Origin of the sequence: Rhizobium sp. CG4 (assembly GCF_023701965.1) — a bacterium.
Taxonomy (GTDB): Bacteria; Pseudomonadota; Alphaproteobacteria; order Rhizobiales; family Rhizobiaceae; genus Agrobacterium.
In genome coordinates this window covers 111,066-1,027,691 of record NZ_JABAEG010000002.1, presented here as the reverse complement: position 1 = coordinate 1,027,691, position 916,626 = coordinate 111,066, and the positions used below count along the sequence as shown (strand labels likewise).

Below are 916,626 nucleotides of genomic sequence, written 5' to 3'. Positions count from 1 at the left end.
TTCGATTGCGCTTCTGCACCGGCCCGTGGTGGGTCAAACACAACGGCATCAAAGGTTTTGAGCTCGCTTGACATCAATGGCCGACGGAACAGGTCACGTTTTTCGGCTTTGACGGGTTTCAAACCTTGGGTTTTGCGAGCACCGGCATCCAGTGCCTTGATGGCCTTGTCATCGCCCTCAACCGCGAGCACCTGTGATTTTTCCGCCAGGCGCAATGAGAACGTGCCGCAACCCGCAAACATGTCAACCACACGTTTGGCCTTGCCAAAATGGTCAACCACGATGTCCGCCATCGCATTCTCAGCAGCAATGGTTGCCTGCGTGAAGTTGCCGGGCGGTGGATTGACCTCAGCCTTGCCAAATTTTAGCGCCGGTTTTTGCGGTTCGATGAGGATTTCACCATTCAACGAAACGCGGGCAATGCCTCTCATCGCCAAAACGGTCTGGGTCAGCACATGGCGCTGTTTGTCATTGACGGATTTTATTCCCTCGACCGCGACATCAAGACCCGACAAGCTTTCCAGCACCGTCATGCGAAATGGTTCGGCACTCTGAACCATGGCTGTACCAATGGCCCGAAGATCGTTCAGTCGGCTGACAATACCATCCGAAGTGACGGGACATTCGGCAATATCGACAATGTGGTGGCTGCCTGCCTGGCTGAAACCGAGAAGCATGCTTTTTTCGGTTTTGCGCAGGGCAAAGACCGCGCGCCGACGCTGTTTGGGCTGACAGGTCACCAGAGCATCCACTTCAGGTGCCAGGCCCTTGGCTTTCAGGGCAGAAACGACGAGATCGCGTTTGAATTCGTGATAGGCCTCATCACCCATGTGCTGCAGCGAACAGCCGCCACAGGTGCCGCCCTGACCATCCGGTCCGAAGTGGCGACAGAGTGGTTCGCGTCGCTGCGCAGAGGCTTCCGAAATCGACATGATCGTGCCTTGGTCCTTAACCCGCGCAATGGCAACCGTTTCGCCGGGAAGGCTGAACGGGACATAGACGGTGCCATCGGGACAGTGTGCAATGCCATCGCCCTGCGCGCCCATGCTCTGGATTTTCACGGTTTGCGTTGTCATGGCTTTTGGCCTCCGAGCAAAAATTCGATGTTTCCGTCTCCTCCGGCAATAGGCGAGGGAATGAGGCCAAGGCTTCGCCAGCCCATGTCCTCAACCAGCCATCGCTCCAGTTCGCGTGCAACATCAGGCGCGGTTTCTGGTGCCTTGAGCAGTCCGGCTTTGCTGATGGCATCTCTGCCCGCTTCAAATTGCGGTTTGATCAGCAGCACTGCGTGGGCGCCAGCTTCGGCAAGCTCCAGCGCAGGCGCAAGCGCCAGCTTTAGCGAGATAAAGGAAACGTCCGAGACAATAAACGTCACCGGCCGGTCGAAAATATCTTCCGCTGTCAGGTAACGCGCATTGAGCCCTTCGATGTTGGTCACCGAAGGGTTCTGTTCAATGCGGGCGTGCATCTGGCCATGGCCGACATCGATTGACGTTACATGGGATGCACCGCGCTCAAGAAGGACTTCGGTAAAGCCGCCGGTCGACGCACCGACATCGAGGCATTCCTGGCCACGCGGATCGAGTTTGAAATGGTCGAGTGCAGCCACGAGTTTCAGCGCTGCTCGCGAGACATAGTCCTGCGCAGGGTCTGCGGTTCTGATGGCCACGTTGGCTGCAAACATCGCAGCCGGTTTGGTGACCACCTGCAAGTTGACGCTGACCGTGCCACGTTCAATGGCATCGCGTGCCCGCGAACGGCTGCTGAACAAACCAAGTGCCACCAGCAACTGGTCTAGGCGTTGTGTTTCTGTTGAGTGAGACATGGGAAGTGTCAATGACTGCGGTCTGCCCTGAACGCAAGCCTTTTGTCGAGGCGAGCACCGATCTGACAACCATATGGCGGTGATGGGCATCATCTTTGCAACGCAAATGGTTTGTTCTGACCTATAATTTTGCTGCACACGCGAAATCCGGGCGCTTTTGCGCGGCCGATTAAGTGATTTTAAACGCGCTATCTGCAAGGTGCGATTGGCTGGCTGCCTTTAATCCCGCCGATTTGCCATGAGGGCATTTTCTAAAAATCCATGTTGCGACACCGGGGTTCTTGAGCGTCGGGCATGGTGCTGTTGATACATCAACTGTTCCGGAAAGAGCATTCAATGTCCTTGAAGAATTTCTCGATCAATTTGAAACTGATCATAACCTTCGTCGCCTTGATGGGGGTCTGTCTCGTGGCGTCTGCCGTGGTTTTCTGGCAGACACTTGATACGAAGCGTATTTCCGAAGAACAGTTCAGAACTGACAAGATCGTCGAGTCGGTGGATGCGGCGCTCGCAGCAATGCTTGAGCAGGCCGTCAACCAGCGCGGATTCCTGCTGTTCCGCAGCGACAGCACATACAATGACGTATTCGCCAACCGCGAATTGATGCTGAACAAGCTCAATGAAGCCCGCACTTATGCAGCCGGCATGCCAGAGATCATTAAATCGATCGATGCGATGGAAGCATCGGCGACGGTGTTCCACACGCAGCTTGCCGAGCCACAGATTGCTGCGCGCAAGACGACGGAAGCGCCGATTTCCGAGATCATTGAAATTGGCCGTAACCAGGCCAAGGGTCAGCTGGATGGCTTCCGCACCAATGCGACGACCATCAAATCGCAGCTTGCTGAATTATCTGCATCACACTATGCGGCACAGGACGCCGCACAGTTTAACCTGCAGATGGCGCTTCTTGGCGGCGGTGCAGTTGCTGGCGTGATTGCCATTGCCCTGATCCTGCTTCTGGCACGCGCTATTGCAACGCCAATCGTGCAGATGACGGAATCGATGAGCCGCCTTGCACAGGGTGACAACACTGTCGAAGTGCCGGCTCTCGACCACAAGGACGAAGTCGGTAAAATGGCGCAGGCCGTTCTGGTCTTCAAACAGGCGGGTATCGAAAAGCTGCGTCTCGCCGACGAGACGGAAAGAATGCGTCTTTCGTCGGACGATGAACGTCGCCGCAACGAAGCTGAAAAGGCCCGCGAGGACGCTGAGAACAACGTCGCAGTTGAAGAACTGGCAAATGGCCTGACGGCTCTTTCCAACGGCAATGTCGCCTATCGTATTGAAAAGCAGTTCGCCCCGCGCCTGGACTCGCTTAGAAACGATTTCAACAATTCGCTTGAAAAGCTGCAGCAGACGCTGCGCTCGGTTGGCGAAAATGCATCCGCCATCAACGCTGGCGCTGCTGAAATGTTGTCCTCTGCCGATGACCTTTCCCGACGTACTGAACAACAGGCTGCATCGATCGAACAGACGGCCGCTGCTCTGGAAGAAGTTACAACGACAGTTCGCGATTCTGCCCGTGGTGCGGAAGAAGCAGGCAACCTCGTACAGCGTACCCGTGAAGGTGCCGAAAAGTCTGGCGTGGTGGTGCGTAATGCCGTCAAAGCCATGAAGGAAATTGAAAAGTCTTCGGGTGAAATAGGCAACATCATCGGTGTTATCGATGACATTGCCTTCCAGACCAACCTTCTGGCGCTGAACGCCGGTGTTGAAGCGGCGCGTGCTGGTGAAGCAGGCAAGGGCTTTGCGGTTGTTGCGCAGGAAGTTCGTGAACTGGCGCAGCGTTCCGCCAATGCTGCAAAGGAAATCAAGTCGCTGATCACCGCTTCGAGCCAGCAGGTCGAAAACGGTGTGAACCTCGTTGATGAAACTGGCAAGGCGCTGGAAAAGATCGTCTCCGACGTCGCTGAAATCAGCACGCATGTCAGCGCCATTGTCGTTGCCGCTCGCGAGCAGTCCACTGGCCTTCAGGAAATCAACACGGCCGTCAATGCCATGGACCAGGGCACGCAGCAGAATGCTGCCATGGTCGAACAGCAGACGGCAGCCAGCCATTCACTGGCCCGTGAAGCCGAAGGCCTGAACACGTTGCTTGGCCAGTTCAATATCGGTGCGGTCAACCGCGTTGCTGCGATGGGAACATCATCCCACCGCCAGTCGTCTTCGGCGCGTCCATCGGTTCAACCGGCTGTCAGAAAAACAGTGACGAGCCGTGGCCCGATTGCCGCGACTGAAACGTCGCGTCCGGCTGCGTCACCAGCCCGTTCCCTGGGACAGACACTGGCACGTGCCTTTAATGCCAAACCGGCAGAAAGCACAGCCAAAGCCGCTGAGCAGGATTGGACAGAATTCTGATAAGCGGTTCCTAAAAGCGCTGTAGGCAATCACTTACAGCCTCATGGTTTCCATACGAAGATCCGAAAACGTCGTGCGTCCAACTGGAGGCACGGCGTATATGCTTTCAAGCAGCTGTGCCAAACCCCCGCTCGGTGTTGCGCACTGCCTGCCTGGAGATGGGAACATGTCTGCAACACCGGGTGTGACGTCCCGTTTGCTGCGAAATCAACTTATCAAATCAGGAGGGTTGATCTTTGCGCTAAAGCACGTTGCGGGGGCATTCTGCCCCTCGCAAACGATGTGCCTCCATGTCATCCATGCGATGATGGAGGGATAGGACGCCTGAGTTAACCGGCGTAACCCGTACCCGGCTGTGCCTGGCCCAGTGCCTTGAACACAGTGTTGACGATGCCAGCGCGGTCAAGCCCGGCATTGGCATACATGGTTTCCGGCTTGGCCTGTTCAACCCACTGGTCTGGCAATGTTAGAGTGCGAACCTTGAGGCCCGTATCCAGGAGACCGGCACTGGCCATGAAATGCAGCACATGGGCACCGAACCCACCCGCAGAACCTTCTTCAATGGTAAGCAGGACTTCATGATGGCTGGCAAGTTGGCGGATAAGGTCGAGATCCAGCGGCTTGGCAAATCGTGCATCGGCAACCGTTGTCGAAAGTCCGGCGGCGTCAAGATCTTCCGCCGCCATCAGGCATTCGGCAAGCCGTGTCCCAAATGACAGGATGGCAACCTTACTGCCCTGCTTGATGACACGGCCTTTGCCAATTTCAAGGATTTCACCACGGGCAGGCATTTCAATGCCAACACCTTCACCACGCGGATAACGAAAGGAAATAGGACCGCCGTCATAGGCGGCAGCTGTGCGCACCATATGTTTGAGTTCGGCTTCATCAGCGGCTGCCATGACCACCATGCCGGGCAGGGTAGCCAGGAATGTGGTGTCGAAAGAACCGGCATGGGTTGGGCCATCGGCACCAACAAACCCGGCGCGGTCGATGGGGAAGCGCACAGGCAAGCCCTGAATGGCAACGTCATGGACGACTTGGTCGTAACCACGCTGCAGGAATGTCGAATAAAGCGCGCAGAACGGCTTGTAACCATCCGCAGCAAGTCCGGCTGCAAATGTAACGGCGTGCTGTTCGGCAATACCGACATCAAAGGTCCGCGACGGAAAGAGATCGGACAGCTTGTCGAGGCCAGTGCCGTTTGGCATGGCCGCGGTAACGCCAACGATCTTTTCGTCAAGCGTCGCTTCCTGCACCAGCGCTTCAGCAAATACGCTGGTGTAGCTCGGTGCATTGGGCTTGGCCTTGGCCTGCGCACCAGTAATGACGTCGAACTTGTTGACGCCGTGGTATTTGTCGGCCGCAGCTTCGGCAGGGGCGTAGCCCTTGCCCTTTTGTGTCACCACGTGAATGAGTACAGGCCCTTGCTGGTTGTCGCGCACATTGCGCAGCACTGGCAGCAGATGGTCAAAGGAATGACCGTCAATCGGGCCGATATGGTAGAAACCAAGCTCTTCAAACAGCGTGCCGCCAGTTACATAACCGCGGGCATGAGTGACGGCGCGTGTAATGGCGCGGTCGATGGTCTTGCCCAGATAGGCGGTCAGCTTCTTGCCGAAATCACGGATGCCCATATAGGTGCGGCCAGACGCCAGACGCGCCAGATAGGCGCTCATCGCACCGGTTGGCGGTGCAATAGACATGTCGTTGTCGTTCAGAATAACGATAAGGCGCGCATCGAGTGCACCGGCATTGTTCAGCGCCTCAAAGGCCATGCCGGCAGACATTGAGCCGTCACCGATGACAGCAATGACCTTGCGGTCGCTTTTGTCGAGTTCGGCTGCCACAGCCATGCCCAGACCGGCAGAAATCGACGTGGACGAGTGACCTGCACCAAAGTCGTCATATTGGCTTTCGGCCCGACGGGTAAAACCAGAAAGACCGTCTTCCTGACGCAGCGTGCGAATACGGTCACGACGTCCGGTCAGGATCTTGTGCGGATAACACTGGTGCCCGACGTCGAAGATAAGCCGATCTTCAGGCGTGTTGAAAACCTTATGGATAGCGATGGTCAGCTCAACCACACCAAGGCCAGCACCGAGGTGGCCACCGGTACGGGAGACAGCATCGATCATTTCATCGCGAAGTTCCCGTGCCAGTTGGGGCAGGTCGCGGTCTTCAATCGTTTTCAGATCGGATGGAAACTGCACCCGGTCAAGCAATGGTGTTTCTGGCAATACGGTCAATCGTCCGGCCTTTATTCAGATGGCTCCAGCAGCAGATAAATTATCGCAAATCCATGTATTGCGAAATTCTGTCTGAGCAATTGGTCCACTTCTACAAAATGTCAACCTTGCGGCAAAGGAACAAACTCTTCTTCATCACCCGGAACAATGTCAAACCGGGCGGTTCTCCACTCTTCCTTGGCCTGTTCAATACGTTCTTTTGATGAAGAAACGAAATTCCACCATATATATCGTTTGGAATTGAGGGCAGCCCCGCCAAACAGCATGATATGACAGCCTGTCTGTCCGCCCTTCAGCGTTATATTGTCGCCGGGGCGAAACACCAGCAACTGATCAGCGGCAAAAATATCGCCAGCGACATCCAGAGAGCCGGAAAGAATGTAGATTGCCCGCTCTTCATGCATCGCGTCGAACGGGAATGTGACGCCGGGCTCGAGGCTGATATCAGCGTAGAGTGTATCGGAATAGGTTGTAACCGGCGAAACTAGCCCACCCATCGAACCAACCACTACACGGCCGCGTACACCTTTGACATCAATATCAGGCATATGTTCACGCCCGGTATGGGCAAAGGCCGGTGCCATTTCTTCCAGATGGTCGGGCAGGGCCAGCCAGGTTTGCAGGCCGGACATCGAAAGCGGATGCCCGCGCAGGTTCTCCGGTGTGCGCTCCGAATGAACAATGCCACGACCGGCCGTCATCAGATTGATATCGCCGGGGCGAATGACAAGTTCGGTCCCCAAGCTATCGCGATGTTTGATCTCGCCGTCAAACAGATAGGTGACAGTCGAGAGGCCGATATGCGGGTGTGGCTTCACATCCAGCGCTTCACCGGCTTTCAAAATGGCAGGGCCCATACGGTCAAAAAAGATGAATGGCCCGACAAGGCGTCTCTGGCGGGTGGGCAGTGCCCGGCGCACTGCAAAACCGCCAATATCACTCGAGCGTGGAATGATCAGGTTTTCGATCGCGTCGCAACTGAATGCATCACCGGCGGCAGGATCGTTCCCGGGAAAAAAGGACATCGTGTATTTTCCTTCTTATTCGCCGGCAAACTAGCACAGATGAACGAAATTGGCAGAGCACGTCTTGTGAACAGCGTGTACTGTTTTTGAACGGATCAACTTAAAGCGGAAATCCACCTGAACGACTTATTCGCCGTCGAGCGGCTCAACACCCTGTGGTGCACCATTCCGATCAAGGCGGATTTTTTCGATGCGCTTTTCTGCGGCGGTCAGCAGGTTTTCGCAATGCTTTTTCAGGGCTTCGCCGCGTTCGTAAATCTTGATGGAATCATCAAGTGCAACATCACCACGTTCAAGACGGGCCACGATGCTTTCCAGTTCCGCGACAGCTTTCTCGAAAGAGTAGCTGCTAACATCGGTTGCGCTGGTCGTGTCCGTCATATTCAACCCTTCATCATTCTCAAAATATGCATGGCCGCCGATTCCGCCAGCCCTTCCAGATCATAACCACCTTCAAGCAGGCTGACGACCCGGTTCTGACAATATTTGTCCGCCATCTCCAGAAGTCGGCCCGTTGCCCAGTCGAAGTCATCACCAACCAGATTGATATGCGCCAGCGGATCGCGGTAATGGGCATCAAAGCCGGCAGAGATGATAATCAGGTCCGGCGAAAAATCGGAGATCGCTGGCAAGATGCGGGATTTGAACGCCTCACGGAAATGATCGCTGCCGGTGTTGGGAGACAGAGGCGCATTGACCACGTTGTTCTTCACGCCGGTTTCGTTCTTGTCACCGCTCCACGGATAAAGTGGCATCTGGTGCGTGGAGCAGAACAGCACGGAGGTATCTTCCCAAAAGATATCCTGTGTGCCGTTGCCATGGTGAACGTCCCAATCGACAATGGCCACGCGTTCAGCACCATGCACTTTCTGTGCGTGGCGTGCGGCGATAGCGGCATTGTTGAACAGGCAAAAGCCCATGGCTTTTGACGTCTCGGCATGATGGCCGGGAGGGCGCGATGCCACAAACACGTTATCGGCGGCGCCGGAAAATACATCATCCACCGCCGCCATAGCCGCGCCAATGCCGGTTAAGGCAGCCTGCAGGCTTTTCGGCGAAGCATAGGTGTCGGCCTCGAGACGGTTGATACGGCCTTCCTCTTCCGGAATTTCCCGCATCACGCTCAGAAGATGTTCTTCCGGATGTGCCAGAAGCACTGCATCCTCATTGGCCTGCGGCGCCTGCTTGCGCTCGAGGCCGCCGAAATTCGGGTGCTCCAGCGCAATATTGAGCGACCGTAACCGATCGGGGCGCTCAGGGTGCCCCTCCGGTGTCAGGTGTTCAAGAAAAATGGGATGCTCATAAAGACGTGTGGCCATGGTCTATCCAGGTGTCTTTTCGAAAAAAAAGGATCGGATGTGGGGATTACGGTCAGGCGCGATGCGGCAAAAGCGGATAACCCGCCAGAACTGCACGCCCTGCAAGTGCCGCCAGAACAGCCTTGAGAACGTCACCTGGAATGAAGGCCAGCGAACCAAGGAAAGCTTTTTCCAGACCCGTGCCGGCCGCGTAACCCAGATAAGGCACACCGAAAGCATAAAGCACCACAACACCGCCGGTGACGCTGGCAATGAAGAAACCAACGCCTTGGACCAGACCGGACTGCTGACGATTGACCAGTTTCTCCGAGAGGTAACCGGTGACGAAGGCAGCAAAAATCCAGCCGATCAGATAACCGGTTGTCGGCGTGTTGAAAATCGACAGACCTCCGCGACCGCCCGACAGCACCGGCAGGCCGATGGCGGCAATCAGGATCGTCAACAACACGGCCAGCGTGCCACGTTTTGCGCCAAGCACGACACCGGCCAGCATCACACCGAGAGACTGCGCCGTAATTGGAACGGGGATAATGGCGACCGGAATTGGCGGCAGCAATCCAAGCGCAATAATGATCGCTGAAAACAACGCAATAAGAACGAGGTCACGGGTCTTCATGGGTTTAGTCTCCCCTCAAAATATCAGGAGATGAGGTTTGGCCTCTGAAACCGCGCGCGTCAATGGCGTCGGCAATCGCATCCGCATCCTTCAACGTCATAATAATCAGCGGAACAAGGATTGTGTGCAATTTCGCCCGTATCCCGCGTGCCCGATGGGCGTCCTGCAACAACTCATAGCGGTGAACGACGTCTGGTACGAAACGAATAACCAGCCCAACCGCAAGGCCGATGTCGGCAGCCTTGGCCAGTCCCAGTTTTTCCAGGGGACGGATGGCTAGCGTGATTTCGTCCATGAACTGCGAGATACTGACACTTGCCGTTATCGCGGTTGCCAAGAGCGTTAGCGCAGTTAGACGAAAAAGGGCAATGGTGGCTTCCAGCGGTGAGGCAAACACGAAGCTAAACAAGGCGATTACCGTAATCGTCAGCATGACCGGCCGCAGACGCGATAGGGTTTCTTTCAAGCCCAGATGTGCCTGCCACAATACGCCACCACCGACCATTAGCCCGACGGCCAAGAGAAAGGGATGGCGCGTCATGAAAAGTGCAATGCTGAACAGGGCAAGCGAAATCAGTTTGACGCGTGGCGACAAACGGTAAAGCCAGCCGGTTCCCTCAACGTGCAGGCTTCTCATGACAAAGCCAATTCGCGGTAGAGGCTGATGGCATTAGCGGGTGACGTATCGCCGTGCAGACTACCCTGATTGAATACCAGCACACGATCGAAAGTTTCCAGCAGGGCAAGGTCATGGGTGATGACAATCAAGTCCTGCTCCAGCCCAGCCATTGTTTTTTCCACGAGCGCACGGTTCTTCAGATCAAGCTGGTTGGTCGGTTCATCCATGATCAGGATTCGTGGGCCGGTTACCGTCAATGCGGCCAGAGCCACCAGCTGCAACTCGCCACCGGAAATCTCATGGGCGCGACGGTTTGCCAGATGTTCGATGCCAAGACGTTGCAAAACGGCTTCAACTGCGGCATCCAACGCCGCCTTGCTCAGTCCGCGGTTTTTCAACCCGAAAGCAATGTCATCGCGAATAACGGGCAGAATGATCTGGTTTTGCGGGTTCTGGAAGATAAAGCCGACCTGCCGCAAAACGGCGACATCATCCTTGACGGTGTCAAGCCCATTGACCGTGACCGTGCCGCTGGTTGGTTTGGTCAATCCGTTGATCATGCGGGCAAAGGTGGTTTTGCCGGAACCATTCAACCCGATAATACCGATACGGTGTTCGTTTAGCGTCAGGCTCAGAGGGTGAAGGGCAGTGCGGTTTTCAAACCGTGCGCCCGCCTGGTTAAAGCAGATGTCCAACCGCCACGTCTCCTGAAATACGATCATTCTTGTTCAAGCTTACGCGGAACGTTTGGAGCATCAGAACGGACCTGTAAAGGGTTCAGCAGTGGCGATCATTAAGAACAAAAAAAGAACATTGATTTTCAGATTTTATCGCACTAACGTTTCGACCATGGCGATTGAGATTGAAAATCAGATGGCACGACGGTTGTTTCTGGCAAAGCAGGGGCTTTGTGCCGCACCTGCACGTGCCATGGACAAACAGGGCCTGTTGCAGCTTGTCGATAATATCGGCTTCGTTCAGGTGGACAGTATCGCCACCGTCGAGCGCGCGCATCATCAGATCATCTTTTCACGCAACCGCACCTACAAACCCAAACATCTGACCGAACTTCTGGAAAAGGATCGGTTGCTGTTTGAGCACTGGACGCATGATGCCTCCATTCTGCCGTCTCGATTTTTTCCCTACTGGAAGCACCGTTTCCGCCGCCGCGAACCGGGTATGATTGAGCGTTGGACCAGATGGCAGGGCGAGGGGTTCCGTCAGGCTGTTGACGAAACCTATGCACGGATTGTGGAAAACGGTCCGGTCATGTCACGTGACGTGAAGGCCGAGGATCATAAGTCGGGCGGTTGGTGGAACTGGCATCCTTCCAAAACCGCCTTGGAGTTTCTGTGGCATACCGGCAAACTGTCGATTTCTCGCCGGGTGAACTTCCAGAAGGTTTATGATTTGACGGAACGGGTATTGCACCCTGATCACCACCAATTGGATGTCGAACACGAGGCGTTTCTTGACTGGGCCTGCCGCGAGGCACTGAAACGGCTTGGTTTTGCAACCACGGGAGAAATCGCTGCCTTCTGGGATATCGTAACACCGCAGGAAGCTAAGGCCTGGGTTGACAGCCACCGCGATGAATTGACCGATGTGACACTCGCATCAGCCGATGGCAAAAAACTGCGCGCCTGCGTCGCCTTCCGTGACATTGAGGATGATTTGCAGGCAGTGCCTGAGCCGCCAAGTGGCATTCGTGTCCTCAGCCCCTTCGACCCGTTGCTGCGCGACCGCGCTCGGGCGGAACGACTGTTTGGCTTTTTCTATCGTATCGAAGTGTTCGTTCCCGAACCCAAACGGCAATACGGTTATTACGTGTTTCCGTTGCTGGAAAAGGACCAGATGATCGGCCGCATCGATATGAAGGCGGATCGCAAGCGCGGAACGCTGGACGTAAAGCGCTTGTGGCTGGAGCCGGGTGTACGCGGTTCTGCCGGGCGTTTTGACAGGCTGGATGCCGAACTTAAACGGCTGGCGCGGTTTACCGGTGTCGAGAGCGTCAATTATCTGGAGGGCTGGAAAGGGGAATGATCCCCTTTCACCGGTAATCTAAAACTCTGCAATCAGCAGATTTCGGTCTCTGTGATATTGATACCAAAACCCTCAAGGCCGACATAGTGACGCTCGCGGCTGGCCAAGAGCTTGATCGAACTAATGCCGAGGTCTTTAAGGATTTGTGCGCCGAGACCAATTTCTAGCCACTCATGTTCGCGTGACCGCGCCTGTGCATGATCCTCGTCAATGGCTGTCTTTTTGCGGTTGCGGCTTGGGTCACTTGCCTGACCAACGCCGACAGAGCCTTCGCGCAGGTAAACGATCACGCCGCGGCCCTGTTCAGCAATTTTTTGCATATAGTGCTGCACCGGCTGCTTGTTGCCGAAAATGTCGTCAGCAACATTTTCAGGATGCAAGCGTACGGGAATATCGACGCCGTCACGGATATCACCAAAGATAATCGCCATGTGCTGCATCGGATCCCATGGCAGCGAATAGGTCTGCGCCTTGGCAGGACCATAGGGCGTGTCGATGGTAAATTCAGACTCCATATCCACCAGCGTTTCCTTGCGCTGGCGATAAGCGATGAGATCGGCAACAGACACCTGCTTCATGCCATGGGTCTCGGCAAAAGCTGAAACCTGCGGGCCACGCATAACGGTGCCGTCATCATTGACCAGCTCGCTGATCACGCCAATCAATGGCAGACCTGCCAGCTTGCACAGATCAACGGCTGCTTCGGTATGGCCGGAGCGCATCAAAACGCCGCCTTCACGCGACACCAGCGGGAATATGTGGCCGGGGCGGGTAAAGTCGGCCGCGCCGACATTGGGATTGGCAAGGTTGCGAACCGTCAATGTACGGTCATCGGCAGAAATACCGGTCGTGGTGCCGTGCTTGAAGTCGACGGAAACGGTAAAGGCCGTGGTGTGGGCGCTGTCATTTTCAGCCACCATCGCATTCAGGTTCAGGCGTTTCGCCTCCTCACGCGGCATGGGCGCACAAACAATGCCGGAAGTGTGGCGCACGATGAAGGCCATTTTTTCCGCCGTGCAATGCACGGCAGCAACGATCAGGTCACCTTCGTTTTCACGATCGTCATCATCCATGACAACAACGATCTCACCGGCTTCGAAGGCGCGGATTGCTTCAACGACACGCTTTTGATCATAGGCCATGTTCAGTTCCCTACTTCAGACGGCCGGTCTGGCCACGATCCCGCAGATAATGATCAGCAACAGTGCACGCCACCATCGCCTCGCCAATCGGTACGGCGCGAATACCCACGCATGGGTCGTGACGACCCTTGGTGCGAAGATCGACGTTCTTACCGTCAGCATCAATCGACTGACGCTCGGTCAAAATGGAGGAAGTTGGCTTGATGGCAAATCGCGCGACGATCGGTTCACCGGTTGAGATGCCGCCGAGAATACCGCCAGCATGGTTGGACAGGAATATCGGCTTACCGTCATTGCCCATGCGCATCTGGTCGGCATTTTCTTCACCGGTCAGTTCGGCAGAGGCAAAACCTTCACCGATCTCGACACCCTTTACGGCATTGATCGACATCAGATTGCTGGTGATATCTTGATCGAGCTTGGCATAGATAGGCGCGCCCAGTCCGGCCGGCACATTTTCAGCGACCACTTCGACAACCGCACCAATCGACGAACCGGCTTTGCGGATCCCGTCGAGATAGTCTTCCCAAACCGGAACCATCTCTGCGTCAGGGCAGAAAAACGGGTTCTGGTCGATCTGGTTCCAGTCCCAGTTATCTCTGTTGATCTTGTGTTTGCCGATCTGCACCAATGCGCCACGCACAGTGACCTGTGGCAGAATTTTTCGCGCCAGGCCGCCGGCCGCCACACGGGCTGCTGTTTCACGCGCCGAAGAGCGGCCACCACCACGGTAATCACGAATGCCGTATTTCAGATCATAAGTGTAATCGGCGTGCCCCGGCCGATATTGGCGGGCAATTTCGCCGTAATCCTTAGAGCGCTGATCGGTATTTTCGATCAGCATGGAAATTGGAGTGCCGGTGGAAATGAATGTTTCGCCATCCTCATCCAGCATCACGCCGGAGAGTATCTTGACGATATCGTCTTCACGACGCTGCGTCACAAAACGGCTTTGGCCGGGTTTGCGCTTGTCGAGATAATCCTGAATGTCACGCTGGGTAAAACGGACGCCGGGAGGGCAGCCGTCAACGACACATCCCAAGGCTGGACCGTGGCTCTCGCCCCAGGTGGTAACGCGGAAAAGATGACCGAAAGTATTGTGCGACATGTATTCAGACCAAGGCAATCGCGACCGTTTGTGAAGGGCGCATTGTTGATGAAAGCAAAGCTGTCATAGTGGAAAAAGGAAAGAAGGCAAAAGCCTTTCTTCCCGTGCGGCAAGAGAAACGGCAATCAAGCCTCAGGAGGCCATCGACCAGACGCCGGATTTCGCCTGTGCGGAAAAGTCTTCTGCGCTCAGCGGTTTGGCAAAGGCGTAGCCCTGCAACAGATCACATCCCATCTGTGCCAACATGGTAGCGTGATCCTTGCTTTCCACGCCTTCCGCCACGGTTTCAATGCCGAGCGAGCGGGCAATATCGATAATCGAGCGAACAAGCGCGCGTTCCTGCGATGCCTCAAGAATCGGCATGACCAACTGACGGTCGATCTTAAGACGCTTCGGCTTCAGTCGCAGCAGACTGACGATCGAGGTGTGACCTGTACCGAAGTCATCGACCTCGATGTCGATACCCAATGCTTTGATGCTTTCAATATTCGATGAAACGAGATGTTCGCTCTCATCGAGAAAGATCGACTCCACCAGCTCAAACGCCACTTCACCGGGCATGATGTTCAAATCAGCCAGGCTTTCAATCAGATTTTCGTTGTTGAGGCGCCGCAGCGACACGTTGACAGAAACGCGGGGCAGGGTAACGCCCTTCAGGTTCCACAAACGTTTGTCGGTGAGCGCCGTTTCCAGCATCTGCCGATCAAGCGATGCCATAACGTTAAGGTCTTCGGCGATTTTCAGGAACTTGTCTGGCGTGACGATACCACGTGTCGGATGGCGCCAGCGTATCAGGGCTTCAGCGCCGACAATCTGCCTGGTCCTGGCGCAGAACTGTGGCTGGTACCAGGTCTCAAACTCGCCGTTTTCGATGCCGACCAGAATCTCATCGGCGATACGTTTGGTGTTAATAACCTCAGCCTGCAGGTTCTGCGTGAAGAACTCATAGCGGTTACGGCCCATGCTTTTGGCACGATAAAGGGCAAGGTCAGCATTTATCAGCGTCTTGCGGGCATCTGCATGGATGCCCTCACCAAATGCGATGCCGATGGAAACACCGCAACGGCAGGAGAAGCCCTCAAAATCCAAAGGTTGGCGGAAAGCATCGATGATATTGAGCGACAGTTCCTTCAGAGTGTCGCGGTCGCAATTGTTCTGCACGACAATCACAAATTCGTCGCCGCCGATACGCGCCACCAGATCATCCTGGTGCACATATTGTTTGAGGATTTTGGCAGCATGAATAAGCATGGCGTCGCCGGCCGCGTGGCCAAGCGTGTCGTTGATCTGTTTGAAGCGATCAAGATCCAGATGGATGATCGCAAAACGGTTGCGGCTTTTGACCTCCCGTTGCGGCAGCGCATCCAGTTCAAGGTCCAGCTTGCGGCGGTTGAACAGGCCGGTCAAAGGATCATGTAACGAGTTGTGCTCGATGCGGTTCTTGGCAATTTCCAGCTCGGCATTTTTGGCTTCCGCATCTTCCTTGGCGGTTTGCAACTGCTGGGCCAGCAGCATGTCGGCGGTAATATCGAAGGCAATACCGACGATTTTTCCCTCGCCACTACGTCCTTTGTAAATTTGTCCCACCGACCGCACGTAGCGCACCTCACCATTGGGTAGGCGCACACGTTGGATATCAGACAATTGCGTGTTGTTGGCGGTAGACGTGTCAGCGCGTCCAGCCGCAGTCTCTCGGTCTTCCGGCACAAGGCACTGCAACCAGCGCTCACGGGTCACGTGACCGTCGCCAACATAGTCCAGCTCGTAAAGCTGGTGCATGCGTCTGTCCCAAATTGCCCCACTTTGGTTGAGACGGGATTCCCATGTGCCGCACTGGTAGGATGCAAGAGCAAGGTCCAGACGACCAGAAAGCTGCTCCAGATCCTGTTCGCGGCTGAATAGCTCCTGCAGGGCAAGTTCAAGTTCCGCGTTTTTGATCTCACTGGTCGACATCGCATCGCGCAGATTTTGCGCCATCATGCTGTCGGCAGACACATCCCAGGCAATGCCGGTCGTGCGTCGCGTACCATCCGGTCTGGTATAGTTGGCACCGGCTGAGCGAATATAACGGATGGAGTTGTCCGCCAGTTTCAACCGGTAGATTTGCGAGAAGGTCTTGGTGCCGAGCATACAGTTAAAGACGTAGGCTTCCGTGGCCGCGCGGTCCTCCGGAACAATCATGCTTAACCAGCTCTGCAGAGAAACATCCTGTTCCAGCATGGCCAGACCATGCAGGCCGGAGGCACGTTCGTCCCAGAAGCAGCGCTCTCCATGTTCATCCAGTTCCCAGATGCCGATGTTGGAGGATTCCATCGCCAGCTTGAAGCGTTGGGAGATTTCCTGCAATCGGCTTTCACGGGCGCGAAGCACAGCAATGTTGCGGTTGCGTTCGGAAATCAGGAAGCTCGCGATAAAAATCGGCAGGATCATCGCAATTGCAGCCGACGATAGCATAAGCCGGAAGGTGCCTTTGCCTTCAGGCAAGGCATCCCAACCCTTTTTGGGGCTGGCCATGATGTCCCAGGAACCGCCGGGAATATTCAGCTGTCTGATCGCAGGCTGCGAATTGACGATATGATGTGCGCCGATGAAGGCCGTGGATGTGTTGCTGTTTTTCAGCGCGACCTGCAACCCGTCCATTTCGCGGGCAATATCATTGTCGGGATGGGCGTTCGCCGCATCCAGAAACTTGTCCTGATCGATAACAAGGACCACGGCGCCATGGGCGTTAGCCTGGTCTGTTTCGCTGTCCATGATCGGAACGACGAGAATAAGGGCACCATTCTCTGCATTGCTCATGATCGGTTCAGTCAGCTTGGTATCGGCAGATGTTCCCTGACGAATTTCCTCAAGTCGCTTTTCCATCATCTGCCTGATTTTCTCTTTCGGAAAATCTGAGACCCATTGGGCGGGGTAGATGTTCTGCAACTGGTAGCCGGGTGCAAGCCCGATACTGATGAAATGACCGCTAGAATTGAGGTTATGTTCGGCGAGACTGCCAAACCGCTCAACCGGATCGTTGGAAACATTGATCGTGGAATGGGCCAGCGAGCGGATCAGGCTGACGTCATGATCAATGCGTGCAGATAATCTGTTGTGCAAAAGCTGTGACAAGTTATGCGCCGTGGTCCGCAATTCGGTGCGGAAATTCTCAGTATGGCGCATGTCCACGACAAGAACGGCGATAATCACGACGCAGGAAAGCAACACCGATGCGACAATTGAACCGCGATAAGTACGTGAAATGCCTGTATATTTTTGCTGGAAAAAGGATGCCGCACTCAAATCGGGAAAACTCTCCTCGCCAAAAAGTGTGCCGTGTTACGGAAATACTGCGCAATACAGCACAGATTTCACAGGCATTCTCATTTTACCCAGGCTCGCACTATAGTCGACGCGAGTTAATTTAGACTTGAAATTCTACTTGGCACGGGATGGTGGGGAAATCTCTTTGCGGCCGCTTGATTGCACTAAAAATTCAGGTCATCAATTGCGCCAAAATGTCATTGTTACGGGCGAATTCCGCCACAATCAGGAGGCAAATCTTGTCACAGGTTTTGATGGCGAATGCGCTTGGGAAGGTTAAGTCGATGCGTTTGATGATTGCAGCACTGTTGGCGACGGCAAGCTTCTTGTCTCCGATCAACGGCTTCGCTCAGAGTGCGGATGTCGAATCCACCATCAGCAAGGTCGACGAAAATGGCCTGACCATTACCCTGAGTGATGGCAAGAACTACAAGGTACCGGAGGAGTTTAACTTCGAAGGGCTGAAGGCTGGCGTAAAGGTCGTCGTGTTCTACACCGAAGTTGATGGCAAGCGCGTCGTTGACGATCTGGAAGTCGTCCAGTAACGCCGCAATCATCGACCTGTTTTGAAGAATAAGGACTGGCTGATCACAGCCAGTCAGCCGTTTTATCGGCAAGCGAAATTTTCAGGATTCGATCCTGCGGAATTTCCGTGTTGGCCGCAACTGAAGTATCCATTCCCGTGACCAGCCTGAAAATCGAGCGGATAACGCCGCCGTGGCAAACGCAGACCGTTGGCTTGTCGACAGACGACAGCCATGCCCCGATGCGCCATGAGAGAATCTCATAACTTTCGGCATGTTTGCCTGGTGGGATAAAGTCCCATTTAGCCCGGTTTCGGGCCTTAACGCGGTCAGGCACTTCCAGTTTCAGCTCGGGTAGCGTGCGGCCTTCCCAGTCTCCGAAGGAAATCTCGACCAGTCTATCGTCGGTTCTATAGTCGAGTGCAGGCAGCTGCATCGCAGCGCGAATAAGCTGCATTGTCTCGCGTGTACGGCCAAGCGGGCTGGCCACGAAATCAAACTGCGAGACAGTATCACCAAGCAGGTCGCCCAGCGCCTTTCCGTTCGCAACCGCCTGGCTGCGCCCGAAGTCATTCAGCGGTATGTCTTTTTGCCCTTGAAGGCGGCGTTCGGCATTCCAGTCGGTCTGTCCATGTCTGATTACATAGATAAGCACGCGTATCCTTTCGCCGCCTTCCGGCGTATTTCAATCAGTCTTTCACTACGGAGATGTCTGGCGCATCCACGGCCTTCATGCCGATGGTGTGGTAACCCGAATCGACGTGATGAATTTCGCCGGTAACGCCGGTCGAAAGATCAGACAGCAGGTAAAGCGCAGACTTGCCAACTTCTTCGATGGACACGGTACGCTTCAGCGGCGCGTTATATTCGTTCCATTTCAGGATGTAACGGAAGTCACCGATGCCGGATGCAGCAAGCGTCTTGATCGGGCCGGCCGAAACAGCGTTAACGCGAATGCCGCGGTTGCCGAGATCAACCGCCAGGTAACGAACGCTGGCTTCGAGAGCAGCCTTTGCAACGCCCATGACGTTGTAATTCGGCATGACCTTTTCCGCACCGTAATAGGTGAGGGTGATGATCGAGCCGCCATCATTCATGATAGGCTCTGCGCGCTTGGCAACAGCCGCCAACGAGAACACCGAAATGTCCATCGTGCGGTTGAAGTTGTCACGGCTTGTATCGAGGTAACGGCCCGTCAGCTCGTCCTTATCGGAAAACGCGATGGCGTGAACAACGAAGTCGATCTTGCCCCAATGCTTTTCCAGCGCAGCAAAAACCTCATCGATTGTTCCGAGGTCCGTCACGTCGCAGTGGCCGGCCATGAACGCGCCCAGTTCTTGTGCCAGCGGTTCAACGCGCTTTTTCAAAGCGTCGCCCTGCCAGGTCAATGCAAGCTCGGCACCTGCATCGGCGCAAGCCTTGGCAATGCCCCAAGCGATTGAGCGGTTGTTTGCAACGCCCATGATGAGGCCGCGTTTGCCAGCCATAAGGCCGGATGTCTGAGCCATGTTATGCTCCCTGATACCTACAGCGTCCTTGTGCGTTTGAGAAAACGCACAAGGACGCTGTAATATTTTAAGTTGCTGCAAGATTTTCACCGCAAATCGATTCCGATTTAGGGTGATGCAGTGGATTGACCTGCCTATGGCATAGCCTGCTTGCCGGTTCAAGCAGGCAGAGGATCATCTCCTGTTAGGGAGTGTCACAAAGGGTGCTTGACCAACAGGTTTCGTGAAAATGTCACAAATAAAGGCCCTGACGCATATGGCGCATCAGGTCTGTTACCTTTTCGTCGGGCTTTTCCAGAAGCACGATGCGGATTTCCATTACCAGATCACCACGTTCGCCCTTGTCGTCGTAGAGACCTTTACCAGGAATGCGGATCGTCTGGTCGGAACCGGACCATGCCGGCACGGTGACGGAAATTTCGCCTTCGGGAGCCTGCAATGTAGTCTCACAACCGAGCACGGCATCCTGCAGCGACACCGAAAGAGGAGTGTGGATATCGTAGCCATTGATCCTGAAATTGTCGCTGCGTGCGGCAAGCAGGGTAATGGTTAGATCGCCGCGCTGCATGCCGGGGATCTTCAGGCCCTGACCCTTAAGCCGTACGATATGACCGTCGGTCATGCCAGGCTCAATCTGGAACCGGACCTCGCGTTCGTCGCTCAGCGTCAAGCTGACAGATTTCTTTTCCAGGAAATCGCTGACAGTCACAGTTGCTTCTGCGGTGATATCAGGCGCTTTTTCAATCACCTGGCTTGTGCCCGTCAGGCGCTTGAAAAGGGATGTGATGAAGGATCCGGCAGCAGCAATAGCCGCCGGTGTCTTGTCACCGGATCCATCGGTTTCGGAATAGGCCTGAGCCTCGTCTGATGTTGTGCCGTTGCCAGACGTGCCAGCCGTACCGGAAGCGCTGCTGTCGCTTGCAGAGGTTTTTGCCTGCTGCTGGCGCGCCTGCGCACCAAAAATCCGCTCCAGCATATCTTCCGGGGCTTCGGGTGCTGTCGCATCGGCAGGCTTGCCGGAGGCAGTGCCCTGCGGTTTGCGGGCTTCGGCCTTTGCCAATTCTTCCATCAGCTTTTCGGCAGCCTTTGCGCGTTCGGCGGCCTCACGGGCGGCTTCGCGCTGCTGCATGATGGTCTGCTCGCGGTGTTTTTGTGCCGCTGCCTTGCGCGCCTGATCATAGCGGTCACGCTTTTTGGGATCTTTCAGAACGTCATAGGCCTGCCCAACCTCGGCAAAACGCTGCGATGCATTGGGGTCATCCCGGTTCTGGTCGGGATGGATTGACTTGGCTTTGGAGCGCCACGCCGCCTTGATCTCGTCGGCGGGAGCATCACGTTTGACGCCAAGCACGGAATAAGGATCACGCATATGAACCACCGGTAACGCTTTTCCCTGTTCTTCTCATCATGAGAACGAGGGTGAAAATACACTTGCGGTAAGCTGGTCGCGATCATTCGCGCCCTCTTCCTGCTTAAACTGCACAAGACTTTGGCGACAAGTTGCTAATCAGACCTTTACGCGGGCGGTTCAGCCGGGTTCCCGGCGGGTTTTCGCGTGGATAAGGTAAATAGATTATTTCTGGTTGAAGCGGGTCATCAACCATTCGCCTGCTTCTGAAAGGCACGTTTGGCCCGAATAGCTGGCGATACCCTCATAGGAATGACGGGTGGTGTCGAAGTTGCGGCAAAGGAAGCCGGTGGAGTTGTCTTCGCGAATGGCGGTAATCACGCCAGCACTGCCGGTTGTGGTATTGGCCCAGGGAAGGGGAGAATTGGATAGTTTTGAAAGATCGGCTGACGTTACGGCATTGCGCACGGTAACATCGTCTGTCTGAACAGTGGGGCGGTTGCCACCGGACACGGAGGCCGTGGAAAGGCTGGTATCAGCCTTGTCGCCACCAAACAAGTTGAGGCTGCTGACACAGGATGTAAGCATCAAAACAGCCGACATGCTCAGGAAAACACCTGCGCCTGTTTGCAAGCTGCTCTTTGTTCGCCTGTTCGACTTTGCTATGACGTTCACCATCTTCATGCCGGAGATCATCTCCGGGTTTGCCAATCAGTTCAGGAGCTTTTTATTCAATATGTCTGAAAGTGGGTTAACAACCGGTGACTTCACCGAGGAAAACGAACCCTTTGCTCTTTTCGGGCAATGGCTGAACGACGCAACCGCGTCCGAGATCAACGATCCGAATGCGGTCGCATTGGCAACTGTCGATGAATACGGCATGCCGAGCGTCCGCATGGTTCTCCTCAAGGATTTTGATGAGCGAGGGTTCGTATTCTATACGAACTTCGAGAGCCGCAAGGGACTGGAAATTCTTGGCCAGAAAAAGGCAGCCATGTGTTTTCACTGGAAATCCTTGCGCCGACAGGTCCGTATCCGTGGCGACGTGGAAACTGTCAGCGACGAAGAAGCCGATGCGTACTACGCGTCCCGCCCACGTGGCAGCCGCATCGGCGCATGGGCGTCCAAGCAGTCGCGCCCGCTGGAAAGCCGGTTTGCGCTGGAAAAGGCCGTTGCCGAATATACCGTACGTTATGCGGTTGGAGACATTCCGCGCCCGCCGCATTGGTCCGGTTTCCGTATCCGCCCCGTTACCATCGAGTTTTGGCACGATCGTAATTTCCGCCTGCATGACCGGGTGGAATTCAGACGCGACACGGCAGAAGGTGACTGGAGCAAGGTACGCATGTACCCGTGAGCATCTGTCCGGTGCGTGGCGGATTGGTACCGCGCACCGGACACACAGTGTATCTTGATGATGAGTATTTGCGTGTTGTCCAAGACGAAATCGTTTCAGTCCGGGCTGTTTGCCCGTGTAATAAAAGCCGCCCGTATTCCGGCCCTGGCATTGTGTTCCGTGGTGGCTTTGACACTCAGTGGTTCTGCGCATGCCATGGACGACGTGGCCTTGAAAGCGGCGATGGCGTCGTTTGGCGAAGCGGCGCAAGCGCAGCGGCTGGAGAATGAGATTGCCGGTTACGTAAAATCAGGTGACCTCGAAAAGCTCACGCAATTGGCTGAAGACATTCAGGCCAAGGATGGAGAATTTCTCAATATTCTGACGCTGATCGTCGAACAGCAGGAACAGGATGTCAGCGAAGAGCTGGCGCTGATGGCGGTTGATCCACACCAGGTTGCTTTGCAAATGGGGCCATGTCACCACGCCAATATTGCCATCCGCTCCTTGGCGCTGATGATCGCTGATGGCGCCGAACCCACCATCAGAAATGATGTCGTCATGGTTGATGGCACGCAGCTCGATAATGTCTTTGCTGAAACCATCAATCGCTGTGAGCGTATCAAGGGATTGCCGCAGCGTGTGCCGCAGATCGGCTCATTATGTATGATGACCGGTAACTGCTCCGATGATCCGGACCTCTCACCGCAGCCCTGATACATCTGCCTTGGCATTATCTTTTACAAATCGCGCACAGCTGCGTCGATGATTGTGTTGATGAAGTCGGTCTTGGCGCGCGTATAGGCATCGCCGTCATATTCATACCGCTGTACCAGTTGCAGTTTTAACCGCTGGTACTGCAGAGCTAGATCACTGTTCTCGCGCAGCCTGTCCCTGAACAGAACACGGCGGGTATGGGTCAAACTATCAGGCGGACATACATAAAGACGCTGATGGGGCAGGGCGCCGCGACGCAAGAAGGCCCAGACGCCGTCGCCATAACGGCTGCCGCGCGGTTCATAACCAGCATCTTCCAGAGCGGCTCGGCAAAAATCCATCTCAGTGAGGTCACCAAGGATGATGTCTACATCGATACAGGGCTTGGCAGACAGGCCAACAACGGCGGTGCTGCCAATATGCTCGATATCAAGGGATTTGCCCGGCAGAAGGAGCTGTAGGTCCTGCCGGATTTTTTCAAATTCGAGTGGCCATGAGGCATCATAGGAAACGATTTCAACCTTCGTTCCCATGAGGGTTTAAGCCTGTGTGCCGCCGACGGTGACCTGATCCATGCGCAGGTGCGGCTGGCCAACCCCAACCGGCACCCACTGGCCTGCCTTGCCACAGTTGCCAATGCCGGTGTCGAGTTTCATGTCGTTACCAACCATAGAGATGCGCTTCATGGCATCCGGGCCGTTGCCGATCAGCATTGCGCCCTTTACCGGCGCACCGATCTTGCCGTTTTCGATCAGATAGGCTTCGGTGCAGCCGAACACGAACTTGCCGGAGGTGATGTCCACCTGACCACCACCGAAGGATACGGCATAAATGCCTTTCTTGACCGAAGCGATAATTTCTTCCGGCGTCTTGTTGCCGCCCAGCATGTAGGTGTTGGTCATGCGGGGCATTGGTACATGTGAATAACCCTGCCGTCTGCCGTTGCCCGTCGGCGTCATGCCCATCAGGCGGGCATTCTGGCGGTCCTGCATGTAGCCGACCAGTTTGCCATTTTCGATCAGGACATTGTAAGCAGACGGTGTGCCTTCATCATCGATGGTGATGGAGCCGCGACGGTTATCGATGGTGCCATCGTCAACCACGGTCACATCAGGTGCCGCAACCATCTCGCCCAGCAAACCTGCAAAGGCTGAGGTTTTTTTGCGGTTGAAGTCACCCTCAAGGCCGTGACCAACCGCCTCATGCAACATCACACCCGGCCAGCCGGAACCCAACACGACATCCATGGTGCCGGCGGGCGCATCGATGGCGCTCAGATTAACCAGTGCCTGACGCAACGCCTCGTCGGCGCCGCGTTGCCAGTTGTCTGTCGCGATAAAATCACCAAAGCCGACACGTCCGCCCGACCCGAAGGAGCCGCTTTCCTGACGGTCGCCGTCTCCGGCAATAACGGAGATGTTGATACGGGTCATCGGGCGAATGTCGCTGACACGGTGACCGTCTGCACGCAAAATATCAACGATCTGCCAGCTTGCCGAAACCGATGCCGTCACCTGACGGACTTTCGGATCCTTGTCGCGAAGATAGGTGTCGATATCCTGCAGCAGCTTCACTTTTTCTTCGAAACTTGGTGAACCGATCGGGTTCTCGTCACCGTAAAGCTTGCGGTTTGTTCCCTGTGGAGCGGCAGCGTAAGAACCGGAATAACCCTTCGTTACGGCAGAAACAGCATCCGCCGCACGTTTGAATGCGCCTTCAGACAACTCACCGGCATGGGCGTAACCGACAGTCTCGCCGGCCACGGCGCGCAGGCCAAATCCCTGGTCGGTGTTGAAGCTGCCGCCCTTCAGGCGACCATTGTCGAAGGTCAGTGATTCCGCCTGCGCATGTTCGATAAACAGTTCACCGTCATCCGCTCCCGAAAGAGCATCTGCCACAAGCGCGCGCATCTTTGCTTCGTCGCAATCAAACAGGGACAGAAGATCTTTCGTCATCACATGCTCCATCGGTTTGCCGTGGTTTCTGTCACTAGCGGACCTAATCCCTGATAGTGCAGACCATAGCGTAAAATTATGAAGGGCGTCCGCCGGGTCTGCGAACGCCCTCAAGGTATGATGTAGGCTCTGGTGGTCGCTGGCGCAAGCAGGCCAGCGGTCAGGCAATCTGGTTAGGGGAGTGCGTCGTACCCTTCGGAAAAGCCGGAAAGTTCGATCGGAATACCAACGCGATCCTGATCAACCGATTCCCGCAGCGCAAAAACGGCTGCCTTACCGGCACGCAACACCTTCATCAGCTCGTCGTCAATGTCCACTTCCACGTAGCAACCTTCAGAGAAACAACGTGTGAAATAAGCGCGGCCGATATTGTTGTTGTCGACATAAAGTTCCATCCCGTCCTTCAGCAGCACGCCAAGCGGCGCCAGAATGCGCAGGATGCGGGATTTACGGTCAGCGGTCTTTAGCACGACAACGGAGAGACCAACTTCGGGCCTGTCATCCGCGATCACGTTTTGCATCAGCGCACACTGCTCTTCAGACGCACCAGCCGGCTTGTCGCAAATCACCGACCACGATCCATGGTTGGAACGCGCCATGCCCGGAGCGGGTGGCTGGCCGGGTGCAGGCTGCGGTTGCTGTGCCATGACCGATGCTGTCGGCATGATGATCGCTAGTACCGCGGCTGCAAGCACAGTGCGGGCAAACGGGGTGAAACCCATGAGTACCTCTGGAATTCGAATCAATGCGGCTATTTTGCCCTTCGCTCAAGGAAATGAAAGCCTTAATCCTTCAATTCCAGTTGAGTGCGGCGGAAATTGGACTTCCCCGTGAAATCTTCAAACAAGCCTGATATGCCAGCTAGTTCATGTTTTTTAGATATAAACGATGAAAAACATTCTGAAATTGATGAATGCCAAAAAGCCGCACCCGCTTTCGATTGCGGATATTGCGGCGGCGTGCAAACTATGGTTTGAGTTTATTCTATAGCATGGATTCTGCGTTTGAGTTTGAGATGGATCAAACGCGTGAGGGAGAGATACCGTGATTAACAGAATTTACGTGGCGCTGGGGGCATTTTTCTGTCTGCTCACGGCTGGCGGCGCCCATGCCGACCAGCCGGTACATTGGCAAATGGGGATGCAGGAAGCTGCCACAATTATTATGCACGACATTCGTGCGTTTGAGCAGTACACCCTGTGGTTCATTGTGCCGGTTACGCTTTTTGTGCTTGCGCTGCTGATCCTGGTGGCAATCAAGTTTCGTGCAGCCGCCAATCCGGTTGCATCCAAGACCAGCCATAACACGGCAATTGAGGTCGTCTGGACACTGGCGCCAGTTCTGATCCTGCTGTTCTTGGCTTTCCCGTCTTTCAAGCTGTTGAATGCACAGCTTATTCAGCCGGAAAATCCGGACCTGACATTGAAGGCGACTGCGACGCAGTGGCTGTGGAGCTATGAATATGCGGCGGCTGAGGGGGCCGAACCCGTGTCTTTCGATAGCTACATGCTCAAGGAAGAAGATAGAGACGCCGCCGGCAAGACCGACAAGGCTGTTTATCCGCGCCTTCTGGCTGTCGATAATGAACTGGTCGTTCCGGTTGGCAAGACCGTTCGCCTTCTGGTGACGGCTGCTCCGACAGATGTTATCCATTCTTTTGCAATGCCAGCCTTCGGTATCAAGATCGATGCCGTACCGGGCCGTCTGAACGAAACATGGTTCAAGGCTGACCGTGAAGGTCTTTATTATGGTCAATGTTCCGAGCTTTGCGGCAAGGATCATGCTTTCATGCCAATCGCCATACGAGTGGTTTCCGAAGATCAGTACAATAGCTGGCATGCCGCCGCAGGCTCTGACCTGGGCGCAGCCAACAAGGCACTGACTGCTTCTGTCGAGGGTGGGGTAAGCACCGTCGAAGTGGCTGGAAACGAAACCAAGTAAAGGTAGGGTGAGGCAAATGGCTGGACATTCCGCACACGACGACCATCACTCTCATGGTCATTCCGCTCACAACGAGCACGTGCATGACGAACATCATGCACATACACCGGGCTTTTTCGCCCGCTGGTTCTTGTCGACGAACCACAAGGACATCGGCACTCTCTACCTGATTTTCGCGATCATCGCGGGTATCGTCGGTGGCGGCCTTTCGGTTGTCATGCGTATGGAGTTGCAGGAGCCTGGCATTCAGATTTTCCACGGTCTTGCGGCCATGGTTTATGGTTTTGAAGGCGATGCCGCTATCGATGGCGGCAAGCACATGTTCAACGTGTTCACCACTGCACACGCCCTCATCATGATCTTCTTCATGGTGATGCCGGCGTTGATCGGTGGTTTTGCCAACTGGATGGTGCCGATCATGATCGGTGCGCCTGACATGGCTTTCCCGCGTCTGAACAATATTTCGTTCTGGCTCATCGTTCCGGCATTCATTCTGCTTATCCTGTCGCTTTTCGTGGAAGGACCAGCAGGTGCTTATGGTGTCGGTGGCGGCTGGACGCTTTATCCGCCACTGTCGACAACCGGCATGCCGGGACCGGCGGTTGACCTTGCGATCTTTGCGCTTCACGTTTCAGGCGCGTCTTCGATCCTGGGTGCGATCAACTTCATCACCACCATTCTCAACATGCGTGCGCCGGGCATGACCCTGCACAAAATGCCGCTGTTTGCATGGTCGGTTCTGGTAACTGCGTTCCTGCTCTTGCTCTCCATGCCTGTTCTGGCTGGTGGCATCACAATGCTGCTGACTGACCGTAACTTCGGCACTGCATTCTTTTCGCCGGAAGGCGGCGGTGACCCGATTCTCTACCAGCACCTGTTCTGGTTCTTCGGTCATCCGGAAGTGTACATTCTGATCCTGCCTGCTTTCGGCATCGTCAGCCACATCGTTTCCACGTTCTCGAAGAAGCCGGTATTCGGTTACCTTGGCATGGCTTACGCTATGGTCGCCATCGGCGCCGTCGGCTTCATCGTTTGGGCCCACCACATGTATACGGTTGGCCTGTCGCTGGAAGCACAGCGTTACTTCGTGTTCGCCACGATGGTTATCGCTGTTCCGACCGGTATCAAGATATTCTCGTGGATTGCAACGATGTGGGGTGGCTCACTCAGCTTCCGCACACCGATGATCTGGGCTATAGGCTTCATCTTCCTGTTCACGGTTGGTGGCGTCACGGGCGTACAGCTCGCCAATGCCGGTCTCGACCGTTCGCTGCATGACACCTATTACGTGGTTGCACACTTCCACTACGTGCTGTCACTGGGTGCGGTGTTTGCGATCTTTGCAGGCTGGTACTATTGGTTCCCGAAGATCACCGGTTATATGTACAGCGAAACCATTGGTAACATTCACTTCTGGGTCATGTTCGTGGGCGTGAACCTGGTGTTCTTCCCGCAGCACTTCCTCGGTCTTGCAGGCATGCCACGTCGTTACATCGACTATCCGGATGCCTATGCCGGCTGGAACATGGTGTCGTCCTACGGTTCTTATATTTCCGCAGTGGCTGTTCTCATCTTCCTTTACGGTGTATGGGAAGCGTTGGCGAGGAAGCGTGTTGCGGGTGATAATCCGTGGGGCGAGGGTGCAACCACCCTTGAATGGCAGCTTTCGTCTCCGCCTCCATACCACCAGTGGGAACAGCTTCCGCGCATTCGCTAAGGCGAAATGACGTTGGTACAAGGATATCGCGCCGATGCGCGCGGTATCCTGATTGAATCAGGATTAAGTTTGAAATGACTGTTATCGACAATCACGACGTATTGGATGCGAAAGGCTCTGGTCTGTCAGAAGCCGGTGCGCGTGATTATTTCGAATTGCTCAAGCCACGCGTTATGTCGCTTGTCGTATTCACAGCATTTGCCGGTCTTATCGTGGCGCCAGGCAGCCTTAACCCGGTACTCGGCTTCATTGCCATTCTGTGTATTGCGGTTGGCGCAGGTGCCTCCGGCGCGCTGAACATGTGGTATGATGCTGATATTGATGCGGTGATGACCCGTACGGCAAATCGTCCGGTGCCTTCCGGTCGCGTTGCGCCCGGCGAAGCGCTGGCATTCGGCCTTACGCTATCGGCATTCTCGGTGATGATCCTCGGGCTGGCGCTGAACTGGCTTGCTGCAGGCATCCTTGCCTTCACCATTTTCTTCTACGCCGTGGTTTACACCATGTGGCTGAAGCGCTCGACACCGCAGAACATCGTGATCGGTGGGGCGGCCGGTGCTTTCCCGCCAATGATCGGTTGGGCCTGTGTAACCGGCGACGTGACGCTGAACAGCGTTCTCCTGTTCCTTATCATCTTCCTCTGGACGCCTGCGCATTTCTGGGCGCTGGCCCTTTTCAAGATGAAAGATTACGGTTCCGTCGGTATCCCGATGATGCCGAATGTAGCGGGCGAAGCTTCCACCAAGAACCAGATGCTGGCCTATACTTTGCTGACCTCTGCGGTCGCTGTCGCGCCATCATTTACCGGTCTTGCGGGCGTTGGTTACGGCATTTTCGCGGCCGTACTCAGTGTGATCTTCATCTACTTCTCTCTAACCGTGCTGCGTATGCCGGAAGGAGATGAAAAGATGGTTCCTGCGAAAAAGATGTTCGCCTACTCGATCTTTTACCTGTTCGCGATCTTCTCTGGACTTCTGGCCGATCACTTCGTGCCATCATTCCAGACGTTAAGGGCGGGGTGGGCCTAATGGAAACAGTAAAACCAAGCGAAGCAGAAAAGAAATCCAGACGTGGAAGAAACATCGCGCTTGGCCTTGTATTGGCGGCGTTGGTGGTCCTTTTCTACGTCATTACGATCATCAAGATCGGATCGCACTAGAGCATGTCGCGCAATACTGCGTTGCAGTCACCTCTGACGCGACAATGCGGAGAGAAATGGCGGGGAGTGCAGAGATTGCATCTTAAAGGTCGTTACAAGCCCGGAATTTTTCGAAGCGCGTAACGAAAAAAGGGAGGAGGAGCGAAATGACAACGGCAAATGTAGGACCTGCAAAACGCACAGGGAACGGCACAATTCTGGTGCTGTGCCTGGTATTCGTGTGTGGCATGGTCGGCATGGCCTATGCCGCCGTCCCTCTCTATCGCCTTTTTTGTCAGGTCACCGGTTATAACGGCACCACGCAACGCGTAGAGCAGTACTCCGAGACCATTCTTGATCGCACCGTAAAGGTGACGTTCGATTCCAACACATCCAATGGCCTGAACTGGGACTTCCGTCCGGTACAACGCTCAATCGATCCTAAGATCGGTGAGACGGTCGAGGTTCGCTTCAAGGCGACCAACCGGTCTACGGTCCCGACCACGGGCACAGCTGTCTTTAACGTGACGCCGATGGAAGCGGGCGCCTATTTCAACAAGGTTGAATGTTTCTGCTTTACGGAAACCACCTTGCAGCCGGGCGAAACGCTGGAAATGCCTGTGGTGTTTTTTGTCGATCCGGATATCGTCAAGACGCGCGAAACAAAAGACATACACACAATGACTTTGTCCTATACTTTCTATCCGTCAAAGACGGACAAGCCGGTGGCAGCGCTGCCGGTGAAAACAGAAGGTCAGGAACAGAAACTTTGAGAGAGGGAATCGCACGCTCTGATCGGGAGGGTGTGATTTTGGGAAAGCAGTCAATTCGGGGAATTGTCGGATATGGCAGACACGCACGAAAAGAAACATGACTACCACATTATAGATCCAAGCCCCTGGCCACTTCTGGCTGCTGTTGGTGCATTTGTGCTGACCTTTGGTGGCGTCTGTTATATGCGCTACCTCTCGGGTAGCTCGATGAAGCTGTTTGGTCTGGAAATGGCCAATCCTTGGCTGTTCTACATCGGCCTCGCGCTGGTGCTGTACGTCATGTACGCCTGGTGGGCAGACACCGTGAAAGAAGCGCATGAAGGGCACCACACCCGTGTTGTGTCGCTGCATCTTCGTTACGGCATGATCATGTTCATTGCCTCGGAAGTCATGTTCTTCGTGGCATGGTTCTGGGCTTACTTCGACGCCAGCCTTTACCCGCATGAGGCAATTCAGGCTTCGCGCCTTGAATATACCGGCGGTCAATGGCCACCCAAGGGCATCGAGGTGATCGATCCATGGCATCTGCCACTGTACAACACCGTTATCCTGCTGTTGTCGGGTACCTGTGTAACCTGGGCACACCATGCGATCCTGCACAATGATCGCAAGGGGCTGATCAACGGTCTGGCGCTCACGGTTGCGCTTGGCGTATTGTTCTCGTCCGTGCAGATCTATGAGTACATGCACGCGCCGTTCGACTTCAAGAATTCTATCTACGGCGCCACCTTCTTTATGGCGACCGGCTTCCACGGCTTCCACGTTTTCGTCGGTACCGTGTTCCTGCTGGTCTGCATGTTCCGTGCTATAGCCGGGGACTTTACGGCGAAACAACACTTTGGTCTCGAAGCGGCCGCCTGGTACTGGCACTTCGTTGACGTGGTTTGGCTGTTCCTGTTCTTCGCAATCTATATCTGGGGCGGTTGGGGCGCACCGGTTCACGGTTGATCGCCAAACAACAGACAATGTCGGGCGGCAGCAATGCCGCCCTTTCTTTTTGCCTGCCCTGAAGCATGTTGCCGTTAAACATGCTTTAGTGCGGGAATACGTGGAGACAGAGGAAAAGCCATGCAGGATGACAGCGCCCTTTATCCACCGGTTGATCCGGTTAAGTGTGGCTTGAAGGGGCATTGCCCGCGCTGCGGGCAGGGGAAACTGTTTGATGGTCTTCTCAAGGTAAAACCAGAGTGTTCAGCCTGCGGGCTTGATTATTCTTTTGCCGATGCGGGTGATGGGCCGGCCGTGTTTGTCATGCTGATCGTCGGTTTTCTGATTGTCGGTCTGGCGCTTTGGCTTGAGACGACCTTTGAACCACCCGTCTGGGTTCACGCCCTGATATGGTTGCCACTGACGGTCATTGTGTCCCTTACCCTGTTGCGCGTTCTGAAAGGCATCATGATTGCCCTGCAATATAGAAACAACGCCAGTGAAGGCCGCATAGATCGTGGCTGACATCAACATGACAACAGTTGGAAGAACACGGAAATTGGTCGCTGGCTTGAGCGCCTTGGTCGCTCTGGCAATCCTGTTGGGGCTTGGTACATGGCAGGTACAACGCCTGCACTGGAAAGAGGCGCTGCTGCAGGACATCGATACCCGCCGCACCGCCGCACCGCTGACGCTTGCACAAGCCGAGCAGATGCTCGGCAAACAACCGCTGGAATATCGCCGGGTGAAGGTGCAGGGTTTGTTTGACCACACCCGTGAACGTCACTTCTTTGCCACCCATCGTGGGCAGACCGGGTATTACATCTACACGCCGTTGCGACTGGAGGATGATCGCTTCATTTTCATCAACCGCGGTTTCGTGCCCTATGAGTTGAAGGAACCGGCAACACGGCTCGCCGGAGAAATAATGAGCGGCCCTGTCGTTATTGAAGGACTGCTGCGCGAGAAGCTGACGGAAAAGCCTTCCTCGATGGTTCCGGAAAACGATCTCGCCAAGAATATCTTCTACTGGAAAGATTTTGACGCAATGGTGAACAGTGCCGGTCTTGATCCGGCCACGGTCGTGGGCTTTTTTGTCGACGCCAACGATGCGCCGAACCCAGGTGGCTGGCCGCAAGGTGGCGTAACGCTCATCGATTTGCCAAACAATCATCTGCAATATGCGATAACATGGTACGGACTGGCCGCTGCCCTTGTCATCGTCGCCGGATTTGCCTATTTCCGGGGAACTAAAGGTAAACCCGGGTAGCAACTTTACCGGCTCGCCAAGGAGAAGGAATGAACACCATCGTTTCCAAGTCGCCCCTGACGATTCGGCTCTGTGGGCCGCGCGGTTTTTGTGCAGGCGTGGACCGGGCCATTCAGATCGTCGTTCTGGCGCTGAAAGCCTATGGTGCTCCCGTTTATGTCCGCCACGAAATCGTTCACAACCGCTACGTGGTTGAGGGGCTTGAGGCCAAGGGCGCGATCTTCGTCGAGGAACTGAACGAGATTCCACCTGAACACCGTGAGCAGCCGGTGGTGTTTTCGGCCCATGGTGTGCCGAAGTCGGTGCCTGAAGATGCGCAGGCCCGTAACCTGTTTTATCTCGATGCAACATGCCCGCTGGTTTCCAAGGTGCACAAGCAGGCCATGCGCCACCAGCGTTTGGGTCGCCACGTCGTGTTGATTGGCCATGCCGGTCACCCGGAGGTCATCGGTACCATGGGTCAATTGCCTGATGGGACCGTGTCGCTTGTCGAAACCATTGAGGATGCAGCAGTCTATGAACCGGCCGATTCCGAAAATCTCGGTTTCGTCACGCAGACCACGCTTTCTGTGGATGATACGGCCGGCGTTATTGCCAAGCTGCAGGAACGTTTCCCGTCCATCCAATCGCCTGCGGCTGACAGTATTTGTTACGCAACGACCAATCGCCAGGAAGCGGTCAAGCAGGCTGCTCCCGGTTGTGATCTGTTCATCGTGGTCGGTGCACCCAACTCTTCCAATTCCAAGCGCCTCGTCGAAGTGGCCTTGAGGGCAGGTGCAACGCGCTCCGTTCTGGTGCAGCGCGCCTCGGAAATCGATTGGGACGTGATTGGCGATATCCGCACGGTTGGCCTGTCGGCGGGTGCCTCCGCCCCGGAAGTGATCGTTGACGAGATTATCAGCGCATTCCGCGAGCGTTACGACACGACACTGGATCTGGCTGTGACTGTTGAAGAAACCGAGCATTTCCTTGTCAACAGAGAGCTGCGCAGCATTGAATTGACCACTGCCGATATGGCATTCGTAAATGGCGATTCACGCGACATCATGCCTGCAAAATCCATCTTTGCTGCAAACCTCTGATATTTAAGAGACTTCAAATTGGCAGTTTACACCGATATCACCGAAGACGACCTCAAGAGCTTTCTGGAAGCCTATGATGCGGGGGAATTGACCTCCTACAAAGGCATTGCCGAAGGTGTAGAGAACACCAATTTTCTGCTTCACACCACCAAGTCGCCGCTGATCCTGACGTTATATGAAAAGCGGGTGGAAAAGTCGGACCTGCCGTTTTTCCTTGGCCTCATGCACCATCTGGCAGACAAGGGACTTTCCTGCCCGCTGCCGCTGCCCCGCAAGGATGGCGAGTTGCTGGGCGAACTTTCGGGCCGTCCGGCCGCCCTGATATCCTTCCTGGAAGGCATGTGGCTGCGCAAACCGGAAGCCAAGCATTGCCGCGAAGTCGGCAAGGCTCTGGCGGCCATGCACCTCGCGGGCGAAGGTTTCGAGATCAAGCGACCAAACGCGCTGTCCGTTGAAGGCTGGAAAGTTCTCTGGGAAAAATCCCGTGAACGCGCTGACGAAGTTGAAAAAGGCCTGCAGCAGGAAATCCAGCCGGAAATCGATTTTCTGGCAGCCAACTGGCCGAAGGATTTGCCGGCCGGCGTCATTCACGCCGATCTGTTTCAGGATAACGTGTTTTTCCTGGGCGACGAACTGTCTGGCCTGATCGATTTCTATTTCGCCTGCAATGACTTCCTCGCTTATGACGTTTCCATCTGCCTCAACGCTTGGTGCTTTGAAAAGGATGGCGCTTATAACGTCACCAAGGGCAAGGCGTTGCTGGAAGGTTACCAGTCCGTGCGTCCACTGAACGCTGAAGAGCTGAACGCACTGCCGTTGCTGGCGCGTGGTTCTGCACTTCGCTTCTTCCTGACCCGCCTCTACGACTGGCTGACAACGCCGGAAGGGGCTTTGGTGGTCAAGAAAGACCCGATTGAATATCTGCGAAAGCTGCGCTTCCACCGGTCCATCAACGACGTGGCCGAGTATGGATTGGCCAGCGAATGAAACACGTCGATATTTTTACTGATGGCGCCTGTTCGGGAAATCCAGGACCGGGTGGCTGGGGCGCTGTTTTGCGTTACGGCGAAATCGAAAAGGACATGTGCGGCGGCGAGGCGGAAACGACCAACAACCGTATGGAGCTGATGGCGGCAATTCAGGCGCTTAACGCCCTGAAATCGCCCTGCGAAGTGGATCTCTATACCGACAGCTCGTATGTTAAGGACGGTATTACCAAATGGATTTTCGGCTGGAAGAAAAAAGGCTGGAAAACCGCCGATAATAAGCCGGTGAAAAACGTCGAGCTATGGCAGGCACTGGAAGAAGCGCGTGACCGGCACAAGGTGACGCTGCACTGGGTCAAAGGTCATGCCGGACACCCGGAAAACGAACGTGCCGACGAACTGGCGCGCAAGGGCATGGAGCCATTCAAGACACGGTGACGCCAAACGGCGTCTGATTTAACCTTGCCAAAGCCTCATCTCTACCTATCTTGTCGTCAAATAACAGGAGAGGTCATTTATGATTCAACATTGCGTATTTCTGCGTTTGAAAGCCTCGACCACGGCTGATCAAAAGCAGGCAATTTATGATGCCATTGCGGCCTTGAAAGATGTTGTCCCCGGTATTCTCGATATCAAGTTCGGACAAAATGTATCGCCGGAAGGCTTGAACGGCGGCTTTCTGGACGGGTTTATCGTGACACTGGAAAGCATCGAAGCCCGTGATGCCTACCTCACCCACCCGCAACATGTTGAAGTCGGCGATGAAATCATCGCATTGACCGACGGCGGACTGGCGGGAGTTCTCGTCTACGACATGCTGATCTGAGCGACACGCGCGCCTGCTGCGCGATATCGCATCGTATAACAAAAAGGGCACATTCCAGCTGGAATGTGCCCTGATTTTTTGTCTGATTGTTCAGATCAAAGCTGTTCAATCATCGTTGCCGCGGAGGAAACCGTGGCCTGGCCTGGGTTTTCCTCGACGTTCAGAGACTTCACGACGCCATCATCGACCAGCATGGAGTAGCGCTTGGAGCGAACGCCAAGGCCGCCACCAGACAGATCTGCATCCAGACCAAGTGCCTTTGTGAAAGAAGCATCCCAGTCAGCCAGGAAGTGGATCTTGCCGAGGCCACCGGAAGACTGCGCCCACGCACCCATGACATGCCAGTCATTAACCGCAACGACAGCAATATCGTCAACGCCGCGTGCGAGAATGGCATCGCGATTTTCAAGATAGCCAGGAAGGTGGTTGAGAGAGCAGGTCGGCGTAAACGCGCCCGGAACGGCGAAAACAACAACCTTCTTACCCTTGAAAAGGTCTTCTGTGGTGGTTTCTACCGCGCCATCCGCTGTTTTTTCCTTGAAGGTGGCCGAAGGCAGCTTGTCACCAATTGCAATGGTCATTGAATGCTCCTGTTGAATAAATGGAAATGACTGAAAGATTTTCCGCGGGCACCGTAGAGGCTAAATCGGTCCGTGAAAAATGAATTTTGTTAAAACTGAAGCGGGCTTTCGATTGCCTTGCCACCGGCCTTTATCAGAACACGCCAATTGCTACCCGGCATGCGGAAGCGTTTGGGCAGTCCGCTCACATCCATATCGAAAACGGCGTGTCGTCCCGTCTTCTTGATATTGGAGGGGCTGGAGAATGCGTAGCCATTCGGCCCTGTCAGATAGACCTCGAATGTCTCGCCAGCTCCCTCGGGTAGCCGGACGTCGAAAGTGACCGTATTGTCGCGTTTGTGGGCGTAGGATGCGACCTTGAAGTTGTCGTCGGGTTGCTGAGGCAGTTTTTTGTATGCGGTTTCAATGATCTGGCGTTCATCCAAGGTTGCTTTGGAAGACCTGCCTACGTTGATTTCGAACTCGGCCTGAAACGGTATGCAGATATTCTGGCAGACGCCGATAAAAGCAGATAGCTTGGCAGAGATTTCTTTCGAGGGGTCGAACGCGCCAAGTTTGAAGGGCAACAACACGGACTGATCATAGCCGATATCGCGCATCTCGCCGTTCATGATGAGTTTCGGAACCGGAAAAACAAGCGATTGAACGGTGACGCCACTGTCCGGTGAACTGGCTTCAATATGCGGCGGAATACCTGCTTCGCCCGGCTCACGCCAATAGGTGATCCATCCCGGCTTGAGTTCGATTTCCAGTCCGGCTTGAAGCATGCCATGTTGGTCGACATCCAGTGTCACCACACGCATGCGGCCGCCTTCGCTTTCCGCCCATTCGGTCACAGTTGCGTTGCCGGAAGTTGCTGTTCCAAAGACGCTGAGGCTGGCAAATATGGACAGGGCTTGAAGTGATCTGGAAATACGCATGGGTTCTTATTTACTCCAGCTGCCAGCGCTCTGCCACTTCATATCAAAAAAATTCAATCATTTTCAGTTGATTGATTGGCCACAATACCGCATCCTTAATGAATTGGGCAAAGGGCAGGGCCGACAGTTTCCAACGATCCGGAGGTGAATATGAAGTTTTCAACTCTCATGGACAAGCGAGAACGGGGCTTTCTGGATGGGCAATTTCTCATTGCCATGCCAGCGATGAACGACGGGAATTTTGCCCGTTCAGTGATTTACATTTTTGCGCATTCCTCAGCTGGTGCAATGGGTTTCATCATTAACCGGCCACAGCAGATAACCTTTACCGACGTGTTGCTGCATTTGAACCTTATGGACAGCAACGACGCTATCATGCTGCCAAACCACACGCGGGAATTCCCGATCCAATGCGGTGGTCCGGTAGAAAGCGGCCGCGGCTTTGTTTTGCATTCCGATGACTATTCCAGTGAGTCCAGCATTCCGGTGAGCGACGAAATTTCCCTGACGGCAACGCTGGATATCGTGCGTGCCATTTCCAATGGCCGTGGACCGGATCGTGCGACGATGCTGCTTGGATATGCTGGTTGGGGGCCGGGCCAACTGGAGGAAGAAATCGTCCAGAATGGTTGGCTGAACTGCGAGGCGAATGAAGGTATGATTTTTGACCGCTCGCTCGATAACAAGTACCAGCGTGCGCTTTCATTGATGGGCATTGAGCTTTCTGCATTGTCGACTACGGCCGGGCACGCCTGATGACTCAAAATAATTCAACAGCGTTTGGAACCAGCCTGCGTCGCTGACGTTTTCTCCACGCTGCCGCTACAGACGGCAGAAAAGTTTAAAGGAGAAGTCCAATGGGTAGCATGTCTGATAAGGTTGCTGGCAAGGCAAACGAAGTCGCTGGCAAGGTGAAGCAGGGCGTTGGCAAGGCAACTGGCAACGACCAGATGCGCGCTGAAGGTGCTGTTCAGGAAACCAAAGGTAAGGTCCAGACAGCAACCGGCAAAGCAAAAGATACCGTGAAGAATGTTGTCGACCGCATGTAAACACCCCATGCTTGGCTTGCCGTGTGATCGGCAAAGCAACGTTAAGTGCAGGTAACCTTTTACCTGCACTTTTCTTTTGTTTCATTGATGCGACTGCGGGGTTGAAATGAGACTTTTTACATGCGCGACGTGCGGCCAATCCATTCATTTCGATAATAGATATTGCGTGAAATGCGGAAGCCGTCTGGCTTTCATTCCAGACATGGTTGCGCTGGAAGCTTTGCAGCCAGCTGGTGAACCGCTTTGGAGCTTGGTGTCATCTCCTGAGCGACAAGTTCGTTTCTGCGCCAATGAGGTTCACGACATCTGTAACTGGACGATCCCTGCCGAGCAGGACGGTGAGTTTTGTGAAGTCTGTAAACACAACAGACTGGTGCCCGATGCTTCGACCGCGGTTGGTCTTGAGCGCTGGAGACGTATTAGCCAAGCGCAGCGCCACCTATTCTATTCGCTTTTACGGTTGAGATTGCCTGTGCCTGACCGACTACAAGACCCGCAGAGCGGGCTGGTGTTTGATTTCCTGGTGGACGAAGTAACGCCGGATGGCAATATCATTCCCGCCATGACCGGCCATGAGGAAGGGTTGATCGCCATCCGTGCCGCTGAAGCGGATGACGCGACACGTGAGCAAGTTCGCAGCAACATGAATGAGCCCTATCGCACCATGCTCGGGCACTTCAGGCACGAGACAGGGCACTTCATTTGGAACAAGCTGGTACGTGATGCAAATCGGTTCGAAGCATTCCGCGCCGTGTTTGGCGACGAAACGCAAGACTACGCCGAAGCGCTCGAGCGCAATTACCAGAGTGGACCGCCGGAAGGTTGGCAGGAAAATTACATCAGTACCTATGCCGCCAGCCATCCCTGGGAAGACTTTGCCGAATGTTTTGCCCATTACCTGCATATCATCGACACACTGGAGACGGCTGGGTCTTTCGGCATGGCGATCGAACCTGAAGGTCACAAGGAGATGGCCGCAGAAGTTGAGTTTGATCCGTATAATGCCCGCAGTGCAGAACAGCTCGTATCCGTCTGGGTGCCGCTCAGCGTGGCGATGAACTCCATTCACCGCAGCATGGGGCAGGGAGATCTCTATCCATTTGTCGTTACACCGGTTGTTACCGCCAAGCTCCAGTTCATTCACGAACTGGTGCATGGCAATATTTCAACGGATCAGGCGCGTTTGGCTGGCTGAAAACGCTCGCGCAACAGCTTGAGTGAAGCGTCTGCATTTTCCGGTGTGCCGAAAATGAAGCTTTGGCCGTAATGGCAGTTCATGCGTGCCAGTTCGGCTGCGTCTTCTGGCGTTTCGATGCCTTCGGCCACCACATGCATTTCCAAGGCACGGGCCATCGCGATCACCGACATAAGCAGGATATTGCGCTTCTCTGTAGAATTGGCGACCAGCGCCTTGTCCAGCTTGATCGTATCGAATGGAAAGCGGGTCAGATAGGCAAGCGATGAATAACCGGTCCCGAAGTCATCAAGGGCAAGGCTCAAACCTGTGTCCTTGAGCTTGTTGAGGACAAGCCGTGCCTGCTCGGGGTTTTCCATCACGATGGATTCGGTCAGTTCCAGCTTCAACTGCTTGGGATTGCAGTGTGTGCGTGCCAGCATGCTGCGAACATCGTTGTAAAGTTCGTTGTTTAGCAACTGGGCGCTGGAGATGTTGACGGAAACAAAGATCGGCAATTTGTCGATCGCCTGTTGCCATTCCACGAGGTTGGTCGCAGCGCGCTCAAGTGCAAACATCCCGAGCTGTTCGATCAGGCCTGAGGCCTCTGCAATAGGAATGAACTCACTGGGTGGAATATTGCCGCGCTTGGGATGCTCCCAGCGCATGAGAGCCTCGAAGCCTGCAATGTCGCCATTATCCAGCCGGATGATGGGCTGATAGGCGAGGTAAAGCTCCTTTCGCTCCAATGCTCGGCGCAGGTCGCTTTCCAGCTGCAAACGGTCTGTACCGGAACTGCGGAACGCCGGACGGAACGGTTCGACACGGTTGCCGCCAGACCGTTTTGCACGGTACATGGCAAGTTCGGCGTCGCTGAGCAGTCCGGCTGCACTGTCCTGCTGATCTATCCAGGAAACCAGACCAACCGATGCCGTCAGGATGATTTCACGTCCGGCAAAGTTGATCGGCACCATGATCGCCTTGTTCACCGCATCGGCAAAATCAGCAATACGGGCCGGATCTCGTTCGGAAACGAGGATAAGGCCAAATTCATCACCACCAAGGCGGGCGAGCGTATCCTGCGGTTTAAGCAGACGGCGCAGGCGGCGGGTCAGCGCGATCAGAATATTGTCACCAGCGGCAATGCCCAGCGTATCATTGACCAGCTTGTAGCGGTCGATATCAATGGCAAGAACCGTCGGGCGGACACTGTCGCCGTCAGCGGTCAGGTTGAGGATCGATTGCAAGCGATCAAGGAAAACCTGACGGTTCGGTAGGCCGGTCAGATTATCGGTGAGTGCATCCTGCAAGAGGCGCTCCACCGAGTTTTTCTGCTCGGTAATGTCAGTAATCGTTCCCACGCAGCGAATGATTTCACCGTTGGAACCGAGAACCGGCCGAGCCCGAATCTGCAGCCAATGGAAATGACCATCTTCGGCGCGAATGCGGAATTCATGGTTGAAACGACCCTTACGGTGGTCGAGTAGCACGTCTAGCGTTGCCTTGAACCGGTCGCGGTCGTCGGGATGAAGGCGTGGCAACCAGTTGCGCGCTGCGCCATGCATGCTGCCGGGATGAAGACCCAGCTTGAGGGAAATGTCTGGCGTGGTCACGATGCGGTCACGGGTAACATCCCAGTCCCAAACGGTGTCGCCGCTGCCGGTTAGGGCAAGTGACTGGCGCTCGAGGTCTGAAAACAGGCCTTGCTGGTAGGCGCTGCCGGCAAAGGCATGCTGGATGACTGTAAAGCCGATCAACAGCACGATCAGGACAAGACCACCACCCAGCGCCGGCTGGATAATGTCATTGTCCAGTTGACCGGTAACGGTCAGCCAGCTGCCGAAAAGCCATGCAAGGATCAACGCCCATGAAGGCACCAGCAAAATGGCGCGGTCATAGCGGTTGAAGCCGAGATAAATGATCAGGGCAATACCGACGACACCGGTCAGGGCAAAGGAAATACGGGCGATACCCGACGCCACCGACGGGTCATAGATCGCAACGCCGAACAGAAGTGCCAGACCGACAACCCAAGCGAATGTCGCATAACCAAGATGGGCGTGCCACCGGTTGAGGTTGAGGTAGGTAAACAGGAAGATCACAAGGCTGGATGCGAGAGCGACCTCCGCCCCCGCGCGCCATATTCGCTGATCGCTTGAGGTCACGCTGATCAGCTTCTCAAGGAAACCGAAATCCACGCAGATATAGGCAAGAACAGCCCAGGCAAGGGCAGCCGAAGCTGGCAAAACCGATGTGCCCTTGACCACGAACAGAATGGTCAGCAGCACCGCCAACAGGCCGGCAATGCCAAGCACGATACCGCGGTAGAGTGTAAAGGCGTTGACGGTGTCCTTGTAGGCTTCCGGTTCCCACAGATAAATCTGTGGCAGTTGCGGCGTGGAAAGCTCGGCAACGAAGGTAATGACAGAACCGGGGTTCAGGGTGATGCGGAAAACGTCGGCATCCGGGCTTGGCTGACGGTCCAGCGCAAAACCTTCACTGGGGGTGATAGCGATGATGCGCTGAGAACCAAGATCCGGCCAGAATACCTTGGAATTCACCAGACGGAAATGCGGGGCAACGATAACGCGCTCAAGCTGCTCTTCGGACACGTTGGCGAGCGCAAAAACTGCCCAGTCACCCTGGTGGGCAGGAGAGCTGGCACGCACCTCGATACGGCGGCGAATACCATCGGGTCCCGGTGCGGTGGATACCTGAAAGGCTTCACCCTGATTGACATGAATATCGGTCGTGGCGGTCAGGTCCAGCGCGGTGGCATCGCGCGAAATCTTCACCGGCTCAAAGGCAGCAGCAGTCGTTGCGAAACCGGCCAGCGCCAGTAGGGCCGAAAAAAAGATGGCGATTGCTGCGATCAGCCGTGAAACTCGAAATTTTGAATACATGCCAGCCATAATCAGTCCGGTTTCCTACTGTCATGGCGACCATCAGCGATTAAGGAGAACATGGCATGATCGCGCCACTCACCATTGATCTTGAGATATTCTCGCAAGAGACCTTCCCGCTGAAAGCCGGCATTTTCGAGCAACCGGATGCTTTTGAAGTTATCTGGAATACAGGCTGCCTCAATTCGGTGCAACTGTAGCCCATTGAAGATGTAGGGTATTACCAGTCTTAATGCGGCAGACATATGACCTTGTGCCGCATATCGTTCGCCCATCCAGTATCCGATCATGCAGCTTTGCGCTGCACCTCTGCGTATGTAGCCGATTGTAAGACCGCCGAGAAGTAACATTTCGGGCTGTTTGAAAACTAGGAGCGCTACAGCGGTGCCGGAGGAGAATTCCTGGCCGTTGCGGATTACCCGCGTTCTGAAAGAACCTTCTGTTAACTCATCTGGCCGCCAAGTCGGTTCCCACGGTTGCAGAAACCGACGACTTTCAGAGCGTAGCCCGTGCCATTGCCGAAAATCCGAATATTGCGGCAGGCGCAGCAAATAGGACGAATCGCGAATTTCCGGTTTGTCGCCGTTTCGTGAGAAAAAACGCAACATGGCTCGGCTCATTCAATTCCCCGTTACGACCATCGCCTCCTGATCGTTGTCAGGGGCGTCAACCTAGGCATTTGCTTTTTTCTGTAAGTGCTGCGGTGCTGAGAGGGCAGCGGAGATATCGTCCATGGACGCGAGATTTTCCAACGGGCCGATGGCAGACAGTGTCGGAGCCTTGTCGAAGAACAGGCGTCCGGCAAGATCCGTCAATCGCTCGGTGGTGATGTCACGCAGGCGCTGCATCATCTCGTCATTGGGGATGGGCCGACCATAAAGCATCATCTGCCGTGCAATCTGTCCGGCACGGGCGGCAGGGCTTTCCTGACCCATCAGCAACTGCGCACGAATCTGGGCCCGGGCACGCTCGATTTCCTGATTGTGGATTTTATCAGAAGACTTGCGAAGCTCCTCCAGAATAACTGGAACCAGTTCCGGCAGATCGTTTGCGCCTGTTGCTGCGTGGATGCCGAAAATGCCGGTATCGGAAAAGCCCCAGTGGAACGCATAAACCGAATAACACAGACCGCGATATTCGCGCACTTCCTGAAACAGTCGCGAAGACATTCCGCCGCCCAGAATATTGGCGAGAATTTGCGAGCAGTAGAAATCACGGGCGTGGTAGGCTTTGCCTTCAAAACCGAGCAACACCTGCGCATCCATCAGGTCGCGCGTTTCGCGGATTTCACCGCCGGTGTAGATCGCCTTCTGCATGACAGGCAGCGCATTCGGTGTCTGCGGCAGGCTGGAGAAGCGCTGCTCGACCTGCTTGACAAATGTTTCGTGGTCAACGCCACCGGCAGCAACGACGAAAATACGGTCCGTCGTGTAGTTGCGGGAAAGATATGCGCGAATTTGTGAGGTGGTAAACGACTGGACCGTCTCAGGTGTGCCAAGAATTGGCCGGCCGATGGTCTGATCTTTATAGGCAACGCCGGAAAAATTATCGAAGATCACGTCATCGGGAGTGTCGGTGGCAGCGCCGATTTCCTGCAGAATGACGTTTTTCTCGCGCTCCAGCTCGTCTTCCTCAAACGAGGATTCTGTCAGGATATCAGCCAGAATGTCCACTGCGAGCGGGACATCGTCCTTCAGGACGCGGGCGTAATAGGAGGTGGTCTCTGTCGATGTTGCGGCGTTGACTTCACCGCCTACGTTTTCAATCTCTTCCGCAATCTGGCGGGCTGTGCGTCTCGCCGTGCCCTTGAATGCCATGTGCTCAAGAAGGTGAGCAATGCCATGCTCATTATCGGTTTCATTGCGTGAACCCGATTTGATCCAAACCCCGAGGGCCACACTCTCAATGTGTGGCATGCGCTCGGTTACGACCGTCAACCCGGACGCAAGCCGGGTTACTTGAACATTCATTTTAACGTCTTTCCGCGTCTCTATTCCTTGGCGCGCGCATGTTTGCCGATAAAGGTTTCAACGGCTTTAAGGTCGGCCTCAAGAATTTCGAAACGCTCCTCCCGGTTCATAAGATCAGCGAGCCATGATGGAAGGGCCGGATCGATTGCGCAAGCGGATTTTACAGCCGCCGGAAATTTTGCTGGATGAGCAGTGGCCAGCGTAACCATCGGGCTGCGTGGCTTTTCATGCTTTTTCGCCACAAAAACGCCGGTTGCTGTGTGCGGATCCAGCAAATAGCCAGTTTCCTGCAGGGTGTCGCGAATGGTTGCTGCAACCTGCTTTTCGGTTGCACGGCCTGCGCGGAAGTCGCGACGAATAAACTTCATAGTTTCTTCTGGAATTTCAAAAGAGCCGGACTGCTTGAGACCATCCATGGAATTGCGCACGGCACGCGCATCGCGGTCATAGGCTTCAAACAGCAGGCGCTCGAAGTTCGAGGAAATCTGGATATCCATCGAAGGCGAGGTGGTCGCCTTCACGCCACGCATTTCATAACGGCCAGTCTTCAGCGTGCGCGCCAGAATGTCGTTGTCGTTTGTGGCGATGACCAGACGATCGATTGGCAGGCCCATTTTCTTGGCGACGTAGCCTGCGAAAATGTCACCGAAGTTGCCTGTTGGTACGGTGAAGGACACTTTGCGATCCGGAGAGCCCAGCGTCAGTGCCGAAGTGAAATAATAAACCACCTGCGCCATGATGCGCGCCCAGTTAATGGAATTGACGCCGGACAGTTTGACGGTGTCGCGGAACTTGGCGTCATTGAACATTTCTTTGACGAGATTCTGGCAGTCGTCGAAATTGCCGTGAACGGCAATGGCGTGCACGTTCGATGCGGTCGAACTGGTCATCTGGCGCTGCTGCACTGGCGAAACCTTGCCGTGCGGGAAGAGGATGAAGATGTCTGTACGTTCGCGGCCGGCAAACGCGTCGATTGCGGCGCCACCAGTGTCGCCGGATGTGGCGCCAACAATAGTCGCTCTTTGATCGCGCTGCGTAAGGGCGTAATCCATCAGGCGACCGATCAGCTGCATGGCGACGTCCTTGAACGCCAGCGTCGTGCCGTGGAAAAGTTCAAGCACGTAGGAGTTGGGACCGGTCTGCACCAGCGGAGCAACGGCTGGATGTTTGAACGTGGCGTAGGCCTCGTCTATCATCGCGCGGAAATCATCAGCCGGAATTTCGCCGCCTGTAAAACGGTAAAGCACTTCAAAGGCGATTTCCTGATAGGACTTTCCGCGCAGCGCACGAATTTCCTTTTTGCTCATCGACGGCCATTTACGCGGCACATACAGCCCGCCGTCGCGTGCCAGACCGGCAAGCAATACATCGCAAAAACCCAGCGAAGGGGCTTCGCCCCTGGTCGAAACATATTCCACGAGATGGTCCCTTGTCGTAAGCAGTCAGGTCGCCGAAGCAAAACAGATATGGTGGTATTCAGTGATGCTGAGGAAAATTCAAGCAAATCCGAACAGGCCAATCGATTTTTTCCGACGTCGCTGCTATAGACCATCGCCAACTGGCGTGAAAGGCCGTTAAACAGGTTCTCCGGTACACCTCGGAGGCAGTGTAGAGGATTGAACAGAGTGTCAGGTCATATTTTGCGTTTATCCGCCGCCATGTCGCTGCTGGCTATCGTTGCCGGATGCAACTCTTCCAGCCCATCGGAAGCGCTCGGCATCGGCGAAACCGGCGGCAGTGCAACCCCGGCAGCCGCAGCTGTTACGCCGGTTGTGCAGGCAAACTGCCCCAAGGTAACGGTTCTCGATAGCAATGCCGTGCATCGCGTTTATGCGCGCGGCGCCAAGGATAATCCGGAACAACTGGTTTATCAGGCGTCATTGGCTGACAGCACCCGCGCCTGCACGATGAACATGGACACATTGACTGTGAATGTTTTGGTGCAGGGCCGAATCGTTCCCGGTCCACAGGCAAAGCCAGGTGCGGTGACATTGCCAATTCGCGTCTCTGTAAAAGATGGCGACGGTGAAATTTTCTCCGAGGTAACGCAGTTCCCGGTCAATATTGCGGCTGATGGTGGCGCACAGTTCATCTTCAACAATGACCATGTTGCCATTCCAAATGGCCCTGGCGGCGCACCAAAGACTGTAAACGTCTTCGTCGGCTTCGATGATGGTGTGAAAAAGAAGAAGTAACGACTGGCTGGCCCGTCAGCGTAAATCTGCTTTAGTCGGGTGGCAAGGTTTTGAAAAATGGGCGGAAGAACAACGTGTTCCTCCGCCCATTTTCTTTATCAGGAAATGCCGCCCCAATCGGACAGCGCTGCAACGACAGCCGGCAGGTCCATCATGCGGGCGATGACGGTTTCTGCGCCCGCATCGGTCAGCTTGTCAGCGTGGCTTGGGTAGGTGTGCGAGGCGCCGGTAAAGCCGATAACACGCATGCCAGCCGCTTTTGCCGCATGAACGCCGTGAACGGAATCCTCGACAACAACGGTCTTGGATGGCGAGACATTAAACTGGCTGGCGCCGTGCAGGAAAATATCCGGTTTCGGTTTTACCCTGTCCGGACCAAGGTCTTTGGCCGAATAGATATGCGGATCGAAATAAGGCTTCAGGCCGACTTTGGTCAGCATCATGTCCAGACGCTTGCTGCTGGAATTGGAGCAAATGCAGCGCTGCAGCGTCAGGCGCGCCAGCGCAAACTTGACGCCTTCGATGACTTTGACGTCGCGCTGTAGGCGGGCATCCAGCAGCTTTTCCGATTTGTCGAGCAGCGATGCCGACAGCGGTATGCTTGCTTCACGCTCAACAGCCAGCAGAATATTGTGCCATGTCATGCCGGCAAAACGTTCGCCCATCTCTTCCACGGTAATCGGATAGCCTGCATCTGTCAGAAGTGCGGATTCGACCTGCGCGGCAATGATTTCGGAATCGACCAGCACGCCGTCACAGTCAAAAATGATAAGGTCGAAGGCGCTCATCTGCGCTCCTTTCAGAATAACAAATCGCGGCGCTTTTAGACCATGCGGCGGTTAAGCTCAACCTGCTTGCTTTTGTTGCTCGACAAGCTCTGCACCGCATTCTATGGGAAAGCATGGCTCCTAAAGAACCCCGCAAGCCGGATGATACAATCGCGGCGCGTATCGCACGCAGTCTCGGCGACCGGATCGTTCGTGGTGAATTGTCGCCGGGTGAGCGGCTGCGGCAGGATCATATTGCTGAAGAGTTCGGTGCCAGTCACGTCCCTGTGCGTGAGGCTTTTCGGAGGCTTGAAGCGCAAGGGCTTGCCATCAGCCTGCCGCGACGCGGCGTAAGGGTTGCAGATTTCGGTCTGAACGAAGTCCGCGAAGTTGCTGAAATGCGCGCGGCTCTCGAGGTTCTGGCCTTGCGACACGCCATTCCGCACATGACTGCCGCCATTCTTGATGAGGCTGAGGCCGCAACGGCCGAAGGCGACAGCGCGGCGGATGTGCGAAGCTGGGAGGCGGCAAACCGGCGCTTTCACCGGTTGATCATAACGCCTTGCGGCATGCCGCGATTGCTTGAAACGATCGACGGGCTGCATGCGGCGAGCGCGCGTTTCCTGTTTTCCGCTTGGCGTGCCGGATGGGAGCGCCGTACAGACCATGACCATCGCGCTATCCTGAATGCCTTGCGTTCTGGCAGGGGAGAGGAAGCTGTGCGTATTCTCGATGGTCACGTGCAATGGATTGGCCGAACCGCAATACGCACACCAGCCGGCTCCACGAAGGATGCCTTTGCTATCGTCGGATAAAATTATAGATAATTTTATTTCCGCGTAATTCACTGTAAATAAAGCCATTTATTGAAATATCTCCACAGCCTCCTGGTGAAGGTGCGTGCTATTTTTCAAGTTTTGAAGATTCCATTTGGTTCTTGGACGGTTTGATCCTTATAAATTCAGAATTATCTATAATTTTGAAAAGGAAAGATAATGTCAGGAAAGGTATCTGCTTTGAACGGTCGACTTATCGATAATCTCGAAAAGACTCTGTTTGGGAAAGTCGTCCTCGTGGTTGCCGGCACGCTGGTGTTGGCAATCGCATCACAGATTTCGGTGCCCATGGTCCCTGTGCCAATCACCATGCAGACATTTGCTGTGACGATGATTGGAGCGCTTTATGGATGGCGATTGGGCGGGCTGACAGTTTTGGCATGGCTCGCTGAGGCGATGGTCGGTTTTCCCGTTCTTGCCGAGTTCAAGTCGGGCATTGCACCCTTCATGGGGCCGACCGCAGGATACCTCGTGGCATTTCCGCTAATGGCGATATTTGTCGGTTTCCTCACTGAAAAGGGCATATCGGCCAATCGGTTGTTTGCCGGCTTTTCATTGCACCTTGCCGCGAACCTGCTTTGCCTGCTCTTGGGATGGATGTGGCTGGCACAGGTGATCGGCGCTGAAAAAGCCTGGATCGCCGGTGTTGTACCATTCCTGATCGGCGCGGTCCTTAAATCTGCTCTGGCAGCAACGCTGCTCAAGGCAACCATAGGCCGGGTAAAGACATCTTGAGTATACGTCTGCGCGGGCATCATCTGCTCTGCATGTTGACCTTTGTCGGTGAGGGCTACACAGTGGCCTTCACCGATAATTATCGCAAAATCGCCAAACGGCTGTCTTCCGGTGAGACAATCGAGCTTGTCGATGGGCCAGACGATATATGCCAACCCTTGCTCTGCAGTCAGGGCGCGCATTGTTACAAGGAAAGTGTCGTGCAGCGCGATATTGCTGCACTGGGCGCGGTCGGGCGGTTGCTTGGGAAAACACTGGTGATTGGTGATACGCTCGAACCCGACCACGTGTTTCTGTCACGTTTGCGGTTGGCATTTTCACACAATTCGATTCGCAAAGCCTGCCATGATTGCGAATGGAGTTCGCTTTGCGACAAGGTTGCCGCCTCCGGTTTCAAGGGCGTGAAAATCATCTCTGAAACCGTCGAACCCGCTGCGTGCCATGGTTAATGGCACGCTCGCTTCTTCTATTTGTCACACTGCGATGACCAACTGAATACAAATGAAATAATGCTTTTTTGTCAGATATTTGCGTTTTTCTGCGCCGCATTCAGTCTTTGATAACCATCTTCGGTAACCATAGGCATCAGTTCAGTTCGAGTAAGCGTATGGAGCGAGTACCGATGGCATCAGTTTATCCGCTGGCCGATTTTCGGCGTGCCGGTTTTGATCGTGCAGGGCAGGAGGATGCCTGGAAAGACAGCATCATAAAGGGCGATTGCGTAGCAGCTCTTGAAGCATTGCCGAGCCAGTCGGTCGATGCGATTTTTGCCGATCCACCCTATAATCTTCAGCTTGGCGGCACACTGCATCGTCCGGATCAGTCTGTTGTCGACGCCGTTGACAATGACTGGGACCAGTTCGCTTCGTTTGAGGCTTATGATGCTTTTACACGTGCATGGCTTCTCGCCTGCCGCCGTGTTTTGAAGCCCAATGGCACGATCTGGGTTATTGGCTCCTACCACAATATTTTCCGCGTCGGTGCGATGTTGCAGGATCTCAACTTCTGGCTCCTCAACGATATCGTCTGGCGCAAAACCAACCCGATGCCGAACTTCAAGGGTCGCCGGTTCCAGAACGCACATGAAACCATGATCTGGGCCAGCCGCGATTCCAAGGCCAAAGGCTATACCTTCAACTACGAAGCGCTGAAGGCATCTAACGATGACGTGCAGATGCGTTCCGATTGGCTGTTCCCGATCTGCAGCGGGCATGAGCGCCTGAAAGGCGAAGACGGCAAGAAGGTTCATCCGACGCAGAAGCCGGAAGCATTGCTGGCGCGTGTCATCATGTCCTCGACCAAGCCGGGCGATATCATTCTCGATCCATTCTTCGGTTCTGGTACCACCGGTGCCGTTGCCAAGCGTTTGGGACGCCATTTCGTCGGCATTGAGCGTGAACAGGATTACATTGATGCAGCTTCCGCTCGCATCGCTTCGGTAGAGCCGCTGGGTAAAGCCGAATTGACGGTTATGACTGGCAAGCGTGCTGAACCACGTGTCGCGTTCAATACGCTGCTTGAAAGTGGACTTGTTCGTCCAGGCCAGGTTCTGACCGATGTGAAGCGCCGTTATAGCGCCATTATTCGTGCGGATGGTACGATTGCTTCAGGCGGTGATGCGGGCTCAATTCACCGGCTTGGAGCCAAGGTGCAAGGGCTGGATGCCTGCAATGGTTGGATGTTCTGGCACTTTGAAGATGGTGCTGACCTCAAGCCTATCGATGAATTGAGAAGTGTCATTCGTTCTGAACTGGCAAAGGTAGAATAAACGATCCACCGCCGCGCCTGTCTGCCAGTTTCTCTTTCCGGTGTAAGTACCTCTAGTCCCGGAAGGAGATGAACGGCCCCCGAAGCGAAAGCCTCGGGGGCCGCTCTGTTTATAAGCTATTTCTGTATAGTGCTGAAATGTCGGTCATATAAGTATTGCTTTAGATAACAAAACCATGACAGTTTCACACAAGCCTGTGTCTTTATCTATGTTTTCAGAGGAGACATGGCGAGTTGCGAAAGCATAAACGTCTCACGCATGAATTCTGAAATCCTGCCGTTTACGGCTGGACTGACGCAGGTGGGAGACCGCCATTTCCTGCCTGCGTCAGATATTCGCTCACAGCACGCCGTGCGCTTTCAAATCTACTCTCAGCTTTTCAATGCCGGTAAAATGCACTGCCTGCCATCCGGCCTTGCGTGCGCCTTCGACGTTTGGATAGGAATCGTCGATAAACAATGTGGCCGAAGGCTCCAGATTAAAAGCCTTGTGATGTGTTTCGTAAATCGCGACATCGGGCTTTATCAATCCAACATCGCCGGAAACGGTGACCCCACGTGGCCGTTTCAAAAATGGGTAAATTTCCTGCGCCTGCCGGAATGTGTCCGACGCAAAGTTGGTCAGCATCGTCACGTCACGACCGTCCTCGATCAGTCCAAGCATGATCGCAACGGAATCGTCATAGGCGTGCGATACCATATCATGCCAGTTTTCGCGAAACGCACGGATATGTGCTTCTTTTTCCGGATGCTCTGCAATCAGCAACGCTTCAGCATCCTGCCAGGTACGACCTCTGTCCTGCTCCAGATTCCAATCATGCGTACATACATTCTCGAAAAACCACTGGCGCTCTTCCTTGTTGGGAATGATGCGGCTGTAGGGAATGTCAGGATCGTAGTGGATGAGTACTTTGCCAATATCGAAAACAATATGCCGAATAGTCTGGGTCATGCAGAGGTCCTGTTATGATCGAAAGCAAACGGAATAGCCTGTTTGATCGCTTTTTTCATGACTGTTGGCAGTGCTTGTGCATCAAGATTTGTGACTGGCTCCCACCATCCGTCATTGACATGATTTTCGCTGTCGGGAGGAATTTTTGCCCGGTAGATCGAAAGTCTCAATTCAAAATGGGTAAAGACATGCACGATTGCGCCTGCGGCCTCCCAGTCCGCTGGCAACGGTGCTTCTTCGGTGCCGGTCGTGCCGTCGATCCGCGCAGTCCAACCCGTTGTTGGCACTTCTGTCATGCCACCCAGCAAGCCGCTTTCAATCCGCCGCCGCAACAGGATTTCGCCGTTGTCATTGACAGCAATAAAGGCCGCACCTAGCCGCACCGGTTTTTGTTTTTTGGGTGCCTTGACCGGAAAACGCTCCGGATTGTCAGTGGCAAGCGCCAGACAGTGCTCGTTGAACGGACAGAGTGCACAGGCCGGACGCTTCGGCGTACAGATAGTAGCACCCAGATCCATCATCGCTTGCGCAAAATCGCCGGGACGGCCGGCCGGCGTCAGCGCAACGACCTTCGCTTTCATGGCCGGTTTTGAAGATGGCAATGGCGCGTCGATGACAAAGAGCCGCGAGATAACACGCTCGACGTTACCGTCCATCACGGCAGCCTGCCGATTAAAGGCAATCGCTGCGACGGCGGCAGCGGTATAATCACCAATACCGGGCAGGGCTCTCAAGCCATCTTCAGTGTCCGGAAATATACCGGCATGGTCACGGGCAACGGTTTCGGCGCATTTCCGCAAATTACGCGCACGTGCGTAGTAACCGAGCCCGGCCCAAGCGGCCATCACATCGTCAACCGGTGCATCAGCCAGATCGGTAACGGTTGGCCAGGCGGCCAGGAATTTTGCGAAATAGGGTTTTACCGCCTGCACGGTTGTCTGCTGCAACATCACCTCAGACAGCCAAACGTGATAAGGGTTAGCGGTGACACCTTTTGCTGCCATGGCAGGGGATGTCCGCCAGGGGAGTTCCCTGTGATGCCTGTCATACCATCGCAATAGCAGGTCGGATAATGCTGGACGGTCGTTCGTGAGGAGCATTGCACCTTTTCCGCGATATTTATGTCACGCGACACCCCCGGTGGAAACTATTTTCAACGGAAAAGCATGGGTATGTCACTGGTAATGGCGCATTCTTTAAACTATGCCAACCATCTCATATAGGGCCATGCAAACCTTAGTCAATGAAAGTGGAATTGATGAAGCCTCTGTCAATGAATGCAAACAACCATGTGTTCATTTTTGCCGTGGCGGCCTTGGCAGGTGTCGGCGGCTCGGTCACGACGATCCTGTTGATCGCCTCCATTGTCTGGGCGATTGTTTCTCTTTCTCTGAAACGTTTTCCGCCAGCCTTTTCCAGCCAGGATCTTTTCCTGATTATACCGGCCATCGTCTACGTTTTGGTGCAGCTACTCGCCATGCTCATCAATTCGGATACCGGTTTGATGCCTGTATTGCGCAAGCTGGCACCATTGCTGCCGTTCTTGCTGTTCTGGCTGATGCTGCCGCGTCTGCGCATTACGTCAGGAAGGACCCTTTTTGAGAGTTTTGTCCTGGGTGCTGCGATCTGTGGCATCATCGCTTTGCCCATTGCCATGTGGCAGGGCGTTATTCTGCGGACTCGTGCAGAGGGCGGAGCGGGTAACGCGCTGCCATTTGCCCTGATTTGCGCCCTGTTTTCAGTGCTTGCATTGTTGAACCTGCTGTCTGAGGTCAAATGGCGCAAGATTGTTGGTTTCATTGGCTTTGTGGCTGGCTTCGTCTGTCTGCTGCTGTCTCAGTCACGCGGCATGTTGCCGGCAACCGTCCTTGCTATCGCTTTGTTCGCAATGTTTTTCCCGGCCACTATCAAGCCGTGGCTGAATATCAAGGGTGCGCTTATTCTGGCTGTTGTTGCCGTGATCATCGTTTGCTTCGGCATCAGCAGTGCCGACAGAATTCGCGATACCATTGCCTACATGACCAGTGAAAATGCCACTGCAACCGACACATCATACAGTGTCCGGATGGACTTATGGAAATATGGCCTTGAGCTGGTTCAGCAGAACCCGGTTTTTGGTTATGGTGTTCAAAACAGACGTGTGCTGATTGAACAGACCGGACTGCAGTTCACCCACTTCCACAATGGTTTTCTGACGGCGATGGTTGATTCAGGTATCGTCGGTTTCCTGTCTTTGGTTGCGTTGCTCTGCGCACCGCTTCTGGCCGCGATCAATGCCGCTCGTGATGATTTTTATCGCCAGCGCCTGTTTGTCGCTATCGTTTTGACTGCTACATATGTGGTTGGCGGCATGACGAACTTCATCTTCGGCCACGATATCTACGACAGTATTTTCCTGTGGTCGGCGCTGGTTATTTTTGTCACTCTGCCAGTCACAACTGAAGAGAACACGAAGGGAAATGTGCGTGGCACCGTTTAAGGGACGCAGACCATCTGTTGTCCAGATATCGGAAGTAGCCAACGGTATCATCGACCCGGTGCTGGCGCGCCGGGCAGGGATCAGCACCGCCCTGCTTGGTTCCTGGGATGAAATTGCCGGTGAAGATTTTGCCGACTGCACCCGTCCTGAAAAAATTGCCTGGCCGCAACGCGACGATGCATCCGACGGCAGCGGTTATCAACCCGGTGTTCTGACGATTGCCTGCGAAGGCGCACGTGCGCTTTTCCTGACCCATGCGCAAGGTGAACTGATTGCCCGTATCAACGGATTTTTCGGTTATCCCGCCGTGCGCCAGATCCGTATTGTGCAAAAGCCCGTTTCGCAGGCGATACTGCGCAAGAAAAAACCGCAGCCATTAAAGGGAGACGCCGCGAAGCGTCTTCACGACATGATGGAAGGTATTGAAAGCGAACAGCTTCGCAAGGCGGTGGAGCGATTGGGCACCGCAGTGTTGCAGAAACCTGCGCGCGGACGTTCTTGATCAACGGCAATAGTGTCGGAAAATACTTCCGAATGTGCACTGATATTTTAGCGAAACGAGCTTTGGTCACAATTCTTTGACAATAAGAATGAGAATGGCTGCTTGTTATGAACAGGCCGCCGCGATATCGGAAATACAGACATATCGAGTCTTCACACGAACAGGTGCTTCAATGCCTTCTTCCGAACTTACCATGACCCGCCGTAATCTTCTTGGCAGCGTTGCTTTGGCAGCGGTTTGCGTAACCTTGCCGATTTCGCTGGTTGCGGATTACGCAAGCGCGCAGGAACTGCCGCAATCCATTGGCGATGTGGACATGACGGAAGTGCTCAAGCCTGGCCCTCTGCCAGACAAGGCGCTTGGTGATGCCAACGCACCAGTCAAGATCGTGGAATACATGTCCATGACTTGCCCGCATTGCGCAAACTTCCACAACAACACCTTCGACAAGATCAAGGAAAAGTACATCGACTCCGGTAAGGTGTACTTCGTTATCCGCGAATTCCCGTTCGATCCGCGTGCTGCTGCGGCCTTTATGCTGGCCCGTTGCGCTCCTGAAAACCAGTATTACCCATTCGTCTCCATGCTGTTTAAGCAGCAGCAGACATGGGCGACAGCACAGGATGCACGCGCCGCATTGCTGCAAATGTCGAAACTTGCCGGTTTTTCACAGGAGAGCTTCGAAGCCTGCTTGACGAACCAGAAGCTTCTGGATGATGTGAACGCAACGATGCAGCGTGGTGCTGGCGAGTTTGGTGTAAACTCTACGCCAACCTTCATCATCAACGGCAAGAAGTATGCTGGAGACATGTCGCTTGAATCCATGTCGGCCCTTATCGACAGCCTTAGCTAAACGACGTTCCATTCAAATGACGGGCGGCGGATCATTCCGTTCGCCCGTTTTTTATTGCTTATGCGCTGCCGGGGATAACGATCAATGAAGTTCAACAAGCTACGCCTTGTCGGCTTCAAGTCGTTTGTCGAACCATCCGAGTTCATCATCGAGCCGGGACTGACTGGTGTTGTCGGTCCGAACGGCTGCGGAAAATCCAACCTTGTTGAAGCGCTACGCTGGGTGATGGGGGAAAACTCCTACAAGAACATGCGCGCCTCCGGAATGGATGACGTCATCTTTTCAGGCTCTGGAAATCGTCCGGCCCGCAACACCGCCGAAGTTGGCCTTTATCTCGACAACGCTGATCGTACCGCACCCGCGGCGTTTAATGACGCAGATGAAATTCAGGTGACGCGGCGCATTGAGCGCGAAAATGGCTCGGTCTATCGCATCAATGGCAAGGAAGCCCGCGCCAAGGATGTACAACTGCTGTTTGCCGATGCATCAACCGGTGCCCGCTCGCCATCGATGGTCGGGCAGGGGCGCATTGGCGAGTTGATCAACGCCAAACCGCAGGCCCGCCGTCAGTTGCTGGAAGAGGCAGCCGGCATTTCGGGTCTGCATTCCAGACGTCATGAGGCGGAACTGCGCCTGCGCGCTGCGGAAACCAATCTTGAACGTTTGGAAGATGTAACGGCGCAGCTGGAAAGCCAGATTGAGAGCCTGAAACGTCAGGCCCGTCAGGCAAACCGGTTCAAGAGCCTGTCTGCCGATATTCGTGCCCGCGAGGCCATGTTGCTGCACATCCGTTGGGTGGAAGCCAAGCAGGCGGAAGGCGAGGCCGAAAGCGCACTCAATCAGGCCACTGTTCTGGTTGCTGAAAAAGCCCAGAAGCAAATGGAGGCGGCCAAGGAACAAGGCATTGCCAGCCTGAAGCTGCCGGAATTACGCGAGAATGAAGCGCGTGCCGCAGCCGCCTTGCAGCGCCTGCAGATTGCCCGAACCCAGCTTGATGAGGAAGCAGGCCGCCTGCTCAGACGTCGCGATGAACTGACCAGACGCTTGGCACAACTGGGAGAAGACATCGCCCGCGAAGAGCGGCTGGTTGCCGACAATGCCCAGATCCTGACACGGCTGGATGCCGAAGAGGCCGAGCTGGTCGAGACACTGGCCGATAGCGGGCGTTATGCCGAGGAAACGCGCGAAGCCTTTGAGGCTGCCGCAGCAAAGCTCAGCGAAAGCGAAAATGCCGCAACGGCACTGACGGCCCAGCGCGCGGAAGCGGCTGCTGCCCGTACCCAGCTTGAACGCGCCATTCGTGATCTCGCCGATCGCAAGATGCGCTTGGAAAAACAGGCGCAGGACGCGTCGTCCGAACTGGATGCCATCTCCGAAAAACTGTCTTTACTGCCGGACCCCGCTGAAAAGCGCTCGGTGGTCGAGGCTGCGGAAGATGCGGTCAGTGACGCGCAGATTGCGGTTGAAGATGCCGAAACGGCACTGACGGAAGCGCGCAGTGGTGAGGCCATGGCGCGTGCCCCGGTGGATGCCGCGCGGGCGCGGGTAAACGGCCTTGAAACCGAAGCCCGTACCATTTCACGCATGCTGGCGGCCGGCGCAAGTTCTGGTACATTCACGCCGATCGCTGAAGAATTGACGGTTGGCAAGGGTTTTGAGGTAGCTCTTGGCGCTGCCCTTGGCGATGATCTTGAAAGCTCACTTGATCCGGCAGCTCCGACCTATTGGAGCGTCAGCGGTGACGCGAGTGCTGATCCTGCGCTGCCAACCGGACTTGCCTCTCTGGCCGAACATGTGAAAGGCCCGGTGGCACTGTCGCGTGCGCTCAAGCAAATCGGCATTGTCGCGAACATTGAAGACGCCTTTCGCTTGATGCCGAAGCTGCAAACCGGCCAACGGCTTGTGACGCGTGAAGGTGCAGTGTTCCGTTGGGACGGCCATGTCACCGGTGCAGATGCTCCGGGAACGGCCGCCCTGCGGCTTGCGCAGAAAAACCGTCTAGCTGAGCTGGAAGGCGAGATGGAAGAAGCGCGTTTTGCGCTCTCAGAAGCAGAAGAACAGCTTGCGGCGACGGCGGATGAAATTCGCCTTGCCGATATTCGCCTGAATGAAGCGCGCGAAATGAGCCGCCTTGCCGTGCGGCATCTGGCGGAATCACGTGACGCGCTGTCCAGTGCAGAGCGCGCCTCCGGTGACCTGATGCGTCGTCGCGATATCGTCAGCGAAGCCCTCAACCAGATACGGTCGCAGATCGAAGAGGTTGTCATTCAGGAAGAAAATGCGCGTATCGAAATGGATGATGCGCCTGATCTGACGCAGATCGATACCCGTTTGCGCGAAGTCCAGATGGAGGTTGCTACCGATCGTGGCCTGCTTGCCGAAGCCCGCGCCCGTCACGAAGGTCTGAACAGGGAAGCCGAAGCCCGTCAGCGCCGTATCAACGCCATCGCGCAGGAGCGCAGTACCTGGCAGGCACGTGTTGCCAGCGCTTCCGATCATATTTCGACCTTGCGTGAACGTGAGGAAGAAGCCCGCGAAGAAATGCTCGATCTCGAGGTCGCGCCAGAAGAGTTCGATGAAAAACGCCGAGCGCTTTTGACGGAACTTCAAAAGACTGAAGAGGCCCGCCGTCTGGCCGCTGACCAGCTGGTGCATGCGGAAAATCTGCAACGTGAAGCAGACCGCACGGCTGCAACGGCACTGTCAGAACTGGCGGAGGCCCGCGAGCGTCGCGGTAGAACCGAAGAACGTCTGGTATCTGCGCGCGAAAGACGCCAGGAAACCGAACATCGCATCCAAGAGACGCTCAATGTCGGTCCACATCAGGCCTACCGCCTGACGGGCCTTGCCGCTGATGCAGCGCTGCCTGATTTGCGCGAAGTGGAGCGTGAACTTGATCGCCTCAAGATAGAACGCGAAAGACTAGGCGCGGTTAACCTGCGTGCCGACGAAGAACAAGCAGAGCTTTCGGAAAAATTGACCGCTCTGGTCAAGGAACGCGATGACATTATCGATGCCATCAAGAAACTGCGCGCCGGTATCCAGAGCCTGAACCGCGAAGGACGCGAGCGTTTGATCGCTGCCTTTGACGTGGTCAATGGCCAATTCCAGCGGCTGTTCACGCACCTGTTCGGCGGTGGCACTGCGGAACTGCAATTGATTGAATCGGAAGACCCGCTGGAAGCCGGTTTGGAAATTCTTGCCCGCCCACCCGGCAAAAAGCCGCAGACGATGACGCTTTTGTCCGGTGGCGAGCAGGCATTGACGGCAATGGCGCTGATCTTTGCTGTGTTCCTGACCAACCCGGCACCCATTTGTGTGTTGGACGAGGTGGACGCACCGCTGGATGACCACAACGTCGAGCGTTACTGCAACCTTATGGATGAAATGGTGGCGTCAACCGCAACGCGGTTCGTCATCATCACCCATAACCCGATCACCATGGCCCGCATGAACAGGTTGTTCGGTGTGACCATGGCAGAGCAGGGTGTGTCGCAGCTCGTGTCTGTCGATCTTCAGGCCGCAGAGCGGCTTGTCGAGGTTGCGTGATCAGGCTTTTTGCAGTCTAAGGCCGGTTCCCCAGGGATCGACAGCTTCAACATCGCCATTCTCAAGCTGGGAAACCTTGTAACCTGCCGCCTCAAGACGATCCCGCTGCTGCTTGATGTCTGCCGCGTCGGTGATCTTCAGCGAGAACCAGGCAAGCCCGGTCTGCTTGTCATCGCGCAATTCGGCGCCCCGGCTGTTCCAGGTGTTGATAGCGACATGGTGATGATACCGCCCGGAAGACAGGAAGGCAGCGTCCTCACGGTTGCCGCGTGTCGAGGCGAGGCCCACTGCATTTTCATAAAACGCACGTCCCTTAGCGATATCGCCGACCCGCAAATGCATGTGCCCGATACGCAGATTATCCGGCGCGATCGTATAGTCGTCCTTTGTTGTATCGGTCAGCGCGACGATGTCGTCGATATCAAGTTCCTTGGTGCCCATCGTCACCACATCGCCATCCCACTGCCAGCTGTCCTTCTGACGGTCACTGTAGACTTCGATGCCGTTGCCTTCGGGGTCGTTCAGATAGACGGCTTCACTGACATTGTGGTCGGCAAAACCGGTAACCGGTGCCTGCATTCTTGCGACATGCACAAGCCAGCGGGCAAGATCCTTGCGGGTGGGCATCAGGTAGGCGATGTGGAATAGGCCCGCAGCACTCTGGCTCTCAAATTCCGCCTGCGGCAGGTGAATGAGATGCAGCAGTGGTATGCCACCGGCACCAACAATGACGGTGTTGCCGTTGCGCGCAATCTCGGTGAAGCCCATCACCTGCCGGTAATAGGCAAGCATGTTATCAAGGTTTTTTACCCGGATTGCGGCCTCGCGGACATGCATTGGCGTGGTCAGAGCAAACGGCAGGGCATCGGTGGAAAGGGTCAGGTTGGTCATGCCTTCGGCTTTGACAGCACCGGCCAGGGCAGCGCTGGCAGATGTCACGCCAGCAAGTTTCAGAATATGTCTGCGAGAATGGTTCATGGAAAAAATCCGGGAGTGAGATTGATTTCCCTTACGCCGCGTTTTGTGCTCTTGCATCTCACGAATGCGTCAACCGTTTACGGAAAATTCGTGATCCTGAGAGGCAAAGCATGCAATCGCCTCATTTCTGTTGCACTGCGCCGAAGCAGTTATACGGTATCGATTTTAAATAGCCGGATGATGCTATAAAGATTTGAAAAACAAGACCGCTTCTGGGTGGAGAGCGTTGATGAAAAAATGGGTCTACACCTTTGGCAACGGGGCAGCCGAAGGCAGGGCGAGTGACGTCGAGATCCTTGGCGGCAAAGGGGCGAATCTTGCCGAAATGGCAAGTCTTGGTCTGCCTGTGCCACCTGGCCTGACCATCATCAGCGAAGCATGTGGCTGGTACCACGTCAACGGCCGCGATCTGCCTGACGATCTGAAACAACAAGTCATGACAGGTATTGCCGACATGGAGGCCATGTCGGGTCGTAAATTCGGCTGCGGTTCGCAACCCTTGCTGCTTTCAGTTCGGTCCGGCGCAAAAGTCTCGATGCCCGGCATGATGGACACTGTCCTCAATCTCGGCCTCAATGATCAAACCGTGGAGGCGCTGGGCCACGATGCTGGCGACGCACGTTTTGCCTGGGACAGCTATCGCCGCTTTATCCAGATGTATGCCGATGTGGTCATGGGCCTCGACCACGAGGTTTTCGAGGAGGTGCTGGAAGATGAAAAGGCACGCCTCGGTTATGAATATGACACCGAGCTTTCCGCCGTCGAATGGCAGCACATCGTCACGCTCTACAAACAGATCATTGAAGATGAACTGGACGAGGTATTCCCGCAGAACACTGAAGTGCAGTTATGGGGCGCCATCAAGGCTGTTTTTGCCAGCTGGATGAACCCGCGTGCCGTCACCTACCGACAGCTTCACAACATTCCGGCAGCTTGGGGAACCGCGGTCAACGTCCAGGCGATGGTGTTCGGCAACCTTGGCTCTACCTCGGCAACCGGCGTTGCTTTCACGCGCAATCCATCAACCGGAGAAAAAGCCCTTTACGGCGAGTTTCTGGTCAATGCGCAGGGCGAAGATGTCGTGTCCGGCATTCGCACACCGCAATCAATTACCGAAGAAGGCCGTATTGCATCCGGCTCGGACAAGCCGTCCATGGAAAAACTGATGCCGGAAGCGTTCGAAGAATTCGCCGGCATCTGCGGCGACCTCGAGCGGCATTACTGCGATTTGCAGGACATGGAGTTTACCATTGAGCGTGGCAAGCTTTGGATGCTGCAGACCCGCGCCGGCAAACGGACAACACGCGCAGCGCTCAAAATTGCGGTCGATATGGTGGATGAAGGGCTGATCTCCCGTCATGAAGCAGTATCCCGCATTGAGCCCTCGTCGTTGGACCAGCTTTTACACCCGACGATTGACCCGCGCTCGCAGCGTCCTGTCATCGGCTCCGGTCTACCTGCCTCCCCTGGAGCTGCCACCGGTGAAATCGTCTTTACCGCAGAGGCAGCCGTTGCTGCGGATGCGGAAGGTCGCAGCGTCATTCTCGTGCGTATGGAAACCAGTCCTGAAGATATTCACGGCATGCATGCCGCAGGTGGTATCCTGACGACACGCGGCGGCATGACCAGCCACGCGGCCGTTGTTGCACGCGGTATGGGGATTCCCTGTGTTTCCGGTGCCGGTTCCATGCGTGTTGATTTGCGCAACAACACGCTGGTCGGGCTGGGCTGTGTGCTCAAAAAGGGTGACATCATCACCATTGACGGTTCCTCCGGGCAGGTATTGCGCGGTGAGGTGCCGATGGTACAGCCTGAGTTGTCGGGTGATTTTGCCCGCCTGATGTCCTGGGCGGATGAAGCACGCCGCATGACCGTTCGTACCAATGCCGATACGCCGCAGGATGCACGTGCTGCCCGCGCCTTCGGTGCCGAGGGCATTGGCCTTTGTCGTACCGAGCACATGTTCTTTGAGGAAGACCGCATTCATTCCATGCGGGAAATGATCCTCGCCGACAGTGAAGAGGGCAGGCGGGTCGCACTTGACCGGCTGTTGCCCATGCAGCGGTCCGACTTCACCGAAATCTTTAAGATCATGCATGGCCTACCGGTGACCATCCGCCTGCTGGACCCGCCCTTGCATGAGTTCCTGCCGAAGACCGATGGCGAAATCGTTGAGGTTGCGGCGGCCATGGGTATGCCGCAAACCGTATTCCGTCAGCGGCTGGATGCTTTGCACGAATTTAACCCGATGCTCGGCCATCGCGGGTGCCGCCTTGCCATTTCCTATCCTGAGATCGCCGAGATGCAGGCCCGGGCGATTTTTGAGGCAGCGGTTGCCGCCGCCAAGGAAACTGGCGCGCCTGTGGTGCCGGAAATCATGGTGCCACTGGTTGGCTTGCGCTCAGAACTTGATTACGTGCGTGCCTGCATCGACCGCGTTGCTGCCTGCGTGGCCGAAGAAACCGGTGTGAAGATCGATTATCTCACCGGCACGATGATCGAATTGCCGCGTGCTGCCTTGCGCGCCCACATCATTGCCGAAGCGGCCGAGTTTTTCTCGTTCGGTACCAATGACTTGACGCAGACGACCTTCGGTATTTCGCGTGACGATGCAGCGCGGTTCATCACGACCTATCAACGCAAGGGTATCATTGAGCGTGATCCGTTCATTTCGCTCGATTTTGACGGGGTTGGTGAGTTGATCCGCATAGCCGCTGAGCGCGGCAGGCAGACCAAAAGCGACCTCAAGCTCGGCATCTGTGGCGAGCATGGTGGCGACCCGGCATCGATCCATTTCTGCGAAGATGCGGGTCTGGATTATGTGTCCTGTTCACCGTTCCGTGTGCCGATTGCACGGCTGGCCGCGGCGCAGGCTACTATAGCGGCGAGGGCATTGTCCGGCTGACTGGCGTTTCCCTTAAGAGGATTTCTGCACGATCACCCGACGTTCAATAACCACCGGCTGGCGGAAGAACATGTCGTTCTGCCGTTGTTGCCAGCTGCGTGCTTCTGCACGGCGGTCCAGATCGATATCGAGCAGGCATCGGGCCATGGCATCTGTTCCAACCTTGAAACCATAACCGCGGCAGGTCGCCTCGTCGGCAGCACGCCGCTCTTCCGGTGTCATCGTTTGGCAGGACGCCAACGTCACTGCCGCGCAAAACAAGCCGATGAGAGAGAAAATACGCATCTGAACACCTCCAATGCCGAATGGCCGTGATGCACATTTTCTACAACGAATAGAATGGCATCTGGTTCGACTGATACGCCCGTTTGATCGCTTTCGGAAGAATTTCTTTTGTCGTCACGTTTGCCGCAAGGCGAATCCGGTCTATTTACTGGCAGATGGTGATTCTTGGGCCATTGGTCTAACCATCCGTCGCCGGATGGTAGGCTTCATATAACGACTGAAAAATATCCGGGTGGCTGTTTCCATGGCTGTGCGCTTCGTTCGACCTGTTTCCCGTGCTGCCGCTGCCTCGCGTTATTTCGGCCTTGTCGCACTGTGCCTATTTGTATTTGCCGTGCCGCTGTTTCGGTTCGGGCCACTCACCATGCCAGACTTTGTCAGCCTCGTGCTGATTTCGGCAGGCCTGGCGCTTGTCGCAGTACTTCTGGCATTTTTTGGTCTTTATCGGCTGTGGATGACAGGGGCAAAGGGCGGTCGATCTGCCTTCAAAGCCATCCTGCTATCAGCTCTGCCTTTGGGCGTCGCGATTTGGGCAGGTTTTCTCTATTGGCAAAACCCTGTTCTTTACGATGTCTCGACCGATACCACTGATATCCCTGAATGGATCGAGGTGCCCACGGCCAACCAGCAATGGTTTACTCGTCCGCCAATCACAGCCGAAACGAGGGCGGAACAGGCTGAAGCCTATCCCGGTTTGACCGGGCGGCGTTATGAAGGCGCGGTGGACCGTATCTATCAGGCGGCACGTAAAGTCGCGACGGCGCAAGGCATCCGTATCACCGAGACACGCGGGCTTGCAGGCGCCATTCCTGACCAGCCGGAAGCGTTACCCGCGCCGGAAGAAAACCCATCGGGTGAGACCTTGAATGACGAGCCACCGGCAAATGTGCCGGTACCGCTGTCGAGACCGGCGGATGCACCGCGACCAATGTTTGGGACGGGCGGCGATGTGCTGGTGCAGGGCGCGACACGCTCCTTCATCCTCGGTGCGCGTTTTGATGTCCTGTTGCGGCTGCGGGAAGAAACGGAAACGACGCTGGTCGATATTCGCGTTGCCTCACGTTTCGGGCCGCATGATCTCGGGACAAGCGCCAGTCTGGCGGAAGCCTATTTGCTGGCGTTGGATGCTGAGATGCTCGGCATAGGGGACTGATCCCTTAGCCTTACGTCGGGAAATAATGCCCTGACAACGATGGCGGGCCATCGGTTTGAACGCGCCCCTTTTCAAGCAGGTCTTCCAGATGCGCCAGAACCGAAAGTGCTGCAGCGCCGTGCAGACGCGGATCGGTGCTTTGGTAGATAACCTTGACCATGTCGGGTATCCTGCGGTCGCCAGCTTTTATCCGCTCCAGAACGGCCCGTTCGCGCATACGGCGATGGGTCCTCAATCCGCGCATAAAAGAGGAGGGGTCTTTCACCGGGCCGCCATGACCGGGCAGGAACAGCCTGTCGTCTCGCTCCAGCAGCTTTTCCAGTGAAGCCATATAGTCGCTCATCGCGCCATCCGGTGGTGCCACAATGGTGGTTGCCCATGCCATGACATGGTCGGCGGAAAATACGATGCCGGTACCGTCAAGCGCGAAGGACGCATGGTTTGCGGTATGGCCGGGTGTGTGCAGCGCCGTCAACGTCCAGCCATCACCTGCTATGCTCTCATTGTCGCCAATGGCGATATCCGGCGCGAAGGCGTAGTCGGAGCTTTCTGAAAACGGGTTGCGTTCATCGGCATGCAGCGGACGTGCGGACCGGTGTGGACCTTCAGCCACGACGATGGCACCGGTGGCATCTTTCAACCGGGCAGCAAGCGGCGAGTGATCGCGATGTGTATGGCTGACAAAAATATGGCTGACTTCCCGACCTTTCAGGGCGTCCATCAGAGCTTGGAAATGCGCGTCATCTTCCGGGCCGGGATCAATGACGGCCACTGAGCGGTTACCAACGATGTAACTGTTGGTGCCGTGAAAGGTGAACGGCGAAGGGTTGTTGACGGTAATCCGCTGGACATGATCGCTGACCGGAACGGCTGTACCATAGGCGGGCAGAAATTCGCGGCTGAATTCCGGGTCTGACATCTGTCTGGCTAACGCCCTTATTTGTATTCGATTTCGATAAATGACATCGGCTCGTCACCGGCATTGACGACATTGTGCGAAACGCCTGCCTCCCGCCGGTAAGGCATGCCGCGCGGTGTGTCGACACGTCGACTGCCATTTTCATCCTCGATCAGGAAATGGCAATCGGTCATCGGCACAACAACGTAACCAAGCCCATGGGTATGGTGGCCGGTATCGGCACCGGGCTCAAAGTCCCAACGGATGATCCGCACGACATCGTCATCAAGCAGTGTGGTTGGCGTGGCTGGGGGACGTGCGCTGTATTTGCTCATGTGCACTTTCAAGCAAAATGATCGGCAATATCGGTTGCTTTATGAACTACCATGAAGATGGTCCGGTCCTAACAAGAAATATTGCAGTTCTGCAAACTTAATGATTGCCGCTGCCCTTATGCTTTGCTAATCAGGCGCCACTCGAATAGCAGCGCTTCGCCCTGCTGTTTTGTTGGGGCGTCGCCAAGCGGTAAGGCACCGGTTTTTGGTACCGGCATTCCCAGGTTCGAATCCTGGCGCCCCAGCCACATTTTTCCAAGATGATTTTGAGTTTGAAGTCTGCTGATCAATCGGTCTGGCAGCGTCAATAACATTACGGCCCCGATGTTACTGCGGGGCCGTATTGGTCGTTGGATATATCACTCAGCAGTCAGGAATTCTGCGCAGTAGCTTGGTCCGTTCACGCCCGGGCGGTCGGCAACCGGGCGGATCGAGCGGATTGAGTAATCTTCTGAAGCTGTGATCTGCACTGTACAAGACAGGTAGAGCGTGCGGGCTGGTGCTGTCTGCTTGCCGCGCTTGCCGTCCTTGGTCTGCTCAAATTGCGCAGGAACGCGTGTGTTCTTGTATCCGCCGCGCCATGTGTAAAGTGTTTCGCTGCCAGATGCCGTGTCGCTGATCGGCGGGCCGTACTTTGCGAAAAATACGCCTGCGGACTGTCCCTTCCAGCGGCTTTCGATTGGGTTAGTTGCTGGCAGTGACGTTGTGGTGCAGGCGGTGAGGGCAACAGCCAGCCCTGCCAGCATTACGCTGCGAAATCGCATGGTCGAGATCCTTTTGAATTTTGTCCGGCTGATTGCCGTTTATGTGCGTCGCCTATCAGATTTGTTGCGTCGAATGGAGTGTTTTGCGAGTGCTAATGTGCGATTTATTGACGGAATTGCTTTTTTGTAACGTTTGCATCAGGCTGAAAATTGCGGATGCGCAAGCCCAAACGAAATGAGCAAAGAACCATCATAAAATTTACACAAAAGCTGCGTTGTCCGCTTGTGGAACTTTTTAGGCTGGTCTATAGAGTGCCGCAGGTAACGGAGTGTAGCGCAGTCTGGTAGCGCATCTGGTTTGGGACCAGAGGGTCGGGAGTTCGAATCTCTCCACTCCGACCATATTATCCCATAAATCAAATATTTTGACCTGCGACTTCAGTGGGTTAGCTTGTTCTATGTCGCCTCTGCGCACAGTTTGCAAACGCGCTTTTTGCTCTCCCCAGATTATAACTCATGGCTTGATGCCCGACTGGTGTCGGTCGGGTCGCGCTCTTCTTCATCATTGTCGTTGATGTCGCCAATAGCGCAAAAATTATCACCATTTTAACCTCTTGGCGCCTTGGTTAACGAGTTGTTAACCATGATCGGTTGTATTGCATACAACCTCTCATAGCTCATGACGAGCATCTCACAATTTCCATGAGCTATTATGACCAGCATTCTTACGAACGTTGGAGCGATGTCTGCACTCCAGACGTTGCGCGCCATCGATTCCAGTCTTCGGCAAGCACAGAACGAGACCTCTTCAGGGCTGCGTATTTCGTCTGCGTCGGACAATGCTGCCTACTGGTCGATTGCGACCACCATGCGATCGGACAACATGGCGCTGTCTGCCGTCAGCGATGCTCTGGGTCTTGGCGCTGCGAAGGTTGATACGGCCTATGCTGGAACCAGTTCGGTTGTTGATGTGCTCAAACAGTTCAAGGCCCGTCTGGTGGCTGCGAAGGAGGAGGGCCTAGACCGCTCCAAGATCCAGGAAGAGCTGACGCAGTTGAATGCGCAGGCCGAGAGCATTGTGTCGTCTTCAAGCTTCAGCGGTGCTAACTGGCTGAACACCGACGCGACAACCCATCTGATGGAAACGGACAGCCTGACATCCTCAGTGGTTTCCACTTTTGTCAGATCAAGCGACGGTTCGGTTGCCGTCAAGACGACAGAGGTCGATCTGAAAAGCATCAGTATGCTTAATGCCGGCGGCGGCGGCATTCTGCAGAAAGATCTCGGCGGCGTGAGCGACATGGGCGGTTTTGCCAATGCCAACATGAATGCCTCTGCCCATAACGGCCATGAAACCCACGAATTTACAGGACCTGCCACGTTTGATGTCGGCGACTTCATCGAGTTCTCGGTGTTGATCGATGCGTTCGACACCGACGCCGGTGTAACGGTCAACAATTTGAGAATAGACAAGAGCGTGATTGATAACGCCCTTGGTACGACCACCGGCACGATCAACAATGCCTACGACATGACACGTGTGTTGCAGCAGGTGTTCGATGATAACAGCGTTCCCTTGTGGGCTGTAAGGCCGTCGACTTATACGTCCTTCGGTAACTCTGCCACCCGCTTCGAAATTGGTTCGCTTGAGACTTCGGGGCATAATGGTTCCAGCGTGGACATCGTCGGGGTAAGCTCAAGTTTTGCGGTGGGACATCCAGCAGGTTTTGCGCTGGGGCTCGAGGATGCGCCGTCCAACAATCATGACAACATGTTCCCCAAGGGCACTCTAAGCTTCACCGAAGGGTTCACGGTTTCGGCAACTGCTGAAATCCGCTTTGACGTTGAGGTCAATGGCGGTGGCGTGCAGACAATGCTCATCAACAAGGCAGTCGTTGATGCGGCCCTTGGCACAACAGATGGATATATTGGCGACCGCCACGAACTGGCGACTGTGCTTGCCTATGTGACGGCAGGTACCGGCGTCACGGTCATATCCAATGATCTGGAATATCCAGGCGTTGTCGTCTTCATGGCAGATCCGGCGATGTATCCCGAAGCCGGAAACCGGGCAGCAAGGTTCAACGTTTCAAACGTGCGCACCAACCTGCCATTCTCGCTGGATTTTGACCTCGCCGAGATCGATGTCACCTCCACCCGTTTCAAGATCGATAAATACATTGAGGGTGTCGAGCACATGCTGCGCGAGGCGATTAACAGCGCCGCGGCACTTGGAGCGCTTTCCATGCGTATCGACATGCAGAGCGAATTCGCTAACCGGCTTTCCCAGTCTATCAGTCAGGGCGTCGGCCGGCTTGTCGATGCCGACATGAACGAAGTCTCGACGCGCCTCAAAGCGCTCCAGACACAACAGCAGCTGGCAATCCAGGCGCTGTCGATTGCCAACTCCAACTCCGAAAATATCGCGCAACTGTTCCTCTGATCAACCGGCAAACTGAGATCTTGGAGGCCAAACCGTCATGCCATTCGATGACGCTTGAGGAAGTCCGTGACAGCTTGCCGAAACAGCGGGTGGGATGGAGCGTTGCCGTGAGTGGCGCCATCAATTTCCACATGCTCGATTTGCGGGATGCGGCTCTTGAGTTCCCGCATGGCTTCCGCCTGCCAGTCCAGTGAACCGATAATGCCGAGAACCGGTAGCGACGTCCGTTCGATACTCGCCTTCATCTCCTCAAGGGTCACGGTATGGTCAGGCATCGAGCGTTTGATGGCCGAAAGCGACAGTGCATCCTTGCCCGCGAGCCTCTGGCGCGAAATCTCAATAACCTCCTCTGGGCCGGGTTTGGGCGAACCAGTCCACATGCGCAATATGTGCTTTGTCATTGCACCATTGGCCAGTTCATCCGCCTCGTCAGAGATAGCCTGAAGTTCTGCGGCCGTAAAATTCCAGCGTCCGACCCCGCCGCCGAGTGTCAGGCTTGCCATGCGCTCGGGCGCGATAGTCAGTGTTTGAGCGGCGATATGCGCACCAAGCGAATAGGCTAGAATATGCGCGCGTTCCAGCTTCAGATGATCCATCAGGCGCAACACATCCAGCGCCATTTCCCGGCCGTAGTCTTCGCGGCGGTGCAGGCTTTGGCTGTTGCCATGGCCGCGATTATCGAGTGCGATGACGCGAAACTGGCTCGGCAACGCGTCTAAAACGCCATCTTTGCCCCACTGGGTAGCGGTGCTGGAGGTGTAGCCATGGGCCAGAATAACCGGTTCGCCTTCTCCAGCTTCACCAAAAGCAAGGCGGGCATTGCCGGATTGAAAAAAATGATCTGTGGTCATCATGTGCGTGTTCATTTCCGTAAAATTGTTTGCGAATACTCTACGATATTTTGAAGGGACGAAAACGAGTTTCCATCACTTGCGAGCAATACAGTGTTTGGGTTGGTTTATGATGATTTAATACTGTACCCCCATTTATGGGGGTGTGGCACATAATGCGTTTTCTTTTAAATATTATGAACAGAAGCGATTCAAGTTCCGGCCGATAATATTCCATCTACAACGTTGCAGTTAGAAGATGCGGTTGAAATAGGGTAATTACACCGGGATCGTTCTCCAGAGGTGCATGATTGACATTACGCAACAAACGCACGGCGCGTGAAAAGATTACCTTGCAGCACGTCGCAGAAAAAGCAGGTGTCAGTGCAATAACCGTTTCAAGAGCATTGCGGGAGCCGGACAAGGTTTCCGAGACATTGCGTGAGATGATTCTGCAAATTGTAGCGGAGATGGGTTACGTTCCCGATCTTGCAGCGCGGGCCCTTGCGCGTGGCAGCAGTGGTTTCATTGGCGTGCTTGTTCCATCCCTGTCACATGCTGCCGTACTAAGTGTGGTGCGTGGTATCGAGGAGCGGGTGAGGGGCAGTGATTACAGCATCCAATATGCCAATACCCATTATGATCTGGCCGAAGAAATTGCCAAGATCCGCCTGTTTGCCGCGCAGCGTCCGGCAGGTATCATTCTGGCCGGGGTGGAAGATCACGGCAGTATGGAAGCGCTCATGCGTGAGGCCGCATGCCCCATCGTGCAAACTGTTGATGTCAGTTTTCCATTGTCGGAATTTGCGGTGGCGATTGACCACCGAAGCGCGGCACGAGCCGCAACACGGCACATGCTGACGCAGGGCTATCGTCGTTTCGCACTGATCGGTGGCGGCAATGATTTCCGGGTCCGACAGCGCCAGATGGGCTATTGCGAGGCGATGCGCGATGCTGGCCTATACGACGAAAAACTGGTGATCTGGGAGGATACGCCGCCAAGCCCAAGGCTGGGCTCTCGCCTTGCGCGCGCTTTCATTGAGGCCGTGCCAGACGCTGATGGTGTATTATGTCACAGCGATGATGTGGCGCTGGGTGTTATTTTTGAGGCTCAACGTCTCGGCATCCGTATCCCCGAGGATTTCGGAATCTGTGGTTTTAACGATCTGGATTTTGCGAGCGTTACTGAACCGCCGCTGACGACGGTGCGTATTCCGCGTTTCGAGATGGGTTACCGCGCTGCCGACATGCTGCTGACGCTGGCGGCTGGAAAGAAGGTTGAAGAGAAGATCGTCAGCCTCGACTATCAGTTTGTCGAGCGGCAAACCACGCGGCGACTGCGCAGCCCTGTATCAATCTGAAATAAGTCTCTGAACTGCTTTGGAACCTTTTCCATCGCCTTGTCGTTATTTATTCGAACAAGCAAGGAGGTAGAAACATGTTACGAGCAATGCTTCTGTGGGCGATGGGCGTACCGTTTGTTGTTGTGCTTTTGATCTGGATGTTCTTCCTGCACTAGTAGGAATACTTGAAGATCTCCAAACCAAATGCGGTATGCCGTAACAGGCAAAAATCAAAAAGCCACCTTCCGAGGAAGGTGGCTTTTGTATTGGCTGAACGCGGAACCTCAGCTCAGATCATTGATGATCCGGTTGGCTGTGGTTGCATTCGTCCGGCGAACATCAATGTCATCACGGCGGTCCGCAAACAGCTCGCTCGACAGCAACTTTTCAGCCAGATCTGCAGGCAGTGATAGGATCACCCGTTCATTGCTACCCAATGCGCTAACATCGCTGCGCTTGGACACGATCATGCCACCCGCAACCGTGTTGTTGGTGTCCGGGTCGATCAGGATGAACGAGCCGGTCGCACGGTTCAGTTCATAGGGATCAAAGATCGCTGTCTCATCAAAGGCCAGATGCACCTTGCCGATGGCATTCATCGCCAGTGCGGTCGAATGCTCTTGCCATTTGCCGTTCTTGAGGTCGAGTTGTGAGACCGGCTCAACTGTTACACGTTGGCGGCGACTGCCGCTTTTCAGCCAGTAACGTTTATTGGGTTCAATGCCACCGGGTTGCAAGGCAACCAGTTGCGCATCAAAGGCAAGCCCGGCATGCGGCTGGCCGTCAATTGAGCTGATGACGTCACCACGGGAAATGTCGACCTGCCGGTCAAGCACCAGTGTCACTGCATCACCAGCCACGGCGGCGTTGCGCACCAGATCGAACGTCACGATCTGCTTGACGTTGGCAACCGTACCGGACGGCAGAATGACGACGGAATCGCCCGGCTTGACTGAGCCACCGGCAATCGTGCCCTGATAACCACGGAAGCTTTCGCCCGGACGCGATACGCGCTGGACCGGCATACGGAAACCAACAGTTTGCGAGGAACGGACAGTTGCCAGTTCCAGTGTTTCGACCAAAGTCGGGCCATCATACCATGGCATGGCGGCATGACCGCTCAGCACCACGTTTTCGCCCTTCAGCGCAGACATAGGAATGGCGGTAATCTGTTTCACACCCAGCGACAGCGCAAATTCGCGGAAGTCATGGGCAATAAGCTCAAAGCCGGCCTTATCGTAATTGGTCAGGTCGATCTTGTTGATCGCCAATACAAACTGCTTGATGCCCATCAGGGCAGCAATCGTCGCGTGACGACGGGTTTGCTCAAGGATGCCGACGCGGGCGTCGATCAGCAGAATGGCAAGGTCGGCGGTCGAAGCGCCGGTTGCCATGTTGCGCGTATACTGCTCGTGGCCGGGCGTGTCTGCGACGATGAAGGCGCGTTTTTCGGTCGAGAAATAACGATAGGCGACATCGATAGTGATGCCTTGTTCGCGCTCGGCTTGAAGGCCATCCAGCAACAATGCAAAGTCCGGCAGACCAAGGTCGTTCTGCTTGCCGCTGTCACGACGTAGCGTTGCAGCCTGATCTTCCTTCACAGCCTTGGTGTCCCATAGCAGGCGGCCGATCAGGGTCGATTTTCCGTCATCCACGCTGCCGCAGGTAATCAGGCGCAAAGGGCGCGTGTCACGCACTGCCTTGACCGGTTCTGCAAACGGCAGAATTGTTGCGGAGGTGGTTTCGTTATGGGAGGCCATATCAGAAATATCCTTCGCGTTTCTTCTTTTCCATGGAGCCGGACTGGTCACGGTCAATGGCGCGGCCTTGCCGTTCGGAAACGGTCGCAATTTCCAGCTCGTCGATAACTTCTGTCAGCGTCGTCGCTGTGGAGCGGATGGCGCCGGTCAGCGGGAAGCAGCCGAGCGTGCGGAAGCGGATCATGCCTTCCTGCTTCACTTCGCCGGGCAGCAGTTCCAGACGCTCATCTTCCGCCAGGATCATCATGCCATCGCGCTCAACATAGGGGCGCTTCTTGGCGTAATAGAGTGGCACCAGCGGAATGTTTTCCGCCTGAATGTAACGCCAGATATCGACTTCCGTCCAGTTGGACAGCGGGAAGGCGCGTACGCTTTCGCCACGCTTGATCATGCCGTTATAGATGTTCCACAGTTCCGGGCGCTGGTTGCGCGGGTCCCAGCGATGATCCGGCGTGCGGAACGAGTAGATACGTTCCTTTGCGCGGCTTGCTTCTTCGTCGCGGCGTGCGCCACCGAATGCAGCATCGAATTTGCCGGCATCCAGCGCCTGCTTCAGCGCTTCGGTTTTCATGATGTCGGTGTAAAGCGAACCATGGGTAAACGGCGAAATCTTCTCTGCATCACCACGCGGGTTGGTGTGGGAAATCAGGTCCAGATCATATTCCTTGACCATGCGGTCACGGAACTCGATCATTTCCTTGAACTTCCAACCGGTGTTGACGTGCAACAACGGAAACGGCACGCGGCCAGGGAAAAATGCCTTGCGCGCCAGATGCAGCAGGACGGACGAGTCCTTGCCGATGGAATACAGCATCACAGGATTTTCGAACTCGGCTGCAACTTCACGGAAAATGTGAATGGCTTCGTTTTCAAGGGCTTTCAGGTGGGGATCAAGAGGCGGCTTGGGTGCAAGCGGGCTTTTGCTTTCCGTTTCCGGAAGGGCACTGGACATGTAAAAACTCCGGGATTTCTGAATTCTGAGAAAAGGTTACTGCTGGGATGATGAGGGGAGGAGAGAGGCTTGAGGTGCTTCCGCAACATGGAGGCCGCACTCGCGCTTTTCGTCGTTTTCCCACCACCAGCGTCCGGCGCGCTCAGGCTCACCGGGCTTGATGGCGCGTGTACACGGTTCGCAGCCGATCGAGGGATAACCACGTCCGTGCAACGGGTTCACAGGAATGCTCTCCTTCGTCACATGGGCGTGGATCGCATCAATGTCCCAGTCTGCAAGGGCGTTGATTTTGATGAGGTTTCTGTCCGCATCATATTCGGCAAAGGGCGTGGACGCCCGGTTGCCGGACTGACCACGGCGCAGGCCGGTAATCCAGAAAGAAGCACCTTCCAGCGCTCTGGCCAGCGGCTTCAGCTTTCTGACATGACAGCAGGCATGGCGGGCTTCAACGCTCTCGTAAAAGCCGTTCAGGCCATACTTGGCGGCATAGGCGTCGATGTCGTCCTGTTCGGGATAAAAGCGACGGATGGCGATATCGTAGCGTTCTTCGGTTTCCGAAATCAGCGTAACGGTTTCGGCAAACAGACGGCCGGTTTCAAGCGTTGCCACTTCGATTGGCAGCCGGTGGGTGCCGATGGCAGCGGTGATAACCTGGTCTTCAATGCCAAGGCTGGTGGTAAACACCGCACGACCGCCAAGCCCTGCCACAAGCGATAGCCTCCCGGCTAAATCCAGTGAGGCAAGGGCTTCATCCAACGACATAATGTCGAGAGGTTTATCGGTCTGCAAAGGCTTAGGCATCGTCATCATCGGCATCCATCTGCGATTTTGGCGATTATCGGTCTTCAGGTCGCTCTTTGTAAGAAATGTGAGTCTTTGGCCTTTGCTTTAGGGAGCAAATATCTCTCACACATGCCAATTCTTAAGCAAAACGTGCCCACGCGTTGGAAGGGCAGTCATCGGTTTGAATTCTTTCGGAAATTGCGCTAATGCGGGGGAACATTTGTTTGCGTGGCGTGTTTTTGGTTTTGTTATGATTTCCCAGAAGGCGAAATATGCGTTGAGGGCGCTGGCCGCATTGGCACAAAGCGATGACGCATGTCCTGTGCAGATTTCCGATATAGCCAAGAAACGAGCCATTCCGAAAAAGTTTCTGGAGCAAATACTTCTTGAGCTGAAACGCGAAGGTTACGTCGAAAGCCGGCGTGGCAAGCAGGGTGGTTATCTTCTGCTGCGCCCAGCCAACGATATTACTTTTGGCGAAATCCTACGTCTGATCGATGGTCCCGTTGCGCCGCTGCCCTGTCTGTCGCAGACGGCGTACCGGCAATGTGAGGACTGTGATGGCGAAAGCCAGTGCGAAATTCGCCACGTATTTGCCCGCGTTGCCGACAGCACCCGCAACATCCTGTTCAACACCACCATCGAGGATTCGGTCAGCGGTGTGATGGTTCCGGAGTTGCTCAAGGCCTGACGCTCGACGCGATTTGTCGGGGAACAATATTCCGCCTGAATGAATTATCCTGCCTGTAGTGCCCCGTTTTTGCATAAAAACGTGAATTCGTTTTGCCTGTGTGTTTAAGTTCAAAGGGCCATATTGCGCAATTTTGCCGTTGTGCACTGTGTTTATTGCCCGCCGGAAAGCCGGGGGGAAACACTTTTGCAATCACAATTCCTGCGATTGACCAAGACGACTGAACCAGTAGAGTTAAGAGGCATCCAATAGGAGGAAAACCTATGTCAAAGCTTCTCTCCGGCTTGAGCGTTCTGGCTCTGAGCCTTTCACTGACGGTTGGCTCGTTTAGCGCCGCCTCGGCCGATACTAAACTGTTGAACGTTTCCTACGACCCGACCCGTGAGCTTTACAAGGATTTCAACGACGCCTTCGCCAAGAAGTGGAAGGCTGATACGGGTGAAGACATTACTATTCAGCAGTCGCATGGCGGCTCCGGCAAACAGGCCCGTTCGGTTATCGATGGTCTTGAAGCCGATGTAGTTACGCTCGCCCTGCAGAGCGACATTGATGCCATCGTGAAGAATGGTGGCAAGATCAACGCCGACTGGCGCACACGCCTGCCGCACAATTCATCTCCTTATACATCGACAATCGTTTTCTTGGTCCGCAAGGGCAACCCAAAGGGCATCCATAACTGGGGTGACCTCGTAAAGGGCGATATCCAGATCGTAACGCCAAACCCGAAGACCTCAGGTGGTGCACGCTGGAACTATCTTGCCGCCTGGGCATGGGCCAATGAAGAGTACAAGGGCGACCAGGACAAGATCAAAGCCTATGTGGCTGAACTTTACAAACGCGCTCCGGTGCTGGACACGGGCGCCCGTGGTTCAACGGTAACTTTCGCACAGCGTCAGATCGGTGACGTGCTGCTGGCTTGGGAGAACGAAGCCTATCTCGCCGGTGAGGAATTCGGCAAGGACGCTTTCGATATCGTTGTGCCGCCAATCTCCATTCTCGCAGAGCCACCAGTCGCTGTGGTTGACAAGAACGTTGATGCCAAGGGTACCCGCAAGGTCGCAGAAGCTTACCTGCAGTATCTTTATTCTGACGAAGGTCAGAACATTGCTGCCAAGCACTTCTACCGTCCATCCAACCCGTCTGTCGTCGCACCTGACCTGTTGAAGCAGCTGCCAGACATCAAGCTGGTCACCATCGACGACCCGCTGTTTGGCGGATGGGCCAAGGCGCAGCCGGAACATTTTGGTGACGGCGGCATCTTCGACCAGATTTACAAGCCCGGCAAGTAAGCGGATGATGTGAACATTCTGGATTGGCAGCAAACCATTCCAGACCGGATAAAATATCGACCGGCCACAAGCCGGTCGATGGCGCGTAAAGTGCCGGCGTGGATTTTGCCTGACAGCGTGTCCTGACGCCTGGTGCCTGAACAACAGCTGAGAGTGGCGGGATCAGTCCAGTTTTCCCGGCGTTCTGAAAAGGGTGGCTTTTGCCACCAGAGTTTACCCGGAGCATTGATGAGCAATACCCCATCGCCAAGCAGGTGGAAGTGGCGTCAGTCGAGTGTCCTGCCAGGATTTGGCCTGACGCTCGGCTACACGATAACTTACCTTTTTCTTATAATTCTCATTCCACTTGGCGGCTTGGTATGGTCCACCGCAAAACTCGGTCTGGCAGACTTCATTGCCATCGCCACAGATAGCAGAACACTGAACGCCCTGCGCGTCAGCTTTGGCACGGCCTTCGTAGCCGCCCTGGTCAACGCCGTGTTCGGCGTCATAATCGCATGGGTACTGGTGCGTTATCGTTTCCCCGGCCGCCGCTTTGTTGACGCCATCGTCGATCTGCCGTTTGCTTTGCCCACCGCCGTTGCCGGTATCGCGCTCACTGCACTTTATTCCAATCGTGGTTGGGTGGGGTCATGGTTTGAGCCCTTCGGCATCAAGATCGCCTTCACACCAACCGGTATTGTCATCGCGCTGATCTTCATCGGTCTGCCATTTGTGGTGCGCACCGTGCAGCCGGTCATGGAAGAAATTGACCGTCAGGTGGAAGAGGTTGCCGCGACTTTGGGCGCCAATCGTTTTCAGACGATCACTCGTATTCTGTTGCCCGGTCTGGTCCCTGCCATTCTGACAGGTTTTGCACTGGCCTTCGCGCGTGGTGTGGGTGAATACGGTTCGGTCATCTTTATTGCCGGCAATATCCCTTATGTGTCGGAAATCGCGCCGCTGTTGATTGTCATCCGTCTGGAGGAATTCAATTACGCAGGCGCGACAGGCATTGCGACGATCATGTTGATCATTTCCTTTGCAATGCTTTTTGTCATCAATCTCATTCAGGCTTGGAGCCGCAAGAGGTACGGATATGCCTGATAACGCGCGCACCATCCAATCCAGACCATTCCGTGATCCGGCAACTGAAGGCCCGCTTGCAAAGTTGGCGCTGTTTGCTCTGGCTTTCCTCTTCCTGGCCCTGTTTCTGGTGCTTCCGCTGGTTTCGGTGTTTTTTGAAGCTTTCCGCAAGGGCGGTGAAGCCTTCTGGGAAGCGATTGTCGAGCCAGATGCTCTGTCGGCCATTCGCCTGACATTGCTAGTTGCGGCCATCTCGGTTCCGCTAAACCTGATCTTCGGTGTCGCAGCGGCCTGGGCCATTGCGAAGTTCGAATTCAAGGGCAAGGCGTTCCTGATCACGTTGATTGACCTGCCGTTCTCGATTTCACCTGTGATTTCGGGGCTTGTTTATGTCATCCTGTTTTCGTCCCACAGCGTGCTCGGTCCATGGCTGAAAAGCTACGGTATCGAAATCCTGTTTGCCGTGCCCGGCATCGTATTGGCCACGGTATTTGTGACCTTTCCGTTCGTGGCACGCGAACTGATTCCGCTGATGCAAGAGCAGGGAACGGGTGACGAAGAAGCGGCCATTTCGCTCGGGGCGTCCGGCTGGCAGACCTTCTGGTACGTGACCCTTCCCAACATCAAATGGGGCCTGCTTTACGGCGTGTTGCTGTGTAACGCGCGCGCTATGGGTGAGTTCGGCGCTGTGTCGGTGGTATCAGGTCACATTCGCGGTGAAACCAACACCATGCCGTTGCATGTCGAGATTCTCTATAATGAGTATAATATCGGCGCTTCATTTGCTGTCGCAACGCTGCTGGCAGGTCTGGCACTGGTTACGCTCGTTCTGAAAACTATTCTTGAAATTCGCTTTGGCGCGGGCAACGCTGCCGGCAAGCATTGAAGGGCATTTTTATGGAAGTCAAAGTTTCCGGCATTACCAAGCAGTTTGATCGTTTTCCGGCTTTGAACGATGTGTCGCTGGACATTCGTTCTGGAGAACTGATCGCGCTTCTTGGACCTTCCGGTTCGGGCAAAACCACGCTGTTGCGTTTGATCGCCGGTTTGGAGCAACCCACGCAAGGGCAGATCTTTTTCGGTGATGAGGATGCCTCGCACCGCAGTGTTCAGGAACGTAACGTTGGTTTCGTGTTTCAGCACTATGCGCTTTTCCGCCACATGACGGTGGCCGAAAATATTGCCTTTGGCTTGAAGGTACGCCCCTCGGACACACGTCCGGCCAAAAGCGAGATCAAGCGCCGCGTGTCGGAACTGCTTGATATGGTGCATCTGAGCGGCCTTGAAAAACGGTATCCGAACCAGCTGTCAGGCGGTCAGCGCCAGCGTGTTGCTTTGGCACGTGCCGTGGCAATCGAACCAAAGGTCCTGCTACTCGACGAACCATTCGGCGCGCTTGACGCCAAGGTGCGCAAGGAACTGCGCCGCTGGCTGCGTGAATTCCATGACCGTACTGGGCACACCACCGTCTTCGTAACACATGATCAGGAAGAGGCGCTCGAACTGGCCGACCGTGTGGTGGTGATGAGCCAGGGTAAGATCGAGCAGGTTGGAACGGCCGATGACGTGTACGATCGTCCCAACTCACCTTTCGTGTTTTCCTTTATCGGTGAATCTTCCAGCCTGCCGGTGTCGATCAAGGACGGCCATGTTCTGTTCCAGGGTGAGCAGATCGGCGTTTCCGATGAAGGCAAGGGTGAGGGCGAGTTGTTCTTCCGTCCGGAAGATGTCGAACTGACTATCGATCAGGGGGCGCTTTACGGCAAGGTTACCACCTGTCGTCGTCTGGCCGGAACACGCATTGCGGAAATCGACATCGCCAATAACGGCCATGATCCCTACCATCTGGAAATCGAAGTGCCGCTGCATGCGTCCATCGCGGTTGGGCAAGAACTGCGTTTCCGCCCAACGCGCTGGAAGATTTTTCAGAAGTAATGTTAGGGGCTCGGTGTGCTGGCCGGAGCATCGTGACGTTGCGTCGCGCGTTTGTCACGAATGCTCTGTGCCAGGAAAACTCGGGAGAGGCCATGATAAAGTGGTTCATGCGAAATGAACCGCGACGTCAGATAGCCCAACATGGCGGCTGCCATGATGGGTAGAACGCCTTCGTGGTTGCCGGTCATTTCCAGAATGATCACGAAGGCTGTCATGGGCGCGTGAACGACACCGGCAAAATACCCCGCCATGCCGACAATCGCACCAAGGCCGATGCTGGCGCCGAGCATCGAGGCAACCGTGCTGCCAAAACCTGCTCCAACCGACAGCGATGGAGCAAAAATTCCACCGGGAATACCGGACAGCATGGCAAGCAATGTTGCGGCAAGTTTTTCGACGAAGAACAACTGACCGGTTCCATGTCCTTCAATGGCCGCACGCGCCTGTTCATAGCCGGTGCCGAATGTTGCGCCACCGGTCATGACGCCGAGCAGTGCGGAACCCAAACCGCATATCAGGGCAATGATGAGCACTTTTCGCAGCGGTGTATAGCGGTTCCATCGACGTATACGCTGCGAAATCTTCAAGGCGAGTGCGCTGAACAAGGCACCGAAAACGCCACCGCCAACACCGCAAACCAGAACCAGTGCCCAGTCTTTTGCCGTGGTGGCCAAGACAGTGCTTGCACCGAAATAAGTGTAGCTGCCGACCAGCGCAAGCGAGGCAAGACCGGAAAGAATGACGGCCATGAGCACCAGGCCGTTGGCACGGGATTCGTACGCTCTGCTCATTTCCTCAATGGCAAAAACGATGCCGGCAAGCGGCGTGTTGAAGGCCGCCGCGATGCCCGCAGCAGAGCCAGCGAGAATGAGGCCGCGGGCTTGCGCTATACCGCCCCAGCGGGCGGCTTGCAGCATGATGGATGCGCCCACTTGGACGGTCGGGCCTTCACGTCCGATTGACGCGCCGCACAGCAGACCAGTGATCGTGAGAATGATTTTTCCCGTGGCGACTTTCAGATTTAAGAGCCGTGAGCGATCTTCGACATCACGCAAATGGCGCGCAGCAATAGCCTGCGGAATGCCACTGCCCTGAGAGTTGGGAAAAATGGTTGCTGCAATCCATGCACAAAGCATGAAGCCGACAGGTGTAATGATCAATGGCAGCAGGAAGGTGTATTCGCCTGCAGATGTCATGGCAAAAAACAGGTGCTGCGCGGCATCCGCCATTTTTGCAAAGGCAACGCTGATGACGCCGACTGCTATTGCACCCAGCCAGAAAATTCCTCTGGGTTTCCACACACGCCAAGATCCCCACATCACGCGTGAGCGACGCAGCATTTTCAGCTTCTTATAATTCATGGGCATCGGAAACGATCTTTAGTCAGTCAACGATCAGGCTGCCCTCTTATCTGCCTCGTGTAATACCATTGCAAATAAAAATCCCCGCATATCTGGCGGGGATTTTCGATTTTGACGGTAGCACTCGTTTATCTGTCACTGACGGCAGCGCGTGGATTGGTCCATGGCTGCTGGTTGGAGCGCGGCAACGGCTGGCGTCCAAGAATATGGTCAGAGGCCTTTTCGCCAGTCATGATCGATGGGCCGTTCAGGTTACCATAGGTGACATGCGGGAAGATCGAGCTGTCGGCGACACGCAATCCTTCCACACCAATCACCCGGCATTCCGGATCGACGACCGCCAGAGGGTCATCACGGTCGCCCATCTTGCAGGTGCCGCAAGGGTGATAGGCGCTTTCGAGATGTTCGCGAAGGAAAGCATCGATATCATCATCGGACTGTACGGCATTTCCTGGCTGAATTTCAGGGCCGCGATAATCGTCAAATGCCTTCTGGCCAAAAATCTCGCGCGTCAGGCGAACGCAGTGCCGGAACTTCTCCCAGTCTTCCTCATGGCTCATATAATTGAATTGGATAACCGGATCGGCCTTCGGGTCGGCAGAGCGCAAGGTCACGTTGCCACGCGACTTTGACAGATTGTAGCCAACGTGAACCTGGAAACCGTGGCTCTTGGCGGCAGCACGGCCGTCATAAGAAATGGCCACCGGCAGGAAATGGTACTGGATATCAGGCTGTTTGAGGCCTGGCTCTGAGCGCAGGAATGCACAGGCCTCGAATTGGTTGGAAGCCCCAAGGCCCCCCTTCGATAACAGCCACTGTGCGCCCGCCACACCCTGCCAGAACCATGGCAGCCAAGAATAAAGCGATACTGGCTTAGTGGATATCTGCTGGAAATAGAATTCCATATGGTCCTGCAGGTTGGCGCCGACACCCGGTCGATCTACCTTCACCTCAATGCCCATATCCTGCAAATGCTGAGCCGGGCCAATGCCAGACAACATCAGCAATTTTGGCGAGTTGAACGAGGAGGCCGACACGATCACTTCGCGGCCTGCCTTGATGACCTCGACACGGCCTTTTCGCTCGATCTCTACGCCGGTCGCACGACCGTTTTCAATGACGATCTTGCGGGCAAAACCATGCACCAGCGATACGTTGGGGCGCTTGAGCGCAGGGCGGAGATAAGCATTGGCGGCGGACCAGCGCCGACCATCATGGATGGTCTGCTCCATCAGGCCAAAACCTTCCTGCTTGGAGCCGTTATAGTCCTCGGTCATTTCAAAACCGGCCTGCTGGCCGGCCTGAATAAAGGCGTGGAACAGCGGGTTTTTGACCGGACCGCGCTGCACATGCAGCGGACCATCGGTGCCGCGCCAGCCTTCTTCCCCGCCATGGCTGTGCTCCATGCGCTTGAAGTAGGGCAGTACGTCGGCATAGGCCCAGCCTCGTGCACCAAGATCTTCCCAGCGGTTGAAGTCTTCCGCATGGCCGCGCACGTAGACAAGGCCATTGATCGAGGATGAACCGCCAATCACCTTGCCGCGGGGTGCGGTGATCCGGCGATTGTTAAGGTTGGGTTCCGGCTCGGACAGGTAACCCCAGTTGTAGCGTTTCATGCTCATCGGCCAAGCAAGGGCTGCCGGCATCTGGATGAAGGGGCCAAAATCACTGCCGCCAGCCTCGATCACGATGACGGAATATTTGCCGTCTTCCGACAAACGATAGGCCATGGCTGAACCGGCCGAACCCGAGCCGACGATAACGAAATCTGCTTGCTGCATTGGTATCAATCCCAAATATCAATCGCTCAAGGGTAAATTACGGTCCAGAGTCTTTTCCACGCAGCAGACGCTGCGTGGCTGGATTCCTGTGACAAGCACAGGAATGAGGGGGAGAAGACGTTCCTACAACGAGTAGGGATCGCTTCAGTACGGCGCGTCCACCTTGCCCATGCCGACATAGACCGTCTTCAATTCGCTGTAGTGGTCCAGTGCCGCAACCGAATTTTCACGGCCAAAACCGGACTGTTTGGAACCACCGAACGGAATTTCGACCGGGCAAAGATTGTAGGTGTTGATCCACAATGTACCGGCCTGGATCTGGTCGACAACGCGGTGGGCGCGCGACAGATCGCTGGTGAAGACGCCACCGGCAAGACCAAGCTCGGTCGCATTGGCACGTGCGATCACATCTTCTTCGCTGTCGAAATCCAGCACGCACATCACAGGCCCGAAGATTTCCTCGCGGGCAATCGTCATATCGTCTGTGACATCGGCAAATACGGTTGGCTGAACATAATATCCGGTGCCGGAGACCGTGTTGGGAATGCCACCGCCGGTCACCAGCGTTGCGCCTTCGGCCTTGCCTTTTTCAATGTAAGCCAGAACCTTTTCACGTTGAGCGAGCGAAACGAGCGGGCCAAGCTGAGTTTCTTCATTCATCGGATCGCCAACCGACATGGCCTCGGTACGCACCTTCAGCTTGGCAAGGAACGTATCCTTGATCTTGCGATGGACGAACACACGCGTACCATTGGAGCAGACCTGACCACTCGAATAGAAATTGCCAAGCATCGCGCCGCCAATGGCGCTGTCGATATCGGCATCATCGAATACGATCAGCGGCGACTTGCCGCCAAGTTCCATGGTGACGTGTTTGAGGTGGCTGGCAGCCGCAGCGGCTACCTTGCGTCCAGTCGGAACGGAGCCGGTCAGCGAGACCTTGGCAACGTCGGGGTGGTTGACAAGAAGCGGGCCGGTATCGCGGTCGCCCTGAATGACGTTGAAAACGCCCTTGGGCACACCGGCTTCTGCCAGAATTTCTGCAATCTTGAGGGCGCCAAGCGGTGTGTTTTCCGAAGGTTTAAACACCATGGTGTTACCGGCTGCAAGAGCAGGTGCACCTTTCCAGCAGGCAATCTGCTGTGGATAGTTCCAGGCGCCGATACCCACGCAGACGCCAAGCGGCACGCGCTTGGTATAGGCAAAATCGGAGCCTAGCGGAATGTAGTCGCCATTGAGCGCAGCCGGTGCAATGCCGCCGAAAAACTCGAAGGCATCGGCGCCCGATGTCGGGTCGGCAACAATGGTCTCCTGAATGGGCTTGCCGGTATCGTATGTTTCCAGTTCCGACAGTTCGCGGTTGCGCTCGCGGATAAGGTCTGCAGCGCGCTTGAGAATACGGCCACGCGCTGTCGGGCTCATCGCCGCCCATTCCGGTTGCGCACGCTTGGCCGCAGCAATCGCCTTTTCGACGATAGCAGGGGTTGCGGCGTGCAGCTTCGCAATCACGTCACCGGTCGCAGGATAAATGCTTTCGAAAGCAGTACCCTGCTGGTCTTCCACATATTCGCCGTCAATGAAATGCGAGGCAGTTGGTTGGGTTTTCATATATAGAACTCCGGAAAAGAAATTCGTTTAGTGTTTAGGGGCAAGGGCACCGGTGAAGGGGACGAGTTTTGCGTCCAGATAATCCTCCACGAGGGCGATTGCCGATTTGATGTCAAAGCGCGCGGCGCGCAGGCTGTGACGGATGTAGAGACCATCGATCATCGCAGCGGCACCTTCGGCGATGCGCGCCGCATCATCCAGCGGGCAGAGCCGCTTGAGGTCCGCCAACAAGTTTGAGCGCAGCCGGTGTGTATAGAGAGACAATAGCCGTCTGGTTTCCTCCGAACGCTGTGCCTCAACGTAAAATGCAAGCCACGCGGCAATCGTTTCGCTGGTGAACTGGTCTTGCTGAAACGAAACACGGATAATAGCAGAAAGCCGCTCGCGTGGACCACAGGCACTGTTGAGTGCCGCAATCGCATCTACGCGCAAATCCCGCAGCATGCTGCGGATGCTTTCCAGCAGAAGCTGTTGTTTGCTGCCAAAATAATGGTGTGCCAATGCCGCAGACACACCGGCTTCGCGGGCAATCTCGTTCATTGTGACATTGAGCGAACCGTGATGGCCGATTGCCCGCAACGTGGCATCCACCAAAGCCTTTCGGCGCAACGGCTCCATTCCAATCTTTGGCATAACTGTCTCCTGGATATCAGTCAAAATTACATTTGATTGATTGATCAATCAATAAAAATAAATGGCACCTTTAAAGGCGCTTATTTGATGTTGCGCTAAATCAATTGCAGTCACCTATTAGGTGTATATGATGAAATCATACCGTGTGGATGGAGTGTCAAAAATGTCCGATTTCCAGCCTTTGAAAATGTCCGGTATTCACGCCAAATGGGGGTGGTTTGTCGCTCTCGGGGTTGCTCTTCTTGTTTTTGGTATCATCGCCTTTGCGAACCTGATGGTCGCGACCGCCGCCTCAGTCTTTTATGTCGGCCTGCTGATGCTGATGGGTGGTGTCATCCATCTTATCCATGCCTTCCAGGTCAAAGGTTGGGAAAGCATCCTGTTCTGGACGTTAAGCGGTGTCCTTTATCTGCTGGCAGGCATCATTGCGTTTCAGAACCCGAACCTGACAGCTGCCGTGCTGACTTTGGTGATGGCCGTCGCCCTGGTCATTGCCGGGGTGTCGCGCATATGGCTTGGCCTGAAACTGCGTCCGCTGAAAAGCTGGGGTTGGGTGGTTGTCGCGGGTGTCGTCACCGCACTGGCGGGCTTCATCATCGCGCTTGGCTGGCCGGTCAACAGCATCTGGGTGCTGGGCCTTTTCCTGTCGATTGATTTGATGATGCAAGGCTGGGCGCTGATTGCGCTTGGGCTTGCGCTAAAATCCTGAACATCAAAATGCAGGTAAAGTAACAAGGGCGGCGGAACCTGCAGCGTATCGTCTGCATTACTGCTCGGCTGAACGGGGTGCGGCTTACGTCGAACATTCATCCCGAATGAGTTTTGTAAGTTGCGGTAGTTTGTGCTAATATAATGTCTTCGGATTACCAATGTCCGGTGCCACGGTCAGGCTTAAAATAATAAGACCGCAATCAATCCAATGTTGGCCCCTTTTATCGGCGACTCAGCCAAGGGGCAGGATTTGAGGAAAAGGGAGAAACAATATGCCTATGGTCACTGTGTCAGTTTCCCCGGAGCAGGCGGCGAGAATGCGCCATGCTGTTGAATGTGGTGCATATGCATCCGGAAGCGAGGTTGTGCGTGCCGCATTACGGTTGTGGGTCGCATCGTCGCAGGCGAACGACTTGGACGTTGCTGCTAAAGGTCAGCAAAATCATGAAGATGAGCGAGTGAATGTTGCAGAGCTTTTTGCAGCTCACGCAGACAAGAAGCGGTGCGGCTGATGCTGCGTCTTGTCTGACAATATTGGCAGGCTGATATGTGACAGTTATGTCATAAAACTTTCATCCAACATTCACATACAGTCAATCTTTTATTGACCAGTTTTCAGGATGCTTCTCCGTAAAAAGCGGTGTTGTCGCCGTGCCCAAAAGGCCGCGTAAACCCGTATAATTATGGTGCGGAGAATAATCATGACAACGGCTATGGCGTTGGATCACCCTTCGATACGTCGTTTTGCCAGCGGACAGATGATGTCCATGTCTAAATTGGTTCTGGAAACGGCATTTCAGCCGATTGTGGAAACCACGACAGGAACGGTTTTCGGTTACGAAACCCTGATGCGCGGTCACGAAAAGCTTGGCTTTTCATCTCCCTTAGCGCTGCTTGATCAGGCGGAAAGTGACGGCCAACTTGTCGCGCTGGAAAACCTGCTGGCCAGCAGGGCACTGGCCAAGTTTTCGACCTTACCTGATTTCACCTCTGCCACGCTGTTTCTCAATCTTGATGTTCGATTGATACGCCATGGGGATGCCATCCTCGACAAGCTTGTTTCGCATCTTTCGGGCGCCGGTATCGCGCCGTCTTCAATCTGTTTTGAACTGTCTGAACGCTTCGACAATACCAGCGTGCCGGAATTTTCTTCGCTGATCGCCAGAATGCGCAAGGAAGGTTTCAAGATTGCCATCGACGATTTCGGCGTGGGTCATGGCGAAATGAAACTTCTCAGCGACTATCAGGTGGATTATCTCAAGATTGATCGCCACTTCATCGATGGTGTCGACAGCAATGCACGCAAACGCCATCTGGTGCGCCATATCGTCAACATTGCGCATGTTTTGGGTGTGCGGGTTATCGCTGAAGGCATTGAAACCGAAGCGGAATTCCTTGTATGCCGCGAATATGGCGTTGATCTGGTACAGGGCTGGTTCATTGCCCGGCCGACAACCTTTACCACTGAATTGCAGCCGGCCTTCCCACATCTCCAACATTTGGGCGAGAACCGTCGCAGCAGCCAGTCACTCGATGAAATCCTCATTCGCAAACAGATTGAACGTCTGCCGACCGTCTATGAGAACGACAGCATCGACAGCGTGTTTGAACTGTTTCGCAGAAACCCTGCCCAAGGCTTTTTCCCGGTACTCAATGCAAATGGCGAGCCGCGCGGTGTTATTAACGAGCACCACCTGAAAGAATATATCTATCAGCCCTTTGGTCGCGACCTGCTGAAGAACAAGGTCTATGAGCGCACCATATCGCACTTTGTCGACGCCGCGCCGATCGTCGGTCTCGACGCTGATGCAGACCAGTTGATGTCGATGTTTGCCAGCATGGACGGCAGCGCCTGCGTGATCTTGACGGAAAATCTGCGTTACGTTGGTGTTGTCTCTGCGGCCTCGCTCATCAAGGTCGTCAATGAGAAAAAGCTGAAAATGGCGCAGGACCAGAACCCGTTGACGGCACTGCCTGGCAACCGCGCCATCAGCAGCTTCATTGAAGAAGGCTGCCGCGACGACGACGATACCCGTTTCCTGTGTTACTGCGACTTTGACAACTTCAAGCCCTTTAACGACAAATACGGTTTTCACATTGGCGACCACGCCATTTCGTTATTCGCCGCACTGATGCGGCGTTACTTTTTTGCTGGCGGCTGTTTCCTCGGCCATATTGGCGGCGATGATTTCTTCATTGGCGTTCGTGGCTGGTCGCGTGAGGAAATCCTGGAGATTCTTGAAAGACTGCTCAGCGATTTTCACGGCGACGTCATCGAACTCTACTCTGAAGATGACCGGGAAGCAGGCCGTATCGTTGGTCACGACCGCTTCGGAACAGAGCGTTTCTTTGCGCTGCTGCGTTGTTCTATTGCCGTTCTGGAGCTGCCGAAAGGTCTGATGATTGGCGACAGCGAGCGTATCGGAAGTGAAATCGCTGCTATCAAGAAAGCAGCCAAGGACAGCAAGGACGGCCTGACGGTCCGGGTATTTAACGGGACAAAATGACGCCAGTGGCAAAGCGTCTTCTTTTCTTCGCCATGCCATTCCTCTAAGCCTTTCCCCCTGCATTGTTTCAGGAGGATTGTTCTATGGCATTGCCGCATGAAATGAACTTTGTCGATCTGCCCTCTTTTGGCGGCGCCGAGGTTATGGTCTTGGCCAAGGGGCCTGTACCTCAACCGAAGACGGGCGAAATTCTGGTCCGGGTTGAAGCGGCAGGAATCAACAGGCCAGATGTGGCGCAGCGCCAGGGAACCTATCCGCCTCCCAAGGACGCCAATCCGATTCTGGGCCTGGAAATCGCCGGCGAAATTGTTGCGCTGGGCGAAGGCGTAAACGGTTTTTCCATCGGACAGAAGGTCTGCGCGCTCGCCAATGGTGGCGGTTATGCCGAATTTTGCGCCGTTCCGGCTAGCCAGACATTGCCGTTTCCCAAGGGATATGATGCAGAACGTGCAGCTGCATTGCCGGAAACCTTCTTCACCGTCTGGGCAAACCTGTTCCAGATGGCAGGTCTTGGCGAAGGCGAGAGCGTTCTTATTCATGGCGGAACAAGCGGCATTGGTACCACGGCCATCCAGCTTGCCAAGGCGTTTGGTGCCAAGGTCTATGTCACGGCGGGATCCGCGGAGAAATGCGAAGCCTGCCTCAAGATCGGGGCCGATGTCGCCATCAATTACAAGACAGATGATTTTGTTGCCATCATCAAGGAAACCACGGGCGGAAAGGGCGTCAACGTTGTTCTGGATATGATCGGCGCTGATTACTTCGAGCGCAATCTGGCAAGTCTTGCCAAGGATGGTTGCCTGTCTATCATCGCGTTTCTCGGAGGCGCGGTTGCCGAAAAGATCAACCTGACACCAATCATGGTCAAGCGGCTGACGGTAACCGGCTCTACCATGCGGCCGCGCACCGCGGCTGAAAAGCAGGTTATCCGGGACGAATTGTTACAACAGGTCTGGCCGCTCATCGAAAACGGAACCATTGCGCCTTGCATTCACAAGGTCATTCCGTTCAGCGATGTGGTTGAAGGACACAGGCTGATGGAAAGCAGTCAGCACATCGGCAAAATCGTACTTAAGTTGAATACGTAAGAAAGCCCTTGAAATCGCCCATGGATGGATTACCTTTCTCTCATGTTCAACGTAGCGAAAGGAAGGTGATCCAATGTCTAATGAGATTTCGATCTTTGTACTGGGCTTGGGAAAGGAGAAGGTTTTGACGGGGCAGCCCTCGGCCTGACCAACCTTCCTTCGGACTGCCATCTTGAATGACAGTTCGGGTCCTCTATCAGGATCAAACTCATGGAAGGGTCGCGTGAGCGGCCCTTTTCCTGTTTTTACGGCCTATTAAATCGCGATATTGCCAGTGCGTTGCATACCAAACCAGCCAAGGCCGGGGATCTTTATGCCGGGATTGACCACATCGATACCGGCGACAAGCCCAAGCAGATGGACTTCAAATCCGCTGCGCACGCCAGCGGCAACCCCGATCAGACCTCTCCAGGACACATGCACATCTTTCCAGTCGTCATCGACATGGAACAAGGCGGCATTCGGCACATAATCCCGCCCGACCGCATCTGGCGGCAAGGCTACACCCAGTTCCGGTACCGAGCGCAGCACATGCGCAACAAATGTATTGGAGTTGGGGCCGGGGTAGATCTGATAACCACCCTGTTTGGCGTACGGGTACGCGGCAATCGCCTTTTCGATTTTCGGGATCAGGCGCTCAGCTTCATCACCCTTGATTGCAATGACCTGGCGTGGTGGATTGGAATACCAGAAAGCGTCAGGCGGATAGTTGTTCACCCTGATAGGATTGCCCCAGCCAACCTTGTCATAGCGGTTGTAGCGCGCCGCGTTTCTTTCCTTGGTAACGATCCATGCATGGCTGGCCAGCGCGCCCTTAAAACCGCCAGTCATCGCGGAAAACACATAAACCGCAGCGTCCTTCTGGTCATCGGCTTTCGGCAATAGCCCAGATGATGACCACTTTGCCTCACGCCAGTTGGAGGGCTTGTCGCGAATGGCCCATAACCCGGCAGATGCGATGGCCGGTAAAAGGAAGATGACAAAAACCAGAACGAAGAAACGTTTGACGTATCTCATATTGCCCCGTGCGTTGTATCCACTGCCTTTCAAAGCGCAACGCCTTCTGTACACTGCGCAAGGGAAGCTGGAATGGCTGCATGATCCATGCCTTGAATCAGGTGCGATTTAAGGCGTCATGCAGTAGAAGCGTATATTATCTGGAGTTTTTTGAGGCCGTTATGAACAATCCTGTTACTGTTGAAGTTACCCGCGGAAATTTGGTCGAAAGCCGTCATCATGGAATGGCAGTGGTGGTCGATGGTGACGGCAAGATCCTGTTTTCCGCCGGCGATATTGAAAGCGGTGTTTTCCCGCGTTCGGCCTGCAAAGCCATGCAGGCTCTGCCACTGGTGGAAAGTGGTGCCGCAGACGCCTATGGCTTCGGTAACCGGGAACTAGCGCTGGCCTGCTCGTCGCACAATGGCGAAGATGCCCATGTCGAGCTGGCGGCCTCGATGCTGGCAAAAGCAGGTCGAGACGTGAATGTGCTGGAGTGCGGCGCCCATTGGTCGTCCGATCAGGCAACACTCATTCATCAGGCCCGTACCTTGGAAAAACCGACAGCCCTGCACAACAACTGCTCCGGTAAACATTCCGGTTTTGTCTGCGCCTGCTGCCACATGGACGTCGATCCGCAAGGTTACGTCGGTTACGACCACCCTTTGCAGCAGGAAATCCGTACAACCATGCAGGCGCTGACTGGCGCCGTGCTGTCCCATGAAACTTGCGGCACCGATGGCTGTTCCATTCCCACCTATGCGGTTCCGTTGAAGGGGCTTGCACATGGCTTTGCGAAAATGGCAACCGGCACCGGGCTTGAGCCTTTGCGGGCGAAATCGGCGAAACGCCTGATCGACGCCTGCATGGCTGAACCATTTTATGTCGCCGGGACGGGCAGAACCTGCACGCGCCTGATGCAGGTTTCACCCGGTCGTATCTTTGCCAAGACCGGAGCGGAAGGTGTGTTCGTCGCGGCGCTGCCCGAGAGCGGAATTGCCATGGCGGTGAAATGCGAAGACGGAACAACGCGTGCGGCAGAAGCCATGATTGCGGCGCTGTTGGCGCGTTACTCTGAAAAGGGAACTCAGCAACAGGCCGACCTGCTGGCCATGTCGAACCGTGGCATGAAAAACTGGAACAAGATCCACGTCGGCGACGTCAGGGTCGCTGCCGGTTTTTCGCAGTGAGGTCGCGAAACTTCGTCCTTGAGTGAAATTAAAGGAAATCGAAAATGTTTACGCTGTTTTCCATGCCGGGCACCTGCTCGCGGGCCAGCCATATTACGCTTGAAGAATCCGGTTTGCCCTACAAGGTCAAGCGGGTGGATTTCAGCAAGCAGGAGCAACTTTCGCAGGCGTTTTTGGCCGTTAATCCGAAGGGCAGGGTGCCAGCGCTGGTGACATCCAGCGGTGTTTTGACGGAAACACCTGCCATTCTGTCGTTCATTGCGCAAATGGCACCGGCCGCCAAACTGGCGCCGCTGGATGACGCCTTTGAATTTGCGCGCATGCAATCCTTCAACGCTTATATTTCATCCACCGTGCACGTTGCGCATGCCCATGGCCGTCGTGGCAGTCGGTGGGCGGATGAGGCGTCATCGCTGGAAGACATGAAACGCAAGGTGCCGCAGGTCATGAGCGACTGTTTCGAGATTATCGAGCAAGGTTTTCACGGCGGCCCATGGGTGCTGGGCAGCCAGTATTCAGTGTCCGATCCCTATCTGTTCGTGATGTCGGGATGGCTGGAAAGCGACGGTGTCGACATCGCCCGTTTTCCAAAAGTGCATGACCATTACCAGCGCATGTTGGCGCGCGCTGCCGTCATCAGGGTGCTTGAGGCTGAAAAGCAGGCTTGAAACATCAAGCCACCCCGGTCAACATTCGGGGTGGCTTGTTTTATCATTGGCGTGTCATGCGGCTTCAGCGCCACGTGCATCCCACATCGCCTTGAAAGCCGGGCGGGACTGGCAGCGTTCCAGCCAGGCTTTAAGTGCAGGATATGTGTCGATCAGTGCCGTATGGGCCTGCGCATAACGGACCACCTCAGCAACATTGATGTCGGCAACGGTAAAACGATCACCGATCAGGTAGTCGTGTGACGAAAGATGCTGCTCGAGAACACGCAACGGCCGTTGCAGCAGGCGGGCTGCGACATCAATCACCGCCTTGCCAGCAGCCGTTTCGGCCAGATCCTCAGCAAAGGTGGTGGATATTTTCAGTGACTGCGTTTCAATTTCGGTCGCAGCGAAGAATGACCACTGCATCACTGCGCCATCTTCGGACAGGTCTTTAGGCGCAAGCGCGCCACCATATTTGCGCGCAAGGTAAAGATTGATCGCCATCGATTCGTATAGAACTATGCCGTCATCTTCGATGCAGGGTATCGTCCCCATAGGATTGATTGTCAGAAAAGACGGGGAAAGCGTGTTCAGAGGTGCTGTGTCGGCAAGAGGGTTGTCGAGACGTCGGGCTTGAATGACCGGCACATGTTTGTAGGCGATACCAAGTTCTCCAGCCAACCAGAGAGTGCGCGTGGCGCGGGAGCGGTAAACACCGTAAATAGTCAGCATGAGGGTCCCCTGTGTGCAGTCGCGTCTCGCAACTGCGAAAGAAAGCAAATTATCTCAAAACCTTAAGGCCATGTAGGCGGCACTTTTGTGCTCTACAGCGGCCAGTTTTCGCGGTGAGCCTATTGGCGCTTTTGTCTAAACGAAAGGAAATTTAGACCGTTTATCATGAATTTTTCTGAACCTGCTATCCGGATCAGATTGCTACCTTTTCCGTTAATTTGTAATATTTTCTAACAAATCGGTTGCATGGTTGGTTTTTCCGGGAATCTTTAATCAAGCATAAGCAAATATTCGCTATGTCCTATAGAATAACGACGCAGATCAAATGAATTACCTGTTTTAAACGTGCATTTGAGGATGCGCAGAAAAATTTAAGGCAAGTTTGGATGGGTATTTCCTGAAACAGGCCGTGAAGAGATGGCGAAGCCCATGACAAAAGTTGTTGATGTATCTTTTCTCAGGAGTAACGGCGGCTTTACCGAAGCAGATCAACTTCTTGGCTTGGTCAATCTTTTGCCTGACATGGTGTTTGTCAAGGATGCCGCAGGTCGATTTATCTTTGCCAATGCAGCACTTCGCAAGTATCTCGGGCTGAGGTCTGACGAACCGCTGAACGATTTTCACGAAAGTCATTTCCTGCCCGAAAAGTCAGTCAGCAATATTCTTAGCGCCGAAGCTCGAATTCTGGAGACAGGCGAGTCGACTTCCGACGTGGAAGAGTGCTTTTCTTTTAGCGGCAGGCCTGTTTGTTGGCTTTCGACGACGAAAATTCCACTGCGAGACGAGCAGGGTCGCATCAACGGTCTGGTTGCCATTTGGCGCGACATTACCGAAAATAAAAGACAGGATACGATACGACGCGGCAGTGCAGCATTGTTCGAATTGATAGCGCGCAATCAGCCGCTGGACATGATCCTGCATGCACTGACTTTGCTGGTCGAGAGCATGGTTGAGGGCATTTGCGCGTCGGTTTTGCTATTTGATCAGGAAACCGGAAAGCTGCGTCACGGTGCTGCCCCCAGTTTGCCGGAAGCCTATTGCCGCGTGATCGATGGAATTACATTCGGCCCGAAGGTTGGTTCTTGCGGGACGGCTGCCTGGCGTAGTGAGCCGGTTATCGTCGAAGACATAGAAAATAGTCCGCTATGGGAGGACTATGTCGATATCGCAAGGCCGTTTAAGCTTCGCTCATGCTGGTCTACGCCGATCATGAACGCCAACAGGCAGGTGCTCGGCACCTTTGCGCTTTATTCCGGTGAGGTGCGCAAACCTTCCGCTCACGAAAAAGAGCTGATCGATATGGCGACCAGCATTGCCAGTATCGCGATTGATCGTTGGCACAATGAAGAGCGGGTGCGTTTCATGGCGCATCATGACCCGTTAACAGGCCTGTCCAACCGCACGCTGTTCTGGACGCAGTTCAATCGTGCGCTGCACGAGGCCAAGCGCGAGAACCGCATGGTGGCAATCACCTATCTCGATCTCGATGACTTCAAGCAGGTGAACGATCTGTTTGGCCACGCCGCCGGTGATGAGGTGCTGTGCAGGGTGGCGGACCGGCTCGTCTCCTGCATCCGTGCTGCCGATATTGCCGTACGTCTTGGCGGAGATGAGTTTGCGCTGGTGTTCAGCAATCCCAAGCATGATGAAGAGGGCGTGCGTCGACGTCTCGCGCAGATCAGGGAAAAGGTCGGCATGCCGATTGATGTTGAGAGCGCTCGACTCAAAGTCGATTGTTCGATCGGCGTTGCGTTTTACCCCGGCGATGGCCAAACGGCCGAAGACCTGCTCGCCGCAGCCGATGCCGATATGTACCGTGCCAAGAAGGCAGGTCGTAACCGATTGACGGTGGTGCAGGTCGAAGAATGATCTGCAAAAACGGACTTCAACGGTAAATCGCAGCCTGCGGCATTATGTGTCAGTCGCATGTGCAGTTTTCTCGCCATTGATTTTGTTGATGTATTTTTGATTTTGAGTCCGGGCGGAATGCTTGGACTGCGCGCGCATTTGATCTCGCTCAAATTCAGACAAAGCCGCCAGGCCTATAGTTTTCGTAAAGCATATCATTCGCTTTAGAGCTTTACGGAGATAATAAAATGTCACGCACAGATGCCGTAATCGATGCTTTCGCAGGTCCGGTTCTGGCCGGTTTCGCGATTGTTCGTCTTCTGTCTGCCCGTCATGCAGAGGCCTGGAAGCCGAGAAAAGGCTACCGCCAGATCCCGCACCACGCGCCACCGGCCGCCATTGCACAGCAGGGACCTGTCAGGCCGACAAGTCATGTGCGTTTCGCCCGTTTTGAGGGCTGACTCCCTTTGGCAAACCTGTCGTAAACGCTGATCACACCAGCTTCGCGCCAGCCGAAAGGTTCATCATGAGGGCAACGATATCTGTGTGAAGCGGTTCAATGACAGACAAATTCAAGAAAACCTGCCGTCGCTCGCTGTCCGTAGCGGCCTTGATGGTTCTGCCTTTTTTGGGGGGGTGCCTGTTCGTGACGGACACCAGCCGCATGAATGCGGATGTTTTCGTGCGCGAAACGGCACCGGTGTTCCAATATAATGATGTGAACTCCAACCGACAGCCGCCACGGGAGCGTCTGCCCGGCCAATTGTCGCCGCAGCCGCCAGATCTATTCCGCACACGCTTCCATCAGCAATATGGCTTACCTGTTCCGGGCCAGCCGTTGTCTTATGGCTTGCCAGTATCCAATCCGCTACACCGCGCCATGTATGGCGTGGTCAATGATGATGGCCACACGCTTCCAGCCATTCCCTACAGCCGCATCGATCAGCGTTTCCTACGGCAGGAAGTCAGTTATCAGACGAACGAACCGCCGGGCACGATCGTTGTCGATACCAACCAACATTTCCTTTATCTGGTGCAGGATGGCGGCAAGGCCGTCCGTTATGGCGTTGGGCTTGGAAAAGACGGATACGCCTGGTCTGGCCGTGGCAAAATTCAGTGGAAGGCCAAATGGCCACGTTGGACACCACCGGATGAAATGGTTCAGCGCCAGCCTGAACTCGCTTCCGTCTCTGCCCGCAATGGCGGGATGGTGCCCGGTTTGAACAACCCGCTCGGTGCGCGTGCGCTTTACATTTTCAAGGACGGCAAGGATACGCTGTACCGCGTTCATGGAACGCCTGACTGGCAGTCCGTTGGCAAGGCAACATCATCCGGCTGCGTGCGCCTGCTCAATCAGGACGTGATCGATCTCTATGAACGCGTGCCGCAGGGTGCGCCAATTGTGGTTATTTGAGCACGGTCGCCATTTGATCGTATCGCCGTGACTGCGGTTTAAAGCACCGGTTGCTGGAATTTAGGGATGCCTTAACTAATGTGGGAATAAATCCTTGACTGCGAAATGAGTACCGCACGTCAGTATGTGATGTCCCGCTTATGAAAGAATTCCGGCCTTCATGATGAACCCCGACCAACCAGATTTTTCCAAAAGATCCTTCCTGTCTTTGCTTGGCCTGTCTTCCGCGGCCCTGCTCACGGGCTGTGCATCTTCCGGCAACTACAATCCTTCCGCAGTCGCCAACAATATATCCGGTGGCGTTCGCCAGTTTTTTGGCGGTCGTTTGAGTGACGAAGAACTGAATGTCATGTACGGCTCGATTGAGGATGGCGGTTATGTCATCCCAGCCGTGCCTTTCAGGCAGATCGACTCGCGTTTTTACCGCCAGCGGGTTGTCGACCCGACCGGCGAACGGCCCGGCACCGTGGTTGTGGATACGCGGTCGCGCTTCCTCTACCTTGTTGAGCAGGGTGGTTCGGCCATGCGCTACGGCGTTGGCATCGGCCGCCAGGGTTTTGCATGGCAGGGTGAGGGCGTTATCCAGTGGCGTCAGAAATGGCCAAAGTGGACCCCGCCAGATGAAATGGTTGCCCGTCAGCCAGAACTCGCCAAATATTCTTCCAAGAATGGCGGCATGCAGCCTGGTTTGAAGAATCCGCTTGGCGCGCGTGCGCTCTACATTTTCCAGAACGGGCAGGATACGCTTTACCGCCTGCACGGTTCTCCCGAGTGGAATTCCATTGGCAAGGCCGTTTCCTCAGGCTGTGTACGCCTGATGAACCAGGACATCATTGACCTCTATGAGCGCGTTCCCAACAAGGCGCGTATCGTCGTCTGGCAGTAATTGTCCTGATATTAATATATGATTTCAAAACGCCGTATGCAGTTCGCATGCGGCGTTTTAGTTTTGGGTGTCGTTGAGCCGTGCGCTGAGGTTCTTGAGCGTGTCGCGTATGGCTGCCAATTCGTCAAATCCGCAACCGGTTGCCTGGCCAATCGCCTGCATCACGCCAACCGCATCTTTCTTCAAGTCCCGTCCACGATCGGTCAGCGTAATCAATACCTGACGCTCGTCTTCAAGGCTGCGCTTGCGACTGATCAGCCCTGCTTGCTCAAGCCGCTTGAGGAGGGGGGAGAGGGTGCCTGAATCTAGGCCCAACATTTCGCCGAGCGCCTTGACGGTGGCGGTCTCTTTTTCCCAAAGGGCCATCATGGCAATATACTGCGGGTAAGTCAGGCCAAGCGGATCCAAAAGAGGTTTATAGGCCCGCGTAAATGCGTGGGCCGCACCGTAAAGGGCAAAGCAAATCTGATGTTCCAGTTGTAGATGCTTCTCAAGTTCATCCCTGTCCATGGCGTCTCCTGCAAATCCCTCGCGTAATGGAACAATCGGCGGGGCTGTAAGTTCCTTGGTCATGTCGCCAAAGATTATTTCTGACGTTGTTCTGCTTTTCACAGATAATATTTTTGATGGCAATGTGCAAAATTATATTGCGCGCAATTAAATTGAGTGATAGGTAATGCTTATTAAATCAACCGAAGGGAGTTAATGCCATGCCAATTCTGTACAAGACAAAAGCAAGTGCAACCGGTGGCCGCGCTGGCCGCGCCGTTTCGGAAAATGGTGTTCTGGATGTAACACTGACAGTTCCTAAAGAACTCGGCGGCGACGGCGCAACCGGGACGAACCCAGAGCAGCTTTTTGCAGCTGGCTACTCGGCCTGCTTCCTCGGCGCGCTTAAGGTTGTTGCTGGCAAGGAAAAGGTAAAGATTTCTGAAGACACCACTGTGACAGCAACCGTGGGTATTGGTCCGCGCGAGGATGGCGGTGGTTTCGGAATTGATGTTGCTCTCAGCGTCCATATTCCAGGCGTCGAGCGCGAAGTGGCTGAAAAACTGGCTGCTGCAGCACACATCGTGTGCCCATACAGCCACGCCTTGCGCACCTCGACGGAAGTGCCTGTCACTGTTGAGTAATTGCAGTAATACGAACATAAAGCCGGCGGTTCATCCCGCCGGTTTTTCATGGGTTTGTATGAAGGATGTTATCTGGAGATGTCGAGCAGGTCCTGCCGCAGACGGCTTGGGTCACCGCTGACGATACCCCGTTCAACATCCGCATGGACACTTTCCCAGATCGGAAAGGCGCTGACCAGCAGTTGCATGCCCGCTTCGGTCAACCGCAGTCTTTTTCCCCGCTTGTCTCTGGGGTCGGGCTCAATGCTGACGAGGCCTTTTTTCTGAAGAGGTTTGAGGGCGGCCGTCAGTGTGGTCCTGTCCATGGCGAGCAGTTGCGCCACTGGTCCCATCGGCGGCGGTTCCGGTCTGTTGAGCGACATCAGCAGTGAGAACTGGCCATTGGTCATGCCCAAGGGCTTCAATGCATTGTCGAAACGCCGCGCCAGCGCACGCGCTGCCCTTTGTGCGTGAAGGCAAAGGCAACTATCGCGCACTAGAAGCGTTGTTGAAAAAGGAATCGCTGTAACATTTGACATGACTAATATATGTTGATATCAACGTAAATAGTCAAGCAAAAGCTGATCGAAGGAGGATTGATCATGTCTCATGCTGTCGTTTCCCAAAAGGAATGGCTGGAAGCCCGTAAAAACCTTCTCGTGCTGGAGAAGGAAGCCACACGTGCGCGAGACCGGCTGAATGAAGCGCGACGAGAACTGCCATGGGAGAAGGTCAGCAAGGACTACATTTTCGACGCACCGTCTGGTCCCAAAAATCTTTCCGAATTGTTTGATGGCCGCAGCCAGCTCATCATCTATCATTTCATGCTGGCACCGGACTGGGAGGAGGGCTGTGTCGGCTGTTCTTTCTTCGCCGATCACGTCGATGGCTCTGTCATACACATGCAGCATGCCGATGCCACATTCGTTGCCGTGTCTCGTGCGCCACTGGCAAAGATTGAGGCCTACAAGACACGTATGGGCTGGAAGTTTCCTTGGGTCTCGGCCGGGGACAGCGATTTCAATTACGACTATCAGGCGTCTTTCCGGGATGAAGAACTTTCAGACGGAGGGATCACTTATAACTACCGCGAGATACCGCCCATGGGCGACCTCAAGGATTTGCATGGTATCAGCGTGTTTGCAAAAGACGAAAATGGCGAGGTTTTCCATACCTATTCCACCTATGCCCGCGGCTGCGAACAGACCATCGGTACTTTGATGCTGCTGGATCTGGTGCCCAAGGGACGAAACGAGGACGGCGTGATGAACTGGGTGCGACGCCACGATCAGTACGAAGATGTACCGAAGGCCGCAAGCTGCTGCCATTGAAACATCATCTGGAAAGGCTGCAACACCGCCAACCGGATCATGCGTCAACAAAAGGATTTGGAGTGCTTAACACCCTAACGTAATCTCCGGAGGAAAAGATTATGGAAAGTGCCAAGCCGCAAAAACAGCATGAGTTCCTGCAACGGATCGTGGGTGACTGGGTTATGGTGTCCACGTCAGGCCATGAAAGCTATAATCCCGATGATCCCGAGCAGGTGTTTACCGAAACTGTTAAATCCATCGGCGGTCTTTGGATCGTTGGCGAAGGCAAGGGAAAGATGCCGGATGGCAGCCCGATGACCGCGCTTATTACGGTTGGCTATGACCCTGATAAAGGTGATTTTGTCGGCACCTGGGTCGGGTCTATGATGACCAATCTCTGGGTCTACAAGGGCCGGCTGGAAGCAGACGGCAAGACACTGACGCTGGAAGCCGAAGGTCCCGCCATGGATGGCACTGGCGGCACTGCCGTTTATCACGATGTCCTGACATTGCATGACGACAATAACAGAACATTTTCCGGCAGCGTCAGGCAGCCGGATGGTAGTTTCAAACAATTCATGTCTTCTGAATTTCGCCGGAAATGACAGCGGTTACGTTTGTGCCGCTTAACATGTGACCAATGGGAGAGTGCAATGTCTGATACGCATGGCAAGTTCATCTGGTATGAACTGATGACGCCCGAACCCGAAGCTGCAGCACGGTTTTACGGTTTTGTTGTTGGATGGACGGCGGCGCCATTCGAAAATGCCGCCATGCCCTACACCATTTTCGAGACCAATGGTCGGGGTGTCGGCGGAATGATGGAGCTGACCGACGAGTTTGCGAGAAGTGGCATACCACCGAACTGGACCGGTTATGTCGCCGTCGACAATGTAGATGAGACTGTGCGCAAGATCGACGCCGAAGGCGGAAGCATCATGCGCCCTGCGGAAGACATTCCGGAAGTCGGCAGGTTCGCCGTGGTGAAAGATCCTGACGGGGCGGTTCTGTGCATCATGACGCCTCTGCCTATGGATAACCAGCCACCGGAAGCAGCTCCGGATGCGCCCGGCCATGTCGGCTGGAGCGAGCTTTTCACTGACGACGTCGAACGGGCGAGTGTCTTTTATAACAGCGTCTTTGGTTGGACGAAGGACCATGATATGGACATGGGTGAAATGGGGCCATACCGCATTTTTGCCTATAAGGGCAAAGCCATTGGCGGCATGATGAAACGCTTGCCGCAGGTTCCCGTTTGTCACTGGGGTTACTACTTCAATGTCGACGCCATCAATGAGGCCGTTACCCGTGTCAGCACCGGCGGCGGCCAAGTGATAAACGGTCCCATGGAAGTGCCCGGCGGCAGCTGGATCGTCAATTGCCTCGACCCACATGGGGCCTATTTCTCGCTGGTCGCACCACGCAAGTAAACGTAGTGCTCGCGCGTGTCAGATATGTCCCCTTTGCCCTGACCAGGCAAAGGGGACATTTTTTATCCGAAGGACGCAAAGAAAACTTCGGGGTCATCGACCTCAATCAGTTTGCGTTTTTCGATTAGCCAGAAGCGGTTGGCAACATCCCTGATAAAGCTGCGGTCATGGGATACCAGAACGCAACTGGTAGTCTTGCCGGTCAGCTCTTCGCCAAGCGTTTCTTGGCCCTCGATGTCGAGATGGTTGGTTGGTTCATCCAGCAGGTAGAAATTGGGTGCCGTCAACCGCAGCACCAGCATACTGAGCCGTGCCTTTTGCCCGCCTGACAACAGGCTCGTGGCGCGCTGTTGCATGACGATGCTGATGCCGGCCCCTGCCAGCAGGGTGTGGGCCTGCTGGTCGGAGATATCAAAACGCCGGGTTATTGCGGCAAGCGGCGTTTCCTCTGGTGACAACACATTCAGCGCCTGATCAGCGTAGCCAAGCACCAGCGACGGTGTTGCGCGGATACTGCCGGTAGCCAACGGCTGTTCAATCGCGGCCTTCAACATCCGTATCAGGCAGGATTTTCCAACACCATTGCGACCCAGCAGGACGATGCGGTCGCCCTGGCGAATGTATTGTTTGCCGGTCCTGAACAACAGCGTTCCGTCCGGTGTCGTCACGTCGGCGTCCTCAAGGCTAAGCAACACCTTGGCGTGTGTACGGCGGCTGGCCAATGCAATGTTGCCGCTCGACTGTTCGCGGTACGCAGGACGTGAAGCATCCTCCAGCTTTTCTGCGCGCTCCTTCAGTTGTTTTGTTTTGACGACAAGCAGGTCGCTGCCGGAATTGATGCCGATGTTCTTCAGCTTGGCGGCCTGCTGGCGCAGTTGCTGCGCCACCTTGATGTTGCGCTGATAGAGGCGTTCTTCCGAGGCATCCACTTCATCAAGTGCAATACGTGCCTTGCTGTAGGGCAGGGCAAAGGATTGTGAACGTTCCGGCCGAAGGAACAGGGTGCTGCGTGTTGTTGCATCCAGAAACGCCCGATCGTGGCTGGCAATGACGATTGCCGTTTCTCGGGGCAGCCCGGCCAGCCAGTTCTCAAGGACAGCTATTCGCTCCAGATCGAGGTGATTGGTCGGTTCGTCCAGCAGCAACACGTCGGGCTCGCGTATCCAGACCCTGGCCAGAAGGGCCTGTCGTTGCCAGCCGCCACTCAATTCAGAAAGTGGCCGGTCCCTCCTCTCAGCTGGTACCTCGAGCATATCCAGCAGCATGTCGACACGCCAGCTTTCCATGGTCGCCTGCTCGTCAGGCAGGCCACCGGAGACCATGTCGCGAAAAGAAAGCTTCGCCAGCGCCGGTGTTATATGCTGGGTAACATGGCCGATGGTGACGCCGCGCGCTGAGGTGAGCTGGCCTTCGGTTGTGTCTATTTCTCCTGCCATTGCCCGCAACAGGGTCGACTTGCCCCGCCCATTGGCGGCAACAAGGCCGATGCGGTCACCGGCCGAAATGCTCAGGTTAACGTGCGTAAAAAGGGGTGTGGTGAGTGTGACGCCAAGGTCACGAATATTGATCAAAGTCATTGAAATTCTCGGGTCTGCCAAGCCGGAACCCATGGGAATTACCCATGAGAATATGCTGACGGTGCCTTCGGCAACACGACAGCAAAATCCGGCGATCAAGAACGTGCAGGCACAACGCAAAGGTCGTGCTGCGTCTAACCGCTACGGTAGGCAAACCAGAGTGATATGTGTCCGGTCAGCCCCGCAAACGCATTTGCAGGGCAGAAAGGTGCGTGATCTGGCAAAAACGCCAGAAGCATGAAATGTCCATGCGAAGCCTCCTTTCAAAACCGGTTTTAGATGCCAATTCATAACACAGGCTGTTTTCTGAAACAATCAGCCGACATTGGCCACTTGGCGGTCAACTGCGCCGTGGCAGCCGGACGTGGTCAATGAAGGCCCGAAGTTTGGGTGCCAGATTACGACGGTTTGGGTAATAGAGATAAAACCCCGCAAAGCTCGGGCAATAACCATCCAGTATCGACACCAATTGCCCACGTTCGATGTATGGGCGAAATGTCTCTTCCATACCGAAGGTAATGCCAGCACCGGCACAGGCCAGCTTGATCATCAGTTGCATATCATTGGTGGTAAATTCCGGTTCCACCGCCACGGCAAATTCACGGTCTTTTTCCGCAAACTCCCATCGATAGGGGGCAACGCCGGGACGGGCACGCCAACCGATGCATCTGTGGTCGATCAGCTCTGCAGGGTGTGAGGGTAGGCCATGGCGATCTCTGTAAGCTGGTGCGCAGACCGCAAGCTGACGCTGCTCGACCGAAACAGGCACCGCGATCATGTCTTGGGCAATCAACTCACCCAGTCGTACGCCCGCATCATATTGTTCGGCAACAATGTCGAACTCCTCATCGGTCACGACAATATCCAGCTGAACCTCCGGATAGGTCTCGGCAAAACTGGCCAGCAGTGGCCCGGACAGAAAGCGTTCGGCGATCGACGACACCGCCAGCCGCAATTGCCCGCGCACCGCACCGCTGAACGACGATGTGGTGAGGGTGGCCTGTACGAGATTGGCGATTGATGGTGACACATCGGCATAAAGCTGTTGCCCTGCTTCGGTCAGGCTGACGCTGCGTGTCGTGCGCTGGACGAGCGCAATGCCCATCGTTTCCTCCAGCTTGCGAATGGTCTGGCTGACCGCCGAGCGCGTGACACCAAGACGGTCGGCTGCGGCGCGGAAATTACGCTCCTCGGCGACCAGGCAAAAAGCTGACAATGCATTGAGATCGATATTCATTGGTTAGAAAATCTACCTACTGAGTTCACGATTGAGGCGGTTATCACGACAATGCCTGTGAATTATCTTCCTTGCAACAGCAGAGGCCGGAAAGGTCGGGCTGGCAAACCAAGGAGATGAAACATGGCAATGAACAAAGTCGTTCTCATTACAGGCGCATCCAGTGGTATCGGTGCAGGCATTGCACGCGAACTTGCTGCCGCTGGCGCAAAGCTGGTTCTGGGTGCTCGTCGCATGGATCGCTTGGAGGCATTGGCAGACGAGTTACGTCTGGCTGGTGCCGATGTGGTCGCCCATCCGTTGAATGTGACACACCGGGAAAGCGTCGCAGACTTCGTCGAGGCTGGTCGTAAGGCTTTCGGACAGGTCGACGTTATCGTCAATAATGCCGGTATCATGCCCTTGTCGCTGATGTCGTCGCTGAAGGTTGCCGAGTGGGACCGCATGATCGACGTCAACATCAAGGGTGTGCTCTACGGTGTTGCAGCCGTCCTGCCGGAAATGATCAACCGTAAGTCCGGTCAGATCATCAACATCGCCTCAATCGGTGCACTTGCAGTGTCTCCGACGGCAGCGGTCTATTGTGCGACCAAATTTGCGGTACGCGCCATTTCCGATGGTCTGCGCCAGGAGCACAAGGATATCAGGGTGACCTGCATCCATCCCGGCGTGGTGGAAAGCGAACTGGCCGACACCATCACCGATCCGGCAGCCGCCGAACTGATGAAAACCTACCGCGCCATTGCGTTGAAGCCGGATGCCATTGGCCGCGCCGTGCGGTTTGCCATCGAACAACCTGATGGCGTTGACGTTAATGAAATCGTCGTGCGCCCGACGGCTGCGTGACGCGAGGAGGTCCAGCAAATGAAAATGGTTTCAACATCAATTGCGATGGCGCTCGCATCTGTCGTTGCAGATGCCGGCCCGTCCAGAGCGAACTCCATGATGAAAACAGAAAACACCGAGCAGACATCGCAAGCGGTTACAAATCCTTACATTGGCATGTGGGTGACGGGCGACGGTCAGATCCGCCAGGAACTGTTGGCAAACGGCCGCTATGACGAAGCGCGCGGCCAACGCAAAAGCGCCTATCAGGGGCGTTATGAAGTCACCGGCAATCATATCGATTATTGGGATGACACCGGCTTTACTGCGGACGGCAAGTTTGTTGACGATGTGCTCTATCATGGCGGCATGATTTTTTACCGCGAGAAATAAGCCGTCGCCAGAACGTCAATAGATGCCACCGCCCGTGCCTTTTTGGCCGGGCGGTGGCATAATTCTATCGCTTCAGGCTTCCGAGAATGCCGCGCACAATCGCCCGACCGACCGATGTCGCGACCGAACGGGCGGCACTTTTCATTGCGGCTTCAATCACCGTCTCGCGCTGGTAACCACCGGTACGGCGTGGCGCAGAACCGCTCGAACCGGTTGTTGAGGCTTCTTTCGGTGCATCGCCAAATCCAGGCAGGGTCCAGCGCCCTGCAGCGCTGTCCGGCTGCGCGGACTGCTCTTCGGCGGCACGCTTGGCGGCTTCGGCCTCAGCTGCTTTTTGAGCGCGGGCAGTCAGAATTTCAAACGCGGATTCACGGTCGAGGTCGGTGTCGTACTGTCCGGCAACCGGGCTGACATTCATCACGCTTTTGCGTTCCGCATCGGTCAAAGGACCGGCGCGACCAGAGGGTGGGCGAATGAGCGTGCGTTCCACGATTGAAGGCGCACCCTTCTCCTGCAGGGTGGAAACCAGCGCCTCACCGGTGCCGAGCGTGGTGATGACCTCCGCCGTGTTGAAGGCAGGGTTTTGGCGGAAGGTGTCGGCAGCGGTCTTGACCGCCTTCTGTTCGCGTGGGGTATAGGCGCGCAAGGCATGCTGCACACGGTTACCAAGCTGCGCCAATACTGTCTCTGGCACATCGAGCGGGTTCTGGGTCACGAAGTAGACGCCAACGCCTTTGGAGCGGATCAGGCGGACAACCTGTTCCACGCGCTCGATCAGCACCTTTGGTGCGTCGTTGAACAGCAGGTGCGCTTCGTCGAAGAAGAAGACCAGTTTTGGTTTGTCCGGATCACCCACTTCAGGCAGTTCTTCAAACAGTTCTGACAGCAGCCACAACAGGAAGGTGCCGTAAAGGCGTGGGTTCATCATCAGCTTTTCAGCCGACAGAACGGAAACAGCGCCACGTCCATCATTGGTAACACGCATGATGTCGCTGATTTTCAGGGCAGGCTCACCGAAGAAATGTTCGGCACCCTGTTGCTCCAGCACCAGCAGACCACGCTGCAACGAACCGACCGATGACTTGGAAATCAGGCCAAACTGGCCGGAAAGCTCGGAGGCATTTTCCGCCATGTAGTTGAGCAGGGATTGCAGGTCTTTCAGGTCGAGAAGCGGCAGGCCACCCTTGTCGGCAATCTTGAAGGCAATGTTAAGCACGCCTTCCTGCGCCTCCGAGGCGTCCATCAACCGGGCCAGCAGCAGCGGTCCCATTTCAGCGATAGTTGCGCGCACCCGGTGGCCTTTTTCACCATAGAGATCCCAGAAAATGACCGGGAATTCCTGGAAAGCGAAATCAGAAAAACCGATCTGTTCGGCGCGTTTGCTGACCCAGTCTTTTGCCTCGCCAATGGCGGCAATGCCGGAGAGGTCGCCTTTGATATCGGCGCAGAATACCGGCACGCCGGCATTGGAAAAGCTTTCTGCCAGAACCTGCAAAGTCACGGTTTTACCGGTACCGGTCGCACCGGTAATCAAGCCGTGCCTGTTGCCAAATTTAAGCTCCAGATATTCGCCCTTGTTGAGAGTGTCGTCCGGATTGCGGCTTGTGCCGATGTAGAGTTTTCCATCCTGCAACATGTGGGCATCTCTCCTGTTAGGCGTCTGACTGTAAACTGGTACACTCGCAAAAACACGAGGCACGCTTCGTTGTTTATCAATCTATTGCAATGTTCTTGTAAGGCTGCAAGCAATGTCCAACAACAAGTTGCCGTGTGCCATGCTAATCACTGCATAGTTTGCCACAGTGGCTTGAGTCGGCAAGATATTTGTTTTACCTTGACGTTAACGTCAAAATAATCAGGAGGTGACGATATGAACCAACTCGTAACGCAGGTGGCCGACAAGGTCGGTATCAGCCCGGAGGTGGCTGAAAAGGCCGTTGGCATGATGCTGGGTTTTCTGCAGCGCGAAGCCGATGACGGTGCAATCGCCCGCATGATCGAAGCTATTCCCGGTGCGACCGAGCTGGTTGCGCGCTTTAACGGTGAAGGCGCCGGTGGCGGCGGCGGTCTGCTGGGTGGCTTGATGAGCGCCATCGGTGGTGGCGGCATCATGGGGCTTGGCCAGCAGTTGATGAGCCAGGGCCTTGGCATGGGCGAGATTACCGCTCTTGCAAAGGAAACCATCGCAGTTGCCCGCCAGCACGCTGGTGATGAAGTTGTCGATCAGGTTATCGCCTCGGTTCCAGGACTCAGCCAGTTCACCTGATCAGAAATTGATCGCCTGAAGTTTCAAAGGGTGCATCTGCGGTTCGAACGCAGATGCACCTTTTTTTTGGAGGCTGGTCAAGGGACAGGGCAGGGCTCAGCCGGACGCTGCAGCAAAATTGCGCCGCGCCTTTTCAATTTCGGCATGATGGGTTTCCGCCCAGATCCATACTCCGCAAAATGCACCGCCCAGACTGCGGCCAAGATTGGTCAGGCTATAATCGACATGCGGTGGAATAACTGGATGCACGGTGCGTTTCACCAGCCCGTCACTCTCCATCTGCCGAAGTGTCTTGGTCAGCATCTTCTGGCTGATGCCGCCCACCAACTTGCCCAGTTGTGTAAACCGCACGGTGCCGTGTTCTTCCAGAACCTCCAGAATGAGCATCGTCCATTTGTCTGCCACCTTGGCGATGATGTCCTGCACCAGCGCTTCAATCACTGGGTCAACATTATCAGGTATCTCATCATGCAGGCGTTTTTCGATGATTGGATCGACGGAATGCCTTTTCATGCAGACACTCTCCTTTTGGTAAGTATAAATCTTTTGGGTGCCTTCTTTCGATTGGAGAGGATGATAGCTAATCTTTGTCCAGACAACAAGGAAAGGTCATCGCCATGAAAACCACAGGTAACACCATTCTTATCACTGGCGGCGGTTCCGGCATTGGTCGTGCATTGGCGGAAGCATTTCATGCCCTCGGCAATCAGGTCATCATCAGCGGTAGACGCGCCAACGTGCTGGACGAGGTCACCAAGGCAAATCCCGGCATGGCATCCTTTGTGATGGACGCAACCGATTCTGCTGATATCAGCGCATTCGCCGACAAAGTGATAGCGGCCTATCCCGCATTGAATGCGGTTATCAACAATGCCGGTATTATGAAAAACGAAGCCATTCCATCAGCGCCTGACTACCTTGCGATTGCGGAAGAAACCATCGCCACCAATCTTCTGGCGCCCATTCGCCTGACGGCGGCATTGCTTCCGCATTTCCTGAAACAGAAGAACGCGACCGTGTTGACCGTATCGTCAGGTCTTGCCTTTGTGCCGATGGTTGCAACCCCGACCTACAGCGCCACCAAGTCGGCCATCCATGCCTATTCCGTGACGCTGCGCGAGCAGTTGAAGGCAACGCCGGTCGAGGTTATCGAGATTGTTCCACCTTACGTGCAGACCACCCTGCAGGGTGAACATCAGGCAACCGACGAGCGCGCCATGCCGCTGGAAGCCTTCATCACGGAAGTCATGGATATCCTGACAAATCGTCCGGATGAAAAGGAAGTGGTGGTCGAGCGCTGCAAGCCGCTGCGCTTCTCCGCTGAAAACGGTGCTTTCGACAAGGTCTTCCAGATGGTCAATTCCATCCACGCATAAACAGGCGCGATCCAGACAGACAACATCCGGCAACCATCACCCGTTGCCGGATGTGCTTTTATCCAAAACCTCCTGCAGCGCTGATATGAATACGCTGACCTTGGCTGGCAGCAGCTTGCGGGTGGGATAAACCGCCCAGATAGCGATTGTCTGAGGCGCCGCATCCTCAAGCTTGACCTCAACCAGTCGCCCGGACTGCAAGTCCTTTTCGACATTCCAGTTGGCAAGCAGGGCAATGCCGCCACCGGCAATACTGACCGCATGGCATCCCTCGATGCTGGTCGCGGAAAAGCGCGGGTTCAGCCGCATATGTCGTTCATGTCCATCGGCGACGAAGTTCCACTGCTGGATGTTGGCAATTGGCAGGCAGTCATGCTGTTGCAGTTCTTCGAGCGTGCGCGGCGTACCGTATTTTCTAAGGTATTCGGGCGACGCCACAAGAACACGCGGATTGTCTGCCAATTTGCGGGCAATCAGATTGCTGTCCTTTAACCTGGCAATACGAATGGCCAGATCCATACCGCTAGACACCAGATCGGGCAGGGCATCGTTGAGATCAAGGGAAATGCGCAAGGAGGGATGGGCCTCTAGCAGTTGTGGCACGAGAGGTGCCACAAATTGGATGCCAAAAGCCACAGGAACGGACACGCGCAGCAAGCCGCTTGCCTTTTGTGTGCCAGAATTAAACTGGGCGAGTGCTTCTTCGGTATTTTCCACCAGTGCCTGCGCGTAAGGTAGAAATGTCTCGCCCTCCGCTGTTAGCGAAAGCGAGCGGGTGGTACGGTGCATCAGGCGCACCCCAACCGTTGCCTCCAGTGCAGCCAGGCGACGTGTGGCCGTCATGGACGGCATGCCAAGCCGTCTTGCCGCCTCGGACAGGCTACCAGCAGCAACAGCCGTGGTGAAAACCAACACGTCTTGGATATTCATTATATCAATTTCCGTTATACGGGTTGAACTATATGGGGCACTAAATCTTATTTTGATTAAATTGTATATCTGCGCCAACTCTTCGGCCAGAAAGGCGTGAAACATGAACACGACAAAGACCAGTGCACCGCAGGCACATGCCAGCTTGAGCAAGTGGAGCTTGCTGGCAATGGCGGTTGCCAGCGGCATTGCCGCTGCAAATATCTATTACAGCCAGCCGATGCTCGGCATCATAAAGGCAGGTTTCCCGCATGATGCGATCACCAGCTTTGTACCGACCGCCACACAGCTCGGATTTGCATTCGGCCTGCTGCTGCTTCTGCCGCTCGGGGACATCGTAAATCGCCGATATCTCATCATCGGGCAATTTGTGGCTCTGTCTGTCGCGCTGGCGGCAACGGCCGTCGCACCAACCGCATGGATCTTGGTCATCGCCTCATTTGCCGTCGGCGTCGGGTCCGCGGTCGCTCAACAGATTGTACCCTTTGCAGCCTCGCTGGCAGCACCGGAAAAACGTGGCGCCACCATCGGTACCGTTATGGCCGGTCTCCTGTCAGGCATTCTGTTAAGCCGCACCCTGTCCGGTTTTGTCGGCCAGCATGCCGGCTGGCGGGAAATGTTCTGGATCGGCGTGCCGATGGCACTTTTTGCCGCCGCATTGATGTTCGTTGCCCTTCCAAACCACAAGCCATCGTCGCGCATGGCTTATCGTCAGGCGATGGTGTCCTTGGTGCACATCTGGAAGCGTGAACCGGATTTGCGTATCGCTGCATTGGTGCAGGCGGCGCTGTTCGGCTCCTTCTCGGCATTCTGGACCATCCTTGCGCTTTACCTGCAAGGTCCTGACTTCCATCTGGGTGCAGATGTCGCTGGTCTGTTCGGTGTGGTGGGTGCTGTCGGCATCTTCGCAGCACCGCTGGCAGGCCGTATCGCTGACAGTCGTGGACCACACTTCGTGGTATGGTCAGGCGCGGTTCTGGCTCTTGTCTCCTGGATTGTCTTCGGCGCATGGGCGTCGTTGGCAGCACTGGTTATTGGCGTCATCATCCTCGACTTCGGGGTGCAGAGTGCCCTCGTGTCCAACCAGCACATCATCTATGCGCTGGATCAGGAAGCCCGTAGCCGCATCAACACCATCTTTATGACCAGTATGTTTCTGGGAGGTGCTAGCGGTTCTGCTCTCGCAACCGCCGCCTGGGGCTATGATGGATGGACTGCCGTCAGTGTTCTGGGCGCGGTGCTTGCCATTGCTGCTCTCGGCGTTCGGGTGTTCGACCATCGAACCCGCACCGCAATGGCTCGGTAAGATAGGCCCGATAGGCAGGGAAAGGACGGCTTCGGTCGTCCTTTCCCTATGCGGAAGGAACATTTCAGGCGACACTGCGTTTGGGGCAAAGGTGCAACCTGACATGAGGTGTCCGGAGCATTCTGTTTGCGTGTATCAGAAGCTCGTTAATTAGCATTCCCTTTAAAGTTGAAGCATGTCAAAAACATTGTCGCAACCGGTGCCTGAAATGTCGTTCAGCTACGACACCGGATTGTGGTCTTTGAAGAATGACGCCCGGCAAGATGGGCTCATCCGCTGAAGCCACCCTGAGAAAAGAGCGCGCTTCACCTCTGCTGATGCTGATGTCGAAAGCCCTTTCCGGCACCGGTGATTTTTTCAGATCTGCGAAAGGAGAACACATGTTTGTTCTCATTATTGGGGTTGTTGCAGCCATACTGGCTCTGGCGATACTGTATCCCGGTGTTCAACTCGCAATGGCTGGCGGAAGCGTCTTTTATGTCGTTATCGGCATTGGTCTGTTGCTGGCGTCCATCCAGCTCATTCGCCGTCGACAATCCGGCTATTTTCTCTACGCATTGCTTTTGATCGCCACCTTCGTGTGGACCATCTGGGAAGTGGGTTTCGACAAGTGGCAATGGATACCGCGCGGCGCATTGCTGACCTTCCTCGGATTATTGCTCAGCCTGCCGCTGGTACCCTATGGCCTTAAAACCAAAGGCAAAAGCGTTGCTTTGTTGCGCATGACCGTGTTTGTCATCGCTGTATTGGGTGTCGTGTCATGGTTTGTCGACCCGAGGCTGATCGATGGCGAGCTTCAGCCGCAAACCGCCCAGGCCGAGCCCGCTGCTACTGGCACGCCGGCTTACCCGGCAGATGACTGGATTGCCTATGGCGGCAACAATCTTGGTCAACGTTATTCCTCCCTCAGTGATATCAACGTCGATACTGTCAAGGGGCTGACCGTTGCCTGGGAACACCATACCGGCGATTTGAAAACTGCCAATGACAGCAAGGAGTTTACCTTTGAGGTGGCGCCTTTGAAGGTCAACGGACTGCTATATCTCTGCACGCCGCACAACATTGTCGAGGCACTGGTCCCGGAAACGGGCGAGGTGAAATGGAAGTTTGACCCTGAGCTGAAACCCAGCACATTCTTCCAGCACCAGACATGCCGGGGTGTGTCCTATAATGACAGCAGCGATTTTATCGCCGCCTCCGCAGCACCTGCTGCCACGTCAGTTCCCGCCGCATCCGCAGCTCCTGCAACCGATGGCACGACACAGCCACAGCCACAAACACAGGCTCAAACCCAAACACCGCAAGTGGTCGCGCCGGCTCCGGCTACATTGACCTGCCCACGCCGTATCATTTCCACCACGGTTGATGGTCGCCTTTATGCGCTGAATGCCGATAACGGTGCACTTTGCACCGAGTTTGGCGAAAATGGTTATGTCAATCTTCTGGCGCAAATGCCGATGTTGCATGAATCCTCTTACATGCAGACCTCAGCACCTCTGGTGACGAAAAACCTCATCATCATCGGCGGTTCGGTGTCTGACAATTATTACGAGGACAATACCTCGGGCGTGATCCGCGCCTATGATGTGCGCACGGGCAAAATCGTCTGGAAATTCGATGCCGGAAAACCGGATGACACAGCGCCTCTCGCCGCCGGTGAAACCTATGAGGCCAACTCTCCCACCGCATGGACAACCTTCAGTGCCGATGAAGCGCTGGGTCTTGTCTATGTGCCTTTCGGCAACAAGTCTCCTGACCAGTTCGGTATGAACCGCACTGAAGAGGACACACAATTTGTCGATGCGCTGGCAGCACTCGATATTGAAACCGGCAAGTTGCGCTGGAAATTCCAGACCTCCTATCACGATCTTTGGGACCGTGATAATCCGTCTCAGCCGACACTTCTCGACCTTCCCAAGGACGGCAAGAATGTACCGGCGGTGATCATGCCGACCAAGGGCGGCAACTTGTGGGTTCTCAACCGTCAGGACGGCACGCCTATCTTGCCGGTCAGTGAACAGAAGGTCAGCACGGAAACCGATGTGCCCAATGAAAAACCGTCACCGGTACAACCTGTCTCGTCGCTGAACTTCACACCGGCACCGCTGCGTGAAGTCGACATGTGGGGTGTCTCACCGATCGACCAGGCGATGTGCCGTCTGGCATTCAAGCAGGCACGATATGATGGAAATCCGTTTACACCTCCCGGCATCGGCAAACCGTCGCTTGTCTGGCCGGGTAATATTGGTGTGTTCAACTGGGGGTCGATCGCGGTTGATCCGGTCAACAAATGGCTGATCGGTACACCGCAATATCTGCCCTATCTCTATCAGGCCTATCCACGCAAACCGGATGATTTGAATGCCCGTCTCTTCACCAAGGAGGGCACCAACCCCGGCAATGAAAATCTTGGTGGGCCATTTGGCATAAGCATCCTTAACTTCCGGTCCGGCATCGGGCTGCCATGCAATACACCGCCATGGGGTGAAATGGTTGGCGTCGACCTGACAACGGGCAAAACCGCGTGGAAACGCCGCAACGGCACGGTGCAGGACCAGAAGATATTGGGATACTCATGGCCAATCCCGCTGCCGATGGGCATCCTCGCCCATGGCGGCACCTTGACCACGGCAGGCGGTGTGTCCTTCACCGCTGCCACGCTCGACAACTATCTGCGAGCTTACAACATGAAGTCAGGTGAAAAACTGTGGCAGGCCCGTCTGCCGGCGGGCGGGCAGGCAACACCCGTCACCTATCGCGGAGCAGATGGCAAACAGTATGTCGTCATTGCCGCCGGTGGTCATGGCTCAATCGGCACGACACTGGGTGACAGTGTTATTGCCTATCGGCTGAACTGATTGAAAAATGAAAGACCCCACCCATGCATATGGGCGGGGTCTTTGTCTGTTTTGCTCGGGGCTACCGCTCGGCCGGCCGGATCACTTCTTGACAGCAACAACGAAAAGGCGCGGGAAGCGTAGCAGGACACGGCCGTTCGCCATCGGCGCGTAAGCCTTGGCGATGCGCGCCGTATAGTCAGCCAGAAACGCTTCCTGATGTTCAGCACCTGCGGCATTCAGATAGGGGCGCAGTCCAGTACCTTTCACCCATTCGACGATCGCGCTGGCATCCGCCATCGGGTGATTATAGATCGTGTGCCAGACATCGACCCGTGCCGATTTCGGACCAAGCCGGTCGAGATAGGCGGTTGGGGAGGGCAGTGGTTTACGACGCAACGATCCGTCGGCAAAGGCCGGGGCCCAAGGTCCGACAGACGCGGTTTCTCCCATCGAGACATGGGTCGGTTCAGACAGATTGTCCGGCATCTGTACCGCCAGCACGCCGCCCGGTTTCAGATGATCCATCAGCTTTTCCAGCACGCTGAGATGGTCCGGTATCCACTGGAAAACTGCATTGGCATATAAAAGGTCGGCAGGGGTATCGGGTTGCCATGTGGAAAGGCCGGCTTTGCGAAACTCGGTATTCGGCAGGCGATCTCTGGCCTTTTCCAGCATGTCGTCGTCGCTGTCCACGCCGGTGATCACATTCAAACCGTAGCGGTTTGTCAGCAGCTCTGTGGAGTTGCCGGGACCGCAGCCGAGGTCATAACCCGCCATGACCGTTTCCAGCGGAACCTGCGCCAGCAGATCGCGGGCAGGGCGTGTTCTTTCATCTTCAAACCGGAGGTATTGTGCGGCGGACCATGCCATATCTGTGAGTCTCCCATGCTGACACCTTCGGTCAGGTGTCCCGTTTCAATTACACAGTTTTTACCCGCTCCATCATTTATCGTTATGCGTCCATTTATCAAGTTGTTGGTTCGATGGAAGATTCTTGCTCAGATACCGCAGGTGGATATTGTTTTGCGTCGTTTTGTGTTTTTGCGGAAAAATTATCTTGACCTGATGCAGGTCGAGGCATTCACTCCGGCCACTTATCTATAGGAGACTTTGAGAATGGCCGTCGATACTTCACCGAAATCAAACACCTGGACCTATGTTGACGGTGAATGGCTGCCCGGCAATCCGCCGTTGATTGGCCCCACCTCGCATGCCATGTGGCTGGCTTCGACAGTGTTTGATGGCGCGCGCTGGTTTGACGGTCTGGCACCGGATCTGGATCTGCACTGCCAGCGCGTCAATCGCTCGGCTACCAACATGGGCATGATCCCGACCAAAACCCCTGAAGAAATCGAGGCGCTGGCGCTCGAAGGCGTCAAGAAGTTTGATGGCAAGACCGCCATCTACATCAAGCCGATGTACTGGGCTGAACATGGCTCGGTTGGCAGCGTTGTTGCACCGGATGGTGCCTCCACCCGTTTTGCTCTTTGCCTGTTTGAAGCACCTATGGATGCGGGCAAGTCGCTGACGCTCACCGTTTCTCCGCTGCGTCGCCCTTCGCCGGAAACTGCGATGACCGATGCCAAGGCAGGCAGCCTTTATCCGAATAGCGGCCGTGCGATCATTGAGGCCCGTTCGCGTGGTTTCGACAATGCCCTGATGCGCGATATGAACGGCAATGTTGCTGAAACGGCAGCCTCCAACATTTTCATGGTCAAGGATGGCGTTGTCCTGACCCCGGTTCCAAACCGCACCTTCCTTGCCGGTATCACCCGCTCGCGCGTTATGGGTCTGCTTCGTCAGGCGGGTTTCGAGGTTCGCGAAGCAACGCTTTCGGTGGAAGACTTCAAGAACGCCGACGAGATTTTCTGCTCCGGCAACTATTCCAAGGTTTCTCCGGTCACAAAGCTGGACGAGAAGGAATTGCAGGCTGGCCCGGTCGCCCGCAAGGCGCTGGAGCTTTATCTCGAATGGGCCAAGTCAGGCACTGACGCCTAATTACATATCTACCAAACGGTCGGGTTCCCCGGCCGTTTTTTTATCCTGTCACACATATTCCGGATGACGGCAAATGGCCGAAAAATCTTCGCTTAACATCATTATTCGTCAGAGCCATACAGACGATATCCCAGCGATAACCGAAATTTACCGTGATGCTGTCCTGCACGGCAAAGCGAGTTTCGAAATCGATCCGCCCTCCGCTGATGAAATGCTCAAGCGTCGCGACGCTTTGGTCTCCGGCGGGTTTTCTTATCTGGTGGCAGAGGTTGAAGGCCGTATCGCTGGTTACGCCTATGCCGGTGCCTACCGTGCGCGCCCGGCCTATGGCGCAACGGTTGAGGATTCGGTCTATGTCAGCCCCGATGCCAAAGGCATGGGCATTGGCCGAAAATTGCTGGATGCGCTGATTGTCGACGCGACGGCCAAGGGCTTTCGGCAAATGGTGGCGGTGATCGGTGATTCCGCCAATGCCGCCTCGGTCGGCGTGCACCGCGCGGCAGGTTTTGAAATGGTCGGCACATTGAAGTCAATCGGCTGGAAGCATGGCCAGTGGCTTGATACTGTGCTGATGCAACGCCCGCTTGGTGACGCCGATACGACGCCGCGCTTCCAGCCCTGATATGATTGGGGCAGTTTTGCCTTATGGCTTGGCCTGATCGGGAATATCGATCTTGACGGTGTCCGTTGTCATTTCACCGCCGATTTCCACGGTCTTTGCCTGCTTGTCGTAAACGCAGATATGGCTGATCGTCGCGTCGGCCCCCTTGGCTTTACCGCTGACGATCGCAAGGCCGTAGCTTTCGCTACCAAACGGATCGACGACGATCTTGGCGTTCTCGATCATGCCTTCCGTGGCGGCGAGGCATTTCGCCTGGACGTCGGCAGTAAACTCCTGCCATGCTTCATCCGATGAGGCGGCAGCAGGGAGTGAAATCAGGCTTGCCAGAATTGCAGTGCAGAGGGTTTTCCTCATCTTGTCGCTTTCCTTGTCAGTAATGCCGAACCGAAGTTCTTGAATCGGTACGCAACCATCGAATGCGATTGTGAATTTCTGATGTTGGTAGTGGAATTTTCTCTTTTGCCGGAACATTTTGATATTTCGCAGGTTGCCTCAATTGAGTTCCGCTCCTATGTTCCGCGCACAAGGTTTCAAGGAGCGGGTCACCGCTGCAACAAGGAGTACCACCATGGCCTTCGAACTTCCCGAACTTCCATACGACTACGACGCTCTCGCACCATACATGTCGCGCGAAACGCTCGAATTCCACCACGACAAGCACCACAAGGCATACGTAGACAACGGCAACAAGCTTGCTGCTGAAACTGGCCTTGCTGACCTGTCGCTGGAAGAAGTCGTCAAGAAGTCTTTCGGCACCAATGCTGGCCTGTTCAACAATGCTGCCCAGCACTACAACCACGTTCATTTCTGGAAGTGGATGAAGAAGGACGGCGGCGGCAACAAGCTGCCTGGCAAGCTGGAAGCTGCAATCAACTCCGACCTCGGCGGTTTTGACAAGTTCAAGGCAGACTTCATCGCTGCTGGTACCACACAGTTCGGCTCCGGCTGGGCATGGCTGTCGGTCAAGAACGGCAAGCTCGAAATCTCCAAGACCCCGAACGGCGAAAACCCGCTGGTTCACGGTGCTGAGCCGATCCTCGGCGTCGACGTTTGGGAACACTCCTACTACATCGACTACCGCAACCTGCGTCCAAAGTACCTCGAAGCCTTCGTTGATAACCTCATCAACTGGGACTACGTTCTGGAGCGCTTCGAAGCCGCTTCCAAGTAAGGTTTTCAACCTTCGATTTTACGAGACACCCGGCCTTCGTGCCGGGTGTTTTGCTATGTGGCCGCGATGTCATATCGCTGTCATGTGCAGGGCATAAAGCCGCCGCCATGACACATCTTGCTGCACCGCTATTTTCCTTCGGCATCATCGCCGACCCCAATATGCCGACATCGAACCGAAGCCTGATATGGGGCGCTATTACGCCAATAGCCCACGCAAGCTCGATGCGGCGATTGAAACGATGAATGGCGAGGATCTGGCCTTCGTCGTAACGCTGGGTGATCTGGTCGATCGTGACTGGAACAGCTACGATGTAATTCTTGCATGTTATGACAAGCTGCGGCACCGTTCCGTTCTGTTGCCGGGCAATCACGACTTTGCCGTCGATGCTGAGAAATTGCCAGACGTCTATCAGCGACTGGGCATGCCATCGCCCTGGCATGATTTTGCCGAGCAGGGTGTGCGTTTCATTGTTCTTGATGGATCCGACGTCAGCATGTTTGCACCGGAAAGACATGACCCGAAGCGCGAGATCGCGGCTACGCGGCTTGAAACTCTGCAGGCAGTTGGCGCCATCAATGCGCAGACCTGGAATGGTTCATTGAGTGACGAGCAGTTTACCTGGCTGGAAAACACGCTGGAAGACGCAGCACGTCTCAATCAGAAGGTCGTGATCTTCTGCCACTATCCTGTCTTCCCTGATAATGCCCATAACCTGTGGGATACGCCGAGCATTCTGTCGCTACTGGCCGACCATGATTGTTTCGTGGCGTGGTTCTGCGGCCATAACCATGTCGGTAATTACGGCGAAATAGACGGCAAGCATTTTCTCAATTTCAAGGGCATGGTGGACACGCCTGACGAAAACACCTTTGCCATTGCCGATGTCTATGCTGACCGTATCGAGGTTCGCGGTTTCGGTCGTGAAGACAGCCGCACGCTAGCGCTTTGATCGCTCAAGGATTGGTCTTCGGCGTTTGACTATATTGCCAGTTGGCCATCCATGGCTGGCGCAAAGCCTCACCTTGCTGTTTGAAGAAGTCCTGCGTTTCGATGCAGCTTTTGACACGGTCCGCACGGAAGTTGCGGATCGCCTGCCGCAACTCGCACCAGGCGACGATATTGGCGGTTTCGGAATAATAGATCACGGCGATTGGCCGTATCCGCCGTTCGGTCAGCGAACCGGCTTCATCCTGATAGGTGATATCAAGCTTTTCCTCGTTGCGAACGGCGCGCCGGATCATCGACAGGTCCACGCCATCAGGTGCATTGGCAATAATGCCCCAGGCATGTAGCGCAGTGGTGGACAGAATGCGGGAGAGGGGTTCGGGGACCGATGAGGCAATCTTGTCGCTGACCCGCTTGGCTGCCTGGCGTAACTCCGTGTCGCCGGTTCTGCTGACAAGTGCCAGTGCGAGCACGATGGCTTCCGTTTCCTCGATCGAAAACATCAGCGGTGGCAGGTTGAAGCCAGGCCGCATGATGTAACCCACACCACGTTCCCCTTCGACCGGCACACGCATGGCCTGCAAGGCGGCAATGTCGCGGTACACCGACCGAGGTGTCACCTCCAGCGTGTCGGCAATCTGCTGTGCGGTCACCGGCTGGCGTGCCACCCGCAATATCTGGATGATTTCGAAAAGCCGTGATGCTTTGCGCATTTCTGTCCCCGTGCGAAGGCTACTGACAGAACGCTGTCAGTAGCACGAGATTATAAACAACAGAAACGGGTTGAAAACCTTGGGATAGCGCGCAGTTTGCAGCAAATAGTGCGGGGGAGATACTGACATGGCCTATAGCGAAAACCTCTGGCTGTTTTTCCTGCTTTTGTTTGGCATCATCATTGTGCCGGGCATGGACATGCTGTTTGTGCTGGCAAGCTCTTTGACCGGCGGAAAACGTACCGGCTTTTTCGCCATTCTCGGTATCGTGGCCGGTGGTGTCGTCCACTCGCTGTATGGTGCGGCCGGTGTCGGGCTGCTGGCTGCCTGGATGCCCAGCCTGTTCACACCGCTTCTGGTGCTGGGCGCCGGTTACATGATCTGGATCGGCATCAGCCTGATGCGCAGTTCAATCACCGTGCAGGGAGATGAGGCATCGTCCAGCAAATCTGCATGGCGTGCCTTCCGGCGCGGCATCCTGACCTGCCTTGCCAACCCCAAGGCCTACCTGTTCATGCTGGCGGTTTATCCGCAGTTTCTGAAACCCGCCTATGGCCCGGTGTGGACACAAGGGTTGATCATGGGGGCTATGGTGGCTGCGACCCAGTTCAGCGTCTATGGCGCATTGGCGTTGACGGCGGATAAAAGTCGCAGGTTTCTGGTTTCATCACCTGCAGCAACGGTTTTTGTCGGACGTGCGGCGGGTCTGGTGCTGGTTGTTGTATCGGCGCTAACCCTGTGGGCGGAATTGACAAAAGCCTCTTAGATGACTGTTTTAGCAGCGAAAATCACCAAACCTCACCTTATTGTGACTTCTCTCGAAACGTCAAACGGGGCATGTTCGGGCGTCCCTAAATGTTGAATCGTCCCTTTGGCCGGTATCAAGGAGAGAAGCATATGAAATTGAAGACCATTGCGGCTGCCATGTTGTTCGGCTGTCTTTGCGCCGGGGCGGTTTCCGCTGCTGGCGAAATTGAAAAGCGCGAAGGCATGATGAAGCAAATCGGCGGCGCAATGGGCGCGCTGAATGCCATCGCCAAGGGCCAGAAGCCTTACGATGCTGAAGCGGTGAAGGCTGCTGTCACGACCATCAGCACCAATGCCAAGGCATTCCCTGATCAGTTCCCGGCCGGTACGGAAACCGGAAGTGCAGCCTCTCCAGCCATCTGGCAGAATTTTGATGACTTCAAGGCCAAGTCCGAAAAGCTCGGCGCAGACGCTGATGCCGTTCTGGCGCAGCTGCCTGCCGATCAGGCTGGCGTTGCAACCGCCATGCAGTCGCTCGGCGCTGATTGTGGTGTCTGCCACCAGACCTACCGCTTGAAGCGTTAAGCTTTAAGCCTGCTGAGAATGTGCGGCTGTTCAGCATGAGCCGCACATTCTGCTGACGATATCCATGGTCTGTCATCCCGATCGCTGGGGGTACGCGCAGACCGGCATTTTTTAGACTGTTTTTCAGACTGTGCATTTCGGGAGAATGATATGGCTTCGAAGCTTGTAAAGCTTGGTGCCGCCGCGGCTCTGGCTGCTGTTGCAGGTGCAGGCATTTTCTTCGTCGTTACGGCGCCGGACAGGCAGGCGCCAAGCCATTGGGCCAATGCCGGAACTCCAGATCTCGTCAATGGCGAAAACCTGTTCTGGGCCGGTGGTTGCGCAAGCTGTCATGCAGCGCCTGATGCTACGGGGGATGCCCTGTTACAACTCTCTGGTGGCGCGCCATTGCACAGTCCATTTGGCACATTCTATGCGCCAAATATCTCGCCGGATCCAAAGGCCGGTATTGGTGAGTGGACCCTTGCAGAATTTGGCGATGCCATGACCCGAGGCACCGGCCGCAATGGTGAGCACCTCTATCCGTCCTTCCCTTATGCTTCCTACGCGCGGATGCCCGCCAAGGATATCAGCGATCTGTTTGCCTATATGAAGACATTGCCTGCCAGCGATCACGTCGCACCGAACCATGACTTGCCATTCCCGTTCAACATCCGGCTTGCTCTGGGTGGCTGGAAGTTCCTGTATTTTGACGAAGGTGCGCCACGCGTCCAGCTGGCAAATGCCGATGCCGCACTGGTGCGCGGCCAGTATCTGGTCGAAGGGCCGGGCCATTGTGGTGAGTGTCATACACCCCGCAACCTGTTGGGTGGTTTCCTCAAAGACAAGTGGCTGGCCGGTGGCCCCAATCCGGAAGGCGAGGGCAGCATTCCCAATATCACCCCTGGTTCCAGCGATATGGAAAACTGGGCTGATGCAGATATCGCGAGCTATCTGGAAACCGGCTTCACGCCAGAGTTCGACAGTGTTGGCGGCTCAATGGTGAAGGTGCAGCAAAACATGGCGCGCCTGCCAGCCGAAGACCGTGATGCGATTGCCGCCTACCTCAAGGCCATCCCGGCACGGTAATATCCTGTCTGAAAACTGATGTGGACGAATGGTGTGGCAAAAGCACCGTCGTCAACAGTCGGTTCTAAGCGGCTGCCAACGTAGGTTGACGGCAGGTAATGTCAGCGCATCCAGACATTTCGAACAGCCATGCCGATGATGAAAAGCGGTATGGACGCGTTACTCACGATATGCAGCATTCGTATTCGCGCGGCCAATCGGTCGCCTTTCTGTGCGCGTTGTTTCAGGATAGTATTGATCTTCGAAACATTCCTCCATCCGCCGAACCATGTTGGCTTCTGGTCATCCATCCCATCTTCTGGCGATCTTGCGGGCGTAGAAATATGTTGTGTAACCACACACCATGCTCACTACGAGTACGGCCACTATCCACTGGTGCATTTGTTTTCTTCAACAACTAAAAATCACAAAAAACGCTCTTAACGTGCAAGCCCTTAGTGGTTGATAATGCAGCGTTGAAGATGGATCGACTTCGTTAACCACGCCTTTGAGAACCCTGCGGATTTAATCATCTCGTAAGCTGTTGCCTTCAGTAATGCCCGGCCTAGACGGGCGCTACCATTGCTTATTTCAGGCATGTGACGTCTCTGCATATTCGGGGTATGAAATGAATTCGATACTGACGTGCTTGGTGTATGAGCACGATATGCGACTGGTAGTGCTTGCGGGAATATTGTGCCTTCTTTCCGCGACGGTAGCGATGTTGCTGCTGCGGCGCGCTGTAAAAAGCAGTGGCTTACCTCGTGTGATCTGGATTGCTGCGACCGGCGGGGCAAGCGGGTTTGGCATCTGGACCACCCATTTCGTGGCAATGCTTGCCTATGATCCCGGTTTTGTGTTCGGTTATGAAATTAATGGAACGCTGATTTCGCTGGCGGTTGCCATCGGAACGACCGTGGCGGCTGCGGCCTGCGCGACCTACGATACCGGTCGGCACGGTACTGTTGCTGCAGGTGTATTGTTCGGCATCGGCGTCACCAGCATGCACTTCATCGGCATGACGGCAATTGAACTGCCTGGCACCATTGTCTGGGATCGCTCCCTGGTCATTGCGGCTTCCATTTTGGCGGTTGTGCTATCTGTGCCAGCATTCGCGGTACGTCGCGCTGAAAAGACCAGCGGTTCACCTGTCATCCTGCCTGCCGCACTTTTGACGCTGGCAATCGTTGGCATGCACTTCACCGCCATGGGCGCGATCACTGTCGTACCGGATTACTCCGCGCCAGCCAGCAACGTCATCTCTGCGGGCGTGATGGTTCTCATCATCACCTGCGTGACACTGTCCTTCCTGTTTGCCGGGCTGACGGCAGCAATGTTTGCCATGCGGGCAGAAATGGCAACGGTAGCTGGTGAAACCAATTTCCGACGCCTCGTGCAGGGCGTTACCGACTACGCAATCTATATGCTGGATACTGAGGGACGGGTCAGCAACTGGAATGCGGGCGCCGAGCGTGCCAAGGGTTACACGGCAGATGAAATTGTCGGCCAGCATTTTTCACAATTCTATTCACAGGAAGACAGGGCCGCAGGACTTCCTGAAAAGGCGCTTGAGACAGCCCGGACGAAAGGCAAGTTTGAATCTGAAGGATTGCGTTACCGCAAGGACGGTTCGTCCTTCTGGGCAGCTGTGGTAATTGATGCAATCTACGCTGAAGACGGCACCTTGGCCGGGTTTGCCAAGATCACGCGGGATTGCACCGAGCAGAAACGTGCTGCCAACCGCATTCAGGAAGCTTCCGACAATCTGGCGCTTGCTCTGGACAACATGGCCAATGGCATCATGTTGTTCGACAAGGACGAGCGTCTGGTTCTGCAGAATACACGCCTCAATGAAATTGTTGGTATTCCCGATAACGCGGATCTGGTTGGTAAGACCTTCCGGGAAATCTGCGAACTGCCCTATGGCCATGATGCCGGCAGCAAGATCGACGCCTCTGATTTTTATCACGGCCATATCGACCTGATCCGCGCGCCGGAAGGTGGCGAAACCATTCGCACGATCCAGAATGAACGCACGGTGCGTGTCATTCATCGCCCGGCGGTGCAAGGTGCATGGGTGACAACCGTCGAGGATATTACCGAACGCGTTAAATCTGAAAACCGCATTGCCCATCTTGCTCGCCATGACGTTCTGACCGGCCTGCCAAACCGCCGCCAATTTGTTGAAACGCTGGATGCCGCTATTCGAGACGCCGACACACTGACTTCAAAGGTCGCCGTTATCGCAGTCGATCTCGATAATTTCAAAGAGGTCAATGACACGCTTGGCCATGCCGCAGGTGACAGCGTTCTGGTGACATTGGCAAAGCGTCTGCGTGAACGACTGCTAACTGGTGAAACGGTTGGCCGCCTGGGTGGCGACGAATTTGTTGCCATAAAAAGCTTTACCGATCAGACGGAGCTGGACGAATTCATCCGCCGCATGAACCGCTTGCTGACCACCAAAATCGAACTCTCTCACACCGAGATTGTGCCGGGTGCCAGCCTTGGCGTGGCGATTTATCCGCAGGATGCCACTGACCGGGAAAAGTTGCTCAGCAATGCCGATATGGCTATGTACCGTTCCAAGGCCAGCATCGAACAGAAGATCAGCTTCTATGAAGCCGCGATGGACGAAGCGGCCAGGGAACGGCGGGCCATGGGCCGCGATATCTGGACTGCACTTGAACAGAAGCAGTTCTACTTGACCTATCAGGTGCAGCGTTCGGTAAAGACCGATGAGGTCACCGGCTACGAAGTGCTGCTGCGCTGGCTGCATCCGGAGAGAGGTTTGGTCTCCCCGGTCGACTTCATTCCGATTGCAGAAGAATGTGGTGCGATCTCGGCGATTGGCGAATGGGTGCTGCATCAGGCCTGCCGTGAGGCCGCAGATTGGGACATCCCGCACAAGATTGCGGTCAATCTGTCTCCATTGCAGTTGAACAATGTCATTCTGGTCGAGAAGGTCCGCGAGATTCTGCTGGACACCGGCCTGCCTGCTGCGCGTCTTGAGCTTGAAGTCACCGAAAGCGCCATCATTGGCGACAAGGCGCGTGCACTGCATATCCTGCGTCAGATCAAGGCGATGGGCGTAACGATTGCGATTGATGACTTCGGCACCGGTTATTCGTCGCTTGAAACACTGCGGTCCTTCCCGTTCGACAAGATCAAGCTCGACAAGAGCTTCGTACATGAGCTGGAAAGCCGACAGTCCAAGGCTTTCGTCCGGGCAATTGTTGCACTCGGCAAAAGCCTCGATGTGGCGGTGCTGGCTGAAGGTGTCGAGACACGCGAGCAATTGCAGGTGCTGTTGTCGGAAGGATGCGACGAGGTTCAAGGCTTCCTGTTTGGTCGCCCGGCAACGCGCGAACAGCTGTCAGCTTCCACACCTCTGCTTTTTGGTATCGGCAAAGCTGTCTGAGTTGATACAAAAAATTACTGCCCGTCTCGTGAAAAACGGGCAGGTTAAAAATTCGACGGTTTCAGTGACGTGTAGACGGATGAACAACAGGCAAGGAGCAATCCTTGCCTTTGCTGTTATGACGCCTTGGCCAATCCCTTGATGGCGGATTTTGGCTGGTAAATGGTGTTTTTGCCGTAACCGCGATCTTCGGGTCCAAGTTTGGAGGCATCCGAGCCCGGCTCACGCTGCCATTTGCGGCGGTTAAGCTTGAAGCGCTTGACGAGATGTTCAAGTTCACCAGCACCTTCGGCCAATGCTTCAGAAATGGCGCTCATGCTGCTGACCATTGCGGCATTCTGCTGGGTCATCTGATCGAGCGAGCCGATTGCCGAATTGATCTCTGACAGCTTCGTGGATTGTTCAGAAGAGCCAATCGCGATGGCCTCGACATTGCTTTCGATGCTCTGCACAAAGCCTTGAATGTTCTTGAGTGCATCACCCGTCTTGCCAACCAGTCTGACGCCTTCATTGACCTCATTGGTCGAGTTCTTGATCAGGCCGGAGATTTCCTTGGCGGCGGAGGCTGAACGCTGGGCAAGCTCACGCACCTCCTGCGCGACGACCGCAAAACCTTTGCCCGCTTCACCGGCGCGGGCAGCCTCAACACCGGCGTTGAGGGCAAGCAAATTGGTCTGGAAGGCGATTTCATCGATGACGCCGATGATCTTGGAAATCTCGCGTGATGCGGTTTCAATGCGCGCCATGGCATCAACCGTTGCATCAACAACCTGCACGGAATCGACAGCTGCAATGCGGGCGTCCTGAACCAGCTTACGGGCCTCGGCCGTGCGACCGGTGGATTCGCGAACCGTCTCGGTAATCTGTTCAAGTGCTGCGGAAGTTTCCTCGAGAGCCGCCGCCTGTTGCTCCGAGCGGGTGGCAATGCCACTGGCACTGGCGCGCATCTCGCCGCTTTTACTGGACAGCATCGCCGTTTCGGTCAGCACCTGCTCAAGGGTTTCCTGGAACTTTGCCAGCGACTGGTTGAAGTCGTGGCGCAGGTGGTCGAATTCAGGAACGAAGGGGTCGTCGATTGTCAGACGAATATTGCATTCCGCCAGACGTTCAAGACCAGCGCCCACTTCCTGAAGTGCCCGTACGCGACCAGAGACATCGGTGGCAAACTTCACAACCTTGATGACCTTGCCTTCATCATTGAGGATTGGGTTGTAGGTCGCCTGAATGAAGATGGCACTGCCATCCTTGGTAATGCGCTTGAACTCGTCGGCATAAAATTCACCGGCAGCCAGACGTGGCCAGAACCCGGCATATTCATTGGAGGCAACATAGTCGGCCTCACAGAACATCTTGTGGTGGCGTCCCTTGATCTCTTCGAGGCTGTAACCCAGCGCCGAGCAGAAGTTTTCATTGGCGGTCAGGATCGTGCCATCCGGCTTGAACTCGATGACGGCCTGTGCGCGCGACAGCGCGGAAATCTTGCCCTTGCTTTCCACGCTTTCCTGCTTGGCGGCAGTAATGTCGGTGGCGATCTTCACCACCTTGACAACCTTGCCGCGGCGGATAATCGGGTTATAGCTGGCCTGGATCCAGATTTCTTCACCGCTCTTGGTCAGGCGGCGGAACTGGCGTTGCTCATACTGGCCGGAAGCGAGGCCCTTCCAGAACGTCGTGTAGTCAGCTGCGGCAGCGTCTTCTGCGCGCATGAACATTCTATGGTGACGGCCCTTGATCTCATCGAGCCGGTAACCGAGCGTCGCGCAGAAATTTTCGTTGGCGTCGATCACCATGCCGTCGGGTGTAAAAGATATGATGGCCTGCGATCGGCTGAATGCAGACAGGATAGCCGCGGCTTCCGTGCTGAAAATGCGATCAAACCCCATAACTCCACCTGTCAAACTTGGTTAATGTCTATAACTATTCACTGGCAAATTTTAGTTAAAACTTTGATTAGATTTCCGCATTCTCAGCTCTAACGGTACAATGACCTTGTCACGCAGCGACACTGATTGCCCGATTGAAACGTCGCCCATTGACTCAAACCGTGCCGCGCCGGATAACAAAGATGTGATGGTTCCTTGCCGGGTTTTCCGGCGGGATGAAAAGGGAACACGATAGGGAACTGTCCTCATTCGTGGCTGCCCCCGCAACTGTGAACGGAGAGCCTGAAAACAAAGAGCCACTGGTCTGGCGCATCGATGCGAAATCATAGTGATTTTGCACTGTCGATGCGAAAAACAGACAGACCGGGAAGGTGTTTTCAGGTTACGACCCGTGAGCCAGGAGACCTGCCATCGCGAGAGTGTCCATGCCGGCGGGGTGTCCGGAATTTGCGCGGTTTTGCGGAAATGCTTCGGCGGTTTCCTCTTTCTTCGTGTGCTTCCCCGTGGTGACGGATGTCGATTGCGGATCCGCGTGTCCATTGCATACGCTGCCGGTTCCGTTTTTGAGACTGCGTATGCATTGAGCGAGAGGGTTCACCATGTCTGTCCAAAACAACGCCGCCACGCAGGTGGTATCTGTCAAATCTGCCAGCGCAGTCCAGTCGCTTCTGGCCGTGTTCTTCGGCCTGTTCATCATCGGTTTTGTCGGCTTTTCGCATATCGAGGCCGTGCATGATGCCGCGCATGATACGCGCCATGCCAACGCCTTTCCCTGCCACTGAGGGAGAGCGGCATGTCGTCTTTTCGTAATATCGTTTTTACATCCGTTCTGGTGGGGCTGATCTGCGGACTTGCCGTCAGTTTCATGCAATATGTCGGCACCACACCGTTGATCCTGCATGCCGAGACATTCGAATCGGCTGGCGGTGAGGCCGGGCATAACCATGACGCAGCACCGGCAACCGGTGAAGCGGCTGCGCCTGCTGGCCACGCTCATGACGAAGAAGCCTGGGGACCGGCGGATGGTTTTGAGCGGAATGCCTACACGGCTGCTGCCAATATTCTGATGGCAATCGGTTATGCACTGGTTCTGACCGGCCTCATCTCACTGCGGGGCAGCAATATTGGCTGGCGTGAAGGTCTGTTCTGGGGGCTTGGCGGCTTTGCGGCCGTGGCTCTGGCGCCGATGGTCGGTCTGCCGCCTGAATTGCCGGGAAGCCCGGCTGGTGAACTGGCCGCGCGTCAGGCCTGGTGGATTGGCACTGCGGTAGCAACAGCAGGTGGTTTAGCGCTTTTGGCTTTCCGTCGTGAGCCATGGGCTGCGGTTCTCGCCATCGTGCTGATTGCTGCGCCGCATGTCATTGGTGCGCCGTTGCCGCCAGAAGGCGAACATGCTTTGGCACCACTGCCACTGGAGCGCCGTTTCATCATCCTTGCCACACTCACCAGCTTTGTCTTCTGGGTGTTGCTGGGTGCCTTGAGCGGCACGTTCCTCAAGCGATTTGAAGCGGCCAAGTGAACAACGGTTCTGCCGAATGGAGCGTGGCGCTTGATGCGCTGCGCTTTTCTGTTCCCGGGCATGGCGCGCCTTGCGCCGTGCACCGCCTTGCTTTCAAGGCACTGCTTGGTGCATCACCGGATAGCGAGGCCTGCCTTGCCTGTTTTACCGAGCATCAGGCTGCGTTTGAAGCTGCCGCCCTCGACAAGATCAAGCGACAAAACCTACCAATCGACAAAAGCCTTCATCTGAACAGTCGGGATATTCGTCGCGCATTGGGTAACGATATCGCCTCGGGTCCACAGCGTGTCTGCCGGGTTCTCGACCGCGATGTTGCCAGCTGAGTTATCTCAGCGGTGCTCGGCTGCAAACGCCTTGATTTCTGCTTCTGCTTCCGGTCCCCACAGGTTAAGCGCCTTGAGGATCTCGGTGGTAAAACTGACCGGCGCGGTTCCCGCTGCCGTGATAACGCCTTGGTCGCGCACCGCCTGTGGCTGGTCGCGATAATAATCGGCGCCCGTATAGGCTGGATAGGCGCGGTGTGAGGCAAGTGAGTTGCCGGTATGGGCAACGTCATTCAAAATGCCGGTGCTCCCGAGCATGCTGGCGGCTGCGCAAATGCCGGCGACCACACGTCCCTCCCGCCGGAACCGCTGCACCATTTCCGTAAAGTCCGGCGCGCTGCCACGCTCCCAACTCAGGCCGCCTGGAACAATCAGCGCATCGATCAAGGCCGGATCAAGTGCACCATAGGCCACATCGGGCATGACTTTCAGGCCACCCATTGATGTGACCGGCGAACCATCCGGTGACGCAATGATGATCTCGGCACCCAGATAGCTGCGCGCCACCGCACTGAACAGGGCGCTTTCCCAATCGGCGAACTCGGGCGTCAATGCAATTGCAATACGGGTCATTGTCTTTGTCCTTGCTGACAGCAATCCAACGTTACGCAATAGCCTGCATGTAGCGCATGCCGGTGACCGGACGCGGTGTGAAGTCCATGTTTTCGTAGAAACGATGTGCAGCAACATTACCGGTGGCGGCACTGACAGAAAGGTAGTCGCAGCCGCAACGCTTTGCGACATCGCGTGCACGCGATACCAGATGCTGGCCAGTACCGTGACCGCGGTGACCGTCGCGGACGTAGAGGTGGTGCAGTTCCATGCCGCGCCGCGCTTCCTGCGCTCTGTAGAGCGGAACGAGAATGGCGTAGCCGATCAACTCATCACCAGCTTCGGCAACAAGTGCGGTAATCCATGGGATAGGGCTGAACAGGTCGAGTTCCAGCTTTTCCGGCGTCATCACCGATGCGTCGCCATGATGTTTGGCAAGCAGAGCAATCATTTCGTTGAGCTGTGGCAGGTCAGCCTTGCGTGCGCCACGAATGGTTACAACGGCGGGGCGTGGAAGGGTAATGGCACTGTCTTCGGTCATTTTTCGGTCCTTCGGGTTTTTTGAGGTGCCATCAGGACGTTTGAAAAACAACAAAGCCGCCTGACGGCGGCTTGTTGACATGATGATCTGTCGAGCCGCCCTTTACAGGTAGGCCCAAAAATACGTGCAGGAGATTGGTGCGCGATTGTTGATCATGGGCGACTAGATGCTCCTGAATCACAAGATTGTCAATCGGGATTTTTGCAGATGTTTCGTTTCAGTAAGGCCGACTGAAATTAATGCTCACTTTCGCACAGCTTATGGTCCGAAAGCGCCCGAATGACATAGCAATCTTCTATGGAATGTCCGTCGCAATGCGAGACGATCCGCTCCAGTTCCTGCTCCAGTTTTTTCAGCTTGGCAATTTTCTCGCGCACCGCCACCAGATGATCAGCTGCGATCCTGTCAGCACCCTCGCAGGGCTGCTGCCGGTGGTGGCTGAGGCGGATCAACTCACGGATGGCATCAATGTTGAGACCGAGATCGCGTGCATGACGAATAAAGGCCAGCCGTTCCAGATCGGCCTTTTCATACCGGCGCTGATTGCCTTCGGATCGCTCCGCCGCCTCAATCAGCCCCATCTGTTCATAATAACGGATGGTCGGCACCTTGACGCCCGTTCGCTTGGAAAGATCACCGATGGAAAGCATGTCCCGCTCCTCAAACCTATAGCTCTAGAAAACTTAAGGTTTTTCGCGGGATATTTCAATGTCAAACAGCGTCAACCTCAAGCGACTGTTCAGCATCGCTGTTGCCGGATTGGGTATTATCGACATCAAGCGATTGCTTGATTGCCTCTTTGATCTTTTCCTCAACGGCCAGACGTTCGTCTGCTGGCAGAGCGGCAAATTCTTCTTCGGAAAGACCCAGTTGTTCCAGTAGTTTGGCGCGGATCATTTCGCCCGGCGTCAATTGTGACCATTCCTGCAATTCGGCCAAAAGACGATCACTGGATGATGTATCAACTGCATCGCCTGACATGGTGGTGGCTTCAGACTTGAGTTGTTCGATGTCCCAAAGGGAAGAGGCGAGAGACGCGTAGCTATTGACGCTGCTTGCGGCATCCTCGCGGCCACGCGAACCGGATTTTTCCTCGTCTGGTGTGAATGTTGCTCCCGATGTAACCGGCGAGAAGCTGTCTTCGGTTTTCGCGTCCCGTATTCTCGAACGCATCGGATAATAACTTTCCATATTTGAAATGGTCGTCATTGTGATTCTTCCTTCAGGAACCGTGATGACCAACATCTACGAGCCGAAACATTCGCGAGGGCTGCGTCGGCATGGTTCTGCACTTCGAAGTGCGCCTTTTTAGTTTCACAGAGTTATAGTATACCCCCCTATATTATATTTAGGAGAACCTCATGTCTCACACCGTTCGTGACAAGGAAAAGCTGCTGGCTCGTGTTCGTCGTCTCAAGGGACAGATGGAGGCTGTCGAGCGCGGGCTGGAGGTAGAAAAGCCCTGTGGCGAAATCTTGCAACTGTTGGCCTCAGTGCGCGGCGCACTGTCCGGACTGACGGGCGAGATCATGCACGACCACCTGCATGAACATGTTGTGCATGCGGAAAGCGATGCTGAGCGTGAAAAGGCCGCCGATGAACTGGCGCAGGTCCTCAAAACCTATATTCGATGAGCGAAAGGTAACGGCCATGGCTGTTGATGGAAAATTTGCGGACAATGCACGACATGAGCACGTGTTTCTGGGCCGCGACCACGAGCGGAACGAGCGCCGTGTGTGGATGGTAATCGCGCTGACAAGTGTAATGATGGTAGCGGAAATTGCCGCCGGTACGATTTACGGATCGATGGCGCTCACAGCCGATGGCTGGCACATGTCCACTCATGCCGGCGCAATGCTGATTTCGGCACTGGCTTACATGTTTGCCCGCAAATATGCCCGCGACCCCCGGTACTCCTTCGGCACCGGCAAGTTCGGTGATCTCGCAGGATTTGCCAGTGCTGTCATCCTGGCGCTGGTGGCGCTGCTGATTGCCTGGGAAAGTGTGGTCCGCCTGGTGGCGCCGGTCGAGATTGATTTCAACCAGGCTATTCTCGTCGCCGTGCTGGGGCTTGGTGTTAATCTTGTCAGTGCCTGGTTGTTGAAGGACGATCATTCGCACCATGGTCATGACCACGGACATGATGATCATCATGATCACGCCGGTCACGACCATCACGCTCACGCGCCGCACGCGTCTCGTGGTTCTCATGGCAGTCATGGAGAGCACGACAACAATCTGCGCGCCGCCTATCTGCATGTGCTGGCGGATGCCTTGACCTCGGTTCTGGCCATCGTTGCGCTCATACTTGGTAAATGGCAGGGCTGGGTCGTGCTGGACCCATTGATGGGTGTTGTTGGTGGTCTTGTTATTGCGCGTTGGTCCTGGGGGCTAATTCGCGCCACGTCGGGTGTGTTGCTTGATGCGACACCTGCCGATAAGGGGCTGCCCAAAACAATCCGCGATATCGTCGAGAAAGACGGTGATGTGGTGACCGATCTTCATGTCTGGCAGGTTGGGCCGGGGCATTACGCAACCATTGTTGCTTTGGTGTCTCCGGCTGGAAAAAGTCCTGAGCTTTATAAAAAGGAATTAAGTAAAGTTCCGAAACTGGCGCATGTTACCGTGGAAGTCTCCGCTGCCGCGTAATGCGGCACGGTACGTCAGAACTCTTCATATTCCTGATAGGCGCCCTGAACCCATTCCATCTTGGCGGCAACTTTTTCTTCTGCCGAGATGGGCTTGGAGCCATCCTGGTCAACAGGTGCACGCGCCCCGCCGACAGCCCACAAAACGTTGGCCAACGAACTGGACAGCACCGTGCTGCTGACGGTCGGCAAACCACTTCGTCTGCTCTGCTCCTGTTCCTGCTGAACAGGCTCGGCGTTCTTCTTGTCCAAGTCATGTATGCGACCCTGATAGGGGTTGCCACTAACGCTGCTTTCAATCTGCATGGCACTTATCCTGCGTTGAAAAATATGACGATTATCTATCGTCCAGAACTTGCGTCAGGCTGTTTTTTGCCGGTTTTCCGGGCTTGACAGGGGTAAAGGTGCTGCTTCGCGACACTAAAACCACACATTCCGAGAAGAAATAACCGGTCATTACTTGGGGTGCGCAACCAATTTGCGCGCCAATGACTGTTTCAGCCAAGAATCGCCGGGGTCTTTATTTGGTTGTTGAGTCGGGGGGAGAGAATCGGTTGCTACACGGCCACTGAAATGCCGGTAGCAGGTTGTCCATCAAGACAGAGATCTTCAGAAATGGAGATCGTCAAAAGCAACTGCCCCGGCATTGCGTTTGCAGTGCCGGGGCAGGGAATGTTGTATCAGGCCTTTGGCTTACGCTTGGCGAAGGGCTTGTCCTTCTTGGCTTGCGGCTTGCCAGCATTGTCGCCGGTCTTTTCAAACTTCGGCTTGCTGTCTTTTTTCTTCCAAGGCTTGTCGCTGGTCTTGGCTGCGAAGTCAGGCTTGCCGCCAAACTTCTTCGGCCCGGAGGAGGAGGGGCGGTCATCACGACGCTCGCCACGCTTCTCGTCGCGACGCTCAAAGCTGCGGTCGTCACGGCGCTCAGTCGACATATCCGGCTTGCCCTCAAGAGCCTTGACGCGGATGCCCTTTTCAAGGGCCATGTCTTTGCCGATCGACGAAACAAAACGGTCAACGGCATCAGCCGCCAGTTCCACATAGGTTTCGTTCTGCTGCATGCGGATCGCGCCAATGTCTTGGCGGGTCAGCTTGCCGAAGCGGCACAGCATAGGAATGAGCCAACGTGGCTCGGCACTCTGCTTGCGGCCAACCGAAAGCGAGAACCATGCGCTATCGGAAAACTCGTTGCGATCACGGCGTGGTGCCGTGTTGGTGTCGCCCTCAGCGTTTTCACGACGTGGCTTACGGGTGTTATCAACCGAAACCTCAGTTAACTCTTCCGGAGCGGAACGGCCGGAGTGGTAGAGGCGGATAAAGGCCGCTGCCACCTGTTCTGCGCCGTGCGTTTCAAGCAGCGTTTTTACAAAGCCGCTTTCGTCGTCGCTGATTGCTTGCGAAAGCGAGGCATCGGCCAAAAGGCGCTCGGCGTCACGCTCGATGATCTCGTCGGCAGATGGGGGACGTACCCACTGTGGCTGTACGCGTGCACCCTCGAGCAGACGCTCGGCCTTGCGACGCTGGTTGACGGGCACGATTAGAGCGCTGACGCCCTTGTTGCCAGCGCGACCAGTACGGCCACTGCGGTGCAGCAATGTTTCCGAGTTGGTCGGCAGGTCGGCATGGATAACCAGTTCCAGACCGGGAAGGTCGATACCGCGTGCGGCAACGTCGGTTGCGATGCAGACGCGGGCACGTCCGTCACGCATGGCCTGCAGCGCATGTGTGCGTTCGTTCTGTGTCAGTTCGCCAGACAGCGCTACAACAGAAAAACCACGGTTGTTGAAGCGCGCTGTCAGGTGATTAACGGCTGCACGGGTTGAGCAGAACACGATGGCATTGCGTGCTTCGTAGAAACGCAGCGCATTGATAATGGCGTTCTCGCGGTCGGCAGGTGCCGTCAGCATCGCGCGGTATTCAATGTCACCGTGCTGCTTCTGTTCGGAAGCGGCCGCGATACGAATGGCGTTTTTCTGGTAGCTTTCAGCCAGCTTGGCGATGCTGCGCGGCACTGTTGCCGAGAACATCAGTGTGCGGCGATCCTTAGGAGAAGATTCCAGAATGAATTCGAGGTCTTCACGGAAGCCAAGGTCGAGCATTTCGTCGGCTTCATCCAGCACGACGGCGCGCAACGACGAAAGGTCGAGCCCACCGCGATTGATGTGGTCGCAGAGGCGGCCAGGTGTGCCGACAACAATGTGCGCGCCGCGTTCAAGCACGCGACGTTCGGTGCGAACATCCATGCCGCCGACGCAGGACGCAATCGATGCGCCAGACATTTCGTAGAGCCACTCGAGTTCGCGTTTTACCTGAAGGGCAAGTTCGCGGGTTGGCGCAATTACCAGCGCCAGAGGTGCGGCCGCAGGGCCGAAGGTTTTGCGGTCTTCCAGCAGGGTGGAAGCAAGTGCAAGACCGAAGGCTACGGTCTTGCCGGAGCCGGTTTGGGCGGAAACAAGCGCATCGGCGCCTTCCAGCTCAGGTGCAAGCATGGCCTGCTGCACAGGGGTCAAATCAGTATAGCCACGTTTTTGCAACGCCTGAGCGAGCGCCGGGGCAAGGCCCTGGATTTCTGTCATCTATCGTCTTTCGGAATTGGAGAGCGTCCGCCTGCACAGGTCTTGGAAACAGTGCTGGTGGACCATTCAGCCCCGGAAATACCGGTTCATTGGCCGCGCTTCTACTTGGAATACGCGGCTTTGTACAGTCCAGCAGTCGAAAATGCCTGAATTCAACGCTTCAAGCGCACTAACATGGTGAATATTGCCGGGAAAAAGTCACAGGCCTTACCCCAATGCAGGATGGATTTACCCAAGAAATTGAGATTGCTTGATCGGCAGCTGCTGTATCTCTGCTTCGCACCTATCAAACAAAGGAGCGCTCGCGATCAAGAATGCGATTGAGTGCCGCGACCTTTTGCTATTTGCAACTGCATTTACTCCGCCGTGTGACCAATCAGGTTTTTGGCCGGGCGAACCGATCTGCGAAAAACCGGCATTGCGCGTGCTTGACCTTTTCGGTAATAGACGCGCAACTTGAGGCTCAAGGTCATATTGAGCTGGTATGAGGTGCCGTATCCGCCGTGCGGACGGCGTAACGGGTGGTACTGGTCAAGACTATGGCTCGCATTGTCATGAAATTCGGCGGAACGTCCGTCGCCAATCTCGAACGCATCCATAACGTGGCGCGCCATGTGAAACGTGAAGTAGATGCCGGTCACGAAGTGGCCGTTGTTGTGTCTGCCATGTCGGGCAAGACCAATGAACTGGTTGACTGGGTGCAGAACATGCCCAAGGTCGCCGGTGCGGATTCACCGTTTTATGACGCGCGCGAGTATGATGCCATTGTTGCATCCGGTGAGCAGGTAACGTCTGGTCTTCTGGCCATTGCCTTGCAGTCTTTGGGTGTCAATGCCCGTTCCTGGCAGGGCTGGCAGATCGCGATCCGCACGGATAACGCTCACGGTGCTGCCCGTATTCAGGAAATCGATGGTTCGGACATCATCCGTCGAATGGGCGAGGGGCAGGTTGCCGTTGTCGCCGGTTTCCAGGGCATTGGTCCTGACAACCGCATTGCAACGCTTGGCCGTGGCGGCTCCGACACCTCTGCTGTTGCTATTGCCGCTGCCGTCAAGGCAGATCGCTGCGATATCTACACCGACGTCGATGGCGTTTACACCACTGACCCGCGCATCGAGCCAAAAGCGCGTCGCATGAAGAAGATCGCGTTCGAGGAAATGCTTGAAATGGCATCGCTCGGCGCCAAGGTCTTGCAGGTCCGTTCCGTTGAGCTGGCCATGGTGCACAAGGTTCGTACCTTCGTGCGTTCAAGTTTCGAGGATCCCGATGCACCGGGCATGGGTGACCTTATCAATCCGCCCGGTACGTTGATTTGTGACGAGGATGAGATCGTGGAACAGGAAGTAGTCACCGGCATCGCTTACGCCAAGGATGAGGCTCAAATCTCCCTGCGCCGTCTGGCAGACCGCCCGGGCGTATCGGCAGCCATCTTTGGCCCGCTGGCAGAAGCACATATCAACGTCGACATGATCGTGCAGAACATCTCTGAAGATGGTTCGCGCACCGACATGACCTTCACCGTGCCGGCTGGCGACATGGACAAGGCGCTCAAGATCCTGGAAGAAAACAAGGCCCATATCGGCTTTGACGTTGTCCAGAGCGAGCCTGGCCTTGCCAAGGTTTCCGTCATTGGTATCGGTATGCGCAGCCATGCAGGTGTTGCTGCCAGCGCGTTCAAGGCGCTCGCAGCCAAGAACATCAACATCAGCGCCATCACCACGTCGGAAATCAAGATTTCTATCCTGATTGACGGTGCATATGCGGAACTTGCAGTTCGCACTTTGCATTCCGCTTACGGTCTGGATAAAAGTTGATTCGATAGCGGTGGTTCGCATTGCTTCGGTTTGCCGAAGCACTGTCCTCCGTTTGGAGCGTGCTTTGTATGATGCCTTGAGGAGTGGGCGTCGTACGAAGCACGCTCCAACTTGTTTGATGTGTGCATCACTCAAAACGTGAACCGTTTTCGTGCGGATGCTGTAGCGAATGAAGGAGCATCGCGATGAGAGACCTTGCAGCCGGTCCGCGCGTCCTCCTCAAGAAGCTTCGCGAAATGATGGCGGAGCAACTTGAGCCTCAGGAGCGCTTGGACCAGATTGTGCGGCAGATTGCCGGGAACATGGTCGCGGAGGTGTGTTCCGTTTACGTGCTGCGTTCTGATGGCGTCCTCGAACTTTACGCCACAGAGGGTCTGAACAAAGGTGCTGTCCACCTAGCCCAGCTTAAAATGGGGCAGGGCCTTGTCGGTACCATTGCCGCATCGGCGCAACCGCTCAACCTTTCCGATGCCCAATCGCATCCCGCTTTCCGCTATCTGCCGGAAACCGGCGAAGAAATTTATCACTCTTTCCTCGGTGTGCCGATTTTGAGATCTGGCCGCACTTTGGGCGTTCTCGTTGTGCAGAACAAGGTCAGCCGCAATTACCGCGAAGATGAGGTAGAGGCGCTGGAAACGACTGCCATGTTGATTGCCGAAATCGTTGCGAGTGGTGAACTAAAGAAGATAACCAAGCCCGGCGTGGAGCTTGACCTGACGCGCGCAGTCAGCGTCGATGGCGATGGCTATAGTGAAGGCATCGGCCTTGGCCACGTCGTGCTGCATGATCCGCGTGTCGTGGTCACCAATCTTCTAAACGAGGATGCCGATACTGAAATCCGTCGTCTGGCTGAGGCGATCGGTTCCCTGCGCCTGTCGATCGACGACATGCTGCAGCGCCGTGACGTACCGACCGAAGGTGAACACCGTGAGGTTTTGGAAACCTACCGCATGTTTGCTCATGATCAGGGCTGGGTGCGGCGCATGGAGGAAGCCATCCGCAACGGCCTGACGGCTGAGGCGGCGGTCGAAAAAGTGCAGAGCGATACCAAGGCGCGCATGATGCGCCTGACCGATCCCTATCTGCGCGAGCGCATGCATGATTTCGACGATCTTGCCAACCGCTTGCTGCGCCAGCTTACCGGCTTTAGCGGGCGTGGCCCGGGCGAGGATTTCCCGAGCGACGCCATCATTCTGGCACGTGCCATGGGCGCTGCCGAACTGCTGGACTATCCGCGGGAAAAACTGCGCGGTCTTGTGCTGGAGGACGGCGCGGTTACCAGCCACGTTGTAATCGTGGCGCGTGCCATGGGTATTCCTGTTATCGGGCAAGCCGCAGGCATCGTCGCGCTGGCCGAAAACAATGACGCCATCATCATTGATGGTGATGATGGGCAGGTGCATCTGCGTCCAATCATGGACCTGCAGCGCGCTTACGAAGAAAAAGTACGGCTGCGCGCGCGTCGTCAGGAACAGTTCCGCGCTTTGCGCTCTGTCGATCCAATCACCAAGGATGGCCAGTTCATTAATCTCAAGATGAATGCTGGCCTGCTCGTGGACCTGCCGCAACTGGCCGAATCCGGCGCTGATGGCATCGGCCTGTTCCGCACCGAACTGCAGTTCATGATTGCCTCAACCATGCCGAAAGGCGAGGAGCAGGAAGCCTTCTATCGCAGTGTTCTGCGCAATGCGAAAGGCAAGCCTGTTACCTTCCGTACGCTAGACATTGGCGGTGACAAGGTCGTGTCCTATATGCGCGGACAGGAAGAGGAAAACCCGGCGCTTGGCTGGCGTGCGATCCGCCTGTCGCTGGACCGTCCCGGTCTGTTGCGTACTCAGATGCGTGCTCTGTTGCGCGCCGCCTCCGGTGCCGAATTGAAGATGATGCTGCCGATGATTACGGAAGTGTCTGAAATTCACGCGGTGCGCGAACTGATGCAGAAGGAAATTCAGCATCTGTCCAAGTTCGGCCATGCCCTGCCGCGCAAGCTGCAATTTGGTGCCATGCTGGAAGTGCCTGCCTTGTTGTGGCAGTTGGACGAACTGATGCAGGAAGTCGACTTCGTGTCGGTTGGCTCGAACGATCTGTTCCAGTTCTCCATGGCGGTAGACCGTGGTAATGCCCGCGTTTCGGACCGTTTCGATATTCTGGGCAAACCGTTCCTGCGGATCCTGCGTGATATCGTGCGGGCTGGAGAACGTAACAACAAGCCGGTGACGTTGTGCGGTGAAATGGCCGGCAGGCCGCTTTCAGCCATGGCACTGATCGGTCTTGGCTTCCGCTCGGTCTCCATGTCGCCCACATCAATTGGTCCGGTAAAGGCCATGCTACTGGGGCTGGATGTTGGTGCGCTGTCGGTCGAGTTGAATGCGGCGCTCGATGACCATAAATCTCTGGAAAGTCCGCGCGTCCTGTTGCAAAGGTTCGCCGCGGAACATTCCATTCCAGTCTGACGCACAAGGGATTTCCCTCGTTTTTAAGCGCAATGTGTTTCAGGTCGTTTTGAATTCAAATACCGGAGCGAAGGTTGGCAAAGCTACCCGTCGAAAAAATGCGCGAGCTTTCAAGGCGTTTCGAGGAAATCGAAGCGCGGATGTCGGCTGGCCCTGCTGCTGATGTCTATGTGAAGCTGGCGTCTGAATATTCCGAGCTTCAGCCTGTGGTGAAGAAGATCCAGGAATATGAAAAGGCATTGGCCGAACAGGCCGACCTGCAGGCGCTGCTGGCTGACAAGACGACGGACCGCGACATGCGTGATCTGGCCGAAGCTGAATTACCTGATCTTTCCGAGCGCATCGAGCAGCTCGAAAAAGAGATGCAAATTCTGCTGCTACCCAAGGATGCCGCCGACGAAAAGAGCGCTATTCTGGAAATTCGTGCTGGTACTGGTGGCTCGGAAGCCGCTCTTTTTGCAGGCGACCTTTTCCGCATGTATGAACGATTTGCCAGCACCAAGGGCTGGAAGGTCGAGGTGCTGTCATCAAGCGAAGGTGACGCAGGCGGTTTCAAGGAAATCATCGCCACTATTACCGGGCGCGGCGTGTTTTCCAAGCTGAAATTCGAATCCGGTGTCCACCGCGTTCAGCGCGTGCCGGATACCGAAGCGAGCGGCCGTATTCACACGTCGGCCGCAACCGTTGCGGTGCTTCCCGAGGCCGAAGAAATCGATATTGAAATTCGCCCGGAAGACATTCGCATCGATACGATGCGGGCCTCCGGTGCCGGTGGTCAGCACGTTAACACCACGGACTCTGCGGTGCGCATCACTCACTTGCCGACCGGTCTCATTGTGACCAGTTCAGAGAAGTCGCAGCACCAGAACCGCGCCAAGGCCATGCAGGTGTTGCGTTCGCGCCTCTACGATATCGAACGACAGAAGGTCGACAGCGAACGGTCCGCCGATCGTAAAAGCCAGGTTGGTTCGGGCGATCGTTCTGAGCGTATCCGCACCTACAATTTCCCGCAGGGTCGTGTAACCGACCACCGTATCAACCTCACGCTCTACAAGCTCGACCGGATGATCGAGGGCGAAATTGACGAGATGGTGGACGCGTTGATTGCCGATTATCAGGCCGGACAACTCGCACAGTTGGGTGAACAGCGCGGATGACGGTCGCACCGCGCACCATTGCCGACCTGTTGGCTGAGGCCCGCAAACGTTTCGACGCGGCCGGTGTGGCTGATCCGGTCTTTGATGCACGCCTTCTGGTGAGCGGCATTCTCGGGCTGTCTCTGACCAATATTTTGCTCAAGGGCAGCGATAGTGTTGCCGATGATGTGGCGCAAGGGCTACTGGGTGCCATTGCACGGCGAGAAACCGGCGAACCTGTTCACCGCATTCTCGGCAAGCGTGAGTTTTACGGGTTGGAATTTTTCCTCTCGTCCGGCACGCTGGAGCCACGCCCGGATACCGAAATACTTGTTGATACCGTTCTACCATATCTGCGCTCCGCAGTTGCCGCCAAGGGATCGGCGCAAGTGCTGGATATGGGAACCGGGACGGGCGCAATCTGTCTTTCGTTGATTCACGAATGTCCGGGCGCAGAAGGTATCGGCAGCGATATTTCCGAGGATGCCTTGGCAACCGCTTGGCGTAATGCGGTGGCAAATGGTGTGTCTGACCGCTTTAAAACAGTGGAAAGTCACTGGTTTGACAAAATCGAGGGCAGTTTCGACATAATCGTGTCAAACCCGCCTTATATACGAAGCGCTGTCATTGAAACGCTGGACCGCGATGTGCGGGAGTTCGATCCCATGGCTGCGCTGGATGGCGGGCCGGATGGTCTGGAACCCTACAGGGCAATTGCCCGTGGTGCCGGCGGATTTTTAACAGAAAATGGCATCATCGGGGTCGAGATCGGGTTTGATCAGAGACAAGATGTTGAAACGATCTTCAAGTCAGCCGGTTTTCCTTGCATCGCAGGGGTGAAAGATTACGGTGGAAACGATCGCGTTCTAGTATTTCGAAAGTAAGGGAGCCGCTGCGCTTCCCTCCTGTTTTAAGGATATTTTGCAAAGCAAAAGAAAAGACTTGGTTTTCCGCATGAAGCGGGATAGTTTGCAGCCACATGCAGGGTGACTGAGGGCGAACTAGATTCGCCCGGGTTTGGTCAGTCCCTAGGGGAGTTCCTTGAAGAACTCTGAAAGGCTGGGCGTTTCCGGCATGTGAATCATAAACTTCATTTCGCAAGCAACCCGGTAAAGCCATGGGGGCAACCGGACGCGAAGGCGAGGTCTTGATCCGGCCTGTCCGGCAAGCCGCGTGGTTAATTCGTGAGCACAACAGAATTCAGGTGAGCAATTGATGAGGCCAGGACAGCAAAATAAGCGCGGCCGTGGGCGTGGAAATAACAACAACAATAACAACAATAATGGCGGTGGTGGTAATAACAACTTCAACCGCAAGGGCGGGAATCCGCTCACTCGGACCTATGACAGCTCCGGTCCGGATGTAAAAATCCGCGGTACTGCCCAGCATATTGCTGAAAAATATTCCGCTCTGGCCCGTGATGCGCAAAGCTCCGGCGACCGGGTTATGGCTGAAAACTACCTGCAGCACGCAGAACACTATAACCGTATCATTGCTGCCGCACAGGCGCATATGCAGGAACGTGTCCAGCGTGACGAACGTAATGCTGACTACAACAATGAACGCGATGGCGACGACGTTGACGGCAACGACAACGACAGCGATAGCGACGACACAATCGGTTCCGCTGCTCCGCAGGTGCAGCAGTCTGGTGATGACGATGAACAGCCTTCCTACGATGACGGTAGCGGTCCGCAGCCAGTAATCGAAGGCACGCCACTCGAGGTCGCCGTGGAAGAAGAAGCTCAGGCCGCTGAGGCTCCTCGTGAGCGCCAGCCGCGCCGCCGCAGCACTGGCCCGCGTCCGCGTCGTCCACGTCGCACCGCTGAAAATGCGGAAGGTGGTGAAGAGGCCGCCGGTGGTGAGGCTGCTGCTGAGCCAGCCGCACTTGAAGGCGCCGCTGAATAAGCGACATACTTCCTATAAAGATCTTTCAAAAACCCCGGCTTGCCGGGGTTTTCTGTTTTGTGCAGATGCGGTCGCAACGACGAATCGTGCCGCAGCAAATTTGAGGATTGTCATGCCCTCATGTTTTTCTGCGTTGCGTTGTCTGCAACCTCTTTAAACCGCGAAAATCGCTTACCATATCAAGCACAACGGAAGCGCCGGTCGGCTGCTTCCAAAGCATGTTTCTATCCAGGACATGCGAAACGAAGAGGCGACGGTGCGGATATGTCCGTTGACGTCGTAGCGGGGCTTGCCGTTATCGGGAGCCTTTACCCTAACATCCGGGTCTGTGCCGCTTGAGGGCAGGCCGGTTCAAGGAGGCATATATGAATATCGAGAAATACTCCGAGCGGGTGCGCGGCTTTTTGCAATCTGCACAAACCCATGCGCTTGCTGAGGACCATCAGCAGTTTGCGCCGGAACACGTTCTGAAAGTGTTGCTGGATGACGACCAGGGCATGGCGTCTTCGCTGATTGAACGTGCTGGCGGTAATGCCAAGGAAGCACGGCTCGCGAATGATATTGCGCTTTCTAAGCTGCCTAAGGTCTCCGGTGGCAATGGCGGACTGTCACTGACGGCACCGCTTGCCAAGGTATTTGCAACGGCCGAAGACGCCGCCAAGAAATCCGGCGACAGCTTTGTCACGGTCGAACGCCTTTTGCTGGCTCTGTCCATTGAAGGTAGCGCTTCGACGTCAGCGACACTGAAAAAGGCTGGTGTTACTGCGCAAGGCCTGAACCAGGTTATCAACGACCTTCGCAAGGGTCGCACGGCAGATACTGCCAATGCAGAGCAGGGCTTTGATGCGCTGAAGAAATTTGCACGCGACCTGACTGCGGAAGCTCGCGAAGGCAGGCTTGATCCTGTGATTGGCCGCGACGATGAAATTCGCCGCACCATGCAGGTCCTGTCGCGCCGCACGAAAAACAATCCGGTTCTGATCGGTGAACCCGGTGTTGGTAAAACAGCGATTGCCGAAGGTCTGGCATTGCGCATCATCAATGGTGACGTGCCGGAAAGCCTCAAGGACAAAAAGCTGATGGCGCTCGATATGGGCGCGTTGATTGCCGGTGCAAAATATCGTGGTGAATTTGAGGAGCGCCTGAAGGCTGTTCTGAACGAGGTCCAGTCAGAAGACGGCGGCATCATCCTGTTCATCGACGAAATGCACACGCTGGTGGGTGCGGGCAAGGCAGATGGCGCAATGGATGCGTCCAACCTGCTGAAGCCGGCTCTGGCGCGTGGTGAGTTGCACTGCGTTGGCGCGACCACTTTGGATGAGTACCGCAAGCACGTTGAAAAAGATCCGGCTCTCGCCCGTCGTTTCCAGCCAGTTTTGGTTGATGAACCGACCGTGGAAGACACGATTTCCATTCTGCGCGGCTTGAAGGAAAAATACGAGCAGCACCACAAGGTCCGTATTTCGGATTCGGCACTGGTGGCGTCTGCGACTTTGTCCAACCGTTATATTACTGATCGCTTCCTGCCGGATAAGGCGATTGACCTTATGGATGAGGCCGCATCGCGTCTTCGTATGCAAGTTGATTCCAAGCCGGAAGAACTGGATGAACTGGATCGTCGTATCATTCAGCTGAAGATTGAGCGTGAAGCCTTGAAGCAGGAGACCGATGTGTCCTCTGCCGACCGGTTGAAAAAGCTGGAAGATGAACTGGTTGACACAGAAGAGAAGGCGGATGCGCTGACGGCACGCTGGCAGGCGGAGAAGCAGAAACTCGGCCATGCTGCGGACCTGAAAAAGCAGATTGACGATGCACGCAACGAATTGGCGATTGCCCAGCGCAGTGGCCAGTTCCAGCGGGCAGGTGAGTTGACCTACGGTATTATTCCGGGCCTTGAAAAAGCACTGGCTGCGGCGGAAGAACGCGACGCAAGTGGTGCTGGTTCAATGGTGCAGGAAGTGGTGACGGCGGACAACATCGCCCAGGTAATCTCGCGCTGGACAGGCATTCCGGTAGACCGGATGTTGGAAGGCCAGCGTGAAAAGCTGCTGCGTATGGAAGACGAACTGGCCAAATCAGTGGTCGGTCAGGGTGAAGCCGTTCAGGCGGTTTCCAAGGCGGTGCGCCGTTCGCGTGCCGGTTTGCAGGACCCCAACCGTCCAATCGGTTCGTTCATCTTCCTCGGCCCGACCGGCGTTGGTAAAACCGAGCTGACAAAGGCGCTGGCGCGCTTCCTGTTCGACGACGAAACCGCGATGGTTCGCTTGGATATGTCGGAATACATGGAGAAGCATTCCGTGGCTCGCTTGATCGGTGCGCCTCCCGGTTATGTCGGTTACGAGGAAGGTGGTGCACTGACGGAAGCCGTGCGTCGCCGCCCATATCAGGTCGTGCTGTTCGACGAGATTGAAAAAGCACATCCAGATGTGTTCAACGTGTTGTTGCAGGTTCTTGATGATGGCCGCCTGACCGATGGTCAGGGTCGTACCGTCGATTTCAAGAACACCATCATCATCATGACCTCGAACCTCGGTTCTGAATTCATGACGCAGATGGGCGACAATGACGATGTGGAATCGGTGCGGGAACTGGTCATGGAAAGGGTGCGTAGCCACTTCCGTCCAGAGTTCCTCAACCGTATCGATGACATCATCCTGTTCCACCGCCTGCGGCGTGAAGAAATGGGCGCGATTGTCGATATCCAGTTGAAGAGACTGGTGGCCCTGTTGTCCGAGCGCAAGATCACGCTTGATCTGGATGAAGATGCCCGTGTCTGGCTTGCCAATAAGGGTTACGATCCGGCCTATGGTGCACGTCCGCTGAAGCGCGTTATTCAGAAGACGGTACAGGACAAGCTGGCTGAAATGATCCTTGGTGGCGAAGTGCCTGATGGCTCTCGCGTCAAGGTGACATCCGGCACCGACCGGCTGCACTTCAAGGCAAAAGCCGGCAAGGGCAGTACGGAAACCGAAGCAGCTGCCGACGCTGCTTAAGGACTAAATCAGGGCACCCGATTGGGTGCCCTTTTTGTTTGTGCGTTCGCTCTGAGTGCCTGACGGCTTGATGCACCGCCATTCTGTCCGCTTGGGCGACAATCTTTCCCGCTCAGTCCGTCTTTGGATGCGGCTTTCCATTCGCCAACAAGCGCGCAATCACAGCAATTCAGATGCTCAGCCCGAGGTCTGGGAACAATCTTGCCTCAAATAACGTTGACGTAGTCTGTTGCAAGTAATTCGCAATTGCATTTCAAAAATAAACATGCCACCTTGTTGCAAATGGTTCTTAATAGCGTAGTGTTGGTGTGAGCAAGGAGTGACTTATGTTTGATATTGTCAGGCGCGGGCTTTTGGGCGGATTGGCTGCCGTGGTGGCGTTGGGTGTTACCGGTGGCGTGGCGTTTGCGCAGGAAAAGTTCAAAGCCGTTACGACTTTCACGGTCATTGCTGACATCGCCAGAAATGTCGCCGGCGACGCTGCCATCGTCGAGAGCATCACCAAGCCTGGCGCTGAAATTCACAACTACCAGCCGACGCCGGGCGATATTCGCAAGGCGCAGGGCGCGCAGCTCGTGTTGTGGAACGGCCTTAACCTCGAATTGTGGTTTGAGAAGTTTTTCGTAAAACTCAGAGATGTGCCAAGCGCTGTTGTATCCGATGGTATTGAGCCGATGGGCATTTCCGAAGGTCCCTATGAAGGCAAACCCAATCCGCATGCCTGGATGTCGCCCAATGCAGCACTGATCTATGTCGACAATATCCGTGATGCTTTCGTGAAATATGATCCGGCCAATGCCGAGACCTACAAGGCCAATGCAGAAAGCTACAAACAGCAGATCAAGGACGCCATCGAACCAATTCGTCAGGAGCTGGCAGCCCTACCTGAAAACAAGCGCTGGCTTGTGTCGAGCGAAGGCGCATTTTCTTATCTGGCACGCGATTTCGACCTGAAAGAACTGTACCTGTGGCCCATCAATGCCGACCAGCAGGGCACACCACAGCAGGTGCGTAAGGTCATTGATGCCGTTCGTGAAAACAAGATTGGCGTCGTCTTCTCGGAGAGCACCATTTCTGCGGCACCGGCAGAGCAGGTGGCCCGCGAGACCGGCGCAAAATACGGTGGCGTTCTCTATGTCGATTCCCTGACTGAAGCTGACGGTCCGGTGCCAACCTATATCGACCTGTTGAAGGTCACCTCCGATACCATTGCCAAGGGACTTGCATCGTCCTCCTGACATGATGCGAACTTTTACGGCCTGCAGTTTTTGCAGGCCGTTTGTTTTTGTAACCGCTGAAAAGGAATGCTTTTCATGAATGCGCACACCGGCTGGCAAACGGGAACGGAGGGTTCCGGTATTTCCGTAAACAACGCCACCGTGACCTATCGCAACGGCCATACGGCCTTGAAGAATGCAAGTTTCCAGATACCAACAGGCACGATCGCGGCGCTGGTGGGGGTAAATGGCGCGGGCAAGTCGACGCTGTTCAAGGCCGTGATGGGCTTTGTGCGTATTGCCCAAGGCTCGATTTCAATATTGGGCAAAACGGTCCCCGAAGCCCTTCGGCAAAATCTGGTGGCCTATGTGCCACAGAGCGAGGAAGTGGACTGGAACTTCCCGGTGCTGGTGGAAGATGTGGTCATGATGGGCCGCTACGGCCATATGGGTTTCATGCGCATCCCCAAGGCTGCCGACCGTGATGCAGTGACCGCAGCTCTCGCCCGCGTTAACATGAGCGAGTTTCGTGGCCGCCAGATTGGCGAGCTTTCCGGTGGTCAGAAAAAGCGCGTGTTTCTGGCGCGTGCGCTGGCGCAGGATGCCAAGGTCATTCTGCTGGATGAACCCTTTACCGGTGTTGATGTAAAAACCGAGGAGCAGATCGTTCACCTTCTTCGCGCCCTCAGGGATGAAGGCAAGGTCATGCTGGTGTCGACCCACAATCTCGGCAGCGTGCCGGAATTCTGTGACCGTACCATTCTGATCAAGGGCACGGTGCTGGCCTATGGGCCGACCGAAGAAACCTTCACCAAGGACAATCTGGAAAAGACCTTTGGTGGCGTGTTGCGCCATTTTGTTCTGAATGGTTCGGATGGCGGAAAGCCATGGCCGGTTGGTGTCATGACCGATGATGAACGGCCGCTGGTTTTGCGCGACGGACGTCCAGTCTCGGGCCAAAGCGTGACATCGGAAGGGGCAGACAATGATGAACGCCCTCGTTGAACCCTTCACCTATGACTACATGCTCAACGCCATGTGGGTGTCCGCTCTGGTTGGCGGTGTCTGTGCATTCCTATCCTGCTACCTGATGCTGAAAGGTTGGTCATTGATTGGCGATGCGCTTTCGCATTCCATCGTGCCCGGTGTGGCCGGCGCCTATATGCTGGGCCTGCCATTTTCCATCGGGGCGTTTTTCTCAGGCGGCTTGGCGGCGGTGACCATGCTGTTTCTCAACCAGCGCACCAAGCTCAAGGAAGATGCAATCATCGGGCTGATCTTTTCGTCCTTCTTCGGACTTGGACTGTTCATGATGTCGATCAACCCGACGGCTGTGAACATCCAGACCATTGTTCTTGGCAATATTCTTGCCATCACGCCTGCCGATACATTGCAGCTTGCCATTATCGGTTTTGTGTCGCTGGCCATTCTGCTGCTGAAGTGGAAGGACCTGATGGTGACGTTTTTTGACGAAAGCCATGCCCGCTCCATCGGTCTGCGACCAACGTTTCTGAAGGCCGTGTTCTTCACACTGCTGGCAGCATCGACAGTTGCAGCCATGCAGACCGTCGGCGCGTTTCTTGTCATCTGCATGGTGGTCACACCGGGCGCAACGGCCTATCTGCTGACAGACCGTTTTCCGCGTCTGTTGGGCATTGCTGTTGCCATTGGTTCGATCACCAGCTTCACCGGTGCCTATGCCAGCTATTTCCTGGATGGTGCGACCGGTGGCATCATCGTCGTGTTGCAGACGCTGATCTTCCTCATCGCCTTCTTTTTCGCCCCTAAACATGGGCTGGTGGCATCTCGCCGCCGTGCAGCGCTGGCGCAGGAGGTGGCGCTATGAACGTCCTCGAACCCTTCGAATTTGACTTCATGGTCAACGCGCTGGTCATAGCAGCGCTGGTTGCCGTGCCAACCGCCGTTCTGTCCTGTTTCATGGTGCTCAAAGGCTGGTCACTGATGGGCGATGCCATCAGCCATGCGGTGTTCCCGGGTGTCGTCATTGCCTACATCGTTGGCTTGCCATTTGCGGTTGGCGCCTTTGTTGCCGGTATGGTCTGTGCGCTTGCCACCGGTTATCTCAAGGATAACAGCCGTATCAAACAGGATACGGTGATGGGTGTGGTGTTTTCCGGCATGTTCGGGCTGGGACTGGTGCTCTACGTCAAAATCCAGTCGGATGTGCATCTCGATCACATCCTGTTTGGCGACATGCTGGGCGTGAGCGGGCAGGATATTGCCGAGACGGCGATAATTGCGGTCATCACCACTGGTATTATCAGTCTGAAATGGAAAGACCTCCTGCTGCATGCCTTTGACCCTGCTCAGGCAAAGGCGGTGGGCCTCAGGGTAAACCTGCTGCATTATGGTTTGTTGTGCCTGATTTCGCTGACCATCGTCGGCGCACTGAAAGCCGTCGGCATCATTCTCGCCATTGCCATGCTGATTGCGCCGGGCGCGATTGCATTTCTGCTCACAAGCAAGTTTTCCACCATGCTGATGCTTGCAGTGGTCATTGCACTCACCGCCTCGCTTCTCGGCGTCTACCTGTCGTTCTTTATCGACAGCGCCCCGGCACCGACCATCGTGTTGTTGCTGTCGGCGATGTTTGTCGCGGCATTTGTCCGGGCCAGTATTGTCACGGCGAATACCGAGGCCAATAACGGCTAAAACAAAACGGCCCCGCCTGTTGCGGAAAACAGGTGGGGCCGTGTAATTCAAACTTTACATTTTGCCCGCAACCTTGATGGCAAACGAATATTCAAAGGCGATTTCCTCCAGTCGCTGGAAGCGTCCGGATTTGCCGCCATGGCCGGCTGCCATGTTGGTTTTCAACAGAATTGGCGCGTCGCCTGTGCTGTACTCGCGCAATTTTGCCACCCACTTCGTTGGTTCCCAATAGGTTACGCGCGGATCGGTAAGTCCGGAAATCGCCAGCAGTGGCGGGTAAGGCTTTGCACCGACATTGTCGTAAGGGCTGTAGGCCGCAATCCAGTGATATTCCTCCTCTGAATCGATCGGGTTGCCCCATTCCGGCCATTCCGGTGGTGTCAGCGGCAGCGTGTCGTCCAGCATCGTTGTCAGCACGTCCACGAACGGAACGGCAGCAATAATGCCAGCGAATTTCTCGGGTGCCATATTGGCCACGGCACCCATCAGCATGCCGCCGGCCGATCCGCCTTCGGCAATGATCTTGTCGTAGGAGGTGAAACCCTCCGTAACCAGATGGTCGGCCGCGGCGATGAAGTCCTTGAAGGTGTTTTGCTTGTGCTCCATCTTGCCGGTTTCATACCACTCGAAACCCTTGTCCTTGCCGCCACGAACATGGGCGATAGCGTAGACAAAACCACGATCTGCCAGTGACAGATTGTTGGTGCTGAATGAGGCGGGAATGCTGATGCCGTAAGCGCCGTAGCCATAGAGAAGGCAAGGGGCCGAACCGTCCAGCTTGGTATCCTTGTGGTAGAGCAGAGATACAGGCACCAATGCTCCATCATGCGATGTCGCCATGACGCGGCGGGTTACGTAGTCATCGATAGTGTGGCCGGATGGAACTTCCTGGGTCTTCAACAATACGCGTTCACGCGTCACCATGTTGTAATCGAACAACTGGCTTGGGGTGGTCATCGACGAATAGGAGAAACGTATGGTGTCGGTGTCATATTCGGCTGCACCCTGCAGGCCGAGAGAGTAGGCTTCCTCGGCAAAGGCAATGGCGTGTTCTTCACCGGTCGCGCGGTCACGAATGACGATGCGCGGCAGGCCATCCCGGCGCTCCAGCCACAGCAGGTGGCGGGCATGCGCAAGGTGCGACAGGATAAGGCGGCCCGGTTCATGCGGCACCACTTCCTTCCAGTTTTCCTTGCCCGGTGCCGTCACCGGCGCTTCCATGATCTTGAAGTCCTTGGCATCACCGTCATTGGTCAGGATGTAAAAAACATCATCGCCCTCTGTCATGGAATATTCCACACCTTCCTCACGTTTCGCCACGATGACAGGCTCGGCAGTCAGGTCGGCGGTGGACAGCAGGCGATATTCGCTGGTCTCATGGTCATGAATGTCGATGAAGATCCAGTCTTCAAGCAATGAGCCGCCAACGCCCATAAAGAAGCCAGGGTCTTTTTCCTCATAAACGAGGCGGTCTGTCGATTGCGGTTGGCCGATGATGTGATGGAAGACCTTGGACGGCCGATGGTTTTCGTCCTGCAAGGTGTAGAAAAAGCTTTTACCGTCAGGCGCCCATGCGCCGCCGCCACCAGTGTTTTCGATCACGTCATCAAGGTCTTCACTGGTCGCGAGATTACGAACCCGCAGTGTGAAATATTCAGAGCCCTTGTCGTCATAGCCCCAAATGCCATGAGTGTGGTCGGACGAGTTGTCGATGCCAGCGAGGCGGAAATAGTCCTTACCTTCAGCTTCCTTATCGCCATCAAGCAGGACCTGCTTTTCACCACCGTCGCGTGGGGTGCGAAAATAGTGTGGTTGCTCACCACCGGTTACAAACAACGTGCCGTAGGCGTAAGGACCATCTTTCATAGGCACGGACGAATCGTCCTGCTTGATGCGGCCCTTCATCTCTTCAAACAGCTTTTCCTGCAGTGGTTTGGTGTCGCTGAGGGCAGCTTCCATATAAGTGTTTTCCGCTTCCAGATGGCTACGGATTGCCGGATCGAGCAGGGTCGGGTCCTTGAACATTGCCTGCCAGTTGTCTGCCCGAAACCACGCATAGTCATCGGTGCGGCTGATGCCGTGACGCGTATCCGTTACCGGCTTTTTTTCTGCGACAGGAGCGGCGGGGAGGTTCTTGAATATCGACAAAACAAACTCGCTTTCATCGGAAATGAATGGCAGCGCCAGTGGCCGTTTTCAGGCCGTGGCACCAGTGGAAGAAGATGTAGAGAGGGGCGGGGGAAGGATCAAGGTTGAATATCCACAGGCATCTCTGCTGGCCCCTTGAGATTTACCCTGTTTCGGGCACAATTCGACGATACAGCCTTAGGTACGTGGAAAAGAGCGGTTGCTGTTTTTATTTTCCAGGGAATCGAAATCACCAGGTCAGGATAATATGCGTCACCTTCTCCCGGCAGTTGTTCTCGTTGTCGTGTCAGCTGTTCCATCCCTTGCACTGGATAGTTCCGTCAAAAGACAGTTGAACGCGCTCGCACCGGAAGAACGTCTTGAGCAGCGTTGTGATATCGAGGCGATGGAGCGCATCGCCGCCGAACAGAAGGGCATGAGGCCGGACAAGGTCATCGCCTACACGTTCGGTGAGCCGCAGGTCACGGAAAACTCCATCAAGGCGGCAGGCGCCGTGTTTCGCAGCAGTGGCGAATGGTACAAGCTGAAATATAAGTGCCGGACCAGCGAACAGAACCTTGCCATCCAATCCTTTGATTACCGTGTGGGCGAAAAAGTCCCGGAATCGCAATGGGGCCAGTATTACCTTTACAACTGAAGCAGCTTTGCTGTTGACCCAGCCATAATTCAGGCGTTTATCCGGCGCATCCGCTTTTGATATTCTCCCGTTGAGCTGTGTCTGCCATGCGCCGTTATCTTCTTTCCAGCCTCGCCAGCGTTTGTTTTGTTGCGCTGTTTTCAGTGCCCGCCTTTGCGTCATCAGGGTTGGTTGAGCCGACGCTTAAAATGCGCCCGCAGGCAAGTGGCGTAACGCGGGTTGCCATCACGCTGGATGCCTGCATGGGCAAGACCGACTTTCGAATTCTCGATGCGCTGGTCAAAGAGCGCATTCCCGCGACCGTGTTCGTGACCGCACGCTGGATCAGGCACAATCGAGATGCGCTTGCCATCATGCTGGCCAATCCTGATCTGTTTGAGATTGAGAACCACGGACAAGACCATATCCCGGCCATAGACCGTCAGGTCTCGGTCTATGGTATTGCCGCTGCCGGCAGCATGGAAAGTGTCATGCGGGAGGTCAATGGTGGGCGTGAGGCCATCATTGCGGCCACTGGCAAGGAGCCCAGCTGGTTCCGTGGGGCAACCGCCAAATACACCCATTCGTCGATGGCTGAGATCAATGGTATCGGCGAACGCATTGCCGGTTATTCCATCAACGGCGACGGTGGTTCTCTGCTCGGTGCCGGCGTTGCGCAAAAACGCATTGCTGCCGCTAAGGATGGTGATGTGGTGATTGCCCATATCAACCAGCCAACCCATCAGGCAGGTGAGGGCGTTGCCAAAGGTCTGCTCAACTTGAAAAAACGCGGGGTCACCTTCGTCCGTCTGGATGATCCGGGATTTGATCCCGAAACCAACTAAAGCTTAGTCGGGAAGGTTCGGCACCACTTTGCGCGACGGGAAAAGCTCCTGCGCGATTGTCATGCCAATCAATGACAGAGGGAGCGCCAGCATGGCGCCTGCTGCACCCCACATCCATGTCCAGAAGATAATCGCAACAAACACGATAAACGGGTTGATTTCGAGGTTGCGGCCGATCACGGCCGGAAACACCAGATTTTCCATCAACAGGTGGATGGTGAAAAACACAAAGGCGGGCAGCAGGCCAAGCAGCAACGTATCATGGGTCAACATGCCAGCAATCGTCAGGGATATGGTCATCACGGCAATGCCGATAAACGGGATGAAGCTGGAGAGGAAGGCAAACAGCCCCCATAGCAATGGCATGGCCAGACCGCCGAGATAGGCAATAAGAACCATGGTAACACCAAGCCCGGCATAAATAAGACTGGCGGTAGCGAAATAGGTGCCAAGCACATGTTCCACCGATCCGATGGTACGGATGGTCCGTAGTCTTTGGTGGCGGGCTGGAAAGGCCATGATGATGCCCTTGCGCAACCGCAAGCGGCTGTAGAGGAACATCAAAAGTCCTGCAAAGAAGATCAAGCCTTGCACAATCGCGGGTGTCAGGCTGGACGTGACTACGGACAGGATACCGGTGCTGCGGTCCAGCAGCGATTCCATCGACATTGTGCCGAAGCTGAAGGTCGCCGCAGAAATATTGAGCCATCTCACACGCTCAAGATAGGGCAGGAAACGTTCTGCGGTCTGATTCAGAAGTTGCGGCCCCTGAGACGCGAGCATGGAAAGTGGATCGATCAGCGAATTGATGACGAAAATGAACACCAGTGCCACAAGGCCTGACAGAATGAGCGCCACGCCAAAGCCCGGAATACCGTAACCAGCCAGCTTTTCCGCTGCCATCCCAAGGATCATCCCGACAACGATTGCCATGACGATGGGGATCAGCACTACGGACAGCAGGTGTACGCAGGCAAGAAAGGCAATGGTGAACAGACCGACGATCGACCACTTGGCCGCAACTTCCAGCGCTTCGCGACCCAATGGCTGCTGGCTGCGCGCATCGTCATCCGGTGAATTTTTTCTTGATACGTGTCTGTGCTGCGGCGCCTCTACGATCGGTGTCACCGGAACTTTTTCATCGATTTTTATGGTGCCGTTCATGATTTCATATCCCCGTCCGGGACAGTAACGTTCAACAACAGTTACGGTTCCCGAAGGGGGAGGGTGACCAGCAGAGATTTTAGGCTGCGAGCCTTAGACCAATGCCCCATGGATCTTTCAGAACGATGCCGTCGCTTTGACGCTCAGTTGATATACCCAACCGGTCCAGTGCGGCGACCGCGCTGTCCAACGCACCCTTTTCGTTGAAACGCAGCGAGTAACCGGCAAGGCCCGTCATGTTGTCGCGTCGTGCCTGGGCACCACGGCTGTTCCAGATATTGGCGGCAACATGGTGATGGTAGGAGCCGGTGGCAAAGAAGCTGGCGCCGGGATAGCGCGCCATGATCTTCAGGCCGAGCACGTCCTGATAAAACTCGTCTGCCTGCGGAATGTTGCCGACCTGCAAATGAATGTGGCCGATGGCGGTACCATCAGGCGCACCTTGCCAGGGCGTCTTCGGGGCAGAGTCGTAGAGTTCCTGCAGGTTGAGGCGCAGCGTGTTCATCTCCACCGTGCCGTCCTGCTGGTAGGTCCATTCCAGAGGCGAGCGATCCCGGTAAACCTCGATGCCGTTTCCTTCCGGGTCAGACAGATAGATCGCCTCGCTGACCAGATGGTCGGATGCGCCGTCAAGCTGAATATTGTTGTGCGCAACATGGGTCAGCCAATGCGCCAGCTCCTTGCGGCTTGGCAGCAGGAAGGCGGTATGGAACAGGCCTGCCGCGTTGCGTGGTGCACGTTCGGCATTGCTGGATGTGGACAGGGTCAGCAAGGGTTGGCCGTTGACGCCAAGTATCTCTCCGCTTGGCTGTTTTTCAATAACCGACAGGCCAATGACCTTCTGGTAGTAGTCAGAAACGCGCGCCAGGTCGTTCACGACAAGATGTGCCTGCCCAACATAGGCCGGCCGTGTCAGTGCGAATTGCGATGTTTCAGTCATGATGTCACGAACTCCATCTGCGCTGGCGTGCTTGATCAGCAGGCGGCCGTGCGCTGCGGCGCCGTTCCGGCGACGCTTTATTTGACGTGAATATGGTCTCTCGGGAACGTTCAGGAAAGAGGGGCGTTTGGTGATTGAGCGTGCACTATTTGTTGACAATGAAGTTGTCTGCGCTTGACCTTAATCAAGGCAGAGCACCGCAAATTTGGGAAACTGCATGTATCGGTGTGGAACCGTTTTATAATTCTCGCGGCCAATGGCTTTGCGCTGCGTCGGGGTTTGGGAACTGGGGCTGTCATCGCGCTCAAATAGCCGCAGCCTTAACGTGGAAGGAGAAGCATATGTACAAGAAGATCGTTGTACCTGTTGACATGAGTGCCATTGAAAAGGGTGAAAAGATCATCCGCAAGGCATCGGGTTTGCTGGATGCTGGTGGCGAGATCGTTTTGCTGAATGTGGTCGAGCAGCTACCGGGCTATATCGCCATAGACCTTCCAGTCGACCTGATTGAAAATGCGATCAAGGATGGCAAGGCAAAACTTGTGGAACTGAAAGAGCGGACAGGCATTCAGGCAACAGTTGAAATCCGCAGTGGCCCTCCGGCACGCGAAATTCTTGCCTGCGCGGAGGAACATCATGCCGATCTCATCATCGTCGCTTCGCATACGCCTGATTTCACCAACTATTTCATCGGTGCGACAGCGGACCGCGTTGTACGCCATGCAAAATGCTCGGTGCTGATCGACCGTTAAAAGCAAGGCTGCACGACATCTTTGAATTGGCGCGGCGGTCTCTCGATGGGTGGCCGCCGCGCTGAAATCGACCATTAGAGGACATGGGTTATGGATACGTCTGGCTATGAAAAAATCCTGCGCGACAGGCAACGTGAACTGAACAAGCGGCTGCGCAAGATCGAGGATGACTTTGAGCAGCCGGTAAACCCTGACAATGAAGACCGTGCCGTTGAACGCAGCAATGACGAAGTTCTGGATGAGCTTGGCCAAGTCGGACAGGATGAGTTGAAGGCAATTGATGCTGCTCTGGTGCGCATTTCCGATGGCAAATTCGGCACCTGCGTCAGATGTGGCAAGACCATTTCCGCTGAGCGCCTCGCAGCCGTGCCCTACACGCCGTTTTGCCAGGAATGTGCGGCAGAACAGCAAGCTGAACAGGTGTGAGATGAGGCTGTGGCCTGCCGCTTCGCTGGCCACATCTTCATGAGAGGCTGCAACATATCCGAACGCAATGTGATCGTCAGTTTCGAGACACCACTTGCTGTTGGCGCGTGTTGTCGGCATTCTATACGCCGGACAGCAGGAACGGGCCATGAGTGAACTTTGGCGTTTAGGCCGCAAATATGATTTTCACGAAATCGTCGCCGACGGCATCGTGCATGGCGTCGGCATCGTGCTGGCCTTGATCGGCGCAACCGCGCTGATTTTCTACGCTACAGTATGGAGCACATTCAGCGGCATGGCCGCCGCCTGGGTCTATGGGCTGGGGCTGGTTTTGTGCCTGTCCATTTCCTTTACCTATAATATCTGGCCACATTCGCGCACCAAATGGTATCTGCGGCGGCTCGATCATTCTGCGATCTTTTTGCTGATTGCCGCCACTTACACCCCATTCCTGCAACGCGGTGCAGACGAACCGCTGATCGTGTTTATGTTGGCTTTCATCTGGCTGGCAGCCATCGGTGGCATTGCTCTGAAATGCCTGTTTCCCGGTCGTTATGACCGTCTGGCCATCCTGCTTTATCTTGGCATGGGCTGGAGCGGTGTTCTGATCGCCGCGCCGCTTTCACAATATCTTTCGACAGTAACCATCTGGCTGATCGTGGCGGGCGGCATGATCTATTCGCTGGGCGTGATCTTTCACGTCTGGGAAAAACTGCGCTTTCAGAACGCCATCTGGCATGGCTTCGTGGTGGCTGCCGCTGCCGTGCATTATTCTGCGGTTATCACCTGTTTCAGCCTTTCGCCTGTCACCGGCCTGTGAGACATAACAGCCATATTCCGGCTTTACATCTGATGGACATACCCAATGACACTTATTGTGCGTGACGCGACGGAAGCAGATCTGTCTGCGATCATGGATATTTATAACGACGCCGTTCTCAACACCACGGCGATCTGGAATGACACGGTGGTTGATCTGGAAAACCGCTTGAACTGGTTCAAGGCACGCAAGGACAAGGGATATCCTGTTCTTGCAGCTGAACTGGACGGCAAATGTGTCGGTTATGCTTCTTACGGTGACTGGCGTGCTTTCGACGGTTTTCGCCGGAGCATGGAACATTCGGTTTATGTGCATAAAGACACGCGTGGCACTGGTGCCGGCAAATCACTGATGCAGGAACTGATTATCCGCGCCAAGCAAAATGGTGTGCATGTGTTGATCGGAGCAATCGAGGCGGAAAATGCCGCGTCCATTCGTCTGCATGAAAAAATGGGCTTTCGCCATGTCGGCCGGTTTGAGCAGGTTGGCATCAAGTTTGGTCGCTGGCTCGACCTGGCCTGCATGGAACTACGCCTCGGCGAAGCGGATCCGACGTGAGCAACATCCATTTTATCACCCACCCTGAAGTCGTGGTCGATCCGGCAAAACCGGTGCCGCGCTGGTGCCTGTCCGATAAGGGCATTGCCCGTATGCGGTTGTTTGCGGCCTCTGCGGCCATGGCCGAGGTTCGGAACGTCTGGGCAAGTGATGAAACAAAGGCCATTGAAGCGGCGGGCATTCTGGCCGGGTTCCATGGTCTTCCGGTTCAGGTGCAGCATGCGCTCCATGAAAACGATCGCAGCGCGACCGGTTTTTTGCCGCCCTCTGAATTCGAAGCCATGGCGGACCGGTTTTTCTCCGAACCCAATGAAAGCGTGCGCGGTTGGGAAAGAGCAGTTGATGCGCAGGCCCGTGTTCTACAGGCTTTTCAGTTGATTGCAGCAGAGGCAGACGGGGTGGGTGATATGGCGATTGTCGCCCATGGCGGCGTTGGCACGCTGCTACTCTGCGCCCTGCAAGCCGTAAAAATTGACCGCGCCTATGATCAGCCATTTCAAGGGCATTACTGGACATGGTCGCGTGAGGAGCAGCGCGTTCTTGGCGGATGGCAATCCATCACGCCGGAGTAAGCCTCTGTCGCGGTGAAAGCCGAAGGCCTTCCACGTAAGGGTGACGTCCCGAAAGACGAAGGGCAAGTTTATGTGATCATGCCCTTCATCAATTTCATGAATACGCGTTTTGTTATTGCGGCTCAAACACCATGGAATGGCCGTTAATGCAGTAGCGCAATCCCGTCGGTTTGGGCCCATCAGGGAATACGTGGCCGAGATGGCCACCGCAATTGGCGCAACGGATCTCAGTGCGGACCATGCCGTATTTTGTATCGCTGTGCTCGGTTACCGCATCAGCCTTGACCGGCTCGAAGTAACTTGGCCAGCCGCACCCCGCGTCGAATTTGGTGTCTGAATAAAACAGCGGCTCATCGCAGGCAGCACAACGGTAGAGACCCTTTTCATTGCTGTCCCAATACGGGCCGGTAAACGCGCGTTCGGTACCGTGTTCCCGCAGGATATGGTACTGTTCCGGGGTCAGTTGTTCTCTCCACTCCGCATCGGTTTTGACGAGTTTAGATGTCTTGATGTCGTTCATGGCGCTGATCCTTTCTGTTGTCCCTTTAGATAAGGTGCGTTACGTCAAGAAAAAAGCCCGCAAGTGCCAGTTCCCCGCATTTGGTGGAGAACTTTGTGTATGGCCCGATTCTCGCTGAAAATGGTTGAGGCACGACCCATGTTACCCTATTGAAAAGAGGGTGTTGTCGAGGGGGATTCTTGACAGTTCCACAGGGGGTGAGATGTCTGAAAATGTCACGTTGATGACATTCATTGTGCTGTTTCTGCCATTTGCAGGCGCGCTAGTTGCACCGTTTCTGGTTCGCAGATTCAGTCACAACGCCGCCTGGATACTTGCCCTCATTCCGGCCGTTGCTTTTGCCCAGTTCGCCTCTTTTCTGCCGCTTGTCGCAGCAGGGGAAGCCGTCACAGGCGGTTATATCTGGGTGCCGAGCTTCAATCTTAGTTTCTCGTGGTTTCTTGATGGCCTTTCGCTGACCTTCGCGTTGTTGATTACCGGTATTGGAGCTCTCATCGTTCTCTATGCGGGCGGCTACCTCAAGGGCCATCCGCAGCAGGGTCGCTTCCTGTCCTTTCTGCTGCTGTTCATGGGGGCGATGCTTGGCGTTGTGGTCTCCGACAGTTTCTTGATGCTGTTCGTCTATTGGGAACTGACCTCGATCACATCATTCCTGCTCATTGGTTTTGACCATGAGCGCGCGGCATCACGCCGCGCGGCGTTACAGGCGCTGCTGGTCACCGGTGGTGGTGGCTTGGCTCTGCTGGCAGGCCTGATCCTTATCTGGAACATCAGTGGCGTCACCCAACTTTCCCAATTGATGCAGGGCGGCGATATCTTGCGTGCTAGCCCGCTCTATCTGGTCACGCTGGTGCTGGTTCTTGGCGGTGCTTTTACCAAATCCGCGCAGTTCCCATTCCATTTCTGGCTGCCCAACGCCATGGAAGCACCAACACCTGTTTCGGCCTACCTGCACTCAGCGACCATGGTCAAAGCTGGCGTCTACCTGCTGATGCGCCTTAATCCGGTATTGGGCGATACGCCCGCCTGGGAAATCCTGCTGCCGCTCTTTGGCGGCATTACCATGCTTGTCGGCGCGTTTCTCGCGGTACGGCAGACCGACCTCAAACTGATGCTGGCCTATACAACGGTGTCTTCTCTTGGTCTTCTGGTCATGCTGACCGGCTTTGGGTCGCCACATGCCATCGAGGCGGCCGTGCTCTATCTCATCGCGCATTCGCTGTTCAAAGGCGCACTTTTCATGGTCGCCGGAGTTATCGATCATGAGGCAGGCACCCGTGATGTGACGAAGCTTGGCGGACTGCGCAAGGCCATGCCGATAACCTTTACCGCGGCGCTGGTCTCTGCGATTTCCATGGGCGGCCTGCCGCCGATGTTTGGATTTTTGGCCAAGGAAGAAATCTACTATGCGCTGGCGCATAATGACCCGCGCGCCGTGTTGTTTCTCGGTGTCGCGATCATCGGCAATGCACTGATGTTTGCCATTGCCTTTGCCGTGGCGCTGAAACCGTTCCTTGGTGGGCCGGTCAAAACACCGAAACATGCGCATGAAGGGCCGGTATTGTTGTGGCTTGGCCCGACCGTCCTGGCCGCATGCGGCTTGCTGCTGGCACTGTTGTCCGGTGTTGCCCACCGTTTCCTGTCGACGCCAATGGCCAGTGCCGTTGCCGGAGAGGTGAGGGCGGTGGAAATCTCCCTGCTGCCACATATCGGCATTCCGCTGGCGCTATCGCTGCTGACAGTCGTGCTTGGAATTGTCGCATACAAAAGCATTGCGAAGCTGCGCATCCTTATTGCGTCGACGCTGCAGGCAATTGGCGGCGGACCCGACAAGGGCTTTGACGGTTTCGTGGCCCTGATGGTCAAGATGGCATTTTATGTTACCCGCTTCATTCAGCCGGGCCGCATGGAGTTTTATGTCACAGCGACCTTTGCGGTGCTGGCCTTTGCACTGCTCGTACCCTTGTTCGTTTACGATGAATTGCCTGACATGCCGGTCTGGCCGCAGGACATTCTGCTGCATGAATTGACCTTCATCGTCATTGCATTGATCGGCCTCGTGGCGATCCTGATGTCGAAGACCCGCCTCAATGCCATTGTTGCTCTTGGTATACAGGGCTTTTCGGTTGCCGTTTTGTTTCTGCTGTTCGGCGCACCAGACCTGTCCTTCACCCAGTTCATGGTAGAAACCCTGTCGGTGGTCATTCTAACCCTTGTCATGACCCGGTTGCGCCTGTCTGCGGTCGATCACCGCTCCTGGGGGCAGATCATACTTGACAGCACCATTGCTATTGCATGCGGTACCGGTTTTGCGTTGATGCTGCTCAAATCCACGCAAGTGCCATTCGACAACAATCTGACGGACTTCTTCAATCAGTGGTCCAAGGTGATTGCCCACGGCGCCAACGTGGTGAACGTCATTATTGTCGATTTCCGTGGCACGGATACGCTGGGCGAAATCTCTGTTGTGATGATCACCGGCCTTGCCATTCTGGCGCTGATCCGGCTGCGGGCAGGTGTGCGTATTCACCCGCTGGATGATGACCAGGGCGGGCAGGAGAAACGCGCATGAATACGATCATCCTGCGGACCATTGCGCCGGTGATTACCAGTCTGATGGTGCTGTTTTCTATCTTCGTGCTGCTGCGCGGCCATAATGAGCCGGGTGGCGGTTTTATCGGTGGACTGATCGCCGTTTCCGCGCTGGCCATTTATGGCATTGCCTTTGGGGTCAACGCCGTTCGCCGCGCCATCCGTTTCCATCCGCTGGCCATTGCAGGCGCAGGTTTGCTGCTGGCAACCGTATCCGGTTTGGTATCTGTCATTGCCGGTGTGCCTTTCATGACTGGCCTGTGGATCTATCCCAGCCTGTTCGGTGTCGAGGTTCCGCTTGCTACCGTCATGTCCTTCGATGTCGGCGTCTACCTTGTCGTTGTTGGGGCCATAACCTCCATTGCTCTGGCGCTGGAAGAAAGGGACGTTGACTGATGGAAGCCGTTCTTTCTATTGTGGTCGGTATCTTCTTTTCCGTCGCCATCTATCTCATGTTGTCGCGTTACAGCATCCGCATACTGCTGGGCGTTGCGGTGCTGGGCAATGCCGTCAACCTTCTGCTATTTACCTCCGGCCGTTTGACGCGAGAGGTGCCGCCAATCATCGGGGCGGGTATGGATACGTTGCCTGCAGACACGGCCAATCCTTTGCCACAGGCACTGATCCTGACAGCCATCGTGATCTCATTTTCGTTTTTCTGCTTCCTGCTGGTGCTGACATGGCGTGCCTTTCAGGAACTGAAAACCGATGACACGGACGAAATGCGTAAAGCCGAACCGGCGCATGAACCCTTGCCGCCGCTTGGCTACTGACGTTTCAGCATAGAAAGAAAAAATGGCCGCTCCTTCTTCTACAGTGCCAGATTACGCCGCCGCCATGGTCATGCAGCCTGTGGCTGCCTCCGAGTGGCTGATCATTTTGCCGGTCGCCGTCTGCATTGCCTTTGGCGCCATTTTGATGATGGTGCGCCACTCCACATGGCTGCATGCGCGTATTGCACTGACTGGTCTTGCGGTGCTCGTGGTTCTGGATGCAGCCCTGTTGTGGAAGGTCGCAACACAAGGGCCGTTCACCATGGTCATGGGGCGTTGGCTGCCGCCATTTGGCATTGCATTTACCGCTGATTTGACGGGTGCACTGTTGGCCTTTGTCGCGGCGCTGTCGGCGTTTGCCTGCGGCCTTTATTCCCTGTCGGATATGGATGAAAACCGTAAGCGGTACGGTTTCTATCCATTTTTGATGTTGCTGATGGCCGGTGTAAGCGGCGCGTTCCTCACCGGTGATATCTTCAACCTCTATGTTTGGTTTGAAGTGCTGCTGATTTCGTCCTTTGGCCTGCTGGTGCTGGGGTCGGAAAGAGAGCAGATCGACGGTGCGTTGAAATATGCGGTTCTCAACCTGATCGGCACAACCCTGTTTCTGATTACCGTCGGTTACCTCTATGCCATTTTCGGCACGCTCAATATGGCTGACATTGTGCTGAAGGCCGGTGATCTACGGGGTACTGCTCCGATGATGACGCTGGCCTGCCTGTTTACCTTGGCCTTTGCAATGAAGGCGGCAGCGTTCCCGGTCAATTTCTGGCTGCCTGCATCCTACCACACGCCCAAGATCGTGGTTGCGGCATTGTTCGGCGGTCTGCTGACCAAGGTCGGTGTCTATTCTCTGCTGCGCGTCATGGTCATGCTGTTTCCGGTCGAGCGAGAAGAGTTGAGCTTCGTGATCGCCGTCGTCGCAGCCCTGACCATGATCCTCGGTGCACTTGGCGCTCTGGCGCAAAACGATATCAGGCGCATGCTGGGCTACGTTGTGGTGTCCGGTATTGGTTACATCATGGCAGGTGTCGCCATCGGCACTACAGCCGGTATCAGCGGCGCAATTTTTTATGCTGTCCAATCCGTGTTGCTGATGACCGCTCTCTACCTTGTGGCAGGTGTTGCCGCACGCATTGGCGGTGGCTGGTCGCTCTCTGAACTTGGCGGCCTCTACAAAACCGCACCTCTGTTCTCCGGCATGGCGTTGGCACTGTTCTTTGCCGGGGCAGGGCTACCGCCCTTCATTGGCTTCTGGCCAAAGGCTATGTTGGTCAAGGCGGCGATTGATATCGGCGCGTGGTGGCTGGCAGCTTCGCTGCTGGTGGCCGGTTTCATCATCACGCTGACCTTTGGTCGTGTCTATCTTCTGGCCTTCTGGCGCCCGCAAGTGAAGCAGGTCGGCACACAGACTGCTGTCACCGTCCAGCCAGGTTCTTCGATTGCCGTTACTGCTATCGCTGGCCTGGCGTTGCTTGTGACCGTTGGCGGCGTCTTTCCAGAAACCGTCTTTAATCTCAGTCAGCGGGCATCAGAAGGTCTGGTGGATCCATCGGCCTATATACGATCTGTCTTTCCAGAGGGGAGCGTAAGATGACCCTGCTTATCGTCAATGTTCTCTTTGTCGTCGTCTGGGTTGCTATCACCGGCAGCGCGACGCTTCTCAATATCGGTTTCGGCTTTCTTCTGTCAGCATTTGCGCTTTGGTTGATCCGTGATCAGGTGGGCGGACGCAGTTACTGGATCCGTATTGGCCGTATAGCGTCGCTGATCGGACTGTTCTTCAAGGAATTGATGCTGTCGGCATGGACTGTCGCTGTGATGGTGGTGAAACCACGCCTGGACCTTCAGCCCGGCATTTTTGCCTTTCCCCTGACTGTGACCAGTGACTTTGAGATAACCTTGCTCGCCAACCTTATTACGCTGACACCGGGTACGCTGTCGGTGGATGTGTCGGAAGACAGGCGTTTCCTTTACGTGCACGCCGTGGATTGCTCGAATATCGAGGCAACGAAGCGGGATATTGCCAATGGCTTTGAGCGCAAGATCATGGAGGCGTTTCGATGAGTGCCGTATCCCTGATCGTATCATGGGCAACTGTTGCTGCCCTTGTCATCCTCTCGCTGTCATTTCTGCTGACCGTTTACCGCGTCATAAAGGGGCCGACACTTCCGGACCGGATTGTCGCCCTTGATATGCTGGTCGGTATTGTGATCGGCTTTATCGCGGTCATCGCCATCAAAACGGGTTTCACGCTCTACATCGATATCGCGATAGCCCTTGGTCTTGTCGGGTTCCTGGCAACCGTTGCTTTTGCCCGCTTCGTGTTGTCGCGCGCGCCGACCAACAACGGCGTTACCGTCAAAGCGACACGACCGCAGGAAAAACCACAGCGTAAAAAAGCATCGAAAAGGAAGAAATGATGGAGTTGATCGTCGCGCTCATAACCGCGTTTCTGATGCTCTCCGGTGCGCTGTTTGCGCTGGTGGCAGCCATCGGCGTCAACCGCTTCCCAGACCTCTATACGCGCATGCACGCCGCCTCAAAGGCAGGTACGATCGGCTCTGGTTTGCTGCTATTGGCGGTAGGAATTCATTCTGCCGATATTTCAATTTTGGCGCGAACCATAGCCGGTTTCTTTTTCTTTATATTGACGGCGCCGATTTCTGCGCATTTGCTTGCCAGAGCGGCACATATCGCAGGTTACAAGCTTTGTGATGTGTCTGTTATTGATGAATTGAAGATAACCGAAAGTTGAAAATCTGAATATTATCCAGATCTCCAGCTATATATTACCAAATCATAAGGTTCTCTAACGTCAAGATAGAATTTTCTTGAGGAATACGTAAATTATAAGAAATCAGTAGCTTAAATTAGTATGAAATTATAATTGGACTTTTTTTGAAACGGTGTTATTCGATTTCCCATTAAGTTTCTGATGCTGGTTTTCCTGCCGCGCAACATGCTTTGTGATCATTGAGACTACGTGATCAGTGCTCTCCTTAATGAGCATATGCTTTGTGCGGCGTCGTTGAATGGCCAGTAACAGACGATGTTTGCTTTGTCTGCTGGAAGCCATTTGGGGGTGGTTTCGTAACATGTTCATAAACATGGAAGGGCAGGATCAAACGTTGCCGTACCGGAACGAATTGATAGGAGATACTTATATGACTGAAACCGCATACGGTAGTGCACATGATCTGCTGGTTGAACTAACCGCTGACATTGTTGCCGCCTATGTCAGCAATCATGTTGTTCCGGTTGCAGAACTGCCAAGCCTCATTTCTGATGTGCATTCCGCCTTGAGTGGTACAACAGCCCCAGCCCCTTCTGTAATTGCTGCCGAGAAACAGAAACCTGCCATCTCGGTCAGAAAGTCGGTTCAGGACGATCAGATCATCTGCCTCGAATGCGGCGGTTCCTTCAAGTCGCTGAAGCGACACCTGACAACCCATCACAACATGACGCCGGAAGACTACCGTGAAAAGTGGGAACTGCCGGTTGATTATCCGATGGTTGCCCCAGCCTATGCCGAAGCACGTTCGCGCCTCGCCAAGGAAATGGGTCTTGGCCAGCGTCGCAAGGCTTCGCGCTAATCGCTTTCAAGTTTGCAGTGCCTCGGCCAAGTTCGAGGTAGCGGCTTTAAACTGGCAACAATGAGTAGTTTTGAAAACCGGCCCTTAGAGGCCGGTTTTCTTTTGCGTGGATTTTTTGTGTATAAAGAGGAAAAAAATCACATTTATTTCATTACTCGATACGCAGCCTGCGCGACGATGTCTCGTTTTCGAAAAGCTGAAATTATGTGAAGATGCTGTTTTATAATGATTAAATGATGTTTCTCCCCGGTTCTTTTCGCGGACACTCGGCAAGGTTGCTGCGAGGATGTACAAAAGTGTTACGATAATTTCCTCTTGCATACAGCACATGACATGAATTAATTCCTATTCATGAAGGGAGTTCGTTCATGCCAGGGGATACACAAAGGAAAGATATCCAGTCACAACAAGGCCAGAAGAACCCGGCCGCACCGATGGTGATGTGCGGCGGATTGCCGTTTCCCACCCGCCGCGTCTGCCGTATCGTCAGGCAGTTGACCAGCGAAATGGTGGTACTTGCGGGGGAGCGTACACTGGTGCGCAGTGACCGGCGCCGAGCGGCCTGCCACATCAGGCAGATTGCGATGTATGTATGCCATGTTGTGCTTGGCATATCTCTCAGTGACATCGGCATATCCTTTGGCAAGGACAGGACAACAGTCGGTTATGCCTGCAATGTTGTAGAGGACAGGCGCGACGACCCCGGTTTCGACGAGTTCGTTTCTGTCCTTGAGCGTATTACAGCCTCAGTCTTCAGCAAGGCCGACATCTGAAACGGTTCGCCATGTCGCGGTGAACGAAGATAGACGACACAAAAAAGGCGCGACCACAATCGCGCCTTTGAAGGAAGAGCGGGCGAACCATTTCCAGGATGAAACCAATCCGAAGGACTTGCTCGCCAACTGGATTATTATTGCAGGCGCAGCCGTGCCTCTTCCCTGATGCGATTGATCATCGAGCTCAGGCCATTGGCGCGCTGGGAAGACAGGTGCTCCACCAGACCGATTTTGTCGAAGACTTGGATGGCATCCAGCTGCGTGATTTCGGAGGCATGTTTGCCCGAATAGACGGCAAGCACAATAGCCACCAGCCCGCGCACGATATGGGCGTCAGAATCGCCCTCAAACGTCATCACAGGGTTTTTGTCGGCATCTGCATGTGTCACGAGCCAAACCTGGCTGGCGCAGCCCTGAACCTTGTTCTGGGCGTTCTTATGCTCGTCGGCCAAGTCAGGCAGTTCCTTGCCCAACTCGATCACGTAACGATAGCGATCCTCCCAATCATCGAGAAAGGCAAAGTCGTCCATCATTTTGTCGAGAGAGGTCATCACACTATCCATTTAATTGCTTGCCGCCATATAGGTGAAAATCTTGCTGATTTGAACCGCCAAGCAAAGAAAAAGCCCTGCCGGATTTTCACCGGGCAGGGCGTGACCAAATTCTCAGTCCAGTTCAGGCAGTCCGGCGGCAGACGATGGCTATCAACTGTCCGCAAGGTGTATGTGCCGAAGGAGTGGTCATCTTCGGCAGGAATTTCAGATGGCGAGGGCAGCGCCGAATTCAGAGGATATTAAAGGGCAGGGCGCTTTTGCGGAACGGGCACGAAACCCTCAGATGTCGCCTTGTCGCCATTCTGAGGGAATTCAACGCTGATGCTTGGCGTACCGGTCGAGGCGGTCGTCAACTCAGCCGTGGTCTTGTCTTCGTTGACACCAATCTGGGTGTCGAGAAATTCATAGGCAACCTTGGCGCCGTCACGGGCACGCCCGGCAAGAGCATGGAATGTCTCTGCACCCTGTTCACAAACTTCAGGTTTCTCCGTGCAGATTGCGCTGACATAACGGTAGGCTTCACTGGCAGCCGAAACTGCACCTGCGACATTCATCGGTGTCGAGGTCTGCGATTCGTTCTGCGCGGCGCCAAAATAGGATAGCGCCACCAGCACCAGCGAAAACCAGAATGTTCCTTTAATAAGAAACCACATTGTCAACTACCCTGTTTGTTGGCTTGCCTTTCAGGCCTGCCTTGTTTTGCAACGGTATTCCCGTTTGCGAATGCCCTGTTTTTCGGGCTTGAGCAGAACCTACACACAACAGACCAACAGCCGTTTGAAATTTCCGGCGGTATTTTCATCAAATTTGATTCAAATTTTATCTTTTTTCCTTTTCCGGCATGCCGTCCTAAGCAATTGGATCTAATTTAAACGATCATGTTAAGCATAATTGCGGCAGCGCGGCCCTAATGCACCGCAAACCTTGGGTTCTCTTCGCCACAATGATTAACAGCATTTGGAAAATTGAGCAAAATCCGTCGCTTACCCGTCATTAACCATGATTGGCAAAGTCGCTGTGAAATGTTCCGAAATGAGATTTCAGGCCCTTTTGCTGCCCCATCTGACCCATGTCTTTATCCTTTCTTTAAGTGCCAAGACCTATTCTCCGGCCTCGAGAAGACCGTTTTAGGGTTTTGGTGTGCAGGTATTGAGTAACATTGCTGATAGAGCGGTTGCAGGCATTGATCATGTCGCAAGCACGTGGCTTGCGCGCATGGAAGAAGATGCCGTGCAGCGGACCGCCAGAGTGCCGGTGCTGCGCCGGTTCATGGCTTTCAGCCTGTGTGCACTGTTTGTCGTGCCGACCATTTTGAGCCTGTTTGTCAGTCCAGCAATTGCGCTTCCGGCAGGGGCAGCCATCGTGCTGGCAAGCTTCCTTATTGTCATTGCCGTATATCTGGGTGTGCGCCGTCCGGTATCCTCCGCTGCAACTGTGGCAAACCAGCCGGTCAAGCTGGATGCGCTCGCTGCCTATGTTCCTGGCGTGGTTATCTTTTTTGACGAGCTGGGCATGGTGCAAAATGTTGCCGGTCGCGACATCGACGCCTTTCCAAAGAGCGTCAAGGATTGCGCCGGTTATATGTTTGCCGAGCGTATTCATGTGACGGACCGTATTGCCTTTGCACAGGCGCTGGATTGCCTGCGCCAGGGTGCGGAGCAGTCGTCTGTCGAGCTGCGTTTCGAACAATCGTCTCTTAGCCGTGGTGCCGATCAGTTCCTGCATACCCGCATGGATATGACGGCGGTTCGCGAGCCGAGTGGTGAACTTCTGCGGGTCATTGGCCAGCTGCGTGATACGACCGAAAAGGAAGTTTTGCGCGGTGAAGTGGCACGCAAGGTCGCCGAGGCCGAATCGGCTAATGACGCCAAGTCGCGTTTTCTGGCCGCCGTCAGCCATGAGCTGCGCACGCCGCTCAATGCCGTCCTTGGTTTTTCGGATATCCTTGCAGGTGAATATTTCGGCAAGTTCGAAAATGATCGCCAGCGCGAATATGTTGCGCTGATCCGCCAGTCCGGTGCGCATCTCCTGTCTGTGGTCAATACCATGCTGGACATGAGCAAGCTGGAAGCCGGTCGTTACGAGCTGCTGATGGAGCCGTTCAATATAGGCGAATCGATTTCGACCTGCGAAGCCATGCTTGGTCTGCAGGCCAAGGAAAAGGGCGTCACTCTGACCAGCCGCGTCCAGCGCGATCTTGGTGATGTGGTTGCAGACCAGCGTGCCATTCAGCAGGTTCTCATCAACCTGACAGGCAACGCACTCAAATTCACCGATGCCGGTGGCGTCGTCAGCATGGATGCGGCCCGCGAGGGCAACACGCTGAAAATCTCTGTCAGCGATACCGGCATCGGTATTGCCGCTGACAAGATCGATTTGCTGGGCCAGCCTTTCATGCAGGTTCAGAACGAATATACCCGTCGCTATGAGGGCACGGGGCTTGGTCTTTCGCTGGTCAAGGGACTGGTTGGTCTGCATGGCGGTCGTTTTGCTATTGCCAGCCGTCCGGGTGAAGGAACAATTGTAACGGTTACATTGCCAATTGACGGTTCAGGCGCAATTGGCTGTGCACAGAACGATGAAACCGAACGCATGGTCGAATTTCCGCCACGTCTTCGGCAGATCGCTTCTGTGGAAGTTATGAAAGAGGGAAGTGTAAATGGCACCGCGAAAGCGAAAATCGCCTGAGAGGAAACCAGCCCGCCGTGAGCCGGGTGTCGTTTCTCTGGCTATTGGCGCTGTGGGGCGCCAGGTGGGGTATCAGCTCGGTCAACATCCGCGCCTTGTCGCCGGTGTCGCCGCCTTTACGATTGTCTTCGGTTTCGTGTCCGCAAACGCGCTCTGGTACCAGCCGGGTGTGCATCCGTCGCCGTTTCTCAGAACCCGTGACGAAGTCAATCCCAACGGCATTGCCGGCTATCGCGTTGCACAGCCACTCGATGCCACGGGCGATGTAACGACATTCCGTATTGAGCGCGCGCCGGGTGACGCAGGAGATCAGCAGGACGGCAGCCAGCCGCCGGACGGCGCATCGCAGGCCTCGACACAGGTGTCCGATGGTCAGCCATCCCAGGTGCCTTCGCAACTCGTAGCCGAGATCCAGCAGGAACTGGCCCGCCGGGGTCTCTATGATGGCAAAGCTGACGGCAAGATCGGTCCACGTACCACTGCGGCAATCTTGTTCTTTGAAGAAACCGTTGGCATGACGCAAACCGGTGAGCCGACCACGCGCGTTCTCGCTGCACTGAAAATCGATGGTTCGACCGTATCGGCAATTCCCAGAGATCGCCCGAACGAGAGCGCCGGCAATCAGGGCGTCGCGATTGACCCCGTCGCAGCGGCAATCCGCAAATCGGAAAATGCCAAGCCGTCACCGGTCAATGCGACGGCGCAGAATGCCGCCATCAAGCCTGTCAATAATGAGCTCGTCGCCAAGATCCAGCAGGGTCTGGTCAACATCGCCTATGCCAATGTGACCGTGGACGGCATGCTTGGGCAGCAGACCCGCACGGCGATCCGCCACTTTGAAAAACATTACCGCCTGCCTGAAACAGGCGAACCAAGCGAGGCGGTATTGAAGAAGCTGAAGGATATCGGCGCCCTGTAACAGGGCCGCCTCTCCATTCAAGCAGGACACCCTAAATGCGGTTGAAATCGGATATCTTTGTCGCCGCGCTCATTCGGCGGGTATTTGCCACTGGTGATTTCGCAGCCGTTGAAAAACGCGGCGCGGAAGAGGCGGGCGCGATCTTTATCCGCCAGCGATTTCGTGATGGCTCCGAAACGCTCTTTGGCCCGGCGCCACAGGTGTTCTCTGACAGTGAGGAAAGCGACGCAGGGCGCCGCTTCGAGGTACGTCTGCGGCGGCAGGATGCAGCGGCGGTTGCCGCTGTCATCGAGAAGGAGAGTCGCTTTGACAGCGATCTCTGGCTGGTGGAAATTGAAACGGAAAACGCCAGTGACCTGTTTACAGTCGTGAACGGCGATATCTGAGAAACATGCTGACTGGTCGTGTCAGCCAAACCGCTTCTGCTTGTCCGCATCCTTGGGCTGGAACGTATAGCTGTCGGCACGGCGCCAGCTTTCGATACGTTGTTCACAGGCAATCGCGTCAAGCTTGTACAAGATGCCTTCAGCCCGGCTGATGTCACCAGTCTTCTGGCTAAGATGCGGATAGAAGCCCTGTAGTACGAATATCGCGTCTGACGCGTTCATACCCAGCCCCTTGAGGGTTGTTGCCAACTGCACGCCGGAAATATCCAGCATGATGCGCTCTGCAAGCCAGTGGCTGGCCGAAAGTGTGTTTGCAAGGGCGGCAGAAAACTGCCGGGCATCCCGCTCACGGGCAAAGCGCACCAGCAAGGCTTCCTGAATGTCGCTCAGGCGGCGAAGACCCAGCACATCGTCGGATGGACGGCTGACCTGCCGAGCCATGGTCTTGATCTGCTGGCGAAGTTCTTCCTCACGCGACGGATTGCTTGGCGGTACATCGATGATTTCGGAAGGCACAGGTGCGGCCTGAACGGCCTGCGCGTCCGCTGCCTTTGCCGTTTCCACGGGCTGCGAGGCGGACTGCGAATGGCCAATGCCGACCAGGGCATCTATGACGGTTGGCGAGAGAGATTCTCTGCGCACAATGGCGCGCGCGTGGGCACGCCCTTGCGTCCGGGCAATGGTGATCAGCGTTTCGTCATTGAGAGATTTCGAAGAAATCAGAAACGGTGCGGAAATCGAAATCGGCTGGCTGGCAATAAAAAATGCCACCGGTGCCGGAATGTCGGGATGTTGAGACAGGGCTGCAATGGCCTGGCGCCGTGCCTCATCGGTCGAAGCGGCAAACAAAGGCATGAAAAGCTCTGCAAACTGGCGCAATTCCGACTTCGATGGATGTGCAAGTGTCTCGAAGCTTGTGACCGTAGCCATCAGCACGACATCTTTCTTCCGCATGGCCGTAGGCCTTTCAAGTTCTCGAAACCGGTCGTCCAAAGCGCACCCAATACAACTTACGCAAACGCAATATTGTGTAGATTTAGAACAAATGCGTTGACGTCCTGTTAACTATGGGGGGCTGCGTGCCAAGTTTTTCAGCGAGCATGAAAGTTGCTGTGGAAAATTGCGGAAAAATCAGGGAGGGCAGGAAATGGCGAACAAAGCGCAGCATCTGAAAATGCGGAACCCGCACCATAGTTTTGCTATGAAATGCGGGCCCTAACCGTCGTCATGACGGCTGAATCCTATAGAGAACACTGAACCTTATTCCGTCAAACGCTGATAAACGGATTTCGCCCCCAAATTTTGGGGTGTCAAAAAATGGCGTGAGAAAAAACTATTTCATTACAACGGCATAAATCGCCTAAATCTTGGGTTGTTCAAATTAGGGCCCGTGGTTGTAAGATTAATAAAATCTTGTTGATCTACTACGAGATTTTAGGGGCCGGCCTGTGGATATCCGCACAGTTGCGTCCAAATTAGCATTAACTATCTGTTAACCATAATGTGGCTTGATCGCATACTATGCAGTGGTTCGAATACCGAGTGTAGAAGGCGTTTTAGAATGTCAGTGTGACCGCAGATAATGAGCCTGACTTACCGCCTTCTTCATAATGTTGACTCAAGTGCCCATGAGTGTGCCAAAGGTCAATGAATGATGCAGCGAAGGAGAGGAGCATGGCAGACATTATCAAACTGGACAGTGCGAATGATCGCTCTTTCCATGGTGTAAAAGCGAAAAACAGCCCAGCCATCAACGGCCCGGCGCAAATCCTGTTTTTCACTGGCGTGCGTTATGAACGCCGCACGACGGAACCGGAAACGCCGGCACCCACAACGACCAACGGTCGCCCTGTCCAGCCAGGAAAAGCCGCCAAATCCTGATGGGCCGCATCAGTTAACATGCAGGTAGCGGGTCAATATCCGCTAGGTGCCATTATTGCCATTGAAATGGCTCGCATTTCGCCTGATCCAGAAATGTCTCGGCTTCCTGAACGAAGCTGCTCTGCGGTGTCATTGTCCGCAAAACCGCATATCCCTCTGTTTGAACAGATGATGTCAGAATGGCCTGTGCCAGTGCTGCAGGCTGCGCTTTGCGAATTGTTGAAAGCTGCACCGGTGTCGCCACCAGAATATCCATCACACCTTCGGCCGATGTGCGGTCATTCATGCTGAACACTTCGTTGGATGCGCTGTCGTAAATGGCTATAGACCAGAACGGGACATTGCCGAAGGCGGTCAACCGCAAGGGCATCTCTTCAATGTCAAAGGTGCAGACGGCCACCTTCATGAACGGGTCGCCACTGCCAAATGCTGCCTTGTCACGCGTATCCTTCAACAGATGAAACGCGTTGGCGGGCCCTTCGGCCAATGAGCGCGTGTAGGCATCACGATTGCTAAAATGCGGAACAGCCAGCACGATGATGAGGTGCAGCAGGGCCGCACCGATCAGGCCGGTAAAGATTGCCAGTGCGATCCTAAGCATTGCCACACCCCGTCCGGATAATGCTTGGCATGGTCAGATCGATAAGACCGGAACTGCCCGCCGCCGGTGTGTCGAGCAGTGTCAACACCAGCTTGAACTCGCCGTTTGCGGGAATGGCCAGCCAGTTGAATGTCTGGGCGGTCGAGGCGACAGCGATATCGATATCACCTTCAGGACCGCGCAAAAGTGTCCGTGAATTCAGCGCCGCTGGCCGTCCGCTGCCGTCGTCCAGCAGATTGCCCTGCATATCGGCAGCGTAAAGCGTCCAGAAGCGGGCAGGTGGTGTCACGCCCTCGATATTGTATCGGCAGCCACCGACCAGTCTGTTGCCTTGATTGTCGACTGTCGCGGTGAAGGCCAGGCCCTCGGCGGTGCCGTACAGCAACTTGCCAGCGTCTGCGCGGTGAGATTTGGCATAGGGATCGGCATTGACTGTCTGGGCTTCCGGGAAAGCGTCCCATTGGCCGATCCGGATGGAACCGAAACCGGAGGTCGCTTCCAGCGCCGCTAATGTCGAGACAATGCCGCCACCAAAAGCGATGACCAGCATGATGGCGACAAGAAAGGGAACCCTTAGCACTTGTATATTTCCTGTTCCGAACCGCGCCATGGTTTACCGCGAGTATAAAGTCAGTCTACGGAGGCTGGGAGCCTGTCTGGTTTACCTGCCTCAGACCGGCTCCAGCCTGTTGTGTCGTTTGCTTCCCGGGCAAAACCGGTGCCGGTATGCCCCTGCAAATGTTAGAGCGCCGCCGTGTTTTCAAAACACATCAAGGGCATTCTAATCTATTGAATCTGCATATCGTGCTTGCCGAGCATCGTGCTCGTCCCCGCTCCGATGCATTAGAGGGGTATCACTGATTCCCGATTTGGGAAATGCAGAGTTTGTGTCATGCCCCGCTTTGGTTCAATTCTGCTCTTTGGTTGAAGTGGATGGAGTGTCGATACCCGCGACCTTTTGCACCGATAGCGACAGTGCAGGTGCATCCTTGAAGCGCTTGCTCATGTCACGAATGATGCGAGTTGCTTCGGTCGAAAGCGAACGGGGACGCACGAATACCGGCATGTTTTCTGTCGCACTGGCCACATTGGCAGCCCCTGCCGCCGGTTCCGGACGCGAGCCGGATGGAAGCGGGTTCTGAATGCCGGGTATGGGGCGGAGCTCCATGCCCTGATGGGCATAATCCATCAGGCGCTTGAATGTCATCGCAGGCAAGGCACCGCCGGTCATGTTGTTCATCGGAGAGAAATCGTCATTACCAAACCATACGGCGGTGGTGTAGTTGCCGGTAAAGCCTACATACCAGGCGTCGCGGTAAGACTGCGATGTGCCGGTCTTGCCGCCGCTGACAATGCCGTTGTCCAGTGCGCCACGGCGGGCTGTACCATTGACCGGAATAGTCACCAGCATGCGGTTCATTTTGGAATTGGCTTCTTCGCTCAAGACACGGCGGGCAGGTGGTTCGTCGCGTTCGAAATCGTAGAGCACATTGCCTTCGTAATCGAGCACCTGTTCGATGCCATGGCGACGCGACTGCATGCCGTCTGCCGGGAAAACTGCGTAACCGGTGGCCTGGTCAAGAACGGTCACTTCCGACGTGCCAAGCGGAATGGTCTTGTCTTCGCGCAGCGGGGTCATCACACCCATCGCCTTTGCCGTATCGACAATGACCTTGGTGCCGAGCACGTCCTTGGCGAGGCGTACCGGTACGGTGTTGTAGGACTTGGCCAGAGCGGTTTCCAGCGTCACCTTGCCGGCGTAAGAGCGGCCATAATTCTGTGGCGACCAGCCGCGCCAGGTCACAGGCGCATCGGAAATCAACGTCTCCGGCTTGTAACCCTTTTCCATTGTGGCGGCATAGGTATAGACCTTGAAGGACGAACCGGGCTGGCGAAGCGCATTGGTGGCCCGGTTGAACTGGCTTTCGCCATAGTCACGACCGCCGACCATGGCACGCACGGCGCCACCGTTTTCGATCATCACCATTGCACCCTGTTTGACACGGTAGCCTTCGCCATATTCGCGAAGACTGGATTCCATCGACTGCTCGGCGACACTTTGCAATCCGGTATCAACCGTGGTGCGTACCACGACAGTGTGATCCTTGAATTTGCCGGATGCCGAAAGTTTCTGCACCTCGTCGAAGGCCCAGTCGAGGAAGTAGTCGGGGGTCTTGACCTCGGCACGGTCGATTACCGTTGCCGGGTTGCGGCGCGCACCAATAACCTGACCTTCAGTCATCAGGCCGCCTTGAACAAGGTTGGACAGAACCTGGTTGGCACGCGCGCGTGCCGCAGGCAGGTTGGCATGCGGGGCGTATTTCGCCGGTGCCTTGAACAGGCCGGCCAGCATGGCGGATTCCGCCAGTGTGACGTCGCTCAGGTTCTTCCCGAAGTAGAACTGCGAGGCCGCTGCCGCACCAAAGGTGCCGCCGCCCATATAGGCGCGGTCAAGATAGAGGCTGAGGATTTCTTTTTTCGACATGTTGGCTTCAAGCCAAAGGGCGAGGAAAGCTTCCTTGACCTTGCGTTCCAGCGACCGCTCATTGGTCAAAAACAGGTTCTTGGCCAACTGCTGGGTCAGCGTTGAACCGCCTTGGACAACGCCGCCTGCGCGGGCGTTTTCGCTCATGGCACGGGCAAGACCTATAAAGTCGATACCGAAATGTTCAAAGAAGCGACGGTCTTCCGTTGCCAGAACCGCCTTGATGAAATGGTCGGGCAGTTCATCAATTGGCACTGAGTCTTCATGGATAATGCCACGATGGCCAATTGTATTGCCGTAACGGTCCAAAAATGTAACGGCGAAGTCGCCACGATATCGCCAGTCTTTTTTGGTTTCTTCAAAGGCAGGCATGGCAAGCGTCAGCAACAGCACGGAACCGGCGGCTCCAAGCGTCAGCGCATTGCCTGTGAGGTTGATAAGATGTTTTTTCCAACCCTCGACATGGAATTTCCGCGAAAAGATTGTTACTTCTTCCCAGAGGTCAACGAGGCGGAACCCGGCGGTCCACAAGCTGGAATCGATCCATGAATCGATTCGCAAGAGAATGTGGCGCTTGCGTTTGAGCGGTTTATTTATGTTCTTGTCTTCCTGCACGTCGCGACCATGTCCTGTTCGGGTCTGAAAGGAATGCTTGACGCATTGAGCTTGCGCGGGTCATTCCTCTGCATCGGCCCCTGTAGATAAGAAATACCGCATATCTCGATGCTTGACGAGGTGGCAAAATCCGGCGATGGCGCGCGATGATGAAATGGAATGATGAATAATGAGTGACCTTCCGTTCTGGAAAACGAAATCGCTGGAGGAAATGACGACACAGGAGTGGGAAAGCCTCTGTGACGGCTGCGGCCTGTGCTGTCTTAACAAGCTGGAAGACTGGGACACCGGCGACGTGGTATTCACCTCCGTGCGATGTCAGTTGCTGGATGGCCATTCCTGCCAGTGCAGCGATTACCCCAATCGTCGCGCAACGGTGCCAGAATGCATCCAGCTGACCCCGGAACTGGTAGATGAAATCGGTTGGCTGCCTCCGACCTGCGGTTACCGGCTGGTGCGTGACGGTGACGACCTCTACTGGTGGCATCCGCTGGTGTCTGGAGACAAGGAAACTGTTCACATTGCCGGTATTTCGGCACGTGACCGCACCGTGAGCGAACTTGACGTCGACGTGGATGATTTCGAGGACCACGTGGTCGACTGGCCGCTTCGGGTGGGAGAAAACGCGCCTGAGCGCCCCTGACACCAAAAACAACGGCAAGGAGATCAGTGAAACCGTCATTGATCTCTACCGTGCACACGCCGCGGAGTTTGATCAGTCGCGTGGCAAAGACATGCGGGAAGCGCCGTGGTTTGATCGCTTCCTGTCTCTCACGCCTGCCTCATCGCATATTCTTGATATCGGCTGTGGTTCGGGCGAACCTATAGCGCGCTATTGCATCGAGCGCGGTTGCGCTCTGACCGGTATTGATGCGTCCGAAGAATTGATTGCGTTGTGCCGCTCGCGTTTTCCAAAGCACTGCTGGCACGTAGAAGATATGCGTCAGCTTGATATAGAGAAGCAATTTGATGGCCTGATTGCCTGGCACAGCTTTTTCCACCTGACGCCGGATGACCAGCGCTTTATGTTTCCGCGTTTTGCCAGCCACGCAAAATCCGGCGCCGCACTGATCTTTACCTCGGGGCCGACCGCTGGCGAGGTGATAGGTGCGTGGCAGGGCAGGCCGCTTTATCACGCCAGCCTTTCTGCAGAAGAGTATCGCCAGCTACTACATGACAACGGATTTCGAGTACTGCACCACAGGGTGGAAGATCCGCAATGCGGTGGCGCAACAGTGTGGCTGGCACAGAAAAACTGATACGCACCATCCTCTCTCACAACACCCTTCGACAGCTGAGCACGGCAAGCGCATCCACTAAGCGGCTATTTTTATTGAGATTTACGCGAGTGCTGGCAGTGTTTTGCCACGCTTCAATAAAAAACAACACCGTCCCTTGACCTTACCATGATGGGAAGCCCTACATAGGGTTCAGCGAAAGACGGTTGCGCTGACATGCGCCGTTTTGATTACGAGATCCATCTGACATCCGGGGGATTTCAAAAAGGGGTTCCCATGAACGAGACCATTAAACACATCCACTCCGCTGAGCCGGTTTCCGTTCCCGTTGAAGGTATGACATGCGCCTCCTGCGTGCGCCGGGTGGAAACAGCCGCCGCGAAGGTGCCAGGCGTTGCAGCCAGTTCCGTCAACTTTGCCACCAAGAAACTGACCGTTGAACCTGGCGACGGTTTTTCGGCCAAGGCACTGGCCGCTGCCGTGAAAAAAATGGGTTATGAGGTAACCCCGAACCATCTTGAGCTGAATTTCGAAGGATTGAACAATCCTCAGGAAGCCGAACGTCTTAAATCGGTGCTGGAAGCTGTTGCGACCGTGGTCAATGTTCACGTCGATGCTGAACAGGGCGCTGCCCATATCGAGACGATTGGCGGGCGTCACGAGCGCGACACTCTGTTGCAAACGGCCAATGCGGCCGGTTTCAAAACGAAGGTTGTATCGGGTACGGCACATCATGCCCATGCGGGCCACGCACATGCTGGCCATACCAGTGATACGGCGGGTGATCATCCCTCCCATGGTGGCCATGACCACATGCACCATGTTGGCAGCGAGGCGTCCTTAAAGCGTGACCTGTTGATTGGTGGCGCGCTGACTTTGCCGCTGTTTATTCTCGAAATGACTGGCCATATCTACGAGCCATTCCATCACTGGCTGATGGGCGTCATTGAAACACAGACACTCTATTACATCTATTTCGCGCTGGCGACCGTGGTCATCTTTGGCCCTGGCTGGCGTTTCCTGAAGGCGGGCATTCCGGCATTGTTGCATGGCGCACCGGAGATGAACTCGTTGGTGTCGCTGGGTGTCCTGGCTGCCTACGCCTATTCGGTGTTTGTGACCTTTGCGCCTGATCTGCTGCCCTACGAGGCGCAGTTCGTTTATTACGAGGCGGCCACCGTTATCGTGGTGCTCATTCTGACGGGGCGCTTGCTGGAGGCACGTGCCAGCGGCAAAACCGGCGATGCCATTCGTAAACTTGCCAGCCTGCAAGCCAAAACCGCACGTGTTGAACGTGAAGGTCAGGAAATTGAGATTTCTCCTGATGACGTGGTGCTGGGTGATGTCATCATCATTCGCCCTGGCGAGCGTATTGCCGTTGATGGTGAGGTGGTTGAGGGCACTTCCTTCGTGGACGAATCGATGATTTCGGGCGAACCGGTGCCGGTTGAAAAAACAGTCGGCGCAGCGGTGATCGGCGGCACGATCAACAAGACAGGCGGTTTCAAGTTCAAGGCGACCAAGGTTGGCGGCGATACCATGCTGGCGCAAATCATCCGCATGGTTGAAGAGGCCCAGGGTTCCAAACTGCCAATCCAGTTGCTGGTCGACCGGGTCACGGCCTTGTTCGTGCCAGTGATCATCGCCATTGCCATCATCACCTTCTTTGTCTGGCTGACCTTTGGTCCGTCACCGGCCTACACCTACGCTCTGGTCAATGCCGTGGCGGTGCTGATCATTGCTTGCCCATGCGCCATGGGCCTGGCAACCCCGACATCCATCATGGTTGGAACCGGCAGGGCAGCTGAGCTTGGTGTGCTGTTCCGCAAGGGGGATGCCCTGCAAGCCTTGCGTTCTGCCGAAATCGTCGTTGTCGACAAGACCGGTACCGTGACCAAGGGAAGCCCGGAACTGACCGATCTTGTCGTCGCGGAAGGGTTTGCCGATAACGAGGTGCTGGCTTTGGTTGCCGCCGTAGAGGCGCGCTCCGAGCATCCGATTGCAGAGGCGATCGTCAAGGCTGCCAAAGACCGGGATTTGGGTGTCGTAGAAGCTGCACAGAGTTTTGAGAGCGTAACGGGTTACGGCATTGCGGCAACAGTCTCCGGCCGCAAGGTTGAGGTCGGTGCTGATCGTTTCATGAAAAAGCTCGGGCTTGCCGTTGACGTCTTTACGGAGGTTGCCAACCGTCTGGGCGACGAGGGCAAGAGCCCGCTTTACGCGGCAGTCGATGGCCAATTGGCTGCGATCATTGCTGTTGCCGATCCGCTGAAGCCAACCAGTGTCACTGCCATCAGGGCGCTGCAGGATATGGGCGTTGAGGTTGTCATGGTGACCGGCGACAATGAGCGCACCGCCAAGGCGATTGCCCGCCAGGTTGGCATTACCCGTGTCGTGGCGGAAGTGTTGCCAGAGGGCAAGGTCAAGGCCATCCATGATCTGCGTCAGGGCGGTAAGACGCTTGCCTTTGTTGGTGATGGCATCAATGACGCTCCAGCCCTTGCCGAAGCCGACATCGGCCTTGCCATTGGTACCGGTACAGACGTTGCAATCGAAAGTGCCGATGTGGTGTTGGTGGGTGGCGACCTGACCGGCGTGGTCAATGCCATTGAAATGAGCCGCGCGACCATTCGCAACATCAAGGAAAACCTGTTCTGGGCCTTTGGGTACAACGTTGCGCTGGTGCCGGTGGCGGCAGGCGTGCTTTACCCGTCCTTTGGCATTCTATTGTCACCAATGCTGGGTGCGGGTGCCATGGCGCTCTCCAGTGTCTTTGTGGTGGTCAATGCGTTGCGACTGAAAACAGTCAGGGTTTCGCACCATGACATGTCTCAACAGGGAACCCATGCCGCATGAATATCGGACAAGCTTCATTAGCCTCCGGCGTCTCTGCCAAGATGATCCGTTATTATGAGCAGATCGGCCTCATCCATCCGGCAGAGCGAACAGGCAATAATTACCGCGTGTATGGCGAGCAGGATATTCACAACCTGCGCTTCATCAAGCGGTCGAGAACGCTCGGCTTTTCACTGGAGGAGACCGAAACGCTGCTAAAACTCTGGCAGGACAAGAGCCGCGAAAGCAGTGCCGTGAAGGAAATTGCGCTCTCGCATATCGCCGATCTTGAACACAAGATCGCAGAAATGAAAAGCATGGTGACGACCCTGTCACACCTTGCCCATTGCTGCGGTGGCGACCACAGGCCCGATTGCCCGATCCTCGATGATCTCGCCGGGTTTGATGTGCTGCCATCCAACCCATCTCACCGTCATAAAAACTGAAACAGCATGAAAGGAAATATCATGAGCGATACGGTAACATTCCATGTGCCGGACATGACCTGCGGCCACTGTGAAAAGACCGTGCGTGGCGCGCTGGCAGATGTGCTGCCGGATGCAGTGGTCAGCGTCGATCTTTCGACACACAGCGTGTCTGTCACAGGAAATGCGCAGGCCGCAGAAGAGGCCATTCGCGAGGCTGGCTACAGCCCTGAAAAGGCAGCGTGACAGCCGCCAGATCTTTCACGTCGCCATCAATGGCCTGTTGAAGACCAGACATTGATGGTGATGACGCCAGCCATGATGAGCGCAATACCGATAATCGCCGGCAGATCCAGCTTCTGGCCCATCAGAACCCAACCGATAATGGAGATCAGCACAATGCCGGTGCCGGACCAGATGGCATAGGCCACGCCGACAGGGATGGTTTTCAGTGTGATCGACAGGAAATAAAACGCGGCACCATAACCGACCACCACAATGAGTGACGGTACCAATTGGCTAAAGCCATGCGACGCCTTTAGGGCAGCCGTGGCGATGACTTCCGAGACGATGGCAATGCCAAGTGCGAGATATGCGTTCATGCACACGCATCAAGCAGAAAAGCGAAATCTCGTCACGTGAATTTTCGATGATTTGAGGTCCATAAACGAGCCAACGCCGGTAATGTCGACCCGATCAGCTGTCATTGCGGTATGCCGAGGAATTTGAAGGCAGGGCTTTCCTTGAATTCACCGCTGGTTTCGCCAGAATAGGTATGGTCCTGATCCGGTCCCAGATCGAGCTTCAGGACTTTGCCGGTGTTTTCCGCAAAATCTAGTTTCTTCAAATCGACCCAAAAAGTATTTGGAGTCAGTGCCGATTCGAAGAAATAAAGCTTGCGTTTGTGATCTGTCACCACCCGCCAACGGGTGGAGGAAATATTGGGTTCTTCCGGCGTGTTGATGCCAAACGGCACCGAGGCATTGCGGATCACACTGAATACGCTGGCAAGTGCCCGGTTGGGATCTTCTTCCTTCGGAATGGCGTTTACGTAAAACGAGGCGCGGGCAAAACGGTCCGCCGCACGGTTGGTGCCTGGCAGCATCGTGGTGCCACCAATGCTCTTCCAATAGGCGTTGAGTGCCAGCTGTTGCTCGAATTGAGGAGAATTCGTCATGACCTGGTAATCACGGTTGTGATGAATGACCTGCTTGCCCTTGATATATTCGACAATGGCGCTGTCGCCGCTGGCGTCGGATATCGACAGGTGAAGCGTGGTCAGCCGGTTTTCGCCAGGCACGTTGTCGGTCACAACGGTGAAGGGTTCTTTTTCCAGTGCTTCGACAGCTTCGGCAACGGTGGCAAAGTTATCCAGCACATATTGCGCCCAGGCGGCGATTGTCAGCCCGGGCTTTTTTTTGTCGAGCACCGGGTATTCCGATTCCGCAAGCCACAGCAGGTTGGCGTTCAGACCCATTTCATTGATGCCATCGGTCGTGGAGACATCGTAGCCCGTGGCGACCACGCTGCCATATTTGGCTTTCCATTTTATGGAGTTGGGGCCGGTTTCACCTGTTCGTTCTATGCCGCGCGGCAGTACCCAAAGATTGGTCGCAACGTCATTTTTCCAGTCCATGGAGCGGGCAGTGATGATGTTGTCATTTGGACCGAGATAGACAACGCGTGTGCAGGCTTCGGCAGTGGTCTGAAGTGTGAAAACGCTGGCGAAGGCAAGGGCGACCAATGATTTTGAAACGTTAAGGCGTCTGGCTTTCATGGGAGATTTCCTCTGCTTGGAGCCTGGTATCAGGACATTCAAAAGCGCATGGAAAAACCGACGACAGGCCCGTGCTGCGTTACGTTCCAGCGGAACTTGTTGGCACCGGTAAAGTCGTCGTTTTCATAGTCCTGATGCAGCACGCGATATCCGGCCCGCAGGATCGTCGGTTTACCAAACAATGTGGTGCGATAACCGAGATAGGATTGTGCGTTGATGGTGAATTTCGATCCGACATCAAACCCGCCAACATCCACCGAGCTAAACAGGTTCCAGCGATCGGTAAGGTCGGCATTGACGCGCAGACCGATGAAGGGATCAACCCAGTCGGCACTTTTTTTGGCGCTCAGACCCAGAAAATGCACAGTACCTTCCAGCTTGGTCCAGCGAATGCCAGCGGTCGGTTCAATCGAAATGGTGCGTGGGCGGTTGAAAACAGTCTGACCACCCAGCTCAGCTTCATAGGCCTTGAAAAAGGCACCGGCACTCAAGGAAGTGGTCTTGATACCAAGATCGAGTTCGTTGGCCAGCAACTGCTCGTCCTGACTGGTACGCACATGTTGCGCATCGAAATAGACGCCCCAAAGGCCATTGGTGATTTCGACATTGCCCATAACGACGAAGTCGAGATGTTTGAGAACATCCGAGAAGGGCACGTCAACATCAGTGTCGAAGCCGGCCAGTGAACCGTCACCGTTCAGACTGGCCGCCCAAGCATAAGGGCTGACTATCACGGCCCATTCGCGTTCAGGGGCCATGCGCTCTGCGTTGAAATCAGCGCCGAAAGCTGGAAAAGCAAGGGCTGATAGAGCCGCGACCGATATCAACGAACGAATGGAATGATACAAACTAGCGCCCCCGCCATTTACGCATCTGGCGAGGATAATAATCAGAAGTTATTGTCGCGCAATCTAATTCAATGCAGGGTGGATGAAATTTAGAAGACTACGGTTTGAGTGCCCAAACGGTTGCATGTTGTACAGAACCAGTAGGCGCGTGTAGCAATGCGGAACTGACGGGGGCAAAGCCGTCGATCCGTTTTGTGCCGACCCAGCGTCCTCTGTCGGCGAACACTTCAATCGAGCCGAAATCGAGGAAAATACGAAAGCGGGATGGTCTCGCATCCCGTGCCAAATAATGTGGGGATGGAGCACCATTTTTATCCTCATGGCGGATCCACAGACCGGTGTCATCGCACACGACGCCGAGGCGCAAGGTGGGGTGTTCAAGTTCCAGATCGAAGTGGCTACCGGCTTCCGATGTTTCGAAAAGCAGTTCGATGGCGCCGCTGAGAAATGTCACGCGTTCACCAGCCGCCAAACGGGTGCGGTCAAGGATATGACTGCGCAAGCTTTCAGCCGCACCAATCGGTGGGGTTAACAAGGCATCACCGGCAAGATGCAGTCGCCTTGGCAATGTCATGGCGGTGGGGAAATCGATTTCCGGGCTTGCATCACACCAGTTGGCCAACCAGCCGATACCAACGGCGATATCGCCATCCAGAAAGGCCTGAAACGCATAATTGTCGGTGCCAAAATCCAGTTCCTGACCGAAGGACTTGATGAAGGTTTTTCCGTCGAACCAGCCGACATCGGCCATGGTCAGGTTCTTGCGACCGGTCTGCGCATCCTCGCTGTGCATCAGGCCATAAATCAGTACCCAGCGCGTGGCACGCCCGGTCACCGGCCCATCCAGTGGCAACAGGCATGGACACTCGATGGCCGTTGTCTTGTAGCGGGTCTCGATCAGCAATTTACCGACATAGGTCCAGTCGGAGGCGGCGGTCGGATCCTGCGTTTCATAAAGCAGGATAACGCCGCCCTGATCGCTCTGGCTACCAAGCAGCATTTTCCAGATGCCATCCGGTCCCCTGAACACATATGGGTCTCGAAAGTCGGGCGTCAGACCTTCATTGGCGGGGCGAGTGGCGAGAATAACGTCGGCCTGTCCGGCCATGATCAGATCATGTGAGGTGGCAGTCAGCTGGATCTGCTGTTCAGGCTCGCGCCCCAGCTCCTGCTCGGTGAAAAACACACGAATGCCCGGTCCTTCGGCAAGCGGAATGGTGGTGCCGGAAAAGGCCCCGCCACGCTTGTCGGGTTTCGCGGCCAGCTCCTCGGATGGGAACAGGAAGATCGGCAGATGCCGCCAGCGGAGGTAATCGGATGAAACCGCGTGGCCCCAATGCATGGTATTCCAGTGAAGCCCGTGTGAATAATGCTGATAAAACAGGTGCGGTCGCCCTTCAAAACGACCAAAACCGTTGGGGTCGTTCATCCAGCCGAACGGTGGGCGGAAATGATAGCTGCCTGATATGTCGGGTGCAGCATTGTCCGGCTTGGTGTGAACCACGGTAATGCCGGTTTCCAGTACGTCGGAGGCAGTAAACCAGTAGATAACCGAAACGGCCGTTAGCGCCGTGTCATAGTTCAGTTCCACATGGCCGCCGCCGAAAATCTGGTAGATACGAAATGAATATTCGTCGGTATTGGAACTGGAAACTTCCGCAAATTTCCCATTGGCATTGGAAAACGCAACGGCACCTGCCTCATCTTCTTTTTTGGCCTTCAGCCATATGTGGAATGTCGTGTTGACAGGAAGATCGAGGTGGATGGTGCGAATGGCGCTCTCTGCTTCGATGGGCAAGGATGTGTCGTTCATTCGGCGTCCTTTCTCGTCTGTGTCTAACCTTTGACAACGAAACTAAGGCGCAAAAGTTCAGCAAGAAAAAGGCCACGTGGTTTCAGCGCGCGCATATTGCCGCAACCACGACGCTATGTTTGCGGCACATAATAGATGTTTCATTAACTTAGAAGTTGAACTTATCGTGGAGATACAAGGGTTTACATTTGTTTAGATAGTCATGGACTATAAAGGTGCCGAAATTTCACTTTTATCCGGTAGAACAAATGTCTGTCATTACTAATAAAACCTCTGAAGTGCATGCCGAGTTACGTGCGCTTAATCAGGTTTTTGCTACGGTTCGGTACTCACCGGATGGCAGGATCAAGGCTGCAAATCACAGGTTTTTGCGCATCACCGGATATGAATTACCTGACCTGATTGGTCAGCAGGAAACCATGTTCCTGTCCAAAAGTTACGAGCGCACAGAACAGAACGCGATCTGGGAAGATCTGCGCGCTGGCAAGTTCGTTGAAAAGCGTTCGCTCTGCATCACAAATGGCGGGCATGAAATCTGGCTACATTCGCGTTATGTGCCCCTGCAGAACGACGGTGGCCATATCACTGAAATCGTGCAGATCGTTGAGGATGTGACTGAGCAGCAGACCCGCGAAGCGGACGAGCGTAGCCAGATCATCGCAATTAACAAGACGCAAGCCGTTGCCCATTTCTCGCTGAACGGCGTTATTCTCAGTGCCAATGAAATCTTCCTCAATGCCATGGGTTATGAGGAACAGGAGATACTTGGCCAGCACCACTCAATTTTCATCCAAGAGGAAGAGCGAGAAAGTACAGAATACAAAGCCTTCTGGAAGGAACTGTCCAGCGGCGCACACCGCGTGGGGGAATGCCGCTGGATCAACAAGGATGGCAAGGAAGTCTGGCTGCAGGCGGTTTACAGCCCGGTACTAGACCCTGCTGGACGTCCGACAAAGGTGGTTAAATACGCCACAGACATTACCCAGCAAAAGCTGCGTCAAGCCGATTACAGCTGGCAGATTACCGCCATCCACAAGTCGAACCTTGTCATAACCTTTGATATGTACGGCACCATTCTGGATGCCAACGACCTGTTTCTGGAAGCCACCGGCTATACTGAAAACGAAATTTGCGGACGTCACCACCGCATCTTCGTTGAGCCGTCTTATGCGCATAGCGGCGAATATGCCGCCTTTTGGCAGGACCTTCGCAAGGGGCACCATCGCTCCGGCCAGTACCGCCGTATCGGCAAGGACGGCAAGGAGGTCTGGTTGCAGGCGACCTACAATCCGATTTTCGACACCAATGGCCAGCCGGTCAAGGTGGTGAAATACGCCTCTGTGGTCACTGATGAACGTTTGTTGCAGGCCGATAATCAGGGCCAGATTGCTGCGATCCACAACGCGCAATGTGTGATTTCCTTCGAGCTCGACGGCACGATCATCGATGCCAACGAAAACTTCCTCGATGCCACCGGTTACCGCTATTCCGACGTGCGCGGCATGCACCACAGCATGTTTGTCGAAGAAGAGTATGCCAAAACCGAGGACTACCAGTCCTTCTGGAAAAAGCTGTCAGAGGGCAATCATTGCGCGGGTGAGTATCGCCGCATCTGCAAGGATGGTCGCGAGATCTGGCTGCAGGCAACCTACAATCCCATTCTCGACATGAACGGTAAGCCGTTTAAAATCGTCAAATATGCGACCGATGTCACCGCTGACAAAATGATGCATGCCGATCATGTCGGTCAGATCAATGCGATCCATAGATCTCAGGGCGTTGTCGTATTCAACCTTGATGGCACGGTTGCCGAGGCCAATGAAAACTTCCTGTCGATGTTTGGTTATGAGGCCAATGAACTGGACGGCAAACATCACGCGACGCTTGTTGAAAAAGAATTTGCTGCCAGCCGAGAATATGTTGAGTTCTGGGATCTGCTGCGCACAGGTGCTTATCATTCGGGCATGTATAAGCGTCTAGGCAAGGACGGTCGTGAAATCTGGATTCAGGCCTCTTATAACCCCGTTCTCGATCTCGACGGCAAGCCGGTAAAGGTCATCAAATACGCCACCGATGTCAGCTCGAATGTTGCCCTGGCCGAAGCCTTTGAGGATGCTCGCCGTCAGGCCAACCATGATGCGGCAACGTCGCTGCCCAACCGCGCCAAGCTTTCGAGCTTCATGAATGCCTGCCTTGGTGGCCCGGAAGCCAGCATGGTGGTGTTCTACATCGACCTCGACCGCTTCAAGCCGGTCAACGACACCTATGGCCACCATGTCGGCGACCGGGTGTTGGGCGAGGTGGCAGACCGTATGCGCCGCGCGCTGAAAGACGACCAGCTTGTTGCCCGTATCGGAGGCGACGAATTTGTTATTGCCGCACCTGGTATGACGATGGATGAGATCGAGCCATTCTGCAAAAATCTCTACAAGTCTGTCACTCAGCCGATCCGTCACGATGGTGGTGAGGTGAGCATTGGCATGTCAATCGGTATTGCGATCGCGCCAACCGATGCGACGACACCGGATGAGTTGTTGCGGATGGCCGACACCGCCCTGTACCGCTCCAAGGAAAATGGTCGCGGGCATTACAGCTTTTTCGCATCCGACATGAATGAGAAGATCAGTACCCAGCGTCAGCTGGCCGAAGACATGCGCCACAGCCTGACGGCGGGCGACTTCTATCTCGAATACCAGCCACGATTTGATACACGCCAGAGAACGATCCGCAGCGTGGAAGCGCTGGTTCGCTGGGCACACCCGGAACATGGTCGCATCAACCCGATGGACTTCATTTCCATTGCCGAACAGAACGGTCTGATCGTTCCGCTGGGTGAATGGATATTGCGCACCGCCTGCAATGCCGCTGCACAATGGGACAGCATCGGCGTTTCCGTCAACGTATCGCCCATTCAGTTCCGAGATGCCGGGCTGGTGGACAAGGTCAAATCCTGCCTGCTGGAAAGCGGTTTGCCTGGCCATCTGCTGGAACTTGAAATCACCGAAGGTGTGCTGCTGGAGGATGCCGAGCGCGCCAATGAAGTGCTGCGGGATTTGAAGGCGCTGGGCATAAAGCTCGCAATGGACGATTTCGGAACCGGATATTCCTCACTGAGCTACCTGCGCAACTTCCCATTTGATGTGATCAAGATCGACCGCAGCTTTATCTCCGACATCGATTCCAGCGATAGTGCACGTTCGATCATTCAGGCCATCCTCGGTCTCGGCAAGGCACTTGGCCTGTCCGTCACGGCTGAAGGTGTTGAAACCAACGAACAGCTTGTCATGCTGACTGCTGATCAGTGTAACGAGGTTCAGGGCTTCCTGATGGCGCGACCTTTGACGAAAAATCAGGTCAGCGAACTGCTCAACGAAATCCCGCAACTGAAAAACAAACCGTCCCTGGACGTTCTTCCAAAGGCGTCCTGATAAATCCTTTGCCGGCCTTCATCCCGGCGATGGAACAAAATTTTTCCTTTGCTGTTCTTCATGCGTGAAATCTCATCATGTGTGGAGAACAGATATGAATTGGCTGTCGATAAGTCTTGCGGCAATCACCCTCACAGCCACTTCACTTCCCGCTTTGTCTCAATCCATAAAAGCTGTCAGCCCACCGGCCCAGAAAAACCAAGCTGTGACCGCCGCTTCGGGTGAGGTCCATTACATCACCGATGTTGCAGGCAAGCGCGTTCGTCTTGTCGGCCCGCGTTTTTACACGGATCCAGCAAATGCCATGCAGTTTCCCGGCAGGGAAAACCCGACGCTGGAACGAAATGATCTGGCTGACGCAGCAGTGCAATAAACGACAGGCGGTATGCGGGGGCACATCATGAAAAAGACACAGGCGAAAGAGCCAGCAAAAGCTGGGCTTTTGAAACGTGATGATCAGGAAAGCGGCAAGGCGACATTCCCTGAATTGTTCTTTGATCTGGTGTTTGTATTTGCACTTATTCAGTTATCGCACACGCTAGCCGAAGATTTCGGCACGACCGCCCTCATTGAGGCGGCAATCCTTATCTTTGCTTTATGGTGGCTGTGGATCAACACCACCTGGCTGACCAACCTGCTGAACACTGAAAAGGAAGTGGTCAGGCTGTTGCTGTTTGCCATGATGTTTGGTGGCATACTGCTGGCCATTGCCATCCCAGAAGCCTTTGCCGAACAGGGCATGGTGTTTGCAGCCATCTACAGCGCCATTCAGATTGGCAGAACATGTTTTGCACTGTATGTGTTCAAAGGCGTTGATGACGAGAATTATCGCATCTTTGCGCGTATTGCGGTGTGGCTGGTGTTTTCAAGCCTGTTCTGGTTTGCTGGGGGACTAGCCGAACTACACCTGCGCATAGTGCTGTGGACGCTTGCCATTGTGGTAGAATATGCAGGACCACTGGTAAAATATTACGTACCGGGTCTTCAAACCGGTGGTGAAGAAAAGCTCGGGCTGTCGGGCGAACATCTGGCTGAACGCTGCGCCCTTTTCGTCATCATCTGCCTCGGCGAAACCATCCTGACGACCGGGCGCACCGCATCGGAGCATATGAATTCCAGTCTGACATTCCTGGTATTCTTCTGCGCCTTTTCCAGCACGGTGCTGATGTGGTGGATCTATTTTGATTATGCGCAGCAGCGGGTGTCCGAAAAGGTGGATGGCGCTGCCGAACCGGAAAAGATCGCCCAAAGCCTGTTTAATTACGGTCATTTGCCAATTGTCGCCGGCATCATATTGACGGCTGTGGGTGAAGATTTCAGCCTGTCGCATAGCCATGACGAAGCAACGTTGCGCCAAACACTGGCCATCATCGGTGGGCCGGTCCTGTTTCTGGCCGGAGCGATCGGCGTGAAAATAGCCTCGGCCCATATGCGCCCAGTGTCGCATTTTGTCGGCATTGCCATTTTGGTCGGATTGCTCTTTCTGCCGGGCCTGCCGCTTTATCTGTTGCAGATTGCCAGTGCCGCCGTGCTTTTGATGGTCGCCATATGGGAGTATCTGGTTGTTCGCCGGCGTGCAGTCACCGTTTCCGCTGCGTGACGCTGTGTGGATGAGATCCTCTCGCATCTTTGCCTGACAAGCCCCATATAGAGGCAAACGCAGGGAGTGAAACCTTGACCCAATTTGATAATTCATATGCCCGTTTGCCGGAACGGTTTACCGCAGCGGTCATGCCAACGCAGGTGAAAGCGCCGCAGCTTATTGCTTTCAACAAGCCACTCGCTGAGGAGCTGGGGCTTGATCTGGCCGATGCCGATGATGCCCGCCTGGCGCAGATTTTTTCCGGCAACACCATTCTACAAGGCTCCGAGCCTCTGGCCATGGCCTATGCTGGTCACCAGTTCGGCGGCTTCGTGCCGCAGCTTGGGGATGGTCGTGCAATCCTGTTGGGTGAGGTGGTCGACACCTCAGGCAAACGCCGCGACATCCAGCTGAAAGGGTCGGGTCGTACGCCGTTCTCTCGGCGAGGGGACGGGCGCGCGGCGCTCGGACCGGTGTTGCGAGAGTATATCGTATCAGAGGCCATGTATGCGCTTGGCATTCCCGCCACACGCGCACTTGCCGCTGTGACGACAGGCGAGCGGGTGCAGCGTGAAACAGGTCTGCCGGGCGGTGTCTTTACCCGCGTTGCCGCAAGCCATATCCGCGTCGGCACATTCCAGTTTTTTGCCGCCAGAGAAGACAATGAGGCCATCAAGGCATTGGCCGATCACGTTATCGATCGCCACTATCCAGACGCCAGACAGGCCGAAAACCCGTATCTTGCCATGCTGCAGGGCATTGCCGCACGCCAGCTTGAACTGATTGCACGCTGGCTGATGGTCGGTTTCATTCACGGCGTGATGAACACTGACAATATGGCAGTGTCAGGCGAAACCATCGACTTTGGCCCCTGTGCCTTTCTCGATGAATACCAGCCACTGAAGGTGTTTTCTTCCATCGATGCGCAGGGGCGTTACGCCTACAACAACCAGCCCGGCATCGCCCAGTGGAACATTGCCCGGCTGGCGGAGTGCCTGTTGCCGCTGTTGGATGAGAATGTCGAGAAAGCGGCCGAGATGGCCAATGGCGTGCTGGCAGATTTTGCCCAAACCTTCCCGCAGCGCTGGCTCAGCGGTTTCCGCCAGAAGGTTGGGTTGGACAATCAAGAGGATGATGACGAAGCGCTGGTGCAGGATTTGCTGGAGCAGATGAAGCTGGGCGAGGTTGATTTCACGCTCGCCTTTCGTCGGCTGTGCGATGCCGCCGAAGGTAATGTCGAACCATTCCGCAGCATGTTTATTGATCTGCATTCGATTGATACGTGGCTTGCGAGGTGGAAAGAGCGGGCAGGGCGCGAAGTTACGTCACCGCAAGAACGGGTGATCAATATGCGCGCCACCAACCCGGCAATCATTCCGCGCAACCATCGCATTGAGGAGCTGATTGCGGTGGCGGTTGAAGATGGTGACTTTGAACCCTTCCACGACATGCTGAAGGCAATTGCCAAGCCGTTTGAAGAACTGCCGGAATTTTCCGTCTACATGCAGCCCCCAATGGGACATGAGCGGGTGTTCAGGACATTCTGCGGGACTTAAGCCCAGCGCAAGCAGGCTGGGGGCGAGACGTGATCGCCCCCGAGTGTGGAGCTTTAGCCGACCTTCGCCAAACCGTCATGCGGCGCATAATAATGGCCGAAGCGATTGTTGAGGAATTTGGGCAGAGCAACTTCCTCCTGCTTCACGAAACCCTTCTGTGGCAGGGTGCCATCGGCCAGAAGGTCGAGCACCGTGCAGATGCCAGCGGCTGTGGTGACCTGGATCGCGCTCATCATGCGGCCGGATACGGCGCCAGCATAGACCTTGTTGGCATAGGTTTCCTGAAGGAAGCGGCCACCGCGCGTGCCGCAAACAGTCACGAACACAATCACAACATCCTGCATGGTGGCAGGCAGGGCATTTTCAAACAGGTCCTTCAGCACTTCGCGGCGGTTGCGTAGGTTCAGGTCGTTTAGCAGCGCCTTCATGATCGACACATGGCCGGGGTAACGGATGGTGCGGTAGTTCATGGTGCGCACCTTGCCTTCCAGCGTCGCCGCCAGTGTGCCAAGGCCACCCGAGGTATTGAACGCCTCATAGGTCACGCCATCCAGCGAAAACTCTTCGCGCTCTTCCAAAGCAGGAACGGCGGTCAAGCGACCTTCGACAATCGCTTCACACTGTTCGATATATTCGTTGATCAGGCCGTCGGTGCTCCAGGTCAGGTTATAGTTGAGCGCATTGGACGGATATTGCGGAAGGGCACCAACCCGCATGCGCACGCTATCCAGCTTGTCGAAGCGTGACGCGAGATCGGCAGCCACGATGGAGATGAAACCGGGTGCCAGCCCGCATTGCGGGATGAGCGCGGTGTTGGCGGTTTCCGCCAGTGCCTTGACCCGTCGGGTGGATTCAACGTCTTCAGTCAGATCGAGATAATGTGTGCCAACTGCAACCGCCGCTTCGGCGATACCTGAGGTCAGGTGAAACGGTGCGGCAGACAGCACCGCGAACTGGCCTTTGAGCAAGGCCTCAAGTTCCGGACGGTTGGTAATATCGACGACTTTGGTTTCAACCAGCTCATGAGCCGGCACATTGGCCAACTGTTCTGTAGAACGATCCGCAACGATAATCCGGTAATCACCTGTGGCTGCCAGCATCCATGAAATGGCAGAGCCAATATTTCCAGCGCCAACGACGACAATGTTTTTCATTTTTATTTCCCCACAGGATGATGCAATTTTTTAACAGAATGACGATTTTTCTTGTCGATTCGTAGCTGCATATGTTTCATATAGACCAAATAAATAACTCATAATGCCCATAGGATTGCGCAATATGACGGTGAGCGACAAGGATCGCGCTTTGCTGGCGCTGTTGAGTGAAAATGCCCGCATGCCGGTGACGGAACTAGCGCGCAAACTCGGCCTGTCACGCACCACGGTACAGGCCCGGATCGAGCGTCTGGAAGCAGATGGGGTGATTGCCGGTTACGGCCTTCGGCTGTCGGATGCCTATCGCAGCGGGCTGGTGCGGGCGCATGTGCTGATTACCATCGCGCCCAAATCCCTGCCGGCGGTGACGGCGGCACTCGCCGCGATCAGCGAAGTCACGACACTACACTCTGTCAGCGGCACCTTTGATCTGATTGCTATTCTGGCAGCGCCATCCATTGCCGACCTCGACAGCCTGATTGATCGCATCGGCGCAATCGATGGGGTCGAGCGAACTCTGTCGTCGATTATTCTGTCGACCCGTATTTCGCGCTGAACCGCTCAGTTTTTCTCGGCAGCATTTTCATCATAGGCTTTTTGCGCCGCAAGCACCGCTTCTATATTGCCCTCCGCCCAATGGGTCAGCGCCGCAACGGTTTCATTTAATGTCAGCCCAAGCGGTGTCAGTGAATATTCCACGGTCACCGGGACGGTGGGGAAGACCTCGCGGTTGATGAGGCCGTCACGCTCCAGCTTTTTCAATGTCTGTGACAGAACCTTCTGCGAAATGCCTTTGATGTCGCGTCGCAGATGGTTGAAGCGCACGGTCTTGGAGCGCAGCCGGTCCAGGATCAACAGCGCCCATTTGTCGGCCAGCCTGTCCAGCACCATCCGGGTGGGGCAGCGATCCTCGTAGACATCATAGACATGTTCCATCTCAACCCCGCTTTGGCATGGTCACCGGTTTCCTGACGGAAACCATGTGACTTTAAAGTGCTCTCTTTCGCTACCTTCGTGATGAAAGTATGTATCTCGAGCATACATAGTTTCTAACAGATACTAAGGGGTTTTGAAATGGCAGGCAAGGTTCTCGTATTGGGGGCAAATGGAAACGTCGGCAAACCGCTGGTCAAGCTGTTGCTCGAAAAGGGCGAAAGCGTGAAGGCCGCGTCCCGCTCCGGTAACGCTATTGATGGTGCGGAAGGCTTGCGGTTTGATTACGATGACGCGGCGACCTTCGGCCCGGCTTTCGAGGGCGTCGATCGCGCCTACATCATGCTGGCTGGCGGTTACGTCGATGCCAAGGGCAAGTTGCTGCCGGTGATTGAGGCTGCTATCAGCCGCAATGTCAAAATCGTCTTCCAGAGCGTGCTGGGTGTCGATGCCGATGACAGCATCCCTTACCGCCAAGTGGAACTGGTAATCATCAATTCAGGCGTGCCTTATGTCATCCTGCGGCCCAATTGGTTCTCGGACAATTTCCACACTTACTGGAAGGCAGGCATCGATCACGGTCAGGTCTCGGTTCCCGCTGATGATGGCAAGTCCAGTTTCATCGATGTGCGGGACATTGCCGCCAGTGCAGCCGCAGCACTCACAACAAGCAATTTTGATGGCAAGGCATTTAGCCTGACAGGGCCTAAAGCATTGGGGTACGCGGAAGCGATCGCGTTGATCTCCACGGCAACCGGCAAGCCTGTGACCTATTCGACCTTGAGTGACGAGGCCTTTATCAGCCTTTTGACCGGTGTTGGTGTACCGGAGGATTACGCAACATTCCTCACCTCGATCTTCTACCCGGTCCGTCAGGGTTGGACGTCAGGTGTGACCGGTGATGTTGAAACGCTGACCGGTAAACCCGCACGTTCGCTGGAAACCTACATCGCCGACAATCTTGCGACACTCAAGGCGTAAGTGAAGACCCTAGATAGGGCAGAGCTGTTTCTGCCCTATTCCGTCAGACTGCGCCGCTGGATGAAAAACGCCTTCAGCCGCTCCGTCTCTTCCGCGCTCCAGCCTTGTGGCTGCGTCACCTGTATCCAGGCGTCAATATAATGCTCCGGCGCATAAACGTGGCCATAACCCATCGGTGCCGTTGTTGCAGAGGCGACATCAAGTCCCAATTGCAGAAGTGTCACGACAGGGAACCAGCGCAGCGACAGCGACACATCCGGCCCTCGCGGCGTGTCCATCCATGCCGGACGGCGATAAAGCGCCGATGGCTCGAAGAAGGTAATCGGGTCGCTGGCATATTGCAGGTAGACAATGCGCATGGGTCCCCACGGCTTGTCTGGCATTTCCGCCGTGGTGGTCTGGTTGGCAAAGCGGATGACCGACGAATCCCGAAAGCGTGGCAACCATGCCGGCGAACCTGGTTCGCGGCCATTGGTCGCCATGCGCCATGTTGTGCTGGAAAAGGGTGGTCCGCTCCACAGGGCGCCGTCAAACGGATCGGCCAAAACATCATAAAGATCCGAAGACTTCTGGGAGTTCAGCGAACCAAGGCTCAACCCATGCAGGTAGAGTTTGGGGCGCTGGTCTTTTGGCAGCGTGGTCCAGTAACCATAGACCTCCTGAAACAGTGCCCGGCCGGTTTCGATGCCGTAATCCGGCTCTGTCAGCAGCGCCAGCCAGCTGGAGAGATAAGAGTATTGCACGGCGATGCTGGCCGTATCGCCATGGTGCAGATATTCCAGCGTGTCGACTGCCTCAGGGTCGATCCAGCCGGTGCCGGTCGGCACGATGATAGCGAGCATCGAGCGTTCAAAGCCGCCTTGGCGCTTCAATTCCTCCAGCGCCAGTTTTGCTCGCTCCTGCGGTGTCTCGGCTGAGTTCAGGCCGGTATAGACCCGGATGGGTTCCATCGCCGGTTTGGTGGTGAACGCTTCGATTTCTGCCTTCGAAGGGCCGGTTGCCACATATTCACGCCCGCGTCGGCCAAGCCCCTCCCAACTGACCAGCGATGCGCTGCTGCCGGTTTTGCTGGCATCGGTCGGCCGTGCAACATCTGGTTCCATCATCGAGTCGAACTGTTTGAGGGACGAGTCCATCGCTCTCAGGCCAATGTCGAAAATGATGCCGTTGACCACCATCCATGACAGCGACACGGCAACTGCGATGCCGACAACATTCGCCACCCGACGTGGCAAGAAACGGCCACTGCGTTGTGACGTAAACCGCAGGATGAACTGGAAAAGGCGACCGGCTGCAATCAGCACAATGCTGATCGCCGCAGCGATCAGGCCGGTTTTGGTTGGATGTGCGCTGTCAACGGGGTGTAGCTGCATCAATATACGAATGGAGTTCTGCCATTCGGCTGCCTGCCACAGGAAAAAGATCGCGGTGACCAGGCTCGCAAAAGAAATGAGGAACCGTATGCCGCGCGCCTGATGGCGGTTCGGTTCCGGCAATTGCAGGTAGGCCCACACCCAGTGCAGGAAGACACCGATCATGTAACCGGTGCTGAAGGCAAATCCACACAGTGCGCCCTGCATGACATAGGTCCGGGGCAGCAGGCTTGGCGTCAGCGACACGCAGAAAAACAGCGTGCCAATCAGAATGCCGGTGATTGAAAGAGAACGGAGACTATTCCTAAGGAATTGAAAATTCATGAGGGTTTCAAAATCCTGTTGGTCATTCCCGCAAGTCTATTACGGGTGTTTGGCTAAAGCCAACAGATAACTGTAATAATCAATAGCGGGCAGGAATGTGGTCCGGTGATTAAAGTCCTCACGTTCATACGCGCTTATGGTAAGACGGTTTTTCTGTTGAACTAGAGGAAACCGGTAATGGCCAAACGAACGTCACCTTGGGGTGGAAGTTATTCACACAAGATAAAGACCAACAAGCCGAAGAACGTCGGCGAGGCCGCTAACAATCGTCTGATGGCTATTGAGGCGATCGACCGCGGCATGTGTTTGTCGCTGACATATGAAGGCCTTCCCAGGGTTGTCGAAGTTCACACTGTCGGAACGACAACGGCGTTTCGGCCAGCGATGAGCGCTTGGCAAATAGATGGTGAAAGCAACACGCCACCCATTCCTGATTGGCGTTTATTTAGCTTCGATGAATGCTTTAACGTCGCGCTGACGAGCACCCCTTCAGAAGGCCCGCGCACCGGTTTTAGAAACGGTGCCAAACAATTCCGGAAAATCGACAGAGAGATTTGAAGTGTCGGTCCAACGTAACATGTTGCGTCACATGGGACAGGCACCCCAATAAAGTAAGGGGCACTACGTGCCCCCTACGAAAACTAAGAAAATATTACTTTTTGCTCGACGTTGCCGGCTTTTGCTTCGATCCCAGATCGCGCATCTGACGCCATTCATCTTCTAGACGCTGTGCAACATCATGGGGAATTGTCGATGTCATTGGCATTCCTCCTATTGGTCATGGCGGGGTGATGAACGTGAGGATTACTGTGATTGTTCCCGGCTTCAAGCAAAAAAATACTCCCGATCAGGCTTTGAGACATTAAAATCGATTAAGATTTTTTCAAATCGATTAGCATTTGATGAACGGCAATAATTGGCGTGCCGCTGAAAGGTGACGCCCTGTGTCATTGCGGGTCTTTCGAGGCAGGCCGTCCTTTTTCAGGACAGAAAATGCATTAAATCCTGAACTAAGAATCTGCCCCCAAATCTGCTGCGAGATTATTTCAGCCGAACCACGCGGATTGAACATACAACGCGCAGGTGATATCGCCGGGGCAGTTCAGACGAATATAAAGCAAGGTGCAGCCGTGATCCGTCACATCGTTTTTTTCACAGCCACAAAAGCAAATCGCGAAGCGGTCAGGGCAGGTCTGTCGATCCTCACGGCGATCCCGCACGCGTCCAAGCTGGAGATCGGCGAGAATGTGAAAAACGATCAGTGGGACAATGAGGTTGATTTTGTCGTCTACGGTGAGTTCGAAGACGAAGCAGCTCTTGCCGCCTACAAGGCCCACCCGGAATACAATCGCTCGACCTCCACGGTAAAGCCGCTGCGCGAAATCCGCATCGCTGCCGACTATGATAACGCCAAGGCTGTGACCAGCCCGATCGTCGATTGAGCTACTACCTATTAAAATGACAGGATTTGCAAACCGCCCGATAGAGATTTTAGGGCGGTTTTTTTACTCGCTGGCCATCATTCTAGGTGGCGGGATCGAAACCATTCATCAGGATGAAGGTACCTTCCTGCCGCTGGTGCTGATTGATCAGCGGCACCAGACGGGTGAAATGTTCGGTTGCACAATGTGCATCGAGTGCTGCCAGGTCTGGCCATTCCTCAACAAAAATGAAGTGGCCGGGATCTTTCCGATCAACAAAAAGTCCATAGGCGATGCAGAGTTTTTCCTGTTTGGTTTTCTCAACCAGGTCACGGTACAGCGGCATAACGATATCGACCGCCTCTGGCCTGATGAAATCCTGCGCAATGACTTTGAGCATAACCAATACCTCACGAAAACAAACCGCTAAGACCTTTTGCGGAATCAAATTCCGCCAAAGTTGAATCAGTGTGTGAAGTACCGGACTCATTGTGTGAAGGACAGCGCGCAAGAGATTCAAATGAATCATCAAATCAGATTTGATAAAGCGCAAAACACGGTCTTTCAGGCCAAGACTGGTGGTCCTGCCAGTAATGCCAATCTTAATTCGAAGAAATGAAATATGTCTGAACTTCCCGATCGAACCCGGCAACTGCAAGGGCGGCATCGATTGGTGGGATAGTAACAGTTTTCATCCGCAAAGGGGCTCGCCAACTCGCTCTTGTAGAATCACACTGTGGATATCCGCAGACAGCGTCTCCATGTACTTGGTAGTACGACTTCGTTTTACGGCAAAGTTTTTGCCATCAAGTCTTTGAAATGACAAAGCAGGGAAGGGCACTGTAAACCTTGTTTTCTTGAATTATGGCGTCATTCATTTGCCATTCAGACGTATTGCGCTACATATTCTCTACCGTGTTTTGTATTTGGAAGTTTGTGGAATGGCATCACCTCTGATCATAGCGACGCTTGCAGCCGGACTATCCGGCTTCATAGCGCCGGAGGCTGATATGCAGGACCGGGTGATATTGGCCGCTGTAGATTGCAGTGCTGCCGTCTCCCGTGTCATCCGCGAAACCGGCGGCCAGCTTCTTTCCGCCCAGCCGTCGGGGGACGGCCAGAGTTGCGTTGTGACTGTGCTGGTGCAGGGCGGCGGCGAGCGACCAAGAAAAGTCACGATGAGAGTTCCCATGTAACTGGAGTTGCTGGCGGCGGGGGTATATCCTCGCCAGCAACCGGGCGGTGGGTGAATTAGAGGGTTAAGGGCGGACATGCGCATTCTTGTGGTCGAGGACGACACAAATCTCAACCGACAGCTGACAGACGCGTTGAAGGAAGCAGGATACGTGGTCGACCAAGCCTTTGATGGCGAGGAAGGGCACTACCTCGGCGATACCGAGCCCTATGATGCTGTCGTGCTGGATATCGGCTTGCCACAGATGGATGGCATTACCGTTGTTGAAAAATGGCGTGGCAGTGGCAAGGGCATGCCGGTATTGATGCTGACGGCGCGTGATCGCTGGAGCGACAAGGTGGCCGGTATTGATGCCGGTGCCGACGACTACGTCACCAAGCCATTCCATGTCGAGGAAGTTCTTGCCCGTGTGCGCGCACTCATTCGCCGCGCCGCTGGCCATGCCTCTTCTGAAATCATCTGTGGTCCGGTTCGCCTCGATACCAAGACCTCCAAGGCTACTGTTAACGGCATCACGCTCAAGCTGACCTCACACGAATTCCGCTTGCTGTCCTACCTCATGCATCACATGGGTGAGGTCGTGTCCCGCACCGAACTGGTCGAACATATGTATGATCAGGATTTCGACCGTGACTCCAACACGATCGAAGTGTTTGTCGGTCGCTTGCGAAAGAAGATCGGCATCGATCTTATCGAGACCATTCGCGGTCTGGGTTACCGCATGCAAGCGCCTGAAAATGCAAAATAGCTCGCTAACTGCCCGCGTTCTGCTGCTAGCCTCTTTATGGTCAGCACTGGCGCTGGTGGTGATTGCTGTGACAATTTCCACATTGTACCGGCAGGGTGCTGAGCGCAGCTTCAGCGACCTTCTGCGTGCCCAGCTTTATAACGTCATCAACTCGGTCTCGATCAGCAATGAAAATACGCTGACCGGCAGCCCGCAGCTAGGCGACCTGCGCTTTGCCCAGCCTGATACCGGTTGGTACTGGGTGGTGGAACCGCTTGGAAACTTTACCGCCGCTCCCTTGGTGTCGTCATCGCTCGGTGTGGCAAGCCTGCCAGTTCCCGGCATTCTCGACGCTCCGTTCGACAGCCGTTATGAGCGGTTTTATCCCGTGGTCGATGAGGCCGGTAACCGTGTACTGGTTGCGGAAACGGAAGTGGTGTTGGATGGCGAGGGACGTGCTGCGCGGTTTCGCGTGACCGGCAACCTTGATGTCGTCGAAGATGATATCGCCAGCTTTTCCAACAGCCTTTACATCGCACTGGCCATTTTTGGTGTCGGTAGTCTTGCAGTGAATGGCTTTGCCATTCTGTTCGGCCTTCGTCCACTCGACCGGGCAAAGGTTGCGCTTGGAAAAGTGCGAAGTGGTGATGCCGAACGTCTCGAAGGAACCTTTCCGCGTGAAATTCAGCCGCTTGCCACGGAAATCAATGCGCTGATCGATAGCAACCGCAGACTTGTCGAGCGTGCACGTATGCAGGTGGGGAATCTGGCCCATTCGCTGAAAACCCCGATTGCCGTCCTGTTGAATGAAGCGCGGCTGCTGGATCATCAGCAGGGAGAACTTGTTCGCACACAGGCCGAGGCGATGCAGGCGCAGGTTCAATCCTATCTCAGCCGAGCGCGTATCGCTGCGCAGCGGGGTTCCATTCTGGCACGTGTCGAGGCAGAGCCTGCACTGGAGCGGCTGGTGCGTGTCATGCGCCGCCTCAACAGTGACAAGAATTTTACGCTGCAAGTTGCGCCATCCGGTCTGGTGCTGGCCATGGAGCAGCAGGATCTCGAAGAGGTGGTTGGCAACCTGCTGGAAAATGCGGCACGGTTTGCCGCCTCTAACGTCAATCTGACGCTGGAAGTTTCCACGCAGGCCCCGTCAGATCCCGAAGATGCCCGCCGAACCTGGGTGAACCTTGTTGTTGAGGATGATGGCCCGGGTCTGGAGCCTGAGCAGATCAGTGAAGCGCTGAAACGTGGCAAACGTCTGGATGAAAGCAAGCCCGGAACGGGCCTTGGCCTGTCCATCGTCAGCGAGGTTGCCTCGGAATATCATGGCACATTCAAGCTGTCGCGCAGCGCACTCGGCGGCCTCAAGGCTGAGCTGTTGTTGCCGGGCCTTTCGAAAGAACATGGATGACAGTGCAGGCTATTCAAAAAACGACATCGGAAAACCGTGCAGCTTTCGTGGAGCGTGATGGAACGGCTGACGGCAAAGAGTCACTAAAACGCACCATGTCTTTGTTTTTACGTGTATCCCGAAGTAAAACTGCTTCACTCTTTTTCTGGAAGTGTTCTAGAATAGCGACAAGCGTATTCGTGGCCGGTGAAAACAGAAAAACAAGATTTGGTAAGATGATCAATCTCGCAATGCGTTCGGCAGTCGTATCGGCTGTATCCCTGTCTGTTTTGAGTGCCTGCACAACGACCAACCGTGCAGCGGGCACCGGTGGTTTGCTGTCGCGCAGCTCCACCACCTCGACATCTTATATCGCCAGCCTGCAGGGGGGCATCATCGCGCGCAGCGGTTTGAAGTTTGAACGCAATGACCTGCAGCGCGCATTGGAAGCCGAATACAAGGCACTTGAGGCAGCCCCCGGTGGCCAGCCCGTGACCTGGAGCGGCGACGACGGCAAAGGTCAGGTTGTTGCTGCAGCCCCTTATCAGGTCGGCGGACAGAATTGCCGCCAGTATACCCACACCATCACTGCGGATAGCCGCGAAACGAAAGTGCGCGGAACAGCGTGCCGAAATGCGGACGGATCCTGGACGCCTTTGACATAAGTCATGGCAAGAGGGTGTTTTTAGCCCCATGAAAGATACGCAAGGTTGCGGCACATTGCCTCAAATTTGCGTTATTGCGGGCCTGCTTGTTTCAAAAGGGACCGCCTTCGAGTAATGGGCATTATGTTCTGGATTATCGTCGCCATACTGACGGCAGCCGTGGCTGTTGTCCTCATGTACCCCCTGATGCGCAAGGCCGAAGTGCTGGAGGCAACAGAGAGCGGTGAAGTTGCCGTTTACAAGGACCAAATCGCGGAACTTGAACGCGAGCGTAAAGGCGGCCTGATAAGCGATTCCGAAGCGGAATATGCGCGTGCGGAAATCGGCCGGCGGCTTCTGGCTGCTGATGCAAAAAGTTCCACGGAAGCGAACAAGCCTGCCCGCGTGCAAAGCAGCCACAAGTTTGCGTCTGCATTTGTCACTGTGCTGCTGCCTGCCTTTGGTCTCTGTCTTTACTTGCTGACCGGCAGTCCGGAAAAACCGGACATGCCGCTAGAGGCACGTCTTGCAAACCCAGGCAATAACATGTCGCTGCTGATCGCCAAGGCCGAACGTCATCTGGCGGAAAACCCTGAGGATGGCGCAGGTTGGGACATTCTGGCACCGATCTACTTCCGCACCATGCGTTTGGGTGATGCCGAGCTTGCCTACCGCAACGCCATCCGTATCCAGGGGCCAAGCTCAGACCGCCTGATTGGTCTTGGAGAAACGCTGGTGGCGGCAAATGACGGTATCGTCACCGAAGATGCACGCTCAGCCTTTGAAGAAGGCCTTCGCCTTGACGCCACCAATCCGCGCGCCCGTTTTTATGTTGGCCTTGCCTATGAGCAGGCGGGCAGAAAAGAGGAGGCACTGGCCGCCTTTGAGGGACTGGTGAAGGATTCCAAATCGGATTCGCCGTGGCTGCCACTGGTCAATGAGCATATCGCAGCATTGAAACAGGAAAACGGACCGACTGTCGACAGGGCGCAAACCCAGACACAAGGTCAGGCACAATCACAGGGTAGTAAGCAGCTTGGCAATCCGAGCGCTGAAGATATCGCCAATGCGCAAGGCATGAATACCGAAGACCGTCAGGCGATGATCCTCGGTATGGTGGAAAGCCTTGATGCACGCCTGCAGGAAAATCCTGACAACTTTGAGGGCTGGATGCGTCTGGTCCGTTCCTATGCCATGCTCAAGAACGAGACCAAGGCACAGGAAGCTCTGAAAACCGGCCTGAAATCATTCCCCGCACAGGGCGAACAGGGAAAACAGCTGGTTGCTTTGGCAAAAGAGCTGGGACTGTCGCTTGAAGGAGTTTCGCAATGACACGCAAGCAGAAACGCCTGACGATCATTGGCGGTGGGGTCAGTTTTATCATTGCCGCAGTTCTGCTGGTCATGTTCGCCTTCGGGCAGGCCGTTGCCTATTTTTACATGCCGTCTGATCTGGCCAAGACCACCGTTGAGCCGGGCACTCGCATTCGTCTCGGCGGGCTGGTGGGTGAAAACTCCGTCAAGCGCGGCGAGGGCACGACGATCAGCTTCAACGTTACCGATGGCTCGGCAACCGTACCGGTAACCTATACCGGTATTCTTCCAGATCTTTTCCGCGAGGGACAAGGCGTTGTCACCGAAGGCTCGTTTGATGCGGCAAGCCACATGTTCGTGGCCGATAGTGTTTTGGCCAAACATGATGAAAACTACATGCCCAAGGAAGTTGCCGACGGTCTGAAAAAACAGGGTCTGTGGCAGCATGGTGAGGAAGAAGCCGCAAGTGGAGCAAAGCAATGATTACCGAGGTCGGCCACTATTCGCTGGTGCTTGCATTGGCTGTTGCCTTGATCGTGTCGATCCTGCCGGTGATTGGCGCGCGTCGTAACGACGTGGCACTGATGGATATCGGAAGCCTCGGCTCCATCATGTTGTTCCTGCTGGTCAGCCTTTCTTTTGCAGCGCTCACCAGAGCCTATGCGGTGTCCGACTTCTCGGTCGCCAATGTCTACCAGAACTCGCATTCGATGATGCCAATGCTCTACAAGCTCACTGGCGTTTGGGGCAACCATGAAGGCTCGATGATGCTGTGGTTGCTGATTATCACCTTCTTCAGCGCGCTGGTCGCCATTTACGGCCGCAATCTGCCGGATACGCTCAAGGCCAACGTGCTGGCAGTTCAGGCGTGGATTACTCTCGCTTTCCTGCTGTTCATTCTGCTGACTTCGAACCCGTTCGAACGGCTTGATCCGGCGCCAGCCGAGGGACAGGACCTCAATCCGATCCTGCAGGATTTCGGTCTGGCGATCCATCCGCCGCTTCTCTATCTCGGGTATGTCGGCTTTTCCGTCTGTTTCTCCTTTGCTGTAGCTGCCTTGTTGGACGGTCGCATCGACGCCGCCTGGGCGCGCTGGGTGCGTCCATGGACGCTGGCCGCATGGACCTTTCTGACGGCAGGTATTTCCATGGGCTCTTACTGGGCCTATTACGAGCTCGGATGGGGCGGCTGGTGGTTCTGGGACCCGGTTGAAAACGCGTCCTTCATGCCATGGCTTGCGGGTACGGCACTGCTGCATTCTGCAATCGTCATGGAGAAACGCGAAGCGTTGAAAATCTGGACGGTGCTCCTTGCCATCATGACCTTCTCGCTATCGCTGCTGGGGACCTTCCTGGTGCGTTCCGGCGTGTTGACCTCGGTCCACGCCTTCGCGACCGATCCAAGCCGCGGTATCTTCATCTTGGGCATTCTGACCGTGTTTATCGGTGGTGCGTTTGCACTGTTTGCCTGGCGGGCACCGATGCTGAAGGCGGGTGGCATGTTCGCGCCGATTTCGCGCGAAGGTGCGCTTGTCCTCAACAACCTTGTCCTGACGGTTGCCACCGCAACGGTTTTGACCGGCACGCTTTATCCGCTGGTTCTGGAAACCTTGACCGGCGAAAAGATTTCGGTCGGTGCTCCATTCTTCAATCTGACCTTCGGCCTTCTGATGGTGCCGATCCTCATCATCACACCATTTGGGCCGTTGCTGGCCTGGAAACGTGGTGATGCGCTGGGTGCCCTGCAGCGGCTCTATGTTGCAGCCTCACTTGCTTTCTTGGCCGGTCTTGTTCTGTGGTACGTGGAAAATGGCGGCCCAGTCATGGCGGCGCTGGGTATTGCCGCCGGTTTCTTCCTGATCATCGGTGCGTTTACCGACCTCTGGTACCGGGCCAACTTTGGCAAGCTGGCTTTCGGCATTGCTTTCCGCCGTCTGAAAGGTTTGCCACGCTCCGCATTCGGTACGGCTCTTGCCCATATGGGCCTCGGCATCACGGTTCTCGGCATCGTCATCGTGACCACCTACGAAACCGAACATGTGCTGGAAATGAAACCTGGCATGGTCACCGAAGCGGGTGGGTACACGCTGGTATTTGATGGCATGCGCAGTGCTGCCGGCCCGAACTTTACAGAGGATCGTGGCCACTTCAACATTTTGAAGGGCGGTGTGATGGTTGCCGATGTCTGGTCGTCCAAGCGGCTTTACACCGCACGGCGTATGCCAACCACTGAAGCGGGCATTCTGACCTTCGGCCTCAGCCAGCTTTACGTCTCGCTTGGTGATCTCACCGAAAATGGTGGCATTGTCGTGCGTGTCTGGTGGAAACCATTCATTCTGTGCATCTGGGGCGGTACGCTGTTCATGATGGCTGGCGGCTTCATGTCTCTGAGCGATCGCAGGCTGCGGGTGGGGGCGCCTACGCGCAAGGTCAAACCAGTCAAGACACCAGCACTGGAGGCGGCTGAATGATCCGCAGTCTCGTCGTCGCCGTGCTTCTTCTGTTTTCGACAGTCCCTGCCATGGCGGTTCTGCCGGATGAGATCTTGAGCGATCCTGTTCTGGAAGAGCGCGCACGAAATCTGTCGGCGCAATTGCGCTGTATGGTGTGCCAGAATCAGTCTATCGATGATTCCAACGCAGAACTGGCCCGCGATCTGCGCGTGCTGGTGCGGGAACGTCTGGTCAGCGGCGACAGCGATCAGGACGTGATCGCTTATGTTGTGTCCCGTTACGGCGAATTCGTGCTTCTCAAGCCACGTTTCAGCGCTCGTACCGTGTTGTTGTGGGGCGCACCTATCCTGTTGACGCTGGCTGGCGTCACATCGCTGCTGGTTTTTGCCAGACGGCGTAACACACTGCCCACACAGCAGAAATTGTCTTCTGACGAGGAAGCGAAAATCCGCTCACTGCTGGAAAAACAGGACTGACCCTTTTCCTGAAAGACCGGCCAGCACCAACATTACCGATTTTTCATGCAGCAGACACCTGATTGTAAGGTGAGAGCTCCTATATCTTCATCATCCACCGCTTCCCGCTAACGGGCTCCAGTTTGAATGATGAAAGAAGGTACCTCCATGCTGAAGAATTTAACCGGACGCATTTCCGTAAACACCGCGCTCAAGACATCAACTGTTGCGGGTCTGGCTGCCGTGATGCTGGCCACCGGTCTCCCACTCCATGTTGGTCAGTCCTTGGCTGCCCCTGTCGAGGTTAACGCGCCGCAGGTTGCAAGCTTTGCAAACGTGGTTGATGCCGTTTCCCCGGCCGTTGTTTCGGTGCGTGTACAGACCAATGTCCAGCCAGCCTCTGACGACAACAGCAACTTTTCCTTCAACTTTGGCGGTCGTGGCCTCGACCAGCTTCCGGACGACCACCCGTTGAAGCGTTTCTTCCGTGAATTCGGCGGCCCGACACCCGGTGATCGCGATCATGCAGACCGCGCGCCGAACCGCCGCGGACCTGGCAAGGGTGCACTTCGCCCAACATCGCAGGGCTCCGGCTTCTTCATCTCTGAGGATGGTTACATCGTCACCAACAACCACGTTGTCGATGATGGCGCTGCCTTCACCGTCGTAATGAACGATGGCACCGAATATGATGCCAAGCTGGTCGGCAAGGACAGCCGTACCGATCTGGCCGTGCTGAAGGTCGATGTGAACCGCAAGTTCACCTATGTACAGTTTGCCGATGACAGCAAGGTGCGCGTTGGTGACTGGGTTGTCGCCGTTGGTAACCCGTTCGGCCTCGGCGGTACGGTCACCTCGGGCATCATCTCTGCCCGCGGCCGTGACATCGGTTCTGGCCCATACGACGACTACCTGCAGATCGACGCTGCGGTTAACCGCGGTAACTCCGGTGGTCCTGCCTTCAACCTCAATGGTCAAGTTGTCGGTATCAACACCGCGATCTTTTCGCCATCCGGCGGTAACGTCGGTATTGCCTTCGCTATTCCGGCAGCCGTCGCCAAAGACGTCGTTGCTGACCTGATGAAGGACGGCAAGGTAGAGCGCGGTTGGCTCGGCGTTCAGATCCAGCCGGTCAGCAAAGACATTGCGGAATCGCTTGGTCTGTCCGAAGCAAGTGGTGCTCTGGTCGTTGCACCACAGGCCGGCTCGCCTGGCGACAAGGCTGGCATCAAGCAGGGTGACATCATCACTGCCGTCAATGGCGACACCATCAAGGACGCCCGTGATCTCTCCCGCAAGATTGGTGCATTGGCGCCAAACACCAAGGTTGAAATCTCCCTGTGGCGCGACGGCAAGTCTCAGCCCGTCACCGTAACACTGGGTGACCTTTCCAGCGATGAGGCTTCCCCGACAACGCCAAGCACCTCGCAGGGCAATGAACAGCAGCCATCCAGCGAAAAGGCGCTTGCAAGTCTTGGTGTGACGGTCGCTCCGGCTGAAGATGGCAAGGGACTGAGCATCACGGACGTTGATCCGGATTCCGATGCCGCAACCCGTGGCCTCAAGACCGGTGAAACGATCACCTCCGTCAACAACCAGCAGGTCAACTCTGCGGCTGATGTGGAAAAAATCCTTGAACAGGCCAAAAAAGACGGCCGTTCCAAGGCTCTGTTCCAGATCCAGACCGAAAACGGCAGCCGTTTCGTCGCTCTCGATATCGATGCTGGCTAAGCCCGTTTGAACATGTGCCGGGGCGTTCATGCCCCGGCATTTCCTTTTCAGGAGGTTTCTTATGGATATCAAGCTTCAGGATGCCACTGCCTCAACTGTTTCCAGTTGTGCGGAAAAGGCGGACGGCGCTAATGTGCCGCACATGAAGATTCTTGTTATTGAAGACGACCTTGAAGCTGCGGCCTACATGACCAAGGCGTTCCGCGAAGCCGGGATTGTGGCCGACCATGCCAGTGATGGCGAAAGCGGCCTGTTCATGGGCTGCGAGAATACCTATGACGTTATGGTCATTGACCGTATGTTGCCGCGCCGTGATGGCCTGTCGGTTATCAGCGAGCTGCGCCGTCGGGGCATTGAAACACCGGTTCTTATTCTTTCGGCTCTCGGCCAGGTCGATGACCGTGTCACGGGCCTGCGTGCCGGCGGCGACGACTACCTGCCAAAGCCTTATGCATTTAGCGAATTATTGGCCCGTATCGAAGTGCTTGGGCGCCGCAAGGGCAAGCCAGAACAGGATATGGTATATCGTGTCGGTGATCTGGAACTCGATCGCCTGTCCCATGACGTACGCCGCAACGGCAAGGAAATCCTGTTGCAGCCCCGTGAATTCCGGCTGCTTGAATATCTGATGAAGAATGCCGGTCAGGTCGTCACCAGAACCATGCTTCTGGAAAACGTCTGGGACTATCATTTCGACCCGCAGACCAATGTGATCGATGTGCACGTATCCCGCCTGCGCTCCAAGATCGAAAAGGACTTCGAGAAGCCTCTGCTGAAAACCATTCGCGGTGCGGGTTACATGATTAAAGACGAAGGGTAAGCCCGCATTATGGCTGGTTTCTGGCTTCTTCAGAGATCGACGGCGGTTCGTCTTTCTGCGCTTTACATTCTTCTTGTTGCCCTGTGCGCGGCATTTCTTGTTTTCTACGTTACGGCCTTATCCGAACGTCTGCTGAACCAGCAGACGCGCGATTCACTGGTGCAGGAAGTGCTTGAGGTCCAGCGCGCCTATGAGCGCGGTGGTATCAACCCCATGCTGCGCATGCTAGAACGGCGTGCGCGCCAACCGGGCGCCAATCTCTACGTGATCGCCGGCCCCAATGGCGAAATCCTCGCAGGCAACGTTGCCTCTGTACAGCCTGGTATCTTCGACAAGGAAGGCTGGACCGGATTTCCGTTTCGCTACCAGCGTTATTCGGAAACTGGCGATAGCGTAAAACATCTGGCCGCTGGCCACGTATTTTTCCTTGATAACAGCATGCGGATCCTGATCGGCCGCGATCTGGGTGAACCCACCAAGCTGCGTCTGCTGGTTCGCAACGCACTAATGGTGGCACTTGCCATCATGGGTATTGGTGCTCTGGTCATCTGGTTTGCCATCGGGCGCAACGCGTTGAAGCGTATCGACCGCATGTCCGCCGCCAGCAAGAAGATCATGGCGGGTGATCTGTCACAGCGCCTGCCGGAGGGGCGCTCCGGTGATGAATTTGACCGGCTGTCCAGTTCGCTCAACGCCATGCTTGGACGCATTGAAAAGCTCAATGAAGGCCTGCGCCAGGTCTCTGACAATATCGCCCATGACCTGAAGACACCGCTGACGCGCCTGCGCAACAAGGCGGCTGACGCGCTCGGCAGCCCGGATGACGATAGTCGCAAGATTGCGCTGGAAGGTATTATCGGGGAGTCCGATCAGCTGATCCGCACCTTCAATGCACTGCTGATGATCTCTCGTGTTGAAGCTGGCTCAATCGCCGCCGAAATGACGGAAGTGGATATTTCCGCCATCGCCGCTGATAGCGCCGAACTCTATGAGCCTGTTGCGGAAGAGGTCGGGCTGACGTTGATTGCAGAGGTAGAGCAGGGCATCTCGCTGAATGGCAATCGCGAACTCATCGGGCAGGCTTTGACTAACCTGATAGACAACGCCATCAAATATTCCTCGGAAAGCGATGGCGAAAAACGCATTCGTGTCAGCCTAGCCAGAAAAGACCAGAAGATTGTTCTCTCCGTCAGCGACGACGGGCCCGGTGTTCCCGCCGACAAGCGTGGTGAGGTGAAAAAGCGCTTCGTACGTCTGGATGAAAGCCGTTCCAAGCCCGGCACTGGCCTTGGCCTCTCGCTGGTGGAAGCGGTAATGGAACTGCATGGCGGCACGTTGGAACTGTCCGATACCAATCCTCTCGGTGCGGCATGTCCGGGGCTGACTGTTTCGATGGTCTTTCCCGTTTCAAATCCCTAAACTCCCGCCATTGAACGATACGAAGCCGATTCCATTTGCGTGGGACCGGCCGCAGAAAAGTATCGACAAGGGAGAGAGACATTGCTGCAGGACAAGACAACGCAGAACCGGCTGGATGCTGTCGCGGCGGATATCATCCGTCCCTACACGCAGACGGAGCTGAAATCCGTTTTTTCCATTTTAAAGGACATCGCCAAAAACGAACCGGCCGTTGCCAGCCTTCTGGCGACTGAGATGCCTTTAAAAGACTTTATTGCCAATGCCTTCACGCTCTCGCCCTACCTGCGCGATATGGCGACCATGGATGACGGATTGCTGACTTTGGCAATCAGTGAGCCGGTGGACGCCACGCTACAAAAGCTTGTCGATGATGCACGCAATTGCTGGCGTGCCGATGCAGAAGGCGCTTTCCCGAGTGAAAGCGATGTGATGACACGGCTGCGCATTGCCAAACGTCGATTGTCCTTTATCGTTGCCCTTGCCGATCTCGCCCGTATTTATACCGCCCGTGACACGGTCCGCTGGTTAAGCGACATGGCAGATGCTGCCCTATCTGCCGCGATCGACTTTCTGCTGCTGTCGGCCCATCAGGCGGGCAAGTTGCAACTCAGCAATCCCGATGCGCCATCGGAAAAATCCGGCCTTGTCGTGCTTGGCATGGGTAAACTCGGTGCGCGAGAGCTTAACTACTCCTCCGATATCGATGCGGTGATCTTCTTTGAACCATCGGCCGGTATCGTGGCGGATCCTCTTGAGGCAACCGAGACCTTCGGGCGTCTGATGCGCCGCCTTATCCGCATCATGCAGGAACGTACCGGTGACGGTTATGTCTTCCGCACGGACCTGCGTCTGCGTCCTGATCCAGGCTCAACGCCGCTTGCCATTCCGGTTGAGGCAGCTCTTCTTTATTACGAGGGCAGGGGACAGAACTGGGAACGTGCCGCCTATATCAAGGCACGGCCGGTGGCGGGCGACATCAAGGCAGGTGAGAACTTCCTGCGTGAACTGACACCCTTCGTGTTCCGTAAATATCTCGATTACGCCGCGATCGCCGATATTCACTCCATCAAGCGGCAGATCCATGCCCATAAGGGCCACGGCGCTATCGCCGTCAAAGGCCATAATGTCAAACTTGGTCGCGGTGGTATTCGCGAGATCGAGTTTTTTGCCCAGACCCAGCAATTGATCGCCGGCGGCCGCATGCCGGCCCTTCGCGTTCGTGCCACCGAACCGGCGTTGAATGAGCTGACCACGGCGAAATGGATTGATGCTGATACCCGCGACGAGCTGATCGATGCCTACTGGTTCCTGAGAGAAATCGAACACCGCATCCAGATGGTCCGCGATGAGCAGCTTCATACACTGCCGGACAGCGAGGCTGAACTGAAGCGCATTGCCTTCATGTTTGGTTTTGCCGACACCAAAACATTTTCCAGCCGATTGGAAGAGGTGCTGCGTCGGGTCGAAAAACAGTATTCCGAACTGTTCGAGCAGGAGACTCGTCTTTCCATCGGTTCGGGCAATCTTGTGTTCACCGGCCAAAAGGACGACCCAGACACATTGCAGACCCTCAGCAAACTGGGCTTTGAACGGCCACAGGACATTTCGCGTGTCATCCGCACATGGCACAATGGCCGCTATCGCTCCACGCAGTCGGTTGAGGCACGCGAGCGATTGACAGAACTGACACCGCAATTGCTGAAAGCCTTTGGCGAAAGCAAACGCGCCGATGAGGCTTTGCTGCGGTTTGACAACTTCCTGTCCGGCCTGCCAGCCGGCATCCAGCTGTTTTCGCTGCTCGGTAACAATCCCGCCCTGTTGTCACTGTTGGTCACTATCATGTCGTCCGCGCCGCGACTGGCAGATATCATTGCCTCGCGTCCGCATGTGTTTGATGGCATGCTCGATCCCGGCCTGATGAACGATATTCCGACACGTGAATATCTGGCAGGCCGTATGGCTGGCTTCCTGGCGCCTGCCCAGCATTATGAGGACATTCTTGACCGGTTGCGTATCTTTGCCGCCGAGCAGCGTTTCCTGATCGGTGTGCGGCTTCTGACAGGTGCGATCCGTGGAGAGATGGCGGCACGCGCCTTTACTCACCTTGCGGACCTCGTGATTGAATCAGCCCTCAATGCTGTTCTGGAGCAGATAGAGCAGGCGTATGGCCGTTTCCCCGGTGGTCGCGTGGCTGTGCTCGGTATGGGGAAACTCGGTAGCTTCGAGCTGACTGCAGGCTCGGACGTCGACCTGATCCTGCTCTATGACTACGATGACAGTGCAACCGCATCTGACGGCGAAAAACCGCTGGATGCTGTGCGTTATTTCACCCGCATCACCCAGCGGCTTATCGCTGCGCTGTCTGCGCCGACGGCAGAGGGTGTCCTTTATGAAGTCGACATGCGCCTGCGCCCGTCCGGCAACAAGGGGCCGGTGGCAACGCGTCTTTCCGCTTTCGAAAAGTACCAGCGCGAGGAAGCCTGGACCTGGGAACACATGGCACTGTCACGCGCCCGTCCTCTCTGCGGTGACCCCAGCCTGAGACTGGATGCAGCAACCATCATTCGTTCGATCCTGTCGCAGAAGCGCGAAATCAGCAAAATTGCCGCCGATGTAAAGGAAATGCGCACGCTGATCGAACAGGAAAAGCCACCGGCTGACATTTGGGATATCAAGCTGATCCCTGGTGGTCAAATCGATCTGGAGTTCATGGCGCAATTCCTGCTGCTCGTCACCGTCACCAAGGGGCAGGAATTGCCGCTGCTTGGCCAAAGCACCTATGACGTGCTGGACGCGCAGGCAGTTGGGGCGATGGAGCCGTCAGCCTTTGACGATTGCCTGAAAGCCATGCGGCTATGGACGGCGTTGTCGCAGATCATCCGCCTGTGCATCGATAGCCGTTTTGAACCGAAGGAGGCCCCGGCGGGGCTGATCGATCTGGTCTGCCGTGCAGGCGAATGCCCAGACATTGCAACGCTTGAAGGTGAAGTGAAGCGCCTGTCGAAAACTGTTCGGAAAACCTTCAATGCGTTGGTCAAGAACGGTGGATGACAGTCTGTATCCGGGTCAATGCAGCCTGCATCCACGTGGCTGGACGTGAGGGATAATCAGGGTAACGACAGTGCCCTTGCCCTCGCAGGAGCGGATCTTCATCGTGCCGCCATGCAGGTGGACAAGCGAGCGTGAGATTGCCAGGCCGAGACCTGAGCCGCCCTTGCTTTTGGCGTATTGGCTTTGCACCTGTTCAAACGGCTGGCCGATCTTGTGCAACGACTTGGTGGGAATACCGATGCCCGTATCGGCAATCGTCAGCATCAATGCACCCTGATGGACATGGGTGCGTAGGGCAATTCGGCCACCTTCTTCCGTAAACTTCACCGCATTCGAGAGAAGATTGAGGAAAATCTGCTTCATGGCGCGGCGATCACCCGTCATTGTCAGGCCGGTGCAGATGCGCTGTTCAATTGAGATGCTCTTCTGTTCGGCCTGAATGGAGGTCAGGCGCAGAGCTTCATCAATTAGTGGCGCAAGGTCGATATTTTCCGGGTTGATACGCATATGCCCGGCTTCGATCTTCGACATGTCGAGAATGTCGTTGATGACATTCAGCAGATGTTTGCCGCTGTCGTAGATGTCATGAGAATATTCCTGGTATTTCGGCGATCCGACCGGACCGAACATCTCGTTCACCAGAATTTCCGAGAAGCCGAGAATAGCATTCAACGGTGTGCGCAACTCATGGCTCATATTGGCAAGGAATTCCGACTTGGCCTTGTTGGCCGCTTCGGCGCGGTCTTTTTCCGCCTGGTAGTTGGCGTTTGCCAGAGACAATTCCGACTTCTGTCGTTCAAGCGTGTGGCGTGAGGCTGAGAGGTCGCCAATCGTCGCCATCAACCGCTTTTCAGAATCACGCAACCGTTCCTGATGGCGCTTGAGAAGTGTAATATCGGTACCAACCGACACGAGGCCACCGTCACGGGTCCGGCGCTCATTGATCTGCAGCCAGCGCTCATCGGCAAGCTGTACTTCTGTTGTACGGGAAAGACCGGACTGGTCGCCATCGGCGATACGTCGTTCGACAACAGGGCGCGCCGCCGCAGCGTTTACAGCGGAACGTTCGGTGCCGGGAATAAGGACGCTGTCCGGCAGACCATAGGCCTGCTGGAAGTGGGCGTTACACATCACCAGGCGGTCATTTTTATCCCAGAGAACAAAGGCTTCAGAGGTACATTCAATCGCATCTGCAAGGCGCTGGTCAGCTTCCGCATAACGTTGCGCCAGACGATGCTGCTCAGTCACATCCATCACAATGCCGATGACATGGGTACGGCCGGTCACGGTGCGAATGACCTGCGCGCGGGCGCGCATCCAAACATAGTGACCTTTTGCGTGTTTGATCCGGAAAATCTGGTCGATCTGGTTCAGTTCGTGCCCGGCAACTGCACGGGCAAGTGCGTAGAGATTGCCATCCTGAGGGTGCATCATGCGGGCAACGTCGCTGAACGACAGCGGCTTGTTGCGCGGCGGCAGTCCGAGCATCTCATAAAGCGAACTGGACCAGAACATGCGGCGGTTGGCGAGATCGAAATCCCACAGACCACAGCGGCCGCGCGACAGCGCCGTATCAACGCGCAGATTGGATTCCAGGAAGATCTCGTCGGCTTCACGCGCCCGTTTGACCTGCATGTAATAGGCATACAGGATCACAATGAGGATCGAGGAAATGCCGGCGAACAACGTGACGTTCATGGCAATTTCCTGCCGCCAGAACGAGCGGATGGACTCCAGTGACTGCGCTGCAATCACCATGCCGCCCTCGGTGCCGATTGGCATCATCGTGGCGTAATGTGGCGTGCCGTCAATATTGGTCTCGATCGTGCCAGGTGCGCCGGCAAAACGGCGCACAATTGCAATTTCCGGCAGGAGATTTGTCAGGCTGGTGCCGATATAGATCGAAGAGGCCACGCTGGAAGTTGCAAAGACTTTGCCTGAGGCATCAGACAGCAAAACGAAGGTATCGCCACCCATGCTGCCTTCGGGAAATGCGGCAGAGAGTTTCTGTTCAGCTTGCAGGCGGTTCTGAAATGAAAGCGGGGCGGCATTTTCAGACAATACGGAGCGGGAGGTTATGGCGATTAGAGCCGTGGACTGCCGGGCGGCATCGTCCATTCGGTTATACTCTGCCATGATGCCAAGCGTGCGTGACGCAGCGACCACAACGAGGAAGGCTGTGATGAGTATTGGAATGAGACGCTTGAGCGTCGTCTCCACCTGCGGCAGCTGACGCGGAGATCCGTGAACCAGCCCTATCAAATTGCTTGATAGCTGCTCGCTCCAGACTGAAAAATCAGAAAATTTGGCATACGGTCGCTCATCGCCCGCAGTCGCCCGCCGCACGTTCGTCATTGTCCCGCCTTGATGTCCCTCGATTCAGCGCCGCGCCATTCATGTCGCAAATCAGGACGCTGTCACAATTTGAAAAGCCGCATAGCCCACTCTCAAGATCTGTTCAGATCCCCAAGACCAATGCGCTGATCCAAAGCACCGCCGCTCGAATCTACCCTAATGAATCAAAGGCTTTGTGTGTTGTCCAGAGGCTTTGGTTAAAAGATTATTAACCCCTTGAACCGACTCAAGGTTTTTTACTCTTGTCTGCGGTCGGTTGCGAAATGCTGTTTTAAAACAAAAAAGGCCGGAGAAGCTCCAGCCTTTTTTGCAAAAGAAACTCTCAATCAGCCTTTGAGAGTCCTCTCAACGATGTCACGCACATCAGTGGAAAGCGCTGGTGCGTGCTCAATTTTCATCAGGGCAGAACGTGCCTTGTCAGCCCGGCCGGCCTCGAGAGACCGCCATGAGCGCATGCATGTCAGAATACGCGCAGCAAGCTGCGGGTTTTTCTTATCGATTTCAATGATCTGCTCGGCAATGAAAGCGTAAGCTTCACCATCCGGGCGATTGAAACCGGTGGCGTTTGCAAAGGCAAAGTTGCCGACAAGCGAGCGAACGCGGTTCGGGTTGCCTGCGATGAAGTGCTTCGACTGCATCAACTTCTTTACGCGGTCCAGCGCGTCGTGGCCGGGAATGGTGGCCTGAATGGCAAACCACTTGTCGATAACAAGTGCGTTGTTGGCAAAGCGTGTTTCAAACGATGCCAGCGCTTCTGCGGTCTCGGTCGCCGCAGGAAAGCGGTGCGCAAGGACGGTCAGGGCATGGGCAAGGTCAGTCATGTTGCTGGCAGTGCGGAAGGCTTCTGCTGCCCGTGCCGGATCTTTTTCGGCGTAAGACAGGTAGAGCAACGCACTGTTGCGCAGGGCACGGCGTCCAGCACTGGCTGCATCTGGCGTAAATTCGCCTTCGGTGCGCATGTCTTCCGCCAAGCGGACAAAGGTCTCCTGGCCACCCTGTGCGATGATCGCCAGAACCTCGCCACGTGCTTTGTGGATGGCGTCGGGATCATTGTCCCGGCCAAGTTCACGGGCAATGTCGGATTCACTTGGCAGCGCCAGCGCCTGCGCTCTGAAGGCAGGTTCCAGACTGTCGTCGGATGCGATTTCCAACAGCGCGGTAATCAGGTCCGGTGCAAAGCTGACAGCCTTGCCCTGTTTGACCGATGCCACGGCTTCAATCAGGTTTGGCAGTGCAAGGTCGGTAATCGCCTGCCAGCGCGAGAACAGGTCTGCGTCATTGCGAGCAATATGCACGAGGTCGGCAGGTGTCTGGTCGAAATGCAGGTTGATCGGTGCTGAGAAGCTGCGGTTAAGCGAAACAACCGGGCGAGACGAAATGCCGGAGAACACGAACGTCTGCGAGCGCTCGGTCAGGTGGATCACGCCGTTGGAAAACTCGCCACCCTCGACCTGTGTCGGCTCGGCAATCTGGCCATTGTCCAGCAGCAGCGCGGTGCTGAGCGGAATATGCATCGGCTCTTTGTTCTGCTGACCGGGTGTTGGCGGAATTGTCTGCTCAAGAGACAGGGTAAAGGTATTCGCTGCCGCGTCGTAAGCAGTGGATACGCTGACAAGCGGCGTGCCGGCCTGACGGTACCACAGCGAAAACTGTGTCAGGTCACGACCGCTGGCATCTTCGAAACATTTCACGAAGTCTTCGACGGTGGCGGCATCGCCGTCATGACGTTCGAAATACAGGTCCATACCCTTCTTGAAACCATCCTGACCAAGCAGGGTGGCAATCATCCGGGTAACTTCGGAGCCCTTTTCATACACCGTCGTCGTGTAGAAATTGTTGATTTCGCGGTATTTCTCTGGACGAACGGCGTGTGCGAGCGGTCCGCCATCTTCCGGAAACTGCTCCGCTTTCAGGTGACGCACTTCTGCAATACGCTTCACGGCGCGCGAGCGCATGTCGGCCGAGAACTCATGATCGCGATAAACGGTCAGGCCTTCTTTCAGGCACAGCTGGAACCAGTCGCGGCAGGTAATACGGTTGCCCGTCCAGTTGTGAAAATATTCGTGGGCGATGATCGCTTCGATATTGGCGTAGTCCGCATCGGTGGCGGTCTCAGGATCGGCCAGAACGTATTTGTCGTTGAATACGTTGAGACCCTTGTTCTCCATCGCGCCCATGTTGAAGTCAGACACGGCAACGATCATAAAAATATCGAGATCGTATTCGCGGCCGAAACGGTCTTCATCCCACTTCATCGAGCGCTTCAGCGCATCCATGGCGTAGGTGGCGCGCGGCTCCTTGCCGTGCTCGACGTAGATCTTCAGGGCAACTTCACGGCCAGACATGGTTGTGAATGTATCTTCCACAACGCCGAGATCGCCTGCGACAAGCGCAAACAGATAGCTTGGCTTCGGGTGTGGGTCGAACCAAGCTGCGAAATGACGGCTTTCGTCGTAATTGCCACCACCGAGAAAGTTGCCGTTCGACAGCAGTAGGGGATTGCCCTCTTTCTGCGAGATGATGGTGATCGTGTAAGGTGCCAATACATCCGGACGATCCGGAAAATAGGTGATGCGACGGAAGCCTTCTGCTTCACACTGCGTGCAATAAATGCCGCCAGTGCGGTAAAGGCCCATCAACTGGGTATTGGATGTCGGGTTGATATAGTTGGTGACGCAAATCTCGAACGGTTCGCTTTCCGGCAGATCACGGATTGTCAGGCTTTCCGGAGTTGCGTCATATTGTGCAGCAGGAACATCGATCTGATCCAGAAGCAGACCGGACAGAACAAGCTCGTCACCATCCAGTACCAGCGGCGCTTTTGCATCGACGCCTTCGCGCCGGTGAAAAATCAGACGCGCTTCGACTTTGGTGTTTTCAGGGTCGAGTTCAAAGGTGAGATCCACCCGTTCCAAAACAAAATCTGTTGGGCGGTAATCTGCCAGGTGAACGATCTGGCCCGTGTCTGTTCGCATGACTATTCCTGAATGAACTTATGTCTGCCGCTACCGGACATCATGGAACATGCCGCCCGAATGTAAAATTAATTTTGAGATTCACAATCATGTGAAAGGCGAAAAACATAATGTCCTTCGTAGTAGCTGCCAGACAATCTGTTCACGGAAAACCAGTGAATGTGCCTCGCATTGGCACATATTCACATCAAATGTTGAACGATTACTGAAATTATGTCTATGCCCGAATAATAATTTGGCAAATCTATATGGAAGAGTAAGTCGAAGCAGACTTGACCTCTCAGGTAGCAAGTTCTTCGCGAAGCTTACTTCGTTTTCGCTGTGTTGGCGCAGACAATATCCTGGCCATAGCATCGAAGGTATGTCGCGCTGGAAAATGCCTTGAAAGCGATGATCAAAACACGCGCCACAACAGTTGCCGTAAATTTCCAAGCCTATTTATGGTTCGATAACACGTTTTGATGAAAGTGCGATCAAATATGGGTTATAGGTAAAATCCATTTCCGTGCGCCGCCGTCTCTGCTTGCTTCGATAGCGCGTTTTTTCCAGATGTCCTGAGTGCAATTCCGATGAGCGTGGCAGCAATAAATCCAATTCGCGGTATCAGTTTCAAGGTGCTGTCGGTGATGCTGTTTTTGATGATGCAGACCTGCATCAAATCGGCAGGCGCGGATATTCCGGCCGGACAGATTACCTTTTTTCGCTCGGCCTTCGCGCTGGTCCCCATTCTTATCTATCTTGCCTGGCTGAAGGATCTGCCAGGTGCCTTTTATACCCGTCATCCCTTCGGTCATTTTAAACGTGGCGTTCTCGGCATCCTGTCAATGGCCTGTGGTTTTTATGGCCTTGTGCATCTGCCAATGCCGGATGCCATCGCGCTTGGTTATGCCTCCCCGCTGATGGCAGTCATTTTTGCCGCCGTGTTGCTGCGTGAACAGGTGAGGGTCTATCGCTGGACGGCCGTTTTCGTCGGCATGATCGGCGTTATTGTTATTCTGTTTCCCAAGCTGACTTTGCTGCGGGAAGGTGGCTTTGGCAGCAGCGAAGGCATGGGCGCTCTCTCGGTCATGGCGGCGGCAGTGCTGGCAGGCATGGCGATGATCCAGGTGCGTCAGTTGGTCGTCAGCGAAAAGACCGCCACCATCGTTGTCTATTTCTCGATAACCGGAGCTGTGCTGTCGCTGTTCACCCTGCCATTCGGTTGGGTGTCACTCAGCGCCACGGATACGACGCTGCTCATCGCCTGTGGTATATTTGGTGGCGTGGCGCAGTTGTTCCTGACTGAGAGCTACCGCCATGCCGAGGTTTCGACCATTGCGCCGTTTGAATACAGTTCCATCATCATCGGGATCGGGATTTCCTATGTGATGTTCGGTGATATCCCGACATTCACCATGCTGGTGGGGACAGCTATCGTCATCTCGGCCGGTATCTTCATTATTTACCGCGAACATCGTCTCGGCCTGAGCCGCAAGGCAAGCAAAAAAGCCTCAACCCCACAGGGCTGATTTTCTTCACATAAATGCGTGGAGTTGTAACATAACTGTCTATTGCACCTGTTACCCGTTGTCCTGGTTGTTAAAATTTAGTTAAAAGATAATTCTAGGGTAATGCAATTTTGCTAATGCTTGTGTTCCAGGCTGGCAAAAGCGGGAAATGGGGTTGAGCGTGGTGAAGTGCACGCCTGCTTTTGCAGGCGGTGTAGTATCCTGTACGCTCATGATTGCGATGCATGCTTCGATCAGTGATTACGGTGAAACTGCCAGGTTCGTTCATGCCGGGAGGATATCTTGAAAAGATATACGCCCGCTGAACTTGTAGAGCATCCGGCATTCGTTAGCGGCTTGAGTGATCTGGCGCAGGTTTTGCGTACCGTCTTCGCGGAAGGTCCACGGATGGCCAAGATGCTGGCCGCCCACCAACGGTGGTTGTTAAGCCAGGCCGGAATGGCGTTGCATCTGGAAAACGGCGAGGCGGGCCTGACGATTGCCTCCCTGCGCGATCTGATCACGCCCCATGGCATTGCCAGCCGTAACACCGTTCAGAACTTTCTCGAGCAGTTGGAAATCTACCGCTTCATCGAAGTCGTCGGTAAAAATGGCCGCTATTATCCGCGTCGTTACCGCGCGACGGAAACCACCGAAGGCGCGATGTTCCGCTGGTACGCCAGCAATCTGATGGTGGTGGATGGCATGGATGGCGGCATGCGTGCGGCGCGGCTGATCAGCCAACCGCAATTGTTCCGGCTTGCTCATCCACGCGCCATTCGCAGTTGCATCGAATCCAAGGAATGGCGCGAACCGCCCGAAAACGTCGCAATGTTCATGTGGACGGAAGGCGGCGGTCTGGTGGTCGATGATTTTATCGCCCGCATCAAGAATGCCGATATAACCCAGAAACGCATCGATATCGGCTACGTCAACATTCCCGAACTGGCGACCGAGTTCATGATGTCGCGCACCCATTTCCAGCGCATGATGCGCAAGGCCATGGATATGGAGCTGGTCGGCTGGTCAGACGATGCGCCGCGTTCCGGTATGTGGATATCGAAGCAGTTTCTGCATGACTATGCCGGCTGGCAGGCTGTGAAGATCGCCCATGTCAACAATGCATTCGTAACGGTCGTGGAAAGCCACGGTGATGAGATGACTCTGCCGCAAGTAAATCGTGATTGACTGTGCGTCTTGCTGGCCGTCGACGGTGCCAGTGCGCCAATGGCGCTTTATTCCTCAAAAAAGCCCATAAAAACCAAAAGAGCGTCTTTCTGTCGAAAAACGCTCACGGTAACACAATTTTTAAAACATGACGCCTTTAGATCAGCGCGCACGAAAATCCGCAAAAACTTGCGAAGGGCGCGTTACACCATGCTGAACAGCATAGGCACGTGCGGTGATTTGTTCGTTCGTTGCCGAACCGAAACGGTGGTAACCCTGACTGGAGCGGGGACCAACCCCTGCGAGCCTGAGTGTTTCAAAACCGGAGTGAACCGGACGAAAGCGAGTTGTCATAGCCTTGGTTCCTTAAACCTATTTCCTCCCAAGACATGAGGTGCTTATGACAGCGGTCGTCGGATTCGACAATCAGGGTAAATGCGGCGCTGTTATGCGTTAACCGCATGGCTATTTTCATAAAACGTTTACAATGGTCAAAAACCAAGCATTTACATTTGAGCGAGACGGGATTTGAAAGACAATAAATCCTGCCAAGCCAATGCTTTACTGGCTGGAGCATTGAGCAATTCTTGCGGATGCAGGCTGGCAAGTGCTGGAATAATCGCGCCGCCAACGGGCACTTCACGCCACTGACCGCGCATTGTGTGGATGGTGCCGGTGCCGCCAAAGAAGAATCGCGCGGTAACGTTGCCCAAAAGCAACAGCAATTTCGGCTCAAAAAGCGCGATCTGCCGCTCAATGAAGGGGCGGCAAATGTTCATTTCCGGCCCGGAAGGGGCGCGGTTGCCCGGCGGGCGCCATGGCACGGTGTTGGCAAGTGCGATCTGATTGCGGTCGAGATCGATCGCTGCCAGCATACGGTCGAGCAGCATGCCTGCCTTGCCAGAGAAAGGCAGACCATCGCGGTCGTCATCCGCATCCGGCATCGGGCCAATGATCATGACCTTGGAGCCCGGGGTACCCGTCGCAAACACGGTATTGCGCGCCCCGTTTTTAAGATTGCATCCGTTGAAGCTTTCAAGGGCAGTTTTCAACTCTTCCAGGGAACGGGCACTTTCGGCCGCAAATCGGGCCGCAGCCACCGCCTGTTCGTCTGGCACCGCCATATTAGGCACGGAGGGTGCCGCCGCTGCCGGACGTCCACCGGTCGTGGCAGATGGTTTGCCGGCATCGCTCCGTCCTGCCGTTTGGCCGGAGCGTGCGTTGTCCGTCTGCCGTACCTGCTGTTTGGCACGGCTTGCCTCAAACTCCGCAAACCGGTCAATGGCTTTATCCTCCAGTAACCAGTCAACGCCCGCATCTGCATGAAAATGCAGAAGCGCGGCGAGTTCGGCAGGGGATAGGTCATTTGCGGATATCATGAGGTCAACATAATGATCTGGCGGCGTAGATCAAAGTAAAAAGCGTCTTTGGTTACGCCGTCCAACGCTCAATGTCGCCACTCTCGCCAATCATGGCCAGACCGTGCGCAATCGACAGCAATTCTCCGCCGCTTTCAATCTTATCGGCGTCGAAACGCTGCGTGAAGATTTTACGTACCGCAGGAACGAAGGATGTGCCGCCTGTCAGAAAGACCTTGTCGATGCTGGATGCATCGGTGTTGGTCTTGGTCAGGACTTCGTCGAGCGCATCTTCGATCTTGGCGAGATCGTCGCTGATCCAGGTGTCGAAATCGGCGCGGCGCACGGTCTTGCGGCCGGACTTTCCGAGCGGCGAGAAATTGAACTCCGCCTCTTCATGCTGCGACAGTGCCATCTTGGTGGCCGAAATGGCCTGATAGAGCGGATAACCTTCGTCATGTTCAACGAGATCAATGAACATTTCCAGCTTTTCCGGCTCCAGAGCAGCACGCACCAGTGATTTCAGATCGGTGAATTCTTTTGACGTTTTGAAGATCGACAGCTGGTTCCAGCGGCCGAAATTGACGTAGTAGCCGGCCGGTACATCGAGAACCTTGTCAAAGCTCTTGAACTGGCTGCCTTTGCCGATCTCTGGCGAGACCAGATTGTCAATCATGCGAAAATCGAAATGGTCGCCGGCAACACCGACACCGGAGTGACCGATCGGTTTTGCCGAAAGCTGGCCGCCATTGGTTTCAAAACGAATGAGTGAATAGTCGGTTGTACCGCCGCCGAAGTCGGCGACCAGAACATTCGCATCTTTCTTGAGGCTCTGGGCAAAATAGTAGGCGGCTGCCACCGGCTCGTAAACATAGTGGATGTTTGGGAAACCCATGCGAGTCAAGGCTTCATTATAGCGCTGCAGGGCAAGGTCTTCATTTGGGTTGGAGCCGGCAAACCGCACGGGACGACCAGCTACAACGGTGCCGATATCACCGTTCCAGTTATCGCCTGCATAGGTCTTCAGCTTGCGTAGGAAAACCTCCATCAAATCTTCGAAGGTCTGGCGCTTGGCGTAGATCAACGTGCCCTGGAAAAGCGAGGAGGCGGCAAATGTTTTGATCGACTGCAGGAAACGGCAATCACCGGCGTGATCGATGAATTGGCGAATGGCGGCCTGACCGGCTTCCACGTGCAATGCCGCAGCACCAAGCGACGGATCTTTCATAAAGGAAAGTGCGGTTCGCATGCTGTCTGTGTCACCGGCCATGCTGCTGAATTGCATGGAACGGCTCTGCGTGCCGTTTTCAGAGAGAGCCATGACCGTGTTGGTCGTGCCGAAGTCGAGGCCGAGCGCCCGTGCCATTGCGGTATCCTTTGTCGATAAAATAGCTGGCCGGACTGAACGATGTCAGTCCCGCAAATAAAAAGGCGTCAATTGACACCTGTGATTTTTGAAGAGGGCGGGTGATCGCATAGGAGATTGTGAATGGCAAGCATGGCGCATGCGTTTTCTTAAGTCATGCCGCAATAAAGCCACGGGGGTTGGCGCAATACGAAGATGGGGATGGACATGATTTGATGAAACGCACGGCGCTAGTTGTTTTGAGTAAAGCGCATCAGGAGGGCGACGTATGACGCAAACACTTTATCGTTCGGCATTGTTTTTTGGTTTGGTATCAGGCGTTTGTCTGAGTTTTGGTGCGGCCGGTGCAGCAGAACCGGTTCACTGCACGGTCATTCTGGATGTGGCGAGCCGGCAGGCTCTGCACCGCGAGGGGGATTGCGACAAGGCCTATGCACCTCAATCGACTTTCAAATTTCCTCTGGCGATCATGGGTTATGATACCGGCATTCTGAAGGACGCCACAACGCCGCGATGGGACTATAAGGCGGAATGGAAAAGGCCGAAGCGCGAACAGCAATCGGTCGATCCGACGATTTGGGAAAAGGATTCCATCGTCTGGTATTCGCAGGAAATTACCCGAAAGCTCGGCAAGCAGAAGTTTGCCGAATACGTCAAGGAATTCGAGTATGGCAATGCCGATGTCAAAGGCGTACCCGGTCATACGGATGGGCTGACGGAATCCTGGCTAATGTCGTCGCTGAAGATTTCTCCTGATCAGCAGGTCGATTTCATGCGCCGCTTCGTGAGTGGAAAAATACCGGCCTCCAAGCAAGCTTACGACAATACAAAGGCGATCATCCCGCAATTTACTGCCGCCGATGGCTGGTTGATCCACGGTAAAACCGGTTCCGGTCGTATTCGCAACAAGGTCGGCAAGACGGATGGTAATAACTGGCTTGGCTGGTTTGTCGGCTGGGCAGAAAAGGGCGATCAGCGGGTGGTCTTTGCCACGCTGAATGTCCGGGAATGGACAACCAAGGAACCGATCAGCTTTGCGACCCGTGACGCGCTGATTGCCGATCTGCCAAAGCTGGTGAAATAATTTAGCGGATAAAGCGCCGTGCCACGAAGATCATGGCCAGCCCGGCAATCGCCAAAAGTGCGCCGCGCAACATCCATGGGCTTTGATTGATCATGAAGCTGGAGGCGGGGTAGGGGAAATAACCGCTACCCTGCCCAATCCAGATTGCGCCGATAAGCGTTAGAAGAACCCCAAGGACGGTCAGTGAAATTCGAAGCACCTGCATGATAAACCCCGAAAGAGACAAGGTCTCTATCATAACCTGAAGCGGTCTATCGCGCCATGGTCACAATCTCCCGTCGTTTACGCTTCAGCGTAATAACGAACGATCAGATTTGTCTCGTCTTCAGTGTCGGTATCCTGCGAAGCCTTTAACGCCGTTCCTTCAAACGTACTTTTTTCGATCGCGTCCAAAACACCACGAATGATCTGGTCTGTTTGGGCGGCGATTGCACGATTGCGCAAGGCTGTGAATGCGGCGTCATTAACCGCTCTGAAACTGCGCTCCAGCGCGGCGTCATTTTTCAAAACCAGTGTGTGAGAGGTGGGCGCTGACACAGACGAAACGGCTGTTGGTCTTGACTGAACCGGCGCGGCTTGCTGTTGCGGATTAGGGCCCGCTGCGGCAGGTGCCGTGGTGGCACTGTCAGCCTTGCTATCATTCTGCGCGCTATCGGTCTCGACAGTCGACGAGGGCGCTGCGTTGACCTGTTCACTGGGCTGAGATGCATCGGTCGGTTCCGGCGCTGAACCGGCGCTATCACCGTCTTCCGATATGTCGTTATCATCGACGGCGGAAGGCGGTTCCCCAGCCGCAGCTCCAGCTTCTGCCTCTGTATCGCCATCAGGCTGAGTAGGCGCCGCAGAATAGGTGCCATCATCATCTTGTGCTGCGGTCTCTAGTGCCGTGTTTTCACCGGTTTGTGCATGTGTGCCCGGCGGCGTTTGCGAAACCTGATTGCCGGAAGAAGAATTTGTGTTGCCGCTGTTGCCAAGAGACGTTTGCCCACTTGAAGAGGTGGGCGGCAGAAGTGTTTCGAGCATGAAAGGGGTACCAGAACTATCAATGCCCCTCGTCTAACCTTCCACCCCCCAAAATTTAGTGGAATTGGGTAGCGTGATTTTATTAAAATACTGAGGTAATTGCGTTTTCCACAGCACAAAACAAAAGCGCGCCACAACCATGCCGTGGCGCAATCCAAAGGACTTTGAACGAATTGATCGTTAGATGGAGCTTGCCGCACCGCCATCGACCCGCAACATGGTGCCGGTGATGTAGCTTGCTCCCTGCGAGCACAGAAACGCACCTGCTGCACCAAATTCATCGACAGTGCCGAGACGTGCAGCCGGAATGGTCTTGACGGACGATGAGCGGATTTCCTCAAGGCTCTTGCCGGTGCGTTTGGCATTGGCGCCATCTAGTTCATCGATACGATCGGTGTGAATACGGCCGGGCAGCAGCATGTTGGATGTGATGCCGAAACCTGCCACTTCGCTCGACAATGTCTTGCTCCAGCCAACCAGCGCGCCGCGCAATGTGTTGGACAGCGCCAGATTGGGGATCGGTTCAAAAACGCCTGACGAGGCGACGGTGACAATACGGCCCCAGCGTTGTTCCTTCATCTGCGGCAGGAAAGCGCCGGTCAGTGTGATGACGCGCAGCACCATCGACTGGAAGAAGGTTTCGAGCTTTTCGGCTGTGATTTCTTCGGCAGTGCCGGGTGTCGGGCCACCGGTATTGTTGATCAGGATGTCGATGCCGCCGAGTTTCTGTTTAACGGCGTCAACCATCTCGGCCACAAAATTTGCCTCGGAAATGTCACCACGAACCCAATCGGCCTTGCCTTTGCCAAGCGCGTTGAGAGCCTGGCAATTGGCCTCCAGCTTTTCACTGGTGCGGCCAACCAGCAATACATTAACGCCTTCCTTGATCAGCGCAGTGGCAATGCCAAGGCCAAGACCGCGTGAGGAAGCGAGAACCAGTGCGCGTTTGCCGGAAATACCGAAATCCATGTGTCATTCCTTATGAAATCGAGACGTCATTATTTGTATAGGCTGCGCAGGTCACGATTTGAAGGTCGAGACACGCATTGATGCATTTAGGCAAATGGCACTTTGCCGGGATTGAACAAACCATCGGGATCGAGAGCCTGCTTGATCTGTTTTGCGAGACTGCGTTTTACCGGGTCGGCATAATTTTCGTAACCATACCGTTTCTCAAAACCCACGCCATGTTCGGCCGAGAAGCTGCCGCCAATTTCGCGCACACCGGTATAGATCGCATCCTGAATGCGAATGAGTTCCGCTTCGTCTGGCTCATCACATTTGACCGTCAGATGCAGGTTGCCATCGGCAATATGGCCATAGACATAAAGTTGGTAATCCGGATTCAGCACCTGAAACCGAGCATGTAGATCCGCGACATAGGCATCCAGCAGGGCAGGCGGTAAGGATACGTCGAAGGAGGGTGGATTGTTGTAGAACTGGTAATAGAAACCGGATTCCTCGCGCAGCGCCCAGATTTGTTTGGCTTGGGTGCTGGACTGCGCGACAATGCCATCGAGAATACCGATGTCCTCCCAGATATCGGCAAGGGCCGCTTCCAGATTGCCGCGAGCCGTTTCTTCATCTGTGGACGAAATCTCAACGATAAAGGCGCAGGCGCTTTCCGGCAGCCAGGAAAGGTCAAAATTGCGCAAGGCGGCATGGTCACGGATAAACAGCGGCCACATCATTTCTGCCGCTTCCAGCTTGAGGCCGGTCATGTCAGTGAGATGTTCGGCAATGGCCAGCGCGCTTTTGGCATTATTGACTGCCAGCATGGCGGTGGCGCGGTATGGCCGCAAAGTTTCAAGTTTCAGTACGAGGCGTGTGATGATACCGAACGCGCCTTCGCTTCCGATCAGCAACTGCTTGATGTCAGGCCCGGCACTGACTTTGACTACGCGGGTCAGGTCACTGAATATCGTACCATCAGGCATGACGGCCTCGATGCCGAGTATCTGATGGCGCATGACGCCGTTACGAAACGCCAGCAAGCCGCCTGCATTGGTGGCCGCCATGCCGCCAATTGTTGCCGTTCCGCGCGAAGGAAGGTCAATGCCGGTGGTAAGGCCGTATGCCGCTGCCGCTTCCTGAAGGGCTTGCAACGTCATGCCCGCCTGCACTGTGACGGTCTTTTCTTCGATATTTATGCTATCAACGGCGTTCAGCCGTGATGTCGAGATGATGATCTGCCCTTCATGGCTGACGCAACCACCAGCAAGACTGGTGCGCCCACCATGAGGCACAATGTTGACGCCCTGTTCGCGACACCATGTCACAAGCGCAGCGACGTCCACTGCACTAGAGGGAGACACCAGAATTCCAGCGCCAAAATTGTCCGGGTGTTCTCCGGGGTCGCGTCCCTGCAAGTCGGCATGTCCGGACACATGCATGTCGGGGAAGGCAAATTTCAGCTTCGCTTCAAGGGTGAGGGCGGAGTTGTCTGACATTGGCGGTTCGTTTCGCGGCGTGAATTCAGTTGGCAAATCAATAGCAGCCTGCCGTCGGGCGTCCAATGCACTTTGAAGAATCCACCGATTTTGATGGCGGGAAAGCTAATAGGCTGGCGTGTTCATTTGCTTAAACGCGCCTTGACCGACGCTAAAACCGACCTTATTTGTATATTACGTGAACGTAAAAGTAATTTAATCGTCAGGTTGTCTGACAATAATGTGTGAATCGACATGACTTGCCGCATTCAGCGCTCGACAAGTGCCGTTTGCTTTGCCAAGAAAGAACCGAAAGACAGGGACGGGGTGGTCAACCCGGCGGGATTGAGAGGCTGATATGACAGAGCAACATGAACTTCCTGAACGCGAGTCGATGGAATTCGACGTTGTGATTGTGGGTGCAGGTCCTGCGGGTCTGTCGGCAGCAATTCGTTTGAAGCAGGTTAATCCGGACCTGTCAGTGGTTGTTCTGGAAAAGGGTGCCGAAGTTGGAGCCCATATCCTGTCCGGCGCGGTGGTTGATCCTATTGGTATCGACCGCCTGTTGCCCGGCTGGCGTGAGGAAGAGGGCCATCCGTTCAAGACCGAGGTGAAGGACGACCAGTTCCTGTTCTTGGGGCCTGCTGGTTCAATTCGTCTGCCAAACTTCATGATGCCACCGCTGATGAGCAACCACGGCAATTACATCGTGTCGCTTGGTCTGGTCTGTCGTTGGCTGGCGGAAAAGGCGGAAGCTCTCGGCGTCGAGATCTATCCCGGTTTTGCTGCCAGCGAGGTTATTTACGGTGACGACGGCGCTGTCATTGGCGTTGCAACCGGTGACATGGGCGTTGAAAGAAACGGCGAACCTGGCCCCAACTTCACGCGCGGCATGGCCCTGATGGGTAAATATGTGCTGATCGGTGAGGGTGTGCGTGGTTCTCTGGCCAAGCAGCTTATCTCGAAATTCGACCTGCAGAAGGATCGTGATGTCCAGAAGTTCGGTATTGGCATCAAGGAACTGTGGCAGGTAAAGCCTGAAAAGCACAAACAGGGTCTGGTACAGCACTCGTTCGGTTGGCCACTGGGCTTTAAAACCGGTGGCGGATCTTTCCTGTATCATCTGGAAGACAATCTGGTGGCCGTTGGTTTCGTGGTACACCTCAACTACAAGAACCCGTATCTCTATCCGTTTGAAGAGTTCCAGCGGTTCAAGACCCATCCGGCAATCAGCGAAACCTTCGAGGGCGGTAAGCGCCTGTCCTATGGCGCCCGCGCCATCACCGAAGGCGGCTACCAGTCGGTGCCAAAACTTTCCTTCCCCGGTGGCGCACTGATCGGTTGCTCAGCCGGTCTGGTCAACGTGCCGCGCATCAAGGGCAGCCACAATGCCGTGCTGTCTGGCATGCTGGCGGCAGAAAAGATCGCCGACGTGATTGCCGCAGGTCGCGCCAATGATGAAGTTGTCGAGATCGAAAATGAATGGCGCCTGGGCGATATTGGCAAGGACCTGAAGCGGGTTCGCAACGTCAAACCACTGTGGTCCAGGTTCGGCACGTTGCTGGGCATTGGCCTGGGTGGTCTCGATATGTGGATCAACCAGATTTTCGGCTTGTCAATCTTCGGCACCCTGAAGCACGGAAAGACCGATGCGGAAAGCCTTGAGCCTGCTGCGAAACACAAGCCGATTGCCTATCCGCGACCAGATGGCGTGTTGACCTTTGATCGCCTGTCATCGGTGTTCCTGTCTTCCACCAATCATGAGGAAGACCAGCCGGTGCATCTGCATGTCAAGGACATGGATTTGCAGAAGCGCTCCGAGCATGATGTCTATGCTGGTCCTTCGACACGTTACTGTCCGGCAGGCGTCTATGAATGGGTCGAGAAGGATGGCGAAGAAGTCTACGTCATCAACGCGCAGAACTGCGTGCACTGCAAGACCTGTGACATCAAAGACCCGAACCAGAATATCAACTGGGTTCCGCCACAAGGCGGCGAAGGGCCGGTTTACGCCAATATGTAAAGATGGCCCGGCTCGCACGGACCGCCGCCAGCAAAGATGTTCGGCGAAGGGCCGGTCTACGCCAATATGTAAAGATGGCCCGGCTCGCACGGACCGCCGCCAGCAAAGATGTTCGGCGAAGGGCCGGTCTACGCCAATATGTAAAGATGGCCCAGCCTGCACGGACCGCCGCTCAAATGAATATAAGGTCAGGTTGTGAAAATGGATGATCTTGTCTCGTTTTCCATCCGGCCTGCGCGATGCGATGAAATAGAGGCATTGAGACAGATTGAGCTCGATGCCTTTTTTGCGCTTCGCGATGCTGGCGGTATTCCGGGTGAACCAAGCGCCACATCGGCTGACAGTCTTTTCGTCATGCTTGAAAATGGTCTTCTTGTCGTGGCCGCAAACAGTGAAGATCGCCCCTTGGGTTTTCTTGGCGCAACACAGATCGGCGATGAACTCTACATCAATGAAATCGATGTCTTGAGGGCAGTGCAAGGCAAGGGGCTGGGCAAGGCTCTGATTGTCTGGGCTGTCGAAGAGATGGGGCGACGCCGACTGCGACGTGCGACGCTGACCACCGACCGGTTTGTGCCGTTCAACGCGCCGTTTTATGCCCGCAACGGTTTCCGTGTATTGGCGGATGATGAACTGTCGTCTCATCTGCGGCAAACACTGGATCACCAGATTAAATGTGGTCTTGATCCTGCCCGCCGGGTCGCCATGGCTTGGGATAACCACTAAATCCACAACCGCGTGCAACGGCCTGTTGAATTCCCTGCGTTTAACCATGACATGTGGGGAGGTGCTGATATAATGCTGTGGCGCATATCGCGTCCTGGGGTGGTGTTATGGACTTTGGTGTTAAATGCGGCGTTATCTCCTCTGGCCTTAAAAGCAGATGGCTATGGTCTGCTGTTGCGGCATGCGGTTTTCTATCGGTTATGACCTCAGCGCATTTCACTGCCGCAGCCGATTGCCGGTCTGATCCTGCCCCCGGCGTGGACTGGAGCCAATGCAACAAGCGACTGCTGATGCTCGGTGGAAGCAATTTCGAAGGTGCCAACCTGCAGGGCACTGATTTCACCTATACAGACCTGCGTGAGTCGATTGTGAAATCGGTGAACTTCACCAAGGCGAAGCTGGTCAGAACTTCACTCGCAAATACCGATCTTGCAGGCGCAACACTCAACAAGATTGAAGCCTACCGCAGCGATTTCACCAACGTGAAGGCCGACAAGGTGCCATTCGTGAACGCGGAAATGCAAAGAGCCGATTTTACCGGCGCACATCTTGCTGGCGCGGATTTTTCAAAGGCCGAACTCGGCCGGGCAAATTTTGAGAACGCGGTGCTGGATGACGTGCATTTCAGCATGGCAAACTTGTCTCGAGCGCGCTTCATCGGTGCAAAGCTTGGCGGCGCGGTGGATTTGCAGAACGCATTTCTTTTCTTGGCACGTTTTGAAGGCGTCGACCTGTCGAAGGTCTCTGGATTATCTCAAGGCCAGCTTGATCTCGCCTGTGGTGATGCAAACACCAAGCTACCGGAAGGCCTTACGGCATCTAAAGAGTGGCCCTGCCATCCAGACGAAGACCCTTCATGATGGAAAAATCCCCCTGACCAAAGGCTAGGGGGATTCAAGATCATCAGAAGCCGGACAGGACAATCTTGCCCTTGGCCGTGCCGCTTTCAATCAGCGCATGGGCTTTTTTCAGGTTGGCGGCATTGATGCTGCCATAGGTTTCCGTCAGCGTTGTCTTGATTTTTCCGGCATCGACAAGTTCTGCGACATGGCTCAACAGCTTGTGCTGTTCGATCATGTCAGGTGTCTGGAAGACGGCGCGTGCGAACATCATTTCCCAGTGCACCGACAGGCATTTACGCTTGAATGGCATGACGTCGAACCCGCCTTTGGGATCATCAATCAACGCAAAACGGCCCTGTGGTGCCAGCAAGGTCACGCTTTCGCCGCCATGGAGATCGCTCTGTGTGGTGGAAAACACAAAGGAAGGCGCGCCTATTCCAAGTGCCTCGACCTGCGTAGCTATCGGCTGGCTATGGTCGATGACATGGTGAGCGCCAAGTTCTTTTGCCCATTCTTTCGTTTCCGGACGTGACGCCGTTGCGATGACCGTCAGATCGGTCAACTGCCGCACCAGTTGGATGGCAATCGAGCCAACACCGCCGGCGCCACCAATGATGACTATGGCATTAGCGCCACCGGAAACCGGCTCATTGATATCAAGGCGATCAAACAGGGTTTCATAGGCGGTGATGGCTGTCAGGGGCAGGGCAGCCGCTTCTTCAAAGCTCAGGCTTTTAGGCTTTGCGCCGACAATGCGCTCATCCACCAACTGGAATTCACTGTTGGAGCCCGGCCGGTTAATGACGCCAGCGTAATAGACCTCGTCTCCGGGCTTGAACAGGCTGACCTTGTCGCCGACCGCCTTGACCACACCCGCCGCATCGAAGCCGAGCACGCGATGCTGGCCATCTTCAGGAACAGCACTTTTGCGTACCTTGGTATCAACGGGGTTCACCGATACCGCCTTGATCTCGACAAGCAGGTCGTGATCGGTGGCGACAGGAACTGGCAATTCAATGTCCAGAAGGGACGTTTCGGCAGTGATGGGTTGAGGGTTCAGATAACCGACGGCACGCATGTAAAGCCTCCTTGCTTGTTTGCATGCAAGGTAATTGATACATATGAAATGAAACCGCAAGAATGCACAAATTCTGTATATACGCACAAAAAGGATACTGTGATGTCTCGTCCTCGTGCAAAATTGACTGGCAACTTTCCCGGCTGTCCCGTTGAATCCACGCTGAGTTTTCTCGATGGCAAGTGGAAGGGCGTCATCCTCTATCACCTGCTGAATGGTGGCACGCTTCGCTTCAACGAACTGCGTCGCCACATTCCAAGCGTCACCCAGCGCATGCTGACCAAGCAGTTGCGTGAGCTGGAAGAAGCAGGTCTGATTTCGCGCAAGGTTTTTCCCGTCGTGCCGCCTCGGGTGGACTATGCGCTGACGCCACTGGGCCTTAGCATGCAGCCGGTTATCGCCGTTCTGAAAACCTGGGGTGATAGCCACGTCGTTTGCGAGAACGGCACGAAATACGTCCGCACACCGGATGGCAGGAAGGAACTGGCAGCCTGAGCTGCCAGTCTTTTGATCAGAGCAGGGTGCCGCTGAGGATCAGCAGCGCGACACTGAAGTAGATGACCAGACCCGTGACATCGACAAGGGTTGCCACAAAGGGTGCCGAGGCGCTTGCTGGATCCAGACGCAGTTTCTGCAGGATGAATGGCAGCATGGAACCACAGATCGAACCGAAGCTGACGATGCCGACCAGTGCGGAAAATACCGTGAAGCCAACCAGCAGCCAGTGTTCGCCGTAATCGTAAAAACCTGCCTTCTGCCATACGGTCAGCCGCAGGAAACCGATTGCTCCGAGTATGGTGCCCAGCATCAGGCCGGTTGGCAGTTCACGCAGCAGAACACGCCACCAGTCGGAAAGCTTTAGCTCTCCCAGCGCCAATGCACGAATGATCAGTGACGTTGCCTGCGAACCGGAATTGCCGCCGGAGCTCATGATCAACGGAATGAACAGTGTCAGCACGACAGCCTTTTCCAGTTCACCCTCAAAATGCTGCATGGCGCTTGCTGTCAGCATTTCACCGATAAACAGCGCAGCCAGCCATCCGGCACGTTTGCGGATCATCTCTGGAAAGCCGATTTTCATATAGGGCTTTCCAAGCGCCTCCATGCCACCGAATTTCTGTGCATCTTCGGTCGTGTCGGCAATCATCGTGTCGATCACATCATCGACGGTCACAATGCCAAGAACATGTCCGTGCTCATCAACGACGGGCAGGGCCAGCAGGTTGTGCTTGCGGATCAGCTTGGCTACCAATTCCTGCGAGGCCAAGGGATCGATGAAAACAACACTTTCTGCCTGGGCGACCGACAGGATCGAGGCTTCTGGCTGACCGGTCAGCAGGCGGCGTAGTGTCACGACATTTGTCAAAACGCCGTCATGGCTCAGCACATAGATGGCGTAGACCGTTTCGCGCGAACGACCGACTGTGCGGATATGATCAAGCGTCTGCTCAACGGTCCAGTCATCAGGGACGCTGACAAACTCCGTGGTCATGATGCTGCCCGCAGTGCGGGGCGGATAGTTCATCAGATGCTGTATGGCGAGTGCCGTTGTGCGGTCCAGCCGTGAAGACAGCCGGGCGCGCTCACCGTCTTGCATTTCCTGCAAAAGGTCTGCGACACGATCGTTTGCCATGGTGTTCAGCAGGCGAACGGCAACGTCGACTGGCATCGCGTTGATGATGGCGGCGGCGTGATGCAGCTCTGGCCGAGCCAGAATGGCCACGGCTTTTGGCTGTGCCATGGTGGAAAGGGCAGATGCAGCCTGTGCCACGTCAAGCGTGTTCAGCTGGTCTACACGTTCTGCAATGGTGAGGCCTGTTGCATGGGTGCCACGAAAGAGGCGTGCAGCCTTGCTGGCTCTCTGGGAGAGGGTGTGAAAGTTCATGATTGCTCACCTTTCTATCGATCCGCCGATTGCGGCAGATCGTGGTGAGCCGACAGGAGTCAGATCAGTGCACGAACGCCGTTCTCGGCAAAGGCAATCGACTACTACTGTCGCTAGACATCTAATGATGCTCCGGTTGAAATCCGCGCGATGAAAAACAATGCGCGTAAGGCATGTGTTGCGCCTGAAACGGCCAATAGTCAAGAAGAGAATAATTACGTTTTTGCAAGGCTGCTTTGCTTTGGCACGCGTGTCGAAAAACGATGCCAAAGCAATGCGCTAAGGGTCAGTTCAGGCCGCTTTTGCGCGTTTGTCGATGGAGACGGAAATCGCAAAAACCACAAGGCCAGCGGCTGAGAGTGCAGCGCCGACATAACCGGTTGCAGCGTAGCCGTAGCCCCACGCAATCACCAGACCACCGAGCCACGCGCCAAGCGCATTGGCGATGTTGAAGGCGGAGTGATTGGAGGCGGCGGCCAGCGTCTGTGCATCCGCTGCAACGTCCATCAGGCGGGTCTGAGCAGCCGGGCCAGCTGCAAAGCTACAGCCAACAAGGAACACGCAAAGGCAAAGCATGAACCAGTTATCAGCTGTTAGCGAGAACAGTGTCATGACCAGAATGTTAAACACCAGCATGCCACCAATCGTGCCGGTCAGCGAAATATCGGCAAGGCGTGAACCGATGATGTTACCGACATTCATGCCGATGCCGAACAGCGCCAGAACGATGGAAACCGAAGCAAGAGGCATCATCGCAACATCGGTCGTTGTTTTGGAGATGTAGCTGAAAATCGAGAACATGCCGCCGAACCCGACCGAAACGATCAGCAGGGTCAGCCAGACCTGAACGCGTTTGAATGCACCAAGCTCACGTGCAATGCTGGCGCCTTCGGCGACCGTGTCGCGGGGCTGGAACAACCACACCAGGCCAACCGTCAAAAGCCCGATACCACCCACCAGCATGAAGGCTGCGCGCCAGCTCATCAACTGGCCGATAAATGTCGCCAGAGGTGTGCCAAGCAGTGTTGCAATGGTCAATCCCAGCATTACGCGCCCGACAGCTCGGGTTCGTTTGTGAACGGGTGCCATGGAGGCGGCGACCAGAGCGGCAACACCGAAATAGGCGCCATGTGGCAAACCGGTTATGAATCGCAGTGCGGTGAAGGAGGCAAAGTCCGGGGCTACGGCACTCAGGATGTTGCCGATGGTAAATAGTCCCATCAGACACAGCAGCAACGTACGACGGCTGAGGCGTGCCGACAGAACCGCAATGATCGGAGCACCGACCACAACACCCAGTGCGTAAGCGGTAATCACATATCCGGCCTGCGGAATGCTGACCCCATAGGTGCTGGCCACTTCCGGCAGCAGACCCATAATGGCGAATTCACCGGTACCGATACCAAAGCCGCCGGCAGCCAACGCAATTTCGATGAGCGCGATTGCAAGGGGCGATAACTTGGCCGCGTCACTCGCGGAACCGGATGATTGCGCACGTGTATCGTGCATGACGGACTCGGTCATGAGGAAACCTGATATGTGAACTGTATTCGGTGCGGGAGCTGCAACGGATCTGCAGGGACTGACAGCTGGTCACCAAAATGACCTGATCTGACGTTTATCATTTGATTGTGCGGTGCGGTAGAGGCTTCGCATCAAAAATGACGTCGAGTGATTTTATCTGGAACAGAAATTCAAATTATGAGTTTTCTCGCCGCGGCAACGGGCGGCCCGTCTGTGGGGAACAGAGATGAAGTTGATTGCTATATTCAACCGCGACGGCGGTACGTTCAAAACAACTGACATGACTGAATATTGCTCTCTGGTACAGACAACGTTCCGTGGCGCAGGGCATGATATTGAATGCCGCCTTGTCGAAGGCCCCAATATTGTCGAGGAAATGGAAAAGGCAGCGGCAACACCAGGGCTCGATGGCCTGATTGCCGGTGGCGGCGATGGCACCATCTCCGCTGCTGCCGGTATTGCATGGAAAAATGGCCTTGCACTCGGTGTCGTTCCCGCCGGTACCATGAACCTGTTTGCCCGTTCGCTAAAGCTGCCGCTTGATATAAGGGCGGTCGTTGACGTGCTGGCGGAAGGTAATGTGCGTGACGTGGATATTGCCAGCGTCAACGGACGCCCTTTTGTACACCAGTTTTCCGCTGGTCTGCATGCCCGCATGGTGCGTTATCGCAACAACATGGCCTTTGCCTCAAGGCTCGGCAAAATACAGGCGAGTGCCCGTGCGGCGCTGGGTGTCGTGCTCAATCCACCGGTCTTCGATGTCGAATATATGGTCGATGGCGTGACGCGCCACCGGGAGGTCTGCGCCATTTCTGTCTCCAACAATGAGTTTGGCGAACATCCCTTTCTGGTGCCGGATGATGTTGCCGGTGGTCATCTGGGTTTTTATCTGGCCGACGTCATGACGCCACCGGGCGTGGTGCGGCTGGCCTTTGATATCTTGCGAGGCAAGCTGAAGGAAAATGCTGCGGTCACCTCAATGACCACGCCGGAACTGGAGCTGCATTTTCCCAAAAGCCGCCGCGATGTGCGCTGCGTTATCGATGGCGAGTTGCTGCCGATGGAACGGGATGTGCTAATCAAGCTGCATCCCGGGGAATTGAAAGTGTTCACGTCCCCGGTTATCCAGCAGGCTGCTGCCTGACGATCATAGTCTCGGCAGGTAAGTGCGGTAATCGAAGTCCGACACCGTCTGCAGATATGTGATGGCTTCCTTGCGTTTGGTATCGGCAAACAGCTTTTGATAGGCCGCGCCAAACGTATCGGCGATAAAAGCCGACGCCGCAAAATCCTCGACGGCTGTCAGAAAATCATGGGTCAGCCTGCTCTGGGATTGTGATGCGCCGCCGGGTTCGGTTGCCGGACCGGGATCAAGATCATTTTCGATGCCGCGTAACATTCCCCCTAGAATGGCCGTCAGTAGCAGATGCGGATTGGCGTCTGCACCGGCAACCCGGTGTTCAATGCGCGCTGCCGGACCGTGCGTATCGGGGATACGAACAGAGGTACCACGATGGGCAAAGCCCCAGTCAATATCGACCGGTGCGAATGAGCCGGGCTGGAAACGCCGGTAGGAATTGGCAAAAGGTGCAAAGATCAGTTGCGCATCCCGCATGGTTTCCAACATACCGGCACAGACGGATTTCAGCCGTGTTGGCTCACCGCCTTTCGCGTCGAGTATGTTGTTTCCTTCTCCATCAAGAATGCTGATGTGGACATGCAGCCCTGATCCGGCCTGATCCGAATAGGGCTTGGCCATACATGTCGACTTCAGGCCATGGTGTTTGGCAGCCTGTTCGGCAATCCGCTTCAGATAAATGCAGTCGTCGGCGGCCGCCAATGCATCCGGCCTGTGCAGCAGGTTTACTTCAAACTGGCCAGGGCCGAATTCTGCTGTTGTTGCATCAGCGGGCAGTCCTTGTATTTTGGCCCAGGCATTCAGCGTTTGCAGATAATCGTCCATGATGTCTGTGGCGCCCATATCGTAGAGCTGCGCACCGGTCGCTTCGCCCTTGTAGGCAAGCCGGGCAGGCGGGCGCGGTTTGCCGGTTGCACGCCAGTCATCCTCAACGAGATAAAATTCAAGCTCGGTCGCGACAACCGGTGTGAGGTCAAGCTGCGCGTAACGTTCCAGCATGCGTGACAGGATGGCGCGCGGGTCCATGAAGCTTGGTCCACTATCCATGTCGTGCATGGTGGCCAACACCTGCGCTGAACCCTCTGGTGCCCAAGGCATCGGCGCCAGGCTGCGCTTGTCTGGCACACACACGCCATCAGGATCACCCAGCGTTAGCGACAGGCCAGTAAATTCGTCATTGTCATCACCCCAGATATCCAGCGACTGCGTGGAGGCGGGAAGTCGGACGGAGCTTTCCCATATTTTTTTCTCGGCTTTGAGCGGAATGCGTTTGCCTCTGAGATCACCATTCATGCCAACAAGCAGCAGCTCTATGCGTGGCTGCATTTCAACAAAATGGCTAGGGAGTACGGTTTCTCTGCGGGTCATTTTGGTATTTCGGCTTTCTCGTCTGATCGTAGAACGTGCAACGATAAGCTTAAACACACCGCCTTGCCAAACGCATTTCATAACGCCATGCTCGCTCCAGCAACATGACTGGGAAAATCGGTGGTAACTGGCATGAATGAAATGAGCAAAACCCTTTCCAATCTCGCAGCTATAGATGCTGCTCACCATCTTCATCCTTTTTCAGACATGGGTAAGCTCAACGAGGCCGGAACTCGGATTATCGAGCGTGCCGAAGGCGTTTATATCTTTGACAGCAACGGCAAAAAATATCTCGATGCCTTTGCCGGCCTGTGGTGCGTAAACATCGGTTACGGACGCAAGGAAATGGCGGAAGCGGTTTCTCGCCAGATGAACGAGTTACCCTACTACAACAGCTTTTTCGGTACCACGACCCCGCCAACCACCTTGCTCGCACAGAAGATTGCGTCCCACACCGGCGGTCACATGAACCATGTGTTCTTCACCAATTCCGGCTCGGAAGCCACCGATACCTGGTTCCGCATGGCACGTGTTTACTGGAAGGCACTGGGCCATCCACAAAAGACCAAGATCATCGCGCGCCGCAATGGTTATCACGGTTCCACCGTGGCCGGTGCCTCGCTTGGCGGCATGAAGTGGATGCACGAGCAGGGCAACCTTCCGATTGAGGGCATCGCCCATATCGGCCAGCCCTACTGGTATTCTGAAGGCGGTGATCTATCTCCCGCCGAGTTTGGCTTGAAAATGGCCAGCGAACTTGAAGCGAAGCTCGATGAGCTGGGCGAAGACAATGTCGCAGCTTTCGTTGCTGAACCCATTCAGGGCGCGGGCGGTGTTATTGTGCCGCCAGATACCTATTGGCCGGAAATTGCCCGCATCTGCAAGGCGCGCAACATTCTGCTGGTATCCGACGAGGTCATCTGCGGTTTCGGCCGGCTCGGTTCATGGTTCGGTTTCCAGCATTTCGGTTACCAACCGGACCTCGCGCCGGTCGCCAAGGGACTGTCTTCTGGCTACCTGCCGATTGGCGGTGTGTTGGTGTCGGACCGTGTGGCGGAAGTGATGATCAAAGAAGTCGGTGACTTCAATCACGGCTTTACCTATTCCGGTCATCCGACATGCGCGGCGGCTGCGTTGGAAAATATCCGCATTCTGGAAGATGAGGGTCTGGTTGAGCGCGTCAGAGACGACATTGGGCCTTATTTTACCAAGGCATGGCAGAGCCTAGCCGATCATGAAATCGTCGGTGAGGCGGTCAATGTCGGTTTGATGGGCGGTTTACAGCTTGCTGTCGATAAAACCACGCGCCAGCGTTTTGCCAAACCGGACGATGTCGGCATTGTCGTGCGCAATCACTGCCTTGAAAACGGGTTGGTCATGCGTGCCACCGGCGACCGCATGCTGGCCTCACCAGCATTGACAATCAGCCATTCGGAAGTGGACCGCATTATCGAAACACTGCGCAAGGGGCTGGACCACCTTCGCGATACCGTCAAGGAATAAGACATTCCTTCTGGCGCTTAAGGAAAACCCCGCTTCATTGAAGCGGGGTTTTGTCTTTCTGGAATTATTGGAAGGCCGTTTCATAGAAACTGCGCAGCTTGCGGGAGTGCAGTTTTTCCGGCGGCATGGCCGCCAGCTTCTGCACCGCACGAATGCCGATCTGAAGATGTTGGGCAACCTGCGTTTTATAAAATGCGGTTGCCATGCCCGGCAGTTTCAACTCGCCATGCAGCGGTTTGTCTGAAACGCACAGCAAGGTGCCGTAGGGCACACGGAAACGGAAACCATTGGCGGCAATGGTTGCCGATTCCATATCCAGTGCGATGGCGCGCGATTGCGAAAGCCGTTTGACTGGACCAGCCTGATCGCGCAGTTCCCAGTTACGATTGTCAATCGTGGCAACGGTGCCGGTCCGCATGATGCGCTTCAGCTCAAAACCTTCGTAACCGGTAACTTCGGCCACAGCTGCCTCGAGTGCAACCTGCACTTCCGCCAATGCCGGAATTGGCACCCACACTGGGATATCATCATCCAGAACATGGTCTTCGCGCACATAGGCATGGGCCAGCACATAGTCGCCGAGGCGCTGGCTGTTGCGCAGGCCAGCGCAGTGACCAACCATCAGCCATGCATGCGGACGAAGGACGGCAATATGGTCGGTAATCGTCTTGGCGTTGGATGGTCCAACCCCAATATTGACCAGCGTGATACCAGCATGCCCCTTCTTTTTCAGATGGTAGGCAGGCATCTGTGGCAACCGCGACAGGGTCATGTCGGTTTCCGGGCGGTCTGAACCGGCATGGGTGATGATGTTGCCGGGTTCGACGAACTCCGTATAACCTTCACCGCCCTTGGCCATCAGGTCGCGCGCCCAGTTGGCAAACTCATCAATGTAGAATTGGTAGTTGGTGAACAGAACGAAGTTCTGGAAATGGTTTGCGCTCGTGGCCGTATAATGACTCAGACGCGCCAGCGAATAATCGACACGCTGTGCGGTGAACGGCGCCAGCGGCGCAGGCTCGCCGGATACCTGATCATATTCACCATTGGCGATCAGGTCGTCTGTATTGTTGAGATCCGGCGTATCGAACAGATCGCGCAGCGGCACATCGGAAAGAGACGATGTGGCGGAGGCCTCGACATGGGCGCCTTCGCCAAATGCGAAATGCAGCGGAATGGGCGTGGCCGATTCCGATACTGTAATCGGAACATTGTGGTTGCGCATCAACAGCTCAAGCTGCTCTTTCAGATAATGCCTGAACAGATGCGGACGGGTGATTGTTGTGGTGTAAATGCCGGGCGAAGTGACATGGCCGTAGGACAGGCGGGAATCCGCATGGCCAAAGCTGGTCGTTTCCATGCTGACCTGCGGATAGCAGGCGCGGTAACGGCCGGTTATCGGCGCACCCGCCGCAAGTGCGGTAAACGCATCAATCAAAAATTTGGTGTTGCGTTCGTAAAGCGCGGTCAGGGCCTCGACCGCCTCTTTGTGATCTGTAAAGACCTGCGGCGCATAGGGCTCAGGGCTTATGAAAGTAAGGGCTGATATAGAAGGGATTCGTGTGCTCATGAGGCATTATAGATACGCTATTGAGACACGCAAGCGACAGCACGCAGCAATGAAGTACAACGAGACTGTTATTTTTTATCTGTGAGTGCGGCGATTTCCATGGCCTGCAAACCCTGATGTTTTAGCCTAGCGCGCCGCGCTGCAAGCTCATCAACAGAACAAAGCCTGCACCCTTGTTCATCGCGCTACGTTCATTTTCTTTCATGGCGGCCAGCCCGGCAATAGGGCCGAGAAACATGGTGGCGATGAGAGCCAGACGAACACTGCTGTAAACCGTGCTGGAGAAGGTCTTGGTCATGGTCTTTCGTCCTTCTTACAGAATGGTCGTGCAGTTGGTCTGGATGGACTGGCTGCAAGGCGTAATGGTGCCAATTTGCATACGCTGGAAATTACGGTGCGGATTGATGGCAAGTGCCGCAAACGACATCGCAAAAATGGCCATCAGCAAAGTAATGATCGTTAAACGCCGTATCAGAATTGCCATTGTCCGCTCCCCTTTGCGAATGTGATGCTATGGTTTTGCCACATTCGGTCTGAACCATTGCTGAGAGCCAAATTCATCTCGCGTTCAGAAGCATTAACAGGGCTGGGACGTGCAGATCAGCGCTGAACCATAAGCGGTGCGCGGGCAATTTTCGGGGACCTTAAGTAAGTGAGCCAGAATGGCAGGCGGTGCCATCCTGGCTCTTTCCCGTTATTGAACAGAAAACGTTCTAAAGCCTTGTCCAGGTCTGCGACTTGCACAGAACCTTTAGAACGCATCCTTTCATTTTCAGGGAATTGCCGGAAACACTGCCTGAACCACTATAGGTCTTGTCATTTGCAGGATCGGTGATTTCGCCGGAATACTCATTGCCGCTGCCGCTCATACGGCCAATCTGCTTGCCCGCATGTTTTCCAGTTTTCAGCGTTACGCAGAAAGCAGAGCCGCAAGAAGCGATCGTTGCCGTTTCACCGCTTTGGGTTTTCCAGTTTCCTTCGATATTTTCAGCCGCTAATGCCTGACCTGAAATCAGCAGTGCAGCAAGAAGTGCAATCCGTTTCATAAATCCTCCTCCGGTGTTTGACGGCCAAGCGCGCGCACGTGCCATCAACATCGTGTTCCTCCACACGAGTGGGCAATTTATAGTTTACGTTCACGTAAAAGGAAAGAAGGTTTGCTGCCGCTGACAGTGGTTTTCCACCCAGATAAACGCGGTGATTTATGCAAACGAAAAAATGGATGCTGTTTTTAAAGTTAGCAAAGGGTTGAAATCGGCCGGTAAAGTTTTCGTAAAATTTTCGCGAAATCCCTTAATTCTCAGGCATAGCCATATTTAACAAAAACTCAAATTTACCAACTGTTTGGACTTTGTTTGTCTCAAATTAATCATGCATTTTAAGCGTCCGTTGAAGCGGCTTTGGCATAGTAAGCCCATCAAACGAGCAGGGAATAACCCGCCAAACCGGAAGGATACGCAAAGCCGCAGAAGACGGCGCGATCCTTTCGGAAGCCCGGATAAGGGGCAGCACAACGACTGAACCAAAACAGGCTTTAACAGGGATAGAAAAACAATGGCACGCTTTGAAATTCGCGATATCGAAACAGCAGCAATGGGCGGTGAAGCCCGCGCCGATGTGTTCTGCAATCTGGGTCTTATCTACGCCACAGGGCGCGGATGTGACGTTGATGTGGTTGCAGCCCACAAGTGGCTGAACATTGCAGCAATCAAAGGATCCGAGCGCGCGGCAAGCCTGCGTGCCGACCTGGCCCGCAACATGAGCAAGGCCGACCTGGCTGCGGCACTGCGTGCTGCACGTGAATGGATGACCATTCACTAATTGATCAGGCCAGAAAGGCCAAAACGAGATACCCAAGGGAGGGTAGAACGAAGATAACTCGCAAGAGGAACGCGGCGGGGAATTGGGGACGGACTGACAACACGCAAATGCTGAAGGGCAAATCCATTTGCGAAAATGTTGCAGAAAACCGAAGCTTGCGCTGACACATCAAACCGCGACTGGCAGGAACAAGGCCAGCGCGGTTTTTTCTTGTTCAATGTTGCGTATGGAGCTGGCCGTATCAGGCCAGCTTTTCCAGCACTTTCGGCAGTGCTTCTTCGAAGAGATCAAGCGACGATTGAATGCCAGCGCTGACGCGAATGCAGCGGTTAAGCGGTGCAACTCCCGGCATGCGGATGAACACGCCGTGTTCCATCAGGCCATCAACGATAGCCTTGGCATAAACGCCGTCGCGACCACAATCGATGGTGACAAAATTGGTGGCGGAGGCCAGCGGCGAGAGGCCATTGGCCTTGGCAATTGCCGAGATACGCGTGCGAGCCTCGTCGATCTTCTGTACGACCTCATGCAGATAGGCCTGGTCGTTCAGCGCGGCCAGTGCTGCGGCGACGGAAACCCGTGCCATGCCGAAGTGGTTGCGAATCTTGTCAAATGCCTGCACGTTTCCAAATGTGCCGATCGCATAACCGACCCGGGCACCTGCCAGGCCATAGGCCTTTGAAAACGTGCGCATTCTCAAGATATTGGGCAGGCCGATAAGTGCGTTGACGTCGGGCGTTGCGCCCTTGGGCGCGGTTTCACAATAGGCTTCATCTAGAATGAGAAGACAATTGTCCGGCAAGGACTTCGCGAAATTCTCGACTTCGTTTGCGTTCCACCAGCTGCCCATCGGGTTATCTGGGTTGGCGAAGTAGACCAGCGGTGCGTTTTCACGCTTCACGGTATCAAGCAGACCATTTAGATCTTCGCGGTCATCCACATAAGGTGTTGTGACCAGGCGTCCGCCAAAACCATTGACGTGGTAATTGAAGGTTGGGTACCCGCCAAATGACGTGACGACAGGGGTGCCGGGCTCAACGATAAGCCGGGCAATTTCACCCAACATACCATCCACGCCGCTGCCGACCGCAATATTGTCTCGCGATACGCCATGGTGGATGGCCAGTGCTTCCTTCAGTTCAAAATTTTCCGGGTCGGCATACATCCACGTTTCGGTTGCCGCATTGCGCATGGCGTCAAGAACAGACGGCGCCGGGCCGAAGCTGCTTTCATTTGCTCCGATACGGGCTTTGACGGCCAAGTGGCGATTACGCTCTATGGCTTCAGGTCCAACGAAGGGAACGGTTGATGGCAGGCTGGCGGCGAGGGGCGTAAAGCGGGAAAATGCGGACATTACAGACTATTCCGGTATCGATTTGAAATCGACGACACAATAGGTTGAAAACCATCCCGTGCAAGCCAAGTTTTTGCTGAAACTGTACGGACGCCAATGACTTTTGCGTCATGCGACGCCGCACAAATTTGCTCAAAATGCAAAAAGCGAAGGTCATCAGGAATGACCTCCGCCTTGATCTTTTCAATGTGTCTGCACTTACAGGCTGGCGTCGAAACTCAGTCTCTGCACGTGGTGCAGGAATTCAGGATCGATCAGCATATTGAAACCGATAACCGCTTTTTCTTCTTCGCGGCGGATCAGGGTGCAGCCAATTTCATCACGAATTCCGAGCAATTCGAGGAAGAAGTTATTGGGAATTTCCACCTCAGGGCTGACTTCGAGTTCAGCGCCGTAGAGTGAAATCGTCTTGACCAGGCAACGTACACTGTCCTTGGTGCTCAGGTGGCGGCCAAGTACCACGATCTTGCCGGGGCGGTCGATCGTGAACTTCTCGTACATCTCATCCTGAGGAACCGACTGCCGTGGATCAATTGTTACGTTCAATGGCATGACAACCTCCCATGATTGCCCATTATTTATATATGAAGGTACGCCTCAAGCATTGCTCCAAGCTTAATCGAATTTCTAAAATACAAAACAATGTGCATGATTTTGCCACACAACGACGCTCAGAATTGCTTCTGCGCAGTTGTTCTGTGTGGTTGGCTCCACGGGAGTTGACGCAAGCCGTACGCAGCGTTACGCCTTTGTCATGTAAACAAGCATGCGATTGTGTTGAGGCGAATCGTGATGTGGGGGAGTTGGTGTTGTGAGTGGCAGATTGGTCATTGTGGGGGCAGGGCAGGCGGCCTTCGCACTTGCTTCTAAACTGAGAGGGTTAAAGGATGATCGGCCCATCACAATCCTCGGCTCAGAAGATGTCCTGCCTTACCAACGTCCACCCTTATCCAAGAAATATCTTCTCGGTGACATGACCTTCGATCGGCTGCTATTTCGCCCTGAGCATTGGTACGCCGACCATAATGTTGAAATCAGAACGTCGGCGTGGGTTGAGGAAATCGACCGCACTGCAAAGACCGTTCGTCTGCAGGATGGCAGCACCGTAGTTTATGAAACACTGGTTTTGGCAACCGGGGCCGAACCGCGCAGTCTGCCACCTGGCATCGGTGGTGATTTGCAAGGCATTTTTACGGTTCGCGACAAGCGCGACGCGGATCGCCTGATGAAAGAGATGCGTCCCGGCCGCCGCCTGCTGATTGTTGGAGGCGGTTACATCGGACTTGAGGCTGCGGCTGTTGCCCGCCATCTCGGCCTTGACGTCACATTGATTGAAATGGCGGATCGTATCCTTCAACGCGTTGCGGCGCGTGAAACTGCCGATGCCATCAGGGGAATCCACGTCTCGCATGGTGTTTCCATCAGGGAAAAAACCGGTTTGGTTCGTCTGAATGGCGACAACGGTCACGTGAAAACCGCGGAACTGTCAGACGGTTCTGTCATTGATGTGGATTTTGTGATTGCCGGTATCGGCGTGACGCCCAATGACCGCCTGGCGCGCGAAGCCGGGCTGGATGTCGCCAATGGCGTGGTTGTGGATGCCTTTACCCGCACATCGGACAGTTCAATTCATGCATTGGGCGATTGCGCAGTCTTGCCTTGGCAGGGCACGCAGATCCGGCTTGAATCCGTACAGAACGCAGTCGAGCAGGCGGAAGCCGCTGCTATCGTCTTGACCGGTGAGGATCGTCCCTATGATCCTAAACCGTGGTTCTGGTCCGATCAGTATGATGTAAAGCTTCAGATCGCCGGATTTAATGCTGGTTATGACGAAACTCTGGTGCGTGCCGGCACACGCGAGGGAAGTCTTTCCATTTGGTATTTCCGCCAGGGTCTGTTCGTCGCCGTCGATGCGATCAATGATGCCAAAGCCTATGTCACCGGTAAAAAGATGCTCGAAAGCGGCATCAATCCGGACCGTATGATTCTTGCCGATACCTCAGCTGATCTCAAGCAGCTTCTTGTTTAAAGGAAAGTGCATGCCCGTCTCTGAAAATCGTTTCAAAACAGCCATTAAATCCGGAAAACCACAGATCGGTCTGTGGCTGGACATGGGTGAGGCAATCGCTGCCGAGATTGCCGGAACCTCAGGATTTGACTGGCTTGTCATTGATGGTGAGCACGGTCCGAATGACCTGCGCAGCATTATCGAACAGTTAAGGGCGCTCTCCAGTTCTCCAGCAGAGCCCGTCGTACGTGTTCCCGTCGGTGACACCTGGATCATCAAGCAGATGCTCGACGCGGGCGCTCGTACACTTCTCGTGCCGATGGTGGATTCGGCCGAACAGGCGAGAGAGCTAGTGCGTGCAATTCATTACCCCCCGCACGGCATTCGTGGGGTGGGAGCGGCGGTTGCGCGTGCATCAGCGTTCAACACGATTGATGACTACGCTGAAACGGCGGCTGAAGGTCTGTGTCTGCTGGTGCAGGTTGAAACCCGCGCAGCGATTGCCGATCTCGATAATATCCTCGCTGTTGAAGGTGTCGACGGTGTGTTCATCGGTCCGGCTGACCTTGCGGCTGATCTTGGATATCTTGGTCGGATGGACGCACCGGAAGTGCAAGAGGTGATTGAAAACGCCATCACCAAGATTGTTTCAGCAGGTAAGGCCGCTGGAATCCTGACCTTCAATGAGACCTTCAACCGTCGTTACCTTGAACTCGGCGCGACTTTTGTTGCTGTTGGCGCGGATGTGTTCGAGTTTGCTACTGCGCTTAGGAACCTGTCTGCTCGCTATAAGGTGGGCTCTTCATCGACCAATAGCCCGGCCAAGGGATATTGAAGGACGAGGCGGAGTATCAACATACTCCGTCGTGTGGCCCCGATAGTGGTTTCCGCTTCAGTCATCGTTGCTGGCGTTCAGTTTTTCCGGTGGAATGCCCTGATCGCCAGAATGCAAATAGCCCTCATTTAACAGCCAGTTGCGCAGGATCTGCCGTATAGCGTCATCTCGCTGCATCTGCCTCGATGTCGCAAAGGACATCAATGCTTCCTCGAGTTCTGGCTCGAATACTTTCGTTCTGTCCATTTGCATGATTACTATTCCTCCCCGCTTTCAAAATGCCAACGACAAAAAGGGGCGGTAAACGCCCCTTTGAGATAGTGTCTTGCTGTCTTACGGCAGACGCCAGCGCGATGGAGGCTGGTTCGAGCTGCTGTTGGCGATAAAATAGCCAAGCGCAAATCCGATAACGCCAACCGTCGTCAAAAGCGACGTCGCAGTGCCAGGGTTTTCCTTGACGGCTTCGACGACATTGTAGCCTTGTTCACGTACGTTATGGGCTGCTTTGCGCACCCGACTGCTGGCATCGTCAACGACTTCAGCAGCGCTTTCCGAAAAACTTCCGGCTCTTGCCGACACTGACTTAGTCAGTGAATCAATCTGCGACCGCAGTTCTGCAATCTGCGTTTCAATCGTGTCTTCCACGACATTGAGTTTGGTTTGTGCCATTACCAATCACCTCATATGGTTACGGGTAAAGAACGGCCTGAACTAACATTTGGTTCCAATGTCGGGTCGTATTTTGGTTTGAAATGAAAGCATTCGACCTGCCGCGCGCCAACGCGGGCAGGGCAGGTCGAATATATCTGGCGCATACAGCCTCGAAACTACGAGGCATGATTTATTTGACGTGCCGTTCCAACACGGGCAGGCACATATCGAGATCGTGTGACGCCAGATGTGCGTAACGCATTGTCATCTGTAGTGTCTGATGACCGAGCCACATTTGCACACGCCTGATATCAATGCCGCCCTGAACAAGCCGCGACGCGCATGTATGTCGCAAGATGTGCGGAACTACATCGTCATCACTTCCAAGCCCGACCGTGTGGCGAGCCGCGTGCCAGCTTGTCCGGAACCGTTGCTGATCAATGCCAGCAAACGGACCTTTTCCGCGCTTCTCAGATGCAAAAACCGCATCATAGGCACGTGCGGTCAACGGTACTGATCGGCTACGGCCGGATTTGGTCACCCAGAATGTTGCACGTCTTTCGACGATATCACCCCATTGCAGCCCAAGACCCTCTCCAAGACGTGCGCCGGTATCGACGAGAAAAATACAAAGTCGTTGATAGACGTCTGATTCTTTACCTATGGCCTCAAAAAGGCGCCGCTCTTCTTCATGATCAAGAAAGCGAATACGTCCGGCCTTTTCCTTCTCTCGCCGGAATTCCGGCAAGCTGTGGATATCCCCCATTTTATGCGCCTTGCGCAGCAACTTTCGGAGTGCAGCCATCTTTCTGTTGATGGTGGCATTGCTGTTGCCGCGATTACGCAGCTTGCCAATCAGGCTATCCAGCATATCCTGAGAAAACACAGTAAATAACGGATTTTCTAAAATTTCATGCAATTCGCCAATGAAATTATTGACGTTGTATTTATGGCTTCCCGGCTGCCACAAAATGTCGCCGTAGCGTTCGAGCAAGCCCTTTAATGAAATTTCTCTGACCAGCTTTGCTGCTGTCGTTAAATTATACCGATATGGAAAATCATAGGACCCGTAGTCCCTCAAAATTCCCGTATCGTCGCCCACGCATAATTGCTGCATCTAGTATGCTCCTTTGCCCCCTTTCCGCCATTGATCATGGCCGGTTAAAATTTCATAAAATGCAAACTATCGTTGCATCTTAGAATGTTTCAATTTCTATGTGTCCGCGAGAAAAACGGACCCATAAAGCGGCCGACATAATACCCGTGTCCCCAAGCATATCGGCCTCTGTGAGCGAAGATGAATAATCCGTAATAAAAAATTCACCACGCTTATGAATTGAGCAGCCCTAATGCTCAAAATGAAGAAGCCCGGCATTTCTGCCGGGCTTCACTGACATCAGTCAGATTAGAACGAACGGGTCAGGCGAACCCAACCAGAAACGTTGTCGTCTTCGTTGTCTACGTCAACGTAGTCAACAGTCGCGCCGACCTTCAGGCCCTTAGCGAGCTGGTATTCAGCCAGAAGGCCAACGCCCCAAGCGTCTACGTTGTCCTGCGTGCTCCAGTAAGAAGCAGAAGGAGTGATCGTCAGCTTGTCTGTAGCCTTGAGAGCGTAGGAAGCTGCAACAGTCCACTCGTAGTCGTTGCTAACGTATACAGTTGTGCCGGAAGCCCAACCAACAGCAACGTTCAGTTCGCCTGGGCCAACTGGAGCAACGAGAGTTGCGTACAAAGCGCCTTCTTCGGTTTCGAGGTCGTAAACGCCGCGCAGAGCGAGGTTCGACGCACCGAAGTCAACCTGTGCGTAGCCCTCAAGGCCAAGCTCAGAACCAGGAACAGCAGAGTATTCGCCGGACAGGTCGTCTACACCGAGACCGATGCGGAACGAGCCAGCATCGTACAGGTAGCTGATGGTGTTGAAGTTGGAGGCGTCAGCAAAATCGTCGAGTTCGCCGTTGATGCCGGTGTCATCCCACCATGTCAGAGCCTTACCAGCCTTCAGGCCGCCTACAGTGATGTAAGCCTGCTCGAGCGCTACGCTGGAGTTGCCGATGTTTGCAGCCGAAGTATTACCTGTGCGGTAGTTGCCTTCGAGACGGATGTAGGTGCCGATTGTGCCGAGCTCGGAGTCGGTCTTCGTGTCGAAAAATACGCGACCACGAGTAGCGGAGTACCAGTCGCTAGTGCCCTGCGAACCAACGTCTTCACCGAAACCAACGGTGAAACGAACTTCGCCACCGATGCGCAGGCAGGTTTCAGTGCCTGGGATGTAGAAGTAGCCAGCGCCGAAAGCGTCGCAAACGCGAACGTATTCCAGGGGCTCTGGCTCAGCAGCGACGATAGCGTCAGCGGCCTGTGCGCCAGAAACTGCTGCGAGTGCTGCAGCGGAGCCGATGAGAAGGCTCTTGATGTTCATATTGACCTCCAGTCAAGTTTCACAAGGGTCTGGGTTCTTAGCTGAAGGACAGCATTCCCTGCCCCATTCCCGTCGATTTAAGAAACGGACGATCCACCGCCGCGCTTCCTGATGTTGAAAATACAAAACGAACCCGCGCATGCAATCACCATCTTCACGTAAACGCACTTTCCTGTGTTGCTTCATCCCACGCTGTTGCGCAAAGGACACAAAACACGGTGCCGACAGTGGAAAAGGTTTACAACTTCTTAATAAAAACCTTTTGAATCCGTCACTTAACGAGACGACATTTCGAGGTTTCGTATTCTTTCAGCACAATTTCAAGGGATTTTAGGGCTAAAAGCCTGGTGTTTTCGGCTGGCGGGCCGTCTTGGGCAGGTTATCGCATGCAGCTGGTTCACCCGTCCCAACAGCTGTCCCATCACGAAATTTGGAGAATCGTCCACGATTCTGTTGCTGAAGTGTTGGGTGATTCTTTTCAGAATCCCTCCTACAAACGCGCCATCCTATATATGGCGCGTGCATGAGGCGTCTCCCTGTGAAGAAAGCGCAGTGTTTTTCGTTGATAATGATAAAAGGCCTTGCATTCAAAAAAGTTACGCAATAATCAGGCCGCACCGGAGAGGTGGCCGAGTGGTCGAAGGCGCTCCCCTGCTAAGGGAGTATACGTCAAAAGCGTATCGTGGGTTCGAATCCCATCCTCTCCGCCATCATTTTGATTTCCCAAAATAATTCCCCCTCATTAAACGCGATGCGACTTCGCATTCATCTCCTGTTTTTCTTCGGGCACATTTCTCTCGCTGAAATCTCCAAGCAAAGAACTCTGCAAAAACCGGCGTTTTTCTGCAATTTTTGGTGATTTTTGACACCTCTAGTCAAACTTGACTGGAGGTCAATATGAACATCAAGAGCCTTCTCATCGGCTCCGCTGCAGCACTCGCAGCAGTTTCTGGCGCACAGGCCGCTGACGCTATCGTCGCTGCTGAGCCAGAGCCCCTGGAATACGTTCGCGTTTGCGACGCTTTCGGCGCTGGCTACTTCTACATCCCAGGCACTGAAACCTGCCTGCGCATCGGTGGTGAAGTTCGTTTCACCGTTGGTTTCGGTGAAGACGTTGGTGCAGACGAAACTAGCGACTGGTACTCCGCTACTCGTGGCCGCGTATTCTTCGACACGAAGTCTGACTCCGAACTCGGCACCATCGGCACCTACATCCGTCTGCAGGGCAACTACAGCTCTGAAGGTGGCGTTCCTTCCTCTGGCGTTTCGCTCGAGCAGGCTTACATCACTGTTGGCGGCCTGAAGGCTGGTAAGGCTCTCACATGGTGGGATGACATCGGTATCAACGGCGAACTCGACGCTTTCGATAACGCAACCAACTTCAACACTGTTAGCTACCTGTACGACGCTGGCGCGTTCCGCATCGGTCTCGGTGTAGACGACATCTCCAACGTTTGGGTTGGCGCTCCTGGCAACGAAATCGGCTTCCAGGCTTATGCCCAGGTTGACTTCGGCGCTTCGAACCTCGCTCTGCGCGGCGTTTACGACACTGAAGCTGAAGAAGGCGCATTGTACGCAACTCTCGTTGCTCCAATCGGCCCAGGCGAACTGAACATCGGCGCTGGTTGGTCTTCTGGCGTTAACGCCTACGTTGGTTCTTACCGCGACCTCGGCCTCACTTCTGGCTGGTCTTACGAGTGGACTGTTTCCGCCTCTTACGCCCTCAAGGCTACAGACAAGCTGACGATCACTCCATCGGCTGCTTACTGGGAAACCGAAAACAACGACGACATCTGGGGCGTTGGCTTGCTGGCTGAATACCAGCTCGCAACTGGCCTGAAGGTCGGCGCGACTGTCGACTACAAGGACTCCGACCTGCTCGGCGACAACACTTCTGGTTGGGTTCGTCTGACCCGTTCGTTCTAATCTGACGTTAAGTCAATTAGTGAAAGCCCGGCAGCAATGCCGGGCTTTTATGTTTTGGAAGATATTTCGTTCGTAAAGTTTAGGTCGTCGGTATGCCTATGGCAGTACCCTGTACTTGCTGGCTTCAATATAAAGACAGCCACACCATATATTGCTGCGCCACAACTTCTCTATGATGCTTGCTGAATTTCAAATCGAATGCGCTCAGTAGCGCCCGACATTAAAGAAGCTGAATCGTGGCAGGCCAAAAATCGCGCAAGAGCATTTGGCAACGTTTTGTTTCGTTGCGAGATGACTGTGCTTAACGACCGTTTCTCAGATCATAGACAATGTCGGACTTCTGCCCCAGCCGCGTTTTGTAGACCTGATAATTCTCCATCACCCGCTGCACGTAATTGCGGGTTTCAGGGAAGGGGATACGTTCAATCCAGTCAACAACCTCATCGATCGGCTTGCCACGCGGGTCGCCGTAGCGCGTAATCCATTCAGGTACGCGTTTTGGACCTGCGTTGTAAGCGATGAAGGTCAGGATGTAGGACCCGCCAAACGCATCGATTTGCTCGCCCAGGTAATGAGCGCCGAGCGTCGCATTATATCCTGCGTCACTGGTCAGCTTGGCTGGCGTGAACGTCAGACCATGGCGGTTTGCAACGCCTTTGGCTGTTCCTGGCAGAAGCTGCAGCAGGCCGCGGGCGTTGGCGGGCGAAATTGCGGCCGGATTGAACGCACTTTCCTGTCTGGCAATCGCATAGGCCAAAGCCTTGCCGGAGCCGGCAATATTGGCGCTGTCAGGAATGACACCAAGCGGATAGGCAAGCGCTGCGGCGTCGATACCGCGCGAAAAGGCAGTTTTGCCAATCTGCAGCGATACCTGATGGTTACCGTTCCGCTCGGCACGTGCCGCCAGAATTGCAAGTTCGCCGGCACTGTCCAATTGTTGAGAAAGCGCCCGGTACAGGCTGTCAGCTCTCCAGTTGTATCCGGCGGCCTCGAGACGGTCTATTGCCCGCACCGCTTCGTGAGAGGCAAATACCTGTCTGTCAGTATTACTAGGGGTTGGGTAAGTGACATTGAGCGTCTTCACGCCGATTCGTGCCGCCGCTAACTGACCATAAAACGTGCCGGGATGGTTCGCCGCTCTCGCAAAATAGTCGAGTGCATTTCCTGGCGCGCCAGCTTCTGCTGCACGGCCAAGCCAGTAATAGGCACGGGATGCGGAGAGAGGGCGATTGGACGTATCAAGCAGCTTCTGGAAATGTTTTTCGGCGGTCTTGGGATCATTCAGCGCACGCAGCGCGTACCAACCGGCATGAAACTCTGCGTCCGCAACATCGGTTGGAGATGTGGCGGCGTGGTTTGCAACGATACGATAGGCCTGCCTGAAATCCCCAAGATCAGTCAGGCCGCGAGCGATGATCCGCTGCTCATTCCACCATTCACCTGGGTTGACGAGTTTTGCCCTATCCTGCGGCATCTGCTCGAGAAGCTTGGCAGCTTCAGGATATTTCTGCTGGCTGCGCAAATATTCGACACGGGCAAACAGATAGGCCGGATCGCCCGTCCATGACTTGTCAACGGCGCTGAGCAGTGATGGCGCATTGCTGGAGCGCTGTAAAACGGCAGCCCAAGCCTTGTAAAGCGACTGCGCCCTGCCGAGATCTCCGAATCGCTTTGCCTGACTAATCCGGCTGCGATACATCAGGTAATCCATGCGGGCCTTGTGATCACTGCTGGTCAGCAGAGACGAGAACTCGCTTAAGACCTGATCCTCAAGATCCTTGTCCATACCTTCGCGCAGCCAGATACGGCGAATGTTGGCCGCGGCTTCACTCGCCTTGCCTGTTGTCATCAAGGCGCGCGAAAAAATAATGGCGCCTTCGGCTGTCTCTGGCTGGCTTTTCCCGAATGATGCCAGAACCTGAGCTGCCGGTGGATTTTCGCGCAGCAGCGCCCGTTCCGAATTGGAGCGGAATACTGCAACACCCGGCCAGCCTTTCAGCTCGCGTTGTGCTGTAGCGATTTCAGAGGAAGGTACTTCTTTCATGCCGGAAACGGCAATCGCCCAAGTCAGAATGTGCCGGTCCAGACTGTCTGCTGCCAAACCGTTGCGAATCGCGATGGCGCGAGCCGCATCACGAGATGATAGGGCATCCAGTCCGCTTTTCAGGTCTGACACATCACCGGGTCGGCTCGTGCGGGGAATAGCACCGGTAATAATTTCAGGATTGGGGGCTGTAAACGGGGCAGGGGCATTGGGACGAACGTAAGGCAATGGCGCCGATGTCGGCAGGGTAGCGGCTTCCGGCACGGGTGATGCAAAGGCATGCCACACACCTGCGCTCAAACTCGCCGCCAGAAAGGTTATCGCCGTCTTCTTCATTCCGTCACTCGCAACTTTGGAAATTCACCTTCCATTAACCGCCTGCTGCATTAACGAAACCTTACTCCACTGCTTGAAATTCGATCAAATATCTTTGAGCGAACCGTGCAGGCGTAATCAGACCAGTTTGAGAAATAAAACTGTCACATGATTTTGTTTTTAGCAGAAAATAGCGCCCTTGCATGCTTGTCGGTTGATAAGACCGGAACTAATGTGTGGCGGTTTTAACCATGGAAATGCGGCTGAAGCGTGGATAGCCAGTCGCAAGGAGCTTTGTATGTTCAAGGGATCCATTCCCGCCCTCATTACTCCGTTTACCGCCTCAGGCGCGGTAGATGAAACGGCTTTCGCCGCTCACGTCGAGTGGCAGATTGCGGAAGGCAGCAGCGGCCTTGTGCCGGTTGGCACGACGGGAGAGTCGCCAACCCTTTCCCATGACGAGCACAAACGTGTCGTCGAGCTGTGTGTGGAGGTCGCGGATAAACGGGTTCCAGTGATCGCAGGTGCCGGTTCTAACAACACCAGCGAAGCCATCGAGCTTGCAAAGCACGCGCAGGACGTTGGTGCTGACGCACTGCTGGTGGTGACACCTTATTATAACAAACCAACGCAGAAGGGGCTCGTCGCTCACTTCTCGGCGATTGCCGAAGCTGTGAGCCTGCCTATCGTCATTTACAACATTCCGCCGCGCTCAGTCATCGACATGAGCCCGGAGACGATGGGTGCGCTTGCCAAGGCACACAAAAACATTGTCGGCGTTAAAGACGCTACTGGTAAGATTGAACGTGTATCAGAGCAGCGCATTTGCTGCGGCAAGGACTTTGTTCAGCTATCTGGTGAAGATGCCACAGCGCTTGGCTTTAACGCCCATGGTGGTGTTGGCTGCATTTCCGTTACCGCAAACGTTGCTCCCCGCTTGAGCGCAGAGTTCCAGGCCGCCATGCTGGCTGGCAACTATGCTCTCGCACTGGATTATCAGGATCGTCTGATGCCGCTGCACAAGGCAATCTTCATGGAGCCAGGCGTTTGTGGTGCAAAATATGCACTTTCGAGAATTCGTGGTATCAACCGCACCGTTCGCTCTCCGCTGATGAGTTCGCTGGAGCCAGCGACCGAAAGCGCTATTGACGCTGCGCTGAAACACGCAGGACTCATCAACTGATATCAACTGGTGGAGGCGCGTTGTGTTGCGCGCCTTCACATTCCGACATGCCTGCACTAAATAAGGCGTATAAAGCCGTTTGCGCATACAACGCGACGACATAACAAAAAAACGACAAAAGGCGGATCGGATTCCATGGCTCCCAAAGGCAGTCAGCGCACGGTAAAGAAGATTGTCGCGGAAAACCGCAAGGCACGCTTCAATTACGAGATTATTGATACCTACGAAGTCGGCTTGGTACTCACGGGCACCGAGGTCAAATCGTTGCGTGAAGGCAAGGCAAACATCGCTGAATCCTATGCGTCGGATGAAGGTGATGAAATTTGGCTGATCAACTCGCATTTGCCGGAATATCTGCAGGCCAATCGGTTCAATCATGAGCCGCGCCGCCGTCGCAAGCTGCTGCTGACCAAGCGTGAAATCAATCGCCTGCGTTCTGCCATCAATCGTGATGGCATGACACTTATTCCGCTCAAGATTTATTTTAATGATCGTGGCCGCGCCAAGATGGAGCTTGCGCTAGGGAAGGGCAAGAAGTTGCACGACAAGCGCGAGACGGAGAAGGAACGCGATTGGAATCGCCAGAAGTCCAGACTACTCAAGGGTGAATCCCGCTAAGGCTTCGTATCCTGAAGGATGCCATCAAAAGCAGGCTTAAGAAAAAAAAAGGGCTCCAAAACCAACGTTTTGGAGCCCTTCTTGTTTTGTTGTACCTTAAGCTGCGCGGTAAACCGGTTGTTCGAAGCTCATCTGGGTAGAGACCTTGAAGCGGGAAACAAGATCCGCAAGGCTGCTGCTGATATCGCTGAGGCCATGTGTTGCTGCATTGGTTTCTTCAACCATCGCAGCATTCTGCTGCGTCAACTGGTCCATGCTTGCAACGGCGGTGTGAATTTCCTGAATGCCAGCCGCCTGTTCCTGGGCAGCTGTCGAAATCGCACCGATGTGCTCCTGAATGCTGTCGACTTTTTCACCAATGGAATGCAGGGCTTCACCGGTCTTGTTCACGAGCGAAACACCGTGCAACACATCCGCGAAGGACTTGTCGATCAAGGTCTTGATCTCCCTGGCAGCAGACGCGGAGCGTTGTGCCAGTTCACGGACTTCCTGGGCAACCACGGCAAATCCCTTGCCGGCTTCGCCAGCACGCGCCGCTTCAACACCGGCATTGAGTGCCAAAAGGTTTGTCTGGAAAGAAATTTCGTCGATCACGCTGATGATCTGGGTGATCTTTTGCGATGAATCTTCAATTGCGCCCATTGCCTGAACGGTTTCGGCGACAATATCTCGTGACTTGTTGGCTTGCTGGGCGGAACTGCGCACAATGTCTTCGGCCTCGCGCGTACGCTGGGCAGACTGGCGTGAAATTGTGGTGATCTGCTCGATCGCGGTCGAGGTTTCCTCAAGCGCCGCCGCCTGTTGTTCTGTTCTGCGCGCCATATCGTCCGTCGATGTTGTCAATTCGCGCGTATTGGCAGAAATCTTGTGTGTCTCGACGACGATGTTGGAAAAGGCTTTGGAAAGATTGCTGATCGCCTGGTTGTAGTTATCGCGCAACGATTCAAACTGCGGCGCAAGGGTTGCATCAATCTTGGTGGCGAGATCGCCACCGGCCAATTTATTCAGGGCCTGGTTGAGAACTGCCAGAGCATTTTCCTGCTCAGCTTTCATCTGCTGCTGCTGAACTTCCGCTTTTTCACGTTCTTCGGCCAGCGCATCAAGGTATACAGTGATGGAGTAATCCATGTCGAGCAGGGCGGCTTTGAGCACAACGGAAATATCCCGCGTCAGCGCCTTGGCCTTGCTGTCGTAGAGAAAGCCTCTCAGCTGGTTTTCGATCAGCGCCTTAACAATTCCTTCGACAACAAGCGCATAGGCGCCGATATACCAGCGTGGTTCAAGTCCCAGCTTGGCATGGGTGTGGCCAATAGCACTGACGGCCTTGACGTAATCTTCGTCGAAACGACCGCTGGCAATGCGCGACCAGTGTTTGACCTGCATGCTCTTCGCGTGTGCAATATGCGCATCATTGGCGAAGAACTTTGCGGTATGGGGAACCGTCTTTGCCTTGTTGTAGAATGTATCCAGAGAGTTGCTCAGCGAATCTGTGATAACAGGCATGATGTTGTGAAGATCACGCTTTTGGTTTGCGGCGATTCCCAAAAAGGAAAGTCGTTCTTCCAGTGCCTGATAACTGTTCTGCTTGCCACTCATGAATTTAACTCGTTCATTTGCCCGAGGAGAAGAGTCTCCTGGTCCCGTGGCGTGACAAGGCCACAATTAGGTTTAATCAATTCCTAACAAAGGTTTTGATGAAATAGGCAGTGTGGAGGAGATAGTGCCAAGTATCCTCGGTTGCATCGCATATTTCTCATGCATCCAAGCGCAGTGGTTATCTTGCCCAAGTGTCCAGCAAGAATATAGATGGTTAGGTTAAGTTAAAAAAAATTTTTGCAGCAATTTGACTTTGAACAAATTGAATGTGTGCTTAGTTTTATTCTGTTATTGTTTTGATTGCAGAAAATAATGCGGATTAAACAAAAACTATAAAATCCATTATGTGGAGATGCAGAGAATGTAAAAATGATACCGCACTGTCAAAGCACTAGGCTGTTCGACAGTGCGGTCTTGTGAAGATGAAGTATAAATTCCAGAACAAGATTTTATTCCTGAATTGCGCCTTCGGTAACACGCTGTGGTTTTTCCGACGGGTCACGGCCAATCTCTGCTTTCAAGGATACGAGATCGATGAAGTGATCTGCTTGGCGACGCAGGTCGTCAGCAATCATTGGTGGCTGTGTTGCCATGGTGGAAACGACGGAAACCTTGCGGCCTCTACGCTGCAGGGCATCGACGAGTGTGGTGAAATCACCATCACCAGAAAATATGACAAGATGGTCGACAGTGCTGGATTGCTCCATGGCATCGACAGCCAGTTCAATGTCCATATTGCCTTTGATTTTACGGCGGCCCATGGAATCGGTGAATTCCTTGGCAGGTTTGGTCACAACTTTGTAGCCGTTGTAATCAAGCCAGTCGATCAATGGTCGGATGGATGAATATTCCTGATCTTCAATAAGGGCCGTGTAATAATACGCACGCAGAAGGTAACCTCGTTTCTGGAAAGCTTTTAGCAGCTTGCGGTAGTCAATATCAAAGCCGAGATTTTTAGAAGCTGCGTAGAGATTTGCGCCGTCGATGAAGAGAGCAATTTTCTCTCGGGGATCGAACATGTATGGTTGGTCCTTCCTCATAAATGCGGGCCAGAAATGCTGACCAGGATTTCAAAACCGGTAGTAGCAAATCACTTTAGTTACTCATCATACATTATGAGCACGTCATATAAAGTTCATTATTCGAGGTTTAGCTGTATTCCAAGTCAATTATGGCTGATAATTCACCTAAAAGCGCAAACAATGCGCAAATCCTACTAAAGTTACGCCCATTCACGAAAAACTTGAATTTTGTGCCCAATCACTGTATCGGGCAAGCATACAAGCGATATAACGACCGCAAAGGACAGGCAATGGCCCGTGTCACAGTAGAAGATTGCATTGATAAGGTAGACAACCGTTTTGAGCTGGTGCTTCTCGCAAGCCACCGCGCACGGCAGATCTCTCAGGGCTCGCAGATCACGATTGATCGCGACAACGACAAGAACCCGGTCGTGGCTCTGCGCGAAATTGCTGACGAAACCCTGTCTCCTGACGACCTGAAGGAAGACCTCATCCATTCGCTGCAGAAGCATGTTGAAGTGGATGAGCCAGAGCCCGATCCAGCTGCTGTTGCGGCAAATGCTGCATCTTCCGACAGCGAAGAGGATGACCAGCCAGAAGCGATCACATTCGACCAGATGTCGGAAGAGGATCTGCTGGCCGGTATCGAAGGCCTCGTTCCGCCGGAAAAAAGCGACGATTATTGATTCTCTTATGTCGGCCAGGGCAGGCGGTTACCGTCTGTAAATCTTTGCTGTCATAATTTGATCCCATATGATGCAGAATTGTGCGCCAATCGAATAGATTGGCGCGCTTTCTTTTTAATGGCGGTTGGTTTCCAATGATGAGGCAATACGAACTCGTTGAGCGGGTTCAAAAATACAAGCCGGATGCAAACGAGGCGCTGCTGAACAAAGCCTATGTTTATGCGATGCAAAAACATGGCCAGCAGAAACGCGCCAACGGTGACCCCTACATTTCGCATCCGCTTGAAGTTGCCGCCATTCTCACAGAAATGCACCTCGATGAATCAACCATCGCTGTTGCTCTCCTGCATGACACAATTGAAGATACCTCTGCCACCCGTCAGGAAATCGACGAGCTGTTCGGCGAGGATATCGGCCGCCTTGTTGAAGGTCTGACAAAGCTCAAGAAGCTGGATCTGGTCAGCAAGAAGGCCAAGCAGGCGGAAAACCTGCGCAAGCTGTTGCTGGCCATCTCCGACGACGTGCGGGTGTTGCTGGTCAAGCTGGCCGACCGTCTGCACAACATGCGTACCATGGAATATATGCCTGCCGACAAACGCAGCCGTATTTCCGAAGAAACCATGGAAATCTATGCGCCGCTTGCCGGGCGCATGGGTATGCAGGACATGCGTGACGAGCTGGAGGACTTGTCCTTCCGCTATCTCAATCCTGAGGCCTACGAGACCGTGACAAAGCGGCTCAGTGAACTTGAGGAGCGCAATCAGGGTCTCGTCAAGAAGATTGAGGACGAACTGCGTGATCTGCTGGTAGCGAACGGAATAATCGGTGCCATGGTCAAGGGGCGGCAGAAAAAGCCCTATTCGGTTTTCCGCAAGATGCAGTCGAAATCACTGTCGTTCGAGCAGCTTTCTGACGTTTACGGCTTCCGTCTTCTGGTTGGTGATATCCCGTCCTGTTACCGTGCTTTGGGCATTGTGCATACGCGCTGGCGTGTGGTGCCTGGCCGCTTCAAGGATTATATCTCGACGCCGAAGCAGAACGACTACCGCTCTATACACACCACCATTGTTGGTCCGTCGCGTCAGCGTATCGAGCTGCAGATCAGAACCAAGCGCATGCACGAGATTGCCGAGTTCGGCATCGCTGCGCATTCATTGTACAAGGATGGCGAAAACGGCGAGGGGGATTTGCTCTCTCCGGAATCCAACGCCTATTCCTGGCTGCGTCACACAATCGAGGCGCTGGCCGAAGGCGACAATCCGGAAGAGTTTCTGGAGCACACCAAGCTCGAACTTTTCCAGGATCAGGTGTTCTGCTTCACGCCGAAGGGCAAGCTAATTGCGCTGCCGCGTGGTGCAACGCCCATCGACTTCGCTTATGCGGTTCACACCAACATCGGTGACACGACCGTAGGTGCGAAGATCAACGGCCGTATCATGCCTTTGGTAACGCGCCTTAATAACGGTGATGAAGTCGAGATCATTCGCTCCGGCGTGCAGGTGCCTCCTGCCGCTTGGGAAGAGATCGTGGTGACTGGTAAAGCGCGTGCCGCCATTCGCCGTGCAACCCGTATGGCCATCCGCAAACAATATGCAGGCCTTGGCTACCGTATCCTGGAGCGCACCTTTGAGCGCGCAGGCAAGGCCTTCTCGCGTGATGCGCTGAAACCAGCCCTGCATCGTTTGGCGCAGAAGGACGTTGAAGACGCGATCGCGCTTGTTGGTCGTGGTGAAATGTCGTCGCTCGACGTGTTGCGTGCGGTTTATCCTGATTATCAGGACGAGCGCGTCACCGTGAAGCTGAATGGCGATGACGGCTGGTTTAACATGCGCAGCGCATCCGGCATGGTCTTCAAGATCCCCGGCAAGTCGCGGTCTGTTTTGGAAGACGATGGTGCGGCAGAGATTGCCGAAGGACCTGATCCTTTGCCGATCCGCGGTCTGTCCGGAAATGTTGACGTACATTTCGGTTCGGCTGGTGCCGTGCCGGGTGATCGTATCGTCGGCATCATGGAAAAGGGCAAGGGTATTACCATCTACCCCATCCAGTCGCCGGCCTTGCAGCGCTTCGATGATGAGCCGGAACGCTGGATTGATGTGCGCTGGGATCTGGACGAGGCCAACAAGTCGCGCTTCATGGCGCGTCTGATGATCAATGCCTTGAATGAGCCCGGCACGCTTGCCTCTGTTGCGCAATCCATCGCCACGCTTGACGTCAACATTCGCAGCCTGAACATGATCCGCATCGGTACGGACTTTTCGGAACTGTCGCTGGATGTCGAAGTCTGGGATTTGCGTCAGTTGAATCAGCTTCAGTCCCAGCTGAAGGACCTCGATTGCGTCTCAACCGTGACACGTGCCTTCGATTGAGGCAGAAATTGCACTCAAAGTAGACATTAATGCCGCTGCTATGCATTGAGTGCATATCAGCGGCCTTTTCATGTCTGTAGTCAAGTTGCTCGTGCAGGACTATCTTCCAGATCAGAAAACAGGAACAAAGTTTCCGACGCCTTGGTGAAAACTCAATTCAGGGCCGGTTTGGAAGAAAAGGAAAAGATCATGTTTAGTCCTATTCGTAAGATTGCTCGTGCTGTTCGTGGTAAGACTGTCCAGGAACGCGAGTTTGACTACCTCAATGCTTCGATGTCGCAGGTTGATCTTGAGTTTCGTCAGCGCGAAATCGATCGCGGCCTGTTCCGCCGTTAATCTAGTCAGGTTTAACGGCAAGGCCTCTATGGATTGCATTTTGTAACAAACGCCGCTTGGCGGTTTTGAAACGATGCAATAAGCTAATCAGATGCCATTTCGCCGGAAAAAACCTGCTGGATTTGTGGAAAGATTGCGCGCGCTGATTTGGCCGCGCAAAGGGTTTAAGCGTTCGTTTCGCTATCTGGCGCTGCGACTTTCACGCCTCTCGGCGTCGCCGCATTCAATTGCGGCAGGCTTTGCCATCGGTGTTGCCGTTGCGTGGACGCCATTTCTGGGTGTCCACATTATTCTGGCATTGGCTGTGGGCTTCATATTGCGTGTCAGTCTTGTGGCTGCGGCACTGGGAACGGCGGTTGCCAATCCTTTGACACTTCCCTTCATCTGGGCATCCACATGGGAAATCGGTCGCCTGCTTTTGCGTAGGGACGAAACGGCTGCCACAAATAATCTCGATCTGGGTTCGCTTATCCACCATGTGAGTTTCCGCGAACTCTGGCGGCCCGTGCTGGAGCCGATGATTGTCGGATCGGCGCTTCCTGCACTGTTAAGCGCGTTCATTGCCTATTTTGGTGTCTTTTTTCTGCTGCGCGCCATGCGCCGGCAGCGTCAGCAAGCACTTTCTTTCTCCAATAACGATACAGGAATTTCTGCATGATAATCGGCATCGGCAGTGATCTCATCGACATTCGCCGGGTCGAGAAGTCTATTGAACGTTTTGGCGAACGTTTCACCCACCGCTGTTTTACGCCCATTGAAAGGGCCAAATCCGACGGACGGAAAAACCGGGCTGCGTCCTATGCCAAACGTTTTGCAGCCAAGGAGGCCTGTTCCAAGGCTTTAGGCACCGGGCTTTCGCATGGCGTGTTCTGGACCGACATGGGTGTTATCAATCTGCCGGGTGGAAAACCGACCATGGCCCTGACTGGCGGGGCAGGTGAACATCTGGCAAAATTGCTGCCGGCAGGCCACGAAGCATTCATCCATCTAACGATCACAGATGAATTTCCTTACGCTCAAGCATTCGTGATTATTGAGGCGAGGCCCGTCAGCGCTTGAGCAATTTCCGCCAGGCAGTGGTGAAATTGCCGCCACGGTCTGGCATTGAAACAGAATACTTTCCTTTACGCTGGAAAGGTTCTAGAGAAGTCTTCGATTTTAGGAACGAGCAGGCAGGTCTTTAAGTGTCCGATAAAGCTGAAAAGAAGCAGAGCGCCCTTTGGGAAAACATCAAGGTCATCGTGCAGGCACTGCTGCTTGCGATGGTTATTCGTACGGTTCTGTTTCAGCCTTTCACCATTCCGTCCGGCTCGATGATGCCGACGCTGCTGGTTGGCGACTATTTGTTCGTGAACAAGTTCTCCTATGGCTATTCGAAATATTCGCTGCCATTTTCGCCAAACCTGTTTTCGGGCCGCATTTTTGCAAGCGAGCCGGAGCGTGGTGACATCATCGTATTCCGTCTGCCGCCAAACCCGGAAGTGGATTACATTAAGCGTCTCGTCGGCCTGCCGGGTGACCGTATTCAGGTGACCAATGGCGTGCTGTTCATCAATGGCAAGCCGGTTCCAAAGCAGCCTGATGGTACCTTCACCTCTGATTACCGCCTTGATCCAGGCTCTGACGTTCCGGTATTCCGCGAAACGCTCGATAACGGCGTGACCTATGATACGCTGGATCAGGTGCAGGATTCGCGCGGCGATAACACCCGTGAATTTGTCGTGCCGGAAGGCCACTACTTCTTCATGGGCGATAACCGTGACAACTCTCTCGACAGCCGTTTTGACGTCGGATTCGTTCCAGCGGAAAACCTGATCGGCCGCGCCAGCATCATCTTCTTCTCGCTGGGCAATGACACATCCTTCCGTGAATTCTGGAAATGGCCTGCCAACATGCGTTGGGACAGACTGTTCAAGGCCGTGGAATGAGCAAGGCAAAACCTCTTTCGCCGGAGGAAATTGGCCGTATCGAAGCTCTCATCGGTCACGTATTCACAGAAAAGGCGCGGCTTGACCGCGCCTTGACGCATGCAAGTGCCCGTTCTGCTTCCGCCGGAAATTATGAGAGACTGGAATTTCTGGGCGACCGCGTTCTGGGCCTGTGTGTTGCAGAACTTCTGTTTTCCACTTTCCGCTCTGCTGCGGAAGGTGAGCTGTCCGTTCGTTTGAACCAGCTGGTCAGCGCAGAATCCTGCGCCGCCATTGCCGATGAAATGGGCCTGCATCAATTCATTCGTACCGGCGCAGACGTCAAGAAACTGACCGGCAAGAGCATGCTGAATGTTCGCGCCGACGTTGTGGAAAGCCTGATTGCCGCGATCTATCTCGACGGCGGACTGGATGCCTCGCGACGCTTCATTCTCAAGTTTTGGCAGAAGCGTGCCACCCGCATTGATGCCGGTCGCCGTGACGCCAAAACCGAACTTCAGGAATGGGCGCACGCCCGTTTTGCCGTCACCCCATCTTACAGGGTTGACGATCGCAGCGGACCGGATCACGATCCACGCTTTACAGTGACTGTGGAAATTCCCGGCGTCGCACCGGAAACGGGTGTTGAACGCTCGAAACGCGCAGCAGAACAGGTTGCCGCCACCAAATTACTCGAACGAGAAGGCGTCTGGCACAAAACGCCCGCCGCAGACTGATTGGACATTATGACCGAACATGAAAACACTGAAGGCCTGGGCGACGAAACCGTTGCCGCCGGTCCAACCCATTCCGGGTTTGTTGCGCTTATCGGCCCGACCAACGCCGGCAAATCGACGCTGGTAAACCGGCTGGTCGGCGCAAAGGTGTCCATCGTCAGCCACAAGGTGCAGACGACACGCGCCGTGATGCGTGGCATCGCCATTCATAACAATGCCCAGATCGTGTTCATGGACACGCCTGGCATTTTCAAACCACGCCGTAAGCTGGACCGCGCCATGGTGACGTCGGCCTGGGGTGGTGCCAAGGATGCGGATGTCATTCTGTTGCTGATCGACAGTGAGCGCGGTCTTAAAGGCGATGCGGAAGCCATTCTCACCGGCCTCAAAGATGTGCCACAGCCAAAGATCCTGTGCCTCAACAAGATCGACCAGGTGCAACGCGAAGATCTTCTGAAGCTGGCGGCCGCTGCCAATGCCGAAGTGAATTTCGAGCGCACCTTCATGATTTCGGCCACCAATGGTTCCGGCTGTGATGACCTGATGGATTATCTGGCGGAAAAGCTGCCGGAAGGCCCTTGGTATTATCCTGAAGACCAGATTTCCGATTTGCCGATGCGCCAGCTGGCTGCTGAAATCACCCGTGAAAAGCTGTTCCTGCGTCTGCATCAGGAGCTTCCTTATGCATCGCATGTCGAAACCGAAAAGTGGGAAGAGCGCAAGGATGGTTCTGTTCGCATCGAACAGGTGATCTATGTCGAGCGCGACAGCCAGAAAAAAATCGCCCTTGGCAAAAACGGCGATGCGATCAAGGCAATTTCAACCGCGTCCCGTAAGGAACTGTCTGAGATCCTCGAGCAGACGGTGCATCTCTTCCTATTCGTGAAGGTGCGCGAGAACTGGGGCAATGACCCGGAACGCTTCCGCGAAATGGGTCTGGAATTCCCAAGGGGATAAGGCTGATTTTCAATGGGACGGTTGGAACAATTTTTAAGTGTACGAGTTGGTAATCGCATAACTTAATTGTTCACAACCGTTCTGAGGATCAATGGCCCCTCGAAGTCCAGCTGGATCGTCAACCACCCCATGTGAAAAGTGTCCCTTGCGGCACATGCCGCATTTTCGAGATTTTTCTGGTAGTGAACTCGCATTTGTATCCCGTTTCAAAACCGGTGAACTGACCGTTGAACCGGGCGCGCTGATCCTGATGGAAGGATCGCACAGCGCCCACCTTTATACCGTGCTCGACGGTTGGGGATTTCGCTACAAGACGCTGGAGGATGGGCGCCGGCAAATCCTCAATTACCTCATGCCTGGCGATCTTGTCGGTCTTCAGGGCACGGTTATGGGAGAGATGCAGCATTCTGTCGAAGCGCTCTCTCCGGTCACCCTGTGCGTTTTTGAACGTGGCAGGCTGAACAACCTTTTCACCGATCATCCGACGCTTGCCTATGACCTGACCTGGATTGCCGCCAGTGAGGAGAGAATGCTGGACAGTCACTTGCTCAGCATCGGTCGACGCACTGCGCTGGAGCGTGCCGCCTACCTGATTGCATTTCTTTACAGCAAGGCGCGTGCGGTCAATCTGCTTGGTAAGGAAGATACTCTGCCGGTCACCCAGCAACATGTGGCCGATACGCTGGGCCTGTCGATCGTGCATACCAACAAGACCCTGCGCAAGCTCTCCGATCGCAATCTGTTGCGCTGGACGGACAAAGGCTGTCTCGTGCTGGATGAGGCAGGTCTGGCGGCGGTTGCCGGTTGGGACGGTGACGACAAACAGAGTCGGCCGTTTATCTGAGCTAACGCCCAGGAACATGTCTTTTTTAAATGACGTCGTGGTCCGTATTTGCGATTCCATAATACGGGTCGCAGTGTTGCGAGGGCCGGGCAGACGGGTGAGGATAGAGAAAAGATATGGTGCGGCAACGAGCTCTCGTGCTGGAAGATGAATATCTCGTCGCGCTGGATATCGAGACAACCTTGCTTGGTATGGGGTTCGATACGGTTGACATCGCGACATCTATTGCAGGCGCAGTTACGGCTCTGGAAACGCACATTTATGATTGCGTGTTTCTGGACGTCAACATCGCAGGAGAAAACAGCTTTGATCTGGCACGTGCGCTGGGCGAGCGGCAAATTCCCTTCGGCTTTATCAGCGGTTATAACGATACCAGTGGCTTCCCTGAGGATTTGAAGCAGGCGGTAGTGCTGGGCAAACCGTTTGATGACGGCGAATTTGCGACCTTTGTGTCCGGCATTCTCGGCAAACATGAAAAACGCGCCTCGTCTGAGGCACGCTAGGCTGTAAAGCAATTTCGCTTCACGGGCCGATGCTGTAGAGTGATTTGAATCAGCATAGCGGCAGTTTATTCCATGCAGTGGCAGGACGAGGCAATCATTCTTGGCGTGAGGCGCCACGGCGAAACGAGTGTTATCGCCGAGGTGATGAGTCGTTCGCGTGGCCGCCATTTGGGCATGGTTCGGTCCGGTCGTTCCCGTAGCATGCAGCCGGTGTTGCAGCCGGGCAATCTGGTTGATGTGACTTGGCGTGCGCGTCTGCATGACCATCTTGGTGAATACCGCATGGAGCCGGTGCGCTTACGCGCCGCCCAGCTTATGGAAACCGCAACGGCGGTCTATGGTGTGCAGGCCATGGGTGCGCTTCTCAGATTGTTGCCCGAACGTGATCCGCATCCGCATCTGTTTGAAGCGATGAATGTGATTCTTGAAAACATGACCAATCCCGCCGATGCCGGGGAACTGTTCGTGCGGTTTGAGCTCGCCGTGCTGAACGATCTCGGTTTTGGACTGGATTTGAGTGAGTGTGCCGCAACCGGCACGCGCGACGAACTTGTCTATGTCTCACCCAAAACCGGGCGTGCTGTGTGTCGTGCTGCCGGTCACCCCTATGCAGACCGAATGTTGATGTTGCCGCCGTTCCTTGGGCGTCAGGGCAGAGCTGCCGCCACCTGTGAGAGCCTGACCGCCGCTTCCCGACTGACCGGTCATTTCCTCAACCGCCATGTTTATGAGCCGCGTGGCCTAAACGACAATGCCGCCCGAGACGGTTTCGTCCAGGCGGCATTAAAAGCGTTGATGGCTGTCCAGCAGCCAGTGCTGGATTAGGCGATCGCTGGTCGCTCAACCGCCTGCTCGCGGATTGGCCAGTGAACAATGGCTGCAAAGATACCCATTCCGACACCCAGCCACCATACGAGATCGTAAGACCCGAGAATATCGTAGAGGTAGCCGCCCATCCAGACGCCAAGGAATGAGCCGATCTGGTGCGAGAGAAACACCACGCCACCGAGCATGCCCAAATGACGCGTGCCGAACATAATGGCGACCAGTGCATTGGTTGGCGGAACGGTGGACAGCCACAACAGACCCATCACGGCAGCGAAAATGACAACTGAAAGCGGCGTCTGCGGCAGCAGCAGAAAGGCCGTCACGGCAATCGAGCGGCCAATATAGATATAGGCAAGGAAATAAGGCTTGGAGTAACGCTGGCTGATGTAACCTGCCGCCAGCGAGCCGATGACGTTGAAGAAACCGATCAGTGCCATGGCAATGACAGCGTAACGTGGTTCAATGCCGATATCACCGAGATAGGCCGGGAAGTGGGCGGTGATAAAGGCCACCTGAAAACCGCAGACAAAAAAGCCGGTTGTCAGCAACAAATAACTTTTGTGGCCAAGAGCTTCCCGCAGGGCCTCGCCAGCCGTTTGCTTAAACTGCGCCTGTGACTGCGTGCCGGATGTCGCGTTGCCGCGCAGCGGCCATGCCAGTAATGGCACGATCAGCATCATCGCTCCGATATAGACAAGGCTGTCGGACCAGCCATAGGCCGAAATCAGGCCTTGGCTGATAGGCGCAAACAGAAACATGCCGGCAGAGCCGGCGGCCGTTCCAATGCCAAACGCCATGGTGCGCTGCTGCGGCGTCACATTGCGGGCAAAGGCCGACAGGATGACGCTGAACGAACCGGCGGCAATGCCAAGGCCGACCAGTACGCCGCCGCCAAAATGCAGCCAGAAGGGTGATGTGCCAAAAGACATGCACACCAGACCCGCAGCGTAAAGAATGCCGGACAGAATAAGCACACGGCCTGTTCCATATTTATCGGCAAGCGCACCGAAAAACGGCTGGCCGATGCCCCAGAACAGGTTCTGCAACGCCATGGCAAGCCCAAAGGTCGAGCGATCCCAGCCAGTGTCCTGCAACATTGGCAGCTGGAAAAAGCCCATGGCCGAGCGCGGGCCAAAGGTCATGACGGCAATCAGCGATCCGGCAATGATGATGAGCCAGGGCATCGGCTGGCGGATAGAATCGGGCATTCAGTAATCTCCTGATAGGCGCCCATATTAGCTTTCATCATATTTTCGCGCCAATCAGTTTTGTTGAGGTTGTGCATAATGCGCGTTGATGGAAACTGCATTTGGTGTCAAAAGCATCGCCACCATTCTATGTTGTATTTAAAAGGAAAATCTCAGCCAATGATATGTGTTCGCCGTGCCCGCTCTGCTGATGTCGACGCCATTTTTGATATCCGGACGAGTGTAACGCAGAACCATCTGACGCATGAACAACTGCTGGAGATGGGCATCTCGCAGGATGTGGTGACCGAAACGCTGGAGAGTGCAGAATGCGGCTGGATTGCCGAGGTGGACGGGCAGCCGGCTGCCTTCGCCATCGTGGACTTTGAAGACGCCTCGGTATTTGCGTTGTTCGTGAAACCGTCATTTGAAGGCCGTGGCCTTGGCCATCTGCTGATGGATAAAGCCGAGAAAGCCCTGTTTGCCAGCCATGAAACCATCTGGCTGGAGACGGACGCATCCCCGGATATTCGCGCCAATGGCTTTTACCAGAAACGCAACTGGATTGCCGTTGGCGTCGATGACAAGGGTGATGTTCGTTACGAGAAAAAGCGCGGTTGAGGGTTAACCGCGCTTCTTGATTGCCCAGCCGTCATTGCGGCTTTCGATAATGATTGCCGTGTCACCCACGGCAATCTGGCCTTCACCACGCGGTGTGACGTTCCAACCGAAAAGCGGGCCGGGCACACGGCGGTCGGCCGACATGCGTAACCGCCCCATCGCCTTCATTGGCGACGCACCCTCGCGCGAACCAGTCAACTGGTCCTGAGTGGTCATGATGCAGCGGGCACAGGGTTTGACCAGATCAAAACGGATGCCGTTGATGTCCAATGCTGCCCAGCGGTCTTCCGCCCATGGCTCATCCGTATCCAGCACGATGTTGGGACGGAAACGATCCATGCCAATACCATCTTCGCCATTGGCGGCCATGTTTTCATTGAGTGCAGCCAACGACGCAGTTGTCGTGACGAGGATCTGATAGCCGTCGGCAAAGGTGACGGGCGTTTCATCGCCAGCCCATTCTTCAGAGGCGATACGCGTGGACGCCTCATCAAAAAACACCAGCTTGAGTTCGGTGCCCATCCATCCTGACAGCACGGTGTTGATCTCGTCCGGCGCCACGGCCGCATTGACTGTCGATTTCCACACCACAACATCCATGCGCTCTGTCGAAGGCAGGGCGAGAATCTCGCCATCCGTGTCGGTCGACAGGCGCAGTCCGCTGCCGGACTGCAAGGCGGTAATCCGCGCGATGGATGGCAATTCGCGCTGGGTAATGAACTGACCGGAAGCATGCACAAACATGGCGCGGCGATCGCCGGGCAAACCCTCCCAGGTGATAGGGCTCTGCGAAAGCGGAATGCCGCGCGCACTTTTCAGCGGGTAGATATTCAGCGCAGATATGCGCATGCAAACCTCCTCAGATTTCATCCAGAAACAGATCCAGCACCTGCTGTAATCTGTCATGCCGTTCCTTGGCCAGCGCCCTTCCGGTTTCTGTCTTGAAACCGTCGGCCAGCTTGAACAACTTCGTCTGGAAGTGGTCTATTGCAAATGTCCTGTCGTCAAGGGGGCGTTCTCTGGCGAGTGGGTCTTCCGGGTCATAAAGTGCTGAACCCAACCGACCAGCAATATAGAAACACCGGGCTGCCCCCACCATGCCAATGGCGTCCAGCCTGTCCGCATCCTGCAGGATTTTTGCTTCCAGCGTCTGCGGCTCCAGATTGGCGGAAAAACTGTGCGTGGTAATGGCGTGTTTTACCGCCTCGATATCTGCGGTCTGCCAATTTAGCGCCAGCAATATGCCTTCGGCCTTTTCCGCCGCCAGCCGTGAGGCCTGTGCCCGCAGCGGTGAGTTCTTCTCAACCGCCACGCAATCATGCAGCAACACACTTGCCGCCAGAACAGGTCCATTGCCGCCTTCGGTCGCATGAATACGCATTGCGTTGCGAAACACCCGGTGGATATGGGCCAGATCATGCGAGCCATCATCGCCCTCGGTTGCGTGAGGAATCAACTGCTCGGCAAGCGAAGCGAAGGGGGCGAAGGATTGGGCCTGCATATGTTCTTTCCTTGGAATTTTTCCGCTGTTTAGAACCAAGTGCAGGCCATGGCAATCTGCATCACGTCTTGCTTTCGGCGAGAACTGTCGCCGCTGATTTTCCGGTCAGTATCTTCTGGTAGAACAGGCCAATTCCGATCAGCACCACGCCCAGACCAATGAAGGAGAGGGCGCGCAGCACACCTTCAAGGTTGCTCATGTCAATGAGGAAGGCTTTGGCAACCGCCAGCAGCACCAGCCCTGCGGAAGCAAGACGCAAGCTCTTGGCATCAAATTTCGAGCCGAGCGCCAGCAGCAGAACGCCGATTGCCAGCCATACTACCGAATAGGTGTAGGTTTCGCTCTGCAGGAAGCCTTTCCAGCTGGCGATATTTTCGCCCTGCCAGAAACGGCGCACCGACAGCGTTGCCCAGGCAAACAGAAGTGCTGCACCAGACAGTGCCAGCATCACCACATAGGCAAACGGGCGTTTGCCGCGCGCGTAGTAGGCAAGTCCGCCATAGGCGATCCCGGGCAACAGATAACCGATCAGCAGCAGGTTGAGGAACGGCCATGGTCCGGTATTTTCACCGCTGAAATACGGGTTGAGTGCGCCGAAATGCATGGTCAGAACATTGACCATGGCAATGGCACCGGCAATCATCGAGCCAACACGGAAGATCGGGCTTGGTGATTTCAGGTCGAGCGTCATCAACACGCCGGACATGCCAATGGTCAAAAGCGTATAGATCGACTGTTCACCAAGTGTCGGAACCGCGTCGTTCAGTATGCCGCCATTCATGGCGTGTCGAACGAGGATGGCAATCGCCAGCAGGCCCATGAGGCTGGCAATGGCCTGCAGGAAGTTCTTGATGCGATTTTCCGGCCAGTTGCGCAGCAGGTAAGCGGCAGCGATGGCCAGCACCGCCGGAATTCCATAACCGGGCAGCAGCGCGTTGAACACCGGCGTCAGCCCAAGGTTTTGTGGTCCGACGATTGTCGGTTCCCAGGCGATGCGGCCAAGAACGCCGACGCTGGCGATGGCCATGATCCATGGCAGGGCGTCCCATGTGCGCCAACGTGTGGCCAGAACATAGACAAAGCCCAGCACGGAAAGCAGTACGGTTGTTGCCAAACCATCGGTCAGCGTATGCAGGGTAAAGACGAAGGCGATAAATGAGCCTGTCACCAGCAGGTTGAGCGGCATCCGATAAGCAGCATCCATGTCCTGCCTGTGCAGCCACTCCGCCCCGGCAATCAGGATAAGGCCAAGTGCCAGACCATAGGCTGCGTGCAGCCAGTCGCGGGTCAGGTTACCATATTCAACAAAGCTAATTGTGCCGAGCCATACGGGAATGATGGCTGCAATGCCGGCCCAAAGCAACGCAAAGTCAGGATCTTGCTCGCCCTTACGCTTGAGGAAGGCAAAGCTGCACAGCAGGAAAATGGCGCCAAGGCCAAGTGCGATGGCAATATCGGTACCATTGCCCTGTGCGACTGCCGGCAGGGCAATGTCGGTGCCGGTAATCATTCCCGAGAAATAGAATACGCTACGGGTGGTTAGTGTGACGATGGCAAGGGCGCCAAGTGCGGAAAATACCGCAGGCCATACGGCAAAATGGCGGCTGGCACCGAGCGCCGCGAGGGCAGCGATCACGCTTGCCATGGCAAAGCTTGGATGAATATTTGTCGACGCGGCTGTCAGGACCATGGCCATGGCAGGCAGGATCGCCGCCAGCGATGCGGTCAGGCTGATAGCGATCGGGTGGCGCGCTGCCAGTTTCAGCATGCGCACGGACAATCTGGCAGGTGCGGTGTTCTGCGGCGGATCCGTCTCTGCGACGCTTTCCTGTTGTTGCAGTTGTCCATCAAACGCCTTGCCCGGCCAGAGGAAGATGGTTCCAGCCAGCATTGCTAGCAAGGCAAGTGTCGGTGGTGTCAGGTCAACGATATCGCTGGCGCCGATATAACCAAGCGCCCAGAGACCAAGGCCGGCATTGGCAAGTGCCGGGACAATTTTCCAGTTCTGGCTGCGGCAGGCGAATGCGGTGGCGGCCCAGGAAATGGTGAGGAAAATGAACAGCGCCCAGATGTTGGGTGTCTCGGTCGAAACCAGTGCTGGCGTTAACATGGAGCCAAACAGACCAAGCCCGGCCAGTGCCTGCCCATGCAGCAGCGAAAGTCCAAGAGTGGCAAAGGCCACCAGACCAAGCGTTATAAAGGCTGTTGCCGGGCTGATATACTCGTAGATTCCATAGGCGGCATAGACCACGCCAAACAAGGTGAGTGAGCCTGCAGCCGTCAGAACGCCGGGAATCATAGCGTTTGAATAGGCGGCAGTTACGCTGGGGACAGCTTTGCGGCGAATGGCTTCACCGGCGGCCCACAACAGAAGGCCGAAGATACCGGCCAGAGCAAGGCGTACGGCAGGGCTGAGCAGTCCGCTTTCAATGGAATATTTGACAAGGAATATGCCCCCCAAGGCCAGCGCAATGCCACCGGCCCAAACCGCCCAGCGCGCGCCTAGACGGTTTTCAAAGCTTTCGCGCGGCGGCAAGGTTGCTGCTGCTGGCGGCTGTTCTGGTAGTGTCTCTGTGACAACATCCTGGTCCTGTGCCACGTCCTGCGCGACGAGATCGGTGGGGCGTGAGGGTTGCTGCTCTTGTGATCCAAGGGCGGGGTCGGAGGCGGTAATATCGTTTGCTGGCACGCCTGCGCCAAGGAAAGCGTCCTGCTGTTCTGCCTCGGCCTGCAGGCTCTCTTGCGTTGCCACGGGCGACTGGCCAGTTGCCAGCATTCTTTTCAGCGCCTTGACTTCTCGTTCAAGGACATTGATGCGGCTGGCACTGCGGAAACTGGAAACGAGCGTGTAGATAAAGGCGGCCACATAGGCTACGGCCAGCAGAACGAGCATTTCCAATAGTCACTCTCCCGATTATAGCGGTTCAGAAACACGAGCGCGTGGCCATGTCTGCTAAACAGCGCATAAACAGGAATGAGGGGCGTTTCCGTGACAAAACATGTCCGGAAGCACTGTTCATTCCTGTGCCTCATCCGGTTTTATACGTGTGTGCGAATTTATTGTGCAAGCCATGATTTAGCCAGCTCAATATCGGATGCACCGATATCGTGTCCCTGAGGCACGGTTTCCAGCCGGATTTCTGCGCCTGCGCCTGACAATATCTCGGAAAGACGCACAGTCTGATCGCGGTATCTGTCGGTCTCTCCGGCTGAGAGCAGGATTTTGCGGCCGCTCAAATCCGCCGCCGGCCAATGTTCCAACACCGGCATGGCCCGCAGTAGAAGTGTCTCGGCCGCAAACTGTGGGTGAAGCGCAAAAAATGCCGCCAGGAAGTTGGCACCGTTGGAGTGACCGATGAAACGCAGTTTTTTGACATCAATGCCGTAGGCGGCAATCGCGCCCTCGACAAAGGCGGCAAAGGCTTCGGCTTCGCGGGCAATATCGTTCTGGTCAAAGGATGAATTGCCAAACCGTCGGAACCAGCGGGCAATGCCCTCTTCCGTGCTGCGACCGCGCACCCCAAGCAGGGTGGCGTTTGGTGCCGCTTTTGCGGCGAGAGGCATCAGGCTCGTTTCGCTGCCGCCAGAACCGTGCAGCAATATCAATACGCTGCCATCCGGCTGCTGCGGCGTATAGAAGCGGTGCACGAATGGCAATTCGCGGTAAATCACCCGCTCATCGCCCGGCATTGCAAATTGCGGCAGGGAAACTCGGGCAGCCTCAGCATCGGCCTCAAAATCAGGTGGAATGAACAGCGCTTCACCGAGTCTGTCAGGCGCTTCGTCAATGGTCATGCCGGGACCATCGGTCGCCATTTCGATCAGCACGCCGCCGGGTTCGCGAACATAGAGTGAGGCAAAATATTTGCGGTCGTGGGCATTGGTGACGCTGGAGTTCAGCTTTTTCAACTCAGCATGCACGCTGTTCAACTCGTCGTCGTTGCGGGCGCGAAAGGCAATGTGGTCAACCGTGCCGGTGCCGGGTGCACTCGACCAGAAACCAGTAGCATCGCGCACATCGATAATGTCGCCGGAAGCAGAAATCATGCGGCGGATGGCGCCTTGCTGTTGTGTGAAGACGTAACCGAAATAGCGGGATAGAAAGCTCTGGGTTTCATCCTGCGCTTCGCTGAGCATCGTCGCGCCACGAATGCGGCGGATGGCATGCTCACGCGGAATGCCCGGCGCGTCATGCGGGTCGGCCTCGGCAAATGCGGTCGTACCACACAGCTTGACGATGATGCCGTCAGGATCTTTCAGTCGGATGACTGGTTCGCCAAATTCCTCCATCGGGCCTTCGGTGCGAATGCCCGCCGTCAGTGCGCGGGTCAACCAGAAGCCAATGCTGGCGGGATCAATTGCTAGGGATACTTCGAGGGTTTGCCCGTGCCCGACGCGGCCTTGGCCACCATCTTCCCAGATCAGGAACGTTACGAGGGAACCGGGGCTTGCGGAGTGATCGCCATAGATCAGGTGCAGCTGCATCGCATCTTCAAAACCTGCAGTGCGTTTGACGAGGCGTAGGCCAAGAAATCCGGCATAGAAGTCGACATTGGCCTGTACCTTCCGGGCAATCATGGTGATGTGATGAATGCCTGCATCCGCGATCATGCTCAAACGACCTTTCTTCAATCCTTGTCAGCTCTGCACCATATGGTCGCGTCACCTGACATTACGCAAGGGCAGGAGTGTGGATATCACTAGGAGGTGAAAGTTTTGCGCAAAAAGCGTGCGTTGTGCTTTTTGTATTGTCTGCAAATGATTAAAAAATAAACAGAATTAAATATAGCATATTTTATGTGCATTTTTTACTTGCGCCTTGGGTTTGAATTGGATTTGATAAGCCTAATTCAATCAAAAACTTCCAGGGGGAAGAACAATGTTAACGCGCAGGTTGTTTTCGAAAATCGCGACATTTACGGCTCTTGGCCTTTCGGTCGGATTCGCTGCACCGGCTTTTGCCGAAACGCCAATCAAGTTCACGCTCGATTGGAAGTTTGAAGGTCCGGCTGCCGGCTTCCTGCTGGCGGTAGACAAGGGTTACTTCAAGGCCGAGGGACTGGATGTCACCATCGATAGCGGTAACGGTTCGGTGGAGGCCATTCCGCGTGTTGCCACCGGTGCCTATCAGATGGGTTTTGGCGACATCAATTCGGTGATGAAATTCCTGGATGAAGACCCAAGCCAGAAGGTGAAGGCGGTCTACATGGTTTATGAGCGCCCGACATTTGCGGTTGTTGGCCGCAAGTCGCTCGGCATCACCACGGACCCGAAGTCGCTGGAAGGCAAGAAGCTTGGTGCGCCACCGCCAGATGGTGCGTTTGCCCAGTGGAAGGCCTTCAAGGAAGTGGCTGCTCTTGATGACAGCAAGATCACCATCGAATCAATCGGCTTCCCAGTACGTGAGCCGATGCTGGCCAAGGGTGATGTCGATGCGGTCTTCGGTTTTGCATTCTCGGTCATTTTGAACCTGAAGGCACAGGGCATTTCCGACGATGATATCGCCACCATTCTGATGGCTGAAAACGGCTTGAATCTTTATGGCAACGCCGTGCTGGTAAACACTGATTTTGCCGAGAAAAATCCAGAAGCCGTCAAGGGTTTCCTCAAGGCTCTCGCCAAGGGGTTTGCTGATGCTGTGGCCAAGCCGGAAGAGGGTGTCGCAGCCGTTCTTGCGCGCAATGAAACCCTCAACAGCGAGATCGAACTTGAGCGCCTCAACATGGCCAATGCCATGAACATCAAGACACCTTACGTCGTTGAAAACGGCATGGGCGGTATTGATCAGGAGCGTCTGGCTGCCTCAATCGAAACACTGAAGATTTCGCTTGGCCTCAAAGGCAACGTCAAGGCTGAACAGGTTTTTGACGCGAGCTATCTGCCAGCCAAGGAAGACCGCATGCTGCCTTGATTGGCCGCAAACTCGCATCGTTATGCCCGGGCTGTTCCCGGGCATCTACCAACGCTCATAAACTTGCATGGGGACTGGACCGGGAGGGGCAACAATCGCCCGGTCCGCCCATGCAGGTGAGCGTCAGAATTACAGGGACTGGGAACATGGCTCATCTGGTTGAAATCGATAACGTTGACATGCGTTATGGTGGCGCGGCGGGAACGCTTGCCGTGTCAGGTCTGAACCTCACCGTGGACAAGGGGCAATTCACTGCGGTCGTCGGGCCTTCGGGGTGTGGAAAATCAACGCTGATGAAGCTGGTGACCGGCCTGCACATTCCGCAGGTTGGTCATGTGATTGTTGCCGGAAAACAGGTGACACAGCCTGTGTCGATTGTTGGCATGGCGTTCCAGAATCCGACTATGCTGCCATGGCGCACGACGTTGGAAAACATCCTGTTGCCGCTGGAAATCGTCGAAAAGCACCGTCACCGCCTGCGTGCGCATAAGGCCGAATATGTTGCCAAGGCAGAACGCCTGCTGGAAATTGTCGGGTTGAAAGGATTTGGCTCGAAGTTTCCATGGCAGCTATCAGGCGGTATGCAGCAGCGCGCCAATCTGTGCCGCGCACTGATCCATGAGCCGGAACTGCTGATGCTGGACGAACCGTTTGGTGCGTTGGATGCATTCACCCGTGAAGAACTGTGGTGTGTGATCCGCGATCTTCACGCAGCCCAGAACGTCACCATTATTCTCGTCACGCATGATCTGCGTGAAGCGGTATTTCTGGCGGACAAGATTTTTGTGATGACGGCCCGACCGGGCCGTATCCTGAAAGAACATACGGTGCCGTTTGCCCGGCCCCGACAACTGGACCTGATGTATGAGCATGGTTTTAACGACATGGTGCACGAACTGCATGGTGAAATTGCAAAGGCGAGGGTAGCCGCATGAGTGCGTTCGTCGAAACCGGGATCGCCACGGAACGTCCAAAACCTCTGATCGCCCGCGTCAACTGGGTCAAGGCGGCGCCGTGGCTTTATACGCTGGCACTATTTCTTTCGTGGGAACTGCTGGTCAAGGCGCTGGATATGCCGCCGACCATCCTGCCGTCGCCGACACGGGTGTTTCAGGCCATTGCCCAATATTGGTCACCCATCTGGAAAAACTCGCTGCAGACGCTTTACACGACGACGCTCGGTTTCATTCTGGCGGTTGTCGCAGGTCTGGCTATCGGCCTGTTCATTGGTTGGTCAAAGACCATTTATGCCGGGCTTTATCCGCTGATGATCGGTTTTAACGCCATTCCGAAAGTCGCCTTGGTGCCAATTCTTGTCATTTGGTTCGGTATCGGCACGGTACCGGCTGTGCTGACGGCGTTTCTGATTTCATTCTTCCCGATCGTGGTCAATGTCGCCACCGGTCTTGCGACCATCGAGCCGGAAACCGAGGATGTGCTGAGGGCGCTCGGCGCGAAGAAAATGGATATCATGCTGAAGGTGGGTATCCCGCGCTCCATGCCCTATTTCTTTGGATCGCTGAAAATCGCCATCACGCTTGCCTTCGTGGGGTCTGTCGTCTCAGAAACGGTGGCTTCCAATTACGGTCTGGGCAATATGATGAGTTCCGCGCAGAGCCAGTTCAACGTGCCCCTGGTGTTTGCTGGCCTGCTGATGCTGGCGATAGAAGGCATCGTCATGTACGCGGTCATGGCCTGGCTTGAAAGACGCATGACCGGTTGGGCGCATCGCTCCACCATGGGACAATAACCCAAACAAAAAGGCCGATTGTGAAATCGGCCTTTTTGTTATCTCGTTTGTTATTCTGCCGGTTGCGATGCCGTCACTTCTGACCGTTCGTCAAAGGCCAGTTTCATCGCTTTTGTCATGTCGCGGGTTGTTGCCCACCAGCCTTCGCTGCGCGCCCAGTAGCGTAGCTTCACGGTGGCGGTGTCACCACTGACGGTATCAATGAAGGTCATCGGGGCCGGATCGAGCAGCACGCGACTGTTGGAGCGTGCGACATTCATCAGCATATCTTGCGCCTCTGCCAGGCTTTCGCCTTTGGGTACCGTCACGCTTAACTCATGGCGACGCGACGGAAATCGGCTGTAATTGGTAATCGGTACATTCCACAGCGTCGAGTTTGGTGCCAGTCGATACAATCCATCACTGGTTTTAAGCTCGGTGGCAAACAGGCCAATTTCGATCACGGTTCCGCTGACAGCGCTGGTTTCAATATATTCGCCAACCCGGAACGGGCGCAGCACCAGCAGCATGATGCCGGCGGCAATGTTCTGCAGCGTGCCTTGCAAGGCAAGACCGATGGCCAAACCTGCAGCACCAAGAGCGGCCAGAATAGAGGCGGTCTGCACGCCAAACTGGCCAAGCACCATGACGATGACCAGAATGAGGATCACATAGCGGATGGCACCGGAGAAAAACCGCGCCAGCGTTTCGTCAAAACCGCGAATGCGTGACAGGCCTTCAAACGCCCAGCGCTGCACGAACGATGCCGCCAACCAGCCGATACACAAGAGCAACAAAGCGCCCACGATCGAGAAGGAATATTGCACAAGCAGCGCGCTTGCCTGACCAAGAGCCGCCTGCGAAGCGACAAAAAATTCCGTAGCTTGTTGTTCCATGAAACTATTCTGAAGCCCTGTTTCCTGAATGTTCAAATTGCCAACGACAAAGATTGGAAATGGTTCCGCCAAAAATGCTGTGCATTTTATATAGCGCGCAACGCGTGCTTCGAACCAATCAAACCTGCCGTTGGGTGTCGTCAGCCGTTCAATGGCAGTACAAACGGAACATTTCCATCTGTATCGGCGCCCCGGCCAATAGCCTTGAAGGCGGCAACCAATCGGCCATCACGGTTCAGCAGGCGGTCGCCAATTTCGATGATCCGTGAGTTTGGTGTTGCATAGGGTGAAGCCTGCCGCAAACGTTTGGCCAGATCCTGTTCGTTCTGTTCCGGGTAAAGTGCTAGCGAAACAAGGACAGCAGCAGCCGGAGACCGGGAAACCCCCATCCAGCAGTGGACCAGCAGAGGAGCCGACTGATCCCAACTCTTCGCAAAATCGATCAGGTTCTGGATATGACCATCCTGCGGGGCGATCAAATTACCGGTGCCGGCAAAACTGATGTCATTCATGGCAAGCGTCAGGTGACGCTCAGCAAGAATGACCGCAGGGCGATGGAAATCCTGTTTCTCGGCCAGCAGGCTGACCATTTCCCGAGACTTGTGGCGCACCGCCATTTCGGCAATTCGCCCCAGTGGCGAAACAACAATCGCTGTCATGCAGCACCGCTTTTCTGTTGGCTGCGCAAGGCCTCGATGGCGTTGAAACGCGCGATGAACTGGTGCTGGGCCTCAAGGGCCGGCAAAGGGTCAATCAACAGCATGTCGCAGGTAATACCACGCGGTTGGCCAAAGAACTTCTTGGCTTCGGTCATCGAAAAGCCGGCAAGCTCGGTCGCCTCGAAATAGGCCGCAACCGTATCGGCCTTCTTGATGCGGTCCTTGAGTTCGCTGGATGGGTGCGGCGCCAACGAGAAGCGCAGATGAATGGCCGCCTCTAGCCGTTTCTCCACCGACTTGTAACCGCCTCCGACGACCGACTTGAACGGGGAAATCATGTCGCCGATCACATATTCCGGTGCATCATGCAGCAAGGCCATCAGCATTTCGTCTGGCGTGGCGTCATTGCTGCGGCTGAAAATCGTCTCAACGATCAGGCTGTGCTGTGCAACCGAAAATGCGTGATTGCCGTGCGTCTGGCCGTTCCAGCGCGCAACGCGAGCAAGGCCATGGGCAATATCGGCAATTTCAACATCAAGCGGTGAGGGGTCCAGCAGGTCGAGGCGGCGGCCGGACAACATCCGTTGCCATGCGCGGGTGTTGAGCTTTGCGGCCAACCTTATTCCTCCGCGCTGGCTGTGGGTTCCGCGGCCGGGAAGCTCAAACCGCTCCACGCAGGCAATGTGAGTTTGACGGGCGTCTCGCCAGCGAGGATAGGTGTCTCGGTGGCCAGAGCATCTGCCACGCGGTCAACGCGCACAATCGCCACGCCGTTATTGCCGGACACACTGCCGAGTGTGCCAATCGTTTTGCCATTGGCCGTCAAATCGGTGCCACCAGCCGGAAGGTGAGCATCGGCCTCCACGATCACCACACGTCTACGGGCAGTGCCACGATGCTTCATGCGCGACACGACTTCCTGTCCGACGAAGCAGCCCTTCTTGAAGGATACACCATCATTGACGTCCATCAGCACGTCATGCGGAAAGGCATCCTGCAGGGCGTAGTCTGCGCCCGAATGAACAATTCCAGCAGAAATCCGCAATGCATCATAGGGCTCAATTGCGCCGCTGGCCGAGGCACCGGCTGCGCGATAGAGTTCAATGCCGGCCTTGGCAAAGCGGCTGTCCAGTTTCGCACCTTCAGGTTTGTCGCCATCCCAGAAAATACTGACACCTTCCTGCGCGTGTGGTTTGATCTCAACGGCCGCTCGCAGCTTGTACATGGTCAGGCGGCGGATCAGTGCATCCAGCTGGCTATTATCGGTTTCGAGAATAAGACCGTCCGCCTCACGCGACACCAGAAAATCAAACAGGATTTTGCCTTGTGGTGTCAGAAGGGCACCAGCGCGCACCTCATTCTCCGGCAGGTTCTCAACGTCAGTGGTGATGAGATTGTTCAGGAATTCCTGTGCGTCTTTGCCCGTAATCTCGATCTGGCGCTGCTGCGGTAAAAAGGCGGAGGACATGGATGTGTTCCTGTTGAAGTGTCAGGTGTGATGGATCTCGATATCCCGTCGCGTTGACAACAGCCGGCGAAAAGATATCAGTCAACACAGGGGAAGACTGTATGTCAGGGATTTAGGCATTGAACGTTCATGCGGCAAGCCATGCTTGCCACATTATCGAATGCATCGGCTTTCTGTTCAGTCGCCTGCGGTAAAAAACTTCCACTGGCCATCCGGCGTGATGCCGATGCGGTAAAAGCTGTAGGTGCCGTATTCCTGCATGTCGGCAAGATCACCCGCGGTGATGATGCGCAGCAACTCGACCTTTTCAGGTGCGGTCAACTCATTCAGTGATTTGCCCACAAAGTAAGGCCAGACATACATTTCTTCCGGGGTGCCGGCATCCATATGGGCATAGCCGGTGGACAGCAGATCAAGAAGAATGGCCAGAACTTCCAGCCCGTCAGGATCGCCGGAGAAGCTTTTCAGCGCAGCAATAGGGTCATCCCCGTCGTCGCCGGTAATCTGAGCCTGGTTCGGGCCGGGATTGACCAGCGGACGCAGCTTTTCGATGTCGCCTGTGGCCGACGCTTCAACAATTAGCTGACGCAGGCGCTGCACGGCGGCAGGGGCCTTGGTATTGTCGTGCTGAATATCGGAAACAACTGGCTGATCTTCGTCCGGTTCACCGGCCGTCTGGTCATTGGTGCCAGCAGATTTATCGATCAATGGGCTCGGCATGGGAATGCCGCCGTCCGAATCACCCTCTACGGTATTCGGCTCAGTCACCTGCGGTGCGCTCTGTGCACTCTCGCCAGTAGCCTGATCAGGCATGTTCTTGAGTTCTGAAAGCGCAAATACTGGCTGGGCTGTCACCAAAACCGCAGCAAAAATAGCTGCCGACAGGGCCAGTTCTTCCCTCACACGAAACGTCATGATGCTACCCTCCGGTTTTACTGGATGGTACGGGTCGGGGAAAATTCGCCTGCCAGCATTCTTTGGCGCAGTGATTCGAGCATGGCTTCTGCTCCAGCCTCACCATGCAGACGAATCGTTTCGCGCATGGCCAGTGCAATGGCAGCGTCGGCAATGATTTCCGGTTCGATGCCGTCGGCCATACCGTCGGCCCAGGCTTCGTTCTGGTGTTCCAGAGCGACCTGCATCTTCTCGTGAACAATCATTTCGGCGATGTCGTTGCGGCTTTCTTGCATACTTTCTTCCTCGTCGAGACGGTTGAAGTCTTACCACCTCGTTAACAACTCTAACAGCCTTTTATCAAAACGGCACGGGTTGCGGTAAAAACAGGTTAATTATTTCCTAATTTCCGAAGCGAGAAGCAATTTCTGACGCAAGTGTTGCACCTTCGTTACGGTATTGCTCTTCGGCCACCACGGCAGCCTGTGTGCATTCGGTGTAAACAGCAGCAAATGAGCGGTATCCACGGTTAAAGGCGGCGGTCAATTTCTGCCGTCTTTCCGGTTCGTTGGCCGTTTCTGCGGCCAACAGATCGCTCATCGCCTTGCGCCAGTCTTCCTTGACATCCTTCTGACAAAGGTTGCGCAGGTAATGCACGGCACCTGTGACTTCGGCCAGACGTGACAGCTTTTGATCATAAGCTGTCGAGGCTGAACTGGCAGGCGCAGAACCTGATGGAGCAGAGCTCGACGGGGCTGACGGTTGCGCAAACGCACCCATGGCAACAAACAGCGTTGCGCAAAATGCAGACGATGCTGAAAGTCGTGACCGTGGTTTGCTCATTGTGGTTTCATGCCGCGATTCTGTAATGAGTGCAATTGCTTGGCCACGCGTTCACAGCATTCCAGAACGCTTGGCGGAACCGGCAGATCGCGCACTTCCTCCACCGTGTACCAGCCGGGATCTGCCGCATCATCATTGGCAACCGCTTCTGCCGTATGGTCTGCTTCCACCAGAAATACCGACAGGAAATAGTGGCTAGAGGCGGCGCCGCTTGCCGTTTCAGGCTTCAGATCATAGGTGGCAAAAAGCTGTGGATTGCGCGCCTCGATGCCGGTCTCTTCCAACAATTCACGCAGTGCCGCGTCTTCCGGTCTCTCACCCGGCTCTGCCTTGCCACCGGGAAAGGCGAACATGTCGGCCGATGGCGGGTTCTTGCGCCTGACCAGCAACATGCGGTCACCGCGAGTGACGATTGCGGAAGAGGCGGGACGAGGCTGCGGCATGGAAAAGTACCTGTGCGTATGATGGCTGCGATACATGCTTAGTCGTTCAGGAAGCGCTTTGGAATGTCTTCATGGAAGGGAAACATTGCAAAACAGGGGCGTGCTTCGGCGATGACACGTTTTATCGACGGGCGGTGCATCAGCCGTTCGAAGTAACGATCCAGTGCCGGTTTGCCCGGCCCGATAGGATGGACGATAGACGAATAGAACAAGGCAGGGGCACCAGAACAATCTGCCAGTGTGAATTCTTCCCCGCATATCCAGATTTTGCCGGTGAGTTGTCGTTCCAGCATTTCATAGGCGGTATTCAGCGTCTGCCGCGCTTCGTTCACCCCAAAGGCATCCTGATTGCCTTCCGGCCTTATTTTGTCCGTGACAATTTTCTGCATGGGAACGCTGATATAGAGGTCAAAGAACCGGTCCCATAACCGCGTTTCCAGCTGTGCATCCGGGGCGCTCGGCAATAGCCTTGTGTCGCCAGGGTAGTGCTGCTGCAAATATTCGATGATGATGCTGGTTTCACCCAACACCTGATGACGCCGCTGGTCCTCCATCACCGGTATTTTGCCGACCGGCCAATGGTAGATAAGTTTTTGCGTGGACTGCGCGTCGGAAAAATCGATCAGTGATTTTTCAAACTCGGTGTCGTTCTCATAAAGTGCAATCAGCACCTTGTGACAGAACGAGGCAAGCGGATGCATGTGCAAGGTGAGTGTCATCGCTCGGGTTTCCCAAGATTGCACCTAGACTGGTGTGTTTTAGCAGCAGCCCCAAACCGCTATCATAAGCGGGGAATCACTATGTCTTTCGTGTGACGCAACATCTCATCCGGGCCGAAAACCGAACCAATGAAGATTTATCTGATCTATGCCGCCGCCGCATTGGCCGAAATTGCCGGATGTTTTACCTTCTGGGCATGGCTGCGGCTGGAAAAATCGGCGCTATGGCTGGTGCCGGGCATGGTCGCTTTGGCCGCCTTTGCGTGGTTGCTGACACTGGTGCCGTCTGAAGTGGCGGGGCGGGCTTATGCCGCTTATGGCGGCATGTATATTGTTGCCTCACTTTTCTGGTTATGGGGTGTCGAAGGCCACTCACCTGACAGATGGGATTTCGCGGGCGGCGCCATCTGCCTTGCTGGTGCAAGTCTCATTTTGTTTGGGCCGCGTGCCTGAGATCATTTTGCCGATGCCGTGACACTGGTTGCCGGAGGAAAATAACATGTGCGGACGATTTGTATTGCTGGCAACGCCCGACGAACTCGCTGAGTTTCTAAGCCTCATCGAGCTTGATGACTTTCCCGCGCGTTACAACATCGCCCCCACCCAGCCGATCCTTGTCGTGGTGGAATCAGAAACCTCGCAGCCCGGCAGCAACCTGCCTAGACGGCAGGCGGTGCTGGCGCGTTGGGGGCTGTTGCCCGGCTGGCTGAAAGATCCCAGTGATTTTCCCTTGCTGATCAATGCTCGAGCCGAAACCGCAATAGGCAAGGCGTCGTTTCGTGCGGCCATGCGCCACCGTCGTGTGCTTGTTCCGGCCAGTGGATTTTACGAATGGAGACGTCCTGACAAGGATGAAGGCGGCAAACCGCAGGCCTATTTCATCAAACCGAAACGCGGTGGTGTTGTTGCCTTTGCGGGTCTGCTCGAAACATGGTCTTCGGCCGATGGTTCCGAGGTCGACACGGCGGCCATTCTCACCACTTCCGCGAATCGGTCGATCAGCCGTATTCATGATCGGATGCCTGTGGTTATTGCACCTGAAGATTTCAGCCGCTGGCTGGACTGCAAGACGCAGGAGCCACGTGAGGTGGCGGACCTGATGGTGCCAGCGGATGAGGATTTTTTTGAAGCTATTCCGGTATCCGACAAGGTGAACAAGGTCGGCAATGTCGGCCCTGATCTTCTTGAACCGGTGGAGGAAACGCTTCCGCAGAAGGAAAAGAAAACGGGGCCGGACTCTGGCCAGATGTCACTGTTTTAAACAGCGACATAGCCTAGTGCGCTTTGGTAAGCTCCGTGAAGCCGCTGAGAATGTCGAGATCGGCAAATACCCGGTTTCTGCCATTGCTCTTGGCCATGTAGAGCAGTTGGTCTGCGGCATTCAACTGGTTGTCGAAAGGTTCACCCTTTTCGATTTCGACTACGCCCAGTGAAATCGTTACAGCAATCTCGGTACCCGTCAGTTTTACGCCAGCGGTCTCAACGGCATGCCGCAGGTTTTCGCAAAATGTGCGGGCCTGTATTGCATCGAAACCCCTTAGGAAAATTGCAAATTCTTCGCCGCCAATACGGGCGGGAAGATGTTTGTTTGTCTCGCAGCTTTCAGCCAGCAGGGCAGCAATATTTCTCAACGTGCGGTCGCCTGCATCATGGCCATAGGTGTCATTGATCTTCTTGAAATGATCGATGTCGAGAATGGCAAGCGCACCTTTGCCATTGTTCTTTTGCAAATCCGCCATCATCAACTTGGTCTTCTCAAAGAAGGAGCGGCGGTTCGGCAGGTTGGTCAGGTGGTCACGTTCGGCTAGATGCCGCAGGCGCTTTAACTGCTTCAGCGTCTCAATGTTGTTGTCGATACGGCATTGCAGTTCTTCCAGCACAAACGGCCGGTAGATGAAGTCCGATGCGCCAGCTTTCAAAAAGCTTGCTGACAGCAGGCGGTCCGTCGAGGATGACACGCCGATAATGCGCAGGTCTTCCGAACTGCGATATTCCCGAACCTTACGGGTCAACTGATAACCGTCCATGTCTGGCATATGGTAATCGGTAATAACCAGCTCGATTGTCTCATCTTCTTGCAGAATATCGAGTGCCTGTTTGCCGCTGAGAGCTTCTATAACGCGGAAGTTCTGTCGTTCGAGTATTTCAACCAGCCCTGAGCGGGCAGAGCGAGCATCATCCACAACGAGAACGGAAAACAGCCGGTTGGTGATAATCCGCTCAACTGTTTTGATGACAGCATCCACCGTCCGATGGCCGTCCTTGATGATGTAGTCGATGATCTTCTTTTCGGTGTAACGCTTGCGCGCTTGCTCATCGAATGTCGCGGTAAACACGATTGTTGGAATTCTGGAGGCCGAAAGCAGCCCGAGAATCTCGCCATCAGGTGCGTCAGGCAAGTTCAAACCGGTCAAGGCAAGGGTAAATTCATGTTCGGCAATCAGAGCCGCGGCCGCGCTCATCGTATCGCAATGAATGACCTCGGCGCTGGTTTCGCCTTCCAGCCGTTGCTTCAGCAACATCGACAGCGCAATGGAATCTTCGACAAGCAAGATCTTGTGGGGCAGGGCGTTCACGTCAGTGTAGTGCGCATCCCGGTTATCCCGTACGTAAGACATTGCATTCCCCTTGGCCGTTACTCTTCACGAGTCAGATAATGAAGGTGGATTACCAATATCTTAGGATAACTTAACACGGACGAAAGGTCGCAGCACTTTCCAATTCCTATGTGTGGTTTCTCAGAAACCCTCGACGCGGGGCTTGATAATACTTGCGGGAAGCCAGTAGTAAATTTGTCATTGTCCAATGACGCAGAGCCCGCCTCGCGGATGGCTGAGAGCCCCGCATGAATTTCAGGAAAACAGAGATATGCCGCCTTTAATGTCTGCCAGCCTTGCCGGTTTTCTGCTGGGGGGCTCCCTGATCGTCGCAATCGGCGCCCAGAATGCCTTCATTCTGCGACAGGGGCTTATCCGCAATCATGTCTTCCTGCTGTGCCTGATCTGCGCGCTGTCCGACGCCTTGCTGATTGCCGCAGGTGTTGCCGGCCTTGGAACGCTAGTGTCGCAGTCACCCATTTTGATTGCGGTGGTGACGCTGGGTGGTGCGCTCTTTCTGGCATGTTACGGTTTTCTGGCTTTCCGCCGTGCCTTGAAGCCCGGCGTCATGCAGGCCGATAATTCACGAGGGCTAGGCCTGCGCGCTGCGGTCATGACCTGCCTGGCGTTCACCTTCCTTAACCCGCATGTCTATCTGGATACTGTGGTTTTGCTGGGCAGCCTGTCGGCGGCCTATGAAGGAAGTGCGCGTGTCGCCTATGCTGCAGGTGCCGTCGTCGCATCATTCGTGTGGTTTTTTGCGTTGGGATACGGCGCCCGTTATCTGGCGCCGTTATTTGCCCGTCCATCCGCCTGGCGTGTGCTGGATGCCATTATCGGCGTGGTCATGAGCCTCTTGGCTCTCAGCCTTCTGGTCCGGTTTGTAAAGCAATTCGTGCTGTAGAAGCAGTGGCGGCAGTAGAAGATGCTGGCTCACAAGAGTGAGCCGGTCTTCCTGCGGATCAATCAGGCCTTTTTGGCCGGTGCTTGGGCTGGCTTGCTCTTCTGCATCATCGATGCGGCGGCGACAGCTTTCAGACCCAGTGGCTTGTAGTGGCTGTTCAGATCAGGTTTCGGCGTCGGGTTGGCAGTCTTGTTTTCACTCATTGTCTCTCTCCTCGAATAGTCCATGGTCTTGATATTTGGCAGATTCGTTGCCGTGTTGTTTCATGACCAATCATGACAAATTCGAGGCGATTACAAATCAATTGAAGATTGCAGCCTGCGACAAATCGTGCGCGGATGCTGCCAATCTTCAATCAGAGGTACCTGTTTTCTCTCAGATACCGCGGTCTAGGCCGTCACCGCTATCGCCGTGACTGTCCTCTTCGATTGTCAGGGTGCCATAGCGTTTGTGCCAGACGCGGGCGCTGAACGGCAGGAAGAGGAGATAGGCTGCAACGGTCACCGCCAGCACTTCCCAGGTAAAGCTCATCAACAATGCAACATAGAGCACGACGATCAGCATTAGCGGCAGAACGATGTCGCGGCGAATACGGGTTTCGGATTTGCCAGACCATACCGGCAGGCGGCTGATCAGCAGATAACCAATCAAAACTGTGTAAGCGCTGGCGACATAGGAAAAGGGGGCCGTTGGCGGCATGCCGAGAAAACCGAGATAGACCGGCAGCAATACCAAAAGCGCGCCCATCGGGGCTGGGACACCGACAAAGAATTCATTCTGCCAGGGTGCCTTGATTTCACGTTCAATCATCACGTTGAAACGTGCCAGTCTAAGGCCAGCGGCGATGACGTAGATCAGGGCGGCAATCCAGCCGAAGCTGCGGGCCTGATCCAGCATGAAGGCGTAGAGTACAAGCGCCGGCGCAACACCAAAATTGACGATATCGGCCAGCGAATCCATCTGTGCGCCGAATTTGGAGGTCGCCTTCATCATGCGGGCCACACGTCCGTCGATACCATCGAGGAACGCAGCCAGCAGAACCATGCCGACTGCCAATTCGAAGCGGTTTTCGAAGGCAAGCCTGACACCGCTAAGCCCCGCACAAATCGCCAATACCGTGATCAGATTGGGGATGACCAGCCGCATGGGGATTTCCCGCAGGCGTGGCCCACGGGCATTGTCCTGCCCATTTTCATGTTTGCCGTTCGGTGCCGGTTCTACGGGGGTAGGGGTTTGCATGAAGGCGTCCTTGCGGTTATCCGTCAGTTGCGGCGGCTGATGACCGGACCCTTGGTCGCGGCAAATTCAGCGAGAACCGTTTCACCGGCAATGGCGGTCTGGCCGACAGAGACGCGCGGCTCGGTGCCGGCTGGCAGGAAAACGTCAAGACGCGAACCAAAGCGGATAAGGCCAAAACGCTCACCGGCATCTACAGGCTCGTTTGGCTTGACCCAGCAGACGATACGACGGGCAACCATGCCAGCAACCTGAACGACGCCGATCTGGCCGTGACGGGTTTCGATAACCAGACCGTTGCGCTCGTTGTCTTCGCTGGCCTTGTCGGCTTCAGCGTTGAGGAACAGGCCCGGACGGTAGGCAATGTTGACGATACGGCCACGAACCGGTGCACGGTTCACGTGGCAGTTAAAGACGTTCATGAACACCGAGATTCGCAGCATCGGCTCTTTGCCAAGCTCCAGCTCATGCGGTGGAACAACCATCTGGATTGCGGAAACCTTGCCGTCTGCCGGGCTGATGACGAGGTCATCATCCTGCGGTGTGACGCGCTCAGGGTCGCGGAAGAAGTAGGCGCACCACAGGGTCAAAACCAGACCAACCCAGAACAGCGGCTCGGCAATCCAGCCTAGCACCAGCGACGCCACGAAAAAGGCAGCGACGAAAACGTAACCTTCCTTATGGATCGGTACGATGGTGTTACGAATGGTATCGAACAGGTTCATAGGTATTTTTCTCCGATTTTTATATTTCTTGCATGCCGCCCGGAAGCATCGATTGTTTCCAACGTGCGCGCCAAACCAGACCTATGCTGACTACAGGCAAAAGGCCGGATGGGCAATGCGTCAGACCAAAGCATCAACGGTTTGTGTGCGCTCTGCCTGCGATAATAAGGGGATAATAGGGATTATCTCCCGATGTCGCAAATTACCGCATGTCTCCCAAAAGTGGTTTCCCGGTTTTGGGGTAAAGACATGCGCCAGACAAGAGCGCGGAGCCGTATGTCTCCCAAAAGTGGTTTCCCGGTTTTGGGATAAAGACATGCGGCAGCTTCGGCATAGGCCATATTGCTGTCGCAAGGTGGTTCAGTGTGCCGGTGTTCCCCGGTCGACAATGCCGAGATCGTCGGTCTCGCGCACCTGACGCAAGCGCTCTTCGGCGCGGCTTGCTTCGCGCTGGCGATCCCACATCGATGCATAAAGGCCATGGGCCGCGATAAGGTGGGGATGTGTTCCGCGCTCAACGATGCAACCATCCTTCAGCACGATGATCTCATCGGCATGAATGACGGTCGACAGGCGGTGCGCAATGACAAGTGTCGTGCGGTTTTTCGAGACGATATCCAGTGCACTCTGGATTTCCTGTTCGGTATTGGTGTCGAGCGCCGATGTTGCCTCGTCAAGAATGAGGACAGGTGGAGCCTTGAGTATGGTTCTGGCAATGGCAACACGCTGCTTTTCACCGCCTGACAGTTTCAGGCCGCGTTCGCCCACCATTGTCTCGTAACCCTGTGGCAAGCGTTCGATAAAGCCGCTGATCTGCGCGGCGTCAGAAGCAGCCTTCACATCGCTGTCAGCGGCAGACGTGCGGCCGTAACGGATGTTGTAGGCAATTGTATCGTTAAACAACACGGTGTCCTGCGGTACGATACCAATGACAGAGCGCAGGCTCTTCTGCGTCACGTCACGTATTTCCTGCCCATCAATGGTGATCGTGCCATCCTGAACATCATAGAAGCGATAAAGAAGCCGCGAAATGGTCGATTTGCCGGCCCCTGAGGGGCCAACAATTGCAATAGTCTTGCCAGCCGGCACGTCAAACGAAATGCCCTTGAGGATCGGACGGTCAGGGTCGTAGGCAAAATGGACGTCCTTGAAGGAAATCGCGCCGCTGCCGATAATCAGTTCCTTGGCATGTGGGGCATCGGTAACTTCTGCTTCCACTTCCAGCAAATCAAACATCTGCTCGATGTCGGTCAGGCCTTGACGGATTTCGCGGTAGACGAAGCCGATGAAGTTCAACGGCACGGAAAGCTGCAACAATAGCGCGTTGATAAACACGAAGTCACCAATGCTCTGCTCGCCACGCTGTACGGCCAGTGCCGACATGACCATCATCACCATCGAGCCGATGCCGAAGATGACGCCCTGGCCGAAGTTCAGCCAGCCAAGCGACGTCCAGATGGCGGTCGCGGATTTTTCATACCGCGCCATCGCACCGTCGAAACGGTTGGCTTCCATGTCTTCATTGCCGAAATATTTGACGGTCTCAAAATTGAGAAGTGAATCGATGGCCTTTGTGTTGGCGTCCGTATCGCTGTCATTCATCGAACGACGAATACCGATGCGCCAGTCGCTGGCCTTCACCGTGAACCACACATAGGTCCAGACCGTGATGACTGTTACCAGCACATAGGTAAAGCCATAGGTCCACCACAGGATGACGGCGGTCAGCAGAAATTCGATAAAGGTTGGGGCGGTGTTGAGGATCGTGAACCGGACAATGGTTTCAATGCCCTTGGTGCCGCGCTCGATGATACGCGACAGGCCACCTGTCTTGCGCTCCAGATGGAAGCGCAGGGATAACTGGTGCATGTGCACGAAGGTCTTGTAGGCAAGTTGGCGCACCGCGTGCTGGCCAACGCTGGCAAACAGCGTATCGCGCAACTGGTTGAGGCCAACCTGTAACAGACGGGTAAAATTATAGGCGATGACGAGAGCGACCGCCCCTAGCAGAAATACCGGCAATAGGCTGGTCGCATCCTGTTTGCCATTCAGCGCATCTGTTGCCCATTTGAAGAAATAGGGAACAAGGATCAAAACCAGCTTGGCAGCAACAAGAAACAACGTGGCCCAGACCACTCGCATCTTGAGATCAGTTCTGCCATGCGGCCACATATAGGGCCACAGGTTCACCAGTGTGTTCAGCGGATTGCTGGAATCCGCGGAGATGGTTTTTTTCTTGTCTTGCTGCATGTTCTGGCTCCGACCACTGCCGAAAGGCCGACAGCATAACGGCGGCTGTGATAGCCGCCGTTGATTGCGAAATAAGTGCTGAACTTGACGATTGCAATCCTACCGGAGGATTTTACCGCCCTTAGCCGCCGGTCAAACGCTTGCGGTGCAGTTCTTCTGCATTCGGCAGTGCCTTGTCAGGCAGGCCGAAAATCTGGCCGGGCTCAATCAGGTCGGGGTTTTTGATCTGGTCCTGGTTGGCAAGGTAGATCGTGGTGTAACGAACGCCCTGTCCGTAAACGCGGCGGGAAATCTGCCACAGCGTATCACCACGGCGAATGATGACGGCATTTTCATTATGGGCAAGCGGTGCCTGCTCAAATGTCTTGGGGCCTTCATTGCTCTGTGGAACCGGCTCGGAGGTCAGTTCGGCAATGCGGGCGGCAAGGCCTTCAAGAGCATTGCCGACGGCTCTTACGTCATTCGGCAGCTTGTCGAGAACAGCAGCAATCTCGCTGGCGCGGTTTGCCGTTGTGCCAACAAAGGCTGCAAAACCTGCTTCTGCAGAGGCGGCCGCACGGAACTCCGACAGGGACTTCAGTGCAAACGAGGTGGCGGAACGTGCCGCAACCATCTGTTCCATCTGCGGTGTCTTGCCGTCAGCATATAGCGCCTGCAACAGACCGAATGCCTTGGCGACTTCTTCGCGCAGGTTCTTGAACACCGAAACATCGCTGAGTGGGCTTTCGGCGGCGGCTGTGCTGGTGGCCGCAGCAGCGCCGGGCTGTACCGTTACGGCAACCTGTTCGCCTGCCGGGCGTGCAAATGGAACATTGACGCGCACCAAAACCTTGCCGGTGCTGTCAAGCATTTCGGTGCTGACGGTGTGGTTGCCTACGCTGAGATCAATCGTGCCTTCAACGACAAAGCTGCCAGACGCCAGCGTGGTTGTGGTGCCAATTTCCTTGTCATCCACCAGGGCGCGGATGGTAGAACCGGCAGGAGCCGAACCGGCAACGAAAATCTTGTCGCCTTCGAATTCAACTGCGGTGACCTGAATGGCTGCCTTCTCGCTTGTGCCTGCATCGGTTGGCGCTGTTGCGTTAATTGCAGGTGGCTGTGCTGCAACTTCGTCGGAGCCGGCAGGAAGGCCGGGCCGGGCCGCGGTTTCAGCTGGTGTTGCCGCTTCGCCCGTGGCAGGGGTGGCCGGTACGTTTGCTGCGGGTGTCTGCTCCGGCAGTGTCAGCAAGCGGCTTGCTTCGCCTGGCTTGGTGACCATGGCCAGCAGGTTACCTGCCTTGTCTTTCGGAACAGAGACCGTGGCGATTTCATCAGACTGCAGAACCTTTCCGTCCTTGTCTGTGCTGCGCAGGATCAGTTGATGGTCGCCAGGAGGCAGCGGATTGTCGAGAACGGCCGCAAAGTCTCCGCTCTGGCCGATGTCGGCCTTGGAGATGACCTGACCATTGTTGAGAATTTCGAGTACCGAACCGACCTTGGCCTTGCCGGCGATAACGGCAGAGCCATCCGGCTCAACGCGCAGCACGTCAAACACCGGAAGGTCATTGGAAGACTGCTGGTTATCTGCCGGTGTCGCAGCAGGGGCAGATGCCGGCGCGACAGGTGCGCCATCATCGGTACCTGCAAAAATACCAGCCAGACGGCCGATCTGCGCGGCAGCATCCTTGGCGCTGACTGGCAGCTGACGCAGGAACGTGCCAGCACGCTCGGCTGCTGCACGCGCCGTGGTGATCAGTTTGGATGTCGTGTCATCCAGCGTCTCGGGAATATCGACGTCAGACAACTCCTTGAGAGCAGCCTCGACCTTGGTGCGGGCTGTGGCGTAGTCGGCATCAGACGGGATGGCGCCATTGGCAAACAGGCCGGTCATCTGATTGATAGAATCCGTTGCAGAGGCCGCAAGGCGTGCAACCTTGTCGGCAACCTTGGAGGTTTCTTCCGCCGCATCGTTAAGAATATCGGACGCACTCTGGCCGCCCAATTCGACGGCATCCTTGACGGCAGTACCCGCATTGTTGATGGCATCGCCAATCGGCTTGCCGTCCTGCGATATCCGTGGAAGCACAAAGAACACCATGAGCAACGTCGCTACCGTGAGCACGATAAGCGCCAGTAGGCCGGCCCGTTTGTTTTTCATCCTTTGAGTCTCCGGATATGTCTCTTTTCTATCAATCGGAATTGCTAGCTTTTTCCACCCCTATACACAAGCGTTTGCAAGGGAAAACAGCGTTTTCGGGCAATTCATTCACCCATATTTTCTTGACGGATGACGAAAGGCATTGTTCCTTCGGTCCATGACCAGTGAAAAACATTCGATTCGATCCATCTGCGTATATTGCGGCTCTCAACCCGGTCGTGATCCGGCCTATATGGAAGCCGGTCGCGCGCTTGGAAAAGCTATAGCCGACAACGGTCTTCGCCTCGTTTATGGCGGCGGCACAAAGGGCATCATGGGCGCCGTTGCAAGCGGCGTACTCTCCAATGGTGGCGAAGTGACCGGTATCATACCGGAGTTTCTTGTCGACATGGAGGCGACCCGCCATTCTCTCGGACAATTGAACGAGTTGATCGTCACCAAGGACATGCATGAACGCAAACACAAGATGTTTGAACGTTCAGACGCGTTCGTCACCTTGCCGGGCGGTGTTGGCACTTTGGAAGAGATCGTGGAGATCATGACCTGGGCGCAACTTGGCCGTCACGCCAAACCGATGGTCTTTGCTAATATCAACGGTTTCTGGAATCCGATGCTGGAGCTTATTCGCCACATGCGCGACGAAGGGTTCATTCACCGGGCCCATATGCTGAACCCGCTGGTGATTGACGAAATCAAGGATATCGTTCCGGCTATCATTGAACGGGCAACGGCACAGGCCAATCCGGATGGCGATAGCTCGGTTATCTCCCAGCTATAACAAGCACTGTACAAAAATGACTTTCCTGCCTCGTGGAAGACAGGAAAGTCATGCTTTAGCGGCCTTTGAGCTGGCGCAGCATGGCGAATGTATAAATCACCAATGCAGTCCAGATCAGGCAGAACGACACCAGTTTGGCCGTGCTGAAATGTTCGTTGAACAGGAACACCGCAATCAGAAAGACGATGGTCGGCGCGATATATTGCATAATGCCGATGGTCGAAAGCTGCAGCAGCTTGGCGCCATTGCCGTAAAGCATCAGCGGTATGGCCGTCACGGCACCAGCAACCAGAAGCAGTATGGTGTCACTGGAGCTATCGGCCAGGAAATGGCCGCCGCCTGTCACGCCAAGATAGATCATGTAGCCAATGGCAGCCGGGCTGAGCAGCAGAACCTCGAGCAAAAAGCCCTGATTGGCGCCAACCGGCAGGGTCTTGCGGAAGAAGCCGTAAAAACCCCAAGAACATGTCAGGCCAAGCGCGACCCACGGCATGGTGCCAGCATCCCAGGTCAGGATGACGACGGCGACCGCGGCAAGAGAAATGGCCGCGATTTGCAGGGGAAGCAGACGTTCTTTCAGCAGCACCGCACCGAGAAAGATGCTGAACAGCGGATTGATGAAGTAACCAAGGGCCGCATCGATCGCGTGGCCGGCACCAATCGCCCAGACATAAATGCCCCAGTTTATGGTGATCAGCGTTGCCGTCATGCAGGCAAGCAGAATGGTGCGCGGCGACCGAAAGGCCGCCTTGAGGTCCTTGGTCTGGCCCAGCACAATCAGCACGACGGCCGCAATGGGAATGGACCAGAGAACCCGGTGGGCCAGCACTTCTGCTGGTGAGATATGCGCCACTGCCTTGATGTAGAGCGGCAAAATACCCCACAGAAGATAGGCGCTCAGCGCAAGGCTGAATCCGCGCGTGCTTTCGCTGCGTGGTGCAGCGGGGGTGATGCGTTCGATTTCCATTGGGGTTTCCTGCCGGATTTTTTTATTGAGAACGCAATAGTCCAGTCCGGCAGAATAAGCCAATTCATTTCAGTGAACCATCGATCAGCAAAGCTTCACCGTGCTGACGGACGCTCAGGCCGTTATTTGCCGGCAAATTGGTCAAGGGCGCGGATGGTGCGATCCAGAATGCCCGGTTCTGACAGGGCGTGTCCCGCACCTTCGATGACATGAAGCTCCGCCTTCGGCCATGCCTTTGCCAGTTGCCAGGCATATTTCAGCGGGCAGGGCATGTCGTAACGGCCATGTGCGATGACGCCCGGAATGTCTTTGAGCCTGTGGGCATTCCGCAACAGCTGCTCTTCTTCAAGCCAGCAGTTGTTGACGAAATAGTGGTTCTCCAGGCGCGCAAAGGCGATCGCAAATGTATCGTCACCATGTTTGGCCAGAAGATCGTCGCTGGGCAGCAGGCATATGGTGGCACCTTCCCACTGGCTCCAGGCCTTGGCGCATTCCAGCTTCTTGGCCTCGTCGTCGCCAGTCAGGTAACGATGATAGGCCAGCATCAGGTCGTCACGTTCATGTTCTGGAATGGGCGCAATGAATTTTTCCCAGCGATCGGGATACATTTCCGAGACGCCGAACTGATAATACCAATCCATCTCCGGCTTGGTTACAGTGTAGATGCCACGCAGGACCAATTCACTAACGCGGTCTGGATGGGTTTCGGCATAGGCAAGCGCCAGTGTTGACCCCCATGAGCCACCGACCACCAGCCATGTATCGACACCGACCATCGCACGCAGACGCTCGATGTCATTAACAAGGTGCCAGGTCGTATTGGCTTCCAGATGGGCGTGTGGCGTGGAGCGGCCACAGCCGCGCTGGTCAAACAGAACGACATCGTAGAGCGCCGGGTCGAAGATACGCCACTGCATGGCGTTGACGCCGCCGCCTGGGCCGCCATGCAGGAACACCGCCGGTTTCGCGCCCGGTGTGCCGACCCGTTCCCAGTAGATCGTATGCCCGTCACCGACATCCAGCATGCCCGTCGCATAGGGCTCGATCTCGGGATAGAGGGTACGAAGGTCATTGCTCATGCTTGGTCCTCTGGCGGCCAGACTGCTGTGTCATGGTCGGGGTGCTGGAAAGAAATGATGGTGGCTTCATCCACGCTCTGCTGGATCGACGGTTTTCCAAAAAGATGGTCGATCCATGGCATGCGATGTTCAAAATTGACCTGAACCTGCGGCTCCAGCACCTCTGGCGTGTCGAACGCGCCGATGGCCAGTTCTACACCGCCGGGGTAATGATAGGTCAGGGGCGTGCCGCATTTTTCGCAGAAGCCACGGTGGATTTTGGCAGAAGACCTGAACAGCTTTGGCTGCCCACGTGTCCATGTCAGATGGGCCTGATCGGCGCTGACAAGCGCACCGAAAAAATTGCCAAACTGTTTCTGACACATGCGGCAATGGCAGATCGATGGTCGTCCGATCTTGCCCGCATGAAACCGCACTGCGCCGCACTGGCAGCCACCGGAAAATCCGCTTTCTTGCATGATGCGCCTTTGCTTACTTCAGGACTACATAGGTCATGACCGCACCAATCACGATCACAATCAAAGCGCCCTTGGCAATTAACCCATAGAGCAGCCATGTGGGCATTTTCATGCGTGGATCTTGCGTGGTCATGCTTTTGTGTCTGGCCAATTTGTCGTGTCGTGATCAGGGTGTTGGTAAGAGGTCAGATTGACTAGATAATCCACAGAGGTCAAATCTTCCTCGGTCGCAACGGCAGGCAGGCGGTGCAGATCGTCCACAAAGCCAACCTTGTTTTCGACACCCCACTGGATAACAGGCGGCAGCAGGGACGGATTATCGAAGGCACCGGCGGCAATGGCCATGCCATCAGGCGCTTCATAGGTTAGGGGTGTGCCGCAGTCGGCACAAAATCCGCGTTTCACCACATCGGATGACTGGAACCGTTTCGGTTCACCTCGCGTCCAGGTGAAGTTCGCTTTTCGCACCGACACCAGCGGCGCATAATAAGCGCCAAATGCCTTCTGGCACATGCGGCAATGGCAGATGGAGCTGTCTTTCAGGTCACCCTCGGCACGAAAACGTATCGCGCCACACTGGCATCCACCGGTGTAAATCGTCATGACTGGCTTCCTTCTATCATCCGCAAAGCACGAAGACTAACATTGTCGATATCTTGCAGGACATCGTTGTTCCAGAAACGCAGGACGGTCGATCCGTGTTGCAGTTTAAGTTTCCTATATTACTGATCATCGCCCCTCAGAGCGATGATCTATTGAAGATAGAGCCGGACAGGGAAGGCGCTGTTACCGCTTCAATTCCCAAGTCGTCACCCGTTCGCCGGTTTCCTTGTCCTTGCCGTCCTTGAGCTGAATGCCCTTTTCAGCAAGCTCGTCACGAATGCGATCCGCTTCAGTAAAGTTCTTGGCTTTCAGCATTTCAAGGCGCAGTTCCACCAGCGAATCGATAGCTGCGGCAACGGCTTCATCCACTTCCGCCTTCTTTGGTAAGACACCGAGAAGGGCCGCACTGGCAGCAAAGACCGCCATCTTGGACGGGTCGGCGTTGGCGGCCTGCGCCAGCGCATGCAAAGCCTGTACGGCAGCAACCGTATTCAGGTCATCGGCAAGTGCATCCAGAACCGTTGTGTCAGGTGTGGCATCGCCTGGCTCAGCTGCCGGCCACTTCGCCAGCAAACGCTCGGCCTCTTCCAGTCTCTTGACCGAGAAGTCGATTGGTTCGCGGTAATGGGTCATCAGCATGGCGAGACGCAGAACCTCACCTGGCCACTGGCGCTCGCCAAACCGGTCCGTATGCAGCAATTCATAGATGGTGAAGAAGTTGCCGTCCGACTTGGACATCTTGCGGCCTTCAACCTGCACAAAACCATTATGCATCCACAAATTGGCCATCACATGCGTTCCGTGTGCGCAACGCGACTGGGCAATTTCGTTTTCATGGTGCGGGAAAATCAGGTCGAGACCGCCACCGTGAATATCGAAAACCTCGCCGAGGTAACGACCGGACATTGCCGAGCACTCGATGTGCCAGCCCGGACGACCACGACCCCACGGGCTTTCCCAGCCGGGTTCGTTATCGCTGGACAGCTTCCACAAAACAAAATCGGACGGATGTTTTTTGTGAGCATCGACGGCGACGCGGGCGCCAGCCTGCTGCTCATCCAGTGGTCGCTTGGACAACTGGCCGTAATCGCTCATCGAATGGGTGTCGAAAAGTACTTCACCGCCAGCATTGTAGGCATGACCGCGGGCAATCAGCTTTTCGATGATATCGATCATGTGGGCGATATTGTCGGTGGCACGCGGCTCGATGGTGGGCTCGAGATTGCCAAGTGCAGCAACATCCTGATGGAACTGCTCTGCGGTCTTCTGGGTCACCGCATGAATGGCGTCATTGAGCGGCAGGTGCGGGTAGTCACGCAGTGCACGCGCATTGATCTTGTCGTCGACGTCGGTGATATTGCGGGCATAGGTGACATGCTTCTCACCATAGACATGGCGCAACACACGGAAGAGCACGTCAAACACGATTACTGGCCGCGCATTGCCGATATGGGCGAAGTCATACACGGTTGGGCCGCAGACATACATGCGCACGTTCTGTTCATCGATAGGCGCAAATGCAGCCTTTTCGCGGGTCAGGGTATTGTAAAATTTCAGGTTCATTTCAATTTCTCCCGAACAGAACCGTAACGGGCGCGGGTGCGTTTGTCATCTTGCCGTTGAGAAGATGCGAAACAGCCGGGCCGGTTTGGAGACTAGATAACGTGCTTTGAGTGACGTGACTGTGCAGGTGCCTGCACAAAATGCGCTTAGCGGTCTGAACAGGAACATCGTGCGCCGCGAACATCAAGAATGATCTTCGCGTCAATGTCACAAACCGTATCAAAACCATGGTTGAAGGGCGCCATTTTCATGGTCAGCCTTATGGCGCGCCCGATAGATTTGGTCAAGAGCCTGCAACCTTGCTGCGGTGTCATGCCTCCCAGAACAGGTGTCTACTTGGGAGGCATGTTTTGGCAGGTCTTATTCCGGCAGATGGTAGTCCAGGAACTTGTTGTCACGCACAGAAAACAGCTTGCCGGTTTCGGTCTGTTCAGGTGCCAGCAATGGCAGCAGGGCCTTTGCAACATCGGACGGTGTCGGCAGCGTCGACGGATCTTCGCCGGGAACCGCCTGCGCACGCATGGCAGTGCGTGTTGCACCGGGATTGACGCAGTTGATGCGCAGCGCAGTCTTTTGCGTTTCTGCAGCCCATGTGCGGCCGAGCGCTTCCACGGCAGCCTTGGAGGCGGAGTAGGCGCTCCAGAACGGGCGACAGGAATGGGCAACGCCCGACGACAGCAGGATGGCGCGACCAGCATCAGATTTGATGAGCAGCGGCTCCACCGAACGGATCAGACGCCAGGTCGAGGTGACGTTGATGTTCATGACCTTTTCGAAGACTTTCGCCTCGATATGGCCGATGGGGGAAATCACACCTAGCACACCGGCATTGGCCACCAGAATATCAAGCTTGCCCCAGCGTTCGTTAATGGAGGCGCCAAGACCATCGATTGCATTCATGTCGGCGAGATCGAACGGCACCAGCGTGGCCGAGCCGCCTGCGGCCTGGATGGCATCGTCCAACTCCTCAAGACCGCCAACCGTACGCGCGCAGGCGATGACGTGTGCGCCAGCTTTTGCCAGTTCCAGTGCGGTGAAGTAGCCGATGCCGCGTGAAGCACCAGTTACCAGTGCGATCCGGCCAGTAAGGTCGATGGTCATGTGTCTCCCCCGAAGAGTAAATCAGTCTGTGACTGCCGTCTTATGAGGAAGCGACATGGGCGGCAATAGGCCAGAAGGTCGCAAAGCAACTGCCACAAACAAAAAGCCCGCGCAGTGGGCGCGGGCTAAAGCTTGGTTTATCAGCCGTTGCTGGCCAGCATAGATATCTTACTGCCCATGGCCTCGCCATTCTGGTCGAGAAGGCGGGTCGGGTAATCACCCGTGAAGTAATGATCGGTGAATTGCGGACGCGCATTGTTGCGATCCTCTCCACCAACGGCGCGGTACAGGCCGTTGATCGACAGGAAGGCCAGCGAATCCACACCGATGAACTTCGCCATGTCCTCGACATTGGCGTACTGATTTGCCAGCAGCTTGTCAGCGTCAGGCGTGTCGATGCCGTAGAAGTCCGGGTGGAAGATCATCGGGCTGGCAACGCGGATGTGAACTTCCTTGGCGCCGGCTTCGCGGATCATCTGGACGATCTTTACAGAGGTCGTGCCACGAACGATGGAATCGTCGACCAGCACAACGCGCTTGCCTTCAATCATTGCACGGTTGGCAGAGTGCTTCAGTTTGACGCCGAAAGCGCGGATCTGCTGGGTAGGCTCGATGAAGGTGCGACCAACATAGTGGTTACGGATAATGCCGTATTCGAACGGAATGCCACTCTGCTGCGCAAAACCAAGCGCTGCAGGCGTGCCGCCATCCGGCACAGGCACAACGACGTCACCTTCGACCGGGGCTTCCTTGGCTAGGTTCATACCCATGTTCTTGCGGGTGGTGTAAACGTTGCGGCCGCCAACCACGGAGTCAGGGCGTGCAAAATATACATATTCGAACAGGCACAGGCGTTCTGGCTGCGGTTTGCTTGGCTTGCGGGCGTCGATAGTGACCGAACCATCCGGCTGCACTTCGCAAATGATCACTTCGCCGTTTTCAACATCGCGCACGAACTTGGCGCCGATAATGTCGAGCGCACAGGTTTCCGAACAGAAGATCGGCTTGCCGTCCAGTTCACCCATGACCAGCGGGCGGATGCCGGTGGGGTCGCGTGCGGCAATCAGCTTGGTGCGTGTCATGGCCAGCATCGAATAACCGCCTTCCATCTGACGGATTGCGTCGATGAAGCGGTCGGATGTTGAACTGTGGCGCGAACGGGCGATCAGGTGCAGCACAACTTCGGTATCGGAGGTCGACTGGCAGATTGCGCCAGTAGCGATGATCTGGCGACGCAGGGTCAGGCCGTTGGTGAAGTTGCCGTTATGGGCAATCGAAATACCGCCTTCTTCCAGTTCGGCAAACAGCGGCTGCACGTTGCGCATCGCCACTTCGCCGGTCGTGGAATAACGAGTGTGACCAATGGCGATATGGCCGGGCAGGCGGGCGAGGGTTGCAGGGTCGGTATAATGATCACCGACCAGACCCATATGACGTTCCTGATGGAAGCGCTTGCCGTCGAAGGAAACGATACCGGCGGCTTCCTGTCCACGATGCTGCAAGGCATGCAGGCCAAGAGCAGTCAGCGTAGCTGCGTCCTCATGCCCCAAAATGCCAAACACGCCACACTCTTCATGCAGCGTGTCGCCATCGATAACATCTTTGATCGTGGAATGCGAAAGCGGCTGGTTCATGCGTCTTGCCTTTGCTCCCTACAGTACCGTGCTTCATGTCATCAAGCGTTCGAGGTACTGTAATATTTTGATCTTCGCCCAACCTTCAAATAGTCGTGGATTTGAAAATCATGCGCCCAAAAAACAAAGACCTGACCGGTGAAATCTTTCTCCGGGAAGGTCCGTTACTGCTCTGTTGAAAAACCATACCACATGTAAGGCGTCTTGCGTATCACGCAAGACGCAACACAGTGTCAATTGTTTGTTGCCGGTGCGTTGGTTGCAGGGGCCTCTTCAGAAGGCGCCTGTTCCGTTGTCGCATCCTGATTGCGGCCCATGATACGATCAAGAACTTCAGGCTCGATGTTGCTTGGCAGCACAGCTTCCAGCTTTTGCACCAGCATGTCGAGGAATGGCTTGGACTTGGCCTGGGTCATCCATGTCGGCTGGATCTTGACGTCAACCAACCAGTTCCAGAATGCCAGTGCAACGACCAGCAGCAGAAGGCCGCGGGCTACACCGAACAGGAAGCCAAGCGTGCGGTCCAGCGCGCCGATGCGGCTGTCGATGATGAAGTCGGCAATCTTCGACGTGATGAACGAAATAACGATCAGCGCAACAAGAAAGACCACACCCGCCGAACCGGCAATCGCGATGCGGTGGTCATTGGTGTAGTTGTTGGCGTAAGGCACCAGAACCGGGTAGAGATAGTAGGCGGCAGCAGCCGAACCAACCCAGCTTGCTATGGACAGAACTTCGCGGGAAAAACCGCGCACCATGGCCAGAACGGCTGAGAAAAGTACAACGGCGAGAACAATACCGTCGAAAATCGTGATGGGCATATACCAGCTCCAAAGGTCGCGGGGCTTTATCAAAGCACCGTCTTGCCTGTTTGCGATCCTCTTACACCACAGGCTTAGCCAGCGAAAGGATCAATATTCATCTTCCTCAACCTGTTTGAAGCGGTTGGCGGAACCTGCGATGCGCGCAACGAGATCCGGCAGGCTTTCAATTTCTGCCCATCGGCCATTGCCGGTTTTAGGCAATTCCGCCGATGCTGTTGGAAGCAGCGCCTGGGTAAAGCCCAGTTTTTCCGCTTCCTTTAACCGCTGCACCGTGTGCGAAACGGGTCTTACCGCTCCTGACAGGCTGACTTCGCCGAAATAAACACAATCGGCCGGAAGGGCAAGACCGGCAAGCGACGAAACCAGTGCGGAAGCCACAGCCATGTCGGCGGCCGGTTCCGAGATGCGGTAACCGCCAGCGACATTGAGGTACACATCGTGCTGGCCAAGTCGCACCCCGCAATGGGCTTCCAGCACCGCCAATATCATCGCAAGGCGTGACGAATCCCAACCGACAACGGCGCGGCGCGGGGTGCCGAGAGAGGTGGCTGCCACCAGCGCCTGCACTTCAACCAGCACAGGGCGGGTGCCTTCCATGCCGGCAAAAACCGCAGCGCCCGGGGCTTTTGCGTTGCGTTCACCCAGAAAAAGCTCGGATGGATTGGAAACTTCCCGCAGCCCCTTGTCGGACATTTCGAACACGCCGATTTCATCCGTTGGTCCGAAACGGTTCTTCACCGTCCGCAGGATTCGGTAGTGGTGACCGCGGTCGCCCTCAAAATAAAGCACCGCATCCACCATGTGTTCAACAACACGCGGACCGGCAATCTGGCCTTCCTTGGTCACATGGCCAACAAGCACCATGGCGGCACCGGTCTGTTTGGCAAAACGGATCATCGCCTGTACGCCGGTACGCACTTGGGTGACTGTACCGGGTGCCGAATCGGCCGTGTCGCTCCACAGGGTTTGGATAGAATCGATAATCACCAGATCCGGGCGCTTGCCTTCGGAAATGGTTGCCAGAATATCTTCGACATTTGTTTCTGCCGCCAGCAGCACGTCGGTTTGTGCCGCGCCCAGACGCTGCGCACGCAGACGAACCTGTGCCACGGCCTCTTCACCCGAGACATAAATAATACGCTGGCCGCGTCGCGACAGGGCTGCGGCGGCCTGCATCAGCAGCGTCGATTTGCCGATACCGGGATCGCCACCGATCAACACTGCCGAGCCACGGACGAAACCGCCACCGGTTGCGCGGTCCAACTCGTCCATGCCGGTTGCAATACGCGGTGCTTCTTCCGATTCCCCTGATAGTGCCGTCAAAGCGACCGGGCGACCTTTCTTGGGTGTTTTGCCAGGCCCTGAGCCGATGCCACCCATCAGGTCATCTTCAATGATGGTGTTCCACTCACCGCAACCTTCACACTTGCCAACCCAGCGGGTGTGCACCGTGCCACAGTTCTGGCACACGAATTGGGTTTTGGTCTTGGCCATGCGGTTGTGGCTCCCGGCAGTATCTTGAATGAGAACAAATAAAGAACTTAATGCCGGGATAAACGCCTGCCGTCGGCTTTGCAAGCCTGTTGTTTAAAGGCGGTGCGGTTTTAATTATTCGCCGTCGAACAAATACTGCCGCTCATAACGCAGACCAAGGCCGGTCAGCATTTCATAGCCGATGGTTCCTGCCGCACGCGCGACCTCATCCACCGGTACATTGGGGCCGAACAGTTCAATGTAATCTCCAGCGCGCACGGCATTTTCGGGCACATCGGTGACATCGAAAATGGTGAGGTCCATGGTCACGCGACCGGCAACCGGGACCCGGTGGCCGTTGATAAAACCATAGGCGCCGCCATAACCCATTTCCCTCAAAGGAATGCCGGAACCGGAAAGCGAACGCTGATAACCGTCGGCATAACCGACTGATGCTATGGCAAGGCGGCTGGCGCGCTTGAGCAGGAAAGTGCCACCGTAGCTGACGGTCTGTCCTTCACCGGCTTCACGCACCTGAATGATGCGCGCTTCCGCCTTGGCGACCGGGCGCATCGGATTATCCACGTCATTGACGGCTTCGCCGCCGTAAAGCGCGATGCCGGGACGGGTCAGATCGAAGTGATAGTCTGGACCCAAAAATATTCCAGCAGAAGCTGAAAGGCTTGATTCGACACCTTCGAAAGCAGCGCTAACCTTACGGAATGATTCAAGCTGTGCCTTGTTCATGGCGGAAGAGGGGGTGTCAGCCGATGCGAGGTGCGATAGAACGAGAACCGGGTCGAAACTGGCTGGCCGAGAGATATCTTCGGCCAGAAACAGTGCCTCATCCAGCGGCAATCCAAGACGGTTGAAGCCGGTATCGACATGAAGGGCGAAGGGATGATCACCCCGTTCGGCAAGCGTCGACATCCAGAAGGCCAGCTGCTCTTCCGACGCGACGACAGGCACAAGATCATTGTTGAAGAAATGGGCTTCCTGTCCTGGCCAGATGCCTGACAGCACAAAGATACGGGCCTCGGGAGCGTGCGGACGCAGTGTTACACCTTCGGCAACGGTTGCCACGAAAAAGTCCCGTGCCCCGGCATGGTACAGCGTGGTGCCGCAATCTTCGATACCCATGCCATAGGCGTCAGCCTTGACCACGGCGGCGGTCCGCGCCTTGCCGGAGCGTTTTTTCATGTCGCGCCAGTTATCCGCCAGTGCACCGAGATCAACGGTCAGCCGCAGCGGCGCATGCTCGAATTCGTCATAATCGGAAAGGCTTTCGTCGAAATCGGTCATGCTGTCTCGCAATGCTGCTCAAAAACTATTTGAGCCAAAGCCTATCACTTTTGTTCAAGACGGTAATGACGGATTGCTTTATTCTTTCACTATGCACAGCGTTTCGCAGAAACAGGCCCTTGACGATATGCCGCTTGCCACGACGGAAACCACACGTTTCTGGCGCGACAGGCGGTTCCGGCATATGGAGTGCCTGAGCGCGACTTTCCTGACGCATGAATATTCCCCGCACGCGCATGAGACCTTCAGCATTGGTGCTATCGAATCCGGTTCGCAGATATCGACGATCAATGGCAGCAGAGAGCAGACTGGTCCCGGCAATCTTTACCTGATCAATCCCGGCCAGATCCATGATGGTGCACCGGGAGGTGAAGGTTATCGCTACCGGATGATCTATCCCGACATGGAGTTGTTGCAGGAGGTGATTGAGGACGTGACGGGCAGGGCGTTTCATGGCACGCCGTCTTTCCCGCGCTTTTTGCCAAAAGACCCGCAAATGGCTGCCGCGTTCCAGATTGCCCATCAGCGACTCGAGCAGAAGTCCGGTGCGCTGGAGGCCGATGAAGGTATGTTCAGCGTACTGGCAGAACTATTTCGTCGCCACGGCAGCACGATCATCCTGCCGGTGGAAACGCGCGAACGCACCGCAGTTTACCGGGTAAGGGATTATCTCACCGACAATTGCGAGATCGACATCGGGTTGGAACAGCTGGCGGCCATTGCCGGGCTCAGCCGCGCCCATTTGATCCGGGCGTTTCGCAAGGAATTCTACATCACGCCGCACGCCTATCTGACGGATGTGCGTATTCGCAAGGCGCGTCGTTTGCTGCGGCTTGGCGATAATCCCGCCTCTGTGGCACTGGAATGCGGATTTGCCGATCAGGCGCATTTCACTCGCCACTTTAAGGCGCGCACCGGCATTACACCGGGTCAGTTCCGCGCTGCCTGAGACCAAGTCGTCCGGCAACGGTTCCGGGCTGTTCTCTGTCCCCATCACTTTTGTTCAAGACGCACCCATCATCCTTCTCTACCTGCCATCTCCCAGGATATCGGAGATGGTGATGGCAAAGATAGTGAAGTCGGGTGACGTGCTGGCGGGGTTGCGGGCCGCAGCGCCGCTTTTGGTGGCGATGGTACCGATTGGCGTGGTGTTTGGTGCGGTCGCGGTTTCAAAGGGTCTGTCGGCACTCGAGGCCTGCCTGATGTCGCTGTTTGTCTTTGCCGGCGGCTCGCAGTTCGTTGCCATGGATTTATGGATCCATCCGGCAAGCTGGGTGGCGCTCGGTTTTGCCGCTCTGTTGGTCAATCTGCGCCACGTGCTGATGAGTGCGTCCATCGCCTCGAAGCTGGATGGGTTCAACGGCTGGCGTAAATATGCCGCCATGCTGGTACTGACGGACGAATCCTGGGCGTTGTCCGAATTCCGTGCGATGAAGGCTAGGCTGACACCGGCTTTTTTTGCCAGTGCTGCGCTATCGATCTACGCCGTCTGGAATGTCTCGACCATGGCTGGCGCCTTGCTTGGCTCGGTCATGGGCGACATGACGGTGATCGGGCTCGACTTTGCCTTTCCCGCCGTATTCATTGTGTTGCTGATGGGGTTCTGGAAGGGCACCGAAACCGGACTTGTCCTGCTGGCCAGTGCACTGACCTCATGGGTGACACACCTCTACATTCCCGGTGCCTGGTACATTGCCACGGGCGCACTTGCCGGGCTGGCCATGGCAGCCTTTGGGCGGACGGAATGTTTGCCGGATGAGAACAAGGCTGATGCGGAGCAACCGGCATGAGCCTTGATACATCAACATTTTTTGCCATCCTTGCGATGATGGTGGCGACGGTAAGCACCCGTATGGGCGGTTTGCTGCTGGTCCGCTACACCAATCCCGGCCCACGCATGAAAAAGGCGCTGTCATCGGTGCCACCAGCGGTGCTGATGGCCGTGGTGACGCCCACCGCCTTGTCAACCGGTACGGCGGAAAGCATTGCCTGTCTGGTAACGGCCGTTGCCGCACTTCGCCTGTCGCTTCTGCCGGCGGCTTTTACCGGCGTGGCAACGGTCGCAGTCCTGCGTTCGATCGGTTTTTGAAAATCCCGCCTGGGGCCTGCGGGTTGAAATACCCGCCCGCGACCTTTACTGCGGTTATTCACCTTGAGTTGTCTCAACCTGGGGAGTGCCGTTTATGCGGAATAATTACAGGGCTGCAATCGGGCCGCTTCTTCGCATTTATGCTGACTACTGGAAGAATGCCCGGCTGTCGATTTCCCTTCTTGTCGTGACCATCCTTGCCGGATCGATACTGGCTGTCACAGGCCCTTATGTCTTTTCCCGGCTGGTGGACGATCTGCCGGATACGCCGGCCCGCTGGATGCTGGCCTTTACCTTTTATGCGCTGCTGACAGCCGGTGCCATGGGCGTGCAGCGCTGCACGCAATATATGGCCGTCATTCATTCTGAACGGCTGGATTACATCGCTGCGACCGGTTTCTTCGAGCGTATCATCAACAAACCGCCATCGTTTTTTACCGATCACAATCCGGCCGAAATCCAGGCGGCGCAAACGCAAGGCGCATCGGCAACATCCATCTTCATGCAGATGATGTTCATTTCGTTTCTGCCTGGGATTTCGGCTTTCCTGTTTGCGACCCTGATGCTGGGCGCGGTCATCAGTTTTGATGTGCTGCTGATCGTATGTCTCTACGGTGCGATCTTTATCGGCCTAACAATGGTTTCCAACCGCATCACCGGTCCTTATCTCGAAAAGGCCATTGATGCCGGACAGCAGAATGCCGGTTTTGTCGGTAATGCCATCAGCATGATCGAACCTTTGCGGCACACCGCCAGTACGGAATGGATGAAGGCGCGCTTTGCCGAGAGTGCAGGTTCGATCTACGACAATTGGCGGCTCTATTCACTGCGCCGTATCGTGTTCGTGGCAATGATTTCGCTGGCGCTGGCTCTGCAATTCATCATCACCTTCTACCTGCTTTTGCCACGCTATGAACAAGGGCAACTGTCCGTGGGTGACATTGTGCTGTTCAACATGCTGTTGTTGCAGCTGAATGTGCCGTTTGAGCTGATTGGCCAGTCGATCAATGAAACAGTTAGGGCGCTTGCCCGTTTTGCGCCCTTTGCCCGCATGTGGAATGCACCGGAAGAGCAAAGGGCGGGCGGGGAGGCCGGACTGGTTCTGTCGCAGGGCGTAATCGAATTTGAGGATGTCGGTTTCCGCTATGAAAATGGACGCGGCGTTGAAAATGTCTCGTTCCGTGCTTCGCCCGGACGGCTCACCTTTATCACCGGCGAAACCGGTTCGGGAAAATCGACCCTGTTCAAGCTGCTGCAAAAAACCATGCTGCCGCAAAAGGGGCATATCCGTATCGATGGCCGCGATATTGGAACGATCGACCGAGATGACTGGTTTTCTGCGGTTGGTATCGTGCCACAGGAGGTGCAACTGCTCAATGACACTCTTACCGCTAACATTGTTCTGGGACGACCCTATGACGAGGCGCGGCTTCGCCGTTCAACCGAGCGTGCGGCGATCATTGAGCGTATCGAGGCCATGCCACAAAAGTTCGAAACCAGGGTGGGTGAGCGTGGCTTGAAGCTGTCGGGAGGGGAGCGCCAGCGCATTGCCATTGCCCGGGCGCTTTATGCAGAGCCGGTCATTCTGTTGCTGGATGAGGCAAGCTCCGCGCTTGATGATGAAACCGAACGCGAGATCATGGACCAGTTGCGCAGGGTCGATGCCGACATGACCATCATTGCGATCACTCATCGCCAAAGCAGTATCCGGCCACAGGATCAGGTCATCGCTTTGCCCTCAGGCGTTAAAGCAGAATGAGAGCGTGTCCCCCGATATTCGGAATCAGTTTCTGAGAGCGCCAGCTCAAGACATTGAAAACAAAACGCCCCGCTGAACAGCGGGGCGTTTCGTATCAGTGTTCTTCGTACTGGCTGAAGGATGGGTCGGCCAAATCCGCAAAGCGGGTGAATTCCGACTGGAAGGCGAGTTTAACAGTGCCGGTCGGTCCGTGACGCTGCTTGGCGATAATCACGTCTGCTGTGCCCTTCACCTTGTCGAACAGTGCTTCCCACTCCGCATATTTCGGATCATCCGGATCACGCGGTTCCATGTTCTTAACGTAATATTCCTCACGGAACACGAACAGCACAACGTCGGCGTCCTGCTCGATCGAACCAGATTCACGAAGGTCAGAGAGCTGTGGGCGTTTGTCTTCGCGGCTTTCCACCTGACGGGACAGCTGTGACAGCGCGATGATCGGAACGTTCAGTTCCTTGCCCAGCGCCTTCAGGCCCGTGGTGATCTGGGTGATTTCCTGCACGCGGTTTTCACCGCTTTTGCCGGAGCCGGTCATCAGCTGAATATAGTCGACTACCAGGCAATCAAGGCCGCGCTGGCGCTTGAGACGACGCGCACGTGCCGACAACTGGGCAATGGAAATACCACCGGTCTGGTCGATATAAAGCGGAACCTTCTGCATCATCTGGCTGCAGGCAACCAGCTTTTCGAAATCGGCTTCGGTGATTTCACCACGGCGGATTTTCGAGGATGACACTTCCGTCTGCTCGGAAATGATACGGGTTGCCAGCTGTTCGGACGACATTTCGAGTGAGTAGAAACCGACGACGCCGCCGTTCTTGGCCTTGAAGGAGCCATCCGGCTGGATTTCCTGCTCGTAGGCAGCTGCGATATTGTAGGCAATGTTGGTGGCAAGCGAGGTCTTGCCCATACCCGGACGACCCGCAAGCACGATAAGGTCAGAACGCTGCAAACCGCCCATACGGCCATCCAGAGAGTGGATGCCGGTGGAAATGCCCGACAGGTTGCCGTCACGTTCAAACGCCTGGCCCGCCATGTCGATGGCCAGCGATACCGCGTCATTGAATGACTGGAAGCCACCGTCATAACGGCCGGTTTCCGCCAGCTCGAACAGGCGGCGCTCGGTGTCTTCAATCTGAGTCTGCGGTGGCATGTCGAGCGGCGCGTCATAGGCAATGTTGACGACATCCTCACCAATCTGGATCAGCGCGCGGCGCAGCGCCAGATCATAGATCGCGCGGCCATAGTCTTCCGCGTTGATGATGGTCACGGCTTCGGCAGCAAGACGTGCGAGGTACTGCGCAACGGTCAGATCACCCACCTTGTCATCAGACGGTAGAAAGGTCTTGATCGTGACCGGGTTGGCAGTCTTGCCCATGCGAATGATGTCGCCGGCGACTTCGAAGATCTTGCGGTGCAGCGGTTCATACAGATGAACCGGCTTCAGAAAGTCCGAAACGCGATAATAGGCGTCATTATTGACGAGAATAGCACCCAGAAGGGCCTGTTCGGCTTCAATGTTGTTTGGCGCTTCGCGGTAATGCGGTTCGGCCGGGGAGACCGGGGCGATCTTTCGTGCTGCATCATTCATTGTCTAATGGTCTCCCTGTATCTGCGTCTCATGTGCGCTAACACAGCCGTCCGAAAACCGGGGTGCGGGTTTCGGAAAGCAGCAGACGCAAATGCATTAATTATCGCGTTGGTACATCCAGCTTGGCACACACGCTCACTTAACGATGTGGCGGTACCGGCCGGGACAGTCAATGACATAGTTGCAACACTGCCAAACAGCCGCATTTCGGGGGGATTTGGGCGATCACATTTTATGTTGTCCCCATCAATCCACAGCCCTTTCGGCGTTGAGTGCAAAACCCAAAACGAATCAAACCGCGTCAGCCTTGAATTTATGGCATGGCTGCCACGTCAGCAAAGCATCTTGAAAATCGTCAGTACCACGTATAAATAGGCAATAAATAAGTAGTATGCTAATTATAAGGAAGTCATATCGTGTCGCGACAAACCGACAAGGAGCAACTGCTGGATGAAATGTCATCCTTCAATCGCAAGCTCAGGACGTTTTTCGATGCGCGGGTAGGCGAGCAGGGGCTGACACTGGCGCGGACGCGGGTGCTTTTTGCTCTGTCGCGCCGCGGATCATTGACCCAGAAGCAGCTTGCCGAAGAGCTTGAAATTGAAACGCCTACTCTGGTGCGCGTTCTCGATGGTATGGAAAAACAGAACCTCATCGAGCGCCGTGAAGAAGCCGGCGACAGGCGCGCCAAGCGCATTCACATGACACCGGAAGGCGAGGCGACTGCCGCCACGGTCAATGCAACGGCTGCGGATCTGCGCAAGCGAATTACCACTGACATTTCTTCTGAAGATATTGCCACCACGCTTAAAGTCGTGCGTAGTCTTATCAGCAATATTCAGGCTCTTTCTTCAGGTGAGGAAGACAGATGAGCACGCGCGGTACATTGTCTGCACAGGCTGAGGATGAGGCATCGCCCGCAATTGCGGATCAACAGGTCGTGGTCGAAGAGCCACCACCTGCAGCACCCGCTCAACCACCTGAGAAATCCCTACCGGAAAAATTGATCTATATCGCCGCTGGCCTGCTGTTTTTCGTTACGCAGGGTCTGGGCATGAATATCGTCACGGCCAACATGTATCAGCTGCAGGGCGAGTTTTCAGCTACGGTTGCCGAAGTCGTCTGGCTGTCTGCTGCCTATATGGCGCCCTATGCCAGCCTGTCGATCGCGCTGTTCAAGATTAGGGCACAATATGGTCTGCGTCCCTTTGCCGAACTGAGCATTATTCTGTTCGTCGTGGCCTCCTGTCTCAACCTGTTTGTCACAGACCTGCACTCGGCAATTGTTGTTCGTTTCGTGAGCGGCATGGCGGCAGCACCGCTATCTTCGCTCGGCTTTCTCTATATTCTTGAAGCCTATCCGGCGCACCGAAAATTGTCTTTCGGTCTCTGCACGGCGCTCACTGGCACGCTGTTGTCTGCCCCTATTGCCCGCATCATCTCTCCCTCACTGATGGAGATCGATGGCTGGCGATCGCTTTATACGATGGAACTCGGCGTGGCGCTGATTGCGCTGCCAGCCATCTACCTCCTGCCTCTAACAGCACCACCGCGCGCCAAGATTCTCGAGCGTGTCGACGTGTTGAGCTATCTCTTTCTGGCTACAGGCCTTGGCTGTCTGGCCTTCTTCTTCTCGCTTGGCCGGTTTTACTGGTGGCTGGAAGCAAGCTGGCTGGGTCTGTTGCTTGCGGCTGCCGTCGTCTGCCTGACCTGCATGGCCTTCATCGAATTGCACCGCAAGAATCCAATGATTGACTTGCGCTGGATATTCTCGCGCCAGAACCTGCATATTGCCGCTGTTCTGATCATCTTTCGTGCCGTGACCTCAGAACAGTCGACCACGGCCGTCAGCTTCTACCAGCAGCTGGGCATCATGAATGACCAGACGGTGACCCTCTATGGCATCATTCTGCTGGCAACGATCCTTGGTGGCGCGTTCTGTGCCTTTCTGATGGTAACGAAATATGTTGATACAGCCCACGTCATTGCGCTCAGCTTGATTGCGATTGGTGCTTTTCTGGATAGCCAGGCGACCAACCTGACCCGGCCGGAACAGATGTATTTCAGCCAGGCGATGATTGCGGGAGGTGCTGCGATGTTCTTGCCGCCTGTCATGGCCAAGGGATTTGCCAGCGCCATGGCCAAGGGCTTGCCCTATCTCGTCAACTTCATCGCCATCTTCCTGTTCACGCAGATCAGTGGCTCTTTGATGATGACGGCGGCACTCGGCAGCTTCGTGACGATCCGTGAGAAATTCCATTCAAATATTCTGTCGGAACATATCGTCCTGACTGATCCGAATGTTGCGCTGAGAATATCGCAGCTTGCCTCGTCATACGGCAAAGTCATTACCGACAAGACCCTGCTCAACGCCGAAGGCGTATCGATGCTGGCACAGCAGGTAACGCGCGAGGCCTATGTGCTGGCCTATGCCGATACCTTCCTGCTCATTTCCATGGTGACCGCCGCTGCGCTGGTCATGCTTCTCATCCACCTGGCGTGGAACAGGATCAAGCCCACGCTGATGCCTGCTGAACCCGCCACGGCACCCCAGAACTCATAACGCCAGAATTCATAACGAACGAGTCAGAAAATGCTCAAGAAAATATTCACCCCGGTTTCCCTTATCGTCCTCATGGCTGGTCTGACTGGTCTCGGCATGGTGCTTTATGCATGGCGCCTGCCACCTTTTTCCAGCTCGGTGGAAATGACTGACAATGCCTATGTCCGTGGTTATGTCACGCTGCTCAGCCCGCAGGTCAGCGGTTACATCGTTGATGTGCCCGTGAAGGACTATCAGGACGTCAAGCAGGGCGACATTCTGGCCCGCGTCGATGACCGCAGCTACGTGCAGAAACTGGCGCAGGCAAAGGCGACACTGGACGGCCAGAAGGCATCCCTTGCCAATTCCGACCAGAAGGAAAATGCCGCTCGCGCCAATATCTCTTCCAGCGAAGCGTCGATTGAAAGTGCGCAGGCCGCGCTCAAGCAGGCACAGCTGGCTTCCGACCGGCAGGACAATCTGACCAAGAGCGGTGTTGGCACATCCAGCACGCAGGAAGAGGCGCATGCCACGCTTGAAAAGGCCAAGGCGGCGTTGTTGCAGGCCAAGGCAGCACTCGAGGTTTCCAATCAGGATCTGCAGACCATCATCGTCAACAGGGGATCGCTTGAAGCGGCTGTTGCAAGCGCCGAAGCCAGTGTCCAGCTGGCAGAGATCGATCTCGGCAACACTGTCATTCGCGCGCCGCGTGACGGCAAGGTCGGTGAAGTTGGCGCACGGCTTGGCCAGTATGTCACGGCAGGCACACAGTTGATGGCGGTCGTGCCAACCGACGTCTGGGTCATCGCCAACTTCAAGGAAACCCAGCTTGCCGGCATGCAGGTGGGGCAACCGGTTTCGATTTCCGTTGATGCCATGCAGCGCAGGGAAATTCGTGGGCATGTCGAGCGTTTCTCGCCCGCTGCCGGTTCGGAATTCTCTGTTATCAAGCCTGATAATGCGACGGGTAACTTCGTGAAGATTGCCCAACGCATCGGTGTGCGTGTGGCGATTGATCCCGGCCAGGATATGACTTCTGAGCTGTCACCGGGCATGTCTGTCGTGGTGCGAGTGGACAAGAGCAAGGCTCCGGAAGCCGTTCACAGCGTCTCCAATTAAGGGGAGGGACTGCTGCGATCGTCACGCCGACGGTCGCACAATCTATACCCAAGTAATGATCGGTTACCGCAGGTACCCAAGAACGACAAAACCCCGGATGTTGCCATCCGGGGGTTCTTTTTCAGCCCTGGGGCTGAAATTCTTATTCGTTGTCGAAGTCGCCTTCGGCTTCTGGATCGAAGAAGTCTTCTGGACGCAGAGCATCTTCGTCAACGCCGTAGATAGCGTCAGCAGAGGTGAGGCTTTCGCCCTTTGCCTGACGTTCAGCTTCTTCAGCAGAACGAGCAACGTTCAGCTCAACCGAGATTTCAACTTCGGAATGCAGGTGCAGGAGAACGTTGTGAATGCCGATGGTCTTGATCGGTGTGTTCAGCTCAACCTGGTTACGGCCAACGGTGAAGCCTTCTGCAGACAGGATTTCAGCAACGTCGCGAGCAGCAACAGAACCGTACAGCTGGCCGGTTTCGCCTGCGGAGCGAACGACGATGAAGGACTTGCCTTCGAGTGCTGCTGCAACCTTGTCGGCTTCAGACTTGCGCTCGAGGTTACGAGCTTCGAGCGTTGCACGCTCAGAGTCGAAACGGGTCTTGTTGGCAGCGTTGGCGCGCAGAGCCTTGCCCTGTGGCAGCAGGAAGTTACGTGCGTAACCGTCGCGAACCTTGACGATTTCGCCCATCTGGCCGAGCTTGTTGATGCGTTCGAGAAGAATGACTTCCATCTTCTGGATCCTTTCTTGTTTTAATTGTTGGTTTCGTTCGTTGTGTCTGTTTTCCGCATCGGCGTGAGAGAAATCGTGCTGCGCACGTCGCTCATGCCGATAACGAGAATGATGAGCAGCGGCAACATGAATACCGCCGAGAGATAAGCAAGCAGTAGAACCGGCAGACGCCAGTCCTTGCCGCGTGTCCGGTAATGCAGCGACGCATAACCCGACATCAGGAAACCTGCGCCGAATGTTCCTGCGATAACAGCACCACACATGGCGATGACACCGCCAAGGAAGGTTGCGACAATACCGGCAAGGAACACGAATACCGCATTGCGATGCATACGAAGTGCTGCCGGAATGTCCTCACGTGGGCGAAGGCCCTTGCCGAAAGAACCAACCAGGCGGCTGGCAAAATAATAGGCCGCAAACAGCAGGATAACCCAGAGAGCACCCTGCATGATTGGCAGCATCAGCACCATCAGAGACTTCGTCTGGGCAAGCGCCAACTGGTCAGGGGAGAAGGATGGTTCCTGCGCCGTGACCGACGACATCATCAGGTCAACCATCTGCGACACCAGTTCCGGGCCGTAACCGATGATCGAGCCGAGAATGATAACGGCAATGCTGATGGCGATGCACAGATGCAGGATGATGCCGGACAGTGGGTACCAGGCAAGCAGGTCTTCAGGACCGCCGATTTCCGAAGCTGGACGCGCCAGATTGGCGTGATGCGAAATCCAGGCAGCAGGTACCAGCGTGAAAATTGCCAAACTCAGCACAGCTAACATCGGAGCCATCATTGACCCAACAACGCAAGCGGTAATAACGGCGATAATGGCTGCGCGATTGCCCCAGCCGAGGCCGGCAATGAAAACAGGCATGGCGGATGCGGCGTAAAGCAGGAACGCTAAAGACGGCTGTCTGCTTGCGCCCAGTGTCAGAAACACGGCGGCAATACCGGCAAGAATACCGGAAATCAGCACTGTCTGGTTCAACTTTATCACGTCGCTGTCCTGCTTCTATAGCAGTTAGAGGACCGTCTTTAAAAACGTCGTCCCCAACATGGGTTTTATGTCTGGTATCGATCCGCGCCCAACGCGGAAGGAATTCGAAGCTGCGACCGACTGATTAAAAGTCAGCTGCTCTGTAGAAAAACGAGGCCGCACGGGGTGCAGCCTCGTCTTGAGTTCATTACGCTACAACGTATGGCAGCAGGCCGAGGAAGCGTGCACGCTTGATCGCCTGAGCGAGTTCGCGCTGCTTCTTCTGGGAAACGGCTGTAATACGGGAAGGAACGATCTTGCCGCGCTCGGAAATGTAGCGCTGCAGAAGACGGATGTCCTTGTAGTCGATCTTCGGAGCGTTAGCGCCGGAGAATGGGCACGTCTTGCGACGGCGGTGGAACGGGCGGCGTGCCTGAGAAGATGATGCGTCAGCCATTGTTTTTCTCCTTAACGCTTATGCACGGTCTGTGCGCGGACGGGGAGCGCGTTCGAAGCCGCCTTCACGCGGGCCACGATCAGAACGCTCTGGACGGTCGCCATCACGACGTGGACGGTCGTCACGGTCGCGCTTCTGCATCATAGCAGACGGGCCTTCCTCGTGAGCTTCAACAGCGATGGTCATGTAACGAAGAACGTCTTCGTTGATGCGCATCTGACGCTCTACTTCGTGGATAGCTGCTGCTGGTGCATCGATGTCCATCAGGGCGTAGTGAGCCTTGCGGTTCTTCTTGATGCGGTATGTCAGGGACTTGAGGCCCCAGTTCTCGACACGGCCAATCTTGCCGCCGAACGATTCGATAACGCCCTTGTACTGTTCTACGAGTGCGTCAACCTGCTGGGCGGAAATGTCCTGCCGAGCAAGGAAGATGTGTTCATAAAGAGCCATAATAGCTTGCCTTTCTTGCGTTTTGTTCTCACCCGGTTACGGCGCTAAGCCTCAACGACTGGTCTTGATCGGGAAAACCCGGCGCAAGAAAAGTGTTGTTCGAGACGGTCGAGAGCGGAGACACGGGAGGCCGGAAAAACCTTATGGTTCCTGCTGTTTCGAAAACGAAACCAGCCCTCCGTTCAGCCACCAGCCAGTAAGACCGGATGTTGCGAACAGCGCGCTTATACGCATTTCTGGCCGTATTGCAAGACTTCGCAGCAAAAAGGCGGTGCGGAAGTGCCTTTAAGACGGTGGGTTCAACGTGAGGTCTTCAATTTTCTATGCTTGAAGTCTTCTTTTATGAACGTGGTGACCTCTGCTTTTTCCATTTGCGCAGGCGACCGCGGGCGTTGGCGTAGGGTGACGCCGTATTGAACTGGATCATGCGACCCATGCTCCATTTGCCGTACCATGGGCGACCATACAAGGCGTCATCATCCAACGAGTTAACGAGAGACATCAACTCTTGATGTGTGGTTTCAAAGCGCAGCAGCAATTGCACATAGGATAGAGAATTATAGTCGCGGTAGAACTTGGCTGCGAGTTTGCCGAGTTCATTCCATTTATATCCGGTTTCCGGAAAATCGGGTTCTTCACCGGCAGCACGTAACCTGTTCCATTTGAGAACCAGCTCACCCCAGCCGGTCAGGTAGGCCACCAGATCTTTCACGCTCATGGTCGTGCCCTTGGCGTGGCCTTCCATATCGGCCGTGGTCGCCAAGGTCTCAGGTATAGAAGCAAGCTCGAACAGCAGTTTTGCAAAACCGCTCTCCATGGCGTTTAAAAGCTCTGCCTTGGTCTGCGGTACTGCCATGCCTGATGCCTTCGGCGAATTAAAAAGCGCGGTAACTCGGGTGAGCTACCGCGCTTTTATGGGATCAGATCGGCATCGGGTACAGGCGGTGTATTGCCGCAATGCCCTTCAGCACGTCGTCGGAAAGTGTCACATCCTTGGCAGCGATATCGATTTTCAACTGTTCCATCGTCGTCGCGCCAATAATGCAAGACGCCATGAACGGACGTGTTAGTGTAAATGCGATCGCCAACTGTGCTGCATCCAGTCCGTGCTGGGCAGCGAGATCGAGATAGGCTTTGACAGGTGCCTCCTGAAGAGGCTGAAGACGGCCACCGATGTCGGTGTTGATGGTGCCGCGCGAACCGGCTGGCCGTGCGCCGTTCTGGTACTTGCCGGTCAAAATGCCGCCAGCCAGTGGCGAATAGGCCAAAAGGCCGACATTTTCATGGTGGGCAACTTCAGCCAGGTCGAGATCGAATGAACGATACAGTAAGTTATATTCGTTCTGGATGCTGGCGACGCGCGGCAGGCCCTTGGCCTCTGCCAGATCGATATACTTCTGCGTGCCCCAGGCACTTTCATTGGACAGGCCGATAGCACGGATTTTTCCGGCCTTCACCAGTTCACCCAGCGTGTCGAGCTTTTCATCGATCTCGGCAAGTGTGCGGGCTGTGTCCTGTCCCGAAGCATCAAAACCCCACGCACCGCGGAAGTGGTAGGTGCCGCGGTTCGGCCAATGGACCTGATAAAGGTCGATATAGTCTGTACGCAGGCGCTTCAGGCTGGTGTCGACGGCCTCGCGAATGCCATCGGCATCGATATCACGACCGTTACGGATATAAGGACGGCCGGAACCGGCAACTTTGGTGGCCAGAACGACATCCTTGCGTTTGCCGGTTTTCTGGAACCATGTGCCGATATAGTCTTCGGTAAGGCCCTGCGTTTCGGCTGAAACCGGTGTCGTCGGATACAATTCGGCGGTGTCGAAGAAGTTCACACCGTTTTCCACGGCATAATCCATCTGTTCGTGCGCTTGCGCTTCCGTATTCTGCGTGCCCCATGTCATGGTGCCAAGGCAGATTTCCGACACTGAAATGCCCGTGCGCCCGAGGGTGTTGTATTTCATGAATGAAATTCCTGACGTGATGAAAGAAAAGGGAGGGGCCTTGGAATTTAGGAAGGAATTGCTCTGGCGCAAGTCAAAAATATTGGTTCTGGTAACCGGGTATAAAACCGCAAGGACTTGTGAATCCGCAGTTTCTAAGCGGCATCGCACTTGACTCCGTACGCCATTGCGTGAATTGGAAAGCAAAAAATAACCGGAAAAACAGGAAATACCTCATGAAAATCGCTTTCACCTTTCCCGGACAGGGCAGCCAGTCCGTTGGCATGGGCAAGGATCTTGCCGAGAATTTCGCTGAAGCTCGTGCGGTTTTTGAAGAAGTTGACGAGGCTCTGGGGCAGAAGCTTTCCGACATCATGTGGAATGGCCCGGAAGAATCCTTGACGCTGACGGCAAATGCCCAGCCTGCGTTGATGGCTGTTTCCGTTGCGGTCATGCGTGTTCTGGAAGCAAAGGGCCTGAACCTTGCCGACAAGGTTTCCTTTGTTGCCGGTCATTCACTCGGTGAATATTCTGCGCTGTGCGCTGCCGGTACATTCTCGCTGGGCGACACAGCCCGTTTGCTGCGAGTTCGTGGCAATGCCATGCAGGCTGCGGTTCCAGTTGGTCAGGGCGCAATGGCGGCTATCATCGGTCTCGAGCACGGTGATGTCGAAGCGATCTGCAAGGAAGCGGCCGCTGCCGGCATCTGCCAGATTGCCAATGACAATGGCGGTGGCCAGCTGGTTATCTCCGGCTCAAAGGCTCCTGTTGAACAGGCGGCCGCACTAGCCTCCGAAAAGGGCGCAAAGCGCGCCATCATGTTGCCAGTCTCCGCACCTTTCCATTCTGCACTGATGGCACCGGCTGCTGACGCCATGCGCGAAGCGCTTGCCAAGGTGACAAAACATAACCCGGTCGTGCCGGTTGTTGCCAATGTGCGCGCAGCCCCGGTGACAGATGCGGAAGAAATCGCCAGACTGCTGGTCGAGCAGGTGACGGGTCAGGTTCGCTGGCGCGAAACCGTTGAGTGGTTCGCCGCCAATGATGTGACTCAATTGTATGAGATTGGCTCCGGCAAGGTGCTAACCGGTCTGGCAAAGCGTATCGACAAGACGGTTTCTGGCACTGCTGTGAATACTGCAGCCGATATTGACGCCGCCATTGCAACGCTTCTTGGCTGAATGCAGCGCGCATTTTGAGATAAGGATAAAAACATGTTTGATCTGACTGGCCGCAAAGCACTCGTTACCGGCGCAACCGGCGGCATCGGCGAAGAAATCGCCCGTATGCTGCATGCGCAGGGCGCAACCGTTGGCCTGCATGGCACCCGCGTCGAAAAGCTTGAAGCGCTGGCTGCTGAACTTGGCGACCGCGTGAAGATTTTCCCGGCTAACCTTTCCGACCGCGACGAAGTCAAGGCGCTGGGCGAAAAGGCTGAAGCTGAGCTGGGTGGCGTCGACATTCTGGTCAACAATGCCGGCATCACCAAGGACGGCCTGTTCGTGCGCATGAGCGACGAGGACTGGGACAATGTTCTCGAAGTGAACCTGACGGCCATGTTCCGCCTGACGCGCGAGCTGACCCATCCGATGATGCGTCGCCGTTTTGGCCGTATCATCAACATCACCTCGATTGTTGGCGTGACCGGCAACCCGGGCCAGGCAAACTATTGTGCTTCCAAGGCCGGTATGATCGGCTTTTCGAAGTCGCTGGCGCAGGAAATTGCAACCCGCAACGTCACCGTCAACTGTGTTGCTCCAGGCTTCATCGAATCGGCCATGACCGGCAAGTTGAACGAAAAGCAGAAAGAAGCCATCATGGGTGCTATTCCCATGAAGCGCATGGGCACTGGCGCCGAAGTCGCGTCTGCTGTTCTGTACCTTGCTTCGAATGAGGCTGCGTACATGACTGGACAGACGTTGCACGTCAACGGCGGCATGGCGATGATCTAAAGCTTTGTTTCTTCGCATGTTGTTTGCAAATGTCTTTGTGCGACATGCGTTATGCCCACAGGCATTGTCAGGCTCAAATAGTCTGTAGAGTGCAGTGTGCGGCGCGATTTTCAGTCTTTTCGCCCGAATGAAACCGTGTTAATCGGGCGAAGACTGTGAACAGTTGTCCCGTCGGGAACAGGCGATGGTTGCTCTTTTTTGTGACTATGGCTAGCCTTAGGCGGGGTGAAAGGGTTTGCCCTCGGTGCTGGATTTGAACAGCGCATGCGGGTGTTAACAGGGCAGGGTGTCGCAAGGCAGCCCTTCAAGGATAAAGGTCGAGGAAACCGACATGAGCGATATCGCAGAACGCGTAAAGAAAATTGTAATTGATCATCTTGGCGTTGACGCCGAAAAGGTTGTTGAAGGCGCAAGCTTCATCGACGATCTGGGCGCTGACTCGCTCGACACGGTCGAACTGGTTATGGCCTTCGAAGAAGAATTCGGCGTTGAAATCCCGGACGACGCTGCTGACTCCATCCTGACGGTTGGCGACGCTGTAAAGTTCATCGAAAAGGCTCAGGCCTAATCGATCAGAATGAGGGAGGGTGAGAGCCTTCCCGCCTTGGCCCGGCTAAGTTCCGGGCCAAAGTTTTATCATGGACATGTGAATTCTATATAGGTGGAGCGTTGGCGATGAGGCGTGTCGTTATCACCGGTACCGGCATGGTATCTCCTCTTGGATGCGGAACTGAAGTAACGTGGGAACGGCTATTGGCCGGCCAAAACGGTGCCCGTCTCGTAACTGAATTCGAAGTCGAAGATCTTCCGGCAAAAATTGCCTGCCGCATTCCTGTTGGAGATGGCTCCAACGGAACGTTCAATCCAGATGACTGGATGGAACCGAAAGAGCAGCGCAAGGTCGATCCTTTCATTATTTACGGCATGGCAGCCGCCGATATGGCGCTGAGCGATGCTGGCTGGCATCCGGAAACTGACGAAGACCAGATCATGACTGGTGTTTTGATCGGTTCTGGCATTGGTGGCCTCGATGGTATTGTTGAAGCGGGCTATACACTGCGCGACAAGGGGCCGCGGCGTGTTTCACCATTCTTCATTCCAGGGCGACTTATCAATCTTGTTTCTGGCCAGGTTTCCATTCGCCACAAGCTGCGCGGTCCGAACCACTCCGTAGTAACGGCGTGCTCCACCGGCGCGCATGCCATAGGCGACGCTGCCCGTCTAATCGCGCTTGGCGACGCGGATGTAATGGTGGCCGGTGGTGCTGAATCACCTGTTTGCCGCATTTCGCTGGCCGGTTTTGCAGCCTGCAAAGCCTTGTCCACGCAGCATAATGACGACCCGCAAAAGGCGTCTCGCCCCTATGATCGTGACCGCGATGGTTTCGTGATGGGTGAGGGTGCCGGTATCGTTGTTCTGGAAGAGTTGGAACATGCCAAGGCACGTGGCGCAAAGATTTACGCCGAAGTGGTTGGCTACGGCCTGTCCGGTGATGCTTTCCACATCACCGCGCCATCAGAAGACGGTGACGGCGCATATCGCTGCATGTCCATGGCACTCAAGCGTGCCGACCTGACGGCTGCCGATATCGACTACATCAATGCCCATGGCACATCGACCATGGCTGATACCATTGAACTGGGTGCGGTTGAGCGCCTGGTTGGTGATGCGGCGTCGAAAATCTCCATGTCGTCCACCAAGTCAGCCACCGGCCACTTGCTGGGTGCGGCCGGTGCAATCGAGGCGATTTTTGCAACGCTGGCAATCCGCGATAATATCGTGCCGCCAACGCTGAACCTCGACAATCCCGATGTCGAGACGAAAATTGATCTCGTGCCACACAAGGCGCGCAAGCGTGACGTGAACGTTGCCCTTTCGAACTCCTTCGGGTTCGGTGGTACCAACGCCTCGCTGGTGCTGCGTCGTTACGAAGACTAATCAAATCTTTCGTGACTTGCCGTTTGTAGCGGAATCAATCAAAAAGCGATGAACATCGCGGGCCGGAAACCAGATGCTTTCCGGCCCGTTGTTTATTCCCATGGCATGTTATTACAGTTTTTACGCGTAACGACCTCGAAACATGGGCAAATTTGTGCAGACTGCCTGCCGAACCTGTTTTTGCCGCATTGGATGGTCACATAGGCCATTTTGGAATGCAGAACTGAAAAGGACCGCCGGTGAGCGATACGAACCAGAACAATCAGTCGCCTTACGGACGTGATGCCTCAGGCGAAAACAAGACTGGCCCGATCATTCCCAAATCGCCGACCGAAGCTTTGCGCCCGGAAAAGGTTCCAGCCCCACCAAAGCGTTCGCGCAAGGCACACGGACAGTTCATCGTTTTCCTGAACTTCCTGATGAGCCTGGCGGTTATCGGCTGTATCGTCACTGTTGGCGGTTTCTATTACATGATCAACACGTTCCAGTCGCCGGGCCCCTTGGCCACCAACACGCACTTCATCGTGCGCAATGGCGCAAGCCTGTTTGACATCGCCAACAATCTTGAGCGCAGCGGCATTATCGATAACAGCCGCGTGTTCCGTTACATGACCGATAGTATGGGCAAGGGCCAGCGCCTAAAGGCTGGTGAATATGAGATCAAGGCCAATGCCTCGATGAAGGAGATCATGACCCTTCTCGAATCCGGCAAGTCCATTCTCTATTCCGTGTCGCTGCCGGAAGGCCTGACCAGCAAGCAGATGTTTGATCGCCTGTTGAATGATCCGGTTCTGGAAGGTGATCTGCCTGCAGAAATTCCGGCTGAAGGAAGCCTGCGGCCTGACACATACCGTTTCTCGCGCGGCACCAAGCGTCAGGAAATCGTGTCGCAGATGCAGGCGGCCCAGAAGGGGTTGATTGAACAGGTATGGGCGAAGCGGGATGCCGATCTGCCGATCAAGACAGTTGAAGAATTCGTCACGATGGCCTCCATCGTCGAGAAGGAAACAGGCAAGGATGACGAGCGCGCCCATGTCGCCTCGGTATTCATGAACCGCCTACAGAAGGGCATGCGCATCCAGTCTGATCCGACCATCATTTATGGTCTGTTCGGGGGTGACGGCAAGCCGGCTGATCGTCCGATCTACCAGTCGGATCTAAAGAAGGAAACGCCTTACAATACCTATATCATTCGCGGCCTGCCGCCGGGCCCCATTGCCAACCCTGGCAAGGCCGCACTGGAAGCCGTTGCCAACCCGTGGCGTACCGAAGACCTGTATTTTGTTGCCGACGGCACGGGTGGTCACGTGTTTGCCAAGACCCTGGATGAGCACAATGCCAATGTGCGCCGCTGGCGCAAGATTGAGGCGGAACGTGCTGCCGCCGGTGGCACCGCGGAAACCGCCGTTGACGGTCAACCGGGTGGCGCTGAGGCGGAAAAGCCAGCCAACTGATCGTTTGTTACGGGCGCCTGCATGAAAACTGCAGGTGCCTTTCCTTTTGAGTACGCCAAACAAGAGATAGGGCATTTCCGGTGAGCTCCATTCGCCTGAAATGCCTTAGCCATGAGGGCAAGATGACATTGCAATCCATGACCGGTTTTTCCCGCAGCGAAGGCACCAGTGGTCGCCACCGCTGGGTGTGGGAACTTCGTTCCGTAAACGGCAAGGGGCTGGATATGCGTCTGCGTCTACCGCCCGGCATGGAGGTTCTGGAGGTCGAGGTAAGACGGCTTGCCGGTGAAAGCCTGGTGCGTGGCAACATACAGGCTTCACTGTCAGTGTCCGTGACCGATAATCGCCTTGAGGCCGTCGTCAACCGCGAAACGCTGGATGCGGTGATGACGTTGAAAAAGGAGCTTGGTGGCATCATTGCTGATGGGCCAATGAGCTTTGATACACTTCTGTCGATCCGGGGGCTTGTCGACTTTCGTGAGGCGGAAGACGACGAAGACACACGTACCAAGCGCGAGCAGGAATTGCTGGCTGGTTTTGGTGATGCTCTGGCGAAACTGAAGGATATGCGCGAGCGCGAAGGTGCGGCTCTGTTTACGGTCCTGAGCGGGCACATTGACCGTATCGCCGAACTGGCGACAACAGTAGAAAACGATCCTTCCCGGCAGCCGGACAAGATTGCCGCGCGGCTTTCCGCGCAACTGGCACAGCTTGGCGATGGTGTACACGGGCTGGACCGCGACCGTCTGCACGCCGAGGCAGCGCTGCTGGCCACCAAGGCGGATCTGCGCGAAGAAATCGATCGTCTCGGCGCCCATGTGGTTGCCTCACGCGAATTGTTGAAAAAAGGCGGCCCTGTTGGTCGCAAGCTCGATTTTATTGCACAGGAATTTAACCGGGAATCGAATACCATCTGTTCCAAATCGAACGCCGTTGCCGTAACGGAAGCGGGTATCGAATTGAAAGTGGTTATCGACCAGTTCCGTGAACAGGTTCAGAATCTGGAGTAGACATATGGCACCGGTGAGCAACTCTCCCGACAAGATCGCCCGCAGAGGGCTTATGCTGGTGATCTCGTCTCCTTCGGGGGCAGGCAAGTCGACGATTGCCCATCATCTTCTGGAAGATGATCCAACGCTTGGCATCTCCATCAGCGTCACAACGCGGCCCAAGCGTCCAAGCGAGATCGCCGGCAAGCACTATCACTTTGTAACCATCCCGCAGTTTGAGCGCATGCGCGAATCCGACCAGTTGCTGGAATGGGCCGAGGTTCACGGTAATTTTTACGGCACGCCACGCGAACCTGTCGAAACGGCGATGGCCGAGGGCCGCGACATGCTGTTCGATATCGACTGGCAGGGCGCCGAGCAGTTGCAGGATAAGATGTCGGCCGATGTCGTATCGATTTTCATCCTGCCGCCAACCATGACGGAATTGCAGTCGCGTCTTCATCGCCGCGCCGAAGACACCGAAGAGGTCATCCGCACCCGCTTGTTGAATTCCCGCTCTGAAATCGAACACTGGCGCGACTACAACTACGTCATCGTCAATGATGACCTCGATAACGCCTTCCGTTCGGTCAAAAGCATTGTCTACGCAGAACGCCTGCGCCGCGATCGTCGCCACGGCATGTTCGAATTCGTCACCAAGCTGCTGGAAGAAGAACCTAAGCTGTAAAGGTGTCGCAGGAAGGCGACACATTTGCTCACCTTTCTGATCCAGATCACTTCAGTATGATTTTTGCGATGTATTCTCCTGGCTGTGAAATCACAGCATACAGGAGAATACCATGAAAGCTGCGCGCTGGCACAAAGCCAGAGATATTCGCATTGAAGACGTGCCGACACCTGTGCCCGGTCCGGGCCAGGTCAAAATCAAGGTCAAATGGACCGGGATTTGCGGTAGCGACCTTCATGAATATGTCGCAGGCCCGATTTTCGTGCCGGTTGATAAACCCCACGCCCTCAGCCACGAGGTCGCCCCCATTGTGATGGGCCATGAATTCTCTGGTGAAGTTGCTGAAGTCGGCGAGGGTGTCACCAAGGTCAAGCCAGGCGACCGTGTGGTCGTTGAACCGATCCTGTCCTGCGGCAAGTGCCCCGCTTGCCAGCACGGCAAATACAATCTTTGCGAAGACCTCGGCTTCCACGGCCTTTCTGGCGGTGGCGGCGGTTTTTCGGCCTACACGGTCGTTGGTGAGCGCTGGACACACAAGATGCCCGATGGCCTGTCCTTCGAGCAGGGCGCGCTTGTAGAGCCCGCTGCGGTGGCATTGCATGCCGTCCGTCTCTCCAGCCTCAAAGCAGGCGGTACAGCCGCCGTATTCGGTGCCGGCCCAATCGGTCTTCTGGTCATCGAGGCACTGCGCGTTGCCGGTGCAACATCGATCTATGTTGTCGAACTGTCCGAGCAGCGTGGCGCCAAGGCCAAGGAGCTTGGAGCAACGGCAGTGATCGATCCGTCCAAGGAAGATGCAGCAGTCCGTATCAAGGAACTGTCCGGTGGCGGTGTCGACGTGGCGTTTGAAGTGACCGGCGTTCCGGCCGTGCTGCAGCAATGCATTGATGCCACCCGTTATGAAGGTGAAACGGTCATCGTTTCGATCTGGGAAAAGGAAGCCAGCTTCCAGCCTAATACGGTTGTTCTGAAAGAAAAGTCCCTTAAGGGCATCATCGCGTACCGCGATATTTTCCCCGCAGTCATGGACCTGATGGTGCAGGGATACTTCTCTGCCGAGCGTCTGGTCACCAAGCGTATTGCACTGGATGATATCGTTGCCGAGGGTTTTGAAACGCTGGTAAAGGAAAAGACCCAGATCAAGATTCTGGTTGAGGCACCAGCCTGATATCACGCAAACTTCCGGCATGGCTTTTTGCCGGACTACAGAAGTTCAAGCCTGCGGCATGGTTTCTTGCCGCGGGTGACAACCCCATAGCAGGGAGCTGATGACAGGTTTTGATTAGAGGGCGTTGGCGATCGCCACGAACTCTTCAACCGATAGCGTTTCTGCACGGCGCGTGGCGTCGATACCAACTTTTGCGAGCAGTGTTTCACCGCCCAGCGGCTTCAGGCTTTGGCGCAACATCTTGCGGCGCTGACCGAAGGCAGCTTCTGTTACTTTTTCCAGCCTGGCCGCGTCACATGGCAAAGGGTTGGTCTTGGGCAGAAGGTGCACCACTGTCGAGTTGACCTTCGGTGGTGGTGAGAAGGCCTGTGGCGGCACGTCAAATGCCATTTCTGATACAGTTCTCCATCCGGTCAGGACACCGAGACGGCCGTAATGATTGTCACCTTCTTCGGCGACAATACGCTGGCCGACTTCCTTCTGGAACATCAGCGTCATCGACAGCCAGTAGGGCGGCCACACAGGTGGCAGCAGCCAGTTGAGCAGCAGTTGCGTTCCCACATTGTAGGGAAGGTTTGCAATGATGCGCACCGGCTCACCCGCTGGTACCAGCGAGGCGAAATCGGTCTTCAGTGCATCACCTTCGATCACTTCAAGACAACCGGGATAATGGTCTGAAATTTCCTCGAGAACCGGCAGGCAGCGCGCGTCGCGCTCCACTGCAATTACTTTCTTGGCACCAAGCGACAGGATAGCGCGGGTCAGGCCGCCGGGGCCGGGACCAACCTCAAACACCGTGACGCCTTCGAGAGGGCCAGCGGTGCGGGCAATCTTCTGGGTCAGGTTGAGGTCGAACAGGAAGTTCTGTCCCAGCGCCTTGCGCGCATCAAGGCCATGTCGCTGTATGACGTCACGCAGTGGCGGAAGTTCGTCAATGCCCGCCATTATACCGTTGCCGCCTTCTGGCGTTCCACAAGCTCGGAAGCGAGGTTTAGTGCGGCAACAAGGCTGCCTTCGCTGGCCATGCCCTGACCGGCAATGCCGAATGCTGTGCCATGGTCCGGCGAGGTGCGAATGAACGGCAGGCCCAGCGTGACATTGACCGAATCGTCAAAACCTAGCGCCTTGGCAGGAATAAGCGCCTGGTCGTGATACATGCAGACCGCAACGTCATAGCGTTTGCGCGCGGAATCATGGAACATGGTGTCGGCGGGCAGGGGGCCAATGGCCTCGATACCTTCATCACGCAGCTGCATGGTGGCCGGATGCACGATGTCGCGATCCTCGTGGCCAATTGCGCCATCTTCGCCCGCATGCGGGTTAAGACCGGCAACAGCAAGCCGTGGCGACGCGATGCCAAAACGCTCCTTCAAATCCTTGGCGACAACCCGGCAGGTGTCGACAATCAACTGCTGCGTCAACTGTGTAGCAATGTCCTTGACAGGAATATGGATGGTAACAGGCACGACCTTGAGCTTAGGTCCGGCAATCATCATCACGGGGAAGACCTGCTTGCCAGCAATCTGCAATGAAAGATCGGCCAGAAATTCCGTATGACCCGGGAAACCGAAACCAGCCTTGTAGAGGATCGACTTTGCAACCGGGTTTGTCACGATCGCAGCCGCCCGTCCCTCAAGGCACAGCTTGACGGCGGTCTCAATGCATTTGATCGTCGCAAGAGCGGATGCTTCGTGCGGCTCACCGGCCTGCACGGCAAAACCTGCGGGAATATCGAGAACGGGAATGGCCTTGTCGAAAACGCTTGCTGCATCTTCTGGTGTCGCATCCTGCACTGCGACACTGACGCCGATCACCGCTGCCCTGCTTTCCAGCACGGAGCGGTCACCGACATAGATGAATGGCTTTATGCCGTTCTGCGAACGGTTTTTCCATGCTGCAATTGCAATATCAGGACCAATCCCGGCGGGGTCGCCCTGCGTCAGGGCAAGCGGAAGTTCAAGAGCAGCCACGTATATTCCTCAGACTCAGTTATTGACGATCTGAGCCTTTTTCCGCAACTCATCAAGATATTTCTTTTCGTTGGGATTGTCGCCATTCTGCTCTTTGGTCAGGTCTTCAGCACGGAAAACGACTTCTGCGGCGAAGTCATCCGACACCTGGCGTTGTTTGCAGATCGCGAGGTATTCGACGCCCTTTTCTGTGACGCGGGTAGCGGTGGTGCCGCCTTCCTTGGTCTTTTCAATCAGCGGCTTCCAGTCTGGTGGCAGCTCAGGCGCCAGAATGCGGCCGAGATCGCGAATGGACACATCCATCATCGTGGCTGCAAAGGTCTTGGCCTGTTCGCAACCCGGGTATTTGGAACGGGATGCTTCGGCTTCCGACTTGCGCTTGCCGGTAATCGACTGACGTTTTGCCTCAGGTACGACGAAGATGATCTGCTGCAGAAAATATTCCGTGGTAACCGGCTTTTCCTTGCGTTCCATCATGCGTGTGACCAGGTCCTGGTTGGACATGCGGCCAGAGCTGCCATAACGAGCATTGACCAGACGAGGCCAGCTCATCTGCACGGCGATAAATGCCTTGAAGTGTTCAGCGGTTACGCCAGACTGCGACAGGATCTGCGTCAGCTGGGTCGGGTTCATCTTGTTGCTGGCAGCAAACCGGGCAAAGGAAGCATCCACGGCTTCCGTGCTGACCGACATGCGCATGCGCGCGATTTCTTCGCGCTTCAATGCCTCGTCGATCATCTGCTCTCGTGCCAGCTTATTAAGGTCACCCTTCTGGCGCTGCAGCTTAAGGAAGGCGACGCGTTTGGCAATGTCGCTGCTGGTAATCGGGTTCTTGTTGACAACCACTGCCACGGAGCTTGCGGCAGCATTTGCATCAAATGAATGAGGTGCAAGGAACAGGGGCAGGGCCAAGAGAGCCGTTCCGAGTGCCACAGTACGTAATGTGGCCTTGCCGAAATTCATCATGTCCTTCTCCTTATCCCCGAAGCGGATGATCTTCGCCCCTGAATATCACGATTTATGCTGCCTGTTATTGTAAGGCGCCCGTATATATCACCGCTTATGCTGAAACAGCAACGGTTGCAAAGCGTTATTCCTGCCCGCAGGATTTGGCAAAAGCGTGGCGTTGCCGTGCTCGCATTCAATAATCGAGCAAAAACCGGCATCGACAGGGCGATACCGGTTTAAAATGTTGTCATCAGTCGGTCGAGCCGATGTTGATGTCGCCCAGCGTACGGAAGCTGAGCCGTGCGCCGATCGACCAGTCATTCGCGGCCTGGCGCTGCGAATTGATTGTGCCGACGTCGGTATAGGCAACGGTCAGGATCGTGCATTCGTCCTGATAGGTGATGCCGATCTTGCGCTCACTGGAGAACTTGTTGTTCAGATCGTAGTTGATCGAACCGAACAGCGACCAGTTGTCGTTGACCTTCACGCTACCTGCGGCCTGAACAATGTCACGGTCAAACACGTAGCCATAGTCAGGCTGCGCCTTGACCTGCGTGTAGCTGACCTTGGCGCTGAAACGACGGTCAGTGTAACCGACGCCGGTTTCAGAACGCTCGATCTCCAGATCATCCTTGTCGAAGCGAAGGCTGGTCGACAGAGTGAGGCCGATTGGGGCGTCGATTGCCGCCATTGCCACATAGTCGGAGCGATCTGTTTCGAGGCCGGAATTGGCACCTACGTTAAGCAGGTCCGGACTTGCAAACGAGTTTTCGCCAGCCAGAAGGAACGACTGTCCAGCCACGGCGCGGATGCCATAACCATTATCAAACGTACCGTTGTAGCGAATGCCGAGGTTGGCACGGGTGCCGCCTTCGATGCGGTCGAAACCGCTGAACTTGTCGCGTTCGAACAGGTTGGTCGCGTCAAACACGAATGCCTGGGCATCTTCGTTCGGCAGGCCGCCACCATATTGTTCATTTGGACGAACAAACAGCTGCGCAATCGGCTCAATGACGTGGCTGCTGCTCGTACCCGAGATCAGCACGGGATAACGAACTTCAAGACCACCGGTGACCATTCCGCGCAGCGTCGCATCAGAACGGAAATCGCCGTCATAGGTCGAAGGTGCTGTCATGTCGTTCCAGCTTGCATCACCGCGTGCGGCGAGAAGTGGAGTGACCTGCAGGCCGCTGTCGAAGGTAAATGTCCGCTTCCACTCAGTTTCGGTGGTGAAGCGCGAATACGTACCTTCAAGTCCGTTACGGCGCTGGCTACCGTCGAGTGTGTAGATGTCCTGCTCAAGTCGTGTCAGGCTGGTGAAGTTTGTCGTAACCGACAATTCGCCGCCGTAAACATCATCAGGGGCATACCATTTGTAATCAAGCGACGGATGAATGATCGCCTGCTTGCGCTCTTCTGTCTCAGCCTCGTCGCGGTCCTGAACGTTGAAATAGTAGCCATTCAGATCGAACGAGTTACGCTTACCTTCCCCGGTCAGGTAGATGCGGTTGGTCTGGGTAGAACCGCTATATCCAGACAGTTCGTACGTACGCGAGAAGTTGTTGTCGGTCTGGACCATCACGTCCCAGCCGAATGACCAGCGCGGATTGATTTTGAAATCGCCCTTGGAGGCGATCATGCCGCGGGTGTCATTTTCCGCGTCACTGGTGCCCAGCGTAAAGGCATCAGAATTTTTCTGGTTGATGCCAGCCATGTTAACGGTGTGACTGCCATTTTCGAATCGCTGGCGGATTTCTGCCTGAAGCAGGAGGCCCTGGTTCGTATAGTAATACGGCGTAATCGTCGCATCAGCTGTATCGGACAGAACCTGGAAATACGGAACGCCAATACCAAAGCCAAGATTGTCCGTCACGCTCATGCGCGGGAACAAAAAGCCTGACTTACGCTTTACCGTATTATCGGGAACGACCATGAAGGGGAGGTAGGCAATCGGTTTGCCGAACAGTTCAAAACGGGCCTTTTCCAGACGCACGGTGTGGGTCTTGCCGTCCTGAACCACGCGTTCTGCCTTGACCTGCCACAGCGGTGCCTTGTCAGGGCGCTGGGCGCACGGAAGACAGGCTGTGTAGACACCATTGTTCAACACGGTGGTGTTTTCGTCGATACGCTCGGCGCTTTCGCCAGCAATACGGGTATTGTCGGTTGTCTCAACACGCAGGGAATTCAGGAAGCCTTGCGAGAAGTCATCCGTGACATCAAGTTCATCGGCGTAGATCTTGTTACCGTCAGGTTCGATCAACTCGATGTTGCCACGTGCAATAACGCGGCCAGTCTTCTGGTCGTATTCAACTTGCTGGGCCACCATGCGGTAACCCGTATAATGCATACGTACGCCACCCGTCGCGATAACGCGCTCGGAGTCACGATTGTAGGTCAGTTGATTTGCTGTAAGCAGGAGTTTCGAATCATCTGTGTTTTCCGTTGTGACAATGCCGTCTTGGGCAAAGGCCACCGGAGCAGATGATATGTACGCGCACACAGCGGCACCCGTCAGAAGGGCCGCCCATAGCCGTCTGATATTCCCGCGGTCATATACCGCCACTAGCCGTCCTCCTGATGAAGCAGCACTGTTGCCCCTAACGCGACCGCCACGATGACTGGTACCCAGACCGCGACGAAAGGCGGGATCACGCCACTACTTCCGAATGCCCTTACGAGCACGGTTATTACATAAAGCACGAAGCCGGAAACTATTCCACCCAGAATCACCGAGCGGGATTGAGCGAACCGGCTGAATTTTAACGATACTGTTGCTGCAATCAAGGTCATGGCGACCAGCAGTAACGGCATCGAAAGCATGAAATGATATTGTGTCTCGAGCGCCTTTGACGACAGACCAAACGAACGCGCAATCTCGATTTTTCGGGAAATGTCAAAGAAAGCAACGGTTTCCGGCTGCGACATACGCTCTTGCACGAACTCCTGTCTCAAATTGGTGCTGATTTTTGCGGTTTGAAGAAAGCTCGGAATTTGTCCTGGCTGTGTCTGATACACATCAGTAAGATTCCAGTAACCATCCTCCAACTTTGCTGTGCGTGCGTCCTGCCGCATGGTGATGTTGCCGTCCGTATCAAAATGGATCAGCACGGCATCATTGAGCAGGGTGCCACCGTCCTCGAAGCTCTTCGAGCCGATGATTGTGTCCTGTCCGGCGCTGGTTTGACGCAGCCACGGGATCATGTCGGATTGGTGTACGCTGCCCCCGCTGTTGCGCCATCCGGCTTCCATCGTCAGGGACTGACGTTGGCCCCAGGCTGCAAGCGGGTTGACGATGGTCATCGTGGCAACACCCATCAGGGCAGCGCCGATGATGAACGGCATCATGAACTGCCAGACGGAAATACCGGCGGCCCGGGTAACAACCAGCTCATAACGCCGGTTCAGCGAAATCAGCGTCGTCATACCAACAAACAGCGCGATGAACGGAATGGTCTGTTGCAAGATCAATGGCAGACGCAGTGCTGTCAGACCGAGCGCCGCAGGCACCGAGTATCCCGGGAGGCCGGAAAGGCGTCTTGCCGTTTCACTGAAATCGGCAAGGAAAATAATGCCGGAAACGCCAAGCAGAAACCACACCATGGTGATGAGGTAACGGCTAAGGAAATAGCGCGACAGCGTGTTGAAGATCATGCGCTGGCACCTCCCTTGTCAGAGGTAAAGCGCTTGACGACAGAGCGGCGCAGCTTACCCAGACCGTCGGCGAGGGCAGAAGGCAGGCGCAACTTGCGGCCGGTCGCCAACAGGTACATGGCAATAGCGCCACTCAGCACCGGAATGGCGTAAACGAATGGAATGAAGGCCGCATTCTGTTTCACCTGATTGGTGAAATAGAAGCCGAGCCAACGCAGCATGAAGGCGGTGATCAGCGCTGCGACCATCGGATGCATGCGGGCTTCACGGTGCGAACGCGCGTCGGCTGCAATGACCAGCGAGATCAACGCAAAGACGAGTGGGAACATCCAGTCGGAAAGTCTGCGGTGCAATTCGGAACGGAAGTTTCCAGGCGATTTCTTGTAGGAATCAGACTCGACATCGGGAGAAAGAAGGAATGCCAGACTGCTGTCGCTTGCGGCAAATGTCTGCTCGGTCTTGCTGCTTTCCGACATGGTCGACAGGTCGAAGGCGTAGGACATGAACTTGACGATCGATACTTTGCCGTCGGGCGTCTTCTGCTGCACTTCACCGTCACGCATGGTGAGCGAGGTGCCACCGGCGTCGATAGCGCCTTCCTTGGCGTAGTAGATCAGGTCAAAATTCGGGTCGCGCCGGTCGGCAACGAACAGACCACGCAAAACACGGCCCTGTCGTGCATCGATCTGCACATAAAGACCGTCCTGAATGGTGCGAAAGGTCTTTTCCTCGATGACCGAGGACAGAAGGTCGGCGTAAGCGGTTGCCACCATCTGTCGCGCCGTGCTGCGGGCAGGCGGCTCGATGAAATTGGTGACCACGAAAGAAAATGCGCCGAGCACAACCGCCAGAATAAGAACCGGCCGAAACAGGATGCTGCGCGGCGAACCGGCGGCGTCGATGATGGCCAGCTCGGAGTCATTGTTCATGGCTGTCATGGTCTGCGTGATGCCAATCACCAGCGCAAACGGCAAAACAACCGGAATAAGTGTCGGCAGAAGCATGGTTGCCAGCGTGGCAAACGAACCCATGGACTGGCCAGTGTCCGTCACGAGGTTGATCCGCTGAAGAACCTGTATCGTCCAGATAATTGCCAGGACCGGAAGCAATGCGGCCAGAAACATCTGGCTGGTGCGTTGCATTATGTATTTTTCAAGTAGCGTCATTCCGGTCCCTGAAGACGTTTTGGCTTCATTCCCTTAAGGGAAGTTCGGCTTATCTAATCGCATCGAACGGCGTTGGCGACTCCATGCCAGTCACAAATCCGTTTTATAAAACCTTTTTTTACGGACACTGTGTCTTTTCGTCCGCCGCTTATGGCGCGTTTTTGCTTGCCGCAACTTTATGTGGATAATTCATATAGGTTGAGCGCAATGAAACATCAAAATGACCGTTTCGAGATGGATTGAACACTTGCGCTGGTCAATTAAAAGACGATGATCGGCCACCCGGTTTGATCTTCTGGTTGCGCCACCCATATGGTGCCTGAACACAAACCGATCCTTAAACGATTACGTACGAGCAGGAAAATCATGTCCGCCAAGTTCAATATCTCTTTCGCCAAATCTGCTGCCCCTGAAGATGCCGTTGCCGTATTGCTGCAAGCGGCAGGGGAAGATGCGCCCGCCGGTGCCCAGCAGGCTGATCCCGGTGGTGTGATTCCGAAGGCGGCGAAGATTGCAGGCTTTTCGGCCAAGTCGATGAGCGTGCTCGATGTGATCGCGCCGCATAATTCCGATGCCGACCGCATTGTGGTGCTGGGTCTCGGTAAGGCCGGAAAGCTGACCGCCCATGACTGGCTGCGCGCCGGTGGCGTTGCTGCCGCCAACTTTAAGAAGGCCAGCAAGGTCGTGATCTATGCAGATGCACCGGGCGTGGATGTGGATGGTGAAGCTGCAAGCGGCATCGCGCTTGGCCTGCTTCTGCGCGCCTATTCGTTTGACGCATACAAGACCAAGAAGAAGTCAGACGATGAAAAGACACCGAAGACGGTTGAAATCACCATTGTAACGACAGCGCATGACGCTGCCGAAAAGGCGTTCAAGACGGCGCAAGCTGTCGCCGAAGGTGTCAATCTCGCCCGCGAACTGGTCAACCTCCCACCAAACGTGCTTGGCCCAGAAGAATTCGCCGACAAGGCTGTTGAACTGCAGAAGCTCGGCGTCGAAGTCGAAATCCTTGGCGAAAAGGAAATGAAGAAGCTCGGCATGGGCGCACTGCTCGGCGTGGCTCAAGGTTCGGTTCGCCCCCCACGTCTCGCAGTCATGCAGTGGAAGGGTGGCTCGAAGAAGGATGAGCCGATTGCCTTCGTCGGTAAGGGCGTGGTGTTCGATACCGGCGGTATCTCGCTGAAGCCAGGTGCTGGCATGGAAGACATGAAGGGCGACATGGGTGGCGCTGCGGCCGTGACCGGCCTCATGCATGTGCTGGCGGCTCGCAAGGCCAAGGTCAATGTGGTTGGCGTCATCGGTCTGGTTGAGAACATGCCTGACGGCAATGCCCAGCGTCCGGGTGACATCGTCACCTCGATGTCCGGTCAGACAATCGAAATCATCAATACCGATGCCGAAGGTCGCCTCGTGCTGGCCGACGCGCTGTGGTACACCAATGACCGCTTCAAGCCAAAATTCATGATCAACCTTGCCACTCTGACCGGTGCCGTTACGGTTGCACTCGGCAATCTGCAGGCTGGCCTGTTCTCCAATGATGATGAACTGTCGGCCCGTTTGAGCACTGCCGGTGATGTAACCGAAGAAAAACTGTGGCGTCTGCCACTCGGCAAGGACTATGACAAGATCATTGATTCCAAATTTGCCGACATGAAGAACAGTGCAGGACGTCTGGCCGGTTCGATCACCGCAGCGCAGTTCCTGAAGCGTTTTGTGGGCGACACGCCTTGGGCGCATCTCGACATTGCCGGCACCGCAATGGGTTCGCCGCTGACCGAGATCAACCAGTCCTGGGGTTCCGGCTACGGTGTGCGTCTGCTGAATGAGCTGGTTCGCGCCCACTACGAAGATTGATCATCATCGTACCGCCCAAGGGCAATACCCCTTGGGCGGTGTGTTATACAGTGATTTGAAGCATAACGAATAAAGGCATGGGCATTCCGATGACGGAAGTTCTTTTCTACCATCTGACGGAATCGAAGCTGGAGGATGCCCTGCCGCCTTTGCTTGAAAAAAGCCTGGAGCGCGGATGGAAAGTTGTGGTCCAGACCGCAGCTGATGATCGGCGTGATGTACTCGACACGCATCTGTGGACATTTCGCGATGACAGTTTTCTGCCGCATGCCACCGAAGCGTCGGATGAGGCTGCAAACCAGCCGGTTCTGCTGACGTCATCTCCCGACAACATCAATCAGGCCAGTGTGCGGTTTATCGTTGATGGTGCCGAACCACCGTCGATTGATTCCTATGAACGTATCGTCTTCATGTTCGACGGGTATGATGCAACCCAGCTTGAGGGCGCACGCGCCCAGTGGAAAAAACTGAAAGGCGAGGGGCATAACCTCACCTACTGGCAGCAATCGCCAGAAGGCCGCTGGCAGAAAAAAGCCTAACGCTTGCGCCATATCTGCCCGACAAGGGCAGTTTCATCGGCAGCGGTACGGTGCCGACCCAACATATCAATGGAAATAATTACGGGTTGTTTCTCGGGTGGAACGAGACCCTAGTCTGCTGATAAATCTCTGTTTAATTTTGTAGTCACGGCTAATGTTTGCTGGTCGTGAGCCTTGCTGAAGGACGTCATCTCCTCAAGCAGGGCGTGAGAGGAGACACGATGGGTCTGAACGTGCCAGCGCCGGACAACGAAGCGGAACGATTGCTCGCCGTACGGTCGATAATGCCGTTTGGTGTTGAACCTACTCCAGAACTGTCCGCCCTGACGGAACTTGCACAAAACGTGTTTTCCACCCTGCGCGCCGCCATTCACATCATCGATGAAGACTGGATGCATATTGCCTATCAGGCCGGTATGCAGCTTTCTGCCTGCTCGCGCGATATCTCGATCTGCTCTCGGGTTATATCGACACAAAAGGCCGTTATTATTCCCGATCTTGCTCTGCATCCTGATTTGAAAGTGATGCCCTATGTGCAGGGCGGACCTCGTCTGCGCTTTTATGCCGGCGTGCCGATTGAGCTTGATACCGGTCTGGTGGTTGGCGCCTTCTGTATCGTCGATACATTTCCGCGTGACCTGTCGCCCAATGAAATTGAAAGTCTGCACCGTTTCGCGGTGCTGGCGGCGGCGCTGCTGCGTTTGCAACGCGCCAACTTCACCATGAGCCTTGCCGAACAGGATTTGAAAACGGCTGCCATGACCGATCCGTTGACAGGGTTCTTTAACCGCAAGGCGCTTGACCACCTCGTGACCCTGCAGCTCAATGCCGCACTGCGGGACGACCAGTTTTTTGGTGCGCTCTACCTCGATATGGATGGCTTCAAGTCGATCAATGACACGCTCGGCCACAGCGCTGGTGACACGGTGTTGCAGGAAGCTGCCATGCGTATACGCGAGACGGTTCGCGCCGAGGATGTGGTGATCCGTGTTGGTGGCGACGAGTTTGCAATTTTTATTCCAAGGCCGGTTGGTCCGGAGAAGCTGGGCGAACTTGCAGATCGGTTGCTGGTGGCATTCCGCGAACCCTTCGATGCAGATGGAGAACATCTCGTCCATGCCCGATTGAGCATTGGCGGCGCCATTGCACCAGAGGCGGGACGTGATCTGGGAACCCTGCTGCGCACCGTCGACAAGGCGCTGTATCAGGCCAAGGCCGAAGGCCGCGATCGTTTCGTCTGCCGCACCAACTGATCAAACTCAGTCGGGGTCTTCCGCGCCACGACAGATCGCGGCGCGGAAAACACATATCAATCGTAGAAGGAATCCACGAACTTGTGACGTCCGAGCAGGAATGCATCGGCAACATGGGTCAGTGGCGCCAGATCGACATCCGACTGCTTCGCCTTGATGATCTCGGCAAAACGTTCGTAAAGCGCCGGATATTCCCGTTCCGGTTCGGCAAACTTCAACTCGCCGTTGATCGACAATTTCGCGCCGCCTTCAGACAACACCATCTGGCCAGCGTCGGTTTCGGCAACAATGTCCCAGCTCTGCTTACCGGTCTGGCGCCAGTCAAACTCGGCGTGCACATCAAGGCCGGTCACGTCGGCAAAATGGATGTCGGCGGCAATTGGCGCATCACGGTTTTCCGGAAACTCGAGCGTAGCCTTGGTGATGAACAAGGCGCGCGGCAGGATATGGGTGATGATCGACAGGGCATTGATGCCGGGGTCAAACACACCTAGGCCGCCAGCCTGCCAGATCCATGCCTGATTGGGGTGCCAGTGGCGCACGTCTTCTTTCCAGATTACATGAACGCTGTTGAGCTTGGTGGAGGCGAGGAAGGACTTGGCAGCCTCTACAGCGGGGGCATAACGCGAATGCCAGCTCGCAAACAGTGAAAGACCCTTGGAATCGGCAATGCGCACGAGATCCTGCACTTCCGACAGGGTGGCGCCCGGTGGCTTTTCAAGGAAGACATGTTTGCCAGCCATCAACGCCTTGTGTGCGGCTTCGTAACGGTACTGCGGCGGCATGCACAGCGATACGGCCTCAAGCTCAGGCACGGCTTCCAGCAATGCGTCGATTGTGCCGTAGGAGGGAATGCCTTCAACAGTGCCGTGACGGCTTGCTGTCGCGATCAGATTGAAATCCGGGTTGCTGGCAATAGCCGGGAGATGCTGGTCCCGGACGATTTTACCGACGCCAACGATGGCGAGCTTTGTACTTGGCATGATTGCTATAATCCGTCTGACTGTTCACGCTATAAATATTATTTTACAAGGTTGTAGCAGAAAGATGAAGGTGAGCAAGATGGCCTGAGCCAATCCACGTGCAAGTTTTGAATTGGCCGTAATTTGCCGGTAAAATAACGGGTTTTCAGATGATTCCTGCCATCAGCATCGGTTTTGCGTCTGGCTTCTTGTAGCGCAAATGTACGACTTTATAGCCTTCGGCCTTCAGCTGTGTCAGCAAGGCTGGCAGCATGCTGGCGGTGCGCTTGTGAATGTCATGCATCAGGATAATGCCGCTGCCACGGTGGCGCAATGCATCCATTGTACGCGAAGCAACAATGGCTGGTGAATCCTTGAAGTAATCCTTCGAATCGACCTGTACGTCCATGATGACCATGCCCCGGCTGTCGAGTGCATGGCGCAGACGACCGGTGTCGGCCAGATAAGGAAAGCGGAAGAAGGCAGCGTCTGTGTCTGTCGCTGTTGCAACGGCATTGGCGCCGCGGGAGATTTCCGACATTGCCTGATCAAACGACAGGCTGCGCAGATTGGGGTGGCGAAAGGTGTGGCTGCCGATACTGTGACCGTCGGCGACAACCTTCTTGGCAATGTCAGGATGGCTTTTGGCCATTTCGCCAACCATCAGGAAAGTGGCTTTCACGCCAAACTCGTCCAGCGTCGCCAGAATGCTTTCCGTTTTGCCAGGCACCGGGCCGTCGTCAAAACTCAATACCACTTCCTTATTGGCAAGGCTGATATCCGAGAAGGATGAAACGACGATATCGCGTCCGGCCAAGCCAAATGGGCTTCCGGGACGCATCCACGCAACAGGCGACATCGCAACTGGGTCATTGGCATGAACAGGGCCATGGACTGGCATGGTCGCGGCAAAAGAGGTCTTCAGCGAGGCGCCATTAAGATTGGGTTTTCCGGCGCAACCGGACAGGCAGACAGAAACAAGTGCGGCGGCGGAAATGGCGCGTAACAGCATGAAGATTCTCGAAAAAAGAGCAGGCTTAAGTGCCTGCGACTTTCTCCGATTATGGTTAATGACTGGTTACTTCACTGCGCGCTTTTTAACGGTCGCGTAAGATTTTAACCGGCCATTGCCTCTTCATATTCGCTGGAAAGCAGCAGCCATTGCTCTTCCGCATCGGAAAGCTTGGCGGCGGCCTCGCCACGTTCCTTCACCTTCTGCGCAGCTTTGGCTGGCGCCTTTTCGTAAAGGGCAGGGTCTGCGAGTTCCGCATCGAGAGACTGAATCAGCTTCTCAAGTTTTGCTGTCAGCGATTCGATTTCATTGATCTTTTTCTTCAGTGGCGCCAGCGTGGCACGTTTTTCAGCATTCGCCTTGCGCTGATCCGCCTTTGAAGCCGCATCTACTGCGACTTCAACTTTTTCTTCTTTTTTTTTACCCGAGGAAACGATGAGGTCACGGTATTCATCCATGTCGCCTTCAAAGGTCGTCACGGTGCCGTTGTTTACCAGCCACAACCGGTCAACGGTTGCCTCGATCAGGTGGCGATCGTGCGAGATCAGGATGACTGCACCATCATAGTCGTTCAGTGCCTCAATCAAGGCGCGGCGGCTGTCGATATCCAGATGGTTGGTCGGTTCGTCGAGGATCAGCAGGTTTGGCGCGTGGAACGCGGCCAGGCCCATCAGCAGGCGGGCTTTTTCACCACCGGACAGATCCTTGGCAGCCGTTGCCATCTTTTCCGTGGCCAGACCCATCTGGGCAACGCGGGCGCGCACCTTGGCTTCCGGTGCCTGCGGCATCAGCTTGCGCACATGTTCCACCGGCGTTTCATCCGGGATCAGATCATCCAACTGATGTTGCGCGAAAAAGCCGATCTTGAGGGACGGCGCCAGTCGCAGGTCACCGCTTTCAGGAGCCAGCTTGCCAGAGATAAACTTGGCAAATGTCGATTTGCCGTTACCGTTGGAACCCAGAAGCGCAATACGGTCGTCATTGTCGATGCGTAGGTTCAATCCCTTGAGAATGGGGTTGCCCGGCGTATAACCAACTGCGCCGCCATTGATCGCAACGATGGGCGAGGCGGGCTGCTTTTCCGGTTCCGGGAAGGTGATCGGCTGGACGTGATCTTCGATCACAGACGCGACGGTACCCATGCGCTCCAGAGCCTTGACGCGGCTCTGCGCCTGTTTTGCCTTGGAGGCCTTGGCCTTGAAACGGTCGATGAAGCTTTGCAGGTGTTTGCGCGCGGCATCGTTCTTTGCCTTGGCCTTCATCTGCAATTCGTCGTTTTCGGCCTTCTGGCGCTCAAACTGGTCGTAACCGCCGCGATAGAAGGTCAGCTTTTTTTGGTCCAGATGCACAATGGCATTGACCGCATTGTTCAACAGGTCACGGTCGTGGCTGATGATGATAACCGTGTAGGGATAACGACGGATATAATCTTCCAGCCACAGCGTACCTTCAAGGTCGAGATAGTTGGTCGGTTCGTCGAGCAGCAACAGGTCCGGTTGCGCAAACAGCACGGATGCTAGCGCCACACGCATGCGCCAGCCGCCGGAAAATGACGATGCCGGGCGAAGCTGTGCTTCTTGGTTGAAGCCGAGACCGGCCAGAATGCTGGAGGCGCGCGCCTCCGCCGAATGGGCGTCGATATCGACAAGCCGCATCTGGATTTCCGCAATGCGATGCGGATCCGTTGCGGTTTCAGATTCCAGCAGCAGTGAAGCACGTTCCTTGTCGGCCGCCAGAACAATCTCGATCAGACTGTCCTCGGTGCCAGGCGCTTCCTGGGCCACCTGGCCAATACGTGCGTTTTTAGGAATGGTGACGGCGCCGCTTTCAGCGCCCATATCGCCGGTAATCACCCGAAACAGGGTGGATTTTCCAGCACCATTGCGTCCCACCAGACCGGCTTTGGTGCCGGACGGCAGTGTCACGCTGGCGTGGTCAAGAAGAAGGCGTCCGGCAATGCGGGCTGAAAGGTCGCTAATCGTAATCATGGCGCCGTTTTGGCTGAACTCTTGGCTTAAGGCAAGAGCGTGAAAGCCACAGTTTACGTCAGGAATTTGAGGGCTTTTGAATTCAGGCGCCGATTTGCAGCAGATAGCTGTTGCGCGAACGTTTGGCGACGTCCCGCGAATAGGGAACCACACAGTTGCCTTCACGGCTGCGCGCCGCCAGCAACGAAATTTCGGCATTGCCATAAAACTCGGCGGCTGAGGTCAGTCCATCGACAACAGCGACACCGATCGACACGGTCAGTTTGTCGTCTTGTCCGGTCTTGTTGATAAAACGCAGCGATTCAACGGTGCGACGCAGACGCTCCGCGATGTTTTCGGCTGCGTTGAGTGGAACTTCCGAAAACAGGAACGCGAACTCGTTGCCAGCTGTGCGGGCGACAAAATCCTGCTTCTTGATCGATTTGCGGAACAGGGCTGCCAGACGTCGCAGGGCACGGTTGCCGGCTGTTGCGCCATAACGCTCATTCACATGACGGAAATTGTCGATATTGACCAGCAGCATGGCAAAGTGGGTCTGCGGTTGCTTGTCAATGAACAGGGCGGAGAGTTTTTCAGCAAAGGCGATGCGATTGGGCAGCATCGTCAAGTGGTCGCGCAAGGAAATATGGCGAGCCTTTTCAATGCTGGCCTCACACTCCTGCATGGTTTCCAGGCCTTTGGTCACGAAATGCAGCAGGCTGGATTGTTCCTCATGAAGCGAGGCGGCGAAATGCAATAGCTCTTCCTGCGTGCCGATATGGTCTGCATCGAGGCCCGAGGAAGCGAGAAGCGAGGTGGAGCGGTGCAGCGCAACAGTCAGACGCTGCGAAATCTGTTCAATGGTACGGCTGATCTCGGAGGCAGCTTTGCCGGCGGTAATGCCGCAATGCCCCGGCAAATTGTATTTCAGGCCAATCTCGTCTAGGTCGTGCTGCTGCGGTGCATTGCCAAGCGCGAGTATATCGCGTCCCATTTCAGGGTTGTGGCCAGACAAGACTTCATAAAACAGTTCATAGTTGCGAGGGATCGGGGCAACATGCATCTTCGCCATGAACTGGATGATCTTGGAAGCAACGAGGTTATTTCTGGCAACACTCTTTGTCGCCTTTTTAGCCAGTTCTGCGCCCATATCCGTCTTGGTCCCCTTGTCGAACGAAATGATGCCCAAGCAATTACGTATATTTGCGATTACTTGTATTTTTGATGGTTATTGCAGCAATTCCATCGTCTTATGACAAACTCTCCTTAAAATTGAATAAAGGCCTCACTACAGAATTCTGTATTTAGGGAACGATGCTTCGTTATTGTTATTATTGATAGGCGCTATGATAATTGCTGATTTGATCATGGTCAGAAGATGAGATTTGATAGGGCGAATAGCAGCCAGGAGAACACTGAATGTCGAGAACGCTTTATTCCCTTTGTGGCAAGGATACGGCCCGGCCTTTTTCACCACATTGCTGGAAAACAGTTCTCTCACTGGGGCACAAAGGGCTGGATTTTGAAGAAAGACCACTGCCTTTCAGCGCCATTCCCGATGTAGAGGGCGGCTTTTCAAAAACCGTTCCTATCCTGCGTGACGGCGACTATCTGGTGAATGACAGTTTCCAGATTGCTCTCTATCTCGATGAAGCCTACCCGGAACGGCCCTCGCTGTTTAATGGCGAAGGCGGCAAGGCCATGGCACGGATGATCGAGAGCTGGTCGCAAACCACATTGCACCCGGCAATTGTTCGCATTGCGGTTGTGGATATCCATGACATGCTGGAACAGAAGGATCAGGTCTATTTCCGCGAAAGCCGGACACGGGCTCTCGGCAAATCGTTGGAAGAAGCCAGTGCGGAGCGGGATGCAGAAATTGCGGCCTTCCCGCAGAAACTGGAACCGTTGCGCCGCACCTTGGGCTATCAGCCCTTTATCGGTGGCGACGGCCCGCTGTTTGCCGACTACATCGTGTTTGGTGCCTTGCAATGGGCACGGATTGTTTCCGGCGTCGATCTTTTTGGCGCTGATGACCCGGTGCGAGAGTGGTTCGAGCGTTGCCTTGATCTCTATGGTGCGAGGGGTCGGAGTGTGACACCCGCATGAAACTTGGGCGATCCCCCTTGTTTTCGGGCCTTTGGGCGGGTAAACACCGCCCACTTTCTTTAAAGGACAAGGAAACGGACACATGGCGATTGAACGCACATTTTCGATGATCAAGCCGGACGCAACCAAGCGTAACCTCACTGGCGCCATCACCAAGGTATTTGAAGACAACGGCCTGCGCATCATCGCGTCCAAGCGCGTCTGGATGAGCAAGCGCGAAGCTGAAGGCTTCTACGCTGTTCACAAAGAGCGTCCTTTCTTCGGTGAACTGGTTGAAGGCATGACTTCTGGTCCGACCATCGTTCAGGTTCTGGAAGGCGAAAACGCTATCCTCAAGAACCGCGAAATCATGGGCGCTACCAACCCGGCAAACGCTGACGAAGGCACCATCCGCAAGCAGTTCGCTCTGTCGATCGGCGAAAACTCCGTTCACGGTTCCGATGCTCCGGAAACAGCTGTTCAGGAAATCGCTTACTGGTTCGCAGAAACAGAAATCGTTGGCTGAATCAGTTTGTGAGCAACCTGAATCACCTTTTCAGGGAAACGGTTCAAACAACTGAAATACATTGAAGAACGGAGCCGAAAGGCTCCGTTTTTTATTGGTGTTTAGGGTTTTGGAGGTGTTGGCTTTATGTCGGGCAACCCTGAACAGGGCTCATGTCCGTCGTGCCATCGCTCCGAAACACATCCGGGTTCGGTGTATAAAGCGGCCCGACGACCAGCGGCTTGGCCGGCAGCAGTGACTGATCGGTGTTCGAGCTTATGCTGGTTTCGATTGTTTGCCGTAACAACCCATCGGCATCTTTCAGCCGGATCGTCACCTTGTAAGGCCGACCTTTTTTGACGCATTCAATTGGCGGGCTTTGCAACACAATTTTTTCCGTTTTGGGAAACAGCTTCTCGACGGTCGAGAGAGGAGCACCGCCGCGTGGATTTTCAAACTCCGCCTCTGCCGTGCTGCCAGCCGTGATCGGTGCCAACGGTTGCAGCGTGACCAGATAATTGGCGCTTGCCACCCGGTAATTGAACACAAACATGCGGCCGGACAGTTTGGCGATGTCGCCATGGTCTTCGCGCTGGCAACTGGCCATCGACACCGCAGCCAGAAGGAGCAATGCAAGGCTGAACCTCTTCATGCCGTTTCCTCCTTTGTGCGATGATAGTGGCGGGCAGCTTTTTGCCTGTTGCCGCACACGGCCATGTCACACCAGACGCGGCTGCGGTTCTTGCTACGGTCAATGAACAGCCAGCCGCAATTGCCACAAATCCTGATGCGTTGCCGCTCGGTGCCGGCAATCAGCTGCAGCGCTGATCTGGCGGTTGCGGCTTCCAGCGATTGATCGTGCGGCGCATGACGAAGCGCTGCCGCAGCCGTCTCCAGCAACCGCGCCAATAACAGGCGGTCATCAATTCCCGAGACCGCCATTCGAAAGTAGCTGTCAGTTGCCTCACGCAGCGAAAGCAGAATGGGACGATTGCGTGCCTCTGTCGGCACCAACGCAGCACCGTGTTTTTGGTCACCGCTCAGCGCACTTGCGGCGGCCGAAAAACTGTCGATCTGCGCGGGGACGGCAAACCGGTCGAGAGATTTTTCGGGAGAAAATCGCAAAATCACACTGTTTGCCACATCAAGGGCAAGCGCGCCGCCAGAAAATCGGTGTGGTGTCCACGAAAAATCCATGCCAAATTATAACTATTAAAATGACTTTTACCAGTTATAATAATACAACGGTTGAGGGCGGCGTGATGGCGTATTTCGTGCAGCAGCTTTTGAATGCCATCCCCATTGCAGCGCTTTATGCCGTGCTGGCCTTTGGTTACACGATCGTTTTTTCCCTGACCCGGCGTGCCGATGTGACCTATGGCGCAATCTTCGCTTTTGCCGGCCAGACCTATCTGTTGTTTGCGGATTTCGGCTGGAACCAGCTATGGCTTATTCTGCCAGCCACCTTGGCTTTTGGCGCAGCCTTCGCGCTGTTGGCTGGGCTGTGGACGGGCGTGGTCGCCGGACGCACGATCATTCGCCCCTTGGTGATGGCCTCACCCAATGCGGTCATGGTGGCAGGTCTTGGCGTGCTGATTGCCCTGATGGAGGGCGCGCGGCTTGCAGCAAATACGCGGGTCTTATGGTTGCCGCCTCTGTTTCAGGGACCGATTGTGCTGTTCTCCTATCAGGGCTTTTCCCTGACGGTGACGGCCGTGCAGCTTTTCAACACGGCGGTTTTCGTGTGCCTGATTGCACTGATCAATTATTACCTGCGCGTGTCGACTTTTGGGCGGCAATGGAAAGCTGTGGCGAATGATGCCTTTGCAGCCGAGCTATGTGGTGTCAATTCCGGCCGTATCCTGTTGCTGTCCTATTGTCTGGCCGCCTGCCTTGCCGCCATCGCCGCGATTTTTGCGACCAGCTATTATGGCAATATGGACTTTGGCGCTGGGCTGACATTCGGGTTGAAGATCGTGCTGATCTCGGCGGCTGGCGGTTATTCCAGTCCGCTTTCCTCTGCCTATGGCGCGGCAAGCATCGGAGTGGCAGAGACGCTGTGGGGCGGCTATGGTCCGGTCATGTGGCGCGACGCAGCCGTGCTGCTGGGGCTTGTGGTCTGGTTGGTGATCCGCAGAAGCGAAACTCAAAGACCATAGGGATGGTGGTGCTTAGCGCCACTTGTCCTTGGCCGTTTCATCGGCGTTTTTGGCATTGATCCATTCACCAGCGCTGCCATCCTTGCCATGTTCCTTTTTCCAGAACGGCGCGGATGTTTTCAGATAGTCCATCACGAAGTTTGCGCCATCAAAGGCTGACTGCCGATGACGCGAGGCGGCAATAACCAGAACGATGTTGTCGCCGGTTGGGATTTTGCCAAAACGGTGGATGGCCGTCAGACCAAGAAGGTCAAAACGTTCAATGGCAAGCGCGGCTATGCGGTTCAGTTCCGCTTCCGCCATGCCGGGATAATGCTCAAGCTCCAGTGCAGACAATGTGCCGCCGTCATCACGGCAAAGACCGGTAAAAGTAACGACTGCGCCAATGCTGCGGTCATTGTCGGTCAGCTTTTTTGCTTCAGCGGCTGCATCGAAGTCATCGGACTGCACACAAATGGTCGGCTTGATCGTCATGGTGTACTCGTAACAGCTCTTAGTGAGTTGGCCGGGGTGTAACTACGGACACCCTCATTCTGTGAAAAGCACAGAATTGAGGGAAGGGGTGTTGCGCCCTTCCATCCCAATCAGCCGCCGGTCATCGGTGGAAAAATGCCGATTTCGCGTGCGCCCTCGATGCTTTCATCGTGGTCGATATGTTCCTGATTGACCGCAACTCGAATGGCGTGCGGAAATTCAAACGCCGCCTCGTAATTCTCGCCAAGCGTCGTCAGATAGGCCAGCAGATCACCTGCTGTTTTGACCGAAGCGGGGATATCCAACTCCTCTTCGGCCGTGCCAATCTTCTCCCGAACCCAGGCGAAATAAACGAGACGTGTCATTATTCGGCGTCCACGATGTGCTTGAGGCCAGCCCTGAAGTAGTCATAGCCAGTGTAAATCGTCAGCGCGGCGGCAAGCCACAGCAGGCCGATACCGGTTTCGGTGGTGTAAGGCAGAACCTTGTCGCCGGCAGGGCCGGCCAGCAGGAAGGCAATGGCCACCATCTGGATGGTGGTCTTCCACTTGGCGATCTGCGTGACCGGAACGGACACCTTCAATGCAGCGAGATATTCGCGCAGGCCGGAAACAAGGATTTCACGGCACAGAATAGTAATGGCGGCCCATACCGACCAACCGGCAATCGTGCCATCTGCTGCCATCAGCAAAAGAACAGAGGCAATCAGCAGCTTGTCGGCAATCGGGTCCAGCATGCGGCCGATGTTGGATGTCTGGTTCCAGATACGTGCCAGATAGCCATCGAGAAAGTCGGTGATAGAGGCGACGATAAAAATCCACAGCGCTGTCCAGCGCGCAAAATCCGAGCTTGCCAGCTGTCCTTCCACAAAGAAGCACAGCACAATGACCGGTACGGCCAGAATACGGGCATAGGTAAGAAGATTCGGAATATTGTACGCGCGAGAAGCCATTGAGAACCTGCCTTACGGAATTTCAGCTTTAGATGAAGCCGCACGCTGTCAGCGTCAACATCTGTTTGTGTTTTTTTTAGCAAGCAGATGACGAGGAGATCGTCATTCTGCGCCATTTTCGTGAAAATGATTATAAACCTGCCGGGCAACCGCCTCGGAAATGCCGGTTACATTCATCAGGTCGTTGAGACCAGCCCGTGAAACGGCTTTTGCCGTACCGAAATGCTGCAAAAGCGCGCGTTTGCGGCCGGGCCCAATACCACTGATTTCATCCAGCGGATTCTTGATCATTTCTTTCTTGCGGCGTGCCCGGTGGGAGCCGATGGCAAAACGGTGCGCTTCATCGCGCATGCGCTGGATGAAATAGAGAACCGGATCGCGTGGTGGCAGGGAAAAGTCGCTGCGACCGTCGGCGAAGAAACGCTCTCGGCCGGCATCACGGTCGACACCCTTGGCAACACCGATGGCTGTGACGCAATCGCGAATATCAAGTTCATCCAGAATACCACGAACCGCGGACATCTGGCCTTGGCCACCATCGATCAGGATAACGTCCGGCCATGCGGGGAAAGGCATGTCAGCGGCATCCTCGGTTGACGTAACCTGGTTGCGATCGGGTTTGCCTTCCTCTTTCAACAGGCGTGAAAACCGGCGGGTCATCACCTCGCGCATCATGCCAAAGTCATCGCCGGGCGTGATGTCCGTCGATTTGATGTTGAACTTGCGATACTGGTTCTTCACGAAACCTTCCGGTCCCGCCACCACCATGCCGCCAACAGCATTGGTGCCCATGATATGGGAGTTATCGTAGATTTCGATACGGCGTGGCACATAAGACAGGTTGAAGGTGTCTGCAAAACCTTTCAGCAAGCGTTCCTGAGAGGACGTTTCCGCCAGCTTGCGTCCATGCGCTTCGCGCGCATTGCCCAATACGTGGTCAACGATATCCTTTTTCTCACTGCGTTGCGGCACCGAGATCGTGACCTTGTGGTTGGCCTTTTCGCCAAGTGCTGCCGCCAGCAGTTCCTGTTCTTCTACTGTCTCGGAAAGCAGAATTTGCTTTGGCACCGGTTTGTCGTCGTAAAACTGCGCCAGAAACGCGTTGAGGACTTCCGAAGGCGGCAAAGAAGGATCGGCTTTCGGAAAATAGGCGCGGTTACCCCAGTTCTGTCCGGTGCGGAAGAAGAATACCTGGATACAGGAAATGCCACCTTCGTGATGAATGGCAAACACGTCAGCTTCATCAATTCCAGCGGGATTGATGCCCTGATGGCTCTGCACATGGCTTAGGGCTGCTAGCCTGTCGCGGTAGACGGCAGCGCGCTCGAAATCCAGATCTTCCGCCGCCTCGTTCATCTGCCGGGCAATCGCGGTCTTTACGCTTTGGCTTTTGCCCGAAAGGAAGTCTTTGGCTTCCTGAACAAGTTCTGCATACCCCGCATCGCTGACTTCATGCGTGCAGGGGCCGGAACATCGTTTGATTTGGTAAAGCAGACAGGGGCGGGTGCGCGTTTCAAACACACTGTCCGTGCAGGTGCGGATAAGAAACGCCCGTTGCAACGAGTTGATGGTGCGTCCGACCGCACCGGCCGACGCAAAAGGCCCGAAATAATCGCCCTTACGGGCGCGCGCGCCACGATGTTTGAAGATCGCAGGGGCGCGATTGTCAGCCGTAATAAGAATGTAGGGAAACGACTTGTCGTCACGCAGCAGCACGTTGAACCGGGGGCGCAGACGTTTGATGAGGTTTGCTTCCAGCAGCAGAGCCTCGGTTTCCGTGCGGGTGGTGACAAACTCCATATTCACCGTCAGCCGCACCATTTGGCCAATTCGGTTGGAGTGGAAGCGGCCCTGGGCGTAATTGCCGACACGCTTTTTCAGCGAACGTGCCTTGCCGACGTAGAGCACGTCGCCTGCGTCGTTGAACATGCGATAAACGCCCGGCCGGTTCGGCAGGTGTTTCACAAACTCGGCAATCAGGTCCATGCCCTTCAGGCCAGTTTCATTTTTCCATCCGGCAGACCAGTCAATGGATGCGCCAACGCTTGCGACTTCGTTCTCAGGGGACGAAGCAATGGCGTCATCTTCATCATCGTCGGTTTCATCGAAGAGAATGCCGCCCTCGGGCAGCTTCTGTCCGTTCATTCAGGTATCTCCGCCACGTCAGGGGTTTCCCAAGCGAGGTGTTGCCCGCCATCAAGGGCGATCATCTGCCCGGTGATAGACGGTGTGTCAAAAAGAAAACGAACCGTGCGGCCGAATTCATCCGGCTGCGGTCCTCTCTTTAATATAAGGCCGTCGATCTGCGCCTGAAAGTCCTGTGGTCGCTGTCTTTCACTTCTAAATGACGGACCGGGGCCAATGGCATTCACCCGCACGCGAGGTGCAAAGGCCTGCGCCATGGTCTGCGTTGCCGTCCAAAGTGCGGATTTAGACAAGGTATAAGAATAAAAGCGTGGATTGGGTGCCCAGACGCGCTGGTCTATAATGTTGACGATCAGCCCGTTCATGTCCTGCGGCAACTGGTGCATCAATCCGGCTGCCAGAATGGACGGCGCACGGACATGAACGGCAAAATGTGCGTCAAATGTCGCCGAATCGAATGTATCAGCCGAGTCGCTTCGGAAAATCGAGGCGTTATTGATGAGAATTCCGATAGGACCAAACGCATTACTGGCCTTTTCCATCAAATCGGATGTCGAGGCGATATCGGCGAGGTCTGCCGCAAAAGCCTGCGCTTTGCCACCGTTGCGCCTTATTGTATTAGCGAACTCTTCTGCTTCGAGTATGGAAGAGCGTGCATGGACAGCAATAGCGAAGCCGTGAGCAGCCATATCCTCGGCAATTGCCCGCCCAAGTCGTCTGGAAGCACCGGTGATCAAGACTGTTTTGGGTATTTTTTCCATCGAAACCGGCTTTATATCTGCATCTAAGTATATAGGAAGACGATATAAATCAAATTTCGAAGCCCTGTACAGCGTCGTTTCGGGTTATACAGGAATAGGGTTTTAAGTATATTTGGCGTTTATTTTAAATAAATACATGTAAAAATCGACTGCTCTGAATTTAATGAAGTGTTATCCTTAACAAAATTTCGTTGTATTTTAGCAACGTCAAACTTCAGTCACTGCCGCGCCACAAAGAATTCACAGTTTGGCTTTTTGATCTCCTCATTCACCCATCATTTTCAATTTCCAGAAGGGCAGGGAACCTAACTGTTTTTAACCGCGTTGAGACTTTGGTTTAGCGCACAATGCGGTGGTGAAAAGGAGAATGACATGCGTATTTTTGTTGCAACTCTTATGGCTTCCACGATGGCAGCAGGAGCTTTCTCGGCAGCCAAGGCGGCTGACGCGGTCAACGAAGTTCCACAGGCACCAGTTGCTTATGAGCAGCCAGCACCGGTTTCCGATTGGTCCGGCGCTTACGTTGGTGGTACCGTAAACTATGATTGGGGCCGCTTTAGCAGCAGCAACGACGGTCGCGATGCCAAGGGCTTCGGCGGCGGTCTGTACGGCGGTTACAACTGGCAGAATGGCCAGATCGTCTACGGTGCAGAAGCAGACATCGGCCTCGGCGATGAAAGCGGTTCTGCTGGTGCAGTTGGCACCGGTCTTTCCGGCAAGCAGGGCGTAAACGGCTCGCTGCGTGCTCGCGTTGGTTACGACATGAACCCATTCCTGATCTACGGTACGGGTGGTCTCGCAATCTCCGAGAACAAGCTGCGTGACGCAACGTCCAGCGACAGCGCGACAGCACTCGGCTACACTGTTGGTGCAGGTGTTGAAGCTCTCGTAACCGACAACATCACAGCTCGTCTTGAGTACCGTTACTCTGACTACGCTAAGAAGGACTACACACTTGACTCTGGTTCCTTCTCCCGTGGTTACGACGACCACAGCGTTAAGGTCGGTATCGGCGTGAAGTTCTAATCTGCGGAAACGCGATTAAAAGAAAACCGGGGCCAACAGCCCCGGTTTTTTTATGCGCTTTTTTGATGTAAGGCGTGCAATAAAAAGAGCAGAGAGGCGGGCCTCTCTGCTCTTCTTGTATGTCGGTGGTTGAAGAGTCCGATTACGCCGGTGTCTTCATCTCGGCATATTCCTTGAAGCGCTTGCCGAATTTTTCTGGCCAGGCGGCCAGGTCTTCGCGGCCGGTCGCCCATTCGCCAGCAAAACGCAGGTCGAGATAACCGATCATCGCGGCAAGCGCGAAATGGCCGCCATTCAGTTTTTTACCTGTTTTGGGCAGGTTACCGTTGAGGTAGTCCAGTGCACGCGCAACCTTGCTCCACTGCTTGTCGATCCATGGCTGGTGGATTTTTTCTTCCGGACGGAAACGGCGCTCGTAAACAATGGCGAGCAGACAATCCATTACGCCGTCACACAGCGCTTCGAGGATTTCCGCATCGGCGCGTTTTTGATGTTTTTTTGGATAGAGTTTTCCAAGCGAAAGCCGGTCGAGATAATGCATGATGGCGACGCTGTCATAAACCGAATTACCGTCATCCAACAGCAAGGTCGGAATCTTGCCAAGCGGATTATTGTCGATCAGCGTCGCCGGTTCGGCATTGGTATCGACGCTGACGTCCTTGATGCCGAGATTAAGATAGCGGGCAGCCATACGCACCTTGGCGGAATAGGGAGAGGCAGGGGAATAAAGCAGTTCCATGGATGTTTCCTATCGGATGGGGGGAATGGTCATTTGTTTTGTTTGGCAGCCCTGCCTGTCGACTTGCTGACAGGTGCGGAACTGCAAATCCTGGGTGAGGCAGATGCGGACCTCTTCAAAACGTCCGCCGTCGCAGCTGATTGAGATACCCTGTTGGCTCATGCGCGGATTGGCGGCAATGAACGCCTTCTCCAGCCCGTCGGCAGAGATTGTTTGATTGTTCTGGCCTTGTGAAATCGTCTGCGGCAACTTTACCGCGTCGAAGGCAGCCCGTGTGGCAGCAAAATAGTCCTTTTGCGAAAGCCCGGAGCAGGAACCGTGTTTACGCCACTGGTGACCGATCAGCCCCATTGACGGCATGATGTCGAACATCGATCTGCCCAGCGCATCGGGAACGCGTTCTGGCTCGCTGCTTGAACAAAACTGCGGGTAGCCATTTTCATTTTGTGGCCACAGGCCATGCACCACAAAACCATAACGGCGGTTGGTGCCGCATTGCTGACGGTTGCCCGCGCCTTCGGAACTCGCGCAGTAACTGGGCGACCATGACAGGGACAGCACGTAAAAATCAAAACTTGTGGACTTTGGCAGGGTACTTGTCGGCGTACCAACTGGTGCGGTGCCGGTTGTCTGCGTGTTGTTACCAGACTGAATTTGGGGTGAAGGCACTACCGGTTTCTGAGGAGCAGGTGCTTCCTCACGAAACAAAACTGCCGCGGCCACAGCCATCACGCCAAGCGCAATTATGCCTGCATATTGTTTCATGGGCAGCAAGGACGTTCGTAGGCATGAGGCATAGGGCAATTACCTGAATGGATAACTGAAATGTGTTTCAACTTTATATCAGCTTTACACCCCAGAAAAACGGGGCCATCGCGCATTTTCTGGAGGGATTTCAACTATTGTTTGATACGATAAACGCGATGGTAAAGGTTGAAAGTTTATTCAGATAACGACTAAAGTTGGACGAATCTTTTAATTCGTTGGCGTGCGCAAAGATGAAAAGGCTGTGCAGCCTTTTGTCGTCTCGTCGCGTTATTCATCAGTGATCACGCTGATGGATAGGATGGAGTGTGAACAAGGCAGAGACGCTGCCGGGAGGAACAAGCGGGCATGTGCGTATGAAAGTGAAGAAATATCTATGGCCGGTCGTCGGCCTCGCGACGATAGGGTTCTCGATATGGCTGCTTTACCATGAAGTACGCGGATTATCGCTTGATGATGTCTGGGACAGCCTGACAGCGATTTCGTGGAAAGGCTGGTCGCTTTCTGCACTTTCAACACTTCTGGCCTACGCGGCCCTTGCCGGATATGACCGGATCGCCTTGCAGCATCTTGGCCGCAAGGTGAACCTTCTTTTTATTACACTGACCTCGTTCACCACTTACGCCTTGTCGCACAATGTCGGTGCGTCGGTGTTCTCAGGCGCTGTGGTGCGTTACCGCGCTTATACGTCGAAAGGTCTCAGTGGCACGGAAGTGGGTATTCTGGTGGCCATGTGCTCCTTTACCTTTTTCTTCGGCACAATGTTCCTGACCGGTCTGGTGCTGGTTTATGAACCAGACATCACCGAACGCTTCGGTGACCTGCTGCCGGTTGGTGCTTCAAGGACAACTGGCTGCATATTGCTGGTGCTTTGCGGCATCTATGTCGCCGGAAGTCTGCTGAGACCACGCCCTCTGAAAATTGGAAGCCGTGTGTTTCCCTATCCGGCCCCGCCCTTGGTCGCACAACAGCTTATCATCGGTCCGCTGGAGTTGATCGGTGCGGCTGGCATTATCTATTTTGCGCTGCCGGAAGCCGGTAACCCCGGCTACATGGTTATTCTCGGCATCTTCCTGGTGTCTTTTTCTGCGGCCTTGATTTCCCATGCCCCGGGTGGCCTTGGCGTGCTCGAACTGTTGTTCGTCACCGGCCTGCCGGATATGAACCCGGCAGATGTCATTGCGGCTCTTCTGGTGTTCCGCCTGTTTTACCTGATCATCCCCTTGGTCATGGGGCTGATCGTCATTCTGCTGTTTGAACGGGCAAAATTGTCCGAGCCGGACGAACCGTCTACGAGTGGCTGACACCACGCGGCCGGCGAGGTTTCAGGCCTCGCCGCGCAACCAGAAGGCCCGCTGGGACGCATAACGATCCTGCGCCATGATGGTTTTCAGTACTGGCAAGAGCGTGTGCAACTCATCCTTCAGCGTGAAGGGTGGGTTGACGATGATCAGGCCGGAACCGCTCAATCCCTCTTCGCGGTCGCTGCGCACCGAAAGTTCGGCACACAGCATCTTGGGGATTTCGAGCGCTTGCAATTGCTCGTGAAAGCCCTTGATCGGTGCGCCTTTTTTGATGGGATACCACAGGCAATAGGTGCCTGTTGCAAAACGTCGGTAAGCCTTGGCAAGTCCATCGACCAGACGCTCATATTCGCCGGCGATCTCAAAGGGTGGATCTACGAGAATCAGGCCGCGTTTTTCCTTAGGCGGCAGGTGGGCGCCCAACGCCAGCCAGCCGTCCAGTTCGGTAACACGAACCTGAAAATCCCCTTCGAACTGGCGCGATAATGCTCGAGCGTCGTCCGGATGCAGTTCCATGGCGGACAACCGGTCCTGAGGGCGCAACAACAGGCGGGTCAGCTTGGGTGAGCCGGGATAAAGCTTGACGCCACCATCGGGGTTCAGTTCCCGTACGGCGGAGAGGTAAGGTTCCAAGAGATCGGCGACAGGGGCGGCAAGCTCCGCCTGCATGAGCTTGCCAATGCCGGTCTGCCATTCGCCTGTCTTCTGCGCCTCTTCGGAGGACAGGTCATAAAGCCCGATACCGGCATGGGTATCCAGAACCCGGAAAGCCTTGTCCTTGTTCTGCTGGTAACGAACCAGCCGCGCCAGAACCGCGTGTTTGAGAACATCCGCAAAATTGCCTGCGTGATAGATATGGCGGTAATTCATGCGTGCCGATGCCTTTTATGAATAATCTTGATGATGGTCAGTTGGCACTTTTGGCCGCCTCACACTTGCAATATAGAAAACTGATGAACGTTGCGACCCAGATTTCACCCAAATCCACCACCGGACACACTGTTTGTCCGCATGACTGTCCCTCCGCTTGCGCTCTTGAGGTGGATATCACCTCTGAAGGGCGTATTGGCCGTGTGCGCGGAGCCAATAGCAATACCTATACCGCAGGTGTCATCTGCGCAAAAGTGGCCCGCTATTCCGAACGGATTTATCATCCCGACCGACTGTTGACCCCCAAGCGCCGCAAGGGTGCGAAAGGGGCTGGTGACTGGCAGGAAATCAGCTGGGATGACGCACTGGATGAAATTGCCAATGCTTTTGTAAAGGCAGAAGCCGTACATGGTTCGGAAGCCGTCTGGCCGTATTTTTATGCCGGCACCATGGGGCAGGTGCAGCGAGACAGTATTGAGCGACTGCGCCATGCCAAACGGTATTCCGGATTTTTCGGCACAATCTGCACCAATACCGCCTGGACCGGTTATGTGATGGGCACCGGCGCATTGCGTGGGCCGGACCCACGCGAGATGGCCAAGGCCGATGTCGTGGTGATCTGGGGCACCAATGCAGTCGCGACACAGATCAATGTCATGACCCATGCGGTCAAGGCACGCAAGGAACGTGGTGCCAAGATTGTCGTCGTCGATATCTACGACAACCCGACCATGAAACAGGCCGATCTGGGGCTGGTGCTGAAACCCGGCACTGATGCGGCGCTCGCCTGTGCTGTCATGCATATCGCATTTCGCGACGGGTATGCCGACCGTGCCTATATGGCCAAATTTGCCGATGATCCCGCCGGGCTCGAAGCCCACTTGCAAAGCAAAACACCACAATGGGCCTCGCAGATCACTGGCCTGTCGGTCGAGGAGATCGAGGCCTTTGCGCGGCTGGTCGGCACGACCAAAAAGAGCTTCTTCCGTCTCGGTTACGGTTTTTCCCGCCAGCGCAATGGCGCAGTTGCAATGCACGCGGCGCTGTCCATCGCAACTGTGCTCGGCTCCTGGCAATATGAAGGCGGTGGTGCATTTCACAACAATGGCGAAATCTTCCGCCTCGACAAATCCGAATTGATGGGCACTGCCTATGCTGATGCGGATATTCGCCAGCTTGACCAGTCGCAGATTGGCCGTGTGCTGACCGGTGATGCCGCAGCGCTTCGCAATGGTGGGCCTGTGACGGCAATGCTGATCCAGAACACCAATCCGATTAATGTCACGCCGGAACAGCGGCTTGTGAAGCAGGGCTTCATGCGGAACGACCTGTTTGTTGCCGTGCATGAGCAGTTCATGACGGAAACGGCAGAGGTCGCCGATATCGTGCTGCCCGCCACCATGTTCCTGGAACATGACGATATCTACCGCGCTGGGGGACAGAACCACATCACCCTTGGTCCCAAGCTGGTGGAGCCGCCTGAAACGGTGCGCGCCAACCTGTTTGTTATCGAGGAACTGGCCAAGCGCCTCGGTGTCAGCCATATGCCGGGTTTTGGCCTGACGGCACGTGAACATGTTGACCGCATCCTGTCGGCCAGTGGCTGGCCGGGTTTTGACGCTCTGTTGGAAGACAAGTGGATTGATGCCCAGCCACCCTTTGAGGTCGCCCATTATCTGCAGGGCTTTGGTCATGCGGATGGAAAATTCCGTTTCAGCCCTGATTGGCGCAACGGTCCGTCACCGGACAAGCCACCAGAGAATGTTGGCCTGATGGGGCCTGTGGACCAGTTGCCACTGTTTCCCGATCAGGTCGATGTGATCGAGACGGCCGATGCCGAACACCCGTTCCGGCTTGCCACGTCGCCAGCGCGTAACTTCCTCAACTCGACCTTCAGCGAAACCAAGACATCGCTGCAAAAGGAAGGTCGTCCGGAAGTGATGATCTGTCCAGAGGATGCCGAGACCTTTGCTGTTGCTGATGGCGATGTGGTGCGCATTGGCAATACACGCGGCGAAGTCAGGCTTCACGCCAAGATCGTCGCCGGTGCGCGCGTGGGCGTGCTGATCGCTGAAGGGCTGTGGCCAAACAAGGCACATCTCGACGGCGAGGGCATCAATGTTCTGACAGGCGCGGATTCGCCAGCCCCCTATGGCGGTGCTGCATTCCACGACAACAAGGTCTGGCTTCGCAAGGCGTAAGGCTTAGCTTGTCTTGCGGACGCCATGAAGATGGTAAAAACGGTATTAGGCGTCGTACCTCGTGGCGCGACGATACATGCTGATTGTCTTGTGTCGTGACGTGACGAGCGGAATTAGAAATGGAGATGAGTGTGGATAATCGGGTGAATAGCGGCTCTCTGGCAGCCAATGATGATGGCCGGATTACGCTGGTTGAAAAACAAACCGTCTGGAAACGCTTCGTGCATATGCAAACACTGGTGTTTGACCAGAAAATGCCTGATGGCCGCGTCATCCGCATTGACCGAGAAGTGCATGATCACGGCAGTGCTGCCGCCATTCTTCTGTATGATCCGGCACGCAACATGGTTGTGTTTGTGCGCCAATTCCGTCCGGCGGTGTTCATGAATGGTGAACCCGCCTTCTTGCTGGAAGTGCCAGCAGGCCTGCTGGATGACGACAATGCCGAAGATGCCATTCGCCGCGAGGCAATGGAAGAAAGCGGTTATGCGGTCGAGAGCGTCAAATATCTGTTCGACATGTATGCCAGCCCCGGCACGCTGACGGAAAAGGTCAGCCTGTTTTTCGGCAGGATCGATCTGGATATCAAGGCAGGTGAGGGCGGTGGGCTCGACAGCGAAGGCGAAGACTTGGAAGTCATCGCCCTGTCGCTCGACGATGCCTTTGCGATGATTTCCACGGGCGAAATCACCGACGCAAAGACAATCATCCTGCTGCAATGGGCAATGCTGAACCGGCAGACGCTGTAAAGGCGAATAGCCTAAACCTCGGCGGCTCGCGGCTTCAAGCGGAAATGATAAAGGAGGTGGCGTCTGTGGCGCCGCTTTCGCAGATTGCCTTGCCGCCTTCCATGCGCACCTTGCCTTCGGCGAGACGCTTCAGCGCAAGCGGATAAAGCTGGTGTTCAACAGTCAGCACTCGGGTTGCAAGGCTTTCGGCGGTATCATCCGCCAGAACGGGAACCGCAGCCTGGCCGATCACCGGACCTTCATCCATACCCTCGGTCACAAAATGCACAGTGCAGCCGGTAATCTTTGCACCGGATGCGATTGCACGATCATGGGTGTGCAGGCCGGGGAAAAGCGGCAGCAGCGATGGATGGATATTGATGATGCGGCCTTCATAGGGCGCGATAAAGTCACCCGAAATCAGGCGCATGTAGCCGGCAAGGCAGATGATATCAGGATTGATGTCAGCAAGTGCCGCCAAAATGGCGCTCTCATGCTCTGCCTTGCTGGCAAAGGATTTGCGCTCGAAGGCAAGGGTGGCAATGCCAAGTGCCCCGGCTTTTTCCAGACCGCCAGCCGACGCCTTGTCGGAGATGACGCATGCAATCTCCGCTGGAAAAGATGGATCCTCGCATGCCTTAACCAGCGCCAGCATATTGGAACCGCCGCCGGAAATAAAAACCACAACCCGTTTTTTGCGGGCAGGCGAGGACTGGTTAATCATAGACCAAGCGTACCCTTGTAAACCGTGCCATGATCACCCTCGTTACGGGCAATCATACGGCCAAGCGGGAATACGGTTTCGCCTTCTGCGGTCAGCGCGTCGGTCACCTTCTGGGCGTTTTCAGCCGAGACGACAACAATCATGCCGACGCCGCAGTTGAAGGTGCGCAGCATTTCATTGGCGGCAACGCCGCCGGTCTTGGCAAGCCATGAGAAGACCTGGGGTACCTTGATCGAACCGAGATCGATTTCTGCGGCGAGGTGCTTTGGCAGAACGCGCGGAATGTTCTCCGGAAAGCCACCGCCGGTGATGTGTGCCAGTGCCTTCAATGCGCCGGTTTCGCGGATCGCCTTGAGAAGTGGCTTCACATAGATGCGGGTTGGGGTCAGCAGGGCTTCACCCAGCTTCTTGTCTTCTGCGAATGGTGCAGGTGCACTCCACTCAAGACCAGACAGCGACACGATCTTGCGCACCAGCGAAAAACCATTGGAGTGAACGCCAGAGGAGGAGAGGCCCAGAATAACGTCGCCTTCGGCAATGTCGCCGGCTGGCAGCAGCTGGCCACGCTCGGCTGCACCAACTGCAAAACCGGCCAGATCGTAATCACCATCGGAATACATGCCAGGCATTTCAGCGGTTTCACCACCGATCAGCGCACAGCCGGATTCGCGGCAACCGGCCGCAATGCCGGATACGATGGCAGCGCCCTGATCCGGGTCCAGCTTGCCTGTTGCGAAGTAGTCGAGGAAGAACAGTGGCTCGGCGCCCTGTACGACCAGATCGTTGACGCACATGGCAACCAAGTCGATACCAACCGTGTCATGATAATCTGCGTCGATAGCAATCTTCAGCTTGGTGCCGACGCCGTCATTGGCCGCAACCAGAACCGGATCCTTGAAGCCTGCGGCCTTGAGATCGAAGAGACCGCCGAAGCCGCCAATTTCACCATCAGCGCCGGGGCGGCGCGTCGAGCGAACAGCAGGCTTGATTTTCTCGACCATCAGGTTTCCGGCGTCGATATCCACGCCTGCATCGCTGTAGGTAAGACCGTTCTTGCCGGACTGGCTCATGGCTGTTGTCTCCGCTATCGCCTTTTGGCGTGCCCTTCGCATGAGCGAGGGTGTTATGCAAGAGTAACCAGGGCCTCTGTCCCGCTTTTTCACGGGTTTGACCACGTTTTCCTCACTTCTGCCTGTTCGCTGTGGCCTTAAACCCGATCAAGTCTTGACCGTTCCGGTAGGTGCATCCTATCTCCTGATGAAATGCAAAGGCGATTGCGCCACAAGGAACCGACGATGCAACCTCATATCAGTGGCACAAATTTGCGACGCCAGGTGTTTTTCTGGATCGGCGCGCTTGCGATCTTTGTGATCTTTTTGACGGTGTTCAGTTCCATCCTTCTGCCATTCGTTGCAGGCATGGCGCTGGCCTATTTTCTTGATCCGGTTGCCGACTGGCTGGAGCGTCGCGGTTTGAGCCGCATGATGGCGACAGTGGTCATTCTGATTACCTTTGTGCTGTTGTTTGCCCTGTCGCTAATCATCATCATTCCGGTGGTCGTGGCGCAGGCTTCTGATTTCATCACCCGTATTCCCGGCTATATCTCGTCTCTGCAGCAGCTTGTTGCTGGCACCGGTTCGACAATCCTGCCGGACTGGGTGGCCGCACAGGTCGAATCCATCCGTGAAAACTTCTCCAAGCTGCTGGCAGAGGGCGCCGGTTTTATTGGCACGCTGCTGACGCAGATCTGGAACTCCGGCAAATCTCTGTTGGATGTCGTGTCGCTGCTGGTGGTGACACCTGTTGTTGCCTTCTATCTGCTGCTGGACTGGGATCGCATGATCAAGAAGGTCGACAGCTGGATACCACGCGATCATGTGCAGACCGTACGCCAGATCGCCAGCGACATGGACACCACCATTGCCGGTTTCGTACGCGGGCAGGGCTCCATGTGCCTGATCCTGGCCATCTATTATGCCGTAGGCCTTTCTCTGGCCGGCCTGAATTTCGGCCTGCTGATCGGTTTTGCAACGGGCATGCTCAGCTTCATTCCTTATGTTGGTGCGACGCTGTGCCTGCTGATTGCCGGCGGCGTGGCCCTCGTACAGTTCGGTGCGGATTACGTGTCGATTGCCATTGTTCTGGGCGTGTATTTCACTGGCCAGTTCATGGAAGGCAATGTTCTCCAGCCTAAACTGGTGGGTGGCAGCGTGGGCCTTCATCCGGTATGGTTGATGTTCGCACTTTTTGCTTTCGGTGCGATGTTTGGTTTCGTCGGTCTGCTGATTGCGGTGCCGGCGGCAGCGGCGGTGGGCGTACTCGTGCGGTTTGCCCTGTCGCGATATCTTGAAAGCGATTTATACCACGGACGTGCGCAAGCTTTGCCTTGGGAGGGGCAAAAGGATGAAGCAGCCGTCAAGACGATCACACAGAGCCAGAAATGAACGACCCACAAAATCCTGACCGGGCCCGGCCAAAAGCCGAGCAGCTTCCACTCGTCTTTTCTCATGTCACGGCGTCCAGCCGCGATGACTTGCTGGTGTCTGCGCCCTTGAATGCTGCCGTATCAATTGTCGATGCATGGCCGAACTGGCCGTCGCCGGTGGTGATTTTGGCCGGCCCTATCGGTTCTGGAAAATCGCACCTTGCCAATATCTGGCGGGAAAAGAGCGGTGCCACCGACATTCATCCCATTGCAGGTAGCCAAGCCGCCCGCAAGGCCGAAACCGGTCCGGTAATATTTGAAGATGCTGATCGCAACGGTTTTGATGACACGGAACTGTTCCATGTCATCAACAGTGTCCGGGAAAACGGTACATCACTGTTGATCACCACCCGGCTTTGGCCATCTGCCTGGCCGGTCACGCTGCCAGATCTGCGCTCGCGCCTCAAGGCGGCGACCGTGGTGGAAATCGGTGAGCCGGACGAGGACCTTCTCGCACAGGTTTTGATGAAGCTTTTTGCTGATCGTCAGCTTTACATGGATGACAAAATCATCAGCTATATCGTGGCGCGAATGGAGCGTTCACTGGATGCGGCGCAGACGGTGGTGGAGAAGCTGGACAGGCTGGCGCTTGCCCGTGGTATCCGCATCACTCGAGCCCTGGCCGCAGAGGTTTTGAACGAACCAGGCAATGACATGGATGATGATTGACTGTCACAGTTCCGTCGTCAAACTGTTATAATGGCAGAACAATGTTTTACGGGTGGAGTTGTTGATGGATTCGGCAGTACAGGACAGTCACGAACAGGGCATTACAGAAGCTCCTCAGCGTAGCCCTTTGTGGGACAGCCCTGAGCGGTTTATCAACCGCGAATTTTCCTGGTTGCAGTTCAACCGCCGCGTTCTCGAGGAGACGCTGAACGTCGCGCATCCGCTGCTGGAGCGTTTGCGTTTTCTCTCGATTTCCGCCGCCAATCTCGATGAATTTTTCATGGTGCGCGTCGCCGGCCTTGAGGCACAGGTGCGCCAGTCGATCACTGTCAGGACGCCGGATGGAAAGACACCAGCTGAACAGCTCGAAGACATCCTGAAAGAAATCGACAACCTGCAGATGGAGCAGCAGGCGTCGCTTGCTGTTCTGCAGCAGTATCTTGCCAAGGAAGATATCTACATTGTGCGCCCTGCCGCACTGGCTGATGAGGATCGCCTCTGGCTTGAGACAGAGTTCGAGGAAAGAATCTTTGCGGTTCTGACACCGCTGTGTATCGACCCTGCGCACCCGTTCCCGTTCATTCCAAACCTTGGTTTCTCCATGGTTCTGCAGCTGGAAAGCCTGCATGGTCGTGAGCCGATGACCGGCCTTCTGCGCCTGCCGCCAGCACTCGACCGCTTCATCCGTCTGCCGGATGAAGGTAACACCATTCGCTACATCACGCTGGAAGATGTGGTTGGGCTGTTCATAAACAGGCTTTACCCCGGTTATGCCGTCAAGGGTTTTGGTACCTTCCGCCTGATCCGTGACAGCGATCTTGAAGTTGAAGAAGAAGCGGAAGATCTGGTTCGCTATTTCGAAAGCGCTCTGAAGCGCCGTCGTCGCGGCTCGGTTATCCGTATCGAGACCGACAGCGAAATGCCGCAATACCTGCGTCAGTTCGTGGTCCACGAACTCGGTGTGCCGGAAAATCGCGTCGCCGTTCTGCCCGGCCTTCTGGCGTTGAATACGATTTCCGAAATCGTCAAGGCACCGCGCGACGAGCTGAAGTTCGAGGCTTACAATGCCCGCTTCCCGGAGCGTGTGCGTGAACATGCCGGTGATTGCCTGGCCGCGATCCGCGAAAAGGACATGGTTGTTCACCACCCCTACGAATCCTTCGACGTCGTGGCGCAGTTCCTGTTGCAGGCCGCCCGCGACCCGGATGTTCTGGCTATCAAGCAGACACTGTACCGTACCTCCAATGACAGCCCGATCGTTCGTGCACTGATTGATGCTGCCGAAGCCGGCAAGTCGGTGACGGCGCTTGTCGAGTTGAAGGCGCGCTTCGATGAAGAGGCAAACATACGTTGGGCCCGCGATCTTGAGCGCGCTGGCGTTCAGGTGGTGTTTGGCTTTATCGAACTGAAAACGCATGCCAAGATGTCGATGGTCGTTCGCCGTGAAGACGGCAAGCTGCGCACCTATTGCCACCTTGGAACGGGCAACTACCACCCGATTACCGCCAAGATCTACACCGATCTTTCCTTCTTCACCTGCAACCCGAAGATCGCCCACGACATGGCGAATATCTTCAACTTCATCACGGGGTATGGTGAGCCGGAAGAGGGCATGAAGCTGGCGGTTTCGCCCTACACGCTACGCCCACGCATCATCAAGCACATCAATGATGAAATCCAGCACGCCAAGAATGGCGCGCCGGCCGCCATCTGGATGAAGATGAATTCGCTCGTTGATCCTGAAATCATCGATGCGCTGTACCGTGCAAGTGAAGCAGGCGTTGAAGTTGATCTGGTGATCCGTGGCATCTGCTGCCTGCGTCCGCAGGTTGCCGGCCTTTCGGAAAACATCCGCGTCAAATCGATCGTTGGACGCTTCCTGGAACACAGCCGTATTTTCTGCTTTGGCAACGGATATGGCCTGCCTTCGGAAAAGTCGCTGGTCTATATCGGCTCCGCCGATATGATGCCGCGCAATCTTGACAGACGTGTTGAAACGCTGGTGCCGTTGGTTAACCCAACGGTGCATGAGCAAGTTCTTTCACAGATCATGCTGGGTAACCTGATTGACAACCAGCAAAGCTACGAGATACTTGCCGACGGAACGTCTAGGCGCATTGAGGTGCGCAAGGGCGAGGAACCGTTCAACGCGCAGCACTACTTCATGACCAATCCCAGCCTTTCCGGACGTGGTGAAGCCTTGAAATCCAGTGCGCCAAAACTGATTGCGGGTCTTATCTCGGCTCGCAAGAAACAGGCTGAATGACAAGATCAGAAGCACAGGGGCGGCTTACCGGCATCGCCCCCGTTTCCGTCATCGATATTGGTTCGAACTCTGTTCGTCTCGTCGTTTATGAAGGTTTGTCCCGTGCACCGGCAGTACTTTTTAACGAAAAAGTACTGTGCGGTCTGGGTAAGGGGCTGGCGCTTACCGGTCGTATGGACGACGAAGGGGTAAGCCGCGCGCTTGCGTCACTACGTCGTTTCCGTGCCCTGTCAGAACAGGCCCAAGCCCACAAACTCTATGTGCTGGCAACCGCTGCCGCGCGTGAAGCCAGCAACGGACCTGATTTTATCCGTGAAGCCGAAGAGATTCTGGGCTGCGAAATCGAAGTCCTCTCCGGCGAAAAAGAAGCGCTCTATTCGGCATACGGCATCATCAGCGGTTTTTATGACCCCGATGGCATTGCCGGTGACCTTGGCGGCGGTTCGCTTGAACTGATCGATATCAAGGGCAAATCCTGCGGGCAGGGCATTACCTTGCCGCTCGGTGGTATCAGGTTGTCCGAGACATCTGGAAGCTCGCTTGAAAAGGCCGCTACCTTTGCCAAGAAACAGATCAAGACCGCCAAGCTGCTCGCCAAGGGCGAGGGCCGTACCTTCTACGCGGTTGGCGGGACATGGCGCAGTATTGCCAAGCTGCACATGGAAATTCGCCAGTACCCGCTGCACATGATGCAGGGTTACGAAGTGCCGTTGCAGGAAATGCTGGCATTCCTCGATGACGTCATCACGGCCAAGGATTCGAAAGATCCGGCATGGCAGGCGGTCTCAAAAAGCCGCCGTTCGCTTTTGCCCTACGGCGCCATCGCCATGCGTGAAGTGCTGGAAGCGATGAAACCTTCCAAAGTGGTGTTTTCTGCTCAGGGCGTGCGCGAAGGTTATCTCTATTCGCTGCTTAGCGAAGAGGATCAGGATACCGATCCGCTGCTGGTCTCTGCCGATGAGCTTGCCATTCTGCGTGCACGTTCGCCCGAACATGCCCGTGAGCTGGAAGACTGGAGTGGTCGGACTATACCGGTCTTCGGCATTGAGGAAACGGTGGAAGAAAGCCGCTACCGGCGTGCCGCCTGCCTTCTGGCCGATATCAGCTGGCGCGCACATCCGGATTATCGCGGTTTGCAGGCCGTCAACATCATCGCCCACTCCTCCTTTGTTGGCATCAGCCATCCCGGCCGCGCCTATATCGCACTTGCCAACTACTACCGCTTCGAAGGCCTCAATGATGACGGCACGACCAAGCCGTTGACGGCGATTGCCGGTGACCGCCTGTCGGAACTGGCCAAGCTGGTGGGTGGCATGTTGCGTGTAGTCTACTTGTTCTCTGCCTCCATGCCCGGTGTGATTGATCACCTGCGTTTCCGCGTTTCGGAAAACCCGGATGTCGATCTGGAGTTCGTGGTGCCGCATGACTATTGCGATTTTGCCGGTGAACGGCTTGAAGGCCGTTTGCAGCAGCTGGCAAAACTAACCGGCAAGAAGCTGGCTTTCGTTTTCGAATAAAATCAGAAGCGCTGCCGATATCCCGGCAGCGCTTCTGTTTGTCTTAGTTACTTGGCATCCAGCAGGTCTTTGACCTCAAGCAGAACGAATTCATTGTCGTCTGCCTTGTCGAGTGCACGACCGGCCGAGAAGGGCAGGTTGTTGTCATTGCCAACGATGATGTGTGTCGCGTCAACGCGGTCAACATTCTCGATGGTAACGAACGGCATGTCATAGAAACCTTCGCCGCCACCCTGACGCTTCTTGTTGTCCGGGTCGGAAATCTTCAGCAGGTCGATGTAACCGATCTTGCGGGCAGCCTTGCCAACATTGGTATCGTTGAACTCGATTTTGTAGATGCGCTTGACCTTTGACGGAACGGCAAAGCAGTTGGTCTCAGGCTTCTTCGGGTCGGCGCAGGCCTTGTCGGCAGTACCGGCACCATTGTCACGTTCGATGACCAAAGCGGTGGTTTCGTCGAGCATGTTGAAGTCGCCGATCGCTTCGCCACCTTCGGCCAGCGGGTAAAGCCATGTGCGGCCTGTCCAGGACTTCGAGGCAACATCCAACTCGATGATACGAAGGCCGGTTGCTCCGTCTTCGGTTTTTTCCACCTGGCCATCAGCGGTGTAGAGTGGGCCTTCCAGCATGCCGTATAGCTTGGAACCGTCCTTGGACATGGCCATGCCTTCATAACCGCCTGAACGCTTCAGGTTGAAAGCAGGCATTTTCTGTGTCGGGTTGCCCGGCATGGTCAGGGTGGGATGATCAGGCGACTTCACATCGATGTCGCTAGCCTTGGTGGCGATGACATCGGTCAGCTTGCCGTCACGGGTGAATTTCTGGATATAAGGTCCGAATTCTTCACCAATCCAGAAACCGTCTGCAACAGGCTGGATGGACTCAATGTCAAAATCAGCGCCGGTCAGGTAACGCTTGTCGGAACCTTCCATGACGATTGGGAAGGGAGTCTTTCTGTCCGGGTCGGACAGGAACACGGTTCCAAGCGCATTCACCTTGCCTGCATCCCAATCGAAGGAAAGGTGGTGCAACATAAGCATGGAATCGCTGGAGTTGATCTTCGAACCGAAACCATTGTCGGAAAGGCTCCAGAAGGTGCCATCTTCCATCGCCTTGATGCCGGAAAAACCCTGCATGGCCTGACCGTTGAACGGCATGGAAAGGCCGGTTGGCCGCACGCCGTCCATGCCCGGAACCGTGCCAAGACCTTCAGCGCGCTTGCGATCTGCTGTCGTGAACTTGGCAGATGTCTTGAGATGTTCAGGCGCATCTGCCGGTGCTGGGATAATGGTGTTGGCAGGCAGAATGGCATGCGAAACGAGCTTGGCAGGGAATTCTTTTTCGGCGGCAATTGCCGAGAAACCGGAGATCGCAAAAATAGCAACAGAAGCAAGAAGTGTTTTGGTCATTAAATTCACCTGTCGGTTTGCACTAAAACTATGCTGTGTCGGGTACGCAGAGTTTGTGAAACTGAGGTGATGGGTGATTGAAGCTTTGGTGAAAGTTTTATGATGGCTACGTTATCATCGCCAAATCGGGCACTTTTAGTAAGCTGCTGGTTCTTTTAATAAATTTATGACTTCACCAACGAGCAGACACCCAGTGTCTGGCCACGACCCTTCACGGCATGTTCGCCCAGATACTCGCTTTTGATGCCCTTGGGCAGCAAAAGGCGGTGAATGAGATCGGACGAGATCAGGATCGGGTGGCCAAGCATCTTGCTGAGGGATTCAAGGCGGGCGGTGGTATTCACCGTGTCTCCGAAATAGGTGATCTTGTGATGGTCGACACCGATTTCAGCCGTGATGACAGGACCGCCATGCAGGGCAAAGCGCAGCTTTGGCATGACGCCGAAGGTCTTCATCCAGAAGTCCTGCCGTTTTTCGATAGCGGCCAGAATGTCGAAGACACATTTGATGCAGGCTGACTTCTTGATGGCATCCTGAAACGGCCATGTGATGATGGCGGCATCGCCGATGTAGTCATCAATCGCCCCGTTATGACGGCGCACGGGTGCGGCATAGGTGGCGAAGATCTCGCGTAGGAATTCCTGCGCTTTCATATCGCCATGGGTTTCGGCAAATGTCGTGGAGCCAACAAGGTCGATAAAGATGAAAACGCGCTCTTCACGCACTGGACGGCGATAACGGCCCAATAGCAGATCCGTAAAAATGTCGCGGCCGAGCAGTTCTCTCACCCGCATCACGAAGACGATGATGCTGCAAACGATGCCTGTGAAAATCAACGTCTGCGGTTCGGCATGAACCGCGCGTTGCCAGTCAACTTTCAAAATGCCGGTTGCCCAAAGCAATGTTCCTCCCACGGCAAATCCGCAGAAAACCAGAACCGCGTAGACGATCAGGCCTATTGCTATGTATGCCGGCGTTGGCAGGAAACTGATGCGGTGCGAAAGCCGGGGCAGGATGTAGCCGCGCTCAAAGGCAAGAATAGGCGCACAGGCAAAGAGTGCATAGGTCGCGCCGATGAACGGACCGCCACCATATTCCAGAAAGGCATATGCGACGCCGCTGCCGGCAACTGCCAAAAACAGCAGCAGGTAGTCCAGCATTAAAAGGAGCTTTCGCATATGGTTCCGATACTTTCGATGAATTGCAGCCGCCGTCGAGGTCGGCGCGTTGGCTGCCTAGACTGCAACCGAGACTTTAATGTGGAAATCGATTTGCCAAAAGTGACGATTTGGAAAGGTGTTTCAAACGCTTTTTCACTGTTGCCGGATTGCACGTTTAGCTGGCCATCTTGGCCGGTTGGGCAATGACGACAAGACGTTTAACCCGTTTACTGGAAATGGCTCGCGCCTTTAAATCCGGTCTCCTCAGAGGCCGGATGGCAAAAGGGCGACGAGGAGACAGTCTATATTATTCAGTCGGCAGTTCGACTGCCTCAACCTTCTTGCCTGCAAAACGCAGGGCAACACCGCCATTGATGAGCTTCAATGCCACATCACCGAACAGTTCCTTGCGCCAGCCCGAGAGAGCGGCAACCTGGGCCTTTTCACCTTCTGAGGCAATCCTGTCGAGGTCATCGCTGTTGGCGATGATCTTGGCAGCGACGCCGTGCTTGTCTGCCGTCAGTTTCAACAGAACCTTGAGGAGTTCAACGGCGGCTCCTGAGCCTTCCGGAGAGTGGCTGTGACGTGGCGCTTGTGGCATCTCGGTCTTCGGCAGGGCAAGAGCGGCGTTAACGGTTTCGATGATGGCGGTGCCCGACGACGAGCGCTCCCAACCCTTTGGAATGGTGCGCAGGCGCGACAATGCCTCGCTATCCTTGGGCTGTTGCTGGGCAATCTCGAAAATCGCATCGTCTTTCAGAACGCGCGAACGCGGCACATTGCGGCTGCGCGCTTCACGCTCACGCCATGCGGCCACAAATTTGAGAATGGCAAGTTCAGTTGGCTTGCGCAGGCGCGACTTCAGACGCAACCATGCATCGTCAGGATGCAACTCATAGGTATCGCGCGACTCGAGGATGTTCATTTCCTCGGTCAGCCACAGCGAGCGGCCTTCGCGCTCAAGCTTGGCTTTCAGCGCCAGATAGACGTCGCGCAGATGGGTCACGTCGGCCAGCGCATAGTCCAGCTGCTTTTCGGACAGCGGACGACGGCTCCAGTCGGTGAAGCGCGACGACTTGTCGATCTGAACGGATTTGATCTTCTGAACAAGCTGGTCGTAGGAGATCGAATCGCCGAAACCGCACACCATAGCGGCAACCTGCGTGTCGAAGATCGGGTGTGGAATAAGGCCACCAAGGTGGTGGATGATTTCGATGTCCTGGCGGGCGGCATGGAAAACCTTCACCACATCAGGGTTTGCCATCAGTTCGAACAGCGGCGAAAGGTCGATGTCTTTCGCCATCGGGTCGACCAGCACTTCCAGTGTTGGGCTCGCCATTTGAACAAGACACAATTCAGGCCAGAATGTCGTCTCTCGCAGAAATTCCGTATCGATTGTGATGAAGTCCGATTTTGCAAGTTCCTTGCAGGCGTCGGCAAGTGCTGCTGTCGTTTCGATCATGTTCTTCTGGCCAGTACTGTAACGTATGCGTCTTACTTTCCCTTTGAGCACCGTATGTCAATACAAACTCGCCATTTCCCAGCCTTTGAGGGGCTGTTTTCCAGCACTCAGACGGCATCCTTGTCGTTTTTGTCACGACTTTTCGGTGGCTGTGCCGCCAGTTTGCTGAAATAGGCCGAGGTCCGCAAAAGGGCCCGAAAACGCCAGTTGCGCTCTTCAACAGGCACGCCTGGACGCATCTGAAGGCGGTAGATGGTGTAGATAATGAATACGATCTGCACCGCGGCCGTATAGATAAATAGAGCCTTAGGCCCATAGATGTCGATCAGCACCGAGGCAAGCAACGGTCCGACGGTTGCGCCTAAGGACCAGAAGAACAACAGCCCGGATGCGACCATGGCATGTTCGCCTTCCTTGGCGTGGTCATTGCCGTGTGCCGAGCTCAGCGAATAGAGCGGCAGGGCAAAGGCACCAAAAACGAAGACGCCGATAATATTGGTCCATTCGTCCGTTCCACCGAAAAACACCAGGAACAGGCCGGTGATGACAGACCCGGCCGTGGTGGCGAGAATGACGATGCGGCGGTCATAACGGTCGGAATAGGCACCCAGCGGATATTGCAGCACCACGCCGCCAATAATGCCGGCACTCATGAAGGTCGCGATGGCTGTGACCGACATGCCGATCTGTTCGGCATAGATCGGACCGATATTTCGAAATGCTGCCATGCTGAGACCGACGGCCACGCAACCAACCACCGCCAAAGGCGAGATACGCCAGACGGCGGCCGGGTTGAACTTCATGGCATTGGGCGGGGCAGGGTTGGACTTGTCGGCCAGTGAAATCGGCACAAGCGACAATGTCAGTGCCATGCCGATCAGCGAAAATACCGTCGGTCCTTCAACGCCGGCCATCGGAATAATGTACTGCGCCAGCGTGACGGAGCCGAGGTCGACCAACCTGTAAATGGACAGGGCCCGTGCGCGGTTGGAATTGGTGACCTGTGCGTTGATCCAGCTTTCAATGATGGCAAACAGACCAGCAACCGCAATGCCGATCAGAAAACGCATGGCAAGCCAGAAAAGCGGATGCGTGACCAATGCCATAGAAATGGAGGCCGCCGATGAAATCGCAGCAAGGGCCGCGAAGGCCCTGATATGGCCAATTTTTCGCAACAGGCTGGTGACGTAAATGCAGCCGATTGCAAAGCCTAAGCTGTAACCGGCGCTGATCAGGCCGATGGTGCTGGGTGAAAAGCCCTCAGAGAGACCGCGCAACGCAATAAATGTGCCTTGCAGACCATTGCCACCGATCAGAATGCCGGCAGTTGCGAGAAGGGGAATCAGCGGGCGGATCTGGCTCATGGGGACGAATCATCGCAGGAGAATGAAAAAAGCGTCTAACGTTCCACAGTCTTAGTGGCATGTCGGCTTGAAGGACAGACGAGAACACGACATTCTTGTGCTTTGCCTTGACAAATCGGGCGAGCCATGCGCTTTTCCGGCCAAATTTGATCGTGCGGCAACAAGGCCGCAGCATGTTTCAGGATAACAAAATGCATCGTTACCGCAGCCACACCTGTGCCGCTCTTCGCAAGTCCGACGTTGGCGCGACTGTCCGCCTTTCCGGTTGGGTTCATCGCGTGCGAGATCATGGCGGCGTCTTGTTCATCGACCTTCGTGACCATTACGGCATCACGCAGGTTGTTGCCGATCCAGACAGCCCGGCGTTCAAAGCCGCTGAAACCGTGCGTGGCGAATGGGTCATCCGTATCGATGGTCTGGTTAAGGCCCGTTCGGAAGACACCGTCAATAAGGGCATGGCCACTGGCGAAATCGAACTCTACGCGCAGGAAATCGAAGTTCTTGGCGTTGCCAAGGAACTGCCGCTGCCGGTGTTTGGTGAACCTGAATATCCGGAAGACGTGCGCCTGAAGTACCGCTTCATTGATCTTCGTCGTGAAACACTGCACAAGAGCATCGTCAAGCGCACGCAGATCATCTCCTCCATGCGCAATGGCATGGCTGAGGCTGGTTTTGCCGAATACACCACACCAATCCTCACGGCATCGTCGCCGGAAGGTGCACGCGACTTCCTCGTGCCAAGCCGTATCCATGAAGGCAAGTTCTTCGCGCTGCCGCAGGCACCGCAGCAGTACAAGCAGCTTCTGATGGTTGCCGGTTTCGACCGCTACTTCCAGATCGCGCCTTGCTTCCGTGATGAAGATCCACGCGCTGACCGTCTGCCGGGCGAGTTCTACCAGCTCGACGTGGAAATGAGCTTCGTGACCCAGGAAGATGTCTGGGAAACCATGGAGCCGATGATGACGTCGGTGTTTGAACAGTTTGCCGAAGGCAAGCCAGTTACCAAGCAGTGGCCACGCATTCCTTACGATGAATCGATCCGCAAATATGGCTCCGACAAGCCGGACCTGCGTAACCCGATCGTCATGGAAGCCGTGACCGAGCACTTCGATGGCTCCGGCTTCAAGGTCTTCGCAAACATGATCGCCTCGAACCCGAAGGTTCAGGTATGGGCTATCCCGGCAAAGACCGGCGGCTCCAGAGCATTCTGCGACCGTATGAATGCATGGGCACAGTCTCAGGGTCAGCCAGGCCTCGGCTACATCTTCTGGAAGGAAGAAGACGGCAAGGTTGGTGGTTCCGGCCCGCTCGCCAAGAACATTGGTGAAGAACGCACCGAAGCGCTGCGCGTACAGCTCGGCCTAGAAGCTGGTGATGCCTGCTTCTTCGTGGCAGGTGATCCGGCCAAGTTCTACAAGTTCGCTGGTGAAGCACGTACGCGTGCTGCTGAAGAACTGAACCTGATCGACCGCGACCGCTTTGAAATGTGCTGGATCGTTGACTTCCCGTTCTTCGAATACAACGAAGAAGAAAAGAAGATCGACTTCGCGCACAACCCGTTCTCCATGCCACAGGGTGGTCTGGAAGCATTGGAAGGCCAGGACCCGCTGTCCATCAAGGCTTATCAGTATGACGCAGTCTGCAACGGCTTCGAAATCGCCTCCGGCTCCATCCGTAACCAGTCGCCTGAACTGATGGTCAAGGCGTTTGAAAAGGTTGGCCTGAGTCAGGCAGACGTTGAAGACCGCTTCGGTGGCCTTTACCGCGCGTTCCAGTACGGTGCACCTCCACACGGCGGTTGCGCATTCGGTATCGACCGCGTTGTCATGCTGCTCGTTGGCGCAAAGAACCTGCGTGAAATCACGCTGTTCCCGATGAACCAGCAGGCACAGGATCTTTTGATGAACGCACCGGCTCCTGCAACGCCAACACAGTTGCGCGAATTGGCACTGCGTGTTGTTCCAACACAGAAAAAAGACTGATTAAGTCTAAGATGTGCGGACCGTCACCCGGTTCGCACCGATCATTTGCAACGGCAGCCCTCGGGCTGCCGTTTTGCGTTTCAGCCTGTCTCAGGTCCGAATAGTCACTGAAATACTATGATGGGTTGATCGCTTAAAATTCGATTCAACTGCCTTTTGTGCGTCGCAAAAAATTCACGGGATTGTCACGCTGATTTCGGCATTTCTTAAGTTTTGCAGGGGATTCCGTAGGGTAACGAAAGGGTCCCCTATGCCAGCTTTTTTTCCTGTTGCCTTGCGCATATCGCACCGTATTTCTCTTCTGGTCCTCGTGGCGCTGCTTGGGTTGGCGGTTGTGGTCGGCACGTTTCTGTTCCAGCGTCACCTTGAGGCCGGTTATAAGCAATCAGCAGAGCGGGTGGAGGAGCGGCAGATCGTCGTTTCCGAGATCGTCTCGGACCTGCACGTCGCACAGCTTGAGGAAAAGGATTTCCTGCTGGCAAAACAGATGGCCGCTATCGAGCGTTTTGATAGAGTGGTGAAGGACACCGGCTCGCGGATCGAGACGCTGCGCGCTGACAACGATACCGGCGCGACCTCGAAGTTGGAAAGCCTGACCAATGCGCTTGGTATCTATTCCACCGCAGTTGCAAGTCTGGTTGCCAAAAACAACGAGCTGGGGCTGGTTCCGTCTGATGGTCTTGAAGGCGCAATGCGCCGCGCCGTACACAATATCGAAAACCTAGTGTCAGGACTGGAAAACTCCAACATCCGCGCCAGCATGTTGATGATGCGTCGTCACGAGAAGGATTTTATCCTGCGCCAAGACCCTGCCTATGTGGCGAAGCACCGTGACGAGGTCGAAACCTTCAAGGCGGAAGTGAAGAAGGAGTTCCGCCCCGGTGCCGAGCGTCAACGCATCATGGACGCGCTGGATATCTACACGGCATCTTTCCGCTTTTACGCCGAAGCAACGATTGTGGAGCAGGGGCTGCGCAAGGACGTCGATAACGCTTACGTCGCCATGCAACCTTTCGTCAGCGATGTCATGGCCTATTACACGGCTGAAAAGTCCCGCAATGCCAGCGACAATGCTGCGGCAGAACAATGGACGATCCGCATGGTGACGGGGCTGATTGCGCTAACCGTGTTCAGCCTGCTGGTCAGCGTCTATTTTATCGGACGGTCGATCAGCCGCCCCGTCGCTGTCATGACCGATGCGATGCGCAATCTGGCCGATGGTCAAACCTCGCTGCCCGTGCCGGGGCTAAGCCGCCGCGATGAATTCGGCGCCATGGCCAAGGCACTGGAGGTTTTCCGTCTGGCGGCGATCAGCAAACAGAAGCTGGAAGAAGAAGCGGCTCATGCACGCGCCCGTTCAGAGGCAGAACGCAAGCGCCTGCAGGAAGAGGCTGAAAGCCATGCACAGGCACGGCTGATGGAAGCGACGCAGGGGCTGGCATCGGCGCTGCAGCGTCTTGCCAAGGGTGATCTGTCCTTCCAGTTGACGGTTCCATTCTCGCAGGATTTCGAGGCGCTGCGTCATGATCTCAACCAGACCCTTTCACAGCTGAATGGTGCCATGGGCGGCATCGCCGAAGCTGGTTATTCGATTGACGGCGGCGCCCGTGAAATCAGCCAGAGCACCGACGATCTGGCGCGTCGGACAGAACAGCAGGCAGCCTCGCTGGAACAGACGGCCGCCGCACTGGATGAGTTGACCGCCAATGTGCGCCTGTCTGCGCAGCGTGCCGCACAGGCGCAGGACATCGCCACACAGGCTGGCAGTGAAGCCGAACAGACTAACCGCCTTCTCGAAGATACAATTAAGGCGGTTTCCCGCATCGAGCGGTCCTCCGAGCAGATTGGCAGCATTATCTCTGTCATCGACGAGATTGCCTTCCAGACCAACCTTCTGGCGCTTAATGCCGGTATTGAGGCGGCGCGTGCCGGCGAGGCAGGACGCGGTTTTGCTGTCGTGGCGCAGGAAGTGCGCGAACTGGCGCAACGCTCCGGCAAGGCGGCCGGTGAGATCAAGGCGCTCATCAACAACTCCGGCAGCGAGGTGCGCGAAGGCGGGCGTTTCGTGCGCGAAACCGGCGAAGCCCTGTCACGTATCGGCGGTTCGATTGTCGATATCCGTGAACACGTCAACGCCATTGCTGCGGCATCGCGCGAGCAGGCGATCGGTCTTGGTGAAATCAACAGCGCCATCAACCATCTTGATCAGGCAACGCAGAGCAACGCCGCCATGGTGGAAGAAAACAATGCAGCCGGTGCGGTTCTGTCACGTGAAGCTGGCCGCCTGAATGAACTGCTGCAAATGTTCCAGTTGCAAGAACAGACACCACATCAGCATGAGCGTCCGGTACCTCGTCGCGTCGCCTGATGACGCTTGGATCGGCATAAGTTTAGATCTAAAAAAAGCCCCGGCAAAACCGGGGCTTTTTGATGCTTGTCTTCAGAGGGACTTGCCGCTTCTGGAGGCGAGGGCACGTTGGCAAGATTGAACTGCGCAACGTGCCGTGCAGTCAAACTTAGTCGTTTGCAGAAACCGTCACGCCAAGAACGGTTGGCAGCGTGTTTGGCGCACCCATGGCCGCACCGATAATCATCGGGAACGGAACCGGGTTCTCTGGAGCCGCAGAAATCGTGAATTTCTTGGGGTCGTCGACATAGGCGTTGACTGCGGCTGATACTGCGTTCTGCAGCTCAGGCAGGTTCAACTGTGCCATCATCAACGGCGCCATGCCCTTGATGGTCTGGGCAAGCTGGTCGCTTGTCATGCCCTGCTTTTCGGCCGCAAAATCAAGTGCACGCTTGCTGATGCTGTCGTCGGTGAAGCTGATTTCCGCGTTGACGAAGCTAAGCTGCTGGGCAAGGCCGAGCATCGCAAGGCCAGCGGCCTGATCTGCCTGTTCCTTGTTCGGGTTTTCAGCTTGCGCCTTGACGGTTTCCTGCATCGACTTGATGAAATCGAGTGTGTAGCCGGAGAAGCCAAACGCAAGGCTCAGGCTGCCGATATCATCCAGCTCAAGGGTGTAGTCGCTGATGTCGACTTTGCCGGACGCAACTTCCCAGGTGCCTTCCATGCTCATCTGGCCGGCAAGAGACTTGATGGCGAGCTTGTCCAGCGCTTCCTTGCTGGCAGGGTCCTTGACGTCGCTCAGGTCGGCCTGGAAGCCGGTTGCACTCATGTCAAAGCTGATTTCGTTCTTGTCTTCGCTGATGTTCATGGTTGCGGTCGTCTCTTCGAGAGTGACCACGTCCTTGCCGTCAACCTTGACCTTGACTTCACCGCTGTGGGCTTCGTCATAGAACAACAGGCCATCAATCGAGCCGGCGTTGGCCGCAGCAGGAATGGTGATGCCCTTCATATACATGTCGGTGACGGTAATCGTCGTTTGTTTTTCGGTGAAGTTGATGTCGTCGAATTTTGCGGTGCCGACGTGGTACCCGCCATTGTTCTCTTCAACATCTTCGAACGTGATGTCGCCCAGCGGGAACTTCTGCTCTCCAACAGTTGTCGCGCTGAACGCGGCGCCCTTGAAAACAACCGTCGAGCCGTTTGTTTCGACTGCATCGGCGGTGAGGCCAGCACCCTGCGTCTTATAGGACTCGTTGATCTTCTTCAGAAGGTCGTTACCGTCGAGCGCGAAAGCCGTACCGGAAAATGCCAGAACCGTTGAACTGGCAAGCAAAAGCGCCCGGAAATTGGTCTTCATGGTTGTTTCTTCCCTTTTGTGGTCTGCTTTGAATCTAACGTTCGTCGCATTTATAGGTGCTTGCGGAATGCTGTCCACTCCCCAAACTCTTGGCGGACGGAGGGCAGCAATGTCATTTCTCAATCAGCCTTAATGAATTGTTCAGATTTGGGCATCGCGCTTCAACGATTTTAACGCGGACTGTGTTCCATGTGCCGAATATCGATTGTTCTTCCCGTCATCCACAGGCGAAAGCCCCTGGATTCCTTGCTGGGAATCAGCATTTCGGCTAGTCAAGCAGCATGGGAAAAAATCTTGTTCCTCCGTCTGGCGGAGATGATAACATTCATCCGGTCGATCTCAAGGCTGCGCTCGAAGAGCGTTACCTCGCCTATGCGCTGTCGACCATCATGCACCGCGCCCTGCCGGATGTGCGCGATGGCCTGAAACCGGTGCACCGTCGCATCGTGCATGCCATGAGCGAAATGGGCATCCGCCCGAACTCGGCGTTCAAGAAGTGCGCACGTATCGTTGGTGACGTGATGGGTAAATTCCATCCGCACGGCGACGCCTCGATCTATGATGCGCTGGTTCGCCTGTCGCAGGATTTTGCGATCCGTTATCCGCTGGTCGATGGTCAGGGTAACTTCGGCAACATCGATGGCGATGGTGCAGCGGCGATGCGTTACACCGAAGCGCGCATGACCGAAGTCACGGCGCTGTTGCTCGAAGGTATCGACCAGGACGCGGTTGATTTTCGTCCGACCTATAATGAGGAAGACGAAGAGCCGATCGTTATGCCCGGCGCGTTTCCCAACCTTCTGGCAAATGGTGCGTCCGGTATTGCCGTGGGCATGGCAACGTCCATCCCGCCGCACAATGCCCATGAGATTTGTGATGCTGCCCTGCATCTGATCAAGCATCCCGATGCGCCCGTTGAAAAGCTTCTGGAATTTATGCCAGGTCCGGATTTGCCGACCGGTGGCATTATCGTGGAAAGCCGCGAAAACATTCTCGACGCCTACAAGACAGGTCGTGGTGGTTTCCGCGTTCGCGCAAAGTGGGAAGTCGAAGATCTTGGCCGTGGCGGCTACCAGATCGTCATCACCGAAATTCCCTATCAGGTGCAGAAATCGCGCCTGATTGAAAAGATCGCAGAACTGTTGATTGCCCGCAGACTTCCATTGCTGGAAGACATCCGCGACGAATCGGCGGAAGACGTGCGTGTCGTGCTGGTTCCAAAGAACCGCACCGTTGACGCAACACTGCTGATGGAATCGCTGTTCAAGCTCACCGATCTTGAAAACCGCATTCCACTCAACATGAACGTGTTGTCGCTCGGCAAAATCCCGAAGGTGATGGCACTGAATGAAGTGCTGTTGGAATGGCTGAGCCACCGCAAGGACGTGCTGGTCCGTCGTTCGCGCTTCCGTCTGGCTGCCATTGATCGCCGTCTGGAAATTCTCGGCGGCTTGCTGATCGCCTATCTCAATATTGATGAGATTATCCGCATCATCCGCGAGGAGGATGAACCGAAGCCGATCATGATGAAGCGCTTCGGGCTGACGGATATCCAGGCCGAAGCCATTCTCAACATGCGTTTGCGCTCCTTGCGCAAATTGGAAGAATTCGAAATTCGTACGGAATTCGATGCTCTGAGCAAGGAAAAGGCCGAGATCGAAGCGCTGCTGGCATCTGACGACAAACAGTGGCAGGTCGTTTCTTTTGAAATTGGCGAAGTGAAGAAGAAGTACGCCAAGGCAACCGAACTCGGTCGCCGCCGCACGCAGTTCGCCGATGCACCGGATGCCGACCTCGAAGCCATCCATCAGTCCATGATCGAGAAAGAACCTGTCACGGTTGTTATCTCCGAGAAGGGCTGGATCAGGGCGCTGAAGGGACACATTTCCGACACGTCGTCCCTGACCTTCAAGGAAGGCGATGGTTTGAAGCTGGCATTCCCGGCACAAACCACCGACAAGTTGTTGCTGGTCACCACCGGCGGCAAAGCCTACACGCTGGGCGCTGACAAGCTGCCGGGTGGTCGTGGTCACGGTGAACCGGTTCGCATCATGGTCGATATGGAGAATGATCAGGACATCCTGACCGCCTTCGTACACGACCCGGCGCGCAAGTTGCTGCTGGCATCCACCGCGGGCAATGGCTTCATCATCGCTGAATCGGAAATGATCGCCAATACCCGTAAGGGCAAGCAGATCATGAATGTGTCGATGCCGGATGAAACAAAGCTGGTCGTGCCGGTTCCAGCCAACAGCGACTATGTTGCAGTTGTGGGCGAGAACCGCAAACTTCTGGCCTTCCCATTGGCACAGATGCCGGAAATGTCACGTGGTAAGGGCGTTCGCCTGCAGCGTTACAAGGACGGTGGCATTTCCGATGCGAAATGTTTTGTCTTTGCCGAAGGTCTGGCATGGGAAGACAGCGCAGGGCGCAGCTTCAGCAAGGTTGGCGACGAGCTTACCGAATGGATGGGCGACCGCGCAACCGCCGGCCGCACCGTGCCGAAGGGTTTCCCACGCAGCGGCAAGTTCAGCGGCTAAGTCGGAATTGAAAAACAACAAAAGCGGCGAAACAGACATCTGTTTCGCCGCTTTTTTATATCCGGACTTTGCTGTAAAAACTGACGGAGGCCTTAAGGTTTTTCCGCACCTTCGTCCTGCTTGTGATCATAAATCTCCCAGCCGCGCGGTGTCAGATGTTCCTGCGGTTGGTAGCGCGTCTTATAACCCATTTTCTGCGAGCCATTGACCCAGTAACCGAGATAGACATGCGGTAGGCCAAGATTGCGGGTGCGGGCAATATGATCAAGGATCATGAAAGTGCCCAGCGACCGGCGCTCCATCTCGGGATTAAAGAACGAATAGACCATGGACAGGCCGTCGCTCATGACGTCGCTCAGCGCTACGGCCAACAATTCCCCGCGCTTGGTACTGTCAATGCCGGAACCCGGAACACGCACGCGATACTCAATGACGCAGGTGTTAACATGAGTGTCTTCCACCATGACTGCGTAATCCAGCGCCGACATGTCCGACATGCCGCCATCATGGTGGCGGCTGTCGAGGTAACGGCGAAACAGCGCAAACTGTTCGGTCGACGGTTCCGTCGTGTGGATGCTGGAGACAATATCGCTGTTGGTGGATAGAACCCGGCGCATCGAACGCGTCGGGGTAAAATGTTCGGCCAGAATGCGAACGGACACGCAGGCGCGGCAGGTTTCACAGGCCGGGCGATAGGCAATGTTTTGCGAACGGCGAAAACCACCCTGGGTCAACAGGTCATTCATTTCAGCAGCACGCGGCCCGACAAGGTGTGTGAACACTTTGCGTTCAAGTTCGCCAGAAAGATAGGGACAAGTGGCCGGTGCCGTCAGGTAGAACTGCGGGGAAGGCGTTGTCTGGGTATTCATCGAACCTTGGTTGCTCCCTTCGCCTGTCGCATATTGTGACAGAATGGCAAAAACCGGAAAAACGTCAACTGGCCGATTATACTACCGTGTCATTTACTACTGAACTGTTTGCAACCGAACCTCGATTATGAGGTACGGATTGCAACAGTGCCGAGCAACAGGTCGTGGATCAGGCGTGAGCGATCGGTAAACAGGCCCACCAGAAGAATGAGTGGCGTCAGGACCGAGTTCAGTACCCAGAACAGCACGATGTGCGCAGTCGCAATCAGGAAGTCAATTTGACGGCCATCGGTGCGTGCCATGGCAATCCCCATGGCTTTCATGCCCGGAGATGCCTGCGATGAACCGCCAAGCGTTATGCCGAAATAGAGCAGTGCGACAATAATATAGAGGGCAGGGTAGAGGAACCACGCTAAGCCGAGTGTGATGACGCCAAGGAAAAACACCAGAACCGCTGCTGGCACCCACAACACGGCAATCAGCAGGTAGTCGATGCAGAACGCAAAAACACGACGGCTCAACACGCCGCTATAAGCGCGCCAGTCCTGCGGCACTGCATAGGTGTTGTTTGGCTCAATACTCATCGCGTTTCTCCTGTTTGCTTTTGATATGGTGAGAAACGCGCGAGTTTCAATCTGTTTCCCTGGCGTTTCGCGTCATTTCCCTTTGGCGAGCGCGCGGGCTACTTCAACGGCGAAGTAGGTCAGGATGCCATCGCAGCCGGCGCGTTTGAAACACAGAAGCGTTTCCATCATCACCCGGTCGCCATCGATCCAACCCTGCATGGCGGCAGCCTTGATCTGGGTATATTCGCCAGACACCTGATACGCGAAAGTCGGCAGACCAAAGGCCTCCTTCAGACGCCAGCAAATATCGAGATAGGGCAGGCCCGGCTTGACCATCAGCATATCGGCACCTTCCTCGACATCGAGGGCTGCATCACGCACCGCTTCTGTGCCGTTGGCCGGGTTAATGTAATAGCTGTTCTTGTCGCCCTTCAGCAGACCGCCGGTGCTGATCGCTTCGCGGTAGGGGCCGTAAAAGCCCGAGGAGAATTTGGTAGCGTAAGACATGATGCCTACATTCTGATGACCGGCGGCATCAAGGCCGCGCCTGATAGCGCCAATACGTCCGTCCATCATTTCCGATGGGGCAATAATGTCGGAGCCGGCATCGGCCTGCAGAATGGCAGCCTTGACGACATGGTCGACTGTCTCGTCATTGACAATATCATTACCGCGCAAAATGCCGTCATGGCCGTGGCTGGTGAACGGATCAAGCGCCACGTCGGTAATCATGCCAATGTTTGGCACGGCTTTCTTGACGGCGGCGGTTGCAAGATTAATGAGGTTATTGGCCTCAAGAACCTGCGAGCCCGTTTCGTCACGCAGGTTCATTTCTATATTGGGGAAGGTGGCAATTGCCGGAATGCCGAGATCGGCCGCTTCACGTGCCGCCTCGACAAGACGGTCCACACTCATGCGGTTGACACCGGGCATGGCAGGGATCGGATCGGTAATGCCGGTGCCCGGAACCACAAAAACCGGCCAGATGAGGTCATCAACGGTCAGTCTCGATTCCTGAACCAGGCGTCGTGTCCAATCTGCCTTGCGGTTGCGCCGCATGCGGCGGTGTCCGGTTACATCATCAACGAGGTGTGTCTTGTCATTCATAATAATCGTCCTTCCTGCCTGCCATCAGCGGATGGCAGGTATGATGAGAGCCTCATTAACATGCTTGCCCAGACTTGACGAATGTACGCTTCGCGGCACCCTCGAAAAATATGCGATAAAATTCTTGGATAGGACCAGTGACCGGAAACAAGCCGCTGGTCGCTTGCAACGGTTCGACGTATCGTCCCGCCATGGAACATGATTCTTCGCCCGTGCTGAAAAGATCGCTGACGGAAATCCTTTTCGTGGGTTTCCTGCGGCTGGTCGCCATCTCCTGTTTCTGGTTCGGTTTGCAATATTGGGCGATGTTGACTGGCTATTCGCTGGGTGGGCGCGGGCGCTTTGATATGCTCAACCTGCCGTGGCGTGTTGCCGGCAGTGGTCTGGCCGTACTTTTCCCTGTTGCCGCACTTGGATTATGGGTTGGTGCATCCTGGGGCGCCGTCATCTGGGTTATCGGCGCCGGTGCGCAGGTTGCCATGTACCGGATTTGGCCAGATATCTTCGGACACAACACAATTGTCCCAATTATGCACGGGCTTGTTGCGGCCGTTTATGCCCTGTTTCGGGCCTCTTTCTGGTTCGATAACCGCCAGAACGAGGATCGGGTAAGGTCTGATTTACCATGATAATAAAGCTTTCAAGGCCGAAATCGTTCAAATTTTAATGTTTAGTGCATTGATTTAATTGAACTATTTTTGGATGCCCTGCTATTGGTCAAAAGACCGCCCACAATGGGAAATGTACGGTAAGGATTTGTTAAGCCTGCATTTTAAGTAGAATTTTATGCGCATTCGATAGGTTCTCACTCAAGGCGGAACACAAAACAAAAACCGCCAAACAAAAACAGTGAGGCAGTCATGATCAATAGCAAAGTAAAGCCACAGGCAGCAGTTTCGGATGTACAGGAAGAATCAATCCGTTCGCTCTACATGGAATCGCTGCACCTCGTAGAACGTCTTCACCGTCGTCTTCTTGATGTGATCAAGGACGAATTCGACCGTCAGGGTCGTGATGACGTCAATGCCGTTCAGGCACTTCTGCTCTTTAACATCGGCAACTCTGAACTGACCGCCGGCGAGCTGCGTTCGCGTGGTTACTACCTCGGTTCGAACGTTTCCTACAACGTCAAGAAGCTGGTTGACCTTGGCTTCATCAACCACCAGCGCTCGCGCATCGACCGTCGTTCGGTTCGCATCAGCCTGACGGACAAGGGCCAGCAGATCGCTGAAACCGTTGCCCGCCTCTATGAGCGCCACATCGGTTCGATTGAAAAGGTCGGCGGCATCGGCACCGGCGAGTTCTCTGAAATGAACCGTCTGCTGCAGCGTCTGGACCGTTTCTGGAACGACTCGATCGCTTACCGCCTGTAATGTTCTAAGTTATAGAAATTACTGTATTTTTGCGGTCATATGGTGGCATGAGACGGCGCTAGGTGGCATGGAGATGCCCACCGTGGCGCCTGCTCTCGTTACAGTACCGTATTACTTGTTTCAGGCGGCACGCGACGCCGGAGAGTAACCTTGCGCGCCTGTGAACTGCCGTAGTCGGCCACCGTTGCCACGAGCAACACTTTGGTGGAGTACGATAGGGCCGACCGGTCGACGGGCGCTAGAATGGGGGGGCGTCGTCCATATCAACCCAGCGCCTCTTGGGTCTGACCGCGAATGAACATGCGGCCCGCTTCCCTGATGGGGCGATAAGGTTCACCCTGTGGCCGATGGTGGGGTGAAGGAGATTCATATTAACTCTCCATCTTAACATTCCAATGAACCCTCTACTAAGGGCGCGCGTCTCGGATCTGAATTCAAGGTATTCTAGGAGGTCTACCCCAACAACTTGGGTAGGGCCAAGGCTCTTGCTTTTTGGAACCGTCTGAAACCGACGCTGTGACCGTCATGGATGGCCTTGCGACGCAGGAAGGGCGCTGACCAGAGGATGAAAGACGGCGGCCGGTACATCCCGCACCCCACTACCTTGCTGAACCGTGAGGGCTGAAATTACTGCGTGCCGAGAGAGAAAACGACCTTATCGCCTGAACAGGCAAAGGCGGCCGCTGACCGCTTTGAGCAGTCAAAACGCGAACACGATGAGTATATGCAGAGCCTTGTAGATGCGCGGAGCCGTAGCCTTTGGGTGAATGTGTAGTGTACGACCCAATACACGAGCAGCGTCTAATAGACGAGTATTGCGGTGACGCGGCGCTCTTGCTTAAGTTGTGCCAAGAATACTCTAGGATGTTTAGCGATATTGCTGATTCGGAGGCGACATGGAGCGGAATTTGTGGCGACCATACTATGGGTCATTCGCCCGGATGACGTGTCCAAGGTGCCGTAAAGGCACATTGAGAATGGACACAAAGTCATTTCAACGAGAAGAGCCTGCCCATGCTCGGTTTCGCGATGATAACGAGAGTGCTCGCTATGATGTAGGTCGCTTTAAAGGGTTTCTTCGCTGTAGTGGCAAACTGTGTGGTGAAATTGTCGTGGTCGCGGGTAACTTTACAACAGAGTACCACGACGACTACGACTATGACACTGATACACCTATTACGCATAAGGTTACGAGTTATCGTCCTCACGTAATGAGCCCCGCGCCGGAAATTATTCAGTATCCAATCAGACTGAACGACGATTCCAAAGAACACCTCCTGCGTTCATTCGTGTTGTTCTGGGTGGACTCTGCCGCCTGCGCGAACCGGCTTCGCATCGTTACCGAGTATCTGCTTGACCAGCTCAAAATACCTCGGAAGGGCCCCAAGGGCGACGACAAGAACGCGCGCCTCGATCTGTTTGACCGAATTGAACTACTGAAGGCAGCGAAGCCCGGTCATGAAGATGCACTAAACGCGCTCCGATCAGTCGGTAACGTCGGAAGCCACGACGGCATTGTCGATTTTGACGATCTCCTCACTTGCTATGAAGCCATCGAAGACACGATGTCAGAACTGATTGACGAGACGAAGGCTAAGCTCGCGCAGAGAATACAGGACATAAATACGCGGAATGGAAAGCCAAAAGGTAAGAACGCTTGAAGCCTCATTACATTCCGAAATTTTACCTCAAACCATGGGAGGGAGTGGACGGCAAGATCGAGGTGTTCCAACGTCGGTCCGACGGAATCATAGTCAGCAAGCGCTTGAATCGTAAGGCGACAGGTTACGCTGTCGATTTATACAAGCTTCCCGGAGTTGATCCCGAAGACGAGCATAAAATGGAAAGCGCTTTCATGGCGCCCATCGATGATGAGGCTGTCCACGCTCGCGATCTGCTCCTTGGAGATATTACACCGGCCGGCATCAGAACCCGCAATGCGTGGGCGCGGTTCGTTTTGTCTCTTGTGTTGCGCAATCCGGAAGAGGTCGCCCAGTTCAAGACGAGTTACGCCGATCTAATTATGACGCCACAGGCGGAGTTTCAGGCAAAATACGCCGCGATCAGGCGGGAAGATGACCCTGCAAAGTTTGAAGCGTGGATGGTGATGTATGATGCCACCCACGTAGAGCGGTCAGCGATGTTTGCTATCACGACGTTTATTGAGCATCCGAGGGTGCTGAAGCTCTTCTTAGGTATGCACTGGATGATTATTGACACGAGTTCTGTCGAACGAAAGCTGATGACGTCCGACAGGCCAGTGATGCTAACACAAGGCATGTTACAATATGCCGGGCACTACGCTTTACCGTTGAGTCCGACGCGGCTATTTCTTGCGACCACGACGGTCGATTTCGCCGAGCGATTTGCCTCCCTTCCGGCTGGGAGAATTGTTCGAGAGGTGAACAGGATGGTGGTTGGGCAGGCGAGGAAATACGTTTATGCCGTTGACGGCTTGCATCTCGCATTCGTTCGACGTGAGATGGGTAAGCAGCCGCCTCCTACGATTCTGGGGGCTATGCTTAAAGCTGCGGAGGCCCGAAAGATGTTCGAAGAGTAGCCTTCCTCCTACGGACTTTTCCGGGGACAAAACGTACCGGCCATTTTGCCTGTGTGCCCGAACTGATTTGTGTCGTTGCGGGAAAATGTGATCGCGAGTACGGCGGTCGCTTCACCTGTCATTATACCATCGGCGAGGAATGGCTACAAAACGAGCCAAGAAGCGCCAGGTGATTGCGTTATCCGCTTTGCGAAAATCGCTACCAGCATTCGCGCAACGCCATCCACCAGTCGGTGGCATCGGCACCGGCGAGTTCTCTGAAATGAACCGTCTGCTCCAGCGTCTGGACCGTTTCTGGAACGACTCGATCGCTTACCGCCTGTAACAGGCGCCAAAATTCTGCACTCAAAACCGGATGCGGCTGACGTCGCGTCCGGTTTTCTCGTTATTGGCGTGTTGCGGCAATGCCTCGTCACAATTTTTGCTTGTCACACAGCTTCGTGAGCAAAGGGTTGGTGACACGAATTGGCCATATTGATATGAGACCGCAAATTCACACTAAACCGGTGGTTTGTCTGGCGTTGCGGCCCTTTTGGTCCAGCGATTTCGGTGAGCGTATTTGCCGACCGGTTCACGCTGTGAGCGTGTTTGTTAAACATATGGCTTTAGGCATTGTTCATAGTGCCTCTAGAATGGCTGGTAGGGTAAATATGACAAAGAAGATCGGAACTGAAGTTCTCTCCCGCCGTACGCTGCTGCGTTCGGCTGTTTCTGTCGGGGCGGCGGCTTTATCAGCGCCAGCTCTGGCGCAGACCGCAATCGATGATCTGATCGGTGCACCGCGTCGCGGCAATTGGGATGATCAGTTCGACGCACAGGCATCGCGTGCGTCAGTTGGTGTCGTGTCCAACAGCCCGGTCCTCGGTCTTGATGCGCCGATGAACATCCAGCAGGCCATTCTTGTCCACCAGAACATCGTTTCCAACGGTGGCTGGCCGCAGGTCAATGCGGGCCAGCAGCGCCTTCAGCTTGGCGTTACCGACGGTGCGGTGCAGGATCTGCGTCGCCGTCTGGTGATCTCTGGCGACCTTGACCAGTCTGCCGGCATGTCCAGCTCCTTCGATAGCTATGTTGACGGTTCTGTGAAGCGTTTTCAGGCTCGCCATGGTCTGCCTGCCGATGGTGTGATCGGCGAATTTACGCTTAAGGCGATGAACGTACCCGCCCAGACGCGTCTTTCGCAGTTGCAGACCAACCTGGTGCGCATTCAGTCCAGATCGGGTGATCTTGGCCAGCGTTACGTGATGGTCAATATTCCGGCTGCCTATATTGAAGCGGTTGAAAATGACCGCGTTGTTCTGCGCAACACGGCCGTTGTGGGTCGTGCAAGCCGCCCGACGCACGTCATCAACTCCAAGATCTATGAGGTTATCCTCAACCCTTACTGGACCTCGCCACGCTCCATCATCGAAAAGGACATCGTTCCTTTGATGCAGAAGGATCCGACCTATCTTGAGCGGAACAATATCCGCCTCATCGATGGCAAGGGCCAAGAAGTTTCGCCGACCACCGTTGACTGGTTTGCGCCAAAGGCACCGAACCTGATGTTCCGTCAGGATCCGGGCAAGAACAACGCCATGTCCTCGACGAAGATCAACTTCCATAACCCGAACAATGAATACATGCACGACACGCCGCAGCAGGGGCTTTTCAACAAGCTGATGCGCTTCGAATCGTCAGGCTGTGTTCGCGTTCAGAACGTTCGCGATCTGACGAGCTGGATGCTGCGTGATACGCCCGGCTGGTCGCGTCAGGAGATCGAGCGGGTTATTTCCACCCGCCAGAACACGCCGATCAAGCTGGCGCAGGAACTGCCTGTTTACTTCGTTTACATCACAGCCTGGTCCGCAAAGGACGGCGTTGTGCAGTTCCGTGATGATATCTACGGCAATGATGGCAATGCGGAACTGGCACTGAACACCACCAGCGGCATGGAACAGCCATCCGGCTCGATCGATGACGACCTCGTGCCGCGTAACTGATCGGTACTGAAAGCCTTAAATGAAAGCCGCGTTCTTCATGGACGCGGCTTTTTTGTTTTCCAAAGAATGTCTCCTCAAAACAGCCGCCGATTTTGAATGAAAAACGCATCATGCAGCAAAGATTTGAAGCGCATTGTATGAGGGTGATTAAGCGCGACGTATTTTAATGGCAGTACGTGACGATTTTTTCGTCAAACGTCGCAGTTTGACGGGCAAATCTCGTTGCCTGTATTGCTCTTGAAAGGGCAGGGCGTTAAGACGCCATCGCATTACTGTTTCAGGAGCTTCCATCATGTCGAACACAGATGCCTTCTTCTCTCGCCCACTAGCCGAAGTCGATCCGGATATTTTCGGTGCGATCGAGAAGGAGCTTGGTCGCCAACGTCACGAAATCGAATTGATCGCCTCGGAAAACATTGTTTCCCGCGCTGTACTTGAAGCGCAGGGCTCGATCATGACCAACAAATATGCCGAGGGATATCCGGGCAAGCGCTACTACGGTGGCTGCCAGTTCGTGGATATCGCTGAAGACCTGGCCATCGAGCGTGCCAAGAAGCTGTTCGGCGTCAATTTCGCCAACGTTCAGCCAAACTCCGGTTCGCAGATGAACCAGGCCGTGTTCCTGGCGCTCTTGCAGCCGGGCGATACCTTCATGGGTCTTGACCTGAACTCGGGAGGTCACTTGACCCACGGTTCGCCGGTCAACATGTCCGGCAAGTGGTTCAACGTTGTGTCCTATGGTGTTCGCGAAGGCGACAACCTGCTGGATATGGACGAAGTTGAGCGCAAGGCCAAGGAAACCAAGCCGAAGCTCATTCTGGCTGGCGGCACGGCTTACTCCCGCATCTGGGACTGGAAGCGTTTCCGCGAGATTGCTGACGAAGTTGGCGCTTACCTCATGGTCGACATGGCGCACATTGCCGGTCTCGTTGCCGGTGGTCAGCACCCATCGCCATTCCCGCATTGCCACGTTGCCACCACCACCACGCACAAGTCGCTGCGCGGCCCACGTGGCGGCATGATCCTCACCAATGACGAGGATCTGGCCAAGAAGTTCAACTCGGCTGTATTCCCTGGTCTCCAGGGCGGCCCGCTGATGCACGTCATCGCCGCCAAGGCGGTTGCCTTCGGTGAAGCCCTGCAGCCTGAGTTCAAGGATTATGCAGCGCAGGTCGTCAAGAACGCCAAGGCTCTGTCCGAAACGCTGATCGAAGGCGGTCTGGATGTTGTTTCCGGCGGTACCGACAACCACCTGATGCTGGTTGACCTTCGCAAGAAGAACGCCACCGGCAAGCGTGCAGAGGCTGCTCTCGGCCGTGCTTACATCACCTGCAACAAGAACGGCATTCCATTCGACCCAGAAAAGCCTTTTGTCACCTCCGGCGTGCGCCTCGGCACACCAGCCGGCACGACGCGCGGCTTCAAGGAAGCGGAATTCCGTGAAATCGGCAAGCTGATCGTTGAGACGCTGGATGGCCTGAAGGTCGCCAACTCCGACGAAGGCAATGCTGCCGTCGAAGCTGCAGTTCGTGAAAAGGTCGTCGCACTGACCGGCCGTTTCCCGATGTACCCGTATATGTAAGGAAGAATAGCTGATGCGTTGCCCTTTTTGCGGTTCGGAAGACACGCAGGTCAAGGACTCTCGACCTGCGGAGGATAATACCTCCATCCGCCGGCGGCGCATCTGCCCTGATTGCGGCGGTCGCTTTACCACCTATGAACGCGTGCAGTTGCGCGAGTTGATGGTGCTGAAAAAGAGCGGCCGCAAGCTGCCGTTCGACCGGGACAAGCTGGTGCGGTCTTTCGAGATCGCGCTGCGCAAGCGCCCGGTTGATCGTGACCGGATTGAACGCGCCGTTTCCGGCATCGTTCGCAGGCTGGAAAGTTCTGGCGAGACGGAAATTCCGTCGGAAGAAATTGGTCTGCAGGTTCTTGAGGCTTTGAAGAGCCTCGATGACGTGGCCTTCGTGCGTTACGCATCGGTCTATCGTGATTTCTCCCATGCGGAGGACTTCGAGAACGTTATTGCCGAGATCAACGCCAAGATTGCCCGTGATACGGATGCGGGGGCCTGAGCGTGACCAGCCCTGCCTATGATGAAAAATTCATGGCGCGGGCAATTGAGGTTGCGCGCCGCCATCTCGGTCTAACCGATACAAATCCCTCCGTTGGCTGTGTTATCGTCAAGGACGGCAACATCATTGCCGAAGCATCGACATCGGTGAGCGGTCGCCCGCATGCCGAGCGCAACGCGCTGGCGCTGGCCGGCGAAGCTGCCCTCGGCGCAACCGCCTATGTGACGCTGGAACCCTGTTCCCATTACGGAAAGACACCGCCTTGCGCCAATGCATTGGTTGAAGCCGGTGTGGCACGCGTGGTGGTGGCGGTAAATGATCCCGATGAACGTGTGTCGGGTCGTGGGTACCAGATTCTGCGCGATGCTGGCATCCAGGTGGAAACCGGATTGCTGCGTGACGAGGCACAGCGCGGGCTTGCCGGATACCTCATCCGCAAAACGAAGAACCGCCCGCAGGTGATTCTGAAACTTGCCGTTTCCTCGGATGGCAAGATAGGCAGGGAAGGTGAGGGGCAGATTGCCATCACCGGACCAGAGGCACGTCAGGCCGTGCAGACCCTGCGCGCTGAATGTGATGCCATCCTTGTCGGTATTGGCACCGTTCTGGCCGATGACCCTGAATTGACCGTGCGCATTCCAGGCATGGAAGACCGTTCTCCTGTTCGCATCGTGCTGGACCGCAATTTGCAAATCCCCATGTCGTCGAAGCTGGTTCGCACGGCACGTGACGTGCCCGTCATTGTGGTGACGAGCAACCAGACCGCACGGGCGGATGAAGCATGGCACCTGATGCAGGGCGGGCTTTTGGCCGGTGTCGGTGTTGAACTTCTCGATGCTGTTGGCCTTGCCAGCCTTTTGCACTCGCTGGGTGAGCGCGGCATGTCCAACCTTCTGGTGGAAGGTGGTGCGGCTGTTGCTCGCTCATTCCTGGAAGCCGGACTGGTCGATCGCATCCTGCTGTTTGAAGGGCCAGACGCGATTGGTGCCGGTGGGGTTGAAACACCGCTTGCGCGCAACGATATGCCCAAGGAATTTACGTTCGTCGGTGAGACGGCCTTTGGGGCCGACCGCTGCTTTGAATATGAAAGGCCGCTTTGATGTTTACCGGAATTGTCACCGACGTTGGAACTGTTGCTGAACTCTCGGAACTGCCGGAAGGCGTGCGTCTGCGGGTCTCGACCAATTATGACCCCAAGACAATCGACATGGGTGCATCCATTTCCCACGGTGGCATCTGCCTGACCGTCACCAAACTGCCGGATGAAGGCAGCAATGAACGCTGGTACGAGGTGGAAGCCTGGGAAGAAGCCCTGCGCCTGACCACCATTGCAAGCTGGCAGAAGGGCGCGAAGGTCAATCTGGAGCGCGCCTTGAAGATTGGTGATGAGCTCGGCGGCCACATCGTGTCCGGCCATGTCGATGGCAAGGCTGAAATCCTGTCGGTTGAGTCCGAAGGCGAAGCGGTTCGCATTCGCCTGCGGGCACCGGAAAACCTCGCACGTTTTGTTGCGCCAAAGGGCTCCGTGGCGCTGGATGGAACGTCGCTCACCGTCAATGCCGTTGAAGGTACCGATTTCGACGTTCTGCTCATCCGTCACACGCTGGCCGTCACCACATGGGGTGAACGCAAGGCTGGTGACTTCGTGAATTTCGAAGTCGACACCATGGCCCGTTATGCTGCTAGGCTGGCTGAGTTCCCGGCCGCGACAGCACAATAACCTCTCCGTGGTATTCACTCCGGGCAAATTCCTGAAAGCCCAGCTTTGCCGCCAATTTTAGGGAAGGCTGGTTTTCAGGGTTTATGATCGCCGTCATGGTCATGGCGGGAAAACTCTGCTCGCCCCAGGCGATCAAGGCTTGCAGTGCTTCAAGCGCATAGCCCTTGCCATGTTGGTCGGGCGACAACAGCCAACCTGTTTCCAATGTGCCTTCAATGGACGGTTTCATGTCACGCTTGGCTTCATGGAAACCGGCTTCACCAATGACCCTGCCACTCTGCTTTTCTTCAATGATCAGAAAACCGTAGCCGAAATGGTGCCAGTGACCGGCAGCACGCAGCAGGCGTGCCCATGTCTGTTCCGGCGTTGAGGGTGAGCCGCCAATATAACGCACGACATCTTCATTTCCCCAAAGCGCAGCATAGGTCTCGAAATCCTCAAGCCGGTGCGCGCGCAAAGTCAAGCGTGGTGTTTCCAGTGTTGGGATAGGGATCATGGTGTCTGCGCCTGCAAATTTGGTTTTATGGGACGTGCTCTTTAAAGCCGGTTCTATGAGCGCTGACAAAATAAAACGCTTGCCCCTTTTGCCAAACGGGTATTTTTGTTTCGGCTACAAAATGAATTCTGCTGCACCTACGGTCAAAAGGAAAAATCATGCCGTCTTATGAACTGCTGATCACCTTTTTCATAACGACTGTTGTGTTTGCCTATATTCCGGGGCCTGCCATGCTTTATGCGGCGGCTCAAACCATGGCGCGGGGACGTGCCTCTGGCCTGATGTCGGTTCTCGGTATTCATGTCGGTTGTTATGTGCACATCATCGCCGCTGCTGCCGGCATGTCCGTGATGTTTCAAGCTGTTCCCTGGCTTTATATGGTCGTCAAACTTTGCGGCGCTGCCTATCTGATCTGGCTTGGTTTTTCGATGCTGCGCACAAAGGTTGCCGGTGGCGAGGTTAATCTGGCGATTGCGCCAAAATCTGCCAAGCGCGCCTTTTTCGACAGCATTATCGTGGATGTGCTGAACCCGAAGACGGCTCTGTTCTTCCTGGCATTCCTGCCACAGTTCGTGGATCCGGCGGCTGCCTTTCCTGTATGGCTACAGTTCCTGATCCTCGGCGTTCTGGTCAATGTCATTTTTTCGTCTGCCGATCTGGTCTGCGTGCTTCTGGCCGGTGCAATGTTGGGCAGGTTGCAGCGTTCTGGTTCCATGCAGCGGCTTGCTCGAGGTGCCGCCGGCACGGTGCTGATGGGACTTGGTGTGCATCTGGCCTTGCAAAGAAGCTGATTTGAATTTGCATTTTTGCAGATAAGATAGAGCACCGCTGAGGCGGCTAGTTAGAGTTTCGCATACGAAAATGCTTGCTAAACCACGCAAGCCATGGTTTGACCGCGCAAAAAGCCGGAATGTTTTCGGCAAAACCTTTTCAGGAAATCTCCCATGTCCAACCCACACCTTCTGATCGTCGAAGCCCGTTTTTACGACGATATGGCCGATGCGCTTCTCGAAGGCGCGAAGTTCGCACTCGACGAAGCCGGTGCGACCTACGATATCATCACCGTTCCAGGCGCACTCGAAATCCCGGCGGCAATTGCCATGGCGCTGGATGGTGCAGACAATGACGGCACTGAATATGACGGTTTCGTTGCTCTTGGTATGGTGATCCGTGGTGAAACCTACCACTTCGATATCGTTTCCAACGAATCTTCGCGCGCGCTGATGGACCTTGCCGTCAGTGAATCGCTGCCAATCGGCAATGGTATCATGACCGTCGAGAACGAAGAGCAAGCCTGGGCACGCGTGCGTCGCTCGGACAAGGACAAGGGCGGTTTTGCTGCCCGTGCAGCCCTGACCATGATCGAACTTAAAAAGAAACTGGGTGGCTGAGGCATGTCGAATACTGAAAACAGCTCCGAGCCTCGTCAGCCATCCAGCAAGCCTGTGAACCAGCGTGGCGCTGCGCGCCTTGCTGCCGTTCAGGCACTGTACCAGATGGATGTCGGTGGCACAGGCGTGATGGAAGTTGTTGCCGAATATGAGGCACATCGTCTTGGTCAGGAAGTGGACGGCGACACCTACCTCAAGGCTGACCCATCGTGGTTCCGCTCCATCGTATCGGGCGTTGTGCGTGATCAGACCAAGATCGACCCGCTGGTTCGCTCTGCGCTACAGGAAGACTGGCCGCTGTCGCGCCTCGACGCCACTGTCCGCGCCATTTTGCGTGCAGGCACGTTCGAAGTGCTGGAGCGCAAGGATGTTCCAACGGCAGTTATCGTTACCGAATATGTCGAGATCGCCCGCGCTTTCTTCGAGCACGATGAGCCAAAGCTGGTGAATGCGGTATTAGACCGCATTGCCAAACAGGTACGCGGCGAGACAAAGCGTAGCTGATGATGTGAATTGGGGTGAAAGACATGAGTGGCGCAGTTGTTCCGGGGCTTGAAAGTCAACTCAGCCAGGCAAAGCGCAATGTCTTTCTCCTCACCATGGCGCAAGCCGTTCTTGCGTCCGCACCGCCGATTGTCTTTTCGGTTGGTGCATTGGCTGGCTACCAGTTGCTGGGAGCGGACAAATCTCTGGCAACGGCACCACTGACCGGCTTTAACGTCGGCGTCGCATTTGGTGCCATTGCCGTGGCCATGGCCTCGCGTTTCCTTGGTCGCAAAGCCAGCTTCATGCTTGGTGCCTTGCTCTGCTCGATCGGTGGCGGTATTGCCGCAATTGGGCTTTTCCGCATTGATTTCTGGCTGTTTGTCACTGGCTTCCTGCTAATTGGTCTGGCTGGCGGCTTTACCCAGAAAATCCGCTTTGCTGCGGCAGATGCATCGCCATCCTTTTACAAGCCGCGTGCCATTTCCTGGATTCTTGCCGGTGGCATCATCTCGGCAGTGCTTGGGCCGCAAATTGCCATCTTCACCAAGGACATGTTCTTCCCGGTGCTATTTGCCGGTGCTTTCATCGCCATCATCCCGCTTGGGCTTGTGGCGGTGGCGATCTTTGCATTTCTTGACCTGCCGGAAGTCAATACGAGGCAGGCGACGGATGAGCCGGCCCGCCCGCTGATGGACATCGTGGCGACACCACGTTTTGCAACCGGCATGATCTGCGGCATCGGTTCCTACGCGCTGATGACCTTCATGATGACCGGTGCACCGCTGGCCATGGTGATTGGCTGCGGTTTCCCCTCGGAAATGGCGACGCTTGGCATCCAGTGGCATGTGCTGGCAATGTTTGCGCCGAGTTTCTTCACCGGCATTCTGATTGCCCGCTACGGCGCAGAAACAATCGTCGCTGCCGGTCTGGTCATCCTGATGGCCTGCGGTGTAGTTGCCCATATGGGTATCGAGCTGTGGAACTTCTGGGGTGCGCTCATTCTGCTTGGCGTCGGCTGGAATTTCGGATTTATCGGCGCGACAGCCATCGTCACCTCCAGTTACCGCCCGCATGAAGCGGACAAGGTGCAGGGTTTCCACGATATCATCCTGTTCAGCACCGTTGCACTGGCATCCTTTGCTTCCGGTCAGGTGTTTACCGCCTGGGGCTGGAATGTCATGAACCTGATGATCTGGCCGATTGCAGGCCTCTGCCTCATTATGGTTCTGTTTCTCATAGTGAAAAACCGTAAGACCGTAGCCGCCCAAGGCTAAACAGTAACCGTCACTGTTCGTCATTTTAGCAGAATCGACCTAACGTAAGGTATGGGGCTTGACGCGAAGCCATCCGGCAACGCAATCTTGACGCAGATGGCTTTTGCCCTTGGGAGGGGGCGAGGAAGCCAATGCGAAATCGCCAGTAAAGCGATTATACCCCGCTCATCGGTCGAGCGGGCAAGGGACTGTACTGCATGACTCCTTAAATCGTACCCGATTTAAGGCAACGATTATGCAGCAATTTAAAATGTTAAAGCGTCCTTTGTGCGCTTTCTAAAACGCACGGCACTTTAAGACAGATCTTTTGTTCTTCTCACAAGGGCCAGCAGGTCTGTTGCTATACATGAAACGCAATTCCTTTCGGAAAAGCCGTTCAGAACTTTTCCGGGAATCGCTCGAAGCCACGTTGAAACGGGTCATGCCCGCCAGGCGTGTTTTCTCTTGGTTTTGTCGCATGTCTTGTTCCCAAAACTCTTTGCCACTTTCGGGAGACATGCTCTAGGGGAGGTAAGTGTGAATGACTGTAATTCCCGTTGTAATAGCATGCGGACTGCTTTCTATCATTTATGCCATCTGGGCCACCAGAAGCGTTCTCGCTGCCGATCAGGGCACGGAGCGCATGCGCGAAATTGCCGGTTACATTAGAGAGGGTGCCCAGGCCTATCTGGCACGACAGTACCTGACGATCTTTATTGTCGGCCTTATCGTGGCGGTTCTCACATGGCTGCTTCTGTCCACTGCGGCGGCCATTGGTTTTATCATTGGTGCCGTTCTGTCAGGCGTTGCAGGCTTCATCGGCATGCATGTCTCGGTTCGCGCCAATGTGCGCACCGCACAGGCTGCCTCGCATAGCCTTTCTGCCGGTCTGGATATTGCTTTCAAATCCGGTGCAATAACGGGAATGCTGGTTGCTGGCCTCGCACTGCTGGGTGTGTCGCTTTATTATTTCATTCTCACTGCTGGCCTTGGCCATGAAAGTGGTTCCCGCGAGGTCATCGATGCGCTGGTCGCGCTCGGTTTTGGCGCTTCGCTGATTTCGATCTTCGCGCGTCTCGGCGGCGGCATCTTCACCAAGGGCGCAGACGTTGGCGGCGACCTCGTCGGCAAGGTGGAGGCGGGTATTCCGGAAGATGATCCCCGCAATCCGGCAACCATTGCCGATAACGTCGGTGACAATGTCGGGGACTGCGCCGGCATGGCGGCCGACCTATTTGAAACCTACGCCGTATCCGTCGTGGCAACCATGGTGCTTGCCGCGATTTTCTTTGCCGGGACACCCATCCTGTCTGACGTCATGGTTTATCCTCTGGCGATTTGTGCGGTATGTATCGTGACCTCGATTGCCGGTACCTTTTTCGTCAAACTTGGCTCAAACAACTCCATTATGGGTGCGCTCTATAAGGGCCTGATTGCAACGGGTGTGCTGTCAATCGCCGGCCTTGCCCTTGCCACCTCCATGACCATTGGTTGGGGCTCTATCGGCACCGTTGCAGGTATGGATATCACCGGTACCAACCTGTTCATCTGCGGGTTGATCGGTCTCGTCGTCACCGCGTTGATCGTGGTGATTACCGAATATTACACCGGCACCAACAAGCGTCCGGTCAATTCCATCGCTCAGGCCTCGGTAACCGGCCACGGCACCAACGTTATCCAGGGTCTGGCTGTTTCGCTGGAATCAACCGCGCTGCCCGCCATCGTCATCGTTGGCGGTATTATCGGTACTTACCAGTTCGCTGGTCTTTTTGGCACGGGCATTGCCGTAACCGCCATGCTTGGCCTGGCGGGTATGATCGTGGCACTCGATGCATTTGGTCCCGTTACCGACAATGCCGGTGGCATTGCCGAGATGGCGGGCCTTGACCCAGAGGTCAGAAAAGCCACCGACGCGCTGGATGCAGTAGGCAACACCACCAAGGCCGTGACCAAGGGTTACGCGATCGGTTCTGCCGGTCTCGGCGCTCTGGTGTTGTTTGCCGCCTATTCGAACGATCTGGCCTATTTCGCAAGCAATGGCGACAAATATCCTTACTTCGCCGATGTCGGCGAGATTTCCTTCAGTCTTGCTAACCCCTATGTCGTGGCAGGCCTGCTGTTTGGTGGTCTCATTCCATATCTGTTCGGTGGTATCGCCATGACGGCGGTTGGCCGCGCTGCTGGCGCAATTGTGGAAGAGGTCCGTCGCCAGTTCCGCGAAAAGCCCGGTATCATGGCAGGCACCGAAAAGCCCGATTACGGCAGGGCGGTCGATCTGCTGACCAAGGCCGCCATTCGTGAGATGATCATTCCGTCGCTTCTGCCTGTGTTGGCACCGGTGGTGGTCTATTTCGGCGTACTGCTGTTGTCCGGTTCCAAGGCATCAGCATTCGCCGCACTGGGTGCCTCGCTGCTGGGCGTGATCATCAACGGTTTGTTCGTGGCCATTTCCATGACGTCAGGTGGCGGTGCATGGGACAATGCCAAGAAGAGCTTTGAAGATGGTTTCGTTGATAAGGATGGCCAACGCCATATGAAGGGTTCCGATGCGCACAAGGCATCTGTCACCGGCGATACGGTTGGCGATCCCTACAAGGATACAGCTGGCCCGGCGGTAAACCCGGCCATCAAGATCACCAACATCGTTGCGCTGTTGCTCCTGGCCGTTCTTGCAGCCTGATACGCAAAGTGCCGAAACCAAAAAAGCCCGCGGACATCTCCGCGGGCTTTTTCTTTGGATGTTTCGAAAGCTCTTAGAAGCCGAGTGGATCGCTGCCACCACCAAGCAGGTTGCGGGCTGCGTTCGCGCCGCTGGCGCCACCGGTAAGAAGCTGCTGCAAGAAGGTGAGGTCGCGGCCACCGGTCGGTGTCGTACGCGAGATCGTGTCGAAGACCTTGCCATCCTGCATGGTGTAGTTGGCTTTTTTGTCGACCACGCCATCCTTGCTGAAATAGATCGCCAGAATGTTCTGCTCAACCAGCTTCGGCTTCATGAAGGCGGCTTTGCGCTCGCGCTTCTGGGAAATGTAATAGAACACTTCGTTGTCGAAGGTCGCAGTTGTCGAAGGGGTGCCCATGGTCAGCAAGACCTGTTCACGGCTGGAACCAACCGGAATCAGCTGCAACGATTGCTCATCGACCACGTAACCATTGTGGAAAATGTCCGTTGTGCTGGAGCAAGCCGAAAGCAGGCTGGACGCGATGACGATGGCAATAGCAGTTTTGCCGAGAAATTTGACCCTCTTGGTGGATTCCTGGTTGCTCAACGATGTTTCCCCGACTGCAATCATAAGGCACCTTCCGGCATAGCATGCTGCACAGCTTCTGTGCACACGATTATGTCTTTCCGGGGACAACCGCCCACGGATGTCGCGATATTTACATACTATTACGGGAACTCATTCCGGGAAACATATGCTGACATGTGTTTCACACCGAGACTGAACGTGACCGCAACGGCATTGCAATTCGCGACTGCTTCGGTAAACCAGCTTTCATAATCATGCAACAAGGGCAACGGGATCAAGGCGATTTACTTCGCTCATATCCGGGAAAATTCATGATCTTCCGACTGTTCAAAAAGAAAAACAGCAATCAGGCCATTGTCGACCGGCAATATGCGGCCTTGACCTCCGCCGCACGCCAGCCAGGTTTTTATCTGCATATGGGCGTGCCGGACACCGTCATGGGCCGTTTCGAGATGTTGTCGGCGGTCATGATCCTTTATTTCCGTCGCACCCGCACGTCGGACACCAGCGGGCAGGAAATCGCCCAGGAAATTGTCGATGCGTTTTTTCAGGATCTGGATCATTCTATCCGCGAACTGGGCATTGGCGATCAGGGCGTGCCAAAACGCATGAAGAAGCTTGCCGGCATGTTTTACGGACGGCTGGAATCCTATGCGGCGGCTCTCGATGGGGATGATGCGCAGGCACTTGCGGCGGCCCTCAAGCGCAATATATATCCGCAGGCAGATGCAGACACTCCTGACATGGAGATGCTTGCAAAGTGGATGATTATGGCTTCGGCATCGCTTGTTGATCAGTCCGAAGAAATTGTGGCGACCGGCACTGTCACCCTGCCGTCTCCTGCCGAATAGAGGTTCTCATGAGCGACTACAGACCTGACAACGACGACGCGCCATTTTCCTACCCGGTCAAGGTTGGCCATATTTCTGCCAATCCGGTCAGGATTGCTCTGGAGGCGGACAAGGATGAGCTGAAGGCGCTTGCCAAGTCGTGGAACGTATTGTCTGTGGAAGCGCTGAAGGCCGAGTTGCAGGTTTCTCGTTGGAAGAAGGACGGAATAAAAATATTCGGTTCTGTTCAGGCGACCATCACACAGGCTTGCATTGTTACGCTGGAGCCGATCACCAGCCGCATCGATGAACAGGTCGAGCAGATCTTCGTTCCCGAAGGTTCCAAACTGGCCCGGATCATCACCAATGACCAAGGTGAAATGGTTCTGGACCCGGATGGACCTGACATTCCCGAGCAGTTTACCGGTGATACGGTGGATGCAGGCGAGGTCGTGGCCGAGTTTGTTGCGCTTGCAATCGATCCCTATCCCCGCAAGGAGGGCGCAGAGTTTGCCGGTTTCGGTGAGAAGGAAACGCAGGAAGATCGCAAACCTTCGCCATTTGCCGTGTTGAAAGACTGGAAAAAGGACTAGGCGAGCCGCCACGTGAAAGAAATTGGTTGTAACGGAAGGCGGAAACGGTATTTTCCCCGGCAATCCCGCCGCAGCGGCGGCCAGAAGGATCAGTGACGAGTGATCAGAATTTCAATTGACGTCATGGGTGGTGATTTCGGCCCTGATGTTGCCATTCCAGGTGCCGCAAAAGCACTGGAGCGGCACAATGACGTGACATTTATATTGTATGGCCAGAAGGAACGGTGCGAACCGATTTTGGCGCAATATCCCAAACTGCGCGAGCGGTCTGTTTTCCATCATTGCGAAGTTTCCGTCGCTATGGATGAGAAGCCAAGTCAGGCCTTGCGGCGCGGACGTTACGTCTCCAGCATGTGGCAGTCCATTGAAGCGGTGAAGGCAGGCGAGGCGGATGTTGTCGTTTCTGCCGGCAATACCGGTGCACTGATGGCCATGGCGAAATTCTGCCTGCGGACCATGGCGCGTATTGAGCGGCCTGCGATTGCTGGCATCTGGCCTACCTTGAAAGGCGAAAGCATCGTTCTGGACGTTGGTGCAACGATTGGTGCGGATTCGCAGCAGTTGCTCGATTTTGCCCTGATGGGCGGCGCCATGGCGCGCGCGCTGTTTGATATTGACCGTCCGACCGTTGGTCTTCTCAATGTTGGCGTTGAAGAGGTCAAAGGTCAGGACGAGGTGCGCGAAGCAGGACGCCTTATTCGCGAAGCAGACCTCGGTACAATCGATTATCGTGGTTTCGTTGAAGGCAATGACATCGGCAAGGGTACCGTCGACGTGGTGGTGACCGAAGGTTTCACTGGCAATATTGCCCTGAAGACCGCTGAGGGAACCGCACGCCAGATTTCGACATTGTTGAAGGAAGCGATTTCCCGCAGTTTCATCGCCAAGATTGGCTATGTGCTGGCAAAGAGCGCTTTTGATGTGCTGCGTGAGAAGATGGATCCGCGCAAGGTCAATGGCGGCGTGTTTCTTGGCCTGAACGGCATTGTCATTAAAAGCCACGGGAGTACCGACGCTCTCGGTTTCGCGTCTGCTATCGATGTCGGTTATGACATGGTCCATAACGGACTGAACGCCAAGATAGAAAACGATCTCAAGATTTACCACGCAAGACGCTTGCCGCCACCTGGCCCCGAAGCGACCGTGGATGATGAGGAATAATAAAATGATCCGTTCAATCGTTCGCGGTTTCGGGGCGGCACTTCCAAAACGTGTCATGACCAACCAGGAAATCGAAGGCGTTGTCGAAACCACCGACGAGTGGATCGTACAGCGCACCGGCATCCGCCAGCGCTACATTGCAGGCGAGGGTGAAACCACCGCATCGCTGGGCGAAGCAGCTGCCCGTGCAGCGCTTGCCAATGCCGGCATTGAAGCCGACCAGATCGACATGATCATCGTGGCGACCTCTACGCCCGACAACACGTTTCCGGCCACTGCCGTCAACATCCAGAACCGCCTGGGCATATCAGGCGGTTTTGCCTTTGACGTGCAGGCTGTCTGTTCCGGCTTCGTCTATGCGATGACCACGGCGGATGCCTATATCCGCGGCGGCATGGCAACGCGCGTTCTGGTGATCGGCGCGGAAACCTTCTCGCGTATTCTCGACTGGAAAGACCGCACCACCTGCGTTTTGTTCGGTGATGGCGCCGGTGCCGTTGTGCTGGAAGCAGGCGAGGGCGAGGGTAAAACCTCCGATCGCGGAATTCTTGCATCGCAGCTTCGTTCCGACGGCACACACAAGGACAAGCTCTATGTGGATGGTGGCCCGTCTTCGACAGGTACAGTCGGCCATCTGCGCATGGAAGGCCGTGAAGTCTTCAAGCACGCCGTTGGCATGATTACTGATGTTATCGAGGCTGCATTCGATGCCACTGGCACGACGGCTGACGATCTCGATTGGCTGGTGCCACACCAGGCCAACAAGCGCATTATCGACGGATCCGCCAAGAAGCTGGGTATTCCGCTGGAGAAGGTGGTCATCACCGTTGACCAGCACGGCAACACCTCTGCGGCGTCCATTCCGCTGGCACTAGCCGTTGCTGCCGGTGACGGACGTATCAAGAAGGGCGACCTCGTCATGCTCGAAGCCATGGGTGGCGGTTTCACCTGGGGCGCGGTATTGCTGCGCTGGTAAGATGCTTGCAAGGCGTTGTATTTTCTTCGCCTTGCAATTATACCCTTAGACGTCGTTTCGAAGAGATAAAACAGATTCAAAAACAACCGCTTGACCGGTCGTCTTTAGAGAAATAATCTCTGGCGGCTTCATTGAGACCATATAAATTTTTGTGCGGGGAAAAATGGCCGGGAAGACAGTTACGCGTGCAGATCTTGCAGAGTCGGTTTTTCGAAAGGTCGGGTTATCCCGTACGGAATCCGCAGAGCTGGTCGAAACGGTTATCGATGAAATTTGTAATGCGATCACCCGCGGGGAAGTCGTAAAACTTTCGTCCTTCGCCACGTTCCAGATCCGTGAAAAGAACGAACGTATCGGTCGCAATCCAAAGACCGGTGAAGAAGTTCCAATCTCTCCGCGTCGCGTGATGACCTTCAAGGCGTCCAACGTTTTGAAGCAGCGCATTCTCAAGGCACATGCCTCCAGAAAAGCAAAACAGAAGCCGCAAAATCCCGGTAACTGAAGATTTTTGTGACAACATAAATGGGAGCTTGGCTCCCATTGCGCGTTCTTATTGTGAAAACGCATGAATTATGCGCTTCAAGCCATTGAAATAAGTACGACTCACATCATAATCCCACACATGTTTTCAACATGCTGCTCTATTGCTGATTCTGTTGTCGGCAATCTGTGAGCTTGGCTCAGGCACTCGCCATTCTGTTGAGCGTTGTGAGCCCTGTATATGCCGTTTGGGCGGTTTGGATGGAGTGAAGTTTGGACAAGAGCCCTGACGCCTTTAGAACCATTAGTGAGGTGGCTGACGACCTTGATCTGCCGCAGCACGTATTGCGTTTCTGGGAGACACGGTTTCCACAAATCAAGCCAATGAAACGCGGCGGTGGCCGCCGTTATTATCGGCCTGATGATGTGGACCTGCTCAAGGGCATCCGCCATCTGCTTTACGATCATGGCTACACCATCAAGGGCGTTCAGAAGCTTCTGAAAGCCAATGGCAACCGTTTTGTTGCTGCCATCGCTTCCGGCGATATGGCGACGATGGAAGCTATCATGGCGGCAAGCGGCGAGAAGGAAACTGCCGAACCGCGCGTTGCACATCCTGACGATGATGAAGTCGTCGGCCGTCCCAAGGCAAAGCCAAGTGGCCGTTTTTTTGGCTTTGGCGGTGGTTCGACCAACAGCGATACGCCGGAAATCTCGATCGGCAAGTCCAGCATCACCAAGGATGACCAGGCGCTGCTGCAGGAGGCGCTCTTTGACCTTCTGGAATGCAAGCGCTTGCTGGATCAGGTTCGCTGACACCAGTTTCCATTCTGTTCTCAACAGAAAAAAGCAGCTGAAATCAGCAACTCGGTTGGCATAATAACATTTGCCAACCTTTTGGAAACCCCTTTTGCCGACAATGCGAATCGGACAAAAAGGGGTGTTTCGCGTGAGCAGCACAAAAAGCAGAACCCGCCGTAAGCCGGCAAAAAAGCAATCCGGACAGAGCCTGTGGCCTTTGCTCGGTGTCTGCGCGCTCGTTGTGGGCGGAATTCAGGTTTACGAACATCGTGACAATCTTCTGCCGTTGTCAACCCGCACGACAAAGGCCAGCAGCAGCCAGACCGCCGCTGCACCGAAAAAAGATGTCTCTTCTTTCAAAACAGCGGCTATTCCGCCAAAGCCCGTGAGGCCGGAAAGCCCTGTTGCCAAGGTACAAAAGCAGGCTGCCAATGAGGTGCCTGTGCCACCGCGCGCCGTTCCGATGCCGGTTGCCCTTAATGCGACCGTGCCGGCGTCTCGGCCAGCCGAGGTTAAGTCTGAAGACAGCAAGGACATCCAGAAAGCCGCGAAGGCATCCTTCGCATTTTGTGGCATGTCAGGTCTCAACAACTGTGTGGCCAGCGGCGATACATTCTGGTTGAAGGGCACCAAGGTGCGAATCGCTGGTATCGTCGTGCCGCAGACTGACAATGCCCGCTGCCTGAATGAGCGCCAGCGGGGCTTTGCTGCCAAGGTTAGGCTGCGCGACATGCTGAACCACGGCGCATTCGATGTTGCCCCAGGGGCGGCGGATGGCAAGGTTATCAGCCGTTCCGGCGCCTCCTTCGGAGAGCAACTGATCCGGGAAGGGCTGGCACGTCCGGCCAATGCAAAAAATCAGTCATGGTGCTGATAAGCAGGAGTTGACCAGAATGCTTGTCGCTGTGTAGATGAAGCCGCAAGCAGACGTGGCGAAATCGGTATACGCAGCAGACTTAAAATCTGCCGACCTCGGTCTTGCGGGTTCAAGTCCCGCCGTCTGCACCAAACACCGCTTGATGTCGGTCATAACGTTCCCCGTGTATTTTACTGTTCGTCGACGTGTCTTGCTACCAGCCGGAAGTCACTGGTCGTTGCCGAGATCTTTGAAATCAGGGAACTTGTAGTAAGCGCAACCACCTATCGAGTAATAAGCCAGCGACTCACCCAAATCTTGGCGAGATAGTTCCCACTCAAAGCTGTCGTGGCCTTCAAGCCCATATAAAAGTGCCATCATAGCCAGTTCTTTAAATGGCCCGGGTGAAAAGCTTGTGCCGTAAACAACGACTGCTTTTTGTTCAAGACTGCCTTTTATAACGCGTTCTATTTCAAATTTGGCTTTTACGGCTTGTATTGGAAGTTTGTCTTCATCCAGCAAACCTGATGGACTTATTGAAAGTGACCTAATGCGGGCCTCAACAATCGTTTTTGCGTAAGCTTTAAGTTCGTCTTGTGGAGGGCAGGGCGAAAGCGCGAATGACGAACTTGCGTTCACTGCCAACCAAACAAGGCTTGTGACGCAGAGTGTGAGACGAGACGACATCAATAACAGCCTCTGGAAACGAATTGGTTGAGCTTATGCGTGAAAGCCAACTCTTGCGCGAGGCTGAGTTTCTCAAAGCCAGTGTTGGGCGGATGCCGTCCGTCAGTTCTTCCAGAAAATCGGCATCATGATCACCAGCACTGTCAGGATTTCCAGACGGCCCATCAGCATCATGGCTGACAGCACGTAAAGGGCAGGGTCGGTGATGGTCGAGAAGTTACCAACCGGACCGATGATCGGGCCGATACCGGGGCCGACATTGGCGAGTGATGTGGCAACGGCAGAGGTTGCGGTCAGGAAGTCATAGCCCATGGCGCTGAGCGCCAGGCTGCCACCGATCCAAAGAGCGATGAAGCAACTGAGGAAGAGGAACACGGTGCGAATGGTTTCAGGGTCAACCACCTGATCGCCATACCGCACCGAGTAGACCGCATTGGGGTAGATCAGCTTTTTCAGGCCGGTCTTGGCAACGTTAAAGATGATGACGAATCGATAGGCCTTGATGCCGCCAGCGGTCGAGCCGGAGCAGCCACCCATGAAGGTGGCAAAGAATGCCACAACCACAACGAACGGTCCCCACAGCGTGTAGTCGTCGCTGGCAAAGCCGCCGGTGGAGAGGATCGAGGTTACGTTGAAGAAGGAGTGGCTGAGCGCCGAATCCAGCGGCACACCGTTGCGCAGGTGGTGATAAACGCCAACCGCGATGGAAATGACCGTGAGGTAACCGAGAAACACCGCAATCTGCGGATCGCGCACAATGTTCAGACGTCGTTTGACGGCCAGCAAAATCATGATCGAGAATGGCAGGCTGCCGAGAACGAGAAAGATCGTTGCGATCCACAACAGCGCGATACTGTCGAAATAGGCAAAGGACGCGTCATGTGTCGAGAAACCACCGGTTGCCACTGTCGACATGGCGTGGTTCAGCGCATCGAAATGGCTCATGCCGGCCATGTCATAGGCAATCGTGCACGTTAGTGTCATCAGCATGTAGATGCCGACAAACGCCCGCGTGAAATGCGCGAGGCGCGCAAAGGGACGGTCATTGCCGGTATCGGATGATTCCATGCGAAAGAAGGTCATGCCACCGACCCGCAGCAGCGGCAGGATGAACAGCCCAAGCGCCACGATACCGATACCACCGAGCCAGCACAGCAGCGAACGCCACATCAAGATGCCCTGTGGTGCTGTGTCCAGACCGGAAATGACGGTGGAGCCAGTGGTGGTGATGGCAGAAACGGATTCAAAAACCGCCTGAGCAAAGGTCAGGTCCAGTTCGGAGAGATAAAAAGGGATCGCACCGACCAGGGAGAAAACCAACCACAACACGTTAACCAGCAGAAAGCCGAAACGTTTGTTGAATTGTGGTGTCTGTCCACGGGTTGCCAGCGCGCAGGCGAGGAAGAAGCCGCCGCACATGAAGCCGGACAGGGCAAACACCGACCAGTCGTTATTTTTATAATAGAGATCCGCCATGGCCGGAATGAACATGGCAGTGGCCATGTAAAGCCCGAAAATGGACGCGACATACATCACCGAGCGCAGCAGATTTGTATTCAAAAAAGTCGCCTCGGTTGGTTGTTTTGCAAAGAGTCTTTGTCTCTGACGTTCGCATATGGCATAGCGGGTGCCATCGTGAATTTCAATGGAACGATAATCGTGGATAAGAAGCATGTCGAGGAAGCACGGCAGGCGGTAAGGGCACTATTTCCTGAAACGCCGCTGCAACTGAATGAATATCTTAGCAACCGCTACGGCGCCCGAATTTGGCTCAAGCGTGAAGACCTGACGCCTGTTCGCTCCTACAAGATTAGAGGCGCGTTCAACTTTCTGCGTAAGGCCATGCAGAATGATGACGCGGGGAACAACAAGATATTCGTTTGCGCTTCTGCGGGTAACCACGCGCAAGGCTTTGCTTTTGCCTGCCGCCATTTCGGCGTTCAGGGCGTGGTGTTCATGCCGGTTACCACACCGCAACAGAAAATCGACAAGACCCGCGCCTTTGGTGGCGAGTTCATCACCATTCGTCTGATCGGCGATATCTTTGACCAGTGCTATGCGGCCGCCCGTGAGCATGTCGAAGTGATCGGTGGCTGCATGGTGCCGCCATTCGACCATGAAGACATCATCGAAGGGCAGGCGACTGTTGCCGATGAAATCCTTCAGCAGCTGCCTGAGGGCACCGTGCCGGATCTGGTTGTGCTGCCGGTTGGCGGCGGTGGCCTTGCTGCCGGAATCACCGGTTATTTCGCTGACCTGATCCCACAGAGCGGCTTCCTGTTTACCGAGCCGGAAGGTGCGCCAAGCCTCAAGAAAAGCCTTGAGGCAGGCCAGCCGATTACGCTCAACAAGGTCGACAACTTTGTGGATGGTGCAGCCGTTGCCCGTATCGGCGACCTCAACTTCGAAGCATTGAAGCATTTTCCGTCCGAGCAGGTTCACCTGATGCCGGAAAACGCCATCTGCGTCACCATCTCCGAAATGTTGAACGTTGAAGGTGTGGTTCTCGAGCCTGCCGGCGCGCTCTCCATTACGGCACTGGAAACGCTGGGTCGTGAAAAGCTGGAAGGCAAGACAGTGGTTGCTGTCGTGTCCGGTGGCAACTTTGACTTCGAGCGCCTGCCTGACGTCAAGGAACGCGCCATGCGCTATCGTGGTGTGAAGAAGTATTTCATTCTTCGCCTGCCACAGCGCCCAGGTGCCCTGCGTGACTTCCTGGATTTGCTGGGACCGGACGACGACGTTGCCCGTTTCGAATACCTCAAGAAGTCGGCGCGTAACTTCGGTTCGATCCTGATTGGTATCGAAACCAGTTCGCGTGAAAACTTCACTGGCCTGCTTGAGCGCTTTGAGAAAGCGGGCCTAGGCTATGAGGATATCACTGAAAACGATATACTCGCGAACCTGATTATCTGACGAAACATCTGTGCAGGCGACGAAGGCTCGCCGTTTGCACAATTGCTGCGAAAGTGAAAGACATATGGCTGGCTTCTTCTCGAAACTCTTTTCGGCGTTTGGTTCGGGCAATTCGGATGCTGCAGCACCTGCTGCATCTACTGCTGAACCGGAAATCTATGGCGACTTCGCCATCTATCCGACACCGTTGAAGGAAGGCGCACAGTTTCGCCTTGCAGGCCGTATCGAGAAAACCGTCAATGGTGAAGTTTTGAGCCACAAATTCGTGCGCGCCGATGTTTTCACATCGCTTGATGATGCCAACGAATTTACCATTCGCAAGGCCAAGGTAATTATCGACCAGAGCGGTGCCACGCTGTTTTCAAACAACTAGGCATCTCAAAGCGTAAATGCCCTCAAATTCCATCTTAATAATCCGTTTGCCATCCTGCGTTAGGCTGCGCGGGCGCGATGTTTGCGTAACACGAACTGGCTGAACAGTTCTCAGGATGGCTGGCGATGGAATTCATTAATCTGGCGCTTTTCCTCGTCGAGGCCGTCTTTTATTTTTCCGTCATGACCTGCTTCCTGCATTTTCGCAACAAGCTGGGGCTTGGGGTGTTTTTGACAGCGCTTGGTGTCATGCATTTCATGGAAACCTATCTGGCAGCGGTGTTTTACATCCAGCTGCCGTTTGGCGTGGCATCTCCAGGGTCTTCCATCCTGTTTGCCGGCAAGCTGATGATGATCCTCATGCTGTACATGAAGGAAGATGCCGCCATTGTCCGTCAGCCGATCTATGGCCTGTTTCTCGGTAACCTGCTGACCGTTGCCATCGCCCAGCTCGTAAAATTCCATCATGTTTCCACCCTGACACCGGGTCAGCCGATCAACACCGGTTTTCTCGATGAAATGGGCATCCTGATGGTTTGGGGAACAGCATTCCTCTACCTCGATTCCATTGGCATCATTCTGCTTTACGAAAAGCTTGGTACCTTTCTGCGCCGTCGCATTGTGTTGCGCTTTGCTATCTGTGGTGCCGTTATCCTGACGTTCGATCAGGCCGGTTTTTACGCCGGTTTATACTATCTCTATGATGCTCCGGCGCAGGTGTTCTTTGACGGATGGCAGGCCAAGCTGCTGGCAGTCTGCCTCTATACGATGATGTTTGCGGTCTATCAGAATGTCACGACCACCAGGGCCTTTGCCAGCAACAACCGCAATGTCGGCGACGTGTTCAACGACCTGACCTTTCGCGAACGGTATGAAGATCTGCTGTCGCGGTCCGGCGTGGATGTGCTGACAGGTGTGCCCGACCGGGCCCGCATGGAAGCGGAAATTCCAAAGGCGCTGGATACCAGCCTGCGCGACGATACCCCTGCCAGCCTGCTGATCATTGATATCGACCGGTTCAAATCGATCAATGACAGTTTTGGTCACCTGAAAGGCGACGAGGTGTTGAAGGCCGTCGCCGCCGTTCTGTCACGCAAGACGGAGGCATTCGGCCGGCTGTACCGGTTTGGCGGGGAGGAGTTCGTTATCTTCCTGCCATCGACCAATCACGACAAGGCCATGGCCTTTGCCCGTTCCGTCCAAAGCAGTTTTTATGAAGGGGTCAGGCGCCCCGATGGCACCTTGCTGACACTCAGTATTGGTGTTGCCACCTCGCAGGAAGATGGCTTGAGCTTCAACACGCTGCTCGCCCAGGCTGACGTGCGTCTCTATGAGGCAAAAAATAACGGCCGCGATCAGGTTCGCGGCCGTTATGAAGTCTTGCAGGACTGAATATCTTTCAAAAAGAAAGATTTGGAGCGCTCCGCTGAATCAATCAGGCAAGCAAGCGCTCACAAAATTATCAGGCAGCCTTTGCCAGTTCTTCAACCTTTGCGTGAGCAGAGGAGAGTGCCTTTTCAACGGCTTCAGGGCCGAAAGCCAAGCCTTCAACGTAAACAACTTCAACGTCGGTCATGCCCATGAAACCAAGAACGGTCTTCAGGTAGGGAACAGCGTGGTTCATGGAAACGGCTGGGCCTTCGGAGTAAACGCCAGCAGCGGCGAGAACGACATAAATCTTCTTGCCGGTTGCCAGGCCAACTGGGCCGCTTTCTGTGTAACGGAAGGTCTGGCCAGCGCGTGCAACGTTATCGATCCAGGACTTCAGGCCGGAATAGATGTTGAAGTTGATCAGGCCGGTGCCGATAACCACGGTGTCAGCAGCCATCAGTTCTGCAACCAGCTTGTCGGAGAAATCGGCAGCAACAGCCTCTTCCTGCGAACGGGCTTCAGCAGGCTTGCGGATAGCGTTGGTGGTCACAGTATCAAGATGCGGGATTGGCTCAGCTGCCAAGTCGCGGCGCACAATGTTGCTGCCGGACTGTGCCTTCAGCTTTTCAGCCAGGTCTGTCGCAACCTTGTTGGAAACGGAATCTTCGCCACGTGGGCTCGATGTGATCAGCAGAATATTAGACATGTCATTTCCTTCGAATAAGCCTTGGGAGGTCAGAGCGGGCAGGGAGAACCGTTCTGTTTGAGCCATATATTGTTGAATGGAGCCATCGAAAAAACTGTGATAATATAGATTTGAATTATCGATGAAATGGATAAGACATGGACGCCAATCCAACACTCGACCAATTGCAGGTGTTTTTGACGGTGGCAGAAACCGGAAGCTTTTCAGCAGCTTCGCGTGCCCTGAACCGCGCCCAGTCGGTTATCAGCTACACCATTGCCAATCTTGAAGCGCAACTGGAGGTCAACCTGTTCGAACGCAATGGCGTTCGCCAGCCAAAACTGACCGATGCGGGCAAGGCGATGATCGAGGACGCCCGGCGTATCGTCTCCGATCTTCAGGTCATGCGGGCCCGCGCCAAAGGCTTGCGTCAGGGCTTGGAGGCCGAAGTTTCGGTTGCCATCAGCACCATGGTACCGAATCGTGCGGTTGTCGAAGTCTTGCGTGAGTTTCGGGATGAATACCCCTCCGTTTCGCTGCGCCTCAATGTCGGCGAACTGGGAATGGTCACCGACATGGTGGCCAGCGGGCAGGCGACGATCGGCCTTGGTGGAGCGGCAATCAAACCGCAGGACGATATCTTCTCGGAAAAGGTCGGCCATTCCTTCATGTTGCCGGTGGCCGCGCCGAACCACCCGCTTGTGTTGCTGGGCCGTCCACTGACCTTGGCGGATGTGCGCGACGAGGTGCAGTTGGTGGTCACTGATGCGTCGGGCCTGACAGGTAGCCGCCAGTTCAATGTGCTGTCCTACAAGATATGGCGTGTCAGCGACATTGCCACCAAACACAACCTCATTCTTGGTGGTCTGGGCTGGGGTGGCTTGCCGGCCTCCGTTTTGCAGGATGATCTGGCCGCCGGTCGTTTGGTCCACCTGCAGCTTGAAGCCTATGAGCAGGGCGAGTACCCGCTTTATGCCATGCGCAAGGTCTCGACCCCTCTTGGGCCTGCCTCAAGTTGGATGGTGGAAGCGTTCCGCCAGCGGCTTGGAATGTGCCTCAACCATCAGGATTTCACCAAGATGATCAGCCGCACAAAACCGGCGGTCAGGGTGGTGGCTGCCGAATAGGCGCTGCCCCCAAGGATAAGCGTTTCTTCAGGAAACCGCGCAAATAAAAAGGCAGAGCAACATCAATTGCTCTGCCTCTTTTGTTTTATGCAGTCACCTTGATCAGAGGATCAGGCGGAACTTTGCAAAACCTTCTGCACCGTCTCCGGCTTCCTCGATCTTTGCGCCTTTCACGTGGTCCGCATACTGACGGCCCTTCGGGCCGGTTTCGAACGTTGCGGTGGTGTTGGCAACAGGCGCAAACGACCAGTTGGCATCAGCCTCTGGGTTGATTGTTCCCTGATCAACGATGTAACGCACGATCACATCGCGGTTGGTATCCGGTGCCTCGAAGATGATCTTGTCAGTGGCGATGTCAGGGAACTTGCCGCCGCCGCTGGCGCGGTAGTTGTTGGTCGCAACCACGAACTTCTGCTCGGGATCGATGGGCTTGCCGTTGAACTGCAGGTTGACGATACGATTGCTTTCAGGCGTTACCGCCTTGCCATCCTTGTCGTATTTTGCGGGTTTCGAGACATCGATCTGGTAGGTCACGCCGTCAATGACGTCGTAATTATAGGACGGGAATTCCGGGTTGAGCAGCGGAGCGTCCTTGGAACCCACTTCAACCGTGTTGAACATGCCCGCAGACATTTCCAGCCAGTTCTTGACCTGCGCACCGGTAATCAGCACGGCCTGCACCGTATTAGGATAGAGGTAGAGATCGGCCACATTTTTGATGGCGATATCACCCGCTGCGACATCCGTATAATATTCTGCACCACCACGACCGCCAGCCTTGAACGGCGCGGCTGCGGAAAGAACCGGATAATCCTTGTATTCCGTCTCTTTCAGCATGTCTTTGATGTACCAGGTCTGCGCATTGGAAACGATCTGTACAGATGGATCATCCGCAACCAGTGCGAAATAGGAGTAGAGCGGAGCAGAGGTCTTGCCAACCGGACGGCGCACATAATCAAGTGTCGCTTCATGGTCGGCCTTTACGGCTTCCAGAACCGCCTGTTTGCTTTCGACATCCGCAACGATCTTGCGCTTGTCATCGCGATGGTAGATCGGGCGCGCTTCCGTTGTGAAGTCGACGATCTTCCACGCCTTGCCGTCTTTTTCGAGCAGCAGGTCGATCAGGCCCAAATGCGACCCCCAGAAGCCGCCCATGACGGTTGGCTTGCCCATCAGCGTTCCCTTGACGGGATCAACGCCCTCAATGCCGTCCCAGGTCTTGGGGCCGGGGAAGACCAGATGCTGGTGACCGGTGAAGATGGCATCAATACCTTCAACGCCAGCCAGATAGAGCGACGCATTTTCCATGCGCTCGGTCTGGCCCTTACCGTCAATGCCGGAGTGCGACAGCGCGATGATGATGTCGGCGCCTTCTTCCTTCATGGCAGGCACCCAGGCCTTGGCAGCTTCCACGATATCGCGGGTCTGCGCCTTGCCTTCAAGGTTCTTGGCATCCCACTGCATGATCTGTGGTGGAACGAAACCGATAATGCCAATCTTGATCGGGCTTTCCTTGCCAGCACCATCCTTGATCTTCTTTTCAAGAATGACATAGGGCTTGAAGAACAGATCATCCTGCTTCGGGTCGCTGGCCAGCTGACCTTTGGTCACGTTGGCACAGACATAAGGGAAATTGGCACCCGCCAGTGTGTTGGACATGTAGTCCAGGCCGTAGTTGAACTCGTGGTTGCCCAGCGTGCCACAATCGTAACCCAGAACATTCATGGCGTTGATGACAGGGTGCTTGTCGCCGGCCTTCATACCACGCTCATAGGCGATGAAGTCGCCAAGCGGGTTGCCCTGCAGGAAGTCACCATTGTCAACCAGCATGGAGTTGCCAGCTTCGGCACGGATCGAATCCATGATCGTGGCCGTACGTGCAAGACCCATCGTGTCATTCGGCTTGTCGGCATAATAGTCATACGGGAACACATGGACGTGAATATCTGTGGTTTCCATAATGCGCAGATGAGCCTGATTACCCTGCGCACGCGCTGCAAACGGGTGCAGCATGACGAGCGCGGAGGAGGCAGCTATACCTCCCAGTAGCGACCTCCGTGTGATGGGATGAAGCGCGAACAGCGACGAAGACATGGGAACTCCTTGATGTGATCTTGGGCTGACCTGAAACCAGCCTAAGGCCATTCTCAGATGAGTGCATCAGGAAAATGACGAAACGTCTTTTTCCCGAAATTTTTAAATGTGCATAATGTCTTTGTGCAACTAACGGGCGAGGGTCGGCTTGACCTCCTGATGGAAGAACCGGAAATAAGACGAAACCTGCGCCAGCGTGTTGGTGGACATTTTTAATTGAACACCCAGCCGGTTCATGTGATGCCACTGTACTTCACCCTCGATGAAACCAAGATCGTCACTCTGGATTTTCACCCGGCTGCCTTTGGATGCCGTAAATGGCCCCTGCAATTCAATGGCGATACCCGTTGCCGACAGGTCGACGACGCGCCCGGCAACGGATTGGTTGAAATAATGCACCGTGGCATAGATGCGGGTTTGCTCGCGCTTTGCACTGCGCGTCTGCATCGTCATGTTACCTGTCATAGTGTCTACCCGACCCAGTTTAAGCTACGGGTATCATTGCAGATAATTCTTACATGCCATTTAGAACGATGCGTAAAATTAAACCTAACCGCGATCTATTCGGCACTGGTAACAATTGTTGCGGGCCGAACGGACATGCACATAGGCAATCTCCGGCCGTTCAAACAGGCTGGCGGCACGTTGTGAAATCTCCGGTGTCGGTGTCACTGCACCGGTGCCGTACACGATGCGGTCATCAGGGCCATAACCGCGCACGATATAGTCAGCACTTTCAAGCATCGGCGGCAAAACCTCGCTTGCCTCGTAGCGAGGGCATGACCGCTCGTGGATAAAGATCGGCCCGGTCTCGGCATAGGGTTGCAGGTCGTTAAACGGCCGGTAGGCGAGGAGGAGCATCGCTTCTCCCTCAGCAATTTCACCAAGGCAATGGCGGCAGGGCATGCCGCCTGATGAGACCGAGCGTTCGGCGGGGTTGCCATAGGCATCATTGCGCCCGGCCCGAAATGCATCAGCCTCTTCAGTCGGCATGGCGGTAAACAGAATTGTGTTCATGTCAGTGGCTCCAAATGCGTTGCTGCTTTGTCGCTATGCGCCGCAAAGCATCGCCCGGCCACCCGATTCTTGTGTGTGACCGGGAAAAGCCCATTGTCAGACTCATGTGCTTTGATGCTCTATTTGCGAAACTTTCATGCACGGCCCGGAGCGCCTTATGCCGCACAGTATTTTTGCGTTTTTTATTTCTGCGTTGGTGGCTGTATTTCCCGCATGGAACGTTTCGGCACAGGATAGTCCCGACTTCGAAAAGCTGACGGATCAGCAGATCGAGGAAATGGTACAGTTCGTTGTCGGCAACGGTATCTTTATTCTCTACCACGAAGCCGGCCACATGCTGGTTTCCGAGTTTGACCTGCCTGTGCTGGGTCGAGAGGAAGACGCGGTTGATAATCTGTCGTCGATCCTGATGCTGGAGGCTGATGATGACCTGCTCGATCAGGCCATTATCGATGCAGCCGATGGCTGGTTCCTGTCGAGCGAAGCGGCAGCGGACGCAGAAGAGGAACAGGCCTTCTGGGGCGCCCACGGTTTGGACGAACAGCGTGGCTGGGCCATTGCCTGCTCGATGGCCGGCCACGACTACAAGAACTTCAAGGAATTTATTGATTCTCTGGAGTTTCCTGAGGACCGCCGCGAGGAGTGCATCTCGGAATATCCGCAGAAAGTGCGCAGCTGGAATACGCTTCTGAAGCCGCATGAGGCGACAGCCAATGCCAGCACGAAGTTTGAAATTACCTACGAGCCGATCACCGACCCAAGCCTTGAGTTGTTTCAAACCATCGTCAAGGAATCGAAACTGCTGGAATTGATCGGTAACTCCTTTTCCGGCCTCTATAATATCAAGGACGGTATCAAGTTGACCGCGAAACAATGCGGTCAGGCGAATGCCTTCTGGTCGGCAAAAGACCGCGAGATCACCTTTTGTTATGAGTTCGCCAAGTTCCACGGCGAACTGGTCGCCAATTACTTCTTGAACAATGCCGCTGACGAAACCCAGCCGCAAAGTGAAACCGAAAGCGATGATGCGACTGTTGTTGGTCTCACCAGACAATAAAACAATGCGTCACGCATATGAGGCATGCCCATATGCGTGACGCTCATCCTGATCGGATTAGCGCAGGAATTCGTCGATACGACGCAGCGTAACGCGACGGTTGCGCCACTCTTCAAACTGCGTGTTAACAAGCAGATAGCTTTCGCCATAACCCACGGTTTCCAGCGCCCGTGGCGGTACACGGAATTCCTGCACCAGCAGCCATTTTAGTGATTCTGCGCGACGTTCCGACAGGACCTGGTTGGAAGCCTCAGAACCAACCGCGTCTGTGTGACCCTCAATAAGGAAACGTGCTCCGCGACGGCGGCGAAGGATCTGTTCCAGCGCAACGCCGATCTCGCGTACTTTACGATATTCCGAACGGGGAATTTCAGCCGAACCGAAGGCGAAATTGATGGACTGAATGTCGATGGAAGGGGCGCTGCGGCGCAGTTCCGGCCGGCGTTTGAATTCCTGGATGGTCACGCGCTCTTCGGGACGCATTCGGCGCGACGGTGCTGCCTCAAGACGGCGCATGATGGTGCCGGAAGATGGAGTTTCCTGCGCACTGGCAACTGCCGGAACAAACGCTGTGGCAGCAAGTGCAGTCAGGAAAGATCGACGGTTCATGGCTGGTTTCCTTTAACTCGTTATTGTCGCGGGCAAACTGCCACGCACAACCTGAAGGAAACCTGAACCGGCGGTTGCCGCCGGTTCAAACTGGTTAATAGTGCAATCCGCCGTCAGTGATCAGTTCTGAACGGCGATATTGAGCAATTCCGCCTCGCTCAGCGGCTGAACCCAGGCCTGATAGGTGCCGACAGGCGAGAAGCCCATCATCTGGTAAAGCTGCAGCGCACGCGGGTGGTCGAGCGTGTTGGTGGTAACGGTGACTTTTTTCGGATTGTCCTGCCAGGCGGCATAGAGTGCCTGCAACAGGAACCATTTGCCGATGCCAGCGCCAATCGCTTCTTCGAACAGGCCGAAATAGGAAAGCTGGGTCACGTCATCGTCGCGCTTGTATAGCTCGAAGAAACCGGCAGGCGAGCCGTTCATATACAGCACGCAGACGCTGTTTTTCGGGTCGCTCAAAATGGCGCCAAGTTCCGCGTCGCTCATGCGCATGCGTTTTTGCCAGTGCCAGCGTTTGCCGACCCGCCAGTACAGGTAGCGGTAAAAATGCAGCGGGATGTTCGGGGCACGCATGATCGCGGTCTGGATGTTGACCGGAACCGCAATGCTGATCTTTGGCGCAGCCGTCATTTCAAGCTGCGTGACATGGGCTTTCAGCGGATCACTTTCTCGGGCTGCGATCGGCTCGGCAGGGCCGGTGACCACTGGCGTGTCATCAAGGCTACCCCACTGCGACCAGGAGCCATCGAAAAGGCTGTTGGTCTTGTGGCCAAGCGATTCAAGCGCCAGCGTGATAACCGCTGCCGTCACGCCGGAACCACAGCTGGTGACAACCGGCTTGGAAAGATCGATGCCGGCTTCCGTCACCATCTTGCGCAGCGTCGCCAGATCCTTGAAGTGACCATTTTCCGAAAACGCCGTGGCAGGCAGGCTGCGGGCGCCCGGCATATGGCCGGAGCGCATGCCAGCACGCGGTTCGGCCTCGTCGCCGGTAAAGCGGCCAGCGCCACGCGCGTCGGCAATCTGCTTGCTACCGGCGTCGACAACACTACGCATTTCGTCCAGTGACGTGACACGATTTTTCTGGAAGTGCGGGATAAAGCTGACGACTGGCGGTTCTGGCAGGTCGGTTTCAAGCGGCAGGTTTTGCGCTTTCCAGCCGTCGAGGCCACCATCCAGCACGTAAACGCTTTCGGCACCCATCACACGCAGCATCCACCATACACGCGGTGCAGAGAAGAATCCGGGGCCATCGTAAACGACGATCGTATCGGTTTCCTGGATGCCAAGTTTGCCAACCTGCTCGGCAAAATATTCCGGCGAGGGCAGGGAATGCGGCAGGCCAGTGGTGTGATCCGCAATCACGTCCTGATCAAAAAACACGGCACCGGGAATATGGCCCTTGGCATATTCGTCGGCACCATTGCGCTTGTGGGCTGGAAGATACCAGGATGCGTCGACGACACGGAACTCAGGTGCCCCAAGCTGTTTGTTCACCCAGTCCGCCGACACGACGAAACGACTTTTTTCGTTGCTCACGATCTAGTCTCCCTGCTGTTCAGGCTGCGGAATCGGGCGCACCGAAACGGATGCGAAAACGCCGGTTTTCCTTGCCCTTCTTTTCTATCTTGGCGATGTGTATCTCACCGACTTCATGTGTCTTGGAGACATGTGTTCCACCGCAGGGCTGGCTGTCAATTGCCGAGTTCTCACCTATGCACACAAGACTGACACGGCCGAGACCAACGGGTGGGCGCACATTCTTGGATTTGACGATGCCGGGATTGGCCTGCAATTCCTCGTCGGTGATCCACTGCAGGAAAACCGGATGGTCGGCATTGACCAGTTCCATTAGCTTGGCCGATACCTCGTCCTTGTCGATGGTTTCCGACATGTCGAAGTCAACACGCGATTCGTCTTCGCCAACTGCGGCACCAGTAATCGGCCATTGGCAGACAACGGACAGAAGATGACAGGCGGTATGCATCCGCATCAGCTTGTATCGGCGCTCCCAGTCCACATGCAGCACGACCTTTTCACCGGGTGCCACACTTTCCTGTCCTTCAAGCGGAACGTGGATAATAATGCTCTTGTCCTGACCGTGTTTGGTTTGCCCAAGCTGAATTCTGGAGCCGTCAGCACGCTCCAGAAAACCGGTGTCGCCAGGTTGACCGCCAGAGGTGGCGTAAAAGCAGGTCTGGTCCAGCTCAATGCCCCCGTCTTCGTGAATGTCTGTTACCGTTGCCTCGCAGGTGGAAAGGTAAAAATCATCACGAAAGAGGGCATTCACTGGCATAGTCTAGGCACCTTATGTGGTTTCATACGGGACAGATATATCGCTTTTCCCTGTGAGCCAGGCCGGAACAGGAAGCCCCTTGGACCGCAGGAATGCGGGATTGTAGAGCTTCGACTGGTAACGGTTACCGTAGTCACACAGAATGGTGACGATTGTATGCCCCGGACCGAGGTCTCGGGCAAGGCGAATTGCACCGGCAATGTTAATGCCGGTTGAACCACCAAGGCATAGGCCTTCCTTGGTGACGAGATCAAACAAAACGGGCAGGGCTTCCGCATCAGAAATTCGGTAGGCGAAATCCGGTGTGAAGTCTTGCAAGTTGGCGGTGATGCGGCCCTGACCGATACCTTCGGTAATGGAGTTACCTTCGGATTTCAGTGTGCCATTTTTGTAATATTCATAAAGTGCCGCACCATCGGGGTCGGCAATGCCGATCTTGATGTCAGGGTTGAAATCACGAAGACCATCGGCAACGCCAGCCAGCGTGCCGCCGGAGCCAACAGCGCAGATAAAGCCATCAACCTTACCATCCGTCTGGTCCCAGATTTCAGGCGCGGTAGTTTCGATATGGGCCTGACGGTTGGCAATGTTGTCGAACTGGTTTGCCCACACGGCGCCGTTCGGATCGGTTTCAGCAAGCTGCTTGGCCAGACGTCCGGACACCTTCACATAATTGTTCGGGTTGGAGTAGGGGGCAGCTGGCACTTCCACCAGTTCCGCACCCAGCAGCTTCAGCGCGTCCTTCTTTTCCTGGCTCTGTGTTTCAGGAATGACGATAACGGTGCGGTATCCAAGCGCTCTGGCAACAAGCGTCAGGCCAATGCCGGTATTGCCGGCCGTGCCCTCAACAATCGTACCACCGGGGCGCAGCAGGCCGCGTTTTTCAGCATCGCGAATAATGTACAGCGCAGCACGGTCCTTGACGGACTGACCGGGGTTGAGAAACTCCGCCTTGCCAAGAATTTCGCACCCTGTTGCCTCGGATGCAGCATTCAGGCGAATGAGTGGCGTGTTTCCAATGGCAGTCAAAACAGAGGTATGTATCGTCATGGGTCGACCTTCTTTCGGACGCGTATGATTACCGTTGCTTTGAGCGGATTGACCCCTGTTGTGGCAAGAAATTCTGTTTCTGTGAATGCCTCAAACGGGCAAAATTCATCTTATGGGCGAGGTTTTCATCCTGTCGGCTCCATCAGCGGTAGGCGGATCGACGCTTAACGGAACAGTGAGAGCAGGCTCTCGCTATTGGAGTTGGAGATGGAGAGAGCCTGTACGGCAAGCTGCTGCTGTGTCTGCTGCGCTTTCAGGCGTGTCGAAGCTTCATTCATGTCGGCATCAACCAGACGGCCAATGCCGCTGTCGATGGAATCGCCAAGTTTGGAGGCAAAATCCAGCTGCAGATCGATGCGCGTCTGAATTGATCCGAGAAGCGAGGCGGCACTGACAACCTTTTTCGTCATGCCTTCGATCACTCTTATATAGCGGTCGAGATCGACCGACGGCGTGGTGATGTCCATGTCGACGAGGTTCACATCCGGCGGGTTGCCGATATTGTCCCAGACACCGGAAATCTTTATGGATGAGCGATACCCCATGTCCGGATACATGCTCTGGTCAATGTCGAGTGTGATACGCGAGCCGCTTGAGGTGACGCTGGATATGCCCTTGCCGGTCAGCACATGCTGAAGCACGGTTGCCATATCGGCCGCATTGTTCACTTCGCCTGTCGTGATACCCAGTGCCGTATCGACGTCATCCTTGGTCACCTTTATCATCTGCGGTGTTCCACGGTTCAGTGAAAGGTCGAAATAGAATTCGACATCGGTTTTCATTTGAAAGCTGTCGCCGAAATTGAAACCGAAATCCGCGTATTCGCCGTCGGTAACACCGGTGGGGGCATTCAGACCGAATGCGTAACCGCCCGCCAACGTCGACGTGACATTGCTCATTCTGACCGAAGAGCCGGGCAGACCTTCCATTTCTCCAGAAAAGAAACCGTAGGTTTGCATAACGCCACCGATATTATGGGCCTGTCCGAAGCCACTGCCGCGGCTCGGATCGGAAGGCGGAGGTGAGCTCCATGTCGCTCTTGAAATAACCACCATCCAGTCGCGCACCGTGCCGATATAACCATTGGCGCCTGCACCCAATGCGTCATTGACGGTGCTTCGGTCGATTGTCAGCGTATAGGTCGTTCCGGCTCCGAGCGCGCTACCATCTGCCGTGTAATCGAATGTTATGACGTCTGCGGCGCCAAAGGTGGCGCTGTGCGGAAAGTTGAAATATTGCCAGCCGGACATTTCATAGCTTTCCCAGTCCACATCGCGCAGACCGCCGATATCCCCAATGGCGCGTGAGTCGACTTGCAGCAAGCCGTCACCAGTCGTGTTGAACAAGGTGAGTTTGGACACGTCGACATCGGTTGTTTTTACGCTGACGCCGCCATTGCTGTTTCGGACAAAGGACGAAACGACGGAGTCCATTGACTGGGCTTTGTCAAAGATGTCGTCGAAATCCGTATTCAGCCAGTTTTGGCCGCTGAAGCTCGCCGATTCGGAGACGCTTTTGGCCTGATCGATAAGCTGCGCCAGCTCTTCCTGAACCTTGGTTCGGTCGACGCTGTCTTCTTTTGCCGTGACGAGTTTTGCCTTGAACTGTTTGAGAATGTCGACGGTCGATTCCAGACCCTCATAGGCCGTATCGACCTTGGCTGCCCCAAGGTTCAACGCATCGGTCACGGCGTCAATGGCCATGGTGTCGGAACGCATGGTGGTGGAAATGGACCAGTAAGCCGCATTGTCTGCTGCTGTCTGTACACGAAGGCCGGAACTGACTTGATTTTGCGTTCGGTTCAGATTTGAGCCGATCGTACGCAGGGTCTGAAGCGCAGAAGTCGCTCCAGCGTTCGTGAGAATGCTGGTCATAGGTATGCTCTGTTGGGGAATTCAGACGCTCATCATGAGCATGAAAATGTAGCCCACATAGAGCCCCAGTTATGGTTAATAGATGGTTTATTACAATTGTCAGAAATAACGATCTTCCGATTTTTCGCGATGGAAAAACAAGGGATTATCGACTGTACGGAGAGTCGCGGGCAGAACGCTGCACTGTCATCTAAAAAATGAAAACAGCAGGAACCAATCAGCACTGACATCGTTATGTCATCAAGCTACGCTAATGGTAGTACCAGTTGACGTCTTTGACCGCGGATGTACCGGCACTGACAGGATCAACGGACGAGAAGGTCGGCACTCCGTGTCCGGCCTTTTTTGTTGGCTTTGCAAGTATGCTTGTTTTCGCCAGGGATCGGGCAGGGCAACCCCGACCGGGAATATTGGCTGGAGGTGGCATCAGGCGGAGATCTCCGCCTGCAAGCACTAAGCAGCCTATAGGGGCTTAGTGAACAGACGGCTCTTCTTCGCCATCCAGGAAGCTGCGAATGCCATCCTTTTCACAGGTCGCCAAAAACTCTTCCCAGGCGTCCTTGTCGGTCGCAAACGGCTCGTCCCAAGTCGTGACGTCGTCCTGCTCGCTGATGACCTCGAGTGTCCAGTCCCCCTGTGTGCCTTCAGGGCGGAAGATATCGACCAGGACGGTGATGCCGTCGTCTTCAAACTCACCGGCAAACTCGGAGTGTTCCATTTTTTGTTTTTTTGTCATTCCGCGATTCTCCGCTTCTGATGTGATGAACCCGCCACTCGGGCCGCTTGCAGCGTTTTACGCTCTGTCGTTGGTGTTTAGCCAGCCAGCGACTCAAACGCAAAAATCGCCTGCCGATAATAATGACAAAGCGTGTCAGTTACCGTTGCAAGATTTTCACAAAAGGAAAATAAGTTTTCCAGAATGCGGATATGAAGGTGAGGTAGTTTTCAGCGATATTGTGTTCTATAAAGAACAACCATTTAAGAGATAAATGGCTCCCCGGGCCGGGGTGGTTTCGAACTCACACGGTTATGCCAGCATGAGTAAAATCAGTATGTTGTGTTAGTTTCAGCTATAGGCAAAATTGAAAAGTAGTCGGTTTTGTATCCGAAATGTAGCCTATTTGGCTCCTATCAATTTGCGTATTCTGTCTGACTGTGAGCCTTGTTGTTGCGCGGCAACAGCTTGCAGGTATTCGCTTTCGATGCGATCGAGCAGCGGCTGCGCGATCGGTCCCTTAATGTCGACGACCTTCGCAATGAAGATCAACATTTCTTCGAGTCGCTTAAGCGGGACACCCTTCCAGACAAAATCGGCCATCACTGACCTTTCCAACGATAGAATGCCTGCTTAAGGCTGATCCAGCGTTTCCCCGCGTCCTGGTCCTTGTCGAGCTCAGCGCGCGACTGGACGTTGAGAATGTTGCGCACGCGGGTGTTCACCCGTTCGTCGTCGCCAGAGTCGATAAGCTCGTGATGCTCGATCAGGAAGCGGCGAAAATCCTGTCTGCCGCAATGGATCGCGCAGTCCTGCGCCAGTTTGTTGGCTTTCTGTTTTGGCTTTAGCCGCTCGATCTCGTTGAACGATTCCCGCAGCAGGAAAAGCAGGGCGCGCATGATCTGCGGCGCGCGGGTCATCAGCCGGCGATCGTCGTAACTGCATTCCGGCTTGATAATGGCGATCGGGAATATCTCGCCAGTGAGATTGTCCCGCAGGCAGAGCTCGGCTTGTTGTGTCTCGGTGTTGAATGTGTCCTGCCACTCGTCGGACGCCAGACCAGCGAGTTGCTTGGCCTCGATGTAGAGCGGTGTTGCTGTCTGTCGGTTCATGATGTCTGTCATCAATTCACCTCGGACTTTGGCCGCATCAGCCCGTCTTTCGATGAGTGTTCCCGATACTCGGACATGTCGTAACCGCTACGCTGGAAATCGAGGATCTGCTGCGCGCGCTCCAGATTGTCTTCGCATCCCCACTCGTCGAGCGCGTCAAGAAAATCAGCAAGATTTTGTGCGAAGGCGTCGGTCAATTGCGACGCTCCAGCTTGACCAGCGCAGCCTCAATGTGACCGCGAAAGTCGTTGATCATATGAGATGCGACACCAGCAGCCTTTGTTTCAGCGGTTGCGCCAAGATCGCCGTTCCACTCACCAGTCAGGTGACCAACGAATTTCTCGGCTTCGTCAGCAAGCTCCTGCAAAACCTCGATTGCGTTCGCGTAGGTGGTTGCGGTGGCGGTGTGGACGGCTTGTTTTGCTGCGATCTCCGCCTCAATCATCGCCTGCCACTTCATGAATCCGTCGAACTTACGGGTCTCGCGTGGGCTTTCGCCTTTGAACGGTTGATCCAACACTTCGAAGAGCCAGCGCATGGTCGCGCGCACGTCGGCAACTTCCTCCATCAGCTGTGTGCGGTTGGGTTTGTCAGTCGATGGATCGTATTCCTCAAAGCCTTGGATCATGCAGCGCGTGGCGATCTTGGCCAGCTCGTTGCACTCCTCGGCTAACTTGCCCAGCGCCTGGTGAAGGACCACGTCGCGCTCAGGCATCCAAAGGGTTATGTTGCTCATTGGCCACCCTCCAGCTTTCGAGCTTCTGCGCGATCGAGACGCTCAATTTCAGCAATCAAAAGGGAGGCGGCCTTCACAAAGTCGCGGCGCGGGGTGGTGGGTTTCCACCATTTCAGATCCCATGGCCACCAGTGCGGCGCGCTCCAGTAAATGCGTTTGTACTTTTGATGGGCGTAGCACATAGCTGCATCGGCCAGCTGGCCATTGGTTGCCATGTCATCGTGGCTGGCGTCAAAGCCCTCGACTTCGACCTGTCGTTTACGCTCAGCAATTACATCGTTCACTGCATCTGATGTCATCACTGCTAAGACATTCGCATGGTCGAGCAGTGCTTTGGCAACCGCTGTCCGGGCATAGTCTTTCACTAAGTCCTGATGCGCTTGCGCAGACATTGCTGGGTAGTGTTCGTAAAGCTCGTCGAGCATCGGTGGAAGTTTGAATTTCCCGCCGTCTGTGGCCTTATTGCTTTGCATCGCTGGCTCCTTGTTTACGTTCCAGCTCGTCAATGTTGTGAGGATGGACAGTGAAGGTGTATGCGACGACCCACGGATTGGCGTCCCACGATCCGGGGCCGTTGATCTCATTCCAAAGCCTGTGATACCAGGCGACCGGTGAAATGCGCGTCCAAGCGTTCACGCGCACCATGTGCGGATTGCTGTCGTCCTGCGTTGCGTCGCGGTGATCAGGATCTAGAGGCGCGCCTTCTGCAACGGCGTCGGCCTCGCTGATATCCTGCAGGCGCTCTACGCGAACGTCCGTGACTGAGAGGGTCAGGCGCGAGGCCCATCGCGGCATGTGGATGCCGGGGCGTCCGCGAGAACCTGATGGCGAGTATTTGTCGTCGGCAAGATAAAAGACTGTGCTTTCGGGCATATTTCTGGGCGAAAGATGATCGAATGTGCTGTGAGGTTTCCAACTCTCGCGTACCCAAAGACGGTCGCCAGCGGCGATTCTAATGTGGCCGCTCTGTCTGATCTGCCACTCGGCGGCATTGATCACGGCGTCGCCGAGGGGCACAAGGCCGTAGGCAGTTGGTTGCGGCTTGATGATGCGCCGGGTTTGCGACTTGGTGCCGTTGAGCAGCGCGCGGACCATTGGGGCGGAAAACAGGATCGGACGATCAGTCATGCCACACCTGCTTTCGACTGCACGTCAGGGCGGGCAAGATGTTCAACGCCGTCGAGCTTCCGGCCTGTGAGTTTTTTGCCAATGCGGTAGGTGTCAGGCTCGTCCATCCAGCCATCTTCCGGGTCGCGCATATTGGTCGACCCGATATCCCACTCGCCTGCCCAGTAGTGAGCGGACGGCCTGCGTCCGCGAACGGTATGCGGAACGTTTTCGCCGGGTGTCCACTCGCCCCACTGCTTGAAGTGGAAAGCAACACCAGCTTCTGCGCACTGGTCGCGCAAGTTGCGCAGCCAATCCGGGTGCGTAGGGCGCGCCTTATGTTCGCCCTGGTCAGTTTCGCCGCCAGCGATTACCCACTGAACGCTGTGGTGCAAACCAACGTAGTCTCGACCGTCCTTTACGTGGCTGGTGCCGGGAACGTTGTTTTTGTCCGGATCCATCCAGACTTTGCCGCGCAGCGCGTCGACGTGGTATTCGGATCCCGGATATTCCTTGAATGCCGTGAGATCGATAGGGCCGATCATCGGCTCGCAGGACAAAAACAGGAACAACGGACGGGTTTTGGTGCTCCAAAGATCAATGCTGGCCTGCAGCAACGCCGGGACATTGATATCGGCGCGTTGCTGGTCTTCGACGGTGGAGCCTATCGCCGCATTTGGCGGAAGCCCGCCTGCTGTTTCGGCCATCTTTGAGATGTTCTGCGGGCGCTTTGTGAGTAAAAGCCAGACCAGATGCGGTGTCGCGCGAATGAGTTCAAACAAGTCCTGTCGCCAAGCCGGGGGCACCACGTTGTCAAAGACGTCGGCGAGTGATGAGCAAAATACAAACGGCCGTGTTCCGTCCTTCTCAGCAGCGGCATTCCACGCGAGCGGTTTTTTCCAGTTTGCTTCGCTGGTGCGGGCTCTAGTGCCGTTACCTTTGCCCGGTCCGCCCCATACGGCGCGGCCCATGCGGCTTTCCATGAGGTGCGCGGCGTAACAGCCATCGCAAGCCGGGGAAATGCGGGTGCATCCAATCCACGGATTGAATGTCATGTCCGCCCACGAAATGTTGGTGGTGTCGCCCATTACGCGTATTTCTCCATGTCGGAAATCATCGAGACGCGGGGCAGGGTTACAGGCCTGCCTTCAACGTAAAGCGTCATGATGGGGGTTGGTGATTGCGCGTTCGGATCCCGGCTGCGCGGTGCGATGATGCCGCATTCCTTGAGGATTTTGCGGGCGTGATCGAGCGAGACGTCATACATGGCCGCGATCTGGTTACGTCCGTAACCCTGATTGACCAGTTCCTGCAGTTTAGGTGCGGGCGGCAGTTTGGTGTTGTTGGGTGAGGCGCGCACGATCATTGCAGGGTTTCTCCTGCTGGCCGTGGGCTGTTGTCTCGTGCGGGGTCGTCCTGGCGGTGGCGGAAATAGTCCAGCACCGCCTCGGAGACTGCGCATTCCGCGAGAACGTGAACGTCGCGGGCCATTTCTTCAGACACCTTGCGCAGTCTGGCCTCGGTTTTCTCGTCGATGTGGATTGTGAGCGCCGTCATGGGCATGGCTCCGATTTTCGCGGCAAGACCGCTGGATTTAGTTGAAATCACCACGCTTGATGGCGGCTATTTGGGATGGGTCTGTGGTGCGCATAGCAACCGCCTGATCGTGCTCACACTCTGCGCACCAATGATCAGGGCGGGGGCAGTCAGATTTTCCGTATTGTCGGCAACGAGCCTTGCAAGCCTTAGCCAATTCTCTTTGCTCTTGATCCTCTGTACCGAACCAGTAGACTTCCTCGCTCATTTCCTATCCCTCTTAGCCTTGGCTATTGCTGCGCTTGTGGTTAGACGCGCGCCGCAGCGGCGTGCATGCGTTCGATTTCGGTGATGCGGGTTGCGCAAAGTGCGATGCCGCCAAACAGGCCAAGCAACAGCGTGGCGGTGACGCAGGCCAGAAAGAACCGGCCATAGGGCTGCGGCTGCTTCTTGAAGGTGCCGAGCTGCTGGCGGTTGAGTGGGTACATCGGGGAAAGCTGGTACATGGGAACCTCCATCCGTTTCGGATGCCGCCTCGGGCAGAGGCGGTCACCGAAAGGGATGCTGGGTCACCAGACCGAAAGAGCATCCTCGTCGAACCAGCCATCAGTCTGGCGTCCGTCGGCCGTCACGTACTCGACGAGGAATGATGGTCGACCACGAGAGTACTGTGCGACGCCAATTACTTGGCCTTCTTCTTGCGAGCGGCGCAGTTTCACATTGTCATTCAGGCTGTAGGCGGTTTCTTTTTTGCTCGAAGCTTCCATGATTGTCTCCATCAGATGAGAAACGGCGATCCGTTTCGGATGCCGCCTCGGGCAGAGGCGGTCACCGAAAGGGATGCGGGGTCATGCGGCTTCGCGCTGCGACAGCCGGTTGGCGATCGTGCGGGCTTCTTCGCTGTAGGTGTTGATTTGCGCCTGGGTGAATTTCAGGAGCATCTGGCGTTCTGTGCAGCCTTCACCAAGGCGCAGCATCTCGTCTGCCATTTCCTTGATGATCTTGCGTTCTGCCGGTGTGCGTTCGTTCATGGCTTCTCTCCATCCTTGAAGGGAGACCGGACAGCGCAGGGAAAGGGGGAACACGCTGCCCGGTCTATTCGCCAAGCCGTGTAGTTAGGCTTGACTGAATATGGAAAATAATTCCAACTCAAAATTAGTCAAGATAGAAAATGGAAATAAATTCCATATTGTGGAATCGACTCGACAACGCCTGGAAAACAAAGATAACGTGAACGCAAAGAGAACAAACGCTGTGTGGGGTGTGAACGTGCTGGCGGATTGCGGTGTTTTTCGGACTTACGAATTGTCGATTCGTTGTGAAAACTGCTATCGAGAGACCGCAAAGAGCGTAGAGGTGCCGCGTGTCGACGATGCGCCAGCAGACGTCGACGAGTTCCTAGAAAGTGCAGTGTTAGGAAATCTGCATTTCAAGTGCGCGTACTGTGAGAGCCGCATCGGAATGCTGACTCATGTCAGGTGTATTACGCGAGAAGACGCGTATTAGATGGGGAGGTCGTTAACGATGCGACGCACCACGGCTATAACAGAGACCTCGGATCCGTCGTCTTGCCAGAAATTTTGGTCAACCACGATTGGTTTGTGTTTCGAGGAAGTGGAGCGCGGGTGGAACTCTGTGCGGTCTTGATACAGCTCTATTTGCTTGACTGACCACTCCCGAATATGCCCCCCGAGTGTTGTTCGTTCAACGACAACTACCATGCCATCCCTTAGTGGGACTTCGTGCGCAACGTCTTCAAATGCCACGCAAATGATCCGGTCTCCCGGAAAAATAGGCCGTGGACTTAAATTGTTCATCGAGTCTCCCGATACATCAAAAGCCATAAGCCGAGCATTTGGGAAGCGTGTATCGCGAGGCATGGAAAGCGTGTGCGCTTCCGACTGATCTAACTCGTCTACCTGACGAAACGCCCCAGCCTCTACCTTGCCAACCACAGGCACTGGAACCAGGTCGAGCGGATAAAGTGTTGTGACTTTTACGCCATCGTCTGCGCCATCCCGCAGCCACTGCTCGGTCCGGCCAATAGCCAGAGCCAACCGCTCAAGCGTGTCACCTCTCGGCTGGTCAACGTCGCCGCCAAGGTACTTGTTGATGTTGTCGTATGATATCTCAGAACGGCGCGACAACTCAGCTTTGCTCCAGCCAAGCGCCTTAATTTCTTCCGCTAAACGTTCCCACCACTTCATTGCTGCATCATACTTTCGGAAAAAAATTCAGGTATGGAATTCATGCACCTTGAAAATGGAATTTAATTCCAGTATCGGTATGTGCATGGAACCTGTGATTTGCATTGCTGAGATCATAAAAGACGCTGGAGGAGCGACAGCTCTTGGGCGTGCATTTCATGCTGCGGGTGTGAAGCTAGGCCGGGATGCCGTTTATAAGTGGGTTTCCACTGGGATACCCGATAGACACTGGCCCACGATTATCGCCCTGAGTGGACATTCTGCGGAAGTGATCTATCGCGCAAACTGCCATGCTCGCGGCGTTGATGCTTCTCTTATTGCGGAGGCGGCAGAATGATCGCTCTCCAAAAATTCCATGCTGTGCTCGCCTCGTGCGGCGTGGATTGTGGCCGGAAAAGGCGATTGCGCGCGCCTGCGGACCTTTCCGGCCACTCACTGTTTCCCGTTGCGCGGCGGTTCGTTCCCTTGCCTCTGCGCACCCGCCGTGACGCTTCTCCTCCAAGATCCGGCGGTCTTTTCTTGCGTGCATCTGCTGGCTCCTCTGCGGCGTGTCCGCGCTGGCGCGGCTCCGGTTGATGTGATGGCAGAGGTTTAGCTCGCGCCCGTTGGCGCTTCACCGAATCCTTTTCCGATTTTGTTTCCTTGACGCGTTTTCAGGGGTGTTTCCGTGCGCACTATTTCCGATGAAGAGATCCGCAGCCTGAAAGGCGCAACCGATGCCAGCTACAAACTGGGCGGTGGCGTGACTGATTTTCCGCTGCTGACGCGGGTGAATGTTTCGACGCTGTCGAAATATGCCAGCTTCAATGATGAGAACGGTGATTCCCTGATCCCGATCGATGTCGCGATCGAGGCGGACCGTCGTGCGAAAAGCCCCGTGATCGTGGCTGCCATGGCGCGCAAGCTCGGTTTCAAGCTGGTTGTTGACGATGAGCTGCAGGTTGAGGCGCGGCCGATCAATGATGCCGATCTGCTCGATCTGATGTCCGAAATGAATGACATATTCAGTGTCGTGAGAGAGGCGAAAGCCAACGGCACGCTGGGCACTGCCGCCGTGACCAAGCGCATCACCAAGGAAGCGCACGAGGCAATTCGAGAATTGAAAGAGCTGATGGTCAATGCGCCGCAAAGGCCGGACCGATGACGCTGTGCATTGCCGAAACCAGCCGCTCCAAACTTGTGCATGAAGCCCGCGCCGCGCGGGTGCTGGAAGCGTGGCGCGCTGGCCAATCCACCCATGAAATCGCAGCAACGCTTGGCATTGAGGAAAGCGAAGTCTGCCGGATTATCGAGGAGAACGAAGCATGACGACTGCTGTCGAGTTCAAGAAAATAAGCCCCGGCGCGACGGCCTTATTGCGCCGGGTTCGTATTGCCGGTGGCTCGCTCGATACGCGCGGAAGCGACGAGTTTGGCGACAGTGTGCAGGAGCTGAAGAAAGCCGGTTATGTGCAGATCAAGGAGGATTATTACACCATCCGCCTGACTGGTCACGGCCAAGCGCATCTTGACCGGCTGATGAGGGCACACTGATGGAGCGGTTTGACAGGCTCCCGGCGCAGGTGCGCAGCGCCATCAACTTCGCTGGTTTCGAATTTGCGGTTCGCTTTGCCGAGCGGTTGCTCGGTCGCGGCGCTTCGCCTGACGTTGCGGCCAAGATCATTCGCGACACGGATCTGCGCCTGACGATGAAGCGACAAGGCGGTGCAGTATGATCAACCTTGGTGAACGCCAACAGGCGGTGATTTACGAAGCGCTCAAAACCGGCATTTTCGTTGCGCAGAGCGAAGCGGAGCGTCGATCTGCCGTCACGCTGCATACGCAAGGTTATCTGGCGCGCGACCCGAAAGCGTCCGGCCACTTTTACCCGACAGCCATGGCGCGGGCAGAGCTTAGCGGCGGGCAGTACGTGACTAGCGCGATCGTCGAGGAAGAGCGTGTACCGCTTGCCGATGGTCCGTACCAACTGCTGCCACCGTTGACCAGGTCCGAGTTTGAGGCGCTTGAGGCTGATATTCTGGCCAATGGTGTGCTGGTGCCGGTTGAGTATGACGAGGATGGCGCAATTCTGGACGGGCACCACCGCGTGGCGATTTGCGAGAAGCACGGCATAAAGGACTGGCCGCGCTTTGTGCGCAAAGGGCTATCAGAAGATCGCAAGCGCTCGCTGGCACGCTCGCTGAACTGCAACCGGCGTCACCTGTCGATTTCCCAGAAGCGCGAGATTATCGAGGCGCAGTTGCGTGAAACGCCTGCAGCATCATCCCGCAAGATTGCCGAGCAGCTGAACGTTGACCACAAGACGGTATCGGCGGCGCGCAAACGTCTGTCTGATGGTGGGGAAATTCCCCACCAGACTCAGATTGTCGGGCGTGATGGCGTGGCGCAACCGGCCTTCAAGCCAATCCGCACCATGTTTCTGCCGGAGCCTGCCAATTTTCGCGAAATGAAAACGGTGGTTAAGGCCAAGCGGGCGGAAGATCAGAAGATACGCCACGCGGTGCGCACCGATTTGGCTGTACAGATCGCCTCACGCCAGAATGCGACGCCGTGGTGGCAGGGCGTGGGGCAAGGTGAGGGTATGGCGTACCCTGTGATCTATGTCGACCCGCCATGGCGTTTCAAAACGTTCTCTGATGTGACGGGCGGTGAAAAAAGTGCCGAAAACCATTATCCAGTGATGGATCTGGATGACATCATGTCGCTTGGTTGCCCTGGTGCGGCGAGCTCCGGACTGTTCATGTGGGTGACGGATCTTGCCAACGGCATAAAGGCTCTTGAGCGTTGGGGTTATACCTACAAGAGCTTCTGGGGCTGGAAGAAAATCTATCCCGGTGAGCAAGCCGGAACCGGTTACTGGAGCTTTGATAATCTTGAGCTGCTGCTGATTGGCACGCGCGGGGACTTTCCAGCACCCATTCCCGGCACGCAGCCCATCAAATGCACCGACCATGATGTTGGTCGCCACAGCGAAAAGCCTGTGTGGTTTGCAGAGCAGATCGACCGGCTTTACCCCACAATGCCAAAGCTCGAAATGTTTCAGCGTGAGGAAAGCCTTGCCGCTGACGACATTCGTTTGCGCGGCAAGTGGGATTTCTGGGGCAATCAGGCCGGAACGCCGGAAGGCGGTGCGGGATGACACTACTCTTTGCGTTGCCCGATCAAATCAACAAAATTTGGTGGCTCAACGTTATCTTGTCCTTGGCCTGGCAACGGCCGGAAGAGTGCGTTCAGCATGAGCCCACGCTCTTTCGCGGTGACTTTATTGTTTTCCACCAGATGGAAATAGGTGTCCATTGTGGTTTGCCGTTGATGGGCATCGTCCATGAGCGCCAAAGATCGCATATTGAAGCGCACAAGCAGTTTGATCGACCAGAAATACAAAGCAAGTGGTGCAGATATAATGACCAAGCGGCTGATCGCGGAAGCTGCGTTTTGAACTATTCCGCTACCGTTAGGCAGCGCCGTTGTTGCTGCCTCGCTAACATGGGCCAAGATAAGCAACACTGTGTCAAGGTTCTTGAAGACCCAAAATGGTGGGTAAATTATTGCAAAGGCGATCAAGCCCGCAGAAACCCAAAAGGAGCGAGCGCTGTCTGTAGCGCGATGGTTCCAGAGTTTTTTGGTTGCGTCGACCTTGAGCTCTTCACGGACAGCTTTTGCGAACGCCTTTACGTGGTCTTCCGCAGTAGAAACTCCGGCAACAATTTTCTCGAACAATTCGTCTTGCTGCTTCAGCCTAGCGCTCTGCGCCTCAATGTCCGTGTTCATTCCTTTAATAGTCTTAGTAGTGTCACCGTAAATCTTGGCTATTGCTTCGCGATGTTCGTGGAGAAGGCTGTCTACTTCGGACGATCTTGCTTGGGCATACTGTATGGTTGTGTCGATGCGGCGAACCTGCTCTTCCGTGAATTCTTCTATGGATTTTCGGGTGTCTGGCCAGTTCAAGTCCTCCTTGAACTTACTCTCCATACCCTTCCAAAACCCGTAACTTTCAAGCTCGATTGTAAAGTTCAGAGGAAAATGAAGTCCGCCAGACCTTTGAAGGTTTTGGTCACTAACCCAGAGAGCTTTTGTCTCGTAAGCAAATGCTGCCAACGCCATCACGACGATCTCTTCTCCGACGGTTTCCGCAAAGGAAAAACTAAATTCGGCACGGAGACGTTTCATCCATTTCGCCACACCTTCATCAGTGAGCGCAGGTATGGATGGTTTCTGAACATGTCCAGGTTGAACGGCGTGCTTCAAGTGCGCTTGGGCACTTTCTTCTATCTTGTCAACGAGCACAATATAACTTGGAGAGGCATTTCGATCCGCAATCAGTTGTCGAAGTTGGTTGGACATAGCCGAATACGCTGCAGCAACCGTTTCAATACCGAACGAACTGAGCCTATCGTATGCAAACTCCTCCTCGAACGGTCTCTTCAAACTCTGAAAAATCTCAAGCTGCATGTTCTTCGTCCCCCGACTAGCTCGCTTCGCATGTCTTTGTACGCCATTCATGGTTGTGTCAAATATGCTGGGGGTGCGGCATGAATTTCCTCATTCCTCACATGGAAAGGCTGGATGCTGCGCAGAGCCGTGAAGAGCGCGCGGCGTGGCTGTTGTCTTGCCCGCTCGACATTCTGCTTTCCTGCGAAATGACCATCCGCAACCGGCTGCTGAACGCGCGGTTTCGTGAAGGGCTTGATTACCTCGACGCCGAGCTGGCGGACCTGCGGCGTGAGCGCCCTGCGGACGGCGGACGATTTTGCAACATGGCTGTTGGGGCTGCGCGCGGGCGTATGGAACGCATCGCTTGCGGTCTGCCGCCAGGTTTATTTGAAAGGGGGCAGGGCGATGAATGAGCCCAGACTATCGATCATTCCCGGCTGGATCATCGCGGATCCGCGCCTCAAGGGCAAAGACCTGCAAGTGCTGTGCATGCTTGGCCAGAATGCCAACACGCGTCACGGCTGGTGCCGTCGCAGCCAGGTGAAGCTGGCGCAAGCGCTGAACTGCTCACGTTCAACCGTTCAATCCGCCATTTCCCGGCTGGTTGAGATCGGCGCTGTTGAGCGTCGTGAGGTGGTCAGCGCGAACGGTCGCGACAGCGCGCACTGGTACCGCGTGATCTATGATTCCAATGTTCCAAGCTCTGCATTTGATGCATGGGATGAGGATGACCAGAAGGAATTTGATCCTAACTTTGAGGGTGATGTATCTGCACCCCCTGCCGATATATCGGCACCCCCTGCCTGCCCAGAGCAGGCACCCCCTGCCGGTTCTGGGCAGGCACCTATTAACGCCTCTACTTTAACGCCTGCCTTTGAACGGAATGAGAGAGACGCCGCTGCGGGCGATGTTTTGAAGATTGAGGAAGAAAGTCCGAAATCGATCGAGATGGCGTTCAAGCGGTTCTTTCTGGGTTGGAAAACGGCGATTAGCGACAGCGAGCCGGATGCGCGCCGGGAATGGCTGGCATTGCCGCCACAGGAGCGTGCAGAGGCATTGCAGCACTCTGAGGCCTATCAGGCTGCGGCGCTATCCACCGGTCGCAAGCACCTTTGCTCTGCTGCGAAGTACCTCAAGGAACAGCGCTGGACGAAACTGGTTGAGCAGCGTCCAGCCTCGCCACAGGCTGAATCAACCGAAAGCTACTCGGTGTTCTCTCGGGCTGGTCGGGCAATGCTGATATCGAAGCTGTTGCAGCCGGTGCGCCCATTGACGCTTTCTCCGATCGAGCAGCGCATTGTCGACACCAGCCCGGGAAAGTCGGACCTGATCTGGCGCGACAAAAAGGAAAAGCAGGGATGGCCTGATGCCGTCCAGCTGATCGAGCGTCGCCGGTTCAAGGTTTCCAACCGCATTGTTGATCTCAGCAAGGATTTCGAAAGGGTCGCCGTGGGTGGCGAGATCTGGGACGCCTGGAAGCGCGCCTATGCGGACCGGTGCTGGCCGTGGCCGGTTGCTCCTGATGTTTTGGAGTTCGCCCAGTTCCCACCACTGCCTGCTGGCGTGGTCGATCTGGATAAGGCGGTCTCGATCGCAATTGTCGATTTCGCGGAAAAGCTAAATGAGGGACGGGCAGATGATGCAGCATAAGTTCGACGACATATCGAAACACGTCTCGCTCAAAGGCATGCTCAAGCTGGATCGCATTGCCGAGGAGGCTGCCAAGGTCGCCAGATGGCGAGAATCAGCAAGCCTGACCACTGCGGAATGCAGCAGCGATTCGGCGTGGGTGATCGTCCAGGTGGCGTATGGACGAGAATTGGCTGTGGAAAGTGCGATGATGGCGGCCGGTGTTTGTGCGTGTGTCATCATGAGAATGGGGCCAGAGCGTCGTCGCAACCATAAGCTTTTGCCAGCGACAAGCATGCCGGTGTTCACCGGTCTAGTGTTCGTTTACTGCCTTCCATCGCCTGAAGCGGTCGAAGGTATTCGCTCGTTTGATCATGTGAAAAACGTCATGATGCATGGTGAGCGGGCACTCAAGGTTAGCGCTGCAACTATCTGTGATTTCAGGCAAAAGGCAGAGAACGGCGACTATGACTGGAAGCAGAAATCCCAGAACTTCCAGAAGGGTGAAAAGGTCAAGGTGATATCGGGTCCGCTTATGGATCTGACCGCGACGGTTGAGGCATTTGGTACGGCTGGGCAGGGCGATGCTGTTGTCTCGATCGATATCTTTGGGAAGCCCACACCGGTCAACATTCCTCTTGCCATGCTCCAGAAAGTGTGAGTACAAATCCGTCAATGGTCGATCTGGTTCTTAGTGACGTTCAATCGCGCGCCCAGACCCCACCCTGACAGTCTCCCTTCGATTGAGACACCGATTCAGGGCCAGTGCTACAGCTATGAGATTACGGCGGACTTGATGAGGCGACCTTAACCGGTCGCCTTTTTGCATTGAGAGTATGGGCAGACTTACAACCATAAAGCCACGTATCGGCACGCTACCTCCAAGGCTTGGGCCTGCGACTGGTGAGGTTGAGCGTAACCGCCATCGTGATGCCAGTCTCGAATACCGAGGATGGTACAAGACGGCGCGCTGGCAGAAGCTGCGCATGAGCGTGTTGATACGCGACAGGTTCACTTGCCAGATGGTGGGATGCGGTCGCGTCGACGGCAACACATCGAGACTGGTTGCTGACCACAAGACACCGCATCGTGGTGATGAGCGTCTGTTCTGGGATGAGAACAACCTGCAGTGCCTGTGCAAGACCTGCCACGACAAGCTGAAGCAGAAAGAGGAGCGCGCTCAGTCGCGTTGGTGACCTGATGCAGATAGCCATGATCGAAGGTGCAACACGCATCATCGGAAAGAGCCAAGGTTATCTTGGCCTGCCGTTGCGAGATGAGGTCGTTGAGTGCACGGTCAATGGTCAGGGGACGCCAGCTATGGTGACGGCTTGGTCTCCGACCCCTGACGAGTTGGCGCGGCTTAATGCAGGTGCCTCGGTGCATCTGCGAATACTCGGATCATCTCACCCGCCCGTCATGCTCGACGTCGGCGACCCGCCCACCGAGGGCTGAGATTGGGCGATCGAGCCGGGAGAGGGGGGGGGCGTCAAAAGTTCAAAAGACCCCAAACCTCTAGACCCGCGCCCCCCTCATTCGGAGATTTTTTTCGTCATGAGTGAGAATTTTGACCTGTTCGGCAACCCTTGGGTTGATAGGCCGAGCAAGCGCGGTCGACCTCAACACGAGGTGACGCAGAGAAGTCGCAATAGAGTCAGCATGTTAGTGGCTCTCGGTTGGGCAAATCCCAGAATTTGCAGCGCGCTTGGCATCACTTTGCCCACTCTGCACAAGCATTATTTTTATGAGATCCGGCAACGCGACGGTGCGCGCGACAAGCTGGAGATCAGACGGCTGGAGCTTGCCTGGGAGCTTGCCGAGAAAGGTAACGTTGGTGCGTTGCGTGAATTCGGCAAACTCCTTGAACGCAGCGACCGGATGGAGATTGAGCGAGAGCTCTCATCTGAGCCGAAGCATGAAGAGCCAAAGGTGAAGGCCGAAAAGGTCGGCAAGAAGATTGCCGATGAACGGCGCGCCATTGATGCAGACGCCGATTTGATGGCGGAACTGGAGCGGGAAGCCTCGCACAATGCACACCACTGAGGATTTACCTCGTTTCGCATGCCCTGATTGGTGGGATCGTCTTCAGTCTGGTCAAACACCCATGGCTGACGTGCCGATCAACAAGGAAAAAGCGGCCAAGGCTCTGGCGTTTTTCAATCGGCTGAAACTGCCGGATGTGACTGACAATCCTTCGCTTGCGGAAGCGTGCGGAGATTGGTTCCGGGATATCCTTTGCGCCTTCCTCGCAAGTGAGGATCCGGAAACAAAACGTCGCCTGGTTTGGGAACTGCTTTGCATGGTCCCAAAGAAAAACTCGAAGACCACGTATGTTGCGGCCTTGGGTCTCACAGCGCTTTTTATGGAGGAAGCGCCGAACCGCCAGATGCTGATCGTTGCGCCTAGCCAGAACATTTCCGAGCGCTGCTTCAGCCAAGCGCAGCTGATGATCCAGAACGATCCGAAGCTCAGTGAAGTATTCAAGGTGCAGGAGCATCTCAAGTGCATCACTCGTGTCAAAACAGGCACGAAGCTGGACGTGAAAACCTTCGATACGTCGATTGTCACCGGCGAAATCCCGGTCATGACTATCATCGACGAGCTGCACGAACTGGGCAAAGTATCCAAGGCAACCCGCGTAATGCAGCAGATCCGGGGCGGCGGCATCACCAAACAGCGTGGTCAGGTTCTCATGATCACGACACAATCGGATGAATCGCCAGCTGGTATCTGGCGAACGGAACTGGACAAGGCTCGGGCGATCCGAGACGGCAAGGGCGGCGCTTCGCCGATCATGCTGCCAATCTTGTACGAGTTTCCTCGCGAACAGCAGGTTAATCAGGATTACTGGCGAAACCAGAAGAACTGGCCGCACCTCCTGCCAAACCTTGGCCGGTCAATCGATCCGCAGGCGCTGGTCGATGACTACGAAAACAACGGCAAGGTGAACAAGGAAACAGAGCAGGTCTGGGCTAGCCAGCATCTCAACATCGAGATCGGCGTGGGGCTTGGTGGCGACGGATGGTCTGGCGCGCTTCATTGGGCCGGTTGTATCGACACCAAGTTGACCGGTCTGGAGGCGCTGTTGTCTCGCTCTGAGGTTTGTACGATCGGTATCGACTGGGGTGGGGCTGACGATTTGGCTGCACTCTATGTCATCGGTCGCGAAAAGCGAACAAAACGCTGGCTCGGCTGGGGCAGGGCATGGGCAAGACCCACCGTCTTTGAGCAGCGAAAAAGCATCGCCCCGAGGCTTCGGCAATTCGAAGAAGCGGGCGATCTAATCGTTTCCCAGTCCGGTGAAGAACAGGCTGAGTCAGCTGCTGCGATCTGTAAGCAGGTGCTTGATAGTGGATTGCTGCCGGAGGCTTCGGGCATTGGTCTTGATAGTGCGGGCATCGCACTCCTGCTCGATGCGCTTGAGGGGCTCAATATTGAGCAGCCTCTTGTCCAGGCCGTGGCGCAGGGGTGGAAATTGCAAACAGCGATCTCTTCTGTGCCGCTGAAACTCGAAGATGCTCGTTTTCTGCATGGTGACCAGCCGATGATGGCGTGGGCTGTGGGCAACGCAAAGCAGACTTTGAAGGGCAGTAATTACGTGGTGACGAAGGAAGTTTCCGGCGCAGCCAAGATCGACATGCTTATGGCCTTGTTCAACGCGGCAATGCTCATGTTTCAAAATCCTGAAGCGGCGAGTCCTATCGATATGGGCGATGTAATCTCTAACGCGGTGTTTGTCTGATGGGCCTATGGAACCGACTTTTCGGGAAAAAGCTGACTGCCCGCGACAGCGAGCTGTATGAAATGTGGGATGGAGGCGAGACCTGGGCAGGGGAGCATGTTTCGACGCAGGGCGCGTTGAACCTGTCCGCATTCTGGGCCTGCACCAGGGTGACCTCTCAGACTATCGCCAGCTTCTCGCTGGAGCTCATGGAGAAGAGGTCTGACGGAACGCGCGTCAGAGTCACTGATCATCCCTTGCAGGAGCTTTTGGACGAGAGCCCAAACGCTGACCAGACCTCGATCGAGTTTTGGGAAGGTCGGGTGCTCGGGCTCTGCACAACCGGAAACGGGTTTGCTGAAAAGGTGTATTCCGGAAAGCGGCTTGTTTCGCTTGATCGCATGCCAGCAGATACCTCTGTCGAGCGCAAACAGGACGGATCTTTGCGTTATCGCTTTAACGATAGAGGCATGCTGGTCGACCTTCCGGAAGACAAGGTCTTTCACCTCAAGGCCTTTGGTGATGGAGACGTAGGAATGTCTCCGGTGGCGCATGCCCGTCAAACGCTCGGCATAGCGATCGCGTCAGAGCGAGCAGCGGGCCAAATGTTCGGCAAGGGAATGCGTGCCAAGGGTTTCTTCACATTCCCTAACCAGCTCACCCCTGAGCAGCGCGAACAGGCCCGTAAGAATTTCGCTGATCGTTATAGTGGGCCGAATGCTCCAGGCGTCGGTATCCTTGAGGCTGGTGTCGACTTCAAGGCTGTGAACATCACGCCGCGTGATGCCGAGATGATCTTGAACCGACGTTTCAACGTCGAAGAGATCTGCCGTTGGCTTGGGGTTCCGCCAATTATCATAGGACATTCGAGCGACGGACAGACGATGTGGGGCTCCGGCGTTTCCGCGATCATGCAGAGCTGGTTAAATCTCAGCTTGCGATCGCAACTCCGCCGCATCGAAAAAGCGATATCTAAACGCATCATGACACCTGAGGAGCGGAGGCGCTTCAAAGTCAGGTTCAATTATGAAGATCTTTTGCGTGGCGACAGTCAGGCTCGCGCAGCGTTCTACACCGCCTTGTTGAATGCTGGGGTCATGACCATCAACGAGGTTCGCCGACTGGAGGGGCTAGCGCCTGTCGATGGTGGAGATGTCCCCCGCATGCAGTCGCAGAACATCCCAATCACTGAAAGTGCTGTTGGTCATAACGGCGGACCACCGATAGGAGAAAACGAATGAGCCTGCGTGCGTTGCCAGAGTTACACTGCCCGGACGGCGTAACGGGTTCGGTACATCTCACAGAAAAGGCTCTCCAGATGTATCGCCCCGTGGAGGCGCCACGGGCAGCTGCGGTTGATGGAGCCGACGTGATCACAATCCTTGATGTCATCGGTTATGATTGGTGGACTGGCGAAGGCGTTACAGCCAAACGCATCTCTGCAGCGCTGCGCCAAATTGGCGACAAACCAGTGACGGTCCTGATCAATTCTCCGGGTGGCGATTTCTTTGAAGGTGTCACCATCTACAACCTGCTTCGCGCGCATCCATCAAAAGTGACTGTGCGGATTCTTGGAATTGCTGCATCTGCCGCATCGGTAATTGCAATGGCTGGCGATGAAATACAAATCGCCAAACTTGGCTTTGTGATGATCCACAACACGCAGTGGGTTGCTGCGGGTGACCGCCATGTCATGTACGAGACCGGCGACATCATGAAAGTTTTCGACGCAACTTGCGCCGAAATGTACTCCGAAAGAACCGGGCTGGAGATTTCCGAAGTCGAGAAAATGCTCGACGCGGAGACCTGGCTTGGAGGCCAAGGTGCAGTCGACAAAGGTTTTGCAGATGAGGTTGCGGATTTCGATGTATCGACCTCGGATGTCTCCAATTCAAAACCGGCTTTGTATCGCCTGGAAGCGGCTCTCGCTTCGGGAAAGCCGCTGCCTCGCTCTGAGCGTAGGCGATTAATAAAAGAGATTTCGGAGGGTATGCCGAGCGCTGCGCCTTCGAATGTCATGCCGAGCGCTGACAATGATGCAATCGACCGCCTGCGCCTTGCGGCGGCCCGACTTAGTCTTACACGGGCCTGAGCGCCCTTCCCAAATAGGAGATCAGCAATGGCTGACGAGATCCGAGACCTGCTCAAGCAGGTAACGAACGACCTTTCGCGCGTGAATGATGAATTCAGCAAGAAAGCGGAAGAATGCCTCACTGAGGTAAAGAACAGCGGCAAGCTTTCCGAACAGACCAAGCAGGAAGTTGATAAGCTTGCGCTTTCTCAGACTGAGCTTTCCGGCAAGCTGGAAGATCTCCATGCTCGTCTGGGTGAGGTTGAGCAGAAGGGTGCTCGACGCGGTGGAGCGGGCGGAGACGAGAACAAATCTATCGGCTCACAGCTTGTTGAAAACCAGCTGACCAAAGACTTTTCTCAAGGCGTCCAAGCCGGTCGCCGCGTCAGCGTTCCCGTCAAAAACGTGACGCTGTCTCCAGATATCGCGACGGGCGTTGTCGAGCCTATGCGGCTTCCTGGCATCGACACGATGCCCAAGCAGCGCCTCTTTATCCGTGATCTTATCGCTCCTGGTCGTACTACGTCCCCGGCCATCTTCTGGGTACAGCAGACAGGCTTCACCAATGCGGCACGGGTGATTGCCACGGAAGGCACGGCAAAGCCTTACTCGGATATCGAGTTCGATACAAAGATCACCCCTGTCGCTACCGTCGCGCACATGTTCAAGGCCTCCAAGCAGATCATGGACGACTTCGCGCAGCTTCAGTCCACAGTCGATGCGGAAATGCGTTACGGCTTGAAATATGCAGAAGAGCAGGAAATTCTGTTCGGATCCGGCGCTAGCGGACACCTTGAAGGTATCGTGCCGCAAGCCTCGGAGTTTGCCCCTGCCTTTGCTCCAGACGCCCGTACTCCGATTGATGATCTTCGTCTCGCGATATTGCAGGCCCAGCTGGCGCGCCTGCCAATCGATGGCTTTGTTATCCATTTCGTTGATTGGGCAAAAATCGAACTCACCAAAGACGCTGGCGGCAATTACATCTTGGCCAATCCGCTGCGCATTGCCGGTCCAACATTGTGGGGTCGTCCGGTTGTTGAAACCGAGATTCCGGCATTCGAAGGTGAGTTTCTGGCGGGCGCGTTCAAGACTGGGGCCCAGATCTTCGACCGCGAAGATGCCAATGTCGTTATCTCGACAGAGAATGCCGATGACTTCGAAAAGAACCTCATCTCAATCCGTTGCGAAGAGCGATTGGCGCTCGCGGTGAAACGGCCAGAGGCTTTTGTTACCGGTCCTTTCGGTAAGGCGGTCGCACCGTAACTTGTTGCTCGCCGGTTGATCAAGGCGGGCAGAGAAGTCTGCCCGCTCTATGAACCGATGGAGAAAATCATGAAACTCACTGCATTGAAAACATTCAGGCATGGCGCTGACCTCTACCGTCGTGGAACCGTCATTGAGATGAGTGAGGCGAAGTTCAAGCCGCTTATCGAGCGGAAGCTTGTTGGCAAGCCTCCTGAAGATGAGAACAAAGCAGGCAAGGCAAAAGGCAAGGGATAGCAACATGCATCGTCCAGTCCTCGTTACCGCCCCTTCTGCGCTCCCGGTCACGCTCAATGAAATGAAGATCGCGCTTCGTATCGCTGAGCGTGATGGCGACAATAATATTCTGGAGCATGAAGACGATGGCCTGATCACTGACGAGATCCGATCGGCGGTCGAGCACTACGAGGGCTGGACAGGTATTCTTGGAATTGTCCTTTCGGAGCAAACTTGGCGTCAGTCATTTGACGGATTCGCTGGATGTCTCGATCTCCCGTTAGGGCCTGTATCGAGTATCTCTGCGGCGCGATACCGAAATGCTGCTGGGCAGGTAGCAACGATTGCAGCGAATGAATATGCGTTAGATGTCAGCTCGTCCGGTGAGGCGTCAATCCGCTTTCGGAATGCATACGAACGTCCTAGCGATCTCTACGAGCGAGCGTCTTTGCAAGTTGACTATTTGGCCGGATGGCCTGTCGTTAACGACAAAAGCACCGTGCCTGCTGACATCAAAACCGCAATAAAGATCCGTGTGCAGCTTTCTTATGATGAGAGCGCACGCGCTGGGGCTGATATTCTCTCACGGGTCGAGGAAGCTCTGATCGGCAAATATCGCAGGCTTTCCCTATGACGACAGCCCAAGATCTCGATCGATCAATTACGTTTGAGCGGTCTCAGGATGTTGCTAACCAGTTCAATGAACTTATCCCCACATGGTTGCCTGTGCTGAAGGTGCGGGCAAAGCGTCGTGACGCCAGCGATGGCGAGAAGGATGCGGCAGGGCAGATTGGCGCAACGCTGATGACGCGGTTTGTTGTGCGTTCAAGCTCTAACACCCGTGCAGTTCTACCGACAGACCGGATATCGCATGACGGCCTGATCTGGAACATCAAGGGCATCAAACAGGCGGATGAGGGGCGTAACAGGTTCCTCGAGATCACGGCCATCGCGAGCGTAAACCATGGCGAAACAGACGGTCAGGATTGACGGACTGAAAGAACTGGAAACGGCGCTGTCGTCGCTTCCTCGCGCGACTGGCAAAAAGGTGGCGCGTGACGTTCTGAAGGATGCTGCGGAGCCCATGGCAAGATCTGCGCGCCAGCTGGCTCCGAAAGATGAATATCACCTGTATGAGAGTATCGACGTTTCGACGCGGCTGAATTCGCGACAGAGATCGCTGCACCGGCAGGAAAACAGCCAAAGTTTTCAGGAAATGTTTGTCGGGACGAATAACCCTGCCGGTGTTCAGCAGGAGTTCGGCAATGAACGCCATCCGGCGCAGCCTTTCATGCGGCCTGCCTGGGATAGTGAAAAGATGCCGACGCTTTATCGCATCGCCAATTCACTCTGGTTTCATATCGAAAAAGCAGCGCGCCGTTTGGCTCGCAAGAGGTAGGGCAAGCCATGGAAGAGTTGTTGACCGGCCTGCTGGCTTCGGTCGCTGGTGGCCAGCGCTACTGGCTGCGCGCCCCGCAAAAAGTGAAGCGGCCCTATGTGTTGCTGCAGCTCGTCGGCGATGATGCGAATTACCATATGCGCGGCGCATCCGGATTTTCATCCAGCCGCGTGCAGATCGATGTTTATGCCGACACAAAAGCGGAAGAAACGGTGATTTCCAGATCGATCAAAGGGCTGCTGTCTGGATATAGCGCCGGTCAGATCCAAGGCATCTTCATCGAAAGCGAACGTAATCTACCTGCTGCGGATGCGGGTGAGGTGAACAATGTTTTCCGCAATTCAATCGATATCACCATCCACCACGGAGAGTTACCATGACCGACGCCCGCATTGGCTACGGCACGATCTACGAAATCTGGGACGCTACACTTACGACACCTGCGTTTGTCGAGGTGGCCGAAGTCATCAACGTGACGCCTGGCGAAGCGACGGCTGATCGCATCGACGCGACGCATATGCAGAGCCCGAACCGCCGCAGGGAATATATCTCTGGCCTTATCGACAACGGCGAAGCGTCGTTCGAAATCAACTGGGTGCCTGGAAGTGATACGGATGTGCTGTTGCGCGAGCAGTTCGAGTCGGGCGAAACGCAGCAGCATCGCATTACCTTTCCCGGCGCAACGCCCCGCGTAACCGTCACTTACGAGGCGAGTATCATCGGCTTCTCCAAGGCTATCCCAATTGATGACCGGATGACTGCGACCATTACGGTTGCTGTCTCTGGTGCTGAGACGTGGGGGACTGCCGCGTAATGGCAAACGATATCAAAGGTGAGGTCGGCTTTACCGCGCTCGGTAAAGACTGGACCATGAAACTCGGCAATGGCGCGGTGCGTCATATCGAGAACGAAACGGGCAAAACATTCCCGCAGATTGGCCGTGAACTTTCTGGTGATGATACGGCGTCAATCAGCCTTCTGACCGAGGTTTTTCGTGCTTCTCTTATCCGTCACCACCCTGATGTCACGATCGAGGATTGCGACGATATCCTCGACGAGATCGGCCACGAAAAAGCTGGAGAGCTCATTGCAGAGGCATTTCAGCTCATGCAGCCGAAAGCGCAGAAGGGCGGTGCAAGCCACCCCAGGAAAGCGACGACTGGATCGACTGGCCGTCGCTGATCTCGGCTTGGATTGAGGCGGGTCAGCCTTACGAACTGTTCTGGGAGCTGACTTTGTACGAGGTCAGCCTCATCATCGAAGGTGCCACAAATGCGCGGAAACGTGAGCGTGACAACCTTCTGTTTCAGGCTTGGCATACTGCCTACCTATCAGCCTATGCCCCCGAGAAGTCGAGCAAGTTTCCTCGGCTTGAGAAGCTGATCGGGGAGCCGGCTATGCCGACCGGGCGTCGTATGTCTGCGGAGCAGATCGAGGCGGTTACCCGGTCTTGGCTTGGATCTCGTCATCGTAAAACACAGGCAGGGCAATGACAAACGCTGTTATCGGCGCGCTTCGCGTTAATCTCGGACTGAATACTGCTGAGTTTGAGAGTGATACGAAGCGGTCGCTCGCGTCGGCCAACAAGTTTGGCGCTGCGCTCAAGACAGCGTTTGTTGCTGCTGCTGCGGCGGCTGCCGGTGCTCTGACCGGTCTTGCTGTCAGTTTGCGCAGCACGCTCGGAGCGGTTGATGAGATCGCCAAACGCGCGCAGATTTCCAACACCTCTTTCGAAAGCTTTCAGCGGCTTGAATATGCGGCGCGTTCTGTTGGTATCGAGGGCGATAAGCTTGCTGATATCTTCAAAGATGTGAATGACCGCATCGGCGACTTCAATCAGACCGGTGGTGGTCCGATGAAGGATTTTTTTGAAAATATCGCGCCAAAGATCGGTCTCACTGCCGAAGCATTCAAGAACCTCTCGGGCCCGCAGGCGCTGCAGCTTTATTATGACAGCTTGAAAAAGGCTGGCGCAAATCAACAGCAGATGACGTTTTATCTAGAGGCGATGGCCTCGGATGCGACTGCGCTCATTCCTCTGCTTGAGAAGGGCGGCGAAGGATTCCGAAATCTTGGCGAGAATGCGTCGGTCATTTCGGAAGAGGCGGGCAACAAGCTTCGTGGCTTCAACCAGTCAATGCGCGATCTCGGGCAGGCGATCAGTGATGTGGCGTTGGCAGGCGTCGCTGCACTTGCTCCGGCGCTGGAGGTTCTCGGTGCGGGTATCGACGCTTTTGCGGCGGCGCTTCGTTCGCTCATCCAGTATCTGCCGACTATTGCCGAATATGCTGCGGTTGCTGGCGGCGCGCTGCTGGTCATGTTTTCTCCGGCGATCCTGTCGGCCGTGGGTGCACTTGTTGTTGCAATCGGATCCGGGCTTGTTGGTGCGGTGACCATGTTGACGGCTGCCATTCTGGCAAACCCGCTTGGCGCGCTCGTCGTCGGTATTACTGCCGCTGTCGTGGCGATTTATCACTTCCGTGATGAAATCCAGAAGGTAATCGGCGTCGATGTTGTTCAGATTGCCAAGGATGGCGGCAATCTCGTCATAGGATCCTTTGTTGCGGCCTTCGAGGATATCACGTTCGTCTGGCAGAACTTTCCGAACATTATTGGCGCCGCGGTGATTGGTGCGGCCAATCTGGTTATCAATGTTGTAAACCAGATGGTGACCAACGCAAAAGCGACGGTGAATGATCTCATTTCAGCGGTCAACAATATCCCCGGTGTCAGTATCGGAGCGTTGGACGCCAATGCAAAGACGGTTGGTGAAATCACCAATCCGTTTTCCGATGCGTTGTCTGGCGCCGTTGATCAGCGCAATGCTGCTGTCAGCGCTGCGCTGAACCATGATTATATTGGCCAGCTTGGCAAGGCGTTCGAGGGCGCAACGCCAGCTGCGGTGAATTTTGGCAATGCAATCGGCGGCGTCAATAAAGAGCTTGCAGCAGGTTCTGGTGATGGTGGTGGCAAAAAGGGCGGCAAGACAGAGGCTGAGAAGTATTCTGACATCATCGACAAAGCCAATCGGCGCATATCGACGCTGAAGGCAGAACAGCAGGCGATCGGTCTTACCGAGCAGGCAGCCGCCGCCCTTCGTTATGAGACGGATCTTCTCAACCAAGCGCAGCAACGCGGCATTACGCTTTCCGCTGCCCAAAAGACAGAGATATCCGGTCTCGCTCAAGCTATGGCGTCGATCGAGATCGCAACTGAGAAAATGCGCTCGGCGTTCGATTTCGCAAAGGATTCCACAAACGGCTTCCTTTCGGATTTTCGCCAAGGCCTTGCCAGTGGCGAAGGTGTCTGGAAGTCGTTCGGAAATGCTGCGCTCAACGTGTTGAACAAGATCATCGACAAGGTGCAGACGCAGCTGGTGGATGCACTGTTCTCGGCTAACAGCATCCTTGGTGGTGGCGCATCTGGCGGCGGGTTTCTCAGCAGCATCTTCGGCGGTATCGGAAAGCTGTTCGGATTTGCGCGCGGCGGAACGATCATGCCTGGTGGCGCTGGTGGCATCGACAGCCAGCTCGTGATGTTCCGGAAATCTCCTAACGAGCGGGTCGATATCACCAAGCCGGGGCAGACGCTGTCTGCGGGCGCTGGTGGCGCAGCACGCATCATAGTTGGTGTAGATCCGAAGAATGGCAGCATCAAGCCGTATGTGGACACCAGCATCCAGCAGGCCGCACCCGGCATCCAGTCATCGGCTGTTGGGCAGGCCAACAGAATGGCTCCGGCTGCGCTTGCGCAATACAACGCCACGAAGGCAGGAGGCGATTATCGTAATGGCTGATATTCTGGTCTGGCCGAAAGATCTTCTTACGCCTTTGATGTGTGATCCACGCGTTGTGCCGTTCTCAAGATCCGGCGGGCGTTCGCTCGGCGGGTTTGATCCTGCCGTCCGGACGGATCGTGGTTTCTGGTCGATCGAACTTTCCGATGTTCCAGTGTCTTCCGTTGCGCAGCGTCGTACCTGGTTGGCGATCCGTGCTGCGCTGGGCGGACGATCGGGTTTGATTGCCGTTCCTGCCTGGTCGCAGGACGTCGCGCCGTATGCTTCAGGGATGTTTGAGGAACCAGTGTTTGTGCCTCATGACGATGACACAGCCTTCTCTGATGGAACTCTATATCAACAGAGTTCGATATCGATTCAGACTGTAGGTGAAACAAATATTGGCGCGACCGTCATCAAACTTCGCGTCTTGCAAGCCGAGGCCGACTTGGTCGGTGTGCGGTTTTCGTTTGAGCACGCGCTATACGAGACTGGTCCTGTTGTCGAGGTTGATGGTGACATCTGGACGGTATCGCTTTCGACGACCGTCAGGGCCACAATACCCGATGGCGCTGATCTAGATTTCGATAACCCGACATGCCTATGCCATCTCGCATCTGATGATCAGATGGGGGCGTTGGTTGATCCGGTACCTTTTGAGCGCCGTTCAGTCTCTTTTATTGAGGCGAATGATTACTGGAACCAGCTGGCTTTGGGATTGATCTGATGGCGCTCAAATCGCTGCGGGTTTTATGTCAGGTGGATTTGCCATCTGGCCCGATACGCATGTGGGATGGTTCGGGCGGAGCTTTTCTGGATGCTGACGGTAATATCTGGCGCGCTTGTGTGCTGACTGAAGATGCGCTCGATACGATTGAGATGGCAATCAATGCGGAGGCGTTCACGCTGTCCTTGGTGATTTCAGGCATTGACGAGAAAACATCGAACAGTATCTGGACTGATTATCAGGAGGGCAACATCAAGGGCTCTCGCATGCGCATCATGATGCAGAAATGTGATGAGTTTGATCAGCCTTTCGGTGCGCCGCAGGTGAAATTCACAGGAAGGCTCGACAACCTGGTCTTTGCAGATGCGGCAACCAGTGAGGGGATCCGCTCCAGCATCACAGTTGAGATAACCAACCGCTTCACGATGCGGACGCTGACAAGTGGCGCCGTACTTTCGGATACCGACCAGAAGGCGCGTTCTGCGGCATTAAACCCCGGAGCGCCATCTGACAGGTTCTGTGAGCGAGTGCCACTGATGCGCGATAAAACCGTCCGCTGGCCTAACTGGTAGATCATGGAAAACACGCTGGCTGATTTCTTCCGCGCCTATGAGCGAAAGCCATGGCAGCCGGGGCAGGTAGATTGCTGCTTGTTTGTGGCCTCCTGGTTAATCTGGTTGGGGCACCCAGACCCTGCTCAGGATTGGCGCGGCTCTTACGATAGCGATGAGGGCTTCAGGGCGATTATCGGCAAGGCTGGTGGCCTGGTACCGTTGTTCGAACAGTGTGCGGTGAAAATACGAGCAAAACGCGTTCAGTGCCCTTCTGTGGGCGATGTCGGCGTGATTGGCAGTCAGGCTAACATTGATCGGCAGTTCGGCGCGATCTTCGACGGCGAACGCTGGCGAGTTCGGTTCATCAACAGCATTAGCCCTATGATGGCTACGCCTTTGGCGATTTGGAGTATCTAATTTGCCTGGTGTTCTTGAGACTGTGGCGCTGATCGTATCATCGATCGCGACAACAACACTTGCTGCCAATGCGCTTTATCTGGGCACGCTTGCGCTTGGGTATGCTGGTCTAGCGCTGGGCGCATCATTGCTTCAAGGGTTGCTGGTCAGTAAGCCATCTGTGCCTAAACCTGAGGACGGCAGCTACAACCTAAAGCAAAATGTCCCACCTCTGACTTATGTTCTGGGTCGTGTCAAAAAAGGCGGCGACTATGTATTCCTGGAAGAGGGAAACGGCACTGCTTATCATGTGACTGTGATGGCCGCACATCCTGTTTCAGGTTACTTGCAGCACTATTTACACGACGAAAAGGTGGCAATCACGCCTTTCGGTGCTGATACCGGCGGATGGGTGACGAGCCCTGATCACTTTGTAATCGACGGCTATCAAAAAGTGCTCATAAGGTGGCGGGTAGGGCAATCTTCCGGCATCCCGTATGGTGATGTGGTTGCGGCGTTCCCATCCATTTGGGATGCAAATCACCGAGGTGATGGTCTTTCGACTGTGTTGATGGCTTGCGCTACGGTTGAGTCCAAGAATTATCTCTCTGTGTACCCAAACCAGATGCCGCAACACAGCGCCGTCGTTGCTGGACATTCGGGGATCTATGATCCTCGATCTGGAACCAATGTGTACAGTGAGAACATCGCTTTGCACCGTCTATGGCATCTGACGAGCCCTGTTGGCGGCAGGATGACTATTGAGGACATGCATCTTCCTGATTGGATTGCCGCGGCCGACGTGTGCGATGAGCTTGTTCTCAATCGTGCAGGCGTTAGTGAGCCTCGATATCACGGTGGGTTCTGGTTCCGGGCCAACAATGAACCGACAGAAGTCGGACGCGTCATGGATCAAGCTGCTGAGCTTGTGGTGTTTGAGCGACCAGATGGAAAAATCGGGGTGCATGCAGGTCGTTTTGTCGAGCCAGATGTCAGGCTTACACGCAACGATATCATCAGCGCGCAGCTGGATGGCAATACGCGTGATTCATCCACTGTCTTGGCGGTCAGGGGAAGATTCGTAGATACTACTGCTGATTACGTGACTGCGGATGCGGCAATCTATGGCAACCCATACCAGGCAGATGATGATAGCGAACGTACCAAGACGCTGGATAACGCAGCTCTTCAGCGGCACAACCATGTGCAGCGCCTGCAGAAGATCGCTTACATCCGCGCGAATGCAAAGAAGGTTGCGATACTTGCTCACTACGAGGCGGCGGAGAATGTGCCTTACCGTCGATTTGTGAGAGTTCACCTTCCTCCGAAAATGGAAGAAGTAATCGTAGAAATAACTGCAACACCGAGGGTATCTCTCCGAAGTCTCACCGTCGAGTTTTCAGGCATAATTGTGCCGTCGTCCCTGTATGGGTTTGTCGCTTCCGTTGAGGAAGGTGCGCCTCCATCTCAGCCTGACAAGGTTGATCCGTCTGGCGTCCCTACACCTACCGGGTTCACGGTTTTACTTAAAACGGAAGTTGTCTCTGGTGGAGCGACAGCAGCGTATGCCTTGGCTTCGTGGTCTCCTGTTTCTGAGGTTCTGACCCATGAATTGGAGTTGGAGCGAACGGATGTTCCAGAGCCTATTCGGAGCACCACTTCAACCGCTGGCCAGTCTGAGGTCAGGTCTCAATATCTCGTGGATGGTGGCAGATACCGGTTCAGGCTTCGTGCTTGGGGTGGTGGAACGCCGTCGCAATGGACCGGCTATATTCTGGTAACGGCGACCGCAGATCCAGTAGCGCCAGATGTGGTTTCTGCGGTGTCCGCTACAGGCGGCACTGGGCAAATTACATTTACATGGAATGCGCCGAACTCTGGGAATTACTTCGCCAGCCGCCTGTATCTGAACACGTCAAATTCTTTTACAGGCGCTACGCTGGTGGGGACTGAATACGGCTCACCGTCCGCCTCTGATAGCCGCGTTATCGCCGGGCTAACAGCCGGTGTAAGGTACGGTTTCGTCGTGGCGATCAACGCCTCTGGTGTGCCAGCCGTACCGGTCGCTACCGGCGCAGCGACAGTCATCTAAATCAGACATGTCAATAAAATCATAGCTTCCACATTACCTCGTGGGGGCGTCTTCCTTATGGAGTTCAGCATGGCACCGAGTGCAAGAGAAGTCTGGCGTGATTATGAAGTTGATGGAGTCCCTTCGTCGGGCCTGCACAACGTGCTGAAATCAGACGCTCGGACTTGGGGTACTGACCTCGAGGGGCGTGTCATCGATGCAGAGACCGCAATGCAGGCTGCTGAAGAAGCCACTGCAGCTGCAGAGGCAGCATCCGCGGCAGCTGAACTGGCAACCCAAAAAGCAGACCAGGCGGCGGAGATAGTAGATACCCTAGTTTTCGCTGTGGTAGCCACGAGATCGGAACTCAAGGCAGTCGACACTACCCAATTTAATACAGCATATCTCCAGGAGGCCGGTCGTGAAGGATGGTTTGACTTCCGAAACGGGAACTACGCGGCCAGAGTTGCGGCGGACTCACAAGAGGGCGTTGTAATCAAGGCCAATGCAATAGCCGCAATTTCAGGTGCTTGGGTTAGGAGTAAATTCTTCGATTACGATACTCGGCAATTTGGAGGTGCTGGTACGGCCGGTATTCAGGCCATCGAAACCATTGGTGGGGGCGTCTATCGCGTTGGTGGGGGGGTAGCTGGTCCAATACTGCCAGCCACCTTCCTTGGTACCGTTGTCGATTACGACGGGCCACTTGTCGATATAAACTTCTTTGCCGAAAGCGGTCCGGAAATCCGCAAGGCTAAGCGTGCATGGAAAATGCAGCACGGTGGCCCGCATGCTGGAGAAACTCTGTCCGGTTTCCATATCCAGTCAACGATCACAGGAAGCGGACGCAACGGACCGAACAATGCCAGCATTGGCCAGTCTATCTCATCTGTGAAGAAAAATGCACCTTCTGGCGCGGCCTTCGGTGAGGTTGACGGTCTTTATATCGTAATCAGGCAGGGTGGACCTACGCCAACCAGTTTTAACAACTCGTCGGACCATTCCGGCATTTTGATTGATAGCTCCAGCTATGAAAACTGCGGGCATGGATTTGCCATTGAAACTGCCCTTCGTAATCTCGATAGCGCTGGAAATGTCCTATATCAAGTTCAGACGCAGATGGGCGGCATCCAGACGAACTGGGCAGCCTTCAACCCTGATGGGTCGTTAAACGGTACGCCATTGGGGACCAGATTTTCATTTGGTTTTAACTCACAGATGCTCACCGGCATGGGGGATGTGGCCTACCTTGTAGAGGGCGTAGCTCAGTGGGATAGGGCGTTTTCTGTCGGCTCGGTGAAGGCCTCGGCATCGATGTACATCGGCGGCGATGGCACGATCGCCATGGGGACCAGTGCTAATCGCTTCTTCTTGCGGAACCAATCTGGCACACTTGCCATGCGAAACGCGGCGGACACTGCCGACATTTTCCGCGTTGACCAAACAAGCAAGCTTTATCTGGGGAGTTCCCAGGTGATTACGACCAGGCGTACAGGATGGGCAGCTTCCGCTGGCACACCCTCTCGCGCCACATTCAATGCGGACACCGCTGTGACGTTCGCTACTGCGTCTGCATCGTATAACCAGACCGAAATTCAAAACTTGCGCAATGTCTTGGTTCTGGCGCTTCAGAACATCCATGCAATTCGCGCGGACTTGACAACCCACGGACTAATTGGAGCTTAGCATGGTTGAAGAAACACAAGAGAAGTCTGTTTATCGGCTTATCAAAACTGATGAAGACACCTACCGGATCGAGCGCCTGTTTAACGATGAGTATGAGCCGATCGTTGCAGTGACAGAACCTGCAGGTTCTACTTACTGGTGGCGACCAACCCCAACTGGGCGCGTTAACGGTAAGGTTTTCATGTCGGGCCCTTTGGAGGATTGCCGATCGCATGTCGATCTCCTGAGGCAATATGACAGTGACGTAGGAGAGCCGCCAGAAGGCCCTAGCGAAGAAAATATCATTTATCTTTGATTGGAGACCCGTAATGAAAATGGTGAATGGCAAAATTGTACCTGAGTACCATCCGCAGATGATCGTGAATACACGCGCGTTTCTTGACCGCGTGCAGACGCAAGGGGTATCGGAGGCGAAGGAACTAGCGAGGTGCGCTGAACTCCTTGAGGCCGTCATTGAAGGCAATTATCACGTCGTAGGCATACCAAATGGGGAGCCACTTCAAGCCTCAAGACCAGAAGGTAGCGGTGACAGCGCACGCGATAAAACCACCAACAAATGAAAGCGACCCGATTAACTTGATGTGTTCTGGTAGTCGATCAGCTTTCGCCTTGAGTTTTTCGTAAGCAAACAAATCCAGTTCTCCGACAGCCACCCCCACGGCGACGGACAGAACAACGGCCGCGACGAAAGCGTGGGCTGGGTTCTGGAAATCAGAGACGTGCAGCACAGTTCGGATGACTGGGACGTGAACCAAATACAGAGCGTATGTGTATCCCCCCAGTCTGTCCCCGATCTTGTCGATTATTTCTTTACCGGGGTAGGGTGACAGGATGGGGTGACGAGCAAGGCTGAGTACAAACAAGCCAGATGCTACCCCTATGGCAAACCTTCCTGTGAAAATACCGTTGCTCACACCAAGCAAGAACAATCCCACTGCAATGATTGCCGAAAGAATAGGGTGCGGCACATCGAACCGCTTTAGCAAAGGCAATAACATCCCCGCCGCAAAGGCAACATTGAGCGCCGTAAACGGCAGGTGCGATGGCTTAAAGAAGTTCGTTGTCGGATCCTCTGGCCAACGGAAGCTCATTATGAAGATAAGAACAAGCCAGCCAACCAAAAACGACGCCGCATGCTCCTGCCTCTTGAAGAGGATCAGGAAGAAAACAAACACGTAGAACGCGATTTCGAAAACCAGCGTCCATTCGACTCCAAGCGGATAGAGAATACCTGTGCCTAACGGCATAAGCATAAGCGCTCGGATGTCGATTGGTGGCGTCAAGCCTGAGAACGTTCCGACAAGCAAAAAGACCGCGATGACAAAAAAGTATGTGGGATATATTCGTATAATGCGGTGTAACAGGAAAGAGCCAGCAGAAACCTTGTTCATCATCCTGGCCATGAGATAGCCGGACAGAGCAAAAAAAAGAGATACGCCAACAGCACCAAACCAGCTTGGCACTATTTCCAAACCCCACGAACTTCCATTCATGCGGCTTAAGTAGATGCTGGCATGGTAGACGACCACCATCAGGGCGGCAACGCCTCTTAGCCACTGCAAGCTTATTGTTTTTGTGTGTTTAGTGTCGCGCTGGACCGCCAGCTTTTCATCAGTAGCCTGCAGCATAGTTTCCCGTCCTAAGTCTTTCGAATACCTTTGCACCAACTTCAGGTGGAATGGCAAGGCGGTGTATATCCATCCTTAATATCTGCATTTGATGGCTTGTGATTAACCGCGAGAAAATCTTGCGGCTGATGTTGAGCTTGCGTCTAGCAGTTAGAAGTTAAATGAAAGGATCCATCATGGACAGAACCGTTCCCACGGGCGCGGCGCTGCTGCTTGTCTTTATCTACGAGACAGAGACGAAAATGAAAGCGCCTGATTGCTATGACGTGATTTTTGGTCACCGTCAAAAAGCACTGCCCAAGCCGCTTACCTCGATGACGTTGGGTGAAGTGCAGACTGCGCAGCGCACATGGAAAACCAAAGCCTGGGCGGCAAAGTTCAACTCAACTGTCGCGTCCTCGGCTGCTGGTGCGCCGCAGTTCATGGAAAAGACGCTAGCGGATCTGATTGTCGAACTGCGGCTCCGTCTGGCGCAAGTCTTCGACGGCGATCTTCAGGACAGGCTTGGTTACCACCTGCTGAAGCGTCGCGGTTATGAAGAATTCATGGCTGGCCGTTTGAGCCGGACGGCGTTTGGCAAGCAACTGGCGCAGGAATGGGCCAGCTTCCCGGTGCTTGAGGCCACCAAGGGCGCACACCGCAGCGTGACGCGCGGGCAAAGCTATTATGCCGGTGACAATGTCAACAAGGCACTGGTTGCGCCGCAGCTCGTCGAGGCGGTGCTCGATCGGGTGCGCCAGCTGGGCAATGATGTTGCGCCGGAAGAAACGGTTGCGCCGATCATCGTTGAGACGCCAGTCGTTGCAGATCCCGGCGAACTGGAGAAATCGCCCGCCAAGAGCAAGACCGTATGGACGTGGGCGCTGACGGCTATCGGTACCGGTGTTACCGCAGCCGGGAGCTTCCTTGGTGGTCTCGACTGGCGTGTGCAGTTGTTCATTTCCGCCGCGATCGTGGGCTTCGCAGTCTACGGCATCAAGCGCCGGTTTGACCTCGCCAAAGCCGTGCGTGATCTCAATGCGGAGTTCGGCACATGATCGCCACCCTACGGGACGTAGCCGTTGCGGCTGGCGGCATCGCTATCGGCGTTATCGTCGCTTCGCCCGCCGCCTACCTGTTCGGCAAGAGTGTGGAACGCGCGGATCTCGTTGTCGAGGCGACCACTGAAGCCATTTCCAAGATCCAGACCATGGAGGAAAACAATGCGGCCTTTCGCGATCTTACGCCTCGCCACCGTTGCCTTGTGCTTATGCGCGACAGCAAGCTGCCAGACAGCGCCTGCGATTGACGGGGCAGGGTATCAGCGCGTGGCATTTTCCAACGCCCAGGCCGCGCGCCTGGCTGCGGAAGATGCGACCGCCGGTCCTGCGATCAACTCCAATAATCGCCAATGCGCCAAAGATGCGGCGTGCAGGAAATGATGGCGATGGAGGCGACACCACACTCAGGCGTCGGGATCTGGATCCGTGTACGCCATCGCTTCGGGCCTCGCATGACGGAATGGTTCATGGGTTTTCATACTGCCGTGTGGGGTGCTGTTCTGCTGTGCTCGGACCGGCTGTTTGATCAACCCGCGTGGGCTGGTTTCCGTGCGATCTTAGGAAACGAAATCCTGCTTGGCTGGGCCATGCTGCTGCTTGGTATTCTCCGGACAATTGGCCTCATCATCAATGGAGCTCGAAAGGACGTGACGCCGGTCATTCGGCAGGTGTCCGCTGGCATAGGCTGTCTCATCTGGGTCGGCATTTCGTGTTGCTATGCATCCTCTGGTGTCGTGAGCACCTGGTTCGCCATCTATCCGCTGTTTGTGGTTGGCGAGCTGGTCAATATTCATCGCGCGGCGCACGACCAGGGGGAAACGAGATATGGAAAAACTGGCTGATCTGCCGCCCACTGCACTCATTGCTCTTGGGGTTACGCTTGCCTTCATCTTTGTTGTTCGGCACTTCGGTCTAGCCTCCGGAGAAAAGACCGGGCCGGAAAACAAAGCGCCGATCGCGGCCGTCATCGTCGACCCCACAGCGCTGAACAAGGCCACCGCTGCACTGGAAGAGCATACTACCGCGATCAAGCGTCACACAGACGTAGTTGAGGATGTTGCTAAGCACGTCGACTTCCTTGGAAACGAGATGAGCAGGATCCGCGAAGAGCTGCGGATCCGGCGAGAGATCGAGCGCAGCGCGCGCTGAAACAATTTCATATCACAAAGGATACCGCGATGGCTGATACCGCCACGAGAAAAAGACGCACGGCCAGTTACATCGGCGCGGGCGTAAGTGACCCTGTCGGCTGGACGAGGGTTGCGCCGGTCGCACCCGCTCCAAATGGCAAGGCCTACATCACCGATGGCGGCACGCCGCTGCGCTACAGGCTGAACGATGCAGGCGGTTACGCCCTGCGCGACGTGTAAGGAGAACGATATGGTTTCTACAGCAACCAGAAAACGGCGCGTCGCCAGTTATATCGGCGCAGGCATCATTCCAGGTGAGGGCGGTGGGGTTACGCCGCTCGGCCCGACGACGGCGACATTCACTGCGGGTACAGCACCGGGTTCGCTGATCGCGCTTATCACCGGCCTGCAGGATGGCGAGACCGTCACCGGTGTCACGCCGAACGACGGTCGCCTGACGATCGCTGGTAGCGGTACGCAGTTGGTCACTGGCCTCTCTGCGTCGAGTGCTGGCAACATTGCAGCGGTTCTGACCAGCAGCATGGGTCGCACGCTGAATATGGCGATTACGGTCGAGCCTGCCGCGACAGTCATCCCAACCAACGATTGGCGTCTGCCGATAACGATTGCCGATACAGGTGACGCAACCTGGAACGCAGCGCTAGTTGCCTCTGGGGCCGCGAAAACAGTACCGCTGAAATCTGCCGCTATTGCCGCAAATTCAACGCACGTGACGACGCTGGTGCATCAGCAAGTCGCTGCGCCTGGCGCATTGTTGTTTCTGGATTGGATCCCTTCAGGGTCGACGGTCCCGACGTTCACTTACGAATACAGCCTCGACACCACAACGGGCGCTGATGGCACTTGGGTATCATCCCCGTTCACACCCTGGAAGCCTGCAGGGCATACGCTGGCTACGCAATACTCCACAGTTGGCCAGCTCATCAATATTCCTGCTGGTGCAAGAGGTTCACGCCTCACTATTCAGACTGGCGCTAGTGTAACTTGCCGCCCGTATCTCGCTGCCTATCAGCTTATTGGAGATGGTTCCGAGCCTATCATCGCTGGGCCCAGCATGTCGATTGGCTATCAAAATCAGTCTTCATTGGTGATGCGTGCCCAGATTATGGAAGATGTTCCCGGATCTGACCCCATCTGGATAAATATGGCTCGTGCTGGAGCAAACAGCGCGGCGATAAAAACAGAGCAGATCGATGTTCTTGTTGCTGGTGGTCCGAATGGCCAGCTTGCTCATGTCAATTTCGTGGTGCTGGCCAACGGCCCGAATGATCGTGCGGCCTTTTTTGAAGGTGGCGGCACCTACGGTAGCGATAGTAATACCGCAGTCGTGGGAACGTTGTTTCAGGATAACATTGATGCGCTCGTTGCGAAGTTTGGCGCTTCCAACGTTTATGCTGCCAACATCAGTTTTGGTCGTTACAGCACTGACGTGCTGTCGCCGGATTACTTTCTTCGCTACAATAACGTCATCATTGATCCACGGATCAAGACGACTTTGCCGCGGAGCTGGTCGACTAAATACGACAGCCCGACGCTCGATGACTACATTGGTCAGGCCTCGGATAATGAGAAGACCGTCACCGACAACCTTCACAACAACTCCTTTGGTGCTCTTTCTTGGCGCAAGCGCCGCACCATCATATTCAGGATGATCTACGGCCTGTCGCGTGGCGATGAGGTTTTGGACGTGTTGTTGAAGCAGGTTGGTGTCGGGGCTAAGGCTTCTATGAAAGCCCGACTACAGGCGCTGCTTGACGGGCTTTCTGCCACGGTGGATGCGACGGCATTAGCCAACCGCGCCGCGTTTCAGGCAAGCATAAATGCGATTGCCACCACCTACACGCAAAACGCTGTTACAGGTGGCGCAAAGCTGCCTGATGACCCAAGCATAAGTGGCGCGCTGTTAGCAAACTTCGATGCCGACGACTTCGCACGGATCGATCGGTACTGGACAGGACAATTGCAGAGCTATGTGGACCGAAAATCAGGTTTCACTATGGCGCAGGCAAGTGCTGATCCCGTCAATTATCCTGTGCTTACACCAACGCAACACGATGGCCCGAGAGCAAAACTGTACCTCGGTGGGCCATCCAAGATCGTATCGCTTTCTTCTTCAGATGCGGGCTTGATTGGGTTCCTTGATCCAGCAAACAAGGCCTACACTGTTATTATGGTCTTTGCTGTTGAAGCTCTCCTGGCTAACGGCCATGACATGTTCAGCATTGGTAACGCCTCGGTCAACTTCTTGATCATGGCTATCTCTCCGAATTCTACGGTGCCTCGTATCTTCCTCGGTGATGGTGGCGGATCAGGCTTCTATGCGCCGGGCGATAGCGGGGTGTTGTTGGGGCAGCACACGGTGATTGCATTCCGGAATGATGGCACCGGCGGCGCAAACGGTGTGAAATATTTCCGAGGTTCGTTCACCCATCAGGGTGCCAATGCTCGCGTGGCAGCGAAAGTTGGTACTGCAGCTCACATTGGGCGGCGCGTGCAGGGATCAAGTGCATATTTCCAAGGCAGCCAACCCAAGCTCAACCTCTATAACGGGGCATTGAGTGACGCTGACATTCTTAGTGTTATGGCCGGCTACCAGCAGAATGGGGCCGCCTAAGAAGCGTAAGTCTTTGCGAGGCGCAGAACCTCTTTGTCGTTGAGAGGTTCTGCAGAACGTGCCGCAATAGGGTGTGGCCAAATACATGTCAAACGAGGTGCGATATCATCTGGGATTTTTAAGCCCCAGTTGATCGCGACGTAAAACACTGCTTGCCCCAATATAACAGTCAGCGAAAATCTTGAGCGCAGCATAGGAAAGGTTTCGTCTCTGAACCCTTCCTCAACTACCATTCCATGTCGCCAAGATAGGCCGTTAAGTTCAGGCGAACCGTTGTATTTAGCTATTAGAAACAACCACCCTGGCGGCGGAAGTTTATCGTCTTTGAATTGCTTTAGCTCTTGAGGCGGTGACGTTTTGTGAGCCGAAATCTGCTCTTTGATGAAAGCAAACATCGCCAGCCAAGTGGAAAGTGCCTCTCTCTTTTCATAGTCATCCAACTGAAAATCAGCGCCTGCTTTAAGGTCTAGAATTATAGGCTTTGCGCGCGTTTGTAGTTCGCTCATCCACTCATTGTTGCATTCCCTGCAGACCACTCTCGCACGATGGGAAAAAACATTGCCTGGACGCTCAACCTTGCCCTTGATTTCAGTCCATTCAAGTTTGGATGGATCGAAGTTTCTGACGATGTGTTTGGTTTCAGGTGCTACATCTCCGACAAAGGCTTTCAACCATTTGGGCCAAATGTGCTCCTGAGTAAGAGGGCCACCGCCGCAGAATATGCATTTGCCCGCGATTTGGACTTTCTCTCCCAAGGCTTCCTCGTGTTCTTGGATGCGGTTGAAAAGATTTGTTTCATCGTTTGACGTTGAAGACAATGGGGTGCTCCCATCACCCACCATCATCACTGTCGTGCGCGTCGCCAGCCTGCGGCGCGCGCTTCTCCTTCGGAGCAAAACCATCGCTCCCCGTACCTGTAGCTTATAACGGTCGGTTCATAGTACTCTTGGCCTTTGACGTGATAGATTTTCTCGCCTGAGACGATCGAGATATTTCCCTTAATGTCGCAGGCTGGGTCGTAGAGTGAGCGAGGCAACAAGGTGTATCCACCAGCGCCTAAAAAAGACGCGGCGGAAGACAGCAACACTATGACCGTAAATTTGCTCATTCGGCTTTTTAAAGCCTGAGTCGTGCAACTTCCGTTTGCGGGAATTGTAAAATTCTATCGACCCGCAATCTCAACGTCGTTTTATAGTGAAGAACCCTCTGCCTATAACTTAGGTAGAGGGTTTTGTAGTTTATCTGCCGCAGCCCGCGTGATGAACCTGTCTCGGCTATCTGCTGCAGCGTCTCGTCTTTAGACCCTGGCCAATGAGTATCTGACCGTTGGGTAATTCGACTCATCAACGCCCGATGCTGTGTCGATCAAGATCCAACCCTGCTTTAAGAGGTCGTTTACGGTCTGCTTAGAATTGGTTTCGGTTACTTCTTTCACTTCACTCAAATCGACTTTGGGCATTCTTTTGTTTCTCCATACACGTCTGGCGGTCGGCCAGATAGGGCTGCAGTTGCTGCGCGAAAACGCGGCTGAGCGAATACACTATAAAGTTGCTCAGGGCAATTTGTGTTCGCCTGTTTTGATTTTGTGAGGTTCAAAGGTTACTAATCACCGCCTCATCTCACCCAGCACCCCATCATCAAATGGTGGGGTGATCAAGAAGCCGATCGTGGTGATCCTGGCGGCTTTGGTTTCGTGTGGATCAACGAATAATTAAGTTGCGCCGCCATATGAATAGCATCCCTAAGTAGAGAGGGAGATCCTATGACTTCAGCACCAATAGGCCAGCGCTCATGCGATGATCTCCGGGCAGAGTTAGTGAAACACCAAGACGCTTTGGATCAAGGCAAACAAATGCTTGGCCCCCAGTATAGCCCAAACGCCCGCAAAGCGCTTAAGGCCATAGAGGACGCGATTGATGCCATTAAATCAGAAATCGCCGACCGCTGCTGAATAGCACCTCAACGCCGTGCCATTAAATGGTGGTGTCAGTAAAAAGCCGCTCGGGGAGATCCGGGCGGCTTTTTTATTTTTTATGCATATCCCAGTACGGATAATGCTCTGCGCACCACCAATTGACAGGCTCGGCTGCCGTGCGTGCGTAACCCATTCCGCCCCACTTTTTGCATTCAGGCACGCAGCAATAATGCTGGTCGATTACCCCGTCACCGGCTTTTCTTTTTTCATCGCTCATCTTGATTCCTTCGTTGTGGGCTCAACGCCCTCTAGGCAGGGAAAGCGCATACCGCACCGATCGCCTTCGATATGAAAAAAGCGGTCACATCCCAAAGCCAACCGTCGTCTCAATCGCGAAAAGCTTGCGTCAGCGCCGAGTTTTCTCACAATTGCTTTTCGTTCAAGAAGGTCGCGGTGCTGACACGGGACACATACGACTTCAATGGTAGAAAGGTTGATGTCTTTAAGTGTCGGGCCATCATCATTGATTGCCTTTTGACCGCGCCTTCGCATCTAATTCCCTGTGTGAGATTTCAATTTGTCGGTCGTTTGCGGCCATCCTGCAGCCAGCCTCTCTAGCTCGTAGTGCTCTTCTACCAGGCGCGCTGCCTCGCGGGCGTCGCTAGCATATCCACCTTGAGGCATCACTGTTACTTTAAGGCGCTTTGAATGCCCCGCGTCCCATTTGTAAGTGTTACGCATGGTACCCGCTTCTTGGACTGAGATCCGCCCGACAATTTCTCCCTCGACGATGCAGACAAAATCATCCAGCAGCTTTCCATTCAGCCCGCATTCGCCCGGCCATGTCCTCACCCACATGTGTTTGGGTTGATATGTGCGATCGGTCATTTAGCTCAATCACTCCTGATTGTTCTCTAAATGTTCTCATTGTGGACTGAAGTCAATATTCTGTTTTTGACGCTGGACACTTTTTTAAAAAGCGTAACAAAACGTCACTAAAAGCCGGTGTCCAGAAAGTTGGTAAGCGATTGTAAAAGCTAAATTGATGTGGACCGGCAAGGAATAGAACGGCTTTAAAGTCGTGGTGGCTGGATTTTACGTTCGTGATGGTTGTAGTTTCTGGTTTCACCTTCAATCCCGTTTCTCTTATGGAAACCGACTGGTATGGCTCTCGCTTCCTTATACAGCAACCAAAAGCTGAATAAAATATTCTCTCACTACACCAGCTTAGACGGATTTCTCAACATCATCCGAGAATCGCAGATCCGTGCTTCAAATATTCTGTTCCTCAATGACAAGGAGGAGATGGAATACGGTATCAAAATCGCAAAAGAGGTCTTAGCCGAATTTGATAAAGAAGAGGGGCGTAAGCGGTCTTCCCGTAGCCTGAAGGTGCAAATGGAAATACCGGACGTTTATGCGTGCTGCTTTTGTGAAGAGCAGGACATGTTGAGTCAGTGGAGGGGCTATGGAGCAGCAAGTCAGGGCGTATCAATTCAGTTTGATGCCGACGCGCTAGCTACATTGGCCAAGAGCCACAACTTCCAACTCGTCACTGTTAAGTATGGTAAGAAGGACGCGATGTCTGTCCTACGCGAACGTTTGCAAGGAGCTGAGACTACTGCATCAATAATTCGATCGTTGATAGAGTTAAAAAATGAGGAAGATTATACCGCAGACGATGTTAGACGAAATATGGTTCTCAATCTTGCTCCAGAGTTCAAGAATGACGCCTTCAAAGAAGAGTGCGAGTGGAGGATCGTCGCCACTGCAAATGTTGTAAAACAGGTTCACTACCGGACTCGTGACAACGTGATTATACCTTATGTAAATATTGGAAACTCAAATGCGCGGCTTCCAATAACTAGGGTCACGGTAGGGCCAGGCAAGGACTCTAATCTCACTCGGAAAAGCATCGAGAAATTTTTGTCCAGTAATCTTTTTTACAACAATGTAGATGTTGGCGTTTCTAGTATCCCATTCAGAACGTGATCTTAATCCCCGGATCTCAAGACGACGAGCATCTGGCAATCAGGAAATTTTGATTTTCTCCAGAAGATCTAGACGGCGCTGCATTTCAGCGCCATCGCCATATGTCGGCCTGCCAAATTCATGCCCCATGAGATCCGCCTGCATGCGATCGGACGCGCCAGCATTTTCTATGCGGTCCTGGAAGGTGTGTCTTAGCGAATAGGCTGTGTGCCGCTTCGTTGGACGAAGTCCGGCGTTCATCAGGTACTTGTTGATGTTGGCTGACGCGCCATCTGACTTGTCGTGATAGAGCGGCAAGCCGTTTGGATGGCGCTTCATCGCCTCCAGCGCGACGCCTACGAGCGGAATGCGCCTAACTGAGTATTCTGTCTTGTTTCGACGGTCATCGCGCTCAGCGACCTCTACGTGAGGTATTTCGTCATCAAGGCGGATATCCTCTGGTCGCAGATTGCAGACCTCTGTCAACCGCATGCCGGTTTCCGCCATCACTTGGATGATGGCCTGGCCTTCCGGGTTGAGACCGTCCAAGGCTCCTGGTGCCAAGATCTTGTCTCGCACCCATGCGACGGGGAAGGGCGGGCGCTTTTCCAGCTTGGTTGCGTTCGTTTCTTTGATTCGCAGTTTTTCCCAAGCTTTGTGGAATTCTGTCTGCAACGCATCGTCGATCACGGACAGCATGCCCGCAAGATCCGTAAAGCTTCTGTTGGCGCTATAGGCCTTGAGCTTTTCGTCCTTGATCTTGCGAACCCACCAATCCCGAAAGCGTATCGTGTCCGCTCTAGTGATGTCCTGCAGGTCCACATCGCCCAGAACGTCCTTGACGTAGCGAATGGCTCTTTCGCGAGAGACCTGGTGCTTTCGCATCTGGTTCCGCGACAGTCCGGTCAGTCCGGCCTCGTTGTGCTGAGTGTAAAGAGTCCAGATGTCGCTGATCTTTGGTCTGGGTTGTCTCGCTGTACCAAGTGACGCGTCGACGATCGTCGGCGATACGTCCATGTTCTGCTGCGCCAGGCGCAGCCTGCGCTCGAGCTCGGCCAGATCGAGCAGGGCAGCTTCTGTCGCTGGTCTGTAGGTGAAGCCAAGGCTCTGCGCCGCTTTTACGGCGGCCTGGTACTCCTCGACCGCGCCCACGGCATTCTTGCCCTCCAGCAGCGCCTTCCAATAACTCTCCGAGGCTTTGTGCAGCGTTTCGGCTCGCTCAAGTGCCTCTTTGTGATTCTTTGTCTTGAGGCTTTTCTTGACGTGCACGCGGCTATCGAGGTGCGCGACTTCTGTCGGCACTCGCCTGTAATAGCGATAGATGCCGTTCGTGGGGTCTTTCACCACGTACTTGGAAAGGTCTTCGGATTTCATATTTGCTCGCCTGATGTAGGCGAAAATGTACCCAAAATGTATCTGGAAAAGCAAGTCGTGGACTTAGTCCTACCGTCGACGCATTTGCGTCGAGGTCGTAACCATTTGATTTTGTTTTTGTTTATTTGCGGTAGCCAACTTTTCTGTTTTAGAAAAATGGCTCCCCGGGCCGGATTCGAACCGGCGACCTGTCGATTAACAGTCGAATGCTCTACCGCTGAGCTACCAGGGAATGTCCACCGCTTGTCGTGGTGTGAGCGGGGTAATACAAATGCTTTTCCCATTTGCCAAGTGCTTTTTTCAAAAAAAATGCATTCGTCTTGTTTTATTCACAAAAGGTCCCATTTTGCAGGGGATGTTGAGCGAAAATAATTTTGGATGTTTTGGCCAAATGAGGCTGAGAGAAGTGATACGTCGATGAAATTTGGAATCGATTCCAGAAATGGCAAACTGAATCTCGGAAAAATCAGCATCTCAATGCCAAGATCCCGTTATGGGCGCATCACGGCGGGCTCTCTGCTCATCGTCGGCGGTGTGTTGGGGTTTTTGCCAATATTGGGATTCTGGATGTTGCCGCTTGGCGTAATCGTGTTGTCGCATGATTTGCACATCGTGCGCAGAGGCAGGCGCCGCGTCACCATATGGTGGGCGCGGCGCAAAGGTTCACCAGTGCCTGTAAAAGATCTGCAGCCTATTCAGCCAAAAGACCACCAAGCCCCTGGCCAGCAATAAACGCCAGATAAGCGAGAACAGAAAAATAGACGACGGTCAGCACGAGGAAGGCATAACCGCCGACCACGAAGAATCCGTCACGCTGGATCATGCCCGCCGAAAACAGCAGGATCGCCACAGCTGGCAGTGTATTGGAGAATGGAATGAGGCCGAGCGGCAACATCAGCAGGATGCCGGCCGCCATGATGGCAAGACCATTGATGCGGTTGGCAAACAGGCTGCCGGTCAGGGCAGGTAGGCGAGGGCGGATATAATTATCCAGCTTCGAGACGATCGAAATTCCCTTTTCCAGCGCAGGCAGCAGTTTTGACGTCTGCATCTGCTTGTCCAGAATGCGGGCAGGCAGCCAGGGCATGCGATTGAGTGTGATGGCAACGCTGATCATGATGATTGCCGCACCAAACACGGTGCTGACGCCCGGGATGGATACCGGAATGAGAAACGGCAGCGACGCAATGGCGCAAACCAGCAGCAATCCCTGTTCGCCGATACAAGCCATCAATTCTCTGAGCGTAATCGTCTGGCCATCGAGTTTGCCGATCAGTTTTCTAAGCGTTGCGCTCAACTTCTCGGACGTATCGGTGAAGGTGAAATCGTTTGCCGTCATGTTTTATCCCGTAAATTAAAATCAGGGATTGATAACAGGTATGGCACGAATTGCCTACGAGAAAGCAGGCGCAACAAAGCTCCCGCCATTCACATGGCCGCGATTTTACCGGATGTCTGCCTCAAACTGTTCGCGATTTAATGCGAAACCCATTTGGTATAGGCGCCCGCTACCAAAACAATCATCAGCACGCCAATGATGAATGGATTAAGCGATGTGAACAGACCTAAGATGTCCATGACATTTCCTCCTCAGTTCTCCCACTGACAACTATATGACAATTTTGGAATATATGCCAGAAAAACAATGTTTTGGTTGCGATGCAGCATTGACTTTTCTAAAAGGTTCGCGGTTTTGCGCTTGCGCATGTCTGGATGCGTAAAGGGGCCTGCGCTAAATGGCGCATGGCATGACGAATGAATATTTGAGTGTTTTGGGCCGGTGAAAACGCCCGGTTTCATCTTTTGATTTTCAGGAAGGTATGGAAAATGCTGCGTGGTTTGTATGACTGGACCATGGCTCTTGCGCGTCGCAAGACCGCCGTATGGTGGCTGGCAATCGTCGCCTTCGTGGAAAGCTCAGTGTTTCTGGTTCCCGCCGACGTGCTGTTCCTGCCAATGGTTCTGGCAAAGCCACACCGCGCCATGCACTACGCATTTGTGGCCACGCTGTTTTCGGTGCTCGGTGGTATCGCAGGGTGGTTTCTTGGCCATTACGCCTTTGAAAGCATCGCCCGTCCGGTGCTGGAGTTTTACGGTAAACTGCATGCATTTGAAGAGCTGCAGGCGACCGTCACCTACGAAACCATTGTACTATTGCTGATCACATCGGGTCTGGCGCATCTGCCGCCGATCAAGGTCGTCACGATCCTGTCAGGTGCGGCCAATATCAGCCTTAGCCTGTTTATCATCTCTGCGGTCATCACCCGTGGCGCACGCTTCTTCATTCTGGCCGGCCTGCTGCGGAAATATGGCGAGGACATTCGCCATTTCATCGAAAAGCGCCTTGGCCTGATCAGCGCTGTAGCTGCAGCCGCACTCATTGCCGTTTATGCGGCTTACGTTTTTCTGAGGTGAGGTTTTGTGAGGAAAATCAATCACATCAATGGGGGTGTGATTGAGGAAATGGTCGGAGCGACAGGATTTGAACCTGCGACCCCTTGCCCCCCAGGCAAGTGCGCTACCGAGCTGCGCTACGCTCCGAACTGCCTAAAAAGGCTTGGTTCGATTAATCTTTTTAAAATACCGATGCAAGCTTAAAATCATTCGGTGAATATAAAAGTGCGGGGCGGGCGGCACCTCGCACGCTGCAAATCAGATGCTCATCCGGGCTCTAGCCATTCACCCATTCCCCACCATGCAATCGACCAGTTTTTCCTTGGAGACACTGCCGACAGGGCGTCCCTGCGAGCAGACGATATTGACGACCGATGCGCCAGCCTTGGTCAGTTCCCGCAGCGACTGTTCAACAGTCAGATCTTCCGACAGTTGCAGGGAAGGGCCGACAGACCTGGTCTGCTCGGCAACCGCGCTCAGGCGGATCACGCGCCCACGGTTCACCTCCTTGACGAAGGATTCAATATAGGCGTCGGCCGGGTTGAGCACGATGTCTGCCGGCGTACCCTGTTGAATAACCTCGCCGTCGCGCAGGATGGCAATCTTGTCGCCCAGTCGAAGTGCCTCATCCAGATCATGGGTGATAAAGACGACAGTCTTTTTGAGTTCCTTTTGCAGTTCCAGCAGCACGCCCTGCATGTCGACGCGGATCAGCGGATCAAGCGCTGAATAGGCTTCGTCCATCAACAGGATTTCAGCATTGTGGGTTAGCGCGCGGGCAAGACCGACACGTTGTTGCATGCCACCGGACAGCTGATTGGGGTAGTGGTTGGCAAAACCATCAAGTCCCACACGCTTTATCCAGATCTGTGCGCGTTCTTCGCGCTCTTCTTTTTCCGTTCCCTGAATTTCAAGGCCGTAGACGGTGTTTTGCAACACGTTACGGTGGGGCAGAAGGGCAAATTTCTGGAACACCATTGCCGTCTTGTGGCGGCGAAACTCCCGCAACTCGTCCTGGCTCATGCGACAGACATCATCGCCGCCATACAGAACTTCGCCAGCGGTTGGTTCGATAAGGCGGTTGATGTGGCGAATGAGCGTTGATTTGCCAGAGCCGGACAGGCCCATTATTACGGTAATGCCGCCGCCGGGAATGGTGATGTTGATGTCGCGCAAACCCAGGACATGGCCATGCTTCTGGTTCAGTTCGGTTTTTGTCATGCCATTGGCGACGGATTCAACAAAGTTTGCAGGCCGGGGTCCGAAAATCTTGTAAAGGTTCCGGATCTCAATCGATTGACTAGTCATGCGTGATTTCCCGGTGCTTTTGCAGGCGCAGGCCATAGGCTTGGCTGATACGGTCAAAAATGATGGCGATGCCAACAATGGCCAGCCCGTTAAAAATGCCGAGGGTAAAATACTGGTTGGCAATGGCTTTCAGCACCGGTTGCCCCAGACCCTGCACGCCAATCATCGAAGCAATCACCACCATGGCCAGTGCCATCATGATGGTCTGGTTTATACCGGCCATGATGGTGGGCAGGGCAAGCGGCAGCTGCACGTTCTTCAGCTTCTGCCAGCCGGATGACCCAAAGGCGTCTGCGGCCTCCAGCACGTCACGGTCGACCATGCGGATGCCAAGATTGGTCAGGCGGATCATGGGCGGAATGGCGTAGATGACAACCGCAATCACCCCGGGCACACGCCCGATGCCAAGCAACATCACCACCGGGATGAGGTAGACGAAACTCGGCATGGTCTGCATGACGTCAAGCACCGGGTTGACGACGTTCTGCAGCCGGTTTGAACGCGACATGGCAATGCCGATCGGCAGGCCGATGAGGATCGATACGACAGTACAGACAAGGATCATCGACACCGTCTTCATCGTATCGGCCCACATGTCGAAATAACCGATGAGGAAGAGGGTGAACACGCAGCCGATGACGATGGGCAGACTGCGGCTGGCAAGCCAGGCAATGGCGGCGATAACCATAATGATAATCGGCCATGGTGTGCCGGTCAGCAGCCGCTCTGACCAGATCAGGAAACTTTGCAGGGGACTGAACAGCGCTTCGATGTCGCTGCCATACGCCCGCGTAAATCCGCGAAATCCTTCGTCGATGCTTTTTTTGACACCGCGAAGGGTTTCGGCATCCATTGTCGGAAACTTCCAGAACCAATCCATATGAACGTCCCCATGACGATAAGGGCGATGAGAGCCAGGTTGGATCCCCCTTTTATTGCGGGTGTGTCTCCAGTCCCGGCCGCCTCGGTGTTGGAAATGCCGGTGCCTCAGGTCACCTGCGGTTTCCGATGGCGTTTAAAAATCAGAGCGATGCCTTGATCTTTTCTGCCACGTCAGGGGAAACCCATGCCGTCCACAGAGCTTCGTTATTTTTCAGGAAGTATTTGGCACCTTCTTCACCGGTTGCCTGGTTGTCGCTCATCCACGCAATCAGCTTGTTGACGGTGTCGTTGGTCCAGGCGCGTTTGTTGAGGTAATCCATGACCGGACCGGCGCGGTCGGCAAAGCTCTTGGCAACAACGGTTTCAACCGTGTCTGTCTGCCAGGCATTCAGCTTCGGATCGGCGCAATCGGCAACCGAAGTGCAGCGTTTCCATTCGGCTGCGTCATAGGTGGTGTCGAAGTCGAGCTTGACCATCTCGTATTTGCCGAGCAGGGCGGTTGGTGCCCAGTAATAAGCGGCCACGGGCTGTTTGGCCTCATAGGCCTTGGCGATCGCGCCATCGAGGCCGGCAGCCGATCCGGTGTCGACCAGCGTAAATCCGGCCTTTTCGCCGTCATAGGCTTTAAACAACTGGGCTGTCACCACGGTGCCACCCCAACCCTGCGGACCGTTGTAGACGGCGCCCTTGCTGCTGTCTTCCGGTGCCGGGAAAAGCTGCGGGTTTTTAAACAGGTCACCCACGGTCTTTATGGTCGGGTTAGCTTCGGCCACGTATTTCGGGATCCACCAGCCCTGTACCGCACCGTCAGAGAGAATTTTGGCGGCGCTGACGAATTTCCCTTCGGAGATGCCACGGTTTACGATTTCCGGCTGCAGGCTGACCCATGCCTCGGGCGCAATGTCTGGCTGGCCCTTTTCGGCCATCGAGGTGAGTGTCGGTACGGTGTCACCGGCAACCAGTTCTGCCGTACAGCCGTAACCGGCTTCGAGAATGAGTTTGTCGACATTGGCGGCCACTTCAGCGGACTGCCAGTTCATGTTGGCAATGGTAACTGTGCCGCAATCTGCTGCGGAGGCCGTTGTTGCAAGACCGGCAAGGCTTGCGGCAAGAACGGTGGAGGCCAAAAGCATTTTCATTTTTTTGTTCCCTCTGGTCGCGGTGTTACGTGAACCCGGGCGTCTGCGGCACCGCGTCCACAGACGTGCCTATTGAGCCTTCATTTACCAAGAGGGGGCATTCCGATTGCGTCAGATCATGCCGCATTGATGTATATTTTCAATTTTTTTGAAGTTGCAAAAACGCAAAAGCCCGGAAAACAGCCAAGCTTTCCGGGCATTCTTTTGGTTGAGGAACATGCTGTGCCGCTTGCTGAAGTTGGTGTCGCAACACGCCGATGGGAGGCGTGTATATAGCGCCGATATTCAGCTGTTAATTCGTGTCGCTGGATCCTGAAGACGAAACTGTCTTGTCTGTCCCGCTTGCCAGCGTGTTAGCGTTGGCGGCTGGCCATGACAGGTAATAATATTTACTGCCGACAGTGCCGAAATAGGCGTTCTCGCCAGTGGTCTTGTCGATATAGCTGCCGTCGCTTGATTTGGCGTAAGAGACATCCTCACCGCGTGTCAGACGCTCTTTCAGGAAGTCACTCCAGTTGTTGGTGGCAATGGTGGTTGCCGCACCTGAGGTGGTGTCCTTGTGCTTTTCATCATCAACATCCCAGGCGGCAATCTTCTGGCCGCTGACCGGGTCGGTCACCGTTAGTGTGCCAGCCTTCAGGGCGGCGAGCATCGCATCTGCCTGCTTCTTGCCCGCGGCAGTATCGGCCATTTCTTCAAGGCTGTCTTTCAGACTGCGCATGAAGGACGCGGTCGTTACGTCCGCCGAGACGGTTGTTGGTGTGGTGTTCGGCGTCGTGTTGACGGTTGAGTCGGGGTTTTTGGTGGCCAGTGTCGTCAGCAGCCGCGTCAACGTGTCGTTGGATGAGCTGGTCGACGTGTCCAGGCCATATTGCTGCAAAAGCGAGCTGGATGCGGAGCTGGTCGAGGTTGTCGTTTCCTCCTGCTCCTTCAGGGCTTTAAGGGCGATTTGCGTCGTCATCAGCCGGATGGATTGAATCGAAGAAACCATGAACTGCGCCTGTATGCTTCGCGGAAATGGCTTCCGCGCGGTTATCGGACAAGCGATAGCGTTCTATCGCCTGTCCTCAAACTATAGCGATATGCCTGCGCGAGGCTTGAGTGGAGGCAAGCCTTGGCTGAAATCAGTTTTCTTGAATTTTTACGCCGTTTGGACCGATCTGCATCTCAATGCCTGCAGGCTTGCTTTCCTGATGCCAAACATAGGCACCAAGACCTGCAGCGAGGATCACCAGTGCGCCGATGATGAAATAAAGATTGTTGGTTCTCGTCATTCATGTCTCCCGTCATATTTTCGGGAGTGAAATGCGCAGGAATGCCAACGGGTTCCATCAGCAACACCATGTCAGCGAAAAATTATTGCCGCTGCTGACGCTGCCATTTCAGTTCCAGCGCCATGCAGCCCCAGATGATGCCGAGCAACAGGAAGAAATGCCGCCAGTGGTCGGTGTCGATGACATTGCCAATGATCAGGTGACCGACAAAACTGACCCAGGCAATCATCAGGAAAGGTTGCCATGGACGATCCCGCAGCAGGTATCTGAAACCTTCCGCCACCGTCCAGCACATCAGGGAGACATAGCTGACAAAACCGAGCCAGCCATGAGTCGTCAGGCTTTTCAGCCAGATATTGTGTTCCGCTTCCGGGAAAATGGTGGCAAACACCATGGGACCGATCCCAAGCGGATTTTCCATGGCCATCATGAAGCCAATGCGATGTCGCGCAAATCGCCCGAGATGGCCGCCATCATAATCCTGCACGGCCTTTGTTCGGCTCAGGAACAGGTTGGACACCTGTTCGAACTGCAAGGCGACCATCAATGCGATAACCAGAAACACCACGGCCAGCAGTGTCAGCACAAGTATTTTAAGCCTAAAGGCGGTGGAACGCTCTTTCAGCAACATCAGCAGAACGAGCATGACGGTTGCGATAAGAAACAAGCCCCAGGCCGCACGGGAAAACGACAGGAAGATACCGAGCGCCAGAATGAGTAGGCCGAGAATCTTAAGCGGCATGCTGCTGACCCGCCCGGTCAACAGACCATAAACCAGAAACAGCGACGGCGTGACGAGAAACGGGCCAAAGACGTTCGGGTCCTGGAATGCGCCCTTGGCACGGTCATAGAGCGTGAACACCTGAAAGCCCGGAATGGCATTGAAGTAACCGAGAATGCCCAGCATCGAGGTGATCAGGGCGGCAAAAACCCAGGCTTTGAAAATCAGCGATAGCCGCCGGTGATCATCTTCGGTGACAGCGGCGTAAAAAACCGATGTCAGCGCCAGAAAGGTCGAGACGGCGAGATACATCGGCCCTTCGCCGAGATCCGACATGACCAACAGAGAGAGAAAACCACCGGCATTGAACACCAGCAGAAAAGCCAACAGCACGATGACGCGTTTGGACAGGCGAAGCCCGAGCAGAAACCAGATGGCGACCTGCGCCACCATCATCAGCTCGTAAGGTGCCGGTTCGGAAATAACAAAACCGGACAGGAACACACCAAAGGCAAGCGCAAACGCGCCAATCATCCGCATGGCGGCTAATGGCGCGTTGAAATCAGGCGTATCTGTCAGGCTGACGTTGCTCAATAGGCGTTTTCCGCTTTGAGCAGCCTGATCGGTGTCAGGAACAGGATCTTGAGGTCGAACATCAGCGACCAGTTTTCGATGTAATGCAGATCGAAAGCGGTGCGGAACTTGATCTTGTCGCTGTTGTCGATCTCGCCGCGCCAGCCATTGATCTGCGCCCATCCGGTCACGCCGGGTTTGACCTTGTGGCGGGCAAAATAATGCTCAACCACATCGGCATATTTCAGGTCGCCGGTCTGGGCCATGACCGCATGCGGGCGAGGGCCAACCAGTGACAGGCTGCCATTCAGCACGTTGAACAGCTGCGGCAACTCGTCAATTGAGGATTTGCGCAGGAAACGGCCGACAGGCGTTACGCGTGGGTCGTTCTTGGTCACTGCCTTTTTGGCTGTCGGGTCGCTAAGCTCGGTATACATCGAGCGAAATTTCCAGACATTGATCGTCTCGTTGTTAAAGCCGTGGCGTTTCTGCTTGAAGAAAACCGGACCCTTTGAAGTTGTTTTCACGGCAATGGCCGCGCCAATCATCACCGGCCACAACAACAGCAGGGCCACCACGGTGAAGAACAGGTCAAAGATGCGCTTGGCAACCGAGTCCCAGTCTCGGATCGGTTTGTCGAACACATCCAGCATCGGCACATTGCCGACATGCGAATAGGAGCGCGGGCGGAAACGCAGTTTGTTGGCGTGTGCGGCGATACGAATATCGACGGGCAGGATCCAGACCTGCTTCAACAGGGCAAGAATACGTCCCTCGGCCGAAATCGGCAGCGAGATGATCAGCATGTCGAGTTTGGTCAGGCGTGCAAATTCCACCAGTTCGGCGAAGGTACCAAGCTTTGGATAACCGGCAACGATATCAGGCGAACGATCGCCGGTGCGGTCGTCGAAGATACCGCAGATACGGATATCATTGTCCGGCTGCTCTTCCAGCGAGCGGATAAGGTTCTTGGCTGCATCGCCGCCACCGACGATAACCGCACGACGCTCCATGACGCCATTACGGCCCCAGTGGCGGATTGCGACGCCGGTAAGGATGCGTTCCAACGCAAGAAAGGCAGCACCGGCCACAAACCACATGGCAGTTGTCAGCCACGAACTGCCACCGGTAGGATGGAAGGCGAGAAGAAGAAACACAGTCAGCGCAAAACCGGCGGTATAGGCCATCAGAATACGCGGCATCTTGGCCATAGGCGTGCGCAGCGACGGCAACTGGTAAAGATCAAGGGCATAAAGCATCAGGCCGGTCAGACCTGCACCCGCCACCATTATCGCAAACAGGCCAAGCAGGCTGCCAACCGTGTGTTCCGATGCCAGCATGCTGACGATGCAGCCAAGGATCACCAGTCCGGCAAACTCCAGCAATTGCAGCTGGCCGATAATGATGTTGGGGGAGTGATTGCCCGTACGCAGCTGATTGGCGACCTGTCGTGCCAACGGGTTGAGCGACACTGGTGGGCTGTCTCCATCACCAGCTGAACGACCGGCAATCTCGGACACCTTTCGGCGCAGTTCATTGATATCGAGTTGCTGGTTTTGGACGTTGCTCATGGACGCATTCCGTTTTGCATTTTGGCGCAACCATAGCGGCAACATGCTAAGAAACGTTTATGGCGACAACCAAGTCTTTAGACAGTCGTACCGTGCTGATACGACCTGCAAACGGATGGTTAGTCTTGCATCCCGTCAGGTGTGGGGCAGTAATTCCCGGTAAAGGGCAAGAATTTGTCCGGCCATTACGGGTGTGGAAAACCGCTGCCGGAATTCGGTTGTATCAGGCAAGGCTTGCTGTCGCCACTCAGGGACTTGCAAGCTGCGAACCATGGTCTGCGCCAGGCTTGTTGCATCGCCAGCCGTGACCAGCGCCGGGCTCTGTTCGCCCATGATCTCGGAAATGCCACCAACCCGTGAGGCAATCACAGGTTTGCCGGCCGCCAGTGCTTCCAGAATGATGTAGGGCAGGGATTCTGCCCGTGAGGGGACAACGACCGTATCCGCCAAAGCAAATGCCGTGCGGGCCGGCATGGATGGATGCATGACGAGCCGGTCCGACAATCCGGCCGCCGCAATCGCGTCGCGGTACTTGTCACGCTCGGGACCATCGCCAACGATCACGCCTGTCAGGGTTTGCCCGGACAGTTTTTCCGCTTGGGTAAAGGCATCAATGAACACGTCGGGACCTTTGAGGTCGCGCAACATACCGATGTAGAGAAAATGGCTGGCATTTGCATTGAGCGGAACCGGCGCAAATTCGCTTTCCTGCACGCCATTATAGATCATCCGCGCTTGCGTGTGCGGTTTGCCGACCTTTTGTGTATAGGCGCTCTGCTCGTAATGGCAGACGAAACACAGCGCATCCGTAAACCGCTCTAAAAGGCGCTCCACGTTAAAGAACACCTGACCGCGCAGGGATTTGCGGTCATAGTGCAGGCTGCCCCCATGGGGCGAATAGAGGCGGGCTACGCGATACCTGTTCACCCGCAGAGCTGAGCCGATGAGACGGGCGAGAACGCCGCCTTTGGCGCTATGGCCATGGATTACATCTGGCTGCAAACTTTTGATATGTTGATAGGCTTTCCAAAGAGCGCCCAGGTCGGATGGGCCGACCGAACGTCCGATGGGCAAACGGATAAGCCCCAGCGACAGCATGGGCTTGATCTGTTCAAACAGTTTTTCCTCGTGCTCACCACCGGTTGAACTGTCGCACAGAATGCCAACCTCATGTCCCAGCTTTACATGCTCTTCCACAAGGTCACGAACGTGGCGGAATACACCACCGACCGGTGAGCGAAAACAATGCAGAATGCGGAGAGGTTTTTCTGTGGTCATGTTACCGTTACTGGCAATCAGAAGAAGCGTTCACGGACATACACAGTGTCACCAGCGAGGATTGGTCCCGAGATATTGATGCGACCCGTCACGATTTCCCCGTTGATCTTGCGGGTTACATCCACGTCGCGCTGGTTGGCGCGGGTGGAGAAACCGCCGGCAATAGCGATAGCATTTTGCACGGTCATACCAGGCACATAGGAATATTGCCCCGGACGACCGACTTCACCCATAATGAAGATTGCCCGGTAACGGTCGATTTCGATCGTCACATCCGGGTCACGCAGATAGCCCTGTCGCAGTTTCTGGGCGATGGCCCCTTCAAGCTGCGGCAATGTCTGGCCACGGGCAGGGACCGGGCCAATAAGAGGGAAGGCGATGTAACCAGCCTGATCCACCGTATAGCTGTTGCTCAGACCGGTCTGCTCGAAAACAGTAATCCGCAGTCTGTCGCCGCTATCCAGCCGGTAGGGTTGGATGGTCGCTTCGTGAAAGGCTTTCGGAGCGGGCTGATACGCCGAACAGCCGGACAGTGCCGCGGCAAAGGCGATCACAACGATAATGGCGGTACGGTTCAGGGCGCAGGACATTCGCGCTTGGGCTCCACAAAGCGGCAATTAAAGATGTTATCAATCTGTTAGGGTTAACGCCGAGTAAATGACGCGAAAAAAGTATGAAACTGCGCCTTTGAGATCGCGAAGGTCGGTTAACGGTTGGGTTACCATAAAGTCCTAAAATTACGGCAACAGGAATGTAATGGACGGGCGCGCGCGTCGTGCAGCCGTTTCGTCCAGCCTGCCCTTGAGGGGTCACGATGCAGGAGTTCGCATGTCAGCGACAGGCCGTAATGATAAAGACGTGGATATCGACCTGGCGCGGCTGGTGCTTGCCATCTGGGAGAGGCGGGGAAAAATTGCAGCCGTGACATTGATCGCTGGCGGCGTGGCTTTTGCTGCGTCCAGTGTCATGTCGCCGGTCTATCGTAGCGAGGCCCGTGTCCTCATAGAAACCCGTGCAGCATCGTTCGGCAATGCAGACCCGAACGGTACTGGCTCCCAGCAGGTGCTGGACGATCTGAATATCTCCAGCCAGACGCAGCTGCTGCAATCGGTCGACCTGATCAAGCAGGTTGCTCGCAACATGAAGCTTTACGAGCTGCCTGAATTCGACCCCGGTGCCAGCCCGTCAATGGTGTCGCGCCTGCTGGTCATGATCGGCATGAAAAAGAACCCGCTGGAAGTGGCCCCGGAAGAACGGGTCATTTCCGCTTTCCGGGAAAAGCTGCAGGTTTATCGCGCTGAGACGTCGCGCGTTATCGCCGTGGAGTTTTCCTCCAAGGACCCGGTGCTGGCCGCTGCCATTCCCAACGAAATTCTCAAAGTCTACCAATCGCTGCAGACCGACGCCAAACTCGATGCAAATTCCGAGGCCGCACGCTGGCTTGAGCCGGAAATTGCCAGCCTGCGCGAAAAGGTACGCGAAGCCGACAAGAAGGTGGCGGATTACCGTGCCTCTTCCGATTTGCTGACCGTCGGTGAAAACACCACCTTTGCAACACGTCAGCTCGGTGACATATCGACCGAACTGGCACGTGTTCGCGGCGAAAAGGCCAATGCCGAAGCGCGTGCTGAAAATGTGCGCAATGCGCTGTCCTCCGGCCGCCCGACCGACACGCTGCCTGACATTATCGGTTCGCAGATGATCCAGCGTCTCAAGGAAACCGAATCCGGTATCCAGTCGCAGATCTCCGATCTATCGACCACCATGCTCGACGGTCATCCGCGGATCAAGGCACTGCGCGCGCAGCTTGGCGGCATCCGCAGCCAGATTGAAACCGAAACCCGCAAGGTCTTGGCAAGTCTGGAAAATGAAGCGAATGTATCCCGCCTGCGGGAGCGCCAACTGGTGCAGCAGCTCAATACGCTAAAGGCAGACGGTGCACGTGCTGGTGAAGATTCTGTTGGCCTCAATGACCTCGAGCGTGATGCGACGGCACAGCGCCAGTTGCTTGAAACCTATCTGGCCCGTTACCGTGAGGCGACCTCGCGTACTACCAGCACAGATTCCAGCCCGGCTGATGCCCGCGTCATCTCTGCTGCCATCGAGCCGCGCGAACCGTATTTCCCCAAGGTTGGACCGATTGTCATCGTTGTCTCGCTCGTTGCCTTGCTGTTGTCCTGCGTTGTCGTGATGTTGATCGAGTTGTTCACCGGACGTGCCTTGCGGCCGGTCGGTGCATCCAGGCAAGAAGAACTGGAAACGGAGGCCACCGTCGTTGAGGCTGTTGCCGTGCCGGTCACCGTCGTAGAGGTACCTGCCGACCGCATGCAGGTGGCAAGTGATGAGGCGCTTGCCGCAGAAATGGAAGAAACACTCGACCTGACGGAGACGCCGGAAACGCTCGAAGCGCTTGAGGCGAACGAGGTGGATAATGACGCGGTCGAGGAGGCCGAGCGGTCTAGTCTTGAAACATTCTCCATTGAAATGGTCGCCGAATATCTCGCCATGAAGGGCGTCGGCCCGGTTGCAACCGTCGTATCGCCGGCTGGCGATGCCGGCTCCACCGCAACCGTCATGCTGGCGCGCGCCGTGTCCGAAAGCGGCAGAACCGTCGTGCTGGTCGACATGACGGCGTCAGCTTGTCCGACCCGCCTGATGGCGCCGTCCTCCAATCTGCCTGGCATTACCGATCTGCTAGCCGGTGAAGTCAATTTTGCCGAAACCATTCACAATGACCGCCTGTCCAGCGCCCATATCGTGCCGCAGGGCAAGACGCCTGCGCATGAGGCCATGCGGGTCATCGACCGTCTGACAATGGTGGTAAGCGCTTTGGCTGACGTATACGACACGGTGCTGATCGAATGCGGTGCGGTTGATGTGGTGCGGGCGGCTGGAATTCTGAAAAACCTCTCCACCGACATAATCGTTTCGGCGCCACAGCCGGACGAGGAAAGCCTGACGGGTGTCATGCAGACCTTGGCTGATGATGGCCATTCCCGCGTGCTGATCATGTCCGGCATGAGCAGCCAGCGCCATCCGCGGGATAGCAGCCGTACGGCGGCGTAATGGCAACCGTCTGGCCTCAGTCGCTTTCTGGTTTTGCGGTGTCCTTCTTGGCCCGCAGGGACTGGATGAAGCCGTAGAGTTTGGGATGCGCCTTGATAAAGCTTTTGAGCGAGGCAAGCGCGCGGTAGCCAATGGCGGGCAGATACCCCCGCACAGATAAGGCACGGAAGATGTCGTGTTGCACGGTTTCGACCGTGCACCAGCTTCTTTTGTAGAGCTGGTCGCCAATACCGAAGTCGAAAATCGCGGCACCCTCGGCACAACTTTTCTCGATCATCAGCCAGAACAACAATTCGCCGGGGCTGGCATCGGCTGCCAAGTGTTGGTGGATCGAGCCAAACTGACAGATCACATGATCGCCCTTGCGCGACAGCCCAGCTAACGCAGCCACTGCGTTATTGGAACCGGGCAGGCGAATGGCATGGAGTTCCAACGGCACATTCTCAAGGTGATAGGGCGCGTCGACAAGGCCGTGGAAAAAGCTCTTGATCGCCTTGTCCTGGAAGACGTCAGGAATTTTCTGTGCCGCGAAACGTTCGGCCTTTTGCTGGAAAAACGTATCAAGCAGGGCATGTTGTTCCTGGCGATCACGCGTCAGGTAATAGTCGTAGCCGCCAATCTCGTTTAGACGCTTGGTCTGCACGCGGTACTTTTTGCGACGGCGCTTGGCATTGACCTGCGCCAGCGTATCTTCAAAACGCGGCAAAAGCGGCAGCTGAAATGACCGGTTCTGGTTTTCGCTGGTCGCCAGCGCCGAGAGCGGGTGCCGCCGTCCACGCCAGTTAAGCGGAATATTCTGCAGCGCCAACACATCGACGCGGTTGGATAATTGGCGGCGTATTTCGCTCAGGATAAGCTGTGCATCTTCAGGCTTGGCTGTCTGCGCATAAGCATCGTCGAACAGTCCGGTATTGATATTGTTGAAATTGCCACCCGGGAAACGCGCCACACGAAATGGGCCCTTGCGGCGGATTTCAAGCGGGATGAGAAAGGCCGTCTGACCGGACACTTGGCCACGAATGACCACAACCGGCGTGCCCATGGCCTTGGACCATGCCGCGCACCACCAGTAACTCTGGTGGACGGAGTTGAGTGGGGAGTGCTCCAGACGTTGCCAGTCTGCCTCGACCGCCGCCATGTCGGTGACAACATCAACCGACAGCGGACCGGAAACCGCGTGCACAACGGCATTTTCAAAAGCCTTCTGGCTTTCTGCTTCCGGCAGGTCTGGCTGTATTGCTCTCATCAACAACTCCGCAACATCTGCCGCAAAATAGCAGCAAGCCGTGCAACAAAGAGTTTATCGGCCAAGATGCGAGCTGAAACTTGTAAGTGCAGTTAGCACAAGGTTACTGGCCGGGTTTGCGGCCCGCCATCCACTTTATCAGCGCCATGGCTGGCAATACCCACAACAGGCCAGTGCCGATGAAATAGAGCAAATGAACCCACCAGGGCGATTCCGCCAGATTGGCCGCTGCATAGGACGTCGCCAGAATGGCATAGACAATCACCATGATGATGATGACGATGGTGCCGATGAACGAACGCAGACGAGTGGGCATGAGTTTCTCATTGTGTTGACGTGTTTGTGGGTCCGCGACGGCTTGCCGCAAACATGCAGGGCTTGTTTTGCCTTAACGGTTGGGGCAAATCAACGTCATAGCTTTCTGCAGGGCCATGAAAATGACATGCCCTGCCTTATGAAACTGTCCTGCCTTGGCCACATACCGGTCAACGGTACCGGCCTTCTTTGACGGGGTGAGCAACCCCTGTGGAGTTGAGAATATGAGCCTGAATACCGCAGCATTGGCTGGGAACCCTTCTGAGGCTGCAATAGAGCAGACACTTGTAAAGCAGGATCGTAATCGCCGCGTGCTGCGCATCTGGCTTGGTTTTGTTATTTTTACACTGTTTTGCCTTGTGCTGGTGGGTGGCGCAACGCGCCTGACGGAATCAGGCCTTTCGATTACCGAATGGAAACCGATCCACGGTGCCATTCCGCCGCTTTCAGTGGAAGAGTGGCAAGAGGAGTTCGATCTCTACAAGCGCATTCCGCAATACCAGGAAGTCAACAAGGGCATGAGCCTTGATGAGTTCAAAACGATTTTCTGGTGGGAATGGGCGCACCGCCTGCTGGCGCGCGGCATCGGTATCATCTTTGCACTGCCACTGGCGTTTTTCTGGATCACCGGCCGCGTGGAAAAGCGTATCCGTCTGCCGCTGGTCGGCCTTTTGGCGCTGGGCGGCTTTCAGGGTTTCATCGGCTGGTGGATGGTATCATCCGGCCTCGTCAACCGCACTGACGTGTCGCAGTACCGCCTTGCCACCCACCTGACCATCGCCTGTCTGATCTTTGCGGGATGTATGTGGATCATGCGTGGTCTTTCGCACCACTCGCCGGATGCGGTGGGTGAAAGAAAGGGTCGCACCTTTGCAGTCGTGCTGTTCTGCCTCTGTCTGTTCCAGATCTATCTCGGTGCACTGGTGGCCGGGCTCAATGCCGGTCTGTCCTACAACACCTGGCCGTTGATGGATGGTTCGGTGATCCCGGGCGATCTTTTCGTTCAGCAGCCCTGGTGGATCAATCTGTTTGAAAACCCCAAGACAGTGCAGTTCATCCACCGTCTGGGTGCATACACGCTGTTTGCAGCAGCGCTTTGGAACATGGTCAGGCTGTGCCGTGACATCCCGGGATCGCCGCATGCCCGGCGCTCCGTGCTGCTGTTCGTGCTGATCCTGATCCAGGCGATGCTCGGCATCATCACGCTGCTGATGCATGTCGATATCCATGTCGCGCTGGCCCATCAGGGCATGGCATTGGTTGTTCTTGGATTTGCCACCGCCCACTGGCGCGGGTTTATCGGCGAATATTCCGCGCCGGTAGCCGTCGAGGTGCGTGACTGATAACGCTTAAAGCAGGGTGCGCGCGATCTGAAGGAATGCCAGACGTTCGCGCGCATTCTCACTGGCATCAAATAAGGTGCCATCTTCCACAGACCAGCAGATCGACAATCCTGCATGCGCAATGGCGTAGCGCAGGATTTTTTCTTCCCCGCATCCCAGTATCTGCGAAAACAGTGTGGTCAGCGCCTTGATGCGCGCCGGCTTGATAATATCGGGCAGGGCATTCAGCGGATTACCGAAGATGTTTGCCACATCATAGGCGGCGTCACCAATCAGCCCCTGCGGGTCAATTGCCAGCCAGCCGCGTGTGCCGCCGGACACGATGTTGTCGTGGTGCAAATCGCCATGCAGGGGTTTGATGTTGTCCTGTGTACCGAGAAGCTGCAATGCCAGTTGTCGGGCAAAGCCAAGCGGCTCACGCAACATTGTGTCATAGCCGTCGAGCGACCGGTCAAACAGTGCTGCAAAATGCCTGTCGAGCGGCGTAAGGTTCTCAAGCGTCGCGGGTGAGGGCGCGTGCAGCCTGCCCAGTACATCGGTTATGACACGGTTGCTGGCGGCCTCACCATGTTCAAGACGGTACTGCCGTAGTGTCAGGTCGCCCGCATCTTCCAGCAGGCAATTCATGCCATGACTATCGATCAGCCTGATGGCGCCGTTGCCGTCCCGCCAGCGCAGGAAGGCCATGCCCGGTAACTCTCCGATGCCGCGCGGCTTGAGTTCCTTCAGTACCGCCTTCTCACCACTGTCAAGCGTCACGCGGTAAACCAAGCTGCTCGGTGTATCGGCAAGGAGAAAGGCGGAGGATATGCTCCACCGCCTTTTGATGTCTTCTGAAATAACAGGTGAGGTTTTGCCTTCGGTCATGCCGAGAGCATCAGTTCCATGTTCTGCACAGCAGCACCGGATGCGCCCTTGCCGAGATTGTCCAGCAGCGCCACGAGGTTGATGTGCTCGCCGCCTTCGGTGCCGAACACAAACAGCTTCATGGTGTCCTTGCCGGCAAGTTCCTCTGCGTCGATGCGTGACAGGCCCTTGCTTTCGTCCAGCGATACGACTGAGACGATGTCCTGACCGGCATAATGCGCAACCAGCGCATCATGAATGGTCTTGATCGTCGTGCCGTCCTTGAGGTCGGCAGCAAACAGCGGCACCTGTACGATCATGCCCTGTGCGAAGCGGCCGACCGATGGCGAAAACAGCGGAGAGCGATCGAGCAGACCATGGGTTTTCATTTCTGGAACGTGCTTGTGCTTCAGCGGCAGGCCGTAGAGGAAGTTGTTGGCGGTAATCGAATCGTCGCGGCTCAGATCTTCCATCTGGGCAATCATCTGCTTGCCGCCACCGGTGTAACCCGAGACAGCATTGACCGAGACGGGGTAGCCGTCCGGCAGCAGACCTGCTGCGCGCAACGGGCGGATGAGGCCGATGGCACCCGTTGGGTAGCAGCCGGGGTTGGCGACGAAACGTGCAGAGCGGATCTTGTCGCCTTGTGCATTGTCCATCTCGGCAAAGCCATAGGCCCAATCAGGCGCGATGCGGTATGCTGTCGATGTGTCGATAATGCGCACATTGTTGTTGCCTGCCACCATCGACACGGCCTCTCTCGAGGCTTCATCAGGCAGGCACAGAATGGCGACATCGGCATTGTTCAGCATGTCTTCGCGCATGGCGGCATTGCGCCGTTCCGCTTCGGGAATCGACAGCAGTTCGATATCGCGGCGGTCGGCCAGGCGTGTGCGGATCTGCAAGCCCGTTGTGCCGTGTTCGCCATCGATGAAGATTTTCGCTGTCATGCCCTTATCCTAGCTTTTTCAGTGGGTTACTGCAATTGGCGAAATCAGAGTGCCAATCGCTTGAATCAATTCCTCAGCGCGCCTTGGCAAGCCGTTCGGCGCGCAGGCCAAGCATATACATCGCAACTGTGGCACCGGCAATGGCGGTTATGTCCGCATGGTCATAGGCGGGCGCCACCTCCACCACATCAGAGCCTCTTATGTCCAGCTGGCCAAGCCCGCGCAGGATCGAGAGTATCTTGGAGCTGGTCGGGCCACCGGCAACCGGTGTGCCGGTACCGGGTGCGAAGGCCGGGTCAAGGCAGTCGATATCGAAGGTCAGATACACGGGCTGCCCGGCAGTGCGGTTGACGATCAGCGACGAGATATCACCCGCCCGCATGTCTTCGACGTCGTGCCCGTAGATAATCTTGATGCCAAAGTCATCGGGTGCGTGGGTGCGAATACCGATCTGGATAGAGCGGTCAGGATCGATCAATCCATCACGCACGGCACGCGCCACGAAGGAGCCGTGGTCAATCCGTTTGCCGTCATCGAACCACGTGTCCTGATGGGCGTCGAACTGAACCAGCGCCAACGGCCCGTGCTTGGCAACATGCGCCTTCAGAAGCGGCCAGGTAATGAAGTGATCGCCACCCAGCGTCAGCAGGTAGTCCGAGCGGGACAGGATCTTGCGTGCTTCTTTTTCGATCTTGGCAGGGGTCTGCCAGTGGTTGCCGTAATCCAGCAGGCAATCACCATAATCAATGGTCGGCATGCCCTCGAATAGGTCACGATGAAACGGGTATTGCGGGTCGTTGTCGAAAATGGTTGAGGCACGGCGAATGGCCTGTGGTCCAAAGCGAGCGCCGGGTCGGTTGGAGGTCGCCGCATCAAACGGAATGCCCCAGACAACAGTCGATGCGCCGTTTAGATTTTTGGTGAACTTTCGCCGCATGAAGGAAAGCGTGCCCGCATGGGTCGGGTCTGTTGCTGCTGAGGTGAGGGAAGAAGCCGTGAATGCGTGGTCGATGGTTTTTCCCGGCATGCGTCAGTCTCCGTTTTGTCGAATCCGTAAGCCTGTTCTATGCGCGCAATGTCTATGTCCAGTGATGGCATTCGCTTGGCAGCGACATCGCTGTGCGGCAAGATGCTCGACATTGTGCTTTCATGCAACAACACTTTCCCGACATGAAGGGCAGCCAGCGTTGCGCCTTCATGGACATGAAAAACCCGAAATGAAAAAAGGCGGAACCGAAGTCCCGCCTTTTCGAAGTCTGTATTCCGAAAGCGATTAACGCTTGGAGAACTGGAACGAACGGCGAGCCTTGGCCTTACCGTACTTCTTACGTTCAACAACGCGGCTATCGCGAGTCAGGAAGCCACCCTTCTTCAGAACAGAGCGCAGGCCCGGTTCGAAGTAGGTGAGTGCCTTGGAGATACCGTGACGAACGGCACCGGCCTGACCGGAGAGACCACCACCAGCAACAGTTGCGATAACATCGAACTGGCCTGTGCGTGCTACAGCAACAACTGGCTGCTGCAGGATCATCTGCAGAACCGGACGTGCGAAGTACGCAGTGAAGTCGCGACCATTGATGATGATCTTGCCAGAGCCAGCCTTAACCCAAACGCGGGCTACGGCGTTCTTGCGCTTGCCGGTTGCGTAGGAGCGACCGAGAGTGTCAACCTTGCGGACATGTACAGGAGCCGAAGCTTCTGCTGCCGGAGCGAGGTCTTTCAGAGAGGAAAGATCGGCCATTATTAGGCGCTCCTTACGTTCTTGCTGTTGAGCTTGGCAACGTCGAGAACGACCGGCTGCTGTGCTTCATGTGGGTGGTTGGAACCAGCGTAAACGCGCAGGTTCTTCATCTGGCGACGGCCGAGCGGACCGCGCGGGATCATGCGTTCAACTGCCTTCTCGAGAACGCGCTCCGGGAAGCGGCCTTCGATGATCTGGCGAGCTGTACGCTCCTTGATGCCGCCTGGGTAGCCGGTGTGCCAGTAGTATTTCTTGTCGGAATACTTGTTGCCGGTGAAGACAGCCTTTTCCGCATTGATGATGATGACATTATCGCCATCGTCAACGTGTGGTGTGTAGGTTGCCTTGTGCTTGCCGCGAAGACGGTTTGCAACAACGGTGGCGAGGCGACCAACAACGAGGCCTTCGGCGTCGATGATGATCCACTTCTTCTCCACCTCAGCGGGCTTCTGAACGAAAGTCGACATAGTAATAGTCTTTCTGTCTGGACCCATGGGCCATAAGGCTCTGGGCGTTTTTTGTTGCTTGGTTTTCTTGCGCCTGAACGCAAGGGTAGGCCGCATTTACATGAAATGTGACTTGGGCGAGCTTATACGTGGGTGTGGAAAAACCGTCAAGGTTTCGAATTTGGATGCGGCCAGAAAAACGCAAGTAAAATCAATGGTTTGTTTGTGTGGTATTTTAATACCTCACTTTTTAGCCCAGCCGCATCACCAAAACACCCGCTGCAATGACGGCACCGGCGACATAACGCCAGATACTGGCCTTCTCCCTGAGGATAAAAACCGAGATGACGATGGCAAACAGGATCGATGTTTCGCGCAGCGCCGCAACGATTGCAACCGGCGCCTTGGTCATGGCCCAGAGAGCAAGTCCATAGGACAGGATCGAGCCGCCACCGCCCAGAATGCCGCGCCACCAGTTGCCGCGCACATGGGTGATCACGGCACGGCCGCCGCGCATGTAAATGGCGTGGCTGAACAGCAGGACCGGCGGCAAGAGCGACATCCACAAGGTATAGGAAATGGCATTGCCTGCCTCACGGGCGCCAACGCCATCCACAAAGGTGTAGCTGGCGATGACAACGGCATTGAGCAGCGCAAAGATCGTCGCGGTGCGGCCGCCGTGGCGCGCCTCGAATGCCAGTGTCATGATGCCGGCGCAAATGACGAAAATTCCGGTGAGCGCCATGGGTGACAGATGTTCGCCAAGAATGAAGCTGCTGCTGGCGGCAACCAGCAACGGCGCCACGCCGCGCATCAGCGGATAGACCAACCCGATATCACCGAGTGTGTAGGCAACGGCCACCAGGCGGAAATAGACGAACTGCAGAACCGCTGACGCCAGAATGAAGGGCAGCGCTGTGATGTTCGGCATCGGCAGGAAGGGCAGAAAGGGCAGGGCACAGCAGGCGCCGCCGGCCGCAATCAGTGCGGCATCCAGTGACTTGTCCTTGCCGGATTTGACCAGGGCATTCCAGCTTGCATGGAGCAGCGCTCCGAAGAGAACCAATAAAAGCACATCGATAGACAAGGCAATGATCCGCGAGCGAGGAAAACGGCAGGTTATGTCCAGTTCTATTCGCAGTGAAAGCGCAAGTGCAAGCGGTGTGATGCACGCTTTATTGGCGGTGAGAAAATGTCGTCGTCGGGCGACTTATCGAACGATGTTTTTGGCTGCATCGAAAAGCTGTATTGGTCGATTTTTCAATGTCAAATAATAGAATAATACAACTATTTGGCGATTTGATTTACTGGTAATTTTTATGGTTTTTTTGCAGCATCGAGACGTGGGAAATCTAGTTGTTCTGGGAATGTTGCAATTTGCGATATATCTGAAGTGCTGATGCTTGCCATTCGTCACTAAAATACTGCTTCAGACGATAGTAGATTTGCTCCTGCCAGGCGTTTTATTTCATAAAGTTGGAATTTCTAATTAAACTATAAGTAGTCGCTAAAATGCCTATGAATAAAACATGAATTTATCAAATACAAAGAGTGAACATTTTTCGCGCGTAAAATTTAATTCGGCGCATGCGAAACGGCACCGCACCAACGTTACGCCGAAAAACTGATGGAATTTTACGTGGTCAGCAGTCTCTGCCAAACGAAAACGGGCTGCAACGATCATTGGTGCGCGGTTCACATTTGTACACCGGGCAGTTCTTTGCGTCGCGCGTTGGTACGCTGCTGTCAGCTGCGTATTCGCCGGTATCGCACTGACGGTCGCTTCGGACGTAACGGTCATAAAGCGTCATGTTGCGTACGCGCGTCGATGGGTAACGGAGAATGGCTGCGCCCTCACGGTCGATAGCACTCTGCACCGCCGCACAGCTCATGCCTGTTGTATTGTAGCGGGAAATGGCAGCGGCCGGAGAGGCTGCAAGCACGGCAAGCAGTACGGCGAATGTTGTCTTCAGCATGATCTGGTCCTTTTCTTTTTGTTGTTGGATCCCATATGCAAAAGTGCTTCGCATGTCGTAGCCCTTTGAAAAGATAGTCACCCATCCAGGAACAGGATCATGCAGCACGATACTTACGACAATGATTATATAGCAGAAATTCTCGGCTCGGTGAAGACAATTGCCCTGACTGGCGCCTCGCCAAACCCGGATCGTCCAAGCTACGGCGTCATGCGGTTTCTGCTGTCGAAGGGCTACCGGGTGTTTCCCGTTAATCCGGGGCAGGCGGGCAAGGAAATTCTCGGCCAGAAGGTATATGCGCACTTGGCCGATATTCCGGAGCCTGTGGATATGGTGGATGTGTTCCGCGCCAAGGAGTACCTGTCGTCAGTCGTTGAAGAAACAATCCTGCTTTCGCCACGACCCAAGGTCATTTGGGGTCAGCTTTCCGTGCGTGACGATACAGCAGCCGCCAAGGCTGAAGCCTACGGTATCAAGATGGTTATGGACCGTTGCCCGGCAATTGAATATCCGCGCCTCAATATTACACAGGGTTGAGCGCGCAACAGGCTTATCATTTGCTGCCAAGGCGTTATGATCCTCCAAAGTCCAGTTCAAGGTCTGACATTTTGGAGGAAATACCATGTCCAGCAACAATCCCGGATTTGCGACGCTTGCCATTCACGCAGGCGCGCAGCCTGACCCGACCACGGGCGCCCGTAACACACCGATCTATCAGACGACGGCCTATGCCTTCCGGGATTCGGATCATGCTGCTGCACTGTTTGGCCTGAAAGAATTCGGCAACATCTACACCCGCATCATGAACCCGACTCAGGCGGTGCTGGAGGAGCGTGTCGCGGCCCTTGAGGGCGGCACGGCAGCACTGGCCGTTGCCTCCGGTCATGCGGCGCAGATGCTGGTGTTCCACACGTTGATGCAGCCGGGCGATAATTTTGTAGCCGCACGCCAACTCTATGGCGGCTCCATCAACCAGTTCGGTCATGCCTTCCAGAATTTTGGCTGGCAGGTGCGTTGGGCCGATACGGCTGAACCGGAAACCTTCGTGAAACATATCGATGACCGCACCAAAGCGATCTTTATCGAAAGCCTTGCCAATCCCGGCGGCACCTTCGTGGACATTGCCGCCATTGCCGAGGTTGCGCGCAAGCATGGCCTGCCGCTGATCGTTGATAACACCATGGCCAGCCCATACCTTGTGCGACCGCTGGAACATGGCGCTGACGTGGTACTGCATTCGCTGACCAAGTTCCTCGGCGGCCACGGCAATTCCATGGGCGGTATCATTGTCGACGGCGGTACATTCGACTGGTCTGCGTCCGGCAAATACCCGATGTTGTCCGAACCGCGCCCGGAATATTCCGGCACGGTATTGCACGCCACCTTCGGCAATTTTGCCTTTGCCATTGCGTGCCGTGTACTTGGCTTGCGTGACCTTGGTCCGGCCATTTCGCCGTTTAACGCCTTCCTGATCCTGACCGGTATTGAAACCCTGCCGCTGCGCATGCAGCGCCATTCGGAAAACGCTCTCGCTGTTGCCAAATGGCTGAAAAAACATCCCAAGGTCGGCTGGGTCCATTATGCGGGACTTGAGGATAGCTCCAACCACGCCATCCAGCAGCATTATTCGCCAGCCGGTGCCGGTTCTGTCTTCACCTTCGGTCTGAAGGGCGGTTACGATGCCGGAAAGGGCTTTGTCGCCGGTCTGCAGCTGTTCTCGCACCTTGCCAATATTGGTGACACCCGTTCGCTGGTTATTCACCCGGCATCGACCACCCATGCCCAGCTGACGCCGGAACAGCAGGTCGCCGCCGGTGCCGGACCGGATGTCGTGCGTCTGTCCGTCGGCCTTGAAGACGTCAAGGACATCATCGCCGATCTGGAACAGGCGCTTTCAAAAGTATAACAGCTGCACAAACAGAACCCGGAGAACAGCATCTCATGGCATTGACCCTGTCATTCAACCTCGAAGAAAAACTGGCGAATATTGAGCCGGAATACGGCGCCCCGAAACCGGAGCGTCTGATCTCGGGAAACCCAAAATTCACCACATGGAATTTCGAAGAGGCTGATGGCGGGGTCTACGCAGGGATCTGGCAATCAACGCCTGGCAAGTGGCGCGTCGAATATGACGAGTGGGAATATTTCAGCATTCTCGAGGGCCATTCGGTGCTGACATCTGACGACGGTCAAAGCTTTGCATTGCGTGCTGGCGACCGGATGGTATTAAGGCCCGGCTTCAAAGGAAGCTGGGAAGTCCTTGAAACGACTCGCAAGGACTACGTGATCCGTCTTTGAAAAAGGACGGGCCGGAATGAATAAGGTAATGTAATGAGAATACTGAGAACGTTTCTGATCGTAGCGATCGTTTCCGTCGGTTTTATTGGTTTCCAGTGGTACAAATATGTAACCAACACGGACAGCCCCTATGATGAGGTTGGCATCGAGCTGAACAGCCGTATGCCGGGACCAATCAACAAATGGGGTTGTGACAAGCTTCACGAGACATTTGGCAATGTTCTCCCGCCCTATGGTTGCCAGGGTGGCAGCGATGGACGGCAGTGGATTTAACCGCCACAGCATCATATAGACAAAAGCGCCGTGTGTTTTCATAATACACACGGCGTTTTCATTTTAATAGGCAGGTTTCAGGCGCGCCATCCAATCACCAGACAAGGTCCAGACGGTCCAGACCATGGAAATGGTAGACATCCTTGACCTCGGGTTTCCGGGCAATCTTCATGCCTGGAAGACGGGCAAACAGCAGCGGCAGCGCGATATTCAATTCAAGACGTGCCAGCGGCGCACCAATGCAGAAGTGAATACCGGCACCGAAGGACAGGTTGGCACCCTCGGCACGGTCTGGCTTGAAGGTGAGGGGATCGGTGAATTTCTGCGGGTCGAGGTTGGCCGCCGCCAGAATGAGGCTGACCTTGTCGCCGCGCTTGAATGCAACGCCGTCGATCTCCACCGGCTCAAGAACCCAACGCTGGAAGATATGCACAGGCGCACAGATGCGCAGCGTCTCTTCAACCGTGCGCTCGGTGGTCTTGTCATCGGAAAATAACGTATCCGGCGCAACGCCGCTTTCCAGGATTACCCGAACCGAATTGCCGATCTGGTGAACGGTGGCTTCATGGCCGGCATTCAGCAGAACGATGGTGGTCGACACCAGTTCATCATCCGTCAGGAACTGGCCTTTGTGCTCGGTGTGGATCATGTGGCTCATCAGATCATCGCGCGGATTTTCGCGACGATCCCTGATGATGCTGCGCACATAGTCAGCGAACTCCTTGGCCGCCTTGTCTGCCGCATGTTCGTCTTCAGTGGTGCGTTTGAACATATACATGCCGACATAGGCATGGGACCATTCCAGCAGCTTCGGGCCCATCTCCTCGGGAATGCCGATCATCCGGGCAATCATCGTCACCGGAATGATATCTGCGAAAGAGGCGAGCAGCTCTGTCTTGCCATCTTTTTCAAAACCGTCGATCAGCTTGTTGGCCAGCGCCTCGATTTCCGGCTTCATGATCTCGACATGGCGAGAGACGAAAGCGCGGTTGATGAGGGTGCGCAGCCGCGTATGTTCCGGCGGTTCGATTTCCAGCAGCGAATGGCGCTCGGCCGCATCGAAATGTTTGACGTGCTCCTGCGGCTCCGCAAGGCCCAGTTCTTCGCGGCTGGCGACATGCAGGATCTGCCGTCCGAAACGGCGGTCACGCAACAGCGCATTGACGTGGTCATAGCCGGTGAAAAACCACTGTTTCTGTTCCTCCCAATAAAAGGTGGGACAGTGTTTGTGCAGAGCCGCATAAACAGCATTCGGATTTCCGAAGAACTCCGGGTTGCGGGCATCAAGCGAGACATGGCGCGTAGCGGTGTCGATTTTCAGAAAATCAGGAATATCAGTCATGCAATCATATCTATTGGAATGGGTGCCGGGCTGGAAGATGCTTTCCAAACCGGAGATAAATAAGCGGTGCGTTCCTGATCTTAGCGGTTGGCAATCGCGGTGATGCGGGCCAATGCCGCGACCTGACGGTCGGCATTGTTATCCATCGGATCTTCATTACGATCATTGGCGGCGATCACCACGTTGTTTTCACCGTTGAAGAATACGGTTCTGTTGCGGCCGGCCTTCTTGGCGGCGTACAGCGCCCGGTCGGCAATCGTCATCAGCGCGTGGAGATCCGGCGCGCCGCTATTGTCAGTCGCGATACCGACGCTGACAGTCATGGGAATGGTTTGCTTGCCATCGTCAAGCGGTGTGCGGGCAAGGTGCAGCCTGATGGTTTCGGCAACCATGATCGCCCGGTCGGGAAGGGCGGTTTCCAGAAGCAACGCAAATTCTTCGCCACCCATGCGCACGAACATGCCTGTCTCGGAAATGATGGTTTCCGCCATACGTGAAAACCGCGTGAGCGCGATATCGCCGGACTGGTGACCGTAGCGGTCGTTAATCTTCTTGAAATGATCGATGTCGAACAGGATGAGAGCCACGCTGTGGCCAGAATTGGCCGAGCGTTTTGCCAGTCTTTCGAATTCTTCTGTCAGGCCACGGCGATTGCGAGCGCCGGTCAGTTCATCGGTCGTTGCCAACAGGTGCAGGCGCTTTTCCGTTTCTTCAATATAGAGCATGGCGCTGAGCGTGATCACGGCAACAAAGAACAATGCACCGTAAATGGCGGTAATGGTCGTCAGCGGCACGACATTTCCGGTCGCCATATTATGCTTGATAACCACATAGGCGGTGATTGCTCCGCACAGGGCCTGAAATACCAGCAAACTGGCAAGGGTTTTGCGCGTCGGGCTGCGCTTGCCCTTGTAATTCAGAAGAACACTGGCCAGCATGAGGTAACCAAGGCCCGCGGCCGTATGATAAAGAACGATGCGATAGGCCATGCTGTCGCGTACAGGTGGGACAAACATGAACGCCACCCACAGCAATGCAGGGATCGCGACCCAGCCTTCGATCTTTTTGCCGCTGATTTTGAGCAGGCCCGCAAGCCAGCAGGCAAAGCCTAGCAGTGCGACTGTATTGCCCACCTGAATAGAGGCGAAATTCGGGATTTCCCCGCGCAGCATCACCAGGACGCAGCCAATCGTATTAAGCGCGAAGCCGGACGCAAACAGCAGGTATTGTGTTTTGGCGCGTTGTCGCAGCCACATGCCGAGCAGCAGAAAAGCCAGGGTGAGTGTTTCTGCGGCCCAGAGAAGCATTACTGTTTTGGCATCAAACACCGTACGATCCTAATCTGCGCGTTTGCGCGTTGCTTCACGCGCCATGATCCTCATGATCATGGAGGAAACGCTTGAAGCTAACCTGATGGCACGAAGTTCTATTCCGGGAGGAAATGCGGGACGGGCCTGCGCGGAAGTATCAACACCAATTGCTAATGGTTCGTTGCCGGACCGGGGCAAAACTGGGGTGATCCAGAGGTTTATTTCTGACCTATAAAGCCCACCAAAGCGCAGGAGGCGGGTTGCACGACATGCAGGTGCTTGAACTCTTGAAACCTGCACCAGATATAAAGGCCACGGCGGTGGACGATATTGGCTGCAGATGTGGAAAAACGAGTTCGAAATTTCGAAAAACCGTTACGACGATCATCTTTGGAGCAGATTTTATTCCCGTTATGAGAAAACTGTGCTGGCGTGGGCTTTGCTGAGACGATGTGACGGGTAATGGACTTGAGAATTCATCAATCATTCACCACATCCGGTTTTCGTCGTTGATGATCAAGCATCGTCAATGCGTGGCTATGGCGACTCATGCGAATGCTCATTAGAGCGCCAGTAAGAAATGCCCGCTATTAAGGATATCCGCCGCCTGTGTCTTGAAGTACGGGGCTTGGACACTCTATGTAGAGAATGAAGAAATAGATTTGATTCCGGTTCGCAGATCGTGCCGGGCAAGAGTTGATAAAGGACGGACATGAGAAATCCAGTTGATACCGCCATGGCTCTGGTGCCGATGGTCGTGGAACAGACCAATCGCGGCGAACGGTCCTATGACATCTACTCGCGTCTTCTCAAGGAACGCATCATTTTCCTGACTGGTCCGGTTGAAGATCATATGGCGTCGCTGGTTTGCGCCCAGTTGCTCTTCCTTGAGGCTGAAAACCCCAAGAAGGAAATTGCGCTTTACATCAATTCTCCGGGCGGCGTCGTAACCGCCGGCATGGCAATCTATGACACCATGCAGTTCATTCGCCCGGCTGTATCGACGCTCTGCGTTGGTCAGGCTGCGTCCATGGGTTCGCTGCTGCTGGCTGCCGGTGAGAAGGGCATGCGTTTTGCAACGCCAAACGCCCGTATCATGGTGCACCAGCCATCCGGCGGTTTCCAGGGCCAGGCATCCGACATCGAACGTCACGCCCGTGACATCATCAAGATGAAGCGCCGCCTGAATGAAGTTTACGTGAAGCACACCGGCCGCACGCTCGAAGAGGTTGAAAAAACCCTTGATCGCGACCACTTCATGGACTCGGAAGAGGCAAAGGATTGGGGCGTCATCGACCGCATCCTGACGTCGCGCGCCGAAATCGAAGGTGCGTCTGCTTAGTAACGCATGCGCGTTTTTGACTATGGTTTGAGACCCTCTGTGGAAATAGAGGGTTTAAACCGGGAAAGAAAACGCTAATAGTACATATTAAGGCTATGTTGAAAATTTATGACGTAGCGTTGATGCTTGAAGGGGATTTCGTTGCCTCCGGGGTTCGGATTGTTTATCCGGTCCGGTTTAGTACCCCCGGAAACAATGCGGGCACGTATCCTGAAAACGGAAAACGTGCTGGCAAGCGGTGAGTTTACCGCATTCCGTTTGACGGAATGACGGCGTGCTGGAAGGAAAGAGATATGAGCAAAGTCAGCGGCAGCAACGGCGGCGACTCGAAGAACACACTCTATTGTTCATTCTGCGGCAAGAGCCAGCACGAGGTCCGCAAGCTTATTGCTGGACCGACGGTATTCATCTGCGATGAATGCGTCGAATTGTGCATGGACATCATTCGCGAAGAGAACAAGAGTTCCATGGTGAAGTCCCGCGAAGGCGTTCCCACGCCGCAGGATATCATCAAAATTCTCGATGAATATGTCATCGGCCAGATGCAGGCGAAGAAAATTCTCTCCGTGGCCGTTCATAACCATTACAAACGTCTGGCACACGCCTCGAAAAACGGGGAAGTGGAACTGGCGAAGTCGAACATCATGCTGGTTGGCCCAACCGGTTGCGGTAAGACCTATCTTGCCCAGACCCTGGCCCGCATCATCGATGTGCCCTTCACCATGGCCGATGCCACGACACTGACCGAAGCTGGCTACGTGGGTGAAGATGTTGAAAACATCATCCTCAAGCTGCTCCAGTCTGCGGATTACAACGTTGAACGCGCTCAGCGCGGTATCGTTTACATCGACGAAGTGGACAAGATTTCCCGCAAGTCTGACAACCCATCCATCACGCGCGACGTTTCGGGTGAGGGCGTACAGCAGGCTCTGCTGAAGATCATGGAAGGCACGGTTGCGTCCGTTCCTCCACAGGGTGGTCGCAAACATCCACAGCAGGAATTCCTGCAGGTGGATACGACCAACATCCTGTTCATTTGCGGTGGCGCGTTTGCCGGTCTGGACAAGATCATTTCGGCACGTGGCGAAAAGACCTCGATTGGTTTTGGCGCGACGGTCAAGGGTCCGGAAGATCGTCGTGTTGGCGAAGTGTTGCGTGAACTGGAACCGGAAGATCTGGTCAAGTTCGGTCTTATTCCTGAATTCATCGGTCGTCTGCCGGTTCTGGCAACGCTCGAGGATCTCGATGAGGACGCACTGATCCAGATTCTGTCGGAACCAAAGAACGCTCTGGTCAAGCAGTACCAGCGCCTGTTCGAGATGGAAGATGTGGAACTGACATTCCATGAAGACGCGCTACGCGAAATTGCCCGCAAGGCAATCACCCGTAAAACCGGTGCTCGCGGTCTGCGTTCGATCATGGAAAAGATTCTGCTCGACACCATGTTCGAATTGCCAACGCTGGAAGGCGTTCGTGAAGTCGTGATTTCTGACGAAGTGGTCAGTGGTGTAGCGCGTCCGCTCTACATCTACGCCGATCGTCAGGAAGAAAAGACCAACGTTTCGGCCTGATTCGATTACGCTAGAATTGAAAAGCCCCTTGCAGCACGGCTGCGAGGGGCTTTTTCTTTGGCCAATCACCACAGTCCATGGTGTCCCAGGAGTACGCCTCATGAGTTTTGTGTCTGCCGTTCTCGTGCATGTCGCTGATATGGATGAGGGGATCGCGTGGTATCAGAAAGCCTTTCCTGGCGCCGTGCGAACCGTGTCGCAGCCTTCAGGGTTCGAGTTTTTGCAGATCGGCCAGACGCAGCTGGAACTGGTGCCGGCCGATGACAAGGTAGCAAGCGGGGCCGCTGGCAGTGTGGTCTATTGGTGGACGGACGACTTTGAAAAATCGCTCACCCATCTGCAGGCGCTTGGAGCGGTGCTTTACCGCGGCCCGATGAGAATCGATGGTGATATCCTGATGTGCCAGGTTCGCGATCCATGGGGTAATTGCATAGGTCTACGCGGCGCTGCCCTCTCTGTGGCATAAGGGCAGGGCTGTCAGGTCAGTTTCTGGCGCTTTGGGCGACGCTTTTATCGCAATTCTGCGACGTTCCTGCGGATGGCGGCTATTTTGCGTGTAGAGCCGTTTGCTCTTTGCTGATAATGTTTTACAACTGATTTGTGACGCGGTGTTTCGCGTCTGGCGGCAAGTGTATTTCTGCCCCGCAAGCATGTTGCTTGCGACTGCGTAAAAATTAGTCTTAGTACACGCCGCATTTTAAATTTCGGTCCCTGGCGGGATACCGGCGTTTCGTCTGGCTTGAAATTGGGGTGATGAAACTCCATTTCTGGTAGGAAACGAGAATGCGCCGAAGAACCCAAGAACTTCGGCAGAGTGGCTCATTGAGGCCATGGAAAGGAAATAACATGACGAACACTACGTCTGCAGCATCTGGTGGCACTTATCCTGTCCTTCCCCTGCGCGACATTGTTGTTTTCCCGCATATGATCGTCCCGCTGTTCGTAGGGCGTGAGAAATCTATTCGTGCGCTTGAAGAGGTCATGGGTTCCGACAAGCAGATCATGCTTGCCACTCAGATCAATGCTAGCGACGACGATCCTGAACCATCTGCTATTCATGACGTTGGCACCGTGGCCAATGTTCTGCAGCTGCTCAAGCTGCCTGACGGCACCGTCAAGGTGCTGGTGGAAGGCAAGGGTCGTGCAAAGATCGACACTTACACCAGCCGCGAAGATTTCTACGAGGCAACGGCGGACCTTCTGGACGAGACCAAGGATGATCCTGTCGAAGTAGAAGCTCTTTCCCGTTCGGTCATTTCCGAATTTGAAAGCTACGTGAAGCTCAACAAGAAGATTTCCCCTGAAGTGGTTGGCGTTGCCGGCCAGATCGAGGACTATTCGAAGTTGGCTGACACGGTCGCATCGCACCTGTCGATCAAGATCAGCGAAAAGCAGGAAATGCTCGAAACCGTCAGCGTGAAGCTGCGTCTGGAAAAGGCGCTTGGCTTCATGGAAGGCGAGATTTCGGTTCTTCAGGTTGAAAAGCGCATCCGTTCTCGCGTCAAGCGCCAGATGGAGAAGACGCAGCGCGAATATTACCTGAACGAGCAGATGAAGGCGATCCAGAAGGAACTCGGTGACGGCGAAGACGGCCGTGACGAGATGGCCGAGCTGGAAGAACGCATCTCCCGCACCAAACTCTCCAAGGAGGCCAAGGAAAAGGCCGAGGCGGAGATGAAGAAGCTGCGCCAGATGAGCCCGATGTCGGCAGAAGCCACCGTCGTTCGCAACTACATGGATTGGCTGCTTGGTCTGCCATGGGGCAAGAAGTCGAAGATCAAAACTGATCTGAACAAGGCTGAGGAGATTCTCGAAGTCGATCACTTCGGTCTCGACAAGGTCAAGGAACGTATCGTCGAATATCTGGCCGTGCAAGCACGCGCCACCAAGATTCGCGGACCGATCCTGTGCCTCGTTGGCCCTCCAGGCGTTGGTAAGACTTCGCTTGCCAAGTCCATCGCCAAGGCAACCGGCCGCGAATATGTTCGCATGGCGCTGGGTGGCGTACGCGATGAGGCGGAAATTCGTGGTCACCGCCGTACCTATATCGGCTCCATGCCGGGCAAGGTCGTGCAGTCCATGAAGAAGGCCAAGAAGACCAACCCGCTCTTCCTGCTCGATGAAATCGACAAGATGGGTATGGACTTCCGTGGCGATCCGTCGTCGGCTCTGCTCGAGGTGCTGGATCCGGAACAGAACTCCACCTTCATGGACCACTACCTTGAAGTGGAATATGACCTGTCCGACGTGATGTTCATCACCACGGCGAACACGCTCAATATTCCAGGCCCGCTGATGGACCGTATGGAGATCATCCGCATCGCCGGTTACACCGAAGATGAAAAGCGTGAAATCGCCAAGCGCCACCTGCTGCCTAAGGCCATCAGGGAACATGCGTTGCAGCCGGACGAATTTTCCGTCAGCGACGATGCGATCATGGCGGTCATCCAGCAGTATACCCGTGAAGCCGGCGTTCGTAGCTTCGAGCGTGAATTGATGAAACTGGCACGTAAGGCCGTGACCGAAATCATCAAGGGCAAGACCAAGTCCGTGGCTGTAACGGCTGCCAACATCAATGACTATCTGGGCGTTCCGCGCTTCCGTCATGGTGAGGCTGAACGTGAAGATCAGGTCGGTGTTGTCACCGGTCTCGCATGGACCGAAGTTGGTGGTGAACTGCTGACGATCGAAGGCGTGATGATGCCGGGCAAGGGTCGTATGACCGTGACCGGTAACTTGAAGGAAGTGATGAAGGAATCGATTTCGGCAGCGGCATCCTATGTTCGTTCGCGCGCTGTTGATTTCGGCATTGAGCCTCCACGTTTCGACAAGAGCGACATCCACGTTCACGTTCCCGAAGGTGCCACTCCGAAGGATGGCCCATCGGCAGGTGTGGCGATGGCAACCGCCATTGTATCGATCATGACCGGCATTCCTGTTTCCAAGGATGTCGCCATGACCGGTGAAATCACACTGCGTGGTCGTGTTCTGCCCATCGGCGGCCTCAAGGAAAAGCTCCTTGCAGCCCTGCGCGGCGGCATCAAGAAGGTGCTCATTCCGGAAGAAAACGCCAAGGATTTGGCCGAGATTCCGGACAATGTGAAGAACGGAATGGAGATCATTCCTGTGTCCCGCATGGGTGAGGTTATCGAGCATGCGCTACTGCGCAAACCCGAGCCGATCGAGTGGGATGGCAGCATTGAGACGCCACTCGTTGCCACCGTCGAAGGTGTCGATGACGCCGGTCAGACGATCGCACATTGAGGTTTTGCGACCTCACGTGAAGCAATATTGGTAAAAAACACACAAAGGCTGGCAGAAATGCCAGCCTTTGTTGTGAAAAAAGCAGCTAGACCTCTTGTTTTTCAGGCGATTCCGGCGCTTTTGAGTTGCGGGTCGCAGGTAGCTAGCTATTCTGCGCCCGGCTTAATTTGAGTCGTTTCAAACCATAGAAAGGGGTGGAAACATGAATAAGAATGAGCTCGTTTCCGCAGTTGCCGAAAAGGCCGGTCTCACTAAGGCAGATGCTGCTTCCGCAGTTGACGCTGTATTCGAAACCGTCCAGAGCGAACTGAAGAATGGTGGCGACATCCGCCTCGCAGGTTTTGGCAGCTTCACTGTCAGCCGTCGTGAAGCCTCCAAGGGCCGCAACCCGTCCACGGGTGCTGAAGTTGATATTCCTGCCCGTAACGTGCCGAAGTTCTCGGCTGGCAAGGGTCTCAAGGACGCCGTGAACTCCTAAAGTTTCCACTATGCGCTGCCTCGCGGCGAGTGAGCGCATATTTGGCTTGTGAGTACTGAAATTGAAAGCCCGGTGCCTTTGCATCGGGTTTTTATTTTGCCTTGCGTCTGTTTGCTGTGGATGACCCGGCTAAATAAACTATGTCTGTCATTCGTGTGTAACATGCATGCAGCAGAAGCCGACTGTTCGATTTAATGGAACAGGAGGCTTCCCATGACGTTTCGTTTTACTTCGGCCGGCCTGATGGCTGTGCTGCTTACTTCCGTCGCCTTGCCTGCTGCTGCTGATCAGGTTTTCAACCGCATTGCATCTTTCCCGGTGGCGCTAAACCTGCCCAAGGACAAGGACGCCAAAACGGTATCGTCTGCTGAGATCATCGCGGCCAGTGAAGACGGCAATACACTGATCTATTCCGACAGCCCGCTGGGCGGCATTGGCTTTATCGACATTACCGATGCCAAGGCACCGAAGGCTGGTGGTGCCCTGTTGCTGGAAGGTGAACCGACGTCGGTCGCCGTTGCTGGAACCAAGGTTCTGGCCGGTGTGAATACCTCTGAAAGCTTCACAAAGCCATCTGGCAAACTGGTGACTGTCGATATCGCCAGCAAAAAGATAGAAGCCAGCTGCGATCTGGGCGGTCAGCCTGATTCTGTCGCCATTTCCCCAGACAAGACATTTGCCGCCATCGCGATTGAAAATGAACGCGATGAAGACGTCAATGATGGTGCATTGCCGCAGATGCCGGCTGGCTATCTGGTCACGGTTGCCCTAAAAGACGGCGTTGCCGATTGCGCCACCGTCAAGCACATTGACATGACTGGCCTGGCAGATATCGCACCGGAAGATCCAGAGCCGGAATTCGTTTCCATCAACGCGAATGGCGACATTGCCGTGACGCTGCAGGAAAACAACCACATCGTGATTGTTGATGGCAAAGCCGGCACGGTCAAAAGCCACTTCTCCGCTGGCACGGTTGACCTGGAAGGCATCGACACCAAGTCGGACGGCGCCCTGAAGTTCACGGACAAGCAGGAAGCCCGTAAACGCGAACCTGACGCCATCAAGTGGCTGGGCACAGATCGTGTTGTCATCGCCAATGAAGGCGACTGGGAAGGCGGCGCACGCGGCTTCACCATTTTCGACACAGCTGGCAAGGTCCTCTATGAAGCTGGCGCTTCCTTGGAACATGCCGTCGCCAGTATCGGCCACTATCCCGAGAAGCGTTCGAGAGCCAAGGGCGTAGAGCCTGAAGGTCTTGAAGTCGCAACCTTTGGCGATGACCGCTTTATCTTCGTTCTGTCCGAGCGTAGCTCTGTGGTTGGCGTTTACAAGGATACCGGCGCAGAACCTGAGCTGACACAGCTTCTGCCATCCGGCATCTCTCCAGAAGGTGCTGTGGCGATCCCTGGCCGCAATCTGCTAGCAACTGCCAACGAGGCCGATCTGGTCGAAGATGGTGGTGCCCGTTCGCACGTCATGTTGTTTGAGCGTGCAGAAGGCGAGGCGGCCTATCCGCAGCTGGTATCGGCAACGGTAGACGGCGCGCCAATCGGCTGGGGTGCATTGTCCGGTCTGGTCGCTGACGCTGAAAAGGATGGCATCCTTTATGCGGTTTCCGATTCCGTGTATGGCATGCAGCCATCGATCTACACGATCGACGCAACCCAGAAACCTGCTGTCATCACCTCTGTCTTGCGCGTGAAGCGTGATGGTCAGCCTGCCCAGAAACTCGACATCGAAGGCATCACTCTCGATGGCAAGGGCGGTTTCTGGCTGGCATCGGAAGGCAACAGCGAAAAGCTGCTTCCGCACGCACTTTACAACGTCAACGCCAAGGGTGAGATCAAGGCCGAGATCGCACTGCCGAAGGAGTTGCTTGAGGGTGAGACCCGTTACGGCTTTGAAGGTGTGACCGTTGTGGGCGAAGGCGACGACGCCACCCTGTGGATGGCTGTGCAGCGCGAATGGGGCAAAGACGAGAAGGGCTTCGTGAAGCTCGTCTCCTATAACCCGAAGGCCAAGGAGTGGGGCGCTGTGCGTTACCAGCTCGACAAGCCTGAAGCCGGTTGGGTTGGCCTGTCGGAAATCTCTGCCCATGGCGACCACGTCTACATCGTGGAACGCGACAACCAGATTGGTGATACCGCAGCCATCAAGAAGCTGTACCGCGTTGCAAAGGCTGACCTGAAGCCTGCCAAGATCGGTGGCGAGCTGCCTCTCGTGACCAAGGAACTGGCCCATGACTTCCTGCCAGACCTTAAGGCGCAGACCAATGGTTACACCGTCGACAAGCTGGAAGGCTTTGCCTTCGACAAGTCTGGCAAGGCTTACGCCGTGACCGACAATGACGGCGTGGATGATTCCTCGGGCGAAACACTGTTCTTTGCAGTGGACCTCAAGGGCACCAACTGATTTTTAACGCACTAAAAAACGGCCGGACACCAAAATGTCCGGCCGTTTTTGTTTTGGAGTGAGAAAATTCGGGCCACTGACGACGAATCGCATCCTGACGTCAGGACTCAGACGTTGATGTGCTCCGGCAAACGGGCATCAATCCACGCCACCATGTCGTCCAGTACGCGTTCCTTCCCCAGATCATTGAGAAGATCATGGAAATGCCCCTCGTAAAGTTTGAGGGTTTTGTCGCTGGAGCCTGCCGTTTTGTAAAAAAACTCGCTGCCGCTTGGCACGGTCGCTTTGTCAGCAGTGCCATGCAGAATCAGCACGGGAAGTTTTATGGTCGGAAATTCCCGCTTCAAATGTTCATCGGCACGCACCAGAGCAGCAACTGTCGCAGCTGGCTGTGTTTCATTGGCAATCAATGGATCGGCATTGAGAATACGTACAGCCTCGCCATCGCGTGAAAAATCTTCATTTTTCAGTTTGAGCACCGGTAGGCGAGGGAAGAACCCACTTAAAAACTTGGTGATTCCAAGAACGAAATTGGGGGCGGGCACTTTGAAAGCAAAACTTTCGCAGATCAGGCCGGCCAATCCATCCTGCATTTCCAGAGCGTACGAACATGAAACGACGCCGCCAGCGCTGTGACCCAGCAAAAAAGTCGGCAGATTCGGATTGCGGGACTTCGCCAGATCAATGACGATGCCGAGATCGGCGACATAATCGGCGATATTATCGACATAGAATCGCGGTCCATCGGATTTCCCTCGGCCGCGTAAGTCGAGTGCGTAGACAATAAAGCCTCTTTGCATGAATTTTTCGGCGGCCCAAATATATTGGCCGCCATGAGAATTCACGCCGTGGCAAATCACTACGACGGCCCGAGGCACAGAATCGGGTTTCCACGAGCGTACGAAGAGTCGCAGCCCGCCTGTTGTTGATAAAAATTCTTCCTGAAATGCACTGCCTTCCATCTGCGTCATCGGAAACTCCCGTGGTCAAGGCGTGGGAATTGACCTTTATCACGGGAGCAACGACGAGCGAAGCGCAAAAATACGCGCTATGATTGCGATGGTGGAGCGAAAAAAACGATGCGGTCAGCGAGTAGGTGCGTTTCTTATTCTTCGTCGGACAAAAGGCCGTCATACACCTCGAGCAAAGCAGCGGTTATTGCGGCACCGAGTGCATTTGCTGCCTCGCGAATGGTCTCTTCACTGCTGTCGCGCGCTGCAATCGCCAGGGATGAGCCCTCAACGGCAATGATCTCCTTGGCGCGTTCGATTGCCCACAGGCCGAAATCACCACGATTGTCGATTGAGATAGTGTCCATGTTGATAATTCCCGTTGGTTGTTTTTTCTGACCAAGCGGAAAACAATACGCCACGAATAAATGGCGACATTCAAGATACTTAAAAGGGGAAATAAGAAGGAAAATGGTGGGCGATGAGAGACTCGAACTCCCGACATCCTCGGTGTAAACGAGGCGCTCTACCAACTGAGCTAATCGCCCTTCGCGTCTTGCGAACCGTTTGTTGTGTTCGCCGCGTCGGTGGCTGTGATCTATGCGGATCAGAAAAAAAGCGCAAGTCCCCTTTGTGAAGTTTTTTCAAAATTTTCTGATTTCGCTGTGCGCAATTGCGTAACATCCCGAGAAAATAAGGGTTTTTCCCTATCAGAAAAAATTCAAGAAAATTTCACTCTCTATAGGACGCCCAAATTAGGGGAGGGCTGTGGATAAAATCGGCCGTTTGGGACAGATTTTGGAAAGAAAAAAACGAAAGCGTATTTTTTGTCATGAAACCTGTTGACACCCAAACATGAACCCCGTAGTTAGCCGCTCACGGACAGTCGAGGCTGCTTCGTTAGGCAGGTTTCTGCTGAATAAGGATTAAGCGGGTGTAGCTCAGTTGGTTAGAGTGCCGGCCTGTCACGCCGGAGGTCGCGGGTTCGAGCCCCGTCACTCGCGCCATCCTTTCCTCGAAAAACGCAGATGAAAATCTGCAATGCGCGGGTGTAGCTCAGTCGGTTAGAGTGCCGGCCTGTCACGCCGGAGGTCGCGGGTTCGAGCCCCGTCACTCGCGCCATTTATTTTTTAAATGTCCCCTCCATCGTTGTTTACGCGCTCGTCTCTCCAGAGGCTGTTGCGTGCTTTGCGCGTTGCGCGCGGTTCACATGAATCGCGTATGCCGCCCAATATTTCCTTCCTTTTTTGCTCATATTTCCGTTATGCAAAATGTGCTTTTTGCAGTGCAATTTCCAGCAAATTTCTCACCTTTGTGACTTTGTTTTTTGTTTGGCGGAATATTCATTTTTTTTAAGTATTTAGCGGTATCCAAAGGGGTGGGTGCCAAGGTAGTGTATCGTTATTGTTGCGAAACGATGCGGCAACCGGGTTGAAATGATGCAGAAACTCTTGCAGAGAGAACCCGGCTGCGCTAACGACTTTGGCGTTGCAACATGATTTTTGTCCTTGCAGACGGTTTGTCGCAAGGGATTGTCCGGCGCTCGGCTCGGACAGGGAAGAGTACGATGACTGAACTCCTCAGTTCCTATATTCCGATTGCAATTTTCATTGGTATCGCGCTGGTCATCGGACTGGCGCTGCTTATCGCGCCATTCGCAGTTGCTTATAAAAATCCGGACCCGGAAAAGCTGTCTGCGTTCGAGTGCGGTTTCAATGCCTTTGATGATGCACGTATGAAGTTCGACATTCGCTTTTATCTGGTGTCGATCCTATTCATTATCTTCGACCTTGAAGTTGCGTTCCTGTTCCCGTGGGCGGTGTCCTTCGGTGAGCTGGGCTGGTTCGGCTTCTGGTCCATGATGGTGTTCCTCGGTGTTCTCACCATTGGCTTCATCTATGAGTGGAAGAAGGGAGCTTTGGAATGGGCGTAGGTCAAGACAACACGACGCTGGTTGCTCCGAAGCCGAAAGGCATTATCGATCCGTCGACGGGCAAGCCTGTTGGCAGCAACGATGCGTATTTTACCGAAATCAACGACGAACTGGCCGACAAGGGCTTCCTCGTCACATCGACCGACGAGCTCATCACCTGGGCCCGTACCGGTTCGCTGATGTGGATGCAGTTCGGTCTGGCCTGTTGCGCTGTTGAAGGCCTGATGCAGGCTTCTGGCCCGCGTTACGATCTTGAGCGCTTCGGTGTTGCACCGCGTGCGTCACCGCGCCAGTCGGACGTTCTGATCGTTGCCGGTACGTTGACCAACAAGATGGCTCCGGCTCTGCGCAAGGTCTATGACCAGATGCCTGAGCCACGTTACGTCATCTCGATGGGTTCCTGCGCCAATGGCGGCGGTTATTACCATTATTCCTATGCTGTGGTGCGCGGTTGTGACCGTGTCGTCCCGGTAGATATTTACGTTCCGGGCTGTCCCCCCACGGCAGAGGCGCTGCTTTACGGCGTGCTTTTGTTGCAGAAGAAGATCCGCAGAACCGGAACGATCGAGCGTTAAGGGCAAAGGACAGTACGAATGAGTGAAGCTCTTACCGATCTTGCTGCCTATGTTAAGGAAGCACGTGGTTCGTTGGTTGAGTCTGCCGATATTGCTTTCAGCGAACTCACCCTGAACACAACGCCGGCCAATGTTATCGCACTGCTGACCTTCCTGCGGGATGACGTCCAGTGCGGTTTTATCAACATTATCGATATCTGCGGCGTTGACTGGCCGCGCCGCGAAAAGCGTTTCGATGTTGTCTATCATCTTCTGTCTCCGCGTCAGAACCTGCGTGTGCGGGTGAAGCTGCAGGTAGCGGAAGACGAGGGCGTTCCATCCTCGACATCCGTGTTCATGGGTGCGGAATGGTTCGAACGCGAAGCATGGGATATGTACGGCATTCCGTTTGAGGGCCATGCCGACCTTCGTCGTATTCTCACCGATTACGGCTTTGAAGGCCATCCGCTGCGCAAGGACTTCCCGGTTACCGGATTTGTAGAAGTACGTTACGATGACGTACTGAAGCGCGTTCTGTATGAGCCGGTCGAGTTGAAGCAGGAATTCCGTAACTTCGACTTCCTTTCTCCTTGGGAGGGAACGGATTACGTTCTTCCGGGCGACGAGAAGGCGAAGCAATGACGACCGAAACAACGCGAGAGCAGGGGCAATGTCTTTGCGGCGCCGTTCGCTTCGAGGCACAGGTTGGTGCCCGGGAGGTCGGTGTCTGCCATTGTTCCATGTGCCGTCGCTGGTCCGGCGGCGTCTTTCTTGCGGTTGAATGCGAAGGTGTGACGTTTGCAGACGAAAAGGCGCTTGGCGTCTATTCGTCTTCTGAATGGGGTGAGCGGTGTTTCTGCGCGTCATGCGGCAGCACCCTTTTGTGGCGTTCCAAGGATGGTGCGCACACGGCCGTTTCCGTTCAGGCATTCGAGAACCCTTCCGATTACCGGCTCGTTTCGCAGATTTTTATAGACGAAAAGCCTGATTGCTATTCATTCACCCAGGCCACGAAGAACATGACCGGTGCCGAATTCATCGCCATGGTCACGTCGGCGGAGCAAAAGCATGACTGAACATAATGTTCGCAACTTCACCATCAACTTCGGCCCGGAACACCCTTCCGCGCACGGCGTGTTGCGTCTTGTTCTTGAACTGGACGGTGAAATCGTCGAGCGCGTCGATCCGCATATCGGTTTGTTGCACCGCGGCACGGAAAAGCTGATCGAAACCAAGACCTACCTTCAGGCCGTGCCGTATTTCGACCGTCTGGACTACGTTTCGCCGATGAACCAGGAGCATGCCTTCGCGCTTGCTGTTGAAAAGCTTCTCGGCCTTGAAATCCCGATGCGTGGTCAGTTGATCCGCGTGCTGTTTTCCGAAATCGGCCGCATCCTGTCGCACATCATGAACGTCACCACGCAGGCTATGGACGTTGGCGCCATGACACCGCCGGTTTGGGGCTTCGAAGAACGCGAAAAACTGATGGTGTTCTATGAGCGTGCCTGCGGCGCGCGCATGCACGCAGCCTATGTTCGCCCAGGTGGCGTACACCAGGATATCCCGCCAGAGCTGGTCGATGATATCGGCAAATGGTGTGACCCGTTCATTACCGTTCTCGACAACATCGAAGGCCTGCTGACCGATAACCGCATCTACAAGCAGCGTAACGTCGATATCGGCGTTGTGACGCTGGAAGACGCGTTCAACTGGGGCTTCTCGGGCGTTATGGTTCGTGGTTCCGGCGCTGCCTGGGACCTGCGTCGTTCGCAGCCTTACGAATGTTACTCCGATCTGGAGTTCGACATTCCTGTCGGCAAGAACGGTGACTGTTATGACCGTTACCTCATTCGTATGCAGGAGATGCGCCAGTCGGTTCGCATCATGAAGCAGTGCGTTGAGCTTCTGCAGGGCAAGCACCGCGTTGGAGCCGTATCGGCGCTTGACGGCAAGGTTGTTCCGCCGAAGCGCGGCGAAATGAAGCGTTCGATGGAAGCGCTCATTCACCACTTCAAGCTCTACACCGAAGGCTACCACGTGCCAGCCGGTGAGGTTTACGCCGCCGTTGAAGCACCGAAGGGTGAGTTCGGCGTCTATGTTGTTGCCGACGGAAGCAACAAGCCTTACCGCTGCAAGATCCGCGCTCCGGGTTTTGTGCACCTGCAGGCCATGGATTTCCTCTGCAAGGGCCACCAGCTCGCCGACGTGACGGCTGTTCTTGGTTCTCTCGACATCGTGTTCGGGGAGGTCGACCGCTAATGCGTCTGCCACTGGCATATATGGCTGTTCTGTTGTCCGGCGCGTCTGCTGCATTTGCACAGACATCGGACAACATGAGCTCTGCATCCAGTGGCGGCGTTTCCACCATTCGAGGACTTCTGTCCGCAGGCTACGAGATCAAAGCCTCGGTGCCCAACGGCAAGAAGTTCATTGTATTTTTGCAAAAAGACAAATCGGCTTATGCCTGCGAATTCGCCACGGTGGTGGAGTCGCGGTGTGAGCCGTTAAACTGATGAGGCGTGAGCTAGTATGTCCGTTCGTCGATTAGCCGAAGATCAGGTCCAGCCTGTCAACTTTGCCTTCAATGAGGCAAATGCTGCATGGGCGGAAAAGACGATCCAGAAATATCCGGAAGGCCGTCAGCAGTCCGCAGTGATTCCTCTTTTGATGAGGGCTCAGGAGCAGGATGGCTGGGTTACCCGTGCCTGCATCGAGCAGATCGCTGACATGCTGGATATGCCCTATATCCGCGTACTGGAAGTTGCGACCTTCTACACCCAGTTCCAGCTGAAGCCTGTTGGTACGCTCGCGCACATTCAGGTGTGCGGTACAACGCCGTGCATGCTGCGTGGTTCCGAAGCGCTGATGGATGTCTGCCGTCACAAGATCCACCATGATCCGCTGACACCAAACGCCGAAGGCACGCTGTCCTGGGAAGAAGTTGAATGTCAGGGCGCCTGCGTTAACGCACCAATGGTTATCATCTTCAAGGATGCCTATGAGGATCTGACGCCTGAGCGTCTGGAAGAGATCATCGACGCGTTTGAAGCAGGCAAGGGTGACACCATCACTCCCGGCCCACAGATCGACCGTCATTTCTCGGTACCTGAAGGTGGCCTGACCTCGCTGACTGAAGAAATCAAGCTGGTTCGTACCAATCTTGAAGCTCCGGCTGCTGCACCTGCTGAAGCCAAAGCAGATACGGCACAGGTTCCGCCGTCCAATGCGGCAAAGCCTAAGACGGATGCACCTGAAACAGATCCAAAGCTGAAGACACCTCTTACTGCCCCAAAGGCAGCCGAGGAAAACGTCAAGGCAGCCGAGAAGGAAGCAACTGGCGTAGATACGAAGTCTGAAAAGCCTTCTCTGGACGACAAGAATCGTCCTGCCGCCGTTGCAAAGCCTGAAACTCCGGATGATTTGAAGCTGATTTCGGGCGTAGGTCCGAAAATCGAATCCATTCTGCATGACATCGGCATCTTCACCTTCGCGCAAGTTGCGGGATGGAAAAAGGCCGAACAGGAATGGGTTGATGGCTACCTGAATTTCAAGGGTCGTATTGTGCGGGACGATTGGGTCCGCCAGGCCGAGGCGCTCGCCAAAGGTGGCGAAGCCGAATACATTAAAGTCTTCGGCAAGAAGCCGCGGTAAGAGGTGACGTATGTTAAAAGATCAAGATCGCATCTTTACCAATATCTACGGCCTTAAGGACAAGTCCCTGAAGGGCGCGATGTCGCGTGGCCATTGGGATGGTACAAAGATCCTTATCGAAAAGGGCCGTGACTGGATCATCAATGAGATGAAGGCCTCCGGCCTTCGTGGTCGTGGCGGCGCTGGCTTCCCGACAGGTCTCAAGTGGTCCTTCATGCCGAAGGAAAACGACGGCCGTCCACATTATCTCGTGGTCAACGCCGACGAATCCGAACCAGGTACCTGCAAAGACCGTGAAATCCTGCGCCATGACCCGCATACCCTGATCGAGGGTTGCGTTCTGGCCGGTTTCGCCATGGGTGCCCACACGGCTTACATTTATGTTCGCGGCGAATACATGCGTGAGCGTGAAGCGCTGCAGGCCGCTATCGATGAATGCTACGACGCCGGTTTGTTGGGTAAAAACAACAAGAACGGCTGGGACTTTGATGTTTACGTGCATCATGGTGCCGGTGCCTACATCTGCGGCGAGGAAACAGCACTTCTGGAAAGCCTTGAAGGCAAGAAGGGCCAGCCACGCCTCAAGCCGCCATTCCCGGCCAACATGGGTCTTTATGGCTGCCCGACCACCGTTAACAACGTTGAGTCGATTGCAGTTGCGCCAACCATCCTGCGCCGTGGCGCTGCATGGTTCTCCGCCATCGGTCGTCCAAACAATGTCGGCACCAAGCTGTTCATGGTGTCCGGTCACGTCAACCGTCCTTGCACGGTCGAAGAAGCCATGGGCATTCCGTTCCGTGAGCTGATCGAGCGTCACTGTGGTGGTATCCGCGGCGGTTGGGATAACCTGCTGGCCGTTATTCCGGGCGGTTCTTCCTGCCCGGTCGTCAAGGCCGAGGATATCATCGACGCACCGATGGACTTTGACGGCATGCGTGACGTGAAGTCGTCCTTCGGTACGGCTGCTGTGATCGTGATGGACAAGTCTACGGATATTGTTAAAGCCATCTGGCGTCTGGCTGCTTTCTACAAGCATGAAAGCTGCGGCCAGTGCACGCCTTGCCGTGAAGGTACAGGCTGGATGATGCGCGTCATGGAGCGCATGGTGAAGGGCAACGCGCAGAAGCGCGAAATCGATATGCTGCTTGAAGTGACCAAGCAGATCGAAGGCCACACCATCTGCGCGCTGGGCGATGCGGCTGCATGGCCAATCCAGGCTCTGATCCGCAATTTCCGTCCGGAAATCGAACGGCGTATCGATGAATACACCTACAGAGCCATGGATCATGGCGCTGTATTGGAAGCTGCTGAATAATCGGTTTCGATTGTGCAGGGCAGGGTGCCGGTAATGATACCGGTGCCTTTGACAAAATGAAGCATGAAGCGCAGTTCGTTTGCGCTATTGCGATGAGGATTTGTCGCGGAACGCAAAGAGTGCGGGACGGACAGGCAACAGGACGTAAGTAGAACCATGGCAAAGCTCAAGGTTGACGGTAAAGAGATCGAGGTTCCGGATCATTTCACGCTGTTGCAAGCGTGTGAGGAGGCTGGAGCTGAAGTTCCGCGCTTTTGTTTTCACGAGCGTTTGTCGGTCGCGGGTAACTGCCGCATGTGTCTTATCGAGGTAAAGGGCGGACCGCCCAAACCTGCCGCATCCTGCGCCATGGGCGTACGCGATGTGCGTGGCGGCCCGAATGGCGAACTGCCTGAGATTTTCACCAACACACCTATGGTCAAGAAGGCCCGCGAAGGTGTGATGGAATTCCTGCTGATCAACCACCCGCTGGATTGCCCGATCTGTGACCAGGGCGGCGAATGCGACCTTCAGGACCAGGCTATGGCCTTCGGTATTGCTGGTTCGCGTTATGCTGAAAACAAGCGTGCGGTTGAAGACAAGTATATTGGACCGCTCGTCAAGACCGTGATGAACCGCTGCATTCACTGCACGCGTTGCGTTCGCTTCACGACGGAAGTGGCTGGTATCGCTGAACTCGGTCTGATCGGCCGCGGTGAAGACGCTGAAATCACCACCTACCTCGAGCAGGCAATGACCTCCGAGCTGCAGGGTAACGTTGTTGACCTGTGCCCGGTTGGCGCGCTGACCTCCAAGCCGTTCGCGTTTACGGCGCGTCCGTGGGAACTGAACAAGACTGAAACCATCGACGTGATGGATGCTCTGGGTTCTGCCATCCGCGTTGACACCCGTGGTCGCGAAGTGATGCGCGTTATGCCGCGCGTCAACGAAGCCATCAACGAAGAGTGGATTTCCGACAAGAGCCGTTTCATCTGGGATGGTTTGAAGACCCAGCGTCTCGACCGTCCTTACGTTCGCCAGAATGGCCGTCTCGCACCAGCATCCTGGGGTGAGGCCTTTGCCGCCATCAAGTCCGCAGTGTCCGCCGCAAGCGGCGACAAGATCGGCGCGATCGCTGGCGACCTGGCATCGGTTGAAGAAATGTTCGCGCTCAAGTCGCTGCTGGCGTCGCTTGGTTCAGCCAATGTCGATTGCCGTCAGGACGGCGTTGCTCTTAACCCGGCGCTCGGCCGTTCAAGCTACCTCTTCAATGCCACCATCGAAGGTATTGAACAGGCTGACGCATTGCTGATCGTTGGTGCCAACCCACGTTACGAAGCTGCCGTGCTCAACGCACGCATTCGCAAGCGCTGGCGCCGTGGCGGTTTCCCGATCGGTCTGATCGGTGAAGCTGGTGAACTGCGCTACTCCTATGACTACCTCGGTTCCGGCACAGACACGCTGAAGGAATTGGCAGATGGTTCGCACAGCTTCGTTGAAAAGCTGAAGAACGCCAAGAACCCGCTGATCCTCATCGGCCAGGGCGCATTGTCGCGCGCTGATGGTGCAGACGTTCTGGCAGCTGCTGCCAAGCTTGCCGTTGCTGTTGGCGCCGTCTCCGAAGAATGGAATGGCTTCTCGGTTCTGCACACCGCAGCATCACGCGTTGGCGGTCTGGATCTCGGCTTCGTGCCGGGGCAGGGCGGTGTTGCCGCTGCTGAAATGGTATCGTCGATGGACGTTCTGTTCCTGCTCGGCGCAGACGAAATCGACCTGTCGGCCAAGGCTGCGAAGTTCACGGTTTACATCGGTTCGCATGGTGACAACGGCGCAATGAACGCCGACGTGATCCTGCCTGCTGCTGCCTACACCGAAAAGTCCGGCATCTGGGTCAACACAGAAGGCCGCGTTCAGATGGGCAACCGCGCCGGTTTCGCACCGGGCGACGCTCGTGAAGACTGGGCAATCCTGCGTGCGCTTTCCGACGTTCTCGGTCACAAGCTGCCGTTCGATTCGCTGTCTGCCCTGCGCGCACAGCTTTATGCTGCCCACCCGCACTTCGCCGGTCTCGACGAAATTGCAGCCGGCAGCGTATCCGATATCGAAGCTCTGGCCAAAAAGGCCGGTAAAATGAACAAGTCCGGGTTTGCTTCACCCGTGAAGGACTTCTATTTGACGAACCCTATTGCGAGAGCGTCCGCCGTGATGGCTGAGTGCTCCGCATTGGCCCGCAACAATTTCAAGGCTGCGGCAGAGTAAGGCAGGAGATTATGGATTCGTTTTTCTGGAGCTATGTCTGGCCCGCGCTGATCATGATCGGCCAGTCCCTGCTGCTTCTCGTTTGCCTCTTGGTTTTCATCGCGTTCATCCTGCTGGCTGACCGTAAGGTGTGGGCTGCTGTTCAGCTGCGCCGTGGTCCAAACGTTGTTGGTCCTTGGGGTCTGTTCCAGTCCTTTGCCGACCTTTTGAAGTTCATTCTTAAGGAGCCGGTCATTCCGGCCGGTGCCAACAAGGCGGTTTTCCTTCTGGCGCCGCTGGTTGCAGTGACGCTGGCTCTGGCGACTTACGCCGTTATCCCTTTTGCGGATGGCTGGGTCATCGCCAACATCAATGTCGGTATTCTCTACATCTTCGCGATTTCGTCGCTCGAAGTTTACGGCATCATCATGGGTGGTTGGGCGTCCAACTCCAAGTACCCGTTCCTTGGTGCACTTCGTTCCGCGGCGCAGATGGTATCTTATGAAGTGTCGATCGGTCTTGTTATCGTGACCGTTCTTCTTTGCGTCGGTTCGTTGAACCTGACGGATATCGTCAATGCACAGCAGACCGGACTTGGAACAATGATCGGCCTTCCGGCTTCGTTCCTCGACTGGCACTGGTTGCCATTGTTCCCGATGTTCATCGTGTTCTTCATTTCGTGCCTTGCAGAAACCAACCGTCCTCCCTTCGATCTTCCGGAAGCGGAATCGGAACTGGTTGCCGGTCACATGGTGGAATATGGCTCGACCCCATACATGATGTTCATGCTCGGCGAATATGCGGCCATCGTTTTGATGTGCTCGCTCACAACCATCCTGTTCTTAGGAGGCTGGTTGCCGATCGTCGACGTTTGGTTCCTGAACTGGGTTCCGGGCATTGTGTGGTTTATCCTCAAGGGCGGCATGGTCTTCTTCATGTTCGCTCTGGTGAAGGCATTCGTTCCGCGCTACCGCTATGACCAACTGATGCGACTCGGCTGGAAGGTCTTCCTTCCTCTGTCGCTCGCCATGGTCGTTATTGTTGCATTCGTACTCAAGCTGACGGGAACGGCATAATGATGTCCGTTCAGTCCGCTTGCAGATTTGGAGGTTGAGATGGCAAGCCTTTCACAAGCCGTCAATTCACTGTTCCTCAAGGAATTCGTCGGAGCTATTTTCCTGACGATGCGCCACTTCTTCAAACAGAAGGCAACGGTGAACTATCCCTTTGAAAAGGGCCCGGTCTCTCCGCGCTTCCGTGGTGAACATGCGCTGCGCCGTTATCCAAACGGCGAAGAGCGTTGCATCGCCTGCAAGCTGTGTGAAGCCATCTGTCCTGCGCAGGCCATTACCATTGAAGCTGGTCCGCGCCGTAATGATGGTACACGTCGTACCGTTCGTTACGACATCGACATGGTGAAGTGCATTTATTGCGGTTTCTGCCAGGAAGCTTGCCCGGTTGATGCGATTGTCGAAGGCCCGAACTTCGAATTCGCCACTGAAACGCGTGAAGAACTTTACTTCGACAAGGCTCGTCTTCTGGAAAATGGCGATCGCTGGGAACGGGAAATCGCGCGCAACCTCGCGCTCGACGCACCGTACCGCTAAGAAAGCATGTTTCCGTCGCTCTGACTGTTACGGAAAACCGCAAATTGTAAGTAGGGCCTGCCGGTTTTACCGCAGGCCTCCAAACGGGCAGGGTGACAGGTTTCGCTCGCCCGATCAGGACAAAAAGGCACCAACATGGGTCTGCAGGCTGTATTCTTTTATATATTCGCCTTCGTCGCGGTCGCGTCGGCATTCATGGTTATCTCGGCAAGGAACCCGGTTCACTCGGTTCTCTTTCTGATTTTGACCTTCTTCAACGCTGCTGCTCTCTTCCTGCTGACGGGCGCTGAATTCCTCGGCATGATCCTGCTGGTCGTTTATGTCGGCGCTGTGGCAGTGCTCTTCCTGTTCGTCGTCATGATGCTGGATGTCGATTTCGCGGAATTCCGCTCTGGCGTTCTGCAATACGCGCCAATCGGCGCATTGGTCGGCGTCATTCTTGCCGCTGAACTGATCATCGTGATCGGTGGCAGCATGATTTCGCCTGAGGCAGCAAAGTCGATCAGCATGCCAATACCGCCAATCGCGGAGCGCACCAATACGGCGGCTCTCGGCGATGTGCTCTACACACATTACGTCTATTACTTCCAGCTTGCTGGCCTTGTGCTTCTGGTTGCCATGATTGGTGCGATCGTACTGACCCTGCGTCACCGTACGGACATCAAGCGTCAGGACATTTCCAAGCAGGTTGCCCGTGATCCGAAGACGGCTATCGAAGTCGTCAAGGTGAAGCCGGGGCAGGGTATCTGAGGCGCGGACGGATCAAGGAATAGAAATTATGGAAATCGGACTTTCCCACTACCTGACGCTCAGCGCCATCCTCTTCACGATCGGCGTGTTCGGCATCTTCCTGAACCGCAAGAACGTCATCATTATCCTGATGTCGATCGAACTGATCCTGCTTGCCGTGAACCTGAACATGGTCGCTTTCTCGTCGTTCCTCAACGACATCGTTGGCCAGGTGTTCGCCTTGTTCATTCTTACCGTTGCTGCTGCTGAAGCTGCTATCGGTCTTGCAATACTCGTTGTCTTCTACCGCAACCGCGGCTCGATTGCCGTGGAAGACGTTAATATGATGAAGGGCTGATAAGGCTATGATCTATAAGGCTATCGTCTTTCTGCCGCTTATCGGCTTCCTGATCGCAGGCCTCTTTGGCCGCTCGATCGGTGCGAAGGCTTCGGAATATGTCACCAGCGGTCTGATGATCGTTGTCGCAATCCTGTCGTGGATTGTTTTCTTCAACGTTGCGCTCGGCCATCACGGCGAGGGCGGCGAAGTGATCAAGGTTGAAGTGCTGCGCTGGATCCAGTCCGGCGGCATCGATGTCCAGTGGGCATTCCGTATCGATACGTTGACGGCTGTGATGTTCGTGGTGGTCAACACCGTGTCCACGCTGGTTCACCTGTACTCGATCGGCTACATGCACCACGATCCGCATCGCCCGCGTTTCTTTGCATACCTGTCGCTATTTACCTTTGCGATGTTGATGCTCATCACCTCCGACAACCTGCTGCAGATGTTCTTCGGCTGGGAAGGCGTGGGTCTGGCTTCGTACTTGCTCATCGGTTTCTGGTTCAAGAAACCGTCGGCTTCTGCTGCGGCCATGAAGGCGTTCATCGTCAACCGCGTCGGTGACTTTGGTTTCATTCTCGGTATTTCCGGCGTGTTCGTGCTGTTCGGCTCGATCAACTTTGAAACGATCTTCGCGGCTGCCAGCACCTATCTGCCTGCAGAAGGCGCTGCATCGACCGAAGCTGTCATCAACCTGTTCGGCATGCAACTCGACAAGGGTCACGCGATCACCGCCGTCTGCCTGCTGCTGTTCATGGGTTCGATGGGTAAATCGGCGCAGTTCCTGCTGCACACCTGGCTGCCGGACGCGATGGAAGGCCCGACGCCTGTGTCGGCGCTCATTCACGCCGCGACCATGGTGACCGCGGGTGTCTTCCTTGTTGCCCGTATGTCGCCTCTGTTCGAACTGTCGCCGGATGCCCTGACATTCGTGACCCTGATCGGCGCGATCACTGCATTCTTTGCAGCAACGGTTGGTCTGGTTCAGAACGACATCAAGCGCGTTATCGCTTATTCGACCTGTTCGCAGCTCGGTTACATGTTCGTGGCTCTCGGCGTTGGCGCTTACGGCGCGGCCGTATTCCACCTGTTCACGCACGCCTTCTTCAAGGCGCTGTTGTTCCTTTGCGCCGGCTCGGTCATTCACGCCGTGGATGGTGAGCAGGACATGCGTTACATGGGTGGTCTGCGCAAGCACATCCCTGTCACCTTCTGGACAATGACAATCGGTACACTGGCTCTGACGGGCGTTGGTATTCCTGGAACAGTGATCGGCTTTGCCGGCTTCTTCTCCAAGGATGCGATCATCGAATCTGCCTTTGCCTCGCATTCCAGCCTTGGCGGTTTCGCCTTCACGCTGCTGGTTATCGCGGCTCTGTTCACCAGCTTCTATTCATGGCGCCTGGCGTTTATGACCTTCTTCGGCAAGCCACGCGCTTCTGACGATGTCATGCACCACGTCCATGAATCGCCAATGGTCATGCTTATTCCGCTGTTTATCCTGACGGTTGGTGCGCTGTTTGCCGGTGTTGCCTTTGTGGAATACTTCTACGGCCATCACTATGAGGAATTCTGGAAGGGTGCATTGTTCACCGGTCCTGAGAACCACATCGTCCATGAGTTCCACAATGTTCCGACATGGGTAAAGTGGAGCCCGTTTGTGGCAATGGCTCTTGGTTTTGTGACGGCCTGGTACATGTATATCAAGTCGCCTTCGGTACCGAAGCGTCTGGCCGAAACACACCGTGGCCTCTACCAGTTCCTGCTCAACAAGTGGTATTTCGATGAACTCTACGACTTCCTGTTCGTGCGTTCGGCCAAAGCCCTTGGCAAGTTCCTGTGGAAGAAGGGTGACGTTGCCGTCATCGACACCTACGGACCAAACGGTGTTGCAGCACGCGTGGTTGATGTAACCAACCGCATCGTTCGCCTGCAATCCGGTTACCTCTATCACTATGCGTTTGCGATGCTGATTGGTATCGCGGCCCTTGTTACCTGGATGATGCTCGGGAGTGCCCTGTAATGACCGATTGGCCAATTCTTTCCACGGTCACGTTCCTGCCTCTGGTGGGCGTCGCACTTCTGCTGCTGACGAATGAAAACGGTCCGTATGGTCGCCGTAATATTCTGAACGTCTCCCTGCTGACGACAGTGTTCACATTCATCGTGTCGCTGTTCATCTGGATCGGTTTCGACAATTCGAACCCGGGCTTCCAGATGGTTGAGAAGCATGCATGGTTCGGCGAGATCGCCGCTTACCACCTTGGTGTCGACGGCATTTCCATGCTGTTCGTCATCCTGACAACATTCCTGATGCCGTTCTGTGTTCTGGCCAGCTGGAACTCGGTTGAAAAGCGCATCAAGGAATACATGATCGCCTTCCTTCTTCTGGAAGTGGTCATGATCGGTGTGTTCGTGGCTCTCGACATTGTTCTGTTCTACGTGTTCTTCGAAGCAACACTGATCCCGATGTTCGTTATCATCGGTGTCTGGGGCGGCAAGGATCGCGTCTACGCATCCTACAAGTTCTTCCTCTACACGTTGCTCGGTTCCGTTCTGACCATGCTCGCCATCATGGCGATGTACTGGCAGGCTGGCACGACCGACATCACTGAACTGCTGAAATTCGGCTTCCCTGCAGGTATGCAGACATGGCTGTGGCTGGCATGTTTCGCGGCTTTCGCGGTGAAAATGCCAATGTGGCCGGTTCATACATGGCTTCCAGATGCGCACGTTCAGGCACCGACCGCTGGTTCGGTTATCCTGGCTGGCGTGATGCTGAAGCTTGGCGGTTACGGTTTCATCCGTTTCTCGCTGTCGATGTTCCCGCTGGCATCTGACTATTTCGCGCCGTTCGTCTTCACCCTGTCCGTTCTTGCCATCATCTACACCTCACTGGTCGCGCTGATGCAGGAAGACATCAAGAAGCTGATTGCTTATTCGTCCGTTGCCCACATGGGTTACGTGACAATGGGTATCTTTGCAGCCAACGTGCAGGGCTTGCAGGGCGCTATCTTCCAGATGCTGTCACACGGTATCGTGTCCGGCGCGCTCTTCCTTTGCGTAGGCGTTGTTTACGACCGCCTGCACACCCGTGACATTGCCGCATACGGTGGTCTGGTCAACAACATGCCGAAATATGCTGTTGCCTTCATGATCTTCACCATGGCCAATGTCGGCTTGCCTGGCACCTCCGGTTTCGTCGGTGAATTCCTGACACTGGTCGGCGTTTTCCGTGCCAACACCTGGGTCGCGCTGTTTGCCGCCACTGGTGTTATCCTTTCTGCCGCCTATGCGCTGTGGCTCTACCGCCGCGTCATTTTCGGTGCGCTCGAAAAGGAAAGCCTGAAGGCCATGCTCGATCTGTCTCCACGTGAACAGGTCATCCTTTACCCGCTTGTTGCCCTGACGATCTTCTTCGGTGTCTATCCGGCTCCGGTATTCGATGCGACTGCCGCATCGGTCGATCTGCTGATCAACAACTATACGGCTGCACTGCAGGCGGCGCAAAATGTTGCGCTCACTTTGAATTGACGACAGGACCCGTTGGACATGACCGCTGAACTCCTCTTAGCCAGTCTGCATATCGCGACACCGGAACTGATCCTTGCGGTCGGTGCCCTGGCGTTGCTCATGGTTGGCGTATTCTCGGGCGACAAGTCGACAACGACAGTCACGGGCCTCGCAGTTGCGTTGCTCGTCATTGCGGGTCTCTGGATCGTCTTTAACCCCGCAAGTGGCGTCGCTTTCGGCGGCGCTTTCATCGCCGACGCTTTCGGTAACTTCATGAAGGTGATTGCCCTGATCGGTTCGATCGTGGCGATGATCCTGACTATCGGCCACAACCGCGTTGAGCCGATAGGGCGCTTCGAATATCCGGTGCTGCTGGTGCTTGCCACCCTCGGCATCTTGCTGATGATCTCGGCAAACGACATGATCTCGCTCTACATGGCGTTGGAACTTCAGTCGCTTGCTCTCTACGTCATCTGCGCCATCAACCGTGACAGCCTGCGCTCCACGGAAGCTGGTTTGAAGTACTTCGTGCTCGGCGCGCTGTCCTCCGGTATGCTGCTCTACGGCATGTCGCTGGTCTATGGCTTCACCGGCAACACCGGCTTTGAAGAAATTGCCAAGGTTCTGACCTCTGAAACCCGTTCGCTCGGTCTGGTCTTCGGTCTGGTGTTCGTGCTGGCCGGTCTCGCATTCAAAATCTCTGCCGTTCCGTTCCACATGTGGACGCCAGACGTTTACGAAGGCGCACCAACCCCGGTTACTGCGTTCCTGTCCGCTGCTCCGAAAATTGGCGCGATGGCCATTCTGGTCCGCATCGTGGTTGAAGCCTTCCAGCCGGTATTTGCCGACTGGCAGCAGATCGTCGTGTTCATCTCGATTGCATCCATGTTGCTTGGTTCGTTTGCCGCTATCGGCCAGCGCAACATCAAGCGTCTGATGGCCTATTCCTCCATCGGTCACATGGGTTACGCGCTGGTTGGTCTTGCCGCTGGCACGGAAGCGGGCATCTCCGGCGTTGTCATGTACATGACTGTCTACATGGTCATGACGCTTGGCACCTTTGCTTGCATTCTGTCCATGCGCCGCAAGGAAATCGGCAATGTCGAGAATGTCGACGACCTCGCAGGCCTGTCCTCCACCAACCCGTTCATGGCCGTTGTCCTGACCGCACTGATGTTCTCGCTGGCCGGTATTCCGCCTCTGGCAGGCTTCTTCGGTAAGTACTTCGTGTTCCTGGCAGCCATCGAAGCCAAGCTCTATGCACTGGCTATCATCGGCGTGGTTGGCTCGGTTGTTGGTGCATTCTACTACCTGCGTGTGGTCAAGGGGATGTGGTTTGACGATGCCAAGGGTGAATTTGAGCGCCCAGCTATCGAACACCGCATTGTGTATGCGCTGTCCGGTCTCTTCGTTCTCGGCTTCATTCTGTTCGGCGGACCTGTCGGTAACGCAGTCAACGCTGCAGCCAAGACATTCTTTTGAGCGGAACCAGCATGAGACCCGGCCGGAATTTCCTTGATGAATTCCGGCACGAGGGTCTGGATGAAACCTCATCGACCAACATTGAATGTTTCGCCCGCGCAAAAGCGGGCGAAACTGGTAATCTCTGGGTTACCGCCGCCCGCCAGACAGGCGGGCGTGGCCGGCGCGGCAGACCCTGGGTCTCAGAGCGCGGCAATCTCTACGCTTCCCTTCTTCTGATCTATCCATCTGCGCCTGAACAAATGGGCTCCTTGCCACTGGCCTTTGCGCTTGGTGTTTATCGTGCGCTGCGCACGGTTTTGCCAACAGGTGGACAGCCACTGGAGATCAAATGGCCGAATGATGTCCTGATTGGTCGCAAGAAGACCTGTGGCATCCTGATGGAAGCGGAATTCTTGAGTGACGGACGCCGCGCCGTTGTCAGCGGTATTGGCATCAATATCGCCCACAAGCCTGATAATCCGGCCTATCCGGTGACGATGTTGTCGGAACATGGTGCGTCCTGTTCACCCGATGAATTGTTTGCCCATCTGTTCCGCGAAACGGCGTCTGTATTGGAAATTTGGAACCGCGGGCAGGGTGTTGCCGAGATCATGAATGCCTGGCGGGCTGCGGCCTGCGGCATTGGTGAGCGGATTACCGTCAATCTGCCGGATCGTTCCATTTCCGGGCGTTTCACCGGAATTGATGATAATGGTTTCCTTCTGCTGGACGAAGACGATGGCCCCTCACGCGCCATTGCCGCCGGCGATGTATTTTTTGGTGGCACCTGACCGGTAACCGCAACTTCGGTATCGCAGGCAACACCTTTGAACTTGGAGCATCCTTGCAGCTCGGTAATCGCAAGGCGTCACGGCGGGTGCGCATCGGCTCCGTGAAACTGGCGGTTTTAAGTAAATGCCGATGTTTGCAAGCGGTGATGAAACAACGATCGGTACCGGTCCCGTTTCGCCGCGATATGGAAAAGAACAATGTCGAAACAGGATGAACTCGTATTCCTGCCACTGGGTGGTGTTGGCGAAATTGGTATGAACCTGGCGCTGTATGGTTATGGCCCGGCTGCCAAACGCCAGTGGATCATGGTGGACTGCGGTGTAACCTTTGCCGGTCTGGATCTGCCGGGTGTTGATTTGGTGCTGCCTGACATCAGCTACATCGAGGCGCAGAAAAACAATCTCAAGGGCATCATCATTACCCATGCCCATGAAGACCATTACGGCGCGCTCAATGATCTGTGGCCGGGCCTCAACGTGCCGGTCTTCGCCTCGGGCTTTACGGCAGGCATGCTGGAAGCCAAGCGCAATTACGAAGGCACCCGTGCTGAAATCCCGATCACGCCGTTCAAGGCTGGCGACCGTATCAATGTCGGGCCATTTGAAATTGAGGCCGTGGGCGTCAACCATTCCATCCCCGAGCCAATGTCGCTTGTTATCCGTACGCCACTGGGTAACGTCATTCACACCGGCGACTGGAAAATCGATGACGCACCGTCACTTGGGCCTTTGACTGATGAGGCCCGTTTCCGTGCGCTGGGTGATGAGGGGGTACTGGCACTGATGTGCGACAGTACCAATGCGCTCCGTGACGGTGTTTCGCCATCCGAACATGAAGTGTCGGAAGGTCTGCGCCAGATCATTGAAAATGCCGAGGGCAGGGTGGCCATTACCACTTTCTCCTCCAATGTCGGCCGTATCCGGTCGATTGCGCAGGCGGCGGAAGCCGCTGGCCGTGAAGTGCTGCTACTTGGTAGCTCGCTGAAGCGCGTTGTCAACGTTGCCCACGACATCGGTATCATGGAAGGCATCAAGCCATTCCTGGCAGAAGATGAGTATGGTTACATTCCACGTGACAAGGTGGTGCTGATCCTCACCGGATCTCAGGGCGAAGCACGCGCCGCACTTGCCAAGCTTTCACGCGATGAGATGCGCAACGTGGCGCTGGCGGCCGGTGATACGGTGGTGTTCTCATCCCGCGCCATTCCCGGCAATGAAAAGGCCATTATCGATATCAAGAACGGCCTGATCGAGCAGGGCGTGCATATCGTTACCGACAATGAGGCCTTGGTGCATGTCTCTGGTCACCCCCGTCGCAACGAACTGTTGAGAATGTATGAGTGGACCCGTCCCCAGATTCTCGTGCCTGTGCACGGTGAAGCCGCTCATCTGGTGGCCCAGAAGGAACTGGCAGAGCAGGCTGGCATCAAGACAGTACCGAAAGTTCGCAACGGCAATATCCTGCGTCTGGCGCCCGGTCCGGTAGAGGTCATTGATGATGCGCCGCATGGCCGTGTCTTCAAGGACGGTAAGCTGATGGGTGATTTCGAGGAAATGGGCATCGGCGACCGACGCAAGCTGTCCTTCGCGGGTCATGTCTCTGTTAACGTCGTGCTCGACAGCCGTTTCGACTTTGTTGGCGATCCGGACGTTGTACCTTTTGGCCTGCCGGAGTTCGATGACGAAGGCGAGGATATGGAAGATACGCTTTATGACGCCGTTCTTGGCGCTGTGGAGAGCATTCCACGCAGCAAGCGCAAGGACCTCGACATGGTGCGTGAAGCGGTGCGCCGCGCCGTGCGTTCCACAGCGCACCAGAGTTGGGGCAAAAAGCCTGTTGTAACGGTATTCCTGACCAAAGTCTGACAGACGGTGGCCAGAACGTCATTCTAAAACGATATGGGCAGGTATAACTGCCCATATCCTGCCGGCCCACAGGCTTCGGGGAGGAGGCTATGCTCGGACGTATCAACCATGTGGCACTTGCGGTGCCTGACCTTGGCGCGGCAGAGGCGGCCTACGGCCGGATGCTGGGAGCCAGCCTGTCAGAACGGCAGGCGTTGCCGGAACACGGCGTAACCGTGGTATTTGTCGAACTTCCCAATTCCAAGGTTGAACTGCTGGAGCCGCTTGGCGACGCGTCGCCGATTGCTGCCTTTCTCGCTAAAAATCCGGCCGGCGGCATGCATCACATCTGTTACGAGGTGGAGGACATCCTTGCTGCACGTGACCAGCTGAAACAGTCCGGCGCGCGTGTTTTGGGCGATGGTGAGCCCAGAGTCGGTGCGCATGGCAAACCGGTGCTGTTTCTCCATCCCAAGGATTTTTTCGGCACGCTGATCGAGCTTGAGCAGGTCTGAAACAGACCTGGCAAGCCGCACTTCAAGTGGTTTCTCAATTCTTGGCGTTTGATAAAGCGATTCTGAAACAATGCCTTGCCGCGAAAAAGTGAATCAATTTATGCGCTTGGCCACAGAAGACTGTTGAAAACATTGTTTGTGCGCCAGCCTTGTTTGCCTATAGTTGCCCATAACAGCCTGTCTTCCCGTCGCACGTACCAGTCGGGAAAGATGCGCTCCAAACCGGATAGCAGGTGCCCATGACCGTTCTCTCGTATTTCGCAATCTACTTCGTCATCTGGTGGACCACGCTGTTTATCGTGCTGCCCATTGGTTTGCGGACGCAGGCGGAAGAGGGGGCGGTTGAACCCGGCACGGTAGCAAGTGCTCCAGCCCGTTTCCGCGGTTTGAAGGTCATCGCGCTCAACACCGCCGTTTCGGCTGCACTGCTTGCGTCCTGGCTGTTTTTGACCTGGTGGTTCAATTTTGAGCTCGAAGACATCTTTGAGCTGTTCCCGATGTTCAATCGGTGATGTTGCACACTGCATCATTCGACGCACAGACAGCGTTTTGTGCACACTCTGAGAGTGTACAAAGTGGCGGGTTTCGACGCCGAAATCAGTGCAGGTGGATGCTCGACCCTTATTTGTGAGGGGATGAGTCTTTTCACAACAAATTTGCCGTCACATGCCTGTCATGAACATGCGGCACAGAGTATTTCGAGTGATTTAGTGGACTTGACAGTCGCAATTTGGCCGAAATTTGCGTCGCCCGGTTTAAGGGGTTGCTAAAAGGCAAAAAAAAACAAGGCGTTGAAGCCTTGTTTTCTAATTTTCGCGTGATCTGTAACCGTTGCCGGGGCAGCGACGAAGCGCGCCTAAGATCTGATCCTCCCAAGACTGACCGCGAAATTGGCAGGAATTTGTTCTTCATGCCTGTTTTATGAGCTAAAGCTAGCCCAATCTCCGATGCTTGTCATTAGATTTTTTGCATTTTTGCTACAGTCGGCAAAAAATTCCCTATTGGGCGATATGTCGCAACGCAAGCGACAAAAATATTCTGCGACAATCAGTAATAGTGGATATTGATGTCGCAAAATCGTCATGTGCGTGGTTTCTGGTGTTGTCCAGTGCCGGGTTTCCTTCTGTCTGGGAAACGTTTATGAACGGCGCAAACAGCCCTTTGTTGCGGCGATTCCCGGCAGGAGAGTCCGGATCGCCAAAGTCACGGAATCCGATATGCGTCTCAGCCGTTATTTCATGCCCATCCTCAAGGAAAATCCCAAGGAAGCGGAGATCGTTTCGCATCGCCTTATGTTGCGTGCAGGCATGATCCGCCAGCATTCGCAGGGCATTTATTCCTGGCTGCCGCTGGGCAAGCGCGTTCTCGACAAGGTCAACAAGATCGTGCGTGAAGAGCAGAACCGTGCCGGCGCCGTTGAACTGCTGATGCCAACACTGCAGTCCGCAGAGCTGTGGCAGGAGAGCGGCCGTTATGAGGATTACGGCAAGGAAATGCTGCGCATCAAGGACCGTCAGGATCGCCAGATGCTGTACGGCCCAACCAACGAGGAAATGATCACCGACATTTTCCGTTCTTACGTCAAATCCTACAAGAACCTGCCGCTGAACCTCTACCACATTCAGCTGAAGTTCCGTGATGAGCTGCGTCCACGGTTCGGCACCATGCGCTCGCGCGAGTTTCTGATGAAGGATGCCTATTCTTTCGACCTGACGAAGGAAGGCGCCATTCATTCCTATAACAAGATGTTCACCGCGTACCTGCGCACGTTCTCGCGTCTTGGTCTGCGCGCCATCCCAATGCGTGCTGACACCGGCCCGATCGGTGGCAACCACAGCCATGAATTCATCATTCTGGCCGACACCGGTGAATCGGAAGTCTTCTGCCACAAGAGCTTCCTCGACCGCGACATTCCTGCTGCCGACACCAATTTCGATGATGTCGCCGGCCTGCAGGCGGTGTTTGACGATTGGACCTCGGATTACGCAGCGACGTCTGAAATGCATGACGAAGCCGCTTACGACGCGATGCCGGAAGACAAGCGCATTTCGGCGCGCGGTATCGAAGTTGGCCACATCTTCTATTTCGGCACCAAATATTCCGAGCCGATGGGTGCGAAGGTGCAGGGTCCGGATGGCAAGGAACACCTTGTCCACATGGGTTCCTATGGCATTGGACCAACACGCCTTGTTCCCGCCATCATTGAAGCATCGCATGACGAAAACGGAATCATCTGGCCGGATTCGGTTGCCCCATTTGATGTTGTCATCATCAACATGAAGGCAGGCGATGCATCGACCGACGCCGCATGCGAAAAGCTTTATTATACGCTGACAAATGCCGGCAAGGATGTGCTGTACGACGATACCGACGACCGTGCCGGTCAGAAGTTCGCAACGGCCGATCTGATCGGTGTTCCGTTGCAGATCATCGTTGGACCACGTTCGGTTGCCAATGGTGAAGTTGAAGTGAAAAACCGCAAGACCGGCGAACGTGAAAACGTCACGATCGAAGCAGCATTGAACAGGGTCCTCGGCTGAACGGCTGAGGCGGGGAGACGAGATGGCACAAGCCGGGGCTGACAACGCTGCTGGTCAATCCGTGAAGGATACCGCTGCGCGGCCGTTTTCGGCCTTTGAGCGCATGGTCGCGTGGCGCTACCTGCGCGCCCGCCGCAAGGAGGCGTTCATTTCGGTGATCGCCGGTTTTTCTTTTGTTGGCATTATGCTGGGTGTGGCAACGCTCATCATCGTCATGGCGGTGATGAACGGTTTCCGCACCGAGCTGATTTCCCGCATTCTGGGCATTAACGGCCATATGGTCGTGCAGCCCATTGATAGCCCGTTTAACAATTACGACGAACTGGCCAAGAAATTTGCAGGCATCAAGGGCATCACCATGGCGCTGCCATTGGTGGAAGGTCAGACGCTGGCGCAGGGGCGCGCCGGTGCAGGCAGCGGCGCGCTGGTGCGCGGCGTGCGCGGCGAGGACCTTGAGAAGCTGAAAGAGGTTTCCAGCAACATCAAGGTCGGCGATCTCGTGGGGTACATGTCCGGTGAGGGCGTGCTGGTCGGTTCCCGCCTGGCCTCGTCACTTGGTGTCACAGCCGGTGACCAGATCACCCTGATTGCGCCGGAAGGCGACATCACGCCGATGGGTGTCAATCCGCGCGTCAAATCCTACACGATATCAGGCGTTTTCGAGATCGGTATGTCGGAATATGACGCCTCGATGGTCTATATGCCACTTCCCGAAGCGCAGCTTTATTTCAATGCCGATGGTCTGGTGCAATCGATCGAACTGTTCGTTGAGCATCCAGATCAGGTTGATACACTGCGTCCACTGGTGGAAGAAGCCGCAGGTCGGCAGATTTACATCACCGACTGGCGTCAGCGTAACCAGACTTTCTTCTCTGCCCTTCAGGTTGAACGCAACGTAATGTTCATGATCCTGACGCTGATCGTGCTTGTCGCAGCGCTTAACATCATTTCCGGCCTCATCATGCTGGTGAAGGATAAAGGTAGCGACATTGCCATTCTGCGCACCATGGGTGCAAGTTCCGGAGCGGTCATGCGTATCTTCTTCATGACCGGTGCTGCGATTGGTCTTGTGGGTACCTTTGCCGGTGTTCTGCTCGGCGTGATTGTCTGCCTGAACGTGGAATCGATCCGCCAGTTCTTCTCGTGGGTGTCGGGTACGGTGCTGTTTGATCCGCAGCTCTATTTCCTCAGCCAGCTTCCGGCTGAAATGGATATCAGTGAAACCATTTCCGTTGTCATCATGGCGTTGACGCTGTCGTTCATTGCCACGATCTTTCCGGCATGGCGGGCTTCAAAGCTCGATCCTGTGCAGGCTCTGCGATACGAATAAGGAACGCGACATATCATGAGCAGAAACATCGCGTTGCGGCTGACGGGCGTACATAGAAGTTACGGGCAGGGCGACAGTGTCCTCCATATTCTCAACAATGCCGAGTTCGAATTGCGAAGCGGCGAGATTGTTGCGCTGGTCGCACCGTCGGGCACGGGTAAATCCACGCTGCTGCATCTTGCTGGTTTGCTGGAGCACCCGGACGAGGGTGAGGTTTATGTCGATGGTTTGCCTTGTGGCACATTGGCGGATGACAAGCGAACGGCAATCCGCCGCAGCGATATCGGTTTCGTCTACCAGTTCCATCACCTGCTGCCGGAATTCACCGCGCTTGAAAATATCATGATGCCGCAATTGATTGCCGGTCTTTCCGACAAGGAAGCCCGTCAGCGCGCCGCACAGCTTCTTGACTACATGCGGATTGGCCACCGTGCCGATCACCGCCCGGCTGAGCTTTCCGGTGGTGAACAACAGCGCGTGGCCATTGCCCGTGCCGTTGCCAATGCACCGCTTCTGCTGCTGGCCGATGAGCCAACCGGCAACCTCGATCCCGAGACGGCCCATTATGTGTTTGAAGCGCTGGAAGCGCTGGTGCGCCAGTCTGGTCTTGCGGCGCTGATTGCGACCCATAATCACGATCTGGCCGCACGCATGGATCGTCGCGTCACGATCTCCGAAGGCAAGATCGTCAGCTTCTGATTTTGCCGCACATCACATGACCTGAGTTTGAGGAGAACCCGGCCACCGCGCCGGGTTTTCTTTTGCGCGCACATCAGGCGGGAACTTTCACGCCGCAACGGAATTTAAAAGAGACCTAAAAAACATATTGACTCTGAAACAAAATGAGAACAAAATGGAAACATAACGAGTAAGGAGAGTACAATGACCGACATGATCCGTGACGTTGCCGCCTTCGCTTCCATCGCTGTCTTTGTTGCCAGCTTTTCTATGATCCTCACTGCACTCTGATATTTTTGCCGCACATAACAGCGTGTATGTGCGGTCGTCATCGTTGTTCTGTGCTATTGGCTGTGGACTTTGCGGGCTGAACATCAGAAAATCCCCGTGATTCAGAACACGGGATATGCGGCGCATGAGTGATACCAATTCCACCAATGGAAATGCAGGGCAGGCCAGTGGAACACCTGGTTTCGTTCATCTTCGGGTTCACTCGGCCTATTCGCTTCTGGAAGGCGCGTTGCCGCTTAAAAAGGTTATGTCCAAGGCGGTGTCCGATGGGCAGCCAGCCATTGCCATAACCGACACCAACAATCTGTTTGTGGCACTGGAATTTTCGGAAAAGGCGCGTGATGAGGGCTTGCAGCCGATTATCGGCTGTCAGGTTTCCGTTGATATGGAAGACGCCATTGAAGAACGGCGTTCGAACAATCTCGCAAAACTTCCCGCCCTTGTGTTCCTCGCAGCCACCGCTGCGGGTTACGAGCGTCTGGTGGATCTCATCAGTCGCGCTTATCTCGATGGTGAAAGTGGCCAGTCGGTGCGCGTCAATCGCTCCTGGCTGGAAGAAGGCGATAATGACGGGCTGATCGTACTGACCGGCGCCTCTGGCGGCCCTGTCGATATGGCCCTGAAAGACGGGCACACCGCCCTGGCTGAGAAGCGCTTACTGGCCCTCAAGGGCCTGTTCGGCAATCGCCTTTATATGGAATTGCAGCGGCAGGGCAATTATGACCGGGCGCATGAGCGCCGTGTCTTGACGCTTGCCTATGAGAACGACGTGCCGCTGGTTGCCACCAACGAAGCCTTTTTTCCGTCACGCGCCGATTACGAGGCCCATGATGCGTTGATGGCCGTGGCCCACAACGCGATCGTCTCCGATGATACCCGCTTTCGCCTGACGCCAGACCATTATCTCAAAAGCCGCGAGGAAATGGTGAAACTGTTTTCCGATTTGCCGGAGGCATTGGAAAACACCGTCGAAGTGGCGCATCGTTGCTCCTACGTGCTGAAAAAGCGCGGACCTATTCTGCCGCGCTTTACCGGCGCCAGTGACGATACCGATGCTGCCGAAAAGGCGGAGTCGGAAGAACTGCGCCGTCAGGCCGTTGAAGGCCTGGATATGCGCATCGAAAAGCTCGGTATCGCTGCGGGCTATACCGAGGAAGAATACCGCGAACGACTGGACTTTGAGCTCGGCATTATCGAGCGTATGAAATTTCCCGGCTACTTCCTGATCGTTGCCGACTTTATCAAATGGGCCAAGAACCACGATATCCCGGTTGGTCCGGGCCGTGGTTCCGGTGCGGGCTCTCTGGTTGCTTACGCGTTGACCATTACCGACGTTGATCCGCTGCGCTTCTCGTTGCTGTTCGAACGCTTCCTCAATCCTGAACGCGTATCGATGCCCGACTTCGATATCGACTTCTGCCAGGACCGCCGCGAAGAGGTGATCCGCTATGTGCAGCAGAAATACGGCCGCGAGCAGGTAGCACAGATCATTACCTTCGGTTCGTTGCAGGCCCGTGCGGCGTTGCGTGACGTTGGTCGCGTGCTGGAAATGCCTTACGGTCAGGTCGACAAGATCTGTAAGCTGGTGCCCAACAACCCGGCCAATCCAACACCGCTGTCCAAGGCAATCGAAGAAGAACCGAGACTGCGTGAAGAGGCAGAGGCTGAGCCGGTGGTGGCGCGTCTGCTGGATATCGCCCAGAAGATCGAAGGTCTCTACCGCCACGCCTCGACCCACGCTGCCGGTATCGTGATCGGCGACCGTCCGCTGTCGAAGCTGGTGCCGATGTACCGCGATCCGCGCTCCGACATGCCGGTAACCCAGTTCAACATGAAGTGGGTTGAAAGCGCCGGTCTCGTCAAGTTCGACTTTCTGGGTCTGAAAACCCTGACCGTGTTGAAGGTCGCGGTGGATTTTGTTGCCAAGCGCGGCATTCATGTCGATCTGGCCGGCATTCCGCTGGATGATCAGAAGACCTACGAAATGCTGTCGCGTGGTGAAACCATCGGCGTGTTCCAGGTGGAAAGTGCGGGCATGCGTAAGGCGCTGATTGGTATGCGCCCCGACTGCATTGAGGACATTATTGCGCTTGTGGCGCTCTATCGTCCGGGCCCGATGGAAAACATTCCGGTCTACAATGCCCGTAAACACGGTGAGGAAGAGCTGGAATCAATCCATCCGATGATCGACCACCTGCTGAAGGAAACGCAGGGCGTTATCATCTATCAGGAACAGGTGATGCAGATCGCCCAGGTTCTCTCCGGTTACTCGCTCGGCGAGGCCGATCTTCTGCGCCGCGCGATGGGTAAGAAGATCAAGGAGGAGATGGACAAGCAGCGCGAACGTTTCGTCGAAGGCGCGATGAAGAACAATGTGTCGAAGGCGCAGTCCGACACGATTTTCGATCTTCTGGCCAAGTTCGCCAACTACGGCTTCAACAAGTCGCACGCAGCTGCCTACGCGATCGTCTCCTACCAGACGGCCTATATGAAGGCGCATTATCCGGTGGAATTCCTTGCCGCCTCGATGACGCTTGATATGGCCAACACCGAAAAGATCAACGACTTCCGTCAGGACGCCTCGCGTATGGGCATCGAAATCGTCGCGCCTTCGGTGCAGACGTCGTTCCGCAAGTTCGAGACGGGTGAAAACCGCATCTATTATTCGCTGGCGGCCTTGAAGGGCGTCGGTGAAGGCGCCGTTGACCACATAGTTGAGGTGAGGGGTGACAAACCCTTTGCCAGCCTTGAGGATTTCTGCCAGCGCATCGATCCAAAACAGATCAACCGGCGTGTGTTTGAAAGCCTGATCAATGCCGGTGCCTTCGATTGTTTCGGACGTGACCGTGCCGAACTGATTGGTGGTCTTGATCGCGTTATCGGTTTTGCGCAGCTGGCACAGGAAAACCGCGTCAGCGGCCAGTCGGACATGTTCGGCTCCGGTGGCGCCAATGGTCCGGAACGGCTTGCACTACCAACCTTCTCGCCGTTTCTTGCCTCTGAAAAGCTGCTTCGAGAATATCAGGTTCTTGGCTTTTACCTAACCGCCCATCCGCTCGATACCTACCGTGCAACGCTCGAAAAGCTGCGTGTGCAGAACATTGCCGATTTTACCGTCGCGGTAAAACAGGGCGCGACTGCCGGTCGCCTGGCCGGTACGGTAACCGGAAAACAGGAGCGCAAGACCAAGACCGGTAACAAGATGGGCATCGTGACCTTCTCGGATGCGTCCGGTCAGTATGAGGCTGTTCTGTTTTCGGAAGGGCTTGGCCAGTACCGCGATCTGCTGGAAGTTGGCAAATCGCTTGTTATCACCGTTCAGGCGGATGAGCGCCCTGAAGGCATCGGCCTTCGTATTCTGACCGCTCAGTCACTGGAGGAAAAATCCGTCTCGATGCAGAAGGCATTGCGGGTTTTTGTCCGCGATTCCGGTCCGCTTAAAATGATTGCCAAACACCTCAACGCCAAGGGCGATGGTCTGGTGTCCTTCATCGTGATCAAGGATGACGGGCAGCGCGAGATCGAGGTGGAATTGACCGAAAAATTCCGCATCTCACCGGAAATTGCCGCTGCCTTGCGGGCAGCTCCCGGCATTGTCGACGTCGAATTGATGTAAGGCCTTAAAACAATTATCGCCCCGTTTTGTCTGCGGGGCGATAAGACAGGAACCGAAATCTGGCGGTTACGACGGGCGTCGTATCGTCTTGGTGATGGTAATGAAATCGGTGCCCTGTCCGGTCTCGGGGAAGTGACTGAGGTCGGTAATGGTAATCGATGTGCCAGCGACCAGCAGGTCTTCGATGCGCTTGCGCGCTTCCTTGGGAATGTCGATCCGGTCGAGAACTTCGCTGGCGCTTTCCTGCAATTCAAATTTGTCCGCATCGATGCCGAGCCTGCGCATTGTGGCGGCAGGCAGGTGGTTTTCGAGCGTGATCGAATACCAGTCGGCCCGCCCATTGGCGTGGTCAACGGCCGTCGCTTCCATAAAATGTGTGCCAAGCGGCAGGTTGGGGTCCTTGATGCCAACAGGCACTTCAAACAGTGGCTTGAAGTCCTGGCGTACCTGAAGCTGCCCGGCAGGTTGGGCGTCGTAACCGCTCGCCGCATAAAGCGCTGTCACGAATGCATCGGTAACAGCGGTTCCTTTTTCGCTCAGGCCCTTCCAGCGTTTGAAGCCATTGATGGCGCTGATGGTCATCTGTCCCATTTGGCCATCGGTCTTACCGGCGTCAAAACCAAGCGTGTTGAGCATGGTCTGGATGTCGACCATCTTTTCCCGATCACCGCGTCGTGTAATCAGGATACGCATCGGTTTGGTGTTCGGTTTAACGACCGTTTCCGGCGTCACCGAATTGGTCTGTTCATTCATCGCCACTTCCACCTTCAATGAAGGATCGAAGGAGGCGGGACGCAACTCGACATCGGACAGCAGCAGATTGCCATCTGGCTGTTCAACGGATGGTTGGAACAATGTGCTGTGCCAGATGCGCTGCGGCTCAACCGGTTTTTCTGACACGATCACATGCACGCCGCGCTCTGTCTTGCCATAAAGCAATTGGGCAAACCCGGCCGGCAGACGAATACAGCCATGCGAGGCAGGGTAGTTCGGCACCTTGCCTTCGTGAAGCGCAATACCGGACCATGTCAACCGCTGCATGAAGGGCATCGGCGCATTCGAATAGATATTCGATTCGTGGTATTTGCGTTTCTCAAGAATTGAGAAAATGCCGGTCGGCGTGTCATGACCGGGTTTGCCGGTCGAAACTTTTGAGGTTTTTATCAGTTCGCCATTGTCATAAACGGCAAGAGACTGGGTGCTTTTTGAGACGATAATTTGCAGTCCTGCGGAATCATACGCAAAGGCACTTTGTGCCAGTACGGAAGTCGACAAAAGACAAGCACCCAGAAAAAGACGCAATACCATGGGGCTACTTACTCCAACGCAATACAGAGGCCTGGAGTTTATCAATTAGCATTTAATGAAGTTTTTAAGCGCCTTCACGACTTCGTGTAATTGCGCCGTTTTACAGCCTACTTTTTCACTTCGAACGTATAGCCGGTCTCAACGCTGGCCTTGCCAAACTTGTCGCGCAGCTTGTCCATGGCAGCTTCCGCCGCCGCACGCCGTGACGCCTGTTGGTCAATGAGATCGGGCGGGTCGGCAATGTGGGCATCGCTGAGATCAGACACCCCAATGCCGATCAGGCGGAACTTTGTACCATCCGTTTCCTTTTCCAGCAGGCTGAGACCGGTGCGGAAAATACGATCTGCAAGCTGCGTTGGGTCATCCAGTCGTTTGTTACGGGTGCGGCTTTTGAAATCGGAAGTTTTCATTTTCAAAACAACGGTATGCCCGGCTATGCCGCTCTTTTTCAACCGCCAGGCAACTTTCTCCGATAGCGATCGCAGAATGGACACAAGGTCCTCATGCCGCGAAATATCGTTGAAAAAAGTCGTTTCGGACGACACGCTTTTGATCGGGTCGTTGTTATGCACCGTGCGGTCGTCAATGCCCCGCGACAGGCGGTAAAGCCGCTGTCCCATCGTGCCATAGCGGCGCATGAGCGTGTCTTCTTCCATCACCTGCAACTGGCCTATCAAACGAATGCCATCGGCCTCCAGCGTCGCGGCAAAGGCCTTGCCGACACCCCAGATGGTGGTGACGGGGCGGGTGGCCAGAAAGCTGACAGCTTCCTCTTGCCCGATCACCGAAAAGCCGCGTGGCTTTTGCAGGTCTGACGCCACCTTCGCCAGAAACTTGCAGTAGGACAGGCCGACGGAAATCGAAATACCGACTTCCTTTTCCACGCGCTTGGCAAATTTGGCCAGCACGCGGGCAGGCGGATCATGATGCAGAAGTTCGGTGCCGGACAGATCGAGAAATGCCTCGTCTATGGACAGTGGCTGCACCAGCGGCGTCAGTTCCTGCATCATGCTGCGGATCTGACGGCCAACCGTGCTGTATTTTTCCATGTTGGGTTTGACGACAACCGCCTCGGGACAGGCCTCCAACGCCTTGAACATCGGCATGGCCGAGCGAACGCCATGAATGCGGGCAATGTAACAGGCGGTCGAAACGACACCGCGTTTGCCACCGCCGATGATCACGGGCTTGTCCATCAGATCAGGATTGTCGCGCTTTTCGATCGAAGCGTAAAACGCATCGCAGTCTATATGCGCCAGACTGAGATCATAAAGTTCGCCGTGATAGACAAGGCGAGGGCTGCCGCATTTCTGGCAACGGCGAATACCATCGGGCTGACCGGCCAGACAATCGCGGCAAAAACCGGGGGCGTGTTTTGTCATGGTCAACTCAGGAACAAAGAATGAACGTTCGCCACGTTATTCTGTTGCCGGAATTTACTCAAGACAGACCTATAAAAGAAACCCGGGTGAGTGGGTTCAATACACACCCGAATCGAGACCCGGACCGGAAAAATGGTGCCACGCGGCAGCAACGTCCTCGGGTTTTGTTTCTGTTGCTGCGCAAAATGCCATCAGGTCAGGCTCGTGGCTCATCAGAAAATCAAGTAATCCAGCAAAAAAGCCGGGGTCGCTGGCGGCATGTCGCAGCATATTGGCCTGCAGGCCACTCAGCGCCAGAAAGCGGGAAAGCAAGTCGGGTTCATTGGCCAGCCAGCCAAGTATGGCGGCGGCTGTTTCTTCCGGTTTTGCGGTGGCGGCAGCACTTGTTTTTTTGTCTCGCAGCATTTCTTCGCCGAAGTTACCTATTTTTCAACCAAATCGCATTAGCGTCGTTAAACTATATACGATGGAATCGGTTCTGCGACACACTTATATGTCGGTGGCATGGTTTCAAGGCGCATTGAGGAATTGTCGCTATGCCAAAACAGGTCATGATAGTTGAAGACAACGAGCTTAACATGAAGCTCTTTCGCGACTTGATCGAGGCGTCGGGTTATACCACGATCCAGACACGCAATGGCATGGAAGCCCTTGATCTGGCACGTAAACATAAGCCCGACCTCATTCTCATGGATATTCAGTTGCCGGAGGTGTCCGGTCTGGAAGTGACCAAGTGGCTGAAGGAAGACGATGAATTGCACGTCATTCCCGTTATTGCCGTAACTGCATTTGCGATGAAGGGTGACGAAGAACGTATTCGTCAGGGCGGCTGTGAAGCTTACGTCTCCAAACCGATCTCCGTTCCCAAATTTATTGAAACTATTAAAACCTACCTTGGCGATGCCTGAAGGCATTTGAGGACTGATAATGACAGCAAGAATTCTGGTCGTTGACGATATCCCGGCAAACGTAAAGTTGCTGGAAGCACGTCTGCTTGCTGAGTATTTTGATGTTCTGACCGCAGAAGACGGCTTCAAGGCACTCGAGATTTGCAACAACACCCAGGTCGATATTGTCCTGCTCGACATCATGATGCCGGGCATGGATGGTTTTGAAGTCTGCGAAAGATTGAAATCCAATCCGCGCACCATGCATATTCCCGTCGTCATGGTAACCGCACTCGATCAGCCGTCCGACCGGGTACGTGGCCTCAAGGCCGGTGCCGATGACTTTTTGACCAAGCCGGTCAATGACTTGCAACTGGTGTCTCGCGTCAAAAGCCTCGTTCGCCTGAAAACTATGAGCGACGAATTGCGCATGCGTGCGGAAACCGCGCGTGCCATCGGCATTGAAGATCTTCTGCGCGATGAAGGTCGCATCGAGGAGCCGGGGCAGGTGCTGCTGGTCGATCCGCGTGCGAACTCTCAGGAACGCATTATCAAGATGTTGAAGCCAGTCGCGGAAGTGACAGCCATTTCCGATGCGCAGGCGGCGATCTTCGAGGCTGCGGAGCAGGGCTTTGAACTGGTCATCGTTAGCAGCAGTCTTGATGACTACGACCCCTTGCGTCTGTGCTCACAGTTGCGCTCGCTCGACCGTACACGGTTCCTGCCAGTGTTGCTTATTGCGGAGCAGGGTGGCGAGGACATGATCGTGCGTGCGCTTGATCTTGGCGTCAACGATTACATTACCCGTCCGCTGGACCCCAACGAGCTTGTGGCTCGCACACTGACGCAGTTGAAGCGCAAGCGTTACAATGACCGCCTGCGCAGCAGCGTTCAGCACTCCATTGAGCTTGCCGTCACCGATGGCCTGACGGGGCTGCATAATCGCCGTTATCTCGACAATCACCTCAAGGTGCTGTTCAACCGTGCCGCAACCCGTGGCCGGTCATTGTCGGTATGCATTACCGATATTGACCGCTTCAAGGTGGTCAACGACACCTATGGTCACGATGCCGGCGACGAAATTCTGAAGGAATTTGCCGCCCGCCTGCGTGCTACGGTTCGCGGTGCGGATCTGGCCTGCCGTTATGGCGGAGAAGAGTTTGTTGTGGTCATGCCGGATACTACGGCGGAAATGGCCGCCAACATCGCTGAGCGCCTGCGTATGAGCATTGAGGGCAAACCTTTCGTCCTGCGTTCCTCCGGCCAGGAAATCAATATCACGGCGTCTTTGGGCATCTCGTGCAACAGCCCCAATGTCGAGACGCCTGAACAGCTTCTGAAAGAAGCAGACAATGCGCTCTATGATGCCAAGCGGGCAGGGCGTAACCGCGTTGTGGCCGCAGCCGCCTGACGGCCGGCCGCGACATCACATCCCCAAAATAGTCCAACGTTAAGTGCCACGCCTTTCGAGCCTCTTTAGAGGGGCGGTAGCCGTGTGTATTCGAATTCCCGAATTATCGGCCCTCAGAATTCAGGTATTGCGATCATTTGGCTTGTGGATAACATGGCCCAATCTTTGAGCGATCAGGCATAGTTTCGTGCCTGTATTTTCGCGCTCTTTTTTTGCGATTTGTCAATTTGTCACGTAACGTAGCGGCAGTTGGAATATTTCCTCTGCCTAATCATTGATATATTTCATCACAGATTTTTGATGATGCTCTCACCATTTTCGCCAGATCGCGCGGCTCTTCAAGTCAAGACTATCGCTCTTTAGGAAATCAGGAATTTTTACTTGGGTGTATTTTACTTTATTTATGTAAGTGCTATGTTCACTTGAATAAATACTGTGCCGCTTATGGTCATATTTAACCATATTTGCATTTCAAAATGGCCTTGCTTTAAGAAGTTGTTGATTTTTTTCATCGTTTGCGCGACGTTTGGTTCAACGGCATAACTTTCGTGAATTGTGCGCAAGCACAGAGACAGAAATAACCGCAAGTTACTTGTCTATGGTGTTTCAGGGTTGGTTTTTACTTGGTCTATTGGCCGTAGTATCCAGCCTGGTAAGATACCCCATGATGCTCAGGTCCGCCGCATCTCCTGGGTCGTGGGGTCGGTCGGTTGGAGTGCACTAAACGGTTCCTCGTACCGTCTGCAACTCCGACCGACCCCCATTTCTCTCGCAAAACTTATCTAACAATAACGGTCGATCCATCTGGTCGCATTGTCACATCTGTCTGCCTGTGCGCGCTTGCGCGCCGTAGGCACAATGTCTGTGATATCTGTCGTGGAGTAGAAAAAGGGGCCGCGTCGCACCGTCGCCAGCGACAGCATGTTCGCCATGACGATACGGCGCCCTAAATGACGGCTTGTGCTGTCATGCTGCACCAAAGAAAACAGGCGAGGGGCCTGAATGCAAAAAGCGCACTTTCGGATGAAAGCGCGCTTTTTGAAAACTGCAAATTCCAGGAGAAGATTACTTGATCTTCGTTTCCTTGAATTCAACGTGCTTGCGTACGACTGGATCGTACTTTGTCTTCGTCATCTTGTCCGTGAACGTACGGCTGTTCTTGGTGGTGACGTAGAAAGTACCGGTGTCGGCTGTCGACAGCAGCTTGATCTTGATTGTTGTAGCTTTCGCCATGGTCGTCCTGCCTTTAACAAAATAGTGAGCCGCTGACCTGTTCGATCCCGGCTAAATCTGGCGCGAAACTACGGATCGCGCCCAAAAAGTCAAGCCTGTTTTGACTTCAAAACCAAACGTGCAATGGAAAGAACCACATAAAACGCGAAAAATGCGGCGAGAGCCCAAGCAAAACCATTGGTTCCGTTCAAATCCATCGACACGCCAACGATCTGTGGACCGCTGATCGTGCCAATCGCATAACAGAAAATGAAGGCCGCATTGGCTGAAACAAGGTCAGAGCCGGTCAGACGTGAGCCCAGATGCGTCAGGCCCACCGTGTACATGCCAGAGACGCAGCCGCCCCACAAAAGCAGCATGGAGGCCAGCAAAGCCCAGCTTTGCACCAGAAATGGCAGGGTCAGCGTGCCGACAAAGCCTAAAAGCGCCATCAAACCCAGCAGCAGACGCCGGTCTTTGAGGCGATCGGAGAGCAGGCCGATCGGGATCTGGAAGGCCATGTTGCCCACACCCATCACCGTCAGCAGCAGGGCTGCCTGCGATTCGTTAAAACCTTCGCGCGTCGCATAGATCGGAAACAGCGAAAGGCCGCCGGCCTGCACCGATCCGAACACAAAGGCGGCAGCCGAAGCCATTGGCACCAGCCAGATATAGCGGGCGAAGTGATGATTCGGCTTTTCGTCGAGCCGCGGGCTTTCCTTGCGGGCGAGGAAGATGGGAATCACCGCCAGCAGGATTACACCTGCGCCTGTCACAAACGGCGTGATGCCATCACTGCCAACCAGCGAAAACAGCAGAGGGCCGGCCGCAAAACCAACGGCAAGGCCGGTAGCATACATGCCAAGCACCATGCCGCGCTTTGAGGGAGGGGCGGTGGCATTGATCCAGAATTCGGAGAGAATGAAAAGCGTGGTCGTCGCGCCATGGAAGACGATGCGCAGCGGAAACCACATCCAGAAGGCGTCAGCGAAATAAAAGCCGAGCGCGCTGATGGCCGAGATGAACACGGCAATAATCATCGTGCGCGCCACACCGCAATCATGCGCCAGTCTTGACGTCAGCGGCGCGGCGAGCATCGAGGCTACACCAGCCATCGCAGAGTTCACCCCAATCATCGTCGACGATATGCCGCGCTTTTCGAGAATCATGCTCAGCAACGGCAGGCCAAGCCCTATTGCCACGCCAACGGCGCTGATCGCGGCAATTGCCGCAAACAGCGAAGGCCAGTGAATTTTGTCGGTGGGATAGGTACCGCAGGTTTCAGGCTTTGTCATATAGACCTTCAAAGGTGCTCGCGGACGGCAAGTCCGTGACGCATGAAATAAAACGGTACCGCGTTTTCAAAGGATAGCGCTGGATCAACTATCATGAGCTTTGTGACATCTTCGAGAATGCTGCGCGTAATTTGCGCCATGTTCAGACTGCAAAGTGCGTCCGTGTCAAGCCATGACACGTCAACAAGTTCATCCGTATCGTGTAACGCACCGGGATCTACACCGGCTTCATTGGTAAACGCGCAGAAGAAACGTGTGTCATAGCGCCTGATATGGCCAGGTGGCGTTATGGCGCGTGCCACAAATCGCAGGCGTGAAAGATCCGGCACATGAGTTGTGGATGAACTGGCGCGCAGCCCGGTTTCCTCATGCAATTCGCGCAGTGCTGCCAGCGCGAGCGCCCGTGCGCCACCGGCGCCCAGTGGCCGTGTGACGCGTTTGCGCAGTCCTGAATGCACCATAGGGTCAAGATCGCCGGTAAAGGGCAGGGTGTGGTCGTAACGGTCGCGCCGACCGCCGGGAAAAACATAAACGCCGGGCATGAAAACATGTCCGGCTCCACGTTTGCCCATCAGGATTTTAGGGGTACCGCTGCTGCGGTCTATCAGGATGATCGATGCGGCGTCGCGCGGCCGTGTTGCCGCGAAACGTTGCTCCGGAAGCGTTACACCCCTGTCCGGTGACATTGTTTAGAACGATGAACCGTCGATTTGCACCTTGTCCGGCTCTCGTCCGAAACCATGCATTTTCAGCGCCCATTGCAGGCCGATGACACCGCCCTTGATCGGTTGCAGCGTCACGAGTGCGGCCAGAATGGTGATCGGCACCCAGATGGCGAAGTGTACCCACATCTCCACCGCCATGATCATGTCGGTCATCATGAAACCACCAACGGCAATGTGGCCGAGAATCACGATGGAAATATAGGGCGGCAGGTCGTCAGACCGCTCGTGGTGCATTTCTTCGCCACAGGCTGCACATTCATGCACAGGCTTCAGCCAAGCACGGAAAAGCTTGCCGCTGCCACAGGCCGGGCAGGTGCCGCGAATACCGCGCATGATGGAACGTCCTGTGGGACGGTCGTTTGTCGAGTCGCCAAAAGTCACGGTATCATGGCTGTTATCTGCACTCATGACTGCTTCCTTTTTCTGGCGGCTCTTATCCGCCTGTGTTATCTGCGCCGTCTTGGTGGTCGTGTACCCGGTTTTGCCGATACCCTTGAGGTCTTGCGACCCGCCTTGTGGAAGGACCGCGTAGCAGTTGGCATTTTGCGACCTTCACTCAATATTTCAAACCGAAGCGCACCGGCCAGAGGCACAGCTTCAGCGAGGCGAACCTGAACAGTGTCGCCAAGCTGATAGCCAAGCCCGGTCTTTTCACCTGTCAGAGCCTGATGCGCCTCGTCATAGATGAAATAGTCCGTGCCAAGTGTAGATATGGGTATGAAGCCGTCTGCACCATAGTCAGGTAGCGCGACAAAAAGTCCCGCTTTTGTGACGCCGGAGATTCGACCTTCAAATTCTTCGCCGACCCGCTCTGAGAGGTGGTGGGCAATCAAGCGGTTGATCGTATCCCGTTCGGCGGCCATGGCGCGGCGCTCGAATGTCGAGATTTCGGCCGCAATATCGTCCAGCATGCCTTCTTCGGTTGGCGTGATGCCGCCTTCACCAAAGCCAAGCGAACCGACCAGCGCACGGTGCACGATCAAGTCGGCATATCGGCGGATCGGCGATGTGAAGTGGGCATACTTCATCAGGTTCAGGCCAAAGTGGCCGATATTGTCAGGGCTGTAGATTGCCTGGCTCTGCGAGCGCAGCACCATTTCATTGACCATGATCTGGTGTGGCGTGCCGAGGGCACGCTCCAGAATACCGTTGAATGAGTTGGCACGCATGGCACCACCCTTGGTCATGGAAATGCCAAGGGTGTTGAGGAACTCGCGCAGCGTTTCCTGTTTGGCAAGCGATGGCGTGTCGTGAACACGGTAGACCAGCGGCTGCTTTTTCTTTTCCAGCGTCTCAGCGGCGGCCACATTGGCCTGAATCATCATTTCTTCAATCAGCTTGTGGGCATCCAGCCGCTCTGGAATGATGACCTTGTCCACGGTGCCATTGGGGCGCAACAGGATCTTGCGTTCCGGCATGTCGAGTTCCAGCGGCTGGCGACGATCGCGCCCGCGCTTCATGATCTCATAGGCATGCCACAGTGGCCTGAGGATCGGCTCCAGCAGCGGGCCGGTCTTGTCATCAGGCTTGCCATCGATGGCGGCCTGCGCCTGCTGGTAGGAGAGTTTCGCCGCACTCTTCATCATGATGCGGTGGAAGGTATGGCCAGCCTTGCGGCCTTCCTTGGAGAAGGTCATGCGCACTGCAAGGGCAGGGCGGTCGACGCCTTCCTTCAGCGAGCAGAGATCATTCGAAATACGCTCCGGCAGCATCGGTACGACACGGTCAGGGAAATAGACGGAGTTGCCGCGTTTCAGCGCTTCCCTGTCCAGCTGCGAGCCGGTCCGGACATACCAGGAGACATCGGCAATCGCCACGGTCACGATCACGCCGTCGGGATTGTCAGGCGATGTATCAGGCTCGGCATAAACCGCATCGTCATGGTCCTTCGCGTCGGCCGGATCGATAGTGATCAGCGGCAGGTCGCGCCAGTCCTCACGGTGCGTCATTGTCGCAGCCTTGGCCTCATCGGCCTCGTCCATCACACCTTGCGGGAATATGTGCGGGATACCATGGGCATAGATGGCGATCATCGAGATCGCCTTTTCAGAGGCAACGGAACCGACGACCGACAGTACTTTGGCGCGTGTCAGGCCATAGCGACCGCTGTTGCGGCCAACTTCGACTTCTATCAGATCGCCGTCCTGCGCGGTGCCGACACCTTCCGGGTCGATGACCATTTCATCGCCACGGCGCTCGATCGGCATCAGGCGTCCACCGCCACCGGGGGTGGCTTTGAAAACGCCAAGCAGCGCACCCTGACGGCGGTCAAGAATTTTAATGATGCGGGCCGTATAGGCAGGGCCACCACGATCCTTGGCGGGGAAAATCTTGGCCAGCACGCGGTCGTTCAGACCGGCTGTCGGCGCCTTCTTGCCACGGTCCTGCGATGACTGGCGGATCAGAACGGCGGGGGCAACGCCCTGTTCGTCCAGCCACTCGGCCGGCCGCGCAATCAGTTCGCCATCCTTGTCGCGGGTGGTAATGTCGAGAACGGTGACGGGCGGCAACGCACCCGGCCGTACCAGCGACTTACGGTTTTTCTGCACCATGCCGTCGACTTCAAGCTCCTTCAGCAGGGCTTTCAGTTCGACACGGGTTTCACCTTTCAGGCCAAAAGCCTTGGCGATTTCGCGCTTCGATGCCTGTTCGGGATGGTCGGCAATAAAACGCAGCAGCACGTCGCGCGGCGGTACCTGGCCGTGCACAATGTTTTCGCTTTCGCTCACCCGTTTTCCACGCCCTGTTCTTCCGAACCCATCGTTGGAGGAGCCGGTTGTCTTGCGTGGGGATTTGCTCACGATTCCGCCTTCTTTGCTTTCGGTGCAGCCTTCTTCGCTGCGGTCTTGGGCTTGGCAGCTGTCTTGCTTTTCGCTGCCGCCTTCGGCTTGGCCTTTGCCGTGGTCTCACCATCAGCCGATGCGGCCTTCGACGTTGCCTTTTTTGCCTTTACCGGCTTGCCACCGGTGCCGGTCTTGGCAATGCGCTCGGCAATCAGCACCAGGGCTTCTTCCATCGTCACACTGTCAGGGGCCTGCGCCTTCGGAATGGTGGCGTTGACCTTGCCCCAGTTGACGTAAGGACCAAAACGGCCGTCACGTACGGTAATCGCGCCGCCATCCGGATGGTCACCCAGGGTTTTCAGCGCAGCCGGCGTCGAGCCACGGCCACGTCCCGGTGCAGCCTTCTTTTCGGCAATCACGGTCACGGCACGGTTCAGACCAATCGAAAATACGTCTTCGACGCTTTCAAGATTGGCATAACCACCATCATGCAGCAGGAACGGACCATAACGACCGATGCCGGCAGAAATCATCTTGCCGGTTTCGGGATGCTGGCCGACATCGCGTGGCAGATTGATCAGTGCCAGTGCTTTTTCGTGATCGATCTCTTCCGGTTTCCAGCCCTTGGGCAGGGATGAACGCTTGGCATCCTTGCCTTCGCCACGCTGTATGTACGGTCCGAAACGACCCGAGCGCAGTGTCAGCTCTTCGCCAGTATGCGGATCAGCACCCAATGCTTTTGGTTCGTTGAGAGCGGCCGCATCTGCTTCCGCGCCTTCCGAGTTCAACTGCCGGGTAAAATTGCATTCCGGATAGTTGGAGCAACCAACAAACGCGCCGTATTTGCCGAGCTTGAGAGACAGGTTGCCTGTGCCGCAAACCTGGCAAATGCGCGGATCGGAACCGTCTTCGCGCTTTGGAAACACCAGCGGCGCCAGAACTTCGTTCAGGGCATCCAGCACGTTGGTAACGCGCAGTTCCTTGGTGTCTTCAATCTGTGCAAAGAAGTCCTTCCAGAAATCACGAAGAACCTGCTTCCAGTCCAGTTCGCCGGCGGAAATCCGGTCGAGCTTTTCTTCCAGATCTGCGGTGAAGTCGTACTCCACATATTTGGTGAAGAAGCTTTCGAGGAATGCCGTCACCAGACGTCCACGCGAATGTGGAATGAGCTTGCGCTTGTCGATGACGATATATTCGCGGTCACCAAGCGTTTTCAGCGTCGCGGCATAGGTGGAAGGACGGCCGATACCGAGCTCTTCCATCTTCTTGATCAGCGATGCTTCCGAATAACGCGGTGGCGGTTCGGTGAAGTGCTGGCTGGCATTGATCTTCTGCTTGGCGAGGTTCTCGCGCGCATTGATCTGTGGCAGACGGCCTTCATCGTCACCGTCGTCACTCTGTTCGCCATCTTCTTTCTGGTCGGTATAGGCGGCAATAAAGCCGTCGAAACGTATGACCGAGCCGACTGCGCGCAAACCAGCCTGTTCGCCATTGTTGGTGGCAATAATTTCAACGGTGGTACGTTCAATTTCAGCCGACGCCATCTGGCTGGCGATCGCACGCTTCCAGACCAGATCGTACAAACGGAACTGATCAGGATCAAGAAAACGCTTAACCTGATCCGGCGTGCGGTTGAAATCTGTCGGGCGAATGGCTTCGTGCGCTTCCTGAGCGTTCTTGGCCTTCGTGGAATAGAACCGCGCCTTGTCCGGCACATAACGCGCACCAAACTGCTCGCCGATCGAACTGCGTGCAGCGTCAATCGCTTCGGGTGCCATCTGCACACCGTCGGTACGCATATAGGTAATCAGACCGGCAGTTTCGCCGCCAATGTCGATACCTTCGTAAAGCTTCTGAGCCACCTGCATGGTGCGGGAGGCGGAAAAGCCCATACGCGACGACGCGGCCTGCTGCAGGGTAGAGGTGGTGAAGGGAGGGCCCGGATTGCGCTTGACCGGCTTCGCCTCAACGCTGTCCACGACATAGGACGCGCCTTCGAGAAGGGCTTTCAAGCGGTTGGCGTCATCGCCGGTCTTGATGCCACGGGCCTGCAGGCGCTTGCCATCGGCAGCCACCAGCTTTGCTTCGAATTCGTCACCGCGCGGCGTCTTCAACAGCGCTGAAAGGTTCCAGTACTCTTCGGAAACGAAACGTTCGATTTCCGATTCGCGGTCGCAGACCAGGCGCAAGGCCACTGACTGAACGCGGCCGGCCGAACGGGCGCCCGGCAACTTGCGCCACAGAACGGGGGAAAGATTGAAGCCAACGAGATAATCAAGTGCGCGGCGGGCGAGATACGCGTCCACCAAGGGAATATCGAGATCGCGTGGCTGCGCCATGGCATCCAGCACGGCCTTCTTGGTGATGGCGTTGAACACCACACGCTTGACCGGCTTGTCACCCAGCACCCGCTTTTTCTTGAGCAGGTCCAGCACGTGCCAGGAAATGGCTTCCCCTTCGCGATCAGGGTCGGTTGCCAGAATAAGGCCATCGGATGCCTTCACGGCATCGGCGATATCTTTCATGCGTTTTTGCGACGCGCTATCGACCTCCCAAGACATTTCAAAGTCCTGGTCGGGCAGCACTGAGCCATCCTTGGCTGGCAAGTCCCGCACGTGTCCGAAGGATGCAAGAACCTTGTAGCCTGGGCCGAGATACTTGTTGATCGTCTTGGCCTTGGCCGGAGATTCTACGACGACGACATTCATATTATTGTTTCTCTGGACAAGGTTCCGCCAATAATTCCTGCCGCGCCCTTTGCCGACACACGGCTCTCAAGTCTTTCGACATGGACAGGGAATTGCTCCGGGTCAAGGGGGAAACGCAATTTTCTGTCCTGTAAAACAAATTGTATGAGTGGGTATTCCGGTGCCGTTTTACAATCGAAGATGGTTTTTTGCCCGTTTTCATCCATTGGAAATCAGCGATATCTTGCCCCCGGCATGGCGCTGGATGCGCCCGGCAATGTCCAGTTCCAACAGCACAAGCATGATGGCCGATGCCGTCAGCCCTGTGTGGCGAATAATGTCATCCATCTCGACCGGCGAGGGGCCGAGCGCATTGGCAACCAGCGAACGGTCATCGTCGCGCGGCTCGCTTATGTCGCGGTGTCGGGCCGGTTCACTGATGTTGCTGAACAGCGGCAGATCGGGCGCGACCAGAGGCGAGATCGCATCCAGCACGTCTTTTGCTTCGGTAATCAGCGTCGCACCGTCCTTGATAAGGCCGTTGGTTCCCTGACAGCGCGTGTCGAGCGGTGAGCCGGGAACCGCAAATACCAGCCGTCCGAAATCGCCAGCCAGTCGGGCCGTGATCAGAGAACCGGAACGCTGCGCCGCCTCGACAATGATCACGCCCAGCGAAACACCGGCAATCAATCGGTTGCGGCGTGGAAAGTCGCGGGCACGTGGCTCCCAGCCAAACGGCATTTCACTGATGGTCACGCCGCCATTGGCATATATCTCATCCAGCAGCGAAAAGTTTTCCGGTGGATAGGGGCGGTCCAGTCCGCCGGCCAGCATGGCGACTGTGCCGGTGGAAAGGCTGGCACGGTGAGCGGCCGCATCAATGCCGCGCGCCAGACCGGATGCGATCGTATAGCCTTCACGCCCGCAATCGCGCGCCATCATCGCGGCAAATTTGACACCGTTGATCGATGCGTTGCGCGAACCGACAATGCCAATACTGGGGCGAGTTGCAGTGCGGCCGTCACCTCTCATGGCAATCAGCGGCGGCGCAGCATCAATTTCCTTGAGGGCTGGCGGATAGTCCGCCTCACCAATGCCGACGAAGCGCGCGCCAAAACGCTGGGCGATTTCAAGTTCGCGCTCAGCTTCGTTCAAGGTGGTAATATGAAGGTTACGGGTGGAGCCGCCCCGCCGCGACAGATCGGGCAGGGCATCCAGTGCCTTTTCGGCGCTGCCAAAATGATTGATCAACTGGCGGAAGGTTGCAGGGCCGATATTTTCGCTGCGGATAAGCCTCAGCCATGCAATTTTCTGTTTTTCGGAAAGCGGCATGCCGCTCGGTCTTGCACCGTCATCCGGCATTTCGCGCCCCCGCTTAGGGCCGCACATGCTGTCAGCCCTTTTTCCCTATCTTGCTTTCCGTGCCGGCAATCAGTCTGGCAATGTTTTCGCGGTGTTTCCACCAGGAAATGATGCTCAGCAACGACACCAGCAGGGCCGTCTTTTCCGGGCCCAGTATCCACAATGCAACCGGAATGACAAGCATTGCAACCAAGGCGGAAAGCGAGGAATAACGCGTGGTGAAGGCGCACAGCAGCCATATCAGTGCAAAGGCAAGCATAATGCGCCAGTCAGCACCCAGCAATACGCCGATATAGGTGGCAACACCCTTGCCGCCCTTGAAGCCCAGCCAAACCGGGAACAGGTGACCGATAAAGGCAAAAAAGCCAGCAACCAGCGAGGCTTCATAACCCCAGAGCTTGGCTGCGAGAAGCACAGCAACCGTGCCTTTCAGCGCATCGCCCAACAGTGTTGCGGCAGCCAGCTTCTTGTTGCCGGTGCGCAGAACATTGGTCGCGCCGATATTACCGGAACCGATCTTGCGCACATCGCCCAATCCGGCCATGCGCGTCAAAAGCAGGCCAAACGGAATGGAACCGAGCAGGTAGCCGAGAAGTGCAGCCGCCGCCAGAAGGGCAGGCGCCGTTTGCAATGTCATGAGTTCACTCATTCAGTCCCCCTTATGCGCATCGGCTAGAGAACCGGACCCAATTTCCGGAAAGCCGATGCGTCATTCTATATATAGAGCATTGTTGTGTAGTGTCTTTAAAGACGCCCGTGCTCTACGCGCTGTAAACCAGCCTGCCTGCCACATAGGTCGAAACTGCCCGGCCGCTGAACCGCGCATCTTCAAACGGTGTGTTTTTGGATTTCGACACCAGGGCGTCCCTTGAAACCAGCCATGGCTCGTCGAGATCGATCAGCGTGATATCCGCCTTGGCACCCGGCTTGAGCGTGCCGGCATCCAGACCAAAAATCTGTGCCGGACGGGTCGACAGCGCATCGATCAGGCGCATCAATGGCACATGGCCGCTGTGGTGCAGACGAAGTGCTGCCGCCAGCATGGTCTCCAGACCTACGGCACCGCTTGCCGCATCACCAAACGGCAGGCGCTTGGTGTCAACGTCCTGCGGGTCATGCGAGGACACGATGATGTCGATCGTGCCATCCTTCAGCGCTTCAACCATGGCCATGCGATCATCTTCGGCGCGCAATGGCGGCTGCAGCTTGAAGAAGGTGCGGTATTCGCCAATGTCGTTTTCGTTGAGTGTCAGGTGGTTGATGGAAATGCCGCTGGTGGCTTTGACGCCACGGGACTTGGCAACCTTGATCGCTTCTGCCGATTCCGGCACGGAAATCTTGGCTGCGTGGTAGTTGGCGCGGGTCAGACCGGCAATGCGCAGGTCACGCTCCAGCGGAATGATCTCGGCTTCTTTCGGCACGCCGGACAGGCCGAGCCAGCTTGCAAAAAGCCCCTCATTCATGTCGCCACTGCCGATATATTTGTCGCGGGTTTCAAGGGCGATCACCGCGCCCAATTCACGGGCATAGGTCATGGCACGGCGTAACACCAGCGTGTCGGACAGCGCGTGGCGACCATTGGTGAAAGCAACCGCACCGGCTTCCTGCAACAGGCCGAACTCAGTCATTTCCTCACCCTTCAACCCCTTTGTCAGGGCCGCTGCCGGGTGCACGTTCACGATGGCCTTGTCACGCACCATCTTTTTGACGAACTCGACCAGCGCGATATCGTCAATGACAGGATCGGTGTCCGGCATCATGATGAAGGATGTCACGCCACCGGCGGCCGCTGCACGCGAAGCGGATTCGATGGTTTCGCGGTGTTCTGCACCGGGTTCGCCAATAAACACGCGGGCATCGACCAGACCGGGAACGGCAAGCAGACCCTTGGCGTCACGGACGGTGGCACCTTCAGGCGTGCCCTGGTTTTGCGCATCCTTGCCAGCGGCGAGGATCGTGCCATCGGCGTCGATGATGATCGTGCCGGTTTCATCGATATTGCGGGACGGGTCGATGATACGGGCGTTCTTGAGAACGGTTGCGACGCTCATGCGCGTTCTCCCTGATTTTGCGAAAGAAGCAGGGTTTCCATGACGGCCATGCGCACGGCAACGCCCATTTCCACCTGGCTTTCGATCACGCTCTGTGGGCCATCGGCCACTTCGGAGGCAATTTCGACACCACGGTTCATCGGGCCGGGGTGCATGACCAGCGCGTCTTCCTTGGCGGCTTTCAGCTTTTCGGCATCCAGTCCGTAATAGTGGAAATATTCGCGCACCGAAGGCACGAAGGAACCGGCCATGCGCTCACGCTGCAAACGCAGCATCATCACCACGTCGGCGCCTTTCAGACCCTCCGCCATGGAGTGGTACACTTCCACGCTCATGTCGGCGATGCCGGATGGCAAAAGCGTTGGCGGTGCAACCACACGTACCCTTGCACCCATCTGATTGAGAAGAATGATGTTGGAGCGGGCAACGCGCGAATGCAGCACGTCACCGCAAATCGCAACCGTAATGCCGGATAGACGGCCCTTGGCGCGACGGATCGTCAGTGCATCAAGAAGTGCCTGAGTCGGGTGTTCATGCTGGCCATCGCCGGCGTTCACCACTGAGCAGGCCACTTTTTGCGCGAGAAGTGCGGCGGCACCAGCCGACGAGTGGCGCACCACCAGTACGTCCGGCCGCATGGCGTTCAATGTCATGGCCGTATCGATCAGCGTCTCACCCTTTTTGACGGAGGAGTTGCCAACCGACATGTTCATCACATCCGCGCCCAGACGTTTTCCGGCCAGTTCAAAAGAAGACTGTGTGCGGGTGGATGCTTCGAAGAACAGGTTGATCTGCGTCAGACCACGCAGAGTGGTGGTCTTTTTCTCGCGCTGACGGCTGATTTTGACAGCCTCATCGGCCTTGTCGAGAAGAGTGGTGATATCCTGATGGGAAAGGCCCTTGATGCCAAGCAGATGGCGGTGGGGGAAGAAGACCATGCGGTGTGCCTCCTGACGGGCGCCGCATCTTCCCTTGAAAATGCCCGGAACGCCCGAATGCTGTATCCGTGCGCTCCCATTCGCTGTGAACACGCCTGTGGAGTGCCGCGGAATTCGGTCCTGCGCTCTATAGAGAACGCATCGGCGTGGGGCAAGCGTCCGATGGTGGATGAATGTGAAAACGTGGTGATGTTTCCCCCACTTGCTTTATATCAAGGCGTGAACCGTGATAAATGGGCAGTGTCGGTACAGGTTGAGCGGTCAATACGGCCGTTCAGGGTAAATTGGAAACGATAGATATGCAGTCCTATTCCGCCTTTGCATTTGCCATTCTTGCGCTGTTGCTGACACCGGGCCCGACAAATACGCTTCTTGCCTTGTCCGGCGCCGGGCGAGGGGTGCGCGCATCCTTGCCTTTGATGCTGGGCGAAATCTGCGGTTATCTGCTGGTTGTCGTGCCCCTGACCATGCTGGTATCGGAGTTTCTGGCCACGCACACCGCCATTTCACAGGCAATCAAGCTGTGTTCGGCGGTCTGGGTATCGTTTCTGGCGATTCGCCTGTGGACATTGCCACAGTCGACATCCACCGCACATGCCATCACCGTGCGCCGCGTTTTCATCACCACATGCCTTAACCCCAAGGCAATCATCATCGCACTCGTTTTAATGCCGCAGGGGTCGGTCGCGGAACTTTTGCCCTATATCGCCATGTTTTCCATGCTGATCATCTGTGTGGCACTCGTTTGGTTGTCGGCCGGTTCCTTCTTGATACGCGGCGCCAGCGAACATTCGCCACGGCTGGTACGCTGCATTGCCTCGGTATTTCTGATGGTGCTGTCGCTTGGCCTTGCCGGAAATGTCTTCGGTATTTTGTAAGGCTGGTTGCAAGGCAGAGAAAGTTGCACATGGGGGAATGGAATTGCCACGACAGCTTCTGATGGGTGGCATTATCCAATATGACCCCCATGCAATTTGGAAAAAACTCAGCTAGAAGCAATTCATGACTCAGAATTCCCGGACAGAAGAAGCGCTCGCCGAATTGAATCAACCTGCCCCATGGGCGGGAATCAATGCCTATCGCTCGGACCCTCTTATCGTTGACCTGACATCGGATCTGGCGCGCCCGTTGCGTGACGAATTCGACCAGCTTGGACGCTACGTTACCTCGCCTGAGGCGCAGGAACTTGCCCGCATGGCAAATCAGGGCGTGCCGCAGTTGCGCACCCATGGTCCGCGTGGCGAGCGCCTGGATCAGGTTGAGTTTCATCCGGCATGGCATGCGTTGATGCGCCGTTCCATGGCATCGGGCCTGCATTCCAGCGCCTGGGAAACCAATCCCGATACCCGCGGCAACGAGCATAAGGCACGTGCCACGCGGTTTTATCTGACAGCGCAGCTTGAAGCCGGCCATCTGTGCCCGTTGACCATGACCAGCGCCTCGGTGGCCGCTCTCATGGCATCGCCACGCGTGCAGAAGGAGTGGGCGCCGAAAATCCTGTCGCGCAAATATGATTCGACCAACAAGCCGGCCATGCAGAAAACTGCCGTCACCGTCGGCATGGGCATGACGGAAAAGCAGGGTGGCACCGATGTGCGTGCCAACCGCACCAGTGCTGAACGGGTGGGCGAGGGTATCTATCGTCTGTCCGGCCACAAGTGGTTCCTGTCAGCGCCGATGAGTGATGGTTTCGTCATGCTGGCGCAGATGGGCGATGGCATGGGGTGCTTCCTGGTGCCGCGCATTCTCGAAGATGGTTCGTCCAACGGACTGCGCCTGCAGCGCCTGAAGGACAAGCTCGGCAATCGTTCCAACGCGTCGGCCGAAGTCGAATTCACCGATGCCTTCGGGTACATTCTGGGTGATCCGGGTACCGGCATTCGCACCATTCTCGACATGGTCACGCTGACACGGCTTGATTGCGCGCTGGCATCGGCTGGTATCATGCGCGCCTCGCTGGCGGAAGCGGTGCATTATACCCGTGGTCGTCAGGTGTTTGGCAAAAACCTGATCAGCCAGCCGATCATGACCCGTGTTCTGGCCGATATGGCGCTGGATGTGGCCGCTGCCACGGCGCTGTCTTTCCGTCTGGCGTCTGCCTTTGACAATGCGCGTAACAATCCGGCCGAAGCCGCTTATGCGCGCGTCATGACGCCAGCCGTCAAATACTGGTGCTGCAAGATCGCGCCTGCCTTGATCTACGAATCCATGGAATGCCTGGGTGGCAATGGTTACGTCGAAGAGCGCCCAATTGCCCGTCATTACCGTGAAGCCCCTGTGAATGCCATCTGGGAAGGCTCCGGCAACGTCATGGCGCTGGATGTCCTGCGGGTGCTGGAACGCGGCAAGGATCTGTTCGAATTGGTGTTCAGCGTTCTTGAACGTGACCTTGGGCCATCTGGCAAGAAGACCACCGAAGTTCTGCGTGCCGCCATTGCGCTGTGCGAGCGTGATGAGGGTGCTGCCCGCCTGCTGATCGAACAGTTGGCACTGGCCGCAGCCGCTGCCGAACTGTGCCGACTGGGGGCAGGGCGCATCGCCGATGCCTTCCTGGAAACCCGTCTGGCGGGTGGCTGGCGCTCGACCTATGGCATGCTGGATTCGCGCTTCGACGCCTCATACATCGTCGACCTTCTTTATCCGCCTGTTTCATAAAGCCGACTGCCCATGACAGCCTTGATCGAGAACATCTATGATCCTGCGCTGGTTGAGGGGCAGTCTGCGCGTTTCATCATCCTGACCGGCTGCTCTGGCGGCGGAAAGTCCTCGTTGTTGTCGGAACTGGCAAAACGCGGTTTTGACGCCTGCGAGGAGCCCGGCCGCCAACTGGTCAAGGAACAACTCTATATTGGCGGCGATGCGCTGCCTTGGCAAAACCTGTCGGCTTTCATCGATCTGACGATTTCACGTTCCATCAATTTCATGATCGAGGCAGCCAAACGTCCCGGCGTGACGTTTTTTGATCGCGGTATTATCGATCAGATCAGTGGCGCGGCCCATGCCGGTCTCGAACCAAAACCGTGGTTTGAAACGGCGGCCCGCAGATTCAGGTATAACGAGACGGTATTTGCCGTTCCGCCATGGCGGGAAATCTACCAGACGGACAGCGAACGACAGCATGGTTTTGACGATGCTGTGGCCAGTTACGAAGCCTTGATTCAAAGTTACAGCGATTATGGCTATCGCGTTGTAACGATTCCCAAAACAAATGTTGAGGATCGTGCGGATTTTCTGCTGAAAACAATTTCCAATCGCGATTCTATGCAGTAATCCGGCTAACAGCATGTCTCCCGGTGGTGAAACACACCATGGGCAAAGACAGGCGACAAAACATGACAACAGACAGGTCGCATGAATCAGATTGATGACGCAGCGCGCTGATAACGGCGCACCGCGTTGAAAGTTTTTTTCTGTTTTCCGGCAACAACAACAGACAGTTAGACGCCTTGCTCGAATCGATACTTGAAACAAAACCGGCCCCGCGCATCAAGGATCGCGCCGCGACGGAAAAGATCATCTTCAATGCAGCAAAAGCTTTGCTGGCAGAGGAGGGCTTTCAGGGCTTCGGCATCAACGCCGTTGCGCGCCGTGCTGGCTGCGACAAGCAGTTGATCTATCGTTATTTTGGCGGGCTTGAAGGTCTGGTCGATGCGATTGGCGAAGACCTGGGCTCTTGGGTCAAGGACCGCATTCCCGAAGACACTGGCGGCATGTTTCTGTTGACCTATGGCGACCTGATGGAAAAGCTGGCGCTTTATTTCATGGATGCGTTGCGGGAAGACCCGCTGGTCTGCAAGATCGTTGCCTGGGAAGTGTCTGACAGTTCCCCGCAGGTGACCCGTCTGGCGGAAGCCCGTGCCAAGTCGTTAGCCAAGTGGCTGGAACGCATGAAGGGATCGCTGGCTGCACCCAAGGGTGTTGATACCGCCGCCGTGAACGCCGTCCTGTTCGGGGCAATCCAGCACATCGTTATTTCCGCTGCCACCAGCGGCCAGTTTGCCGGCGTGCCGATGAAGACGTCGAAAGACTGGGAAAAAATCGAAACCGCTGTCAAGCGACTGGTGAGGGGCGTTTACGGCTGAGATCGCCTATCTATCAAGGTATATAAGTGAATCAAAATACAAACCCGTCGGAACTTATCCGACGGGTTTTTGTTGTTTTGGCGGACGGAAAGTTTTCCACAGTTGGACGGCTCTCGTTAACCATGTTTTCATGTTGTGTTTGCGCCATCAATTCTGCAGGTCCACATTACGTTAATGATTTGTTAACCATGCGCCGGTTGAGCGCATGCAGAGGAACCGCCGTGTACCGTTGGATATCCTTGTGCGTCATGATGACGTTTTTTGCATTCTTGCCGTTGGACATTTATGCTCCGACTGTGAACCTGTGTATAATGGCCTTCGCCAGATGGATCGTCGTGTCCGGTCTGCCTTACGGTGTGTTTAATCAGGAGCAGGCGGCATGAAGTGGTTTCTGATTTTGTGGGCCGGGCCAATCACGCTTCTGGGTAGCTGGTACGGTCTGTCATACTACGACATGAGCTTCGGCATCTTCATGCTGACGCGTGAAGCGCATGAGTTGGTGTTCAATATCTATGGAAATATTCTCGGCATTCCGCCCGAGACAATTCCGCCATTGGTGGCACGCGCCATCGTGGTCGACAGCCTGATCGTGTTTGCGATCATGGGCTTTCGCAAGCGCAAGGCCATTGCCAAATGGTGGCGGGGAAATGCTCAGTCTTCAGATGGCAGCGAGATCGTCCTGCCAAGTGCCGACAATCTGTCCAGAGCGCCTTGAAGAATAAAGCTGGCGGCGGCCGAATCGATGCGTTCGGCCCGCTTGGCACGGGAAACATCCATTTCCAAAAGCGCACGTTCTGCCGCAACCGTTGAAAGACGCTCGTCCCAATAGACAAAGGGCAGGTCGGTTTTTTCACCCATTGAGCGCACGAAGGCGCGGGTTGCCTGAACACGTGGTCCCGCAGAACCGTCCATGTTCATCGGCAGGCCTATAACAAAGGCCAGAACTTTTTCCTTCGCCGCGAAATTCAGCAAAACCTGCGCATCCTGCGTAAACTTTACCCGTTTGATCACCGGGCGAGGGGTGGCAAACCGTCGTGAAAGATCCGACATGGCAAGGCCTATGGTCTTTGTGCCAAGGTCGAGACCTGCAATGGCCTGGCCCGGTTTCAGAACCTGCGCCAGTTCCTCAATGGTAATGTTCGCCATGGTTCTGCCCTGTCATGATGTGTTTATCGTTGCTGACATATGACATTTTCTACCGTAACAGAAACGAAAATCTGAATTGAAATCAGGAGATACACGATGAAACTGACATGGCTTGGTCACTCCGCTTTCCGTCTTGAAACCGGAAATGCCAAAATTCTCATCGATCCGTTCCTGACGGGTAACCCATCCTTCACCGGCCAAGACGCCAAGGATGTGGCAAGCGGTATCACCCATATCCTTTTGACTCACGGTCACGGTGACCATGTTGGCGATACGGTGCGCTTGGCGCAGGAGACGGGTGCCACGGTTCTGGCCAATGCCGATCTCGGTGCATGGCTTGGCACCAAGGGTGTTGAAAAGATCGAAGTCGGCAACACCGGCGGTACCGTCGCGTTCGAAAAGTTCGGCTTTTCCGCCACCTTCACCAATGCACTGCATTCTTCCGCACAGATCACCGAAGACGGCGTTTCGCACGCACTGGGCAATGCCAACGGCCTGATGCTGCATTTCGAAGACGGTCCAACTGTCTACCACATGGGCGACACGGATATCTTCTCCGACATGGCGCTGATCAACGAGCTGCACCAGCCTGAAGTTGGTCTGGTGCCGATCGGTGACCGCTTCACCATGGGTGGTGCGGTTGCAGCGCTTGCCTGCCAGCGCTATTTCAACTTCCGTTATGTCGTGCCTTGCCACTATGGCTCGTTCCCGGTTGTCGATCAGACACCGGAAAAGTTCGTCGCTGGCATGGAAGGCGCCCAGTCCACGGTTGAAACGCCGAAAGCCGGGGCAAGCATCACGTTCTGATATTCTACCGTTGCGAATGACGGGCATGAACATTATAGCGAAGTGAAGCAGTTTCAGGAAAACCGGCCGCCGGTTTTTGCTGGAAACAGCACAAGAACACGAAAGGGCCGGTCACAGCTCCCGAAAGGGCGGTTACCGGCTCTGGATATTCCATCGGAGAAGAAACATGTCCGTCGATCTCGCCACCGTAAAACGCGTTGCGCAACTTGCCCGTATTGCCGTCACCGAAGACGAAGCAAACCAGATGCTGGGCCAGCTGAATGGCATCCTTGGCTTTGTGGAGCAGCTCTCGGAAGTGAATGTCGATGGCGTTGAGCCAATGACGTCAGTTACGCCGATGGAGATGCGCAAGCGTGCCGATGCCGTGACTGATGGCAACAAGGCGGAAGACATTGTGGCCAATGCGCCGGTGTCCGAACGGAACTTCTTCATGGTTCCAAAGGTCGTCGAGTAAGCCTTGGATATACTGGCGCGAAACGCGTGACGCAGTTTCGCAAATGCCAGTGCCAGATAGGAACTTGATAACCGAATTTGCCAGTCCGATTTTCTAAAATTCGAAAGCCGTTGCCGATATGACCGAACTGACCAGCCTCACCATTGCCGAAGCACGCGAGAAACTGCAGGCGAAGGACATTACCGCCGTCGAACTGACGGACGCCTATCTTGCGGCTATTGATGCTGCCAATGAAAAGCTGAACACCTATGTCGCCACCACGCCTGAAAAGGCACGTGAGATGGCAAAAGCGTCTGATGAGAAGTTGGCAGCCGGCAAGGGCGGTGCGCTCGAAGGTATTCCGCTTGGCGTCAAGGACCTGTTCGCCACGCGCGATATCCACACGCAGGCCTGCTCGCACATTCTCGATGGCTTCAAGCCAAAGTACGAATCGACAGTCACGCAGAACCTGTGGGACGCCGGTGCGGTTCTGCTGGGCAAGCTGAACATGGACGAGTTCGCAATGGGCTCTTCCAACGAAAGCTCTTATTACGGTCCGGCCATCAACCCATGGCGCGCCAATGGTTCTGACCAGAACTTGGTGCCCGGCGGTTCGTCCGGTGGTTCGGCCGCTGCCGTTGCTGCACATCTGTGCGCCGGTGCAACCGCAACCGATACTGGTGGCTCCATCCGTCAGCCTGCTGCCTTCACCGGCACAGTCGGCATCAAGCCAACCTACGGCCGTTGCTCGCGCTGGGGTATCGCAGCCTATGCATCCTCGCTCGATCAGGCCGGTCCGATTGCCCGCGACGTGCGCGACGCAGCCATCCTGTTGAAGACCATGGCAAGCGTAGACACAAAGGATACAACGTCGGTTGATCTGCCGGTGCCGGACTATGAAAAGGCCATTGGCCAGTCGCTGAAGGGCCTCAAGATCGGTATTCCAAAGGAGTACCGCATCGATGGCATGCCGGAAGAAATCGAAAAGCTCTGGGCACAGGGTATCGAGTGGCTGAAGGATGCGGGCGCCGAGATCGTCAACATCTCCCTGCCGCACACCAAATACGCTCTGCCAGCCTATTATATCGTCGCACCTGCCGAAGCCTCTTCCAACCTTGCTCGTTATGACGGCGTTCGTTACGGCCTGCGCGTTGACGGTGGCAACATTGCCGAAATGTACCAGAACTCCCGCGCTGCCGGTTTCGGCAAGGAAGTTCAGCGTCGTATCATGGTTGGCACCTATGTGCTGTCGGCCGGTTATTACGATGCCTATTACCTGAAGGCGCAGAAGGTTCGCACGCTGATCAAGCGTGACTTCGAAAACGTCTTCCATGAAGGTGTTGATGCCATCCTGGCGCCAATCACCCCGTCGTCTGCATTCGCCATTGGTGATGAGGAACTGGCATCGGATCCAGTCAAGATGTACCTGCAGGACGTGTTCACCATTACGGTCAACATGGCTGGCCTGCCGGGTCTTTCGGTTCCGGCCGGTCTTGATGGCAAGGGTCTGCCGCTTGGTTTGCAGCTCATCGGCAAGCCTTTCGAGGAAGAAACGCTGTTCAAGACAGCTCATGCCATTGAACAGGCGGCAGGCAAGTTCACGCCTGCCAAGTGGTGGTAAGCACCTTTTACATTCGCGCTATGAACGAGGCTGACCGTGAAGCGGTCGGCCTTGTTGGTTTTCGGGCATGGCAATCCAGCAATGCATTCGAGGATGTCTATCTCGATCCATCAGTCATTGAGCGTGTCCAGGGCGAATTTGCGCAATTTGCCGCTACATCAACCAGCGATATCGCAGTGGTCGAGATCGACGGTGAGATTGCCGGCTGGGGTGCGCGTGATGGTGAGCCCAACCACATTTCTGACCTTTGGGTGGGCCCCGAATGGCAGGGGCGTGGCTTCGGTCGGGCACTGGTTGAGCATTTTCTGCAGAAGATGCGCGCAGCCGGCATCGGGACAGTGACGATCAGCACCCATGCCAAAAACGTCTCAGCAATCCGCCTTTACGAAAGGTGCGGTTTTCGTATCGTCTGGCAGGGCCAGCAATGGTCTGACAGCATGAAAGTGGAACTGCAAAAGGTGCGGTTGGAACAGGTGCTCTAATCTGCGGAGATGCACCGGGCAGCAATGCTACTGCCCGGCACAGCCATTTACCTGTTGTCGAGTTCACCGCGTACCAGTTCCAGCCCGCGTGTGGTGATGCGATAGGGCTTGCCACTGGCAGACGCGATGGCCCGCTTGTGTTTCAGCTTGCGGAAGGTCTCGAGGTTGAGGCCGCTGAAAACCCAGCCGTCACGGGTGTAAAGGCTCAGCTTTTCGATTTTGCGATTGTCGTCTCGAACGAGTTCTATTCTGCCGCCTTGCGCGAGCAGGTGAAGGATGCGCTGTTCGGCGCGTGAAATGTCCATTTTCGGAAATCCGGTCGGCGTCCTCAAGGACGCATGAAAACACACCCGGGTGCCACAAAAGCATCCGGCTCGGTTTCATTTGGGCCCGGCGCGCAAGATACTTGCGGGCAGGGCCGTTACCGGGACTCCGATTGAGAGAACATAAAGGCTCCTTCGTTACATTTTCTGGTTAGCGAGCAGGGCCGCCAAGGTCAAGTCCAGGTGATTCTCGTGTTGTGCGCATCCTGTTTCAATCCGTGTTGCTGTGTTCGCATGGCCACAGAACACGGCCACGGCGGTAAATGAGACAACTCTCAAATATACATGTTGAATGAAGAGCTTGGCGAAAGCTTGTACTGGTCAAATGCGGGAATGAATGGTCTACTGCAACCGGACGATCGGAGGTAGCATTTGGTCAGCATACGCAATGCGCGGGAAGACGAAGCGGCATCACTTGCAGCCCTGGGGTTGCGGGCCTGGGAAATGGCCATGGCGCCGATTGGCGTTACCAAAGCGCTCAGTGAAAACGCCCGATCTGCCTTTGAAAATTTCACGCTGTCCTCGTGGCTGAGCATTACGGTCGCGGAACTGGATGGCGAAATTGTCGGCTGGGCGGCCCGCGAACACTTCGATGACAAGATCAGCGATTTCTGGATCGGGCCGGAATATCAGCGCAAAGGCGTGGGGGCACTGCTGCTTGCCGATGTCGAGCGGGAAATTATCGAGCAGGGCTTCACATCGGTGCGGGTGGAAAGCCATGCCCAGAACGAGCAGGCCATCGCTTTTTTCCAGAAGCATGGCTACAGCGTGAACTGGTTGACCGTGACCTATGCGCCGAAGCTGGACCGCGACGTGCAATCCATCGGCTTGAGCAAGCAGTTGGTCGAGGAGCCGAAGGATACCTACGGCCCCGGATTTTGAGGTGTTGCACAGCCGCCCGAATTATGGGGCAGGCGACACGATCTCATAGGTGCATTTGAACGAGCTGGCGGCGATCCGGTAGGTGTCCTTTTCGTCTGACGGCACCTGCACAATGGCATCGCCCGGCTTGGCAACCATGCTTTCACCCCAAGGCGCGGTGAAGGTAAAGGCGCCGGTTTTCTCCGACACGATGAAATAGTTCATCTCGCTGCCGAGCGGCTTGAAGGCGCTGTAACCCTGCGCATCGGCCGGTGATTGCGCCTCGCCATAACGCTGTGGAAACTTGGCGGCCTTGACCAGTATCTCCTCGTTGCCGGTTTCCGGGCAACGGTTGCGAACAACCCAGTCACCGGCTTCTGCCGGTTTGGATTTGGTTTCGACACCTTCACCCTTGATGATGGTGACGATAACCTCTCCCGCCACTGCGGGGCGGGCATCGACGTCCTTGGTCTTGCGGGCAATGCCCGTCAGCTTCTGTGCCTTGGCGTCGGTCATAAGGGCAACCTGATCCTTGACCGGTGCATCCTGGGCAGGCGCCATGCCGGCAAAAAAGAGGCTGGCTGCGAGTGATCCGTAAAAGAGGGAAGTTTTGTTCATGGCGATGATCTCTGTGTGAGGCGCAAAACGCTGACGGAACCGATAGAGTATGGTGCGATACCCAATATATTTTCCAATTGTGTGACAAGGCAACTTGTCCCGGCTTCAACAGCGCGACAAGTCTTGCGCATGCAGCACATTTGTTTTACCCCACAAACAGAAAAGAATGTATCCCGCGAGCTTGATATGACCCTTGTAGATGTGCGCACACCAGATCCGAAACGCTTCATTCCCGGTGCTACCGGCGATTGGGAAATTGTAATCGGAATGGAAGTCCACGCACAGGTTTTGTCCAATTCGAAACTGTTCTCCGGCGCATCCACGTCGTTCGGCAATGCGCCGAACGCCAACGTGTCGCTGGTTGATGCTGCCATGCCAGGCATGTTGCCGGTCATTAACCAGGAATGTGTCGCACAGGCCGTTCGTACAGGTCTTGGCCTTAAGGCCCAGATCAACAAGCGTTCGATCTTTGACCGCAAGAACTATTTCTATCCGGATTTGCCGCAGGGCTACCAGATTTCGCAGTTCAAGGACCCGATTGTCGGCGAGGGCAAGATCATCATCTCGCTCGGACCGGACCGTCAGGGCAATTTTGAAGATATTGAAATCGGTATCGAGCGTCTGCATCTGGAACAGGATGCCGGCAAGTCGATGCATGACCAGCACCCGACAATGTCGTTTGTTGACCTTAACCGTTCGGGCGTTGCCCTGATGGAAATCGTCTCCAAGCCTGACATGCGCTCCGCCGATGAAGCCAAGGCCTACATGACCAAGCTGCGCGCCATCGTGCGTTACCTTGGCACCTGCGATGGTAACATGGACGAAGGCTCGATGCGCGCTGACGTCAACGTCTCCGTGCGCAAGCCGGGCGGCGAGTTTGGCACACGTTGCGAAATCAAGAACGTCAACTCCATCCGTTTCATCGGTCAGGCCATCGAATCCGAAGCCCGTCGTCAGATCGGCATTCTCGAAGATGGCGGTTCGATCGATCAGGAAACTCGCCTGTTCGATCCGGTCAAGGGCGAAACCCGCTCGATGCGCTCCAAGGAAGATGCGCATGACTACCGTTATTTCCCTGATCCAGACCTGCTGCCGCTGGAATTCGATGACGCTTTCATTGAAAGCCTGAAGGCTGACCTGCCGGAACTGCCTGACGACAAGAAAGAGCGTTTTGTCAGCGAACTCGGCCTGTCGGTTTATGACGCGTCCATTCTGGCGTCTGAAAAGGCAATTGCCGATTATTATGAAGCCGTTGCGGCTGGTCGCGATGCCAAGCTGGCTGCGAACTGGGTTATCAACGACTTGCTGGGCGCCTTGAACAAAGCCAGCAAAGGCATTGAAGAGACTCCTGTTTCTGCCGATCAGCTCGGTGGCATCATTGACCTCATCAAGGCAGAAACCATTTCCGGCAAGATCGCCAAGGACCTGTTCGAAATCGTCTGGAACGAAGGCGGCAACCCGGCAGAGATCGTTGAAAGCCGTGGCATGAAGCAGGTGACAGACACCGGCGCCATCGAAAAGGCTGTCGATGAAATCATCGCCGCCAACCCGGATCAGGTCGAGAAGGTCAAGGCAAAGCCAACCCTTGCCGGCTGGTTTGTTGGTCAGGTTATGAAGTCTACCGGCGGCAAGGCCAACCCACAGGCCGTCCAGGCTCTGGTCAAGGCCAAGCTGGGCATAGAAGAATAAGGTCGTTTTGACAGAGATGGGGCCGGGACCGGAAAAGGTGCCCGGCCTTTTCTTTTTTAGAAAAAGGAATTTTATCATGTTTTTCGTTCGCACCGCGAGTGAGCGCGATATTGAGAAAGTTCGCACATTGCTGGCCCAGACATGGCACGCTACCTATGACCCGCTCTACGGTAAGGACAAGGTCACGCAGATGATTGCCAGCTGGCATTCGCCACAGGCCATCAAGGAGCGCATCGAGAAAAAGGGCGGGGAGTTTCTGGTTGCGGATGACGGCAAGCGTCTGGGCGGCATGGGATATGCTGCCATGTCCACCAAGATGACCAAGACGGCATTGTTGTATCAGCTTTATGTTGCGCCGGAATTCCAGCGCCAGGGCGTTGGCCGGGACATTTTTGCCGAACTGGAAACCTGCTTTCCCGACGCGGAAATCATGCGCCTAGAGGTCGATCCCAACAACAAGCCCGCGATTGCCTTCTATCAAGGTGTTGGTTTTGTCGAGGTCGATGAAATCGATCGTATGGCCGGCGTTGACGGTTTGCCGGGCATTGTCATGGAAAAGAGCCTGCGCAGATGAAGATCTCGGCCGAACAACTGACGATTCGCGAGGCGCAGGAGCGTGATATTCCAGCGCTTGCCGCCATTTACGCCGCTGACGAGGTTGGCTCGCACGGCGACACGACCGACCCGGAGGCGCTTGCTGATTACAGCAGGGCCTTTGATGCCATTGCCGCATCTCCCAATGAAAGCCTCTATGTGGTGGAGTTGGAAGGCGAAATCGTTGGTACGTTCCAGACGGTCATTCTCAACAAGCTGGTCGGCCGTGGATCGGTTTCCATGGCCATGGAAGCCGTGCAGACGCGGTCTGACATGCGCGGGCAGGGTATTGGCGCCATCATGGTCGATTACTGCATCGACAAGGCAAGAAAGCTGGATATCGGCACGGTGCAGCTCGTTTCGAACGTGGCCAGGCTGGACGCGCATCGCTTTTACGAACGGCTTGGCTTCGAGCGGCGACATTTCGGCTTCAGAATGAAGCTGAAATAACATTGTGATGATTGGAAATACTGGACAATCGCGCCGCATGGCGGCATAAGCTGATGCCAGCATGCTGCGCTTTCGTAGGCGCTTGCATGGGCAAGCCGAAGGAACGGATATGAAGACTCTTATCACTCAAATCTTCACCTGGTGGAATGGCCAGACGATCGGAGCGCGCTTTCACACATGGCGTTTCGGCAAGAAGGTAGGGCAGGACGAGTTGGGTAATATCTACTACGAAGGCGGCACCACCTCCTGGGGCATGCCGCGTCGTTGGGTTGTTTACAACGGCTACGCAGAAGCTTCCGCAATTCCGCCAGGCTGGCACGGCTGGATGCACTACCGCACCGATGTGCCTCCTTCGCAGGAAGACTACAAGCCACGCGACTGGCAGAAGGCACACCAGCCAAACCTCACAGGCACGTCGCAGGCTTATCGCCCGAAGGGCTCGCTTGCTGTTCCTGGCGAACGTCCTCGCGTGACTGGCGACTACGACGCCTGGACACCGGGCAACTGAATCAGGCTGCTGCACGCTTTTCGCCATATTCGCACTATAGCTGGAAAGCAGGTTTGCTTTGGCGTGCTTGCGGTTTCAATTCTTGAGGGACGGTTTGATATGAGGAAATTCACGCGGGATGGTTCTTTGCGTGTGCTGGCTGTTATTGCACTGGCATGCCTGCCTTCCCTCGCAGTGGTGAACAATGCCGTTGCGGAGCGTATTTCCAACAAGGTTGCTGTCTTCTCCGGTATCGACAAGATCACCGGCCGCATCACGTCTTTTGATGTTTATATCGATGAAACCGTACAGTTCGGCGCGCTGCAGGTGACACCGAAGGTCTGTTATTCGCGCGACGAAACCGAAGCGCAGAAGATCGATTCGTTTGTCGAGGTCGATGAAATCACCCTCGATCGTAAGGTGCGCCGCATCTTTACCGGCTGGATGTTCGCAGACAGCCCCGGTCTCAATGCCGTTGAACATCCGATCTATGACGTGTGGCTGACGGGCTGCAAGCAGCAGTCGGAAGTCGTCGCTCCATCGCAGACCAACTGAGAGAGCCGCCGCGCTCCTCGGAAAACCTCAGACTTTTCAAAACCGACACATGACGAGCAAGCGCCTCTGCCTTTTATCGGCACGCGCTTTTTGTGCTGAAATCTCGGTGGTGTCGTGATAGTCCGTGAAGAGCTCACGCCGCAGGTGAGGGGCTCAGAGGCGAGTTCTTAAAACCGAATCGTCGGCCGGTCGACTGCCTTTTCCAGCAGCTTGGCATAATCTGCCTTGGGAACGTCGATGGCACCGAAGGTCATGAGATGTTCGGTCGTGAACTGCGTATCGAGCAGGGTGAAGCCCTTTTCCCGCAACCGCTCGACCAGATAGACGAGGCAGATCTTCGACGCGTTGGTACGTCGGGAAAACATGCTTTCACCGAAGAATGCCGAGCCTAGAGACACCCCGTAAAGTCCGCCAACCAGTTCATCGCCTTCCCAAGCCTCAACACTGTGGGCGTGACCCATCATGTTCAACTCGCTGTAAAGCGCGCGGATGGTGGCATTGATCCAGGTGCTGGGCCGGTCGGAGGCTTCCGCCGCGCAACCGCCAACCACGGAATCAAACGCCGTGTCGAAGCGGATATCGAACGGTTTGCGCCTGATGGCTTTGGCAAGACTTTTGGAAACATGGAAAGCGTCGAGAGGAATGATGCCTCTGACTTCTGGCTCGACCCAGAAAATCTCCGGGTCATCAGCCGAATCGGCCATGGGAAACAGGCCAACGGAATATGCGCGCAGCAGTATCTCGGGTGTTATTTCCGCGTTTCTGCTGCGTCGCCCAGCCATTTTTAGTGTGCGTCACCGGCCAGATATTTTTCCAGCCAGTGAATGTCGTAGTCACCCTTCAAGATGTCCTCGTTCTGCAGGAGGTCCTGGAACAGGGGCAGGGTGGTCTTGATGCCATCCACAACGAACTCGTCGAGCGCGCGGCGCAGACGTGCAATGCATTCCTCACGGTTACGACCATGCACAATCAGCTTGCCGATCATGCTGTCGTAATAAGGCGGGATCTTGTAGCCCTGATAGGCGCCGGAATCGACGCGAACGCCAAGACCGCCCGGAGTGTGGAAATAGGTCAGCGTACCAGGAGATGGTACAAAGGTGCGTGGGTCTTCAGCATTGATACGGCATTCGATGGCATGGCCATTGAACTTGATATCAGCCTGCGTAACCGAGAGGCCCTGACCGGAAGCAACGCGGATCTGCTCCTGCACGAGGTCCATGCCGGTGATGGCTTCCGTGACCGGATGCTCCACCTGCAGACGGGTGTTCATTTCAATGAAGTAGAACTCGCCGTTTTCGTAAAGGAACTCGATGGTGCCTGCACCACGATATTTCAGCTTGCGCATGGCGTCGGCGCAAATCTCGCCAATGCTCATCCGCTGCTCGACGGTCAAAGCAGGAGAGTTTGCTTCTTCCAGGACCTTCTGGTGGCGGCGCTGCAAGGAGCAATCGCGTTCACCCAGATGCACGGCATTGCCTTCACCGTCACCGAAGACCTGAACTTCGATGTGGCGTGGTTTGCCCAGGTATTTTTCCATGTAGACAGCATCGTTACCGAATGCCGCCAGAGCCTCGGAGCGGGCCGTGGAAACGGCTTCGTCCAGATCGGCCTCGGTCTTGGCAACCTTCATGCCACGGCCGCCACCGCCTGCCGTTGCCTTGATAAGCACCGGGAAGCCGATCGACTTGGCGATTTCCATCGCGTTTTCCGGCTTCACTTCACCATCAGAGCCGGGAACGACGGGAATGCCCAGTTCCTGGGCTGTCTGCTTGGCGGTGATCTTGTCACCCATGATGCGGATATGGTCAGCGGTCGGTCCGATGAAGGTAATGCCATGCGCATCGAGAATGTCTGCGAACTTGGCATTTTCCGACAGGAAGCCGTAACCGGGGTGAACGGCATCCGCGCCGGTGATTTCGCAGGCCGCAACAATCTGGTGAATGTTGAGGTAGCTGTCGCGCGACGGAGGAGGGCCGATGCAAACGCTTTCATCAGCAAGGCGCACATGCATCGCATCCGCATCCGCCGTGGAATGCACGGCAACGGTTGGAATGCCGAGTTCCTTGGCGGCGCGCAGTACACGAAGCGCGATTTCGCCACGGTTTGCTATGAGGATCTTGGATACCATGCTTATCCGCCTTATTCGATGACCACGAGGGCTTCACCATACTCCACAGGCTGAGCGTCGTTGACGATGATTTCCGTGACCTTGCCGGACTTTGGAGCCGGGATCTGGTTCATGGTCTTCATGGCTTCAACGATGAGAAGCGTCTGGCCTTCCTTGACGGTGGCACCAACTTCGATGAATGCGCGGGCGCCTGGAGCTGGCGACAGATAAACCGTGCCGACCATAGGCGAAGTAACGGTGTTTGCCGGGTTGCGGGCAGGGGCAGCAGATGCCGCTGGCGCTGCGAGCGGCGCCGGTGCTGCTGGGGCAGCTGGTGCCGGTGCTGCATAAGCAGGAGGAGCCGCTGCGTAAACGGTTGCTGCCGGTGCGGAGCGCGAAACGCGAATGCGCAGGTCGTCCTGCTCGATTTCGATTTCCGACAGGTCGGTGTCGTTGAGAATGTTCGCGAGATCGCGGATCAGTTCCTTGTCGATACCGTTTTTCTTTTCAGCCATAACGAGACCCTATTCTCTTGTTTATTCTTATTGCGTGATATTCTTCAGTGCGTTGAGCGCCATGATGTAGCCGTATGGGCCGAGGCCGCAAACCATGCCTTTGGCGGCGGGCGCTATCATCGATTTGTGGCGGAATTCCTCGCGGGCGTGGATATTGGAAATGTGCACTTCCAGTACCGGCACGGAAATAGCGCGAATGGCGTCATGCAACGCAATTGACGTATGCCCGTAAGCACCCGGATTGATGACGACGCCGATCGCGCGGTCGTCGGCTTCGTGAAGCCAATCGACCAGCACACCTTCATGATTGGACTGGCGGCAATCCACCTCAAAGCCGAGCGACTGGCCTGCCTCGCGGCAATCCTGCTCAATATCTTTCAAGGTTTTTCCGCCGTAAATACCCGGCTCCCGCTTCCCAAGCATGTTCAGATTGGGGCCGTTGAGGACGAGGACTAGCTTGCTCATGTACGGTTCCGTCAAAAATTCAGCGCCACCTATAGACTTTAAGGCGATCAAGGAAAAGCCCTGTTCGCCTTAAAGCACGGGTTGTCCTTAATCTTCTGGTCATGAAGAGCATTTTGATGTGGATTGTTTGATTGAAACGGCAAGGCCGGTGCGACTGCGCGGCGTGAGCGTGATTCCTGTTTTGGCACAGAATAACCGCTCGTAACTGTCTGCAAGGGAATACTTCTTGTCAGCGGGATGATCAGGGCTGGTGGCAATTCCCGTGACCGGCACGGGAATTGAAGACCTTGAAGACGCGAGGCGCAGGCTGCTCTGTTACGAGCAGGTTGCCTTGCCGCAGGTGCGCATATTGGCAATCTTCTCTTTCAGTGGATCAGCGCCAACGGCGCCGAATACGGCCTCGGTGCCGATGATGTAGGATGGAGTGCCGGTAATGCCGAGGTTGTTGGCAAGCGAATAGGCTTCCTGAACCTGTGGGGTATTGGGGCTTTCTTCCATCGACTTGCGAATGGCGGCCTCATCGATACCGAGCGAGGTTGCGACTTCCATGGCGCTGTCTTCATTGGCGCGACCGGTGCTGCCAAGCAGCGTGCGCTGGAATTCCGGGTACTTCTCCGGCGCCACCAGCTTCACGGCATTGGAAACCTTGTGGGCGGCCAGCGACTCAGGTCCGAGAATCGGGAATTCCTTGAGCACGACACGAATGTTCTTGTCGGACTTCAGGATGTTGTCCATGTCGCTCATGGCGCGCTTGCAGTAACCGCAGTTGTAATCGAAGAACTCGACCAGCGTCACGTCACCCTTCGGGTTGCCGAGGCTGATATCGAATTTCGATTCGAAAAGCGCTTTCTGGTTGCTGCTAACCGCCTCTGATGCCTTGGCGTTGCGTGCCTCAGACTGTTTGCGCTCAAGCGCATCCTGCACTTCCAGCATGATCTCTGGATTGGCGATCAGGTATTCCTTGATATACGCGCCGATTTCCTTTTTCTGCTGGTCATCCAGTGCGTGAGCAGGGGCGCTGATGCCAACTGCCGAAAAGGCCATGACGCTGGCAAGCGTTGCGGATGCTAGTGAAAATTTCATTTCGGCCTCGTTGTCATTGAAAGACGGTAGCAAACATGTGGTGTGGTGTTTGCAGATTAATTCATTTTACGGCAAGCCATAAACGCCACAACCGAAAAAATAGCGCCCATTGTCGCGGTGGCTGGATTGTTATTGGCAGAGGAATGCGGCAAGTCTCCGACTTGAAAGCGGCACACGTCCTCAAAACAACACATCCCTGTGCGCTACAGTTTTACCACCACACATCTTGCTTCACCAAACCCTAACCATTTTGGGGGCTGATGCTGGAGAAAATAAGAGAGGCTTCGTTTTGATTCCTGTTTCCAGCCGCAGTGCCGTTGAACCCTTCCATGCCATGGACATTTTGGCCGAAGCCAATCGCCGCAAGAAAGACGGTCGCCCCGTCATTTCCATGTCGCTTGGCCAGCCAGCCCATCCTGCACCCAAAGCCGCACTTGCCGCCGCCAGCGAAGCGCTGAAACACGGGCGGATTGGTTACACCGATGCGCTTGGCCTGCTTGAGCTGCGTGAAGCCATTGCCGGTCACTACCGCGTGCAGCATGGCATAGATGTTGACCCTGCGCGCATTGCGGTAACGACAGGCTCTTCCGCCGCCTTCAATCTGGCATTTCTGAGCCTGTTCGATGCAGGCGATGCGGTTGCTATCGCCAGACCCGGTTACCCGGCCTATCGTAATATTCTCAAAGCACTTGGCCTGAAGGTTGTGGAAGTGCCGGTTACGGCTGAAACGGGCTTTACGCTGACGCCCGCAAGCCTTGAGCGGGCGGAAACCATTGCCGGCTGCAAGCTGAAGGGCGTTCTGCTGGCAAGTCCAGCCAACCCCACCGGTACCGTCACGGGACGTGAGGCACTGAAGCGGCTGGCAACCTATTGCAAAAGCCGCTCCATCGCTTTCATTTCCGACGAGATCTACCATGGACTGACATTTGTCGGCGAGGAAACCTCCGCGCTGGAAATCACTGATCAGGCTGTCGTCATCAATTCATTCTCGAAATATTATTGCATGACCGGCTGGCGTGTCGGCTGGATGGTGCTGCCGGAAAGTCTGGTGCGCCCGGTCGAATGTCTTGCGCAGAGCCTTTATATTTCTGCTCCGGAACTGTCTCAGATTGCTGCTGCCGCCGCTTTTGGTGCAGCTGAAGAACTGGATGTCTACAAGGAAAGCTACCACACCAATCGTGACTTCCTGATGGAGCGTCTGCCACAGATCGGCCTGCCGCTGGCGTCGCCGATGGATGGTGCCTTTTACGCCTATGTCGATGTTAGCCGCTTTACCAATGACAGCATGGATTTCGCAAAGCGCATGCTCACGGAAATCGATGTTGCAGCCACACCGGGCATGGATTTTGACCCCACAGAGGGGCACCGAGCCCTGCGTATTTCTTATGCCGGTTCCGTCTCTGATATCGCCGAGGCGGTTGGCCGCATGGCCGGCTGGCTGAAAGAAAAGCGCTGATTTCAGCGCTTTGATCTAAGGGATAAAAGAATCTGATTTCAGTGCCTTGCGGCGATTTGCGGAATCAAACCCGCAGCCACTTGAATCAGTTTATCAACCGGCATTGTCGTCGGCAGTTTCACAGACAAACGTGTTATCAAAAGCCGTGCGGCCTTTGCTGGTGAAGGTCAGAACCCGACCTTCCGCACGCTTGATCCATTGTTTGTTCAACATGGCGGTGAGCAGCGATGCACCGAGCGAACCACCGAGGTGGTGGCGTCTTTCACTCCAGTCCAGGCAGTGCAGGCAGACCGGACGACGCGCCTTTTGCAGGCTTTCCAGATCAATACCGAAGTCGGAGAAAAACTGCTGGCCCTGATCGGTCAGCGCAATGGTTTCATCTTGCGAAATCACCAAACCGCGCTGGGTAATGCCGTGTAGCAATTGCACACCGCTTTCCCCAGCCAGATGGTCGTAACACACCCTTGCTTCACGCAGCGCCGCGTCCTTGGGGCCGGTGCGGACCCGAACGGCGCCGGTGCGCTGGGCAAGCCCCATCAGCGCTTCCAGCACCTGCGCCACATCTTCGCCCGACAGACGGAAATAACGATGCCGTCCCTGTTTTTCGGCTTTCAGCAAATTGGCGTCGCTCAGCTTGGACAGGTGCCCGCTGGCCGTTTGTACCGTGACACCGGCAGCGTTTGCCAACTCGCTGACGGTCAGCGCGCGGCCATCCATCAGCGCCGTCAGTATATTGGCGCGGGCAGGGTCGCCGATCAGTGAGGCGATAGTTGCGATAATGGGTCCGTCTTTCATAGTTCGATCATAGCCGAAGCATTGACGTACAGCAATGGCGTAGACCGGAGGCATGTCACACGAAAGGAAATCGCCATGCTGACCTGCTTTATTCGATATGAGATTGACCCCTATAAGGTTGATGCTTTCGAACACTATGCCCGCAATTGGGGGCAAGCCATTCCACGCTGTGGTGCGGATCTGATCGGGTATTACGCGCCGAAGGAGGGCTCCAGCACCATTGCCTACGGCGTCTATAATATCGAGAACCTCGCGGCCTATGAAGCCTATCGTGCACGTCTGGCCGCCGATCCGCTCGGGCGTGACAACTACGATTTTGCCAGGCGCGAACAATTCATCCGCCGCGAAGACCGGCTATTCCTGCAACTGGCATCCGCACCACATGGGGAGAGTGAGCGATGATATCTGTGATATTCGAGGTGTGGCCTGCCGAGGGTGAACGGCAGCACTATCTCGACATAGCCGCCAGGCTGCGCGAAGACCTCCAGACTATCGACGGATTTATCTCGGTTGAGCGGTTCCAGAGCATCACCAATCCCGACAAGATGCTGTCGCTTTCGTTTTTTCGAGATGAGGAAGCGGTCAAAGCCTGGCGCAATCTCGATGCCCACCGCGCGGCGCAATCCGCCGGCCGCAATGGCGTCTTTGCCAATTACCGTCTGCGTGTTGCCAGCGTTATCCGTGATTATGGCTTAGAGGAGCGCGAAGACGCCCCGCCGGACAGCCGCTAGCGTCATGAAGCATAGTCGCTGAAACAGAGGAGGGGCGCGCCAGCCATTTTTCCTCTCGCCATGCTGTCAGACAAAAGAAAACGCCCGCAGCGTCTTTGCGGGCGTCTTTTGTATTCGTCAGTCTTTATCGCGGCGCTTTGGCGAAACCTTTAACGAGAATCGGTCCAGTTGGGCGGCCGGTCGGTGATCCTCCCGCCGTTTCCAGCGTGATTTCATAGAGCTGTTCGCCCTGCGGTTTGGGCAGGGCCGGTCCTTTCAGAGCTGCAGAGCGGCTGTTTTCCAACAGTCCAAGCGACACTGGGCCCATGTCCTGAGAAGGCAGGGTCCACACCTGCAACGTCTTGCCCTCTGGGACAGTGAAATCTGCAAGCAGCTTCACCGTCGCTTGCTCGTTGCCGAAGTCTTCGACGATTGCCTGTGCTTCACCCTTGGCATCAAGCAGAACAGCGATCACGACAGGATCGGGTCTGGTGAGCAGGCTCCAGCCGAGTGTCACGGCAAGCAGCACTGTGGCCGCAAGCGAAGCCATCGCAGTCCAGCGCCAGCCAGACTTGATGTTGTCATTGCTGGCGGCAGGGGATGGCGCTGTGGCGATCTCAGGGGTAGGGCGCGCAGCCGAAATACCGGCATCAATCCTCTGCCAGAGTTCCTCCGGGACGTCCAAAGGGTCGGCCGTGGCATCAAGCGGCAGAAAACGGTCACGGCTTGCTTCAACGGCGGCACGCAGTTCGGCGTCGCGCTCAAGGCGGACTTCGAAGACCGCAGCCTCCATTGGCTCCATCAGGCCAAGAACATATTCATCGGCAAGGTGGATGATGTCGTGTTCAGGGTTGGTGCCGGTCATCGCATGCACTCCCTCAATGCGGAAAGTCCTCGTTTTATCCACGACTTTGCGGTGCCAAGCGGCAACCGCAGGCGTCCGGCAATTTCGCCGTGTGTATAACCACCGACATAGGCCATGAGGATTGTTCGTCGTCGCGTTTCTTCCAGCGCGCCAAGGCATTCATGCAGGCGGCTGCCACTTTCCAGACGTTGCCAGGAGGCCATGATCTGATCGATCTGTTCACGGTCCTGCAATTCCTCAAGTTTGTCGCTGGTAACAAGATCTTCGCGTTTGCCATCCCGCAACATATTGAGCGCGTGATTGCGAATAACAGCATAGATCCAACCACGTGCCGAACCGCGGCCCGGTTCAAACTGATGCGCCTTGGTCCATATGCGGATGAACCCTTCCTGGACGGCTTCCTCAGCAAGATCACGCCGCCTCAAAATGCGCTGCGCTACAGCCACCAGCCGTCCGGCCTCACTATCATAAATATGCCGCAGGGCTTTGCGGTCACCTTTTGCACAGGCTGCAAGCGCAGCGCTCAAATCTTCGCTTTGATCCTGCGTTACCAGCAAACGGTTCTCCTCCCGAACATTTCTCTCAAACGGGTATCTCACAGATAGGGCGCCTGTTCCAGACATCAGCTTGTCCTGTTTTTTTGAACGCAAGGCTTCATCATTCTCTGTGGGGTTACCCCTCAAAGGCGCAAATGGATGCAGCATAATTTTTTTATTTGCCTGCATCCAAACGGCATCTCCCGTGTGTCTACCCATTGAGAGGCGCTTCACAGGTGTTGAAGCGGGGTTCTCTGAAACCGATATCCAAGGGAGAAATGCCATGCACATGATCCGTTCCGTACTGATTGCTTCCACTGCCGTTCTAGCTGCCGCATCCGCACATGCCGCACCTGTTCTTGGCCTGACCGGCGACAAGACGTTGGTGATGTTCGACACAGACAAACCGGAAGTTTCCAAGACCATGGATGTGACCGGTGTCGACAAGTTGGTGGGCATTGATTTTCGTCCTGGCAACAAGACCGTGGTCGGCGTAACGCCTGAGGGAACCATCGTCACCATTGATCTGACCAGCGGTGCCGCAACCGAAGTGGCCAAAATGGACAAGCCGCTGGCGATGACGGACGCGCCTGTGGTCGTTGATTTCAATCCGATGGCAGACCGTCTGCGTTTCATGACCGGCACCACCAATCACCGTGTTCACCCTGATACCGGTGCGGTAACGGTTGACGGCACATTGGCCTATGAAGAGGGTGACATGCATAAGGGTGAAACACCTAATATCGTCGCGGCCGCTTACACCAACTCCTGGGGCAAGCCTGAAAAGACTGCGATGTACAATATCGATGCCACCATTGGTGCGCTGATCCAGCAGACCAAACCAAATGACGGTACGCTGAAAGCCATTGGCAAACTTGGTATCGAAGGCACCCCGGCCGCTTACGCTTTCGACATTCAAGGTGCGGAAGACGGCAAGAACACCGCCTATCTTGTCGCCAATAAAACCCTCTACACTGTCAATCTAGAGACCGGTGCTGCCACGCAGGTTGGTGCAGTCACTGGTATCGACAACGAGGTGAGGGATATCGCTATCTTGCCTGCCATGTAAGGCAGCAACAGCTGAAACCTCACGCTAAGCAGTGAATCAAAAAATGAAAAGCCGCCCGTAAGTGACTCTACGGGCGGCTTTTTTTGCATTTTATAAGGCTTCTATCAGAAGAAACCGCGGCGCTGCCACCAGCCGCCCTTACGCGGCTTTGGATCATCGCCATCACCTTCGTTCGAGGCTGTGGACGTTACCACAGGCTCGGAAGACGAAACATTCTCACCACGGTTGGCGCGGACAGGTTTTGCGTCATCACTCAGATCGGCAGAAGCTTCACCAACTTCTTCAATCGCGGCGTCGACAACCGTCTCTTCAACAACCACCGGCTCTACGGTTTCAACCTTGGCCTTGGCAGGCTTTTCAGCTTTGGGAGCAGCAACAGCCTCTTCAGCTGGAGCTTCTTCCTGTGCCTTAGCCTTGCGGGTGCGGCGTGGCTTCTTGGCTTTTGGCTCTTCGGACACCACTTCGTTGCTACCGCCTTCAACGACGCTGACCGCCGCGGTTTCTACAACGACGACGTCGCTTTCGCTGGTAACAGCGGTTTCAACCGCAACGCCTTCATCGGCAGTGCTGTTGTCGTCACCATCAGTTTCACCCGAGGTTTCGATATCGTTCTCTTCATCGGAGCGATTGCGACGACCGCCGCGCTTGCCACGACGGCGACGCTTGCGCTTGTTTTCTTCGTCAGACGAACCATTGTCAGCCGAAACTTCATCGGCAGTCTCGTTGGTGTCACCACCAACGGTCTCTACGCCGTTGTCAGCATCGTCATCGCTCTCGTCGCCTTCATCATCGCCCTCGGCACCATTATCCTGTGCCTGCGCGTCCTGACCGTTCTGGCCGCCCTTGCGACGACGACGACGACGACGCTTGCGCTTGCCGCGATTGCCATCTTCGTCACCCTCAGCGCGTGCCGGCTGGGCAACTGGTGCCTTGATGATTTCTTCCTCGTCTTCGTCCTCTTCGATTTCGAAGACTGGATCATCTTCTTCTTCGATCACAGGCAGAAGCTGGAGCAGGCTTTCAATTCTAACCGGGTTCTCGACAGGTTCGCCACGATCGATGGCAAAGTGCTGCGAGCCAACGCTGGCATCGGCGGCGATAATGATCGAAACGCCGAAGCGGTTTTCATAATCGACAATCGTGCCACGCTTGTGGTTGAGCAGGTAAAGGGCAGTGTCCGGCGTTGAACGCACAGTGATGTTGTGCGTTGTGTTGCGCAGCAGATATTCCTCGACGCCACGCAGCACGTGCAGGGCGATGGAAGACTCGGAGCGCACGTGGCCGGTGCCGCCGCAATGCGTGCAGACCTGTGTTGTGGATTCCAGAACCGAAGCGCGAATGCGCTGGCGGGACATTTCCAGAAGGCCGAAATGCGAGATGCGGCCAACCTGAATGCGAGCGCGATCGTTTTTCAGGCAATCCTTTAACTTCTTTTCGACGGAGCGGTTGTTGCGCTTTTCCTCCATGTCGATGAAGTCGATGACGACAAGACCGGCAAGGTCGCGCAGGCGAAGCTGACGTGCAACTTCTTCCGCTGCCTCAAGGTTCGTTGCCAGCGCGGTTTCCTCAATGGAATGCTCGCGGGTCGAACGGCCTGAGTTGACGTCGATGGAAACCAGAGCTTCCGTCTGGTTGATGATCAGGTAACCACCAGACTTCAGCGTGACCTGCGGCTGCAGCATGCGGTCAAGCTGCGCTTCGATGCCGGAGCGCGAGAAGATCGGGTGAATATCACGGTAAGGCTGAACCACCTTGGCATGGCTCGGCATCAGCATCTTCATGAAGTCTTTTGCTTCACGGTAGCCTTCTTCGCCGGACACGATGATTTCGCTGATGTCGCGATTGTAGAGGTCGCGGATCGAACGCTTGATCAGCGAGCCTTCCTCGTAAACGAGGCAAGGGGCTGTGGAGTTCAATGTCAGTGTGCGGACATTTTCCCACAGGCGCATCAAGTATTCGAAGTCGCGCTTGATCTCGACACGTGTACGGTTGGCACCTGCTGTACGCAGGATAACGCCCATGCCGTTCGGCACTTCCAGATCGCGTGCGATTTCCTTCAGGCGTTTGCGGTCCTGCGGCTGGGTGATCTTGCGGGAAATACCGCCGCCACGAGCCGTATTCGGCATCAGCACGGAATAACGGCCGGCCAAAGAAAGGTAGGTGGTCAGGGCTGCGCCCTTGTTACCGCGTTCTTCCTTGGCAACCTGAACCAGAATAATCTGGCGGCGCTTGATGACTTCCTGAATGCGGTACTGCTTGCGTGGCTTGCGCGCTACGCGATCAGGAACCTCTTCCATGGCATCTTCTGCGCCGACGGATTCGATAACTTCCTTCTCATGGTCGTCGTCATCGTCATCATCGTCATCAGAGCCATTGCGGCGAAGACCTTCGACCTCTTCCGAAATCGTGTCAGCGTCAACCATCGCAGCCATTTCGCCGCCTGGGGTCTCGTCATCGCTGCCGGAAGCTTCGGCTGATGCTTCTTCTTCAGCATCGGCCTTCTTCTTGCGGGGGCGGCGTACGCGCTTCTTTGGCTTTTCTTCCTCGGCCGGTGCCTCAATATTGGCGGCTTCTGCTTCTACATCTGCAGGCGCTGCTTCAGCTTCAGCTTCGGCAGTTTCCTGCGGCGCTGCGGATTGCGGCTCTGATGTGTCGGAGACTTTCGAATCAGTGCTCAGCGGTACAATGCCGATGTCCGGCTGGTCAGCTGTGGAAAGATCGACTGTCGCTGTATGGTCGTGCGGTGCATCCGCTGGCTCGAAATCATCGCTACCGCGATGTTCTTCGGCTTCTGCTCTCAGAAGTGCCTGACGATCCGCAAGCGGGATCTGATAGTAGTCGGGATGGATTTCTGCAAATGCCAGAAAGCCATGACGGTTCCCACCGTAATCGACGAAGGCTGCCTGAAGCGATGGTTCTACCCGGGTTACCTTTGCAAGGTAGATATTGCCCCGGATCTGCTTCTTGTGCTCGGATTCGAAGTCGAACTCCTCAATCCGGTTGCCTCTGACGACTACAACCCGCGTCTCCTCTTCGTGGGAGGCGTCGATAAGCATTTTGTCTGCCATGTAATCTCTGCTCCTCGACGCGACCCCGTGACAGACGAGGATCGTACCGCCGAAAAGGCGGTTCTCCCGTATCTATGAGAGGGTGCGTCGGAAATGATGTTTACCGCTTGGCGCGCGTCAACTGACAACAGCGAGGCGAAGGGCAATGCAAAATGCTTGCCGCTTTGGCCTTGTATGTAAGAAAGCTGTTGCAACGACACCATTTGCCCAAGCCGGTAATACGATAATAACTGGCCCCTTGAGGCCGATGAGTTTGCCCTTCCAGAAGGGCGGACGGTGGCATGCCACCGGGTATATGCCCGGCTCATGCCGGAATTGTTCCAGTTTCAGGAAAAATGTAGCGACGGCAGATGATTCCCGTTTTGCAGCGCCAGCGTCTTTACGATTGGCAGCCCTACGGGTATCTATCCCGTTAACATCTAAACCCTCAATTTGTGTTGTATGGTTTATCCGGCTCAATAGCAATAGGCACGCTAAATATGCCATATTGCTGGAGTAATTCAGGCGTTAACAAATGCTTCACCAATGGCTGTGAATGTGGTCTGACACGGACCGAAACAGGGCAGGGCGGCGCGGTTTCGAGAGGCATTGGGGGCTTTTGAAAGCACTTTTGCTAAAATGACGAATATGAAAAAAAGATTTGGGCTGTCATGATTATTGCACAAATGCGGGCGGCAATCCGGTGCTCGACGCGTATTACGCTGCGAATCACCCTTGCAGCCACTCTGACGGCGGTCACTTTTTTCTCCGTTCCAAACGCTGCTTTTGCAATCGGCGAGAGTTCAAGGATGGTGGCGAGCGCGGCCCGTATCGCCGGAAATGAAGCCCGTACCCGCGTCGTCATCGATTTTGCCGAAGAGCCGGAATTCGAGGTTCATTATCTCGATTCGCCGGAGCGTATCGTCGTCGATCTTCCCTCCACCGATTTTGCGTTTCCTGCCAAGGATCTCGAGGCTGCCGGCCTTTTCCGTGACGTGCGTTTCGGCACGATGGATGAAGGTCGCGCCCGTATCGTCCTGACCGCCAAAAAACCGGTGCGCCTGGCCATATCCGAGGTGCAGCCAAATTCTGAAGGTAACGGCGTGCGGCTGGTTCTGGATGCTGAAATCACCGACAAGGCGACCTTCGCCGGTCTGGTCAAGGACCAGAGCTGGCAACCGCCATCTCCAGTCACCACCGCCTCAGTCGATGGTGCGGTCAGCGGCAAGAGCGACCGGCAGGCACAGTTCATCATCGCAGTCGATGCCGGCCACGGCGGCATTGATAATGGTGCGCAGGGTGGCAAGACCGGTACGCATGAAAAAGACATTACCTTAGCCTTTGCCAAGGAGCTGACCGAGCGGCTGAACAAGGAGCCCGGCATTCAGGCCGTGCTGACGCGCGAATCCGACGAGTTTCTGGCCCTTTCCGAGCGTGTGCAGATCGCCCGCCAGAAAGGCGCCAACCTGTTGATTTCCCTGCATGCCGATACGCTCAAACAAAAGGGCATTCGTGGCGCAACCGTTTACACGATTTCCGACCGCGCATCCGACCGCATGGCGGCTGAACTGGCTGAGCGCGAAAACCTGTCAGACGAACTGGCCGGTGTTGCCATGCCGGCAAGCCAGCCGGAAGTGGCCGATATCCTGCTCGACCTGACACGGCGTGAAACACAGGCGTTCTCGGTAACCTTGGCCGGCAATATCCTGGCATCGTTTGAAGGGCAGATTGGCCTGATCAACAACCCGCATCGCTATGCCGGTTTCCGCGTTTTGCAGGCGCCCGATATTCCCTCCATTCTCTTGGAAATGGGCTTCCTGTCCAATCCGGAAGACGAGAAGCTGCTGCTCGATGTCGAATGGCGCAAAAAGCTGGCCGACGTCATGGCAAAGGCGGTCGGAAAATATCACAATCAGTTCGTCGCCAACGGCGGTTGAAGCGTCCTCTTTCCAGTAACTTTTTCGTGGGGTCGTGGCTTTTGCGGCGCCAAATACAACCGCAGGGTTGGCTGCGGGACAGGCGGCTTTCAGCTGTTTGACCTGTTGCGATAAGGTAACCCTTGGCCGGAAAAGGTCTTGGCAATGGCCCTAATGCCCGCTTTACTGGGGTAGGGCCCTATTTTACTCACATTCCCGTCGTTACTCGGCATATGTGTGGGTGACTCGTCGCTTTTGCATAAAAGACTTTGTTTGGTGTGGCTTATGACCGGCTATATTGGCAAATGCTGATGTCCCGGCTTGTCATTGCCGGAGTGGTGTGCAAAACCGCACCGACTATGCGAAAATGCGCTTGATGGTGAGCGCGAATGCCACGTTCGGATTATCGGTAGCTTTATATGATAAGACTGATTGGATATTTCTTCGGTATTGCAAGCGCGCTTTTCCTGTGCGCTGCTGCAGGGGCTGCGCTTTATCTCTACACCCTTCGCGAGCAATTGCCGGACTATGCCGTTCTCAGCTCCTACGAGCCGCCGGTCACGACCCGCGTTCACGCCGGTAACGGTGCTCTGATGGCAGAATATGCGCATGAAAAGCGCCTGTTCCTGCCCATCCAGGCCATTCCAGACCGCGTGAAGGCTGCGTTCCTTTCCGCAGAAGACAAGAATTTCTATAATCACCCCGGCGTTGATATCTACGGTCTTGGGCGCGCTATTCTGGTCAACATCCAGAACCTCGGTTCCGGCCGTCGCCCGGTTGGTGCATCAACCATTACTCAGCAGGTCGCCAAGAACTTCCTTCTAACCAATGACCAGACCATCGACCGCAAGATCAAGGAAGCGATTCTGTCCTTCCGCATCGAGCAGACCTATTCGAAAGACAAGATTCTTGAGCTTTATCTCAATGAAATCTTCTTCGGTATGAATGCCTACGGTATTGCCGGTGCCGCGCTGACCTATTTCAACAAGTCGGTCACCGAACTGACCATTGCCGAAACCGCCTATCTGGCATCGCTGCCGAAGGGCCCGGCCAACTACCACCCGTTCCGTTACGAGAAGGCTGCTCTTGAGCGCCGTAACTGGGTGATCGACCGTATGGCCGAAAATGGCTACATCAACACCGCCGATGCGTCGGAAGCAAAAACCCAGCCGCTTGGCGTAAATCTGCGTCGCGGTGGTGCCCACCTGTTTGCGTCTGATTACTTCGCTGAAGAAGTCCGTCGCCAGATCGTTGATAAATACGGCGAGAAGGCCCTGCTGGAAGGTGGCCTTTCGGTTCGTACCTCGCTTGACCCGGTCTTGCAGGTTGAAGCCCGCAAGGCGCTGCAGGACGGTCTTCTTGATTATGACGAGCGCCGTGGTTTCCGTGGCCCGGTCGATGAGATTGACGTATCCGGTGATTGGGGCGCTGCCCTTGCCAAGATCCGTCCGCTGCGCGACGTGCCGGAGTGGAAACTGGCCGTGGTGCTGGACGCTGGCGATCAATCCGTTGATATCGGCATGCAGCCGGAAACCGATGCCGGTGGCAAGGTTGTCCAGGATCGCGTCCGTGCGAGCATTCCAGCTGAAAACATGAAATGGGCTTACCGCGATGCGACTGGCAAGCGTAACACCGCCAAATCGCCAAGTGGCGTTCTGAAGGCTGGTGACGTTGTCTACGTTCAGGCATTGACTGAAAACGGCAATACCTTCCGTCTTCGTCAACCGCCGAAAGTGCAGGGTGGCCTCGTTGCCATGGACCCGCATACCGGCCGCGTTCTCGCCATGGTCGGCGGTTTCTCCTACGGCCAGTCGGAGTTCAACCGTTCCACGCAGGCCATGCGCCAGCCGGGTTCGTCGTTCAAACCGTTCGTTTACGCTGCAGCGCTCGACAATGGTTATACGCCAGCTTCTGTTGTGATGGATGCGCCGATTGAGATCGTCTCTGGCGGTCAGGTCTGGCGTCCGCAGAACTACGGTGGTGGTTCCGCTGGTCCGTCGACACTGCGTCTCGGTATTGAAAAGTCCCGTAACCTGATGACCATCCGCCTTGCAGACGACATGGGCATGAACCTTGTTGCGGAATATGCGGAGCGTTTCGGCATTTATGACAAGATGCTGCCGGTTCTCGCCATGTCGCTCGGTTCGGGTGAAACGACCGTGACCCGTATGGTCTCTGCCTACGCGGTTCTGGCCAATGGCGGAAAGCAGATCAAGCCAACCGTGATCGACCGTATTCAGGACCGTTACGGCAAGACGATTTTCCGTCACGAAGAACGCACCTGTGAAGGCTGCAACGCGCAGACTTGGTCAGGTCAGGACGAGCCGACCATCATCGATAACCGCGAACAGGTTCTCGACCCGATGACAGCCTACCAGACAACATCCATGCTGGAAGGCGTCGTCACCCGTGGTACGGCCGCTGGCAAGATTCCGGTCAAGGATCGTCCGGTTGCTGGCAAGACAGGCACCACCAACGATGAAAAGGATGCTTGGTTCGTGGGTTACACACCGGACCTCGTGGCTGGCCTTTACATTGGCTTCGATACGCCAGCACCGCTTGGTCGTGGTGGCACCGGTGGTTCGCTTGCAGCGCCAATCTTTGGCGAGTTCCTCGCAGCTGCTGCCAAGCACACACCGCCCGGCAAGTTCATCGTGCCTGAGGGCATGCAGTTCATCGCCGTCAACCGCAAGACCGGCATGTATGCCAATGAAGGTGATCCAGACACGATCATGGAAGCCTTCAAGCCAGGCACCGGCCCGGCTGACAGCTTCTCGGTTATCGGCATGGAAAACTACATGTCGCCGGAAGATATCATGCGTGCCTCACCACAGGCACAGCAGGCCATTACCAACGGTGGTGGCGGGCTTTACTAAGCTCCAGATAACAATGCAGCGAAGGCGCGGGTCTTTACATCCGCGCCTTCGGCATTTATGCACCGGGGCCAGTTTTACTGAGTGGATGAAGACGTCCAGAGACTTTCAACGAAGGTGAAATAGCAGCGAAATGCGCAACGAGATTGTGAATGTTGTCGACGAAATCAAGCAGGCCATAAGCCTGCTGAGGAGGCATCTTTGACTGGGACCAGGCGATAAGACGACTGGACTGGTTGAATAACAAGGCAGAAGATCCAAACCTCTGGAACGATGCCACAGAAGCACAGAAGCTGATGCGTGAGCGCCAGCAGCTTGACGAAAGCATCAGCGGCGTCAAAGCCCTCGAGCAGCAGGTCAACGATAATATCGAATTGATCGAGATGGGCGAGGAAGAAGGCGATCAGGATATCGTCAAGGACGCCGAAGAGGCATTGAAGGCGCTGCGCAGCGAAGCCAACCGCCGGCAGGTCGAAGCGATGCTGTCTGGTGAAGCCGACGCCAACGACACCTATGTTGAAGTTCACTCCGGTGCTGGCGGTACTGAAAGCCAGGACTGGGCCAGCATGCTGTTGCGCATGTACACCCGCTGGGCTGAACGCCAGGGCTTCAAGGTTGAAGTGCTGGAAGTGCATGACGGGGAAGAGGCGGGCATCAAGTCTGCAACCATTCTCGTTAAGGGCCACAATGCATTCGGCTGGATGAAGACGGAATCGGGCGTTCACCGTCTGGTGCGTATTTCGCCCTATGACAGCAATGCGCGCCGTCACACTTCGTTCTCGTCGATCTGGGTTTACCCTGTCGTTGATGACTCGATCCAGATCGACATCAATGAAAGCGATTGCCGCATCGATACCTACCGTTCGTCGGGTGCCGGTGGTCAGCACGTTAACACCACCGACTCGGCCGTGCGTATCACGCATATTCCAACCGGTATCGCTGTGGCCTGCCAGCAGGAACGCTCTCAGCACAAGAACCGCGCCAAGGCGTGGGACATGTTGCGTTCGCGCCTTTATGAAGTCGAACTTCAAAAGCGCGAAGAAGCGGCCAATGCACAGGCAGCCTCCAAGACCGATATCGGCTGGGGTCACCAGATCCGCTCCTACGTTTTGCAGCCCTACCAGCTGGTCAAGGACCTGCGTACCGGTGTGGAAAGCACCGCTCCGAGCAACGTGCTGGACGGCGATCTGAACGAGTTTATGGAAGCCGCACTGGCTCACCGCATCAGCGGCGGTGCGGATGTTGAGGTTTCCGACATCGACTGATTTCAATATCTCCGTAAGGTCTATTGAAAACAAAGCATTAGAGCCTGTTGATGAATCAGACCGTGAGCGACTTGATTCAGTTTGACAGCACCAAAAGAACCCGCCGATCATGATCGGCGGGTTTTCTTTCGGCGGCAAGGCGCTGCCTGAGATCAAGACCCGGGGGAAGACCAGGCATGTGGGGCATTCATTTGCTCGGGCATAAAAAATCCCCGGTCGAAGCCGGGGATTGATCTTGTCGGAAGTGATTGGTTCAGAGCCGTCGCAGGCGGCTGCTCCACAGCGTTCAGTTCGAGGCTTTCTCGATCTTCATGTCGCCCAGCTCATCGATTAGCACGGTCCAGGCTTCAGTCTCTGTCGACATCGGATCGGTCTTCAGGTGAACGGTAACAAACAGGCCTGGCACATTGCCGTTGCCTGACGAGCTTTCCGGACGAATGTCGGTGACATAGGCCTTGAACTTCGAAAACTCTTCCAGCTCCACCGTTTGGATCAGGTCAGGGCCATTTGGCGTGTAGGCAATCTGCTGCAGAAAGATGCGTGCCGTGCCGTCATTCTGTCGCATCGCAACGACCTTGTAATAACCACGGCGTGGCGGTGCGGCCGCAGGAGGCGCTGCTTCCGAAGTCGCTGTCGTGGTCGCTGCTGCAGCGGGGGCCGGCTCGTCTTCCCAAAGGCCGCTGCTGGCGACGAAAATGGCCGCGACAGGCAGGTCCTCGATGGGGGAGGTTGGTGTCGTCTGCGCGTGAACGGCTTGCAGCGAGAGCGCAAACAGTGCGGCTGTCAGGAGGGTTTTTGTAACAAGACCTGGCATTTTCATCATTTCATCAGTTCGTGAATTGTTCAGCGAGAATTCGGTCCGACCATGAGCGGTCAGGATCGGACAAAATCACCGCAGTTCTATCCTGGGATTGTGCGATACGCACACTTACCACGGATTTAACCTCGGTGTGATCCGCAACCGCATTGACGGGGCGTTTTTCAACTTCCAACACATGAATATCCACCGTCACCTTGTTCGGTAACAATGCACCACGCCAGCGGCGCGGACGAAACGCGCTGACCGGGGTCAATGCGAGAAGGGGTGATTCCAGTGGCAGGATCGGCCCGTGGGCGGAGAAGTTATAGGCAGTGGACCCTGCGGGCGTTGCAACCATAACGCCGTCACAGATCAATTCCTCCAGCCGTATCTTGTCATCGACGGTGACCTTCAGCTTTGCAGCCTGGTGCGACTGTCGGAAGAGACTGACCTCATTCATGGCTAGCGCGGTAAATTCCGCTCCATGCACATCTGTCGCGATCATTTTTAATGGGTGGAAATCATTGCCGGTGGCAATCGCCACACGCTCATGCAGGTTGTCGACGCGGAAATCATTCATCAGGAAACCGACTGAGCCGCGGTTCATGCCATAGACACGTTTGCCGGAATTCATGGTTTCATTGAGGATTTGCAATAGAAAGCCATCGCCACCCAGCGCAATGATGACGTTTGCCTCGTCAAAGGGGGCGTTTCCATACCGGGCAATCAATGCTTCGCATGCGGCGCGCGCATCCGGTGTGTTGGCGTGGACAAATGATAGCGACTGTTGTGAACCGGACATGCAATCTACCTTTTGGAACAGTACCTTGGTACAGGAAGTCAGGAGGGTGCGACAAGCTCTTTCAGGTCTGCAGCCGGCGCGTTTTATGATGCATGGCCTGATATTTTCGAACAAACGTCACAATGATGGGCTCCCTGCCTGATTTGATGCACCCTATAGGCGGAAAATGGCAGTTCCTTATGACGGTGTCTGAAAATATGCGGCCGTTATGAAAACTGTTCACCATGCGCACGATTAATGGCGCTCGGACTTTATCAGTTGCAATGCCCATCATTTGCGGGCTTGCAGAGAAAGCCGGGGTCGGGCAGGTTGCGGCAAAAGCATAAGGAATAAAAAACGGCAGGAGACTGGTGTGGCGATCGAATACAGTATCTATGATGTTTTTACCGACAAACGTCTTGAGGGAAATCCTCTCGCAGTCATGTATGATGCTGATGGGCTTGACGACAAGACGATGCAGGCTATCGCCCGCGAGATGAACCTGTCGGAAACCGTGTTCATCCGCAAATCCGATAACCCTGCCTATGCCGCATCCTTACGCATTTTCACCCCCGGTGGTGAACTGCCCTTTGCAGGCCACCCGACCGTTGGGGCTGCCGTGGCACTGGGGGAGCGTAACCCCAATGGCGGTGACGTCGATATGGTCTGCGTTCTCGAGGAGAAGGTAGGACCGGTCCGCTGCGCCATCCGGCTTCGCAACGATGCGCCGGGGTTTGCCGAATTCGATTTGCCGCGAAAGTCTTCCCGTATCGATCTGCCGCTTGACCGCGCGAAGCTGGCCGATGCACTCGGTGTCAGCGAAGGCAATATCGGCTTTGAAAATCACGTGCCGTCGATCTGGACGGCTGGTGTGCCATTCCTCCTGGTGCCGCTACACAATATTTCCACCATCAGGGAAATGGATTTTGATCCGCAGTTGTGGGAACGCTCGGCGCCGCTGGTGGAGGGGAGGCTGGCTGCCTGCTACGTTTACTGTCGTGGTGGTGTGAACCACACCGCAAAATTCCACGCGCGTATGTTCTCGCCTGAAATGGGCATTGCCGAAGACCCGGCAACCGGGTCGGCCGCGGCTGCTCTATCCGGCGCCATCCATCATTTTGACGGCCTGTCCGACGGGCATTATCCGGTGATGATAGAGCAGGGCGTCGAGATGGGTCGTCCGTCCTTCATCCATCTGCATATCGATGTGAAAGACGGTGATATTTCCCGCGCACGCATTGGCGGCAGTGCCGTCCGCGTGGCCCACGGCACCATGGATATTTGATAAAAGCCTGAAAATTGGAACCATTTTTGTGGATTGCCCGTTTCCCTGACAGAAGGAGAAACGCGATGCAACACACGGGTAACGGCTCAGGTAGAAGTGGTAGCCGTCAACTGACGGCCGCAAATGGCGGAGCAAACTACTCTCCAAACATCATCAATTTGCATGGAACCCATGTGGCAATGATCTTTCGGCGTTTCTGTCCAAATCCTCTCGATCTGCGCAGCGAGCGCCGGTCGGTGACGGATAAAGGATCTGACGAACACGGTAAGAAAGCGTGATTTCGTGATTCTGGAATTGCGGGTTACTCTTCTCGCGCAGTGAAACAGCGAAAGGAGAATGAAATGAAGGCAATTCTCATAATCGCCTCTACACTTGCGCTTTCGGCCCCTGTAGCGTTTGCCGAATGCGCTGGACATGCCAAGCTGAATACATCAGCTGCAGTCGATACTGAAATCAAGACGGCAAGCATTGCCAAAACGGCAGATCAAAAGACCGATGAAGTCTTGATCATGCAGAAAAAAACTGAGACGCCCGAAACAGCTCGGCAAACAGAATAACAATATTGGTTTGATGTGATCCCTCGTGCCCTTTCTCCAGTCGGGCGCGGGGGATTTTTTACGTCACGACGAATGCAAAAATGATATGTCCGACGATTGAGATAGCCAGAGCGCCAAGAAGAACGATAAGCAAAATGCGGCTCATGACCCATCCTCGAAATCTGCATGAAAGACATGAGACGAGAGGCGGCGAAGTTATTTCGCAGTCTCTAATTTCACAGTCATTTCAGGAAGTTAATGGTGGGTGATGTAGGGCTCGAACCTACGACCCGCTGATTAAGAGTCAGCTGCTCTACCAACTGAGCTAATCACCCGCCGCCGCCCTCAGGCGGTGTGAGGGGGGCTATAAAGAGGAAAAAAAGGAATGTCCAGCGCGGAAATGAAATTTCTTCGTTTTTTATGACAAAAAAATTTCACTCACGCTGGACACGCCGATCTTTTCCCGAAGATCGACGGTGGAGAATGCTCTCGGGAATGTCTGTTAGTAGTTTGTAAATACAGGAGGAATCACCTCCGGAATGCACGTCCGACGGCAATGAGTATGCACGCGCCAACAAAGCCAGCAATGAGATAGCCCAGCCAACCGGTCAACACGACGCCAAACAACGATAGTATCGCATTGGCGACAATCGCACCGATGATACCAAGGATGATGTTCATCAACACGCCAAGATTGCTTTTCATGAACTGTTCAGCGAGCCATCCGGCGACACCACCAATGACAATTGCTGCAATCCAGCCAACACCTGCAGATTCCATGATTTCCTCCCACGCTAACTGCAAGTTTAAATTTGGTGATTCTAATATTAAAATACAAGGGAAAACAGCGGCTCTACAGCGTTTCTGGCCTAAAAAAGGACATCAGAAGCCGCTTGGAAGCCCTATTGTCGCGGCAATCGTTTTTCATAAACCGCTACGCGCATTATTTTGCGGCAAATTGCACGCCGAATTGCGGGTAGTCGAGGGGGATTGAACAAGGGCTCAAGGCCATTTTGCCGGGCCAATTTTCGATCCTTCACACAGGTTTTGAATATTTTTGCGTGACACGTATGAAACTGATGTTTGTTGTGTGCTTGTTTAAACAGCGTGATGAATTTCAGATTCGGGTCGCAAGTGATTCCGTACGCCGGAAAGGTAATTGACGTGTTTGGCATTCCTGACGCCCGGCGTTTGCCGCGGCTAGCTGTATTGATTGTTCTGTTGTCGCTCAGTGCTTTGTGTGCCGTGCCTTCGTTGGCGCTATCGCAGGATGGAGTACCGGCGGATGCGTCGTCACCGATTGAGCAGATGCGGACCGACCTGCAAAACAACAAGGCTGCACTTGGTAAACTGGCAGAGACCGTTGAAGCGGCAAAAGATGATGATGCCAGACTGGTGGACCTTAAGGCCCAGTCCGATGCCATTGCGTCCAACGCGGTTAAATCTTCGGTCAGCCTGCGCCCACGTTTTGAGGCCGCCAAGACCCGTCTCGATGAACTTGGCGAACCGCCGAAGGATGGCCAACCGCCAGAAGCGCCGATCGTCACCGAAGAGCGCAGCCGTTTGATTGCCGAGAGAGCTGACATCAATGCACTGACGGGCGAGGCCGAACAACTGTCCACGCAGGCCAGTCAGTTGTCCAACCACATTACAGATCTGCGCCGGTCTCTTTTCAAGGATACGCTTTTCAAGCGCACCGAGATTTCGCTGAATGTGTTTTCGGCTGCCGGTTCCTCGCTGGTCAACGAAGTGTCGTCCTTCCAGCGGGTCGTTGGCAGCTGGTGGACCTTCGTGTGGAACTACAAGCCGCTTCAACTGTTGTCTGCCATCTTCCTGTCGTTGCTGGCCGCCATGCTGTTTCTGGTCGGCGGCTACAGGTTCCTTGGCAGCCACATGGAACGCAGTGCCTTCTCGGGCGAGCCGGGTTATATCCGCCGCCTTTCGGTGGCCTTCTGGTCCACCATGGTGCAATCGGCCACGGTCGTAGCTTTTCTGGTGGCATCGGCGTTTTTGCTTGAAAACTTCAATGTGCTGCGCTCAGACATTGCGCCGATCGTCTTTACGGCCATGGGCTTTACCGGTCTGGTTTATTTCGTCTGGCGCCTGACCTATGCGGTGTTTGCGCCCAAGCACCCGAACTGGCGTCTGGTTCGTGTCAGCAATACCGGAGCGCACCACCTGACTTGGGCCGTGCTGGCCATGACCGTGGTCAATGGTTTCGACTATCTGCTGAGCGGTATCAGTGAGGCGCTGTATTCACCTGTTATCCTGACGGTGGTGAAAAGCTTCGTTGCATCGGTCATTGTCGGTATCATCCTCATCATCATGTCCTTCATGCACCCGGTCATGAAGAAGGATGCCGATCCAGCCGCACCCGGACAACGCCTGCCACGCTGGATGAACGTGTTGTTTCGTCTGGCCGGCCTGTTTATCATCGGTGCGTGTTTGACGGGATATGTTGGCCTTGCTCGGTTTGTGTCGACACAGATTGTCGTCACCGGTGCCGTGCTGGCTACCATGTATATTGGCATTCTCTCCGGCAAGGCGATTTCCAAACAGGGCATATTTGCCGATTCCGTCGCTGGCAGTTTCCTGTACCGGCGTTACGGCTTGGGCCCCGTGTTTCTTGACCAACTGGGACTTGTTGCCGGTCTCGGCATCTATGTTGTCGCACTTGCCTTTGGTGTGCCGCTGATCCTGTTTTCCTGGGGTTTCCAGCCCGGCGATATCGAGAACTGGGGCTATCGGTTGCTGACTGGTATTCCGGTTGGCAACACCAATATCTCGCTGCTGGCGGTGTTCGGTGGCATCGCGGTTTTTGCAATTGGCTACATCATCACCCGCTGGTTCCAGCGCTGGCTGGACAACAATGTCATGGCGCGCAGCAAGGCTGACGCCGGTGTGCGCAACTCGGTCAAGACGGGCATTGGTTATCTCGGTATCGCCATTGCCGCCATCTTCGGTGTTTCCTCGGCCGGGCTTGACCTCTCCAACCTCGCACTGGTGGCCAGCGCGTTGTCGGTCGGTATCGGTTTTGGCTTGCAAAATATCGTGTCCAACTTCGTGTCGGGCCTCATCCTGCTGGTGGAGCGTCCATTCAAGGTCGGCGACTGGGTGGTCACAGGCGCGACCGAAGGCACCGTCAAGCGTATCTCGGTGCGTGCGACCGAAATCGAAACCTTCCGCCGCCAGTCGATCATCGTGCCAAACTCCGAGTTCATCAATTCTCCGGTTGGCAACTGGACGCACCGTAACCGTATTGCCCGTTCGGAAATTCCGGTTGGCGTCAGCTATGAGGCTGATCCAGGCAAGGTCATGGACATCCTGCTGGAACTGGTGCGCGCCCAGCCGCTTATTCTGAAAAATCCTGAACCGCATGTTGAATTCTTGCGCTTTGGTGACTTCTCGCTTGATTTCGAAGTGCGCTTCTTCCTGGCCGACCTGTCGGACGGTTTACCGGTTCGCAACCAGTTGCGGATCGATATTCTCAGACGCTTCCGCGAGGAGGGCATTGATATCGCCTCGCCACAGCGCAATCTCAATGTGCATGTCGACCGTGACAACTCGCAGGCTCTCGCCAGCAAACTGGTGGAAGAGAGCGAGAAGCTCGCGCGGAAAGAAAAGGACGCAGGCGAGGGCGGAAATGTCGATGTGAAGCCTGAACCGCAACAGGTTGAGGCGGCGGCGAACACAAAAGCGGCCGACAAATCTGCTGACGATGTGTCCACTAGGCCAACTGTCAAGTCGACAGACAAGAAAGGCTGATTGCCACTATTCAGCCTCTATTCATGGCGTGCCCCTTAGAATCACCGCATACTCTTTTTGACGAAGAGATTGGGCTATCAAGGGGGCGGCTACATCAGCCGAAAACGCATGAAGCATGTATTGTCCGTGATGACGGTTATTGTTCTGTCTGCGACAGCGGCTGTCTCGGCTACTATTACCAATAGCGACGCGGAGCCGGCCTCTCTGGCCGTTAGCGAGGGTGGAAATAGGTTTGATGTGGTGATTGCACCTGGTGCCTCGGAACAGGTCTGTGCCTCCAATTGTTTCGTTACCTTCCCGAATGGCGACCGCATTGCGCTGGAAGGCACGGAAAATGTTGAAATCGTCAAAGGTTCTGCTGTCGTCAAGTAAGGCGCGCAGTGACGATTTTCCGTGTTTTAAAAGCAATTTGCTAACCGTCGCGGCAAGCCTTGCGCATGTCGTAAACAGGCACCTGATATCGCTCTCGAATTGCATATTCTGACATCCGCCAGCAGTTTCGCAAAAGGCCGCACCAAAAGCGGCCGGCATGCCTCAGAGGGATTTCGGATTATGAAAACACATGCACGGGCCGTTGTTATCGGGGGTGGGGTTGTCGGTGTCTCGACACTTTATCATCTGGCCGCCAAGGGCTGGAGCGACAGCATCCTGATTGAGCGCAAGGAACTGACATCCGGTTCCACCTGGCACGCTGCTGGCCTGCTGCCGCTGTTCAACCTCAGCTATTCCGTGGGGCAGATCCACAAATATTCCGTCAAATTCTATGAGGAATTGCAGGAAGAAACCGGCATGAATGTCGGTTTCTCCAAAGTGTCCAACATTCGTCTGGCACGCAGCAAGGATCGCTGGGACGAATTTATGTATTATGCCGGTATCGCCGAAACCATTGGCGTCAATGTCAAGTTGCTGACCCCGGAGGAGTTGAAAGAAGTCTGGCCGCTGGCAGAAACCGACGGCATTCTCGGCGCAATCCAGCACCCCGATGATGGTTACATTCAGCCGGCCGACCTGACACAGGCACTGGCCAAGGGCGCGCGCGACAAGGGCGCCACCATTTACCGCAACACCACGGTTACCGCCATCGAACAGTTGGAGGACGGCAAGTGGAAGGTGACGACCGACAAGGGGGAGGTGATTGCCGAACACGTCATTTCCTGTACCGGCAATTTTGCCCGCAAGACCGGCGAGATGGTTGGCATCAACATTCCTGTCATCCCGGTCGAACACCAGTATATCGTCACAGAACCGCACCCGGCCATTCTCGAGCGCAAGGCCAAGGGCCTGCCGGAAATGGGCGTTCTGCGTGAATCCGACAGCGCCTGGTATATGCGCGAGGAAGCCGGTGGCCTGATCCTTGGCCCTTACGAACATGGTGCGCCGGTCTGTTATGTTGATGGCCCGTCGCCGGAAAGCGAATATGAACTGTTCCAGGAAGAGCTGGAACGCCTGATGCCGCATATCGAAACGGCGATTGCGCGCGTGCCGATCTTCGGTGAGGTTGGTATCAAGAAGGTCTATAACGGCGCGATTGCCTATACGCCGGATGGTAACCCGATTGTGGGTCCAGCACCGGGCCTGAAAAATTTCTGGCTGAATGAGGGGCATTCCTTCGGTATTACCGCAGCCGGTGGTGCTGGCTGGCAGCTGGCGGAATGGATTGTCGAAGGCGAACCAAGCCTCGATATGATGGGCGTCGATCCGCGTCGTTTCGGCCCCTATGCGACCGAGGGCTATCTCATTGCCAAGAATGAAGAGGCCTATGCCAACGTCTTCACCATGCATTACCCGGATGAGGAGCGTGCTGCGGCGCGTCCACTCAAAACAACACCTGTCTATGACCGCCTGAAGAAACTCGGTGGCGTGTTCGGCTCTGTCTATGGCTGGGAGCGTGCCAACTGGTATGCGCCAGAAGGTTACGAACTGCCCGAAAGCGAAAAGGGCGTCGGCGTCGATGTTCTGACCAACCACAATTATGCGCCACCGCTCGATGATGGACGCACGGTCGAAAAATGGTCGTTCCGCCGCTCCAACTATTTCGAGCATGTCGGCAATGAGGTGAAGAATGTCACCAACAATGTCGGCGTTCTCGACATGTCGGCCTTTGCCAAAATGGAAGTGTCAGGCCCCGGCGCACGGGCTTGGCTGGACAGCATTCTCGCCAATGCCATTCCCAAGAAGCGCGGCCGTATTGCGCTGACCCACCTGTTGACACCGGCCGGCGGCGTCAAGGCGGAATTCACGGTTTATGAATGGGCGCCGGGTCGTTTCTACCTAGTTTCGGCAGGTGGTCTCGAAGCCCATGACCATGATGTTCTGCGCCGTCTGGCACCGACAGATGGTTCAGTGGTGCTGCAGCCAATCACCCAGAAATATGGCGTGCTTGTTCTGGCTGGGCCCAAGTCGCGTGACCTGTTGAAGAAGCTGACCCGCACCAGCCTCGACAACAAGGATTTCCCATGGCTGACCGCCAAGGAAATCTCGGTTGGTGTGGCGCGCGCCCATGCCTTGCGCGTCAACTTCGTTGGCGAACTGGGCTGGGAACTGCATCACCCTATCGAAACCCAGAACTATATTTTCGACCAGTTGATGGAGGCCGGTGCCGAGTTCGGTATCAAGCCGTTTGGTATTCGCGCCATGGTGTCGATGTCGGTTGAAAAGTCCTATCGCAACATGGGACGTGAGCTGTCGGTGGAATATAACGCCTACGAATCCGGCCTTGATCGTTTCTTGCGCCCGGAGAAATCCTTTATCGGCCGCGATGCGCTGGTCGCCTATAAGGAGAAGGGCGTCAAATGGATATTCTCGACACTGGTGGTCGAGGGCAATACGGATGTCGATGCGCGTGGCTCGGAGGCAATTTACAATGCGAACGGTACGCTGGTCGGTCGTGTGACGAGTGGCGGTTTTGGCTGGCGTGTCGGCAAATCTCTGGCGCTCGCCATGCTGGCACCGGAGTTTTCTGAAATCGGCACACAGCTAAAAATCAAGATCCTCGGCGAGTTGTATGACGCTCAGGTGGTGGCAGAAAGCCCGTTTGATGGCGATAACCAAGTATTGCGGGCCTGATTTGCACACGTAATACAGCACCATCAGCCCCGGCGTAGACGTCCGGGGCTGATTTTAAATAGTGTATATCAGCAATACGCGATTAATTATTCCGCAAAAACTATTGGTTACAGTCCGGCGCAGAGGGGCTTTGTCCACAACCGGGGGTGTCATGAACTTTTTAGGAATTACCGGGATGCAATATTCCGGTGTACCGTTTTCTGCGCAACGCATCATTCTTGCCGAAGACACCAACGTCTTTACCCAGCTGGTCAGCACACGCCTGATGGATATGTTGGGTGTTCAGGTTACCATTTGCCGCAACTTCGAAGAGTTGCAGGAAGCTTATGATGCCGCAGATGGTCCGATTGATTTGGCGATTTCCAACATCAATCTGCCAGGCGCTGAAAACGGCGAGGCGCTGGAATATCTGATTGATCTGTCGGTACCGACCATCGTGTTCACCAGCACGTTCCATGAGGCGACCCGCGAAAAGCTGATTGCCAAGGATGTGGTTGACTACATCATCAAGGACAACGTGTTTGCCGTGGATATGCTGACGGAATCGGTTTGCCGTTTCCTGACCAACAGCCGCCATCACGTTCTGATCGTGGACGATAGCCCAACGGCGCGTGCGCTACTGTCCAGCCGTTTGAAGCGTTATAACTTCCGCGTCAGCCTGGCTGAAAGCGGTGCCAAGGCGCTGCAGATCCTCAAGGACAACCCGGATATCGGCCTTGTCGTGACCGATTACAACATGCCTGATATTGACGGTTTCGAACTGACGCGCCGCATTCGCACCATGCGCGGTTCGCATGAACTGCGTGTCATCGGTGTGTCGTCATCGACCAATCGTCTTTTGTCGGCACGCTTCCTGAAGGCCGGCGGCAATGATTTCATGCTGCGACCTTTCATCGATGAAGAGTTCTATTGCCGCGTCAACCAGAACCTCGACACGCTGGTACAGATCCGCATGGCAAAGGTCGGTCGCGCCGCTTAAACGGTTGATATCGTAATCTGAAATTCTGAAAACGCCCTCTATGGCAACATAGGGGGCGTTTCGCCGTTTTGGCTGCAGGTGCGATATTTTTGCTTCGCCAGCGAATAATTACGCCGCCATTTTCTTTCGCTCCTTGTTGGTGGCGAAATTCGTTCCTATCTTCAAGCCGTAGCGTGTGGGGAGGATGCGCGGGAGAATGGCTGGCTTTTTTTAAAAGCCTGCTGAGCAAATGGAGCATTCCTTGGATATCACTGAACAGGCTGCGCAGGCTAAGCCCCTTGCGCCTTGGCCTACCACCCCGAACGATATTCTTGACTGGCTGATCAACGGAACCAGCCAGGAGCCCTTTATTGACCATTTGCTGAAAGGCCTGTGTGAGCGCATTGCCGCCTACGGCCTTCCGCTGGCCCGCTCGTCCATGCATTTCAGAACCCACCATCCGGAGTGGTTGGGTGCGCGCCTTTTGTGGGAAACGGGCTTTGACGAAGTCCAGATCGACATGTTTGGCCGTGATATGCTGCGCAGCGGCCAGTACATCAAAAGCCCGGTCAACGAAATCCTCGATGGTGCCGACGAGCTTCGCAAGAAGCTGGACAAAGAGATTGAGAATGGTGGCTGGCACGATTTTTATCATGAGCTGAAGCAGCAGGGTATTACCGATTACGTTGCCTGGCCGGTGATCCACACCCGTGGAAAACGCCATGTGGTGACTTTTGCCACCAAACAGCAGGGCGGTTTTTCGCCTGAACATATCGTCTTCCTGAAAGACCTTCTGCCGGTGTTGTCAATGGTGACGGAAATCCGCGTCAAGAACATCATGGCGCGGACTTTCTTGGAGACCTATGTCGGCCCTCACGCCAGTGAACAGATTTTGGCAGGTGCAATCACCAGAGGGTCCGGTGCTACCATGAGCGCCGCCATCATGATCTGCGACCTTCGTGGCTTTACCGAAATCTCCGATCTTTGGCCACGCGATGATGTGATTGAAATGCTGAACGGCTATTTTGACGCACTTTCCGAGCCGGTTGAAAATCACGGTGGCGAAATCCTCAAATTCATGGGCGATGGTCTTCTTGCCGTTTTCCCGATGGACAATGAAAATGCCTGCCAAAATCTGCTGGAAGCGATCCGCGAAGGCCAGAAGGGTATGGAGCGGCTGAATGCCGAAAACCAGCGGCGCGATAAACCTTTCCTGCGTTACGGCGTTGGCGTGCATGTCGGGGATGTGATGTATGGCAATATCGGTTCCAAGCGACGGCTGGATTTCACGGCCATCGGGCCGGCGGTCAACATCGCATCGCGGCTGGAAAGCCTGACCAAGGAAGTCGGCCACTCTGTGCTGTTCTCCAAGGAGTTTGCGAAAAAATCCGGTCATTGGAAAGAGTTGAAGCCGCTTGGCAGTTTCATGCTGCGTGGTCTCGGCGAGCCTTTCGAGGTTTACGCCATGCCCGAAGAAAGCTGATTGCGGCCCGCGCATTTTCCGCTGCATTCCCTCAGAATGAGATGCCCGAATGTGGCTTCTGTTCGGTCGCAAAGACCCTGTCGAGCGCGTCGATATCGGCGCGGTCACTGCGCAGGCGACCGGACGCAGCCAGTGACCAGGCCGGTGATGCGCCAAACACCAGTTCCGTCAGCGTGTCGATTGGCAGGCTGATCTTTGGTGTCTCACTCGACTTTGCCGCGCCATCTGGGCCAACCGTCCACACGCCATTATTGTCTGCGATCAGCGGATCGGTGACCTCTATCACCACACGGGCCTTGCTGTCGTAAGAACGGGCGTTCAGCAACTTATGCAGATCGAGTGGGCGTATCCAGCTTTCATCACGCAGCTCAGACGTCTGCACGGCGCGCAGATTGTCAACCAGCCGCGGCAATGGATCATCGACCGGACGCGATGGCAAAATGACCTTGTGCAGAATATCCTGCGACAACACATGGCCGAGTAGCGCCCGCCAGGCGTCATCGTCATGAGCGATCAGATCATCGACAATGGCCGTGCGCTGCGTTGAGGTAAACCAGTTGTCCGTTGCCTGAATATGGAAACGGATATAGCCGCGTTCCGCCCCTTCAGCGCCAACCACCACGGCATGATGCGGGGTAGACCCATGTCGGGTGCGAAACTCCTGAATTTTCCACCAGCCGTCCCAGCGTTGCAGGCTGGCAGAACGTGGCGAGGGCGCTGCAGCTGCAACCCTCCGGAACAGGTCGAAACTCTCATAGGCATCAACCACGCGCAAATCCTTGTGCCGCTCTGGCCGTGGTCGCCCGCCATTGGCAAAGTCAACATCCTGCCGTACTGCCCAAGAGGCGATGCCATATCCGTAACGTCCATAAATACGGGCATCAGATGCACGCAGGCCCGCCACCACATAACCCTCGGCTTGGGCGCGCTTTAACTGCTCGCTTAACAGCGTACGGGCAATGCCGTTGCGTGTCTGGGTCGGCGCGACACCAACATGCGTCACCGCAAGGTGACTGACGTAATTGCCGCCGGGTAGGGCAACAGAACCGCCATAACCATTGACCACGCCCTGCAGTTCACCGTCGATAAATCCACCGAGCGGTGAACCGCTTTCCAGATAGGCGGTTTCGGCCTTCGCATCGGCGTGACCAATGTCGCCAATGCCAAGCATGGCCTGACGAAACTGGGCAAAGGCCTGTCGCTTTTCTTGCGTGCTGGTAAGGGCGCGAATCTCTATGGGGCGGGTCTGTTCAGTCATGTGGGGTATCCCGAAAATTGAAAGCAGCAAGGCGTACGCACTGCATTATCAATGCGCAGCCGTCTTTGGTGTCCTGTCAGGGCAGGACACCAGTCTCTACTACATCACGACACCGGTGCCAGCAGACCACGGGATTTCAGGCGGGCGGCAGCGCCTTCACCGAAATGCCATGCTTCTTCCAGATGCGGTTGGCCGGAGAAGATGAAATGATCAAATCCAGCCTTGTGGTAGGTCTCGATCAGGTCTGCCACCTGTTCATGGCTGCCGACCAGCGCGGTTCCTGCACCACCGCGCACGAGGCCGTAACCGGACCACACACCGGGATGGATTTGCAGTTCACGGGCTGACTTTGGCAGACCATCCCGTTCAGCATGCAGCGCCGTCATATGGCTTTGGCCGACGGATTCCGATTTTGCCGCAAGGCTTTTGGCGTTTGCCACCTGATCAGGGGAAACCCAACCGAGCAGCTTGTCGGCCACCGCCCACGCCTCATCCTCGGTGTCGCGGGAAATCACATGCAGGCGAATGCCAAATTTCAGGTCGCGACCCTTCGCCGCCGCCTGTGCCTTCAGCTTCTTGATGTTGTCAGCTTCCAGCTCCGGCTGGCGTCCCCAGACCAGATAAACGTCGGAATGCGAGGTGGCGACCTCGGTTGCTGCGCCGCTTGCGCCACCGAAGAAGATCTGCGGCAGCCCGTAAGGTGCCGCATTGATGCGCGCTTCGCGGATATCGTAATGTTTGCCCTTGAAGGAAAACGGCTCTTGGGCGCTCTCGTCGGAGACGCCGCGCAGCACCTGAATGAACTCAGCCGTCCGCTCGTAGCGCGCATCGTGGTCAAGGTGGTCGCCAAACCGCGCCTGTTCAAAACGGTCACCGCCGGTCACCACGTTGAGCAGCAAACGGCCCTGCGTCACCCGCTGAAAGGTAGCGGCCTGATGCGCAACCAGGGTTGGCGAAATCAGGCCGGGGCGAAAGGCCACCAAAAATTTAAGCCGTTTTGTTTCGGCCGACAGAGCAGCGGTGGCAATCCACGCGTCTTCGCACCATGTGCCGGTTGGGGTCAGCACAGCGTGAAAGGGCTGGGCTTCTGCTGCCCGTGCGACCTCACCAAGATAGGCGAGGGTGGGGGCGCGGTAACCGCCGGCAAAGTCGATAAGGTGGCTGTCATTGCCCGAACCAGTCAGTCCGCGGCTGTCGCCATTGGTTGGCAGATACCAGTGCAGATGAATTTTGCCACTCATGACCGGGTCTCCGAAGCGACGGATGAAGGTCGCTTCCGTCTTGATGAAATGCTGTTATGTGTCATGCGAAGTCTCGTTGTGTGAATGAGTTAACCCGGTGGTTTGCCTGTTCACGCCGGCCGGGTACGGCGGCGATGAGGGCGCGGGCATAGTCTGATTTTGGCGCGCGAACGAGCGCGTCGGCGGGAGCAACCTCGACAATCTGGCCGCGCTGCATCACCGCAATCCGGTCGGCAATCGAGGCGGCAACGCGCAGGTCGTGAGTGATGAACAGCATCGACAGGCCAAAGTCCTTTTGCAGTTCAGTCAGCAACGTCAGAACCTGCGCCTGCACCGAAACATCAAGGGCCGAGACCGGTTCATCGGCCACCAGCAGTTTGGGCTGCAACATCAACGCACGCGCCAGCGCGATACGCTGGCGCTGGCCGCCGGAAAAGGCGTGCGGCTTGCGGTCGGCTGCCCGCACATCGATGCCCACGCGCTGCAAAAGATCGTTCATCCGCGCTTCTGCATCATCCTTGCTGGCCCCGAAATGCAGGACAGCCTCCGTCAGGATACGACGAATGCTGTGGCGCGGGTTAAGCGAGGACTGAGGATCCTGAAACACCATCTGCACCAGTGGCCGCCGCTGACGGGTAAACAGGTCTTTGGCGCTGACGATTTCCTCTCCGGCAAACCGGAAGGTGCCGGCATCCCGTTCAATAAGCCCGGTAATGACCTGACCGAGCGTTGATTTGCCGGAACCGCTTTCACCGACCAAAGCAAGCGTCTCACCCTCTCGCAGCAGCAGGTCAACGCCACCAAGCGCTGCCACCGGTTCACGTGCTGCGCGTAGCAGACGGCGCGGCGCAGCATGGGTCTTGCGGATACCGTCAAGTTGAAGCAGCACCGAACCATTGACCGGTGGGCGATGTCTTTTGTCATCAAGGTCAGGCACAGCTGCCAGCAACCGGCGCGTATAGGGGTGCTGTGGATGCGCCAACAGATCGGCCGCACTGCCAGCCTCAACGATTTCGCCGTTCTGCATCACCACGATACGGTCTGCAATGTCGGCAACCACCCCAAAGTCATGAGTGATGAACAGCACCGCAAGACCGCGTTTTTCACGCAGATCAAGGATAAGCCTGAGGATTTCGGACTGGGTGGTAACATCCAGTGCCGTGGTCGGCTCATCGGCGATTAGCAGCTCCGGTTCGCAGGCGATGGCCATGGCGATCGCCACCCGCTGCCGCTGGCCGCCAGACAGTTCATGCGGATATCGCTGGCCGATCTTGTCGGGCTCCGGCAGTTTCATGGCCGCAAACAGTGCGGCGACCTTGTCTTTTGGGGCCGGATAGCCATGGGCTTCAAGTGTTTCCGCCACCTGCCGACCAACCGTCAACAGCGGGTTGAGGGCGGTCATCGGCTCCTGAAAAATATAGCCAATGCGCGCGCCACGCAGTTTGCGCAGCTGCACGTCATTGAGGGACAGAACGTCTTGCCCATCAAAGGAAAGGGCACCGCCGGTGACCTTCAATGTGTCGCCGGGCAACAGGCCGGCAATGGCGGAGGCGAGAACGGATTTACCTGAACCGCTTTCACCAACGATGCACAGCACTTCGCCGCGTTCAATCGACACCGTTGCATTGGAAACCGCAAGTGATCGGTCTGCCCCCCTGGGGAGGGCGATATTGAGCCTGTCTATGGCAACAAGCGGGAGGTGTTTCTGGCTCATGGCTGATGCCTCCCGGCATGTTTGGGGTCCAGCCAGCGCTCCAGCCCGTCACCAACCAGATTAAAGGCCAGAACGGTGAGGAAAATTGCCAGCCCCGGCAGGGTGGAAAGCCACCAGTTGACGCTGAACGAGGTACGGCCAGAGGCCAGCAGAAAACCCCAGGATACGGAATCGCGGCTGCCAAGCCCAAGAAAGCTGATGCCGGATTCAATCATCACAGCGCCTGCAATCAGCAGTGAGGCCTGCACCACCACCTGTGGCAGCACATTTGGCAGCACATGCAAAATGGCGATACGCAGATGCGACAGGCCACTGACCCGCGCCGCTCGTACCCAGTCGAGACGCCGTATCGACAACACTTCGGCCCGCACAATACGCACGATGGGCGGCCATGAGATGAGCGCGATTGCAAATACCACAGTCCAGCGGGTTGGTGAGAGAATGGCAACGATCATGATCGTCAGCAAGAAACCGGGGATCGTCTGGAAAAACTCGGTGATACGGATAATCAACTCGTCGGCAATCTCACCAAAATATCCGGCCAGCAGCCCAAGCGTCACACCAATGCTGACGGCAAACGCCACGACACTGACCGCCACGGCCAGTGTCGCCCGGCTGCCATGCACGAGACCGGCGGTCAGGTCACGTCCCAGCATATCCGTACCGGCCGGGAAACCCGGTGATAAGGGCGGAAGGTTTGGCCGGGCGACCATACGCCATGGATCGCCGGGATAGATCAGGTCTGCAAAAATCACCAGAAATGCCAGTGCGGCCAGCACCACGAATCCGAAAATCACAGGCGGTCTGAGCAGGGGATGGTTTGGCCAAACGTTCATACCGTTCCCTCCCGGTCAAGACGTGGATCAATCAGCCGGTAGGCGGCATCGGCAATCAGATTGGCAAGGATCACCCCAAAGGACGACACGATGAACACGGCAAGAAGCACATTGTAGTCACGGGTGGTCAGCGCGTTGAAGGCCAGCCGGCCAATGCCCGGCCATGCAAAAACCGTCTCAACAAGGATCGAACCGCCAATCAGCTGGCCAGCCTGCAAGGCGGCTATGGTAATCGTCGGAAGCAGGGCGTTGCGCAGCAGATGGTCACGCCAGATGCGCCAGGGCGACAGACCCTTGGCCCGCGCAGTGCGAATGAAATCCATGCCGGCCACCTGAAGCAGTGCGGTGCGCGACACCCGGGCGTGGATCGACATATGGAAAAGGCCAAGCGTCAGCACCGGCAGCACCATATGGGCCAGACGATTGACAAAGGCTGGCCATCCGCCTTGCGAGGCGATGGCGGGTGTTTCCATGCCGTAGGATGGCAGCCAGCCGAGTTTGACGGCAAAGATGATGATGAAGACAAGGCCGACCCAGAACATCGGCATGGCAAAAAACGCCACCGATATCGTGGTGATGACGCCATCCAGCGCCGAACCCGGTTTTCTGGCTGCAAGGGCACCCAGTGTCACGCCGAGAACGACCGAGAACAAAAAACCGCTGATCGTCAGAACAAGCGTTGCCGGAACTTTTTCCAGCACGATGTCAATCACCGGTCGCTGGTCATGATAGGACAGTCCAAAATCGAATGTCGCGACACTCTGCAGATATTTCCACAGCTGCAGATAGACCGGCCCATCCAGTCCGAGGTGACGGCGCAGGTCTTCGACAAAGGCCGGGTCACTGCCACCCTGGTCGCCAGCCAGGATGAGCGCCGGATCACCCGGCGCCAGACGCAGCAGCAGGAAACTGCCGATGACCACGAACAGCAGGGTCAACAGTGCCTTGGAAAGCCGCAGCCCAATGGCGTAGGCGGCAAGTGCCGACCGGCCTCCGAGTGCAGGGGGGTGCCCCTGCGCTGTGTTTTGCCTTGCCGCCATTACTTCTTCAGCCAGACATTGGCGAAATTGTCATCGGTGCCGAGCGCCGTGGTGATGAGGTCCTGAACCTTGTCGCGATAGAGCGTCGGGAAGACAATGTCGTGGGTCCAAACCATCGGCACATCCTGCGACAGGATTTTCTGGACCTTGGAGTAGATTTCCTTGCGCTTGGCATCATCCTGCTCATGCGCACCCTGATCGAGCAGAGCATCCACTTCCGGGTTGGAATAACCGTTGATGTTACCGCCAGTGCTGCCGGCATTGTCACCCTTGACGGTCTTGTAGCCGTAGGAAATGCCAATACCCGGATCGGCGGTGGTGTAAACGAAGTTCTGGGCAATATCGTATTCGAAAGTGGTCAGGCGCTTGAACCAGCCGGCAACATCAACGGACTGGATATCCACCTTGATACCAACGGCACCCAGTGCCTCGCGCAGATATTCCGCCTGCCGCGACCACAATTCACCATAGGGCAGAGGCACCAGCTTCAGGGTGAAACGTGTACCGTCGGCGCCAGCCTTGTATCCCGCCTCATCCAGCAAAGCGGCGGCCCTTTCCGGATCGTAAGGATAGGTCGTCTCGACACTTGTGTCCTTGTAGGCCGACAGGCTGGAGAACGGGCCGTTGATAGGCTTGCCATAACCCGCAAAGATGGTGTTGATGATGAAGTCGCGATCGATTGCCTGGGTGATGGCCTGACGAACTTTCTGGTTGGCAAGAACCGGATTGCGGTTGTTAATGTGAACATAACCGATTGGCTGCAGGAACTCCCAGCCACCCTCGTTGACGGCAACACCCTCAAGCGCCGAGAGGCGGGGAATGTCGAAGTTTTCGACGTCACCAGAGCGAAGTACATCGACCTGTCCAGTTTCAAACGCAATGGCGCGGGAATTCGCATCCGGCACGATCTGGAAGTCTATTTCATCAAGATAGGGTTTGCCCGCATCCCAATATTTGTCGTTGCGAACCAGGCGGATGATGCTGCCTTTTTTCCACTCCGAGAACTTGAACGGGCCGGTGCCGATAAATTCGGAATTTGCAGGCGCGGTGCGCAGATCGGTAACGCCGACATATTTATGAGCCGGAAGGATAGCCACGTTGAGCGACCAGAGGAAGGCCGGGTAGGGTGCCTTGAGGGTAAAGACGACAGTCAGATCGTCAGGCGTTTCGATGTGGTCGATCTGGGCGCTGAGATCTTTTGAGCGTGCATGCTGTATTGGCAGGAAATCGCCGATGCTGAAGGCGACATCCTTTGATGTGAAGGGCTCACCATCATGCCAGGTAACGCCGGGGCGCAGCTTGAACGTATAGGTCTTGCCATCGGCGGAAATCTCCCAGCTTTCCGCCAGCCGCGGAACAGGGGCAATCTCCTTGGCCGAATAACCAAGCAGCGAATCGTAGATCTTGTTGCCGACAAAGGTCGCCGGACCCAGGCGGTTGATGCCGGGATTGAGCGAGATGGGCTCCGGCTGGACGATCAGGTTCAGTGTTCCGCCACTTTCAGCTGCAAAGGCTGCCGACGATAATGCGGCGCCGACAAGTGCCCCGGTTAAACCAAGCGTAAATGATCTCCAGCTGCGTGCCATTCTTCCAGAATCCTTAATTTCTATAATTTTTATAGATATGCAACATAAACGAGCGGAAGGCGCGGCATGTCTGTTCTAAATTTTTGCCGATAAATGAAAATCTTCTATCGCCGGGCACCGACCCGGCATGATTTTCGTCATCTGATGATCGGCAGTTTTGAGGCATGCGTACTGACCGCAGAATGGGCAGGGCGGAAGTCTATTCCGCAGATTGCTTCTTAAACAGGCAGATATTTCCCCCTGAGCTGAGAAGTTTGGAAGTTTGCAACATTCTCGGAATGCCTAAAATCTATAAATATTATAGACATTATCAATTAAGGTTATTCCGATGAAATCTCATTCTCACCGCTCAGCACTGGGACGTGTTGCGTCGAGCCTTGCCATTATCGTTGCGCTTGGGGGACAGGCGCTGGCAAGTGAGCCGCAATATGGCGGTACGCTGCGCATTGCTTCCCTGCAGGCGGATCTCGATGCGTTTGATCCGCTGACCGGTTACAGCACGGATTCCTGGGAAATCCTGCGTGCCGTTACCCGCCAGTTGGTCACCTATCCCGGCGCATCCACTGACATCAAGGACGATACAAAGCTGGTGCCTGACCTTGCCAAGTCCTGGGACGTGTCTGATGAAGGCAAGACCTACACCTTTCATCTAAAAGACGACGTCTTCTTTTCCGGACCAATTGACCGCAAGATTGTAGCAGGCGATTTCGTTTACAATATCAAGCGCTTCTGTGATCCGAACAAGCAGGTTGCCGCCATCAACTACTTCAACCTGGCGATCTCAGGCTTCAAGGCCTATTGCGAAGAATTTGCCAAGGTTCCGACCGGTGATCTCACTGCAACCAAGGCCTTCATCGACGCCCACGAAATCTCTGGCGTCAGCGCTCCTGACGACAAGACGCTGGTCATCAAGTCGGATTCGAAGAACTACGACTTCCTCAACATTCTCTCGATGAACTTCGTGTCGCCACTGCCACCGGAAGTCGCATCGAAATATTTCCCTGACTCAGCCGAGTTCCGCAAGAACTTCCCGTCCAGCGGTCCTTATTACGTTGATAGCTATCAGGACGGCCAGAAGCTGGTTTTGAAAAAGGCCAAGAACTTCAAGCCGGAAAGTGACGAGGCCCGCAAAGCCTATGTCGATGAGATCGTCGTTGATTTTACTGCCAATAGCGAAGACAGCATCGTCCAGAAGATTGAGGCAGGTGAGGCGGATCTTTCGCTTTATCTCGACACGCCTCCAAGAACCGCGATCAGACGTTTCCAGACCCAGAAGGCGGAACAGCTGCATTCGTCCAACAGCGGCGCGGCCAACTTCATCACCTTTAATGCTCGCCCGGAAGCACAGAGCGACGGTGCCAATGCGTTGAGAAAGCCGGAAGTGCGCCAGGCGCTGACCTATGCCGTCAACCGCGCCCACCTCGTGCAGGTTCAGGGTGGCCCGATTGCCGCCGTGCCGCTGTCGCAGATCATCACTTCGACCATTCTCGGTTATGAGGCGTTTGATCCTTATCCAACCGAAGGCAACAAGGGTGACGCGGCAAAGGCCAAGGAATTGCTTGCCAAGGCTGGCTATCCCAATGGCGTGAAGTTTGATGCGATCTATCGTACCACAGCCCAGTTTGAGGCGATTGCCGTTGCGGTGAAGGAAGATGTGGCTGCGGCCGGTATCGAGCTAAACCTCATCCCGGTTCCACCGACCCAGTGGTACGCCTTCATCCAGGATGCCAAGAGCAGATGGGACATCTCGCTTGGTGGCCAGTTTGCGCCAGATTGGCAGGGTCCAAGCACCCGTATGCTTCTCGGCGGTTGGTTGAACTCGGATGCCTCGCCATGCGGCACGGGCAACGTCAACTCGATCTGCTACAGCAATGCCGAACTCAACAAGCTGGCAGCCGAGGCATTCCCGTCTGACAATCCAGGTCCGATCTGGACCAAGGCTGACAAGATCGTCTCCGCCGACATTCCGTGGATCCCGCTGTTTGAAAAGCGCAAGATCGCGATCACCTCTGATCGCATCACCCACTGGGCATGGTCGTCGCTGGCTGTTCAGGCCGACATCACCAACATCGCTGTGAAGAACTAGTCCGATGAGCGTCTTTTCCGTTCACGATTTGCAGGTTCGTTTTGGCACCGTCGAGGCTGTCAGAGGCGTATCGTTTGATGTCGAAGCGGGAAGGACGCTGGCAATCGTCGGTGAGTCCGGATCGGGCAAGAGTGCCAGCCTGCTGGGGGCAGCTGGTCTCCTGCCAGCCTCGGCAAAGGTTCGCGGCAGTGTTCTCTACCGGGGGCGGGAGATACTGGGCGCATCACCGGCGGCGTTGCGGAAGATAAGAGGGGCCGAGATCGGCTTTATCTTTCAGGACCCGCTGAGCAACCTTCATCCACTCAAGACAATTGGCGACCAGATCGGTGAGGCGATATCGGCGCACCGATCCATCGGCAAAAAGGAGAAGCGCGAGCGTGTTCTCGGGCTTCTCCACGACGTTGAAATTTCAAACCCGGAAAAGCGGCTGGATGATTATCCGCGCCATCTCTCGGGCGGTATGCGCCAGCGCGTGATGATTGCCATTGCCATTGCGCTCAACCCCGGCTTGATCATCGCCGATGAGCCGACCACGGCGCTCGACGTCACTGTTCAGGCATCCATTCTTGATCTGCTGCGACGTCTGCAGGAGAGGCACGGTACCGCACTTGTCTTTGTCAGCCATGATCTGGCTGTCGTGTCCGATATCGCCGATGTTGTGGTGGTGATGCGAGACGGTCTTGTGGTCGAACGTGCCGCTGCCGATGCGATCTATACAACACCGAAACATGCCTATACGCGCGAATTGTTGAGTGCGGCGCGGCTGGACGGTCCCAGAAATTATATGCAGCCACCGGCCGTCAGCTCCGCCCAGTCGCTGCTTGACGTGGACTGTCTCAGCCGTTCCTTCGTTGCAGGCCAGCCGGTGCTGGAGGACGTCACGTTTTCGATCGCCAAGGGCGAAATTCTCGGACTGGTCGGTGAGTCCGGGTCGGGAAAATCAACCATTGGTCGGCTGATTGCCGGTCTTGACCGGCCCGATGATGGCTCTATCGCGCTGTCCGGCGTCAATTACGCAAGGGCCGGGCGCCCGACCACGCTGACCGGTGCAGCGCGCCGCGACATTCAGGTGGTTTTTCAGGACCCTTACGCCAGCCTCAACCCCAGGCGAAGCGTTGAAGCCATTCTTGGCGACAGTTTCGTGATTGCCGGTGAACGGGACCGCACGCGCCTGCGCCACCAGGTCCGCCAGTTGCTTGCAGAGGTGGAACTGCCGGAGGCCATTGCCACGCGTTTCCCTTCACAGCTCTCAGGTGGTCAGCGGCAACGGGTGGCCATTGCACGGGCAATTGCCTCGCGCCCGTCGCTTGTCGTGGCGGATGAGCCGGTGTCGGCGCTCGATATCACCACACAGGCCAAGATCGTCGAACTGCTGCGGCGGTTGCGCGACCGGCTGGGAATTTCCTTTCTGTTCATTTCGCACGATCTCGGTGTGGTCGGTGAATTGTGCGACCGCGTCATTGTGCTGGAGAAGGGGCATATCGTCGAGGCCGGCCCGACAAAGCGCATCTTCGAGCGGGCAGAACACGCCTACACAAAGCGTTTGCTGGCCTCGATGCCCGGCGGCAAACGGCAACCCGTCAATACAGTGGTGAAGGCCGTGTCCTATGTCGGTTGATGTTATCGAAGCGGCACCGCGCCGTCACTGGTTACCGGAATTTGCCGCTGTCTTGTGGCGTGAACGCAGCGTGCGGGTTGGCGCGATTATCGTCTTTGCTGTGCTGGTGGCAGCCGTCTTGGCACCTCTGGCTGCCTATCTGACCGGGCATGGCCCGACGGACCTGTTTCCGGATGTGGCGCTGGACGAGATGGGCCTGCCGGTTGGACCATCCTGGGCCTTTCCGCTGGGGGCAGATGGCAACGGTCGTGATGTGTTTGTGCGCACGCTTTATGGCGCGCAGATTTCACTGCTGGTCGGCATTCCTGCCACGACGGCAGCGATGATCATCGGAACGTTGATTGGCATGATCAGTGGTTTTCTTGCCGGTCGTGTCGACCGGATCGTCAGTCAGGCCATTGATGTCGCCATGTCGTTTCCGTTTGTTGTCACGGCGCTCAGCCTGCTGTCTTTGAACAGGGGCGAGCAGGGCATGCCGGTAATATCGCCTGTGATTGTTGTTATTCTGGTCATTGCGCTGTTTTCCTGGACCTACTTTGCCCGCCTGACGCGCGGCATGGTGCTGGAACTGCGCTCCAGCCCGATGATTGAGGCATCGGTGGTTTCTGGCGCTTCAAAAGCCCGCATCATCTGTCTCGATATCCTGCCCAACATCCTGCCGACCCTGCTGGTCTATTGGGCTGTGCAGCTTCCGGCCAATATCGTGGCCGAAGCGACACTGTCCTTTCTCGGGGTTGGTATTCAGGCACCGATGCCAAGCTGGGGCAACATGATTGCCGAGGCGCAGCGCACCTCGCTTTATCAGGACCAGCCTTGGTTTCTGGCTGGCCCCGCACTTGCCCTTTTTCTCACCGTGGTCGGCTTCAATACAATGAGTTCCGGGCTCAGAACCGTGCTCGATCCGCATCAAAGGCGTTTATAATCCATGACCAGAAACCTTCTTTCCACCGTGTTTCGGTCCGCCTCGACACTCGTCATCGTGCTGATCCTGTCGTTCTTCATCACCCGTATTGCCTATCGCAATCCGGCCGCCATGCTGGCACCGCGCAACGCCACGCAGGAAACCATAGACGGCGTGGCGCGGGCGCTGCGTCTCAACGAACCATGGTATGACCAGCTGTGGTATTATCTGTTTAGTGGGCCGGACATTCAGGGCGCGCCGATGGGGCTGATGCACTGGCCACCGGCGCTTGGCTTTTCATTCCGCAAACAGGCACCGGTTACTGACCTGATTCTGGCCAAGGCGCCGGTGACGATCTCGCTGGCACTGGGTGCTTTGGTCATCTGGATGACGATATCGATCATTTCAGGCGTTGTCGCCGCCCGGTGGCATGGCCGCTTCATTGACAATGTACTGGCCTTTTTCGCCTATGTCGGCCTGTCCATTCCGACCTTTCTGAGCGGCATCCTGATCTCCTATTTCTTTTTCTACCAGCTGACCAACCACGGCTACGGCTGGTTCCCGAGCAGTGGTTACGTGCCGTTGACGGAAAATCCGCTGGAATGGGCAAGGCACCTTGTCCTGCCATGGGCAACGCTGGCGATCGCCGAAATCGGCATTTTCCAGCGCATCGTCAGGGCAGGCATGCTCGACGTGCTGGGGCAGGATTACATCCGCACCGCCCGTGCCAAGGGCTTGAGCGAAAGCAAGATCTACCTGTCGCACGCGTTGAAGGCGGCCCTTAATCCGATCATCACGCTGGGTGGGCTCGAGCTTGCCGTCATCATGGGTGGCGCCATCGTCACCGAAACGATCTTCGGCCTCGACGGCATTGGGCGCATGGCGATCACAGCTGCGCTGGATGGCGATTTCCCGCTGGTTATCGGTACGACGATCTTTGCCGCATCCGTCTTCGTGGTGTGCACCCTGACCGTTGATTTGGTCGCGCAATGGCGTGATCCGGCGTGACGCCGCGTGACCTGGCCAGTCCTGTTCGACGCGCTGATGGCAGCCCGTGCCGCTCAAACCCGACAATTATGCAGATGGGCCTTCAAGGCCCGTCGCCAACACAACAGACATTCGCGCAGCATCTTTTCCTGATGTTGCGCCATCATGAAGGAGAATGACATGACCGCAGTGGATGCAACGCTTTCCCGCACCTATTTGCGCCCCGCAACTGCCCGGGAAGAGACGCTTGTCGAGCGCTTTCAGCCGGTGTTTGACCGTATTGCCGAAGGCAGTATTGAGCGTGAGCGCAACCGCACCTTTCCATTTGAACAGGTGCAGTGGCTGAAGGATGCCGATTTCGCTCTGGTGCGTGTGCCAATGGAGTTTGGCGGTTTTGGCGCCTCGCTGGAACAGGTGTTTTACCTGCTGGCGCTGCTGGCAGAAGCAGACGCCAATGTCGCCCATATCTGGCGCAACCATCTGGCCTTTGTCGAAGACCGCCTGAATGCACGGCCATCCGCCGCCAATGAGCGTTGGCTGAAGCGTTTCCGCGACCGTGAATTTGTCGGTGGCGGCTGGACGGAAGCCAATAACGGCACTTACGCCACCATCAAGACCACGGTCACCAAAACCGATGACCATTACCGGGTCTCCGGCGCGAAGTTCTATGCCACCGGCAGCCTTTATGCCGACTGGCTGGATGTCATCGGCAAGGATGCCGAAGGCACGCTGATCACCACACTCGTCAACCGCCACCAGCCCGGCGTTGAACTGACGGATGACTGGCCGGGTTTTGGCCAGCGCACGACGGCCAGCGGCAGCGCGGTCTATAAGGATGTCGTGGCGCATGAGGGGGATGTCTTTCCGGCCAGCGAACGTGTTGTCTATCAGGGGCATTTTTACCAGACGGCACTGCTGGCGGTGCTGACCGGCATTACCCGTGCTGTGCTTCGCGACGGTATCAAGGCGCTCAAATCCCGCGGCCGCAATTACCCGCAGGGTCTTGATCCGGTGCCCGCACAGGATGCGCAGTTGCTGCAGGTTATTGGTGAGGTTTCGGTGCGGGCCTTTACGACCGAAGCGGCACTTCGCCGTGCCGCCAGTTCGCTTGACCTGATTGCCGCCGCCCATGCGGTGGGCAATGTCGAATTGCGTGACCAGCGCGCAACGGCAAGCGAAGTGGCTGTTGCGCAGGCGCAGATCGCCATCGTCGAGAGCACGCTTTATGCCGCCACCCATGTGTTCAACGCGCTCGGTGCCTCGGCAACATCGGAGGAAACCGCGCTTGACCGCCACTGGCGCAATGCCCGTACGCTGGCGTCGCATAATCCGGTTGCCTACAAGGCGCGCATCCTCGGTGACTATCTGGTCAACGACAAGTCTCCGGTGTCGAGCATCGCGCGGCTTGGTCGTGGCGGGCAGGGCAACTGAGGAGCGACACGATGACGAAACCCTATCTTGCCCTTGCACTGGCCGGGCCGCATTTGCTTGAACTGACCGGCAGCCGTGAACTGCTATTGCGTTGGGATGCCTTGCCAGTTGCATTCACGGTGCTTGGCATCGACCGCATTGACGGCAGCGAACCTGCATCCGTCACCCTGGCCAGCAGTGCTGCCGGTGCCACACTGGCAGGCGCGACCGAAAATGGCCGTTTCCTGATTGCCGCCGCGCCACAACGTGACCACCCCTATAATCTGGCACGCCGTGTCGCGTCGCTTGCCCATCTCTCCGGCGGGCGCAGTGGTCTGCTTGTCGGCATTCGCGATGCCTATGCGCCGGAGGGTCCAAAAGATGCTCCGGCATGGGGCGGGGCAGGGCTTGGCGGTGGCGCGCAGCTGAATGCAAAGACAGCCTATGACACAGCCGTTGCAGTGCGGGCTCTGGAGCAAAGCTGGCCGCATGATTCCATCATCGGTGATCGCGACAGCGGCATTCTCGTACAGTCCGATCGTATCGTGCATGTCGATATCGCCAACAGCTTTTCGATTGCCGGGCCGCTCAACGCGCCGGAACCACAAACCGGTGCCTCCATCATTGCCTGGTATAGCCACACGAAAGCGGATGCACCGCCAGCGGGAGAGGATAACCCGATTGAGCTGGTGCTGGGTGGCGCAGGTACCGTGCCTGTCGTTTCCCTGGGAGAGACGCCTCCCACCGAAGCTGTGTCCGGTGTCGTGTTGAAAGCAGGCAATGAGCAATCGGTGCGGGAGTTGCTGGATGTGGCAGAGCGCTGGCTGGCGGATGGTTTTGCACCAACCGCGCCTGGCGGTTCGCTGCGAGACGCCCTCAACCTTTCTGCGCCACGACCGCTGCCATCGACGGTGCGCCCCGCGTTTCCGGCGCCAAAACCTCACGTCTCTCTGTAGACGGTATTGGAGACATTTCAGATGACAAACAAACGATCTGGCCACGTCCTGCTCGGCATCAACGTGCTGGTTCTCGGATATCTTCCGGCCGCGTGGAAAACACCATTGCTGGAAAAGGATGCCTTCATTGATCCAGCCTATTGGGAAAATATTGGCAAGACCGCAGAGCGTGGCACGCTGGACGCGCTGTTTCTGGCAGACGGTCCGCTGCTCGGCGACCCGGCCTATGACGCCAATCCGGTACGGCTGGAACCGTCGGTCAACTGGGGGCATGTGGCGGCCGCGACCTCTCGTGTCGGTCTGGTGGCAACGGCCTCTTCAACCTTCAACGATCCGTTTGAATTGGCCGAGCGCTTTTTGTCCTGGGACCACCAGACGGGTGGACGTGCGGCATGGAATGTCGTGACAACCCGTGGTGTACCGGCGGCGCGCAACTTCGGCATTTCAGACATTCCAGCCCGTGATGACCGCTATGAGCGGGCCAGCGAATTTGTCGACGTCGTTCGGGCGCTGTGGGCGTCTGCGGCTGACGGGCGCGACATTGATCACCACGGCGAGTTCTTCGATATTTCCGGGCGCCTGCGTGTGCCACCATCCAAACAGGGCCAGCCAATCATCTTTCAGGCCGGTGGCTCGCCGCAGGGCCGCACACTGGCAGGTCGCATCGCGGAAGGTGTGTTTGCCGCAGAACTGACCAAGGCGCAGGCCATCGAGCATTATCGTCTGGTCAAGGGATTTGCCCGCGACAACGGCCGCTCGCCGGATGATGTGAAAATTCTGCCGGGTCTGTTGCTGAGCCTTGGCAGCACGGAAGAGGAGGCGCGTCGTCGTAGCGATGAAATCCATGATGCCGGTCCGGCATCCTATTCCGTCGGCTGGCTATCGCAGGCCATCGGTTACGATGCCTCGAAACTGGAACTGGACGAACCGTTTCCCGATGAAGTTCTGGGTCCGATCAAGGACGCCAAGACCTTCCTTGGCAGCATCGGTTTTCGTGAATCCATTATCACGCAAATCCGCAAGACCAACCCGACGGTGCGCGAATATCTCAAGCAAACCCGTTACACCGGGTCGGGCCATGCCGGGTTTGTCGGCACGCCGGAACAGCTGGCCGACCACATTGAAGACTGGTTCCATGCCGGCGCAGTCGATGGTTTCAATCTGCAGCCGGATCGGCTGATCGATGGTCTGCCGGTTATAGCAGATGAGCTGGTGCCAATTCTGCGCAAGCGTGGCCTCTATCGTCACGAATATGAAACCGAAACGCTGCGGGATCATTTTAGGGCGGCGTCACCAACCCCGGCTTTTTGAGGACGCTGGTTTTCCTCATGCCTTGTGCTTGTCACAGGCATCCGGTCGCCGCGCGTCTGTGCGGCGGAAAGGGTCTTTTCATCCCAAAGACTTGGGATGACTGGGTCCCTGTGACAAGCACAGGGAAGAGGGAGTGTGAGGCACGCTCCATAGTTCCATTAGTTTTCAACTCGCCACACTTCTGGCACCGACATGGCCATTGCGTCCGGCAAACCAGCCATTGATAGCAGCGATGGTGCCAATCACCACAAATAGAATGGCGCAGCCGGCAAAGCTGCCGGTCCAGCCGCGGATGAAACCGACAATCAGAGGCCCGGTGGCCGCCAGCAGATAACCCACGCATTGCGCCATGCCCGAGAGATGGGCGGCAATATGAGCATCACCAGAGCGCAGCACGATCACCGTCATGGCGGCTGCAATCAACCCACCTTGGCCGACACCCTGAATAACCGCCCAGATCCACACGGTGGACAGGGGCGCAAACAGCAGGCCGATCAGGGCACCAACTGCCAATGCGCACAGCGTGACATTGATAATGGACTGGTTTTTGCCACGCACGGCAATATGCGGAACAACGAGGCAGGCGGCGGCCTGCACCATGACCGATATTGATACCACGGCACCGGCGGTAACACCGTCAAGGCCGCGATCCCTGAGGATCGGGACCAGCCAGCCAAACACGCTGTAGGCCAACGCCGACTGCAATCCCATGAACAGGGTGACATTCCACGCCAACCTGTCGCGCCACAAGCCTTCCACACGAAAGCCGCTGCGCGCCGCGCCGCGCTTGACCATGAACACCTGCGGCAGCCAGATGGCACCGACCACCAGTGCAGGAAGCGCCCAGGCCGCAAGTGCGGCATTCATCGAGCCGCCAAGCATGGCTTCCAGTGGCAGGGTCAGGCCGGCCGCACCGGCCGCACCGGCGCACAGCGCCATGGTGTATAGGCCGGTCATCAAGGCTGCCTGTTTGGGGAAGTCACGTTTGACCAGACCCGGCAACAACACATTGCCAACGGCAATGCAGGCACCGGCCAGTGCCGTGCCGATGAACAGCAGCGGCATTGAAGACAGGCCGCGCAAGGCGGTGCCAAGCGACAACAGCAGCAATACGCCAAGCAGCGTCCATTCGGAACCGAAACGCTGTGCCAAGCGCGGTGCAAAGGGCGAGAATGCACCAAGGCAAACCACGGGAAGCGTGGTTAGCAGACTGGCACCAAGGGCAGACAGTCCAAGCTCGGAGCGTATTTCCGGCAGCAGGGCGGACGCGCTGGAAAATACCGGCCTGAGGTTAAAGGCAATCAGCACCAGGCTGGCACCAAGAATGACACGGCCCATTGTGCTGAATGCCGGTGGTGCCGGCGGCGGAACAATGTCCACCTCGGCATCAACTAGGGTTTCGCCAAGCGGTTCCAGTGTCTCGGCAAGTGTATTTTCAAGCGTCTGCGCAGGATGAGCGGCAGTGGCGTGAGCTGGGGTAGGGGAATGAGAATTCATGAAAGCAGCAATCGATCAAGGGTGGAAAAGACGGGTGCCATGAAGCGCCGCACCGCGGCGGCAGCCTTGTCGGCATCGCCCGTTTCTATGGCATCGACAATGTCGGCATGGGCCTGCATGTCGGGTTCGGGAACTTCCTCATCAAGCGTCGCTTCAATGGTCTCGGTGATGGAGGAGGAGAAAAAATTGTAGATCTCGATCATCGCCTGATTGCACGATGCGGCTATCACCGCACGGTGAAACGCCAGATCACGGGCAATGAACTGTGTCTTGTCGCCACCGGAATAATTGCCGCGCTCGGCCAATAGACGGCGCAGTTCGGTAATCATCTCAGGTGTGTGGCGGATGGCGGCCAGCCGTGCGGCCTCGACATCAAGCGCGCAACGCGCCTCGAACTGGTCGCGCAAACTAGCCCTGCGTGCCTGTGTCAGCGGTGCCGCCATGTCTGTGGTTGACAGCACATAGGTGCCGGAGCCTTGTCGGGTCTCCAGCAGCCCTTGAGCCACCAGAACGCGCACGGCTTCGCGCACCGTTCCGCGGCTGATCGACAGCATCTCAGACAGGGTGGTTTCGTTGGGCAGCTTCTCGCCAACCTGCCAGCGCACGGCGATGATCTCGCTGCGAATAGCGTTGATAGCACGTTCCGTCAGGCTTATTTTTTCAAGGTTCTGCATGATCTGATCATAAAGTCATCTAATGACTTTGGATTATGCCTGTGCATTTGTTTTGTCAATCATCAAGGTGCGGGGGGCATACCGTCGATTGTTTGACGTTGACGGCTCAACAAATGCTCCTCATGCCTTGTGCTTGTCACAGGCATCCAGCCGACGCGCGTCTGCGTGACGAAGAGACTCTACCATCCCCAAGATTGGGGATGACTAGATTCCCGCAACAAGTGCGGGAATGAGGGAGATCGGAGCGTCACTCGGTGCCCCCACCTCTACCTTTGTGAAGGAGGAAGAAAAATCATGGTCTTAGCAAAGCTAAGTCATAGATTTTTCAGGTGAGGGGTTGCCTTTGTTGCACGGTGTGTATGCATTCTACTGCAACTTGAGCTTTCGCCACGCTGGCTGTCTTGCTCCAACTGTCCCGCACCCGGCCTCATGCCTCGTGCTTGTCACAGGCATCCAGCCAGCCCCAGTCCTGGGGCTGAAAGGAATCGTCCCGTCACGCAGACGCGTGACGGCTGGACTCCTGTGACAAGCACGAGGAGTGAGGGAGGTTGGGGGACTGTCAGCGAAGCCAATTGATGCTGTTGCGTGCTTCAATCGATCACAAACAAAAAAACCGGCTCAACGCCGGGAGTTGTTTTCATTGTTCTCAACTATTTTAGATCAACTGTTCGGTAGCTTAATGCTCTGCGCTCTAGGCGAGCCTTTTGATGTCTATACCGCGACGGATGATAAATAGCTGATGTTTATCTTTAGGGGTACGGTTTTGAGTGGACAACCGTTCGTTTCGTATGAACGGTTGTCCACTCATTAGTTAGGAGTTTTCAGTGTCGCGACCGTCTGGTTCCATAGCCACGCCTTTAAACTTCCCTTCGGACTGCTTCACTTCCATGAAATGTCCAGTTCGTTCATCTCGTTTTTGGTGGTGACCATCCGGTCGTTCGAATTGAGTGCGCCCCGTTACCGAGCCACGTCTGAAGTTATCACCAGTATTTCGAGCCATATTTTGTCTCCAATGGCTTAATTTCCGATGCTACCTCGACTCCGATACTCAGATATCCCATTATAACCTTGCAGCGGCTTAGGGATGCGAGTCTCTTCGCCCCGCGTGGGCTTCGGCCTTTTCGCGGTATACAAGCCGGGACATTCGTGTCCCGGCTTTTGTATTTCTAATGTCTGCATGTTGCAGATCAGAGTCTCGTTTTGTTCTCTTGTGGAATCCAGCCCGACAGAATCGTCGGGCTGGATTTTTTCTAGTTATCTACAGGGAATATCAGCTGCAACCGCTTGTCGCGCCGCATGTGTCGCACTTCTCGCAGGTGCCGTTACGCACCATGGTGAAGTTCTGGCACTCGGAGCACATGTTGCCGGTGTAGCCTTGGGCAATCGAGCGCATTCGGCGTTCGTTTTCCACCTTCTTGGCTTCCGTCTTGGCAGATGCTGCGTCGGCAGCGGCCTTGTCGGAGAAGAGGGCCGTTGCGGCCTGTTCGGTCTCGGTTGCCAAGGATTCCTCGGCAATCTCTTCCGCCAGCTCCTTGGCGCGCTCTTCGTAATCGCGTTTGAAGGCGACGATTTCAGAGGTGGAAACGGCGGTTGCCACTTCCAGCTTGCGCACGGCACTGCCGCTGAACGAGGTCACGCTTGCCGAGGCACGCGCAGGCGCCGCTGTTGCTGCACCCTTCGGCTCGGAGGAGGCGCGTTCGCTGTTGGAAACCAGCGTTGGCTTGTAACCGCGGGTCCAGCCAGTGGAAACCAGGTTGGTCTTGCCTTCCTGAATGCCCTTGCCGAGTGCCGTGTTGGAGAAGTCCGACGTGTCGACATGGGCCAGATCGTGACGGCCAAGATAGGACACGGCGAGTTCGCGGAACACATAGTCGAGGATCGATGTTGCGTTCTTGATCGCGTCGTTCCCGATGACCATGCCAGCCGGTTCGAACTTGGTGAAGGTGAAGGCCTCCACATATTCTTCCAGTGGCACGCCATATTGCAGACCGAGCGAGATGGCGATGGCGAAGTTGTTCATCATCGCACGGAAAGCAGCGCCTTCCTTGTGCATGTCGATGAAGATTTCGCCGATGCGACCGTCACCGAATTCGCCGGTGCGCAGGTAAACCTTGTGACCACCAACAGCAGCCTTCTGGGTGTAACCCTGACGACGGTTCGGCAGCTTTTCACGCTCGCGGCTGACACGCTCGACAACACGCTCAACGATCTTTTCGGTGATGGTGACAGCCTGGGCCGCAACTGGCTGCTGCATCAGCTCTTCCAGTGCGTCTTCGTCGTCCTCATCCTCAACCAGCGAGGAATTGAGCGGCTGCGACAGCTTGGAACCATCGCGGTAAAGGGCGTTTGCCTTCAGCGCCAGCTTCCAGGACAGCATGTAAGCTGCACCGCAATCTTCAACCGTTGCATCATTCGGCATGTTGATCGTCTTGGAGATCGCACCGGAGATGAATGGCTGGGCAGCCGCCATCATACGGATGTGGGATTCTACCGAGAGGTAACGCTTGCCGATCTTGCCACATGGGTTGGCGCAATCGAACACGGCCAGATCTTCGTTCTTGAGGAACGGCGAACCTTCCAGCGTCATCGCACCGCAAACGTGAACGTTTGCTGCTTCGATGTCCTTCTTGGCAAAACCCATGTGCTCCAAGAGGTTGAAGCTCATGTCGGACAGCTGCTCGTCGGAAACCTTGAGCGTATCCTTCAGGAAGTCCGCACCGAGTGTCCACTGGTTGAACACGAACTTGATGTCGAACGCGCTCTTGAGGGCAGCATTGACGGCTTCAATCTTCTCATCGGTGAAGCCCTTGGCCTTCAGCGTGGTCGGGTTGATGGCCGGTGCCTGGTTGAGGTTGCCGTGACCGACAGCGTAAGCTTCGATTTCAGCAATCTGGCTTTCGGTGTAACCGAGCGAACGCAGAGATTCCGGAACAGCGCGGTTGATGATCTTGAAGTAACCGCCGCCGGCCAGCTTCTTGAACTTTACCAGCGCAAAGTCAGGCTCGATACCGGTTGTGTCGCAATCCATGACGAGGCCGATCGTGCCAGTTGGCGCGATAACGGTGGTCTGGGCGTTGCGGTAGCCGTGCTGTTCGCCAAGTTCCAGCGCCTTGTCCCACGCTGCCATGGCATGTGTGACGAGATCAGGGTCGGTGCAATCTGCGTGGATCAGGGCAACCGGGTTTACCGACAGCTCTTCATAACCATAGGCCAGACCGTGGGCGGCGCGGCGGTGGTTACGGATAACGCGCAGCATGTTGTCGCGGTTTGGTGCAAAGCCCGGGAAAGGACCTAGCTCGCCAGCCATTTCAGCAGACGTGGCGTAGGAAATACCGGTCATGATCGCGGTCAGAGCACCGGCAATGGCGCGGCCTTCGTCGCTGTCATACGGAATGCCCGAAGACATCAGGAAACCGCCGATGTTGGCGTAACCGAGACCGAGCGTACGGTACTCATAGGACCGTTCAGCAATCTGGCGCGATGGGAACTGCGCCATCATCACGGACACTTCGAGAACAACGGTCCACAGGCGAACAGCGTGTTCGTAGTCTGCAATGTTGATGCGCTTGGTGGCTGCATCCTTGAACTGGATGAGGTTCAACGAGGCAAGGTTGCAGGCCGTGTCGTCAAGGAACATGTATTCCGAGCACGGATTGGACGCGCGGATCGGGCCAGCAGCTGGCGACGTGTGCCAGTCGTTCATGGTGGTGTTGAAGTGCAGGCCTGGGTCAGCCGATGCCCATGCGGCATGGGAAATCTTTTCCCACAGGTCACGTGCCTTCAGGGTCTTCATGACCTTGCCGTCGCGGCGTGCCGTCAGGTTCCAGTCACCGTCATTTTCAACGGCGCGCAGGAAGTCATCCTTCAGGGAAACGGAGTTGTTGGAGTTCTGGCCCGAAACGGTCAGGTAGGCTTCCGAATCCCAGTCCGTATCATAGGTCTTGAACTCGATGTCCTTGTAACCCTGCTGGGCAAACTGGATAACGCGCTTGATGTAGTTTTCTGCGACCTGATCCTTCTTGGCGGCGCGGATTTCGCGCTTCAGGGCAGGGTTCTTTGCAGGGTCGAAGCAATCGCCATTGTCGGCTTCGCAGTTTACGCAGGCCTTCATGATGGCCTTGAGGTGCTTGGCAACAATCTTGGAACCGGTAACGAGGGCAGCAACCTTCTGCTCTTCCTTCACCTTCCAGTCGATATAGGCTTCGATGTCAGGGTGGTCGACATCAACAACCACCATCTTGGCCGCACGGCGGGTCGTGCCGCCGGACTTGATGGCGCCAGCTGCGCGGTCACCGATCTTGAGGAAGCTCATCAGGCCGGAAGACTTGCCACCGCCGGAAAGCTTTTCGCCTTCGCCACGCAGGTAGGAGAAGTTGGAACCGGTGCCGGAGCCGTATTTGAACAGACGGGCTTCACGCACCCACAGGTCCATGATGCCGCCTTCATTGACCAGATCGTCTTCAACGGACTGGATGAAGCAGGCATGTGGCTGCGGATGTTCGTAAGACGACTTGGACTTGGTCAGCTTGCCGGTGAAGGGGTCAACATAGAAGTGGCCCTGGCCAGGACCATCAATGCCATAAGCCCAGTGCAGACCGGTGTTGAACCACTGTGGAGAGTTTGGTGCAACGCGCTGGCTGGCCAGCATGTATGCAAGCTCGTCACGGAAGGCGAGAGCATCTTCTTCGGACGAGAAATATTTGCCCTTCCAGCCCCAGTAGGCCCATGTACCAGCCAGACGGTCAAACACCTGGCGCGCATCGGTTTCAGAACCGTAACGCTCGCCTTCCGGCAGTTCCTTCAGGGCCTTCTCGTCGGCAACCGAACGCCACAGGAAGGACGGAACGTCGTTCTCTTCAACCTTTTTCAGGAACTTCGGAACGCCGGCCTTGCGGAAATATTTCTGCGCCAGAACGTCGGTCGCAACCTGGCTGAACTGCGCGGGAACTTCGATATCCGCCAGACGGAAAACGATAGAACCGTCCGGGTTCTTGATTTCGCTGACGGCCTTGCGGAAGTCGATGTCCGCGTAAGGCGTCTGGCCTGGCTTCGTGAAGCGGCGTTCAATGCGCATTGTGTTCGTTCCTCGTCCAATTGGCGCCCGTCAAGGGGGCGCAATAATCCGGTCCGACTTCGCGTTATCGCGCGCAGCCGGGTGTTGCCGATCTGAATGGGATGTTCATCCTTAGATGGGCATCCTGTATCTCGTGGTGATTTCGGCTGCAAGCATACTATATATAGTATTAACAGTTTCTTGCTACCAGTCCCCGCATCATATTTCCGGCGGTAAATTCAGATCACAAAAAGTCTCACGCTCCATGCCTCTCATGGCCGAAACGCAGACAAACGCGTGTACTGAAACTGAAAAGAACCGGCCTCGTTCACCGATTCAGTTACCGCCGCAACATGTTTGCTACTTTCGAGATTTGATGTGATTCCGTCAAGCCTTAGTTTGCAACCTCTTGTTAACCACAAGATATTGTGTGGGGAGGCTGTGGAAAACGGGGAAAGCAAAACCTGCTATAAATTTCAGATACTTGGCGCGGATTGCTGAAACATTGTCCACAGCGCCTTACTGCACGTGAACCCGCGAAAAGCCCTATTTACTGGGCTATCTTTAAAATGTCACATTTTGTTACAGCTATTTTTGACGGCAATTCCATCCCCAGTTTTTTGCCAAAAACCGCGAAAATGCCGATCTGCCCAGAAAAGCGCAGATAAGTGAAGTTTTCGCTTGTCTGTCACCAAAAGCACCACACTTTGCCATGGCGACCCCATCACATTTGTCTCAAACAATATTTGCGGGCAGGCAAATTTTTTTGTCGCAGCGGTGGTTGGCTGATTCTCTCGGCACCACTAGGGCTAGGGGCTGGGCCGGATCTATGGATATTTCGTCAGCAGAAAAATGCCCTCAGAACGCGTGTCCTGAGGGCAGATATGTTACGCGGATTTCACACAGCCCAGCGCCGCACGCTAGCGGCGGCGATGGCGATGACAGCCATGGCTGCAAATGCAATGGAGATATCGCGGTAAAGCGCCTCGAAACCAAACCAGCCGATCCAGGGTTGGCTGGCAAGCGGTGATGTGAAATGCCCGAGAAACATCGACGCCGTGACCAGTCCTGCAATGCGGCCGCGCAGGGCAGGTGGTGCGATCTTGATTGTCAGCGACATGATGCTGGGCATCACCACACCAAGTCCCGTGCCGAGCACACACAGCGCAACCAGTGCCGAGACCATGCCACTTGCCTGCGCAAGCATCAGAAAGCCGGTTGCCATGAGAGCAAGCCCACCAGCAAGAATGCCAGGCACCGCCAAACGCGATCGCAACAGGCCAAAGCTCATAGCAACGAGCGCGCCAGCCAGATTGAAGGTGCCAATGGCATAGCCGATAGCGCTGGCACTGTTGATCTCCAGATGCCGCAGGAAAAACGGCAGCTGTGATGGCACGGTGTAAAACAGCACATTGATCAGATAGGTCGACAGTGCCAGCAACAGCACCTGCGACCAGTTTGCGGACACCACAGCTTTTGCCGGGCCCCCTGATGGTGCTGTCTTTTTGGCCGGCTCGCTCAGAAATGCCAGTACTGCAGGTAGAATAAGGAACGAGGCGGCATAGATCGCAAAAGGCACCCGCCAGTGAATATCGGCTAGAATACCGCCGGTCACCACAAAAGCAACACCGCCAAATTGCGTGAATGCCTGTTGCAGGCCAAGATAGCTTTCCCGCTCGGTGCCGGTAAAATAATCGCCAGCCAGCGTGGTGCCGACGGTCATGATGCCGCCAATCGCCAACCCGAGAACGGCTCTGCCAACCAACAGGAAAAACAGATTGTCGGCCAGAAGGCCGGACATGCCGGAGAAGCCATACAGCACCATGCTGATGATCAGCAGCTTCTTACGGCCAAACCGGTCTGCCAGAATGCCGGCAATGGGTGCCGACATCGCCACGAATATCGCCGGCAGTGTCAACACCATGCGGCTCAAAAGCGCGACATGCTCTGTACCGGCAAAGGTCTGCTCAATGGCGGGAAGGGAAGGTGCCACCGTGGTGCCGGCCATGATGGTCAGGGTCGCCACGAACAACAAGGTGCCCTTCAGGGCAAGGCTGTGCTCTTTCATTATGCAGTCTTTCGGTAAGGCGTCACCTCACGTCCCTGTTTCAGCGTGTAGGCCCACCATTGCAGCTTGGCCATCATGGTCTCGAATGCGGTTGTCGCAGAGGTGCCGGCATCCAGCCGTCCATCCGGGCCAACGCTTTTCCAGGGATTGGCAAAGCTGACCACATCCCGTGTGGTCACCGCATGCAGTTCGGAAAACACCGGACGAAGCTGCTCGACGGCGCGAAGGCCGCCGGAAATGCCACCATAACAAACAAAGCCGACGGGTTTTGCGTTCCATTCCTCATAGGCGGAATCAATCAGGATCTTCAGCGCGCCGGTGTAGCTGCGATTATATTCCGGCGTGATGACGATGAAGGCATCGGCTGAGTTGAGGCTTTCGCGCAGTCTTCTCGCCGGCTCCACATCCGTACAATGTCCTTGCGGCAGGTTCAGTTCACGCGGGTCCAGCACCTCAACCTTGATATGCGGCATTGCCGCCAGCTGCTCATTGACCCAGGTCGTCATCACATCGGCAAAACGCACGGAGCGGGCACTGCCAATAATGACGCGGATGGAAAGTGTTTTGTCAGTCATGGAAAATCCTTTGGTGTTGAATAATCCGTGTGGTAATTCCTCAAGTAAGGTTGAGGTCAATAGTGATGACAAAAAAACTTCGGCAATTGCCGATTATGCGGGACTTGAGTGTGGGCGAGGTGGCGGAACGCGCCGGTGTTGCCGTGTCCACCTTGCATTTTTATGAGGCGGAAGGGCTGATCAAGGGCTGGCGCACCAGTGCCAACCACCGGCGTTACGGGCGTGATGTGCTGCGCCGCATAGCCATTATAAAAGTTGCGCAACGTGCCGGTATTCCACTGAAAGAAATACAGGGCGCGCTCGGCGCATTGCCGGATGAGCGAACACCCAACTCAAGGGATTGGCAGCAATTGGCAGAAGATTGGCGCTCAGACCTTGATGACCGTATTGCCCGGCTGATACGGCTGCGCGACCAGTTGACCGGCTGTATCGGCTGCGGCTGTCTGTCCACCGACGAGTGTCCCTTGCGCAACCCCGGTGACGTGCTGGGTGAAAACAGTGTTGGTCCGGTGCTGCTGGAGCCGAATGGCTGAAACAAAAAAGGCCGCGCCAAGCGCAGCCTTTTGAGATGTCATGGCATGACATGAAATGACTTGGGATCAGCCGCGCGAACCCTTGGCAATTGGCTCCTGATAGGAGAAGCCCATGTCCCATGGGAAATAGATCCAGGTGTCCTGGCTGACCTCGGTCACGAAGGTGTCGATCATCGGCACGCCTGATGGTTTTGCGTAGACACAGGCAAAATGCGCCTGTGGCAACATGTCGCGAACTTCCGAAGCGGTCTTGCCGGTGTCGGTCAGATCGTCCACCACCAGAATGCCCTTGCCCTGTTCGGTGGTCAGTTCAGGCGAAATGCCTTTCAGCAGGTTCATCTCACCCTGATTGACGTAATCATGGTAAGACGCGATGCAAACCGTCTCGATGAGACGGATGTTCAGTTCGCGCGAAATGATTGCGGCAGGTACCAGGCCGCCGCGCGTAATACAGACGATAGCGCGGAAATCCTGGCTCAGACCTGCGAGGCGCCATGCAAGTGCGCGCGCATCTCTGTGGAATTGATCCCATGAAACGGGGAAAGCTTTATCGGGGAGAGAAGACATGAGAAAAGCCACCATGAGCGTGTTGTGTTGATGGCTTTCGCTAATAGCGGCAACAACGCTGAAAAATCAAGCTTTCCACAGGTCGCCTGGTTCGTTTCACACAGCTGTTATAAAATTACACTAGCTGCTTTCCTGTTTCCTAATTCCCGCAGGAGAAGAAAAAATGCGTATTTTTAGCAAATTTGTCGCCGCATTGGTGATTGGTACAACTTTGACGACGCCTGTCTTTGCGCAGGATCAGCCGGCAAAGAACGTCATTCTGCTGATTTCGGATGGCGCAGGGATCAACACATGGCACGCCGCCAGCTATTATCGCCACGGCGCGCTGGGCCATGAAGTGTATGACGATTTCGACGTGAAGGTGTTCTCGTCCACGCATCCGCTCAACACTTCCAACACCCCGACCAAATCTGCCGAAGGCACCGTGACGTTCGATCCTGCCGAACTCTGGAAGTCGGAAAAGTCTGACAGCGTGTTTGAAGGTTCGCTTGGTAACTATCCCGGTTATTTCACCGGATATGACTATACCCGCGCTTATTACACAGACAGTGCTGCCGCTGCCACGGCTCTGGCCAGCGGCGTAAAAACCTACAACAACGCCATCAACTGGTCGAACAACGACGAGAAGCTGAAGCACATCGGCGAATATGTCGTTGAAAGTGGTCGCGCCCTTGGCGTTGTCACCAGCGTTCAGTGGAGCCATGCAACACCGGCCGGTTTCCTTGCCCATAATGCAAGCCGCAATGAATATGCCGCCCTTGGCAAGGAAATCGTTGAAAGCGGTCTCGCAACCGTTGTCATGGGGTCCGGCCACCCGCTGTTCGACAATAACGGCAAGGCAGTCGAGCCAAAGGATGAGAAGGCCTATCGTTACGTTGGCGGCAAAGACATCTGGGACAAGTTGAAATCTGGCGAAACCGCCTACAAGCTGATTGAAACCAAGGCTGACTTTGAAGCTCTGGCAGCCGGTTCGCTTGACCTCGATGACAAGACCAAGGTCATCGGCACCGTTCAGAACAACGCGACCACCCAGTTCAACCGCAGCGGCGTTGGTTTTGGCGACAAGCTGGAGAACCAGCCTGAATTGGCCACCATGACCAAGGCAGCCTTGAACCTGATCTCCAAGGATGAAGACGGTTTCTTCCTGATGGTCGAGGGCGGCGCGGTGGATTGGGCGGCCCATGCCAACAACCTGCCACGCATCATTGAAGAGCAGATCGAATTCAACGAAGCCGTTGAAGCGGCCGTCAAATGGATCGAAGAAAACAGCTCTTTCGATGAAACCATGATCATCGTCACCACCGACCACGGCAATGGCCTGCTGCAGGGACCGGATTCCGATAGCAAAGCCTATTCCGACATCATCAACCAGGGCGCTGGCGCCATGCCGCTGGTGCGTTGGAACTCCGACACCCACACACGCGAGCTGGTTCCGGTTTTCGCCAAGGGCAATGGTTCGGACTTTTTCACCAAGAATGCCAAGCCGCATGATGGTCTGGCCCGTTACCACGTTCCTGCTGCAAGCCAGGTTTACGTTGATAACACCGATATCTTCCGCGCGTCGGCTGCCGCACTCGGCATCACCGTTGACCAGAAGACCAACTGATCAAACGGCAGATAACAATGGAAAAGGGCGGCAAAATTGCCGCCCTTTTTCTATTCGGTCTGGTGGGGACTTGAAGCTTTAACGCGACAGCAGCGTCAGCGCGGTCATCGAATCCAGAAGCGTGCGGGTCACACCGCCAAACAACATTTCCCACCAGCGCGAATGGGTATAGGCACCCATGACCAGCAGATCGATACTGTCATCCGAAAGGCGGTTTTCAATCGCCGCATGGGCCGAAAGCGTGCCTGAGGTCGCTTTGGTGGCCACGGTCACCTTCACGCCGTGGCGCGCAAGGGTTGCTGCGAGTTCTGCACCAGCCATAGCCGGTGACTGCGTCGCGGTTTCCGGCGGATCAACCGTGAAGATCTCGACGCTTTCTGCTTCTTTCAGGAACGGCAGGGCATCAAAGGCCGCGCGCGTTGCTTCGCGTGAACCGTTCCAGGCAATCAGCACCCGCTTGATCGGTTTGGGTTCGGTGAGAATATAAGGCACCAAAAGAACCGGGCGGCCGCTTTCAAACAGAAAGCTTTCAATATCGGAACGGCTGTCGGAAAGGCTGGACGAATCGCTCTGTCCGGCAATCACGATATCGGCGCAACGGGCGCTGTCGACAGCGGATGCCGAGGTATAACCAACCGAGGAAACGAAGCTGCGCCACTCATGCGACACACCATTTTCCGAGAGTTTTTGCTCGAAAATCCGGGCAATTTCCTTTGTTTCTTTTTGCGCAATATCCTGAATAGCCTGAATGGAGGCAGGATCGGGAATTTCCATGGGTGCAACGACGGGTACAGCCGCCATGGTTTCCATATGCAGGCCAATCACATGCGACGAGAACCTGTTCGCCAGAGCAATGGCGAATTCACTAACCTTTGCTGCGTTTTGAGTGCTGTCCAGAACGGTCAGAATTGTTTTGTAGCTCATGACGATCTCCTCAATGGTATGCGTCTCAAGTGTCTTGAGACTGGTCCTTCTCGAAATATGTCGCCTTGATCCTGATCAAGTTGTCACCGTCTTTCGGTCCGGTGAAAAGATAACGCGCCAAAGCACTTAACGGTTCACGTGCTGGCGGCAGCCTTTTCACGTCCGATCTTTTCCAGCATGTCTGAAACCGCCTGCGCTGCCGCATGCAGTACCGCCGCATCACGAGCGCGCACCACGATTTCGGTCGAAAATCGCTGCCCGTCATATTTAGGGTAGGAGCCAATGCTGGTTTCAGGATGGTTTTTCTGAACTTCGCCCAGTGCCGTGCCGATATCGCCTTCGCCGTATGGGCTGGCAACCGACTGCGACAGCAGCTTCACACCGGTTTTCAGGTGCGGGACGACATTATGCACCATGGCCTGAAAGACCTGCGGCACACCGGCCATCACATAGACATTGCCGATGTTGAAACCGGGGGCGGTCGAAACAGGATTTGCGATATGGGCAGCACCTTGAGGCAGACGCGCCATGCGCTGGCGGGCCTCGGTAAATTCCATGTCACGGGCGCGGTACATATCGGCCAGCAGGCGCATGGCTTCCGCCTCATGCACGCACGGCACGCCAAAGGCTGCGGACACCGCATCGGCGGTTATGTCGTCATGGGTCGGACCAATTCCGCCCGATGTAAAGACATAATCATAACGGCTGCGCAGGGCATTCAATGCCTCGACAATGGCATCCTGCTCATCTGCGACAATGCGCACTTCCTTGAGGTCGATACCCGACAGGGTAAGCACATCGGCGAGGTGTCCAATATTCTTGTCTTTGGTGCGGCCTGAGAGCAGTTCATCGCCAATGGCAAGCATGGCGGCGGTAACGGAAACGGGTGCAGTGGTCATGAAAAATCCGCGGTTGTGTCTGTAGAACGTAGCGCGATGCCGATGGAATGCAAGCGCGTCATTGCTACGAAAAAGTGAATGCAAGACAAAAAGCGTTCAACATCATTGAACAGTGCGTCTTGATGTGATCGGCTGGTGAGGTTGCAGTATCCGGGCTACATCTTTGTCACCTAATTGATGAGCGGCAGGATTATGCTGCGACAACTTCTTAAACGGGTCTTCGGCCCCCAAGCAAAGGAAACCGAGAAAATGGCAAAAGTACTGGTTCTGTATTATTCCTCCTACGGCCACATTGAAACCATGGCATATGCTGTGGCGGAAGGTGCAAAGTCTGCCGGTGCAGACGTTGTCGTAAAGCGCGTACCTGAACTGGTTCCGGAAGACGTTGCCAAGTCCTCGCACTTTAAGCTCGATCAGGCCGCACCAATCGCAACGGTTGATGAACTGGCTGAATATGATGCGATCATTGTTGGCGCCGGCACACGTTTCGGCACAGTTGCCTCGCAGATGCGCAATTTCTGGGACCAGACTGGCGGTCTGTGGTTCAACGGCAAGCTGGTGGGCAAGCTCGGTTCGGTATTCACCTCCACAGCGACCCAGCACGGCGGCCAGGAATCCACCATTCTCAGCTTCATCCCAACCTTCCTGCACCACGGCATGGCCGTTGCCGGTCTGCCATACGCCTTCCAGGGCCAGATGGGTGTTGATGAAATCAAGGGTGGTTCGCCTTACGGTGCGTCGACCATCACCGATGGTGACGGCTCGCGCCAGCCTTCGGCCATCGAACTCGAAGGCGCAAAGTACCAGGGCGCGCACATTGCCAAGCTGGCTGCAAAGCTCGCTTCCTAATCGCTAATACAGCCTGCTGAAAATCGCCGCCTGTCTGAACAAGACAGGCGGCTTTTTGTTTTGGGATTTTCAGGATCAGGCGGTCAGTCGCGGTAAATGCGCGGCCTGCGGGAGATCATACGTCGTAACGAATGTTTTTGTTGGACAAGGGCAGGGGCATTGCTTTAAATAAAATTGGTTTATTGGTCGGACCAATTTTAAGGCGATGAAACCCATATGAAAACTGTTCGATTGTCTGATGCCATTGCAGAACAGATCGAGGTGCTGATCAGCGCACGCGGGCTGAAAGCGGGCGATCGCCTGCCGGCCGAACGGCAACTGGCACTGGAACTGAAGGTGTCGCGCTCGTCGCTGCGTGAAGCCATCCAGCAACTGGCCAGCAAAGGCCGTCTGACAAGCCGCACCGGTGGTGGCAATTATGTCCAGGAGCCGCCACGCGGCTGGTCGCAGAATGCACTTGTCGATCCGCTGTCACGGCTGTTTGCCAGCGATCCGGCTTACCGGTTTGACGTGCTGGAAATTCGCCACGCGCTGGAAGGGGCTGCCGCTTACCATGCCACTTTGCGCGCAACGGATGAAGACAAGGCTCGAATCTCCGAATGTTTCGAAACTCTGATCAGCCTGCAGGGCAGTGACGATTCGATGGCACTGGCAAAGGCGGATGCCGCCTTTCACCTGTCCATTGCCGACGCCTCGCACAATCTGGTGCTGATTGAAGTGATGAAGGGGCTGTTTGATCTGCTGAAAGCCAATATTTCGCAGAACCTTGAAAAGCTCTACGTCATACCGAAAGTCACCGAACCGCTTTCATCACAGCACCGGGAATTGCGCGATGCCATTCTGGCCGGTGACGGCGAGCGCGCCCGCCGGGCGGCACATGTTCATATCGATTTTGTCCATTCATCGTTGAAATCCATCGACGAAGACGAAGCGCGCCTAGCGCGCTCATTTTACCAAGGTAGTGTGAGGGGGTAACACCATGATTATTTCTGCGTCTACAGATTACCGCGAGGCCGCACGACGCCGGCTGCCGCCGTTCCTGTTCCATTACATCGATGGCGGTGCCTATGCCGAACATACGTTGCGCCGCAATGTCAGCGATCTCTCCGACGTCGAGCTGCGCCAGCGTGTGCTGAAAAACATGTCTGATCTTAGCATCAACACACAGCTGTGGGACGACAAGCTGTCCATGCCGGTTGTGTTGGCACCGGTTGGCCTGAGCGGCATGTATGCCCGCCGTGGCGAGGTGCAGGCGGCGCGTGCGGCGGCCAAAAAGGGCATTTCCTACACCATGTCCACCGTGTCGGTGTGCCCGATCGAGGAAGTTACGCCGGAAATCGACCGCCCGATGTGGTTCCAGCTTTATGTGCTGAAAGACCGCGGTTTCATGAAAAACGTGCTGGACCGTGCGGTCGCGGCCGGTGTGAAAACGCTGGTATTTACGGTGGATATGCCGGTGCCGGGCGCCCGCTACCGCGACGCCCATTCCGGCATGAGCGGCCCCAATGCCGAACTTCGCCGTTACTGGCAGTCGGTCACCCATCCGCGCTGGGCCTTTGATGTGGGCCTCAACGGCAAACCGCATGATCTCGGCAACGTTTCGAAATATCTCGGCAAACCAACCGGCCTGGCTGATTATATCGGCTGGCTTGGCGCCAATTTCGATCAGTCGATTTCCTGGAAGGATCTGGAGTGGATCCGTGAATTCTGGAAAGGCCCGATGATCATCAAGGGCATTCTTGACCCGGATGATGCCAAGGATGCCGTGACCTTTGGTGCCGATGGCATTGTGGTGTCCAACCACGGTGGCCGCCAGCTGGATGGTGTCCTGTCGTCCGCACGCGCTTTGCCAGCCATTGCTGACGCGGTGAAGGGCGACATTAAGATCCTCGCCGATTCCGGCATTCGCTCGGGCCTCGATGTGGTGCGTATGCTGGCACTGGGTGCCGATGCGGTAATGATTGGCCGCGCCTTTGTGTACGCGCTGGCCACCGCCGGTGAGGAGGGGGTTCTCAACCTTCTCAATCTTTTCGAAAAAGAAATGCGCGTTGCCATGACGCTGACGGGGGCAAAATCCATCTCCGACATTTCGTCTGACCTGCTGGTAAAGGCAATGAGGCAGCTTTGATGCATGCACTGAACACTGACGCCGCAACCCTGTTGCGCGAATTTGGCGGTATTGTTGGGGCAGGCCACGTGCTGACCGCCGCCAAGGCGACCCGCCGGTTCCGCAAGGGGCACCGTTTTGGTGATGGTAACGTGCTGGCCGTGGTGCAGCCGGGAACGCTGGTGGAGCAGTGGCGGGTCGTCAAGGCCGCCGTTGCCGCTGGACGAATCGTCATCATGCAGGCCGCCAATACGGGCCTGACCGGTGGCTCGACACCTGACGGTAATGATTACGACCGCGAGATCGTTATCGTGTCGACACTGCGCCTGAAGGGCATTCAGGTGATCAATGACGGCAAGCAGGTTATCTGCCTGCCCGGCGCGACGCTCGACCGGCTGGAACAGACACTGAAACCGCTGGGGCGCGAACCGCATTCAGTTATCGGTTCATCCTGCATCGGTGCCTCGGTGCTCGGCGGCATCTGCAACAACTCCGGCGGCTCGCTGGTGCGACGCGGACCGGCCTATACCCAGCTGGCTCTTTATGGCCAGGTGGATGAGGCGGGTGAACTGCACCTCGTCAATCACCTCGGCGTTAAGCTGGGTGATGCCCCGGAAGATATTCTGTCACGGCTGGAAAAGGGCGCCTACAGCCCGGACGATATCGTCAATGATCCGACGCTCGTCGCATCGGACCAGAACTATGCCCAGCACGTGCGCCAGGTCGATGCGCCAACACCGGCCCGCTTCAATGCCGATGTGACCCGCCATTTCGAGGCGTCCGGTTCTGCCGGCAAGCTGGTCCTGTTTGCCGTGCGGCTCGACACGTTTCCGATGGAAAAGAGCGCGGTGTTTTACATCGGCTCCAACGATACGGCAGACCTGACGGCGGTGCGTCGCCATATGCTGACCGCCTTTAATACGCTGCCGATTGCCGGTGAATATATTCACCGCGACGCTTATGATATCGGCGAAAAATACGGCAAGGACACCTTCCTGCTGATCGACCGTTTCGGCACGGACAAGGTGCCGGCCGCCTTTGCGCTGAAAAGCCGGGTCGATGCGTTTTTTGAAGGGTTCAAACTGCGTGGTGCGACCGACCATATTCTGCAGGCCGTCATGGCGTTGCTGCCGAGCCATCTGCCAAAACGCATGCGGGAGTTTCGCAAGCGGTTCGACCACCATTTGCTGCTCAAGGTTTCGCTCGACAGTGCGCCGGAAACCAAGGCCTTTCTGCAAAGCTATTTTGCCAACCGGGAAGGTGACTTCTTCGAATGTGATGCAGAGGAGGGGCGCAAGGCGTTTCTCCACCGCTTCGCCATTGCCGGTGCCGCCATCCGGTACCGCGATACCCATCGCAGTTCGGTGGAGGACATTGTCGCCCTCGACATTGCACTGCGCCGTAACGACGACGACTGGCTGGAAACCCTACCAGAATCGATAGAGGGCAAGCTGATCAGCAAGCTCTATTACGGCCACTTCTTCTGCCATGTCTTCCATCAGGACTATATCGTCCGCAAGGGGCATGACCCGATCGCCATCGAACATGAAATGTGGGACTTGCTGGACCGGCGTGGTGCCGAATATCCGGCCGAACACAATGTTGGTCACCTCTATAAGGCCAAACCTGAACTTAGGGCTTTCTACCGCTCGCTCGATCCGGCCAACGTGTTGAACCCCGGGATCGGCCAGACATCGAAATTCTTCTGCTGGGCGGAACGGTAAGGCAAAAAAAAGGGTGGTGAGAAACACTCACCACCCACTCTTTTATTTAGAAAGACGCCAGTAGCGGTAACGCTACGCACCCTGCGATCGCAATCAGCAGGAGTATTTTTATATAGCGGACGCGGCGCGTTCGTCCGCCATCCCAATCGTATGCCATTCAACCTCGCGTTTTTAATCGCGCTTAATAAGTGAACGCTCATCCTTGTGTGAAACTGGAAAATAGGCACAAAACCTTAAGAATTTGTAGGTTGAAAATAATAGGGACAACAACCGAACGGGTGGCGTCTGGGTGCGGTGAGGCTAAAAACCATTATTCGAAATAAAAAAAGCTGATATTCAAAACGACCCTCTTGCACATCGTTTAGGATTATTCTAAACCCCGGCAACCACAACAAAATACGCTTAGCGATGGCCTCGTGGCGGAGTGGTGACGCAGAGGACTGCAAATCCTTGTACCCCGGTTCAATTCCGGGCGAGGCCTCCAAAATCTCTTAATTGACTCAGTTCGTTGGCACCAAAGCCACGCATGTCACTCGCAGTTTCATAAGTCGGCGCGATAAACTTTATCCGCCCTGAACGCGAAAAATTCCCAAAAAAAATCCAAAACTGCTTGCCTCAGTCATCTGTTGGCCAGCGCCGTTCGTTGTTTGCATCTCTGCGACCGTCTCTTGGATCGCAGATATTCAGGCAACGAACATCCCTTATCGACATCTGTTTATCTTCAACATGAAGGGGATAGTTATATGCGCAATATTGAAATCAGGCCTGACGGCGCAACCGTCGAACTAACACTGCATGAACTTGCAATTCTGAAAAATGCGATCAACGAAACTCTGGATGCACTCGGCGATGCCAGCATTAGCATCCGTGTGGGTACGACCATGGGTGAGTTTTTGACGCTTTTCAGAGAGGTTCAACTCGCGATACAGGACTGCCGAAGACCGGTTGTGACTGATTGAACTCCAAGAGAGTGAAGGACCTCTCTTCGTACAACTCGAAATCTCTGCCGTGATTCAAATTCGGGAAATTTCCGAATATTTATAAATCACATCAGATGCTTGACTTATGCCCTGTTGGTTTCAGTGGACCTGAAGAGAGACTGTTTGTTGCGAGAATGTCTGTGATCTTGGCTTGCCGTGCAGTCATTCCAACAACGAACATTTCTAACCGAAACTCTATCATCACCATCATCAACGGGAATTTACATGCGTAACATTGAAAACAAACCTGACAGAGCGACCGTCGATCTGACACTCAATGAATTCCGGATTCTAAACAGCGCCATGAATGAGATTTTGAATGGCCTTCGAATCCGTGGTTTTAGAGCCCGTGTGGGTGCAACCAGACGGGAAGCCGATATCCTGCTTGACCAACTATTTAACGCAGTACAGGCTTCTCGAGCATCGGCTGCGACTGATTAAAAGACCCGACCGTTATCGGTCTCAATATTACAGATACATCAACTGGGCCATTGATTTCCGAACACGGCAATATCGCCCAGGAAGTTCGAAGTCCCCTCAGAAAAACGTCGCAAGACGTGACATCATATGTTTGAAAAACATGAGATCTGGAGCCATACGGACGAAGCCGTGCTCCGCCATTTGATATTCAGAGATATCGCAACCAACCTCTATTATTTGCAGCAAACTGACAGCCTTTATGCGAATGGTTCAAAGGAAACAGCTGAATCCGCTGCGCTTCAGCTCAGTATTGCCATTAGGGCATTTCAGGATAATTCTTCCAGTAAGTGTAGGAGACGCGGCTTCAGAACGATAGCCGAGGCCGCAAACAGCTGCAACGATTGACGCGAGCCGGCAGTGCTGGGGTTCACCTTGCGCTGCCGGTTGAACGATCAGTTGATGCGAGCGTTGTGGCGCAGGATTACTGCGGCTTCTTCTGCTTGCTGGCCTCTACAGCCCGTGCACCCAGAGTAGGAGCGGCGGCGACCGGTGCAGCCTTATCCTTCTTGGGTTTGCGTACTTCTTTGTTGCTTCTAACTTGACCCTTGGCCATTCGAATCTCCTCTTCAAAGCAAAAGATAGCCGCGCTTTGCGTGACAATAGCAAGGGAAATCCGAGTTGTCATTCGGGAAGGGGGGCGGCAGAGCTCCGTTGTGCCGATCAGGTGGCATCCTGACAAATGCGACCCGTCCAAGTGGTGTCGGCGGCTAAAAGCTAAAAGCGTGGCGGCAGTGTCATGGCGCGCATTAAGCAGCCGAGACGGGTTTTACACTTGGGAGAGGCAGGCAAACCTTTTGCTAACTCTGGCGGTCCACTGGCGTCGCGGCCTCGAACTCTTTGCCTTGCTCAAATTTTTTCTGATGATTGCAACAGTACTTAAGGAATCGAGAATTTTTGTATGATTTTCATGAATAAACAGACCTTCTCACATAATCGATTGCCTTGAAAATGTCCTCTGGACTTTATTCTGGCTTCTGATACGGATTTGCGCAAAGACACTCCCCTCGCAAGACCTTGCGCTATACGATCATGCCGTGGGTTGTCCAAATATTACACGGGCCACCTTGAGGAATTGAATGTATTATCACGTAAGCAGTATTGAACATGCTGTGGGCGCTACTATCGAGCCCGGCAATTGGGGGACAACAGTCCGTTTGTTTGGTCCCGAAACCGCAGTTAAAGCCGTATCTCACGTTGAAATAATACTGTGGGAAGTCGCACTGGAAACAGCGAGGTTGGCACTTGCCCCTCAACGTCCGTCACGCCTCAATTGTGTATTTGTGTTCGAAACAGTCGATATGGCCTTTGCCTTTCAACGCCAGTACCGGCCCGATGCCCATGTTTTCGAGCTGGAACCGACCGGCGAAGCCAGCATCTACTGCGGTGATTTTGCCTTGATCGCGAAAGCTGATCGCAACAGACCATATGCGGACTACATGGCAGAAGAGAGCAAGGCATATTGGACAGCTCCGAGCGCAGACGAACCTGAAATACTATATGGAGGCGCCTTGCGCGTTGTAAGGCAGGTTCTGGCCTCTGATGCGCCGCTGGTTACCCCACACCAAGTTGCTGCAGGGTAACCAACGTCTCTTTACCAACGGATGGATCAGTTGGTGCGTGTAGGGGCGCCGTCCACCAGGTCTTGATAGAGCCCCATATCCAGAAAGGCCTCGGATTTGACAACGAGGCCATCTTTCATGGTCAATATCCAGAGATATTCGTTGCTGTAGGTGTCATTGGTGGTTGTCGTGGCGGAAGCGTCGAACCGCACGATCACGTCGTCATCCACCGCCCAGATTTTTTTGACCACCGGTTTAAGCGGGGTACTCAGCCGCGACAGAATAGGGGCGGAAGCATCGTTTACGAAACTGTCCAGGCCGCTATAGGTGCGCGAGTAGGGACCCGAGCCGCGAACTGTCCATTCGACATCAGGTGAAACGACGCGCGTGAAAGCTCCCCCTCGTTCTGCCCAGTCTTCAAATGCCTGCTTTACGATGGTCTCGTTGCGGGCTGTCACATCAGTGCTGACCGCCGTGCCAGCATTGGCATGGGCCGATGACGCAGCAAGTGCAAGCGTCGCGATGATCGTCCAAGATCGAGCAATTTTGTAGATCGTCATGTCTTAAACCTTCCATGTTTTCAAGGTCAACTGCGCGCGTGGCGCGTCAGCAGTGGCGTTGATCGGGAAAGGCTGTCTTCACGTTCGGGGCTGCTCTTAACCTGTAATGGGGCTTATCTTTTACCAAGCCCCACATCTCCTTCCCAATCGGCAATGAGTGTAACGGTGTTAGAGCGTTTAAATTACCCGCCTAATGCTGCACAGGCTGGTTAGCTGGACTTACCAGTTTCGGAGTCAGCAAAGGCCGTCAGCGCCCACGGTGCCGCGGGCGGTCGGGACGATGCACAAGAAGCTTTGACTGCTATTTTTCTAGAAGCATGGCATCGGTCACGTCGCGGCCGGTGTGGCGGGGGATGATCATCTTCGTCAGATCAAAGCCTTGCCGGCGTGCCTCAGCAAGATAGTCTTCCAGCGTTTCTGCGGGAATCGAACTCTCGCGTGCCAGAACCCATAGAAACTGACGGTCAGGCGTGCCGACCAGCGCGACACTATAGTCGGGATCGATCTTGAGTACCCAGTAATCGCCATCGGTAAACGGCAGCCAGCGCAGGGCGGCAGGAAGAAAACTGACCTTCAGCTTTGCATGTGTCTCGTCAACCGGCTTTGCCTCGCCGACAGCCTGAGCTGGCTGCTGATCTTTGTCGAAACATCTGTTGTCAACGCGAATAGCGCCGTTCTCTTTGAGGGAGTAACGTGCCGTGATGTCAGTTGCGGCATCGTCTTCGTATTTCAACGGCAAGCGGACAATCTCGTGCCACCGGCCAAGATAGCGATTGAGATCAAGGCTCGGTAGGGCTGTAACGTCTGTCATGTCTTTAACTCTCCTTCGAGGAGAACCTGAAACGCACATGCTGCTTGTCCAGTTGCAGCGGCGAAGAACATTAACCCTTACCATGGGAAAGAGTGGATTACGCTCAGGCATACTGCCAAGAAGTGTTTGTCTCAGGAGACGGACATGAAACTCTATATTGCTCTGATCGTCGTGCTTTTTGCCAGTTCCAGCGTTGCAGGCGCCCAATCGAAGACACGCGTTGTAAAGGCTGATGTAATCGATTCCTACACCGCCTACATCGGCGCAAACGACCTTAACAATTCCAACGGAACGTCACTGACCAAACCGTGGCAGATTATTCGCCAGGACCGGGCAAACTATCATGTCTATGACCTCAGAGACGTAGGGGATGAGGGTGACGAGTTCCTCTCTGATGCGAAAAACCGTCAGTCGCTCGAAGAGATGCTGAACAACGGCTCTATGTCGGCTGAGGCTCAAAGAATGATCCTGCGTGGCGACTGCTGGATCACCGTCAAGATAATGGGTCACGAAAACCGTGGTACATTCCTTGTGGTTGATGTCTGGGAGTGACAACAGCGGTATTCGATGCTGTCGACCGGATTAGTCCGGTATAATGCTGACGCCAGCATCCTCTAATCCTGTCCTGCCTTTTGTTCGTCTAGGAAGTTCAGCACCCATTCAAGCGCGTGAAACAGGTCGCTCGCGCCCGAGAAGATGTAGTCGATCGTCCAGACCCACACGAAATAAGCGTAAATCAGCACCAGCGTCACCACCAGCAGCAACAGCCACGGCCAAATAGGCTTCTTTTTTTGCTGAGGAGAGTGTGAATTTGCGTTGTAATGGTCGTCCATATCGGATTCGATTTCCTGATTTCGGGTACCTTAATCCGATTGAGCTAATAACCCAATCGCTCTCGCGCACTGGGTTATCAGGATTGGGAATTTGTGGTTGCGGTAGTCGCTTGACTTATTCAGCGTACCTTTTCGCAGTGGACCGCAACCGGTCTGAATATTCGTAAATCTGATCCAGACTGTCGATAATCAACCGTTCCTCGGTCTCGCCATCAAACACGCCAATATATTTGATGGACCTATTGAAATGCAGGCGTGCAAGCGGTTTGCGATTATTGTTGTCGATCAATATGCCGCAATATGACTTCTGATCTCGCATAATCACGCGAGTAGGGCTGATCGTGTCTCGTACGATTGCCTTGACGATCATATAGCCTTCCCGTTCTTCTTCAGTCGTCACGATTTCAGGCTCGTCTTCCACTGGAGCGTCAATCTTTTCAATCACCTCTTCAGTATCAGCCAGTGCACTGGAAAGACGATTTTTCACTGTGTCCATAATGACTTCGCGGAAAGCAGTTCGTGCGACACCGGTCAACATCTCACGAACTTGTGCTGTCATTCTGCCGTCATAGACACCCGCGGAGACAATCCGTACAAACTCTTCAGATGGCTCCTCAATCAGCTTGGATATCACCTGCTTTATTCCAGAGGTGTATTTAAGACGTTCCGCTGTCGCGAGGATCGCATCAACATCGAATGCCGACTTTTCGAATTTTCGTAGCTCATTCACGATGCCAGAATTGAAGTCAGTCACGTCGAAAACGAAGAATGGCCGCGTGTCCAATTTGTTGGGTGCTTCAAGATCTGTGTAGAAGTTAAAGGTTCGACCATTTGTCAGGATTGCAAATTTCGCATTTGTCACGCTGAAGTACCTATACAACTGATCAAGATGCTTCTTGTCTAGCGCTATAGAGATAGGTTTGCATTCAATCAGGATGCGGACTTCATCCTCGATCTTGATAGCATAATCGACCTTTTCACCTTTTTTGCCCACAGCGTCCGCAGTAAATTCCGGCACGACTTCTGAAGGATCGAAGACGTCGTATCCCAAGGAACGAAGGAATGGCAGGACTACAGCAGTCTTTACAGCCTCCTCGGTTGCCATCGTGCTGGAGTGCGATTTCACGCGCTCTGCAATTGCGCGCAAGCTTTCTTCAATCGTGCTCATGTGGTCCTCCCCCAAACCTAGCAGTTATCTAAGTAAGGTTGCCGAAGGTGCTGATTCAGTCAATCTAAGATTGTTTGCTGGTCGCTTATTTTACATGCGCGTTGGGAAAGACTTCGCCAGCAGTCAGTAATGCAGTTGGCACTGTCACGAGCTGGCTATGTTCACACGTTAAGAATAGAGGCGGGCAGGTGGCTATTCCGTGGCGAGAGCGTGGAACCAAAATTCACATTGTCCGTTCTTTTTCTCAAGGACATAGGGTCCCACGGAGGGTTGGTTAAATGCGCGACAGTTTGATCGAAGTTTCGATGTTTGGTGCCGTTATTCTGACATGCCTTTACATCACCGTACCGCTCATCTGAGCATGTTTGTAAAAATTATCGGCTAGCCGGTTGTTTTTATCGTCACTGTGCGACACGCACGCTTGAAAGCGCAGGCATCGCCAATTAAGACGTATCGCAAGGAAACAGCGTTTATGCGCTCGTTTCGAATTTCTACTGAGGCGATACGATATGATGGATTTCGAAAAAGCACGTGTGAACATGGTCGATAGCCAAATCCGCACGACCGATGTAACGTCGCATTCCGTGCTCATGGCATTTGTGAATGTGCCGCGTGAAGCATTCGTGCCGCAAGCGCAGCAGACCATCGCTTACCGCGATGAAAACGTGCAGATCTGTCCCGCCTCTGATGGCCGTCCGGCCCGTTACCTCACCGCACCTTCGCCTCTGGCCAAGCTGTTGCAGTTGGCCGCCATCACCAAGGACGACGTTGTTCTGGAAGTTGGTTGCGGCACCGGTTACGTCTCAGCAGTTCTGTCGCAACTGGCCGGTTCGGTCGTTGCAATCGACAATGATGAAAAGCTGGTGGAAGCGGCAACGGAAACCCTTGCCAAGCTGGGTTATGACAATGTTGCAGCCGTCGTTTCCGACCTGGAAAAGGGCTATGTCAGCGAAGCACCTTACGATCTCATCTTCGTAAACGGTGCCGTAGAATTTATTCCGGACGCACTTCTCGACCAGCTTCGTGACGGTGGCCGCCTTGTAACCGTCGTTGGTTATGGCAACTCCGCAAAGGCAACGGTCTACAGCCGCGCCGCCACAGGCATCTCGGTAACGACCTCATTCAACGCCTCGGTCAAGCCGCTTCCAGGCTTCCAGAAGGCCAAGGAATTCGTATTCTGATCAGGCAGATGCTGCTTGTTCACGGATAAACAAAGGCCCGGTTTTGACCGGGCTTTTCTGTTTTTCCACAACAATAATCTGTGTATCGCGGCAATTCCCGTCAAAAGGGTCATTCAGTTCCGATTCGCACTGCCATAAACTAGCGGTGATTCGGGGCGTGTTTCGTGTTTGCCCCAGCCAATAAATAGCAATGGAAAACGGGGATAGAAATGGCTCAGCCAAGTGTAGCGCGTGAACCGTCCATGGAAGAAATCCTGGCGTCGATCCGCCGTATCATCGAAAGCAATGAGCCTGGTCCGTCCGGTGCTTTTGCTGGCAAGCTTCCTCCTGTTTACGACGATGAGAGCGACGACGATTTTGGTATCGCTTTCACGCAGGCTGGCAACCCGGCTTCATCCGCCGAGCGCCGCGGCGAGATGACAAGCCCGCCGCCCCACGTGCCGCCAGCTGCAAACCAGACCCATGGCGCGGCAGCGCAACCCGTTCCAGAAAAGGCCATGTCGCTTGCTGATGTTGCAGCCCGGGTGAGGGCCGCCACCGGCCGCACGCTGGAGCCAGCCTTGAGCGCGCTGACCGCTGAAACATTGCAGGACAAGCCGGATGCAAAGCCTGTTGCTGCACATGCGGCTTATGAGAGCCCTGTCATGGCGGAACTGCGTGGTTCGATCGACGATACCGCAGCCGAAATTTCGCGCCCATCGCAGCCGTTTTTCAGCGAAGAAAGACAGGCGACCATTTCGCCGTTCCCGGTTCGTGAAACGCCAGCCGTGCAGAGCGCGCCGGCTGTTGCCTGGGACGAAGAAACCTTCGAGCAGGCGCTTGAGCTTGCCGACGTTCACGAGACCAGCGCGCCAGTGGTAAACCCTGCGCCCGTCGCAGAGACAGTGCAGTTTGTTGAGCCTGTGGCGGAACCGGTTGCCGAGGCGCCATCTGCCCTGTCAAGCCTGATTTCCGTTGAAGCCGGTGCGCAGATTGCCCGCTCGTTCAACGAATTGGCCGACGTGTTCAACGGTGTTGAGCGTCGCTCCATCGAAGACATGGCGCAGGAAATGTTGAAGCCGATGCTGCAGGACTGGCTGGAAGATAACCTTCCAACACTGGTCGAGCGTCTGGTGCGTGAGGAAATCGAGCGCGTAGCGCGCGGCCCACGCCGCTAATTTCCATAAAGGTTAAATAAAAGCCGCGCCGGTCTCGGGGCGGCTTTTTTGTTGCGCTGGTTTCTGGCTGTTGCGGGGTGTAATTTCCTCACCAGATATGAGAAAACAACGGGATAGGTCATTTTGTTGACTCAGTATGGGATGAACATGATTCTGTTCCTGAACGGGATTGGATGTTACGTCTGAGCCGGCTCTTTCGCTTTCAAGGCGATGCCCGATGCCGGGAAGCTGCAATGGTCGCCCGGTCGGGCAGTAGTTTTGGTTGAATATGCCACTTTCTGTTGACTCTCTACCGCCCATCCTTATTTAAAAACAAATACAAGAACTCAAAATTTCAGGTCAGGAAATGCTCGAAAAGACCTACGATTCCGCTTCGGTTGAACCGAAAATCGCCAAAGCATGGGACGATGCCAATGCGTTTCGTGCCGGTGCCAACGCGGCACCCGGCGCTGAAACCTTCACAATTGTCATCCCGCCGCCAAACGTCACCGGCTCGTTGCACATGGGTCATGCCCTGAACAATACGCTTCAGGACATTATGATCCGTTTTGAGCGCATGCGTGGCAAGGACGTGCTGTGGCAGCCGGGCATGGACCATGCCGGCATTGCCACGCAGATGGTGGTTGAACGCAAGCTGGCCGAACAGAAGCTGCCTGGCCGTCGCGAGATGGGCCGTGAAGCCTTTATCGACAAGGTCTGGGAATGGAAGGCTGAGTCCGGCGGGTTGATCTTCAACCAGCTCAAGCGTCTTGGCGCCTCCTGTGACTGGTCGCGCGAACGTTTCACCATGGATGAAGGCCTGTCGCAGGCTGTTCTGGAAGTTTTCGTCAGCCTCTACAAGGATGGCCTGATCTACAAGGACAAGCGCCTTGTGAACTGGGACCCCAAGCTTTTGACGGCAATTTCCGACATGGAAGTTGAGCAGCTGGAAGTGAAGGGCAATCTCTGGCACTTCCGTTATCCGCTGGAAAAGGGCGTTACCTATCAGTACCCGGTTGCCTTTGATGAAGACGGCAAGCCCACGGAATATGAAACCCGCGATTATATCGTGGTTGCCACGACCCGCCCGGAAACCATGCTGGGCGATACCGGCATTGCGGTGAACCCGGAAGACGAGCGTTACAAGGCAATCGTCGGCAAGCACGTCGTCCTGCCGATCGTTGGCCGCAAGATCCCGATTGTCGCCGATAACTATGCCGATCCGACAGCCGGTACCGGCGCGGTCAAGATCACGCCTGCCCACGATTTCAACGACTTTGAAGTTGGCAAGCGTGCAGGTCTGCGCGCGATCAACATTCTCAATGTCGACGGCACTGTCACCATCAAGGACAATGAAGACTTCCTGGAAGGTCTCGACCATCCCGCAGCACTTCACGGCGCCTGGGATCGTCTGGAGGGGCAGGATCGTTTTGCCGCGCGCAAGATCATCGTCGAGATTTTCGAAGATGCCGGCCTTCTCGACAAGGTCGAGCCGCACAAGCACATGGTGCCCCATGGCGACCGTGGCGGCGTGCCGATCGAACCGCGCCTGACGGAACAGTGGTGGGTCGACAACAAGACACTGGCAGGCCCTGCTATTGAGGCGGTTCGCGATGGCCGCACCAAGTTCGTTCCGAAGTCCTGGGAAAAAACCTATTTCAACTGGCTGGAAAACATCGAGCCATGGTGCATCTCGCGCCAGCTATGGTGGGGACACCAGATCCCGGCATGGTACGGTCCTGATGGCCAGGTTTTCGTTGAGAAGACGGAAGAAGAAGCCCTGCAGGCTGCGATCCAGCACTACATTTCTCACGAAGGTCCATGGAAGGCCTGGGTTGAGGAAAAGCTTGAAAACTTCAAGCCGGGTGAAATCCTGACCCGTGACGAAGACGTTCTCGACACATGGTTCTCGTCGGCACTGTGGCCATTCTCGACGCTCGGCTGGCCGGAGCAGACACCGGAACTGGCGCGCTATTACCCGACAGATGTTCTGGTAACCGGCTTTGATATCATTCCGTTCTGGGTCGTTCGCATGATGCAGATGGGTCTGCACTTCATGAAGGATGACGCTGGTGTGCCGGTTGAGCCGTTCCACACGGTCTATATCCACGCGCTGGTTCGCGACAAGAACGGTCAGAAGATGTCGAAGTCCAAGGGCAACGTCATCGACCCGCTGGAACTGATCGATGAATATGGTGCAGATGCGCTGCGCTTTACGCTGTCAATCATGGCAGCGCAGGGCCGCGACGTGAAGCTCGATCCTGCCCGCATCGCCGGTTATCGTAACTTCGGCACCAAGCTGTGGAATGCGACACGCTTTGCGGAAATGAATGGCGTGAAGCGTAATCCGGCGTTCCTGCCGGAAACAACGACGCTGACCATCAATCGCTGGATCCTGACCGAACTTGCCGTTACGGCAAATGAGGTAACGGAAGCCATCGGCAACTATCGTTTCAACGATGCTGCAAGCTCGCTGTACCGCTTTGTCTGGAACCAGTTCTGCGACTGGTATCTGGAACTACTCAAGCCTGTCTTCAGCGGTGACGACGAAAAGGCAAAGGCCGAAGCACAAGCGTGCGCGGCTTATGTTCTGGACGAAATCTACAAGCTGCTGCATCCGTTCATGCCATTCATGACGGAAGAGTTGTGGGCGCATACGGTCGATGAAGGCGAAAGCCGTGACGGTCTGCTGTGCCATGCCGCTTGGCCAACGCCAGAATTCACCGACACCGCTGCTGCGGCCGAAATCAACTGGCTGGTTGATCTCGTCACCGGCATTCGTTCGGCCCGTTCTGAAATGAACGTACCGCCGGGTGCTACAGCACCGCTTGTTGTCGTTGGTGCCAATGGCGTGACCCAGTCGCGTCTGGAGCGGCATGACGCTGCCATTCGTCGTCTGGCCCGTGCAGAAAACATCACGCTGGCCAGCGCAGCGCCGAAGGGTTCGGCACAGATCATCGTCGGTGAGGCAACCGCCTGCCTGCCGCTTGGCAACCTGATCGACGTCGCGGCTGAAAAGGCCCGTCTCGAAAAGGCAATCGGCAAGGCTGAGGCTGAAATTGACCGTATTGCCAAAAAGCTTGGCAACGAGAAGTTTATTGCCAATGCCGATCCGGAAGTTGTTGCCGCAGACCGTGAGCGCAATGCCGAGCTGGAAGTGCAGATCGCCAACCTCAAGACCGCGCTGACACGGGTTAACGAGGCCAGCTGATCCGCTGCCCAGAGCAACGAATAACGAAGGCGCATTCTGAAAGGGATGCGCCTTTTTTGATGTCTGATGTTGGTAAGAGCAGGGTGCTGGCGCGCTGGCCGAACACTCCAATGTTTCGCGGTTGAGCGGTGAGCCCATTCCACGTCTTGCCACGTCAAACGGCTGGCAAACCTCGAGAAAAGTCGAAAACTGTATCGGATGTTACAGTTTTTCGCGATATTTTCCCGAATGCCCAAGCTGTAGTGATAATGTTACAGTTTGCGGGTTCGGTAGAATTTATTTCTGCGTTTTGTCTAAAATTCTAATTATGTTGGAATCTCGTCCCAAATGGTTTGATTTTTTTTGGGTTTATCAAAAACTTACGTAAAACTTTTGAGCTAATCTAAAGGTAGCAGGCAAAATTCTGGCATTGTCATTTTGGGCGAACAGCTTCACTGTTTCACCATCACATTGCCTTGTTTGGGGAGAGAGATGGCAAAACGTGGATTTATTAAAGGCGCATTGTGCCTCGTCGCAGGCAGCATTGTTGCATCGCCGTCCTTTGCTGGCGGTTTGGAGCGCGGTGGTTACAACATCGACCTTCTGTTCGAACCTTCAGATTACGCCTTGGATGCTTCCGGCACCTTTGTGATGCCGCACCGCAAGGTAAAGAATGCTGTAGATGGACCTCGAAGTGGTCCGCTTCCAGCATCTTGGTCTACGACTGCTGACGATTCCGAGAGTTTCTGGTCGCCGCGCATTGGCATGAAGGCGTCTATTGGTGACTTCGGCGACTGCATGTTCGATTATTCGCAGCCTTGGGGTGCGGATCTCAATCCCGGCATCTGGCAGGGGGCCAGCTACAACATCGACACCAAGGTCAAGTCGCATAACTATGCAGCGACCTGCCGTGTGAAGTTTGAGGCCGGTAAGGGTGATTTCTCGATCATTGGTGGTGGTTTCTATCAGGAACTCAGCGGTTACAAATTGCGCCAGGTTGTCTCTCCAGACATCCTGACAGGTTTTGGTCTGCCCGGCACCGGTGTTGGCCGTCTGGATATGAAAGGCGATGGCTGGGGCTGGCGCGCCGGTATTGCCTATGAAATCCCTGAAATCGCATTCCGTGCAAGTCTGGTTTACAACAGTGCAGTTGACCACGACCTCAATGGCACAGTCGATCTGACCAATGTACCCGGCGCGGTTCTTCCTGCACCTATCCAGCCACTCGGCGGACGTATCGTACCTGTATTCGGCGCTGTTTCCATGCCTGATAGCCTGGAGTTGAAGCTGCAATCTGGTATCGCACCGGACTGGCTGGCCTTTGGTTCCGTCAAGTGGACCGACTGGAGCCAAATCCAGGTCGTTCCATTCTGCCCGGTCGGGACAGCAACCTGCGCACCTGGTGCGACGGCAATCAATACGCTCGACTTGTTCTACCGCGACGGTTGGACCGTTTCGGGCGGTGTTGGCCACAAGTTCAACGATCAGTGGAGTGGTGCCGTCAGCGTCACCTGGGATCGTGGTACCTCGACCGTCATCGGTACACAGACAGACACCTGGATGCTCGGCACACAGCTGATCTATTCACCAAACAAGAACATCGAGTTCAAGATCGCCGGCGCGGTTGGTCTGCTGACCTCGGGTAGTTCGTCGATCCTTGGCGCACCGTGCGGTACAGGTGCCACTTGCGGTAACGAGGCTGGTTACGACTTCGGCAACGACGTCGTGGCGGCCATCTCAACCGGCATCAAGGTCAAGTTCTGATCGACGCCATTTACTGAAGCAGAATGGTGTCTGATTGGAAAAGTGAAAGGTCCGGTCCCTGCCGGGCCTTTCTTTTTTTGCGGCCTGAAATTGTGACGATTTAGCAACACATTTCTGCAACCTTATGCACGCGGTGAGAGAGAGGCACATTTGTCCATTTCCCGCCACAAAGGAAGCGTTTCGCTATTCTCACGGGTGGCGATTTTGCCGGGGGGCAAGCGTGTCGCGTAGCATCCGTGAACGTGGTGAAAGTGAAAACGGTTTTGAATTCAGGGTGTAAGGCTTATCAGCGGAGACGGGCATCTCCATCGATTGCAACTGCCACACAGGCTGTTGGTAAACGCCGTTATCTTGCCGGAAATGTTTCCTATATCTGTTCCCGTGAAACACGGAATTGGACTCGGCTTCCAAATGACCGCGTAGTGATAACTGCGGCCAGAAAGACGCAGTCGCCTCGGAAAATCGCAAATGACTGCGGTTTGTCTTTGCAGTGTGACAGCGGTCTTGGATATACGCCGAGACGAATGAAAGAAGTTCGGTGAAATGTTGAAACGTGAAGCCAACATCCTGAAACCCCTGTGTATGGGTTTCCTCATTGCCTCCCTGGCAATGCCAGCAGCTGCATTCGATATCAATGCGGGTGTCACGAAGGAATCCGGACCGTTCGACCTCTTCAAATTCGGCTTCAAGGCCTACAAGAACGGTAAGAAGGAAGACGCGGTAGAAGCCTATCGTTATGCGGCCGAAAAGGGCCATACAGGCTCCCGCTGGGCACTGGCCAACATGTATGCCTATGGTGACGGTGTCGCCAAAAACGACTTCGAAGCCTTCAAAATCTACAATGAAATTGCCAGCCAGGGCGTAGAGCCGGGTTCTGAAGACACAGGCTTCTTCGTGAACGCTCTGCTGTCGTTGGCCGACTATTATCGCCATGGCATTCCGGGCAGCCCGGTAAAGCCTGATATGTCGCAGGCCCGCCAGATCTACTTCCAGGTGGCATCGACCTTTGGCGTTGCAGAAGCGCAGTTCCAGCTTGCCCAGATGATTCTGGCTGGTGAGGGCGGTCGCGCGGATGCCATGCAGGCCAAGAAGTGGCTAAACCAGGCGCGCCGCAACGGCCATGCTGGTGCCATGTCGGTGTTTGGCAATGTGATCTTCCAGGAAGGCCAGACCGTACGCGGACTTGCCTTCATGACCGCAGCTCTTGATCGTTGCAACCCTTCTGAATGCCCTTGGGTTCAGGATTTGCAGGAACAGGCTTTTGCGGTGGCTGGTGAGGGAGATCGCCGTGACGCCATCTCGCTTGCCCAGAGCATCCGCTCCGGCAATCTGGACTGATCCCTGATAAGCATTATCCCTGTAAACAGCTCACGCCTTTTTAGCGCCGCCACCTGAGAGGTGGCGACGGATGTGTATGCATAAATTCATGGGTGAATGAAGCCTGCGCGACCGCAGGCTGATAAGATCAGCTGGCGAAGTTGAAGAAACCGCAAACCGGCACATGGTCCGATGGCTTTTCCCAGGCGCGCACATGTTTCTCGATCGAAACAGCCTGCAACTTGTCAGAGGCTTCCGGCGACAACATCAGGTGGTCGATGCGAATGCCGTTGTTCTTTGGCCATGCCCCAGCCTGATAATCCCAAAAGGAATAAAGTCCCGCCGCATCGGTTGTCGCACGGGCCGCATCGACAAAACCGAGATTTTCCAGACGGCGGAAACTCTGCCGTGTCTGCGGCAGAAACAGCGCGTCACCTTCCCAGACTTTCGGGTCGTGGCAGTCATAGGGTTCGGGAATGACGTTATAGTCACCGGCCAGAATGAACGGCTCTTCAAGCTCAAGACGTTGCGCCGCATAGGCACGCAGACGCTCCATCCAGCGCAGCTTATAGGGGTATTTTACCGGATCATCCGGCGGGTTGCCGTTTGGCAGGTAAAGCGAACAGACGCGAATGACGCCGCCTTTGACCGAGAATACGCCTTCAATGAAGCGGGCCTGCTCATCGGTATCATCACCGGGAAGGCCACGGCGCACTTCGTCCGGCTTGATCTTTGAAAGAAGCGCAACGCCATTGAAGCCCTTCTGACCATGTGTTTCCACGTGGTAGCCGAGAGCTTCGATTTCGAGGCGAGGGAAACCTTCATCAACGGACTTGATTTCCTGCAGGCAGGCGATGTCCGGACTGGAATCCTTCAGCCACTGGCAAAGGTTTTCAATGCGTGCCTTGACGCCGTTGATGTTCCATGTGGCGATTTTCATCGGATACCCCGTTTTTCTCAAGGTCTATCTTTACCCGATGAAAAGGCAATTGACACCCGTTTTACCGCTGAACTCACAGGAAGGGTTTAAACGGAAAAACTCGTTCCACATCCGCAACTTGCAACCGCATTCGGATTCTTTATCTGAAACGATTGACCGAGAAGATTATCGACGAAGTCGATCTCGGAACCGGCCATGTAGATCAGCGACATGCTGTCGATCAGAACCTTGGCATTGTCGCGTTCAATCACCACGTCGTCGTCGGCCTGTGTGTCCTCAAGGTCAAACTTGTAGGAGAAACCGGAACAGCCGCCACCTTCCACGGAAACGCGAAGGGCCTGCTTGCCTGCATCTGCGCTGACGATTTCGGCGATTCTCTTGGCTGCCGATTCGGAAAGGGTTACGTCTATCTGTGTCATGTTGTCCTCATGGCCGGGGTCAAGGTCCGGAGAGATTTGTTTAAACGTAATTATAAAACACTCAAAGAAGAGGTCTATACCCTGCTTGAAGGAAAAGTCTGTGTTTCCGTTACTATGCGACAGGCCTTAGCATAGGTATGAATGTGAGTGTGAAACGTCAATGGCAGTCGAGAACAGGGTGAGACATGAGAATTGATCAGCGTGCATTGGGTTTTGGAAGCGGTGAAAGGGCAGTGTTTGCTGCCGACCCGTGGACGACACGCGGCCGCCTTTTTCCTGAACCATCCAGCCTGACCCGTTCCGAATTCCAGCGCGACCGTGACCGCATCGTGCACACAACGGCGTTCCGCCGGTTGAAACACAAGACGCAGGTATTCATCAGCCCTGATGGCGACCATTACCGCACACGTCTGACCCACACGGTTGAAGTGGCGCAGATTGCCCGTGCGCTGGCGCGTGCCCTCAAGCTGGACGAAGACCTCGCCGAAGGCGTGGCGCTGGTGCATGACTTTGGCCACACGCCGTTTGGCCACACCGGCGAAGATGCGTTGGATGAGATGCTGAAACCCTATGGTGGTTTTGACCATAACGCCCAGTCACTGCGCATCGTCACCAAGCTGGAGCGCCGCTATGCTGATTTCGATGGCCTGAACCTGACATGGGAATCGCTGGAAGGTCTGGTCAAACACAATGGTCCGCTGGTCGATGCCAACGGGCAGGGGGTGCGTGGCCCGGTTCCACTGCCGATCGTCGATTATTGCAAGCTGAACGATCTGGAAATCGGCAGCTTTGCCAGCCTTGAGGCGCAGGTCGCGGCCATCTCAGATGATATTGCCTATAATACCCACGACATCGATGATGGCCTGCGCTCGGGTTATCTGACCTTCGAGATGCTTGAAGAAGTGCCGTTTCTGGCCGGGCTGATGGCGGAGGTGCGCGCCAAATATCCGAATCTTGATGGCGAACGTTTTGCCAATGAAATCATGCGCCGGCAGATTACCCGCATGGTTGAAGATGTGATTGCCGTCACGCAGCACAATCTCTCCGTCGTCAATCCGCAGAGTGCCGCAGATGTGCGCGGCGCCGACATTACCATTGCCACGTTTTCTGAAGGTATGGCCGAGACCGACAAGCAGATCAAGAAGCTGCTGTTTGGCCATATCTACCGCCATCCGGAGATCATGCGCGTTCGTGCCGGGGCAACGCAAATCGTTTGCGATCTATTCAAACGCTACATGCAGGAGCCCAAGGAAATGCAGGGCCACTATTGGGTTGACCATATCGCTGGCCTCAGCGAAGGGCAGCTGGCACGGCATGTTGGAGATTATCTCGCGGGCATGACCGACAGTTATGCACTGAAGGCGCACCAGCGATTGTTTGACCATACCCCCGATTTGCGATAGGCAGCGCCTCAACTTCTTTAACCATGGATACGGATGGAAACCCGTTCGCGCAGGTGGATGCAATGAACCTTTTTGCCGACTTCGATACCAGAATCAAAAACGCGCTCGAAACGATCGATATCGTTAAGGACAACCGCGCAGCCGTTGATTTCGGTCGAGTAACCGTTGAAGCCCCTCGTGATGCAAGCCATGGCGATGTCGCCACCAATGCTGCAATGGTGCTGGCCAAGCCGCTTGGCACCAACCCGCGCGCCCTGGCGGAAATCATTGTCGAGAAGCTGAAGGGTGAACCTGACGTTGCCGACGTCAATGTTGCAGGCCCCGGCTTCATCAACATCAAGGTCTCCGTCGGTTACTGGCAGCGCTTATTGTCGGCAATGATCGAGGCTGGGATTGATTTTGGCCGCTCGACAATGGGCGAGGGCCACAAGGTCAACGTCGAATATGTTTCGGCAAACCCGACCGGCCCGATGCATGTTGGCCACTGCCGTGGCGCCGTTGTCGGTGACACGCTTGCCAACGTGCTGTCATTTGCCGGTTACGACGTGACCAAGGAATACTACATCAACGACGCCGGCTCGCAGATCGAGGTTCTGGCGCGGTCGGTATTCCTGCGTTACCGCGAAGCGCTGGGTGAAGATGTTGGCGCCATTCCACCGGGTCTTTACCCGGGGGACTATCTCGTGCCTGTTGGTAAGGAACTGGCTGACGAATACGATATCAAGCTGCGCGCCATGCCGGAAGAAAAATGGCTGCCGATCGTCAAGGACAAGGCCATCACCGCAATGATGGCGATGATCCGGCAAGATCTGGAAGCGCTGAACGTCAAGCACGACGTGTTTTATTCCGAGCGCACGCTGCATGCCGGCAATGCCGGTCCTATCCTGTCGGCCATCAATGACCTGACCTTCAAGGGCCATGTCTACAAGGGCACGCTGCCGCCACCAAAGGGCCAGCTGCCGGAGGACTGGGAAGACCGCGAACAGACCCTGTTCCGCTCCACCGAGGTGGGTGACGACATGGACCGTCCGCTGATCAAGTCGGATGGCAGCTACACCTATTTTGCGGCTGACGTTGCCTACTTCAAGGACAAGTTCGACCGCGGTTTCACTGAAATGGTTTATGTGCTTGGCGCAGACCATGGCGGCTACGTAAAGCGCCTTGAGGCGGTTGCTCGTGCTGTTTCCGAGGGCAAGTCCAAGCTGACGGTTCTGTTGTGCCAGCTGGTCAAACTGTTCCGTGACGGTGAGCCGGTCAAGATGTCGAAACGCTCGGGTGACTTCATCACTCTGCGCGATGTTGTGGATGAAGTCGGCCGTGATCCGGTTCGCTTCATGATGCTCTATCGCAAGAATTCTGAGCCGCTTGACTTCGATTTTGCCAAAGTAACGGAGCAATCGAAAGATAATCCGGTATTTTATGTGCAGTATGCTCACGCACGTTGCATGTCTGTTTTCCGTCAGGCGAAAGAGGCCTTTCCTGACCTCGACGTCAGCACGGCTGACCTCGCAGGCGGTGCTGCTTTGATCAGCGATGTCAATGAGTTACAGCTTATTGCCAAGCTGGCGGAATATCCGCGTCTGATCGAATCTGCGGCCTCTTCGCAAGAGCCGCACAGACTGGCATTTTACCTCTATGATCTAGCAAGTTCGTTCCACGGACACTGGAATAAAGGTAAAGATCAGCCTGAATTACGATTTGTTAACGATAAAAACCGAGAATTAAGCGTTGCCAGACTTGGGCTGGTGAATGCTGTCGCGAATGTTTTGAAGTCCGGACTGGCCCTCGTAGGGGCCGATGCACCGGCCGAAATGCGCTAAAGCGTCACCATTTACCCACAATGCGCTGGCAAAAGCCGTAATGCGTAGATAGTGGAACGTGAAATGGTCGAGAAAAACGCCGCGTATAATCGAGACGCTCGGAGTGATGTATTCGCTGAGGATGATCCCTTGGCGGAACTGACCCGTATCGTCGGTTTCGATGAACGTCCTTCACATGTCGTTCCTGTTGCTGCGCAGACACCTGCGCAGCAGGTTGAAAGACGGGAACCTGAATTCAATCTCGAAGACGAGCTGTTGCGCGAATTCGAGATTTACGATGCGCCACGCCTGGATCCTGTCGCCGAGTTTACTCCGCGCGAACCGGTGGCGCAGCCGCAGGCTTATGAGCGGCCTGCCGCACCGGCCCCTGTCTATCAGGAAGAGCCGCGCTACGAGCCTGAACCAAGCTATCACGAAGAGCCCCACGCACCTGTCGTTCAGGCACCTGCCGTTTACGACGAGCCAGAGGTTTCGCTTGAGCCATCCTTTGCGCCTTCCTACGAGCAGGAAGTTGCGGCTTACGCGAAGCCTGCGGAACCCGATTACCCAGAGCCGCAATTCGCGCCAGAACCGGAAGTGACTATTCCGGAGCAGGGTGGTTGGAACTACGTCAGCGAACCTGGTGTGGTCGAGTATCGCGAGCCTTCCTTTGAATTGCCCCCAGTCAGCGTGGCTGCAGAGCCAGCCCCTGCACAGGAAGAGCCTGAGCTGCCGCGTGTCGAGCCTGCCTTCAATCTGGCCGACGAGCTGGAACTGAACTTTGGCTCAATGGCATCCACCTTGCAGGCCCAGAACACCGTGCCACAGCTGGCCCCGGTAGCGGCTCCCGTCGCAACGCCGCAGGCCGCACCGCATCTGCACCGTTCGTCGCTGGAAGTGTCGGGCCTGCGCTTGCCGCTGGCAAACTTCGGTTCGCGCGCCACACCAGTTGCGCCACGTCCGCAGGCAGAGCCTGTGCGTCAGGCGCCGGTTGAGCCAATGTTCGAGCCTGCGCCCGAGCTGGTTGCCCAAGCTCCTGTCGCACAAGCACCTGTCACTCAGGCGCCTGAAGCACCGTTCTCCCCGATGGATGAACTGCTTTATGACGTTGATCACTATTCCGTCCGCAACGACAATACCGCCGCCCAGCAGCCGGTCTTTACCCCAGCTGCCCCGGTTGCACCTGTTGCGGCTGCGCCGCTTCTGCAGCGCGCCGAACCTGTAAGCCCTGATGTCTTCCAGGTTGCGCCGTCCTTCTACGAGCCTCCACGCAGCCAGGCTACGCCACAGGCACCAAAGCATGTCGCGCCTGCTCAGGCAGCGCCGGTTGCTCCTGTTGCCGCCGCACCTGCCGCTGAGTTCGAGCCCTTTGCGGATGATGCGTTCGAAATGGCGCTTGATGATATCGATCTGGATTTCGATCTGTCCGATATCGGCAATGTTGAGCCTGTCGCCGCAAAGCCGATTGAGATGCCACGCGTTGTGCCTGTACCGGCCCCTCCGGTTGCCGCTGTTGCGGCTCCAGTGGTTGCCGCTGCTGCTGCTTTTGCACCGCAGAGAACGCAGCCTACCGCTGCAGCTCCGCAGTCATTCTCGTATGCGCCGCAGCCTGCCAAGCCTGCTCCAGCACCGGTTGCTGCACGGGCACCAGCGCCTGCACCAGTAGAGCTTGAGCCGCTGCCATTTGACCACGGCCAGATTGGCGATACCGAAGATCGTCCGGAAACCATTGGTGAAATGGAAGTGCCGGATCTGCCAGTTGGCGTGTTTGAGCCAAAGCCGGCCCCACGCCGTCATGATGATGATCTGGACCTCGACACTGAGCTTGCAGCACTGTTTACGCCTGCATCCACGCCAGCCGGTCTTGATCGCAACAGAAATGCTCCAAACCAGTCCGCTGCCCGTTTGCAACAGGCCGCAGCACCGTTTGAAAATCTGGATGATTTTGAAAAGGCGCTGGAAGAGGATTTCCGTCACAGCATGAAGGCGGCATCTGAGGGTAGGGCTGAACAGCAGCATGCTCCGCAGAACCTCTATGAACAGCCAATGCAGCCATATGAAAACGAAGAGCGCCGTTCGCGTCGCTGGATCGTTCCGGTTGCCGCTCTCGGTGTTGTTCTGATTGCCGGTGGTGTTTACGCGCTGATGTCCGGTGGTTCGCAGACGTCCGGCAACGGTGCGCCAATCATCATTTCTGCCGACAATGATCCGGTCAAGGAAGTGCCTGAAAATCCAGGTGGCAAGACTGTGCCTAACCAGGACAAAGCGGTGTATGACCGTGTTGCTGGCCAGACCGCAGCTGATCCCAAGCAGTCGTCGCTGATCTCGTCCAACGAAGAGCCGGTTGATGTTGTGCAGAAGACGCTGATCCCTGAGAACCTGCCAATGGAAGGTGAGGACGAAAGCGATTTCGGCAACATGGGTACGCCGGTTGGTGAAACCGAAGATCCACGCCTGCTGGCGCAGAATGATGCACCAGCCCGTGCGTCCGAGTCCGAAAGCAATGCACCTGCCGTATCTCCACGCAAGGTCCGTACGATGATCGTCAAGCCGGATGGCACGCTCGTCGCACAGGAAGTGCCAGAGACACCAACAACGACACCGGCAACAACAGCATCCAACGCTGCACCTGAGCCAACACCTCTGAGCACCGCGGACAATGCCACGGCTGCAAACGATGTGCCGAAGGTCATCGAAACCAGCCCGGTTGCAGTGGCAACGGCTCCAGCTGCAACGGCAACACCTGCTGCAACGGCTCCAGCTGCTGCCAATAACGGCGCGCCTGTACCGTCGGCACGTCCGGCCGCACAGCAGGCAAATGCTGCCGTTACCTCCAACCAGCCCGTTGCAACAGCACCTGCGGCCCCGGTTGCCCCGGCACAGCCTGAGCAGGCTGCCCCTGTGCAGAACACCGTCTCGACCGGTGGTTATTATGTGCAGATCGCCTCGCTGCCGAGCCAGGCTGAAGCGCAGAAGTCCTACCAGAGCCTGTCCGGCAAGTTCGGTTCGGTCATTGGTGGTCGTGGCGTTGACATCAAGGCAGCGGAAGTCGCTGGCAAGGGAACTTACTACCGGGTTCGCATTCCAGCTGGCGACAAGAATGAAGCCGCAGCACTGTGCGAACGTTACCGTGCCGCTGGCGGAAGCTGCCTTATTGCCCGCTAATTGCTGATGGCATAAAATTCAAAAACCGGGTGCGCTTGCCGTTCCCGGTTTTTTATTGCCCGATCGGTACATCCGATCATCACATCCAATCCTCCACATGAAGCCGGTGAGCGCCATGACAGAATCTAAAGCCGTAATTTTGGGATGCAGTGGCCTGACACTGACGCCTGAGGAAGTTGCCTTTTACAAAGCGGAACGTCCGTGGGGATTTATTCTGTTTGGCCGCAACATCGCAGAACCGGATCAGATCTCCGATCTCGTGGCCGCGATGCGGGATGCGATTGGCCGCCCCGATGCACCTGTGATGATCGACCAGGAAGGTGGACGCGTACAGCGTATCAAGCCACCGATCCTGCAGGCCTATCCTTCGGCAGAGGCCTTGGGTGAAATCTACAAGGCAGACCGGGAAAAGGGGCTACGCGCTGCCTGGCTGATGTCGCGCCTGCATGCCTTTGATCTGATGAAGTTCGGCATAACAGTGGATTGCCTGCCGGTTCTGGATGTCCCGGTACCTGGCGCCAGCAATGTCATCGGCAACCGCGCCTATGGCTTTGATCCCGAGACGGTGTCGCTGATGGGGCAGGCGGCGGCTGATGGCCTGAAAGCCGGCGGCATGTTGCCTGTCATGAAGCACATGCCCGGCCACGGGCGCGGCATGGTGGATTCTCACCATGAGCTGCCAGTAGTCGATGTTCCGGTGGACGAACTGGACAAACATGACTTCGTGCCATTCCGTGCCCTGAACAAGGAACTGATGGCAATGAGCGCACATTTGGTGTTTACCTCGATCGACCCGTATGCACCGGCCACCACATCCAGAAAGGTCATCGACGAGATCATTCGTGACCGCATCGGTTTTGATGGCCTGTTGATGTCTGACGACACCTCGATGAATGCGCTGCGCGGGACATTGGGCGAGCGCGCTGCCAATATTGTGGCAGGCGGTTGCGATATGGTCTTGCATTGCAACGGCGTGATGAGTGAAATGCTTGCGGTCGTGAAAGAAGTCCCGGTGCTGTCTGGACGCGCTCTGGAGCGTGCGAAGGCAGTTGAAGCGGGCTTCCAGCAGGCTGATGGTGGCGATGAAGCGGCGCTGAGAGCAGAATTCAACGCAATGTGGGCAGTTGCCTGATATCATCAGGTAAAACAGGCCGGTTTCCGGCGGATGGGAAGATGGCGGCAGACAAGTCCCGCACCAGCACACCTATGGACAAGCTCTGGCAGGAAAACACTGCCGAGCGGGCTACGGGTGAAGCTGCGCTGATGATCGACGTTGCGGGCTTTGAAGGCCCGCTCGATCTGTTGCTGCATCTTGCCCGTACCCAGAAGGTGGACCTGTCGCGCATTTCGGTGCTGGCGCTGGCCGAACAATACCTGTCCTTCGTCGATACGGCGCGGCGGGTGCGCATCGAGCTTGCCGCCGACTATCTGGTTATGGCGGCGTGGCTTGCCTTCCTGAAGTCCAAGCTTCTCATTCCGCAACAGGCCAAGGATGACGGCCCAAGCGGTGAGGAAATGGCCGCAACGCTGGCCTTCCGACTGAAACGCCTTGAGGCGATGCGTGAGGCGGCGGAAAAGTTGGTCAACCGCGACCGTCTGGGTCGCGACGTCTTCGTGCGTGGTGCACCGGAACATATTCCCCATACCAGCCGCTCGGTGTTCGAGGCCAATCTCTATGATCTGCTGAGCGCCTATGCAGCGCTTCGGCAGCGCCATGCCATTACCCATGTGACGATTGAAAAACGTCAGGTATGGTCGCTGGTCGATGCCCGTGAGCTGCTGACCTCGCTGCTGGGCGATATCGATGACTGGACGGCGCTCGACCAGTATCTGTTGCAATATATAGCCGACCCTGCACACCGTGTGACCGCGATTGCCAGCGCCTTTGCCGCATCGCTGGAACTGGTGCGGGAAGGCACTCTCGAAATACGGCAGGATGGCGCCTTTCAGCCGATTTTCATGCGCAAGGGCACCGGCAAACCGGTGCTAGGCCAGCCTGATCAGGATACCGAGAATGAGTGACCATGAACCGATGGACGACGACACCATTGCGGACGTGGTGAAAACCGAACCACAGGTGGCGCTGAGCCGCGTGGAGCGTGAAGCCGAACGCATTGCCGAAGCGCTTGTGTTTGCCTCTGCCGAGCCGGTCTCGGAAGCCTTCATTGCCGAACGTCTGCCCAAGGACATGGATGTGTCGGCACTGATGTGGCGCTTGAAGGTTGCCTACAACAACCGGGGGGTCAATCTTATCCAAATTGGCGGGAACTGGGCTTTCAGAACGGCCAGCGACCTGTCATTCGTCATTCGCAGCGAAGACAAGGAACCGCGCAAACTGTCACGTGCAGCCCTGGAAGTCCTTGCAATCATTGCCTATCACCAGCCGGTGACGCGTGCGGAAATCGAAGAAATCCGTGGCGTGCAAACCTCCAAGGGAACACTTGATGTGCTGATGGAAGCGGGCTGGGTGCGGTTTCGCGGGCGCCGGCGCACACCGGGTCGGCCGGTCACCATGGGCACGACGGTCGATTTTCTCGATCACTTCGGTCTTGAGGAACTGCGCGACTTGCCGGGTCTCGAAGAACTGAAGGGGGCAGGGCTGCTTTCCGGCCGTATTCCGGCCAATTTCGGCATACCGATTCCATCCATGAACGATGATCTGACGGATGAAGAAGATCCGATCACCCAGCTGGATCTGGAAGAACTGGGCCTGTTGATGCCCGGTGGCGCCGGCGACGACGACTAATAAAACTAAAATGCTGGAAAACCTCGCGGGAGTTTGACCTGCGACAACTCCTCAATTGCAGGGGCGTGCATTTTGGTGTTTGAAAAACAGCAATAAACATCTTACATCGGTTAAAAGCGCAATTCAGGAGTTTCGGTTATGGGTTCTTTCAGTGTGTGGCATTGGCTTATCGTTCTGGTCATTGTCCTGGTTCTTTTCGGCCGCGGCAAGATTCCGGAACTGATGGGTGATGTTGCCAAGGGCATCAAGAGCTTCAAGAAGGGCATGGCTGACGACGACGCAACGCCGCCCGCATCGACCGACAGCAAGACGGTTGATCACAAGGCTGACGAAATCAAGTAAGACTTGGCCGTCAAGGCCAGTCTGACCGGCGAGGCGAGCGTGTCTCGGGAGCATATTGATGTTTGACATTGGTTGGAGCGAGATTCTGGTGATTGCGGTCGTATTGATCGTTGTCGTCGGACCCAAAGATTTGCCTCCAATGATACGTGCCTTTGGCAAAATGACGGCCAATCTTCGAAAGATGGCGGGCGAGTTCCGCAGTCAGTTCGATGAAGCGCTGCGTGAAGCTGATATGGATGATGTGCGTCGTACCATTTCCGACGTCCAGAACCTGAATCCGACAAACTCCCTGCGGGACGCCATGAACCCGCTGCGCCAGCTTGGTCAGGATATCAAGTCCGATTTGCAGAAGGCAACGACACTGGATGACGCAAAGTCGGGCGCGCCCACAACCTCTGCGACGCCAGCTTCCTCGACACCGGTTTCGGTGCCTGAACCATCGATGATGTTGCCAGATAGTCCTCCAGCAATCGTTCCCGATGCTGCAACGCCAGCACCTGTTACTGCAAAGGCAAAACCGGCTGCAAAGCCGCGTGCGCCGAAGGCATCGACCGCCAAGGCAGCAACGGCAGAGGCTGCCACCACGGCCGAGGCAATCACGGTTGCTGCAAAGCCGGCCGCCAAGCCTAGAGCCAAAACGGCGCCAGTCGCACCTGCTGCTGATACGGTCGAGACAGCAAAGCCGGTCGCCGTGAAAGCAACGCCAGCCAAGGTTACGCCGGCGAAAGCCGCGCCCGCCAAAGCCGCGCCAGCCAAGACCGCTGCCGCCAAAAAGCCATCCGTGGCCAAGGCTGCAACTGATGTGGCTGACAAGCCTGCCGCCGCCAAAAAGCCAGTGGTGCGGAAAACCGCCGCCACTGCAAAGACTGCCAAGAAGGACGAAGCATGAGCGGCGATATCGAAGACAAACCCCAGCCGCTTGTCGAGCATCTGATGGAGCTGCGCACGCGGCTCATCTGGTCTCTGGTGGCTTTTTTTGCTGCTTTTGTGGTGTGCTTCGGCTTTGCCAAGCACCTGTTCAACTTTCTGGTCATTCCCTACAAGTGGGCAGTGACCTGGGCAGGACTTGACCTTTCCAAGGCAGAGCTCATCTACACCGCCCCGCAGGAATTCTTCTTCACCCAGGTGAAGGTGGCGATGTTCGGCGCGATTGTTATCGCGTTTCCGGTTATTGCCTCACAGCTCTACAAGTTTGTGGCGCCCGGCCTATACAAGAATGAGCGCGCTGCATTCCTGCCATTCCTCATTGCATCGCCGATCCTGTTTCTGATCGGTGCAGCGCTCGTCTATTTCTTCTTCACGCCCATGGTGATGTGGTTCTTCCTTGCCATGCAGCAGTTGCCGGAAGAGGGCGAAGTTGCCATTTCTCTGATGCCGAAAGTGTCGGAATATCTCAGCCTGATCATGACGCTGGTGCTGTCATTCGGTCTGGTGTTCCAGCTTCCTGTCGTTACCACGCTTCTGGCCCGCGTTGGTCTGCTCACCAGCCAGACGCTCAAGGACAAGCGCAAATTCGCCATCGTGATTGCCTTTGTCGTGGCCGCCGTTCTTACGCCGCCCGATCCGCTTTCCCAGATCGGTCTTGCGCTGCCTGCGATCATTCTCTACGAGATTTCCATATACTTGGCTCGACTCGTGGAGAAGAAGCGGGAGGCGGAAAATGCAGGCAGGGAGCTCGAAGCCTCCGAAGACGCCTGACGTTTTGTCCGGCATGCTATTTTTCATGAGCCGGGCTTCAAGCCCGGCTTTTGCTTTTTTGAAGTAACCGCAGGCAAACCGAACAGTCTGGAACGACAATGCTCGATATTAAATGGATACGCGAAAACCCCGAAGCTCTGGATGCCGCCCTGGCAAAGCGCGGCGCGGAGCCTCTTTCTTCCGGTTTGATAGTGCTTGATGAAAAGCGCCGTGCCGTTATTCAGAAACTTCAGGAAATGCAGTCCCGTCGTAATGCCGCCTCCAAAGAGATTGGCGCAGCCATGGGGCAGAAGAACTTCGAGCTTGCTGAAAAGCTGAAAGCCGAAGTTGCCGAGCTGAAAGAAACCATGCCACAGGCAGAAGAAGAGGACCGCCAGATCACGGCAGAACTCAACGACGCCCTGTCGCGCATTCCCAATATTCCCTTTGATGACGTTCCTGTCGGCAAGGACGAACACGACAACATCGTTGCACGTGTGGTTGGTCAGAAGCCAGGCTGGAACCATGAGGCGAAAGAACACTTCGATATCGGTGAAGCGCTTGGCTACATGGATTTCGAACGCGCAGCCAAATTGTCCGGCGCCCGCTTTACTGTTCTGACCAGCCAGATTGCACGATTGGAACGGGCGCTTGGCCAGTTCATGATCGACCTGCATACAGGCGAGCACGGTTACACCGAAGTGTCGTCGCCTCTGCTTGTGCGCGATGACGCAATGTTCGGAACCGGTCAGTTGCCAAAGTTCTCCGAGGACCTGTTCAAGACCACGGATGGCCGCTGGTTGATCCCGACGGCTGAAGTCACGCTGACCAACCTGGTGTCGGGCGAAATTCTCGATCAGGAAAAGCTGCCGCTGCGCTTTACCGCGCTGACGCCGTCCTTCCGGTCGGAAGCCGGTTCTGCCGGTCGTGATACCCGTGGCATGCTGCGCCAGCACCAGTTCTGGAAGTGCGAACTGGTTTCGATCACCGATGCGGAAAGCGCTGTGGAAGAGCACGAGCGCATGACGGCCTGCGCTGAAGAAGTGCTGAAGCGTCTTGGTCTGCATTTCCGCACCATGACATTGTGCACCGGCGACATGGGCTTTAGCGCACGCAAGACCTATGACCTTGAAGTGTGGCTGCCGGGCCAGAACGCTTACCGCGAAATCTCGTCCTGCTCGGTGTGTGGTGACTTCCAGGGTCGCCGTATGAACGCCCGTTACCGGGGCAAGGAAGACAAGGCGACGAAGTTCGTTCACACGCTGAACGGTTCCGGCACAGCTGTTGGCCGCTGCCTGATTGCCGTTCTCGAGAACTACCTGAACGAAGACGGCTCTGTCACAATTCCAGACGTGCTGCTGCCATATATGGGCGGTCTGACCAAGATCGAAAAAGCAGCCTGATACTGCCGAAAGGGTATATGAATGCGCATTCTTCTGACCAATGATGATGGTATCCACGCCGAAGGGCTGGCTGTGCTTGAGCGCATTGCGCGCAAGCTCTCCGACGATGTGTGGATTGTAGCTCCGGAGACGGATCAGAGTGGTCTGGCGCATTCATTGACGCTTTCCGAGCCGCTGCGTCTGCGCAAGGTTTCCGACAAGCATTTTGCCCTGCGCGGTACGCCAACCGATTGCGTCATCATGGGCATTCGCGAAGTGTTGCCTGGCAAACCTGATCTGGTGCTGTCGGGTGTAAACTCCGGCGCCAACATGGCCGACGACGTGACCTATTCCGGTACTATTGCCGGCGCCATCGAAGGCACGCTGCAGGGCGTGCGTTCATTTGCGCTGAGCCAGGCCTATGCTCACACCGATGACGGTGACCGCATCGTGCCGTGGGAAGTTGCAGAAACCTATGCACCGGACCTGATCAAGAAGCTGATCGATGTCGACCTGCCGGATGGCACGTTCCTTAATCTCAACTTCCCCAACTGCGCGCCGAAAGACGTGCAGGGCGTGACCGTGACCGATCAGGGCAAGCTGGACTTCGGTCTGACGGTTGAAGAGCGCAAGGATGGCCGTGGCCTTCCTTATTACTGGCTGCGTTTTGGCGAGCGTCTGGGCACGTTCCGCGAAGGCACCGACATTCACGCCGTCAAGAACGGCAAGATCTCGGTAACGCCTTTGAAACTCGACCTGACAGATTATACGGTCAAGGATCGTGTTGCCCAGGCGCTTGGTTTTGGAGTTGCAGATTGAAATCGCCAATGATCGAAAAAGAGGGGTTTGCTGCTCTGGTCCTGCGTCTTCGGGCCGAAGGCATCTCCGATATCGATCTGTTGACGGCAGTCGAGCAGACACCACGCTCGCAATTCGTACCATCGCAATTTGCCGACGATGCCTATTCCACCCGAACCATCCCGATTGATTGCGGATCGTTCATGGAAGGCGCCGATATGGCGGTTAAAATGCTGGCCCGGCTTCAGGTCAAGCCGGGGCAGCGTGTACTGGAAATCGGAACGGGCAGCGGTTTTACCGCCGCCGTTCTTGGCCGCATGGCAGAACGTGTCGTTTCCATTGATCGTTACAGGACCCTGGTTCAGAGCGCGCAGAAGCGTATGGAAGGCCTTGGCCTTCGTAATGTCGTGACCCGCCTTGCCGATGGCAGCAATGGTCTGACAGGCGAGGGCACCTTTGACCGTATTCTGATTACGGCAGCCTTTACCACCTTTCCACGCTTCATGGCCGAACAGCTCGTTTCCGGCGGCGTTTTGATTGCGCCGCTGATGGTGGATGACGAGCGTTGCGTGATGATGCGTTTGTCAAAAACCGGCAGCCGTTTTGAGCGCGAGGATATGTTCGAAGCGCCTTATTTGCCGCTTATCCCGCATATGGCGCGCCATATCTGATTTTTTCTGTCGCAATTGCTGTTTTTTAAGGCTTTGAATTCAAACAAGGAATTCAGACTTCGCCTTGCTTTTTGCCATGTCTTAATTGTCATGGTTATCGAATTGTCAAAAAAACTGCGCGGAATTTAAGCGTCTTAACCGCGTAGTAATACTAACGCGCTTTAATCATATCCATAGACGCATGGTTTTTCCGTTCTCGGGAAATGGGCCTTGCAAGAAATGAGTTTGCGCCGAGGCAGTCAGTTTCGGCGGGTTGGCGTCAGTGTAGATCGAGTCATGCGTATGAAGAATTCGCCCAAAATCGGAAAATCAGTCGCAAGAGTTTTGGTTGCAATCTCGCTGGCAGGCGTGGTTACGGGCTGTAGCTCGGATGCCACCCGGTTCAGCGGTCTGTTTTCCAATGAAACGGATACGATGACCACTGCATCAATCCCTTCCAGAAACGGTGCAGGTGCCTATGGTCAGGCACCGATCCCGATGGGCGATGTCAATGGTTCATCGATGGCATCAGCTCAGCCTGCCTACGGTAACAACAATCAGAATTATAACCAGCCATACCAGAACAACTCTGGTAATTACGGCTCGGTGCAAAGTTCCAGCGCACGGGTGGCCTCTTCGCCATCGACGATCCAGCGCTCGGAACTGACAGCTCCATCCGCAGGCAACACGCTTCGCGAACCGCAGTCGCGTAATCAGGCGATGGCACAGCCATTCCCGTCGGCCAACCCGCAGCCTGCCGCACCGGCGGTTGTTGCGCAGGCTCCGGCTGCACCGCGTGCTGTTGACCAGCTTTCCACCGCGTCAACCAAGCCGTCTTCAAATGGCTGGAATGCGCAGGGTGGCCCAAGTGTGACGCTGCGCCAGGGTGAAACCATTGCGACGCTGTCCAAGCGTTACGGTGTTCCTGAAAAGGAAATCCTCAAGGCCAATGGACTGACGACGGCTTCGGCTGCGGCACCTGGCCAATCGATCACCATTCCGACCTTCGGCACGCCACGTAACGCTGCCAAGGCCGCTGCGGACAACGTAAATCTCGCCAATGACGGCAACCTGCCGGCACCAACCCGCCAGAACGACCAGAACCTTGCTGTTCTGCCGTCCGCTGCTGCTGCCCGCGACAAGGCATCCGGCGAAGCTGCAAAGCTGACACCTCCAGGTGGCAAGCCTCTGCCGCCAACCGGTGGTTACAAGGTGCAGCCAGGTGACAGCCTTGCCAAGATTGCCAAGGCAAATGGTGTCAGCGTTGCTGCTCTGAAGGCTGCAAATGGCCTGTCGAACGAAAACATTCGTATCGGCCAGACGCTGCAGATGCCTTCTGCCAACACCGACAATGTAAAAACTGCGTCGATCACGCCGAAGGAAACACCGGTACAGCCGGCAGCGCCTGCGAAGACTGAAACCGCTGTGAAGTCGCCTGAGCCTTACAAGGCACCGGTCGCCACTTCGACAGTCGGCGAGATCGAGAAGAAGTCCGACGTGGCATCGATTGCTCCGGCCGCAACAGGCATCGGCAAATACCGCTGGCCGGTTCGTGGCGCCGTGATCTCCGGTTTCGGTGAGAACGTCGATGGCAATCGTAACGACGGTATCGATATCTCGGTTCCCGAGGGTACGGCGATCAAGGCTGCTGAAAACGGCGTGGTTATCTACTCCGGTAACGGTCTGAAGCAGCTCGGCAACACGGTTCTGGTTCGTCACGACGATGGCAAGGTGACCGTTTACGGCCACGCTTCCGCCCTCAACGTACAGCGCGGCCAGAAGGTGCAGCGCGGCGATACAATTGCGACATCGGGCATGAGCGGCAGCGCGAAACGCCCACAGGTTCACTTCGAAGTGCGCAAGGATGCGACGCCGGTGAACCCATCAGGATACCTTGAGTAGGTAGTGCGTCTCAGGGAAGAAAAAGCCGGGCTTGAGCCCGGCTTTTTTGTGTTTACAGGCATATTTCTTGGCGCCGATTTAGGCGCATTTACTTCAATCCAACGTATCCAGAAATGCCTGCGCAATGGAAAGCTCGTCCGGTGTGTTGATGTTGAAAAACGGATCAATGGACGAGGTGGCGCTTTCAATCTTGGGGAATGAAATGCCAAGGGTCGAATGCCGGCCAAGGAAGTTACGGATACGACGGTTTTCATCCACCGCAAGCCATTGCTCCAGATCATCGGCAATGGCGACCGGCCACAGACCGAACACCGGATGCACCTGACCGGCAGATGCGGCAATGATGACCGTGCTGTCGTCCGTCATGTAAGACCGCAGCTGGGCTTCCAGAGTGTCGGGAAAGAACGGACTGTCGGCCGGTACTGTCAGCATGTGGCTTGCGTCCGGTGCCACGCTCGCCATGTGACGTAGTCCAGCCAGAATGCCTGCCAGCGGCCCGGCATGGCCGAGTTTTGTGTCAGGCACCACAGGAAGGCCAAACTCGTCTGCCCAGTCATGCGGTGCGTTTAGCGCAAGGTATGAGACTTGCGGGCGAATGCGCTCGATGACATGCGAGAGCAGGGGGCTGTCGCCCAGTTGCTTGAGCGCCTTGTTGCTGCCCATGCGGCGGGAAAGGCCGCCAGCGAGAATGAGGCCGGGAAGATTTTTATGCATTGTCGTCTCGTTGTGACAGGCTGGCTTCCTGCCGTTCGGCTTTGCGCGTGAAGTATGTTGCGTAAAGGGCGAGAAGCCCGGTTGCAACCATCATGAACAGCAGCGGCTGTGTGCCGGAGGTTGGCGATAGCAGCGAGGTTGCGATAACAGACAGCGCAGCACCACCGCCAATCGTTAGCGCACCACCGAGACCGGAGGCAGAACCCGCCAGATGCGGTTTTACGCTGACCATGCCGGCATTGGAACTTGGCAAGGTCACGCCATTGCCAACACCGATCAGCGCCAGCGGCATGAAGAAGGCGTAAGGGCTGTGCAGGCCCGTATTGGCAAGGACGATGGCGATGACAATTCCGGTCATGGCGATGAGATTGCCGGACACCATCATGCGGATGATACCGATGTCACTGGCATAACGGCCGGAGATGAAGTTGCCGAGCATATAGCCCGCCGCCATGAAGAAGAACTGCACACCCAGCATCGCCGGTGTCAGGCCGTAAAGTGTGCTGCCAATGAATGGCGCGCCGCCGAGGAACGAAAAGAACAGACCGGACGAAAATGTCGAGGTCAGCGCATATCCCCAGAACAGCCGTGATTTGAGAAGTTCCGGCCAGGCCTTGAACTGTGCAGAAAAACTGGTCGACTTCTGTCGGTTGGTTTCACCAAGATCGAAATAGACAAGTGCGATCACCAGCATCGTCAGGCCCATCAGCAGCAGGAAACTTGCCTGCCAGCCGCCGATATCATTCAGGACACCACCAATCATCGGCCCCACCATCGGCACGACAGACATGCCCATAGTCACGTAGCCAATCATCGAGGCGGCCTGATTGGCTGGCACCATGTCGCGCACCACGGCTCTGGCCAGCACGAAACATGTTGCGACACTGGCCTGCGCAAAACGCGCCACCATGAACACGCCGACATTGGGCGCCAGAAAACAGACCAGCGTTGCAATGCACATGATGCACAGGCTGACCAGCATCACCGGCCGTCTGCCAAACAGGTCAGACAGCGGGCCAACAACCAGCTGCACGCAAGCGGTGGCAGCGAGATAACCCGAGATCGACAGCTGCATGACGGCATATTGTGTCTCGAAATGCGCGGTCATGGCCGGCAGCGAGGGCAGAAACACGTTCATGCTGAGGGCAGAAAGCCCGGCCACCATAACCAGCGTGAAAATATGTGGCGGTGTTTTTCTGTTCAGAAAACCTACGTCAGTCACTTCATTACTCCTGACGCGTCACCGCCCTTAACGATTGCGGATAGGGCTGGTTTGCGTCATTCCGGCAGGACGGGGATTTTCAGGAATCCTTGGCCGATTTCATCAGATAGCGTCGTCTCTCGCGATAGAACGTGTAAATGCCGGATGCAATGACAATCGCTGCACCGATCAAGGTCCAGATGTCGGGTTTTTCCTGAAAAACCAGAATGCCAATCATCAGCGCCCACAAAAGGCTGGTGTAGCGGAACGGCGCGACGAAGGAGATTTCGCCCGAGCGCATGGCGAAGATCACCGTCTGGTAGCCGGAGAGCACCAGGATGGACGCGACGGCAAGATGGCCGATGACACTCCATTCCATCGGCTGCCAGCCACCCATCGGCACGATCAGCAATGCGCCAAACGCCGTATTGGCAGTTGCGGTAAACATGCTGATGGTCAGCGACGGTACGTCGGCATACATGCGCCGCGTCACCAGATCACGACAGGCCGTGACGAACACCGATGCAATTGCCAGCAAAGCTCCGGTGGTAAAACCTTCCGACCCCGGCCGAATGATGATCAATACACCGGCAAAACCGATACCAATCGCCACCCAGCGCCGCCAGCCCACCGGCTCGCCCAGGAAAAGTGCAGCCCCCAGCGTCACCACCAGTGGCAAGGACTGCATGATTGAGGAAATGCTGGCAAATTCCACCTGGCCGAGTGCGGTCAGAAACAGGACAGTGGCTGAAATTTCGCTGGCGGTCCGCACCAGAACCAGCGGTCGAAACAGGGTTTTGATCGGTCGCAGGGCACCAAAATATTTGGCAAGCGCAACAATCAGGATGGTCGTCATCACGCCGCGTACGAACATGATCTGGCCGGTATTCATGAATGGGGTGACGGATTTCACCAATGCGTCGTTGATGGTGAAGCTGGCCATGGCAAGTGCCATGAACATCGCGCCTCGGGTATTTTCCGTCATTGCCATTACAGTAGAGCCTCTCCCGCCCGAATCCCCTCGGACACGGGCCAGTAGTAGCCAATCGATCATGGCTGTGCGAGGTCAGCGAGGCGGGAAAACGTCTGGTTGTGGTGACGAATTAAATAAGCAATATACAATGCGCGAGCAACGGCTCAGCCGCCGGTAACACTCATGTGGCGGGCGACAGCTGGGCGCTTGTGTGTGCGGTCAATGATGAAGTCATGCCCCTTCGGTTTGCGCAGGATTGCCTCGTCAATGGCATTGGACAGCAGGCCATCATCCTCGCTGGCGCGAAGTGCGGTGCGCAGGTCTGCGGCATCGTTCTGGCCAAGGCACATGTAAAGCGTGCCGGTGCAGGTCAGGCGCACGCGGTTGCAGCTTTCACAGAAATTATGGGTAAGCGGCGTGATGAACCCCAGACGGCCGCCGGTCTCTGTAACTTTGAAATACCGGGCAGGACCGCCGGTCTTGTAGGGAATGTCTGACAGCGTGAACTGTTCTTCCAGCTGCGTGCGCAGTTGCGACAGCGGCAGATAACGGTCGGTGCGATCTTCCTCGATCTCACCCATCGGCATGGTTTCAATGACGGTGAGGTCCATGCCGCGGCCATGCGCAAAACGCATCATCTCGGGAATTTCAAACTCGTTGAAATCCTTCAATGCAACCGCATTGAGCTTGATCTGCAGACCAGCCTTCTGGGCTGCATCAATGCCTTCCATGACCTTGGAGAAATCACCCCAGCGCGTAATCTGTTTGAACTTGACCGGGTCCAGCGTATCAAGCGACACATTGATGCGGCGCACGCCACAGTCGTAAAGTTCTTCGGCATTGCGTGCCAACTGCGACCCATTGGTGGTCAGCGTCAGCTCGTCAAGCGTGCCGGCATAGACATGGCGGCCGAGATTGCGCACCAGTTCCATGATGTTCTTTCGCACCAGCGGTTCGCCGCCGGTCAGGCGCAGCTTACGCACACCCTTTTGAATGAAGGCGGAACAGAGCCGGTTCAGCTCCTCCAGCGTTAATAGGTCTTTCTTGGGCAGGAAGGTCATGTGTTCCGACATGCAATAAGTGCAGCGGAAATCGCAGCGATCTGTCACCGACACACGCAAATAGGTGACCGCACGCCCAAAGGGATCGATCATGGGTTCTGAATTTGGTGTCAGGGCTTCGGTTTTTCCGACCGGTCCCAAAAAGCTGTTCAACGTGCCAACTCCTGCTTCGAACACATGTTCAATGTGATACTGTTTCAGGCCAAGCCAAGGTGTTCGTTGCGCGTGTTTTATCTAGAGACTTGCTTATAACGAAACAAGACCATAACTGTGAAAGACTACAAGACATTAGGGAAATGAACAATGAGTGATCCTTGGCCCACCGAATTGAAGGTCTCACAGGATCGCCATCTGCTGTCTGTTACCTTCGATGACGGTGCGCAGTATAAAATCCCGGCGGAAGTGATGCGGGTTCTGTCGCCTTCGGCAGAAGTGCAGGGGCATGGCCCCGGGCAGAAGGTAACTGTGCCTGGCAAACGCAATGTTGCCATCCGCAACATGGTCGCCGCTGGAAACTATGCTGTTCGCGTCGTTTTTGACGATGGCCATGACAGCGGTATCTTTACGTGGAAATATCTGCTGGAACTCGGTCGTGATGGCGACAAGCTGTTTGCGGCTTACGAGGCTGAGTTGGCAGAAAAAGGGCTGAGCCGCGAGCCGCGCCGCCGTTAAGGCTGCAGGTGGCAGACGGCAGATACTGATTATTCCTTTCATACGAGGGCGCTTGAACCGACCGGTTCTGATCAGAAGCGCTCCAGACGTCATTTATACATATACGCACAGGTGAGGTGAACTTTGGCGGTTGAAGCAAACGGCAATGACTTATTGCAGGTGGTGGTGCTGTTGAGCGCAGGCGTCGTTGCCGCCCCGTTGTTCAAAAAAATCGGTTTGGGCTCCGTGCTTGGTTATCTGGCCGCCGGTCTTGTCGTTGGTCCCTTTGGGTTTGGGTTCTTTTCGGATTCGCAGGCCATCCTGCATATCGCCGAACTTGGCGTCGTGATGTTCCTGTTCGTCATCGGGCTTGAAATGCAGCCGTCGCGGCTGTGGTCGATGCGCAAGGACATTTTTGGTCTCGGGGCATTTCAGGTGCTGGCCTGCATGGCCGGCCTGACGGTTATTGGCGTCAGCCTTGTTTATCCCGCCATTCCGTCTTTCGTGGCCGGTACCGGCTTCGTGCTGACCTCGACTGCCATCGTCATGCAGATGCTGCAGGAACGCGGCAGCATGTCGACGCTGAAAGGCCAGCGCATCATCTCCATCCTGCTGTTCGAAGATCTGGCGATTGTGCCACTTTTGGCGCTGGTGGTGTTTCTCGGCAGCGGCGGCGAAGAGGTCACCGCATCGCAGAGATGGCTGTCCATTGGCATTGGCCTTGCAGCCATCGCAGCGTTGATTGTTGCCGGTCGTTATCTGCTTAACCCGTTTTTCCGACTGCTCGCCGCATCTGGTGCACGCGAAGTCATGACCGCTGCAGCCCTTCTGGTGGTGCTGGGATCTGCTTTGTTGATGCAGATGAGCGGGCTTTCCATGGCCATGGGTGCATTTCTGGCCGGTGTGCTGCTGTCGGAATCGTCATTCCGCCACCAGCTGGAGGCCGATATTGAACCCTTCCGTGGTATCCTGCTTGGCCTGTTCTTCCTGGCTGTCGGCATGGCAATTGACCTGACCGTCATTGCCCAGAATTGGAAGATCGTCGTTGCCAGCGTGATCGGCTACATGGTGCTGAAGTCCGTCATCATCTACGGCGTGGCGCGTATTCTCGGCACCTGCAAGCGTGAAAGCCTCGAGCGTGCGGTGCTGATGGCGCAGGGCGGCGAATTTGCTTTTGTGCTCTACGCCGCCGCCATTGCTGCCGGCATCTTCAACCGCGAAGAAAATGCGCTGTTGACCGCAACCATCATCATTTCGATGGTCCTGACACCGCTGATGGTGATCTTGCATGATCGTCTGGTGCCAGCTGCCGTGCCAGATACCCATGATCTGGACCTGCCGGAAAATGTCGAAGGCACGGTGCTGTTGATAGGCTTTGGCCGTTTTGGCCAGATTGTCAGCCAGCCCTTGCTGGCGCGCGGTTACACGCTGTCGCTGATTGACCGTGATCCGGAATTTATCCGTGAAGCCGCCGAGTTCGGTTTCAAAGTCTATTACGGTGACGGTTCACGCTCTGAAATCCTGCATGCTGGCGGTGCTGCTACCGCCAAGGCTGTACTGATCTGCGTGGACGACAAGGAAGCGGCCATCCGCATTGCCGAGATCGTCAAACACGAGTTCCCGCTGGTGCCGGTGCTGGCGCGCGCCTTTGACCGCGCCCACGCCATCGATCTGTTGAATGCCGGTGTTGATTACCAGATCCGCGAGACGCTGGAATCGGCACTCAACTTCAGTGAAGAAGTGCTGAACGTGCTCGGCGAAGACATGGAGGTGGCAGCACGGCTGGTCGAGGAATTCCGCGATGTTGACCAGGAACGCTTCGCGCTTGAAGTTGTCGGCGGCATCTACGCTGGCCGCTCCCTGGTGCGTGGCAATGCCCAGCCGGCTGACCTTGTTGCGGCAAGAACGGCAAAGAAACGTGCGCAGCAGGAAAGCGCCAGTGCAGAGGCGAGGAGATGACGGTTTACCGTCATTCTCCTGTCATGTGACGGTGCTTTCACACATGCATGAAAAGGTGAGGACAGATGAGTATCATACAGTCGGTTGAAGAATTGCAGGCCATTTACAATGGCGTTTCAGAAGCGTCGGTCGCCAAGGTCACGGAACGATTGACCGCCGAATATCGGCTGATGATCGAAACCTCACCTTTTGTCGCCTTGGCAACCGTTGGCCCTGAGGGCATGGACTGTTCGCCGCGTGGCGACCGTGGCGGTGTCGTGCGCGTTGCCGATGACAAGACGGTGCTGTTGCCCGACTGGCGCGGTAACAACCGCATCGATTCCCTTCTCAATGTGGTTCGTGACCCGCGCGTCGCGCTGATGTTCCTGATCCCCGGCTCCAACACCACCATGCGCATCAATGGCAAGGGGCAGGTGTCGATTGATCCGGCATTGCTGGAAAGCTTCGTGATGGATGGCAAACATCCACGCACCGTTTTGGTCGTGAGCATTGATGAGGTGTATTTCCAGTGCGCCAGAGCCTTGATGCGATCGGAACTGTGGAACCCGGAGCACTTTGTTGATCCGGCGACACTGCCGACACCCGGCACCTTGCTGAAGGCCGCCAAGGCAGACTTTGATAAGGACACCTATGACAGCACATGGGCTGCTCGTGCCGCCGTCACCATGTGGTGATGCGCCGTTTGCGGCGGACAGGACAACAGCCTGATCAATAAGACGACGACCAATAAAAAGAGCCTGTCATGCTTGGGACATGACAGGTTCTTTTTATTCTGGATGTTGGCCTGGTTACTACTTGTAGATCAACCAGTTCTTGCCAACGTAATTCTTCTGCATGCCTTCTTCAAAGAAAACGCTGCGGTTACGCCCGGTTTCCTTGGCATGGTAAAGTGCGGTGTCAGACTGTGCGTAGAGCTCGCCAGGACCAGAGGCTTGCGAGCCCATGGCGTAGCCGATCGAGATATTCACAGGGCCGTAATCCGTGCCCGAGCGCGAGTTGCGGAACGGTGTATTTTCCAGCGACAAGCGAATGCGTTCGCAGATCGTCATCACCTCATCGACATTGTTGCCTTCAAGGATGATTGCGAATTCTTCACCGCCGGTGCGGGCCACAAACACGTCCTTGCGAACATTGGAGCGGATAAGATTGCCGACGGTCGCGAGAATCTTGTCGCCAACCGGATGGCCATAGGTATCGTTGATCCGCTTGAAGTGATCGATGTCGAGCAACACGAGCGATGTCAGATGAAGGCCAATGGAACTGTCGAACAGGGAAGACAGCTTTTCATCAAAAGCGCGGCGGTTGGAAAGGCGGGTCAGCGAATCCGTATTGGCGATACGCTTGTATTCGTCCAGTTCCTGACGAACCTGGTTCATCTCTTCGGAATGGCGGCTGACGCTCTGTGCAGTCTTTTCACCATGGGCCGCGGTATTGCCGGTTGCATCCTGCAATACTTTGATCACGCTGCCGACAATATTGTTGCTGGTGATATTCTTGTTGGAAATCCGCGCAACTGTCTCAACCAGCAGCTTGCTGTAGTTTTCCATTGAATTCTGTTCATGCTGCAAAAGCGACAGCAGGGATTCCAGCTCAGAGCGAACCTTGTCATGTGCAGTTTCAATGATACGGCCGTGATTATGGTCAAAATACTGGTCGCCCAGCGCGTCGAGTTCCTCCTGCGTCGCCTTGCTGCCAAGGGCAGCCAGCTCGCGGGTGAGGGCAGGATTAGAGCCAATATAGGCTTCATAAAATAGACTGTAATTGCGGGGTATAGGTGCCACGCCCATGCTGCGCATGGCATAGGTAATCTGACCGGCAATATCAGGAACCTGCGCCTTGGGCGTGGTTACTGTGCTCATCAAAGTCTCCAAATAATTCTAGGCTTAAATCATGCTAAATATTAGCACCCAATTTCTTTTGGAATATTTAATTTTGGTGATGTGTTCTATTATTTCGAAAATGATGATGTAAGTATAGTCGCAATTTAAGTTGCTGTTTTTATATTGCTTTTGAGGTCATCAACCGAAGATTGTTTTTGCTTTAGCGTTTTGCTTGTGTAATTTTTTGCCATTGATTTTTCTTGGGTTAGTTTTGGGTATCAATGGTTTTTGCAATAACTCTAATACGTTGGCGAAAATTGCCAAATAAAAAACGGCCCCGTTTCCGGAGCCGTTCGATGTATATCTTTTTCGATCGACTTACTTCGGGCCGATCATCTCTTCTGGACGAACATACTGATCAAACTCTTCGTTGGTCAGGTAACCGCCGCCGACAGCCTCTTCACGCAGCGTTGTGCCGTTCTTGTGTGCGGTCTTGGCAATCTTGGCACAGGCGTCGTAACCCAGCTTGCTGTTGAGAGCAGTGACCAGCATCAGGGAGTTTTCAACGCCCTTGCGGATGTTGTCTTCGCGCGCTTCGATGCCAACAACGCAGTTGTCGGTGAAGGACACGGCAGCGTCGCCCAGAAGCTGGACGGACTGCAGGAAGTTGTAAGCCATCATCGGGTTGTAGACGTTCAGTTCGAAGTGGCCCTGGCTGCCTGCGAACGTAATGGCGGCCTGGTTGCCGAAGATATGCGCGCAAACCTGCGTCAATGCTTCAGACTGTGTCGGGTTGACCTTGCCTGGCATGATCGACGAGCCAGGCTCGTTTTCTGGCAGCGACAACTCGCCAAGGCCGGCGCGTGGGCCAGAGCCGAGGAAACGGATGTCGTTGGCAATCTTGAACAGGGCAGCAGCGGCAGCATTGATGGCGCCGTGCGAGAAGACCATGGAGTCGTGCGCTGCAAGCGCTTCGAACTTGTTAGGGGCGGTGACGAAGTCGAGACCGGTGATGGAAGCGATTTCTTCGGCAACCTTTTCAGCAAAGCCGACTGGTGCGTTAAGGCCGGTACCGACGGCGGTGCCGCCCTGTGCCAGTTCGCAAAGGCCGGGCAGGGTCAGTTCAATGCGCTTGATGGCAGAAGCAACCTGTGCGGCGTAACCGGAAAATTCCTGGCCAAGCGTCAGCGGGGTGGCGTCCTGCGTGTGCGTGCGGCCGATCTTGATGATGTGGGCGAAATCCTTCGCCTTCTTGTCCAGCGCTGCATGCAGGTGCTTGAGGCTTGGCAGAAGGTGGTGAACGATCTCTTCGGCGCAGGCAATGTGCATGGCCGTCGGGTAGGTGTCGTTGGACGACTGGCTCATATTGACGTGATCGTTCGGGTGAACAGGCTTCTTTGAGCCCATCTCGCCGCCCAGCATTTCGATGGCGCGGTTGGAGATCACTTCATTGGCATTCATGTTGGACTGGGTGCCGGAACCGGTCTGCCAGACAACCAGCGGGAAGTGGTCGTTCAGCTTGCCGTCGATAACTTCCTGCGCTGCCTTGACGATGGTGTCGCCAACGGAGCTGTCCAGGCGGCCAAGTGCCATGTTGGCGCGGGCTGCTGCCTGCTTGACGATGCCCAGTGCACGAACAACCGAAAGTGGCTGCTTTTCCCAGCCAATCTTGAAGTTTCCAAGCGAACGCTGTGCCTGTGCGCCCCAATATCTGTCGCTTGCGACGTCGATCGGGCCAAATGTATCGGTTTCCGTGCGGGTGGCTGTCATCGGTCCTGCCTCTTAATGCTCAAATCCTCCGGCAAAACGGCACTTTTGCACGCCTTGCGCGCGCAGACATATAGAGCCATCCGCCCAGCATGGAAAGCCCATATGACCCTATCTTGAGTGTAACAATGGGGTTTGTCGAAAATCGAATATTCCGCGCCGTGGCATATCCGTCACATGGCGAATTTGCGTAAAAATCGCAGCAGTGCTGAGTTCATGATGTTTGTTATTTTATGTATAAGTCATCAAAAATAAAGGAAAATTTAACCATTTAATCCAACCCTGCATGGAGTGCTGACGATGGTGCTTCCGTAACGGAAAGTTGAGGTGCTCGATGCCCCGCACTGTCGTCCGTTTTCTTTTCAAAAAACCGGTAATCGGTTAGACAGTCATTAAATAAATACAGGCGGAATCAGCTGCATTCCCGCCTTATGGTGTGAGGACGAAATTGCATACAGGATCTGGAAAAACATCGGCTGCGTTCATGCTGGCAGCCGGGCTTGCGTTCTCGGTAGCCATGCCTTCATCTGCTGGTGCTGTCACGCTGCTTGATCTCTTGCGCGGTGGTCCGGGCAAGCAGGGCGCACGTGAGCAGCAGGCGCTGCCCGGTGTTGTCACAGGCAACGGAAGCAGTGCTCGTGTCACAAATGATGCCGATCCTGAGCCGCTGCCGCGTATCGCTGGTCCGCGTTATTACACCTATAAGGCTGACGCGACCCAAACGGTGAAAACCACCGGTTTTGGCCAGGCCGACAATGAGGCGCGTTTCCTTGACAATGCCAAGGTCACCGCACCGGTTGATGTCGCCAAGGCGCTGGAAGCCTATTACGGTGCTGGCGGCAAAACGCTGTGGGTCACCAATGGCGAAGTCAATGAAAAGGCCAATGCCGTTCTCGAGTTCTTCGCAGGCGTTTCGGCAAGCGGTCTTGATCCGGCCGACTACATCATTTCCGTTCCTGCCAGCGACGTCACCGCCAGCATCAGCGAAACACCGGCAACAGCACCGGAAGAGCCGGTGCAGCAGCAGGTGAGCAGCACAAACGACGCTTACCAGCGCGCCTTGATGCAGTTTGAACTGTCGCTATCTGCAAAAGTCCTGACCTACGTGCAGGACAATATGCGTGGCCGCGTCGATCCGAACAAACTGTCCGGCTACCATGATTTCAAACGCAAAACCGTCAATCTGGCGCCGGTCCTGAAGCTGTCGCGTCTCAGCACCGACATCACGGCCTATCTGCGCAGCCGCGAACCATCAAACCCGGAATACCTGTCGCTGAAGGCGGAACTGGCTGCACTGCGCGAGCAAGACGGCAACGAGCATGAGCGTATCGTTCTCTCCGACAACCTGCTGCTCAAGCCCGGCAACACCAATGCCGAGCTCGCCAGTGTCGTGAAGGCAATCCAGCACCGTTCGTCGGAAACCCTGAAACAGCAGCATTCCGAAACCTTCACCACCTACCAGCAGACCCCGGAATACACGCCGGAACTGGTGGAACTGGTCAAGGCCTTCCAGGGCGAACATGGCCTGAAGGCTGACGGCGTTATCGGCCGTGCAACGGTTCGCGCCATGATTGGCGACAGCAACGAAGCCAAGATCAACAAGGTCGTGGTGGCAATGGAGCAGGTGCGTTGGCTGCCAGCAGACCTCGGCCAGCGTTACGTCTTCATCAACCAGCCTGCCTTCATGGCCTATTACCACAATGAAGGTAAGGAAGAGTTCGGCATGAATGTGGTTGTTGGCTCCAAGGCCAACCAGACCTATTTCTTCCAGGACCAGATCCAGACGGTAGAATTCAACCCTTATTGGGGCGTTCCGCAGTCGATCATCGTCAACGAAATGCTGCCGAAGCTGCGCAATGACCCATCCTACCTGGACCGTCTCGGTTATCAGGTTGAGGTGGGCGGCAAGCCGGTTTCGTCTTCCAGCGTCAACTGGTACGGCTCTACCAATGCCATTGCGGTTCGCCAGCCACCGAGCAGTGACAATGCTTTGGGTGACCTGAAAATCCTGTTCCCGAATGCGCACGCCATCTACATGCATGACACGCCGGCCAAGAGCTTTTTCTCCCGCGACATGCGTGCGCTGAGCCACGGCTGTATTCGTCTGGTTGATCCGCGTCGCATGGCTGCGGCCGTGATGGGTGTTGGCATCAGCGAGATCGACCAGCAGATCGCATCCGGCAAGAATCGTGCGGTTCAGGTGCCGGTTAAAATTCCTGTTTACGTCTCCTACTTCACCGCATGGCCGAACAAGGATGGCAAGGTCGAGTTCTTCGATGACGTCTATGACCGTGACAGCTATGTCATGAAGGCTTTCGGCGTAACCAGCAAGGCACGCGGATCGTCAGTCTGAGACGACATCACCCAAAAACAAAAGCGCCCGAAAGGGCGCTTTTTTTATGCCATAAATTCAAAGGGCTGGCTCGAGATCAGGCCGCCTTTGCGCGGTCGGAAATCAACTGTAGCAACAGTTCAGGTGTCAGTTCGTCAAACGAGCTGATCACGTAGGATGGGTCCAGCTGTTCAACCGGTATGTCGGTGTAACCGAAGGTCACGCCGATGGAAGGAACGCCAGCGTTTTTGGCGGCCATGATATCGTTGACGCTGTCACCGATCATGACGCAATTGTCCAGACGACCCTTGGCAAGTTCCACGGTGCCGATGATATGGGCGGCATCGGGCTTGCGCACCGCAAAGGTGTCACCGCAGGTGATGGTCGGGAAATACTGGGTCAGATTCAACTGTTCCAGCAGTGGCAGTGTCAGCACGGCCGTTTTGTTGGTGCAGACGGCGAGCTCGAAACCGGCGTCCTTCAGACGCAGCAGCGCCTCGATAATGCCGGGGTAGGGTTTGCTGTCACCGGGAATGTTCTGCTTGTAATAATCGATGAAGCGCAAAAACAGCTCTTCCAGCCGTTCGTCGGACAGCGGCTGTTCGCGCAGCGCATAGGCGCGCTTGATCATGGTTTTAGCGCCCTGGCCAACAAGATGCATGAGATCTTCGTAGGTCACAGGGGCAAGATTGTCTTCGGCGATTGTGCTGTTGAGGCTGGTGACGAGATCGGGTGCAGTATCGATCAGGGTTCCGTCGAGGTCGAAAATGGCAAGTGGCGCAGTCAAAGGCGTTCTCTATGGCTGGGATTGAATGTCATGGGGCTCACAATTCTGTGCGGCAGCCTAAGCAATGCCATGGGCATTTGCAATAAACTGCTGTCATCCGTGGTCTGTTCGCGCATAAGGGCTTTCGTTTGGCAAGCGAGGCGTGTAAACAGCACGCGAAGAAAACGACTGGAGATTTTGGCATATGGATGCCCGCCAGATGAAGATTAAAGCCGCCGAGGCTGCCTTGTCCTATGTTGAGGATGGTATGCGGCTCGGTATTGGCACTGGTTCGACAGCCGAAGAATTTGTCCGTTTGCTGGCCGAAAAAGTCGCAGGCGGTTTGAAAGTGCAGGGGGTCCCAACCTCCGAGCGGACCGCGCGTCTGTGTGTAGAACTTGGCATTCCCTTGAAATCGCTTGAAGAATTGCCGCAGCTTGATCTGACCATTGATGGTGCGGATGAGGTGGATGGCAACCTTAGCCTGATCAAGGGCGGCGGCGGCGCATTGCTGCGTGAAAAGATCGTTGCAGCGGCATCGTCGCGCATGATCGTCATTGCTGACGAAAGCAAGGTTGTCGAAACGCTTGGCGCATTTCCGCTGCCAATCGAGATCAATGCCTTTGGACTTGCCTCTACACGCATTGCGATTGAGGCACTGGCATCGCGCCTCGGTCTGACGGGCGAGCTGAAATTGCGTGGAACAGAGGATGGTCCGTTCACCACTGACGGCGGCCACCTTATTTTTGACGCATCATTTGGGCGTATTCCTGATTCAGAAACGCTGGCGAACCAACTCAATGCGATTCCCGGTGTTGTGGAACACGGACTTTTCATCAATATGGCGTCGCTTGCCATTATTGCCGGCCCTGACGGGGCACGTGCAATGCAAGCAAGAATATAACAGGAGCAAATATTTCATGATCAGAATAGCGGGACTGGGCCGCGCTGCCGCTGCTTCGATCCTTTTTTCAGGTCTCGTTTTCGGCTCTGCCGTACGGGCGCAGGAAATTTCGGAAGAGCACATCGCTGCGGCTAAGCAAGCCATTGCCACGCTTGGCGTTACCGAGCGTTTCGATGCCATTCTGCCGGGCCTTGCCGAGCGTTTGAAGGCTCAGCTCATCCAGGCTTCGCCAAATGTTCAGGACGCGATCAGCCAGACGGTTGATGAAACTGCGCTAACGCTGGCGCCACGTCGTGCCGACCTCGAGCGTGAAGCTGCTGCGACCTACGCAAAGACCTTCTCGATTGACGAGTTGAAGGCGATCAGCGCGTTCTACAACAGCGAAGCTGGCAAGAAGCTCCTGAAAGACGGACCGATTGCGACACGTGAACTGTTGAAGGCTGCTGACATCTGGGCATCCGGCATCAACCGCGACCTCAGCGAAAAGAGCATGGCTGAACTTCAGAAGGTTGCCGGTGCCGATCTCGCACCACTGCCAGCCGAAGGCGCTGCCCCGGCTGAAGCACCGAAGCCTTGATCTTCAGTTTTTCGTGAATTCATTAGCCCGGCCTCATGGCCGGGCTTTTCATTTGGTGTGTTGAATACCTATATCAGCAGCACACAGACGCAAGGATACCGGGGCCGTTTATCGGGTATCTTCACAGGGGTATATTATGACAGCTTATGACTATGACCTTTTCGTTATCGGTGGTGGTTCCGGTGGCGTGCGCAGCGCGCGCGTAGCTTCTTCGCTTGGTAAACGTGTCGCTATTGCCGAAGAATATCGTTACGGCGGAACCTGCGTCATTAGAGGCTGTGTTCCCAAGAAGCTGTTTGTTTATGCCTCGCAATTCCCTGAGCATTTTGAAGATGCCGCCGGTTTCGGCTGGACGGTCGGTGAGCGTAGCTTTGACTGGAAAAAGCTCGTTGCTGCCAAGGATCAGGAAATCACCCGTCTCGAAGGCCTGTATCGCAAGGGTCTGGAAAACGCCAAGGCTGACATTTACGACAGCCGTGCCGAACTGGTGGATGCCCATACCGTCAAGCTGGTGAAGACCGGCCAGACCTTTACGGCTGAACGCATTGTCATTGCCGTGGGTGGTACGCCCAATGAGCACAAGGCGCTCAAAGGCCATGAGCTGACGATTTCCTCCAATGAGGCTTTCGATCTTGAAACGCTGCCACGTTCCATCCTGATTGCCGGTGGCGGTTACATCGCTGTTGAATTTGCCAATATCTTCCACGGTCTTGGCGTGGAAACGACGCTGATCTATCGCGGCAAGGAAATCCTGTCGCGCTTCGATCTCGACATGCGCCGTGGTCTGCATGAGGCAATGGAAGCCAAGGGCATCCGTATCATTTGCTCTGACGTTATCGAGGAAGTCTCCAAGGCACCGGATGGTGGTCTTGTGGCCCGCACCCTCAACAACGGTACGCTGTCGGTCGATACCGTCATGCTGGCACTGGGACGTGACCCCAATACCAAGGGTCTTGGCCTTGAAGCGGCAGGCGTGGCGTTGGACAAGCGCGGTGCGATTGTCGTGGACGAATATTCGCGTACCAACGTGCCAAGCATCTTTGCACTGGGCGACGTCACCGACCGGGTACAGCTGACGCCAGTGGCTATTCATGAAGCGATGTGCTTCATCGAAACCGAGTTCAAGAACAATCCGACCAAGCCGGATCATGATCTCATTGCCACCGCCGTGTTCTCGCAGCCGGAAATCGGTACGGTTGGTCTTTCGGAAGAAGAGGCGGCCTCCCGCTATCAGGAACTGGAAGTCTACCGCGCGCAGTTCCGCCCGATGAAGGCTACATTGTCCGGTCGCGCCGAGAAGACGATCATGAAGCTGATCGTCAATGCTGAAGACCGCAAGGTTGTTGGTGTTCACATTCTTGGCCACGAAGCAGGTGAAATGGCGCAGCTGCTTGGCATCACCCTCAAGGCCGGTTGCACGAAGGATGACTTCGACAACACCATGGCGGTGCATCCGACAGCGGCCGAAGAGCTGGTGACTATGTATTCACCGAGCTACAGGATCCGGAACGGCGAACGCGTCTGAATTCGGTTTTTCTGATATAATCGATTTACGGCCCCATCCGGGGCCGAAATGGTACTGATTGATGCAATGGCGACCTATGCAAGGGCGTCCGACAGGTTTATAAGCCGCCTCTATTTTGGCGAGGACGGCTTCCCGCATTGTGCGGGAAAGGAAACAGGTGAGTAAAATGGCACAGAATTGGAACCCGGCGAGCTGGCGACACAAGCCTATACAGCAGGTGCCTGATTATCCGGATCAGGACGCATTGCATGCAACCGAAGCCAAACTCGCAAAGTATCCGCCACTCGTTTTTGCTGGTGAAGCACGCCGTTTGACGCGCTCGCTGGCCAATGTTGCCAATGGCGACGGCTTCCTGCTTCAGGGCGGTGACTGTGCGGAAAGCTTTGCCGAGCACGGCGCTGATACCATCCGCGACTTCTTCCGCGCCTTCCTGCAGATGGCCGTTGTGCTGACCTATGGCGCGCAGCTGCCTGTCGTAAAGGTCGGCCGTATTGCCGGTCAGTTTGCCAAGCCACGCTCTTCGAATGTCGAAGTGCTGGATGGCGTGACGCTGCCAAGCTACCGCGGTGACATCATCAACGGTATCGAATTCAACGAAGAGTCCCGCGTTCCGGACCCTGAGCGTCAGGTCATGGCATACCGCCAGTCGGCTGCAACGCTCAACCTGCTGCGCGCCTTCGCCATGGGTGGTTATGCCAACCTGGAAAACGTGCATCAGTGGATGCTCGGCTTCATCAAGGATAGCCCGCAGGGCGACCGTTACCGCAAGCTGGCGGATCGTATATCTGAAACCATGGACTTCATGAAGGCCATCGGCATTTCGGCAGAAAACAATCCAAGCCTGCGCGAAACAGATTTCTTCACCAGCCACGAAGCTCTGCTTCTCGGTTACGAAGAAGCGCTGACACGCGTCGATTCCACATCGGGCGACTGGTATGCAACATCCGGCCACATGATCTGGATTGGCGACCGTACGCGCCAGCCGGACCATGCGCATGTTGAATACTGCCGTGGCATCAAGAACCCGATCGGCTTGAAGTGCGGTCCGTCCATGACGGCAGACGGCCTTCTGGAACTGATCGACATTCTGAACCCTGCCAACGAGGCCGGTCGCCTGACGCTGATCTGCCGCTTCGGTTATGACAAGGTTGCCGACCATCTGCCGCGCCTCATCCGCGCCGTAGAGCGGGAAGGGCGCAAGGTTGTATGGTCATGCGATCCGATGCATGGCAACACGATCACGCTCAACAGCTACAAGACGCGTCCATTCGAGCGTGTTCTGTCGGAAGTGGAAAGCTTCTTCCAGATCCACCGCGCAGAAGGCACGCATCCGGGCGGCATCCACGTTGAAATGACCGGCAATGACGTAACGGAATGCACAGGCGGCGCACGTGCCGTAACGGCAGACTCGCTGTCTGACCGTTACCACACCCATTGCGACCCGCGCCTGAACGCAGACCAGGCCCTGGAACTGGCTTTCCTTCTTGCCGAGCGCATGAAGGGTGGCCGCGACGAAAAGCGTCTCGCTGTCGCAAACGCCTGATCTGGACTGTAAGGTCTGACATAAAGAAAGCCGTCGGAGAAATCCGGCGGCTTTTTAGTTGGCTGTAGGAGAGTTCAGCAGAGGAGGAGAATTACTGCACGAGGGCAGGTTGCATGCAGCGCACATCCGTGACGCGTACATCAGCTTCACCGATCTTGATACCGAGTACCAGCAGCGTGTTGTAGAGTACGGTGTCGAGTGGTTTGGTAACCAGTGACAGTGTGTCTGCCAACGCTGATGTGACAAGGGTCGGTGTTCCCAGTGTCAGGAACAGAACTTTGATATCAAGATCGAGATTTTTAAGCAGCGACTGGATCAGCGACGTCGCCGTATCCTTGGTCGAGACATTCTTGACGGTGCCTTGTGTTATGTCCGCCTGCGAGAAGGTGACTTTGGTTTTGGTCATGTTGGAGGCGGTGATCTGCGCCTTGCCAAGGATTTTCAACAATGCTGAATCCACCACCGCAGCCTGCACGACGCGCGGCGTCTTGCCAAAATTGTTGAATGCCGATGTATCGACATCGCCAAGCGCAATATCGGCGGCACCCGGCCCCACGTCGACATCAACCGTGCCCTGACCGCCGCCGGTGCAGCGAATGGCGGCAAGACGTGCTTCGGACTGAGCTAGATCAATATAGATTGGCACGCGCACCCGAAGACCGGCAATAGCGCTCAAGCCATCCACCGCCACTTCGACGGCCAGACGTGTCTGCGCAGTACGAACGATGGTTCCCTGTCCACCCACTCCCAGAGCCGGGGTGCCAACCGGCGCCTCGCCGATGGCCAGCTTGATCTTGGTGGAGGCAAGACCGGGAATGCCGGCGCCGAGGTCGACGGCTATCTGCTGGCCACCATTGGCGGCAATGGCCGAGGCGTTGAGAAGGTCAAACACACTGGCCATGACCTTCAGATTGTCCCCGGCACCAATGAGCTGCTCCTGCACGGGACCTAGATTGAGGAATTGTGCCAGTTTCAGGGTCAGCTGAGTTTTGTTGGTGGCACGTTCCAGCGTCTTCAACACCGTGGCAACTGCCGGTTTGACGCCGGTGGTCTTGCCCAGCACACTCAACAGTTTACCGTAGGTAATGTCGGTGTTCAGCAGGTCCTTATAGGTACCTGCCGTTAGGTTAAGGTCGAGCGCCAGGGCATTGAGAACCTGCAACGCATTGATGTCTGCATCGATCAGCGCGTTGTAATCCATGACATTCAGATTGACGGTCGTGCCAAGCAACCCTCCGAGAATGGCATTGAGCAGACCGTTATTGACACTGGTCAGCCGTGAACCGATCGAAAAGGCTGCCAACTGGTTGCCTGACGCCGTGCCGCTTGCCGAAATGGTCGGAGCACTGGCAAAGGCACCGGCAAAAAAGATCTCGCCTTTTTCGGTAATCGTCACCTTCAGCGCATTGGTCGGTGTCGCATTGGGCACAAAACGCTGGCCAACCGCGATATTGGGATCAGGCTCGTAGCGACCTTTGATCACTTCGGCATAACCATTGGCACTGGTAAATGGCTTTTGCGGATCAAAGGGCACAACGCCATTGGCGGTGATCAGGCCCGCCGGGCTGACGACGCCAAGATTAAGGTTGTTCAGCTTGAAATATTGGGCGACGGATTGCTCCGGATTGTTGATATCTGCGACACCGGATATCGCCGCGAGATCGGCGGCCTGCTGGGCTTGACGTTTCTGGACGGTCAGATAACCATAGTCCACGCCCAGCGCCAGAATGCCGATGAGAATAGGGGAAGTCAGTGCTGCCGTCAGCGCAATATTGCCGGATGTGTCGCCGCCGAAGCGACGGACGAGCTTCTCAAGATACCACATTCAGACTCCTCCGATCCTGATCGTGGAAAATCGCTTGATGCTTTTTTCCGGCAGGGCATAGGTATAAAGGTTCCAGATCGGCAGACCCCGGGCGTCATACTCGATGGTCACAGTGAACTGGTTGGGATTGGACGGATCGCTTGCAACGGCAACGGTAAAGGCGTTCTTGTCGAGGAAAGCGTAGTTCAACGTGCTTTTCTTGACGAAATCCGTTGCCAGTGTTTCCCGTTCTTTTGTATTGAGCCCTGCAACAGCGGTGCGTGCAGCATCCGCCGCCACTTGCTGAACGGCGTAGGCTGCCGTCAGGTAAATGCCGTATGCGATCAAACTTAGCAGGATGAGGATGAACATCGGGGCGATGATTGCAAACTCGACTGCCGATGCGCCTGATTTATCGCGCAGCACACTACGTATTGAATGCATGATGCGTCCTGTTTTTCGTTTTATTATTATATTCGAATATACTGACGCTTATGTGTTAAAGAATCGTTGATGCGCGAGCGGGCAGCAACCTGCGCGGGAAGCGCTGAATAGTTTTGTTTTTACAGTGTCTTGGAAAAGGGCAGCGAACAAACGCTGACGTTAGATAAGGCCCATGCCCTTGAAGCTGACATGACCATCCTTGCCGATGATGATGTGGTCATGCACGGTGATGCCGAGCGGCTTTGCAGCTTCGATGATTGTGCGGGTCATGTCGATGTCGGCGCGGGACGGTGCGGGGTCACCACTGGGGTGATTATGAGCGAGGATCAAGGCGGTTGCCGACAGTTCCAACGCCCGTTTGATGACCTCACGCGTATAGACGGGCGTATGGTCGACCGTGCCTGTACCCTGTACCTCATCAGCAATCAGCACATTGCGCTTGTCGAGAAACAGAATGCGAAACTGCTCGCGCGTCTCATGTGCCATGGCGGCATGGCAATATTCGACCACTGCCGACCAGGAGCTTAAAATCTGCTTGTTGCGGATTTCGCTTTTCAGCGTGCGGTGGCTAATGGTCGAGATCAGCTTGATATCCAGCGCCACGGTCTCGCCAATGCCATTGACCTCCTGCAGCAGTGCGGCAGGTGCGCCAAACACGCCGCTTAATGTGCCAAACCGGGCAAGCAATGCCTTAGCAATCGGTTTGGTGTCCTTGCGCGGGATCAGCCTAAACAGCAGCAGTTCAAGGATTTCATAATCGGCAAGGGAGGTGTCGCCATTGTCCCGGTAGCGGCTGCGCAGCCGGTCGCGGTGGCCGTGATAATGGTGGTCGGCGGAAATGTCGGCTTTGGCTGAGGCCTTCGGTATTTTACCCGTCGCTTCGGGTATGCCGAAGAAAACACGTTCGTCGACTTCCGTCAGGGAAAGGTCCAGAATTTCCTGCCCGGCAGAGGTTGAGGCAAGTGCTTCATGTTCTGCTGTTAGGGCAGGATCTCTGGCCATGGATCAAGCCTTGAGCGGAGCAAGGCCTGGGCGGTCAAGGCCACCAGGCGACAGCGTGAAGATTTCACAGCCGGTCGCGGTCACGCCAACGGCATGTTCATATTGTGCGGTCAAGGAGCGGTCGCGGGTGACGGCCGTCCAGCCATCGGCCAGCACTTTGACATGCGGCTTGCCGAGATTGATCATCGGCTCGATGGTGAAGATCATGCCTTCGCGCATTTCCGGACCTTCATGCGCTTCGCCATAGTGCAGGATATTCGGCGTGTCGTGGAACAGCTTGCCAACGCCATGGCCGCAGAAATCGCGAACCACGGAGCAACGTGCCGCTTCCGCATGCGCCTGAATGGCGGCACCGATTGCGCCGGTGCGCGCGCCCGGACGGACAGCCGCGATACCCAGCATCAGGCATTCATGGGTCACTTCCAGCAGGCGCTCGGCAGCGCGCTTGATTTCACCCACCGGGTACATGCGGCTGGAATCACCATGCCAGCCATCGACGATATAGGTCACGTCGATATTGACGATGTCGCCATCGCGCAGCGGCTTTTCATTGGGAATGCCGTGGCAGACGACATGGTTGATCGATGTGCAGACCGACTTGGTGTAACCGCGATAATTGAGTGTGGCGGGCAGGGCGCCATGGTCCATGCCGAACTCGAACACAAAACGGTCGATCGTATCGGTCGCAACACCCGGTTTGACGATACTGGCAAGTTCATCGAGGCAGCGTGCAGTCAGCTGGCAGGCCTTTCGCATGCCTGCAAAATCCTCTGCATTATACAGCCGGATCGCCCCAGTATTCTTGAGTGGCGCAGAGGCTGCGTCGATATAGGTCACCATTGTCCGCTTTTCCTGTCGTTTTCTATACTGTTCATAAAACAGCAAGGCAGTGTTCGTCTATCGCAACCACCCCATCGACTGCAATTTCCAGCGGTGAAACACGACATTTTACCGCATAGGCTTCAACACCCTGCCGAATGGCGAGGTTGAAAGCCGCAGCGTAAACCGGATCTAGGTCAGAGCAAATCCGAAACTGGTCGCAGTCGTCGCGCTGGATCAGGTAGAGCATGACGGCACGGTGACCGGCCGTTACCATGTTGCCAAGCTCCTGAAGGTGTTTGGTGCCGCGCAGTGTGGCGGTATCTGGAAACTCCGCCAGACCGGGCTGACGCATGAAATGCACGTTCTTCACCTCGACATAGGCATCTGCACGGCCATCCGCTGACAGCAGGAAGTCGATTCGTGAGTTCTGGCCGTATTTCTGCTCGCGCCGCAATGTGTCGTAACCGGAGAGGGGGGCAATCACGCCGTTGCGGATTGCTTCTTCCGCCAGCCGATTCGGCATACCGGTGTTAATGCCGACGATTGTGCCGTCCGCTTCCACCAGTTCCAACATATAGGTGTATTTCCGGGTGGGACTGACGTTGTGTTGCGACAGCCATATGCGTGATCCGGGCTCGGTCAGGCCGCGCATCGAACCGGTATTGGGGCAGGAGCCGGTGATAAATGTACCATCTTCGAGTTCCGCGTCGAAAAGGAAGCGTTTGTAGCGGCTGACAAGACGGGCGGGAACAAGGGGTGTGCTGAAAATCATGCGGCATATCTGGGCGTTTGGACATGAGGTTACAAGCCGATGCTTGACCCAGATGTGGCCAAAGCAGCGATGAAGAATTGCTCCACAATATTTATAATCTTTGTATTTGCACATGCCGGGCGAAAACGAATACAAGTTGAGCCGCAGAGCCTGAATGATGAGCTGGCTGGCAAAGTGAAGAAGTTTTATCCTGCGGGATAATTGCCGGGGCAAGATCGATGAAAAACAGTTTGATGATTGTCAAAGCAGGAACGCGACTGGTCCCCGGTGCTTTTGTTGCTGTGTTGCTGGCAGGTTGCACAACGCCACAGCCGGTCGACACTACGGCCTCTTTTAATACCCGCCCGGTGGCGCAGGTTGTTGGCCCGCAGCCGGTGAGTTCCCAGCCTGCGGTCAAGCAAGACACCGGCACGTACCCAACCTTCTCAAAGCCACTGACTTCGGCTGCCGACCAGATGTCCGATACTGAGGCCATGGAACTGCAAAAGCGTCTTTCGTCGCTGGCATCTGCCCGCAAGGCCGGCCGGGTCAGTGAGGCGGACTATCGCCGCCAGTTGCAGGAACTGCAAAACCTTGCCACGCATCACGGTGAGGATGCACAGGCGCAGATCGCGCAGTAATCCCTTTCCAAATTTCCTTGATATGATGGCGCCTTCACGGAATTCTCCGGGGCGCCATTTTTATGTTTAACCGGGGTTTAAAACGTCATTTGCGTTTTTATGTTTTGGCTTAATCGTTGAATTACTTGGTTTTTTAACGGCAAATCATGGTTTGCACGTTACAGTTCTCCCACGTCAATCAGGCCTTTCAGCAAGGCTTGAAGGGCGCTTGTCGCCGCCGGATCAGTGGCTGCGGTTTCTTGGGGACTGGGGAATGAAATTCGTTATTGCGGTGGTGCTGGCTTACGGAATCCTGTTTTCCGCAAGCGAAGCAAAGGCACCTTCTTTATTTATGATGCATGATTCGGCCGGAGTTTCGAGTTGGCAAATTCCCGGCCGGATTGCTCAGTCGTTGCCTGCCGCGTAGTTCAGGCGGTCGAGATCGCCCACGGTGACGTGACGATTGTTCTCGATGTGAATGACACCTTCCTTGCGCAGCTTGGTCATCTGACGGCTGACGGTCTCTATGGTCAGACCGAGGAAATCGGCGATATCGGCGCGTGACAAGGGCAGGTCGAAACTGGACTTGTCCTCATTTTCCGGATCGATATGGGTGGCAATCAGGTAGAGGAAGCTTGCGACCTTCTCCTGCGCAGACTTGCGACCAAGCGTCAGCATCCAGTCACGCGCCTCATCCAGTTCCTTCAGGGATTGGTCGTAAAGCTTGTGCTCCATCTGCGGTGACTGGTTGAGAATGCGGTCCACCACATTGCGCGGGAAGATACAGATGTTGACATCCGTCGCCGCCTCAACCGTTGTGTTGCTTTCACCGACAAAGGGCCGGCCAAGGAAGTCCGGTGCAAATTGCAATCCGACAATCTGCTGACGACCGTCAGACATCATCTTGGACAGCTTCACCACGCCGTTGAGAATATTGGCGTAAGTGGAAATAGATTCGCCCTGGCCAATCAGCTCATTGCCCGCCTCAAGCTTGCGTCGGCTGGAATGTTTGCTGAGTTCCATCAGCTGCGCAGGGCTCAGGGAGCTGCACACCCCGCCATGGCGGGCCTCGCAGGAGCGACAGACGACTGGCTCTTCCGAGTTATGAATGTTCTTAAGCAGCGTATCCATGAGGCAATATCCGATAGTTGCGGTAAAGTGCCGAAAAATCGGCACAAATTTACCCTTCCCAGTTTCTTGACGAAGCCGAATGTCCCCCTACGACTATCTTTGCGGAATGTACGCCTTGATTTGATCGAAGTCAAAGTTGCAAACTGTCGCAGACGCTACTTTCGGGTTATGTTTAGAATGGCCAAGGTAGAAATTGCATGTCGGAAAAGCTTCTCGAAAAATATTCCGGCGCGGTTCCGCGTTACACGAGTTACCCTACTGCACCCCACTTCCACGAGGGGGTCAGCTGCGGCATTTATGCGCAATGGCTGGGCAAATTGGGCGATAGCGACAATTTGTCATTGTATTTGCACATACCTTATTGCGATCGCCTGTGCTGGTTCTGCGCCTGTCACACCAAGCACACGCTGAAATATGAGCCGATTGCCAGCTACCTCACGTCACTGAAGCTTGAAATCGCAGCTGTCGGCCAGCGCATATCTCGCAATGCCAGGGTAACCGCCGTGCATTTTGGTGGCGGTTCGCCAACCATGTTGAAGCCTGAAGATATGATTGATCTGATGGACTGTCTTCGCGCTGCGTTCAATTTTGCCGAGAACGCCGAAATCAGCGTGGAGATGGACCCCAACGATCTCGATGAGCCGCGATATGATGCGCTGGCCGCCATCGGCATGACCAGAGCAAGTCTTGGCGTGCAGGACTTCGACCCCAAGGTGCAGAAAACCATCAACCGCATTCAGACTTTCGAGCAGACGCGGTCGGTGGTGGAGGCAGTGCGGGCGAGGGGCGTACGTTCAGTCAATTGCGATATCCTTTACGGCTTGCCCTACCAGTCGCTGGACACGCTGGCGGAAACCGTCAGATCTATCATCTCGCTGGATCCGGACCGCATTGCACTGTTTGGTTATGCCCATGTTCCATGGATGAAAAAACACCAGACCATGATCCCTGACGAAGCACTGCCTGATATTGTCGAGCGGTACCGGCAAATGACACTGGCTGGTGACATGCTGGTGGCGGCTGGTTATGAGGCAATCGGCATCGACCATTTTGCAAAGCCGGTCGATAGTCTGGCGGTTGCCTGTTCGAATGGTGATCTCAAGCGAAATTTCCAGGGTTATACCGATGATTGTGCCACGGCGCTGATCGGTCTTGGTGCATCTTCGATCGGCAAGCTGCCACAGGGGTATGTGCAGAACATGCCGGCGACCGGTGAATATCAGCGCATGGCTGAAACCGACGGCCTGTGCGTCGTGCGCGGTATTGAACTCAGTGACGATGACCGGGCCCGCGCCTGGGTCATTGAGCGCATCATGTGTGATTTCGCCTTCGACTTTGCCGAACTGGAGCGTGAATTCGGCCGGGATCCATCTGGTATTATTGCCGAAGCAAAACTGTTTGCGGCACAAAACAGCGATGGTATTGCGCAGATTAAAGGTCAGGTCTTTTCGCTCACAGAGGCGGGAAAACCCTTTGCGCGCACGGTCGCTGCGGTTTTCGATAGTTACTTATCCACTGGAAAAGGTCGCCATTCGGTTGCTGTTTAAGCAACACATTGACAGCAAATTACACGTTCTTTGCTGGTACCCATTGGCTTTTCAACTTGATTTGCCTATGTGGTGCGTCTGATAAGCGTTATTTGAAGACAAAAGACAGACAAGGATTATGGGCGTGACAGCTACATTTGACAAGGTTGCCGACATCATCGCCGACACCAGCGAAATTGACCGGGAAACCATTACGCCGGAGAGCCACACAATCGACGATCTGGGCATCGACAGCCTTGATTTCCTCGACATCGTATTTGCGATCGACAAGGAATTCGGCATCAAGATCCCGCTCGAGCAGTGGACCCAGGAAGTCAACGAAGGCAAGGTAACGACAGAAGAATACTTCGTGTTGAAAAACCTCTGCGCCAAGATCGACGAACTGAAGGCCGCCAAGGGCTGATCTGTTCCGGCATCCGCAATTTTGTGGACCGCTGAGTGAGTTGAATATTGGTTTATATCCCTCACGCCGGAACCGGCGGGAGGGATTGTTTTATTAAGCGGAGGGCAAATGCTTCTCGAATATTTCCAGATGATCGACCACATCGAGTCTGTCGATAAAACGGCGCGCATATTGAAGGCGCGCTCAGTTGTGCCGGCAAAAAGCCCGGTTTTTGAAGGTCATTTTCCCGGAATGCCGCTTGTTCCCGGTGTTTTGCTGATTGAAACCATGGCGCAAGCCTCCGGCATGCTGGTTCTCAGCCTGACCGATTTTGCCGCCATGCCGTTTTTGATGACGGTTGACGGTGCCAAGATGCGCACTTTCGTGGAACCGGAAGCGGTTCTGGATATCGAAGCGTTTCTGGAACATGAAGGTTCCGGTTTTGCTGTGACCAAGGCCAAGATCACCTCTGGTGGCAAGAAGGTCTGTGACGCGCAGCTGAAACTGCGCACCATGCCGTTCAGCGATATTCCGCTTGGTCCAATCGTCAAGAAACGCGCAGAAGAAGTGGGCCTGATGGCTGCTCTGGCCGCCTCTGAAGGTTGAAAAACGCGCTATCAGCCGGTTCGACCGGTGAATAAACAAGGTTTTGAAGGCCTCGTTCGGGCCTTCGCCATTGCCAAGTCGTTTTGTGCGGATTATTCGGCAAGCATGTAATGCCGCAAGCTGGCGCAAACGCATGAACAGCGGACGCGAACCACGGTGGGTCCTGCAACCGCAGAGGATGACGTATGAGCAAATCTGACAATGATGTGGTGATAACAGGTGTTGGTATCGTGACCTGTCACGGTGTCGGCACTGAAGCGCATATCGCTTTGCTTTCCGCAAGTGTAGCGCCGGAAACGATTGTCGAGAGCGAGAAGTTCAAACCTTACCCGGTTCACCCTCTGCCCGAAATCGACTGGTCTACGCAGATCGGCCGCAAGGATCAGCGCCAGATGGAAAACTGGCAGCGCATTGGCGTGTTTGCTGCAGGTCTCGCGCTGGATGATTCCGGTTTCAAGGAAGACGCAGACGCCTGCGCCACCATGGACATGATCGTTGCTGCCGGGGGCGGGGAACGTGACATCAACGTTGATACGCTGATCGTCGATGAAGCCTTGAAGCGCAACGACCGCGAAATTCTTCTCAATGAAAAGCTGACGACAGAATTGCGCCCGACGCTGTTCCTTGCCCAGCTTTCCAACCTGATGGCTGGCAATATTTCCATCGTGCACAAGGTCACCGGTTCGTCGCGTACCTTCATGGGCGAAGAAGCAGCCGGTATCTCTGCCGTCGAAACAGCCTTCCACCGCATCCGTTCGGGTGAATCGAGCCATGCGCTGGTTGGTGGTGCTTTCTCTGCCGAACGTCCTGACATGATTTTGTTGTTTGAAGCCATCAATGCCCACGCCCAGGGTGACTGGCAGCCATTGTGGTCGCGCGGCACTGATAATGGTGGTGGCATGATCACCGGTTCGGTTGGCGCATTCCTTGTTCTGGAATCGCGCAAACACGCCGTTGACCGTGGTGCAAAGATTTATGCCCGCATCGACGCGATCGAAGGTGACCGCGGCAACCGCGACGACGCCAAGATGGAAAAGCGCCTTGAGCGCCTGCTGTCTCCAGCCGGTGACGCGACCGATACGCTTGTCCTGTCGGGCGCCAGCGGTTTCCATGACGTGACGAAGCGCGAAAAGGCTCTGCTGGAAAAGGCACTGCCAAACGCTGTTATCCGTGGTTACAGCGGTGTAACTGGCCACGCGCTGGAAGCACAGTTCCCGCTCGGCCTGGCACTCGGTGCCCTTGCCATTGAAAGCGGCGCAAAGCTGCCAGCCTTTGATGGCGCACAGGAAAAGCCGATGTCGACAAGCGCCAACACGGCAGTGGTTACCACCGTCGGCCACGTGCGTGGCGAAGGCGTCGCCGTTTTGTCCCGTGATGTTTGAGGAGTAAAAAAGATGGCATCATCCAGCTTCAAGGATCATCTCGGACGCCCAATCGTTGCCGTGACCGGCATGGGCATCATCACCTCGCTCGGACAGGGGCTTGAGGACAACTGGTCTGCATTGACATCAGGCAAATCGGGCATTCACAACATCACACGTTTTCCAACCGATGGTCTGTCGACCAAGATCAGCGGAACCGTTGATTTTATCGAAATTCCGGTGCCGAACTCGGTCGAGCGTTCCTATGCCTTTGCCCGCGAAACCACCATCGAGGCGCTGGCGCAGGCCGGTCTTTCGGGTGATTTTGGTGGCCCGCTGTTTTTGGCAGCACCGCCAATTGAACCGGAATGGAGCGCGCGCTTCGAACTGGCCGATCGTTCGCCACCGGCTGACCAGCCCGGCGATGCATATAACCGCTTCCTCGCGGCCATGCGCCAGCGTCCGGATGCCGCGTTTCAGGAAGCTGCCCTTTTCGGTGCCATTTCCGAGCGTCTGGCCGACCGGTTTGGCACACGCGGCCTGCCGGTAACGCTGTCCACGGCCTGTGCATCTGGCGCCACCGCCATTCAGTTGGGCGTTGAAGCCATTCGTCAGGGTCGTACAGACCGTGCGCTGACGGTTGCGACCGATGGTTCGGTCAGCGCCGAGGCGCTGATCCGCTTCTCGCTGCTGTCAGCCCTTTCCACGCAGAACGACCCGCCGGAAAAAGCGTCAAAGCCATTCAGCAAGGACCGTGATGGTTTCGTGATTGCTGAAGGTGCGGCGACACTGGTGCTGGAATCGCTCGAATCTGCCGTTGCACGCGGTGCCAAGGTTCTCGGCATCATCAAGGGCGCCGGTGAAAAGGCCGACAGCTTCCACCGCACACGCTCCTCGCCAGATGGCGCACCTGCCATTGCAACCATCCGTGCGGCTCTCTCTGATGCCGGTATTGCGCCAGAGGGCATTGGTTACATCAATGCACACGGCACTTCGACGCCGGAAAACGACAAGATGGAATATGGTGCGATGCTGGCCGTGTTCGGTGAAGGCCTGAAGGACATTCCATTGTCGTCCAACAAGTCGATGATCGGTCACACGCTGACGGCAGCCGGTGCGGTTGAGGCGGTGTTCTCGCTGCAGACCATGCTGACCGGCACCTTGCCGCCGACCATCAACTACACCAATCCCGACCCGGCCATCGCGCTCGACGTCGTGCCAAATGTGAAGCGGGAAGCGCAGGTCAGTGCCGTGCTGTCCAACTCCTTCGGCTTCGGCGGACAGAACGCAAGCCTTGTCATGACACGGGAACCGGCTTAATCGGTTTCCCAACGGCACCGGCCCGCATGACTGAACAGGTTCATGGGGCCGGATGCAGATATTCAAAAAGGGTGAGCGTCCCTTATGTGTCGTGCCAGACGCGCGGGCGCTCTCAACCAAACAAAACGCCTCCGGGCGAAGGACTTTATCATGCGCGCCTTGCAACTCGTTGATGACCGTAAACTTGAAAGAGTGGAACTGCCGGAACCGGAAGCACCAGCACCAGGTGAAGTAACGCTTCGGGTCAAGGCTGTTGCGCTGAACCACATCGATGTCTGGGGCTGGCGCGGCATGGCATTTGCCAAGCGCAAGATGCCACTGACGATCGGCGCGGAAGCCTCCGGTGTTGTTGAGGCCATCGGCCCTGGCGTTTCCAACGTTCTTCCAGGCCAGCTGGTCTCGATCTATGGCGCACGCACCTGTGGTCTGTGCAAGCCATGCCGTGAGGGCAGGGATAACCTGTGCGAACACGTTTCCGGCGTGCACGGTTTCCACCTTGATGGTTTTGCGCAGGAAAAAATCAACATTCCAGCTCGCCAGCTGGTACCTGCGCCACACGGTGTTGACGCTGTTGCTGCCGCACTCGCACCCGTGACCTTCGGTACGGTTGAACATATGCTGTTTGACAATGCCAAGCTTGAGTCGGGTGAAACGATCCTGATCCATGCCGGCGGGTCCGGCATTGGTTCGGCTGCCATTCAGCTGGCCAAGAAGATGGGTTGCACCGTCATCACCACGGTTGGTTCCGACGACAAGATCGAACGTGCCAAGGCCCTAGGTGCCGACCACGTCATCAACTACCGTACCGACCGCTTCGAAGGCGTTGTGCGCAAGCTGACCAAGAAAAAGGGCGTTGACGTTGTGTTCGAACACGTCGGCAAGGACACATGGGCCGGTTCCATGTTCTCGCTGAAGCGTGGCGGCCGTCTGGTGACCTGCGGTTCGACGTCGGGTGTTTCGACCGACATCAACCTGATGATGCTGTTCCAGCAGCAGCTTAAGCTGCTCGGCTCCTTCGGTTGCCGTATGGAAAATATGGCCAATGCCATGCAGAAAATGGCGCGCGGCATCGTACACCCCGTTATCGACACCGAAGTGACCTTTGACGATATTGACCGTGCATTGGAGCGCATGGAAACCCGTCAGGTATTCGGTAAAATCGTTCTCAGAATGGATTGATGCCCGTGAAGATGCTTGTGACGCGCATCGTCTTGGCGCTGATGCATTTTCGGCAATGGCTGATTGCGCAATTTGCGTTTGGCCTGCTGAATTTCCTGAAGCTGTTCCCGGCTGATCCGGCCATGCGTTTTGCGGAACGTTTTGCCAGATGGGTTGGCCCCAAGACCAAGCGTCACAAGCTGATGCTCTATAATCTGGAGCGCGCATTTCCTGAGAAGTCGCAGCAGGAACGTCTCGATATCGCCATGGACAGTTGGGCGAATATGGGGCGTCTGGCGGCGGAATATGTATTTCTGGACCGGTTATTCGACTTTGATCCGGAAAACGCCACGCCAGGCCGCATTGAGGTCGAAGGTATCCCGATCTTTCTCGACCTGCGTGATAATCCGCGACCTTTCATCGTGTTTACCGCCCATACCGGCAATTTCGAACTTCTGCCGGTGGCAGGCTCTGCCTTTGGCCTAATGGTCACTGTGCTGTTTCGCCCACCGAACAACCCTTATATTGCTGACAAGGTATTCAACTTCCGCCGTGCACGCATGGGCGATCTTGTTCCCTCGCATGCCGGTTCATCCTTTGCACTGGCGCGCCAGTTGGAACGGGGCGGTGGCGTTGGCGTGCTTGTCGACCAGAAGTTCAACAAGGGTCTGTCGACACAGTTCTTCGACCTTGACGTGAAAACCAACCCGCTGGTTGCCAAGCTGGTTCGCCAGTTCAATTGTGAGGTTTATCCAGCCCGTTGCATCCGTTTGCCCGACAACCGTTACCGCCTGGAAATCGAGCCAAAGATCACGATTCCGGTCGATGAGAAGGGCAATGTCGATGTGGCCGGCACGGCCCAGTTGTTGAACGACAAGGTTGAAAGCTGGGTGCGGGAACATCCGGGGCAGTGGCTCTGGTACCATGACCGCTGGAACATCAAATCCAAGCTTTGAAATAGCTTTCGGGTCTCGAAAATCACGAAACCCTGGCACCAGCTTCAGAATTTATAAAACACGTGGATTTCGGCGGTTAACCACACCAAGAGTAGCGGTTTGTAAACGCTTCTGTTTTTGTGATATTAGTCCACCATGAATTGAATTTTGGTTGATCGGTCTCAGCGTATCCCGGCCTTAGTTGAAGGGATAATTTCGGAGGTTCATCTGTAATTGCATGCGGATTGCGATAATCTTCTCGGGAGAATTGCTTTGAAGACTTTGGTTGAGCGGTTCTGGCAACAATATGCACGGCTGAGACATGCGGTCGAAACCAACGACGCGGTCGCTGTGGAGGCGCTTGATCGGGAACTTGATCCGATCCTTGAGGCGATCATCCACAAGGAAACCCGAAACCCTGATGAGATCCGGATCCAGTTCCAGTTCGCAATTGATTTGCTGAACGAGGAGGCTGAGGATTTTGCTGGCGTCCAGCGTAACACAGAGTTGCTGGAAACCCTGGTAAACCGCTACATCGGCAAGGGTTACTCCCCCAACGACAAGGACGGCAAAGAACACACCGTGCTGGATGAGGCATGGTTTGACGAGCAGTCTGACCGCATCATCGTGGTGTCTACGGATTACCGTATCTTCTATTGCAATGCTGCCAATGCCAGCCGTTATTCGCTGTCTGTCGCCGATATGCTCGGCAAGCACATTGCGGAGTTTGTCGGTCTGCACCGCTTCCAGCATGGCCTGAAGGAAAAGCTGGTTCAGTGCTTCCAGGGTGAGGCGACCCAGTTTACCTATGCGGAAGATAATGATGGTCGCACCATCGTCGTTTCGCTTGGTCTCACACCTTGCTACTCGTCATCAGGCACGCTTCTCGGTGCGATGATTGTTCTGCAGGAAGCAGCTGACCGCCGCAGACGTTCGGGCGCTGCCTGAAACATTCCTTTGATTATTCCTGACCGCATGTGCTGCAACCGACACCGGTTGCCGTTCGGTCAGCGTGTTATTTCCGGACATTGAACTGATTCACAATCTGACACACGTGTTTCATTATGAGACAGGTGAGGGCGGCTGTACGCCGATATGCAATCCCCAATTCGCACAAATTCCCGCATATTGATTTGTCTAAAATCTGTTTCAAAATTGCGACACTTTGGGTGCTTTCCAGTCAGTGATGATTTGTTTTTTGAAGTATCGGAAATTTATTTATTTAAAATTTTCACGTAATTCATGTCCTGTATTTTGAAATAAAGTAGAAAACAAATATCATTTTTTATGTTGATGCGTGTTTCGTCTGTTTTTGATTTTCCTTGCGTATTGTTTTCGATTTTTCTGAATTATCCAGAGTGAGTTTCAGGAATATATTTAAGAATTCATAGTGCTTTCTGTGTTTTTGCTTTTGCTAAATTCATAATTTCTAATTCAGCCGTCATTTGACTGATTGAATGTGAGGGGTCGTCATGTTAGTGCCTTCCAGCAAGGAATGTGCGGGCATTTGACCATTCTCGCACACGGACATCCGTCGCATGTTTTCACCGCAGCGCGGATATCTGGCAGACCATTTTGGAGACTGGCATGTTGGGGCTTTTCGAAGCGTTTTCGACAAAATGTTTGCAATTGCAGCAGGCCGTATCTGCCGGACATGACGAACTGGTCCGGGCTCTCGACCGTGAGTTGGACCCGCTCATCGGCATCATCCTGTCCTATAAAGCGGAAAATGCCTATGAAATGCATATGCAGATGCAGTTTCTTGCGGCGCTGATCCGTGAAGATGCGGATGATCCGTCAAGCGTGCTGCGCCATTCGGCTGCCATGTCGATGCTGATCGACCGTTATTTCGCCGACAGCACCATGCAGGCTGAAGACGCTCGCCCCGCCATTGTCGAGACGAGAGTAAAACAGCAGGTCTATCCTGATATGCTGTTCAGCGAAGTGGTGCTGGATCTGCTGCCAGACCGGGTGGTGGTGATCACCACCGACTGCCGTTTTCTCTACGCCAACAAGCGTTATTCGAAATATTTCAACAGAACGCCACTATCTCTGATCGGCTCATCGATTTCAGAGCTGGTTGGCAGCGAATATTTTGAAATGAAGATCAAGCCGCGCCTTGATCGTTGTTTTGAAGGGGAAAGCCTTGATTATACCCACGAGCCGTGGGGGCAGGGCGAACGGATGGCCCGTTACCGCATGACGCCGCTTCGTTGTGCTGACCACCGCATTGCCGGTGCCATCGTGGTCATGCAGGACTTGCATGAGGCCTGAGGCACGGCATTGCGCCGTGCCATTGTCTGGTTGTTGATGGTCCCGCGACAAGGTCCTTGTTTTTAGAAGCCTAAGACTGCCGTCATGCGCTCCCACAGGGCAGGGTCGACCTGACCAATAATCAACCGTGCCGCCATGGCAAGGCAGGAGATGATCAGCAGGGGACGGATCAGCTTTGCGCCATTTTTCATGGCGAAGTGCGAACCAAGCTGCGCGCCAATGAACTGGCCGATGCCCATGACAAAACCGATTTTCCACAACACTGCACCGCTGATCGTGAATACGATGAAGCTGCCGACATTGGAGCCGAAGTTCAAAAGCTTGGTGTGAGCTGTGGCTTTCAGCATGCCGTAACCGGCCAATGACACGAAGGCCAGCATGAAGAACGATCCGGTACCGGGACCGAATATACCGTCGTAAAAACCGATCAGCGGGACGACCGTGCAGCCGAACATAAAGGATGAAATGCGTCTGTGGCGGTCCTGATCGCTCAGCTGCTGTTTGAATGCGAAATAGAGCGCAATGCCAACCAGAAGGAACGGCATGATAAAACGCAACACTTCGGCCGGTACAAAGGCTGCGGCAATGGCGCCGAATACTCCGCCCACCATTGACAAAAGTGCCATCGGCAATTGGCTTTTCAGGTCTACCAGACCGCGCTTTGTATAGGCGTAAGTGGCAGACGCCGAACCGAACTGTGACTGCAGCTTGTTGGTGCCCAGCGCCTCAAGCGGTGGAATGCCCATGATCAGCATGGCCGGAATGGTAATCAGCCCGCCGCCGCCGGCAATGGAATCGATAAAGCCAGCAACAATGGCGACAACAAACAGGGTGGAAAGCAGGTGCAACGTGACGTCGGTCAAGGGGGGAATTCCGGGAGGGGCAAAAGATGACAGCGTTATTGTCACTGAAGCCAATGCTTGGCAAACGCTATTTCAGTTCACGTTAGGGATTGCGGATGCGCCGCTTATGATTAATGTGCCCGCACCCGGCGGCACATCAGCCGGCATAGAAAGATTTTGCGGAGCATACTGAATGCATAAGGTGATATTTGATACGGATCCCGGCGTCGATGACGCAATGGCCCTGCTTTTCCTTCACAGGCACCCAGAGATCGATCTGATAGGCATCACCACGGTTTTCGGGAATGCGCCGATTGAGATCACAACGCGCAACGCGCTTTTCCTCAAGCAGCAATGGGGCATTTCCGCACCGGTCGCCAAGGGTGCCAATGTGACGTTTGATCCGTCCCGTCCCGAGGGACATTGGCCGACCTTTATCCACGGTGAAAATGGTCTGGGCGACATCGATATCCCCGAGACTATCGACCTGCCGGTCGATCCGCGCCCGGCCCATCATTTCCTGATCGAAACGGTGAAGGCCAATCCGGGCGAGGTGACAATCATTGCGGTTGGACGCATGACCAATCTTGCACTGGCATTGCGCGAAGATCCGGATTTCGCCGCACTGGTGAAAGACGTCATCATCATGGGTGGCGCATTCGATATTAACGGCAACGTATCGCCAGCCGCCGAAGCCAATATTCATGGCGACCCGGAAGCGGCCGATCTGGTGTTTACTGCACCCTGGCGCGTCACCATCGTTGGTCTGGATGTCACGACCAAGACCGTGATGACCTCGAAATTCATGGATGACATGGCAAAAGCAGGTGGCAAGCCGGTGCAACTGCTGTCAGACCTGTCGCAGTTCTATATCGAGTTCTACAAGGAACGCACCGGCGACGGCATGGTCGTGCATGACAGCTGCGCCTGCGTTTATCTGGTGGCGCCGGAACTGTTTGAGACACGCAGCGGCCCGGTCCGCGTAGTGTGCGGTGGTCTGGCCGATGGTGCGACCATCCAGAAACCGGATGGTCGTGGTTTCCCGCCAGGCTACTGGGATGGTCATCCAAGCCAGCTCGTTTGCACCGATATCAAGCCGGATGCGGTGCTTTCGCTCATCCGTTCTGTCATCGTGGACGGCAAGCACGCCTGATTGTCAGGCCGATTGCAGCAAAATGGCCGGTTTCCGGCCATGGTTGCCTTGCATTCAAACCAAAACTGGCGTTAAGCAAAAACGTGTTTACGCATCACTGCGTCGGATCGGCTGCCGTAAAAAAAGCTTATATCCGACACATCCATGCGCCACTTCATCTCAACACAGATGACGATGTCCGGCGACATGGGATGGAGTGATCAGGCTGGCGCCAATTGACCGGTTAAATCGTTAGGATTTTCCGATCTTTGCGCTACAATACCAGAATCTGCAGGATGTGTTCGTGTCGGCAGGTTACTGTAATAAAAACGAACTTTCGCAAATGCGCCGGGCAGTGCTGGCGCATTTTCATGAGGAAGAAGATGGAAGAGTTTCACAAGGTCAAGCGTCTGCCGCAATACGTATTCGAACAGGTAAACCGTTTGAAAGCGAGCGCACGAGCGGGTGGCGCGGATATTATTGACCTTGGCATGGGAAACCCGGATCTTCCGACCCCGAAAGCGATCGTCGACAAGCTGTGTGAGGTCGTTCAGGATCCACGCACCCACCGTTATTCCTCATCCAAGGGCATTCCCGGTCTTCGCAAGGCGCAGGCCGCCTATTACGCCCGTCGTTTCGGCGTAAAGCTCAACCCCGATACCCAGGTTGTTGCGACACTCGGCTCCAAGGAAGGCTTCGCCAACATGGCGCAGGCAATCACTGCACCGGGCGACGTTATTCTCTGCCCGAACCCGACCTATCCGATCCATGCTTTCGGATTCTTGATGGCTGGCGGTGTTATCCGCTCCATGAATGTCGAGCCGGATGAGACGTTCTTTGGCCCGCTGGAGCGCGCTGTGCGCCACTCCATTCCAAAGCCATTGGCGCTGATCATCAACTACCCGTCCAACCCGACGGCGCATGTCGCATCGCTTGATTTCTACAAGGATATCATCGCATTCGCCAAGAAGCATGACATCATCGTGCTGTCGGATTTGGCCTATTCGGAAATCTACTTCGACGAAAACAACCCGCCACCATCGGTGCTGCAGGTTCCAGGTGCCATGGATGTGGCCGTTGAGTTCACCTCCATGTCCAAGACCTTCTCCATGCCCGGCTGGCGCATGGGCTTTGCGGTCGGTAACGAGCGTCTGATCTCGGCTTTGACCCGCGTAAAGTCCTATCTGGACTACGGCGCTTTCACGCCGATCCAGGTTGCCGCCACCCACGCCCTGAACGGCGATGGCTCCGATATCGCCGAAGTGCGCAATGTCTACCGTCGCCGCCGCGACGTTATGGTTGATACCTTTGGCAAGGCTGGTTTTGAAGTGCCACCACCGGCCGCCACCATGTTTGCATGGGCCAAAATTCCGGAAAAGTTCCGTCATCTCGGTTCGCTCGAGTTTTCCAAACTGCTCGTCGAAAAGGCCGATATTGCGGTCGCTCCGGGTGTTGGCTTCGGCGAAATGGGCGATGACTATGTTCGTCTGGCTCTCGTTGAAAACGAACACCGCATTCGTCAGGCTGCGCGCAACTTGAAGCGCTTCCTGTCCACAGCTCATGAAACGATGCATAACGTCGTTTCTCTGAACGCTCACCGTTAATAACGGGGGCAACTCCCTGGGTGGCCGGTCCCGGCCACCTGTTATTACCAAAACAAATCAGGATTATACCAATGGCAGATTCATTGAGAATCGGCATAGCGGGGCTCGGCACTGTCGGCTCGTCGCTTGTGCGCATCATCCAGCAGAGAAGCAACGAGCTTGCGATTACCTGCGGACGCGCGATTGAGATTATTGCCGTTAGCGCGCGCGACCGTTCGCGCGACCGTGGCATTGATCTCACCGGTATTACCTGGTTTGACACACCCGAGCAGATGGCAGCCGAAGCTGAGATCGATGTGTTCGTTGAACTGGTTGGCGGTGCATCTGGCCCTGCCAAGGCAGCAGTCAGAACCGCGCTTGCTCGCGGTCTGCATGTGGTGACAGCCAACAAGGCATTGCTTGCCAAGCACGGTGTGGAACTGGCAACTACGGCAGAAGAGAAGGGCGTTCTCCTGAACTTCGAAGCTGCGGTGGCCGGTGGTATTCCCGTTATCAAGGCACTGCGTGAATCCCTGACCGGCAACCACGTGTCCCGGATCTACGGTATCATGAACGGTACCTGCAATTACATCCTGACCAAGATGGAGAAGGAAGGCCTGTCCTTTGAGACGTGCCTGAAGGAAGCGCAGCGTCTTGGTTACGCTGAAGCGGACCCAGCCTTTGACATTGAAGGCAATGACACCGCTCACAAGCTTGCCATTTTGACGACGCTGGCATTCGGCAACAAGATTGCAGCTGACGACATCTATCTCGAAGGTATCACCAATATCTCGATTGAAGATATCCATGCCGCTGCCGATCTCGGTTACCGCATCAAGCTGCTCGGCGTTGCACAGATGACTGAGTCCGGCATTGAACAGCGCGTTCACCCAACCATGGTGCCGCTGGATTCCGTGATTGCGCAGGTGGATGGCGTGACCAACGCTGTCGCCATCGAATCCGATATCCTCGGTGAGTTGCTGATGGTTGGCCCCGGCGCCGGTGGTAATGCAACGGCATCTGCCGTTCTCGGCGATATCGCCGACATCGCCAAGAGCCGTCCTGGCATTCAGCAGGTTCCGGTGCTTGGCCGTCCTGCCAAGTCGCTGGAAAAGTACCGTCGCGCCAAGATGAAGAAACACGAAGGCGGTTACTTCATCCGCCTGACTGTCGCTGACCGCGCCGGCGTGTTTGCCAGCATCGCGACAAGCATGGCTGAAAATGGCATTTCGCTGGAATCGATCGTGCAGCGCTCGCGCGCCCAGACGCCGGATGCCCCGCAGACAATCGTGCTGGTGACCCACGCAACGATGGAAGATGCCGTTCGCAAGGCCGTCGCCTCCATCAAGAGCCAGGCTTACCTGACGGATGAACCGCAGGTCATCCGAATCGAGCGCACAAAGGCTGCCTGATTCGCGCCGCATTTCGGTTTTCGCACCGAATTTCGGTTCCATTTTGCCATTATCGATGCCCTGCCGCTGGTTATGACCACGGCGGGGCATTCGCTTTTACAAAATGTGACTGCCATAAGCCCCGATAGCCGCCTTTGAGTACTCTATTTTGCTTACTCAGTAAGGAGTAAGGCTGGTCAAGGGCGTTAAGTGACAGTACCATGACATCAACTGAAATCACCAAGCGAGGGAGGCGCGTCGTGAGTTCAATTGTACTGTTCAAGGATATTGGTCCTGTCGAAAAGGCAGAGGTTCATCCTCTGCCAAACTTTTCGAACGACAATTTTGCCCTGTGTGAGAATGATGAAAGTTTCGCCCGACGTAACTGGGCGGTACTGACCATTCTGCTGTCCGTCGTGGCCAGCAGCGTCGGAGCCTTGGCTCTGCCGATTGTTCTGGGCTGATTTGACACGATAACAGCCACCATGTCTGAGGAGGGTGGTGGCTGTTGTGACGGTCTGGAAACTGCATGCTTTCCGGACTTATCCTAAAGCGGCGCACATCCATGATGTGCGTTGTTTTGGCTGGCGTAAACGCCATGCCACGGCTTTGAATGTGACCAGCTTTGCAGCGCAAGCCTTGTCGTAAAGGCCGTTCGTGCATTTTGGTGATGCCATGCTTTAGGGCAGGTCATGTGTCCCAACAAAGTTTTCGGCCGCTCTTGCTCTTGAAACTCCCGCACGACAGAATAAATGCTCGTCTTTAAGACACGAAAGCTGTTTAACCGCTTTCATCATGTGTTGAGTTTGGCAGAGCAGGATAGTGAATGACGGAACCGGTCGATACCGTGCCACGTGCGTTTCTGGGTGTGGAGCGATCGGTCAGCGACCAGCGCTGGGTGTCACGGCTTGATCAGGCCGGGCAGAACCGCGCCCTCGCCATGGCGCAGCTTCACGGTATGCCGGAACTGATCGCCCGTGTGCTGGCCGGGCGTGGCGTTGCCGTTGATGAGGCATTGGAATTTCTCGACCCAACCATCCGTAACCTGATGACCGATCCGCACACGCTGACGGATTGTGAACTGGCCGCGAATCGTCTGGCCGCCGCCATCGAGAAAAACGAAAAGATAGCCATCTTCGGTGACTATGACGTTGATGGCGCATCGTCGGCTGCCTTGATGTACCGCTTCCTCAATCATTTCGGGCTTGAGCCGGAAATCTATATTCCCGACCGTATTTTTGAAGGTTATGGCCCAAACCCCGCAGCCATGCAGCAACTGGCCGCCAATGGCGCAACGCTGATCGTGACAGTGGATTGCGGCTCGACCAGCCATGAATCGCTGCTGGCCGCCAAACAGGCTGGCACCGATGTCGTCGTCATCGATCACCACCAGGTCGGTGAAACGCTGCCGCCTTGCGTGGCGCTGGTAAACCCCAACCGCCAGGACGATCTCTCAGGTCAGGGCCATCTCTGTGCCGCCGGCGTGGTGTTTCTGGTTCTGGTGGCAACGCTGCGGGTGATGAAGGACAAAAAGGACCGCCGCGCTTTCACGCTCGACCTTCTGTCCTTCCTCGATATCGTGGCACTGGCGACAGTTTGTGACGTCGTGCCATTGAAGGGGCTGAACCGCGCCTATGTGGTCAAAGGTCTGGTTGCGGCCCGCCACATGAACAATGCCGGTCTGGCGGCGCTGTTTAAGATCGCAGGCCTCGGCGGGCCGGTAACACCTTATCATTTCGGTTTTCTGATTGGTCCGCGCATCAACGCTGGCGGCCGGATTGGCGACGCCGCACTCGGCAGCCGCCTGTTGACCATTGATGACCCATCGGGTGCTGAAGTCATCGCGGCAAAGCTCGATGAACTGAACCGTGAACGCCAGGCGATGGAAACCGTGATGCTGGCCGAGGCGGAAGCAGAAGCACTTGCCGAATATGGTGACGGCTCCGGGGCAGGGGTTATCGTCACCGCCCGGCAGAACTGGCACCCCGGCATTGTCGGCCTGCTGGCATCACGCCTTAAAGACCGCTTCCGCCGCCCGGCCTTTGCCATTGCCTTTGATGCAAACGGCAAGGGTACCGGTTCCGGCCGCTCGATCAATGGCTTTGACCTTGGCCGCATGGTGCGGGCTGCCGTCGACAATGGCCTTCTGGTCAAGGGGGGCGGCCATGCCATGGCAGCCGGCCTGACAGTGGAGCGCAGCGCGCTAGGCAAGCTTAGAACCTTCTTTGAGGAAAGCGCCTCCAAGGCCATCGCATCGTTGGTCGAAAACAGTGCGCTCAAAATCGATGGTGCCATTGGTGCCTCTGGTGCGACGCTGGATTTGATCGATCGACTGGAAGCCGCTGGTCCCTATGGTTCGGGCCATTCACAGCCGATTTTTGCTATTCCGGCCCACCGCCTGAAAGATGCCCGTACCGTGGGTGCCAATCACGTCAAGATAACGTTGGAAGCACTGGATGGCAGCCGGCTGGACGGTATTGCCTTCAGGGCGGCAGATGCGCCGCTCGGCCAACTGCTGCTGAACGGCAGAGGCCGCTCCGTGCATGTGGCGGGAACATTGGGTGCAGAACAATGGCAGGGTCAGCGCCGGGTGCAGATCCGCGTGCTGGACGCGGCAATCGCCAATTGATGCAACAAGCTGCTTGAAGGCTAAGCAAGCCTGTGATGCCGCAAACGACCGCCCAGCAGTTCTGAAAATGCTCAGTTTTGGTAGAGTTCAACGGTGCGACCGGTAGCAACCGCTAGCAGGTTGTTTTCTGCGGCCAATCCGCCGCCCTTGCATTTGCCATCACCCACACCAAAAGTCGGCGTGGTGATCGTGCCGTCAATATCCATGCCGACAATCTGCCCTTTGTCATCAAGCACGAAAATTTGTCCTTGATGATACAGCGGCTGGCCGACGATCTCGCCTTGTAACGGTTGGCTCCAGGCCGCCTCGAGTTGCGGCTTTTTGAACAGCAACCCCTTCTTTTCCAGCGACGCAACACGGATCGTGCTGTTGTCGTCACCAGCGATGATGCGATTGCCGACAACCAGTGGACCTGATGTGATTGCCGTGCCATCAGGAATGGCCAGAGAGGCCTTCAGGCTGCCATTGGCAGCGTCGTAGAGGTGGATGGCATTGCGAGCGCCCCAGACCAGCAGACCGTCCACAATGGCGGCGTTGAAGTGATACTGATCTGCTGTCGTTGACCACAACCTGTTGCCTGACTGCTGGTCGATGCACAGCAGATGCACGGTCGATTCTCCGAACTTGGCACCGGAGACAATTGCCGTATGGAAGATCTTGCCGTCATGCGCCAGAAACCGGTAGGCGTGTCCTCCGGTGTCATGGGACCAGAGGACGTCGCCAGTCGCTTTATCAAGGCACCAGGTCTTCTGGCTGCCGCCACCGGTTTCGGCAATAAAGATACGATCCCCGCTCAGAACAGGCACATTGACATTGCGTGTGCCAAAGGCGCTGGTCCACAGTGTGCTGCCATCAGGCGCGTAGGCATGAACCGCGCCGGCGAAGCTGGCAACATAGATATTGCCATGATCATCAATCAGCGGTTCCGTCGCGACATGGTCGATCGTGTGTCGCCACAGCTCACGGCTGTCGGTCTTTGAGAGGGCGACGACGCTGCTCTCGAAGAAACTCTTTTTGTCGTAATGAAAAATGCTGACAACCTGGTCCTTGCCAATAACAGGCGTGCGGGCCGAGACATTGCGCTCCTTGGGCAGCGTATAATTCCAAATCATCGTCCAACCGGTGTTCATGGCCAAACCTTCTGGATGAAAATGGTTCGATGGTGTCAAAGGGAAATAGCAACAAAGCGCAAGGTTGTGTACCCGTTAAAGCCACGCGGAGGGCAGGGTATGGCTTGCGCATGTCAGCGCACGGCAAAACGAACAAGCGACGTTGTCGCTGTGGCGTTTTTTATCATGATGTAGGGGAGAGAAGCACAGTGGTACGCCCTAGGGGAGTCGAACCCCTCTTTTCAGAATGAAAATCTGACGTCCTAACCGATAGACGAAGGGCGCGTACGCTGTGTTGGCGCCCTTATAGTCAGAGGTTTGATTTCCCGCAAGCACCAAATTGCATTTTTTTGCATTTCGGCTGTGGAAAAATGCATTTTTTTCCAGTTGGCCTTTTAGGTGAGGAGATTGCTGTAAATATCTGAAAATGTCGCCATAAATCGACATGCAGAAAGATAGTTCCCGAGGCGGGAATGATGCAGTTTTTCAATTTTGGGGAGGATCACAGTGGTACGCCCTAGGGGAGTCGAACCCCTCTTTTCAGAATGAAAATCTGACGTCCTAACCGATAGACGAAGGGCGCATACGCTGTGTTGGCGCCCTTATAATCAGAGGTTTTATTTCCTGCAAGCGCCAATTTTCGTTTTTTGCAAAAAAATGACAATGCCGATGATTTTATTGTGCAGGTGTTGTAATTGTTTTTTTAAATCAGTGGCTTGATGTTTTTCTGTCGCTCTGCGGTGACATTTAGTCGGGTATGTATAACGGCCATCTGCGCATAAAAAATGGGGCCGAAGCCCCATTTTTCCGTTTTCGATTCCTAGTGAAGAATCTGGCTGAGGAACAATTTTGTTCGCTCGTGCTGCGGATTGTCGAAAAACTCCTGCGGGGAGTTTTCTTCGACGATCTGGCCCTGGTCCATGAAGATAACCCGGTTTGCCACCTGGCGTGCAAAACCCATTTCGTGGGTTACGCACAGCATGGTCATGCCTTCTTCGGCAAGGCCCACCATTGTATCGAGAACTTCCTTCACCATTTCCGGATCGAGCGCCGATGTCGGCTCATCGAACAGCAGGATTTTTGGCTTCATGCACAGCGAGCGGGCAATCGCCACGCGCTGTTGCTGACCGCCGGAAAGCTGGCCCGGATATTTGTGAGCCTGTTCAGGAATCTTCACGCGTTCCAGGAAGTGCATGGCAATCGCTTCAGCTTCCTTCTTTGGGGTCTTGCGAACCCAGATCGGTGCCAGCGTGCAGTTTTCAAGGATTGTCAGGTGAGGGAACAGGTTGAAGTGCTGGAACACCATGCCCACTTCGCGACGAACCTCATCGATCTTCTTCAGATCGTTGGTCAGTTCGATGCCATCCACCACAATGCTGCCCGACTGGTGTTCTTCCAGGCGGTTGATACAGCGGATCATTGTCGACTTGCCCGAGCCGGAAGGCCCGGCAATGACGATACGCTCACCGCGCATGACCTTGAGGTTGATATCGCGAAGCACGTGGAAATCGCCATACCACTTGTTCATGCCAACGATTTCGATAGCGACATCGGTATCAGAAACCGTCATTTTTTGTGTTTGGGGTCCTGCCATGAGTGTTTCCCTTATCTTTTATGTCCGGTGTCGAGGTGTCTTTCCATAAAGGCAGAGTAACGCGACATGCCGAAGCAGAATATCCAGAAGATGAAGCCTGCGAAAATCAGGCCGGTCAATGGTGTTACCGGGGTAATCCACGTCGCATCGCGGAAATTGAGCTGCACAATACCCAGCAGGTCGAACATGCCAATGATCGATACCAGCGAGGTGTCCTTGAACAGGCCAATGAACGTGTTGACGATGCCGGGAATAACCAGCTTGATTGCCTGTGGCAGAATGATCAGCCGCGTGGTCTGCCAGTAGCCGAGGCCAAGTGAATCGGCACCTTCAAACTGGCCTTTTGGAATGGCTTGCAAACCACCGCGAATAACTTCCGCCATGTAGGCAGATGCAAACAGCGCAACGCCGACGAGTGCACGCAGGAAGTTGTCGATTGTCCATCCGGTTGGCAAAAACAGCGGCAGCATGACGTTTGCCATGAACAGAACGGTGATCAGCGGCACGCCACGGATGATTTCGATGAAACCGACGCACAATGTCTTGATGGCAGGCATTTTCGATTTTCTGCCAAGTGCCAACAGAATGCCAAGCGGCAGTGACACCGCAATGCCGACGAAGGACAAAATGAGCGTGACCATCAGGCCACCCCAAAGAGGTGTGTCTACGCGCTGCAGGCCGAAAGCACCGCCATGCAGAAGGTAGAAGGCAACCACTGGGAAGATGATGAACATCAGGACGGCGTTCAGTGTCTTGCCAGGGATCTTTGGAATGAGCAGCGGCACCAGCAATGCAATGAGCATGACTGTTACCAGCAGCGGACGCCATCTCTCATCGAGCGGATAACGGCCAAACATGAACTGCGCAAAGCGGTCCTCGACGAATGCCCAGCAGGCACCGGTCCAGCCTTCTGGCTGAATGCCACCCTGGACGACGGTGGCACAAACGGAACGGTCAGAGCCGACCCATGATGCCTTGATGAACAACCAGTCGATGGCCGGTGGTACGATAGCCAGGATGATGGCGACCGCTATCAGCGTCAAAATCACGTCTTTGGGGCCGGAGAACAGATTTTTCCGCAGCCATGCAACAGCGCTTTTTTCGTCCTTTGGGGGAGGTGCCGCAGCAACCATGGCGGTGCGGACATATTCTACGTTTCTTGTGCTCATGAGCTTATCTCTCCACCAATGCCATCTTGGCGTTGAACCAGTTCATGAAGAGCGATGTGATGATGCTGATCGACAGATAGACAATCATCCAGATCGACACGACTTCGACGGCCTGACCGGTCTGGTTCAGGGTCGTTCCGCCGGTGGACACCAGATCGGGATAACCGATGGCGACACCCAGCGAAGAGTTCTTCGTGAGGTTGAGATATTGGCTGGTAAGCGGCGGAATGATGATGCGCATGGCCTGCGGCACAACGATAAGACGGGTGGTCTTGCTGGATTTCATGCCAAGCGCGGTCGATGCTTCCGTCTGTCCCTTCGGAACGCCGCGAATACCGGAACGGATGGTTTCGGCAATGAAGGCGGCGGTATAAAAGGAGAGGGCTAGATAAAGCGCGAAAAACTCCGGCAGAACAGTGCTGCCACCCCTGATGTTAAAGCCACCGGCAACAGGTACGTCGAAAGTCAGCGGCGCACCGGCAACCAGAAACGCCAATAGCGGCAGCCCAATCAGGATACCGAGGCCCGCGCGGAAGATCGGGAAGGTCTGACCGGTTTTCATCTGGCGTTTTGTCGCCCATTTGGACAAGGCCACAACGGCAATGATCGCAACCGGAATGGAGATTGCGAAGATCAGCGAACCTTCGCCCCAAACCGGTCTTGGAATAGAAAGGCCACGGTTGTTGAGGAAGATGCCAAACGGCAGATCGTAGGAATCTCTGACATTGGGAAGCAGGCGCAACACGCCCGTGTACCAGAAGAAGATAACCAGAAGCGGCGGGATGTTGCGGAACACCTCGACGTAAACGGTGCAAATCTTGGCGATCAGCCAGTTGTTGGACAGGCGCCCGACACCGACAATGAAACCAATGATTGTTGCGGTGATAATACCGGTTATCGCAACGACTAGGGTGTTGAGGAAGCCGACGACCAGCGCCCGGCCATAGGTGGAATCGCTGGAATAAGCGATCAGCGTGTCACCGATGTCAAAACCTGCGCGGCTATTCAGAAAGCCGTAGCCAGACGCCGTGTTGGAACGTGCGAGGTTGGTCGCCACGTTGTTGGCAATAAACCACACGACGGCAACGAAGATGATGATGGTGACGATTTGAAAGAAGATTGAACGGACGAACGGATCATAAAGGAGTGAACCGGAGGATCTGTTGCCGGAAGACGCAATTGTAGCGTTATCTGCCATGTTTGCCCTATCCCCATGTGGCCATGTTGGCCATCTTGTTATTGTAAAAGGCAAGGCGGGTTTAAGCCGCCTTGCCGTTGACGAGGATTAGCGAATTGGTGGTGCGTACTGCAGCCCACCCTTGGTCCAAAGGGCGTTCAGACCACGCTGGATTTTCAGCGGAGAAGATTCGCCGAGGTTGGCCTCGAAGATTTCACCGTAGTTACCCAGTGCCTTGACGATGTTGTAGGCCCAATCATTGGTCAGGCCAAGGTCGGTACCAATCTTGGAATCGGTTTCCGTGCCAAGGAAACGCTTGATATCCGGGTTGGTGGTGCTTGCCTTGATTTCATCAACATTGGCTTTGGTGATGCCGAATTCTTCAGCCTGAACCAGCGCGTAATGGCTCCAGGAAACGATATCGAACCACTGGTCGTCACCCTGACGAACGGCTGGTCCAAGTGGTTCCTTGGAAATGATTTCAGGCAGAACAAGGTGGTCATCCGGGTTTGGAAGGCCGAGACGAACGGAATACAGACCGGACTGGTCGGTGGTGTAAACGTCGCAACGGCCAGCGGCGTAAGCAGCGTTCACTTCTTCGAACTTTTCAAACACGACTGGCTTGTATTCGAGGTTGTTGGCCTTGAAGTAGTCAGCAAGGTTAAGTTCTGTGGTCGTACCGGACTGCACGCAAACGGCTGCACCGGAAAGTTCGAGTGCCGATTTTACGTTGAGGCTCTTAGGAACCATGAAGCCCTGGCCGTCGTAATAGTTGACGGTACGGAAGTTGAAGCCAAGTGCGGTGTCGCGGCTGATGGTCCAGGTGGTGTTACGGAACAGAACGTCGCCTTCACCGGACTGCAGAGCCGGGAAACGTGTCTGACCTGTTGTTGGTGTAAACTTCACCTTTGTTGGGTCGTTAAAGACCGCAACTGCCACAGCGCGGCAGAAATCAATGTCGAAACCTGTCCAGTTACCGCTGGCATCCGGGGAAGCAAAACCCGGAAGACCTGTGTTCACGACGCATTGTACAAAGCCCTTTGCCTTTACGTCATCCAGTGTTGCGGCCGAAGCCACCGAACCTGCACCCAGCGCAGCTGTGCCGATAATGGCTGACAGAATTGCCTTTTTCATATTTTCCCAACCTTTGTTTATTATTTAATCGATTTAGAAAGGGCGAATACAATTATTTCTTTATATTTCTCCCCTTCCGCATCACCTCCCGGTGCGCACATGCATCACAATCATTATTGCCTTCATGGTCAAGTCTTGGGAGAAATAAAATTGCCTAAAAAAGAGATTTTTCAGTTTGATGACTGTGAATGAAGCAATTGTATAAATTATAGGCGGCGAGTGGGCAAAAATATCGCGTTGCAACCGCCATCTTTAAAACGTTTCTTCTGAGGGTTGACCTGTTCGCTGCGGCCTAGCATGTTCACTTCACATCTATCAGTGAGTGTTTATCCCGAAATGAAAAATAAAGATCTTCTGCTTTCCGGTGCGGGCGACAATACGCGTCTGGCTCATCTGGGAAATGACCCAACCGATTATTATGGCTTCGTAAATCCGCCTGTCGTACGCGCTTCGACCGTGCTTTTCCCTGACGCGCAGGCCATGGCAGACGGCAAGCAGAAATACACGTACGGTACACATGGCACACCGACCACGGATGCGCTTTGTGAAGCAATCAACGAGCTGGATGGCGCAGCCGGGACTATCCTTCTGCCATCGGGGCTGGCTGCGATCACCATCCCGTTTCTTGCCTATCTGTCGCCCGGCGACCACGCGCTGATCGTTGATTCGGTCTATTTCCCGACCCGTCGGTTCTGCAACACCATGCTCAAGCGCATGGGTGTCGAAATCGAATATTACGATCCGCTGGTTGGCGCTGGCATCGAAGCCCTGATCAAGCCAAATACCAAGCTGGTGCATTTGGAAGCGCCAGGTTCCAACACCTTTGAAATGCAGGAAGTGTCGGTCATTTCGGCCATTGCCCACAAGCATGGCTGCGTCGTTACCATGGACAATACCTGGGCGACGCCGCTCTATTTCAAGCCGCTAGACCACGGCGTTGATATCACCATGCAGGCGGCGACCAAATATCCGTCTGGCCATTCCGACCTGCTGATGGGCTTCGTGTCGGCCAACAAGGAGCATTGGGATACGCTCAACGAAGCCAACATGTTGCTTGGCCTTTGTGCGGCACCGGATGATTCCTACCAGATGCTACGCGGCCTGCGCACCATGGGCGTGCGCCTTGAGCGCCACCAGCAGAGCGCACTTGCCATTGCTGAGTGGCTTGAGGGCAGGGACGATGTGGGCCGTGTGCTGCATCCGGCCTTGCCAAGCTTCCCCGGCCACGACATCTGGAAACGTGACTTCAAGGGCGCAAGCGGCGTGTTCTCCTTCGTGCTGAAGGCTGGTGCCGATGAATTCAAGGCCAAGTCACACGCATTCCTCAATGCGCTGAAACTGTTCGGTCTTGGTTATTCCTGGGGTGGTTATGAAAGCCTGGCCGTTCCGGTCGGTCTGTCCGACCGCGTTGTGGCCAAGGCACCTGAGGGCGGTCCGGTTATCCGCCTGCAGATCGGTCTCGAAGACGTAGCTGATATCCGCAAGGATCTTGAAGCCGGTTTCAAGGCGGCAAGCGACGTGTGAATTCACGACCTTCGTAAGTTTAAAGAGCGCCGCCATCACTGGTGGCGCTTTTTTATTCTGAGGGCCGCAGAAAAACGCCCCGCTGCCTCAATCACCCCTTGGCGTGGTAGCCATAAAGCCAGTCAAGGTCTGCCGCAAAAGATTGCGCGGGACGGACGGCAAACAGCAGGTCACGTCCCAGTTTAAACGGGCCGCTGGCATGGTAGGCAAACCGGTTCATCTGCGCCCGCTTGCGTGCCTTGTTGATGCGCGGTACGCGCAGGCTTTCAAACGCCGCCAATCCCTGAGGCAGCGTTGCCGCTGACATCACCTGACCGGCAAGTTCAAAAGCATCCTCGATGGCCATCGCCGCACCCTGCGCCGCAAATGGCATCATCGCATGGGCGGAATCACCAATCAGCACCGTGTTCTGGCCATTGTGCCAGCAACCTTCGCTCAATTGATAGAGAGGCCAGAAATTGCCGTTCTCGGTCTTGGTCAGCAATTCACGAATGGACGGGTGCCAGTCGCGGAACTGCTCAAAAAGCATTTCTTTCTGGTGACCGGTTGATTCTGCCTTCCATGTCTGGCCGGGATCGGCGCCCATGGAAATTGCCACCACGTTGAAGGCGGAAACCTCTTTTAGCGGATAGGCGACAATGTGCCCCTTGGGACCGAGGAACGCCTTGACCGACTGCTTTTGCAGGAATGACGGCGCGACATCGTCATGGATTGTAAACCGCCATGCCACATTGCCCGAAAAGCTGGGTGAGGGGCTTTCTGGCACGGAGTAGCGGGCGCTCGACCAGACGCCATCTGCGCCGATGATCAGATCATGATCGGCAAAAGTGATGGCGGAGATATCTGCCTTGCGCACGGTTTCAATGCGTTTGCCCAGATGCAGATGACAAAGCGGATTTTTCAACACCGCACCCAAAAGCGCCTGCTGCAGGGTTGAGCGGTGCAGAACTCCGTAAGGTGCCCCCCAGCGCGCACGCGCCAACTGCCGCATCGGCAATGACATCAGGGTTTTCAGAGATTGGCCGGAGGTCAGGTCGATGGTTTCAGGTTCGACCCACAGCGGCTCGATATTGGCCAGCACATCCAGCTCGGACAAAATGCGGGAAGCATTTGGGGATATTTGCAGGCCGGCGCCCACCTCCGTCAGGTGATGGGTCTGTTCGATGATATGCGAACTTACGCCGTGCCGGGCAAAAGAAAGAGCGGCGGTCAAACCGGCAATGCCAGCACCGACAATAGCGACAGATTTTACGGGCATAAATGCACCGATCAGAAAGAGAGGAAAGCGGTCAGGCTGCCTTCACATGAAAAACACAGCCCGGTGGATTTGTCTGCTCGGCCTTGAGCGTTGGGTTGTAACGGAAAAGGGTCGAGCAATAGGAACAGACCTTTTCGTTGTCATCGCCCATATCGATGAAAATATGCGGATGATCGAAAGGAACGGAAGCGCCCGTGCACATGAATTCCTTGACACCGATTTCGATCATCGGGTGACCGCCATCGTTCTGGAAGTGAGGAATAGTGTGATGACCGGCCATGCGGATCTCCAAATGCTTTATGTAGATTGAAACCTTGACTGCTTTGGCATGACATCTAGCGATAAATGAAGTCAACCTCCACAGAAATCGAAACATATCAGGGTTCAACCTTCAGGATTCATGACATAAGGTCGGCCAAAAAGGATGTCTTTGATGAATCTCAATACCCCCGATTTTTCTTTTTATCAGCGCGATGGCCTGAAGCTGGCCTATTTCGATGAGGGCGACCCGGCGGGCGAGCCGGTTGTGCTCATCCACGGCTTTGCATCGACAGCCAGTGTGAACTGGGTGCATCCCGGCTGGTTGAAGACATTGGGAACCGCCGGTTACCGGGTGATTGCTATTGATAATCGCGGCCACGGCCAAAGCGATAAACCGCATGATTCCGAGGCCTATTACCCGCCGATCATGGCGGAAGACGCCATTGGCCTGCTCAACCATCTCGGCATTTCCGAAGCGCATGTCATGGGGTACTCCATGGGCGCGCGTATCTCCGCCTTTCTCGCGCTGGCCCACCCGGAGCGCGTGCGCTCGCTGGTGTTTGGTGGCCTTGGCATCAATCTCTGCAATGGTGTTGGCGATTGGGACCCGATTGCCGAGGCGCTTCTGGCCCCTTCGCTTGACGGCATTACCCATGAGCGTGGCCGCATGTTCCGCATGTTTGCCGACCAGACCAAAAGCGATCGCCTTGCGCTCGCCGCCTGTATTGCCACCAACCGCATTCTGGTTAGCCGCGAAGATGCTGCCCGGATCGACATGCCCTGTCTGATAGCTGTGGGAACCAAGGATGATATTGCCGGTTCACCACAGGAACTGGCCGACATCATGCCCAATGCCACCGCACTCGACATTCCCGGTCGCGATCATATGCTGGCGGTGGGTGACAGGGTGTTCAAGGCGGCGGTGCTGGAGTTTTACGCCGGCCTTTCTAACAATGCCTGATTGGTCATGACCCTGATATTGTCCCGGGTTTATGGTCAGATGAAATGACTTTAAGGCGCCGCTATGCCGCTTGCCGGGCACGCCGCGCCTTAAAAGTAGAAATGTTATGCTGGAGACGCGTCGATGGCTTGATATGCCATTGCGCTCACCCATTTCTATCCGAAACATTTTTCGGTATAAGAAATGTTCTAAGGTAAAAGGAGACCATTATGGTCGTGCGCAATGAAGTTCGCCAACTTGAACAGGTGGCCGTTGTCGATCCCATTTGGGGCAGCCTTCTGAACGAAGCACGCAGTGCCGCTTCGCAGGACCCATTGCTGGCTGCATTTTTCTATTCGACAGTTCTCAACCATCCTTCGCTCGAAGCGTCCGTCATTTACCGCATATGTGAGCTCCTTGATCACCCTGACATGCAGGCTGTTTTGCTGCGCCAGACCTTTGATGAAATGTTGAAGGACTGGCCGGAGTGGGGCACCATTCTGCGCGTTGATATTCAGGCGGTTTATGACCGCGATCCGGCTTGCACGCGCTTCATGGAGCCGGTGCTATATTTCAAGGGTTTCCACGCCATCCAGACGCACCGTCTGGCCCACTGGCTGCTGAAGAAGGGCCGCAAGGATTTTGCGCTTTATCTGCAAAGCCGTGCCTCCGTGGTCTTCCAGACCGACATCAACCCGGCCGCACAAATTGGCCGTGGGATATTCCTTGACCATGCCACCGGTCTGGTGGTCGGTGAAACCGCCGTCATCGGTGATAATGTCTCCATTCTGCATGGTGTCACGCTGGGTGGTACCGGCAAGGAAGGCGCAGACCGCCACCCGAAAATCCGCAGCGGCGTGATGATCGGCGCTGGCGCAAAAATCCTCGGCAATATCGAAATTGGCAGCTGCTCACGCATTGCTGCCGGTTCTGTTGTGCTGAAGCCGGTGCCGCCAAAAAGCACCGTGGCAGGCGTGCCAGCCAGGGTGATAGGAGAGGCCGGGTGTACCGAGCCATCGCGTATAATGGACCAGGTCATCGGCGCGGATATCTGATCCGCGTGTCTGCAATCACAGGTGCAACTGACGTGCATTTTTGATGCGCAAGAACACTTTTTGCGGACTTTACTTTGACCTTTGTCCCATGCCACAAGCGGCGCAAAGCGAACTGCACAGGAGATAGAGTGTGAAAACCGAAGAGATCAAAAAGCTCGACGCTTATTTCAAGCGCACCTTCAATCCGGAGATGGCGGTCAAGGCCCGTCCTCGTAAGGATGACTCGGCTGAAGTCTATCTCGGCGAAGAGTTTCTGGGCGTTGTCTATGTCGACGATGAAGATGGCGATCTGTCCTATAACTTCTCGATGGCCATTCTCGACGTCGATCTCTGATTGAGATTTGCACCATCTGTTGGGTGCCCAATAAAAAACCTCCGGTCATGCCGGAGGTTTTTTCGTTTCGGGGTATGGCTGCTGCGAACTCGGATTATTTCGTGAGCGGTTTTCTCAACCGTCCGGCCAGATCCTGAATATATTGCCAGGCAACACGGCCGGAACGACCGCCACGGGTGGTTGCCCATTCCAGTGCTTCCGCCTTCAATGTGTCCTTGTCGATGCCAAGTTCGAAATGTTCGGCGTAGGAATTGATCATCGTCAGATAGTCTTCCTGGCTGCACTTGTGGAAACCAAGCCAAAGGCCGAAACGGTCCGACAGCGACACCTTTTCCTCAACCGCTTCGCCCGGATTGATGGCCGTGGACTGCTCGTTTTCCATCATGTTGCGCGGCAACAGGTGGCGGCGGTTTGATGTGGCGTAGAACAGCACATTGTCCGGACGGCCCTCAATGCCGCCATCCAGCGCTGCCTTCAGCGACTTGTAGGCGGTGTCGTCATGGTCAAAGGACAGGTCGTCACAGAACACGATGATGCGGTGATCCTGATCCTTCATCAGGCTCATCAGCGCGGGCAGGGTAGAAATGTCTTCCCTGTGCACCTCAACCAGCTTCAGGGAAACGCCGGTTGCGTTGCGCACATCTTCGTGAACAGCTTTGACCAGCGAGGACTTGCCCATGCCGCGCGCACCCCACAAAAGTACGTTGTTGGCGGGAAAACCTTCGGCAAAGCGCAGTGTATTTTCATGCAGAATGTCGCGCACATGGTCGACACCGCGGATCAGTTGCAAGGCAATACGGTTGGGGCGCGGTACTGGCTGCAATGACTTGTTTTCTGCAGACCATACGAAACAGTCTGCTGCACTCCAGTCGTTCTTGGCGGGTGCTGGGCCCGCCAACCGCTCGACAGCATCGGTAAGCCGACGAATTTCGTTGAGGAGGAGAGCAGTCGTCTGATCTTGGGTCATTATAGGTCTCACGCTGTTTAATGCAGGCGTTATAAGGGGATATTAAGGTTCGGTAGCATGGCGTTTCGATGCTCGAAAGGTTATGAGGTGCTGAATCGGTACGCAGCATGACCCATGTCTGTTGCATTCGTGGCGATCACAACTATATTCCGGCGGCTTGAAGCCGGGTGGGCGGAATTGTTTGCCCGTGAATATGAGGAGTTTTATATGTTAGTTACTGAAGCCTTTGCCCAGGATGGAGCTGCTGCTGCTACGGGGTTCGGTTCCGGCCTCGAAATGCTGTTCCTGTTCGCACCGCTGATGGTCGTCTGGTATTTCTTCCTCATCCGCCCGCAGCGCGCGCAGATGAAAAAGCGTCAGGAAACACTGACTGCTATTCGTCGTGGCGACCAGGTTGTTCTCGGTGGCGGCATCACCGGCAAGGTGACCAAGGTTATCGACGATGCTGAAATTGAAGTCGAAATCGCTGAAGGCGTGAAGATCCGTGCACTGCGCACCTACATCGCTGAAGTTCGGGTCAAGGGCGAGCCAGTTAAAACCGAAACCGCTTCCTGATTTTTGACGCAGAGGGAAGGCGATACCGCCTCCCGACACCAACCTGGTCGAGACCTCTATGCTTTATTTTTCCCGTTGGAAAACCGTTTTTATCTGGCTTTCAGTCGCGATAAGCGCGTTTATTGCTTCCTCTAACCTGTTTTCCGAAGAACAGCTGCAGGGCATGCCCTCATGGTATTCGCACAACAAGGTTACACTTGGTCTCGATTTGCAGGGTGGTTCTCACATCATGCTCAAGATCGAGCGTTCCGACATTGTCAAGGAACGTCTTGAGACGATTGTGGGGGATGTTCGCACGCAGCTGCGTGACAAGAACGTTCGTTATTCCGGCCTTTCCGGCACCGGCCAGATTGTTCAGGTACGCATCACTGATCCGGCGCAGATTGACGCCGCAAAGGAAGCCTTGCGTGACCTGACCTTGCCTGTGTCTGCCGGCACGCTGGTCGGTGGCTCCGTCACCGAAGTCAGCATGAGCGATGATGGCAACGGCCTTCTGCGCCTGAACCTGACGGATGACGGCATCAACTACCGTCTGTCGTCGGCTGTGTCGCAGTCGATCGAAGTGGTCCGTCGCCGCGTTGACGAACTGGGCACCACAGAGCCTCTGATCCAGCGTCAGGGCGATGACCGCATTATCGTTCAGGTTCCTGGTCTCCAGGATCCGCAGCGTCTGAAGTCGCTGCTCAACCAGACCGCCAAGCTCTCCTTCCACATGGTTGATACAACCATGCCAATTCAGGAGGCGATGAACGGCCGTCCGCCTGCAACATCGCAGGTCATGTATTCGAATGATGATCCGCCAGTTCCGTACCTCATTGAACGTCGTGCGCTTGTTTCGGGTGAAAACCTTGTCGATGCGCAGGCCAGCTTTAACCAGCAGAACAATGAGCCTGTCGTAACCTTCCGTTTTGACAGCCGTGGCGCACAGCGTTTCGCGCAGGCAACCCAGCAGAATGTTGGCCGTCCGTTTGCCATCGTGCTTGACGATCAGGTCATTTCCGCACCTGTGATCCGCGAACCGATCATCGGTGGCTCCGGCCAGATTTCGGGTAACTTCTCGGTACAGGGTGCCAACGATCTTGCCGTGCTGCTGCGCGCCGGTGCCTTGCCTGCAACGCTGACTGTTGTGGAAGAGCGCACCGTTGGTCCAAGCCTCGGTGCAGACTCCATCAATGCCGGTCTTTACGCCAGTGCCATCGGTGCCGTCGGCGTTCTGATCTTTATGGTGGTGTTCTACGGCTTCTTTGGCCTGCTCGCCAACATTGCTCTGATCGTCAACGTTGTCATGCTGCTGGCCCTTCTCAGTATCATCGGATCGACGCTCACCCTACCGGGTATAGCGGGTATCGTGTTGACCATCGGTATGGCGGTGGACTCCAACGTTCTGATCTATGAGCGAATAAGAGAAGAAGTCAGAAGCGGAAAACCGCTTATCCAGTCTCTCGACCAAGGCTTTACACGCGCTTTCGCGACCATTATCGACGCCAACCTGACGACCCTGATTGTTGCTGGCGTTCTGTTCTACATGGGTACCGGCCCGGTTCGCGGCTTTGCCGTCACGCTCGGTATCGGTATCATCACCACCGTCTTCACCGCCTACACCCTGACCGCATGGATGTTTGGCGTGTGGGTCCGTCGTTCGCGTCCAAAACACCTGCCAAAGGGTGTGCGTACGGGCATCTTCGACGGACGTGACTATCCGTTCATGGCCATTCGTCGCTACATTTTCATGTTTACGACCGTTTTGCTCATCGTCTGCGTTGGCGGCTTCGTGACCAAGGGTCTGAACCTCGGCATCGACTTCCAGGGCGGCTCGATCATCGAAATCAAGGCCAAGCAGGGCGAGGCAGATCTTGCTGATATCCGTGACCGCCTGAACGAGCTTAACCTTGGTGAAATCCAGGCGCAGGGCTTCGGCTCGCCACAGGACGCTCTCATTCGTATCCAGGCGCAGGAAGGCGGCGAAAATGCCGAACAGTCTGCCATCACCCTGGTACGTGGCGCGCTTGAGGACAATTACGACTTCCGTCGTGTTGAAGTGGTGGGACCTGCCGTCTCTGGCGACCTGACCTTCACCTCAACGATCGGTATCCTGATCGCCATGTTCGCAACCATGATCTATATTTGGGTGCGGTTCGAATGGCAGTTCGCGCTGGGCGCCATCATATCGATGGCCCACGACGTGATATTGACCATCGGCATGTTCGTGTACTTCGGGCTGGAATTCAACCTCACCAGTATCGCGGCGGTGTTGACCATCATGGGTTACTCACTGAACGATACGGTGGTTATCTATGACCGAATTCGCGAAAACCTCAGGCGTTATAAAAAGATGCCGCTGCCGGTGCTGATCGATGCGTCGCTGAACCAGACATTGTCCAGAACGATCCTGACCGGTCTGACTGTTCTTCTGGCACTGGCTTCGCTCTACCTGTTCGGTGGTGAGGTTATCCGCTCCTTCACCTTCGCCATGTTGTTCGGTGTTCTTATCGGTGTGTTCTCATCGGTTTACATTGCTGCACCGATCCTCATCCTCTTCAACCTTCGCCCAGATTCGAAGGCCGACGAGGAGAGCGATGGCAAGGCAACCGCCGTCACTGGCAAGGCCTAGGGGCTGAACCATGGCAGGTGGCATTGAAATACGCCCGGCCCATTTTCCCGGCCGGGCCCCGATAGATGCTTATGGCAATGGCGGTTTCCGCTTTGCCGAGATGTCACACCGCGGTTCGCTGCTGTGCCTGCCATCCGGCATCCACGGGTGGAATGCCACCGACCCGAAAAACCTGACGGTGGACCTGTTCGAAAAAGTTTTCGAGCAGGCCGCCGAAATCGAGTTCCTGCTTTTGGGAACCGGTGAGGGGATGCTGCTTCTGCCGAAAGAGCTGAGAGCAGCATTTCGTGAAGCCGGCATTTCCGTTGACAGCATGAGCACAGGCGCTGCCGTCAGAACCTATAATATCATGTTGTCCGAAGACCGGGCTGTCGCTGCCGCATTCATCGCGGTGGACTGACACGAGACTGTCCGGCAATGGGGAGCATTCTGGCGTGAGCACTCAGGATACAGGCGCAATCTGCCTTAACATGTTGCGGGATCTCGACCGCGACAGATATCTGGCATGTCTGTTGTCGCCCGAAGACAAGCGCCCCACACTGGCTGCCCTTTATGCCTTCAACGCCGAAATTGCCCGTATCCGTGATGCGGTGAGAGAGCCGCTGCCGGGCGAAGTGCGCATGCAGTGGTGGCGCGATCTCCTGGAAGGCAACGCGCATGGCGACAGCCAAGCAAACCCGGTTGCCGCCGGCCTTATGGACTGCGTGGAGAAATACCGCCTGCCGCGTCCAACGCTGATCAATCTGCTCGAAGCGCGTATCTTCGATCTCTACGACGACCCGTTTGAAGACCGCAATGCGCTTGAGGGATATGCCGGTGAGACGGCGTCCGCGATCATTCAGCTGGCAAGCCTCATTCTCGATCCGCAGGCCGCAGCCGGCAGTGCCGATGCCGCAGGCCATGCAGGCGTGGCACAGGCCATGGCCGGAATGATGTTGCTGGCACCGCTGCACCGCCGTCGCGGACAGGTCTATATCCCCGTTGATATTCTCTCAGCCACCGGTCTTAACCGCGAGGCATTCCTTGCCGGTGAAGACAAGGACCGCATTACTGCGGCCATTGATATCTTCTGTGCAATTGCGCTTGATCATCTCGGCCATGCCCGCAAGACCAAAGTCGATGCGGCCTGTTTCCCCGCCTACCTGCCAGTGGCCATGACCGAGACTGTATTGAAGAAGGCAAAGAAGGCTGGCGCCTCTCTCTTTGAGGATGACATTCAGCCGTCTCTGGTGCGTCGCCAATGGCTGATGACCAAATCTGTTTTCCTGAAGCGTTTTTGACAGACGGTAAAATTCGCACAAGCCTCGCAGTGTAGGAACATCTCGCTGCAGTCGGGCGTTTGTCCTGAAAAGGAGAAATAGAATGAATTTGATCGTCGGGGCCATACTTGGCGCTGTGCTTGTCGTTCTGGGGTACTACATCACCCGGATGCGTCGTGCCACGGATGATGACAACAGTCATGATACGGGCCAAGCGATCATTGATTTCTCGCGGGCATTCCCCACCGAAGCAATCAGAAGTCTGCACATGACGAAAAACGGCAAAGCTGTTTTCGTCCGGCTTCATGACAACAAGGCCGGCTTCATGCGCAACATGGGTTCGCACTATGCCTGCATGCTGATTGCACCGGGTTCATTGCGCATTGAACATTTGCCGACAGGCGATGGTTTTGCCATCCAGTTTGCCGATGCTCCCAAGCATAGCGGCGAGTTCCGCTTCCCGTCGGCCAGTGAAGCGGCTGATGTTTCCTTGTGGCTGCTCGGCAGCTTTGTCGAAGAGGAAAAGAAACATCCGATTGAAGAGGATGCCGCACCGGCCATCAGGCACGACACGGCAGAACCTTCTCCATCCGTATAATTCAGCTAAAGTTTTGAGACGCGGTTACTCTGCCGCGTCCACTTCCGGCGCTGGTGCAAACACCGGCGGTTCGACGCCCAGCCACTCGGCGCAGTCGTGCAGTGCTCTTGCGGCCATCAACTGACGCTTCATGATCGTCTTGTCCTTGCCTCTAAAGCGCTTGACGCCTTCAGGCTTGACGATCGAACCCGGTTCCAGTTCAGGGAACAGGCCGAAATTGACATTCATTGGCTGGAACGAGCGCTTGCCCGGCTCATCGTCGGATGCCAGATGGCCGCCGGTGATGTGGTTGAGCAGAGAGCCAAGTGCCGTGGTTGCCGGTGGCAGGCTCGGGGTCTCGCCCTTGCGTTCCGCAGCAGTGAAGCGACCAACCAGAAGACCGATCGAGGCGCTTTCCACATACCCTTCGCAGCCGGTGATCTGACCGGCAAAACGCAAGCCCGGACGGGATTTAAGCGTCAGTGAAGGATCAAGCAGGCGCGGGGAATCGATATAGGTGTTGCGGTGCAAGCCGCCCAGACGAGCAAACTCGGCATTCTCAAGGCCGGGGATCATGCGGAACACTTCCGCCTGCGCGCCATATTTCAGCTTGGTCTGGAAACCGACCATATTGTACAGCGTGCCGAGCGCATTGTCCTGACGCAACTGCACAACGGCATAGGCCTTGACTTTCGGGTTATGGGCGTTGGTCAGGCCCATCGGTTTCATTGGGCCGTGACGCAGGGTCTCGCGGCCGCGTTCAGCCATGATTTCAATTGGCAGGCAGCCATCGAAGTAAGGCGTGCCTTCCCATTCCTTGAAACCAACCGTGTCGCCAGCAATCAGCGCATCGATGAAGGCATGGTACTGCTCTTCATTCATCGGGCAGTTGATATAGTCCTTGCCCGTGCCGCCGGGGCCAACCTTGTCGTAACGCGACTGGTACCAGCAGATATCCATGTTGATGCTGTCGCGGTGCACGATCGGTGCAATGGCGTCAAAGAAGGCAAGGGCGTCTTCGCCTGTTTCAGCCTGAATGGCAGCGGCCAGATCGGGCGAGGTCAGCGGACCCGTGGCAATGATCGCCAGATCCCATTCCTTCGGCGGCAGGCCACTAATTTCCTCGCGCACGATGGTGATCAGCGGATGCGCCTCAAGCTCCTTGGTGACAGCCTCGGCAAAGCCATCGCGGTCAACCGCCAATGCGCCACCGGCTGGAACCTGATTCTTGTCAGCGCAGGACATGATGAGAGAGCCGGCCAGGCGCATTTCCGCATGGATGACGCCAACCGCATTGGCTGTCGCATCATCGGAACGGAAGGAGTTGGAGCAAACCAGTTCTGCAAGGCTGTCACCCTTGTGAGCATCCGTGCCGCGCACGCCGCGCATCTCATGCAGGATAACAGGAACTCCGCTCTGGGCGATCTGCCAAGCAGCTTCCGAACCGGCAAGTCCGCCACCGATGACGTGAATGGGAGAATATTTGTTATCTTGCATCACATACTCACAAAACACCGCTCAAACATTGTCGCGGGTAAAGCCTTCATTGGGGGATTATTTGAAAAAGCTCCCAAGAGTTTTTGAGTATCGCATCTCTCTTTTGACAGTGCGCTTATCCAGCAACCTTGTTTGATGAGCATTTGCCCATTGCACTATCATGGGGAGGGCAGGCTTCCAATAGGAAGCACAAAAAGAAAACGGCGCCAGATGGCGCCGTATCCTTTAGGTTTTCCGTCAAGGGTCCGCTGGGGAGGTCATCCAGCGAGCGCGCTTTGATTAACGGAAAGAGCGTGCAGCAACGTTGCGAATGTCGTGGCGGGTAAGGCCAATGTCATTCAGTGCCTGGTTGGAAAGACCACCAAGTTCGTTAAGTGTACGACGGTAGCTGATCCAGTTTTTTGCAATGCGAATCGGGTTCATGGGTGTTTCCTCAAACTTTTGATCTTGTGACCGGGGCAGAGGTTTCTGCTCTCTCGGTGTTGAGGGTCTTATATATACAACTTGCTATGTTGTGGAGTGCATTAAATAGGCGACTGCCATGCAAATGTGCAGTGAGTTGGCTAAGAAAGCGGCCGTGCCTGTTATTTAGGCTGCGATGTCTGCCTATTGGGCATGATGCAGACAAAAGAAAAAGGCCGCAAGCTTTTTCAAGCTTCGGCCTTTTTAGGTGCTATTCGACAGAACCTCTTGGGATGGTTTGCCGACTAGCGAAGTCAGTGGCTAGTATTAGTAGCCAACTGCTGTGCGTGCTACGCGGCGGATGTCGCCACGGCCAATGCCCAGGTCGTTCAGTTCGCGGTCGGTCATGCGAGCGAGTTCTGTAACGGTCTGTCTGTACTTGCGCCAGTTGTTAAGCGAACGAGTGATGTTCATGGTCGTGATCCTCTTGATCTCTGTTGTGGTGCTCTGCAGTGTTTTTTGCTGCACCCGTTTTCTGAAGCTGAATATAGCGATTTCAGCGAAAACAAACAGAAACAAGAATAGATGACACCTATGCACCAAATGCACAGCTCGGGCGTATTGCGACCTGTTTTGGTGAAATAAAAAGCTTATTTTTGATGCAGAAGCGATTTGAAGCGGCATTTTTGGGTGATTTTCACCAGCGGTGCGCCGTGAATGCTTAGCAAAGCGTAAATTTAAATCGATCTGGAAGCGCCGATACAGCTGTTTAATCAAGTAATGGCGGGTATCGGGCAAACAGATGGCAGACATGTGTCGAGTGCATGCCTTTTGGGATGCGGCAGATATCCGCAATGCATCGTTGCGTATAATCCAGCCTGGTGGCTTGAGTTGTGCAGTTTGCGAGGGTTTGGCGCATTGAAATGCGGGTAGGGGCGGCTGCGGGCGGTCGGACGTCTCTGTCTGGGTCGGCGTATATATAATGAGTCGCCACACGTCTTGTCATGCGAGGGCCAACAGGATGCTCCATGTGTCGCAATCGGCAGGAAATGTCCCTTAGCTGGCTTAAAAGATGTGTGACACTGCTACGATCATTCTCTATTTATGCCGGGAATGGCGGGATATTGCAGATAGCTGCTGGATGACGACGAATAACTGTCATTTTTCCTTTGAACTCCTGAAAACGGATGATATAGAGACGCGCGCTCCGGAAGGCCTCATGTGCCAGATGTTGTTTATGCAGGATTCAAGAGCGCGGGTATGGCGGAATTGGTAGACGCACCAGATTTAGGTTCTGGCGACGAGAGTTGTGGGGGTTCGAGTCCCTCTACCCGCACCATCTGAATCGCTTAAGAAGAATGTGTGAAGCTTTTTGCTTCGCCGCTTCTTTTGCTCAAGCGCAGTTTTTGCTCGGCAAAAAGCTTGTGCATGAAGTATATATAGCCACGTCCGGTTTTAGTTTCCGGCGTCGTGCTCAAAGTAACCAACGGCTGTCTGAGCACTGCCGCCATGATGTGAAGGTACGAAAATGCAGGTTATCGAAACGCTCGCTGAAGGGCTGAAGCGCGAAATCAAAGTAGTTATTCCGGCTGACGACATGAAGTCTCGCCTCAATGAGCGTCTTGCTGACGCCAAGGACAAGGTCCGTCTGAACGGCTTCCGTCCGGGCAAGGTTCCTGCTGCACACCTGAAGAAGGTATACGGCAAGTCGATCATGGCTGAGCTGGTCAACGACCTGATCCGTCAGAAGCCTTCTGAAATCCTGACCGGCCGTGGTGAAAAGTCTGCAACGCAGCCTTCCATCGCGATGACCGAAGACGAAGCAGAAGCCGACAAGATCCTGAACGGCGAAGCTGATCTCGAATTCACACTGACCTACGAAGTCATTCCTGCCATTGAGCTGAAGTCCAACGACGGCATCAAGGTTACCCGCGAAGTTGTTGAAGTCTCTGAAGACGAAGTCAACGAGCAGATCCTCAAGGTTGCTGAGAGCGCCCGCTCTTACGAAACCAAGAAGGGCAAGGCTGCTGACGGCGACCGCGTGACCATGAACTACCTCGGCAAGGTCGACGGCGTTGCTTTTGACGGCGGCGCTGCTGAAGATGCTGAACTGGTTCTCGGTTCTGGCCGTTTCATTCCTGGCTTCGAAGACCAGCTCGTTGGCGTCAAGGCTGGCGACGAAAAGACCATCACGGTTACGTTCCCTGCTGATTACCCAGCTGCAAACCTTGCTGGCAAGGAAGCTGCCTTTGACATCACCGTCAAGGACGTTGCGGCCGCTGCTGCTGTTGAAATCAACGACGAACTGGCTTCCAAGCTCGGTCTCGAATCGGCTGAAAAGCTGAAGGAAATCGTTCGTGGCCAGATCGAAAGCCAGTACAGCAACGTAACCCGCCAGAAGGTAAAGCGTCAGATCCTTGACCAACTGGACGAAATGTACAAGTTCGACACACCAGCTGGCCTGGTTGATGCCGAGTTCGACAACATCTGGCGCCAGATCAACACCGATCTTGCACAGTCCGGCAAGACCTTTGCTGACGAAGACACCACGGAAGAAGAAGCACGCGAAGAATACCGCAAGCTTGCTGAGCGCCGCGTTCGTCTCGGCCTCGTTCTCTCCGAAATCGGCGAGAAGGCAAATGTTGAAGTGAGCGAAGAAGAAATGCAGCGCGCGCTGTTCCAGCAGCTGCAGCAGTTCCCTGGCCAGCAGAAGGAAATCCTTGATTTCTTCCGCAATACCCCAGGCGCTTCCGCTTCGCTGCGCGCTCCGATCTTCGAAGAGAAGGTTATCGACAAGCTGCTCGGCGAAATCTCGGTAACGGACAAGACCGTTTCCAAGGAAGAGCTGCTGGCTGACGATGCTGAAGAAGCATCTGAGACCAAGAAGAAGGCTCCGGCAAAGAAGAAGGCTGCTCCTAAGAAGAAGGCAGCTGAAGGCGACGCCGAGTAATCCTTTTCATCCATCGGATGACGAATTTAAAAAGGCCGTAGCACCCGCTGCGGCCTTTTTCTTTTGCCATAACAGGAAAATTGCCACTTTCACCTGTAATTTCGACTATTCGCAATTGCAAAAATATCACGCTGCATAGCAAACAAAAATGTGAACGCCTTTCACTCTTGTTCATCTCCCGTTCATCTGGCACCCTTGGGTCATCGTTATCGAGTCACGTCTGAGAGATGTGGGTGAGGGATGACGTACTGCCAATAGTCGGCGGTTGGCGAAGGTCTGCTCGTCGCAGCATGGCTTTTGCGTGTGGCCGGATGCGTTCCGCACTCAGTAGCGTCGATGTGAACCAGATATGGTTCGTTGTGGGTCGATGCCAATATTCAACGGGTTTTGCGTCATGGCACTGCGTGAAGACGCATGTCTGGCGCCCTGAGGTGATGAGGGCAGACTGATGTTTGCAAAAAGCAGCCAGCGTATGTTTCTGGCAATTGTCATGCTGGTTCTTTCTCCGTCCCTGTCATTGGCAGATGAGCGTGGATTGATCTGGAACCCGGTGAAAAACTCCGACCGGTCCTACACGACACGGATTGGTGCCAGGTTGCCGACCGACACGCCCATTCGTGGCGGGCTGGAAATGGGCGTGAACGCGTCCAAGGGTGGCGCGATCGTTGATTCCCCGGTGCGCCTGTGGGGCAATCTCACGCTGTTGTCAGAGAATCTGCCTGGTGTGTCGATGGCGCGTGATATCGGCGTGTTGATGAATGCGCTGACCGGTTCGGGCAGCGTTACCGTGACATCCTCGCAAAAGCGCATCGTCACGCCAGAGTTGGACGTTGAAACCAACAGGAACTTTACTGTGCGGTATGATGGTTCTGCCCGCCAATGGGGTGGAGTGAATGTGTCGCAATCGCTGCGATTGACGCGTTCGGAAACCGGGACCAGCTTCGTGCTGACCGGCAATAGCAAGGATACGTTTTCTGAATTCAGTTCGGATGTGGCGCTTGAGCAGCGTCTGGGTGACAATATCACCGTAACCGGAACGCTGAGGCAGGGTTATGAAGATCACTTCCGCCCGGCCATCAGCGCCCGTTACAAAATCAGTTGGTAGTGACGTAAGGCGAGAGCGTCTTACGTTTCTTTTTTCAGTTCGCCCATACGGTTCCATGCGTCGAGGCCAGCAATCTTGTAGGCTTCGGCAAGGGTAGGGTAGTTGAAGGTATTTTCGACGAAATATTCGACTGTGCCTTTGAGGTTGAGAACCGCCTGGCCGATATGCACCAGCTCGGTTGCACCTTCACCGACAATATGAACGCCAAGCAGGCGGCGTGTCTTCAGCGAGAAGATCATTTTCAACAGGCCGGTATCGAGACCCATGATATGACCGCGCGATGTTTCGCGGAAATGCGCAATGCCGCATTCATAGGGAATGCCACGTTCTGTGACTTCCTCTTCGGTCAGGCCGCAGGTGGAAATTTCTGGAACGGCGTAGATGCCGTAAGGGAAAAACTGCGGTGGTTCGCTGGTCGGTGCACCAACCGCGTGGCGCGCGGCAATACGGCCCTGTTCCATCGAGGTTGAGGCGAGGCTTGGAAAGCCGATCACGTCACCGGCCGCGTATATGTTAGGAACCGAGGTCTGGAATGTCTCAGGGTCCACCTTCAGGCGGCCGCGACTGTCAGCCTCAAGGCCGCACGCGGCAAGGTTCAATGTGTCCGTTGCGCCAACACGACCCGCAGCAAACAGCACGGTTTCGGCCTGCAGAACACGGCCGCTGCCCAGTGTGACCTTGCACTTGCCGTTTTCTTCGCGTTCGATCTTTTCCGCCTTCTGGCCGAAGATCAGCTTCATGTTGCGGTCGCGCAACTGGTAGGCGAAGTCTTCGACAATTTCCTTGTCGATGAATTCAAGCATGGTGTCACGCGGTTCAACCACGGTCACCTGGGTGTCGAGCGCGCTGAAGATCGTGGCATATTCAATGCCGATAACACCGGCACCAATCACGATCATCGAGCGGGGCAGTTCCTTGATTTCAAGGATTTCGTCGCTGTCGAGAATGGCATCATGGTCAAAGGGCACATGTGGCGGACGGTAGGGCCGAGTGCCGATGGCCAGCAGAATCGAGGTACCAGTGACTTTCTGCACTTCGCCATCACTCTTCACGACCTCAAGCGTGTTGGCATCAATGAAGGTTGCCATGCCGCGCAGGTGCTGCACACGGTTTCTGGCAAACTGATGCTCCAGGACTTCGACTTCATGGTCGAGTGTGATGAGAAGACGGCGGCGAAGATCTTCGGCGTTGATTTCCTGTTTGACACGGTATGAGCGGCCATAAAAACCGCGCTCACGCCAGCCTGTCAGGTTCAAGGCTGTCTCACGAAGCGTCTTGGAAGGAATGGTGCCAGTGTGCACCGAAACGCCGCCAACGCGTGAACCTTTTTCGATAACCAGAACTTTCTTTTCCAGTTTTGCTGCCTGAATGGCGGCGCGACGTCCTGCCGGGCCACTACCGACAACGATGAGATCGTATTGATTCATGCAAAGCCTCGAAACGATGAACTTCTAAAGATAACGGTATTCCCGTTTAATGAATGGCTTCCGGTGGAGATGTCATGATGCCATCCGCGTCAGGCGATAAACCGAATCCGCCTGCCATTGCTGCGCCAACAGTGCACTGCAACAATTGCCTGCGTCAATCTGTAGCGTACGAGTCTGACGGATTCGTAACTGAATGGCTGCTTTGTGAAAATAAATATCGTGGCGTTACAAACCGCTAGGGAGGCGGACGGCATCATTCGGAGACAATTGCGAACTGCCCGCTTATGGCCACTTACGGTTTCTGCAGGTTTGACAGCTGTTCACGAATGCCCGCCATGTCTTCACGCAATGCTGCCAGTTCCGCCAGCACCTTCATGTCGATTTTCTGGTGCAGGGCAAACACTTCCAGCTCGGCCTTCAGGTTGACTTCATAATCCTTGGCCGCTTCAAACCGGTCACGGGTCGTCTGGCGGTTTTGCGACATCATGATGATCGGTGCCTGAATGGCCGCCAGCATCGACAGGATGAGATTGAGGAACACGAAGGGGTAGGGGTCAAAGGCATCCGAGGTCAATACGATGACGTTGATCACAGCCCAGGCAATCAGGAAGGCTAGAAATGTGAGGATGAAGCCCCATGATCCGCCCACCCTGGCTATCGAGTCAGCCAGACGTTCTCCGAATGATGTTTCGGCTGAGAAGGCCGCATTGGTGTCCGTACTGACAAATTCCCGGTTTTTCGCGATTTCGAGAACACGCTTCTCGACATCTCCAATGTCTTTTTTGGAGCTTTTGAAACGCGAAACAATGGCTTCATGAATATGGGACACAGTATCTCTCCGTCATGGGAACCTGCTGGAGGCTGACGAAGAGATAAGCGTTTGCCGGGTGTTCGTTCAACTGCTTTCGGCGGTTGTCCGTGTTTCGCCCCAGCTATCTGCATTGTTCAGCCAGTCAAAGCCGGGGAAGAAACGCGATTTGCCGTATTTCTCGCCAAACATCATGTCGTATTGCAACAGACGGTAGTCCCTGATGATGTCGGGTATCGACTGGGAGGAAATCGACCAGTCGGCAATACCGTTATCCTTGGCATCCACCAGCATGTGACGGTCCACAACCGGGTATTGATTCTGCACACGGCCAAGCATGCCGGTGTAGAAAGGATCATCCATGCCGGCAGTTTTCAGCACGTGGTACGGCAACATGGCAGGGCTGATCGAGCCGATGTTTTTGCGTGTACCTGACTTGGACGACCACACTACCAGAGGTGTTTCATGTTCGCGCTTCATCACCTCAAGAGGTGCACGGCGTGTCGCCACCATGCCCGGCATATAGCCGCTTTCGACATAGACCTGACCCATCGGTGGCAGGTGATCGCCAAAGGTCACGATGATGGTTTCGCGGTTGCGTTTCTTGGCCCAGTCGATCAGGCGCGCAATGCTTTTGTCGGACTCGTTCACGCCCTGCGCATACGTCGCCAGCGCGTCTTCGGCACCGGGCGAAAGATTGCCCTTGCCATCAACGCGAATGGAATTGTTGGCGTAACGGTTTGCCTCATAGGGGCCATGGCCCTGCAGTGTTACAGCAAACAGGAACAGCGGGTTCTGCGCGTTATCGGCCGCGCTCATGATCTGCTCGAACAGCGCCTCGTCAGAGGCGAAGATGCCGCGCTTTTCCATGGCAGGCATGTTTTCTTCCGAACGGAATTCTTCAAAACCGAAGGACTTGTAGACCTCCTTGCGGTTCCAGAACCATTCCTGGAACGGGTGCATGGCAATGGCCGAATAACCCTCAGCGCGGAAGAAGGTCGCCAGCGAAGGAACAGGCCCACGTATATATTGCTGGTATGGAATGCTGCCATAGGGCAGGAAGGCGTTGGAGAAGCCGGTCAGCGCTTCAAATTCCACATTGGCCGTCATGCCGCCAAATTCCGGCGAAAACACATTGCCGGACTGGGTGGCGCGAATGGTCGGCATCGGGTCTGGCGTCAGCGAGACGTTGGAGAGCTTGCGCGGGTCCCACAGCGACTCGTTCATGATGACGATAACGTCAGGCCTTTTGCTGTTGTTGATGGCAAAGGCCGAACCGTCTGCATAGATATCGGCAATATTGTCAGCATTATAGGTGTCTGGTGCCGAGACATTGGCCATCGGAATGTTGAAGGTAAAGGCCATGACAAAACCGTTATGGCGATAGTTTTCCTTCTGGTCCCACATCATCGGAATAATGTTCAGGCGATCGCGGATCCAGGAATATTGCGAATATTCCATCAGGGAACCAAGACCGGCCAAAACCGGAACGGCAAGCGCCAAGCGCCACAGACGGCCGGTGAGTGGCAGCGCAGGCGACGCCTTGTAGATGAAGCGGGCTGCAAAAACGATGGCAACAATGGCAATGGCAAGACCGGCAAACACACCGACCGCCGCCAGCGGCCGTGCCTGCAACATGGCAGGCAGCAGCTGGAAAATCTGCCGGCCAAACAGCATGTCGGACGGGTAGAGCGGGTCAGAGAGGTAGAACTGCTTCTGGCTGGAAATGAGGGCCGGGATGAGCAGTGCCGGTACCGCAATGATAAACGACTGGTAGTGGCGGCCAAACAGCGCGTCGAGGGCAATCATCGCCAAAAAGACCGCAGCAACCGTGGTCATGCCGGGCCGGGCAGTCGAGGTTAAAAATGTGCCTACATCGGTCAGCGTGCCGCGGGCAATCCATTCCAGGAGAACGACCAGAAGCAGCGCGCCAAGCAGTGTATTCACCACGAAAACCGCTTCGCCCAGCAGCATCGTTATGCGCTTGATACTTCTTGTTGAAAGGGCAAAAGCAGCCCTCTCGGTTTCCTCGATCTCGGGAACCGATTTACTCAATGTCGTCACTCCGGCGGTATGGTCACAGAATCATGAAAAGATCTGTCGTCAATTTGTCATGTAACTGTCACATAAGTTTCATGAACGCGACATGAACTGTTGAAAATGCACAGTGTTTCGGGATGAAATTTACGTGACCTCGCCTGTGCTTCTCATCACTGATTGCGGAGTAAGACGCCACACGTTAAATGGTTATGTATGAGCGACTTACACACCACACCGAATACTCTTCGAATTGCTATCGGGCAGTTCAATCCAACGGTTGGCGACGTGGCGGGCAACCTCGCCAAGGCGCGTGAGGCAAGGGCAGATGCGGCCAGCCAGGGTGCTGACCTTCTGCTTCTGACCGAGCTGTTTATTTCAGGTTATCCGCCGGAAGATCTGGTTTTGAAGCCGGCGTTTCTCAATGCCTGCCTGAAGGCGGTTGAAGATCTGGCGGCAGACACCGCCGATGGCGGTCCCGGCGTCATTGTCGGTTTCCCAAGACAGGGTGAACTTGGCCGCCACAACTCGGTCGCCGTGTTGGACGGCGGCAAGATCTTGATGCTGCGCGATAAGATCGACCTGCCGAACTACGGCGAGTTTGACGAAAAGCGTGTATTCGTGGCCGGCGAAATGCCCGGTCCCGTGAATTTCCGTGGTGTCAGGCTCGGTATCCCGATTTGCGAAGAAATCTGGAACGACATGGGCGTGTGCGAAACGCTGGCGGAAACCGGTGCCGAATTGCTGCTGGTGCCCAACGGTTCGCCCTACTATCGCGGCAAGGTGGAAGTGCGCCATCAGGTGGCGCTACGTCAGGTTATCGAAACCAATCTGCCGCTGATTTTTGCAAACCAGCTTGGTGGGCAGGACGAACTGGTATTCGACGGCGCAAGTTTTGCGCTGAATGCCGACAAGAGCCTGGCATTTCAGATGAGCCAGTTTGAGGCGACACTTGCCGTCACCGACTGGAAGCGCACTGAAAACGGCTGGTACTGCCACAGCGGCCCGATGTCGAAAATCCCCGAGGGCGAGGAAGCGGATTACCGCGCCTGCCTGCTGGGCTTCCGCGACTACGTCAACAAGAACGGCTTCAAGAGCGTTGTGCTTGGCCTGTCCGGTGGTATCGATTCCGCCATTTGCGCAGCGATTGCGGTCGATGCGCTGGGTGAAGAGCGTGTTCGCTGCATCATGCTGCCATACCGCTACACCTCAGATGAATCGCTGAAAGACGCCGCCGATTGCGCCAAGGCGCTGGGCTGCCGTTACGACATCGTGCCGATTGTCGAGCCGGTGGAAGGTTTCCTGTCGTCGCTTGCCGAACTGTTTGAGGGTACCGAAGAGGGCATTACCGAAGAAAACCTGCAAAGCCGTACCCGTGGCACCATCCTGATGGCGGTTTCCAACAAGTTTGGCTCCATGGTGGTAACGACTGGCAACAAGTCTGAGATGTCGGTGGGTTACGCCACGCTTTATGGCGATATGAATGGCGGCTTCAACCCGATCAAGGACCTCTACAAGATGCAGGTCTACGCCATTTCGAAATGGCGTAACGAACATGTGCCGCCAACCGCGCTTGGTCCGTCCGGTGAGGTGATACCGGCGAACATCCTTTCCAAGGCGCCATCGGCCGAACTGCGTCCAAACCAGACTGACCAGGATTCACTGCCACCATATCCGGTGCTGGATGATATCCTGGAATGCCTGGTGGAGCAGGAAATGTCGGTGGATGACATTGTGGCGCGCGGCCATGACGTCACGACCGTACATCGCATCGAGCATTTGCTTTATCTTGCGGAGTACAAGCGCCGCCAGTCTGCGCCGGGTGTGAAAATTACCAAGAAGAACTTCGGGCGTGATCGCCGTTACCCGATCACCAACCGGTTCAGAGATCGGTAGAGATAAGAGCGGCGCGGATCAAACCGCGCCGTTTTTGTATGCTGTGTTGCCGTGTATGGCTGCAACACGACTATGCTTGTCACGGATATCCAGCGGAGCGCGTCGGCGCGACACCATTCCCGTACCTAGATTACCTGGCCGACATCGATGCGGTTGCCATCCGGGTCTTCAAACACGAAGGCGCGCAGGCCGTAATCCTTGTCCTGCAGACCTTTGATGATGCGCAGGCCATGTTGTTTGCACAGCCTATGCAGGGCATCGACGTCACTCACCATCATGTGAGCAACGTTGAAGGGGGCTGCCTTGTGTGACGGCTGCAGGGTCAGATGCAGCTCGGCATTGCCCTGTTTCAGGATCATGAAACCGACGGGATTTCCGTTTTCAAACACCTTGGTGAAGCCGAGCACTCCGACATAGAAGTCATGGGCCTTTTGAATGTCCTTGACGGGAAGCATGGCGGCAATCCGGCCAAAATGGATGCCTTGATCGGCGATGGAATTCATCGCGGAACCTCGAACCTGGGAGAAACGGGGCAGGGTAAACGGACTGTGCCGAAACGCTGCTGTTCTCCTTATTTGAATTTGCAGGACGGTGCCTGCGGCAATAGGATCATTATGTAAAGGTGTCGGGCGAGGCAAATAAAATGTCCGCTCAATCCTGTTGATGAGCAATCCCGGGAGGATGCGTGCGCAGTTCCATCGAAATCTACAACATCCGCACCCGTCAGATGCGTGTGGTCTGGCAGACCGAGGCGCTGTTTGAAGCGCCCAACTGGTCGCCGGATGGCCAATATCTGCTGCTCAATGCCGATGGGCTGATCTATCGCCTGTCGCTTTCGGGTGATCCGACACCGGTCAAGGTGGATACCGGTTTTGCGACCCTGTGCAACAACGACCATGGCATTTCGCCCGACGGTTCGCTTTATGCCATTTCCGACAAGGTGGAGTTTGGCAAGAGCGCAATCTACCTGCTGCCGTCTTCCGGCGGCACGCCAAGGCTGATGACGCACAATTTGCCATCCTATTGGCATGGCTGGTCACCGGATGGAAAATCATTTGCCTACTGCGGCATTCGCGATCAGGTTTTTGATATATATTCCATGGACATAGAAAGCGGAGTTGAATCACGTCTTACGCATGGTGAGGGCCGTAATGACGGGCCGGATTACTCCGCCGATGGCCAGTGGATCTATTTCAATTCCAGCCGCACCGGGCTGATGCAGATATGGCGTGTGAAGACTGATGGCTCATCTGTCGAGCGCGTAACCGACAGCAATTTTGGAGACTGGTTTCCCCATCCATCGCCATCAGGCGACAAGGTGGTGTTCGTGTCCTACGACGCCGATGTCTTTGACCATCCCCGTGATCTGAATGTGCGGGTGCGGTTGATGGATACCGATGGCGGCAATGTCGAGACGCTGTTTGAACTGTTTGGCGGGCAGGGCACCATGAACTCGCCCAACTGGTCGCCTGACGGCGATGAGTTCGCCTATGTCAGGTATTTCCCGGCGACCTAACGCCACATGCACCCGTGCTTGCATTTGCGCGATCTAGCGGACATAAGCACTGCCGTCAGGTGCCTGCACGACGTGCGGGAGAATCGGGAATCCGGTGCAAGACCGGAGCGTGCCCAACGCTGTAAGGCGGACATCTGCTGCACCAATCGCCACTGGATGTTCCGGGAAGGCGGCAGCGGAAGGACGATGCCAAGCCAGAAGACCGGCCCGACATCATAGACCAGCCCGTATGGACGGCGGGAATGGTTGTTTGCCTGGTGGGTTCTGCGGGATTTGCCGGCAATAAGCATTGTTGGGGATTAACGATGCAGGACGATCCGTTTTCTGAAGCCCGCCACGCGGCTGGCGCTTTTTCCTGTGATGACAAGGCAGCCGTTTACCGGGCCATTGAGACGCGCCGTGATGTGCGCAATGAGTTCGAAAGCCATCCATTGCCGGATGATCTGGTGACAAGGCTACTGGCTGCCGCTCACGCCGCACCCTCGGTCGGTTTCATGCAGCCGTGGAACTTCACACTGATCAGGGATCAGACGGTGCGTGATGCCGCCTGGCAGGCTTTCGCCCGCGCCAATGAGGAGGCGGCGCTGCTGTTCGAAGATGACAGGCAAAGCCTTTATCGTAGCCTCAAGCTCGAGGGTATTCGCACCGCCCCCCTCAGCATCTGCGTGACCTGCGATCCGACCCGTGGTGGTACCGTCGTTCTGGGACGCACCCACAACCCGCGCATGGATATCTATTCCACGGTCTGCGCCATCCAGAACCTGTGGCTTGCTGCCCGTGCCGAAGGGGTGGGTGTCGGTTGGGTCAGTATCTTCCATGATGCAGACATACGCCGCATTCTCGGCATTCCCGACCATATCGAAATCGTTGCCTGGTTATGTCTGGGGTACGTGACCGAACTCTACGGCGAGCCGGAACTGGCCGTTAAGGGCTGGGCCAAAAGGCTGCCGCTGGAAGATCTGGTGTTCCAGGATCAGTGGGGCAGTCGATAAATCTATTGGCACGCGTAAGGAAACGCGTCGTGCGTCACTGCTGCTGCGGTTGTGCACCCTGCAGAGCCGGATTGTGCAGATCGATCCGGCTGGTTTCCTCGGGCAGAAACTGTGGTCCAACGACCCGGACTTTACTATCCTTGGGATCATAGTCGCGCTCGGCTGGTGCTTCGGCAACCGGTTGTTCTGCCTGCTTGTTTTCGCCATTCGGCGTCTTGATATCTGTAACGCCGGAATAGGGTTCTGCGGGTTTTGACTGGTTGGCCTCTTCCTGCTTTTTCATCTGGTCGAAATAAGACGCCATGTTGCAGCCGCAGGATGGCGAGCGGGTGTCTGCTGACGTGTTGCGATAGGCAAAGGCGGTCGGCAGGTCCTTGTATGGCTTGCCGGTCTCGGCAGAAACCATATCCGCACTCTCCTGACCTTGCAGGGAGTGGTAATAAAGCTCGGTCTCAGAACCGGGGCACATTTGTTCACAGGTCGCGGCCTGACGGCGAAAATCAAGCGGTGAGGCATTGGACGAAATCGGGAAGAACGCGCCGTCGCAGGTGCGTACGCACAGGGTTCTAAGGCCGCCCTGCATTGGCGGTGTGAACACCGGCTGGCGGTTCGGGTCCACCTCGATCATGCCGGGTGGGGCAAATTCCTGGGTCTGGTCATTCGGGCTAGCGGCGGCAGACTGTGGGCGTTCGTCAAAGCAGCCATTGGCATCAAGTGCGGCCATGATACGATCACGGTCAACGCCGCGATTGCGCTGCTGTGCGATCATCTGGTCGCGGCTGACAAGCAGGTCGTCCCGCTCCGCCTCGGCGTCATAAAGTGCATCTTCGATCTGGTCGCACAGCTGGGCATTTTCACCGCCGTAAACGACAATGCTGCCGCTCGAGCAGCCATAGGCTCTCAGATCATTGCGGATTTTGCGGATGATGATGTTCTGGCGGGTCAAGGCGCTTGCAAAATGGCGCACTTCGGCAGTGTTTCCAATAATCTGCGCAGGCGCGCGCAATTCCTGACGCAGGTCATCACACACCGAGGCAGCAAAGGACGCGGCAGGAAAGCTGCCGATCAGTACCGGCAAAAACAGCATTGTAAAATTGCGCAGTTTCAAAGCTGTCACCTGTATGTTCCGCTTCCGATGTGGTTGCGTTTTCGGCTTCGCGTCTGCGGACATCCAAACAAAAAGGATGGAAAAATATATGCCGCAAGCGCCTCATTCATCCGATTGTTATCATATAAATGAGGCAGTTGCGGCAATCGGCAATTCAAAACTGCGTTAACGCAGCTTTAGGGCACCATTACGGATGCGAGGCTTCCACGACAGCCAAGGCTGCCATGTTGACCACGCCGCGCGATGTCACGGTTGGCGACAGAATATGTGCGGGAAGGGCGGTGCCGAGCAGGATCGGGCCAACATGCAGCGCATCTGTCATGGTGCGAACCAGACCGAGCGAAATATTCGCCGCGTCAAGGTTCGGGAACACCAGCAGGTTTGCTTCGCCAGACAGCGTGCTGTCAGGCATCGCACGCTTGCGCAGGCTTTCGGTCAGGGCAGAACCACCCTGCATTTCGCCATCGACTTCGAGATCCGGTGCGGTGTCACGCACGATCTGCAAGGCGTCACGCATCTTGCGGGCGCTTTCCGAATCACGCGAACCAAAGTTCGAGTGGCTGATCAGCGCGGCCTTTGGCGTGATGCCGAAGCGGCGGATTTCCTGAGCGGCCAGAATGGTGCTTTCAGCAACTTCTTCTGCGGTTGGATTGTAGGTCACAAACGTATCGGTGAAGAAGGTTGCGCCACGCTGCGAGATGATCAGGCTGAGGCCCGAGAATGCACGCACGTCCTTTTTCTTGCCAATGATCTGGTTGACGTCACGCAGGTGACGGTCAAAACGGCCTTCTAGACCGCAGATCAGCGCGTCTGCTTCACCACGCTTGACCGACAGCGCACCTATGACGGTGGTGTTGGTACGAACGATGGTGCGGGCAGCTTCCGGGTTGATACCCATGCGGCCAACCAGCGCGAAGTAATCATCGACATATTCGCGGTAACGTGGATCGTCTTCCGGATTGACCACGGCAAAGTCTGCATGCGGACGAATGCGCAGACCGAAACGCTTGAGGCGGGATTCGATGATCTGCGGGCGACCGATCAGGATCGGTACGCCGGTGCCTTCTTCCAGCAGAACCTGGGCAGCACGCAGCACGCGCTCGTCTTCACCTTCCGAGAAGATGATGCGCTTCTTCTCAGCCGATTTTGCAGCGGCAAAGATTGGCTTCATCACGAAACCAGAGCGCCAGACGAAGCGGTTCAGCTGGTCGAGATAGGCGTCGAAATCGGTGATCGGACGCGATGCAACGCCGCTGGCTGCCGCCGCACGGGCAACGGCCGGTGCAATGCGCAGGATAAGGCGCGGGTCGAATGGCGATGGAATGAGGTAGGTCGGTCCAAACAGCGGTGTGTCACCGGAATAGGCTTTCGCAGCCACTTCCGAGATTTCTTCCCGCGCCAGTTCGGCAATTGCCTTGACGGCCGCCATCTTCATTTCTTCGTTGATGGTGGTTGCACCACAATCAAGGGCGCCGCGGAAGATGTACGGGAAGCAGAGAACGTTGTTCACCTGGTTCGGGAAGTCCGAACGGCCGGTGCAGATCATCGCATCAGGACGGGCTGCACGCGCCACTTCCGGCATGATTTCCGGGTTCGGGTTGGCAAGAGCCAGAATAAGCGGCTTTTCAGCCATCTGTACCAGCAGCTCAGGCTTCAGAACGCCAGCCGCCGAGAGACCGAGGAAGACATCTGCGCCATCGATGGATTCGGCCAGAACGCGTTTGTCGCTCTTCTGGGCGTAGATTTCTTTCCACTCGTCCATCAGGGTATTGCGGCCGTCATAAACGAGGCCCTCAATGTCGTGAACCCAGATGTTTTCCTTCTTGGCGCCCAGCGATACCAGCAGGTTAAGGCAGGCAAGGGCGGCCGCACCGGCGCCTGACGTGACGATCTTGACATTGCCAAGCGACTTGCCAGCCAGTTCCAGGCCGTTCATCACGGCGGCAGCCACGATGATCGCGGTGCCATGCTGGTCGTCGTGGAACACTGGAATGTTCATCTTTTCGCGCAGCTGGCGCTCGACTTCGAAACATTCAGGCGCCTTGATGTCTTCAAGGTTGATGCCGCCAAAGGTCGGCTCCAGCGCCGAGATGGTCGAGACCATGTCGTTGATGCCGGGCGCGTCGATTTCGATGTCGAATACGTCGATGCCGGCGAATTTCTTGAACAGGACGGCTTTTCCTTCCATCACTGGCTTGGAGGCCAGCGGACCGATATTGCCGAGGCCAAGAACAGCCGTACCGTTGGAGATAACAGCCACCAGATTGGCGCGTGCCGTATATTCGGCGGCCGTTTCGGGGTTCTCGTGAATGGCAAGGCAAGGTGCTGCAACACCCGGCGAATAGGCCAGTGCCAGGTCGCGCTGGTTGCCGAGCGGCTTGGTCGGTTGAATTTCGAGTTTGCCGGGGCGCGGATAGCGGTGGAAAAACAGCGCCTGTTCGTCCAGGTCAGCACTTGCTGGTTTTGGTTGAGTTTTGTTTTTATCCTGCGAATTCATTCCTGCACCGCTTTTTTCAAATGTTTTCGTTGGGCTTCTGAATACATCAATCAGCCCCATGGTACAGCCGTTATTTGATTGATTCGTGTCAAAATGAGTGTGGGTGAAGAGGGTTTTGCGGCAGAAAATAGTCCTTTGTCATGATGCTGAAACACGACTCTGGTTCTGGAGTATGTAGTTTGATTGCCAAGACAGGGGGATGAATTCCGTGGCCCGGCAAATGGAAACCAGACATTTCAGAACCTTATTTATCTCGGACGTGCACCTTGGCTCCAAGGCTGCCAAAACCGACTACCTCCTAGATTTCTTGCGTCATCATGATGCTGACACGATCATTCTGGTGGGAGACATCATTGACGGCTGGCGTTTGCGCCGCAACTGGTACTGGCCGCAAGGCTGCAATGATGTTGTGCAGAAACTGCTGCGCAAGGCGCGCAAGGGTGCCCGGATCATCTATATTCCCGGCAACCATGATGAGTTCCTCAGAGAGTTTCCCGGTTCGCACTTCGGCGGTATCGAAGTCGCCGAACGTATGGTGCATGAAGCGGCAGACGGCAAGAAATACCTGATCATCCACGGCGATGAGTTTGACGTGGTCGTGCGTAATGCCCGTCTGCTCGCTTACCTCGGTGACTGGGCCTACGACGCAGCAATTGCCATCAATGTGATACTGGCAGCCGTTCGTCGCCGTATCGGCCTGCCATACTGGTCGTTCTCGGCCTGGGCAAAGCTGCAGGTCAAACATGCCGTCAACTTCATTGGCGAGTTCCAGCGCGTTGTGGTGGACGAAGCCAAGCGTAACGATGTGGACGGCGTTATCTGTGGCCATATCCACCACGCCGTGATCAGCGAGATGGATGGTATCCGTTACATCAATACTGGTGACTGGGTGGAAAGCTGCACGGCAATTGCCGAAAATGAAGATGGCAGCTTTGAACTGATCACCTGGATGCAGGCTGAAGAAAACCCTGAAAACATCGAGCAGGAAGAGCAGATCGCTCTGCCACCGTTCCCGATGCGCGCCGCCTGACGTGACAGAGTGACAAGCGCCTCTCTGCGGCGTGCATTTCATCTCAGGCTGTCATCTGAAAAATAGCGGTTGCCTCCAGTGACTGGCGGCAACCCAACTACTTTTTCGGCGTTACTTTGCGTCCACGTGCCACTTTTTCCGGGACGCTTTTTCCGTATTCATTCCACCAGGCCGTCAACGCTTCCATTGTCGGACCGAGGCCTCTGGCTTTCGCAGTTATCTCGTACTCCACGCGAGGCGGGACCTCGGCATAGACCGTGCGGGAAACCAAACCGTCCAACTCAAGCTCCCGCAATTGGGCGGTCAACATATGCTGGGTGATGCCAGGAATGGCTTTGCGCAGCTCGTTGAAGCGATAAATGCGCTGGTTGAGAAGCCACATGATTTCGAGTTTCCATTTCCCCGAAAGCAACGCGAATGCACGCCGCATTTCTTCGTGCATATTTGCGCCGTCCGGCTCATTAGTCTGGTTTTCCATACTTACCACGCGAAATTCATCCTACTTGCGAAGATTCATCTAATACCACATTTTCAATGCGAACACCGGATAATCAGCAGTCGCTAATCCGGAACACTGAAAATCTTGAATGGAGCAATCTGCCGAAGTCATTCGGCGGCAAGGGATATCTCATGTCTGAATTCTATATTTACTGGGCCGCAACGACCCTGCTGGTCGCGCTCTATCTAGCCTCTGCAATAACCTATGTCGCAAAGACCAAATGGGTCCGGCAGACAATTGCCGGGTTCGGTTACCCAACCTATCTCGTCCATATTTTGACGGTCGTGAAGCTCGCCGCTGTCGTGGCTATCCTGTCCCGCTTCAATGTTGGCGTGAGCGATCTGGCCTATGCCGGGATGCTGTTTCACCTTCTACTGTCCGGGCTGGCCCATATCGGGGTTCGAAAGCCCGCAGGTGCTCTGCCTGCCATCATAGGACTGGCGCTGCTTGCCGCATCCTTCACCACCCAGAACGCCGGGCGCGATGTTCCATCACCCTATGCCCTGGCGCAGCCGCACTAATCCCCCACTTGGAAAGGAAATCAAAATGGGAAAACTGACTGGAAAAATTGCCATCGTTGCAGGCGCTGGCAGAGGAATAGGACGAGCGACGGCAGAACTATTTGCTACTGAGGGCGCAAAAGTGGCTGTGCTGTCGCTTACGCCTGCAAATGTAAATGCGGTGGTCGACAGCATTCAAGCCAAGGGTGGCACGGCGCTCGGCGTGACGTGCGACTTGAGTGACGGCGACCAGATTATCGAAGCCGTGGCCAAAGTCGTGCAGACATTTGGCGGCATCGACATTCTCGTGAATGTGGCCTTCGACCCATCTGCGGTGCACTCGCCGATCCTCGATTTGCCAGTCGACCAGTTGCAACGCAATTTCGATATGGGACCGATAGCGTATCTGCGGACCATGCAGGCCTGTTACCCACATCTGAAACGATCGGGCGAGGGACGTGTGATAAATTTCGCATCGCTGGTTGGTGTTTTGGGCATGTCGCCTTACGGGCCGTATAACATGGCCAAGGAGGCCGTTCGTGCACTCACCAGGTCTGCGGCGCGCGAGTGGGGACCGGACAATATAACGGTCAACAACCTTCTTCCTGTCGCAGACACCTGGGGTGCTGCACAGAATGCTCCAGCGCCAACCAATGCACTTGGTCGTCACGGCTCGCCGGAAAATGATATCGCGCCCGTTGCGTTGTTCCTTGCCAGCAGCGATTCGAAATTCATTACCGGTTCAAGTCTGACGCCGGACGGCGGTCAAATCATCGATAGTGCAAGATAAGACACGTTGGCGTGCCGTATCGACAGCACGCCAATTTCTATCAGCCCCACAGCGACCGTTCTGGCGGATGCACCAGCGAACCGTCATAGGTCAGTGCCGGCTCGCGATCTCTGGCCAGCAACAACGGGCCGTCGAGATCGGCATATTCGGTACCCTGTGCCAACAGCACGGCAGGTGCCATGGCCAGTGACGTTCCAACCATGCAGCCGACCATGATGGTGTATCCCAACCGGATGGCTTCCTGCTTCATCACAAGTGCTTCAGTCAGGCCACCAGTCTTGTCCAGCTTGATGTTGATGGCGTCATAGCGGTTGCGCAGGGTTTCGAGATCGGCGGTTGAGTGAACGCTTTCATCGGCACAGATCTGAACCTGCCGGTGGATGCGCGCCAGGATTTCGTCCTTGCCAGCGGGCAGGGGCTGTTCGATCAGCGACACATTGAGCGCGGCTGCAACGGCAAGATGGTGCTCAATATTGTCGTCGGTCCAGCCTTCATTGGCATCGACAATGATCCGACTGTCTGGGGCGGCCTTTCGCACGGCCCGCATGCGGCTTTCGTCGTCATCGGTGCCAAGCTTGATCTTGAGCAGTGGGCGGTGTGCATTGGCGGCCGAGTTGCGCGCCATGGTCTCGGCATCACCAAGCGAAATTGTATAGGCGGTGACCAGTGGCACGGCCGGTTCATGCAGGATCTGTGAGGCAACACTCAGGCCGGAGCGTTTTGCCTCATAGTCCCAGAGCGCGCAATCGACGGCGTTACGGGCGGCACCCGGCTTCATCACATGTTGCAGCTCCAGCCGATCCAGCCCTTGAGAGACGGCGTCTGCCATCTTCTCTATATCGGCAATCACGCCCTCGATGCTTTCGCCGTAGCGCTTATAGGGCACACATTCGCCAACACCGGAAAAGGCGCCGTCGCCAATGGTGCATGTCACGACGTCCGCTTCGGTTTTGCTACCGCGTGAAATCGTGAAGCTGCCGGCTATTGGAAAGGATTCTGCTATCACCTGAAGTTGCGCGGACATGAGTTACACTTCGATATTGTGCGGAAATCGTGCGTAAAATCAAAAAACTCGCGAAATCCGGCTTGTTGCGATGGCTTGTCATCTTGTGAAAAGATATGAATCGATAGATTCGATGGCAAAACTGCACGCGTATAGGAAAAGATGCAAGCTCGCGATAACAACACGGACGCCCATCAGGCGAGCATTGCTTCGGATGAAAGTTCCGCAGGCGGGCCTGTGCGTTTTTCGCTGAGCGGAGATTGGCGCAACGACACGATCACTGGCGTTCTCAAAGAAATTTCCCAGCCCGGCCAAAACAAACAGTCCGGCAGTGTCGAGATCGACCTGTCTGGTATTGGCCGTGTCGATACTGCAGGCGCCTGGATCATTCAGAAGTTTCGCAATGAACTGAACGCCAACGGCGCCGAGGTCAGCTTTACCGGTGGCAACACCCGCGTTGAGGAACTGGTCGAAGCCTTGCCAAGCGAGGCGGGTCCGCCAGCCGATGCCGCGCCGCGCAAACGTCTTGTTCAACGCGTTTTTGAGCCTGTTGGCCGCAATGTTGTACAGGCGGGCGGCGATTTTCTGGCTGGCATGTATATTCTCGGCTCGGCCGTGCGTGGCGCGCAGATGAAGCTCGGACGGGGGACTGGTGTGTCTCCAGCCGCCATCATCAACCAGATTGACCATATGGGCGTGCGCGCCGTGCCAATCATTGTGCTGATGTCGTTTCTGATTGGTGCGATCATTGCGCAGCAGGGTGCGTTCCAGCTTCGTTATTTTGGCGCGGAAGTGTTCGTGGTCGATCTCGTCGGCATTTTGCAACTGCGCGAAATCGGCGTGCTGTTGACGGCGATCATGATTGCCGGGCGCTCCGGTAGTGCGATTACCGCCGAAATCGGCTCGATGAAGATGCGTGAAGAAATCGACGCGCTGAAGGTCATCGGTCTCAACCCGGTTGGCGTGCTGGTTTTCCCGCGCCTTGTTGCGCTGACGATTGCCCTGCCGCTTTTGACCATTCTTGCCAACTTCGCCGCGCTGTTTGGTGCAGCCGTCGTGGCATTGATCTATTCCGGCATCACGTTTGAAGTGTTCCTGTCGCGTCTGCACGCGGCTGTCGAAATGTCGACCATCGCGTCGGGCATGATCAAGGCGCCGTTCATGGCGCTGATCATCGGTATTGTCGCCGCAGTCGAAGGCATGAAGGTGGGGGGCAGCGCGGAATCGCTTGGCCAGCACGTCACGTCTTCGGTTGTTAAATCCATCTTCGTCGTCATCCTCGTAGACGGGCTTTTTGCCATCTTCTACGCGGCGATTGATTTTTAAGGGGATGGCCGTGGCAGACAACAACGACGTCAAGAAAATCGACATCCAGAAAAACGACAGCAAAAAACAGGATCGCGAAGTCGTTCTCTCCGTGGAGGGACTGACGGTTGGTTTTGGCGATAAGTTGATCCTCGATAATCTCGACCTTGATGTCTACAGAGGCGAAATTCTCGGTTTCGTCGGGGCATCCGGTGCCGGTAAGTCGGTGCTGATGCGCACCGTGCTGAGGCTTTTACCGCGCCGTTCAGGCAGCATCAAGATTTTGGGCACCGATTACGACACGGCCAATGAAGAAGAGCGCATGGCGCTCGACACACGACTTGGAGTGCTGTTCCAGCAGGGCGCGCTGTTTTCCGGCCTGACGGTCAAGGAAAACATCCAGCTGCCGATGCGCGAATATCTAGATCTGCCAAAGTCGCTGATGGATGAGCTCGCACGCCTGAAGATCGATATGGTCGGTCTGAAGCCAGATGCCGCTGATAAATATCCGTCTGAATTGTCCGGCGGCATGATCAAACGTGCGGCTCTTGCTCGGGCACTGGCGCTTGATCCTGATCTGGTGTTTCTGGACGAACCGACCTCGGGTCTTGATCCGATCGGTGCTGCAGAATTCGATAACCTTATTGCAAAACTGCGTGATACGTTGGGTTTGACCGTTTACATGGTGACCCACGACCTCGACAGTCTGTTTTCCGTCTGTGACCGCATTGCCGTTCTCGGCAACAAGAAGGTCTTGGTTGAAGGTACACTTGAGGATATGTTCGCCTGCGACGATCCTTGGGTTCAATCATACTTCAAGGGCAAGAGAGCCAGAGCGGTTGTGTCTCCGAATAACGTGCATGAAAATTCGATGGAGTAACAAAAGCTATGGAAACCAAGGCAAATTACACCATCGTCGGTATTTTCACGCTGATCGTTGTCGCGGCAGCCTTCGGCTTTGTCTACTGGATGGCCGAGTTTGGACGCGGCGGCCCGATGGCCCAGCTGATCGTGCGCATTCCCGGTTCCGCCAACGGTCTGTCGGTCGGCTCTCCTGTGCGCTTTAACGGTATTCCCGTCGGTACGGTGCGTGGCCTGTCGATCGATTCCGACGACCCGCAATATTCCATCGCTTTCACTGAAATTCAGGCACAGGCACCGGTGTTCACCAGCACACGCGCCGTTCTGGAAATTCAGGGCCTGACGGGTGCCGCCTATATCGAGCTGTCCGGCGGCCGCAAAACCGACGAACGTATCTTGCAAAAGGCGTTTGAAACCGGACTTCCGGCCGAACTGACGGCCGATCTGTCAAGTGTGACCAACCTTCTGGCAACCGCCGACAAGATATTGACCCGCGCCGACAATGCGATCGGTGAATTGCAGGGTTTCGTGCAGGACGCGCGGGGTCCGTTGACCCAGACGGTGCGCAATGCCGAGAAATTTTCCACTGCGCTGGCTGATAACTCCGATGGTATCGACAAATTCCTGGAAAGCATGAGCTCGCTGTCCGTCACCGTAAAGTCGGTGTCGGGACGTCTCGAAAGCACGCTTGCTGCCGTGGAAGATCTGGTGCGTGCCGTTGATGCCAAGAAGGTCGACACTATTCTCGCCAATGCCGAAAAGGTCAGCGGCGATGTCGCCAGAGCTTCAGGCAACGTCGATGATCTCATGGCGAGTGTGAAACGTACCGCCGAAAGCTTTGAAAAAACCGGTGATGACGCGCAGGTCGTGTTGAAACGGGCAGACACGCTGCTGGCTGCGGTAGATCCGGCCAAGGTTGGCACCGCGGTTGATGATATTTCGGTAGCGACCAAGGATGCACGCAGCGCGATTGCCTCCTTCAAGGGCGTGGCTGACGATGTTGACAAGCGCCGTGACCAGATTGATCGGACCATTGCTGACTTCCAGGAAATGGCCGGCAAGCTGAACGCCGCCTCCAACCGCGTTGACGGAATTCTTATAAAAGTCGACAACTTGCTTGGAACCGATGACGCCAATTCGCTGTTTGTGAAGGCGCGTGAAACTCTGGCATCGTTCAAAGCCGTGGCGGATAACCTGAATGCGCGTGTTGGTCCTATCGCCGATAATCTGGCACGGTTTTCCGGTGCAGGTCTGCGAGACGTTCAAGCGCTCATTGGAGACACCCGTCGGACGGTCGATCAGTTGAATAATACGATTATGAACTTCGACCGTAATCCGCAAAGGTTGCTTTTTGGCGGTGAAACCGTCAAGCAGTATGATGGAAGAACACGGCGTTGATAATGATTCCGTACAAGGTGGCAAAGGGGTAATGTGAATATGGCTGTTGCAATACGCCCTGCGACTATCCGTGCGGTACTGGCATTTCCCTTTGTTCTTATGTCGTTGAGCGCTTGCGGCACTGCTGCCAAGAACGATACATTCGACCTTTCCGCGTCATCGTTGGCATCGACCGAAGGCCGTTCGCTAAAGAACCGCCAGATTCTGGTGCCGGAGCCAACCGCGCTGAAAACGCTGGACAGCGAAAATATCGTTGTTCGCCTGTCCTCATCTGAGGTTCAGTATCTGGCAAGCTCGCAGTGGAGCGATCGCCTGCCAAAGCTGGTGCAGTCCAAGCTGGTTGAAGCCTTTGAAAACACCGGCAAGCTGGGTGGCGTTGGCCGTCCGGGGCAGGGCCTGGCCATCGACTATCAGGTCGTGACCGATATCCGTTCGTTTGAAATCGATACCAAGGGCGGCAATGTCGCGGTGGTGGAAATTTCGGTCAAGATTCTCAATGACCGTAACGGCACCATCAAGGCGCAGGAGTCGTTCAGGGCTGAAACGCGGTCTTCCGGCACCACAAATGCTGCCTTCGTAAAATCACTGGATGGCGCATTTGCCGCCGTATCGCGACAGATCGTTGACTGGACGCTGAAGTCTCTCTGACAAAACGATCAGGCTCTGTCTCTCGGTTAAGAGCGGCAGAGCTTGAGAATGAAGTTTTCCGCTTCAATGACCGAGCTTGTCACCTGCGCAAACAGATTGCTGTCGGCAGGGTTGCTTTCCAGATCTCTCGCCGCAGTCGATACACGAAACGCACCGACCGCATCCGCCGAACCTTTCAGGCGGTGGGCCAGTGCGACGATCTTGGCATGATCGGCGTCAGCCAGTTCATGCAGGATGACACGCGTGTTGCGGGCAAAAAGCTGGAGGATTTCGATTTCGAGATCTTTGTCACCCATGGTCTGTTTTGCCAGGTGGGCGAGGTCGACGGGTTTGGAATTGGCCGCAAAACTGGATGAAAAATTATCCGGCATACTAAATGCCATACTTGCCGCTGCCATGATGGGTTTCCCATTTTGTTATATTCTGTGCCGGATTTACGCACATGACAGTGTGGTATCTTCCTAAAATGCGGCACAAAGCGGGCTGATTTTTTTAGATATGGTTAATTTATGTTAAATCGATATGAAACAAGAGCTTGCTGATTAAGATGTGATTTAAAAACTGTTAACAAGGGCGGTCATTCCCTGATGGCGGCAAATGCGTTAATTGTTTCAAGGGCGTAAATGTGCCACTACGATACTGCTATGGTGCGTGCGCTCAGGCCGGAACTTTATGAAATGACACAATGATGTTATTTTCGTTCCGTGAATGAGGGGTGCGCCATAGGGGGTGCATAGTAATGAGCGGGACATATTCTACCGTGTAAGGGTAGGGTTTCCTGTAGGCATGATGCCTCGGACGGTCTTAGGCGGCTGACTGATCGAGGTTATATCTGGCCGGGCGTATTAGTAACGAGGCGTAACCGCATGGCGAATAACAAGTTCAGTGACTCGATCGACGAGACTGCTTTTCAGGCGCTGGAGGATGCCCTCCAGAGTGGCAAATCTGAAGCAGATGCACAGCCTCGGAGACGATCGACGCCAAAGTCCTCGGAGGCTAAAGTGCCCGACACGTCCAGAAAGCCGGTAGCAGACCCTGCGCCGCGTACTGCCGCTGAACAGAACAGAGCATCGGGGCTTGAAGCCGCCAATGACGGTTCCAAGCGCAATCCGGTTGCTCTTTTGAAGTCGCTGGAAAGCACATCCATCACATCTGCCATCCGCAACGCCACAATCCTCTCGATTGTCTGGGCGCTGTGCGGCCTGGCACTGGGTCAGGCCATCTACGGCAACCTGATCTGGGAAGCCGGCTCATTGGCCGAACTGTTTGCCATTCCGGGCATCATGGCCGTGTTTGTCGGCATTGTTGTTCCTGTCATTCTTTTCTATGCCTTTGCCATTATGATGGCGCGTGCCCGCGACCTGCGTAACGCGGCCCGTTCGATGGCAGAAGTTGCCCTTCGTCTGGCAGAGCCGGAAACCGTTGCCGCTGATCGCATCATGTCGGTAGGGCAGGCGGTTCGCCGTGAAGTCTCCGCCATGAATGAGGGCATCGAGCGCACCATTGCCCGTGCAACAGAGCTGGAAACGCTCGTTCATTCCGAAGTGAATGCACTTGAGCGCAGCTATGCCGACAATGAACTGCGTGTTCGCAGCCTGGTCAGCGAATTGTCGTCGGAGCGTGACGCCATCGTCAACCACGCCGAGCGCATCCGTGCATCGATCATCGGTGCGCAGGACGAGATCAAGGAAGAACTGTCGCTGGCTGGCGAAGAGCTGTCCATCCGTCTGGCAACCACAGGCGAAGCCTTTGCTTCGATGATCGACACCCGTTCGGCTGCTCTGCTTGAGAAGTCGCGTGTGACGACCGAAGCCATGGGCAGTCTGATTGCTGCCAAGACCGACAATCTGCTCAAGGCGCTGCACACATCCGGCACCAGCCTTGCCAATGAATTCGACATGCGCCTACACAACCTCACCTCGACCATGTCGGACCGGGGCGGTGTGTTGCTGGAGCAGTTTGCGACGCAGGCTTCGACACTGGATGCCGGCGCTGAAAAGCTCAATTCCGCGATTGAAGAGCGCACACGCCTTCTCAACGAAGTGCTGACATCGCGCACCAAGGAATTGTCCGATAATCTCAACCGTGGCGAAGAGGCGATTGCCGGTTCGCTGGATACCGTTCTCAACAAGCTGGGTGAAACCCTTGACGAGCGCGGCCTGTCGTTCCGCAAGAGCCTGCAGTCCACGGCTGACGACGCAATCATGGATCTCGATCTGCGTTCGGGTCTGTTTGAGGAGCGCCTTCAGGCAACGGTTGGTCAGGTCAACTCGGCCTTTGACGAGCGCGTTGCAGAATTTGCCAGCGCGTTTGATCGTCGCGCCGGTTCGCTCGACAGCAAGCTTATGGAAAGCCTTGCCCGGATCAACGAGGCTGTTGCCGGCGGTTCCGATGCCATCGACGGTATCTTGAGCTCCAGCATTGATCGTCTCGGCTCTGCCCTGACAGACCAGTCCTTCGCCCTGGCGACGGCACTCGGTACCGGTCAGGAAATGCTCGAAAACGCTCTTGATGAGCGTAGCCGCGAACTGACCAATGCCGTTGCATCGCGCACCCAGGAAATCACCACGGCGCTTGGCGATACGCATGAACGTATCGACAGCATCATGGCAGAGCGCAGCGGTGCATTGTTCAATGCCCTGTCTGCCAGCCAGAACCGTTTTGATGAAACGCTTGCACACCGCTCCGAATCCATCACCAACTCGCTGTCTGGCGCTCCAGAGCGCATGGCTGAAATTCTCGATGCCAAGGCCGCAGAAATTACCAATGCTGTTGCCGATATCGAACAGCGTCTTGCTGCTGCTCTCGAAGGTCGCTCCACAGCCATTGCCGAGACACTGGAAGAGAAGGCCAACTACATCACCAGCGCAGTGGCCGGTGTTGAAGAGCGCCTGTCCAACACGCTGGATGATGCTTCCATGGCGATTTCGCTGTCGCTGGAAAGCCGCACCTCGTTCCTCGCGGATACCGTGTCTGATGCCCAGCAGCGCATTGCCTCGACACTGGATGGTGCTTCGTCTTCGATGACCAACGCTCTGGAAAGCCGCACGGCCTACCTGACCGAAGCGGTTGCCGACGCCGAACAGCGCCTGTCGAACAAGCTGGACGACGCATCCATGTCGATGCAGCTGTCGCTGGAAAACCGCACATCCTTCCTGGCCGACGCCGTCTCGGATGCCGAGCAGCGCCTTGCCTCGACACTGGATGGCGCCTCGACTTCGATTACCAGCGCGTTGGAAAGCCGCACGGCTCACCTTACGGATGCCGTCACGGATGTTGAACAGCGTCTGGCCAGCACGCTTGAGGGTGCATCGTCTTCGATCACCAACACGTTGGAAAGCCGCGCGGCTTACCTGACCGACGCCGTTTCGGATGTCGAACAGCGTCTGGCCAACAAGCTTGATGACGCCTCCATGTCGATCGCCATGTCGCTGGAAACCCGCACATCGATCTTTGCAGAGACGGTATCTGACGCTGAACAGCGCATTGCCAGCACGCTGGATGGCGCGTCGTCGTCGATTTCCACGGCGCTGGATAACAAGACGACCTACCTCGAAAACGCGGTTGCCGGTGTCGAACACCGCCTGACGTCGTCTCTCGAGCAGACGTCTTCGGCAATCCTCGGTTCTCTGGAAGAGCGCGCCGCTGTCATCTCCGGTTCGGTCATCAACGTCGAGCAGCGTCTTGCCGACACGCTTGAGGGATCTTCGGCCAATATTTCCGGCATGCTGTCCGGCAAGGTCAACGAGATCAGCAATGTTGTCACCGGCATCGAACATCGCCTGGTCAACACGCTCGACGACAAGTCGGCTGTTATTGCTGAAACACTCGGCCGTAACGCTGCCCATATCGAAAACACCGTCGGTTCTGCGGCCCACCTCATCGACAGCAAGGTCAGCGATGCTGCCTACCTGATCGAAAACAGCGTGACGGGTGCAGCCAACCGTATCGAAAACGCCATCGACGGCGGCACCGACAAGTTTGCCGGCACGCTGGAAACTGGTGTCTCGCGTCTCGAGCACAGCCTCACCGCGTCGCACGAGCAGATCAAGAACACCTTCGAGAAGCGTCACGCCGATATCGAGCAGACTTTGACATCTGCCGGCGACAAGCTGAACGAGATGTTGTCCGATCAGGCCGTATCCATCGGCACCAGCGTTGCGTCGAGCACCGGCATGCTGGAAATGTCTCTGGAAGGTCAGCAGGAAGCCCTGCAGCGCGTTATCGCCTCTAGCAGCGCCGATCTTGAAGCAAGACTGCGCAACGGCATTGGTGAAATCGCTGGCAAGATCAGCGATGCGGCAGGGGACATCAGCTCCGCTGCAGACAGCCTGTCTTCGCGCATCGACCAGTCGGTCAGCGGCGTTGCTGGCCAGCTCGGTGAAACCGAAGCCCGTCTTGGCCAGTCGCTTGACGGCTTCCAGCACCGCATCAAGACAGACCTGCACAATGTCAGCGCAACGATTGATGAGGCCAATGCCCGCATCTCCGAGACGCTCGGCACCCGGTCGCAGGAATTCGTCAGCGCTGGCAGCGAAGTTGCCGATCGCATTTCGTCGACCATCGACGAGCGCCTTGGCACCATGGACCGCGCGCTGAACATCGGTCTTGAAAACGTCAACCGCACGATCGGTGAAAAGGCCACAGGCCTTGCCATGACCCTGCGTGAAGCAGTGACCTCGGCCACCCAGAGCATGGACGGTGAAGCACTGCGTTCTGCTGAACTTCTGGCCAGAACCGGCAGCGAGTTTGCCTCGACCCTGCGTGACACGGTTTCCACCACCACCCAGAACATGGATGGCGAAGCCCAGCGCTCGGCAGAACTGCTGGCCAGAACCGGTAGCGAGTTTGCCTCGACCCTGCGTGACACGGTCTCGACCGCCACCCAGGACATCGGTGGCGAAGCCCAGCGCTCGGCAGAACTGCTGGCCAGAACTGGTAGCGAGTTTGCCTCGACCCTGCGTGACACGGTCTCGACCGCCACCCAGGACATCGGTGGCGAAGCCCAGCGCTCGGCAGAACTTCTGGCCAGAACCGGTAGCGAGTTTGCCTCGACCCTGCGTGACACGGTCTCTGCCGCCACGCAGAACATCGACGGCGAAGCGCAGCGCTCGGCAGAACTGCTGGCCAGAACCAGCAGCGACTTTGCCCAGCAGGTGCAGGCTCGTAATGCTGAGTTCACACAGGCCATCGAAAACCGGTCTGGCGATATCATCAACCGTATTTCGGATGCGCAGAACCGCTTGTCCTCGCAGGCTGCTGCCGTTGCCCAGACCTTCTCCGAAGCTGGCAATGTCATCGTCAACAAGGTTGCCGAAGCAGAAACCGTGGTCCGTTCGCAGGCCGACACCATTGCCCAGAGCCTGTCGCAGGTTGAGGCAGCACTTGGTGCCCGTGGCGACTCCATCCGCACGACGCTGGATGAGCGCACCCGCGAACTGAACTCGATGCTGGCCAGCCGTTCGGCAGAACTGTCGCGCCTGATCGAAGAAAAGGCCCGTCCGGTCGTCGACCAATATGCCAATATCGGTCAGGAAGCTGCCCACCGCATCGCAACGGCTGCCCGTGAGGGTGTTGAAACCCTGTCGGCCACCAATGCAGAAATCGTCAACCGCGTTGAACAGACGGTTGGTGATCTCAATGCTGCGGTCAGCAAGGCCTCGGTAGACTTCAACGCGGCCGACCAGTCGCTCGGTCAGACGGCGAACCGTTTTGCCGAAACCGCCTCGCAGGCTGCCGACATGGTGTCCAGCTCCAGCCGTCTGCTGGAAGGAAAGATCGACCGTCTATCGAACATTTCCGGCCAGACACTGTCGCAGGTGGCCGGTATCGTTGGCCGCTTCGAAGAGCACTCCAAGATGCTGTCGCAGGCATCCGATCTGCTTGGCGCGGCCCAGTCCAGCCTGGTTGGCACACTGGAAGAGCGTCAGGATACCCTGCGCAGCCTGGCCGTAAGTCTGGTCAAGCGTTCTGAAGACATTGAAGCCACAATGCGCAACGTTGTTTCGTCCGTTGAAGGAACAATGGGCCATGCGGAAGAACGTGCAGCCAATGTTGCCGGTACGCTGAAAGAAAACCTGTCGTCTTCGTTCTCTGAAGTTGGCAAGGCTCTGGACGAGACCGAACAGCGTGCCCAGTCTGCCGCTGCCAATATGCGCAACGCGCTGCTCTCTGCCGGTCAGGAAGCAAACCGTTCCATCGAAACGACACTTGCGGACGCTCGCAAGTACTCGGACGAACTGGCCGACCGTGTTCGCACTGGCGTCCAGTCCTCGCTGGCCGACGTCGACAGCATCCTTGGCAGCGCCACGGAGAAGTCCACGGCTGCCGCTGCAAACGTCCGTGAAACGCTGCGTCTGGCAGTCGAAGAGGCGGTAACCCGCTTCTCCGGCGCAACCGACGAAATTCGTCGCTCCAGCCAGGACATTCGCAAGGAACTGGATTCGACCCGTGCAGAACTGAAGCGTGGTGCTTTCGATCTGCCGGAAGAAGCCAAGGAAAGTGCGGCCGCCATGCGTCGCGCCGTGGCAGAACAGATCAAGGCGCTGCAGGACATTTCGCAGCTGGTAGGCCGCTCGGCCACCCAGATGGAAATCTCCCACGCACGCCCTGCAGCCCCGCAGCCGGCTCCACAGGCGCCACAGCAGGCCGCCCCACAGGTTGAGCGTCGTGTTGCAGAACCTGCACCACAGCCAGCTGTCGCGGCTCCTGTAGCGCGTGCACCTCAGCCACAGACCCCGGCCCAGGTGCTGGGCACCTCTGCTGGTCTGCGTGGCAGCCTGCCACTGGAAACCGCAAAGCCGCAGGTCCAGACAACAACCATCTCTGACCAGGCCGTACAGCGTGGTGAGGGCAGTGGCTGGATCAGCGATCTGCTGCGTGGTGCATCACGTGACCCGAATGCGCAGCAGGCAACAGCTGCTGTCCGTCAGCCGGCAACCCGTCCGGCTGCTGAAACAGCACCAAGCCAGGCATCGCGCAACACCGACAACCGCAATCCGCGTCACATGGTGGAATCTCTGAATTCCCTGTCGGTCGATATCGCCCGTGCGATTGACCACGATGCATCGGTAGACCTGTGGCGCCGTTACCAGCGCGGTGAGCGCGACGTGTTCACCAGACGCCTCTACACGCTGAAGGGTCAACAGACCTTTGATGAAATCAAGCGCAAGTATGAGCGTGAATCGGAGTTCAGAACTGCGGTTGACCGTTACATCGCTGACTTCGAAAAGCTGCTGGCCGACGTTGCCAAGACAGACCGTGACCGCACTGTAACCCAGTCCTACCTCACGTCTGACACCGGCAAGGTCTACACGATGCTGGCCCACGCCGCCGGTCGTTTCAACTGATCTGAAAAGTCAGCAAGCACTTACGTACTTTGAAAACCGCCCCATCCGGGGCGGTTTTTGTTTGTGCAGGGGGTAAAATCCTCAAGCCTTGGGCGTTCCAACGCAAAGGAATGCCCCATCGATGTTGCCATTTGGGTCTTGGCTTTCTATGTGTGGAACAAACGATAACCCGCAATTTCTGGATTTCTGACATGACAATACTGACAATCGTTGCTTTCGACGGCGCGACCATTGACCTTGATGTTGCAGACGGTTCCACCGTTATGGAAAATGCCGTGCGCAATTCTGTTCCTGGCATTGACGCCGAATGTGGCGGTGCCTGTGCCTGTGCTACCTGTCATGTCTATGTCGATGATGAATGGGCCGAACGTGTCGGCCCGCCAGAAGCGATGGAAGAGGACATGCTGGACTTTGCATTCGACGTGCGTCCAACCTCGCGTCTGTCCTGTCAGATCAAGATGAGCGCCGAGCTGGATGGCCTCATCGTACACGTGCCTGAGCGTCAGGGCTGATATTGCCGGCTGCCGGCACCCGTTACAGGCACCATCTGCCAACAAACGCACCGGTCATTTTCCGAATTCGGTTTCGGTCAAAAAAAGCCTCGCTCTCCGCATGAAGAGCGAGGCCAGGCGGGCATGCCGCCACGAGGCGAGGGAGGATGACACCTGTGGTTCTATGGACACGCCAGGGAACTCGAATGCTGCTAACAACTTGGAAATTTGCCGAACGGATGGGTATCGCATAACCACATGTTGGCGCGACCCTAATCCATTGAAATCTGAAGTCTTTCCCACTCCGTATTTAAGTTTTTTATAATTAAAAACACTGATTCGCCACGCCAAGAAATCAATCATAAAAGCGTGGGATCAACCTTAGGTGAGCAGGGTTGGCCGGGCGGCCTTGACGGCCATCGCCGGGCCAAATCACGAGAAAACATCACGTAACGGAAGTTTGTTGCCGAACGCACATTGATGCAGCCGCGCGGTGCCAGCGGTTAGTTGGGCTGTCAAAGCGCCAAGGGAGGCGTCATAAGCAATGTTTTGGCATGGCAGGGCCAAACCTCGCCAGCGTCATCCTCGCCCTTGAGGCGGGGATCCAGGCCATTTGCACATGCGCTGCGCGTTCGGATGTTCGGGAATGTGTGAGGTCGAACAATGGACGAAAGCGTCCTCCACAAACGCTCCTCATGCCTTGTGCTTGCTGTGGGCAGCCAGCGGAGCGCGTCTGCGCGACAAAAGAGTCTGTTCGGCCAAAGGTCTTGGGCTGACTGGACAGGGCACAGGTATTAGGGATGGATGAGGCGCGGCCCGCGGAAAAACAGCCCAACCGTTCAAGGGCAAACCGTCGCTTTAGTTCTCACGTGCCTTGAGGCGGTGGCTGAGCAGGCGCATCATGCGTGCATCGAAGTTCTTGCTTTCGATACGGTCAAAACGCTGCTGGTCGCTGTCATGTTCGGCCATGACCTTCTGCGTTGTGTCAGCCACTTGGGCTTGCAGTGCTTCACAGGTCTTTTGCGGGCGAAGACCTTTCAATCTTTTTTCCAGCATCCGGCCATAGCTGCGGGAAATCTCGGCGTGGCGTTCTTCATGCCTCTTGATATCTGCCGACAGCGTGTCCCAGATCAGCGCCAGATCGGCGCTGGTGCGTGCGCGGTTTTTCCAGCGCGGCAGCAATATCTTGGTGTGCAGGGTGACCTTCACTTCGCCGATATTGCAGCGGCCGTCTTTTTCCACATAGGTCAGCTCACCGCCGAATTTGATTTCGGTGGCGCCGGGATGTCTGGCACCGGTGGATTGTGTCAGTGGGCCGCGATTGGACAGTTCACGGTCGAGATCTGCCGCAGTTTTGCCCCCGATCTGGAAGTAGGAGATCGATTTCTGAAACTGGGTTTCCGCCTGTGTTGAATGCGTGAATGCAAACAGAAAAGCAGATGCGGCAACTGCACGCATGAGACCGGGTATAAAATTCATGTGCCAGACTGCCGGTTGAACTCGTGAAACGATTGCTGCATAGGCGGAGGTGATACAATACAAATTGGCGTGACTCTTTGTAATATCGAAAGGTCCTGACTGTGGTGATAACAGCCAACAACAAGGTGTGGCAAGCCGCTCATGGCCGAAGCCTGAAACTGGATAGGCGTGGCCGTATTATGGCCATCGTCAATGCTACGCCGGATTCCTTCTCCGATGGTGGCCAATTCAACACAGTGGATGCCGCCTTCAGTCATGCCATGATCTGCCTGTCGCAAGGCGCCGACATCATCGATATCGGTGGCGAATCCACCCGTCCGGATGCCAGTGTCGTTGGCGCTGCAGAAGAGCAGGACAGGGTGTTGCCACTGATTGAAAAGCTGGCACAAGAAACCGATGCACTGCTGTCCATCGATACCTACCGGGCTGAAACGGCTCGCCTTGCCGTTGCGGCCGGTGCCCATATCATCAATGATGTCTGGGGGCTGCAGAAGGATCCTGATATGGCCTCAGTGGTCGCGGAGACCGGCGCCGGTGTCTGCATCATGCACACAGGACGTGAGCGCCAGAAGCTGGCTGACGTGATTGATGACCAGATTCATTTTCTGAAACAATCGCTACAATCCGCTGAAAAGGCAGGCATAAACCGCGATGCCATCATGCTGGACCCCGGTTTTGGTTTTGCCAAGAACACCGAGGAGAATATGGCGCTGATGGCAAGGTTTGGTGAGTTGCAGGCGCTTGGCCTGCCGATTCTGGCCGGCACATCGCGCAAACGTTTTATTGGCGCTGTCACCGGGCGGGAGGTCGCCAGCGACCGCGACGCCGGTACCGCCGCCACCACCGCCTTGCTGCGCGTGGCAGGTGCGGTGGTGTTTCGCGTTCACAATGTTGCCGTCAACCGTGACGCGCTGGCGATGGCAGATGCAATGCTTGCTGCGCGCAAGGTCCAATCAGGAGAAGAAGAATGAGCCGCTACACAATCCTTTTGAAAAATTGCTCCTTCTTTGCGCGCCATGGTGTGCTTGATCAGGAAGAGGCGCTGGGTCAGCGGTTCTTCGTCGATGCGGAAATGGAGGTCGAGGCTGGCGATGCGCTGGAGACCGACAATATCGACAACACCGTCGATTATGGCGTGGCCTTTGCCGTCATCGAAAAGATCGTCATTGGCAAGCGCCGTTATCTCATCGAGGCGCTGGCCAATGATATCGCGTCTGCGCTACGCCAGCGTTACCCGCAGATCGTGCGCGTCAACATCACGGTGCGCAAACCGTCAGCGCCGGTTCCCGGCATTCTCGACTATGCGCAGGTCAGTGTAGAACAACATGCCTGACATGGAATGGACCATTGCAGCCCTTGGGCTAGGCGGCAATCTCGGTGACCCGCAAGCCAGTATGGCACAGGCGCTGAAACTGATTGACGAGGACGCCGATTGTGGCGTGCTGGCCGTGTCGAAACTTTATCGCACACCGCCATGGGGCAAAACCGATCAGGCCGATTTTTACAATTGTTGTGCGCTAGTCAAAACACGCTTGCAGCCGCTGGCGCTTCTTGATCGTTGCCTTGAGATAGAGCGCGGCATGAAACGTGTGCGTATTGAGCGCTGGGGCCCGCGCACCATCGATATCGATGTGTTGGCCTATGGTGATGTGACACTGCAATCGGAGCGGATTGAAATTCCGCATCCACGCATGACCGAGCGCGCCTTCGTTATGGTGCCGCTTGCCGATATTGCCGCTGATATGGTGATAAAGGGCAGGGCCGTGTCGCAGTGGCTGTCCGGTCTCAGTGCTGAGGGCATTGTCGAGGCAAATAAAAACCCGCTCTGGTGGCGGGTTTAAAGGGGGCGTCAGAATTGGTTCGGCTTATTTCTTGATAGAGCCGACAGCAATCTGGTCAATGTCGCGTGCCAGTGTCAGGCCGATAACCGGAACCATCTGGTCTGCTACCTTCACCGAAATGGTGATGTTCATGGAATTGCCGTTCTGTACGCGGGCAACCATGGCCCCGTTCAGCTTTGAGCGGTTGATGCCAACCACAACCTTGTCGCCGGAAACCTGACCGGACACGATGTCCAGACCCTTGCCTTCAGCGCCGTCAAGGAACTTGCCGGTGTAACCATTGCCGCTGCGGGTAATGGTGGCCGACATAGGCTGCTTGAATACGCCAACGCGGCAGGTGCCACCCAGCTTGATGCCGGTTTCCTTGCCGTCAGCAGGTTCGCCCACCAGATCACAGGTAAACTTGGTGCCCTTGTATTTGCCGGCAACAATCTCGCCCGGCCCCTTCCAGGAGCCGGCGACCGACGAGAAGAAAACGTCATCAGCAGAGGCTGCATTGGCAGCGCTCGGCGTCATTGAAAATGCAAGCGGCACAACAGCGGCAAATCCGCACACGACCGAAAAGAAGCGCGAATACATGATACTTTCCTTGGCGAAAATGCCTCGATTTGATGGGGCTAATGTATTGCGGGAATGGTTAATGTTTGGTTTATTTCGGGTGAGGAATTGACAGGTTGGTAAGTTTTGAAGCGCCTTTTCGCGGCTTCAACCCTATGTAGGCAGGGGTGGAATTTACACCTTTTGCCTCAGGCCTGACCCTTCAGATCAGGCCGTAAATCCGAGATGAAATCGCTGATGCCGGGCCGCTTCAAGGCGCGGAATGGCAGCGGGCGGCACAGATCCATGGCGGCAATACCGATGCGGGCGGTCATCAGCCCGTTGATCATGCCTTCACCGAGCCGGGCCGAGAGTTTGGAGGCCAGTCCATGGCCCAGAACCTGTTGAGCCAGCCCGTCACCGACCGCAATTGAACCGGTGACAGCCAGATGTGCAATGACATCCCGCAGCAGGCGCATCATGCCAATCGAGCCGGGGCGGCCGCCATAAAGCTCGGCCATGGAACGGACAAGCCGCACCACTTCAAACAGCACATAGGCCAGGTCGACAATGGCGCGTGGGCTGACGGCGGTAACGATCGACACGCGCTTGGAGGCGTTGAGAATAAGCGCACGCGCCTGTCGGTCGATGGGTGTCAGCAATTCGCGCTCGGCAAAATCCAGCAGATGCGGACCGTCGATAATATCGTCCTGCGTTGCCTTCAGCGCCGCGCGGCCTTTGGCTGTTTCGGCGCGGTGCGACAGGATGTTTTCTAGCTTGGCGACAACAGCTTTCGCAGCGGTTGCCTTGCGCTCCAGCGCGGCCTGTTCAGCCTCGACTTTGAGCGATTGCACGGCGTTAAGCCGCCATATGCCGGCCACCTCGCGGGCCACGATCACCAGCAGCGCCAGAACGGCAATCGCCACGGCGGTGATGGCGGTGTAACCCAGCCAGTCGGCGCGGGTGAACAGATCACGGATCAGCTGGTCGGCCCACAGGCCAAGCGCCAGCGACAACAGGAAACCGAAAGCGCCAATTGCCAGCTTGCCGAAGGAGAACCGGTGCGGGCGCGGTTCGGCAACCGGCGGCGCAAGGCCTGCATCCACGCCGCCCAGAAACGGATCATCCTCGTCAGGTGTTATGGCAATCTCGCCAGCAAAGGCCTGCGGCAGGCGACGCACTGGCGGCTGCTGCTGTTTTTCCGTGTCGAGCGAAAATGCCTCGGGGCGTCTTTTGCCTGGTGTGGGGCCATCATTGTTGGAATTGGTCATGCGAGCCTGTCTCCGAAAAGGAACTGCATGGCACGGTCAAGCCGGATATGGGGAACCGAGAGCTTGATGCCACCGCCAGTTTCTTCGATTTGCGGCGGCCGGAACCGAACAAAATTGATGTCGGGCATGCCGTCGCTATTATCAGCGGCAAATAGCGGTTCGGGATTTTCCGGCAGGTCACCGGGAAAGATTGCCGTGGCGCGGTTGCCGTCGAATATTTCGCCATTGATGCTTTCACCTGATATCGGCGTGCCGACGATCACCGGCAGGGTGTGGCCATCCTGTTTGACCGTTGCCTCACGCGTTGCGCGCACCGAGGCCAGCGCCATCACGTCAATGCCGGCACCGCTCATGCCAATGCGGGTAATGGCGCGGTCCACCAGTCGGCGCGTCAGGCTTTCCAGCCGGTCATGGCTTTCATGGTGCAGATGGTCGGCCTTGGTGGCAGCCACCAGAACCTTGTCGATGCGCCGCCCCAGAAGCGACGACAGCAGCGTATTGGTGCCGGGACGGAAGCAGGCCAGCACATCGCCCAGCGCCCGCTCAAGGTCCTGCAACGCCTCCTGACCGCGATTGACGGCCTGCAGCGCATCGATCAGCACGATCTGGCGGTCAAGGCGGGCAAAGTGTTCACGGAAGAACGGTTTCACCACGATGTTTTTATAAGCGTCGTAACGGCGCTCCATCATGGCGCGCAGTGAGCCTTTGGGGGCTTTTTCATCTGTCAGGCCCGGCAGCGGCGCAAAAGTCAGGGCAGGTGATCCCTCAAGATCACCCGGCATCAGGAAACGGCCGGGCGGCAGGGTGGACAGCGACCTCTCATCGGATTTGCAGGCCCGCAGATAGCCGCTGAAATGTTCTGCCAGTTTCTTGGCGGTCATTTCATCGGCCGGTGCATTCACGTCGAGAGTGGCGGCATACTCCAGCCAGTCACGGGCCAGCTCTGCCCGCACGCCGGTTCCGGCCAATTCGACAGTCTCATTGCTGAACGTGTTGTAGTCGCGCTCCAAAAGCGGCAGGTCCAGCAGCCATTCGCCGGGATAGTCGATAATGTCGATCGACAACTGGCCGGGCGACAACCAGCGACCCCAGCCGCTGGCGCTCTGGTAATCAATGGTAATGCGAAGCTCGGAAATGGCGCGGGTCGAATCAGGCCAGCTGCGGTCGCGCACCAGCGCCTGGATGTGGTCTTCATACTGAAAGCGCGGAATGGCGTCGTCAGGCTGTGGTTCCAGGCGGATGGAGGACACACGGCCCGATCGCACCGGTTCAAACAGCGGCAGGCGGCCGCCATTCAGCAGATTATGCACCAGTGAGGAGATAAAAACCGTCTTGCCGGCACGCGAAAGACCGGTCACTCCGAGCCGCAATGTGGGATGCGTCAAGGAACTTGCCCGGTCATAAAGATTGTCAAATGCGATCAGCGCGCCGTCTGTTATCGATGAAAGCGATGGGGGCAAGAGCAATTATCCCATTAAAATTAGAAATTTCTCCACGAATATAAGAAGGATTGGTGCTTAAAAAAGTGGCTGGAAAACAGAAATATACCGGGCCGATGGCGGCCGCGGCTTTTATGGCGCAATAAAATCTACAACTTTCCACTTCAGCGGCGATGCCTCGTCGCTGGCATCACAACTGAGCACCGCAAGGCCGGCGGTAGGGAAACCTGACGGTAAATGGCTGTGGAAATCATCTTCGCCAACCAGTGATTCCAGGAGGTCGGCAATAGTTGGATTATGGCCGATCAACATCACTGATTGACTTTCGCTTTGTGAGGAAATCAGGTCGAGATACGTTTGTTCGCTGGCATTATACATTTCATCGATGAAGGTAATCTCCGGCTCACCCGGCAGCGAACGGCGGATCGCATCGCTTGTCTGGCGGCAGCGTACAGCCGTTGAGCACAGGATGACCTGCGGGCGATAACCCTTGTCAGCCGCCTTGTCCGCAACGATTTCCGCTTCCGCATAACCTCTGTCATCAAGCGTTCTGTCGAAATCTCCCTGGCCCGGATTTGCCATGCCTGAATGGGCGTGACGAAGCAGATAGACACGGTTGACGGAAGTAGAGTGCAGCGCCATCTGTTGAGATTCCATTCTGTAAAATTCCGGTTTTTGAAGAATAGACTGCTTTGCCTCAAGTGTCCTCAAGGAATACGCGAATGCAATCAGTGTTTTGACGCTGGCTATTCACGGATTGTAAAAGGGATTAAAAAATGGACATTTAGCTGATTTTTGTGACAACTTTAAAAATGCCTTAAAACCTCTCAGAAGGCTTGAATCACCATAGGTCCTTGGAGTATACACCGCCGCATAAGAGATGTTCTTCGAGGAGAATCGCGTTGAGTGAGAAGATCGATCTTAGTGACTATGTGCTCTCTGAGAATGATGAGTTCATGAATGCCAATCAGCGCGCGTACTTTCGTGCGAAACTGATTGGTTGGAAAAATGACATCCTTCGCGAAGCAAAAGAGACCCTTGGTCATCTCGCGGAAGAAAGTGCAAACCATCCTGACATTGCTGATCGCGCCTCTTCGGAAACAGACCGCGCCATCGAACTGAGAGCAAGAGACAGGCAGCGCAAGCTTATTTCCAAAATCGATGCTGCCTTGCAGCGTATTGACGAGGGAACATACGGTTACTGTGAAGAAACCGGTGAGCCTATTGGCTTGAAACGGCTTGATGCCCGCCCAATCGCAACGCTTTCCATCGAAGCTCAGGAACGCCATGAACGTCGCGAGAAAGTTTATCGCGACGAGTGATCTCAAACGGTGAAAGCCTGATGAGTTTCAACTGACCAATAAAAAAGGCGCGTTTTACGCGCCTTTTTTCATGTCTGCTGGTGGCCGATTGTGGCCCGTTATTACCGATCGCGTGTCACGGACATTTCGCCGAAGATGCGCGCCATTTCCTTCTGGATCTCGTTTTCGGTCGAGGCGCCGGAAATTGGCGGGGCAGAAGGATCACGGCGTGGTTGCTGCTGTGTGCTGGCAACCTGCGCAAAACCTTGCTCGGCAGCAGGAGCGCTCTTGGCGATTTCCGCTTCCAGGAACTTTTCAAAGTCGCTGCTCAGAGCCTCGTTCGACAGAGTTGGCTCAGGGGCGGGTGCGACCGGCTTGATGGGCGGTTCAACAGTTTCGCGGTTTGGCAGAACCCGATTGCGGGCCGATTCCAGGATATCGCCGGCATTGATCTCATCGAGCGTATAGGGCGACGTCTGCAGGATCGGTGGAGGCTCCACCGCTGTTGTGACAGCTGCTGGCTTGATCGGCGGCACGACATCGGGTGGTGTTGCAACGGCGGCAGCCACGGGGGCTGCGGCAACCACCACTGGCGGTCTGTCGATGACCGACGGTGCAATAGGGCCAGCAACCGGTGGAGCAGCCGGAGATGGCGCAGCTTGGTTGGCAGGCTGAGTAATTGGCGACTGGACTGCAGATACGGGCGGCGCGCTGGCAGGCGCAACAACGGGTGGCTCCTGGCGCAGTGGGCGTGGCGCCTCGGACGCAGGTTCAACCGATGGTGCCGGTCTTGTAACGGATGGTTCCCTGGTCACGGATGGCGTTGCTACTGTCGGAGCAACAGCAGGGGCGGCCGGCGTGATGATCGGCGGCACTACAGGTGGTGGTGTGATGACAGGTGCAGGCGCTGAAGCCGGTGCAGAGGAAACGACCGGTGGCGGCGTGATGACGGGTGCCGGAGCCGGAGTAGGCGCAGGCGGCACAACCGGTGCTGCTACAGGGGCAGGGGTCACGATTGGCGCGGCCTTGACCGGCTGCTCATGGGTCACTTCACGGGTCTGCGAAATCGTGCGCGGGGTCTCGCGCTTTTCAACCTGCTCTTGCCGCTCATCATCGTAAGGTGAGCTGGACAGCAGGTTGTCACGCTGATCGACCGGCGTCAGAACCGGAATGGCGCCAATGCCACTTTCAATGACGATATCGGTCGGGCCGCCAATCATCACAAGATGTTCGACATTGTCCCGGCGCACCAGAACCAGCCTGCGGCGCGCATCGACAGCTGCCGCATCCAGCACCTGCAAGCGCGGCTGGCGATTTCTGCCGCCACGAATGAAGGGGGAAGAGCCGCCGCGCCGCTTTATCAGCCACAGGACGATAGCAAGACCGATTAATGCAACGCCAACACCGACGACAGCAATAATGAGATTGTTTCCGTACGAGCCGAGGGCCTCGTTCACCATATCCATGATAGTTGCGTCTTTCTAAAATTCGAAAGCGGACAAATCCTTATAAACGGATGTTACATTATCCGCTAAGTTGCTCAAAAAGACGATTTTTTTAAGTCGCTGACAAGATTTTATCGCTGTTGTCCCGGATTATATCTAACCTGCGGAGCAAATCATTCCGTATACACGCACTAATCTGTGGTGATTTCCTTCAATTTCTTGATGGTTTGATGGTGGTTATGTCGCAGCATAGCTTTTGGCTGGCTGGTTAACTTGCTACAAGGGCAAGAGGTGGGCGATTCCGTGTGTTTCACGGAAATGAGCTGCAAGAATACGAGGTTGAGATGACACGGGTGGGCCAGGCCAGCGAAAATGACGACCTGCCATTGATGGACAGGCAAGCCCGTTCAGGAACGGTTGTACGAATACTTTTCCTTGCGGTCATTCTGGTGGCCGCTGCAGTGGCTTTCGTCTATTTCAAAGATTCTCTCGAAAACGAGATCGTGCTCGGCATTCTTGGCGTGCTCGCCATGGTCGGCATATTTTTCCTGGTGTCGTCGATCATCGGTTTTATCGAGGTCATGCCGCAGTCGCGCTCCGACGTGTTGGCAAGACGCTTCCTGGCAAGCCATCCGGATGGCATTATCGTCACCGACCCCAAGGGCCGCATCGTTTATGCCAACAGCGCCTATTGCCAGATGACCGGCGCGGTCAAGGCCATGGATATCCAGAGCCTTGAGACGCTGCTGTCGCGCAATCGCGAATCGACCGAAGCACTGTACCGGCTGATCAACAAACTGCGCGAAGGCCAGAGCGGCCACGAAGAATTCCGGCTGCTGAAATCGATCGGTGATGGCACGACGTCATCCGGCCCACATTGGTACCGCCTGAAAGCCCGTCTGTTGATCGAGGCCAGTGGCGATGCGTTGCACGTGTTCCAGATCATCGACATCACCGCCGAGCGTGAAGATCAGGAAAGATTTTTCCGCGAGCTGCAAAATGCCATCGATTATCTCGACCACGCACCATCAGGTTTCTTCTCGGCCGGTAAAAAGGGTGAGATTATCTACCTCAACGCCACGCTGGCCGAATGGCTGGGTATCGACCTTGCCCAGTTTGCGCCGGGTTCAATGACCGTGTCCGATATTGTGGCGGGCGAGGGCATGGCTTTGCTGCAATCGGTCAAGCCGTCGGCTGGCCAGTCACGCACCGAAACGGTTGATCTGGACATGCGCAAGGCCAATGGCCAGAGCGTACCGGTTCGCCTTGTGCACAAGGTGTCCGCCGCCCGCGATGGTTCTATCGGCGAAAGCCGCACCATCGTGCTGATGCGCACCAATGTCGAAAGCGATGATCGTTCAGCCTCGGCCATGCGCTTCACCCGCTTTTTCAACAACACGCCAATGGCTATCGCCTCGCTGGACGGACAGGGCCGCATTCTGCGCACCAATGCGCCGTTCCTCAAACTGTTCTCGTCGGTGGTCAGTCGTGATGATGTTGACCGCGGCATTCCGTTTGAAAAGGTCATCCACGACAATGAAAAGGGCCATCTGGCACATGCGCTGGAAGCAGCCCGTGACCGTCAGGGCGATATTGCACCCTTTGATTCTCGTCATCCGGGCGAAGAAGGCCGCCATTTCCGCTATTACGTGAATGCGGTTATCGACCAGAATGAGGAGGCGCCTGAAGAGGTCGCCATCGTTTATGCCATCGAGGTGACAGAGCAAAAAGCGCTCGAAACCCAGATGGCACAGACCCAGAAGATGAACGCAGTCGGTACGCTGGCCGGTGGCATCGCGCACGACTTCAACAACGTGCTGACCGCCATCCTGCTGTCGTCTGACCATCTTTTGTTGCAGGCGCGTCCAGCCGACGCCTCCTTTGCCGACCTGATGGAAATCAAGCGCAACGCCAACCGTGCAGCCGTGCTGGTGCGCCAGTTGCTGGCTTTCTCGCGCAAGCAGACCATGCGTCCAGCCGTGTTGAACATGACCGATGTCGTCGGTGACCTGCGCATGTTGGTCGACCGGCTGATTTCCGGCACCAATGTCAAACTCGAGGTCGATTACGGCCGTGACCTGTGGTCGGTCAAAACCGACCTGTCGCAGTTCGAGCAGGTGCTGATCAACCTGTGCGTCAATGCGCGTGATGCCATGCCAAGCGGCGGTACCATTCGCATCAAGACGCGCAATGTCAGCACTGAAGATGCTGCCGCGCTGAACCGGCCAGACATTCCAATCGAAGAACTGGTGATGATTGAAGTGTCCGATACCGGCACCGGTATTGCGCCTGAAATCATGGACAAGATTTTCGAGCCGTTTTTCACCACCAAGGATGTTGGCAAGGGTACCGGTCTTGGCCTGTCGATGGTCTATGGCATCGTCAAACAATCCGGCGGTTACATCTACCCCGAATCGGAAGTGGGCAAGGGCACGGCATTCCGCATCTTCCTGCCACGCCACATCGTTGAGGTTGTTGCCGTTGATCCTGAAGTCGCCGCTGCCGCTGGCGATAAAAAACTACTCGGCGCAGCACCAGCCACAGCTGCCAAGAATGACGATGTTGACCTGACCGGCAAGTCTGCTGTCGTTCTTCTGGTGGAAGACGAAGAGGCAGTTCGCCGTGGTGGAAAGCGTATGCTGGAAACCCGTGGTTACACGGTGCATGAGGCAGGTTCCGGCATCGAGGCGCTGGATGTGATGGAAGAGCTGGAAGGCAAGGTTGATATCGTCGTCTCCGACGTTGTCATGCCGGAAATGGACGGCCCGTCGTTGCTGCGTGAACTGCGCAAGAACTATCCAGACATGAAGTTCATCTTTGTGTCCGGTTACGCAGAAGACGCGTTTGCCAAAAATCTGCCTGAGGATGCCAAGTTCGGCTTCCTTCCCAAACCGTTCTCCTTGAAACAGCTGGCCGTTGCGGTTCGTGAAATGCTTGATAATGAAGGGTGATCTCTCCCTTCTCTCTCTTGGCGTCCGGACAAGACCGGGCGCATTCACGGCGACAGGCCGCGTGATATCTTGACGATAGGCAGCACTGACTGGGCAGATATCGTACTGAGAACCAACCGGGTATCGTCAGCTGAACAGGCCGCGAAGGTGCTTTCCGACGTACAGTGGCTGTTTGGTTTCCGCGCCTATTATGTGTTCGACCGACCGAAGGCGAGCGGCTTGGCCTTTGAAGAATCGCACCGGTTTTCCAATTTCACGGATCTGTTTCTGTCACGGTTGAAGGCAACCGTGCCTGACTTCGAAGACAAGATCTTCATTGATTCTCTGTCGCGGCTTATGCCTGTGCCGTGGTTTATGGAGGAATACAGCAAGCGCGCCATGTTGAGCGATGCGGCCGTTAAGCTGTTTACGGAATCACGGCTGACCATGGGTGTGAATTTTCCAGGCTTTGGCCTGTGGGACAAGATTCGTATCGTCGGCTTTGCTGGCGCTCGAAAAAGGCCGGAACGTGACGAGCTTGATCAACTTAATTTGTTGATGATCCAGATGCATGAACGCCTGTCTTTGGTGTTCAGGCCGCAGGACAACACTGAAACCACGATGACATCTCTGGAAAAGCAGGTGCTTCATGCAGTCTCCGAAGGAAATCGTGTGGCGCATGTGGCCGGAAATCTTGGTCTTTCCACACGCACAGTTCAATATCTGATGAATTCCATTTGCCGAAAGCTGGATGCTTCTTCGGTAGAACATGCCGTTGCCAGTGCCTTGCGGCAGGGGCTTATCTACTGAAATACTGAACTTTATGCCCTTTGCGATGGTGTTCGTAAAACTGCAAGTAAATTCATTTGATTTTACGGTTGCGTCAAAGGGGCTTAAAATCGCAATCTGAACACTTAAATAAGTGGGGAAGGGATTTGATTTCCGATATGATCTCCCCACCGGAATTGATTTGGAGAATGATGAAACATGATCGCTAAGCCGATCTACATGCAGGGTGAAGGTGACAATGATGGTGAAGGCGGTACCAACCGCGGAACATCGGTTATCACCCGCACTAAGCCCAAAACCAAAAAACCAAATCTCTACCGGGTTTTGCTTTTGAACGACGACTATACGCCAATGGAATTCGTGATCCATATTCTGGAGCGCTTTTTCCAGAAAGACCGCGAAGCGGCAACGCGTATCATGTTGCACGTCCATCAGCATGGGGTCGGTGAATGTGGTGTCTTTACATATGAAGTCGCCGAGACGAAAGTAAGTCAGGTCATGGATTTCGCCCGACAGCATCAGCATCCGCTGCAATGCGTCATGGAAAAGAAATGAGGATCGCAACGTGCCAACTTTTTCCCCAAGTCTTGAGAAGGCGCTGCATCAGGCATTGACCTTTGCCAACGAGCGTCATCATGAATATGCAACTCTTGAACACCTGCTTCTGGCACTGATCGACGATGCAGACGCAGCAGCCGTTATGGGTGCGTGCAACGTCAATCTGGACGTTCTGCGCAAGACCGTCGGCGACTATATCGATAATGAACTGTCCAACCTCGTCACGGGTTATGATGAGGATTCCAAACCGACATCCGGTTTCCAGCGCGTCATCCAGCGTGCGGTCATTCACGTCCAGTCGTCTGGCCGGGAAGAGGTAACAGGCGCCAACGTGCTTGTTGCGATCTTTGCCGAGCGTGAAAGCCACGCCGCTTACTTCCTGCAGGAGCAGGAGATGACCCGTTACGATGCGGTCAACTACATCTCGCACGGTATCGGCAAACGTCCGGGCACGTCCCAGACCAGAACACCGCGTGGGTCCGAAGACGGCGAACCGGAAAACAAGGCTCCGCGCAGTGACGAGGATGCCGGTCCGAAGAAGCAGCAGGATGCCTTGAAGGCTTACTGCGTCAACCTCAATGAAAAGGCCAAGGTCGGCAAGATCGATCCGCTGATCGGCCGCCACGAAGAGGTCAACAGGACCATTCAGATCCTGTGCCGTCGCTCCAAGAACAACCCGCTTTATGTGGGTGATCCTGGCGTCGGTAAAACGGCGATTGCCGAAGGTTTGGCCAAGCGTATCGTGGAAGGCAAGGTGCCGGAAGCACTGCGCAACGACACGATCTTCTCGCTCGACATGGGCACGCTTCTGGCGGGCACACGTTACCGCGGTGACTTTGAGGAACGTTTGAAGCAGGTCGTCAAGGAACTCGAAGAGTTTCCTGGTGCGGTGCTGTTCATCGACGAAATCCACACGGTTATCGGTGCCGGTGCGACCTCCGGCGGCGCAATGGATGCTTCAAACCTGTTGAAGCCAGCCTTGTCCTCCGGTTCCATCCGCTGCATCGGTTCGACGACCTACAAGGAATATCGCCAGTTCTTCGAAAAGGACCGGGCCTTGGTTCGTCGCTTCCAGAAGATCGACGTCAATGAGCCATCGATCGATGATGCCATCGAGATCATGAAGGGCCTCAAGCCATATTTCGAAGATTACCATCATCTTCGTTATACCAATGAAGCCATCAAGGCGGCGGTTGAGCTGTCGGCACGTTACATTTCCGACCGCAAGCTGCCGGATAAGGCAATTGACGTGATCGATGAAACCGGTGCCGCACAGATGTTGCTGCCAGCGTCGCGTCGTCGCAAGCTGATCACCGAAAAGGAGATTGAGGTTACGATTGCCACCATGGCCCGTATTCCGGCGAAAACCGTTTCCAAGGACGACGAGATGGTTCTCGCCAACCTTGAAAAGGAGCTGCTGTCGGTCGTTTACGGTCAGGATACGGCGATTGAAGCTCTGTCCACGGCCATCAAGCTGGCCCGTGCGGGCTTGCGCGAACCCAACAAGCCGATCGGCTCCTATGTCTTCTCCGGCCCGACGGGCGTGGGCAAGACCGAGGTTGCCAAGCAGCTTGCTGCGTCGCTCGGTGTGGAGATGCTGCGCTTCGACATGTCGGAATATATGGAACGTCACACCGTTTCGCGGTTGCTTGGCGCACCTCCCGGCTATGTCGGTTTCGACCAGGGTGGTCTGTTGACCGATGGCGTTGATCAGCATCCGCATTGCGTCGTGCTGCTGGACGAAATCGAAAAGGCCCATCCGGATATCTACAACATCCTGTTGCAGGTTATGGACCACGGCTCGCTGACCGACCACAACGGCAAGAAGATCGACTTCCGCAACGTCATTCTGATCATGACGACCAATGCGGGCGCATCGGAAATGGCCAAGTCGGCAATCGGTTTCGGTTCGTCCAAGCGTTCGGGTGAGGATGAAGAGGCATTGAACCGCCTGTTCACACCGGAATTCCGCAACCGTCTGGATGCGATCATTCCGTTCTCGCCGCTGCCAACCACCGTTATCCACCGCGTGGTTCAGAAGTTCGTTATGCAGCTGGAAAGCCAGCTTTCCGAGCGTAACGTCACTTTCGACCTGCATGAGGATGCGATTGCCTGGCTTGCAGAGCGTGGTTACGACGAAAAGATGGGCGCACGTCCGCTCAGCCGCGTCATTCAGGAACATATCAAGAAGCCTCTGGCCAATGAGATCCTGTTCGGCAAGCTGAAAAAGGGCGGTGTCGTTACCGTGACCGTCGGCAAGAAGGACGATGGCAAGGACGGTCTGGTTCTGGAATCTCATCCAGAAACCGCACCGGTCAAGCCAAAGCCGGAAGCCGAGTTGAAAGCTGCCAAGGCAGCCAAGACAAAGGTCAAGGCTGCCAGCAAAACGGCCAAGGCCGAGCAGGCGGAAACCGAGGTTCTGGTCGTGGATGAGCCGGAAAAGGCAAAGTCTGAAACCAAGGCACCACGCAAGGCCAACACGGTGCCGAAGGTGCCAAAGAAGAAATAAGCGACAGCTTGTAATCAACGAAGTGCCGGGTAAAACCCGGCACTTTTTATATGTGCCCGGCACTGTTCACAAAACATTCGGGCCACCATTTTTTGACCTGCGCGCAGCAGGTTGTGATCCATGAAAGCGTGACAATGTCTGCGGAAGTAAATCAGGGTACGCATGCCCTGTGGTTTGCCAAGGGAATGAAGGGGATATTCTCCTTGCCCGCCATGATCCTCATGGCGTCCTTCATTGGCTTTAGCGCCTTTGCCCTGGAATCCGGTTTTACCCGTGAACAGGCTGTGTTCATGACCTTTACCGTCTGGGCCTTGCCAGCCAAGATGATCCTGATCGGTTCGATGTTGGGTGGCGCCAATCTGGCGGCATGTTTCCTGGCGGTGACATTGTCTTCCGTGCGCATGATGCCGATGGTCGCCTCCATTGTGCCGGACCTGAAAACCTCACGCACACCCACCTGGCTTTTGCTGTTTCTGTCGCATTTCGTGGCAATTACCGCTTGGGTGTTCACCACCCAGAACATCAATTCCGTGCCACGTCCGTTTCGTGTGTCATGGTTTGCCGGTTTTGCCATCACGCTGACGCTGGTCAACACGCTGATCGTGGCAGTGTCCTTCGGCATCGTTGCGTCCTTTCCGCCGCTGGTGGCGGGCGTGCTGTTTTTCATGACGCCGGTCTACTTCGTGGCCTCCATCTGGGCGTCTGCCACCCATTCGGTGGTCAAGGTCGCCTTTATCATCGGCCTGATCGCCGGCCCGCTCTTTGCGATGATCGAACCGGAATTCGATATCATCTATGCCGGGCTGGGTGGCGGCACGCTGGCTTATTTCATTGACCGCTGGTGGTTTCGCCGCAAGATCCAGTCGCAACACGGGGAGATCGAACCATGATCGCCCTGGAAGGTTGGTGGCCTTATCTGTTGATTGCCGTTGCCGGCTGGCTCGCCACCGACATCTGGCGCTGGCTTGGCGTGATTGCTGGCAACAGGCTGAAAGAGGGCTCTGAGGCGCTGTACTGGGTGAGGGCGGTTGCCACCGCTCTTGTCATGGCCGTGACAGCCAAGCTGATCGTGTTTCCAACCGGCACGCTGGAGCAAACGCCGATGTGGTTGCGCATTGGTGCGGCCAGCATCGGTTTTGCAGCTTTCCTGCTTTTGGGCCAGCGCGTGCTGGTGGGTGTGGCAGTGTCGATCCTGCTGTTGACCGCAGGGTTGCTGTTCATCGGTTTCTGAACGTGATAGCACGCATGAAAAAGGCAGCTTACCCCGGGGGAAGCTGCCTTTTCGTTTTTCTGTCAGACGCATTGATATGCGCCGAGATGATTACAATGCGTCGCGCACCTTCTGTGCATTGGCAGCCAATACAGCGCCATCCTCCATCGTGCCGGAATGAGGCTTCAACGGCTCGCCTTCCTTGCGAGGCACGACGTGGAAATGCAGATGGAACACGGTCTGTCCGGCCGCCGGCTCATTGAACTGCGCGACGTAAACGCCATCCGCATCAAAGGCCTCCTTGGCGGCATTGGCGAGTTTTTGCACGACAGGCAGGGTCTTTGCCAGCACGGCAGGGTCCGCATCGAACAGATTGCGCGAACCGGTCTTTGGTATCACCAGCAGGTGACCCGGTGCCTGCGGCATCACATCCATGAAGGCCAGCGTGTCGTCATCCTCGTAAACCTTGTGGCAGGGAATTTCGCCACGCAGGATTTTTGCAAAGATGTTGTTGTCGTCATAACCGGTGGTCATTGGAAGCTCTCCTCATGAAGTAAAGGGCAATAGACGGTCTGGAGATTAAAGGTTCACTCCTGCCGTTCGCCTTTGCGGAATGGGCTGTGGTCGTCAAGATAGTCGCTGATCTGCTCCACTTCCTCGCGCTCTCGTTCGAGATAGGCGGAAATGGCGTTGCGCAGACCGGCATGGGCAATGAAATGCGCCGAATGGGTGGTAACCGGCGTATAACCGCGCGCCAGCTTGTGTTCGCCCTGCGCGCCGGCCTCAACCCGCTGCAGGCCGCGCGACAGCGCAAAATCGATGGCCTGATGGTAACAGACCTCAAAATGCAGATAGGGGTGGTCTTCAATGCAGCCCCAATGGCGGCCATACAGCGCATCGGAGCCGATGAAGTTGATGGCGCCAGCCACATAACGCCCGTCGCGTTTGGCCATGACAAGCAGGATGTCATCCGCCATGCGTTCGCCAATCAGCGAATAGAAGCTGCGGGTCAAATAGGGGCGTCCCCATTTGCGGCTGCCGGTATCCATGTAGAAGGTATAGAACTGGTCCCAGATTTCCTCGGTCAGGTCGCTGCCGGTTAGCCAGTCGATGCTGATGCCGTTATCCAGCGCTGCCTTGCGTTCTTTCCTCAAATCCTTGCGCTTGCGCGACGACAGCGCATCCAGAAAATCCGCATGGTCGCGGAACCCACTATTGATGAAATGGAACTGCTGGTCGGTGCGATGCAGAAAACCTGCATCCGTCAGAGCCTGTGTGTCACCATCCGGTGTGAAGGTGACATGGGCGGAGGAAACGCCAATCTTTTCCGTGACCTGACGAAGACCCGAGGCCAGTACCGGCCGGAAGCGGGCAGCATCGACATCACCTGCCGTCAGCAGGCGCGGGCCGGTTGCCGGCGTGAACGGCACTGAACATTGCAGCTTGGGATAATAGTGGCCGCCAGCCCGCTCGAAAGCATCGGCCCAGCCATGGTCGAACACATATTCGCCCTTGCTGTGGTTCTTGAGATAAGCGGGGATGGCGCCAACGAGAACGCCGTCGCCGCGCTCCAGCAGCATATGGTGGCCAAGCCAGCCGGTTTCTGCGGTGGCTGATCCGGACTGTTCCATGGCCGATAGAAAGGCATGGGAGACGAACGGATTATAAGGTTCCATCCGCATTGTTTTCGACGCGCCGGAAAGCCTGTTCCAGTCTTCCGGGTCGATATCGCCAAAGGATTGTTCAATGCGGATGGAGTATTCTTCGCTCATGCGTTTGCCGACTGGCTCTCTCTTGGGTCAGAACCGCGAGGGTCAAATCCCTCGAATGTCATCTGGTCTGCATATTTATAGGTAATCGCACGGGCATTTTCATCCCTTACTGTCCAGGTAATTACCGGAATGCTCAATTTGCGCTGCGCCTCGATGAAGCTGTTGGGCAAATGACCGTAGTGATAGGAGATGAAATCGATGCCGATCTGCATCGCCTCGTCATGACGGAAAAACTCTTCCGGTTTGTCACCTTCCGCTGTCAGGCCGATTGGCCATGGTGAACCGGCCCTTTTCAGGTCCTTCAGCAGGTGGTGGTCAAAGCTCATCAGCGCAACCGGGCCCTGGTAACCCTCGAGGTCTTCCAGCACGGCTTCGGCAAAACCGTCATCCACGCCTTCGCCTTCACGCCCCTTCAGTTCGATGACCAGCGGCACCTTGCCGGCGCAAAGCTTCAACAACTGTTTCAGGGTTGGAATACGGTCCTTTGTTTGGCCGACCGACAACAGACCAAGCTCGGCGGAGGTCTTTTCGCGCACATCGCCCTTCATGCCGGTCAGGCGCTCCATATCGTCATCATGGAAAACAACGGGAACACTGTCTGCTGCCAGTTGCACGTCGCACTCAATGGCAAAACCGGCCTCGATGGCACGGCTGAAGGCGGACAGCGTGTTTTCCCACACCTGATGGTTCATGTCATGATAGCCGCGATGGGCGACGGGCTGGGCTGTCAAAAAGGCAAGCTTTACGGTCATACGTCTATTTCCACGATTGCGTCGATCTCGACGGCAGCATTGAAGGGCAGGGAAGCAACGCCAACGGCGGCGCGGGCATGCTGGCCCGCTTCACCGAAAACATGGCCAATGAGGTTGGAAGCCCCGTTGATGACAAGGTGCTGTTCTACAAATTCCGGAACCGAGGCCACGAAGCCGGTCAGCTTGACCACGCGGCGTACTTTGGAAAGGTCTCCATCAAGGGCGGCTTTGACCTGTGCGATGATATTGACGGCGCACAGTTCTGCGGCGCGTTGGGCGCCTGCCACGTCGACATCTTGGCCCACATGACCGGTCACCGCAATCTTGCCTGATTCCATGGGCAATTGCCCCGAGACATAAAGAAGATTGCCGCTGATGGCGAAAGGAACGTAGTTTGCCGCAGGTGCCGCAGCAACTGGCAGTGTATAACCAAGCTCTTTAAGGCGCCCTTCAATGACATCAGACATTTTTGACTCGCGGTTTTGTTGTAAAACGAACAAGAATCCGGCATTCAGGATGGACGATCCCAAGCGACGGGCGCATGCTTTCTACAATATGGGCGATGAGTCCAACAGGAGATATTGAATGTTAGTTCGCAACATTGCGTTTGTTTTCGTCGCCAGCCTTTCAGGCTCCATTGCAGGCGCGGCGCAAGCAATACCTGGCACTGCTGCGACAGGCCTGATTGCCCACCGTGCGGTTTATGATCTCGAACTGCGCGATTCCACCGATCGTTCCGGCATTGAAGACATGTCCGGCCGCATGGTCTACGAGTTTACCGGCTCTGCATGTCAGGGATACAAAACCGATTTCCGTTTCGTCACCCAGATCAATACCGGCGATGCCGTGCGCATGACCGACCAGCAGACGACGACGTTTGAAGACGCGGCCGCAAAAAAGTTCACCTTCGACACCAAATCGTTCACCGACGATAAGCTGGACAAGGAAGTCGGCGGCTCGGCAGCCGAATCGGACGCCGGCACGGTTGTCGATCTGGTGCGGCCCGACAGCCGCAAGGTCGATCTGGTGGCCAGCGACTTCCCGACCGAACACATGCTGCAGGTCATCGACAATGCCCGCGCCGGCAAGCGCATGTTCGAATCACGTATTTTTGACGGTTCCGACAATGGCGATGAAAGCCTGATAACCTCGACGCTGGTCGGCAAATCGCAGACACCTGTCTCTGATGACAAGGAAGCAGGCGAGGCGGGCCAGTTTTCCAAGGCGCCGTTCTGGCCTGTGACCATTGCCTATTTCAATGACAAGAGCGGCACGGATGCGCTGCCGATCTACCGTATGTCGTTCAAGCTCTATGAAAACGGCATCACCCGTGATCTGGTTCTCGATTACGGTGACTTTGTTTTGACCGGCAAGCTGAAAAAGCTCGATATTCTCGAAACGGCTTCCTGCGACAAGCAAACCCAGAAATGACATGGGCGTGCCTGAAAAGCGTGTAACAAACGCAGTTCAGGCGCCTGTTGTGTCAAAATTCTCTCTTATTCGCTTGCTTTTTTCGTAAAGCGGCGGTATGCGCCACACCATTCCACACGCGAAGCTTGGGATGTTCCGGGAGAAATCCGGTTCGTTCCGCCCGGTGGCACTCTTTAAAACAGTGCTGTTCGCTTCGCGGGGGTTAAACCGGAAAAGGAGTTACAGGCATGGCATTGCCAGATTTTTCTATGCGCCAGCTTTTGGAAGCAGGCATTCACTTCGGTCACCAGACACACCGCTGGAACCCGAAAATGAAGCCGTACATCTTCGGCGATCGTAACAACATTCACATCATCGACCTGGCTCAGACCGTTCCGATGCTGTCGCGCGCCCTTCAGGTCGTGTCCGACACCGTTGCTCGTGGCGGCCGCGTTCTGTTCGTTGGTACGAAGCGTCAGGCTTCCGACATCATCGCAGACAGCGCAAAGCGTTCGGCTCAGTACTACGTCAACTCGCGTTGGCTCGGTGGTATGATGACCAACTGGAAGACGATCTCCAACTCGATCCAGCGTCTTCGCAAGCTCGACGAGATCCTGAATTCGGAAGGCTCTGGCTACAACAAGAAAGAGCGTCTGAACCTTGAGCGCGAGCGCGAAAAGCTCGACAAGGCTCTCGGCGGTATCCGCGATATGGGCGGCACCCCAGACCTGATGTTCATCATCGACACCAACAAGGAAAAGATCGCAATCGAAGAAGCCAAGCGTCTTGGTATTCCGGTTGTTGCAATCATCGACTCCAACTGCGATCCAGACAGCATCGACTTCCCGATCCCAGGTAACGACGACGCTTCCCGCGCAATCGCGCTGTACTGCGATCTGATCGCTCGCGCTGCCATCGATGGCATCGCACGCCAGCAGGGCGCTTCGGGCCGTGACCTCGGCGCTTCCGAGGAGCTGCCAGTTGAGCCAGCTCTCGAAGACGAAGCAGGCGCCTGATATTAAGGCCGTTGGGCGACCCTAGGGTCGCCTTTCACAATCAGGATGCGCAGGGCCGTTTCTGACCGTCAGGTCGACGGCCTTGTTTGTTTAAGCCCGCTCTGTCCTTTGAGTTTTCGGGGCAGGGCGAGCTGATAAAGTTTCGTGATGGGTTTTTCATCACGCTGTCATAATACCGGGACATTCGTTCCAAAACTTGGCGTCGGTGCCGCGTGATTCCGCCGGTTGACCGACTGAAGCGACAAGAGGCACACAATGACTGAAATCACAGCCGCAATGGTAAAGGAACTGCGCGAGAAGTCCGGCGCAGGCATGATGGATTGCAAAAAGGCTCTGGCCGAAACCAATGGCGACATGGAAGCCGCTATCGATTGGCTGCGCGCCAAGGGTATCGCCAAGGCTGACAAGAAGTCTGGCCGTACCGCTGCTGAAGGTCTCGTTGGCATTGCAACGATCGGCCACAAGGCTGTTGTCGTTGAAGTTAACTCTGAAACCGACTTCGTTGCCCGTAACGATGCCTTCCAGGACATCGTTCGCGGTATTGCGCAGGTTGCTCTGACAACCGATGGCACTGTTGAGGCAGTTGCTTCCGCCAACTACCCTGCAACTGGCAAGTCTGTTTCCGACTCGCTCAAGGACGCTATCGCGACCATTGGCGAAAACATGACCCTGCGTCGTTCGGCTGCTCTTGAAGTTGAGCACGGCGTTGTTGCAACCTACATCCACAACGCTGCTGGCGACGGCATCGGCAAGCTGGGCGTTCTGGTTGCTCTGAAGTCTGTTGGCGACAAGGAAGTTCTGAACTCTGTTGGCCGTCAGGTTGCCATGCACATTGCTGCAACCAACCCGCTTGCTATCCGTTCTGAAGAAGTTGACGCTGCTGTTGCAGAGCGCGAGCGCAACGTATTCATCGAGCAGGCCCGTGAATCCGGCAAGCCAGAAGCCATCATCGAAAAGATGGTTGAAGGCCGTATGCGCAAGTTCTTCGAAGAAGTTGCTCTTCTGTCGCAGGCTTTCGTTGTTAACCCGGACATCACCGTTGGCCAGGCTGTCAAGGACGCTGAAAAGCTCGCTGGCGCTTCCATCGAAGTAACCGGTATGGTTCGTCTTCTGCTCGGCGAAGGCGTCGAAAAGGAAGAAAGCGACTTCGCTGCTGAAGTTGCAGCGGCTGCAAAAGGCTGATTGCCTCTTCACCAAACAGTGAAAAAGCTGAGGGCATCGCGTGACAACGCGGTGCCCTTCGTGTATCGGCGTTTCGGATAGATTGCGAAGGATCAACAATGTCTCCCAAACCGCTTTATAACCGTGTTCTTCTCAAAGCGTCTGGCGAAGCCCTGATGGGGGATCAGGGGTTCGGTATTGACGTGAATATCGTCGACCGTATTGCTTCTGATATTGCCGAGGCCCGCGCTATGGGTGTCGAGGTTGGCGTCGTGGTCGGCGGCGGCAATATTTTCCGCGGCGTGGCCGTGGCGTCCAAGGGTGGTGACCGCGTCACCGGCGACCATATGGGCATGCTGGCAACCGTCATCAACGCGCTGGCGCTGGCGACATCGCTGCGCAAGCTCGATATCGACACCGTTGTGTTGTCGGCCATTGCCATGCCTGAGATCTGTGAGAGCTTCTCGCAGCGTGCGACGCTCTACCACCTGTCGCTTGGCCGCGTTGTGATCTTTGCCGGTGGCACAGGCAACCCGTTCTTCACCACCGACTCGGCTGCTGCACTGCGCGCAGCGGAAATGGGCGCACAGGCCATTTTCAAGGGCACGCAGGTGGACGGCATTTATTCTGCCGATCCGAAGAAGGTTCCGGATGCGACCCGCTTTGACGAGCTGACGCATTCCGAGGTTCTTGCCAAGGGCTTGGCAGTCATGGACGTTGCAGCCGTTGCTCTGGCCCGTGAGAACCATATTCCGATCATCGTCTTCTCGATCCACGAGAAGGGCGGTTTTGCACAGATATTGACCGGCGGCGGCCGCAAGACCATCGTGCACGATAAATAATCAGTATGAGGTGATTCCGTTTCCTGGAATTTTGCCTTTGCTGCCTGAAAAAGATGGAGTGAAAAATGAGTGGTGTTGACCTCAATGACATCAAGCGTCGTATGGATGGCGCAATTAACGCATTCAAGAGCGATATCGCGTCCCTGCGGACGGGCCGTGCTTCGGCCAACATTCTTGATCCGGTAACAGTTGATGCCTATGGTTCGCGTGTTCCGCTCAATCAGGTGGCCAACATTACCGTTCCAGAATCACGCATGCTTGGCGTGTCCATCTGGGACAAGACCATGGTTGGTGCTGTTGACCGCGCCATCCGCGAATCCAACCTCGGCCTGAACCCGATTGTTGACGGTCAGAACCTGCGTATTCCTCTGCCGGAACTGAACGAAGAGCGCCGCAAGTCGCTCGTCAAGGTCGCGCATGATTATGCGGAAAAGTCCAAGGTCGCTATTCGCCACGTTCGCCGTGACGGCATGGACGACCTGAAAAAAGCCGAAAAGGATGGCGACATCGGCCAGGACGAGAGCCGTTCGCTTTCTGAAAAGGTGCAGAAAATGACGGATGATACCATTACGGATATCGACCGCTTGCTTTCTGAAAAGGAAAAGGAAATCATGCAGGTTTGATGGCGTATTTACAGCCTCGTTACACTGCAGTCTTAATGCTTTTCGTGTCCGTTTTTGTTGACTTGGATCCCCATGCCAAACGTTGATAGTTCTTCTATTCCCGAGCATGTTGCCATCATTATGGATGGTAATGGACGCTGGGCAAAGCAACGTGGCCTTCCTCGTGTCATGGGACACAAGCGAGGCGTTGAGGCTGTGCGCGAAGTTGTGCGTGCATCTGCTGATTATGGCATCAGGTATCTGACCCTGTTTGCCTTTTCCTCTGAAAACTGGCGCCGTCCGGAAGCCGAGATCAATGATCTCCTGGGGCTCCTGAAGGCGTTCATCCGCCGCGACCTGGCTGACCTGCATCGCTCGAACGTGCGCGTTCGGGTGATTGGTGAGCGCACAAATCTCGGTTCGGACATCAAGTCTCTGTTGCTGGAGGCTGAGGAAACCACACGCAATAACACCGCGCTGACGCTGGTGATTGCGTTTAATTACGGCTCGCGCGATGAAATTGCGCGTGCTGTCGCTGGCATGGCGCGGGATGTTGCTGCGGGACTTCTGTCTCCCGCCGACATTACCCCCGACAGCATCTCTGCACGGCTGGATACGGCCGGTATTCCAGACCCGGACCTGATTATTCGTACCAGCGGCGAGGAGCGTCTGTCCAACTTCCTTCTGTGGCAGGCCGCTTATTCCGAACTGGTGTTTGTGCCGGACTTCTGGCCAGACTTTGATCGCCATCACTTCATGGCAGCCCTAGAGCAGTACAGATTGCGTGACCGCCGCTTTGGCGGGTTGACAGCGCAGGCTGCTGTGGCTGGTGCCTGATGAGCCGTGAACTCAAGCTGCGGATCGTTTCCGCATTGGTCATGGCTGGGGTCATTCTGTTCGCAACATGGAACGGCGGAATGATCTTCCGTTTCGTGGCGGCGGCTATTGCCCTGTTGATCTATTATGAGTGGACCAAGATCACCAAGCTCGGTGAAACCAATCCTGCCGGTTATTCCTGGGGCTGGTTTGCCATTGCCGTCATTGCCGGCAATACGCTGTTTGGTGAACCGTCTCTCGATCTGCCATTGTTGTGCGGTTTCACCCTCACGGCGACGATTTTCCCCATTCTGCGTGGCAAGAACTGGTGGCTGGTTGGCGGCATCGTTTACGCCGGCCTCAGCGGCATTTCGCTGGCAGCCATCCGTGGCGATGATTTCCCCGGCCTCGTGTCGATGCTGTTCATCTTTGCGGTTGTCTGGGGAACCGACATTCTGGCCTACTTCGTGGGCAGGGCGATTGGCGGTCCAAAGCTTGCGCCATCCATCTCGCCCGGCAAGACCTGGTCAGGTGCAATTGGTGGTACGGTTTCTGCCGTTATTGCCGGTGGTATCGTGGCCTTTGCCTATAAGGGCGAGCTGAGTTTCAGCGTCATTTTGCTGGCCGTGGTCTTGTCTGCCTTCAGTCAGATCGGTGATCTGTTCGAATCATTTATCAAGCGCCGTTTTGGCGTGAAGGATTCCAGCCATCTGATCCCTGGCCATGGCGGGGTTATGGACCGGGTTGACGGACTTGTTTTCGCCTGCTTTACCGTATTTGTAATCGCGGTTGTCCATGCCGCCTACACCGGTTACGCACCCGGTTCGACTGGTGGGCTTCTGCTGGGCTTTTGATTCGCAGATATTTCGCAATCGTGTGAAGAACGGAAGTTATGATGAGTGTGCTGATGTCGGTGCTGGGTTTCCTCGGGGGCTATATTGTTCCGTTCATCCTCGTGCTCACGGTTCTGGTGTTCGTGCATGAGATGGGCCACTACCTTGTCGGTCGCTGGTCTGGTGTGCGTGTAACCGCCTTTGCCGTCGGTTTCGGCCCGGAACTTCTCGGTTATACCGACAAGCACGGCACGCGCTGGAAACTCTGCGCAATTCCGCTTGGCGGCTATGTAAAATTCTTCGGCGATGAAGACGCAGCCAGCAAACCGGACAGCGATGGCCTGTCCAGAATGTCGCTGGAAGAGCGCGGCCAGACGCTGGCCGGCGCAAAACTGTGGAAAAGAGCGGCGACTGTTGCCGCCGGTCCCATCGCCAACTTCATTCTCGCCATCGCGATCTTTGCCGTCATGTTCGGGATTTACGGTCGCACGGTTGCTGATCCTGTCGTGGCTGAAGTGCGCGAAAACAGTGCCGCGGCCGTCGCCGGTGTCTTGCCAGGTGACCGCCTTATCGCGCTTGATGGCAACCGCGTTGCAACCTTCGAAGATGTGCGTCGCTACATCAGCATTCGTCCGGGTTCGCAGGTCGATGTGACGATCGAGCGTGGTGGCCAGCAGCAGGTTTTGAAGATGGTGCCGGAGCGCACCGACACGACTGACCAGTTTGGCAACAAGATCGAATTGGGCATCATTGGCATCGTAACCAACCAGGATAGCGGCAATTTCCGCCATATTACCTATACGCCAATCGAGGCGCTGGGTGAGGGCGTGCGCGAGACCGGACAGATCGTCACCGGTACATTCCGCTACATCGGTAATCTTGTCATGGGTCGCATGAAACCCGATCAATTGGGCGGTCCTGTGCGGGTCGCACAAGCTTCGGGCCAGATGGCAACTCTAGGTGTTTCTGCAGTTATCCAGTTGGCGGCGGTCCTGTCGGTTTCGATAGGCTTGCTTAACCTTATGCCTGTTCCGGTTCTGGACGGCGGCCACTTAGTATTCTATGCGGTCGAGGCAGTGCGGGGGCGGCCATTGGGTGCTGGCGCACAGGAAGTTGCGTTTAGGATAGGGCTTGCCATGATTTTCAGCCTTATGGTATTTGCGACATGGAATGATATCAGCAGCTTGCTCGGGTAAGGTGCGTATTTAAGTAGTTTTGTTAGTCGATTGTTTACTATGTTTTCACGCCGTCGTGGCGATTTGGTCACGCGAAGCGACGAAGTAAACAGAAATTAACGTTGGCGCTTGCTTGTAGAGGAAAAGCAGGTAAAACGACGCAGATGGCCGGAGTCGGGTTCTGCCCGCTGAGGGACAACGGGAAAAGGTAAGAAGTGAAAATGAAGGCTGGTTCAAGATTTTTGAACGCGGTATCGGCGGTTGCGCTATCTGCTGGTGTTGCTTCGGTTGTGGGCGTGGGAGTGCTTGCTTCTTCGGGTGTTGCTAACGCTGCTGTTATTAACAGAGTGGATGTGCGTGGCGCTGAACGGGCAGGGGCTGATGCCGTTCGTTCCAACATCACGATCCAACCCGGCAAGAACTTTTCCAACGCTGATATCGACGAATCCGTAAAGCGTCTTTACGCGACGGGTTACTTCTCTGGCGTCAGTATGAGCGTTTCCGGCAGCACACTGGTTGTGACTGTCAGCGAAAACCAGCTGGTCAACCAGGTTGTTTTCAACGGTAACCGCAAGATCAAGGATGACAAGCTGTCTGGCGTCGTGCAGACCCAGCCGCTCGGCCCTTACGATCCTTCGCTGGTAACCGCTGATATCGAGCGTATCAAGCAGGCTTATTCTGCAATCGGTCGTAGCGACGTTGAAGTCACGACGCAGACGGTAACGGTTGGCGAAGGCCGCGTTAACCTCGCATTCGTGATCAACGAAGGCGAGCGCACCAAGATTGCACGCATCGATTTCGTTGGTAACAAGGCTTACAGCGACGGCCGCCTCGCAGCCGTTCTGTCGACCAAGAAGTCCAACATGCTGTCGTTCCTGACCCGTAAGGACGTTTACAGCGAAGACAAGTTGCGCACCGACGAAGAAACACTGCGTCAGTTCTACTACGACCGTGGTTATGCTGACTTCCGCGTTGTTTCGTCTGAAGCCGTTCTGGACGAACAGTCCAACGAATACACAATCACCGTTACGGTTGAAGAAGGCCCACGTTACGACTTCGGTCCTGTTGCGGTCGAATCGACAGTTGACGGCGTTGACTCCGGCGAACTGCAGGGTCTGCTGGAAAGCCGCGAAGGCAATCATTACAGCGCCACCAATGTTCAGAAGAGCATGGAATCCATTTCCAAGCGTGTTGCTGCAGCCGGTTATCCGTTTGCACGCGTTACGCCCCGTGGTGACCGCAACTTCGGCACCAACACAATCGGCGTGACTTACATTGTTGACCAGGGCGAGCGCGCTTATGTTGAGCGTATCGAAATCCGTGGCAACACCCGTACACGTGACTACGTTATCCGTCGCGAATTCGACATCAGCGAAGGCGATGCGTTCAACCAGCAGGTTGTAACTGCTGCCAAGCGTCGTCTTGAAGCTCTTGGTTACTTCGCCAACGTCAACATTTCCACAGCTCCGGGCAGCGCTGCTGACCGCGTTGTGATCGTTGTTGATGTTGAAGATCAGCCAACAGGTTCGTTCGGTATCGGTGCAGGTTACTCCGAATCGGATGGCGTTCTGCTCGAAGCTTCGGTTGAAGAAAAGAACTTCCTCGGTCGCGGCCAGTTCATTCGTCTGGCAGTCGGCGCTGGTGAAGACAACGCCCGTACCTACAACCTTTCGTTCACCGAGCCTTATTTCCTCGGTTACCGTCTGGCCGCTGGTTTCGACGTGTTCCGCAGCCAGAGCTCGAGCGAAGACTACTACGATTACACGGAACAGGGCTTCACGCTTCGCGTAACCGCTCCAATTACCGAAGAGTTGGCAACAACCTTCCGCTACACCTACAAGGACTTCGAGTACGAGGGTGACGGCAATTGGGAAGCTGGATCTAACTTGGCGGAGCCATACAAGGATTTGATCAGAGGTGGAAAATGGAGCCAGTCCGTTATTTCCAACACGATCAACTACAACACGCTGGATGACCGCCAGACACCACGCTCCGGTTGGCAGGCGCTGTTGACCAACGAATTTGCGGGTATCGGCGGTGACTCCGAATACTACAAGATCTACGGTAAGGCTCGTTATTACCACACGCTTTCGGATGAGTTCGACATCATCGGCTCTCTGACCGCAGCTGCTGGTTACGTTGTTCCGACCGGCGACAATCTGTACGTCTTCGACCAGTTCAAGATCGGTGGACGCCAGATCCGCGGCTTCGAAAACGACGGTATCGGTCCACGTATCGACGGCGACTCGATTGGCGGCACGACCTACTTCACCGTTTCGGCTGAAGCAACGTTCCCAATGCCGGGTATTCCTGAAGACGTCGGTCTGCGCGGCGCGGTTTATGCCGACGCTGGTACGCTGTACGGCAACAAGACGGGCTACGCTTCCGAAGGTGAAAGCAGTGCACTGCGCGCTTCCGCTGGTATCGGTATCATCTGGGCATCGCCTTTTGGACCACTGCGTGTTGACTATGCAGTACCGTTCATGAAGGAAGACTATGACGAGGAACAGCGTTTCCGGTTTGGAATCTCGAACAACTTCTGATATCGGCAGTCCAGAACTGCGAGTTTGAACTGTTCTGGAGTTCCCTGTTGATGGACTATAATGAATTTTTTCCGCCCCATGATGGGATTAAGCTGGCCAAACTGGCTGAAATGCTTGGGGCGGAACTCTCGGAACCGAACGAGGGTGAACGTATCGTTCGTTCGGTAGCTCCGGTTTACCGTGCTGCGCCTGATCAGGTCTGTTACATCCTGTCGCGCAAGAACCGGGCCGAGCTTGAAACATGCAATGCTGCAGCCATCATTTGTGATGTCGCGCTGAAAAGCCTCATTCCCGCACATATTCCTGCTCTTTTGACCAAGGTGCCCCACACGGCCTTTGCCAATGCCGGTGCAATCCTGCATCCCATTGCCATGCAGCCGTCGCCGGTTGTCGACGTTGTTGGCGATATTTCGCCTGCCGCGCATGTCGATCCGACTGCACGATTGGAAGAGGGCGTAATTGTCGAGCCGATGGCCGTTATCGGCGCGCGCGCCAATATTGGTGCCGGTACCCGAATCGGTGCAGGCGCCATCATCGGCTCTGATGTCAAAATCGGTCGCAACTGCACGATTGCCGCAGGCGCCAGCGTTCTGGCCGCCCTGATTGGCAACAATGTCATTTTGCACAATGGTGCGCGTATCGGCCAGGACGGTTTCGGTTACGCACCGGGCCCGCGCGGCATGTTGAAGATCGTTCAGGTTGGCCGCGTTATCATTCAGGACCATGTTGAGGTGGGCGCCAACACCACTATAGACCGTGGCACCATGGATGACACGGTGATTGGTGAAGGGACCAAGATCGACAATCAGGTCCAGATTGGCCACAACGTGCGTATCGGCCGCCATTGCGGCATCGTCAGCAAGGTTGGCATTGCCGGCAGCACCCGTATCGGTGACGGCGTGATGATCGGTGGTGCCGCAGGCATCAATGGTCATATTTCTATTGGAGACGGCGTGCAGATTGCTGCGATGAGCGGTGTTATGGCTGATGTACCGGCCGGTGCTCGTTACGGCGGCGCACCCGCACGCCCTATGAAACAATATCTGCGTGATATGGCCGAGCTTTTGGCCCGGGCGGATGAAAGAGATAAAAAAACAGGAGAAAAAAATGGCTGATGGCGAGGGGATTACGCTTGGATCCGCGGATATCAAGGAAATCATGCGGCTTTTGCCGCACCGTTATCCGTTTTTGCTGATTGACCGCATTGTGCAGATTGATGGCGACAACTCCGCCATCGGCATCAAGAACGTGACGGTCAACGAGCCACATTTTACCGGTCACTTCCCTGACCAGCCGATCATGCCAGGTGTTCTGCTGGTGGAAGCCATGGCCCAGACCGCAGGTGCGATCTGCTCGCGCAAGCAGGGCGGCGGCGGCAACCTGGTCTATTTCATGACCATCGACAATGCCCGTTTCCGCAAGCCGGTTGTGCCGGGTGACCGCGTGGAGTTCCATGTCGTCAAGCAGAAGCAGCGCGGCAATGTCTGGAAGTTTCATTGCGATGCCAAGGTTGATGGCGTTCTGGTTGCTGAAGCCGACATCGGCGCGATGATGGTGCCAGAGGGCCAGCAATGAGTGTTATTGCCGCTTCAGCCAAAATTCATCCGATGTCATTCATCGAAGATGGAGCCGTCATCGGTGAAAATGTGTCCATCGGACCATTTTGCCATGTAGGCCCGAAAGTTGTGCTGGGTGATAACGTGCAGCTGGTGAGCCATGTCGTGGTTCTCGGCAGAACCACGGTCGGCAAGGGTACCGTAATTTGGCCGTCAGCGGTGATTGGCGGCGATTCGCAAAGTGCCCATCACAGCGCCGTTGATACGACACTGGTGATTGGCGAAAACTGCACGATCCGCGAAGGTGTGACCATGAACACCGGTACGGTGGAACATGGCGGCACCACGATCGTTGGCGACAACAATCTGTTCCTGGCCTATTCGCACGTCGCGCATGATTGCCGTCTGGGCAACAACATCATCCTGTCCAACAATGTCATGCTGGCTGGCCACGTTACCGTTGGTGACCGCGCCATTCTGGGCGGCGGCAGCGCCGTGCACCAGTTTACCCGCATTGGCAGACAGGCGTTTATCGGCGGTCTCTCGGCGGTCAGCTATGATGTCATTCCCTATGGCATGCTGAACGGTAACCCCGGCGTGCTCAGCGGCCTCAACGTCGTTGGCATGACCCGCTCGGGCGTTGAACGTTCCGAAGTGCACCGCGGTCGTCGTGCCTACAAGGCGATCTTCGAAGGCGAGGGCTCCGCACGTGCCAATGCGGCCGCCATCCGTGATGAATATCTGGATTGCCCGCAGGTCATCGAAATTCTTGATTTTATCGGCGCGGATAGCGACCGGGCCCTGTCGTCACCTTTCAGAGGCAAATAACCGTGGCAAGCGGTGATCGGCTGGCCATTATCGCAGGAAGCGGTCTGCTGCCCCATTATGTGGCGAAGGCAGCCGTCGATGAAGGGGAAAGCCCCTTCATCGTGCGCCTGAAGAATGAAGCCGATCTGAACTGGGATGGCTATGAAAGCGAGATTATCGGCGTCGGTGATCTCGCAGGCCTTGAGCGAATTTTCAAAAACAACGGCATCGGCCGTGTCGTGCTGTCGGGCGGCGTAAAACGTCGTCCGGAATGGCGTGAAATCCATCCCAACCTCAAATCTCTCCTGAAAATTCCGTCCGTCATCAAAACCCTTCTGGCGAAGGGCGATGACGCCGTGCTGCAAATGGTGATGAAACTCATCGAGGCGCAGGGCTGCCGCGTGCTGGGCGCCCATGAGATCGTGCCCGGCCTGCTGGCCGTGACTGGCCCAATGGGTGCGAGGGCGCCTGACAAGGCCGATCAGGACGATATCAGTAAAGCCATGCATGCCGCCAAGACCATTGGTCTGTTGGATGTGGGGCAGGGTGCTGTCTCCGTTGGTGGCCGTATCGTGGCGCTGGAGGGTGTTGAAGGCACGGATGCCATGCTGGAGCGTGTGGCGCACTTGCGTGCCAATGGCCGTATCTCGCAGCGTCGCAAGGGCGTGCTGGTCAAGCTGTGCAAACCGCAGCAGGATATACGCGCCGATCTGCCAACCATCGGTCCATCGACCATTGCCAATGCTGCCAAGGCCGGTCTTGCCGGTATTGCGGTGGAGGCGGGACGTTCGCTGGTTCTCGACCGCGAAACCATGTTGAGAGATGCCGATCAGGCAGGCATATTTGTATGCGGCATCGATATGTCGCTGGGCGGAGACTTTAGGGGATGAACGATACACTCAAGGTTGGCGTCATCGCCGGTGAAGTCTCGGGCGACCTGTTGGGCGCCGACCTGATCCGCGCCCTCAAATTACTATATCCCGGCACGATTGAACTGGTGGGTGTTGGCGGTGACGCACTTGAGGCGGAAGGCCTGACCTCGCTGTTCGACTTTTCCGAACTGTCGATCATGGGTTTCACGCAGGTGCTGGCCAAGCTGCCAAAACTTCTGTCGCGCATCAAGCAGACGGCCAATGCGATTATTGCGGCAAAACCCGATGTCCTGCTGATCATCGACAGTCCCGATTTTACCCACCGCGTGGCAAAACGCGTGCGCGCCGCTCTACCATCCCTGCCTGTGGTCAATTACGTCTGCCCAAGCGTTTGGGCGTGGAAGGAATACCGCGCGCAGGCGATGTTGGCCTATGTTGACCATGTGCTGGCGGTATTGCCGTTTGAGCCTGAGGTCATGCAGCGCCTTGGCGGCCCCAAAACCACCTTTGTCGGCCATCGCCTGAGCGTTGAACCCAACCTGCTCGCGGCGCGCAATGAGCGCAATCAGAGGCTGGAGACAGGGGCGGACCAGACAAGAACCGTGCTTTTGTTACCCGGCTCACGATCTGCCGAAATTTCCAAGCTGATGCCTGCATTTGCGCAGGCTGCGCAGTCCTATGTCGAGCGCAACGGCGATACGGAATTTGTGCTGCCGACCGTCAAGAGACGCGAAGCGCTGGTCCGGCAGTTTGCCGCCAACTGGCCGCAAAACATCAAGCTGACCATCAGTGCCGAGAGCGATTTCAAATGGTCGTCCTTTGCCAAGGCAGATGCCGCCATTGCCGCATCCGGCACGGTCATTCTGGAACTGGCACTGGCCGGTGTGCCAACCGTTTCGGTCTACAAGACCGACTGGCTGTTTACGATGCTCAGCAAACGTATCAAAACCTGGACAGGCGCGCTTCCGAACCTGATCGCCGATTACGTGGTTGTGCCGGAATATATCAACGAGGTGGTGCGTCCAGGTTCCATGGTGCGGTGGCTGGAGCGCTTATCTTCCGACACCACCCAGCGCCGCGCCATGCTGGAAGGTTACGCGCTGGTCCAGCAGCGCCTGCACACCGAACGTTCACCAGGTGAACGCGCGGCAGAAATCCTGCTGGATGTCGTGAACGCCCGCAAGCCGGTACAGAATTAACTTCTAAACACTCTGTTTTGAGTCTTGGTTCACCATTCCTCGGCATTTCCGCAAAATATCTCATAAACGAACGAAAGCGGCCGCCGGTAGCCTTGCAGTTGCTGGCGGTTGGGAGTACCGCAGAACGACATATCTGTGCCTGCTTCGGCCGCACATCTTCTCTGCGCATACAATTCTGCCCCCATTTTTCGCCTTCATCACGCTCTGACACTGTCGAAAGTCTGCCAATGAATACGGGTTTTCTTCTGGGATTGCTTGCTTACGCAAGCTTTTCGGGGGGAGACGCCCTGATCAAATCGCTGGGCGGCAAGGTCAGTGTGTTTGAGATCGGCTTTTTCAGCATTTTGTTTTCCGCCTCGATCATCTTTTTCACCAAGCCGAAGGACGAGCGCTGGCGTGAGTTCTGGCGTATCAGCCGCCCATGGGCGGTGCATGGCCGTGCGATTTCCGGCTTGCTGGCCGGTATTCTCGGCATCTATGCCTTCACCACCATTCCGCTGGCCGAAGCCTATGCGCTGATCTTCCTGTCGCCGCTGTTCGTTACCATTCTTTCGGCACTGGTGCTGAAGGAGGATATTGGCATCTGGCGCTGGGCCGCCGTTTGTGCCGGCATTGTCGGGGTGATGATGGTCGTGCGTCCGGGTTTTCGTGAACTGCATCTTGGCCACGCCGCAGCGGTTGCGGTGGCCTTTCTGGCGGGCCTGACCATCGTGCTTCTGCGCTCACTGGCGGGTAAGGAAAAACGCACCTCGATCATGGGCGTGCTGTTGATCTACGGCCTGTTGTTTAACGGCCTTGCCTCCGTTCCGACCTTCCAGATGCCGGAATTGAAATATTTCGGCGTGTTCGCGTTGATCGGCACCTTTACGGCCATCGGCCAGATTACCCTGCTGATTGCCACCAAGATTGCGCCAGCCAGCCAGATTGCGCCCTCGCATTATTCGCAAATCCTCTGGGCGGTGGCGATTGGATCGCTGTTTTTCGGCGAATATCCGGACCGTCTGGCGGTCGCCGGTCTGGTGGTTATTGCCGGTGCTGGCCTGCTGACCATGTTCCGTGAAAAAATCCGCTTGGGCACCGTGCGCTGGAACCCGTTTTTCCGCAATCGGCTGTGAACCGGCGACAGTCTCAATCGTTATTCCTGAAAACGTTCTGATCGGTTACAGTGCGTCAACAAATGCGTGGCTTGTGGCCATTAAGCCTATGGCTTCATAACGATCCCATCAGATGACCGAATGAGGATCTTAACATGCTTGTCGACGGAAAATGGACTTCAGATTGGCACCCTGTTCAGGCGACGGATGCCAAGGGCGGTTTCGTGCGCCAGACATCCGGGTTCCGTCATTGGGTCACTGCGGATGGTTCGGCGGGACCGACAGGTGAGGGTGGTTTCAAGGCAGAAGCGGGTCGTTACCATCTCTATGTCGCGCTGATCTGCCCCTGGGCATCACGCACGTTGATTGGCCGCAATCTCAAGAAACTGCAGGACGTGATTTCCGTTTCAGTGGTCGAGCCCTCCATCTCGGACGAAGGCTGGCGTTTTGGCGACTATCCAGGCGCAAACCGCGACGAGATCAATGGCAAGTCCTATATGCATCAGATCTATACCAGCGCAGACCCGCACTACACCGGTCGCGCCACGGTGCCTGTGTTGTGGGACAAACAGACAGACACCATCGTCAACAATGAATCTGCGGATATTCTTCGCATGCTGAATTCGGGTTTTGGGGATCTGGCCGACAATTCGGTTGATCTGTACCCGACGCATTTGCGTGCCGAGATCGATGCGCTGAATGAGCGCATTTACCCCAACCTCAATAATGGTGTGTACCGCGCCGGTTTTGCCACCACACAAGGTGCTTATGACGAGGCCTTTGCCGATGTGTTCAACACGCTGGAAGAGCTGGAAACCCGCCTTGAGCGTAAGGGTCCGTTCCTGTTCGGTGACACGGTCACCGAAACCGACATCCGCCTGTTTGTAACGCTGGTGCGGTTTGATGCGGCCTATTACGGCCTGTTCAAATGCAATCTGAAGCGCATTGCCGATTATCCGGCACTCAGCCGCTTCCTCAATGAGATGCTTGATGTGCCGGGCGTGCGTGAAACCGTCAGTATCGACCACATCAAGCGCGGTTATTATTCGATCAAGGCGCTCAACCCGACGCAGATCGTGCCTTTTGGCCCTGATTTGCCGGGTCTGGCACCGGTTTCGCTATCCTGAGGGAGGTTGTCATGACATCCAATTCCACACGCAAATTGGTTATCGGCCTGCACGGCGTTGGCAGCGGTGGTGCCAACCTCGCGCCACTTGGTAGTTTTCTGCGCCAGTCGACCCCGGACATGGATTTTGAAAGCCCGGACGCGCCATTCAGTTTTGGCAATGGCCCGGGTCGCCAGTGGTTCAGTATTGATGGTGTGACAGAAGCCAACCGCCCACAGCGTGTCGTGGAGGCGCGTGCAGCCTTTGATGAAGTGCTGGGCGATATTATCGCCCGCCACGCGCTGACGAGCAACCTCGACCGCGTGGCGCTGGTTGGGTTTTCGCAGGGCTCCATCATGGCGCTTGATGCGGTGGCTTCCGGTCGTTGGCCCGTGGCGGCCGTCGTTGCATTTTCCGGCAGGCTTGCCTCACCGGAACCCTATGCGCCGTCGGAAACCACACGCTTGTCGCTCATTCACGGCACGGCCGATCACGTCATGCCCTTTGCCGAAAGTGAAAAGGCAAAAGCAGCACTGACCAAGGCAGGCGTGAGTGCCGAGTTGCACACGCTGCACGGTGTTGGCCACACGATTTCGCAGGACGGCGCGGTGATCGCCGCCAACTTCCTTCTGACTGCCTTTGGCGCCAGGGCCTGAACCTTAAAGCGATATGGTATCTGCGGTGGCGGCCCTAGCGACTGACCTCACTCAATAGCCATGTCTGGAAGGCGCGCGCCAGCATGTTGTCCTGCCGACCCTCGGGGGTGGCGATGTAATAGCTGTTGTCGGTGGTCAACGGCAGGTCGAATAGCACCTGCAACCGGCCGGATGCCAGCTCGGCCTCAATCAGGTAACGCGGCAGAAGGGCAATGCCCATGCCGCTGGCTGCCGCTTCTATCACCATGGAGAACTGGTCAAAACGGTTGCCACGGAAGGCATTGTCGGCCGTGACCTTGCTCATCTCGAACCATTCCGACCACAGTTTGGGTCGGGTGGTCAGGTGCAGCAGCGGCATGGTCTGCAGGTCAGTGGGGTTGGTGATGGTCGCCTTCGCCAACAGCGAAGGGCTGGCCACAGGCAGGATCACCTCATTGCACAGAAAGGTGCAGGTGCCATGCGCCCAAACTGGCTGCCCGTAATGAATGGCAAGGTCAAACCCTTCCTCGTCAAAATCAAACGGGTGCGAACGCGACGCAACGGTGATGACCGTATCGGGGTGGCTCTCGATGAACTTGTTGAGACGCGGCATCAGCCAGCGACTACCAAAGGTCGGCAGGGAGGCAATCGACAGGGCAGAGCCGGACTCGCCTGATGCAACAGCGCGCACCATCAACTGTTCGGACTGCTGCAAAAGGCGCTGCACATCGGGCAAAAACTTGCGTCCGGCCTGTGACAGTACCACGCGTCGCCTGATGCGCTCAAACAACTGCATGCCAGTTTGCGCTTCCAGATCACGGATCTGGCGGCTGATGGCACTTTGTGTCAGGTTCAGTTCTTCGGCGGCCCGTGTGAAGTTGCCATGCCGTGCCGCACACTCGAAAGCCTGTAAGGTCACGATGTCAGGTATCAGGCGGCGTCTGGGGTCCATTATTCCGATCTCGCATCAACATAATTGGTTTCGTCATTTGAAACCGGTCAATCCTGGCGTATATGATTACGAGAAAGAATAAACTGGCACTTTTCGTCAAGTGGGAAACGACGGCATGTCGTGCAAAATCCATGGGTTTTGCAATAACGACATGCGTAAAACAAACAGCCAAGGCCCGTAACAAATAGCAGGTTTTGGCCTGTTCAGACCCGCGACACGGTAAAGAAGACCGAAAATTGAAGTGCAGGGCAGAGTGTTTTTCGCCAGTATGGATGAAGCGCCGCCACTGCGGGGAAAATGGAGCTTAAAATGGACGCAGCAACCCAGAAAATCGATGTGGTAAAGGAAGCGGCAAACCTGCTGGAAAAGATGGGCGTTTCGTCCAGCCTTTACACCGGTGGTAACATGCCATCCTTCAGCCCGGTTACCGGCCAGAAGGTTGCAGACCTCAAGACCGTGTCGGTCGCTGAGGTGGCAAAAGTGGTTGAAAAGGCCGATGCTGCCTTCAAGGCATGGCGTCTGGTGCCGGCACCACGCCGTGGCGAACTTATTCGCCTGCTGGGTGAGGAACTGCGCGCCTTCAAGACCGATCTTGGTCGTCTGGTGTCATTGGAGGCCGGCAAGATCCCGTCCGAAGGTCTGGGCGAAGTCCAGGAAATGATCGACATCTGCGATTTCGCGGTTGGTCTGTCCCGCCAGCTTTATGGCCTGACCATTGCGACAGAACGTCCCGGCCACCGCATGATGGAGACCTGGCATCCCCTCGGTGTTGTCGGCGTTATCTCCGCCTTCAACTTCCCGGTCGCTGTCTGGTCGTGGAATGCGGCGCTGGCGCTGGTCTGCGGCAACTCGGTCGTGTGGAAGCCGTCCGAAAAGACACCGCTGACGGCGCTTGCCGTGCAGGGCATTTTTGAGCGTGCCGTTGCCCGTTTTGGCGATGCGCCAGAGGGCCTGAGCCAGGTGCTGATTGGCGATCGTTTTGTCGGTGAAGCACTGGTTGACCACCCGAAGGTGCCGCTGGTGTCTGCCACCGGTTCCACCCGCATGGGCCGCGAGGTTGGTCCACGCCTTGCCAAGCGTTTTGCCCGTTCCATTCTGGAGCTTGGCGGCAACAATGCCGGTATCGTTTGCCCATCGGCCGATCTCGACATGGCACTGCGCGCCATCGCTTTTGGCGCCATGGGCACCGCTGGCCAGCGCTGCACGACCCTGCGTCGTCTGTTTGTGCATGACAGCGTGTACGATCAGCTCGTTCCGCGCCTCAAGAAGGCTTACAGCTCGGTGTCCGTCGGCAACCCGCTGGAAACATCCTCGCTGGTTGGTCCGCTGATCGATAAAGCGGCCTTTGACGGCATGCAGAAGGCGCTCGGTGAAGCCAAGAACCACGGTGGTACGGTTCTTGGTGGTGAACGTGTCGATACGGGCGCCGCTGACGGCTATTACGTCAAGCCTGCTCTGGTGGAAATGCCAAAGCAGGACGGCCCAGTTCTGGAAGAAACCTTCGCACCTATTCTCTACGTGATGAAGTACAGCGATTTTGACGCCGTGATCGATGATCACAATGCTGTTTCCGCTGGCCTGTCGTCGTCGATCTTCACCCGTGACTTGCAGGAATCGGAACGCTTCCTGTCGGCCGATGGTTCGGATTGCGGTATTGCCAACGTCAATATCGGCACGTCAGGTGCAGAAATCGGTGGCGCCTTTGGTGGCGAAAAGGAAACCGGTGGCGGCCGTGAGTCCGGTTCGGATGCGTGGAAGGCCTATATGCGCCGCGCAACCAACACCATCAACTACTCCAAGGCCTTGCCACTGGCGCAGGGCGTGTCCTTCGATATCGAATAATAGAGCCGCAAAGGGCAGGGCGGCGACATGCCGCTCGGTCGTGGTGATTAAATGTGAAAAGGCCGGGGCGTGATGCTTCGGCCTTTTGTTTTGTGCTGGCTCGTTTGTGGAGCGCACAAACGGTCGATTGGGGCTATCGGTGTCCCGCACTCTTCCGTCATGTCAGGGCCTGTCCCGAGGATCCAATCACCTATCATTGAGCGAAACTGATGCGGCGTGGTTAGATCCTCGCCACAATGGCGAGGATGACGCCAGGGAAATGTCAGCCGCTAAGACTATCGCTGGCTGTTACGCGAAAACGGTCACCACAATCTCCCTCTTCCCTGTGCCTGTCACAGGGATCCAGTCCCAGCCCAAGTCTTTGGGCTGATATAAGTTTCCCCGGCCGCGCAGACGCGCGCCGACTGGATTTCTGTAACAAGTACAGAAAAGAGGGGTGGGTGGCGTGCCACTTGCGCCCCTACCTCTACCCTTGTGGGAGAGGAAGAAAAATCATGGCCTTAGCAACGCTAAGTCATAGATTTTTCAGGTGAGGGGTTATTTGCTTGCGCCACGCTCATTGTCTGGCTCCAACATCTCAACAAGCTCTCCTCATTATTCCCGTGACAAGCACGGGAATAAGTAGGCGAGGTACTGTCTGTCAGCGAGTGTCGTCACACCACATGATGCCACCGGAATCACGCGCATAAAAAAACACCGGCGAGAGCGCCGGTGTTTTGTGTCATTCACTAACCAATCAACGCTTGGAGACTGGTACGTAATCGCGCTGTGGTGCACCGGTGTAGAGCTGGCGCGGACGGCCGATACGCTGCTGCGGATCTTCGATCATTTCGTTCCACTGGGCAATCCAGCCAACGGTACGTGCCAGAGCAAACAGAACCGTGAACATGGTTGTGGGGAAGCCGAGAGCCTTCAGCGTGATGCCGGAGTAGAAGTCGACGTTCGGGTACAGCTTCTTTTCAACGAAGTACGGATCGGAAAGGGCGATCTTTTCAAGCTCAAGAGCAACCTGCATGATTGGGTCGTCGCCGTTGCCCGTTGCTTCGAGCACTTCATACATGGTCTTCTGCATGATCTTGGCGCGCGGGTCGTAGTTCTTGTACACGCGGTGACCAAAGCCCATCAGGCGGAACGGATCGTTCTTGTCCTTGGCGCGGGCAATATACTCAGGAATACGGTCAACAGAGCCGATTTCGTTGAGCATGTTGAGCGCTGCTTCGTTGGCGCCGCCATGGGCAGGGCCCCAAAGGCAGGCAATACCAGCTGCAATACAGGCGAACGGGTTTGCACCGGAAGAACCAGCCAAGCGAACAGTCGAGGTCGAAGCGTTCTGCTCATGGTCAGCATGCAGGATGAAGATACGGTCCATGGCGCGGGCCAGAACCGGGTTCACCTTGTACTCTTCGCATGGAACGGCAAAGCACATGTTGAGGAAGTTCGACGCGTAGTCGAGGTCGTTCTTCGGGTAAACAAATGGCTGGCCAACGTGATACTTGTAAGCCATTGCCGCGATTGTCGGCATCTTGGCGATCATGCGAAGGCTTGCGACCATGCGCTGGTGCGGATCGGTAATGTCGGTCGAGTCGTGGTAGAAGGCAGACAGGGCACCAACGGTGCCAACCATCACGGCCATCGGATGTGCGTCACGACGGTAACCGCTGAAGAACTTCGTCATCTGTTCATGCACCATGGTGTGGCGCGTTACGCGGTTGTCGAAATCCTTTTTCTGTTCTGCTGTTGGCAGGTCGCCGTACAGAAGCAGGTAGCAGGTTTCAAGGAAATCGCCCTTTTCGGCAAGCTGCTCGATCGGGTAACCACGGTGCAGAAGGACGCCTTCGTCACCATCGATATAGGTGATCTTGGATTCGCAAGATGCAGTCGATGTGAAGCCGGGATCATAGGTGAAATTGCCGGTGTGCTTGTACAAAGCAGCGATGTCGATGACGTCTGGGCCTATCGCTCCCTCTCGAATGGGAAGTTCTACTGTCTTGTCGCCGAGCGTAATAGAAGCGCTTTTTTCCGTCATCATAATCCTCCGAGAACATGCGTTTTGGATGCCGTGAGGCATCTAGGCGTTAAGCGTTCAGGATAGCTATCTGATCCTGCGCCATATGCCAAGCTATCCAAAAGGCAAATTGTGCGTTGCGGTATCAACTTGTGCCAAAAACTAGGCTTTTGGCGTTTCACTGTTTCATATTAGGTCAATGCTTCCTTAAAATATAAGTGGTTGCATTGTTGTTGTGCCGGTTGCAAATTACCCCCTGTCCGGCGGGGGAGCTGCGGGTTTGACTGTAAGACCATCGCAAGAATTGCGACAGCAGGAACCGTTGAGACTGGATCTCCCCGGTGAGGGTGATTCCTTTGCTCTGCAACGGTATCAGGGCGGGGTAGCAGAGGTTTATGAACAGTCTGCAACGGCAGGGAATTTATCCGGCCGGATATCGTCGCTGTCGCGCATGTTGGACATCGAAAAGGCTTATGGCCACGGCTTTCTTTGTATTCCGGTTTTTCTGGCAGTCGGTGCCATCATCTGGTTTTCAAGCCTTCAGACACCGTCACCCTACCTGCTTGCTGGCGGCTTTTGTTTAGCCGGCACACTTGCGGTCACCCTGCGGTACCGCGCGGCAAAACTGGCAGGATTGCTTAACCTTGTTGCGCTGTGTCTGGCAGGCATGCTGCTGGCGCAATTGCAAACTTGGCGGCAGGATACCGTCATTATTGATACGCCGGTCACCACAGTCGTGTCAGGTGTTGTCGAGCGACGCGAGGTGGATGCGCGCGGTTACTGGCGCTACATCATATCGGTCACCGGAACTGAAAACCCTCTACTGTCGCGCCCGCCGCAGAAGATCACGGCACTATCAAGAAGTCGCCATCAACCGATAGAAATCGGGCAGGGCGTTACCGGCCGCGCACGCCTGTCTCCACCCTCAGGACCGGCCTTGCCTGGTCTGAATGACTTTGCCTTTTCCGGCTATTTTAATGGCATAGGTGCAACCGGTTTCTTTTATGGAGCGCCACAGCCTGCGGTGAGTGAGGCGATCAAACGCCGCATTGCGGAACGCGGCCACTGGCTCAGCGTGACTGATACAGGACTTTATCAATTGCGCAGCGCCATTGCCGAGCGCATCCGCAGCACGATCGGCGGCGACGCCGGCGCTTTTGCCGCCTCGATCATAACCGATGAACGGCGGGCGATATCAGAAACCACCATGGAAGCACTGCGTGTGTCCGGCCTTGCCCATATCGTTGCCATTTCGGGCCTCAACATGGCGCTGGCATCGGGCATATTCTTCGTTGGCTTGCGCACGGCACTCAGCTGTTTTCCGGGTTTTGCCGAGAGGCGGCCGGTCAAGAAGATCGCTGCCTTTGCCGCCCTTGTCATGACGCTCGCCTACTACCTGATTTCAGGATTTGCAGTGTCGGCCGAACGGGCTTGGCTGATGATGTCGATCATGCTGATCGCCGTGCTGTTTGACCGTCCCTCGATCAGCCTCAGAAATGTTGCCATTTCCGCCATCATTATTATCTGCGTTTCGCCGTCAGAGGTCATGGGGCCAAGTTTCCAGATGTCCTTTGCCGCAACCATTGCGCTGGTCGCCGCGTATGGTTTCTGGACACGGCGGCGCGCCGCACAAGACAGCGCAACCTTCCGGCCAAGTAATATGCCGATCGCCCTCAAGGGTGCTTCCATCCTTGGCAGCTTCTGCGCCGGTATTGTCGTGACCTCGCTGATTGGTGGGGTATCCACGGCCATCTATTCGATGGAGCATTTTCACCGTGTCACCACCTATGGACTGGCGGCAAATCTCGCCGCCATGCCGGTGATGTCTTTCATCGTCATGCCCTTTGCCTTGATCGCCATGTTACTGATGCCCTTTGGGCTGGATGGTCCGTTTCTGACCGTCATGGGTTACGGCATGGCGATGACAATTGATATTGCCACCTATGTCGCCTCATGGGGAGGCGATGCCGGGGTCGGACGACAGCATCAATGGTTTCTGGGCGCCGGAACGCTTGGCCTATTGGTGCTGACACTGTTTCGCACCCGACTTGCCTGGGTAAGTGCTGTGTTCCTGCTGGCAGTCCTTGGGTTGTTTGTGCTGTCACGGCAACAGGACAATCCCGATCTGGTGGTTTTTGAGGACGGGAAACTGATGGCACTGGTTGGCAAGGATCAGGTTGCCAGCACCAGCCAACGCCCATCCGGCTTTATCTATGACCAATGGGCGCGGGCTTTGTTCTTACCTGACAAATATATTCGGCCAAACATGCTGCCGGAACTGCCAGCCCCAGAACCATCGCCTGACGATGCCAATGACAAAACGACTGGCAATACTGATGCCGCGCCACCACGATCACGACGGCCGATGCTGGACGAACACATCATTCAGGCTGAAAGGCAGGTGATGTCTGCCGCCGTTACAAATGCAACCGATGCCTTTACCTGCCGCCGCGACAGCTGGTGCATCGCCAGATCAGCGAAGGGGCAGGTGGTGATTTCCGTGCTGGATAACAGATATCTTGGTCTCGCTTGCGACATCGGTTCTGTGGTTATCACCACGCGTCCCACATCATTTGAAACCTGCCGCTCCGGCGCCTTTTTACTCAGTGCCCAGACATTGCGGCGCACCGGTTCGCTGGAGATCACATTTTCAACTGAGGCAACAACCGCCGCAAACCAGCATTTGCCGATCGAGAGGATGACGGCTGCCATTTATGGTTCCTACCGTCCATGGACCATGCATCGTTATTATAACTGGCGCAGCAGGACATTTGAAACGGAAGTGCCAGAACATGTCTCGCAACTGCTGGACCGTCGCTAGGCTAAAGTGAGTTGAAGGCCAGTTGTGTCGGGTGTTTTCCGGCGACAGTAGCGATGACGCGCTGGCGCGTCACCTGGCAGTGATATGGGTCTGCTGATGACCGCTTAGTGGTATCTGCGGATCAGGCCAACCAGCTTGCCCTGGATCTTGACGCGGTCAGGTCCAAAAATACGGGTTTCATAGGCCGGGTTTGCCGCCTCAAGCGCAATCGATGCACCCTTGCGACGAAAACGCTTCAAGGTCGCTTCTTCATCATCGACCAGCGCCACGATGATATCACCGGGGTTGGCGGTCTTGGCGTTGCGGATGATGACCGTGTCGCCGTCAAAGATGCCGGCATCGATCATCGAGTCACCGCGCACTTCCAGTGCGTAATGTTCACCAGAACCCAGCATGTCAGCCGGCACGGACACATCATGTGTGTTGTTCTGGATGGCGGAGATCGGGACACCGGCCGCGATCCGTCCCATCATCGGCACCGATACCGAGCTGCCGCCATCATTGGCGCTGACAGGGGCGGGGGTCGGAGCAGGGGCGACAACCGGTTTTGGTTTGCCAAGGCTGCCTTCGATCACACTTGGTGAGAAGCCACGCTGTGGTTTGAGGCTTGGCGAATAGGCTTCAGGAAGTTTGATGACTTCCAGTGCGCGTGCCCGGTTTGGCAGGCGGCGAATGAAGCCACGTTCTTCAAGCGCTGTGATCAACCGGTGAATGCCGGATTTGGACGCGAGATCAAGCGCATCCTTCATCTCATCAAATGAGGGAGGAACACCGGATTCCTTCATTCTTTCGTGAATGAAAAGAAGCAGTTCCTGCTGTTTGCGTGTGAGCATGAAGTCGCACCCCAACCGTTGATGAAAATCGAAACAAATGCAGAACATACACTATATGTTCCATATGTGTTCCGCAAGGCTTTAATATTTCGTAATCGCCGCCCCGGTGAATTTTCTTTCAAAACAGCCAAGACGTGTAATCGCTGCCTATCACGCTGTTTTTTAAACGATTTCACGTCAATTCATCACAAAACGATCCGTCAGAAAGCTGAGGCTCGCAACACCGCCCGTTAGCCGACCAACCGGCATGATTATCAATCTGATATCGTAAGGCGCTGTGATTCGGTTCGTTTGATTCTCTCCACCAGATTGGGTTGGCAGCGCATATTCCCTGTGCATTTTTACCTTCACGAGGAAGCATTGCGTTGAAATCTCTGTTATGGGGAGGGTTCGCTGCTCGTTCGGAGTCGGCATTCAACATCAATTTTGACAGTATAAGGTTTTAGGGCATTGCAGGTCGGCATCGACATGGGAACGCTATCGGGTGGGCAGGCTGCCAAACTCGACATTGAGGAATTGCTCGCCACGCGTCTGCTGGTGCAAGGCAATTCCGGTTCCGGAAAGTCGCATCTGCTGCGCAGGCTTCTGGAACAATCCGCCCCCTGGGTTCAGCAGGTCATTATTGACCCTGAAGGGGACTTCGTGACGCTGGCTGACAAGTTCGGTCATATCGTTGTAGATGGCGAGCGCACAGAGGGTGAGTTGGCCGGTATTGCCAACCGTATTCGCCAACACCGCGTATCCTGCGTCCTGACGCTTGAAGGTCTTGATGTCGAACAGCAGATGCGGGCCGCAGCTGCATTCCTCAACGGCATGTTCGATGCCGACCGTGAATACTGGTACCCGGTGTTGGTGGTGGTCGACGAAGCGCAGATGTTTGCGCCGTCCGTGGCTGGTGAAGTAACCGAAGATGCCCGCAAGGCATCGCTTGGCGCCATGACCAACCTGATGTGTCGTGGTCGTAAGCGCGGTCTGGCCGGCGTTATCGCCACGCAGCGTCTGGCAAAACTTGCCAAGAACGTGGCGGCGGAAGCCTCCAACTTCCTGATGGGCCGTACTTTCCTTGATATCGACATGGCACGCGCAGCCGACCTGCTCGGCATGGACCGCCGTCAGGCGGAAATGTTCCGCGATTTGCAGCGTGGTAATTTCGTGGCGCTTGGCCCGGCTCTGTCGCGCCGCCCACTGCCTATCGTGATTGGTGCTGTGGAAACCTCGGCTCGGTCGTCATCGCCCAAGCTGATGCCGCTGCCCGATGCGCCGCAGGACGTGGAAGACCTGATCTTCACGCCGGACCCGGAAGAATTTACGCGCGCGCCTGTGCGCCGCACGCCACCGGCACCGCGCCCGACAACAGACATTCTGGCCGAGCTGTCCCGCTCGACACCAGCCGCGATAACGCCAGCCTCCGAACAGCCGCAGCGCAGCAGCGCCTCGGACATGACGCCGGAAGAGCGCGAAGAGAAGATTTCAGGCGTTCTCTACGAAATTCTGGATGATCCGCAATCGGCCTATCGCACCGATGCGGTGCTCTATCAGGACTTTCTGGTGCGTGCCCGCATGCGCCGCATTCCCGGCACGCCGATGGCGCTGTCGGAATTCCGCCGTCAGGTGGCAATTACCCGTTCCGGCGTTGATGCCGAAATGGCGGCAAGTGAAAGCTGGCAAACGGCACTCGATCTGTCGAAAAACGTCTCCGACGATCTGCAGGGCGTATTCCTGATGCTGGTTAAAGCCGCGCTGGGCGAGGAGCCTTGCCCATCTGATGCCCGTATTGCTCGCGCCTATGGCACGCATTCTGCACGCCGTGCACGCCGTCTGCTCGGTTATTTCGAGGAGAAGGAGCTGGTCGTGGTGCATGCCGATTTCTCCGGCAAGCGTATCGTGGCATTTCCGGACCTTGATGCAAAAACCGCACCCGGTGATGCGGATGCGGCTGATGATGAGGCGACGCTGGCAGCCGAATAAGGCTGCTGTTTTTTAAAGCCGTTATTCTATCTTATGGTCGGGTGCGTCCCGACCATCTGCCGTTGTTCATTCTCGGATCACGTCCGAGAATCATCGTGCTGAAATCGCAGACATGGACTGATGTTACCGGCCATCTGGTGGTGCCCATCCTCGGCGTGGCGCCGAGGATGGTGGAGTTTCGGGATGTTGTGAAGCGCGACATTATTCGACAGCCTTTGCTTGCTTGCGTGTGGCAAACAGCGAACCGACAACACCGGTCACCAGAATTGCGACGGTCACGCCAAGCGAGACGGCAGGCGGGATTTTTGCCAGACCCAGCATGTCAGCCACGAAGATTTTCGAGCCAACGAACACCAGAACCGCAGCCAGCGCATATTTGAGATAGGCGAAGCGGTGGATCAGGGCTGCCAGCGCAAAGTAGAGTGCACGCAGGCCAAGGATCGCGAAAATGTTCGACGTATAGACAATGAACGGGTCGGTGGTGATCGCAAAGATCGCCGGGATCGAATCAACCGCAAAGATCAGGTCGGCAATTTCCACCATCACCAGCGCCAGAAACAGCGGGGTGACAAAGGTTTTCAGCTTGCCGGTCTTCTCGTCGGTTTCCTTGACGAAGAACTTTTCGCCATGGAGGCGGTTTGTCAGCGGCAGGTGGCGCTTGAGAAACTTCAGGATGCGGTTGTTGTCGAGATCGTTCTCATCATGATCGGCCGAAAACAGCATCTTGAGGCCGGTAAACACCAGGAAGGCCGCAAAGAGGTACAGCACCCAGTGGAAGTTTTCGACGATGGCAGCGCCAGCGGCAATCATGATGCCACGCAGCACGATCACACCCAGAATACCCCACAGCAGCACGCGGTGCTGGTATTGGCGCGGAATGGCGAAATAGGAGAAGATCATGGCGATGATGAAGATGTTGTCCATCGCCAGACTTTTTTCCACCACGAAGCCGGTGATATATTCCATGGCAGGCTGCTGGCCCGACTGGTACCAGATCCAGCCACCGAAGGACAAACCGATGACAATATAGAAAGCGGACATCAGCAAGCTTTCGCGAATGCCGATTTCCTTGGAATTCTTATGCAGAACACCAAGGTCCAGTGCCAAAAGGCCAAGAACGAGAGAAATGAAGACCGCCCACATCCATGTGGGGGTGCCGAGAAAATCCGAGAACAGAAAGTCCATCAGTCAACCTTTGCCGGACAGGTTGGCTATATGGCTGGGGAACGTGTGACAGAAATAAACGTGGGCCCCAACCTAAAGAGACTCGACATCACGTATTGTCCGGTAATACGCCAGAGGGGCCCGAGTCCTGATCACGACAAACGAAATAGTGCAGGAAAATGCGCTTTCAAGGGCGGGATGCAATTTTTTTCTCGTTGACAATTTTATGAAGGCCACCTAGAAGCCCCATCAACGCCGGGCCGCAAAGCCCGGTGTGTTTCGTTGACTGCCTTGCAGTTTTAATAACTGACGTTCGGTAGTCAACATCACCGACATGTCCCGTGGCTTCTCCATTCGCAAATGTGAGAGACCTGTCAGAGTTCATCAACAGAACTCAGAGGAGGGCGTGTTTCCTTAATCCGGTTTGGCAACAAACCGGTATAATATGTTGAGAAGGAAATACGATGAGCAAGCGCGAATCGTCTAAGTATAAAATTGACCGCCGCATGGGCGAAAACATCTGGGGTCGTCCTAAGTCCCCAGTAAACCGCCGCGAATACGGTCCTGGCCAGCACGGTCAGCGCCGCAAGGGCAAGATGAGCGACTTCGGCACGCAGCTGCGCGCCAAGCAGAAGCTCAAGGGCTACTACGGTGAACTGCGTGAAAAGCAGTTCCGCGCAACCTACGACGAAGCTAACCGTCGCAAGGGTGACACTTCCGAGAACCTGATCGGTCTGCTCGAGTCCCGTCTGGACGCGATCGTATACCGCGCAAAGTTCGTTCCAACCGTTTTCGCATCGCGTCAGTTCATCAACCATGGCCACGTCACGGTTAATGGCGTTCGCGTTAACGTTGGTTCTTACCGTTGCAAGCCAGGCGACGTTGTTGAAGTTCGTCAGAAGTCCAAGCAGCTGACCGTTGTTCTGGAAGCTGTTTCGCTCGCGGAGCGTGACGTTCCTGACTACATCGAAGTTGATCACAACAAGATGGTTGCGACCTTTGCTCGCGTACCAGCTCTGTCTGACGTTCCATACCCAGTCGTCATGGAACCACACCTCGTGGTCGAATTCTACTCGCGCTAATCGCTGCGAAGTTGATTTTGAAAAAGCCGCCCTTCGGGGCGGCTTTTTTGCATTCATGGCATGGCGTGATGATTTCAGAGATGCGTCACTGGTTGCCGGATTTTCGCACCTAATCCAGCCTTGATTTTCTGCGTAAAAGCGCAGGAATGCACAACTGCGTAATGCTTGTCCCCTTTGGTTGTGCTATCGGGACTTCGACCTTGTGAAGTTATGAAATCAAGCCGCTTGAAGCAGGGCGTGCTGTTGGGAAATCGGCCATGGAACGTTCGGACAAAATTGCGTTTGCTCAGGGAAAGACGGCCTCGATTGTCGGCGTCATTCTGCTGTTCGTTCTGGCGCTGACCATGCATGCCGCATTCTCCAAGCTCAACCTCGACCAATATGGCGACATGGTTGAAAACTACGCCTGGGGCGCGCTGTGGCAGTGGGGCACATACAAACATCCGCCATTCTTCGGCTGGACCACGGCCGCATGGTTTGCCGTTTTCCCACATGAGAACTGGGCCTATTTCCTGTTTTCCGCCGTCAATTGCGGTCTGACTTTTGCTGCCGTCTGGCGCATTGCTGCCCGCTTTGGTGATGGCAATGTGCAGTTGATGGCGGTCATTTGCGCCATGCTGATGCCGCCACTGTCGTTCCTGGCCATCAAATACAATGCCAATTCGGCAATGACGCCAATCTGGGCCTGGCTGTTCGTATTCTATCTGCGCGGCCTTGAAGGACGCCGGATTGTTGATGCCGTGATGATTGGCCTGTTGGCCACTGCGGCCATGCTGACCAAATATCACTCCGGTGTCGTTCTGCTGGCGCTGTTCCTGCATGCATCTTTCGACAAGCAGGCCCGTGCGGCGCTGCTGTCCACCTTCGGTCTCACCGTGCTGGTGGTGTTTTTCGTCACCATTGCCGGCCATGTCCTTTGGCTGTTCGAGCATGATTTCCTGCCCATCGTTTATGCCGCAGAGCAGGGTGATGGCGAATGGCTGCACATTTTCACCAAGGCGCTGAAATTCGTGGTGGGCGTGCCGCTTTATACGATTGGCGCTCTGCTGGTTGCGCTTTTGGTGCGTCATGACAAAAGCGAAAAGGGCCCGGCCTTTCAGCCTGCCAATATTGCCCGCCTGCGAGACAGCGTTCAGGGTCGCGCGCTGCTGGCCTTCAGCATCCTGCCATTCATCCTGACGATCATTCTGGGCTTTGCCGCGCAGGCAGAACTGAGCGCCGTCTGGGTACTGCCGATCTTCACGCCAATTGCCGTGCTGATTGCGCTTCTGGTGCCGCAGCAGTGGCTGCAGCGCAATATCGGACGCGCCGTGACAGTTGCCGTCATCTACCTGCTGGGCATGAGCGCTTCTGGGCCTGTCATCGCCATGGTGGACCGTAACTACGGTGAGTTTGAATCATTCCGCAATGTGCCCCTGGAGGCCGTGTCCGACCGCATCGATGAGCTATGGCTGGCGGAAAGTGGCGGTGCCAAGGGCTTTTATGTCGCGGGCAGCCGTGGTCTGGCTGATGGCACGTCCTTCTACTCGCGTTACGCACCGCTGATTGTGGATGGCAACTCGGCGGAATATGCCAAAGGTTATCTGACACCGGAACTAGCGCGTCAGAAGGGGCTGGTTCTGGTTTGCTTCAAGGGCGAATCGAAATGCACCGATGCCTCAACCAAGCTGGTCGGCCCGTTGCCCGCGCCACAAGACCTTCAAGTCACCGGTATAAACGGCAAGGGCAGCTGGGATATCCAAATCTGGCTGATCAAGCCGCAGAACTGATAGTGCGAATTTTGTAACGGGATCGGGGCATGGCTCTTTTTTCACTCATCGTACCGTTTTTGAATGAACGGGAAAACGTGCCGGCATTCACCACCTTCATTGAAAAGGTGGCGGGTGAACTGCGTGAAAAATTCGATCTCGATCTCGAGGTGGTGCTGGTCGATGACGGCAGTACCGATGACAGTGTGACACGTTACATCACGTCGATGCCGGGCACATGGCGCATCGTCGAACTCAGCCGCAACTTCGGCAAGGAAGTTGCCGTGTTTGCCGGTCTGGAAGAGTGCAGGGGCGATCTTGTGATGATCATGGATGCCGATATGCAGCACCCATGGACTGTTGCACTCGACATGATTTCGCAGCTGATGGCCGACGAAAATCTCGACGCCGTTTATGCGGTACGTGATGACCGCCTGCAGGAATCGATGAAAAAGGCGGCCGCCGTTCATCTGTTCTATTGGCTGATCAATTTCCGTCAGCGTTTTATCGTGCCGGAAAATGCTGGCGATTTCCGCGTCATGCGCCGCCCGGTTGTCGAGGCGATGCTGAAGATCCGCGACCGTCGCCGTTTCAACAAGGGGCTGTACGCTTGGGCCGGCTTCCGCCAGAAGGCTATTGGTTACGTGCCGGATGAGCGCCAGCATGGTGCTACCAAATGGTCCAACCTGTCGCTGCTGTCCTTGTCGCTGGAGGGCATCACCTCGTTTTCGGCGCTGCCTTTGCGGCTGGTATCGATCATTGGTGCGCTGGTTGGTATCTGCGGCATTTTCTATGGCCTGAAGATCGTCTTTGAAGTGCTGTTTTACGGCGTGTCGGTTCCCGGTTATCCAAGCCTCATGGTGGCGGTGTCGGTGCTCGGCGGCTTCAATCTGGCGCTGCTTGGCCTGCTCGGCGAATATATCTGGGTTGGCATTGCCGAAACCAAGGATCGGCCGCTTTATCTGGTGCGCCGCGTGCATAGATCAGGCGAGATCAAGACGCTGGACAAGGCCGCGCAGCCAGCTGAAAAACAGACGCCATGAGCATGGCTACCGCAAAGGTGTTTCTGGTTGCTGATGATTATGGCCTGTCACCGGCCGTCAGCAATGGCATTCGCCACCTGATATCAAAGGGCAATCTATCCGGCACCGGCTGCATGACTTTGTTTCCGGAATGGCGGGACGAGGCGATAAAGCTGAAAGAGTGTCAGGGGTACGGGGACGTCTTTGCCGGCATTCACCTGACGCTGACCGATTTCAAACCGCTGACCGATGCACCTGCCATCAGCAAGGATGGCAGGTTACTGCCGCTGAAAGAGCTGATCCTTGGCGCGTTGCGGCCTACGGCAGAGTTTACCGCGCAGGTGCATGGCGAACTGGACGCGCAGCTTGCAGCTTTCACCAAAGAGATGGGGCATATGCCGCATTATCTTGATGGCCATCAGCATGTGCATTTCCTGCCGCCTGTAAGGTCATGGCTGATAAGCCGCTCTCAATCCCTTGCCCAAGGTGGTGTGAAGCCATGGCTGCGCGGCGCACCGGCGGTCGATTTTTCGCAAGGTGTGAAGATTGGCCTGAAAACCTGCTTCGTGGCGGGGCTGGCGCGTGGTTTTGATGGTGAGATGCGCAGTGCCGGTTTGTTGGTACACGGCCCGCTCGGCGGCTTTTATGACTGGCAACAGGCGGAAAAGTTCAGTTCGGTGCTGAATGGTCGTGTTCGTAATGGCAGCGTCATGATGTGCCACCCCGGTTATGTTGATGATGTGCTGCAAGCCCGCGACCCGCTGACCGGTGCGCGCGCAGAAGAACTGCGTGTGCTGGAGATGGAACTGCCGTTTGCGTTGGCGAAGCGGGTTTAGTCTCCACTTTTTCCTTCATTCCTGTGCTCGGGCTTGCCCGAGGGATGTCACAGGAATCCAGGCCAGCCCGAGTCTTCGGGCTGAAAAGGGTTCTATGCCGCGAAGACGCGCGGATGCTGGGTCTCTGTGACAAGCACAGAGAAGAGGACGCGTGTGTGGGAACGCGCATCGAATATCTCAACCTCAATAGTTTTGATGCCCTGTGACAGGCCGCCGTACATCTCATCAATTCGCGCAGCAATGATTCCGCATTCATCCTCACGCGATAGTGGCATTGATTTTGCTTTTGATGTAGCCAACAGAACCGTAGTGACACTGGCGAACAAAGGCTTGGGCATGCAGGACATTCAGCTGATCATTGACCGCATTTATGATGCGATGGTGCCAAGATTGGGTGAGGGGAAGGTAGCCGACTACATTCCTGAGCTCGCCAAGGTCGATCCCAAGCAGTTTGGCATTGCCGTCACCACCGTTGAAGGCGAAACATTCGTCGCCGGCAATGCTGAGGTGCCGTTTTCCATTCAAAGTATCTCCAAGGTCTTCATGCTGACGCTGGCGCTGGGCAAGGCTGGTGAAACCGTGTGGAACCGGGTAGGGCGCGAACCATCAGGATCGTCCTTTAATTCCATCGTGCAGCTTGAACATGAGGCGGGCATTCCACGCAATCCCTTCGTTAATGCCGGTGCGATCGTCGTTAGCGATATCGTGATGGCCGGCCACCAGCCGCGTGAAGCAATCGGTGAGTTGCTGCGCTTTGTGCAGTATGTCGCCGATGATGACAGCATCATCATCGACAATGCGGTCGCGAAGTCGGAAAATGCTACCGGTTACCGCAATTATGCGCTGGCCAATTTCATGCGCTCGTTTGGCAATCTGCACCACCCGGTCGAAAATGTGCTGGGTGTGTATTTCCATCAATGTGCACTGGCCATGACGTGTCACCAGTTGTCACGGGCGGGGCTGTTTCTGGCCAATCAGGGTCGAAATCCGCTCAGCGGCCACACGGTCGTGTCGGCGCGACGGGCAAAACGTATCAATGCGCTGATGTTGACCTGCGGCCATTATGATGGGTCCGGCGACTTTGCCTATTCTGTCGGCCTGCCAGGCAAGAGCGGCGTTGGCGGCGGCATTCTTGCCATTGCGCCGGGCAAGGCATCGATTGCGGTGTGGTCACCCGGCCTCAACAAGGTCGGCAACTCCGCGCTTGGCTCCGCAGCGCTGGAAATGCTGGCCAACCAGACAGGCTGGTCGGTATTCGGGGCTTGATCTTGCCGGAATATGCAGGCATTGGCTGGAGGACAGCCCGTATTAGCGCCCGAATTAGCGAAAGTGCAATCGTCCCATGAATATTGCGACAGACATGAATTCCGTCGATGACGTCGAGGATGGTGCTGAGGACATTTCCTCGCACGCGCTGTTTGCGCATGCGCCACGGTCGGTTTCCTTCAACAAGCTGCGCAAGCGCCTGTTGCGCAATGTGCGCCAGGCATTTGAAGACTTTGACATGCTGAAGGGCCAGAAACGCTGGCTGATTGGCCTGTCGGGCGGCAAGGACAGCTATGGCCTGCTGGCGCTGCTGATGGACCTGAAATGGCGCGGCCTGCTGCCGGTCGATCTGGTGGCCTGCAATCTCGATCAGGGCCAGCCGAACTTTCCCAAACACATCCTGCCGGAATATCTGGCATCGATTGGCGTGGAACACCGCATCGAATACCGCGACACCTATTCGGTGGTGAAGGAAAAGATGCCGAATGGCGGCACTTACTGTTCGCTCTGTTCGCGTCTGCGTCGCGGCAATCTTTACCGCATTGCGCGCGAAGAGGGCTGTGATGCGCTGGTGCTTGGCCACCACCGCGAAGACATTCTCGAAACCTTCTTCATGAACTTTTTCCATGGCGGACGCCTGGCGGGCATGCCGGCAAAGCTTTTGAATGACGAAGGCGATCTGATGCTTTTGCGGCCACTGGCCTATTGCGCCGAAGACGATATGGCGAAGTTTGCCACCGCCATGCAGTTCCCGATCATTCCATGCGACCTGTGCGGCTCTCAGGATGGTCTGCAGCGCAATGCCATGAAGGACATGCTGGCCGATATTGAACGGCGCATGCCGGGCCGCAAGGACACGATGTTGCGGGCGCTGGCTCACGTCAATCCCTCGCATTTGCTGGATACCAAACTGTTTGATTTTTCGATGCTGGGTGTCACGGAAGCGTCATCTAACGCGGATAGGGAAACGAACCCACCTGTTTAAAGAAACGTCGCTTTATGTCCCTTCTTGATAAAGACATTGAATTCCTGGTTGCGACCGTGCGCGATGCCGCAGCAACCGAAATCCTTCCCCGTTTCAGAAATCCTGACAGCCAGTCGGTCGCCGAAAAAACCTCGTCCATTGATCTGGTGACGGAAGCGGATATCGAGACGGAAAAGCGCATTACCGCAGCCATTCGCAGGCTTTATCCGGATGCCCATATCGTCGGTGAAGAAACCTATGATGCTGATCCTTCCGTTGTGCCGGCACTGGCCGATGCGGATCTGGCCTTCGTAATCGATCCCGTCGACGGCACGTTCAACTTTGCCTCCGGTCTTGCTGCTTTCGGTTCCCTGCTGGCGGTGACCGTCAAGGGTGAGACGGTTGCCGGTATCATCCATGATCCGGTTATGGGTGACACGCTGGTGGCGGTAAAAGGCGCAGGCGCGCATTTCCACCGCCGCAGCGGCGAGGTGACACCAATCCGCGTGGCAGCCCCGGTGGCGCTGGACGAGATGGTTGGCATCTACGCCTGGGGCCACGCCACGCTGGAGCGACGCCCGGTCATTGCCGCCAACATGGCAAAGATCCGCATGGCGCTGTCGCTCAATTGTTCTGCACATGAATATTGGCTTGCCTCGACAGGCAAGATCCACTTTATCGGCCACGAAAAGCTGATGCCATGGGACCACCTTGCCGGTGTTCTCGTACATCAGGAAGCTGGCGGTTACACGGTAAAGCTGGATGGTACGCCCTATCGCCCCGGAGAGATTTCCGGCGGTATTCTGTCCGCTCCCGACAAGGAAAGCTGGAAGATGATACGGCGCGAGATTTTAGGTATCTGGTAGCTGAAAGGAATGGCAATGTCCCTCGAACTCGACATAGCGTCGCTTGCAAACACGCTTCAGGAAGCCGCAGCCGTGGAAATCATGCCGCGGTTCCGCAATCTCGGTGAGGGCGACGTTCGCATGAAGACCGAGGCCATTGACCTCGTCACCGAAGCGGACGAAGCAGCCGAGCGCCTGATCCGGGACCGCGTGGCGGAAATCATGCCCAACGCATTGTTCGTGGGCGAGGAAGCCGTGGCCGCCGATCCGTCGCTGCTGGGCAAGCTGGGTCAGGCCGATCTGGCCGTGGTGGTCGACCCGATTGACGGCACCTTCAACTTTGCCTCCGGCCTGCCGCTGTTCGGCGTGATGATGAGCGTCATTTCCAAGGGCGAGACTGTTGCTGGCATCATCTTCGATCCGTTGGGCAATGACTGGCTGATCGCCGAAAAGGGCTCTGGCGCATGGCTGTGCGCACCGGATGGCAACCAGACGCAGATGCACGTGTCTCCGGCACCGGAACTGTCACAGATGGTCGGCATTGCCAATACAGGCTATTTCGACATCGAGACCCGCCGCAAGATCCTGCACAATCTTGCTGACGTGCGCCTGTTCACCAGCTATCGTTGCGCGGCCCACGAATACCGCGTGTTCTGCGGCGGCCACATGCACTTCCTGATGTATAACAAGCTGATGCCATGGGACCACCTTGCCGGTACGCTGATCTCGCAGGAAGCTGGCGCTTATGCGGCGCGCCTGGATGGTTCGCCGTACCTGCCAAGCCATGTGGATGGCGGCTTGCTGTTGGCACCGGACAAGGACTCTTGGAACCTGCTCAAGAACCACATCTTCACGGTTTGATCGACAGGACGTATGGATCAAAAAAGGCGCCGCTGGATGACAGCGGCGCCTTTTGCATGTGAGGCATGTTTGCGTTCCTTACCCCCGTGGCGAACACGGGGGCGAGGGGAAGCCGTATCAGATCGGCTTGTTGTGCGGATGGAACAGCTGACCCTTTTCACCGATCAGCACGAACACCAGACCAACAAGCGAGACGATAAAGAAGCCGGCGACCATTGGCAGGGCAGTGCCATCGAAGGACTGACCGATCAATGCACCGATCAGCGAACCGCCAACCGTGCCCATGAAGCCGATGACAGATGATGCTGTACCGGCAACGTGGCCAAGCGGTTCCATGGCCAGCGAGTTGAAGTTGGAGCCGATCCAGCCGAACTGGAACATCGCCAAGGCAAACAGCACGATGAACAGCGCAAACGGCATTGGCTGCGGGCCATAGATCTGAATGAGCAGCCATACGAAGGTGATGACGATAAAGCCGATCAACGAACCATGCGACAGTCTGCGCATGCCAAAACGGCCAACCAGACGGGCATTGATGAACGACGACAGCGCCATGAACAGCGCAATGCCAGCAAAGGCCACTGCAAACCACTGACCAAGCTCATACACGCCCTTGTAGACCTGTTCAGCCGAGTTGATGAAGCCGAACAGCGCACCGAAGATGAAGGTGCTGGACAGGGTGTAACAGAGCGCAATGCGGTTGGTCAGAACGATCTTGAAACCGTTGAGAACCGACTTGACCGTGAAGGGACGTACGTCTTCCGGACGCAGGGTTTCCGGCAGGCGGTAATACATCCATGCGCCGACGATCACAGCGATGACAGCCATGAACACGAAAATCAGGTGCCAGTCACCAAACAGCAGAACGATCTGGCCGGTACCCGGTGCAATAACCGGAACAACCATGAACACCATCATGATCAGCGACATGACTTCCGCCATCTGACGGCCGCCGTAGACGTCGCGAACGATGGAGATGGTGATGACGCGGGTGGCGGCAGAACCGATGCCCTGAATGAAGCGCAGTGCCAGCACGCCGGCAAAGGACGGCACGAACACCACAGCAATGGACGAGACGACATAGATGCCAAGACCAAACAGCATTGGCTTGCGACGGCCATAGCGGTCCGAGATCGGGCCGTAACCCAGCTGTGCAATGCCAAAGCCCAGAAGATAGGCCGAAATGACATATTGGCGGTGGTTCTCATTGATCACGCCAAGCGCTGCACCGATTTCCTGCAGGCCCGGAAGCATGATGTCGATGGCAAGTGCGTTGAGTGCCATCAACATGGCAGCAAGCCCGATGAACTCCACTTTGCCCATGGATTTCAAAACCGGATTGCCGGATTGTGAAGGATTTGTCACAGAAATATTCCCAAAAGAACGGCAAAGGCGTTGCAGAATGCAACGCCTTGCTACTTCATAACAATCGGGTGTCGGGGTGGAGAACCCCGGCAAAAATCAGGCCGCGCCGCGGACCTCGATACCCTGTTCTTGTAATTGGCTTTGAAGTTCACCCGACTGGAACATCTCTCTGATGATGTCACAGCCGCCGATGAATTCACCTTTGACGTAAAGCTGAGGAATAGTCGGCCAGTTGGAGTAATCCTTGATACCCTGACGCAGGTCAGCATCGGCAAGCACGTTGATGCCTTTGTATTCTACGCCGATATAGTCAAGAATCTGAACGACCTGACCGGAGAAACCACACTGTGGAAACTGCGGTGTACCCTTCATGAACAGAACGATATCGTTGCTCTTCACTTCGTTGTCGATCACTGCGTTAATATCGCTCATGGCCATTTCCTTTCACACGCGGTTCAAAAGCCGCTGCTTTGATATTCCGACTAGATAACACTTTGGTGTCGTTTTTCCAGCGCGGAAGCTGAAAAAATGCAAAGGCCTCTTATGCCTGGGGTGCATACCAACATGCGCGACAGCAGGTTTGCGTAAAATCAAACACTGCGCTGTTTGCTGCGTGATGCAGCGGTGCGTCGTTTGCTGGTTTGTTTGCGCGCTGGCTGGCGTTTGGGTTTGGCGGTTTTTTTCGCGCCGCCCAACGCACTCTCCAGTATCGTCTCCGCCAGACTACCCGCAACAGATTTGCTGCGGGTTTTCCGGCGGGTCCGTTTTGTTGTTTTCACACCTGTCTTTTTAAGAATTTCCGACATCGCGCTTTTCACCACGCCGGAAATGACCTCTTCAATCAGGCTTGCCATGGTTTTCTCAATCCGGGGCCGAAGTTTGCAGGGCAAGGGCATGCAGCACGCCGCCCATGTTGCCCTTCAGGGCATCATAGACCATCTGGTGCTGCTGCACACGGCTTTTCCCCTTGAAGGCTTCCGCCACGACTTCAGCGGCGTAGTGATCGCCGTCACCAGCCAGATCGCGGATCGTCACCTTTGCGCCGGGAATTCCGGCTTTAATCATGTCTTCAATATCGCCGGGGTTCATTGGCATGGTGTCAGCTCCCTTTTCTTATTCTGCTGCGGCCAGTGATGGCCCATCCATAAACTCAGGGAACCATGATTCATGGGCGGAAAGCAATTGCTTAATCGCCACAGGCTTTGCACTTCCAAGTGATACTTCGCTACCACCGGTCTTGCCGATAACCGGGCACTCAACGCCCGCTTCCTTTGCACGCTGTGCAACGGTTTCAGCGTTATCCTGAGCGATGGTCAAAACATAACGGCCCTGGTCTTCGCCGTAGAAGGCAAGAACCGGATCGTTGTTTTCAGGCTGGTTTACAGTCGCACCAATGCCGGAAGAAATTGCCATTTCGGCAACGGCAACACCGAGACCACCCGAAGAGCAATCGTGAACGGCGGTGGCAAGACCATCATTGATCAGCGCGCGAACGAAATCGCCGACCTTCTTTTCCTTGGCCAGATCAACATGCGGAGCAGGGCCGTCAATACGGTCATGAATGTCACGCATGTAGGTGGACTGCGCAATATGCGTGCCCCAGCCCTTTGGTGCGCCGGCCAGCAGAATGGCTTCGCCTTCCGCGGCAAAACGGATGCGGGCCATCTTTGCCCAGTCGCTGAGCAGGCCAACGCCACCGATGGTCGGGGTTGGCAGGATCGCCTGACCGTTGGTCTCGTTATAAAGCGACACGTTACCGGAAACGATCGGAAACTCCAGCACGGTGCAGGCTTCGCCAATGCCCTTGATGGCATGAACCAGCTGACTCATGATTTCAGGCTTTTCCGGGTTGCCGAAGTTCAGGTTGTCGGTGGCAGCCAGCGGCAAAGCGCCAGTGGCGGTGATGTTGCGCCAGCATTCTGCAACAGCCTGCTTGCCGCCTTCAAATGGATCTGCCTCTACGTAACGTGGCGTTACGTCAGACGAGAAGGCCAGTGCCTTGCTGTAATGGCCTTCAACGCGCACAACGCCAGCATCACCGCCAGGAAGCTGCAGCGAGTTGCCCTGGATCAGTGTGTCATACTGCTCGTAAACCCAGCGACGGGAAGAGCCGTTTGGCGAACCGACCAGCTTGACCAGCGCATCGGCAATATCGGCCTGTGGCACGTCATTGGCAGCAAGTGGAGCCGGAACCTTGGCCGGTGTCCATGGACGATCATATTCTGGAGCCTCATCGCCCAGTTCCTTGATCGGCAGGTTGGCCACTTCTTCGCCGCTGTGAATGATGCGGAAACGCAGGTCATCAGTGGTCTTGCCAACGATGGCAAAGTCCAGACCCCACTTGATGAAGATTGCCTTGGCAACTTCTTCCTTGGAAGGCTCCAGAACCATCAACATGCGTTCCTGGCTTTCGGAGAGCATCATCTCATAGGCGGTCATGTTTTCTTCGCGCACAGGCACCTGGTCGAGAATGAGCTCGATACCCAGATTGCCCTTGGCACCCATTTCCACGGCCGAGCAGGTCAGACCGGCAGCGCCCATGTCCTGAATGGCGATAACTGCGCCGGTCTTCATCAGCTCAAGGCAGGCTTCCAGCAGGCACTTTTCAGTGAAGGGGTCGCCAACCTGAACGGTTGGGCGCTTTTCTTCGATGGATTCGTCAAACTCTGCCGATGCCATGGTCGCACCACCCACGCCGTCACGGCCGGTCTTGGCACCGAGGTAAACGACAGGCAGGCCAACGCCCTTTGCTTCCGACAGGAAGATGGCATCAGACTTGGCAAGGCCAGCCGCAAAAGCGTTGACCAGAATGTTGCCGTTGTAACGGGCGTCAAACTCGACTTCGCCGCCAACCGTTGGCACGCCGAAGGAGTTACCGTAACCGCCAACGCCAGCAACAACGCCGGACACTAGATGGCGGGTCTTGGGGTGGTCAGGCGCACCAAAACGCAGCGCGTTCATGGCGGCAACCGGACGGGCACCCATGGTGAACACGTCACGCAGAATGCCGCCAACACCGGTGGCTGCACCCTGATAAGGCTCGATGTAAGATGGGTGGTTGTGGCTCTCCATCTTGAAGACAACACAGTCGCCATCATCAATGTCGACAACGCCGGCGTTTTCGCCCGGACCCTGAATAACGCGCGGACCTGTGGTCGGCAGCGTCTTCAACCACTTCTTGGAGGACTTGTAAGAGCAGTGCTCGTTCCACATTGCCGAGAAAATGCCAAGCTCGGTAAAGGTTGGTTCGCGTCCGATCAATTCGAGGATGCGCTGGTATTCATCGGGCTTGAGGCCATGCGATGCAACGAGTTCCGGGGTGATCTGGATGTGATTAGGAATAGCCATAGGTCTCACGAGGTTCGAGCCGGTAGGAAGTTTCCGGTTCTTTAGCGCAAGATACAGTCTGGTGCGACAGGAAAATGTATCGATTAGCCACCAAATGCAGAGTTTTGGACAGGGCAATTATAGATGGCAGCCGCCCGTAGGGTGTGTCTGCGTCGGAAAGACAGCGTTTTCAATCGACCTTCGTCAAGTCAGGGCTTGTCCCGACAATCCAAGCCCTCAACGACGATCGCAACGTGATCAGATCCTAGGGACAAGCCCTAGGATGACGTTGAGAAAGAAGGTGGCCTTCTACTATGGCCGCTGTTGTTAAAATCTGTAACCCAGCATCAGGCCGGCGCGGGTAATGCCGTCATTCGGGCCGTCGCAGAGATTGGCATGGGAGGCATGTTCAATCTGCGTGGAGATGTTCCAGTTCTGATTGATGCGGTAACCGACGGCCGCATATTCGCGGAACAGGAAACGACAGCCAAGCTGCGCGCCGGTTTCAGAGCCGGTGTTTCTCAGGTTGCCATCATGCCAGAGGCCGCCAAAGCCCAGGTCGAGAAAGATCTTTTCATTCAGATCCAGCGTCCAGTTGATGCCGCCATAAACGGTGTTGGCAGACCCTTCGGTACCGATTTCACCGCCCAGATGCACACGTGGACGCAGCAGCTTGTCAGAAAAGCTTTCGGCCGTCGCACTGTCAAACGGGTCGAAATAGACGGTCAGAGCCGGAAAGACGCCGTCTTCACCATTATGGCTGCTGGACACTGATGTCGTCGCACCGAAGCGCAATTCATCGAAAATGTTGCCCTCAGCGGCATCGGTAATGGAAGCCAGAGGCAGAAGAAGAGCACAGGAGGTAAGAACCTTGGCAATCATTGCCTTGGCATCTGCAAATTGCTGACTGCCCATACGAATCGTTCCCAGACAAGGTTTCACGGGAACGTGACATATTTTAACGGAAGGTAAAGGGAGCCTCAGATGTATTACGCAGGCTGTTGCACAAATGACTCTGTGTGATCGTGCCGAGGGGTCCGAGCACGATAGCGCGGTCCAATCTCATGCCTTGGGATTTTGCTGCAACTCTTCCAGCCATGCACGCGCCAGCTTCGCTTCACCCGGGGTATTTGCACCATGGGATGAGCGGATTTTCAGCAGGCGAGCGTGAAGTGCAAAAGGCTCGAAATACCCAAGTTTGTGCCGAAGCGTCTTGATGCTTGATCCAAGCTTCAGCAACTCCGTAGCATCTGTCGACTGAAGGCGCTCTCTTGCATACTTGCCGAGGGAAGCAATAACCGCATCGTTTTGCCCGAAAATTCCCTCACGACCATTGGCGCACCGTTCCAGCGACGCGATGAGCAGGGACTGGTATTCCGCCTCCAGTGAGGCGAGCATCACCTCACCAGATTTTTTCTTCACGTCCAGTTCCTCAAATGCAGGGCAGCACCCGTCATCCGGCCTCAGGCCATACTGTCATAACTCACAGAACCATTGTCCAGCAGGCGACGCAGGGTGTGCAGGTGGCGGGCCAGCTCTTCGCGGGTATTGGGCGCAGAAAAGCTGATGCGCACCCGGTGGTAGACCTTCTCCGATCGTCCGGCTTTGAACTCATCCTCATCATCAATGAGAATGCCTTCCTTGCGGGCTGCATTACGGAACGTGCCGGACAGCCAGGGTTCGGGCAATTTCAGCCACACAAAGGCAATGTCGGGATTGGAGTTGAACTCCAGACCGGAAAAGATCTGCCGAACCATCTGCTCACGCGCATTGACCTCGGCAATACAGTCCTGACGGATGCGATGGGCATCACCGCTCAACACCAGCCGGGCGCAGAGCTCGGCCAGCAGAAAGGGCAGGCCGCCCGTCATCATCTTGTGGGCTGTGCGCACCCGTGTGCCGAAGTGCGGCGGACAGGCAACCCAGCCGCCGCGAACACCGGCGGCAACCGACTTGGACAGGCTGCCCACCAGAAATGTCTGTTCCGGTGCCAGTTGGGCAATCAGCGGAATGTCATCACGGCACATGGCGCCATAAAGATTGTCTTCAATGATCCAGACATTGTGCCTGTGGGCAATGTCGGCAATGGCCTTGCGGCGCTCCAACGGCAATGTGGTGGAGGTCGGGTTCTGGCCCGATGACATCAGGAAGATCATTTTCGGGTGCTGCTGCGCACAGACCCGCTCGAAATCTTCGGGGATGATGCCGTTTTCGTCAGAATCCACCAGCGCAATACGTCGTCCGGCAAGCGCTGCACTGCGGCTGATCTGTGAGTAGGTCAGGTGCTCAAAAGCAATGCGGTCGCCCGGGGAGGTGACGGCACCGATGATGCCCATGACCGCTGCATGTGCGCCAATCGTCGGCACGATGTTCTCAGGGCTTGGGGTCCAGCCATTTTGCGCCAGCCAGCGCGCACCGGCAACCGACCATTCTTCCGGAAAGTCGCGGGCATAACTGGCAACCTGCGCGGCACGCTCCGCCATGATGTCTGACAGATGCCGCTCAATCAGCACACCTTGCCCAACCGTCGGCGCTGCCGTGGTGTCCAGCTTGGAAAGTTGTTTCGTTTCGGCGGCTGAGACCGCAGCATTTGATGTGTTGGCGGCCTGCCCAATATGGACAGATGGTGTCGGGGTGTGGCGGCTGTTTACATAGGTGCCACGCCCAACCTCGCCACTGACGAGACCACGCTCATGCACCACAGAATAGGCGCGGCTGACAGTGCCAATGGTAACGCCCAGATCATAAGCGAGATTTCTTTGCGGTGGCAGTTTTGTGCCTGCCGCCAGTTCGCCATTCGAAATAGCGGTTTCAATATGGTCGGCCAGACGCATGTAAAGCGGGCCGGTGCCATTGGAAAGATTAGGGAGCCAATTTGTCATGGTGACAATTTAAACATTGTACCTGCGTGTGAGTCAATTGTATTTATTGTCGCAGAGAATGACCCCGAACAATTAAAGGTGAACAGGTGCAATTATGCGCAAGATGGATCAATACCTAACGACAATAGATACAATGTACCCTGACAGCTATACGCGGGAATATGTCTTCCGTGACGATGGCGACATGGTTGACCCCGTACCACTGACCATTACCGCTCCAAACCATGCATTTGGCCGTTTTCTGGCTGCGATCCGTACATGGCACATCAAGCGGGCCAGCCGCCTTGCTTTGAGAGAGCTGACCGATGAGCAGTTGCTTGATATTGGCATCAGCCGGTTGCAGGCGCGCAATGAAACCGCAAAATCCCGCTTTCTGGTGTGATTGTCATTGAATGGATACACACATCACAGGTCAACAATTGGTACAATCTGGTCTCTCATTCCTGTGCTTTTCACAGAATTCCATAGGGCTGATGTCATCTGACTGATCAGCTAGTGACGCGCCCGGTTCAGCGCGACTTATCGGATTTTTGTGACAAGTACAGGAATGTGGACGCCAGCAGCATCAAGCCGCTGTAGGCAGTGCCGTATTTTCCGTGAACACCATATCCACGCATGCCGCCCGGGCAAATGTTCGGGAGGCGTGCAACATGTTTACTGCCATCAATCGGTTTTTCGTCCCGGAAGCCAAGACATATGGACGATAAGCCAATGGGCAGGCCCACTGCATCCTTTTTCCCAACCTGTGCAGCTGGGTTTTCTTCTTATGAGCAGCCTTTGCCGCCCGCTGCCCAGCGCTTGACGTCTGTGGCAACACGCGAAGCATGGGCCTCATTCATGACGGGGCCATAGGCCTGAAGCTTGGCGGGCGAGCCTTCAGCTTCTACAACCAGCATTGGCCGGGATTCCGGGCTGTTGCGTGGTACCAGCAAAATGCGTGGACGGCCGGAGAAGGAATTCAGTTCCGGTGCAAGGCGGTAAGCCTTGAACGCCGGATCACCGCTTTTGAACCAGCAGGCATTGGCACCAAGCGCAACGCGCTCCATCGTCGGCAGGGCTGCCTGGCTGGCAGGGGCCGGCGTGCTTCTCTCAGACTGGCAGGCGCTTAACGCGACCATGGCTGCCGTAACGCTGGCAAAACTCAGAGCATAGCGAAGGGGCAGGCGTGTCATGGGTGCAACCTTGATGAGAAGAGAAAAACCGGCACTGAGTGCCGGTTTGATGGTCTGGATATGATCAGGCCGCGATAACGTTGAGGGCGGAAGCAAACAGGCCTCTGCCATCATTGCCGCCATGGGCCGCTTCAATCAGGTTTTCCGGATGCGGCATCATGCCGAGAACATTGCCACGCTCGTTGATGATACCGGCAATGTCGTTCAGCGAACCGTTCGGGTTGGTACCCTCGGCATAACGGAACACGATCTGGGCCTTGTCTTCCATGGACGCGATCTCAGATGCTTCCGCAAAGTAGTTGCCATCATGGTGGGCAACCGGGCAACGCAGGATCTGCCCCTGCGAATAGGCGCGTGTGAAATCCGTATCGCTATTGACGACTTCCAGCTTTACTTCGCGGCAAACGAACTTCAGCGAGGAATTGCGCATCAACGCGCCCGGCAGCATTTCGGCTTCAACCAGAATCTGGAAGCCGTTGCACACGCCAAGAACCTTGACGCCTTTTTCTGCCTTTTCGCGAATGGCGCGCATCACAGGCATACGGGCCGCAATGGCACCACAGCGCAGATAGTCACCATAGGAGAAACCGCCGGGGATAACGATCAGGTCGACGTCGGGAATTTCCGTTTCCGTCTGCCAGATGGTGATCGGCTCCTTGCCGGAGATTTTTGTCAGGGCCGCAATCATGTCACGATCACGATTGAGGCCGGGAAGCTGAACGACTGCCGATTTCATTGAGCGGCTCCTGCTGTCAGAGGATAGCGATAGAGTAGTTTTCGATCACTGTGTTTGCGAGGAGCTTTTCGCACATAGCCTTGATATCGGCCTCTGCCTTGGCTCCATCAGTGCTGTCGATCTCCAGATCGAAAACCTTGCCCTGACGAACCTGTCCAACGCCTTCGAAGCCGAGGCTTCCCAGTGCGCCTTCAATTGCCTTGCCCTGTGGATCGAGAACGCCATTTTTCAGCGTAACAGTCACCCGTGCCTTGATCACCTGATAGTTCTCCTGATGTGCTTATTTTACGAGGACCGGGCCGGTGCCGCGGATCGGTTCGTTTTCATTGATGATGCCCAAGCGGCGAGCCACTTCGGAATAGGCTTCGAGAAGGCCGCCCATATCACGACGGAACCGGTCCTTGTCCATTTTTTCCTGGGTTTCGATGTCCCACAAACGGCAGCTGTCCGGCGAGATTTCATCGGCCAGGATAATGCGCATCATATCGCCTTCGTAAAGGCGGCCGCATTCGATCTTGAAATCGACGAGCTGGATACCGACGCCCAGGAACAGGCCCGACAGGAAGTCGTTGACGCGAATGGCAAGAGCCATGATGTCATCAAGCTCGGCAGGGTTGGCCCAGCCAAAAGCGGTGATGTGCTCTTCAGACACCATCGGGTCTTCAAGCTCATCCGACTTGTAATAGAATTCGATGATCGAGCGTGGCAGCACGATGCCTTCATCAATGCCCAGACGCTTGGACAGCGAACCGGCAGCAACGTTGCGTACAACGATCTCAAGTGGAATCATTTCCACTTCCTTGATCAGCTGTTCGCGCATGTTGAGGCGGCGGATGAAGTGGGTGGGGATGCCGATCTTGTTCAGATGCGTAAACACGTATTCGGAGATACGGTTGTTTAGAACACCCTTACCGTCGATAACTTCGTGTTTTTTCTTGTTAAAGGCGGTTGCATCGTCCTTGAAGAACTGAATCAGCGTACCTGGCTCTGGTCCTTCATAAAGGATCTTTGCCTTGCCTTCGTAAATACGGCGGCGACGGTTCATAATATGAGATCTCGTGTTGGCGCCATGCGCATGGCGTTGTGTTTCATTCTTTGAAGCGGTCCCATATCGGAAAAGATGGACTTTAACAATCTGTAGGATGGGTTCTCCGCGTCAATTCGTTGTCGCTTGTGAATGAAACCTCCTGTGTCCTGTGTTGGTTCAATGAATATAGCAATAGTCACGTCCGGCATACATATATGTTATTGCCGCGTGAATGAGGCAAGGCCGGCGCCGCCGCAAAGCGTGTTCGCGACAGCGCAGCTGTTTTTTAACGACACATTTCTGTGTTGCGAATTATCGCGTCGAAAGCCATTTCGCCAATATAACATAAATTAGAAAAAATGACTATTGATGTCGAATCAATGCGTAATTCTATTTTGTTGAATCGATTTTTCTTACGTAAAGTGCCGATGATGAAAACATAAATTTACGAGGGGGTCTGGCGTTTCAGATTGGCCGTTCCCATGTCTGTTGCGCAAGGCCGCATGGTGTGGCGAAAGGCAACAATACATCCTTTTCGTTTCATCGCGGTCTGTCGTGAAACTTTGCATTGCAGTCTGGTAGTGCTTTTGATTTATGGACAACAGGCTGAACTTTCAGCTTTCGGTAAATGTGAATAGATTTGGGAGATTATGACATGGCCCTAGGTGATCGCGATAAGGCATTCGAAAACAAGTTCGCTCATGATGAGGAACTGAGATTCAAGGCTGAAGCTCGCAGAAACAAGCTGCTGGGCCTGTGGGCCGCCGGCCTGCTTGGCAAGGCTGATGCTGATGCTTACGCAAAGGAAGTTGTCGCTGCCGATTTTGAAGAGGCAGGCGACGCAGACGTGTTCCGCAAGGTGCGTGGTGATTTCGACGCGGCAGGCGTGAAGGTCAGCGACAGCGAATTGACTGCAAAGATGCAGAGCCTGCTGATTGAAGCAGCCGAGCAGATCAGCCAGGCCTGATCCTCAAGTTGATTGATTGAAACATTGGGCCAGCGACTAAAGCAATTCCAGAGAAAGTGGACCCCGGTTTCGCGTCCGGAATTGCGCTAAAGTCAAAAAGCTAGAGCGTTTAGGGCGAACATGTTTCGCCTATAACGCTCTTAGCGATAGTCGCCGGCTTTCTTTTTATTGGCAGCCAGAATTTCACTGAACTTGTTGTGGACGCTGCCATTGCCGTTGTCTTGCCGCCAGGACTGGCCGGTTACAAAGGCTTCGACCATTTCCGCCGGTATCGGACGGCACAGTGCATAACCTTGCAGGTAATCGCAGCCAAGATCGCGCAGGATGCGAATATGTGCTTGTGTTTCAACACCTTCGGCAATGACTCTGATGTTAAGCGAGCGGCCGATTTCCAGGATGGAACTCAGCAATTTGCGCTGCTCGTTGGACTGCGGCAAAAGCCTCACCAGCTCCCGGTCGATTTTCAATGCATCAGGGCTGATGCGCAACAGGCTGATGATAGACGCGTGGCCGGTTCCAAAGTCATCTACCTCAATGGCAATGCCCAGCTTGCGCAGGCGGGCGAGGTTGTCCAGTACCGTCTGGTCGCTATCATCCAGGAAGATGGATTCGAGAAGTTCGAATGACACCGTGCCTGGTTTGATATCCTGCGACTTCAGCGATTTGGTCAGCAACGGATCATGCAGACGCCGCGACGACACGTTGACCGACACTTTGGGGATCGGCAAACCCGTCTTCTGCCAGATGTTGAAATCGCTGACTGCCTTTTCCAGCATCATCTCGTCAATGGCGGTAACGGCATCCAAATCCTCGGCAATGGCCAGGAAACGGTCCGGTGTTAAAATGCCTTCGGTCGGGTGCTTCCAGCGCGCCAGTGTCTCGGCACCGATGATGTCGAGTGTCTTGGCGTCAAACTGCAGCTGGTAATAGGGGATGAACTCGCTGCGCTCCAGACCCAGCAGGATCTCGTCCGACACACGTTTGGTGTTGATGAGAATGTCCTGTGTGTCCGACGAGAAGAAGTCGTAGCGGTTGCGGCCACGTTTCTTGGCATTGTAGAGCGCAATATCGGCGTTGAGCAGCAACTGCTTGGGGTCGATATCCCGGCCGCTTTCACAGGCAATGCCGATGCTGGCACCACACCGAAATTCGTGGCCGTCATGGTGCATGGGTTTGCGCAGTTCCTTGATCAGGCGGTCGGCGAGGGCGGAGAACTTCTTGGAGGTGCCGGTGTAGCGAGAGACGAACACAAATTCGTCGCCGCCAATGCGGGCCACAAAATCTGCACCGCGCACATTCTTGCGCAGAAGCTGGGCCACATTCTGCAACAGCATATCGCCAGCCCGATGGCCAAATGTGTCGTTGACCTGTTTGAAACGGTCAAGATCAATATGCAAAATGCCGATGCCCTGACCATCACGCGCACATTCCGCCGCCATGCGACGCAGGGTGTCATCCAGATACCGCCGATTAGGTAACTCTGTAAGATAATCATGCATCGCATTGTATTCGATGTTATTTTTGGCTTCTTCTAATTCAAGGTTTCTGGCTTCTGCCAAGTTCTTGGCGCGTTCCAGCTCCCGCTGTAAAACGATATCGTCGGTGACATCCCAGTTGGCGCCAACCATGCGGACGTGACCGGCATTGTCGATAAACGGCACGGTTCTGGAACGGATGTAGCGCAGCTTTCCATCGGGCATGATGATGCGGTATTCGTCTGAAAAGGCTGTCAGTTTGCCAACATGAAACTCGACGTTTTTCTGCACGCGCGGCAGGTCTTCCGGATGCACCATCTTTTCCCAGACACCATCAATGACGATGTCCTGACCCTTCGATACATTGAAGATCGAATACATGCGGTCATCCCAGGTGGTCTGTCGTGTTTCAAAATCCACCTCGAACACACCGATATGCGAGGCTTCCAGCGCCAGCTTCAAACGGCGAGACATTTTCTCCAGCGCGAATTCAGCCGCCTTGCGGGTGGAGATATCATTGTCGATACCGACGATGCGGATCGGATTGCCATCGGCATCATGCTCGACAGCCGCGCCACGGCACTCGATCCACACCCAGTGGCCATCCTTGTGTTTCTCACGGTATTCGAACACCGCAAATTCCGGATCACCGGCATTTTGCCGCTCAATGGAAAAGATCACCCGGTCACGATCGTCAGGGTGAATAAGCTCCAGCCAGCGTTGGTGATTGGTCTCGATCGGGTCATCCGGCGCCATGCCGCGAATGGACCGCCATGTATCGGACCCGTAAAACACGCCGGTCGACATGTTCTGGTCCCATACACCGCTTTCTGAATTGATCAGCGCGCTGTTCCAGCGGCTTTCACGCGAGGCAAGATCAAGCTCCAGCAGCTTCTGGGCTGTAATGTCTGTGGCCTGCACGAGGATCGCCGGTTCCTCGGGAAACGGATCGTCCCGAAAGGAAAGCAGTGCGTAGTGCAGGGGGCTGCCGTCCTGCTCAAGGCGCACTTCGATCTGTGTCGGTTTGCCGGTGGCCGCCTTTACCAGCGCATCACGCACGGCATCCTGGTCGTCGGCATGGACAAGCGCAATGAGACTGCTGCCTGTCAGAGTGGCCGGGTCCTGCAAAAAATCGCCGCAGACTTTGTTGCAAAAGAGGACGGTTCCATTCGTTTTAACGCGAATGGTCGGTAGAGGAAGCGCATCCAGAATGTCATTCAGCATACGATTTATTGTCAACCGAACCTGCCACCACTTTCACACCGCCGAATGATGTGCTCCGTAAGGATTTTCAGCCTCTGTGTGATTTTTCTTTTACAATCAAAGTCATATGCAAAGACATTGCAGGAGGTGAACGATATTGGAAATTCATATCCTGGGCTTCATGCAATCATTGCATCCGGGCAATCTGCCAGTTTTGGTTTAACTCTGTCTTAATTGCCGCGCGGTCATTTTATCGATGATGTCTTACGGCTGCACGCTGAATATCATTTAAATTTTTAATTTCATAAAATTAAATAATGCGCTGAAATCGTTATAGATAATAACAATCAGGGGCAGGGTGTCTCTTGGGTTGAAATCAACTGTGTCGGTGCACCCGCATGGCGCAGCATGATGGCACATTGGCCGGTGGCGTAAAGTTGCATTTCAGCTTTTGCACGCTATTTATGTGGGCGGGTGTTTTTAGTTGCTTCTGCACGTTGACGCGGCGAACCGAACCGCTATAAAGCCAGCCACCGCTTGATTTGGGTGCTGTTGTCACATTGCGTGACAGCCCACAGCCAGATCGAAACTGAAGGAAGAGTGGCCGAGCGGTTTAAGGCACCGGTCTTGAAAACCGGCGTAGGTGCGAGCCTACCGTGGGTTCGAATCCCACCTCTTCCGCCATTTCTAAATTAAATCAATGGCTTGCTGGCGATTTTTTCTATTTGCCATAACTACGTTTTGGCACTCTGTTTATCTATGTCGCTCTAGAAAGTCTGGAACGACAACCTGCGAACAAATCTAAAATCTCCACTCTTTCCAAACTTTGCGCATTTGACAGTGATGTTTGCGACCACCAGCATCCCTTCACAATTAGCGAAGAAGGAGATGAAATGACCGCACCTAATATGCAAAACAAGCCCCGCCTAATGTCGCCGAAAGAGGCGGCCTCCGCTACCACTATGTCAAAGGTACTTTTGACTACAATGGCGCGAGAAGGGCGTTTTCCAAAACCAGTTAAGATCATGGCCGTCAAGCAAACCTTGTCGGAACCAAGTCGCTCCCCGGCCCGTTATCTCTCCACAGCTCAAAGAGGAGATATTTCAATGGACTGGAACCGTGTTGAAGGAAACTGGAAACAGGTTAAGGGCAAGATCAAGGAACAGTGGGGCAAACTCACCGATGATGATCTTGACGTCATCAATGGCAAGCGTGACCAGCTCGAAGGAAAAATCCAAGAGCGATATGGTTACGAAAAAGACCAGACCAAAAAAGACGTCGATGACTGGTATGGTCGCCAGACTTGGTGATTACCTAACATGAAATTGAGCCGCTGGTTAGCAATAGCCAGCGGCTTTCGTTTGTAACGATGAGGAGAAACACATGAGCATATTCGGCAAAATCAAGGATGCGATCTTCGGTCGGTCCGCACATGCAGAGACAGCCCCTGTCTTGCCAACTGCGGCTGGGTCCACACCAGCGCCATCGTCAATCCCCGAGCCGGTTGCAACGACTGCAACGCCGATCGGAGGAACGGGGCAGGCGGTCCCGCCAACTTCTGGCGCATCAGCACCTGTTACATCCGCTGCATCTTCAGTGCAGACTGTGGACGTTGCTGCGCAGCTTGATGCGGCGGTGGTGACCAGCGGCCAGAAGCTCGACTGGAGGCACTCGATTGTCGACCTGATGAAAGCTCTCGGAATGGACGCGAGCTTGTCCGAGCGTAAGGAGTTGGCGGAGGAGCTTGGTTACACCGGTGAGCTCAATGGTTCGGCGGAAATGAACACCTGGCTGCACAAGGCGCTTCTCAAGAAGCTGTCTGAGAACGGCGGCAAGGTCGCGGCTGAACTGCTGGACTAAGCGGAACCAAGGCTGTCGTCATGCATTGTACAAGCAAGTAGCTTTCACACTGTAACGGCAGAAGATGGCAAGCGTTAGAAAGGTCGGGGCTTTTAGCTCCGGCCTTTTTTGATTGCGATTACTATTTAAAAAGACGCCGAATTATCGACCAAATGCTAACTGTTCTCTTGTTGTACGAGCGGTTGTAAGACGCTTTCTTTGGGTTGGTGATCCGTCCGAATCCCTTTGGAGCCTTCAGTCCAAGGGCGTTCTTCAATATTCGTTTGCCCGACGAGCGCGCAGCGATGCTTTTCTTTAGGCTTGGCTTGCGGATTTTGAACGCCATAAGTCCCACCACTTTAAATTGTTAGTTTGCCTCTTAGTAAGTAGATTTCGCGGCTCATTAGTAGTTGAATACTAATGGATGAATCAACCTTAGGGAATTGCATGTAAATGACAACGCTTGGCTTCAGAAGTGACCCCAAAAACCCAAGATACGCCATTGTCTCACGAACAAAAAGCAACACAGTGGAACTGGTGAATGCCGAGGATGAAAGCAAGTTGGTATTCCCAGCCAGCGCAGAGACAGATGAGCAAAAAATTGCTTGGTTGTATAATGAGTTAGAAAGGTTGTTTCATAAACACACTGATATAAATAGGGTAGTCGTGAAGAAGGGTGAATTCACCGCTGGCGATAACAACGCAAAGCGTCTCGCTTCGTATCAAGAGGCGACAGTACTGTTGTTCTGCGCTCTAAAGGGTATTCCGGTCGCAAACAAGATATACGCTTCTCTTGGTACAAATTCTAAGCAGGTTAAAGAGCACGCCGAAGCGCGCGTGGGTAAAACAGCTAAGTATTGGGACGCTAAGATGGCTGATGCAGTTATCTCTGCGTGGTGGTCGGAGAAGGCCTGATGCCGAACAATTTGGCGATATCGCCGCTTACAAATGGCACGACCTACCTCAATAAATACGTTCTCAAAGAAAAGATAGGTAGCGGCTCATTCGGCGAAGTTTGGTTGGCTCACGACGTGGCACTCAGTCATGAGTTCGCACTAAAGATCTTGATGCCCAGCAATTCTATCGATGCGAAACTTATCGAGGCACGCGTGGGGCACAAATTCTTCCACAATAATCTTGTTCGAGTTCATCAGGCGGATGTCACATCTGACGGCATGGTTCTGATAGCTATGGATTATTTTCAGAAGGGATCAATCACCAACCTTGCCAATTGTGCGCATTTTATACCGCTAAATCTGGCGATGAAGGCAACAATTGACTTTCTGCGAGGGCTCGAGCACCTCCACATTCACAATTTCTACCATAACGACATTAAGCCGCAGAACATATTGCTTGGAGATCAAGGCCAGGCGAAATTGAGTGACTATGGTATCGTAGGATCGTCTGTGAACGGGGAGGCGGTCGCACCGTCTGCGTGGTATAAACTCCACGCTGCTCCAGAAATTACATTAGGACTCGGTATCGAAGCCAAGACTGACGTATTCCAAGCTGGCCTGACTTTTTTTCGTCTTGTTGTCGGCATGGGAGTTCTTGAAAGCAAGATGTGCGATCTAGGAGAGGCAGGCTACGAAGGCGCCGTGGCAAGTGGGAAGTTGATTACAAAGGCAGACTTTCCCGACTACGTGCCGTCGTCGGTGAGGTCGATTATCTTGAAGTCTGTGGATCCAAACCCAACGAAGAGATACCAGTCTGCGTTAGCCATGCGCCGTGATCTAGAAAAGTTATCATTTTCGGGCAGCTGGACGGTCGATGATACGGGAGACTTCGTAGGGGAGGACAGCAAGTACCTCTACAAATTTGCATGCCAAGCATTAGGTGCTGGCAATAGTTCATTTGATTGTTTCAAGCTCTCAAAATCATCAGGTCGCCAAACCAAGATATCGAAATACCGCAAGATAAATACATCAAAGGATGTAGCCTTGGCCATGAGAACTCAGTTTTTCAGGAATGTGGTGCTTGGGAATGTCTGACCAAAATACAACCTTTTTACTCGATTCTCCACAACCTACGATACTGCACGGATAGCGAAATTTTATCCGTGCATTATCCGTGCACATCCGGGCGTTCACACCTACACAGCTCTGCCCGGTTAGTGCACGTTTAGGGGTATATATATTTTTAAATATATACCCTACTCGTGCAACCGTGCAGGGCGGTGTGCTGCACCGGGCAAACGCGCGGTCGAAATACAACCCGGAACCAGAACCGACCTAATCGCATTTTCTGATCGTAAGGAGAATGCAAATGTCCGAAAGCAAGATTGAGCCGTACACCGTCGAACAGCTGCAACAGCAATATGCTGTCAGCATGCAGGTCGCAGTAGGTGTGATGAAGCAGTTCAGTGGTGACCGGTCCAGAATAGATAAATTCTTGAAGCGGTGGCCGCAGAAAAGAGCCAAGCCGATAGCCACTGGGAAGAACTGATATCCCACACAACGAACAAGCCCTGCATGTCGCGGGGCTTTTTCGTGACCAAATTTATTTCACGACACACCAAGACGTTTTGCTTCGCTCTCCTAATATTACCCTCATAACCAAGGAGGGTTCATGCGCAAGTCACAGCAGACCACCCGCATTGACGGTAAGCGTGTAGTCATCCGTACCAGCACAAGCGGCAAGGTTACAGTCGCCGACGCACCGCTCAAGGAAAGCGAAGGGCAGGCGGCTAAAGTAAGGGCATTGCGGGCACTGCCAGAATACGGTCGCAGGTTTCTACTGGCAGGCGACATGAACAGCGCCAAGCGAGGACCACGCGCACAGGCTGACGCAGTGGCCACAGGACTTACGCCAGGCGAAGCTGATCTGCGAATATACATCGCGGGCGGCAAGCTGCTAATGATCTAGAACAAGGTTGGCAAAGGCCGGTTGTCACCAGCTCAGACTGAACGCCACGCATCTCTCGCAAGACTTGGTCATCCTGTAGAGGTCGTGCGCTTCACGTCAACACGTGAGATGGCCGTAGCATTTGATCATCCATTTGGCGCTGGTCGTATCGCGAAAGAAACTGTTTGGTTCGCGACGCCGCTGGCCCGTGGTCGCGGCGCTATCAGGATGCTCGACGCATACAAGGATTGGGCGCGAACTGCTGGATGCGTGGCAGTCAGAATGGCCTCGCTCGCTAACAATGACGTTTCCAAGATCTATGAGCGGCGCGGTTAAGCGCGAAATCGTTCTTGTTAATATGGACCGCAAGGCGCTCTTTTTACCCGAAAAGAAGAAAAGGCCCGCCGAAAAAGCGGGCCTAACAGTGTCTACCATTGCCACTGGCGATATTCGCGTTCGCGGCGCCAATCACCGCGCTCTTCCCACCGTCTATGCTCGCGCCATTCGCGACGGGCTTGGTGTTCACGCCACTCACGACGAGGGTTCCAATCGCTTCTACGGTCCCATTCTCGCTCGTAACGCCGCGGTTCGTAGGGTCGGCAATAACCGCGGGGCGTCAAGTAATAGCCTCGCCCGCAAGCATAGTCGACTTTTTGGACAATTGACGCCACTGGCGCAGATGGCTGCATGATCGGCATCGCATTTGCGCCGCCGCCAATAAATGCGGCGAGAATAATACCTGCACCTAAAAGTAACTTACGCATCTCAAACACTCCCTGTGTGGTGATTGAGATTAGCTCCCATCCGCGTGAACGGCTGCTGAATGAACTGTGACGTTTTCAGGGCGTGGTTGGCCGACCCGCGAGCGCGTGGGTCGCACACCAGCGTGAAATAGCAGCGATGCTCGCAAGAACGATGGCTGACTGATCAAGAAGCAAGCCGTGCTCCGCACGGAGGGCGCTGTTCCTTTGACGTTGCATGTACGCGCTGTTCAGGGCGAGGCACGCGATGCCGCCCCACGATGTGATGCTCAGCATCACACTCGCATTTGCCAGCAGCAGCCGCACCTTCTCGAGCACACGGCGTTGCGTGCTGTGTCAAAGGCGTTGTGTTTTCCAGGGGAGTTTGTTCTGGGGAGAGAAGCGACCGGGTATCTGATGTGACCCGATGCGCTACTGTGTATTCAGGCGCAGTTGCTGCGCCCGTCATGTCGTTTTAGAGCCGCCAATCGTCAGGCAACACATCAAGGACCTTGTCAGGCCTTTGCGCGCGATTTGCGCTTTGTCGCTGTGGGCAGCTCTACAGGCGTTGCGGATTCCTGTGCCTCGCGCAACAAGCGCAAGCGTTCCGTCTTTTTAGCCCGTTGGGCTTCATCCGTCGCAATGATCTGCCTTGCGGCTTGATCGGTTGCTGAGGCTTTATCCTGTGCAGATGCTCTGCCGGTTTTTAAGATTGGTTCTTTATTAATCGTCATGACGACCTCCTTTCGTGAAGGGGCAACCAATGCTCAGCGAGTGTGCACAGCTTTTTTAGGGGCGGGGAGCAAACCCTCGCGCTGCAATTTTTTCCGCTGCAGTTTGCGGTGACGGCGAACGGCTTCGGCCTGTTCCCGATTTCTCTTTTCGGACGGTTTTTCATAGGCGCTACGGGCACGCATTTCGCGGAAAACGCCTTCGCGCTGCAATTTTTTCTTCAGGACACGAAGTGCCTGTTCGACGTTGTTTTCTCTAACGATGACCTGCAAAATATCTCCTTATCTGTACGTGGTGAACTATTTTTTTGTTCTGACCGCAGTCAGATCAATCCAGCTGGCGTTGGTATCGCCGCGGGATGTCGGGGTCTTGGACTTCGGAGTGCCGCGGGACGATGCGTCGTTGTCGATGTCGTCCTGGCCAATACTGCGGTCAAAATTTTCGCCATCAATACGTATCCGGTAGCGGATGACGCCCTGAGTTTCGGGCAACACTGCAACGACTTCGCCAGTCCCATGGGGTTGGACACTGCCGCGTGTGCGCGTTTTGAGGACGATTTTATCGCCGCAGCGATAGGGAACTTTCAGCATGAGAATCTCCCATGTCTTAAAAAAATAAAGGCCGGGCGCAAACCCGACCTCTCACTGTCATCTACTCATGCCGCCAGTACATCCGTGGTCGGCGGAGCAAATGACAAATTTATGCCGCCTGAAGGTTATCGGCAGAGTTCTTGCCAGAACGGCGGTCCTGAACGAGTTCGTAGCGGATCTTCTGACCGTCTGTAAGCGAGCTGAGGCCAGCGCGCTCTACGGCAGAGATGTGTACGAAAACGTCGGTCGCGCCATCGTCAGGCTGAATGAAGCCGAAGCCCTTGGTTGCGTTGAACCACTTTACGGTGCCAGTGTTCATAACGATTTCCTTTCATAGCAATCGTTGTTGTTCCTGCGAAACCTCGCAGGATTGGATCGATATTTTGAGAGGAAATCCGACGGGAGCAAAAGCTCTGGACCGGCGTCACAAGCAATGGTCGATAAGGCAATATAGGATTAAATCTAAGGTTATGCAATCAACTTACCCGATTTAGTTCAAAACCACCCCGAAGTCATTGATTGGATAGACATAAAATATCGAAATATTTTTCGATTTTTTAATTTTTCGGGCCAGTTTTTCTCGCTGGGTTGTATTTTTCGCGCCGGTTTTGGAAAATTTTTGAGACGTTGGTGTGCTGCTGGCGATTGCTGTTGCGAACAATATGGGACGACTGTCTTTAAACTCTGGAGAAACGCAGCGAAGCGCCACGTCGGTAAGTTACGACGCGGTTGAGCCAAACGATATCTATTAAACATACTAAATTTCGCCTGTGCCAAGCGCCACTTGGCGACGCGTTCAAACTTGCCATCTTCCGTCCCATCAAAAAACTGACGTTTTTCAAAAAAACATTGGAACCATTTCGTGATTGGCGCACTTACGAGCCTACCATCGCCACTACCACAAATTGTTATCCGTTAAAATTATAGTCAAAAACTATAGTGCTTGTCCTTACTCAACCAATTTGTGTCCGGTAGGCTTAGAATCGAAATATGCGCGCAGGAGGATGGCGTGGCATCGCAAAGGCTTGAAATGCAGGACGAGAAGACCGGTTATTACACGTGGGATGTAATCGAAAATCTCGTCACGATGGATTATGTGTGTGCAGATTTCTTTGAATTTTTACCCTGCCATGGCAGGGCCGGCGTACCCATTGAGGGCATTTTGCAAAAGATCGATGCGGACACCAGGGAGAGGGTGGCCAAGGAGATTTATGATGCGTTGATTGCCGGTGATTACTTCGAAACCGAATATCCGCTGAACAATACAGATGGCACGCTGCGCTGGATCCATGTGACCGGCCGCATGATAATGGACGCAGACAATGTGCCGATCCGGTCAATCGGCACTATGCGGGATATCACCGCAAACCGCCTGCCAGCCGCCAATATGATCGCCTCATAAAAAAAAGCCCCGCATAAGCGGGGCCTTGAGTGTATTATCAATCGTCTAGGCTTTTGTTATTCAAGGCATAGAGTTGATGTCTAGGCATGCGTCCGTCTATTTACCGTCAACTACGCGCCGCCCGAAAACGGGGGCTGAACTCTTTGACGGCATGGTCTTGGTGTTTGAACCAAAACCTTTGCGGACTTGTGGTTTTTAATGCCAGGTTTGGCGGCCATACCAATCATCTACGTCGGTCTTGGCGCGATCCTTGGCGAGGCCGTAACGCTCCTGCAACTTGCCTTCAAGCTGGTCACGTTTACCGGCAATCTGATCGAGGTCGTCATCAGTGAGTTTGCCCCACTGTTCCTTGATCTTGCCCTTAACCTGTTTCCAGTTTCCTTCAACACGGTTCCAGTCCATTTGCGTTTCCTCCAAGTTAATTAAACACATAGAAGAAACGCCTGAATGGCCGAATGGTTCAGGAAAAAATGCCGGTTTTTAGTGCTGGCTGGATTCAGGGTTTTTCAAACGGCTGAGAAACTGGGCAAAAACCATGGTGCCTTCTGGCCATGGGCCGTGGCCGGATTCGGTGTTGATGTGGCCGGACATGCCGGCATCCACCAGCAGCGAGCCCCATGCAGCGGCAATCTCGTCAGCATGCTCGTAGGTGCCGAACGGGTCGTTGCGGCTGGCAATGGTCATGGCCGGAAACGGGAACGGTTCGCGCGGGTAGGGACCAAAGGTCATCAGGTGTTTTGGCCGGATGGTCGGGTTGGTCACATCTGGCGGCGCCACCAGAAATGCGCCGGCAACCTTGTGGCCAATTTCCGGAATGGCATGTACCACGGTTGGCACGCCAAGCGAATGCGCCACCAGCACAACCGGCTTCGTGCAGGCATTGACGTCTTCCACCAGCCTGCTGATCCAGTCTTCACGCACGGGCTTCGACCATTCGGCCTGCTCAACGCGGCGCGCGCTGCCAAGCTTTTGCTGCCAACGGGATTGCCAGTGGTCTGGCCCGGAATTGGTGTAACCGGGAACGATGAGGATATCTGCTTCGGATGCTTTCATGGCGCTTATCTTGGTATCAATGTCACCGTATTCAAGATGGCGGTGAGGATTGTCGACATTGTGGGGGCTGCCCGGCGTGGTTTGACGATGGGCCGCAAACCTGACGTCATTATGAAAATGCCCGGACAAGGTCCGGGCATCTGACACGGGCGTTACCGGTTCAATCAGGCCTTGCCGAACACACGATTGAAGATCGTATCCACATGTTTGGTGTGGTAGCCGAGGTCGAACTTTTCGCGGATGGCGTCTTCGGAAAGCGCTGCGCGCACTTCTTCATCGCCCAGCAGTTCCTCCAGGAAGTCTGCGCCCTGTTCCCAAACCTTCATGGCGTTGCGCTGCACGAGGCGGTAGGAATCCTCACGGGAAACGCCAGCCTGTGTCAGTGCAAGCAGAACGCGCTGCGAGTGCACTAGGCCACGGAACTTGTTGAGGTTCTTCAGCATGTTTTCCGGGTAGATCACCAGCTTTTCGACAACGCCGGCCAAACGATGCAGCGCAAAGTCGAGGGTGATGGTGGTATCAGGGCCAATGGCGCGCTCAACGCTGGAGTGGCTGATGTCACGCTCATGCCACAGGGCAACGTTTTCGAGTGCCGGCACAACCGACATGCGCACCAGACGGGCAAGGCCGGTCAGGTTTTCGGTCAAAACCGGGTTGCGCTTGTGTGGCATGGCCGACGAACCCTTCTGGCCCGGCGAGAAGAACTCTTCGGCTTCCAGAACTTCGGTGCGCTGCATGTGGCGGATTTCAATCGCCACGTTTTCAATCGACGAGGCGATGACGCCAAGCGTTGCAAAGAACATGGCGTGGCGGTCACGCGGAATAACCTGCGTGGAAACCGGCTCAGGGATTAGGCCCAGCTTTTCGCAGACATGTTCTTCAACGCGCGGATCGATATTGGCAAAGGTACCAACGGCACCGGAAACGGCACCGGTGGCAATTTCTGCACGGGCATTGACCAGACGGGTGCGGTTACGGTCCATTTCCGCGTAGAAACGGGCAAAGGTCAGACCCATTGTGGTTGGCTCGGCGTGAATGCCGTGGCTGCGGCCAATACGGATCGTGTCCTTGTGTTCGAAGGCGCGGGTCTTCAGCGCAGCCAACACGCGGTCCATGCCGGCAAGCAGAATGTCTGCTGCGCGAACCAGCTGAATGTTCAGCGTGGTGTCCAGCACGTCGGAAGAGGTCATGCCCTGGTGCACGAAGCGGCTATCAGGACCGACAAATTCTGCCAGATGCGTCAGGAAGGCGATGACGTCATGTTTGGTAACAGCTTCGATTTCATCGATGCGCTCAACATTGAAAGTGGCGCTGCCGCCTTTTTCCCAGATTGTCTCAGCTGCCGACTTTGGAATGACGCCAATCTCGGCCAGTGCATCACAGGCATAGGCTTCGATTTCAAACCAGATACGGAACTTCGTTTCCGGCGACCAGATTGCGACCATTTCCGGCCGGGAATAGCGAGGGATCATTGCTACCGCTTTCTATATGGTGAGAATTTGCAGCCCGTGTAGCAAAGTGTGACGCCAATCTCAACGCATTCGAAGGGAAAGGATGAAACTGGTTACGAACAGACACACGATGCCCACGGGAAAATACAGCCAAAGGCCGATGATGGTGAACTGGTAGGTTGCGCCAAGCGTGGTGAACAACTGCTGGAAAAACCAGATCCGTGTCAGGAACGGCTCATGCCACTGCGCATAAAAAATGCGGTACTGCAGGGCAAACAGCAGCGCCGTCACGCCGTAGGTGACAAGACAGAGACACAGCGCAAAGGCGCAGAAGCGGGCGGTGGTCGGTTTTGAAAAGGCCAGATACCGCGCCAGTACCAAGGCAGGCGTAAAGGCGATGAAAGCACCGGCGAAATAAAACGCCACGATCTGCCAAAAATGATCGGTCTCGCCCCGATGGCGCATATAAAGACCAATCACGCAGGAAAGCGCCATCGCTGCACCCCAGACGAATGGTCCGGCAAGTGCTGCGGTTTTTGAGGGCAGGGCGTGTTCAAGCCGCTGTTTCAATGGACTGCCCTTTCAAGGCACCGCTCATGGTCTGATGGGTACGGCGATCCAGCGTCCATTCTGCCCTTCAAAGCCATGTTGCAGCACCGTTACCAGTGCCATGTGCAGGTTGGAGCCAAAACCCTGATGCGTGACCACGCCACCCAGCCGGTAGCCGGTTACGCAGCCGCGGCTTTCCGGCGCGCGCTGCTCATCATAGACAATTCTATCACTGTTCTTACCGTCCTGCAGAAGCATTTTCAGCTTGAAGGTGGAACTGCGCTCGGTCCAGGAACTGCATTTTTCACCGGCCGGCTGGATAACCTCTTCCAGCGCGAGCCTGTAGGGTGAACCAAAGGGCGGTGCGGCGGCATAGGCGTAATAGCTGATCTGGTAGGGGTTGCCGCTGGCATCGCTGACCGGGTTGTAGGCGGCCAGCAGACCGGGATTGTCAGCCAGTTTGTGCTTTTCAATCAGCGGAGCTGCTTTTTCCAGCGCTTGGGCACGAGCCGCACCCACACCAACCGCCTCATCCTTCACCAGCACCCGTACGGGAGTGCCCTCGAGATAGGTGTCTTTGACGGTATCGATGACATAGATATTGGAATAGGCAAAACCGGACCCGTCCTGCACGCCATATTCCTCAAAGGCGTAGATGCCGCCGTCTTTGGAAAAGCCGATGGTCTGGAAGGCGGCGATGTCACCGGCATGGGCCGGGGCCGCAAAAAATGCGGCACCTGATATAATCAAGGAGAGAAAGAAGCCGGCCTTCTTCACGCACGACCGCTTTCTGCGGCCTGGCGAATGGCGGTGACAGTCTTGCGGTAATCTTCAACGCCGTCGCCCTTGTAAATGGCAGAACCGGCAACCAGCACGTTGGCACCTGCGGCAATGGCAGCCGGTGCAGTTTCAACCGTAATGCCGCCATCCACTTCCAGCTCGATCGGACGTGCGCCGATCATCGCCTTGGCAGCCTTGATCTTGTCCAGCATGGCGGGAATGAATTTCTGGCCACCAAAACCGGGGTTGACGCTCATGATCAGGATCAGGTCGACATCATCAATGACGTTTTCCAGCACGGAAAGAGGGGTTGCCGGGTTCAGCGTAACACCGACCTTCTTGCCGAGCGAGCGAATGGTCTGCAGCGAACGGTGCAAATGTGCGCCAGCTTCCGCATGCACGGTAATGCCGTCACAACCCGCCTTGGCAAAGGCTTCCAGATAGGGATCGGCAGGGGCAATCATCAGATGGCAATCAAAAAACGCATTGGTATGCGGACGAAGCGCCTTGATGACATCGGGGCCAAAGGAAATATTCGGCACAAAATGGCCGTCCATCACATCCAGATGGATCCAGTCCGCACCAGCTTCAACGACATCACTGACCTCCTGTCCCAGCTTGGCGAAATTGGCTGCAAGAATGGAAGGGGCGAGGCGGACGGGAAGGGACATGGAAAGCTCCGTACAGAGTGCATGAACGCGATGGCAAAGGGTTTGCACTCAGAGATTTGAGCACATGCGCTGCCATATCATTGTCATTGCCGCGGAACAACCGAGATCAACGCCTGATGCGGAGGATGACCTGCCGGTGCGGTGGAGGCTCAGCGCACTGCGCGTGCGGCCGGCACAAAGGCCTGACCATTCCACTGTTGCAGGCTGTAAGGATTGTTCTTCAACTCATGTGCCTCGTTAAAGGCAACGTCGCCAATGGCGGTGGTGAAGGTTGAGTCTTTTAATATGTCGAGAACCGGCTTTTTCTGCTGGTCTGCCAGACCAATGCCGTTGGCGGCAATCTGCACCGCGGCAAAGGCGGGCAGGGTATAACCTTCAGGAATTGTCACGCCCGCTGCCGTCAATACGTCAAGCGCGGCTGCGGCCTCAGGCAATGACGCATAATCAGGCAGTGTCACGGCAAAGGTGCCAGCAGTCAGTTGCAGCGGCGCATTGGCGGCATTGAGCGTATCGCCGCCCAGAATGGTCAGGGCAATGTTTTCAGAGGCGGCATCGCGCGCAACCGTCGAGACATCATTGCGGTCGGTTGCCATAAACACATTGCTGATGCCAGCACGCGAAAGACGCCGTACCAGCGCCACCTGCTGTTCCTGCGCCGGGCGCAGCGTTTCCATGCGGGTTGGTTGCAGGCCTGCTTCTTCCAGCTTGGCACGAATACGGTCCACCAGTTCGCGGCCATGAATTGTGCCATCATCGACCAGAGCAAACAGTGACCCCTGCCAGTCCCGCAGAATAACCTCGGACAGCCGGTCGGATTCGGCGGTGTCTGATGGCGCAAGACGGAACACCGGCCAGCTGTTTTTGGCGGCATCTTCAAGCAGAATGGTCGAGCGGCTGGAAAGGGTAATCACCGGCGTGCCGGTTTCTTTCAGCGCGGGCAGGCTGCTGGCAAGGGTTTCCGAACACAGAAAACCGATGGCAAAGCTGACCTTGGCGGCAACAAGTCCGTCGGCAATCGCACCGCCGCCACTGTCGGTGCAATCCTCATTGATCTCCACCACATCGAGCCCAGCCTGCGCAGCTGCGGCCTTGGCACCCTGGCGGATCTGGTCGCCGAGAATTTTATAAGGACCGTCCTGTGGTGCGACAACGCCAAGTGTCGCGGCACTTGCGCCATGCGCAAACGCAACAGATGCGACCAGAAATAAAATGCGGCTTGTCAGCATTGAAAGCGGTTTATCCATATTAATTGGCTGTTGTTTAACATGTCAGACGCACGGAAAAAGGGAAAAATATTGCTGCGAACAATGTTTAGGCGGAAATTGTTCGGGATTTTCAAAAATGTAACTGTTCGGCTACATAATCGCCGCTGTCCGTGTGCCTAGCGGGCGGGTGGGACGTATTTAACGCACGGAGTTTCTTTTGACTGTATATAATGCCGTTGATGCGCATATTTACCGCGATGCCATGGCGCAATATGCCGGGCACGTCCAGTTGATCACCACCGAGCACGGCGGCGTGCGGCGTGGCGTGACGATTACGGCGGCGTGTTCCGTATCCGACAATCCGCCCACCGTGCTGGCCTGCCTGAATTCCGGCAATGAAAAAAATGCGATTTTTGCGCAAAGCGGCAAGTTTGTGCTCAACAGTCTCGGCCTGCGTCACCGCGCATTGTCCGATGCCTTTGCCGGTTTCGGAGGGTTGCAAAATGATGAGCGTTTCGCAAAGGCGAAATGGATGACGCTGGCCACCGGCGCGCCGGTGCTGGAGGACGCGCTGGTGTCGTTTGATTGTAATCTTGTCGATGTAAAACCCATGTCGACGCACCTGATTCTTTTGGGACAGGTTGAGGCAATTCACTTCGGCACAAAGGGTGATCCTCTACTGTATTTTAACCGTAATTACCTCGGTTCCCAATGATTTGCGGCGTCAATGTGAACATTGTGTGATCATTATGTGTGCAGCGATTTTTGCTGCATAACTTTTTTGCTGTTCTATAAGGTGCTGAATTTAAAGAATTTTATTCCCCATTTTTGCTGCAAAAATGAAATTTCTCTAAAAAATTCCGCAGATGCGAAGGGAAATAACTTGACGATTGGCCAATAGTTCGCTTCAATGGACTTGTTTCAGGGGACGACTGAAATTGGCCACAGTGGCCACGGGAAGTGTCCATTTATATTAAGCACTGACTCGTTTACACTGAATATATTTTTGATCACGAACAGGGCCGCTTTGGGAAACCGAAGCGGCTTTATTCGTTTTTGCACTCACGACATCAGGCTGCAAACCGACATTTCGACTGTCGGCAACCCGTGTGCTTTCCGCATAACGGGTTGAAAAGCCGCACAATATCTAAGCAAACACCAGGTTTGTCATTTGCGTTACAGGGAAACTGTCTCAAGCGGACAGTCCTTGAAGGCGGCAGCCTCTGCCCGGTAGGCTTCTGCCCGCTGGCGGTTTTTACGGTAAATGGCAAAGATGACCAGCGTCGCAAGGAGAACGCCAACCATGGCCAGGCTGAAGCCGGTCCAGGATGGCACACCGGCTGAAACCCCAACCGTGCCACCGGTGCCGAACAGCGCGCCTTGGTTGGCCAGTGTTGCGGCCTTGTCGCTGGCCTTATGGCCTTCAGCGGCCAATGTCTTGCGCGCCGCAGCGCTTGTGCCGGTCGCCGCCAGATACATGGCAACACCCTTTGCCTCAACCTTGGCAACACGGGCCGACCAGCCGTTTTTGTTGATGCTCCAGATTTTTAAGGAACGCATGAAGCTGAGACGCCGCGCACACAGCGACTGGATGTGTTTGACGCCGGCGGTCGCGGACTTGGTTATGGTTTCCGGGCCAATCTTGCCGTCCACCTTCGCACCGACAATCGCCTGCGCTTCACGCAGCGCCCGCGCGGGGCCGGAATTGACGCCGTAATCCCAGACGGCCAGATCAAAACCAGCCGGCAGACTGTCACCGCCCACGGCATCCCAGTAGCGTGTCTTGTAGAGTGGCTTCACATCGGAAAGGGTGAGGTTGGCAATATCGAGATGGGGAAATGACGCGGCAGAAATGCCATATTTGGTTCCCTTGAAGGTGCCAACGCCCACTTTACCGCCCGTCCAGTTGCCGGGGTCTTTACGGTCTTTCGACAGACCGCCTTCGGCCTGCAACGTAAAATCAAGGCATGCTCCATAATTGTCTTTTGCCATATCGCGATTTCCCTTGTTGATGAAAACGCGACATTTTTCCAGACAACGGTTATGGCTGTGGCATGACTAAATCTGAGTTGTCTCTGATTTCAGGGTAGTTTATTCAAATCCCTCCCAAGCCGTTGTACCAAACATGTGTGAGCCAGGAACGGCTATTCGCTCGGACAATTGGGATGCAAACCGCCTCCATGTCGACAATGGCTTGTTTGATCTGTTTGGATATTGCGTCATCTGAGGAATGCTCCCAAATGACTTCTTCAAAGCTACGCAGAGTCTCGAGATTTAAGCCGTTAGGGTTTTTATACAACGCTTGAGACCTCGTAACGGCAGCTGCTCGAAAACTTCGAAGAGCAGCATCGACCGATGTAAATGGTGCCACCGCTCTATCACCGAAAAGTGCCCGCATCCTGAAACGATAACCAAGAAACTCAGCCCAAAAATCATATTGCGCGTTGAAGCGTGCAATCGGTACAAAATTCAGATTTCTGCGGTTCGTTTCCTCTTCCGTTTCGTCGATCTCAGGCTTTCTGCTGCTACCTTCTTCGAAGTAGGACATAGGTGACCTTAAACGCGAGATTTTGTGTTCAGCCTCGTAGAACTTTTCGATGACTGTCTGGCAGAGTTCAATGTCGCGTCTGCCCATTGTTTCTCTGCGCCATGCGTGCAGACCACCTACTGCAACGTAAACACCAACCGCTGTAGCCGCCAATGTTGCTATATTTTGTAACACGCTAAGCATCGTTTCCTCCATCCCTTAAAGTTATGTACGGCACTGAATAGAAACAGTCACGTCTACGATCGGGCCGGTTCTAACTCAAAACACCTGCCCATATTGCGTGCCGCCCTGAATGGTCACGCCCTGTGCGACCATGCCGGTGCTCAGGCGTTTCAGCTGGATATTGGGCATGGATTTCAGCCGTTGCGAGAAGGTGTTGACCGGTGGCAGGAAGCTTTCCTTGTAACCCTGATCGACCGCCCAGGTCTTGAAGTCCTCAAACAGCCGGCTGGTGCGCAGCCAACCGCCTTGCGGCTCAAACGATGCTGGAACAACGCGGATATCGAACCATTCATTGAGCGGATCTAGCAGCAGCCAGGAATTCAGCGCGTCTTTTGAGCTTTCGGGAATGGAATAACCGCCATTCTTTTTCAGCCGGATGGCGCCGGCCACCGCAAAACCCAACAGCAGATCCAGCTCTTCCGCCTGAATGCGCTCGGCAATATCGGTAATGACCTCGCTCTCGGGGATGGTGCGGTTAAATTGCATGACCACCAGACGGCGGCGCAGGCCGCGATCAATGCCGCCATTAAAGCGGGGCAGGGTGTTGGTGGTAAAACAGTGCAGGGCGCGGGGCGAAAAGCTCACGACGTTTTTATAAAGGCTTCGGCCTTCAATAGGGTTGCCGGTGACCGCCGCCTTGAATTCCTCACCGGCAATGGCCGCCGCACTCAACTCGTCCGCGACATTGGCAGCCTTGCCAGCAAGGTTGATGATGCGTTTTTCATCGTTGAAAAACGCCGGTGAGATCGACGACACCGCACCGTCGGGCAGAAGCGCGCGAAACAGTGCGGCGATGGTGGATTTGCCGTTGCTGGCGGTTTCGCCCAAGAGAATGAAGGCTTTCGGCTGTTTGACGCGTGTGGCAAGGCCGAAGGCAGCAGCCCCCAGCATTTCGGAAATCAGATGGATTTTGCTGTCCGCATCGACATCACCCTTGAAGGCACCGGTCAGCAGGAGGTGCAGCAACGAACCATCAGGCGGTTTGCTGTCGGTGTGCAGATGATATTCGGCATCGATGGTGAACCGAAACCGGTCCTGCGGATCATGGTCACGGCAGGTCACCTTTCCGCTGTCATCAATGGTAATCGTGCAGTTTCTGGCATTCATGCCGACCACGGGGTTCTTGAAAAAATCATCATCACAAACCCGGGTGCCGAGTTCATTGAGAATGCCGTCAATCATCCGTTTGCCCAGCTTCAGCGGTATTGCCTTGGCACCAATGGCAACTGCGTCAAGCGCATGCACCGCAAGGCGAATTTTTTGGTCCGGTATCGGTCGCCATGCCGACGGACCAAAGGCCCAGAATTTTCCCTCTGCCCGTACGATGTCGCCGCCACAGGCCTGTTTCAACGCCTGCTGAAACTCACGCGCCAGCCAGACCTCGGACCCGTAGCTTTGCGGCGGAAAATGCTCTGGCATGTCCTCAATACCGTCAACGCCACGCGGTTTGCCCTGTGTTGTGATTGCCGATTTGCCGATTGATGATTTACCGTGGGCCGATGGTACGACTGCTGTCACGGCCGGTTTGCTGTCTGGCGGGGCAGGTGGCAGATAGGGACGCATCGTCTGGCGCATGAATGTTTGCAGCCTGGCCTTTGTCCAGCCGGCATCCACCGCATCGGCACAGTCCCAGCCACGACTGGGCAGGTTTCCGGCCTGCCAGTCCGCATAGGAGAAAACCTCTGCCTCTGAGGCCTTGTCTGTCTCGGTAAACCCGACCAGCTGCACCTTGGCGGCGAGTGCCGTCAGGCGCTGCGCAATATCGCTTGATGTCGACAGGCCCGACACATCGAAATCCGGCCAGATGAGAATGTCGCGACCTGCCAGGGGTGACCAGTCGGTGTGTTTGGCGCCTTGCGTGCCGCCCGCCCATGACACAACGCTGTGTCCGGTCGCCTTGCGCAGGCTGTCGCGGCATTTTTCGCCTTCCACGACAATGACCTTGCCGCTGTCAGGCAGTTCCTGCAGGCCATAGAGAGGTCGTGGTTTGGGGAAGGGGAAACGGCACCATGTCTGCGCGCCGTCTTCCAGCCGCACAAACATCACCATCGGCGTTTCCTTGGTGCCACCGGGCAGGTCGTGCCGCAGCACATATCCCATCAGCGAACCATCGCGGTGGCGATAGGGAAACACCATTGAAGGGGCAAATGCGCCCCATTCCGCCCGTTTGCTGCGGCGTTTGGGATTATAGAGCCGCACGCGCCGGCCGGGCAGCAAGGGTTCAACAGGGGGTGCCAACGGCACAATACCGTCATAGGCATCCGTGGCGGGGGTCTCAGCGCGCGGGATGTGGTGATGGCTGCTGTCACCACTGCCCAGCAGGCGCATCGCCTCAGGCAGGCTGACGCCTTTCAGTTTGCGCACAAAATCCAGCACGTCACCATGTTCACCACAACCAAAGCAGTGAAACCGCTCAATGCCGTCCTGTCCGGCATAAATTGTAAATGATGCCGTGTTCTCTGCGTGGAACGGGCAGCAGGTTTGGTATTCGCGACCGTTGCGCTGCAGCCTGTAACCGTAGCTCGCCACGGTAGAAGACAGCGACACGTCGCGGCGCAGCCGTTCGACATCAGATGACATATTGTTGTGACTCATGTTGAATTATGTTGCGATTATCGCAACGTATTCGACGTAACGCAAGCCACCGGCCGCGAAATATTTGCGGTCAAAGTGGTTTGCGGGTTTTGGGGATAGGGACTTGCGGCAGGGTTTAGGCTTTGACAAAAAGAGTTATGTCTCAAAGCGATCACGAGGACGCCAGGATAATTCACCGCTCAAACATGTTCGAGCCGCTGTTACTCGCCGACCCCACCTTTCGGGAGCCTTGGGAAAGGCTCCGGCGCGAGCAGGAATCTGACGAAGAGGTGAGTGGCTATTTGATTGCTGGGGAATTCGCCTGCCATTTGATCCGATGTCTGGAAGCGGGTTATACATCGCGTTTTACCGCTGTTTTTCAGGTTGTAAAAGACTGGCATACCCATGGCGTCCAGTACGTGAATGACGCAGCAATCGTCGGTTTTCTGGAAGATTTGCAGAACGAAAATCTGCACAACACGACCAAACCGGATGATTTTCTGCCATGGATGCACCCGGAAACAGTGACATGGTGGCATAAGGTACGTGACTTCTGGGAAAAGGGAGTGCCTTTGGGCTGAGCGATGGGAGACGTCTTCCACTGCGTAGACGCGCGCCACTGGCTTCCCTCTCTGGCGTCATCCCAGGGCTTGACCCTGGGATCTAACCACGTATCCGCAACCGCGACATATCTGGTCAACATGATTAGATCCTCGCCTCAGGGGCGAGGATGACGTGGAGTGAGTGGTTGGGGCGTTGTTTGGCGCTGAGGGTCCAACAAACGCTCCTCATGCCTAGTGCTTGTCACAGGCATCCAGCCGACGCGCGTCGGCGCGGCGAAAAGAGTCTATTCATCCCCAAGACTGGGGATGACTGGATCTCTGTGTCATCCCTCGGGTCAAGCCCGAGGACAGAGATGAGGGAGGATGTTGCGCCGTTCAGCACAAATAGCCGGTCATGGTCGGGCGTGCATACTTCCAACACCTGTACTTACTACATGTAGCCATTCATCCCACTCAGGCCGGACTGTCCGGCGATGTGGCCCTGTCACCCAGAATAAGCCGGTACCCCTGTCGGTAACCCACCGTTTCAACCGAAATGCCGGAGCCTTCCAGCTTGGTGCGCAGATGGGACATGGCCACCTTGAAAGCCAGGTACATTTTTTCCTGCGTCGGTCCGCCATCTGGATCGTCGGCATACATTTCGGAAAACACCCGTTCCATGTGTACGGGTTTTCCCTTGCCGCTCCAGATGGCGCGCAAGATACGGGCCTGCTGTTCGGTAATGCCATAGACCTGTGTCGCGAGATCTGCGGTCATCACCTGCACACCTGCGCCGCAGCACGGGCAGTTCACGCCATATTTGCTTTCAAGCGGTTGTGGTGCCGGGGCCGGCTCCGGCATCTCCTCCTGCGGCAAAGGCCCGGCAAAACCGATATTGCCAATGCGGTCATTCAAATGGTCGCCATCCAGCGGCCGCAAGATGCGGTCTGTCTTGCCGTAATGCCAGTTCCAGACCAGATAGCAGCGCATGTAACGACGCACTTCCTGGCGACTGCCCAGAGAAATTACCCAGACGGGATCGCCGCCGGTGGTCTTGCGCATCAGCTCGGAACCGGCTTCCGGGCGCCGGCGACCGACCATGTTGCGCCAGTACAGCTTGCCATCGCGGTAATCAAACAGCGCGCGGGCGCGCTCCTTGTCGATCTGGTTGAAGGTTTGCCAGCTTGGAAAACGGTCCAGCGGGTTTTCAATTTTCCTGTAGCTGCTGAGACGTGGTTTTTTGACGAAAATGTTCATGATAAAGCACCCTGACTGACGGTGTTTTCCAGTCTGCATTTGGCTGAGCAGGCAGGCACCGCCGGTTTTCTGGCAAGTTGCCGTTTGGGGACTTTGCGAAGTGTGTTGCCACGCCTGCGATAACCGGTGCGAACCTGCCCGTGGCGGCGCTCGCGGTTATCTGCTTCAAGGCGTTTTGGCCGAAGCGGCGAGGGGAAAGATATGTTGCTCATCGCGATTTCACCATCCCGTCGGGGCGGCCCTGAACATGCGACAGGCGCCTGAGATGATTGGCGAGCGAGATGAGGTTCTCTGCGGTCTGGCCGGTGATGACGAGAAGTGTTTCTTCAGCAACCACGCCACCGCGCATCACGCAACGACCGACAAGACGATCAATCATCTCTGCCTGATCCAGCATAGACAGCGGCGACTGGCGTTTCGCCATCGTGTCCGTGTCTTGCTGAGGGTTGTCGCGCATGGTGTTCATCCCGGTTAATTGCTTATGTTGTCGTAATCAACAATATGTTGTGATTATAACAACGTCAACAGATAACAACACTGATAGGCAGAAAAAATGAAGCGGCTGGAAGCGTGTGATTATCGGCAGGCCGCATCACTGGAATTATCGATATATTACGGTGCTTTGAGCGTGCAAAAATGCCTGGCTTCTCATGCGATGAAGACTCGCAAAACGCCGCAATAGTGATCGTCTTTTCCATGCGCTCTTGCAAAATGTTGTGAAATTTGCAACAAATGCACAACGCTGCGCATCCAAGAGAGAATTTTATGGCCGAGATTGATGGCGAATGGTTTCACAACAGGTTGAAGGATACCGGTAAATCGCTGCGTGCGCTTGCCCGGCACCTGAGCTCTGACCCGTCTGCCGTGTCGCGCACATTCTCCGGCAGCCGCAAGATGAAGATGGAAGAGGCGGTCCAGATTGCCATCTTTCTTTCCGTGCCGGTGTCAGAGGTGATCAAACACGCGGGCATCACATCAGAGGCTGATGCCCTGCAAGCAAGAATTCTGCTGGCAGCCACCATTGATGAGGATGGCGCGCTGCATATGCTGCCGGAACCCCGGCCGCTGCCGCAAGCGGTTATCGAAAAGGCGCAACTGGCCGCCAGTGGCCATTACACACGGCAGATCATTGCCGCGCAGATCCGCGCATCCTCGGGCACTTTGGCAATATGGGATGATGCGGTGGTCCTGTTTAGCCAGTCGGAACTGGTTGATCCGGCCGCGATTGGCGCGCTGTCCATCTGCGGGCTGCGTGATGGCAAGCAGATTTTGGCCAGGGTGGAGCGTGCGCGAAAGACCGGGGAAGCAGACCTTGTTTCACCGGCCGGCAAGATCGAAGACGCCATTTTGACCACCGCCACACCTGTCATTGCGCTCATCCCCTGAGGGAACATAACCCAAGGGGAGGTGGCAGATCAGCTTTGTCTTCCATGTTAGGGATACGCATAGCGCCGCTTTTGCTGCTGAAACGTCAGCGAAGGCATCGTTGGTCGTGAAGACCGGGCGGGTGTGAAATGTCAGGAAAACGACTGGCACCGGCTGAAGGAGTTTCGCAAAGTCCGGAGTATTCAGCCCCCAACCCATCGTTTTCCTGATGTTGATAAAATAGCATCATGTTGTGATAATGTCAACATTCACGTTAATCTATTTACCGATCTTTATCGTTTCAGTCGACGCGCCAGCAGCGCACCGGCATCGCCAATGACAATTGCCGGGATCAGCACCAGTGCCATATCATTGATATGTTTGGGCACATCGACCACCACAAGTGACAGCCCAAACCACGGATTGATGATCTGCACACAATAGATCGCCGCCCACCACAGGCCAAACGGCACCACGATCAGCAACCGACCAAGACGCGTTGCGCTCCAGCGATCTGCCGCTTCTGCAACGGCAATATCACGCGCCGCCTCAATGCTTTTGATTGTCTGTTCGGCAGCCAGCCGGTCCCTGTCGGTTTGCGCTACCAGTTTGGCCTGATAGGCGGCAAGAAGGGGGCTGGTGAACTTTTCCACCACACCGCCCAGCAGAAGTTTGCGCAGCCATGTCATTTTGCCCAGCCAAACCTGTGCGCCAGATAATACCAGCCTTCCGCGACAAGGGCGGCCACCATGCCGAAAGCCAAGTGCAAACCGGTCGCAAGGTCCGGGTCATTGGACAGGATGTGCCCCATGTCAGGCGCAATCAGCCCCTTGGTGACAAGGATTGCCGCGACATAGCGCAGGAAGATGCGGGTGAAGACGAATGTCATGTTTGCCACCTCGATTGAAGATGGCGGCAGCATCGGGCAGGGATGGTTGTGGTGGCGAACCCGGAGCGGTCATAGGTAACGCAAGCCGGTCACCACTTTCATTGGAATTAGAGATGAGCAGACAGCGCGCCGGAGGCAAAGGCTTTTACCAGCAGCACCGCAAGCGGGGAGAGAACGAGTAACAGCAAGGCCCACAATGCGTTGCGAATGCGGTCTGCCAGTTTGCCGACACTGCCTTCAATGCGCAGAAGCGCGGCATTGATGTGTGGCTGCTGCGCCTCCAGCGTCACAATCCGCTCCCTCATGTCGTTGATCCGCCCATGAAGCTTTTCAAGTTCGCCTCTGGTGACTTCATCCATTGTACCGCTGCCATGTTGATCGTTTGGCGACAGGGTACGGCCGTGATGGTTGCCCGCGAAAATCCAAGCCGTGTCGGACCATAGGCAAGACAAGAGCGGTTTAAAGAGTGGCGTTATCCGCTTATGATGTGCGGTACGAACCGCGAAAGATTGGCTGTTATCAGCGATTTGTCTTCACGAATGCCAATTCCGCAGGCCTGATCGCCGACAATCCAGCTGCCCAGCACCGCGTGTCCGGCCTCACTTTCAAACAGCGGTGCATAGGCCTGCACGATGTAACCCTCGTCACCGTAATCGCCAGGGGCTGCCAGCAGTTCACGCCCGTCACGAAACAGGCTGACATTTTCGCCTTCACGCGACAAAAGCGGTTTCACCACATAGTCGGACAATCCGGCGGCGTCCGCATCATCGGCAAAAAAGCTGGGCAGAAGATTGGGATGGCCGGGGTAACGCTGCCACAGCAGTGGCAACAACCCCTTGTTGGACAACACGGCCTTCCAGGCCGGTTCAACGAACACCTGGCCGTTGTCGATAAGCTGCTCGGCAAAGGTCTCGCGCAGCATAAACTCCCACGGGTACAGTTTGAAGCAACGCTCGATGACGCGGTTCTGCAGGTCGGAATAACGGCCCTCGGCGTCAATGCCAATTTCCCTGACATCAAGGAACTGTGCCCTGTGACCGGCCTGTATGGCGCAGTCCATCAGATAGGCCGTGGTGCCGTAATCTTCGGTGCTGTCGGAGATGGCGGCGAAATGGAAAATCCGGTCCTTTGAGAACTGACCAAAGGCATCGACCAGCTTTTCCTGCACGGAGTTGAACTGGTCCGTATCCGGCGAAAGGGCGCCAAGGGCAATCTGGTCGATCAGCCAGTTGTACTGGAAATAGGCCGTTTCAAACAGCGAGGTCGGTGTGTCGGCATTGTATTCCAGCAGTTTGGCAGGGCCGTTTCCATCATAGGCCAGATCAAAACGGCCATAGAGATGGCGGTCGCGCCGTTCCCAGGAATTTCGCACCACATCATGATACTCACGGGGAATGGCCAGCCGGTGAAGCGCCTGTTCGTTTTTGACGATATCGCCGACCAGATCCATGCACATGTCGTGCAGTTCCTGGCTTGGGGCTTCGATCTCGTCTTCTATCTCTTCCAGCTCAAAACAATAGGCCGCATCATCCACCCAATAGGCTTCGCCATACATTTCGTGAAACCTGAAACCAACGGCTTCGGCTTTTTCACGCCAGTCCGGGCGGGGTGCTAGAGAGATGCGGCGCATAGCTCAGCCTCCCAACCTAAAATGGCTTCCGCTACCGGCACTATGTCCGCTGCCAAAGCCGCTGCGGCTGGAGGTTTCAGTACGAGGGTTAAAGGCGCGGGAGTCATAGGGCACCATGCTGATCACATCTCGCAGCCCGCTCTGCTTGGCCTTGGCGCGTGCTTCAAGGTCCGGAACAACATTCTCACCATTTTTGTTGCGATAGATCGTTCTGCCGAAACTGCTATATCCACCTCCACTTGTGCTGGTGCCGGGTGGCGTTTGTTGCTCTTCTTCCATACGCTTGCGGTATGCGTGATAAGTGGCCAGCGAATATATGCCCGAAGGCAAATAAAAGCCTACCAGTTTGGGGCTGAAAACATCGTTTCCGGACGGATTGTTGGCAGGGTTTGTCGGCAGCATTTCACATGCGCGAGCACCATATTCCATTTCACATGCGGGCATATTGATGAACCGCGGCGCAGTCGCAACATGGTCCTTTTTCGCATCTTCTATTGCAACCTTGCACACATCCTCACTGTGGGTTTGTGACAGGCAGCGATCAAGAGAGTCGATGATGGTCTGATCTTTGCTGCAACTCGTCATCATAATCGCACCGGTGGCAAGCGTACCAAGGGTAAGAAAGGGATGTTCTCCCATCAGACGTCTGACCATGATGGCACCTCAATACGTCATGCAGGCGGCATTCAAAATGCCGATAACAACTGCAATGCCACCACCCCAGATACCGGCGGCAATGTCACCATTGGTGATCTTGCCGTGCAGATCCTTCATCGTGAAATTGGCGATGTAAAAGGCAATGACCTGAACGATGATGCCGATCAATGCCCAGAGCGCATAATCGATCAGGCTGACGGAATGCGCAGCAGCCGAGGCCAGCGGCAGGCTGAAACCGAGAAGCGCACCCAGAAATGCCACGATGGCCGCGAGATTGCCTTCGCGGATCAGCCGGGATTCCGTGTGCGGTGTCAGCAGCGTGTAGATGAAGATAAACAGCCCGTAGCAGGCAAGACCGGTAACGAAATAGGTGAGGAAAGCCGGAAGGCCTGCCAGATATGCGGACATCTAAAATAACCTTTGTGCAGAGAAACCGGGAAAGACCTGATGGTGACGGTGCGCTTCAATCAGCGCGGCGCACACCTGACGGGGCGAGGGCATTTGCGGGATGTTTACGGTGTGACGGGATGCCCGTGGCGCGCAGGAAAGCCAAACCCGTGCGTAGAGGTGACGGGGAAAAACGGCAAGGTGGGCATGGGGGGCACATCCGAATGAAGTGGGTCAATCAACAGAATCGGACGCTAGCGTTTTTCGCGTATGAGTTGAAGTGGTTAATTGACGCTGCACCTGAATTATCGTCAGGAAAACCATGTCCCTTGACCGGGCCGGTCCGACTGATGGCGCGATGGCATTGTGACGATTGCACCAAAAAAAGTGCCCAACCCCGAGGAGGTATCGGGGTTGGGCGTAGCTGCCCGTTTCGGGGACAGGGCGGGCAGTTTGCGTTTAGTGCGACTGCAGCTGTTTGACTTGCGGTTCGGCCATTTCCGTTTCCGTCTCATCCGCTTCCGGACGCTTTGTCCGCAGCAGTTTCAGCACGAAGACGAAGAATGCCGGTACAAAGAACACCGCCAGAATCGTCGCCGAAATCATGCCGCCAAGAACCGCGGTACCGATGGCGTTCTGGCTTGCAGCACTGGCACCGGATGCGATGGCCAGCGGCACAACGCCGAGTGTGAAGGCCATCGAGGTCATGATGATCGGGCGGAATCTGAGGCGGGCAGCCTCGATTGCCGATTCCAGCAATGGTTTGCCTTCGGCGTAGTTATCCTTGGCAAACTCGATGATCAGGATGGCGTTTTTGGCTGACAGACCGATAATCGCGATGAGACCGACCTTGAAGTAGATGTCGTTCGGCATGCCTGCCGCCATCACCGCCAGCACGGAACCAATCACCCCGAGTGGCACCACCAGCATCACCGACAGCGGGATCGACCAGCTTTCATAGAGACCTGCCAGGAGGAGGAACACGAACAGCAGGCTGATGCCGAACAGGAACGGTGCCTGCGAGCCGGACTTGATTTCTTCAAGCGACTGGCCTGTCCATTCAAAGCCGATACCATCTGGCATTTCGCTGGCAAGACGTTCCATTTCCGCCATCGCAACACCAGAGGAATTGCCCGGTGCCGGTTCGCCGGCAATACGCACGGTCGGATAACCGTTGTAACCGACGATCTGCGGCGAACCCTTTTGCCACTGTGCAATGGCGAAGGAGGAGAGGGGAACCATCCCGCCGCTGGCATTGCGCACGTTAAGCTTCAGCAGATCCTCGACCTGAAGGCGGTTACGATCCTGTGCCTGCACGATAACGCGCTGCATGCGGCCCGCATTCGGGAAGTCGTTGATATAGGACGAGCCGAGATTGGCGGTGATGGTGTTGTTGATGTCAGAGAAGGTTACACCAAAGGTGTTGGCCTTTTCACGGTCGATGACCAGCAGAACCTGCGCGGCATCTGGCAGACCTTCCACACGCATGCCCGAGAGAACCGGGCTCTGGCTGGCCTTGCTCATCAGGTCGCCAGCAGCAGTGGCAAGTGCAGTCTGGCCAACGCCGTTACGGTCCTGAAGGCGGAAGGAGAAGCCGCCGGTGGCGCCAAAACCGTCAATGGCTGGAGGCGACAGCGCAAAGCTGGTGGCATCCTTCAGACCAAACAACTGCATGTTCACACGGTCGGCGATTTCCTGTGCGGAATTGCCGTCACCACGTTCACTCCAGTCCTTCAGCGTCACGAACATCAGGGCAGCATTGGCACCACTGCCGGAGAAGCTGAAGCCCTGAATGGCAACAATGTCTTTGACCGCAGGTTCTGCACGGAAGATCTTTTCGATCTGCTCAATGGATGCGGTTGTGCGGTTGGCACTGGCTTCCGGTGGGCCCTGAATATCGACAATCAGGTTGCCCTGGTCTTCCGCCGGAACGAAGGACGATGGCAGGCTGATGAACAGGTAACCGAGACCGGCAACCAGCGCGAGATAGATCACCATCATCCGGCCGGCACGTTTTGCCATGCCGCTGGTGACGTTGACATAGCGGTTGGTCAGGCCGTTGAAGTTACGGTTGAACCAGCCGGCCAGACCCTTCTTTTCGTGATGGCCCTTCTTGATGGGCTTGAGGAAGGTAGCGCAGAGCGCAGGCGTAAGCGACAGCGCCAGGAAGGCCGAAAAGGCAATCGACACGACCATGGTCAGCGAGAACTGACGATAGATGATACCCGTGGAGCCCGGGAAAAACGCCATGGGAATGAACACGCAGGACAAGACAAGCGTAATGCCGAGGATCGCCCCGGTAATCTGCTTCATGGCTTTGCGTGTGGCGGCCTTGGGCGAAAGCCCTTCTTCCGCCATGATACGTTCAACGTTTTCAACAACCACGATGGCGTCATCAACCAGAATACCGATGGCCAGAACCATGGCAAACATCGTCAGCACGTTGATGGAAAAGCCTGTCGCATACATGACCGCGACCGTACCCAACAGGGCAACCGGCACCACCAGTGTCGGGATGATGGTGTAGCGGAAGTTCTGCAGGAACACGAACATCACGACGAACACGAGAACAACCGCCTCGATCAGCGTCGATACCACCTTGTTGATCGACGCGGAAACGAACGGGCTGGTGTCGTAAGGCGTCGCGTATTCCACGCCGGCGGGGAAGAACTGCGACAGCTCATCCATCTTGGCCTGAACCGCAGCAGAGGTTGACACGGCATTGCCAGTTGAAGACAGCTGGACACCGACGGCGGCGGTTGGCTGACCGTTCAGGCGGCTTGTAAAGTTATAGCTTTCCGCGCCGAGTTCGACACGCGCCACATCCTTCAACAGCACGGTGCTGCCATCCGGATTGGCACGCAGAATGATCTCGCCAAATGCCTTTGGATCGGACAGCTGGCCCTGAACTAGCACGGTCGCAGTCAGATCCTGCGAAATCGGGTTGGGGGCGGCACCAATCTGGCCGGCAGCAACCTGCGCATTCTGCGCCGAAATGGCGGCATTGATATCTGACGCCGTCAGATTAAGGCCAACCATCTTGTCCGGGTCGATCCACACGCGCATGGCGCGCTGGGCGGCAAACAGCTGGGCACGGCCCACGCCATCGAGACGACGCAATTCGCCCAGAACGTTACGGTTCAGGTAGTCACCAAGTGCCACCTCGTCCATGCTGCCATCGGTGGAGGTGAGGGTAACCATCATCAGGAAGCCGGAGGCGGCTTCTTCCACATTGATACCCTGCGATGTCACGGCAGAAGGCAGGCGCGATTCCACACGACGGATGGCGTTCTGCACATCCACCGAGGCCTGGTTGATGTCGGTGCCAGCCTCAAAGGTTGCGGTGATGCTGACGGCACCAGACGTATCGGAGGTGGACTCGAAATACATCATGCCGGAAACGCCATTCAGTTCCTCTTCGATCTGACGCGTCACACCCTGATAGATCTCCTGCGGAGATGCGCCGGGATAGGAGGTGGAGATGGTAAGCTGTGGTGGCGCGACCTTGGGGTACTGCGCAATGGGAAGAAAGGGCAGGGCAATGATGCCTGCAATCGAGATAAACAGGGCAAAGACCCAGGCAAGAATCGGCCTGCTGATAAAAAACTGTGCCATCTTGTTACCTTACTGGCCAGAAGTTGCCGGGGCCGGCGTTGCTGGTGTTGACGTTGCCGCATCCTGCGGCTTCTCGGCTTGGTTTTCGCTGGCGACCCATGGTTCAGGAACCACCTTGCTGTCCGGCTGCACCTTCTGCACGCCATCAACCACGATCTTTTCACCGGCCTTCAGGCCACTCTCGACCACCCATTCCTGGCCGGTCGCCTGACCCAGTTCGACAACGCGCACCTTGGCGGTATCATCACCTTCGACCACATAAACCTGCGCCTTGCCATCCTGGCTGCGCACCACCGCACGCTGCGGCACGGTAATGGCGTCCTGTCTGACGGCCTGTTCAACCTTCACCCGCACATACATGCCCGGCAGAAGGTCACCATTCGGATTGGGAAATTCGGCGCGCAGCGTGACCTGTCCGGTGGTGGAATCGACATTGGCACTGGAAAACAGCAGCTTGCCCTTTTCGCCATAGACATCGCCGCCATCAAAAACCAGCTCGACGCTGGCCTGTCCCGGTGCCGGGCTTTCAAGGCGACCGTCATTGACGGCACGGCGCAACGCCAGCAGGTCCTGTGCCGACTGGGTAAAGTCGGCGTAAACAGGGTCGATCTGCTGGATAAGGGCGAGGCTGGATGTGCCATCCGCCGTCACCAACGCACCTTCGGTAACAAGTGCACCACCGATGATACCGCTGATTGGCGCACGCACCTCGGTATATTCAAGATTGATCTTGGCTTCTTCCAGTGCGGCCTGCTGCAGCGCGACGTCTGCTTCTGCCTGCGCCAGATTGACGGATGCTGTGTCATAATCAATGCCGCTGGCGACATTGCGTTCACGCAGTGTCGTCTGGCGGGCCAGCTGAACCTTGGCATTGTCTCGGGTTGCCTCGGCGCGGCGCAACGAGGCTTCAGCACTGGCGACCCGTACGCGGAACAGTTTCGGGTCGATACGGTAAAGAACATCGTCCTGTTTGACGAAGGTTCCCTGTTCAAAAACGCGTTCCTGCAAAATGCCGGAAACACGGGCCCGCACTTCCGACACGCGGGTTGCGGCCACACGGCCGGGCAACTCGTTGATGACGGGAATGGGGTGCGCCTGCAGTTCAAGCACAGCAACGGCCGGCGGCGGCATGCCTTCCTGCGCCAGTGTACTGGTTGCGGTCAGGGCCAAAAGAGAAGTGGCAATAAGGCACGCCTTCAGGCGCGGCAAATATATGCTGCGGTACATAGTGGTTCCTTTAATATCGGGATCAGGCCTTAAGGCCCAAAATTACGTCTGATCGGGATAGGATGTGTAAATCGTTCGCACACCTTCAAGGATCTTGATCTGGTCTTCCGGGCTCCATTGGTAAAAGCCAAACAGCTCGGTGACAAAAAAGCCGCACAAAGCGAGATAGGACATTAGCGCCGCATGCGGTTTCGGTCCGTCAGCCATCGCCTTGATGTCGGTCAGCGTCCACTCGCGCATCTGCCGCTGCAGTTTTTCTTCTGAGGAGACTGACGCGCAGACAGCAAGGGCAACCGCACGCTCCGTGTCATCGACCACCCGTGATGCAGCGTTGATACGCCCGTACAATTCCGGGTGAGGGGTGTCCGCCGCCGCCTCAACGGCCGCAGACTGCCGTTCCAGCTCCATATTCATCCGGCGATCAATCAGTGCTTCCAGCAGTGCGCTTTTTGACTTGTGGTCATAAACCACCGTCGATTTGCTGACGCCGGCTTCCTGCGCAACCGCATCAATGGACAGGCCGGCTGCGCCAAGCCTCACGACGACACGCTCAGCGGCATCGAGAATATCGTCCTTCATGATTTTTCTGGTGCGACCCACAGCGCTCTCCGGATTGTTGTGGGTTTTGATTTACGAACGATCGTATTTAAAAGCAATAGAAAAACGACCGTTCGTATAAAAATTATCATTTATCAGGGTGTGGTGAAGTGTCGACAGTTGCGCAAGGGAAAGTCGCTCGATGGGCCGTCTCATCAGATTGTAATGCCGATGTCCCGATTTGGTTAAGTCCGGAATGGAGCCGATCCGAACGGCGAGAATCTGTGCTTAAGGCTCTATTTTCAGATGATGTTCGAAGATAATATTGATATACGCGCCGGGTAGATCTGGGGGATCATATGCCGACGCAAAGAATTGATGTGATTGATGGCTTGAGAGGCCTCGCTATTCTGATGGTGATCTATCAGCATGGTTACTCAATTAAGGCACGCGATGTGTATACATTCTTCACTGGAGGATACCCATGGATTTTGGGCCACGGTTGGATGGGTGTCGGTATATTCTTCATTTTAAGTGGGTTTGTTCTCGCTATACCTTTTGCCTCAGGTAGGTCGAAATTGGCCAGCAGCGAGGATATTAGAAACTTCCTCAGACGAAGAGCAAAACGTCTTTTGCCACTCTTCATCTTCGCAGCGTTCGTCAGTTATGGCTTTTCGATGCACGCTGGAGCGCCGCAAACAAGGTCGCTCTTACTAACGCTGACCACGCTGACTATGTTTTCTAAGACCAACTTCTTTCCACTCATAAACGGCCCGTTCTGGTCACTCGCTGTGGAAATATGGTTCAGTATACTTTGCCCCTTCATCCTAGCTTATATGTTCCGGCACAATATTGTACGCGCGCTGTTGGCTATCTGCCTTTTTTCTCTCTTGGTACGGATCGCAGGAACCTATTTTCCTTTCTCCAATTTGCAGGTAAATCCTGTTAAGGATTCTGTTTTTGGACGACTGGATGATTTCGCGATTGGGATCGCAGTCGCAATAGCTTTCGTCAAAGGAAAACTGCCGAAATGGGGTGACATGCATGCTTTTGCTGGAATCTGCCTAATCTTAGGAACCGCTGTTCTGTGGGATTTTCAGCTCCAGATGCCAAAGTTCGCTACCGCATTTTTCAACTTAGGCCTTCAGGCTGGAGTTGTTTTGATCGTAGTAGCAGCGCTCGGTAGCGCGCGATTTACACAAGCCGTGTTATCAATGTGGTTTCTCAGGTTAGCCGGAGCTATGTGTTTCTCTTTGTATTGCTGGCATGGCCTCTTGATAGGTCCGACAATGCAGGCTAATCCGCTGAAATTCCAATCGATCGTGTCGTTTTGGTCTGCGCTGGTCGTGATATCCTGCTTCAGCTACAGGTTCATAGAGTTCCCAATGAAAAGTGCGCGCGAAATATTCTTGCTGAAGAAGGCACCATAACGAGGCAACAAATAATTTAGACGAAACGTAATTCCCCTATGACGCAACTTATTCCTTCCACATCGATACACGCGAGTTGCGCAATATCTCAAAACCGTCTTCGTCGGATGACATAAGTATGACTGATGGAAAGCGCTTAAATTTTTTAACCGGTATTCGAGGATACGCTGCGCTCGGCGTGGTCATGATTCATATCTTCGGAATATTTACATCGCTGGGTCGAAGTTCCAGGAATTGCGGGCGGTCGAGCAATTGTTTCGTGGATTGAGGAAAAACGGCAGGGCCGCCAATCTTTCAAAAAAGCAGACCTGAGCAGAGGGGCACTAAGAGGAAGGCTGCATTTATCAGTGATACAACCATATTGTGCATTAAGCTTTTTTTGGACGCATTGTAGTGCTTGTCGAGTTTGCCTTGTGACGACATCCTGCTAAGGGATGATATGGGCAAAATTCGTTACCTTGACGGCCTCCGTGGCGTTGCAATTCTTCTTGTTTTTATGATCCATGCTGGCGGCTGGGGTCTGCGATCGATTGGCAACATCGGAAACTCTATTGCGGACCACGGTAAATACGGCGTCACTATATTTTTTGTTGCCTCTGCCTACGTCATTTGCTTGTCAGCTTCGAAGGCTTTCGAGGGCGAGGATTACAACTGGAAAGCGTTTTACGTCAGGCGGTTTTTCCGTATCGCCCCAATGTACTTTCTTACCTTGGTTGTCAGCCTCCTATTGCGTCAGCCGGATGCTTGGCCGTCAACCGCGTCAATCATTTCGCACTTTACCTTTTTGAATGTGCTGTATCCTCGATACGCCAACGACATTCTGTATGTAGAATGGTCGATAGCTGTCGAAATGGCTTTTTATGCGATATTCCCGCTTGTACTTATAGCAAGCCGAAGAAACTTGACCCTCATAGCTGGTGCAGCGATATTTTTTGCATTGCCATCACTGCGCCACGGGATCTACGCCCTAATAGGTGGAGACCTATTTGAGTTCAGGCACTATACGCTGCCGTGGCACGCTTATGCATTTTTGTGCGGAGTTTTGGCTTTCCACTACCGGGAAACCCTAAAGAACCCGCAGTATTTTTTTGTTGCGCTTGCTGCTCTGGCAATGCAGTTGATCGTTGGTGAAGGATCGTGGAGCGGTCCGGTATTTGCTGCGGTCACTGCCATCGTCGTTATTGACGGTCATCACAACGGCTGGTCAGAAAAGGTGCTGTCGTTCAAGCCGCTCACATTCATTGGCAAAGTCAGCTTTTCTCTCTACCTGATCCACTCGATGTGTATATCCGTGCTTGGCCCATACCTGTCGGTACCGGCGGCAATTTTGCTGGCTTACATCGGGCAAAGATTTGTTGAGGCGCCATTCCAGTCTTGGTCAAAGACCATGTTCAGGAAGCCGTCATCGTCTTCGGCGGCTCCCTGAATAATATCAAACCTGCATAGGCTGGGGCGTGCGGCATCAATCTGAGGATTGGCCGCGCCGGTTATTCGTAATGATCCTGGACGTAAAGCCACAGTGCATCCATTTGCTCAGTGGGCAAGTCTAATAGCCCTGACAAACGCACGACCAGTGGATCATCCCGTCGATACGACTTTCGTCCCTCGACATCGAGTTCTGCAAGATAACGTTCGTCCGGGTCTTCGATTGCGGCATAGACGTCAGCCTTTTTTAATGAAAGCAACTCCCATGCAGCCTTCCAGAAGGGCACAGGCTCGATCGACAAGAATGGCGTCGGGGCTTGTAGAGCTTGCTCCTGAAGTGCGTTGAACTCCGCATACTCAGCGGACGTCATTTCACGAAAAACACCGTCAATATATGTCTTTTCCATATCAGCCCCTCCTGCCTTCTACGAGAAGACGTCCAGTAAAATTGCCGGAACTCATGTAGATCCGCAGTCCGTTGAGAGCCGCTGATGTAGAATGGGCGCCGCCGACCAGAAGGCTGAAATAGGCGTTTCCGCTATCAACCCCCACGGCCTGTCCCTTGTAATATTTTGATTGCGCCTTGGCCTTGTTGAACTCGAAGATCATGCCTTCGAAATTCATATCGTAGGTGTTGGAAAGACCGCGGTAGCTGGGCGTCATTGCTCCAACGCCTGACGTGCCAGCATCATATCCAGCACTCACGCCAACCATGCCGCTGGCTGAGATATAATAACTGGAGTTGATCCACGTCCCTCCATTGTCTGGACTGAATATCAGACAGGGAACGGCGTTGTTGGAGCTAGGGCGAAGGATACCGCTGATCCTGATCTGGCGAAACGCATCAAGCCCCGTCCTGGTATAGGCGGCGACGTTGGTCAGTTCTCCGGTATCGTCGACAAGCTCCCATCCCTTCGTGGTCTCAAGTGTTGCAACGCGGGTGCGCGCGTCGGCCACGTCATTGACCAGTTGAGTGGCGTCAAGCGTGGCTTTATCAAACGGAGCATCATAGGCCTTAATAAACCAGGTGACGGTGATGTTGGCTGGACGAGTTTCAGACGCCATTCTACCATCTGGACTATCGGTATAGGCAATCGTCGTAGTTGTTGCTGTTGATCCAAACCCAGCGACTACAGAAGACACAACGTTTTTTATGCCAAAAATTGCCCAAGGCGACTGCCCCGATGTAGGCATAGCGTGTCTATGATCTTGTAACGCATCCGCCTGAACCGAGCCAAAAACTCGTCCTGCATCACGAAGTGTCTGACTTGCTCTCCACTGGCGTTTGAACAGTGCGTCATCAGTGGCAGGGAAGACCGGGTTGCCAGCACCATTGACGGACCAGCCGTTCGCCAAAGCCCATGTCCGCAATTCGGGATAGGCTGTGGTAATTTCAAGGCCCGGAATAATCTTGAGATAGCCCGGTGGTATCGTGGTGCCGTTGCCGTAGACATCGATGATGGTGCCAATGGGCACGCCACCATTCAGATAGGCTTGGTTGGCCCAATATTTGGCGGAGTGCTCAGTTCCATCCACAACCCCATCTAATTTGACAGCCCAATCCTGTGCGCGTGCCGACCATTGCGCGGCCGTCGCTGCGGAGCTTGCCGTCTCAACGGCTGAGGTTTCGGCATCCTGTGCGTGGCCTTGCGCGGCATCGCGCGCCTGATAGGCTTGTGTCGCATAACCAGCGGCATTGACGATCATGCCGGAATTTGGCCCTTTGCCCAGCAGGCCGCCGACCATCATCAGCGTGTCGCCTTCATCAAGATTATTGGCAATTTTTAAGCCGGACTGGCCATAATCGGCCAGAATGGAGCGGTCGGTCTGCTCCTTGAGTTGCTGGATCTGCATTGTCAGCAGATCCATACGCACCTCGACCGTCTCGGCGTAATAAGCACCCTGGTTTTCGAGATCGGTATCCTGCGTAAACGGCACACCGCGCAGCAGCACGATTTTCTGGCCATTGACTGGTGCGACATTCAACACGGCATTGCCGCCGGAATCGTCCGCGACACCGGTGACGATAAAATCGTGCTGATGGTTGAGAACAGTCTCGCTGCCATCGGTATCGATAAGAATAACCCGCAAATGTTCGGGTTCATAAATCTTGAACTGATATTCAAATGCCGTTGTGACGCCGTTACCATTGTAAGGGCCAGAGCGGTTCACTTCGCTGGGTATCGTCATTGTTTCTCGCGCCTATGGGATTTGGCGAACCATAGGCGCAAGAAGGTTGTCAGGCTGATTTGGTGGTCAGAAGCTGCATGAGTGAGGTTTCTCCGCCCTTTGTCTGCGGCATGCGTGCCTCCACCACCTGGCTGATCTGTGTCGCTGGCAGGCCAAACGACAGGCCAGTCGTGTTGAGAGTTGCCATCAAACCGGCCGTATCAATGTCGTTAAGGACACCAGACGCACTGATCATGCCTGCCAGTCTTTTGGTGCCATTGTTGTCGTTGTAACGCTGTGCTTTGCCACGGCGTGGTGCTCCAGTTTTGGGGCTTTCAGCATCGCGGAAAAACGGCATGGTCTCGGCAATAGAGAGAGCTGATACTACATCACCGACTGGAGACTTGCCATGCGCAAGAGCCTTCAACACGGCATCAGTGTGAAACACCGCGGCAATATCAATCGCCAGGGCGATACCCTCGGCAGCATCGTTACTGACCGGCATTCCACCTTGCGGAACACTGTTTTCGCCCGTGCGGGATTTGGCTGTCATCAACGAGCCAAGCGCTGTCAGCAGGGTTTCAACCTCTCGTTCTTGGACGCTGGTCATCGCATTGTCGGAGGGTTTCCCATCACGCGATGTCTGCAGGCGTTTCACCAGCCTGTCGGCATGGCTTATGGCCTTGGCCTCGTTGCGTCGATATGTGTCCAGTCCTTGATGATATCCCGCCAGCCATACCGGCACTTCCACCATCTGATAGTTCAGTCGTTGCATCACCCAGCTGGAAAGCCCATCAAGCGAAGTGTTGCCTCCGCTGGAGTTTTCGAACGTGCCTTGTCGGCTGGACATAAAGGGTGACAGCGCCGCCACACGGCGCATCACGCCCGGCCGCAGGGCAGTTTGCAGGTTATCGGCAAACTGCTGCTGACCGATGCTGGTCATGGCCTCGGACAGACCGGACATCTGTGTCATTGATGACCCGAGTTCCGTGGCAAGGCGAGCGGCGGTAACATTGTTCTTTGCGAAACGCGCCGTACCGCTCAGCAACGCGGCGCCGGATGTGTCTCCGGTCGCGGCATCGCGCAGCCAACCCTGCAACATCACATGGTCTGCACCTTGACCGGTCTGGATAAAGGCGGCCTGAATACGCTCGTCCCGCAGCAGGCGGCCAGTGTTTGCCAAGACTTCACTGAGTTCCAGATCATGGACCAGCTCGTTGACATGGCTGTGAAGCACGGACATATCAAGCTCAAGCGGCACGGCCGTCTGGCCTTGCTGCTGCCCGCCGTGAAGGCCGCTGGTATGCGCCTTGGCAAACTTGCCGGCAACAAGCGCCTGTGGCACATCATCTGTGTTGTCGCGCAGCGGGTAATAACCGCCTGCCAGTTTTTTGCCACCAATCATAACCGGCGTCGCTTCCACCCATTGTGGTGTAACACCGGTTACCCGTTTTTCGCGGGCAGCAATGTCCGGCTTGAACGAAGCGGTATAATCCCAGACGGATTGGACAAAATCCGCGTCACGTGCGTCCAAGTATTTCAACACGGAAACAACCTGTTGCTCGCTGAACGCCCCGGCAATGGTTTCATCTGTCAGCTGTCTGCGGTTTTCCGCAGTGCCGGTGTTCAGCGCAATGGCAATCATGTCCCATTTGGAAATTGACGTTCCAAGTGCCGGCACATGCACGCGCCTACCCATGTCCTGACGCTCCGCGGGGGAGTAGACGTCATAAAGTGCGGCCAGATCACTCGCGGCCTTTTGTTTGCGTGCCAGTAATCGCCCAGACGCGGCATCGACAGGTGCCTTGATGGCAGCTTGCACGGTGCCCGCTTTTTTTGATCCATCGAGGTCGCGAAGCACAAGGTTGGCATTCATGGCCGGGTCAAGATAAGGGCGAGGGCGCCCATAACCCTTAGTGCCGGCGGTACCCCCAGTGTCTGCAGAGAACGGCGCCGTGTCGTTCCCGATAGCCTGCTCAGCGCCCGTTGGTGTGCGGGTAAAGGCGCCCAACACGCCCGAAACGGTCTGTTCAAAGTCGCGCGTCTGCTCGGCATCCACCAGCTTGCCGGCCCGCATTGCTATGTGTTGCAGGTTACGGATGCTGTTGACCACGCCACGAAGCGATTGCAGCGGCAGTTTTCGGTACGGTGTGCGCATGGTGGAGGATATAACCTCGTCGGTTATTGCCAACTCGTTTTCACGACCTGCCGCCTTCATCTGTTCAATAAATACGTCCAAGCCACCCGTTGCACCTGCCTGCCTGCCTGCCCATGTCCCGAAGTGGACATTGGCCTGCATGGACTGTGAGGCGTTCAGCTCGTAACGGCCAAGCAGGTCGTCCATGGCGCTGTTGTAGTTTATGCGGCCATTATCGTGGAATGATGCGAGGGCAAACTGTTCCCGCCTTGCCGGGGTGTCAACGCTTTGAACATAGCGTTCCATCTCTTCCACTTCGCGGGCGATTTTTCGGCTCTCGACATAAAGCGCGTGGTTGAGCAGCTGCCGCTTTTTGGCGGTGTAGAGCTTTTTCGCAGTCTCGTTGTTATCAGCGGATGTGCCGGTTGAGATATCTGCGTCAACGGCGGCGTCACCATTCTGCGTCGTCGCTGATGTCGCTGGGTCGACTATTGATCCCGTGGAAAGCTGCAAACCAAGACGCTCCGCTTCCTCTGCTGCACGTCGCTCGGCAGCCAGAAAACGTCTGCTCTCCATTGCGTCTGCCACGGACATGGTCGACATCATGGATACAGCAGATGCATGGGCATCTTTAAGGGTCGTGTTTTGTGTCGTGTTGGACAATCGGCCAACCGCTTTCAGCTCTATTTCCAGCCATTGCCCTCGGCGATCGTTATGAATGGCGTCCATGGCTTTCAGGTCGGCGGTGCCGTCATAAAGCGGATCGCCATGGCGCTCGCGCATAATACGCGCTGTCTCGCTGTCAATCCGGTCGTTGCGGCTCGGCGCCATCACCATGAAACGCAGTAATTCGTCGCCGGAACCATAACCGAAAATGCTGGCGACATCATCGGGATCAAGACCACCTTTGTCCGTATAAACGGTCTGGCTGCCCCGCGGCAGCAGGCCCAGAATACCATCGCCATAGTGTGCGACCAGCATTGCTTCGTCAAAACGAATATCGGCCAGATGATCAGGCATCTCGCCGTCGCCAAGCCAGCGGCGGTTGCTCATCAGCTCCGTCGCCCGGTAGTGTCCTTCAGTGTTAACCTGCTTCTCCACCTGGGTGCGCACCGTTGCCTTCTCTTGCGCGTAGGCTTTGTCCTGTTCACGCCGCACCGGCTGCATCACGCTTTGCAGCATTTCCGCACTTGCTTCGTCCTCGCTTTGTCGGCGTGCGGCCGTAAAGTCGGCATATGCCGCCTCGGAAAGCCCCATGGCTTCTGCGGAGGAAAACACAGGGCCGCTTTCGCCAGCGTCCAGACGCGCCATTTCCAGCTGGCCGTCACTGACCAGCATGCGGTTAAACACTTCCGCGACCTCAGGGCCTGTTCGCCCGCCGAAAGTAGTCACGGTCCGGTAGGCCGTCGTCAACCACTTTCGAGCGGTTTCAAATGTATCGGCAAGTTCGGGCGAGGGTACTTTGCCCTCCAGCAGGTAGGTTTCAAAGGCTTGGCTGAAATGTGTTTGTAGGCCGCTGTCGACTACCGCCGTTTTTGCCGTGTTGTCGGTCGAAGCCGTTCCAAGAATGGTCGCGCCATCGGTCGCGGCAATGTCGTTGTTATCAACTGCTTGTGCGCCAGCGTCTGCAACGCTCGTCGCGCTTTGGCCCCACCAGTCATTCAGCTGAGCCATGGCTGCCATCGCTGTCGGCTCGCCCTCGTTCGCCATGTCTCGGATATGATTGGTGAACTGACCAACTACGCCTGCAAGACCAGCGCTAGAGAAGGCCGTGATGCCACCGGCTCCCATCCCCCCTAAAGATCGGCCTTCCGATGCGGATGCGCGTTTGCCTCCGGCTTTATTCTGCGGCAAGGGTTGCACATCACCATTTTCCTGGGGCAGGGCATGGGCTTTGCCGTCTTCACTGGGCAGTGGTTGTGCATCGCCTTTTTTGACCGGCGTCAATTTAACGTTGTCACCGTTCTTGGCGCGCACATCGGACAGCACCGTTTGTGAAACAGCGTCGAGATCCTCGCCAACTGGATATCTAGTCAGTGCGTCAACGGTAAATGTCTTGGGGCCAGTCTTCGTCTGCTGCAGATAAAGCGTCTCGCCATTGGACATGTGTTTGATGTAGCCAATAATTGGCTGACCGAGTGCATTCTCTGCACCGGAAACTATTCGGTCGGCTGATGATATGATGTCAGGGATTACCTGAATATCTGCCTTCATGACAGGTAATTGTGTGTCTGAAAGTGTTGTGTTGTTGAGACTGTCACGAATAGTTTTGGTGCTGAGAGAATGTTTGGCTTTGGAAATGTCAAACCCCGTCGCATCCTGTACCGCCTGCACCACGCTGTCACCAGCACGACCGACATTTTCCTTTGAGTTTTTGCCAGGTGGAAATTGCTCGCTGCGGCGCAGTAGGGTTTGGGTTCTACGGTAATTTCGTTCTGTATTGAATTTAGCGGCGGCGTCTGTTGTTTTAACGTCTATCCGGCCATCATTTAGTGTCTGATCAAAATATTTTAGATAATCTTTCGCCTGCGCGGTGGAAAATGCGTCCGGTGCAAAACGTATATGGCTCTTCAACAATATTTCTTCTGGTGTAGATACGACTCTACTCGCATAAACGGCAGTCAAAACTTTTATGTCGCCACCGCTGTTGCGAGCTGCGTCCAGTTGCTGTCTGCTTATGCCCAATGTCGCTACGAAGTAATAAGGATCAATATCCTTCGTTTGGAGCGCGTCAAAAATATTCTCTACGTTGAAATATATGGTCTCAAGCGGCTTGCCTTTGAGATGCTGTCCTAGAATGGTTTCAAACTCTCTGGGCGAGCTTTCTCGCAGCTTATTAGTCGATGCCAGTGTGGATATATTGTCGATTACTGAACTTGTTTTTTTCGCCTTAAGTGCTTTCCCTATGCTGCGTGTCAGGTGGCTCAAAGCACTCTTCGACACAGGCATTGCTCGCTTTGAACCAGCCTTTGCTAAATTAAACAGCGGTGCAAGTGCGAAGCTGGTTATGAAACTTTTCACGACGCCGTCGGAAAGTTCCTTCTCAGGATTGTAGAGAAAATGTTCAATGGCGTTATGTGAAAACTGCGAAAGAGCTTCTTTCGCGCCTTCCTCTGTGGATTTTCCTAAAAGGGATAAGAATGCATTGTCCAAAAAAGGAAATCTCGATTTGAAAGGCTCAGCGAACTTCCCAAAGGACAGGAGATTTAGTGGACCAACTGCCAAGCCTAGCGCTGCAGCCTGAGATTGAATCTCCTCGCTTTGTCCAGCTTTTCGGGCAGCGCTTACCCTTTTACCTCCTGATTCAGCGATAACATAAGTGCCGCCAGCAACGGGATTGACGGCAGTGAGTATAAAGGCTGGCAGCATTGATCCGGCTGCTGCGCCGAGTGTTCGTCCCATACTGTCTTCCATGCCGGGAGCGGCTGGAAAAAGTTTGTCTCCGTAATCTTGGACCGAGGCGCCTGTGCTCTGCAGCCACTGCGATACTTTCTTCAATCCGGAATTGTAATTTGGTCCAAATAACTCAAGAACTTCTTCTGGAGAGGCACCGCCGCTAATGACTTCAGAAAGCATGTTCTGGGCAAAGTCTTTGTTAATAACACTTTGATGCTTAATGTCTTCCCTCAGCCGTTGGTATTCTGCATCAGAAAGATACGCACCAAAGGCAATTCTTATTGCCAGAGCTATACGTTGAGTGTCGTCAACAGGAGTTAATACCTGCCCGGCCAACTCAACTACCATTCCCGTCGAAGAGGTTGCGTTGCCTGGCAATGCTTTAAAAAACTCTCCAGTGTGCTGCCCAAAAGTGGCGGGAGGAGATACCGTCGGCTCGCGAGATCCGGAGTCTTCAATTGCGGAAAGGTCAACTACAGCTTTCTCCCAACCCGCATAGTTTGGAAGATCGCCGTCTATCAATACTGCTTTCTCGAGATTTCCATTGCGCCAATTATTGAGCTCCGGCGCATCCGCTAGAATAGCGGCGCGTCTCGCTTCGTCTAGCTCGGACTGAAATTCATCCTCATGTCCAATCAGGAGGTAGAGCGGCGGTTGCTGTTTTCCGGTCACTTGCGCATAGTCTTGTGCGAGCTTGTGCTGTCTCATTATGACATCTGGACTTTCGTCTTCATGTCCGTTTTGGAAGTAGACCGGCCGTCCGTCGATGTATCTTACTTGGATATATTCTAGTGGCTCCGGGCGTTGCCTTGCTACGACATCTGGACTTTCGTCCACTGGTTGCGTAGCTGTAACTGGCCCGATGCTGGCTTGCGTGTTTTGCTCTTGCGTTTCCGTGTCTGGCTTATTTTCCAAAACATGCCTCTCCTGTTTAAATGAGGCATGATTACCGGTGTGATGGTTGTGGGGACGAAGGGGTGGGTATGGCAGTCGCGCGCAGTTTTATGGGCTGGTTTGCGTTATTGATTTATGCGCTGGCGACGCCGGCATTTGCGCAGTCGGCGCCGGGTGTGCCGCCAGAAGGGTACAAACCTCCAGAATTCTGGAACGGCGTGCGTGCGGGTGACAGTTACGACAAGGTCAAGTCTTTGGCCGGCTGGTATCAGTGTGGTGAGATGCCGCGACCGAAATTGTGCACTGACATCAAGGGGCCGGACAGCAAGCCTGAAGTGTACGAACTGGAGTTTCAGAATAACAAGGCATTCCTGGGTGCACATTATATTCTCAGTGCGCCGCCGCTATGGTCCACCTACAAGCGGTTTAATCCCGTGCAGGACGCCAACACCACCCTGTTGGAAATAGGTTCAAATCCAGATTTCATTGATTTTATCAGCGAGAATTACCACGGCGGGGCATCCGGTATTGTCTCCAAAGCGGCCAGACTTCTGGCACCAGAAAATGACGACAAAATTTACAGCATTACTTATGTCAATCGACCTTTTGTAACTGGAGATTACCGCGATCAAATTGCTTACCGGGAAATACTTCCTGCTGAAACGTTCGTGATGAGAGTGGAGAAGTTTCTCTGGAAATCGCAGCCAGCTACTCGTCTTCGCGTGACGTTAAGTCCTGCGGATAGGAAAATACTGTTCCCTGAATATTGCATAGACAATTGCAAATCATGGAAATTGCGCTGAAACGACAGGTACGTTGTTTAATAATGCCAAAAAATGGGGGAAGCATCGATGAGTGATATGGCTGAAGACATCACAGCAAAAAGAAATTGGAGAGCGGCACGACGCGGAGTGTTGTTGAAACTCGCTGTGTTGGCGGCTGTCTCACAACTTGTTGTCATGGTTGTCGTAGGACATGTCCCGGCCAATTATCCCAACATGGGTAGGTATCTGGGAAGTCAGGTAGGCTCGGCGATTGCTTTCTTTCTCTTCGGTTTTGTTGGCTTCCTTATCACGCGGTGTATTCGCTACCGTAGCGGCGTGGCAGATGCTGGCCTAATTACCGGCGCAATATTCACTGTCGTCAGTGCCTATGCGGCAATGCAGGGCATGCTGAATGATTAGGCACTCATTTTAAATGGCCTCGGACAGTGGTGTCCAAGGCCGTTGAATGTTGGGACGTGTTGTGTCGTCCGGGTAGGGGATTTGCGGGTATTTGTAGCCAATAGGCGCGCTACGTCCTGCTGTTATCCAAATACATCCGCCGCAACAGGTCATCCATAAATGTCCTGATGTTTTTGTTTTTGCTGATGCTATCCTTGTTTACTGCTCCCATTTCCGCAACGTAGCCGTAAAGCTCCCGCTGAAAGTCGATGACGCGCTTGTAGTCTTGCTCCGTCATGTTCGCCGGAACTTTGACAAAACCGCCATCTTCAAGTCTCTTGAATGTAGTCGCCAGAATGCGGCCATGCTCGCGCGCTTTTTGCGGGTCGCTGCGTGCCAACTCTTTCCAGCTTGTGACAATTGCCCAGTCTTCGTTGGAAAGATTTTGACGATCATTGAACAGATCAGACTGTGCAAATTCCAACGGGTCATTCGCAAATTGGCGCTGCAATTCGTAAAATCTGCGACTGGCTGTTCGTGGTTGCCCGTTTTTCTGTACCGTGTCGCTGTGTTCCTGAAGCAATTTTATGCCAAGAGGACCGATGAAAGATTGATCTTCCGGCGACATTTTCAAAGGGTCAAATCCGTCGTTTGCGGAAATCTGGGCCATGGCAGATTGCATGAGGTCTTCACGTCGAACATCAATCTTTTTCTGCGCGGTGGTGTAGTTTGTATCAATTGTTTTGCCCGTGGCGGCTCGCTCCTCGGCACCACCAATCGCGTCCAGACTTTGGCCAAGATAGGTAATTCCAGGCATATTGTAATTTGGCAGATCCACCCGCCGAGCGTCGACATTGCGGGCAGACCGAAAACTCAGCAGCTTCTGGGCTTCCTTCACCTTTGTCGACACTTGGCCAGGTTGGTCCTGTCGTCCAGCAATCATCAGAATATTGCCATTCGCATCATGACCTTGAAAAAAGCCGACCTCGGGCGAGCCTTGCTCGCCGGATACAACGACAATATCGCCTGGGCGCGGACTATTGGTTGCCACGCCAAAATTTAAAAATGTCTTGGCTGAGGTAGTCTCCGTGCCATCTGCCGAGGTCGCACCAAGAACATGATTGACGATCTCGATTGACCATGGCGTTGGCACCGTGTTGCCCGTCGCATTCTTGCTGAAGTTGGCAAGCGCTTCGAGTGCAAGATGGCGGCCCGATGTGTAACGTAGGTAATCCACTGTCGTGGTTGGGCGAAGCAGTGCAGGGCTGTCTGGCGGCAACGGCGCGCTGCTGGCAATGTCGGCGGAATTGCGCGTTGCTTTTGCATTCAACACAGCGGGTTTCATCCGCTCCTGCAGGGCAGTTTTGTCTTTTTCCAAAATGCGTTCTGAGTGATCCTGCATGTATTTTTCCGCCGCGATCGGATCTGTCTCAGCAATACGTGTGACGATCCTCGTGAATGCGTCGGACTGATACTCCGCTTTTTTCCGCTCAATGGTTTCCTTGTCCCAGTTCAGCAACGCGCCAGCTGTATCGACTGTATCCGCAACCTTTCCCAGTCTCATTTCGAGTTTACGGGGCACCAGCCTGTCTTCAACCGCATCATTGATATGACTTTCGATACTGCCGTCGAACGCGTCGATGACGGCGGTTTTCTGCTGGTCAAGGGCATGGTTGATTACCGTTCCTCCAGTGTCCCGCCGTGTCTCCTGTGAAGCCTGCTGGTAAATGGCGCGTGCGCCCGGCGGCAATCCTTTGCTGATGTCGCCATGTTTCTTCTCGGCTTCCTTTTCAAAAGCCGGCCGTGCTTGGATAGCCGCCTTGCCGGTGAGCGATAGAAAACCACCGGGACCGTGCAAAGCATTCCGGTTCCAGTTCGAAAATTCGGTCATTGCCTCTTTTGCCCTGGTCTCGTCATCAAGCTTTTTCAGGCGAAGGGCGGCTGCTTCATTGAGGTTGGTGGCTGCGGTTTCCATGCCCTTGCCAAGGGCCTGCATGCCACGGCCAATGCCCGCACCAAATGCATCGGCATCGGCGCGGGTGGTAAAATTTTCAGAATATTCAGGGCGAAGCGCAACGCGCTGTTGTGTGTCCTGGTAAAGAGGAACAGTCGGCATTTAAAACCTCACTTAATAAGACCTACTTTTACGGCGTGTTTGTAGGCATCACTGCTGCCGCCCAGAATGGTGCCGCCGGCAGACAGGAAACCTTCCTTCTTGGCGGCGCTGGCGCGCATGCGGTCCAGTGTTGCGCCGGCGCGCTGGTTGGTTGCCTGCATGTTGTAGGCATAGGCCTCGCGATGGGCATTGGTGCGAATGTTCAGCGCGTCGATCTCGCCCATTTTTGCGGTGTCGATAATCGTGTCGAGCGGAGAGCCGAAGGTCAGGTCAACGCCATTGGCGGCCATTGCGGCACGCTGGCGGCCTGCAAGCTGCGCGGTCTGCATGCGTTTCTGCTGCTCTTCCTGCTTGCCGCGCTCCAGTGCGTCCTTCGCCTGTTTGTCGGAAATTTTCGCATTCATTTCCGCAATCTGGGCGTTGTAATTACTCGCCGCCGCAGTTGCCTTTGATTGCTGAATTTGCCCCGCGGCACCCATCAGGGTGGACCCGATCATTAACGTTAGTCCAAGATCACACATCGGCTGCCTCCATTTCGAAAAGCCGGAATTGGTGCCCGCCAATGTCGACCGGCTCGAGCAGCCGGAAACCCAGCCATTCCAGCCAGCGAATGGAAACCGTGTTGCGGGCATCCACAAAGTTTCTCAGTACGGAATAACGCTGCAACAGTTGGTTTGGCCAACCGCTGGAAATGCGCAGAAAGGCGCGGAAATTTTGCTCCACCGCGTCGGTGCCCAGCAGCCAGGGTGCGCCAACACCGGCCAGAATGTTGATGTCGCCTACGCCGCCCATTACCTCCGGTTTGCCGTCGAAAAGTGCTGTCCAGCAGCAGGAGGATTTCCGGTAGGAAAAGGAGAGGGCGGCAAACGGTGTGTGGCCGGATGCGGCAAAAACCTCATCACGGTCTGCCTGGCGCATACGTGCGGCAATGCTGGCGACATGGCAGGGTGCAGCCTGGACTATCTCGACATTAGCGGCCAAGGGTCACGTCCGGCATCAAGGCAAGAATGGTCATGGGCAACGGGTCAAACTGCTTCACCCACAGGCTGCCGCTGTTGTTCCAGTCCCAATAGGGGGTAATGCGCACATCGCCGGTGTAAAGCTGAATGGCCTCGTTCCAGGCCTCGTCACGGCGTTGTTTATATTCCACCAGCTTGTCGCTGTTGCGGTCACCATCTTCCGGCCCGGTGAAAATGCCGCGTGTATTTTCCACACGCATTGTCACTTCACTCACCGTCTTGGCGCGGCCCTGCACGGTGCCAAGGCCCTGTACCTGGCCAAGGTCCAGATCCAGCGTTTCAATCGCTGCCGTCATCGGCAGGCCAATATGAACCTTGGCGGCGGCGTTCTGCAATCTCACCGTTCCACCTGTCACGGTCAGATTGCGCACCACATTGCCGTCGGCAAGCGCCACCACCTGCTGTCCTTCCAGATGGGACAGTCCGCTTATCGTCTGCGTTGGTGCGCCGCTGTAGGTCAGGCCGCAATCGACAAAAAATGCGTCTTCCACACCGCTGAAAGAACGGGAATGCAGTCGTTCTATGTAACGTTTTGTCTGGCCGTTGATGGTCCGGCGTACAATGAAATAGGGAACGTCTTCGCCGTTTTCCTCAATGACAGTCACATCTTCAAAATGGGCATCGCCGTGAGCGCCGCTTTCATGCCGTGTCCAGGCCCAAACATCCTGTTCCTTCATATAGGTCAGGGAAACCAGCGCACCGTCATCCAGCACCACCCACACAATGGAATCCGGTGCCTGGGCATAATCCCATGCGGCAATTTCCCGGTCCTTGAACAGGTGGCGGGCCAGAATGGTCAAATCCTTGCCCACATAGCTGTCCTGCGTATAGTCGTAGGAAAAATCTCTGATGACCCCGCCCAAGCGCTGCGCAAACAACACAGTGTTGCCCACGACGATTGGCTGCACACGGGCCGCACCACGGTATCCCTGGTTATCGAGCTTCAGGGCGGAGGGCGAAATCGCATCGGCCGCAGAACCGCCCGTAACGATCCATTCGGAACCGGAGGTCAACAGCAGCAGACCGCGCACTGAAATCATCGAGCGTATTTCGTTGACCTGCCGTGCACGAATACGGAAGGTCACTGCATCGCTGGCCTTGGCCGGAGACGACACGCCGAAATTCTCATAATTGGCCGATTGGCTGAGCCACACCGCCTGCGGATCATTTTTGGTGGAGGCAAAGGCCAGCCGCTGTTCGATAAAGGTCACACAACGTGGATAGCTGCCAGCCTCGTTAAACGGGTTTCGACCGGACTGGGGCGTGTCGGAAAGGTCGGGCGTGATGTTTTCATCATCAAAGGAAACACCGGTCGTGCCACCAATATAGCCATACACACCATTGTCATTGCGGTACACGATGTAACGCACTGCTTTGGGTACAGCGGTCCAGGCCACGCGGTTTATGCCACCTTGCAGTGACAGGTCGTTGACAACAGAACCGGAGGCGGAAGGCAGGCTTTCCTCACCGCTGTCTGCCACGGCGGACACTACGTAACGATAGGTGGTCGCCACATAGCCGGTCTTGCCCGCCGTATTGCCCGGTGCCGTCACGGTAATTGCGCCTGCTGGCGCATTGATCAGCGGCTTGAACTCAACCGGTGTCAGCGTCCAGTTATCGTCCGCAAGGCGGCCAAGTTTTCGCACTGGGTGGTCGACATGGCACAGGTAGAGAACATCGGCTTCCTGAACGAATACCAGATTTTTCACCTCGGCGGATGTGTAGGTCGTCGCCACTTCATAAGGGATCGCACCGGAGAGAATGAGGCCACCGTCGCGGAAAATCCGGATGTAGGTGTGGCCAAATTCCAGGACATAGGTCTGTTCGGTATTGAACTGGAATTTGATCAGCCGCGCCGATTTTGCGCTGTCGCGTATTTCGTGCACGAACTCAAATCCGGCCCGGTTGGACACGCCGCCATGCGGGTGCACAAATACATTCAGTGCCGTGCGAAGGCCGCTGGTATATTTGGCCAGATCGTTGCGGGCGCCAAGGGCAGGGGAAAGCTCACCGCCGGTGAACGAGGGTTGATAGGCGCGTAAATCAGCCATGGTTGCGCACCGTCAGGAAATCGGTAGACGTGTCGGATGTCTGGCGCACCTGGTTGACATCAGCCTGTTCGGCCGCCGCCTGCATGGTTCTGGCAATAGTCAGCGCATCAGCGCGGATCTTGGGGTCGCGCGTCAACGGCATCGCCAGTCGCACCGCCAGGTGCCAGGAAAGCGCCTCGATGAACAGCGGCGAAAACCGTGTCGGGTCCGCCAGGCGGGAGGTGTAGCGCAAAAGGCAGGGCGACAAATTGCAATACAGCGTGTCACCCTCAATCTCGTAAGGATACTGCGCTTCGCGCTCATGGTGCGCGCCGACAAAGGCCATATCCGGCGCACCGTCATCTGCCGCGTAAACCGGCCTTATCCAGCGCACCTGCAGGCAGTCGGAAGGCCGCATATAGGCATGTTGCCACACGCCCGGCTTGTCATTGGTTATCTCGCCCAAAGAAAGCGTTTTTCGTGCCGCCTTCCAGGGGTAGGATTGCAACAGCATATCGCGTGTCTGCGTATAAAACTGGTTGCAAGCGCGGGCTTCCGCGCTCTTTTCCGTTAAGTCATTGATGTTGTCTTTGCCCACATTGGAAAGGGCAAGATTGCAAATAGAAACGACCGAAGCCATGGACCAACCTCTTTTGTTGGCCCATGCTTACAAGCGCAATGGTTGTCACGCTGACATTGAGGGAAATAGAAAGTTCAAAACCGGGGCAGGGCTCCAGTCAGGCAAAAACGCAAACGTGCCAAATGAAATCGTGACCCGCTGAAAACGGGCCTGATGGGGACAGCCGCAAGCCTTGCTGTCAGACGTAATTGCCAATCTGCCCGATCTTGTACTTGATGTGCAGGTTGGGGATAACGCCAGCCGTGTGCGCTGCGCGGTAGACATCACGTGATACGTGATAAACACCGCCCCAGAACAGGAGGCAGGACAGGGTTGCAATAATGTAGACCTGTAACCGCATTTGCTTATCTTTTCTGATATCTCCGGCAGCATTGTGATGCTGTGCCGTCAATATCTCTCCTCGCCCCAATGTCAATATCTGGCGAAATCCTCCTCCCGCCAGTATTAACCAGACTCATAGCGGTTTATCGGCCAAATTGCACGAATAATATGTGCCAAATTGGCACATACTAAAGAATAGGGTTAGCGTCTAAACTTCATGCGGGCATGGTGTTAGTCGCTACACTTGCTGGTTTCGTGCCGCGTAGATGGCCTTGTTGGCGGTAACCTCAAAACGTAGCCACGCTGGCACCGGCCGACGCTGGCCTGAACACCGCCTCCAAGGTGCAGGTCTTAGATATCTTCAGCCAGCGCCGTGCAAACCTTTTCGCGTTCGACAGGGTCGCTGTGTAGCGTGGATCATAGTCATCGCTACACAGCGTGATATGGTCGTTCAGACGCCAAAATTTACGGCCAAATAGCGCAATGACAGCAAACACCGCGTGACAGAGCAGCAGAAACATTATCTTGATAAATCGAACCAAGCGTGCCTCGTGATGTCAGGGTTGCATACAGCAAAACATCAGTTTGATACGCTAAACTTGATCGCAAGTCGCCTTGCTGATCACGACGTCGCCAGCGGGCTTGCTGTCTTCTAACGTTGAAACCAGCCGCAACGTCAAGCCGATCGACAGCATGGCCTTGACGTAAGGTGTCTGGCACCAGTTTTTCTCCACGTCCCGTCTCGTTTTCTCAGACAGATTGGCGGGTACGGTGAAATGTTTGATATATGTCTTATCGCGGTAAGTGGCGTGGGTTAAGGTTACGCCATCGCCCGTCGTTTGCTGGTTCCCGGACAGTTGCCGTGTTTCGTCCGCAGCTTTTTCCTCCATTCTCTTGTCGAAGGATGTGCTCCATTCCTCGCACAATGCGGGATTGGCAGATACCTCTCCCAGGGCCTTGCCCTCGGTGTCTACAAGCACGTTCGTCCTCGTCAGGCCCAGTTCAAAAAGCAATGTTGGGCTTGTCGGACTACAGGTGTTGAACATCTGAAAATCCATGACGCTTTCACTCAGCGTGAAGTCGGTGCTCGATATCTCATAAACAGATATCAGCCGATCGGCCTCGGCCTCCATGCGTATTAACGTCATGAGATCACTGAGTTGCTGTGGCACTGGGGTTTGCAGCACAATCTGTTTCAGCATCGGTTCGAAGTCGAATCTGCCTGCCTGCCCGTTGCTGCCACTGTTGCTAACAGTGTTGCTGACAGGCTTATCAACCGTGTCACTCGCTGCGTCCTTGGCGGCGTCGCTGCTAGTATCATTTGTACTGTCAATGTTTTGGACTGCGGGTTGCTTCTGGGCAGTCTTTTTGACTGTCATGCCAGTATTATTGGCTGTCGTGCCAGTCTCGGCGGTCTGGCTAGCAACCTCCGAGAGGTGCTTTTCCATGGTTCTGCCGGTGGAAAATAACACAAGCCCGATGAAAACGATGGCTGCATTCGCAATAAACCCGCCTGAGCCAGTCTTTTTCGGGGTCATGGATTTGGCGAACAGAAGAAAGAGGTTCGCAATAGGAATAATAGAAAGAAACCACAGACCCCTCGTGTCATAGGCATCATTCGCGCGTGCCGCTGAAAATATGCCAAGCAACCCGCCAGCCAGCGCGGTACACACGAAATAGCTGCCAATTATTTGCCCGGAATAGCCGTCCCGTATCGCAGTCGGCAAATCAGTCAGGATCGAAACGCTGCCGGCCATCAAAACAAACGTAAAACCAAGCGACAGAAAATAGGGGGCTCTGTGCAGCTTCCATTCGAGTTTGGTCGCCGCGACCGCAAGCCCAGCCGAGGCCGCGAATATTACCCAGACCAGCATATAGGTGCCGGTCTCTCCCAGCGTCATTATTTGATAAGCCAGTTCTTCCATGCCGCCAGTCCCCCAATTCAAGGTTGTGGTAATGCCTTGCCTAAAAAAGTGCAAGACCTTGAAAACAATGGGCTGTTGTCTGGTGATGCGCATATGGTGTGCGGAAAAACAGCTCTTGTGTGCCGGCCGCTTCAATGCAGACCTTGCCAGGGAAATGCAGAATGGTGTGGCAGCACCGTATTAGCCGAAATAACAACGTGGTCAGCCATATTTCAGGTTGCAATGCAGATTGACTATCGCGCGATCCTGTAGTGTAGATCGGTCGTTATGCCATGTGACGACATGCGATAGGGCAAGCATGTCGCGCAAAATGCTGAGTGGTCTTAGGGCTACGGCAGTGTGCGAACAAAGAGAAATGGCGGGTTGCGCAGAAATGATCAGACGCAGCACGTTTCGAGAGAGTTGGGGGCTAAATGAAAAAGTTTGTGATGGTGCTGGCTTGCGGGCTGGCCGTTTCTTCCTGTGCTAAAAGACCTGATGCGATTGTGCCGGTGGACATTCCAATGGCCGCTTATGGCAATCTGGATTGCCAGGGACTTTCGCGCGAATACCTGCAAGAACTTGAAGTTCTGGCAACTGTATCAAAACAGCAAAATGACGCGGCCACGGGTGATGCGTTTGGCGTGTTCCTTATTGGCGTCCCAATGTCCAGCGTGGCCGGTGGAGATAAGGAAGGCAAGGTTGCTGTCGCCAAGGGCAAGGTTAATGCGCTTGAATCCAGCATGAAAGCTAAAGGCTGCAACGTACCTGCTGCGCCGAAGTCTAAAGGCACAAGACCTGCGACGCACAGGACTTAAGATCTGCCATTGGCAATGACGGGCGATGGATTGCAACGCAAATTCATGCCCGTTTACCGCCGGCTGTTTCATTCATTTGGGCTGGTTTCCCTTATATTCGTTAGTCTTGATGCCTGCGACACCGCGTTTCCGAGCAGGAAAATTCCGCGTGATCTCCCCCTTTACAGGTCCCGATAAAAAGCTAATGTATGCAACTTAAGGGCGATTTATTATTGTCGAAAAAGGTTGTTTACGTGTATTTGAGATTTGTGCGCCAGACATCAATGCCGGGAGCGAGAAGCCGTGAAGGCTTTTTTGTTGCCGCATATGAATTGTCCAGAAACACCAATCTGGATGAAACCACATATAACCACGTCACCGAACTTCTCGTGTGGTTTGGCGGAAATCTCGCGGCACCCAAAAAGTTCAGCCGCACCACCTCAAAAGGGCATTACCGCCGCATGGACACGCCGGGCCTCAGCTGGTTCAAGCCGAGCGCGCAGCTGCATGTGAAAAAGGCATTTGAACTGAAAGCCTTGCTGGATGAACACGGCCACGCAATCGAGGTCCTCAAGGCCCGCCGCCCGGGTTATGTGGTGTTTGAAGACAGGCACCAGATCGTGGCCGAACCTTTTGCGGATGACCACTGGTTTGCGTAACACATCGCGTTGGTTGGGTATTAGCTGGTGGGTGAGGTCACGCTGAAATAGGCGACAAAGTCCGGGTCGCTGACCCTGTTTCCGGCATCGTCGGTATAGATGCCCGGTTCTGCTCTTTCAAAAACTTCAAGCAACGGCGGCAGGTTGAATTCATCTTCTTCGTCATCACTTTCGGGCTTGAGTGTTATGCCCATGTGGCGATCAACGGTTCTAATGTAGCCGTGAATTTGCTGTTCTCTGGTCACTTTGCCGTCCGGTTCCCGGTAGGTAATGCCAATAACAACCAATGACCCAAGCAGCTCGTCGGCAAACTCCTGATCCCAGTCGTCATCCGTATCTTCCGTATCGTCGGTATCAACCCAGCCTTCGCGCGACATTCCAGATTCCTGTTTTCTGTGCAGCTATATAGGGTTGCATGGTTGCTTGAATTGATCAACCTCTGCGGTTTCAACACCGCCAACGCTCATGCCCGGTTGTTTGCATGTTCTGGCCGGGATAACAAGTCCAGCTGCAATTAGGATAATGCAATGCCTCCACTTTCGATCCAGCCCCGCATCAAACTGTCCCGTCTAAGGGACATCGGCTGGACCCATTGGGATCCGATCGGCCTGCTGGTCGAGGGAAAACACTGGGATGACGAGGATGCAAAACCGTTTGCAGATGAATATGACAGCTATCTGATTGCTGCTGCGGGAATGATTAGACGTGGCGCGCCAGACCAGGAGGTCGTAGCCTTCCTGCTGCAGATCGAAACCGATCATATGGCGCTGACAGAACAGCCAGATAGTCTCGCCAGAGCAAAAGCAACCGTGGTCGCCATCAAGGCCGATGATGAACTCTGGACATATCCCGAATAAACAACTCCTTTGCCGGGGCAGATTGCCTAAAACGGCTTAAGGCCAACCAGCAGCACGATCACGGCCTCAAGCACGATTATGGCCGGTGCCGCATGTCGCAAAGTGCCGGGCAGGGTGCGCCCAGGGTCGGCCACAAGACGACGCAAATTGCCGGACAGCGTGCCGTGTATTCCTGACAGGACAAACACCAGGATAAATTTGGTAATGAACCAGCCGCTGGAATACCAGCCACCCATGAATGCCAGTGTCAGCCCCAGTGCCCAAACGGCAAACATGGCCGGTGTGGTCACACGCCGGTCCCAACGGTGAATGGCGGCGAAAAACGCCGGATTGCGTTGCGCACTGTCAGTGCCGGCGGAACGCAGCGTTACCGCAACAACCAGCATGCCGCCCGTCCACAGAATGACGGCAATGATATGCAGAACCCGCAGCCACAAATAGTCCATTGCCCACCACCTTCAAACCGCACCTGTAAGCATCGCCTGTCGGCGCGCTAACATACGCTCATTCATAAAAGCGCCAAAGTGTCTCATCGCCGCGTGGCATATTCCGAACTCATGCGGTCGAAAGTTTGCGCCACGTCGCGCACGCCGGTGTGCATCATCTCAAGAAATTTGACTTGTGTTTCACTGTCGGATTTTTCCGGCAGGAATTTTTTGTGAATGAGTATTGTGAGTGCAGCCCATGTAATGGTCACGTCGCTATCAAGAACCTGTCTTCCATGTTTCTTGGCTTCGTAGTTGCGCACTTGTCCCAGCACATTCTCTACTTGCCTGAGATCATCGATCGTCATCACGGTCAGTTTCTGGCCATGCCGTTTGATGAAACCCTTGACCTTTTGTTCGGTACTTTTGACTTCCAGCAACATGTCGACGAGTGCCTGATATTGTTTTGTATAACGAAAGTCAGGACCACATGCTTGGTCAAAAAATGACACAGCGCAGAGATAGGCCAGTTGGCATGTCAGCTTCTCCAGAATGAACTGTCGCATACGCGCCATTTCTCTCGTCGTCTGGTGTTGGCTGTCGAGACCACCATCGTCTTTCAGAGAGGGGATAACCTCTGGCAATGCCTCCAGAAAATGCGCGCGTAAACGCGTGACACTTGGAAAACCGACTGCCGCCTGCGCATTCAGCAAATGCAAATACGTCTCGTGTGCGATGAAAATCGTCTCGCCAGGCTCGATCTGATCCGACGCGCCAGGCTCGACCTGATCCAACACGGCAAGCTTGACCTGATCCGAGGCACTAAGCTTTGGAAGTTCGGGAAGGTATTTGTGGTAAGAATCCCGCAGCAGCAGCGCGTTCGTCAATGCCAGCATCATCCAGCAGAACAGGCCAAGCGACATATATGTGAATTCGTAGCGTAAGGTGACAATGGCTCCAAGCCCGCCCGCAGCCACAGTCCATAGTACAAACCTGCGGTCGACTGGAGATGTCTTGTTTTTCCTGGCCCACAAAATCGGCAGGATTGGGCCGGAATTCAACAACGGCCACACCAGCGGAAGCGCTGAATAGCTCTCTGGTCCCCAGATTTCGCCAGCGATCAAGTAAGCTAATTGCAAACTCAGGACAGCCCATGCTGCCATGATGAGATAACTAACGTTTACATTCCCGACATTAAACATTCCGCCCCCAAAGTCTCTCATCGCCGCACCGCATATTCCGAACTCATGCGCAAGAAGGTTTGACCTACCTCGCGCATACCGGTCCGCATCATCTCGAACATCTTGGTCTGCGTGTCACTGTCGAGTTTTTCCGGCAGGAATTGTCTGTGAACGAGTATTGTACGTGCAGCCCATGTCACGGTCAGGTCACTATCAAGAACCTGTCTTCCATGTTCCTTGGCGTCGTCGTTGCGCACTTGTCCCAGCACATGCTCCACTTCCCTGAGATCATCAATCGTCATCACGGTCAGTTTCTTGCCACGCCGTTTGATGACACCTTTGACCTCTTGTTCGGTGCTTTTGATCTGCAGCAACATTTTGACGAGCGCCTGATATTGTTTCTTGCCGCGAAAGTCAGGACCACATACCCGGTCAAAAAACGAGATGGCGCAGAGATAGGCCAGTTGGTACGTCAACTTTTCCAGCATGAATTGGCGCATACGGGCCATCTCTCTCGTCGTCTGGTGTGGGCTGTTGAGACCACCATCGTCCTTGAGAGAGGGGATAACCTCTGGCAATGCCTCCAGAAAATGCGCGCGTAAACGCATGACACTTGGAAAACCGACAGCTGCCTGAGCACTGAGCAAATGCAGATATTTTTCGTACTCGGTGACGATTTTCTCGAGATGCTCTGTATTTTCCAGTGCTTTAACGAGCTTCTCCAATTCCAACTGGATTATGTAGTCATTCCCTTTCGGCCATTGCAGCGCGCACATGAATGCCATCATCATCCAGCCGAAAAGGCCAATGGCCGTATAGATAAATTCGTAGCGCAGGGCGACAATGGCTCCAAGCCCACCCAAACCGACAATCCACATTACAAACTGCCGACCGGCAGGGGTTTTCAGGTCGGTACTTATCCAGAGAACCGGCATCAAAGGACCGGACATTAGGCCCAACCATATCCAGAACTTCGCAATGGAACTGTCTGGGCCCCAGTTTTCGATGGCGATGAGGTGAGCCAAAAGCAAACTCAGGACAGCCCATGCTGCCGTGATGAGATAACCAACCTTTACATTCCCGGCTTTAAACATTCCGCCCCCAAGCTGCTCTCGGGCAATATGAAGGCTGCTCCTTACAAATTCGGAAACATTGCAAGGGTTTACGCACCACAGCTCGCACATGCCTTTGGCAAAATCCCATGCCAGAATGGTAAAAGGCCCGCATTGCTGCGAGCCTCATTGTCTGGTTCACGCCGTCGTTCTGGCCTTGGCTCAGAACGATACTTTCCAGGCAGTTTTCACCCAAAGGCTTGGGTCGTTGCCCTGTGTGGAGGCATTCAGCATGAAGGTGGCTGTGCCGCCTGCCACGTCAAATTCCGCACCCACGCCGCCGCGCAGCCACACCCGGTCAGTATCCTGCCCATCAAAGCTGAAGCCGGACAGGCCGATGATTTCGCCTGTGGTGCCTGCCGTCTTGTCTTCAAAGCGGTAGGCCACTTCACCACGTGTCAGCACGCGGAACTGGTCATTCAACGGTGTTACACCGTCGACACCCAAACGCCATACAGTCGCATGGTCTGTGCTTTCGTCGAAACGGGCAGGGAAGCCACCACCGGTTTCGGTGTAGGCATCCATGCGGCTGTGGGCATAGGTCAGGCTGGTATAGGGCGTCATGCTGGTGTCTTGCAGCTTGAAAGCGTCCAGCCAGTCAAACCGCACACGGGCCGCCCAGCTATCCACATCGGTCTTGCCCTGCGAATAATCCAGCGCGCCGCCATTGAGATAACCGCGATCGATATGCAGGCTGGAAGAACCGTAGTAACCGCTGACGGTGGCATAAATCGCGCCAGTAACCGGCAATGTCACCTCAGGAGAAATGAACAGACCCTTCTGGTTGAAGTCGCCACCGGCCTCAAGGTTCTGGTCGGTGTAAAGGCCACCGGCCGCAATGCGCGCGGTAATGCCACCTTCAAAACCATAGGCATAGGTCAGGTCGGTAATCACAAGGCCGCCATTGGATACGTCACTCTTGTCATAACCGCCATCGGTGCTGATCTGCAGATACTGCCTGCCAGCGTCCAGACGGTTGCGCATTGGGTCACCATGCAGGCCGTTCAGCGCGGTGCTCGCCTGGTCAAGGCTGGTGCGGGCAGAAGGGGAACCAGAAAGGCTGCGTGCAAACTGCTCGACATCGATGATGCCGGATCCGGAACGGGCAATATACGCCGACGAATATTCTGTCGTGCCGACAATCACTGTTCCATCGGCGCTGATGCCTGTCGCATTCTGCGTGAAGTCGTGGGACACGCTGACACCGCTATCGCGCAACCACTCTTCAACGGTAATCATCTGGGTTTGTTCGGTCCAGACAAAACCTCTGTTCTGATCATCGGTGGCGGATTCGCCGACAATAATGGAACCGTCCTTGCTAAGTGCATTGGCTTTCGAGAAATGTCCGCCTTCAAGCGTGCCGAGGCTTTCCATTGTGCCGCCTTGCGTCCAGCGAAAAGCACGGTAATTATCACTTGTATTTGCCAAGCCAACGACAACAGATCCATCGCTACTGATCGCCTTGGCAGAGGACGAATACCCGGTTTGCAGACCGCCCAAATCCTGCATGCCACCCTCCGTTGTCCATCGGAAGGCATGGTTCACATTGTCATTGTTTTCAGCCTCACCAACGATGAAAAGTCCATTGTCGCTGATGCCGAGGGCTTTGGAGTTGCCTGAATTGTCGGTTCTAAGTGTGCCGAGCGGCGTTACTGTGCCACCACCGTCAGTGGTCCAGAGAAATGCACCTGAGTAACCGCCAATGTCTTGGTAACCGACAACGGCCGAGCCATCACCGCTGACACCAAATGCAAACGACGTATGTGCGTTAATGCCAGTCAAAGTTTGAATGCCACCGTCTGCCGTCCAGCGAAATGCAATATTGCCAGACTGCCCGACAATGACCGAACCGTCTGCACTTGCGGCATAAGCTGCTGAGCCTAAGGGTGCGAGGCCGGTTATTCCATCTGCTGCCGTCCAGCGGAACGCGTTACCTACCGAGCTGCCGACGACAGTCTTGCCATCCGCGCTGATGCCATTAGGACTTGCGTGGTTCCCAACAAGTGCACCAAGCTCCTCATAACCATCTGGCTCTGGTACTGTGCCGGGAGCAGCTGCCCACGCAGGCGCCATGGTCGCGCCAAGAGACAGAGCCGTGGTGCGGCCAAAGTCAGGAGAAATCTGTGCTGTGCCGCGGAGTGGCGGCTTTTATGGCGGGCGGCGGCGGGCGCGGTGCGGCTCATGAAATGTCCCTAGGAGTTATTTTGCGAAATAAACGACAATCGTAACGCGCAGGACATACTCGAATCATGCGTTTTGATTGTAATTTTCACTCTTTGGGTTGTGAAGCTTAACTCAGGCTTGTGGGCGATTTATTTTACAGCATTTGCGTTGTGCCGCGGTCTGCTTTGGCGCCGGCCACTTTATAGTCCGCGTTGCTTGGTTTGTCTGTAAATTCTGTTGGCGGCACGCCGTCAGCACAACTCAAGCAGGAACCTGAAAGGCGAAATAGGCGGTTGAGCATGCAACCGCCTCATCATTTCGTCAGACCGAACGCGTCAAACCACCATCCACCTTCAGGTTCTGGCCGGTAATGTAACCGGCGCCTTCGGAAACGAGGAAGGAGATCGTCGCGGCAATTTCCGCACTTGTGCCGTAACGTTTCATAGGCACGGCATCGCGGCGCTGTTCTGTGGCAGGCAGGCTGTCGATCCAGCCCGGCAGCACGTTGTTGATGCGGATGTTGTCAGCCGCGTAAGTGTCTGCATAGATCTTGGTGTAGGAGGCAAGACCGGCACGGAACACCGCAGAGGTCGGGAACATCGCCGCCGGTTCAAATGCCCATGCGGTCGAAATATTGACGATTGCGCCAGACTTCTGTGCCTGCATGATCGGGGTGACCAGTCGCACCGGGCGGATCACATTCATCAGGTACACATCAAGTCCGGTGTGCCATTGTTCATCGGTAATTTCGGTGATTGCCGCACGCGGCCCGTGGCCGGCACTGTTGACCAGCGCATCGACACGGCCCCATTTTTCCATGGTCGCATCGACCAGTCGTTTCAGGTCGTCATTGGACTGGTTGGAACCGGTCACGCCAATGCCGCCCAGTTCAGCGGCCAGTGCCTCGCCCTTACCGGAGGAGGAAAGAATGGCAACCTTGTAGCCATCGGCAGCAAGCCGTCTTGCCGCTTCTGCTCCCATGCCACTGCCGCCAGCGGTGATAATTGCCGTTTTTTCTACTGCCATGGTCGTTTTCCTTCCAGAACATGCGTGTTCATTGATATCAGTTGAAATGAGTTTTATCATTGTAAAGCTTGGGCGAGCCAATCAGTTCTTTTGAATTTTGACTGTAGAAAATCTATCGTATGAACAATCCATCCGGAAAACTTCCCTCGTTAAATGGCCTCAAAGCCTTTGAGGCCGCCGCACGCCATTTGAACTTTCGCCTCGCTGCGGAAGAACTGGGCGTGACGCAGGGCGCGGTTGCCCAGCAGGTGCGCGGGTTGGAGGCCGAGCTTGGTCTACAATTGTTCGAGCGGTTGCCGCGCACGCTGGCGCTGACGGGGGAAGGGCGCGCCTACATTGCCGATATCAGGCGGGCCTTTGAAATCATCACCCGCGCAACGGCGGACCTGCGCCCGCAACCGGTGCGGCTGGCCATCAGCACGACGCCGACGTTTGCTTCCAAATGGCTCATTCCACGCCTGCCGGAACTGACGGCTCGCCACCCGGAACTGGATATCCACATCGTCGCGACGGACCGTATATTGAATTTCCAGATTGATGGTGTTGATCTGGCCGTCCGCCACGGCGTGCCGCCCTTCGGGCCGGGGCTGGCGTCTCAACTGCTCTTCCGCCAGGAAATCATTGCGGCCTGTAGCCCGCTTGTCCTGCGGGAGCGCGGCGCACCCGCCACCATCGCTGATCTCTCCGCTTTTGCGCTGTTGCAGGACGCCCATAATTTCTGGCCGGAATTTATCGAACAGCATTTTGGTGCCGCCGCCGCTCCACATGACATGCAGGCTTTCCGCCGCATCAGCTTCAACCAGACATCGCATGCCATTGACGCGGCGGTGGCCGGGCAGGGCATCGTGCTTGCCACGCGCAATTTCATCACAACCGATCTCGTGGAAAAACGTCTGGTGCAGATTGGCCAGTGGGTGCTGCAAGGCCCATCGGATTTCTATCTCGTCTGGCCAAGACACCGCAAATCGGACGCCCTGGATGCGGTGAAAAACTGGATGATCTTAGCCGCCCAGTTGGCAGAATAGGCACCTCCAGCAATCAACACTTACCCGTTCGACAAACTACATATTTTTCCCAGTGTTGACTCATGGTTAGGCGCCATACTATATGCCGCCATATGGATATGCTTGAACAAAAACACGTGAGTCTACTGGAAGAGGCAGAGCGCCGTGGCCAACCAGGCCTTGGCAATATGCGATTGTGTTTTGAGGTGTTGTCGCTGGCCTCGGCCATTGACCGCTCTTGCGCGGTACGCCTTGCCGAGCACAACCTGTCGGAAGGCAAGTTCGTCTTGCTGTTCCTGCTGCGGGATTTGCCAGAAGGGTTGGCGCCACACGAACTGGCAGAGCGCGCTGGCGTCACCCGCGCCACCATTACCGGCCTCCTGGACGGGCTGGAGCGTGATGGATATCTCGCCCGCCACCACGATGCCAAGGACCGTCGCAAGATCTCGGTGCGGCTCAGCGTCAAAGGCCAGACACTGGCCGATCAGCTGTTTGATGAGCACAGCCGCTGGATCGCCTCACTGTTCGCCGCGCTGGACGCGCAGGAGCGGGCGCTGCTGGGCGGTCTGCTGCAACGGGTCTGGCGCACGCTGGACAATCCGGCTGCGGATAGTGACGTCAAGGAAACCGGTATAACGCCATGACGTCAGGTAAAACGGCAAAGCGGGTCGCCGATATCGGCCCGTCGCGGCTTGCTGCGCTGAATTCCGGCATGGCGGAAGCAACAACACTGACTGAATGTCTGGCGGTTGATTTTGCAGCACTCCTTGAAGCTGCTTTGCCTGACATGGGGCAGGGCGCGCTTGACCAGATGCGACACGCCGCCAAAGACGGCATTTCAAAACGTATGCCGCTCGCGGCGCGCCTGATCCTTGCTCGTTACGGCTCTCAAAAGGCCGACGAGCTTTCCCATCACCCATCCGATACGCTGCGTGGCTGGGCCTGTTTTATGGTCGGGGCGGTTGAAGGCCACGGCTTGCCACAGCGGCTGGACATGATCCGCCCCCTGGCAGACGACCCCCATTTCGGTGTCCGTGAATGGGCATGGATGGCGCTTCGCCCGCATGTCGTGGCCGATCTCGAAAACGCCATCACGCTGCTGACCGGTTGGACGGCCGAGCCGTCGGATCGTTTGCGGCGTTTTGCCAGCGAATTGACCCGGCCGCGTGGTGTCTGGTGCGCGCATATTGCCGCGCTGCGGGCCTCACCGGAATTGGCAATGCCAATCCTCGAACCCTTGCGCGCTGATCCCGCTCCATACGTGCAGGATTCCGTCGGCAACTGGCTGAACGATGCCAGCAAAGACCGGCCGGAATGGGTGCAGGCACTCTGCGCCCGCTGGCAGGCAGAGGGACCGTCACCCGCTACCATCAAGATCTGCAAACGTGCCCTGCGGTCCATCACCAGCAAGGCACGACATCAAGACCACACACAAAGGATATCGGTCATGACCCACTATCTCGCCGAACTTTATTCGCCAAAACCGCAATGGCTGGCGCTGGATCAGGCAGCCCGCTTGCAGTTCTTTGAAGCTGTGGGTGCCGGTCTGCAGGCACTGTCGGAATTGGGCGTTGAGGCCATCACGCTTGGCCAGACAGATGCCACCACGCTGCATGGCACGCAGCACACGTTCCTTGCGCTGTGGCGCGCGCCTGATGCGCAGGCCATCGAGGCATTGATCTCGGGCATCGCCGCCTCAGGCTGGCACGACTATTTCGACACCATCAATGCCAGCAGTGCGCAAGGCGATTTTCCCAGCCATCTGGCCCAGTTGATCGCAGCGTAAGGCCAAAAAAAAGCAGCCACTTCGGCTGCTTTTCTTGTTCTTGGCTGTCAGCGCCGTATTATTCTGCGGCCGGAAAAAGCGGGTTGTCCGCCAGCGTTTCCGGCAGAAACTCGCGTTTGACACCCTCATGGATCAGCGTCTGCGCCGCATCCCATAGGCGGCTCGAGGCTTTGCCAATTGGCGTCTTGCGCTCCAGCACCAGATCCCGGTGTACGCCGGGCGAATGCCATGTGCCACCGCTGGTGAAGAAATTGTGCAGCAGCGGCTGCAACCGGTCTATGGCGCGGGCAAAACGGGCGTCTGCCGTTGTGCGGGCTTCAAACTCGTCCCAATAGGCGCGAAACTCGGTGCACTGGTCGTCCGGCAGCAGGCCAAACAGCCGGTCGGCCGCCAGCTTTTCGCGCTCTTCCTGATCCTGCATCGCCACAGAGTCATAAATGAACGTGTCACCGGCATCGATCTCGACAACGTCGTGGATCAGGATCATTTTCAACACGCGCGTCAGGTCGATTGTCTCATCGGCATATTCGGCAAGAATGACCGCCATCATCGCCAGCTGCCAGGTATGCTCGGCGTCGTTTTCGCGCCGGGAAATATCCAGCAGCGGCGTTCTGCGCAGCACGGTTTTCAGCTTTTCAACTTCAAGAATGAAGCGTAGCTGCTTGGCCAGCCGGGCATCGCCAAACAATGCCTCCATGTCGGCATCGTCAAGCGACAGCGGTTTCAGTTTGGGATCGAAAGTCATGCATCACCTTGAATGTTTGCGCAGCAAGTAGGGGCAGGGCCATTGGCCAGATTTGGCGACCAAAAACTGGAGCCTATTCCTTGATTTCAATCTCTGCTTCAATGGCCGCAGCAATAAAGGCAAGCCTTGCTTCTTCAACCGTCTTTTTGCCTTTCAGCGCTGCTTCAATAACCAGCAGCGCCTTGTCCAGCGCTTCGCCTTCCTCCAGCGGCCAGTCTTCAATCAGCGCCCAGGATGCTTCCTGAAGGTTGCTGATGGTGGTGAATTTGCCTGGTTCTTCCAGTGCCAAAGTCACGCTCTTGTTCCAGTTTTTGCTCATCGGGTGGCCTCCAGTCTGATTTGAAATGCCCCATAGCATTGAATGGCAGTCGTGACGATGGGCAGCATTTTGACTGGATTATATTCTTTTACTGGAAAATGCCGCCATCATGTGAGCAAGCGATCATGTACGGGGTTATATGACCTTGACAGGAGAAGGTTCACGACTACACGACGGGTAATTGTATGACGGGAGTAGAAACGTGAAAACTTTAGCGTTGGTATCGACATTTGTCGGAAAAACATTCGCGGCATGGGTGGTTTTATTTGCGGTTCTTGGATTTTTCTTTCCAGACACCTTCAAGCAGATTGGACCATGGATTGTCACCCTTTTGTCCATCATCATGTTCGGCATGGGTTTGACACTGTCGATTGATGATTTCCGCGAAGTAGTCAAACGTCCATTCGACGTGACAATCGGCGTACTCGGCCAGTTTTTGATCATGCCGCTGCTTGCCGTGCTGTTGACGATGATCATCCCAATGCCGCCTGAGGTTGCCGCGGGTGTCATTCTGGTTGGCTGCTGCCCGGGCGGTACTTCATCCAACGTCATGACCTATCTGTCCAAGGGCGATGTGGCGCTGTCGGTTGCCTGCACCTCCGTCACCACGCTTGCCGCGCCCATCGTCACGCCGTTCCTGGTCTGGCTATTTGCCAGCCAGTATCTGCCGGTGGATGGTTGGGCCATGTTCATGAGCATCATCAAGGTGGTCATGGTGCCGCTTGCTCTGGGTGCAATCCTGCAAAAAATCCTGCCTGGCGTGGTGAAGGCGGCGGTTCCGGCACTGCCCCTGGTCAGTGTTATTGGTATCGTGCTCATTGTCTCGGCCGTGGTCGGCGCATCCAAGGCTTCCATCGTCCAGTCCGGTCTGCTGATCTTCGTAGTCGTCATTCTCCATAACGGCTTGGGTTATTTGCTGGGCTTCTTCGCAGCTAAGGCAACGGGTCTCTCATTGGCAAAGCGCAAGGCCATTGCCATCGAGGTTGGAATGCAAAATTCCGGACTGGGCGCGGCTCTCGCAACCGCCTATTTCTCGCCGCTTGCTGCCGTTCCAAGCGCCATCTTCAGCGTCTGGCACAATATATCTGGCGCGCTTCTGGCGAACTGGTTCTCCGGCCGCACGGAAAACGAAAGCAAATAGCGTTGCGACGCGGGTGACAAGCATCCGCGCCAACGCATGTGAGTGATCAGGCGCGCCGAATGCGGCGCGCCTTTTTCTTTGCCGCCAGGCACAGTCAGTCGATCACGAGACTGTTATTTGATCGTGATCACGGCTGCTCCGGTTTTTCTGGAAACCGGATAGGTGCTTGGCTATACATTTTCCAACAGTGCGTGCTGCGTGCGCTGCGGGATTTCCCCGAAATCGACGGAGACTAAGATCAACTTCCAACCAAGGGAGCGTGAACCTGTGTCTTCGACATTAAAGCAAGGTCGCATCAACTCTACCCTTCGTAAATTCCTCGACAGCGGGTCCTCCAGCGGTCTCGTGCTGATGGCGGTTGCCTTATTGGCCATCATCATTGCCAACTCGCCGCTGGCAGAGGCTTATTTCAGTCTGCTGCATGTCTATCTTGGGCCACTCAGTGTCCAGCACTGGATCAACGATGCCCTGATGGCGGTGTTTTTCCTCATGGTGGGTCTGGAGATCAAACGTGAGATGATGGATGGCCAGCTAAACAGCTGGCACCGGCGTGTGCTGCCGGGTGCTGCCGCCGCTGGCGGCATGGCATTTCCGGCATTGTTTTACGTGCTGTTCAATAAGGACAATCCGGCTGCATTGCAGGGTTGGGCCATTCCGGCCGCAACCGACATCGCCTTTGCCCTTGGCGTTATCTCGCTGTTGGGTTCGCGTGTGCCCGCTTCGTTGAAGATATTTCTTGCAGCCTTGGCCATCATTGATGACCTCGGTGCAGTCATCATCATTGCGCTGTTTTACACTGAAAATCTCAATCTGCTGGCCCTTGCCGGTGCATTTCTTGTCCTTGGCAATCTCTTCCTGTTCAACAGAATGAAGGTCAGGCAACTCTGGCCTTATCTGGCTTTGGGGGCAGTCCTGTGGTTGCTGATGTTTATATCGGGCATTCACGCGACGTTGGCCGGTGTCATGCTGGCGCTTACCATTCCGCTGAAACTGACCCCCGGTACACCAGAGGCAACACCGGAGGAATCACCACTCCATCGCCTTGAGCATGGGCTGCATAAGCCGGTGGCATTTTTCGTGGTGCCGGTCTTCGGTTTTGCCAATGCCGGTGTGTCGCTGTCTGGTCTCAGCCTAGGCGTGTTCAGTGAACCTGTCACCATGGGCGTGGCCGTGGGGCTTGTTCTCGGCAAACTGGTTGGTGTTCTCGGTGTTGTCGCACTTCTGGTCAAACTGCGTTGGGCACAACTTCCGGCGCATGCAAGCTGGGGCCAAATGACTGGCACGGCCTTCCTGTGCGGTATCGGCTTCACCATGTCACTGTTCATCGGCCTCCTGGCCTTTGATGATCCGGCTTTGCAGGACCACGTGAAGATCGGCATTCTCTTGGGCTCGCTGGTATCAGGCACGTTGGGCGCCACGCTGCTGGCCATATCTGGCCGGAAGGTCTCCGTCGCCAAGGCCGCCTGAAATCCGAATGAGTCGACCGCCCATGTCTACGGCATGCGGCGGTCGTTACCCGGTTGACGTCACCCACCGACCTCACAGAAATGTCAGGTCGACGTGACCGCAGTCTGAGGAACGAACAAGGCAACAGCGCATTGGGTTTTTGGATAGAATGAAAGGAGATCCCCATGCCAAACTCAAGACGAACCACTCTGCGCGTGCTTGATAATGCCGAAGTAGAGCTTGTCGAGGCCTCCCGCCATCCCTCCATAAACGAACTTTCCGACACTGAGCTGCAGCAGCTGCGCAAAAACCTGCGGGAACGCCGCGATCGTGCCCGCGACATTGCCAACCGCACACGCCGCGAAATGCGTGGCAAGTCGGCGCGCGATGATGGCAAGGCGGCCAAAACAGATACCGGCATTCGTGAACGGCTGTCTATTCTTGCCAATGCCGTGCAGCGCACCAATCAGGAACATGCCCGTCGTCAGCGTTTTGAAGGACGTGGTGAGTTGAAGCGTAACGCCGAAAAGGCACTGGAAATGCGCCGCGCCGCCGCAAGCCCCATCAACAGACCAACCTCGCGCCGAGCTGACAAGGGTATGCGCGCTATTCCCAATGAACGGGCGGAAGATCTGGTCAACCGCATGGAGCTGGGGCGTGTATCGCAATTTGTCCGCGACAGTCAGGCCAAGCGCGACAAACGCCATGAAGAGGCCGGTGTTTAATTGTCTGTGTAACCGCGCATCTGAACATGCGGCGCATTCGCTTCGCCGCCCATTTTTTCCTGGCAGTACATTACAGTCGTTCATAGCACAACTTTCACCCTGCATCTCCTTGGAGACGCAGGGTGACTTTTGTTTGGTGTGCATGTCACGCCCGCGTGGCGTGGCGTGTCCTGTGCCCGGTTTCTTGAGCCCGCGGCCCCAATACGCTACATGCAGCACCGTCCTGAAAAATCCCGCTGTCGAATGATGAAGGAGATGCCCATGAACCCGCACGATACCCGCCCGCGTATTCATCTGACAGGCGCATCCTGCTCGGGCGTTTCGACATTAGGGTCCGCTCTGTCGGCGCATTACGGCATGCCGCAATTTGATGTCGATGATTTCTACTGGATGCCGACCGATCCGCCATTCACCACCAAACGGCCGCCACAAGAGCGGGTAAAGCTCATTCAGGCGCAGCAGCGTCAAAGCAATGGCTGGGTGCTGACCGGGTCCTGCATGGGCTGGGGCAATGCCATGCTTGGCGATGTCGATCTCATCCTTTTCCTGCAAACGCCAACTGCCATCCGGCTGCAAAGGCTGGATGCACGCGAGGCCGCCCGTTATGGCACACGTATTCTGCCGGACGGCGACATGCATGTTCAACACATGGCATTTCGCGATTGGGCGTCCCGTTACGATGACCCGACTTTTTCCGGCCGCAACATTGCCCAGCATGAGGAATGGCTGGCAGAACAATCCGCCCCGATTCTGCGCCTTGATGGTGCCTTGCCCACCGCAGAACTGATGGCGCAGGTGACGCAGGCGCTGAAGAACACCGTGTGACACCCAAACTCTGACCCCGCGCAAGGATCGGGTGGCTGAGGCCACTTGGCCGCTCCTATAAGCAAACCTCCCAATCAAGGAGGTCTCTCATGGGCATGTTAGAAAACAAGGTCGCCATCATCACCGGCGCATCGTCAGGCATTGGCCGCGCCGCTGCCATGCTGTTCAGCGCGGAAGGTGCCGCCGTTGTGCTGAATGCCAGGCACGCACCGGCGCTGGAGGCGGTGGCGGACGAAATCCGTGCCAAAGGCGGTCAGGTGGTCACTGTGGCGGGGGATGTTGGCCAACAGAAAACCCACGAAATGCTGGTTGCGCGGGCCATCACGTCTTTCGGCGGCGTCGATATCGCCTTTAACAATGCCGCCACCATTGGTCCTCTGAAACCGCTGGCCGAGGTTGATGTCGCGGAATGGCAGGGCACGATCACCACGACACTGACCTCGGCTTTCCTCGCCAGCCGCGCGCAGATCCCGGCCATGCTGGCGCGGGGCGGCGGGTCGATCATCTTTACCTCAAGCTTTGTTGGAAGCAGCGTTGGCCTGCCGGGCATGGCGGTCTATGCCGCCGCCAAGGCCGGGTTGATGGGACTGGTAAAGGGCATTACAGCCGACTACGCGGTGAACGGCATCAGGGCGAACGCGCTGCTGCCCGGCGGGGTGGATACGGCCATGGCCGGGGATGAGGCACAAAAACAATGGGCAGCCGGTCTGCACGCCATGAAACGTATCGCCCAACCAGAAGAAATTGCCAATGTCGCGCTGTTTTTGGCCAGCCCCATGGCCAGCTTTGTTGCTGGCTCGGCGCTGTTTGCCGATGGTGGCAATGCGGCGGTGAAGTGAGGCCGCACTTCACCTGAAACAACACCGCCACCTGGCGTGGCGGTGTTTTCGCTTAATTGCTGGGCTTAATATCGCCAGCAATTCCGCATTCAATGACATTGACGTCAACCGTTTCCAAGGGACGTCCACTTTTGGTTTCAAATGCGCCGCGAATGGTCACTCCTTTGAGAAGCATCGATTTGTATTCTTCGCGGTTACACCAGTTTTTCCGCATCACGTCCTTTGCCAGAGCCGGGACGGGATCAGGGGAAAATATCTTGATGGTATAAACCCGGTTCGCATAGCTGGCACCGGATATGCCCAGCGCGCCATTGGTGGTGGCAAAGGTTTTTTCCGCCTTGGCACGTTCTGTCATTTCGGCATCGATTTTCAGGTTGTCGAGGTTGCACCCCACGGCGTCGGCATTGGCACTGCGCACAATATTGCCTGTGCGGTCCAGCAGCTCGCCTTGCAATGTCGCGCCAAATGCAAACAGCTCTTTATAGTCGTTTGCGTTGCACCAGGTAAACTCCGTCAAATCTTGCCATTGCTGCTGCTCGGCCTCGTTGTCGTTCCCAATCCGGTAGCGATAAATCAGGGTATAACCATCCGCTACAACGGCGGTCAGCCTGACGTTTTTGTCGAAGTTTTGTGGAATGGTGCGGGATGCCGCATAACGTTTCAGGGCCGCTTGTATCGCTTCGCTCTGTGTTTGAGGTTCTGGCGGCGGAGGCGGCGGTGGCGGCGGTTGTGCGGCCTGCAGCACCAGACTGAACTTGAATTGTTCGAAACGCTTCTCGGCAATACGATCCAGCTGCGTCGCAGAAATCAAAACGCCCAAACCGGCCAGCGTCATGATGATGTTTGTTAAAATCGTGTCGTCAATCGGCTTGGTTTTTTCCTGACCTTTGTCGAACACAAGCGCGAGATTGGCGACGGGCACTAGGCCCATCAACCATCGGTCATTTTCGCCATAGGCATCGCGGGAACGCGCTGCCGAAAAGAGGCCGGCCACAGCGCCAGCAAGCACCATTATGGCAACGTGTGTTCCAACGATAACATGGGCATAGCCATGTTCGATTGCCATCTGTTCCGGCAGTAAGAGCAGGGTAGAGGCGTAAAGTATGACAAAGACCAGACAGCAGCCGAAGAAATAGGCGCCACCGCCAATTTTCCATGTCGGTTTTGTTATCGCAAGGATTGCCCAGGCTGAAAACACCATCACGGGCCACGACCACAAAATCCTCATGAACATGCTGAGCTCAAGCAGCTCGCGTGCGAATTCTTCCATGCCCAGACCCCTCTATTCCCGGTTGTGTGGTACGGCCTCGCTCACAAAATCGCAAGACCAGGCAAAGCCGTGGCGAGAATTTCTGCGGCAGGGGTAAATCATTGCTTACGCTCGCGATTGTCATCCTCGCCCGTGAGGCGAGGCTCCAAGCCGGTGCCTGATATGCAACGTGGTTGGATTCTCGCCACAAGGGCGAGAATGATGACGGCGATTGTGGTCTCTGGCACTCGCGGTCGGGCTCGTAGAGAAGACGGGCTTCAACAGAAACGGGCGGCCTTGAACAAGCAAGCCGCCCGTATGGAACTGTGTCTGCAGGCACTGGTGCCTCAGCCTTCGTCACCCTGCGCAGGCAGCCAGTCCGGTGGTGGGCCGCCCAGTGCTTCGGCAACGCCGTTGCCCTGCGGCTGTTCGGCTCTCGCGGGTGCTGGCTTCGGTTTCGGCTTTGCCTTTGTGGTCTGTGGCACCGTCAACGACTGCGCATCAGCGGCATCCACCCATTTCGGGCGTCGCTTTTCATCCTGCCAAAGCGCGTCGGAAATCGTAAAAACCTCGCCGGTTTCGCGGATTTCCCCGTCAATGTAACCACGCGTGTTGGCAACCACTTCAACCATTCGAAGGGTTGCCCATGGTCACACCGGCGGTAATGCGGCCGGTGGTCGGCGCCGTGCCTGTCACCGTGTAGTTCAGGCGTACATACCGTTCCGCCGTGCCGCGCGGCAGAAAGTCCGGCAAAACGACCTTGCCCGCTTTCAACTCTGCCACCGGCACGGCCTGCGACCACACGACCTTGGGCGAGGCGAAGGCCGGTGCGTCATCGGTCTGCAGCGCAATTGTCAGCGTGGTCAGGTTGTTGAAATCTTCCACCACCTGCAGGCGCAGTGGCACCGGCTTGCCCTGGCCAACATCGCGTACAACGCCGCCAGCAATGGGTGAAAGGTCGAGAATGTTGGTCGAGGCTGCCGTGGCAGTAATCGCCTGCGCATTGGACAGCAGGCTCTGAGTATCGAAAATCATGCGTTTTCCCCGTGATAGGTGTCAAAGCAAAGGAAGGGAGAAGGTGCCCGCCGCCCTTGGCGGCAGGCCTTACGGGTGCGTTTACAGCGCCACTGCCGGTACAGGCGCTTCTGTGCTGAGCAGCGAGTCCGCAATCCGGATTGGAATGTTGCGGTAGGTGGTCACTTCTTCGCCTTCCAGCGTCGCAGATTTCAGCGGCACGGTGTTGGCGCGTCCCGTCGTCAGGCCACGGTCGGTGGACTGTTCGTCGAGAATTTCCATGACCTGGCGGTTCATGTAGCACACGGTGCGGCCGCCCTTGGCGTTGATGCCGTAGGTCATGTACAGGCGGTAATAGGCCTGTCGCAGCAGCTTCCACAGATCGACATTGCCGGCCATCATCTCGGACACATCGATATTGGCAATACGCGCCATGTAACGATAATCCTTCACGAAGGCACCCATGTGCCATTCAAAGGCGGTGACCTTGGCGTAATAGGTATTGCCGTCATCGTCTTTTACCGGCTCTTCGCCCTTGTCCATCACTTCCACGCCGGCCTTTGTGCCTTCAGGGTAGAGCAGGGATGCGGCATGGTCTGCCCATGTCACGAACCAGATGGAGGTGTTGTCGCCGCCGGTGCCACCGGCATTGATCACCTGGTTGGCGGCATTCGGCCGCGTCGGGTCGGGAATGTTGCTGTTATAGGCGCTGAAACGCGGCGCAAACCCCTTGAACTTCTCCGGCGTCTTGTCCGTGTCGTGGTAGAAAAGGCCGGTTGCCATTTCCTGGTTCATCGCTTCCAGGAAGGGGGCGCTGTCCACCAGTCGCTGCTTGGCCGGGTCCGGCGCCAGCTTCAACAGGCGAGTGTCGATTTCAGAGCGCGCTTCCAGAAAACCGGTGGTGTCATCCACCTGCTGCAGCGTGCTCTTGGATTTCTGCACACCCTTGTACAGTCGGCCCCAGCCAGCGGACGGCAGACCGGTGCGAATGGAGTGACGGTGAATGCCCTTGAGGTTGCACTGCGTGGCAATCGCATCTTTCAGGATGGGGTTGTTCTGCGCCAGCAGTTCAAGAACGATGCCCTCGCCAGAGGCTTTGTGGGCGTCAATGAGGGTAGGTACGGTGCTACCAATGATAGCCATGTGTTATTTGCCCTTCGGTGCGTCGTTTGGAAAAAGAAGGTGAGCGGTTTCGGCCTTTCTGCCCCCGCCGTCTGCGCCTCCCGTTGGTGGGTTGTCCTCCCGGATCATCGATCCGACCTTTGCGAATATGCGGATAAGCTCGGGATGGTTGCCGCCGCCACTGGCGTTGAGGTATTCCCTCAAGGCGGGCGTGCCGAGCGTGGAAAGTGCGCGCTGGGCGCTGGAAACTGTGCCCTGCCATTTGTGGCCGCCAATGTCGCGGTCGCGTCGGGCCTCGTCGGCCCAGCCCTGAACACGGTTGGCCCAGTTTTCCGCCTGCGCCGCACCCCGTCGTGATTGTGTTTCAATGAACTTGTCGGCCAGTTGCTGCGCCTGGCGTGTCGTCAGGCCCAGCTCCTTGAAGTCGCTGCCCATCGCATCCAGCAGCTCCTGGTCCACTTCCACGCCGTCTGGCATGGTCAGGCTGTATTTGCCGTCATCGGGAACCGTATCGTCAGGGCCTTTGGTGGCATCATCCTTTGTGCCGTTGTCGCCATTACCATCTGATGTATCGCCGAAATCATTGTCGCGATCGTCGTCATCGAAGTCGTCAGCCGTATTGGCCTTATCATCGGGAAACAGCACGGCCTCGGGTGAGGGCGCATTGGCCTCGTTACCACTGCCGCCAAAGCTGTCGCCTTCGGCATTAAACAGCAATGCGGCGCGGCCCAGCCACCTGTTACGCATCAACGTCATAGTCTTCGCCTTCCGCGCTGTCGGCACGGCGTTTCGCCGCTACCTTTTCTGCTTCCTTGAAATCAGCGATCGCCAGCAACAGCTTCGGGTACATGGTGGGGTCGATGCTATCGAGCTTGGCGATCAGCGTTCGCCCGGCCCCCTGTCTGCCGAGGATGTAGTTCGTTGCGTTGGTCAGTTCCCCCGAATAGGCATCGCGGTAAACAGCGCATTGTTCCAGCATCCAGAACAGCACACGCTTGCCGGCATCGAGGGCAAAGACGTCACGAAACGCCGTCGTGATTTCATCACGCTCCGGGGTATGGGGGTGAGAAGGTTGTTCGTTAAAATGGTCCATTAGCCTAGTCCAAGCTGGCGCAGCAGCGCGTTGCCATTGGGGTTTTCGTTGGCGCTGGCCAAAAGTTCTGCGGCCTGTGCGCCCTGGTTCAGAGCCGGTGCCATGGTGGCGGCCATTTCGGCACTCTGCTGCGCCTGCGCCTGTTGCGCGCGCTGTTCGCGCAGCGCCGCCACCTTGTCATCGGCAAGGATCATCGAAGGCGGCGCACCGATAGCCTCGATGTAAAGGTCAATCGCCTCGTCAGCATCCAGCTTGTCCAGCGCTTCCGGCCGTGCCCCGGCCAGCTGGCCAATAAAGGCCACGCCACGCTCAATCGGCCCGGTGGAAACTGCCTGCTGCGCCTGCGCCAGGGTGGAGATATATTCCACCTTCAGTTCCAGCCCCTGCAACTCCTCCGGTGGCGGCGGCAGTTCGTCGCGTGCCACCAGAATGTCATAGGTCCGGTCAATGGTTGGGCCCAGCTGGTCGCCAAACACGTTTTCCAGCACCGGACCCAGCTGCAGCAGCTGTTCTTCCTTGCGCTGCGTCAGTTCAAACTGGTTGCGCGGCTGCACGCCTTCCATGTTGGTAATGGCAAAAAACAGATCGGCAAAAAACGTCCTGTCAATGCGGATCTGCGTTTCGCGGATGTCCTCGCGCAGTTCGGAAAGGCTCAGGTTCACTTCCATTGCCGGGCGAAAACCCTTGCCGGCGGGGTCGTCGACATAGTTCACCGCACCCGGCAACAGCGAGTTGGGGCTGTTCTGCATGGAGGTCGGCGCGTTCATCGGCGGGCGCACCTTTTTGTCGATGCCCTCCAGCTTGCGCATCTGTTCCAGCTGCAACATCTTGATGTCGGCCAGCGCCTTTTGCCCCGGTGAAAGGGAGTAATGGTCGTCGTCGGAAAGCTCCCAGGCCGGCGCAATGATCGGGTTGCTGTCAAAGCCGCTTTCTTCCAAAAGCTCGGTGCCGATTTCATCCACCCAGTAATTGGAAAGGAACGGCTTGTTGCGCTTGTCGCGCATCGTCTCGTCCCGGTCGTAACGCGGCTCAATGGCGTGGTAGACATCAAAACATTCCGAATATTTGGCCGTGTCATACAGGCCACGAATGCGCTGCGGCACCTGCTCGTAACCGAAGCGCTCGACAATGCGCTGCACGTTCCAGCGAAACACCCGGTACAGCGTCGTCGCGCGGCCCTTGTGGTTGCGCGCCAGCCAGAACCGGCCATGCACCAGCTGCTGCACGCGAATAACCGTTTCCTCGTCTTCCACCAGAATGGCAACCGACTGGCCAAACTGGCCAAGGTCGCCATACCCCACATGGAAGGCGCGATAGAGGTTGGAGGCGGCAAATACCTCGCGCATCTTGTCCTGCACGGCGGCCAGATAGGCCTTCACCGCATCTACCTTTTTCAAGGCGGGATCAAAGGTCGTCAGCCGGAACCACGGCCGGGCAGGCGAGGTCAGGCCGGAGTGCATGCCGGATTTCAGCGTGTCGCAGGCATGTGTGCCGGTGCTGTCAATAATCTTGGCGCGGGTGCGCGGCCCCTCGCGGTCGCCACCAAGGCGCAACCGGGTCGGCTCAATGTAATCGGCCAGCGCTCGCCATTCCGCTTCCCAGGGCTGACGAAGCTGCTTCAGCTCTTCCAGGCGGCGACGGTGGTAGGCAATCTGGGTTTCGTCGGTTCGGCGGGTGTCTGCCATGTCTCAGGCTCCAAGCAATGTCTTTTTGCCATCCATGCCGGAAAGCGTCGGCGACAGCGTGTTGGCAAAGGTGCCAACGCCGGTACCGGAGGTCAGGATGGTGCTGGCAGAACCACGAATGCGGTCGGAGGTGCGCCGCGCCGCAGAACTCTGTCCCACGGCATAATCCGGCGTCTTCTGCTGCGCGTATTCCGGCGGCGCCTGAACAGTCGGGGTTTTCGGGGTCTTGAACATGCACATGAGCGTTATCCGATGTTGAGAAGAATAAGGATGAACACGGCAACCGGCACACCGGTATTGATGCCGCAAAGGGCCGCATGCAGGGCGCCATGCGCCCGCTGCCCGGATGAAATGTTGGGGAGGTTTGCGGGCGATTTTGCAGCCAGATCGTCAGCCGCCGCAGCACCGGCAACGGGCAGGGTGGAAAACATCGCAAGCCACAGGCAAAAATTGTCGGGGCTGAACAGCCACAACAGCAGGCACACGCAAAACAGCATCACGCAGAAAAGCCGGCCATTGGCGGCGGCATTCTGCCGACGGGCAATACTCACCGCCAGCACGTCACGCACTGCAACCGGACTCTTGAATTTTATATCAATGTTGCTGCTGCTGTCTGACTGGCCGCTATCAGTCTGGCCGCTATCAATGGCCTGCCCATAATCCATAAATCCCGCTCCACCGGCCACATCGACCATCGGGTGGAGTGTTAGCGGTCAATGGTTGTGAGGGTGGAATGGGTGAGGCTATGCGTTTAAATAAGTCCTGAAGCAGCAGGCAATGATCAACTCGGCCAAGGGGAAACAGGATTTGGTTATCATTTGTTGAGCGACGAGCCCTGAACTGAACATCTAGTACAATTAGTGCAAAAAATCGGACGTCTCTAACTTAAGTGCGCTTCCTCACGTTGTTCAAAAACATCTCGTGAGTAGACGGAATTCCGAGAACTTTCGTTCGCGTGGGCGTGCTTGCGCCAACAAGCATTCTCAACAGAGCCGACTCATAGTCGCTGATTTGTCTATCGATGTATCTGTCTAATTGTTCGAACGGCTGTGCGTCGGTGCAGAAGGCAAACGCCTTTTGCCAGCCGTATATTCGCTTTCCAATTGCATCTAATGTCGCCGTCTTGGAGTTTTTAGGATGGAATGAGTTTCCCTTCTTCAAGAACGCCTGAATAGCAATTTTCGATTCTGAAATAGCCTTTGTAACGTCTGTCTTTAGTCGTTCCGTTGATGCTGTACTCGGGACACATCGTCGCGGCTGGATGGTGCATCCAAGAAAATTTATGGCGTTACTGCATTCGCCACTCGCAGCTTTGTCACTACCCTTGGCTGGTGCGTATAAACCAAAGCCGAAGCTCTCAAGTGTTTCACCAGCGTGGGAAATTGCCGCGTCCAATACCTTCTTATCTTCTCCCACCATGAGGATGTCGTCGATGTACCTTACCGCAGTCACACCCATTTTGTTTAATTCATGGTCTAAGTCATAAAGTAGTACATTGCCCGCGAATGCGGACAGCGATGAACCTTGGGCGACACCGATACCTCCCTTAGGGAAAAGTGACGCATAACTTTGCAACTCTTCTTCATTGTCTAGATGAAGCGCTAAAGCATACTCAAAAAGATCTGAGAGAGCGTCGTCTTGGGTTTGGGTTCGCACAAATTCAACGACGGTCTTGGTTGGTATGCGCGTAAAAAATGATTTGATGTCTGACTGATAGAAATATTTGGATCCACCATCGATCGCTTCTCTTATCAACCTAATTGCGGGCTCAACTCCGCCATATGGATGCATTAGCCCGCCTACGCCGTACTTGGACTTATTGACCTCATTGATGGCACCCAATCTCTCGTCCCGTTCAATCCGATAACGGGTATTCACATCCTTGGAATCTATCGCTGTCCTAGGTTGCAATATTTGCAAGATTGCGCGCTGTACGATCCGGTTCTTTAATGTAGCAATGGCAATAGGCCGTGGATCTTTACCTACAGCAATCCTTTTCTTTGCATCCTTCAAAACCCCAGTGACAGGATCGAATTTAAAGCGGCCTTCGCGGAGTTGTGTGATAATTCGGCGGATATGTCGTTGATGGGAGTGCTCAAACTCAGTTGCAGCACCTCGAATATCCCCGTTAGCGGAACTCATTGCACTTTTCTTGACGTGCCGCCAGGCGGAGAAAACATTCTGTTCTGACCGGACGTTTTCGAAAAGCGATGCCATATTTTCTCCGCTCGGGTCCCCGTACATACTGTCCCGACCGTTGATAGGTACCCATCCACTGCGCACGGCAGAGCCGCGACTCCAGACACCTCGGCAGCAAATGCCACCTGGGCGTGGTGTCCGTGGCGCGTGATCCGCATGGACAGGTCCAGCTTCACGTCCGACGCCATGGCAACCATGAACGCTACGACCAACGCGAGTCCGCAAAGGCCGGTAAGCCGACTCCCACGAGCCGGTTTTTCGAGGCAGGTTCACACAATTCTTCACCCTCCACCTTAGCAGGTTTTTGGCAATGTCAAGCGATTCCGGCCCCGGCCGCGCCCGCCGCTTAAATTGGCTATCTGCTGCTTGGGGACCGCCTGATGACGGCGTATTCACAGCTTCCAAACCAACGGTCAGGTACGACACATCCACTGCGCACGGCAGAGCCGCGACTCCAGACACCTCGGCAGCAAATGCCACCTGGGCGTGGTGTCCGTGGCGCGTGATCCGCATGGACAGGTCCAGCTTCACGTCCGACGCCATGGCAACCATGAACACTGCGACGATATGGTTTTTTGCCGGAGTTATTCAAGTGTCTTCACGCATCCCAGTCTAAAATTTTTACTTAAAGTTGTCTAAATTTGCATCAAGTTTCAGATACGCTCTTTTAGAGCGGCTTAGCTTATGGGGGCGGAGTTGCGTACGGTCTAAATTGGGTCGAAACTCACTTGTCCAAAGACGCCAATTTTCGAGAAAAATAACCGATAAAGAAATCACCCCGGTGCCATTTCTCAAATCCTAAAACAGCTTTCGTGCAGCGAAATGTCGGATGGGTTCCTTACCTACCCATCACCACCCCTTGACTCCACCACAACATATCCAATAATCCGGATGTATGGATAACACATCAGCAATCGCGGCGCTTGGCGCCTTGGCACAACCCACCAGGCTGGACACATTTCGTCTTCTTGTCAGGCATGAGCCGGAAGGCGTTCCGGCCGGTGAGCTGGCGCGTCTTCTTGACGTGCCGCAAAACACCATGTCCGCCCATCTGGCCACCCTGTCGCGGGCCGGGCTAGTGCGGGGCGAGCGGCACAGCCGCTCGATCATTTACCGGGCAGATCTGGAAGGTTTGAAAGAGTTGACCCTGTTTCTCCTGAAAGATTGTTGTGGCGGTTCTGCCGAGCTTTGCGCACCGCTGATTGCCGAGCTGACACCCTGTTGCGTGCCAGAGGCAAAACCATGCTGAGCAGGGGTTATACGGTTCGGGTTGCTGCGTTCGAACAATCTCACCGAAAATCACCTCACGCGTTTTGACGACGAGGACCCAACAGAAATCACCGCGCGCCGTCACCGCGGCGCTCATGGCCGTGTGTTCATTTTCACCGGGTCACGCTCTTTGCTGTGGCCCACATAACAACTCCGGAAACTCCGCCTGATGTCGACTTTTGAACGTTATCTCACCATCTGGGTTTTTCTCTGCATCATCGTTGGTGTCGCGCTTGGCCATCTGTTGCCCGGCGTGTTCCACTTCGTTGGCGCGCTGGAAGTCGCCAAGGTCAATTTGCCCGTCGCCATTCTGATATGGCTGATGATTATCCCGATGCTGATCAAGATCGACTTCCGCTCCCTGGCGCAGGTCGGCATCTATTGGCGCGGCATCGGCGTCACGCTGTTTATCAACTGGGCGGTTAAACCATTTTCCATGGCACTGTTGGCATGGCTGTTTATCGGCTGGCTGTTCCGGCCGTATCTGCCGGGCGATCAGATCGATTCCTATATTGCCGGGCTTATCATTCTGGCAGCCGCCCCCTGTACCGCCATGGTCTTTGTGTGGAGCAACCTCACACGCGGTGAACCGCTGTTCACGCTGTCTCAGGTCGCCGTCAATGACGCGATCATGATTGTGGCTTTTGCGCCCATTGTCGGCTTGCTGCTGGGCCTGTCGGCCATCATCGTTCCGTGGGACACGCTCATTCTGTCTGTCGGCCTTTACATCATCGTGCCTGTTATCATCGCGCAGCTTCTGCGTGCCCGCTTGACGCGGGATGGAACGACCACGGCACTGGATGCGACACTTGCAAAGCTGCAGCCGCTGTCGCTCATTGCCCTGCTGGTTACACTTGTCCTGCTGTTTGGTTTTCAGGGGCAGCAGATCATCGCGCAGCCCATGATCATTGCGCTGCTGGCCGTTCCCATCCTCATTCAGGTCTATTTCAATTCGGCGCTGGCATATTTTTTGAACCGTCTGGTGGGTGAGCGCCATTGCGTTGCCGGCCCATCGGCACTGATTGGGGCCAGCAACTTCTTTGAACTCGCGGTTGCCGCGGCCATCAGCCTGTTCGGGTTTCACTCCGGCGCAGCACTGGCAACCGTGGTCGGCGTGCTCATCGAGGTTCCGGTCATGTTGACCGTCGTCTGGGCCGTAAACCGCAGCAAACACTGGTACGAGGCTTCGCCCGCCGTCAGCAGAAACAAAGCTTGAAAGAAGGACAAAATCATGGACGCCAAGATTTATCACAACCCGGCCTGCGGCACGTCCCGCAACGTGCTGGCCTTGATCCGCGCTGCTGGCATTGAACCGGACGTGATTGACTATCTCAGCAACCCGCCATCGCGCCAGCAGCTTGAAAAGCTCATTTCGGATGCCGGCCTGACCGTCCGTCAGTCGGTGAGAGAGAAGGGCACGCCATACGCCGAATTGGGGATGGATAATCCAGATGTGACCGACAGTGATTTGCTGGATGCCATGCTGCAGCATCCCATTCTCATCAATCGTCCTTTTGTCGTCACGCCCTTGGGCACACGGCTCGCCCGGCCGTCCGAACTGGTGCTGGATATCCTGCCGAACAGTTTCACCGGCGCTTTCTTCAAGGAAGATGGCGAACAGGTTCTCGATCAGGAAGGAAAACGTCTTGTCTGATCTTTTCCCCGCTTTGCAGGCCCAACATCTTCATCAGCCAGACCTTGATGCCCTGCGTCCAGCCTTTTCCACGCACAAGCCGCGCATTCTTATCCTTTACGGCTCGCTGCGCGAGGTGTCCTACAGCCGCCTTTTGGCGAAAGAGGCTGGCCGCCTGCTGGCGGAACTGGGCTGCGAGGTCAAAATCTTTGATCCCGCCGGTCTGCCATTGCCGGATGAAGCGCCGGTCAGCCACCCCAAGGTGCAGGAATTGCGGGATTTGACGCAGTGGTCGGAAGGCCAGGTCTGGGTCAGCCCGGAGCGTCACGGCGCCATGACCGGCATCATGAAGGCGCAGATAGACTGGATACCGCTGTCGCTTGGCTCCATTCGCCCCACGCAGGGCAAAACCCTTGCTGTCATGGAAGTGTCCGGCGGCAGCCAGTCGTTTAACGCGGTCAACCAAATGCGCATTCTCGGCCGCTGGATGCGGATGATCACCATTCCCAACCAGTCATCGGTCGCCAAGGCCTATCAGGAATTTGACGCCGATGGCCGCATGAAACCATCGTCCTATTATGACCGGGTGGTGGATGTCTGCGAAGAACTGGTCAAGTTCACGCTGCTCACGCGGGATGCCTCGGCCTACCTGACAGACCGTTATAGCGAGCGCAAGGAACAGGCGCTGGAACTGGAAAAGCGCGTGTCGCTGAAGTCAATATAGGCAAACAGTGTCAGCCGGCACCTGATCTGTTCAGATGCTGGCGCGCGGGGTGCGCGGCCACCCTTCGCTCCAGCCGCCTGTCAGATGGTGCTTTTGTCGCGCACAGATGCGGCAACTGCCATGAAGGCGATGATGCCAAGCGCGCCAATCATTGAAATCACGAACAGGGATAGGGTGGTTCCAATTCGGTCCATGGCGGCGGCAAATAAAAATGGTGCCGCTGCTCCCGTTGCCAGCCGCGCACCGGCCATCTTGCCGGTTATTGCGCCGTAACCGGCAGATCCGAACAGATAAAGCGGCAGACTGCCTTGCGCGATGCTGTTGATGCCGGAACCAAGCCCGAGGCAGATTGCAAAGGCTACAGCGCCGGGCAACCAGTCGCCAGACAAGCCAAGAACAACCACACCAAGCACGATGAAGCTGGCGGAGACTATCGCCAGTGCAGGCGGCGCTAAACGTTGCCCAAAAACCATGTTGATCAGGCGGCTCAACACCTGTGCAGGGCCAAACAGCGCGCCAATAGCGACCGCAGCACTTCCAAGGCCGATTGCTCCAAGCATTGGCACCATATGGGCAAGAATTGCCGCAATGGTAAAACCCGTCAGAGAAAAGGCAAGGGAAACCAACACAATGCCGCGACGTCGGGCCTGTGGCGCAAGCGCGCCGGGCACTGCGTCGCCGTTTCCAATTCTGTTCTGCTGGTCGTCCTTCTTTCCGCTTCGTTTTATCCAGTAATGTAACGGCATACACACGGTGAGGTTCAGAACGGCAAAAACCACATAGATTTGCCGCCAGGATAGATAGGCCGTCAGCATGGCGGCAATCGGCCAGAATATGGTGGAGGCAAAACCGGCCACCAGTGTCAGGTAGGTGATGCTGCGCGAGGCTGTGCGGGGCTGGCTTTCCACAAGCGTTGCAAAGGCGGCCTGGTATTGGACCATGCCTGAAAACACCTCCATCAGCACAATCGTCAGCGCAAAAATTGCAACGGACGGCGACCATGCGCAGGCTGCAAGGGTCAGCGCTGCAAGGGCAGAGCCCAGCGTCATCACGCTTGCCGCACCAATGCGGTCCATATGCCTGCCAATGAACGGGGCAGACAGGCCGCCAATGAACAGGGCAATGGAGAAGATCGCAAACACCTGCTCCAGGCTTATGCCCAAATCACTCGCCATTGCCGGCGCCAGAATGCTGAAGGAGTAGTAAAGGGTGCCATAACCGACGATCTGCGTGACACCAAGGGCAGAAACAAAACCTGCCGGAACCCTGTTTGCGGCCAATGACCTATTCCTTTGCCGGTTTATAAGTCGTTGGAATTAGAGACTGGGGCCTGCTCGAACGACCCGGCAATGTCCGGATTTCCCGCGCAGCAATCCTCCAGAAGAAAACGCGCTAGCCCGCTCAGCGCATCAAAACGGGCGGTGTAGATAATGGAACGGGCCTCGCGTTGTTGCGTAATCAGCCCGGCGCGATCCAGCTCTTTGAGATGAAAGGACAGGTTGGAGGGCGATACGTCCAGCCGCTGGGAAATTGCTCCGGCTGCCATGCCCTCAGGCCCGGCCACCACCAGCATTCGCACAATCTTCAGCCGTGTTTCCTGAGACAAAGCCCCGAATGCGGCCAGCGCCTGCATTTCTTCCATTTTTCAATAATCCTTGAACTATTGAAATGAGATTTAGCGAAGATGATGGTCTTCGGCAAGTGGCCGATGGCTTGGGCTCAAGCAATTTCAGGAAACAAAAAACCGGGGCGAAATCCGCCCCGGTTTCATCTCTCAAACCGCCACTTGGTTTAGTGCAGTGAGGCGCTGGCCGCTTCGCGCTCCGCCTTGTCGTGCAGGGCGTAGCGGTCAATCATGTCAGCGCTGGCGCGGTTAAAGCCGATAACTTCGACATCCGTGCCGTTGCGACGGAATTTGATCACCACCTTGTCCAGTGCGCCAACCGCGGTAATGTCCCACAGATGCGCCTGGCTCACATCGATTTTCACCTTGTCGGCCGGTGTCGCAAAGTCGAATGCGGATATGAAACTCTCCGCCGAGGCAAAGAAAATCTGCCCTTCAACCGTATAGGTTACGGTGCCATTTGCGTCTTTCGGTGACGCCTTGACGCTGAACAGTTTGGCGACCTTTCCGGCAAAGAAAATGCCTGACAACATCACGCCCACAATCACGCCCTTGGCCAGATCATGGGTCATGAGAACCGTGGCCACGGTCGCCAGCATCACGATGGAGGAGGAAAGCGGGTTTTTCCTGAGGTCCAGCACCGAGCGCCATTTGAAGGTGCCGATCGATACAATGATCATAACCGCCACCAGTGCGGCCATGGGGATAATCCGCACCAGGTCATTCAGCGCCACGATCAGAAACAGCAGAAACGCACCGGCCACAAAAGTGGAAAGGCGGCCACGCCCGCCGGAAGACACGTTGATGACCGACTGGCCAATCATCGCGCAGCCACCCATGCCGCCAATAAAGGCGGACGCTATGTTGCTGGCACCCTGGCCAAGGCATTCTTGGCTTTTGTTGCTGGGCGTGTCGGTCATGTCATCAACAATCTGCGCCGTCAGTAGGCTTTCCAGCAGGCCAACCGCCGCAAGCGTTATGGAGTATGGGAAAATGATCTGCAGCGTTTCCAGCGTAAACGGCACATCCGGTATCATGAAGTGAGGCAGGCTGTCGGGCAGGGCACCAAGGTCACCCACCGTGCGCACATCCATGCCGGTAAACCACACGATGAGCGTAATGATGACGATGGAAACCAGCGGCGAGGGCACCGCCTTGGTGACGTAAGGAAACAGGTAGATGATGGCCAGTCCCCCGGCAATCATCACATAGGTGGCAACAGGCACGCCAATCAGCTCCGGCAACTGCGCCATGAAGATCAGCACGGCCAGCGAATTGACAAAACCCGTGATCACGGAGCGGGAAACAAAGCGCATTACCCGGCCAATTTTGGCAAGCCCGGCAATGATCTGGATGATGCCCATCAGGATGGTGGCGGCAAACAGGTATTGCAGGCCGTGTTCTTTCACCAGCGTCACCATCACCACGGCGGTTGCGGCGGTGGCGGCAGAAATCATGCCCGGGCGGCCGCCGGTAATGGCGCTCACACAGGCAATGGCAAACGAGGCATAAAGGCCAACGCGTGGGTCAACGCCGGCAATAACGGAAAAGCCGATAGCCTCTGGAATAAGCGCAAGCGCCACAACAATGCCAGAGAGAATATCGCCACGAATGTTCGAGAACCATTCCCGACGGTAGGCTGAAAAATTGATCATGATTTTGGTTTTCACAGTAAGGGGCAACGGGCCAAACCGAAGTCGGGTCCATAAACAATGATGAAGTTGCGTTGCTGTGTTGTCTGGCGGATCGGCGGCCAGAAGAGCCACCCGGAATTTCACCGGGTCCTTGTGGATGTGCCTCATTAGCGTGGATCACGGGCGGATGCAACAAAGCGTGTGCAGACCGGCCGTCAGTTCACCATGGTGTTTTTCACACGCACTGAGGCGCGTGTGTACCAGACCCAAAGACCGCCAAAGAAGACCTGTGGAAACAGCTCGCGGAGTTCGCCTACGGTCAAGAGATCGGAAAAACTACCGCCCAGCAGGCTACCGGCAATGGCAAGGCCGAGGATGAACAGCACTGGCGTTAACAGCCATTGATAGAAAAACAGATCAACGAAGATCCGCTTTTTGTTGAGGCCCGCCCAAAGAACGGTCAACCCAAGCGCCAGCTGCACAATGTTCATGGCAACGTCGGTAAAAATGACAAAGCTTATGTTGGGAACGTCCCACAGTCCGTCATAACCTTTGAAATTTAGATGCGCCGAAAGTACGATGTTCAAAATGCCCAAGGTCTGCAGCACCAGCAAGACAACCAACCAGCCGCCAATACCCTCAAGCTCCGAGTTGACTTTGGTGGGGTCCGTATTGTCCGTGGCCCGCGCGCTGCGCGATTTTCTGACAATCACCGCTATGCCGCCAAGGATGGCCAACAGAATGATCCAGTGCCAGATAGAAAAAGCGCCCATGATTCCCCCGAAATTATCAGCGCAACCATCTATTGCAACCGTGAATAAAACACAAACGTGCGGATGTGTTTGGCGCGGGTTCGTGCGTTATCAGACCGATCGTTGGTTCAATCCTTGGTTCAGGCATGTACGTGGCAATAGGCCTCAAACTCCCGTGCCACGGCC

The 916,626-nt window shown here is 55.4% G+C and carries 877 protein-coding genes, 15 tRNA genes, 6 pseudogenes, 2 riboswitches and 1 other annotated feature (2 of these 901 running past the window's edge); of the genes and pseudogenes, 492 read left to right on the top strand and 406 right to left on the bottom strand.

The window, feature by feature from the left end:
* Together HGO37_RS10120 and HGO37_RS10115 are read right to left on the bottom strand one after the other, a co-directional pair.
* Nucleotides 1–1,076, bottom strand: partial view of a class I SAM-dependent RNA methyltransferase gene (locus HGO37_RS10120; protein ID WP_250983189.1) — the 5' portion only. Its footprint begins 175 nt before the window's first position; only the first 1,076 of its 1,251 coding nucleotides appear in the window; its start codon is at nt 1,074–1,076; its stop codon lies beyond the left edge, outside the window.
* On the bottom strand, nt 1,073–1,825 hold the full coding sequence (locus HGO37_RS10115; protein ID WP_250983188.1) for a TlyA family RNA methyltransferase: 753 nt from the start codon (nt 1,823–1,825) through the stop codon (nt 1,073–1,075). Before HGO37_RS10115 ends, HGO37_RS10120 begins: the two co-directional genes overlap by 4 nt.
* 336 nt (nt 1,826–2,161) lie before the next feature.
* On the opposite strand from HGO37_RS10115, the gene HGO37_RS10110 reads away from it, so the two are divergent.
* Nucleotides 2,162–4,186 carry a methyl-accepting chemotaxis protein gene (locus HGO37_RS10110; protein ID WP_250983187.1) on the top strand — a complete coding sequence of 675 codons (2,025 nt, stop codon included), beginning with the start codon at nt 2,162–2,164 and terminating at the stop codon, nt 4,184–4,186.
* A 329-nt stretch (nt 4,187–4,515) separates the two neighbouring features.
* Here the strand turns inward: HGO37_RS10110 and dxs are convergent, their stop codons facing one another.
* The 7 genes from dxs to HGO37_RS10075 form a co-directional block, all read right to left on the bottom strand.
* Nucleotides 4,516–6,435: a 1-deoxy-D-xylulose-5-phosphate synthase gene (dxs, locus tag HGO37_RS10105; RefSeq protein WP_250983186.1), complete on the bottom strand. Its 1,920-nt coding sequence runs from the start codon at nt 6,433–6,435 to the stop codon at nt 4,516–4,518.
* Between the two features lie 101 nt (nt 6,436–6,536).
* Nucleotides 6,537–7,460 (bottom strand): pirin family protein, encoded by a 924-nt coding sequence (locus tag HGO37_RS10100; protein WP_250983185.1) that lies wholly within the window; start codon nt 7,458–7,460, stop codon nt 6,537–6,539.
* A gap of 126 nt (nt 7,461–7,586) precedes the next feature.
* Nucleotides 7,587–7,841, bottom strand: a complete 255-nt coding sequence (locus tag HGO37_RS10095) for an exodeoxyribonuclease VII small subunit (protein WP_192487158.1) — start codon at nt 7,839–7,841, stop codon at nt 7,587–7,589.
* Nucleotides 7,842–7,843: 2 nt separating this feature from the next.
* Nucleotides 7,844–8,779, bottom strand: coding sequence for a histone deacetylase family protein (locus HGO37_RS10090; protein WP_250983184.1), 936 nt, complete (start codon nt 8,777–8,779; stop codon nt 7,844–7,846).
* Between the two features lie 52 nt (nt 8,780–8,831).
* Nucleotides 8,832–9,395 carry a biotin transporter BioY gene (locus tag HGO37_RS10085; protein WP_250983183.1) on the bottom strand — a complete coding sequence of 188 codons (564 nt, stop codon included), beginning with the start codon at nt 9,393–9,395 and terminating at the stop codon, nt 8,832–8,834.
* Between the two features lie 4 nt (nt 9,396–9,399).
* Nucleotides 9,400–10,032, bottom strand: coding sequence for a CbiQ family ECF transporter T component (locus HGO37_RS10080; RefSeq protein WP_250983182.1), 633 nt, complete (start codon nt 10,030–10,032; stop codon nt 9,400–9,402).
* Nucleotides 10,029–10,709 (bottom strand): energy-coupling factor ABC transporter ATP-binding protein, encoded by a 681-nt coding sequence (locus HGO37_RS10075; protein ID WP_250983258.1) that lies wholly within the window; start codon nt 10,707–10,709, stop codon nt 10,029–10,031. Before HGO37_RS10075 ends, HGO37_RS10080 begins: the two co-directional genes overlap by 4 nt.
* A gap of 154 nt (nt 10,710–10,863) precedes the next feature.
* Here HGO37_RS10075 and HGO37_RS10070 point away from each other — a divergent pair, with 154 nt between their 5' ends.
* Nucleotides 10,864–12,057: a winged helix-turn-helix domain-containing protein gene (locus HGO37_RS10070; RefSeq protein WP_250983181.1), complete on the top strand. Its 1,194-nt coding sequence runs from the start codon at nt 10,864–10,866 to the stop codon at nt 12,055–12,057.
* Nucleotides 12,058–12,089: 32 nt separating this feature from the next.
* Here HGO37_RS10070 and ribB read toward each other — a convergent pair whose 3' ends face one another.
* The 3 genes from ribB to HGO37_RS10055 all read right to left on the bottom strand — a co-directional run bounded on the left by ribB (nt 12,090) and on the right by HGO37_RS10055 (nt 17,592).
* A complete protein-coding gene (gene ribB / locus HGO37_RS10065) occupies nt 12,090–13,199 on the bottom strand; it encodes a 3,4-dihydroxy-2-butanone-4-phosphate synthase (RefSeq protein ID WP_250983180.1) in 1,110 nt (369 codons plus the stop codon).
* Between the two features lie 10 nt (nt 13,200–13,209).
* Nucleotides 13,210–14,307 (bottom strand): chorismate synthase, encoded by a 1,098-nt coding sequence (gene aroC, locus HGO37_RS10060; protein WP_192487164.1) that lies wholly within the window; start codon nt 14,305–14,307, stop codon nt 13,210–13,212.
* A gap of 132 nt (nt 14,308–14,439) precedes the next feature.
* Nucleotides 14,440–17,592, bottom strand: coding sequence for a bifunctional diguanylate cyclase/phosphodiesterase (locus HGO37_RS10055; RefSeq protein ID WP_250983179.1), 3,153 nt, complete (start codon nt 17,590–17,592; stop codon nt 14,440–14,442).
* Nucleotides 17,593–17,897: 305 nt separating this feature from the next.
* Between HGO37_RS10055 and HGO37_RS10050 the strand changes: the two genes are divergently transcribed.
* Nucleotides 17,898–18,158: a DUF1344 domain-containing protein gene (locus HGO37_RS10050; protein WP_192487853.1), complete on the top strand. Its 261-nt coding sequence runs from the start codon at nt 17,898–17,900 to the stop codon at nt 18,156–18,158.
* A gap of 43 nt (nt 18,159–18,201) precedes the next feature.
* On the opposite strand, the gene HGO37_RS10045 is transcribed toward HGO37_RS10050, so the two are convergent.
* The 4 genes from HGO37_RS10045 to HGO37_RS10030 all read right to left on the bottom strand — a co-directional run bounded on the left by HGO37_RS10045 (nt 18,202) and on the right by HGO37_RS10030 (nt 21,581).
* Nucleotides 18,202–18,792, bottom strand: coding sequence for a histidine phosphatase family protein (locus HGO37_RS10045; protein ID WP_250983178.1), 591 nt, complete (start codon nt 18,790–18,792; stop codon nt 18,202–18,204).
* A gap of 34 nt (nt 18,793–18,826) precedes the next feature.
* Nucleotides 18,827–19,645, bottom strand: coding sequence for an enoyl-ACP reductase FabI (fabI, locus tag HGO37_RS10040; protein ID WP_192487166.1), 819 nt, complete (start codon nt 19,643–19,645; stop codon nt 18,827–18,829).
* 232 nt (nt 19,646–19,877) lie between these two features.
* Nucleotides 19,878–21,014 carry a DnaJ C-terminal domain-containing protein gene (locus tag HGO37_RS10035; protein WP_250983177.1) on the bottom strand — a complete coding sequence of 379 codons (1,137 nt, stop codon included), beginning with the start codon at nt 21,012–21,014 and terminating at the stop codon, nt 19,878–19,880.
* 204 nt (nt 21,015–21,218) lie between these two features.
* Entirely contained in the window at nt 21,219–21,581 is a 363-nt protein-coding gene (locus tag HGO37_RS10030; protein ID WP_371815226.1) for an RT0821/Lpp0805 family surface protein, read from the bottom strand.
* A 148-nt stretch (nt 21,582–21,729) separates the two neighbouring features.
* Between HGO37_RS10030 and pdxH the strand changes: the two genes are divergently transcribed.
* The gene (gene pdxH / locus HGO37_RS10025; protein WP_250983176.1) at nt 21,730–22,350 is read left to right on the top strand and encodes a pyridoxamine 5'-phosphate oxidase; all 621 of its coding nucleotides are present in this window, start codon (nt 21,730–21,732) and stop codon (nt 22,348–22,350) included.
* 72 nt (nt 22,351–22,422) lie between these two features.
* Entirely contained in the window at nt 22,423–23,046 is a 624-nt protein-coding gene (locus HGO37_RS10020) for a hypothetical protein (RefSeq protein WP_250983175.1), read from the top strand.
* Nucleotides 23,047–23,069: 23 nt separating this feature from the next.
* On the opposite strand, the gene HGO37_RS10015 is transcribed toward HGO37_RS10020, so the two are convergent.
* The 3 genes from HGO37_RS10015 to HGO37_RS10005 all read right to left on the bottom strand — a co-directional run bounded on the left by HGO37_RS10015 (nt 23,070) and on the right by HGO37_RS10005 (nt 25,723).
* Nucleotides 23,070–23,579: a GrpB family protein gene (locus HGO37_RS10015; protein ID WP_250983174.1), complete on the bottom strand. Its 510-nt coding sequence runs from the start codon at nt 23,577–23,579 to the stop codon at nt 23,070–23,072.
* A gap of 6 nt (nt 23,580–23,585) precedes the next feature.
* Nucleotides 23,586–25,001 carry a metalloprotease TldD gene (gene tldD / locus HGO37_RS10010; RefSeq protein WP_250983173.1) on the bottom strand — a complete coding sequence of 472 codons (1,416 nt, stop codon included), beginning with the start codon at nt 24,999–25,001 and terminating at the stop codon, nt 23,586–23,588.
* Between the two features lie 173 nt (nt 25,002–25,174).
* Nucleotides 25,175–25,723 (bottom strand): invasion associated locus B family protein, encoded by a 549-nt coding sequence (locus HGO37_RS10005; RefSeq protein ID WP_250983172.1) that lies wholly within the window; start codon nt 25,721–25,723, stop codon nt 25,175–25,177.
* A 108-nt stretch (nt 25,724–25,831) separates the two neighbouring features.
* On the opposite strand from HGO37_RS10005, the gene HGO37_RS10000 reads away from it, so the two are divergent.
* The 13 genes from HGO37_RS10000 (at nt 25,832) to HGO37_RS09945 (ending at nt 35,661) form a co-directional block, all read left to right on the top strand.
* Nucleotides 25,832–25,978 carry a hypothetical protein gene (locus HGO37_RS10000; RefSeq protein ID WP_250983171.1) on the top strand — a complete coding sequence of 49 codons (147 nt, stop codon included), beginning with the start codon at nt 25,832–25,834 and terminating at the stop codon, nt 25,976–25,978.
* A gap of 67 nt (nt 25,979–26,045) precedes the next feature.
* Nucleotides 26,046–26,942 carry a cytochrome c oxidase subunit II gene (gene coxB / locus HGO37_RS09995; protein ID WP_275640653.1) on the top strand — a complete coding sequence of 299 codons (897 nt, stop codon included), beginning with the start codon at nt 26,046–26,048 and terminating at the stop codon, nt 26,940–26,942.
* 16 nt (nt 26,943–26,958) lie between these two features.
* Nucleotides 26,959–28,659, top strand: coding sequence for a cytochrome c oxidase subunit I (ctaD, locus tag HGO37_RS09990; RefSeq protein ID WP_250983170.1), 1,701 nt, complete (start codon nt 26,959–26,961; stop codon nt 28,657–28,659).
* A 74-nt stretch (nt 28,660–28,733) separates the two neighbouring features.
* A complete protein-coding gene (gene cyoE, locus HGO37_RS09985; protein ID WP_250983169.1) occupies nt 28,734–29,687 on the top strand; it encodes a heme o synthase in 954 nt (317 codons plus the stop codon).
* The gene (locus HGO37_RS26635) at nt 29,687–29,818 is read left to right on the top strand and encodes a cytochrome c oxidase system small membrane protein (RefSeq protein ID WP_502941398.1); all 132 of its coding nucleotides are present in this window, start codon (nt 29,687–29,689) and stop codon (nt 29,816–29,818) included. The genes cyoE and HGO37_RS26635 overlap by 1 nt, the downstream gene beginning before the upstream one ends.
* A 146-nt stretch (nt 29,819–29,964) precedes the next feature.
* Nucleotides 29,965–30,570 (top strand): cytochrome c oxidase assembly protein, encoded by a 606-nt coding sequence (locus tag HGO37_RS09980; RefSeq protein ID WP_250983168.1) that lies wholly within the window; start codon nt 29,965–29,967, stop codon nt 30,568–30,570.
* Nucleotides 30,571–30,642: 72 nt separating this feature from the next.
* Nucleotides 30,643–31,518 (top strand): cytochrome c oxidase subunit 3, encoded by an 876-nt coding sequence (locus HGO37_RS09975; RefSeq protein WP_250983167.1) that lies wholly within the window; start codon nt 30,643–30,645, stop codon nt 31,516–31,518.
* A 120-nt stretch (nt 31,519–31,638) separates the two neighbouring features.
* Nucleotides 31,639–32,022: a DUF983 domain-containing protein gene (locus HGO37_RS09970; RefSeq protein WP_192487177.1), complete on the top strand. Its 384-nt coding sequence runs from the start codon at nt 31,639–31,641 to the stop codon at nt 32,020–32,022.
* Nucleotides 32,023–32,029: 7 nt separating this feature from the next.
* A complete protein-coding gene (locus HGO37_RS09965; protein WP_250983166.1) occupies nt 32,030–32,767 on the top strand; it encodes an SURF1 family protein in 738 nt (245 codons plus the stop codon).
* Between the two features lie 29 nt (nt 32,768–32,796).
* Nucleotides 32,797–33,849: a 4-hydroxy-3-methylbut-2-enyl diphosphate reductase gene (gene ispH, locus HGO37_RS09960; RefSeq protein ID WP_250983165.1), complete on the top strand. Its 1,053-nt coding sequence runs from the start codon at nt 32,797–32,799 to the stop codon at nt 33,847–33,849.
* An 18-nt stretch (nt 33,850–33,867) separates the two neighbouring features.
* Nucleotides 33,868–34,836 carry a homoserine kinase gene (locus HGO37_RS09955; protein ID WP_192487180.1) on the top strand — a complete coding sequence of 323 codons (969 nt, stop codon included), beginning with the start codon at nt 33,868–33,870 and terminating at the stop codon, nt 34,834–34,836.
* Nucleotides 34,833–35,273 (top strand): ribonuclease HI, encoded by a 441-nt coding sequence (gene rnhA / locus HGO37_RS09950; protein ID WP_192487181.1) that lies wholly within the window; start codon nt 34,833–34,835, stop codon nt 35,271–35,273. The genes HGO37_RS09955 and rnhA overlap by 4 nt, the downstream gene beginning before the upstream one ends.
* Nucleotides 35,274–35,352: 79 nt before the next feature.
* Nucleotides 35,353–35,661, top strand: a complete 309-nt coding sequence (locus HGO37_RS09945; protein ID WP_250983164.1) for a Dabb family protein — start codon at nt 35,353–35,355, stop codon at nt 35,659–35,661.
* A gap of 95 nt (nt 35,662–35,756) precedes the next feature.
* Here the strand turns inward: HGO37_RS09945 and HGO37_RS09940 are convergent, their stop codons facing one another.
* Nucleotides 35,757–36,242 carry a peroxiredoxin gene (locus HGO37_RS09940; RefSeq protein WP_250983163.1) on the bottom strand — a complete coding sequence of 162 codons (486 nt, stop codon included), beginning with the start codon at nt 36,240–36,242 and terminating at the stop codon, nt 35,757–35,759.
* 89 nt (nt 36,243–36,331) lie between these two features.
* Nucleotides 36,332–37,162 (bottom strand): protein-disulfide reductase DsbD domain-containing protein, encoded by an 831-nt coding sequence (locus tag HGO37_RS09935; protein WP_250983162.1) that lies wholly within the window; start codon nt 37,160–37,162, stop codon nt 36,332–36,334.
* 150 nt (nt 37,163–37,312) lie between these two features.
* Here HGO37_RS09935 and HGO37_RS09930 point away from each other — a divergent pair, with 150 nt between their 5' ends.
* The 3 genes from HGO37_RS09930 to HGO37_RS09920 all read left to right on the top strand — a co-directional run bounded on the left by HGO37_RS09930 (nt 37,313) and on the right by HGO37_RS09920 (nt 39,406).
* The gene (locus tag HGO37_RS09930; RefSeq protein ID WP_250983161.1) at nt 37,313–37,918 is read left to right on the top strand and encodes a YqgE/AlgH family protein; all 606 of its coding nucleotides are present in this window, start codon (nt 37,313–37,315) and stop codon (nt 37,916–37,918) included.
* A gap of 101 nt (nt 37,919–38,019) precedes the next feature.
* On the top strand, nt 38,020–38,211 hold the full coding sequence (locus tag HGO37_RS09925; protein ID WP_192487186.1) for a CsbD family protein: 192 nt from the start codon (nt 38,020–38,022) through the stop codon (nt 38,209–38,211).
* Nucleotides 38,212–38,317: 106 nt separating this feature from the next.
* Nucleotides 38,318–39,406: a zinc-binding metallopeptidase family protein gene (locus tag HGO37_RS09920; RefSeq protein WP_250983160.1), complete on the top strand. Its 1,089-nt coding sequence runs from the start codon at nt 38,318–38,320 to the stop codon at nt 39,404–39,406.
* Here HGO37_RS09920 and HGO37_RS09915 read toward each other — a convergent pair.
* The 4 genes from HGO37_RS09915 to thrC are packed head-to-tail and all read right to left on the bottom strand — an operon-like array spanning nt 39,385 to nt 45,676.
* Nucleotides 39,385–42,297 (bottom strand): sensor domain-containing phosphodiesterase, encoded by a 2,913-nt coding sequence (locus HGO37_RS09915; protein ID WP_192487188.1) that lies wholly within the window; start codon nt 42,295–42,297, stop codon nt 39,385–39,387. The two genes, HGO37_RS09920 and HGO37_RS09915, sit on opposite strands and share 22 nt — an antisense overlap.
* Before the next feature lie 2 nt (nt 42,298–42,299).
* Complete coding sequence (locus HGO37_RS09910) at nt 42,300–42,908, bottom strand: GNAT family N-acetyltransferase (protein WP_192487189.1); 609 nt, start codon at nt 42,906–42,908, stop codon at nt 42,300–42,302.
* Nucleotides 42,909–42,959: 51 nt separating this feature from the next.
* Complete coding sequence (locus HGO37_RS09905) at nt 42,960–44,258, bottom strand: M16 family metallopeptidase (protein WP_192487190.1); 1,299 nt, start codon at nt 44,256–44,258, stop codon at nt 42,960–42,962.
* Nucleotides 44,259–44,278: 20 nt separating this feature from the next.
* Nucleotides 44,279–45,676 carry a threonine synthase gene (gene thrC / locus HGO37_RS09900; protein ID WP_250983159.1) on the bottom strand — a complete coding sequence of 466 codons (1,398 nt, stop codon included), beginning with the start codon at nt 45,674–45,676 and terminating at the stop codon, nt 44,279–44,281.
* 240 nt (nt 45,677–45,916) lie between these two features.
* Here thrC and HGO37_RS09895 point away from each other — a divergent pair, with 240 nt between their 5' ends.
* Nucleotides 45,917–46,453 (top strand): PilZ domain-containing protein, encoded by a 537-nt coding sequence (locus HGO37_RS09895; protein WP_192487856.1) that lies wholly within the window; start codon nt 45,917–45,919, stop codon nt 46,451–46,453.
* A 98-nt stretch (nt 46,454–46,551) separates the two neighbouring features.
* Here the strand turns inward: HGO37_RS09895 and HGO37_RS09890 are convergent, their stop codons facing one another.
* Complete coding sequence (locus tag HGO37_RS09890) at nt 46,552–47,241, bottom strand: HAD family hydrolase (protein WP_250983158.1); 690 nt, start codon at nt 47,239–47,241, stop codon at nt 46,552–46,554.
* Between the two features lie 113 nt (nt 47,242–47,354).
* Here HGO37_RS09890 and HGO37_RS09885 point away from each other — a divergent pair, with 113 nt between their 5' ends.
* The 4 genes from HGO37_RS09885 to HGO37_RS09870 all read left to right on the top strand — a co-directional run bounded on the left by HGO37_RS09885 (nt 47,355) and on the right by HGO37_RS09870 (nt 50,559).
* Nucleotides 47,355–48,035, top strand: a complete 681-nt coding sequence (locus HGO37_RS09885; RefSeq protein WP_192487193.1) for a GntR family transcriptional regulator — start codon at nt 47,355–47,357, stop codon at nt 48,033–48,035.
* Between the two features lie 180 nt (nt 48,036–48,215).
* Nucleotides 48,216–48,791, top strand: a complete 576-nt coding sequence (locus HGO37_RS09880) for a biotin transporter BioY (RefSeq protein ID WP_192487194.1) — start codon at nt 48,216–48,218, stop codon at nt 48,789–48,791.
* Complete coding sequence (locus HGO37_RS09875; RefSeq protein ID WP_250983157.1) at nt 48,788–49,240, top strand: DUF1284 domain-containing protein; 453 nt, start codon at nt 48,788–48,790, stop codon at nt 49,238–49,240. Before HGO37_RS09880 ends, HGO37_RS09875 begins: the two co-directional genes overlap by 4 nt.
* A gap of 173 nt (nt 49,241–49,413) precedes the next feature.
* Complete coding sequence (locus tag HGO37_RS09870; protein WP_192487196.1) at nt 49,414–50,559, top strand: site-specific DNA-methyltransferase; 1,146 nt, start codon at nt 49,414–49,416, stop codon at nt 50,557–50,559.
* A 339-nt stretch (nt 50,560–50,898) separates the two neighbouring features.
* On the opposite strand, the gene HGO37_RS09865 is transcribed toward HGO37_RS09870, so the two are convergent.
* Nucleotides 50,899–51,510, bottom strand: a complete 612-nt coding sequence (locus tag HGO37_RS09865; RefSeq protein ID WP_250983156.1) for an HAD family hydrolase — start codon at nt 51,508–51,510, stop codon at nt 50,899–50,901.
* Nucleotides 51,507–52,610 carry an A/G-specific adenine glycosylase gene (gene mutY, locus HGO37_RS09860; protein ID WP_250983155.1) on the bottom strand — a complete coding sequence of 368 codons (1,104 nt, stop codon included), beginning with the start codon at nt 52,608–52,610 and terminating at the stop codon, nt 51,507–51,509. Before mutY ends, HGO37_RS09865 begins: the two co-directional genes overlap by 4 nt.
* A gap of 158 nt (nt 52,611–52,768) precedes the next feature.
* Here mutY and HGO37_RS09855 point away from each other — a divergent pair, with 158 nt between their 5' ends.
* From HGO37_RS09855 to smc, 4 genes are all read left to right on the top strand, one after another.
* Complete coding sequence (locus HGO37_RS09855) at nt 52,769–53,989, top strand: O-antigen ligase family protein (protein WP_250983154.1); 1,221 nt, start codon at nt 52,769–52,771, stop codon at nt 53,987–53,989.
* A complete protein-coding gene (locus tag HGO37_RS09850; protein WP_441296625.1) occupies nt 53,970–54,491 on the top strand; it encodes a DUF721 domain-containing protein in 522 nt (173 codons plus the stop codon). The genes HGO37_RS09855 and HGO37_RS09850 overlap by 20 nt, the downstream gene beginning before the upstream one ends.
* A 172-nt stretch (nt 54,492–54,663) precedes the next feature.
* Nucleotides 54,664–55,344, top strand: a complete 681-nt coding sequence (locus HGO37_RS09845; RefSeq protein ID WP_192487201.1) for a DsbA family protein — start codon at nt 54,664–54,666, stop codon at nt 55,342–55,344.
* Between the two features lie 84 nt (nt 55,345–55,428).
* Nucleotides 55,429–58,893, top strand: coding sequence for a chromosome segregation protein SMC (smc, locus tag HGO37_RS09840; protein WP_250983152.1), 3,465 nt, complete (start codon nt 55,429–55,431; stop codon nt 58,891–58,893).
* Here smc and HGO37_RS09835 read toward each other — a convergent pair whose 3' ends face one another.
* Nucleotides 58,894–59,871 carry a VOC family protein gene (locus HGO37_RS09835; protein ID WP_250983151.1) on the bottom strand — a complete coding sequence of 326 codons (978 nt, stop codon included), beginning with the start codon at nt 59,869–59,871 and terminating at the stop codon, nt 58,894–58,896.
* A 229-nt stretch (nt 59,872–60,100) separates the two neighbouring features.
* Between HGO37_RS09835 and ppdK the strand changes: the two genes are divergently transcribed.
* The gene (gene ppdK / locus HGO37_RS09830; RefSeq protein ID WP_250983150.1) at nt 60,101–62,776 is read left to right on the top strand and encodes a pyruvate, phosphate dikinase; all 2,676 of its coding nucleotides are present in this window, start codon (nt 60,101–60,103) and stop codon (nt 62,774–62,776) included.
* A 12-nt stretch (nt 62,777–62,788) separates the two neighbouring features.
* Here ppdK and HGO37_RS09825 read toward each other — a convergent pair whose 3' ends face one another.
* Entirely contained in the window at nt 62,789–63,061 is a 273-nt protein-coding gene (locus HGO37_RS09825) for a hypothetical protein (protein WP_250983149.1), read from the bottom strand.
* A gap of 244 nt (nt 63,062–63,305) precedes the next feature.
* Between HGO37_RS09825 and HGO37_RS09820 the strand changes: the two genes are divergently transcribed.
* Nucleotides 63,306–64,214, top strand: coding sequence for a DUF1499 domain-containing protein (locus HGO37_RS09820; protein WP_250983148.1), 909 nt, complete (start codon nt 63,306–63,308; stop codon nt 64,212–64,214).
* A 10-nt stretch (nt 64,215–64,224) separates the two neighbouring features.
* Here HGO37_RS09820 and HGO37_RS09815 read toward each other — a convergent pair whose 3' ends face one another.
* The gene (locus HGO37_RS09815; protein ID WP_250983147.1) at nt 64,225–65,133 is read right to left on the bottom strand and encodes an MBL fold metallo-hydrolase; all 909 of its coding nucleotides are present in this window, start codon (nt 65,131–65,133) and stop codon (nt 64,225–64,227) included.
* Nucleotides 65,134–65,150: 17 nt separating this feature from the next.
* On the bottom strand, nt 65,151–65,447 hold the full coding sequence (locus tag HGO37_RS09810) for a cupin domain-containing protein (RefSeq protein ID WP_250983146.1): 297 nt from the start codon (nt 65,445–65,447) through the stop codon (nt 65,151–65,153).
* Between the two features lie 173 nt (nt 65,448–65,620).
* On the opposite strand from HGO37_RS09810, the gene HGO37_RS09805 reads away from it, so the two are divergent.
* Nucleotides 65,621–65,695 (top strand) — tRNA-Gln (locus HGO37_RS09805).
* Between the two features lie 111 nt (nt 65,696–65,806).
* Here HGO37_RS09805 and HGO37_RS09800 read toward each other — a convergent pair.
* Nucleotides 65,807–66,211 carry a hypothetical protein gene (locus HGO37_RS09800; protein ID WP_250983145.1) on the bottom strand — a complete coding sequence of 135 codons (405 nt, stop codon included), beginning with the start codon at nt 66,209–66,211 and terminating at the stop codon, nt 65,807–65,809.
* Nucleotides 66,212–66,476: 265 nt separating this feature from the next.
* Here HGO37_RS09800 and HGO37_RS09795 point away from each other — a divergent pair.
* Nucleotides 66,477–66,553 (top strand) — tRNA-Pro (locus tag HGO37_RS09795).
* A gap of 310 nt (nt 66,554–66,863) precedes the next feature.
* Nucleotides 66,864–68,594, top strand: a complete 1,731-nt coding sequence (locus tag HGO37_RS09790; RefSeq protein WP_250983144.1) for a flagellin N-terminal helical domain-containing protein — start codon at nt 66,864–66,866, stop codon at nt 68,592–68,594.
* A gap of 35 nt (nt 68,595–68,629) precedes the next feature.
* Here HGO37_RS09790 and HGO37_RS09785 read toward each other — a convergent pair whose 3' ends face one another.
* Nucleotides 68,630–69,448, bottom strand: a complete 819-nt coding sequence (locus HGO37_RS09785; protein ID WP_250983143.1) for an alpha/beta fold hydrolase — start codon at nt 69,446–69,448, stop codon at nt 68,630–68,632.
* A 287-nt stretch (nt 69,449–69,735) separates the two neighbouring features.
* Here HGO37_RS09785 and HGO37_RS09780 point away from each other — a divergent pair, with 287 nt between their 5' ends.
* Entirely contained in the window at nt 69,736–70,785 is a 1,050-nt protein-coding gene (locus tag HGO37_RS09780) for a LacI family DNA-binding transcriptional regulator (RefSeq protein ID WP_250983142.1), read from the top strand.
* Between the two features lie 266 nt (nt 70,786–71,051).
* On the opposite strand, the gene cysN is transcribed toward HGO37_RS09780, so the two are convergent.
* From cysN to HGO37_RS09765, 3 genes are read right to left on the bottom strand one after another with little or no spacing between them, the layout of a single operon-like run.
* The gene (gene cysN / locus HGO37_RS09775; RefSeq protein ID WP_250983141.1) at nt 71,052–72,527 is read right to left on the bottom strand and encodes a sulfate adenylyltransferase subunit CysN; all 1,476 of its coding nucleotides are present in this window, start codon (nt 72,525–72,527) and stop codon (nt 71,052–71,054) included.
* Between the two features lies 1 nt (nt 72,528).
* Entirely contained in the window at nt 72,529–73,479 is a 951-nt protein-coding gene (gene cysD / locus HGO37_RS09770; protein ID WP_250983140.1) for a sulfate adenylyltransferase subunit CysD, read from the bottom strand.
* 36 nt (nt 73,480–73,515) lie between these two features.
* The gene (locus HGO37_RS09765; protein WP_502941405.1) at nt 73,516–74,286 is read right to left on the bottom strand and encodes a phosphoadenylyl-sulfate reductase; all 771 of its coding nucleotides are present in this window, start codon (nt 74,284–74,286) and stop codon (nt 73,516–73,518) included.
* Between the two features lie 226 nt (nt 74,287–74,512).
* On the opposite strand from HGO37_RS09765, the gene HGO37_RS09760 reads away from it, so the two are divergent.
* From HGO37_RS09760 to HGO37_RS09740, 5 genes are all read left to right on the top strand, one after another.
* Entirely contained in the window at nt 74,513–74,953 is a 441-nt protein-coding gene (locus HGO37_RS09760) for an RrF2 family transcriptional regulator (RefSeq protein ID WP_250983139.1), read from the top strand.
* 263 nt (nt 74,954–75,216) lie between these two features.
* Nucleotides 75,217–76,242 carry a sulfate ABC transporter substrate-binding protein gene (locus HGO37_RS09755; protein WP_250983138.1) on the top strand — a complete coding sequence of 342 codons (1,026 nt, stop codon included), beginning with the start codon at nt 75,217–75,219 and terminating at the stop codon, nt 76,240–76,242.
* A 228-nt stretch (nt 76,243–76,470) separates the two neighbouring features.
* Nucleotides 76,471–77,328, top strand: coding sequence for a sulfate ABC transporter permease subunit CysT (cysT, locus tag HGO37_RS09750; protein ID WP_250983137.1), 858 nt, complete (start codon nt 76,471–76,473; stop codon nt 77,326–77,328).
* On the top strand, nt 77,321–78,193 hold the full coding sequence (gene cysW / locus HGO37_RS09745) for a sulfate ABC transporter permease subunit CysW (RefSeq protein WP_250983136.1): 873 nt from the start codon (nt 77,321–77,323) through the stop codon (nt 78,191–78,193). Before cysT ends, cysW begins: the two co-directional genes overlap by 8 nt.
* 11 nt (nt 78,194–78,204) lie before the next feature.
* A complete protein-coding gene (locus HGO37_RS09740) occupies nt 78,205–79,242 on the top strand; it encodes a sulfate/molybdate ABC transporter ATP-binding protein (RefSeq protein ID WP_250983135.1) in 1,038 nt (345 codons plus the stop codon).
* 2 nt (nt 79,243–79,244) lie between these two features.
* Here HGO37_RS09740 and HGO37_RS09735 read toward each other — a convergent pair whose 3' ends face one another.
* The 4 genes from HGO37_RS09735 to betI form a co-directional block, all read right to left on the bottom strand.
* Nucleotides 79,245–80,609 carry a chloride channel protein gene (locus HGO37_RS09735; RefSeq protein WP_250983134.1) on the bottom strand — a complete coding sequence of 455 codons (1,365 nt, stop codon included), beginning with the start codon at nt 80,607–80,609 and terminating at the stop codon, nt 79,245–79,247.
* A 122-nt stretch (nt 80,610–80,731) separates the two neighbouring features.
* Nucleotides 80,732–82,384 carry a choline dehydrogenase gene (gene betA / locus HGO37_RS09730; protein ID WP_250983133.1) on the bottom strand — a complete coding sequence of 551 codons (1,653 nt, stop codon included), beginning with the start codon at nt 82,382–82,384 and terminating at the stop codon, nt 80,732–80,734.
* Between the two features lie 144 nt (nt 82,385–82,528).
* Nucleotides 82,529–83,992: a betaine-aldehyde dehydrogenase gene (gene betB, locus HGO37_RS09725; protein ID WP_250983132.1), complete on the bottom strand. Its 1,464-nt coding sequence runs from the start codon at nt 83,990–83,992 to the stop codon at nt 82,529–82,531.
* A gap of 27 nt (nt 83,993–84,019) precedes the next feature.
* Nucleotides 84,020–84,625 (bottom strand): transcriptional regulator BetI, encoded by a 606-nt coding sequence (gene betI / locus HGO37_RS09720; RefSeq protein WP_192487222.1) that lies wholly within the window; start codon nt 84,623–84,625, stop codon nt 84,020–84,022.
* A 163-nt stretch (nt 84,626–84,788) separates the two neighbouring features.
* On the opposite strand from betI, the gene HGO37_RS09715 reads away from it, so the two are divergent.
* From HGO37_RS09715 to HGO37_RS09700, 4 genes are all read left to right on the top strand, one after another.
* A complete protein-coding gene (locus HGO37_RS09715; protein WP_250983131.1) occupies nt 84,789–85,334 on the top strand; it encodes an HdeD family acid-resistance protein in 546 nt (181 codons plus the stop codon).
* A gap of 274 nt (nt 85,335–85,608) precedes the next feature.
* Nucleotides 85,609–85,848 carry a ribbon-helix-helix domain-containing protein gene (locus HGO37_RS09710; protein WP_250983130.1) on the top strand — a complete coding sequence of 80 codons (240 nt, stop codon included), beginning with the start codon at nt 85,609–85,611 and terminating at the stop codon, nt 85,846–85,848.
* 189 nt (nt 85,849–86,037) lie between these two features.
* Nucleotides 86,038–87,843 carry a bifunctional diguanylate cyclase/phosphodiesterase gene (locus tag HGO37_RS09705; RefSeq protein ID WP_250983129.1) on the top strand — a complete coding sequence of 602 codons (1,806 nt, stop codon included), beginning with the start codon at nt 86,038–86,040 and terminating at the stop codon, nt 87,841–87,843.
* Between the two features lie 83 nt (nt 87,844–87,926).
* Complete coding sequence (locus tag HGO37_RS09700) at nt 87,927–88,931, top strand: NAD(P)H-quinone oxidoreductase (protein ID WP_250983128.1); 1,005 nt, start codon at nt 87,927–87,929, stop codon at nt 88,929–88,931.
* Nucleotides 88,932–89,186: 255 nt separating this feature from the next.
* Here HGO37_RS09700 and HGO37_RS09695 read toward each other — a convergent pair whose 3' ends face one another.
* Entirely contained in the window at nt 89,187–89,948 is a 762-nt protein-coding gene (locus HGO37_RS09695) for a DUF3750 domain-containing protein (RefSeq protein WP_250983127.1), read from the bottom strand.
* A gap of 161 nt (nt 89,949–90,109) precedes the next feature.
* Between HGO37_RS09695 and HGO37_RS09690 the strand changes: the two genes are divergently transcribed.
* Together HGO37_RS09690 and HGO37_RS09685 are read left to right on the top strand one after the other, a co-directional pair.
* Complete coding sequence (locus HGO37_RS09690; RefSeq protein WP_250983126.1) at nt 90,110–91,117, top strand: asparaginase; 1,008 nt, start codon at nt 90,110–90,112, stop codon at nt 91,115–91,117.
* A 44-nt stretch (nt 91,118–91,161) separates the two neighbouring features.
* A complete protein-coding gene (locus HGO37_RS09685) occupies nt 91,162–91,785 on the top strand; it encodes a glutathione S-transferase family protein (protein ID WP_250983125.1) in 624 nt (207 codons plus the stop codon).
* A 54-nt stretch (nt 91,786–91,839) separates the two neighbouring features.
* On the opposite strand, the gene HGO37_RS09680 is transcribed toward HGO37_RS09685, so the two are convergent.
* Nucleotides 91,840–92,499: a glutathione S-transferase family protein gene (locus tag HGO37_RS09680; RefSeq protein WP_250983124.1), complete on the bottom strand. Its 660-nt coding sequence runs from the start codon at nt 92,497–92,499 to the stop codon at nt 91,840–91,842.
* Between the two features lie 429 nt (nt 92,500–92,928).
* Here HGO37_RS09680 and HGO37_RS09675 point away from each other — a divergent pair, with 429 nt between their 5' ends.
* From HGO37_RS09675 to HGO37_RS09660, 4 genes are all read left to right on the top strand, one after another.
* On the top strand, nt 92,929–94,368 hold the full coding sequence (locus tag HGO37_RS09675; protein WP_250983123.1) for a diguanylate cyclase domain-containing protein: 1,440 nt from the start codon (nt 92,929–92,931) through the stop codon (nt 94,366–94,368).
* Between the two features lie 227 nt (nt 94,369–94,595).
* Nucleotides 94,596–94,808: a hypothetical protein gene (locus HGO37_RS09670; protein WP_250983122.1), complete on the top strand. Its 213-nt coding sequence runs from the start codon at nt 94,596–94,598 to the stop codon at nt 94,806–94,808.
* Between the two features lie 98 nt (nt 94,809–94,906).
* Nucleotides 94,907–95,761 (top strand): L,D-transpeptidase, encoded by an 855-nt coding sequence (locus HGO37_RS09665; protein ID WP_250983121.1) that lies wholly within the window; start codon nt 94,907–94,909, stop codon nt 95,759–95,761.
* Between the two features lie 160 nt (nt 95,762–95,921).
* Nucleotides 95,922–96,647 carry a L,D-transpeptidase gene (locus HGO37_RS09660; protein ID WP_405049383.1) on the top strand — a complete coding sequence of 242 codons (726 nt, stop codon included), beginning with the start codon at nt 95,922–95,924 and terminating at the stop codon, nt 96,645–96,647.
* Between the two features lie 57 nt (nt 96,648–96,704).
* Here HGO37_RS09660 and HGO37_RS09655 read toward each other — a convergent pair whose 3' ends face one another.
* The gene (locus HGO37_RS09655; RefSeq protein ID WP_250983120.1) at nt 96,705–97,157 is read right to left on the bottom strand and encodes a MarR family winged helix-turn-helix transcriptional regulator; all 453 of its coding nucleotides are present in this window, start codon (nt 97,155–97,157) and stop codon (nt 96,705–96,707) included.
* Nucleotides 97,158–97,357: 200 nt separating this feature from the next.
* Here HGO37_RS09655 and HGO37_RS09650 point away from each other — a divergent pair, with 200 nt between their 5' ends.
* Nucleotides 97,358–97,780, top strand: a complete 423-nt coding sequence (locus HGO37_RS09650) for an organic hydroperoxide resistance protein (protein ID WP_250983119.1) — start codon at nt 97,358–97,360, stop codon at nt 97,778–97,780.
* Nucleotides 97,781–97,848: 68 nt separating this feature from the next.
* Here HGO37_RS09650 and HGO37_RS09645 read toward each other — a convergent pair whose 3' ends face one another.
* The gene (locus HGO37_RS09645) at nt 97,849–98,298 is read right to left on the bottom strand and encodes a MarR family winged helix-turn-helix transcriptional regulator (RefSeq protein ID WP_250983118.1); all 450 of its coding nucleotides are present in this window, start codon (nt 98,296–98,298) and stop codon (nt 97,849–97,851) included.
* A 63-nt stretch (nt 98,299–98,361) separates the two neighbouring features.
* Here HGO37_RS09645 and HGO37_RS09640 point away from each other — a divergent pair, with 63 nt between their 5' ends.
* The 3 genes from HGO37_RS09640 (at nt 98,362) to HGO37_RS09630 (ending at nt 100,502) form a co-directional block, all read left to right on the top strand.
* Nucleotides 98,362–99,090, top strand: coding sequence for a DUF899 domain-containing protein (locus tag HGO37_RS09640; protein ID WP_250983117.1), 729 nt, complete (start codon nt 98,362–98,364; stop codon nt 99,088–99,090).
* Between the two features lie 101 nt (nt 99,091–99,191).
* Complete coding sequence (locus HGO37_RS09635) at nt 99,192–99,677, top strand: DUF1579 domain-containing protein (RefSeq protein WP_250983116.1); 486 nt, start codon at nt 99,192–99,194, stop codon at nt 99,675–99,677.
* Nucleotides 99,678–99,725: 48 nt separating this feature from the next.
* On the top strand, nt 99,726–100,502 hold the full coding sequence (locus HGO37_RS09630; RefSeq protein WP_250983115.1) for a VOC family protein: 777 nt from the start codon (nt 99,726–99,728) through the stop codon (nt 100,500–100,502).
* 62 nt (nt 100,503–100,564) lie between these two features.
* Here the strand turns inward: HGO37_RS09630 and HGO37_RS09625 are convergent, their stop codons facing one another.
* Both HGO37_RS09625 and HGO37_RS09620 read right to left on the bottom strand, forming a co-directional pair.
* Entirely contained in the window at nt 100,565–102,079 is a 1,515-nt protein-coding gene (locus HGO37_RS09625) for an ABC-F family ATP-binding cassette domain-containing protein (RefSeq protein WP_250983114.1), read from the bottom strand.
* Nucleotides 102,080–102,419: 340 nt separating this feature from the next.
* Nucleotides 102,420–103,316 carry a LysR family transcriptional regulator gene (locus HGO37_RS09620; RefSeq protein ID WP_250983113.1) on the bottom strand — a complete coding sequence of 299 codons (897 nt, stop codon included), beginning with the start codon at nt 103,314–103,316 and terminating at the stop codon, nt 102,420–102,422.
* A gap of 123 nt (nt 103,317–103,439) precedes the next feature.
* Here HGO37_RS09620 and HGO37_RS09615 point away from each other — a divergent pair, with 123 nt between their 5' ends.
* Together HGO37_RS09615 and HGO37_RS09610 are read left to right on the top strand one after the other, a co-directional pair.
* Nucleotides 103,440–104,162 carry an SDR family oxidoreductase gene (locus tag HGO37_RS09615; protein ID WP_250983112.1) on the top strand — a complete coding sequence of 241 codons (723 nt, stop codon included), beginning with the start codon at nt 103,440–103,442 and terminating at the stop codon, nt 104,160–104,162.
* Nucleotides 104,163–104,180: 18 nt separating this feature from the next.
* On the top strand, nt 104,181–104,534 hold the full coding sequence (locus tag HGO37_RS09610) for an Atu4866 domain-containing protein (RefSeq protein WP_250983111.1): 354 nt from the start codon (nt 104,181–104,183) through the stop codon (nt 104,532–104,534).
* A gap of 64 nt (nt 104,535–104,598) precedes the next feature.
* Here the strand turns inward: HGO37_RS09610 and HGO37_RS09605 are convergent, their stop codons facing one another.
* Nucleotides 104,599–106,170, bottom strand: a complete 1,572-nt coding sequence (locus HGO37_RS09605; RefSeq protein WP_250983110.1) for a helicase HerA-like C-terminal domain-containing protein — start codon at nt 106,168–106,170, stop codon at nt 104,599–104,601.
* A 234-nt stretch (nt 106,171–106,404) separates the two neighbouring features.
* Here HGO37_RS09605 and HGO37_RS09600 point away from each other — a divergent pair, with 234 nt between their 5' ends.
* Nucleotides 106,405–106,800, top strand: coding sequence for a hypothetical protein (locus tag HGO37_RS09600; protein WP_250983109.1), 396 nt, complete (start codon nt 106,405–106,407; stop codon nt 106,798–106,800).
* Nucleotides 106,801–106,896: 96 nt separating this feature from the next.
* Here the strand turns inward: HGO37_RS09600 and HGO37_RS09595 are convergent, their stop codons facing one another.
* Nucleotides 106,897–107,313: a winged helix-turn-helix transcriptional regulator gene (locus HGO37_RS09595; RefSeq protein ID WP_250983108.1), complete on the bottom strand. Its 417-nt coding sequence runs from the start codon at nt 107,311–107,313 to the stop codon at nt 106,897–106,899.
* 104 nt (nt 107,314–107,417) lie between these two features.
* Between HGO37_RS09595 and HGO37_RS09590 the strand changes: the two genes are divergently transcribed.
* On the top strand, nt 107,418–108,176 hold the full coding sequence (locus HGO37_RS09590; RefSeq protein WP_250983107.1) for an SDR family oxidoreductase: 759 nt from the start codon (nt 107,418–107,420) through the stop codon (nt 108,174–108,176).
* Nucleotides 108,177–108,212: 36 nt separating this feature from the next.
* Here HGO37_RS09590 and HGO37_RS09585 read toward each other — a convergent pair whose 3' ends face one another.
* Entirely contained in the window at nt 108,213–109,106 is an 894-nt protein-coding gene (locus tag HGO37_RS09585) for a LysR family transcriptional regulator (RefSeq protein ID WP_250983106.1), read from the bottom strand.
* Between the two features lie 103 nt (nt 109,107–109,209).
* On the opposite strand from HGO37_RS09585, the gene HGO37_RS09580 reads away from it, so the two are divergent.
* Both HGO37_RS09580 and HGO37_RS09575 read left to right on the top strand, forming a co-directional pair.
* Nucleotides 109,210–110,412 (top strand): MFS transporter, encoded by a 1,203-nt coding sequence (locus tag HGO37_RS09580; protein ID WP_250983105.1) that lies wholly within the window; start codon nt 109,210–109,212, stop codon nt 110,410–110,412.
* A gap of 380 nt (nt 110,413–110,792) precedes the next feature.
* On the top strand, nt 110,793–113,270 hold the full coding sequence (locus tag HGO37_RS09575) for a membrane-bound PQQ-dependent dehydrogenase, glucose/quinate/shikimate family (protein ID WP_250983104.1): 2,478 nt from the start codon (nt 110,793–110,795) through the stop codon (nt 113,268–113,270).
* An 81-nt stretch (nt 113,271–113,351) separates the two neighbouring features.
* On the opposite strand, the gene tam is transcribed toward HGO37_RS09575, so the two are convergent.
* Nucleotides 113,352–114,122 (bottom strand): trans-aconitate 2-methyltransferase, encoded by a 771-nt coding sequence (gene tam, locus HGO37_RS09570; protein WP_250983103.1) that lies wholly within the window; start codon nt 114,120–114,122, stop codon nt 113,352–113,354.
* Between the two features lie 246 nt (nt 114,123–114,368).
* Between tam and HGO37_RS09565 the strand changes: the two genes are divergently transcribed.
* Both HGO37_RS09565 and HGO37_RS09560 read left to right on the top strand, forming a co-directional pair.
* The gene (locus tag HGO37_RS09565) at nt 114,369–115,250 is read left to right on the top strand and encodes a branched-chain amino acid aminotransferase (RefSeq protein ID WP_250983102.1); all 882 of its coding nucleotides are present in this window, start codon (nt 114,369–114,371) and stop codon (nt 115,248–115,250) included.
* A 73-nt stretch (nt 115,251–115,323) separates the two neighbouring features.
* Nucleotides 115,324–115,872, top strand: coding sequence for a GNAT family N-acetyltransferase (locus HGO37_RS09560; RefSeq protein ID WP_250983101.1), 549 nt, complete (start codon nt 115,324–115,326; stop codon nt 115,870–115,872).
* A gap of 21 nt (nt 115,873–115,893) precedes the next feature.
* On the opposite strand, the gene HGO37_RS09555 is transcribed toward HGO37_RS09560, so the two are convergent.
* Nucleotides 115,894–116,226, bottom strand: coding sequence for a hypothetical protein (locus HGO37_RS09555; protein WP_250983100.1), 333 nt, complete (start codon nt 116,224–116,226; stop codon nt 115,894–115,896).
* Nucleotides 116,227–116,440: 214 nt separating this feature from the next.
* Between HGO37_RS09555 and HGO37_RS09550 the strand changes: the two genes are divergently transcribed.
* Together HGO37_RS09550 and HGO37_RS09545 are read left to right on the top strand one after the other, a co-directional pair.
* Complete coding sequence (locus HGO37_RS09550) at nt 116,441–117,043, top strand: superoxide dismutase (protein ID WP_250983099.1); 603 nt, start codon at nt 116,441–116,443, stop codon at nt 117,041–117,043.
* Nucleotides 117,044–117,150: 107 nt separating this feature from the next.
* Nucleotides 117,151–117,995: pseudogene (locus HGO37_RS09545) on the top strand (metallophosphoesterase).
* Nucleotides 117,996–117,999: 4 nt separating this feature from the next.
* Here the strand turns inward: HGO37_RS09545 and HGO37_RS09540 are convergent.
* Nucleotides 118,000–118,704, bottom strand: a complete 705-nt coding sequence (locus tag HGO37_RS09540) for a helix-turn-helix transcriptional regulator (protein ID WP_250983098.1) — start codon at nt 118,702–118,704, stop codon at nt 118,000–118,002.
* A gap of 127 nt (nt 118,705–118,831) precedes the next feature.
* Here HGO37_RS09540 and HGO37_RS09535 point away from each other — a divergent pair, with 127 nt between their 5' ends.
* From HGO37_RS09535 to HGO37_RS09520, 4 genes are all read left to right on the top strand, one after another.
* Nucleotides 118,832–119,470, top strand: coding sequence for a LysE family translocator (locus tag HGO37_RS09535; protein WP_250983097.1), 639 nt, complete (start codon nt 118,832–118,834; stop codon nt 119,468–119,470).
* Nucleotides 119,471–119,601: 131 nt separating this feature from the next.
* Entirely contained in the window at nt 119,602–120,036 is a 435-nt protein-coding gene (locus tag HGO37_RS09530) for a c-type cytochrome (protein WP_192487259.1), read from the top strand.
* A 150-nt stretch (nt 120,037–120,186) separates the two neighbouring features.
* On the top strand, nt 120,187–121,104 hold the full coding sequence (locus HGO37_RS09525; protein ID WP_250983096.1) for a cytochrome c: 918 nt from the start codon (nt 120,187–120,189) through the stop codon (nt 121,102–121,104).
* 646 nt (nt 121,105–121,750) lie between these two features.
* On the top strand, nt 121,751–124,504 hold the full coding sequence (locus HGO37_RS09520; RefSeq protein WP_502941397.1) for a bifunctional diguanylate cyclase/phosphodiesterase: 2,754 nt from the start codon (nt 121,751–121,753) through the stop codon (nt 124,502–124,504).
* A gap of 116 nt (nt 124,505–124,620) precedes the next feature.
* On the opposite strand, the gene HGO37_RS09515 is transcribed toward HGO37_RS09520, so the two are convergent.
* Nucleotides 124,621–126,387 (bottom strand): methyl-accepting chemotaxis protein, encoded by a 1,767-nt coding sequence (locus tag HGO37_RS09515; protein ID WP_250983094.1) that lies wholly within the window; start codon nt 126,385–126,387, stop codon nt 124,621–124,623.
* Nucleotides 126,388–126,558: 171 nt separating this feature from the next.
* A riboswitch (cobalamin riboswitch) is annotated at nt 126,559–126,814 on the top strand.
* 172 nt (nt 126,815–126,986) lie between these two features.
* Between HGO37_RS09515 and HGO37_RS09510 the strand changes: the two genes are divergently transcribed.
* From HGO37_RS09510 to HGO37_RS09500, 3 genes are read left to right on the top strand one after another with little or no spacing between them, the layout of a single operon-like run.
* On the top strand, nt 126,987–127,169 hold the full coding sequence (locus tag HGO37_RS09510; protein WP_250983093.1) for a CbtB domain-containing protein: 183 nt from the start codon (nt 126,987–126,989) through the stop codon (nt 127,167–127,169).
* Nucleotides 127,170–127,180: 11 nt separating this feature from the next.
* The gene (locus tag HGO37_RS09505) at nt 127,181–127,906 is read left to right on the top strand and encodes a CbtA family protein (RefSeq protein ID WP_250983092.1); all 726 of its coding nucleotides are present in this window, start codon (nt 127,181–127,183) and stop codon (nt 127,904–127,906) included.
* Nucleotides 127,903–128,229 (top strand): hypothetical protein, encoded by a 327-nt coding sequence (locus HGO37_RS09500; RefSeq protein ID WP_250983091.1) that lies wholly within the window; start codon nt 127,903–127,905, stop codon nt 128,227–128,229. The genes HGO37_RS09505 and HGO37_RS09500 overlap by 4 nt, the downstream gene beginning before the upstream one ends.
* Before the next feature lie 6 nt (nt 128,230–128,235).
* Here the strand turns inward: HGO37_RS09500 and HGO37_RS09495 are convergent, their stop codons facing one another.
* The 4 genes from HGO37_RS09495 to HGO37_RS09480 all read right to left on the bottom strand — a co-directional run bounded on the left by HGO37_RS09495 (nt 128,236) and on the right by HGO37_RS09480 (nt 130,531).
* Complete coding sequence (locus HGO37_RS09495) at nt 128,236–128,802, bottom strand: type 1 glutamine amidotransferase family protein (protein ID WP_250983090.1); 567 nt, start codon at nt 128,800–128,802, stop codon at nt 128,236–128,238.
* A 31-nt stretch (nt 128,803–128,833) separates the two neighbouring features.
* Nucleotides 128,834–129,322 carry a GNAT family N-acetyltransferase gene (locus tag HGO37_RS09490; protein WP_192487268.1) on the bottom strand — a complete coding sequence of 163 codons (489 nt, stop codon included), beginning with the start codon at nt 129,320–129,322 and terminating at the stop codon, nt 128,834–128,836.
* 236 nt (nt 129,323–129,558) lie between these two features.
* A complete protein-coding gene (locus tag HGO37_RS09485) occupies nt 129,559–129,972 on the bottom strand; it encodes a MerR family transcriptional regulator (protein WP_250983089.1) in 414 nt (137 codons plus the stop codon).
* 61 nt (nt 129,973–130,033) lie between these two features.
* A complete protein-coding gene (locus HGO37_RS09480) occupies nt 130,034–130,531 on the bottom strand; it encodes a thiamine pyrophosphate-dependent enzyme (protein WP_250983088.1) in 498 nt (165 codons plus the stop codon).
* 152 nt (nt 130,532–130,683) lie between these two features.
* On the opposite strand from HGO37_RS09480, the gene dmeR reads away from it, so the two are divergent.
* Entirely contained in the window at nt 130,684–130,956 is a 273-nt protein-coding gene (gene dmeR, locus HGO37_RS09475) for a Ni(II)/Co(II)-sensing transcriptional repressor DmeR (RefSeq protein WP_250983087.1), read from the top strand.
* A 16-nt stretch (nt 130,957–130,972) separates the two neighbouring features.
* A complete protein-coding gene (gene dmeF, locus HGO37_RS09470; protein WP_250983086.1) occupies nt 130,973–131,971 on the top strand; it encodes a CDF family Co(II)/Ni(II) efflux transporter DmeF in 999 nt (332 codons plus the stop codon).
* Between the two features lie 14 nt (nt 131,972–131,985).
* Here dmeF and HGO37_RS09465 read toward each other — a convergent pair whose 3' ends face one another.
* Together HGO37_RS09465 and HGO37_RS09460 are read right to left on the bottom strand one after the other, a co-directional pair.
* Entirely contained in the window at nt 131,986–132,276 is a 291-nt protein-coding gene (locus HGO37_RS09465) for a hypothetical protein (RefSeq protein ID WP_250983085.1), read from the bottom strand.
* A 374-nt stretch (nt 132,277–132,650) separates the two neighbouring features.
* Nucleotides 132,651–134,543, bottom strand: a complete 1,893-nt coding sequence (locus tag HGO37_RS09460; protein WP_250983084.1) for a DEAD/DEAH box helicase — start codon at nt 134,541–134,543, stop codon at nt 132,651–132,653.
* 539 nt (nt 134,544–135,082) lie between these two features.
* Between HGO37_RS09460 and HGO37_RS09455 the strand changes: the two genes are divergently transcribed.
* The 10 genes from HGO37_RS09455 to HGO37_RS09410 all read left to right on the top strand — a co-directional run bounded on the left by HGO37_RS09455 (nt 135,083) and on the right by HGO37_RS09410 (nt 148,737).
* Nucleotides 135,083–136,357, top strand: a complete 1,275-nt coding sequence (locus HGO37_RS09455; protein WP_250983083.1) for an aspartate kinase — start codon at nt 135,083–135,085, stop codon at nt 136,355–136,357.
* A gap of 185 nt (nt 136,358–136,542) precedes the next feature.
* Nucleotides 136,543–138,810: a phosphoenolpyruvate--protein phosphotransferase gene (gene ptsP / locus HGO37_RS09450; RefSeq protein ID WP_250983082.1), complete on the top strand. Its 2,268-nt coding sequence runs from the start codon at nt 136,543–136,545 to the stop codon at nt 138,808–138,810.
* 74 nt (nt 138,811–138,884) lie between these two features.
* On the top strand, nt 138,885–139,967 hold the full coding sequence (gene prfA, locus HGO37_RS09445; protein ID WP_192487277.1) for a peptide chain release factor 1: 1,083 nt from the start codon (nt 138,885–138,887) through the stop codon (nt 139,965–139,967).
* Entirely contained in the window at nt 139,964–140,830 is an 867-nt protein-coding gene (prmC, locus tag HGO37_RS09440) for a peptide chain release factor N(5)-glutamine methyltransferase (protein WP_250983081.1), read from the top strand. Before prfA ends, prmC begins: the two co-directional genes overlap by 4 nt.
* Before the next feature lie 331 nt (nt 140,831–141,161).
* The gene (locus HGO37_RS09435) at nt 141,162–141,854 is read left to right on the top strand and encodes a DUF4167 domain-containing protein (protein ID WP_250983080.1); all 693 of its coding nucleotides are present in this window, start codon (nt 141,162–141,164) and stop codon (nt 141,852–141,854) included.
* Nucleotides 141,855–142,219: 365 nt separating this feature from the next.
* Nucleotides 142,220–144,847 carry an ATP-dependent chaperone ClpB gene (gene clpB, locus HGO37_RS09430; protein WP_250983079.1) on the top strand — a complete coding sequence of 876 codons (2,628 nt, stop codon included), beginning with the start codon at nt 142,220–142,222 and terminating at the stop codon, nt 144,845–144,847.
* A 326-nt stretch (nt 144,848–145,173) separates the two neighbouring features.
* Nucleotides 145,174–146,085: a metal ABC transporter substrate-binding protein gene (locus HGO37_RS09425; RefSeq protein ID WP_250983078.1), complete on the top strand. Its 912-nt coding sequence runs from the start codon at nt 145,174–145,176 to the stop codon at nt 146,083–146,085.
* Nucleotides 146,086–146,160: 75 nt separating this feature from the next.
* Entirely contained in the window at nt 146,161–147,069 is a 909-nt protein-coding gene (locus tag HGO37_RS09420) for a manganese/iron ABC transporter ATP-binding protein (RefSeq protein ID WP_192487282.1), read from the top strand.
* Nucleotides 147,053–147,910: a metal ABC transporter permease gene (locus HGO37_RS09415; protein ID WP_250983253.1), complete on the top strand. Its 858-nt coding sequence runs from the start codon at nt 147,053–147,055 to the stop codon at nt 147,908–147,910. Before HGO37_RS09420 ends, HGO37_RS09415 begins: the two co-directional genes overlap by 17 nt.
* A complete protein-coding gene (locus HGO37_RS09410; RefSeq protein ID WP_250983077.1) occupies nt 147,907–148,737 on the top strand; it encodes a metal ABC transporter permease in 831 nt (276 codons plus the stop codon). Before HGO37_RS09415 ends, HGO37_RS09410 begins: the two co-directional genes overlap by 4 nt.
* Nucleotides 148,738–148,791: 54 nt before the next feature.
* Here HGO37_RS09410 and HGO37_RS09405 read toward each other — a convergent pair whose 3' ends face one another.
* Nucleotides 148,792–150,885, bottom strand: a complete 2,094-nt coding sequence (locus HGO37_RS09405; protein ID WP_250983076.1) for a S9 family peptidase — start codon at nt 150,883–150,885, stop codon at nt 148,792–148,794.
* On the opposite strand from HGO37_RS09405, the gene HGO37_RS09400 reads away from it, so the two are divergent.
* The 3 genes from HGO37_RS09400 (at nt 150,872) to HGO37_RS09390 (ending at nt 152,346) form a co-directional block, all read left to right on the top strand.
* Nucleotides 150,872–151,024 carry a hypothetical protein gene (locus HGO37_RS09400; RefSeq protein ID WP_192487285.1) on the top strand — a complete coding sequence of 51 codons (153 nt, stop codon included), beginning with the start codon at nt 150,872–150,874 and terminating at the stop codon, nt 151,022–151,024. The genes HGO37_RS09405 and HGO37_RS09400 overlap by 14 nt on opposite strands.
* Before the next feature lie 108 nt (nt 151,025–151,132).
* Nucleotides 151,133–151,522: a DUF930 domain-containing protein gene (locus HGO37_RS09395; RefSeq protein WP_192487286.1), complete on the top strand. Its 390-nt coding sequence runs from the start codon at nt 151,133–151,135 to the stop codon at nt 151,520–151,522.
* 86 nt (nt 151,523–151,608) lie between these two features.
* On the top strand, nt 151,609–152,346 hold the full coding sequence (locus tag HGO37_RS09390; RefSeq protein WP_250983075.1) for a polysaccharide deacetylase family protein: 738 nt from the start codon (nt 151,609–151,611) through the stop codon (nt 152,344–152,346).
* A 3-nt stretch (nt 152,347–152,349) separates the two neighbouring features.
* Here HGO37_RS09390 and HGO37_RS09385 read toward each other — a convergent pair whose 3' ends face one another.
* Both HGO37_RS09385 and HGO37_RS09380 read right to left on the bottom strand, forming a co-directional pair.
* The gene (locus tag HGO37_RS09385; protein ID WP_250983074.1) at nt 152,350–153,510 is read right to left on the bottom strand and encodes an AI-2E family transporter; all 1,161 of its coding nucleotides are present in this window, start codon (nt 153,508–153,510) and stop codon (nt 152,350–152,352) included.
* A gap of 79 nt (nt 153,511–153,589) precedes the next feature.
* Nucleotides 153,590–154,450, bottom strand: a complete 861-nt coding sequence (locus HGO37_RS09380; RefSeq protein ID WP_250983073.1) for a VOC family protein — start codon at nt 154,448–154,450, stop codon at nt 153,590–153,592.
* 341 nt (nt 154,451–154,791) lie between these two features.
* Here HGO37_RS09380 and HGO37_RS09375 point away from each other — a divergent pair, with 341 nt between their 5' ends.
* From HGO37_RS09375 to HGO37_RS09355, 5 genes are all read left to right on the top strand, one after another.
* Nucleotides 154,792–155,202, top strand: a complete 411-nt coding sequence (locus HGO37_RS09375; protein WP_250983072.1) for a universal stress protein — start codon at nt 154,792–154,794, stop codon at nt 155,200–155,202.
* Nucleotides 155,203–155,292: 90 nt separating this feature from the next.
* The gene (locus tag HGO37_RS09370; protein ID WP_250983071.1) at nt 155,293–155,628 is read left to right on the top strand and encodes a TraR/DksA family transcriptional regulator; all 336 of its coding nucleotides are present in this window, start codon (nt 155,293–155,295) and stop codon (nt 155,626–155,628) included.
* A 148-nt stretch (nt 155,629–155,776) separates the two neighbouring features.
* Nucleotides 155,777–156,448 carry a PAQR family membrane homeostasis protein TrhA gene (trhA, locus tag HGO37_RS09365; protein ID WP_250983070.1) on the top strand — a complete coding sequence of 224 codons (672 nt, stop codon included), beginning with the start codon at nt 155,777–155,779 and terminating at the stop codon, nt 156,446–156,448.
* 45 nt (nt 156,449–156,493) lie between these two features.
* A complete protein-coding gene (locus tag HGO37_RS09360; protein WP_250983069.1) occupies nt 156,494–157,006 on the top strand; it encodes a GNAT family N-acetyltransferase in 513 nt (170 codons plus the stop codon).
* Complete coding sequence (locus HGO37_RS09355) at nt 157,003–157,578, top strand: histidine phosphatase family protein (protein WP_250983068.1); 576 nt, start codon at nt 157,003–157,005, stop codon at nt 157,576–157,578. The genes HGO37_RS09360 and HGO37_RS09355 overlap by 4 nt, the downstream gene beginning before the upstream one ends.
* Before the next feature lie 112 nt (nt 157,579–157,690).
* On the opposite strand, the gene msrB is transcribed toward HGO37_RS09355, so the two are convergent.
* Nucleotides 157,691–158,098 carry a peptide-methionine (R)-S-oxide reductase MsrB gene (msrB, locus tag HGO37_RS09350; protein ID WP_192487295.1) on the bottom strand — a complete coding sequence of 136 codons (408 nt, stop codon included), beginning with the start codon at nt 158,096–158,098 and terminating at the stop codon, nt 157,691–157,693.
* Nucleotides 158,099–158,300: 202 nt separating this feature from the next.
* Between msrB and HGO37_RS09345 the strand changes: the two genes are divergently transcribed.
* The 9 genes from HGO37_RS09345 (at nt 158,301) to HGO37_RS09305 (ending at nt 165,832) form a co-directional block, all read left to right on the top strand.
* Nucleotides 158,301–160,670 (top strand): putative monovalent cation/H+ antiporter subunit A, encoded by a 2,370-nt coding sequence (locus HGO37_RS09345; RefSeq protein ID WP_250983067.1) that lies wholly within the window; start codon nt 158,301–158,303, stop codon nt 160,668–160,670.
* The gene (locus HGO37_RS09340) at nt 160,667–161,086 is read left to right on the top strand and encodes a Na+/H+ antiporter subunit B (protein WP_250983066.1); all 420 of its coding nucleotides are present in this window, start codon (nt 160,667–160,669) and stop codon (nt 161,084–161,086) included. Before HGO37_RS09345 ends, HGO37_RS09340 begins: the two co-directional genes overlap by 4 nt.
* Nucleotides 161,086–161,463, top strand: a complete 378-nt coding sequence (locus HGO37_RS09335) for a Na+/H+ antiporter subunit C (protein ID WP_250983065.1) — start codon at nt 161,086–161,088, stop codon at nt 161,461–161,463. Before HGO37_RS09340 ends, HGO37_RS09335 begins: the two co-directional genes overlap by 1 nt.
* A 22-nt stretch (nt 161,464–161,485) precedes the next feature.
* Nucleotides 161,486–163,060: a Na+/H+ antiporter subunit D gene (locus HGO37_RS09330; protein ID WP_250983064.1), complete on the top strand. Its 1,575-nt coding sequence runs from the start codon at nt 161,486–161,488 to the stop codon at nt 163,058–163,060.
* Nucleotides 163,057–163,530: a Na+/H+ antiporter subunit E gene (locus HGO37_RS09325; RefSeq protein WP_250983063.1), complete on the top strand. Its 474-nt coding sequence runs from the start codon at nt 163,057–163,059 to the stop codon at nt 163,528–163,530. Before HGO37_RS09330 ends, HGO37_RS09325 begins: the two co-directional genes overlap by 4 nt.
* A complete protein-coding gene (locus HGO37_RS09320; RefSeq protein ID WP_250983062.1) occupies nt 163,527–163,886 on the top strand; it encodes a cation:proton antiporter in 360 nt (119 codons plus the stop codon). The genes HGO37_RS09325 and HGO37_RS09320 overlap by 4 nt, the downstream gene beginning before the upstream one ends.
* Entirely contained in the window at nt 163,883–164,221 is a 339-nt protein-coding gene (gene mnhG, locus HGO37_RS09315) for a monovalent cation/H(+) antiporter subunit G (RefSeq protein ID WP_250983061.1), read from the top strand. Before HGO37_RS09320 ends, mnhG begins: the two co-directional genes overlap by 4 nt.
* Nucleotides 164,222–164,630: 409 nt before the next feature.
* A complete protein-coding gene (locus HGO37_RS09310; RefSeq protein ID WP_192487303.1) occupies nt 164,631–165,059 on the top strand; it encodes a Ros/MucR family transcriptional regulator in 429 nt (142 codons plus the stop codon).
* A 434-nt stretch (nt 165,060–165,493) separates the two neighbouring features.
* Nucleotides 165,494–165,832, top strand: a complete 339-nt coding sequence (locus tag HGO37_RS09305) for a helix-turn-helix domain-containing protein (RefSeq protein WP_409515554.1) — start codon at nt 165,494–165,496, stop codon at nt 165,830–165,832.
* Nucleotides 165,833–165,969: 137 nt separating this feature from the next.
* On the opposite strand, the gene HGO37_RS09300 is transcribed toward HGO37_RS09305, so the two are convergent.
* A complete protein-coding gene (locus HGO37_RS09300; RefSeq protein ID WP_250983059.1) occupies nt 165,970–166,386 on the bottom strand; it encodes a SufE family protein in 417 nt (138 codons plus the stop codon).
* Nucleotides 166,387–166,628: 242 nt separating this feature from the next.
* Nucleotides 166,629–167,042 carry a DUF5330 domain-containing protein gene (locus HGO37_RS09295; RefSeq protein WP_250983058.1) on the bottom strand — a complete coding sequence of 138 codons (414 nt, stop codon included), beginning with the start codon at nt 167,040–167,042 and terminating at the stop codon, nt 166,629–166,631.
* A 505-nt stretch (nt 167,043–167,547) separates the two neighbouring features.
* On the opposite strand from HGO37_RS09295, the gene HGO37_RS09290 reads away from it, so the two are divergent.
* From HGO37_RS09290 to HGO37_RS09280, 3 genes are read left to right on the top strand one after another with little or no spacing between them, the layout of a single operon-like run.
* Nucleotides 167,548–169,077, top strand: a complete 1,530-nt coding sequence (locus HGO37_RS09290) for a sensor histidine kinase (protein WP_250983252.1) — start codon at nt 167,548–167,550, stop codon at nt 169,075–169,077.
* A complete protein-coding gene (locus HGO37_RS09285) occupies nt 169,049–169,996 on the top strand; it encodes a peptidoglycan-binding domain-containing protein (protein WP_250983057.1) in 948 nt (315 codons plus the stop codon). Before HGO37_RS09290 ends, HGO37_RS09285 begins: the two co-directional genes overlap by 29 nt.
* A 35-nt stretch (nt 169,997–170,031) precedes the next feature.
* Nucleotides 170,032–170,382, top strand: coding sequence for a DUF1491 family protein (locus HGO37_RS09280; protein ID WP_250983056.1), 351 nt, complete (start codon nt 170,032–170,034; stop codon nt 170,380–170,382).
* A 21-nt stretch (nt 170,383–170,403) separates the two neighbouring features.
* On the opposite strand, the gene HGO37_RS09275 is transcribed toward HGO37_RS09280, so the two are convergent.
* The gene (locus HGO37_RS09275) at nt 170,404–171,336 is read right to left on the bottom strand and encodes a DUF2336 domain-containing protein (RefSeq protein WP_250983055.1); all 933 of its coding nucleotides are present in this window, start codon (nt 171,334–171,336) and stop codon (nt 170,404–170,406) included.
* 720 nt (nt 171,337–172,056) lie between these two features.
* Here HGO37_RS09275 and HGO37_RS09270 point away from each other — a divergent pair.
* The gene (locus tag HGO37_RS09270; protein WP_250983054.1) at nt 172,057–172,263 is read left to right on the top strand and encodes a hypothetical protein; all 207 of its coding nucleotides are present in this window, start codon (nt 172,057–172,059) and stop codon (nt 172,261–172,263) included.
* Between the two features lie 52 nt (nt 172,264–172,315).
* On the opposite strand, the gene HGO37_RS09265 is transcribed toward HGO37_RS09270, so the two are convergent.
* The 3 genes from HGO37_RS09265 to HGO37_RS09255 all read right to left on the bottom strand — a co-directional run bounded on the left by HGO37_RS09265 (nt 172,316) and on the right by HGO37_RS09255 (nt 175,964).
* Entirely contained in the window at nt 172,316–172,864 is a 549-nt protein-coding gene (locus tag HGO37_RS09265) for a DUF1254 domain-containing protein (protein ID WP_250983053.1), read from the bottom strand.
* Nucleotides 172,857–173,444 (bottom strand): DUF1214 domain-containing protein, encoded by a 588-nt coding sequence (locus tag HGO37_RS09260; RefSeq protein WP_250983052.1) that lies wholly within the window; start codon nt 173,442–173,444, stop codon nt 172,857–172,859. Before HGO37_RS09260 ends, HGO37_RS09265 begins: the two co-directional genes overlap by 8 nt.
* Before the next feature lie 327 nt (nt 173,445–173,771).
* Nucleotides 173,772–175,964: a transglycosylase domain-containing protein gene (locus HGO37_RS09255; protein ID WP_250983051.1), complete on the bottom strand. Its 2,193-nt coding sequence runs from the start codon at nt 175,962–175,964 to the stop codon at nt 173,772–173,774.
* A gap of 169 nt (nt 175,965–176,133) precedes the next feature.
* Here HGO37_RS09255 and HGO37_RS09250 point away from each other — a divergent pair, with 169 nt between their 5' ends.
* From HGO37_RS09250 to HGO37_RS09230, 5 genes are all read left to right on the top strand, one after another.
* Nucleotides 176,134–176,607: a YcgN family cysteine cluster protein gene (locus tag HGO37_RS09250; RefSeq protein ID WP_192487311.1), complete on the top strand. Its 474-nt coding sequence runs from the start codon at nt 176,134–176,136 to the stop codon at nt 176,605–176,607.
* The gene (locus HGO37_RS09245; RefSeq protein ID WP_250983050.1) at nt 176,540–177,223 is read left to right on the top strand and encodes a class I SAM-dependent DNA methyltransferase; all 684 of its coding nucleotides are present in this window, start codon (nt 176,540–176,542) and stop codon (nt 177,221–177,223) included. Before HGO37_RS09250 ends, HGO37_RS09245 begins: the two co-directional genes overlap by 68 nt.
* Before the next feature lie 255 nt (nt 177,224–177,478).
* Nucleotides 177,479–180,058 (top strand): heavy metal translocating P-type ATPase, encoded by a 2,580-nt coding sequence (locus HGO37_RS09240; protein ID WP_250983049.1) that lies wholly within the window; start codon nt 177,479–177,481, stop codon nt 180,056–180,058.
* Complete coding sequence (cueR, locus tag HGO37_RS09235) at nt 180,055–180,483, top strand: Cu(I)-responsive transcriptional regulator (protein WP_250983048.1); 429 nt, start codon at nt 180,055–180,057, stop codon at nt 180,481–180,483. Before HGO37_RS09240 ends, cueR begins: the two co-directional genes overlap by 4 nt.
* A 21-nt stretch (nt 180,484–180,504) precedes the next feature.
* Complete coding sequence (locus HGO37_RS09230; protein ID WP_250983047.1) at nt 180,505–180,708, top strand: heavy-metal-associated domain-containing protein; 204 nt, start codon at nt 180,505–180,507, stop codon at nt 180,706–180,708.
* Nucleotides 180,709–180,734: 26 nt separating this feature from the next.
* Here HGO37_RS09230 and HGO37_RS09225 read toward each other — a convergent pair whose 3' ends face one another.
* The 4 genes from HGO37_RS09225 to HGO37_RS09210 form a co-directional block, all read right to left on the bottom strand.
* Complete coding sequence (locus HGO37_RS09225) at nt 180,735–181,064, bottom strand: DMT family transporter (protein WP_192487316.1); 330 nt, start codon at nt 181,062–181,064, stop codon at nt 180,735–180,737.
* 101 nt (nt 181,065–181,165) lie between these two features.
* Complete coding sequence (locus tag HGO37_RS09220) at nt 181,166–182,239, bottom strand: linear amide C-N hydrolase (RefSeq protein WP_250983046.1); 1,074 nt, start codon at nt 182,237–182,239, stop codon at nt 181,166–181,168.
* A 38-nt stretch (nt 182,240–182,277) separates the two neighbouring features.
* Nucleotides 182,278–182,997: a porin family protein gene (locus HGO37_RS09215; RefSeq protein WP_250983045.1), complete on the bottom strand. Its 720-nt coding sequence runs from the start codon at nt 182,995–182,997 to the stop codon at nt 182,278–182,280.
* A 187-nt stretch (nt 182,998–183,184) separates the two neighbouring features.
* The gene (locus tag HGO37_RS09210; protein WP_250983044.1) at nt 183,185–184,900 is read right to left on the bottom strand and encodes a glycoside hydrolase family 32 protein; all 1,716 of its coding nucleotides are present in this window, start codon (nt 184,898–184,900) and stop codon (nt 183,185–183,187) included.
* A 248-nt stretch (nt 184,901–185,148) separates the two neighbouring features.
* On the opposite strand from HGO37_RS09210, the gene HGO37_RS09205 reads away from it, so the two are divergent.
* The 4 genes from HGO37_RS09205 (at nt 185,149) to HGO37_RS09190 (ending at nt 191,466) form a co-directional block, all read left to right on the top strand.
* Nucleotides 185,149–188,328, top strand: coding sequence for a bifunctional diguanylate cyclase/phosphodiesterase (locus tag HGO37_RS09205; protein WP_250983043.1), 3,180 nt, complete (start codon nt 185,149–185,151; stop codon nt 188,326–188,328).
* 94 nt (nt 188,329–188,422) lie between these two features.
* The gene (locus HGO37_RS09200; protein WP_250983042.1) at nt 188,423–188,701 is read left to right on the top strand and encodes a hypothetical protein; all 279 of its coding nucleotides are present in this window, start codon (nt 188,423–188,425) and stop codon (nt 188,699–188,701) included.
* Nucleotides 188,702–188,728: 27 nt separating this feature from the next.
* Nucleotides 188,729–189,928, top strand: a complete 1,200-nt coding sequence (locus HGO37_RS09195; RefSeq protein ID WP_250983041.1) for a low temperature requirement protein A — start codon at nt 188,729–188,731, stop codon at nt 189,926–189,928.
* Nucleotides 189,929–190,002: 74 nt separating this feature from the next.
* On the top strand, nt 190,003–191,466 hold the full coding sequence (locus HGO37_RS09190; RefSeq protein WP_285200494.1) for a protein adenylyltransferase SelO: 1,464 nt from the start codon (nt 190,003–190,005) through the stop codon (nt 191,464–191,466).
* Nucleotides 191,467–191,519: 53 nt separating this feature from the next.
* On the opposite strand, the gene HGO37_RS09185 is transcribed toward HGO37_RS09190, so the two are convergent.
* Nucleotides 191,520–192,620: a saccharopine dehydrogenase family protein gene (locus HGO37_RS09185; protein ID WP_250983040.1), complete on the bottom strand. Its 1,101-nt coding sequence runs from the start codon at nt 192,618–192,620 to the stop codon at nt 191,520–191,522.
* Between the two features lie 124 nt (nt 192,621–192,744).
* On the opposite strand from HGO37_RS09185, the gene HGO37_RS09180 reads away from it, so the two are divergent.
* Complete coding sequence (locus tag HGO37_RS09180; protein ID WP_192487324.1) at nt 192,745–193,176, top strand: Lrp/AsnC family transcriptional regulator; 432 nt, start codon at nt 192,745–192,747, stop codon at nt 193,174–193,176.
* 5 nt (nt 193,177–193,181) lie between these two features.
* Here HGO37_RS09180 and HGO37_RS09175 read toward each other — a convergent pair whose 3' ends face one another.
* Nucleotides 193,182–193,556, bottom strand: a complete 375-nt coding sequence (locus tag HGO37_RS09175) for a winged helix-turn-helix transcriptional regulator (protein WP_250983039.1) — start codon at nt 193,554–193,556, stop codon at nt 193,182–193,184.
* Nucleotides 193,557–193,694: 138 nt separating this feature from the next.
* Here HGO37_RS09175 and HGO37_RS09170 point away from each other — a divergent pair, with 138 nt between their 5' ends.
* On the top strand, nt 193,695–194,534 hold the full coding sequence (locus tag HGO37_RS09170; RefSeq protein ID WP_250983038.1) for an SDR family oxidoreductase: 840 nt from the start codon (nt 193,695–193,697) through the stop codon (nt 194,532–194,534).
* A gap of 35 nt (nt 194,535–194,569) precedes the next feature.
* On the opposite strand, the gene HGO37_RS09165 is transcribed toward HGO37_RS09170, so the two are convergent.
* The gene (locus HGO37_RS09165; RefSeq protein ID WP_250983037.1) at nt 194,570–196,231 is read right to left on the bottom strand and encodes an alpha/beta hydrolase; all 1,662 of its coding nucleotides are present in this window, start codon (nt 196,229–196,231) and stop codon (nt 194,570–194,572) included.
* Nucleotides 196,232–196,408: 177 nt separating this feature from the next.
* Between HGO37_RS09165 and HGO37_RS09160 the strand changes: the two genes are divergently transcribed.
* Both HGO37_RS09160 and HGO37_RS09155 read left to right on the top strand, forming a co-directional pair.
* The gene (locus HGO37_RS09160) at nt 196,409–196,789 is read left to right on the top strand and encodes a hypothetical protein (RefSeq protein WP_250983036.1); all 381 of its coding nucleotides are present in this window, start codon (nt 196,409–196,411) and stop codon (nt 196,787–196,789) included.
* Nucleotides 196,790–197,361: 572 nt separating this feature from the next.
* Nucleotides 197,362–197,673, top strand: coding sequence for a Dabb family protein (locus HGO37_RS09155; RefSeq protein ID WP_250983035.1), 312 nt, complete (start codon nt 197,362–197,364; stop codon nt 197,671–197,673).
* Between the two features lie 82 nt (nt 197,674–197,755).
* Here the strand turns inward: HGO37_RS09155 and HGO37_RS09150 are convergent, their stop codons facing one another.
* The gene (locus HGO37_RS09150; protein WP_250983034.1) at nt 197,756–198,310 is read right to left on the bottom strand and encodes a putative quinol monooxygenase; all 555 of its coding nucleotides are present in this window, start codon (nt 198,308–198,310) and stop codon (nt 197,756–197,758) included.
* Between the two features lie 283 nt (nt 198,311–198,593).
* Between HGO37_RS09150 and HGO37_RS09145 the strand changes: the two genes are divergently transcribed.
* The 12 genes from HGO37_RS09145 (at nt 198,594) to HGO37_RS09090 (ending at nt 212,850) form a co-directional block, all read left to right on the top strand.
* Nucleotides 198,594–198,848 carry a hypothetical protein gene (locus tag HGO37_RS09145; protein ID WP_192487330.1) on the top strand — a complete coding sequence of 85 codons (255 nt, stop codon included), beginning with the start codon at nt 198,594–198,596 and terminating at the stop codon, nt 198,846–198,848.
* Between the two features lie 75 nt (nt 198,849–198,923).
* Nucleotides 198,924–199,595 (top strand): response regulator transcription factor, encoded by a 672-nt coding sequence (locus HGO37_RS09140; RefSeq protein ID WP_192487331.1) that lies wholly within the window; start codon nt 198,924–198,926, stop codon nt 199,593–199,595.
* Nucleotides 199,585–200,985, top strand: a complete 1,401-nt coding sequence (locus tag HGO37_RS09135; RefSeq protein WP_250983033.1) for an ATP-binding protein — start codon at nt 199,585–199,587, stop codon at nt 200,983–200,985. The genes HGO37_RS09140 and HGO37_RS09135 overlap by 11 nt, the downstream gene beginning before the upstream one ends.
* A 215-nt stretch (nt 200,986–201,200) precedes the next feature.
* Nucleotides 201,201–201,629, top strand: a complete 429-nt coding sequence (locus HGO37_RS09130; RefSeq protein ID WP_250983032.1) for an RT0821/Lpp0805 family surface protein — start codon at nt 201,201–201,203, stop codon at nt 201,627–201,629.
* Between the two features lie 123 nt (nt 201,630–201,752).
* A complete protein-coding gene (gene ccmI / locus HGO37_RS09125; protein ID WP_250983250.1) occupies nt 201,753–202,940 on the top strand; it encodes a c-type cytochrome biogenesis protein CcmI in 1,188 nt (395 codons plus the stop codon).
* A complete protein-coding gene (gene ccmE / locus HGO37_RS09120) occupies nt 202,937–203,404 on the top strand; it encodes a cytochrome c maturation protein CcmE (protein WP_192487334.1) in 468 nt (155 codons plus the stop codon). Before ccmI ends, ccmE begins: the two co-directional genes overlap by 4 nt.
* Nucleotides 203,401–205,392 carry a heme lyase CcmF/NrfE family subunit gene (locus HGO37_RS09115; RefSeq protein ID WP_250983031.1) on the top strand — a complete coding sequence of 664 codons (1,992 nt, stop codon included), beginning with the start codon at nt 203,401–203,403 and terminating at the stop codon, nt 205,390–205,392. The genes ccmE and HGO37_RS09115 overlap by 4 nt, the downstream gene beginning before the upstream one ends.
* Nucleotides 205,389–205,850 (top strand): cytochrome c-type biogenesis protein, encoded by a 462-nt coding sequence (locus HGO37_RS09110; protein ID WP_250983030.1) that lies wholly within the window; start codon nt 205,389–205,391, stop codon nt 205,848–205,850. The genes HGO37_RS09115 and HGO37_RS09110 overlap by 4 nt, the downstream gene beginning before the upstream one ends.
* 147 nt (nt 205,851–205,997) lie before the next feature.
* Nucleotides 205,998–207,560, top strand: coding sequence for a Do family serine endopeptidase (locus HGO37_RS09105; RefSeq protein ID WP_250983029.1), 1,563 nt, complete (start codon nt 205,998–206,000; stop codon nt 207,558–207,560).
* A gap of 61 nt (nt 207,561–207,621) precedes the next feature.
* Entirely contained in the window at nt 207,622–208,380 is a 759-nt protein-coding gene (locus HGO37_RS09100; RefSeq protein ID WP_285200493.1) for a response regulator transcription factor, read from the top strand.
* Nucleotides 208,381–208,389: 9 nt separating this feature from the next.
* Nucleotides 208,390–209,799: a sensor histidine kinase gene (locus tag HGO37_RS09095; protein WP_250983028.1), complete on the top strand. Its 1,410-nt coding sequence runs from the start codon at nt 208,390–208,392 to the stop codon at nt 209,797–209,799.
* Nucleotides 209,800–209,880: 81 nt separating this feature from the next.
* Nucleotides 209,881–212,850, top strand: coding sequence for a bifunctional [glutamine synthetase] adenylyltransferase/[glutamine synthetase]-adenylyl-L-tyrosine phosphorylase (locus tag HGO37_RS09090; protein ID WP_502941396.1), 2,970 nt, complete (start codon nt 209,881–209,883; stop codon nt 212,848–212,850).
* Nucleotides 212,851–212,865: 15 nt separating this feature from the next.
* Here the strand turns inward: HGO37_RS09090 and HGO37_RS09085 are convergent, their stop codons facing one another.
* Nucleotides 212,866–215,205 carry a PAS domain-containing sensor histidine kinase gene (locus HGO37_RS09085; protein WP_250983027.1) on the bottom strand — a complete coding sequence of 780 codons (2,340 nt, stop codon included), beginning with the start codon at nt 215,203–215,205 and terminating at the stop codon, nt 212,866–212,868.
* Between the two features lie 326 nt (nt 215,206–215,531).
* Nucleotides 215,532–218,180, bottom strand: a complete 2,649-nt coding sequence (gene pepN / locus HGO37_RS09080; RefSeq protein WP_250983026.1) for an aminopeptidase N — start codon at nt 218,178–218,180, stop codon at nt 215,532–215,534.
* Nucleotides 218,181–218,749: 569 nt separating this feature from the next.
* Between pepN and HGO37_RS09075 the strand changes: the two genes are divergently transcribed.
* Nucleotides 218,750–219,688, top strand: a complete 939-nt coding sequence (locus HGO37_RS09075) for a DMT family transporter (RefSeq protein ID WP_250983025.1) — start codon at nt 218,750–218,752, stop codon at nt 219,686–219,688.
* Nucleotides 219,689–219,970: 282 nt separating this feature from the next.
* A complete protein-coding gene (locus HGO37_RS09070; RefSeq protein WP_250983024.1) occupies nt 219,971–220,855 on the top strand; it encodes a hypothetical protein in 885 nt (294 codons plus the stop codon).
* A 141-nt stretch (nt 220,856–220,996) separates the two neighbouring features.
* Here HGO37_RS09070 and HGO37_RS09065 read toward each other — a convergent pair whose 3' ends face one another.
* The 3 genes from HGO37_RS09065 to HGO37_RS09055 form a co-directional block, all read right to left on the bottom strand.
* Nucleotides 220,997–221,188: a hypothetical protein gene (locus HGO37_RS09065; RefSeq protein WP_192487344.1), complete on the bottom strand. Its 192-nt coding sequence runs from the start codon at nt 221,186–221,188 to the stop codon at nt 220,997–220,999.
* 152 nt (nt 221,189–221,340) lie between these two features.
* A complete protein-coding gene (locus HGO37_RS09060) occupies nt 221,341–222,213 on the bottom strand; it encodes a uracil-DNA glycosylase (RefSeq protein ID WP_250983023.1) in 873 nt (290 codons plus the stop codon).
* A 52-nt stretch (nt 222,214–222,265) separates the two neighbouring features.
* Nucleotides 222,266–223,558 (bottom strand): Hsp70 family protein, encoded by a 1,293-nt coding sequence (locus HGO37_RS09055; RefSeq protein ID WP_250983022.1) that lies wholly within the window; start codon nt 223,556–223,558, stop codon nt 222,266–222,268.
* 268 nt (nt 223,559–223,826) lie between these two features.
* Here HGO37_RS09055 and blaOXA point away from each other — a divergent pair, with 268 nt between their 5' ends.
* Nucleotides 223,827–224,642, top strand: a complete 816-nt coding sequence (blaOXA, locus tag HGO37_RS09050; protein ID WP_250983021.1) for a class D beta-lactamase — start codon at nt 223,827–223,829, stop codon at nt 224,640–224,642.
* 1 nt (nt 224,643) lies between these two features.
* On the opposite strand, the gene HGO37_RS09045 is transcribed toward blaOXA, so the two are convergent.
* From HGO37_RS09045 to HGO37_RS09030, 4 genes are all read right to left on the bottom strand, one after another.
* Complete coding sequence (locus HGO37_RS09045) at nt 224,644–224,847, bottom strand: hypothetical protein (protein ID WP_250983020.1); 204 nt, start codon at nt 224,845–224,847, stop codon at nt 224,644–224,646.
* A 77-nt stretch (nt 224,848–224,924) separates the two neighbouring features.
* Nucleotides 224,925–225,665, bottom strand: coding sequence for a hypothetical protein (locus HGO37_RS09040; protein ID WP_250983019.1), 741 nt, complete (start codon nt 225,663–225,665; stop codon nt 224,925–224,927).
* A 180-nt stretch (nt 225,666–225,845) separates the two neighbouring features.
* Nucleotides 225,846–226,634, bottom strand: a complete 789-nt coding sequence (locus tag HGO37_RS09035; protein WP_250983018.1) for an SDR family oxidoreductase — start codon at nt 226,632–226,634, stop codon at nt 225,846–225,848.
* Nucleotides 226,635–226,720: 86 nt separating this feature from the next.
* Complete coding sequence (locus HGO37_RS09030) at nt 226,721–228,115, bottom strand: FAD-binding oxidoreductase (protein ID WP_250983017.1); 1,395 nt, start codon at nt 228,113–228,115, stop codon at nt 226,721–226,723.
* Between the two features lie 337 nt (nt 228,116–228,452).
* Between HGO37_RS09030 and HGO37_RS09025 the strand changes: the two genes are divergently transcribed.
* The 3 genes from HGO37_RS09025 (at nt 228,453) to HGO37_RS09015 (ending at nt 231,703) form a co-directional block, all read left to right on the top strand.
* Nucleotides 228,453–230,117 carry an electron transfer flavoprotein-ubiquinone oxidoreductase gene (locus HGO37_RS09025; RefSeq protein WP_250983016.1) on the top strand — a complete coding sequence of 555 codons (1,665 nt, stop codon included), beginning with the start codon at nt 228,453–228,455 and terminating at the stop codon, nt 230,115–230,117.
* 201 nt (nt 230,118–230,318) lie between these two features.
* The gene (locus HGO37_RS09020) at nt 230,319–230,843 is read left to right on the top strand and encodes a GNAT family N-acetyltransferase (protein ID WP_250983015.1); all 525 of its coding nucleotides are present in this window, start codon (nt 230,319–230,321) and stop codon (nt 230,841–230,843) included.
* 107 nt (nt 230,844–230,950) lie between these two features.
* Nucleotides 230,951–231,703, top strand: a complete 753-nt coding sequence (locus tag HGO37_RS09015) for a pentapeptide repeat-containing protein (protein WP_250983014.1) — start codon at nt 230,951–230,953, stop codon at nt 231,701–231,703.
* A 43-nt stretch (nt 231,704–231,746) separates the two neighbouring features.
* On the opposite strand, the gene HGO37_RS09010 is transcribed toward HGO37_RS09015, so the two are convergent.
* Nucleotides 231,747–232,763 (bottom strand): zinc-binding alcohol dehydrogenase family protein, encoded by a 1,017-nt coding sequence (locus HGO37_RS09010; protein WP_250983013.1) that lies wholly within the window; start codon nt 232,761–232,763, stop codon nt 231,747–231,749.
* Between the two features lie 102 nt (nt 232,764–232,865).
* Between HGO37_RS09010 and HGO37_RS09005 the strand changes: the two genes are divergently transcribed.
* On the top strand, nt 232,866–233,258 hold the full coding sequence (locus HGO37_RS09005) for a winged helix-turn-helix transcriptional regulator (RefSeq protein WP_250983012.1): 393 nt from the start codon (nt 232,866–232,868) through the stop codon (nt 233,256–233,258).
* A 16-nt stretch (nt 233,259–233,274) separates the two neighbouring features.
* Here the strand turns inward: HGO37_RS09005 and mgtE are convergent, their stop codons facing one another.
* Nucleotides 233,275–234,648, bottom strand: a complete 1,374-nt coding sequence (gene mgtE / locus HGO37_RS09000) for a magnesium transporter (protein WP_250983011.1) — start codon at nt 234,646–234,648, stop codon at nt 233,275–233,277.
* Nucleotides 234,649–234,939: 291 nt separating this feature from the next.
* Nucleotides 234,940–236,172, bottom strand: coding sequence for an MFS transporter (locus HGO37_RS08995; RefSeq protein ID WP_409515523.1), 1,233 nt, complete (start codon nt 236,170–236,172; stop codon nt 234,940–234,942).
* 226 nt (nt 236,173–236,398) lie between these two features.
* Here HGO37_RS08995 and HGO37_RS08990 point away from each other — a divergent pair, with 226 nt between their 5' ends.
* Nucleotides 236,399–237,316 carry a diacylglycerol/lipid kinase family protein gene (locus tag HGO37_RS08990; protein ID WP_250983010.1) on the top strand — a complete coding sequence of 306 codons (918 nt, stop codon included), beginning with the start codon at nt 236,399–236,401 and terminating at the stop codon, nt 237,314–237,316.
* 3 nt (nt 237,317–237,319) lie between these two features.
* Here HGO37_RS08990 and HGO37_RS08985 read toward each other — a convergent pair whose 3' ends face one another.
* The gene (locus HGO37_RS08985; protein ID WP_250983009.1) at nt 237,320–238,678 is read right to left on the bottom strand and encodes a glutamine synthetase family protein; all 1,359 of its coding nucleotides are present in this window, start codon (nt 238,676–238,678) and stop codon (nt 237,320–237,322) included.
* Nucleotides 238,679–238,810: 132 nt separating this feature from the next.
* Between HGO37_RS08985 and HGO37_RS08980 the strand changes: the two genes are divergently transcribed.
* Nucleotides 238,811–240,181, top strand: a complete 1,371-nt coding sequence (locus tag HGO37_RS08980) for an aspartate aminotransferase family protein (RefSeq protein WP_250983008.1) — start codon at nt 238,811–238,813, stop codon at nt 240,179–240,181.
* A gap of 64 nt (nt 240,182–240,245) precedes the next feature.
* Here the strand turns inward: HGO37_RS08980 and amn are convergent, their stop codons facing one another.
* The 4 genes from amn to HGO37_RS08960 all read right to left on the bottom strand — a co-directional run bounded on the left by amn (nt 240,246) and on the right by HGO37_RS08960 (nt 242,797).
* Nucleotides 240,246–241,751, bottom strand: coding sequence for an AMP nucleosidase (gene amn, locus HGO37_RS08975; RefSeq protein ID WP_192487360.1), 1,506 nt, complete (start codon nt 241,749–241,751; stop codon nt 240,246–240,248).
* Nucleotides 241,752–241,872: 121 nt separating this feature from the next.
* A complete protein-coding gene (locus tag HGO37_RS08970) occupies nt 241,873–242,049 on the bottom strand; it encodes a hypothetical protein (RefSeq protein ID WP_250983007.1) in 177 nt (58 codons plus the stop codon).
* A gap of 15 nt (nt 242,050–242,064) precedes the next feature.
* Nucleotides 242,065–242,235, bottom strand: a complete 171-nt coding sequence (locus HGO37_RS08965) for a hypothetical protein (protein WP_250983006.1) — start codon at nt 242,233–242,235, stop codon at nt 242,065–242,067.
* Between the two features lie 229 nt (nt 242,236–242,464).
* Entirely contained in the window at nt 242,465–242,797 is a 333-nt protein-coding gene (locus HGO37_RS08960; RefSeq protein ID WP_250983005.1) for a DUF2147 domain-containing protein, read from the bottom strand.
* Between the two features lie 508 nt (nt 242,798–243,305).
* On the opposite strand from HGO37_RS08960, the gene HGO37_RS08955 reads away from it, so the two are divergent.
* Nucleotides 243,306–243,572: an SEL1-like repeat protein gene (locus HGO37_RS08955; RefSeq protein WP_192487364.1), complete on the top strand. Its 267-nt coding sequence runs from the start codon at nt 243,306–243,308 to the stop codon at nt 243,570–243,572.
* A gap of 241 nt (nt 243,573–243,813) precedes the next feature.
* Here the strand turns inward: HGO37_RS08955 and HGO37_RS08950 are convergent, their stop codons facing one another.
* Nucleotides 243,814–244,926, bottom strand: coding sequence for a pyridoxal phosphate-dependent aminotransferase (locus HGO37_RS08950; protein WP_250983004.1), 1,113 nt, complete (start codon nt 244,924–244,926; stop codon nt 243,814–243,816).
* Between the two features lie 198 nt (nt 244,927–245,124).
* Entirely contained in the window at nt 245,125–245,478 is a 354-nt protein-coding gene (locus tag HGO37_RS08945) for a hypothetical protein (protein WP_250983003.1), read from the bottom strand.
* A 259-nt stretch (nt 245,479–245,737) separates the two neighbouring features.
* On the opposite strand from HGO37_RS08945, the gene HGO37_RS08940 reads away from it, so the two are divergent.
* Nucleotides 245,738–246,955, top strand: coding sequence for an NAD(P)/FAD-dependent oxidoreductase (locus HGO37_RS08940; RefSeq protein ID WP_250983002.1), 1,218 nt, complete (start codon nt 245,738–245,740; stop codon nt 246,953–246,955).
* Between the two features lie 10 nt (nt 246,956–246,965).
* Nucleotides 246,966–247,769, top strand: a complete 804-nt coding sequence (locus tag HGO37_RS08935) for an aldolase/citrate lyase family protein (RefSeq protein ID WP_250983001.1) — start codon at nt 246,966–246,968, stop codon at nt 247,767–247,769.
* 57 nt (nt 247,770–247,826) lie between these two features.
* Here HGO37_RS08935 and HGO37_RS08930 read toward each other — a convergent pair whose 3' ends face one another.
* The 4 genes from HGO37_RS08930 to HGO37_RS08915 all read right to left on the bottom strand — a co-directional run bounded on the left by HGO37_RS08930 (nt 247,827) and on the right by HGO37_RS08915 (nt 250,836).
* Nucleotides 247,827–248,021, bottom strand: a complete 195-nt coding sequence (locus HGO37_RS08930; protein ID WP_250983000.1) for a hypothetical protein — start codon at nt 248,019–248,021, stop codon at nt 247,827–247,829.
* Between the two features lie 81 nt (nt 248,022–248,102).
* Nucleotides 248,103–248,438, bottom strand: a complete 336-nt coding sequence (locus HGO37_RS08925) for a hypothetical protein (RefSeq protein ID WP_192487368.1) — start codon at nt 248,436–248,438, stop codon at nt 248,103–248,105.
* Between the two features lie 172 nt (nt 248,439–248,610).
* Nucleotides 248,611–249,537: a tyrosine-type recombinase/integrase gene (locus tag HGO37_RS08920; RefSeq protein WP_250982999.1), complete on the bottom strand. Its 927-nt coding sequence runs from the start codon at nt 249,535–249,537 to the stop codon at nt 248,611–248,613.
* Between the two features lie 288 nt (nt 249,538–249,825).
* Nucleotides 249,826–250,836 carry a porin gene (locus HGO37_RS08915; protein WP_250982998.1) on the bottom strand — a complete coding sequence of 337 codons (1,011 nt, stop codon included), beginning with the start codon at nt 250,834–250,836 and terminating at the stop codon, nt 249,826–249,828.
* Nucleotides 250,837–251,455: 619 nt separating this feature from the next.
* Between HGO37_RS08915 and HGO37_RS08910 the strand changes: the two genes are divergently transcribed.
* Nucleotides 251,456–251,546, top strand: a tRNA-Ser gene (locus HGO37_RS08910).
* Between the two features lie 187 nt (nt 251,547–251,733).
* Nucleotides 251,734–252,762 carry a porin gene (locus HGO37_RS08905; RefSeq protein WP_250982997.1) on the top strand — a complete coding sequence of 343 codons (1,029 nt, stop codon included), beginning with the start codon at nt 251,734–251,736 and terminating at the stop codon, nt 252,760–252,762.
* 301 nt (nt 252,763–253,063) lie between these two features.
* Here HGO37_RS08905 and HGO37_RS08900 read toward each other — a convergent pair whose 3' ends face one another.
* Nucleotides 253,064–255,142 (bottom strand): lytic transglycosylase domain-containing protein, encoded by a 2,079-nt coding sequence (locus tag HGO37_RS08900; RefSeq protein ID WP_250982996.1) that lies wholly within the window; start codon nt 255,140–255,142, stop codon nt 253,064–253,066.
* Between the two features lie 277 nt (nt 255,143–255,419).
* Here HGO37_RS08900 and dapA point away from each other — a divergent pair, with 277 nt between their 5' ends.
* Complete coding sequence (gene dapA / locus HGO37_RS08895; protein ID WP_250982995.1) at nt 255,420–256,304, top strand: 4-hydroxy-tetrahydrodipicolinate synthase; 885 nt, start codon at nt 255,420–255,422, stop codon at nt 256,302–256,304.
* A gap of 135 nt (nt 256,305–256,439) precedes the next feature.
* Entirely contained in the window at nt 256,440–256,922 is a 483-nt protein-coding gene (smpB, locus tag HGO37_RS08890; protein WP_250982994.1) for an SsrA-binding protein SmpB, read from the top strand.
* A 96-nt stretch (nt 256,923–257,018) separates the two neighbouring features.
* On the opposite strand, the gene HGO37_RS08885 is transcribed toward smpB, so the two are convergent.
* Together HGO37_RS08885 and HGO37_RS08880 are read right to left on the bottom strand one after the other, a co-directional pair.
* Nucleotides 257,019–258,518 (bottom strand): methyl-accepting chemotaxis protein, encoded by a 1,500-nt coding sequence (locus HGO37_RS08885; RefSeq protein ID WP_250982993.1) that lies wholly within the window; start codon nt 258,516–258,518, stop codon nt 257,019–257,021.
* Between the two features lie 449 nt (nt 258,519–258,967).
* The gene (locus HGO37_RS08880) at nt 258,968–259,537 is read right to left on the bottom strand and encodes a LabA-like NYN domain-containing protein (protein WP_250982992.1); all 570 of its coding nucleotides are present in this window, start codon (nt 259,535–259,537) and stop codon (nt 258,968–258,970) included.
* Nucleotides 259,538–259,830: 293 nt separating this feature from the next.
* On the opposite strand from HGO37_RS08880, the gene rpoZ reads away from it, so the two are divergent.
* From rpoZ to recO, 11 genes are all read left to right on the top strand, one after another.
* Nucleotides 259,831–260,226, top strand: a complete 396-nt coding sequence (gene rpoZ, locus HGO37_RS08875) for a DNA-directed RNA polymerase subunit omega (RefSeq protein ID WP_192487377.1) — start codon at nt 259,831–259,833, stop codon at nt 260,224–260,226.
* A 134-nt stretch (nt 260,227–260,360) separates the two neighbouring features.
* Nucleotides 260,361–262,595, top strand: coding sequence for a RelA/SpoT family protein (locus HGO37_RS08870; RefSeq protein ID WP_192487378.1), 2,235 nt, complete (start codon nt 260,361–260,363; stop codon nt 262,593–262,595).
* Nucleotides 262,596–262,784: 189 nt separating this feature from the next.
* Entirely contained in the window at nt 262,785–262,931 is a 147-nt protein-coding gene (locus HGO37_RS08865; protein WP_192487379.1) for a DUF3563 domain-containing protein, read from the top strand.
* A gap of 124 nt (nt 262,932–263,055) precedes the next feature.
* Entirely contained in the window at nt 263,056–263,589 is a 534-nt protein-coding gene (locus HGO37_RS08860) for a DUF2062 domain-containing protein (protein WP_250983247.1), read from the top strand.
* Nucleotides 263,586–263,990, top strand: coding sequence for a holo-ACP synthase (gene acpS / locus HGO37_RS08855; RefSeq protein ID WP_192487381.1), 405 nt, complete (start codon nt 263,586–263,588; stop codon nt 263,988–263,990). Before HGO37_RS08860 ends, acpS begins: the two co-directional genes overlap by 4 nt.
* A gap of 125 nt (nt 263,991–264,115) precedes the next feature.
* Entirely contained in the window at nt 264,116–264,859 is a 744-nt protein-coding gene (gene lepB, locus HGO37_RS08850; RefSeq protein ID WP_192487382.1) for a signal peptidase I, read from the top strand.
* Entirely contained in the window at nt 264,856–265,575 is a 720-nt protein-coding gene (rnc, locus tag HGO37_RS08845; RefSeq protein ID WP_192487383.1) for a ribonuclease III, read from the top strand. Before lepB ends, rnc begins: the two co-directional genes overlap by 4 nt.
* Before the next feature lie 9 nt (nt 265,576–265,584).
* Entirely contained in the window at nt 265,585–266,532 is a 948-nt protein-coding gene (era, locus tag HGO37_RS08840) for a GTPase Era (RefSeq protein WP_250982991.1), read from the top strand.
* Between the two features lie 91 nt (nt 266,533–266,623).
* Complete coding sequence (locus tag HGO37_RS08835) at nt 266,624–267,376, top strand: Crp/Fnr family transcriptional regulator (protein ID WP_192487385.1); 753 nt, start codon at nt 266,624–266,626, stop codon at nt 267,374–267,376.
* A gap of 116 nt (nt 267,377–267,492) precedes the next feature.
* Nucleotides 267,493–267,879, top strand: a complete 387-nt coding sequence (locus tag HGO37_RS08830; RefSeq protein ID WP_250982990.1) for a response regulator — start codon at nt 267,493–267,495, stop codon at nt 267,877–267,879.
* Between the two features lie 72 nt (nt 267,880–267,951).
* Nucleotides 267,952–268,704: a DNA repair protein RecO gene (gene recO / locus HGO37_RS08825; RefSeq protein WP_250982989.1), complete on the top strand. Its 753-nt coding sequence runs from the start codon at nt 267,952–267,954 to the stop codon at nt 268,702–268,704.
* Here recO and HGO37_RS08820 read toward each other — a convergent pair.
* The gene (locus HGO37_RS08820) at nt 268,701–269,915 is read right to left on the bottom strand and encodes an MFS transporter (RefSeq protein ID WP_250982988.1); all 1,215 of its coding nucleotides are present in this window, start codon (nt 269,913–269,915) and stop codon (nt 268,701–268,703) included. The two genes, recO and HGO37_RS08820, sit on opposite strands and share 4 nt — an antisense overlap.
* A 159-nt stretch (nt 269,916–270,074) precedes the next feature.
* On the opposite strand from HGO37_RS08820, the gene HGO37_RS08815 reads away from it, so the two are divergent.
* On the top strand, nt 270,075–270,515 hold the full coding sequence (locus HGO37_RS08815) for a GNAT family N-acetyltransferase (protein WP_192487389.1): 441 nt from the start codon (nt 270,075–270,077) through the stop codon (nt 270,513–270,515).
* 3 nt (nt 270,516–270,518) lie between these two features.
* Here the strand turns inward: HGO37_RS08815 and HGO37_RS08810 are convergent, their stop codons facing one another.
* The 4 genes from HGO37_RS08810 to HGO37_RS08795 all read right to left on the bottom strand — a co-directional run bounded on the left by HGO37_RS08810 (nt 270,519) and on the right by HGO37_RS08795 (nt 276,627).
* Nucleotides 270,519–271,364, bottom strand: a complete 846-nt coding sequence (locus tag HGO37_RS08810; RefSeq protein WP_250982987.1) for an MOSC domain-containing protein — start codon at nt 271,362–271,364, stop codon at nt 270,519–270,521.
* 10 nt (nt 271,365–271,374) lie between these two features.
* Entirely contained in the window at nt 271,375–272,016 is a 642-nt protein-coding gene (locus HGO37_RS08805; RefSeq protein ID WP_250982986.1) for an HD domain-containing protein, read from the bottom strand.
* 61 nt (nt 272,017–272,077) lie between these two features.
* Complete coding sequence (locus HGO37_RS08800) at nt 272,078–274,909, bottom strand: DUF2339 domain-containing protein (protein WP_250983246.1); 2,832 nt, start codon at nt 274,907–274,909, stop codon at nt 272,078–272,080.
* A gap of 164 nt (nt 274,910–275,073) precedes the next feature.
* Nucleotides 275,074–276,627 (bottom strand): VOC family protein, encoded by a 1,554-nt coding sequence (locus tag HGO37_RS08795; protein ID WP_250982985.1) that lies wholly within the window; start codon nt 276,625–276,627, stop codon nt 275,074–275,076.
* Between the two features lie 268 nt (nt 276,628–276,895).
* Here HGO37_RS08795 and HGO37_RS08790 point away from each other — a divergent pair, with 268 nt between their 5' ends.
* The 3 genes from HGO37_RS08790 to HGO37_RS08780 all read left to right on the top strand — a co-directional run bounded on the left by HGO37_RS08790 (nt 276,896) and on the right by HGO37_RS08780 (nt 279,677).
* Nucleotides 276,896–277,927, top strand: coding sequence for an ABC transporter substrate-binding protein (locus tag HGO37_RS08790; RefSeq protein WP_250982984.1), 1,032 nt, complete (start codon nt 276,896–276,898; stop codon nt 277,925–277,927).
* A gap of 146 nt (nt 277,928–278,073) precedes the next feature.
* Nucleotides 278,074–278,862: an ABC transporter ATP-binding protein gene (locus HGO37_RS08785; protein ID WP_250982983.1), complete on the top strand. Its 789-nt coding sequence runs from the start codon at nt 278,074–278,076 to the stop codon at nt 278,860–278,862.
* On the top strand, nt 278,859–279,677 hold the full coding sequence (locus HGO37_RS08780; RefSeq protein ID WP_250982982.1) for an ABC transporter permease: 819 nt from the start codon (nt 278,859–278,861) through the stop codon (nt 279,675–279,677). Before HGO37_RS08785 ends, HGO37_RS08780 begins: the two co-directional genes overlap by 4 nt.
* A 50-nt stretch (nt 279,678–279,727) precedes the next feature.
* Here HGO37_RS08780 and HGO37_RS08775 read toward each other — a convergent pair whose 3' ends face one another.
* The 9 genes from HGO37_RS08775 to HGO37_RS08735 all read right to left on the bottom strand — a co-directional run bounded on the left by HGO37_RS08775 (nt 279,728) and on the right by HGO37_RS08735 (nt 285,578).
* Nucleotides 279,728–280,552: a mechanosensitive ion channel family protein gene (locus tag HGO37_RS08775; protein WP_250982981.1), complete on the bottom strand. Its 825-nt coding sequence runs from the start codon at nt 280,550–280,552 to the stop codon at nt 279,728–279,730.
* Between the two features lie 140 nt (nt 280,553–280,692).
* The gene (locus tag HGO37_RS08770) at nt 280,693–281,211 is read right to left on the bottom strand and encodes a tyrosine phosphatase family protein (RefSeq protein WP_250982980.1); all 519 of its coding nucleotides are present in this window, start codon (nt 281,209–281,211) and stop codon (nt 280,693–280,695) included.
* Nucleotides 281,208–281,792, bottom strand: a complete 585-nt coding sequence (locus tag HGO37_RS08765; RefSeq protein ID WP_250983245.1) for a YfbR-like 5'-deoxynucleotidase — start codon at nt 281,790–281,792, stop codon at nt 281,208–281,210. Before HGO37_RS08765 ends, HGO37_RS08770 begins: the two co-directional genes overlap by 4 nt.
* 38 nt (nt 281,793–281,830) lie before the next feature.
* Nucleotides 281,831–282,679, bottom strand: coding sequence for a CAF17-like 4Fe-4S cluster assembly/insertion protein YgfZ (gene ygfZ, locus HGO37_RS08760; protein WP_250982979.1), 849 nt, complete (start codon nt 282,677–282,679; stop codon nt 281,831–281,833).
* Nucleotides 282,680–282,856: 177 nt separating this feature from the next.
* Nucleotides 282,857–283,594, bottom strand: a complete 738-nt coding sequence (locus HGO37_RS08755) for a hypothetical protein (protein ID WP_502941395.1) — start codon at nt 283,592–283,594, stop codon at nt 282,857–282,859.
* Nucleotides 283,595–283,611: 17 nt separating this feature from the next.
* The gene (locus HGO37_RS08750) at nt 283,612–283,869 is read right to left on the bottom strand and encodes a hypothetical protein (protein ID WP_192487399.1); all 258 of its coding nucleotides are present in this window, start codon (nt 283,867–283,869) and stop codon (nt 283,612–283,614) included.
* Nucleotides 283,870–283,975: 106 nt separating this feature from the next.
* Nucleotides 283,976–284,353 carry a TIGR02301 family protein gene (locus HGO37_RS08745; RefSeq protein ID WP_250983243.1) on the bottom strand — a complete coding sequence of 126 codons (378 nt, stop codon included), beginning with the start codon at nt 284,351–284,353 and terminating at the stop codon, nt 283,976–283,978.
* Nucleotides 284,354–284,412: 59 nt separating this feature from the next.
* Complete coding sequence (locus HGO37_RS08740) at nt 284,413–284,859, bottom strand: NUDIX hydrolase (protein WP_192487401.1); 447 nt, start codon at nt 284,857–284,859, stop codon at nt 284,413–284,415.
* A 38-nt stretch (nt 284,860–284,897) separates the two neighbouring features.
* Nucleotides 284,898–285,578 (bottom strand): glutathione S-transferase family protein, encoded by a 681-nt coding sequence (locus HGO37_RS08735; protein ID WP_250982978.1) that lies wholly within the window; start codon nt 285,576–285,578, stop codon nt 284,898–284,900.
* Between the two features lie 129 nt (nt 285,579–285,707).
* On the opposite strand from HGO37_RS08735, the gene HGO37_RS08730 reads away from it, so the two are divergent.
* Together HGO37_RS08730 and HGO37_RS08725 are read left to right on the top strand one after the other, a co-directional pair.
* Nucleotides 285,708–286,031, top strand: a complete 324-nt coding sequence (locus HGO37_RS08730) for a YnfA family protein (RefSeq protein ID WP_250982977.1) — start codon at nt 285,708–285,710, stop codon at nt 286,029–286,031.
* 46 nt (nt 286,032–286,077) lie between these two features.
* A complete protein-coding gene (locus HGO37_RS08725) occupies nt 286,078–286,839 on the top strand; it encodes an SOS response-associated peptidase (protein WP_250982976.1) in 762 nt (253 codons plus the stop codon).
* Nucleotides 286,840–286,852: 13 nt separating this feature from the next.
* On the opposite strand, the gene HGO37_RS08720 is transcribed toward HGO37_RS08725, so the two are convergent.
* Nucleotides 286,853–288,196, bottom strand: coding sequence for a GGDEF domain-containing response regulator (locus tag HGO37_RS08720; RefSeq protein ID WP_502941394.1), 1,344 nt, complete (start codon nt 288,194–288,196; stop codon nt 286,853–286,855).
* A gap of 250 nt (nt 288,197–288,446) precedes the next feature.
* Here HGO37_RS08720 and HGO37_RS08715 point away from each other — a divergent pair, with 250 nt between their 5' ends.
* On the top strand, nt 288,447–289,079 hold the full coding sequence (locus tag HGO37_RS08715; protein ID WP_250982975.1) for a LysE/ArgO family amino acid transporter: 633 nt from the start codon (nt 288,447–288,449) through the stop codon (nt 289,077–289,079).
* 62 nt (nt 289,080–289,141) lie between these two features.
* Here the strand turns inward: HGO37_RS08715 and HGO37_RS08710 are convergent, their stop codons facing one another.
* From HGO37_RS08710 to HGO37_RS08690, 5 genes and pseudogenes are all read right to left on the bottom strand, one after another.
* Entirely contained in the window at nt 289,142–289,282 is a 141-nt protein-coding gene (locus HGO37_RS08710) for a hypothetical protein (RefSeq protein ID WP_250982974.1), read from the bottom strand.
* A gap of 172 nt (nt 289,283–289,454) precedes the next feature.
* Nucleotides 289,455–290,318, bottom strand: a complete 864-nt coding sequence (gene pssA, locus HGO37_RS08705) for a CDP-diacylglycerol--serine O-phosphatidyltransferase (protein WP_250982973.1) — start codon at nt 290,316–290,318, stop codon at nt 289,455–289,457.
* Between the two features lie 23 nt (nt 290,319–290,341).
* Nucleotides 290,342–291,049 (bottom strand): annotated as a pseudogene (locus HGO37_RS08700) (phosphatidylserine decarboxylase); the annotation flags it as partial.
* A 351-nt stretch (nt 291,050–291,400) separates the two neighbouring features.
* Nucleotides 291,401–293,290 (bottom strand): ABCB family ABC transporter ATP-binding protein/permease, encoded by a 1,890-nt coding sequence (locus tag HGO37_RS08695; RefSeq protein WP_250982972.1) that lies wholly within the window; start codon nt 293,288–293,290, stop codon nt 291,401–291,403.
* Nucleotides 293,291–293,411: 121 nt separating this feature from the next.
* Nucleotides 293,412–295,427, bottom strand: coding sequence for a LysM peptidoglycan-binding domain-containing protein (locus tag HGO37_RS08690; RefSeq protein ID WP_250982971.1), 2,016 nt, complete (start codon nt 295,425–295,427; stop codon nt 293,412–293,414).
* A gap of 157 nt (nt 295,428–295,584) precedes the next feature.
* Here HGO37_RS08690 and HGO37_RS08685 point away from each other — a divergent pair, with 157 nt between their 5' ends.
* Nucleotides 295,585–296,205, top strand: a complete 621-nt coding sequence (locus tag HGO37_RS08685; RefSeq protein WP_192487411.1) for an LOG family protein — start codon at nt 295,585–295,587, stop codon at nt 296,203–296,205.
* Between the two features lie 55 nt (nt 296,206–296,260).
* Here the strand turns inward: HGO37_RS08685 and rarD are convergent, their stop codons facing one another.
* The 11 genes from rarD to alr form a co-directional block, all read right to left on the bottom strand.
* Entirely contained in the window at nt 296,261–297,172 is a 912-nt protein-coding gene (gene rarD, locus HGO37_RS08680; protein WP_250982970.1) for an EamA family transporter RarD, read from the bottom strand.
* Nucleotides 297,173–297,294: 122 nt separating this feature from the next.
* Nucleotides 297,295–298,251 (bottom strand): prolyl aminopeptidase, encoded by a 957-nt coding sequence (gene pip / locus HGO37_RS08675; protein ID WP_250982969.1) that lies wholly within the window; start codon nt 298,249–298,251, stop codon nt 297,295–297,297.
* Entirely contained in the window at nt 298,248–298,709 is a 462-nt protein-coding gene (locus tag HGO37_RS08670) for a GFA family protein (protein ID WP_250982968.1), read from the bottom strand. The genes pip and HGO37_RS08670 overlap by 4 nt, the downstream gene beginning before the upstream one ends.
* 129 nt (nt 298,710–298,838) lie before the next feature.
* Complete coding sequence (locus tag HGO37_RS08665) at nt 298,839–299,312, bottom strand: GFA family protein (RefSeq protein ID WP_250982967.1); 474 nt, start codon at nt 299,310–299,312, stop codon at nt 298,839–298,841.
* A complete protein-coding gene (locus HGO37_RS26485) occupies nt 299,309–299,416 on the bottom strand; it encodes a DUF559 domain-containing protein (protein WP_352230560.1) in 108 nt (35 codons plus the stop codon). The genes HGO37_RS08665 and HGO37_RS26485 overlap by 4 nt, the downstream gene beginning before the upstream one ends.
* A gap of 79 nt (nt 299,417–299,495) precedes the next feature.
* The gene (cysS, locus tag HGO37_RS08660) at nt 299,496–300,875 is read right to left on the bottom strand and encodes a cysteine--tRNA ligase (protein WP_250982966.1); all 1,380 of its coding nucleotides are present in this window, start codon (nt 300,873–300,875) and stop codon (nt 299,496–299,498) included.
* A gap of 360 nt (nt 300,876–301,235) precedes the next feature.
* Nucleotides 301,236–301,976, bottom strand: coding sequence for an SDR family NAD(P)-dependent oxidoreductase (locus tag HGO37_RS08655; RefSeq protein ID WP_250982965.1), 741 nt, complete (start codon nt 301,974–301,976; stop codon nt 301,236–301,238).
* A 140-nt stretch (nt 301,977–302,116) separates the two neighbouring features.
* The gene (gene purF / locus HGO37_RS08650) at nt 302,117–303,610 is read right to left on the bottom strand and encodes an amidophosphoribosyltransferase (protein ID WP_192487418.1); all 1,494 of its coding nucleotides are present in this window, start codon (nt 303,608–303,610) and stop codon (nt 302,117–302,119) included.
* Between the two features lie 233 nt (nt 303,611–303,843).
* Nucleotides 303,844–304,431, bottom strand: a complete 588-nt coding sequence (locus tag HGO37_RS08645; RefSeq protein ID WP_192487419.1) for a CvpA family protein — start codon at nt 304,429–304,431, stop codon at nt 303,844–303,846.
* 90 nt (nt 304,432–304,521) lie between these two features.
* Nucleotides 304,522–305,928, bottom strand: coding sequence for a DNA repair protein RadA (gene radA, locus HGO37_RS08640; protein ID WP_192487420.1), 1,407 nt, complete (start codon nt 305,926–305,928; stop codon nt 304,522–304,524).
* 114 nt (nt 305,929–306,042) lie between these two features.
* The gene (alr, locus tag HGO37_RS08635) at nt 306,043–307,209 is read right to left on the bottom strand and encodes an alanine racemase (protein WP_250982964.1); all 1,167 of its coding nucleotides are present in this window, start codon (nt 307,207–307,209) and stop codon (nt 306,043–306,045) included.
* A gap of 127 nt (nt 307,210–307,336) precedes the next feature.
* Here alr and HGO37_RS08630 point away from each other — a divergent pair, with 127 nt between their 5' ends.
* The 4 genes from HGO37_RS08630 (at nt 307,337) to HGO37_RS08615 (ending at nt 311,057) form a co-directional block, all read left to right on the top strand.
* On the top strand, nt 307,337–308,158 hold the full coding sequence (locus HGO37_RS08630) for an AraC family transcriptional regulator (RefSeq protein ID WP_250983241.1): 822 nt from the start codon (nt 307,337–307,339) through the stop codon (nt 308,156–308,158).
* A 112-nt stretch (nt 308,159–308,270) separates the two neighbouring features.
* Complete coding sequence (locus HGO37_RS08625) at nt 308,271–308,999, top strand: AzlC family ABC transporter permease (protein ID WP_250982963.1); 729 nt, start codon at nt 308,271–308,273, stop codon at nt 308,997–308,999.
* Entirely contained in the window at nt 308,996–309,298 is a 303-nt protein-coding gene (locus HGO37_RS08620) for an AzlD family protein (RefSeq protein ID WP_250982962.1), read from the top strand. The genes HGO37_RS08625 and HGO37_RS08620 overlap by 4 nt, the downstream gene beginning before the upstream one ends.
* Before the next feature lie 94 nt (nt 309,299–309,392).
* Nucleotides 309,393–311,057, top strand: coding sequence for an ABC transporter ATP-binding protein (locus tag HGO37_RS08615; RefSeq protein ID WP_250982961.1), 1,665 nt, complete (start codon nt 309,393–309,395; stop codon nt 311,055–311,057).
* Nucleotides 311,058–311,151: 94 nt separating this feature from the next.
* Here the strand turns inward: HGO37_RS08615 and HGO37_RS08610 are convergent, their stop codons facing one another.
* Nucleotides 311,152–312,648: a replicative DNA helicase gene (locus HGO37_RS08610; RefSeq protein WP_192487425.1), complete on the bottom strand. Its 1,497-nt coding sequence runs from the start codon at nt 312,646–312,648 to the stop codon at nt 311,152–311,154.
* A gap of 416 nt (nt 312,649–313,064) precedes the next feature.
* Here HGO37_RS08610 and HGO37_RS08605 point away from each other — a divergent pair, with 416 nt between their 5' ends.
* The 3 genes from HGO37_RS08605 to HGO37_RS08595 are packed head-to-tail and all read left to right on the top strand — an operon-like array spanning nt 313,065 to nt 316,309.
* A complete protein-coding gene (locus HGO37_RS08605; RefSeq protein ID WP_192487426.1) occupies nt 313,065–313,520 on the top strand; it encodes a MarR family winged helix-turn-helix transcriptional regulator in 456 nt (151 codons plus the stop codon).
* Nucleotides 313,517–315,211 (top strand): MFS transporter, encoded by a 1,695-nt coding sequence (locus HGO37_RS08600; RefSeq protein ID WP_250982960.1) that lies wholly within the window; start codon nt 313,517–313,519, stop codon nt 315,209–315,211. The genes HGO37_RS08605 and HGO37_RS08600 overlap by 4 nt, the downstream gene beginning before the upstream one ends.
* 30 nt (nt 315,212–315,241) lie before the next feature.
* Nucleotides 315,242–316,309 (top strand): HlyD family secretion protein, encoded by a 1,068-nt coding sequence (locus tag HGO37_RS08595; protein ID WP_250982959.1) that lies wholly within the window; start codon nt 315,242–315,244, stop codon nt 316,307–316,309.
* Nucleotides 316,310–316,451: 142 nt separating this feature from the next.
* Here the strand turns inward: HGO37_RS08595 and rplI are convergent, their stop codons facing one another.
* The 6 genes from rplI to HGO37_RS08565 form a co-directional block, all read right to left on the bottom strand.
* Nucleotides 316,452–317,027: a 50S ribosomal protein L9 gene (rplI, locus tag HGO37_RS08590; RefSeq protein ID WP_192487429.1), complete on the bottom strand. Its 576-nt coding sequence runs from the start codon at nt 317,025–317,027 to the stop codon at nt 316,452–316,454.
* 20 nt (nt 317,028–317,047) lie between these two features.
* Nucleotides 317,048–318,022, bottom strand: a complete 975-nt coding sequence (locus HGO37_RS08585) for a DUF2232 domain-containing protein (protein ID WP_250982958.1) — start codon at nt 318,020–318,022, stop codon at nt 317,048–317,050.
* Between the two features lie 187 nt (nt 318,023–318,209).
* Nucleotides 318,210–318,458, bottom strand: coding sequence for a 30S ribosomal protein S18 (gene rpsR, locus HGO37_RS08580; protein ID WP_192487431.1), 249 nt, complete (start codon nt 318,456–318,458; stop codon nt 318,210–318,212).
* A gap of 18 nt (nt 318,459–318,476) precedes the next feature.
* Nucleotides 318,477–318,908, bottom strand: a complete 432-nt coding sequence (gene rpsF, locus HGO37_RS08575) for a 30S ribosomal protein S6 (RefSeq protein WP_192487432.1) — start codon at nt 318,906–318,908, stop codon at nt 318,477–318,479.
* Between the two features lie 340 nt (nt 318,909–319,248).
* Nucleotides 319,249–319,764 (bottom strand): ClbS/DfsB family four-helix bundle protein, encoded by a 516-nt coding sequence (locus HGO37_RS08570; protein ID WP_250982957.1) that lies wholly within the window; start codon nt 319,762–319,764, stop codon nt 319,249–319,251.
* 64 nt (nt 319,765–319,828) lie between these two features.
* Nucleotides 319,829–320,872 (bottom strand): aldo/keto reductase, encoded by a 1,044-nt coding sequence (locus tag HGO37_RS08565; protein ID WP_250982956.1) that lies wholly within the window; start codon nt 320,870–320,872, stop codon nt 319,829–319,831.
* A 215-nt stretch (nt 320,873–321,087) separates the two neighbouring features.
* Here HGO37_RS08565 and fabD point away from each other — a divergent pair, with 215 nt between their 5' ends.
* The 8 genes from fabD to HGO37_RS08525 all read left to right on the top strand — a co-directional run bounded on the left by fabD (nt 321,088) and on the right by HGO37_RS08525 (nt 329,040).
* Nucleotides 321,088–322,032, top strand: a complete 945-nt coding sequence (gene fabD, locus HGO37_RS08560) for an ACP S-malonyltransferase (protein ID WP_250982955.1) — start codon at nt 321,088–321,090, stop codon at nt 322,030–322,032.
* Between the two features lie 33 nt (nt 322,033–322,065).
* Nucleotides 322,066–322,803 (top strand): 3-oxoacyl-[acyl-carrier-protein] reductase, encoded by a 738-nt coding sequence (fabG, locus tag HGO37_RS08555; protein WP_250982954.1) that lies wholly within the window; start codon nt 322,066–322,068, stop codon nt 322,801–322,803.
* Between the two features lie 331 nt (nt 322,804–323,134).
* On the top strand, nt 323,135–323,371 hold the full coding sequence (locus HGO37_RS08550; protein WP_027507378.1) for an acyl carrier protein: 237 nt from the start codon (nt 323,135–323,137) through the stop codon (nt 323,369–323,371).
* A gap of 107 nt (nt 323,372–323,478) precedes the next feature.
* Nucleotides 323,479–324,741 carry a beta-ketoacyl-ACP synthase II gene (gene fabF, locus HGO37_RS08545; protein ID WP_250982953.1) on the top strand — a complete coding sequence of 421 codons (1,263 nt, stop codon included), beginning with the start codon at nt 323,479–323,481 and terminating at the stop codon, nt 324,739–324,741.
* 239 nt (nt 324,742–324,980) lie between these two features.
* Nucleotides 324,981–326,195, top strand: coding sequence for an endolytic transglycosylase MltG (gene mltG / locus HGO37_RS08540; RefSeq protein WP_250982952.1), 1,215 nt, complete (start codon nt 324,981–324,983; stop codon nt 326,193–326,195).
* 122 nt (nt 326,196–326,317) lie between these two features.
* Nucleotides 326,318–327,205 (top strand): YicC/YloC family endoribonuclease, encoded by an 888-nt coding sequence (locus tag HGO37_RS08535; RefSeq protein ID WP_250982951.1) that lies wholly within the window; start codon nt 326,318–326,320, stop codon nt 327,203–327,205.
* Nucleotides 327,206–327,209: 4 nt separating this feature from the next.
* Entirely contained in the window at nt 327,210–327,872 is a 663-nt protein-coding gene (gene gmk, locus HGO37_RS08530) for a guanylate kinase (RefSeq protein WP_192487440.1), read from the top strand.
* A 112-nt stretch (nt 327,873–327,984) separates the two neighbouring features.
* A complete protein-coding gene (locus tag HGO37_RS08525; protein WP_250982950.1) occupies nt 327,985–329,040 on the top strand; it encodes a 2,3-butanediol dehydrogenase in 1,056 nt (351 codons plus the stop codon).
* A gap of 114 nt (nt 329,041–329,154) precedes the next feature.
* Here the strand turns inward: HGO37_RS08525 and rsmA are convergent, their stop codons facing one another.
* The 6 genes from rsmA to lptF form a co-directional block, all read right to left on the bottom strand.
* Nucleotides 329,155–329,985 carry a 16S rRNA (adenine(1518)-N(6)/adenine(1519)-N(6))-dimethyltransferase RsmA gene (gene rsmA, locus HGO37_RS08520; protein WP_250982949.1) on the bottom strand — a complete coding sequence of 277 codons (831 nt, stop codon included), beginning with the start codon at nt 329,983–329,985 and terminating at the stop codon, nt 329,155–329,157.
* On the bottom strand, nt 329,985–331,010 hold the full coding sequence (gene pdxA / locus HGO37_RS08515; RefSeq protein WP_250982948.1) for a 4-hydroxythreonine-4-phosphate dehydrogenase PdxA: 1,026 nt from the start codon (nt 331,008–331,010) through the stop codon (nt 329,985–329,987). The genes rsmA and pdxA overlap by 1 nt, the downstream gene beginning before the upstream one ends.
* A 15-nt stretch (nt 331,011–331,025) precedes the next feature.
* A complete protein-coding gene (locus tag HGO37_RS08510) occupies nt 331,026–331,976 on the bottom strand; it encodes a SurA N-terminal domain-containing protein (RefSeq protein WP_192487444.1) in 951 nt (316 codons plus the stop codon).
* A gap of 232 nt (nt 331,977–332,208) precedes the next feature.
* Nucleotides 332,209–334,521: an LPS-assembly protein LptD gene (locus HGO37_RS08505; protein ID WP_250982947.1), complete on the bottom strand. Its 2,313-nt coding sequence runs from the start codon at nt 334,519–334,521 to the stop codon at nt 332,209–332,211.
* Entirely contained in the window at nt 334,521–335,609 is a 1,089-nt protein-coding gene (gene lptG, locus HGO37_RS08500) for an LPS export ABC transporter permease LptG (protein WP_250982946.1), read from the bottom strand. Before lptG ends, HGO37_RS08505 begins: the two co-directional genes overlap by 1 nt.
* Nucleotides 335,606–336,775, bottom strand: coding sequence for an LPS export ABC transporter permease LptF (lptF, locus tag HGO37_RS08495; protein ID WP_250982945.1), 1,170 nt, complete (start codon nt 336,773–336,775; stop codon nt 335,606–335,608). The genes lptG and lptF overlap by 4 nt, the downstream gene beginning before the upstream one ends.
* Before the next feature lie 366 nt (nt 336,776–337,141).
* On the opposite strand from lptF, the gene HGO37_RS08490 reads away from it, so the two are divergent.
* From HGO37_RS08490 to HGO37_RS08480, 3 genes are all read left to right on the top strand, one after another.
* Nucleotides 337,142–338,632: a leucyl aminopeptidase gene (locus HGO37_RS08490; RefSeq protein ID WP_250982944.1), complete on the top strand. Its 1,491-nt coding sequence runs from the start codon at nt 337,142–337,144 to the stop codon at nt 338,630–338,632.
* An 89-nt stretch (nt 338,633–338,721) separates the two neighbouring features.
* On the top strand, nt 338,722–339,171 hold the full coding sequence (locus tag HGO37_RS08485; RefSeq protein WP_192487449.1) for a DNA polymerase III subunit chi: 450 nt from the start codon (nt 338,722–338,724) through the stop codon (nt 339,169–339,171).
* A 221-nt stretch (nt 339,172–339,392) separates the two neighbouring features.
* Nucleotides 339,393–340,424, top strand: a complete 1,032-nt coding sequence (locus HGO37_RS08480; RefSeq protein WP_250982943.1) for a sensor domain-containing diguanylate cyclase — start codon at nt 339,393–339,395, stop codon at nt 340,422–340,424.
* Between the two features lie 56 nt (nt 340,425–340,480).
* Here the strand turns inward: HGO37_RS08480 and HGO37_RS08475 are convergent, their stop codons facing one another.
* From HGO37_RS08475 to HGO37_RS08460, 4 genes are all read right to left on the bottom strand, one after another.
* Nucleotides 340,481–341,407: a Gfo/Idh/MocA family protein gene (locus tag HGO37_RS08475; RefSeq protein ID WP_250982942.1), complete on the bottom strand. Its 927-nt coding sequence runs from the start codon at nt 341,405–341,407 to the stop codon at nt 340,481–340,483.
* A gap of 145 nt (nt 341,408–341,552) precedes the next feature.
* Nucleotides 341,553–342,398 (bottom strand): polysaccharide deacetylase family protein, encoded by an 846-nt coding sequence (locus tag HGO37_RS08470; RefSeq protein ID WP_250982941.1) that lies wholly within the window; start codon nt 342,396–342,398, stop codon nt 341,553–341,555.
* A 104-nt stretch (nt 342,399–342,502) separates the two neighbouring features.
* Nucleotides 342,503–344,386: an ABC-F family ATP-binding cassette domain-containing protein gene (locus HGO37_RS08465; protein WP_250982940.1), complete on the bottom strand. Its 1,884-nt coding sequence runs from the start codon at nt 344,384–344,386 to the stop codon at nt 342,503–342,505.
* A gap of 82 nt (nt 344,387–344,468) precedes the next feature.
* Complete coding sequence (locus HGO37_RS08460; RefSeq protein ID WP_250982939.1) at nt 344,469–345,554, bottom strand: GGDEF domain-containing protein; 1,086 nt, start codon at nt 345,552–345,554, stop codon at nt 344,469–344,471.
* Nucleotides 345,555–345,784: 230 nt separating this feature from the next.
* Here HGO37_RS08460 and HGO37_RS08455 point away from each other — a divergent pair, with 230 nt between their 5' ends.
* The gene (locus HGO37_RS08455) at nt 345,785–346,474 is read left to right on the top strand and encodes a glutathione S-transferase family protein (RefSeq protein WP_250982938.1); all 690 of its coding nucleotides are present in this window, start codon (nt 345,785–345,787) and stop codon (nt 346,472–346,474) included.
* An 82-nt stretch (nt 346,475–346,556) separates the two neighbouring features.
* Nucleotides 346,557–346,979, top strand: coding sequence for a nucleoside-diphosphate kinase (gene ndk, locus HGO37_RS08450; protein WP_018898730.1), 423 nt, complete (start codon nt 346,557–346,559; stop codon nt 346,977–346,979).
* Nucleotides 346,980–347,103: 124 nt separating this feature from the next.
* Here the strand turns inward: ndk and HGO37_RS08445 are convergent, their stop codons facing one another.
* Nucleotides 347,104–347,610, bottom strand: a complete 507-nt coding sequence (locus HGO37_RS08445; RefSeq protein ID WP_250982937.1) for a hypothetical protein — start codon at nt 347,608–347,610, stop codon at nt 347,104–347,106.
* Nucleotides 347,607–348,155 carry a CGNR zinc finger domain-containing protein gene (locus HGO37_RS08440; protein ID WP_250982936.1) on the bottom strand — a complete coding sequence of 183 codons (549 nt, stop codon included), beginning with the start codon at nt 348,153–348,155 and terminating at the stop codon, nt 347,607–347,609. The genes HGO37_RS08445 and HGO37_RS08440 overlap by 4 nt, the downstream gene beginning before the upstream one ends.
* A gap of 65 nt (nt 348,156–348,220) precedes the next feature.
* On the opposite strand from HGO37_RS08440, the gene HGO37_RS08435 reads away from it, so the two are divergent.
* Nucleotides 348,221–349,117, top strand: a complete 897-nt coding sequence (locus HGO37_RS08435; RefSeq protein WP_250983240.1) for a branched-chain amino acid ABC transporter permease — start codon at nt 348,221–348,223, stop codon at nt 349,115–349,117.
* Between the two features lie 12 nt (nt 349,118–349,129).
* Here HGO37_RS08435 and HGO37_RS08430 read toward each other — a convergent pair whose 3' ends face one another.
* The 5 genes from HGO37_RS08430 to HGO37_RS08410 all read right to left on the bottom strand — a co-directional run bounded on the left by HGO37_RS08430 (nt 349,130) and on the right by HGO37_RS08410 (nt 353,449).
* The gene (locus HGO37_RS08430; protein WP_250983239.1) at nt 349,130–349,585 is read right to left on the bottom strand and encodes a molybdenum cofactor biosynthesis protein MoaE; all 456 of its coding nucleotides are present in this window, start codon (nt 349,583–349,585) and stop codon (nt 349,130–349,132) included.
* 116 nt (nt 349,586–349,701) lie between these two features.
* The gene (moaD, locus tag HGO37_RS08425; protein ID WP_192487458.1) at nt 349,702–349,956 is read right to left on the bottom strand and encodes a molybdopterin converting factor subunit 1; all 255 of its coding nucleotides are present in this window, start codon (nt 349,954–349,956) and stop codon (nt 349,702–349,704) included.
* Nucleotides 349,956–350,543, bottom strand: coding sequence for a CDP-diacylglycerol--glycerol-3-phosphate 3-phosphatidyltransferase (pgsA, locus tag HGO37_RS08420; protein ID WP_250982935.1), 588 nt, complete (start codon nt 350,541–350,543; stop codon nt 349,956–349,958). Before pgsA ends, moaD begins: the two co-directional genes overlap by 1 nt.
* A gap of 102 nt (nt 350,544–350,645) precedes the next feature.
* Nucleotides 350,646–352,688 (bottom strand): excinuclease ABC subunit UvrC, encoded by a 2,043-nt coding sequence (gene uvrC, locus HGO37_RS08415; RefSeq protein ID WP_250982934.1) that lies wholly within the window; start codon nt 352,686–352,688, stop codon nt 350,646–350,648.
* Nucleotides 352,685–353,449 (bottom strand): SDR family oxidoreductase, encoded by a 765-nt coding sequence (locus HGO37_RS08410; RefSeq protein ID WP_250982933.1) that lies wholly within the window; start codon nt 353,447–353,449, stop codon nt 352,685–352,687. Before HGO37_RS08410 ends, uvrC begins: the two co-directional genes overlap by 4 nt.
* Before the next feature lie 372 nt (nt 353,450–353,821).
* Between HGO37_RS08410 and HGO37_RS08405 the strand changes: the two genes are divergently transcribed.
* Nucleotides 353,822–354,475, top strand: a complete 654-nt coding sequence (locus tag HGO37_RS08405; RefSeq protein ID WP_192487462.1) for an outer membrane protein — start codon at nt 353,822–353,824, stop codon at nt 354,473–354,475.
* Between the two features lie 142 nt (nt 354,476–354,617).
* On the opposite strand, the gene HGO37_RS08400 is transcribed toward HGO37_RS08405, so the two are convergent.
* Together HGO37_RS08400 and HGO37_RS08395 are read right to left on the bottom strand one after the other, a co-directional pair.
* Nucleotides 354,618–355,214, bottom strand: coding sequence for a glutathione S-transferase (locus tag HGO37_RS08400; RefSeq protein WP_250982932.1), 597 nt, complete (start codon nt 355,212–355,214; stop codon nt 354,618–354,620).
* 9 nt (nt 355,215–355,223) lie between these two features.
* Nucleotides 355,224–355,979 carry a ribonuclease T2 family protein gene (locus HGO37_RS08395; RefSeq protein WP_502941393.1) on the bottom strand — a complete coding sequence of 252 codons (756 nt, stop codon included), beginning with the start codon at nt 355,977–355,979 and terminating at the stop codon, nt 355,224–355,226.
* Nucleotides 355,980–356,335: 356 nt separating this feature from the next.
* Here HGO37_RS08395 and HGO37_RS08390 point away from each other — a divergent pair, with 356 nt between their 5' ends.
* Entirely contained in the window at nt 356,336–357,283 is a 948-nt protein-coding gene (locus HGO37_RS08390; protein ID WP_250983238.1) for a lysylphosphatidylglycerol synthase domain-containing protein, read from the top strand.
* 21 nt (nt 357,284–357,304) lie between these two features.
* Here the strand turns inward: HGO37_RS08390 and HGO37_RS08385 are convergent, their stop codons facing one another.
* A complete protein-coding gene (locus tag HGO37_RS08385; RefSeq protein WP_250982930.1) occupies nt 357,305–358,153 on the bottom strand; it encodes a 23S rRNA (adenine(2030)-N(6))-methyltransferase RlmJ in 849 nt (282 codons plus the stop codon).
* A gap of 8 nt (nt 358,154–358,161) precedes the next feature.
* On the opposite strand from HGO37_RS08385, the gene HGO37_RS08380 reads away from it, so the two are divergent.
* The gene (locus HGO37_RS08380; RefSeq protein WP_502941404.1) at nt 358,162–360,354 is read left to right on the top strand and encodes a molybdopterin oxidoreductase family protein; all 2,193 of its coding nucleotides are present in this window, start codon (nt 358,162–358,164) and stop codon (nt 360,352–360,354) included.
* A 125-nt stretch (nt 360,355–360,479) separates the two neighbouring features.
* Nucleotides 360,480–361,103 carry an NUDIX domain-containing protein gene (locus HGO37_RS08375; protein WP_250982928.1) on the top strand — a complete coding sequence of 208 codons (624 nt, stop codon included), beginning with the start codon at nt 360,480–360,482 and terminating at the stop codon, nt 361,101–361,103.
* A gap of 34 nt (nt 361,104–361,137) precedes the next feature.
* Here HGO37_RS08375 and purN read toward each other — a convergent pair whose 3' ends face one another.
* Together purN and purM are read right to left on the bottom strand one after the other, a co-directional pair.
* Complete coding sequence (gene purN, locus HGO37_RS08370) at nt 361,138–361,806, bottom strand: phosphoribosylglycinamide formyltransferase (RefSeq protein WP_250982927.1); 669 nt, start codon at nt 361,804–361,806, stop codon at nt 361,138–361,140.
* The gene (gene purM, locus HGO37_RS08365) at nt 361,803–362,876 is read right to left on the bottom strand and encodes a phosphoribosylformylglycinamidine cyclo-ligase (protein ID WP_250982926.1); all 1,074 of its coding nucleotides are present in this window, start codon (nt 362,874–362,876) and stop codon (nt 361,803–361,805) included. The genes purN and purM overlap by 4 nt, the downstream gene beginning before the upstream one ends.
* A gap of 225 nt (nt 362,877–363,101) precedes the next feature.
* Here purM and HGO37_RS08360 point away from each other — a divergent pair, with 225 nt between their 5' ends.
* From HGO37_RS08360 to ppx, 4 genes are all read left to right on the top strand, one after another.
* Nucleotides 363,102–364,250: an AI-2E family transporter gene (locus tag HGO37_RS08360; protein ID WP_192487470.1), complete on the top strand. Its 1,149-nt coding sequence runs from the start codon at nt 363,102–363,104 to the stop codon at nt 364,248–364,250.
* Complete coding sequence (gene hdaA / locus HGO37_RS08355; protein WP_250982925.1) at nt 364,247–364,960, top strand: DnaA regulatory inactivator HdaA; 714 nt, start codon at nt 364,247–364,249, stop codon at nt 364,958–364,960. The genes HGO37_RS08360 and hdaA overlap by 4 nt, the downstream gene beginning before the upstream one ends.
* A gap of 64 nt (nt 364,961–365,024) precedes the next feature.
* Nucleotides 365,025–367,226: an RNA degradosome polyphosphate kinase gene (locus tag HGO37_RS08350; protein WP_250982924.1), complete on the top strand. Its 2,202-nt coding sequence runs from the start codon at nt 365,025–365,027 to the stop codon at nt 367,224–367,226.
* Entirely contained in the window at nt 367,223–368,743 is a 1,521-nt protein-coding gene (ppx, locus tag HGO37_RS08345; RefSeq protein ID WP_250982923.1) for an exopolyphosphatase, read from the top strand. The genes HGO37_RS08350 and ppx overlap by 4 nt, the downstream gene beginning before the upstream one ends.
* A gap of 47 nt (nt 368,744–368,790) precedes the next feature.
* Here the strand turns inward: ppx and HGO37_RS08340 are convergent, their stop codons facing one another.
* From HGO37_RS08340 to HGO37_RS08325, 4 genes are all read right to left on the bottom strand, one after another.
* Complete coding sequence (locus HGO37_RS08340) at nt 368,791–370,152, bottom strand: esterase-like activity of phytase family protein (RefSeq protein ID WP_250982922.1); 1,362 nt, start codon at nt 370,150–370,152, stop codon at nt 368,791–368,793.
* A 164-nt stretch (nt 370,153–370,316) separates the two neighbouring features.
* On the bottom strand, nt 370,317–371,330 hold the full coding sequence (locus HGO37_RS08335) for an adenylate/guanylate cyclase domain-containing protein (RefSeq protein WP_250982921.1): 1,014 nt from the start codon (nt 371,328–371,330) through the stop codon (nt 370,317–370,319).
* Between the two features lie 289 nt (nt 371,331–371,619).
* Nucleotides 371,620–372,774 carry a ribonuclease D gene (rnd, locus tag HGO37_RS08330; RefSeq protein WP_250982920.1) on the bottom strand — a complete coding sequence of 385 codons (1,155 nt, stop codon included), beginning with the start codon at nt 372,772–372,774 and terminating at the stop codon, nt 371,620–371,622.
* A gap of 107 nt (nt 372,775–372,881) precedes the next feature.
* The gene (locus tag HGO37_RS08325; RefSeq protein WP_250982919.1) at nt 372,882–374,138 is read right to left on the bottom strand and encodes an MFS transporter; all 1,257 of its coding nucleotides are present in this window, start codon (nt 374,136–374,138) and stop codon (nt 372,882–372,884) included.
* A 191-nt stretch (nt 374,139–374,329) separates the two neighbouring features.
* On the opposite strand from HGO37_RS08325, the gene aspS reads away from it, so the two are divergent.
* Both aspS and HGO37_RS08315 read left to right on the top strand, forming a co-directional pair.
* On the top strand, nt 374,330–376,120 hold the full coding sequence (gene aspS / locus HGO37_RS08320) for an aspartate--tRNA ligase (protein WP_250982918.1): 1,791 nt from the start codon (nt 374,330–374,332) through the stop codon (nt 376,118–376,120).
* A gap of 250 nt (nt 376,121–376,370) precedes the next feature.
* Nucleotides 376,371–378,488, top strand: coding sequence for a methyl-accepting chemotaxis protein (locus HGO37_RS08315; protein WP_250982917.1), 2,118 nt, complete (start codon nt 376,371–376,373; stop codon nt 378,486–378,488).
* Between the two features lie 148 nt (nt 378,489–378,636).
* Here the strand turns inward: HGO37_RS08315 and HGO37_RS08310 are convergent, their stop codons facing one another.
* Nucleotides 378,637–379,824, bottom strand: coding sequence for an aq_1923 C-terminal domain (locus HGO37_RS08310; RefSeq protein WP_192487480.1), 1,188 nt, complete (start codon nt 379,822–379,824; stop codon nt 378,637–378,639).
* 281 nt (nt 379,825–380,105) lie between these two features.
* Here HGO37_RS08310 and parC point away from each other — a divergent pair, with 281 nt between their 5' ends.
* Nucleotides 380,106–382,364 (top strand): DNA topoisomerase IV subunit A, encoded by a 2,259-nt coding sequence (gene parC, locus HGO37_RS08305; protein ID WP_250982916.1) that lies wholly within the window; start codon nt 380,106–380,108, stop codon nt 382,362–382,364.
* A gap of 92 nt (nt 382,365–382,456) precedes the next feature.
* Here the strand turns inward: parC and HGO37_RS08300 are convergent, their stop codons facing one another.
* From HGO37_RS08300 to hemB, 3 genes are all read right to left on the bottom strand, one after another.
* The gene (locus tag HGO37_RS08300) at nt 382,457–383,233 is read right to left on the bottom strand and encodes an arginyltransferase (RefSeq protein ID WP_250982915.1); all 777 of its coding nucleotides are present in this window, start codon (nt 383,231–383,233) and stop codon (nt 382,457–382,459) included.
* Nucleotides 383,234–383,358: 125 nt separating this feature from the next.
* The gene (locus HGO37_RS08295; protein WP_250982914.1) at nt 383,359–383,817 is read right to left on the bottom strand and encodes an RDD family protein; all 459 of its coding nucleotides are present in this window, start codon (nt 383,815–383,817) and stop codon (nt 383,359–383,361) included.
* Nucleotides 383,818–383,889: 72 nt separating this feature from the next.
* Entirely contained in the window at nt 383,890–384,906 is a 1,017-nt protein-coding gene (gene hemB / locus HGO37_RS08290) for a porphobilinogen synthase (protein ID WP_192487484.1), read from the bottom strand.
* Between the two features lie 191 nt (nt 384,907–385,097).
* Here hemB and HGO37_RS08285 point away from each other — a divergent pair, with 191 nt between their 5' ends.
* The 10 genes and pseudogenes from HGO37_RS08285 (at nt 385,098) to HGO37_RS08240 (ending at nt 394,616) form a co-directional block, all read left to right on the top strand.
* On the top strand, nt 385,098–385,535 hold the full coding sequence (locus tag HGO37_RS08285; RefSeq protein ID WP_192487882.1) for a DUF6163 family protein: 438 nt from the start codon (nt 385,098–385,100) through the stop codon (nt 385,533–385,535).
* 234 nt (nt 385,536–385,769) lie between these two features.
* Nucleotides 385,770–386,279: a transcriptional regulator LdtR gene (gene ldtR / locus HGO37_RS08280; protein ID WP_192487883.1), complete on the top strand. Its 510-nt coding sequence runs from the start codon at nt 385,770–385,772 to the stop codon at nt 386,277–386,279.
* Between the two features lie 896 nt (nt 386,280–387,175).
* Nucleotides 387,176–387,940: a DUF4145 domain-containing protein gene (locus HGO37_RS08275; RefSeq protein ID WP_502941392.1), complete on the top strand. Its 765-nt coding sequence runs from the start codon at nt 387,176–387,178 to the stop codon at nt 387,938–387,940.
* Complete coding sequence (locus HGO37_RS08270) at nt 387,937–388,839, top strand: DUF4238 domain-containing protein (RefSeq protein WP_250982911.1); 903 nt, start codon at nt 387,937–387,939, stop codon at nt 388,837–388,839. Before HGO37_RS08275 ends, HGO37_RS08270 begins: the two co-directional genes overlap by 4 nt.
* 226 nt (nt 388,840–389,065) lie before the next feature.
* A pseudogene (locus HGO37_RS08265) lies at nt 389,066–389,164 on the top strand (MarR family transcriptional regulator); the annotation flags it as partial.
* Between the two features lie 325 nt (nt 389,165–389,489).
* Nucleotides 389,490–390,821, top strand: a complete 1,332-nt coding sequence (locus tag HGO37_RS08260; protein ID WP_250982910.1) for a L,D-transpeptidase family protein — start codon at nt 389,490–389,492, stop codon at nt 390,819–390,821.
* Nucleotides 390,822–391,113: 292 nt separating this feature from the next.
* Nucleotides 391,114–392,403 carry a serine hydroxymethyltransferase gene (gene glyA / locus HGO37_RS08255; RefSeq protein ID WP_192487486.1) on the top strand — a complete coding sequence of 430 codons (1,290 nt, stop codon included), beginning with the start codon at nt 391,114–391,116 and terminating at the stop codon, nt 392,401–392,403.
* A gap of 13 nt (nt 392,404–392,416) precedes the next feature.
* A complete protein-coding gene (gene nrdR, locus HGO37_RS08250) occupies nt 392,417–392,896 on the top strand; it encodes a transcriptional regulator NrdR (protein WP_192487487.1) in 480 nt (159 codons plus the stop codon).
* 2 nt (nt 392,897–392,898) lie between these two features.
* The gene (gene ribD / locus HGO37_RS08245) at nt 392,899–393,996 is read left to right on the top strand and encodes a bifunctional diaminohydroxyphosphoribosylaminopyrimidine deaminase/5-amino-6-(5-phosphoribosylamino)uracil reductase RibD (RefSeq protein ID WP_250982909.1); all 1,098 of its coding nucleotides are present in this window, start codon (nt 392,899–392,901) and stop codon (nt 393,994–393,996) included.
* A complete protein-coding gene (locus HGO37_RS08240) occupies nt 393,996–394,616 on the top strand; it encodes a riboflavin synthase (RefSeq protein WP_250982908.1) in 621 nt (206 codons plus the stop codon). The genes ribD and HGO37_RS08240 overlap by 1 nt, the downstream gene beginning before the upstream one ends.
* Here the strand turns inward: HGO37_RS08240 and HGO37_RS08235 are convergent.
* Nucleotides 394,579–395,112, bottom strand: coding sequence for a GNAT family N-acetyltransferase (locus HGO37_RS08235; RefSeq protein ID WP_250982907.1), 534 nt, complete (start codon nt 395,110–395,112; stop codon nt 394,579–394,581). The two genes, HGO37_RS08240 and HGO37_RS08235, sit on opposite strands and share 38 nt — an antisense overlap.
* 158 nt (nt 395,113–395,270) lie before the next feature.
* On the opposite strand from HGO37_RS08235, the gene HGO37_RS08230 reads away from it, so the two are divergent.
* The 5 genes from HGO37_RS08230 (at nt 395,271) to HGO37_RS08210 (ending at nt 400,922) form a co-directional block, all read left to right on the top strand.
* The gene (locus tag HGO37_RS08230; RefSeq protein WP_250982906.1) at nt 395,271–395,903 is read left to right on the top strand and encodes a LysE family translocator; all 633 of its coding nucleotides are present in this window, start codon (nt 395,271–395,273) and stop codon (nt 395,901–395,903) included.
* A 153-nt stretch (nt 395,904–396,056) separates the two neighbouring features.
* On the top strand, nt 396,057–396,503 hold the full coding sequence (gene ribH / locus HGO37_RS08225; protein ID WP_192487490.1) for a 6,7-dimethyl-8-ribityllumazine synthase: 447 nt from the start codon (nt 396,057–396,059) through the stop codon (nt 396,501–396,503).
* Between the two features lie 3 nt (nt 396,504–396,506).
* On the top strand, nt 396,507–397,007 hold the full coding sequence (gene nusB, locus HGO37_RS08220; protein ID WP_192487491.1) for a transcription antitermination factor NusB: 501 nt from the start codon (nt 396,507–396,509) through the stop codon (nt 397,005–397,007).
* Between the two features lie 23 nt (nt 397,008–397,030).
* A complete protein-coding gene (locus tag HGO37_RS08215; protein ID WP_250982905.1) occupies nt 397,031–398,263 on the top strand; it encodes an MFS transporter in 1,233 nt (410 codons plus the stop codon).
* A 520-nt stretch (nt 398,264–398,783) separates the two neighbouring features.
* On the top strand, nt 398,784–400,922 hold the full coding sequence (locus HGO37_RS08210; RefSeq protein ID WP_250982904.1) for a sodium-translocating pyrophosphatase: 2,139 nt from the start codon (nt 398,784–398,786) through the stop codon (nt 400,920–400,922).
* Nucleotides 400,923–400,995: 73 nt separating this feature from the next.
* Here the strand turns inward: HGO37_RS08210 and HGO37_RS08205 are convergent, their stop codons facing one another.
* On the bottom strand, nt 400,996–401,532 hold the full coding sequence (locus tag HGO37_RS08205; RefSeq protein ID WP_192487494.1) for an outer membrane protein assembly factor BamE: 537 nt from the start codon (nt 401,530–401,532) through the stop codon (nt 400,996–400,998).
* A 212-nt stretch (nt 401,533–401,744) separates the two neighbouring features.
* Between HGO37_RS08205 and HGO37_RS08200 the strand changes: the two genes are divergently transcribed.
* The 8 genes from HGO37_RS08200 (at nt 401,745) to HGO37_RS08165 (ending at nt 407,339) form a co-directional block, all read left to right on the top strand.
* Nucleotides 401,745–402,341, top strand: a complete 597-nt coding sequence (locus tag HGO37_RS08200; RefSeq protein ID WP_250982903.1) for a ubiquinol-cytochrome C chaperone family protein — start codon at nt 401,745–401,747, stop codon at nt 402,339–402,341.
* 8 nt (nt 402,342–402,349) lie between these two features.
* Nucleotides 402,350–402,913 carry a YceD family protein gene (locus HGO37_RS08195; protein ID WP_250982902.1) on the top strand — a complete coding sequence of 188 codons (564 nt, stop codon included), beginning with the start codon at nt 402,350–402,352 and terminating at the stop codon, nt 402,911–402,913.
* A 99-nt stretch (nt 402,914–403,012) separates the two neighbouring features.
* Nucleotides 403,013–404,074, top strand: coding sequence for a phosphate acyltransferase PlsX (gene plsX, locus HGO37_RS08190; RefSeq protein WP_192487497.1), 1,062 nt, complete (start codon nt 403,013–403,015; stop codon nt 404,072–404,074).
* Between the two features lie 4 nt (nt 404,075–404,078).
* Complete coding sequence (locus HGO37_RS08185) at nt 404,079–405,050, top strand: beta-ketoacyl-ACP synthase III (RefSeq protein ID WP_250982901.1); 972 nt, start codon at nt 404,079–404,081, stop codon at nt 405,048–405,050.
* A 163-nt stretch (nt 405,051–405,213) separates the two neighbouring features.
* Nucleotides 405,214–405,552 carry an integration host factor subunit alpha gene (locus HGO37_RS08180; protein ID WP_192487499.1) on the top strand — a complete coding sequence of 113 codons (339 nt, stop codon included), beginning with the start codon at nt 405,214–405,216 and terminating at the stop codon, nt 405,550–405,552.
* A 251-nt stretch (nt 405,553–405,803) separates the two neighbouring features.
* Nucleotides 405,804–406,346: a MerR family transcriptional regulator gene (locus tag HGO37_RS08175; RefSeq protein ID WP_250982900.1), complete on the top strand. Its 543-nt coding sequence runs from the start codon at nt 405,804–405,806 to the stop codon at nt 406,344–406,346.
* A gap of 133 nt (nt 406,347–406,479) precedes the next feature.
* Nucleotides 406,480–407,205 carry a thermonuclease family protein gene (locus HGO37_RS08170; RefSeq protein WP_250982899.1) on the top strand — a complete coding sequence of 242 codons (726 nt, stop codon included), beginning with the start codon at nt 406,480–406,482 and terminating at the stop codon, nt 407,203–407,205.
* Between the two features lie 49 nt (nt 407,206–407,254).
* A tRNA-Leu gene (locus tag HGO37_RS08165) sits at nt 407,255–407,339 on the top strand.
* Between the two features lie 76 nt (nt 407,340–407,415).
* Here HGO37_RS08165 and HGO37_RS08160 read toward each other — a convergent pair.
* Together HGO37_RS08160 and HGO37_RS08155 are read right to left on the bottom strand one after the other, a co-directional pair.
* Nucleotides 407,416–407,874: a hypothetical protein gene (locus HGO37_RS08160; RefSeq protein WP_250982898.1), complete on the bottom strand. Its 459-nt coding sequence runs from the start codon at nt 407,872–407,874 to the stop codon at nt 407,416–407,418.
* Nucleotides 407,875–407,976: 102 nt separating this feature from the next.
* Nucleotides 407,977–409,434, bottom strand: coding sequence for a TrkH family potassium uptake protein (locus HGO37_RS08155; RefSeq protein WP_250982897.1), 1,458 nt, complete (start codon nt 409,432–409,434; stop codon nt 407,977–407,979).
* A 75-nt stretch (nt 409,435–409,509) separates the two neighbouring features.
* Here HGO37_RS08155 and ilvA point away from each other — a divergent pair, with 75 nt between their 5' ends.
* The 3 genes from ilvA (at nt 409,510) to HGO37_RS08140 (ending at nt 412,554) form a co-directional block, all read left to right on the top strand.
* Nucleotides 409,510–410,790: a threonine ammonia-lyase gene (gene ilvA, locus HGO37_RS08150; RefSeq protein WP_371815235.1), complete on the top strand. Its 1,281-nt coding sequence runs from the start codon at nt 409,510–409,512 to the stop codon at nt 410,788–410,790.
* 64 nt (nt 410,791–410,854) lie between these two features.
* Nucleotides 410,855–411,163, top strand: a complete 309-nt coding sequence (locus HGO37_RS08145) for an HlyU family transcriptional regulator (RefSeq protein ID WP_250982896.1) — start codon at nt 410,855–410,857, stop codon at nt 411,161–411,163.
* A 125-nt stretch (nt 411,164–411,288) separates the two neighbouring features.
* Nucleotides 411,289–412,554 (top strand): GGDEF domain-containing protein, encoded by a 1,266-nt coding sequence (locus tag HGO37_RS08140; protein WP_250982895.1) that lies wholly within the window; start codon nt 411,289–411,291, stop codon nt 412,552–412,554.
* Between the two features lie 70 nt (nt 412,555–412,624).
* Here the strand turns inward: HGO37_RS08140 and HGO37_RS08135 are convergent, their stop codons facing one another.
* Nucleotides 412,625–413,239 carry an FMN-dependent NADH-azoreductase gene (locus HGO37_RS08135; protein WP_250982894.1) on the bottom strand — a complete coding sequence of 205 codons (615 nt, stop codon included), beginning with the start codon at nt 413,237–413,239 and terminating at the stop codon, nt 412,625–412,627.
* Nucleotides 413,240–413,376: 137 nt separating this feature from the next.
* Here HGO37_RS08135 and HGO37_RS08130 point away from each other — a divergent pair, with 137 nt between their 5' ends.
* Nucleotides 413,377–414,345: a LysR family transcriptional regulator gene (locus HGO37_RS08130; protein WP_250982893.1), complete on the top strand. Its 969-nt coding sequence runs from the start codon at nt 413,377–413,379 to the stop codon at nt 414,343–414,345.
* Between the two features lie 102 nt (nt 414,346–414,447).
* Here HGO37_RS08130 and HGO37_RS08125 read toward each other — a convergent pair whose 3' ends face one another.
* From HGO37_RS08125 to HGO37_RS08115, 3 genes are all read right to left on the bottom strand, one after another.
* Complete coding sequence (locus tag HGO37_RS08125; protein WP_250982892.1) at nt 414,448–416,439, bottom strand: bifunctional 2',3'-cyclic-nucleotide 2'-phosphodiesterase/3'-nucleotidase; 1,992 nt, start codon at nt 416,437–416,439, stop codon at nt 414,448–414,450.
* Between the two features lie 129 nt (nt 416,440–416,568).
* On the bottom strand, nt 416,569–416,904 hold the full coding sequence (locus tag HGO37_RS08120) for a PilZ domain-containing protein (RefSeq protein ID WP_192487509.1): 336 nt from the start codon (nt 416,902–416,904) through the stop codon (nt 416,569–416,571).
* Nucleotides 416,905–416,988: 84 nt separating this feature from the next.
* Complete coding sequence (locus tag HGO37_RS08115) at nt 416,989–417,456, bottom strand: DUF1203 domain-containing protein (protein ID WP_250982891.1); 468 nt, start codon at nt 417,454–417,456, stop codon at nt 416,989–416,991.
* Between the two features lie 157 nt (nt 417,457–417,613).
* Here HGO37_RS08115 and HGO37_RS08110 point away from each other — a divergent pair, with 157 nt between their 5' ends.
* Nucleotides 417,614–418,513 carry a DUF4344 domain-containing metallopeptidase gene (locus HGO37_RS08110; RefSeq protein WP_250982890.1) on the top strand — a complete coding sequence of 300 codons (900 nt, stop codon included), beginning with the start codon at nt 417,614–417,616 and terminating at the stop codon, nt 418,511–418,513.
* A gap of 57 nt (nt 418,514–418,570) precedes the next feature.
* Here the strand turns inward: HGO37_RS08110 and HGO37_RS08105 are convergent, their stop codons facing one another.
* The 20 genes and pseudogenes from HGO37_RS08105 to HGO37_RS08010 form a co-directional block, all read right to left on the bottom strand.
* On the bottom strand, nt 418,571–419,122 hold the full coding sequence (locus HGO37_RS08105) for an OmpA family protein (RefSeq protein WP_250982889.1): 552 nt from the start codon (nt 419,120–419,122) through the stop codon (nt 418,571–418,573).
* Between the two features lie 120 nt (nt 419,123–419,242).
* Nucleotides 419,243–420,664: a 3-mercaptopyruvate sulfurtransferase gene (gene sseA, locus HGO37_RS26480; RefSeq protein ID WP_250982888.1), complete on the bottom strand. Its 1,422-nt coding sequence runs from the start codon at nt 420,662–420,664 to the stop codon at nt 419,243–419,245.
* 19 nt (nt 420,665–420,683) lie between these two features.
* Entirely contained in the window at nt 420,684–421,421 is a 738-nt protein-coding gene (locus tag HGO37_RS08095) for an alanyl-tRNA editing protein (protein WP_250982887.1), read from the bottom strand.
* A gap of 12 nt (nt 421,422–421,433) precedes the next feature.
* Nucleotides 421,434–422,471, bottom strand: coding sequence for a cysteine synthase A (locus tag HGO37_RS08090; RefSeq protein ID WP_192487515.1), 1,038 nt, complete (start codon nt 422,469–422,471; stop codon nt 421,434–421,436).
* A 164-nt stretch (nt 422,472–422,635) separates the two neighbouring features.
* Nucleotides 422,636–422,950 (bottom strand): annotated as a pseudogene (locus HGO37_RS08085) (flagellin); the annotation flags it as partial.
* A gap of 1,002 nt (nt 422,951–423,952) precedes the next feature.
* A pseudogene (locus HGO37_RS08080) lies at nt 423,953–424,345 on the bottom strand (flagellin N-terminal helical domain-containing protein); the annotation flags it as partial.
* Nucleotides 424,346–424,817: 472 nt separating this feature from the next.
* Nucleotides 424,818–425,081: a hypothetical protein gene (locus tag HGO37_RS08075; RefSeq protein ID WP_192487516.1), complete on the bottom strand. Its 264-nt coding sequence runs from the start codon at nt 425,079–425,081 to the stop codon at nt 424,818–424,820.
* 381 nt (nt 425,082–425,462) lie between these two features.
* Nucleotides 425,463–425,663 (bottom strand): hypothetical protein, encoded by a 201-nt coding sequence (locus HGO37_RS08070; protein WP_250982886.1) that lies wholly within the window; start codon nt 425,661–425,663, stop codon nt 425,463–425,465.
* Nucleotides 425,663–426,184 carry a hypothetical protein gene (locus HGO37_RS08065; protein WP_250982885.1) on the bottom strand — a complete coding sequence of 174 codons (522 nt, stop codon included), beginning with the start codon at nt 426,182–426,184 and terminating at the stop codon, nt 425,663–425,665. The genes HGO37_RS08070 and HGO37_RS08065 overlap by 1 nt, the downstream gene beginning before the upstream one ends.
* Entirely contained in the window at nt 426,184–426,369 is a 186-nt protein-coding gene (locus HGO37_RS08060; RefSeq protein WP_250982884.1) for a hypothetical protein, read from the bottom strand. The genes HGO37_RS08065 and HGO37_RS08060 overlap by 1 nt, the downstream gene beginning before the upstream one ends.
* A complete protein-coding gene (locus tag HGO37_RS08055; RefSeq protein ID WP_250982883.1) occupies nt 426,366–426,908 on the bottom strand; it encodes a hypothetical protein in 543 nt (180 codons plus the stop codon). Before HGO37_RS08055 ends, HGO37_RS08060 begins: the two co-directional genes overlap by 4 nt.
* A complete protein-coding gene (locus HGO37_RS08050) occupies nt 426,905–427,381 on the bottom strand; it encodes a hypothetical protein (protein WP_250982882.1) in 477 nt (158 codons plus the stop codon). Before HGO37_RS08050 ends, HGO37_RS08055 begins: the two co-directional genes overlap by 4 nt.
* Nucleotides 427,368–428,036: a hypothetical protein gene (locus tag HGO37_RS08045; RefSeq protein WP_250982881.1), complete on the bottom strand. Its 669-nt coding sequence runs from the start codon at nt 428,034–428,036 to the stop codon at nt 427,368–427,370. The genes HGO37_RS08050 and HGO37_RS08045 overlap by 14 nt, the downstream gene beginning before the upstream one ends.
* Nucleotides 428,033–429,103 carry a DUF5131 family protein gene (locus HGO37_RS08040; protein ID WP_250982880.1) on the bottom strand — a complete coding sequence of 357 codons (1,071 nt, stop codon included), beginning with the start codon at nt 429,101–429,103 and terminating at the stop codon, nt 428,033–428,035. Before HGO37_RS08040 ends, HGO37_RS08045 begins: the two co-directional genes overlap by 4 nt.
* Entirely contained in the window at nt 429,103–429,381 is a 279-nt protein-coding gene (locus HGO37_RS08035) for a hypothetical protein (protein ID WP_250982879.1), read from the bottom strand. Before HGO37_RS08035 ends, HGO37_RS08040 begins: the two co-directional genes overlap by 1 nt.
* Complete coding sequence (locus HGO37_RS08030) at nt 429,378–429,572, bottom strand: hypothetical protein (protein ID WP_250982878.1); 195 nt, start codon at nt 429,570–429,572, stop codon at nt 429,378–429,380. Before HGO37_RS08030 ends, HGO37_RS08035 begins: the two co-directional genes overlap by 4 nt.
* Nucleotides 429,573–429,859: 287 nt before the next feature.
* Nucleotides 429,860–430,057 (bottom strand): hypothetical protein, encoded by a 198-nt coding sequence (locus tag HGO37_RS08025; RefSeq protein WP_250982877.1) that lies wholly within the window; start codon nt 430,055–430,057, stop codon nt 429,860–429,862.
* Nucleotides 430,058–430,120: 63 nt separating this feature from the next.
* Nucleotides 430,121–430,318 (bottom strand): hypothetical protein, encoded by a 198-nt coding sequence (locus HGO37_RS08020; RefSeq protein ID WP_250982876.1) that lies wholly within the window; start codon nt 430,316–430,318, stop codon nt 430,121–430,123.
* Between the two features lie 81 nt (nt 430,319–430,399).
* Nucleotides 430,400–430,582: a hypothetical protein gene (locus tag HGO37_RS08015; RefSeq protein ID WP_250982875.1), complete on the bottom strand. Its 183-nt coding sequence runs from the start codon at nt 430,580–430,582 to the stop codon at nt 430,400–430,402.
* 471 nt (nt 430,583–431,053) lie between these two features.
* Nucleotides 431,054–431,758 (bottom strand): LexA family transcriptional regulator, encoded by a 705-nt coding sequence (locus HGO37_RS08010; protein ID WP_250982874.1) that lies wholly within the window; start codon nt 431,756–431,758, stop codon nt 431,054–431,056.
* Here HGO37_RS08010 and HGO37_RS26475 point away from each other — a divergent pair.
* From HGO37_RS26475 to HGO37_RS07985, 6 genes are all read left to right on the top strand, one after another.
* Nucleotides 431,664–432,095: a carph-isopro domain-containing protein gene (locus HGO37_RS26475; RefSeq protein ID WP_352230557.1), complete on the top strand. Its 432-nt coding sequence runs from the start codon at nt 431,664–431,666 to the stop codon at nt 432,093–432,095. The genes HGO37_RS08010 and HGO37_RS26475 overlap by 95 nt on opposite strands.
* Before the next feature lie 330 nt (nt 432,096–432,425).
* Nucleotides 432,426–432,902, top strand: coding sequence for a phage regulatory CII family protein (locus HGO37_RS08005; RefSeq protein WP_250982873.1), 477 nt, complete (start codon nt 432,426–432,428; stop codon nt 432,900–432,902).
* The gene (locus HGO37_RS08000) at nt 432,899–433,066 is read left to right on the top strand and encodes a hypothetical protein (protein WP_250982872.1); all 168 of its coding nucleotides are present in this window, start codon (nt 432,899–432,901) and stop codon (nt 433,064–433,066) included. The genes HGO37_RS08005 and HGO37_RS08000 overlap by 4 nt, the downstream gene beginning before the upstream one ends.
* On the top strand, nt 433,063–433,290 hold the full coding sequence (locus HGO37_RS07995; protein WP_250982871.1) for a hypothetical protein: 228 nt from the start codon (nt 433,063–433,065) through the stop codon (nt 433,288–433,290). The genes HGO37_RS08000 and HGO37_RS07995 overlap by 4 nt, the downstream gene beginning before the upstream one ends.
* Entirely contained in the window at nt 433,290–433,472 is a 183-nt protein-coding gene (locus HGO37_RS07990; protein WP_250982870.1) for a hypothetical protein, read from the top strand. The genes HGO37_RS07995 and HGO37_RS07990 overlap by 1 nt, the downstream gene beginning before the upstream one ends.
* On the top strand, nt 433,469–434,896 hold the full coding sequence (locus HGO37_RS07985) for an MT-A70 family methyltransferase (protein WP_250982869.1): 1,428 nt from the start codon (nt 433,469–433,471) through the stop codon (nt 434,894–434,896). The genes HGO37_RS07990 and HGO37_RS07985 overlap by 4 nt, the downstream gene beginning before the upstream one ends.
* 2 nt (nt 434,897–434,898) lie before the next feature.
* Here HGO37_RS07985 and HGO37_RS07980 read toward each other — a convergent pair whose 3' ends face one another.
* Nucleotides 434,899–436,209, bottom strand: a complete 1,311-nt coding sequence (locus tag HGO37_RS07980) for a DUF6161 domain-containing protein (protein WP_250982868.1) — start codon at nt 436,207–436,209, stop codon at nt 434,899–434,901.
* An 80-nt stretch (nt 436,210–436,289) separates the two neighbouring features.
* Between HGO37_RS07980 and HGO37_RS07975 the strand changes: the two genes are divergently transcribed.
* From HGO37_RS07975 to HGO37_RS07855, 25 genes are all read left to right on the top strand, one after another.
* Nucleotides 436,290–436,604 (top strand): hypothetical protein, encoded by a 315-nt coding sequence (locus tag HGO37_RS07975; RefSeq protein WP_250982867.1) that lies wholly within the window; start codon nt 436,290–436,292, stop codon nt 436,602–436,604.
* Nucleotides 436,597–437,841, top strand: a complete 1,245-nt coding sequence (locus tag HGO37_RS07970; RefSeq protein WP_250982866.1) for a helix-turn-helix domain-containing protein — start codon at nt 436,597–436,599, stop codon at nt 437,839–437,841. Before HGO37_RS07975 ends, HGO37_RS07970 begins: the two co-directional genes overlap by 8 nt.
* A complete protein-coding gene (gene nusG / locus HGO37_RS07965) occupies nt 437,828–438,481 on the top strand; it encodes a transcription termination/antitermination protein NusG (protein WP_250982865.1) in 654 nt (217 codons plus the stop codon). The genes HGO37_RS07970 and nusG overlap by 14 nt, the downstream gene beginning before the upstream one ends.
* Before the next feature lie 175 nt (nt 438,482–438,656).
* Nucleotides 438,657–439,016 (top strand): HNH endonuclease, encoded by a 360-nt coding sequence (locus HGO37_RS07960; protein WP_250982864.1) that lies wholly within the window; start codon nt 438,657–438,659, stop codon nt 439,014–439,016.
* Nucleotides 439,017–439,020: 4 nt separating this feature from the next.
* The gene (locus HGO37_RS07955; RefSeq protein WP_250982863.1) at nt 439,021–439,275 is read left to right on the top strand and encodes a hypothetical protein; all 255 of its coding nucleotides are present in this window, start codon (nt 439,021–439,023) and stop codon (nt 439,273–439,275) included.
* A 204-nt stretch (nt 439,276–439,479) separates the two neighbouring features.
* On the top strand, nt 439,480–439,863 hold the full coding sequence (locus tag HGO37_RS07950) for a hypothetical protein (RefSeq protein ID WP_250982862.1): 384 nt from the start codon (nt 439,480–439,482) through the stop codon (nt 439,861–439,863).
* A 61-nt stretch (nt 439,864–439,924) separates the two neighbouring features.
* Nucleotides 439,925–441,562 (top strand): terminase large subunit domain-containing protein, encoded by a 1,638-nt coding sequence (locus tag HGO37_RS07945; protein WP_250982861.1) that lies wholly within the window; start codon nt 439,925–439,927, stop codon nt 441,560–441,562.
* A complete protein-coding gene (locus HGO37_RS07940) occupies nt 441,562–442,782 on the top strand; it encodes a phage portal protein (protein ID WP_250982860.1) in 1,221 nt (406 codons plus the stop codon). The genes HGO37_RS07945 and HGO37_RS07940 overlap by 1 nt, the downstream gene beginning before the upstream one ends.
* Nucleotides 442,779–443,633, top strand: coding sequence for a head maturation protease, ClpP-related (locus HGO37_RS07935; RefSeq protein ID WP_250982859.1), 855 nt, complete (start codon nt 442,779–442,781; stop codon nt 443,631–443,633). Before HGO37_RS07940 ends, HGO37_RS07935 begins: the two co-directional genes overlap by 4 nt.
* A 27-nt stretch (nt 443,634–443,660) precedes the next feature.
* Complete coding sequence (locus HGO37_RS07930) at nt 443,661–444,875, top strand: phage major capsid protein (RefSeq protein ID WP_250982858.1); 1,215 nt, start codon at nt 443,661–443,663, stop codon at nt 444,873–444,875.
* Between the two features lie 69 nt (nt 444,876–444,944).
* Nucleotides 444,945–445,112 carry a hypothetical protein gene (locus HGO37_RS07925; protein WP_250982857.1) on the top strand — a complete coding sequence of 56 codons (168 nt, stop codon included), beginning with the start codon at nt 444,945–444,947 and terminating at the stop codon, nt 445,110–445,112.
* Nucleotides 445,113–445,116: 4 nt separating this feature from the next.
* Nucleotides 445,117–445,725 (top strand): head-tail connector protein, encoded by a 609-nt coding sequence (locus HGO37_RS07920; RefSeq protein WP_250982856.1) that lies wholly within the window; start codon nt 445,117–445,119, stop codon nt 445,723–445,725.
* Nucleotides 445,722–446,081 carry a phage head closure protein gene (locus tag HGO37_RS07915; RefSeq protein WP_250982855.1) on the top strand — a complete coding sequence of 120 codons (360 nt, stop codon included), beginning with the start codon at nt 445,722–445,724 and terminating at the stop codon, nt 446,079–446,081. The genes HGO37_RS07920 and HGO37_RS07915 overlap by 4 nt, the downstream gene beginning before the upstream one ends.
* The gene (locus HGO37_RS07910) at nt 446,056–446,490 is read left to right on the top strand and encodes an HK97-gp10 family putative phage morphogenesis protein (RefSeq protein WP_250982854.1); all 435 of its coding nucleotides are present in this window, start codon (nt 446,056–446,058) and stop codon (nt 446,488–446,490) included. The genes HGO37_RS07915 and HGO37_RS07910 overlap by 26 nt, the downstream gene beginning before the upstream one ends.
* A 20-nt stretch (nt 446,491–446,510) precedes the next feature.
* Entirely contained in the window at nt 446,511–446,870 is a 360-nt protein-coding gene (gp17, locus tag HGO37_RS07905) for a tail completion protein gp17 (RefSeq protein ID WP_250982853.1), read from the top strand.
* The gene (locus HGO37_RS07900; protein WP_250982852.1) at nt 446,867–447,304 is read left to right on the top strand and encodes a phage tail tube protein; all 438 of its coding nucleotides are present in this window, start codon (nt 446,867–446,869) and stop codon (nt 447,302–447,304) included. Before gp17 ends, HGO37_RS07900 begins: the two co-directional genes overlap by 4 nt.
* Complete coding sequence (locus HGO37_RS07895) at nt 447,304–447,672, top strand: hypothetical protein (protein WP_250982851.1); 369 nt, start codon at nt 447,304–447,306, stop codon at nt 447,670–447,672. Before HGO37_RS07900 ends, HGO37_RS07895 begins: the two co-directional genes overlap by 1 nt.
* Before the next feature lie 53 nt (nt 447,673–447,725).
* Nucleotides 447,726–447,983, top strand: coding sequence for a hypothetical protein (locus tag HGO37_RS07890; protein ID WP_250982850.1), 258 nt, complete (start codon nt 447,726–447,728; stop codon nt 447,981–447,983).
* Nucleotides 447,980–450,286 (top strand): phage tail tape measure protein, encoded by a 2,307-nt coding sequence (locus HGO37_RS07885; protein ID WP_250982849.1) that lies wholly within the window; start codon nt 447,980–447,982, stop codon nt 450,284–450,286. The genes HGO37_RS07890 and HGO37_RS07885 overlap by 4 nt, the downstream gene beginning before the upstream one ends.
* On the top strand, nt 450,279–450,992 hold the full coding sequence (locus HGO37_RS07880; RefSeq protein ID WP_250982848.1) for a hypothetical protein: 714 nt from the start codon (nt 450,279–450,281) through the stop codon (nt 450,990–450,992). Before HGO37_RS07885 ends, HGO37_RS07880 begins: the two co-directional genes overlap by 8 nt.
* Nucleotides 450,992–451,564, top strand: a complete 573-nt coding sequence (locus HGO37_RS07875) for a hypothetical protein (RefSeq protein WP_250982847.1) — start codon at nt 450,992–450,994, stop codon at nt 451,562–451,564. Before HGO37_RS07880 ends, HGO37_RS07875 begins: the two co-directional genes overlap by 1 nt.
* A gap of 3 nt (nt 451,565–451,567) precedes the next feature.
* Nucleotides 451,568–451,963 carry a DUF6950 family protein gene (locus tag HGO37_RS07870; protein ID WP_250982846.1) on the top strand — a complete coding sequence of 132 codons (396 nt, stop codon included), beginning with the start codon at nt 451,568–451,570 and terminating at the stop codon, nt 451,961–451,963.
* Between the two features lies 1 nt (nt 451,964).
* A complete protein-coding gene (locus tag HGO37_RS07865; protein ID WP_250982845.1) occupies nt 451,965–454,034 on the top strand; it encodes a phage tail protein in 2,070 nt (689 codons plus the stop codon).
* 69 nt (nt 454,035–454,103) lie between these two features.
* Complete coding sequence (locus tag HGO37_RS07860; RefSeq protein WP_250982844.1) at nt 454,104–455,699, top strand: hypothetical protein; 1,596 nt, start codon at nt 454,104–454,106, stop codon at nt 455,697–455,699.
* Nucleotide 455,700: 1 nt separating this feature from the next.
* Complete coding sequence (locus tag HGO37_RS07855; RefSeq protein ID WP_250982843.1) at nt 455,701–455,994, top strand: hypothetical protein; 294 nt, start codon at nt 455,701–455,703, stop codon at nt 455,992–455,994.
* A gap of 211 nt (nt 455,995–456,205) precedes the next feature.
* Here the strand turns inward: HGO37_RS07855 and HGO37_RS07850 are convergent, their stop codons facing one another.
* Entirely contained in the window at nt 456,206–457,327 is a 1,122-nt protein-coding gene (locus tag HGO37_RS07850) for an acyltransferase family protein (protein ID WP_250982842.1), read from the bottom strand.
* A 161-nt stretch (nt 457,328–457,488) separates the two neighbouring features.
* On the opposite strand from HGO37_RS07850, the pseudogene HGO37_RS26630 reads away from it, so the two are divergent.
* The 6 genes and pseudogenes from HGO37_RS26630 to HGO37_RS07820 all read left to right on the top strand — a co-directional run.
* Nucleotides 457,489–457,938, top strand: a pseudogene (locus HGO37_RS26630) (lysozyme family protein); the annotation flags it as partial.
* 422 nt (nt 457,939–458,360) lie between these two features.
* Nucleotides 458,361–458,615 carry a hypothetical protein gene (locus HGO37_RS07840; protein ID WP_250982840.1) on the top strand — a complete coding sequence of 85 codons (255 nt, stop codon included), beginning with the start codon at nt 458,361–458,363 and terminating at the stop codon, nt 458,613–458,615.
* Nucleotides 458,616–458,753: 138 nt separating this feature from the next.
* Nucleotides 458,754–459,209, top strand: a complete 456-nt coding sequence (locus HGO37_RS07835) for a hypothetical protein (protein WP_250982839.1) — start codon at nt 458,754–458,756, stop codon at nt 459,207–459,209.
* Entirely contained in the window at nt 459,193–459,516 is a 324-nt protein-coding gene (locus HGO37_RS07830) for a hypothetical protein (protein WP_250982838.1), read from the top strand. The genes HGO37_RS07835 and HGO37_RS07830 overlap by 17 nt, the downstream gene beginning before the upstream one ends.
* 29 nt (nt 459,517–459,545) lie before the next feature.
* Nucleotides 459,546–459,737: a hypothetical protein gene (locus HGO37_RS07825; RefSeq protein WP_250982837.1), complete on the top strand. Its 192-nt coding sequence runs from the start codon at nt 459,546–459,548 to the stop codon at nt 459,735–459,737.
* A gap of 10 nt (nt 459,738–459,747) precedes the next feature.
* Nucleotides 459,748–462,132, top strand: a complete 2,385-nt coding sequence (locus HGO37_RS07820; protein WP_250982836.1) for a LamG-like jellyroll fold domain-containing protein — start codon at nt 459,748–459,750, stop codon at nt 462,130–462,132.
* On the opposite strand, the gene HGO37_RS07815 is transcribed toward HGO37_RS07820, so the two are convergent.
* Nucleotides 462,129–462,950 carry a hypothetical protein gene (locus HGO37_RS07815; protein WP_250982835.1) on the bottom strand — a complete coding sequence of 274 codons (822 nt, stop codon included), beginning with the start codon at nt 462,948–462,950 and terminating at the stop codon, nt 462,129–462,131. The two genes, HGO37_RS07820 and HGO37_RS07815, sit on opposite strands and share 4 nt — an antisense overlap.
* Nucleotides 462,951–462,976: 26 nt before the next feature.
* Complete coding sequence (locus HGO37_RS07810) at nt 462,977–463,240, bottom strand: sunset domain-containing protein (RefSeq protein WP_250982834.1); 264 nt, start codon at nt 463,238–463,240, stop codon at nt 462,977–462,979.
* Nucleotides 463,241–463,894: 654 nt separating this feature from the next.
* Between HGO37_RS07810 and HGO37_RS07805 the strand changes: the two genes are divergently transcribed.
* Nucleotides 463,895–464,083: a hypothetical protein gene (locus HGO37_RS07805; protein WP_250982833.1), complete on the top strand. Its 189-nt coding sequence runs from the start codon at nt 463,895–463,897 to the stop codon at nt 464,081–464,083.
* A 73-nt stretch (nt 464,084–464,156) separates the two neighbouring features.
* Here the strand turns inward: HGO37_RS07805 and HGO37_RS07800 are convergent, their stop codons facing one another.
* Nucleotides 464,157–464,324, bottom strand: coding sequence for a hypothetical protein (locus HGO37_RS07800; protein ID WP_250982832.1), 168 nt, complete (start codon nt 464,322–464,324; stop codon nt 464,157–464,159).
* A 275-nt stretch (nt 464,325–464,599) separates the two neighbouring features.
* Entirely contained in the window at nt 464,600–464,935 is a 336-nt protein-coding gene (locus tag HGO37_RS07795) for a hypothetical protein (protein ID WP_250982831.1), read from the bottom strand.
* A gap of 276 nt (nt 464,936–465,211) precedes the next feature.
* Between HGO37_RS07795 and HGO37_RS07790 the strand changes: the two genes are divergently transcribed.
* Complete coding sequence (locus tag HGO37_RS07790) at nt 465,212–466,039, top strand: DUF2971 domain-containing protein (RefSeq protein WP_250982830.1); 828 nt, start codon at nt 465,212–465,214, stop codon at nt 466,037–466,039.
* Nucleotides 466,040–466,078: 39 nt separating this feature from the next.
* On the opposite strand, the gene HGO37_RS07785 is transcribed toward HGO37_RS07790, so the two are convergent.
* Nucleotides 466,079–467,392 (bottom strand): tyrosine-type recombinase/integrase, encoded by a 1,314-nt coding sequence (locus HGO37_RS07785; RefSeq protein WP_250982829.1) that lies wholly within the window; start codon nt 467,390–467,392, stop codon nt 466,079–466,081.
* A 157-nt stretch (nt 467,393–467,549) separates the two neighbouring features.
* Nucleotides 467,550–467,624 (bottom strand) — tRNA-Asn (locus HGO37_RS07780).
* Between the two features lie 185 nt (nt 467,625–467,809).
* Here HGO37_RS07780 and HGO37_RS07775 point away from each other — a divergent pair.
* Nucleotides 467,810–468,124: a hypothetical protein gene (locus tag HGO37_RS07775; RefSeq protein WP_250982828.1), complete on the top strand. Its 315-nt coding sequence runs from the start codon at nt 467,810–467,812 to the stop codon at nt 468,122–468,124.
* Here HGO37_RS07775 and HGO37_RS07770 read toward each other — a convergent pair.
* Nucleotides 468,084–468,731 carry an exopolysaccharide biosynthesis protein gene (locus HGO37_RS07770; protein WP_250982827.1) on the bottom strand — a complete coding sequence of 216 codons (648 nt, stop codon included), beginning with the start codon at nt 468,729–468,731 and terminating at the stop codon, nt 468,084–468,086. The genes HGO37_RS07775 and HGO37_RS07770 overlap by 41 nt on opposite strands.
* A 488-nt stretch (nt 468,732–469,219) precedes the next feature.
* Here HGO37_RS07770 and HGO37_RS07765 point away from each other — a divergent pair, with 488 nt between their 5' ends.
* Complete coding sequence (locus tag HGO37_RS07765) at nt 469,220–469,807, top strand: YqaA family protein (RefSeq protein WP_250982826.1); 588 nt, start codon at nt 469,220–469,222, stop codon at nt 469,805–469,807.
* A 49-nt stretch (nt 469,808–469,856) separates the two neighbouring features.
* Here the strand turns inward: HGO37_RS07765 and HGO37_RS07760 are convergent.
* From HGO37_RS07760 to HGO37_RS07715, 10 genes are all read right to left on the bottom strand, one after another.
* Nucleotides 469,857–469,933, bottom strand: a tRNA-Pro gene (locus tag HGO37_RS07760).
* Between the two features lie 138 nt (nt 469,934–470,071).
* Nucleotides 470,072–471,094, bottom strand: a complete 1,023-nt coding sequence (locus tag HGO37_RS07755) for a quaternary amine ABC transporter ATP-binding protein (RefSeq protein ID WP_250982825.1) — start codon at nt 471,092–471,094, stop codon at nt 470,072–470,074.
* Nucleotides 471,087–471,974: an ABC transporter permease gene (locus HGO37_RS07750; RefSeq protein WP_250982824.1), complete on the bottom strand. Its 888-nt coding sequence runs from the start codon at nt 471,972–471,974 to the stop codon at nt 471,087–471,089. The genes HGO37_RS07755 and HGO37_RS07750 overlap by 8 nt, the downstream gene beginning before the upstream one ends.
* A 142-nt stretch (nt 471,975–472,116) precedes the next feature.
* Nucleotides 472,117–473,115 (bottom strand): ABC transporter substrate-binding protein, encoded by a 999-nt coding sequence (locus tag HGO37_RS07745; RefSeq protein WP_250982823.1) that lies wholly within the window; start codon nt 473,113–473,115, stop codon nt 472,117–472,119.
* A gap of 292 nt (nt 473,116–473,407) precedes the next feature.
* Entirely contained in the window at nt 473,408–474,106 is a 699-nt protein-coding gene (locus HGO37_RS07740; protein ID WP_250982822.1) for a hypothetical protein, read from the bottom strand.
* 133 nt (nt 474,107–474,239) lie between these two features.
* A complete protein-coding gene (locus tag HGO37_RS07735) occupies nt 474,240–474,389 on the bottom strand; it encodes a hypothetical protein (protein WP_192487523.1) in 150 nt (49 codons plus the stop codon).
* A gap of 82 nt (nt 474,390–474,471) precedes the next feature.
* Complete coding sequence (locus HGO37_RS07730) at nt 474,472–475,650, bottom strand: O-antigen ligase family protein (RefSeq protein ID WP_250983237.1); 1,179 nt, start codon at nt 475,648–475,650, stop codon at nt 474,472–474,474.
* Nucleotides 475,651–475,700: 50 nt separating this feature from the next.
* Complete coding sequence (locus tag HGO37_RS07725; RefSeq protein ID WP_250982821.1) at nt 475,701–477,254, bottom strand: undecaprenyl-phosphate glucose phosphotransferase; 1,554 nt, start codon at nt 477,252–477,254, stop codon at nt 475,701–475,703.
* A gap of 135 nt (nt 477,255–477,389) precedes the next feature.
* A complete protein-coding gene (locus tag HGO37_RS07720) occupies nt 477,390–478,532 on the bottom strand; it encodes a glycosyltransferase family 4 protein (protein ID WP_250982820.1) in 1,143 nt (380 codons plus the stop codon).
* Between the two features lie 17 nt (nt 478,533–478,549).
* Nucleotides 478,550–479,122 (bottom strand): polysaccharide biosynthesis/export family protein, encoded by a 573-nt coding sequence (locus HGO37_RS07715; RefSeq protein WP_250982819.1) that lies wholly within the window; start codon nt 479,120–479,122, stop codon nt 478,550–478,552.
* Between the two features lie 238 nt (nt 479,123–479,360).
* On the opposite strand from HGO37_RS07715, the gene HGO37_RS07710 reads away from it, so the two are divergent.
* Entirely contained in the window at nt 479,361–481,598 is a 2,238-nt protein-coding gene (locus HGO37_RS07710; protein WP_250982818.1) for a GumC family protein, read from the top strand.
* Nucleotides 481,599–481,614: 16 nt separating this feature from the next.
* On the opposite strand, the gene HGO37_RS07705 is transcribed toward HGO37_RS07710, so the two are convergent.
* Both HGO37_RS07705 and HGO37_RS07700 read right to left on the bottom strand, forming a co-directional pair.
* Complete coding sequence (locus HGO37_RS07705; protein ID WP_250982817.1) at nt 481,615–482,844, bottom strand: GNAT family N-acetyltransferase; 1,230 nt, start codon at nt 482,842–482,844, stop codon at nt 481,615–481,617.
* A 103-nt stretch (nt 482,845–482,947) separates the two neighbouring features.
* Complete coding sequence (locus HGO37_RS07700; RefSeq protein WP_192487529.1) at nt 482,948–483,160, bottom strand: DUF2842 domain-containing protein; 213 nt, start codon at nt 483,158–483,160, stop codon at nt 482,948–482,950.
* 223 nt (nt 483,161–483,383) lie between these two features.
* On the opposite strand from HGO37_RS07700, the gene HGO37_RS07695 reads away from it, so the two are divergent.
* Nucleotides 483,384–484,502 carry a COX15/CtaA family protein gene (locus HGO37_RS07695; RefSeq protein ID WP_250982816.1) on the top strand — a complete coding sequence of 373 codons (1,119 nt, stop codon included), beginning with the start codon at nt 483,384–483,386 and terminating at the stop codon, nt 484,500–484,502.
* A gap of 6 nt (nt 484,503–484,508) precedes the next feature.
* Here HGO37_RS07695 and HGO37_RS07690 read toward each other — a convergent pair whose 3' ends face one another.
* The 7 genes from HGO37_RS07690 to HGO37_RS07660 form a co-directional block, all read right to left on the bottom strand.
* On the bottom strand, nt 484,509–485,369 hold the full coding sequence (locus HGO37_RS07690; protein WP_250982815.1) for an aminoglycoside phosphotransferase family protein: 861 nt from the start codon (nt 485,367–485,369) through the stop codon (nt 484,509–484,511).
* Nucleotides 485,366–486,298: an N-acetyl-gamma-glutamyl-phosphate reductase gene (gene argC / locus HGO37_RS07685; RefSeq protein ID WP_250982814.1), complete on the bottom strand. Its 933-nt coding sequence runs from the start codon at nt 486,296–486,298 to the stop codon at nt 485,366–485,368. Before argC ends, HGO37_RS07690 begins: the two co-directional genes overlap by 4 nt.
* Before the next feature lie 73 nt (nt 486,299–486,371).
* Nucleotides 486,372–487,325, bottom strand: a complete 954-nt coding sequence (gene speB, locus HGO37_RS07680; RefSeq protein WP_250982813.1) for an agmatinase — start codon at nt 487,323–487,325, stop codon at nt 486,372–486,374.
* Between the two features lie 246 nt (nt 487,326–487,571).
* A complete protein-coding gene (gene rpsI, locus HGO37_RS07675; RefSeq protein ID WP_192487534.1) occupies nt 487,572–488,039 on the bottom strand; it encodes a 30S ribosomal protein S9 in 468 nt (155 codons plus the stop codon).
* A 2-nt stretch (nt 488,040–488,041) separates the two neighbouring features.
* A complete protein-coding gene (gene rplM, locus HGO37_RS07670) occupies nt 488,042–488,506 on the bottom strand; it encodes a 50S ribosomal protein L13 (RefSeq protein WP_192487535.1) in 465 nt (154 codons plus the stop codon).
* A 229-nt stretch (nt 488,507–488,735) separates the two neighbouring features.
* Nucleotides 488,736–489,572: an EamA family transporter gene (locus HGO37_RS07665; RefSeq protein ID WP_250982812.1), complete on the bottom strand. Its 837-nt coding sequence runs from the start codon at nt 489,570–489,572 to the stop codon at nt 488,736–488,738.
* Nucleotides 489,573–490,128: 556 nt separating this feature from the next.
* Nucleotides 490,129–490,461, bottom strand: coding sequence for a hypothetical protein (locus tag HGO37_RS07660; RefSeq protein WP_250982811.1), 333 nt, complete (start codon nt 490,459–490,461; stop codon nt 490,129–490,131).
* A gap of 99 nt (nt 490,462–490,560) precedes the next feature.
* Between HGO37_RS07660 and HGO37_RS07655 the strand changes: the two genes are divergently transcribed.
* From HGO37_RS07655 to HGO37_RS07640, 4 genes are all read left to right on the top strand, one after another.
* A complete protein-coding gene (locus HGO37_RS07655; RefSeq protein WP_250982810.1) occupies nt 490,561–490,998 on the top strand; it encodes a CoA-binding protein in 438 nt (145 codons plus the stop codon).
* Between the two features lie 85 nt (nt 490,999–491,083).
* Nucleotides 491,084–492,367, top strand: a complete 1,284-nt coding sequence (locus HGO37_RS07650) for an O-acetylhomoserine aminocarboxypropyltransferase (RefSeq protein ID WP_250982809.1) — start codon at nt 491,084–491,086, stop codon at nt 492,365–492,367.
* Nucleotides 492,368–492,402: 35 nt separating this feature from the next.
* Complete coding sequence (locus tag HGO37_RS07645) at nt 492,403–492,759, top strand: cupin domain-containing protein (RefSeq protein WP_250982808.1); 357 nt, start codon at nt 492,403–492,405, stop codon at nt 492,757–492,759.
* A 33-nt stretch (nt 492,760–492,792) separates the two neighbouring features.
* The gene (locus HGO37_RS07640; protein WP_192487542.1) at nt 492,793–493,032 is read left to right on the top strand and encodes a hypothetical protein; all 240 of its coding nucleotides are present in this window, start codon (nt 492,793–492,795) and stop codon (nt 493,030–493,032) included.
* A 94-nt stretch (nt 493,033–493,126) separates the two neighbouring features.
* Here HGO37_RS07640 and HGO37_RS07635 read toward each other — a convergent pair whose 3' ends face one another.
* Nucleotides 493,127–494,374 carry a cytochrome P450 gene (locus tag HGO37_RS07635; protein WP_250982807.1) on the bottom strand — a complete coding sequence of 416 codons (1,248 nt, stop codon included), beginning with the start codon at nt 494,372–494,374 and terminating at the stop codon, nt 493,127–493,129.
* An 80-nt stretch (nt 494,375–494,454) separates the two neighbouring features.
* Nucleotides 494,455–495,702, bottom strand: a complete 1,248-nt coding sequence (locus tag HGO37_RS07630; RefSeq protein ID WP_250982806.1) for a GGDEF domain-containing protein — start codon at nt 495,700–495,702, stop codon at nt 494,455–494,457.
* A 694-nt stretch (nt 495,703–496,396) separates the two neighbouring features.
* Between HGO37_RS07630 and clpP the strand changes: the two genes are divergently transcribed.
* From clpP to HGO37_RS07600, 6 genes are all read left to right on the top strand, one after another.
* Nucleotides 496,397–497,026, top strand: coding sequence for an ATP-dependent Clp endopeptidase proteolytic subunit ClpP (clpP, locus tag HGO37_RS07625; protein ID WP_192487546.1), 630 nt, complete (start codon nt 496,397–496,399; stop codon nt 497,024–497,026).
* Between the two features lie 293 nt (nt 497,027–497,319).
* Nucleotides 497,320–498,597 carry an ATP-dependent Clp protease ATP-binding subunit ClpX gene (gene clpX, locus HGO37_RS07620; RefSeq protein ID WP_192487547.1) on the top strand — a complete coding sequence of 426 codons (1,278 nt, stop codon included), beginning with the start codon at nt 497,320–497,322 and terminating at the stop codon, nt 498,595–498,597.
* Between the two features lie 100 nt (nt 498,598–498,697).
* Nucleotides 498,698–499,063 (top strand): VOC family protein, encoded by a 366-nt coding sequence (locus HGO37_RS07615; protein WP_250982805.1) that lies wholly within the window; start codon nt 498,698–498,700, stop codon nt 499,061–499,063.
* A 380-nt stretch (nt 499,064–499,443) separates the two neighbouring features.
* On the top strand, nt 499,444–501,861 hold the full coding sequence (gene lon / locus HGO37_RS07610; protein ID WP_192487549.1) for an endopeptidase La: 2,418 nt from the start codon (nt 499,444–499,446) through the stop codon (nt 501,859–501,861).
* A 202-nt stretch (nt 501,862–502,063) separates the two neighbouring features.
* On the top strand, nt 502,064–502,339 hold the full coding sequence (gene hupB / locus HGO37_RS07605; RefSeq protein WP_192487550.1) for a DNA-binding protein HupB: 276 nt from the start codon (nt 502,064–502,066) through the stop codon (nt 502,337–502,339).
* 213 nt (nt 502,340–502,552) lie between these two features.
* Entirely contained in the window at nt 502,553–504,751 is a 2,199-nt protein-coding gene (locus tag HGO37_RS07600; protein ID WP_250982804.1) for an esterase-like activity of phytase family protein, read from the top strand.
* A gap of 107 nt (nt 504,752–504,858) precedes the next feature.
* Here the strand turns inward: HGO37_RS07600 and HGO37_RS07595 are convergent, their stop codons facing one another.
* The 3 genes from HGO37_RS07595 to HGO37_RS07585 form a co-directional block, all read right to left on the bottom strand.
* Nucleotides 504,859–505,722, bottom strand: a complete 864-nt coding sequence (locus tag HGO37_RS07595; RefSeq protein ID WP_250982803.1) for an alpha/beta hydrolase — start codon at nt 505,720–505,722, stop codon at nt 504,859–504,861.
* Nucleotides 505,723–505,856: 134 nt separating this feature from the next.
* A complete protein-coding gene (locus HGO37_RS07590; protein WP_250982802.1) occupies nt 505,857–506,069 on the bottom strand; it encodes a hypothetical protein in 213 nt (70 codons plus the stop codon).
* A gap of 104 nt (nt 506,070–506,173) precedes the next feature.
* Nucleotides 506,174–506,249: transfer RNA gene (locus tag HGO37_RS07585), tRNA-Val, on the bottom strand.
* A gap of 382 nt (nt 506,250–506,631) precedes the next feature.
* Here HGO37_RS07585 and HGO37_RS07580 point away from each other — a divergent pair.
* The 26 genes from HGO37_RS07580 to dnaE all read left to right on the top strand — a co-directional run bounded on the left by HGO37_RS07580 (nt 506,632) and on the right by dnaE (nt 534,633).
* Nucleotides 506,632–506,708, top strand: a tRNA-Asp gene (locus HGO37_RS07580).
* 38 nt (nt 506,709–506,746) lie between these two features.
* Nucleotides 506,747–506,823, top strand: a tRNA-Asp gene (locus HGO37_RS07575).
* A 445-nt stretch (nt 506,824–507,268) separates the two neighbouring features.
* A complete protein-coding gene (locus tag HGO37_RS07570) occupies nt 507,269–507,634 on the top strand; it encodes an NADH-quinone oxidoreductase subunit A (RefSeq protein WP_192487554.1) in 366 nt (121 codons plus the stop codon).
* Nucleotides 507,625–508,209, top strand: coding sequence for a NuoB/complex I 20 kDa subunit family protein (locus tag HGO37_RS07565; RefSeq protein WP_192487555.1), 585 nt, complete (start codon nt 507,625–507,627; stop codon nt 508,207–508,209). Before HGO37_RS07570 ends, HGO37_RS07565 begins: the two co-directional genes overlap by 10 nt.
* A gap of 18 nt (nt 508,210–508,227) precedes the next feature.
* Nucleotides 508,228–508,830: an NADH-quinone oxidoreductase subunit C gene (locus tag HGO37_RS07560; RefSeq protein WP_250982801.1), complete on the top strand. Its 603-nt coding sequence runs from the start codon at nt 508,228–508,230 to the stop codon at nt 508,828–508,830.
* Nucleotides 508,827–509,264, top strand: a complete 438-nt coding sequence (locus HGO37_RS07555; RefSeq protein ID WP_192487557.1) for a GFA family protein — start codon at nt 508,827–508,829, stop codon at nt 509,262–509,264. The genes HGO37_RS07560 and HGO37_RS07555 overlap by 4 nt, the downstream gene beginning before the upstream one ends.
* The gene (locus HGO37_RS07550) at nt 509,257–510,447 is read left to right on the top strand and encodes an NADH-quinone oxidoreductase subunit D (RefSeq protein ID WP_250982800.1); all 1,191 of its coding nucleotides are present in this window, start codon (nt 509,257–509,259) and stop codon (nt 510,445–510,447) included. The genes HGO37_RS07555 and HGO37_RS07550 overlap by 8 nt, the downstream gene beginning before the upstream one ends.
* The gene (locus HGO37_RS07545) at nt 510,447–510,701 is read left to right on the top strand and encodes a hypothetical protein (protein WP_192487559.1); all 255 of its coding nucleotides are present in this window, start codon (nt 510,447–510,449) and stop codon (nt 510,699–510,701) included. Before HGO37_RS07550 ends, HGO37_RS07545 begins: the two co-directional genes overlap by 1 nt.
* Before the next feature lie 16 nt (nt 510,702–510,717).
* Nucleotides 510,718–511,839, top strand: coding sequence for an NADH-quinone oxidoreductase subunit E (locus HGO37_RS07540; RefSeq protein ID WP_250982799.1), 1,122 nt, complete (start codon nt 510,718–510,720; stop codon nt 511,837–511,839).
* 10 nt (nt 511,840–511,849) lie between these two features.
* Complete coding sequence (gene nuoF, locus HGO37_RS07535; protein ID WP_250982798.1) at nt 511,850–513,154, top strand: NADH-quinone oxidoreductase subunit NuoF; 1,305 nt, start codon at nt 511,850–511,852, stop codon at nt 513,152–513,154.
* A 156-nt stretch (nt 513,155–513,310) separates the two neighbouring features.
* The gene (nuoG, locus tag HGO37_RS07530) at nt 513,311–515,392 is read left to right on the top strand and encodes an NADH-quinone oxidoreductase subunit NuoG (RefSeq protein WP_250982797.1); all 2,082 of its coding nucleotides are present in this window, start codon (nt 513,311–513,313) and stop codon (nt 515,390–515,392) included.
* 11 nt (nt 515,393–515,403) lie between these two features.
* Nucleotides 515,404–516,447 carry an NADH-quinone oxidoreductase subunit NuoH gene (gene nuoH / locus HGO37_RS07525; protein WP_192487563.1) on the top strand — a complete coding sequence of 348 codons (1,044 nt, stop codon included), beginning with the start codon at nt 515,404–515,406 and terminating at the stop codon, nt 516,445–516,447.
* 39 nt (nt 516,448–516,486) lie between these two features.
* A complete protein-coding gene (gene nuoI, locus HGO37_RS07520; protein ID WP_192487564.1) occupies nt 516,487–516,978 on the top strand; it encodes an NADH-quinone oxidoreductase subunit NuoI in 492 nt (163 codons plus the stop codon).
* 135 nt (nt 516,979–517,113) lie between these two features.
* A complete protein-coding gene (locus HGO37_RS07515) occupies nt 517,114–517,728 on the top strand; it encodes an NADH-quinone oxidoreductase subunit J (protein WP_192487565.1) in 615 nt (204 codons plus the stop codon).
* A 28-nt stretch (nt 517,729–517,756) separates the two neighbouring features.
* Entirely contained in the window at nt 517,757–518,065 is a 309-nt protein-coding gene (gene nuoK, locus HGO37_RS07510) for an NADH-quinone oxidoreductase subunit NuoK (RefSeq protein WP_192487566.1), read from the top strand.
* Between the two features lie 7 nt (nt 518,066–518,072).
* Nucleotides 518,073–520,073, top strand: a complete 2,001-nt coding sequence (gene nuoL, locus HGO37_RS07505) for an NADH-quinone oxidoreductase subunit L (RefSeq protein ID WP_250982796.1) — start codon at nt 518,073–518,075, stop codon at nt 520,071–520,073.
* On the top strand, nt 520,073–521,584 hold the full coding sequence (locus HGO37_RS07500) for an NADH-quinone oxidoreductase subunit M (protein ID WP_250982795.1): 1,512 nt from the start codon (nt 520,073–520,075) through the stop codon (nt 521,582–521,584). Before nuoL ends, HGO37_RS07500 begins: the two co-directional genes overlap by 1 nt.
* 18 nt (nt 521,585–521,602) lie before the next feature.
* Nucleotides 521,603–523,045, top strand: a complete 1,443-nt coding sequence (gene nuoN / locus HGO37_RS07495; protein WP_250982794.1) for an NADH-quinone oxidoreductase subunit NuoN — start codon at nt 521,603–521,605, stop codon at nt 523,043–523,045.
* A gap of 11 nt (nt 523,046–523,056) precedes the next feature.
* Nucleotides 523,057–523,818, top strand: a complete 762-nt coding sequence (locus HGO37_RS07490; RefSeq protein ID WP_250982793.1) for a biotin--[acetyl-CoA-carboxylase] ligase — start codon at nt 523,057–523,059, stop codon at nt 523,816–523,818.
* 198 nt (nt 523,819–524,016) lie between these two features.
* Nucleotides 524,017–525,684 (top strand): ribonuclease J, encoded by a 1,668-nt coding sequence (locus tag HGO37_RS07485; protein ID WP_250982792.1) that lies wholly within the window; start codon nt 524,017–524,019, stop codon nt 525,682–525,684.
* A gap of 89 nt (nt 525,685–525,773) precedes the next feature.
* A complete protein-coding gene (gene mce, locus HGO37_RS07480) occupies nt 525,774–526,178 on the top strand; it encodes a methylmalonyl-CoA epimerase (protein ID WP_250982791.1) in 405 nt (134 codons plus the stop codon).
* 239 nt (nt 526,179–526,417) lie between these two features.
* A complete protein-coding gene (locus tag HGO37_RS07475) occupies nt 526,418–526,690 on the top strand; it encodes a DUF1467 family protein (RefSeq protein ID WP_250982790.1) in 273 nt (90 codons plus the stop codon).
* 705 nt (nt 526,691–527,395) lie between these two features.
* The gene (gene proS / locus HGO37_RS07470) at nt 527,396–528,718 is read left to right on the top strand and encodes a proline--tRNA ligase (RefSeq protein ID WP_250982789.1); all 1,323 of its coding nucleotides are present in this window, start codon (nt 527,396–527,398) and stop codon (nt 528,716–528,718) included.
* Nucleotides 528,719–528,740: 22 nt separating this feature from the next.
* Entirely contained in the window at nt 528,741–530,048 is a 1,308-nt protein-coding gene (locus HGO37_RS07465; RefSeq protein WP_192487575.1) for a lipoprotein-releasing ABC transporter permease subunit, read from the top strand.
* A gap of 15 nt (nt 530,049–530,063) precedes the next feature.
* Nucleotides 530,064–530,747, top strand: coding sequence for an ABC transporter ATP-binding protein (locus HGO37_RS07460; protein ID WP_192487576.1), 684 nt, complete (start codon nt 530,064–530,066; stop codon nt 530,745–530,747).
* Nucleotides 530,748–531,141: 394 nt separating this feature from the next.
* Nucleotides 531,142–534,633 (top strand): DNA polymerase III subunit alpha, encoded by a 3,492-nt coding sequence (dnaE, locus tag HGO37_RS07455; protein ID WP_250982788.1) that lies wholly within the window; start codon nt 531,142–531,144, stop codon nt 534,631–534,633.
* A gap of 66 nt (nt 534,634–534,699) precedes the next feature.
* Here the strand turns inward: dnaE and HGO37_RS07450 are convergent, their stop codons facing one another.
* The 3 genes from HGO37_RS07450 to HGO37_RS07440 all read right to left on the bottom strand — a co-directional run bounded on the left by HGO37_RS07450 (nt 534,700) and on the right by HGO37_RS07440 (nt 537,728).
* Nucleotides 534,700–535,941: a L,D-transpeptidase family protein gene (locus tag HGO37_RS07450; protein ID WP_250982787.1), complete on the bottom strand. Its 1,242-nt coding sequence runs from the start codon at nt 535,939–535,941 to the stop codon at nt 534,700–534,702.
* A 107-nt stretch (nt 535,942–536,048) separates the two neighbouring features.
* The gene (locus tag HGO37_RS07445; RefSeq protein ID WP_250982786.1) at nt 536,049–537,323 is read right to left on the bottom strand and encodes a DNA polymerase IV; all 1,275 of its coding nucleotides are present in this window, start codon (nt 537,321–537,323) and stop codon (nt 536,049–536,051) included.
* Nucleotides 537,324–537,419: 96 nt separating this feature from the next.
* Complete coding sequence (locus HGO37_RS07440) at nt 537,420–537,728, bottom strand: DUF3572 domain-containing protein (RefSeq protein WP_192487580.1); 309 nt, start codon at nt 537,726–537,728, stop codon at nt 537,420–537,422.
* 131 nt (nt 537,729–537,859) lie between these two features.
* On the opposite strand from HGO37_RS07440, the gene HGO37_RS07435 reads away from it, so the two are divergent.
* Complete coding sequence (locus HGO37_RS07435; RefSeq protein WP_060641199.1) at nt 537,860–538,231, top strand: response regulator; 372 nt, start codon at nt 537,860–537,862, stop codon at nt 538,229–538,231.
* 19 nt (nt 538,232–538,250) lie between these two features.
* Nucleotides 538,251–539,621: a PleD family two-component system response regulator gene (locus HGO37_RS07430; RefSeq protein ID WP_250982785.1), complete on the top strand. Its 1,371-nt coding sequence runs from the start codon at nt 538,251–538,253 to the stop codon at nt 539,619–539,621.
* 1,065 nt (nt 539,622–540,686) lie between these two features.
* On the opposite strand, the gene rpmG is transcribed toward HGO37_RS07430, so the two are convergent.
* The 10 genes from rpmG to HGO37_RS07380 all read right to left on the bottom strand — a co-directional run bounded on the left by rpmG (nt 540,687) and on the right by HGO37_RS07380 (nt 552,674).
* Entirely contained in the window at nt 540,687–540,854 is a 168-nt protein-coding gene (rpmG, locus tag HGO37_RS07425) for a 50S ribosomal protein L33 (RefSeq protein ID WP_003496403.1), read from the bottom strand.
* An 89-nt stretch (nt 540,855–540,943) separates the two neighbouring features.
* On the bottom strand, nt 540,944–542,128 hold the full coding sequence (locus HGO37_RS07420) for an MFS transporter (RefSeq protein WP_250982784.1): 1,185 nt from the start codon (nt 542,126–542,128) through the stop codon (nt 540,944–540,946).
* 8 nt (nt 542,129–542,136) lie between these two features.
* On the bottom strand, nt 542,137–542,814 hold the full coding sequence (locus HGO37_RS07415; protein WP_250982783.1) for an NUDIX hydrolase: 678 nt from the start codon (nt 542,812–542,814) through the stop codon (nt 542,137–542,139).
* A 3-nt stretch (nt 542,815–542,817) separates the two neighbouring features.
* Nucleotides 542,818–543,261, bottom strand: coding sequence for a DUF983 domain-containing protein (locus HGO37_RS07410; protein ID WP_250982782.1), 444 nt, complete (start codon nt 543,259–543,261; stop codon nt 542,818–542,820).
* 38 nt (nt 543,262–543,299) lie between these two features.
* Nucleotides 543,300–545,654, bottom strand: coding sequence for a ribonuclease R (gene rnr / locus HGO37_RS07405; RefSeq protein ID WP_250982781.1), 2,355 nt, complete (start codon nt 545,652–545,654; stop codon nt 543,300–543,302).
* Nucleotides 545,651–548,344 (bottom strand): type I DNA topoisomerase, encoded by a 2,694-nt coding sequence (gene topA, locus HGO37_RS07400; RefSeq protein WP_250982780.1) that lies wholly within the window; start codon nt 548,342–548,344, stop codon nt 545,651–545,653. The genes rnr and topA overlap by 4 nt, the downstream gene beginning before the upstream one ends.
* Before the next feature lie 198 nt (nt 548,345–548,542).
* Nucleotides 548,543–549,685, bottom strand: a complete 1,143-nt coding sequence (gene dprA / locus HGO37_RS07395) for a DNA-processing protein DprA (RefSeq protein ID WP_250982779.1) — start codon at nt 549,683–549,685, stop codon at nt 548,543–548,545.
* Between the two features lie 31 nt (nt 549,686–549,716).
* Nucleotides 549,717–550,334, bottom strand: coding sequence for a glycerol-3-phosphate 1-O-acyltransferase PlsY (gene plsY / locus HGO37_RS07390; protein WP_250982778.1), 618 nt, complete (start codon nt 550,332–550,334; stop codon nt 549,717–549,719).
* Between the two features lie 112 nt (nt 550,335–550,446).
* Nucleotides 550,447–551,736, bottom strand: coding sequence for a dihydroorotase (locus HGO37_RS07385; RefSeq protein ID WP_250982777.1), 1,290 nt, complete (start codon nt 551,734–551,736; stop codon nt 550,447–550,449).
* A complete protein-coding gene (locus tag HGO37_RS07380; protein WP_192487590.1) occupies nt 551,733–552,674 on the bottom strand; it encodes an aspartate carbamoyltransferase catalytic subunit in 942 nt (313 codons plus the stop codon). The genes HGO37_RS07385 and HGO37_RS07380 overlap by 4 nt, the downstream gene beginning before the upstream one ends.
* A gap of 299 nt (nt 552,675–552,973) precedes the next feature.
* Between HGO37_RS07380 and HGO37_RS07375 the strand changes: the two genes are divergently transcribed.
* From HGO37_RS07375 to HGO37_RS07355, 5 genes are all read left to right on the top strand, one after another.
* Nucleotides 552,974–553,552, top strand: a complete 579-nt coding sequence (locus HGO37_RS07375; RefSeq protein ID WP_250982776.1) for a LysE family translocator — start codon at nt 552,974–552,976, stop codon at nt 553,550–553,552.
* A gap of 124 nt (nt 553,553–553,676) precedes the next feature.
* Nucleotides 553,677–555,329: an acyl-CoA dehydrogenase family protein gene (locus HGO37_RS07370; RefSeq protein ID WP_250982775.1), complete on the top strand. Its 1,653-nt coding sequence runs from the start codon at nt 553,677–553,679 to the stop codon at nt 555,327–555,329.
* 12 nt (nt 555,330–555,341) lie between these two features.
* Nucleotides 555,342–555,944: an AAA family ATPase gene (locus tag HGO37_RS07365; RefSeq protein ID WP_250982774.1), complete on the top strand. Its 603-nt coding sequence runs from the start codon at nt 555,342–555,344 to the stop codon at nt 555,942–555,944.
* 176 nt (nt 555,945–556,120) lie between these two features.
* Nucleotides 556,121–556,756 carry a TetR/AcrR family transcriptional regulator gene (locus tag HGO37_RS07360; protein WP_192487887.1) on the top strand — a complete coding sequence of 212 codons (636 nt, stop codon included), beginning with the start codon at nt 556,121–556,123 and terminating at the stop codon, nt 556,754–556,756.
* A gap of 379 nt (nt 556,757–557,135) precedes the next feature.
* Nucleotides 557,136–557,471: a DUF6105 family protein gene (locus HGO37_RS07355; protein ID WP_192487594.1), complete on the top strand. Its 336-nt coding sequence runs from the start codon at nt 557,136–557,138 to the stop codon at nt 557,469–557,471.
* Here the strand turns inward: HGO37_RS07355 and ruvX are convergent.
* A complete protein-coding gene (gene ruvX, locus HGO37_RS07350; RefSeq protein WP_250982773.1) occupies nt 557,408–557,902 on the bottom strand; it encodes a Holliday junction resolvase RuvX in 495 nt (164 codons plus the stop codon). The genes HGO37_RS07355 and ruvX overlap by 64 nt on opposite strands.
* Nucleotides 557,903–557,998: 96 nt before the next feature.
* Here ruvX and HGO37_RS07345 point away from each other — a divergent pair, with 96 nt between their 5' ends.
* From HGO37_RS07345 to HGO37_RS07330, 4 genes are all read left to right on the top strand, one after another.
* Nucleotides 557,999–558,709, top strand: coding sequence for a metal-dependent hydrolase (locus HGO37_RS07345; RefSeq protein WP_250982772.1), 711 nt, complete (start codon nt 557,999–558,001; stop codon nt 558,707–558,709).
* Nucleotides 558,710–558,875: 166 nt separating this feature from the next.
* Complete coding sequence (gene gatC / locus HGO37_RS07340) at nt 558,876–559,163, top strand: Asp-tRNA(Asn)/Glu-tRNA(Gln) amidotransferase subunit GatC (RefSeq protein WP_192487597.1); 288 nt, start codon at nt 558,876–558,878, stop codon at nt 559,161–559,163.
* Between the two features lie 118 nt (nt 559,164–559,281).
* The gene (gene gatA, locus HGO37_RS07335) at nt 559,282–560,763 is read left to right on the top strand and encodes an Asp-tRNA(Asn)/Glu-tRNA(Gln) amidotransferase subunit GatA (protein ID WP_250982771.1); all 1,482 of its coding nucleotides are present in this window, start codon (nt 559,282–559,284) and stop codon (nt 560,761–560,763) included.
* 20 nt (nt 560,764–560,783) lie between these two features.
* Complete coding sequence (locus tag HGO37_RS07330) at nt 560,784–561,245, top strand: GNAT family N-acetyltransferase (protein WP_250982770.1); 462 nt, start codon at nt 560,784–560,786, stop codon at nt 561,243–561,245.
* A gap of 47 nt (nt 561,246–561,292) precedes the next feature.
* Here HGO37_RS07330 and HGO37_RS07325 read toward each other — a convergent pair whose 3' ends face one another.
* Nucleotides 561,293–561,550: a YjhX family toxin gene (locus tag HGO37_RS07325; RefSeq protein ID WP_250982769.1), complete on the bottom strand. Its 258-nt coding sequence runs from the start codon at nt 561,548–561,550 to the stop codon at nt 561,293–561,295.
* Nucleotides 561,551–561,940: 390 nt separating this feature from the next.
* On the opposite strand from HGO37_RS07325, the gene HGO37_RS07320 reads away from it, so the two are divergent.
* On the top strand, nt 561,941–562,450 hold the full coding sequence (locus HGO37_RS07320; RefSeq protein WP_250982768.1) for a GNAT family N-acetyltransferase: 510 nt from the start codon (nt 561,941–561,943) through the stop codon (nt 562,448–562,450).
* A 21-nt stretch (nt 562,451–562,471) separates the two neighbouring features.
* On the opposite strand, the gene HGO37_RS07315 is transcribed toward HGO37_RS07320, so the two are convergent.
* Complete coding sequence (locus HGO37_RS07315) at nt 562,472–563,047, bottom strand: hypothetical protein (RefSeq protein ID WP_250982767.1); 576 nt, start codon at nt 563,045–563,047, stop codon at nt 562,472–562,474.
* A gap of 186 nt (nt 563,048–563,233) precedes the next feature.
* Between HGO37_RS07315 and gatB the strand changes: the two genes are divergently transcribed.
* The 5 genes from gatB to HGO37_RS07290 all read left to right on the top strand — a co-directional run bounded on the left by gatB (nt 563,234) and on the right by HGO37_RS07290 (nt 566,822).
* The gene (gene gatB / locus HGO37_RS07310) at nt 563,234–564,736 is read left to right on the top strand and encodes an Asp-tRNA(Asn)/Glu-tRNA(Gln) amidotransferase subunit GatB (protein WP_250982766.1); all 1,503 of its coding nucleotides are present in this window, start codon (nt 563,234–563,236) and stop codon (nt 564,734–564,736) included.
* Nucleotides 564,737–564,812: 76 nt separating this feature from the next.
* Nucleotides 564,813–565,310, top strand: coding sequence for a GNAT family N-acetyltransferase (locus HGO37_RS07305; protein WP_192487602.1), 498 nt, complete (start codon nt 564,813–564,815; stop codon nt 565,308–565,310).
* Entirely contained in the window at nt 565,307–565,780 is a 474-nt protein-coding gene (locus tag HGO37_RS07300) for a GNAT family N-acetyltransferase (RefSeq protein ID WP_250982765.1), read from the top strand. The genes HGO37_RS07305 and HGO37_RS07300 overlap by 4 nt, the downstream gene beginning before the upstream one ends.
* 109 nt (nt 565,781–565,889) lie before the next feature.
* On the top strand, nt 565,890–566,288 hold the full coding sequence (locus HGO37_RS07295) for an NADH:ubiquinone oxidoreductase subunit NDUFA12 (protein WP_192487604.1): 399 nt from the start codon (nt 565,890–565,892) through the stop codon (nt 566,286–566,288).
* Nucleotides 566,289–566,387: 99 nt separating this feature from the next.
* On the top strand, nt 566,388–566,822 hold the full coding sequence (locus tag HGO37_RS07290; protein ID WP_250982764.1) for a DUF2155 domain-containing protein: 435 nt from the start codon (nt 566,388–566,390) through the stop codon (nt 566,820–566,822).
* 167 nt (nt 566,823–566,989) lie between these two features.
* On the opposite strand, the gene aat is transcribed toward HGO37_RS07290, so the two are convergent.
* The 5 genes from aat to HGO37_RS07265 form a co-directional block, all read right to left on the bottom strand.
* Nucleotides 566,990–567,604, bottom strand: a complete 615-nt coding sequence (gene aat / locus HGO37_RS07285) for a leucyl/phenylalanyl-tRNA--protein transferase (RefSeq protein WP_192487606.1) — start codon at nt 567,602–567,604, stop codon at nt 566,990–566,992.
* Nucleotides 567,605–567,606: 2 nt separating this feature from the next.
* Nucleotides 567,607–568,950 (bottom strand): acetyl-CoA carboxylase biotin carboxylase subunit, encoded by a 1,344-nt coding sequence (gene accC, locus HGO37_RS07280; protein WP_192487607.1) that lies wholly within the window; start codon nt 568,948–568,950, stop codon nt 567,607–567,609.
* An 11-nt stretch (nt 568,951–568,961) separates the two neighbouring features.
* Entirely contained in the window at nt 568,962–569,444 is a 483-nt protein-coding gene (gene accB, locus HGO37_RS07275) for an acetyl-CoA carboxylase biotin carboxyl carrier protein (RefSeq protein ID WP_192487608.1), read from the bottom strand.
* A 27-nt stretch (nt 569,445–569,471) separates the two neighbouring features.
* Nucleotides 569,472–569,909, bottom strand: a complete 438-nt coding sequence (aroQ, locus tag HGO37_RS07270; RefSeq protein WP_250982763.1) for a type II 3-dehydroquinate dehydratase — start codon at nt 569,907–569,909, stop codon at nt 569,472–569,474.
* Nucleotides 569,910–570,224: 315 nt separating this feature from the next.
* A complete protein-coding gene (locus HGO37_RS07265) occupies nt 570,225–570,992 on the bottom strand; it encodes a DsbA family protein (RefSeq protein ID WP_250982762.1) in 768 nt (255 codons plus the stop codon).
* A 334-nt stretch (nt 570,993–571,326) separates the two neighbouring features.
* On the opposite strand from HGO37_RS07265, the gene HGO37_RS07260 reads away from it, so the two are divergent.
* The gene (locus HGO37_RS07260; RefSeq protein ID WP_502941403.1) at nt 571,327–572,448 is read left to right on the top strand and encodes a pyridoxal phosphate-dependent aminotransferase; all 1,122 of its coding nucleotides are present in this window, start codon (nt 571,327–571,329) and stop codon (nt 572,446–572,448) included.
* A 93-nt stretch (nt 572,449–572,541) separates the two neighbouring features.
* On the opposite strand, the gene HGO37_RS07255 is transcribed toward HGO37_RS07260, so the two are convergent.
* The gene (locus HGO37_RS07255) at nt 572,542–573,243 is read right to left on the bottom strand and encodes an ArsR/SmtB family transcription factor (protein ID WP_250982760.1); all 702 of its coding nucleotides are present in this window, start codon (nt 573,241–573,243) and stop codon (nt 572,542–572,544) included.
* 75 nt (nt 573,244–573,318) lie between these two features.
* Here HGO37_RS07255 and HGO37_RS07250 point away from each other — a divergent pair, with 75 nt between their 5' ends.
* Both HGO37_RS07250 and HGO37_RS07245 read left to right on the top strand, forming a co-directional pair.
* Complete coding sequence (locus HGO37_RS07250) at nt 573,319–573,645, top strand: NIPSNAP family protein (protein WP_250982759.1); 327 nt, start codon at nt 573,319–573,321, stop codon at nt 573,643–573,645.
* Complete coding sequence (locus tag HGO37_RS07245; RefSeq protein WP_250982758.1) at nt 573,642–573,974, top strand: antibiotic biosynthesis monooxygenase family protein; 333 nt, start codon at nt 573,642–573,644, stop codon at nt 573,972–573,974. The genes HGO37_RS07250 and HGO37_RS07245 overlap by 4 nt, the downstream gene beginning before the upstream one ends.
* 124 nt (nt 573,975–574,098) lie before the next feature.
* On the opposite strand, the gene HGO37_RS07240 is transcribed toward HGO37_RS07245, so the two are convergent.
* Nucleotides 574,099–574,818 carry an anti-sigma factor gene (locus HGO37_RS07240; protein ID WP_250982757.1) on the bottom strand — a complete coding sequence of 240 codons (720 nt, stop codon included), beginning with the start codon at nt 574,816–574,818 and terminating at the stop codon, nt 574,099–574,101.
* Nucleotides 574,815–575,372, bottom strand: coding sequence for a sigma-70 family RNA polymerase sigma factor (locus HGO37_RS07235; protein WP_250983236.1), 558 nt, complete (start codon nt 575,370–575,372; stop codon nt 574,815–574,817). Before HGO37_RS07235 ends, HGO37_RS07240 begins: the two co-directional genes overlap by 4 nt.
* Before the next feature lie 265 nt (nt 575,373–575,637).
* On the opposite strand from HGO37_RS07235, the gene HGO37_RS07230 reads away from it, so the two are divergent.
* Entirely contained in the window at nt 575,638–576,423 is a 786-nt protein-coding gene (locus HGO37_RS07230; RefSeq protein WP_250982756.1) for a DUF4394 domain-containing protein, read from the top strand.
* Between the two features lie 104 nt (nt 576,424–576,527).
* Here HGO37_RS07230 and HGO37_RS07225 read toward each other — a convergent pair whose 3' ends face one another.
* Nucleotides 576,528–579,491, bottom strand: coding sequence for an Rne/Rng family ribonuclease (locus tag HGO37_RS07225; RefSeq protein ID WP_250982755.1), 2,964 nt, complete (start codon nt 579,489–579,491; stop codon nt 576,528–576,530).
* Nucleotides 579,492–580,141: 650 nt separating this feature from the next.
* Here HGO37_RS07225 and HGO37_RS07220 point away from each other — a divergent pair.
* The 3 genes from HGO37_RS07220 (at nt 580,142) to prfB (ending at nt 585,524) form a co-directional block, all read left to right on the top strand.
* Nucleotides 580,142–581,407 (top strand): N-acetylmuramoyl-L-alanine amidase, encoded by a 1,266-nt coding sequence (locus HGO37_RS07220; protein ID WP_250982754.1) that lies wholly within the window; start codon nt 580,142–580,144, stop codon nt 581,405–581,407.
* Between the two features lie 398 nt (nt 581,408–581,805).
* Nucleotides 581,806–584,262: a penicillin-binding protein 1A gene (locus HGO37_RS07215; RefSeq protein WP_192487619.1), complete on the top strand. Its 2,457-nt coding sequence runs from the start codon at nt 581,806–581,808 to the stop codon at nt 584,260–584,262.
* Nucleotides 584,263–584,392: 130 nt separating this feature from the next.
* Nucleotides 584,393–585,524, top strand: a protein-coding gene (prfB, locus tag HGO37_RS07210) for a peptide chain release factor 2 (protein WP_250982753.1) whose coding sequence is annotated in 2 segments (ribosomal slippage) — nt 584,393–584,461 and nt 584,463–585,524 — 1,131 coding nt in all. Because the reading frame shifts where the segments join, the coding sequence is not laid out codon by codon here.
* A gap of 286 nt (nt 585,525–585,810) precedes the next feature.
* On the opposite strand, the gene HGO37_RS07205 is transcribed toward prfB, so the two are convergent.
* Together HGO37_RS07205 and HGO37_RS07200 are read right to left on the bottom strand one after the other, a co-directional pair.
* On the bottom strand, nt 585,811–586,347 hold the full coding sequence (locus HGO37_RS07205; RefSeq protein ID WP_250982752.1) for a hypothetical protein: 537 nt from the start codon (nt 586,345–586,347) through the stop codon (nt 585,811–585,813).
* Between the two features lie 4 nt (nt 586,348–586,351).
* Entirely contained in the window at nt 586,352–587,125 is a 774-nt protein-coding gene (locus tag HGO37_RS07200) for an NAD kinase (protein ID WP_250982751.1), read from the bottom strand.
* A 352-nt stretch (nt 587,126–587,477) separates the two neighbouring features.
* Between HGO37_RS07200 and HGO37_RS07195 the strand changes: the two genes are divergently transcribed.
* The 3 genes from HGO37_RS07195 to HGO37_RS07185 all read left to right on the top strand — a co-directional run bounded on the left by HGO37_RS07195 (nt 587,478) and on the right by HGO37_RS07185 (nt 588,946).
* Nucleotides 587,478–588,389 carry a PhzF family phenazine biosynthesis protein gene (locus tag HGO37_RS07195; RefSeq protein ID WP_250982750.1) on the top strand — a complete coding sequence of 304 codons (912 nt, stop codon included), beginning with the start codon at nt 587,478–587,480 and terminating at the stop codon, nt 588,387–588,389.
* Between the two features lie 65 nt (nt 588,390–588,454).
* Complete coding sequence (locus HGO37_RS07190; protein ID WP_250982749.1) at nt 588,455–588,667, top strand: hypothetical protein; 213 nt, start codon at nt 588,455–588,457, stop codon at nt 588,665–588,667.
* Nucleotides 588,668–588,730: 63 nt separating this feature from the next.
* Nucleotides 588,731–588,946 carry a hypothetical protein gene (locus HGO37_RS07185; RefSeq protein ID WP_250982748.1) on the top strand — a complete coding sequence of 72 codons (216 nt, stop codon included), beginning with the start codon at nt 588,731–588,733 and terminating at the stop codon, nt 588,944–588,946.
* A gap of 238 nt (nt 588,947–589,184) precedes the next feature.
* Here the strand turns inward: HGO37_RS07185 and HGO37_RS07180 are convergent.
* Together HGO37_RS07180 and HGO37_RS07175 are read right to left on the bottom strand one after the other, a co-directional pair.
* Nucleotides 589,185–589,260, bottom strand: a tRNA-Lys gene (locus HGO37_RS07180).
* Between the two features lie 193 nt (nt 589,261–589,453).
* Nucleotides 589,454–589,705, bottom strand: a complete 252-nt coding sequence (locus HGO37_RS07175; RefSeq protein ID WP_192487625.1) for a GlsB/YeaQ/YmgE family stress response membrane protein — start codon at nt 589,703–589,705, stop codon at nt 589,454–589,456.
* 330 nt (nt 589,706–590,035) lie between these two features.
* On the opposite strand from HGO37_RS07175, the gene HGO37_RS07170 reads away from it, so the two are divergent.
* The 5 genes from HGO37_RS07170 to HGO37_RS07150 all read left to right on the top strand — a co-directional run bounded on the left by HGO37_RS07170 (nt 590,036) and on the right by HGO37_RS07150 (nt 598,197).
* Complete coding sequence (locus HGO37_RS07170) at nt 590,036–592,690, top strand: mechanosensitive ion channel domain-containing protein (protein ID WP_502941389.1); 2,655 nt, start codon at nt 590,036–590,038, stop codon at nt 592,688–592,690.
* Between the two features lie 108 nt (nt 592,691–592,798).
* Entirely contained in the window at nt 592,799–593,062 is a 264-nt protein-coding gene (locus HGO37_RS07165) for a hypothetical protein (RefSeq protein ID WP_250982747.1), read from the top strand.
* Between the two features lie 180 nt (nt 593,063–593,242).
* Complete coding sequence (locus HGO37_RS07160; RefSeq protein ID WP_250982746.1) at nt 593,243–595,756, top strand: GcvT family protein; 2,514 nt, start codon at nt 593,243–593,245, stop codon at nt 595,754–595,756.
* A 151-nt stretch (nt 595,757–595,907) separates the two neighbouring features.
* Nucleotides 595,908–596,735, top strand: coding sequence for a response regulator (locus tag HGO37_RS07155; protein ID WP_192487629.1), 828 nt, complete (start codon nt 595,908–595,910; stop codon nt 596,733–596,735).
* A gap of 229 nt (nt 596,736–596,964) precedes the next feature.
* Nucleotides 596,965–598,197 (top strand): adenylate/guanylate cyclase domain-containing protein, encoded by a 1,233-nt coding sequence (locus tag HGO37_RS07150; protein ID WP_192487630.1) that lies wholly within the window; start codon nt 596,965–596,967, stop codon nt 598,195–598,197.
* A 31-nt stretch (nt 598,198–598,228) separates the two neighbouring features.
* Here HGO37_RS07150 and HGO37_RS07145 read toward each other — a convergent pair whose 3' ends face one another.
* The 6 genes from HGO37_RS07145 to HGO37_RS07120 all read right to left on the bottom strand — a co-directional run bounded on the left by HGO37_RS07145 (nt 598,229) and on the right by HGO37_RS07120 (nt 605,872).
* On the bottom strand, nt 598,229–599,455 hold the full coding sequence (locus HGO37_RS07145) for a GNAT family N-acetyltransferase (protein ID WP_250982745.1): 1,227 nt from the start codon (nt 599,453–599,455) through the stop codon (nt 598,229–598,231).
* A 104-nt stretch (nt 599,456–599,559) separates the two neighbouring features.
* Nucleotides 599,560–600,696, bottom strand: coding sequence for an LLM class flavin-dependent oxidoreductase (locus tag HGO37_RS07140; RefSeq protein WP_250982744.1), 1,137 nt, complete (start codon nt 600,694–600,696; stop codon nt 599,560–599,562).
* A 61-nt stretch (nt 600,697–600,757) separates the two neighbouring features.
* The gene (locus tag HGO37_RS07135; protein ID WP_250982743.1) at nt 600,758–602,410 is read right to left on the bottom strand and encodes a dipeptide ABC transporter ATP-binding protein; all 1,653 of its coding nucleotides are present in this window, start codon (nt 602,408–602,410) and stop codon (nt 600,758–600,760) included.
* Nucleotides 602,407–603,246 (bottom strand): ABC transporter permease, encoded by an 840-nt coding sequence (locus tag HGO37_RS07130; protein WP_250982742.1) that lies wholly within the window; start codon nt 603,244–603,246, stop codon nt 602,407–602,409. Before HGO37_RS07130 ends, HGO37_RS07135 begins: the two co-directional genes overlap by 4 nt.
* Nucleotides 603,243–604,286, bottom strand: a complete 1,044-nt coding sequence (locus HGO37_RS07125) for an ABC transporter permease (protein ID WP_250982741.1) — start codon at nt 604,284–604,286, stop codon at nt 603,243–603,245. Before HGO37_RS07125 ends, HGO37_RS07130 begins: the two co-directional genes overlap by 4 nt.
* Nucleotides 604,286–605,872: an ABC transporter substrate-binding protein gene (locus HGO37_RS07120; RefSeq protein WP_250982740.1), complete on the bottom strand. Its 1,587-nt coding sequence runs from the start codon at nt 605,870–605,872 to the stop codon at nt 604,286–604,288. Before HGO37_RS07120 ends, HGO37_RS07125 begins: the two co-directional genes overlap by 1 nt.
* 328 nt (nt 605,873–606,200) lie before the next feature.
* Here HGO37_RS07120 and HGO37_RS07115 point away from each other — a divergent pair, with 328 nt between their 5' ends.
* The 7 genes from HGO37_RS07115 to HGO37_RS07085 all read left to right on the top strand — a co-directional run bounded on the left by HGO37_RS07115 (nt 606,201) and on the right by HGO37_RS07085 (nt 615,141).
* Nucleotides 606,201–607,958 (top strand): ABC transporter substrate-binding protein, encoded by a 1,758-nt coding sequence (locus tag HGO37_RS07115; protein WP_250982739.1) that lies wholly within the window; start codon nt 606,201–606,203, stop codon nt 607,956–607,958.
* A gap of 4 nt (nt 607,959–607,962) precedes the next feature.
* Complete coding sequence (locus HGO37_RS07110; RefSeq protein ID WP_250982738.1) at nt 607,963–609,576, top strand: dipeptide ABC transporter ATP-binding protein; 1,614 nt, start codon at nt 607,963–607,965, stop codon at nt 609,574–609,576.
* The gene (locus HGO37_RS07105; protein WP_250982737.1) at nt 609,566–610,498 is read left to right on the top strand and encodes an ABC transporter permease; all 933 of its coding nucleotides are present in this window, start codon (nt 609,566–609,568) and stop codon (nt 610,496–610,498) included. The genes HGO37_RS07110 and HGO37_RS07105 overlap by 11 nt, the downstream gene beginning before the upstream one ends.
* Before the next feature lie 3 nt (nt 610,499–610,501).
* Nucleotides 610,502–611,485, top strand: coding sequence for an ABC transporter permease (locus tag HGO37_RS07100; protein ID WP_250982736.1), 984 nt, complete (start codon nt 610,502–610,504; stop codon nt 611,483–611,485).
* 159 nt (nt 611,486–611,644) lie between these two features.
* Nucleotides 611,645–612,895, top strand: a complete 1,251-nt coding sequence (locus HGO37_RS07095) for an acyl-CoA dehydrogenase family protein (protein ID WP_192487641.1) — start codon at nt 611,645–611,647, stop codon at nt 612,893–612,895.
* Nucleotides 612,896–612,906: 11 nt separating this feature from the next.
* Nucleotides 612,907–613,830 carry an LLM class oxidoreductase gene (locus HGO37_RS07090; protein WP_250982735.1) on the top strand — a complete coding sequence of 308 codons (924 nt, stop codon included), beginning with the start codon at nt 612,907–612,909 and terminating at the stop codon, nt 613,828–613,830.
* Between the two features lie 21 nt (nt 613,831–613,851).
* Nucleotides 613,852–615,141: an NtaA/DmoA family FMN-dependent monooxygenase gene (locus HGO37_RS07085; protein WP_250982734.1), complete on the top strand. Its 1,290-nt coding sequence runs from the start codon at nt 613,852–613,854 to the stop codon at nt 615,139–615,141.
* A 165-nt stretch (nt 615,142–615,306) separates the two neighbouring features.
* Here HGO37_RS07085 and HGO37_RS07080 read toward each other — a convergent pair whose 3' ends face one another.
* The 5 genes from HGO37_RS07080 to HGO37_RS07060 all read right to left on the bottom strand — a co-directional run bounded on the left by HGO37_RS07080 (nt 615,307) and on the right by HGO37_RS07060 (nt 625,008).
* The gene (locus HGO37_RS07080; RefSeq protein WP_250982733.1) at nt 615,307–616,638 is read right to left on the bottom strand and encodes a CynX/NimT family MFS transporter; all 1,332 of its coding nucleotides are present in this window, start codon (nt 616,636–616,638) and stop codon (nt 615,307–615,309) included.
* Entirely contained in the window at nt 616,635–617,312 is a 678-nt protein-coding gene (locus HGO37_RS07075) for a FadR/GntR family transcriptional regulator (protein WP_250982732.1), read from the bottom strand. Before HGO37_RS07075 ends, HGO37_RS07080 begins: the two co-directional genes overlap by 4 nt.
* Nucleotides 617,313–618,582: 1,270 nt before the next feature.
* A complete protein-coding gene (locus HGO37_RS07070) occupies nt 618,583–622,386 on the bottom strand; it encodes a vitamin B12-dependent ribonucleotide reductase (RefSeq protein ID WP_250982731.1) in 3,804 nt (1,267 codons plus the stop codon).
* Nucleotides 622,387–623,263: 877 nt separating this feature from the next.
* Nucleotides 623,264–624,433 carry an MFS transporter gene (locus HGO37_RS07065; RefSeq protein ID WP_250982730.1) on the bottom strand — a complete coding sequence of 390 codons (1,170 nt, stop codon included), beginning with the start codon at nt 624,431–624,433 and terminating at the stop codon, nt 623,264–623,266.
* Nucleotides 624,433–625,008, bottom strand: a complete 576-nt coding sequence (locus HGO37_RS07060) for an NADPH-dependent FMN reductase (protein WP_250982729.1) — start codon at nt 625,006–625,008, stop codon at nt 624,433–624,435. The genes HGO37_RS07065 and HGO37_RS07060 overlap by 1 nt, the downstream gene beginning before the upstream one ends.
* A gap of 65 nt (nt 625,009–625,073) precedes the next feature.
* On the opposite strand from HGO37_RS07060, the gene soxR reads away from it, so the two are divergent.
* Nucleotides 625,074–625,541, top strand: a complete 468-nt coding sequence (gene soxR / locus HGO37_RS07055; protein ID WP_250982728.1) for a redox-sensitive transcriptional activator SoxR — start codon at nt 625,074–625,076, stop codon at nt 625,539–625,541.
* Nucleotides 625,542–625,607: 66 nt separating this feature from the next.
* Here soxR and gpt read toward each other — a convergent pair whose 3' ends face one another.
* Nucleotides 625,608–626,108, bottom strand: coding sequence for a xanthine phosphoribosyltransferase (gpt, locus tag HGO37_RS07050; protein WP_250982727.1), 501 nt, complete (start codon nt 626,106–626,108; stop codon nt 625,608–625,610).
* 163 nt (nt 626,109–626,271) lie between these two features.
* On the opposite strand from gpt, the gene HGO37_RS07045 reads away from it, so the two are divergent.
* The gene (locus tag HGO37_RS07045; protein ID WP_250982726.1) at nt 626,272–627,714 is read left to right on the top strand and encodes an alkaline phosphatase; all 1,443 of its coding nucleotides are present in this window, start codon (nt 626,272–626,274) and stop codon (nt 627,712–627,714) included.
* Between the two features lie 78 nt (nt 627,715–627,792).
* On the opposite strand, the gene HGO37_RS07040 is transcribed toward HGO37_RS07045, so the two are convergent.
* Nucleotides 627,793–628,638 carry a putative universal stress family protein gene (locus HGO37_RS07040; RefSeq protein WP_250982725.1) on the bottom strand — a complete coding sequence of 282 codons (846 nt, stop codon included), beginning with the start codon at nt 628,636–628,638 and terminating at the stop codon, nt 627,793–627,795.
* A gap of 134 nt (nt 628,639–628,772) precedes the next feature.
* Nucleotides 628,773–629,537: a competence/damage-inducible protein A gene (locus HGO37_RS07035; protein WP_250982724.1), complete on the bottom strand. Its 765-nt coding sequence runs from the start codon at nt 629,535–629,537 to the stop codon at nt 628,773–628,775.
* Nucleotides 629,538–629,786: 249 nt separating this feature from the next.
* On the opposite strand from HGO37_RS07035, the gene wrbA reads away from it, so the two are divergent.
* The 7 genes from wrbA to HGO37_RS07000 all read left to right on the top strand — a co-directional run bounded on the left by wrbA (nt 629,787) and on the right by HGO37_RS07000 (nt 635,638).
* Nucleotides 629,787–630,386 (top strand): NAD(P)H:quinone oxidoreductase type IV, encoded by a 600-nt coding sequence (gene wrbA, locus HGO37_RS07030; protein WP_192487654.1) that lies wholly within the window; start codon nt 629,787–629,789, stop codon nt 630,384–630,386.
* Nucleotides 630,387–630,602: 216 nt separating this feature from the next.
* On the top strand, nt 630,603–631,361 hold the full coding sequence (gene lldR / locus HGO37_RS07025; RefSeq protein ID WP_250982723.1) for a transcriptional regulator LldR: 759 nt from the start codon (nt 630,603–630,605) through the stop codon (nt 631,359–631,361).
* A 4-nt stretch (nt 631,362–631,365) separates the two neighbouring features.
* Nucleotides 631,366–632,514 (top strand): FMN-dependent L-lactate dehydrogenase LldD, encoded by a 1,149-nt coding sequence (gene lldD / locus HGO37_RS07020; protein WP_250982722.1) that lies wholly within the window; start codon nt 631,366–631,368, stop codon nt 632,512–632,514.
* Complete coding sequence (gene dld / locus HGO37_RS07015) at nt 632,514–634,217, top strand: D-lactate dehydrogenase (protein ID WP_250982721.1); 1,704 nt, start codon at nt 632,514–632,516, stop codon at nt 634,215–634,217. The genes lldD and dld overlap by 1 nt, the downstream gene beginning before the upstream one ends.
* A gap of 410 nt (nt 634,218–634,627) precedes the next feature.
* Nucleotides 634,628–634,701 (top strand) — tRNA-Cys (locus tag HGO37_RS07010).
* A gap of 259 nt (nt 634,702–634,960) precedes the next feature.
* Nucleotides 634,961–635,176 carry a hypothetical protein gene (locus HGO37_RS07005; RefSeq protein WP_250982720.1) on the top strand — a complete coding sequence of 72 codons (216 nt, stop codon included), beginning with the start codon at nt 634,961–634,963 and terminating at the stop codon, nt 635,174–635,176.
* A 246-nt stretch (nt 635,177–635,422) separates the two neighbouring features.
* Nucleotides 635,423–635,638 (top strand): hypothetical protein, encoded by a 216-nt coding sequence (locus HGO37_RS07000; protein WP_250982719.1) that lies wholly within the window; start codon nt 635,423–635,425, stop codon nt 635,636–635,638.
* A gap of 460 nt (nt 635,639–636,098) precedes the next feature.
* Here HGO37_RS07000 and HGO37_RS26350 read toward each other — a convergent pair whose 3' ends face one another.
* Nucleotides 636,099–636,230 carry a hypothetical protein gene (locus HGO37_RS26350; protein WP_256435694.1) on the bottom strand — a complete coding sequence of 44 codons (132 nt, stop codon included), beginning with the start codon at nt 636,228–636,230 and terminating at the stop codon, nt 636,099–636,101.
* A gap of 523 nt (nt 636,231–636,753) precedes the next feature.
* Here HGO37_RS26350 and HGO37_RS06995 point away from each other — a divergent pair.
* Nucleotides 636,754–637,257 carry a DUF2441 domain-containing protein gene (locus HGO37_RS06995; RefSeq protein WP_250982718.1) on the top strand — a complete coding sequence of 168 codons (504 nt, stop codon included), beginning with the start codon at nt 636,754–636,756 and terminating at the stop codon, nt 637,255–637,257.
* Between the two features lie 26 nt (nt 637,258–637,283).
* Here the strand turns inward: HGO37_RS06995 and HGO37_RS06990 are convergent, their stop codons facing one another.
* Together HGO37_RS06990 and HGO37_RS06985 are read right to left on the bottom strand one after the other, a co-directional pair.
* Nucleotides 637,284–637,796 (bottom strand): nuclear transport factor 2 family protein, encoded by a 513-nt coding sequence (locus HGO37_RS06990; protein ID WP_250982717.1) that lies wholly within the window; start codon nt 637,794–637,796, stop codon nt 637,284–637,286.
* A gap of 301 nt (nt 637,797–638,097) precedes the next feature.
* Nucleotides 638,098–638,607 (bottom strand): lipocalin family protein, encoded by a 510-nt coding sequence (locus HGO37_RS06985; protein WP_250982716.1) that lies wholly within the window; start codon nt 638,605–638,607, stop codon nt 638,098–638,100.
* Between the two features lie 144 nt (nt 638,608–638,751).
* Between HGO37_RS06985 and HGO37_RS06980 the strand changes: the two genes are divergently transcribed.
* Nucleotides 638,752–639,159, top strand: coding sequence for a hypothetical protein (locus tag HGO37_RS06980; RefSeq protein WP_250982715.1), 408 nt, complete (start codon nt 638,752–638,754; stop codon nt 639,157–639,159).
* A gap of 62 nt (nt 639,160–639,221) precedes the next feature.
* Here HGO37_RS06980 and HGO37_RS06975 read toward each other — a convergent pair whose 3' ends face one another.
* Complete coding sequence (locus tag HGO37_RS06975; protein WP_250982714.1) at nt 639,222–639,440, bottom strand: hypothetical protein; 219 nt, start codon at nt 639,438–639,440, stop codon at nt 639,222–639,224.
* 115 nt (nt 639,441–639,555) lie between these two features.
* Nucleotides 639,556–640,608 (bottom strand): type I restriction endonuclease, encoded by a 1,053-nt coding sequence (locus HGO37_RS06970; protein ID WP_250982713.1) that lies wholly within the window; start codon nt 640,606–640,608, stop codon nt 639,556–639,558.
* A 509-nt stretch (nt 640,609–641,117) separates the two neighbouring features.
* Between HGO37_RS06970 and HGO37_RS06965 the strand changes: the two genes are divergently transcribed.
* From HGO37_RS06965 to exoR, 5 genes are all read left to right on the top strand, one after another.
* Complete coding sequence (locus tag HGO37_RS06965) at nt 641,118–641,789, top strand: protein-L-isoaspartate O-methyltransferase family protein (RefSeq protein ID WP_250982712.1); 672 nt, start codon at nt 641,118–641,120, stop codon at nt 641,787–641,789.
* Between the two features lie 209 nt (nt 641,790–641,998).
* Nucleotides 641,999–642,946: a PopZ family protein gene (locus tag HGO37_RS06960; protein ID WP_250982711.1), complete on the top strand. Its 948-nt coding sequence runs from the start codon at nt 641,999–642,001 to the stop codon at nt 642,944–642,946.
* A 346-nt stretch (nt 642,947–643,292) separates the two neighbouring features.
* The gene (locus tag HGO37_RS06955; RefSeq protein WP_250982710.1) at nt 643,293–646,136 is read left to right on the top strand and encodes a valine--tRNA ligase; all 2,844 of its coding nucleotides are present in this window, start codon (nt 643,293–643,295) and stop codon (nt 646,134–646,136) included.
* Between the two features lie 471 nt (nt 646,137–646,607).
* Nucleotides 646,608–647,879, top strand: a complete 1,272-nt coding sequence (locus HGO37_RS06950) for an OmpP1/FadL family transporter (protein WP_250982709.1) — start codon at nt 646,608–646,610, stop codon at nt 647,877–647,879.
* 543 nt (nt 647,880–648,422) lie between these two features.
* Nucleotides 648,423–649,217 (top strand): exopolysaccharide production regulator ExoR, encoded by a 795-nt coding sequence (gene exoR / locus HGO37_RS06945; RefSeq protein WP_192487670.1) that lies wholly within the window; start codon nt 648,423–648,425, stop codon nt 649,215–649,217.
* Between the two features lie 127 nt (nt 649,218–649,344).
* Here exoR and xth read toward each other — a convergent pair whose 3' ends face one another.
* Nucleotides 649,345–650,136, bottom strand: a complete 792-nt coding sequence (xth, locus tag HGO37_RS06940; RefSeq protein WP_250982708.1) for an exodeoxyribonuclease III — start codon at nt 650,134–650,136, stop codon at nt 649,345–649,347.
* A gap of 86 nt (nt 650,137–650,222) precedes the next feature.
* On the bottom strand, nt 650,223–650,555 hold the full coding sequence (gene erpA, locus HGO37_RS06935) for an iron-sulfur cluster insertion protein ErpA (protein ID WP_192487672.1): 333 nt from the start codon (nt 650,553–650,555) through the stop codon (nt 650,223–650,225).
* Between the two features lie 185 nt (nt 650,556–650,740).
* Here erpA and HGO37_RS06930 point away from each other — a divergent pair, with 185 nt between their 5' ends.
* The 13 genes from HGO37_RS06930 (at nt 650,741) to HGO37_RS06870 (ending at nt 666,419) form a co-directional block, all read left to right on the top strand.
* Nucleotides 650,741–651,958: a deoxyguanosinetriphosphate triphosphohydrolase gene (locus HGO37_RS06930; protein WP_250982707.1), complete on the top strand. Its 1,218-nt coding sequence runs from the start codon at nt 650,741–650,743 to the stop codon at nt 651,956–651,958.
* Between the two features lie 62 nt (nt 651,959–652,020).
* Nucleotides 652,021–653,778: an arginine--tRNA ligase gene (gene argS, locus HGO37_RS06925; protein WP_250982706.1), complete on the top strand. Its 1,758-nt coding sequence runs from the start codon at nt 652,021–652,023 to the stop codon at nt 653,776–653,778.
* 129 nt (nt 653,779–653,907) lie between these two features.
* Nucleotides 653,908–656,922, top strand: a complete 3,015-nt coding sequence (locus tag HGO37_RS06920) for an SPOR domain-containing protein (RefSeq protein ID WP_352230555.1) — start codon at nt 653,908–653,910, stop codon at nt 656,920–656,922.
* A 115-nt stretch (nt 656,923–657,037) separates the two neighbouring features.
* Complete coding sequence (nagZ, locus tag HGO37_RS06915) at nt 657,038–658,054, top strand: beta-N-acetylhexosaminidase (protein WP_250982704.1); 1,017 nt, start codon at nt 657,038–657,040, stop codon at nt 658,052–658,054.
* Between the two features lie 41 nt (nt 658,055–658,095).
* The gene (locus HGO37_RS06910) at nt 658,096–658,944 is read left to right on the top strand and encodes a segregation and condensation protein A (RefSeq protein WP_250982703.1); all 849 of its coding nucleotides are present in this window, start codon (nt 658,096–658,098) and stop codon (nt 658,942–658,944) included.
* Nucleotides 658,937–659,668 (top strand): SMC-Scp complex subunit ScpB, encoded by a 732-nt coding sequence (scpB, locus tag HGO37_RS06905; protein WP_250982702.1) that lies wholly within the window; start codon nt 658,937–658,939, stop codon nt 659,666–659,668. Before HGO37_RS06910 ends, scpB begins: the two co-directional genes overlap by 8 nt.
* A gap of 138 nt (nt 659,669–659,806) precedes the next feature.
* Nucleotides 659,807–660,010 (top strand): twin-arginine translocase TatA/TatE family subunit, encoded by a 204-nt coding sequence (locus tag HGO37_RS06900; RefSeq protein WP_192487679.1) that lies wholly within the window; start codon nt 659,807–659,809, stop codon nt 660,008–660,010.
* A gap of 58 nt (nt 660,011–660,068) precedes the next feature.
* A complete protein-coding gene (gene tatB / locus HGO37_RS06895) occupies nt 660,069–660,899 on the top strand; it encodes a Sec-independent protein translocase protein TatB (RefSeq protein ID WP_250982701.1) in 831 nt (276 codons plus the stop codon).
* On the top strand, nt 660,896–661,708 hold the full coding sequence (gene tatC, locus HGO37_RS06890; RefSeq protein WP_250982700.1) for a twin-arginine translocase subunit TatC: 813 nt from the start codon (nt 660,896–660,898) through the stop codon (nt 661,706–661,708). Before tatB ends, tatC begins: the two co-directional genes overlap by 4 nt.
* A 98-nt stretch (nt 661,709–661,806) precedes the next feature.
* Nucleotides 661,807–663,090 carry a serine--tRNA ligase gene (serS, locus tag HGO37_RS06885; protein WP_250982699.1) on the top strand — a complete coding sequence of 428 codons (1,284 nt, stop codon included), beginning with the start codon at nt 661,807–661,809 and terminating at the stop codon, nt 663,088–663,090.
* A gap of 21 nt (nt 663,091–663,111) precedes the next feature.
* Complete coding sequence (surE, locus tag HGO37_RS06880; RefSeq protein ID WP_250982698.1) at nt 663,112–663,888, top strand: 5'/3'-nucleotidase SurE; 777 nt, start codon at nt 663,112–663,114, stop codon at nt 663,886–663,888.
* 8 nt (nt 663,889–663,896) lie between these two features.
* The gene (locus HGO37_RS06875) at nt 663,897–664,538 is read left to right on the top strand and encodes a protein-L-isoaspartate(D-aspartate) O-methyltransferase (RefSeq protein WP_409515557.1); all 642 of its coding nucleotides are present in this window, start codon (nt 663,897–663,899) and stop codon (nt 664,536–664,538) included.
* A 276-nt stretch (nt 664,539–664,814) separates the two neighbouring features.
* Nucleotides 664,815–666,419 (top strand): peptidoglycan DD-metalloendopeptidase family protein, encoded by a 1,605-nt coding sequence (locus HGO37_RS06870; RefSeq protein WP_409515526.1) that lies wholly within the window; start codon nt 664,815–664,817, stop codon nt 666,417–666,419.
* Between the two features lie 93 nt (nt 666,420–666,512).
* On the opposite strand, the gene mobA is transcribed toward HGO37_RS06870, so the two are convergent.
* The 4 genes from mobA to moaA all read right to left on the bottom strand — a co-directional run bounded on the left by mobA (nt 666,513) and on the right by moaA (nt 670,461).
* The gene (gene mobA / locus HGO37_RS06865; protein WP_250982696.1) at nt 666,513–667,133 is read right to left on the bottom strand and encodes a molybdenum cofactor guanylyltransferase MobA; all 621 of its coding nucleotides are present in this window, start codon (nt 667,131–667,133) and stop codon (nt 666,513–666,515) included.
* Nucleotides 667,126–668,355: a multidrug effflux MFS transporter gene (locus HGO37_RS06860; protein WP_352230554.1), complete on the bottom strand. Its 1,230-nt coding sequence runs from the start codon at nt 668,353–668,355 to the stop codon at nt 667,126–667,128. The genes mobA and HGO37_RS06860 overlap by 8 nt, the downstream gene beginning before the upstream one ends.
* Before the next feature lie 79 nt (nt 668,356–668,434).
* Nucleotides 668,435–669,325 (bottom strand): DMT family transporter, encoded by an 891-nt coding sequence (locus tag HGO37_RS06855; protein ID WP_250982695.1) that lies wholly within the window; start codon nt 669,323–669,325, stop codon nt 668,435–668,437.
* Nucleotides 669,326–669,471: 146 nt separating this feature from the next.
* The gene (gene moaA / locus HGO37_RS06850; protein WP_250983233.1) at nt 669,472–670,461 is read right to left on the bottom strand and encodes a GTP 3',8-cyclase MoaA; all 990 of its coding nucleotides are present in this window, start codon (nt 670,459–670,461) and stop codon (nt 669,472–669,474) included.
* Between the two features lie 210 nt (nt 670,462–670,671).
* Between moaA and HGO37_RS06845 the strand changes: the two genes are divergently transcribed.
* The 3 genes from HGO37_RS06845 (at nt 670,672) to HGO37_RS06835 (ending at nt 673,652) form a co-directional block, all read left to right on the top strand.
* Nucleotides 670,672–671,040: a gamma-butyrobetaine hydroxylase family protein gene (locus HGO37_RS06845; protein WP_192487689.1), complete on the top strand. Its 369-nt coding sequence runs from the start codon at nt 670,672–670,674 to the stop codon at nt 671,038–671,040.
* Between the two features lie 123 nt (nt 671,041–671,163).
* Nucleotides 671,164–672,978, top strand: a complete 1,815-nt coding sequence (locus HGO37_RS06840; protein ID WP_250982694.1) for a monovalent cation:proton antiporter-2 (CPA2) family protein — start codon at nt 671,164–671,166, stop codon at nt 672,976–672,978.
* 65 nt (nt 672,979–673,043) lie between these two features.
* On the top strand, nt 673,044–673,652 hold the full coding sequence (locus HGO37_RS06835; protein ID WP_250982693.1) for a pyridoxamine 5'-phosphate oxidase family protein: 609 nt from the start codon (nt 673,044–673,046) through the stop codon (nt 673,650–673,652).
* Nucleotides 673,653–673,769: 117 nt separating this feature from the next.
* Here HGO37_RS06835 and HGO37_RS06830 read toward each other — a convergent pair whose 3' ends face one another.
* Both HGO37_RS06830 and fumC read right to left on the bottom strand, forming a co-directional pair.
* Nucleotides 673,770–674,837, bottom strand: a complete 1,068-nt coding sequence (locus HGO37_RS06830; protein WP_250982692.1) for a GGDEF domain-containing protein — start codon at nt 674,835–674,837, stop codon at nt 673,770–673,772.
* 339 nt (nt 674,838–675,176) lie between these two features.
* Nucleotides 675,177–676,568: a class II fumarate hydratase gene (gene fumC / locus HGO37_RS06825; protein ID WP_250982691.1), complete on the bottom strand. Its 1,392-nt coding sequence runs from the start codon at nt 676,566–676,568 to the stop codon at nt 675,177–675,179.
* Between the two features lie 481 nt (nt 676,569–677,049).
* Here fumC and HGO37_RS06820 point away from each other — a divergent pair, with 481 nt between their 5' ends.
* Nucleotides 677,050–678,918, top strand: coding sequence for a L,D-transpeptidase family protein (locus HGO37_RS06820; RefSeq protein WP_250983232.1), 1,869 nt, complete (start codon nt 677,050–677,052; stop codon nt 678,916–678,918).
* A gap of 76 nt (nt 678,919–678,994) precedes the next feature.
* On the opposite strand, the gene HGO37_RS06815 is transcribed toward HGO37_RS06820, so the two are convergent.
* Nucleotides 678,995–679,684 carry an HAD family hydrolase gene (locus HGO37_RS06815; protein ID WP_250982690.1) on the bottom strand — a complete coding sequence of 230 codons (690 nt, stop codon included), beginning with the start codon at nt 679,682–679,684 and terminating at the stop codon, nt 678,995–678,997.
* Nucleotides 679,685–679,868: 184 nt separating this feature from the next.
* Between HGO37_RS06815 and rpiA the strand changes: the two genes are divergently transcribed.
* The 4 genes from rpiA (at nt 679,869) to HGO37_RS06795 (ending at nt 684,212) form a co-directional block, all read left to right on the top strand.
* Nucleotides 679,869–680,567, top strand: a complete 699-nt coding sequence (gene rpiA, locus HGO37_RS06810) for a ribose-5-phosphate isomerase RpiA (RefSeq protein ID WP_250982689.1) — start codon at nt 679,869–679,871, stop codon at nt 680,565–680,567.
* Between the two features lie 16 nt (nt 680,568–680,583).
* Nucleotides 680,584–681,144 (top strand): DUF2059 domain-containing protein, encoded by a 561-nt coding sequence (locus HGO37_RS06805; RefSeq protein WP_250982688.1) that lies wholly within the window; start codon nt 680,584–680,586, stop codon nt 681,142–681,144.
* Nucleotides 681,145–681,280: 136 nt separating this feature from the next.
* Nucleotides 681,281–682,669: a glutathione-disulfide reductase gene (gene gor / locus HGO37_RS06800; RefSeq protein WP_250982687.1), complete on the top strand. Its 1,389-nt coding sequence runs from the start codon at nt 681,281–681,283 to the stop codon at nt 682,667–682,669.
* Nucleotides 682,670–682,835: 166 nt separating this feature from the next.
* Nucleotides 682,836–684,212, top strand: a complete 1,377-nt coding sequence (locus tag HGO37_RS06795) for a class II 3-deoxy-7-phosphoheptulonate synthase (RefSeq protein ID WP_192487698.1) — start codon at nt 682,836–682,838, stop codon at nt 684,210–684,212.
* 91 nt (nt 684,213–684,303) lie between these two features.
* On the opposite strand, the gene HGO37_RS06790 is transcribed toward HGO37_RS06795, so the two are convergent.
* The 5 genes from HGO37_RS06790 to sfsA all read right to left on the bottom strand — a co-directional run bounded on the left by HGO37_RS06790 (nt 684,304) and on the right by sfsA (nt 689,056).
* Entirely contained in the window at nt 684,304–686,037 is a 1,734-nt protein-coding gene (locus HGO37_RS06790) for a TadG family pilus assembly protein (protein ID WP_250982686.1), read from the bottom strand.
* A complete protein-coding gene (locus tag HGO37_RS06785) occupies nt 686,038–686,460 on the bottom strand; it encodes a TadE/TadG family type IV pilus assembly protein (RefSeq protein ID WP_192487700.1) in 423 nt (140 codons plus the stop codon).
* A 159-nt stretch (nt 686,461–686,619) separates the two neighbouring features.
* The gene (gene radC, locus HGO37_RS06780; RefSeq protein ID WP_250982685.1) at nt 686,620–687,462 is read right to left on the bottom strand and encodes a RadC family protein; all 843 of its coding nucleotides are present in this window, start codon (nt 687,460–687,462) and stop codon (nt 686,620–686,622) included.
* 3 nt (nt 687,463–687,465) lie between these two features.
* On the bottom strand, nt 687,466–688,302 hold the full coding sequence (map, locus tag HGO37_RS06775; protein ID WP_192487702.1) for a type I methionyl aminopeptidase: 837 nt from the start codon (nt 688,300–688,302) through the stop codon (nt 687,466–687,468).
* A gap of 31 nt (nt 688,303–688,333) precedes the next feature.
* Nucleotides 688,334–689,056, bottom strand: a complete 723-nt coding sequence (sfsA, locus tag HGO37_RS06770; protein WP_250982684.1) for a DNA/RNA nuclease SfsA — start codon at nt 689,054–689,056, stop codon at nt 688,334–688,336.
* A 39-nt stretch (nt 689,057–689,095) separates the two neighbouring features.
* Here sfsA and HGO37_RS06765 point away from each other — a divergent pair, with 39 nt between their 5' ends.
* From HGO37_RS06765 to HGO37_RS06755, 3 genes are all read left to right on the top strand, one after another.
* Nucleotides 689,096–689,257, top strand: a complete 162-nt coding sequence (locus HGO37_RS06765; RefSeq protein ID WP_250982683.1) for a hypothetical protein — start codon at nt 689,096–689,098, stop codon at nt 689,255–689,257.
* 17 nt (nt 689,258–689,274) lie between these two features.
* Nucleotides 689,275–689,676: a hypothetical protein gene (locus HGO37_RS06760; protein WP_250982682.1), complete on the top strand. Its 402-nt coding sequence runs from the start codon at nt 689,275–689,277 to the stop codon at nt 689,674–689,676.
* A gap of 253 nt (nt 689,677–689,929) precedes the next feature.
* On the top strand, nt 689,930–690,082 hold the full coding sequence (locus tag HGO37_RS06755; RefSeq protein WP_250982681.1) for a hypothetical protein: 153 nt from the start codon (nt 689,930–689,932) through the stop codon (nt 690,080–690,082).
* On the opposite strand, the gene fnrN is transcribed toward HGO37_RS06755, so the two are convergent.
* Nucleotides 690,061–690,786, bottom strand: coding sequence for a transcriptional regulator FnrN (gene fnrN, locus HGO37_RS06750; protein WP_192487705.1), 726 nt, complete (start codon nt 690,784–690,786; stop codon nt 690,061–690,063). The two genes, HGO37_RS06755 and fnrN, sit on opposite strands and share 22 nt — an antisense overlap.
* Nucleotides 690,787–690,983: 197 nt before the next feature.
* Here fnrN and hemN point away from each other — a divergent pair, with 197 nt between their 5' ends.
* The 9 genes from hemN (at nt 690,984) to HGO37_RS06705 (ending at nt 700,369) form a co-directional block, all read left to right on the top strand.
* Nucleotides 690,984–692,333 (top strand): oxygen-independent coproporphyrinogen III oxidase, encoded by a 1,350-nt coding sequence (gene hemN / locus HGO37_RS06745; protein ID WP_250982680.1) that lies wholly within the window; start codon nt 690,984–690,986, stop codon nt 692,331–692,333.
* Nucleotides 692,334–692,451: 118 nt separating this feature from the next.
* Nucleotides 692,452–692,736, top strand: a complete 285-nt coding sequence (locus HGO37_RS06740; RefSeq protein WP_192487707.1) for an acyl carrier protein — start codon at nt 692,452–692,454, stop codon at nt 692,734–692,736.
* Nucleotides 692,737–692,844: 108 nt separating this feature from the next.
* Nucleotides 692,845–693,321, top strand: a complete 477-nt coding sequence (locus tag HGO37_RS06735) for a 3-hydroxyacyl-ACP dehydratase FabZ family protein (protein WP_192487708.1) — start codon at nt 692,845–692,847, stop codon at nt 693,319–693,321.
* 185 nt (nt 693,322–693,506) lie between these two features.
* Complete coding sequence (locus HGO37_RS06730; protein WP_250982679.1) at nt 693,507–694,703, top strand: beta-ketoacyl-ACP synthase; 1,197 nt, start codon at nt 693,507–693,509, stop codon at nt 694,701–694,703.
* Nucleotides 694,704–694,715: 12 nt separating this feature from the next.
* Nucleotides 694,716–696,002, top strand: coding sequence for a beta-ketoacyl-ACP synthase (locus HGO37_RS06725; protein WP_250982678.1), 1,287 nt, complete (start codon nt 694,716–694,718; stop codon nt 696,000–696,002).
* A 150-nt stretch (nt 696,003–696,152) separates the two neighbouring features.
* Nucleotides 696,153–697,181, top strand: a complete 1,029-nt coding sequence (locus HGO37_RS06720; RefSeq protein ID WP_250982677.1) for a zinc-binding dehydrogenase — start codon at nt 696,153–696,155, stop codon at nt 697,179–697,181.
* Nucleotides 697,181–698,116 carry a lipid A biosynthesis lauroyl acyltransferase gene (locus HGO37_RS06715; RefSeq protein WP_502941388.1) on the top strand — a complete coding sequence of 312 codons (936 nt, stop codon included), beginning with the start codon at nt 697,181–697,183 and terminating at the stop codon, nt 698,114–698,116. Before HGO37_RS06720 ends, HGO37_RS06715 begins: the two co-directional genes overlap by 1 nt.
* Nucleotides 698,117–698,368: 252 nt before the next feature.
* Entirely contained in the window at nt 698,369–699,043 is a 675-nt protein-coding gene (locus tag HGO37_RS06710) for a PAS domain-containing protein (protein ID WP_192487713.1), read from the top strand.
* Between the two features lie 639 nt (nt 699,044–699,682).
* Complete coding sequence (locus tag HGO37_RS06705) at nt 699,683–700,369, top strand: PAS domain-containing protein (protein ID WP_250982675.1); 687 nt, start codon at nt 699,683–699,685, stop codon at nt 700,367–700,369.
* Nucleotides 700,370–700,431: 62 nt separating this feature from the next.
* On the opposite strand, the gene HGO37_RS06700 is transcribed toward HGO37_RS06705, so the two are convergent.
* On the bottom strand, nt 700,432–701,232 hold the full coding sequence (locus tag HGO37_RS06700) for a TSUP family transporter (protein ID WP_250982674.1): 801 nt from the start codon (nt 701,230–701,232) through the stop codon (nt 700,432–700,434).
* A gap of 172 nt (nt 701,233–701,404) precedes the next feature.
* Between HGO37_RS06700 and HGO37_RS06695 the strand changes: the two genes are divergently transcribed.
* The 5 genes from HGO37_RS06695 to recJ all read left to right on the top strand — a co-directional run bounded on the left by HGO37_RS06695 (nt 701,405) and on the right by recJ (nt 707,946).
* The gene (locus tag HGO37_RS06695; RefSeq protein WP_250982673.1) at nt 701,405–702,364 is read left to right on the top strand and encodes a nucleoside hydrolase; all 960 of its coding nucleotides are present in this window, start codon (nt 701,405–701,407) and stop codon (nt 702,362–702,364) included.
* A 362-nt stretch (nt 702,365–702,726) separates the two neighbouring features.
* Nucleotides 702,727–703,947, top strand: coding sequence for an LL-diaminopimelate aminotransferase (locus HGO37_RS06690; protein WP_250983231.1), 1,221 nt, complete (start codon nt 702,727–702,729; stop codon nt 703,945–703,947).
* A 71-nt stretch (nt 703,948–704,018) separates the two neighbouring features.
* Nucleotides 704,019–705,338: a homoserine dehydrogenase gene (locus HGO37_RS06685; protein WP_250982672.1), complete on the top strand. Its 1,320-nt coding sequence runs from the start codon at nt 704,019–704,021 to the stop codon at nt 705,336–705,338.
* Nucleotides 705,339–705,577: 239 nt separating this feature from the next.
* Entirely contained in the window at nt 705,578–705,781 is a 204-nt protein-coding gene (locus HGO37_RS06680) for a hypothetical protein (RefSeq protein WP_250982671.1), read from the top strand.
* A 362-nt stretch (nt 705,782–706,143) separates the two neighbouring features.
* Nucleotides 706,144–707,946: a single-stranded-DNA-specific exonuclease RecJ gene (recJ, locus tag HGO37_RS06675; RefSeq protein ID WP_250982670.1), complete on the top strand. Its 1,803-nt coding sequence runs from the start codon at nt 706,144–706,146 to the stop codon at nt 707,944–707,946.
* A 71-nt stretch (nt 707,947–708,017) separates the two neighbouring features.
* Here the strand turns inward: recJ and HGO37_RS06670 are convergent, their stop codons facing one another.
* From HGO37_RS06670 to HGO37_RS06640, 7 genes are all read right to left on the bottom strand, one after another.
* Nucleotides 708,018–709,076 carry an outer membrane protein assembly factor BamB family protein gene (locus tag HGO37_RS06670; RefSeq protein WP_250982669.1) on the bottom strand — a complete coding sequence of 353 codons (1,059 nt, stop codon included), beginning with the start codon at nt 709,074–709,076 and terminating at the stop codon, nt 708,018–708,020.
* A 189-nt stretch (nt 709,077–709,265) separates the two neighbouring features.
* Nucleotides 709,266–709,340, bottom strand: a tRNA-Glu gene (locus HGO37_RS06665).
* Nucleotides 709,341–709,563: 223 nt separating this feature from the next.
* Nucleotides 709,564–709,638: transfer RNA gene (locus HGO37_RS06660), tRNA-Glu, on the bottom strand.
* Between the two features lie 237 nt (nt 709,639–709,875).
* A complete protein-coding gene (locus HGO37_RS06655; protein ID WP_275641007.1) occupies nt 709,876–710,649 on the bottom strand; it encodes an amino acid ABC transporter ATP-binding protein in 774 nt (257 codons plus the stop codon).
* Nucleotides 710,650–710,660: 11 nt separating this feature from the next.
* Nucleotides 710,661–711,818 (bottom strand): amino acid ABC transporter permease, encoded by a 1,158-nt coding sequence (locus HGO37_RS06650; RefSeq protein ID WP_250982668.1) that lies wholly within the window; start codon nt 711,816–711,818, stop codon nt 710,661–710,663.
* A gap of 4 nt (nt 711,819–711,822) precedes the next feature.
* Entirely contained in the window at nt 711,823–713,016 is a 1,194-nt protein-coding gene (locus HGO37_RS06645; protein WP_250982667.1) for an amino acid ABC transporter permease, read from the bottom strand.
* A gap of 87 nt (nt 713,017–713,103) precedes the next feature.
* Nucleotides 713,104–714,129 (bottom strand): amino acid ABC transporter substrate-binding protein, encoded by a 1,026-nt coding sequence (locus tag HGO37_RS06640; protein ID WP_250982666.1) that lies wholly within the window; start codon nt 714,127–714,129, stop codon nt 713,104–713,106.
* A 336-nt stretch (nt 714,130–714,465) separates the two neighbouring features.
* Here HGO37_RS06640 and HGO37_RS06635 point away from each other — a divergent pair, with 336 nt between their 5' ends.
* Nucleotides 714,466–715,653 carry a cystathionine beta-lyase gene (locus HGO37_RS06635; RefSeq protein WP_250982665.1) on the top strand — a complete coding sequence of 396 codons (1,188 nt, stop codon included), beginning with the start codon at nt 714,466–714,468 and terminating at the stop codon, nt 715,651–715,653.
* 91 nt (nt 715,654–715,744) lie between these two features.
* On the opposite strand, the gene HGO37_RS06630 is transcribed toward HGO37_RS06635, so the two are convergent.
* Together HGO37_RS06630 and HGO37_RS06625 are read right to left on the bottom strand one after the other, a co-directional pair.
* Nucleotides 715,745–716,911: an FAD-dependent monooxygenase gene (locus HGO37_RS06630; RefSeq protein WP_250982664.1), complete on the bottom strand. Its 1,167-nt coding sequence runs from the start codon at nt 716,909–716,911 to the stop codon at nt 715,745–715,747.
* Nucleotides 716,912–716,942: 31 nt separating this feature from the next.
* Entirely contained in the window at nt 716,943–717,191 is a 249-nt protein-coding gene (locus HGO37_RS06625; RefSeq protein ID WP_192487726.1) for a zinc-finger domain-containing protein, read from the bottom strand.
* A 153-nt stretch (nt 717,192–717,344) separates the two neighbouring features.
* On the opposite strand from HGO37_RS06625, the gene HGO37_RS06620 reads away from it, so the two are divergent.
* The 3 genes from HGO37_RS06620 to HGO37_RS06610 all read left to right on the top strand — a co-directional run bounded on the left by HGO37_RS06620 (nt 717,345) and on the right by HGO37_RS06610 (nt 719,501).
* Nucleotides 717,345–718,133 (top strand): alpha/beta fold hydrolase, encoded by a 789-nt coding sequence (locus tag HGO37_RS06620; RefSeq protein WP_250982663.1) that lies wholly within the window; start codon nt 717,345–717,347, stop codon nt 718,131–718,133.
* 209 nt (nt 718,134–718,342) lie between these two features.
* Nucleotides 718,343–719,167, top strand: coding sequence for a serine O-acetyltransferase (gene cysE, locus HGO37_RS06615; protein ID WP_250982662.1), 825 nt, complete (start codon nt 718,343–718,345; stop codon nt 719,165–719,167).
* 130 nt (nt 719,168–719,297) lie between these two features.
* Complete coding sequence (locus HGO37_RS06610; RefSeq protein ID WP_192487729.1) at nt 719,298–719,501, top strand: DUF3126 family protein; 204 nt, start codon at nt 719,298–719,300, stop codon at nt 719,499–719,501.
* A 94-nt stretch (nt 719,502–719,595) separates the two neighbouring features.
* Here HGO37_RS06610 and HGO37_RS06605 read toward each other — a convergent pair whose 3' ends face one another.
* Nucleotides 719,596–720,468 carry an ATP-binding protein gene (locus tag HGO37_RS06605; RefSeq protein ID WP_250982661.1) on the bottom strand — a complete coding sequence of 291 codons (873 nt, stop codon included), beginning with the start codon at nt 720,466–720,468 and terminating at the stop codon, nt 719,596–719,598.
* A gap of 207 nt (nt 720,469–720,675) precedes the next feature.
* Between HGO37_RS06605 and yajC the strand changes: the two genes are divergently transcribed.
* The 5 genes from yajC (at nt 720,676) to HGO37_RS06580 (ending at nt 725,491) form a co-directional block, all read left to right on the top strand.
* Entirely contained in the window at nt 720,676–721,023 is a 348-nt protein-coding gene (yajC, locus tag HGO37_RS06600; protein WP_192487731.1) for a preprotein translocase subunit YajC, read from the top strand.
* Between the two features lie 58 nt (nt 721,024–721,081).
* Entirely contained in the window at nt 721,082–723,634 is a 2,553-nt protein-coding gene (secDF, locus tag HGO37_RS06595; RefSeq protein ID WP_250982660.1) for a protein translocase subunit SecDF, read from the top strand.
* Nucleotides 723,635–723,644: 10 nt separating this feature from the next.
* A complete protein-coding gene (locus HGO37_RS06590; RefSeq protein WP_192487733.1) occupies nt 723,645–724,034 on the top strand; it encodes an Mth938-like domain-containing protein in 390 nt (129 codons plus the stop codon).
* Nucleotides 724,035–724,104: 70 nt separating this feature from the next.
* Nucleotides 724,105–724,914 (top strand): phytoene/squalene synthase family protein, encoded by an 810-nt coding sequence (locus HGO37_RS06585; protein ID WP_250983230.1) that lies wholly within the window; start codon nt 724,105–724,107, stop codon nt 724,912–724,914.
* Nucleotides 724,915–724,996: 82 nt separating this feature from the next.
* Complete coding sequence (locus tag HGO37_RS06580) at nt 724,997–725,491, top strand: hypothetical protein (RefSeq protein ID WP_246787657.1); 495 nt, start codon at nt 724,997–724,999, stop codon at nt 725,489–725,491.
* A gap of 24 nt (nt 725,492–725,515) precedes the next feature.
* Here HGO37_RS06580 and trmFO read toward each other — a convergent pair whose 3' ends face one another.
* The 3 genes from trmFO to HGO37_RS06565 form a co-directional block, all read right to left on the bottom strand.
* Nucleotides 725,516–726,967, bottom strand: coding sequence for a methylenetetrahydrofolate--tRNA-(uracil(54)-C(5))-methyltransferase (FADH(2)-oxidizing) TrmFO (gene trmFO, locus HGO37_RS06575; RefSeq protein ID WP_250982659.1), 1,452 nt, complete (start codon nt 726,965–726,967; stop codon nt 725,516–725,518).
* A 279-nt stretch (nt 726,968–727,246) separates the two neighbouring features.
* Entirely contained in the window at nt 727,247–727,390 is a 144-nt protein-coding gene (locus HGO37_RS06570; RefSeq protein ID WP_192487735.1) for a DUF1127 domain-containing protein, read from the bottom strand.
* 306 nt (nt 727,391–727,696) lie between these two features.
* Nucleotides 727,697–727,843: a DUF1127 domain-containing protein gene (locus HGO37_RS06565; RefSeq protein WP_192487896.1), complete on the bottom strand. Its 147-nt coding sequence runs from the start codon at nt 727,841–727,843 to the stop codon at nt 727,697–727,699.
* 780 nt (nt 727,844–728,623) lie between these two features.
* On the opposite strand from HGO37_RS06565, the gene HGO37_RS06560 reads away from it, so the two are divergent.
* From HGO37_RS06560 to HGO37_RS06550, 3 genes are all read left to right on the top strand, one after another.
* A tRNA-Leu gene (locus tag HGO37_RS06560) sits at nt 728,624–728,708 on the top strand.
* Nucleotides 728,709–728,897: 189 nt separating this feature from the next.
* Entirely contained in the window at nt 728,898–730,319 is a 1,422-nt protein-coding gene (gene tig / locus HGO37_RS06555; protein ID WP_250982658.1) for a trigger factor, read from the top strand.
* 472 nt (nt 730,320–730,791) lie between these two features.
* Nucleotides 730,792–731,424: a hypothetical protein gene (locus HGO37_RS06550; RefSeq protein WP_405049387.1), complete on the top strand. Its 633-nt coding sequence runs from the start codon at nt 730,792–730,794 to the stop codon at nt 731,422–731,424.
* A gap of 20 nt (nt 731,425–731,444) precedes the next feature.
* On the opposite strand, the gene sthA is transcribed toward HGO37_RS06550, so the two are convergent.
* The 3 genes from sthA to HGO37_RS06535 form a co-directional block, all read right to left on the bottom strand.
* A complete protein-coding gene (gene sthA, locus HGO37_RS06545; RefSeq protein ID WP_250982656.1) occupies nt 731,445–732,851 on the bottom strand; it encodes a Si-specific NAD(P)(+) transhydrogenase in 1,407 nt (468 codons plus the stop codon).
* 292 nt (nt 732,852–733,143) lie between these two features.
* Complete coding sequence (locus tag HGO37_RS06540; protein WP_250982655.1) at nt 733,144–733,680, bottom strand: DUF1003 domain-containing protein; 537 nt, start codon at nt 733,678–733,680, stop codon at nt 733,144–733,146.
* Nucleotides 733,681–733,746: 66 nt separating this feature from the next.
* Complete coding sequence (locus HGO37_RS06535) at nt 733,747–735,714, bottom strand: LTA synthase family protein (RefSeq protein WP_502941387.1); 1,968 nt, start codon at nt 735,712–735,714, stop codon at nt 733,747–733,749.
* A 198-nt stretch (nt 735,715–735,912) separates the two neighbouring features.
* Here HGO37_RS06535 and HGO37_RS06530 point away from each other — a divergent pair, with 198 nt between their 5' ends.
* Nucleotides 735,913–737,592 (top strand): NAD+ synthase, encoded by a 1,680-nt coding sequence (locus HGO37_RS06530; protein WP_250982654.1) that lies wholly within the window; start codon nt 735,913–735,915, stop codon nt 737,590–737,592.
* A 125-nt stretch (nt 737,593–737,717) separates the two neighbouring features.
* Here HGO37_RS06530 and HGO37_RS06525 read toward each other — a convergent pair whose 3' ends face one another.
* On the bottom strand, nt 737,718–738,095 hold the full coding sequence (locus tag HGO37_RS06525; RefSeq protein ID WP_250982653.1) for a glyoxalase superfamily protein: 378 nt from the start codon (nt 738,093–738,095) through the stop codon (nt 737,718–737,720).
* 182 nt (nt 738,096–738,277) lie between these two features.
* Here HGO37_RS06525 and HGO37_RS06520 point away from each other — a divergent pair, with 182 nt between their 5' ends.
* Together HGO37_RS06520 and bluB are read left to right on the top strand one after the other, a co-directional pair.
* Nucleotides 738,278–739,108: a TolB family protein gene (locus HGO37_RS06520; RefSeq protein ID WP_250982652.1), complete on the top strand. Its 831-nt coding sequence runs from the start codon at nt 738,278–738,280 to the stop codon at nt 739,106–739,108.
* 40 nt (nt 739,109–739,148) lie between these two features.
* Nucleotides 739,149–739,333, top strand: a riboswitch (cobalamin riboswitch).
* 80 nt (nt 739,334–739,413) lie between these two features.
* Nucleotides 739,414–740,100 carry a 5,6-dimethylbenzimidazole synthase gene (gene bluB / locus HGO37_RS06515; RefSeq protein ID WP_250982651.1) on the top strand — a complete coding sequence of 229 codons (687 nt, stop codon included), beginning with the start codon at nt 739,414–739,416 and terminating at the stop codon, nt 740,098–740,100.
* 34 nt (nt 740,101–740,134) lie between these two features.
* On the opposite strand, the gene HGO37_RS06510 is transcribed toward bluB, so the two are convergent.
* Together HGO37_RS06510 and HGO37_RS06505 are read right to left on the bottom strand one after the other, a co-directional pair.
* Nucleotides 740,135–741,217: a DUF2865 domain-containing protein gene (locus tag HGO37_RS06510; protein WP_352230553.1), complete on the bottom strand. Its 1,083-nt coding sequence runs from the start codon at nt 741,215–741,217 to the stop codon at nt 740,135–740,137.
* A 178-nt stretch (nt 741,218–741,395) separates the two neighbouring features.
* Complete coding sequence (locus HGO37_RS06505; RefSeq protein ID WP_192487744.1) at nt 741,396–743,705, bottom strand: NADP-dependent malic enzyme; 2,310 nt, start codon at nt 743,703–743,705, stop codon at nt 741,396–741,398.
* Between the two features lie 199 nt (nt 743,706–743,904).
* Between HGO37_RS06505 and HGO37_RS06500 the strand changes: the two genes are divergently transcribed.
* Entirely contained in the window at nt 743,905–744,735 is an 831-nt protein-coding gene (locus HGO37_RS06500; RefSeq protein ID WP_192487745.1) for a UDP-2,3-diacylglucosamine diphosphatase, read from the top strand.
* A 97-nt stretch (nt 744,736–744,832) separates the two neighbouring features.
* Here HGO37_RS06500 and HGO37_RS06495 read toward each other — a convergent pair whose 3' ends face one another.
* On the bottom strand, nt 744,833–745,213 hold the full coding sequence (locus HGO37_RS06495) for a winged helix-turn-helix transcriptional regulator (protein WP_285200517.1): 381 nt from the start codon (nt 745,211–745,213) through the stop codon (nt 744,833–744,835).
* Nucleotides 745,214–745,365: 152 nt separating this feature from the next.
* Between HGO37_RS06495 and HGO37_RS06490 the strand changes: the two genes are divergently transcribed.
* Together HGO37_RS06490 and HGO37_RS06485 are read left to right on the top strand one after the other, a co-directional pair.
* Nucleotides 745,366–745,755, top strand: coding sequence for a DoxX family protein (locus HGO37_RS06490; protein ID WP_250982650.1), 390 nt, complete (start codon nt 745,366–745,368; stop codon nt 745,753–745,755).
* 25 nt (nt 745,756–745,780) lie between these two features.
* Complete coding sequence (locus HGO37_RS06485) at nt 745,781–746,524, top strand: SDR family NAD(P)-dependent oxidoreductase (RefSeq protein ID WP_250982649.1); 744 nt, start codon at nt 745,781–745,783, stop codon at nt 746,522–746,524.
* A gap of 40 nt (nt 746,525–746,564) precedes the next feature.
* Here HGO37_RS06485 and dgcA read toward each other — a convergent pair whose 3' ends face one another.
* Nucleotides 746,565–747,548, bottom strand: coding sequence for an N-acetyl-D-Glu racemase DgcA (gene dgcA / locus HGO37_RS06480; RefSeq protein WP_250982648.1), 984 nt, complete (start codon nt 747,546–747,548; stop codon nt 746,565–746,567).
* 141 nt (nt 747,549–747,689) lie between these two features.
* Between dgcA and HGO37_RS06475 the strand changes: the two genes are divergently transcribed.
* The 4 genes from HGO37_RS06475 (at nt 747,690) to HGO37_RS06460 (ending at nt 751,739) form a co-directional block, all read left to right on the top strand.
* Nucleotides 747,690–748,853, top strand: a complete 1,164-nt coding sequence (locus HGO37_RS06475; RefSeq protein WP_250982647.1) for an ABC transporter permease — start codon at nt 747,690–747,692, stop codon at nt 748,851–748,853.
* Between the two features lie 37 nt (nt 748,854–748,890).
* Nucleotides 748,891–749,712, top strand: coding sequence for an ABC transporter ATP-binding protein (locus tag HGO37_RS06470; protein WP_250983227.1), 822 nt, complete (start codon nt 748,891–748,893; stop codon nt 749,710–749,712).
* An 8-nt stretch (nt 749,713–749,720) separates the two neighbouring features.
* Entirely contained in the window at nt 749,721–751,091 is a 1,371-nt protein-coding gene (locus HGO37_RS06465) for an MlaD family protein (protein ID WP_250982646.1), read from the top strand.
* 99 nt (nt 751,092–751,190) lie between these two features.
* Nucleotides 751,191–751,739: an ABC-type transport auxiliary lipoprotein family protein gene (locus tag HGO37_RS06460; protein ID WP_250983226.1), complete on the top strand. Its 549-nt coding sequence runs from the start codon at nt 751,191–751,193 to the stop codon at nt 751,737–751,739.
* A gap of 26 nt (nt 751,740–751,765) precedes the next feature.
* Here HGO37_RS06460 and HGO37_RS06455 read toward each other — a convergent pair whose 3' ends face one another.
* Nucleotides 751,766–752,137, bottom strand: a complete 372-nt coding sequence (locus HGO37_RS06455; protein ID WP_250982645.1) for an Hpt domain-containing protein — start codon at nt 752,135–752,137, stop codon at nt 751,766–751,768.
* A gap of 468 nt (nt 752,138–752,605) precedes the next feature.
* Between HGO37_RS06455 and HGO37_RS06450 the strand changes: the two genes are divergently transcribed.
* Both HGO37_RS06450 and HGO37_RS06445 read left to right on the top strand, forming a co-directional pair.
* Complete coding sequence (locus HGO37_RS06450) at nt 752,606–759,088, top strand: apolipoprotein A-IV repeat region-like domain-containing protein (RefSeq protein WP_250982644.1); 6,483 nt, start codon at nt 752,606–752,608, stop codon at nt 759,086–759,088.
* A gap of 191 nt (nt 759,089–759,279) precedes the next feature.
* Nucleotides 759,280–759,600: a 2Fe-2S iron-sulfur cluster-binding protein gene (locus tag HGO37_RS06445; protein WP_250982643.1), complete on the top strand. Its 321-nt coding sequence runs from the start codon at nt 759,280–759,282 to the stop codon at nt 759,598–759,600.
* 837 nt (nt 759,601–760,437) lie between these two features.
* On the opposite strand, the gene HGO37_RS06440 is transcribed toward HGO37_RS06445, so the two are convergent.
* Complete coding sequence (locus tag HGO37_RS06440; protein ID WP_502941386.1) at nt 760,438–761,058, bottom strand: DUF922 domain-containing Zn-dependent protease; 621 nt, start codon at nt 761,056–761,058, stop codon at nt 760,438–760,440.
* 104 nt (nt 761,059–761,162) lie between these two features.
* Here HGO37_RS06440 and folP point away from each other — a divergent pair, with 104 nt between their 5' ends.
* The 3 genes from folP to folK are packed head-to-tail and all read left to right on the top strand — an operon-like array spanning nt 761,163 to nt 762,899.
* Entirely contained in the window at nt 761,163–762,029 is an 867-nt protein-coding gene (folP, locus tag HGO37_RS06435; RefSeq protein WP_502941402.1) for a dihydropteroate synthase, read from the top strand.
* A complete protein-coding gene (gene folB / locus HGO37_RS06430) occupies nt 762,026–762,391 on the top strand; it encodes a dihydroneopterin aldolase (protein ID WP_192487757.1) in 366 nt (121 codons plus the stop codon). Before folP ends, folB begins: the two co-directional genes overlap by 4 nt.
* Nucleotides 762,384–762,899, top strand: a complete 516-nt coding sequence (gene folK, locus HGO37_RS06425) for a 2-amino-4-hydroxy-6-hydroxymethyldihydropteridine diphosphokinase (RefSeq protein WP_192487758.1) — start codon at nt 762,384–762,386, stop codon at nt 762,897–762,899. Before folB ends, folK begins: the two co-directional genes overlap by 8 nt.
* A 24-nt stretch (nt 762,900–762,923) precedes the next feature.
* On the opposite strand, the gene HGO37_RS06420 is transcribed toward folK, so the two are convergent.
* From HGO37_RS06420 to HGO37_RS06405, 4 genes are all read right to left on the bottom strand, one after another.
* On the bottom strand, nt 762,924–763,478 hold the full coding sequence (locus HGO37_RS06420; RefSeq protein ID WP_192487759.1) for a hypothetical protein: 555 nt from the start codon (nt 763,476–763,478) through the stop codon (nt 762,924–762,926).
* Between the two features lie 167 nt (nt 763,479–763,645).
* On the bottom strand, nt 763,646–764,707 hold the full coding sequence (locus HGO37_RS06415; RefSeq protein ID WP_250982641.1) for a YcjF family protein: 1,062 nt from the start codon (nt 764,705–764,707) through the stop codon (nt 763,646–763,648).
* Entirely contained in the window at nt 764,704–766,167 is a 1,464-nt protein-coding gene (locus tag HGO37_RS06410; protein ID WP_250982640.1) for a YcjX family GTP-binding protein, read from the bottom strand. The genes HGO37_RS06415 and HGO37_RS06410 overlap by 4 nt, the downstream gene beginning before the upstream one ends.
* Nucleotides 766,168–766,278: 111 nt before the next feature.
* Nucleotides 766,279–766,803 (bottom strand): SixA phosphatase family protein, encoded by a 525-nt coding sequence (locus HGO37_RS06405; protein ID WP_250982639.1) that lies wholly within the window; start codon nt 766,801–766,803, stop codon nt 766,279–766,281.
* A 245-nt stretch (nt 766,804–767,048) separates the two neighbouring features.
* On the opposite strand from HGO37_RS06405, the gene dksA reads away from it, so the two are divergent.
* Nucleotides 767,049–767,468, top strand: a complete 420-nt coding sequence (gene dksA, locus HGO37_RS06400; RefSeq protein ID WP_192487762.1) for an RNA polymerase-binding protein DksA — start codon at nt 767,049–767,051, stop codon at nt 767,466–767,468.
* Nucleotides 767,469–767,569: 101 nt separating this feature from the next.
* Here the strand turns inward: dksA and HGO37_RS06395 are convergent, their stop codons facing one another.
* Nucleotides 767,570–768,913 carry a flagellar biosynthetic protein FliO gene (locus HGO37_RS06395; protein WP_352230552.1) on the bottom strand — a complete coding sequence of 448 codons (1,344 nt, stop codon included), beginning with the start codon at nt 768,911–768,913 and terminating at the stop codon, nt 767,570–767,572.
* A gap of 323 nt (nt 768,914–769,236) precedes the next feature.
* Between HGO37_RS06395 and cckA the strand changes: the two genes are divergently transcribed.
* From cckA to HGO37_RS06365, 6 genes are all read left to right on the top strand, one after another.
* Nucleotides 769,237–771,843 (top strand): cell cycle histidine kinase CckA, encoded by a 2,607-nt coding sequence (gene cckA / locus HGO37_RS06390; protein ID WP_250982638.1) that lies wholly within the window; start codon nt 769,237–769,239, stop codon nt 771,841–771,843.
* 69 nt (nt 771,844–771,912) lie between these two features.
* Nucleotides 771,913–772,632 (top strand): response regulator transcription factor, encoded by a 720-nt coding sequence (locus tag HGO37_RS06385; protein ID WP_250982637.1) that lies wholly within the window; start codon nt 771,913–771,915, stop codon nt 772,630–772,632.
* Nucleotides 772,633–772,809: 177 nt separating this feature from the next.
* Nucleotides 772,810–773,166, top strand: a complete 357-nt coding sequence (clpS, locus tag HGO37_RS06380; protein WP_250982636.1) for an ATP-dependent Clp protease adapter ClpS — start codon at nt 772,810–772,812, stop codon at nt 773,164–773,166.
* 10 nt (nt 773,167–773,176) lie between these two features.
* On the top strand, nt 773,177–775,678 hold the full coding sequence (clpA, locus tag HGO37_RS06375; protein ID WP_250982635.1) for an ATP-dependent Clp protease ATP-binding subunit ClpA: 2,502 nt from the start codon (nt 773,177–773,179) through the stop codon (nt 775,676–775,678).
* A gap of 134 nt (nt 775,679–775,812) precedes the next feature.
* Nucleotides 775,813–776,568 carry an AzlC family ABC transporter permease gene (locus HGO37_RS06370; RefSeq protein ID WP_250982634.1) on the top strand — a complete coding sequence of 252 codons (756 nt, stop codon included), beginning with the start codon at nt 775,813–775,815 and terminating at the stop codon, nt 776,566–776,568.
* Entirely contained in the window at nt 776,568–776,909 is a 342-nt protein-coding gene (locus HGO37_RS06365) for an AzlD domain-containing protein (RefSeq protein ID WP_250983223.1), read from the top strand. The genes HGO37_RS06370 and HGO37_RS06365 overlap by 1 nt, the downstream gene beginning before the upstream one ends.
* Before the next feature lie 90 nt (nt 776,910–776,999).
* Here HGO37_RS06365 and HGO37_RS06360 read toward each other — a convergent pair whose 3' ends face one another.
* From HGO37_RS06360 to HGO37_RS06345, 4 genes are read right to left on the bottom strand one after another with little or no spacing between them, the layout of a single operon-like run.
* On the bottom strand, nt 777,000–777,422 hold the full coding sequence (locus tag HGO37_RS06360) for an HIT family protein (protein WP_192487767.1): 423 nt from the start codon (nt 777,420–777,422) through the stop codon (nt 777,000–777,002).
* Between the two features lie 53 nt (nt 777,423–777,475).
* Nucleotides 777,476–778,660, bottom strand: a complete 1,185-nt coding sequence (locus HGO37_RS06355) for a GNAT family N-acetyltransferase (RefSeq protein WP_250982633.1) — start codon at nt 778,658–778,660, stop codon at nt 777,476–777,478.
* Nucleotides 778,657–779,412, bottom strand: coding sequence for a glycerophosphodiester phosphodiesterase (locus tag HGO37_RS06350; RefSeq protein WP_250982632.1), 756 nt, complete (start codon nt 779,410–779,412; stop codon nt 778,657–778,659). Before HGO37_RS06350 ends, HGO37_RS06355 begins: the two co-directional genes overlap by 4 nt.
* Entirely contained in the window at nt 779,409–779,879 is a 471-nt protein-coding gene (locus tag HGO37_RS06345; protein WP_250982631.1) for a RidA family protein, read from the bottom strand. Before HGO37_RS06345 ends, HGO37_RS06350 begins: the two co-directional genes overlap by 4 nt.
* Nucleotides 779,880–779,997: 118 nt before the next feature.
* Between HGO37_RS06345 and HGO37_RS06340 the strand changes: the two genes are divergently transcribed.
* The 17 genes from HGO37_RS06340 to HGO37_RS06260 all read left to right on the top strand — a co-directional run bounded on the left by HGO37_RS06340 (nt 779,998) and on the right by HGO37_RS06260 (nt 797,100).
* Nucleotides 779,998–780,843 carry a cell envelope integrity EipB family protein gene (locus HGO37_RS06340; protein ID WP_192487771.1) on the top strand — a complete coding sequence of 282 codons (846 nt, stop codon included), beginning with the start codon at nt 779,998–780,000 and terminating at the stop codon, nt 780,841–780,843.
* A 227-nt stretch (nt 780,844–781,070) separates the two neighbouring features.
* Nucleotides 781,071–781,838, top strand: a complete 768-nt coding sequence (gene rpsB, locus HGO37_RS06335) for a 30S ribosomal protein S2 (protein ID WP_192487772.1) — start codon at nt 781,071–781,073, stop codon at nt 781,836–781,838.
* Between the two features lie 255 nt (nt 781,839–782,093).
* Nucleotides 782,094–783,020 (top strand): translation elongation factor Ts, encoded by a 927-nt coding sequence (gene tsf, locus HGO37_RS06330; RefSeq protein WP_250982630.1) that lies wholly within the window; start codon nt 782,094–782,096, stop codon nt 783,018–783,020.
* A 98-nt stretch (nt 783,021–783,118) separates the two neighbouring features.
* Nucleotides 783,119–783,841: a UMP kinase gene (pyrH, locus tag HGO37_RS06325; RefSeq protein WP_192487774.1), complete on the top strand. Its 723-nt coding sequence runs from the start codon at nt 783,119–783,121 to the stop codon at nt 783,839–783,841.
* 65 nt (nt 783,842–783,906) lie between these two features.
* The gene (gene frr, locus HGO37_RS06320) at nt 783,907–784,464 is read left to right on the top strand and encodes a ribosome recycling factor (protein WP_192487775.1); all 558 of its coding nucleotides are present in this window, start codon (nt 783,907–783,909) and stop codon (nt 784,462–784,464) included.
* Between the two features lie 72 nt (nt 784,465–784,536).
* Nucleotides 784,537–785,280 carry an isoprenyl transferase gene (locus HGO37_RS06315; RefSeq protein WP_250982629.1) on the top strand — a complete coding sequence of 248 codons (744 nt, stop codon included), beginning with the start codon at nt 784,537–784,539 and terminating at the stop codon, nt 785,278–785,280.
* Complete coding sequence (locus HGO37_RS06310; RefSeq protein WP_250982628.1) at nt 785,280–786,113, top strand: phosphatidate cytidylyltransferase; 834 nt, start codon at nt 785,280–785,282, stop codon at nt 786,111–786,113. Before HGO37_RS06315 ends, HGO37_RS06310 begins: the two co-directional genes overlap by 1 nt.
* Nucleotides 786,114–786,154: 41 nt before the next feature.
* Nucleotides 786,155–787,288 carry an RIP metalloprotease RseP gene (gene rseP, locus HGO37_RS06305; RefSeq protein WP_502941400.1) on the top strand — a complete coding sequence of 378 codons (1,134 nt, stop codon included), beginning with the start codon at nt 786,155–786,157 and terminating at the stop codon, nt 787,286–787,288.
* Nucleotides 787,289–787,488: 200 nt separating this feature from the next.
* Entirely contained in the window at nt 787,489–789,810 is a 2,322-nt protein-coding gene (gene bamA / locus HGO37_RS06300; RefSeq protein ID WP_250982627.1) for an outer membrane protein assembly factor BamA, read from the top strand.
* A gap of 50 nt (nt 789,811–789,860) precedes the next feature.
* Entirely contained in the window at nt 789,861–790,925 is a 1,065-nt protein-coding gene (gene lpxD, locus HGO37_RS06295; protein ID WP_250982626.1) for a UDP-3-O-(3-hydroxymyristoyl)glucosamine N-acyltransferase, read from the top strand.
* Nucleotides 790,918–791,385 (top strand): 3-hydroxyacyl-ACP dehydratase FabZ, encoded by a 468-nt coding sequence (gene fabZ, locus HGO37_RS06290; protein WP_192487780.1) that lies wholly within the window; start codon nt 790,918–790,920, stop codon nt 791,383–791,385. Before lpxD ends, fabZ begins: the two co-directional genes overlap by 8 nt.
* Nucleotides 791,382–792,194: an acyl-ACP--UDP-N-acetylglucosamine O-acyltransferase gene (gene lpxA / locus HGO37_RS06285; RefSeq protein ID WP_250982625.1), complete on the top strand. Its 813-nt coding sequence runs from the start codon at nt 791,382–791,384 to the stop codon at nt 792,192–792,194. The genes fabZ and lpxA overlap by 4 nt, the downstream gene beginning before the upstream one ends.
* Nucleotides 792,195–792,196: 2 nt before the next feature.
* Nucleotides 792,197–793,063 (top strand): LpxI family protein, encoded by an 867-nt coding sequence (locus HGO37_RS06280; protein WP_250982624.1) that lies wholly within the window; start codon nt 792,197–792,199, stop codon nt 793,061–793,063.
* Nucleotides 793,060–794,244, top strand: a complete 1,185-nt coding sequence (lpxB, locus tag HGO37_RS06275; RefSeq protein ID WP_250982623.1) for a lipid-A-disaccharide synthase — start codon at nt 793,060–793,062, stop codon at nt 794,242–794,244. Before HGO37_RS06280 ends, lpxB begins: the two co-directional genes overlap by 4 nt.
* 227 nt (nt 794,245–794,471) lie before the next feature.
* Nucleotides 794,472–795,359, top strand: a complete 888-nt coding sequence (locus tag HGO37_RS06270; RefSeq protein ID WP_192487784.1) for a DMT family transporter — start codon at nt 794,472–794,474, stop codon at nt 795,357–795,359.
* Nucleotides 795,360–795,493: 134 nt separating this feature from the next.
* A complete protein-coding gene (locus tag HGO37_RS06265) occupies nt 795,494–796,465 on the top strand; it encodes a glutathione S-transferase family protein (protein WP_250982622.1) in 972 nt (323 codons plus the stop codon).
* An 11-nt stretch (nt 796,466–796,476) separates the two neighbouring features.
* On the top strand, nt 796,477–797,100 hold the full coding sequence (locus tag HGO37_RS06260; protein ID WP_250982621.1) for an alpha/beta hydrolase: 624 nt from the start codon (nt 796,477–796,479) through the stop codon (nt 797,098–797,100).
* A gap of 34 nt (nt 797,101–797,134) precedes the next feature.
* Here the strand turns inward: HGO37_RS06260 and HGO37_RS06255 are convergent, their stop codons facing one another.
* Nucleotides 797,135–798,031, bottom strand: a complete 897-nt coding sequence (locus HGO37_RS06255) for a LysR family transcriptional regulator (protein WP_250982620.1) — start codon at nt 798,029–798,031, stop codon at nt 797,135–797,137.
* A gap of 309 nt (nt 798,032–798,340) precedes the next feature.
* On the opposite strand from HGO37_RS06255, the gene amaB reads away from it, so the two are divergent.
* Nucleotides 798,341–799,873, top strand: coding sequence for an L-piperidine-6-carboxylate dehydrogenase (amaB, locus tag HGO37_RS06250; RefSeq protein ID WP_250982619.1), 1,533 nt, complete (start codon nt 798,341–798,343; stop codon nt 799,871–799,873).
* Nucleotides 799,874–800,609: 736 nt separating this feature from the next.
* Here amaB and gltA read toward each other — a convergent pair.
* A complete protein-coding gene (gltA, locus tag HGO37_RS06245) occupies nt 800,610–801,899 on the bottom strand; it encodes a citrate synthase (protein WP_192491214.1) in 1,290 nt (429 codons plus the stop codon).
* Between the two features lie 301 nt (nt 801,900–802,200).
* Here gltA and HGO37_RS06240 point away from each other — a divergent pair, with 301 nt between their 5' ends.
* Nucleotides 802,201–804,699, top strand: coding sequence for a ComEC/Rec2 family competence protein (locus HGO37_RS06240; protein WP_250982618.1), 2,499 nt, complete (start codon nt 802,201–802,203; stop codon nt 804,697–804,699).
* 104 nt (nt 804,700–804,803) lie between these two features.
* Here the strand turns inward: HGO37_RS06240 and lexA are convergent, their stop codons facing one another.
* Nucleotides 804,804–805,532, bottom strand: a complete 729-nt coding sequence (lexA, locus tag HGO37_RS06235; protein WP_250982617.1) for a transcriptional repressor LexA — start codon at nt 805,530–805,532, stop codon at nt 804,804–804,806.
* Between the two features lie 450 nt (nt 805,533–805,982).
* On the opposite strand from lexA, the gene HGO37_RS06230 reads away from it, so the two are divergent.
* The gene (locus HGO37_RS06230; protein WP_250982616.1) at nt 805,983–807,500 is read left to right on the top strand and encodes an ATP-binding protein; all 1,518 of its coding nucleotides are present in this window, start codon (nt 805,983–805,985) and stop codon (nt 807,498–807,500) included.
* A 201-nt stretch (nt 807,501–807,701) separates the two neighbouring features.
* Here HGO37_RS06230 and HGO37_RS06225 read toward each other — a convergent pair whose 3' ends face one another.
* Nucleotides 807,702–808,685 (bottom strand): TerC family protein, encoded by a 984-nt coding sequence (locus HGO37_RS06225; protein ID WP_250982615.1) that lies wholly within the window; start codon nt 808,683–808,685, stop codon nt 807,702–807,704.
* A gap of 443 nt (nt 808,686–809,128) precedes the next feature.
* On the opposite strand from HGO37_RS06225, the gene rpsD reads away from it, so the two are divergent.
* From rpsD to HGO37_RS06185, 8 genes are all read left to right on the top strand, one after another.
* On the top strand, nt 809,129–809,746 hold the full coding sequence (rpsD, locus tag HGO37_RS06220) for a 30S ribosomal protein S4 (protein ID WP_192491219.1): 618 nt from the start codon (nt 809,129–809,131) through the stop codon (nt 809,744–809,746).
* A gap of 257 nt (nt 809,747–810,003) precedes the next feature.
* Complete coding sequence (locus HGO37_RS06215) at nt 810,004–811,515, top strand: glycosyltransferase family 39 protein (RefSeq protein ID WP_250982614.1); 1,512 nt, start codon at nt 810,004–810,006, stop codon at nt 811,513–811,515.
* Between the two features lie 29 nt (nt 811,516–811,544).
* Entirely contained in the window at nt 811,545–812,537 is a 993-nt protein-coding gene (locus tag HGO37_RS06210; protein ID WP_250982613.1) for a glycosyltransferase family 2 protein, read from the top strand.
* The gene (locus HGO37_RS06205) at nt 812,534–813,352 is read left to right on the top strand and encodes a ChbG/HpnK family deacetylase (RefSeq protein ID WP_250982612.1); all 819 of its coding nucleotides are present in this window, start codon (nt 812,534–812,536) and stop codon (nt 813,350–813,352) included. The genes HGO37_RS06210 and HGO37_RS06205 overlap by 4 nt, the downstream gene beginning before the upstream one ends.
* Nucleotides 813,353–813,688: 336 nt before the next feature.
* A complete protein-coding gene (locus HGO37_RS06200; protein WP_250982611.1) occupies nt 813,689–814,618 on the top strand; it encodes a glutaminase in 930 nt (309 codons plus the stop codon).
* A gap of 76 nt (nt 814,619–814,694) precedes the next feature.
* The gene (gene ttcA / locus HGO37_RS06195) at nt 814,695–815,603 is read left to right on the top strand and encodes a tRNA 2-thiocytidine(32) synthetase TtcA (protein WP_250982610.1); all 909 of its coding nucleotides are present in this window, start codon (nt 814,695–814,697) and stop codon (nt 815,601–815,603) included.
* Nucleotides 815,604–815,617: 14 nt separating this feature from the next.
* Entirely contained in the window at nt 815,618–816,448 is an 831-nt protein-coding gene (locus HGO37_RS06190) for an inositol monophosphatase family protein (protein ID WP_192491225.1), read from the top strand.
* A 15-nt stretch (nt 816,449–816,463) separates the two neighbouring features.
* Nucleotides 816,464–817,288 carry an inositol monophosphatase family protein gene (locus tag HGO37_RS06185; protein WP_250982609.1) on the top strand — a complete coding sequence of 275 codons (825 nt, stop codon included), beginning with the start codon at nt 816,464–816,466 and terminating at the stop codon, nt 817,286–817,288.
* 117 nt (nt 817,289–817,405) lie between these two features.
* On the opposite strand, the gene HGO37_RS06180 is transcribed toward HGO37_RS06185, so the two are convergent.
* The 8 genes from HGO37_RS06180 to HGO37_RS06145 all read right to left on the bottom strand — a co-directional run bounded on the left by HGO37_RS06180 (nt 817,406) and on the right by HGO37_RS06145 (nt 824,862).
* Nucleotides 817,406–818,611 carry a multidrug effflux MFS transporter gene (locus HGO37_RS06180; RefSeq protein WP_250983221.1) on the bottom strand — a complete coding sequence of 402 codons (1,206 nt, stop codon included), beginning with the start codon at nt 818,609–818,611 and terminating at the stop codon, nt 817,406–817,408.
* Nucleotides 818,612–818,749: 138 nt separating this feature from the next.
* Nucleotides 818,750–819,085, bottom strand: coding sequence for a Grx4 family monothiol glutaredoxin (gene grxD / locus HGO37_RS06175; RefSeq protein ID WP_192491227.1), 336 nt, complete (start codon nt 819,083–819,085; stop codon nt 818,750–818,752).
* 158 nt (nt 819,086–819,243) lie between these two features.
* Nucleotides 819,244–819,507, bottom strand: coding sequence for a hypothetical protein (locus HGO37_RS06170; protein WP_250982608.1), 264 nt, complete (start codon nt 819,505–819,507; stop codon nt 819,244–819,246).
* Nucleotides 819,508–819,514: 7 nt separating this feature from the next.
* A complete protein-coding gene (locus HGO37_RS06165) occupies nt 819,515–819,748 on the bottom strand; it encodes a BolA family protein (protein ID WP_192491229.1) in 234 nt (77 codons plus the stop codon).
* Between the two features lie 18 nt (nt 819,749–819,766).
* A complete protein-coding gene (gene purL, locus HGO37_RS06160) occupies nt 819,767–822,001 on the bottom strand; it encodes a phosphoribosylformylglycinamidine synthase subunit PurL (RefSeq protein WP_192491230.1) in 2,235 nt (744 codons plus the stop codon).
* A gap of 306 nt (nt 822,002–822,307) precedes the next feature.
* Nucleotides 822,308–822,862 (bottom strand): acyloxyacyl hydrolase, encoded by a 555-nt coding sequence (locus HGO37_RS06155; protein WP_352230558.1) that lies wholly within the window; start codon nt 822,860–822,862, stop codon nt 822,308–822,310.
* A 180-nt stretch (nt 822,863–823,042) separates the two neighbouring features.
* Nucleotides 823,043–823,402, bottom strand: a complete 360-nt coding sequence (locus HGO37_RS06150) for a hypothetical protein (RefSeq protein WP_250982606.1) — start codon at nt 823,400–823,402, stop codon at nt 823,043–823,045.
* Nucleotides 823,403–823,443: 41 nt separating this feature from the next.
* The gene (locus tag HGO37_RS06145; protein WP_250982605.1) at nt 823,444–824,862 is read right to left on the bottom strand and encodes an aminotransferase-like domain-containing protein; all 1,419 of its coding nucleotides are present in this window, start codon (nt 824,860–824,862) and stop codon (nt 823,444–823,446) included.
* 94 nt (nt 824,863–824,956) lie between these two features.
* On the opposite strand from HGO37_RS06145, the gene HGO37_RS06140 reads away from it, so the two are divergent.
* Nucleotides 824,957–825,244: a DUF1127 domain-containing protein gene (locus HGO37_RS06140; RefSeq protein WP_250982604.1), complete on the top strand. Its 288-nt coding sequence runs from the start codon at nt 824,957–824,959 to the stop codon at nt 825,242–825,244.
* A 382-nt stretch (nt 825,245–825,626) separates the two neighbouring features.
* Here the strand turns inward: HGO37_RS06140 and HGO37_RS06135 are convergent, their stop codons facing one another.
* The 4 genes from HGO37_RS06135 to purC all read right to left on the bottom strand — a co-directional run bounded on the left by HGO37_RS06135 (nt 825,627) and on the right by purC (nt 827,815).
* Nucleotides 825,627–826,034, bottom strand: coding sequence for a hypothetical protein (locus HGO37_RS06135; protein WP_192491233.1), 408 nt, complete (start codon nt 826,032–826,034; stop codon nt 825,627–825,629).
* A 64-nt stretch (nt 826,035–826,098) separates the two neighbouring features.
* Entirely contained in the window at nt 826,099–826,770 is a 672-nt protein-coding gene (purQ, locus tag HGO37_RS06130) for a phosphoribosylformylglycinamidine synthase subunit PurQ (protein WP_250982603.1), read from the bottom strand.
* 16 nt (nt 826,771–826,786) lie between these two features.
* Nucleotides 826,787–827,029: a phosphoribosylformylglycinamidine synthase subunit PurS gene (gene purS, locus HGO37_RS06125; RefSeq protein ID WP_192491235.1), complete on the bottom strand. Its 243-nt coding sequence runs from the start codon at nt 827,027–827,029 to the stop codon at nt 826,787–826,789.
* Nucleotides 827,030–827,050: 21 nt separating this feature from the next.
* Nucleotides 827,051–827,815, bottom strand: a complete 765-nt coding sequence (gene purC / locus HGO37_RS06120) for a phosphoribosylaminoimidazolesuccinocarboxamide synthase (protein ID WP_192491236.1) — start codon at nt 827,813–827,815, stop codon at nt 827,051–827,053.
* A 637-nt stretch (nt 827,816–828,452) separates the two neighbouring features.
* On the opposite strand from purC, the gene HGO37_RS06115 reads away from it, so the two are divergent.
* Nucleotides 828,453–828,764: a DUF1476 domain-containing protein gene (locus tag HGO37_RS06115; RefSeq protein ID WP_250982602.1), complete on the top strand. Its 312-nt coding sequence runs from the start codon at nt 828,453–828,455 to the stop codon at nt 828,762–828,764.
* Between the two features lie 140 nt (nt 828,765–828,904).
* Here HGO37_RS06115 and HGO37_RS06110 read toward each other — a convergent pair whose 3' ends face one another.
* Nucleotides 828,905–831,478: a sensor domain-containing protein gene (locus tag HGO37_RS06110; RefSeq protein ID WP_250982601.1), complete on the bottom strand. Its 2,574-nt coding sequence runs from the start codon at nt 831,476–831,478 to the stop codon at nt 828,905–828,907.
* Nucleotides 831,479–832,036: 558 nt separating this feature from the next.
* On the opposite strand from HGO37_RS06110, the gene HGO37_RS06105 reads away from it, so the two are divergent.
* From HGO37_RS06105 to HGO37_RS06075, 7 genes are all read left to right on the top strand, one after another.
* Nucleotides 832,037–832,126 (top strand) — tRNA-Ser (locus HGO37_RS06105).
* A gap of 422 nt (nt 832,127–832,548) precedes the next feature.
* A complete protein-coding gene (locus HGO37_RS06100) occupies nt 832,549–832,752 on the top strand; it encodes a CsbD family protein (RefSeq protein WP_250983220.1) in 204 nt (67 codons plus the stop codon).
* Between the two features lie 73 nt (nt 832,753–832,825).
* On the top strand, nt 832,826–833,302 hold the full coding sequence (locus tag HGO37_RS06095) for a DUF3597 domain-containing protein (RefSeq protein ID WP_250982600.1): 477 nt from the start codon (nt 832,826–832,828) through the stop codon (nt 833,300–833,302).
* Nucleotides 833,303–833,734: 432 nt separating this feature from the next.
* Nucleotides 833,735–834,196 (top strand): hypothetical protein, encoded by a 462-nt coding sequence (locus tag HGO37_RS06090; RefSeq protein WP_250982599.1) that lies wholly within the window; start codon nt 833,735–833,737, stop codon nt 834,194–834,196.
* Nucleotides 834,196–835,272: a serine/threonine-protein kinase gene (locus tag HGO37_RS06085; RefSeq protein WP_250982598.1), complete on the top strand. Its 1,077-nt coding sequence runs from the start codon at nt 834,196–834,198 to the stop codon at nt 835,270–835,272. The genes HGO37_RS06090 and HGO37_RS06085 overlap by 1 nt, the downstream gene beginning before the upstream one ends.
* Before the next feature lie 274 nt (nt 835,273–835,546).
* Nucleotides 835,547–835,726: a hypothetical protein gene (locus HGO37_RS06080; protein ID WP_250982597.1), complete on the top strand. Its 180-nt coding sequence runs from the start codon at nt 835,547–835,549 to the stop codon at nt 835,724–835,726.
* 123 nt (nt 835,727–835,849) lie between these two features.
* Nucleotides 835,850–836,146 (top strand): hypothetical protein, encoded by a 297-nt coding sequence (locus HGO37_RS06075; RefSeq protein WP_250982596.1) that lies wholly within the window; start codon nt 835,850–835,852, stop codon nt 836,144–836,146.
* Between the two features lie 407 nt (nt 836,147–836,553).
* Here HGO37_RS06075 and HGO37_RS26625 read toward each other — a convergent pair whose 3' ends face one another.
* The 5 genes from HGO37_RS26625 to HGO37_RS06050 all read right to left on the bottom strand — a co-directional run bounded on the left by HGO37_RS26625 (nt 836,554) and on the right by HGO37_RS06050 (nt 838,506).
* Nucleotides 836,554–836,889, bottom strand: a complete 336-nt coding sequence (locus HGO37_RS26625; RefSeq protein WP_502941385.1) for a GCG_CRPN prefix-to-repeats domain-containing protein — start codon at nt 836,887–836,889, stop codon at nt 836,554–836,556.
* 491 nt (nt 836,890–837,380) lie between these two features.
* Complete coding sequence (locus tag HGO37_RS06065; RefSeq protein WP_250982594.1) at nt 837,381–837,599, bottom strand: hypothetical protein; 219 nt, start codon at nt 837,597–837,599, stop codon at nt 837,381–837,383.
* Between the two features lie 33 nt (nt 837,600–837,632).
* Entirely contained in the window at nt 837,633–837,869 is a 237-nt protein-coding gene (gene rpsU, locus HGO37_RS06060) for a 30S ribosomal protein S21 (RefSeq protein ID WP_192491246.1), read from the bottom strand.
* A gap of 27 nt (nt 837,870–837,896) precedes the next feature.
* Complete coding sequence (locus HGO37_RS06055; protein WP_250982593.1) at nt 837,897–838,187, bottom strand: cold-shock protein; 291 nt, start codon at nt 838,185–838,187, stop codon at nt 837,897–837,899.
* 109 nt (nt 838,188–838,296) lie between these two features.
* Nucleotides 838,297–838,506 (bottom strand): cold-shock protein, encoded by a 210-nt coding sequence (locus tag HGO37_RS06050; protein ID WP_192491248.1) that lies wholly within the window; start codon nt 838,504–838,506, stop codon nt 838,297–838,299.
* A gap of 690 nt (nt 838,507–839,196) precedes the next feature.
* Here HGO37_RS06050 and HGO37_RS06045 point away from each other — a divergent pair.
* Nucleotides 839,197–839,589 carry a PAS domain-containing protein gene (locus HGO37_RS06045; protein ID WP_250982592.1) on the top strand — a complete coding sequence of 131 codons (393 nt, stop codon included), beginning with the start codon at nt 839,197–839,199 and terminating at the stop codon, nt 839,587–839,589.
* 195 nt (nt 839,590–839,784) lie between these two features.
* On the opposite strand, the gene HGO37_RS06040 is transcribed toward HGO37_RS06045, so the two are convergent.
* From HGO37_RS06040 to HGO37_RS06010, 7 genes are all read right to left on the bottom strand, one after another.
* Nucleotides 839,785–839,991, bottom strand: a complete 207-nt coding sequence (locus HGO37_RS06040; RefSeq protein WP_192491253.1) for a CsbD family protein — start codon at nt 839,989–839,991, stop codon at nt 839,785–839,787.
* Between the two features lie 78 nt (nt 839,992–840,069).
* Nucleotides 840,070–840,642: an RBBP9/YdeN family alpha/beta hydrolase gene (locus HGO37_RS06035; RefSeq protein WP_250982591.1), complete on the bottom strand. Its 573-nt coding sequence runs from the start codon at nt 840,640–840,642 to the stop codon at nt 840,070–840,072.
* A 164-nt stretch (nt 840,643–840,806) separates the two neighbouring features.
* The gene (purB, locus tag HGO37_RS06030) at nt 840,807–842,114 is read right to left on the bottom strand and encodes an adenylosuccinate lyase (RefSeq protein WP_192491254.1); all 1,308 of its coding nucleotides are present in this window, start codon (nt 842,112–842,114) and stop codon (nt 840,807–840,809) included.
* Nucleotides 842,115–842,174: 60 nt separating this feature from the next.
* Nucleotides 842,175–842,663, bottom strand: coding sequence for a hypothetical protein (locus HGO37_RS06025; RefSeq protein WP_250982590.1), 489 nt, complete (start codon nt 842,661–842,663; stop codon nt 842,175–842,177).
* Between the two features lie 24 nt (nt 842,664–842,687).
* A complete protein-coding gene (locus HGO37_RS06020) occupies nt 842,688–843,419 on the bottom strand; it encodes a DUF2259 domain-containing protein (RefSeq protein ID WP_250982589.1) in 732 nt (243 codons plus the stop codon).
* Nucleotides 843,416–844,093, bottom strand: a complete 678-nt coding sequence (gene rpe, locus HGO37_RS06015; protein WP_192491257.1) for a ribulose-phosphate 3-epimerase — start codon at nt 844,091–844,093, stop codon at nt 843,416–843,418. Before rpe ends, HGO37_RS06020 begins: the two co-directional genes overlap by 4 nt.
* Before the next feature lie 149 nt (nt 844,094–844,242).
* Nucleotides 844,243–845,337: a branched-chain amino acid ABC transporter substrate-binding protein gene (locus HGO37_RS06010; RefSeq protein WP_250982588.1), complete on the bottom strand. Its 1,095-nt coding sequence runs from the start codon at nt 845,335–845,337 to the stop codon at nt 844,243–844,245.
* A 223-nt stretch (nt 845,338–845,560) separates the two neighbouring features.
* Between HGO37_RS06010 and HGO37_RS06005 the strand changes: the two genes are divergently transcribed.
* A complete protein-coding gene (locus tag HGO37_RS06005; protein ID WP_192491410.1) occupies nt 845,561–846,013 on the top strand; it encodes a flavin reductase family protein in 453 nt (150 codons plus the stop codon).
* Nucleotides 846,014–846,474: 461 nt separating this feature from the next.
* Here the strand turns inward: HGO37_RS06005 and HGO37_RS06000 are convergent, their stop codons facing one another.
* From HGO37_RS06000 to HGO37_RS05990, 3 genes are all read right to left on the bottom strand, one after another.
* Entirely contained in the window at nt 846,475–847,290 is an 816-nt protein-coding gene (locus HGO37_RS06000) for a glycosyl hydrolase 108 family protein (protein ID WP_250982587.1), read from the bottom strand.
* A 103-nt stretch (nt 847,291–847,393) separates the two neighbouring features.
* On the bottom strand, nt 847,394–848,029 hold the full coding sequence (locus HGO37_RS05995; RefSeq protein ID WP_250982586.1) for a hypothetical protein: 636 nt from the start codon (nt 848,027–848,029) through the stop codon (nt 847,394–847,396).
* 75 nt (nt 848,030–848,104) lie between these two features.
* Nucleotides 848,105–850,648, bottom strand: a complete 2,544-nt coding sequence (locus HGO37_RS05990) for a CHC2 zinc finger domain-containing protein (protein ID WP_250982585.1) — start codon at nt 850,646–850,648, stop codon at nt 848,105–848,107.
* Between the two features lie 152 nt (nt 850,649–850,800).
* Here HGO37_RS05990 and HGO37_RS05985 point away from each other — a divergent pair, with 152 nt between their 5' ends.
* A complete protein-coding gene (locus HGO37_RS05985; RefSeq protein WP_250982584.1) occupies nt 850,801–851,223 on the top strand; it encodes a DUF7674 family protein in 423 nt (140 codons plus the stop codon).
* Nucleotides 851,224–851,658: 435 nt separating this feature from the next.
* Here the strand turns inward: HGO37_RS05985 and HGO37_RS05980 are convergent, their stop codons facing one another.
* From HGO37_RS05980 to HGO37_RS05970, 3 genes are read right to left on the bottom strand one after another with little or no spacing between them, the layout of a single operon-like run.
* Nucleotides 851,659–852,441, bottom strand: coding sequence for a helix-turn-helix domain-containing protein (locus HGO37_RS05980; RefSeq protein ID WP_250982583.1), 783 nt, complete (start codon nt 852,439–852,441; stop codon nt 851,659–851,661).
* Nucleotides 852,438–852,653 (bottom strand): hypothetical protein, encoded by a 216-nt coding sequence (locus HGO37_RS05975; protein WP_250982582.1) that lies wholly within the window; start codon nt 852,651–852,653, stop codon nt 852,438–852,440. Before HGO37_RS05975 ends, HGO37_RS05980 begins: the two co-directional genes overlap by 4 nt.
* Entirely contained in the window at nt 852,650–852,898 is a 249-nt protein-coding gene (locus HGO37_RS05970; protein WP_250982581.1) for a hypothetical protein, read from the bottom strand. Before HGO37_RS05970 ends, HGO37_RS05975 begins: the two co-directional genes overlap by 4 nt.
* A gap of 308 nt (nt 852,899–853,206) precedes the next feature.
* Between HGO37_RS05970 and HGO37_RS05965 the strand changes: the two genes are divergently transcribed.
* Nucleotides 853,207–853,827 (top strand): helix-turn-helix domain-containing protein, encoded by a 621-nt coding sequence (locus HGO37_RS05965; RefSeq protein WP_250982580.1) that lies wholly within the window; start codon nt 853,207–853,209, stop codon nt 853,825–853,827.
* Between the two features lie 272 nt (nt 853,828–854,099).
* Here HGO37_RS05965 and HGO37_RS05960 read toward each other — a convergent pair whose 3' ends face one another.
* From HGO37_RS05960 to HGO37_RS05920, 9 genes are all read right to left on the bottom strand, one after another.
* Nucleotides 854,100–854,495 carry a hypothetical protein gene (locus HGO37_RS05960; RefSeq protein ID WP_250982579.1) on the bottom strand — a complete coding sequence of 132 codons (396 nt, stop codon included), beginning with the start codon at nt 854,493–854,495 and terminating at the stop codon, nt 854,100–854,102.
* Nucleotides 854,492–854,695: a hypothetical protein gene (locus HGO37_RS05955; RefSeq protein WP_250982578.1), complete on the bottom strand. Its 204-nt coding sequence runs from the start codon at nt 854,693–854,695 to the stop codon at nt 854,492–854,494. Before HGO37_RS05955 ends, HGO37_RS05960 begins: the two co-directional genes overlap by 4 nt.
* Before the next feature lie 107 nt (nt 854,696–854,802).
* Entirely contained in the window at nt 854,803–855,054 is a 252-nt protein-coding gene (locus tag HGO37_RS05950) for a hypothetical protein (RefSeq protein WP_250982577.1), read from the bottom strand.
* A 113-nt stretch (nt 855,055–855,167) separates the two neighbouring features.
* Nucleotides 855,168–856,325, bottom strand: coding sequence for a glutathionylspermidine synthase family protein (locus HGO37_RS05945; protein WP_250982576.1), 1,158 nt, complete (start codon nt 856,323–856,325; stop codon nt 855,168–855,170).
* Nucleotides 856,326–856,328: 3 nt separating this feature from the next.
* The gene (locus HGO37_RS05940; RefSeq protein ID WP_250982575.1) at nt 856,329–856,979 is read right to left on the bottom strand and encodes a DUF1190 domain-containing protein; all 651 of its coding nucleotides are present in this window, start codon (nt 856,977–856,979) and stop codon (nt 856,329–856,331) included.
* Between the two features lie 9 nt (nt 856,980–856,988).
* Nucleotides 856,989–857,390 carry a DUF350 domain-containing protein gene (locus HGO37_RS05935; protein ID WP_250982574.1) on the bottom strand — a complete coding sequence of 134 codons (402 nt, stop codon included), beginning with the start codon at nt 857,388–857,390 and terminating at the stop codon, nt 856,989–856,991.
* 438 nt (nt 857,391–857,828) lie between these two features.
* Nucleotides 857,829–860,984, bottom strand: coding sequence for a multidrug efflux RND transporter permease subunit (locus HGO37_RS05930; protein WP_250982573.1), 3,156 nt, complete (start codon nt 860,982–860,984; stop codon nt 857,829–857,831).
* A gap of 9 nt (nt 860,985–860,993) precedes the next feature.
* On the bottom strand, nt 860,994–862,211 hold the full coding sequence (locus HGO37_RS05925; RefSeq protein ID WP_250982572.1) for an efflux RND transporter periplasmic adaptor subunit: 1,218 nt from the start codon (nt 862,209–862,211) through the stop codon (nt 860,994–860,996).
* 42 nt (nt 862,212–862,253) lie between these two features.
* Complete coding sequence (locus tag HGO37_RS05920; protein ID WP_192491272.1) at nt 862,254–862,811, bottom strand: TetR/AcrR family transcriptional regulator; 558 nt, start codon at nt 862,809–862,811, stop codon at nt 862,254–862,256.
* A gap of 296 nt (nt 862,812–863,107) precedes the next feature.
* Between HGO37_RS05920 and HGO37_RS05915 the strand changes: the two genes are divergently transcribed.
* A complete protein-coding gene (locus tag HGO37_RS05915; RefSeq protein ID WP_250982571.1) occupies nt 863,108–864,178 on the top strand; it encodes an acyltransferase family protein in 1,071 nt (356 codons plus the stop codon).
* A gap of 439 nt (nt 864,179–864,617) precedes the next feature.
* A complete protein-coding gene (locus HGO37_RS05910; protein WP_250982570.1) occupies nt 864,618–865,604 on the top strand; it encodes an acyltransferase family protein in 987 nt (328 codons plus the stop codon).
* Between the two features lie 61 nt (nt 865,605–865,665).
* On the opposite strand, the gene HGO37_RS05905 is transcribed toward HGO37_RS05910, so the two are convergent.
* Genes HGO37_RS05905 through HGO37_RS05895 form a run of 3 tightly spaced genes read right to left on the bottom strand, consistent with a single transcriptional unit; the run spans nt 865,666 to nt 872,483 of the window.
* Nucleotides 865,666–866,010 (bottom strand): hypothetical protein, encoded by a 345-nt coding sequence (locus HGO37_RS05905; protein ID WP_250982569.1) that lies wholly within the window; start codon nt 866,008–866,010, stop codon nt 865,666–865,668.
* A gap of 1 nt (nt 866,011) precedes the next feature.
* Complete coding sequence (locus HGO37_RS05900; protein ID WP_250982568.1) at nt 866,012–867,793, bottom strand: hypothetical protein; 1,782 nt, start codon at nt 867,791–867,793, stop codon at nt 866,012–866,014.
* Nucleotides 867,794–867,842: 49 nt separating this feature from the next.
* Nucleotides 867,843–872,483, bottom strand: coding sequence for a PBECR3 domain-containing polyvalent protein (locus HGO37_RS05895; protein ID WP_250982567.1), 4,641 nt, complete (start codon nt 872,481–872,483; stop codon nt 867,843–867,845).
* A gap of 223 nt (nt 872,484–872,706) precedes the next feature.
* Between HGO37_RS05895 and HGO37_RS05890 the strand changes: the two genes are divergently transcribed.
* The 3 genes from HGO37_RS05890 to HGO37_RS05880 all read left to right on the top strand — a co-directional run bounded on the left by HGO37_RS05890 (nt 872,707) and on the right by HGO37_RS05880 (nt 875,383).
* On the top strand, nt 872,707–872,964 hold the full coding sequence (locus HGO37_RS05890; protein WP_250982566.1) for a hypothetical protein: 258 nt from the start codon (nt 872,707–872,709) through the stop codon (nt 872,962–872,964).
* Nucleotides 872,965–874,288: 1,324 nt separating this feature from the next.
* A complete protein-coding gene (locus tag HGO37_RS05885; protein WP_250982565.1) occupies nt 874,289–875,002 on the top strand; it encodes a hypothetical protein in 714 nt (237 codons plus the stop codon).
* A gap of 48 nt (nt 875,003–875,050) precedes the next feature.
* Nucleotides 875,051–875,383 (top strand): hypothetical protein, encoded by a 333-nt coding sequence (locus HGO37_RS05880; protein ID WP_250982564.1) that lies wholly within the window; start codon nt 875,051–875,053, stop codon nt 875,381–875,383.
* A 109-nt stretch (nt 875,384–875,492) separates the two neighbouring features.
* On the opposite strand, the gene HGO37_RS05875 is transcribed toward HGO37_RS05880, so the two are convergent.
* From HGO37_RS05875 to HGO37_RS05845, 7 genes are all read right to left on the bottom strand, one after another.
* A complete protein-coding gene (locus tag HGO37_RS05875) occupies nt 875,493–877,478 on the bottom strand; it encodes a C40 family peptidase (protein ID WP_250982563.1) in 1,986 nt (661 codons plus the stop codon).
* 8 nt (nt 877,479–877,486) lie between these two features.
* A complete protein-coding gene (locus tag HGO37_RS05870) occupies nt 877,487–877,975 on the bottom strand; it encodes a virion core protein, T7 gp14 family (protein WP_250982562.1) in 489 nt (162 codons plus the stop codon).
* A gap of 16 nt (nt 877,976–877,991) precedes the next feature.
* On the bottom strand, nt 877,992–878,459 hold the full coding sequence (locus HGO37_RS05865) for a hypothetical protein (protein ID WP_250982561.1): 468 nt from the start codon (nt 878,457–878,459) through the stop codon (nt 877,992–877,994).
* Nucleotides 878,449–880,548, bottom strand: coding sequence for a phage tail protein (locus tag HGO37_RS05860; protein WP_250982560.1), 2,100 nt, complete (start codon nt 880,546–880,548; stop codon nt 878,449–878,451). Before HGO37_RS05860 ends, HGO37_RS05865 begins: the two co-directional genes overlap by 11 nt.
* Nucleotides 880,541–881,167 carry a phage connector family protein gene (locus HGO37_RS05855; protein ID WP_250982559.1) on the bottom strand — a complete coding sequence of 209 codons (627 nt, stop codon included), beginning with the start codon at nt 881,165–881,167 and terminating at the stop codon, nt 880,541–880,543. The genes HGO37_RS05860 and HGO37_RS05855 overlap by 8 nt, the downstream gene beginning before the upstream one ends.
* 178 nt (nt 881,168–881,345) lie before the next feature.
* Entirely contained in the window at nt 881,346–881,558 is a 213-nt protein-coding gene (locus HGO37_RS05850) for a hypothetical protein (protein WP_192491286.1), read from the bottom strand.
* 523 nt (nt 881,559–882,081) lie between these two features.
* Nucleotides 882,082–883,413, bottom strand: coding sequence for a hypothetical protein (locus tag HGO37_RS05845; protein WP_250982558.1), 1,332 nt, complete (start codon nt 883,411–883,413; stop codon nt 882,082–882,084).
* Nucleotides 883,414–883,826: 413 nt separating this feature from the next.
* Here HGO37_RS05845 and HGO37_RS05840 point away from each other — a divergent pair, with 413 nt between their 5' ends.
* A complete protein-coding gene (locus HGO37_RS05840; protein WP_250982557.1) occupies nt 883,827–884,210 on the top strand; it encodes a hypothetical protein in 384 nt (127 codons plus the stop codon).
* Nucleotides 884,211–884,443: 233 nt separating this feature from the next.
* Complete coding sequence (locus HGO37_RS05835) at nt 884,444–884,848, top strand: hypothetical protein (RefSeq protein ID WP_192491289.1); 405 nt, start codon at nt 884,444–884,446, stop codon at nt 884,846–884,848.
* Nucleotides 884,849–884,868: 20 nt separating this feature from the next.
* On the opposite strand, the gene HGO37_RS05830 is transcribed toward HGO37_RS05835, so the two are convergent.
* Entirely contained in the window at nt 884,869–885,225 is a 357-nt protein-coding gene (locus tag HGO37_RS05830) for a hypothetical protein (protein WP_250982556.1), read from the bottom strand.
* A 150-nt stretch (nt 885,226–885,375) separates the two neighbouring features.
* Between HGO37_RS05830 and HGO37_RS05825 the strand changes: the two genes are divergently transcribed.
* A complete protein-coding gene (locus tag HGO37_RS05825) occupies nt 885,376–885,705 on the top strand; it encodes a hypothetical protein (protein ID WP_250982555.1) in 330 nt (109 codons plus the stop codon).
* 26 nt (nt 885,706–885,731) lie between these two features.
* Here the strand turns inward: HGO37_RS05825 and HGO37_RS05820 are convergent, their stop codons facing one another.
* The 5 genes from HGO37_RS05820 to HGO37_RS05800 all read right to left on the bottom strand — a co-directional run bounded on the left by HGO37_RS05820 (nt 885,732) and on the right by HGO37_RS05800 (nt 891,612).
* Nucleotides 885,732–886,151 (bottom strand): CopD family protein, encoded by a 420-nt coding sequence (locus HGO37_RS05820; protein ID WP_250982554.1) that lies wholly within the window; start codon nt 886,149–886,151, stop codon nt 885,732–885,734.
* Between the two features lie 83 nt (nt 886,152–886,234).
* Entirely contained in the window at nt 886,235–887,332 is a 1,098-nt protein-coding gene (locus HGO37_RS05815) for a hypothetical protein (RefSeq protein WP_250982553.1), read from the bottom strand.
* Nucleotides 887,333–887,349: 17 nt separating this feature from the next.
* The gene (locus tag HGO37_RS05810) at nt 887,350–888,405 is read right to left on the bottom strand and encodes a hypothetical protein (RefSeq protein WP_250982552.1); all 1,056 of its coding nucleotides are present in this window, start codon (nt 888,403–888,405) and stop codon (nt 887,350–887,352) included.
* 180 nt (nt 888,406–888,585) lie between these two features.
* Complete coding sequence (locus HGO37_RS05805; RefSeq protein ID WP_250982551.1) at nt 888,586–890,496, bottom strand: autotransporter domain-containing protein; 1,911 nt, start codon at nt 890,494–890,496, stop codon at nt 888,586–888,588.
* Nucleotides 890,497–890,907: 411 nt separating this feature from the next.
* Nucleotides 890,908–891,612: an SDR family oxidoreductase gene (locus HGO37_RS05800; protein ID WP_250982550.1), complete on the bottom strand. Its 705-nt coding sequence runs from the start codon at nt 891,610–891,612 to the stop codon at nt 890,908–890,910.
* A 119-nt stretch (nt 891,613–891,731) separates the two neighbouring features.
* Here HGO37_RS05800 and HGO37_RS05795 point away from each other — a divergent pair, with 119 nt between their 5' ends.
* The 3 genes from HGO37_RS05795 to HGO37_RS05785 all read left to right on the top strand — a co-directional run bounded on the left by HGO37_RS05795 (nt 891,732) and on the right by HGO37_RS05785 (nt 894,402).
* A complete protein-coding gene (locus HGO37_RS05795) occupies nt 891,732–892,637 on the top strand; it encodes a LysR substrate-binding domain-containing protein (RefSeq protein WP_250982549.1) in 906 nt (301 codons plus the stop codon).
* 92 nt (nt 892,638–892,729) lie between these two features.
* Nucleotides 892,730–893,260, top strand: coding sequence for a MarR family winged helix-turn-helix transcriptional regulator (locus tag HGO37_RS05790; RefSeq protein ID WP_250982548.1), 531 nt, complete (start codon nt 892,730–892,732; stop codon nt 893,258–893,260).
* Nucleotides 893,257–894,402 carry a DUF6616 family protein gene (locus tag HGO37_RS05785; RefSeq protein WP_352230551.1) on the top strand — a complete coding sequence of 382 codons (1,146 nt, stop codon included), beginning with the start codon at nt 893,257–893,259 and terminating at the stop codon, nt 894,400–894,402. The genes HGO37_RS05790 and HGO37_RS05785 overlap by 4 nt, the downstream gene beginning before the upstream one ends.
* A gap of 58 nt (nt 894,403–894,460) precedes the next feature.
* Here the strand turns inward: HGO37_RS05785 and HGO37_RS05775 are convergent, their stop codons facing one another.
* Nucleotides 894,461–895,147 carry an HD domain-containing protein gene (locus tag HGO37_RS05775; protein ID WP_250982547.1) on the bottom strand — a complete coding sequence of 229 codons (687 nt, stop codon included), beginning with the start codon at nt 895,145–895,147 and terminating at the stop codon, nt 894,461–894,463.
* Nucleotides 895,148–895,220: 73 nt separating this feature from the next.
* Nucleotides 895,221–895,466, bottom strand: coding sequence for a DUF982 domain-containing protein (locus HGO37_RS05770; protein ID WP_192491301.1), 246 nt, complete (start codon nt 895,464–895,466; stop codon nt 895,221–895,223).
* A 202-nt stretch (nt 895,467–895,668) separates the two neighbouring features.
* Here HGO37_RS05770 and HGO37_RS05765 point away from each other — a divergent pair, with 202 nt between their 5' ends.
* From HGO37_RS05765 to HGO37_RS05745, 5 genes are all read left to right on the top strand, one after another.
* Nucleotides 895,669–896,607 carry a bile acid:sodium symporter family protein gene (locus HGO37_RS05765; protein WP_250982546.1) on the top strand — a complete coding sequence of 313 codons (939 nt, stop codon included), beginning with the start codon at nt 895,669–895,671 and terminating at the stop codon, nt 896,605–896,607.
* Between the two features lie 267 nt (nt 896,608–896,874).
* Entirely contained in the window at nt 896,875–898,074 is a 1,200-nt protein-coding gene (nhaA, locus tag HGO37_RS05760; RefSeq protein ID WP_250982545.1) for a Na+/H+ antiporter NhaA, read from the top strand.
* 164 nt (nt 898,075–898,238) lie between these two features.
* A complete protein-coding gene (locus HGO37_RS05755) occupies nt 898,239–898,778 on the top strand; it encodes a hypothetical protein (protein ID WP_250982544.1) in 540 nt (179 codons plus the stop codon).
* A gap of 261 nt (nt 898,779–899,039) precedes the next feature.
* Nucleotides 899,040–899,603 carry an ATP-binding protein gene (locus HGO37_RS05750; protein WP_250982543.1) on the top strand — a complete coding sequence of 188 codons (564 nt, stop codon included), beginning with the start codon at nt 899,040–899,042 and terminating at the stop codon, nt 899,601–899,603.
* An 89-nt stretch (nt 899,604–899,692) separates the two neighbouring features.
* On the top strand, nt 899,693–900,442 hold the full coding sequence (locus HGO37_RS05745) for an SDR family oxidoreductase (protein ID WP_250982542.1): 750 nt from the start codon (nt 899,693–899,695) through the stop codon (nt 900,440–900,442).
* Nucleotides 900,443–900,494: 52 nt separating this feature from the next.
* On the opposite strand, the gene HGO37_RS05740 is transcribed toward HGO37_RS05745, so the two are convergent.
* From HGO37_RS05740 to HGO37_RS05695, 10 genes are all read right to left on the bottom strand, one after another.
* Nucleotides 900,495–901,712, bottom strand: a complete 1,218-nt coding sequence (locus HGO37_RS05740; RefSeq protein ID WP_250982541.1) for an MFS transporter — start codon at nt 901,710–901,712, stop codon at nt 900,495–900,497.
* A 326-nt stretch (nt 901,713–902,038) separates the two neighbouring features.
* Complete coding sequence (locus HGO37_RS05735) at nt 902,039–902,323, bottom strand: hypothetical protein (RefSeq protein ID WP_250982540.1); 285 nt, start codon at nt 902,321–902,323, stop codon at nt 902,039–902,041.
* Nucleotides 902,316–902,726, bottom strand: a complete 411-nt coding sequence (locus HGO37_RS05730) for a Bbp16 family capsid cement protein (protein WP_192491308.1) — start codon at nt 902,724–902,726, stop codon at nt 902,316–902,318. Before HGO37_RS05730 ends, HGO37_RS05735 begins: the two co-directional genes overlap by 8 nt.
* Before the next feature lie 81 nt (nt 902,727–902,807).
* Nucleotides 902,808–903,848, bottom strand: a complete 1,041-nt coding sequence (locus HGO37_RS05725) for a major capsid protein (RefSeq protein ID WP_250982539.1) — start codon at nt 903,846–903,848, stop codon at nt 902,808–902,810.
* A gap of 3 nt (nt 903,849–903,851) precedes the next feature.
* Nucleotides 903,852–904,583 carry a hypothetical protein gene (locus tag HGO37_RS05720; protein WP_250982538.1) on the bottom strand — a complete coding sequence of 244 codons (732 nt, stop codon included), beginning with the start codon at nt 904,581–904,583 and terminating at the stop codon, nt 903,852–903,854.
* Entirely contained in the window at nt 904,567–904,920 is a 354-nt protein-coding gene (locus HGO37_RS05715; protein ID WP_250982537.1) for a hypothetical protein, read from the bottom strand. Before HGO37_RS05715 ends, HGO37_RS05720 begins: the two co-directional genes overlap by 17 nt.
* Nucleotides 904,920–906,605, bottom strand: a complete 1,686-nt coding sequence (locus HGO37_RS05710) for a portal protein (protein WP_250982536.1) — start codon at nt 906,603–906,605, stop codon at nt 904,920–904,922. The genes HGO37_RS05715 and HGO37_RS05710 overlap by 1 nt, the downstream gene beginning before the upstream one ends.
* Nucleotides 906,606–906,608: 3 nt before the next feature.
* Nucleotides 906,609–906,845 (bottom strand): hypothetical protein, encoded by a 237-nt coding sequence (locus tag HGO37_RS05705; protein WP_192491313.1) that lies wholly within the window; start codon nt 906,843–906,845, stop codon nt 906,609–906,611.
* A 5-nt stretch (nt 906,846–906,850) separates the two neighbouring features.
* Complete coding sequence (locus HGO37_RS05700) at nt 906,851–907,270, bottom strand: hypothetical protein (protein ID WP_250982535.1); 420 nt, start codon at nt 907,268–907,270, stop codon at nt 906,851–906,853.
* A gap of 220 nt (nt 907,271–907,490) precedes the next feature.
* The gene (locus tag HGO37_RS05695; RefSeq protein ID WP_250982534.1) at nt 907,491–908,822 is read right to left on the bottom strand and encodes a reverse transcriptase domain-containing protein; all 1,332 of its coding nucleotides are present in this window, start codon (nt 908,820–908,822) and stop codon (nt 907,491–907,493) included.
* Between the two features lie 877 nt (nt 908,823–909,699).
* Between HGO37_RS05695 and HGO37_RS05690 the strand changes: the two genes are divergently transcribed.
* The 4 genes from HGO37_RS05690 to arsH all read left to right on the top strand — a co-directional run bounded on the left by HGO37_RS05690 (nt 909,700) and on the right by arsH (nt 912,430).
* Complete coding sequence (locus HGO37_RS05690) at nt 909,700–910,053, top strand: ArsR/SmtB family transcription factor (RefSeq protein WP_250982533.1); 354 nt, start codon at nt 909,700–909,702, stop codon at nt 910,051–910,053.
* A gap of 189 nt (nt 910,054–910,242) precedes the next feature.
* Nucleotides 910,243–911,289, top strand: a complete 1,047-nt coding sequence (arsB, locus tag HGO37_RS05685; RefSeq protein ID WP_250982532.1) for an ACR3 family arsenite efflux transporter — start codon at nt 910,243–910,245, stop codon at nt 911,287–911,289.
* Between the two features lie 15 nt (nt 911,290–911,304).
* On the top strand, nt 911,305–911,727 hold the full coding sequence (gene arsC / locus HGO37_RS05680; protein WP_250982531.1) for an arsenate reductase (glutaredoxin): 423 nt from the start codon (nt 911,305–911,307) through the stop codon (nt 911,725–911,727).
* Nucleotides 911,684–912,430 carry an arsenical resistance protein ArsH gene (gene arsH, locus HGO37_RS05675; protein WP_285200481.1) on the top strand — a complete coding sequence of 249 codons (747 nt, stop codon included), beginning with the start codon at nt 911,684–911,686 and terminating at the stop codon, nt 912,428–912,430. The genes arsC and arsH overlap by 44 nt, the downstream gene beginning before the upstream one ends.
* A gap of 80 nt (nt 912,431–912,510) precedes the next feature.
* On the opposite strand, the gene arsK is transcribed toward arsH, so the two are convergent.
* The 5 genes from arsK to HGO37_RS05650 form a co-directional block, all read right to left on the bottom strand.
* Entirely contained in the window at nt 912,511–913,710 is a 1,200-nt protein-coding gene (arsK, locus tag HGO37_RS05670) for an arsenite efflux MFS transporter ArsK (RefSeq protein WP_250982530.1), read from the bottom strand.
* A gap of 20 nt (nt 913,711–913,730) precedes the next feature.
* Nucleotides 913,731–914,072, bottom strand: a complete 342-nt coding sequence (locus HGO37_RS05665; RefSeq protein WP_250982529.1) for an ArsR/SmtB family transcription factor — start codon at nt 914,070–914,072, stop codon at nt 913,731–913,733.
* Nucleotides 914,073–914,221: 149 nt separating this feature from the next.
* Nucleotides 914,222–915,709 (bottom strand): SulP family inorganic anion transporter, encoded by a 1,488-nt coding sequence (locus HGO37_RS05660; protein ID WP_250982528.1) that lies wholly within the window; start codon nt 915,707–915,709, stop codon nt 914,222–914,224.
* 77 nt (nt 915,710–915,786) lie between these two features.
* Nucleotides 915,787–915,842 (bottom strand) — a sequence feature (sul1 is cis-regulatory element that is thought to sense ions involved in sulfur or methionine metabolism; They are found in Alphaproteobacteria).
* Nucleotides 915,843–915,903: 61 nt separating this feature from the next.
* A complete protein-coding gene (locus HGO37_RS05655; protein ID WP_250982527.1) occupies nt 915,904–916,461 on the bottom strand; it encodes a DUF2569 family protein in 558 nt (185 codons plus the stop codon).
* Between the two features lie 119 nt (nt 916,462–916,580).
* Nucleotides 916,581–916,626: the 3' end of a LysR substrate-binding domain-containing protein gene (locus HGO37_RS05650; RefSeq protein WP_250982526.1), read on the bottom strand. 821 nt of this gene lie beyond the right edge of the window; only the last 46 of its 867 coding nucleotides appear in the window; the start codon falls outside the window, past its right edge — the gene reads right to left on this strand; the stop codon is at nt 916,581–916,583.

Excerpts from the sequence above, each read along its gene's own strand:
- HGO37_RS06040 (WP_192491253.1), bottom strand. The coding sequence starts at position 839,991 with ATGGACTGGAACCGTGTTGAAGGAAACTGGAAACAGGTTAAGGGCAAG.
- HGO37_RS07600 (WP_250982804.1), top strand. The coding sequence starts at position 502,553 with ATGACGTTTCGTTTTACTTCGGCCGGCCTGATGGCTGTGCTGCTTACT.
- argC (WP_250982814.1), bottom strand. The coding sequence starts at position 486,298 with ATGACAGCGAAAATCTTCATCGATGGCGAACACGGCACAACGGGCTTG.
- HGO37_RS08480 (WP_250982943.1), top strand. The coding sequence starts at position 339,393 with ATGGGTCTGAACGTGCCAGCGCCGGACAACGAAGCGGAACGATTGCTC.
- HGO37_RS08805 (WP_250982986.1), bottom strand. The coding sequence starts at position 272,016 with ATGCAGGCCCAATCCTTCGCCCCCTTCGCTTCGCTTGCCGAGCAGTTG.
- HGO37_RS07330 (WP_250982770.1), top strand. The coding sequence starts at position 560,784 with ATGAACGAGGCTGACCGTGAAGCGGTCGGCCTTGTTGGTTTTCGGGCA.
- HGO37_RS07160 (WP_250982746.1), top strand. The coding sequence starts at position 593,243 with ATGAAAACACATGCACGGGCCGTTGTTATCGGGGGTGGGGTTGTCGGT.
- HGO37_RS08945 (WP_250983003.1), bottom strand. The coding sequence starts at position 245,478 with ATGCCATTGAACGTAACAATTGATCCACGGCAGTCGGTTCCTCAGGAT.
- HGO37_RS08125 (WP_250982892.1), bottom strand. The coding sequence starts at position 416,439 with ATGTCTTCGTCGCTGTTCGCGCTTCATCCCATCACACGGAGGTCGCTA.
- nuoH (WP_192487563.1), top strand. The coding sequence starts at position 515,404 with ATGGATTCGTTTTTCTGGAGCTATGTCTGGCCCGCGCTGATCATGATC.
- HGO37_RS08395 (WP_502941393.1), bottom strand. The coding sequence starts at position 355,979 with ATGAAACAATATGCAGGCATAATTGCGCTTGGCGTGATGGCTGTGGCC.
- HGO37_RS07100 (WP_250982736.1), top strand. The coding sequence starts at position 610,502 with ATGACCAGAAACCTTCTTTCCACCGTGTTTCGGTCCGCCTCGACACTC.
- mce (WP_250982791.1), top strand. The coding sequence starts at position 525,774 with ATGCTCGGACGTATCAACCATGTGGCACTTGCGGTGCCTGACCTTGGC.
- HGO37_RS09885 (WP_192487193.1), top strand. The coding sequence starts at position 47,355 with ATGGCTCCTAAAGAACCCCGCAAGCCGGATGATACAATCGCGGCGCGT.
- HGO37_RS06000 (WP_250982587.1), bottom strand. The coding sequence starts at position 847,290 with ATGGCAAAAGACAATTATGGAGCATGCCTTGATTTTACGTTGCAGGCC.
- HGO37_RS08120 (WP_192487509.1), bottom strand. The coding sequence starts at position 416,904 with ATGACAGGTAACATGACGATGCAGACGCGCAGTGCAAAGCGCGAGCAA.
- HGO37_RS06640 (WP_250982666.1), bottom strand. The coding sequence starts at position 714,129 with ATGAAAAAGGCAATTCTGTCAGCCATTATCGGCACAGCTGCGCTGGGT.
- HGO37_RS08465 (WP_250982940.1), bottom strand. The coding sequence starts at position 344,386 with ATGATTACGATTAGCGACCTTTCAGCCCGCATTGCCGGACGCCTTCTT.
- HGO37_RS09715 (WP_250983131.1), top strand. The coding sequence starts at position 84,789 with ATGTCCGATTTCCAGCCTTTGAAAATGTCCGGTATTCACGCCAAATGG.
- aroQ (WP_250982763.1), bottom strand. The coding sequence starts at position 569,909 with ATGAGCAAGCTAGTCCTCGTCCTCAACGGCCCCAATCTGAACATGCTT.
- HGO37_RS08035 (WP_250982879.1), bottom strand. The coding sequence starts at position 429,381 with ATGATCGTGCGCGCCTCACCCAACAACACCAAACTGCCGCCCGCACCT.
- HGO37_RS06930 (WP_250982707.1), top strand. The coding sequence starts at position 650,741 with ATGAGAATTGATCAGCGTGCATTGGGTTTTGGAAGCGGTGAAAGGGCA.
- frr (WP_192487775.1), top strand. The coding sequence starts at position 783,907 with ATGAGTGGTGTTGACCTCAATGACATCAAGCGTCGTATGGATGGCGCA.
- HGO37_RS06100 (WP_250983220.1), top strand. The coding sequence starts at position 832,549 with ATGGACTGGAACCGTGTTGAAGGAAACTGGAAACAGGTTAAGGGCAAG.
- HGO37_RS06005 (WP_192491410.1), top strand. The coding sequence starts at position 845,561 with ATGGCGCAATATGCCGGGCACGTCCAGTTGATCACCACCGAGCACGGC.
- HGO37_RS07155 (WP_192487629.1), top strand. The coding sequence starts at position 595,908 with ATGAACTTTTTAGGAATTACCGGGATGCAATATTCCGGTGTACCGTTT.
- rarD (WP_250982970.1), bottom strand. The coding sequence starts at position 297,172 with ATGGAAATCGAACGCATCACCCCCGCTGCACCACGCAGCGAAAGCACG.
- HGO37_RS08470 (WP_250982941.1), bottom strand. The coding sequence starts at position 342,398 with ATGCTGTTACGCGCCATTTCCGCCGCCGCACTTGTTTCTGTCTGCCTG.
- HGO37_RS06500 (WP_192487745.1), top strand. The coding sequence starts at position 743,905 with ATGAATTCCGTGGCCCGGCAAATGGAAACCAGACATTTCAGAACCTTA.
- grxD (WP_192491227.1), bottom strand. The coding sequence starts at position 819,085 with ATGAGCGATATTAACGCAGTGATCGACAACGAAGTGAAGAGCAACGAT.
- HGO37_RS07075 (WP_250982732.1), bottom strand. The coding sequence starts at position 617,312 with ATGCAGAACCTTGAAAAAATAAGCCTGACGGAACGTGCTATCAACGCT.
- HGO37_RS09855 (WP_250983154.1), top strand. The coding sequence starts at position 52,769 with ATGAAGCCTCTGTCAATGAATGCAAACAACCATGTGTTCATTTTTGCC.
- HGO37_RS08795 (WP_250982985.1), bottom strand. The coding sequence starts at position 276,627 with ATGATCGCGGATGCAGGCATTCATCACATCACCATGATTGCCCGGAAG.
- purB (WP_192491254.1), bottom strand. The coding sequence starts at position 842,114 with ATGATCCCTCGCTATTCCCGGCCGGAAATGGTCGCAATCTGGTCGCCG.
- HGO37_RS08525 (WP_250982950.1), top strand. The coding sequence starts at position 327,985 with ATGAAAGCTGCGCGCTGGCACAAAGCCAGAGATATTCGCATTGAAGAC.
- moaD (WP_192487458.1), bottom strand. The coding sequence starts at position 349,956 with ATGACACGTCTCGTTTATTTCGCCTGGGTTCGGGAGAAGATTGGCACG.
- HGO37_RS06310 (WP_250982628.1), top strand. The coding sequence starts at position 785,280 with ATGAGCCGTGAACTCAAGCTGCGGATCGTTTCCGCATTGGTCATGGCT.
- HGO37_RS09145 (WP_192487330.1), top strand. The coding sequence starts at position 198,594 with ATGGCATCACCTCTGATCATAGCGACGCTTGCAGCCGGACTATCCGGC.
- HGO37_RS07990 (WP_250982870.1), top strand. The coding sequence starts at position 433,290 with ATGGAGCGGTTTGACAGGCTCCCGGCGCAGGTGCGCAGCGCCATCAAC.
- HGO37_RS09465 (WP_250983085.1), bottom strand. The coding sequence starts at position 132,276 with ATGCAGATTGAAAGCAGCGTTAGTGGCAACCCCTATCAGGGTCGCATA.
- HGO37_RS06695 (WP_250982673.1), top strand. The coding sequence starts at position 701,405 with ATGCATAAGGTGATATTTGATACGGATCCCGGCGTCGATGACGCAATG.
- HGO37_RS06985 (WP_250982716.1), bottom strand. The coding sequence starts at position 638,607 with ATGACAGACGTTACAGCCCTACCGAGCCTTGATCTCAATCGCTATCTT.
- HGO37_RS06465 (WP_250982646.1), top strand. The coding sequence starts at position 749,721 with ATGGAAACCAAGGCAAATTACACCATCGTCGGTATTTTCACGCTGATC.
- HGO37_RS09020 (WP_250983015.1), top strand. The coding sequence starts at position 230,319 with ATGGATGATCTTGTCTCGTTTTCCATCCGGCCTGCGCGATGCGATGAA.
- xth (WP_250982708.1), bottom strand. The coding sequence starts at position 650,136 with ATGAAAATCGCCACATGGAACATCAACGGCGTCAAGGCACGCATTGAA.
- HGO37_RS09930 (WP_250983161.1), top strand. The coding sequence starts at position 37,313 with ATGAAGTTTTCAACTCTCATGGACAAGCGAGAACGGGGCTTTCTGGAT.
- HGO37_RS09585 (WP_250983106.1), bottom strand. The coding sequence starts at position 109,106 with ATGAATATCCAAGACGTGTTGGTTTTCACCACGGCTGTTGCTGCTGGT.
- ndk (WP_018898730.1), top strand. The coding sequence starts at position 346,557 with ATGGCGATTGAACGCACATTTTCGATGATCAAGCCGGACGCAACCAAG.
- proS (WP_250982789.1), top strand. The coding sequence starts at position 527,396 with ATGCGTCTCAGCCGTTATTTCATGCCCATCCTCAAGGAAAATCCCAAG.
- HGO37_RS05705 (WP_192491313.1), bottom strand. The coding sequence starts at position 906,845 with ATGTGCATGTTCAAGACCCCGAAAACCCCGACTGTTCAGGCGCCGCCG.
- HGO37_RS06690 (WP_250983231.1), top strand. The coding sequence starts at position 702,727 with ATGGAAGAGTTTCACAAGGTCAAGCGTCTGCCGCAATACGTATTCGAA.
- HGO37_RS07695 (WP_250982816.1), top strand. The coding sequence starts at position 483,384 with ATGAGCCTGAATACCGCAGCATTGGCTGGGAACCCTTCTGAGGCTGCA.
- secDF (WP_250982660.1), top strand. The coding sequence starts at position 721,082 with ATGCTTTATTTTTCCCGTTGGAAAACCGTTTTTATCTGGCTTTCAGTC.
- nagZ (WP_250982704.1), top strand. The coding sequence starts at position 657,038 with ATGACAGAATCTAAAGCCGTAATTTTGGGATGCAGTGGCCTGACACTG.
- HGO37_RS08340 (WP_250982922.1), bottom strand. The coding sequence starts at position 370,152 with ATGACCAAAACACTTCTTGCTTCTGTTGCTATTTTTGCGATCTCCGGT.
- HGO37_RS09630 (WP_250983115.1), top strand. The coding sequence starts at position 99,726 with ATGTCTGATACGCATGGCAAGTTCATCTGGTATGAACTGATGACGCCC.
- cysT (WP_250983137.1), top strand. The coding sequence starts at position 76,471 with ATGAGCAATACCCCATCGCCAAGCAGGTGGAAGTGGCGTCAGTCGAGT.
- HGO37_RS09480 (WP_250983088.1), bottom strand. The coding sequence starts at position 130,531 with ATGACGACCATTTCAAATATGGAAAGTTATTATCCGATGCGTTCGAGA.
- HGO37_RS05655 (WP_250982527.1), bottom strand. The coding sequence starts at position 916,461 with ATGGGCGCTTTTTCTATCTGGCACTGGATCATTCTGTTGGCCATCCTT.
- cysD (WP_250983140.1), bottom strand. The coding sequence starts at position 73,479 with ATGTCCAGTGCCCTTCCGGAAACGGAAAGCAAAAGCCCGCTTGCACCC.
- HGO37_RS09210 (WP_250983044.1), bottom strand. The coding sequence starts at position 184,900 with ATGAACGACACATCCTTGCCCATCGAAGCAGAGAGCGCCATTCGCACC.
- HGO37_RS07465 (WP_192487575.1), top strand. The coding sequence starts at position 528,741 with ATGGCACAAGCCGGGGCTGACAACGCTGCTGGTCAATCCGTGAAGGAT.
- HGO37_RS09515 (WP_250983094.1), bottom strand. The coding sequence starts at position 126,387 with ATGGGGTTTGATCGCATTTTCAGCACGGAAGCCGCGGCTATCCTGTCT.
- HGO37_RS07595 (WP_250982803.1), bottom strand. The coding sequence starts at position 505,722 with ATGACGCAGATGGAAGGCAGTGCATTTCAGGAAGAATTTTTATCAACA.
- HGO37_RS07200 (WP_250982751.1), bottom strand. The coding sequence starts at position 587,125 with ATGTCCGGTTCACAACAGTCGCTATCATTTGTCCACGCCAACACACCG.
- HGO37_RS07720 (WP_250982820.1), bottom strand. The coding sequence starts at position 478,532 with ATGACCACAGAAAAACCTCTCCGCATTCTGCATTGTTTTCGCTCACCG.
- HGO37_RS05910 (WP_250982570.1), top strand. The coding sequence starts at position 864,618 with ATGGGCAAAATTCGTTACCTTGACGGCCTCCGTGGCGTTGCAATTCTT.
- HGO37_RS08020 (WP_250982876.1), bottom strand. The coding sequence starts at position 430,318 with ATGGAAGCTTCGAGCAAAAAAGAAACCGCCTACAGCCTGAATGACAAT.
- HGO37_RS10005 (WP_250983172.1), bottom strand. The coding sequence starts at position 25,723 with ATGGGTTTCACCCCGTTTGCCCGCACTGTGCTTGCAGCCGCGGTACTA.
- HGO37_RS05720 (WP_250982538.1), bottom strand. The coding sequence starts at position 904,583 with ATGACGTTGATGCGTAACAGGTGGCTGGGCCGCGCCGCATTGCTGTTT.
- HGO37_RS07725 (WP_250982821.1), bottom strand. The coding sequence starts at position 477,254 with ATGAGCAACGTCCAAAACCAGCAACTCGATATCAATGAACTGCGCCGA.
- aat (WP_192487606.1), bottom strand. The coding sequence starts at position 567,604 with ATGGCTGGGCGACGCAGCAGAAACGCGGAAATAACACCCGAGATACTG.
- HGO37_RS09740 (WP_250983135.1), top strand. The coding sequence starts at position 78,205 with ATGGAAGTCAAAGTTTCCGGCATTACCAAGCAGTTTGATCGTTTTCCG.
- HGO37_RS06835 (WP_250982693.1), top strand. The coding sequence starts at position 673,044 with ATGAGTATCATACAGTCGGTTGAAGAATTGCAGGCCATTTACAATGGC.
- HGO37_RS07090 (WP_250982735.1), top strand. The coding sequence starts at position 612,907 with ATGACGAAACCCTATCTTGCCCTTGCACTGGCCGGGCCGCATTTGCTT.
- pip (WP_250982969.1), bottom strand. The coding sequence starts at position 298,251 with ATGAGCAATGACCTTCGTACCCTCTATCCCGAGATCGAGCCCTATGCG.
- HGO37_RS07590 (WP_250982802.1), bottom strand. The coding sequence starts at position 506,069 with ATGGACACTATCTCAATCGACAATCGTGGTGATTTCGGCCTGTGGGCA.
- ispH (WP_250983165.1), top strand. The coding sequence starts at position 32,797 with ATGAACACCATCGTTTCCAAGTCGCCCCTGACGATTCGGCTCTGTGGG.
- HGO37_RS06115 (WP_250982602.1), top strand. The coding sequence starts at position 828,453 with ATGGCCCTAGGTGATCGCGATAAGGCATTCGAAAACAAGTTCGCTCAT.
- topA (WP_250982780.1), bottom strand. The coding sequence starts at position 548,344 with ATGAATGTCGTCGTCGTAGAATCTCCGGCCAAGGCCAAGACGATCAAC.
- lexA (WP_250982617.1), bottom strand. The coding sequence starts at position 805,532 with ATGCTCACACGCAAACAGCAGGAACTGCTTCTTTTCATTCACGAAAGA.
- HGO37_RS09170 (WP_250983038.1), top strand. The coding sequence starts at position 193,695 with ATGGCAGGCAAGGTTCTCGTATTGGGGGCAAATGGAAACGTCGGCAAA.
- HGO37_RS07225 (WP_250982755.1), bottom strand. The coding sequence starts at position 579,491 with ATGGCAGACAAAATGCTTATCGACGCCTCCCACGAAGAGGAGACGCGG.
- HGO37_RS06970 (WP_250982713.1), bottom strand. The coding sequence starts at position 640,608 with ATGAGCACGATTGAAGAAAGCTTGCGCGCAATTGCAGAGCGCGTGAAA.
- rpe (WP_192491257.1), bottom strand. The coding sequence starts at position 844,093 with ATGTCCCTTCCCGTCCGCCTCGCCCCTTCCATTCTTGCAGCCAATTTC.
- rpoZ (WP_192487377.1), top strand. The coding sequence starts at position 259,831 with ATGGCCCGTGTCACAGTAGAAGATTGCATTGATAAGGTAGACAACCGT.
- HGO37_RS06830 (WP_250982692.1), bottom strand. The coding sequence starts at position 674,837 with ATGAGCACAGTAACCACGCCCAAGGCGCAGGTTCCTGATATTGCCGGT.
- HGO37_RS07130 (WP_250982742.1), bottom strand. The coding sequence starts at position 603,246 with ATGAACGTTTGGCCAAACCATCCCCTGCTCAGACCGCCTGTGATTTTC.
- alr (WP_250982964.1), bottom strand. The coding sequence starts at position 307,209 with ATGACCGATTTCGACGAAAGCCTTTCCGATTATGACGAATTCGAGCAT.
- HGO37_RS07955 (WP_250982863.1), top strand. The coding sequence starts at position 439,021 with ATGCAGATAGCCATGATCGAAGGTGCAACACGCATCATCGGAAAGAGC.
- cysW (WP_250983136.1), top strand. The coding sequence starts at position 77,321 with ATGCCTGATAACGCGCGCACCATCCAATCCAGACCATTCCGTGATCCG.
- HGO37_RS09660 (WP_405049383.1), top strand. The coding sequence starts at position 95,922 with ATGATGAACCCCGACCAACCAGATTTTTCCAAAAGATCCTTCCTGTCT.
- rpmG (WP_003496403.1), bottom strand. The coding sequence starts at position 540,854 with ATGGCGAAAGCTACAACAATCAAGATCAAGCTGCTGTCGACAGCCGAC.
- HGO37_RS09670 (WP_250983122.1), top strand. The coding sequence starts at position 94,596 with ATGTCACGCACAGATGCCGTAATCGATGCTTTCGCAGGTCCGGTTCTG.
- mnhG (WP_250983061.1), top strand. The coding sequence starts at position 163,883 with ATGATGGAGTTGATCGTCGCGCTCATAACCGCGTTTCTGATGCTCTCC.
- HGO37_RS09065 (WP_192487344.1), bottom strand. The coding sequence starts at position 221,188 with ATGACAACTCGCTTTCGTCCGGTTCACTCCGGTTTTGAAACACTCAGG.
- HGO37_RS09135 (WP_250983033.1), top strand. The coding sequence starts at position 199,585 with ATGCAAAATAGCTCGCTAACTGCCCGCGTTCTGCTGCTAGCCTCTTTA.
- map (WP_192487702.1), bottom strand. The coding sequence starts at position 688,302 with ATGGTGACCTATATCGACGCAGCCTCTGCGCCACTCAAGAATACTGGG.
- HGO37_RS09280 (WP_250983056.1), top strand. The coding sequence starts at position 170,032 with ATGCGGTTGAAATCGGATATCTTTGTCGCCGCGCTCATTCGGCGGGTA.
- rpiA (WP_250982689.1), top strand. The coding sequence starts at position 679,869 with ATGGATGCCCGCCAGATGAAGATTAAAGCCGCCGAGGCTGCCTTGTCC.
- HGO37_RS07150 (WP_192487630.1), top strand. The coding sequence starts at position 596,965 with ATGGAGCATTCCTTGGATATCACTGAACAGGCTGCGCAGGCTAAGCCC.
- HGO37_RS08820 (WP_250982988.1), bottom strand. The coding sequence starts at position 269,915 with ATGCCCGATTCTATCCGCCAGCCGATGCCCTGGCTCATCATCATTGCC.
- amaB (WP_250982619.1), top strand. The coding sequence starts at position 798,341 with ATGGACGCAGCAACCCAGAAAATCGATGTGGTAAAGGAAGCGGCAAAC.
- HGO37_RS06490 (WP_250982650.1), top strand. The coding sequence starts at position 745,366 with ATGTCTGAATTCTATATTTACTGGGCCGCAACGACCCTGCTGGTCGCG.
- HGO37_RS06440 (WP_502941386.1), bottom strand. The coding sequence starts at position 761,058 with ATGAATTTTATACCCGGTCTCATGCGTGCAGTTGCCGCATCTGCTTTT.
- HGO37_RS05750 (WP_250982543.1), top strand. The coding sequence starts at position 899,040 with ATGAACCCGCACGATACCCGCCCGCGTATTCATCTGACAGGCGCATCC.
- radC (WP_250982685.1), bottom strand. The coding sequence starts at position 687,462 with ATGGCCAGAGATCCTGCCCTAACAGCAGAACATGAAGCACTTGCCTCA.
- HGO37_RS06215 (WP_250982614.1), top strand. The coding sequence starts at position 810,004 with ATGGAACGTTCGGACAAAATTGCGTTTGCTCAGGGAAAGACGGCCTCG.
- HGO37_RS05890 (WP_250982566.1), top strand. The coding sequence starts at position 872,707 with ATGGTTTCAAACTCTCTGGGCGAGCTTTCTCGCAGCTTATTAGTCGAT.
- HGO37_RS08015 (WP_250982875.1), bottom strand. The coding sequence starts at position 430,582 with ATGAACGAACGCACACCGGCAGAACGCAAGATCATCAAGGAAATGGCA.
- HGO37_RS07880 (WP_250982848.1), top strand. The coding sequence starts at position 450,279 with ATGGCTGATATTCTGGTCTGGCCGAAAGATCTTCTTACGCCTTTGATG.
- HGO37_RS07435 (WP_060641199.1), top strand. The coding sequence starts at position 537,860 with ATGCCAAAACAGGTCATGATAGTTGAAGACAACGAGCTTAACATGAAG.
- HGO37_RS09095 (WP_250983028.1), top strand. The coding sequence starts at position 208,390 with ATGGCTGGTTTCTGGCTTCTTCAGAGATCGACGGCGGTTCGTCTTTCT.
- HGO37_RS07005 (WP_250982720.1), top strand. The coding sequence starts at position 634,961 with ATGCGCAATATTGAAATCAGGCCTGACGGCGCAACCGTCGAACTAACA.
- HGO37_RS07915 (WP_250982855.1), top strand. The coding sequence starts at position 445,722 with ATGACGACAGCCCAAGATCTCGATCGATCAATTACGTTTGAGCGGTCT.
- nusG (WP_250982865.1), top strand. The coding sequence starts at position 437,828 with ATGATGCAGCATAAGTTCGACGACATATCGAAACACGTCTCGCTCAAA.
- HGO37_RS08295 (WP_250982914.1), bottom strand. The coding sequence starts at position 383,817 with ATGAGTATTGAGCCAAACAACACCTATGCAGTGCCGCAGGACTGGCGC.
- hdaA (WP_250982925.1), top strand. The coding sequence starts at position 364,247 with ATGAACGACCCACAAAATCCTGACCGGGCCCGGCCAAAAGCCGAGCAG.
- HGO37_RS09645 (WP_250983118.1), bottom strand. The coding sequence starts at position 98,298 with ATGTCAAATGTTACAGCGATTCCTTTTTCAACAACGCTTCTAGTGCGC.
- HGO37_RS05945 (WP_250982576.1), bottom strand. The coding sequence starts at position 856,325 with ATGCGCCGCATCTCTCTAGCACCCCGCCCGGACTGGCGTGAAAAAGCC.
- HGO37_RS08075 (WP_192487516.1), bottom strand. The coding sequence starts at position 425,081 with ATGACAAAAAAACAAAAAATGGAACACTCCGAGTTTGCCGGTGAGTTT.
- pssA (WP_250982973.1), bottom strand. The coding sequence starts at position 290,318 with ATGCAAACCCCTACCCCCGTAGAACCGGCACCGAACGGCAAACATGAA.
- yajC (WP_192487731.1), top strand. The coding sequence starts at position 720,676 with ATGTTAGTTACTGAAGCCTTTGCCCAGGATGGAGCTGCTGCTGCTACG.
- HGO37_RS09520 (WP_502941397.1), top strand. The coding sequence starts at position 121,751 with ATGCGACTGGTAGTGCTTGCGGGAATATTGTGCCTTCTTTCCGCGACG.
- HGO37_RS08065 (WP_250982885.1), bottom strand. The coding sequence starts at position 426,184 with ATGACAGACATCATGAACCGACAGACAGCAACACCGCTCTACATCGAG.
- exoR (WP_192487670.1), top strand. The coding sequence starts at position 648,423 with ATGTTGAAACGTGAAGCCAACATCCTGAAACCCCTGTGTATGGGTTTC.
- HGO37_RS07205 (WP_250982752.1), bottom strand. The coding sequence starts at position 586,347 with ATGATGAAAATGCCAGGTCTTGTTACAAAAACCCTCCTGACAGCCGCA.
- HGO37_RS08375 (WP_250982928.1), top strand. The coding sequence starts at position 360,480 with ATGAGTGTGGATAATCGGGTGAATAGCGGCTCTCTGGCAGCCAATGAT.
- HGO37_RS10100 (WP_250983185.1), bottom strand. The coding sequence starts at position 7,460 with ATGTCCTTTTTTCCCGGGAACGATCCTGCCGCCGGTGATGCATTCAGT.
- HGO37_RS07490 (WP_250982793.1), top strand. The coding sequence starts at position 523,057 with ATGAGACCCGGCCGGAATTTCCTTGATGAATTCCGGCACGAGGGTCTG.
- HGO37_RS07825 (WP_250982837.1), top strand. The coding sequence starts at position 459,546 with ATGGCTGATACCGCCACGAGAAAAAGACGCACGGCCAGTTACATCGGC.
- HGO37_RS08360 (WP_192487470.1), top strand. The coding sequence starts at position 363,102 with ATGCAACCTCATATCAGTGGCACAAATTTGCGACGCCAGGTGTTTTTC.
- HGO37_RS07555 (WP_192487557.1), top strand. The coding sequence starts at position 508,827 with ATGACGACCGAAACAACGCGAGAGCAGGGGCAATGTCTTTGCGGCGCC.
- HGO37_RS09425 (WP_250983078.1), top strand. The coding sequence starts at position 145,174 with ATGTTTGATATTGTCAGGCGCGGGCTTTTGGGCGGATTGGCTGCCGTG.
- HGO37_RS07085 (WP_250982734.1), top strand. The coding sequence starts at position 613,852 with ATGACAAACAAACGATCTGGCCACGTCCTGCTCGGCATCAACGTGCTG.
- HGO37_RS08915 (WP_250982998.1), bottom strand. The coding sequence starts at position 250,836 with ATGAACATCAAGAGCCTTCTCATCGGCTCCGCTGCAGCACTCGCAGCA.
- HGO37_RS07980 (WP_250982868.1), bottom strand. The coding sequence starts at position 436,209 with ATGCAGCTTGAGATTTTTCAGAGTTTGAAGAGACCGTTCGAGGAGGAG.
- gatB (WP_250982766.1), top strand. The coding sequence starts at position 563,234 with ATGACCCTTGTAGATGTGCGCACACCAGATCCGAAACGCTTCATTCCC.
- HGO37_RS05660 (WP_250982528.1), bottom strand. The coding sequence starts at position 915,709 with ATGATCAATTTTTCAGCCTACCGTCGGGAATGGTTCTCGAACATTCGT.
- HGO37_RS05940 (WP_250982575.1), bottom strand. The coding sequence starts at position 856,979 with ATGGTCAGACGTCTGATGGGAGAACATCCCTTTCTTACCCTTGGTACG.
- HGO37_RS06960 (WP_250982711.1), top strand. The coding sequence starts at position 641,999 with ATGGCTCAGCCAAGTGTAGCGCGTGAACCGTCCATGGAAGAAATCCTG.
- HGO37_RS08510 (WP_192487444.1), bottom strand. The coding sequence starts at position 331,976 with ATGATGAATTTCGGCAAGGCCACATTACGTACTGTGGCACTCGGAACG.
- HGO37_RS06180 (WP_250983221.1), bottom strand. The coding sequence starts at position 818,611 with ATGGGCAAAGTGGAGTTCATCGGGCTTGCTGCCATGTTGATGGCACTC.
- plsY (WP_250982778.1), bottom strand. The coding sequence starts at position 550,334 with ATGAGTGAACTCATGACATTGCAAACGGCGCCTGCCCTTCTGGCGGCG.
- HGO37_RS09380 (WP_250983073.1), bottom strand. The coding sequence starts at position 154,450 with ATGACTGAAACATCGCAATTCGCACTGACACGGCCGGCCTATGTTGGG.
- HGO37_RS10095 (WP_192487158.1), bottom strand. The coding sequence starts at position 7,841 with ATGACGGACACGACCAGCGCAACCGATGTTAGCAGCTACTCTTTCGAG.
- HGO37_RS09790 (WP_250983144.1), top strand. The coding sequence starts at position 66,864 with ATGACCAGCATTCTTACGAACGTTGGAGCGATGTCTGCACTCCAGACG.
- HGO37_RS08000 (WP_250982872.1), top strand. The coding sequence starts at position 432,899 with ATGACGCTGTGCATTGCCGAAACCAGCCGCTCCAAACTTGTGCATGAA.
- lon (WP_192487549.1), top strand. The coding sequence starts at position 499,444 with ATGACGAACACTACGTCTGCAGCATCTGGTGGCACTTATCCTGTCCTT.
- purF (WP_192487418.1), bottom strand. The coding sequence starts at position 303,610 with ATGAACCAGCCGCTTTCGCATTCCACGATCAAAGATGTTATCGATGGC.
- HGO37_RS08960 (WP_250983005.1), bottom strand. The coding sequence starts at position 242,797 with ATGAAACGGATTGCACTTCTTGCTGCACTGCTGATTTCAGGTCAGGCA.
- ppx (WP_250982923.1), top strand. The coding sequence starts at position 367,223 with ATGACAAGATCAGAAGCACAGGGGCGGCTTACCGGCATCGCCCCCGTT.
- HGO37_RS08335 (WP_250982921.1), bottom strand. The coding sequence starts at position 371,330 with ATGCGAAAGCTCCTTTTAATGCTGGACTACCTGCTGCTGTTTTTGGCA.
- HGO37_RS07560 (WP_250982801.1), top strand. The coding sequence starts at position 508,228 with ATGAGTGAAGCTCTTACCGATCTTGCTGCCTATGTTAAGGAAGCACGT.
- ctaD (WP_250983170.1), top strand. The coding sequence starts at position 26,959 with ATGGCTGGACATTCCGCACACGACGACCATCACTCTCATGGTCATTCC.
- dmeR (WP_250983087.1), top strand. The coding sequence starts at position 130,684 with ATGTCTCACACCGTTCGTGACAAGGAAAAGCTGCTGGCTCGTGTTCGT.
- HGO37_RS08400 (WP_250982932.1), bottom strand. The coding sequence starts at position 355,214 with ATGGAACTGCTTTATTCCCCTGCCTCTCCCTATTCCGCCAAGGTGCGT.
- HGO37_RS08435 (WP_250983240.1), top strand. The coding sequence starts at position 348,221 with ATGGCGTATTTCGTGCAGCAGCTTTTGAATGCCATCCCCATTGCAGCG.
- argS (WP_250982706.1), top strand. The coding sequence starts at position 652,021 with ATGAACCTTTTTGCCGACTTCGATACCAGAATCAAAAACGCGCTCGAA.
- msrB (WP_192487295.1), bottom strand. The coding sequence starts at position 158,098 with ATGAACGACATCAAGACATCTAAACTCGTCAAAACCGATGCGGAGTGG.
- ttcA (WP_250982610.1), top strand. The coding sequence starts at position 814,695 with ATGAATATTGCGACAGACATGAATTCCGTCGATGACGTCGAGGATGGT.
- HGO37_RS07735 (WP_192487523.1), bottom strand. The coding sequence starts at position 474,389 with ATGACGAGAACCAACAATCTTTATTTCATCATCGGCGCACTGGTGATC.
- HGO37_RS06790 (WP_250982686.1), bottom strand. The coding sequence starts at position 686,037 with ATGTGGTATCTTGAGAAGCTCGTCCGTCGCTTCGGCGGCGACACATCC.
- HGO37_RS05860 (WP_250982560.1), bottom strand. The coding sequence starts at position 880,548 with ATGGCTGATTTACGCGCCTATCAACCCTCGTTCACCGGCGGTGAGCTT.
- HGO37_RS09760 (WP_250983139.1), top strand. The coding sequence starts at position 74,513 with ATGATTTCCCAGAAGGCGAAATATGCGTTGAGGGCGCTGGCCGCATTG.
- HGO37_RS08045 (WP_250982881.1), bottom strand. The coding sequence starts at position 428,036 with ATGACTGATCGTCCGATCCTGTTTTCCGCCCCAATGGTCCGCGCGCTG.
- ribB (WP_250983180.1), bottom strand. The coding sequence starts at position 13,199 with ATGGCCTATGATCAAAAGCGTGTCGTTGAAGCAATCCGCGCCTTCGAA.
- aroC (WP_192487164.1), bottom strand. The coding sequence starts at position 14,307 with ATGTCGCACAATACTTTCGGTCATCTTTTCCGCGTTACCACCTGGGGC.
- HGO37_RS06200 (WP_250982611.1), top strand. The coding sequence starts at position 813,689 with ATGCAGGACATTCAGCTGATCATTGACCGCATTTATGATGCGATGGTG.
- recO (WP_250982989.1), top strand. The coding sequence starts at position 267,952 with ATGCAGTGGCAGGACGAGGCAATCATTCTTGGCGTGAGGCGCCACGGC.
- HGO37_RS09055 (WP_250983022.1), bottom strand. The coding sequence starts at position 223,558 with ATGGCACGGGCGCTCGGCCTCGACTTCGGCACGACCAACACGGTCATG.
- HGO37_RS08835 (WP_192487385.1), top strand. The coding sequence starts at position 266,624 with ATGGCCCCTCGAAGTCCAGCTGGATCGTCAACCACCCCATGTGAAAAG.
- HGO37_RS09675 (WP_250983123.1), top strand. The coding sequence starts at position 92,929 with ATGACAAAAGTTGTTGATGTATCTTTTCTCAGGAGTAACGGCGGCTTT.
- HGO37_RS06135 (WP_192491233.1), bottom strand. The coding sequence starts at position 826,034 with ATGACACGCCTGCCCCTTCGCTATGCTCTGAGTTTTGCCAGCGTTACG.
- HGO37_RS07920 (WP_250982856.1), top strand. The coding sequence starts at position 445,117 with ATGCATCGTCCAGTCCTCGTTACCGCCCCTTCTGCGCTCCCGGTCACG.
- cysN (WP_250983141.1), bottom strand. The coding sequence starts at position 72,527 with ATGGCCTCCCATAACGAAACCACCTCCGCAACAATTCTGCCGTTTGCA.
- HGO37_RS05995 (WP_250982586.1), bottom strand. The coding sequence starts at position 848,029 with ATGCTTAGCGTGTTACAAAATATAGCAACATTGGCGGCTACAGCGGTT.
- HGO37_RS07705 (WP_250982817.1), bottom strand. The coding sequence starts at position 482,844 with ATGAGAGCAATACAGCCAGACCTGCCGGAAGCAGAAAGCCAGAAGGCT.
- HGO37_RS09295 (WP_250983058.1), bottom strand. The coding sequence starts at position 167,042 with ATGTGGTTTCTTATTAAAGGAACATTCTGGTTTTCGCTGGTGCTGGTG.
- HGO37_RS07355 (WP_192487594.1), top strand. The coding sequence starts at position 557,136 with ATGAAGTGGTTTCTGATTTTGTGGGCCGGGCCAATCACGCTTCTGGGT.
- HGO37_RS06550 (WP_405049387.1), top strand. The coding sequence starts at position 730,792 with ATGTTTCTGGCAATTGTCATGCTGGTTCTTTCTCCGTCCCTGTCATTG.
- HGO37_RS07565 (WP_192487555.1), top strand. The coding sequence starts at position 507,625 with ATGGGCGTAGGTCAAGACAACACGACGCTGGTTGCTCCGAAGCCGAAA.
- HGO37_RS05745 (WP_250982542.1), top strand. The coding sequence starts at position 899,693 with ATGGGCATGTTAGAAAACAAGGTCGCCATCATCACCGGCGCATCGTCA.
- HGO37_RS07290 (WP_250982764.1), top strand. The coding sequence starts at position 566,388 with ATGAGGAAATTCACGCGGGATGGTTCTTTGCGTGTGCTGGCTGTTATT.
- HGO37_RS05710 (WP_250982536.1), bottom strand. The coding sequence starts at position 906,605 with ATGGCAGACACCCGCCGAACCGACGAAACCCAGATTGCCTACCACCGT.
- HGO37_RS07105 (WP_250982737.1), top strand. The coding sequence starts at position 609,566 with ATGTCGGTTGATGTTATCGAAGCGGCACCGCGCCGTCACTGGTTACCG.
- HGO37_RS05950 (WP_250982577.1), bottom strand. The coding sequence starts at position 855,054 with ATGGATGAAGTCACCAGAGGCGAACTTGAAAAGCTTCATGGGCGGATC.
- HGO37_RS06570 (WP_192487735.1), bottom strand. The coding sequence starts at position 727,390 with ATGAACCCGATTCGCATTGCAAAAAACTGGATCAGCTACCGTCGTACA.
- HGO37_RS09695 (WP_250983127.1), bottom strand. The coding sequence starts at position 89,948 with ATGAGATACGTCAAACGTTTCTTCGTTCTGGTTTTTGTCATCTTCCTT.
- HGO37_RS07370 (WP_250982775.1), top strand. The coding sequence starts at position 553,677 with ATGACTCAGAATTCCCGGACAGAAGAAGCGCTCGCCGAATTGAATCAA.
- HGO37_RS06010 (WP_250982588.1), bottom strand. The coding sequence starts at position 845,337 with ATGGATAAACCGCTTTCAATGCTGACAAGCCGCATTTTATTTCTGGTC.
- HGO37_RS07765 (WP_250982826.1), top strand. The coding sequence starts at position 469,220 with ATGCTGCGTGGTTTGTATGACTGGACCATGGCTCTTGCGCGTCGCAAG.
- ygfZ (WP_250982979.1), bottom strand. The coding sequence starts at position 282,679 with ATGTCCTCCGCCTTTTTACCGCAGCAGCGCCAGATCGAGATTACGGGC.
- HGO37_RS09970 (WP_192487177.1), top strand. The coding sequence starts at position 31,639 with ATGCAGGATGACAGCGCCCTTTATCCACCGGTTGATCCGGTTAAGTGT.
- HGO37_RS06760 (WP_250982682.1), top strand. The coding sequence starts at position 689,275 with ATGAAAAACAGTTTGATGATTGTCAAAGCAGGAACGCGACTGGTCCCC.
- HGO37_RS07855 (WP_250982843.1), top strand. The coding sequence starts at position 455,701 with ATGGTTGAAGAAACACAAGAGAAGTCTGTTTATCGGCTTATCAAAACT.
- HGO37_RS09075 (WP_250983025.1), top strand. The coding sequence starts at position 218,750 with ATGAGCGTGGCAGCAATAAATCCAATTCGCGGTATCAGTTTCAAGGTG.
- HGO37_RS06345 (WP_250982631.1), bottom strand. The coding sequence starts at position 779,879 with ATGTCTGATGTCATTGAAGGGCGCCTTAAAGAGCTTGGTTATACACTG.
- HGO37_RS05700 (WP_250982535.1), bottom strand. The coding sequence starts at position 907,270 with ATGGATTATGGGCAGGCCATTGATAGCGGCCAGACTGATAGCGGCCAG.
- HGO37_RS07755 (WP_250982825.1), bottom strand. The coding sequence starts at position 471,094 with ATGACTAGTCAATCGATTGAGATCCGGAACCTTTACAAGATTTTCGGA.
- HGO37_RS09045 (WP_250983020.1), bottom strand. The coding sequence starts at position 224,847 with ATGCAGGTGCTTCGAATTTCACTGACCGTCCTTGGGGTTCTTCTAACG.
- HGO37_RS05795 (WP_250982549.1), top strand. The coding sequence starts at position 891,732 with ATGAACAATCCATCCGGAAAACTTCCCTCGTTAAATGGCCTCAAAGCC.
- dmeF (WP_250983086.1), top strand. The coding sequence starts at position 130,973 with ATGGCTGTTGATGGAAAATTTGCGGACAATGCACGACATGAGCACGTG.
- cysE (WP_250982662.1), top strand. The coding sequence starts at position 718,343 with ATGGTCGTGCGCAATGAAGTTCGCCAACTTGAACAGGTGGCCGTTGTC.
- HGO37_RS06620 (WP_250982663.1), top strand. The coding sequence starts at position 717,345 with ATGAATCTCAATACCCCCGATTTTTCTTTTTATCAGCGCGATGGCCTG.
- HGO37_RS07500 (WP_250982795.1), top strand. The coding sequence starts at position 520,073 with ATGACCGATTGGCCAATTCTTTCCACGGTCACGTTCCTGCCTCTGGTG.
- HGO37_RS09040 (WP_250983019.1), bottom strand. The coding sequence starts at position 225,665 with ATGCTCGAAACACTTCTGCCGCCCACCTCTTCAAGTGGGCAAACGTCT.
- HGO37_RS09600 (WP_250983109.1), top strand. The coding sequence starts at position 106,405 with ATGAACCAACTCGTAACGCAGGTGGCCGACAAGGTCGGTATCAGCCCG.
- HGO37_RS05735 (WP_250982540.1), bottom strand. The coding sequence starts at position 902,323 with ATGGTTGAAGTGGTTGCCAACACGCGTGGTTACATTGACGGGGAAATC.
- folB (WP_192487757.1), top strand. The coding sequence starts at position 762,026 with ATGAGCCGCTACACAATCCTTTTGAAAAATTGCTCCTTCTTTGCGCGC.
- HGO37_RS08350 (WP_250982924.1), top strand. The coding sequence starts at position 365,025 with ATGGATTCGGCAGTACAGGACAGTCACGAACAGGGCATTACAGAAGCT.
- HGO37_RS06715 (WP_502941388.1), top strand. The coding sequence starts at position 697,181 with ATGCCCGTGAAGATGCTTGTGACGCGCATCGTCTTGGCGCTGATGCAT.
- HGO37_RS09530 (WP_192487259.1), top strand. The coding sequence starts at position 119,602 with ATGAAATTGAAGACCATTGCGGCTGCCATGTTGTTCGGCTGTCTTTGC.
- HGO37_RS05790 (WP_250982548.1), top strand. The coding sequence starts at position 892,730 with ATGGATATGCTTGAACAAAAACACGTGAGTCTACTGGAAGAGGCAGAG.
- HGO37_RS05925 (WP_250982572.1), bottom strand. The coding sequence starts at position 862,211 with ATGTACCGCAGCATATATTTGCCGCGCCTGAAGGCGTGCCTTATTGCC.
- HGO37_RS06455 (WP_250982645.1), bottom strand. The coding sequence starts at position 752,137 with ATGGCAGCGGCAAGTATGGCATTTAGTATGCCGGATAATTTTTCATCC.
- HGO37_RS07110 (WP_250982738.1), top strand. The coding sequence starts at position 607,963 with ATGAGCGTCTTTTCCGTTCACGATTTGCAGGTTCGTTTTGGCACCGTC.
- dapA (WP_250982995.1), top strand. The coding sequence starts at position 255,420 with ATGTTCAAGGGATCCATTCCCGCCCTCATTACTCCGTTTACCGCCTCA.
- lpxD (WP_250982626.1), top strand. The coding sequence starts at position 789,861 with ATGGACTATAATGAATTTTTTCCGCCCCATGATGGGATTAAGCTGGCC.
- HGO37_RS06980 (WP_250982715.1), top strand. The coding sequence starts at position 638,752 with ATGAAACTCTATATTGCTCTGATCGTCGTGCTTTTTGCCAGTTCCAGC.
- HGO37_RS08790 (WP_250982984.1), top strand. The coding sequence starts at position 276,896 with ATGTTAACGCGCAGGTTGTTTTCGAAAATCGCGACATTTACGGCTCTT.
- HGO37_RS06645 (WP_250982667.1), bottom strand. The coding sequence starts at position 713,016 with ATGGCAGATAACGCTACAATTGCGTCTTCCGGCAACAGATCCTCCGGT.
- HGO37_RS05900 (WP_250982568.1), bottom strand. The coding sequence starts at position 867,793 with ATGACGATACCCAGCGAAGTGAACCGCTCTGGCCCTTACAATGGTAAC.
- HGO37_RS09655 (WP_250983120.1), bottom strand. The coding sequence starts at position 97,157 with ATGGACAGGGATGAACTTGAGAAGCATCTACAACTGGAACATCAGATT.
- HGO37_RS09395 (WP_192487286.1), top strand. The coding sequence starts at position 151,133 with ATGCGTCACCTTCTCCCGGCAGTTGTTCTCGTTGTCGTGTCAGCTGTT.
- aspS (WP_250982918.1), top strand. The coding sequence starts at position 374,330 with ATGCATCGTTACCGCAGCCACACCTGTGCCGCTCTTCGCAAGTCCGAC.
- HGO37_RS07045 (WP_250982726.1), top strand. The coding sequence starts at position 626,272 with ATGCGTATTTTTAGCAAATTTGTCGCCGCATTGGTGATTGGTACAACT.
- rpsF (WP_192487432.1), bottom strand. The coding sequence starts at position 318,908 with ATGGCTCTTTATGAACACATCTTCCTTGCTCGGCAGGACATTTCCGCC.
- HGO37_RS07785 (WP_250982829.1), bottom strand. The coding sequence starts at position 467,392 with ATGAAATCCGAAGACCTTTCCAAGTACGTGGTGAAAGACCCCACGAAC.
- HGO37_RS05805 (WP_250982551.1), bottom strand. The coding sequence starts at position 890,496 with ATGGCGCCTGCGTGGGCAGCTGCTCCCGGCACAGTACCAGAGCCAGAT.
- HGO37_RS08745 (WP_250983243.1), bottom strand. The coding sequence starts at position 284,353 with ATGGGTGCGTTTGCGCAACCGTCAGCCCCGTCGAGCTCTGCTCCATCA.
- parC (WP_250982916.1), top strand. The coding sequence starts at position 380,106 with ATGGGAAAAAATCTTGTTCCTCCGTCTGGCGGAGATGATAACATTCAT.
- accC (WP_192487607.1), bottom strand. The coding sequence starts at position 568,950 with ATGGTATCCAAGATCCTCATAGCAAACCGTGGCGAAATCGCGCTTCGT.
- HGO37_RS08740 (WP_192487401.1), bottom strand. The coding sequence starts at position 284,859 with ATGCCGCAGCCTCGTCCCGCCTCTTCCGCAATCGTCACTCGCGGTGAC.
- HGO37_RS08440 (WP_250982936.1), bottom strand. The coding sequence starts at position 348,155 with ATGGATTTTTCGTGGACACCACACCGATTTTCTGGCGGCGCGCTTGCC.
- HGO37_RS07945 (WP_250982861.1), top strand. The coding sequence starts at position 439,925 with ATGGCTGACGTGCCGATCAACAAGGAAAAAGCGGCCAAGGCTCTGGCG.
- HGO37_RS06145 (WP_250982605.1), bottom strand. The coding sequence starts at position 824,862 with ATGACAAATTGGCTCCCTAATCTTTCCAATGGCACCGGCCCGCTTTAC.
- HGO37_RS07930 (WP_250982858.1), top strand. The coding sequence starts at position 443,661 with ATGGCTGACGAGATCCGAGACCTGCTCAAGCAGGTAACGAACGACCTT.
- betI (WP_192487222.1), bottom strand. The coding sequence starts at position 84,625 with ATGCCAAAGATTGGAATGGAGCCGTTGCGCCGAAAGGCTTTGGTGGAT.
- surE (WP_250982698.1), top strand. The coding sequence starts at position 663,112 with ATGCGCATTCTTCTGACCAATGATGATGGTATCCACGCCGAAGGGCTG.
- HGO37_RS07165 (WP_250982747.1), top strand. The coding sequence starts at position 592,799 with ATGAAGCATGTATTGTCCGTGATGACGGTTATTGTTCTGTCTGCGACA.
- HGO37_RS07960 (WP_250982864.1), top strand. The coding sequence starts at position 438,657 with ATGGGCAGACTTACAACCATAAAGCCACGTATCGGCACGCTACCTCCA.
- HGO37_RS09785 (WP_250983143.1), bottom strand. The coding sequence starts at position 69,448 with ATGATGACCACAGATCATTTTTTTCAATCCGGCAATGCCCGCCTTGCT.
- rplM (WP_192487535.1), bottom strand. The coding sequence starts at position 488,506 with ATGTCGACTTTCGTTCAGAAGCCCGCTGAGGTGGAGAAGAAGTGGATC.
- HGO37_RS06205 (WP_250982612.1), top strand. The coding sequence starts at position 812,534 with ATGAGCATGGCTACCGCAAAGGTGTTTCTGGTTGCTGATGATTATGGC.
- HGO37_RS07870 (WP_250982846.1), top strand. The coding sequence starts at position 451,568 with ATGGAAAACACGCTGGCTGATTTCTTCCGCGCCTATGAGCGAAAGCCA.
- HGO37_RS07115 (WP_250982739.1), top strand. The coding sequence starts at position 606,201 with ATGAAATCTCATTCTCACCGCTCAGCACTGGGACGTGTTGCGTCGAGC.
- HGO37_RS07345 (WP_250982772.1), top strand. The coding sequence starts at position 557,999 with ATGAAACTGACATGGCTTGGTCACTCCGCTTTCCGTCTTGAAACCGGA.
- HGO37_RS07445 (WP_250982786.1), bottom strand. The coding sequence starts at position 537,323 with ATGACAAAACACGCCCCCGGTTTTTGCCGCGATTGTCTGGCCGGTCAG.
- HGO37_RS09385 (WP_250983074.1), bottom strand. The coding sequence starts at position 153,510 with ATGAACGGCACCATAAAAATCGATGAAAAAGTTCCGGTGACACCGATC.
- HGO37_RS07450 (WP_250982787.1), bottom strand. The coding sequence starts at position 535,941 with ATGGTATTGCGTCTTTTTCTGGGTGCTTGTCTTTTGTCGACTTCCGTA.
- HGO37_RS09305 (WP_409515554.1), top strand. The coding sequence starts at position 165,494 with ATGGTGATGTGCGGCGGATTGCCGTTTCCCACCCGCCGCGTCTGCCGT.
- fabD (WP_250982955.1), top strand. The coding sequence starts at position 321,088 with ATGAAAATCGCTTTCACCTTTCCCGGACAGGGCAGCCAGTCCGTTGGC.
- HGO37_RS07950 (WP_250982862.1), top strand. The coding sequence starts at position 439,480 with ATGTTAGTGGCTCTCGGTTGGGCAAATCCCAGAATTTGCAGCGCGCTT.
- tam (WP_250983103.1), bottom strand. The coding sequence starts at position 114,122 with ATGGCATGGTCCGCCGCACAATACCTCCGGTTTGAAGATGAAAGAACA.
- lpxA (WP_250982625.1), top strand. The coding sequence starts at position 791,382 with ATGAGTGTTATTGCCGCTTCAGCCAAAATTCATCCGATGTCATTCATC.
- purM (WP_250982926.1), bottom strand. The coding sequence starts at position 362,876 with ATGAGCCAGTCCGGCAAGAACGGTCTTACCTACAGCGATGCAGGCGTG.
- HGO37_RS08025 (WP_250982877.1), bottom strand. The coding sequence starts at position 430,057 with ATGTACCAGCTTTCCCCGATGTACCCACTCAACCGCCAGCAGCTCGGC.
- HGO37_RS26350 (WP_256435694.1), bottom strand. The coding sequence starts at position 636,230 with ATGGCCAAGGGTCAAGTTAGAAGCAACAAAGAAGTACGCAAACCCAAG.
- rnhA (WP_192487181.1), top strand. The coding sequence starts at position 34,833 with ATGAAACACGTCGATATTTTTACTGATGGCGCCTGTTCGGGAAATCCA.
- HGO37_RS08735 (WP_250982978.1), bottom strand. The coding sequence starts at position 285,578 with ATGACACTCACCTTGCACATGCATCCGCTTGCCTCGTTCTGTCACAAG.
- pyrH (WP_192487774.1), top strand. The coding sequence starts at position 783,119 with ATGTCTCCCAAACCGCTTTATAACCGTGTTCTTCTCAAAGCGTCTGGC.
- HGO37_RS09025 (WP_250983016.1), top strand. The coding sequence starts at position 228,453 with ATGACAGAGCAACATGAACTTCCTGAACGCGAGTCGATGGAATTCGAC.
- dld (WP_250982721.1), top strand. The coding sequence starts at position 632,514 with ATGCATGCACTGAACACTGACGCCGCAACCCTGTTGCGCGAATTTGGC.
- HGO37_RS08070 (WP_250982886.1), bottom strand. The coding sequence starts at position 425,663 with ATGGCCGATTTTGTCTGGAAGGGTGTCCCGCTTAAGCGACTCGAAGAA.
- HGO37_RS05935 (WP_250982574.1), bottom strand. The coding sequence starts at position 857,390 with ATGTCCGCATATCTGGCAGGCCTTCCGGCTTTCCTCACCTATTTCGTT.
- HGO37_RS07850 (WP_250982842.1), bottom strand. The coding sequence starts at position 457,327 with ATGCTGCAGGCTACTGATGAAAAGCTGGCGGTCCAGCGCGACACTAAA.
- HGO37_RS26625 (WP_502941385.1), bottom strand. The coding sequence starts at position 836,889 with ATGCGTAAGTTACTTTTAGGTGCAGGTATTATTCTCGCCGCATTTATT.
- HGO37_RS07420 (WP_250982784.1), bottom strand. The coding sequence starts at position 542,128 with ATGACAAAGCCTGAAACCTGCGGTACCTATCCCACCGACAAAATTCAC.
- HGO37_RS06445 (WP_250982643.1), top strand. The coding sequence starts at position 759,280 with ATGACAATACTGACAATCGTTGCTTTCGACGGCGCGACCATTGACCTT.
- HGO37_RS06900 (WP_192487679.1), top strand. The coding sequence starts at position 659,807 with ATGGGTTCTTTCAGTGTGTGGCATTGGCTTATCGTTCTGGTCATTGTC.
- HGO37_RS08630 (WP_250983241.1), top strand. The coding sequence starts at position 307,337 with ATGCCGCTTGCCACGACGGAAACCACACGTTTCTGGCGCGACAGGCGG.
- HGO37_RS06585 (WP_250983230.1), top strand. The coding sequence starts at position 724,105 with ATGTTGCGGGATCTCGACCGCGACAGATATCTGGCATGTCTGTTGTCG.
- scpB (WP_250982702.1), top strand. The coding sequence starts at position 658,937 with ATGAGTGACCATGAACCGATGGACGACGACACCATTGCGGACGTGGTG.
- hemB (WP_192487484.1), bottom strand. The coding sequence starts at position 384,906 with ATGAATGACAAGACACACCTCGTTGATGATGTAACCGGACACCGCCGC.
- ribH (WP_192487490.1), top strand. The coding sequence starts at position 396,057 with ATGTCCAACCCACACCTTCTGATCGTCGAAGCCCGTTTTTACGACGAT.
- HGO37_RS07770 (WP_250982827.1), bottom strand. The coding sequence starts at position 468,731 with ATGACGGCAAACGATTTCACCTTCACCGATACGTCCGAGAAGTTGAGC.
- mobA (WP_250982696.1), bottom strand. The coding sequence starts at position 667,133 with ATGCATAAAAATCTTCCCGGCCTCATTCTCGCTGGCGGCCTTTCCCGC.
- trmFO (WP_250982659.1), bottom strand. The coding sequence starts at position 726,967 with ATGCAAGATAACAAATATTCTCCCATTCACGTCATCGGTGGCGGACTT.
- clpS (WP_250982636.1), top strand. The coding sequence starts at position 772,810 with ATGATCGCTAAGCCGATCTACATGCAGGGTGAAGGTGACAATGATGGT.
- HGO37_RS09110 (WP_250983030.1), top strand. The coding sequence starts at position 205,389 with ATGATCCGCAGTCTCGTCGTCGCCGTGCTTCTTCTGTTTTCGACAGTC.
- HGO37_RS09415 (WP_250983253.1), top strand. The coding sequence starts at position 147,053 with ATGAACGCCCTCGTTGAACCCTTCACCTATGACTACATGCTCAACGCC.
- HGO37_RS08275 (WP_502941392.1), top strand. The coding sequence starts at position 387,176 with ATGGAGCGGAATTTGTGGCGACCATACTATGGGTCATTCGCCCGGATG.
- lldD (WP_250982722.1), top strand. The coding sequence starts at position 631,366 with ATGATTATTTCTGCGTCTACAGATTACCGCGAGGCCGCACGACGCCGG.
- HGO37_RS09910 (WP_192487189.1), bottom strand. The coding sequence starts at position 42,908 with ATGAGCCGAGCCATGTTGCGTTTTTTCTCACGAAACGGCGACAAACCG.
- HGO37_RS08690 (WP_250982971.1), bottom strand. The coding sequence starts at position 295,427 with ATGAAAAACAAACGGGCCGGCCTACTGGCGCTTATCGTGCTCACGGTA.
- clpX (WP_192487547.1), top strand. The coding sequence starts at position 497,320 with ATGAGCAAAGTCAGCGGCAGCAACGGCGGCGACTCGAAGAACACACTC.
- HGO37_RS07460 (WP_192487576.1), top strand. The coding sequence starts at position 530,064 with ATGAGCAGAAACATCGCGTTGCGGCTGACGGGCGTACATAGAAGTTAC.
- era (WP_250982991.1), top strand. The coding sequence starts at position 265,585 with ATGACCGAACATGAAAACACTGAAGGCCTGGGCGACGAAACCGTTGCC.
- nusB (WP_192487491.1), top strand. The coding sequence starts at position 396,507 with ATGTCGAATACTGAAAACAGCTCCGAGCCTCGTCAGCCATCCAGCAAG.
- HGO37_RS05740 (WP_250982541.1), bottom strand. The coding sequence starts at position 901,712 with ATGGAAGAATTCGCACGCGAGCTGCTTGAGCTCAGCATGTTCATGAGG.
- recJ (WP_250982670.1), top strand. The coding sequence starts at position 706,144 with ATGACGGAACCGGTCGATACCGTGCCACGTGCGTTTCTGGGTGTGGAG.
- HGO37_RS08695 (WP_250982972.1), bottom strand. The coding sequence starts at position 293,290 with ATGCAGCAAGACAAGAAAAAAACCATCTCCGCGGATTCCAGCAATCCG.
- HGO37_RS06260 (WP_250982621.1), top strand. The coding sequence starts at position 796,477 with ATGACATCCAATTCCACACGCAAATTGGTTATCGGCCTGCACGGCGTT.
- HGO37_RS08950 (WP_250983004.1), bottom strand. The coding sequence starts at position 244,926 with ATGTCCGCATTTTCCCGCTTTACGCCCCTCGCCGCCAGCCTGCCATCA.
- HGO37_RS05970 (WP_250982581.1), bottom strand. The coding sequence starts at position 852,898 with ATGCGCGACAACCCTCAGCAAGACACGGACACGATGGCGAAACGCCAG.
- HGO37_RS07730 (WP_250983237.1), bottom strand. The coding sequence starts at position 475,650 with ATGCGGATGATTGGCGCGTTTGCGCTTGCCTTTGGTGTGTTCCTGTCC.
- HGO37_RS07650 (WP_250982809.1), top strand. The coding sequence starts at position 491,084 with ATGTCCAGCAACAATCCCGGATTTGCGACGCTTGCCATTCACGCAGGC.
- HGO37_RS07975 (WP_250982867.1), top strand. The coding sequence starts at position 436,290 with ATGAATTTCCTCATTCCTCACATGGAAAGGCTGGATGCTGCGCAGAGC.
- HGO37_RS06785 (WP_192487700.1), bottom strand. The coding sequence starts at position 686,460 with ATGCATTCAATACGTAGTGTGCTGCGCGATAAATCAGGCGCATCGGCA.
- HGO37_RS07835 (WP_250982839.1), top strand. The coding sequence starts at position 458,754 with ATGGAGGCGACACCACACTCAGGCGTCGGGATCTGGATCCGTGTACGC.
- HGO37_RS07070 (WP_250982731.1), bottom strand. The coding sequence starts at position 622,386 with ATGCGCATTGAACGCCGCTTCACGAAGCCAGGCCAGACGCCTTACGCG.
- HGO37_RS09165 (WP_250983037.1), bottom strand. The coding sequence starts at position 196,231 with ATGAATTTTCAATTCCTTAGGAATAGTCTCCGTTCTCTTTCAATCACC.
- rpsI (WP_192487534.1), bottom strand. The coding sequence starts at position 488,039 with ATGGCCGATCTTTCCTCTCTGAAAGACCTCGCTCCGGCAGCAGAAGCT.
- HGO37_RS09595 (WP_250983108.1), bottom strand. The coding sequence starts at position 107,313 with ATGAAAAGGCATTCCGTCGATCCAATCATCGAAAAACGCCTGCATGAT.
- HGO37_RS09360 (WP_250983069.1), top strand. The coding sequence starts at position 156,494 with ATGACACTTATTGTGCGTGACGCGACGGAAGCAGATCTGTCTGCGATC.
- HGO37_RS05965 (WP_250982580.1), top strand. The coding sequence starts at position 853,207 with ATGGCCGAGATTGATGGCGAATGGTTTCACAACAGGTTGAAGGATACC.
- HGO37_RS06650 (WP_250982668.1), bottom strand. The coding sequence starts at position 711,818 with ATGAGCACAAGAAACGTAGAATATGTCCGCACCGCCATGGTTGCTGCG.
- HGO37_RS08755 (WP_502941395.1), bottom strand. The coding sequence starts at position 283,594 with ATGACGTTTCGTGTGAGGGAAGAACTGGCCCTGTCGGCAGCTATTTTT.
- HGO37_RS06605 (WP_250982661.1), bottom strand. The coding sequence starts at position 720,468 with ATGACCCAAGATCAGACGACTGCTCTCCTCCTCAACGAAATTCGTCGG.
- ppdK (WP_250983150.1), top strand. The coding sequence starts at position 60,101 with ATGAAAAAATGGGTCTACACCTTTGGCAACGGGGCAGCCGAAGGCAGG.
- HGO37_RS08665 (WP_250982967.1), bottom strand. The coding sequence starts at position 299,312 with ATGACGATTTACACCGGTGGATGCCAGTGTGGCGCGATACGTTTTCGT.
- HGO37_RS09265 (WP_250983053.1), bottom strand. The coding sequence starts at position 172,864 with ATGCTTAGGATCGCACTGGCAATCTTTACCGGCCTGATCGGTGCGGCC.
- HGO37_RS06910 (WP_250982703.1), top strand. The coding sequence starts at position 658,096 with ATGGCGGCAGACAAGTCCCGCACCAGCACACCTATGGACAAGCTCTGG.
- HGO37_RS06075 (WP_250982596.1), top strand. The coding sequence starts at position 835,850 with ATGCGCAAGTCACAGCAGACCACCCGCATTGACGGTAAGCGTGTAGTC.
- HGO37_RS09765 (WP_502941405.1), bottom strand. The coding sequence starts at position 74,286 with ATGACGATGCCTAAGCCTTTGCAGACCGATAAACCTCTCGACATTATG.
- fumC (WP_250982691.1), bottom strand. The coding sequence starts at position 676,568 with ATGACAGCCACCCGCACGGAAACCGATACATTTGGCCCGATCGACGTC.
- HGO37_RS06590 (WP_192487733.1), top strand. The coding sequence starts at position 723,645 with ATGGCAGGTGGCATTGAAATACGCCCGGCCCATTTTCCCGGCCGGGCC.
- HGO37_RS09250 (WP_192487311.1), top strand. The coding sequence starts at position 176,134 with ATGAGTGACCTTCCGTTCTGGAAAACGAAATCGCTGGAGGAAATGACG.
- HGO37_RS07660 (WP_250982811.1), bottom strand. The coding sequence starts at position 490,461 with ATGCTGAAGACAACATTCGCCGTACTGCTTGCCGTGCTTGCAGCCTCT.
- HGO37_RS05930 (WP_250982573.1), bottom strand. The coding sequence starts at position 860,984 with ATGGCACAGTTTTTTATCAGCAGGCCGATTCTTGCCTGGGTCTTTGCC.
- HGO37_RS08145 (WP_250982896.1), top strand. The coding sequence starts at position 410,855 with ATGGCTGGCTTCTTCTCGAAACTCTTTTCGGCGTTTGGTTCGGGCAAT.
- radA (WP_192487420.1), bottom strand. The coding sequence starts at position 305,928 with ATGGCCAAGACCAAAACCCAATTCGTGTGCCAGAACTGTGGCACGGTG.
- HGO37_RS07875 (WP_250982847.1), top strand. The coding sequence starts at position 450,992 with ATGGCGCTCAAATCGCTGCGGGTTTTATGTCAGGTGGATTTGCCATCT.
- HGO37_RS08090 (WP_192487515.1), bottom strand. The coding sequence starts at position 422,471 with ATGACGATACATACCTCTGTTTTGACTGCCATTGGAAACACGCCACTC.
- HGO37_RS08870 (WP_192487378.1), top strand. The coding sequence starts at position 260,361 with ATGATGAGGCAATACGAACTCGTTGAGCGGGTTCAAAAATACAAGCCG.
- rpsD (WP_192491219.1), top strand. The coding sequence starts at position 809,129 with ATGAGCAAGCGCGAATCGTCTAAGTATAAAATTGACCGCCGCATGGGC.
- HGO37_RS07820 (WP_250982836.1), top strand. The coding sequence starts at position 459,748 with ATGGTTTCTACAGCAACCAGAAAACGGCGCGTCGCCAGTTATATCGGC.
- HGO37_RS05990 (WP_250982585.1), bottom strand. The coding sequence starts at position 850,648 with ATGTCATCTGATGTCGAACGGCTGCGCCGCGACGTGTCGCTGTCTTCT.
- hupB (WP_192487550.1), top strand. The coding sequence starts at position 502,064 with ATGAATAAGAATGAGCTCGTTTCCGCAGTTGCCGAAAAGGCCGGTCTC.
- nuoK (WP_192487566.1), top strand. The coding sequence starts at position 517,757 with ATGGAAATCGGACTTTCCCACTACCTGACGCTCAGCGCCATCCTCTTC.
- HGO37_RS06090 (WP_250982599.1), top strand. The coding sequence starts at position 833,735 with ATGACAACGCTTGGCTTCAGAAGTGACCCCAAAAACCCAAGATACGCC.
- HGO37_RS08240 (WP_250982908.1), top strand. The coding sequence starts at position 393,996 with ATGTTTACCGGAATTGTCACCGACGTTGGAACTGTTGCTGAACTCTCG.
- HGO37_RS08865 (WP_192487379.1), top strand. The coding sequence starts at position 262,785 with ATGTTTAGTCCTATTCGTAAGATTGCTCGTGCTGTTCGTGGTAAGACT.
- HGO37_RS06735 (WP_192487708.1), top strand. The coding sequence starts at position 692,845 with ATGCTTCTCGAATATTTCCAGATGATCGACCACATCGAGTCTGTCGAT.
- accB (WP_192487608.1), bottom strand. The coding sequence starts at position 569,444 with ATGGCTGAAAAGAAAAACGGTATCGACAAGGAACTGATCCGCGATCTC.
- rseP (WP_502941400.1), top strand. The coding sequence starts at position 786,155 with ATGAGTGTGCTGATGTCGGTGCTGGGTTTCCTCGGGGGCTATATTGTT.
- HGO37_RS07260 (WP_502941403.1), top strand. The coding sequence starts at position 571,327 with ATGGACATTTTGGCCGAAGCCAATCGCCGCAAGAAAGACGGTCGCCCC.
- purL (WP_192491230.1), bottom strand. The coding sequence starts at position 822,001 with ATGGCTATTCCTAATCACATCCAGATCACCCCGGAACTCGTTGCATCG.
- HGO37_RS09285 (WP_250983057.1), top strand. The coding sequence starts at position 169,049 with ATGGCACCGCGAAAGCGAAAATCGCCTGAGAGGAAACCAGCCCGCCGT.
- ccmE (WP_192487334.1), top strand. The coding sequence starts at position 202,937 with ATGACACGCAAGCAGAAACGCCTGACGATCATTGGCGGTGGGGTCAGT.
- lpxB (WP_250982623.1), top strand. The coding sequence starts at position 793,060 with ATGAACGATACACTCAAGGTTGGCGTCATCGCCGGTGAAGTCTCGGGC.
- HGO37_RS08315 (WP_250982917.1), top strand. The coding sequence starts at position 376,371 with ATGCCAGCTTTTTTTCCTGTTGCCTTGCGCATATCGCACCGTATTTCT.
- HGO37_RS07440 (WP_192487580.1), bottom strand. The coding sequence starts at position 537,728 with ATGCTGCGAGACAAAAAAACAAGTGCTGCCGCCACCGCAAAACCGGAA.
- HGO37_RS06995 (WP_250982718.1), top strand. The coding sequence starts at position 636,754 with ATGTATTATCACGTAAGCAGTATTGAACATGCTGTGGGCGCTACTATC.
- HGO37_RS06795 (WP_192487698.1), top strand. The coding sequence starts at position 682,836 with ATGGCACAGAATTGGAACCCGGCGAGCTGGCGACACAAGCCTATACAG.
- HGO37_RS09665 (WP_250983121.1), top strand. The coding sequence starts at position 94,907 with ATGACAGACAAATTCAAGAAAACCTGCCGTCGCTCGCTGTCCGTAGCG.
- HGO37_RS05775 (WP_250982547.1), bottom strand. The coding sequence starts at position 895,147 with ATGACTTTCGATCCCAAACTGAAACCGCTGTCGCTTGACGATGCCGAC.
- HGO37_RS07120 (WP_250982740.1), bottom strand. The coding sequence starts at position 605,872 with ATGGCACGCAGCTGGAGATCATTTACGCTTGGTTTAACCGGGGCACTT.
- HGO37_RS07135 (WP_250982743.1), bottom strand. The coding sequence starts at position 602,410 with ATGAGCCAGAAACACCTCCCGCTTGTTGCCATAGACAGGCTCAATATC.
- HGO37_RS06685 (WP_250982672.1), top strand. The coding sequence starts at position 704,019 with ATGGCAGATTCATTGAGAATCGGCATAGCGGGGCTCGGCACTGTCGGC.
- HGO37_RS08730 (WP_250982977.1), top strand. The coding sequence starts at position 285,708 with ATGAAGATTTATCTGATCTATGCCGCCGCCGCATTGGCCGAAATTGCC.
- HGO37_RS07645 (WP_250982808.1), top strand. The coding sequence starts at position 492,403 with ATGGCATTGACCCTGTCATTCAACCTCGAAGAAAAACTGGCGAATATT.
- cyoE (WP_250983169.1), top strand. The coding sequence starts at position 28,734 with ATGACTGTTATCGACAATCACGACGTATTGGATGCGAAAGGCTCTGGT.
- HGO37_RS05665 (WP_250982529.1), bottom strand. The coding sequence starts at position 914,072 with ATGGAAGAAATGCAGGCGCTGGCCGCATTCGGGGCTTTGTCTCAGGAA.
- mutY (WP_250983155.1), bottom strand. The coding sequence starts at position 52,610 with ATGCTCCTCACGAACGACCGTCCAGCATTATCCGACCTGCTATTGCGA.
- HGO37_RS10090 (WP_250983184.1), bottom strand. The coding sequence starts at position 8,779 with ATGGCCACACGTCTTTATGAGCATCCCATTTTTCTTGAACACCTGACA.
- HGO37_RS07305 (WP_192487602.1), top strand. The coding sequence starts at position 564,813 with ATGTTTTTCGTTCGCACCGCGAGTGAGCGCGATATTGAGAAAGTTCGC.
- HGO37_RS07475 (WP_250982790.1), top strand. The coding sequence starts at position 526,418 with ATGACCGTTCTCTCGTATTTCGCAATCTACTTCGTCATCTGGTGGACC.
- HGO37_RS07745 (WP_250982823.1), bottom strand. The coding sequence starts at position 473,115 with ATGAAAATGCTTTTGGCCTCCACCGTTCTTGCCGCAAGCCTTGCCGGT.
- HGO37_RS08775 (WP_250982981.1), bottom strand. The coding sequence starts at position 280,552 with ATGGAACAACAAGCTACGGAATTTTTTGTCGCTTCGCAGGCGGCTCTT.
- HGO37_RS06705 (WP_250982675.1), top strand. The coding sequence starts at position 699,683 with ATGTTGGGGCTTTTCGAAGCGTTTTCGACAAAATGTTTGCAATTGCAG.
- HGO37_RS08900 (WP_250982996.1), bottom strand. The coding sequence starts at position 255,142 with ATGAAGAAGACGGCGATAACCTTTCTGGCGGCGAGTTTGAGCGCAGGT.
- HGO37_RS06265 (WP_250982622.1), top strand. The coding sequence starts at position 795,494 with ATGCTTGTCGACGGAAAATGGACTTCAGATTGGCACCCTGTTCAGGCG.
- sfsA (WP_250982684.1), bottom strand. The coding sequence starts at position 689,056 with ATGATTTTCAGCACACCCCTTGTTCCCGCCCGTCTTGTCAGCCGCTAC.
- HGO37_RS05770 (WP_192491301.1), bottom strand. The coding sequence starts at position 895,466 with ATGAGCAAAAACTGGAACAAGAGCGTGACTTTGGCACTGGAAGAACCA.
- HGO37_RS09010 (WP_250983013.1), bottom strand. The coding sequence starts at position 232,763 with ATGCGTGCCGTCGGTTATCTGAACCCTCAACCCATCACTGCCGAAACG.
- HGO37_RS08055 (WP_250982883.1), bottom strand. The coding sequence starts at position 426,908 with ATGAGCAACATAACCCTTTGGATGCCTGAGCGCGACGTGGTCCTTCAC.
- HGO37_RS07935 (WP_250982859.1), top strand. The coding sequence starts at position 442,779 with ATGAGCCTGCGTGCGTTGCCAGAGTTACACTGCCCGGACGGCGTAACG.
- HGO37_RS06085 (WP_250982598.1), top strand. The coding sequence starts at position 834,196 with ATGCCGAACAATTTGGCGATATCGCCGCTTACAAATGGCACGACCTAC.
- HGO37_RS07840 (WP_250982840.1), top strand. The coding sequence starts at position 458,361 with ATGATCGCCACCCTACGGGACGTAGCCGTTGCGGCTGGCGGCATCGCT.
- HGO37_RS05980 (WP_250982583.1), bottom strand. The coding sequence starts at position 852,441 with ATGAACATTTTCGTCAAAAAACCACGTCTCAGCAGCTACAGGAAAATT.
- HGO37_RS08815 (WP_192487389.1), top strand. The coding sequence starts at position 270,075 with ATGATATGTGTTCGCCGTGCCCGCTCTGCTGATGTCGACGCCATTTTT.
- HGO37_RS08770 (WP_250982980.1), bottom strand. The coding sequence starts at position 281,211 with ATGACAGCGATTGTTGTTTCGCCACTGGGGCGAATTGCCGAAATGGCG.
- tldD (WP_250983173.1), bottom strand. The coding sequence starts at position 25,001 with ATGACGAAAGATCTTCTGTCCCTGTTTGATTGCGACGAAGCAAAGATG.
- HGO37_RS08935 (WP_250983001.1), top strand. The coding sequence starts at position 246,966 with ATGCCCGTCTCTGAAAATCGTTTCAAAACAGCCATTAAATCCGGAAAA.
- HGO37_RS09060 (WP_250983023.1), bottom strand. The coding sequence starts at position 222,213 with ATGATATCCGCAAATGACCTATCCCCTGCCGAACTCGCCGCGCTTCTG.
- HGO37_RS08185 (WP_250982901.1), top strand. The coding sequence starts at position 404,079 with ATGATCCGTTCAATCGTTCGCGGTTTCGGGGCGGCACTTCCAAAACGT.
- HGO37_RS06955 (WP_250982710.1), top strand. The coding sequence starts at position 643,293 with ATGCTCGAAAAGACCTACGATTCCGCTTCGGTTGAACCGAAAATCGCC.
- HGO37_RS08570 (WP_250982957.1), bottom strand. The coding sequence starts at position 319,764 with ATGGCAGTACCGCAGACCAAGGCAGAGCTTTTAAACGCCATGGAGAGC.
- HGO37_RS08880 (WP_250982992.1), bottom strand. The coding sequence starts at position 259,537 with ATGTTCGATCCCCGAGAGAAAATTGCTCTCTTCATCGACGGCGCAAAT.
- HGO37_RS06190 (WP_192491225.1), top strand. The coding sequence starts at position 815,618 with ATGTCCCTTCTTGATAAAGACATTGAATTCCTGGTTGCGACCGTGCGC.
- HGO37_RS09575 (WP_250983104.1), top strand. The coding sequence starts at position 110,793 with ATGTTTGTTCTCATTATTGGGGTTGTTGCAGCCATACTGGCTCTGGCG.
- HGO37_RS07000 (WP_250982719.1), top strand. The coding sequence starts at position 635,423 with ATGCGTAACATTGAAAACAAACCTGACAGAGCGACCGTCGATCTGACA.
- HGO37_RS06875 (WP_409515557.1), top strand. The coding sequence starts at position 663,897 with ATGATCGAAAAAGAGGGGTTTGCTGCTCTGGTCCTGCGTCTTCGGGCC.
- HGO37_RS09140 (WP_192487331.1), top strand. The coding sequence starts at position 198,924 with ATGCGCATTCTTGTGGTCGAGGACGACACAAATCTCAACCGACAGCTG.
- HGO37_RS07995 (WP_250982871.1), top strand. The coding sequence starts at position 433,063 with ATGACGACTGCTGTCGAGTTCAAGAAAATAAGCCCCGGCGCGACGGCC.
- HGO37_RS07550 (WP_250982800.1), top strand. The coding sequence starts at position 509,257 with ATGACTGAACATAATGTTCGCAACTTCACCATCAACTTCGGCCCGGAA.
- HGO37_RS09435 (WP_250983080.1), top strand. The coding sequence starts at position 141,162 with ATGAGGCCAGGACAGCAAAATAAGCGCGGCCGTGGGCGTGGAAATAAC.
- HGO37_RS07145 (WP_250982745.1), bottom strand. The coding sequence starts at position 599,455 with ATGACTGAACAGACCCGCCCCATAGAGATTCGCGCCCTTACCAGCACG.
- HGO37_RS05815 (WP_250982553.1), bottom strand. The coding sequence starts at position 887,332 with ATGTTTAATGTCGGGAATGTAAACGTTAGTTATCTCATCATGGCAGCA.
- HGO37_RS09735 (WP_250983134.1), bottom strand. The coding sequence starts at position 80,609 with ATGCCCATGAATTATAAGAAGCTGAAAATGCTGCGTCGCTCACGCGTG.
- HGO37_RS07515 (WP_192487565.1), top strand. The coding sequence starts at position 517,114 with ATGGGTCTGCAGGCTGTATTCTTTTATATATTCGCCTTCGTCGCGGTC.
- HGO37_RS09160 (WP_250983036.1), top strand. The coding sequence starts at position 196,409 with ATGGCCAAACGAACGTCACCTTGGGGTGGAAGTTATTCACACAAGATA.
- HGO37_RS08475 (WP_250982942.1), bottom strand. The coding sequence starts at position 341,407 with ATGCCAAGTACAAAGCTCGCCATCGTTGGCGTCGGTAAAATCGTCCGG.
- HGO37_RS07380 (WP_192487590.1), bottom strand. The coding sequence starts at position 552,674 with ATGGTCTTCTTCCCCCACCGCCATCTGCTTGGCATCAAGGGCCTTTCC.
- HGO37_RS08970 (WP_250983007.1), bottom strand. The coding sequence starts at position 242,049 with ATGACCAAGACCTTCTCCAGCACGGTTTACAGCAGTGTTCGTCTGGCT.
- HGO37_RS07250 (WP_250982759.1), top strand. The coding sequence starts at position 573,319 with ATGCTGACCTGCTTTATTCGATATGAGATTGACCCCTATAAGGTTGAT.
- HGO37_RS06460 (WP_250983226.1), top strand. The coding sequence starts at position 751,191 with ATGTCGTTGAGCGCTTGCGGCACTGCTGCCAAGAACGATACATTCGAC.
- HGO37_RS06475 (WP_250982647.1), top strand. The coding sequence starts at position 747,690 with ATGCAAGCTCGCGATAACAACACGGACGCCCATCAGGCGAGCATTGCT.
- HGO37_RS07175 (WP_192487625.1), bottom strand. The coding sequence starts at position 589,705 with ATGGAATCTGCAGGTGTTGGCTGGATTGCAGCAATTGTCATTGGTGGT.
- betB (WP_250983132.1), bottom strand. The coding sequence starts at position 83,992 with ATGAAAACCCAACCAACTGCCTCGCATTTCATTGACGGCGAATATGTG.
- HGO37_RS09220 (WP_250983046.1), bottom strand. The coding sequence starts at position 182,239 with ATGAAAGCCAGACGCCTTAACGTTTCAAAATCATTGGTCGCCCTTGCC.
- pepN (WP_250983026.1), bottom strand. The coding sequence starts at position 218,180 with ATGCGAACAGACACGGGCCAGATCGTTCACCTGGCAGATTACCGCCCA.
- rnd (WP_250982920.1), bottom strand. The coding sequence starts at position 372,774 with ATGATCGAAACGACAGCAGCACTTGCCGACGCCTGCAAGGAACTTGCA.
- rpsR (WP_192487431.1), bottom strand. The coding sequence starts at position 318,458 with ATGGCTGACGCATCATCTTCTCAGGCACGCCGCCCGTTCCACCGCCGT.
- fnrN (WP_192487705.1), bottom strand. The coding sequence starts at position 690,786 with ATGGATACGCTGCTTAAGAACATTCATAACTCGGAAGAGCCAGTCGTC.
- HGO37_RS10080 (WP_250983182.1), bottom strand. The coding sequence starts at position 10,032 with ATGAGAAGCCTGCACGTTGAGGGAACCGGCTGGCTTTACCGTTTGTCG.
- HGO37_RS09590 (WP_250983107.1), top strand. The coding sequence starts at position 107,418 with ATGAAAACCACAGGTAACACCATTCTTATCACTGGCGGCGGTTCCGGC.
- lptF (WP_250982945.1), bottom strand. The coding sequence starts at position 336,775 with ATGACGCTACTTGAAAAATACATAATGCAACGCACCAGCCAGATGTTT.
- HGO37_RS08625 (WP_250982963.1), top strand. The coding sequence starts at position 308,271 with ATGGCAAAGATAGTGAAGTCGGGTGACGTGCTGGCGGGGTTGCGGGCC.
- HGO37_RS06270 (WP_192487784.1), top strand. The coding sequence starts at position 794,472 with ATGAATACGGGTTTTCTTCTGGGATTGCTTGCTTACGCAAGCTTTTCG.
- HGO37_RS06170 (WP_250982608.1), bottom strand. The coding sequence starts at position 819,507 with ATGGCAAGCCTGATTGAAGAGGTCATTTCCGGCGTGGTGAAAAGCGCG.
- HGO37_RS08230 (WP_250982906.1), top strand. The coding sequence starts at position 395,271 with ATGCCGTCTTATGAACTGCTGATCACCTTTTTCATAACGACTGTTGTG.
- HGO37_RS08010 (WP_250982874.1), bottom strand. The coding sequence starts at position 431,758 with ATGAAGTGGTGGGAACGTTTAGCGGAAGAAATTAAGGCGCTTGGCTGG.
- mgtE (WP_250983011.1), bottom strand. The coding sequence starts at position 234,648 with ATGAACTTTCACACCCTCTCCCAGAGAGCCAGCAAGGCTGCACGCCTC.
- HGO37_RS06065 (WP_250982594.1), bottom strand. The coding sequence starts at position 837,599 with ATGACGATTAATAAAGAACCAATCTTAAAAACCGGCAGAGCATCTGCA.
- cckA (WP_250982638.1), top strand. The coding sequence starts at position 769,237 with ATGACACGGGTGGGCCAGGCCAGCGAAAATGACGACCTGCCATTGATG.
- HGO37_RS09205 (WP_250983043.1), top strand. The coding sequence starts at position 185,149 with ATGTCTGTCATTACTAATAAAACCTCTGAAGTGCATGCCGAGTTACGT.
- tatB (WP_250982701.1), top strand. The coding sequence starts at position 660,069 with ATGTTTGACATTGGTTGGAGCGAGATTCTGGTGATTGCGGTCGTATTG.
- HGO37_RS07805 (WP_250982833.1), top strand. The coding sequence starts at position 463,895 with ATGACTTCAGCACCAATAGGCCAGCGCTCATGCGATGATCTCCGGGCA.
- purC (WP_192491236.1), bottom strand. The coding sequence starts at position 827,815 with ATGAACCGTCGCCGCCGTATTTACGAAGGCAAGGCAAAGATCCTTTAT.
- HGO37_RS09100 (WP_285200493.1), top strand. The coding sequence starts at position 207,622 with ATGGATATCAAGCTTCAGGATGCCACTGCCTCAACTGTTTCCAGTTGT.
- uvrC (WP_250982934.1), bottom strand. The coding sequence starts at position 352,688 with ATGAACGGACAGAAGCTGCCCGAGGGCGGCATTCTCTTCGATGAAACC.
- HGO37_RS06255 (WP_250982620.1), bottom strand. The coding sequence starts at position 798,031 with ATGGACCCCAGACGCCGCCTGATACCTGACATCGTGACCTTACAGGCT.
- HGO37_RS06950 (WP_250982709.1), top strand. The coding sequence starts at position 646,608 with ATGGCAAAACGTGGATTTATTAAAGGCGCATTGTGCCTCGTCGCAGGC.
- gltA (WP_192491214.1), bottom strand. The coding sequence starts at position 801,899 with ATGACGGAAAAAAGCGCTTCTATTACGCTCGGCGACAAGACAGTAGAA.
- HGO37_RS08595 (WP_250982959.1), top strand. The coding sequence starts at position 315,242 with ATGCTCAAGAAAATATTCACCCCGGTTTCCCTTATCGTCCTCATGGCT.
- HGO37_RS07790 (WP_250982830.1), top strand. The coding sequence starts at position 465,212 with ATGGCTCTCGCTTCCTTATACAGCAACCAAAAGCTGAATAAAATATTC.
- HGO37_RS06355 (WP_250982633.1), bottom strand. The coding sequence starts at position 778,660 with ATGAGCGAAGAATACTCCATCCGCATTGAACAATCCTTTGGCGATATC.
- nuoL (WP_250982796.1), top strand. The coding sequence starts at position 518,073 with ATGATCTATAAGGCTATCGTCTTTCTGCCGCTTATCGGCTTCCTGATC.
- HGO37_RS07885 (WP_250982849.1), top strand. The coding sequence starts at position 447,980 with ATGACAAACGCTGTTATCGGCGCGCTTCGCGTTAATCTCGGACTGAAT.
- HGO37_RS05825 (WP_250982555.1), top strand. The coding sequence starts at position 885,376 with ATGCCTCCACTTTCGATCCAGCCCCGCATCAAACTGTCCCGTCTAAGG.
- HGO37_RS09905 (WP_192487190.1), bottom strand. The coding sequence starts at position 44,258 with ATGAATGTTCAAGTAACCCGGCTTGCGTCCGGGTTGACGGTCGTAACC.
- rsmA (WP_250982949.1), bottom strand. The coding sequence starts at position 329,985 with ATGGCGGGCATTGACGAACTTCCGCCACTGCGTGACGTCATACAGCGA.
- HGO37_RS08455 (WP_250982938.1), top strand. The coding sequence starts at position 345,785 with ATGTCGAGAACGCTTTATTCCCTTTGTGGCAAGGATACGGCCCGGCCT.
- HGO37_RS09130 (WP_250983032.1), top strand. The coding sequence starts at position 201,201 with ATGATCAATCTCGCAATGCGTTCGGCAGTCGTATCGGCTGTATCCCTG.
- HGO37_RS08385 (WP_250982930.1), bottom strand. The coding sequence starts at position 358,153 with ATGAATTACCGCCATATCTATCACGCAGGCAATTTTGCGGATGTTCTC.
- HGO37_RS09580 (WP_250983105.1), top strand. The coding sequence starts at position 109,210 with ATGAACACGACAAAGACCAGTGCACCGCAGGCACATGCCAGCTTGAGC.
- HGO37_RS10070 (WP_250983181.1), top strand. The coding sequence starts at position 10,864 with ATGGCGATTGAGATTGAAAATCAGATGGCACGACGGTTGTTTCTGGCA.
- HGO37_RS06035 (WP_250982591.1), bottom strand. The coding sequence starts at position 840,642 with ATGAAAGCATCCGAAGCAGATATCCTCATCGTTCCCGGTTACACCAAT.
- HGO37_RS09460 (WP_250983084.1), bottom strand. The coding sequence starts at position 134,543 with ATGACAGAAATCCAGGGCCTTGCCCCGGCGCTCGCTCAGGCGTTGCAA.
- HGO37_RS06655 (WP_275641007.1), bottom strand. The coding sequence starts at position 710,649 with ATGGCAGGACCCCAAACACAAAAAATGACGGTTTCTGATACCGATGTC.
- HGO37_RS09390 (WP_250983075.1), top strand. The coding sequence starts at position 151,609 with ATGCGCCGTTATCTTCTTTCCAGCCTCGCCAGCGTTTGTTTTGTTGCG.
- HGO37_RS07740 (WP_250982822.1), bottom strand. The coding sequence starts at position 474,106 with ATGGTTTCTTCGATTCAATCCATCCGGCTGATGACGACGCAAATCGCC.
- HGO37_RS09925 (WP_192487186.1), top strand. The coding sequence starts at position 38,020 with ATGGGTAGCATGTCTGATAAGGTTGCTGGCAAGGCAAACGAAGTCGCT.
- HGO37_RS09800 (WP_250983145.1), bottom strand. The coding sequence starts at position 66,211 with ATGCGATTTCGCAGCGTAATGCTGGCAGGGCTGGCTGTTGCCCTCACC.
- HGO37_RS06670 (WP_250982669.1), bottom strand. The coding sequence starts at position 709,076 with ATGAACACCGGTTGGACGATGATTTGGAATTATACGCTGCCCAAGGAG.
- moaA (WP_250983233.1), bottom strand. The coding sequence starts at position 670,461 with ATGATCGATCCCTTTGGGCGTGCGGTCACCTATTTGCGTGTGTCGGTG.
- nrdR (WP_192487487.1), top strand. The coding sequence starts at position 392,417 with ATGCGTTGCCCTTTTTGCGGTTCGGAAGACACGCAGGTCAAGGACTCT.
- HGO37_RS08215 (WP_250982905.1), top strand. The coding sequence starts at position 397,031 with ATGAGTGGCGCAGTTGTTCCGGGGCTTGAAAGTCAACTCAGCCAGGCA.
- HGO37_RS06530 (WP_250982654.1), top strand. The coding sequence starts at position 735,913 with ATGAGCGACTTACACACCACACCGAATACTCTTCGAATTGCTATCGGG.
- HGO37_RS09565 (WP_250983102.1), top strand. The coding sequence starts at position 114,369 with ATGGCCGTCGATACTTCACCGAAATCAAACACCTGGACCTATGTTGAC.
- HGO37_RS07750 (WP_250982824.1), bottom strand. The coding sequence starts at position 471,974 with ATGGATTGGTTCTGGAAGTTTCCGACAATGGATGCCGAAACCCTTCGC.
- HGO37_RS06415 (WP_250982641.1), bottom strand. The coding sequence starts at position 764,707 with ATGACCAATTCCAACAATGATGGCCCCACACCAGGCAAAAGACGCCCC.
- HGO37_RS06155 (WP_352230558.1), bottom strand. The coding sequence starts at position 822,862 with ATGATTGCCAAGGTTCTTACCTCCTGTGCTCTTCTTCTGCCTCTGGCT.
- dprA (WP_250982779.1), bottom strand. The coding sequence starts at position 549,685 with ATGCCGGATGACGGTGCAAGACCGAGCGGCATGCCGCTTTCCGAAAAA.
- HGO37_RS05715 (WP_250982537.1), bottom strand. The coding sequence starts at position 904,920 with ATGGACCATTTTAACGAACAACCTTCTCACCCCCATACCCCGGAGCGT.
- HGO37_RS07325 (WP_250982769.1), bottom strand. The coding sequence starts at position 561,550 with ATGGACATTTCACGCGCCGAACAGCGCATCCTTCACCTGCTCGCGCAA.
- HGO37_RS08380 (WP_502941404.1), top strand. The coding sequence starts at position 358,162 with ATGCCTTTTATGAATAATCTTGATGATGGTCAGTTGGCACTTTTGGCC.
- HGO37_RS06845 (WP_192487689.1), top strand. The coding sequence starts at position 670,672 with ATGAGTGATCCTTGGCCCACCGAATTGAAGGTCTCACAGGATCGCCAT.
- arsH (WP_285200481.1), top strand. The coding sequence starts at position 911,684 with ATGGCGAACAGGTTCTCGATCAGGAAGGAAAACGTCTTGTCTGATCTT.
- HGO37_RS08390 (WP_250983238.1), top strand. The coding sequence starts at position 356,336 with ATGAAAGTGAAGAAATATCTATGGCCGGTCGTCGGCCTCGCGACGATA.
- HGO37_RS05955 (WP_250982578.1), bottom strand. The coding sequence starts at position 854,695 with ATGACATTCGTCTTCACCCGCATCTTCCTGCGCTATGTCGCGGCAATC.
- HGO37_RS05960 (WP_250982579.1), bottom strand. The coding sequence starts at position 854,495 with ATGACATGGCTGCGCAAACTTCTGCTGGGCGGTGTGGTGGAAAAGTTC.
- HGO37_RS07860 (WP_250982844.1), top strand. The coding sequence starts at position 454,104 with ATGGCACCGAGTGCAAGAGAAGTCTGGCGTGATTATGAAGTTGATGGA.
- lptG (WP_250982946.1), bottom strand. The coding sequence starts at position 335,609 with ATGATCTTCAACACGCTGTCGCGCTATTTCCTTAGCCGTTACCTCATC.
- HGO37_RS07640 (WP_192487542.1), top strand. The coding sequence starts at position 492,793 with ATGAGAATACTGAGAACGTTTCTGATCGTAGCGATCGTTTCCGTCGGT.
- HGO37_RS09680 (WP_250983124.1), bottom strand. The coding sequence starts at position 92,499 with ATGCTGACTATTTACGGTGTTTACCGCTCCCGCGCCACGCGCACTCTC.
- gor (WP_250982687.1), top strand. The coding sequence starts at position 681,281 with ATGACAGCTTATGACTATGACCTTTTCGTTATCGGTGGTGGTTCCGGT.
- nuoF (WP_250982798.1), top strand. The coding sequence starts at position 511,850 with ATGTTAAAAGATCAAGATCGCATCTTTACCAATATCTACGGCCTTAAG.
- HGO37_RS06370 (WP_250982634.1), top strand. The coding sequence starts at position 775,813 with ATGTCTGCGGAAGTAAATCAGGGTACGCATGCCCTGTGGTTTGCCAAG.
- HGO37_RS09605 (WP_250983110.1), bottom strand. The coding sequence starts at position 106,170 with ATGTTGCAGGATGGAAAACTCTACATCGGCACAAGCCGCAATCCGGAC.
- HGO37_RS09895 (WP_192487856.1), top strand. The coding sequence starts at position 45,917 with ATGTCGCTGCTGGCTATCGTTGCCGGATGCAACTCTTCCAGCCCATCG.
- HGO37_RS05785 (WP_352230551.1), top strand. The coding sequence starts at position 893,257 with ATGACGTCAGGTAAAACGGCAAAGCGGGTCGCCGATATCGGCCCGTCG.
- HGO37_RS08800 (WP_250983246.1), bottom strand. The coding sequence starts at position 274,909 with ATGCTCGTTCTGCTGGCCGTAGCCTATGTGGCCGCCTTTATCTACACG.
- HGO37_RS07830 (WP_250982838.1), top strand. The coding sequence starts at position 459,193 with ATGGAAAAACTGGCTGATCTGCCGCCCACTGCACTCATTGCTCTTGGG.
- HGO37_RS10030 (WP_371815226.1), bottom strand. The coding sequence starts at position 21,581 with ATGCTTACATCCTGTGTCAGCAGCCTCAACTTGTTTGGTGGCGACAAG.
- HGO37_RS07125 (WP_250982741.1), bottom strand. The coding sequence starts at position 604,286 with ATGGCGGCAAGGCAAAACACAGCGCAGGGGCACCCCCCTGCACTCGGA.
- HGO37_RS08720 (WP_502941394.1), bottom strand. The coding sequence starts at position 288,196 with ATGTCTTACGTACGGGATAACCGGGATGCGCACTACACTGACGTGAAC.
- HGO37_RS06525 (WP_250982653.1), bottom strand. The coding sequence starts at position 738,095 with ATGAATTCCATCGCCGATCAAGGCATCCATTTTGGCCGGATTGCCGCC.
- acpS (WP_192487381.1), top strand. The coding sequence starts at position 263,586 with ATGATAATCGGCATCGGCAGTGATCTCATCGACATTCGCCGGGTCGAG.
- HGO37_RS09550 (WP_250983099.1), top strand. The coding sequence starts at position 116,441 with ATGGCCTTCGAACTTCCCGAACTTCCATACGACTACGACGCTCTCGCA.
- dgcA (WP_250982648.1), bottom strand. The coding sequence starts at position 747,548 with ATGTCCGCGCAACTTCAGGTGATAGCAGAATCCTTTCCAATAGCCGGC.
- tig (WP_250982658.1), top strand. The coding sequence starts at position 728,898 with ATGCAGGTTATCGAAACGCTCGCTGAAGGGCTGAAGCGCGAAATCAAA.
- HGO37_RS05985 (WP_250982584.1), top strand. The coding sequence starts at position 850,801 with ATGTCTCAAAGCGATCACGAGGACGCCAGGATAATTCACCGCTCAAAC.
- HGO37_RS08110 (WP_250982890.1), top strand. The coding sequence starts at position 417,614 with ATGCCGCACAGTATTTTTGCGTTTTTTATTTCTGCGTTGGTGGCTGTA.
- HGO37_RS07035 (WP_250982724.1), bottom strand. The coding sequence starts at position 629,537 with ATGACCACTGCACCCGTTTCCGTTACCGCCGCCATGCTTGCCATTGGC.
- HGO37_RS07540 (WP_250982799.1), top strand. The coding sequence starts at position 510,718 with ATGTCCGTTCGTCGATTAGCCGAAGATCAGGTCCAGCCTGTCAACTTT.
- HGO37_RS07635 (WP_250982807.1), bottom strand. The coding sequence starts at position 494,374 with ATGACTGATATTCCTGATTTTCTGAAAATCGACACCGCTACGCGCCAT.
- erpA (WP_192487672.1), bottom strand. The coding sequence starts at position 650,555 with ATGACACAGATAGACGTAACCCTTTCCGAATCGGCAGCCAAGAGAATC.
- HGO37_RS06730 (WP_250982679.1), top strand. The coding sequence starts at position 693,507 with ATGAGCAAATCTGACAATGATGTGGTGATAACAGGTGTTGGTATCGTG.
- fabF (WP_250982953.1), top strand. The coding sequence starts at position 323,479 with ATGAGGCGTGTCGTTATCACCGGTACCGGCATGGTATCTCCTCTTGGA.
- HGO37_RS09920 (WP_250983160.1), top strand. The coding sequence starts at position 38,318 with ATGAGACTTTTTACATGCGCGACGTGCGGCCAATCCATTCATTTCGAT.
- fabZ (WP_192487780.1), top strand. The coding sequence starts at position 790,918 with ATGGCTGATGGCGAGGGGATTACGCTTGGATCCGCGGATATCAAGGAA.
- HGO37_RS09535 (WP_250983097.1), top strand. The coding sequence starts at position 118,832 with ATGGCCTATAGCGAAAACCTCTGGCTGTTTTTCCTGCTTTTGTTTGGC.
- HGO37_RS06185 (WP_250982609.1), top strand. The coding sequence starts at position 816,464 with ATGTCCCTCGAACTCGACATAGCGTCGCTTGCAAACACGCTTCAGGAA.
- HGO37_RS08930 (WP_250983000.1), bottom strand. The coding sequence starts at position 248,021 with ATGCAAATGGACAGAACGAAAGTATTCGAGCCAGAACTCGAGGAAGCA.
- HGO37_RS08135 (WP_250982894.1), bottom strand. The coding sequence starts at position 413,239 with ATGTCTAATATTCTGCTGATCACATCGAGCCCACGTGGCGAAGATTCC.
- HGO37_RS06140 (WP_250982604.1), top strand. The coding sequence starts at position 824,957 with ATGCGCAAGATGGATCAATACCTAACGACAATAGATACAATGTACCCT.
- HGO37_RS09180 (WP_192487324.1), top strand. The coding sequence starts at position 192,745 with ATGACGGTGAGCGACAAGGATCGCGCTTTGCTGGCGCTGTTGAGTGAA.
- HGO37_RS08485 (WP_192487449.1), top strand. The coding sequence starts at position 338,722 with ATGACGGAAGTTCTTTTCTACCATCTGACGGAATCGAAGCTGGAGGAT.
- HGO37_RS10050 (WP_192487853.1), top strand. The coding sequence starts at position 17,898 with ATGCGTTTGATGATTGCAGCACTGTTGGCGACGGCAAGCTTCTTGTCT.
- HGO37_RS06495 (WP_285200517.1), bottom strand. The coding sequence starts at position 745,213 with ATGGAAAACCAGACTAATGAGCCGGACGGCGCAAATATGCACGAAGAA.
- HGO37_RS08300 (WP_250982915.1), bottom strand. The coding sequence starts at position 383,233 with ATGAATACCCAGACAACGCCTTCCCCGCAGTTCTACCTGACGGCACCG.
- HGO37_RS08995 (WP_409515523.1), bottom strand. The coding sequence starts at position 236,172 with ATGACCGAGTCCGTCATGCACGATACACGTGCGCAATCATCCGGTTCC.
- HGO37_RS06225 (WP_250982615.1), bottom strand. The coding sequence starts at position 808,685 with ATGGACTTTCTGTTCTCGGATTTTCTCGGCACCCCCACATGGATGTGG.
- betA (WP_250983133.1), bottom strand. The coding sequence starts at position 82,384 with ATGCAGCAAGCAGATTTCGTTATCGTCGGCTCGGGTTCGGCCGGTTCA.
- HGO37_RS07655 (WP_250982810.1), top strand. The coding sequence starts at position 490,561 with ATGCAGCACGATACTTACGACAATGATTATATAGCAGAAATTCTCGGC.
- HGO37_RS08685 (WP_192487411.1), top strand. The coding sequence starts at position 295,585 with ATGACCAGTGAAAAACATTCGATTCGATCCATCTGCGTATATTGCGGC.
- HGO37_RS08955 (WP_192487364.1), top strand. The coding sequence starts at position 243,306 with ATGGCACGCTTTGAAATTCGCGATATCGAAACAGCAGCAATGGGCGGT.
- clpB (WP_250983079.1), top strand. The coding sequence starts at position 142,220 with ATGAATATCGAGAAATACTCCGAGCGGGTGCGCGGCTTTTTGCAATCT.
- HGO37_RS08905 (WP_250982997.1), top strand. The coding sequence starts at position 251,734 with ATGAACATCAAGAGCCTTCTCATCGGCTCCGCTGCAGCACTCGCAGCA.
- HGO37_RS07715 (WP_250982819.1), bottom strand. The coding sequence starts at position 479,122 with ATGTCCTGCGCCCTGAACCGTACCGCCATTATCGTTGTGATCGCCTTT.
- smpB (WP_250982994.1), top strand. The coding sequence starts at position 256,440 with ATGGCTCCCAAAGGCAGTCAGCGCACGGTAAAGAAGATTGTCGCGGAA.
- HGO37_RS08405 (WP_192487462.1), top strand. The coding sequence starts at position 353,822 with ATGCGTATTTTTGTTGCAACTCTTATGGCTTCCACGATGGCAGCAGGA.
- HGO37_RS07775 (WP_250982828.1), top strand. The coding sequence starts at position 467,810 with ATGAAATTTGGAATCGATTCCAGAAATGGCAAACTGAATCTCGGAAAA.
- HGO37_RS08095 (WP_250982887.1), bottom strand. The coding sequence starts at position 421,421 with ATGCCAGTGAATGCCCTCTTTCGTGATGATTTTTACCTTTCCACCTGC.
- HGO37_RS05915 (WP_250982571.1), top strand. The coding sequence starts at position 863,108 with ATGCCGACGCAAAGAATTGATGTGATTGATGGCTTGAGAGGCCTCGCT.
- trhA (WP_250983070.1), top strand. The coding sequence starts at position 155,777 with ATGAGTGAACTTTGGCGTTTAGGCCGCAAATATGATTTTCACGAAATC.
- HGO37_RS07810 (WP_250982834.1), bottom strand. The coding sequence starts at position 463,240 with ATGAGCAAATTTACGGTCATAGTGTTGCTGTCTTCCGCCGCGTCTTTT.
- HGO37_RS05695 (WP_250982534.1), bottom strand. The coding sequence starts at position 908,822 with ATGGCATCGCTTTTCGAAAACGTCCGGTCAGAACAGAATGTTTTCTCC.
- HGO37_RS07985 (WP_250982869.1), top strand. The coding sequence starts at position 433,469 with ATGATCAACCTTGGTGAACGCCAACAGGCGGTGATTTACGAAGCGCTC.
- HGO37_RS06485 (WP_250982649.1), top strand. The coding sequence starts at position 745,781 with ATGGGAAAACTGACTGGAAAAATTGCCATCGTTGCAGGCGCTGGCAGA.
- HGO37_RS09975 (WP_250983167.1), top strand. The coding sequence starts at position 30,643 with ATGGCAGACACGCACGAAAAGAAACATGACTACCACATTATAGATCCA.
- HGO37_RS05855 (WP_250982559.1), bottom strand. The coding sequence starts at position 881,167 with ATGGCTTCGGTCGTTTCTATTTGCAATCTTGCCCTTTCCAATGTGGGC.
- nuoN (WP_250982794.1), top strand. The coding sequence starts at position 521,603 with ATGACCGCTGAACTCCTCTTAGCCAGTCTGCATATCGCGACACCGGAA.
- HGO37_RS08785 (WP_250982983.1), top strand. The coding sequence starts at position 278,074 with ATGGCTCATCTGGTTGAAATCGATAACGTTGACATGCGTTATGGTGGC.
- HGO37_RS09710 (WP_250983130.1), top strand. The coding sequence starts at position 85,609 with ATGCCTATGGTCACTGTGTCAGTTTCCCCGGAGCAGGCGGCGAGAATG.
- HGO37_RS09115 (WP_250983031.1), top strand. The coding sequence starts at position 203,401 with ATGATTACCGAGGTCGGCCACTATTCGCTGGTGCTTGCATTGGCTGTT.
- HGO37_RS09650 (WP_250983119.1), top strand. The coding sequence starts at position 97,358 with ATGCCAATTCTGTACAAGACAAAAGCAAGTGCAACCGGTGGCCGCGCT.
- HGO37_RS09540 (WP_250983098.1), bottom strand. The coding sequence starts at position 118,704 with ATGCGCAAAGCATCACGGCTTTTCGAAATCATCCAGATATTGCGGGTG.
- HGO37_RS08535 (WP_250982951.1), top strand. The coding sequence starts at position 326,318 with ATGACATTGCAATCCATGACCGGTTTTTCCCGCAGCGAAGGCACCAGT.
- HGO37_RS05875 (WP_250982563.1), bottom strand. The coding sequence starts at position 877,478 with ATGCCGACTGTTCCTCTTTACCAGGACACACAACAGCGCGTTGCGCTT.
- cysS (WP_250982966.1), bottom strand. The coding sequence starts at position 300,875 with ATGAACCTGAAATTTTACAATACCCTGACCCGCGAAAAGGCTGCATTT.
- cueR (WP_250983048.1), top strand. The coding sequence starts at position 180,055 with ATGAATATCGGACAAGCTTCATTAGCCTCCGGCGTCTCTGCCAAGATG.
- HGO37_RS08285 (WP_192487882.1), top strand. The coding sequence starts at position 385,098 with ATGGAACATGATTCTTCGCCCGTGCTGAAAAGATCGCTGACGGAAATC.
- HGO37_RS06210 (WP_250982613.1), top strand. The coding sequence starts at position 811,545 with ATGGCTCTTTTTTCACTCATCGTACCGTTTTTGAATGAACGGGAAAAC.
- HGO37_RS09200 (WP_250983042.1), top strand. The coding sequence starts at position 188,423 with ATGAATTGGCTGTCGATAAGTCTTGCGGCAATCACCCTCACAGCCACT.
- HGO37_RS07300 (WP_250982765.1), top strand. The coding sequence starts at position 565,307 with ATGAAGATCTCGGCCGAACAACTGACGATTCGCGAGGCGCAGGAGCGT.
- rplI (WP_192487429.1), bottom strand. The coding sequence starts at position 317,027 with ATGGAAGTCATTCTTCTCGAACGCATCAACAAGCTCGGCCAGATGGGC.
- HGO37_RS08195 (WP_250982902.1), top strand. The coding sequence starts at position 402,350 with ATGAGCGACTACAGACCTGACAACGACGACGCGCCATTTTCCTACCCG.
- HGO37_RS06630 (WP_250982664.1), bottom strand. The coding sequence starts at position 716,911 with ATGCCCGTAAAATCTGTCGCTATTGTCGGTGCTGGCATTGCCGGTTTG.
- hemN (WP_250982680.1), top strand. The coding sequence starts at position 690,984 with ATGTCGGAAAAGCTTCTCGAAAAATATTCCGGCGCGGTTCCGCGTTAC.
- HGO37_RS08750 (WP_192487399.1), bottom strand. The coding sequence starts at position 283,869 with ATGCAAGAAAGCCGCAACGACATCGCCGAAATGATTGTTCACGAGAAG.
- HGO37_RS06580 (WP_246787657.1), top strand. The coding sequence starts at position 724,997 with ATGAATTTGATCGTCGGGGCCATACTTGGCGCTGTGCTTGTCGTTCTG.
- soxR (WP_250982728.1), top strand. The coding sequence starts at position 625,074 with ATGACAAAAAAACTTCGGCAATTGCCGATTATGCGGGACTTGAGTGTG.
- HGO37_RS09625 (WP_250983114.1), bottom strand. The coding sequence starts at position 102,079 with ATGACTTTGATCAATATTCGTGACCTTGGCGTCACACTCACCACACCC.
- HGO37_RS08920 (WP_250982999.1), bottom strand. The coding sequence starts at position 249,537 with ATGCAGCAATTATGCGTGGGCGACGATACGGGAATTTTGAGGGACTAC.
- HGO37_RS09245 (WP_250983050.1), top strand. The coding sequence starts at position 176,540 with ATGATTTCGAGGACCACGTGGTCGACTGGCCGCTTCGGGTGGGAGAAA.
- HGO37_RS08925 (WP_192487368.1), bottom strand. The coding sequence starts at position 248,438 with ATGGCACAAACCAAACTCAATGTCGTGGAAGACACGATTGAAACGCAG.
- HGO37_RS09870 (WP_192487196.1), top strand. The coding sequence starts at position 49,414 with ATGGCATCAGTTTATCCGCTGGCCGATTTTCGGCGTGCCGGTTTTGAT.
- HGO37_RS09815 (WP_250983147.1), bottom strand. The coding sequence starts at position 65,133 with ATGTCAGACCCGGAATTCAGCCGCGAATTTCTGCCCGCCTATGGTACA.
- HGO37_RS09485 (WP_250983089.1), bottom strand. The coding sequence starts at position 129,972 with ATGCTTTCCATCGGTGATCTTTCCAAGCGAACGGGCGTCAAGGTGCCG.
- HGO37_RS08260 (WP_250982910.1), top strand. The coding sequence starts at position 389,490 with ATGACAAAGAAGATCGGAACTGAAGTTCTCTCCCGCCGTACGCTGCTG.
- HGO37_RS08115 (WP_250982891.1), bottom strand. The coding sequence starts at position 417,456 with ATGAACACAATTCTGTTTACCGCCATGCCGACTGAAGAGGCTGATGCA.
- HGO37_RS09850 (WP_441296625.1), top strand. The coding sequence starts at position 53,970 with ATGTGCGTGGCACCGTTTAAGGGACGCAGACCATCTGTTGTCCAGATA.
- HGO37_RS08670 (WP_250982968.1), bottom strand. The coding sequence starts at position 298,709 with ATGCAAGAAAGCGGATTTTCCGGTGGCTGCCAGTGCGGCGCAGTGCGG.
- HGO37_RS06720 (WP_250982677.1), top strand. The coding sequence starts at position 696,153 with ATGCGCGCCTTGCAACTCGTTGATGACCGTAAACTTGAAAGAGTGGAA.
- HGO37_RS06395 (WP_352230552.1), bottom strand. The coding sequence starts at position 768,913 with ATGGATATGGTGAACGAGGCCCTCGGCTCGTACGGAAACAATCTCATT.
- HGO37_RS09005 (WP_250983012.1), top strand. The coding sequence starts at position 232,866 with ATGTCTCGTCCTCGTGCAAAATTGACTGGCAACTTTCCCGGCTGTCCC.
- dnaE (WP_250982788.1), top strand. The coding sequence starts at position 531,142 with ATGAGTGATACCAATTCCACCAATGGAAATGCAGGGCAGGCCAGTGGA.
- HGO37_RS09375 (WP_250983072.1), top strand. The coding sequence starts at position 154,792 with ATGTACAAGAAGATCGTTGTACCTGTTGACATGAGTGCCATTGAAAAG.
- HGO37_RS09030 (WP_250983017.1), bottom strand. The coding sequence starts at position 228,115 with ATGTCAGACAACTCCGCCCTCACCCTTGAAGCGAAGCTGAAATTTGCC.
- HGO37_RS09845 (WP_192487201.1), top strand. The coding sequence starts at position 54,664 with ATGCCTTCTTCCGAACTTACCATGACCCGCCGTAATCTTCTTGGCAGC.
- HGO37_RS07940 (WP_250982860.1), top strand. The coding sequence starts at position 441,562 with ATGGGCCTATGGAACCGACTTTTCGGGAAAAAGCTGACTGCCCGCGAC.
- HGO37_RS07615 (WP_250982805.1), top strand. The coding sequence starts at position 498,698 with ATGAGTTTTGTGTCTGCCGTTCTCGTGCATGTCGCTGATATGGATGAG.
- HGO37_RS08965 (WP_250983006.1), bottom strand. The coding sequence starts at position 242,235 with ATGGCAATTCTGATACGGCGTTTAACGATCATTACTTTGCTGATGGCC.
- HGO37_RS06165 (WP_192491229.1), bottom strand. The coding sequence starts at position 819,748 with ATGCCAATGAACCCCGGCGATATTGAAGACATGATTAAAGCCGGAATT.
- HGO37_RS06820 (WP_250983232.1), top strand. The coding sequence starts at position 677,050 with ATGCTGGCAGCCGGGCTTGCGTTCTCGGTAGCCATGCCTTCATCTGCT.
- HGO37_RS07255 (WP_250982760.1), bottom strand. The coding sequence starts at position 573,243 with ATGAAAGACGGACCCATTATCGCAACTATCGCCTCACTGATCGGCGAC.
- HGO37_RS09505 (WP_250983092.1), top strand. The coding sequence starts at position 127,181 with ATGTCGTCTTTTCGTAATATCGTTTTTACATCCGTTCTGGTGGGGCTG.
- HGO37_RS07570 (WP_192487554.1), top strand. The coding sequence starts at position 507,269 with ATGACTGAACTCCTCAGTTCCTATATTCCGATTGCAATTTTCATTGGT.
- HGO37_RS05840 (WP_250982557.1), top strand. The coding sequence starts at position 883,827 with ATGAAAAAGTTTGTGATGGTGCTGGCTTGCGGGCTGGCCGTTTCTTCC.
- HGO37_RS09965 (WP_250983166.1), top strand. The coding sequence starts at position 32,030 with ATGACAACAGTTGGAAGAACACGGAAATTGGTCGCTGGCTTGAGCGCC.
- HGO37_RS06990 (WP_250982717.1), bottom strand. The coding sequence starts at position 637,796 with ATGACGATCTACAAAATTGCTCGATCTTGGACGATCATCGCGACGCTT.
- HGO37_RS09185 (WP_250983040.1), bottom strand. The coding sequence starts at position 192,620 with ATGAAAAACATTGTCGTCGTTGGCGCTGGAAATATTGGCTCTGCCATT.
- HGO37_RS08410 (WP_250982933.1), bottom strand. The coding sequence starts at position 353,449 with ATGGAAAAAATACCCAAAACAGTCTTGATCACCGGTGCTTCCAGACGA.
- HGO37_RS10085 (WP_250983183.1), bottom strand. The coding sequence starts at position 9,395 with ATGAAGACCCGTGACCTCGTTCTTATTGCGTTGTTTTCAGCGATCATT.
- HGO37_RS05730 (WP_192491308.1), bottom strand. The coding sequence starts at position 902,726 with ATGATTTTCGATACTCAGAGCCTGCTGTCCAATGCGCAGGCGATTACT.
- HGO37_RS07430 (WP_250982785.1), top strand. The coding sequence starts at position 538,251 with ATGACAGCAAGAATTCTGGTCGTTGACGATATCCCGGCAAACGTAAAG.
- HGO37_RS05755 (WP_250982544.1), top strand. The coding sequence starts at position 898,239 with ATGCCAAACTCAAGACGAACCACTCTGCGCGTGCTTGATAATGCCGAA.
- HGO37_RS08105 (WP_250982889.1), bottom strand. The coding sequence starts at position 419,122 with ATGAACCGTCGATCTTTCCTGACTGCACTTGCTGCCACAGCGTTTGTT.
- HGO37_RS08725 (WP_250982976.1), top strand. The coding sequence starts at position 286,078 with ATGTGCGGACGATTTGTATTGCTGGCAACGCCCGACGAACTCGCTGAG.
- HGO37_RS09980 (WP_250983168.1), top strand. The coding sequence starts at position 29,965 with ATGACAACGGCAAATGTAGGACCTGCAAAACGCACAGGGAACGGCACA.
- speB (WP_250982813.1), bottom strand. The coding sequence starts at position 487,325 with ATGCCGGGAAAAACCATCGACCACGCATTCACGGCTTCTTCCCTCACC.
- HGO37_RS05725 (WP_250982539.1), bottom strand. The coding sequence starts at position 903,848 with ATGGCTATCATTGGTAGCACCGTACCTACCCTCATTGACGCCCACAAA.
- HGO37_RS09825 (WP_250983149.1), bottom strand. The coding sequence starts at position 63,061 with ATGCGTATTTTCTCTCTCATCGGCTTGTTTTGCGCGGCAGTGACGTTG.
- HGO37_RS06505 (WP_192487744.1), bottom strand. The coding sequence starts at position 743,705 with ATGAATTCGCAGGATAAAAACAAAACTCAACCAAAACCAGCAAGTGCT.
- HGO37_RS08615 (WP_250982961.1), top strand. The coding sequence starts at position 309,393 with ATGCGGAATAATTACAGGGCTGCAATCGGGCCGCTTCTTCGCATTTAT.
- HGO37_RS09490 (WP_192487268.1), bottom strand. The coding sequence starts at position 129,322 with ATGACCGAAGACAGTGCCATTACCCTTCCACGCCCCGCCGTTGTAACC.
- HGO37_RS05830 (WP_250982556.1), bottom strand. The coding sequence starts at position 885,225 with ATGTCGCGCGAAGGCTGGGTTGATACCGACGATACGGAAGATACGGAT.
- HGO37_RS07240 (WP_250982757.1), bottom strand. The coding sequence starts at position 574,818 with ATGACCGGCACCAACCCTGAACACGACATCATCCACCTTGCCGATGAA.
- HGO37_RS09880 (WP_192487194.1), top strand. The coding sequence starts at position 48,216 with ATGTCAGGAAAGGTATCTGCTTTGAACGGTCGACTTATCGATAATCTC.
- HGO37_RS09035 (WP_250983018.1), bottom strand. The coding sequence starts at position 226,634 with ATGGATTTCGGTATTTCCGGCAAACGCGCACTGGTTCTCGCTTCCTCA.
- HGO37_RS09345 (WP_250983067.1), top strand. The coding sequence starts at position 158,301 with ATGTCTGAAAATGTCACGTTGATGACATTCATTGTGCTGTTTCTGCCA.
- HGO37_RS09215 (WP_250983045.1), bottom strand. The coding sequence starts at position 182,997 with ATGGCCCCTGAACGCGAATGGGCCGTGATAGTCAGCCCTTATGCTTGG.
- HGO37_RS09340 (WP_250983066.1), top strand. The coding sequence starts at position 160,667 with ATGAATACGATCATCCTGCGGACCATTGCGCCGGTGATTACCAGTCTG.
- HGO37_RS06635 (WP_250982665.1), top strand. The coding sequence starts at position 714,466 with ATGAAAAATAAAGATCTTCTGCTTTCCGGTGCGGGCGACAATACGCGT.
- HGO37_RS08180 (WP_192487499.1), top strand. The coding sequence starts at position 405,214 with ATGGCCGGGAAGACAGTTACGCGTGCAGATCTTGCAGAGTCGGTTTTT.
- arsB (WP_250982532.1), top strand. The coding sequence starts at position 910,243 with ATGTCGACTTTTGAACGTTATCTCACCATCTGGGTTTTTCTCTGCATC.
- bamA (WP_250982627.1), top strand. The coding sequence starts at position 787,489 with ATGAAGGCTGGTTCAAGATTTTTGAACGCGGTATCGGCGGTTGCGCTA.
- HGO37_RS08325 (WP_250982919.1), bottom strand. The coding sequence starts at position 374,138 with ATGAGCCAGATCCGCCCGCTGATTCCCCTTCTCGCAACTGCCGGCATT.
- HGO37_RS07385 (WP_250982777.1), bottom strand. The coding sequence starts at position 551,736 with ATGAGCGTCGCAACCGTTCTCAAGAACGCCCGTATCATCGACCCGTCC.
- HGO37_RS08310 (WP_192487480.1), bottom strand. The coding sequence starts at position 379,824 with ATGAAGACCAATTTCCGGGCGCTTTTGCTTGCCAGTTCAACGGTTCTG.
- HGO37_RS05880 (WP_250982564.1), top strand. The coding sequence starts at position 875,051 with ATGAGTGATATGGCTGAAGACATCACAGCAAAAAGAAATTGGAGAGCG.
- HGO37_RS07545 (WP_192487559.1), top strand. The coding sequence starts at position 510,447 with ATGCGTCTGCCACTGGCATATATGGCTGTTCTGTTGTCCGGCGCGTCT.
- HGO37_RS07795 (WP_250982831.1), bottom strand. The coding sequence starts at position 464,935 with ATGACCGATCGCACATATCAACCCAAACACATGTGGGTGAGGACATGG.
- arsC (WP_250982531.1), top strand. The coding sequence starts at position 911,305 with ATGGACGCCAAGATTTATCACAACCCGGCCTGCGGCACGTCCCGCAAC.
- HGO37_RS06740 (WP_192487707.1), top strand. The coding sequence starts at position 692,452 with ATGGGCGTGACAGCTACATTTGACAAGGTTGCCGACATCATCGCCGAC.
- HGO37_RS09495 (WP_250983090.1), bottom strand. The coding sequence starts at position 128,802 with ATGACCCGTATTGCAATTGCATTGACGCCCGAGTTCGCCGATTGGGAA.
- blaOXA (WP_250983021.1), top strand. The coding sequence starts at position 223,827 with ATGACGCAAACACTTTATCGTTCGGCATTGTTTTTTGGTTTGGTATCA.
- HGO37_RS09310 (WP_192487303.1), top strand. The coding sequence starts at position 164,631 with ATGACTGAAACCGCATACGGTAGTGCACATGATCTGCTGGTTGAACTA.
- HGO37_RS07710 (WP_250982818.1), top strand. The coding sequence starts at position 479,361 with ATGTCAGCGACAGGCCGTAATGATAAAGACGTGGATATCGACCTGGCG.
- HGO37_RS09510 (WP_250983093.1), top strand. The coding sequence starts at position 126,987 with ATGTCTGTCCAAAACAACGCCGCCACGCAGGTGGTATCTGTCAAATCT.
- HGO37_RS26475 (WP_352230557.1), top strand. The coding sequence starts at position 431,664 with ATGTTGTCGTATGATATCTCAGAACGGCGCGACAACTCAGCTTTGCTC.
- HGO37_RS06405 (WP_250982639.1), bottom strand. The coding sequence starts at position 766,803 with ATGGAATCTCAACAGATGGCGCTGCACTCTACTTCCGTCAACCGTGTC.
- HGO37_RS08445 (WP_250982937.1), bottom strand. The coding sequence starts at position 347,610 with ATGAAGAGGTTCAGCCTTGCATTGCTCCTTCTGGCTGCGGTGTCGATG.
- HGO37_RS07900 (WP_250982852.1), top strand. The coding sequence starts at position 446,867 with ATGACCGACGCCCGCATTGGCTACGGCACGATCTACGAAATCTGGGAC.
- serS (WP_250982699.1), top strand. The coding sequence starts at position 661,807 with ATGCTCGATATTAAATGGATACGCGAAAACCCCGAAGCTCTGGATGCC.
- HGO37_RS09865 (WP_250983156.1), bottom strand. The coding sequence starts at position 51,510 with ATGACCCAGACTATTCGGCATATTGTTTTCGATATTGGCAAAGTACTC.
- folK (WP_192487758.1), top strand. The coding sequence starts at position 762,384 with ATGCCTGACATGGAATGGACCATTGCAGCCCTTGGGCTAGGCGGCAAT.
- HGO37_RS09810 (WP_250983146.1), bottom strand. The coding sequence starts at position 65,447 with ATGAGCAAATACAGCGCACGTCCCCCAGCCACGCCAACCACACTGCTT.
- HGO37_RS09935 (WP_250983162.1), bottom strand. The coding sequence starts at position 37,162 with ATGCGTATTTCCAGATCACTTCAAGCCCTGTCCATATTTGCCAGCCTC.
- HGO37_RS08780 (WP_250982982.1), top strand. The coding sequence starts at position 278,859 with ATGAGTGCGTTCGTCGAAACCGGGATCGCCACGGAACGTCCAAAACCT.
- HGO37_RS07315 (WP_250982767.1), bottom strand. The coding sequence starts at position 563,047 with ATGAACAAAACTTCCCTCTTTTACGGATCACTCGCAGCCAGCCTCTTT.
- wrbA (WP_192487654.1), top strand. The coding sequence starts at position 629,787 with ATGGCAAAAGTACTGGTTCTGTATTATTCCTCCTACGGCCACATTGAA.
- HGO37_RS08620 (WP_250982962.1), top strand. The coding sequence starts at position 308,996 with ATGAGCCTTGATACATCAACATTTTTTGCCATCCTTGCGATGATGGTG.
- HGO37_RS09085 (WP_250983027.1), bottom strand. The coding sequence starts at position 215,205 with ATGACGAACGTGCGGCGGGCGACTGCGGGCGATGAGCGACCGTATGCC.
- HGO37_RS09615 (WP_250983112.1), top strand. The coding sequence starts at position 103,440 with ATGGCAATGAACAAAGTCGTTCTCATTACAGGCGCATCCAGTGGTATC.
- HGO37_RS09635 (WP_250983116.1), top strand. The coding sequence starts at position 99,192 with ATGGAAAGTGCCAAGCCGCAAAAACAGCATGAGTTCCTGCAACGGATC.
- HGO37_RS09940 (WP_250983163.1), bottom strand. The coding sequence starts at position 36,242 with ATGACCATTGCAATTGGTGACAAGCTGCCTTCGGCCACCTTCAAGGAA.
- HGO37_RS06450 (WP_250982644.1), top strand. The coding sequence starts at position 752,606 with ATGGCGAATAACAAGTTCAGTGACTCGATCGACGAGACTGCTTTTCAG.
- HGO37_RS06050 (WP_192491248.1), bottom strand. The coding sequence starts at position 838,506 with ATGAACACTGGCACCGTAAAGTGGTTCAACGCAACCAAGGGCTTCGGC.
- HGO37_RS07690 (WP_250982815.1), bottom strand. The coding sequence starts at position 485,369 with ATGACCGAAGGCAAAACCTCACCTGTTATTTCAGAAGACATCAAAAGG.
- HGO37_RS06725 (WP_250982678.1), top strand. The coding sequence starts at position 694,716 with ATGGCATCATCCAGCTTCAAGGATCATCTCGGACGCCCAATCGTTGCC.
- HGO37_RS05885 (WP_250982565.1), top strand. The coding sequence starts at position 874,289 with ATGGCAGTCGCGCGCAGTTTTATGGGCTGGTTTGCGTTATTGATTTAT.
- ccmI (WP_250983250.1), top strand. The coding sequence starts at position 201,753 with ATGTTCTGGATTATCGTCGCCATACTGACGGCAGCCGTGGCTGTTGTC.
- HGO37_RS07040 (WP_250982725.1), bottom strand. The coding sequence starts at position 628,638 with ATGAGCTACAAAACAATTCTGACCGTTCTGGACAGCACTCAAAACGCA.
- HGO37_RS05820 (WP_250982554.1), bottom strand. The coding sequence starts at position 886,151 with ATGGACTATTTGTGGCTGCGGGTTCTGCATATCATTGCCGTCATTCTG.
- HGO37_RS06975 (WP_250982714.1), bottom strand. The coding sequence starts at position 639,440 with ATGGACGACCATTACAACGCAAATTCACACTCTCCTCAGCAAAAAAAG.
- HGO37_RS09335 (WP_250983065.1), top strand. The coding sequence starts at position 161,086 with ATGGAAGCCGTTCTTTCTATTGTGGTCGGTATCTTCTTTTCCGTCGCC.
- HGO37_RS05870 (WP_250982562.1), bottom strand. The coding sequence starts at position 877,975 with ATGATCGGGTCCACCCTGATGGGTGCCGCGGGGCAAATTCAGCAATCA.
- HGO37_RS09555 (WP_250983100.1), bottom strand. The coding sequence starts at position 116,226 with ATGAGGAAAACCCTCTGCACTGCAATTCTGGCAAGCCTGATTTCACTC.
- glyA (WP_192487486.1), top strand. The coding sequence starts at position 391,114 with ATGTCGAACACAGATGCCTTCTTCTCTCGCCCACTAGCCGAAGTCGAT.
- HGO37_RS07060 (WP_250982729.1), bottom strand. The coding sequence starts at position 625,008 with ATGACTGACAAAACACTTTCCATCCGCGTCATTATTGGCAGTGCCCGC.
- pgsA (WP_250982935.1), bottom strand. The coding sequence starts at position 350,543 with ATGGCTTCTCGCGCGTACAATATTCCGAATCTTCTTACCTATGCCCGT.
- HGO37_RS06080 (WP_250982597.1), top strand. The coding sequence starts at position 835,547 with ATGTCCGAAAGCAAGATTGAGCCGTACACCGTCGAACAGCTGCAACAG.
- HGO37_RS06340 (WP_192487771.1), top strand. The coding sequence starts at position 779,998 with ATGTTAGTTCGCAACATTGCGTTTGTTTTCGTCGCCAGCCTTTCAGGC.
- HGO37_RS26635 (WP_502941398.1), top strand. The coding sequence starts at position 29,687 with ATGGAAACAGTAAAACCAAGCGAAGCAGAAAAGAAATCCAGACGTGGA.
- HGO37_RS09320 (WP_250983062.1), top strand. The coding sequence starts at position 163,527 with ATGAGTGCCGTATCCCTGATCGTATCATGGGCAACTGTTGCTGCCCTT.
- HGO37_RS08205 (WP_192487494.1), bottom strand. The coding sequence starts at position 401,532 with ATGATTGCAGTCGGGGAAACATCGTTGAGCAACCAGGAATCCACCAAG.
- gmk (WP_192487440.1), top strand. The coding sequence starts at position 327,210 with ATGGCACCGGTGAGCAACTCTCCCGACAAGATCGCCCGCAGAGGGCTT.
- HGO37_RS10110 (WP_250983187.1), top strand. The coding sequence starts at position 2,162 with ATGTCCTTGAAGAATTTCTCGATCAATTTGAAACTGATCATAACCTTC.
- HGO37_RS07295 (WP_192487604.1), top strand. The coding sequence starts at position 565,890 with ATGAAGACTCTTATCACTCAAATCTTCACCTGGTGGAATGGCCAGACG.
- fabG (WP_250982954.1), top strand. The coding sequence starts at position 322,066 with ATGTTTGATCTGACTGGCCGCAAAGCACTCGTTACCGGCGCAACCGGC.
- HGO37_RS09890 (WP_250983158.1), bottom strand. The coding sequence starts at position 47,241 with ATGAGCGCCTTCGACCTTATCATTTTTGACTGTGACGGCGTGCTGGTC.
- HGO37_RS09610 (WP_250983111.1), top strand. The coding sequence starts at position 104,181 with ATGAAAATGGTTTCAACATCAATTGCGATGGCGCTCGCATCTGTCGTT.
- HGO37_RS08030 (WP_250982878.1), bottom strand. The coding sequence starts at position 429,572 with ATGACGGCGCTCACAATCCACATCGACGAGAAAACCGAGGCCAGACTG.
- HGO37_RS08210 (WP_250982904.1), top strand. The coding sequence starts at position 398,784 with ATGACTGTAATTCCCGTTGTAATAGCATGCGGACTGCTTTCTATCATT.
- HGO37_RS05810 (WP_250982552.1), bottom strand. The coding sequence starts at position 888,405 with ATGTTTAAAGCCGGGAATGTAAAGGTTGGTTATCTCATCACGGCAGCA.
- gatC (WP_192487597.1), top strand. The coding sequence starts at position 558,876 with ATGTCCGTCGATCTCGCCACCGTAAAACGCGTTGCGCAACTTGCCCGT.
- HGO37_RS07170 (WP_502941389.1), top strand. The coding sequence starts at position 590,036 with ATGAATTTCAGATTCGGGTCGCAAGTGATTCCGTACGCCGGAAAGGTA.
- clpP (WP_192487546.1), top strand. The coding sequence starts at position 496,397 with ATGAGAAATCCAGTTGATACCGCCATGGCTCTGGTGCCGATGGTCGTG.
- HGO37_RS09370 (WP_250983071.1), top strand. The coding sequence starts at position 155,293 with ATGGATACGTCTGGCTATGAAAAAATCCTGCGCGACAGGCAACGTGAA.
- HGO37_RS07365 (WP_250982774.1), top strand. The coding sequence starts at position 555,342 with ATGACAGCCTTGATCGAGAACATCTATGATCCTGCGCTGGTTGAGGGG.
- HGO37_RS09755 (WP_250983138.1), top strand. The coding sequence starts at position 75,217 with ATGTCAAAGCTTCTCTCCGGCTTGAGCGTTCTGGCTCTGAGCCTTTCA.
- HGO37_RS08990 (WP_250983010.1), top strand. The coding sequence starts at position 236,399 with ATGAAGTTGATTGCTATATTCAACCGCGACGGCGGTACGTTCAAAACA.
- HGO37_RS08765 (WP_250983245.1), bottom strand. The coding sequence starts at position 281,792 with ATGTTGTCCGGCCGCCGCCTCGACCTGCTGGACCCCTCACCGCTTGAT.
- HGO37_RS06095 (WP_250982600.1), top strand. The coding sequence starts at position 832,826 with ATGAGCATATTCGGCAAAATCAAGGATGCGATCTTCGGTCGGTCCGCA.
- HGO37_RS09685 (WP_250983125.1), top strand. The coding sequence starts at position 91,162 with ATGTTTACGCTGTTTTCCATGCCGGGCACCTGCTCGCGGGCCAGCCAT.
- HGO37_RS08130 (WP_250982893.1), top strand. The coding sequence starts at position 413,377 with ATGGACGCCAATCCAACACTCGACCAATTGCAGGTGTTTTTGACGGTG.
- HGO37_RS06625 (WP_192487726.1), bottom strand. The coding sequence starts at position 717,191 with ATGGCCGGTCATCACACTATTCCTCACTTCCAGAACGATGGCGGTCAC.
- HGO37_RS09325 (WP_250983063.1), top strand. The coding sequence starts at position 163,057 with ATGACCCTGCTTATCGTCAATGTTCTCTTTGTCGTCGTCTGGGTTGCT.
- HGO37_RS07375 (WP_250982776.1), top strand. The coding sequence starts at position 552,974 with ATGCAGTCCTATTCCGCCTTTGCATTTGCCATTCTTGCGCTGTTGCTG.
- ptsP (WP_250983082.1), top strand. The coding sequence starts at position 136,543 with ATGAGAGACCTTGCAGCCGGTCCGCGCGTCCTCCTCAAGAAGCTTCGC.
- HGO37_RS09275 (WP_250983055.1), bottom strand. The coding sequence starts at position 171,336 with ATGCGGAAGAAAGATGTCGTGCTGATGGCTACGGTCACAAGCTTCGAG.
- HGO37_RS08985 (WP_250983009.1), bottom strand. The coding sequence starts at position 238,678 with ATGACCCGCAGAGAAACCGTACTCCCTAGCCATTTTGTTGAAATGCAG.
- HGO37_RS06055 (WP_250982593.1), bottom strand. The coding sequence starts at position 838,187 with ATGCTGAAAGTTCCCTATCGCTGCGGCGATAAAATCGTCCTCAAAACG.
- lldR (WP_250982723.1), top strand. The coding sequence starts at position 630,603 with ATGAAAACTGTTCGATTGTCTGATGCCATTGCAGAACAGATCGAGGTG.
- HGO37_RS08490 (WP_250982944.1), top strand. The coding sequence starts at position 337,142 with ATGTCCGCCAAGTTCAATATCTCTTTCGCCAAATCTGCTGCCCCTGAA.
- HGO37_RS07925 (WP_250982857.1), top strand. The coding sequence starts at position 444,945 with ATGAAACTCACTGCATTGAAAACATTCAGGCATGGCGCTGACCTCTAC.
- HGO37_RS09915 (WP_192487188.1), bottom strand. The coding sequence starts at position 42,297 with ATGGCTGGCATGTATTCAAAATTTCGAGTTTCACGGCTGATCGCAGCA.
- HGO37_RS09240 (WP_250983049.1), top strand. The coding sequence starts at position 177,479 with ATGAACGAGACCATTAAACACATCCACTCCGCTGAGCCGGTTTCCGTT.
- HGO37_RS05905 (WP_250982569.1), bottom strand. The coding sequence starts at position 866,010 with ATGGAAAAGACATATATTGACGGTGTTTTTCGTGAAATGACGTCCGCT.
- HGO37_RS08610 (WP_192487425.1), bottom strand. The coding sequence starts at position 312,648 with ATGAATGATGCAGCACGAAAGATCGCCCCGGTCTCCCCGGCCGAACCG.
- nuoI (WP_192487564.1), top strand. The coding sequence starts at position 516,487 with ATGGCAAGCCTTTCACAAGCCGTCAATTCACTGTTCCTCAAGGAATTC.
- HGO37_RS09835 (WP_250983151.1), bottom strand. The coding sequence starts at position 59,871 with ATGAACCATTCTCGCAGACATATTCTGAAACTTGCTGGCGTGACATCT.
- HGO37_RS08050 (WP_250982882.1), bottom strand. The coding sequence starts at position 427,381 with ATGCAAAGCAATAAGGCCACAGACGGCGGGAAATTCAAACTTCCACCG.
- HGO37_RS08980 (WP_250983008.1), top strand. The coding sequence starts at position 238,811 with ATGAATGAAATGAGCAAAACCCTTTCCAATCTCGCAGCTATAGATGCT.
- tatC (WP_250982700.1), top strand. The coding sequence starts at position 660,896 with ATGAGCGGCGATATCGAAGACAAACCCCAGCCGCTTGTCGAGCATCTG.
- HGO37_RS07185 (WP_250982748.1), top strand. The coding sequence starts at position 588,731 with ATGAAGGCAATTCTCATAATCGCCTCTACACTTGCGCTTTCGGCCCCT.
- HGO37_RS06855 (WP_250982695.1), bottom strand. The coding sequence starts at position 669,325 with ATGGCAATGACGGAAAATACCCGAGGCGCGATGTTCATGGCACTTGCC.
- HGO37_RS07190 (WP_250982749.1), top strand. The coding sequence starts at position 588,455 with ATGCAACACACGGGTAACGGCTCAGGTAGAAGTGGTAGCCGTCAACTG.
- HGO37_RS09700 (WP_250983128.1), top strand. The coding sequence starts at position 87,927 with ATGGCATTGCCGCATGAAATGAACTTTGTCGATCTGCCCTCTTTTGGC.
- HGO37_RS10035 (WP_250983177.1), bottom strand. The coding sequence starts at position 21,014 with ATGCGTGATCCTTATTCCGTGCTTGGCGTCAAACGTGATGCTCCCGCC.
- HGO37_RS09455 (WP_250983083.1), top strand. The coding sequence starts at position 135,083 with ATGGCTCGCATTGTCATGAAATTCGGCGGAACGTCCGTCGCCAATCTC.
- HGO37_RS09690 (WP_250983126.1), top strand. The coding sequence starts at position 90,110 with ATGAACAATCCTGTTACTGTTGAAGTTACCCGCGGAAATTTGGTCGAA.
- HGO37_RS06565 (WP_192487896.1), bottom strand. The coding sequence starts at position 727,843 with ATGAACATCACTCGTTCGCTTAACAACTGGCGCAAGTACAGACAGACC.
- fabI (WP_192487166.1), bottom strand. The coding sequence starts at position 19,645 with ATGGCTCAGACATCCGGCCTTATGGCTGGCAAACGCGGCCTCATCATG.
- HGO37_RS06755 (WP_250982681.1), top strand. The coding sequence starts at position 689,930 with ATGAAATTCGTTATTGCGGTGGTGCTGGCTTACGGAATCCTGTTTTCC.
- HGO37_RS07910 (WP_250982854.1), top strand. The coding sequence starts at position 446,056 with ATGGCGAAACAGACGGTCAGGATTGACGGACTGAAAGAACTGGAAACG.
- HGO37_RS05845 (WP_250982558.1), bottom strand. The coding sequence starts at position 883,413 with ATGGAAGAACTGGCTTATCAAATAATGACGCTGGGAGAGACCGGCACC.
- HGO37_RS06315 (WP_250982629.1), top strand. The coding sequence starts at position 784,537 with ATGCCAAACGTTGATAGTTCTTCTATTCCCGAGCATGTTGCCATCATT.
- HGO37_RS09525 (WP_250983096.1), top strand. The coding sequence starts at position 120,187 with ATGGCTTCGAAGCTTGTAAAGCTTGGTGCCGCCGCGGCTCTGGCTGCT.
- nuoG (WP_250982797.1), top strand. The coding sequence starts at position 513,311 with ATGGCAAAGCTCAAGGTTGACGGTAAAGAGATCGAGGTTCCGGATCAT.
- HGO37_RS09230 (WP_250983047.1), top strand. The coding sequence starts at position 180,505 with ATGAGCGATACGGTAACATTCCATGTGCCGGACATGACCTGCGGCCAC.
- HGO37_RS09705 (WP_250983129.1), top strand. The coding sequence starts at position 86,038 with ATGACAACGGCTATGGCGTTGGATCACCCTTCGATACGTCGTTTTGCC.
- HGO37_RS06360 (WP_192487767.1), bottom strand. The coding sequence starts at position 777,422 with ATGACCACCGGTTATGACGACAACAACATCTTTGCAAAAATCCTGCGT.
- HGO37_RS07080 (WP_250982733.1), bottom strand. The coding sequence starts at position 616,638 with ATGAATTCTCATTCCCCTACCCCAGCTCACGCCACTGCCGCTCATCCT.
- HGO37_RS08600 (WP_250982960.1), top strand. The coding sequence starts at position 313,517 with ATGAGCACGCGCGGTACATTGTCTGCACAGGCTGAGGATGAGGCATCG.
- HGO37_RS09175 (WP_250983039.1), bottom strand. The coding sequence starts at position 193,556 with ATGGAACATGTCTATGATGTCTACGAGGATCGCTGCCCCACCCGGATG.
- HGO37_RS08715 (WP_250982975.1), top strand. The coding sequence starts at position 288,447 with ATGCCGCCTTTAATGTCTGCCAGCCTTGCCGGTTTTCTGCTGGGGGGC.
- HGO37_RS08710 (WP_250982974.1), bottom strand. The coding sequence starts at position 289,282 with ATGAGTGAAAACAAGACTGCCAACCCGACGCCGAAACCTGATCTGAAC.
- HGO37_RS09195 (WP_250983041.1), top strand. The coding sequence starts at position 188,729 with ATGAAAAAGACACAGGCGAAAGAGCCAGCAAAAGCTGGGCTTTTGAAA.
- HGO37_RS07230 (WP_250982756.1), top strand. The coding sequence starts at position 575,638 with ATGCACATGATCCGTTCCGTACTGATTGCTTCCACTGCCGTTCTAGCT.
- HGO37_RS07700 (WP_192487529.1), bottom strand. The coding sequence starts at position 483,160 with ATGCCCACTCGTCTGCGTTCGTTCATCGGCACCATCGTCATCATCATC.
- HGO37_RS07095 (WP_192487641.1), top strand. The coding sequence starts at position 611,645 with ATGACCGCAGTGGATGCAACGCTTTCCCGCACCTATTTGCGCCCCGCA.
- HGO37_RS05690 (WP_250982533.1), top strand. The coding sequence starts at position 909,700 with ATGGATAACACATCAGCAATCGCGGCGCTTGGCGCCTTGGCACAACCC.
- HGO37_RS08550 (WP_027507378.1), top strand. The coding sequence starts at position 323,135 with ATGAGCGATATCGCAGAACGCGTAAAGAAAATTGTAATTGATCATCTT.
- gatA (WP_250982771.1), top strand. The coding sequence starts at position 559,282 with ATGACCGAACTGACCAGCCTCACCATTGCCGAAGCACGCGAGAAACTG.
- HGO37_RS09560 (WP_250983101.1), top strand. The coding sequence starts at position 115,324 with ATGGCCGAAAAATCTTCGCTTAACATCATTATTCGTCAGAGCCATACA.
- smc (WP_250983152.1), top strand. The coding sequence starts at position 55,429 with ATGAAGTTCAACAAGCTACGCCTTGTCGGCTTCAAGTCGTTTGTCGAA.
- HGO37_RS07800 (WP_250982832.1), bottom strand. The coding sequence starts at position 464,324 with ATGAGCGATGAAAAAAGAAAAGCCGGTGACGGGGTAATCGACCAGCAT.
- HGO37_RS09640 (WP_250983117.1), top strand. The coding sequence starts at position 98,362 with ATGTCTCATGCTGTCGTTTCCCAAAAGGAATGGCTGGAAGCCCGTAAA.
- HGO37_RS07215 (WP_192487619.1), top strand. The coding sequence starts at position 581,806 with ATGATAAGACTGATTGGATATTTCTTCGGTATTGCAAGCGCGCTTTTC.
- gpt (WP_250982727.1), bottom strand. The coding sequence starts at position 626,108 with ATGTCTTCTCTCCCCGATAAAGCTTTCCCCGTTTCATGGGATCAATTC.
- HGO37_RS08140 (WP_250982895.1), top strand. The coding sequence starts at position 411,289 with ATGGAATTCATTAATCTGGCGCTTTTCCTCGTCGAGGCCGTCTTTTAT.
- HGO37_RS06805 (WP_250982688.1), top strand. The coding sequence starts at position 680,584 with ATGATCAGAATAGCGGGACTGGGCCGCGCTGCCGCTGCTTCGATCCTT.
- HGO37_RS09225 (WP_192487316.1), bottom strand. The coding sequence starts at position 181,064 with ATGAACGCATATCTCGCACTTGGCATTGCCATCGTCTCGGAAGTCATC.
- HGO37_RS08235 (WP_250982907.1), bottom strand. The coding sequence starts at position 395,112 with ATGATCCCTATCCCAACACTGGAAACACCACGCTTGACTTTGCGCGCG.
- pdxH (WP_250983176.1), top strand. The coding sequence starts at position 21,730 with ATGTCTGAAAGTGGGTTAACAACCGGTGACTTCACCGAGGAAAACGAA.
- HGO37_RS09945 (WP_250983164.1), top strand. The coding sequence starts at position 35,353 with ATGATTCAACATTGCGTATTTCTGCGTTTGAAAGCCTCGACCACGGCT.
- HGO37_RS09620 (WP_250983113.1), bottom strand. The coding sequence starts at position 103,316 with ATGAATATCGATCTCAATGCATTGTCAGCTTTTTGCCTGGTCGCCGAG.
- HGO37_RS06420 (WP_192487759.1), bottom strand. The coding sequence starts at position 763,478 with ATGTATTCGCGCTTCTTTTCGGTCGTGTGCGGATTTGCCGCTGTTGTG.
- ruvX (WP_250982773.1), bottom strand. The coding sequence starts at position 557,902 with ATGGCGAACATTACCATTGAGGAACTGGCGCAGGTTCTGAAACCGGGC.
- HGO37_RS07895 (WP_250982851.1), top strand. The coding sequence starts at position 447,304 with ATGGCAAACGATATCAAAGGTGAGGTCGGCTTTACCGCGCTCGGTAAA.
- HGO37_RS06870 (WP_409515526.1), top strand. The coding sequence starts at position 664,815 with ATGCGTATGAAGAATTCGCCCAAAATCGGAAAATCAGTCGCAAGAGTT.
- bluB (WP_250982651.1), top strand. The coding sequence starts at position 739,414 with ATGCAGGACGATCCGTTTTCTGAAGCCCGCCACGCGGCTGGCGCTTTT.
- rnc (WP_192487383.1), top strand. The coding sequence starts at position 264,856 with ATGAGCAAGGCAAAACCTCTTTCGCCGGAGGAAATTGGCCGTATCGAA.
- HGO37_RS09410 (WP_250983077.1), top strand. The coding sequence starts at position 147,907 with ATGAACGTCCTCGAACCCTTCGAATTTGACTTCATGGTCAACGCGCTG.
- tsf (WP_250982630.1), top strand. The coding sequence starts at position 782,094 with ATGACTGAAATCACAGCCGCAATGGTAAAGGAACTGCGCGAGAAGTCC.
- sthA (WP_250982656.1), bottom strand. The coding sequence starts at position 732,851 with ATGAATCAATACGATCTCATCGTTGTCGGTAGTGGCCCGGCAGGACGT.
- purQ (WP_250982603.1), bottom strand. The coding sequence starts at position 826,770 with ATGAAATCGGCAGTCGTTCAGCTTCCCGGCCTCAATCGTGATCGTGAC.
- HGO37_RS08830 (WP_250982990.1), top strand. The coding sequence starts at position 267,493 with ATGGTGCGGCAACGAGCTCTCGTGCTGGAAGATGAATATCTCGTCGCG.
- HGO37_RS06965 (WP_250982712.1), top strand. The coding sequence starts at position 641,118 with ATGATGGATTTCGAAAAAGCACGTGTGAACATGGTCGATAGCCAAATC.
- HGO37_RS08885 (WP_250982993.1), bottom strand. The coding sequence starts at position 258,518 with ATGAGTGGCAAGCAGAACAGTTATCAGGCACTGGAAGAACGACTTTCC.
- HGO37_RS07485 (WP_250982792.1), top strand. The coding sequence starts at position 524,017 with ATGTCGAAACAGGATGAACTCGTATTCCTGCCACTGGGTGGTGTTGGC.
- HGO37_RS08655 (WP_250982965.1), bottom strand. The coding sequence starts at position 301,976 with ATGACCATCGACCTTACTGGCCGGATCGCACTGGTAACTGGTGCTTCA.
- HGO37_RS06765 (WP_250982683.1), top strand. The coding sequence starts at position 689,096 with ATGCTTGACCCAGATGTGGCCAAAGCAGCGATGAAGAATTGCTCCACA.
- HGO37_RS08040 (WP_250982880.1), bottom strand. The coding sequence starts at position 429,103 with ATGGGCGACACCACCAACATTTCGTGGGCGGACATGACATTCAATCCG.
- HGO37_RS10115 (WP_250983188.1), bottom strand. The coding sequence starts at position 1,825 with ATGTCTCACTCAACAGAAACACAACGCCTAGACCAGTTGCTGGTGGCA.
- HGO37_RS07065 (WP_250982730.1), bottom strand. The coding sequence starts at position 624,433 with ATGAAAGAGCACAGCCTTGCCCTGAAGGGCACCTTGTTGTTCGTGGCG.
- HGO37_RS07410 (WP_250982782.1), bottom strand. The coding sequence starts at position 543,261 with ATGAGTGCAGATAACAGCCATGATACCGTGACTTTTGGCGACTCGACA.
- HGO37_RS07245 (WP_250982758.1), top strand. The coding sequence starts at position 573,642 with ATGATATCTGTGATATTCGAGGTGTGGCCTGCCGAGGGTGAACGGCAG.
- HGO37_RS05975 (WP_250982582.1), bottom strand. The coding sequence starts at position 852,653 with ATGAGCAACATATCTTTCCCCTCGCCGCTTCGGCCAAAACGCCTTGAA.
- prmC (WP_250983081.1), top strand. The coding sequence starts at position 139,964 with ATGACGGTCGCACCGCGCACCATTGCCGACCTGTTGGCTGAGGCCCGC.
- HGO37_RS09300 (WP_250983059.1), bottom strand. The coding sequence starts at position 166,386 with ATGACCTCTCTCGACAAAATGATGGACGACTTTGCCTTTCTCGATGAT.
- HGO37_RS06350 (WP_250982632.1), bottom strand. The coding sequence starts at position 779,412 with ATGACCGTAAAGCTTGCCTTTTTGACAGCCCAGCCCGTCGCCCATCGC.
- HGO37_RS08810 (WP_250982987.1), bottom strand. The coding sequence starts at position 271,364 with ATGCGCATATCTGCGCTGAATATCTACCCGCTGAAAAGTGCGCGCGGC.
- amn (WP_192487360.1), bottom strand. The coding sequence starts at position 241,751 with ATGAGCACACGAATCCCTTCTATATCAGCCCTTACTTTCATAAGCCCT.
- HGO37_RS08645 (WP_192487419.1), bottom strand. The coding sequence starts at position 304,431 with ATGCCCATCACGATTTTCGACGGTATTGTTCTCGCCGTTGTACTTTTC.
- rpsB (WP_192487772.1), top strand. The coding sequence starts at position 781,071 with ATGGCATTGCCAGATTTTTCTATGCGCCAGCTTTTGGAAGCAGGCATT.
- HGO37_RS07220 (WP_250982754.1), top strand. The coding sequence starts at position 580,142 with ATGATTATTGCACAAATGCGGGCGGCAATCCGGTGCTCGACGCGTATT.
- HGO37_RS07415 (WP_250982783.1), bottom strand. The coding sequence starts at position 542,814 with ATGTCACCGGACAGGGGTGTAACGCTTCCGGAGCAACGTTTCGCGGCA.
- HGO37_RS09015 (WP_250983014.1), top strand. The coding sequence starts at position 230,951 with ATGGACTTTGGTGTTAAATGCGGCGTTATCTCCTCTGGCCTTAAAAGC.
- HGO37_RS07140 (WP_250982744.1), bottom strand. The coding sequence starts at position 600,696 with ATGAGTGGCAAAATTCATCTGCACTGGTATCTGCCAACCAATGGCGAC.
- HGO37_RS08565 (WP_250982956.1), bottom strand. The coding sequence starts at position 320,872 with ATGAAATACAACACCCTCGGGCGCACGGGCATTTCAGTGTCGGAAATC.
- HGO37_RS07265 (WP_250982762.1), bottom strand. The coding sequence starts at position 570,992 with ATGAAATTTTCACTAGCATCCGCAACGCTTGCCAGCGTCATGGCCTTT.
- HGO37_RS08200 (WP_250982903.1), top strand. The coding sequence starts at position 401,745 with ATGCAACAAGGGCAACGGGATCAAGGCGATTTACTTCGCTCATATCCG.
- HGO37_RS10015 (WP_250983174.1), bottom strand. The coding sequence starts at position 23,579 with ATGGGAACGAAGGTTGAAATCGTTTCCTATGATGCCTCATGGCCACTC.
- HGO37_RS09330 (WP_250983064.1), top strand. The coding sequence starts at position 161,486 with ATGGCCGCTCCTTCTTCTACAGTGCCAGATTACGCCGCCGCCATGGTC.
- HGO37_RS09270 (WP_250983054.1), top strand. The coding sequence starts at position 172,057 with ATGGCAGACATTATCAAACTGGACAGTGCGAATGATCGCTCTTTCCAT.
- HGO37_RS09105 (WP_250983029.1), top strand. The coding sequence starts at position 205,998 with ATGCTGAAGAATTTAACCGGACGCATTTCCGTAAACACCGCGCTCAAG.
- HGO37_RS09820 (WP_250983148.1), top strand. The coding sequence starts at position 63,306 with ATGGCTGTGCGCTTCGTTCGACCTGTTTCCCGTGCTGCCGCTGCCTCG.
- HGO37_RS08160 (WP_250982898.1), bottom strand. The coding sequence starts at position 407,874 with ATGTCGTCTCGTCTCACACTCTGCGTCACAAGCCTTGTTTGGTTGGCA.
- HGO37_RS05800 (WP_250982550.1), bottom strand. The coding sequence starts at position 891,612 with ATGGCAGTAGAAAAAACGGCAATTATCACCGCTGGCGGCAGTGGCATG.
- HGO37_RS09420 (WP_192487282.1), top strand. The coding sequence starts at position 146,161 with ATGAATGCGCACACCGGCTGGCAAACGGGAACGGAGGGTTCCGGTATT.
- HGO37_RS07970 (WP_250982866.1), top strand. The coding sequence starts at position 436,597 with ATGAATGAGCCCAGACTATCGATCATTCCCGGCTGGATCATCGCGGAT.
- purN (WP_250982927.1), bottom strand. The coding sequence starts at position 361,806 with ATGATTAACCAGTCCTCGCCTGCCCGCAAAAAACGGGTTGTGGTTTTT.